General features: G+C 61.0%; 832 protein-coding genes, 9 tRNA genes, 2 rRNA genes, 1 other RNA gene, 16 pseudogenes and 2 riboswitches (2 of these 862 only partly in view). Of the genes and pseudogenes, 353 read left to right on the top strand and 507 right to left on the bottom strand.

Annotation, left to right across the window (positions count from 1 at the left end):
* A protein-coding gene (locus ACVWZP_RS29790; protein ID WP_288074491.1) for an acyclic terpene utilization AtuA family protein crosses the window boundary here: on the bottom strand, positions 1-1,156 show its 5' portion. Its footprint begins 170 nt before the window's first position; only the first 1,156 of its 1,326 coding nucleotides appear in the window; its start codon is at positions 1,154-1,156; the stop codon falls past the left edge of the window.
* 1 nt (position 1,157) lies between these two features.
* Complete coding sequence (locus ACVWZP_RS29785) at positions 1,158-2,450, bottom strand: CitMHS family transporter (protein WP_057003893.1); 1,293 nt, start codon at positions 2,448-2,450, stop codon at positions 1,158-1,160.
* Between the two features lie 111 nt (positions 2,451-2,561).
* Between ACVWZP_RS29785 and ACVWZP_RS29780 the strand changes: the two genes are divergently transcribed.
* A complete protein-coding gene (locus tag ACVWZP_RS29780) occupies positions 2,562-3,458 on the top strand; it encodes a LysR family transcriptional regulator (RefSeq protein WP_457370365.1) in 897 nt (298 codons plus the stop codon).
* Between the two features lie 42 nt (positions 3,459-3,500).
* On the opposite strand, the gene ACVWZP_RS29775 is transcribed toward ACVWZP_RS29780, so the two are convergent.
* Both ACVWZP_RS29775 and ACVWZP_RS29770 read right to left on the bottom strand, forming a co-directional pair.
* Positions 3,501-4,103, bottom strand: a complete 603-nt coding sequence (locus ACVWZP_RS29775) for a glutathione S-transferase family protein (protein ID WP_017845833.1) — start codon at positions 4,101-4,103, stop codon at positions 3,501-3,503.
* Positions 4,104-4,113: 10 nt separating this feature from the next.
* A complete protein-coding gene (locus ACVWZP_RS29770) occupies positions 4,114-5,280 on the bottom strand; it encodes an aminotransferase-like domain-containing protein (RefSeq protein WP_457370364.1) in 1,167 nt (388 codons plus the stop codon).
* 81 nt (positions 5,281-5,361) lie between these two features.
* Between ACVWZP_RS29770 and ACVWZP_RS29765 the strand changes: the two genes are divergently transcribed.
* From ACVWZP_RS29765 to ACVWZP_RS29755, 3 genes are all read left to right on the top strand, one after another.
* A complete protein-coding gene (locus tag ACVWZP_RS29765; protein WP_046382563.1) occupies positions 5,362-5,796 on the top strand; it encodes a MarR family winged helix-turn-helix transcriptional regulator in 435 nt (144 codons plus the stop codon).
* A 196-nt stretch (positions 5,797-5,992) separates the two neighbouring features.
* Positions 5,993-7,324 carry an NCS2 family permease gene (locus ACVWZP_RS29760; protein WP_167331342.1) on the top strand — a complete coding sequence of 444 codons (1,332 nt, stop codon included), beginning with the start codon at positions 5,993-5,995 and terminating at the stop codon, positions 7,322-7,324.
* A 66-nt stretch (positions 7,325-7,390) separates the two neighbouring features.
* Positions 7,391-8,032 (top strand): LysE family translocator, encoded by a 642-nt coding sequence (locus ACVWZP_RS29755; RefSeq protein WP_457370363.1) that lies wholly within the window; start codon positions 7,391-7,393, stop codon positions 8,030-8,032.
* Here the strand turns inward: ACVWZP_RS29755 and ACVWZP_RS29750 are convergent.
* On the bottom strand, positions 8,013-13,277 hold the full coding sequence (locus ACVWZP_RS29750; protein WP_457370362.1) for a dermonecrotic toxin domain-containing protein: 5,265 nt from the start codon (positions 13,275-13,277) through the stop codon (positions 8,013-8,015). The two genes, ACVWZP_RS29755 and ACVWZP_RS29750, sit on opposite strands and share 20 nt — an antisense overlap.
* Positions 13,278-13,424: 147 nt before the next feature.
* Positions 13,425-13,778 (bottom strand): hydroxyisourate hydrolase, encoded by a 354-nt coding sequence (gene uraH, locus ACVWZP_RS29745; RefSeq protein ID WP_017845823.1) that lies wholly within the window; start codon positions 13,776-13,778, stop codon positions 13,425-13,427.
* Between the two features lie 389 nt (positions 13,779-14,167).
* On the opposite strand from uraH, the gene puuE reads away from it, so the two are divergent.
* From puuE to ACVWZP_RS29710, 7 genes are all read left to right on the top strand, one after another.
* Complete coding sequence (gene puuE / locus ACVWZP_RS29740) at positions 14,168-15,094, top strand: allantoinase PuuE (protein WP_017845822.1); 927 nt, start codon at positions 14,168-14,170, stop codon at positions 15,092-15,094.
* Complete coding sequence (gene uraD, locus ACVWZP_RS29735; RefSeq protein ID WP_017845821.1) at positions 15,091-15,606, top strand: 2-oxo-4-hydroxy-4-carboxy-5-ureidoimidazoline decarboxylase; 516 nt, start codon at positions 15,091-15,093, stop codon at positions 15,604-15,606. Before puuE ends, uraD begins: the two co-directional genes overlap by 4 nt.
* Positions 15,607-15,647: 41 nt before the next feature.
* On the top strand, positions 15,648-16,649 hold the full coding sequence (gene alc / locus ACVWZP_RS29730) for an allantoicase (RefSeq protein WP_017845820.1): 1,002 nt from the start codon (positions 15,648-15,650) through the stop codon (positions 16,647-16,649).
* A 141-nt stretch (positions 16,650-16,790) separates the two neighbouring features.
* The gene (locus ACVWZP_RS29725; protein WP_017845819.1) at positions 16,791-17,294 is read left to right on the top strand and encodes an ureidoglycolate lyase; all 504 of its coding nucleotides are present in this window, start codon (positions 16,791-16,793) and stop codon (positions 17,292-17,294) included.
* Positions 17,295-17,345: 51 nt separating this feature from the next.
* Entirely contained in the window at positions 17,346-18,629 is a 1,284-nt protein-coding gene (locus ACVWZP_RS29720) for a urate hydroxylase PuuD (RefSeq protein WP_104902724.1), read from the top strand.
* Between the two features lie 300 nt (positions 18,630-18,929).
* Positions 18,930-19,115 carry a hypothetical protein gene (locus ACVWZP_RS29715; RefSeq protein ID WP_128192346.1) on the top strand — a complete coding sequence of 62 codons (186 nt, stop codon included), beginning with the start codon at positions 18,930-18,932 and terminating at the stop codon, positions 19,113-19,115.
* Between the two features lie 15 nt (positions 19,116-19,130).
* Positions 19,131-19,916: an outer membrane protein OmpK gene (locus ACVWZP_RS29710; RefSeq protein WP_026139882.1), complete on the top strand. Its 786-nt coding sequence runs from the start codon at positions 19,131-19,133 to the stop codon at positions 19,914-19,916.
* A 46-nt stretch (positions 19,917-19,962) separates the two neighbouring features.
* On the opposite strand, the gene ACVWZP_RS29705 is transcribed toward ACVWZP_RS29710, so the two are convergent.
* Both ACVWZP_RS29705 and ACVWZP_RS29700 read right to left on the bottom strand, forming a co-directional pair.
* Positions 19,963-21,117: a patatin-like phospholipase family protein gene (locus tag ACVWZP_RS29705; protein ID WP_017845816.1), complete on the bottom strand. Its 1,155-nt coding sequence runs from the start codon at positions 21,115-21,117 to the stop codon at positions 19,963-19,965.
* A 30-nt stretch (positions 21,118-21,147) separates the two neighbouring features.
* The gene (locus ACVWZP_RS29700; protein WP_057003886.1) at positions 21,148-22,083 is read right to left on the bottom strand and encodes a lipid A biosynthesis lauroyl acyltransferase; all 936 of its coding nucleotides are present in this window, start codon (positions 22,081-22,083) and stop codon (positions 21,148-21,150) included.
* Between the two features lie 119 nt (positions 22,084-22,202).
* Between ACVWZP_RS29700 and minC the strand changes: the two genes are divergently transcribed.
* The 7 genes from minC to ACVWZP_RS29665 all read left to right on the top strand — a co-directional run bounded on the left by minC (position 22,203) and on the right by ACVWZP_RS29665 (position 28,958).
* Positions 22,203-22,940, top strand: a complete 738-nt coding sequence (gene minC / locus ACVWZP_RS29695) for a septum site-determining protein MinC (RefSeq protein ID WP_017845814.1) — start codon at positions 22,203-22,205, stop codon at positions 22,938-22,940.
* 200 nt (positions 22,941-23,140) lie between these two features.
* On the top strand, positions 23,141-23,953 hold the full coding sequence (minD, locus tag ACVWZP_RS29690) for a septum site-determining protein MinD (RefSeq protein WP_003209098.1): 813 nt from the start codon (positions 23,141-23,143) through the stop codon (positions 23,951-23,953).
* A gap of 3 nt (positions 23,954-23,956) precedes the next feature.
* Positions 23,957-24,211: a cell division topological specificity factor MinE gene (minE, locus tag ACVWZP_RS29685; RefSeq protein WP_003175252.1), complete on the top strand. Its 255-nt coding sequence runs from the start codon at positions 23,957-23,959 to the stop codon at positions 24,209-24,211.
* Between the two features lie 96 nt (positions 24,212-24,307).
* Positions 24,308-24,943 (top strand): RluA family pseudouridine synthase, encoded by a 636-nt coding sequence (locus ACVWZP_RS29680; RefSeq protein ID WP_457370361.1) that lies wholly within the window; start codon positions 24,308-24,310, stop codon positions 24,941-24,943.
* A 161-nt stretch (positions 24,944-25,104) separates the two neighbouring features.
* Entirely contained in the window at positions 25,105-26,394 is a 1,290-nt protein-coding gene (locus ACVWZP_RS29675) for a M18 family aminopeptidase (RefSeq protein ID WP_046382553.1), read from the top strand.
* Positions 26,395-26,540: 146 nt separating this feature from the next.
* Positions 26,541-26,717, top strand: a complete 177-nt coding sequence (locus ACVWZP_RS29670; RefSeq protein WP_017845812.1) for a hypothetical protein — start codon at positions 26,541-26,543, stop codon at positions 26,715-26,717.
* Between the two features lie 72 nt (positions 26,718-26,789).
* On the top strand, positions 26,790-28,958 hold the full coding sequence (locus ACVWZP_RS29665; RefSeq protein WP_457370360.1) for a mechanosensitive ion channel family protein: 2,169 nt from the start codon (positions 26,790-26,792) through the stop codon (positions 28,956-28,958).
* A gap of 72 nt (positions 28,959-29,030) precedes the next feature.
* On the opposite strand, the gene ACVWZP_RS29660 is transcribed toward ACVWZP_RS29665, so the two are convergent.
* The 5 genes from ACVWZP_RS29660 to ACVWZP_RS29640 form a co-directional block, all read right to left on the bottom strand.
* Positions 29,031-29,252 (bottom strand): MbtH family protein, encoded by a 222-nt coding sequence (locus ACVWZP_RS29660; protein WP_017845810.1) that lies wholly within the window; start codon positions 29,250-29,252, stop codon positions 29,031-29,033.
* Positions 29,253-29,334: 82 nt separating this feature from the next.
* A complete protein-coding gene (locus tag ACVWZP_RS29655) occupies positions 29,335-30,747 on the bottom strand; it encodes an aspartate aminotransferase family protein (protein WP_046382551.1) in 1,413 nt (470 codons plus the stop codon).
* 174 nt (positions 30,748-30,921) lie between these two features.
* Positions 30,922-31,689 carry an N-acetylmuramoyl-L-alanine amidase gene (locus ACVWZP_RS29650; RefSeq protein ID WP_046382550.1) on the bottom strand — a complete coding sequence of 256 codons (768 nt, stop codon included), beginning with the start codon at positions 31,687-31,689 and terminating at the stop codon, positions 30,922-30,924.
* 124 nt (positions 31,690-31,813) lie between these two features.
* Positions 31,814-33,133, bottom strand: a complete 1,320-nt coding sequence (locus tag ACVWZP_RS29645; protein ID WP_457370359.1) for an ATP-binding protein — start codon at positions 33,131-33,133, stop codon at positions 31,814-31,816.
* On the bottom strand, positions 33,133-33,813 hold the full coding sequence (locus tag ACVWZP_RS29640; RefSeq protein WP_046382548.1) for a response regulator: 681 nt from the start codon (positions 33,811-33,813) through the stop codon (positions 33,133-33,135). Before ACVWZP_RS29640 ends, ACVWZP_RS29645 begins: the two co-directional genes overlap by 1 nt.
* A 177-nt stretch (positions 33,814-33,990) precedes the next feature.
* Between ACVWZP_RS29640 and dsbD the strand changes: the two genes are divergently transcribed.
* Genes dsbD through dsbG form a run of 3 tightly spaced genes read left to right on the top strand, consistent with a single transcriptional unit; the run spans position 33,991 to position 37,315 of the window.
* Complete coding sequence (gene dsbD, locus ACVWZP_RS29635) at positions 33,991-35,718, top strand: protein-disulfide reductase DsbD (RefSeq protein WP_128192343.1); 1,728 nt, start codon at positions 33,991-33,993, stop codon at positions 35,716-35,718.
* Positions 35,718-36,578, top strand: a complete 861-nt coding sequence (locus ACVWZP_RS29630; protein WP_046382546.1) for a TlpA disulfide reductase family protein — start codon at positions 35,718-35,720, stop codon at positions 36,576-36,578. The genes dsbD and ACVWZP_RS29630 overlap by 1 nt, the downstream gene beginning before the upstream one ends.
* A complete protein-coding gene (gene dsbG, locus ACVWZP_RS29625) occupies positions 36,554-37,315 on the top strand; it encodes a thiol:disulfide interchange protein DsbG (RefSeq protein ID WP_046382545.1) in 762 nt (253 codons plus the stop codon). The genes ACVWZP_RS29630 and dsbG overlap by 25 nt, the downstream gene beginning before the upstream one ends.
* 73 nt (positions 37,316-37,388) lie before the next feature.
* Here the strand turns inward: dsbG and ACVWZP_RS29620 are convergent, their stop codons facing one another.
* The 4 genes from ACVWZP_RS29620 to ACVWZP_RS29605 form a co-directional block, all read right to left on the bottom strand.
* Positions 37,389-40,085, bottom strand: coding sequence for a hypothetical protein (locus tag ACVWZP_RS29620; RefSeq protein ID WP_457370358.1), 2,697 nt, complete (start codon positions 40,083-40,085; stop codon positions 37,389-37,391).
* 292 nt (positions 40,086-40,377) lie between these two features.
* Positions 40,378-43,083 (bottom strand): hypothetical protein, encoded by a 2,706-nt coding sequence (locus tag ACVWZP_RS29615; protein WP_457370357.1) that lies wholly within the window; start codon positions 43,081-43,083, stop codon positions 40,378-40,380.
* 148 nt (positions 43,084-43,231) lie between these two features.
* A complete protein-coding gene (locus tag ACVWZP_RS29610) occupies positions 43,232-56,128 on the bottom strand; it encodes a non-ribosomal peptide synthetase (protein ID WP_457370356.1) in 12,897 nt (4,298 codons plus the stop codon).
* Positions 56,129-56,173: 45 nt separating this feature from the next.
* On the bottom strand, positions 56,174-56,926 hold the full coding sequence (locus ACVWZP_RS29605) for a thioesterase II family protein (RefSeq protein ID WP_017845801.1): 753 nt from the start codon (positions 56,924-56,926) through the stop codon (positions 56,174-56,176).
* Positions 56,927-57,229: 303 nt separating this feature from the next.
* Here ACVWZP_RS29605 and ACVWZP_RS29600 point away from each other — a divergent pair, with 303 nt between their 5' ends.
* Positions 57,230-57,781, top strand: a complete 552-nt coding sequence (locus tag ACVWZP_RS29600; protein ID WP_017845800.1) for an RNA polymerase factor sigma-70 — start codon at positions 57,230-57,232, stop codon at positions 57,779-57,781.
* Positions 57,782-57,817: 36 nt separating this feature from the next.
* Here the strand turns inward: ACVWZP_RS29600 and ACVWZP_RS29595 are convergent, their stop codons facing one another.
* Together ACVWZP_RS29595 and ACVWZP_RS29590 are read right to left on the bottom strand one after the other, a co-directional pair.
* Positions 57,818-58,606, bottom strand: a complete 789-nt coding sequence (locus tag ACVWZP_RS29595) for a substrate-binding periplasmic protein (RefSeq protein ID WP_079444439.1) — start codon at positions 58,604-58,606, stop codon at positions 57,818-57,820.
* Positions 58,607-58,698: 92 nt separating this feature from the next.
* Positions 58,699-59,322 (bottom strand): TetR/AcrR family transcriptional regulator, encoded by a 624-nt coding sequence (locus tag ACVWZP_RS29590; RefSeq protein ID WP_046382540.1) that lies wholly within the window; start codon positions 59,320-59,322, stop codon positions 58,699-58,701.
* A 154-nt stretch (positions 59,323-59,476) separates the two neighbouring features.
* Between ACVWZP_RS29590 and ACVWZP_RS29585 the strand changes: the two genes are divergently transcribed.
* From ACVWZP_RS29585 to ppnP, 7 genes are all read left to right on the top strand, one after another.
* On the top strand, positions 59,477-61,255 hold the full coding sequence (locus ACVWZP_RS29585; protein WP_457370355.1) for an acyclic terpene utilization AtuA family protein: 1,779 nt from the start codon (positions 59,477-59,479) through the stop codon (positions 61,253-61,255).
* A 75-nt stretch (positions 61,256-61,330) separates the two neighbouring features.
* Positions 61,331-62,947 carry a geranyl-CoA carboxylase subunit beta gene (atuC, locus tag ACVWZP_RS29580; protein WP_457370354.1) on the top strand — a complete coding sequence of 539 codons (1,617 nt, stop codon included), beginning with the start codon at positions 61,331-61,333 and terminating at the stop codon, positions 62,945-62,947.
* A 507-nt stretch (positions 62,948-63,454) separates the two neighbouring features.
* Positions 63,455-64,612, top strand: coding sequence for a citronellyl-CoA dehydrogenase (gene atuD, locus ACVWZP_RS29575; RefSeq protein ID WP_457370353.1), 1,158 nt, complete (start codon positions 63,455-63,457; stop codon positions 64,610-64,612).
* Positions 64,609-65,376 carry an enoyl-CoA hydratase/isomerase family protein gene (locus ACVWZP_RS29570; protein ID WP_079444443.1) on the top strand — a complete coding sequence of 256 codons (768 nt, stop codon included), beginning with the start codon at positions 64,609-64,611 and terminating at the stop codon, positions 65,374-65,376. Before atuD ends, ACVWZP_RS29570 begins: the two co-directional genes overlap by 4 nt.
* On the top strand, positions 65,373-67,286 hold the full coding sequence (locus tag ACVWZP_RS29565; RefSeq protein ID WP_457370352.1) for an acetyl/propionyl/methylcrotonyl-CoA carboxylase subunit alpha: 1,914 nt from the start codon (positions 65,373-65,375) through the stop codon (positions 67,284-67,286). Before ACVWZP_RS29570 ends, ACVWZP_RS29565 begins: the two co-directional genes overlap by 4 nt.
* 73 nt (positions 67,287-67,359) lie before the next feature.
* A complete protein-coding gene (locus ACVWZP_RS29560) occupies positions 67,360-67,902 on the top strand; it encodes an exonuclease domain-containing protein (RefSeq protein WP_046382534.1) in 543 nt (180 codons plus the stop codon).
* A 64-nt stretch (positions 67,903-67,966) separates the two neighbouring features.
* A complete protein-coding gene (gene ppnP / locus ACVWZP_RS29555; RefSeq protein WP_017849400.1) occupies positions 67,967-68,251 on the top strand; it encodes a pyrimidine/purine nucleoside phosphorylase in 285 nt (94 codons plus the stop codon).
* 62 nt (positions 68,252-68,313) lie between these two features.
* On the opposite strand, the gene ACVWZP_RS29550 is transcribed toward ppnP, so the two are convergent.
* A complete protein-coding gene (locus tag ACVWZP_RS29550; protein WP_046382533.1) occupies positions 68,314-69,120 on the bottom strand; it encodes an MOSC domain-containing protein in 807 nt (268 codons plus the stop codon).
* Positions 69,121-69,159: 39 nt separating this feature from the next.
* A complete protein-coding gene (locus ACVWZP_RS29545; RefSeq protein WP_046382532.1) occupies positions 69,160-70,095 on the bottom strand; it encodes a chemotaxis protein CheV in 936 nt (311 codons plus the stop codon).
* 551 nt (positions 70,096-70,646) lie between these two features.
* On the opposite strand from ACVWZP_RS29545, the gene ACVWZP_RS29540 reads away from it, so the two are divergent.
* The 3 genes from ACVWZP_RS29540 to ACVWZP_RS29530 all read left to right on the top strand — a co-directional run bounded on the left by ACVWZP_RS29540 (position 70,647) and on the right by ACVWZP_RS29530 (position 72,925).
* Entirely contained in the window at positions 70,647-71,096 is a 450-nt protein-coding gene (locus tag ACVWZP_RS29540) for a hypothetical protein (protein ID WP_169865368.1), read from the top strand.
* A 279-nt stretch (positions 71,097-71,375) separates the two neighbouring features.
* Positions 71,376-72,269, top strand: coding sequence for a sensor histidine kinase (locus ACVWZP_RS29535; protein WP_046382531.1), 894 nt, complete (start codon positions 71,376-71,378; stop codon positions 72,267-72,269).
* Positions 72,266-72,925 carry a response regulator transcription factor gene (locus ACVWZP_RS29530; protein WP_017849395.1) on the top strand — a complete coding sequence of 220 codons (660 nt, stop codon included), beginning with the start codon at positions 72,266-72,268 and terminating at the stop codon, positions 72,923-72,925. The genes ACVWZP_RS29535 and ACVWZP_RS29530 overlap by 4 nt, the downstream gene beginning before the upstream one ends.
* On the opposite strand, the gene yegS is transcribed toward ACVWZP_RS29530, so the two are convergent.
* The 16 genes and pseudogenes from yegS to flhA form a co-directional block, all read right to left on the bottom strand.
* Positions 72,884-73,804, bottom strand: coding sequence for a lipid kinase YegS (yegS, locus tag ACVWZP_RS29525; RefSeq protein WP_046382530.1), 921 nt, complete (start codon positions 73,802-73,804; stop codon positions 72,884-72,886). The two genes, ACVWZP_RS29530 and yegS, sit on opposite strands and share 42 nt — an antisense overlap.
* Before the next feature lie 173 nt (positions 73,805-73,977).
* Positions 73,978-74,370: a DUF2802 domain-containing protein gene (locus ACVWZP_RS29520; RefSeq protein WP_046382529.1), complete on the bottom strand. Its 393-nt coding sequence runs from the start codon at positions 74,368-74,370 to the stop codon at positions 73,978-73,980.
* A complete protein-coding gene (locus ACVWZP_RS29515; RefSeq protein WP_017849392.1) occupies positions 74,371-74,853 on the bottom strand; it encodes a chemotaxis protein CheW in 483 nt (160 codons plus the stop codon). It lies immediately after the preceding gene.
* An 80-nt stretch (positions 74,854-74,933) separates the two neighbouring features.
* Positions 74,934-75,725, bottom strand: coding sequence for a CheW domain-containing protein (locus ACVWZP_RS29510; RefSeq protein ID WP_457370351.1), 792 nt, complete (start codon positions 75,723-75,725; stop codon positions 74,934-74,936).
* Positions 75,725-76,513, bottom strand: a complete 789-nt coding sequence (locus tag ACVWZP_RS29505) for a ParA family protein (RefSeq protein ID WP_017849390.1) — start codon at positions 76,511-76,513, stop codon at positions 75,725-75,727. Before ACVWZP_RS29505 ends, ACVWZP_RS29510 begins: the two co-directional genes overlap by 1 nt.
* A gap of 50 nt (positions 76,514-76,563) precedes the next feature.
* A complete protein-coding gene (gene motD / locus ACVWZP_RS29500; RefSeq protein WP_017849389.1) occupies positions 76,564-77,451 on the bottom strand; it encodes a flagellar motor protein MotD in 888 nt (295 codons plus the stop codon).
* The gene (locus ACVWZP_RS29495) at positions 77,448-77,588 is read right to left on the bottom strand and encodes a hypothetical protein (RefSeq protein WP_156179849.1); all 141 of its coding nucleotides are present in this window, start codon (positions 77,586-77,588) and stop codon (positions 77,448-77,450) included. Before ACVWZP_RS29495 ends, motD begins: the two co-directional genes overlap by 4 nt.
* Positions 77,589-77,593: 5 nt before the next feature.
* Positions 77,594-78,334 (bottom strand): flagellar motor protein, encoded by a 741-nt coding sequence (locus ACVWZP_RS29490; protein WP_017849387.1) that lies wholly within the window; start codon positions 78,332-78,334, stop codon positions 77,594-77,596.
* Positions 78,334-79,458: a protein-glutamate methylesterase/protein-glutamine glutaminase gene (locus ACVWZP_RS29485; RefSeq protein WP_288082202.1), complete on the bottom strand. Its 1,125-nt coding sequence runs from the start codon at positions 79,456-79,458 to the stop codon at positions 78,334-78,336. Before ACVWZP_RS29485 ends, ACVWZP_RS29490 begins: the two co-directional genes overlap by 1 nt.
* A 48-nt stretch (positions 79,459-79,506) precedes the next feature.
* Positions 79,507-81,800 (bottom strand): annotated as a pseudogene (locus tag ACVWZP_RS29480) (chemotaxis protein CheA).
* A gap of 11 nt (positions 81,801-81,811) precedes the next feature.
* Positions 81,812-82,600, bottom strand: a complete 789-nt coding sequence (locus ACVWZP_RS29475; RefSeq protein ID WP_017845401.1) for a protein phosphatase CheZ — start codon at positions 82,598-82,600, stop codon at positions 81,812-81,814.
* 18 nt (positions 82,601-82,618) lie between these two features.
* Entirely contained in the window at positions 82,619-82,993 is a 375-nt protein-coding gene (locus ACVWZP_RS29470; RefSeq protein ID WP_003192908.1) for a chemotaxis response regulator CheY, read from the bottom strand.
* 168 nt (positions 82,994-83,161) lie between these two features.
* On the bottom strand, positions 83,162-83,902 hold the full coding sequence (fliA, locus tag ACVWZP_RS29465) for an RNA polymerase sigma factor FliA (protein ID WP_017845400.1): 741 nt from the start codon (positions 83,900-83,902) through the stop codon (positions 83,162-83,164).
* Positions 83,899-84,732, bottom strand: a complete 834-nt coding sequence (gene fleN / locus ACVWZP_RS29460; RefSeq protein ID WP_003192912.1) for a flagellar synthesis regulator FleN — start codon at positions 84,730-84,732, stop codon at positions 83,899-83,901. Before fleN ends, fliA begins: the two co-directional genes overlap by 4 nt.
* A gap of 105 nt (positions 84,733-84,837) precedes the next feature.
* Positions 84,838-86,163, bottom strand: a complete 1,326-nt coding sequence (flhF, locus tag ACVWZP_RS29455; protein WP_457370350.1) for a flagellar biosynthesis protein FlhF — start codon at positions 86,161-86,163, stop codon at positions 84,838-84,840.
* An 11-nt stretch (positions 86,164-86,174) separates the two neighbouring features.
* The gene (gene flhA, locus ACVWZP_RS29450; protein WP_227778909.1) at positions 86,175-88,289 is read right to left on the bottom strand and encodes a flagellar biosynthesis protein FlhA; all 2,115 of its coding nucleotides are present in this window, start codon (positions 88,287-88,289) and stop codon (positions 86,175-86,177) included.
* Between the two features lie 466 nt (positions 88,290-88,755).
* Between flhA and ACVWZP_RS29445 the strand changes: the two are divergent.
* A pseudogene (locus ACVWZP_RS29445) lies at positions 88,756-89,037 on the top strand (DUF6124 family protein).
* A 109-nt stretch (positions 89,038-89,146) separates the two neighbouring features.
* Here the strand turns inward: ACVWZP_RS29445 and cspE are convergent.
* From cspE to ACVWZP_RS29270, 35 genes are all read right to left on the bottom strand, one after another.
* Positions 89,147-89,350, bottom strand: coding sequence for a transcription antiterminator/RNA stability regulator CspE (gene cspE, locus ACVWZP_RS29440; protein ID WP_017845394.1), 204 nt, complete (start codon positions 89,348-89,350; stop codon positions 89,147-89,149).
* 378 nt (positions 89,351-89,728) lie between these two features.
* On the bottom strand, positions 89,729-90,865 hold the full coding sequence (flhB, locus tag ACVWZP_RS29435) for a flagellar biosynthesis protein FlhB (protein ID WP_017845392.1): 1,137 nt from the start codon (positions 90,863-90,865) through the stop codon (positions 89,729-89,731).
* 3 nt (positions 90,866-90,868) lie between these two features.
* Positions 90,869-91,654 (bottom strand): flagellar biosynthetic protein FliR, encoded by a 786-nt coding sequence (gene fliR, locus ACVWZP_RS29430; RefSeq protein ID WP_017845391.1) that lies wholly within the window; start codon positions 91,652-91,654, stop codon positions 90,869-90,871.
* A gap of 4 nt (positions 91,655-91,658) precedes the next feature.
* Positions 91,659-91,928 carry a flagellar biosynthesis protein FliQ gene (gene fliQ / locus ACVWZP_RS29425; RefSeq protein ID WP_003175300.1) on the bottom strand — a complete coding sequence of 90 codons (270 nt, stop codon included), beginning with the start codon at positions 91,926-91,928 and terminating at the stop codon, positions 91,659-91,661.
* A 4-nt stretch (positions 91,929-91,932) separates the two neighbouring features.
* Positions 91,933-92,676 carry a flagellar type III secretion system pore protein FliP gene (gene fliP, locus ACVWZP_RS29420; protein ID WP_046382522.1) on the bottom strand — a complete coding sequence of 248 codons (744 nt, stop codon included), beginning with the start codon at positions 92,674-92,676 and terminating at the stop codon, positions 91,933-91,935.
* The gene (gene fliO / locus ACVWZP_RS29415; protein ID WP_026139822.1) at positions 92,676-93,119 is read right to left on the bottom strand and encodes a flagellar biosynthetic protein FliO; all 444 of its coding nucleotides are present in this window, start codon (positions 93,117-93,119) and stop codon (positions 92,676-92,678) included. The genes fliP and fliO overlap by 1 nt, the downstream gene beginning before the upstream one ends.
* 1 nt (position 93,120) lies before the next feature.
* Complete coding sequence (fliN, locus tag ACVWZP_RS29410; RefSeq protein WP_017845388.1) at positions 93,121-93,588, bottom strand: flagellar motor switch protein FliN; 468 nt, start codon at positions 93,586-93,588, stop codon at positions 93,121-93,123.
* A gap of 56 nt (positions 93,589-93,644) precedes the next feature.
* Positions 93,645-94,613, bottom strand: a complete 969-nt coding sequence (fliM, locus tag ACVWZP_RS29405; RefSeq protein ID WP_017845387.1) for a flagellar motor switch protein FliM — start codon at positions 94,611-94,613, stop codon at positions 93,645-93,647.
* Positions 94,614-94,622: 9 nt separating this feature from the next.
* Positions 94,623-95,123 (bottom strand): flagellar basal body-associated protein FliL, encoded by a 501-nt coding sequence (fliL, locus tag ACVWZP_RS29400; RefSeq protein ID WP_017845386.1) that lies wholly within the window; start codon positions 95,121-95,123, stop codon positions 94,623-94,625.
* A gap of 290 nt (positions 95,124-95,413) precedes the next feature.
* The gene (locus tag ACVWZP_RS29395; protein WP_457370349.1) at positions 95,414-96,790 is read right to left on the bottom strand and encodes a flagellar hook-length control protein FliK; all 1,377 of its coding nucleotides are present in this window, start codon (positions 96,788-96,790) and stop codon (positions 95,414-95,416) included.
* A 98-nt stretch (positions 96,791-96,888) separates the two neighbouring features.
* Positions 96,889-97,233 carry an Hpt domain-containing protein gene (locus ACVWZP_RS29390; protein WP_017845384.1) on the bottom strand — a complete coding sequence of 115 codons (345 nt, stop codon included), beginning with the start codon at positions 97,231-97,233 and terminating at the stop codon, positions 96,889-96,891.
* A 30-nt stretch (positions 97,234-97,263) separates the two neighbouring features.
* The gene (locus ACVWZP_RS29385; RefSeq protein WP_177032100.1) at positions 97,264-98,982 is read right to left on the bottom strand and encodes an ATP-binding SpoIIE family protein phosphatase; all 1,719 of its coding nucleotides are present in this window, start codon (positions 98,980-98,982) and stop codon (positions 97,264-97,266) included.
* Positions 98,979-99,284, bottom strand: a complete 306-nt coding sequence (locus ACVWZP_RS29380) for an STAS domain-containing protein (RefSeq protein ID WP_017845382.1) — start codon at positions 99,282-99,284, stop codon at positions 98,979-98,981. The genes ACVWZP_RS29385 and ACVWZP_RS29380 overlap by 4 nt, the downstream gene beginning before the upstream one ends.
* A 118-nt stretch (positions 99,285-99,402) precedes the next feature.
* Complete coding sequence (gene fliJ / locus ACVWZP_RS29375) at positions 99,403-99,852, bottom strand: flagellar export protein FliJ (RefSeq protein ID WP_017845381.1); 450 nt, start codon at positions 99,850-99,852, stop codon at positions 99,403-99,405.
* Positions 99,853-99,855: 3 nt separating this feature from the next.
* Positions 99,856-101,214, bottom strand: coding sequence for a flagellar protein export ATPase FliI (fliI, locus tag ACVWZP_RS29370; protein ID WP_017845380.1), 1,359 nt, complete (start codon positions 101,212-101,214; stop codon positions 99,856-99,858).
* Complete coding sequence (fliH, locus tag ACVWZP_RS29365; RefSeq protein WP_017845379.1) at positions 101,204-101,968, bottom strand: flagellar assembly protein FliH; 765 nt, start codon at positions 101,966-101,968, stop codon at positions 101,204-101,206. Before fliH ends, fliI begins: the two co-directional genes overlap by 11 nt.
* Positions 101,969-101,978: 10 nt before the next feature.
* Positions 101,979-102,998, bottom strand: coding sequence for a flagellar motor switch protein FliG (fliG, locus tag ACVWZP_RS29360; RefSeq protein ID WP_010563975.1), 1,020 nt, complete (start codon positions 102,996-102,998; stop codon positions 101,979-101,981).
* Entirely contained in the window at positions 102,991-104,769 is a 1,779-nt protein-coding gene (fliF, locus tag ACVWZP_RS29355; RefSeq protein ID WP_017845378.1) for a flagellar basal-body MS-ring/collar protein FliF, read from the bottom strand. Before fliF ends, fliG begins: the two co-directional genes overlap by 8 nt.
* Positions 104,770-104,785: 16 nt before the next feature.
* Positions 104,786-105,115, bottom strand: coding sequence for a flagellar hook-basal body complex protein FliE (gene fliE, locus ACVWZP_RS29350; protein ID WP_046382518.1), 330 nt, complete (start codon positions 105,113-105,115; stop codon positions 104,786-104,788).
* 131 nt (positions 105,116-105,246) lie between these two features.
* A complete protein-coding gene (locus tag ACVWZP_RS29345; protein WP_017845376.1) occupies positions 105,247-106,623 on the bottom strand; it encodes a sigma-54-dependent transcriptional regulator in 1,377 nt (458 codons plus the stop codon).
* 6 nt (positions 106,624-106,629) lie between these two features.
* Entirely contained in the window at positions 106,630-107,841 is a 1,212-nt protein-coding gene (locus ACVWZP_RS29340; RefSeq protein WP_288076384.1) for a sensor histidine kinase, read from the bottom strand.
* Between the two features lie 110 nt (positions 107,842-107,951).
* Positions 107,952-109,427 (bottom strand): sigma-54 dependent transcriptional regulator, encoded by a 1,476-nt coding sequence (locus ACVWZP_RS29335; protein ID WP_046382517.1) that lies wholly within the window; start codon positions 109,425-109,427, stop codon positions 107,952-107,954.
* 169 nt (positions 109,428-109,596) lie between these two features.
* Complete coding sequence (gene fliT, locus ACVWZP_RS29330) at positions 109,597-109,893, bottom strand: flagellar protein FliT (protein WP_046385203.1); 297 nt, start codon at positions 109,891-109,893, stop codon at positions 109,597-109,599.
* 25 nt (positions 109,894-109,918) lie between these two features.
* On the bottom strand, positions 109,919-110,308 hold the full coding sequence (gene fliS / locus ACVWZP_RS29325) for a flagellar export chaperone FliS (protein WP_046382516.1): 390 nt from the start codon (positions 110,306-110,308) through the stop codon (positions 109,919-109,921).
* Between the two features lie 140 nt (positions 110,309-110,448).
* Entirely contained in the window at positions 110,449-111,819 is a 1,371-nt protein-coding gene (gene fliD / locus ACVWZP_RS29320; RefSeq protein ID WP_046382515.1) for a flagellar filament capping protein FliD, read from the bottom strand.
* Positions 111,820-111,901: 82 nt separating this feature from the next.
* Entirely contained in the window at positions 111,902-112,264 is a 363-nt protein-coding gene (locus ACVWZP_RS29315; RefSeq protein WP_046382514.1) for a flagellar protein FlaG, read from the bottom strand.
* 72 nt (positions 112,265-112,336) lie between these two features.
* On the bottom strand, positions 112,337-114,016 hold the full coding sequence (locus ACVWZP_RS29310; RefSeq protein WP_046382513.1) for a flagellin N-terminal helical domain-containing protein: 1,680 nt from the start codon (positions 114,014-114,016) through the stop codon (positions 112,337-112,339).
* Positions 114,017-114,293: 277 nt separating this feature from the next.
* Positions 114,294-115,223: a ketoacyl-ACP synthase III gene (locus tag ACVWZP_RS29305; protein ID WP_079444459.1), complete on the bottom strand. Its 930-nt coding sequence runs from the start codon at positions 115,221-115,223 to the stop codon at positions 114,294-114,296.
* Between the two features lie 279 nt (positions 115,224-115,502).
* Complete coding sequence (locus ACVWZP_RS29300) at positions 115,503-117,098, bottom strand: flagellar hook-associated protein 3 (protein WP_046382511.1); 1,596 nt, start codon at positions 117,096-117,098, stop codon at positions 115,503-115,505.
* Between the two features lie 14 nt (positions 117,099-117,112).
* Entirely contained in the window at positions 117,113-119,158 is a 2,046-nt protein-coding gene (flgK, locus tag ACVWZP_RS29295) for a flagellar hook-associated protein FlgK (RefSeq protein WP_079444460.1), read from the bottom strand.
* A 10-nt stretch (positions 119,159-119,168) separates the two neighbouring features.
* The gene (flgJ, locus tag ACVWZP_RS29290) at positions 119,169-120,434 is read right to left on the bottom strand and encodes a flagellar assembly peptidoglycan hydrolase FlgJ (RefSeq protein WP_046382509.1); all 1,266 of its coding nucleotides are present in this window, start codon (positions 120,432-120,434) and stop codon (positions 119,169-119,171) included.
* Positions 120,435-120,438: 4 nt separating this feature from the next.
* On the bottom strand, positions 120,439-121,527 hold the full coding sequence (locus ACVWZP_RS29285) for a flagellar basal body P-ring protein FlgI (protein WP_164887039.1): 1,089 nt from the start codon (positions 121,525-121,527) through the stop codon (positions 120,439-120,441).
* 27 nt (positions 121,528-121,554) lie between these two features.
* Complete coding sequence (gene flgH, locus ACVWZP_RS29280) at positions 121,555-122,250, bottom strand: flagellar basal body L-ring protein FlgH (protein ID WP_046382507.1); 696 nt, start codon at positions 122,248-122,250, stop codon at positions 121,555-121,557.
* A 53-nt stretch (positions 122,251-122,303) separates the two neighbouring features.
* Positions 122,304-123,089, bottom strand: coding sequence for a flagellar basal-body rod protein FlgG (gene flgG / locus ACVWZP_RS29275; protein WP_046382506.1), 786 nt, complete (start codon positions 123,087-123,089; stop codon positions 122,304-122,306).
* A 67-nt stretch (positions 123,090-123,156) separates the two neighbouring features.
* The gene (locus tag ACVWZP_RS29270) at positions 123,157-123,897 is read right to left on the bottom strand and encodes a flagellar basal body rod protein FlgF (protein WP_046382505.1); all 741 of its coding nucleotides are present in this window, start codon (positions 123,895-123,897) and stop codon (positions 123,157-123,159) included.
* Between the two features lie 597 nt (positions 123,898-124,494).
* On the opposite strand from ACVWZP_RS29270, the gene ACVWZP_RS29265 reads away from it, so the two are divergent.
* On the top strand, positions 124,495-125,283 hold the full coding sequence (locus ACVWZP_RS29265) for a hypothetical protein (RefSeq protein ID WP_457370348.1): 789 nt from the start codon (positions 124,495-124,497) through the stop codon (positions 125,281-125,283).
* Positions 125,284-125,326: 43 nt separating this feature from the next.
* Here ACVWZP_RS29265 and ACVWZP_RS29260 read toward each other — a convergent pair whose 3' ends face one another.
* Positions 125,327-126,910 (bottom strand): sigma-54-dependent phenylalanine hydroxylase transcriptional regulator PhhR, encoded by a 1,584-nt coding sequence (locus tag ACVWZP_RS29260; RefSeq protein ID WP_017845359.1) that lies wholly within the window; start codon positions 126,908-126,910, stop codon positions 125,327-125,329.
* 256 nt (positions 126,911-127,166) lie between these two features.
* Between ACVWZP_RS29260 and phhA the strand changes: the two genes are divergently transcribed.
* The 3 genes from phhA (at position 127,167) to ACVWZP_RS29245 (ending at position 129,616) form a co-directional block, all read left to right on the top strand.
* Complete coding sequence (gene phhA / locus ACVWZP_RS29255) at positions 127,167-127,958, top strand: phenylalanine 4-monooxygenase (RefSeq protein WP_046382503.1); 792 nt, start codon at positions 127,167-127,169, stop codon at positions 127,956-127,958.
* Positions 127,959-128,063: 105 nt separating this feature from the next.
* A complete protein-coding gene (locus tag ACVWZP_RS29250; RefSeq protein WP_017845357.1) occupies positions 128,064-128,420 on the top strand; it encodes a 4a-hydroxytetrahydrobiopterin dehydratase in 357 nt (118 codons plus the stop codon).
* Positions 128,420-129,616 (top strand): amino acid aminotransferase, encoded by a 1,197-nt coding sequence (locus ACVWZP_RS29245; RefSeq protein ID WP_457370347.1) that lies wholly within the window; start codon positions 128,420-128,422, stop codon positions 129,614-129,616. The genes ACVWZP_RS29250 and ACVWZP_RS29245 overlap by 1 nt, the downstream gene beginning before the upstream one ends.
* 130 nt (positions 129,617-129,746) lie before the next feature.
* Here ACVWZP_RS29245 and ACVWZP_RS29240 read toward each other — a convergent pair whose 3' ends face one another.
* Positions 129,747-130,556: a UDP-2,3-diacylglucosamine diphosphatase gene (locus ACVWZP_RS29240; protein WP_057003858.1), complete on the bottom strand. Its 810-nt coding sequence runs from the start codon at positions 130,554-130,556 to the stop codon at positions 129,747-129,749.
* Positions 130,557-130,693: 137 nt separating this feature from the next.
* Between ACVWZP_RS29240 and ACVWZP_RS29235 the strand changes: the two genes are divergently transcribed.
* The 3 genes from ACVWZP_RS29235 to ACVWZP_RS29225 all read left to right on the top strand — a co-directional run bounded on the left by ACVWZP_RS29235 (position 130,694) and on the right by ACVWZP_RS29225 (position 132,836).
* Complete coding sequence (locus tag ACVWZP_RS29235; RefSeq protein ID WP_169883693.1) at positions 130,694-131,446, top strand: AraC family transcriptional regulator; 753 nt, start codon at positions 130,694-130,696, stop codon at positions 131,444-131,446.
* Between the two features lie 96 nt (positions 131,447-131,542).
* Positions 131,543-132,427 carry a DMT family transporter gene (locus ACVWZP_RS29230; protein ID WP_046382500.1) on the top strand — a complete coding sequence of 295 codons (885 nt, stop codon included), beginning with the start codon at positions 131,543-131,545 and terminating at the stop codon, positions 132,425-132,427.
* A 127-nt stretch (positions 132,428-132,554) separates the two neighbouring features.
* Entirely contained in the window at positions 132,555-132,836 is a 282-nt protein-coding gene (locus ACVWZP_RS29225) for a hypothetical protein (protein WP_046488286.1), read from the top strand.
* Between the two features lie 41 nt (positions 132,837-132,877).
* Here the strand turns inward: ACVWZP_RS29225 and ACVWZP_RS29220 are convergent, their stop codons facing one another.
* The gene (locus ACVWZP_RS29220) at positions 132,878-133,165 is read right to left on the bottom strand and encodes a SelT/SelW/SelH family protein (protein ID WP_046382498.1); all 288 of its coding nucleotides are present in this window, start codon (positions 133,163-133,165) and stop codon (positions 132,878-132,880) included.
* Between the two features lie 84 nt (positions 133,166-133,249).
* On the opposite strand from ACVWZP_RS29220, the gene ACVWZP_RS29215 reads away from it, so the two are divergent.
* Positions 133,250-135,439 carry a patatin-like phospholipase family protein gene (locus tag ACVWZP_RS29215; RefSeq protein WP_017845350.1) on the top strand — a complete coding sequence of 730 codons (2,190 nt, stop codon included), beginning with the start codon at positions 133,250-133,252 and terminating at the stop codon, positions 135,437-135,439.
* Positions 135,440-135,575: 136 nt separating this feature from the next.
* On the opposite strand, the gene ACVWZP_RS29210 is transcribed toward ACVWZP_RS29215, so the two are convergent.
* The gene (locus tag ACVWZP_RS29210; protein WP_017845349.1) at positions 135,576-136,010 is read right to left on the bottom strand and encodes a MarR family transcriptional regulator; all 435 of its coding nucleotides are present in this window, start codon (positions 136,008-136,010) and stop codon (positions 135,576-135,578) included.
* Between the two features lie 121 nt (positions 136,011-136,131).
* On the bottom strand, positions 136,132-138,258 hold the full coding sequence (gene recQ / locus ACVWZP_RS29205; RefSeq protein WP_454833354.1) for a DNA helicase RecQ: 2,127 nt from the start codon (positions 138,256-138,258) through the stop codon (positions 136,132-136,134).
* Positions 138,259-138,533: 275 nt separating this feature from the next.
* Between recQ and ACVWZP_RS29200 the strand changes: the two genes are divergently transcribed.
* From ACVWZP_RS29200 to ACVWZP_RS29190, 3 genes are all read left to right on the top strand, one after another.
* Positions 138,534-139,121: a UPF0149 family protein gene (locus ACVWZP_RS29200; protein WP_017845347.1), complete on the top strand. Its 588-nt coding sequence runs from the start codon at positions 138,534-138,536 to the stop codon at positions 139,119-139,121.
* 20 nt (positions 139,122-139,141) lie between these two features.
* Positions 139,142-139,525: a YbaN family protein gene (locus ACVWZP_RS29195; RefSeq protein ID WP_026139819.1), complete on the top strand. Its 384-nt coding sequence runs from the start codon at positions 139,142-139,144 to the stop codon at positions 139,523-139,525.
* A gap of 132 nt (positions 139,526-139,657) precedes the next feature.
* Complete coding sequence (locus tag ACVWZP_RS29190) at positions 139,658-143,128, top strand: hybrid sensor histidine kinase/response regulator (RefSeq protein ID WP_457370346.1); 3,471 nt, start codon at positions 139,658-139,660, stop codon at positions 143,126-143,128.
* Positions 143,129-143,136: 8 nt separating this feature from the next.
* Here the strand turns inward: ACVWZP_RS29190 and rmuC are convergent, their stop codons facing one another.
* Together rmuC and ACVWZP_RS29180 are read right to left on the bottom strand one after the other, a co-directional pair.
* Entirely contained in the window at positions 143,137-144,501 is a 1,365-nt protein-coding gene (gene rmuC, locus ACVWZP_RS29185) for a DNA recombination protein RmuC (RefSeq protein WP_164887036.1), read from the bottom strand.
* Between the two features lie 175 nt (positions 144,502-144,676).
* Entirely contained in the window at positions 144,677-145,000 is a 324-nt protein-coding gene (locus tag ACVWZP_RS29180) for an SEL1-like repeat protein (protein WP_057003854.1), read from the bottom strand.
* Positions 145,001-145,457: 457 nt separating this feature from the next.
* Between ACVWZP_RS29180 and ACVWZP_RS29175 the strand changes: the two genes are divergently transcribed.
* From ACVWZP_RS29175 to ACVWZP_RS29160, 4 genes are all read left to right on the top strand, one after another.
* A complete protein-coding gene (locus ACVWZP_RS29175) occupies positions 145,458-145,763 on the top strand; it encodes a hypothetical protein (RefSeq protein ID WP_057003853.1) in 306 nt (101 codons plus the stop codon).
* A 443-nt stretch (positions 145,764-146,206) separates the two neighbouring features.
* The gene (locus ACVWZP_RS29170; RefSeq protein WP_017845341.1) at positions 146,207-146,431 is read left to right on the top strand and encodes a hypothetical protein; all 225 of its coding nucleotides are present in this window, start codon (positions 146,207-146,209) and stop codon (positions 146,429-146,431) included.
* 280 nt (positions 146,432-146,711) lie between these two features.
* Complete coding sequence (locus ACVWZP_RS29165; RefSeq protein ID WP_141123266.1) at positions 146,712-147,194, top strand: hypothetical protein; 483 nt, start codon at positions 146,712-146,714, stop codon at positions 147,192-147,194.
* 145 nt (positions 147,195-147,339) lie between these two features.
* Positions 147,340-148,626 carry an OmpP1/FadL family transporter gene (locus ACVWZP_RS29160; protein WP_457370345.1) on the top strand — a complete coding sequence of 429 codons (1,287 nt, stop codon included), beginning with the start codon at positions 147,340-147,342 and terminating at the stop codon, positions 148,624-148,626.
* Between the two features lie 64 nt (positions 148,627-148,690).
* On the opposite strand, the gene ACVWZP_RS29155 is transcribed toward ACVWZP_RS29160, so the two are convergent.
* From ACVWZP_RS29155 to cobO, 14 genes are all read right to left on the bottom strand, one after another.
* Positions 148,691-149,242 (bottom strand): glutathione peroxidase, encoded by a 552-nt coding sequence (locus tag ACVWZP_RS29155; RefSeq protein ID WP_457370344.1) that lies wholly within the window; start codon positions 149,240-149,242, stop codon positions 148,691-148,693.
* Between the two features lie 34 nt (positions 149,243-149,276).
* A complete protein-coding gene (locus ACVWZP_RS29150; RefSeq protein ID WP_017845337.1) occupies positions 149,277-149,399 on the bottom strand; it encodes a hypothetical protein in 123 nt (40 codons plus the stop codon).
* A complete protein-coding gene (locus tag ACVWZP_RS29145) occupies positions 149,396-150,595 on the bottom strand; it encodes an MFS transporter (RefSeq protein WP_162231515.1) in 1,200 nt (399 codons plus the stop codon). The genes ACVWZP_RS29150 and ACVWZP_RS29145 overlap by 4 nt, the downstream gene beginning before the upstream one ends.
* Before the next feature lie 63 nt (positions 150,596-150,658).
* Positions 150,659-151,063, bottom strand: coding sequence for a MarR family winged helix-turn-helix transcriptional regulator (locus ACVWZP_RS29140; protein WP_017845335.1), 405 nt, complete (start codon positions 151,061-151,063; stop codon positions 150,659-150,661).
* A gap of 42 nt (positions 151,064-151,105) precedes the next feature.
* A complete protein-coding gene (locus tag ACVWZP_RS29135) occupies positions 151,106-151,834 on the bottom strand; it encodes an adenosylcobinamide-GDP ribazoletransferase (RefSeq protein ID WP_017845334.1) in 729 nt (242 codons plus the stop codon).
* A 2-nt stretch (positions 151,835-151,836) separates the two neighbouring features.
* The gene (cobC, locus tag ACVWZP_RS29130) at positions 151,837-152,412 is read right to left on the bottom strand and encodes an alpha-ribazole phosphatase family protein (RefSeq protein WP_057003851.1); all 576 of its coding nucleotides are present in this window, start codon (positions 152,410-152,412) and stop codon (positions 151,837-151,839) included.
* A complete protein-coding gene (gene cobT, locus ACVWZP_RS29125; RefSeq protein ID WP_128192292.1) occupies positions 152,409-153,464 on the bottom strand; it encodes a nicotinate-nucleotide--dimethylbenzimidazole phosphoribosyltransferase in 1,056 nt (351 codons plus the stop codon). The genes cobC and cobT overlap by 4 nt, the downstream gene beginning before the upstream one ends.
* Entirely contained in the window at positions 153,461-153,982 is a 522-nt protein-coding gene (gene cobU / locus ACVWZP_RS29120) for a bifunctional adenosylcobinamide kinase/adenosylcobinamide-phosphate guanylyltransferase (RefSeq protein ID WP_017845331.1), read from the bottom strand. The genes cobT and cobU overlap by 4 nt, the downstream gene beginning before the upstream one ends.
* Positions 153,983-154,073: 91 nt before the next feature.
* A complete protein-coding gene (locus tag ACVWZP_RS29115) occupies positions 154,074-155,525 on the bottom strand; it encodes a cobyric acid synthase (protein ID WP_232590320.1) in 1,452 nt (483 codons plus the stop codon).
* Positions 155,522-156,511: a threonine-phosphate decarboxylase CobD gene (gene cobD / locus ACVWZP_RS29110; RefSeq protein WP_017845329.1), complete on the bottom strand. Its 990-nt coding sequence runs from the start codon at positions 156,509-156,511 to the stop codon at positions 155,522-155,524. Before cobD ends, ACVWZP_RS29115 begins: the two co-directional genes overlap by 4 nt.
* A complete protein-coding gene (gene cbiB / locus ACVWZP_RS29105) occupies positions 156,504-157,412 on the bottom strand; it encodes an adenosylcobinamide-phosphate synthase CbiB (protein ID WP_017845328.1) in 909 nt (302 codons plus the stop codon). Before cbiB ends, cobD begins: the two co-directional genes overlap by 8 nt.
* The gene (gene bluB / locus ACVWZP_RS29100; RefSeq protein ID WP_046382487.1) at positions 157,409-158,059 is read right to left on the bottom strand and encodes a 5,6-dimethylbenzimidazole synthase; all 651 of its coding nucleotides are present in this window, start codon (positions 158,057-158,059) and stop codon (positions 157,409-157,411) included. Before bluB ends, cbiB begins: the two co-directional genes overlap by 4 nt.
* Positions 158,056-159,423 (bottom strand): cobyrinate a,c-diamide synthase, encoded by a 1,368-nt coding sequence (locus ACVWZP_RS29095; protein ID WP_457370343.1) that lies wholly within the window; start codon positions 159,421-159,423, stop codon positions 158,056-158,058. Before ACVWZP_RS29095 ends, bluB begins: the two co-directional genes overlap by 4 nt.
* Positions 159,420-160,031, bottom strand: coding sequence for a cob(I)yrinic acid a,c-diamide adenosyltransferase (gene cobO / locus ACVWZP_RS29090; RefSeq protein ID WP_046382485.1), 612 nt, complete (start codon positions 160,029-160,031; stop codon positions 159,420-159,422). Before cobO ends, ACVWZP_RS29095 begins: the two co-directional genes overlap by 4 nt.
* 80 nt (positions 160,032-160,111) lie before the next feature.
* A riboswitch (cobalamin riboswitch) is annotated at positions 160,112-160,355 on the bottom strand.
* A 99-nt stretch (positions 160,356-160,454) separates the two neighbouring features.
* Here cobO and ACVWZP_RS29085 point away from each other — a divergent pair.
* Positions 160,455-161,768, top strand: coding sequence for a PQQ-dependent sugar dehydrogenase (locus ACVWZP_RS29085; protein WP_457370342.1), 1,314 nt, complete (start codon positions 160,455-160,457; stop codon positions 161,766-161,768).
* Between the two features lie 133 nt (positions 161,769-161,901).
* Here the strand turns inward: ACVWZP_RS29085 and ACVWZP_RS29080 are convergent, their stop codons facing one another.
* From ACVWZP_RS29080 to ACVWZP_RS29060, 5 genes are all read right to left on the bottom strand, one after another.
* Positions 161,902-162,438 (bottom strand): C40 family peptidase, encoded by a 537-nt coding sequence (locus ACVWZP_RS29080; RefSeq protein ID WP_017845323.1) that lies wholly within the window; start codon positions 162,436-162,438, stop codon positions 161,902-161,904.
* Positions 162,439-162,582: 144 nt separating this feature from the next.
* Positions 162,583-163,212, bottom strand: a complete 630-nt coding sequence (locus tag ACVWZP_RS29075) for a C40 family peptidase (protein ID WP_046382483.1) — start codon at positions 163,210-163,212, stop codon at positions 162,583-162,585.
* Between the two features lie 213 nt (positions 163,213-163,425).
* Complete coding sequence (hda, locus tag ACVWZP_RS29070; RefSeq protein ID WP_017845321.1) at positions 163,426-164,130, bottom strand: DnaA regulatory inactivator Hda; 705 nt, start codon at positions 164,128-164,130, stop codon at positions 163,426-163,428.
* A 203-nt stretch (positions 164,131-164,333) separates the two neighbouring features.
* Positions 164,334-165,407 carry an AI-2E family transporter gene (locus ACVWZP_RS29065; RefSeq protein WP_046488315.1) on the bottom strand — a complete coding sequence of 358 codons (1,074 nt, stop codon included), beginning with the start codon at positions 165,405-165,407 and terminating at the stop codon, positions 164,334-164,336.
* Between the two features lie 43 nt (positions 165,408-165,450).
* Positions 165,451-166,491 (bottom strand): DUF2066 domain-containing protein, encoded by a 1,041-nt coding sequence (locus ACVWZP_RS29060; RefSeq protein WP_017845319.1) that lies wholly within the window; start codon positions 166,489-166,491, stop codon positions 165,451-165,453.
* A 355-nt stretch (positions 166,492-166,846) separates the two neighbouring features.
* On the opposite strand from ACVWZP_RS29060, the gene purM reads away from it, so the two are divergent.
* From purM to ACVWZP_RS29040, 4 genes are all read left to right on the top strand, one after another.
* Entirely contained in the window at positions 166,847-167,905 is a 1,059-nt protein-coding gene (gene purM, locus ACVWZP_RS29055) for a phosphoribosylformylglycinamidine cyclo-ligase (RefSeq protein WP_017845318.1), read from the top strand.
* Entirely contained in the window at positions 167,905-168,555 is a 651-nt protein-coding gene (purN, locus tag ACVWZP_RS29050; protein WP_017845317.1) for a phosphoribosylglycinamide formyltransferase, read from the top strand. The genes purM and purN overlap by 1 nt, the downstream gene beginning before the upstream one ends.
* Before the next feature lie 8 nt (positions 168,556-168,563).
* Positions 168,564-169,277 (top strand): DUF3108 domain-containing protein, encoded by a 714-nt coding sequence (locus tag ACVWZP_RS29045; RefSeq protein ID WP_046382480.1) that lies wholly within the window; start codon positions 168,564-168,566, stop codon positions 169,275-169,277.
* A 279-nt stretch (positions 169,278-169,556) separates the two neighbouring features.
* Positions 169,557-169,745: a hypothetical protein gene (locus tag ACVWZP_RS29040; protein WP_017845315.1), complete on the top strand. Its 189-nt coding sequence runs from the start codon at positions 169,557-169,559 to the stop codon at positions 169,743-169,745.
* Between the two features lie 91 nt (positions 169,746-169,836).
* Here ACVWZP_RS29040 and ACVWZP_RS29035 read toward each other — a convergent pair whose 3' ends face one another.
* The 10 genes and pseudogenes from ACVWZP_RS29035 to ACVWZP_RS28990 all read right to left on the bottom strand — a co-directional run bounded on the left by ACVWZP_RS29035 (position 169,837) and on the right by ACVWZP_RS28990 (position 183,926).
* Complete coding sequence (locus tag ACVWZP_RS29035; protein ID WP_017845310.1) at positions 169,837-170,382, bottom strand: DUF2058 domain-containing protein; 546 nt, start codon at positions 170,380-170,382, stop codon at positions 169,837-169,839.
* Positions 170,383-170,407: 25 nt separating this feature from the next.
* Positions 170,408-171,241: a nucleoside triphosphate pyrophosphohydrolase gene (gene mazG / locus ACVWZP_RS29030; protein WP_017845309.1), complete on the bottom strand. Its 834-nt coding sequence runs from the start codon at positions 171,239-171,241 to the stop codon at positions 170,408-170,410.
* Between the two features lie 152 nt (positions 171,242-171,393).
* A pseudogene (locus ACVWZP_RS29025) lies at positions 171,394-171,528 on the bottom strand (hypothetical protein); the annotation flags it as partial.
* A pseudogene (locus ACVWZP_RS29020) lies at positions 171,521-171,604 on the bottom strand (nucleoside triphosphate pyrophosphohydrolase); the annotation flags it as partial. The pseudogenes ACVWZP_RS29020 and ACVWZP_RS29025, both read right to left, overlap by 8 nt.
* A 153-nt stretch (positions 171,605-171,757) precedes the next feature.
* Positions 171,758-174,001, bottom strand: coding sequence for a GTP diphosphokinase (gene relA, locus ACVWZP_RS29015; protein ID WP_017845308.1), 2,244 nt, complete (start codon positions 173,999-174,001; stop codon positions 171,758-171,760).
* Positions 174,002-174,135: 134 nt separating this feature from the next.
* Positions 174,136-175,488, bottom strand: coding sequence for a 23S rRNA (uracil(1939)-C(5))-methyltransferase RlmD (gene rlmD / locus ACVWZP_RS29010; protein ID WP_046382479.1), 1,353 nt, complete (start codon positions 175,486-175,488; stop codon positions 174,136-174,138).
* A complete protein-coding gene (gene cysM, locus ACVWZP_RS29005; RefSeq protein WP_017845306.1) occupies positions 175,488-176,390 on the bottom strand; it encodes a cysteine synthase CysM in 903 nt (300 codons plus the stop codon). The genes rlmD and cysM overlap by 1 nt, the downstream gene beginning before the upstream one ends.
* Positions 176,391-176,496: 106 nt before the next feature.
* On the bottom strand, positions 176,497-182,364 hold the full coding sequence (locus ACVWZP_RS29000) for an NEL-type E3 ubiquitin ligase domain-containing protein (RefSeq protein ID WP_457370341.1): 5,868 nt from the start codon (positions 182,362-182,364) through the stop codon (positions 176,497-176,499).
* A gap of 71 nt (positions 182,365-182,435) precedes the next feature.
* The gene (locus ACVWZP_RS28995; RefSeq protein ID WP_108524715.1) at positions 182,436-183,026 is read right to left on the bottom strand and encodes a tRNA-uridine aminocarboxypropyltransferase; all 591 of its coding nucleotides are present in this window, start codon (positions 183,024-183,026) and stop codon (positions 182,436-182,438) included.
* 6 nt (positions 183,027-183,032) lie between these two features.
* A complete protein-coding gene (locus ACVWZP_RS28990; RefSeq protein ID WP_017845303.1) occupies positions 183,033-183,926 on the bottom strand; it encodes a LysR family transcriptional regulator in 894 nt (297 codons plus the stop codon).
* A gap of 149 nt (positions 183,927-184,075) precedes the next feature.
* Between ACVWZP_RS28990 and speB the strand changes: the two genes are divergently transcribed.
* The 4 genes from speB to ACVWZP_RS28970 are packed head-to-tail and all read left to right on the top strand — an operon-like array spanning position 184,076 to position 188,398.
* Positions 184,076-185,026 carry an agmatinase gene (gene speB, locus ACVWZP_RS28985; RefSeq protein WP_017845302.1) on the top strand — a complete coding sequence of 317 codons (951 nt, stop codon included), beginning with the start codon at positions 184,076-184,078 and terminating at the stop codon, positions 185,024-185,026.
* Positions 185,026-185,448: a YybH family protein gene (locus ACVWZP_RS28980; RefSeq protein WP_288081091.1), complete on the top strand. Its 423-nt coding sequence runs from the start codon at positions 185,026-185,028 to the stop codon at positions 185,446-185,448. Before speB ends, ACVWZP_RS28980 begins: the two co-directional genes overlap by 1 nt.
* Positions 185,449-185,469: 21 nt before the next feature.
* Positions 185,470-186,981, top strand: a complete 1,512-nt coding sequence (locus tag ACVWZP_RS28975; RefSeq protein WP_017845300.1) for a purine-cytosine permease family protein — start codon at positions 185,470-185,472, stop codon at positions 186,979-186,981.
* A 34-nt stretch (positions 186,982-187,015) separates the two neighbouring features.
* On the top strand, positions 187,016-188,398 hold the full coding sequence (locus ACVWZP_RS28970) for a sodium:solute symporter (RefSeq protein WP_017845299.1): 1,383 nt from the start codon (positions 187,016-187,018) through the stop codon (positions 188,396-188,398).
* Positions 188,399-188,556: 158 nt separating this feature from the next.
* Here the strand turns inward: ACVWZP_RS28970 and ACVWZP_RS28965 are convergent, their stop codons facing one another.
* Both ACVWZP_RS28965 and ptrR read right to left on the bottom strand, forming a co-directional pair.
* A complete protein-coding gene (locus ACVWZP_RS28965) occupies positions 188,557-188,679 on the bottom strand; it encodes a PA1414 family protein (protein WP_017737772.1) in 123 nt (40 codons plus the stop codon).
* Between the two features lie 139 nt (positions 188,680-188,818).
* A complete protein-coding gene (ptrR, locus tag ACVWZP_RS28960; protein WP_046382475.1) occupies positions 188,819-189,712 on the bottom strand; it encodes a putrescine utilization regulator PtrR in 894 nt (297 codons plus the stop codon).
* Between the two features lie 105 nt (positions 189,713-189,817).
* Here ptrR and ACVWZP_RS28955 point away from each other — a divergent pair, with 105 nt between their 5' ends.
* Positions 189,818-191,035, top strand: a complete 1,218-nt coding sequence (locus ACVWZP_RS28955) for a YbfB/YjiJ family MFS transporter (RefSeq protein ID WP_457370340.1) — start codon at positions 189,818-189,820, stop codon at positions 191,033-191,035.
* Here ACVWZP_RS28955 and ACVWZP_RS28950 read toward each other — a convergent pair.
* Together ACVWZP_RS28950 and ACVWZP_RS28945 are read right to left on the bottom strand one after the other, a co-directional pair.
* A complete protein-coding gene (locus ACVWZP_RS28950) occupies positions 190,947-192,389 on the bottom strand; it encodes an NCS1 family nucleobase:cation symporter-1 (RefSeq protein ID WP_017845296.1) in 1,443 nt (480 codons plus the stop codon). The genes ACVWZP_RS28955 and ACVWZP_RS28950 overlap by 89 nt on opposite strands.
* 372 nt (positions 192,390-192,761) lie before the next feature.
* Positions 192,762-193,598: a CvfB family protein gene (locus ACVWZP_RS28945; protein WP_017845295.1), complete on the bottom strand. Its 837-nt coding sequence runs from the start codon at positions 193,596-193,598 to the stop codon at positions 192,762-192,764.
* Positions 193,599-193,920: 322 nt separating this feature from the next.
* Between ACVWZP_RS28945 and ACVWZP_RS28940 the strand changes: the two genes are divergently transcribed.
* The 3 genes from ACVWZP_RS28940 (at position 193,921) to ACVWZP_RS28930 (ending at position 195,963) form a co-directional block, all read left to right on the top strand.
* Positions 193,921-194,100: a hypothetical protein gene (locus ACVWZP_RS28940; RefSeq protein WP_003193095.1), complete on the top strand. Its 180-nt coding sequence runs from the start codon at positions 193,921-193,923 to the stop codon at positions 194,098-194,100.
* Positions 194,101-194,307: 207 nt separating this feature from the next.
* Positions 194,308-195,030, top strand: coding sequence for a TorF family putative porin (locus ACVWZP_RS28935; RefSeq protein ID WP_457370339.1), 723 nt, complete (start codon positions 194,308-194,310; stop codon positions 195,028-195,030).
* A 66-nt stretch (positions 195,031-195,096) separates the two neighbouring features.
* Complete coding sequence (locus ACVWZP_RS28930) at positions 195,097-195,963, top strand: DUF6279 family lipoprotein (RefSeq protein ID WP_457370338.1); 867 nt, start codon at positions 195,097-195,099, stop codon at positions 195,961-195,963.
* A 32-nt stretch (positions 195,964-195,995) separates the two neighbouring features.
* Here the strand turns inward: ACVWZP_RS28930 and ACVWZP_RS28925 are convergent, their stop codons facing one another.
* The 3 genes from ACVWZP_RS28925 to ACVWZP_RS28915 form a co-directional block, all read right to left on the bottom strand.
* The gene (locus ACVWZP_RS28925) at positions 195,996-196,385 is read right to left on the bottom strand and encodes a hypothetical protein (protein ID WP_046382471.1); all 390 of its coding nucleotides are present in this window, start codon (positions 196,383-196,385) and stop codon (positions 195,996-195,998) included.
* A gap of 434 nt (positions 196,386-196,819) precedes the next feature.
* The gene (locus ACVWZP_RS28920; RefSeq protein WP_079443074.1) at positions 196,820-197,845 is read right to left on the bottom strand and encodes an IS110 family RNA-guided transposase; all 1,026 of its coding nucleotides are present in this window, start codon (positions 197,843-197,845) and stop codon (positions 196,820-196,822) included.
* 111 nt (positions 197,846-197,956) lie between these two features.
* The gene (locus ACVWZP_RS28915; protein WP_017845291.1) at positions 197,957-199,303 is read right to left on the bottom strand and encodes a DEAD/DEAH box helicase; all 1,347 of its coding nucleotides are present in this window, start codon (positions 199,301-199,303) and stop codon (positions 197,957-197,959) included.
* A gap of 193 nt (positions 199,304-199,496) precedes the next feature.
* Between ACVWZP_RS28915 and ACVWZP_RS28910 the strand changes: the two genes are divergently transcribed.
* The 6 genes from ACVWZP_RS28910 (at position 199,497) to ACVWZP_RS28885 (ending at position 205,878) form a co-directional block, all read left to right on the top strand.
* A complete protein-coding gene (locus ACVWZP_RS28910; protein WP_046382470.1) occupies positions 199,497-200,786 on the top strand; it encodes a mechanosensitive ion channel family protein in 1,290 nt (429 codons plus the stop codon).
* Between the two features lie 440 nt (positions 200,787-201,226).
* Entirely contained in the window at positions 201,227-202,450 is a 1,224-nt protein-coding gene (locus ACVWZP_RS28905; RefSeq protein WP_241561619.1) for an iron-containing redox enzyme family protein, read from the top strand.
* A gap of 12 nt (positions 202,451-202,462) precedes the next feature.
* A complete protein-coding gene (locus ACVWZP_RS28900; protein ID WP_017845288.1) occupies positions 202,463-202,777 on the top strand; it encodes a Rieske 2Fe-2S domain-containing protein in 315 nt (104 codons plus the stop codon).
* Between the two features lie 8 nt (positions 202,778-202,785).
* Positions 202,786-203,967 (top strand): MFS transporter, encoded by a 1,182-nt coding sequence (locus ACVWZP_RS28895; RefSeq protein WP_017845287.1) that lies wholly within the window; start codon positions 202,786-202,788, stop codon positions 203,965-203,967.
* Between the two features lie 11 nt (positions 203,968-203,978).
* Positions 203,979-205,196 (top strand): ATP-grasp domain-containing protein, encoded by a 1,218-nt coding sequence (locus ACVWZP_RS28890; RefSeq protein WP_079444485.1) that lies wholly within the window; start codon positions 203,979-203,981, stop codon positions 205,194-205,196.
* Between the two features lie 4 nt (positions 205,197-205,200).
* Positions 205,201-205,878: a phenylalanine--tRNA ligase beta subunit-related protein gene (locus ACVWZP_RS28885; RefSeq protein WP_457370337.1), complete on the top strand. Its 678-nt coding sequence runs from the start codon at positions 205,201-205,203 to the stop codon at positions 205,876-205,878.
* A gap of 37 nt (positions 205,879-205,915) precedes the next feature.
* Here ACVWZP_RS28885 and ACVWZP_RS28880 read toward each other — a convergent pair whose 3' ends face one another.
* The 4 genes from ACVWZP_RS28880 to ACVWZP_RS28865 all read right to left on the bottom strand — a co-directional run bounded on the left by ACVWZP_RS28880 (position 205,916) and on the right by ACVWZP_RS28865 (position 208,544).
* Positions 205,916-206,332: an Lrp/AsnC family transcriptional regulator gene (locus ACVWZP_RS28880; RefSeq protein WP_017845284.1), complete on the bottom strand. Its 417-nt coding sequence runs from the start codon at positions 206,330-206,332 to the stop codon at positions 205,916-205,918.
* A 68-nt stretch (positions 206,333-206,400) separates the two neighbouring features.
* Positions 206,401-207,276 (bottom strand): carboxylate/amino acid/amine transporter, encoded by an 876-nt coding sequence (locus ACVWZP_RS28875; RefSeq protein WP_017845283.1) that lies wholly within the window; start codon positions 207,274-207,276, stop codon positions 206,401-206,403.
* 202 nt (positions 207,277-207,478) lie between these two features.
* Positions 207,479-208,078: an FMN-dependent NADH-azoreductase gene (locus tag ACVWZP_RS28870; protein WP_017845282.1), complete on the bottom strand. Its 600-nt coding sequence runs from the start codon at positions 208,076-208,078 to the stop codon at positions 207,479-207,481.
* A gap of 151 nt (positions 208,079-208,229) precedes the next feature.
* Positions 208,230-208,544, bottom strand: a complete 315-nt coding sequence (locus tag ACVWZP_RS28865; protein WP_026139816.1) for a hypothetical protein — start codon at positions 208,542-208,544, stop codon at positions 208,230-208,232.
* Positions 208,545-208,593: 49 nt separating this feature from the next.
* Between ACVWZP_RS28865 and ACVWZP_RS28860 the strand changes: the two genes are divergently transcribed.
* The 5 genes from ACVWZP_RS28860 (at position 208,594) to aqpZ (ending at position 213,696) form a co-directional block, all read left to right on the top strand.
* A complete protein-coding gene (locus tag ACVWZP_RS28860; RefSeq protein ID WP_017845280.1) occupies positions 208,594-209,517 on the top strand; it encodes a LysR family transcriptional regulator in 924 nt (307 codons plus the stop codon).
* Between the two features lie 14 nt (positions 209,518-209,531).
* The gene (locus ACVWZP_RS28855) at positions 209,532-210,335 is read left to right on the top strand and encodes an alpha/beta fold hydrolase (RefSeq protein WP_256822723.1); all 804 of its coding nucleotides are present in this window, start codon (positions 209,532-209,534) and stop codon (positions 210,333-210,335) included.
* A gap of 3 nt (positions 210,336-210,338) precedes the next feature.
* The gene (locus tag ACVWZP_RS28850) at positions 210,339-210,902 is read left to right on the top strand and encodes a peptidylprolyl isomerase A (RefSeq protein WP_017845278.1); all 564 of its coding nucleotides are present in this window, start codon (positions 210,339-210,341) and stop codon (positions 210,900-210,902) included.
* Between the two features lie 83 nt (positions 210,903-210,985).
* Positions 210,986-212,818, top strand: a complete 1,833-nt coding sequence (locus ACVWZP_RS28845) for an ABC transporter ATP-binding protein (RefSeq protein ID WP_046382464.1) — start codon at positions 210,986-210,988, stop codon at positions 212,816-212,818.
* Between the two features lie 176 nt (positions 212,819-212,994).
* Positions 212,995-213,696: an aquaporin Z gene (aqpZ, locus tag ACVWZP_RS28840; RefSeq protein WP_046382463.1), complete on the top strand. Its 702-nt coding sequence runs from the start codon at positions 212,995-212,997 to the stop codon at positions 213,694-213,696.
* Positions 213,697-213,708: 12 nt separating this feature from the next.
* Here aqpZ and ACVWZP_RS28835 read toward each other — a convergent pair whose 3' ends face one another.
* Positions 213,709-214,833: a GNAT family N-acetyltransferase gene (locus ACVWZP_RS28835; protein ID WP_108524727.1), complete on the bottom strand. Its 1,125-nt coding sequence runs from the start codon at positions 214,831-214,833 to the stop codon at positions 213,709-213,711.
* A 284-nt stretch (positions 214,834-215,117) separates the two neighbouring features.
* On the opposite strand from ACVWZP_RS28835, the gene ACVWZP_RS28830 reads away from it, so the two are divergent.
* On the top strand, positions 215,118-216,440 hold the full coding sequence (locus tag ACVWZP_RS28830; RefSeq protein WP_017845274.1) for a putative porin: 1,323 nt from the start codon (positions 215,118-215,120) through the stop codon (positions 216,438-216,440).
* 120 nt (positions 216,441-216,560) lie between these two features.
* Here the strand turns inward: ACVWZP_RS28830 and ACVWZP_RS28825 are convergent, their stop codons facing one another.
* The 5 genes from ACVWZP_RS28825 to aceK all read right to left on the bottom strand — a co-directional run bounded on the left by ACVWZP_RS28825 (position 216,561) and on the right by aceK (position 224,542).
* The gene (locus tag ACVWZP_RS28825; protein WP_017845273.1) at positions 216,561-216,794 is read right to left on the bottom strand and encodes an anti-sigma factor family protein; all 234 of its coding nucleotides are present in this window, start codon (positions 216,792-216,794) and stop codon (positions 216,561-216,563) included.
* Positions 216,788-217,402, bottom strand: a complete 615-nt coding sequence (locus ACVWZP_RS28820) for an RNA polymerase sigma factor (protein ID WP_457370336.1) — start codon at positions 217,400-217,402, stop codon at positions 216,788-216,790. Before ACVWZP_RS28820 ends, ACVWZP_RS28825 begins: the two co-directional genes overlap by 7 nt.
* An 86-nt stretch (positions 217,403-217,488) precedes the next feature.
* On the bottom strand, positions 217,489-218,610 hold the full coding sequence (locus tag ACVWZP_RS28815; RefSeq protein WP_017845271.1) for a beta-ketoacyl-ACP synthase III: 1,122 nt from the start codon (positions 218,608-218,610) through the stop codon (positions 217,489-217,491).
* Between the two features lie 228 nt (positions 218,611-218,838).
* The gene (gene hrpA / locus ACVWZP_RS28810; protein ID WP_457370335.1) at positions 218,839-222,750 is read right to left on the bottom strand and encodes an ATP-dependent RNA helicase HrpA; all 3,912 of its coding nucleotides are present in this window, start codon (positions 222,748-222,750) and stop codon (positions 218,839-218,841) included.
* A 70-nt stretch (positions 222,751-222,820) separates the two neighbouring features.
* Complete coding sequence (aceK, locus tag ACVWZP_RS28805) at positions 222,821-224,542, bottom strand: bifunctional isocitrate dehydrogenase kinase/phosphatase (RefSeq protein WP_057003832.1); 1,722 nt, start codon at positions 224,540-224,542, stop codon at positions 222,821-222,823.
* A gap of 256 nt (positions 224,543-224,798) precedes the next feature.
* On the opposite strand from aceK, the gene ACVWZP_RS28800 reads away from it, so the two are divergent.
* Complete coding sequence (locus ACVWZP_RS28800; protein WP_017845268.1) at positions 224,799-225,695, top strand: DMT family transporter; 897 nt, start codon at positions 224,799-224,801, stop codon at positions 225,693-225,695.
* A 32-nt stretch (positions 225,696-225,727) separates the two neighbouring features.
* Here the strand turns inward: ACVWZP_RS28800 and ACVWZP_RS28795 are convergent, their stop codons facing one another.
* A complete protein-coding gene (locus ACVWZP_RS28795) occupies positions 225,728-226,588 on the bottom strand; it encodes a DMT family transporter (RefSeq protein WP_128192301.1) in 861 nt (286 codons plus the stop codon).
* Positions 226,589-227,014: 426 nt separating this feature from the next.
* Between ACVWZP_RS28795 and ACVWZP_RS28790 the strand changes: the two genes are divergently transcribed.
* On the top strand, positions 227,015-227,806 hold the full coding sequence (locus ACVWZP_RS28790) for a CPBP family intramembrane glutamic endopeptidase (protein WP_046382459.1): 792 nt from the start codon (positions 227,015-227,017) through the stop codon (positions 227,804-227,806).
* A gap of 73 nt (positions 227,807-227,879) precedes the next feature.
* Complete coding sequence (locus ACVWZP_RS28785; protein WP_017845265.1) at positions 227,880-229,445, top strand: methyl-accepting chemotaxis protein; 1,566 nt, start codon at positions 227,880-227,882, stop codon at positions 229,443-229,445.
* Positions 229,446-229,663: 218 nt separating this feature from the next.
* Here the strand turns inward: ACVWZP_RS28785 and ACVWZP_RS28780 are convergent, their stop codons facing one another.
* Positions 229,664-230,356, bottom strand: a complete 693-nt coding sequence (locus ACVWZP_RS28780) for an alpha/beta family hydrolase (protein WP_262377506.1) — start codon at positions 230,354-230,356, stop codon at positions 229,664-229,666.
* Positions 230,357-230,435: 79 nt separating this feature from the next.
* Between ACVWZP_RS28780 and ccoN (ACVWZP_RS28775) the strand changes: the two genes are divergently transcribed.
* From ccoN (ACVWZP_RS28775) to hemN, 15 genes are all read left to right on the top strand, one after another.
* On the top strand, positions 230,436-231,860 hold the full coding sequence (gene ccoN, locus ACVWZP_RS28775) for a cytochrome-c oxidase, cbb3-type subunit I (protein ID WP_017845263.1): 1,425 nt from the start codon (positions 230,436-230,438) through the stop codon (positions 231,858-231,860).
* A 10-nt stretch (positions 231,861-231,870) separates the two neighbouring features.
* The gene (gene ccoO / locus ACVWZP_RS28770; RefSeq protein WP_017845262.1) at positions 231,871-232,479 is read left to right on the top strand and encodes a cytochrome-c oxidase, cbb3-type subunit II; all 609 of its coding nucleotides are present in this window, start codon (positions 231,871-231,873) and stop codon (positions 232,477-232,479) included.
* 3 nt (positions 232,480-232,482) lie between these two features.
* Entirely contained in the window at positions 232,483-232,689 is a 207-nt protein-coding gene (locus tag ACVWZP_RS28765) for a cbb3-type cytochrome oxidase subunit 3 (protein WP_017845261.1), read from the top strand.
* A complete protein-coding gene (gene ccoP, locus ACVWZP_RS28760) occupies positions 232,686-233,633 on the top strand; it encodes a cytochrome-c oxidase, cbb3-type subunit III (protein ID WP_017845260.1) in 948 nt (315 codons plus the stop codon). The genes ACVWZP_RS28765 and ccoP (ACVWZP_RS28760) overlap by 4 nt, the downstream gene beginning before the upstream one ends.
* 483 nt (positions 233,634-234,116) lie before the next feature.
* The gene (ccoN, locus tag ACVWZP_RS28755) at positions 234,117-235,559 is read left to right on the top strand and encodes a cytochrome-c oxidase, cbb3-type subunit I (protein WP_017845259.1); all 1,443 of its coding nucleotides are present in this window, start codon (positions 234,117-234,119) and stop codon (positions 235,557-235,559) included.
* Entirely contained in the window at positions 235,559-236,167 is a 609-nt protein-coding gene (gene ccoO / locus ACVWZP_RS28750) for a cytochrome-c oxidase, cbb3-type subunit II (RefSeq protein WP_017845258.1), read from the top strand. Before ccoN (ACVWZP_RS28755) ends, ccoO (ACVWZP_RS28750) begins: the two co-directional genes overlap by 1 nt.
* A 6-nt stretch (positions 236,168-236,173) precedes the next feature.
* Positions 236,174-236,359: a CcoQ/FixQ family Cbb3-type cytochrome c oxidase assembly chaperone gene (locus ACVWZP_RS28745; RefSeq protein ID WP_016775513.1), complete on the top strand. Its 186-nt coding sequence runs from the start codon at positions 236,174-236,176 to the stop codon at positions 236,357-236,359.
* On the top strand, positions 236,356-237,333 hold the full coding sequence (gene ccoP, locus ACVWZP_RS28740; RefSeq protein ID WP_017845257.1) for a cytochrome-c oxidase, cbb3-type subunit III: 978 nt from the start codon (positions 236,356-236,358) through the stop codon (positions 237,331-237,333). Before ACVWZP_RS28745 ends, ccoP (ACVWZP_RS28740) begins: the two co-directional genes overlap by 4 nt.
* Positions 237,334-237,447: 114 nt before the next feature.
* Positions 237,448-238,670, top strand: a protein-coding gene (locus ACVWZP_RS28735; RefSeq protein ID WP_167379478.1) for an IS3 family transposase whose coding sequence is annotated in 2 segments (ribosomal slippage) — positions 237,448-237,799 and positions 237,799-238,670 — 1,224 coding nt in all. Because the reading frame shifts where the segments join, the coding sequence is not laid out codon by codon here.
* A 322-nt stretch (positions 238,671-238,992) separates the two neighbouring features.
* Positions 238,993-240,408 carry a cytochrome c oxidase accessory protein CcoG gene (gene ccoG / locus ACVWZP_RS28730; protein ID WP_017845256.1) on the top strand — a complete coding sequence of 472 codons (1,416 nt, stop codon included), beginning with the start codon at positions 238,993-238,995 and terminating at the stop codon, positions 240,406-240,408.
* 15 nt (positions 240,409-240,423) lie between these two features.
* The gene (locus tag ACVWZP_RS28725; protein WP_017845255.1) at positions 240,424-240,963 is read left to right on the top strand and encodes a FixH family protein; all 540 of its coding nucleotides are present in this window, start codon (positions 240,424-240,426) and stop codon (positions 240,961-240,963) included.
* 115 nt (positions 240,964-241,078) lie between these two features.
* Entirely contained in the window at positions 241,079-243,529 is a 2,451-nt protein-coding gene (locus ACVWZP_RS28720) for a heavy metal translocating P-type ATPase (RefSeq protein ID WP_079444493.1), read from the top strand.
* Between the two features lie 22 nt (positions 243,530-243,551).
* Positions 243,552-243,770: a cbb3-type cytochrome oxidase assembly protein CcoS gene (ccoS, locus tag ACVWZP_RS28715; RefSeq protein ID WP_017845253.1), complete on the top strand. Its 219-nt coding sequence runs from the start codon at positions 243,552-243,554 to the stop codon at positions 243,768-243,770.
* Positions 243,763-244,446 (top strand): sulfite exporter TauE/SafE family protein, encoded by a 684-nt coding sequence (locus ACVWZP_RS28710; RefSeq protein WP_046382455.1) that lies wholly within the window; start codon positions 243,763-243,765, stop codon positions 244,444-244,446. The genes ccoS and ACVWZP_RS28710 overlap by 8 nt, the downstream gene beginning before the upstream one ends.
* 103 nt (positions 244,447-244,549) lie before the next feature.
* Positions 244,550-245,932, top strand: coding sequence for an oxygen-independent coproporphyrinogen III oxidase (hemN, locus tag ACVWZP_RS28705; protein ID WP_017845251.1), 1,383 nt, complete (start codon positions 244,550-244,552; stop codon positions 245,930-245,932).
* A 5-nt stretch (positions 245,933-245,937) separates the two neighbouring features.
* Here hemN and ACVWZP_RS28700 read toward each other — a convergent pair whose 3' ends face one another.
* Positions 245,938-246,435, bottom strand: a complete 498-nt coding sequence (locus ACVWZP_RS28700; RefSeq protein WP_457370334.1) for a hypothetical protein — start codon at positions 246,433-246,435, stop codon at positions 245,938-245,940.
* Between the two features lie 155 nt (positions 246,436-246,590).
* Between ACVWZP_RS28700 and fnr the strand changes: the two genes are divergently transcribed.
* Complete coding sequence (gene fnr, locus ACVWZP_RS28695) at positions 246,591-247,325, top strand: fumarate/nitrate reduction transcriptional regulator Fnr (protein ID WP_017845249.1); 735 nt, start codon at positions 246,591-246,593, stop codon at positions 247,323-247,325.
* A gap of 81 nt (positions 247,326-247,406) precedes the next feature.
* The gene (locus tag ACVWZP_RS28690; RefSeq protein WP_128192304.1) at positions 247,407-247,955 is read left to right on the top strand and encodes an adenine phosphoribosyltransferase; all 549 of its coding nucleotides are present in this window, start codon (positions 247,407-247,409) and stop codon (positions 247,953-247,955) included.
* Between the two features lie 70 nt (positions 247,956-248,025).
* Here ACVWZP_RS28690 and recR read toward each other — a convergent pair whose 3' ends face one another.
* From recR to dnaX, 4 genes are all read right to left on the bottom strand, one after another.
* Positions 248,026-248,628 (bottom strand): recombination mediator RecR, encoded by a 603-nt coding sequence (gene recR / locus ACVWZP_RS28685; RefSeq protein ID WP_457370333.1) that lies wholly within the window; start codon positions 248,626-248,628, stop codon positions 248,026-248,028.
* A 66-nt stretch (positions 248,629-248,694) separates the two neighbouring features.
* On the bottom strand, positions 248,695-249,729 hold the full coding sequence (locus ACVWZP_RS28680) for an NADP-dependent oxidoreductase (protein WP_424492076.1): 1,035 nt from the start codon (positions 249,727-249,729) through the stop codon (positions 248,695-248,697).
* A 170-nt stretch (positions 249,730-249,899) separates the two neighbouring features.
* Positions 249,900-250,238: a YbaB/EbfC family nucleoid-associated protein gene (locus ACVWZP_RS28675; protein ID WP_017527493.1), complete on the bottom strand. Its 339-nt coding sequence runs from the start codon at positions 250,236-250,238 to the stop codon at positions 249,900-249,902.
* 43 nt (positions 250,239-250,281) lie between these two features.
* Complete coding sequence (dnaX, locus tag ACVWZP_RS28670) at positions 250,282-252,321, bottom strand: DNA polymerase III subunit gamma/tau (protein WP_457370332.1); 2,040 nt, start codon at positions 252,319-252,321, stop codon at positions 250,282-250,284.
* Between the two features lie 133 nt (positions 252,322-252,454).
* On the opposite strand from dnaX, the gene ACVWZP_RS28665 reads away from it, so the two are divergent.
* Positions 252,455-253,216: a substrate-binding periplasmic protein gene (locus ACVWZP_RS28665; RefSeq protein ID WP_057003822.1), complete on the top strand. Its 762-nt coding sequence runs from the start codon at positions 252,455-252,457 to the stop codon at positions 253,214-253,216.
* 51 nt (positions 253,217-253,267) lie between these two features.
* A complete protein-coding gene (locus ACVWZP_RS28660; protein ID WP_057003821.1) occupies positions 253,268-253,639 on the top strand; it encodes a VOC family protein in 372 nt (123 codons plus the stop codon).
* Here ACVWZP_RS28660 and ACVWZP_RS28655 read toward each other — a convergent pair.
* Positions 253,553-254,518 carry a DMT family transporter gene (locus ACVWZP_RS28655; protein ID WP_457370331.1) on the bottom strand — a complete coding sequence of 322 codons (966 nt, stop codon included), beginning with the start codon at positions 254,516-254,518 and terminating at the stop codon, positions 253,553-253,555. The two genes, ACVWZP_RS28660 and ACVWZP_RS28655, sit on opposite strands and share 87 nt — an antisense overlap.
* Before the next feature lie 102 nt (positions 254,519-254,620).
* Here ACVWZP_RS28655 and ACVWZP_RS28650 point away from each other — a divergent pair, with 102 nt between their 5' ends.
* Complete coding sequence (locus ACVWZP_RS28650; RefSeq protein WP_017845241.1) at positions 254,621-255,490, top strand: LysR family transcriptional regulator; 870 nt, start codon at positions 254,621-254,623, stop codon at positions 255,488-255,490.
* Positions 255,491-255,497: 7 nt separating this feature from the next.
* Here the strand turns inward: ACVWZP_RS28650 and ACVWZP_RS28645 are convergent, their stop codons facing one another.
* The 8 genes from ACVWZP_RS28645 to ACVWZP_RS28610 all read right to left on the bottom strand — a co-directional run bounded on the left by ACVWZP_RS28645 (position 255,498) and on the right by ACVWZP_RS28610 (position 266,624).
* Entirely contained in the window at positions 255,498-256,088 is a 591-nt protein-coding gene (locus ACVWZP_RS28645; protein ID WP_017845240.1) for an SH3 domain-containing protein, read from the bottom strand.
* Between the two features lies 1 nt (position 256,089).
* Positions 256,090-257,136, bottom strand: a complete 1,047-nt coding sequence (locus tag ACVWZP_RS28640; RefSeq protein WP_288076911.1) for an N-acetylmuramidase family protein — start codon at positions 257,134-257,136, stop codon at positions 256,090-256,092.
* Between the two features lie 244 nt (positions 257,137-257,380).
* Positions 257,381-257,477: signal recognition particle sRNA small type (ffs, locus tag ACVWZP_RS28635), an RNA gene on the bottom strand.
* A 133-nt stretch (positions 257,478-257,610) separates the two neighbouring features.
* Positions 257,611-258,780, bottom strand: a complete 1,170-nt coding sequence (locus ACVWZP_RS28630; RefSeq protein WP_057003816.1) for a zinc-binding metallopeptidase family protein — start codon at positions 258,778-258,780, stop codon at positions 257,611-257,613.
* Positions 258,781-258,897: 117 nt separating this feature from the next.
* Complete coding sequence (gene ligA, locus ACVWZP_RS28625; RefSeq protein WP_457370330.1) at positions 258,898-261,264, bottom strand: NAD-dependent DNA ligase LigA; 2,367 nt, start codon at positions 261,262-261,264, stop codon at positions 258,898-258,900.
* Positions 261,265-261,350: 86 nt separating this feature from the next.
* Complete coding sequence (gene zipA, locus ACVWZP_RS28620; RefSeq protein WP_017845234.1) at positions 261,351-262,214, bottom strand: cell division protein ZipA; 864 nt, start codon at positions 262,212-262,214, stop codon at positions 261,351-261,353.
* 259 nt (positions 262,215-262,473) lie between these two features.
* Positions 262,474-265,962, bottom strand: coding sequence for a chromosome segregation protein SMC (smc, locus tag ACVWZP_RS28615; RefSeq protein ID WP_046489415.1), 3,489 nt, complete (start codon positions 265,960-265,962; stop codon positions 262,474-262,476).
* Between the two features lie 2 nt (positions 265,963-265,964).
* Complete coding sequence (locus ACVWZP_RS28610; RefSeq protein WP_017845232.1) at positions 265,965-266,624, bottom strand: GntR family transcriptional regulator; 660 nt, start codon at positions 266,622-266,624, stop codon at positions 265,965-265,967.
* Between the two features lie 280 nt (positions 266,625-266,904).
* Here ACVWZP_RS28610 and xdhA point away from each other — a divergent pair, with 280 nt between their 5' ends.
* The 4 genes from xdhA to guaD all read left to right on the top strand — a co-directional run bounded on the left by xdhA (position 266,905) and on the right by guaD (position 273,193).
* Entirely contained in the window at positions 266,905-268,350 is a 1,446-nt protein-coding gene (gene xdhA / locus ACVWZP_RS28605; protein WP_079444499.1) for a xanthine dehydrogenase small subunit, read from the top strand.
* Positions 268,343-270,742, top strand: coding sequence for a xanthine dehydrogenase molybdopterin binding subunit (xdhB, locus tag ACVWZP_RS28600; RefSeq protein WP_457370329.1), 2,400 nt, complete (start codon positions 268,343-268,345; stop codon positions 270,740-270,742). Before xdhA ends, xdhB begins: the two co-directional genes overlap by 8 nt.
* A 294-nt stretch (positions 270,743-271,036) precedes the next feature.
* Positions 271,037-271,876, top strand: coding sequence for a xanthine dehydrogenase accessory protein XdhC (gene xdhC, locus ACVWZP_RS28595; protein ID WP_108524751.1), 840 nt, complete (start codon positions 271,037-271,039; stop codon positions 271,874-271,876).
* 12 nt (positions 271,877-271,888) lie between these two features.
* Positions 271,889-273,193 carry a guanine deaminase gene (gene guaD, locus ACVWZP_RS28590; RefSeq protein ID WP_057003812.1) on the top strand — a complete coding sequence of 435 codons (1,305 nt, stop codon included), beginning with the start codon at positions 271,889-271,891 and terminating at the stop codon, positions 273,191-273,193.
* A gap of 128 nt (positions 273,194-273,321) precedes the next feature.
* On the opposite strand, the gene ACVWZP_RS28585 is transcribed toward guaD, so the two are convergent.
* Positions 273,322-274,086, bottom strand: a complete 765-nt coding sequence (locus ACVWZP_RS28585) for a GntR family transcriptional regulator (protein WP_046382440.1) — start codon at positions 274,084-274,086, stop codon at positions 273,322-273,324.
* Between the two features lie 226 nt (positions 274,087-274,312).
* Here ACVWZP_RS28585 and ACVWZP_RS28580 point away from each other — a divergent pair, with 226 nt between their 5' ends.
* Positions 274,313-275,503 carry a benzoate/H(+) symporter BenE family transporter gene (locus ACVWZP_RS28580; protein WP_046489409.1) on the top strand — a complete coding sequence of 397 codons (1,191 nt, stop codon included), beginning with the start codon at positions 274,313-274,315 and terminating at the stop codon, positions 275,501-275,503.
* Positions 275,504-275,540: 37 nt separating this feature from the next.
* Here ACVWZP_RS28580 and ACVWZP_RS28575 read toward each other — a convergent pair whose 3' ends face one another.
* A complete protein-coding gene (locus tag ACVWZP_RS28575) occupies positions 275,541-275,885 on the bottom strand; it encodes a YggL family protein (protein ID WP_046382438.1) in 345 nt (114 codons plus the stop codon).
* A 237-nt stretch (positions 275,886-276,122) separates the two neighbouring features.
* Between ACVWZP_RS28575 and dacB the strand changes: the two genes are divergently transcribed.
* Positions 276,123-277,583: a D-alanyl-D-alanine carboxypeptidase/D-alanyl-D-alanine endopeptidase gene (dacB, locus tag ACVWZP_RS28570; RefSeq protein ID WP_457370328.1), complete on the top strand. Its 1,461-nt coding sequence runs from the start codon at positions 276,123-276,125 to the stop codon at positions 277,581-277,583.
* 57 nt (positions 277,584-277,640) lie between these two features.
* Here the strand turns inward: dacB and ACVWZP_RS28565 are convergent, their stop codons facing one another.
* Positions 277,641-280,025 carry a sensor domain-containing diguanylate cyclase gene (locus ACVWZP_RS28565; RefSeq protein ID WP_288073874.1) on the bottom strand — a complete coding sequence of 795 codons (2,385 nt, stop codon included), beginning with the start codon at positions 280,023-280,025 and terminating at the stop codon, positions 277,641-277,643.
* A gap of 139 nt (positions 280,026-280,164) precedes the next feature.
* Complete coding sequence (gene rlmKL, locus ACVWZP_RS28560; protein ID WP_046382435.1) at positions 280,165-282,435, bottom strand: bifunctional 23S rRNA (guanine(2069)-N(7))-methyltransferase RlmK/23S rRNA (guanine(2445)-N(2))-methyltransferase RlmL; 2,271 nt, start codon at positions 282,433-282,435, stop codon at positions 280,165-280,167.
* Between the two features lie 530 nt (positions 282,436-282,965).
* On the opposite strand from rlmKL, the gene rmf reads away from it, so the two are divergent.
* Positions 282,966-283,181 carry a ribosome modulation factor gene (gene rmf, locus ACVWZP_RS28555; protein ID WP_002553055.1) on the top strand — a complete coding sequence of 72 codons (216 nt, stop codon included), beginning with the start codon at positions 282,966-282,968 and terminating at the stop codon, positions 283,179-283,181.
* Positions 283,182-283,305: 124 nt separating this feature from the next.
* Here rmf and ACVWZP_RS28550 read toward each other — a convergent pair whose 3' ends face one another.
* From ACVWZP_RS28550 to sctC, 5 genes are all read right to left on the bottom strand, one after another.
* Complete coding sequence (locus ACVWZP_RS28550; RefSeq protein WP_046382434.1) at positions 283,306-284,334, bottom strand: quinone-dependent dihydroorotate dehydrogenase; 1,029 nt, start codon at positions 284,332-284,334, stop codon at positions 283,306-283,308.
* An 86-nt stretch (positions 284,335-284,420) separates the two neighbouring features.
* Entirely contained in the window at positions 284,421-284,882 is a 462-nt protein-coding gene (locus ACVWZP_RS28545; protein ID WP_256822703.1) for a transglycosylase SLT domain-containing protein, read from the bottom strand.
* Positions 284,883-284,889: 7 nt separating this feature from the next.
* Entirely contained in the window at positions 284,890-285,267 is a 378-nt protein-coding gene (locus tag ACVWZP_RS28540) for a winged helix-turn-helix domain-containing protein (RefSeq protein WP_046382432.1), read from the bottom strand.
* Between the two features lie 168 nt (positions 285,268-285,435).
* Positions 285,436-285,651 carry a FliM/FliN family flagellar motor switch protein gene (locus ACVWZP_RS28535; protein ID WP_017845218.1) on the bottom strand — a complete coding sequence of 72 codons (216 nt, stop codon included), beginning with the start codon at positions 285,649-285,651 and terminating at the stop codon, positions 285,436-285,438.
* Between the two features lie 14 nt (positions 285,652-285,665).
* Positions 285,666-287,132, bottom strand: a complete 1,467-nt coding sequence (gene sctC / locus ACVWZP_RS28530) for a type III secretion system outer membrane ring subunit SctC (protein WP_457370408.1) — start codon at positions 287,130-287,132, stop codon at positions 285,666-285,668.
* Between the two features lie 273 nt (positions 287,133-287,405).
* Here sctC and ACVWZP_RS28525 point away from each other — a divergent pair, with 273 nt between their 5' ends.
* The 5 genes from ACVWZP_RS28525 to cobA all read left to right on the top strand — a co-directional run bounded on the left by ACVWZP_RS28525 (position 287,406) and on the right by cobA (position 293,108).
* Positions 287,406-288,632 carry a CmpA/NrtA family ABC transporter substrate-binding protein gene (locus tag ACVWZP_RS28525; protein ID WP_079444505.1) on the top strand — a complete coding sequence of 409 codons (1,227 nt, stop codon included), beginning with the start codon at positions 287,406-287,408 and terminating at the stop codon, positions 288,630-288,632.
* Between the two features lie 13 nt (positions 288,633-288,645).
* Positions 288,646-289,221: an ANTAR domain-containing response regulator gene (locus tag ACVWZP_RS28520; RefSeq protein ID WP_046382429.1), complete on the top strand. Its 576-nt coding sequence runs from the start codon at positions 288,646-288,648 to the stop codon at positions 289,219-289,221.
* A 235-nt stretch (positions 289,222-289,456) separates the two neighbouring features.
* Entirely contained in the window at positions 289,457-290,668 is a 1,212-nt protein-coding gene (locus tag ACVWZP_RS28515; RefSeq protein ID WP_017845214.1) for a nitrate/nitrite transporter, read from the top strand.
* Positions 290,668-292,338, top strand: coding sequence for a bifunctional protein-serine/threonine kinase/phosphatase (locus ACVWZP_RS28510; RefSeq protein ID WP_046382428.1), 1,671 nt, complete (start codon positions 290,668-290,670; stop codon positions 292,336-292,338). The genes ACVWZP_RS28515 and ACVWZP_RS28510 overlap by 1 nt, the downstream gene beginning before the upstream one ends.
* 26 nt (positions 292,339-292,364) lie before the next feature.
* On the top strand, positions 292,365-293,108 hold the full coding sequence (gene cobA / locus ACVWZP_RS28505) for a uroporphyrinogen-III C-methyltransferase (RefSeq protein ID WP_108524767.1): 744 nt from the start codon (positions 292,365-292,367) through the stop codon (positions 293,106-293,108).
* A gap of 60 nt (positions 293,109-293,168) precedes the next feature.
* On the opposite strand, the gene ACVWZP_RS28500 is transcribed toward cobA, so the two are convergent.
* The 8 genes from ACVWZP_RS28500 to ppsA form a co-directional block, all read right to left on the bottom strand.
* A complete protein-coding gene (locus ACVWZP_RS28500; protein WP_046382426.1) occupies positions 293,169-294,152 on the bottom strand; it encodes an OmpA family protein in 984 nt (327 codons plus the stop codon).
* A gap of 107 nt (positions 294,153-294,259) precedes the next feature.
* Positions 294,260-294,850, bottom strand: a complete 591-nt coding sequence (sigX, locus tag ACVWZP_RS28495; protein WP_046382425.1) for an RNA polymerase sigma factor SigX — start codon at positions 294,848-294,850, stop codon at positions 294,260-294,262.
* A gap of 87 nt (positions 294,851-294,937) precedes the next feature.
* Positions 294,938-295,762 (bottom strand): mechanosensitive ion channel family protein, encoded by an 825-nt coding sequence (locus tag ACVWZP_RS28490; RefSeq protein ID WP_017845209.1) that lies wholly within the window; start codon positions 295,760-295,762, stop codon positions 294,938-294,940.
* Positions 295,763-295,764: 2 nt separating this feature from the next.
* Positions 295,765-296,010: a hypothetical protein gene (locus ACVWZP_RS28485; RefSeq protein WP_005790375.1), complete on the bottom strand. Its 246-nt coding sequence runs from the start codon at positions 296,008-296,010 to the stop codon at positions 295,765-295,767.
* Between the two features lie 86 nt (positions 296,011-296,096).
* Positions 296,097-297,092: a zinc transporter ZntB gene (locus tag ACVWZP_RS28480; RefSeq protein ID WP_017845208.1), complete on the bottom strand. Its 996-nt coding sequence runs from the start codon at positions 297,090-297,092 to the stop codon at positions 296,097-296,099.
* 25 nt (positions 297,093-297,117) lie between these two features.
* Entirely contained in the window at positions 297,118-297,609 is a 492-nt protein-coding gene (rraA, locus tag ACVWZP_RS28475; RefSeq protein WP_017845207.1) for a ribonuclease E activity regulator RraA, read from the bottom strand.
* Positions 297,610-297,797: 188 nt separating this feature from the next.
* The gene (locus tag ACVWZP_RS28470; protein WP_046382424.1) at positions 297,798-298,787 is read right to left on the bottom strand and encodes an alpha/beta fold hydrolase; all 990 of its coding nucleotides are present in this window, start codon (positions 298,785-298,787) and stop codon (positions 297,798-297,800) included.
* A gap of 105 nt (positions 298,788-298,892) precedes the next feature.
* Entirely contained in the window at positions 298,893-301,268 is a 2,376-nt protein-coding gene (gene ppsA, locus ACVWZP_RS28465) for a phosphoenolpyruvate synthase (RefSeq protein WP_026139809.1), read from the bottom strand.
* 178 nt (positions 301,269-301,446) lie between these two features.
* Here ppsA and ppsR point away from each other — a divergent pair, with 178 nt between their 5' ends.
* Positions 301,447-302,265 (top strand): posphoenolpyruvate synthetase regulatory kinase/phosphorylase PpsR, encoded by an 819-nt coding sequence (ppsR, locus tag ACVWZP_RS28460; RefSeq protein WP_046382423.1) that lies wholly within the window; start codon positions 301,447-301,449, stop codon positions 302,263-302,265.
* A 110-nt stretch (positions 302,266-302,375) separates the two neighbouring features.
* Here the strand turns inward: ppsR and ACVWZP_RS28455 are convergent, their stop codons facing one another.
* Positions 302,376-303,800, bottom strand: coding sequence for an aminotransferase-like domain-containing protein (locus tag ACVWZP_RS28455; protein ID WP_026139808.1), 1,425 nt, complete (start codon positions 303,798-303,800; stop codon positions 302,376-302,378).
* Positions 303,801-303,960: 160 nt separating this feature from the next.
* On the opposite strand from ACVWZP_RS28455, the gene ACVWZP_RS28450 reads away from it, so the two are divergent.
* The 5 genes from ACVWZP_RS28450 to ACVWZP_RS28430 are packed head-to-tail and all read left to right on the top strand — an operon-like array spanning position 303,961 to position 309,439.
* Positions 303,961-304,854: a DMT family transporter gene (locus ACVWZP_RS28450; protein WP_162231523.1), complete on the top strand. Its 894-nt coding sequence runs from the start codon at positions 303,961-303,963 to the stop codon at positions 304,852-304,854.
* 23 nt (positions 304,855-304,877) lie between these two features.
* Entirely contained in the window at positions 304,878-306,740 is a 1,863-nt protein-coding gene (moeB, locus tag ACVWZP_RS28445) for a molybdopterin-synthase adenylyltransferase MoeB (protein WP_126588836.1), read from the top strand.
* 23 nt (positions 306,741-306,763) lie between these two features.
* Positions 306,764-307,678 (top strand): PLP-dependent cysteine synthase family protein, encoded by a 915-nt coding sequence (locus tag ACVWZP_RS28440; protein WP_017845200.1) that lies wholly within the window; start codon positions 306,764-306,766, stop codon positions 307,676-307,678.
* Between the two features lie 37 nt (positions 307,679-307,715).
* Entirely contained in the window at positions 307,716-308,708 is a 993-nt protein-coding gene (locus ACVWZP_RS28435) for a serine O-acetyltransferase (protein ID WP_457370327.1), read from the top strand.
* Between the two features lie 2 nt (positions 308,709-308,710).
* Positions 308,711-309,439 carry an alanyl-tRNA editing protein gene (locus tag ACVWZP_RS28430; protein ID WP_046382419.1) on the top strand — a complete coding sequence of 243 codons (729 nt, stop codon included), beginning with the start codon at positions 308,711-308,713 and terminating at the stop codon, positions 309,437-309,439.
* A gap of 73 nt (positions 309,440-309,512) precedes the next feature.
* Here the strand turns inward: ACVWZP_RS28430 and ACVWZP_RS28425 are convergent, their stop codons facing one another.
* From ACVWZP_RS28425 to ACVWZP_RS28390, 8 genes and pseudogenes are all read right to left on the bottom strand, one after another.
* Positions 309,513-310,634: a hypothetical protein gene (locus ACVWZP_RS28425; RefSeq protein WP_457370326.1), complete on the bottom strand. Its 1,122-nt coding sequence runs from the start codon at positions 310,632-310,634 to the stop codon at positions 309,513-309,515.
* Positions 310,635-310,822: 188 nt separating this feature from the next.
* Entirely contained in the window at positions 310,823-312,307 is a 1,485-nt protein-coding gene (gene prpD / locus ACVWZP_RS28420; protein WP_457370325.1) for a 2-methylcitrate dehydratase, read from the bottom strand.
* A gap of 199 nt (positions 312,308-312,506) precedes the next feature.
* Positions 312,507-312,689: pseudogene (locus tag ACVWZP_RS28415) on the bottom strand (PrpF domain-containing protein); the annotation flags it as partial.
* 257 nt (positions 312,690-312,946) lie between these two features.
* Positions 312,947-314,137: a 2-methylaconitate cis-trans isomerase PrpF gene (gene prpF / locus ACVWZP_RS28410; protein ID WP_017848471.1), complete on the bottom strand. Its 1,191-nt coding sequence runs from the start codon at positions 314,135-314,137 to the stop codon at positions 312,947-312,949.
* An 11-nt stretch (positions 314,138-314,148) separates the two neighbouring features.
* Positions 314,149-316,743, bottom strand: a complete 2,595-nt coding sequence (gene acnD, locus ACVWZP_RS28405) for a Fe/S-dependent 2-methylisocitrate dehydratase AcnD (protein ID WP_046382417.1) — start codon at positions 316,741-316,743, stop codon at positions 314,149-314,151.
* A 128-nt stretch (positions 316,744-316,871) separates the two neighbouring features.
* Positions 316,872-317,999, bottom strand: a complete 1,128-nt coding sequence (gene prpC / locus ACVWZP_RS28400) for a bifunctional 2-methylcitrate synthase/citrate synthase (RefSeq protein WP_046382416.1) — start codon at positions 317,997-317,999, stop codon at positions 316,872-316,874.
* Between the two features lie 41 nt (positions 318,000-318,040).
* Positions 318,041-318,934, bottom strand: a complete 894-nt coding sequence (gene prpB, locus ACVWZP_RS28395) for a methylisocitrate lyase (protein ID WP_017848474.1) — start codon at positions 318,932-318,934, stop codon at positions 318,041-318,043.
* A complete protein-coding gene (locus ACVWZP_RS28390) occupies positions 318,931-319,653 on the bottom strand; it encodes a GntR family transcriptional regulator (RefSeq protein WP_046382415.1) in 723 nt (240 codons plus the stop codon). The genes prpB and ACVWZP_RS28390 overlap by 4 nt, the downstream gene beginning before the upstream one ends.
* Positions 319,654-319,925: 272 nt before the next feature.
* On the opposite strand from ACVWZP_RS28390, the gene rloA reads away from it, so the two are divergent.
* The 6 genes from rloA to ACVWZP_RS28360 all read left to right on the top strand — a co-directional run bounded on the left by rloA (position 319,926) and on the right by ACVWZP_RS28360 (position 325,327).
* Positions 319,926-320,474: a retropepsin-like aspartic peptidase RloA gene (rloA, locus tag ACVWZP_RS28385; RefSeq protein WP_026140213.1), complete on the top strand. Its 549-nt coding sequence runs from the start codon at positions 319,926-319,928 to the stop codon at positions 320,472-320,474.
* A 5-nt stretch (positions 320,475-320,479) separates the two neighbouring features.
* Positions 320,480-322,012, top strand: coding sequence for an osmotic stress tolerance membrane protein RloB (gene rloB / locus ACVWZP_RS28380; RefSeq protein WP_046382414.1), 1,533 nt, complete (start codon positions 320,480-320,482; stop codon positions 322,010-322,012).
* Positions 322,012-322,998 (top strand): alpha-L-glutamate ligase-like protein, encoded by a 987-nt coding sequence (locus ACVWZP_RS28375; RefSeq protein ID WP_457370324.1) that lies wholly within the window; start codon positions 322,012-322,014, stop codon positions 322,996-322,998. The genes rloB and ACVWZP_RS28375 overlap by 1 nt, the downstream gene beginning before the upstream one ends.
* 99 nt (positions 322,999-323,097) lie before the next feature.
* Positions 323,098-324,441: an aminodeoxychorismate synthase component I gene (gene pabB, locus ACVWZP_RS28370; protein WP_457370323.1), complete on the top strand. Its 1,344-nt coding sequence runs from the start codon at positions 323,098-323,100 to the stop codon at positions 324,439-324,441.
* Positions 324,442-324,668: 227 nt separating this feature from the next.
* Complete coding sequence (locus ACVWZP_RS28365; protein WP_457370322.1) at positions 324,669-324,971, top strand: type II toxin-antitoxin system HigB family toxin; 303 nt, start codon at positions 324,669-324,671, stop codon at positions 324,969-324,971.
* Entirely contained in the window at positions 324,971-325,327 is a 357-nt protein-coding gene (locus ACVWZP_RS28360; protein ID WP_017848481.1) for a helix-turn-helix domain-containing protein, read from the top strand. Before ACVWZP_RS28365 ends, ACVWZP_RS28360 begins: the two co-directional genes overlap by 1 nt.
* A 115-nt stretch (positions 325,328-325,442) precedes the next feature.
* On the opposite strand, the gene thrH is transcribed toward ACVWZP_RS28360, so the two are convergent.
* Complete coding sequence (gene thrH, locus ACVWZP_RS28355) at positions 325,443-326,060, bottom strand: bifunctional phosphoserine phosphatase/homoserine phosphotransferase ThrH (RefSeq protein WP_017848482.1); 618 nt, start codon at positions 326,058-326,060, stop codon at positions 325,443-325,445.
* 152 nt (positions 326,061-326,212) lie between these two features.
* Between thrH and ACVWZP_RS28350 the strand changes: the two genes are divergently transcribed.
* The 3 genes from ACVWZP_RS28350 to ACVWZP_RS28340 all read left to right on the top strand — a co-directional run bounded on the left by ACVWZP_RS28350 (position 326,213) and on the right by ACVWZP_RS28340 (position 329,620).
* The gene (locus ACVWZP_RS28350; RefSeq protein ID WP_017848483.1) at positions 326,213-326,947 is read left to right on the top strand and encodes a phosphoadenylyl-sulfate reductase; all 735 of its coding nucleotides are present in this window, start codon (positions 326,213-326,215) and stop codon (positions 326,945-326,947) included.
* 408 nt (positions 326,948-327,355) lie between these two features.
* Positions 327,356-328,885, top strand: a complete 1,530-nt coding sequence (locus tag ACVWZP_RS28345) for an NCS1 family nucleobase:cation symporter-1 (RefSeq protein WP_046382408.1) — start codon at positions 327,356-327,358, stop codon at positions 328,883-328,885.
* Between the two features lie 12 nt (positions 328,886-328,897).
* Positions 328,898-329,620, top strand: coding sequence for an aspartate/glutamate racemase family protein (locus ACVWZP_RS28340; protein WP_017848485.1), 723 nt, complete (start codon positions 328,898-328,900; stop codon positions 329,618-329,620).
* 15 nt (positions 329,621-329,635) lie between these two features.
* On the opposite strand, the gene ACVWZP_RS28335 is transcribed toward ACVWZP_RS28340, so the two are convergent.
* Entirely contained in the window at positions 329,636-330,559 is a 924-nt protein-coding gene (locus ACVWZP_RS28335) for a LysR family transcriptional regulator (RefSeq protein WP_017848486.1), read from the bottom strand.
* A 126-nt stretch (positions 330,560-330,685) separates the two neighbouring features.
* Here ACVWZP_RS28335 and ACVWZP_RS28330 point away from each other — a divergent pair, with 126 nt between their 5' ends.
* Positions 330,686-331,432: a 3-oxoacyl-ACP reductase family protein gene (locus ACVWZP_RS28330; protein WP_017848487.1), complete on the top strand. Its 747-nt coding sequence runs from the start codon at positions 330,686-330,688 to the stop codon at positions 331,430-331,432.
* 18 nt (positions 331,433-331,450) lie between these two features.
* On the opposite strand, the gene ACVWZP_RS28325 is transcribed toward ACVWZP_RS28330, so the two are convergent.
* Together ACVWZP_RS28325 and ACVWZP_RS28320 are read right to left on the bottom strand one after the other, a co-directional pair.
* The gene (locus ACVWZP_RS28325) at positions 331,451-332,140 is read right to left on the bottom strand and encodes an HAD-IA family hydrolase (RefSeq protein WP_017848488.1); all 690 of its coding nucleotides are present in this window, start codon (positions 332,138-332,140) and stop codon (positions 331,451-331,453) included.
* 90 nt (positions 332,141-332,230) lie between these two features.
* The gene (locus ACVWZP_RS28320) at positions 332,231-333,199 is read right to left on the bottom strand and encodes an NAD-dependent epimerase/dehydratase family protein (protein WP_057003798.1); all 969 of its coding nucleotides are present in this window, start codon (positions 333,197-333,199) and stop codon (positions 332,231-332,233) included.
* Positions 333,200-333,292: 93 nt separating this feature from the next.
* On the opposite strand from ACVWZP_RS28320, the gene ACVWZP_RS28315 reads away from it, so the two are divergent.
* The 6 genes from ACVWZP_RS28315 to ACVWZP_RS28290 all read left to right on the top strand — a co-directional run bounded on the left by ACVWZP_RS28315 (position 333,293) and on the right by ACVWZP_RS28290 (position 337,466).
* Positions 333,293-334,177 (top strand): LysR family transcriptional regulator, encoded by an 885-nt coding sequence (locus ACVWZP_RS28315; RefSeq protein ID WP_256822692.1) that lies wholly within the window; start codon positions 333,293-333,295, stop codon positions 334,175-334,177.
* A gap of 54 nt (positions 334,178-334,231) precedes the next feature.
* A complete protein-coding gene (locus tag ACVWZP_RS28310) occupies positions 334,232-334,810 on the top strand; it encodes a DUF4337 domain-containing protein (RefSeq protein WP_457370321.1) in 579 nt (192 codons plus the stop codon).
* 77 nt (positions 334,811-334,887) lie between these two features.
* On the top strand, positions 334,888-335,547 hold the full coding sequence (locus ACVWZP_RS28305) for a M24 family metallopeptidase (protein ID WP_457370320.1): 660 nt from the start codon (positions 334,888-334,890) through the stop codon (positions 335,545-335,547).
* A gap of 18 nt (positions 335,548-335,565) precedes the next feature.
* Complete coding sequence (locus ACVWZP_RS28300; protein WP_301556512.1) at positions 335,566-335,919, top strand: gamma-glutamylcyclotransferase family protein; 354 nt, start codon at positions 335,566-335,568, stop codon at positions 335,917-335,919.
* 93 nt (positions 335,920-336,012) lie between these two features.
* Entirely contained in the window at positions 336,013-336,348 is a 336-nt protein-coding gene (locus tag ACVWZP_RS28295; RefSeq protein ID WP_046382401.1) for a hypothetical protein, read from the top strand.
* A 77-nt stretch (positions 336,349-336,425) separates the two neighbouring features.
* Positions 336,426-337,466, top strand: a complete 1,041-nt coding sequence (locus ACVWZP_RS28290) for a DMT family transporter (protein WP_177029511.1) — start codon at positions 336,426-336,428, stop codon at positions 337,464-337,466.
* Here the strand turns inward: ACVWZP_RS28290 and ACVWZP_RS28285 are convergent.
* The gene (locus tag ACVWZP_RS28285) at positions 337,463-339,055 is read right to left on the bottom strand and encodes a sensor domain-containing diguanylate cyclase (RefSeq protein WP_457370319.1); all 1,593 of its coding nucleotides are present in this window, start codon (positions 339,053-339,055) and stop codon (positions 337,463-337,465) included. The two genes, ACVWZP_RS28290 and ACVWZP_RS28285, sit on opposite strands and share 4 nt — an antisense overlap.
* 419 nt (positions 339,056-339,474) lie before the next feature.
* Here ACVWZP_RS28285 and ACVWZP_RS28280 point away from each other — a divergent pair, with 419 nt between their 5' ends.
* On the top strand, positions 339,475-340,947 hold the full coding sequence (locus ACVWZP_RS28280) for a tyrosine-type recombinase/integrase (RefSeq protein WP_457370318.1): 1,473 nt from the start codon (positions 339,475-339,477) through the stop codon (positions 340,945-340,947).
* 16 nt (positions 340,948-340,963) lie between these two features.
* Here the strand turns inward: ACVWZP_RS28280 and ACVWZP_RS28275 are convergent, their stop codons facing one another.
* From ACVWZP_RS28275 to ACVWZP_RS28255, 5 genes are all read right to left on the bottom strand, one after another.
* On the bottom strand, positions 340,964-341,752 hold the full coding sequence (locus tag ACVWZP_RS28275) for a hypothetical protein (RefSeq protein WP_457370317.1): 789 nt from the start codon (positions 341,750-341,752) through the stop codon (positions 340,964-340,966).
* 42 nt (positions 341,753-341,794) lie between these two features.
* A complete protein-coding gene (locus ACVWZP_RS28270; protein WP_457370316.1) occupies positions 341,795-342,718 on the bottom strand; it encodes a hypothetical protein in 924 nt (307 codons plus the stop codon).
* Positions 342,719-342,870: 152 nt separating this feature from the next.
* A complete protein-coding gene (locus ACVWZP_RS28265; protein ID WP_457370315.1) occupies positions 342,871-343,431 on the bottom strand; it encodes a recombinase family protein in 561 nt (186 codons plus the stop codon).
* A gap of 154 nt (positions 343,432-343,585) precedes the next feature.
* Positions 343,586-343,801: a hypothetical protein gene (locus tag ACVWZP_RS28260; RefSeq protein ID WP_457370314.1), complete on the bottom strand. Its 216-nt coding sequence runs from the start codon at positions 343,799-343,801 to the stop codon at positions 343,586-343,588.
* A 320-nt stretch (positions 343,802-344,121) separates the two neighbouring features.
* Positions 344,122-344,457, bottom strand: a complete 336-nt coding sequence (locus ACVWZP_RS28255) for a hypothetical protein (RefSeq protein WP_457370313.1) — start codon at positions 344,455-344,457, stop codon at positions 344,122-344,124.
* Between the two features lie 155 nt (positions 344,458-344,612).
* Between ACVWZP_RS28255 and ACVWZP_RS28250 the strand changes: the two genes are divergently transcribed.
* Entirely contained in the window at positions 344,613-345,482 is an 870-nt protein-coding gene (locus ACVWZP_RS28250; protein WP_457370312.1) for a HEPN domain-containing protein, read from the top strand.
* A 52-nt stretch (positions 345,483-345,534) separates the two neighbouring features.
* Here the strand turns inward: ACVWZP_RS28250 and ACVWZP_RS28245 are convergent, their stop codons facing one another.
* From ACVWZP_RS28245 to ACVWZP_RS28235, 3 genes are all read right to left on the bottom strand, one after another.
* Positions 345,535-346,164: a DUF6945 domain-containing protein gene (locus tag ACVWZP_RS28245; protein ID WP_457370311.1), complete on the bottom strand. Its 630-nt coding sequence runs from the start codon at positions 346,162-346,164 to the stop codon at positions 345,535-345,537.
* A 20-nt stretch (positions 346,165-346,184) separates the two neighbouring features.
* Complete coding sequence (locus ACVWZP_RS28240; protein ID WP_457370310.1) at positions 346,185-346,352, bottom strand: hypothetical protein; 168 nt, start codon at positions 346,350-346,352, stop codon at positions 346,185-346,187.
* Between the two features lie 599 nt (positions 346,353-346,951).
* Positions 346,952-347,257, bottom strand: coding sequence for a hypothetical protein (locus ACVWZP_RS28235; RefSeq protein ID WP_457370309.1), 306 nt, complete (start codon positions 347,255-347,257; stop codon positions 346,952-346,954).
* 108 nt (positions 347,258-347,365) lie between these two features.
* Between ACVWZP_RS28235 and ACVWZP_RS28230 the strand changes: the two genes are divergently transcribed.
* The gene (locus ACVWZP_RS28230; RefSeq protein ID WP_457370308.1) at positions 347,366-347,617 is read left to right on the top strand and encodes a helix-turn-helix domain-containing protein; all 252 of its coding nucleotides are present in this window, start codon (positions 347,366-347,368) and stop codon (positions 347,615-347,617) included.
* Positions 347,618-347,871: 254 nt separating this feature from the next.
* Positions 347,872-349,989: a DUF262 domain-containing protein gene (locus ACVWZP_RS28225; RefSeq protein ID WP_457370307.1), complete on the top strand. Its 2,118-nt coding sequence runs from the start codon at positions 347,872-347,874 to the stop codon at positions 349,987-349,989.
* 78 nt (positions 349,990-350,067) lie between these two features.
* On the opposite strand, the pseudogene ACVWZP_RS28220 reads toward ACVWZP_RS28225, so the two are convergent.
* Both ACVWZP_RS28220 and ACVWZP_RS28215 read right to left on the bottom strand, forming a co-directional pair.
* Positions 350,068-350,208: pseudogene (locus tag ACVWZP_RS28220) on the bottom strand (phage portal protein); the annotation flags it as partial.
* A 217-nt stretch (positions 350,209-350,425) separates the two neighbouring features.
* Positions 350,426-350,515, bottom strand: a tRNA-Ser gene (locus tag ACVWZP_RS28215).
* Positions 350,516-350,835: 320 nt separating this feature from the next.
* Between ACVWZP_RS28215 and ACVWZP_RS28210 the strand changes: the two genes are divergently transcribed.
* The 3 genes from ACVWZP_RS28210 (at position 350,836) to ACVWZP_RS28200 (ending at position 353,504) form a co-directional block, all read left to right on the top strand.
* Positions 350,836-351,528, top strand: coding sequence for a crotonase/enoyl-CoA hydratase family protein (locus ACVWZP_RS28210; protein WP_017848500.1), 693 nt, complete (start codon positions 350,836-350,838; stop codon positions 351,526-351,528).
* Positions 351,529-351,743: 215 nt separating this feature from the next.
* The gene (locus ACVWZP_RS28205) at positions 351,744-352,490 is read left to right on the top strand and encodes a lysophospholipid acyltransferase family protein (protein WP_046382398.1); all 747 of its coding nucleotides are present in this window, start codon (positions 351,744-351,746) and stop codon (positions 352,488-352,490) included.
* A gap of 42 nt (positions 352,491-352,532) precedes the next feature.
* Positions 352,533-353,504: a magnesium and cobalt transport protein CorA gene (locus tag ACVWZP_RS28200; protein ID WP_457370306.1), complete on the top strand. Its 972-nt coding sequence runs from the start codon at positions 352,533-352,535 to the stop codon at positions 353,502-353,504.
* On the opposite strand, the gene ACVWZP_RS28195 is transcribed toward ACVWZP_RS28200, so the two are convergent.
* The 3 genes from ACVWZP_RS28195 to ACVWZP_RS28185 form a co-directional block, all read right to left on the bottom strand.
* A complete protein-coding gene (locus ACVWZP_RS28195) occupies positions 353,482-354,225 on the bottom strand; it encodes an amidotransferase (protein WP_017848503.1) in 744 nt (247 codons plus the stop codon). The genes ACVWZP_RS28200 and ACVWZP_RS28195 overlap by 23 nt on opposite strands.
* A gap of 85 nt (positions 354,226-354,310) precedes the next feature.
* Entirely contained in the window at positions 354,311-356,458 is a 2,148-nt protein-coding gene (locus ACVWZP_RS28190) for a 3-hydroxyacyl-CoA dehydrogenase NAD-binding domain-containing protein (RefSeq protein WP_457370305.1), read from the bottom strand.
* 15 nt (positions 356,459-356,473) lie between these two features.
* Entirely contained in the window at positions 356,474-357,679 is a 1,206-nt protein-coding gene (locus tag ACVWZP_RS28185; RefSeq protein WP_046382396.1) for an acetyl-CoA C-acetyltransferase, read from the bottom strand.
* A gap of 640 nt (positions 357,680-358,319) precedes the next feature.
* Here ACVWZP_RS28185 and ACVWZP_RS28180 point away from each other — a divergent pair.
* Positions 358,320-359,126, top strand: coding sequence for a c-type cytochrome (locus ACVWZP_RS28180; protein ID WP_256822688.1), 807 nt, complete (start codon positions 358,320-358,322; stop codon positions 359,124-359,126).
* Position 359,127: 1 nt separating this feature from the next.
* Here the strand turns inward: ACVWZP_RS28180 and ACVWZP_RS28175 are convergent, their stop codons facing one another.
* From ACVWZP_RS28175 to ACVWZP_RS28110, 14 genes are all read right to left on the bottom strand, one after another.
* A complete protein-coding gene (locus tag ACVWZP_RS28175) occupies positions 359,128-359,931 on the bottom strand; it encodes a transglutaminase family protein (RefSeq protein WP_017848508.1) in 804 nt (267 codons plus the stop codon).
* Positions 359,928-360,878: an alpha-E domain-containing protein gene (locus ACVWZP_RS28170; RefSeq protein WP_026140215.1), complete on the bottom strand. Its 951-nt coding sequence runs from the start codon at positions 360,876-360,878 to the stop codon at positions 359,928-359,930. The genes ACVWZP_RS28175 and ACVWZP_RS28170 overlap by 4 nt, the downstream gene beginning before the upstream one ends.
* A 4-nt stretch (positions 360,879-360,882) precedes the next feature.
* Positions 360,883-362,292 carry a circularly permuted type 2 ATP-grasp protein gene (locus ACVWZP_RS28165; protein ID WP_046382394.1) on the bottom strand — a complete coding sequence of 470 codons (1,410 nt, stop codon included), beginning with the start codon at positions 362,290-362,292 and terminating at the stop codon, positions 360,883-360,885.
* 447 nt (positions 362,293-362,739) lie between these two features.
* Positions 362,740-363,081 carry a ribonuclease E inhibitor RraB gene (locus ACVWZP_RS28160; protein WP_003193463.1) on the bottom strand — a complete coding sequence of 114 codons (342 nt, stop codon included), beginning with the start codon at positions 363,079-363,081 and terminating at the stop codon, positions 362,740-362,742.
* 213 nt (positions 363,082-363,294) lie between these two features.
* Positions 363,295-363,531, bottom strand: coding sequence for a hypothetical protein (locus ACVWZP_RS28155; protein WP_046382393.1), 237 nt, complete (start codon positions 363,529-363,531; stop codon positions 363,295-363,297).
* Positions 363,532-363,634: 103 nt separating this feature from the next.
* On the bottom strand, positions 363,635-364,240 hold the full coding sequence (locus ACVWZP_RS28150) for an START domain-containing protein (protein ID WP_079444525.1): 606 nt from the start codon (positions 364,238-364,240) through the stop codon (positions 363,635-363,637).
* Positions 364,241-364,280: 40 nt separating this feature from the next.
* A complete protein-coding gene (locus ACVWZP_RS28145) occupies positions 364,281-364,535 on the bottom strand; it encodes a YkgJ family cysteine cluster protein (RefSeq protein ID WP_017848513.1) in 255 nt (84 codons plus the stop codon).
* A 162-nt stretch (positions 364,536-364,697) separates the two neighbouring features.
* The gene (locus ACVWZP_RS28140) at positions 364,698-365,189 is read right to left on the bottom strand and encodes a translation initiation factor 2 (protein WP_457370304.1); all 492 of its coding nucleotides are present in this window, start codon (positions 365,187-365,189) and stop codon (positions 364,698-364,700) included.
* A 104-nt stretch (positions 365,190-365,293) separates the two neighbouring features.
* The gene (locus ACVWZP_RS28135) at positions 365,294-366,733 is read right to left on the bottom strand and encodes an aminotransferase-like domain-containing protein (protein ID WP_017848515.1); all 1,440 of its coding nucleotides are present in this window, start codon (positions 366,731-366,733) and stop codon (positions 365,294-365,296) included.
* Positions 366,734-366,938: 205 nt separating this feature from the next.
* Positions 366,939-367,754 carry an OmpA family protein gene (locus ACVWZP_RS28130; protein ID WP_017848516.1) on the bottom strand — a complete coding sequence of 272 codons (816 nt, stop codon included), beginning with the start codon at positions 367,752-367,754 and terminating at the stop codon, positions 366,939-366,941.
* Positions 367,751-368,113, bottom strand: a complete 363-nt coding sequence (locus ACVWZP_RS28125; protein WP_046382390.1) for a DUF4398 domain-containing protein — start codon at positions 368,111-368,113, stop codon at positions 367,751-367,753. Before ACVWZP_RS28125 ends, ACVWZP_RS28130 begins: the two co-directional genes overlap by 4 nt.
* A gap of 9 nt (positions 368,114-368,122) precedes the next feature.
* Entirely contained in the window at positions 368,123-368,941 is an 819-nt protein-coding gene (locus ACVWZP_RS28120) for a substrate-binding periplasmic protein (RefSeq protein ID WP_046382389.1), read from the bottom strand.
* 67 nt (positions 368,942-369,008) lie between these two features.
* Positions 369,009-369,938 (bottom strand): electron transfer flavoprotein subunit alpha/FixB family protein, encoded by a 930-nt coding sequence (locus ACVWZP_RS28115; protein ID WP_017848519.1) that lies wholly within the window; start codon positions 369,936-369,938, stop codon positions 369,009-369,011.
* 2 nt (positions 369,939-369,940) lie between these two features.
* Positions 369,941-370,690, bottom strand: coding sequence for an electron transfer flavoprotein subunit beta/FixA family protein (locus ACVWZP_RS28110; RefSeq protein ID WP_017848520.1), 750 nt, complete (start codon positions 370,688-370,690; stop codon positions 369,941-369,943).
* A 530-nt stretch (positions 370,691-371,220) separates the two neighbouring features.
* Here ACVWZP_RS28110 and ACVWZP_RS28105 point away from each other — a divergent pair.
* On the top strand, positions 371,221-372,885 hold the full coding sequence (locus tag ACVWZP_RS28105; RefSeq protein WP_017848521.1) for an electron transfer flavoprotein-ubiquinone oxidoreductase: 1,665 nt from the start codon (positions 371,221-371,223) through the stop codon (positions 372,883-372,885).
* Between the two features lie 180 nt (positions 372,886-373,065).
* Here ACVWZP_RS28105 and ACVWZP_RS28100 read toward each other — a convergent pair whose 3' ends face one another.
* The gene (locus ACVWZP_RS28100) at positions 373,066-373,959 is read right to left on the bottom strand and encodes an AraC family transcriptional regulator (protein WP_046382388.1); all 894 of its coding nucleotides are present in this window, start codon (positions 373,957-373,959) and stop codon (positions 373,066-373,068) included.
* A 181-nt stretch (positions 373,960-374,140) separates the two neighbouring features.
* Between ACVWZP_RS28100 and ACVWZP_RS28095 the strand changes: the two genes are divergently transcribed.
* Positions 374,141-375,193 (top strand): NAD(P)-dependent alcohol dehydrogenase, encoded by a 1,053-nt coding sequence (locus ACVWZP_RS28095; RefSeq protein ID WP_126588822.1) that lies wholly within the window; start codon positions 374,141-374,143, stop codon positions 375,191-375,193.
* On the opposite strand, the gene ACVWZP_RS28090 is transcribed toward ACVWZP_RS28095, so the two are convergent.
* The 6 genes from ACVWZP_RS28090 to ACVWZP_RS28065 all read right to left on the bottom strand — a co-directional run bounded on the left by ACVWZP_RS28090 (position 375,194) and on the right by ACVWZP_RS28065 (position 381,147).
* Positions 375,194-375,997: an IclR family transcriptional regulator gene (locus tag ACVWZP_RS28090; RefSeq protein ID WP_046489321.1), complete on the bottom strand. Its 804-nt coding sequence runs from the start codon at positions 375,995-375,997 to the stop codon at positions 375,194-375,196.
* A gap of 188 nt (positions 375,998-376,185) precedes the next feature.
* Positions 376,186-377,151 (bottom strand): L-arabinose ABC transporter permease AraH, encoded by a 966-nt coding sequence (araH, locus tag ACVWZP_RS28085; protein ID WP_090234700.1) that lies wholly within the window; start codon positions 377,149-377,151, stop codon positions 376,186-376,188.
* 19 nt (positions 377,152-377,170) lie between these two features.
* Positions 377,171-378,670 (bottom strand): L-arabinose ABC transporter ATP-binding protein AraG, encoded by a 1,500-nt coding sequence (gene araG / locus ACVWZP_RS28080; RefSeq protein ID WP_457370407.1) that lies wholly within the window; start codon positions 378,668-378,670, stop codon positions 377,171-377,173.
* Complete coding sequence (locus tag ACVWZP_RS28075; protein ID WP_457370303.1) at positions 378,667-379,653, bottom strand: substrate-binding domain-containing protein; 987 nt, start codon at positions 379,651-379,653, stop codon at positions 378,667-378,669. The genes araG and ACVWZP_RS28075 overlap by 4 nt, the downstream gene beginning before the upstream one ends.
* A 38-nt stretch (positions 379,654-379,691) precedes the next feature.
* Positions 379,692-380,513 carry an SDR family oxidoreductase gene (locus tag ACVWZP_RS28070; protein ID WP_046382383.1) on the bottom strand — a complete coding sequence of 274 codons (822 nt, stop codon included), beginning with the start codon at positions 380,511-380,513 and terminating at the stop codon, positions 379,692-379,694.
* Positions 380,514-380,667: 154 nt separating this feature from the next.
* Positions 380,668-381,147 (bottom strand): GNAT family N-acetyltransferase, encoded by a 480-nt coding sequence (locus tag ACVWZP_RS28065; protein WP_057005494.1) that lies wholly within the window; start codon positions 381,145-381,147, stop codon positions 380,668-380,670.
* A gap of 190 nt (positions 381,148-381,337) precedes the next feature.
* Between ACVWZP_RS28065 and ACVWZP_RS28060 the strand changes: the two genes are divergently transcribed.
* Both ACVWZP_RS28060 and ACVWZP_RS28055 read left to right on the top strand, forming a co-directional pair.
* On the top strand, positions 381,338-382,534 hold the full coding sequence (locus tag ACVWZP_RS28060) for an MFS transporter (protein WP_426125348.1): 1,197 nt from the start codon (positions 381,338-381,340) through the stop codon (positions 382,532-382,534).
* An 86-nt stretch (positions 382,535-382,620) separates the two neighbouring features.
* Positions 382,621-382,965, top strand: a complete 345-nt coding sequence (locus tag ACVWZP_RS28055) for a hypothetical protein (protein WP_046382380.1) — start codon at positions 382,621-382,623, stop codon at positions 382,963-382,965.
* A gap of 86 nt (positions 382,966-383,051) precedes the next feature.
* On the opposite strand, the gene ACVWZP_RS28050 is transcribed toward ACVWZP_RS28055, so the two are convergent.
* The 20 genes from ACVWZP_RS28050 to ACVWZP_RS27955 all read right to left on the bottom strand — a co-directional run bounded on the left by ACVWZP_RS28050 (position 383,052) and on the right by ACVWZP_RS27955 (position 400,678).
* Entirely contained in the window at positions 383,052-383,969 is a 918-nt protein-coding gene (locus tag ACVWZP_RS28050; RefSeq protein ID WP_193039681.1) for a PfkB family carbohydrate kinase, read from the bottom strand.
* Positions 383,962-385,428, bottom strand: coding sequence for a purine-cytosine permease family protein (locus ACVWZP_RS28045; RefSeq protein ID WP_046489304.1), 1,467 nt, complete (start codon positions 385,426-385,428; stop codon positions 383,962-383,964). Before ACVWZP_RS28045 ends, ACVWZP_RS28050 begins: the two co-directional genes overlap by 8 nt.
* A gap of 68 nt (positions 385,429-385,496) precedes the next feature.
* Positions 385,497-386,528 (bottom strand): ADP-ribosylglycohydrolase family protein, encoded by a 1,032-nt coding sequence (locus tag ACVWZP_RS28040; protein ID WP_046382377.1) that lies wholly within the window; start codon positions 386,526-386,528, stop codon positions 385,497-385,499.
* On the bottom strand, positions 386,525-387,238 hold the full coding sequence (locus tag ACVWZP_RS28035; protein ID WP_046382376.1) for a GntR family transcriptional regulator: 714 nt from the start codon (positions 387,236-387,238) through the stop codon (positions 386,525-386,527). Before ACVWZP_RS28035 ends, ACVWZP_RS28040 begins: the two co-directional genes overlap by 4 nt.
* 71 nt (positions 387,239-387,309) lie before the next feature.
* Positions 387,310-387,870, bottom strand: coding sequence for a DUF1285 domain-containing protein (locus ACVWZP_RS28030; RefSeq protein WP_372813642.1), 561 nt, complete (start codon positions 387,868-387,870; stop codon positions 387,310-387,312).
* Positions 387,871-387,886: 16 nt separating this feature from the next.
* Positions 387,887-388,492 carry a DUF4823 domain-containing protein gene (locus ACVWZP_RS28025; RefSeq protein WP_046382374.1) on the bottom strand — a complete coding sequence of 202 codons (606 nt, stop codon included), beginning with the start codon at positions 388,490-388,492 and terminating at the stop codon, positions 387,887-387,889.
* 184 nt (positions 388,493-388,676) lie between these two features.
* Positions 388,677-389,645 (bottom strand): GTP 3',8-cyclase MoaA, encoded by a 969-nt coding sequence (locus tag ACVWZP_RS28020; RefSeq protein ID WP_046382373.1) that lies wholly within the window; start codon positions 389,643-389,645, stop codon positions 388,677-388,679.
* 114 nt (positions 389,646-389,759) lie between these two features.
* On the bottom strand, positions 389,760-390,428 hold the full coding sequence (locus ACVWZP_RS28015) for a TetR/AcrR family transcriptional regulator (RefSeq protein ID WP_046382372.1): 669 nt from the start codon (positions 390,426-390,428) through the stop codon (positions 389,760-389,762).
* Between the two features lie 445 nt (positions 390,429-390,873).
* Positions 390,874-391,659: a TatD family hydrolase gene (locus ACVWZP_RS28010; RefSeq protein WP_046382371.1), complete on the bottom strand. Its 786-nt coding sequence runs from the start codon at positions 391,657-391,659 to the stop codon at positions 390,874-390,876.
* Positions 391,660-391,722: 63 nt separating this feature from the next.
* The gene (locus ACVWZP_RS28005; protein ID WP_457370302.1) at positions 391,723-392,712 is read right to left on the bottom strand and encodes a DNA polymerase III subunit delta'; all 990 of its coding nucleotides are present in this window, start codon (positions 392,710-392,712) and stop codon (positions 391,723-391,725) included.
* Positions 392,705-393,337: a dTMP kinase gene (gene tmk, locus ACVWZP_RS28000; RefSeq protein WP_046382369.1), complete on the bottom strand. Its 633-nt coding sequence runs from the start codon at positions 393,335-393,337 to the stop codon at positions 392,705-392,707. The genes ACVWZP_RS28005 and tmk overlap by 8 nt, the downstream gene beginning before the upstream one ends.
* Positions 393,338-393,356: 19 nt before the next feature.
* Positions 393,357-394,487, bottom strand: coding sequence for an endolytic transglycosylase MltG (mltG, locus tag ACVWZP_RS27995; RefSeq protein WP_126589457.1), 1,131 nt, complete (start codon positions 394,485-394,487; stop codon positions 393,357-393,359).
* Position 394,488: 1 nt separating this feature from the next.
* Positions 394,489-395,304, bottom strand: a complete 816-nt coding sequence (gene pabC, locus ACVWZP_RS27990; RefSeq protein ID WP_457370301.1) for an aminodeoxychorismate lyase — start codon at positions 395,302-395,304, stop codon at positions 394,489-394,491.
* Positions 395,304-396,548: a beta-ketoacyl-ACP synthase II gene (gene fabF, locus ACVWZP_RS27985; protein WP_046382366.1), complete on the bottom strand. Its 1,245-nt coding sequence runs from the start codon at positions 396,546-396,548 to the stop codon at positions 395,304-395,306. The genes pabC and fabF overlap by 1 nt, the downstream gene beginning before the upstream one ends.
* 126 nt (positions 396,549-396,674) lie before the next feature.
* A complete protein-coding gene (acpP, locus tag ACVWZP_RS27980; RefSeq protein ID WP_003175607.1) occupies positions 396,675-396,911 on the bottom strand; it encodes an acyl carrier protein in 237 nt (78 codons plus the stop codon).
* A gap of 192 nt (positions 396,912-397,103) precedes the next feature.
* Positions 397,104-397,847 (bottom strand): 3-oxoacyl-ACP reductase FabG, encoded by a 744-nt coding sequence (gene fabG / locus ACVWZP_RS27975; RefSeq protein ID WP_046382365.1) that lies wholly within the window; start codon positions 397,845-397,847, stop codon positions 397,104-397,106.
* Between the two features lie 24 nt (positions 397,848-397,871).
* Entirely contained in the window at positions 397,872-398,810 is a 939-nt protein-coding gene (gene fabD / locus ACVWZP_RS27970) for an ACP S-malonyltransferase (RefSeq protein ID WP_457370300.1), read from the bottom strand.
* A gap of 126 nt (positions 398,811-398,936) precedes the next feature.
* Positions 398,937-399,947 (bottom strand): phosphate acyltransferase PlsX, encoded by a 1,011-nt coding sequence (plsX, locus tag ACVWZP_RS27965; RefSeq protein ID WP_457370299.1) that lies wholly within the window; start codon positions 399,945-399,947, stop codon positions 398,937-398,939.
* A 4-nt stretch (positions 399,948-399,951) separates the two neighbouring features.
* Positions 399,952-400,134, bottom strand: coding sequence for a 50S ribosomal protein L32 (rpmF, locus tag ACVWZP_RS27960; RefSeq protein ID WP_008152339.1), 183 nt, complete (start codon positions 400,132-400,134; stop codon positions 399,952-399,954).
* A 13-nt stretch (positions 400,135-400,147) separates the two neighbouring features.
* Complete coding sequence (locus ACVWZP_RS27955; RefSeq protein ID WP_027607804.1) at positions 400,148-400,678, bottom strand: YceD family protein; 531 nt, start codon at positions 400,676-400,678, stop codon at positions 400,148-400,150.
* A 105-nt stretch (positions 400,679-400,783) separates the two neighbouring features.
* Here ACVWZP_RS27955 and ACVWZP_RS27950 point away from each other — a divergent pair, with 105 nt between their 5' ends.
* Positions 400,784-401,362: a Maf family protein gene (locus ACVWZP_RS27950; RefSeq protein WP_104902616.1), complete on the top strand. Its 579-nt coding sequence runs from the start codon at positions 400,784-400,786 to the stop codon at positions 401,360-401,362.
* Positions 401,363-401,492: 130 nt separating this feature from the next.
* Here the strand turns inward: ACVWZP_RS27950 and sppA are convergent, their stop codons facing one another.
* The 3 genes from sppA to rluC are packed head-to-tail and all read right to left on the bottom strand — an operon-like array spanning position 401,493 to position 404,106.
* A complete protein-coding gene (sppA, locus tag ACVWZP_RS27945; RefSeq protein WP_256823594.1) occupies positions 401,493-402,476 on the bottom strand; it encodes a signal peptide peptidase SppA in 984 nt (327 codons plus the stop codon).
* A gap of 21 nt (positions 402,477-402,497) precedes the next feature.
* The gene (locus ACVWZP_RS27940; RefSeq protein ID WP_046382360.1) at positions 402,498-403,160 is read right to left on the bottom strand and encodes an HAD-IA family hydrolase; all 663 of its coding nucleotides are present in this window, start codon (positions 403,158-403,160) and stop codon (positions 402,498-402,500) included.
* Positions 403,147-404,106: a 23S rRNA pseudouridine(955/2504/2580) synthase RluC gene (gene rluC / locus ACVWZP_RS27935; RefSeq protein ID WP_046382359.1), complete on the bottom strand. Its 960-nt coding sequence runs from the start codon at positions 404,104-404,106 to the stop codon at positions 403,147-403,149. The genes ACVWZP_RS27940 and rluC overlap by 14 nt, the downstream gene beginning before the upstream one ends.
* Positions 404,107-404,874: 768 nt before the next feature.
* Between rluC and rne the strand changes: the two genes are divergently transcribed.
* Positions 404,875-408,075 carry a ribonuclease E gene (gene rne, locus ACVWZP_RS27930; RefSeq protein ID WP_457370298.1) on the top strand — a complete coding sequence of 1,067 codons (3,201 nt, stop codon included), beginning with the start codon at positions 404,875-404,877 and terminating at the stop codon, positions 408,073-408,075.
* Positions 408,076-408,187: 112 nt separating this feature from the next.
* Positions 408,188-409,410, top strand: a protein-coding gene (locus ACVWZP_RS27925; protein WP_167379478.1) for an IS3 family transposase whose coding sequence is annotated in 2 segments (ribosomal slippage) — positions 408,188-408,539 and positions 408,539-409,410 — 1,224 coding nt in all. Because the reading frame shifts where the segments join, the coding sequence is not laid out codon by codon here.
* A 96-nt stretch (positions 409,411-409,506) separates the two neighbouring features.
* On the opposite strand, the gene ACVWZP_RS27920 is transcribed toward ACVWZP_RS27925, so the two are convergent.
* The 5 genes from ACVWZP_RS27920 to ACVWZP_RS27900 all read right to left on the bottom strand — a co-directional run bounded on the left by ACVWZP_RS27920 (position 409,507) and on the right by ACVWZP_RS27900 (position 415,448).
* Positions 409,507-410,091 (bottom strand): nucleotidyltransferase family protein, encoded by a 585-nt coding sequence (locus ACVWZP_RS27920; RefSeq protein WP_046382357.1) that lies wholly within the window; start codon positions 410,089-410,091, stop codon positions 409,507-409,509.
* Entirely contained in the window at positions 410,088-411,074 is a 987-nt protein-coding gene (locus tag ACVWZP_RS27915) for an XdhC family protein (protein WP_169884864.1), read from the bottom strand. The genes ACVWZP_RS27920 and ACVWZP_RS27915 overlap by 4 nt, the downstream gene beginning before the upstream one ends.
* Positions 411,074-413,395 carry a molybdopterin cofactor-binding domain-containing protein gene (locus tag ACVWZP_RS27910; protein ID WP_457370297.1) on the bottom strand — a complete coding sequence of 774 codons (2,322 nt, stop codon included), beginning with the start codon at positions 413,393-413,395 and terminating at the stop codon, positions 411,074-411,076. Before ACVWZP_RS27910 ends, ACVWZP_RS27915 begins: the two co-directional genes overlap by 1 nt.
* Positions 413,392-413,862: a (2Fe-2S)-binding protein gene (locus ACVWZP_RS27905; protein WP_046382354.1), complete on the bottom strand. Its 471-nt coding sequence runs from the start codon at positions 413,860-413,862 to the stop codon at positions 413,392-413,394. Before ACVWZP_RS27905 ends, ACVWZP_RS27910 begins: the two co-directional genes overlap by 4 nt.
* A gap of 254 nt (positions 413,863-414,116) precedes the next feature.
* Positions 414,117-415,448: a dicarboxylate/amino acid:cation symporter gene (locus ACVWZP_RS27900; RefSeq protein ID WP_169865819.1), complete on the bottom strand. Its 1,332-nt coding sequence runs from the start codon at positions 415,446-415,448 to the stop codon at positions 414,117-414,119.
* 339 nt (positions 415,449-415,787) lie between these two features.
* Here ACVWZP_RS27900 and ACVWZP_RS27895 point away from each other — a divergent pair, with 339 nt between their 5' ends.
* On the top strand, positions 415,788-416,786 hold the full coding sequence (locus tag ACVWZP_RS27895; protein ID WP_079444539.1) for an AraC family transcriptional regulator: 999 nt from the start codon (positions 415,788-415,790) through the stop codon (positions 416,784-416,786).
* 21 nt (positions 416,787-416,807) lie between these two features.
* Here ACVWZP_RS27895 and ACVWZP_RS27890 read toward each other — a convergent pair whose 3' ends face one another.
* Genes ACVWZP_RS27890 through ACVWZP_RS27880 form a run of 3 tightly spaced genes read right to left on the bottom strand, consistent with a single transcriptional unit; the run spans position 416,808 to position 419,155 of the window.
* Positions 416,808-418,154: an ATP-binding protein gene (locus ACVWZP_RS27890; RefSeq protein ID WP_046382351.1), complete on the bottom strand. Its 1,347-nt coding sequence runs from the start codon at positions 418,152-418,154 to the stop codon at positions 416,808-416,810.
* On the bottom strand, positions 418,151-418,828 hold the full coding sequence (locus ACVWZP_RS27885) for a response regulator (RefSeq protein WP_046382350.1): 678 nt from the start codon (positions 418,826-418,828) through the stop codon (positions 418,151-418,153). Before ACVWZP_RS27885 ends, ACVWZP_RS27890 begins: the two co-directional genes overlap by 4 nt.
* 18 nt (positions 418,829-418,846) lie before the next feature.
* Complete coding sequence (locus ACVWZP_RS27880) at positions 418,847-419,155, bottom strand: hypothetical protein (protein WP_046382349.1); 309 nt, start codon at positions 419,153-419,155, stop codon at positions 418,847-418,849.
* 132 nt (positions 419,156-419,287) lie between these two features.
* Between ACVWZP_RS27880 and ACVWZP_RS27875 the strand changes: the two genes are divergently transcribed.
* Positions 419,288-420,004, top strand: a complete 717-nt coding sequence (locus tag ACVWZP_RS27875; RefSeq protein ID WP_457370296.1) for a 4'-phosphopantetheinyl transferase family protein — start codon at positions 419,288-419,290, stop codon at positions 420,002-420,004.
* A gap of 90 nt (positions 420,005-420,094) precedes the next feature.
* On the opposite strand, the gene ACVWZP_RS27870 is transcribed toward ACVWZP_RS27875, so the two are convergent.
* On the bottom strand, positions 420,095-421,705 hold the full coding sequence (locus ACVWZP_RS27870) for an ATP-binding protein (RefSeq protein WP_046382347.1): 1,611 nt from the start codon (positions 421,703-421,705) through the stop codon (positions 420,095-420,097).
* Entirely contained in the window at positions 421,702-422,427 is a 726-nt protein-coding gene (locus tag ACVWZP_RS27865) for a response regulator (RefSeq protein ID WP_046382346.1), read from the bottom strand. Before ACVWZP_RS27865 ends, ACVWZP_RS27870 begins: the two co-directional genes overlap by 4 nt.
* A gap of 785 nt (positions 422,428-423,212) precedes the next feature.
* On the opposite strand from ACVWZP_RS27865, the gene ACVWZP_RS27860 reads away from it, so the two are divergent.
* On the top strand, positions 423,213-426,107 hold the full coding sequence (locus ACVWZP_RS27860) for a ribonucleoside-diphosphate reductase subunit alpha (RefSeq protein ID WP_046382345.1): 2,895 nt from the start codon (positions 423,213-423,215) through the stop codon (positions 426,105-426,107).
* A gap of 104 nt (positions 426,108-426,211) precedes the next feature.
* On the opposite strand, the gene ACVWZP_RS27855 is transcribed toward ACVWZP_RS27860, so the two are convergent.
* The 7 genes from ACVWZP_RS27855 to ACVWZP_RS27825 all read right to left on the bottom strand — a co-directional run bounded on the left by ACVWZP_RS27855 (position 426,212) and on the right by ACVWZP_RS27825 (position 432,575).
* Complete coding sequence (locus ACVWZP_RS27855; protein ID WP_457370295.1) at positions 426,212-427,336, bottom strand: hypothetical protein; 1,125 nt, start codon at positions 427,334-427,336, stop codon at positions 426,212-426,214.
* A gap of 188 nt (positions 427,337-427,524) precedes the next feature.
* Positions 427,525-428,841 carry a flagellar hook protein FlgE gene (gene flgE / locus ACVWZP_RS27850; protein WP_457370294.1) on the bottom strand — a complete coding sequence of 439 codons (1,317 nt, stop codon included), beginning with the start codon at positions 428,839-428,841 and terminating at the stop codon, positions 427,525-427,527.
* A gap of 31 nt (positions 428,842-428,872) precedes the next feature.
* Positions 428,873-429,598: a flagellar hook assembly protein FlgD gene (gene flgD / locus ACVWZP_RS27845; RefSeq protein ID WP_126589468.1), complete on the bottom strand. Its 726-nt coding sequence runs from the start codon at positions 429,596-429,598 to the stop codon at positions 428,873-428,875.
* 16 nt (positions 429,599-429,614) lie between these two features.
* Positions 429,615-430,058 (bottom strand): flagellar basal body rod protein FlgC, encoded by a 444-nt coding sequence (flgC, locus tag ACVWZP_RS27840; RefSeq protein ID WP_046382341.1) that lies wholly within the window; start codon positions 430,056-430,058, stop codon positions 429,615-429,617.
* A gap of 3 nt (positions 430,059-430,061) precedes the next feature.
* Complete coding sequence (flgB, locus tag ACVWZP_RS27835) at positions 430,062-430,469, bottom strand: flagellar basal body rod protein FlgB (protein WP_003175633.1); 408 nt, start codon at positions 430,467-430,469, stop codon at positions 430,062-430,064.
* A 303-nt stretch (positions 430,470-430,772) separates the two neighbouring features.
* The gene (cheR, locus tag ACVWZP_RS27830) at positions 430,773-431,600 is read right to left on the bottom strand and encodes a protein-glutamate O-methyltransferase CheR (protein ID WP_026140309.1); all 828 of its coding nucleotides are present in this window, start codon (positions 431,598-431,600) and stop codon (positions 430,773-430,775) included.
* A 42-nt stretch (positions 431,601-431,642) separates the two neighbouring features.
* Positions 431,643-432,575, bottom strand: a complete 933-nt coding sequence (locus ACVWZP_RS27825) for a chemotaxis protein CheV (protein ID WP_026140310.1) — start codon at positions 432,573-432,575, stop codon at positions 431,643-431,645.
* A gap of 81 nt (positions 432,576-432,656) precedes the next feature.
* On the opposite strand from ACVWZP_RS27825, the gene flgA reads away from it, so the two are divergent.
* The 4 genes from flgA to ACVWZP_RS27805 all read left to right on the top strand — a co-directional run bounded on the left by flgA (position 432,657) and on the right by ACVWZP_RS27805 (position 435,251).
* Positions 432,657-433,421 carry a flagellar basal body P-ring formation chaperone FlgA gene (flgA, locus tag ACVWZP_RS27820; RefSeq protein WP_032804943.1) on the top strand — a complete coding sequence of 255 codons (765 nt, stop codon included), beginning with the start codon at positions 432,657-432,659 and terminating at the stop codon, positions 433,419-433,421.
* Positions 433,422-433,562: 141 nt separating this feature from the next.
* Positions 433,563-433,886 carry a flagellar biosynthesis anti-sigma factor FlgM gene (flgM, locus tag ACVWZP_RS27815; RefSeq protein WP_017849175.1) on the top strand — a complete coding sequence of 108 codons (324 nt, stop codon included), beginning with the start codon at positions 433,563-433,565 and terminating at the stop codon, positions 433,884-433,886.
* A gap of 48 nt (positions 433,887-433,934) precedes the next feature.
* A complete protein-coding gene (locus ACVWZP_RS27810; protein WP_046382339.1) occupies positions 433,935-434,405 on the top strand; it encodes a flagella synthesis protein FlgN in 471 nt (156 codons plus the stop codon).
* Between the two features lie 96 nt (positions 434,406-434,501).
* A complete protein-coding gene (locus ACVWZP_RS27805) occupies positions 434,502-435,251 on the top strand; it encodes a flagellar brake protein (protein ID WP_017849177.1) in 750 nt (249 codons plus the stop codon).
* Positions 435,252-435,309: 58 nt separating this feature from the next.
* Here the strand turns inward: ACVWZP_RS27805 and ACVWZP_RS27800 are convergent, their stop codons facing one another.
* On the bottom strand, positions 435,310-436,695 hold the full coding sequence (locus ACVWZP_RS27800) for an MFS transporter (protein WP_046382338.1): 1,386 nt from the start codon (positions 436,693-436,695) through the stop codon (positions 435,310-435,312).
* 866 nt (positions 436,696-437,561) lie between these two features.
* Between ACVWZP_RS27800 and ACVWZP_RS27795 the strand changes: the two genes are divergently transcribed.
* The 7 genes from ACVWZP_RS27795 to ACVWZP_RS27765 all read left to right on the top strand — a co-directional run bounded on the left by ACVWZP_RS27795 (position 437,562) and on the right by ACVWZP_RS27765 (position 443,598).
* A complete protein-coding gene (locus tag ACVWZP_RS27795; RefSeq protein ID WP_457370293.1) occupies positions 437,562-439,958 on the top strand; it encodes a membrane-bound PQQ-dependent dehydrogenase, glucose/quinate/shikimate family in 2,397 nt (798 codons plus the stop codon).
* Positions 439,959-440,096: 138 nt separating this feature from the next.
* Positions 440,097-441,383 (top strand): carbohydrate porin, encoded by a 1,287-nt coding sequence (locus ACVWZP_RS27790; protein ID WP_457370292.1) that lies wholly within the window; start codon positions 440,097-440,099, stop codon positions 441,381-441,383.
* Between the two features lie 279 nt (positions 441,384-441,662).
* Positions 441,663-441,977: an ArsR/SmtB family transcription factor gene (locus ACVWZP_RS27785; protein WP_017849184.1), complete on the top strand. Its 315-nt coding sequence runs from the start codon at positions 441,663-441,665 to the stop codon at positions 441,975-441,977.
* A complete protein-coding gene (locus ACVWZP_RS27780) occupies positions 441,974-442,414 on the top strand; it encodes a YeeE/YedE family protein (RefSeq protein WP_457370291.1) in 441 nt (146 codons plus the stop codon). The genes ACVWZP_RS27785 and ACVWZP_RS27780 overlap by 4 nt, the downstream gene beginning before the upstream one ends.
* Positions 442,411-442,830 carry a DUF6691 family protein gene (locus ACVWZP_RS27775; protein ID WP_017849186.1) on the top strand — a complete coding sequence of 140 codons (420 nt, stop codon included), beginning with the start codon at positions 442,411-442,413 and terminating at the stop codon, positions 442,828-442,830. Before ACVWZP_RS27780 ends, ACVWZP_RS27775 begins: the two co-directional genes overlap by 4 nt.
* A 13-nt stretch (positions 442,831-442,843) precedes the next feature.
* A complete protein-coding gene (locus tag ACVWZP_RS27770) occupies positions 442,844-443,032 on the top strand; it encodes a YgaP family membrane protein (protein WP_017849187.1) in 189 nt (62 codons plus the stop codon).
* A 200-nt stretch (positions 443,033-443,232) separates the two neighbouring features.
* Positions 443,233-443,598 (top strand): YidH family protein, encoded by a 366-nt coding sequence (locus tag ACVWZP_RS27765; protein ID WP_046382334.1) that lies wholly within the window; start codon positions 443,233-443,235, stop codon positions 443,596-443,598.
* Between the two features lie 261 nt (positions 443,599-443,859).
* Here ACVWZP_RS27765 and ACVWZP_RS27760 read toward each other — a convergent pair.
* Positions 443,860-443,936, bottom strand: a tRNA-Arg gene (locus ACVWZP_RS27760).
* A gap of 324 nt (positions 443,937-444,260) precedes the next feature.
* Here ACVWZP_RS27760 and ACVWZP_RS27755 point away from each other — a divergent pair.
* The 3 genes from ACVWZP_RS27755 to ACVWZP_RS27745 all read left to right on the top strand — a co-directional run bounded on the left by ACVWZP_RS27755 (position 444,261) and on the right by ACVWZP_RS27745 (position 445,395).
* Complete coding sequence (locus tag ACVWZP_RS27755) at positions 444,261-444,488, top strand: hypothetical protein (protein ID WP_017849198.1); 228 nt, start codon at positions 444,261-444,263, stop codon at positions 444,486-444,488.
* 11 nt (positions 444,489-444,499) lie between these two features.
* Positions 444,500-444,679: a PA3371 family protein gene (locus tag ACVWZP_RS27750; RefSeq protein ID WP_017849199.1), complete on the top strand. Its 180-nt coding sequence runs from the start codon at positions 444,500-444,502 to the stop codon at positions 444,677-444,679.
* 389 nt (positions 444,680-445,068) lie between these two features.
* The gene (locus ACVWZP_RS27745) at positions 445,069-445,395 is read left to right on the top strand and encodes an Arc family DNA-binding protein (protein ID WP_017849200.1); all 327 of its coding nucleotides are present in this window, start codon (positions 445,069-445,071) and stop codon (positions 445,393-445,395) included.
* Positions 445,396-445,498: 103 nt separating this feature from the next.
* Here the strand turns inward: ACVWZP_RS27745 and mgtE are convergent, their stop codons facing one another.
* The 8 genes from mgtE to ltaE form a co-directional block, all read right to left on the bottom strand.
* A complete protein-coding gene (mgtE, locus tag ACVWZP_RS27740; protein WP_046382330.1) occupies positions 445,499-446,941 on the bottom strand; it encodes a magnesium transporter in 1,443 nt (480 codons plus the stop codon).
* A gap of 336 nt (positions 446,942-447,277) precedes the next feature.
* Positions 447,278-447,354: transfer RNA gene (locus ACVWZP_RS27735), tRNA-Arg, on the bottom strand.
* Positions 447,355-447,426: 72 nt separating this feature from the next.
* Positions 447,427-447,503, bottom strand: a tRNA-Arg gene (locus ACVWZP_RS27730).
* A gap of 108 nt (positions 447,504-447,611) precedes the next feature.
* Positions 447,612-447,702 (bottom strand) — tRNA-Ser (locus tag ACVWZP_RS27725).
* Between the two features lie 62 nt (positions 447,703-447,764).
* Positions 447,765-447,953, bottom strand: a complete 189-nt coding sequence (gene csrA, locus ACVWZP_RS27720; RefSeq protein ID WP_003175645.1) for a carbon storage regulator CsrA — start codon at positions 447,951-447,953, stop codon at positions 447,765-447,767.
* Positions 447,954-448,126: 173 nt separating this feature from the next.
* A complete protein-coding gene (locus ACVWZP_RS27715) occupies positions 448,127-449,368 on the bottom strand; it encodes an aspartate kinase (protein WP_017849202.1) in 1,242 nt (413 codons plus the stop codon).
* A gap of 97 nt (positions 449,369-449,465) precedes the next feature.
* Entirely contained in the window at positions 449,466-452,084 is a 2,619-nt protein-coding gene (alaS, locus tag ACVWZP_RS27710; protein WP_046382329.1) for an alanine--tRNA ligase, read from the bottom strand.
* Between the two features lie 146 nt (positions 452,085-452,230).
* Entirely contained in the window at positions 452,231-453,235 is a 1,005-nt protein-coding gene (gene ltaE, locus ACVWZP_RS27705; protein WP_079444548.1) for a low-specificity L-threonine aldolase, read from the bottom strand.
* 190 nt (positions 453,236-453,425) lie between these two features.
* Positions 453,426-453,595, top strand: a riboswitch (FMN riboswitch).
* A 113-nt stretch (positions 453,596-453,708) separates the two neighbouring features.
* Here ltaE and ACVWZP_RS27700 point away from each other — a divergent pair.
* Positions 453,709-454,218, top strand: coding sequence for a 6,7-dimethyl-8-ribityllumazine synthase (locus tag ACVWZP_RS27700; protein ID WP_017849205.1), 510 nt, complete (start codon positions 453,709-453,711; stop codon positions 454,216-454,218).
* A 132-nt stretch (positions 454,219-454,350) separates the two neighbouring features.
* Here ACVWZP_RS27700 and astE read toward each other — a convergent pair whose 3' ends face one another.
* From astE to acs, 14 genes are all read right to left on the bottom strand, one after another.
* On the bottom strand, positions 454,351-455,355 hold the full coding sequence (gene astE / locus ACVWZP_RS27695; RefSeq protein ID WP_126589472.1) for a succinylglutamate desuccinylase: 1,005 nt from the start codon (positions 455,353-455,355) through the stop codon (positions 454,351-454,353).
* A gap of 11 nt (positions 455,356-455,366) precedes the next feature.
* On the bottom strand, positions 455,367-455,657 hold the full coding sequence (locus ACVWZP_RS27690) for a hypothetical protein (protein WP_017849207.1): 291 nt from the start codon (positions 455,655-455,657) through the stop codon (positions 455,367-455,369).
* Between the two features lie 23 nt (positions 455,658-455,680).
* A complete protein-coding gene (gene astB, locus ACVWZP_RS27685) occupies positions 455,681-457,027 on the bottom strand; it encodes an N-succinylarginine dihydrolase (protein WP_017849208.1) in 1,347 nt (448 codons plus the stop codon).
* 156 nt (positions 457,028-457,183) lie between these two features.
* The gene (astD, locus tag ACVWZP_RS27680) at positions 457,184-458,653 is read right to left on the bottom strand and encodes a succinylglutamate-semialdehyde dehydrogenase (protein WP_162231510.1); all 1,470 of its coding nucleotides are present in this window, start codon (positions 458,651-458,653) and stop codon (positions 457,184-457,186) included.
* The gene (astA, locus tag ACVWZP_RS27675; RefSeq protein WP_017849210.1) at positions 458,650-459,675 is read right to left on the bottom strand and encodes an arginine N-succinyltransferase; all 1,026 of its coding nucleotides are present in this window, start codon (positions 459,673-459,675) and stop codon (positions 458,650-458,652) included. The genes astD and astA overlap by 4 nt, the downstream gene beginning before the upstream one ends.
* Before the next feature lie 50 nt (positions 459,676-459,725).
* Positions 459,726-460,745: an arginine/ornithine succinyltransferase subunit alpha gene (aruF, locus tag ACVWZP_RS27670; protein WP_017849211.1), complete on the bottom strand. Its 1,020-nt coding sequence runs from the start codon at positions 460,743-460,745 to the stop codon at positions 459,726-459,728.
* Positions 460,746-460,949: 204 nt separating this feature from the next.
* Positions 460,950-462,170: an aspartate aminotransferase family protein gene (locus ACVWZP_RS27665; RefSeq protein WP_046382325.1), complete on the bottom strand. Its 1,221-nt coding sequence runs from the start codon at positions 462,168-462,170 to the stop codon at positions 460,950-460,952.
* Between the two features lie 267 nt (positions 462,171-462,437).
* Complete coding sequence (locus ACVWZP_RS27660; protein WP_017849213.1) at positions 462,438-463,418, bottom strand: GlxA family transcriptional regulator; 981 nt, start codon at positions 463,416-463,418, stop codon at positions 462,438-462,440.
* A 210-nt stretch (positions 463,419-463,628) separates the two neighbouring features.
* Positions 463,629-464,393 carry an ABC transporter ATP-binding protein gene (locus ACVWZP_RS27655; RefSeq protein WP_046382323.1) on the bottom strand — a complete coding sequence of 255 codons (765 nt, stop codon included), beginning with the start codon at positions 464,391-464,393 and terminating at the stop codon, positions 463,629-463,631.
* A gap of 27 nt (positions 464,394-464,420) precedes the next feature.
* Entirely contained in the window at positions 464,421-465,533 is a 1,113-nt protein-coding gene (locus ACVWZP_RS27650; RefSeq protein ID WP_126587254.1) for a succinylglutamate desuccinylase/aspartoacylase family protein, read from the bottom strand.
* 1 nt (position 465,534) lies between these two features.
* Positions 465,535-466,233, bottom strand: a complete 699-nt coding sequence (locus ACVWZP_RS27645; RefSeq protein WP_017849216.1) for an ABC transporter permease — start codon at positions 466,231-466,233, stop codon at positions 465,535-465,537.
* Entirely contained in the window at positions 466,230-466,919 is a 690-nt protein-coding gene (locus tag ACVWZP_RS27640) for an ABC transporter permease (RefSeq protein WP_010566615.1), read from the bottom strand. The genes ACVWZP_RS27645 and ACVWZP_RS27640 overlap by 4 nt, the downstream gene beginning before the upstream one ends.
* A 91-nt stretch (positions 466,920-467,010) precedes the next feature.
* Positions 467,011-467,796: an ABC transporter substrate-binding protein gene (locus ACVWZP_RS27635; protein WP_126587253.1), complete on the bottom strand. Its 786-nt coding sequence runs from the start codon at positions 467,794-467,796 to the stop codon at positions 467,011-467,013.
* Between the two features lie 736 nt (positions 467,797-468,532).
* Entirely contained in the window at positions 468,533-470,488 is a 1,956-nt protein-coding gene (gene acs / locus ACVWZP_RS27630; RefSeq protein WP_017849218.1) for an acetate--CoA ligase, read from the bottom strand.
* Between the two features lie 395 nt (positions 470,489-470,883).
* On the opposite strand from acs, the gene ACVWZP_RS27625 reads away from it, so the two are divergent.
* Together ACVWZP_RS27625 and ACVWZP_RS27620 are read left to right on the top strand one after the other, a co-directional pair.
* Positions 470,884-471,153: a DUF2790 domain-containing protein gene (locus ACVWZP_RS27625; protein ID WP_017849219.1), complete on the top strand. Its 270-nt coding sequence runs from the start codon at positions 470,884-470,886 to the stop codon at positions 471,151-471,153.
* A gap of 508 nt (positions 471,154-471,661) precedes the next feature.
* Positions 471,662-472,912 (top strand): ribonucleotide-diphosphate reductase subunit beta, encoded by a 1,251-nt coding sequence (locus ACVWZP_RS27620; RefSeq protein WP_079444551.1) that lies wholly within the window; start codon positions 471,662-471,664, stop codon positions 472,910-472,912.
* Between the two features lie 186 nt (positions 472,913-473,098).
* Here the strand turns inward: ACVWZP_RS27620 and ACVWZP_RS27615 are convergent, their stop codons facing one another.
* From ACVWZP_RS27615 to ACVWZP_RS27605, 3 genes are read right to left on the bottom strand one after another with little or no spacing between them, the layout of a single operon-like run.
* The gene (locus tag ACVWZP_RS27615) at positions 473,099-474,100 is read right to left on the bottom strand and encodes an NAD(P)H-quinone oxidoreductase (RefSeq protein WP_169886792.1); all 1,002 of its coding nucleotides are present in this window, start codon (positions 474,098-474,100) and stop codon (positions 473,099-473,101) included.
* Positions 474,101-474,102: 2 nt separating this feature from the next.
* Positions 474,103-474,435, bottom strand: a complete 333-nt coding sequence (locus tag ACVWZP_RS27610; RefSeq protein ID WP_017847243.1) for a carboxymuconolactone decarboxylase family protein — start codon at positions 474,433-474,435, stop codon at positions 474,103-474,105.
* Between the two features lie 12 nt (positions 474,436-474,447).
* On the bottom strand, positions 474,448-475,884 hold the full coding sequence (locus ACVWZP_RS27605) for an NAD-dependent succinate-semialdehyde dehydrogenase (protein ID WP_017847242.1): 1,437 nt from the start codon (positions 475,882-475,884) through the stop codon (positions 474,448-474,450).
* 305 nt (positions 475,885-476,189) lie between these two features.
* Between ACVWZP_RS27605 and ACVWZP_RS27600 the strand changes: the two genes are divergently transcribed.
* The 4 genes from ACVWZP_RS27600 to ACVWZP_RS27585 all read left to right on the top strand — a co-directional run bounded on the left by ACVWZP_RS27600 (position 476,190) and on the right by ACVWZP_RS27585 (position 479,728).
* Positions 476,190-477,116 (top strand): LysR family transcriptional regulator, encoded by a 927-nt coding sequence (locus tag ACVWZP_RS27600; RefSeq protein WP_046382319.1) that lies wholly within the window; start codon positions 476,190-476,192, stop codon positions 477,114-477,116.
* A 364-nt stretch (positions 477,117-477,480) separates the two neighbouring features.
* Positions 477,481-478,125, top strand: a complete 645-nt coding sequence (locus ACVWZP_RS27595; RefSeq protein ID WP_017847240.1) for an HAD-IB family hydrolase — start codon at positions 477,481-477,483, stop codon at positions 478,123-478,125.
* A gap of 117 nt (positions 478,126-478,242) precedes the next feature.
* Entirely contained in the window at positions 478,243-479,196 is a 954-nt protein-coding gene (locus tag ACVWZP_RS27590) for a hypothetical protein (protein ID WP_457370290.1), read from the top strand.
* 157 nt (positions 479,197-479,353) lie between these two features.
* Positions 479,354-479,728, top strand: a complete 375-nt coding sequence (locus ACVWZP_RS27585; RefSeq protein ID WP_301556530.1) for a helix-turn-helix domain-containing protein — start codon at positions 479,354-479,356, stop codon at positions 479,726-479,728.
* Between the two features lie 58 nt (positions 479,729-479,786).
* Here the strand turns inward: ACVWZP_RS27585 and ACVWZP_RS27580 are convergent, their stop codons facing one another.
* The 3 genes from ACVWZP_RS27580 to ACVWZP_RS27570 all read right to left on the bottom strand — a co-directional run bounded on the left by ACVWZP_RS27580 (position 479,787) and on the right by ACVWZP_RS27570 (position 483,343).
* Complete coding sequence (locus ACVWZP_RS27580; protein WP_102617865.1) at positions 479,787-481,292, bottom strand: amidase family protein; 1,506 nt, start codon at positions 481,290-481,292, stop codon at positions 479,787-479,789.
* A gap of 140 nt (positions 481,293-481,432) precedes the next feature.
* On the bottom strand, positions 481,433-482,086 hold the full coding sequence (locus ACVWZP_RS27575) for a hypothetical protein (RefSeq protein ID WP_457370289.1): 654 nt from the start codon (positions 482,084-482,086) through the stop codon (positions 481,433-481,435).
* Positions 482,087-482,284: 198 nt separating this feature from the next.
* Positions 482,285-483,343, bottom strand: a complete 1,059-nt coding sequence (locus tag ACVWZP_RS27570; protein WP_079444556.1) for an MBL fold metallo-hydrolase — start codon at positions 483,341-483,343, stop codon at positions 482,285-482,287.
* A gap of 124 nt (positions 483,344-483,467) precedes the next feature.
* On the opposite strand from ACVWZP_RS27570, the gene ACVWZP_RS27565 reads away from it, so the two are divergent.
* The 3 genes from ACVWZP_RS27565 to ACVWZP_RS27555 all read left to right on the top strand — a co-directional run bounded on the left by ACVWZP_RS27565 (position 483,468) and on the right by ACVWZP_RS27555 (position 485,986).
* On the top strand, positions 483,468-484,094 hold the full coding sequence (locus ACVWZP_RS27565) for a TetR/AcrR family transcriptional regulator (RefSeq protein ID WP_108524462.1): 627 nt from the start codon (positions 483,468-483,470) through the stop codon (positions 484,092-484,094).
* Positions 484,095-484,285: 191 nt separating this feature from the next.
* Positions 484,286-485,344, top strand: coding sequence for a diguanylate cyclase (locus ACVWZP_RS27560; protein WP_046382314.1), 1,059 nt, complete (start codon positions 484,286-484,288; stop codon positions 485,342-485,344).
* Between the two features lie 117 nt (positions 485,345-485,461).
* Entirely contained in the window at positions 485,462-485,986 is a 525-nt protein-coding gene (locus tag ACVWZP_RS27555) for a DUF1003 domain-containing protein (RefSeq protein WP_046382313.1), read from the top strand.
* 20 nt (positions 485,987-486,006) lie between these two features.
* On the opposite strand, the gene ACVWZP_RS27550 is transcribed toward ACVWZP_RS27555, so the two are convergent.
* Positions 486,007-486,888: a LysR family transcriptional regulator gene (locus ACVWZP_RS27550; protein WP_079444558.1), complete on the bottom strand. Its 882-nt coding sequence runs from the start codon at positions 486,886-486,888 to the stop codon at positions 486,007-486,009.
* Between the two features lie 80 nt (positions 486,889-486,968).
* Here ACVWZP_RS27550 and ACVWZP_RS27545 point away from each other — a divergent pair, with 80 nt between their 5' ends.
* Together ACVWZP_RS27545 and ACVWZP_RS27540 are read left to right on the top strand one after the other, a co-directional pair.
* Positions 486,969-487,676, top strand: a complete 708-nt coding sequence (locus tag ACVWZP_RS27545) for a CTP synthase C-terminal region-related (seleno)protein (protein WP_046382311.1) — start codon at positions 486,969-486,971, stop codon at positions 487,674-487,676.
* Positions 487,673-487,993, top strand: coding sequence for an antibiotic biosynthesis monooxygenase family protein (locus ACVWZP_RS27540; protein WP_046382310.1), 321 nt, complete (start codon positions 487,673-487,675; stop codon positions 487,991-487,993). The genes ACVWZP_RS27545 and ACVWZP_RS27540 overlap by 4 nt, the downstream gene beginning before the upstream one ends.
* Positions 487,994-488,051: 58 nt before the next feature.
* On the opposite strand, the gene ACVWZP_RS27535 is transcribed toward ACVWZP_RS27540, so the two are convergent.
* Positions 488,052-488,375 carry a DUF2025 family protein gene (locus tag ACVWZP_RS27535; RefSeq protein ID WP_017847228.1) on the bottom strand — a complete coding sequence of 108 codons (324 nt, stop codon included), beginning with the start codon at positions 488,373-488,375 and terminating at the stop codon, positions 488,052-488,054.
* A 233-nt stretch (positions 488,376-488,608) separates the two neighbouring features.
* Here ACVWZP_RS27535 and ACVWZP_RS27530 point away from each other — a divergent pair, with 233 nt between their 5' ends.
* The 3 genes from ACVWZP_RS27530 (at position 488,609) to ACVWZP_RS27520 (ending at position 491,275) form a co-directional block, all read left to right on the top strand.
* On the top strand, positions 488,609-489,736 hold the full coding sequence (locus ACVWZP_RS27530) for a glycerophosphodiester phosphodiesterase family protein (RefSeq protein ID WP_017847227.1): 1,128 nt from the start codon (positions 488,609-488,611) through the stop codon (positions 489,734-489,736).
* Between the two features lie 87 nt (positions 489,737-489,823).
* Positions 489,824-490,132, top strand: coding sequence for a PepSY domain-containing protein (locus tag ACVWZP_RS27525; protein ID WP_017847226.1), 309 nt, complete (start codon positions 489,824-489,826; stop codon positions 490,130-490,132).
* A gap of 117 nt (positions 490,133-490,249) precedes the next feature.
* Complete coding sequence (locus ACVWZP_RS27520; RefSeq protein ID WP_079443074.1) at positions 490,250-491,275, top strand: IS110 family RNA-guided transposase; 1,026 nt, start codon at positions 490,250-490,252, stop codon at positions 491,273-491,275.
* Positions 491,276-491,549: 274 nt separating this feature from the next.
* Here the strand turns inward: ACVWZP_RS27520 and ACVWZP_RS27515 are convergent, their stop codons facing one another.
* The gene (locus tag ACVWZP_RS27515) at positions 491,550-492,254 is read right to left on the bottom strand and encodes a methyl-accepting chemotaxis protein (RefSeq protein WP_371918780.1); all 705 of its coding nucleotides are present in this window, start codon (positions 492,252-492,254) and stop codon (positions 491,550-491,552) included.
* A gap of 228 nt (positions 492,255-492,482) precedes the next feature.
* A pseudogene (locus ACVWZP_RS27510) lies at positions 492,483-492,593 on the bottom strand (hypothetical protein); the annotation flags it as partial.
* A gap of 845 nt (positions 492,594-493,438) precedes the next feature.
* Between ACVWZP_RS27510 and ACVWZP_RS27505 the strand changes: the two are divergent.
* Positions 493,439-494,461 carry a transporter gene (locus ACVWZP_RS27505; RefSeq protein WP_017847224.1) on the top strand — a complete coding sequence of 341 codons (1,023 nt, stop codon included), beginning with the start codon at positions 493,439-493,441 and terminating at the stop codon, positions 494,459-494,461.
* A gap of 140 nt (positions 494,462-494,601) precedes the next feature.
* The gene (locus ACVWZP_RS27500) at positions 494,602-496,218 is read left to right on the top strand and encodes an inorganic phosphate transporter (protein WP_457370288.1); all 1,617 of its coding nucleotides are present in this window, start codon (positions 494,602-494,604) and stop codon (positions 496,216-496,218) included.
* 139 nt (positions 496,219-496,357) lie between these two features.
* Here the strand turns inward: ACVWZP_RS27500 and ACVWZP_RS27495 are convergent, their stop codons facing one another.
* From ACVWZP_RS27495 to ACVWZP_RS27485, 3 genes are read right to left on the bottom strand one after another with little or no spacing between them, the layout of a single operon-like run.
* On the bottom strand, positions 496,358-497,332 hold the full coding sequence (locus ACVWZP_RS27495; protein ID WP_457370287.1) for a 5-oxoprolinase subunit C family protein: 975 nt from the start codon (positions 497,330-497,332) through the stop codon (positions 496,358-496,360).
* On the bottom strand, positions 497,329-498,207 hold the full coding sequence (locus ACVWZP_RS27490; protein ID WP_017847221.1) for a 5-oxoprolinase subunit B family protein: 879 nt from the start codon (positions 498,205-498,207) through the stop codon (positions 497,329-497,331). Before ACVWZP_RS27490 ends, ACVWZP_RS27495 begins: the two co-directional genes overlap by 4 nt.
* A gap of 55 nt (positions 498,208-498,262) precedes the next feature.
* Entirely contained in the window at positions 498,263-499,021 is a 759-nt protein-coding gene (locus ACVWZP_RS27485; protein ID WP_017847220.1) for a 5-oxoprolinase subunit PxpA, read from the bottom strand.
* A 104-nt stretch (positions 499,022-499,125) separates the two neighbouring features.
* Between ACVWZP_RS27485 and ACVWZP_RS27480 the strand changes: the two genes are divergently transcribed.
* Positions 499,126-500,043, top strand: a complete 918-nt coding sequence (locus tag ACVWZP_RS27480) for a LysR family transcriptional regulator (RefSeq protein WP_017847219.1) — start codon at positions 499,126-499,128, stop codon at positions 500,041-500,043.
* Here the strand turns inward: ACVWZP_RS27480 and ACVWZP_RS27475 are convergent.
* A complete protein-coding gene (locus ACVWZP_RS27475; protein WP_457370286.1) occupies positions 500,040-500,936 on the bottom strand; it encodes a LysR family transcriptional regulator in 897 nt (298 codons plus the stop codon). The genes ACVWZP_RS27480 and ACVWZP_RS27475 overlap by 4 nt on opposite strands.
* A 105-nt stretch (positions 500,937-501,041) precedes the next feature.
* Between ACVWZP_RS27475 and ACVWZP_RS27470 the strand changes: the two genes are divergently transcribed.
* Positions 501,042-501,800: an SDR family NAD(P)-dependent oxidoreductase gene (locus tag ACVWZP_RS27470; RefSeq protein ID WP_046382305.1), complete on the top strand. Its 759-nt coding sequence runs from the start codon at positions 501,042-501,044 to the stop codon at positions 501,798-501,800.
* Here the strand turns inward: ACVWZP_RS27470 and ACVWZP_RS27465 are convergent.
* Positions 501,699-502,211, bottom strand: a complete 513-nt coding sequence (locus ACVWZP_RS27465) for a multidrug/biocide efflux PACE transporter (protein WP_046382304.1) — start codon at positions 502,209-502,211, stop codon at positions 501,699-501,701. The two genes, ACVWZP_RS27470 and ACVWZP_RS27465, sit on opposite strands and share 102 nt — an antisense overlap.
* Positions 502,212-502,298: 87 nt before the next feature.
* On the opposite strand from ACVWZP_RS27465, the gene ACVWZP_RS27460 reads away from it, so the two are divergent.
* Complete coding sequence (locus ACVWZP_RS27460) at positions 502,299-503,153, top strand: LysR family transcriptional regulator (protein WP_017847215.1); 855 nt, start codon at positions 502,299-502,301, stop codon at positions 503,151-503,153.
* A 54-nt stretch (positions 503,154-503,207) separates the two neighbouring features.
* Here the strand turns inward: ACVWZP_RS27460 and ACVWZP_RS27455 are convergent, their stop codons facing one another.
* From ACVWZP_RS27455 to ACVWZP_RS27445, 3 genes are all read right to left on the bottom strand, one after another.
* Positions 503,208-504,425 carry an RNA polymerase sigma factor gene (locus ACVWZP_RS27455; RefSeq protein ID WP_457370285.1) on the bottom strand — a complete coding sequence of 406 codons (1,218 nt, stop codon included), beginning with the start codon at positions 504,423-504,425 and terminating at the stop codon, positions 503,208-503,210.
* Between the two features lie 118 nt (positions 504,426-504,543).
* A complete protein-coding gene (locus tag ACVWZP_RS27450; protein WP_177034248.1) occupies positions 504,544-504,888 on the bottom strand; it encodes a YciI family protein in 345 nt (114 codons plus the stop codon).
* A gap of 42 nt (positions 504,889-504,930) precedes the next feature.
* On the bottom strand, positions 504,931-505,350 hold the full coding sequence (locus ACVWZP_RS27445) for a YybH family protein (RefSeq protein WP_046382301.1): 420 nt from the start codon (positions 505,348-505,350) through the stop codon (positions 504,931-504,933).
* Positions 505,351-505,494: 144 nt separating this feature from the next.
* Between ACVWZP_RS27445 and ACVWZP_RS27440 the strand changes: the two genes are divergently transcribed.
* Complete coding sequence (locus ACVWZP_RS27440; protein WP_017847211.1) at positions 505,495-505,989, top strand: GNAT family N-acetyltransferase; 495 nt, start codon at positions 505,495-505,497, stop codon at positions 505,987-505,989.
* A gap of 107 nt (positions 505,990-506,096) precedes the next feature.
* Here ACVWZP_RS27440 and ACVWZP_RS27435 read toward each other — a convergent pair whose 3' ends face one another.
* Complete coding sequence (locus ACVWZP_RS27435; protein WP_079444565.1) at positions 506,097-506,579, bottom strand: GyrI-like domain-containing protein; 483 nt, start codon at positions 506,577-506,579, stop codon at positions 506,097-506,099.
* A gap of 196 nt (positions 506,580-506,775) precedes the next feature.
* On the opposite strand from ACVWZP_RS27435, the gene alaC reads away from it, so the two are divergent.
* Entirely contained in the window at positions 506,776-507,993 is a 1,218-nt protein-coding gene (gene alaC, locus ACVWZP_RS27430) for an alanine transaminase (RefSeq protein WP_057004502.1), read from the top strand.
* Positions 507,994-508,037: 44 nt separating this feature from the next.
* On the opposite strand, the gene ACVWZP_RS27425 is transcribed toward alaC, so the two are convergent.
* The 3 genes from ACVWZP_RS27425 to ACVWZP_RS27415 all read right to left on the bottom strand — a co-directional run bounded on the left by ACVWZP_RS27425 (position 508,038) and on the right by ACVWZP_RS27415 (position 510,398).
* A complete protein-coding gene (locus ACVWZP_RS27425) occupies positions 508,038-508,319 on the bottom strand; it encodes a hypothetical protein (RefSeq protein WP_457370284.1) in 282 nt (93 codons plus the stop codon).
* 108 nt (positions 508,320-508,427) lie between these two features.
* Positions 508,428-509,780 carry a GntP family permease gene (locus ACVWZP_RS27420; RefSeq protein WP_046382297.1) on the bottom strand — a complete coding sequence of 451 codons (1,353 nt, stop codon included), beginning with the start codon at positions 509,778-509,780 and terminating at the stop codon, positions 508,428-508,430.
* Between the two features lie 84 nt (positions 509,781-509,864).
* Positions 509,865-510,398, bottom strand: a complete 534-nt coding sequence (locus ACVWZP_RS27415) for a gluconokinase (RefSeq protein ID WP_046382296.1) — start codon at positions 510,396-510,398, stop codon at positions 509,865-509,867.
* 213 nt (positions 510,399-510,611) lie between these two features.
* Here ACVWZP_RS27415 and gntR point away from each other — a divergent pair, with 213 nt between their 5' ends.
* From gntR to ACVWZP_RS27390, 5 genes are all read left to right on the top strand, one after another.
* The gene (gntR, locus tag ACVWZP_RS27410) at positions 510,612-511,643 is read left to right on the top strand and encodes an HTH-type transcriptional regulator GntR (RefSeq protein WP_162231529.1); all 1,032 of its coding nucleotides are present in this window, start codon (positions 510,612-510,614) and stop codon (positions 511,641-511,643) included.
* 175 nt (positions 511,644-511,818) lie between these two features.
* The gene (locus ACVWZP_RS27405; protein WP_017847205.1) at positions 511,819-512,451 is read left to right on the top strand and encodes a glutathione S-transferase family protein; all 633 of its coding nucleotides are present in this window, start codon (positions 511,819-511,821) and stop codon (positions 512,449-512,451) included.
* Between the two features lie 213 nt (positions 512,452-512,664).
* Complete coding sequence (locus ACVWZP_RS27400) at positions 512,665-513,090, top strand: hypothetical protein (RefSeq protein WP_301556538.1); 426 nt, start codon at positions 512,665-512,667, stop codon at positions 513,088-513,090.
* Positions 513,091-513,267: 177 nt separating this feature from the next.
* Entirely contained in the window at positions 513,268-513,780 is a 513-nt protein-coding gene (locus ACVWZP_RS27395; protein WP_017847203.1) for a hypothetical protein, read from the top strand.
* Between the two features lie 397 nt (positions 513,781-514,177).
* Complete coding sequence (locus ACVWZP_RS27390) at positions 514,178-514,594, top strand: GNAT family N-acetyltransferase (RefSeq protein WP_046382292.1); 417 nt, start codon at positions 514,178-514,180, stop codon at positions 514,592-514,594.
* Positions 514,595-514,637: 43 nt separating this feature from the next.
* Here ACVWZP_RS27390 and def read toward each other — a convergent pair whose 3' ends face one another.
* The 3 genes from def to ACVWZP_RS27375 all read right to left on the bottom strand — a co-directional run bounded on the left by def (position 514,638) and on the right by ACVWZP_RS27375 (position 516,497).
* A complete protein-coding gene (gene def, locus ACVWZP_RS27385) occupies positions 514,638-515,177 on the bottom strand; it encodes a peptide deformylase (RefSeq protein WP_108524469.1) in 540 nt (179 codons plus the stop codon).
* A 3-nt stretch (positions 515,178-515,180) separates the two neighbouring features.
* Complete coding sequence (locus ACVWZP_RS27380; RefSeq protein ID WP_046382291.1) at positions 515,181-516,131, bottom strand: YihY/virulence factor BrkB family protein; 951 nt, start codon at positions 516,129-516,131, stop codon at positions 515,181-515,183.
* A 180-nt stretch (positions 516,132-516,311) separates the two neighbouring features.
* On the bottom strand, positions 516,312-516,497 hold the full coding sequence (locus ACVWZP_RS27375; protein WP_046382290.1) for a CsbD family protein: 186 nt from the start codon (positions 516,495-516,497) through the stop codon (positions 516,312-516,314).
* 199 nt (positions 516,498-516,696) lie between these two features.
* Between ACVWZP_RS27375 and ACVWZP_RS27370 the strand changes: the two genes are divergently transcribed.
* Positions 516,697-517,074: a hypothetical protein gene (locus ACVWZP_RS27370; RefSeq protein WP_017847198.1), complete on the top strand. Its 378-nt coding sequence runs from the start codon at positions 516,697-516,699 to the stop codon at positions 517,072-517,074.
* A gap of 116 nt (positions 517,075-517,190) precedes the next feature.
* Here ACVWZP_RS27370 and fadD1 read toward each other — a convergent pair whose 3' ends face one another.
* Positions 517,191-518,882, bottom strand: coding sequence for a long-chain-fatty-acid--CoA ligase FadD1 (gene fadD1 / locus ACVWZP_RS27365; protein WP_057004507.1), 1,692 nt, complete (start codon positions 518,880-518,882; stop codon positions 517,191-517,193).
* Positions 518,883-519,265: 383 nt separating this feature from the next.
* Complete coding sequence (gene fadD2 / locus ACVWZP_RS27360; protein ID WP_017847196.1) at positions 519,266-520,954, bottom strand: long-chain-fatty-acid--CoA ligase FadD2; 1,689 nt, start codon at positions 520,952-520,954, stop codon at positions 519,266-519,268.
* Between the two features lie 210 nt (positions 520,955-521,164).
* Between fadD2 and ACVWZP_RS27355 the strand changes: the two genes are divergently transcribed.
* Together ACVWZP_RS27355 and ACVWZP_RS27350 are read left to right on the top strand one after the other, a co-directional pair.
* Positions 521,165-522,109: an alpha/beta hydrolase gene (locus ACVWZP_RS27355; RefSeq protein WP_046382289.1), complete on the top strand. Its 945-nt coding sequence runs from the start codon at positions 521,165-521,167 to the stop codon at positions 522,107-522,109.
* 57 nt (positions 522,110-522,166) lie between these two features.
* Positions 522,167-522,637: a MaoC family dehydratase gene (locus tag ACVWZP_RS27350; protein WP_017847194.1), complete on the top strand. Its 471-nt coding sequence runs from the start codon at positions 522,167-522,169 to the stop codon at positions 522,635-522,637.
* A 54-nt stretch (positions 522,638-522,691) separates the two neighbouring features.
* Here ACVWZP_RS27350 and ACVWZP_RS27345 read toward each other — a convergent pair whose 3' ends face one another.
* Complete coding sequence (locus ACVWZP_RS27345; protein WP_017847193.1) at positions 522,692-523,159, bottom strand: ferritin-like domain-containing protein; 468 nt, start codon at positions 523,157-523,159, stop codon at positions 522,692-522,694.
* Positions 523,160-523,366: 207 nt separating this feature from the next.
* On the opposite strand from ACVWZP_RS27345, the gene ACVWZP_RS27340 reads away from it, so the two are divergent.
* On the top strand, positions 523,367-523,603 hold the full coding sequence (locus ACVWZP_RS27340; protein ID WP_003213031.1) for a DUF3820 family protein: 237 nt from the start codon (positions 523,367-523,369) through the stop codon (positions 523,601-523,603).
* An 11-nt stretch (positions 523,604-523,614) separates the two neighbouring features.
* Positions 523,615-524,790: an aminotransferase class V-fold PLP-dependent enzyme gene (locus tag ACVWZP_RS27335; protein ID WP_288076523.1), complete on the top strand. Its 1,176-nt coding sequence runs from the start codon at positions 523,615-523,617 to the stop codon at positions 524,788-524,790.
* Between the two features lie 144 nt (positions 524,791-524,934).
* On the opposite strand, the gene ACVWZP_RS27330 is transcribed toward ACVWZP_RS27335, so the two are convergent.
* From ACVWZP_RS27330 to zwf, 3 genes are read right to left on the bottom strand one after another with little or no spacing between them, the layout of a single operon-like run.
* Positions 524,935-525,600: a bifunctional 4-hydroxy-2-oxoglutarate aldolase/2-dehydro-3-deoxy-phosphogluconate aldolase gene (locus ACVWZP_RS27330; protein WP_017847191.1), complete on the bottom strand. Its 666-nt coding sequence runs from the start codon at positions 525,598-525,600 to the stop codon at positions 524,935-524,937.
* Positions 525,601-525,617: 17 nt separating this feature from the next.
* Positions 525,618-526,331, bottom strand: a complete 714-nt coding sequence (gene pgl / locus ACVWZP_RS27325) for a 6-phosphogluconolactonase (protein ID WP_126585422.1) — start codon at positions 526,329-526,331, stop codon at positions 525,618-525,620.
* Entirely contained in the window at positions 526,318-527,784 is a 1,467-nt protein-coding gene (zwf, locus tag ACVWZP_RS27320) for a glucose-6-phosphate dehydrogenase (RefSeq protein ID WP_017847189.1), read from the bottom strand. Before zwf ends, pgl begins: the two co-directional genes overlap by 14 nt.
* Positions 527,785-528,003: 219 nt before the next feature.
* On the opposite strand from zwf, the gene ACVWZP_RS27315 reads away from it, so the two are divergent.
* The gene (locus tag ACVWZP_RS27315; RefSeq protein WP_169850571.1) at positions 528,004-528,864 is read left to right on the top strand and encodes a MurR/RpiR family transcriptional regulator; all 861 of its coding nucleotides are present in this window, start codon (positions 528,004-528,006) and stop codon (positions 528,862-528,864) included.
* A 132-nt stretch (positions 528,865-528,996) separates the two neighbouring features.
* Here the strand turns inward: ACVWZP_RS27315 and ACVWZP_RS27310 are convergent, their stop codons facing one another.
* The 10 genes from ACVWZP_RS27310 to ACVWZP_RS27265 all read right to left on the bottom strand — a co-directional run bounded on the left by ACVWZP_RS27310 (position 528,997) and on the right by ACVWZP_RS27265 (position 540,047).
* On the bottom strand, positions 528,997-529,842 hold the full coding sequence (locus ACVWZP_RS27310; RefSeq protein ID WP_457370283.1) for a D-hexose-6-phosphate mutarotase: 846 nt from the start codon (positions 529,840-529,842) through the stop codon (positions 528,997-528,999).
* 102 nt (positions 529,843-529,944) lie between these two features.
* On the bottom strand, positions 529,945-531,291 hold the full coding sequence (locus ACVWZP_RS27305) for a carbohydrate porin (protein WP_017847186.1): 1,347 nt from the start codon (positions 531,289-531,291) through the stop codon (positions 529,945-529,947).
* Positions 531,292-531,377: 86 nt separating this feature from the next.
* Positions 531,378-532,538, bottom strand: a complete 1,161-nt coding sequence (locus tag ACVWZP_RS27300; RefSeq protein ID WP_457370282.1) for an ABC transporter ATP-binding protein — start codon at positions 532,536-532,538, stop codon at positions 531,378-531,380.
* A 2-nt stretch (positions 532,539-532,540) separates the two neighbouring features.
* Entirely contained in the window at positions 532,541-533,386 is an 846-nt protein-coding gene (locus ACVWZP_RS27295) for a carbohydrate ABC transporter permease (protein WP_046382285.1), read from the bottom strand.
* Complete coding sequence (locus ACVWZP_RS27290; RefSeq protein ID WP_003175732.1) at positions 533,379-534,287, bottom strand: carbohydrate ABC transporter permease; 909 nt, start codon at positions 534,285-534,287, stop codon at positions 533,379-533,381. The genes ACVWZP_RS27295 and ACVWZP_RS27290 overlap by 8 nt, the downstream gene beginning before the upstream one ends.
* A 77-nt stretch (positions 534,288-534,364) precedes the next feature.
* Positions 534,365-535,651 (bottom strand): ABC transporter substrate-binding protein, encoded by a 1,287-nt coding sequence (locus tag ACVWZP_RS27285; RefSeq protein ID WP_017847182.1) that lies wholly within the window; start codon positions 535,649-535,651, stop codon positions 534,365-534,367.
* A gap of 104 nt (positions 535,652-535,755) precedes the next feature.
* Entirely contained in the window at positions 535,756-537,015 is a 1,260-nt protein-coding gene (locus tag ACVWZP_RS27280; protein ID WP_457370281.1) for a D-mannose isomerase, read from the bottom strand.
* A 114-nt stretch (positions 537,016-537,129) separates the two neighbouring features.
* Positions 537,130-537,975, bottom strand: coding sequence for a hypothetical protein (locus tag ACVWZP_RS27275; protein ID WP_017847180.1), 846 nt, complete (start codon positions 537,973-537,975; stop codon positions 537,130-537,132).
* Between the two features lie 127 nt (positions 537,976-538,102).
* Positions 538,103-539,101: an NAD-dependent epimerase/dehydratase family protein gene (locus tag ACVWZP_RS27270; RefSeq protein ID WP_046382282.1), complete on the bottom strand. Its 999-nt coding sequence runs from the start codon at positions 539,099-539,101 to the stop codon at positions 538,103-538,105.
* Between the two features lie 52 nt (positions 539,102-539,153).
* On the bottom strand, positions 539,154-540,047 hold the full coding sequence (locus ACVWZP_RS27265; protein WP_017847178.1) for a LysR family transcriptional regulator ArgP: 894 nt from the start codon (positions 540,045-540,047) through the stop codon (positions 539,154-539,156).
* Between the two features lie 100 nt (positions 540,048-540,147).
* Between ACVWZP_RS27265 and ACVWZP_RS27260 the strand changes: the two genes are divergently transcribed.
* The 5 genes from ACVWZP_RS27260 (at position 540,148) to ACVWZP_RS27240 (ending at position 545,587) form a co-directional block, all read left to right on the top strand.
* Positions 540,148-540,747, top strand: a complete 600-nt coding sequence (locus ACVWZP_RS27260) for a LysE/ArgO family amino acid transporter (RefSeq protein WP_057004515.1) — start codon at positions 540,148-540,150, stop codon at positions 540,745-540,747.
* A 178-nt stretch (positions 540,748-540,925) separates the two neighbouring features.
* Positions 540,926-541,522 (top strand): superoxide dismutase, encoded by a 597-nt coding sequence (locus ACVWZP_RS27255; RefSeq protein ID WP_017847176.1) that lies wholly within the window; start codon positions 540,926-540,928, stop codon positions 541,520-541,522.
* Positions 541,523-541,678: 156 nt separating this feature from the next.
* On the top strand, positions 541,679-541,861 hold the full coding sequence (locus tag ACVWZP_RS27250; protein WP_017847175.1) for a hypothetical protein: 183 nt from the start codon (positions 541,679-541,681) through the stop codon (positions 541,859-541,861).
* 203 nt (positions 541,862-542,064) lie between these two features.
* Complete coding sequence (locus ACVWZP_RS27245) at positions 542,065-544,116, top strand: putative bifunctional diguanylate cyclase/phosphodiesterase (RefSeq protein WP_017847174.1); 2,052 nt, start codon at positions 542,065-542,067, stop codon at positions 544,114-544,116.
* A 127-nt stretch (positions 544,117-544,243) separates the two neighbouring features.
* Positions 544,244-545,587: an imelysin family protein gene (locus tag ACVWZP_RS27240; protein ID WP_126589216.1), complete on the top strand. Its 1,344-nt coding sequence runs from the start codon at positions 544,244-544,246 to the stop codon at positions 545,585-545,587.
* A gap of 78 nt (positions 545,588-545,665) precedes the next feature.
* Here ACVWZP_RS27240 and ACVWZP_RS27235 read toward each other — a convergent pair whose 3' ends face one another.
* A complete protein-coding gene (locus ACVWZP_RS27235; RefSeq protein WP_457370280.1) occupies positions 545,666-549,901 on the bottom strand; it encodes a dermonecrotic toxin domain-containing protein in 4,236 nt (1,411 codons plus the stop codon).
* A gap of 157 nt (positions 549,902-550,058) precedes the next feature.
* Here ACVWZP_RS27235 and ACVWZP_RS27230 point away from each other — a divergent pair, with 157 nt between their 5' ends.
* A complete protein-coding gene (locus tag ACVWZP_RS27230) occupies positions 550,059-551,513 on the top strand; it encodes a TrkH family potassium uptake protein (RefSeq protein ID WP_301556546.1) in 1,455 nt (484 codons plus the stop codon).
* Here the strand turns inward: ACVWZP_RS27230 and ACVWZP_RS27225 are convergent.
* Positions 551,470-552,528: an AraC family transcriptional regulator gene (locus ACVWZP_RS27225; RefSeq protein ID WP_046382278.1), complete on the bottom strand. Its 1,059-nt coding sequence runs from the start codon at positions 552,526-552,528 to the stop codon at positions 551,470-551,472. The genes ACVWZP_RS27230 and ACVWZP_RS27225 overlap by 44 nt on opposite strands.
* A gap of 160 nt (positions 552,529-552,688) precedes the next feature.
* Here ACVWZP_RS27225 and ACVWZP_RS27220 point away from each other — a divergent pair, with 160 nt between their 5' ends.
* The 4 genes from ACVWZP_RS27220 (at position 552,689) to ACVWZP_RS27205 (ending at position 554,846) form a co-directional block, all read left to right on the top strand.
* Positions 552,689-553,000, top strand: coding sequence for a DUF962 domain-containing protein (locus ACVWZP_RS27220; protein WP_017847169.1), 312 nt, complete (start codon positions 552,689-552,691; stop codon positions 552,998-553,000).
* Between the two features lie 160 nt (positions 553,001-553,160).
* Positions 553,161-553,289 carry a hypothetical protein gene (locus tag ACVWZP_RS27215; RefSeq protein ID WP_017847168.1) on the top strand — a complete coding sequence of 43 codons (129 nt, stop codon included), beginning with the start codon at positions 553,161-553,163 and terminating at the stop codon, positions 553,287-553,289.
* A gap of 74 nt (positions 553,290-553,363) precedes the next feature.
* Positions 553,364-553,546 (top strand): hypothetical protein, encoded by a 183-nt coding sequence (locus ACVWZP_RS27210; RefSeq protein ID WP_046382277.1) that lies wholly within the window; start codon positions 553,364-553,366, stop codon positions 553,544-553,546.
* 103 nt (positions 553,547-553,649) lie between these two features.
* Positions 553,650-554,846, top strand: coding sequence for an MFS transporter (locus tag ACVWZP_RS27205; protein WP_104902577.1), 1,197 nt, complete (start codon positions 553,650-553,652; stop codon positions 554,844-554,846).
* Here the strand turns inward: ACVWZP_RS27205 and arfB are convergent.
* Positions 554,843-555,256 (bottom strand): alternative ribosome rescue aminoacyl-tRNA hydrolase ArfB, encoded by a 414-nt coding sequence (arfB, locus tag ACVWZP_RS27200; protein WP_017847165.1) that lies wholly within the window; start codon positions 555,254-555,256, stop codon positions 554,843-554,845. The genes ACVWZP_RS27205 and arfB overlap by 4 nt on opposite strands.
* Positions 555,257-555,366: 110 nt before the next feature.
* Positions 555,367-556,782 (bottom strand): amino acid permease, encoded by a 1,416-nt coding sequence (locus ACVWZP_RS27195; protein WP_046382276.1) that lies wholly within the window; start codon positions 556,780-556,782, stop codon positions 555,367-555,369.
* Positions 556,783-557,430: 648 nt separating this feature from the next.
* Here ACVWZP_RS27195 and ACVWZP_RS27190 point away from each other — a divergent pair.
* Both ACVWZP_RS27190 and ACVWZP_RS27185 read left to right on the top strand, forming a co-directional pair.
* Positions 557,431-557,568 (top strand): hypothetical protein, encoded by a 138-nt coding sequence (locus ACVWZP_RS27190; RefSeq protein ID WP_003175756.1) that lies wholly within the window; start codon positions 557,431-557,433, stop codon positions 557,566-557,568.
* A 73-nt stretch (positions 557,569-557,641) separates the two neighbouring features.
* A complete protein-coding gene (locus ACVWZP_RS27185) occupies positions 557,642-558,601 on the top strand; it encodes a leucyl aminopeptidase (protein ID WP_457370279.1) in 960 nt (319 codons plus the stop codon).
* A 111-nt stretch (positions 558,602-558,712) separates the two neighbouring features.
* Here the strand turns inward: ACVWZP_RS27185 and rluB are convergent, their stop codons facing one another.
* From rluB to ACVWZP_RS27160, 5 genes are all read right to left on the bottom strand, one after another.
* A complete protein-coding gene (gene rluB, locus ACVWZP_RS27180; protein ID WP_017847162.1) occupies positions 558,713-559,957 on the bottom strand; it encodes a 23S rRNA pseudouridine(2605) synthase RluB in 1,245 nt (414 codons plus the stop codon).
* Between the two features lie 290 nt (positions 559,958-560,247).
* Positions 560,248-561,174: an SMC-Scp complex subunit ScpB gene (gene scpB, locus ACVWZP_RS27175; protein ID WP_046382275.1), complete on the bottom strand. Its 927-nt coding sequence runs from the start codon at positions 561,172-561,174 to the stop codon at positions 560,248-560,250.
* Between the two features lie 12 nt (positions 561,175-561,186).
* Positions 561,187-561,885 carry a segregation and condensation protein A gene (locus tag ACVWZP_RS27170; protein WP_169850570.1) on the bottom strand — a complete coding sequence of 233 codons (699 nt, stop codon included), beginning with the start codon at positions 561,883-561,885 and terminating at the stop codon, positions 561,187-561,189.
* A 120-nt stretch (positions 561,886-562,005) separates the two neighbouring features.
* Positions 562,006-562,635 carry an L-threonylcarbamoyladenylate synthase gene (locus ACVWZP_RS27165; RefSeq protein WP_017847159.1) on the bottom strand — a complete coding sequence of 210 codons (630 nt, stop codon included), beginning with the start codon at positions 562,633-562,635 and terminating at the stop codon, positions 562,006-562,008.
* Between the two features lie 13 nt (positions 562,636-562,648).
* Positions 562,649-563,512, bottom strand: coding sequence for a PHP domain-containing protein (locus tag ACVWZP_RS27160; RefSeq protein WP_046382274.1), 864 nt, complete (start codon positions 563,510-563,512; stop codon positions 562,649-562,651).
* A gap of 87 nt (positions 563,513-563,599) precedes the next feature.
* Here ACVWZP_RS27160 and ACVWZP_RS27155 point away from each other — a divergent pair, with 87 nt between their 5' ends.
* The 7 genes from ACVWZP_RS27155 to ACVWZP_RS27125 all read left to right on the top strand — a co-directional run bounded on the left by ACVWZP_RS27155 (position 563,600) and on the right by ACVWZP_RS27125 (position 569,134).
* On the top strand, positions 563,600-564,196 hold the full coding sequence (locus ACVWZP_RS27155; protein ID WP_046382273.1) for a septation protein A: 597 nt from the start codon (positions 563,600-563,602) through the stop codon (positions 564,194-564,196).
* 1 nt (position 564,197) lies between these two features.
* On the top strand, positions 564,198-564,497 hold the full coding sequence (locus ACVWZP_RS27150; RefSeq protein WP_046382272.1) for a YciI family protein: 300 nt from the start codon (positions 564,198-564,200) through the stop codon (positions 564,495-564,497).
* Between the two features lie 106 nt (positions 564,498-564,603).
* Positions 564,604-565,011 carry a translation initiation factor 2 gene (locus ACVWZP_RS27145; protein ID WP_126588750.1) on the top strand — a complete coding sequence of 136 codons (408 nt, stop codon included), beginning with the start codon at positions 564,604-564,606 and terminating at the stop codon, positions 565,009-565,011.
* Between the two features lie 7 nt (positions 565,012-565,018).
* Positions 565,019-565,696 carry a response regulator transcription factor gene (locus tag ACVWZP_RS27140; protein ID WP_046382270.1) on the top strand — a complete coding sequence of 226 codons (678 nt, stop codon included), beginning with the start codon at positions 565,019-565,021 and terminating at the stop codon, positions 565,694-565,696.
* 169 nt (positions 565,697-565,865) lie between these two features.
* The gene (locus tag ACVWZP_RS27135; RefSeq protein ID WP_046382269.1) at positions 565,866-566,333 is read left to right on the top strand and encodes an LTXXQ domain protein; all 468 of its coding nucleotides are present in this window, start codon (positions 565,866-565,868) and stop codon (positions 566,331-566,333) included.
* 67 nt (positions 566,334-566,400) lie between these two features.
* Positions 566,401-567,744 carry a sensor histidine kinase gene (locus tag ACVWZP_RS27130; RefSeq protein WP_057004521.1) on the top strand — a complete coding sequence of 448 codons (1,344 nt, stop codon included), beginning with the start codon at positions 566,401-566,403 and terminating at the stop codon, positions 567,742-567,744.
* A 40-nt stretch (positions 567,745-567,784) separates the two neighbouring features.
* Positions 567,785-569,134, top strand: a complete 1,350-nt coding sequence (locus ACVWZP_RS27125; protein ID WP_457370278.1) for a CoA transferase — start codon at positions 567,785-567,787, stop codon at positions 569,132-569,134.
* 59 nt (positions 569,135-569,193) lie between these two features.
* Here the strand turns inward: ACVWZP_RS27125 and arcD (ACVWZP_RS27120) are convergent, their stop codons facing one another.
* The gene (arcD, locus tag ACVWZP_RS27120; RefSeq protein WP_457370277.1) at positions 569,194-570,621 is read right to left on the bottom strand and encodes an arginine-ornithine antiporter; all 1,428 of its coding nucleotides are present in this window, start codon (positions 570,619-570,621) and stop codon (positions 569,194-569,196) included.
* Between the two features lie 440 nt (positions 570,622-571,061).
* Here arcD (ACVWZP_RS27120) and arcD (ACVWZP_RS27115) point away from each other — a divergent pair, with 440 nt between their 5' ends.
* The 12 genes from arcD (ACVWZP_RS27115) to ACVWZP_RS27060 all read left to right on the top strand — a co-directional run bounded on the left by arcD (ACVWZP_RS27115) (position 571,062) and on the right by ACVWZP_RS27060 (position 585,527).
* A complete protein-coding gene (gene arcD, locus ACVWZP_RS27115; protein WP_026140052.1) occupies positions 571,062-572,489 on the top strand; it encodes an arginine-ornithine antiporter in 1,428 nt (475 codons plus the stop codon).
* Between the two features lie 24 nt (positions 572,490-572,513).
* Positions 572,514-573,770 carry an arginine deiminase gene (gene arcA / locus ACVWZP_RS27110; protein WP_017847148.1) on the top strand — a complete coding sequence of 419 codons (1,257 nt, stop codon included), beginning with the start codon at positions 572,514-572,516 and terminating at the stop codon, positions 573,768-573,770.
* A gap of 69 nt (positions 573,771-573,839) precedes the next feature.
* Positions 573,840-574,850: an ornithine carbamoyltransferase gene (locus ACVWZP_RS27105; protein ID WP_017847147.1), complete on the top strand. Its 1,011-nt coding sequence runs from the start codon at positions 573,840-573,842 to the stop codon at positions 574,848-574,850.
* A gap of 185 nt (positions 574,851-575,035) precedes the next feature.
* The gene (gene arcC / locus ACVWZP_RS27100; protein ID WP_017847146.1) at positions 575,036-575,965 is read left to right on the top strand and encodes a carbamate kinase; all 930 of its coding nucleotides are present in this window, start codon (positions 575,036-575,038) and stop codon (positions 575,963-575,965) included.
* A gap of 18 nt (positions 575,966-575,983) precedes the next feature.
* Entirely contained in the window at positions 575,984-576,346 is a 363-nt protein-coding gene (locus ACVWZP_RS27095) for a DUF5064 family protein (RefSeq protein WP_046382264.1), read from the top strand.
* A 119-nt stretch (positions 576,347-576,465) separates the two neighbouring features.
* A complete protein-coding gene (locus ACVWZP_RS27090) occupies positions 576,466-577,974 on the top strand; it encodes a sigma-54-dependent transcriptional regulator (protein ID WP_017847144.1) in 1,509 nt (502 codons plus the stop codon).
* Between the two features lie 413 nt (positions 577,975-578,387).
* Complete coding sequence (gene gcvH, locus ACVWZP_RS27085; protein ID WP_046382263.1) at positions 578,388-578,771, top strand: glycine cleavage system protein GcvH; 384 nt, start codon at positions 578,388-578,390, stop codon at positions 578,769-578,771.
* A 10-nt stretch (positions 578,772-578,781) separates the two neighbouring features.
* Positions 578,782-581,622 carry an aminomethyl-transferring glycine dehydrogenase gene (gene gcvP / locus ACVWZP_RS27080; protein ID WP_169883607.1) on the top strand — a complete coding sequence of 947 codons (2,841 nt, stop codon included), beginning with the start codon at positions 578,782-578,784 and terminating at the stop codon, positions 581,620-581,622.
* 165 nt (positions 581,623-581,787) lie between these two features.
* Positions 581,788-583,164, top strand: a complete 1,377-nt coding sequence (locus tag ACVWZP_RS27075) for an L-serine ammonia-lyase (RefSeq protein WP_017847141.1) — start codon at positions 581,788-581,790, stop codon at positions 583,162-583,164.
* A gap of 39 nt (positions 583,165-583,203) precedes the next feature.
* Positions 583,204-584,328 (top strand): glycine cleavage system aminomethyltransferase GcvT, encoded by a 1,125-nt coding sequence (gene gcvT, locus ACVWZP_RS27070; RefSeq protein ID WP_046490083.1) that lies wholly within the window; start codon positions 583,204-583,206, stop codon positions 584,326-584,328.
* Between the two features lie 389 nt (positions 584,329-584,717).
* Positions 584,718-584,933, top strand: coding sequence for a cold-shock protein (locus ACVWZP_RS27065; RefSeq protein ID WP_017847139.1), 216 nt, complete (start codon positions 584,718-584,720; stop codon positions 584,931-584,933).
* A 105-nt stretch (positions 584,934-585,038) separates the two neighbouring features.
* Positions 585,039-585,527, top strand: a complete 489-nt coding sequence (locus tag ACVWZP_RS27060) for an RDD family protein (protein WP_017847138.1) — start codon at positions 585,039-585,041, stop codon at positions 585,525-585,527.
* 125 nt (positions 585,528-585,652) lie between these two features.
* Here ACVWZP_RS27060 and nadA read toward each other — a convergent pair whose 3' ends face one another.
* Both nadA and ACVWZP_RS27050 read right to left on the bottom strand, forming a co-directional pair.
* Positions 585,653-586,711: a quinolinate synthase NadA gene (gene nadA, locus ACVWZP_RS27055; RefSeq protein ID WP_017847137.1), complete on the bottom strand. Its 1,059-nt coding sequence runs from the start codon at positions 586,709-586,711 to the stop codon at positions 585,653-585,655.
* Positions 586,712-586,943: 232 nt separating this feature from the next.
* Entirely contained in the window at positions 586,944-587,726 is a 783-nt protein-coding gene (locus ACVWZP_RS27050) for a hypothetical protein (RefSeq protein ID WP_457370406.1), read from the bottom strand.
* A 487-nt stretch (positions 587,727-588,213) separates the two neighbouring features.
* Here ACVWZP_RS27050 and ACVWZP_RS27045 point away from each other — a divergent pair, with 487 nt between their 5' ends.
* Complete coding sequence (locus ACVWZP_RS27045) at positions 588,214-590,214, top strand: hybrid sensor histidine kinase/response regulator (RefSeq protein WP_256351010.1); 2,001 nt, start codon at positions 588,214-588,216, stop codon at positions 590,212-590,214.
* A gap of 161 nt (positions 590,215-590,375) precedes the next feature.
* Here the strand turns inward: ACVWZP_RS27045 and ACVWZP_RS27040 are convergent.
* The 18 genes from ACVWZP_RS27040 to ACVWZP_RS26955 all read right to left on the bottom strand — a co-directional run bounded on the left by ACVWZP_RS27040 (position 590,376) and on the right by ACVWZP_RS26955 (position 604,136).
* Positions 590,376-590,451 (bottom strand) — tRNA-Lys (locus ACVWZP_RS27040).
* Between the two features lie 63 nt (positions 590,452-590,514).
* Positions 590,515-591,189 carry a 7-cyano-7-deazaguanine synthase QueC gene (gene queC / locus ACVWZP_RS27035; protein WP_162231531.1) on the bottom strand — a complete coding sequence of 225 codons (675 nt, stop codon included), beginning with the start codon at positions 591,187-591,189 and terminating at the stop codon, positions 590,515-590,517.
* 16 nt (positions 591,190-591,205) lie between these two features.
* Positions 591,206-591,853 carry a 7-carboxy-7-deazaguanine synthase QueE gene (gene queE / locus ACVWZP_RS27030; protein ID WP_017847133.1) on the bottom strand — a complete coding sequence of 216 codons (648 nt, stop codon included), beginning with the start codon at positions 591,851-591,853 and terminating at the stop codon, positions 591,206-591,208.
* Between the two features lie 164 nt (positions 591,854-592,017).
* Complete coding sequence (ybgF, locus tag ACVWZP_RS27025) at positions 592,018-592,848, bottom strand: tol-pal system protein YbgF (RefSeq protein ID WP_046382258.1); 831 nt, start codon at positions 592,846-592,848, stop codon at positions 592,018-592,020.
* Positions 592,849-592,854: 6 nt separating this feature from the next.
* Positions 592,855-593,355: a peptidoglycan-associated lipoprotein Pal gene (gene pal, locus ACVWZP_RS27020; RefSeq protein WP_003209827.1), complete on the bottom strand. Its 501-nt coding sequence runs from the start codon at positions 593,353-593,355 to the stop codon at positions 592,855-592,857.
* Between the two features lie 52 nt (positions 593,356-593,407).
* Positions 593,408-594,688, bottom strand: a complete 1,281-nt coding sequence (tolB, locus tag ACVWZP_RS27015; protein WP_046382256.1) for a Tol-Pal system beta propeller repeat protein TolB — start codon at positions 594,686-594,688, stop codon at positions 593,408-593,410.
* Positions 594,689-594,705: 17 nt separating this feature from the next.
* Positions 594,706-595,779, bottom strand: a complete 1,074-nt coding sequence (gene tolA / locus ACVWZP_RS27010; protein ID WP_017847130.1) for a cell envelope integrity protein TolA — start codon at positions 595,777-595,779, stop codon at positions 594,706-594,708.
* Positions 595,779-596,231 (bottom strand): protein TolR, encoded by a 453-nt coding sequence (gene tolR, locus ACVWZP_RS27005; protein ID WP_160384999.1) that lies wholly within the window; start codon positions 596,229-596,231, stop codon positions 595,779-595,781. Before tolR ends, tolA begins: the two co-directional genes overlap by 1 nt.
* Before the next feature lie 23 nt (positions 596,232-596,254).
* Positions 596,255-596,950 (bottom strand): protein TolQ, encoded by a 696-nt coding sequence (gene tolQ / locus ACVWZP_RS27000; protein ID WP_017847129.1) that lies wholly within the window; start codon positions 596,948-596,950, stop codon positions 596,255-596,257.
* A gap of 1 nt (position 596,951) precedes the next feature.
* Positions 596,952-597,407: a tol-pal system-associated acyl-CoA thioesterase gene (gene ybgC / locus ACVWZP_RS26995; RefSeq protein WP_046382255.1), complete on the bottom strand. Its 456-nt coding sequence runs from the start codon at positions 597,405-597,407 to the stop codon at positions 596,952-596,954.
* A gap of 139 nt (positions 597,408-597,546) precedes the next feature.
* Complete coding sequence (ruvB, locus tag ACVWZP_RS26990) at positions 597,547-598,605, bottom strand: Holliday junction branch migration DNA helicase RuvB (RefSeq protein WP_017847127.1); 1,059 nt, start codon at positions 598,603-598,605, stop codon at positions 597,547-597,549.
* Positions 598,606-599,217: a Holliday junction branch migration protein RuvA gene (gene ruvA / locus ACVWZP_RS26985; protein ID WP_017847126.1), complete on the bottom strand. Its 612-nt coding sequence runs from the start codon at positions 599,215-599,217 to the stop codon at positions 598,606-598,608.
* A 68-nt stretch (positions 599,218-599,285) separates the two neighbouring features.
* Positions 599,286-599,810, bottom strand: a complete 525-nt coding sequence (gene ruvC, locus ACVWZP_RS26980) for a crossover junction endodeoxyribonuclease RuvC (protein ID WP_017847125.1) — start codon at positions 599,808-599,810, stop codon at positions 599,286-599,288.
* A 157-nt stretch (positions 599,811-599,967) separates the two neighbouring features.
* Complete coding sequence (locus tag ACVWZP_RS26975) at positions 599,968-600,714, bottom strand: YebC/PmpR family DNA-binding transcriptional regulator (RefSeq protein WP_017847124.1); 747 nt, start codon at positions 600,712-600,714, stop codon at positions 599,968-599,970.
* A gap of 135 nt (positions 600,715-600,849) precedes the next feature.
* Positions 600,850-602,625, bottom strand: a complete 1,776-nt coding sequence (aspS, locus tag ACVWZP_RS26970) for an aspartate--tRNA ligase (protein WP_079444591.1) — start codon at positions 602,623-602,625, stop codon at positions 600,850-600,852.
* Positions 602,626-602,734: 109 nt separating this feature from the next.
* Positions 602,735-602,956: an FmdB family zinc ribbon protein gene (locus tag ACVWZP_RS26965; RefSeq protein ID WP_026140049.1), complete on the bottom strand. Its 222-nt coding sequence runs from the start codon at positions 602,954-602,956 to the stop codon at positions 602,735-602,737.
* A 182-nt stretch (positions 602,957-603,138) separates the two neighbouring features.
* A complete protein-coding gene (locus tag ACVWZP_RS26960) occupies positions 603,139-603,480 on the bottom strand; it encodes a ribbon-helix-helix domain-containing protein (protein WP_017847121.1) in 342 nt (113 codons plus the stop codon).
* A gap of 182 nt (positions 603,481-603,662) precedes the next feature.
* A complete protein-coding gene (locus tag ACVWZP_RS26955; protein ID WP_046382254.1) occupies positions 603,663-604,136 on the bottom strand; it encodes a Dps family protein in 474 nt (157 codons plus the stop codon).
* A gap of 427 nt (positions 604,137-604,563) precedes the next feature.
* On the opposite strand from ACVWZP_RS26955, the gene ACVWZP_RS26950 reads away from it, so the two are divergent.
* The gene (locus ACVWZP_RS26950) at positions 604,564-605,166 is read left to right on the top strand and encodes a cold-shock protein (RefSeq protein WP_010566142.1); all 603 of its coding nucleotides are present in this window, start codon (positions 604,564-604,566) and stop codon (positions 605,164-605,166) included.
* A gap of 67 nt (positions 605,167-605,233) precedes the next feature.
* On the opposite strand, the gene ACVWZP_RS26945 is transcribed toward ACVWZP_RS26950, so the two are convergent.
* Both ACVWZP_RS26945 and ACVWZP_RS26940 read right to left on the bottom strand, forming a co-directional pair.
* Positions 605,234-605,440 (bottom strand): SlyX family protein, encoded by a 207-nt coding sequence (locus ACVWZP_RS26945; protein WP_017847119.1) that lies wholly within the window; start codon positions 605,438-605,440, stop codon positions 605,234-605,236.
* A 3-nt stretch (positions 605,441-605,443) separates the two neighbouring features.
* Positions 605,444-605,869 (bottom strand): HIT domain-containing protein, encoded by a 426-nt coding sequence (locus ACVWZP_RS26940; RefSeq protein ID WP_017847118.1) that lies wholly within the window; start codon positions 605,867-605,869, stop codon positions 605,444-605,446.
* Positions 605,870-606,612: 743 nt separating this feature from the next.
* Between ACVWZP_RS26940 and ACVWZP_RS26935 the strand changes: the two genes are divergently transcribed.
* On the top strand, positions 606,613-607,911 hold the full coding sequence (locus ACVWZP_RS26935) for an OprD family porin (protein ID WP_457370276.1): 1,299 nt from the start codon (positions 606,613-606,615) through the stop codon (positions 607,909-607,911).
* 191 nt (positions 607,912-608,102) lie between these two features.
* Here ACVWZP_RS26935 and ACVWZP_RS26930 read toward each other — a convergent pair whose 3' ends face one another.
* Entirely contained in the window at positions 608,103-608,945 is an 843-nt protein-coding gene (locus ACVWZP_RS26930) for a mechanosensitive ion channel family protein (RefSeq protein ID WP_017847116.1), read from the bottom strand.
* Positions 608,946-609,080: 135 nt separating this feature from the next.
* Positions 609,081-609,566 (bottom strand): YajQ family cyclic di-GMP-binding protein, encoded by a 486-nt coding sequence (locus ACVWZP_RS26925; RefSeq protein ID WP_017847115.1) that lies wholly within the window; start codon positions 609,564-609,566, stop codon positions 609,081-609,083.
* Positions 609,567-609,689: 123 nt separating this feature from the next.
* Between ACVWZP_RS26925 and ACVWZP_RS26920 the strand changes: the two genes are divergently transcribed.
* The 3 genes from ACVWZP_RS26920 to ACVWZP_RS26910 are packed head-to-tail and all read left to right on the top strand — an operon-like array spanning position 609,690 to position 613,271.
* Positions 609,690-610,607: a putative 2-dehydropantoate 2-reductase gene (locus ACVWZP_RS26920; protein ID WP_126588765.1), complete on the top strand. Its 918-nt coding sequence runs from the start codon at positions 609,690-609,692 to the stop codon at positions 610,605-610,607.
* Between the two features lie 46 nt (positions 610,608-610,653).
* Positions 610,654-612,690: a sensor histidine kinase gene (locus ACVWZP_RS26915; protein ID WP_102617345.1), complete on the top strand. Its 2,037-nt coding sequence runs from the start codon at positions 610,654-610,656 to the stop codon at positions 612,688-612,690.
* 2 nt (positions 612,691-612,692) lie between these two features.
* Complete coding sequence (locus ACVWZP_RS26910) at positions 612,693-613,271, top strand: cob(I)yrinic acid a,c-diamide adenosyltransferase (RefSeq protein ID WP_017847112.1); 579 nt, start codon at positions 612,693-612,695, stop codon at positions 613,269-613,271.
* A gap of 115 nt (positions 613,272-613,386) precedes the next feature.
* On the opposite strand, the gene ACVWZP_RS26905 is transcribed toward ACVWZP_RS26910, so the two are convergent.
* The 3 genes from ACVWZP_RS26905 to secA all read right to left on the bottom strand — a co-directional run bounded on the left by ACVWZP_RS26905 (position 613,387) and on the right by secA (position 618,428).
* Positions 613,387-614,331, bottom strand: a complete 945-nt coding sequence (locus ACVWZP_RS26905; protein WP_046382249.1) for a Nudix family hydrolase — start codon at positions 614,329-614,331, stop codon at positions 613,387-613,389.
* A 19-nt stretch (positions 614,332-614,350) separates the two neighbouring features.
* Positions 614,351-615,568, bottom strand: a complete 1,218-nt coding sequence (gene argJ / locus ACVWZP_RS26900; RefSeq protein WP_026140046.1) for a bifunctional glutamate N-acetyltransferase/amino-acid acetyltransferase ArgJ — start codon at positions 615,566-615,568, stop codon at positions 614,351-614,353.
* 124 nt (positions 615,569-615,692) lie between these two features.
* A complete protein-coding gene (gene secA / locus ACVWZP_RS26895; RefSeq protein WP_017847109.1) occupies positions 615,693-618,428 on the bottom strand; it encodes a preprotein translocase subunit SecA in 2,736 nt (911 codons plus the stop codon).
* A 294-nt stretch (positions 618,429-618,722) separates the two neighbouring features.
* Here secA and ACVWZP_RS26890 point away from each other — a divergent pair, with 294 nt between their 5' ends.
* Positions 618,723-619,178 (top strand): DUF721 domain-containing protein, encoded by a 456-nt coding sequence (locus tag ACVWZP_RS26890; RefSeq protein WP_017847108.1) that lies wholly within the window; start codon positions 618,723-618,725, stop codon positions 619,176-619,178.
* Between the two features lie 4 nt (positions 619,179-619,182).
* Here ACVWZP_RS26890 and ACVWZP_RS26885 read toward each other — a convergent pair whose 3' ends face one another.
* Positions 619,183-620,667: a helicase HerA-like domain-containing protein gene (locus tag ACVWZP_RS26885; RefSeq protein ID WP_301556550.1), complete on the bottom strand. Its 1,485-nt coding sequence runs from the start codon at positions 620,665-620,667 to the stop codon at positions 619,183-619,185.
* 205 nt (positions 620,668-620,872) lie between these two features.
* Between ACVWZP_RS26885 and ACVWZP_RS26880 the strand changes: the two are divergent.
* The 5 genes and pseudogenes from ACVWZP_RS26880 to ACVWZP_RS26860 all read left to right on the top strand — a co-directional run.
* Positions 620,873-621,904, top strand: a pseudogene (locus tag ACVWZP_RS26880) (HAMP domain-containing protein); the annotation flags it as partial.
* Positions 621,905-621,997: 93 nt separating this feature from the next.
* Positions 621,998-622,762 carry a methyl-accepting chemotaxis protein gene (locus ACVWZP_RS26875; protein WP_370737559.1) on the top strand — a complete coding sequence of 255 codons (765 nt, stop codon included), beginning with the start codon at positions 621,998-622,000 and terminating at the stop codon, positions 622,760-622,762.
* A 143-nt stretch (positions 622,763-622,905) separates the two neighbouring features.
* Positions 622,906-624,027, top strand: coding sequence for a glycosyltransferase family 4 protein (locus tag ACVWZP_RS26870; RefSeq protein ID WP_046382247.1), 1,122 nt, complete (start codon positions 622,906-622,908; stop codon positions 624,025-624,027).
* Positions 624,020-624,763, top strand: coding sequence for a DUF2334 domain-containing protein (locus ACVWZP_RS26865; protein WP_457370275.1), 744 nt, complete (start codon positions 624,020-624,022; stop codon positions 624,761-624,763). Before ACVWZP_RS26870 ends, ACVWZP_RS26865 begins: the two co-directional genes overlap by 8 nt.
* Positions 624,760-625,860 carry a lysylphosphatidylglycerol synthase transmembrane domain-containing protein gene (locus ACVWZP_RS26860; protein ID WP_057004534.1) on the top strand — a complete coding sequence of 367 codons (1,101 nt, stop codon included), beginning with the start codon at positions 624,760-624,762 and terminating at the stop codon, positions 625,858-625,860. The genes ACVWZP_RS26865 and ACVWZP_RS26860 overlap by 4 nt, the downstream gene beginning before the upstream one ends.
* Before the next feature lie 127 nt (positions 625,861-625,987).
* On the opposite strand, the gene purU is transcribed toward ACVWZP_RS26860, so the two are convergent.
* Complete coding sequence (gene purU / locus ACVWZP_RS26855; protein ID WP_017847102.1) at positions 625,988-626,836, bottom strand: formyltetrahydrofolate deformylase; 849 nt, start codon at positions 626,834-626,836, stop codon at positions 625,988-625,990.
* Between the two features lie 347 nt (positions 626,837-627,183).
* Here purU and mvaT point away from each other — a divergent pair, with 347 nt between their 5' ends.
* Positions 627,184-627,558, top strand: a complete 375-nt coding sequence (mvaT, locus tag ACVWZP_RS26850; RefSeq protein ID WP_005790963.1) for a histone-like nucleoid-structuring protein MvaT — start codon at positions 627,184-627,186, stop codon at positions 627,556-627,558.
* A gap of 90 nt (positions 627,559-627,648) precedes the next feature.
* Here mvaT and sbcB read toward each other — a convergent pair whose 3' ends face one another.
* Complete coding sequence (gene sbcB / locus ACVWZP_RS26845; RefSeq protein WP_177032970.1) at positions 627,649-629,076, bottom strand: exodeoxyribonuclease I; 1,428 nt, start codon at positions 629,074-629,076, stop codon at positions 627,649-627,651.
* A 167-nt stretch (positions 629,077-629,243) separates the two neighbouring features.
* Here sbcB and ACVWZP_RS26840 point away from each other — a divergent pair, with 167 nt between their 5' ends.
* From ACVWZP_RS26840 to ACVWZP_RS26825, 4 genes are read left to right on the top strand one after another with little or no spacing between them, the layout of a single operon-like run.
* Positions 629,244-629,936, top strand: a complete 693-nt coding sequence (locus ACVWZP_RS26840; protein ID WP_079444596.1) for an RDD family protein — start codon at positions 629,244-629,246, stop codon at positions 629,934-629,936.
* Complete coding sequence (locus ACVWZP_RS26835; RefSeq protein ID WP_017846071.1) at positions 629,933-630,913, top strand: stage II sporulation protein M; 981 nt, start codon at positions 629,933-629,935, stop codon at positions 630,911-630,913. Before ACVWZP_RS26840 ends, ACVWZP_RS26835 begins: the two co-directional genes overlap by 4 nt.
* Entirely contained in the window at positions 630,900-632,429 is a 1,530-nt protein-coding gene (locus ACVWZP_RS26830; protein ID WP_457370274.1) for a DUF4129 domain-containing protein, read from the top strand. The genes ACVWZP_RS26835 and ACVWZP_RS26830 overlap by 14 nt, the downstream gene beginning before the upstream one ends.
* On the top strand, positions 632,426-633,583 hold the full coding sequence (locus tag ACVWZP_RS26825) for a DUF4350 domain-containing protein (protein ID WP_457370273.1): 1,158 nt from the start codon (positions 632,426-632,428) through the stop codon (positions 633,581-633,583). Before ACVWZP_RS26830 ends, ACVWZP_RS26825 begins: the two co-directional genes overlap by 4 nt.
* A 282-nt stretch (positions 633,584-633,865) precedes the next feature.
* Here ACVWZP_RS26825 and ACVWZP_RS26820 read toward each other — a convergent pair whose 3' ends face one another.
* Entirely contained in the window at positions 633,866-635,194 is a 1,329-nt protein-coding gene (locus tag ACVWZP_RS26820) for an OprD family porin (protein WP_457370272.1), read from the bottom strand.
* Between the two features lie 498 nt (positions 635,195-635,692).
* On the opposite strand from ACVWZP_RS26820, the gene ACVWZP_RS26815 reads away from it, so the two are divergent.
* Positions 635,693-636,733 (top strand): AAA family ATPase, encoded by a 1,041-nt coding sequence (locus ACVWZP_RS26815; RefSeq protein WP_186354534.1) that lies wholly within the window; start codon positions 635,693-635,695, stop codon positions 636,731-636,733.
* 7 nt (positions 636,734-636,740) lie between these two features.
* Positions 636,741-638,072: a DUF58 domain-containing protein gene (locus ACVWZP_RS26810; protein ID WP_046382239.1), complete on the top strand. Its 1,332-nt coding sequence runs from the start codon at positions 636,741-636,743 to the stop codon at positions 638,070-638,072.
* Positions 638,073-638,132: 60 nt separating this feature from the next.
* On the opposite strand, the gene ACVWZP_RS26805 is transcribed toward ACVWZP_RS26810, so the two are convergent.
* Positions 638,133-638,492: a PilZ domain-containing protein gene (locus tag ACVWZP_RS26805; RefSeq protein WP_046385190.1), complete on the bottom strand. Its 360-nt coding sequence runs from the start codon at positions 638,490-638,492 to the stop codon at positions 638,133-638,135.
* Between the two features lie 226 nt (positions 638,493-638,718).
* Positions 638,719-639,093 carry a tetratricopeptide repeat protein gene (locus ACVWZP_RS26800; RefSeq protein ID WP_017139782.1) on the bottom strand — a complete coding sequence of 125 codons (375 nt, stop codon included), beginning with the start codon at positions 639,091-639,093 and terminating at the stop codon, positions 638,719-638,721.
* 172 nt (positions 639,094-639,265) lie between these two features.
* Between ACVWZP_RS26800 and pyk the strand changes: the two genes are divergently transcribed.
* On the top strand, positions 639,266-640,717 hold the full coding sequence (pyk, locus tag ACVWZP_RS26795) for a pyruvate kinase (protein WP_104902557.1): 1,452 nt from the start codon (positions 639,266-639,268) through the stop codon (positions 640,715-640,717).
* Between the two features lie 92 nt (positions 640,718-640,809).
* Here pyk and ACVWZP_RS26790 read toward each other — a convergent pair whose 3' ends face one another.
* Complete coding sequence (locus tag ACVWZP_RS26790; protein WP_177032136.1) at positions 640,810-641,754, bottom strand: iron-sulfur-binding ferredoxin reductase; 945 nt, start codon at positions 641,752-641,754, stop codon at positions 640,810-640,812.
* Between the two features lie 217 nt (positions 641,755-641,971).
* On the opposite strand from ACVWZP_RS26790, the gene ACVWZP_RS26785 reads away from it, so the two are divergent.
* From ACVWZP_RS26785 to ACVWZP_RS26765, 5 genes are all read left to right on the top strand, one after another.
* On the top strand, positions 641,972-643,495 hold the full coding sequence (locus ACVWZP_RS26785; protein ID WP_017846082.1) for a fumarate hydratase: 1,524 nt from the start codon (positions 641,972-641,974) through the stop codon (positions 643,493-643,495).
* Between the two features lie 105 nt (positions 643,496-643,600).
* Positions 643,601-645,367 carry a sensor histidine kinase gene (locus ACVWZP_RS26780; protein ID WP_046382236.1) on the top strand — a complete coding sequence of 589 codons (1,767 nt, stop codon included), beginning with the start codon at positions 643,601-643,603 and terminating at the stop codon, positions 645,365-645,367.
* Positions 645,361-646,686, top strand: a complete 1,326-nt coding sequence (locus tag ACVWZP_RS26775) for a sigma-54-dependent transcriptional regulator (RefSeq protein ID WP_017846084.1) — start codon at positions 645,361-645,363, stop codon at positions 646,684-646,686. Before ACVWZP_RS26780 ends, ACVWZP_RS26775 begins: the two co-directional genes overlap by 7 nt.
* A gap of 216 nt (positions 646,687-646,902) precedes the next feature.
* Positions 646,903-648,222: an MFS transporter gene (locus ACVWZP_RS26770; protein WP_046382234.1), complete on the top strand. Its 1,320-nt coding sequence runs from the start codon at positions 646,903-646,905 to the stop codon at positions 648,220-648,222.
* Positions 648,223-648,512: 290 nt separating this feature from the next.
* Positions 648,513-649,145, top strand: coding sequence for a flavin reductase family protein (locus tag ACVWZP_RS26765; RefSeq protein WP_046382233.1), 633 nt, complete (start codon positions 648,513-648,515; stop codon positions 649,143-649,145).
* 129 nt (positions 649,146-649,274) lie between these two features.
* Here ACVWZP_RS26765 and ACVWZP_RS26760 read toward each other — a convergent pair whose 3' ends face one another.
* Together ACVWZP_RS26760 and ACVWZP_RS26755 are read right to left on the bottom strand one after the other, a co-directional pair.
* Positions 649,275-649,520, bottom strand: coding sequence for a hypothetical protein (locus tag ACVWZP_RS26760; RefSeq protein WP_017846087.1), 246 nt, complete (start codon positions 649,518-649,520; stop codon positions 649,275-649,277).
* 41 nt (positions 649,521-649,561) lie between these two features.
* A complete protein-coding gene (locus ACVWZP_RS26755; RefSeq protein ID WP_046382232.1) occupies positions 649,562-649,903 on the bottom strand; it encodes an antibiotic biosynthesis monooxygenase family protein in 342 nt (113 codons plus the stop codon).
* A 327-nt stretch (positions 649,904-650,230) separates the two neighbouring features.
* Here ACVWZP_RS26755 and ACVWZP_RS26750 point away from each other — a divergent pair, with 327 nt between their 5' ends.
* Positions 650,231-651,160, top strand: coding sequence for an AraC family transcriptional regulator (locus tag ACVWZP_RS26750; protein WP_046382231.1), 930 nt, complete (start codon positions 650,231-650,233; stop codon positions 651,158-651,160).
* A gap of 130 nt (positions 651,161-651,290) precedes the next feature.
* On the opposite strand, the gene ACVWZP_RS26745 is transcribed toward ACVWZP_RS26750, so the two are convergent.
* From ACVWZP_RS26745 to edd, 4 genes are all read right to left on the bottom strand, one after another.
* The gene (locus tag ACVWZP_RS26745; RefSeq protein WP_162231530.1) at positions 651,291-652,718 is read right to left on the bottom strand and encodes an ATP-binding protein; all 1,428 of its coding nucleotides are present in this window, start codon (positions 652,716-652,718) and stop codon (positions 651,291-651,293) included.
* A 31-nt stretch (positions 652,719-652,749) separates the two neighbouring features.
* Positions 652,750-653,484: a response regulator gene (locus ACVWZP_RS26740; RefSeq protein WP_046382230.1), complete on the bottom strand. Its 735-nt coding sequence runs from the start codon at positions 653,482-653,484 to the stop codon at positions 652,750-652,752.
* A 123-nt stretch (positions 653,485-653,607) separates the two neighbouring features.
* The gene (locus ACVWZP_RS26735) at positions 653,608-654,567 is read right to left on the bottom strand and encodes a glucokinase (RefSeq protein WP_108524491.1); all 960 of its coding nucleotides are present in this window, start codon (positions 654,565-654,567) and stop codon (positions 653,608-653,610) included.
* Positions 654,564-656,390 carry a phosphogluconate dehydratase gene (gene edd, locus ACVWZP_RS26730; protein ID WP_046382228.1) on the bottom strand — a complete coding sequence of 609 codons (1,827 nt, stop codon included), beginning with the start codon at positions 656,388-656,390 and terminating at the stop codon, positions 654,564-654,566. The genes ACVWZP_RS26735 and edd overlap by 4 nt, the downstream gene beginning before the upstream one ends.
* Before the next feature lie 221 nt (positions 656,391-656,611).
* Here edd and gap point away from each other — a divergent pair, with 221 nt between their 5' ends.
* The 8 genes and pseudogenes from gap to ACVWZP_RS26690 all read left to right on the top strand — a co-directional run bounded on the left by gap (position 656,612) and on the right by ACVWZP_RS26690 (position 665,631).
* The gene (gene gap / locus ACVWZP_RS26725; protein ID WP_057004545.1) at positions 656,612-657,613 is read left to right on the top strand and encodes a type I glyceraldehyde-3-phosphate dehydrogenase; all 1,002 of its coding nucleotides are present in this window, start codon (positions 656,612-656,614) and stop codon (positions 657,611-657,613) included.
* A gap of 190 nt (positions 657,614-657,803) precedes the next feature.
* Entirely contained in the window at positions 657,804-658,322 is a 519-nt protein-coding gene (locus ACVWZP_RS26720) for an RNA polymerase sigma factor (protein ID WP_017846095.1), read from the top strand.
* Positions 658,323-658,396: 74 nt separating this feature from the next.
* A complete protein-coding gene (locus ACVWZP_RS26715) occupies positions 658,397-659,365 on the top strand; it encodes a FecR family protein (RefSeq protein ID WP_261754633.1) in 969 nt (322 codons plus the stop codon).
* Positions 659,366-659,481: 116 nt separating this feature from the next.
* Positions 659,482-662,047: pseudogene (locus tag ACVWZP_RS26710) on the top strand (TonB-dependent receptor).
* A gap of 140 nt (positions 662,048-662,187) precedes the next feature.
* A complete protein-coding gene (locus tag ACVWZP_RS26705; RefSeq protein ID WP_017846098.1) occupies positions 662,188-662,796 on the top strand; it encodes a biliverdin-producing heme oxygenase in 609 nt (202 codons plus the stop codon).
* Positions 662,797-662,955: 159 nt separating this feature from the next.
* Positions 662,956-663,357 (top strand): YbaN family protein, encoded by a 402-nt coding sequence (locus ACVWZP_RS26700; RefSeq protein WP_046382223.1) that lies wholly within the window; start codon positions 662,956-662,958, stop codon positions 663,355-663,357.
* Between the two features lie 135 nt (positions 663,358-663,492).
* Positions 663,493-664,773: pseudogene (locus ACVWZP_RS26695) on the top strand (PDC sensor domain-containing protein); the annotation flags it as partial.
* A gap of 102 nt (positions 664,774-664,875) precedes the next feature.
* Positions 664,876-665,631 (top strand): methyl-accepting chemotaxis protein, encoded by a 756-nt coding sequence (locus ACVWZP_RS26690; protein WP_370737558.1) that lies wholly within the window; start codon positions 664,876-664,878, stop codon positions 665,629-665,631.
* A gap of 312 nt (positions 665,632-665,943) precedes the next feature.
* Here the strand turns inward: ACVWZP_RS26690 and ACVWZP_RS26685 are convergent, their stop codons facing one another.
* Positions 665,944-666,507 (bottom strand): NAD(P)H nitroreductase, encoded by a 564-nt coding sequence (locus ACVWZP_RS26685; RefSeq protein WP_017846101.1) that lies wholly within the window; start codon positions 666,505-666,507, stop codon positions 665,944-665,946.
* A 140-nt stretch (positions 666,508-666,647) separates the two neighbouring features.
* Between ACVWZP_RS26685 and ACVWZP_RS26680 the strand changes: the two genes are divergently transcribed.
* Genes ACVWZP_RS26680 through ACVWZP_RS26670 form a run of 3 tightly spaced genes read left to right on the top strand, consistent with a single transcriptional unit; the run spans position 666,648 to position 670,271 of the window.
* A complete protein-coding gene (locus tag ACVWZP_RS26680) occupies positions 666,648-668,075 on the top strand; it encodes a di-heme oxidoreductase family protein (RefSeq protein WP_457370271.1) in 1,428 nt (475 codons plus the stop codon).
* A 31-nt stretch (positions 668,076-668,106) separates the two neighbouring features.
* The gene (locus ACVWZP_RS26675; protein WP_017846103.1) at positions 668,107-669,171 is read left to right on the top strand and encodes an imelysin family protein; all 1,065 of its coding nucleotides are present in this window, start codon (positions 668,107-668,109) and stop codon (positions 669,169-669,171) included.
* A 2-nt stretch (positions 669,172-669,173) separates the two neighbouring features.
* On the top strand, positions 669,174-670,271 hold the full coding sequence (locus ACVWZP_RS26670; protein ID WP_046385189.1) for a DUF1513 domain-containing protein: 1,098 nt from the start codon (positions 669,174-669,176) through the stop codon (positions 670,269-670,271).
* Between the two features lie 97 nt (positions 670,272-670,368).
* Here ACVWZP_RS26670 and ACVWZP_RS26665 read toward each other — a convergent pair whose 3' ends face one another.
* The 5 genes from ACVWZP_RS26665 to colR all read right to left on the bottom strand — a co-directional run bounded on the left by ACVWZP_RS26665 (position 670,369) and on the right by colR (position 674,138).
* Positions 670,369-670,596 (bottom strand): hypothetical protein, encoded by a 228-nt coding sequence (locus tag ACVWZP_RS26665; RefSeq protein ID WP_046490015.1) that lies wholly within the window; start codon positions 670,594-670,596, stop codon positions 670,369-670,371.
* Positions 670,593-671,312: a lipopolysaccharide kinase InaA family protein gene (locus ACVWZP_RS26660; protein WP_026139920.1), complete on the bottom strand. Its 720-nt coding sequence runs from the start codon at positions 671,310-671,312 to the stop codon at positions 670,593-670,595. The genes ACVWZP_RS26665 and ACVWZP_RS26660 overlap by 4 nt, the downstream gene beginning before the upstream one ends.
* Before the next feature lie 4 nt (positions 671,313-671,316).
* Positions 671,317-671,997, bottom strand: coding sequence for a class I SAM-dependent methyltransferase (locus tag ACVWZP_RS26655; protein ID WP_017846107.1), 681 nt, complete (start codon positions 671,995-671,997; stop codon positions 671,317-671,319).
* A 187-nt stretch (positions 671,998-672,184) separates the two neighbouring features.
* Entirely contained in the window at positions 672,185-673,465 is a 1,281-nt protein-coding gene (locus ACVWZP_RS26650; protein ID WP_046382218.1) for a sensor histidine kinase, read from the bottom strand.
* Entirely contained in the window at positions 673,455-674,138 is a 684-nt protein-coding gene (gene colR / locus ACVWZP_RS26645; RefSeq protein WP_016975511.1) for a two-component system response regulator ColR, read from the bottom strand. Before colR ends, ACVWZP_RS26650 begins: the two co-directional genes overlap by 11 nt.
* A 203-nt stretch (positions 674,139-674,341) precedes the next feature.
* On the opposite strand from colR, the gene ACVWZP_RS26640 reads away from it, so the two are divergent.
* On the top strand, positions 674,342-676,291 hold the full coding sequence (locus ACVWZP_RS26640) for an LTA synthase family protein (protein WP_193040795.1): 1,950 nt from the start codon (positions 674,342-674,344) through the stop codon (positions 676,289-676,291).
* 51 nt (positions 676,292-676,342) lie between these two features.
* Positions 676,343-677,080, top strand: a complete 738-nt coding sequence (locus ACVWZP_RS26635) for a phosphatase PAP2 family protein (RefSeq protein ID WP_046382215.1) — start codon at positions 676,343-676,345, stop codon at positions 677,078-677,080.
* Between the two features lie 107 nt (positions 677,081-677,187).
* Here the strand turns inward: ACVWZP_RS26635 and groL are convergent, their stop codons facing one another.
* The 5 genes from groL to ACVWZP_RS26610 form a co-directional block, all read right to left on the bottom strand.
* Positions 677,188-678,834 carry a chaperonin GroEL gene (groL, locus tag ACVWZP_RS26630; RefSeq protein ID WP_017846111.1) on the bottom strand — a complete coding sequence of 549 codons (1,647 nt, stop codon included), beginning with the start codon at positions 678,832-678,834 and terminating at the stop codon, positions 677,188-677,190.
* A gap of 50 nt (positions 678,835-678,884) precedes the next feature.
* On the bottom strand, positions 678,885-679,181 hold the full coding sequence (locus ACVWZP_RS26625) for a co-chaperone GroES (protein ID WP_017846112.1): 297 nt from the start codon (positions 679,179-679,181) through the stop codon (positions 678,885-678,887).
* Between the two features lie 246 nt (positions 679,182-679,427).
* Positions 679,428-679,904 carry an FxsA family protein gene (locus ACVWZP_RS26620; protein WP_017846113.1) on the bottom strand — a complete coding sequence of 159 codons (477 nt, stop codon included), beginning with the start codon at positions 679,902-679,904 and terminating at the stop codon, positions 679,428-679,430.
* Positions 679,905-679,971: 67 nt separating this feature from the next.
* A complete protein-coding gene (locus tag ACVWZP_RS26615; RefSeq protein ID WP_079444612.1) occupies positions 679,972-680,703 on the bottom strand; it encodes a HugZ family pyridoxamine 5'-phosphate oxidase in 732 nt (243 codons plus the stop codon).
* Between the two features lie 101 nt (positions 680,704-680,804).
* Positions 680,805-681,812 carry a DUF481 domain-containing protein gene (locus ACVWZP_RS26610; RefSeq protein ID WP_046382213.1) on the bottom strand — a complete coding sequence of 336 codons (1,008 nt, stop codon included), beginning with the start codon at positions 681,810-681,812 and terminating at the stop codon, positions 680,805-680,807.
* 192 nt (positions 681,813-682,004) lie between these two features.
* Between ACVWZP_RS26610 and ACVWZP_RS26605 the strand changes: the two genes are divergently transcribed.
* The 4 genes from ACVWZP_RS26605 (at position 682,005) to ACVWZP_RS26590 (ending at position 686,793) form a co-directional block, all read left to right on the top strand.
* Positions 682,005-682,319: an MGMT family protein gene (locus ACVWZP_RS26605; RefSeq protein ID WP_186355047.1), complete on the top strand. Its 315-nt coding sequence runs from the start codon at positions 682,005-682,007 to the stop codon at positions 682,317-682,319.
* A 43-nt stretch (positions 682,320-682,362) separates the two neighbouring features.
* Entirely contained in the window at positions 682,363-683,895 is a 1,533-nt protein-coding gene (locus ACVWZP_RS26600; RefSeq protein ID WP_046382211.1) for an AmpG family muropeptide MFS transporter, read from the top strand.
* Positions 683,896-684,103: 208 nt separating this feature from the next.
* A complete protein-coding gene (locus ACVWZP_RS26595) occupies positions 684,104-685,819 on the top strand; it encodes a proline--tRNA ligase (protein ID WP_017846118.1) in 1,716 nt (571 codons plus the stop codon).
* A 20-nt stretch (positions 685,820-685,839) separates the two neighbouring features.
* Entirely contained in the window at positions 685,840-686,793 is a 954-nt protein-coding gene (locus ACVWZP_RS26590) for a hypothetical protein (protein WP_457370270.1), read from the top strand.
* A gap of 68 nt (positions 686,794-686,861) precedes the next feature.
* On the opposite strand, the gene dinB is transcribed toward ACVWZP_RS26590, so the two are convergent.
* A complete protein-coding gene (dinB, locus tag ACVWZP_RS26585; RefSeq protein ID WP_046382209.1) occupies positions 686,862-687,920 on the bottom strand; it encodes a DNA polymerase IV in 1,059 nt (352 codons plus the stop codon).
* Between the two features lie 281 nt (positions 687,921-688,201).
* Between dinB and ACVWZP_RS26580 the strand changes: the two genes are divergently transcribed.
* The 7 genes from ACVWZP_RS26580 (at position 688,202) to ACVWZP_RS26550 (ending at position 697,931) form a co-directional block, all read left to right on the top strand.
* Positions 688,202-688,278, top strand: a tRNA-Met gene (locus ACVWZP_RS26580).
* Positions 688,279-688,576: 298 nt separating this feature from the next.
* Positions 688,577-689,620, top strand: coding sequence for an HlyD family secretion protein (locus ACVWZP_RS26575; RefSeq protein ID WP_079444616.1), 1,044 nt, complete (start codon positions 688,577-688,579; stop codon positions 689,618-689,620).
* 2 nt (positions 689,621-689,622) lie between these two features.
* Positions 689,623-692,364 carry a ribosome-associated ATPase/putative transporter RbbA gene (rbbA, locus tag ACVWZP_RS26570; protein ID WP_457370269.1) on the top strand — a complete coding sequence of 914 codons (2,742 nt, stop codon included), beginning with the start codon at positions 689,623-689,625 and terminating at the stop codon, positions 692,362-692,364.
* A gap of 1 nt (position 692,365) precedes the next feature.
* Positions 692,366-693,490, top strand: coding sequence for an ABC transporter permease (locus ACVWZP_RS26565; protein WP_046382207.1), 1,125 nt, complete (start codon positions 692,366-692,368; stop codon positions 693,488-693,490).
* Positions 693,491-693,664: 174 nt separating this feature from the next.
* Positions 693,665-693,741: transfer RNA gene (locus ACVWZP_RS26560), tRNA-Met, on the top strand.
* A 267-nt stretch (positions 693,742-694,008) separates the two neighbouring features.
* Complete coding sequence (gene mprF, locus ACVWZP_RS26555) at positions 694,009-696,651, top strand: bifunctional lysylphosphatidylglycerol flippase/synthetase MprF (protein ID WP_177032144.1); 2,643 nt, start codon at positions 694,009-694,011, stop codon at positions 696,649-696,651.
* Complete coding sequence (locus ACVWZP_RS26550) at positions 696,651-697,931, top strand: virulence factor family protein (RefSeq protein WP_457370268.1); 1,281 nt, start codon at positions 696,651-696,653, stop codon at positions 697,929-697,931. Before mprF ends, ACVWZP_RS26550 begins: the two co-directional genes overlap by 1 nt.
* A gap of 107 nt (positions 697,932-698,038) precedes the next feature.
* Here the strand turns inward: ACVWZP_RS26550 and recJ are convergent, their stop codons facing one another.
* Together recJ and ACVWZP_RS26540 are read right to left on the bottom strand one after the other, a co-directional pair.
* Positions 698,039-699,748 (bottom strand): single-stranded-DNA-specific exonuclease RecJ, encoded by a 1,710-nt coding sequence (recJ, locus tag ACVWZP_RS26545; RefSeq protein WP_457370267.1) that lies wholly within the window; start codon positions 699,746-699,748, stop codon positions 698,039-698,041.
* A 57-nt stretch (positions 699,749-699,805) separates the two neighbouring features.
* Positions 699,806-700,348: a YaeQ family protein gene (locus ACVWZP_RS26540; RefSeq protein ID WP_017846127.1), complete on the bottom strand. Its 543-nt coding sequence runs from the start codon at positions 700,346-700,348 to the stop codon at positions 699,806-699,808.
* Positions 700,349-700,496: 148 nt separating this feature from the next.
* On the opposite strand from ACVWZP_RS26540, the gene ACVWZP_RS26535 reads away from it, so the two are divergent.
* Positions 700,497-701,696 carry a CaiB/BaiF CoA transferase family protein gene (locus tag ACVWZP_RS26535; protein WP_046382203.1) on the top strand — a complete coding sequence of 400 codons (1,200 nt, stop codon included), beginning with the start codon at positions 700,497-700,499 and terminating at the stop codon, positions 701,694-701,696.
* 16 nt (positions 701,697-701,712) lie between these two features.
* Positions 701,713-702,582, top strand: a complete 870-nt coding sequence (locus ACVWZP_RS26530; RefSeq protein ID WP_017846129.1) for a TIGR02285 family protein — start codon at positions 701,713-701,715, stop codon at positions 702,580-702,582.
* Positions 702,583-702,752: 170 nt separating this feature from the next.
* Here the strand turns inward: ACVWZP_RS26530 and ACVWZP_RS26525 are convergent, their stop codons facing one another.
* Positions 702,753-703,037: a DUF3509 domain-containing protein gene (locus ACVWZP_RS26525; RefSeq protein WP_017846130.1), complete on the bottom strand. Its 285-nt coding sequence runs from the start codon at positions 703,035-703,037 to the stop codon at positions 702,753-702,755.
* 313 nt (positions 703,038-703,350) lie between these two features.
* On the opposite strand from ACVWZP_RS26525, the gene ACVWZP_RS26520 reads away from it, so the two are divergent.
* Positions 703,351-703,572, top strand: a complete 222-nt coding sequence (locus tag ACVWZP_RS26520) for a hypothetical protein (RefSeq protein WP_017846131.1) — start codon at positions 703,351-703,353, stop codon at positions 703,570-703,572.
* 97 nt (positions 703,573-703,669) lie between these two features.
* Here the strand turns inward: ACVWZP_RS26520 and thrC are convergent, their stop codons facing one another.
* The 9 genes from thrC to ffh form a co-directional block, all read right to left on the bottom strand.
* A complete protein-coding gene (gene thrC, locus ACVWZP_RS26515; protein ID WP_046382201.1) occupies positions 703,670-705,079 on the bottom strand; it encodes a threonine synthase in 1,410 nt (469 codons plus the stop codon).
* Between the two features lie 67 nt (positions 705,080-705,146).
* Positions 705,147-706,451 carry a homoserine dehydrogenase gene (locus ACVWZP_RS26510; protein ID WP_017846133.1) on the bottom strand — a complete coding sequence of 435 codons (1,305 nt, stop codon included), beginning with the start codon at positions 706,449-706,451 and terminating at the stop codon, positions 705,147-705,149.
* 129 nt (positions 706,452-706,580) lie between these two features.
* Positions 706,581-707,312: a thioredoxin fold domain-containing protein gene (locus ACVWZP_RS26505; protein ID WP_003175893.1), complete on the bottom strand. Its 732-nt coding sequence runs from the start codon at positions 707,310-707,312 to the stop codon at positions 706,581-706,583.
* A 156-nt stretch (positions 707,313-707,468) separates the two neighbouring features.
* Positions 707,469-708,365 (bottom strand): site-specific tyrosine recombinase XerD, encoded by an 897-nt coding sequence (xerD, locus tag ACVWZP_RS26500; protein WP_079444621.1) that lies wholly within the window; start codon positions 708,363-708,365, stop codon positions 707,469-707,471.
* Between the two features lie 223 nt (positions 708,366-708,588).
* Positions 708,589-708,939 (bottom strand): 50S ribosomal protein L19, encoded by a 351-nt coding sequence (gene rplS, locus ACVWZP_RS26495; RefSeq protein ID WP_003175895.1) that lies wholly within the window; start codon positions 708,937-708,939, stop codon positions 708,589-708,591.
* A 45-nt stretch (positions 708,940-708,984) separates the two neighbouring features.
* Positions 708,985-709,758 (bottom strand): tRNA (guanosine(37)-N1)-methyltransferase TrmD, encoded by a 774-nt coding sequence (gene trmD / locus ACVWZP_RS26490; protein ID WP_169864091.1) that lies wholly within the window; start codon positions 709,756-709,758, stop codon positions 708,985-708,987.
* The gene (gene rimM, locus ACVWZP_RS26485; protein ID WP_008014731.1) at positions 709,740-710,276 is read right to left on the bottom strand and encodes a ribosome maturation factor RimM; all 537 of its coding nucleotides are present in this window, start codon (positions 710,274-710,276) and stop codon (positions 709,740-709,742) included. The genes trmD and rimM overlap by 19 nt, the downstream gene beginning before the upstream one ends.
* A gap of 5 nt (positions 710,277-710,281) precedes the next feature.
* Entirely contained in the window at positions 710,282-710,533 is a 252-nt protein-coding gene (gene rpsP, locus ACVWZP_RS26480; protein ID WP_003175899.1) for a 30S ribosomal protein S16, read from the bottom strand.
* Between the two features lie 251 nt (positions 710,534-710,784).
* On the bottom strand, positions 710,785-712,161 hold the full coding sequence (gene ffh, locus ACVWZP_RS26475) for a signal recognition particle protein (protein ID WP_017846136.1): 1,377 nt from the start codon (positions 712,159-712,161) through the stop codon (positions 710,785-710,787).
* 219 nt (positions 712,162-712,380) lie between these two features.
* On the opposite strand from ffh, the gene ACVWZP_RS26470 reads away from it, so the two are divergent.
* The 3 genes from ACVWZP_RS26470 to ACVWZP_RS26460 all read left to right on the top strand — a co-directional run bounded on the left by ACVWZP_RS26470 (position 712,381) and on the right by ACVWZP_RS26460 (position 716,026).
* Positions 712,381-713,193, top strand: coding sequence for a cytochrome C assembly family protein (locus ACVWZP_RS26470; RefSeq protein ID WP_026139922.1), 813 nt, complete (start codon positions 712,381-712,383; stop codon positions 713,191-713,193).
* Between the two features lie 12 nt (positions 713,194-713,205).
* Positions 713,206-714,444 (top strand): transporter associated domain-containing protein, encoded by a 1,239-nt coding sequence (locus ACVWZP_RS26465; RefSeq protein WP_046382198.1) that lies wholly within the window; start codon positions 713,206-713,208, stop codon positions 714,442-714,444.
* A 271-nt stretch (positions 714,445-714,715) separates the two neighbouring features.
* Positions 714,716-716,026 carry an MFS transporter gene (locus ACVWZP_RS26460; protein ID WP_057004567.1) on the top strand — a complete coding sequence of 437 codons (1,311 nt, stop codon included), beginning with the start codon at positions 714,716-714,718 and terminating at the stop codon, positions 716,024-716,026.
* A 107-nt stretch (positions 716,027-716,133) separates the two neighbouring features.
* Here the strand turns inward: ACVWZP_RS26460 and purT are convergent, their stop codons facing one another.
* From purT to ACVWZP_RS26435, 5 genes are all read right to left on the bottom strand, one after another.
* Positions 716,134-717,315, bottom strand: coding sequence for a formate-dependent phosphoribosylglycinamide formyltransferase (gene purT / locus ACVWZP_RS26455; protein WP_169864089.1), 1,182 nt, complete (start codon positions 717,313-717,315; stop codon positions 716,134-716,136).
* 69 nt (positions 717,316-717,384) lie between these two features.
* Positions 717,385-717,852, bottom strand: a complete 468-nt coding sequence (locus tag ACVWZP_RS26450) for a preQ0 transporter (RefSeq protein ID WP_079444622.1) — start codon at positions 717,850-717,852, stop codon at positions 717,385-717,387.
* Positions 717,853-718,014: 162 nt separating this feature from the next.
* Positions 718,015-718,230, bottom strand: coding sequence for a DUF1289 domain-containing protein (locus tag ACVWZP_RS26445; RefSeq protein ID WP_046382197.1), 216 nt, complete (start codon positions 718,228-718,230; stop codon positions 718,015-718,017).
* A complete protein-coding gene (locus ACVWZP_RS26440; RefSeq protein ID WP_017846143.1) occupies positions 718,227-718,751 on the bottom strand; it encodes a gamma carbonic anhydrase family protein in 525 nt (174 codons plus the stop codon). Before ACVWZP_RS26440 ends, ACVWZP_RS26445 begins: the two co-directional genes overlap by 4 nt.
* A 35-nt stretch (positions 718,752-718,786) precedes the next feature.
* On the bottom strand, positions 718,787-719,389 hold the full coding sequence (locus ACVWZP_RS26435) for a CoA pyrophosphatase (protein ID WP_017846144.1): 603 nt from the start codon (positions 719,387-719,389) through the stop codon (positions 718,787-718,789).
* A 146-nt stretch (positions 719,390-719,535) separates the two neighbouring features.
* Between ACVWZP_RS26435 and ACVWZP_RS26430 the strand changes: the two genes are divergently transcribed.
* The 7 genes from ACVWZP_RS26430 (at position 719,536) to nagE (ending at position 728,030) form a co-directional block, all read left to right on the top strand.
* Positions 719,536-720,084 carry an NUDIX hydrolase gene (locus ACVWZP_RS26430; protein WP_017846145.1) on the top strand — a complete coding sequence of 183 codons (549 nt, stop codon included), beginning with the start codon at positions 719,536-719,538 and terminating at the stop codon, positions 720,082-720,084.
* A 37-nt stretch (positions 720,085-720,121) separates the two neighbouring features.
* Positions 720,122-720,625: a L,D-transpeptidase family protein gene (locus ACVWZP_RS26425; protein WP_017846146.1), complete on the top strand. Its 504-nt coding sequence runs from the start codon at positions 720,122-720,124 to the stop codon at positions 720,623-720,625.
* Between the two features lie 262 nt (positions 720,626-720,887).
* Entirely contained in the window at positions 720,888-721,619 is a 732-nt protein-coding gene (locus ACVWZP_RS26420; RefSeq protein ID WP_017846147.1) for a GntR family transcriptional regulator, read from the top strand.
* A gap of 36 nt (positions 721,620-721,655) precedes the next feature.
* Positions 721,656-722,762 (top strand): N-acetylglucosamine-6-phosphate deacetylase, encoded by a 1,107-nt coding sequence (nagA, locus tag ACVWZP_RS26415; RefSeq protein ID WP_017846148.1) that lies wholly within the window; start codon positions 721,656-721,658, stop codon positions 722,760-722,762.
* Complete coding sequence (locus tag ACVWZP_RS26410) at positions 722,755-723,765, top strand: SIS domain-containing protein (protein ID WP_017846149.1); 1,011 nt, start codon at positions 722,755-722,757, stop codon at positions 723,763-723,765. The genes nagA and ACVWZP_RS26410 overlap by 8 nt, the downstream gene beginning before the upstream one ends.
* A gap of 36 nt (positions 723,766-723,801) precedes the next feature.
* Entirely contained in the window at positions 723,802-726,312 is a 2,511-nt protein-coding gene (gene ptsP / locus ACVWZP_RS26405) for a phosphoenolpyruvate--protein phosphotransferase (RefSeq protein ID WP_457370266.1), read from the top strand.
* Between the two features lie 26 nt (positions 726,313-726,338).
* Positions 726,339-728,030: an N-acetylglucosamine-specific PTS transporter subunit IIBC gene (nagE, locus tag ACVWZP_RS26400; RefSeq protein WP_457370265.1), complete on the top strand. Its 1,692-nt coding sequence runs from the start codon at positions 726,339-726,341 to the stop codon at positions 728,028-728,030.
* A gap of 181 nt (positions 728,031-728,211) precedes the next feature.
* Here the strand turns inward: nagE and ACVWZP_RS26395 are convergent, their stop codons facing one another.
* Positions 728,212-728,523 (bottom strand): NGG1p interacting factor NIF3, encoded by a 312-nt coding sequence (locus ACVWZP_RS26395; RefSeq protein WP_457370264.1) that lies wholly within the window; start codon positions 728,521-728,523, stop codon positions 728,212-728,214.
* 4 nt (positions 728,524-728,527) lie between these two features.
* Positions 728,528-732,424 carry a phosphoribosylformylglycinamidine synthase gene (gene purL / locus ACVWZP_RS26390; protein WP_017846153.1) on the bottom strand — a complete coding sequence of 1,299 codons (3,897 nt, stop codon included), beginning with the start codon at positions 732,422-732,424 and terminating at the stop codon, positions 728,528-728,530.
* A gap of 286 nt (positions 732,425-732,710) precedes the next feature.
* On the opposite strand from purL, the gene mltF reads away from it, so the two are divergent.
* Positions 732,711-734,171, top strand: coding sequence for a membrane-bound lytic murein transglycosylase MltF (gene mltF / locus ACVWZP_RS26385; protein ID WP_046382191.1), 1,461 nt, complete (start codon positions 732,711-732,713; stop codon positions 734,169-734,171).
* Between the two features lie 127 nt (positions 734,172-734,298).
* Here mltF and ACVWZP_RS26380 read toward each other — a convergent pair whose 3' ends face one another.
* The 5 genes from ACVWZP_RS26380 to treP form a co-directional block, all read right to left on the bottom strand.
* Positions 734,299-734,595: a PTS transporter subunit EIIB gene (locus tag ACVWZP_RS26380; RefSeq protein WP_046382190.1), complete on the bottom strand. Its 297-nt coding sequence runs from the start codon at positions 734,593-734,595 to the stop codon at positions 734,299-734,301.
* A 2-nt stretch (positions 734,596-734,597) separates the two neighbouring features.
* Entirely contained in the window at positions 734,598-737,129 is a 2,532-nt protein-coding gene (gene ptsP / locus ACVWZP_RS26375) for a phosphoenolpyruvate--protein phosphotransferase (RefSeq protein ID WP_457370263.1), read from the bottom strand.
* A gap of 122 nt (positions 737,130-737,251) precedes the next feature.
* Complete coding sequence (locus ACVWZP_RS26370) at positions 737,252-738,472, bottom strand: maltoporin (protein ID WP_026139927.1); 1,221 nt, start codon at positions 738,470-738,472, stop codon at positions 737,252-737,254.
* Between the two features lie 111 nt (positions 738,473-738,583).
* The gene (gene treC / locus ACVWZP_RS26365; protein ID WP_457370262.1) at positions 738,584-740,230 is read right to left on the bottom strand and encodes an alpha,alpha-phosphotrehalase; all 1,647 of its coding nucleotides are present in this window, start codon (positions 740,228-740,230) and stop codon (positions 738,584-738,586) included.
* Between the two features lie 118 nt (positions 740,231-740,348).
* Positions 740,349-741,791: a PTS system trehalose-specific EIIBC component gene (gene treP / locus ACVWZP_RS26360; RefSeq protein WP_372812313.1), complete on the bottom strand. Its 1,443-nt coding sequence runs from the start codon at positions 741,789-741,791 to the stop codon at positions 740,349-740,351.
* A 239-nt stretch (positions 741,792-742,030) separates the two neighbouring features.
* Between treP and treR the strand changes: the two genes are divergently transcribed.
* Positions 742,031-742,735 (top strand): trehalose operon repressor, encoded by a 705-nt coding sequence (gene treR / locus ACVWZP_RS26355; protein WP_017846160.1) that lies wholly within the window; start codon positions 742,031-742,033, stop codon positions 742,733-742,735.
* Positions 742,736-742,891: 156 nt separating this feature from the next.
* Here treR and guaA read toward each other — a convergent pair whose 3' ends face one another.
* The 4 genes from guaA to ACVWZP_RS26335 all read right to left on the bottom strand — a co-directional run bounded on the left by guaA (position 742,892) and on the right by ACVWZP_RS26335 (position 747,714).
* On the bottom strand, positions 742,892-744,469 hold the full coding sequence (guaA, locus tag ACVWZP_RS26350) for a glutamine-hydrolyzing GMP synthase (RefSeq protein WP_046382186.1): 1,578 nt from the start codon (positions 744,467-744,469) through the stop codon (positions 742,892-742,894).
* A gap of 82 nt (positions 744,470-744,551) precedes the next feature.
* Positions 744,552-746,021: an IMP dehydrogenase gene (guaB, locus tag ACVWZP_RS26345; RefSeq protein WP_017846162.1), complete on the bottom strand. Its 1,470-nt coding sequence runs from the start codon at positions 746,019-746,021 to the stop codon at positions 744,552-744,554.
* A 240-nt stretch (positions 746,022-746,261) separates the two neighbouring features.
* Positions 746,262-746,810, bottom strand: coding sequence for a hypothetical protein (locus ACVWZP_RS26340; protein WP_017846163.1), 549 nt, complete (start codon positions 746,808-746,810; stop codon positions 746,262-746,264).
* A 136-nt stretch (positions 746,811-746,946) separates the two neighbouring features.
* Complete coding sequence (locus ACVWZP_RS26335) at positions 746,947-747,714, bottom strand: sulfite exporter TauE/SafE family protein (RefSeq protein ID WP_046382185.1); 768 nt, start codon at positions 747,712-747,714, stop codon at positions 746,947-746,949.
* A 99-nt stretch (positions 747,715-747,813) separates the two neighbouring features.
* Here ACVWZP_RS26335 and ACVWZP_RS26330 point away from each other — a divergent pair, with 99 nt between their 5' ends.
* From ACVWZP_RS26330 to leuA, 4 genes are all read left to right on the top strand, one after another.
* Positions 747,814-748,704: a LysR family transcriptional regulator gene (locus ACVWZP_RS26330; RefSeq protein WP_457370261.1), complete on the top strand. Its 891-nt coding sequence runs from the start codon at positions 747,814-747,816 to the stop codon at positions 748,702-748,704.
* A 30-nt stretch (positions 748,705-748,734) separates the two neighbouring features.
* Positions 748,735-750,114 (top strand): exodeoxyribonuclease VII large subunit, encoded by a 1,380-nt coding sequence (gene xseA, locus ACVWZP_RS26325; RefSeq protein WP_457370260.1) that lies wholly within the window; start codon positions 748,735-748,737, stop codon positions 750,112-750,114.
* 3 nt (positions 750,115-750,117) lie between these two features.
* A complete protein-coding gene (locus tag ACVWZP_RS26320) occupies positions 750,118-750,939 on the top strand; it encodes a M23 family metallopeptidase (RefSeq protein ID WP_017846167.1) in 822 nt (273 codons plus the stop codon).
* A 323-nt stretch (positions 750,940-751,262) separates the two neighbouring features.
* Entirely contained in the window at positions 751,263-752,942 is a 1,680-nt protein-coding gene (leuA, locus tag ACVWZP_RS26315; protein ID WP_057004577.1) for a 2-isopropylmalate synthase, read from the top strand.
* 171 nt (positions 752,943-753,113) lie between these two features.
* On the opposite strand, the gene ACVWZP_RS26310 is transcribed toward leuA, so the two are convergent.
* From ACVWZP_RS26310 to trmJ, 21 genes are all read right to left on the bottom strand, one after another.
* Positions 753,114-753,905: an amidohydrolase gene (locus tag ACVWZP_RS26310; RefSeq protein ID WP_457370259.1), complete on the bottom strand. Its 792-nt coding sequence runs from the start codon at positions 753,903-753,905 to the stop codon at positions 753,114-753,116.
* Positions 753,893-755,041, bottom strand: a complete 1,149-nt coding sequence (locus ACVWZP_RS26305; protein WP_057004578.1) for a pyridoxal phosphate-dependent aminotransferase — start codon at positions 755,039-755,041, stop codon at positions 753,893-753,895. Before ACVWZP_RS26305 ends, ACVWZP_RS26310 begins: the two co-directional genes overlap by 13 nt.
* A gap of 114 nt (positions 755,042-755,155) precedes the next feature.
* On the bottom strand, positions 755,156-756,625 hold the full coding sequence (gene der, locus ACVWZP_RS26300) for a ribosome biogenesis GTPase Der (RefSeq protein WP_017846171.1): 1,470 nt from the start codon (positions 756,623-756,625) through the stop codon (positions 755,156-755,158).
* Positions 756,626-756,884: 259 nt separating this feature from the next.
* Entirely contained in the window at positions 756,885-758,036 is a 1,152-nt protein-coding gene (bamB, locus tag ACVWZP_RS26295) for an outer membrane protein assembly factor BamB (RefSeq protein WP_104904504.1), read from the bottom strand.
* Complete coding sequence (locus ACVWZP_RS26290) at positions 758,029-758,670, bottom strand: YfgM family protein (protein WP_046382180.1); 642 nt, start codon at positions 758,668-758,670, stop codon at positions 758,029-758,031. The genes bamB and ACVWZP_RS26290 overlap by 8 nt, the downstream gene beginning before the upstream one ends.
* Before the next feature lie 41 nt (positions 758,671-758,711).
* Positions 758,712-760,001: a histidine--tRNA ligase gene (hisS, locus tag ACVWZP_RS26285; RefSeq protein ID WP_457370258.1), complete on the bottom strand. Its 1,290-nt coding sequence runs from the start codon at positions 759,999-760,001 to the stop codon at positions 758,712-758,714.
* Between the two features lie 23 nt (positions 760,002-760,024).
* A complete protein-coding gene (gene ispG / locus ACVWZP_RS26280; RefSeq protein ID WP_017846175.1) occupies positions 760,025-761,134 on the bottom strand; it encodes a flavodoxin-dependent (E)-4-hydroxy-3-methylbut-2-enyl-diphosphate synthase in 1,110 nt (369 codons plus the stop codon).
* A 2-nt stretch (positions 761,135-761,136) separates the two neighbouring features.
* On the bottom strand, positions 761,137-762,162 hold the full coding sequence (locus ACVWZP_RS26275) for a RodZ domain-containing protein (protein ID WP_457370257.1): 1,026 nt from the start codon (positions 762,160-762,162) through the stop codon (positions 761,137-761,139).
* Positions 762,162-762,920, bottom strand: coding sequence for a type IV pilus biogenesis/stability protein PilW (gene pilW / locus ACVWZP_RS26270; protein WP_457370256.1), 759 nt, complete (start codon positions 762,918-762,920; stop codon positions 762,162-762,164). The genes ACVWZP_RS26275 and pilW overlap by 1 nt, the downstream gene beginning before the upstream one ends.
* A 12-nt stretch (positions 762,921-762,932) precedes the next feature.
* On the bottom strand, positions 762,933-764,081 hold the full coding sequence (gene rlmN, locus ACVWZP_RS26265) for a 23S rRNA (adenine(2503)-C(2))-methyltransferase RlmN (protein ID WP_017846178.1): 1,149 nt from the start codon (positions 764,079-764,081) through the stop codon (positions 762,933-762,935).
* A 28-nt stretch (positions 764,082-764,109) separates the two neighbouring features.
* Positions 764,110-764,535, bottom strand: coding sequence for a nucleoside-diphosphate kinase (gene ndk / locus ACVWZP_RS26260; RefSeq protein WP_017846179.1), 426 nt, complete (start codon positions 764,533-764,535; stop codon positions 764,110-764,112).
* Between the two features lie 91 nt (positions 764,536-764,626).
* Positions 764,627-764,827 carry a Fe-S cluster assembly protein IscX gene (gene iscX, locus ACVWZP_RS26255; protein ID WP_017846180.1) on the bottom strand — a complete coding sequence of 67 codons (201 nt, stop codon included), beginning with the start codon at positions 764,825-764,827 and terminating at the stop codon, positions 764,627-764,629.
* A 14-nt stretch (positions 764,828-764,841) separates the two neighbouring features.
* Complete coding sequence (gene fdx, locus ACVWZP_RS26250) at positions 764,842-765,183, bottom strand: ISC system 2Fe-2S type ferredoxin (protein WP_104904502.1); 342 nt, start codon at positions 765,181-765,183, stop codon at positions 764,842-764,844.
* Between the two features lie 3 nt (positions 765,184-765,186).
* A complete protein-coding gene (gene hscA / locus ACVWZP_RS26245; RefSeq protein ID WP_017846182.1) occupies positions 765,187-767,049 on the bottom strand; it encodes a Fe-S protein assembly chaperone HscA in 1,863 nt (620 codons plus the stop codon).
* A 51-nt stretch (positions 767,050-767,100) separates the two neighbouring features.
* Positions 767,101-767,622: a co-chaperone HscB gene (hscB, locus tag ACVWZP_RS26240; protein WP_046382174.1), complete on the bottom strand. Its 522-nt coding sequence runs from the start codon at positions 767,620-767,622 to the stop codon at positions 767,101-767,103.
* Positions 767,623-767,630: 8 nt separating this feature from the next.
* A complete protein-coding gene (gene iscA, locus ACVWZP_RS26235) occupies positions 767,631-767,954 on the bottom strand; it encodes an iron-sulfur cluster assembly protein IscA (protein ID WP_010565230.1) in 324 nt (107 codons plus the stop codon).
* A gap of 29 nt (positions 767,955-767,983) precedes the next feature.
* Complete coding sequence (gene iscU / locus ACVWZP_RS26230; protein ID WP_003443374.1) at positions 767,984-768,370, bottom strand: Fe-S cluster assembly scaffold IscU; 387 nt, start codon at positions 768,368-768,370, stop codon at positions 767,984-767,986.
* Positions 768,371-768,469: 99 nt separating this feature from the next.
* Positions 768,470-769,684: an IscS subfamily cysteine desulfurase gene (locus ACVWZP_RS26225; protein ID WP_046382173.1), complete on the bottom strand. Its 1,215-nt coding sequence runs from the start codon at positions 769,682-769,684 to the stop codon at positions 768,470-768,472.
* A gap of 50 nt (positions 769,685-769,734) precedes the next feature.
* Positions 769,735-770,226, bottom strand: coding sequence for a Fe-S cluster assembly transcriptional regulator IscR (iscR, locus tag ACVWZP_RS26220; protein WP_003194020.1), 492 nt, complete (start codon positions 770,224-770,226; stop codon positions 769,735-769,737).
* A 303-nt stretch (positions 770,227-770,529) separates the two neighbouring features.
* Complete coding sequence (gene cysE, locus ACVWZP_RS26215) at positions 770,530-771,312, bottom strand: serine O-acetyltransferase (protein ID WP_046382172.1); 783 nt, start codon at positions 771,310-771,312, stop codon at positions 770,530-770,532.
* A 2-nt stretch (positions 771,313-771,314) separates the two neighbouring features.
* A complete protein-coding gene (gene trmJ / locus ACVWZP_RS26210) occupies positions 771,315-772,085 on the bottom strand; it encodes a tRNA (cytosine(32)/uridine(32)-2'-O)-methyltransferase TrmJ (RefSeq protein WP_003210307.1) in 771 nt (256 codons plus the stop codon).
* 145 nt (positions 772,086-772,230) lie between these two features.
* Here trmJ and suhB point away from each other — a divergent pair, with 145 nt between their 5' ends.
* Complete coding sequence (gene suhB, locus ACVWZP_RS26205; protein WP_017846186.1) at positions 772,231-773,046, top strand: type III secretion system regulator SuhB; 816 nt, start codon at positions 772,231-772,233, stop codon at positions 773,044-773,046.
* 205 nt (positions 773,047-773,251) lie between these two features.
* On the opposite strand, the gene ACVWZP_RS26200 is transcribed toward suhB, so the two are convergent.
* The 6 genes from ACVWZP_RS26200 to queA form a co-directional block, all read right to left on the bottom strand.
* The gene (locus ACVWZP_RS26200) at positions 773,252-773,794 is read right to left on the bottom strand and encodes a glycine zipper 2TM domain-containing protein (protein ID WP_017846187.1); all 543 of its coding nucleotides are present in this window, start codon (positions 773,792-773,794) and stop codon (positions 773,252-773,254) included.
* Between the two features lie 124 nt (positions 773,795-773,918).
* Positions 773,919-774,833, bottom strand: coding sequence for a protein translocase subunit SecF (gene secF, locus ACVWZP_RS26195; protein ID WP_017846188.1), 915 nt, complete (start codon positions 774,831-774,833; stop codon positions 773,919-773,921).
* Positions 774,834-774,842: 9 nt separating this feature from the next.
* Entirely contained in the window at positions 774,843-776,711 is a 1,869-nt protein-coding gene (gene secD / locus ACVWZP_RS26190; RefSeq protein ID WP_457370255.1) for a protein translocase subunit SecD, read from the bottom strand.
* Between the two features lie 62 nt (positions 776,712-776,773).
* Positions 776,774-777,112, bottom strand: a complete 339-nt coding sequence (gene yajC / locus ACVWZP_RS26185; protein ID WP_003175975.1) for a preprotein translocase subunit YajC — start codon at positions 777,110-777,112, stop codon at positions 776,774-776,776.
* 43 nt (positions 777,113-777,155) lie between these two features.
* Positions 777,156-778,271: a tRNA guanosine(34) transglycosylase Tgt gene (tgt, locus tag ACVWZP_RS26180; protein ID WP_010565220.1), complete on the bottom strand. Its 1,116-nt coding sequence runs from the start codon at positions 778,269-778,271 to the stop codon at positions 777,156-777,158.
* Positions 778,272-778,276: 5 nt separating this feature from the next.
* Positions 778,277-779,326 (bottom strand): tRNA preQ1(34) S-adenosylmethionine ribosyltransferase-isomerase QueA, encoded by a 1,050-nt coding sequence (queA, locus tag ACVWZP_RS26175; protein WP_017846191.1) that lies wholly within the window; start codon positions 779,324-779,326, stop codon positions 778,277-778,279.
* 108 nt (positions 779,327-779,434) lie between these two features.
* On the opposite strand from queA, the gene ACVWZP_RS26170 reads away from it, so the two are divergent.
* From ACVWZP_RS26170 to ACVWZP_RS26160, 3 genes and pseudogenes are all read left to right on the top strand, one after another.
* Positions 779,435-779,519, top strand: a tRNA-Leu gene (locus ACVWZP_RS26170).
* 140 nt (positions 779,520-779,659) lie between these two features.
* Positions 779,660-780,685, top strand: coding sequence for an IS110 family RNA-guided transposase (locus tag ACVWZP_RS26165; RefSeq protein ID WP_079443074.1), 1,026 nt, complete (start codon positions 779,660-779,662; stop codon positions 780,683-780,685).
* Positions 780,686-781,042: 357 nt separating this feature from the next.
* Positions 781,043-782,047: pseudogene (locus ACVWZP_RS26160) on the top strand (tyrosine-type recombinase/integrase); the annotation flags it as partial.
* 968 nt (positions 782,048-783,015) lie between these two features.
* Here the strand turns inward: ACVWZP_RS26160 and ACVWZP_RS26155 are convergent.
* A protein-coding gene (locus ACVWZP_RS26155) for an IS3 family transposase (protein WP_457369968.1) occupies positions 783,016-784,166 on the bottom strand; the annotation gives its coding sequence in 2 pieces (ribosomal slippage) (positions 783,016-783,929 and positions 783,929-784,166; 1,152 coding nt in all).
* Positions 784,167-784,202: 36 nt separating this feature from the next.
* Here ACVWZP_RS26155 and ACVWZP_RS26150 point away from each other — a divergent pair.
* The gene (locus ACVWZP_RS26150) at positions 784,203-785,195 is read left to right on the top strand and encodes a hypothetical protein (RefSeq protein WP_457370254.1); all 993 of its coding nucleotides are present in this window, start codon (positions 784,203-784,205) and stop codon (positions 785,193-785,195) included.
* Positions 785,196-785,491: 296 nt separating this feature from the next.
* Here the strand turns inward: ACVWZP_RS26150 and ACVWZP_RS26145 are convergent, their stop codons facing one another.
* Positions 785,492-785,800, bottom strand: a complete 309-nt coding sequence (locus ACVWZP_RS26145) for a DUF3077 domain-containing protein (RefSeq protein ID WP_017846211.1) — start codon at positions 785,798-785,800, stop codon at positions 785,492-785,494.
* A 578-nt stretch (positions 785,801-786,378) separates the two neighbouring features.
* Here ACVWZP_RS26145 and ACVWZP_RS26140 point away from each other — a divergent pair.
* The 3 genes from ACVWZP_RS26140 to ACVWZP_RS26130 all read left to right on the top strand — a co-directional run bounded on the left by ACVWZP_RS26140 (position 786,379) and on the right by ACVWZP_RS26130 (position 789,155).
* Complete coding sequence (locus ACVWZP_RS26140; RefSeq protein WP_232565970.1) at positions 786,379-786,756, top strand: cytochrome c; 378 nt, start codon at positions 786,379-786,381, stop codon at positions 786,754-786,756.
* Between the two features lie 209 nt (positions 786,757-786,965).
* Positions 786,966-787,946: an AraC family transcriptional regulator gene (locus ACVWZP_RS26135; protein WP_457370253.1), complete on the top strand. Its 981-nt coding sequence runs from the start codon at positions 786,966-786,968 to the stop codon at positions 787,944-787,946.
* 909 nt (positions 787,947-788,855) lie between these two features.
* Positions 788,856-789,155: a hypothetical protein gene (locus ACVWZP_RS26130; RefSeq protein ID WP_052735758.1), complete on the top strand. Its 300-nt coding sequence runs from the start codon at positions 788,856-788,858 to the stop codon at positions 789,153-789,155.
* Here the strand turns inward: ACVWZP_RS26130 and ACVWZP_RS26125 are convergent.
* From ACVWZP_RS26125 to ACVWZP_RS26090, 8 genes and pseudogenes are all read right to left on the bottom strand, one after another.
* A pseudogene (locus ACVWZP_RS26125) lies at positions 789,148-789,333 on the bottom strand (DUF6124 family protein); the annotation flags it as partial. The gene ACVWZP_RS26130 and the pseudogene ACVWZP_RS26125 sit on opposite strands and share 8 nt — an antisense overlap.
* Positions 789,325-789,480 (bottom strand): annotated as a pseudogene (locus ACVWZP_RS26120) (integrase); the annotation flags it as partial. The pseudogenes ACVWZP_RS26120 and ACVWZP_RS26125, both read right to left, overlap by 9 nt.
* Positions 789,435-789,620, bottom strand: coding sequence for a hypothetical protein (locus ACVWZP_RS26115; protein WP_457370252.1), 186 nt, complete (start codon positions 789,618-789,620; stop codon positions 789,435-789,437). The pseudogene ACVWZP_RS26120 and the gene ACVWZP_RS26115, both read right to left, overlap by 46 nt.
* A 589-nt stretch (positions 789,621-790,209) precedes the next feature.
* Complete coding sequence (locus tag ACVWZP_RS26110) at positions 790,210-790,866, bottom strand: hypothetical protein (protein WP_046382167.1); 657 nt, start codon at positions 790,864-790,866, stop codon at positions 790,210-790,212.
* A gap of 100 nt (positions 790,867-790,966) precedes the next feature.
* Positions 790,967-791,428, bottom strand: coding sequence for a hypothetical protein (locus ACVWZP_RS26105; protein WP_046382166.1), 462 nt, complete (start codon positions 791,426-791,428; stop codon positions 790,967-790,969).
* Between the two features lie 830 nt (positions 791,429-792,258).
* Positions 792,259-793,002: a hypothetical protein gene (locus tag ACVWZP_RS26100; RefSeq protein WP_227778716.1), complete on the bottom strand. Its 744-nt coding sequence runs from the start codon at positions 793,000-793,002 to the stop codon at positions 792,259-792,261.
* Between the two features lie 117 nt (positions 793,003-793,119).
* A complete protein-coding gene (locus ACVWZP_RS26095) occupies positions 793,120-793,851 on the bottom strand; it encodes a hypothetical protein (protein WP_046382164.1) in 732 nt (243 codons plus the stop codon).
* A gap of 154 nt (positions 793,852-794,005) precedes the next feature.
* On the bottom strand, positions 794,006-794,842 hold the full coding sequence (locus ACVWZP_RS26090) for a hypothetical protein (protein ID WP_046382163.1): 837 nt from the start codon (positions 794,840-794,842) through the stop codon (positions 794,006-794,008).
* Between the two features lie 1,128 nt (positions 794,843-795,970).
* Here ACVWZP_RS26090 and ACVWZP_RS26085 point away from each other — a divergent pair.
* Together ACVWZP_RS26085 and ACVWZP_RS26080 are read left to right on the top strand one after the other, a co-directional pair.
* Positions 795,971-796,543: a hypothetical protein gene (locus ACVWZP_RS26085; protein ID WP_457370251.1), complete on the top strand. Its 573-nt coding sequence runs from the start codon at positions 795,971-795,973 to the stop codon at positions 796,541-796,543.
* A 296-nt stretch (positions 796,544-796,839) separates the two neighbouring features.
* Positions 796,840-797,160: a hypothetical protein gene (locus ACVWZP_RS26080; protein WP_017846753.1), complete on the top strand. Its 321-nt coding sequence runs from the start codon at positions 796,840-796,842 to the stop codon at positions 797,158-797,160.
* 232 nt (positions 797,161-797,392) lie between these two features.
* Here the strand turns inward: ACVWZP_RS26080 and ACVWZP_RS26075 are convergent, their stop codons facing one another.
* The 3 genes from ACVWZP_RS26075 to ACVWZP_RS26065 all read right to left on the bottom strand — a co-directional run bounded on the left by ACVWZP_RS26075 (position 797,393) and on the right by ACVWZP_RS26065 (position 799,387).
* The gene (locus ACVWZP_RS26075; protein ID WP_046382162.1) at positions 797,393-797,785 is read right to left on the bottom strand and encodes a hypothetical protein; all 393 of its coding nucleotides are present in this window, start codon (positions 797,783-797,785) and stop codon (positions 797,393-797,395) included.
* A gap of 171 nt (positions 797,786-797,956) precedes the next feature.
* Complete coding sequence (locus tag ACVWZP_RS26070) at positions 797,957-798,607, bottom strand: hypothetical protein (protein ID WP_052735757.1); 651 nt, start codon at positions 798,605-798,607, stop codon at positions 797,957-797,959.
* Positions 798,608-798,850: 243 nt separating this feature from the next.
* Complete coding sequence (locus tag ACVWZP_RS26065) at positions 798,851-799,387, bottom strand: dihydrofolate reductase family protein (protein ID WP_232565974.1); 537 nt, start codon at positions 799,385-799,387, stop codon at positions 798,851-798,853.
* Positions 799,388-799,993: 606 nt separating this feature from the next.
* Here ACVWZP_RS26065 and ACVWZP_RS26060 point away from each other — a divergent pair.
* Together ACVWZP_RS26060 and ACVWZP_RS26055 are read left to right on the top strand one after the other, a co-directional pair.
* Positions 799,994-801,043 carry a GIY-YIG nuclease family protein gene (locus tag ACVWZP_RS26060; protein ID WP_108524524.1) on the top strand — a complete coding sequence of 350 codons (1,050 nt, stop codon included), beginning with the start codon at positions 799,994-799,996 and terminating at the stop codon, positions 801,041-801,043.
* Positions 801,044-801,232: 189 nt separating this feature from the next.
* Positions 801,233-801,595: a DUF167 domain-containing protein gene (locus ACVWZP_RS26055; protein ID WP_197089044.1), complete on the top strand. Its 363-nt coding sequence runs from the start codon at positions 801,233-801,235 to the stop codon at positions 801,593-801,595.
* A 228-nt stretch (positions 801,596-801,823) separates the two neighbouring features.
* Here the strand turns inward: ACVWZP_RS26055 and ACVWZP_RS26050 are convergent, their stop codons facing one another.
* On the bottom strand, positions 801,824-802,474 hold the full coding sequence (locus ACVWZP_RS26050) for a LysE/ArgO family amino acid transporter (RefSeq protein ID WP_457370250.1): 651 nt from the start codon (positions 802,472-802,474) through the stop codon (positions 801,824-801,826).
* A 546-nt stretch (positions 802,475-803,020) separates the two neighbouring features.
* Here ACVWZP_RS26050 and ACVWZP_RS26045 point away from each other — a divergent pair.
* A complete protein-coding gene (locus ACVWZP_RS26045) occupies positions 803,021-803,674 on the top strand; it encodes an NBR1-Ig-like domain-containing protein (protein WP_232565975.1) in 654 nt (217 codons plus the stop codon).
* A 448-nt stretch (positions 803,675-804,122) separates the two neighbouring features.
* Here ACVWZP_RS26045 and ACVWZP_RS26040 read toward each other — a convergent pair whose 3' ends face one another.
* On the bottom strand, positions 804,123-805,010 hold the full coding sequence (locus ACVWZP_RS26040) for a LysR substrate-binding domain-containing protein (protein WP_017846743.1): 888 nt from the start codon (positions 805,008-805,010) through the stop codon (positions 804,123-804,125).
* A gap of 126 nt (positions 805,011-805,136) precedes the next feature.
* Between ACVWZP_RS26040 and ACVWZP_RS26035 the strand changes: the two genes are divergently transcribed.
* The gene (locus ACVWZP_RS26035) at positions 805,137-805,646 is read left to right on the top strand and encodes a sugar ABC transporter (RefSeq protein ID WP_169866143.1); all 510 of its coding nucleotides are present in this window, start codon (positions 805,137-805,139) and stop codon (positions 805,644-805,646) included.
* Positions 805,647-806,016: 370 nt separating this feature from the next.
* Positions 806,017-806,346, top strand: coding sequence for a hypothetical protein (locus ACVWZP_RS26030; protein WP_017846741.1), 330 nt, complete (start codon positions 806,017-806,019; stop codon positions 806,344-806,346).
* 44 nt (positions 806,347-806,390) lie between these two features.
* Here ACVWZP_RS26030 and ACVWZP_RS26025 read toward each other — a convergent pair whose 3' ends face one another.
* Positions 806,391-807,026, bottom strand: a complete 636-nt coding sequence (locus tag ACVWZP_RS26025) for a LysE family translocator (protein ID WP_046382117.1) — start codon at positions 807,024-807,026, stop codon at positions 806,391-806,393.
* Positions 807,027-807,192: 166 nt separating this feature from the next.
* On the opposite strand from ACVWZP_RS26025, the gene ACVWZP_RS26020 reads away from it, so the two are divergent.
* Both ACVWZP_RS26020 and ACVWZP_RS26015 read left to right on the top strand, forming a co-directional pair.
* A complete protein-coding gene (locus ACVWZP_RS26020) occupies positions 807,193-807,564 on the top strand; it encodes a PH domain-containing protein (RefSeq protein ID WP_017846739.1) in 372 nt (123 codons plus the stop codon).
* A gap of 200 nt (positions 807,565-807,764) precedes the next feature.
* Entirely contained in the window at positions 807,765-808,277 is a 513-nt protein-coding gene (locus tag ACVWZP_RS26015) for a type VI secretion system amidase effector protein Tae4 (RefSeq protein ID WP_079444668.1), read from the top strand.
* Between the two features lie 411 nt (positions 808,278-808,688).
* Here ACVWZP_RS26015 and ACVWZP_RS26010 read toward each other — a convergent pair whose 3' ends face one another.
* Positions 808,689-809,066 carry a c-type cytochrome gene (locus ACVWZP_RS26010; protein ID WP_169866050.1) on the bottom strand — a complete coding sequence of 126 codons (378 nt, stop codon included), beginning with the start codon at positions 809,064-809,066 and terminating at the stop codon, positions 808,689-808,691.
* Between the two features lie 42 nt (positions 809,067-809,108).
* Entirely contained in the window at positions 809,109-809,450 is a 342-nt protein-coding gene (locus ACVWZP_RS26005; protein ID WP_231589867.1) for a demethoxyubiquinone hydroxylase family protein, read from the bottom strand.
* Between the two features lie 181 nt (positions 809,451-809,631).
* Between ACVWZP_RS26005 and ACVWZP_RS26000 the strand changes: the two genes are divergently transcribed.
* The 5 genes from ACVWZP_RS26000 (at position 809,632) to ACVWZP_RS25980 (ending at position 814,960) form a co-directional block, all read left to right on the top strand.
* Positions 809,632-810,012 (top strand): response regulator, encoded by a 381-nt coding sequence (locus ACVWZP_RS26000; protein WP_017846735.1) that lies wholly within the window; start codon positions 809,632-809,634, stop codon positions 810,010-810,012.
* A 204-nt stretch (positions 810,013-810,216) separates the two neighbouring features.
* The gene (locus ACVWZP_RS25995) at positions 810,217-810,411 is read left to right on the top strand and encodes a hypothetical protein (RefSeq protein ID WP_046382114.1); all 195 of its coding nucleotides are present in this window, start codon (positions 810,217-810,219) and stop codon (positions 810,409-810,411) included.
* 123 nt (positions 810,412-810,534) lie between these two features.
* Positions 810,535-812,430, top strand: coding sequence for an alkaline phosphatase D family protein (locus ACVWZP_RS25990; protein ID WP_457370249.1), 1,896 nt, complete (start codon positions 810,535-810,537; stop codon positions 812,428-812,430).
* 134 nt (positions 812,431-812,564) lie between these two features.
* Positions 812,565-813,566 (top strand): sensor domain-containing diguanylate cyclase, encoded by a 1,002-nt coding sequence (locus tag ACVWZP_RS25985; protein WP_046382112.1) that lies wholly within the window; start codon positions 812,565-812,567, stop codon positions 813,564-813,566.
* A gap of 143 nt (positions 813,567-813,709) precedes the next feature.
* Entirely contained in the window at positions 813,710-814,960 is a 1,251-nt protein-coding gene (locus ACVWZP_RS25980) for a 2-aminoadipate transaminase (protein ID WP_108524570.1), read from the top strand.
* On the opposite strand, the gene ACVWZP_RS25975 is transcribed toward ACVWZP_RS25980, so the two are convergent.
* A complete protein-coding gene (locus ACVWZP_RS25975) occupies positions 814,957-816,981 on the bottom strand; it encodes a c-type cytochrome (protein ID WP_126588800.1) in 2,025 nt (674 codons plus the stop codon). The genes ACVWZP_RS25980 and ACVWZP_RS25975 overlap by 4 nt on opposite strands.
* A 229-nt stretch (positions 816,982-817,210) precedes the next feature.
* On the opposite strand from ACVWZP_RS25975, the gene ACVWZP_RS25970 reads away from it, so the two are divergent.
* The 3 genes from ACVWZP_RS25970 (at position 817,211) to ACVWZP_RS25960 (ending at position 818,497) form a co-directional block, all read left to right on the top strand.
* Complete coding sequence (locus tag ACVWZP_RS25970) at positions 817,211-817,444, top strand: type II toxin-antitoxin system Phd/YefM family antitoxin (RefSeq protein WP_156179839.1); 234 nt, start codon at positions 817,211-817,213, stop codon at positions 817,442-817,444.
* The gene (locus ACVWZP_RS25965) at positions 817,411-817,488 is read left to right on the top strand and encodes a type II toxin-antitoxin system YoeB family toxin (RefSeq protein ID WP_141123716.1); all 78 of its coding nucleotides are present in this window, start codon (positions 817,411-817,413) and stop codon (positions 817,486-817,488) included. Before ACVWZP_RS25970 ends, ACVWZP_RS25965 begins: the two co-directional genes overlap by 34 nt.
* 292 nt (positions 817,489-817,780) lie before the next feature.
* On the top strand, positions 817,781-818,497 hold the full coding sequence (locus ACVWZP_RS25960) for a hypothetical protein (protein WP_126586645.1): 717 nt from the start codon (positions 817,781-817,783) through the stop codon (positions 818,495-818,497).
* 59 nt (positions 818,498-818,556) lie between these two features.
* On the opposite strand, the gene ptaA is transcribed toward ACVWZP_RS25960, so the two are convergent.
* The 6 genes from ptaA to cyoA all read right to left on the bottom strand — a co-directional run bounded on the left by ptaA (position 818,557) and on the right by cyoA (position 824,627).
* On the bottom strand, positions 818,557-819,651 hold the full coding sequence (gene ptaA / locus ACVWZP_RS25955) for a pyoverdine biosynthesis transaminase PtaA (RefSeq protein ID WP_261755594.1): 1,095 nt from the start codon (positions 819,649-819,651) through the stop codon (positions 818,557-818,559).
* A 148-nt stretch (positions 819,652-819,799) separates the two neighbouring features.
* Positions 819,800-820,687: a heme o synthase gene (gene cyoE / locus ACVWZP_RS25950; RefSeq protein WP_017846726.1), complete on the bottom strand. Its 888-nt coding sequence runs from the start codon at positions 820,685-820,687 to the stop codon at positions 819,800-819,802.
* 11 nt (positions 820,688-820,698) lie between these two features.
* Positions 820,699-821,034, bottom strand: a complete 336-nt coding sequence (gene cyoD, locus ACVWZP_RS25945; protein ID WP_017846725.1) for a cytochrome o ubiquinol oxidase subunit IV — start codon at positions 821,032-821,034, stop codon at positions 820,699-820,701.
* Positions 821,034-821,660, bottom strand: a complete 627-nt coding sequence (locus tag ACVWZP_RS25940) for a cytochrome o ubiquinol oxidase subunit III (RefSeq protein WP_017846724.1) — start codon at positions 821,658-821,660, stop codon at positions 821,034-821,036. Before ACVWZP_RS25940 ends, cyoD begins: the two co-directional genes overlap by 1 nt.
* A 3-nt stretch (positions 821,661-821,663) precedes the next feature.
* Complete coding sequence (gene cyoB, locus ACVWZP_RS25935) at positions 821,664-823,682, bottom strand: cytochrome o ubiquinol oxidase subunit I (RefSeq protein WP_046382107.1); 2,019 nt, start codon at positions 823,680-823,682, stop codon at positions 821,664-821,666.
* A 3-nt stretch (positions 823,683-823,685) separates the two neighbouring features.
* Positions 823,686-824,627 carry a ubiquinol oxidase subunit II gene (gene cyoA / locus ACVWZP_RS25930; RefSeq protein WP_026139992.1) on the bottom strand — a complete coding sequence of 314 codons (942 nt, stop codon included), beginning with the start codon at positions 824,625-824,627 and terminating at the stop codon, positions 823,686-823,688.
* A gap of 27 nt (positions 824,628-824,654) precedes the next feature.
* On the opposite strand from cyoA, the pseudogene ACVWZP_RS25925 reads away from it, so the two are divergent.
* Positions 824,655-824,944: pseudogene (locus tag ACVWZP_RS25925) on the top strand (hypothetical protein).
* A 473-nt stretch (positions 824,945-825,417) separates the two neighbouring features.
* On the opposite strand, the gene ACVWZP_RS25920 reads toward ACVWZP_RS25925, so the two are convergent.
* Together ACVWZP_RS25920 and hmpA are read right to left on the bottom strand one after the other, a co-directional pair.
* A complete protein-coding gene (locus ACVWZP_RS25920) occupies positions 825,418-825,924 on the bottom strand; it encodes a disulfide bond formation protein B (protein ID WP_017846721.1) in 507 nt (168 codons plus the stop codon).
* A gap of 1,083 nt (positions 825,925-827,007) precedes the next feature.
* Entirely contained in the window at positions 827,008-828,189 is a 1,182-nt protein-coding gene (hmpA, locus tag ACVWZP_RS25915) for an NO-inducible flavohemoprotein (protein ID WP_301556594.1), read from the bottom strand.
* A 146-nt stretch (positions 828,190-828,335) separates the two neighbouring features.
* Between hmpA and norR the strand changes: the two genes are divergently transcribed.
* Positions 828,336-829,880, top strand: coding sequence for a nitric oxide reductase transcriptional regulator NorR (gene norR, locus ACVWZP_RS25910; protein WP_017846719.1), 1,545 nt, complete (start codon positions 828,336-828,338; stop codon positions 829,878-829,880).
* 197 nt (positions 829,881-830,077) lie between these two features.
* Here norR and ACVWZP_RS25905 read toward each other — a convergent pair whose 3' ends face one another.
* On the bottom strand, positions 830,078-830,989 hold the full coding sequence (locus ACVWZP_RS25905) for a DMT family transporter (protein WP_057005279.1): 912 nt from the start codon (positions 830,987-830,989) through the stop codon (positions 830,078-830,080).
* 138 nt (positions 830,990-831,127) lie between these two features.
* On the opposite strand from ACVWZP_RS25905, the gene ACVWZP_RS25900 reads away from it, so the two are divergent.
* The gene (locus tag ACVWZP_RS25900) at positions 831,128-832,003 is read left to right on the top strand and encodes a helix-turn-helix domain-containing protein (RefSeq protein ID WP_108524580.1); all 876 of its coding nucleotides are present in this window, start codon (positions 831,128-831,130) and stop codon (positions 832,001-832,003) included.
* On the opposite strand, the gene ACVWZP_RS25895 is transcribed toward ACVWZP_RS25900, so the two are convergent.
* The 8 genes from ACVWZP_RS25895 to ACVWZP_RS25860 form a co-directional block, all read right to left on the bottom strand.
* Positions 832,000-834,507: a LuxR C-terminal-related transcriptional regulator gene (locus ACVWZP_RS25895; RefSeq protein WP_457370248.1), complete on the bottom strand. Its 2,508-nt coding sequence runs from the start codon at positions 834,505-834,507 to the stop codon at positions 832,000-832,002. The genes ACVWZP_RS25900 and ACVWZP_RS25895 overlap by 4 nt on opposite strands.
* Positions 834,508-834,733: 226 nt before the next feature.
* On the bottom strand, positions 834,734-836,092 hold the full coding sequence (locus ACVWZP_RS25890; protein ID WP_046382101.1) for a DUF1329 domain-containing protein: 1,359 nt from the start codon (positions 836,090-836,092) through the stop codon (positions 834,734-834,736).
* Positions 836,093-836,118: 26 nt separating this feature from the next.
* Complete coding sequence (locus ACVWZP_RS25885) at positions 836,119-837,909, bottom strand: DUF1302 domain-containing protein (protein WP_457370247.1); 1,791 nt, start codon at positions 837,907-837,909, stop codon at positions 836,119-836,121.
* Positions 837,910-838,392: 483 nt separating this feature from the next.
* A complete protein-coding gene (locus ACVWZP_RS25880; protein ID WP_017847774.1) occupies positions 838,393-839,304 on the bottom strand; it encodes an SDR family oxidoreductase in 912 nt (303 codons plus the stop codon).
* A 118-nt stretch (positions 839,305-839,422) separates the two neighbouring features.
* Positions 839,423-840,325, bottom strand: coding sequence for an alpha/beta fold hydrolase (locus ACVWZP_RS25875; RefSeq protein ID WP_288077447.1), 903 nt, complete (start codon positions 840,323-840,325; stop codon positions 839,423-839,425).
* Positions 840,325-841,107: a class II aldolase/adducin family protein gene (locus tag ACVWZP_RS25870; RefSeq protein ID WP_046382099.1), complete on the bottom strand. Its 783-nt coding sequence runs from the start codon at positions 841,105-841,107 to the stop codon at positions 840,325-840,327. Before ACVWZP_RS25870 ends, ACVWZP_RS25875 begins: the two co-directional genes overlap by 1 nt.
* Before the next feature lie 149 nt (positions 841,108-841,256).
* Positions 841,257-841,943 carry an LrgB family protein gene (locus ACVWZP_RS25865; protein WP_017847771.1) on the bottom strand — a complete coding sequence of 229 codons (687 nt, stop codon included), beginning with the start codon at positions 841,941-841,943 and terminating at the stop codon, positions 841,257-841,259.
* On the bottom strand, positions 841,933-842,319 hold the full coding sequence (locus tag ACVWZP_RS25860) for a CidA/LrgA family protein (RefSeq protein WP_046488242.1): 387 nt from the start codon (positions 842,317-842,319) through the stop codon (positions 841,933-841,935). The genes ACVWZP_RS25865 and ACVWZP_RS25860 overlap by 11 nt, the downstream gene beginning before the upstream one ends.
* 98 nt (positions 842,320-842,417) lie before the next feature.
* Here ACVWZP_RS25860 and ACVWZP_RS25855 point away from each other — a divergent pair, with 98 nt between their 5' ends.
* Positions 842,418-843,314: a LysR family transcriptional regulator gene (locus tag ACVWZP_RS25855; RefSeq protein WP_046382098.1), complete on the top strand. Its 897-nt coding sequence runs from the start codon at positions 842,418-842,420 to the stop codon at positions 843,312-843,314.
* On the opposite strand, the gene ACVWZP_RS25850 is transcribed toward ACVWZP_RS25855, so the two are convergent.
* A complete protein-coding gene (locus tag ACVWZP_RS25850) occupies positions 843,295-843,750 on the bottom strand; it encodes a flavodoxin (protein ID WP_046382097.1) in 456 nt (151 codons plus the stop codon). The genes ACVWZP_RS25855 and ACVWZP_RS25850 overlap by 20 nt on opposite strands.
* Positions 843,751-843,879: 129 nt before the next feature.
* Here ACVWZP_RS25850 and ACVWZP_RS25845 point away from each other — a divergent pair, with 129 nt between their 5' ends.
* Complete coding sequence (locus ACVWZP_RS25845) at positions 843,880-844,347, top strand: PAS domain S-box protein (RefSeq protein ID WP_017847767.1); 468 nt, start codon at positions 843,880-843,882, stop codon at positions 844,345-844,347.
* Between the two features lie 60 nt (positions 844,348-844,407).
* Positions 844,408-845,013 (top strand): hypothetical protein, encoded by a 606-nt coding sequence (locus tag ACVWZP_RS25840; protein WP_017847766.1) that lies wholly within the window; start codon positions 844,408-844,410, stop codon positions 845,011-845,013.
* 3 nt (positions 845,014-845,016) lie between these two features.
* On the opposite strand, the gene ACVWZP_RS25835 is transcribed toward ACVWZP_RS25840, so the two are convergent.
* Entirely contained in the window at positions 845,017-845,976 is a 960-nt protein-coding gene (locus tag ACVWZP_RS25835; protein ID WP_457370246.1) for a MerR family transcriptional regulator, read from the bottom strand.
* Between the two features lie 217 nt (positions 845,977-846,193).
* Between ACVWZP_RS25835 and ACVWZP_RS25830 the strand changes: the two genes are divergently transcribed.
* The 6 genes from ACVWZP_RS25830 to ACVWZP_RS25805 are packed head-to-tail and all read left to right on the top strand — an operon-like array spanning position 846,194 to position 849,126.
* Entirely contained in the window at positions 846,194-846,754 is a 561-nt protein-coding gene (locus ACVWZP_RS25830; protein WP_046382095.1) for an antibiotic biosynthesis monooxygenase, read from the top strand.
* 56 nt (positions 846,755-846,810) lie between these two features.
* Positions 846,811-847,521, top strand: a complete 711-nt coding sequence (folM, locus tag ACVWZP_RS25825; protein WP_046382094.1) for a dihydromonapterin reductase — start codon at positions 846,811-846,813, stop codon at positions 847,519-847,521.
* Between the two features lie 20 nt (positions 847,522-847,541).
* A complete protein-coding gene (folE, locus tag ACVWZP_RS25820; RefSeq protein WP_017847762.1) occupies positions 847,542-848,102 on the top strand; it encodes a GTP cyclohydrolase I FolE in 561 nt (186 codons plus the stop codon).
* A 2-nt stretch (positions 848,103-848,104) separates the two neighbouring features.
* Positions 848,105-848,476 carry a dihydroneopterin triphosphate 2'-epimerase gene (gene folX / locus ACVWZP_RS25815; RefSeq protein ID WP_026140129.1) on the top strand — a complete coding sequence of 124 codons (372 nt, stop codon included), beginning with the start codon at positions 848,105-848,107 and terminating at the stop codon, positions 848,474-848,476.
* 22 nt (positions 848,477-848,498) lie between these two features.
* Entirely contained in the window at positions 848,499-848,795 is a 297-nt protein-coding gene (locus tag ACVWZP_RS25810) for a DUF1244 domain-containing protein (RefSeq protein WP_017847760.1), read from the top strand.
* The gene (locus ACVWZP_RS25805; protein WP_017847759.1) at positions 848,788-849,126 is read left to right on the top strand and encodes a HopJ type III effector protein; all 339 of its coding nucleotides are present in this window, start codon (positions 848,788-848,790) and stop codon (positions 849,124-849,126) included. The genes ACVWZP_RS25810 and ACVWZP_RS25805 overlap by 8 nt, the downstream gene beginning before the upstream one ends.
* 425 nt (positions 849,127-849,551) lie before the next feature.
* Here the strand turns inward: ACVWZP_RS25805 and ACVWZP_RS25800 are convergent, their stop codons facing one another.
* Together ACVWZP_RS25800 and trxB are read right to left on the bottom strand one after the other, a co-directional pair.
* Positions 849,552-850,577, bottom strand: coding sequence for an IS110 family RNA-guided transposase (locus tag ACVWZP_RS25800; RefSeq protein ID WP_079443074.1), 1,026 nt, complete (start codon positions 850,575-850,577; stop codon positions 849,552-849,554).
* A 115-nt stretch (positions 850,578-850,692) separates the two neighbouring features.
* Positions 850,693-851,649 (bottom strand): thioredoxin-disulfide reductase, encoded by a 957-nt coding sequence (gene trxB, locus ACVWZP_RS25795; RefSeq protein WP_017847758.1) that lies wholly within the window; start codon positions 851,647-851,649, stop codon positions 850,693-850,695.
* A gap of 292 nt (positions 851,650-851,941) precedes the next feature.
* Here trxB and cysZ point away from each other — a divergent pair, with 292 nt between their 5' ends.
* The 4 genes from cysZ (at position 851,942) to ACVWZP_RS25775 (ending at position 855,763) form a co-directional block, all read left to right on the top strand.
* Positions 851,942-852,697, top strand: coding sequence for a sulfate transporter CysZ (gene cysZ, locus ACVWZP_RS25790; protein WP_017847757.1), 756 nt, complete (start codon positions 851,942-851,944; stop codon positions 852,695-852,697).
* A 680-nt stretch (positions 852,698-853,377) separates the two neighbouring features.
* Entirely contained in the window at positions 853,378-854,556 is a 1,179-nt protein-coding gene (locus ACVWZP_RS25785) for a glycosyltransferase family 4 protein (protein WP_017847755.1), read from the top strand.
* 264 nt (positions 854,557-854,820) lie between these two features.
* The gene (locus ACVWZP_RS25780) at positions 854,821-855,342 is read left to right on the top strand and encodes a hypothetical protein (RefSeq protein WP_457370245.1); all 522 of its coding nucleotides are present in this window, start codon (positions 854,821-854,823) and stop codon (positions 855,340-855,342) included.
* Between the two features lie 241 nt (positions 855,343-855,583).
* Complete coding sequence (locus ACVWZP_RS25775; RefSeq protein ID WP_457370244.1) at positions 855,584-855,763, top strand: hypothetical protein; 180 nt, start codon at positions 855,584-855,586, stop codon at positions 855,761-855,763.
* A 49-nt stretch (positions 855,764-855,812) separates the two neighbouring features.
* On the opposite strand, the gene ACVWZP_RS25770 is transcribed toward ACVWZP_RS25775, so the two are convergent.
* From ACVWZP_RS25770 to rplU, 7 genes are all read right to left on the bottom strand, one after another.
* The gene (locus ACVWZP_RS25770) at positions 855,813-856,916 is read right to left on the bottom strand and encodes an NADH:flavin oxidoreductase (protein WP_017847753.1); all 1,104 of its coding nucleotides are present in this window, start codon (positions 856,914-856,916) and stop codon (positions 855,813-855,815) included.
* Positions 856,917-857,135: 219 nt separating this feature from the next.
* Complete coding sequence (locus tag ACVWZP_RS25765) at positions 857,136-857,618, bottom strand: glutathione peroxidase (protein WP_457370243.1); 483 nt, start codon at positions 857,616-857,618, stop codon at positions 857,136-857,138.
* Positions 857,619-857,719: 101 nt separating this feature from the next.
* Complete coding sequence (locus ACVWZP_RS25760) at positions 857,720-858,184, bottom strand: CreA family protein (RefSeq protein WP_017847751.1); 465 nt, start codon at positions 858,182-858,184, stop codon at positions 857,720-857,722.
* Positions 858,185-858,200: 16 nt separating this feature from the next.
* Positions 858,201-859,319 carry a glutamate 5-kinase gene (proB, locus tag ACVWZP_RS25755; protein WP_057005288.1) on the bottom strand — a complete coding sequence of 373 codons (1,119 nt, stop codon included), beginning with the start codon at positions 859,317-859,319 and terminating at the stop codon, positions 858,201-858,203.
* 139 nt (positions 859,320-859,458) lie between these two features.
* Positions 859,459-860,682 carry an Obg family GTPase CgtA gene (gene cgtA, locus ACVWZP_RS25750; protein WP_017847749.1) on the bottom strand — a complete coding sequence of 408 codons (1,224 nt, stop codon included), beginning with the start codon at positions 860,680-860,682 and terminating at the stop codon, positions 859,459-859,461.
* 193 nt (positions 860,683-860,875) lie between these two features.
* Positions 860,876-861,151: a 50S ribosomal protein L27 gene (rpmA, locus tag ACVWZP_RS25745; RefSeq protein ID WP_007901871.1), complete on the bottom strand. Its 276-nt coding sequence runs from the start codon at positions 861,149-861,151 to the stop codon at positions 860,876-860,878.
* Positions 861,152-861,185: 34 nt separating this feature from the next.
* Complete coding sequence (rplU, locus tag ACVWZP_RS25740) at positions 861,186-861,500, bottom strand: 50S ribosomal protein L21 (protein ID WP_017847748.1); 315 nt, start codon at positions 861,498-861,500, stop codon at positions 861,186-861,188.
* 239 nt (positions 861,501-861,739) lie between these two features.
* On the opposite strand from rplU, the gene ACVWZP_RS25735 reads away from it, so the two are divergent.
* The 3 genes from ACVWZP_RS25735 to ACVWZP_RS25725 all read left to right on the top strand — a co-directional run bounded on the left by ACVWZP_RS25735 (position 861,740) and on the right by ACVWZP_RS25725 (position 863,662).
* A complete protein-coding gene (locus tag ACVWZP_RS25735) occupies positions 861,740-862,708 on the top strand; it encodes a polyprenyl synthetase family protein (protein ID WP_017847747.1) in 969 nt (322 codons plus the stop codon).
* A gap of 196 nt (positions 862,709-862,904) precedes the next feature.
* Positions 862,905-863,246 carry a zinc ribbon domain-containing protein YjdM gene (locus tag ACVWZP_RS25730; RefSeq protein ID WP_017847746.1) on the top strand — a complete coding sequence of 114 codons (342 nt, stop codon included), beginning with the start codon at positions 862,905-862,907 and terminating at the stop codon, positions 863,244-863,246.
* Positions 863,247-863,404: 158 nt separating this feature from the next.
* Positions 863,405-863,662 carry a PA4570 family protein gene (locus tag ACVWZP_RS25725; RefSeq protein WP_003194088.1) on the top strand — a complete coding sequence of 86 codons (258 nt, stop codon included), beginning with the start codon at positions 863,405-863,407 and terminating at the stop codon, positions 863,660-863,662.
* Between the two features lie 135 nt (positions 863,663-863,797).
* Here ACVWZP_RS25725 and ACVWZP_RS25720 read toward each other — a convergent pair whose 3' ends face one another.
* Complete coding sequence (locus ACVWZP_RS25720; protein WP_017847745.1) at positions 863,798-864,415, bottom strand: FKBP-type peptidyl-prolyl cis-trans isomerase; 618 nt, start codon at positions 864,413-864,415, stop codon at positions 863,798-863,800.
* 84 nt (positions 864,416-864,499) lie between these two features.
* Here ACVWZP_RS25720 and ACVWZP_RS25715 point away from each other — a divergent pair.
* Positions 864,500-865,759, top strand: a pseudogene (locus ACVWZP_RS25715) (methyl-accepting chemotaxis protein); the annotation flags it as partial.
* Positions 865,751-866,614 (top strand): methyl-accepting chemotaxis protein, encoded by an 864-nt coding sequence (locus tag ACVWZP_RS25710; RefSeq protein ID WP_372340286.1) that lies wholly within the window; start codon positions 865,751-865,753, stop codon positions 866,612-866,614. The pseudogene ACVWZP_RS25715 and the gene ACVWZP_RS25710, both read left to right, overlap by 9 nt.
* Before the next feature lie 605 nt (positions 866,615-867,219).
* Here ACVWZP_RS25710 and ACVWZP_RS25705 read toward each other — a convergent pair.
* The 4 genes from ACVWZP_RS25705 to ACVWZP_RS25690 are packed head-to-tail and all read right to left on the bottom strand — an operon-like array spanning position 867,220 to position 871,305.
* Positions 867,220-867,588, bottom strand: coding sequence for a glyoxalase superfamily protein (locus ACVWZP_RS25705; RefSeq protein WP_457370242.1), 369 nt, complete (start codon positions 867,586-867,588; stop codon positions 867,220-867,222).
* 29 nt (positions 867,589-867,617) lie between these two features.
* On the bottom strand, positions 867,618-869,081 hold the full coding sequence (locus tag ACVWZP_RS25700; protein ID WP_457370241.1) for an N-acyl-D-amino-acid deacylase family protein: 1,464 nt from the start codon (positions 869,079-869,081) through the stop codon (positions 867,618-867,620).
* Position 869,082: 1 nt separating this feature from the next.
* Positions 869,083-869,943 (bottom strand): MurR/RpiR family transcriptional regulator, encoded by an 861-nt coding sequence (locus tag ACVWZP_RS25695; RefSeq protein WP_057005291.1) that lies wholly within the window; start codon positions 869,941-869,943, stop codon positions 869,083-869,085.
* A gap of 12 nt (positions 869,944-869,955) precedes the next feature.
* Positions 869,956-871,305 carry a GntT/GntP/DsdX family permease gene (locus tag ACVWZP_RS25690; RefSeq protein WP_177410570.1) on the bottom strand — a complete coding sequence of 450 codons (1,350 nt, stop codon included), beginning with the start codon at positions 871,303-871,305 and terminating at the stop codon, positions 869,956-869,958.
* 248 nt (positions 871,306-871,553) lie between these two features.
* Here ACVWZP_RS25690 and ACVWZP_RS25685 point away from each other — a divergent pair, with 248 nt between their 5' ends.
* Complete coding sequence (locus tag ACVWZP_RS25685; RefSeq protein ID WP_017847739.1) at positions 871,554-871,934, top strand: lysozyme inhibitor LprI family protein; 381 nt, start codon at positions 871,554-871,556, stop codon at positions 871,932-871,934.
* 132 nt (positions 871,935-872,066) lie between these two features.
* On the opposite strand, the gene ACVWZP_RS25680 is transcribed toward ACVWZP_RS25685, so the two are convergent.
* The 5 genes from ACVWZP_RS25680 to ACVWZP_RS25660 all read right to left on the bottom strand — a co-directional run bounded on the left by ACVWZP_RS25680 (position 872,067) and on the right by ACVWZP_RS25660 (position 877,130).
* Complete coding sequence (locus ACVWZP_RS25680; protein ID WP_046382084.1) at positions 872,067-873,512, bottom strand: SulP family inorganic anion transporter; 1,446 nt, start codon at positions 873,510-873,512, stop codon at positions 872,067-872,069.
* A 215-nt stretch (positions 873,513-873,727) separates the two neighbouring features.
* The gene (locus ACVWZP_RS25675; protein WP_457370240.1) at positions 873,728-874,621 is read right to left on the bottom strand and encodes an NAD-dependent epimerase/dehydratase family protein; all 894 of its coding nucleotides are present in this window, start codon (positions 874,619-874,621) and stop codon (positions 873,728-873,730) included.
* A gap of 103 nt (positions 874,622-874,724) precedes the next feature.
* Positions 874,725-875,621, bottom strand: coding sequence for a LysR substrate-binding domain-containing protein (locus ACVWZP_RS25670; RefSeq protein ID WP_457370239.1), 897 nt, complete (start codon positions 875,619-875,621; stop codon positions 874,725-874,727).
* A 30-nt stretch (positions 875,622-875,651) separates the two neighbouring features.
* Positions 875,652-876,242: an NAD(P)H-dependent oxidoreductase gene (locus ACVWZP_RS25665; protein ID WP_017847735.1), complete on the bottom strand. Its 591-nt coding sequence runs from the start codon at positions 876,240-876,242 to the stop codon at positions 875,652-875,654.
* A gap of 123 nt (positions 876,243-876,365) precedes the next feature.
* Positions 876,366-877,130: a sulfite exporter TauE/SafE family protein gene (locus tag ACVWZP_RS25660; RefSeq protein ID WP_201021533.1), complete on the bottom strand. Its 765-nt coding sequence runs from the start codon at positions 877,128-877,130 to the stop codon at positions 876,366-876,368.
* A gap of 184 nt (positions 877,131-877,314) precedes the next feature.
* Between ACVWZP_RS25660 and ACVWZP_RS25655 the strand changes: the two genes are divergently transcribed.
* Positions 877,315-878,211, top strand: a complete 897-nt coding sequence (locus ACVWZP_RS25655; protein WP_108524600.1) for a LysR substrate-binding domain-containing protein — start codon at positions 877,315-877,317, stop codon at positions 878,209-878,211.
* On the opposite strand, the gene ACVWZP_RS25650 is transcribed toward ACVWZP_RS25655, so the two are convergent.
* Together ACVWZP_RS25650 and kynU are read right to left on the bottom strand one after the other, a co-directional pair.
* Positions 878,157-879,563, bottom strand: coding sequence for an amino acid permease (locus ACVWZP_RS25650; protein WP_046488211.1), 1,407 nt, complete (start codon positions 879,561-879,563; stop codon positions 878,157-878,159). The genes ACVWZP_RS25655 and ACVWZP_RS25650 overlap by 55 nt on opposite strands.
* 521 nt (positions 879,564-880,084) lie before the next feature.
* On the bottom strand, positions 880,085-881,335 hold the full coding sequence (gene kynU, locus ACVWZP_RS25645; RefSeq protein WP_017849465.1) for a kynureninase: 1,251 nt from the start codon (positions 881,333-881,335) through the stop codon (positions 880,085-880,087).
* 144 nt (positions 881,336-881,479) lie between these two features.
* Here kynU and ACVWZP_RS25640 point away from each other — a divergent pair, with 144 nt between their 5' ends.
* Positions 881,480-881,953, top strand: a complete 474-nt coding sequence (locus ACVWZP_RS25640; RefSeq protein ID WP_017849466.1) for an Lrp/AsnC family transcriptional regulator — start codon at positions 881,480-881,482, stop codon at positions 881,951-881,953.
* A 127-nt stretch (positions 881,954-882,080) separates the two neighbouring features.
* Here ACVWZP_RS25640 and catA read toward each other — a convergent pair whose 3' ends face one another.
* From catA to ACVWZP_RS25625, 3 genes are read right to left on the bottom strand one after another with little or no spacing between them, the layout of a single operon-like run.
* Positions 882,081-883,010 (bottom strand): catechol 1,2-dioxygenase, encoded by a 930-nt coding sequence (gene catA, locus ACVWZP_RS25635; protein ID WP_177033279.1) that lies wholly within the window; start codon positions 883,008-883,010, stop codon positions 882,081-882,083.
* 41 nt (positions 883,011-883,051) lie between these two features.
* Positions 883,052-883,342 (bottom strand): muconolactone Delta-isomerase, encoded by a 291-nt coding sequence (gene catC / locus ACVWZP_RS25630; RefSeq protein ID WP_017849468.1) that lies wholly within the window; start codon positions 883,340-883,342, stop codon positions 883,052-883,054.
* A 12-nt stretch (positions 883,343-883,354) separates the two neighbouring features.
* The gene (locus tag ACVWZP_RS25625) at positions 883,355-884,482 is read right to left on the bottom strand and encodes a muconate cycloisomerase family protein (protein ID WP_457370238.1); all 1,128 of its coding nucleotides are present in this window, start codon (positions 884,480-884,482) and stop codon (positions 883,355-883,357) included.
* Positions 884,483-884,596: 114 nt separating this feature from the next.
* On the opposite strand from ACVWZP_RS25625, the gene ACVWZP_RS25620 reads away from it, so the two are divergent.
* The gene (locus ACVWZP_RS25620; protein ID WP_017849470.1) at positions 884,597-885,472 is read left to right on the top strand and encodes a LysR family transcriptional regulator; all 876 of its coding nucleotides are present in this window, start codon (positions 884,597-884,599) and stop codon (positions 885,470-885,472) included.
* 133 nt (positions 885,473-885,605) lie between these two features.
* Here ACVWZP_RS25620 and ACVWZP_RS25615 read toward each other — a convergent pair whose 3' ends face one another.
* The gene (locus ACVWZP_RS25615; protein ID WP_457370237.1) at positions 885,606-886,598 is read right to left on the bottom strand and encodes an AraC-like ligand-binding domain-containing protein; all 993 of its coding nucleotides are present in this window, start codon (positions 886,596-886,598) and stop codon (positions 885,606-885,608) included.
* Between the two features lie 312 nt (positions 886,599-886,910).
* Between ACVWZP_RS25615 and antA the strand changes: the two genes are divergently transcribed.
* The 4 genes from antA to ACVWZP_RS25595 all read left to right on the top strand — a co-directional run bounded on the left by antA (position 886,911) and on the right by ACVWZP_RS25595 (position 891,426).
* Positions 886,911-888,302, top strand: a complete 1,392-nt coding sequence (gene antA / locus ACVWZP_RS25610) for an anthranilate 1,2-dioxygenase large subunit (RefSeq protein WP_046382073.1) — start codon at positions 886,911-886,913, stop codon at positions 888,300-888,302.
* The gene (antB, locus tag ACVWZP_RS25605; protein ID WP_108524608.1) at positions 888,302-888,793 is read left to right on the top strand and encodes an anthranilate 1,2-dioxygenase small subunit; all 492 of its coding nucleotides are present in this window, start codon (positions 888,302-888,304) and stop codon (positions 888,791-888,793) included. Before antA ends, antB begins: the two co-directional genes overlap by 1 nt.
* Positions 888,794-888,944: 151 nt before the next feature.
* Positions 888,945-889,952, top strand: a complete 1,008-nt coding sequence (gene antC / locus ACVWZP_RS25600; protein ID WP_177030510.1) for an anthranilate 1,2-dioxygenase electron transfer component AntC — start codon at positions 888,945-888,947, stop codon at positions 889,950-889,952.
* Positions 889,953-890,025: 73 nt separating this feature from the next.
* Positions 890,026-891,426, top strand: coding sequence for an amino acid permease (locus ACVWZP_RS25595; RefSeq protein WP_046488225.1), 1,401 nt, complete (start codon positions 890,026-890,028; stop codon positions 891,424-891,426).
* A gap of 144 nt (positions 891,427-891,570) precedes the next feature.
* Here the strand turns inward: ACVWZP_RS25595 and kynA are convergent, their stop codons facing one another.
* Both kynA and kynB read right to left on the bottom strand, forming a co-directional pair.
* On the bottom strand, positions 891,571-892,428 hold the full coding sequence (gene kynA, locus ACVWZP_RS25590) for a tryptophan 2,3-dioxygenase (RefSeq protein WP_046488227.1): 858 nt from the start codon (positions 892,426-892,428) through the stop codon (positions 891,571-891,573).
* Positions 892,425-893,075: an arylformamidase gene (kynB, locus tag ACVWZP_RS25585; RefSeq protein WP_104904462.1), complete on the bottom strand. Its 651-nt coding sequence runs from the start codon at positions 893,073-893,075 to the stop codon at positions 892,425-892,427. Before kynB ends, kynA begins: the two co-directional genes overlap by 4 nt.
* 384 nt (positions 893,076-893,459) lie before the next feature.
* Here kynB and ACVWZP_RS25580 point away from each other — a divergent pair, with 384 nt between their 5' ends.
* Positions 893,460-893,804 carry a cupin domain-containing protein gene (locus ACVWZP_RS25580; RefSeq protein ID WP_010566207.1) on the top strand — a complete coding sequence of 115 codons (345 nt, stop codon included), beginning with the start codon at positions 893,460-893,462 and terminating at the stop codon, positions 893,802-893,804.
* A 50-nt stretch (positions 893,805-893,854) separates the two neighbouring features.
* Here ACVWZP_RS25580 and mmsB read toward each other — a convergent pair whose 3' ends face one another.
* Positions 893,855-894,742, bottom strand: a complete 888-nt coding sequence (mmsB, locus tag ACVWZP_RS25575; protein ID WP_017849480.1) for a 3-hydroxyisobutyrate dehydrogenase — start codon at positions 894,740-894,742, stop codon at positions 893,855-893,857.
* 15 nt (positions 894,743-894,757) lie between these two features.
* Positions 894,758-896,275 carry a CoA-acylating methylmalonate-semialdehyde dehydrogenase gene (locus ACVWZP_RS25570; RefSeq protein ID WP_017849481.1) on the bottom strand — a complete coding sequence of 506 codons (1,518 nt, stop codon included), beginning with the start codon at positions 896,273-896,275 and terminating at the stop codon, positions 894,758-894,760.
* Between the two features lie 131 nt (positions 896,276-896,406).
* Here ACVWZP_RS25570 and ACVWZP_RS25565 point away from each other — a divergent pair, with 131 nt between their 5' ends.
* Positions 896,407-897,357 carry a LysR family transcriptional regulator gene (locus ACVWZP_RS25565; protein ID WP_017849482.1) on the top strand — a complete coding sequence of 317 codons (951 nt, stop codon included), beginning with the start codon at positions 896,407-896,409 and terminating at the stop codon, positions 897,355-897,357.
* Between the two features lie 204 nt (positions 897,358-897,561).
* On the opposite strand, the gene hxsC is transcribed toward ACVWZP_RS25565, so the two are convergent.
* The 4 genes from hxsC to hxsA2 are packed head-to-tail and all read right to left on the bottom strand — an operon-like array spanning position 897,562 to position 900,755.
* Positions 897,562-898,725 (bottom strand): His-Xaa-Ser system radical SAM maturase HxsC, encoded by a 1,164-nt coding sequence (hxsC, locus tag ACVWZP_RS25560; RefSeq protein ID WP_256822847.1) that lies wholly within the window; start codon positions 898,723-898,725, stop codon positions 897,562-897,564.
* A complete protein-coding gene (gene hxsB, locus ACVWZP_RS25555; RefSeq protein WP_201021542.1) occupies positions 898,719-900,176 on the bottom strand; it encodes a His-Xaa-Ser system radical SAM maturase HxsB in 1,458 nt (485 codons plus the stop codon). The genes hxsC and hxsB overlap by 7 nt, the downstream gene beginning before the upstream one ends.
* On the bottom strand, positions 900,169-900,471 hold the full coding sequence (gene hxsD, locus ACVWZP_RS25550) for a His-Xaa-Ser system protein HxsD (protein ID WP_256822846.1): 303 nt from the start codon (positions 900,469-900,471) through the stop codon (positions 900,169-900,171). Before hxsD ends, hxsB begins: the two co-directional genes overlap by 8 nt.
* Positions 900,471-900,755 carry a His-Xaa-Ser repeat protein HxsA2 gene (hxsA2, locus tag ACVWZP_RS25545; RefSeq protein ID WP_350339034.1) on the bottom strand — a complete coding sequence of 95 codons (285 nt, stop codon included), beginning with the start codon at positions 900,753-900,755 and terminating at the stop codon, positions 900,471-900,473. Before hxsA2 ends, hxsD begins: the two co-directional genes overlap by 1 nt.
* A gap of 194 nt (positions 900,756-900,949) precedes the next feature.
* Between hxsA2 and ACVWZP_RS25540 the strand changes: the two are divergent.
* Both ACVWZP_RS25540 and ACVWZP_RS25535 read left to right on the top strand, forming a co-directional pair.
* Positions 900,950-901,063 (top strand): annotated as a pseudogene (locus ACVWZP_RS25540) (LysR family transcriptional regulator); the annotation flags it as partial.
* A 314-nt stretch (positions 901,064-901,377) separates the two neighbouring features.
* Entirely contained in the window at positions 901,378-901,668 is a 291-nt protein-coding gene (locus ACVWZP_RS25535) for a DUF3077 domain-containing protein (RefSeq protein ID WP_017849488.1), read from the top strand.
* Positions 901,669-901,811: 143 nt separating this feature from the next.
* Here the strand turns inward: ACVWZP_RS25535 and ACVWZP_RS25530 are convergent, their stop codons facing one another.
* The 8 genes from ACVWZP_RS25530 to ACVWZP_RS25495 form a co-directional block, all read right to left on the bottom strand.
* A complete protein-coding gene (locus ACVWZP_RS25530) occupies positions 901,812-902,303 on the bottom strand; it encodes an OmpA family protein (RefSeq protein ID WP_079444696.1) in 492 nt (163 codons plus the stop codon).
* A 4-nt stretch (positions 902,304-902,307) separates the two neighbouring features.
* Positions 902,308-903,570: a diguanylate cyclase domain-containing protein gene (locus ACVWZP_RS25525; RefSeq protein ID WP_046488234.1), complete on the bottom strand. Its 1,263-nt coding sequence runs from the start codon at positions 903,568-903,570 to the stop codon at positions 902,308-902,310.
* Positions 903,567-904,142: a YfiR family protein gene (locus ACVWZP_RS25520; protein WP_046382063.1), complete on the bottom strand. Its 576-nt coding sequence runs from the start codon at positions 904,140-904,142 to the stop codon at positions 903,567-903,569. The genes ACVWZP_RS25525 and ACVWZP_RS25520 overlap by 4 nt, the downstream gene beginning before the upstream one ends.
* A 143-nt stretch (positions 904,143-904,285) precedes the next feature.
* Positions 904,286-906,355: an exodeoxyribonuclease V subunit alpha gene (gene recD, locus ACVWZP_RS25515; protein ID WP_457370236.1), complete on the bottom strand. Its 2,070-nt coding sequence runs from the start codon at positions 906,353-906,355 to the stop codon at positions 904,286-904,288.
* Positions 906,352-910,026, bottom strand: a complete 3,675-nt coding sequence (gene recB / locus ACVWZP_RS25510; RefSeq protein ID WP_457370235.1) for an exodeoxyribonuclease V subunit beta — start codon at positions 910,024-910,026, stop codon at positions 906,352-906,354. Before recB ends, recD begins: the two co-directional genes overlap by 4 nt.
* On the bottom strand, positions 910,023-913,475 hold the full coding sequence (gene recC / locus ACVWZP_RS25505) for an exodeoxyribonuclease V subunit gamma (RefSeq protein ID WP_017849494.1): 3,453 nt from the start codon (positions 913,473-913,475) through the stop codon (positions 910,023-910,025). Before recC ends, recB begins: the two co-directional genes overlap by 4 nt.
* A gap of 136 nt (positions 913,476-913,611) precedes the next feature.
* Positions 913,612-913,727: ribosomal RNA gene (rrf, locus tag ACVWZP_RS25500) — 5S ribosomal RNA — on the bottom strand.
* 156 nt (positions 913,728-913,883) lie between these two features.
* Positions 913,884-915,689, bottom strand: a 23S ribosomal RNA gene (locus ACVWZP_RS25495) (it continues 1,086 nt past the right edge of the window).

Below are 915,689 nucleotides of genomic sequence, written 5' to 3'. Positions count from 1 at the left end.
CAGCGACGCGCAGGCGCACTTCCCACGGCTCCACGCGGCTGCGCGGGCCGTGCAGCGAGTCCATACCGATCAACTCGGCGCGCACGTCCTGCATCTTCACCCCCATCAGTTCCAGGCGCTTGAGCACCACCTCTCGCGCCAGTTCGGCGCGTGCGACGGCTCCCGGCCCGCCGTAGGACATCTGCCCCTCGCCGATCCAACCGTCCAGGTAACCCACGCTGACTTTCAACCGGTCCGGCCGCGCCCGTCCCGCAGCACCCTGGGCGCGTACCCGGTCGACGCTTTCCTCGACAAAACTCACCTGGGAAAAGTCGGCCGTCACGTCCGGCGTCAGATAGGCCGCCGGGTCGTGTACTTCGTAGATCAATTGTTCAGTACACGTAGCGCGGCTGACGCGCCCGCCGGACCCGCTCACTTTGGTGATCACGGCGTTGCCCTCGGCATCGATCTCGGCCAGGGGGAAGCCGAGGCGGGCCAGGTCGTCTACGTCCTTGAACCCGGGATCGGCGAAATAGCCGCCGCTGACCTGCCCCGCGCATTCGAGCAAATGCCCGACCAGCGTGCCACGCCCCAGGCGCAACCAATCGTCAGTCGCCCAGCCGAACGCAAACATCTGCGGCGCCAGAAATAGCGACGGGTCGGCCACGCGCCCGGTGATCACTACATCAGCCTCGGCGCGCAACGCCTGCAGAATGCCGTCGACGCCCAGGTAGGCGTTCGCGGAAATCAGCCGCGCACCCAGCGAGCCAAGGGTCTGGCCGTTATCCAACACCTGCTCGGGGCGCAACACGTCGAGCACATCATCGCCCACCACCGCCACGACCTTGAGGCTCAGGCCCAGCTCATTGGCAATGCGCCGCACTTCAACGGCCGCCGACACCGGGTTGGCCGCGCCCATATTGGTGATCACGCGCAAGCGCCGGCGACCTGCCTGCTCACCGACAAAGGGCAGCACCCGGCGCATGCGCTCACTCAGCAACGGGTCATACCCACCCTGCGGATCGCTGATGCGTGCCTGTTGCGCCAAGGCGATGGTGCGTTCGGCCAGGCATTCGAAGACCAGGTAATCGAGGTCGCCCTGTTCGGCCAGTTCCACGGCAGGTTCGATGCGGTCGCCGGAATAGCCGGCGCCGGAACCGATGCGCAAGGTTTTCATCTCAAAATACTCCCAGGAGCAACGCGGTCAGGGTCATCAACACCGACGCGGCGAACAGAAACGGAATGGTGAAGCGCTGGTGATCGGCCAGCTCGATCTTGCACAGCCCTACCAACAGGAAGGTCGCGGGGGTCAGCGGGCTGACCGGGAAACCGGTGGTGTGTACGCCCAGCAGCGACGCCTGGGCCACTTGCAGCGGGTCGACGCCCAGGGCCTTGCCGACTTCGGCGATCACCGGCATCACCCCGAAATAGTAGGAATCGGGGTCGAACAACATGCTCAGCGGCATGGAAATAAAGCCCACCACTGCTGGGATCAACTTGCCGTGGCCGGCCGGAATCTGCGCCACCGCCACTTCGGCAATCGCCTTGAGCATGCCGGTGCCTTGCATGATGCCGGTGAACACGCCGGCGGCGAGCAGGATACTGGCCATGGTCAGGGCGGTCTTGGCATGGGCGTCGATGCGTGCGCGCTGGGCGTCGACATTTGGGTAGTTGATGCACAGCGCGACCACGGTGCCGAGCATGAACATCACCACCGGGTCGACCCAGCCGGCGATCATCACCACCATCACCAGCACGGTGAGCATCAGGTTGACCCAGAACAGCCGCGGGCGTCGCAGCTTGATGTCGTCGTCGCTGAGCACCCGTTGCGGCACGGCATCCACCGTCGAACCGGCGCCCAGGCCAAGGCGTTTTTCTTCACGATGGCCGAGCCACCAGGCGCAGGCGAAGACAAAGATCAGGCCGACGATCTGCACCGGGATCAGCGGCTGGAACAGATCCGCCACCGGCACATGCAACGCCGCCGACGAGCGCAGCACCGGGCCGGTCCACGGCAGGAAGTTGACCCCGGCAGCCATCGCGCAGACGCAGGCGAGGATGCGTTTGTCGATGCCCAGCCGCGTATACAGCGGCAGCATCGCCGGCACCGTCACCAGAAACGTCACCGCGCCGGAACCGTCCAGGTGGACCAGCAAGGCGAGGGTCGCGGTGCCAACGACAATTCGTGTAGGACGCGTCCCTACCGTGCGCAGGATGCGATCAATGATCGGGTCAAGCATGCCGGCATCGGTCATGATCCCGAAAAACAGAATCGCGAACACAAACATGCCCACCACCGGGGCAACGTTCTTGATCCCGGTAATGATGAAGGCACTGGTTTGCAGGCCGAACCCGCCGAGCAGCGCAGCGATGATCGGCAAGGCGATCAGCGCCACCAGGGGCGAGAGGCGTTTGCTCATGACGGCAGCGAGCAAGCAAAGGATGGTAATGACACCCAGGGTAGCGAGCATGGGTTACTCCAGAGCGGCCTTGGTGGCCGGTTATTGTTTTCCCTGGAGTATTGGAAACGCGTTAGTCTTTGTAAATTGGAATATTCACTCGCTAGTGTTCGGAAAAACAAAATGAAGAACTCTATCCAACACATCCAAGCCTTCCTCGCTGTCGCGCGCACCGGCAGCTTTACCAAGGCAGCCAACGCACTGCACCTGTCGCCGTCCGCGCTCACCGTGCAGGTTCAGCAACTCGAGGACTGGCTCGGCGTCGCCCTGCTCGACCGCAGCCCGCGGCATGTCAGCATCACGGCCGCCGGCCAGGAAGCGCGCGGGCCGATGGAAAAGCTGCTGCTGGACCTGGACAACATCGTCACCGGCTCCCGCGACCTCGCGGCGTTACGTCGTGGCGTGGTGACCATCGCCGCCCTGCCCTCGGTGTGCGCCGGCGCCCTGCCGCCCGCGCTGCGCCTGTTTCGCGAACGCTTCGGCGGGATCGAAGTGCGCCTGCATGACCTGGTGGCCCATCGCATTCATGTCCAGGTGCGCTCGGGCGAGGTGGACTTCGGCATCGGCGTGCGCGCACGGCTGAACCACGGGCTGGCGTTCGTGCCGGTATTGAATGATCGGCTGTGCGCGTTCGTACCGCTGGATCATCCCCTCGCCCGCTATCCGGCGCTGACCCTGAGGCAACTGGCGGATCAGCCGATCATCCTGACCGGGCGCGACAGCAGTGTGCGCGAACACGTCGAGGCGTTATTTGACGAGACACGCCTGACAATGAACGCGGGCATGGAGGCCAACTACATGTCGACGGTGTTGGCGCTGGTGCGTCAGGGCTTGGGGATCAGTGTGCTGCCGGAGTCGGCGGCGGACAGCCTGGAGGGGTTGAAGCGCATCAGCATCGATCATCCCGGCGTGAACCGCGAGATCGGGTTGATCAGTCGCAGCGCGATGGCGCTGAGCCCGGCGGCGCAGCGCTGTTTCGACTTGCTGCATGACAAATTATCCGACTCACCACTGAGCTAAATGTGGGAGGGGCTTGCCCGCTCCCACAATTGACCGAGTGAGTCAGTCGAGCATCGCCACATGTCTGGGATGGCTGGCCACACGCTTCAGCCATGCCTGCAGCGCCGGGTAAGGCGTCAAGTCAAAACCGCCCTCATGCGCCACATGGGTGTAGGCATACAGCGCAATATCCGCAATCGAATACTGCTCGCCCACCAGGTACGGCGTGCTTTGCAGTTGGCGCTCCATGACCTTCAACGCCTTGTAACCGCCCTTGTGGGTGGTTTTGTATTCGTCGAGGCGATCCTCGGGCATCCCCAAGTACAGTTGGATAAAGCGCGCCACCGCAATGTACGGCTCATGGCTGTACTGCTCGAAGAACTGCCACTGCAACACTTGGGTACGCAAGCGCGGTTCGGTCGGCAGAAACTCGCTGCCATCGGCGAGGAAGTTGAGGATCGCATTGGATTCCCACAGGCAGGTGCCGTCTTCGAGCTCCAGCACCGGGATCTTGCCGTTGGGGTTCTTGGCCAGGAATTCGGCGGTCTGGGTGTCGCCCTTGAGGATGTCGACATCCACCCATTGATACGGGATGCCCAACAGGTTGAGCATCAATTTGACCTTGTAGCAGTTGCCCGACTTGTAATCGCCATAAACCTTGTACATGGGGCTCCCCTTATGCCGCTCGCGCGTGCTGTGCTTGACGGACCACTGCGGCCAGGCGCTTGAGACCTTCGTCCAGACGGGACGGGTCGATATGGCTGAAATTGAGCCGCAGCGAGCCAAGGTGCTGGTCCGGCTCGGAAAAGAACGGTTCACCGGGCATGAACGCGACGTTCTGATCGAGCGCAGGTGCCAACAAGGTGCGGGTGTCGAGCGGCTGTTTCAAGGTCAACCAGAAGAATAATCCGCCCTGGGGCACTTGCCAGTCGGCCAATTCGCCGAAATGCCACTCGAGCGCCGCCTGAAAAGCATCCCGGCGCGCGCGATAGAAACCGCGCAGCTCGACCAGATGCTGTTGATATTTCTCGCTGCCGAGCCACTGCATCGCCTGCCACTGGCCGACGCGGTTGGTGTGCAGGTCGGCCGACTGCTTGAGCTTGAGCAAGTGCGGGAACAGGTCGGGGCTGGCGATCAGGTAACCGACGCGCAGGCCGGGCAACAAGGTTTTCGACACGGTGCCGGTGTAGATCCAACTGGCCTTTTTCAGGCGGCCGGCGATGGGCTGCGCACTGCCGCCGTCGAAGGTCAGTTCGCGGTACGGTTCGTCTTCGATCAGGGTCACGTCGAACTCATCGAGCAGCGCCGCGACGGCTTCGCGCTTGGCCTCGCTGTAACGCACGGCCGACGGGTTCTGGAACGTCGGGATCAGGTAGATGAACGCTGGGCGGTAGCGTTCGAGACGTGAGCGCAACGCGGCGAGGTCCGGGCCGTCGGCTTCCAGTTGTACGGTGAGGCACTCGGCGCCGAACAGTTGGAAAATCTGCAAGGCCGCCAGGTAGGTCGGGCCTTCCAGGAGGATGTTCGTGCCCTTGTCGATATACAGCTTGGCCGCCAGGTCCAGGGTCTGCTGGGAACCGCTGACCACCAGCACCTGGCTGGCCTGGCACGGCACACCCAATGCACGCGCCTCGGCGGCGAGCAATTCACGCAGCTGCGGCTCGCCTTCGCTCATGCCATATTGGCCGATGTTCACCGGCATGTCGTCCCAGTTCAACGCGGGCAACATCGCTTCGGCCGGCAGCCCACCGGCGAACGACATCATTTCCGGGCGCTGGGCCGCCGCGAGGATTTCACGGATCAAGGAGCTTTTGAGGCGCGTAACACGTTCTGAGAAGGCCATAGGGTCACCGGTAGCAAAGCCTGTGGGAAATACGTCAAACTGGTTGACCGAAATTACGACGACTTGTGTGGATACGTCAATATGCTTGACCTTAAAAACCAGACCAGCCAGCAAACCGCCATGGAAGCGTTCTTCTTCGGCTACCAGGCGTTCACCGCCAAGGCCGACGAAATGCTGGAGCGCCGGGGCCTGAGCCGGGTGCATCAGCGCATCGTATTTTTTATCGCGCGCTACCCCGGCCTGAGCGTGAAGGAACTGCTGGAATTGCTCGGCGTGAGCAAGCAGGCGCTGAACATGCCGCTGCGCCAATTACAGGAAATGCACCTGGTGCAGAGCGTCGCGTCGGAGACCGACAAGCGCAAACGCCTGCTGGAATTGAGCGCCGAAGGCCTGCGTTTCGAGCAGTCCTTGCGCCGCGAACAGGTGAAGTTGTTGCAGCGCGCCTTCAATGAAGCGGGGGAAGCCGCGGTGAACGGCTGGCTGGCGGTCAATCAGGCGTTGAGTGCGGTGAATTAGCCTTTCATCCTTTTTTGCGCAGACAATCGAAAACATTATTTGCTTTTTTTGTATACAAAAGCATAATTCGCTTCGTGCGAGTTTCTGACCTATAAGTCAACAAACCCGCCAGTACCTCACAGCGCCTGCGCGCTGACCATAACAATAAAATGCTTGAGGAGTACTTGCTGTGGATAGCCGCAAATCCGAAGCCCCGCTGGACCTCGCCGCGCCGAACCTCTCCGCCGCCGACAGCGGCTGGCTCGAACGCCTGTTCAAACTGCGCGTGCATGGCACCACAGTGAAGACCGAGTTGATCGCCGGCCTCACGACGTTTATCACCATGGCCTACATCATCTTCGTCAACCCGAACATCATGGCCGATGCCGGTATCGATCACGGCGCCGCCTTTGTCGCCACGTGCATCGCTGCCGCGCTGGGGTGCCTGTTGATGGGCCTGTATGCCAACTGGCCGGTGGGCCTGGCGCCGGGCATGGGCTTGAACGCGTTCTTCACCTACACCGTGGTCGGGACCATGGGCTACACCTGGGAGACGGCCCTCGGCGCGGTGTTTATCTCCGGCGTGTTGTTCATGGTGCTGACGCTGTCGCGCATCCGCGAATGGCTGCTCAACAGCATTCCGGTGAGCCTGCGCCATGCGATGGGCGCCGGTGTCGGCTTGTTCCTCGGGGTGATCGGCCTGAAAACCGCCGGCATCATCGTCGACAGCCCGGCCACCCTGATCAAGCTCGGTTCGCTGCACGAGCCGGCACCGTTGCTGGCGGCCATCTGCTTTCTACTGATTGCCATCCTCAGCTACCACCGGGTGTTCGGCGCGATCCTCATCAGCATCATCGCCGTGACCCTCGCCGGCTGGGGCCTCGGGCTGGTGCACTACAACGGCATCCTCTCTACCCCGCCGAGCCTGGCACCGACCTGGTTAGCCATGGACGTGATGGGTGTATTCAATGTGAGCATGATCAGCGTGGTGTTCGCCTTTCTGTTTGTACACATGTTCGACACCGCCGGCACCCTGATGGGCGTCGCGCAACGGGCCGGGCTGGTCAACCCCGACGGCAAGATCCACAACCTGTCCCGCGCGTTGAAGGCCGACAGCGCCTCCAGCGTGTTCGGCGCCATGGTCGGCGTGCCGCCGGTGACCAGCTACGTGGAAAGTGCCGCCGGTGTCGCCGCCGGCGGCCGTACCGGGCTGACCGCCGTGACCGTGGGCGTGCTGTTTGTGGCGGCGATGTTTTTCGCGCCGCTGGCGGGCATGATTCCTGCGTATGCCACCGCCGGCGCGCTGATTTATGTGGCGATGCTGATGATGGCGAGCATGGCCCATATCAATTGGGACGACGCTACCGACAGCATTCCGGCGATCGTCACCGCGATCATGATGCCGCTGACCTTCTCGGTCGCCGACGGGATCGCCCTGGGCTTTATCACTTACGTGGCGCTCAAGGCCGGCAGCGGCAAGTACCGCGAAATTTCCGTCAGCCTGTGGGTGCTGTGCGCGATCTTTATCGCGAAATTCATCTTCCTCTAGGTCGGCACCCCCCGAAGAAACCGCCTCACCGTTGGGTGAGGCTTTTGCATGAAAGGAGCACTGTGAATGAACCTGGAAACCTGGCTGCTGTTCAGCGGCGCCGCGCTGGTGGTGATCCTGATCCCCGGCCCCCTGTCGTTGCTGATGATCAGCAACAGCTTGAACTACGGCCTGCGCCGTTCGTACCCGGCGTTCCTCGGCGGCGTGTTCGCCTCGATCTGCCTGTTGAGTGCCTCGGCACTCGGCCTGGGTGCGCTGTTGCTCGCGTCGGAACAATTGTTCAGCGCCTTGAAGATAGTCGGCGCGCTCTACCTGTTTTACCTCGCCTGGCAGAGCTGGCAGCAATCGCGCCAACCGGCCCACGGCGCGGTGGTGCCCCTGGCCGTCGCCACGCCGCGTTTTCGCGCCTTGTTTGGCCGTGCGTTTGTACTGGGCGCCAGCAACCCCAAGGACATCCTGTTCTTCGCCGCCTTCCTGCCGCAATTCCTCAGCAGCCAGCAGCCGTTTCTGCCGCAACTGCTGCTGATGATCGCCACCTGGTCCGTGCTCGACCTGTTGTGCAAGCTCGCCTACGGCCTTGGCGCCCACGGCGCGGCACGCTATCTGCGCAGCGGCAACGGCCAGAGCTGGTTCAACCGCACCAGTGCCGGGCTGTTCGGGGCGGCTGGCGCGGTCTCGCTGCTCAACGTCAGAGCGGGGTCACTTTGACAAAATACACGCTGGGGCGGACCGACCCCGTCGACTGCCACTGAATGCCGGCGGCGATCCGAACCAGACGGTTTTCCCGCAGCGCACTCTTGACCGCAGCCAACGCCAGCGAGGTCGGGTGTCTGATGATCGCGGCATTGAACCAATGGTCTGTCAGGCGGTTTTCCAACGGTACAGAGCCGCGCCCAAGCCAATGCAACGACACGTAGTACAGTTTGTTTGAACCGCAGCGCGAATGTGTCACGAGCAATTCATGGCTGGGCTTTTTGCCGCGCATGACCTGCAGTTCCTGCACGTCGAAGCCCTGTTGTTCGAGCACGCGCTTGACGGCTGCGCGCTGTGCAATCTCCCGCTGCGGCGCACGCGCGCGGCCGCCGGTGCGCAGGGTCGGGTCCAGGCCGGCGACATTGAAGTCGACGCGAGTGAAGCCCGGCGCCTTGCCGTCGAAGCCGATATAGATCGATCGGCCGCTGCTTTCGGTGGGCCGCAGCATTCTCAACAAATCATCGGTCTGGCCCAGCCGGCTGGCGGTGGGGGTCAACCAATTGTCCAGCGCTGCACGCACATTGAGCAGGTGGCTGGCCGTCGCCGAGCGAGAAGTATCGGCCAGTTCGACCAGCCGGGCGACGGCCATGCTGCGGCTATGAGTAGTAAGGTTCGGGAACGCCGTGGCGACAGACCGTTCCAACGGCGTGTCGAACAACGGCGCATGCAGCCGCCACTCACCCGCCTGGGTGCGTGATACCGGGATGGGCTGTTCCTCCAGCGCAGTGTCTGTCCAACGCTCAAGGTCCGCCCGGGCCAGTGATACCAGCGGTTCATCCTTGGTAATGAATGCAAGGCCGCTCCAGGGCGCACTGTCCCCCGGCGCCAGCACCCGGTAATAACCCACCCCCGATGCCGTCGGGCGGTCGTACTGGGCGCCGATATAGATGACATCGTAGGGAAACCCCGGCGGGTCCATATGCACATGAAACGTGCCGAACGCCGAGGAGCCAGGCACTTGGCCCGTGGGCACGCGCGCGCGCCAGGCGAACCACTCGGTGTTCGGCGCAGACGAGCGATAAATGCGGCTTTCCGTAGCGGCGCGCACCGTCGGTGGGCGCCAGTCCGGTGGCGGCGTCACGGGTGGACGCCATGGGTTGAGCACCCCGGAACTGGTGCCCGCGACCGGTTGCGGTGCATCCGCGCCGAGTAACCATTCCTTGGACTGGTGGATGTGCAAAATCAGTTCGTCCTGCCCCGGTGCCTGCGGGTTCTTCAGGCGAAACGCCGGTTCGTCTCCACGTCGGTAAAGGGGGTAAGTGTGGGTGTCGTCCGCCACAAAGAGCTCACCGTGTTTCACCTGCACGCCTGCCGTGTCCGGCCCTTTCAGCGCAACGGCGCCCTCAGGCACGCCGTTGATTTTGAAGCGATCCAAGGCCTTGAGCCGAGTCACGGGCGGCGTTGCCACGCGGGAAACCCCGACATCCGTCGCCATCCGTAAACGATGTAGCCGCCCCAGCACGGCCCTCAGCGCCGGCCGCGCGACACCTGCGCCGACACGTCCGACTTTCCTGGGGCCGGGGACAAAGTTCAGCAACACGTCGATCACCATAAAGGCGCTCATGAAACCCACATCGACCGCGTCCCGGGGGTCGCCGAAACGGTGATAACGCCGTGACACCAGCAGCAGCTCATGGAAGTCATTGAACGTCCCGTACAACGGCGAAAAAAACCCCACCAGCGCCCGTGCGCGGGTATCGCCCTGCTCATTCAGGCGCTGGTTCCGATAGTGCTCCAACGCCTTGCCGGAATGACTGGCCGCTTGAGTGCGGCGTTGCAGCTCCTGCACGCTGGCGTGGTAAAGCAATGCCTGGGCGTTGCAGTGGGGCACGGCCACAAGCGCGAGCCAGTCCTGCGGAGCACTGGCGATCTGTTCAAGGGTCTGGGCTTCGATCTCCTCGAGCACCACCGCAGGTTCCAGGTGCTTGATGCCGAATGAGCGCACGAAGTCGATCCCCCGCCAGATGCCCTTCATCATGAAAAACGCCGGTATGGCTTTCAGCGTTTTGGCGGCCTGGGCGCGCGCATCAACACCCTCCGGTGGCTGGGGGAGCGCCTCGAATGCCCAGCCCGGCGCGACCTGCCGCGCCAGTGTCTTGACGTTATCCGCTAACGCACCGATGCGGTTCAATGCAGCATGGGCCTGTTGCAAGCTGCCGTACTCGGTCAGGACCAGGGCCGGCGGCGCATCGGGCCAGTAAACCACGCACAGGTCGGTACGCGGGTCATGTACCGCGACGATCCCTGCGACATAGCGATCATGCTGCAGGGTGTGGCCGACCAGATGGACCACATACAGTTGCAGCGCGGGCTGACTGCTCGACAGGTCCTGCGGCGTGCGTGCCGCCATCGCCGTCTTGAACAGGCTTTGTGCCGTTGCCGTCAGCCCCCGTTGCACCGCATCGAACAGGTGATATGCAGCGCCCGCTTGCAAGGCGCGATTCAATAACCCAGGGATACGTCCGTTGCTGAGCACACGGTCGGTTTCACGACGGGGATAATAAACTTGGTGGATCAGGGCATCGTAGCGGCCACCGATGTCCAGCGAAGACACCAGGTCGATCAAGTAAGCGGCATTGAGGCGCTGTTTCCATTCGGGTTGCAGATAACGCGCGTGATCGAATCGCCACTGCGTCCAGGGTGCCAGCGGGTCCAGGTTATGCAGCGCCAGTTGCAGCAGGCTGAAGGAGGTGCGCGTCGCGGTCGGGGTCAGCACGATGCGGCGATCGCCCACGGCGCAGCCACTGGTCCAGCCACAGAAAGCGCCGTGGACATCATCGGGCATCTCAATCAACGCTTGGTCGATATCCAACTGCGGAAAAAAACCGTCCTCGCGCAAACGGGCGATCAAGGTGCGCCGGGCAAAGGTGTTCAGATCAGGCAGGCATTGCTCCAGCCGGCTTTTGAAGGCCAACGCGTTGCCCAGGTACAAGCGCAGCAAGCGCTTGAAGTGTTGACGCTGGGCCCGTGGTGCGTGCGCGAGCCAGGCGGGCAGGGTTTTCGCCTCAGACGCCGCCGTGCGCAGCAGCTCAATATTGGCCAGCGCCTGGCTCAGGGCATTATTGGGCGGGATCTTCAACTGCGCGTCCAGATCGACCATCAGCAGCGCGCGGCTCAGGTCGGCATCCGTCACTTCGCTGAACACCCGCGTGATGTCCTCGCTGCTGCGGTGTAAGCGGTCGTAGCTCCCCAGCAGATTCTTGAGCGCAGCCAGCGCGGGCTTGCCGTTGATTTCAACGTAGCGCACACCGAGTGTTTGCGCGGCGGCATGGGCGCGCAGGTCGGCGCGTTTATCGTGCTCGACGCAGCGCCACAACACCGAGTCGTCTGGGCTGTTCAGGCTTGCCTTGAGGCTGCGGGTCAACGCGTCCAGCCCGGCAAACGCCTTGATCCCACCCTCCACGCCGAAAGCGTAAAGCACCACCGGCAGTTGGCGCGACGAGCGCTCTGGCGCCGCAGCCGTGGTCACCACCCACACGTTATGGAGCGGGTAGAAAGCGTCCGGCGCGCTGCCCACCGCGATCGACAGCACTTGGGCAAGACTACCCGGGCGACGGCTGGCCAACGGTTGGTCGACCACCTCGATCATCAGGTCGCGATGCGCCGTACTGATCAGCTTGAGGCGGTGTTGCAACTCCACCTCGCAACGCAGGGCCGCGGTTTGGGCCTGCATAAACAACGACACGCGCCTGGGCGTGCCCGCTCCCCCCGGACGTTCAGCCCAAAAAGCCAACTCAAGCAGCCGTTGCCCGGCATCTTGCATCAACGTATTCAACGCTTGGATATGCACGTCAATTTGGCTCATCAGCGACGCAATGACCCGGTACGCCAGGGTATCCGCGCTGGGATCAGCCGGGACCAGCAGCGCGAGCAGCGCATCTTCGTAGCGTGCGACCTGACGCTGCGCCGTGTGCAGGGCCAGTCCGGAGGCCGTGCTGGCGAAGATGATTTCTGCGCCTCGGCGTTGCCGGTCCCACTTGAGTAATTGCGCGCCGATCACGCCAAGCCGAGCGCCGCCGACCCATTGCTGCCTCGCCCCTTCGACCGCGGCCAGAAACGGTGCGGCATCCGGCAGTCGAGGCCGCCCTTCGGAAAACACGTAGCCGTCATTCATCTTCGCCGCACACGCCAACTCGTTGCTCCATTGCCCACTCAGCAAGGCCTCGGCACCCAGCGCCAGCGCATCGGCCATCAGCGGCAGGCCGCGCATAAAGGCGCTCGTCGCAGACAAGGCAGCGGGGCGGTACACGTTATCGCGCCGACTTAACGGCAGGCACTGCCAGAGCGCGTGAAACCGCGACCGGTCCAGCGCCAGCAGGCCGTCCTGCAGGGCGGCGAAGGACGGGTACTCGTAGAAGTTGCGGCCCCCACCCGGCAGGTAAACCACGTGCGGCGCATCGCTGGGGTCGCCCTCGCGATACAGATGCAGTGCCCCTGGGATCGCGACCGCCGATGCCCCCGGCCACAGCAACTGGCCGACGCGCAGCGTAGCCCAAGCCCCGCCCGCACGTCGGCGCGCCTCGGCGCTGGGCGCATCGATCAGGGCCTGAACCATGGCGAATCCCGCACGCGATAGCTCGTCCAGTTGCCACGCCAAAAAGGCCCGGTCCGCAAACAGCTCCGTGTGCAACTCGACCCAGCGTTCCCGGCGTGTGAGCCAGGTGCCCTGCGCCAGGCAGTCCCAGTAGGCGCTCACCGCATGGGCGAGCCGCTCGAACAGCTGCAGCGCGACGACGCGGCGCAGGGCTTCCAGCGGCGTATACGGCAAGCGCCGCTCCGGCGCGTCTTTGACACTCAGGGCGGTGAATTGATTGACGTTGATCATCACCGTCGGCAGGACCAGCAACGCCAGCGCCCGCTCGGTCAGGCTCTCGACTTTGCGCGGCGCGGCGGGCGGCTTGGGCTCGCTGAACAAGAGGTGGTCCGGTTCCATTTCGAAGGCTTTGCGCAGCTCGGCGCGGATGACCGTCAAGACTTTCGGCGAACGGCCTATCAGCCGCGCCAGCGCGCGTGTCGTGGCGACGCAACGCGCGTCGGCAAGCGCAATTCGATTGATCAGGCGACTGGGGTGCGTGTAGGCGTTGATCCGCTGTATCAGTTGCTCGCGAATCGCCTGCGTTTGTACTTGGGCGGCAAGGTCCGGGTCGTCGGCATTAACGGTGTCGGGTGAAGCACTCGCGTGATCGGGGGACGAGGTCATGGGGTTTTCTTCTGCATGAGGAAAACACCCAGCCTAGGCAGCGCCGCAGGGCAAAAGGCGCTAGATAGTTGCATGCGCAAGCGGCATAAAAAAGCCCGCAGTGTGGGCGGGCAAAAAAACCAACGAAGAGCGTCGAGGGGATGATGCTCAGCTACCGCGATAGGTGGAATAGCTATAAGGCGAAATCAACAGCGGCACATGGTAGTGCTCCTGTTCGGCGCTGATGCCGAAGCGCAGCACCACCACGTCGAGGAACGCCGGCTCCGGCAATTGCACGCCACGCGCCCGGTAATAGTCGCCGGCGCTGAATTGCAGTTGGTACACACCGCTGCGGTAGGCGTCGCCTTGCAGCAACGGTGCGTCGCAGCGGCCGTCGCTGTTGGTGACGGCAGTGGCGACCAGTTCCAGTTGCGCGCCGTCGACGCGGTACAGCTCAACCGTGATGCTGCTGCCGGGACAGCCGTGAGCGGCGTCCAAAACGTGTGTGGTCAAACGTCCCATGGCGTGTACGCGCCTCCCGAGGTCAGTAGAAATGAGTGCCGCACTTTTTCAGGGCAGCGAAAAAGCTGGTGCGGGACGATTAAGACACTTTTCAAAAAAATTGTACACAATAAAAATCACAAACCTTGCGATCCTTCCACTGGCCTGGCGCGACCGGCCGATTCATGAGTCATCCTTGCTTTTAAACGACCTTTTGTCCATTAGCTGACCAGTCAGGCAAGTTTCTTGCTACACCCTTGAAGGTGAGCGTTGCGGAAAAAATGCAGAAATCCGGGCTTACAAAGTGGCGAATAAGTTGTATACAATCACTCATCGCTGTGACGCCACTCAGTCTTTTCACTGCCCGGCCGCCACACCCACCGCTACCACGCACAAGAAGGAAGACTGCAGTGAGCGCTGACTACCCACGCGACCTGATCGGTTACGGCAGTAACCCTCCTCACCCCCACTGGCCGGGCAAGGCACGCATTGCGTTGTCTTTTGTACTCAACTACGAAGAAGGCGGCGAGCGCAATATCTTGCACGGTGACAAAGAGTCCGAAGCCTTCCTTTCCGAAATGGTCTCGGCCCAGCCGCTGCAAGGCGAGCGCAACATGAGCATGGAGTCGCTGTACGAATACGGCAGCCGTGCCGGCGTGTGGCGCATCCTCAAATTGTTTAAAGCATTCGATATCCCGCTGACCGTCTTCGCCGTGGCCATGGCCGCCCAGCGCCACCCGGACGTGATCCGCGCGATGGTCGCCGCCGGCCATGAAATCTGCAGCCACGGCTACCGCTGGATCGACTACCAGTACATGGACGAGGCCCAGGAGCGCGAGCATATGCTCGAAGCCATCCGCATCCTCACCGAACTGACCGGCGAACGCCCGCTGGGCTGGTACACCGGCCGCACCGGTCCGAATACGCGGCGCCTGGTGATGGAGGAAGGCGGCTTCCTCTACGACTGCGACACCTACGACGACGACCTGCCCTACTGGGAACCCAACAACCCCACCGGCAAGCCGCACCTGGTGATCCCTTACACCCTGGACACCAACGACATGCGCTTCACCCAGGTGCAAGGCTTCAACAAGGGCGATGACTTTTTCGAGTACCTCAAAGACGCTTTCGACGTGCTCTACGCCGAAGGCGCCGACGCGCCGAAGATGCTTTCCATCGGCCTGCACTGCCGCCTGATCGGCCGCCCGGCGCGCCTCGCGGCGTTGAAGCGCTTTATCGAATACGCCAAGGGCCATGAACAGGTGTGGTTCACCCGCCGGGTCGACATTGCCCGCCACTGGCACGCCACTCACCCTTATAAGGGTGCAGCACAATGACCAGGTTCCAGACCGTCAAACCGTCGACCTTGAGCCGCGATGCATTCATCAGCGCCTTTGCCGACATCTACGAACATTCGCCATGGGTGGCCGAAAAGGCCTTCGACCTGGGGCAGGACGCTTCGCTCGACGAGATCGAAACCCTGCACCAGCGCATGCGCGATATCCTGCTCAGCGCCGATCACGCCACGCAACTGGCGCTGATCAACGCTCACCCGGACCTGGCAGGCCGTGCAGCCGTCCAGGGCCAACTGACCGAAGCCAGCACTCATGAACAAGCCGGCGCCGGTATTCACCAATGCACGGCCGAAGAGTTCTCACGCTTCACCGAGCTGAATGAGGCCTACAAGGCCAAGTTCAAGTTTCCCTTCATCATGGCGGTAAAAGGCAGCAACCGGCATCAGATCATCAAAGCGTTCGAAACGCGCATCCACCACCCGGTCGACACCGAGTTCAAGTGCGCGCTGGACGAGATCAACAAGATCGCGTTGTTCCGCTTACTGACCCTCTAAACGACCATCCCCAGCCACTCTATCCAAGGCAGACAAGAAGAATGAAAGCGCAACCCGTACCTTTCGAAAAGTTCGTCAACCTGGCCGACGCCCGCCTCGGCACCAAAATCATCTCGGTGACCGATGACTGGTTCGCCGACGCCAACCGCCTGTTCCAGCCGACCCCGGCGGTGTGGAAGGAGGGCGTTTTCGATGACAACGGCAAGTGGATGGACGGCTGGGAGTCGCGCCGCAAGCGCTTCGAAGGCTACGACAGCGCGGTGATCCGCCTGGGCGCACCCGGTTCGATCAAGGGCGTGGACATCGACACTTCATTCTTCACCGGCAACTTCCCGCCGTCGGCCTCCCTGGAAGCCTGCTTCCTCGCCTCGGGCGAGCCGGATGACAGCACCCAGTGGGTGGAAGTGCTGTCGGCCGTCGAGCTGCAAGGCAACAGCCACCATTACCACGCGATCAACCACGACCAGGCCTTCAGCCACCTGCGCTTCAACATCTACCCGGATGGCGGCGTGGCCCGTCTGCGCGTGTACGGTGTGCCGTTCCGCGACTGGTCCGCAGTGGGCGACAACGAACAGGTCGACCTGGCGGCGGCGTTGAACGGCGGTCGAGCCCTGGCCTGTTCCGACGAACACTTCGGCCGCATGGGCAACCTCCTCAACCCCGGCCGTGGCGTCAACATGGGTGACGGCTGGGAAACCGCGCGGCGTCGCACGCCAGGCAATGACTGGGTGATCGTCGCGCTCGGGCATGCGGGCGAGATCGAGAAAGTCATCGTCGACACCCTGCACTTCAAGGGCAACTACCCGGACACCTGCTCGATCCAGGCCGCGTTCGTGAAAGGCGGCACCGACAGCCAGATCGAAACCCAATCGCTGTTCTGGCGCGAACTGCTGCCGGCGCAGAAGCTGGAAATGCACGCCGAACACACCTTCGCCGAGCAGATCAAGGCGCTGGGGCCGATCACCCACATCCGCCTGAACGTGTTCCCGGATGGCGGTGTGAGTCGCCTGCGCGTCCTGGGCAAGGTCGCCAAGTCATGCTGAACCTGTAGGAGCGAGCTTGCTCGCGAAAAACTCAAGGACACCGCGTTCATTCAGGATGCACGCGTTATCGTTGACGACCTTCGCGAGCAAGCTTGCTCCTACAACGGTCCATCAATAACCCAACAGATTAAGAAGCCAGCCATGCGCACACTGATGATCGAACCCCTGACCAAAGAAGCCTTCGCCCCCTTCGGAGACGTGATCGAAACCGACGGCAGCGAGCACTTCATGATCAACAACGGGTCGACCATGCGTTTTCACAAGCTGGCAACGGTGGAAACCGCCCAGCCGCAAGACCACGCCATCATCAGCATCTTCCGCGCCGACGCGCTGGAAATGCCGCTGACCGTGTGCATGCTGGAGCGACACCCGCTGGGCAGCCAAGCCTTCATTCCGCTGCTCGGCAACCCCTTTCTGATCGTGGTCGCGCCACTTGGCGATGCACCTGTATCAGGCTTGGTCCGCGCCTTCGTCACCAACGGCAGGCAGGGCATTAATTACCATCGCGGCGTCTGGCACCACCCGGTGCTGACGATCGAAAAGCGGGATGACTTCCTGGTGGTTGATCGCAGTGGCACAGGCAATAACTGCGATGAGCATTTTTTCAAAGAGGATGAGCGGTTGATCCTCGCCCCCCACCAATAAGAGAAGGCCGGATCACCCGACAACAAGGGTGACAGGCGAGAGGTAAAGACTGTGGAAGCACATCTGTTGGAATGGCTGAACCTCAGCGTGCGCTGGGTTCATATGATCACTGGCGTGGCCTGGATCGGCGCGTCGTTTTACTTCGTCTGGCTGGAAAACAACCTCAACCGCGTCAACCCCAAGGACGGCCTGTCCGGTGACTTGTGGGCGATCCACGGTGGCGGTATCTACCACCTGGAAAAATACAAACTGGCCCCGCCGACCATGCCGGACAACCTGCACTGGTTCAAATGGGAAGCCTATTTCACCTGGATGTCGGGCGTCGCGCTGCTGTGCGTGGTGTTCTACCTCAACCCGACGCTGTACCTGCTCGCCCCCGGCAGCAGCCTGAGCGGCACCGAAGGCGTGTTGCTGGGCATCGGCTCACTGTTCGCCGGCTGGTTCATCTACTCCTTTCTCTGCGACTCGGCCCTGGGCAAACGCCCGGCGCTGCTCGGCTTGATCCTGTTCGTGCTGTTGATCGCGGCGGCATACGGCTTCAGCACAGTGTTCAGCGGCCGGGGCGCGTACCTGCATGTGGGGGCGATCATCGGCACCATCATGGTGGGCAACGTGTTCCGCATCATCATGCCGGCACAACGCGCGCTGGTGGCGGCGATCGCGGAGCAGCGCACGCCGGACCCGGCCCTGCCGGCCAAGGGCTTGCTGCGTTCACGGCACAACAACTACTTCACCTTGCCGGTGCTGTTCATCATGATCAGCAACCACTTCCCGAGCACCTACGGCAGCCACTACAACTGGCTGATCCTGGCGGGGATCGCGGTGGCGGCGGTGTTGGTGCGGCATTATTTCAACACCCGGCACAACAGCCAGAAATATGCCTGGACCTTGCCGGTGGGCGCGTTGGCGATGATTTGCCTGGCGTATGTCACCGGGCCCAAGCCGATCGCCGAAGTGGCCAAGGCACCGGCGGCCATCGAGTACCAGCCGTTGCCGGAGACCGCATTGGGCGGCGGCGAGAAACCCGTCGCACCGGCCGCCCCCGCTGCGGCACCCGTGCCGGCCCAGGCGACGGTCGACTTCGACAAGGTGCATGGGGTGATCCAGGCACGCTGCGCCGTGTGCCATTCGGCCAAGCCCACCAGCCCGCTGTTCAGCACCGCACCGGCGGGGGTGATGTTCGACACGCCGACGCAGATCCAGCAACAGGCCGCGCGCATTCAGGCGCAGGCCGTGGCGAGCCAGATCATGCCGTTGGGCAACATCACCCAGATGACCCAGCAGGAACGCGATCTGATCGGCACCTGGATCAACCAGGGCGCCCGCACGAACTGACTGACTCACACAGATCCCAATGTGGGCGGTTCTGAACGACCCGCCGTCGCCCACACTCATTGATTCCTTCGTCACAACAAAAACAATAACGAACAGGGAACGCCCACATGTACACCTTTGACCTGGGGACGGCCACAAGCCGTGCCCCATTCTCGCCCCACGCGCGCTCTAACAGCGCACTTGAGCCAAGGCTTTGGAGCCAGTATTCTCCGCGCCCGCTCGAATCGACTGAAAAAAAAACAGCGAATGTAAAAGCTGACTGCAAGGCCAACTTATCCCGGCCTGCGGGCGGCGGCCCAAGTGCGCAAAAGCCCTCTGAATTCGACTGCAGCCGCTGCAGCCGACGGGGATTTTTTTGGCTTTTTTTACACCTTGGCGCAGCTCTTGCTAAAAGCATTAAAGCTGACCGAACAGACGATTTTTTTCAGCGAACCAAAAGGCGCCACACCAGAGCGCCTGCTTAGAAGAAAAACCATAAAACTTTAACTCGGGAGCAACCGAATGAAACCTATGTTCAAAGGCCTGATGCTGGCGGCAACCCTGCTGGCGGGCGGCCAAGCCGTTGCCGGCGACTTGTTGCAGTGGCAGAACAACAGCCTGACGTACCTGTGGGGCAAAAACTTCACCGTCAACCCGCAGATCCAACAGACCGTCACGTTTGAACACGCCGATGCGTGGAAGTACGGCGACAACTTCTTTTTCCTCGACCGCATCTTTTACAACGGCAAGGAAGACGGCAACGTCGGCCCCAGTACTTACTACGGCGAGTTCAGCCCGCGTCTATCGTTCGGCAAGATTTTCGACAAGGACTTGTCCTTCGGACCGATCAAAGATGTATTGCTGGCATTCACTTATGAGTTCGGCGAAGGCGATAACGAATCGTACCTGCTGGGCCCGGGCTTCGACCTGAACATCCCTGGTTTCGACTACTTCCAGTTGAACTTCTACCAGCGCCAGACCGAAGGCAATCGCCCGGGCGACGGTGTGTGGCAGATCACCCCGGTGTGGTCGTACACCCTTCCCGTGGGCAACTCCAACATCCTGATCGACGGCTATATGGATTGGGTGGTCGACAACGACAAGAACGCCCGTGGCACTTATCACGCCAACCTGCACTTCAACCCACAAGTCAAATATGACCTGGGCAAGGCGTTGAACTGGGGCGAGAAACAGCTGTACGTCGGTTTTGAATACGACTACTGGAAGAACAAGTATGGGATCGAAGATTCCGGCGCGTTCAAGACCAACCAGGATACCGCGAGCTTTTTGGTCAAGTACCACTTCTGACCACACCGCGGGCCTGATGGGGGAGCTGGCGTGCCTGCTCCCAAATTCAGCTAGGGGACAGCCCCAAAAACCGGGTTATCTCCTCGCGCTTGGCCAGCGCATCACTGCGCCCCAACTCGATCAACTCGCTGCAATACCCCGCCTCGAACAGCAAGTAACTGAGCACCCCCGCCCCGCTGGTCTTGGTCGCACCCGGCCCGCGCAGAAACAGGCGCAACGCCGCGGGCAATTCCTGCCGATGCCGCGCCGCGATTTCATCGATCGGCTGACTCGGCGCAATCACCAGCACATCCACCGGCGCCAGGCCCCGGGCCGCGCTGTCGGCGGGCTGAAAATGGCTGAACTGGTTCAAGCGCTCCAGCAACTCGATATCGCTTTCCAGGCTGTCAATGAACGTGCTGTTGAGCATGTGCCCACCGATCTGCGCCAGGGTCGGCTGCTGGCCGGTGTAGGCGCGCTGCGAGGCGTGTTCATGCTCGACGCCGCGCGGGTTGCCGCTGACACCCACCACCAGCACGCGGCTGGCGCCCAGGTGCAAGGCCGGGCTGATGGGGGCCGATTGCCGCACCGCGCCATCGCCGAAATACTCCTGGTCGAGCTTCACCGGAGCAAACAGCAAGGGGATCGCCGAACTGGCCAACAGGTGTTCGACCGTGAGCCGGCTGGGCACACCGATACGTCGATGGCGCAGCCAGGCATCGATGGTGCCGCCGCCCTGGTAAAAGGTCACTGCTTGCCCGGACTCGTAACCGAAGGCCGTGACCGCCACCGCCTTCAGGTGTTTTTCGCGGATGGCCTGGTCGATGCCATCCAGGTGCAGCATCTCGTGCAGCAGGTCCCGCAGCGGCGCGCTGTTGAGCAGCGCCACCGGGACCTGGGCGCCCAGGCCGAGCAGGCTGTGGAAACAGAAACGAGCGGCCTGGTGAATCACCCCCGGCCAATCGCTGCGCAGCACCAGGTGGCTGCGAAAGCCCTGCCAGAACGCCGTCAGACGCTCGATCGCCGCGCTGAAGTCCATGGCGCCGCTGGCCAGGCTCACCGCGTTGATCGCGCCGGCCGATGTGCCGACGATCACCGGAAACGGATTGGCCGCGCCCGGCGGCAGCAACTCGGCAATCGCCGCCAGTACCCCCACCTGATACGCCGCACGCGCCCCGCCGCCGGAAAGAATCAAGCCTGTAACCGGTTCAGCTGGGCGCATTGCGTCACTCCATGTAGAGAAAGGCGGGTCTTACCGACGGCGTTTTTCGTACAACTTGGGCTCACCCGGCGGCCGGCTCTTGAAGCGGCGATGGGTCCACAGGTATTGCTCGGGGCATTCGCGCACCGAGGTCTCGACCCACTGGTTGATGCGCAGGCAATCGATCTCATCGGTTTCGCCGGGGAAATCGCTCAACGGCGGGTGGATCACCAGGCGATAACCGCTGCCGTCGGCCAGGCGCTCCTGGGTAAACGGCACCACCAGCGCCTTGCCCAGGCGGGCGAACTTGCTGGTAGCGGTCACGGTGGCGGCCTGGATGCCGAACAGCGGCACGAAGATACTTTGCTTGGCGCCGTAGTCCTGGTCCGGCGCGTACCAGATGGCGCGGCCGGCGCGCAGCAGCTTGAGCATGCCGCGCACGTCTTCACGCTCCACGGCCAGGGAGTCGAGGTTGTGGCGCTCGCGGCCACGGCGTTGGATAAAGTCGAACAGCGGGTTGCCGTGCTCGCGGTACATGCCGTCGATCGTGTGTTTTTGCCCGAGCAGGGCCGCGCCGATTTCCAGGGTGGTGAAATGCAGGGCCATGAGGATCACGCCCTTGCCGTCCAACTGAGCCTGCTTGAGGTGCTCCAGGCCTTCGACGTGGGCCAGCCGCGCCAGGCGCTGGCGCGACCACCACCAACTCATGGCCATTTCAAAGAAGGCGATGCCGGTGGAGGCGAAGTTTTCCTTGAGCAAATGTTTACGCTCTTGCGCGGACTTTTCCGGGAAGCACAGTTCCAGGTTGCGCGCGGCGATGCGGCGACGTTCGCCGGCCACGCGGTACATGCCCGCGCCCAGCAGGCGACCAATGGTCAGCAGCGCGCGGTATGGCAATTGAGTGACCAGCCACAACAGGCCGAGTCCCAGCCATAGCAGCCAAAATCGCGGGTGAAAAAATACAGCTCGAAAACGCGGGCGATCCATTACAGATTCCGGTAAAGACAAGGGCCGCGCATTCTACAACGGTTCGACTCGGCTTGCGGCCAGTGGTTGTTCTCGTTATAAGTCTCGACACTTTTCGTGACAAGCCGCTTTTGCCGACCATGAGCCAAACCGAACCGCTAGACCAAGATCCCGTGTTCCAGCTGAAAGGCAGCATGCTCGCCATTACCGTGCTGGAATTGGCCCGCAATGACCTCGACGCCCTGGACCGCCAGCTCGCCGCCAAGGTCGCCCTGGCACCGAACTTTTTCAACAACGCGCCGCTGGTGCTGGCCCTGGACAAGCTGCCAGCCGGCCAAGGCGCAATCGACCTGCCGGGCCTGATGCGCGTGTGCCGCTCCCATGGCCTGCGCACCCTGGCGATTCGTGCCAGCCGTATCGAAGACATTGCCGCCGCCATCGCTATTGAACTGCCAGTACTGCCACCGTCCGGTGCCCGCGAGCGCCCACTCGATCCGCTGGCCGGTGAAGTGAAGAAAAAACCGGAAAAACCGCCGGAGCCGACGGTCAAGCCGACCAAGATCATCACCTCCCCCGTGCGCGGCGGGCAGCAGATTTACGCCCAGGGCGGCGACCTGGTGGTGATCTCGTCGGTCAGTCCGGGCGCGGAACTTCTGGCCGATGGCAACATCCATGTATACGGCCCCATGCGCGGACGTGCCCTCGCCGGCATCAAGGGTGATACCAAGGCACGTATTTTTTGCCAGCAGTTGACCGCTGAACTCGTTTCGATCGCGGGTCAGTACAAGGTTTCCGAAGATTTGCGCCGCGATCCGCTGTGGGGCGCCGCGGTACAAGTCAGCCTGTCGGGCGATGTGTTGAACATCATCCGTCTTTAACGGATACTGCCGCATTTTCCAAGCATCTCTAGACTCTGATAGCACAGCGAAACCGGCAAGACTTGCGTAGGACTAGTTTGAAGTTGGCGTTTCCACGCGGAAACCACCTCTTTTCCCTACAAAGGCTGTCCGCCTGCAGCGAGCTCCAAGAGATGTTTTTCGGGGGCTGAAAAGTCCTTTTTCCTTAGGGGTGAAACACCTTGGCCAAGATTCTCGTGGTTACATCCGGCAAGGGTGGTGTGGGTAAGACCACCACCAGCGCCGCTATCGGTACCGGCCTCGCTCTGCGCGGCCACAAGACAGTCATCGTCGACTTCGACGTCGGTTTGCGTAACCTCGACCTGATCATGGGCTGCGAACGCCGCGTGGTGTACGACTTCGTCAACGTGGTCAACGGTGAAGCCAACCTGCAACAGGCCCTGATCAAGGACAAGCGCCTTGAGAACCTGTACGTACTGGCCGCCAGCCAGACCCGCGACAAAGATGCGCTCACCAAGGAAGGCGTAGGCAAAGTCCTCGCTGAACTGAAGGAAACCTTCGAATACGTGGTGTGCGACTCCCCGGCCGGTATCGAAACCGGTGCTCACCTGGCGATGTACTTCGCCGACGAAGCCATCGTGGTGACCAACCCGGAAGTCTCCTCGGTACGTGACTCGGACCGCATGCTCGGCCTGCTGGCCAGCAAGTCCCAGCGCGCCGAAAAAGGCGAAGACCCGATCAAGGAGCACCTGCTGCTCACCCGCTACAACCCTGAGCGCGTCAGCAATGGCGAGATGCTCGGCGTTGAAGACGTCAAAGAGATCCTCGCAGTGACCCTGCTGGGTGTCATTCCCGAGTCCCAGGCGGTGCTGAAGGCCTCCAACCAGGGCGTCCCGGTGATTCTGGACGACCAGAGCGACGCCGGCCAGGCGTACAGCGACGCGGTTGATCGCTTACTGGGCAAGACCGTGGAACACCGCTTCCTCGATGTCAAGAAGAAGGGATTCTTCGAGCGTATCTTTGGAGGCAACTAAACAATGAAATTTCTCGACTTCTTTCGCGCCAACAAAAAGCCAAGTACCGCGTCGGTAGCGAAAGAGCGTCTACAGATCATCGTGGCGCACGAACGCGGCCAACGCAGCACCCCGGACTACCTGCCAGCCTTGCAGAAGGAACTGGTCGAAGTGATCCGCAAGTACGTCAATATCGGTAACGACGACGTACATGTCGCCCTGGAAAACGACGGCAGCTGCTCGATTCTGGAACTCAATATCACCCTGCCCGATCGTTGATCGAAAGGGCGGTCGCCACGGCGGCTCCGTCACCTTGATCCCTTTGCGGGAGCCGGGTGATCGAGCCGCCGTTGGCGTTTGTTACGAGGCTGTTTAATGCCGTTGTCCAACATCCATATCCTCTACCAGGACGCCGCCGTCCTGGTGGTGAACAAGCCGACTCTGCTGCTCTCGGTGCCCGGCCGCGCCGACGACAACAAGGACTGCCTGATCACCCGTCTGCAGGAAAACGGCTACCCAGCGGCCCGAATCGTCCATCGCCTGGATTGGGAAACTTCCGGGATCATCCTGCTCGCGCGGGACGCCGACACCCACCGCGAACTGTCCCGCCAGTTTCATGACCGCGAAACCGAAAAGGCCTACACCGCCCTGGCCTGGGGTCAACCGGAACTGGACAGCGGCAGCATCGACCTGCCCCTGCGCTACGATCCGCCGACCAAGCCACGCCATGTGGTCGACCACGAGTTCGGCAAGCATGCGCTGACCTTCTGGAAGGTGCTGGAGCGTTGCGGTGACTGGTGCCGCGTCGAGCTGACGCCGATCACCGGGCGCTCGCACCAGTTGCGGGTACACATGCTTTCCATCGGCCACCCGCTGCTCGGCGACGGCTTGTACGCCCATGAACAAGCCCTGGCCGCCTGGCCGCGCCTGTGCCTGCACGCGAGCATGCTGAGCTTCACCCACCCGCAAAGCGGCGAGCGGCTGCGCTTCGAGTGCCCGGCGCCCTTCTAAAGCTGTAAACACCGTCAAATGTGGGAGGGGATTGCAGTGGGTCAGTGAACAAATGCAGTGACTGACACTCCGCCATCGGGGGCAAGCCCCCTCCCACATTTGTGCTGTGCACTTCTCGCCATCGAACGGTAAACTCCGCGCATTGCTGTCTGGAGCTATTTATGCGCGAAGCGTTGAATCAAGGCCTGATCGACTTCCTCAAGGCCTCCCCTACTCCTTTTCATGCCACTGCGGCCCTGGCCCAACGCCTCGAAGCGGCCGGTTACCAGCGTCTCGACGAGCGCGACACCTGGACCACCGAAGCCAACGGGCGCTATTACGTGACCCGCAACGACTCATCGATCATCGCCTTCAAGCTCGGCCGCCACTCGCCGCTGCAGGGCGGTATCCGCTTGGTCGGCGCCCACACCGACAGCCCGTGCCTGCGGGTCAAGCCGCAACCCGAGCTGCAACGCCAGGGTTTCTGGCAACTGGGCGTCGAAGTCTACGGCGGCGCGTTACTGGCGCCGTGGTTCGACCGCGACCTGTCCCTGGCCGGCCGCGTGACCTTCCGCCGCGACGGCAAGGTCGAAAGCCAGCTGATCGACTTCAAGCTGCCGATTGCCATCATCCCCAACCTGGCGATCCACCTGAACCGTGAAGCCAACCAGGGCTGGGCGATCAATGCCCAGACCGAACTGCCGCCGATCCTCGCGCAGTTCGCCGGCGACGAGCGCGTGGACTTCCGCGCCGTGCTCACCGAGCAGTTGGCTCGCGAGCACGGGCTGAACGCCGATGTGGTGCTCGATTACGAGCTGAGCTTCTACGACACCCAAAGCGCCGCCGTGATCGGCCTCAATGGCGACTTCATCGCCGGCGCCCGCCTGGACAACCTGCTGTCGTGCTACGCCGGCCTGCAAGCCTTGCTCACCAGCGAGACCGATGAAACCTGCGTGCTGGTGTGCAACGACCACGAAGAAGTCGGCTCCTGCTCGGCCTGCGGTGCCGATGGCCCGATGCTCGAGCAGACCCTGCGCCGCCTGCTGCCCGAAGGTGATGAATTTGTCCGCACCATTCAGAAATCGCTGCTGGTATCGGCCGACAATGCCCACGGCGTCCACCCGAACTATGCCGACAAGCATGACGCCAACCACGGCCCGAAACTCAATGCCGGCCCGGTGATCAAGGTCAACAGCAACCAGCGCTACGCCACCAACAGCGAAACCGCCGGTTTCTTCCGCCACCTGTGCATGGCCGAGGAAGTCCCGGTGCAGAGCTTTGTGGTGCGCAGCGACATGGGCTGTGGCTCGACCATCGGCCCGATCACTGCCAGCCACCTGGGCGTGCGGACCGTCGACATCGGTTTGCCGACGTTCGCCATGCACTCCATTCGCGAACTGTGCGGCAGCCATGACCTGGCACATCTGGTGAAAGTGCTCGGCGCGTTCTACGCAAGCCGCGATCTGCCCTGATCCAAAGGCCGAATGCAGTTAAACATGTGGGAGGAGCAAGCCCCCTCCCACATTTGGCTTCGCGTGGACCTGATCTATATCACCTGCATTTCCCGCAATCCCACCTAGACTTGTCAGTATTCCCACTCTGAGAAGGCCATCGCCTCATGATCACCATGTCCTCCTTCCACGCCATGCTCATCCCTATCCTGATCGGCATGATCATGCTCGCGGTCGGCTTCAACTTTCGTGACAAGCCCCTCGGCGTGTTCGGCATGTGGATCGGCATGCTGTTGATTCTGGGCACCGTGGTTTACAAGATCCTCGCTAAACTCGCTGAATAACAAATGCACTCGCATTGGGCATAGGGGCCTCGTACACTCGGTCAATTCGTCGTTTTCAAGGTTGACCGCCTCGTGCTTTCCCGTCTGCTTGCCCTGCCCTGCTGTTTGCTGATCGCCCTGCTCACCCTGCTCCCGCTCGCCCCGGCCCAGGCCGTGGGTTTGCCCGGGCTGCTGGGTGGCACCAGCAAGCCGCAACCCCAGGCCGAGCTGCCGCTGGGGCAGTCGCTGGACGAGGTGATCAAGACTCTGGAAAACGACCAGCAACGCACCCAGTTGCTGAACGACCTGAAAAAGCTGCGCCAGACCACGCAAAAGGCCCAGCCGGCCGCCGAACAAGGCGTGCTCGGGCTGATCGGCAGCACGCTGTCCGGCCTTGAGCAGCAGTTTTCCGGCGCCGACAGCCCACTGGGACGCTGGTCCGACGAAGTGGACATGGCCTCGGATGAACTCAAGGCCTTGATGCTGCCGGCCAGCGAATGGCTGCCGATCATCTTCGGTTTTGCCCTGATCCTCGCCGTGTGGAGCCTGCTGGCCGCCGCGCTGATCTGGCTCAGCCACCGGGTGCGCGAACGCTTCGGCCTGACCGAAGAACTGCCGCAACACCCGCGCACCTGGGACTTGCTGCGCTTCGCCCTGCGCAAACTGGGGCCGTGGCTGATCGCGCTGGTGATCACCGTGTACCTGAGTTACGCGCTGCCCTCGTCCCTGGGCAAATCCCTGGCGATGGTGCTGGCGTATGCGCTGGTGGTTGGCACCTGTTTCTCGGCGATCTGCGTGATCGCATTCTCCGTGCTGGACGGCCCCCATCGCCGTCACGCGTTGTATATCCTGCGGCGCCAGGCGTTCCGGCCGCTGTGGTGGATCGGCAGTTTCGCCGCCTTTGGCGAAGCCCTGGGCGACCCCAGGCTGGTCGCTGCGCTGGGCCAGCACCTGGCGCACACGGCGGCAACCGTCGCCAATGTGATGGCCGCGTTGTCCACCGGCGTGTTCATCCTGCGCTTCCGCCGGCCGATTGCGCACCTGATCCGCAACCAGCCGCTGTCCCGCCGCCTGACCCGCCGCGCCCTCAGCGACACGATCGAAATCATCGGCACCTTCTGGTACATCCCGGCCCTGCTGTTGGTCGGCATTTCACTGTTCGCCACCTTCGTCTCCGCCGGCGACACCAGCACCGCCTTGCGCCAGTCGCTGCTCTGCACGGTGTTGCTGGTGCTGTGCATGGTGATCAACGGCCTGGTACGCCGCCATGCCCTCAAGCCGCAACGCGGGCACAAGCGCCATGCGCTGTACTCCGAGCGCTTGAAGAGTTTCGTCTACACCCTCGCCCACCTGCTGGTGTGGCTGACGTTTATCGAGCTGGGGCTACGGGTCTGGGGCCTGTCGCTGATCCGCTTCACCGAAGGCGACGGCCATGAAATCAGCGTCAAGCTGTTCGGCCTCGGCGGCACGCTGCTGTTTGCCTGGCTGATCTGGATTCTCAGCGACACCGCGATCCATCACGCCCTCACCCGTTCGCGCAAAGGCCTGGCCAACGCCCGTGCGCAGACCATGATGCCGCTAATCCGCAACGTGCTGTTCGTGACCATCTTCATCATTGCCGCCATCGTCGCCCTGGCCAACATGGGCATGAACGTCACGCCGCTGCTGGCCGGTGCCGGTGTGATCGGCCTGGCCATCGGTTTTGGCGCGCAGTCGCTGGTGGCGGACTTGATCACCGGCCTGTTCATCATCATCGAAGACTCCCTGGCCATCGACGACTACGTCGACGTCGGCGGCCACCTCGGCACGGTCGAGGGCCTGACCATCCGTACTGTGCGCCTGCGCGACATCGACGGCATCGTGCATACCATCCCGTTCAGCGAGATCAAGAGCATCAAGAACTACTCCCGTGAGTTCGGCTACGCGATCTTCCGGGTAGCGATCCCCTACAACATGGAAATCGACGATGCGATCAAGTTGATGCGCGACGTCGGCCAGAAAATGCGCAACGACCCGCTGCAACGCCGCAATATCTGGTCACCGCTGGAGATTCAGGGCGTGGAAAGTTTCGAGTCGGGCAGCGCGATTCTGCGGGCGCGCTTCAAGACTGCGCCGATCAAGCAATGGGAGGTGTCGCGGGCGTTCAACCTGTCGCTGAAACGTCATCTGGACGAGGCTGGGCTGGACCTGGCCACGCCGCGCCTGAGTGTGCAAGTGGTGACCGGCGCGTCGGGCGGGCTGGAGAAAGACAAGAACGCCTGAGTCCTGAGGGTCAATGTGGGAGCAAGCGGTCGAGCCCCACATTGGATCTTCGCTGATGTCAGTGTCGCGGGCTCAAGCCAGCGCGGTGCCGTCCATTTTCTGGCGCAGGCTCAACGGACGCATGTCGGTCCAGACCTCTTCGATGTAGGCCAGGCACTCCTTCTTCATGCCGCTCTTGCCCACGGTGCGCCAGCCTTCCGGCACGGCCTTGTAGTCGGGCCAGATCGAATACTGTTCTTCATGGTTGACCACTACCTGAAACAGGATGTCGTCGCGGTCGAATACTGAGGTCATTGCTGTTCTCCATCGCTCAAAGGCCGGCTGCGCACCACGCGCAGCGCTGATATCTGTAGGAACGTACCAGGCGGGTAAAAAATTAGAGGCTGGCGACCGCCGCAGCCAGGGCACGCCCGAAGATCTCGGCGACCTGGTCGATCTGGGCGGCGCTGATCACCAACGGCGGCAGGAAGCGCACCACGCTGCCATGGCGGCCGCCCAGTTCCAGAATCAGGCCGCGCTTGAGGCATTCACGCTGCACCAGCGGCGCCAGTTGGCGGTGGACCGGCGGGTGGCCCTGGATATCCGGCGCGCCGTTCGGGTCCACCAGTTCCACGCCGAGCATCAGACCGCGCCCGCGAATATCGCCCAATTGCGCAAAGTCGCGCTGCAGGATGCGCAACTGCTCCGCCAGGCGCTCGCCCATCGCCGCCGCATGGCCGGCCAGGTCGTGCTCCTTGAGGTAGCGCATCACCGCCGACCCTGCCGCCATCGCCATCTGATTGCCACGGAAGGTGCCAGCATGGGCGCCCGGCAACCAGGTGTCGAGCCAGTCGCGGTACACCACCACCGCCAACGGCAGGCTGCCGCCGATGGCCTTGGACATCACCACCACATCCGGAATGATGCCCGCGTGTTCGAAGGCGAACATCTTGCCGGTGCGCGCGAAACCGCTCTGGATTTCATCGACGATCAACGCCACACCCGCCTGCTCGGTAATCCGCCGCAGGCCGCGCAGCCAGTCGAGGTCCGCCGGGATCACGCCACCCTCGCCCTGCACCACTTCGACAATCACCGCCGCCGGCAACAGCACCCCGGCTTCCGGGTCGTTGAGCAGGTTTTCCAGATAATGCAGGTTGACCCGCACGCCTTGCGCGCCGCCCAGGCCGAACGGGCAGCGGTAATCGTAGGGGAACGGCAGGAATTGCACGCCATTGCCGAGCAAGGCGCCCAAGGGTTTCTTCGGCCCCAGGCTGCCCATCAAGCTCAGCGCGCCCTGGCTCATGCCGTGATAACCGCCCTGGAACGACAACACCGTGCTACGCCCCGTGGCGGTGCGTACCAGCTTCAACGCGGCCTCCACCGCGTCAGTGCCGGTGGGGCCGCAGAACTGGATTTTCGCCTCCTGCGCCAACGCGGCCGGCAACAGGCCGAACAGGTCTTGCACGAATTGATCCTTGACCGGGGTGGTCAGGTCGAGGGTGTGCAACGGCAGTTCGTCGCTCAACACCTGCTGGATGGCGGCGATCACCACCGGGTGGTTATGCCCCAACGCCAAGGTACCCGCGCCGGCCAGGCAGTCGATGAAACGGCGGCCTTCCACGTCTTCCACGTAGATGCCCTTGGCGCGCTTGAGTGCCAAAGGGATGCGCCGCGGGTAGCTGCGGGCGTTGGACTCCTGCTGACGCTGGCGTGCCAGCAGCGGGCTTTCGTCGAACTGGTAGAGCGTTTCCACGGGCGCCGGGCTGACCTGCACCCGAGCGTCTGCGATTTGGCTGGTAGCGACTGACATCTCTGGATCCCTCGATACGCGGGTGATGGTGACCAAACTGCCGATCCGTTGGCGTCTGGCCCAAGGGCCTGCGCGCGGATTGCCTGTTGTGGAAACGCACCAGCGTCGAATGGATTTAGGTGTTGTGGCGGTTAACGGACGGATCAAGCGCCGCCAATTGAGCCGCGCTCGCTGTCAAAGGCCCCGATACTTGTCATTCAGCGCATACAAAATCGCACACGTCTCAGCATCCAGGGCCCCGCCGTAATCCCTGGGCCGAAAGTGCATTTGAAACGCGCGGGTCCGCAGTTCGAACGCCTGGCGATTCTGCGCCGGTTTATACCCGTAGCGCTGAAACGCCCGCTCCACTTCCACCTCGGGCGGTAACCCGACACAAAAGCGGCGCTGATACATCGCCCGCGTTGCTTCATCGAACCAGGCCCCCACGCCCGCCTCGAACAGGCCGCGCCAAGGCAAGCGCGGCCCCGGATCGCTCTTGCGCCAGTACGCCACATCCGAATGCCCGAGGATGTCGCTCGGGCCGATGTGCGGGTAACGCGCGAGAATGTCGCGCAGCAATTCAATCAATACCTCCACCTGCTCCCGAGGGTACGCAGGAAAGGTAAACACCCCGCCCTCATCCCGCGCCAGGTTGACGACCTCGATGCCGATCGCGCGGCTGTTGAGGTTGTCCCGCCCACCCCAGTGGCTCGCCCCGGCATGCCAGGCGCGCTGGCTCTCATCCACCAGGCGGAACACGCGCAACTCGTCGTAACCGGCGGCGCGGTAGCCGGGCTCGGCCGGATCAGGCAGCAGATAGTGCGCGCTGACGCCGTGTCGCGTCAGGGTGTGCAGGGATGACATAAAGGGCGCGGCGGTGTAATGCAGGACCACTTGCGCCACGGGCTCGCCGTTGCGTGCGTTGAAGTCCTTGGCGGGAAAACTGGTATCGATGACCAACATAAGAAGCGTCCTTTTCGGTACAGGCCGAGTCATTCGGCCCGTTCAAGCGCAAAACAATGACCGCCATCCTGAAGGGTTGAACGTCAGGCGGGCGGTAACTATTTGGCACACGAAAGAACGCGGGTCAGCGCCGCAGCGGCATGCCCAGATCGACCCGCAGGCCATCCGGCTGGCTGTCGAACGTCAACAAGCAGGAGCAGCGCTGGACGATCGCCTGCACAATCGCCAGGCCCAGGCCGCAGCCCTCGCTGTTGCCGTTGCGCCAGAAGCGCTGGGTCAGGTATTGCAGGTCTTCGCTGGCGATCTGTTTGCCGTGGTCGCGCACGCGGAACACCACCTGATCGCCGGCCATCAACACACTCAGCTCCACCCGGGTATCGGCCGGGGTGTGGCGCAGGGCGTTGTCCAGCAGGTTGCGCAGGGCCGCGACGGCCAGGCCCACCGGCATTTCCAGCGGGGTATCGCTGAGGTCGTCCGGCAGGATCAGGTCGATGCGCTGGTTGTCGCCGGCGTTGGCATCCTGGATCGCCAGCCGTGCGACTTGCTCGGCACTCGACTGCACGCCGTCGTCGAACGACAGGCTGCCCTCCACCCGTGCCAGCAACAGCAATTGCTCGAGGGTGCGGTGCAGGCGGTCGGCGCCCTCCTCGGCATGGGCCAGGGACTGGTCGCGGGCCGCGCCGTCGGTCATGCGCGCCACTTGCAGGTGGGTCTTGATCGCAGTCAGCGGGCTGCGCAGTTCGTGGGCGGCGTCGCCGGTGAGGCGGCGTTCGCGCTCGATGGTCTTGGCAATGCGCTGCAACAGCTGGTTCTGGGTGTCGAGCAGCGGTTTCAGCTCGCTGGGCAGCGGGTGGATCTGCAACGGTTCGAGGGAATCGGCGCTGCGCCGCATCAATGCATCGCGCATGCGATTGAGCGGCTGCAGGCTTTGGCCGATCCCCAGCCACAGCAGGCACAGGCAGCCCAACAACGCCACGCCGACCGGCACCGAGGCCGCCAGCAGGATCGACAGGTTCAACGCCTCGCGCTCCACCTGGCGGTCGGCGGTGGTAATGAACAGATCGCCACGGGCCAGGGTGAAGCTGCGCCACGCCGCGCCGTCGATGATCTGGTCGCGAAAACCGCTGCGATGGGATTCCAGCCCCTGGTCCGGCGTGGTGTGGCTGCGCGCCAACACTTCGCCGCGCAAGGAACTGACCTGACAGGCCATGCCGCCCGGCACGTTCAGTTGCTCGGCGCTGAAGTGCTTGCCCTCGGCGCTGCTCGCCAGGCCCGGCATCTGCTCCATCAAACCGGCGACCATACGCGCCGACGCGACCAGGCGCTGGTCGAGGGAGAACATCATCTGGTTGCGCAGATCGTTGAGCATCCAGGCCGCCGCCAGCGCCCAGATCAACACAAAAGCGGCACCGAGCTTGAAGGTCAGGCGCAGGCGCAGGCTCATCACGAAGCGCTCTCTCCACCATCCGCCGGCCCCAGGCGGTAGCCCAGGCCACGCACCGTTTCGACGATGCCGTTGCCCAATTTGCGCCGCAGATGGTGGATATGCACGTTGAGGGCGTTGCTTTCCAGTTCGTCGTTGAAACCGTAGACGCTGTCTTTGAGCTGTTCGCTGGAGAGCACGCGGCCCTTGTTGTGCAGCAGCGCCTGCAACAGCGCTTGTTCACGGCGGGAAAGGTCCACGGGCTGCCCGGCCAGCAGGGTTTCGCGGCTGCTCGGGTCGTAACTGAGGCGGCCGTGTTCGATCAGGTTGACGCTGCGCCCGGCCACGCGCCGCAGCAAGGTTTGCAGGCGCGCGGCGAGTTCGCGCAGGTCGAAGGGCTTGAGCAGGTAATCATCGGCGCCGGCTTGCAGGCCGTCGACGCGGTTGGTCACCGAATCCCGCGCGGTGAGGATCAGCACCGGAATTTCCAGGCCCTGGCTGCGCTGTTGTTGCAGCAACTTGAGGCCGTCTTCGTCGGGCAGCCCGAGGTCGAGCACCATGATGTCGAATTCGGCAGCCTTGAGCATCGCCCGCGCGGCGGCGGCGGTGGCCACGCGCTCGACGGTAAAGCCCTGGGCGCCGAGGCCGGCCACGATGCCGCTGGCGATCAGTTCGTCGTCTTCACAGACCAGTACGTGCATGCTGAACCCTTCATGAAAGATGCGGGGGATTAGAAGACAGATCGATTAAGCGCGCATTATGCCGGCAAAGTTCGCAACATCAGATAATCCCTACGCTCTAGAATAGCGTCCGGTTAATCATCGGTTAATCAACGCCACACATTGTGTGCCTCACTTGCATCGAACTAAGGCTTGACCATGCGGCATCTATTTACCTTACTGCTGATGTTGTTCGCGGGATTCGCCCAGGCTGCGCCGGGTAACCCGTTCGAGACCAAACCCGACTTCCTCCCGGTGGGCAAGGCCTTCACCTTGACGTCCGAACGCCTGGAGTCCGGCGAAACCCAGCTGTTCTGGCAGATAGCCGATGGTTATTACCTGTACCAACAACGCATGAAGTTCGACGGCCTCGCCGAAAAACCCGCGCTGCCCGAGGGTGAAGCCCATAGCGATGAGTTCTTCGGCGAACAGCAAGTATACCGCCAAGGCCTCGAAGTGAAGATTCCGGCGGGGACGACCGGCCAGGTCAAGCTGGGCTGGCAGGGCTGTGCCGATGCCGGCCTGTGTTACCCGCCACAGTCGATGACCGTGGACCTGGGCGGCAACCCGGCCGTCGCCGCCACCGCACAAGCCCAGGACCAGAGCCTGGCCAGCGGCCTGCAGCAGCGCAGCCTGGGGTGGAGCCTGCTGGTGTTCTTCGGCCTGGGCCTGTTGCTGGCGTTTGCCCCGTGTTCGTTGCCGATGTTGCCGATCCTCGCCGGCCTGGTGGTCGGCAGCGGGGCCAACCCGCGTCGCGGTTTTGCGTTGGCCGGCAGCTACGTGGTGTGCATGGCGCTGGTGTATGCCGCGCTGGGCGTACTGGCCGCGCTGCTCGGCAGCAACCTGGCGGCGCTGCTGCAAACCCCGTGGATACTCGGCAGCTTCGCGGCCTTGTTCGTGATCCTGGCCCTGCCGATGTTCGGCTTTTTTGAACTGCAACTGCCGGTGGCCCTGCGCGATCGCCTCGACAACGTCAGCCGCAACCAGAGCGGCGGCAGCCTGATCGGCGCCGGAGTGCTCGGCGCGCTGTCCGGCCTGCTGGTCGGCCCCTGTATGACCGCGCCCCTGGCCGGCGCCCTGCTCTACATCGCCCAGAGCGGCAACGCCCTGCACGGCGGGCTGATCCTGTTCGCCATGGGCATCGGTATTGGCGTGCCTCTGTTGCTGCTGGTGACCGTGGGCAACCGCTTCCTGCCCAAGCCGGGCACCTGGATGAACGTGCTCAAGGGCGTGTTCGGCTTCCTGTTCCTGGCCACCGCCGTGTTGATGATCCGCCCGGTGGTCGGGGAAAACCTGTGGCTCGGCCTGTGGGGTGCGCTGGCCATGGCCATGGCCTATTGCGGCTGGCGCCTGGCCCAGGATTTCGGGCGGGTCGCCATGCTGTCCGGCGCCGTTTCCGTGGTGCTCGGGTTGTGGGGCGGCTTGCTGCTGGTCGGTGCGGCAGGTGGCAGCGACGATGTGTGGCAACCGCTGAAGGTCTACAGCGGCTCGCGGATCAGCGGCGCGCCGAGTGCCCACGATGCGTTCATGACGATCAACGACCCGGCCGTGCTGCAAAGCCAGCTCGACAGCGCCAAGGCCCAGGGCCAATGGGTGCTGGTGGATTACTACGCCGACTGGTGCGTGTCATGCAAGATCATGGAAAAACAGGTGTTCGGCAAACCCCACGTAATGGACGCCTTGAAAGACGTGCGCCTGCTGCGCCTGGACGTCACCGCCGACAACGCCGCCAGCCGCGCACTGCTCGAACGCTACAAAGTGCCGGGGCCACCGAGCTTCGTATGGATCGGCCCGGACGGTGAAGAACGCCGCGCCCGACGCATTACCGGCGAAGTCGATGCCGATACGTTCCTGCAACGCTGGACCCAGACGCGGGATGCCCGCTGATGCTGACCCTGACCATCGGCACCTTCGCCATCGCCCTGAATCACATCCTGCTGATCGGCGCGCTGATTCTCGCCACTCTGGTGGGCTGGCGCGTGGCCAAGCGTGGCGGGGAGAACCCGGAGTCGGTGCTGTTCAGCCTGTTCCTGCTGGGCATGTTGACGGCCCGCGTCAGCTTTGTGCTGATGTACTGGAGTTACTACCGCAACGATCCACTGCAGATCGTCGACCTGCGCGACGGCGGCTTTCTCGCCTGGCCCGGCGTCATTGCACTGATCCTCGGCGCGCTGCTGTATGGCTGGCGCCGCCCGGCCCTGCGCAAACCGTTGAGTGCCGGGGTCATCACCGGCCTGCTGTTCTGGGGCATGACCAGCCTGTCGCTGAGCCTGTATGACAAGGGCTCGCGCCTGCCGGACATCACCCTGCGCAACGCCAACGGCGAGGTGGTGCAACTGGGCGATTACCAGGGCGGCCCGCTGGTGATCAACCTGTGGGCCACGTGGTGCCCGCCGTGCCGTAGGGAAATGCCAGTACTGGAACGCGCCCAACGCCAACGCCCCGACGTGACGTTCCTGTTCGTCAACCAGGCCGAAAGCATGCAAAGCGTCAGCACTTACCTGGCAACCCAAGGCCTGACCCTGGACAACGTCTTGTTCGACGCCAGCGGCCGCCTCGGCCAGGCCGTGGGCTCCATGGCCTTGCCGACCACGCTGTTCTACCAAGCCGATGGACGCCTGATCAACAGCCACCTCGGTGAACTGTCCCAGGCCAGCCTGGCCCGTGCCATGGAACCCTTCGACACCGCCCCCGCCGTCACGCCCCCTACAAGGAAACCGACATGCCCCGCCTCCGCCACCTGCTGACCCTGTTATCACTGAGCATGGCCGCCACCCTGGCCCAGGCCGAAGACTGGCCGGCCCCGATCAAACAGATCGAAGCCAAGGGCGCCAAGATCCTCGGCAAGTTCGACGCCCCCAGCGGCCTCACCGGCTACGCCGCGCAGTACCAGAACCGCGGCATGGCGCTGTACCTGAGCGCCGACGGCAAAAGCGTGCTCGCCGGCACCCTGTACGACGCCCAGGGCAATGACCTGAGCAGCGCGCCCCTGGAACAATTGGTGTACGCGCCGATGGCCAAGGAAGTCTGGGCGAAGATGGAAAAAAGCAGCTGGATCCAGGACGGCGACACCAACGCGCCGCGCACGGTCTACCTGTTCAGCGACCCCAACTGCCCGTACTGCAACATGTTCTGGGAACAGGCGCGGCCCTGGGTCAAGGCCGGCAAGGTGCAGTTGCGTCACATCATGGTCGGCATCATCCGCCAAGACAGCCCAGGCAAATCCGCCGCCCTGCTGGCCAGCCCAGACCCGCAAAAAGCCCTGCAAGAACACGAAGCCGCCGGCAAGGGCAGCAAGTTGCAGGCGCTGGACAAAATCCCGGCGGCGATTGAAGCCAAGCTCGAGGCCAATATGAAGTTGATGGATGAGCTGGAGTTGTCGGCGACGCCGGCGATTTTCTACCTCGATGACAAGGGCGGCTTGCAGCAACAGCAAGGGGCGCCGTCGCCAGATAAGTTGATAAAAATTCTCGGGCCGAAGTAACCCCTCGACGGTTTACGGAAAAGGCCTCCGTTTCGAGGAGGCCATTTCCTTGATGCCCTTCAATGTCGCTTGATCAAACTTCTTCGACAGTCATACCTGTTATATCGTAGTCATTATTTGGATCTATCCCCATCCTAAGATTATCGAAGGTGAGTAGAGCATTGGTTGAAGTGGCGGTAAACACGCCTGCGAGCAACTGCCAAGTTCTGCCGGGTTCGGTTATTGGAGAAATTTCCAGCCCTTGGGCCACTAGTACCAAACGAGGCGCAGGAGCCCCATTTGTCTCACGGACCCAGACACTGAACTTATACTCACGTCCCGCCTCCAGTTGGGTGAAGTCTTTGTATAACTTCACGCGCTGAGTGACAGGATTGGTCGTGTTGGTATAACCCCAGTCTTGCAGATAATACCCATTTGACGATCCGGGAACCGCCCCTGTTTTAAGCACCAGATCCTTGATATTTGCGGCACCCGGCCCTCTTTGCCAAGCATTCCAACCTTTGCCGTTCGGATCAAAGTCAGTGTGGTCATAAAATGCCTTATGGAACGCCAACCGCAACTGCGGAAAGGCAATCGCATTACCCACAACGCCACCCACATCTGGCGTCGCCTTGAACGCAATGACCAGATCGGTTCTATTCTTCAGTTTCTCCAGCTCTGCACGCGGGAGCAGCTTCGTCAATCCACCGGACACCTCAGTAATCGGCTCGGCAATGGACACTTTGATGGTGTAGGGCGCGCCATTTTCGGCAGTGCCCACGCATTCCAACCAACCAATCTGCCCCTGCAGAATGAACCACCACGGCTCTATGGTGATTTCAGCATCCCCAGTAAAACTACGCAGATCCAAAATACCGCCTTGAACGGCGGGAGGCGTCGCCTGCGGCACAACCGGCGTCGGCAGACGCACCGGAACACTGACGTGCAAGTTCAAATCAGCCGAGGTCTGCATCTGGCAGGCGCTGGTCACGGTGTAATTGATCTTCACCGTTTTGCCGATGCTCTCGATCACCGCTTCGCGCGGCACGAAAAAGATGACCGCGCCCGACGCGCTGCCAGGCTCGGCGGCCAACGGCCAGCAACTGCCGTTGGGGCGGGTCCAGCACACACTGATGCTCTGGCCGGGATGGCTGCCGACGTAATCCACCGCCACATGTACACCGTCGCGTCCGTTCCAGACGGTCAAGTCGCTGCCCACTGCCTCGGTGACGCTGGGCGCCAGCAACACACTGGGCTCTTGGACGATCGTGAAGGACTTCGGTGTAAATTCAAGGGCCGTCGCCCGATTGCACGCAGCATCGAAGCTTGCGGCAAAGTGCAGGACGAACTCACTGCAGTCCGCTAGTTTTTTCAGTTCTGCCCGTAGGATGGGCGCATCAACCCCCTCTCTGAGCCAGCGCGCCGTAAGGGGTTCATCCATCAGGATGTCGAACCGGTAAGGGCTGTCATCCAGACGCACGCCGGTCACCCACATCCAGCAACATTGCCCCTCGGCGGCGTACTCCCAGATCGGCACCAGCCCCGTGGCATTCCCCGTGAACGTCTTGAGGTTCAACTCTCCCGCCGTTGCCTCTTCGATATCCGGCGAGGTCAGTTGAGGCCCCAGTACCTTGATCACCCGCTCCGGAGAGTACTGGGGCAGAAAACCACCGAATTGAACGCTGTAGTTCAGTGTCAAGTTCCGGTTGAACAGCGCAGCGATGATCTCGGGAGGCACGTCAAATGACAGGCTCACCGCCCCCCGACTCACCTCCTGGCAACCGAGGGACACCGGCCCATAATTCGGCCCGGAGGCATAAGCGCACACGTAATCACCTTCGCTCATGCCGTCGTAGACCACGATTGCATGGCCGCCCTGGGTGGTATTGGTCGGGTTCACCTGCCAGTGACCGGGAGGTAGCTCCACCGACTCCCGTAGGTGCGGCGCAACCAGATGCAACTGCGGATCAACGCGCAGCAGCGTCGTAGAGCGCTGATGGAAATCCTGGGCATTGTCCGGTAGCGGGTTGTCAGCCGACACCGGCTCACCTGGCGCAGTGCCGTCCCAGATAACCCCCAAATGGCAGGTAAGGGACGAGTAGTCTTCCAGGCGTGAGAGCCAGCCACGCGACAAACTGAACTCGAACACAAACCCCGGATGCGCTTCCTCCGCGGTCACAAGGTGGTCATAGGCCACCCAATAAAACCTGAACGGCACCTGATGCTGATTACCGGCGACCACCACAAACAAGCGCTCCCCTTCCCGGATCATCGGCCAGGCCTTGATCCGGATGGTTTCATCGCCCTCGAAGGTGAACATGTTCAGCCACAACGTGCTCCACTCCAACTCGGCATGCACAAACTCAGGCATAGACTCACGCAGATCCTCTTCGCGGATGTGCTGGATCTCAAGCTCAAGCACCAGCGACTCTTTGCGCACACCACTGACGACAGCCTCATACCAGATCAGCACCGTATGCCCGATGCAGGTACTGATCCATTGCCACGGAATCTCGGCCACGTCGCGGCTCGCCACATTGATCGGCGGGAATGTCGGGGCAGCCTGGTCTTTGATCGCGAAATGCACAACGACCTGGGTGCTGCCGGCCGGCAGCGTCAGCGTCGCGGTCGTGCCTTGGGCTGCATCCAGGGGATAAAGCACACTGTTGTTCTGGGCGAATTCGATGATTGCAACGGGCAACTCCGCAGCGGCGGCGTTGGCTGTTGGAGGAGACGCAACCCTCGCCGTTTGCGCGGAAGGTGTAGTTTCAGGGATCGGTTTTTTAGCCACGATAAGACTCCTGTCCAGCGTTAGATAACCATCGGGGCTGGCCCTCGCGGGCCAGGAACTCTGTTTATCTAACGCTTGGATCAGGGCACTCGCCTACTGTCAGAATTGACAGTTATTACTTGAAAGCTGCGTAAAATCGACCAATGGTAGTTCCGCAAGTCCAACCTCGAAAACACCGCCCCCCCTGCTGGGCATACTAAAATGTTCCTGAAAAAACACAGGAACATTATTTAAAGCAATCATCCTGAAGAAAATAGAAGCGCCCCTTCTCCAGAGGCGCTCATACAAATGATTAGAAGTAGAGTTCCCAGTTATCCGTAAAGGAATGCTGCCGAGTATGCACAACTACTGTTGTGATCAATTCACCAGCGCCGCCCGTAAATTCAACCCAATTATCAACCGGGTCTCCAGCAGAGAACACGCGCTCGCCCAGCTTTCTTCCCAACGCATTATAAAACTCAAAGCTACCGTAATAGACATGTCGCATATAAGAAAACCTCAATTGCATATAGCCTGAGTTAAGCGTGAAATCCACCCGTTGAAGCGGCAGCTCTCCATCGCCGTTGCTACAGGAAAACGCAATGGCCTGTCCCGACGTCATCGTCGGATTGCCGCCGGAGGCCGCATGAACCCCCATGATCGCCTGATAATGCTTCACCGTCATAAGCGGCGTACGCAAGATACTTCCAACTGAATAGTAACCTCCAACAAGACTCTCGAATGTCTCTGTAACTTTCGAGATGACACGCACGATCAACTCCCGCGACGGGCATACCACTGCGTCGCTCTCATTCGAACTGCCGTCTGGCGTCACGCTGAAGGTGAAGGTCATGGAGGAGCCATCCTTCGCCTTTTCCAATTCGGCACGCGCCACTGGGCTTGCCACCCCTGCGCCTGCCTCTGCCGCCGTAATGGTCCTGGCCGAATACACCATAAACGAGTAGGCAGTGCCGTCCTTTTTCGTACCGTTTGCCCGCAGCCAGCACTTCTGCCCTGCCCTCAGGAACCACATCGGATCTTCGAGGGAATTGGGATTTCCAGTGAATGCTCTCAGGTCCAGCGTAGCGTTCTGCGTCCTGGGAGGCGTCGCCTCCAGTAGGTTCGGGGTTTCCAGGCGCACCGGGTTGCTGATATTCAAGTTCAATGGCAGTGAAGCCTGCACCTTGCACGCGCTGGTCACGGTGTAAGTGATTGGCACGGTTTTGCCCATGCTTTCGATCACCGCTTCCGGCGGCAACTCGAAGATCCCGGCTCCCGTAGTACTTCCGGGTTTGGACGCCAAAGGCCAGCAAGCGCCATTCGGCTTCTTCCAGCAAACGCTGATGCTGTGTTTGGTGTGGTTGCCCACATAATCCACTTCGACGTGTACGCGATCGCGTCCGTTGTAGGCGGTCAAATCGGAACCCACCGCTTCGGTAACTTTGGGAGCGGCCAGCAGTAGAGGCTCTTGCTCGATCTTAAACGTCTGAACGGGGAACAAATGGCCGCTCGCTAGATCGCTGACCTCACAAAAGCTCACCGCAAAGTGCAGTTCAAAATCGCTGCAATCAGCCACCTTTTGCAGTTCAGCTCTCGGGATAGATGCATCGACACCGCGAGTCTTCCAATCATCCGTGACAGGCTCAGCCTTCAAAATGTCGAATCGGTAGGCACTGCCGTCTTCACGCTCACCCGTGATCCACATCCAGCAAAGGTTCGAGCACTCAGCATAGGCCCACACAGGCACTGTCGCCGTTGCGTTCCGAGGGAAGGTGTTGAGGTCCACCGTACCGTTAGTCGCTTCTTCAATAACCGAGTGGGGAAACTGGGGGGTTAAAACGCTGACAACTTGTTCAGGTGAAGCCTGCGGTTCCTCACTGTTGGGGAACTGGACGGTGTAGGTCAGCGTCATCGACTTGTTGAAATAACAGGCAACGATACACGGCGGGAGCTTGACGGACGCCAACTCCCCATCATTTTCAAGCGTCACACAGCCCAACGGCTCAGCCCCGTGATCGGCCCCCCTCACATAGAAACAAATTTGGTCGCCTGCATAGGTTTCCAGGGTTGGGGCATCCACATTGCCCCCCTCTTTGGTGAGTTCGGGATTAAGGCACCACTTCTCGTTGTACAGCACAGATTGCCGCAAGTGCGGAGGCGGCAAGTTCTCAAGGCCGTGATCGACAATCAGAGCAGCCGTTCGACGACGCTGGATTTCAAGCGCGTTTCTCGGCAGGCGGGTCTCCAAGTGAGGATCAATATCGGCCGCAGGTTCAGCTGGCAAGCCGCTTGTGATCCAGGCACTTTGCAGGGTGATCGATCTCCAGGGTTTACGTCGTGCCAGCCAACCACGTGAAACAAAGAATTGGAGTACATGGCCTGGCATAGCCTCCTGCTCGGTCAACACGTAATCATAAACCACGGTGTAGAAGGTATACGGAACAACGTCTTGCTCGGTAACAGCAGTGCAATAAACCTTATCGCCCTGTTGGGCAAGCGGCGGAACCGGCACAAGAACCGTCTCATGGCCTTCGTGATCGTGCATGTCATAGGTGGGCGTGTTATGCACGATTTTTTCGTGGAGCAGGTAGGGGGCGAGCTCTTCACTTTCACTTGCTGGGTAAAACGATATCCCCACTTCCTTGACCAACGAAGTCACTGCCTGCCCTTGCGCCTTGCCGGTATAGAAAATGAGGGCCGTAAACCCCATGAGTTTCGTCAAGTAATCCAAGGGGATCGCTATCTTCCTTGCTCCTGACTCACCACTCGAATCCACAATATCTGCAAGGACCAGCTCAGGTGCCTCCTTTGCGCTGAACTTGACGGTGATAGTCGACGCGTCCATACGTGAGTCAACTGTCAGGTATGAATCCGGCATGTTGGCGGGAAGTACTGTGCTATCCACCTCACTGGAGATTGTCGGGGCGGCAACCTCCAGAGTTTTGGGCTTGAGCGATTTTGGCGTTGTTGCTTCGACCGCGGTTGAGGAGACTTCAGGCGGTATTTTTTCTTTAGTCATGACAAGAACTCCGTGTTCCAGGGGGATACCCTCAGCCCGTCTGAAGCCGAGGACTCTCCCTTTAGTGAGCGCCTTTGACTCTCCTTCGCCTACTGTCAGAATTGACAGTTCTTTTTAAGAAACAGCCCATTTCCGACCGATGGCAGCCTCACAAGCCCTCCAACTCCGCCATCAAATCACTCAACCGATCCACCTTCTCGGCACTGATCGCTGTCGCCGCCAGCCCATCGATGTACTCGGCCAACTGCGCCACCGTGCTGCACTCGAACATCGCCCGCAACGGCACATCCCGTTGCAACGTCTTCTGCACGCGCGAGGCGATCTGCGTGGCCAGCAACGAGTGCCCGCCCAGCTCGAAGAAGTTGTCCTGCACGCCCACCCGGTCGACCTTGAGCACCTCGGCCCAAATCGCGGCCAATGTCCCCTCCAGTGCCGTGCGTGGCGCCAGGTAGGCCTGGTCGTGCAACTGGCCGATCTCCAGGGCCGGCAGGGCGTTGCGGTCGAGTTTGCCGTTGGCGTTGAGCGGCAGGCGCTCGAGCCACAGCCAGTGCAGCGGCACCATGTATTCCGGCAGTTCGGCACGCAGGCGTTGTTTGATGCGCTCCAGGCACTCGCCGGGGTCGAGGGTGGTGTCGGCGGCCACCAGGTAACCGACCAGGTGTTTGCCGTTGACGCCCTCCTGCACCCCGACCGCCGCGTCGCGCACTGCCGCTTGTTCATGCAGACGCGCTTCGATTTCCCCCAGCTCGATGCGGTAGCCGCGGATTTTCACCTGATGGTCGATACGCCCGACGTACTCCAGCACCCCATCGCTGCGCCGCCGTGCCAGGTCGCCGCTGCGGTACAGACGCTCGCCCGCGGCGCCGAACGGGTTGGGCACGAACACCTGGGCGGTGCGCAGCGGGTCGCTGACGTAACCGCGCCCTACGCCGGTGCCGGCGACGCACAGCTCGCCCACCGCGCCCTGCGGCACCAACGCCAGTGCAGCGTCCAACACGTACAAGCGGTTGTTGTCGGTCGGCGCACCAATCGGCAGGTAAGTGCCACGGGTCGAGGCCAGGTCGACACGGAAGAACGCCACATCATCCGAACATTCCGCCGGACCATAAGCGTTGACCAAGCCAATCTCGGGGTAACGCAGCAACCACTGTTGCGCCAGCTCCGGCGGCATGGCTTCACCGGTCGGCAGCATCCAGCGCAGGCCGTCCAGGCGGATGCGTGCCTCGGCCAGCATGCCCTGGATCAGCGACGGCACGCTTTCCAACACGCTGATGCCCTGGGCCTGCACATGGGCGAGCAAGCCCTGGGGATCGTGGGCGACGGCATTCGGCACAATATCCACCCGCGCGCCGAACAGCGGCGCGGCAAGGAACTGCCACACCGAAATATCGAAACTCTGCGAGGCGGTTTGCGCGATCACATCCACCGGGCTCAGGTCCAGGTACGGCACCTTGCTCAACTGGTTGTTGAGCATGCCGCGCTGTTCGACCATCACGCCTTTGGGCTGGCCGGTGGAGCCCGAGGTATAGATCACATAGGCAAGGTTGTCCGGGCCACTGTAAATGCCGGGGTTCGCCCCACGAGCAGGCACCTCCTCCCACACCAGCAACTGGCATTCCACGCCTTGCAGCAGCTCAATGGCCTGCTCGCGACACGCCTCGGTACACACCAGCAACGGGGTGCGGCTCAGCTCGATAATCCGGCTCAGACGCTGACCGGGCAGCCCCGGGTCGAGCGGCAGGTAACCGGCACCGGCCTTGAAGCTACCGATGATCATGCCGAGCAAATCGAGACTGCGCTCCGCCAGCAATGCCACCGGCTGGTCCAGGCCGACACCCGCGGCGATCAGTGCGTGGCCCAGGCCGTTACTGCGCCGGTTCAACTCGGCATACGTCCACTGTCGGTCGAGGCACGTGGCGACGATGCGTTGCGGATGCTGCGCCACCTGGGCTTCGAACAGCTCGATATAGCTGCGCTCCAGCGGGTAGGCGTGCTCGCTCCGGTTGCAGCCGTGTACCAGGAATTCACGCTCCTGCGCGCCCATCAATGGCAGCTCGGCCATGTCGCCATGAAAACCCTGCATCAGCGCCAGCAGCAGGCGCTTGAACTCACTCAACATGCCCTGCACGGTGCTTTCGTCGAAGTAACGCTGGTCGTAGGACAGGTGCAAACCAAGCTCATCGCCCGGATAGCACACGGCCGTCAGCGGGAAGTTGGTGTGGGTGCGGCCGGAGTCCGAGGTGGCGTTCAGGCTTTGCGCACGGTCGAGTACCGAGACTTCCACCGGGGCGTTTTCGAACACGAACAGGCTGTCGAACAGCGGTTGGCCCTTGGGCAATTCGCTGTGTTCCTGAAGGGTCACCAGCGGCAGGTATTCGTACTCGCGCAGTTGCATATTGCTGTCGAGCAGGCCATTCAACCAGTGGCGCACGCTGCACTGTTGGCCCTCCTCGGGCAGCTTCACACGCAGCGCGATGCTGTTGATGAACAGGCCGACGGTCCGTTGCATGTCCGGCATGTCCACCGGACGCCCGGCCACGGTGACGCCGAACAGCACGTCACGCTCGCCGCTCAAGCGCCGCAGCACCAGGGCCCACGCGGCCTGGGCAAAGGTGTTGACGGTCAGTTGATGGGCCTGGGCCAGTTCGCGCAGGTGTATACCGTCGCGGGCATCGAGGCGGGTGTAGCAATCGCCCACTACCATGCCGCCGCTGCCACCGGCGTGTTCGCGCAGGAACGGGCGGTCGCTGGGGATCGGCGTGGTGCGCTCGAAGCCCCGCAGGTTGTGCTGCCACCACTGGCGCGCCGCACTCAGGTTCTGGCGTTGCAGCCAGGCGATGTAGTCGCGATAACGCGGCGGCGTGGCCAGTTGCGCGTCGTGGCCTGCGCCGAGGGCCGTGTAGAGGTCGAAGAAATCATTCATCAACAGCGAACGGCACCAGGCATCGATGAGGATGTGGTGGTTGCTCATCATGAACCAGTAGCGCGCTTCAGCGACGCGGATCAGACGCAGGTGGAACGGCGCCTGGTTGAGCAGATCGAAACCGGCTTCGCGCTCGGCCTTGAGCAGCGCTTGCAGGCGCGGTTCCTGTTCGGCCTCGGCAACGGCGCGCCAGTCCAGGTACTCGATCGGCGTACTGCCGGGTTTGTGGATCACTTGCAGCATGTCCTCGCCGACGTTCCAGCAGAACGAGGCGCGCAAGGCTTCGTGACGGGCGATCACCGCCTGCCAGGCCTGGGCGAAACGCTCGGGGTCGAGGGCGCTGTCGATGCGGTAGCGGTCCTGCATGTAGTAGAGGCCGGTGCCCGGTTCAAGCAGGGTATGCAGCAGCAGGCCTTCCTGCATCGGGGTCAGCGGGTACACGTCTTCGATCGCACTGGCGGGCACCGGCAAGGCGTCCAACTGCGCCTGGGTCAGGCGTGCCAGGGGGAAGTCGGAAGGCGTGAGGCCGCCGGCGCCGTCCTTGAGGCAATGGGCGATCAGGCTGCGCAGTTCGTCCAGGTAGGCTGCGGCCAACTCGCCAATCGTCTGCTGATCGTGGCGTGCGCGGCTGAAGGTCCAGCGCAGCACCAGTTCGCCGCCGTACACCTGGCTGTCGACACTCAGTTCGTTGGGCAGCGGCGCATCCGGGTCATGGGCGAGGCCGGCGGATTCCTCCAGCGGGTGGAACAGTGCATCGGCGCCGAAGCTCTGGTCGAACTGGCCGAGGTAGTTGAAGGTGATGTCGGCACTCGGCAGTGCGGCCATCGTCTGTTTGCACAGGTCGTCCGCCAGGTAGCGCAGCACGCCGTAGCCCAGGCCTTTGTGCGGCACGCCGCGCAATTGCTCCTTGATGGCTTTGATCGATGCGCCCTGCTCCGCCAGCGGCGTCAGGCGCACCGGATAGGCGCTGGTGAACCAGCCGACGCTGCGGGTCAGGTCGATCTCATCGAACAGGGTTTCGCGGCCGTGGCCTTCCAGTTGGATCAGCGCCGAGGCGTGACCGCTCCAGCGGCACAGTACGCGGGCCAGGGCGGTCAGCAGCAGGTCGTTGACCTGGGTGCGATAAGCGCTGGGGGCCTGTTGCAGTAACTGGCGGGTGCGTTCGGCGTCCAGGCGCACACTGAGCGTCTCGGCATCGCGATGGCGCAATGCGCCGTGCGGGCGCGCCACCGGCAAGGGCACCGCCGCACCGGCCAAGCGCTCCTGCCAGACGCACAATTCTTCGCGCAGGGATTCGCTGCCGGCATAGGCCTGCAAGCGGGCGGCCCAGTCGCGCAAGGCACTGGTCTTGGCCGGCAGGCTGACGGATTGGCTGTCGCTCAATTGGCGATAGACGTTTTGCAGATCCTCAAGCAACACACGCCACGACACACCATCCACCACCAGGTGATGGATCACGATCAGCAGGCGCTGCTGGCCTTGCGGGCCGTCCACCAGCAACGCGCGCAACAGCGGGCCGTGGGCCAGGTCGAGGCTGCGTTGGGTGTCGCTGAACAACGCGCTGCACTGCTGCAGATCACGCACTTGCGCCTGCATCAGCACGCCGCCCTCCGGCACGGCCAGGTGTTCGGCGTGCCATTGCGCGTCGCGCCGGGTGAAGCTCAGGCGCAGCGCGTCATGCTGTTCCAGCACCGCCAGCAGGGCTTGCTCCAGGCGATGGGGATCGAGCAGTTGCAGCGGTTTGAGCACCAGCGCCTGGTTCCAGTGTTGACGCGCGGGAATCTCTGTCTCGAAGAACCACTGCTGGATCGGCGTGAGCCCCGAGCGGCCGCTCAGCACGCCTTGCTCGGCGCTGACCTGCTCGGCGCGCGTGGCGACGGCGGCCAGGGTCTGTACGGTCTGGTGCTGGAACAAATCCCGCGGGCTGAAGTGAATCCCGGCCTGGCGCGCACGGCTGACCACCTGGATCGACAGGATCGAATCGCCGCCCAGTTCAAAGAAGTTATCGTCGAGACCGACCTGCTGCACGTTCAACACCGCGCACCAGATCGCCGCCAACGCCTGCTCCAGCGCGTTGCGCGGCGCCACGTAGTGTTGGCGATTCGCCTCGGCATCCGGCGGCGGCAAGGCGCGGCGGTCGAGCTTGCCGTTGGCGGTCAGCGGCATGCTGTCCAGCACGAGCCAATGGGCGGGCACCATGTAGTCCGGCAGTTGCGCTTTGAGGTGCGCCTTCAAGGCGTCGCGCAAGGGGCCGTGCTCGGCGTCGCTGGCCAGATAGGCCACCAGCTGTTTGCCGCTCGGCGAATCCAGCGCCAGCACCACCGCTTCGCGCACGGCGGGATGTTCGAGCAGGCGCGTTTCGATCTCGCCCAGTTCGATGCGGAAACCACGGATCTTCACCTGATGGTCGATCCGCCCGAGGTATTCCACCTGGCCATCGCTCAGTTGGCGCACCAGATCGCCGGTGCGGTACAGGCGACCGCCATGGGCCGCGAAGGGGTCCGCGACAAAACGCTCCGCCGTCATCCCCGGACGCTGATGATAACCCTGCGCCAGCCCTGCCCCGCCGACGTACAACTCGCCGCTCGCGCCTTGCGGCACCAGGGCCAGGTCGGCGTCGAGAATATAGGCCACGCGGGCGCCGACGATGCTGCCGATCGGCACGCTGCCGACGCCCTCCGCCAAGTGCTGCGGTGCAAGGCCGGCCAGCGGCATCACCACGGTTTCAGTCGGGCCGTAGGCGTTGAAAAACACCTGCGGCTGGAACGCCGCGCGGATGCGCTGCTGGTGTTCGCCGGTCAGCGCCTCGCCGCCGGTGATGCACAACCGCACTGGCAAGGTCTGCCGCTGGGTCGCCAGCCATTGCGCCAACTGGCTGCCGTAGCTCGGGGTGAAGCCCAGCACATTGATGCGATGGGTGCGGATCAGCCCGCAGATCTGCTCGGCATCCCACTGGCCCTGGGCGCGCAATACCAGTTGTGCGCCGCTGAGCAACGGCACCAGCAAACGCTCGGTGGCGGCGTCGAAGTTGATCGAATAGAAGTGCAGCTCACAGTCATCCGGGCGCATGCCGAAACGCTCGATCACGGCCTGGCAGTGCATGGCGATTTCGCCGTGGCACACCACCACGCCTTTCGGCTTGCCGGTGGAGCCGGAGGTGTAGATCAGGTACGCCGGGTGTTGCGGCAGGCTGAGAAACGGCGGCTCACTGGCCGGGTAGTTCGCCAGCACCGGCAGGTCGTCTTCCAGGCACCAGCACGCCAGCGTCGCCGGCAGTTCACCGAGGGCGGCGAACATCGCCGCATCACTGAGCAGCAAGCCGATGCCGCTGTCTTCGATCATGTAATGCAGGCGGTCCAGCGGGTACTCCGGGTCCAGCGGCACATAGGCGCCGCCGGCCTTGAGAATCGCCAGCAGGCCGATGACCATTTCCAGGGAGCGCGGCAACGCCAGGCCGACGCGCACCTGCGGGCCGACGCCACGCTCGCGCAGCATCCAGGCCAGGCGGTTGGCGCGGGCATTCAGTTCGCGGTAGCTGAGGGTCTCACCGGCAAACGTCAGTGCCGGCGCGTCGGCACGGGCCAGTGCCTGCTGGTTGAACAGTGAGTGAAGGCACTGGTCGAGGCGCTGTTCAGCCGCGTCGCTCCCCAGGCTGCGCTGCAATGCGTGCTGCTCGTCGGCACCCAGCATCGGCAGTTCGCTGAGGCGTTGCTGCGGGTCGGCGATCAGCGCTTCAAGCAGGTTGCACCAATGTTCGGCCATGCGCGCAACGCGCGGCTCATCGAACAAATCGGTGCTGTAGGTCAGGCAGCATCCCAGGCGATGATCAAGGTCGGTGACTTCCAGGTTGAGGTCGAACTTGGTCGCACGCGCATCGTTGGCCAGGTACTCGACGCTCATCCCGCCCAGTTGGCGGCGCTGCTGGAATTCCCAACGCTGCACGTTGCACATCACTTGGAACAGCGGGTTGTACGCCGCGCTGCGCGGTGGTTGCAGCGCTTCCACCAAATGGTCGAACGGCAGGTCCTGGTGAGACTGGCCCTCAATCACGGTGTGACGGACTTGCTCGAACAACTCACCGACGCTCATCTGCCCGTCGAGCCGGCAACGCAGTACCTGGGTGTTGAGGAAGGCGCCGATCAGCCCTTCGCTTTCCGGGCGAATCCGATTGGCCACCGGAGCGCCGATGCGCAGGTCGGTCTGGCCGCTGTAGCGGTAGAGCAACACCGCCAGGGTGGCGGTCATGTTCATGAACAGGGTCAGGCCGTGCGCAGCATTGAAGGCCCGAACGCGCGCGGCCAGTTCGTCGCTCAAATCAAAACGGTACAGCCCGCCGCGGTGGCTTTGCACCGGCGGCCGCGGGCGGTCGCCGGGCAGTTCCAGCAGCGGATGCTCATAACCCAATTGCGCGATCCAGTAATCGAGCTGGCGCTGGCGCTCGCCGGACTCCAGCCACTGGCGCTGCCACACGCTGTAGTCGAGGTACTGCACCGGCAGCGGCGCCAGCGGCGAGTCGCGCTCATCGATGAAGGCTTCGTACAGCGCGCTGAGTTCACGGGCAAAGATGTCCATGGCCCAGCCTTCGGTGACGATATGGTGCAAGGTCAGCACCAGGTAATGCTCCTGCGCGCCGGCCTTGACCAGGCACACGCGCAACAGCGGCCCGGTTTCCAGGTTGAACGGCGTGTGCGCCTCGACATCGGCCAGCTGCTGCAAGCGTTGCTCACATTCGAGGTGGCTCAGCGCCGAGAAGTCCTGCCAGCCCATGCACAGGCCGGTCTGCGCCGACACCTGCTGATGGGCCACGCCATCGACGCTCGGGAAGGTGGTGCGCAGGGTTTCGTGACGCATGACCAAGGCCTGCAACGCGGCCTCGAAACGCCCCACGTCGAGCACCCCGCGCAGACGCGCCATGCCGCCGACGTTGTACGCCGGGCTGTCCGGCTCCAACTGCCAGAGGAACCACATCCGCTGCTGGGAATAGGACAGCGGCACCGGCCGGCTGCGGTCGACCTGGGCGATGGCGGTCTGTTGGTTGCGTTGGCCGGCGGCCTGGATCTGCCCGACCTGCTCGGCAAATGCGCCGAGTTCGCTGGCTTCGAACAGGGTGCGCAACGGCAGCTCGACGTCACACGCCTGACGGGTGCGCGAGATGATTTGCGTGGCCAGCAACGAATGGCCGCCGAGGGCGAAAAAATCATCGCGCAGGCCGATCCGCGGCAGGCCCAGCACTTCGCGCCAGATCGCCGCAATCTGCAGCTGCAACGGGCTCTCGGGTTCAACGTGTTCGCGGGTTTGCCACACCGGCTCGGGCAGCGCACGGCGGTCCAGCTTGCCGCTCGGGCTCAGGGGCATGGCGTCCAGGCGCATCAGGTGCGCAGGTACCATGTATTCCGGCAACCCAGCGGCCAGGGCGGCTTTGACGGTTTGGGCGTCGAGCGCGGCAGTGGCGGTGTAATAGCCGATCAATTGATCATCGCGCACCAGCACCACGGCCTGGGCAATACCGTCGAGGGCCAGCAGGCGCGCTTCGATTTCTTGCGGTTCGACGCGAAAGCCGCGCAACTTGACCTGCTGATCGAGACGACCGAGGTAGTCGAGCACGCCGTCAGCGCTCCAGCGTGCGCGGTCACCGCTGCGATACAGACGGCTGCCCGGCGCGCCCAAGGGGTCGGCGACAAAACGCTCGGCGGTGAGCCCGGCGCGGCCGAGGTAACCGCGTGCCAGGCCGATGCCGCCGATGCACAGCTCGCCCGGCACCCCCACCGGCAACGGGTTGAGCTGTTCGTCGAGCACGCGGCAGATCACATTGCCCAGCGGTCGGCCAATCGGCGAGCGCTCGCCATCCTCGGCGCGGCAGTGCCAATGGGTGACGTTGATCGCGGTTTCGGTCGGGCCATAACGGTTGTGCAACTGCACCGCCGGCAACCGCGCAAGCACACGGTCACGCAACTCGGCGGGCAAGGCTTCGCCGCCGCAGAACAGACGGCGCAGGCTGGTGCATTCGGCCGCCAACGGCTCGTCGATAAACAGCTGCAACAGCGGCGGCACAAAGTGCAGAGTGGTCACGCCATGGGCCTGCACCAGTTGCGCGATGCGCTGCGGGTCGCGCTGCTCGCCCGGCCCCGCCAACACCAGGCGGCAGCCGGTGATCAGCGGCCAGAAGCACTCCCACACCGACACGTCGAAACTGATCGGGGCTTTTTGCAGCAGCACGTCGCTGTCATTCAGCGCGTAGGTGGCCTGCATCCACTGCAAGCGCTCGGCCAGGGCCGCATGGGTGTTGCCCACGCCCTTGGGCTGGCCGGTGGAGCCGGAGGTGTAGATCACGTAGGCGAGGTGCTCGCCGTCCAGATGCAGGCCCGGCGGCTGGGTCGGCCAGCGGTCGAGGTGCAGGCTGTCCATGGCGATCACGCACACGTCTTCGGCCGTGGGTAATTGCGCCAGCAACGCGGTCTGGGTCAGCAGCAGGTGGACGCCGCTGTCCTTGAGCATGTAGGCCAGGCGCTCGGCGGGGTAATCCGGGTCCAGCGGCACGTAGGCGCCGCCGGCCTTGATGATCGCCAGCAGGCCGATCAACAGTTGCGGCGAACGCTCGGCGGCGATGGCCACGCACACGTCGGGGCCGACGCCCTTGTCGCGCAGGTAATGGGCCAGGCGGTTGGCCTGGGTGTGCAGTTGGGCAAAGCTCAGGCTGCCGCCCTGCCAGACCAGCGCGGTGCGGTCCGAGGTGTGTTGGTTGAGCTGTTCGGGCAACCATTGCCGGGCCGGCGCGCAAGGCGCTTCGCTCCAGGGCCGCTGTTCGTCGTGTTGCATCAATTTGAGGTCGCCGAGGGCCCGCTGCGGTTGCTCGCACACGGCGTGCAGCAGGTTGATGAAGTGCTCGGCCAGGCGTTGGATGGTGGTGCTTTCGAACAATTCGTCGGCGTAGTCGAACGCCAGGCTCAGGCGCCCGTTGCGGTCTTCTTCGCTGTGCAATTGCAGGTCGAACTTGGCTTCGCGGCTGTGCCACGCCAGTTCTTCGGCGAGCAGGCCCGGCAGGCGACGCAAAGCGCCGAGGTCGCGCTGCTGATGGTTGAACATCACCTGGAACAGGCCCTGTTCACGGGCGTGTGGGAACGCTTCGAGCAGTTGTTCGAAGGGCAGATCCTGATGGGCCTGGGCGCCCACTGCCGCCTGGCGCGTGGCCGCCAACAGCTGGTTGAACGGCAGGCGCCCGTCCAGCTCGGCGCGCAGTACCAGGGTGTTGATAAAGAAGCCGACCAGGCCTTGGGTTTCCTGGCGCGGGCGGTTGGCGCTGGGCACACCGATGCGGATGTCGCGCTGGCCGCTGTAGCGGTAGAGCAAGGTCTGGAACGCCGCGAGCAACAGCATGAACGGCGTCGATTGGTTGGCCTGGGCAGTCTGGCGAATCGCCGCGCTGAGGCTTGCGCCCAGACGCACGTTGTGGCGCGAAGCACTGTTGCGTTGCCGCGCTGCACGCGGGTGATCGGTGGCCAGGCTCAAGGCTGGGTGTTCGTCTCCCAACTGCGCCTTCCAGTACGCCAGTTGCCGCTGGCCTTCGCCCTCGGCCAACCATTGGCGCTGCCAGTTGCCGTAGTCGGCGTATTGCACGGCCAGTGGCGGCAGTTGCAGGGGCTGGCCCTGGGACGCCGCGGCGTACAGGCGCGAGAACTCATCGATGAGGATATTCAGCGACCAACCGTCGGCGATGATGTGATGCAGCGTCACCAGCAACTGATGATCTTCGTCGTCCAGGCGCACCAGGCTCACCCGCAGCAACGGGCCGTTTTCCAGGTCGAACGCGGTGTGCGCCTGCTCCTCGCGGATCTGCTGCGCCCGGGCTTCGCGCGCGGCGGCGGGCAGGTCGCCAAGGTCGATGACGTGCAAGTCGAATGCGCTGCTGGCCAAAACCCATTGGAAGGCTTGCCCATCCCGTTCGTAGAAGCGCGTGCGCAGGGCTGGGTGGCGCTGGATCAGCTGCGCGAAGCTGGCGCGCACTGCGTCTGCATCCAGCTCGCCGCGCAGGCGCAGGGCACCGGGGATGGTGTACGCGTGGCTCTGCGGGTCGAGTTGCCAGGTGATCCACAGGCGATTCTGTGCGAGGGATTGCGGCAGTTCATCCTCATGCGACAAGCACCGGATCGCGCCTTGGGCGACGCCGCCATCCTGCTGCAGCTGTGCCACATCGGCGGCGAAGGCCGACAAGGTCGGCGCTTCGAACAGCAGGCGCAGGTTCAGTTCCAGGCCCAGGGTTTCGCGCAGGCGCGCAACCACTTGGGTCGCGCTGATGGAGTTGCCGCCGAGCAGGAAGAAGTGGTCATCCGCCGCTACCGTCGCCACCTGCAACTGCTCGCACCAGATCGCCGCGATCTGGGTCTGCAAGGTGGACGCCAGCGCGACATCACTGGCCGCCCCTTGCAGACCGGGGAACTGCGCATAGCTGTCGAGGCTGCCATCGGCGTAACGCAACGCACATGCCGAACGCTGCAGCTTGCCGCTGGAGGTCTTCGGCAACGCGCCGGGGTTGAGCAACACCACCACGCACGGCGCCTCTTGATAGGCTTCGGCCACGGCTTGGCGGATCGCCGTGATCAGCGCTTGCGGCGCGAGGATTTTCTGCACGCTGCGGCTGATCTCAGCGGCGATACCGATGCCTTCCTGGCCCTGCTCATTCACCGCGAACGCCGCAACCCGGCCTTTGCGCACCACCTCCACTTCGCGCTCGATGGTCTGCTCGATGTCCTGCGGGTAGAGGTTGTGGCCGCGCACGATCAGCAGGTCTTTCAAACGCCCGGTGATGTACACCTCGCCCTCGCGGATAAAGCCCAGGTCGCCGCTGCGCAGCCAGGTGCGGCCGGCGTGCTGGACGAAGGTCTTGGCGCTGGCTTCGGGGTTGCGCCAGTAGCCGTGGGCAATGCTCGGGCCGCTGGCCCAGAGTTCGCCGACGCAGTTGTCAGGCAGTTCGCTCAAGGTGTGGGGATCGGCGATCAGCACCGCGTGGTCCGGCTGATGTGTGCCGCAACTCATGATCGCCGCGCCCGGCCCCAGCTCGGCGCGGTTGGCGGCCAGCGCCTGTGCATCCAGGCGCAGGGCCGGGATGCCGTGGCCACGGCGGCCGCCGGCGACAAACAGGGTTGCTTCGGCCAGGCCGTAGGAGGCGAAGAAGTTGTTCGCGGTGAAACCGCACGGGGCGAACTTCTCGGCGAAGCGTTCCAGGGTGTCGAGGCGGATCGGTTCGGAGCCGGAATACGCCACGCGCCAGCGCTTCAAATCCAGGCGTTCCAGGGCCGATTCGCTGACCCGTTCGCTGCACAAGCGGTAGGCGAAATCCGGGCCGCCGCTGATGGTGCCGCCGTATTCGCTGATCGCTTCCAGCCAGCGCAAGGGCCGGCCGAGGAAGTACGCCGGCGACATCAATACGCAGGGCACGCCGCTGAAGATCGGTTGCAGCAGGCCGCCGATCAGGCCCATGTCGTGGTACAGCGGCAGCCAGCTGACGATCACGTCATCCGGGTTCAGGTCGATGCCGAAACCGCGCCGGATCAGCAGTTCATTGGCGACCAGATTGCCGTGGCTGACCTGCACGCCCTTGGGCAAGGCGGTGGAGCCCGAGGTGTATTGCAGGAAGGCGATGTCGTCGGCTTGCACATCGGTGGCGACCCAGCGCTCGGCAAGCGCGCTGTCGAGGGTGTCGACCGCCAGCAGCGGCGGCGCGTTTTCGATCTGCGCCAAGTCGTCGCCGAGGCTGGCGATGGTCAGCAACAGGCGCGGTTCGGCGTCGGCGATGATCGACAGCAAGCGCGCCTGGTGATGGTGACGAGCGGACTCCGGCGGATAGGCCGGCACCGCGATCACCCCGGCGTACAGGCAGCCGAAGAACGCCGCCACATAGTCCGGCCCGCTGGGGAACAACAACACGGCACGGTCGCCCAGGTCGGCGTTGGCCTGCAGGGCGGCGGCGATGGCACGGGCGCGTCGGTCGAGGTCGCGGTAGCTGAGGACCACGTTGTGTTCGGCGGACTCAGCGAGGAAACGCAGAGCGATCCGCTCCGGAGTCTGCGCGGCGCGGCGTTGAAGGGACTGGGCCAGGGTGCGGGGAAGTTCGAAGGCGTCCATCATGGGGGTTCCTGCCTGAAATCGGCTTACGGGAAAATCGGGAAGGGTTCAGCCGGCGGTCAGTCGCCGCGCCGCGCCATTGCGCCAGCGCGCCAGGTGTTCCTCGGCGTAGCGCCGCACACAGCGCAGCACCGCGCTTTCGTGCTGCACCAGAAAGAAGTGGTGGCCGTCGAACAGGTCCAGGGAAAACCCGCTGGCGGCGTCTGCCTGCCAGTCGAGTAACTGGTCGGCGCGCACGCTGTCCTGCTTGCCGCCGAACACATGGATCGGCATGCCCAGCGGCTCGCGTCGGCCATAGGCGAAGCTGCCGCACAGCAGGAAGTCGGCGCGCAGGATCGGCAACATCAACTGCATCAATTCGCGGTTGGCCAGGGCTGCTTCGGCGGTGCCTTGCAGGTCGCGCAGGCGGGCGATCAGTTGCTCATCGGTCTTTTCGCGGGCGTACTCGCTGACGTCGCGCCGCGCCGGGCCGGCGGTGCCGGACGCAAACAGCGCCAGCGGCGCAGGCACGTTGCGCGCTTTGAGCGCGTGCGCCAGCTCGAACGCCAGCAGGCCGCCAAGGCTGTGGCCGAACAACGCGTAGGGGCCGTTCAGGTCACGACTGATTTCATCCGCCAACTGCGCGGCCAAGGCGCCGATGTCGCGTTGCAACGGCTCGTCCATCCGCATGCCACGCCCCGGCAACTCCAGCGGGCACACCTGCAACCAGTCCGGCAGAACACGCCGCCAACGCACGTACACCATGGCGCTGGCCCCCGAATAAGGCAGGCAGAACAGGCGCAGTCGAGTCGGTGCGCTCATCGCTCGACGCCCCCCACCTGAAACGCGCCGTATGCACGATAAAAACCCATCTTGCCCTCCTGCGGGTGCTGATCCTTGGCCGTTTTACCAACGAACCTGTCACCCAGAAGAACGGACGGCGCCGCCAAATAATTAGTCGTCGAGGACGAGCGAGACGGGGTTCACACCTTCAGCCCACGGACAAAATCAGTCAGACTTCTCATTTGACAATAATTATCATTCAGCATAATTTGTTGCCCGATGTGTAGGAGGCCTCAGCACGGACGCCCTCCCCTAACCTCTTTTGCGATCAAGGTGATTTCCATGACGGAACAAGTATCCACAGGCAGGTGCGACTCACCGCTGCTCCAGGCATTCGTCGATAATCGGCTGATTCTGGTAAAGATCGCAGCACGTATTACCGGCTGCCGCTCCCGGGCCGAAGACGTCGTGCAGGATGCCTACTTCCGGCTGCAATCGGCGCCGACGATCACCTCATCGTTCAAGGCGCAATTGAGTTATCTGTTCCAGATCGTGCGCAACCTGGCGATCGATCACTATCGCAAGCAGGCCCTGGAGCTCAAATATTCGGGGACCGAAGAGGAAGGCTTGAATGTGGTGATTCAGGGCGCGTCACCGGAAACTTCGCACATCAATTTCAACACCCTGGAGAACATCGCCGACGCCCTGACGGAACTGCCCCAGCGCACCCGCTATGCGTTCGAGATGTACCGTCTGCACGGCGTGCCGCAAAAGGACATCGCCAAGGAACTCGGCGTCTCGCCGACCCTGGTCAACTTCATGATTCGCGATGCGCTGGTGCATTGCCGCAAGGTGTCGGGCAGTCACAGCGATACATTTGCACGGCGGCTCTGAAACTCGCCCCGGCGCGAAGCCTGGTCTCCCGAAACCTCAGGGCACCGCCGTCACATCGATGCGATAGGGCTCGAATATCTTCAACAGCTCGCCGTCATCGCGCAAACGTTTGAGCAGGCCGGCAAACGCTGCGCTGCTGATCGGCGCCTTGGGCCGCAGCAACGCGTAGTGGTGGTACACCTGGTCGACGCGCTCCGAGATCAGGAACTGGGCGGCCATGTCGACGTTGCGCGCCAGAAAATCACTCAGGTACGAGCGGGTCACCAGGGCGATATCGGCGCGACCGCGCGCGACCATCAGCAGGTTACTGTCATGGGAGTAGGTCAACGTCGCGTTGAAGTGCTCGGCCATGAACTTGGGGTCGGCATTGAAGTTGGCGAAGGCGTAGTGATAACCGCTGAATACCGCCAGGCGCTTGCCGCCAAGGCTGGCGAAATAATTCTGGTCGCGATCGGGCTCACGCTGGGCGACGAAGATTTCGGCATCTTCCAGGCCCATGTCGACCGTGGTGTGAGGAATCTTCTGCCAGCCCCAGTCGGGGTTTTCGAAAATCGCCACGTCGACCCGGCCCTGCTCGAAATCGCGAAAGCGTCGCGGGATCGAGGTCGGCACCAACACGAACTGATAATCGGTTTGCGAGGCGTTCAGGGCTTCGACCAACTGCGGCAGCAATCCGGTGTCGGCGCCCTGCTCGGGGCGCACGGTGTACGGCGGAAAATGCGCAGCGCCGATCCTCACCAATTGCGCAGCCGAAGCCGGCATCCACGCAACGGTGCCCAGTGCCCATAAAGTAAGTCCTGCAGCCAGTCGCCATGGCGAAAACATTAAGGCACACACCGTTTAACCTGCTGATGGCAATAAGCTAGGCGTTTTTGTCTGGCGAGACAACTTCCACCGGAAAATTAATAGCTTGCGCCTCAATCAGCCTTCAAAACCATCAACAACGCCTCTTCGGCCAACTGCTCGAGGGTCAAGCTGCCCTCGGCGCGGAACCAAGTGGTGGTCCAGGACAAGGCACCGGTGAGGAAGCGCCGGGCGATAAACACATCCCCCTTGATATAGCCGGCGGCCTTGGCCTCGCCCAGCACCTGCAGCCAGATCGCTTCATAGACATCACGCAAGGCCAGCACCTGGGCCTGGCCCTCGGCCGACAGCGAACGCCACTCGTACACCAACACCGCCATGGCTTCGCCGCTGCCGCCCATGATCGACTGCAATTCGCAGCGAATCAGCGCCAGCACGCGCTCGCGCACCGTGCTCGCCTCTTCCAGCGACGCACGCATCAGCGCAGTGTTGTAGCGGATGGTTTCTTCCATCACCGCGCGCAGGATCTCGTCCTTGCTCTTGAAGTGATGAAAGATGCTGCCGGACTGGATGCCCACGGCACCGGCCAGGTCGCGCACGGTGGTGCGCTCGAAGCCCTTGTTGCGAAACAGGTGAGCCGCGGTTTGCAGCAACTTGCCCCGGGCACTGTCGGGGTCGGTCAATTGGCCGCCGTCGACCATGGCGCGCATCACCCGCAGGGCTTTGTGCTCATCCATGCTGCTCTCCTTTACGTCTGCTGACATCTTGGCCGGCAATTTAGGCCGTGCCTGCCAGCCAAGCAAGCGCTTGGCTGAAAACTTGTGTCCGGAGTTTACAAACCAAGCGCTTGCTTGGTAGTCTCGTCTCCAGCCATTCGAGGAAGGATTTCTCATGAGCAAGACGGTTCGCATCGGCTGCGCCAGCGCCTTCTGGGGCGACACCTGCACCGCCGCCGCCCAGTTGGTACACGGCGGCAAGCTGGACTATCTGGTGTTCGACTACCTGGCGGAAGTCACGATGTCGATCCTCGCCGCTGCGCGGATCAAAGATCCCCAGGCCGGCTACGCCACGGACTTTGTCGAGGTGCTGTCGCCGCTGCTGGCCGAGATCCAACGCCAGGGCATCCGCGTGATCAGCAACGCGGGGGGCATCCACCCCCAGGCCTGCGCCGCCGCCCTGCAAGCGGCCTGCGACGCGGCGCAACTGCCGCTGAAAATCGCCGTGCTGCTGGGCGATGACCTGCAGCCCCAACTCAAACACCTGCGCGGCAGCGTCGACATGTTCAACGGCGCGCCGCTGCCGCCGCTGTGCGTGTCCGCCAATGCCTACCTCGGCGCGCCGGGCATTGTCCGCGCGCTTGAGCTGGGGGCGGATATCGTCATCACCGGGCGGGTGGTCGACAGCGCGGTGGTCAGCGCCGCGTTGGTGCATGAATTCAACTGGTCATGGCAGGACTACGACCGCCTCGCCCAGGCCGCCCTGGCCGGGCATATCATCGAATGCGGCGCGCAGTGTACCGGCGGCAACTTCACCGACTGGCGCGACGTGCCGGATTACGAGCACATCGGTTTTCCCATCGTCGACGTCAGCGCCGACGGCCAGTTCACCGTGAATAAAGTCGCGGGCAGCGGCGGGTTGATCAGCGAGCTGAGCGTGGCCGAACAACTGCTCTACGAAATCGGCGACCCGCGCGCCTACTTGCTGCCCGATGTGATCTGCGATTTCAGCCAGGTCAAATTGCAGCAGCAAGGCAAACACAGTGTGCGTCTGCACGGTGCCAAGGGTTTGCCGCCGACCGCTCAATACAAGGTCAGCGCCACTTACCCGGATGGTTTTCGCTGCACCGCCAGTTGCCTGATCGCCGGGATCGACGCGGTGGCCAAGGCCGAGCGGGTCGCCCAGGCGATTATCGACAAGACGTCGGAGCTGTTCAGGCAGCGCGGTTGGGCGCCCTACACCGAGGTGAATATCGAACTGCTCGGCAGCGAAGCCACCTACGGCGCGCATGCCCGACGCCGGGACTGCCGCGAAGTGGTGGTGAAGTTGGCGGTGCGCCACCCGAGCAAGCCGGCGCTGGTGCTGTTCGCCCGCGAAATCGCCCAGGCCGCCACCGGCATGGCGCCGGGGCTGACCGGCATCGTCGGCGGGCGGCCGACGGTGTATCCGTTGATTCGACTGTTTTCGTTCCTGATCAATAAATCGTCCTGTGAGCTGGCGATTGATTTGCAGGGTGAACGCCACGCTTGCGCGCTTCCGGCCAGCCACGCACTGGGCACGCCGGCCGCCGCCCTCGAACCGCCCAAACCCCAAGGCCGCGCCGATGCCAGCGTGCCCCTGGTGAAACTCGCGGTGGCCCGTTCCGGCGACAAGGGCAACCACAGCAACATCGGGGTGATTGCCCGCGACCCGGCGTACCTGCCGTGGATCGCCGAAGCCCTGACCCCGGCCGTGGTCGTCGACTGGATGGGCCACGTGCTCGACCCGGTCCACGGTCGCGTCGAACGCTGGTACCTGCCCGGCAGCCACAGCCTCAACTTCCTGCTGGAAAACGCCTTGGGCGGCGGCGGCATCGCCAGCCTGCGCATCGACCCGCAGGGCAAGGCGTTTGCCCAGCAGTTGCTGGAAATCCCCATCGCCGTGCCGCAGCACATCGCCGATCAACTCACGTAAAGGAGCGTTGCCGTGGCCTTCGACTCGATCTTCAAAGCCGACCAGCCGGATGTCCTCAAAGGGAAGTCATAAACCATGCCGGTGATCGAAACCCTGATTGACGCCCACAGCCCAGACTTTGTGCGCAACCGCGAAGCGCTGCTGGCGAGCCTGCAGCAACTGCGCCTGTTGGAGCAGAACCTGTTGAGCAAGGCGCAGGAAGCCAAGCCCAAGTTCGACAAACGCGGGCAATTGCTGCCGCGTGAACGCCTCAACCTGCTGCTGGACCCTGGCGCGCCGTTCCTGGAACTGGCCAGCCTGGCCGGCTACAAACTCCATGACGACAAGGACGGCAGCGCCGCCGGCGGCGGGTTGATCGCCGGCATCGGTTACGTCAGCGGCGTGCGCGTGCTGGTGGTGGCGAATAACAGCGCGATCAAGGGCGGCACCATTTCCCCCACGGGCCTGAAGAAATCCCTGCGCCTGCAACAGATCGCGATGGAAAACCAACTGCCGGTGGTGACCCTCGCCGAAAGCGGCGGCGCCAACCTCAACTACGCGGCGGAGATTTTCGTCGAAGGCGCGCGCAGCTTCGCCAACCAGGCGCGCATGTCGGCCATGGGCTTGCCGCAGATCACCGTGGTCCACGGCTCGGCCACGGCGGGCGGCGCGTATCAGCCGGGGCTGTCGGATTACGTGGTGGTGGTGCGCGGCAAGGCCAAGCTGTTCCTGGCCGGCCCGCCGCTGCTCAAGGCCGCGACCGGCGAAGTCGCCACCGATGAAGCACTGGGCGGCGCCGAGATGCACGCGCAAATCGCCGGCACCGCGGAATACCTGGCGGAAAACGATGCCGACGGGGTGCGGATCGTGCGCGAAATCGTCAGCCTGCTGCCGTGGAACGAGCGCCTGCCGTCGATGCCCAAACGCACGTATGCCGAGCCGCTGTACCCCATCGACGAACTGCTCGGGCTGATCCCCGACGACCCGAAAAAACCCTACGACGTCCGCGAAATCCTCGCACGCCTGGCCGATGGTTCGAACTTCCTCGAGTTCAAGGGCGAGTTCGACGCACATACCGTGTGCGGCCACCTGCACATCCAGGGCCGCGCCGTCGGCGTGATCGGCAATAACGGCCCGATCACGCCCAAGGGCGCCTGCAAGGCCGCGCAATTCATCCAACTGTGCGACCAGAGCCGCACGCCGCTGCTGTTCCTGCACAACACCACCGGCTTTATGGTCGGCACCGAGGCGGAACAGCAAGGCGTGATCAAGCACGGCGCGAAGATGATCCAGGCGGTGACCAATGCCCGTGTGCCCAAACTCACCGTGGTGGTCGGCGGCTCCTACGGCGCCGGCAACTACGCCATGTGCGGCCGCGGCCTCGACCCGCGCTTCATCTTCGCCTGGCCCAACAGCCGCACCGCCGTGATGGGCGGCGCCCAGGCCGGCAAAGTGCTGCGCATCGTCACCGAAGCCAAACAACGGAAAGACGGCCTGACCCCCGACCCCAAGATGCTCGACATGCTGGAACAAGTCACCGCACAAAAACTCGACAGCCAATCCACCGCACTGTACGGCAGTGCAAACCTATGGGATGACGGCCTGATCGACCCACGGGATACCCGCACGTTATTGGGGTTCCTACTCGATATCTGCCAGGAAGCCGACATGCGGACGTTGCAACCGAACAGCTTTGGCGTAGCACGGCTCTAAAGTCATCAAGACAACAAAACCCTGCTGTTGCTCTGCTTTTGCTCTGCTTTTGATCTTGATCTTGATCTTAGGCGCCCCGTCAAACCACGCTGGCCGAACGCAGGCTTGAATCCGTGGGTAACCCGGCAGGACGCCGGGTTAGCCGTCCTGGGCCAGGGATGGCCCATGACGGCGGCCCACGGATTCAAGCCTGCGTTCGGGCACACCGAGCCTAGGCGAGGTGCCGAGTGGTGGGGCAAGAGCCCTTTTGGTTACTTTTGGGGCTCTTTTCCAAAAGTGACCCGCTGTAAGAGCGGAACCCATAGCAGCCGTTACCAAAGAAACGGATATGTACTCAACCCAAAAAAATGGTCGGCCAAGAGGCCGCCATCGGGGGCAAGCCCCCTCCCACATTTGGAGCGAGGTGAGCCCATTGGATATCTACCCGCTGTAAAACCGCCAGCAAACCAGCTCCCACAGATGGAGCCATGCACACCCGAAGAACGCCCACACGGAGAACAATAAAAAATGATCTTCACCCAGGAACACCAGGCACTGCGCCGCACCGTCCGCGCCTTCGTCGACCGCGAGATCAACCCCCACGTCGACGAATGGGAAAAAGCCGGCCGCTTCCCCATCCACGATATCTTGCGCAAGGCCGGCGACCTCGGCCTGCTGGGCATCTCCAAACCCGAGCAATTCGGCGGCATGGGCCTGGACTACAGCTACTCCATCGTCGCCGCCGAAGAATTCGGCAGCATCCGCTGCGGCGGCATCCCCATGTCCATCGGCGTACAGACCGACATGTGTACCCCCGCCCTCGCCCGCTTCGGCTGCGACGCACTGCGCGAAGAATTCCTGCGCCCGGCGATCAGCGGCGAGCAAGTCGGTTGCATCGGCGTCTCGGAAGCCGGCGCCGGTTCCGATGTGGCCGGGCTGAAGACCCAGGCACGCAAGGACGGCGACGACTACGTGATCGACGGCAGCAAAATGTGGATCACCAACTCGCCGAGCGCCGACTTCATGTGCCTGCTGGCCAACACCTCCGACGACAAGCCGCACCTCAACAAGTCGCTGATCATGGTGCCGATGAACACACCGAGGATCAGCGTCAGCCCGCCCTTGGAAAAACTCGGCATGCACAGCTCCGAGACCGCCCAGGTGTTCTTCGACGGCGTGCGTGTGCCGCAACGCAACCGCATCGGCCATGAAGGCGCGGGGTTCATGATGCAGATGCTGCAATTCCAGGAAGAACGCCTGTTTGGCGCGGCCAATATGATCAAGGGCCTGGAGTCCTGCATCGACAGCACGATCGAATACTGCAAGGAGCGCCAGACCTTCGGCAAAGCGCTGATCGACAATCAGGTGATTCACTTTCGCCTGGCCGAACTGGCCACCGAAATCGAATGCCTGCGCGCCCTGGTCTACCAGGCCACCGAGCAGTACATCAAAGGCCAGGACGTGACGCGCCTGGCCTCCATGGCCAAGCTCAAGGCCGGGCGGCTGGGCCGCGAAGTCAGCGACAGTTGCCTGCAATACTGGGGCGGCATGGGCTTTATGTGGGACAACCCGGTGGCCCGCGCCTATCGCGATATGCGCCTGGTGTCGATTGGCGGCGGCGCCGACGAAATCATGCTGGGCATCATCTGCAAACTGATGGGCACCCTGCCGGGGAAAAAACCATGAACACCCTGCTGCTCGAACCCCATAACGGGGTGCTGCACATCACCCTCAACCGTCCGCAAAGCCGCAACGCGATGAGCCTGGAGATGGTCAATGAACTGCGCGCGGTGCTGGCGCAGTTGGACGATCAGGTGCGCGCGCTGGTGATCAGCGGCGCGGCCGGGCATTTCTGCGCCGGGGCGGACGTGAAAGACCTGCTCGGCGCCAGCGACAAGGCGCAATTGCAGGCGCTGAACCGCGCGTTCGGCACCTTGCTGCAGGAAGTTGAAGCCGTGCCCCAAGTGGTGATCGTGGTGCTGCAAGGCGCGGTGCTGGGCGGTGGCTTTGGTTTGGCGTGCGTCAGTGATATTGCGCTGGCTGATCACCAGGCGCAGTTCGGCTTGCCCGAGACCAGCCTGGGCTTGCTGCCGGCGCAGATCGCGCCGTTTGTGGTCAAGCGCATCGGTCTGACGCACGCGCGCCGGCTGGCGCTGACGGCGGCGCGGTTCGACGGGGTCGAGGCTGAGCGCTTGGGCGTGGTGCATTTTGTCGAGCGCGATCCGCAGGCGTTGGCCGAACGCCTGGATGAAGTGCTGGGCCAGGTATTGCGTTGCGCGCCGGCGGCGAATGGGCGGACCAAGGCCTTGCTGCTGGCCAGCGCGGAGCAACCGCTGGGGCCGTTGCTGGATCAGGCCGCCGCGTGGTTCGCCGAGGCGGCGACGGGCGAAGAAGGGATCGAAGGCACCCAGGCCTTTGTGCAACAGCGCAAGCCACGGTGGGCCGAATGAACAAGATCCTGATCGCCAACCGCGGCGAAATCGCCTGCCGCATCCAGCGCACCGCCCAGGCCTTGGGCTATCGCACCGTAGCGGTCTACAGCGACGCCGACGCCCAGGCTGCGCACGTGCAGATGGCCGACGAAGCCGTGAATATCGGCCCGGCGCCGGTGCAGCAGTCCTACCTGAATATCCCGGCGATTCTCAGCGCAGCCCAACGCACCGGTGCCGACGCGGTCCACCCCGGTTATGGCTTTCTCTCTGAAAACCCCGATTTCACCCGCGCCTGCATAAACGCCGGGCTGACCTTCATCGGCCCCAGCGTCGAGGCCATCGAACTGATGGGCAGCAAGCGCCGGTCCAAACTCGCCATGCTCGAGGCCGGTGTCCCGTGCGTCGCCGGCTACCAAGGCAGCGCCCAGGACGACGCCACGTTGCAAATAGAAGCTGAACGCATCGGCTTCCCGCTGATGATCAAGGCCAGTGCCGGCGGCGGCGGCCGAGGTATGCGCCTGGTGCATCAGCGCGAACACCTGCAAGAGCAACTGCGCAGCGCCCGCTCCGAAGCCCTGAATGCATTCGGCAGTGACGAACTGATCCTGGAACAGGCGCTGATCGAACCGCGCCACGTCGAAATCCAGCTGTTCGGCGACAGCCACGGCAACCTGATCCACCTCGGCGAACGCGACTGCTCGGTCCAGCGCCGCCATCAGAAAATCATTGAAGAGGCGCCCTGCCCGGTGATGACCCCGGCCCTGCGCCAGGCCATGGGCGACGCGGCGCTGAAGGCCGGGCGTGCGGTGAATTACGTCGGTGCCGGGACGGTGGAGTTCCTGCTCGACCGCGACGGCCGGTTCTACTTCCTGGAGATGAACACTCGCCTGCAAGTCGAACACCCGGTCACCGAACTGATCAGCGGCCTCGATCTGGTCGACTGGCAACTGCAAATTGCCGCCGGCCAACCGCTGCCGTTACAGCAAGCGCAGGTCAGCCTCAGCGGCCACGCCATGGAAGTGCGCCTGTACGCCGAAGACCCGGCCCAGGGCTTTCTGCCGCAAACCGGTGCGGTGTTGCGCTGGGAACCGGCCGCGGGCGTGCGGGTCGACCACGGGGTTCTCGAAGGTCAGCGCATCAGCCCGTTCTATGACCCGCTGCTCGGCAAGATCGTCGCCCATGGCGCCACCCGCGAGGAGGCGCGGCGCAAGCTGCTGCGCGCCGTGGAGGACACGGTGCTGCTGGGCGTGGCGAGCAACCAGCAGCTGTTGACCGACCTGCTCAAGCACCCGAAGTTTATCCACGGCGACTTCAGCACCGCGTTGATCGCCGAACACTTCAGCGAGATCCGCCGCCCCCGCGCATCCGCCGAACAGCTGGCCCTGGCCGCCGCGCTGTTTTATCAACACAGCGCTCAGGCCCATGCCCCGGCCTTATCAGGGTGGCGCAACGGCGCTGACGTGCCGTGGAGCTATCAGTTGGCCGTCGACGATGCGGTCCAGGACATCACGGTCAGCGTCCTCGCCGACCATCACCTGCAGGCCAACGGCATCGACATCCGCCACCTCAGCAGCGACGGCCGCTGGGCCACCGCAGTGATCAACGGCATCCGCCGCCGCAGTGCCTACCACCTCGACGGTGCCCAGCTGTGGCTACCGGGCGTGAGCGTGACCAACCGCAACCACCACGTTGCCAACCGCCAGCCCCCAACCGGCGGCGGCAGGGTCGAGGCGCCGATGGACGGCGCCATCGTCGATGTGCGCGTGCGCGCCGGTGAACGCGTCACTCAGGGGCAACTGCTGCTGGTGCTCGAAGCGATGAAAATGGAGCATCCGCTGAAGGCCGGCATCGACGGTGTGGTCAAGGCCGTGCAGGTCATGGCCGGCGATCAGGTGCGCAATCGCCAGGTGTTGCTGGAGATCGAATAAAGCCTGGGCGGAACTACGCGGCCGGGCTACGCTCTATCCCCATCAGGACGGGAAGAGTACGGGAACCTGCACGATGCCTCATTGGCTGATTATTGACCTTGAAGCCACAACGGATGACGGCGGCTGGCCCGTGACGGAGATGGAAGTCATCGAGATCGGCGCAAGCCTGGTCAACCGCCAGGGCCGCGAGTTGGATCATTTCCAGCGTTTTGTGCGACCGCAGCGGCGTCCATTGCTGACGCCCTTCTGCCGCAAGCTGACCCATATCACCCAGGCGAACATGGACAGCGCCGCGCCTTTCGGCGATGTGTGGGCGCTGTTCGAGCGCTGGCTGGGCCAGCATCAGGCACACCTGGAAGGTTGGGCCAGCTGGGGCGACTACGATCGCCAGCAGCTCGAGCTGGAGTGGCAGCGCCATGGCCTGAGCAGCGCGCTGGCCCAAACGCCCCATATCAACCTCAAGCAACGCTTCGCCAAGGCCCGGCGCCTGGACAAGCCAACGGGGCTCAATAGCGCCCTGCAATTGGCGGGAATGCAGTTCAATGGCCAGCAACACCGGGCGCTGGAAGATGCGCGCAACACCGCACGCCTGTTACCGCTGATTTTGCCGGTCTAGGCAGCTCCCTTGCCCTTGGGCATACTGGTCGACCTTTCCAGACCCTTTTTCCGAGGATTCGCCCATGTTTAAAGTCAACGAGTACTTCGACGGCACCGTCAAGTCGATCGCTTTCGGCACCGCAGAAGGTCCGGCGACCATCGGCGTCATGGCCCCGGGTGAATACGAATTCGGCACCGCCCAGCGTGAAATCATGCACGTGGTATCCGGCGCCCTGACCGTCAAGCTGCCCGACAGCAGCACCTGGGAAACCTTCGCCGCCGGCAGCCTGTTCCACGTTCCGGCCAACAGCAAGTTCCAGCTGAAGGTCGCCGTGGACACCGCTTACCTGTGCGAATACCGCGGCTAAGCAATTCCCGCGCGAAAAAAATGCCCGTCTCGCAGGAGACGGGCATTTTTTTTGGGGGCGCATTATTCGAGGACAGTCACCGGCATGCCCACTTCCAGGCGGCCCACGCCATCGTTGACCAGGTTCTGGCCGAACATCGCGCCGTCTTCGGTCTTGCGATAGGCCTCCAGCGTCACGAACGGTTCGCGGTCGGCACTGCGCTCGCCGGTCTGCGGGTCGATGGTGGTCAGAATGCAGCGTGAGCACGGCTTGACCACACGAAACTCGACATCGCCGATGCGCAGGCGTTTCCAGCCGTCTTCGGCGAACGCATCGCCACCGTCGATCACCAGGTTGGGGCGAAAGCGCAGCATTTCCATGGGCCGACCGACGTGCCGGGACAGGTCGTCCAGGGAGGCCTGGCCGATCAGCAGCAACGGGTAACCGTCGGCGAACGCGACCTGATCATCGTCCTTGCCATAACCGGCTTGTGTGGTGCGCGCGCGCTCCAGCGGGATGTGGACCAGCCGCGTCGGCTTGCCGATAAAGTCGCTGACCCAGGCGGCGGCGGCATCGCCCGCATCCGGCACGCGCAAGGTGTCGCGCCAGATGGTCACACCGCGCAGTTCAGCCTCGCTGCCGGGCAACGCCACGTCCAGCGCTGCGTAGCCAGGCGAACTGAGGGTCAGGCCACCGCTGCGGTTCCACAGCGCCGACAGCTGGCTCATCGTCGCCACGGCGCGCTGCGTCAAAAAACGCCCGCTGGCTTCGTCCACCAGCATCCAGCGTCGATCGCCATCCAACCCGAGCTTGTCCAGGCCGATCTGCTGCAACGTTTCGGCCTTGCCGGATTTCAAAGGGTAACGGTACAGCGCGCTGAGACGGAGCATGAGCCTGCATTCCTGAGGGGCAAAACCGTCACCCTAAGGTCAAGCCGGCGCTTCGTCCAGCATCAGTCGCTGACGCACCACATCCACCAGCTTGTCCGGCTGGAATTTGGACAGGAAGTTATCGCACCCGACCTTCTTCACCATCGACTCGTTGAAACTGCCCGACAGCGAGGTGTGCAGCACCACGTACAGCTCACGCAGGCGTGGGTCATTGCGGATCTCGGTGGTCAGGCGGTAGCCGTCCATCTCAGGCATTTCGGCGTCGGTGAAGATCATCAGCAATTTGTCGGTCATCACCTGGCCGCTGTCGGCCCAGGCCTTGAGCATGTTCAGCGCCTTGAGGCCGTCACTGGCGATGTGCATCTTCACGCCCAACTGGCCCAGGGTGTCGCGCAACTGCGACAGCGCGACATTGGAGTCGTCCACCAGCAGCACTTCACGGCCACGGGCGCGCTCCAGTATCGGGTCATCGAGTTTATCGCGGGAGACCTTGGCGTTGTATGGCACGATCTCGGCGAGGACTTTTTCCACGTCGATGATTTCCACCAACTGGTCATCGACCTTGCTGATGGCCGTGAGGTAGTGCTGGCGCCCGGCGCTGGTCGGCGGCGGCAGGATGGCTTCCCAGTTCATGTTGACGATGCGATCGACGCCGCCCACCAGGAACGCCTGCACCGAGCGGTTGTACTCGGTGACGATGATGGTGCTGTTGGGCCCCGGCACCAGCGGGCGCATGCCGATGGCCTGGGACAGGTCGATCACCGGCAGGGTCTGGCCCCGCAGGTTGACCACGCCGCACACAAACGGGTGGCGCTGAGGCATCAGGGTCAGCTTGGGCAGTTGCAAGACCTCCTGCACCTTGAACACGTTGATCGCGAACAGCTGCCGCCCGGCCAGGCGAAACATGAGAATCTCCAGGCGATTCTCACCCACCAATTGTGTGCGTTGATCTACCGTGTCGAGAATGCCGGCCATTAAAAGCTCCTGATATGCGCGCAGGTCGCGCTAAGGGATTATGCGGTTCGCTAAGCTTGTTATCGGCGGCAAGCGCCAGACCTTGACCCCTGTAAAATGCCACGCAAATCCATTGATGTCACACTGACATCATGCTTTACTGCACAGGCCTTTTCATTGGGCAGAATAGCAACATTGCGCGACATTCAAATCGGCGCAAGGTTCCGCTGCGTAAGGGATTCCCCTAGGCACAATCAGGCCCAACCTGATATTCGCGATATCTAATTGCCATTAATGTGACGCCATTCTCATTGCATGAATGGAGTCAGGCTTTTGTTTGCCATCGTAAGCCCAAGGCCCGCGGGCCTTCCGGACACTCACCTGTCGGCAATCGAAGTTGCGCAATCGGCCCCGATGACGAGGGCAGTGCGCGCCTCGCATGATCATTCAAATAAACGTCCTACTAAAGTCTCAGAAGCGCCCTACAGATTTCAGTCATCTTTCAGCGGTAGTTTTACGCTATTCACGCAGTGCGACATCTCATCGCCCGACCGTATGCTGTGGAGACTTGCATGATGAATAGCGCGAACGAGTGGCAAACCACACTTCCCGAATTCCTGCTAGAGGCCGAAAAGCTGCTGAGAAAGTCGGAAGAGTGCTTGAGCCATCTGCATTTGATTCGTAATGACAGCGATGCCATCGACTGCATGAAGTTCAGCCTCACGGCGCTCGCCGAAAAGGCCGATGATCTGGCTCTGCAGGCGATCAGCGAGTTCTCGCGACATATCCAGGACCTGATTGCCAACGCGCAGAGCCCTTTGCAACTGCACGATCAGGCCCTCGATGCCTTGAACAACTGCCTGACGTTACTGGCGTGGCAACTGGAGTTGATCGACACCCGCACCGGTGAGTTGAGCCTGGATGAAAGTGAACAAACCTCACTGATTGCGACGGTCACTCTCCAGATCCCGCAGAAGGACTTCACCAATAAGCCGCAGCAGCGTCTGCACCACGTTTCATGAATGACTGCGCCGTTAAGCACTAAGGTGTCGCTTTCACCCAGCGTCTTGCCCAAAAACGACAAGAATAACTAATGTGCCCTGCAATAAGTGGCGACAACCAAGTTGCCCGCGCTATAAAGCCAATCCATACAAAACAACCGCCAACATATAACTATTCTTAATAGGCATGCCCCCACACCGTGCAAATGACGCCTGGCGACCAACGGTAAGCAAAGTGGTACCATGCCGCCCTCGAAGTGACCTAACGTCATGATGCATAAAACGTGAAAAGCATCCGCTATGTACGCCAGCCTCAAGTCACTCCTCGTCAAATCCGCTTCCCGCAGCAATGCCCGTCGACTGGTTCTCGTGTTGTGCCTGTGCTCACTGCTGCTGGGGCTGTGGGCCTACGCTCGCTCCACGCCCTTGCCATTGATGGTGTTGCTGATCAACGTGGCCACCCTGGTGCTGGTGGGCCTGCGGCAGTGGAACTCACGTAAATCGATCAAGTTCCAGCCCCAGGAACTGGCCGATCGCCTGCTGCAAGTCCAGGAAAACGAGCGGCACCGCCTCAGCCGAGAGCTGCACGACGATATCGGCCAATTGCTCACCGCCGCCAAGCTGCAAAGCGAATGGCTCAAGCGCCGCCTGCCGGAAGACCTGCAGGGCCAATGCACAGTGCTGTGCAACACCCTGAACGAGACCTTGGCCAAGGTGCGCGACGTGTCCGCCATTCTCAACCCGCGTCAGTTGGCCAGCCTGGGCCTGGAAGCCAGCCTGCGCGCGCACCTGCTCAAGACCCTGGGAAACACCTCGATTCATTGGAGCCTGGAATGCCAGCAACGGCTGACCGGCATTCCCGAAGAAATGGCCGTGGCCGCTTTTCGCATCACCCAGGAAGCGGTGACCAACATGCTGCGCCATGCCCAGGCGCAAAACCTGCTGGTTCGCCTGCAACGCCTGCCCCAGGGCCTGTCGCTGTTTATCAGTGATGACGGCCAGGGCTTTTCGCCCGCCAGCAACCCAGGCCTGGAAGGCCAACGGGGCATGGCGGGCATGTCCGAGCGGATTGATCAACTGGGGGGCACCTTGTCCGTCAGCAGCCAGCCAGGCAAAGGCACGCGGATCGACGCACTTTTCCCCTGGGCGCCGCGCGCCCTCGAACGGGCCAGTCCCCTGAAGGTTCTCGAGTGACCCGCACTTTACTCCTGGTGGATGACCACGCACTGATCAGGGCCGGCGTCCGCGCGCTGGTCCTGGACATTCCCGGCTACACGGTGATTGGCGAAGCCAGCGATGGCGCGCAGGTGCTGGAAACATTCAGCGCCCTGCTGCCGGATATCGTGCTGCTGGACCTGTCGATGAAACACACCGGCGGCCTGGATGCGTTGCACCAGCTCAAGACGGCCTACCCCAAAAGCAAGGTGCTGATCCTGTCGATGCACACCGACCCGGAGCTGATCATGCGAGCCCTGGAGGCCGGCGCCCATGGCTACCTGCTCAAGGACACCAGCGCCAACGAACTGGAGCAGGCACTGCTGGCGCTGAGCAATGACGAGCGCTACCTGAGCCCGGCGATTGCCCACACCGTGATCAGCCAGGCGCTGGTACGCAATCAGGCCCCGTCCTCCCCGGTCGTCCACAACCACAACCTCACCGCTCGCCAGTTGGAAATCCTGCGCCTGGTGGTGCGTGGCAAATCCACCCGGGAAATCGCCCACGGCCTCGGGTTGAGCATCAAGACCGTGGAAGCCCACCGCTCGCAAATCATGAAGCGCCTGCAGATTTTCGACGTGGCGGGCCTGGTGTTATTTGCCGTGCGCGAGCAGATCATCAGCCTGGACGACTAAGGGCGAACCCGGCGGCAGATGGACGCGCAGGGCCTTGGGCACGACCTCGAAATGCAGGTCATCGCCTTGCAGCGGTTCGCCATCCAGGTTGATATACAAACCTTGCGCCACCTTGATCTTGACCCATGGCAGGCGCGCGCGGACAAACATGGTGTCCAGGCCCCAGCCATTGTTCATCAGTTCACGCAGGGTGCCGACCACTTCCTGGGGGGCCGGCAAAATGCTGATGTCCAGCAGCCCATCGTCCGCCAGTGCGTCGGGGCACAGCACATGCCCACCGCCGGCCTGGCGGCCATTGCCGATGCCCAGCGCGAGCAGCTCGCCTTTCCAATGGAAATCCGGGCCTTCCAGCTCGCCATACGCGGCCTTCAACTCACTGAAGCGCGACAAGCCGGTGAACAGATAAGCCGCGCCGCCCAGCACTTTCTTCAGTTCTTCGGAGGTATTGGCGGTGACCTGGCTGCCGAAGCCGCCAGTGGCCATGTTGAGGAATACTTGCCCGCCGACGCGGCCGAGATCGATCGCCCTGGCCGGCACATCCAGCAACGCCAGGGCCTGATCGGGCTGCAGCGGCACACCGGCGGCGCGGGCAAAATCATTGGCGGTGCCCAACGGCATCAGCACCAGGCTCGCGTCGGTCCCGGCCTGGGCCATCGCCTCGGCCACATCGCGCAAGGTGCCGTCACCGCCGCCGGCAATGATGTGCGTGTACCCGCCGTCCAGGGCCTCGTTGACCAGCCGCTGCGCGTCGCCGCCCTCCCACGTCACCCGCACCGCCAGCTCCCAGCCCTGCTCACGCCGAGCCAGCACCGCAGCGCGCACGTCCTCGTTGAGGGCTTGCTTGCCGTGGAGGATCAACAGGGCTTTGTGGGTGGTCATGGGGGGAGCTCTCCTGGGGTCAAAGGTGCTTGAAGGATGTTGACCTTTGAGGAGATAAAAAAAGCCATCGGGTTTGCAATTTAATTGGCCAGGGGCGACGCCAGGCTGCTTTCCTGTAAGCGCGGGCAAGCCAGCGCCTACAGTTGGATCGCTAGATACCCATCAGCGCGCAATCAGCTTTTGTGCAACTTACTCATCAACTGCGCCTCAGCCTGGGTCAAGCCGCACGACTGCGTCAGCTCATCCACGGTCGCGCCCATGCCGACCAGCTTCGCCGCCTGGGCAAAAGACAGGCTGGACGGGTCACGCTGTTCAATCTGCGCCAGCTTGTCCGGCAACGGCCCGAGGATCGCGCGCAGTTCATGCACCTCATCCCCGACCCGCACCGCACTTTGCTGGAAGTGATCGACGCGCTTGGCCAACTCCACCACGCGCCGGTCACGCACGGCATCGCGTTCGGCCTGTTGCACCACCCACTCGCGTTGCTGGCGCACATAGCGCAGCAAAAACGCCAACGTCCCGGCCCACAACAGGGCCAGGACGATCACCGCGGCTTCAAGGAACAATCAGATGTTCTCCAGATCCGACCATTCTTCTTCGCTCATCATTTTGTCCAGCTCGACCAGAATCAGCAGTTCGCCGTTCTTGTTGCAGACGCCCTGGATGAACTTGGCCGACTCTTCGTTACCCACGTTCGGCGCGGTTTCCACTTCCGATTGGCGCAGGTAAACCACTTCGGCCACGCTGTCGACCATGATCCCGACCACCTGCTTGTCTGCCTCGATGATGACGATGCGGGTGTTGTCATTGACTTCGGTCGGTATCAGACCGAAACGCTGGCGGGTGTCGATCACCGTCACCACGTTGCCGCGCAGGTTGATGATGCCCAGCACGTAGCTTGGCGCACCCGGAACCGGAGCGATTTCGGTGTAGCGCAGCACTTCCTGCACGCGCATGACGTTGATGCCGTAGGACTCGTTGTCCAGTTTGAAGGTAACCCATTGCAGGATCGGATCATCCAAACCTTGTGCGGACGCTGACTTATTCATACCCCTGACCCCTTCAAATGCCGTTGGACACGGCGTGTGTGCTTCTTTGGCCGCACAACCGTGCGGCCGATCTTGTTCAATTAACTGCGTTGCTGGCCCGGCATCGACTTGACCGCGCCGCTGGCGATCAACTCGGCCAGTTCGGCGACGTCGAGCAACGCGCACATGTGTTCGATCACGGTGCCCGCCAACCAAGGGCGCTGGCCCCGTTGGCTGCGCCATTTGATTTCATTCGGGTCCAGGCGCAACGAGCGGCTGACTTGATGCACGGCCAGCCCCCACTCGTAGCCTTGCACCGAAATCACGTATTGCAAGCCCTGGCGGAAATCATCGCGGTAGCGGTCGGGCATCACCCAGCGCGCGGTGTCCAGCACCTTGAGGTTGCCGGCCGGCAGGATGCCGAGGAACCACTCCGGTTGCCCGAACAACGGTGTCAGCTCCTGGCCTTCCAGGGAATAGATCGAGCCCAGGCACACCAGCGGCACCGCCAGGGTCAACCCGGCGACGTCGAACAGCAGGCATTCGAACGGCTCGGCGGCCCACGCCGGGCGGCCGTCGCCGGTGACCGGCGGCGGCGTGATGCTCGGCGGCAGGTGGACTTCAACCACCGGCTCGACCACCACGGGTGCGACCGGCACAGGCGCAACCACGACCGGTGGACTCGGCACCATCACCTGCGCATCACGCGCCTGTTCTTCCAGCACCGCCAACTGGAATTCATCCAGTGTGCTTTGTGCGTCTACGGCGGGTTCGAGGACCAGCAGCGGTTCCGGCAGTTCTTCCTCGGTCGCGTCCTGCAGCAAGGCATCCAGGTAGGATTCCAGTGCCAGTTGCGGCCGCGTCTTGACCTTGAGTTCGACAGGACGGTTCATCACGCCACCTGCGCCACAAGCTGTTGCGACAGCAGGTGCTTGAGCAGCGCGCGGTACGCCAGCACGCCGCGACTTTTACCGTCGAACTGCGAAGGGGTCAGGCCGGCGCGGCTGGCGTCGCGCAGGCGCGTGTCCACCGGGATATAGCCCTGCCAGATGGTGTCCGGGTAGGCATCGCGCAGTACGCGCAAGGTGCCGAGGGACGCCTGGGTGCGGCGGTCGAACAACGTCGGCACGATGCTGAACGGCAGCGCCTGTTTGCGTGAGCGGTTGATCATCGCCAGGGTGCTGACCATGCGTTCCAGGCCCTTGACCGCGAGGTGCTCGGTCTGCACCGGGATCACCAACTGCTGGCTGGCCGCCAAGGCGTTGACCATCAGCACGCCGAGCAACGGCGGGCTGTCGATGATCGCGTAGTCGAAGTCCTGCCACAGTTGCGCCAGGGTCTTGGCGATCACCAGGCCCAGGCCGCTCTGCCCAGGCGACTGGCGCTCAAGGGTGGCCAGGGCGGTGCTCGACGGCAGCAGGGAAATGCTTTCATTGCTGGTGGGCAGCAGCAGTTGCCCGGGCAGATCGCTCGGCACGCTGCCCTTGTGCAGGAACAGGTCGTAGCAGCTGTGCTCCAGCGCGTCCGGGTCGTAGCCGAAATAGCTGGTCATCGAGCCGTGGGGGTCCAGGTCGACCACGACCACGCGCTTGCCCGCCTCGGCCAGCAAGCCGGCTAAGGCGATGGAGGTGGTGGTCTTGCCGACTCCACCTTTTTGATTGGCAACTGCCCAGACTCTCATTCGGTTGATTCCTCCCGGCGGGCACAGGCGCGACCGAGACAGTGCATAGGTTATTGAGCCGGTGACGGAGAATTGACGGAGCTTTGCCGTACCGGCGGCTTTGCAAGGGCCGGTGCAGTTTGTGTGCCAGCCCGCTTCAATGCCGCGTCCGGGGTTGCATTTGCCGTGCCGGTGCCGGTCAGGCTGCGGCGCACATCCAGGTTGCGCGAGACCACCAGCACCACCCGGCGGTTGCGGGCGCGGCCTTCCGCCGTGGCGTTATTGGCCACCGGCTGGAACTCGCCGTAGCCGACCGACGCCAGGCGACCGGGGTTCACGCCCTGCATCGCGAGCATCCGCACGATGCTGGCCGCCCGGGCCGACGACAGCTCCCAGTTGGTCGGGTACTGCGCGGTACTGATGGGGATATTGTCGGTGAAGCCTTCCACGTGGATCGGGTTTTCAAACGGCTTGAGGATCGCCGCCACCTTGTCGATGATGGTGAACGCCTGGTCGCTGGGCATGGCATCGGCGCTGGCGAACAGCAGGCTCGAATTGAGCTCGATCTCCACCCACAACTCATTGCCGCGCACGGTCATCTGGTTGGAGCTGATCAAGTCGCCGAACGCGGCGCTGATATCGTCGGCGATGCTTTTCAGCGGGTCGCCGGTGCCGCCCATGCCGGCGGAGGTCTCATCGCTGTCGTTGACCAGCGGCTTGGCCGGGGTCACGGTCTTGGGCCGCTCTTCGCCGATCGGGATCGGCTTGAGCGAACGATCGGCGTCGTTGAACACGCCGATCAGCGCTTGGGAAATGACTTTGTACTTGCCTTCGTTGATCGACGAGATGGAATACATCACCACGAAAAACGCGAACAGCAAGGTGATGAAGTCCGCGTAGGACACCAGCCAGCGTTCATGGTTGACGTGTTCTTCAGGCTCGCGACGGCGACGGCTCACAGACGATTACCTCCGCAAAACGAATCACCTGCAGGAGCGAGCTTGCTCGCGAAAAATCCGAGAGCAACGCGTTCGTCCAAAATGCCCGCGTCATCGTTGACGATTTTCGCGAGCAAGCTCGCTCCTACACGTTTCATGTACATCAATCCATGAAGCCCTGGAGCTTCAATTCGATGGAGCGCGGGTTCTCGCCCTCGGCAATCGACAGGATGCCTTCGAGCAACATTTCACGGTAACGCGACTGGCGCAGGGCAATCGACTTGAGCTTGCTGGCCACCGGCAACAGCACCAGGTTGGCACTCGCCACACCGTAGATGGTGGCGACAAACGCCACGGCAATGCCGCTGCCCAGTTGCGACGGATCGGCGAGGTTGCCCATCACGTGGATCAGGCCCATCACCGCACCGATGATGCCGATGGTCGGCGCGTAGCCGCCCATGCTTTCAAAGACTTTGGCGGCGTTGATATCGCGGCTTTCCTGGGTGTAGAAATCCACTTCCAGGATGCTGCGAATCGCCTCCGGCTCGGCGCCGTCCACCAGCAATTGCAGGCCTTTGCGCGCGTAGCTGTCGGGCTCGGCATCGGCCACGCCTTCCAGGCCCAGCAGGCCTTCCTTGCGTGCGGTGAGGCTCCAGTTGACCACGCGGTCGATGCCGCCGGCCAGGTCGACGCGCGGCGGGAAAATAATCCAGATCAGGATCTGCATGGCACGCTTGAACGAACTCAAGGGCGACTGCAGCAATGCCGCGCCGACGGTGCCACCGATCACGATCAGCGCCGCCGGGCCGTTGGCCAGGGCGCCGAGGTGCCCGCCTTCGAGGTAGTTGCCGCCGATGATCGCGACAAACGCCATGGTGATACCGATCAGACTCAGTACATCCATCAGAGGCAGGCCTCCACCAAATGCCTGCCGATATCGTCCAGGCTGTAGATCGCGTCGGCCAGCTCAGCCTTGACGATGGCCATCGGCATGCCATAAATCACGCAACTGGCTTCGTCCTGGGCCCAGATCGCACTGCCGCCCTGCTTGAGCAGGCGCGCGCCTTCGCGACCGTCGGCGCCCATGCCGGTGAGCACCACCGCCAGAACTTTGTCGCCGTAGGACTTGGCTGCCGAACCGAAGGTGATATCCACGCAGGGTTTGTAGTTGAGGCGCTCATCGCCCGGCAGGATTTTGATCGCGCCACGGCCATCGACCATCATCTGCTTGCCCCCAGGCGCCAGCAGCGCCAGGCCAGGACGCAGGATGTCGCCATCCTCGGCTTCCTTGACGCTGATGCGGCACAGCTTGTCCAGGCGCTCGGCGAAGGCCTTGGTGAACGCGGCGGGCATGTGCTGGATCAGCACGATCGGCGCCGGGAAGTTGGCCGGCAGTTGGGTCAAGACCCGTTGCAGGGCAACCGGGCCGCCGGTCGAAGTACCAATGGCAACCAGCTTGTAGGCCTTGCGTTTCGGCGCCGGCGAATGGGCGTTTGGCGCAGGTGCCCGCACGGGTGCCGCGGCAGGCCGGGCAACCGCTGCCGGCGCCGGGCGACCGAACGCCGTGCTGGTGGGTGCCGCCGGAGCCGCGACCGGCGCAGGCGCCGGGGCGCTGAACAGGCTGCGACGGTTGCTGCGCGAAATGCTGTGGACCTTCTCGCACAGCATCTGCTTGACCTTCTCGGGGTTGCGCGAGATGTCTTCGAAATTCTTCGGCAGGAAGTCCACCGCACCGGCGTCCAGCGCATCCAGGGTGACCCGGGCGCCTTCGTGGGTCAGCGAGGAGAACATCAATACCGGGGTCGGACAGCGCTGCATGATGTGTCGGACTGCGGTGATGCCATCCATCATCGGCATCTCGTAGTCCATGGTGATCACGTCCGGCTTCAACGCAATGGCTTGATCAATCGCCTCTTTACCGTTGGTGGCCGTGCCGACCACCTGGATCGTTGGATCGGCGGAAAGAATTTCCGAGACGCGGCGGCGGAAGAAACCCGAATCGTCCACCACCAGGACCTTGACTACCATAAACACTCCGTTAGGCGGGGCAGGCAATACCGCCCTGCCCCACCAGAATCAAATACGCCGTGCGGCGTAACGCTTGAGCATGCTCGGAACATCGAGAATCAACGCGATACGACCGTCACCGGTGATGGTCGCACCCGACATGCCCGGGGTTCCCTGCAGCATTTTGCCCAAAGGCTTGATGACCACTTCTTCCTGGCCGACCAGTTGATCGACGACAAAGCCGATGCGCTGGGTGCCCACGGAGAGAATCACCACATGGCCTTCGCGCTGCTCTTCATGGGCGGCCGAGGCGACCAGCCAGCGCTTGAGGTAGAAGACAGTGGCAACGCTTTGTCGCGCACGATCACCACTTCCTGGCCGTCCACCACGTTGGTGCGCGACAGGTCGAGGTGGAAGATCTCGTTGACGTTGACCAGCGGGAAAGCGAAGGCCTGGTTGCCCAGCATCACCATCAGGGTCGGCATGATCGCCAGGGTCAACGGCACCTTGATGACGATCTTCGAGCCCAGGCCCTTGGTCGAGTAGATATTGATCGAACCGTTGAGCTGGCTGATCTTGGTTTTCACCACGTCCATGCCCACGCCACGGCCCGACACGTCGGAAATCTCGGTCTTGGTCGAGAAGCCCGGCGCGAAAATCAGGTTGTAGCACTCGGTATCGGTCAAGCGGTCGGCGGCATCCTTGTCCATCACGCCACGCTTGACGGCGATACCGCGCAGGATCGCCGGGTCCATGCCTTTGCCGTCATCGGTGATCGACAGCAGGATATGGTCGCCCTCTTGTTCCGCCGCCAGAATCACCTTGCCGTTACGGGACTTGCCCGCGGCTTCGCGTTCTTCCGGGGTTTCCACGCCGTGGTCGACGGCGTTGCGCACCAAGTGGACCAGCGGGTCGGCCAGGGCCTCGACAAGGTTTTTGTCGAGGTCGGTTTCTTCACCCACCAGTTCCAGGTTGATTTCTTTCTTGAGCTGGCGAGCCAGGTCACGAACCAGGCGCGGGAAGCGACCGAAGACTTTCTTGATCGGCTGCATCCGCGTCTTCATCACCGCGGTCTGCAGGTCGGCAGTGACCACGTCGAGGTTCGACACGGCCTTCTGCATGGCTTCGTCGCCACTGTTCAGGCCCAGGCGCACCAGGCGGTTACGCACCAGCACCAGTTCGCCGACCATGTTCATGATGTCGTCCAGGCGCGCGGTATCCACACGCACCGTGGTTTCGGCTTCGCTGGCAGGCTTGTCGGCCGCGGCGGCGGCCGGGGCACGCGCGGCAGCGGCAGGAGCGGCGGCAGCCGGGGCACGCGCGGCAGCGGCAGGAGCGGCGGCAGCCGGGGCCGGGGCCGGCTTGGCGGCAGCAGGGGCCGCGGCTTTGGCCGGTGCCGGTTTGGCCGCCACCGGGGCTGCCGTCGCCGCAGCGCCAGCGGCCACTTCAGCGAACTTGCCCTTGCCGTGCAATTCGTCGAGCAGGGCTTCGAATTCGTGATCGGAAATCAGCCCGTCGCCGGCAGGTGCGGCAGCGGCAGCAGCCGGTGCGGCAGCCGTTGCGGCGACTTCCGGCAAGGCATCGGCAGCAAAGGAGCCCTTGCCATGCAACTGGTCGAGCAACGCTTCGAATTCGTCGTCGGTAATGTCGGTGCCGGCGGCGGCGGCGGCTGCCGGAACTTGCGAGGCACTCGCAGGTGCTTGCGCCTCAGCCGCAGGTGCAACGGCGTCGGCAGCGAACTGGCCCTTGCCGTGCAACTGATCGAGCAGGGATTCGAATTCTGCGTCGGTAATGTCTTCGCCGGTCGGCGCGGCGGGCGCGGCCACTGCAGCGACCGCTTGCGGCGCTTCGGCTTCGGCCTTGACCGCATTGAGGGAGTCGAGCAGTTGCTCGAACTCGCTGTCGGTGACATCCGCTTCGGCTTCGACGACAGGCTCCGGAGCCGCTTCCACCACCGGCGCGGCCGCGGTGTCGGCAGGCTCCGCCAGACGCGCCAGGGCGGCCAGCAGTTCCGGGGTGGCTGCGGTGATCGGGGCACGTTCGCGAACTTCGCTGAACATGCCGTTGACCGCATCCAGCGCTTCGAGAATCACGTCCATCAGCTCCGAATCAACGTGACGCTCACCCTTGCGCAGGATGTCGAACACGTTCTCGGCGATGTGGCAGCACTCCACCAGCTCATGGAGCTGGAGGAAGCCGGCGCCCCCTTTTACAGTGTGAAAACCGCGAAAAATTGCATTGAGCAGGTTCGCATCATCCGGTCGGCTTTCCAGCTCGACCAGTTGTTCGGACAGTTGCTCTAAAATTTCGCCGGCCTCTACAAGGAAATCCTGAAGGATTTCTTCATCGGCGCCGAAGCTCATGGGTGTGCTCCTTAGAAGCCTAAACTGGATAACAGGTCATCTACGTCATCCTGACCTGACATAACGTCTTCACGTTTATCGGCATGAATCTGCGGACCTTCACCCTTGGCGAGATGTTTTTGTGGATCTTTTTCCGAGAGGATCGCTTCGCGGTCATGTTCGATGCCGGCGAAACGATCAACTTGGCCTGCCATAAGCACCAATTTGAGCAAGTTGCTTTCCACTTCGGTGACCAATTGGGTCACGCGCTTGATCACCTGACCGGTGAGGTCCTGGTAATCCTGGGCGAGCAGAATGTCATTGAGGTTGCTGGACACCGTGTGGTTGTCCTGTTCGCTGCGCGACAGGAAACCCTCGACCCGACGGGCCAACTCACGAAACTCCTCAGCCCCCACTTCCCGACGCATGAAGCGGCCCCAGTCAACGCTGAGGGCCTGGGCTTCGTTGGCCATGCCGTTGACCAGGGGCGTGGCGTTTTCCACCAGGTCCATGGTGCGGTTGGCCGCCGCTTCAGTCAGCCTGACCACATAGGACAGGCGCTCAGTGGCATCGGTGATTTGCGAAATTTCTTCAGCCTGGGGCATGTGCGGGTCAATCTGAAAATTGACGATCGCACTGTGCAGCTCGCGCGTGAGCTTGCCCACTTCCTGATACAGGCCGCGGTCACGGGTCTGGTTAAGCTCATGGATTAACTGCACCGCGTCGCCGAACTGGCCTTTTTCAAGGCTCTCGACCAGTTGGTGAGCATGCTTTTTCAGGGTCGACTCAAAGTCCCCCTGTGACGTTTCTTTATGCTCCATAGCTCCCCCGCGATGGCATTAGCCGTGGATGCGTTCGAAGATTTTTTCGATCTTCTCTTTCAAGGCCAATGCAGTGAATGGCTTGACCACGTAGCCGTTGACCCCGGCCTGGGCGGCTTCGATGATCTGCTCACGCTTGGCTTCGGCGGTCACCATCAACACGGGAAGGCTGCGCAGTTTTTCATCGGCGCGCACATGGCGCAGCAAGTCGATACCGGTCATGCCGGGCATGTTCCAGTCGGTTACCAGAAAGTCGATGCTCCCGCTGTTGAGGATCGGAATCGCCGTAAGGCCGTCATCCGCCTCGACCGTGTTGGTGAACCCCAGGTCACGCAACAGGTTTTTTATGATCCGCCGCATCGTTGAGAAGTCATCAACGATGAGGATTTTCATGTTCTTGTCCAATTCGACCTCCAAGCAGTCTTAAAACGCGTCCAGCACCTGGACGCGCCATTTCAATCAACAGGCGTTACACAAAAAGGACTGCCCAGGGCACCACGAAACTCACCCGCGAAAACCAAGGGCCTCGCGGTAGTGTCTGCAGTGTCCCCACACTGCCTGTCAGCGCGCGCGCCACTCTCCCAGGCGTCCCCGCAAGCGGGCTGCGCACTGGCTGTGCAGCTGGCTGACACGCGATTCGCTGACCCCCAGGACCTCACCGATTTCCTTGAGGTTCAGCTCTTCGTCGTAGTACAGCGCCAACACCAGTCGCTCACGCTCCGGCAGATTGGCAATCGCGTCCGCCAGCGCCCCCTGAAAGCGTTCATCTTCCAGGTCGCGCGACGGTTCGAGATGAGCACTCGCGCCGTCCTCGTGCAGCCCTTCGTGTTCGCCGTCCTGCAACAGGTCGTCGAAACTGAACAGGCGGCTGCCCAAGGTATCGTTCAAAATCCCGTAATAATCGTCGAGACTCAATTGGAGTTCGGCCGCAACTTCGTGATCTTTAGCGTCGCGACCGGTTTTTGCTTCAATTGCACGAATTGCGTCACTGACCATGCGCGTATTGCGGTGTACCGAACGCGGCGCCCAATCCCCTTTACGCACTTCATCGAGCATCGCACCACGGATACGGATACCCGCATACGTCTCGAAACTCGCACCCTTGCTCGCGTCGTATTTGGTCGATACTTCGAGCAGGCCGATCATGCCGGCCTGGATCAAGTCTTCGACCTGGACACTGGCGGGCAGGCGTGCCAGCAAGTGATAGGCAATGCGCTTGACCAGCGGCGCATAGCGCTCGATCAATTCGCCCTGGCGGTCACGTGCCGAATTTTTGTAAAGGTTATAGCCGCTGGCTGTCATAGCACCGGTCCTGCGCTCGTCTGATGCACCAATCGCTCGACGAAAAACTCCAGATGCCCCCGAGGGTTGGCGGGCAACGGCCAGGTATCGACCTTCTGAGCAATAGCCTTGAACGCCAACGCGCATTTCGAACGAGGGAACGCTTCGTAGACCGCACGCTGCTTTTGCACGGCCTTGCGTACACACTCGTCATAGGGAACTGCGCCGACGTATTGTAAGGCGACATCGAGAAAGCGATCAGTGACCTTGGTCAACTTGGCGAACAGGTTGCGTCCTTCCTGCGGGCTCTGGGCCATGTTGGCCAGCACGCGGAAGCGGTTCATGCCGTAGTCGCGGTTGAGCAGTTTGATCAGGGCGTAGGCGTCGGTGATCGAGGTGGGTTCATCGCAGACCACCAGCAGGACTTCTTGCGCGGCGCGCACGAAGCTGACCACGGACTCGCCAATCCCGGCGGCGGTGTCGATCACCAGCACGTCGAGGTTGTCGCCGATATCGCTGAACGCCTGGATCAGGCCGGCATGCTGCGCAGGGCTCAAGTGGACCATGCTCTGGGTGCCCGAGGCGGCCGGCACGATGCGGATGCCTCCAGGGCCCTGCAGCAGCACATCGCGCAGCTCGCAGCGACCCTCGATCACATCGGCGAGGGTGTGTTTGGGCGTGAGCCCCAGCAAAACGTCAACGTTCGCCAACCCAAGGTCAGCATCCAGCAGCATGACACGACGGCCAAGCTCTGCCAGGGCCAGGGACAAATTCACTGACACGTTAGTTTTCCCGACGCCACCTTTGCCGCCGGTCACCGCGATCACCTGTACGGGATGCATGCTGCCCATTTTAATTCTTTACCTTGTCTTGCTTAGACGCAGGCTACATGGCTTGGCCGCGTGAATCGCTTGCAGACCATCGATGTAGATACATTTCATGGTGTTCATGCTGCCTCAACCCACCCGCTTTGCCGGGTTGTGGTAAAGGTCAGCGAACATATCGGCCATCGCTTCCTCGCTAGGCTCTTCTTGCATTTGCACGCTGACGGCACGGCTGACCAACTGATGACGGCGCGGCAGATGCAAATCATCCGGAATCCGCGGCCCGTCGGTCAGGTAGGCGACCGGAAGTTCATGACTGATAGCCAGGCTCAGCACCTCGCCCAGGCTCGCGGTTTCGTCGAGCTTGGTGAGGATGCATCCGGCCAGGCCGCAGCGCTTGTAGCTATGGTACGCAGCGGTAAGAACTTGTTTTTGGCTGGTGGTTGCAAGCACCAGGTAATTTTTTGCCTTGATGCCACGCCCGGCCAGGCTCTCCAGCTGCATGCGCAACGCCGGATCGCTGGCTTGCAGGCCGGCGGTATCGATCAGCACCACACGTTTGCGCAGCAACGGATCGAGGGCGTTGGCCAGGGACTGGCCCGGGTCGACGTGGGTCACCGACACATTGAGGATGCGGCCCAGGGTCTTGAGTTGCTCCTGGGCACCGATGCGGTAGCTGTCCATGCTTACCAGCGCGATGTTCTGAGCGCCGTACTTGAGCACGTAGCGCGCCGCCAGCTTGGCCAGCGTGGTGGTCTTGCCCATGCCGGCAGGGCCGACCATGGCGATCACGCCGCCCTCTTCCAGGGGTTCGAGTTCCGGGGTGACGATCATCCGCGCCAGGTGGGCCAGCAACATGCGCCAGGCCTGGCGAGGTTCTTCGATTTCGCTGGTCAGCGCCAGCAGGTCGCGGGACAACGGGCCGGACAGGCCGATGCGTTGCAGGCGACGCCACAGGTTGGCCTGTTGCGGCTTGCTGCCTTGCAGTTGGGTCCAGGCCAGCGAACCGAGCTGCACTTCCAGCAGCTCGCGCAGGCCGTTGAGCTCAAAGCGCATCGAGTCGAACACACGCTGGTCGACTGCGGCGGCCGGGGCAGGCGCGGCAGGCGCGGCAGGACGCGGCGGTTCGATGAACGTCGGCTCGACCAGCGGCTCGGCGGCGGTCAGCGGCAGGCCGGCGAACAACTGGCGATTGGTGGTCGCATCGCTGTCACCGCGCATGCTCAGTTCGGCCTGGGCCGAGACAATGCGCGAGGCCGTCTTGCGCAGCTCGTCTTCAAGCTCCATGTTCGGGACACGCGGGGCCAGCGCCGAAGGGGTGTAATCCAGGGCAGCCGTCAGCTCGACACCGCCGGCAATACGACGGTTACCGATAATCGCAGCGTCGGCGCCCAGCTCGTCACGTACCAGTTTCATGGCCTGACGCATATCGGCGGCGAAAAAACGCTTTACTTGCATAACCCACTACCTCAGCCGTTGGGCCCTACTGTCGCGACGATAGTCACTTGCTTGTTGTCAGGGATTTCCTGATAAGCCAAAACGTGCAAATTCGGCACTGCCAGGCGTCCAAACCGCGACAACATCGCTCGGACCGGGCCTGCCACCAGCAGAATCACCGGTTGGCCCTGCATTTCCTGACGCTGCGCTGCTTCGATCAACGAACGCTGCAGTTTTTCAGCCATGCTTGGCTCCAGCAGAACGCCCTCTTCCTGGCCCTGTCCTGCCTTCTGAATACTATTGAGCAATATTTGTTCCAACCTTGGCTCCAAGGTGATCACAGGCAGCTCAGACTCAATCCCTACAATGCTTTGTACGATAGCGCGGGATAATCCAACGCGCACGGCGGCCACCAACGCGGCAGTATCTTGACTCTTGGCGGCATTGTTGGCGATGGCCTCGGCGATGCTGCGAATGTCGCGCACCGGCACCTGTTCGGCCAGCAGCGCCTGCAGCACCTTGAGCAATTGCGACAGCGACAGCACGCCCGGCACCAGCTCTTCGGCGAGCTTGGGCGAGGCTTTGGCCAGCAAACCCATTAGTTGCTGGACTTCTTCGTGGCCGATCAGCTCGTGGGAGTGCTTGTACAGAATCTGGTTGAGGTGCGTGGCGACCACGGTGCTGGCGTCCACCACGGTGTAGCCGAGGGACTGCGCCTGACTGCGCTGGCTGACTTCGATCCAGACCGCCTCCAGACCAAAAGCCGGATCTTTGGCGGTTATACCGTTCAACGTGCCGAACACCTGGCCCGGGTTGATCGCCAGCTCGCGGTCGGGGTAGATCTCCGCTTCGGCGAGGATCACGCCCATCAGGGTCAGGCGGTAGGCGCTGGGGGCCAGGTCGAGGTTGTCGCGGATATGCACAGTGGGCATCAGGAAGCCCAGGTCCTGGGACAGCTTCTTGCGCACGCCCTTGATCCGCGCGAGCAATTGGCCGCCCTGGTTGCGGTCGACCAACGGGATCAGGCGGTAGCCGACTTCCAGGCCGATCATGTCGATCGGGGTCACGTCGTCCCAGCCCAACTCCTTGGTTTCCTGGGCGCGGGCCGGCGACGGCAGCAGTTCCTGCTGGCGCGCGATTTCTTGCTGGGCCTTCACCTTGACCAAGTTCTGCTTTTTCCAGAACAGGTAGGCGCCACCGGCGGCCATCGCCGCCATGCTCAAGAACGAGACGTGGGGCATGCCGGGCACAATGCCCATGATCGCCATGATGCCCGCCGCCACGGCCAGCGCCTTGGGCGAGGCGAACATCTGCCGGCTGATCTGCTTGCCCATGTCTTCGGAGCCCGACGCACGGGTCACCATGATCGCCGCAGCTGTGGATAACAACAGTGATGGCAATTGCGCCACTAAACCGTCACCGATGGTCAGCAGGGCGTAGACCTTGCCCGCATCGCCGAAGGTCATGCCGTGCTGGAAGATCCCGACCGCCATGCCGCCGATCAGGTTGATGAACAGAATCAACAGGCCGGCGATGGCGTCACCGCGCACGAATTTGCTGGCACCGTCCATGGAACCGTAGAACTCGGCCTCCTGGGCCACTTCCAGGCGGCGCGATTTGGCCTGGTTCTGGTCGATCAGGCCGGCGTTGAGGTCGGCGTCGATGGCCATCTGTTTGCCTGGCATGGCGTCGAGGGTAAAGCGCGCGCTCACCTCGGAAATCCGCCCGGCGCCCTTGGTCACCACCACGAAGTTGATGATCATCAGGATCGCGAACACCACGATACCGACCACGTAGTTACCGCCGATCACCACCTCGCCGAAGGCCTGGATCACCTTACCGGCGGCGGCATGCCCGTCCTGGCCGTGGAGCATGACCACGCGGGTCGACGCCACGTTCAACGCCAGCCGCAACAGCGTGGCGATCAGCAGAATGGTGGGAAACACCGCGAAATCCAGCGGCCGCAACGCGTAGACGCAGACCAGCAGGACCACGACGGACAAGGCAATGTTGAAGGTGAAGAACACGTCGAGCAGGAACGGCGGCATCGGCAACATCATCATTGCCAGCATCACCAGCAACAACAACGGCACACCCAGATTGCCCCGCGAGAGGTCAGTCAGGGTGCTGCGGGCCGTGCTGAGCATTTGAGAGCGATCTACCACCGGTACTCCTCGCATCCTTGAAGCAAACTTTTGACGCCGAGAGGCGTCCTGGAGGCGGTATTGCAAGAAGCCTTCCAACTTTTGTTCTCCGAGTTGGATCAGTGGCTAGGGAGCAAGCGCCCTCGCCACAAGTGTTCGCCTGCAGAGGTTGCGAAACTTCCGACAAGTGTTTGAGGTTGCCCCTAGGAAACTCGCTCTCTAGTCTCCGTACTTCGCTGCACACGCAGCGGTCGGGCGTCGCGGCCCATGTAAATTCAGGCGCAAAGTGCCATTGTCCGCTTTCAGTTGACGTTTTTTTATCGTCTACTGTGCGGCGCTACGGTGGCTGTGCGCGGGATACCTTCGGGTATGCCGGTTTCCTGATTCCGGTCCGCGAACCTGCGTACAGCTGCCACCCCATCGCATCGCGGCGATCAGTGGCAGCTCCACTTAAATCAGGAGCGTCACAATGGTTAAACCAACCCCAAATCCCCCGCGCGGCACCAATACCCCACCCACCGTGCTGTTCACCCTCATCGACGGCATCAGCACCGAAGACCTGCTGGTCAACCTCACCGAAACCCTGGCTTGCGCACACGCCCTGACCTGCGACTTCGCCCCTGATCTGGAAGGATCACGGTGAGAAGGGGCGCTGGGAATTGCGCAATTGGTTGAGGTAGCGCGGTTATTGGCTGAGCGAGTACTGGATGACATCGAGCCATCAGCCGAGACAGAACTGGGTAAACCCTAGACAAGCGTCCAACCCAGTGATCGTTCCCGCCGATGGGAACGATCAACTTTTGCTTCAAGGGGACAGAGCGCTAATGGGCGCGGCGAAGGGATGCTATCAGTGGCGATCTTTATACAGGACGCACATTCTCGGCCTGCGGGCCTTTTTGGCCCTGCGTCACGTCGTATTCCACTTTTTGATTTTCTTCCAAACTTTTGAAACCGGTGCCGGTGATTGCTGAATAGTGGACAAACACGTCCGTGCTGCCGTCGTCGGGAGAAATAAAACCAAACCCCTTCTCCGCGTTAAACCATTTCACAGTACCCGTTGCCATGGCCGTTCTCCGTACACTTCAATTAAGAACTTACACAGGTGTCGTCAGATCAGTTGAATGTCGCATGCATAGATGCCCGCCGGTCGATGGATCATCCAAAACTGCACTTTCTGCCCCTCCGAAAGCAGGCATCCATCCGAACTGCACAGATCTACCAACACATCGTCTCCCCCACTATCCAACGCAATCGAACCCAATCCGGTCTGCTGGTCATAAGACTTAACCCGGCCTGTGAATAGCTGCATCGCCCCACTCCCGGGATTTTACTTCGCAGTACCTGAGGCAATAGAACCGCGAGAAGGCGAAAGTGACGACTGTCAAAGTTGACAGGTCAGGAAGGTTTACGACGAATGGCACGGTGCCAATTTGAACAGTTGGTCAGGAATCGCGCCGCAAATCCGGCGGAATCGGCAGGTCCTTGAGCGGATCGGGGCGCTTGCCTTTGCCCGCACGGTACTGGCGGATCTGGTAGACGTAGGCCAATACCTGGGCCACGGCCAGGTACAGCCCGGCGGGGATTTCCTGGTCGAGGTCGGTGGAGTAGAAGATCGACCGCGCCAGTTCCGGCGACTCCAGCAACAGGATGTCGTTGGCCACGGCGATTTCGCGGATTTTCAGCGCCGTGAAGTCGCTGCCCTTGGCCAGCAGCATCGGCGCGCCGCCCTTCTCCGGGTCGTACTTGAGAGCCACGGCGTAGTGGGTCGGGTTGGTGATCACCACGTCGGCGTCGGGCACCGAAGCCATCATCTTGCGCTGGGACATTTCGCGCTGCAGTTGGCGAATGCGCTGCTTGACCTCGGGGCGACCCTCCTGGTCCTTGTGTTCGTCGCGCACTTCCTGCTTGGTCATCAGCAGTTTCTTGTGGCTTTCCCACAGCTGGATCGGCGCATCCACGGCGGCGATCAGGATCAGCCCGGCGGCCATCCACAACGCACTCCAGCCCACCACTTGCACGCTGTGGATGATCGCCGACTCCAGCGGCTCATGGGCGATGCGCAGCAGGTCATCGATGTCGGAGGACAATACCACCAACGCCACGAACAGAATCAGGATGAACTTGGCCAGGGCCTTGAGCAGTTCCACCAACGCCTTGGTGGAAAACATGCGCTTGAGCCCCGCCGCCGGGTTCATGCGGCTGAATTTTGGCGCCATGCTGCTCGCGGCGAACAGCCAGCCGCCAAGGGCGACGGGGCCGATCAGCGCGGCCAGGAGCAAGGTGATCAAAATCGGCTGCACCGCCAGGATCGCGATTTTCCCCGAATGCAGCAGGTACTGCCCCATGGCGCCGGGGCTGAGCAGCACTTCACGGGGCAGGCTGAAGTTGAGTTTCATCAACTCCATCAGGTCGAGCGCCAGGCCGCCGCCGTAGATCAGCAAGGCGCCGGCACCGGCCATCATCGTCGCAACGGTGTTGAGCTCTTTGGAGCGGGCAATCTCGCCCTTTTCCCGGGAGTCCTTTTTTCGTTTCTCCGTGGGGTCTTCTGTTTTGTCCTGACCACTCTCGCTCTCGGCCATGGCTCAGCGCGCCCGTGCCAGATCACGTAAGAACTGCAAGGCGTCGCTCGCCAGCGGTTGATACTGATTGAGAATGTCGGCCATGCCGACCCAGAAAATCCCCATGCCCAACACCAGGGTCAACGGGAAACCGATAGAGAAGATATTCAGCTGCGGCGCCGCGCGGGTCATCACCCCAAACGCGATGTTGACCACCAGCAGCGCAGTGATCGCCGGCAGCACCAGCAACAGCGAAGCGCCCAACACCCAACTGAGGCGCCCCACCAGTTCCCAGAAGTGATTGACCACCAACCCCGAGCCGACCGGCAAGGTGGTGAAACTTTCGGTCAGCACCTCGAACACCACCAGGTGGCCGTTCATGGCCAGGAACATCAAGGTCACCAGCATGGTCAGGAACTGCCCGATCACCGCCGCCGACACGCCGTTGGTGGGGTCGACCATCGACGCAAAACCCATACCCATCTGGATCGAGATGATTTGCCCGGCGATCACGAATGCCTGGAAGAACAGTTGCAGAGAGAAACCCAGCAGGGAGCCGATCAGGATCTGCTCGGCAATCAGCATCAGCGCACTGAGGTCCAGCGCATTGACCGCAGGCATCGGCGGCAAGCCCGGCACCAGCACCACGGTGATCGCCACCGCGAAGTACAGGCGGATGCGCCGTGGTACCAGGGTGGTGCCGAACACCGGCATGCTCATCAGCACCGCCGTGACCCGGAACAGCGGCAAGATAAACGACGCGACCCAGGTGCTGATCTGGGTGTCGGTCAACGCCAGCAGCGATTGCATGCGGTCAGCCGATCAACTGCGGAATACTGCCGTACAACTGCAGGATATATTCCATGAAGGTTTGCACCAGCCACGGGCCGGCGACAATCAACGTGACCAGCATCACCAGCAGGCGCGGCAGGAAGCTCAGGGTTTGTTCGTTGATCTGGGTCGCGGCCTGGAACATCGCCACCAACAGGCCAACCAACAGGCTCGGCACCACCAGCACGGCAACCATCATCGTGGTCAGCCACAACGCTTCACGGAACAGGTCGACGGCAACTTCTGGGGTCATAGCCCTACACTCCGCCGAAACTGCTGGCCAACGTGCCGATGATCAGTGCCCAGCCGTCCACCAGCACAAACAGCATGATTTTGAACGGCAACGAGATGATCAGCGGCGACAGCATCATCATCCCCATGGCCATCAGCACGCTCGCCACCACCAGGTCGATGATCAGGAACGGGATAAAGATCATGAAACCGATCTGGAACGCCGTCTTCAGTTCCGAGGTGACGAACGCCGGCACCAGGATCGTCAGCGGCGCCTGGTCCGGCGTGGCGATGTCGGTGCGCTTGGACAGGCGCATGAACAGCTCAAGGTCGCTGGAGCGGGTCTGCGACAGCATGAAGTCTTTGATCGGGCCTTGGGCCTTGTCGATGGCGTCTTGCGCCGTGAGCTTTTCCGCGAGGTAAGGCTGCAGGGCTTGCTGGTTCACCTTGTCGAAGACCGGCGCCATGATGAACATCGTCAAGAACAGCGCCATGCCGGTGAGGATCTGGTTCGATGGCGTCTGTTGCAGGCCCAGGGCCTGACGCAGGATCGAGAACACGATAATGATGCGCGTGAAGCTGGTCATCAGCATGACAAACGCCGGGATAAAACTCAGCGCCGTCATGATCAGCAGGATCTGCAGGCTGACCGAATACTCCTGGGCCCCGGCCGCGTTGGTGCCAAGCGTAATCGCCGGGATCGACAACGGGTCGGCGGCGAACGCCAATGGCGCGGCCAGCCACAGCATGAGCGTCAATAAAACGCGCATTACTTCTTATCCTTCTGATCCTTGCCCAGCAACTCCATCAGGCGTTGGGCGAATTCTGGCGTGGCGGCTTGGGTCGGGGCGACGTTGACCGGGGTCTTGAGCACATGCAGCGGGGTGATGCGGCCGGGGGTGAGGCCCAGCAGGATCTGTTCCTCGCCCACCTGCACCAGCACCAGCCGGTCACGCGGGCCGAGGGCGCGCGAGCCGATCATCTCGATGACCTGGGCGTTGCCCGGGCCAATATTCTGCACCCGACGCATCAGCCAGGCCAGCACGAAAATCAGCCCGACCACCAGCAGCAGGCCCAGTACCAGTTGGGTCAACTGACCGCCGATACCGCTGCTCACCACCGGTGCCGCCGCCGCGGCCGCCTGCGCGACCGGCTCGGCCGCGAGGGCGCTCAATGGCAGCGCCAGCAACAGTCCCGCCATCGAATACTTCATGTCAGCGCAGCTTCTTGATGCGTTCGCTCGGGCTGATCACGTCGGTCAGGCGAATGCCGAACTTTTCGTTGACCACCACCACTTCGCCATGGGCGATCAGCGTGCCGTTGACCAGCACGTCCAGCGGCTCGCCGGCCAGGCGGTCAAGCTCGATCACCGAGCCCTGATTGAGCTGCAGCAGGTTGCGGATGTTGATGTCGGTGCTGCCGACTTCCATGGAGATCGACACCGGGATGTCGAGAATCACGTCCAGGTTCGGGCCGTCGAGGCTCACCGGGTCGTTGTTCTTCGGCACGCTGCCGAATTCTTCCATGGGCAGGCGGTTACTGGCCGGTGCAGTAGAGGCATCGGCCGCCAACAGCGCGTCGATATCGTCCTGGCCGACATCGCCGGTTTCTTCCAGGGCCGCAGCCCACTCGTCGGCCAGGGCCTGGTCTTCGGCGGAAGTGTTTTCGTGTTCGGTAGCCATTACATGTCCTCGGCGGAGCAAACATTCATAAATAGGGGTGCATCAATACGGGTGACTCAACGCCGGTTGATCGGCTCCACCACTTGCAGCGCCAGGTTGCCCTTGTGGGAACCGAGCTTGACCTTGAACGACGGCACGCCGTTGGCGCGCATGATCAGTTCTTCCGGCAACTCGACGGGAATCACGTCGCCCGGTTGCATGTGCAAGATATCCCGCAGGCGCAACTGACGACGCGCCACGGTGGCGCTCAGCGGCACGTCGACGTCCAGCAGGTCTTCGCGCAGGGCCTTGACCCAGCGTTCATCCTGATCGTCGAGGTCGGACTGGAAGCCGGCATCGAGCATTTCGCGCACCGGCTCGATCATCGAGTACGGCATGGTCACGTGCAGGTCACCGCCACCGCCATCGAGTTCGATGTGGAACGTCGACACCACAATCGCTTCGCTGGGGCCGACGATGTTGGCCATGGCCGGGTTCACTTCCGAGTTGATGTACTCGAAGTTGACTTCCATGATCGCCTGCCAGGCTTCCTTCAAGTCGATGAAAGCCTGCTCCAGCACCATCCGCACCACCCGCAGTTCCGTGGGGGTGAATTCCCGGCCTTCGATCTTGGCGTGACGGCCGTCGCCGCCGAAGAAGTTGTCCACCAGCTTGAACACCAGTTTGGCGTCGAGGATGAACAACGCCGTGCCGCGCAATGGCTTGATCTTGACCAGGTTGAGGCTGGTAGGCACGTACAGCGAGTGTACGTATTCACCGAACTTCATCACCTGCACGCCGCCCACCGCCACGTCCGCCGAGCGGCGCAGCATGTTGAACATGCTGATGCGGGTGTAACGGGCGAAACGCTCGTTGATCATTTCCAGGGTCGGCATGCGTCCACGGACGATGCGATCCTGGCTGGTCAGGTCATAACTTTTGACGCTGCCGGGTTCGGCAGCCGTTTCGGTCTGTACCAGACCATCGTCCACGCCATGCAGCAGCGCATCGATTTCATCCTGGGACAGCAGGTCTTGCACGGCCATGTGGTGATCCTACTGCAATACGAAATTAGTGAAGAGCGCCTGCTCGACCACCACTTTGCCGAGCTCTTTCTGGGCCACTTCCTGCACGCTGGCAGTGACCTTCTGGCGCAGCATTTCCTGGCCCACCGGGGTGGCCAGGTTGTCGAAGCTTTGCGCGGAAAACAACATCACCAGGTTGTTGCGGATCACCGGCATATGCACCTTGAGCGCATCAAGGTCTGCCTGGTTGCGCGCCAGCAAGGTGATGCTCACCTGCAGGTAGCGTTGACGACCGTTCTGGTTGAAGTTGGCGACAAAGGCCGGAAGCATCGGTTCGAAGATTGCCGGTTGCTTGACGTTGCTGGCAGTTTCGGCGGCGGGCGCCGGTTTGCTCGCACTGCTGTGCATGATGTACCAAGTGCCGCCCACAGAGGCGCCGATGGCCAGGACCAGGGCCAGGACAATCAACAGGATAAGCTTGAGCTTACCCTTGCCTGCAGGTGCTTTTGCTGCGTCGTCGCTCTTCGCCATGCCAATAATCCGTCACTATTCGGGGATTCATAGATCTACGGAAAGGCAAGAGCAAGTGTTATGCCAGAGTTGTCAGGCAGAGCAGGACAGCGGCCACTCCACAGATCCATTGTGGGAGGGGGCTTGCCCCCGATAGCGGAGTTCCAGTCGACCGATCCGTTGACGGGCACACCGCCATCGGGGGCAAGCCCCCTCCCACCTTTGGATTGCGATCGACTCAGGCCAGGCTTAATGGTCGTGATCATCAGGGGCAAGCCCCCTCCCACACTCAGGCCGGTGTTGGCCCTGAATCAGGCGTAGTAGTCGACGGCGCTGGAGCCGATCACGGTGGACGTCACCGGCGCGACGGCCGCTGCCACTTCGGCGTGATCGGCAACGTCGCCGCTGTCACCCCGACCGCCACGGCCACTGACACCGTTCGCCTGGTTCTGTTGCTGTTGGCCCTGACCCTGGCCCTGCCAGCCGCGGGATTGGTCGGACACGTTGACGTCGACCTGCCCCATGCCCTGCTGGGCGAACATCTCGCGCAACCGGCCGGACTGGCTTTCCAGCGCGTCACGCACCACGGCGTGACCGCTCATGAACGTGACCTGGGCCTGCTGGTCCGCTGTCATGTTGACCTTGATATCCAGGCGCCCGAGTTCGGCCGGTTGCAGCTGGATCTCCGCCGACTTGAGGTTGGCGCTGGACAGGTACATCACGCGGTTGACGATTTCCTCGGTCCAGCCGCTCTGGTGCATGGCCAGCGGTGCGTTGGTCACCGGCGGCAACGCGTTGGCGGTTTTCGGCGTGGCGGCCTGGGTCAGCGCGGCCAGGCGGTTGGCGAAGTCATCGACACGGGTGTCGCTGCTGGCACCCTTCAAATCCTTGAGGCCTTCTTCGATCAACCCGCCAAAGGCTTTGTCGCCGCCCTGGTCGGTGCTGTCCTTGCTGGCTTGCTGATCCACCATGTTAGCCAGGCCCGTGGCGAAGTTCTGCGCGACAGTCGGCTGGTCCTGGGACGTCGGCGCGGCTTTCTGCGGCGTCTGGCTGCTGGCCGACACATGGCCGCCCTGCTCCATCGCCAGGCGTACCGCCGGCAGGGCGTCCAGAGGGTCTGCCGCGGGATCGAAGGCTGGCTTGGCCGCATCGGTCACTGCCGGCGGTGTCGTGACCAGCGGCTGGGCCTTGTCATCCTTGGCGGCGGCCGGGGCTGGCGTTTCCACCGGCACCGGCACAGCAACTGGCGTGACCGTGACAATCAACGCGGGGTCAACCACCGGCGCAACCGTCGGGTCTGCCGCAGGCTGCTGCGCCAGGGCCGGGTCGGCGGGCGGGGTTTGATCACTGCTGGCGCTGTCGGCCGGCTTGGCCGGCGGGTCGGCAGGCAAGGGTTTGCCGCTATCGGCAACCGCTGGCGTACCGGCGGCAGGTTTATCGTTGTTCGCGACAGGCTTATCGTTGCCGGCAACCGGTTTGGCACTCGCGTCGGCCGGCTTGTCGCGCGTGGGTTTGGCCGAGTTGTCGTCGGCCTTGGCCGAGGGCTTCGAACCTTGGCTGGCGAACACCTGAGCAAAGCCAGGGCCCTTATCCCGTGGCTCCGCAGCCGCCGCCGGTGGATTGGCGGCAGGCGCTTGAGGCTTGGCCGCGGAGGCAGCCTGAAGGAGCGAATTAGGGGCGACTGGCATAGGTAAGGTCTCCACTGCATGGGGATCGGGGATGCAGTATCAGGAGATAGAGCAAGAGTCGGGCCAGCTCCTATCGAAAAGCCGTCCCGCGCCTGAAATTAAAGCTGAAAGCGCTGGCGCTCCGACTCATACAGCGGCTTGACCAGCGCAAACTCATGATCGATCTGATCGACCAAGGCCCCCAGGTCCGCCGCCGCCTCGACGGACTCAACCTCCAGGCGCTGGCACAAGTGCGCCAACCGCACCGCCCCGAGGTTGCCACTGCTGCCCTTGAAACTATGGGCGATAAGCGCCAATGCCTTGGCATCGTCGCGCGCCTTGCGCAGCGCTTCGACGCGCTTTTGCGAATCATCAAGAAAGGTATCGAGCAACTTGGGGTACTCGCCTTCCATGACTTCCTGCAAACCCGATAACACGTCCGGGTCCAGATGAACCTCAACCACTTGTTCGCTCCTTGATCAAGAATCGGCGGATTATGCCAGAGCCTCCCAGCAAAACTCCACGCAGACGCTACGCCCGCCGTCGGACCAGCGTACATCGCTGCTCAGTTGCCGTACCAGGCTCAAGCCGCGACCGGACAGACGGTCGACATCCAGCGGGCGCGCCAGTACCTGTTCCACATCGAACCCGGGGCCGCTGTCTTCGATGCGCAAGCTCATCCTGCCGCCGGTAACGGTGGGCGCCACCTGCACCTGCACGCGCACATAACCACTGTTGAGCTGCATCAGCCGCTCGTTGCGCTCGCGGTAATACTGCGCGAACCCTTTGGCATCGCGCTTGAGCCGCGAGTCCAGGCCCAGCACGCCATGCTCCAGAGCGTTGGAATACAGTTCGGCCATCACGCTGTAGAGCGCCCCGCTCTGCTCGCGCAGGCCGTGGATCTCGAGCAGCAGTTGCAGCAGATAGGGCAACGGGTTGTAACGCTTGAGGGTCTCGGCGCGGAATTCAAAGCCCACCGACCAATCCAACGGGCACGACTGGCCGCTGTCGGCGTACAACGGCCCCGTCGCGCGCATCGACTGGCCGGCCTGCAGGGTGATTTCGACCATGCTCACATCATCCCGCACCTCACCGCAAAACGCCGCCAGAGCCTGCTCGATATCCTCGAACAGGCGGTCGGGCTCGCGATTGGCGGCAAACACCTGCTGCAAGCGCTCGGCGCCGAACAACTGTTCGTTGGCGTCAGCGGTGTCCAGCACGCCGTCGGAGAGCAGAAACACGCGGTCGCCCAGGGCCATCGGCCAGACTTCGGTACGATCCTCGAACGCCTGCGCCGACAGCACACCCAACGGCAAATGCCGTGACACCAACGGTGTCCGCTTGCCGGTGGCGACTTCGTGTACATAGCCATCAGGCATGCCGCCATTCCAGACCTCCACCACGCGCCGCTGCGTGCTCAGGCACAACAGCGCGGCGCAGCAGAACATGTCCACCGGCAGGATGCGTTTGAGCTTGGCGTTCATCTCCCGCAGGATCTGCGTCAGCCCATAGCCCTTGGCTGTCATGCCGTAGAACACTTCCGCCAACGGCATCGCGCCGACCGCCGCCGGCAGGCCATGCCCGGTGAAATCGCCGAGCAGCACATGCATATCACCCGCCGGCGTGTAGGCCGCCAACAACAAGTCACCGTTGAACAGCGCATACGGCGATTGCAGGTAGCGAATGTTCGGCGCCGCATTGATACAGCCGGAATGGGCAACCTTGTCGAACACCGCCTTGGCCACGCGTTGCTCATGCAGCAGGTAGTCGTGGTGCTTGGCGATCAGGTCGCGCTGCTGCAATACCGTGGCCTGCAGGCGGCGCAGGCGGTCCATCGCATTGATCTTGGCCGCGAGGATCAGCGGGTTGTAGGGCTTGGGCAAGAAGTCATCGCCACCGGCATCCAGGCATTCGGCCAGGGCTTCGCTTTGGCGCAGGGAGGTGAGGAAGATGATCGGCACCAGGGCTTCGCCCGCCAGTTGCTTGATCCGGCGCGCGGCCTCAAAGCCATCCATCACCGGCATCAGGGCGTCCATCAGCACCAGTTGCGGGCGTTCGCGGGCGAACAGGTCGACCGCTTCCACACCGTTGCTGGCGGTGAGCACGTGGTGGCCCTGGCGCCGGATAATGGTCGACAGCAACAGCAAGTCGGTGGCGCTGTCTTCGGCGATCAGGACGGTCAGCGGTTCGAGGACCGGAGCCAGAGCGCTCAATTGATATCGAACAGTTTATCGAAGTTGGATATCGCGAGGATCTTGCGCACGTCGGAGCTGATGTTGATCACCTGGACTTCCGCATCATCGCCCCCGGCATGATCGCGCAGCAGCAGGAGCATGCCCAGGGCGGAACTGTCCATGTAGGTGGTTTCCTTCAGGTCGACCACGTAAACGTCCGGCACCTTGTAGAAACGCTCGTAGGCCTCACGAAAGATCTGGTGGCTGCCGAAATCGAACCGGCCTTTGATTGCAATCGTCAACTTCGTCCCATCCAGGGATACTTCTGACACGACTGACATGTGACTGCTTCCTTGTCATGGGTCTAGATAGAAGGTGTAGCAGGCGAATGGGCTATGGGCAACACGACGAATCAAATATGGGAAAGCCCCCCTCCCACATTGAACAGCGGGCCTGGCGCTAGTAGGGATTCTGCCGCGGCAGGCGCTGGGACAACTCGTCGAGCAGCTTCTGCTCGCGCTTATCCTCGATCGCCCGCGCTTCGTCGATATAGCGCTGCACCAGCTTGCGCAAGCCTTCGACCCGGGCATACGCCTGCTGCCAGCTCTCGCGGGCCTTGTCGAGGTTGTTCTGGTGCCAGGCCAGGCTCTGGCGCTGCTGGCCGACGGCGGTCTCAAGTTGGTTGAGAAAGCCCTGGTAGCCCATCAGCCACTGGCCGGACACGCCTTTGGTGCCGCGCTCGATCCACTGCTGCTGGTACTCGCCGCGAAAGCGCTCCAGGTCGCCGAGTTTGCTTTCTGCCAGGCGCACCTGGCCCTGGAAGTAACCCAGGCGCTGGACCGCGGTTTTTTCGGCCTTTTCGGCCATGTCCACCACCGGGGCCAGGCGTGAGGAGCGGCTGCTGGCCATGGCTTAGCCGCCTGGCGCGGGAGCGAAAATGGACTGCAGGTGTGCTTCGCTTTCGCCCATGCTGATGTTGTCGTTGAGGCCCTGGCGCAGGTAGGTGACCAATTGCGGTTGCAGGGCAATCGCCAGGTCGGTCTCACGATCGCCACCGGCCACATAGGCGCCGACGCTGATCAGGTCGCGACTCTGCTGGTAGCGCGACCACAGCTGCTTGAACTGCTGGGCGCGGGCCATGTGCTCGGGCGTGACCACCGACGGCATCACCCGGCTGATGGAGGCTTCGATGTCGATCGCCGGGTAGTGTCCCTCTTCCGCCAGGCGCCGCGACAGCACGATGTGACCGTCGAGCACGCCGCGCGCCGAGTCGGCGATCGGGTCTTGCTGGTCATCGCCTTCAGACAACACGGTGTAGAACGCGGTGATCGAGCCCCCGCCCGCCTCGGCATTACCGGCGCGCTCGACCAGCTTGGGCAGCTTGGCGAACACCGACGGCGGATACCCCTTGGTGGCCGGCGGCTCGCCGATGGCCAGGGCGATTTCCCGCTGGGCCTGGGCGAAACGCGTGAGGGAATCCATCAGCAACAGGACGTTCTTGCCCTTGTCGCGAAAATATTCGGCGATGCGCGTGCAGTACATGGCCGCGCGCAAACGCATCAGCGGCGCATCGTCGGCCGGGGAGGCAACCACCACCGAACGCTTGAGGCCTTCTTCACCGAGGCTGTGCTCGATGAACTCCTTCACTTCCCGGCCCCGTTCGCCGATCAGCCCCACCACGATGATGTCGGCCTCGGTAAAGCGGGTCATCATGCCGAGCAACACCGACTTACCCACGCCGGTACCGGCGAACAGGCCCAGACGCTGGCCGCGACCGACCGTCAATAAACCGTTGATGCTGCGAATGCCCACGTCCAGCGGCTGGCTGATCGGGTTGCGCTTGAGCGGGTTGATGGTGGGGCCGTCCATCGGCACCCAGTCTTCGGCCTTCATGCCGCCCTTGCCGTCCAGCGCGCGACCGGCGCCGTCCAGCACGCGGCCGAGCATGCTCATGCCCATGGGCAGGCGGCCGGTATCGGCCAGCGGCACCACGCGGGCACCGGGAGCGATGCCCGCCAGGCTGCCGACGGGCATGAGGAAAATCTTGCTGCCGGAAAAGCCCATGACTTCGGCTTCGACCTGCACCGGGTGGTAGCTGTCGTCGTTGATCACCAGGCAGCGGCTGCCCATGGCGGCGCGCAGGCCTTCGGCTTCGAGGGTCAGGCCGACCATGCGCAGCAGGCGCCCTTCGAGAATCGGCTGGCCGGGCAACCCAGTGGCCTCGATATAACCACCCAGGCGTTTGGCGAAGCTGGTGCGATCAAGGCGCATCGGCGGCGTCCAGGTCCACGCTCATGTCCGGTTCGGCCGGGTTCAGGAGCTGCTCGTGGACCTGATCCAGCAGCTGGGCCATGATCTGGCTGATGCGCGTTTCCACGGTGGCGTCGATGCGGCTGTATTCGGTCTCGACGCGGCAACCACCGGGCTGCAGATCGGCGTCTTCGACGATGCGCCAGGTTTCTTCATGGCGCTCGCGCAGGGCTTTGACCTGTTCGAAATCCTGCGGGTTGATGTGCAGCCGCACATTGCCGACGCCCAGGGGCAGCAGCTTGAGGGCTTCGCGCATGACGCTTTCGATCTGGCTGGAGTCCAGCACCAGCTCGCGCTGGATCACCTGACGGGCGATGTGCTCGACCAGCCCGACCATGGCTTTTTCGATCTGCGAATCCTGCTCGGCGATGGGCTCGAACAGGCTGCCCATCAGGCGTTCGAGGCTGGCCAGCTTGACGCTCAAGGCGACCTCGGCCTCCTGGCGGACCTTGAGCGTGGCGCTGCGAAAACCATCTTTTTCGCCAGCGGCAAAGCCTTCGTTGTAGGCCTCCTGGCGGATGCTTTCCAACTCTTCCAGGGTCAGTGGCTGGACTTCCTCCAGCGGCACTTCTTCCATTTCCGCCGGCAGTTCTTCCACAGGCTCGGGTTCTGGCTCCGGCACATGCGGATCGAAGCTGGGCAACGACCAGATGTCGAACCCGCCCACGTCCCGCGCGCGAATCAGATCGCTGGGCGTCTCATCTTTGTTCGACATGCGAGGCGCCTTAGATCATTTCTTCGCCGCCCTTCCCGCCGAGAACGATTTCTCCGGCTTCGGCCATACGGCGGGCAATGGTGAGGATTTCCTTCTGGGCGGTTTCCACGTCGCTGACGCGCACCGGGCCTTTGGCTTCCAGGTCGTCGCGCAACAGTTCCGAGGCGCGCTTGGACATGTTCTTGAAGATCTTCTCCTTGACGCCTTCGTCCGAGCCCTTGAGGGCCAGTACCAGCACGTCGGAGGAGACTTCGCGCAACAGCGCCTGGATGCCACGGTCGTCGACATCGGAGAGGTTGTTGAACACGAACATGAGGTCTTCGATCTGGCCGGACAGGGTGTCGTCGATCTCGCGGATCGAGTCCATCAACTGGCCTTCGACCGAGCTGTCGAGGAAGTTCATGATGTCGGCGGCGCGCTTGATACCACCCAAGGTGGTGCGCGAAGCATTCGAGTTGCCCGAGAACTGCTTCTCGAGAATCGTGTTGAGTTCTTTCAGGGCCGCCGGCTGCACGGTGTTCAGCGACGATACGCGCAGGATGATGTCCAGGCGCACTTTATGGTCGAAGTGGCCGAGCACTTCGCCGGCCTGGTCCGGGTCGAGGTACGCCACCACGATCGCCTGGATCTGCGGGTGCTCGTAGCGGATCACGTCGGCGACGGCGCGCGGTTCCATCCATTTGAGGCTGTCGAGGCCGCTGGTGTTGCCGCCCAGCAGGATGCGGTCGATCAGGCCGTTGGCTTTGTCTTCGCCGAGGGCCGAGGTGAGCATCTTGCGGATGTAGCTGTCGGAGCCGACACCCAGGCTGGTCTGGTCGCCGACGATCTCGACGAACTCGCTCATCACCTGCTCGACCTGCTCACGGTGAACGTTGCGCATTTGCGCCATGGCCACGCCGACCCGTTGAACCTCTTTGGGGCCCATGTGGCGCAGCACTTGGGCGGCGTCGGTTTCACCCAGGGACAGCAGCAGGACTGCGGCTTTGTCGACCTTGGTGAGTTTGGCAACAGCGGCTCGATTATCACTCATCTGCGTTAATCCACTCTTTCACGACCTGGGCCACACGGCCCGGGTCTTCTGCCACCAGACTCTTGATTGCGTTCAACTGAGCGTCATAGCCTTCGCTCGGGCTTGGCAACAGGATGCTTTGCGGGCCGCCGAGGCTGACGCGGTCGTTGGCCAGTTCGCCGTCCAGGCCGCCCATGCCACCCAACTCGACGTCGCCGCCAGCGAAGGCCGCCAGTTGTTTCTTGCCATTGCCGGTGATGTTGTTGAGCACCGGACGCAGTACGCCGAACACCAGCACCAGGATGAACAACACGCCCAGCACTTGCTTGACGATGTCCCAGAACCACGGCTGGGTGTAGAACGCCGCTTCGGCGATCACTTCGCCACGCTCGGCGGAGAACGGCATGTTGATCACGCTGACGCTGTCGCCACGGCTGGCGTCGAAACCGACGGCATCCTGCACCAGGCGGGTGAAGCGCGCCAATTCGTCGGCGCTCCACGGTGCGCGGGTGACGGCGCCGTCAGCGGCGTTGACCTTGACCTGGTCATCGACCACCACCGACACCGACAGGCGGTTGATCCGGCCCTGTTGCTGCTTGGTGTGGCTGATGGAACGGTCGAGTTCGAAGTTTTTGGTCGACTGGTTACGCTTGTCCGCCGGGTACGGAGCGAGCATCGGCTGGCCGGTGGCCGGGTCCATGATCTGTTGGCCGTTGGCGTCCAACAGTGGCTGGCCGGGAGCGATGGCGCCCGCGGTCGCGGCGGCGCCGCCGGTGGTTTGCGGTGCCGAGGCCGGGGCCGGCGGCTGGTTGCTCAGGGCACCCGGTACGCCTTGCGGGCCGTTGCTGGCGGTGCGTTGTTCGCTGGTGGACTGCTCGCTGCGCAGGGCCGGCTGGTCCGGGTTGAATTGCTCGGAGGTCGACTCGACAGCGCTGAAATCCACGTCGGCGGACACTTCAGCCTTGTAGCGGTCGTTGCCCAGCACCGGTTGCAGGATGTTGTGGACACGCTGGGTGAGCATGCTTTCCATGCGGCGGCTGTAGTCGAACTGCTTGCCGGCCTGGGTCAGCGCAGAGTTTTCGGCCATGTCGGACAACAGGTTGCCCTTCTGGTCGACCACGGTGATTTGCGACTTGCTCAATTCGGGAACGCTGGTGGCCACCAGGTTGATGATCGCCAGTACCTGGCCAGGCTCCAGGGAGCGGCCGGAAAACAGCTCGACCAGTACCGAGGCACTTGGCTTGCGCTCGTCGCGCACAAACACCGAACTCTTCGGAATCGCCAGGTGGACCCGCGCGCCCTTGACGTTATTGAGGCTGGAGATGGTGCGCGCCAGTTCGCCTTCCAGGCCACGACGGTAGCGGGTGGCTTCCATGAACTGGCTGGTACCCAGGCCCTGGTCCTTGTCGAGGATCTCGAAACCGATGTTGCTGTCGGACGGGGTCACGCCGGCGGCGGCCAGCTTCATGCGCGCCCGGGCGACGTCATCGGCCTTGACCAGCAGTGCCCCGGAGTTGGGCTCCACGGTGTAGGCGATGTCGGCGGCGGCCAGGGTTTCCATGATCTGCTTGGAGTCCATACCGGCCAGGCTGCCGTACAGCGGCCGGTAATCGGGTTGCTGCGACCACAGCACCACAGCAAAACCAATCGCCACGCTGGCCGCCAGGCCGACCATCAGGCCCACCTGACGCAGCATGGTCATTTCCGAGAGGTTTTCCAGGAACGACAGGCCAAACAGCGGCGGCTTGCCGTCTGTCTTGGCGGGTACGTTGTCCACGACTGCTTCTGCCATGACTTAAATCTCGTCCTTAAACCGGCATCTGCATGATGTCTTGATAAGCCTGGACCAGTTTGTTGCGCACCTGGGTCAAGGCCTGAAAGGACACACTGGCTTTCTGCGAAGCGACCATCACGTCGGTCAGGTCCACGCCGCTCTTGCCGATCTCGAACGCGGTCGCCAACTGGTTGGAGGCTTGCTGGGTGTCACTGACTTTGTTGATGGCCTGGCCGAGCATATCGGCGAAACTGCTTTGGCCCAATTCCGGCGCTTGTGCGACGGATTTCGGTTGAGCCATGGCGTCCATTTGCATGGAGCGCATATCCAACATCAACCGATTGAACTCAATACCCTGGCTCATGACCTTCTCTCTCCGACGACCCGCAATTTTTTGACACTACGCAGCGGTTACTAGGGGTGGTAGCAACAAGGGTGCCAGCTCTGTATCAACCTGTAAGAAAAGGCGACAAAACTTGTCGACCTTGTTACCGCTCAGATAGCAAACAGATAAGCTTCCACGTCCATCCCCGCATCCCGCATCTGCGCCAACTTGTAGCGCAGGGTGCGTGGGCTGATGCCCAGGCGCTCGGCCGCTTCTTTACGGCGGCCGCGTTCGGCGCGCAGGGTGTCGATGATCATCTGGAATTCGCGGCGGCGCAGATCGTCGCCCAGGGCCCCGGCGGATTCGGCTTCGGCGACCAGCGGCGCGGGCGCCAGGCTCGGTAACGGCGCGGCGCCGCTGCCCATGGCCAGGCAGAAGTCCTGGGGCTGGATCAAGCCGCCCTGCTGCAGAATCAACGCACGCTGAATGGCGTTGTCCAGTTCCCGCACGTTGCCGGGCCATGGGTAGCCGATCAGGCATGCCTGGGCTTCGGCCGACAGCCGCGCCTGGGCGTGCTTCATTTTTTTGACGTGGTTGTTCAGCAGGCGCTCGGCCAGCGGGATGATGTCCGCCGGGCGCTCGCGCAGCGGGCGCCAGGCCAGGGGGAATACCGAGAGGCGGTAGAACAAGTCTTCACGAAAGCGCCCCGCCGCCACTTCACCCGCCAGGTCGCGGTTGGTGGTGGCGACCACGCGGATATCCAGCTGGATCGGCTTGCGCGCACCGACCCGCTCCACTTCACGCTCCTGCAGCACCCGCAGCAGCTTGGCTTGCAGGCCCAGGGGCATTTCCGAAATTTCGTCGAGCAGGATGGTACCGCCGTCGGCCTGCTCGAACTTGCCCGCCTGGGCCGCGATGGCGCCGGTGAAGGAGCCCTTTTCGTGGCCGAACAGCGTGGCTTCGAGCATGTTGTCGGGGATCGCCGCGCAATTGATCGCGATAAAGGGCTGCTGGGCGCGCCCCGATTGCTGGTGGATATAGCGCGCCAGCACTTCCTTGCCGGTGCCCGACTCACCGGAAATCAACACGGTGGAATCACTGCGCGCCACGCGGGCCGCGAGTTCCAGCAATTGTGCGCTGGCCGGCTCAAAAGCAATCGGGCCGTCTGCCTCGCCGACAGGAATCACCCCCAGGGCATGCCGCGCCACCAGCTCGATCAACGCCTTGGGCTCGAACGGCTTGACCAGGTAATCCGCCGCGCCCTGGCGCATGGCATCCACTGCGCGCTCGACGGCGCCATGGGCGGTCATCAGCAGCACCGGCAACTGCGGCTGGCGTGCGCGCAGCAGCGCGAGCAACTGATGGCCGTCCATGCCAGGCATGTTCACGTCGCTGACCACCAGGCTGAAGGCCTCTTGCTCCACCGCCGCCAAGGCGTCCTCGGCAGAACCGACCGCCCGATAGTCATGGCCCGCCAGCAGCAGCGTGTCAGCCAATGCCTCACGCAGGGCACGATCGTCTTCCACCAACAGAACCTTGATAGCCATAGCCTTTTACTCCGCGCTTGCCGCGCATGAAAACAGCGGCAAGGTCATCAATGCACAAGTGCCACGCCCCAAGTGGGAACGCAGCTGCAATTCTCCCTGATGGGCGCGCGCCACAGCCTTGACCACCGTCAGGCCGAGGCCCGTACCATTGGTCTTGGTGGTGAAAAACGGTTCGCCCAGGCGCTGCAGCACCTGCGGCTCGATACCGCTACCGCTGTCGCTGATGCACAGGCGCAGGGTTTGCGCACGGGCGTACACATGCACCTTGAGCCGCGCACCGGGGCCGCTGGCCTGGGTCGCGTTTTCGATCAGGTTGAGCAGCGCGCCCACCAGGGTGTCGCGGTTGCACAGCAATTCGCCTTGGTGGCTGTCGCACTGCCAGCGCACATTGGCGTCCTGCACATGGGTGGCGGCCGCCGCTTGCAACGCCTGCATCAGGCCGGACGGCGTGATGCGGTCGGTCAGCGGCAATTCGCCGCGGGCAAACACCAGCATGTCGCGCACCTGGTGCTCCAACTCATGCAGACGCTCCTTGAGGCGTCCGGCAAAACGCTGGTGGGTGTCCGCGGGCAATTGCTCATCAGTCAAATGACTGGCGTAGATCAACGCCGCCGACAACGGCGTGCGGATCTGATGCGCCAAAGAAGCGACCATCCTACCCAGCGACGACAAGCGCTCATGGCGCGCCAGTTGGTCTTGCAGGTGACGGGTTTCAGTCAGGTCGTTGAGCAGCACCAGTTGACCGGGCTCCGCGTCCAGGGAGCGAGTGGCGATGGACAAGCGGCGCCCATCCTTGAGGGAGATTTCATGGCCGTCATCTTCACGCGGCGCGAAGCAGCGGCTGATCACATGGCGCCACAGTTCGCCCTCCAACGGCAGTCCGAGCAGGTCGCAGGCGGCCGGGTTGGCTTCGCGCACACGGCCCTGGTCGTCGATGACGATCACACCGCCAGGCAACAGATCGAGCAGGTTCTGCAGACGGTTGGCCAGGCGCTCTTTCTCGGCCAGCTCTTCCATGCGCTGGGCACTGACCACCGCCAACTCGCCCTTGAGCTCGGAGACCCGCGCTTCCAGCAGGCTGTAGGAGTCGGTCAACTGGCTGGACATCTGACTGAACAGCGAGAACGCCTGCTCAAGGCCATGCCGGCCGAGCTGTTCGGCGGACGGGACAGGCCCCTGGAGTTCAGGGGCCGAAGGTAGTTGGGCGGCGTGGGGCATCATGCTCTCTCGCTTGGCTGACCGTCAGTTAAACGGAACGTTGCGAGGGCTGTAGCAATACCCGTGCCTAAAAAAATGCGCTTAGTTTTCAGTTACTTGAAAAACAGGCGTCAATCATCTGCCTGTTCATCACCGTCTCGACGGCTCATCCCGTACTTGCGCATCTTTTCCACCAGGGTGGTTCGACGGATACGCAGGCGCTCGGCGGCACGCGCGACGATGCCGTTGGCGTCGTCCAGGGCTTGCTGGATCAGCCCTTGTTCAAGGTTGCCGAGGTAGTCTTTGAGGTCCAGGCCTTCCGGCGGCAGCATCGCGGTGGCACCGAAGTCCGGGGTATGACCGTTGATGGCGATCCGCTCTTCCATGTCGCTGCGCAGGCTGTCCACCAGATGCTCGTCTTCTTCGTCGACGTAGCGGAATTTCTTCGGCAGCTCGACCACGCCGATCACACCGTAGGGATGCATGATCGCCATGCGCTCCACCAGGTTGGCCAGCTCGCGGACGTTGCCCGGCCAGCCGTGGCGGCACAGGGACATGATCGCTGCCGAATTGAAGCGGATCGAACCGCGCTTTTCGTGCTCCATGCGCGAGATCAGTTCGTTCATCAGCAGCGGGATGTCTTCCACGCGCTCACGCAGCGGGGCCATCTCGATCGGGAACACGTTGAGGCGGTAATAGAGATCTTCGCGGAAGCTGCCGACCTCGATCATGCTTTCGAGGTTCTTATGGGTAGCCGCAATGATCCGCACGTCGACGCTCTGGGTCTTGTTGCTGCCCACACGTTCGAAGGTGCGCTCCTGCAACACGCGCAACAGCTTGACCTGCATGGGCAGCGGCATGTCGCCGATTTCGTCGAGGAACAGGGTGCCGCCGTTGGCCAGCTCGAAACGCCCGGCACGGCTGGTGATCGCCCCGGTAAAGGCGCCCTTCTCGTGGCCGAACAGTTCGCTTTCGAGCAGCTCTGCCGGGATCGCCCCGCAATTGACCGGCACAAAGGGCCCGTCGCGGCGCTTGGAGTGATAGTGCAGGTTGCGCGCGACCACTTCCTTGCCGGTGCCCGACTCGCCGAGGATCAGCACGCTGGCGTCGGTATCGGCCACTTGCTGCATCATCTGGCGCACGTGCTGGATCGCCCGGCTGGTGCCGACGAGACTGCGGAACAGGTTGGGTTCGCGGTGACGACCGCGCTCACGGGCCTGGTCGTACATCTCGCGATAGACCTGGGCGCGGTGCAGGGAGTCGAGCAATTTGCTGTAGCTGGGCGGCATTTCCAGAGCGGACAACACCCTGCGGCGCTGGTCTTCCGGCAGGTCGAGCGAAGAAATATCGCCCATCAGCAACACCGGAAGGAACTCATCCCAGGTTGACAGTGTCTTTAACAAGCCCAGAACTGCGCCAGGAGCGTTTACCGTCCCGATCAGTACACAAATGATTTCACGGCTCGAGGACAACGAGCTGACCGCCTGCTGCCAATCATGGCTACCGCAGGGCAGATTTTCTTCGCCAAGAAAATTTAAAATCACCGCTAAATCGCGGCGGCGGACGCTATCGTCATCAATCAGCAGAATTTTGGTTTCACGCCACATGCAATAGCAACTTCCCTAGTAAAACGCTCTGCCCAGAGTACGGGCTATCTAGATGCCTGTAAGACTTCTTACCTTACTAGACGTCTGAAATCTGAAAACAGCACTAGTTAAGTCAAAAATGCTGGCACAGTCAAATATATGACGCGCCGTTCGGATTAACTGCGCCCGTTCAACCGAACAGATGGTAAACCTTTGACGCATTTTTCGCTTGGTTGATCTGCGACATCTCTTCGAAAATTGCCTGGCGCTCGCCCATCGTTACTTCAAGCAATTGCTGATACACCGCCAGCAGGCTCTCCAGCTTCTCCCGCAGCGCATCTTCGTCCACCGGCGGCTCACTGAGCACTTCATCAATCGCTGCGCGGCACCCCAGGTCCAGCTCGCCAACGGCTTCCCAGTTGCGTTCAGCAAGCGCGCCGATAAGGGCTTCGCGGGTTTCATCGATGCGTTGCAGTGCGCGGCTCATGATGCGTACCTCAAGGCGGTCCGCCTTATTGTGGAGCGATGGCATCCCAACCTTCCTTGACAGTGATCAGCAAGCGAGCAACTTCATCGATCACTTCTGGATCATTGTCGGCATTCGCTCTCAGCAGACGTACGTTCATATAGTCGTACAGGGCTGCCAAACGCTGGATTGTGGCCGGGTCTTCAGCCTTGGTTTCGTCCAGGCCCTGACGCAAGCCTGTGATGATGTCGATAGCCTTAGTCAGCAACAGCCCCTTTTGTGGGATATCACCACGCGCCATTGCGCCTTTGGCCTGGGCGAGACGCTCAAGCCCGCCCTCCATCAGCATTTGGATCAAGCGATGAGGGCTGGCCTCGGACACTTGGGCGTGGGAATTGACCTTCTGATATTGGCGAAGGGCTCTCATCGGGTTCATGTTGCTACCTCATTACAGACCACAGACGAATAGGTTTACTCTACTCAGTATTTCGACTGCACTGACAAAAACTTTAACTCAAAACAAAAAACCTCCGCCTTTGGGCACACCGTTCACCGAGCTCCCTACGCTGTCAATCCTCAGTTTGACTTCGGATTATTCAGCGCATTCAGGGTTGTCATGATGCTGGAGCTGGTGCTGTTGATTTGCGCAATCATGCTGTCCATTGCAGCGTACTTGGCGGTCAGCGATGTCTGCAAAGAATCCATCCGGCGATCCAGAGCACTCTGCTCAGTGGTCAGATCCGTCAATTTGGTGTTGAGATCTTTCGCGCGCGAGGCCAGCGTGCCCGTGGTGCCGACATAGCTTGATGTTGCGCTGTTCATTCGGCTGATCAAGCCCTTGTCACCGGTGAACATCTTGGCAATATCAGCGGCGCCAGTCACTACAGCCTTGTCCCAGGTCTTGTCGTCAAGACTGAGCAGGCCGGTCTTCTGGTCGGTGGTAACGCCCATCTGGGCCAGGCTGCTGATGGAGCCACCGCCCGAACCGTTGACCAACTCGGCACGCAAACCGTTCACCAACTGACGCATTGACGCGTCACCCGTCAAGGCTGCTGCAGTAGTGGTCGACGCGTCGCCTGTGGCCGTGACCTTGGTTTGCGCGTTGATTGAGGTCATCAGCGCATTGTAGGCCGTAACGAACGACTGCACCGATGTCTTCAGGGTGTCAGTGCTGCTACCCACAGTGATAGTGGTCGTGGTCGGTTTGGTCGGGTCTTCAGTCAGTAACTCAAGGCTCACACCACTGATCGCAGAGGTAATCTTGTTGGTGGTGGACTCCATCGCAACGCCATCAATAGAGTACTTGGCGTTCACCGGCACCTTGCCAGGATCATAATCGGCAGCCAGTTCGGAGTTGCCACTCAGGGTGATCGCCGTGCCATCACCACTATTGCTGGAGCCAATGACCAGACGGGCGCCCTTCGAGTCACTCAGAACGTTGGCACTGATACCTTGCGCCGATAACTGGGTGTTGATGGAGTCACGTACCTGTTGCAGGGTCGCGCCGCCAGGGATAGTCACATCGTAACTTTTACCCGACTGATTGATGGTCAGCGTCTGGTTGTCGTCGGAGCTATTCGCCTTGGCGGAGGTTCCACCTTCGAATACCTTGCTCGTAACTTTTGACGTGGTCGCCAGATTACTCACCACAACGGTGTACTTACCGCTGGATGCGCCGTCACCCAGAGTGACCTTGACGTTTTTATCTTCAGAACTGGTAGCAGCCAAGCCATTGAACGAGGAAATATTGTTCAACTTGGTGATCGCCGCCTGGAAAGCCTCCAGCGCAGTCTTCACCGTACCGACAGCCGACAATTGGACTGTCGCATCTTTTTGCTGACTGGTAATCTGGGTCTGTTTGGGTGCTCTCTCAGCACCCACCAGCGACTTGACGAGGGCTTGCGTGTCGTAGCCCGAACCTGGGCCGGAAATTGTTGAACTAGCCATTTGCTATTCTCCTTGTCCTGCGGCTGCTGCTTTAATGGCGCACTAATGCTTAACAGCAATCAGAAACATGTTTCGTGCCAACTCAAGCCTTGGTATCAAACAACAGGCTGCTGGCTTTGCTCAAATCCTGGGCCAATTTCAGCGCAGTCTCTGAGGGAATCTGGCGGATTACCTCTCCGCTGTCAGTGGCGATGACTTTGACGACGACGGTATGGGTGGTGTCGTCAATGGAGAAGTCGAGGTTGCGCTGACTCTCCTGCACAAACTTGCGGATATCTGTTACCGCTTTTTCCAACGCTGCGCGTTGGGGCTCGTCGGCAGGAGCCGATTCATCCTTTGCCGCAGGAGTAGCCTTTGCCGCTGGGACATCCTGGGCGACAGACTTGCCGCTGGCCGGAACCGCTACAGCCGGGTAAGACGCGTTAAGCTTAATGCTCATGTCCATGTCATCACCTCAAAACTGAAAAAACGAAAGGGCACGTATACGCACCCTTCCGTCAGTTAACCGCTAGCGCTATTACTGAAGCAGCTTCAGTACAGCAGATGGCAGTTGGTTAGCCTGGGCAAGGATCGCAGTGGATGCCTGTTGCAGGGTTTGTTGCTTGGTAAGCTCAGCAGCTTCGGCAGAGAAGTCAGCATCTTCTACGCGGCCTTTGGCAGCGCTGGAGTTCTGCGAAATGCTCTGCAGGTTAGCGGTGGTACTGTCGAAGCGGTTTTGTACGGCACCCAGCTGCGAACGCTGGCTGTCGATCTGCTGCATGGCGCCGTCAAGAGCCTGGATAGCCTGTTGCGAGCTGGCAGCGGTCAGAACACTGAGATTGGAAACTGTGGTTTCCAGGGTAGTGGAAGTAGTGGTGCCAGCAGTCAGCCCCAGAGCAGTCAGACCAGTACCCGCGCTACCGTCAGCTACAACGATGTCTTTCTTGGAGAACAGAGCCAAGCTGCCATCAGAGTTTTTGCTGGCAGTAGCGCCAGTGCTTGCACTGTTGATCGAGGAAACGATCGCGTCAGCGGTATCGCCAGCCTTGAACTTCACTTCAACGCCGTTCAGGCTGATCGAAGTATCTGCGCTCAATTTGGCTTGGGAAGTACCAGCCGACAGACCCAGAGCCGACAGAGAGCCAGCAGTGGTGTTGGACAGGGCCACGTCAGCGCCGCCTGCGGATTTAACCTGGATGCGGCCGTCTGTACCGATAGTAGCGTCGCCAGTACCACCTACAGCAGTTTTGATGCTGGTCAGTACGCTAGTGATGGTTGCGTTGGCAGCCCATGTCACAGCCTTGCCGTTAACACTGATTGCACCAGCAGCGCTCAGCGTAGTCGCACCGGTTGCAGCTGAAGTAGCAGTCGTCGTGTCGGTCAAGCCTACAGCGGCACCACCTGTAACAGTGATAGCACTGCTGGAGCTCAGAGTCATTTTGTTGCCTGTGTCATCCCATACAGCGGTGGCACCGGTGTTGGCAGCGTTGATCGCAGTGGCGATGGCTGCACCTTTGTCTGCGACAGAAATAGCAACGTTTTTGCCGTTGATGGTCAAGGTTGATGCTGCGGCAGCGCCAGCGCCACCGGAGTTAAGCGCAGCGGTAGCAGCACCCGTAACCTTGGCACCCGACAGGGACGCACCGATGGCAGTAGCGCTGATACCCGCCAGAGCGCCGCCGTTAACGCTGGCTTCGCTGTAGGTACCTTTCAGGGCTGTGGCGCTGATGTCGGTCATACCGAACGAAATAGTTTCGTTGGCATTGGCACCGATTTGGAAAGCGACGTTGTTGAACGTACCGTCCAGCAGGTTACGACCACCGAAGGTAGTGGTGTTGGCAATACGGGTCAGCTCACCCACTTTCGCAGTGAATTCTTGCTGCAGAGAAACACGGTCAGCGTCGCTTTTATCACCGTTCGCCGCTTGCAGGGCGAGTTCACGCAGACGCTGCAGGGTGTTGGTGGATTCTTGCATCGCGCCTTCAGCTGTCTGGGCGATCGAAGTACCGTTGGCGGCGTTAGCAATTGCAACGTTCAAGCCTTTAACCTGGTTACCCAGACGGTTGGCGATCTGCATGCCGGCGGCGTCATCTTTGGCGCTGTTGATCTTCTTACCAGTCGACAGACGGTTCATCGCAGTGCTCAGAGCGTCGGAAGCTTTGTTCAGGTTCTTCTGGACACCCAGGGAAGTGATGTTAGTGTTTACTGATAATGCCATGACAAAATCCTCGTTGATTGGATGCTTCGGCTTCCGGCCCTGGCAACCGCCGGGTGTGGCCTAGAGAACCTACGTAATAGTTATCGTCGTGGTAGCCGGTTGCTTGAGGAGTTTTTTGATTTTTTTTACTAGCACCGTGCCACCCCTTGTAATTCAAGGGCTTAGTTCGGCAAAAAGGCCTGATTTCATTGGTTTTTCTGGCGTCAAATAAAAAACGCCGATGATCGTTCGACCATCGGCGTCTTCATGCTTGAAGCGCGTGCAACCTATTTAAGCGTCACGGACGATAGAGAATCGCCGAGCCCCAGGACAGGCCCACCCCAAATCCGCTGATTGCCACGCGTTTCCAGGTGGAGTCCATCGCGTGCTTTTCCAGCAGCAACGGAATGCTCGACGACACGGTGTTGCCGGTCTCGACCATGTCCTTGATGAACTTGTCCACTGGCGCATCTTCGAAACGCCGCGCCACGGCGTCGACGATCGCCGCACTGCCCTGGTGAATGCAGAAGGCATCGATGTCGTCGGCCTTGAGGTCCGACTCATCGAGCAGCGCGTGCAAGTGCGCCGGCACTTTGAGCAAGGCGAAGTTGAACACCTGGCGGCCATTCATGAAGAACACGCCGTCGCTGACTTTCAAGTGCGGTGCGCCGGAGCCGTCGGTGCCGAACTTGGCTTTGCCGAGCAACCACGAGGCATCTTCACCCATCCAGGTCGCAGTGGCGGCATCGCCGAACAGCATGGTGGTGTTGCGGTCTTCCGGGTCGACGATCTTCGAATACGGATCGGCGGTGATCAGCAGGCCGTTCTTCAGGCCGGTGGCCTCCATGAAGCCCTTCATCGCGTAGATGCCATAGACGTAGCCGGAGCAACCCAGGGAAAGGTCAAAGGCAGCGACGTGAGTCGGCAGGCCAAGTTTGTCCTGGACGATGGCGGCGGTGTGGGGCAAGCCCTCTTCGTCGCCGTTCTGGGTGACGACGATCAGCGCGTCGATGGACTCACGCTTCAACTGCGGGTTGTTGGCAAACAATGCATTGACCGCTTCGACACACAGGTCGGAGGTCTCCTGCCCAGCTTCCTTGCGCGGCAGGAATGCCGACCCGATCTTGCCAATGATGAACTCTTCATCCTTGGCGAATTTGGCACCCTGGGCGTAATTATCGATCCCGTCGGCCGGCACGTAACTGGCGATGCTTTTTATGCCAATCATTGTGGCTTCCCAATACTAAATAGCTGGAGAACACCCCGCGAACTGCCTCGCCGGGTGCTGACAATAAAGGGGATAACCCCGCAAAAACTCGCTGAAAGCCGCAACGCAAAGACCCTGCGACGACTTATCCTTTTCATACGATACAGTGAAGATGCGCTTTATGACTCACAGGTCACTCAATTTTCTGTGGTTTGTGCAAAACCTTCAAACAATTACCTGCCAAAAACCAAAACGGCCCAGCCTGTTTCCAGGGTGGGCCGCTGCGTGACCGCTAGCTGATTACATCTTATTGAACAGGCTCAACTGGGAAATTTTCACAAAGGCCAGTTGCGATGCCTGCAACATGGTTTGCTGCAAACTCAGATTGATCGCGGCATCAGCGAAGTCAACGTTACCCAACGCGTTCATCGTCGTGGCATTCGCCAGGCTCAGGCTGGTGTTCTCCTGCGTCTGGATATCCAGGCCGTTAAGTCGCGCACCAATAGAGCCACGCACTTGGTCGATCTGGCTGTAGGCATTGGTCAGATTGCCGATGGACCGGGCGACCACATCCTTGAGTTCCTTCTGCGCCGCAGGATTACCATCCGACGGTGCTTCAAGGGTTTTGCGCAAATGGCTGAGGGTGTCGAGAACGTTTTCATTCTTGTTACTGGTGGCCCCGATCGTAAACTGGTCGCCATCAGCCGGCGCCGGCGCGGTGGTAACGCCAAACGTCACGCCTGCGGTCGTAATCGAGGTGTCGCCTACGGCCAAGGTGCCGTTGGCGATGGCCTTGCTGTCCGCCGTAAATGGTTGTGCATAGACATTGTAGACACCCGCCGCCCCAAACTTGACGACCATACCGGAGTTGGGAAAGGTGCTGGCGTAAGCAGTCGGATCAGTCACCTGACCACCGCTCAATTGCGCCGAGGTCGGATTGCTTGGGGTACGCGAAACACTGAATGTGTCCGGCTTGACCGACAAGCTGAATTCTCGATCCTTGACCAGCGCATCCGAGGCTGCGCCTGGTGCCACGCCTTCGCCCAAGTTCAAGCCAATGTCGAACTTGACCCCGCGCAGCTTGATGGTCGAAGCGCCTTCCTTGGTCGAGTCAAAGGTACCGTTACCGGGAATTTCGGAGGTGATGTCGTTGCCGGCACTGTCGCTCACCGTGTACTGGGTGCTGCTGGTGAACGTCAGCTTATACGGCTGGCCGTCGGCAAAGCTGCTGTTGTAGCTAGCCCCAGAAGCAATCAAACCGGCCGATACAGTCACTTTGTTGTCATCGACCGCCGGCGGCACGAGCACGCGCGTCGTTTGGGTACGGCCGGTGTTCGCCGAATTTTCGAGCATGGCCTTCGCGGTATCCCCCATCGATATCGACAGGTTTTCCGCCACTTTCAGACTCAAGGGGACGTCATCCCCCTGGTAGCTGTAAGTGCCATCATTGTTACGCAAGTAAGGCTGCGTGTCGGTCTTGCTCCCGGAGAACAGGTAGTTACCATTGGCATCCTTGGTATTGAGCAGGCCTAGCACCTGGTCTTCGATCGAACCGACCTCGGCGGCAATCGATTTACGGTCAGCGTCACTGATCCCGACGTTACCGGCCTTGAGTGCCAACTCACTGGCCTTTTGCAGCGCAGTATTAATGTTTTCCAGTACGCTGTCTTCGGTGTTCAGCGAATTCTTCAACGTATCGATATTGCCGTTGAACTGCCCCAGCATGTCTTTCTGCTGCTGCAGCATCAACAACCGTGCCGCCGCCACCGGATCATCCGCCGCCGTTTGCACCCGCACGCCGGAACTTGCCTGGTCCTGCGCCTTGACCACACTGGAATAGTTATCCTGATACTTGGCGGAGCTGGTTTCAAAATATTGCTGTGTAGAAATACGCATCGCCGCAGTCTCCTTTAAAGGGCATTCATCAGGGTGGTGAAGGTTTCTTGCGCAGCCTTGATGATCTGCGACGACGCGGTGTAGTACTGCTGAAACCTGATCATGTCGCCGGCCTCGTCATCCAGGTTAACCCCGGACACTGAGTTGCGCGCTTCCTTGTTGGCGCTGAGCAACGCGCCAGTAGCCGTGGTGTCGACGCCAGCCTGGCTCGCCTTGGAACCGACCTGCGACACGAGGCGACTGTTCGCCGCAACCAGGCTCACGCCCGTGTTTCCGTCCCCCATCCCGACACTAGCCTTGGTCTGCAGGTCGAGCAGGGACTGGGCGTTACGGCCGTCGGACTTACCGCCGCTGTTGAAGGCAAAGGTGGTGCTGTCACCCGCGGCCGGAGAACCGTTGACTGTCGTGTCGAACTTGAAGCTCTTGCCCGGGATCGCAGCGCCGGCGGCGTCACGCATCGGCACATCCACGGTGATCTTGTTGCCCTGCCCCGGAATAATGGTGCCGGAGCCAATCGGGTTGCCCTGCGCATCATTCAGGGTATAGGACTGAGTACCGTCGGTGGCCGGTTTGCCGAAGACCATTTTCACCGGCATCGAGTTCTCGATACCTGCACGCAACTGTGCGGTGTCGGCGCCGCCATGAATATCCAGGGGCGCGGTCAAGACGGGCTGGGTAAACGTCCCCGTGCCACTGTTGGTGCTGCTGCTGGTGCCCGCCAGCGGCCCGGCAAACGCCAGCTTGTTCGCGTCGGTGAGCGCGACGCCGATACCGCTTGCGCCAGTGGCGGTCGGACTGACCTTGAAACTGTCGCCCAACGCCATCGGACCTTTGCCGTCCAGCGACAGGGTGAAACCATCGATCTGAGTCGGCGGCGTGGCGCTGAGATCAACGACCCCCATGGCCTTGCCATCCGAGCGCAGCACCGTCACCTTGTTGAGGTTGGTGCTGTCGCTAAAGGTCATCTTGTAATCGAAGGTCGAGAGCTTGCTGCTGTCACTGATCGATACATTCAGGTTACCTGAACCCGCACTATTCCCCGCAGTACCCTGGCTGCGCGAAGCGATGGCGACTGCGCTGTTGACATCCTTGAACAAGGACACACCAAAGTCGCCGTTCAAATCCAGGCCTTGACCAAGCTGATTGTTAAAGGTGTCCGCAGTCGCGATGGCGATACGCCCCAGGTCATTGATCGCCGGCATCAAGGCATCATTGCGATACCGCAGCAGGCCACCGATGCTTCCGCCACTGACCACTGACCCCAGGTCCATGGCGGTGCCGCTCACATTCAGTTGGATGGTGTATTGACTATTGTCGGTGCTACTTGGCACCGCCGAAATAGTGTTGGAAGTCCCCCCCTCTACCAGCGACTGGCCGCTGCCAGTGTTCACGCTGAACTGGCCATTCTTCTCAGTGACCGTTACCCCAATCAACTCATTCAGCGAGCGAACCGCCTCGTTGCGCGAGTCAAGCAAGTTGGCTGGCGCATTGCCCGACGCGCCCTGAACCTGGAAGATCTGTTTGTTGAGCGCGGCAATCGATGAAGTCAATTGATTGACCTGATCACTCATGGTGCTCAACTGGCTGTTGATGGTTTCTTTCTGCTGAGTCAGCTGGGTAGAGATGGAGTTGAAGCGATTGCTCAAGGTCTGTGCATTGCTGACCAACAGTTGCCGGGCGGAAAGATCGTTGGGGTTGGACGATGCCGTCTGCAGGGTCGCGAAAAAGGAGCTGAGCACCGACGACAGGCCGGTGTTTTTGTCCGACAGTACCTTATCCACGGCACCGATCTGGTCCTGATACGCCTTGGCGTCATTATTCAGCGCAGTACTGTTCTGGTAAGCCGAATCCAGGTACTCGTTGTACACGCGCCGCACATCCGCCAACGTCGTGCCACTGCCGATGAACACACCGCCGTACTGGTTCGAAGCGCTGGCGCTCTGAGTGGTCTGCTGACGCGAGTAGCCTGCGGTATTGGCGTTGGCGATGTTGTTACTTAAGACCGACAACGATCCTTGAGCGGCGTTTAGCCCCGACATCCCGATATTGAGCAAACTCATGATTCAGACCTTATAAATGAGTGGTCGCGCCCGCGGCAGCGTAGTTCTGGTAGCTGTTCATCGTTTTGGCAATCTGCGAAATCTTGCTGGCGTAATCCGGATCGGTGGCATAGCCGGCTTTTTGCAACTCGCGCACAAACTGTTCCGGGTTGTCGGCTGACTTCACAACTTCTTTATAGCGATCATTGCTTTGCAACAACGTCACCAGGTCATGGAAGCTGTCCTGGTAGGAATCGTAGGAACGGAACTGCGCCGTTTCCTTGACCATCGCGCCATCGCGAAACTCGCTGGTGATCGCACGGGCCTGGCCGCCCTGCCAGCTCTGGCCGGCCTTGATACCGAACAGGTTGTGGCTGCTGCTGCCGTCGTCGGCGCGCATCACCGACTTGCCCCAACCGGTTTCCAGGGCGGCCTGGGCCACCAGGTACTTCGGATCGACACCGATACGCGCCGCGGCAGCCTTGGCCATCGGCAACATGGTGGCGACAAATTCGTCCTGGGAACTGAAGGCTTTCTTCGCCGGGGCCAACGGCGGCTGGGCCACGGCGCGGCCGTAGACCTGCATGCGGCCGCTGGGCACGGCAAAACTGCGTGCGCTGCTGTTGATCACGTTGTCATCGGCGACGCTGTTACGCAGTGGCGCGCGATTGGCATCGATCGCGACCGGCGCGCTCGGCACGATGCCGGCGAGCAGTCGATCGGTCAGTTTGCTCGGCAAGGCGAGGCGGCGCTGGTTCATCAGAGCCACGTCGTTGGTGTGAGCGCTGGCGCCTTCGGGGACAGCCACGCGGTAGGCCCACAGTGGGCGCTGGCCATTGGAGCGGCCCAGCGGCCCGGTCGCCTGGGTGCCGGCGGCGATTTCCGTCGGTACGTCGACTTTCTTCACCGGCTCAGCCGCCGCCGGGCCCTGCAAGGTGGCCGCCTGGGCGTCCACCGGCTTGTTCTTCTGCATCTGACGCATCAGCACGTCGGCCAGGCCGATACCACCGCCTTCGCGGGACATCGAGACAGCCAACTGCTGGTCGTACATTTCCTGGTACTGCTTGGCGGCCGGAGTGTTCAGCGGATTGTCCTTGCCCAGGGCGTCGGTGGCCGAGCGCATCGACTTGAGCATCTCGCTGAGGAACAGCGACTCGAACTCCTGCGCCACTTTGCGCATGTTGCCGTCGCTGTTCTTGTCGGCGCCGACCTTGAGCTGGTTAAGCCGGTTCAGGTCGGAATAAGACCCCGAGTCCGCCGTGCTGCTGATCCCGCTGTTGCGCATATCCATGGCCATGGCCTCAGATCACAATCAGGTCGGCTTGCAAGGCGCCGGCCTGTTTCAATGCTTCGAGGATCGCCATCAAGTCGCCGGGCGCCGCGCCCACCTGGTTCACCGCACGGACAATCTCGTCCAGGGTGGTGCCGGGGCCGAACTTGAACATTGGCTTGGCTTCTTGCTGGGCATTCACCCGCGAGCGCGGTACCACGGCGGTCTGGCCATTGGACAACGGCCCAGGCTGGCTGACGATCGGGTCTTCGGTAATGGTCACGGTCAGGCTGCCGTGGGTCACCGCGGCCGGCGACACTTTGACGTTCTGGCCGATCACGATAGTGCCGGTGCGCGAGTTGATAATGACCTTGGCCACTGCCTGGCCGGGGTCGACCTCGAGGTTTTCCAGGATCGACAGGTAATCCACGCGCTGGCTTGGGTCCAGCGGCGCAGTGACCCGGATCGAGCCGCCGTCGATGGCCTGGGCCACGCCAGGGCCGAGCATGTCGTTGATCTTGTCGACCACACGCTTGGCGGTGGTGAAGTCGGAACGGTTGAGGTTCAGGGTCAGGCTGTTGCCCTGGTTGAAGCCGCTGGGCACGGTGCGTTCAACCGTGGCGCCGCCAGGGATGCGCCCGGCCGATGGCACGTTCACCGTAATCTTCGAACCGTCGCGACCTTCAGCGTCAAACCCGCCCACCACCAGGTTGCCCTGGGCGATGGCGTAGACGTTGCCGTCGATACCTTTGAGCGGCGTCATCAACAGGGTGCCGCCGCGCAGGCTTTTCGAGTTACCGATGGACGACACGGTAATGTCCACCACCTGACCCGGCTTGGAGAACGCCGGCAAGTCGGCACTGATGGACACGGCCGCGACGTTTTTCAGCTGCACGGTGCCCGAGCCCGACGGCACCTTGATGCCGAACTGCGAGAGCATGTTGTTGAAGGTCTGCAGGGTGAACGGGGTCTGGGTGGTCTGGTCACCCGTACCGTTAAGCCCGACCACCAGGCCGTAGCCGATCAACTGGTTAGAACGCACGCCGGAAATGCTGGCGATGTCTTTCAGGCGTTCAGCCTGGGCGACTGCGCTCAGGGACAGCAACAGTGCCGCCGCCATCAGCTGTTTGAATTTCAAAGTGGCCACCTAGAAAGGGAACAGCGGGCTAAGGAAGAAACGGTCGAACCAGCCCGGCTGACTCGCATCAGCAAACGAACCCGTACCCGAGTAGGTAATGCGCGCATCGGCAATGCGCGTCGAAGGCACAGTGTTGTCGGTGGCAATGTCATCGGCACGGACCATGCCGGCGATGCGTACCAGCTCGTCACCACTGTTGAGGGTCATCCACTTCTCACCGCGCACGGCGATGATGCCGTTGGGCAATACATCGGCCACTGTCACGGTGATCGAACCGGTCAGGCTGTTGTTCTGTCCAGCGGAGCTTTTGCCGTTGGTGGCGCGGTCACCGCTGTAGCCTGCGCTCAAACTCAAGTCGCCACTGCCCAAGGGGTTGTTGGTGTTCGGCACGGCACCAAACAACGAGGTCAGGCCAATACCGGTCTTGCTGGTCTTGCCCACCTGCGAGTTGGCGTTCTTGCTGGCCGTGGTCTTCTCGTTGAGGGTGATGGTGATGATGTCACCGACCCGGAACGCCTTGCGGTCGCCGTACAGGTTCTGTTCGAAACCGGCCTGGTAGATCGAGCCGTTATTGGCCGCCGCCGGCAGCGGTGTGCGTGGCAACACCGGCGCGTAGTACGGGTCATTGGGTTTTGGCGTCGGGGCGACACAGCCCGCGAGCACGGCAATCCCACTCAATGCCAGAACGGAAACATAGCGATTCATGACCCTAACCTCACGGTGTTGCAGGCGCCCTCAGGAGCGCCCCATAGACTTGATTACAGATTCTGCGTAACGAACGAAAGCATCTGGTCGGCGGTGGAAATCACCTTGGAGTTCATCTCGTAGGCGCGCTGAGTGGTGATCATGTTGACCATCTCTTCCACCGTGCTGACGTTGGAGGTTTCCAGGGTGCTTTGCAGCGTGGTACCAAAACCGTTCAGGCCCGGGGTGCCGATTTGCGGTGCGCCACTGGAGGCGGTTTCCAGGAACAGGTTGCCGCCGATGGCTTGCAGGCCGGCCGGGTTGATGAAGTCGGCGGTTTGCAGGTTGCCGATCACTTGCGACGCCGGGTTGCCCGCCACGGTGATGGACACGGTGCCATCGTTGCCGACGGTGAAGGTCTGGGCATTGGCCGGCACGATAATGGCCGGTTCCAGGGCGAAACCGTTGGACGTGACGATCTGGCCGTTGGAGTCCAGGTGGAAAGAACCATCACGAGAGTAGGACGTCGTCCCGTCTGGTTGCAGGATCTGGAAGAACCCTTTGCCGTTGATCGCCATATCCAGAGGCTGACCGGTTTGCTGCAGGTTACCGGCCGTGAAGTTCTTCTGGGTGCCGACGATCTTCACACCGGTACCCAATTGCAGGCCCGACGGCAGTTCGCTGTCCTGGGTCGACTGGGCGCCTGGCTGGCGCTTGATCTGATAGAGCAGGTCCTGGAACTCGGCGCGATCACGTTTGAAGCCCGTGGTCGAAACGTTCGCCAGGTTGTTGGAGATGGTGGTCAGGTTGGTGTCCTGGGCGGACAGACCTGTTTTGGCAACCCATAGAGCCGGAAGCATGCTGTTCTCCTTCGTGCGCCTGTTTGTTGGCGCTGCGCCGCAAAATTAGTATTCAGTGAAACCGCTATCAGCTCATCGCCAGAACGCGGGTCATGGCCTGGTCGTCTTCTTTAGCGCTGTTCATCATCTTGATGTGCAGCTCGAACTGCTTGGAAAGCGCCAGCACCGCGGTCATTTCTTCCACCGCATTGACGTTGCTCGCCTGCAGGAACCCCGAGGTCAGCTTGACGTTCGCGTCGGCCTGGGCCGGCTGGCCGTCCTTGGTGTGGATGGTGCCGTCCAGGCCTTTGGTCATGTTCTTGAGGTCGGGCTGGACCAGCTTGATCCGGTCCACTTCAGCCATCACCCGCGGGCCTTCACCCATTGCGCGGATGCTGACGGTGCCGTCGGCGCCTACTTCGATCTTCTGCTGCGGCGGCACGGCGATCGGACCACCGTTGCCCATGATCGGCATGCCATTGCCGGCCCGCAGCACGCCGAGCGCATCCACATTCATGCTGGCGCTGCGCACGTAGGCTTCGCTGCCATCGGGGGTTTGCACGGCCATCCAACCGTCACCGCTGACCGCCACATCGAGGTCACGACCGGTTTCGATCATGGCACCCGGAGAGAAGTCGGTGGCAGGCCGCTCGGTCATGGCAAACGCCCGCGCCGGAAAGCTGTCACCGAACACCGGCATCGAGCGCGCCTGCTCAAGGTCACGCTGGAAGCCGTTGGTGGAAATGTTCGCCAGATTGTTGGCATGGGCCTTCTGTGCCAGAGCATTCTGGCTGGCGCCGGTCATTGCCACGTAAAGGTACTTGTCCACGCTCTATCCTCTTTCTGACGGACGCTTGCCGCCCACCGCTGTACTGATGAGGCTTAAGCAATTTGCGAACCAACTTTCAAAAAGTGCAGAAAGCCCAGGCGGGGCAAGGGTTTGCGGCAAGACGTGAAAAAAGGCAGGCCCAGACAGAGTCGAAAAAACGGCGGAGTTATGCCGCAGACGGCAACGCTTGGTGTCCCGCAGGCTTTTCCCGGCGCTCAAGCGCTACGCATGGGTGGAGCGCGGAGCACGCCGAACCGCTGAAACACTTGGCAAGCCACTGGGCACTTGCCCTCCCCGTTGGCCACCTCGAAACGATGGGGCCGAGGTTTTGTTGTCCGACCATTACAAGCGCCAAAAAAACCATATGCCTGACGGCCCGGTAAATGCGTGAGTACATATGTAGCTGGCTTGTTTTTTATAAAACCCAGACAAAGCCAACTCCAAACAAGAATAGTCCGATAGCTTTTTACATTTACTGATCAAAACCCACTTGGCGTTCAAATACAGCACCCGTAACTTCGGTGCGGCGCAAAGCGGTCACGACTACTTCCCGATCACTCGCACCTTATCAACTTATTATTTTCCAAGGATACTGAAATGCCTGGTATTGATAATGCACCCCATACGCACATGACGACAACTTGGCAAAAACAATTTTCTTATAACGAAATTCTAGACCGATTCGAGCCATTAAGCAGCCTATCACCCGAACAACGGCGCGAGTTGGAGGTACGCCCGGAGCTGAATCCTAACAATAAAGAATACTGGGAAAGCCGAGCTGGGGAGTACGATGCCGGGACACTGCCGCCCTGTTGCGACCTAGACCCGACGACCTCGGCGTTCCTGGAGCTGCTGGACAACATCCCCGGCAGGACCATCGAGACCGGCCTGGGCGTGTCCGCCAACGATGTACGCAGCGGCAAGTTTGGAGCGTTATCGCACAGCGCACTCAGGGAACTGGAAAAACTGGATAAGAACCAAAACTACCAATTGGTCTCTCGCGTTAAAGAGGAGAATGACTCAATAAGCGGATCATTGGCATGGTTCCCTGAAAACGGCGGCAGCCCCATTGAAATCGAAAGTTCTACAGAGGGGACGGTATTTCCGCCCAATGGCTCAGCGTTGCTTGAACATATCGACTTATCAATGCTTATACCCACCTATAACAACGAAGGGATTTCTGCCAACGAACTGAGATCCGGAAAGTACGGGCGCCTTCCCCCGGAGATCAATCAGAGCCTTGAAAAACTGCAGAACCATAAAGACTACGCACTGACCACACTCTTTTCCCCCCCACCCAATGAAGTGCCTTACATGGCCTGGGTTGAGAAAAAAACAGATGACACCGTGCTCATCCATCAAGATCCAAGCTACGCGATGTATTGACGCCGCCGTGTCACCCCTCGCAGAAAAACCCTGGACATGGCGCCTATCGAGCAGCGTGTTCAGGGGTTTTGCCCTCCTTGCCCAAACCATAATCCCGCAACTTGTTGGCAATCGTTGTATGGGAGACGCCCAAGCGCTTGCCCAACTGCCGACTACTGGGATGTTCGGCATACAGACTTTCCAGCACGGCCTTTTCAAACCGGCCGACGATGGCTTCCAGGCCGCCCTCCAGAGAGAAATCGCCAAGCGGCTGACGCACGCCATAGTCCGGCAGACGAATGTGTTCAGCCTTGACCGTCCCGCCCTCACACAGCGACACCGCCTGGAACAGGACGTTTTCCAGCTGCCGTACATTGCCCGGCCAGTGGTAATGGCTGAGTCGCTCCATGGCCGCCGAAGCCAGTTTGGGCAACGGGCAGCCGATCTGCCGGCTGGCTTGATCGAGGAAGTGTTCCACCAGCGGCGCCAGGCCATCGAGGCATTCGCGCAGCGGCGGGATATGCAGCGACAGCACGTTCAGGCGGTGATAAAGGTCCTGACGGAATTCGCCCCGCGCGCAGAGTTCCGAGAGGTCCACCTGGGTTGCGCAGATCACCCGCACATCCAGGTACACCTCTTCATCGCTGCCGACTCGGCGAAAGCAACCGTCCTGCAGGAACCGCAGCAACTTCACCTGCAGGCGTGCGCTCATTTCCCCGACGCCATCAAGAAATAGCGTACCGCCCGCCGTCAGCTCCAGCAGCCCCAGCTTGCCCTCGGCCCGTGCCCCTTCAAAAGCGCCGGGGCCGTAGCCGAACAGCTCGGTCTCGGCCATCGACTCCGGCAAACCGGCACAATTGAGCGCCATCAACGGCGATTGGCCACGAGGGCTGGCCAAGTGACAGGCGCGGGCAAGCAGCTCCTTGCCGGTGCCGGTTTCGCCTTCTATTAGTAGCGGCGCATCCAGCGGCGCCATGCGTCGGGCCTCACGGACCACGGCAGCCATGACCTTGGAACTCTGGAAGATGCTGTCGAAGCCACGCAGCTCCTGCTTGCGCACATTGTAGATGCGCTCACCGACGCGGTCGGCACGGTGCAGGGTCAACACTGCGCCGGCCATGGCTTCGCTGTCGTCGTGTTCGGCGGATTGCAACGGCGCGATGTCCGCCAGGAATACGTCACCCTTGACCTTGACCCGCAGGCCATTGATCCGCGATTTGCTCGCGCGCACCAGTTCCGGCAAGTCGAAATCCTCGGCGTAGCGCGACAGCGGGATGCCCGGCACCTCATCCACCCGCACCCCGAGCAACTGCGCGGCCGCGCGGTTAGCGGCGACGATCGAGCCGCCCATGTCGATGGACAGTACCGGAAACTCCAGGGCCCCGAGCAACGCATTGAGTTCCATGTGCCGACGTTCACTGGGCATGAGCCCCACACGTTTTACGCCAAACACCCCGGCAATCGCCTCGAACTGCGGGCGCAAGGCCTGGAATTGCATGTTCACCAGATTCGGACAGAACAGGTAGATGGCATTGCCATGCTCACCGCCGACCTCGCCCTTGGCGACGTTGACGCCGTACTCCACCAACAGGTTGAGAATGTCCCGCAGGATGCCGATGCGGTTCTGGCAATGCACTTTGATACGCATGAAAAGGCCCGAAGAAGGGTAGGCGCCGCGTCTTTTTGTCGCTGGGCGCAGATAGTCGTCAAGATTATGTGACAGTCAGCCGTCTTTTCACAGCCCGACGCGTCAATGAACGGCCAATCCGTAACGAATACTTTACGAATATCGGTAAATTTTCCTACGGCCCCCTTGCGCAGGCCGCTGGAATCTCACCCCAATCGGGTTATCTATACGTACATCGCAGGACATAACAAGAACGAATGCCTAGCAGGAGAGCCGTATGAAGCAGACGCACTACGTGGCCCGCGAGCCCGATGCGCAAGGTTTTATCCACTACCCGCCGGAAGAACACGCGGTGTGGAACACCCTGATCACACGCCAGTTGAAGGTGATCGAGGGCCGGGCCTGCCAGGAATACCTGGACGGCATCGACAAGCTCGGCCTGCCCCTGGACCGCATCCCGCAACTGAGCGAAATCAACACGGTGCTGGCCGAGACCACCGGCTGGCAAGTCGCCCGCGTGCCGGCGCTGATCCCCTTCCAGACGTTCTTTGAATTACTCGCCAACAAGCAGTTTCCGGTGGCGACTTTTATTCGCACCCGCGAAGAACTGGACTACCTGCAAGAGCCGGATATTTTCCACGAGATCTTCGGCCACTGCCCACTGCTGACCAATCCCTGGTTCGCCGAATTCACCCACACCTACGGCAAGCTCGGCCTCGCGGCCACCAAAGAGCAGCGCGTGTACCTGGCGCGCCTGTACTGGATGACCATCGAGTTTGGCCTGGTGGATACGCCCGCAGGCCGGCGCATCTACGGTGGCGGTATTTTGTCGTCGCCCAAGGAAACGGTGTACAGCCTGTCGTCCGAACCCGAGCACCAGGCCTTCGACCCGCTGGAGGCGATGCGTACACCGTATCGCATCGACATCCTGCAACCGCTATATTTTGTCTTGCCCGAGCTCAAGCGCCTGTTCGATGTCGCCCAGGAAGACATCATGGGCATGGTCGAGCGCGGCATGCAGTTGGGTCTGCACGCACCGAAGTTCCCACCCAAACCCAAAGCGGCGTGAACCGTAGGTTTTGATACCAGGTGAATCTGTTCCCTGGCCCCGCGTTGCTTTAGGGTGACGCCACTGACGACCGTTTTCCAGACACTCGAATTCAGGACACCCCACATGACCACCTTGAACCAAGCCCACTGCGAAGCCTGCCGCGCCGATGCCCCGCAAGTCAGCGATGAAGAACTGCCGGTGCTGCTCAAGCAGATCCCCGACTGGAACATCGAAGTCCGCGATGGCGTCATGCAACTGGAAAAGGTTTTCCTGTTCAAGAACTTCAAGTTCGCCCTGGCCTTTACCAACGCCATGGGCGCCATCTCCGAAGCCGAAGGTCACCACCCTGGCCTGCTCACCGAGTGGGGCAAGGTCACGGTGACCTGGTGGAGCCACTCCATCAAAGGCCTGCACCGCAACGACTTCATCATGGCCGCGCGCACCGACGAAGTGGCCAAGGATGCCGAGGGCCGCAAATAATGCACTTCGATGCGATTGGCCGCGTGCCCGGCGACCCGATCCTCGGGCTGATGGACCTGTATGCCCAGGATGCCAACCCGAACAAGTTCGACCTCGGCGTGGGCGTGTACAAGGACGACCAGGGGCTGACACCGATCCTCCCTTCCGTGAAACTCGCCGAGCAGCGCCTGGTGGAGCAGCAAACCACCAAGACCTACATTGGCGGCCACGGCGACGCTGCGTTCGGCAGATTGATCAGCGAACTGGTGCTCGGCGCCGAGTCCACGCTGCTGCGCGCACACCGTGCCGGTGCGACCCAGACTCCAGGCGGCACCGGCGCCCTGCGCCTGAGCGCCGACTTTATCGCCCACAGCCTGCCCGGCCGCGGCGTATGGCTGAGCAACCCGACCTGGCCGATCCACGAAAGCATCTTCGCCAAGGCCGGGATCAAGGTCAGTCACTACCCTTACGTCGGCGCGGACAATCACCTGGATGTGAGCGCGATGCTGGCGACCTTATCCACGGTGCCCGAGGGCGACGTGGTGCTGCTGCACGCCTGCTGCCATAACCCGACCGGTTTCGACCTGTCCCAGGCTGACTGGCGCCAAGTCCTGCGGATCGTGCGCGAGCGCCACCTGCTGCCGCTGATCGACTTCGCCTACCAGGGCTTTGGCGACGGCCTGGAGCAGGATGCCTGGGCGGTGCGCCTGTTCGCGAGCGAGCTGCCGGAAGTGTTGATCACCAGCTCCTGCTCGAAGAACTTCGGCCTGTATAGCGACCGTGTCGGCGCGCTGATCGTGTGTGCGGCGGATGCCGAAAAGCTGACGGATGTGCGCAGCCAGTTGGCGAATATCGCGCGCAACCTGTGGTCGACTCCGCCGGATCACGGCGCGGCAGTCGTCGCGACGATCCTCGGCGATGCCAAGCTAAAGGCACAGTGGAGCGACGAAGTCGAAGCCATGCGCTCGCGCATCGCACAGTTACGCGCCGGGCTCGTGGAGGCCCTCGCGCCACACGGGCTGGCCGAACGCTTTGCACATATCGGCGCACAACGTGGGATGTTTTCCTATACCGGCTTGAGCGCCGAACAGGTCAAGCAACTGCGCGAGAAACACAGCGTGTATATGGTCAGTTCGGGGCGAGCCAACGTCGCGGGGATCGATGCGACGCGATTGACGCTGCTGGCGCAAGCCATTGCAGACGTTTCGCACACTTAACCGAAGAAATGCAAAACCCAATGTGGGAGGGGGCTTGCTCCCGATAGCAATGGATCAGTCGCCAAATACAGTGACTGACACTGCGCGATCGCGAGCAAGCCTGCTCCCACTTGTTGGGCCGAGCCAGGCCTTAACCCGCGACCATCTCCGATTTCAGCTGCGCCTCTTTGGCCTGCGCATCCGCCAACCGATACAACTCGATATGCCCATCCCAGTGCTCGATCAACGCCGAGCACGACTCCACCCAATCCCCGCAGTTGAGGTAATCCACCTCGCCCACCTTGCGAATCTCCGCATGGTGAATATGCCCGCACACCACCCCATGCAATTCGCGCCGGGTCACTTCGTGGGCAATGGCTTCTTCGAAATCGCTGATAAAGCTCACCGCCGTCTTCACCTTGTGCTTCAGATACGCCGACAGCGACCAGTAACCGTAGCCATACCGCGCACGCCAGTGATTCAACCAACGGTTCAACGTCAGGGTGAACTCGTAGGCCGAGTCGCCGAGGAACGCCAGCCAGCGGTGATAGCGCGTGATCACATCGAACTGGTCGCCGTGGATCACCAGGAGGTGGCGGCCATCGGCGGTGACATGGATGGCTTCGTCCACCAACTGGATGTTGCCCAGGATCAGCTTGGAGTAGCGACGCAGGAACTCGTCGTGGTTGCCGGTGACATAGATCACCTCGGTGCCGCGCTTGGCCATGGTCAACAGGCGGCGGATCACGTTGGTATGGGCCTGGGGCCAATACATGCCGCCGCGCAGTTTCCAACCGTCAATGATATCGCCCACCAGGTACACCTTGTCGGCGTGGTAGCCCTTGAGAAATTGCGCCAAGTGTTCGGCCTGGCAATCCCGAGTGCCCAGATGTACATCGGAAATCCACAGGGTACGAACCCGTTGCTTGCGGCTGGGTGTAGCGAATTCGGCACGGGTCATGGGCATCCCTCGACGGTGTTTTCGCGAGCTTGCGCCCTGGCGATTAATAGCCCATGACAGCTGTGCGTCAGTCTGATGACAGCGCCCGCCGACGGCGAAGCGTTGTAGACTGGCAACCTGCTGCCCAGGAGAGCGCGATGAGAGCGTCCCTCACGCTACGCCACTACATCGAAGCACCCATTGCCCACAGCCATGACCATGCGCAGTTGGTCTTCGGCCTGTCCGGGCACCTGGACCTTGAAGTGGAGGGACGCGGCAGCCAGGTCCGCGAGAGCAGCGTGATGGTGTTGCCCTTCTCGGCCCACCACACCTGCGGCAGTCGCGATGGCAGCCGATGCCTGGTGCTGGACGTGCCCACCGAACACTGGGTGCTGCAATCGTTGGGCGAGCATGCCGATGCCAGCCGCCGCCTGCTCGACCAACCGGCGCGTCTGGCCCTGGATTCGCGGCAAAGCCAGTTGGTGCAATGGCTGGCGCACAGCCCGGTGGACGACCCGCTGATCGTCCAGCAAGGCGCGGTACTGCTGCTGGCCAGCCTCAATCATCCGCTGGCTCCCAGCGCGCCGGGCCGCCGCCTGCCCTATGCCGCGTTCAATGCACATATCGAACGGCACGCCGCCCACCCTCTGCAAGTCGCGGACCTGGCACGCCTCGCCGACCTGTCGGTAGCGCGCCTGCATGCCCGTTTCATCGCCGAGTGCGGGCAGACGCCCATGGACTTCATCCGCAGTCGCCGCCTGCATAAGGCCTTGGGCCTGTTAAGGGAAACGCCGTTGCCCATCGGCGAAATTGCCGAACGCGTCGGCTATGCCTCGCAAAGCGCGTTTGCCGCTGCGATGCTGCGCGAATTCGGCGCCGCGCCCAGCGCGCTGCGGCGCACCACAAAATAGCGAGTCCTGCGCTAAAAATCGCCAGTCGGGCGACAGACACTCACGCCCCCAGCCTCTAGACTGCGCGCCTGTCACCCCGTTGGTTCAAGGATCGCAATGACTCCCCGCTCAGCCCTCGGCGCCTTGCATATCGGCGCATTGATGTTTGGCCTCACCGGCGTATTCGGCAAACTCGCGGCCGCCTCGCCGACCATCATCGTGTTCGGCCGTGCCGCGTTTGCGGTGATTGCCCTGGCGATCTTTGCTCGGTTCGCCAGCAATGCGCCGTGGAAACAGCTGCAGATGCGCGACTGGCGCCGGCTGCTGATCAGCGGTGTATTGCTGGCGGCGCACTGGGTCACGTTCTTCATCGCGGTCAAAGTCGCCGGCGTGGCCGTCGCCACCCTGGGGTTTACCGCGTTCCCGGCGTTTACCGTGATCCTCGAAGGCTTGATCTTCCGCGAGCGCATCCGCGCCAACGAAGTGCTGCTGGTGGCCCTGGTCACGGTGGGCCTGGTGCTGGTGACACCGGACTTCAACCTCGCCAGCCAAGCCACGGGCGGCCTGCTCTGGGGCATCGCCTCGGGATTGCTGTTCTCCCTGCTGTCACTGAATAACCGCGCCAGCTCCGGGCGGGTTCCAGCGGTACAGGCGGCGCTGTGCCAGAACGTGGTGGTCGCGCTGTGCCTGCTGCCCGTGGCGGCGCCGGGGCTGGCGGATGTGCGCGCGCTCGACTGGCTGTGGATCGGCCTGCTCGGTGTGTTCTGTACCGGCCTGGCCCACAGCCTGTTTGTCGCCAGCCTCGCGGTGATCAAGGCCCGCACCGCGTCGGTGGTGTTCGCCATGGAACCGGTCTACGGCATCACCGTCGCCTGGCTGCTGTTTGCCGAAACCCCGACCTTGCGCATGCTGCTGGGCGGCGCGCTGATCATCGTCGCCATCGTGCTTTCCGGCCTGCTGGGCAGCGCCAGCCAGGCCAAACAGCCGGCTGCAACGGCCTGATCTATACTCTGCCCATCCGCAACAGTGTGTCGTCGTCGACGGATAAAGACTTCTCGACGACAGCCAGGGTGTTTAACGGTGCTGCAAGCGAGTGGTCACGCCATTAACGCTATGCAGGAGTTGCATCATGGAAACACTTATCAGCTTGCTGGTTCAGATCATCAGCGGTGCCGTCGGCGGTAATCTGGCGGGGATGACCAAGCAGAGCCTGGGCACCGGGCTCAATACCTTCCTCGGCGGTGTCGGCGGCCTGGTGCTGGGCCAGCTCGTCTCGGCGCTGACGGGCACATCCGGCGGCGAAGCCATGGATGTGGCGACGGTCGGCAGCAACATCGTCGGCGGTGGCGTCGGCGGCCTGGTGCTGACGTGGGTCGTCGGTTTCATCAAGAGCAAGATGGCCGCCAAGTAGGGGCGCATCCCCCGGTCACCGCCCCTGTGCGGCGGTGACCTTCACACCTTGCGATCGTTGTGCCCCAGGTCGCGCTGCGGGTCGATCTGGTCGCGCACGCGCTGCTTGAGCACCTTGGCCTCCGGAAAGCCGCCGTCAGCCTTGCGCTCCCAGATCTGCACACCGTCGCAGGTGATGCGAAAAGCGCCGCCGGTAGCCGGCTCCAGCGCCACTTTGCCCAGGTCGTCGGCAAAGGTACTCAACAGCTCCTGGGCCAACCATGCGGCGCGCAACAGCCACTGGCACTGGGTGCAATAGGTGATGACGATCTCGGGTTTGTTCGGCGACATAATTTGACAGGTTCCTGGCGTAACGGGCTGGGAGGGTCGGGTGGCTATAATACCGGCCTTTATCGTCCAGCCCTGAGATTCATGATGCGCCGCCTGTTGTCCTGCCTGTTGCTGTGCCTGCTGCCCCTTCTTGCCGAGGCGGTTGAAACCCCACGCCCGAAAATCGGCCTGGTGCTGTCCGGCGGCGCCGCACGCGGGCTGGCCCACATCGGCGTGCTCAAGGCCCTGGAGGAACAAGGGATTCATATCGATGCAATTGCCGGCACCAGCATGGGCGCGGTGATCGGCGGGTTGTACGCGTCGGGCTACAAGATCGATGAGCTGGAAAAGCTCGCACTGGGTATCGATTGGCAGCAGGCACTCTCCGATGCGCCACCCCGGGAGGACGTACCGTTTCGCCGCAAGCAGGATGACCGGGACTTCCTGGTCAAGCAGAAACTCAGTTTCCGCGACGATGGCAGCCTCGGCCTGCCGCTGGGCGTCATCCAGGGCCAGAACCTCGCGCTGCTGCTGGAAAGCATGTTTGCCCACAGCAGCAACACGCGAAATTTCGACAAGCTGCCGATCCCCTTTCGCGCCGTCGCAACCGATATCACCACCGGCGAAAAAGTGGTGTTCAGCAAAGGCCACCTGCCCCAGGTGATCCGCGCCAGCATGTCGATCCCGGCCGTGTTCGCGCCAGTGGAACTCGACGGCCGGCTGCTGGTGGACGGCGGCATGACCGATAACATCCCGCTGGACGTGGCGCGGGAGATGGGCGTCGACATCGCCATCGTGGTGGACATCGGCACGCCGCTGCGCTCGCGCAAGCAACTGGCCACGGTGGTGGACGTGCTCAACCAGTCCATCACCCTGATGACCCGGCGCAATTCCGAAGAACAACTCAAGGCCCTGCACCCCAAGGATGTGCTGATCCAGCCGCCTCTGGCCGCCTACGGCGTCACCGACTTCGGCCGCGCCAAGGACATGATCGACGCCGGCTACCGCGCCACCCGCGCCCTCGATGTGCGCCTGGCCCACCTGCGCCCCGCCGAGCCGATCGACCCGGAACTGGTGGCCGCGCGCGCGCCGGGCGAACGGACTCCGATCATCACTGCGATCAGCGTGGAGAACGACTCGAAAGTCAGCGAAGACGTGATCCGCTACTACATCCGCCAAACCCTCGGCGAGCCGCTGAACCTGAGCCGCCTGCAAGTGGACATGGGCACCTTGTATGGCCTGGATTACTTTGAACAGGTGCAATACCGCGTGGTGAAAAAAGGCCACGACAACACCCTGGTGATCAGCGCACGCGGCAAACGCAGCGGCACCGACTACCTGCGCCTGGGCCTGAACCTGTCGGACGACATGCGTGGCGACAGCGCCTTCAACCTCGGCGCCAGCTACCGCATGAATGGCATCAACCGCCTCGGCGCGGAATGGCTGACGCGGGTGCAGATCGGCGATCGGCAAGAGCTGTACAGCGAGTTCTACCAACCGATGGACACCGGCTCGCGCTATTTCGTCGCCCCTTACCTCAAGGCCCAGGCGCAGAATGTCGAACTGATTCTGGACAACGACCCCATCTCCGAATACCGCCTGGAACGCTACGGTTTCGGCCTGAACGTCGGGCGCCAGATCGGCAACAGTGGCGAGCTGCGTTTCGGCGTCGGCGAAGCCTGGGGCAAGGCGGATGTACGCATCGGCGACCGCGACCTGCCAAGCGTGAGCTTCAGCGAAGGCTTCTACGAACTGAAGTACTCCTTCGACTCCCTGGACAACGTGTACTTCCCCCACACCGGCGAAGACATCGGCCTGGCTTGGCGCGAATTCGAACCGGGGCTGGGGTCCGATCAACGCTACCGGCAATGGGAATTCAAGCTGGACAAGGCCATGAGCCACGGCCCGGACACACTCGTACTGGGCGGCCGTTACGGACGCACCATGGACAATACGGACGTGGTGATATCCAGCTTCCTACTGGGCGGCGCACGGCAGCTGTCAGGCTTCCGCCAGGACGCGATCTCGGGGCAGAACGTCAGCTTGATGCGCGCCGTGTACTACCGCCGCCTGACGCCGCGCTCATACTTGCCGCTGGATTTCCCGCTGTACCTGGGCGCGTCGCTGGAACGCGGACGGGCGTGGAACAACGACAATGAGTTCGACAGCGGTTATATCAACGCCGCGAGTATTTTCCTGGGCTTCGACACACCGTTGGGGCCGCTGAATTTCAGCTACGGGTTCAACGACGACAATCAGCAGGCGGTGTACCTGAACCTCGGCCAGACCTTCTGAAACGCTGACCGTAAAAACCAAGATGGGAGCTGGCTGGCTTGCGATGGCGGTATTTCAGTCGCCAGATCAATTGACTGAATGTCCGTTATCGCAGGCAAGCCAACTCCCACCTATTCGATCTCTGTTGCGCCTGACGTCAGGACTTTTCCAGATTCGCCAGAATGTGCCCATGCACGCGCATGCACACCCGCAGGTCCTCTTCATTCACGCCCACGAACAACTCATGGCGCAATGCAGTGGCGATGGTTTCAATCTGCTCGATCAACGGTCGGGCGCTGTCACACAGCAGGATGCGCTTGGCGCGCCGGTCTTCCACCACCGCCTGGCGCTGCACCAGCCCTTGGCTTTCCAGGCTGTCGAGCAAGCGTGCCAGTGTCGGCCCTTCGACGCCGACACTTTGTGCCAGCTCACGCTGCGTCGGCGCCTCTTCGAAACGCGCCAAGTGCAGCAGCACCAGCCAGCGTGCCTGAGACAAGCCCAGCCCCGCCAAACGGCGATCCAGTTCGGCGCGCCAACCTCGGGACATTTGCGCCAACTGCATGCCAAAACGGTGTTGATCGGTTAACGGCATAAAAAACTCATGGTTTAGACTGAAAACAAAGTATGACTAATTATTAGTCAGCTAAGCATGAGCCATGTCAGTAGGCAAGCGCTCGTCTGTACTGATTCGTTTCATCGTCGCAATTGGCACACTAAATTTCGAACTCAGACTGCAACGCGGCACGCACACAGTACAAAACACCCTCGGGAACCCGACCCGTGAACAGCGGTGCAATCTCCGCAACTGGTGGCAGTTCGCCTTCACCGTCCAGGAAGGCATCCTGGATTTCACCGAGCAAATCTTCTGGCAAATCAAGGGCCTGCTCTAACGACAACTGTTGCTTACCGATGGATTCGGCCAGCAGCGTGTAGACGTTTTTTTCCGAGCATTGCAACTGGCCAGCGATCTGGATCGGGGTCATGCCGGCTCGCGCCAGGCTGATCAATTCGTGGCGAATATCGGCAATTTCCTTCGGCGCTTCGGCCTGGCCGCCGAGCACTTCGAGGAAGGCCTGGCCATAACGTTCCAGCTTGCGCGCGCCCACGCCACTGACCCGGCCCATTTCGGCCAGGGTGGCCGGCTGCTCGCGCAACATCTCCAGCAAGGTCGAGTCGGGGAAAATAACGTAAGGCGGCACGCTGTGTTCCTGCGCCAGCTTGCGCCGCAGGGCACGCAAGGCTTCCCACTGTTCACGCTCCTCGAAGCGCACCAGTTGGCTGGCCTGGCTGGTACTGCTCTTGGCAGTGGTCTGCGGCTTGAGGTCGCGGCGCAGTTCCAGGCTCACTTCCCCCTTGAGCAACGGCCGGCAACTGTCGTTCAGGCGCAGGCCGCCGTAGCCTTCGATGTCGATATCCACCAGGCCGCGCGCGACCATCTGGCGGAACAGCGATCGCCATTCGCCTTCGGCACGGGCCTTGCCGACACCGTAGACCGATAGTTTCTCGTGGCCGAAGCTGCGCACCTTCTCGTTGTCCTTGCCCAGCAACACATCCACCAGATGGCCGACGCCATAACGCTGGCCAGTGCGGTAGATGGCAGACAAACCCTGGCGCGCCGGTTCAGTGGCATCCCAGGTTTGCACGCCGTCGACACAGTTGTCGCAATGGCCGCAGGGTTCGGGCATGTCTTCGTCAAAATACGCCAGCAAGGTCTGGCGGCGGCAACGCGTCTCTTCGCAGAGTGACAGCATGGCGTCGAGCTTGTGCTGTTCCAGGCGTTTGTGGCGCTCGTCACCTTCGGAGTTCTGCAGCATTTGCTTGAGCATCACCACGTCTTGCAGGCCGTAGACCATCCACGCATCGGCCGGCAGGCCATCACGCCCGGCGCGCCCGGTTTCCTGGTAATACGCCTCGAGGGACTTGGGTAGATCCATATGGGCCACGAAGCGCACGTTGGACTTGTCGATGCCCATGCCGAACGCGATGGTTGCCACCATGATCAGGCCTTCCTCGTTGAGGAAGCGCTTCTGATGATAGGCACGCAAGTCGTTGGGCAAGCCTGCATGGTAGGGCAGCGCCGGATAACCCTGCTCGCACAGGAAGGCGGCCACTTCGTCGACCTTCTTGCGCGACAGGCAATAGACGATGCCCGCATCGCTGCGCCGCTCGGACAGGAACGCCAGCAACTGCTTGCGCGGCTGCTCCTTGGGCACGATGCGATAGAAAATATTCGGCCGGTCAAAGCTCGACAGGAAGCGCTCGGCGTTCTGCAAATGCAGGCGCTCGACGATTTCTTCGCGAGTGCGCTTGTCGGCGGTGGCGGTCAGGGCGATACGCGGGACGTCGGGGAACAGTTCCGCCAACTGCCCCAACTGCAAATATTCGCGACGGAAATCATGCCCCCATTGCGATACGCAGTGCGCTTCATCGATGGCGAACAGGGCGATTTCCAGGCTCTGCAAGAAGGCCAGCATGCGCGGCTGCACCAGGCGCTCGGGGGCCAGGTAAAGCATTTTCACTTCGCCGCGCTTGATACGCGCGGCCAGGTCGCGCTGCTGTTCGGCGCTGAGCGTGGAGTTCAATGCGGCGGCAGCAACGCCGAGTTCCTCAAGGGTCGCCACCTGATCGTCCATCAGCGCGATCAACGGCGACACCACCACGGCAAGGCCGTTACGCAGCAACGCCGGCACCTGGAAACACAACGACTTGCCACCGCCGGTCGGCATCAGGACGAGGGCATCACCGCCATTGGCCACGCGCTCAATGATCGCACCCTGGCGGCCACGAAAACTGTCGTAGCCGAAGATGTCCTTGAGGACGCGTTGAGCCTGCTCGAGCATGTAAAACTCCAAATATCGCCGAAATCCCTCCATACAGGCTGGCCGAAAAAGCGCGTATCTACGGAAAATAATCCGTAAGCGAAGTTTTCTCGGGTTGGCGCTGGCCTGCAGGGGGCATCACAAAACGCGGCAGTATACCCGAGCGTCGGCCGGCAAAGGGCGCGGCTGACGAACAGCGGCCGCTATCTAAAACCGGCCAAATATGCAGTGTGGCTGGCCTGGGCGCTCAAGAAAGCCTAGAATTCAGCATCGTTTATTCCCAAGGTAGTCCTTCAATGTCCTTCGCTGAGCAACTAACCCGCCTGCAAGCCTTCCTCGACGCCGATGAGCTGCATGACGAGGCGCTGGACTACGTGGCCGCCCACGGCTACCTGACCGCCCTGTCGATTTCTTCCGACATCGTGCCGGACCGTGAGTGGATCGACGCCTTGTTCGCCGAAGAGCCTCATTACGCTGACGCCGCCCAGCGCGAAGAGATCGAAGCCACCCTGCTCGCCCTCAAGGCCCACATCGGTCGCCAACTGGCCTCCGACGAGGAATTCGAGCTGCCGTGCGACCTCGACCTGGGCGAAGAGCCGGACGACTCCGACCTGCGCGGCTGGTGCATCGGCTTCATGGAAGGTGTGTTCCTGCGCGAAGCCGCCTGGTTCGAAACCGCCGAAGAAGAAGTCAGCGAAATGCTGCTGCCGATCATGGTCGGTTCGGGCCTGTTCGACGACCAGCCGGAGTTCTCCGACATCGCCGCCGACGCCAATCTGATGGACGACATGATCGTACAGATCCCGGAAGCCCTGACCGCCCTGTACCTGCTGTGCAACGCCCCCGACGAAAAACCGGCGCTCCTCAAGCCACGTCACCACTGAGTCGCACGCCCGTGATCGCCATGGGCAAGCGCTCGCCGCTCCTGCGTTACGCACTGCTGGCCATCGGCTGGCTGAGCGTAGCGCTGGGGGTGATCGGCATCTTCCTGCCGGTATTGCCCACCACCCCCTTCCTGCTTCTTGCCGCCGCCTGCTTCGCGCGCAGCTCCCCGCGTTTCTATGCCTGGCTGGTGGAACACCCGCGCCTGGGGCCATGGATTCGTGACTACCTGGACGGCAATGGCATCCCGCTCAAGGGTAAGGTCTACGCCATCGGCCTGATGTGGCTGAGTATCGGTTTTTCCTGCTACCTGGTGCCTCTGCCGTGGGCCCGCGGCTTCATGCTGACCAGCGCGGTACTGGTGACGATCTACATCCTGCGCCAGAAAACCCTGCCGCCGCGCTGAGCCTCTTTAACACCGTGCCCTGCGACATTAGTGCTCACAAGACCTTGGTCGACACTGACTAATCCCCAGGCATCATGCGAGACTGTCCAACCGGGCCCGAAATGCCTGGGCGTGTTTCTGTCCGGAGTTACCATGACGCTGTCCAGCGGGCTGATCGCCGCCGTTGCCTTGGCCTATATGGCCATTATGTTTTCCATCGCCTTTTACGGTGACCGCCGCCATGCGCCGTTGCCGCCGCGCATGCGTGCCTGGGTGTACAGCCTGTCGCTGGCCGTTTATTGCACCAGTTGGACCTTCTTCGGCGCCGTAGGCCAGGCGGCCGAACAACTGTGGGCGTTTATACCTATCTACCTGGGACCGGTGCTGTTACTGGTATTCGCCCCCTGGGTCCTGCAAAAGATGATTCTGATCAGCAAGCAGGAAAACATCACTTCCATCGCTGACTTTATCGCCGCACGCTACGGCAAATCCCAGTCGTTGGCGGTGGTGGTCGCGCTGATCTGCATGGTCGGCGTGTTGCCTTACATCGCCCTGCAACTGAAGGGCATCGTACTCGGGGTGAACCTGCTGATCGGCGCCGGCGCGGATGCCACCGGCACCCGCGCCCAGGACACGGCGCTGATCGTATCGCTGGTGCTGGCGCTGTTCACCATTGTCTTCGGTACGCGCAACCTCGACGCCACCGAACACCACCGTGGCATGGTGCTGGCGATTGCCTTCGAGTCGCTGGTCAAGCTGTTCGCGTTTCTCGCAGTCGGCGTGTTTGTGACCTACGGCCTCTACGACGGTTTCGACGACTTGTTCAGCCAGGCGATGCTGGCACCACGCCTGGAGGAATACTGGAACGAAACCGTCAACTGGCCCACGATGGTGGTACAGACCGGCGTCGCGATGATGGCGATCATCTGCCTGCCCCGGCAGTTTCACGTCACCGTCGTGGAAAACATCGACCCCCAGGATTTGCGCCTGGCCAAATGGGTTTTCCCTGCGTACTTGATCCTCGCCGCGCTGTTTGTCGTACCGATCGCCCTCGGCGGCAAAATGCTCTTGCCCGGCTCGGTGCTACCCGATTCCTACGTGATCAGCCTGCCCTTGGCCGAGGCCCATCCGGTCCTCGCCCTGCTGGCGTTCATCGGCGGCGCGTCGGCCGCCACCGGCATGGTGATTGTGGCGAGCATCGCGTTGTCGACCATGGTGTCCAACGACATGCTGCTGCCTTGGCTGTTGCGCCGCTCCAGCGCAGAACGGCCGTTTGAAGTGTTCCGCCACTGGATGCTCTCGGTACGCCGCGTCAGCATTGTGCTCATCCTGCTGCTGGCGTATGTCAGCTACCGATTGCTCGGCTCCAGCGCGAGCCTGGCGACGATCGGCCAGATTGCCTTCGCCGCGGTGACCCAACTGGCACCTGCCATGCTCGGCGCGCTGTATTGGAAACCGGCGAATCGACGCGGCGTGTTTGCCGGCTTGGCGGCAGGCACGTTCCTGTGGTTCTACACCTTGGTCCTACCGGTTACCGCGAAAAGCCTGGGCTGGTCGCTCAGCCTTTTCCCCGGCCTGACCTGGTTGCATTCCCACCCGCTCGGCTTGCCCCTCACGTCGCTGACCCTGGGCACCGTGTTCTCCCTGGCGGGCAACTTCACACTGTTCGTCTGGGTCTCGATGCTTTCGCGTACCCGGGTGTCCGAACACTGGCAGGCCGGGCGCTTCATCGGCCAGGAAACCAGCCAGCGCGCCAGCACTCGCTCCATGTTGTCGGTCCAGATCAGCGACCTGCTGAGCCTGGCGGCGCGCTTTGTCGGCGAAGAACGCGCGCAGCAGAGTTTTATCCGCTTCGCCTATCGCCAGGGCAAAGGCTTCAACCCCAACCAGAATGCCGATAACGATTGGATCGCGCATACCGAACGCCTGCTGGCGGGTGTACTCGGCGCCTCTTCGACTCGCGCAGTCGTAAAGGCCGCGATTGAAGGTCGGGACATGCTGCTGGAGGACGTAGTACGGATCGCCGACGAAGCCTCCGAAGTGCTGCAATTCAATCGGGCCCTGCTACAAGGCGCCATCGAAAACATCACCCAGGGCATCAGCGTGGTGGATCAGTCCCTCAAGCTGGTGGCGTGGAACCGCCGTTACCTGGAGCTGTTCAACTACCCCGAGGGATTGATCAGCGTCGGCCGGCCGATTGCCGACATCATTCGCTATAACGCCGAGCGCGGCTTGTGCGGACCGGGTGAGGCCGAAGTGCATGTGGCGCGACGCCTGCACTGGATGCGCCAAGGCCGCGCGCACACCTCCGAACGCCTGTTCCCGAATGGACGGGTGATTGAACTGATCGGCAACCCGATGCCCGGCGGCGGTTTCGTCATGAGCTTCACGGACATCACCGCGTTCCGCGAGGCCGAACACGCACTGACCGAGGCGAACGAGGGCTTGGAACGACGGGTCACCGAGCGGACACACGAGCTGTCGCAGCTCAACGTGGCGCTCACCGATGCCAAGGGCGTGGCCGAGTCCGCGAACCAATCGAAGACGCGCTTTCTCGCAGCGGTCAGCCATGACCTGATGCAACCGCTGAACGCCGCACGCCTGTTCTCCGCCGCCCTCTCCCACCAGAACGACGGCCTGTCGAGCGAAGCCCGGCAACTGGTGCAACACCTCGACAGCTCGCTACGTTCCGCCGAAGACCTGATCAGCGACCTGCTGGACATCTCGCGCCTGGAAAACGGCAAGATCAACCCGCAACGCCAGCCGTTCGTGCTCAACGAACTGTTCGACACCCTCGGCGCCGAATTCAAGGCGCTCGCCCAGGAACAAGGCCTGCGCTTCCGCTTGCGCGGCAGTCATTTGCGCGTGGACAGTGACATCAAGTTGCTGCGCCGGATTTTGCAGAACTTTCTGACGAATGCTTTCCGCTATGCCGACGGCCCAGTGCTGCTGGGTGTACGCCGACACCAGGGCGAGTTGAGCCTGGAAGTCTGGGATCGCGGCCCCGGCATTCCGCAGGATAAACAGAAGGTGATTTTCGAGGAGTTCAAACGTCTGGACAGCCACCAGACTCGCGCCGAAAAGGGCCTCGGCCTGGGCCTGGCGATTGCCGATGGCCTGTGTCGCGTATTGGACCATCGCCTGAGCGTGCGCTCGTGGCCGGGCAAGGGCAGCGTATTCAGCGTGCGCGTGCCGCTGGCTCGCAACCAGACCAGCACACCGATCAAGACCGCGCAGGAAACCGGTCTGCCCCTGAGCGGCGCGCGGGTGCTGTGTGTGGATAACGAAGAAAGCATCCTGATAGGCATGCGCAGCCTGCTGACGCGCTGGGGCTGCGAAGTATGGACCGCCACCGACCAGGCACAATGCGCGGCGCTGCTGGCCGACGGCGTGCGCCCACAACTGGCGCTGGTGGATTACCACCTGGACCACGGCGAAACCGGCACGGAGTTGATGGGCTGGCTACGCACACAGTTGGCGGAGCCGATTCCCGGCGTGGTCATCAGCGCCGACGGTCGTCCGGAGATGGTGGCGCAAGTGCATGCGGCGGGGCTGGATTATCTGGCCAAACCGGTGAAGCCGGCGGCGTTGCGCGCCTTGCTCAGCCGGCATCTGCCCCTTTGATCAGCCACCTATTCGGGCAGGTGCGCCACCCCGTCGGAGTCGGTCATTGCCCGCTCCAGCAGGTCGGCGGGCAAGCTTTTGCTGGCGCGGGCGCCGAGCAACCTTAACTGTTCGGTGCGGCTGACCAGATTACCGCGACCATCTGTCAGCTTATTCCGCGCTGCGCTGTAAGCCTTATCCAACTGCTGCAGACGGTTGCCCACTTCATCCAGGTCCTGGATAAACAGCACGAACTTGTCATACAGCCAGCCGGCGCGCTCAGCGATTTCCCGGGCGTTCTGGCTCTGGCGTTCCTGCTTCCACAGGCTGTCGATGACCCGCAGGGTGGCGAGCAAGGTGGTGGGGCTGACGATGACGATATGACGGTCGAAGGCTTCCTGGAACAGGTTGGGCTCAGCCTGCAAGGCCGCCGAAAAAGCGGCTTCAATCGGCACGAACAGCAACACGAAATCCAGGCTGTGCAAGCCCTCCAGGCGTTTGTAGTCCTTACCGGCCAAACCTTTGACGTGATTGCGCAGGGACAGCACATGCTGTTTGAGCGCCGCCTGGCCGATCACCTCGTCGTCCGCCGCCACGTACTGCTGATAGGCCGTCAGGCTGACCTTGGAGTCCACCACCACCTGTTTGTCACCGGGCAACATGATCAGCACGTCCGGCTGGAAGCGCTCACCGTCCGGACCTTTCAGGCTGACCTGGGTCTGGTACTCGCGGCCCTTCTCCAGGCCGGCGTGTTCCAGCACGCGCTCAAGGATCAGTTCACCCCAGTTGCCCTGGGTCTTCTGGCCTTTCAGCGCACGGGTCAAATTCGTGGCTTCGTCCGACAGACGCAGGTTCAGTTGCTGCAGGCGTTCAAGCTCCTTGCCCAGGGAAAAGCGTTCACGGGCTTCATTCTGATAGCTTTCTTCGACACGCTTTTCGAAGGACTGGATGCGTTCTTTCAAGGGATCGAGCAACTGTCCGAGGCGCTCCTGACTGGTTTCGGCGAAGCGCTGTTCGCGCTCGTCGAAAATCTTCCCGGCCAGCTCGGCGAACTGCGCCCGCAATTCGTCCCGCGAGCCCTGCAGGTCGGCGAGGCGTTGCTGATGGCTGTCCTGTTGCTCGCGCAGCTCCGCACGCAAGGCCGCCGACAACGCGTCAAGGCGACGCAGTTCGGCTTCCTTGGCGCTGCGGTCGAGGTTCCAGGCGTGGGCGGCGTCGCGGGCATTGTCGCGATCGATCTGCAGCAATTCGACTTCGCGGCGCACGGCGGCCAGGTCTGCCTGCTTGGCGGCGTTGGCCTGGCTGAGGTCGCTGATTTCGTCACGGCTGGCGTCCAGTTGGGCCGCCAACCCTTCCTGGGCCAGTTGCGCGGTGGTCAGGCGCTCTTCAAGCAATTCCCAGCCGGCCATGCGCGCGGCCAGACGGCGCTGAAGCTGCCAGCACATGGCCAATAACGGCACTGCCGCGCCAGCAAGTCCCAGGGCAATACTGGTCCAGTCAAAAGCCATAGCCATGTCTGCCATCACCGAAAAAGAGCAAGGTTAACCAAGCAAGGGGGTTGAGGACAGCTCAGTCTTCGACCTGGCCCAATTCACGCTGGGCGCGGCGGTCACCGGCACGGGCAGCCAGGCGCAGCAGGTCGTGGCCGATGCGGCGGTCGCGGGCATTGTCGCATTCGCGGCACATCAATTGGCCGAGTCGGCTTTGCGCTGCGACCACGCCATCACGGGCCGGCTGTTTGAGCAAGCGCCCGGCAAAATGTTTGATGTTGGTGCTGTGACCAAGACGCGGGCTGTCGAGCAACCACAAGGCCACTTTCAAGGAGAAACGTTTGGGTGGGGTAACAACCGGAGGGGTGTCGGTAACAGAAGATGATACTGAGCGAAACTTCATAAAGCACTGCGGGACAGAACGGAAGGCGCGCCACTCTACTCTTTTTTTCGTACAGGTAAAGCCGAAAAAACCCTGCACGCCCGTGCTAGAGCAAGCGCTCGGGACAATCCACAGAAGCTGTGGATAACTCAGTGGACAACCCACCTTTAACTCGCGCAAAGCCCCATGGAATGGGGGCCGCAGTCAAACTGACGATTTTTTCACCAATAAAAAAAAGCGATATTTTTCATTGACTTAAATTTTCATTACAGGCAAATGGGGCCCGATGGAAACACTTGACAGAACGGTGACACATACCGTGAACAATGTGTACAAGTCCCTTTCCTCCGGTTATATCGCCAAGGTTTTTTGATCCGACATGGCTTGAATATGTTACTGGCACGGCCAGGCAGGGACTTTTCAAATTCAATGCGGGTCGCCACACTGCCGCACCTACAACGCAACCATGTACGGGTCGATGAAAGGAATTCTGTTATTCACCGTGTTGCTGCTGGCCATTTGCGCGACCTCCCTGGGAATCAACGCCGCTCTGCCTTCGCCGGACGGCGCATTGTTTGCGATCGCGATCCTGCTCTCCGCCGCGTTCACCGCCGCCAGCCTGTGCATCGAGTTGGGCGAGGGCCGGATCAATGACATGGGCGATGTCATGAAAATGATCGAGACCGGCCAGTCCCTGCGCCTGACCCTGGCCGCGTATGCGCTGGGCTGCTCGCTGGCGGCAGCCGTCACCGTGCTGGTGTATCACGGGGTGCTGGAGGGCTGACTGAAGTTTTTTTACCGATACGCTTCCATTCCCCGCTTCGATCCGTTACTATCCGCGGCGTTAGTACCAAGCTGAAAGTCAATTCTGGTCGAACAACTCCCCTGAACAACACGGGATCGACCACCTTGATGGTTTCCAGGTATCACTTGCGACGACACAGCCTTTGAACAAGCAAAGGGTGTCGCGAAGTCTCAATACTCTGACCGAACCAACCTGCCAATTGATCAGGATCTTCACCCCGGGCCCAGAACCTTAGCCCCTGTTGTGTTGCCTGCCCTCCTAAGTACCTACCTGCCAGCCCAAGCGCGCCTAAACTATTAGCGCTTCAAACTGGCTGCTTTGTTCCAGTCGGGTTCTTCGTTCGATCAATAGTGATCGACGTCACTGGAACGTTTTAACGTTGCGCGGTTCTTAACCGTGTCATTTGTAGGAACACCCATAATATGTCCACTCAAATCCATACTCAGGACGCCATTCGCGCCCTCACCAACGCTTTTGCACCAATGAACTGCCTGATCATGGCCGCTCGCAAAGGCTGCTTCAGCTTCACCCTGGTCAACGAACACGGCATCGCTCGTCACAGCGAACGCCTGTACCCCGATCAATACTCCAGCGCAGAGCCGCTGCAGGCCGTGATCGAGCGTACCCGTCAGGCACTGATTGCCTGATCGACCGAAGTCGCTGAAACCCAAAAACCCTGTTTAACAAGCAGGGTTTTTTATTGCCCGGTATTCAGGTTTTGAATATTTGCACTCAGCACGAATAGATATAAACGTTATAACTGAATAAAGAAGATGTTTTTAAAACAGTCCTTTACACCACGAATATGACACTACACTTCAACTCAAGCGGCATGATCCGCTTCCGACGGGCCTGAGATCCGATCCACCGCTGCCAAGCCCCCACCCGCTCAGGCTTCGTCGACCACTTTCACGGATAGAGGCGAGTATGGGTATCGCTGCCAGCGAATTGTGTCGTTATGTGATCAGGCCGACGCTTGTTTACCTCGGGCGCCACAACCAGACCGCTGAATCCCTGCTGCTGGGCATTGCCGCCAGCCAGTCGGAACTTGGCTCCGCCTTGCACGACCGTCGCGGCCACGGCCTCTACAGCATCTCCGACCAGCGTCACCGCGCCCTATGGGACACCTACCTGGCGCTGGACCCCGAACGCGCCAGCCTGGTACGCGGCCTGGCCAGCCAGCACGCCTTCCTTGGCGCGCCCCAGCTTGAGCTGACCGTCAACCTGCGTTATGCCACCGCCATCGCTTGGTTACTGGTGGAACAACAGCGCCCCGCCTTGCCCGAACCGGGTGACATATTGGCCATGGCGCGTATCTGGAAAGAAATATTTCACCCTCAAGGCCGTCTTCGCGATTTCACCCACGCCTGGAAAACCTGTGTTTCATCCATGAATCAGGTGACCTGCTGATCGGGCAATTTACAAAATCCGGTAAAATGCGGTGATTTTGGTAGGATTGTCCTACAAAACGGCTCTATCTCCTGTGTTACAGCCTATAGCGCGATGTGTAATTTGTTGATACTTTCCGCTGCGGTGATCACACGGAGTTCTAATAATGAAAAAAGTAATGCTCAAGACCACACTTAGCCTCGCCGTTGCCATGGCCTCTTCCCACGTCTTCGCAAGTGGCTTTGCCCTTAACGAACAAGACGTCGCCGGGATGGGTACGGGCTTCGCAGGACGCTCTTCTACTGCCGAAAACGCAAGCACTGTCTACGGTAACCCAGCCGGTATGGCTCGCCTGGAAGGCCAACAAATTACCGGTGGTTTCGCGGTGATCGATGCCTCCACCGATATCAAAGATGCCGGCGGCCGTTCCAGCGGGACCAACAAAGGCGACATGGTGCCTTTCACTGGCGTGCCTTTCGGCTTCTACACCAACAAACTCAACGATCAATGGTCTATCGGCTTCGGTGTTTATGCACCGTTCGGCCTGAAAACCGACTACGAAAGTGGTTTCCAGGGTCGCGGGTTTGGTAGCAAGAGCGAAGTATCGGTCATCACCTTCCAACCGACTGTCAGCTACGCGTTCAATGATCGCGTGTCCATCGGTTTTGGTCCGACCATCAACCGTATCGACGGCACCCTGGAATCGCGGCCGAGCCTGGCTGGCCTGGGGATGCCAGGCGACAACAAAGTCAAAGTCAAAGGCGACGACACCGCCCTGGGCTTTAACGCCGGTATCCTGGTTCAAGCCACCGATACCACTCGCGTCGGCCTGACCTACCACTCGGCAGTGAAGTACAAACTCGAAGGCCACACCGACGTCACCAAAGCGTCCACGGTTCCATCGGGAGTGCTGGCCAATAACCGCTACGACGCCTCATTGAAAGTCGACACGCCTGAATCCTGGGACCTGTCGGTCACTCAAGACCTCAGCGACGCCTGGAAACTGTATGCGGGTGCGACCTGGACTCGTTGGAGTCGCTTGAAAGACATCACCATCAAAAACGAAGGTGTGACAGCGGCTAACGGAGGCGCACTGGCACCTGCGCTTGTCGGCACTATCACTGAACCGCAGAACTGGCACGACACCTGGGCTTACGCCTTGGGTACCTCGTATCAGCTCACCAAGCAGGTGGTACTGCGTACCGGCCTGTCCTTCGACCAGTCGCCAACCAACAACACCGATCGTTCGCCGCGCATTCCTACCGGTGACCGGACCATCTTCAGTGTTGGTATGGGTTACGCAGTGATGGATAACATGACCGTTGACCTGGCTTACTCCTACCTCAAGGAAGAGTCGGTCAAAGTCAACAAATCCAACGCGCTGGGTTCCTACAGCTCCAAATACGAAAACAGCGCCAACGGTTTCGGCCTGGGTGTGACTTACAAGTTCTGACCTGCTCGCGCATAAAAAGCCCCGCTCTCCGGCAAAGGAGGCGGGGCTTTTCAATGGGTAACGATCAGGGTTTCGACGCCAACGCTGCCTCTACCGCCTTGAGCAAGTCCGGGCTGTCCGGCTTGGTCAGGCTGGAAAAATTGGCGATCACCTTGCCCTGGCGATCCACCACGTACTTGTAAAAATTCCACTTTGGCGCGCTGCTCTGCTGCGCCAGCACCTTGAACAGATGCACTGCGTCCGGCCCCTTGACCGCCTGCGGCTCGGTCATGGTGAAGGTGACGCCATAATTCACGTAGCAGACCTTGGCGGTTTCCTCGCCGGTCTTGGCTTCCTGCTTGAAGTCATCGGACGGCACACCAATCACTTCCAGCCCCTGGTCCTTATAGCGCTGGTACAGAGCCTCAAGGCCTTTGAATTGCGGCGCAAAGCCGCAGAAGCTGGCGGTATTGACGATCACCAAAGGCTTGCCGGCAAAGCGCTGGCACAGGTCGATGGATTCCTTGGCGCGCAACTTGGGCAACTGCCCCTCCAGCAACGGCGGGCAACTGGCGGCCATCGCCGCACCGCTAAAAGCAGCCATCAGGACGGGTATTGCAAGCCAGCGCATCTGCATGTCGTGTGTCCTTCAAAATAGTCAGACCACGAACTTAACAGATCGACATACCCAGTTGCATCAACGCCAGCCCACCGCGCTGCCAGCCCCACCATGCCAGAAGCAGCAGCAGCGTTGCCGCCGCTGCCCCAACGAACCAATACCCATTGGAACTCATGCCGCCTCCATCTGCGTCTGCAACCGCGCCACCGGCCGCTCGCGCACCGGCCAGTTCAGGGCGGCGGCGAGCAGGCTCAAGAGAATCGCCACTTGCCAGATCAAATCGTAGTTGCCGGTTCGATCATAGACCACCCCGCCCAACCAGCCACCGAGGAACGAACCGAGCTGATGGAACAGGAACACGATCCCACCGAGCATCGAGAGGTTTCGCACACCAAACAGCGTGGCGACCGTGCCGTTGGTCAGCGGCACCGTGGACAGCCACAGGAAGCCCATCGCCATACCGAACAGGTAGGCCGTGACTTCAGTCACCGGCGCCCACAGGAACAGCACGATCACCACCGCGCGCAACAGATACAAAGCGGTCAGCAGACGCGGCTTGGACATGCGCCCGCCGAGCCAGCCGGCGGTGTAGGTGCCGGCGATGTTAAACAGGCCAATCAAGGCCAATACGGTGGTGCCGGTAGTCGCCGGCAAATGCTGATCGACCAGGTAGGCCGGCAGATGCACGCCGATAAACACCACTTGGAAACCGCAGACGAAAAAACCGAACGCCAGCAACCAGAACCCGGAGTGAGAACAGGCTTCCTTCAGTGCTTCACGCAAGGTTTGCTGGCCAGCCATCACAGGCAGCGGCCGATCCTTGAGCATGCTCACCAGCGGCAGAATCAGCGCCACCATCAAGCCCAACGCCAGCAGCGCCGCCGACCAGCCCAACCAACTGATCAAACCCAGGGTGCCCGGCACCATGGCGAACTGTCCGAAAGAACCGGCGGCGCTGGCAATGCCCATGGCGATGCTGCGTTTTTCCGGCGGCACCGCACGGCCGACCACGCCCAGGATCACCGAGAATGAAGTGCCGGACAGGCCGATACCAATCAACAAACCGGCGCTCAACGACAGTGACCAGGCCGAGTCGGACATGCCCATCAATACCAGGCCGACGGCGTACAACACCCCGCCAACCAGCACGGCCTTGCTCGCCCCAAAACGGTCGGCCAGGGCGCCGGTGAACGGCTGCGCCAGGCCCCAGATCAGGTTCTGCAGGGCAATAGCGAAGGCAAACGTCTCACGGCCCCAGCCAAATTCGGCGCTCATCGGTGCCAGGAACAGACCGAAGCCATGCCGTACACCCAGCGACAACGCCAGGATCAGCGCACTTCCCACAAGAATCCAGCCACTGGTGCGCCACATCGAAGTCATTTCTTATTCTCCATTTACGGGTATATACCCGCTTGTAGTCGAACAAACCCGCGCTCAGGCAAGTTCATCCAGCAAGGCCAACAGGGTTTCGCGTTTTTCCGCGCCCAGCCGATCAATCAATTTCTGCTGCGCCGCCTCCCACGCTGGCAACGCTGCGGCCAGTCGTTCTGCACCGGCTTCGGTCAACAGCACCAGGCGGTTGCGCAGATCGTCGCCTTCGACCAACCGCACCAGGCCTTCGCCTTCCAGCACGCGCAGGTTGCGCCCCAAGGTACTGCGATCCAGGCCCATGGCGTCGGCCAGGCTGGAAATGCTCGGTTGATCGAGACGTTGCAAATTGCACAGCAGAGAATACTGGGCGACGTTGATCCCGAAGCCGTCGAGAGCGCCGTCGTAATGCCTGCTGACGCCACGGGCGGCACGTCGCAGGTTGGTGCATAAACATTGGGAGGCAAGCATGGAACGTGTATATACCCGCGATTAAGGAAATGCAAGCAAGTGTTACAGCGCCAATCCGACCACAACCGCCACTTCCAGCAGCTCCAGCAGGGCGCCAGCGGTGTCCCCGGTGGTGCCGCCGAGACGCCTGACCATCAACTGACGCAAGCCGATAAAACACAGCGCCGCGAGCAGGACCGCGATCCCACCGCTGAAACCACCGATCAGCAGGCAGGCCAGGCCGCTGAGGATCAGCACCTGCTGGCCGACAATCCTTGGTAAGTGGTCCGACAATGCCTGGCCCAATCCTCCGGCACGCACATAGCGCGTGGTGAGAAACAGCGCGAGCATCGACGCACGCCCGATCAGCGGCGCGAGGATCAGTGCCGCGCCGTTGTGCTGCTCGATCAGCGCCACCAGGGCGGTGAACTTGAGCAGCAATACCAGGCCGAGGGTGACCACGGCGATCGGCCCGCTACGCGGGTCCTTCATGATGGTCAGGGTGCGTTCGCGATCGCCGAACCCACCGAGCCAGGCGTCGGCGCTGTCCGCCAGCCCGTCCAGGTGCAAGCCGCCGCTGAGCAACACCCAGGCCGTCAGTAACAACGCGGCGTGCAGCAACAACGGCGCGCCCGCCAGCGCGAGGTTCAGGCCCCACAACAGCAGACCGAACAACAGGCCCACCAGCGGATAAAACAGCAGTGAGCGCCCCAGTTCCTGGGGTTGCGGCATGCCCGGCAGACGAATCGGCAGGCTGCTCAGGAACTGCAAGGCGATCCAGAACGGCAGCATGTTCAGCGCCCTTCCTTCAACGCGCCGTCAGCCGCAACCTGCAGGCTGAACAGTGCGCCATGGGCGACTTCGACATTCAGCAACTGCGCTCGGGGCAAACCGCGCGCCCGGGCCAGCAGCAGACGCATCACCCCACCGTGGCTGATCAACAACACACGCTGTCCGGCATAAGCCTGATGCAAGCGTGAGACCGCGCCGAGAACCCGATCGGAAAAGTCGCTGACACGTTCACCGTCAGGTGGCGTGAAGCTATAGGGGTCGGCCCAGAACGCGCCCAGCCCGTCGGCGTCGGTCTCCATCAACGCCGCCGCGCTCTGCCCTTCCCAGGCGCCGAAGTGCAATTCCTGCAGGGCCTTTTCCAGGCTAACCGGCACCTTGAGTGTTGCGCCCAGTTCTTGCGCGAACCGCGCACACCGTTGCAGCGGCGAACTGATCAATCGGTCCCATGGGCCCTGCCCGGCCACCGCAGCACGCATCTGCGCCCAGCCGTTTTCAGTGAGCGCATCGTCGAGGCTGCCGCGCAGGCCACCGCCCAATTCGGTTTCGCCGTGGCGCAACAGGTCCAGGTGCAAGGTCATGCCGGGCGGTCCGCCACGGCGGCTTCGGCGAATGTCGCCATCTGCCCGTGCAGCGCGCAGGCCAGGCGCAGCAGTGGCACCGCCAACGCCGCGCCGCTGCCTTCGCCGAGCCGCAGGCCGAGTTCGAGCAACGGTTGCGCGTCGAGGCAGTGCAGCACGTGGCGATGGCCAGGCTCGGCGCCGCGATGGCCGAACACCAGCCACTCCCGGCACGCCGGGTTCAGCCGCGTGGCGACCAACGCCGCGACGCTGCAGATAAAGCCGTCCACCAGCACCACGATGCCGTCCTGGGCGCAGGCCAGATAGGCACCGACCAACGCCGCGATCTCCAACCCGCCGAGGTTGAACAGGGTGTGCAGCGCATCACCGCGTTGCGCGGCATGCACCGCCAGTGCGCGTTCGATGACGGTGACTTTGTGGCTGACACCTTGGGCATCCAGGCCGGTACCCGGCCCGGTCAAATCACTCACCGGGCAATCAAGCAAGGCACACGCCAACGCGCTGGCGGCGGTGGTGTTGCCGATCCCCATCTCGCCGCCGATAAACAGCTGTGCGCCGCTCGCCAACGCACGGCGCGCGCTGTCGCGGCCGGCCTGCAGCGCCAGCCGCCCTTGCGCCTCGGTCATCGCCGGGCCGTTGACGAAGTTGGCGGTGCCCGCTGCGATATTCAGGTGACGCACGCCGGGCAGGTTCAGCGACGGCGTCACCGTGCCGAGGTCGATCACTTCCAACTGCGCCGCCAGTTGCTGCGCCAATACGCTGATGGCCGCACCGCCGGCGACAAAGTTATGCAGCATCTGCCCGGTGACTGCCTGGGGATACGCCGACACACCTTCGGCCACCACGCCGTGGTCGCCGGCAAAGATGGCGATCCACACCTGCTCCATCGCCGGTTTGACCCGGCCTTGCAGGCCGGCCAACTGCACCGCCAACGCTTCCAGGCGGCCGAGGGAGCCGGCCGGCTTGGTCAATTGCTGTTGGCGCGCCAAGGCGTGTTGATACGCCGAAGCGTCGCTGGCCTTGCACGGGTTGAGCCACCAGGTTTCCGTCATAACGCAGTACCTTTCAAAGTCAGGGGCAGGCCGGCAACGGTCAGGACAACGCGCTGACACCGTTCGGCCAAGGCTTGATGCAGCCAACCGGCTTCATCCACATAGCGGCGAGTCAATTCGCCCAGCGGCACGACACCCAAACCGGTCTCGTTGCTGACAAACAGGATTTCACCTGGCAATGAGGCCAGGCTTTCGAGCAATTGGTCACGCTCAAAAGCCAGACGCTCGGGGTTATCGAGCAGCAGCAGATTGGTCAGCCAGAGCGTGAGGCAATCCACCAGCAGGCAGCGCTCAGGCGCGGCGTTTTCGCGCAGCACCCGTGCCAGTTCGATCGGTTCTTCGATCAGGCCCCAGTGATCCGGGCGGCGCTGGCGATGCAGGGCGACACGCTGGTTCATCTCACCGTCCAGCGGTTGGCTGGTGGCGATATAAATGACGGGCAACGCGCTGTCGCTGGCGAGTTTTTCCGCCAGGCGGCTCTTGCCGGAACGGGCGCCGCCGAGAATCAGTTGGAGCATGGGATGGCACCTCGGTATTCGAGCCGGGCTCGGTCAACGGTGGGAGCTGGCGTGCCAGCGATGCAGACACCTCGGTGTCTCAGGCAAGCCCTCAAATCCCACACAACCTGCGCAACAGCGCGGTATCCAGATGCTGTTCCACCAGGTCGGCCAACCGTTCGATGTCGCGCTCGCGCAAGGCGTGGTAATCGACCTCTTGCACCGCCTGCACACCGGCCCAGCGCAACAAGGCGCTGCACGCGGCCGGGGTTTCGAACACACCGTGCAGATAAGTCCCGAGGATTTGCCCGTCAGCGCTCTGGGCGCCGTCATGTCGGCCATCGTCCAGATGCACAGCAGGACGTTCCAGAGCCGCGCCGGACGTCACGCCCGCATGGATCTCATACCCACTGACCTCGGCGTCCTCCAGCAACAGGCGCCCACGCACATTGCGCAACTGCTTCTCTTGCGCCAGCGTCGTACTGAACGCCAGCAGCCCCAGACCGTCACTGGAGCCGGCCGGCCCCTCGAGCCCGAGCGGGTCATGCACCCGCTCGCCGAGCATCTGCAACCCGCCGCAAATTCCCAGCACCTTGCCGCCGTAGCGCAAGTGCCGCGCCACCGCGGTGTCCCAGCCATTGGCGCGCAGGTACGCGAGGTCACTGCGCACGCTTTTCGAGCCCGGCAGAATAATCAGGTCGGCGGCGGGAATCGGCTGGCCCGGGCCGACGAACTGCAAGTCCACCTGGGGATGCAGGCGCAGCGGGTCAAAGTCGGTGTGGTTGCTGATGCGCGGCAACACCGGCACGACCACCTTGAGCACCTCGGCCGCCTTGTCGATCTGACGCTGGTCGATGCCGTCTTCGGCCTCCAGGTGCAGGTCCATCACGTAGGGCAATACGCCAACCACCGGTTTGCCGGTGCGCGCTTCCAGCCAATCCAGCCCTGGCTGCAACAAGGCGATATCGCCGCGAAAACGGTTGATGATGAAGCCTTTGACCCGCGCCTGTTCGGTCGGCGAAAGCAATTCAAGGGTGCCCACCAGATGCGCGAACACGCCGCCGCGATTGATGTCGGCGATCAGCAGCACCGGGCAATCCACGGCCTCGGCGAAGCCCATGTTGGCGATGTCATTGGCGCGCAGGTTGATCTCCGCCGGGGAGCCTGCGCCTTCGACCATCACCACCGGGTAGGCGTCGCTCAAACGCGTGTGGGACGCCAGCACCGCCTGCATCGCGATGGCTTTGTAGTCGTGATAGGCCACTGCGTTCATGCTGGTCACGGCGCGGCCATGGATGATCACTTGGGCGCCGGTGTCACTGTTGGGTTTGAGCAGCACCGGGTTCATGTCGGTGTGCGGCGCCAGGTTGGCGGCCTGCGCCTGCACCGCCTGGGCGCGGCCGATTTCGCCGCCTTCGGCCGTCACCGCGCTGTTGAGCGCCATGTTCTGCGGCTTGAACGGCACCACCGCCACGCCCTGGCGCACCAGCCAGCGGCACAAGGCGGTGACCAGGGTGCTTTTACCGGCATCGGACGTCGTGCCTTGCACCATCAGCGTACTCATACCGCGTCCTTGTAGGCGATCAGGGCCTGTTCCAGGCGCTGCCAATCGGCGTCGGTGTCGGGCAGGCCGAAACGCAGGCTGCTGTCGTGGACAAACAGGCGCAGCAGAATGCCGCGCTGGGCCATGAAGTTGTGCATGCGTTCGGCGTGAGGGGTGATCAGCCATTGAAACAGGGCGCAGCCGCCCTGGGGTTGGAAACCTTGGCGCTCGAGCAAATCGAACAAGCGCTGGCCGGCTTCCAGGCAACGGTTGCGTTGCCGGGTGTGCCCGGCGGTATCGCGCAGACACGCTTGGCCGATCACCCGCGTCGGCCCGCTGACCGCCCACGGCCCGACCTGTTCGGCCAACAGTTTGAGCAACTTGCGCTCCGCCAGCACAAACCCCAGGCGCACACCGGCCAGGCCGAAGAACTTGCCGAACGAACGCAGCACGATCAGGCCGACCTGATGGGCCTGGCCGGCCAGGCTCAGGTGCGGCGTGACGTCCATGAACGCTTCGTCCACCACCAGCCAACCGCCGCGCTGGGCCAGCCGCGCATGCCAGTCGAGCAGCCGTTGCGGGGTCAGGCTCAGGCCCGTGGGGTTATTCGGGTTGACCACCACCAGCACGTCCAGGCTGTCGAGAAAGAAGTCGACCTCCTGCTCCTGCACTTCGCGCACCACGTAGCCGGCGCGACGCCAGGCCTCGGCGTGCTCGGCATAGCAAGGTGACAGCACGCCAACCTTGCCGCCCCGGCGCAAGCGCGGCAGCAGTTGGATCGCCGCCTGGGAACCCGGCACCGGCAATAAATGCGCGGTGCCGTAGTATTCGCTGGCGGCTTGCTCCAGACCGTCGTCGGTTTCCGGCAGACGCGCCCAGGCGCGCAACGGAATCTCGGGGACCGGCCACGGCCAGGGCGCCAGGCCGCTGGACAGGTCGAGCCATTCGGCCTCGGCAATCCCATATTCAATCGCCGCCTTACGCAGCCGGCCACCGTGCTCAAGCATACAATTGCCCCCCGACGCATAGGATCAGCAGCCACAACCATACGCCGCGCTGCACCAGTTGCCAGCCGCGGTCGATGGCGTCCGCATCCGCCGCCGGGCCTTCGCCCAGTGGCGGACGCTGGTGCAGCTCACCGTGATAGATCGCGGCACCGCCCAACTCGACGCCCAAGGCACCTGCCCCCGCCGCCATCACCGGACCGGCGTTGGGGCTGTCCCAGGTCGGGCCCTGACGGCGCCAGCATTTGATGGCCAGCCTGGTTTTACCGAGTACGGCGTAGGTCAACGCCACCAGGCGTGCCGGAATATAGTTCAGTACATCGTCGATCCTGGCCGCCGCCCATCCGAAACGCTCGAAGCGTTCGTTGCGATAGCCCCACATGGCGTCGAGGGTGTTGCTCAAGCGGTACAGCACCACGCCCGGCACACCCGCAACGACAAACCAGAACAGTGCGGCAAACACCGCGTCGCTGCCGTTTTCCAGCACCGATTCGGTGGCGGCGCGAGCGACTTCAGTGCGATCCAGTTCACTGGTCTGGCGACTCACCAGGTAACTCACGCGCCGCCGGGCTTCGTCCAGGTCATCGCCGCGCAGGGCCTGGGCCACCGGGATCACGTGCTCGCCGAGACTGCGCATGCCGAGGGCACAGTACAACGCGAGGATCTCCAGCACCCAGCCGATGTAAGGCGCCCACGACAACGCGGTGGCCAACAGCGTCAACGGCACCACCGCAATAAACCAGGCGGTCACGCCGTGGCTACGCCAGCCACGGCCACCGCTGTTGAAACGCTGCTCGATGCGCGCGGCGAAGTTGCCGAACGCCACCAGCGGATGCCAGCGCCTGGGTTCGCCCAGCAGCGCATCCAGCGCCACCGCAGCGACACACAGCAAGGCCACACTCATTGACGCACTCCCCAGGTATTCTCATACAACATGTCACTCAGCGGGCGCGGTTCGGCCCAACCTTCGAGCTGCAACATCGGTGCCGGATAGAACGCTTCGACCGGCCCCAGGCACAACACCGCCAAGGGTTTCGCGCCGGGCGGCAAGCCCAGCAGGTCGGCCAGGGCCTGCGGTTCGAACAACGACACCCAGCCCATGCCCAGGCCTTCGACCCGCGCGGCCAGCCACAGATTCTGGATCGCGCAGGACAGCGAGGCCATGTCCATTTCCGGCAAGGTACGGCGGCCGAAGATATGTCGCTCACGCTCATCCATCAGCGCCGCCACCAGCACTTCGGCGCAGTCGTGGATGCCTTCGACCTTGAGCTTCATGAACGTATCGGAACGCTCGCCCAAGGCCTCGGCGGTGCGTATGCGTTCCTCCTCCACCAACTGTTGAATCCGCCCACGCAATGGGCGATCGCTGATGCGGATAAAACGCCACGGCTGCATCAAGCCGACGCTCGGCGCCTGGTGTGCGGCCTGGAGCAAGCGCTGCAGCAGTTCGGGAGCCACGTCACCGCCGCTGAAGTGACGCATGTCGCGGCGTTCGGCGATGGCACGGTAGACGGCGTCGCGCTCGGCCTGGGGGAAAGCGTTGTCGGTCATGAGCCTATCGCGGGCAAGCCCGCTTCCACCGTGGATTCGTGCTGTGGCGCAGCGTGCGGTGCGACTCGCTCGGGCGCAAACAGCGCGGCCACGGCCCGGGGGTTGGAGGGGAAGTAAAAGTGAACGTAGGAAGCGGTCAGCCGCCCCTGTCGATACACCGCCTCGGCCCCGCGCCCGCCATTGGGGCTCACGCCACGGGCAATGGGCACCCAGTCGGTGCTGGTCAGCGAGTGGTGATAGGTGTGCCCACGCAACACGCCCTCGGGCAATTCGACGCTTTGCAGAGCCAGCGCCGCGAGCTTCTTTTGCATCACCGCAGCGCCCTGCAGCAGGCCGACCAGTCCGGCGCGGAGGCCGTCGACATCGGTGAGCGAGTCCAGCAGATAGAGCATGCCGCCACACTCGGCGAGCAGCGGTTTGCCGGCAGCGTGATGGGCACGGATCGCCTCCAGCATCGCGGTGTTTTGCGACAGCGCCTGGTGATGCAATTCCGGGTAACCACCGGGCAGATAGAGGCTGTCGGCGTCTGGCAATTGGCGATCATGGATCGGCGAGAAGAAGCTCAACTCGGCGCCCATCGCCCGCAGCAGATCGAGGCTGGCACCGTAAGTGAAGGCGAAGGCTTCGTCACGCGCGACGGCGATCCGCACGCCAGCCAGCAACGGTTCGGCGCGGGTTACCGGCGGTGCGGCAAAGGTGACCGGCGGCGGCAACGCAACCTCGCAACTGCTGCCCAACGCTTGGGCGGCGGCGTCCAGGCGCAGGTCGAGGTCATTCAGTTCGCTGGCTTGCACCAGGCCCAGGTGGCGGCTGGGCAATTCGATAGCAGTCTCGCGGGACAACGCGCCATACCAGCGCAGGCCTTCGGTGAGGCTGCCTTCGAGCAATTGCGCATGGCGCAGGGTGCCGACGCGGTTGGCCAGCACGCCGGCGAACGGCAAGTCCGGCTGATAGCGTGCCAGGCCGAGGGCCAGGGCGCCGAAGGTCTGCGCCATGGCCGTGCCATCGATCACGCCGAGCACCGGCACACCGAAGTGCCGCGCCAGGTCGGCGCTGGAAGGTGTGCCGTCGAACAGCCCCATCACGCCTTCGATCAGGATCAGGTCCGCCTCCCCCGCTGCTTCCCACAGTAGGCGGCGACTTTCCTGCTCGCCCACCATCCACATGTCCAATTGATACACCGGCGCACCGCTGGCGCGCTCGTGGATCATCGGGTCGAGGAAGTCCGGGCCGCATTTGAACACACGCACCTTGCGCCCCAGGTTGCGGTGCAAGCGCGCCAGCGCGGCGGTGACCGTGGTTTTGCCCTGGCCGGACGCCGGTGCGGCGATCAAGACAGCCGGGCAATGGCGGGGCTGATTCAAAGTTCGACGCCTTTCTGTGCCTTGATACCGGCCTGGAACGCATGCTTGAGCATGCCCATGTCGGTGACGGTGTCGCCCATTTCGATCAGTTCAGGCTTGGCGCCACGGCCGGTGACCACCACGTGCTGCATCGGCGGGCGGGCCTGCAGGTCGCTGAGGACTTGATCGAGGTCGAGGTAGCCGTGCTTGAGCGCGATGTTCAGCTCATCCAGCACCACCAGGCCGATGCTCGGGTCTTGCAGCAATTGGCGGGACACCGCCCAGGCGGCCTCGGCGGCCGCGATGTCGCGCTGGCGGTCCTGGGTTTCCCAGGTAAAGCCCTCGCCCATTACATGGAAACGCACTTGCTCGGGGAAACGGCGGAAGAACAGTTCTTCGCCGGTGCTGTTGCGCCCCTTGATGAACTGCACCACGCCGCACTGCATGCCGTGGCCCATGGCGCGGGCCAGCATGCCAAACGCCGAGCTACTCTTGCCTTTGCCGTTGCCGGTCAGCACCAGCAGCAAGCCGCATTCGTTCGGGGAATTGGCGATGCGTTCATCGATCACGGCTTTTTTGCGCAGCATGCGCGCCAGATGGCGTTCGTCGCGCTCGGGGGAATCGGTCATGGCAGCTCTCCGTTGGGGCTGGACAAAAAACGGCGGGCAGGAAAAAACAACAACAGACAGCCAAGCATCGCCCACCGTGATGCTGTTGGATGATCCAGGCCGGTCTCCGGGCTCATGAGTGGCGCGCTAGAGCGCACGCCGACGGCGCGCCTTCCCATATCGCGGGCGATACAGTGGCAAACAGCACCGTCTTGACTCATTTACCGTTGCGGGGGCAGCGCCGGAATCGCGGCAGCACTGTGTACAAGTGCGCTCACTCACCGGCTTCCCTGTTTCACTCAGTCGACCCGTGGGTCACAGAGCACCTGGAACAAGCGGCGAAGGTTAGTGGGTTGGGGGTGGAGCGTCAATTAAAGCTGGCCTTGCACTTGAACCATCGCCGCATCGGGCGCCTCTACCCTTACAGGCATCCAGGAGAAAACCATGCATAAAACAAGACTCGCCTTACTGATCATGCTCGCGGGCACCCTCGCCGCCTGCGGGGAAAGCTCGACCTTGAAGGTGTCCGATGGCACCGGGCCTTCACCACAGCTGCCGGAGCCGAACAAGACCCTGATCCCCACCGTGAACATCGCCCCGGCCATCGGCTGGCCGGCGGGCACCCAGCCCACGGCCGCCGCCGGCACCCAAGTGGCGGCGTTCGCCGAAGGCCTGGACCACCCGCGCTGGCTGTATGTACTGCCCAATGGCGATGTGCTGGTGGCGGAAACCAACGCGCCGCCCAAGCCGGACGACGCCAAAGGCCTGCGGGGTTGGGTGATGCAAAAAGTAATGGGCCGCGCCGGCGCCGGTGTGCCGAGCCCGAACCGCATCACCCTGCTGCGCGATGCTGACCATGACGGGGTCGCGGAGACCCGCACCGTGTTCCTGGAAAACCTCAACTCGCCCTTCGGCATGACGCTGGTGGGCAATGACCTGTACGTGGCCGATTCGGACAAGCTGTTGCGCTTTCCCTATCAGACCGGCGAAACCGCGATCAAGGCCGCCAGCAGCAAGGTCATCGACCTGCCAGCGGGCAGCATCAACCATCACTGGACGAAAAACGTGGTGGCCAGCAAGGACGGCAGCAAGTTGTATGTGAGCGTCGGTTCCAACAGCAACGTCGCCGAGAACGGCCTGGAAGCGGAACAAGGCCGCGCGGCGATCTGGGAAGTCGACCGCGCCAGCGGCCAGCACCGTATCTTCGCCTCCGGCCTGCGCAACCCGAACGGCATGGCCTGGGAACCGCAGAGCGGCAAGCTGTGGACGGCAGTGAACGAGCGCGACGAGATCGGCAGCGACCTGGTGCCGGACTACATCACCTCGGTCCAGGATGGCGCCTTTTATGGCTGGCCCTTCAGCTATTACGGGCAGCACGTGGATGTACGCGTCACACCGCAGAACCCGGACCTGGTGGCCAAAGCCATTGCGCCGGACTACGCCGTAGGCCCACACACCGCCTCGCTGGGCCTGACCTTCGCCGAGGGCAGCAAACTCCCAGCGCCCTTTATCAACGGTGCGTTTATCGGCCAGCACGGCTCGTGGAACCGCAAGCCGCACAGCGGCTACAAGGTGATCTTCGTACCGTTCGAGGGCGGCAAGCCGAAGGGGCCGCCAGTGGACGTGCTGACCGGGTTCCTCAACAGCGAAGAACAAGCCATGGGACGACCGGTTGGCGTGGTCATCGACAAGCAGGGCAACTTGCTGGTGGCGGACGATGTGGGGAATAAGGTGTGGCGGGTTTCTGCGGCTAAGTAACTATTACAAATGTGGGAGGGGCGGTGCGACGATTCGACTTGCCCACGATAGCGGTGGGTCAGTCACTGAATGCATGGACTGACACGCCCTCATCGGGAGCAAGCTCCCTCCCACATTTGGATCCTGCTTTGGCTTAGGGGTTGCGGGCCAAGTGCTCAGCCGGCAACACGCGCTTGGCGCTCAGGTAGGCGTTCTGCCAGTAGGCTTTGGACAAGGTGTCCAGCTTCACCGTACCGCCCGTCTGCGGCGCATGCACAAAGCGCCCTTCGCCGACATAGATCCCGGCGTGGCTGACCTGCGAGCCGCCACCCGTGGCGAAGAACAGCAGGTCACCGGTTTGCAGGTTCTGTGCGCTGACGTCCTGGGCGCGCATCACGATCAGTTCGCGCGTGGTGCGCGGCAGGGAGATGCCCGCGGCATCACGGTAGACAAACCCGATCAACCCGCTGCAATCGAAACCGGAGTCCGGCGTATTGCCGCCCCAACGATAAGGCGTACCGACCAGGCCCAGCGCGCGGAACAGCACGTCTTCAGCGACCGGCGAACTCTGGCTGGAATAGTTGAACACTGGTTTAGGCTTGGCCGCTACGGGCGCAGGCTGCGGGCGGCTTGCGCAGGCGCTGAGCAGCGCGGCGCAAACAATAAGAATCAGGCGGGCCGAGGTCGACATGTGCAGAACAATCCTGGTCTGGATGCGGCTTTCGCTGCCGAACGCTGAAAACCAGAACGCGCAAGCATGGCTTGCGCGAACGGATTACAACAATGTCCAGAGATTCTAGCGCTTACACGTCAAACTTCAAGTATCACTTTAACTTTACTTGCTAGCGGTAATCGTCGTCGGGGCCATGGCGAGTGCGCGCTTGGCTTCGATGAAGGTTTTGCTCCAGTAGCTGTCGCCCAGGCTGTCGACTCGAACACCACCGCTGCGGCGGCTGCTGGAGTGGATAAACTGGTTATCGCCCAGGTAGATACCGGCGTGACTGACGCGACCGCGACCACTGGTACTGAAGAAAAGCAGATCCCCAGGCTTGAGGTTGTTACGCGCGACCAACGGTGCATTCACGTTGATCATTTCGCGGGTGGAGCGTGGCAGGTTCATGCCAGCTTCTTCGCGAAACAGGTAACCGATAAAACCGCTGCAATCAAAACCGGCTTCAGAGGTACCGCCGAAACGGTAACGGGTCCCGATCAGGGACATGCCGCGTTCGAGGATGCTGTCGGCCAGAACGGGAAGCTGATAAGGCTTGTTGCCAGCGAAGGCGGCCAGTTCTTTTTCGGTTGCCAGCTCTTCCTCATAAACAGTGGAAGACTGCGCAGCAACGAATTTTGCCTGATTTTTATACTGTTGATTGTGCTGCTCGGCCACTTGTTGAGGGTGGGAGGCGCAACCAAACAACAGAGCGACAAGTGCGAGAGGCACGAGGGGTGCGAAGCGATTTAGCATGGGCACGACCGTGGCTGATGTGTAAAGAAGTCGAGACTATGCCTTCTATCACATCGATTTGCAAATTCAATCGTGATCCATGTGACTTACTGTTTGCGTTATGACATCTAAGCCCTTAATACCCTTTGCGCGTGTTTTGCGTGGTCAAGCCGACCAAAACGCAGGTTTCCTGGCGCCTGAAATTTGCCGAAGCCCCCGAAACACAAGGGCTGGCTACCAGCCGAGGGTTTCCTTGAGGAAGGGAATCGTCAGCTTGCGCTGGGCCTGCAAAGAGGCCTGATCGAGCTGCTCGAGCAAATCGAACAATGCGCTCATGCTGCGGGTGCCGCGAGTGAGGATGAAGTGCCCGACCTCGTCGGTGAGGTGCAGGCCGCGACGGGATGCACGCAATTGCAGGGCACGCAATTTGTCCTCGTCGGACAGCGGACGCATCTGGAAGATCAGCGCCAGGGTCAGGCGCGACTTGAGGTCGGCCAGCTTGACCGGCAACTCACGGGGCGAGGTCGAAGCCGCGATCAACAGGCGGCGACCGCTGTCGCGCAGGCGGTTGAACAGATGAAACAGCGCCTCTTCCCAATCCGCCTTGCCGGCGACGGCCTGCAGATCGTCCAGGCACACCAGTTCGTATTGTTCGAGGTTGTCGAAAATCCCGATCCCGCGGTCCATCAACTCCGCCAACGGCAGGTAAACCGCCGGTTCGCCCATCTGCTCGAAGCGCAGGCACGCGGCCTGCAACAGGTGGGTGCGCCCCACGCCTTGCTTGCCCCACAGGTAGATCAGGCTTTCAGTCCACCCGGCGTCGGCTTCGCAGAGCCGCTCGACATAGCCGAGTGCTGCGGCGTTGGCGCCTGGGTAGTAATTGATAAAGGTGGCGTCGTCACGCAGACGCACACCTAAGGGCAGCTGAATCGGTTTCATGCTGACTGAACGGCTCCGATCGAACCGTTAGTGGCCTCTGTGAAAAGTTTGCAAAGTTTATACCCGTGACGCCGGGCGCACAATGCAGCAGACCATAAGCAAAATCAAAGGTTTGCGTTAACTTGTTGGATTTACGCAAATTGTTTGACGCCACAGCGCCAGAAACAACAAACCCGGCCTGGGCCGGGTTTGTGACACCGCGATTACAAATCGGGGTCTTCAACGCCCCCGTACATATCCGAATCCTTGTACAGATCGTGGACATGACGCACCAGCACCATGATCACCGCCGCCACCGGCAGCGCGAGCAGGATGCCGGTGAAGCCGAACAACTCACCGCCAGCCAGGATCGCAAAGATCACCGCGACCGGGTGCAGGCCGATGCGATCACCCACCAGCAACGGGGTCAGCACCATGCCTTCGAGGGCCTGGCCGACCATGAACACCGCGACAATCCCGAGCATCGGGTACAGGTCACCGCCAAACTGGAACAGCCCGGCCACCAGCGCCGCACCGATACCGATCACAAAGCCCATGTACGGCACGATCGCGGCCAGACCGGCAATCAAGCCAATCAACAGGCCCAGCTCCAGGCCGATCGCCATCAAGCCGGCGGCATAGATAATCCCCAGGGCCAGCATCACCAGCAGTTGGCCACGCACGAACGCCCCCAAGACCTCATGACACTCCCCGGCCAGGGACACGATGCGCGCTTCACGGTCACGCGGCAGCAGGCTGCGGATCTTGGCCATCATGATGTCCCAGTCCCGCAACAGGTAGAACGCCACCACCGGGATCAACACCAGATTGGTCAACCAGCCGATCAGCGCCAGGCTGGATGCCGTGGCCTGGCTGAGAACCACGCCGACGATGTCGGTGGTCTGGCCCATATGCTCGCTGATCGCAGCCTTGACCTTGTCGAACTTCCAGAAGCCATCCGCCAGCCCCAGCTTGGCCTGGGCCCACGGCATCGCCGTGTGCTGCAGCCAGTCGAGCATCTGCGGCGCCAGTTCATACAAACGGAACAACTGCTTGGCCAGCATCGGCACCAGCACCAGCACCAACGCCGTGATGATCAGCGTAAACAGCGCAAACACCGTGACCACCCCCAAAGTCCGCGACAGGCCGGCTTTCTCCAGGCGATCCACCACGGGATCGAACAGATAGGCGAGCAACAGCGCGACCAGGAACGGCGTCAGGATCGAATGCAGCAAGAACACAAAAACGCACAGCAGGACGATCCCGCCAAGCCACACCCAACGACGCGTATCCGCCATACACCACTCCATCTTTTATCGGCTGCTATATAAAGCAGAACATTTACCAGCGAAAACGCAGTTGCGCCTGCGGCTCAGGGGCGACGACCGGCTGCGTGCCGTCCACTGGCGGTTGCGCAGCCAGTGCTTCACCCGCGGGAATCTCCTGCAACCTGGCCAGGCTCAGTTGAGTACGCAACTGATCGGCGCTGCCATTGACGCGATACACAATACGATTGCCATCCACGCGCTGCGGCTGGCCGCCAAACGGCTCGAGCAAGTGGCCCAACGCGGCGTAGCGCTCCAGGGTCATGCCCTGCACTTCGAGCAATTGCTCGGTGCTCGCGCCCGGCTTGACCACAAAGCGCGGCGCCAGTTTCTGGCTGACCGCCAGCATCACAGCATCGGCCACGGCGGCGGTGTCGGCGCCTTGCGCGGTGCCCTGCTCGCTCTTGTCGCCCAACCACAGGCGCCATTTGGCCTGCCATTGGCTGCCCTCCTGGCGCGCATGCACTGCGAGCATCGCATCGGCGCCGTAGCGTTCCGAGGCTGCACGCAACGGCGTGGCGTCCGCGCTTTCGAGGTTGGGCGCGGTGGCGACCACCTGTTCATCCAAATCCCCCAACGGCAGGCGCAGCGGCAAGCCGCGATGTTGCGCCGCACGGCGCAGCGCCTGCGCGACGGCCTGACCATCCCCGACCAGGTTGCTGCCGTCGGTGGAGTCATTCAGCCACCAACCCAGGATCGACGGCCGATTGCTGCCCCAGATCGACAAGCCGGCCTCACGCAAGGCGCGATCGGTGCTGACGGGGTCGAAATCCACTTGCAGGCTTTCCGGCGGGCCGGCGTCGTAGCCGTATTGCGTGATGATTTGTTGCGGGTCCTTGCGCACCGCCGCCAGGCCGGGGCCTTCGGCGGCCTTGGCGTCGCCAGTGAGGCGGATCACCAGGGTCTGTACGGCGCGCTGGGTCGCCTGGTCGCGTTCTTGCGGTGACTGGCTGCTGACCGGCTCCAGTACTTGATAAAGGCCATTGAGGGTTTCGGCATGACTCGCCAGGCTGACCAACGACAAGCAGCCTACAAAAAACACATTACACAGACGCATGGAAGATTCCCGAACGACAAAATTAGCGGCTGGAACAGACCGCGTGATCTCGGTTTGCCAAGGCTGTGACCACAGCGATCGGTAAAACATTCACGGGGTCTCGGTAAGTTTTCCTACTGTCATAACGATAGCGGGTTCAAGGCTATACCTTAATACGGAGCTGGGCAGACCCGATTAGCATTTTTTTAACCGGCTTTTTTATCTATGTGGCTCTGCCCGTCGGCCCGAGGATGGCCGCTGACCCTCAAGCCTGATAAAATCGCGCGCCTTCGCAGACCGTCAATGGCTGGGCCTTTTCACAAGAGCCCTTGCCCAATCGGTCGTTACCCCTGAATCCCCCCTAAAGGCCTGGATCATGAGCAAGCAACCCTCCCTGAGCTACAAGGACGCCGGTGTAGACATCGACGCCGGTGAAGCATTGGTCGAACGCATCAAGAGCGTCGCCAAGCGCACTGCGCGCCCCGAAGTCATGGGTGGCCTGGGCGGTTTTGGCGCCCTCTGTGAAATCCCGGCCGGCTACAAACAGCCCGTGCTGGTTTCCGGCACCGACGGCGTGGGCACCAAACTGCGCCTGGCCCTGAACCTGAACAAACACGACAGCATCGGCATCGACCTGGTCGCCATGTGCGTCAACGACCTGGTAGTGTGCGGCGCCGAGCCGTTGTTCTTCCTGGACTACTACGCCACCGGCAAGCTCAACGTCGAAACCGCGACCCAAGTGGTCACCGGCATCGGTGCTGGCTGCGAATTGTCGGGTTGCTCCCTGGTCGGCGGCGAAACCGCTGAAATGCCAGGCATGTACGAAGGCGAAGACTACGACCTGGCCGGCTTCTGCGTCGGCGTGGTCGAAAAAGCCGAGATCATCGACGGCTCCAAAGTGGCTGCCGGCGACGCCCTGCTCGCCCTGCCGTCGTCCGGCCCGCACTCCAACGGCTACTCGCTGATCCGCAAGATCATCGAAGTGTCCGGTGCCGACATCGAGAACATCCAGCTCGACGGCAAGCCCCTGACCGACCTGCTGATGGCGCCGACACGCATCTACGTCAAGCCACTGCTCAAGCTGATCAAGGACACCGGCGCGGTCAAAGCCATGGCCCACATCACCGGCGGCGGCCTGCTGGACAACATCCCGCGCGTCCTGCCCAAAGGCGCCCAGGCGATTGTCGACGTGGCCAGCTGGCAGCGTCCTGCGGTATTCGACTGGCTGCAAGAGAAAGGCAACGTCAACGAAACCGAAATGCACCGCGTGCTGAACTGCGGCGTGGGCATGGTGATCTGCGTGGCGCAAGAGCACGTGGAAAGCGCGTTGAACGTGCTGCGCGAAGCCGGCGAACAGCCTTGGGTCATCGGCCAGATCGCCGCTGCCGCCGAAGGCGCGGCTCAGGTTGAACTGAAGAACCTTAAGGCGCACTGATGTCTGCAACCTGTGATGTCGTGGTGCTGCTCTCCGGCACCGGCAGTAACTTGCAGGCCCTGATCGACAGCACGCGCACCGGCGACAGCCCGGCGCGCATCGCTGCGGTGATCTCCAACCGCAGCGACGCCTATGGCCTGCAACGCGCCAGGGAGGCAGGCATTGCCACGCGCACCCTGGATCACAAGGCTTTCGAAGGTCGCGAGGCCTTCGACAGCGCCCTGGTCGAACTGATCGACGCCTTCAACCCCAAACTCGTGGTACTGGCCGGCTTCATGCGTATCCTCAGCGCTGATTTCGTGCGGCACTACGCTGGGCGGCTGTTGAATATCCACCCTTCCCTGCTGCCCAAGTACAAAGGCATGCACACCCATCAGCGCGCCCTCGACGCGGGCGACAGCGAGCATGGCTGCAGCGTGCATTTTGTCACCGAGGAACTCGACGGCGGGCCTCTGGTCGTACAGGCAGTGGTTCCGGTAGAGTCTGACGACTCGGCGCAGACGCTTGCGCAACGGGTTCATACGCAGGAACACAGGATTTACCCGCTGGCTGTTCGCTGGTTTGCCGAGGGGCGGTTGATTCTTGGTAAACAGGGTGCATTATTGGACGGTCAGTTACTCGCGGCCAGCGGCCACTTGATTCGAACCTAGGAGATTTTATGCGTCGCGCCTTGCTCTTCGCTTTTGCGCTGTTCGCCTTGCCTGCGGTGCAAGCAGCAGATTTACATCCTTTCTCCGCCAGCTACACCGCCGACTGGAAACAGTTGCCCATGAGCGGTTCGGCCGAGCGCAGCCTGACCCACAATGGCGATGGCACCTGGACCTTGAACTTCAAGGCTTCCATGATGATTGCCAGCCTCACCGAAACCAGCGTGATCCAATTCGACAAGGACGCCCTGCAGCCGAAGAGCTACACCTTCGAACGCGGCGGCCTGGGCAAGGCGAAAAGGATCAACCTGGACTTCGACCAGACCGCCAAGAAAGTCACCGGCTTTGAAAACAAAGACCCGGTCAACGTTGCCCTGCAAAGCGGCATGCTCGACAAGTCGACCTACCAGTTGGCGCTGCAGCGCGATGTCGCGGCCGGCAAGAAGAGCATGAGCTACAACGTGGTTGAAGGCACCGACGTCGACACTTACGACTTTCGCGTGATCGGCCCGGAAAAGGTCCAGACCAAAGCCGGCTCCATCGACGCGATCAAGGTCGAGCGCGTGCGTGACCCGACCCAAAGCAAGCGCATCACCCAGATGTGGTTTGCCAAGGACTGGGGCGGCATCCTGGTTGCCCTGCGTCAGGTGGAAACCGACGGCAAGGAATACAACATCATGCTGCAAGACGGCACGGTTGACGGTCAGCCTGTCAAAGGCAGCTGATTGAACTGATACGTTGGAAAAGAGCCTCGCGCAATGCGGGGCTTTTTTTCGCCTGGAATATTCAGGCAAGGCCGTTATTACCTGACGCAATCATGAAGCTTTTTTCATAAAACCCAGCCGCCTGTGGCGCAATGTCGCGGTTTACGCGGCCTGCACAATTGTTGCTATTTCTGTAAAGGACTGTTGCAGGAAAAATCAGTTTACTTAGCAAGCTAACAAAACATATAACAAATGCCTGCGACGACTTGCCGCAGATCAACCAGAGATTGGAGCAAGCAGATGACTGTAAAAGTGACTGAGCGCGACGACGAACATATGTCCCACGAAGCATTGGGCCATGGGATTCACATCTGGGACGTACACCAACAAGACCTGCTGGTCGGCATGTTTCATAACGAGAGCGACGCTCATAACTATAAAAACGAGCTCGAAACCCTTGAGATGAAACGCCAGGCACAAAGCTCCTGACTATTTGCCAGACTCAGGCGCCAGGCCCACGCAGCCTGGTTGCCTGAAAACAAAAACCCCGCCGGTGAGCGGGGTTTATTGTTTTACAGCCTTACCACATCAGATCATCCGGGATCTGGTAGGCGGCGTAAGGATCATCCTCATCCGGCACCTGGCTTTCGGTGAGGATATTGAGCTGGACGATACGCTCCGGCGCGCGCTCCTGGATCTTCAGCGCCGCTTCGCGCGGGATCACCTCGTAACCGCCGGCGTGATGCACGATCGCCAGGGAGCCGTTGCTCAGCTTGTTGCGCATCAGCGTGTTGACCGACAGGCGCTTGACCTTCTTGTCATCCACGAAGTTGTAGTAGTCCTCGGTGGTCAGCTTGGGCAGGCGCGAGGTCTCGATCAGTTGCTTGACCTGGGCCGTGCGGGCCTTGGCCTCGGCTTTCTCCTGCTGCTGGCGGTTCAGCTCCTGGTCGCGCTTGACCTTCTCGGCCATGGCTTCCTGGGCCAGGCGTGCCTGGGTGTCATCGGCCTCGGCCTGGCCTTTGTGGACCAGACGTTGATGTTTCTGTTTCTCTTTGCCGACCTGCTTGGCCTGCTTTTGGTTGACCAGACCTGCTTTGAGCAACTGGTCGCGAAGGGAAAGGCTCATGGTGCTTACTCACTTAGGCAACTGCTCAACCGCAGCTGGACACGTTCTTTTCCTGGCGTTTGGCTTCGCCCCACAGGGCGTCCAACTCTTCGAGGGTGCAATCTTCCATGGATTGACGCGTATCGCGCAATGCCTGTTCGATAAATCGGAAACGTCGCTCGAATTTGGCATTGGCACCGCGCAAGGCGGTTTCCGGGTCGACCTTGAGGTGACGGGCCAGGTTGACCGCGGCAAACAGCAGGTCACCGACTTCATCGGCGATGGCCACTGCATCGTTATCGGCCATGGCTTCGAGCACTTCATCCAGCTCTTCGCGCACGTTATCCACTACCGGCAACGCAGCGGGCCAATCGAAACCGACCTGGCTGGCACGCTTCTGCAATTTGGCGGCACGGGACAGCGACGGCAAGGCGGTGGGCACATCGTCGAGCAGGGACAGTTGCTCGGGGGCGTCGGACTTTTCCGCGCGCTCCTCGGCCTTGATCTGCTCCCAACGCGTCTTGACCTGCTCTTCGCTCAACTGCGGGATATCCAGCGGCGCGTACAGATCGCCGGTGGGGAACACATGGGGATGACGTCGAATCAGCTTGCGGGTGATGCTGTCGATCACCCCGGCGAACTCGAAGCGCCCTTCTTCCTGTGCCAGCTGGCTGTAATACACCACCTGGAACAACAGGTCGCCCAACTCGCCTTGCAGGTGATCGAAGTCGCCGCGCTCGATGGCGTCGGCGACTTCGTAGGCCTCTTCCAGGGTGTGCGGGACGATGCTCGCGTAGGTTTGCTTGATGTCCCACGGGCACCCGTATTGCGGGTCGCGCAGGCGATTCATCAGGTGCAGCAGGTCTTCAAGTGAATACATCTTTCTATTTCCGATCAGGTATGAACACCGCCGATCAACTGTGGGAGGGGGCTTGCCCCCGATTGTGGTGGATCAACCAAGAATCTGGTACCTGACACTCCGCTTTCGGGGGCAAGCCCCCTCCCACATTCAGCCTGCATTCATCCAGATGCTCATGGGGTACGGTTGCGCCGCGTCTCGATGATGTTCGGCAACTGGGAAATCCGCCCCAGCAACCGCCCCAACGCGTCCAGCCCCGGAATCTCGATGGTCAGGGACATCAACGCGGTGTTGTCCTCCTGTTTGCTTGATGTCCCACGGGCACCCGTATTGCGGGTCGCGCAGGCGATTCATCAGGTGCAGCAGGTCTTCAAGTGAATACATCTTTCTATTCCCGATCAGGTATGAACACCGCCGATCAACTGTGGGAGGGGGCTTGCCCCCGATTGCGGTGGATCAACCAAGAATCTGGTACCTGACACTCCGCTTTCGGGGGCAAGCCCCCTCCCACCTTTCAGACTGTGTTCATCCAGATGCTCATGGGGTACGGTTGCGCCGCGTCTCGATGATGTTCGGCAACTGGGAAATCCGCCCCAGCAACCGCCCCAACGCGTCCAGCCCCGGAATCTCGATGGTCAGGGACATCAACGCGGTGTTGTCCTCCTTGTTCGAGCGGGTGTTGACGGCCAGCACGTTGATCCGCTCGTTGAGCAGCACTTGCGACACGTCGCGCAGCAGACCGGAACGGTCGTAGGCACGGATGATGATGTCCACCGGATAGGTGAGCACCGGCACCGGGCCCCAGCTGACCTGGATGATCCGCTCCGGCTCGCGCCCGCCCAGTTGCAGCACCGAGGCGCAGTCCTGGCGGTGAATGCTCACGCCACGGCCCTGGGTGATGTAGCCGACGATGGCGTCGCCCGGCAGCGGCTGGCAGCAACCGGCCATTTGCGTCATCAGGTTGCCGACGCCCTGGATCTGGATATCGCCACGCTTGCCGGGCTTGTAGCCGGTGGCTTTGCGCGGGATCAGCTCCAGCTGTTCGTTGCCGCGTTCCGGCTCCACCAGTTGCTGGGCCAGGTTGACCAGTTGCGCCAGGCGCAGGTCGCCGGCACCGAGGGCGGCGAACATGTCTTCGGCGATCTTCATGTTGGCCTTTTCGGCCAGCTTGTCGAAGTCCACCTGAGGCAGGCCCAGGCGCGCCAGTTCGCGTTCGAGCAGGCTTTTGCCGGCGGCGACGTTCTGGTCGCGCGCCTGCAGCTTGAACCAGTGGACGATCTTCGCCCGCGCCCGCGAGGTGGTGATGTAACCCAGGTTCGGGTTCAGCCAGTCGCGGCTCGGCGTACCGTGCTTGCTGGTGATGATCTCGACCTGCTCGCCGGTCTGCAGGCTGTAGTTGAGCGGCACGATGCGCCCGTTGATCTTGGCGCCCCGGCAGTTGTGGCCGATCTCGGTGTGCACGCGGTAGGCGAAGTCCAGCGGCGTGGCGCCCTTCGGCAGGTCGATGGCGTGGCCGTCGGGGGTGAAGATGTAGACCCGGTCCGGCTCGATATCCACCCGCAGTTGTTCGGCCAGGCCGCCGATGTCGCCGAGTTCTTCGTGCCATTCCAGCACTTGGCGCAGCCAAGAGATCTTCTCTTCGTACTGGTTGGACCCGGCCTTGACGTCGGTGCCCTTGTAGCGCCAGTGCGCGCACACCCCCAGCTCCGCCTCTTCGTGCATGGCGTGGGTGCGGATCTGCACTTCCAGCACCTTGCCCTCGGGGCCGATCACCGCAGTGTGCAGCGAGCGATAGCCGTTTTCCTTGGGGTTGGCGATGTAGTCGTCGAACTCCTTGGGGATGTGCCGCCACAGGGTGTGGACGATACCGAGCGCGGTGTAGCAGTCGCGCATTTCCGGCACCAGCACGCGCACGGCGCGCACGTCGTAGATCTGGCTGAAGGCCAGGCCCTTGCGCTGCATTTTGCGCCAGATCGAATAGATGTGCTTGGCGCGGCCGCTGATGTCGGCGTCGACGCCGGTAGCCTGCAACTCGGCGCGCAGCTGGCCCATCACGTCGGTGATGAAACGCTCGCGGTCGAGCCGGCGCTCATGCAGCAGCGTGGCGATCTGTTTGTATTGGTCGGGTTCGAGGTAGCGGAAGGACAAGTCCTCCAGCTCCCACTTGATATGGCCGATACCCAGGCGGTGCGCCAGCGGTGCGTAGATGTCGAAGACTTCGCGGGCCACGCGGTTGCGCTTTTCGTCGTCGGCGGTTTTCACCGCACGGATCGCGCAGGTGCGTTCGGCCAGCTTGATCAAGGCGACGCGCACGTCGTCGACCATCGCCACCAGCATCTTGCGCAGGTTTTCCACCTGGCCCTGGGTGCCCAGCACCATGGACTGGCGCGGGCTGAGGCTGGCGCTGATGGCGGCCATGCGCAGCACGCCGTCGATCAGCTTGGCCACCACGGAGCCGAAGCGCTGGCCCACGGTGGCCAACGGGATATGCCCTTCACGCACGCCGCGATAGAGCACGGCAGCGATCAGCGAATCCTGGTCGAGCTTGAGATCGGCGAGGATCTCAGCGATTTCCAAGCCGGTGCGAAAGCTCGAAGTGCCTTCGGCCCACAGGTTCTTGGCCGCATTGTCTTGCTGTTCAGACTCACGAGCGAACTCGCAGGCTGCTTTCAAGGCTTCACGGTCCAGTGCCGGGTCGACACTGATGGCATGATCCAGCCATGCCTCGAGATTGATACTGCCGTCGGTGTTGATCGGCTGGTGTGCTCTCACCTGTACCATCTTGCTTACCTTCCCTACGACGCACCTTCGATGCGCCAAAAATCATCGCTGACCTGCTTTATTACTAAAGCTCACACACTCCCTGGCAGGTCACGGCCCAGGAGAATGCAGGCCAGTCGGATTAAACGGGCATCCTAGCCCGCCTCAAATAACGCCATCGCCTCGACATGCGCGGTTTGCGGAAACATGTCGAGGATCCCGGCACGTTTTAGCCGGTAACCCTGCTTGACCAACTCAACCGTGTCCCGCGCCAGCGTCGCCGGATTGCAGGACACGTACACCAGGCGCTTGGCCCCCAGGCTGGCGAGCTTGCGCACAACCTCCAGGGCACCGTCGCGAGGTGGGTCCAAGAGTACCGCAGAAAAGCCCTGTTTGGCCCATTCCGCGTCAGTCAACGACTGGGACAAATCGGCCTGAAAAAACTGCACATTATGCAAATTATTGCTGACGGCATTCAGCGCCGCACGCTCGACCATGGCCTGCACGCCTTCCACCGCGACCACTTCGCGCACCTGGCGCGCAAGTGGCAGGGCGAAGTTGCCCAGCCCGCAAAACAGGTCCAGCACGCGCTCATCGGCTTGCGGCGCCAGCCATTCGAGGGCCTGGGCCACCATCGCCGCGTTGACCCCGGCGTTGACCTGGACAAAATCGCCCGGCCGATACGCCAGCTCCAGAGCCCACGGTTCCAACCGATAACCCAGGGCCTGGTCAGGCTCGACCGGCTCCGGCTGGCCCTCGCCATGCAGCCACAACTGGGCCTCATGGAAGGCGCAGAATTCTTTGAGGATCAGCAGATCGGCGTCGGACAACGGCGCCATATGGCGCAGCAATACGGCGATGGACGACCCGCTGAACAGCTCCACATGCCCCAATGCCTGCGGTTTGCTCAAGCGCCGCAGCATGTTGGGCAAACGCTGCATGATCGGTTGCAAGGCCTGTACCAGCACCGGGCAATCGTCGATGGCGACGATGTCCTGGCTGGCCACGGCGCGAAAGCCCACTTCCAGGGTCTTGGCCTTGGCGTCCCAGCGCACCGCCACGCGGGCGCGACGCCGATAGCCCAGCTCCGGGCCACTCAACGGTGCCGCCCACGCCTGCGGTTCGACCCCTGCCACACGCGACAGTTGCTCGGCGAGCATGCGCTGTTTCAGGGCAAGTTGTTCAGCATGGGGCAGGTGCTGCACGCTGCAACCGCCGCAACGGCCGAAGTGCGCGCATGGCGCCGGGCGCCGCAGTTCGCTGGGCTTGAACACACGCTCGGTGCGCGCCTCGACCACTTTGCCGTGGGCGCCCAATACCCGCGCTTCGACCTCTTCACCGGCCAGCGCACCGTTGACAAACCAGGTGCGGCCTTCAAAGAACACGATGCCACGGCCGTCATTGGCCAGGCGCTCGATGGTCAGGCGTTGCTTCTTGCCCACCGGAATCTGTGGGGTACGGCTGCCGCCCGTCGGCTGGAAGCGCAGGCCTCTCTCGTGCTTGGCCATCAGTTGGGTTCGTCGAAAATGCCGGTCGACAAGTAACGGTCGCCACGGTCACAGATGATCGCGACGATCACCGCGTTTTCCACTTCCTTGGACAATCGCAACATGCCGGCCACGGCGCCGCCGGAGGACACACCGCAGAAGATGCCTTCTTCACGGGCCAGGCGGCGCGTGGTGTCTTCGGCTTCACGCTGGGCCATGTCGATGATGCGATCCACGCGCGTGGCGTTGTAGATCTTCGGCAAATACTCTTCGGGCCAGCGGCGAATCCCGGGGATCGACGCGCCTTCCATCGGTTGCAGGCCGACGATCTGGATCGCCGGGTTCTGCTCCTTGAGGTAGCGCGAGTTGCCCATGATGGTGCCGGTGGTGCCCATGGAGCTGACGAAATGGGTAATCGTGCCCTGGGTCTGGCGCCAGATTTCCGGGCCGGTGGTGGTGTAGTGCGCCTCGGGATTGTCGCCGTTGGCGAACTGGTCCAGCACCTGGCCACGGCCTTCGGCGGCCATGCGCTCGGCGAGGTCGCGGGCGCCTTCCATGCCTTCTTCCTGGCTGACCAGGACCAATTCGGCACCGTAGGCGGTCATCGCGGCCTTGCGCTCGGCGCTGCCATTGTCGGGCATGATCAGCACCATCTTGTAACCCTTGATCGCCGCGGCCATGGCCAGGGCGATCCCGGTGTTACCGGAGGTGGCTTCGATCAGGGTGTCGCCCGGCTTGATCTGCCCGCGCAGCTCGGCGCGCGTGATCATCGACAGCGCCGGACGGTCCTTGACGGAACCGGCCGGGTTGTTCCCTTCGAGCTTGAGCAACAGGGTATTGCTGGTTTCACCCGCCATGCGTTGCAAGCGGACCAGGGGCGTGTTGCCGACGCAATCGGCGATTGTAGGGTACTGCAAGGTCATGGCGTATTCGCAATCCAGACTGCGGGGCGAACATCATACCGGGAAAGCCTGGCGCGCCATATCACGCAAAGTGCGGTGCTTATGGCTTAAAGGCATAAGCACGCAATCAGCCGGTCACGAAGCGGGTCCATTCCTCGCGCGTCAGTTGCTCAATCAATTGCTCCTCGTCGTGCGCCCTCAAGGCTTGCACCTTACGCACCAGCAGCAGGTACGCGCCTTCGCTCATCTCCGCACTTTCGACTTGCGCCTGCGCACGCTCCATTTCTCGATCGTATTGCCCAAGGCGCGCGTCGAACCGCGATCGGTATTTACGCGCCAGAAACTGCCGCCAATATTCTGCTTGCACCAATAAAGCCGGCCAGTCGAACTGAGCTTCGGCGGCCACGATCATCCCGTGCATCCTGGTGATTGAGTTCGCATTGGGGCCACCCAGTGTCCTGGCCAAACGCTCTTCGAATCCAAGGGGTAAATCCAGGCTGTGCGCCAACGCAATGCGGCTGGCAAGGATCATGCTGCTCACCACATCCCACGTTTGATGGCGGTCGAAACGCAACACCATCTCATCGATGGCCTGCAACCGTTTCAGGGCTCGAAAGTAATTCAAGAGTGGCGCCGCATCACCGTCCGTGTCGCGGGCGAGCAGTTCGATCGGCAGGAACTCAAGCTCCAGCGCATTGAGTGATAACAGCCAGCCATCCACCCCGCGATTGAGCTCGAAGCGGTGCTGAAACAGGATCACGGCCAGTTGCTCGTTATGGGTTGCACTCTCGATCAACTGCCACACGCGGCGCGTCAGGTCTTCTCGCAGCGCCCGAAAGCCGGTGGCGATGAGCGACGGATAGGCCGCGATACATGCCAGCAACTCAAAAAAACGATCAGACATCGGGCGTTGCTGCAGTTGCGCCCAAAGTGCCTGGTAGTGGGGAACCTCAGCGAAAGGCAGCACCGCCAACCATGTGTCGGGGCGTGTGGATGCCGCTGCGGGCTGGGCGCCCAGGCCAAAATCGATATCCGCCTGCCCCGGCCACTCACGGTAGCGGCGCATCATTTGCAGGGAGCCCTGTGAAAGCGGGTTGCCTTGCAAATTCATCGCTCGATGAACATTCGGGTAAATGAACAAATCGAGGCTGGTCAAGATCGATATTCGATTGTCACGCAAATCAAAGACCTCCAGTGATCGCAAGATGGCGGCGCCAAGGGGCAGGCTTTCAATTTGCGTATTGCGCAGGTTAAGCACGCGCAACTTCTTCAACCCATGCAGCTTCAAGCGCTGCCCCAGTCTCAGTGGGTTTACCGATAAATCCAGTGTCACCAGGCTGGTCATTTCAGCGAGCAGAATTACGTCCCCCAGTTGAAGCTTGAGCCGATTATTCGAGAGGTTGAGCAGCGATAAATAGCCCAGCTGTGCCAACCCGACGGGAAGGCGCTGCAGATGATTACCGTTGAAAAACACCCAGCGAAGCTGCGGAAAACACCTGAAAAAACTGGTTGGAATGGTTTCCAGCCGATTGTTTTTCAGGCTCAACAGTTTTACATGACCGAAATAGGCGCCCAGCGGCGGCAAATCATTTAATGCCAAGTCATCCAGGATGAGTTCATACGGTACCCCGCGAACGGAGTCTTCTTTAGCCCAGCAGCGCTGAATGCGCGCAGCCGCCTCACGTTGTGCGGGCAAGTCCTCGGGCTTACCCTGTCGGCACCATCGTTCAAGGTTGGCATTCAAGACGGCGCGCTCTCTGAACATGAAGTTGATCGCGCTTTCCCGCTCTCGGACGGAATCACTCAGGCCCTGGAGCAGCGCGAAGGCCTGCTCATCGGTTTTCGCCGGAAACAGCTGCCGCAGCTTGGCGACGTGTTCACGGTCCACCGGCCCCCAATGATCACCGCCGCTCAGCGGGTAACCCATGCGCCCATCCGCCAGGCGCCGTGGCGGGACGTACCAGGGGCGTCGCTGTGGGTCGAACAGGCTGAGGGCGCGTTGCGAACGCTGTTCGATCTCCCGGCGCAGCGCATCGTGGGTGTAGTGCAGCGCTTCACGTTCAATCGACGGTAATGCGTCCAACAGCACCGCCAGGAACGCCCCGGGACGCCCGGTCGGTTGCCGTTCACCGTTCGCTTGAAGAATGTAGGCCTGATAATCCACGTCGACCGCTTCCAGTATCCGTCTGAGCGCGCCGTCGACCGGGCCGATGCTATCGATCAGGCGACCGCGCTCCCACACCTCGACCCGCAGGTGGTTCGGCCATCCGTCGATGTCCGGCAATGTATGCAGGATCAGTCTCGAGGTGTCTTCACTCGCTGCAGCCGGCAGATACAATCCCTCCAGCGCCCTGATCTTGCGCGCGACGCTCACCCGCCAACGCGCGGCCGACATCAGGCTCAAGGGGATGCGGCCGGCCTGCAGGCTGAGGCGCTCCTGCGCGGTGACGTCGCGCACCAGTTCTTCGGCGAGTGCCGCCGTCAAACTGGGAAAATCGCGCTGCAGCACCTGCGCCAATGGATCGCCCGATGGCTGCTGTTTTTGGCCCAGCGCCTTGAAAAACAGGCGCTCCATGTGGGGCCGGTTGCGCGCGACCTCGGCCTCGAGCACCGCGACCTGCTCGGCGCGGGTGGCCGCCTGCCCCACCAACGTTTCGGCGCTGTCGGCACCGACCTCGCCGAGCAGCCTGTCGAAAAAATCCCGCCCCGTATCCACGCCGGTGTTGATCCGTTGATGCCGCATGAAGCGCTCGACGGTCTCCACCACGATTGCCGGCGCGCGCTCATTGCGCAGATGTATCCGGCGCAGGACGTCCGCTGTCACCCCGCTGATCTGCTGAATCTGCTCGATGGCATCCGCCGGCACTGCGCGGGTAAACGGCCCCAGGCGCTGGAACGCCTTGGCGCCGTCCCACGTCAGCGGGTTTTCCCATTCGTGCCGCCAGGCGCCGGCACCGTTGTGGCTCAACAGCGGGGCATACGCATCGTTCAGGGACGGGTGCAATAGGCGCCATGGCTGCTCCGCCACCTTGAAATAAGCATCGTCCAGCCACAGGTAGCGCTCCGCCCCCAGGTGGTATAGGCCAAGGGCATCGGGCTCTGCGGCGATACGGGCGGTATCGACGTGACTGACGTAGTGCGCGATCTCGCGCCGGTCGGGATAAAACGCGCCATCCGGCGCACGATGGCGCAACAGGGCGCGAGCGACCTGACGCCGAAAGTCGGCAACGCTGTGCTCCGCGCTCAAGCCGAGTAGACGCCGGTCATCGTCGGACAGCTGGCGCATGATCGCCAGATAGAAACCGTTGGCACCACTCAGCATGGCGCCGGTGCGCGACTCACGGTGGTAATACGGCGAAAATCGCCCTTGGCCCTGATCAATGACCACCACGCTACGGTCCTGCGCCCCCTGCGAAACATAGGGCAGCGCTTGCGTGGCCGGGCAGACGAGCAACGCCTGGGCGCTGCCGTCGCGCAGCACGCTGTGGGCGAAATGCGCGGCCCAATCCTGGGTTTGCCGGTCAAATCGGCGCGGATGAAAAAGCCCATCGACGATGGCTTCGCGGCGCGTCACCAGGCGTGCGGCGCGCAATGCGTCATAAAGCGCCTCGGGTTGCAGTTGCGACTGCAGCAGCTGGGTTTGCTGATGCTCCGATAACGGGTGTTCGCGCAACACCTCGAGCAACCGCGCCATGCTCAGTTCGGGGTGCAAGGCCCGTAGTTGGGTAATCACCGCCGGTATGGGCTGGTCGGGGCTGACGCGCTCGGGCAACAATTTGAGTACCGATGCACTGGCACCCACCGCGTCAGCACGGCAGGTGTCGGCAAACCGCGTGAGCGCGTCAAACAGATCGTTCCTCAAGGCCTTGGCTTTCGTCGCCAATTGCTGGCGAAGCAACTGCGCGTCACCCGAAACAAGCGCCGGCACCAACGCCACAATGGCCTGTGCCACATGGGCGGTGAAGCGGCGCGGCGTGGCATAGGCGAACTCATGATTTTCCAGCGCGGTCAGCGTAACCACTGCGGTTGTCGCACGCGTTGCCTCCTTGTTGTAGCGACGCACCTCCAGGCCCTGATGGTCTTCAATGCTCAACGACATTCCCGCCGGCCAACCCTCCAACTGAGTGAGCAGCGGCGCCATGACGTCCAGCGCGTCGACGGGCGCGGGGCGGCTGGGGTCGGCGTCTGCGGCCAGCCAATCGATCAACCGGTCGGCGCGCAACCGATGCACGGCGTCGACCAAAGACGCCGACGCTGGCGCGCCCTCCCATACCTGGTTCAAGGTCTCTGCCGAGGTCGCGCTCGTTTCGAGCAAAATCTCGATTTGCCGTGGCAATACGTCCTGGCTGCCGAGCATTCTTTCAAGCACCTGCGGGCTCGACAGATGCCGGTGTTCAGGCACGGCGCTGTAGCGCTGGGACAAGCGTTGATACAAATGCTGATGGCGACGCAGCACGCTGCGCCCCAAACGCGTATGCAATCGACCACTGATCAGTAAATCGGCAAGGTCGGCAAACCCCTGGAGCAATTCGGCAGGCTCGCCGAGCAGCGCCTGCCGCCCCCCTTCGACCAACGCTTGCTCCATCGCTATGAACATCGCAAACGCCCTCACCCGCCCCAACCCTTTTAACGCCCCCGGCACCGGGATCAGCAGCACATCGAGGATTTCCCCGATCAGGGTCTGGAACAGCTCGATCATGGTGGGCATGAAACCGGGCGTCTGGTGCGCCAACTCCTGCAGATTGGCGCGACTGCGTTCGCGATAGAAATCGTTCAGGCTCAGCGCCGGGGACTTTTGCACGACGTTGCGCACATAGCCGACTTTATCGACGATGTTGACGCTCGGAATGACACGGGCCAGCCAGTCGACCAGTTTTTCCAACCCCTCAAGGTCGCGACGCGGCTGCGCGGTTTTACCGATTTGCTTGAGTCGCGCACAGTCACGCAGCCACATGATCTGATACAGCCAATCGACCCGCCCCGCGCGGTAGGCCGCATGAAACTCCGCATGAAACACCTCGCAAGCTTGCCGATGGCTGGCATGATGACGCAGCGACCCGCCGGGGCGATTCGGGATAAAACTGAAAGCCCCCTTGCAACCGCTGACGGAAAAAACGATGTGGGGAATGCTCAAGCTGTCGCCGGGAGGCTGGCCGGCGTAATGCCCGACCAAGCCGATCGATTGTGGCAACCAACTGATGTTGTCCGTCCCATGGGGCACGAAAAGCAGCATTTCCTCTACGCGCTCCCAGCGCGCTTCTCCCGCCAGCGCACGTTTCACCTGCTGGTATTTGTCCCGGTCGACGCGGCTGGCTTCGGTGTTTCTCAAGGCCTCGATGAGGGCGAACTCAAACTCGGCATTCGCCAACCGCATGATGCTGCTGCCCAGCGAGGCGTTGGCCTGCAGCGCCTGGTCGAGACGGCGACGCAGTTGCCCGCCGAGATCGAGCCGGCGCACCAGCGCAATGAATTCGCCGGCGGTCGCGTTGATGTTCCTGTCGAGGTAACTGGCATCGGCCAGGCCGGTGCGGCCGGGGTAGCTCCAGCCGGTCAGGCCGTCATAGTTCATACAGGCGGCGTCCCATAAGGTCACGCTAGAGATCTTGATCTCATCGCCTTTCAATTCGCGCCGGACGCGACCGGAGTGCTTGAGGTAGCGGGTATTGATCTTCGCCACCTTGGGGTCGATGTACTGGCCGGTCAGGGTTATCAACGCGCTGCGCAACGACTCCAGGGCATGTAGCTCGAACGCTTCGGTGAGTTGGCGGATGCCCTGTTCCATGGTGTGCTGGGCATCGATCCAGGCCCTTTGCAGGCGCACGTACTCACGTTTTTCGGCAAGATCGAGCCCGCCGAGAAGGCTGTCGAACTCGGCTCTCAAGCCATCCAGGGCCTGCAGGACTGACCACTCCAGGCCGGCCATCAAGGGTCCGCGCTGCTGCGCGATAAAAGCGCTCAGCGTGTCCTGCGGTGTGGGGGTAATCGGCTCGCTCATGGCTCTGCTCCTGAAAAGCTCAGCCTATCGCCTCGCCGTCAGCGTCTCAGGTAGCTATGTAGCGCCATGGATCAGCCGTGGTTCTTGTCGAAAACCGCCGGTCCCATCGCCGCAATCTGGCCCTCGATCAACGCATCGAAGGGTTTGAGTAACGGCTCGAAAGAAGTGGGCGCCTCCAGCACCTGCAACGCCTGCACAATCGCCTCCACCGTCGACAAGGCTCCGGGGCCCGGCGCCTTGCGCAGCCGGTAGCGCGAGACGGCGCCCGCGGCCAGCGTCACCCTGGGCAGCGCCGCCAGCAGCGGGTTGAGGTGCAACAGCTTGCGCGCCTTGCGCCAGGTGCCGTCGGGAACCACCAGCAACAACGGCTCGTCGCTCGGCCCATAAGCCTGCAGCGGCTGGGCATCGTCTGCCGGAAACAACAGGCGCGCCTGATAGCCGGGCGGGTTCAGCAAGCTCGGCAGATCGTCGAATACCTCGCCCACCACCAACTGCGCATTGTTCAAGCCCAACGCCGCCAACCGCGCGGTATTGAGCGCATGGTTGACCTCGCTCGGGTGCTGCAGCAGCAACACGCGGGTGCGACTGTCGAGGCTGGGGATCAGCGCGCACAGGCAATGGGTGGCGGGCCGCAGGCAACGGGAACACTGGGGTCTGGACATGGTTTTTCAGGCCTGGTTGAGCTGGGTTTTGAGCAAGTCGCGAAACGTCTGGATCAGCGGCTCGCGGCTACGGCCACGGCGCATGATCATCGAGAACGGCGCCTGGTAGCCGAAGGTCGCCGGCAGCAGCACGCGCAGGTCGCCCTTGTCGGCCCAGGCCTGGGCGTAGTGTTCGGGCAGGTAGCCGATGTAGGCGCCGGACAGCACCAGGATCAGTTGCGCCTCCATACTTTCCACGGTGGCGGCGCTGTGCTTGAAGCCGTGGCGCGCCAGTTCCGCCTGGCTCCAGTAGCCGCGCCCGACCATGCGCTGCTGGGTGATCACCTGTTCGGGGATGCGCCGCTCATTGAACAGCGGGTGCCGGGTGCTGCAATACAACCAGTGTTGTTCACGGTACAGCGGCATGTAGATCAGCCCGCTCATGCGGTTGGAGAACGCGCCGATGGCCAGGTCCAGGCGGTTGTCCTGCACGCCCAGTTGCAGTTCGTAAGGGCTCAGCACCGACAAATGCAGGTGCACCGCCGGGTGTTCCAGGCTGTAGGCGCCGATCACCTCGGCGAACGGCAGGGCCTTGTCGCTGACGGTGGAGTCGAGCACGCCGAGCTTGAGTGTGCCGCGCAGCTCGCCTTTGAGCGCGGCGGCGTATTGCTCGAAACCTTCCAGTTCGCCCAGTAGCCGCAGGGTCTCCTGATGGAACAACTCGCCCTTGCTGGTCAGGCTGAACCCGCCCCGGCCACGGTGGCACAGCACCAGGCCCAACGCCGATTCGAGCTGGCTCATATAGGTGCTGATCGCCGAGGTCGACAGGTTGAGCTCGTGCTGTGCATTGGCGAACCCCTGGTGGCGCACGACGCTGACGAAGATGCGCAGGAGTTTCAGGTCAGGCAAGGCGTTGGCCATGGTCGGCTCCGGGGAGGTGATCGCAGTAGTCTACCTGCCGGCATTAGTTTAGAAAAATCTGAACTAAGTATTTGCCTCTGCCGATTCTTCCCACTCCGGGCTTTTCGCAGAATCGGCCGCTAATAAACACAACACGATGAGGCAATCCCGTGGACAAGATTTTCCACCAACCACTGGGCGGCAACGAAATGCCGCGCTTCGCCGGCATCGCCACCATGATGCGTCTTCCCCATTTGCAATCGGCCAAGGGCCTGGATGCGGCCTTTATCGGCGTGCCGCTGGACATCGGCACCTCGCTGCGCGCCGGCACCCGCTTCGGCCCCCGGGAAATCCGCGCCGAATCGGTGATGATCCGCCCGTACAACATGGCCACCGGTGCCGCGCCGTTCGATTCGCTGTCGGTGGCCGATATCGGCGACGTGGCGATCAACACCTTCAACCTGCTCGACGCCGTGCGGATCATTGAAGAAGCCTACGACGAGATCCTCGAACACAACGTCATCCCCATGACCCTGGGCGGCGACCACACCATCACCCTGCCGATCCTGCGGGCGATCCACAAAAAGCACGGCAAGGTCGGGCTGGTCCACATCGATGCCCATGCCGACGTCAACGACCACATGTTCGGCGAGAAGATCGCCCACGGCACCACCTTCCGCCGCGCAGTGGAAGAAGGCCTGCTCGATTGCGACCGCGTGGTACAGATCGGCCTGCGCGCCCAGGGCTACACTGCCGAAGACTTCAACTGGAGCCGCAAGCAAGGCTTTCGCGTGGTGCAGGCCGAAGAATGCTGGCACCACTCCCTCGCGCCGTTGATGGCCGAAGTGCGCGAAAAAGTCGGTGGCGGCCCGGTGTACCTGAGCTTTGACATCGACGGCATCGACCCGGCCTGGGCGCCCGGCACCGGCACCCCGGAAATCGGCGGGCTGACCACTATCCAGGCGATCGAAATCATCCGTGGTTGCCAGGGCCTCGACCTGATTGGTTGCGATCTGGTAGAAGTTTCGCCGCCTTACGACACCACCGGCAACACCTCGTTGCTGGGCGCCAACCTGCTGTACGAAATGCTCTGCGTACTGCCCGGCGTGGCGCACCGCTGATGAGCACCCATGAGGTGTTGAAAGCGGCGGCCGACCTAGTGTCGGCCTTCGCACGCAACGACCGCGAGGCTTACTTCGGCGCATTCAGCGCCGATGCCAGCTTCGTGTTCTACACCCTGCCCCAGCCGCTGCTCAGTCGCGATGCCTACCAGGCATTGTGGGACAGCTGGCGCCGGGACGAGGGGTTCGAGGTGCTGTCCTGCGTCTCGAGCAACGCCGTTGTCAGCCTGCAGGGTGATGTGGCGATTTTTATGCATGACGTGGCCACCGAGCTGCGCATGAACGGGGAGCAATTCAATAGCCAGGAACGCGAGACCATTGTCTTCAGATGGCAAGGGTTGGACGTACAACAAAAACAAGGCCTGTGGCTGGCCTGTCACGAACATTTGTCCGCTATGCCGGAAGGGCTGCCGCCCCCTTAGCCAATGTGATCGGAGCTGATCATGAATAATAAAAACAACGAAAACAGTATTCGCAAGATAGAAACCAACGGGGTCGAACAGATCCCGGACCATGAACGTACCGCCGGGCCCAAGGATCTGTTTCGCCTGATCTTCGGCGGTGCCAATACCTTTGCCACAGCGGTGCTGGGTGCCTTTCCGGTGCTGTTCGGCCTGTCGTTCCAGGCCGGTGTCTGGGCGATTGTGCTGGGCGTGCTGGTGGGTGCGCTGATCCTGGCGCCCATGGGCCTGTTCGGGCCGATCAATGGCACCAACAATGCTGTGTCGTCCGGGGCGCACTTCGGTGTCCACGGGCGGATCGTCGGCTCATTTCTGTCATTGCTGACGGCGATTGCCTTCTTCTCACTGTCGGTGTGGAGTTCGGGCGATGCGCTGGTCGGCGGTGCGAAGCGGCTGATCGGCCTGCCGGAAACCGACCTGACCCTGGGCCTGGCCTACGGCGTGTTTGCCATCCTGGTGCTGACGGTCTGTATCTACGGCTTTCGCTTCATGCTGTGGGTCAACCGCATCGCGGTGTGGGCGGCGAGCCTGCTGTTTCTGTTGGGGATCTTCGCGTTCGCGCCGACCTTCGACAGCCACTTCGCCGGCAGCGTGGCCCTCGGCCAGAGCGGTTTCTGGGCTGCGTTTATCGGTGCGGCGCTGGTGGCCATGAGCAACCCGATCTCCTTCGGCGCGTTCCTCGGTGACTGGTCGCGCTACATCCCGCGTGAAACGCCGAAAATTCGCATCATGCTGGCGGTGGTCGCGGCACAGATCGCCACCTTGATCCCGTTCCTGTTCGGCTTGGCCACCGCGACCATCGTCGCGGTCAGGGCACCGGACTACATCGCGGCCAACAACTACGTCGGCGGCCTGCTGGCGGTGGCGCCGAGCTGGTTCTTCCTGCCGGTGTGCCTGATCGCGGTGATCGGCGGCATGTCCACCGGCACCACGTCGCTGTATGGCACGGGGTTGGACATGTCCAGCGTGTTCCCGCGCCTGCTGTCGCGGGTCAAGGCCACGCTGCTGATCGGGGTGATGTCTATCGCCTTCATCTTTATCGGACGTTTCGCCGCCAACCTGGTGCAGAGCGTGTCGACCTTCGCGGTGCTGATCATCACCTGCACCACCCCGTGGATGGTGATGATGATCATCGGCCTGATCGTGCGTCGCGGCTTCTACTGCCCGGACGACCTGCAGGTATTTACCCGCGGCGAACGCGGCGGGCGCTACTGGTTCAGCCATGGCTGGAACTGGCGCGGCCTGGGGGCCTGGATTCCGAGCGCGTTGGTGGGGCTGTGCTTCGTCAACCTGCCGGGGCAGTTTGTCGGGCCATTGGGCAACCTCGCCGAGGGCATCGATATCAGCCTGCCGGTGACATTGGGGCTGGCCTCGGTGGTGTACCTGAGCTTGCTGCGCCTGTTCCCGGAACCGGCTGCCGTGTACGGCCCTACCGATCCACGCAGCGAACGCACGGACGTGCGCGCTGAACCGGCGCTGCAAAAAGCCGCCTGATTTCCATAAAAAAGATAATCGGAGACCCGCCGTCATGGCTTTGGATTTATTCGTCGTACTCATCTACGCCGCCGGCATGCTCGTGCTCGGCTATTACGGCATGCGCCGCGCCAAGACCCACGAAGACTACCTGGTCGCCGGGCGCAATCTCGGCCCGTCGCTGTACATGGGCACCATGGCCGCCACGGTATTGGGCGGCGCGTCCACCGTCGGCACCGTGCGCCTGGGGTATGTCCACGGCATCTCCGGCTTCTGGCTGTGCGCCGCGCTGGGCATGGGGATCATCGCGCTGAACCTGTTCCTGGCCAAGCCGTTGCTCAAGCTGAAAATCTTCACCGTCACCCAGGTCCTGGAAAAACGCTACAACCCCATGGCCCGCCAGGCGAGCGCGGTGATCATGCTGGCCTACGCGCTGATGATCGGTGTGACCTCGATCCTGGCCATCGGCACCGTGCTGCAGGTGCTGTTCGGCCTGCCCTTCTGGATTTCGGTGCTGCTCGGCGGTGGCGTGGTGGTGATGTACTCGACCATCGGCGGCATGTGGTCGCTGACCTTGACCGACATCGTGCAGTTCGTGATCAAGACCGTCGGCCTGATGTTTATCCTGCTGCCGATCTGCCTGTACCGCGTCGGCGGCTGGGACGAACTGGTGGCCAAGCTGCCGGCGTCGAACTTCAGCTTCACCGCGATCGGCTGGGACACGATCATCACCTACTTCATGATCTACTTTTTCGGCATCCTGATCGGCCAGGACATCTGGCAACGGGTGTTCACCGCCCGTGACGAAAAGGTCGCCCAGTACGCAGGCACTTTCGCCGGTTTCTACTGCATTCTCTACGGCCTGGCCTGTGCGTTGATCGGCATGGCGGCCCATGTGCTGATTCCCGATCTGGATAACGTCAACAACGCGTTCGCCGCGATCGTCAAAGTGTCGCTGCCCGATGGCATTCGTGGGTTGGTGATTGCGGCGGCGTTGGCGGCGATGATGTCGACGGCCAGCGCCGGCTTGCTGGCGGCGTCCACCGTGTTGACCGAGGACCTGCTGCCACGTTTGCGCGGCGGCAAGCAGTCGAGCCTGAACATCAACCGCCTGTTCACCCTGCTGACCGGTATCGCGGTGCTGGGCATCGCGCTGGTGGTGAACGATGTGATCAGTGCCCTGACCCTGGCTTACAACCTGTTGGTGGGGGGCATGCTGATCCCGCTGATCGGGGCGATTTTCTGGAAGCGCGCGACGACTTCGGGGGCGATTACGTCCATGACCCTGGGCTTCGTGACGGCGTTGGTGTTCATGTTCAAGGACGGCTTGGACGCGAACACGCCGATCTACTACAGCCTGGCGGTGGCGTTGGTGAGTTTTGTCGGGGTGAGCCTGTTGTCGCGCCGACCTGAAACGGAACCAGCGCGAGCCGCCTGAACAAGCACGCGGGAAATCAGGTTTTCTTCAGCGGGTGCGACGTCGGATGTCGCACTCGTTTTTTTTGCGTGGCGTACCACGCATCGCGAGGGCGGGTTTGCTTGCTCCCACACAAGCCCGTTCCTACGCAGATTCTGCGGTGTTCCGACGACTGCAGTTCAACGCCGACGTGGACGACGCTGCTCATCATCCGTGCGAATGGGCACCGGCTGCAGCGGGGGCTCGATCAGGCCCAGCGCAACGCCAAGGTCGTGGAGCCAGGTTTGGATTTTCTCTTTCATGATTGCCCCCTTTGAGGGTAGTGCGGGTCGGCGGAAATTCTTTCGCCTCTTCCTACAAATAGTAGCCCTAACTCCTACACATTGCATGAACGAAACCACAACGAACTATTACCAAATTCATGCAAATACGACAGATCGGTCAGGCGATCGCCCGGCTATCTTGCAGGAACCCTGCCTGGCCTTCGCGCTGCAGTTCGATCCATGCGTTGAGATTAGCGCCGAGCATACCCTTTCGCCACATCAGCCAGGTGGTCGCAGTGGCAAAAGGCTCAGATAGGGGATGAACGGACACGCTGTCCTTGCCTGGCAGGCTGTCGAGCATGGATTCGGACATCAAGGCCACGCCGGAACCGGCGATCACGCAGGCGAGCATGCCTTGATAAGACTCGATCTCAATGGCACGGCCCATCGCCACGTGCTCGTGGGAAAACCACGTCTCCAAACGTCGGCGATAGGAACAACTGCGTCGGAAGGTGAACACCGCACGGCCGGCAACATCCTGGGGGCCGAGTACTGGCGGGTGGTCGGCTTCGCAAATCAGCATCAGCTTTTCGTCGCACAAGGGCACACCGTCCAGGGACGCGATAGTCAGCGGGCCGTCGACCAGCGCCGCGTCGAGACGCCCGGTGATCAAGCCTTCGAGCAGCTCGCCGCTGGGCGCCGATTGCACCTGCAGATTCACCATCGGATACGCCTTGTGATAGCGCGCCAACAGTTTCGGTAAGTGAATCGCAGCGGTGCTGTACATGCTGCCCAGCACAAAGTCACCGGCCGGTTGCCCGCCTTGCACGGCACCGTGGGCTTCGTCGTGCAGCGCCAGCAGACGGGTGCTGTAGTCCAGCAACACTTTGCCCGCAGGGGAAAGCTGCAGGCGTTGACGTTCACGAACAAACAACTCGACGCCCAGTTGCTCCTCCATCTGCTTGAGCCGGGTCGACAGGTTCGACGGCACGCGGTGCAAGCGCTCGGCAGCGCGGGTGATGGAGCCCTCTTCCGCCACGGCCTGGAAAATGCGCAATTGACTGAACTCCATACCTTTCTCCAAAACTGAACAAGTTTCTCACTATTATTCATTTTTACAGAAAGTCAATCCACCTTAGCCTGCACGTCATTCGCTTTCCCGCAGGAAACCTTGCACATGTCGCCGTTGACTCGCCTCCTCGCCAGCTTTATCGCCCTGATGATGGCCATGGGCATTGGCCGCTTCGCCCTCACCCCGCAAATGCCACATCTGCTCAGCGAGGGGCAGATTGATCTGACCGGTGCCGGGCTGATCGCCGCCGCCAACTACCTGGGTTACTTCGTCGGCGCGGTGGATTCGATTTTCGCGCGCAGCCATCACCCTGTACGCGGTCGCTTGTACGGCGGGTTGTGGTTGTGCGTGCTGCTGACCCTGGCGTCGTACTGGGCCCATGGGTTCTGGCCGCACCTGCTGTTGCGCTTCGGCACCGGCGTGGCCAGCGCCTGGGCGCTGGTGATGATCACCAGCCTCAGCCAACCGCTGGCGATTGCCGCCGGGCGGCCGCGCTTGGGCGCCCTGGTGTTTGCCGGGCCGGGCCTGGGGATTCTGTTGACCGGCCTGCTCGCGCTGGGTTCGAACCTGCTGGGACAAAGCTCCGCAACCCTGTGGCTGGTCTACGGCGGGGTGGCGCTGCTGATGCTGCTGGCGATCCTGCCTTTCCTGCCTCAACCGAGCGTCACTGACGCGCCCGTCAGCGACGCGAGCAGCAATGCGAGCATCGCGCACCTGGGTTGGGTTTATTTCCTCTACGGCCTCGGCTACATCATCCCGGCGACCTTTCTGTCCCAGATGGCCAGCGCGCAGTTCAAGGGCGCCTGGCAGGCAGACCTGTTCTGGCCATGCTTTGGCCTGGCGGCTGCGCTCGGGGTGGTCGTGGCGAGCCTGCGCCGCAAGGCCGCGAACACAACCCGCCGCTGGCTGATGACAACCTTATGGTTGCAAGCGGCGGGCGTATTTACCTGCTTGCTCGGCAACGGCTGGGGCCTGGCGCTGGGCGTGTTGCTCTGCGGCGCACCGTTTCTGGCGTGTATGCAGTTGGTGATGGCACGCTTGCGCGAGGTGGCGCCCCACGGCTACCCGCGCAGCACTGGGGTGCTGACCGCGAGCTTTGCCATCGGACAACTGAGCGGCCCATTGCTCGCGTCGGTGAGCAGCCACCTGAGCGGCGGCCTGCAACCGGCGCTGGTGATCGCCGGTTGCGGGTTGTTATTGGCCGGCGCGCTGTTGCTGCGCCCGGCCGCGGCAGTCAGCCAGCCATCAGCGGCGTTGGCACGCGAGCCTGTTCGCGCCGAGCGAGCACCAGGAAAAACAGCCCACCCAGGAAGCAACCGGTGAACCAGGCGAAGTTGGCCATGCCCTGCAAGGCCGGGGTGAACGTGATCGCGACACCCACCAACGTCGCCGGCAACAGAGCCTTGACCGCCGTCCAGTTCACGCCGCCGTCGAAGTAATAACGCCCGCTCGGGCTGTCATCGAACAGCGCATCCACGTCGATCTGCTGTTTTTTGATCAGGTAGAAGTCCACCAGCAAAATCCCGAACAACGGCCCGATAAACGCGGCGAGGATGTCCAGGGTGTAGTGGATCATCAGCGGGTTGTTGAACAGGTTCCACGGGGTGATAAAGACTGAAGCCACCGCTGCAATCATGCCGCCGGCGCGCCAGCTGATTTTGCTCGGCGCAACGTTGGCGAAGTCGAACGCCGGGGACACGAAGTTAGCGACGATATTGATGCCGATCGTGGCCGTGACAAAGGCAAAGGCGCCCAGCAACACGGCCATGCTGTTGTCGATACGCGACACGGTGGCGATCGGATCGTGGAGCATTTCACCGAATACCGGCAAGGTGCCCGAGACGATCACCACGGTCACCAGGGAGAACGCCAGGAAATTCACCGGCAGCCCCCAGAAATTACCGCGACGCACATCCTGCATGCTGCGACAGTAGCGGCTGAAATCGCCGAAGTTCAGCGTCGGCCCGGAAAAGTACGACACCACCAACGCCGTCGCCACAATCACCTGGCCGAAAGCCTGCCAGCCCGACAAGGACTTTTCCGCCAGGGTAAAGCTGATATTCGCCCAGCCCGCCTTCCACACGATCCAGCCGGCCAGGGCGAACATCACCGCGTAGACCACCGGCCCGGCCCAGTCGATAAAGCGCCGGATAGACTCCATGCCCGCCCAGAATACGGCCGCCTGCACCACCCACAAGCTGAGGAAACCAAACCAGCCCAGGTAGGACAGGCCCGCGAAGTGCGGCTCTGCATACACGGCCATCTGTGGGAAAAAGCGCAGCACCACGATGATCAGCGCACTCGACGCCAGATACGTCTGAATCCCGTACCACGCCACCGCGATCAAGCCACGTATCACCGCCGGAATATTCGCACCGAACACACCAAACGCCAGTCGGCAGATCACCGGGTACGGTACGGCCGCTTGCTGGCTCGGCCTGGCCACCAGGTTAGCGATCAATTGCACGATGCAAATACCCGCGAGCAACGCAATCAGCACCTGCCAACTGGCCAGCCCGAGGGCGAACAGGCTGGCGGCGAAGACATAGCCGCCGACGCTGTGTACGTCGCTCATCCAGAAGGCAAAGATGTTATACCAGGTCCACTTCTGCGGCAGTGGGCCCAGGTCCTGGTTGTACAGGCGCGGGCTGTAGCCTTTGGGCAATTGTTCGGTCATCGCTTGGCTCCTCGAAATACCCGCCTGCGCTGCCGTAACGGGATGCATACGGAAGGCGGCACGGTTTGTATACGAAAGAGTCAGCAGAATGCGTGCCAATGGCACACAATCCCCACTGGCCGGGGTGCCAAAGGATGTATAGAGAGTTAGATCGGTGTATACCGCTCAGCAACGGTGCACGCCTTAATCCTGTACACAATCACTTGCACACCCGTTGTGCACACAGGTGCCTGACTGCGCACTAGGCGGCGCTGAGGAATGTGTTCAAGTTGCTCAGGTCATCTGCGCCGTAGGCCGACAGAACAAGGATTTACGGGGCATCGGCACAGCTTCTGTAGGAGCGATTCGCTCCTACAGAAGAGCAAACCGCACTCAGCTCAGTTCAATGCGATCGGCATGAATCACAATCTGGCCTTGCTTGTAGAGCGCACCAATGGCCTTCTTGAAGTTGCCTTTGCTGACGCCGAACAAGTTGCTGATCACCGCCGGGTCGCTTTTATCGCTGACCGGCAGGCTGCCGTTGTTTTCGCGCAACTTGGCGAGGATCTTCGAGTTGAGGCTGGAAGCCGCTTCCTGGCCGACCGGTTGCAGGCTCAGGCTGATATTGCCGTCGGCGCGGATTTCCTTGATAAAGCCCTTCTCTTCCTTGCCCGGACGCAGGAACTTGAACACTTCGTTCTTGTGGATCAGGCCCCAGTGCTTGTTGTTGATGATCGCCTTGAAGCCCATGTCCGTGGCCTCGGCCACCAGCAGGTCGACTTCCTGGCCAACCTGGTAGTTGGCGGGCGTCTTGTCCAGGTAGCGGTCAAGGCGCGCGGTGGCGGTGATGCGCTTGGTGTGTTTATCGAGATAGACATGCACCACGCAATATTCGCCAGCGGTCATTTGACGCTTTTCTTCCGAATACGGCAGCAACAGATCCTTGGGCAAGCCCCAATCGAGGAAGACACCGATGCTGTTGACTTCCACAACTTTCAAACTGGCAAATTCGCCAACTTGAACTTTTGGTTTTTCAGTGGTGGCGATAAGTTTGTCATCGCTGTCCAGATAAATGAATACGTTCAGCCAGTCTTCATCTTCACTGGGAATATCTTTGGGGATATACCGATTAGGCAAGAGGATTTCACCGTCTTGCGCACCATCCAGGTACAAACCAAAGTTAGTGTGTTTAACCACTTGCAAGCTGTTGTAGCGCCCGACTAAAGCCATTTCCAATACCCTCATTGCGTGGGCGGCATTCTACCCGAGTTGCGTCCGGCACGCGCGCACGCCTGAAAATTCGCGGGTTCGCATGGCATTCTACCGGCACCGCCCCGCTCGTCTGATCAATCGGCTGAATTCCGCCGCGCCGGCGGCGCCCGACAGACCGCGTGGTTTCGAGTTAAAACAGTAAGTTAGAGGCTTATTTCGACGACGAACTTTGCCGGTTTCAGCCAGCGCACCAAATACAAGGGGATATTTACCAAGCAATTGTCAAGCATTTCCTGTACGATGCCTGGCCAAGTTAATTTTCTACAGGTTAGTGGCCGCCATGCGCGTAAAAGCATCCAACAGCAAAGCAAAGCCAGCTCCCGCCGTCGAAACCAGCGAGTCGATCAACAGCCAGATCGCTGCGTTCCTCAAGTCCGGTGGCGAAATCCAGCAGATTGCCAAGGGCGTCAGCGGCCAGACTTTCGGCCCGTCCAAGCAGATCAGCCTGGGCAAGAAGTAAGCTGACCGCGCAACACACCTGGTCCCTAAGCGTCTTGCCAGCAAGGCGCTAGGACTAGAGCCCGAAACACCCCATTGCTTCTCCCGCGACACAAAATCGACCAACGGACCTCACCGCCTGGCATTCGCCGGTATGCTTGCACACGTCTAGCACGGGCATCTGCCTGATACCTTCCGTTACTGCTCCTCGCTTTTCATGGAGTGAAGCATGCTCAAAACCTGTATTTTCCTGATCGCCGCCCTCGCCGCCAGCCCTTTGGCCGAAGCGCAGATTTTCCAGCGCGAATTGGGCGACTTCGATCTGAAACTGGGCACCACGCCCAGCCGCAGCATGGCCCAGGGCCTGGTCAAGCCGACATCGCCGGGCAGCGACGCCTTCCACGGCGGCCTCGACCTGAGCCACGACAGCGGCCTGTACATCGGCCAGTTCTCACCGAACATGGGCCTGTCTTCGGCGAGCAACCTTGAAATCGACTCGTACATGGGGTTCAAACACCCCTTCGACCAGACGCTGGGCTACGAAGTGGGGTTGATCCACTACAGCTATCCCTCGCTCAGCCCCCTTGACAGCCAGGAGTTCTATGGCGGCCTGAACCTGCTGGGCAATCGCTTCGGCGCGTCCTTCAGCAACGACCCCGACCGCCAGGACAGCACCCTGTTCGCCGACCTTGGCGGCACACAGCCGTTCGGCATCGGCGTCAGCATGAAGTACACCACGCATCAACTGGGCAGCCCGGTCTCGGTGGACGGCGGTTCGATCCGCAGTTTCAGCGACTGGTCGGTGCAATTCTCACGGGCGTGGATGGGCGTTGACCTTGACCTGATCTACAGCGACTCCAGCCTCAATGGCGGCGACTGCTCGGCCTACTCCGGACACAATTCGCAATGCGATGGGCTGTTGACCTTGAAGGCAGCGCGGACGTTTTATTGATGGGCTGAACTGTCGCACCCAGCGCGGGTTCACATGCATTAACCCCCTCTGCGCAAGGACCCGCCCATGCTGAGCCGGCTCAACTTTCTGCTGCCATTCGTGATCCTGAGCCTGGTGCTTGGCGGCTGCAACCGCGTGGGTTTGGCCTACCGCAATCTCGACGTGATCATCCCGTGGACCCTCAGTGACTACCTGGACATGAACGCCGGGCAGAAACGCTGGTTCAACGACACCCTCCAGCAACACCTGGCCTGGCATTGCACCACGCAGTTACCGGGTTATCTGGACTGGCTCGACCGCCTGCAACAGATGGTCGACAACCATCAGGTCAGCGACAACGCCTTGCAGAGCCGTACCGACGAAGCCAAACAGGCGGTGAGCGAGATCGCGCGCGCGATCACACCGTCGGCGGTCCGCTTGCTGCGCGGGCTGGACGACCAGCAGGTCAAGGACATGAACGACGCCCTGGCCAAAGACCTGCGCAAGCGCCAGGATGAATACCTGAAACCGCCCCTGCCGCGACAGATCCAGGCGCGTGCCGAGCGCATGAGCAAGCGCCTCGATGCGTGGATCGGGCCGCTCAGCGCCAGCCAGCAGCAACGGGTGGTGGCCTGGTCTGCGGAGCTGGGTGACCAGAACCAACAGTGGATCGGCAACCGCGCCCGCTGGCAGGCGCAGTTCATCGACGCTGTGCAACAACGCCACGCCCCTGACTTTGCGCAGAAAATGCAACAATTGTTGGTGGACCGCGAACGCGCATGGACCCCAGAATATCGGCAGGCCGATGCCCAGACGGAAACAGCCGCGCGCAGCCTGATCGTGGATCTAATGGCGCAAAGCAGCGTACAACAACGCCAGAAATTGACGCACAAAATCGCGGGCGTGCGCAGCGATTTCAAGGCGCTCAAATGCCTCAACGCCGCCGCAGACTAGAACGTGGGAGAAACATCGCGCCCACAGGCCCTTCAGGCAATCGCCGCCTTGGACGCCACGTCGTCGAACGTCGCCGGTTCCAGCGCATCCGCCTGCTCATCGAGCACCTGACGCGGGTGAGCGTGGCCCGGTATCGAGCTGTCGATCAACGCCAGCAATTGGGCTCCTCGTGGCGTCAGGATAAAGTTCTCACCATTACCACCCTCGTCCTCGGGCCGCGACTCGATAAACCCGCGCTTGAGCAACAGCGCCTCGTAATCCGCAGCGGTTTTTTTCAACACATCCAGATTGCCGGTGGACTCGCCCGCCATGACCTTCTCGGCGGCCTCCTGCTCGGCGTACTTACGCGGGGCAAAGCTACCCTCGCCATTCTGCACTTCATGCAACAGCCGTTCGATCAGATCCCAGTTGTAAGTCGTCATCCTGATTCCTCCTGCGGGCCAAAAGGAAATGCAGCCCGTTCAGAGTTGGGACACGTCTCGTCAGCGGCCGTTCAGCCGAATGGACAGGCGTCACTTCTGTGTACTTTCCAGACGTTCGCCGCCTCAACTGGGCGGAAAGAAGCTGCGGCCAAGGCAAAAAATCGCAGGCAAAAAAAATCTATGGTCACCCCCATTTTTGCAATACTGATCAACGGGTGGTGTGGTTGGCTTGCTTAAATCTATCCGGCGTCTGTTTGGGGTATGCCCCAGCGCCACGATGAGAGTCGCGCCTGACGATCCTTAAAAACCGGTCGGCTTCTGAAGCCGATTTTTATGTCAGGATCTTCGCCAGGCCGGTGTGCCGTTCACATCATCTGTTGTTCAGCTATCGCAAAACCTGAAGGGTGAATCGTGGTACTGCAACAACTGCAGGGTCAGGCGTTCAAAGCGTCTGGCCCTGCTTCATATTGCGTATGGCGAGCGGCTATCGCCCAAGCGATACGCGCCAGTTTGTTAGCCAGGGCACAGGCCACGACATTTGAATGTCGTCGACTGAGCAAGGTTTTAACCCAGTCAGCCAGAGCGCCTTTCTGGTGATCCAGCCTCTGCATATAGACCCTGGAACACTGCACCAACAGTTGTCGCAGATGCTTGTCACCCCGCTTGCTGATCCCCAGCAGATTGGCCTTGCCGCCCGTGCTGTACTGCCTGGGCACTAAGCCAACGGAGGCGGCAAAGTCGCGACCGCATCGGTACTGTTTACCATCGCCCATCTCCACAGCCAGCAGGCTGGCGGTGATCGGGCCGACACACGGCATGCTCAGCAAACGACTGCCCAGATCATCGTTGGCCAGTTGGCCCGCCAGTTCTTTATCCAGCGCTTTGATTTGCTCATCCAGATAGACGAAGTGATCGTGCAGGCGCTGCAATAAGACCGTCAGACGAACGGGTAATTCGTGCTCGGCCAAAACGCTCGCCAAACGCTTCATGATGGCCAATCCCTTGGGCAGGCTGATTCCAAACTCCAACAGAAAACCGTGCATCTGATTAGCCGTTTTGGTGCGGTCATGCACCAATGATTCGCGCATCCGATGCAGCACAGACAGGGTTTGCTGGGATTCGGTTTTAGGCGTAACGAAGCGCATGGATGGGCGGGAAGCGGCTTCACAGATCGCCTCAGCGTCGACGAAGTCATTTTTGTTGCCCTTGACGAAGGGCTTAACGAACTGCGGGGAAATCAGCTTGGCCGTGTGTCCCATCGCCATCAGTTGGCGAGCGACAAAATGCGACCCTGCACAGGCCTCCATCACCACGACACAGCTCGGCACATTGCCGAAAAACTGCATCATCTGCGCTCGTGAGCATTTTTTGCGAAACACCTCGCGGCCCGACTTATCCTGGCCGTGCAGGTGGAAAGTATGTTTGCCGAGATCGATACCGATCAGTGCTGACTCGCTCATGATGATGGCCTCCGAAAACAAAACACCCCGTGAAAGCGTAGCCCTCACAGGGTGTTGGGGGTGACCATCTCATTAACCGGACAGCGTCCGGTTTTTTATCGCGGCCCAGCCTTATTCGGCAGCCGGTGCTTCTGGCTTGCGGCGCTTGAGCGGCGCCATGCCGTCCTTGCTGACCAACGACAGGTTGTCGGTCTTCGGCCGGTTGGCGATCTTGCGCTTGGTCGGCGACTTGGCACCGGCCTTCTTCTTGTCACCCTTGCCGTCGACTTTTTTCTTCTTCACGCCTACGGCCTTGCCCGAAGCCTTGACCTTCTTCGGCCCGGTGTAGGTGCCTTTGACTTCCTTGATGGTGCGGCGCTCGAACGACTGCTTGAGATAGCGCTCGATGCTCGACATCAGGTTCCAGTCGCCGTGGCAGATCAGTGAGATCGCCAGGCCATCGTTGCCAGCACGCCCGGTGCGACCGATACGGTGGACGTATTCGTCGCCGCTGCGGGGCATGTCGAAGTTGATGACCATGTCCAGGCCGTCGACGTCCAGGCCGCGCGCGGCGACGTCGGTGGCGACCAGGATCTTCACCCCGCCTTGCTTGAGGCGGTCGATTGCCAGCTTGCGGTCCTTCTGGTCTTTCTCGCCGTGCAGGACGAACGCTTTGTAATCCTGCGCCACCAGGCGGCCGTAGATGCGATCAGCCGCAGCGCGGGTGTTGGTGAACACGATGGCCTTCTGATAGGTCTCGTTGGCCAACAGCCAGTTGAGGATCTGTTCTTTGTGGACGTTATGGTCAGCGGTGATGATCTGCTGGCGCGTGGTCGCGTTCAGGTCGCTGACGTTGTTGACCTGCAGGTGCTCGGGGTTGTTCAGGACCTTGGCAACCATGTCGCGCAGGGTCGAACCGCCGGTGGTGGCGGAGAACAGCATGGTCTGCTGACGATTCACGCACTCGGCCACCAGGCGCTGCACGTCATCGGCAAAGCCCATGTCGAGCATGCGGTCGGCTTCGTCGAGCACCAGCACTTCGACTTCCTTGAGGTCGAGGTTGCCGGCGTTGAGTTGCTCGATCATGCGGCCCGGGGTGCCGATGAGGATGTCCGGGACCTTGCGCAGCATGGCGGCCTGGACCTTGAAGTCTTCGCCACCGGTGATCAGGCCGGACTTGATGAAGGTGAACTGCGAGAAACGTTCGACTTCTTTCAGGGTCTGCTGGGCCAGCTCGCGGGTCGGCAGCAGGATCAGGGTCTTGATGCTGACGCGGACTTTGGCCGGGCCGATCAGGCGGTTAAGAATAGGCAGGACGAAAGCGGCCGTCTTGCCACTCCCGGTTTGAGCCGTCACCCGCAGGTCACGCCCTTCGAGCGCGAGCGGGATGGCCGCTGCCTGCACAGGCGTAGGCTCGACAAATTTAAGCTCGGCCACGGCTTTGAGCAGGCGTTCGTGCAGGGCGAATTGGGAAAACACGGGTGCTACCTCGAAGAAATACAAAATATCAGCTGCATAGGGTAACGGTTTCGAGCGTCCAAACCGAGTTTCTTTACGCGAACAGGGCTAATCAGCTGCTTTTTTGTTAAGGCGTTTGTCTGTAACGCCAATGTAGCTGCTCTTAAATGCTCTAATCGACCGGTCTTGTCTTACAGAAGAATCGGTTTCACCCATGGATATCAAACAGCTCTGGCTCAACGTCAAAGACCTTTGGAATGCCCTCGATGAACACCCGCTGCTGCATTCCAGCCTGGGCTTGCTGGTGTTGTTGGTGGTGGCGCTGTTGCTCGGACGGGTGGCGCGTTACCTCATCCTGCATGCGGTCAAATTGCTCGGCCGGCAACCGGCCCTGCACTGGCTCAACGACCTGCGCCACAACAAAGTCTTCCATCGCCTGGCGCAGATGACCCCGTCGCTGGTGATCCAGTTCGGCCTGCACCTGGTGCCGGACCTGAGCAAGACCGCAACGCTGTTCATCGGCAACGTGGCGTTGGCGTTCACCATCCTGTTCGTGGTGCTGGCCATCAGTGCGCTGCTCAACGCCCTGCTGGACATCTATGCGCGCACCGAACATGCACGTACCCGCTCGATCAAGGGCTATGTGCAGTTGGCGAAGATGATTCTGTTCGTGTTTGGCGCGATCATCATCGTCGCCACCCTGATCGACCGCTCGCCGCTGTTGCTGCTGTCCGGCCTGGGTGCGATGTCGGCGGTTATCTTGTTGGTCTACAAGGACACCTTGCTGTCGTTCGTCGCCAGCGTGCAGTTGACCAGCAACGACATGCTGCGGGTCGGCGACTGGATCGAAATGCCCCAGGTCGGCGCGGACGGTGACGTGGTGGACATCACCTTGCACACGGTCAAGGTGCAGAATTTCGACAAGACCATCGTCTCGATTCCGACCTGGCGCCTGATGTCCGAGTCGTTCAAGAACTGGCGCGGCATGCAGGCGTCAGGCGGGCGTCGGATCAAGCGCAGCCTGTTTATCGATGCCAGCGCCGTGCGCTTCCTGCGCGACGATGAAGAAGTCCGCATGACCCAGGTCCACTTGCTCACCGACTACATCAGCCGCAAGCAGGCCGAACTCAAGGCCTGGAACGAAGCCCAGGGCCAAAGCGCGCAGTTGTCGGCCAACCGCCGGCGCATGACCAACCTCGGCACCTTCCGCGCGTATGCCCTGGCTTACCTGAAAAGCCACCCGGACATCCAGCCGAACATGACCTGCATGGTGCGTCAGATGCAAACCACCGCCCAGGGCGTGCCGCTGGAAATCTACTGCTTCACCCGCACCACGGCGTGGTCGGATTACGAGCGGATTCAAGGGGATATCTTCGACTACCTGCTGGCGGTGCTGCCGGAATTCGGCTTGAGCCTGTATCAACAGCCGAGCGGCACGGACCTGCGCAGCGGGCTGTTCGCAATGACGCAGAACACCACGACCGCCCAAGCGCTGGAGCGCTGACAAGGCAGACGGCGCGGGGCTCGCGTGCCCCTCGCCGGTCGAATCACCACACGCCCCCGCGCCCAATCAGGCCTTGCGCTACAGGCCAGGCCAACTCGGTAAATAACCGAGGAACATGTCTAGTTGCCGCACGCGGCAAAATCAAACCGACGCCGCAACTAAGAAAACTCTACCTATACGTTTAGTGAATTTCACTATTCAGGCACCCGGTTTTTAATCTGTTTTTAGAAAAACCAAAGCTATAGCATCTGGCCATCGAACAACTCTGTGAGAAGGCGTTACTTATGTTATGGACAACTAAGCTTTCAGATGATGCGGCACACTTTGTATTAAGTTCGGATGCGGAAGCATTGACTCATTACTGCGGTGCAACTGCCTTTTCTCAACCTCGCGACTTTTATACCGACAGCCCCTACCAGCGGCCTTCAAGGCCGCAGGACGTGACCGATTCGATTATCAGCAGTTGCCTGACAAGCGAGCAACTCTCACACAGCCAGCATCTTTTGGCGCAACGTTTATTATTGAATATCTATGAGCAAGACTTGGTCTTTTTACCCAAGCCGCCCATGGCGCTGGATCTCAAGGTATTCAAGGAATTTTATGACCCATTGCATGCCGCGTCGGGTAAAAAGATTCGTCCGTTATTGGAGCACTACCTCTATAACTGGCTCAAGGAAGAGGTGCACATCAACGGCCCCTGGTGCCTGGACGCCTTTGTCGCCCACACCGACAAGGTCTTGGACGATGTGGCCCGCTCCGATTCAAAACTCCATGAGGTCCTGACCGCCAGCCGCCATCCCGAACGTGCCGCGCGGTTCTTCATGACGCAATGCGCCGGCGACTTCCTCAGTGAAGCCTCGGCCATGGCGCGCAATGTGCTGGGCAACAGCGGCGTGTACACCAGCGAGCTGTTCAAGATCCTGATCGACGAATACGGCTACGGCATCGACAAGAAAAAGCACAGCACCATTTTTGAAGACATGCTCAAAGACATGGACATGTCCCATCACGTGCATCACTACTGGCAGTTCTATACCCCGGCCTCGCTGTCGCTCACCAACTACTTCCACTACGTGTCGGCCAACCATGGCGAGCTGTTCCGCTATATCGGCGCCATGTACTACACCGAAGCCACACTGGCCCTGACCACCCAGCATCAGTCACGCGCCATCAAGACCATCTTCAACGGCACCGTCTCCACCGAATACTTCGACGAGCACTCACACATCGATGTGCATCACGGAAGAATGGCCCTGCAACGCCTGATCCTGCCGATGATCAAGCAGTTCGGCAACGCGATCATCCCCGACCTTATCCGCGGTTTCGAGGAGTTCCGCTTACTGCAGGACATCGCCGACGAAGAGCTGTATGCCCATATCAAGTGGCATGACGAGCTGGACGAACACCGTGCCCAAGCCAGCGCCCTCCAAGGCCGCAAGCCAGTGGACCTGACGATCACCGAGCCTGAACACGAGCTTTCGGTGCTGCACACCCACCCCAACGACGAGCTGTTCTGGGTCGAGTCCGGCGAACTGGATTTCGTCGCCAGCCCCGAACTGAGCGTGCGCCTCAAGGCCGGGGAAGGCGTGGTGATTCCCAAGGGCATGCTGCATGGCACCCGCGTCGTCAGCCCGTCCTGCACTTACACCGTCACGGCCATTTGAGGACGCCGCCCCATGAAAGCCATCAGCCTGAACCTCAGCCATACCCACTATGTGGCGGTGGAAGGGAAAACCTACTTTCTCAAGCGCCATGCACATTCGACTCAACTGCTGCCGACCGCCTGCCCCCATCGCGGCGGCCCGCTGCACATGGGGGAAGTGACGGGTGACGGGCAAAGCGTGATCTGCCCCTGGCACGACAACGCCTACAAGGTCTGCAACCTGGAAAAGAAGTCGCTGCCCACCGTTCGCGTCAGAAACCAGATCAGCACCGTCATTGGTGACACCGAGCGGTGCGTGCCTCTCCTTAAACTCTCTCGTTACGACTGATGGTGCCCATGAATAATAAATCGACCCTTGCTGCGTTTTATTCGATCGTGACCCTCTTCACCGGCCTGGACATGGCGATTGTGATTGCCATGGTCTGGTTCGGCCTGGAGACCACCGGCTCGACCTTCCTGGTGGGCGCCACCTTATGCGTGGCGACCGTGGTGCCGTATCTGTGCGAGCAGTACATCGGCCGGTTCTTCACCATTGAACTGAGCATGAAACGGCTGTTGTACATTCGCCTGACCGCGTTCGCCGCCGTGCTGGGGCTGTCGTTTACCGACGCGGCGCTGTTGCCGATCGGTTTCCTGGCGATTGCCTTCGTGGTGGGAGTCACCGACTACTTCACCATCAGTACCCTGGAATCGAAAAACACCAAGCTGGTGCTGGCCGGGCTGACCAACAGCGACACCTCGGCGCGCTTGATGCAAACCTCCATCCAGATCGGGGCCTTTGGCGGTGCGCTGCTGGGCGGGGTGATTGTGGATGTGTTCACGGTCAACCAGACCCTGCAGATCATCAGCCTGGGGGCGATCCTGTCGTTGGCGGCGATTCTTTTTGTCGCGGCCACGCCCACCGCCGACGCCACCGAGCAAGTCGCCGACACCCACACGGCGCAGTCCCTACAGTTGCCGCGCAACCTGTACATCCTGATCATCGTGTTGAGCATGATCGGCTTCCATATCGGCGCCTTCAACAGCCTGGTGCCGATCGTGTTCCAGAAGCTCAACGAATGGAACGCCACCCTGTTTGGCGTCGCCAGCGGCCTGGCGGGCCTCGGTGCGTTCAGTGCCGCGGTGCTGCCACGGATCAAGCTCAACAGCTACAGCGCGATCCTGCTGGTGATCCTGGCCGACGTGGCAATCGTCTATTTCCATAACCTCTACGTGATGATGGCCGCCGCTTTCCTGCTGGGTTTCTGCATCAACAGCCTGCGCATCCAATTGCGTAAAACCCTGATCGAGTCGGCGCCCAACGCACGGATCGCCGACGTGATCGCCGCCAAAAGCTCACTCTACTACCTGCTGGTCAGTGGCTCGGCGCCGATGATCCTGACGTTCTTCACCACCACAGGCTTCCTCGGCCTCGAAGGTGCGCGCGTGCTGATGATCGTCTCCGCCGCGCTGTTGGCCGCTGCCGTACTGGCGTGGAACCTCACCCCTGCCGTCGCGGCCACCGCCACCACAAAATAGGAGTACCTGCTTTGGAAACCGTACTGATCGTTGACCCGTTCTCCACAGGTAAACTCTACGCGCCCTTGCTCAAGGCTCAGGGCGTGAGGTGCTTTGCCGTGATTTCCACCGACAGCTTGCCCGCGCATTTCACCGATGACCTGATCAGGGAAAACTTCGAGGCGGTCTACCACTGGGAAGAGGGTTTGCTGGAGATCCTCGAACCGCTGTCACTGAGCGCCGTGATCGCCGGTTGCGAAACCGCGATCTACCTGACCGACTACCTTACCGAAGTCCTGCGCGTTCCCGGCAACAGCCGCGTCACCAGCGACCTGCGTCGCAACAAGTTCTCCATGCAGCACGCCCTGAAAAAACACGGGCTGGCGAACATCGAATCACAACTGCTGAGCTCGCCGACGCGCATTGCAGAGGTGGTTGCCACGCTGGACGACAAGACCACCTACGTGGTCAAGCCGCTCAATTCCGCCGCCACCGAAGGCGTGGTGTTTGCCCAAGGCCGGGCCGGCGTCAAGAGCGCCTTGGACACTGCGGCCTGGCAGCGCAAAAACGACCTGGGGGAAATCAACCTCGGTTTCATCGTGCAGCCGTTCGTGTCGGGCCCGGAATATGTGGTGGATATGGTCGCCTTTGACGGCGTGTACATCATTGCCTCGGTGTGCAGGTACACCAAGGTCCAGAGAAACGGCAGCATGTTTGTCTACGAAAGCCTGGACACCCTCGACCCCCGCGCCGAAGACCTGCAACCGCTGACCGACTATGCCCGCCAGGCGGCCGCGGCGCTGAGCATCGAGGTCGGCCCGATTCATATGGAGATCATCTGGTCTGCCCACGGCCCGGTGATGATTGAAGCCGGCGGCCGCTTGCATGGCGGCATCGCACCGCTGCTGTTTCAACAGGTGTATCACCCGGATTTGCTCTCGCTGGCCATCGACAGCTACCTCGGCCGCCCACGCCCGCGCGCCGATGCGGTCAGCCAGATCAGCCACGGTCGGATCGGGTTCTTCTGCTCCGATGAACAACGCACCTTCGCCACGCCCTCGCCGCAGGCCCTGCAGAGCGTAATGGAGGACGAGGCCTATTGCGGCCACCGCTACTTCATCCGCCCGGGCGACACCACGCCGGTCACGATCGACTTCGCCACCTGCCCGGGGCTGTTCTGGCTGCAACACCTCTCGGCGCCGCAACTGGACATCAGCAGCGCCAATCTACGTAAACAGCTGTGGTGTTAAGACCATGAAAAGTCGTTTGATCATCCGAAAGTCAGCCAGTGATCTGGGCATCAACAACGCGTGCGCGGCGGTTATCGAAGACATTACCGTGTCGGACGACCAGAGCTTCGTCAGTGTCCTGCAAAGCAACCTGAATCACGTTGCGTCCCACCTCAACGAGCTGGACTCCAACGTCATTTACGAAGGCTTTGCCAAGCAACTCAAGAAGCTCGGCTACGAAAACACGGTGAGCGCCAACGAGAAACTGTTGCGGCGCTTCATCGCCAAGGGCGTATACCCCATCAACAACATCGTCGATGCCTATAACGCCGTGGCGATCCGGCATGGGGTCAGCATCGGCGTACACACCTACCACCGGCGGGACGACATCTACGTCATGCGCTCGGAGACGCCCAGGGCTTTCCGCCCACTGTTCGCCAAGAAGGAGATTACGATTCCAGCGGGCGATATCGTCTATACCTGCGGTGACGTGCCCCTGGCGAGTATCGGCAAGGTCGACGCCGACGCCCATGACTTCAGGCTGACGAAGGACTCGTCGAGCCTGCTGGTGGTGGTGCTGGGGCACGACGATACGCCGTTGGCCTTCAACCAGGCCGTCATCGAAGAGTTCGTCGACACCCTGCGCCAGCGAATGCCGGCCTTGAGTCATCACTTTCTCGAGACCGTACACGATCACGCCTGAGGCTGGAACCGCATAGCCGCTGCCAGAACAGCAGCGGCTACCGCCAGGCCTTGAGCACCGGGTTGACCACCACCTCGCGCACATGCTCGATCTTCAGCAGGTTGTCCTTGAACACCATCAGCTCTTCAAAGTTGCGGTATTTGACCTCGAGCATCATGTCGACGTCGCCGAACAGCGAATAAGCCTGAACCACTTCACGGAACTGGTAGATCTTCGGAAACACCAGGTGGCAGTTGCTGCCATTGAGCGTGAGCATCAAAAACGCCGATTGCTGGGCTTCTTCATCGGCGGCGACGTTGATGGTGAAGCCGAGGATAATGCCCTTCTCGATCAGTTTCTGAACCCGCGATTCCACGGCGGTTCGCGACTTGTGAACTTGTCGCGCCAGCTGCGCCAGGCTGACCCGGGAGTCGTCCTTCAAGGCAGCAATGATCTGTTCGTCAACCTTGTCCACTCTGCCGCCCCCACACTTTTCTCTTCTATAACAGACTTTCATTCCCGCTCACGCCTGCCCTGGGCCTATCACCTCGCAGACTGTACGCCAGGCCCGGGCTTTATGCCCAACCGACTGATCCACACTGCCGCCAGAATCACCAAACCGCCCAGGGCCAGGCGGCCCAACGGCTCGTGCTGGTTCCAGATCAACAGGTTCAATAACAGCCCCACCGGCACATGCAGGTTGTTCATCACCGCCAGGGTACCGCCGTTGACCAGGCACGCGCCCTTGTTCCACCAGTACATGCCCAGGGCAGTGCTGACCAGCCCGAGGAACACCAGCACGCCCCATTGCAGCGGCGCTTCGGGGAGGAAATCAGCCTTGCCGAACACCAGGAATGCCGGCAACACCACCAGCAGCGCACCGAGGTAGAAATAACCGAAGCGCCGGTAGTGCGGCAGATCACTGGGGTAGCGCGCCACCAACTGCTTGTACATGACTTGCCCGGCGGCGTAGGTGAAGTTGGCCAGTTGCAGCAGCAGGAAGCCCCCAAGGAAGTGCGGGGTGACTTGATCGAAGCGGATGACCGCCGCACCCGCCACCGCGACCAGCGCGGCGACCAGGGCCCAGGGGTTGAAGCGCCGGTTGAGGGCGTCTTCGATCAGAGTCACATGCAGCGGCGTGAGGATGGTGAACAGCAGCACCTCGGGTACCGTGAGCACGCGAAAGCTCAGGTACAGGCAAACGTAGGTCACGCCAAATTGCAGCGCACCGATGACCAGCATGCCGCGCATGAAGGTCGGCTGCACCGAGCGCCAGCGCGTCAGCGGAATGAACACCAGCCCGGCCAGCAGCACGCGCACCAGCACCGCGAAGTAGCTGTCGACGTGACCGGCAAGGTATTCGCCGATCAAGCTGAAGGAAAATGCCTGTATCAGGGTGACAACCAGTAAGTAGCCCATGCGCGCCTCGTATCGAATGGGCGGGACATTAAAGGTTTTCGGCGGCTCACGAAACTCGGCGCAAAAAAAACCCGACCTCGCGATAGCGGCAGTCGGGCAGGAGCACTCAGGAGCAACAAGTGCAAAGGGAGGTTTTTACGCGGACTTGAAGGGTTTGCGTGGTGAGATATAAACACCGCGCGATTATGTGACGATTAAAGGATCACGCGACTTGCGCCAGCAACGCCTTGGCGTGGTTGATGCCTTTTTCCTGGAAGTCGCCGCTCAGGTTCACCCCTTCGGCGTGAATGAACGTCACGTCATGAATCCCGATGAATGCCATCACCTGACGCAGGTAAGGTTCCTGGTGATCGGAGCTTGCGCCGGTGTGAATCCCGCCCCGGGCGGTGAGCACGATGGCCCGCTTACCGATCAACAAACCCTGGGGGCCGGTGGCGGTGTACTTGAAGGTCACACCTGCACGCAACACGTGATCCAGCCAGGCTTTGAGGGTGCTGGGGATGGCGAAGTTGTACATCGGCGCCGCCATCACCAACACGTCGGCGGCGAGCAATTCATCGGTCAAGGTGTTGGAGCGATCCAGGGATGCCTGTTCGCTGGCGCTGCGCTGATCCGCCGGTTTCATCCAGCCACCGAGCAGGTTGGCGTCCAGGTGCGGAAGCGGGTTGAGCGCCACGTCGCGCACGGTGATCTGATCCGCCGGGTGCGCAGCCTGCCATTGGCTGATGAACTGCCGGGTCAGTTGGCGGGAGATCGAATCCTGCTGGCGGGCGCTGCTTTCGATGATCAGTACGTTGGACATGGCTGCGTAGGCTCCATCTGTAATTGCTGTAAGTCGATGGAGAAAAGATTAACCAGAGCCAATTCGATAAAAAAGCGCAAAAAACTGCTACAACCCATCTAGAAATTTGTTTATAAGCGGAGTATTGCTGTAGGCATGCTCCGCTGTCGCTTTATTTCGGTGCACATTCCAGTGCGATACGCATCTTGATGATCGCGCGGTTGAACTTGACGGTGGTGTTGGTGCTTTTGCCCGCCGGCACGCTGACAGTACGGCGACGGGGTGATTCCGGGCCGTTGGTGAAAGTCACCGAACACAGCGCGTCGCGCGTGCCGTAGTTGTTCAGTTGGATCGAACTGATGTCACCGTCCACGTCGGACGCGGTGTAATCCACGCTCACGCCGTCGATCTTTTTTGTCACATCGATGGGGTAGGCAAACGCACTGAGCGGCAGCAGTGCCAGCACCACACAACACAATTTTCTCATTCGGCAGTCTCCAATAAGGACTGTCAGCTTAGGACAAGAGGAGCTCATCTTGAAAGCGCCCCGCGTTACCCTCGATCAATGGCGCACGTTGCAAGCCGTGGTCGACCATGGCGGCTTCGCCCAGGCGGCCGAAGCGCTGCACCGTTCGCAGTCCTCGGTGAGCTACACCGTGGCCCGCATGCAAGACCAGCTCGGGGTGCCGCTGCTGCGCATCGACGGGCGCAAGGCCGTGCTCACCGACGCTGGCGAAGTGCTGTTGCGCCGCTCCCGGCAGTTGGTGAAAAACGCCAGCCAACTCGAAGACCTCGCCCACCATATGGAACAGGGCTGGGAAGCCGAAGTACGCCTGGTGGTCGATGCCGCCTACCCGAATGCACGCCTGGTGCGCGCCCTGACCGCGTTTATGCCGCAAAGTCGCGGCTGCCGCGTGCGCCTGCGCGAAGAGGTGTTGTCGGGGGTTGAAGAGCTGTTGATCGAAGGCGTGGCCGACCTGGCGATCAGCAGCTTCAACATCCCCGGCTATCTCGGCACGGAGATGAGCAACGTGGAGTTTGTCGCCGTCGCTCACCCCGAGCATGCCTTGCACCGCATGAACCGCGAACTGAGCTTCCAGGACCTGGAAAGCCAGATGCAAGTGGTGATCCGCGACTCCGGGCGCCAGCAGCCGCGCGATGTCGGTTGGCTCGGCGCCGAACAGCGCTGGACCGTCGGCAGCCTCGCCACGGCCGCCAGTTTCGTCGGCAGCGGCCTGGGCTTTGCCTGGTTGCCCCGGCACATGATTGAGCGCGAACTCGCCGAAGGCGTGCTCAAGCAGCTACCCTTGGAGCAGGGTGGCAGCCGTCACCCTACGTTCTACCTGTACTCGAACAAGGACAAACCCTTGGGGCCAGCGACGCAGATCCTCGTGGAGCTGCTGCGCACATTTGACACCGCCCCCCTGGATGCGCCTTTCGCCGCACCGCAGCAAGCCTGAAACGGAGTTCATGCATGGCCTGGTTCGAACATGAAGGGTGCAGCCTGCATTACGAGGAATATGGTCACGGCACCCCGCTGATTCTGATCCACGGCCTGGGCTCCAGCAGCCAGGATTGGGAACTGCAGATTCCGGTGCTGGCCCGGCATTACCGCTTGATCGTGGTGGATGTGCGTGGCCATGGGCGTTCCGACAAACCCCGGGAGCGCTACAGCATCAAAGGTTTCACCCTCGACCTGATCGCCCTGATCGAACACCTGGACCTGCCCGCCGCGCACGTGGTGGGCTTGTCCATGGGCGGCATGATCGCGTTTCAACTGGCGGTGGACGAACCGGCGCGGGTCAAGAGCCTGTGCATCGTCAACAGCGCGCCCGAGGTCAAGGTGCGCAGCGCCGACGATTACTGGCAATGGGCCAAGCGCTGGACCCTGGCACGCGTCCTCAGCCTGGCCACCATCGGCAAGGCCCTGGGCGACCGGCTGTTTCCCAAACCGCAGCAAGCCGACCTGCGCCGCAAGATGGCCGAGCGCTGGGCAAAAAACGACAAACGTGCTTATCTCGCCAGCTTCGATGCAATTGTGGGCTGGGGCGTGCAGGAACGACTTTGCAGAATTACCTGTCCAACCCTGGTCATCAGCGCCGACCACGACTACACCCCTGTGGCGCACAAAGAAATCTATGTAAAACTGCTGCCCGATGCGCGGCTGGTGGTCATCGAAGATTCCCGCCATGCCACACCCTTGGATCAACCCGATGTCTTTAACGCTACCCTGCTCGATTTTCTAAAGACAGTCGAAACCACTACCCAGGATCACTGACCCATGCTGAAAAAAATCGCCTTCTTTGCCGGTTCCGTTCTGTTCGCTGCCAACCTGATGGCCGCCGAGCCCGCCAAGGCGCCCCACGTATTGATCTCCACCACCAACGGCGACATTGAAATCGAACTGGACCCGGTCAAGGCGCCGATCAGTAGCAAGAACTTCCTGGCCTACGTCGACAAGGGCTTCTACACCAACACGATTTTCCACCGTGTGATCCCGGGCTTCATGGTCCAGGGCGGCGGGTTCACCGCGCAGATGGCGCAAAAAGACACCAACCCACCGATCAAGAACGAAGCCAGCAACGGCCTGCATAACGTGCGTGGCACGCTGTCGATGGCCCGCACCTCGAACCCGGATTCGGCCACCAGCCAATTCTTCATCAACGTCGCGGACAATGCCTTCCTCGATCCAGGCCGCGATGCCGGTTATGCCGTGTTCGCCAAAGTGGTCAAAGGCATGGACGTGGTCGACATCATCGTCAACTCGCAGACCACCACCAAACAAGGCATGCAGAACGTGCCAATCGATCCTGTCCTGATCAAGTCGGCCAAGCGCATCGACTGAGGTCCGCAGGTAGTTCCGCGCGGCGCTCACAAGGCGTCGCGCGCCTTTGAACAGGAGAGCCCGCCGGGCGGGCGTCAACCCTAATGCTCTATCGTCGTTTCGAACAACTGATCGATATTTTCCGCGACGCGCCCAGCGCCGCCCCTCCCGATAAAGTCCTGCCTTTCTACCTCTACTACCTGCGTCAGGTGTGGCCGTGTTTCGCCGCGCTGTTGGTGGTGGGCCTGATCGGCGCACTGATCGAAGTCGCGCTGTTCAGCTACCTGAGCCGCATCATCGACCTGGCCCAGGGCACACCGCCCGCGAACTTTTTCCAGATCCACAGCACCGAGCTGATCTGGATGGGCGTGGTCGCCCTGCTGCTGCGCCCGATCTTCGGCGCCCTGCATGACCTGCTGGTCCACCAGACCATCAGCCCCGGCATGACCAGCCTGATCCGTTGGCAAAACCACAGCTACGTGCTCAAGCAGAGCCTGAATTTCTTCCAGAACGACTTCGCCGGGCGCATCGCCCAGCGCATCATGCAAACTGGCAACTCCCTGCGCGATTCCGCCGTGGCGGCCGTGGATGCGATCTGGCATGTGGCGATCTACGCCATCAGTTCCCTGGTGCTGTTTGCCGAAGCCGACTGGCGCCTGATGATCCCGCTGGTGACCTGGATCGTCTGCTACAGCCTGGCATTGCGCTACTTCGTGCCGCGGGTGAAAGCGCGTTCGGTGATTTCCTCCGAGGCGCGCTCCAAGTTGATGGGCCGCATCGTCGATGGCTACACCAACATCACCACCTTGAAGCTGTTCGCGCATACCCAATCCGAGCAGGAATACGCCAAGGAAGCGATCATCGAGCAGACCGAAAAAACCCAGTTGGCCAGCCGCGTGGTGACCAGCATGGACGTGGTGATCACCACCATGAACGGCCTGCTGATCGTCACCACCACCGGCCTGGCCCTGTGGTTGTGGACCCATTCGCTGATTTCCGTAGGCGCGATTGCCCTGGCGACCGGCCTGGTGATTCGCATCGTCAACATGTCCGGCTGGATCATGTGGGTGGTCAATGGCATTTTCGAAAACATTGGCATGGTGCAGGACGGCCTGAAAACCATCGCCCAGCCGCTGGCCGTGGTCGACCGCGACAACGCTCCACGCCTGACCGTGCCCCATGGCGAAGTGCGCTTCGAGCAGGTGGATTTCCACTACGGCAAGAAAAGCGGGATCATTGGCGGCCTGAACCTGACCATTGAGGCCGGTGAAAAAATCGGCCTGATCGGCCCCTCCGGTGCAGGCAAATCGACCCTGGTCAACCTGCTGCTGCGCCTGTACGACCTGCAAGGCGGGCGCATCCTGATCGACGGCCAGAACATCGCCGAGGTCGCCCAGGAAAGCCTGCGCGAACAGATCGGCATGATCACCCAGGACACGTCGCTGCTGCACCGCTCGATCCGCGAGAACCTGTTGTATGGCAAGCCGGACGCCAGCGACGAGGAGCTCTGGGCGGCCATACGCAAGGCGCGTGCCGATGAGTTCATCCCGCAGCTGTCGGACGCCGAAGGCCGCACCGGGCTGGATGCCCATGTGGGCGAGCGCGGCGTGAAACTGTCCGGCGGGCAACGCCAGCGCATCGCCATCGCGCGGGTGCTGCTCAAGGATGCGCCGATCCTGATCATGGACGAAGCCACCTCGGCGCTGGATTCGGAAGTCGAAGCGGCGATCCAGGAAAGCCTGGAAACCCTGATGCAAGGCAAGACGGTGATTGCGATTGCGCACCGGTTGTCGACCATTGCGCGGATGGACCGCCTGGTGGTGCTGGAGAAAGGCCAGATCGCCGAGACCGGCAGCCATGCCCAGTTGCTCGCCCACGGCGGGTTGTATGCGCGGCTGTGGCAGCACCAGACCGGAGGCTTCGTCGGCATCGACTGAAACTGCCGGGCCTACACAACTCAAAAGGTGGGAGGGGCTTGCTCCCACATGGGTGTCCTGGATTTGTGCCGCAACCGTGCTGTACTCAGTGCAGTGCCAAGACGGGCGCTGAAGTAAATCGCAGGGAGCATCACTGATTTACTGATTCGGTAGAGCGATCTATCAAGGACGGGTACATGTCTTTGTTCAAGCGTTCAGTCACAGAAGGTTTAGGTACGTTTTGGCTGGTGCTGGGCGGTTGCGGGAGTGCGGTGTTGGCCGCGGCGTTTCCCGCAGTCGGCATCGGGTTGTTGGGGGTGGCCCTGGCCTTCGGGCTCACGGTACTGACCATGGCGGTCGCCATCGGGCACATCAGCGGTTGTCACCTCAACCCGGCGGTATCGGTGGGGCTGGTCGTGGGCGGCAGGTTTCCGGCCAGGGAGTTACCGGCGTACATCGTTGCCCAGGTCATTGGCGGCATTGTCGCCGCGGCGCTGTTGTATGTGATCGCCAGCGGCAAACCGGGGTTCGAACTGGCGTCAGGCCTGGCCTCCAACGGCTATGGCGAGCATTCGCCTGGCGGCTATTCAATGGCAGCGGGGTTTGTCTGTGAGCTGGTGATGACAGCGATGTTCGTGCTGATCATCCTCGGCGCCACCGACCCGCGTGCCCCGAAGGGCCTCGCCCCCATCGCCATCGGCCTGGCGCTGACCTTGATCCACCTGATCTCGATTCCCGTGACCAACACCTCGGTCAACCCGGCCCGCAGCACGGGACCGGCGCTGATCGTGGGAGGGTGGGCGATCCAGCAATTGTGGATGTTCTGGCTCGCGCCGATCCTCGGCGCGGTGATCGGCGGCGTGGTCTATCGATGGTTGGGCAAGGAGGAGCCGGCCTGAGGCAAAACGGGTTCAGCCCTGCCGATACGGCAGGGCTGCCCTCGCCTCTTCGGCATACGCCAGAATCCCCACCCGCTCGCGCTCCAGGAAGTCTTCGACGGCCGTCTTCAACCCTGGATGACGCAGGTAGTGCCATGACCGGGTGATCACCGGCTCGAACCCACGAATCAATTTATGCTCGCCCTGGGCACCGGCATCGAAGCGCTGCAAGCCGTGGGCGATGGCGTAATCCATACCTTGGTAGAAGCAGGTTTCGAAATGCAGGCGGTCGAATTCCGCCAGGCAGCCCCAGTAACGCCCAAAGAAGCTGTCGCCGCCGATCAAGCTGAACGCCATCGCGACCGGGCGTGTGCCTTGTTTGGCCAGCACCACGCGGATCGCTTCGGGCATGCGTTCGGCCAGCAGGCTGAAAAACGCACGGGTCAGGTACGGCGCCTGGCGGCGCACCGCGTAGGTGTTGGCGTAGCAGGCGTAGACGAAATCCCACTGCGCCTCGCTCAGTTCATGGCCTTGTAACCATTCGAACTCGATGCCCTGCCCCGCCACCTGTTCGCGTTCCTTGCGCATCTGTTTGCGCTTGCGCGAACTCAAGGCGTCAAGGAAGTCCTGGAAATCCCGGTAGCCGCGGTTCTGCCAGTGAAACTGACAGCCCAGGCGCGGCAACCAGCCCGGCTGTCGGGCCAGGGCGTCATCCGCCAGCGGGTCGGTGAAGTTGATATGGGCGCTGGAGAGCCCTTCGATTTCCAGGTAACCGGGCAGGCTGCCGAGCAACTCGAAACCGTCTTCGGCGCTGGCGGCCAACAGGCGCGGGCCGCTGACCGGGCTGAACGGCACGGCGACCAACAGCTTGGGGTAGTAATCGATACCGGCCCGCTCGCAGGCCTGCGCCCAACCGTGGTCGAAGACGTACTCGCCAGAGGAATGCCATTTGCGATAACCGGGCAATGCCGCCACCAGCCGATCACCGTCCCAGTGCAGTAAATGCTCAGGCTGCCAACCCGAATGCGGGCTGAGGCTGGCGCTGTCTTCCAGCGCGCTCAGGAACGCATGTCGCACGAAGGGCTGGGCCTGCGGCACCAGGGCGTCCCAGGCCTGCGGGGCGATTTCGGACAGGCTGTCCAGGCGTTGCAGCGGCATCGGCATCCTCACTACTTCAGGGCGTGAAAGCCTCGCGAGTATCGCTTATCGCCGCTGCCGACACACCTCCAAATCGCCGGACAAGGCTCCAAACCAATAGTTCCGTTCATAAATAATTTGTCATCTACCTGACATCAGTTCGCCACTGCGCCGTCATAAACGATCGCGATACTGACGCCTGTTTTTAGCGCGCCTGGTTCTACCCCGGCAGTTATTTTTCCGTCCGTCATCGGTCGGTTGTGTCCTGGATGGTTTGCCATCCCTCCTCACTTTCGGAGATTGATATGCGTCTTGCTTCCACTAAAACTGCGGCGGCCCTTTGTGGCGGCTTGCTGCTGGCCCTGAGCGTTCCGGCCAGCGCTGCAGTCGACGCTAAATTGCTCGACATGCTCAAGGCCAACGGTCAAATCTCGGCTTCGCAGTACACTGAACTGCAAGCTGAGCTGGCCAAGGATCAGAAAGAAAAGCAGATCGCACAGCAAGCTCAACAAGAGACCAACGAACAGATCGCGGCCACCGCGAAAAAAGCCAACGACCTGAGCGTGTTCGACCAGAAACTTGCCTGGGCCGCCAAGACCCAGTTCAAGGGTGACGTGCGCTTCCGTCAGGAAACCGTGAAGATCCAGGGCGAATCCAACAACGGTGGCCGTGACAAGGACCGTCAGCGTATCCGTGCCCGTCTCGGCGCCTACACCGAGATCAACGACCAGGTCGACACCGGCATTCGTATCGCCACCGGCAGCAGCGACGATGCGCGCTCCACCAACCAGGACCAGGACAACTACTTCGACAAGAAGTCGATCTGGCTGGACCTCGGCTACATCGACTACCACCCGAAGCAGATCAAGAACCTGCACGTCATCGGCGGCAAGATGCTCCAGCCATGGGTGAACATGGGCGACGTGATCTGGGATAGCGATATCAACCCGGAAGGTCTGGCCCTGACCTACAAATACCCGCTGGGTAGCAGCGCCGAGCTGTTCGGCAGCCTCGGTAACTACAACCTCAAGGACAACGTCGACGGCGACGGCGTGCAATTCCGCCACGACCTGCGCCTGACTTCCGGCCAGTTGGGCACGCGTTTCTCGGTGACCGACAACCTGAAAATGACCCTGGGCGGCAGTATCTACGCCTACCAGAACGACGAAAACAGCACCTGTACGAGCAGCACCACGCCTTGCGCACTGGCGGTCAACGGCAACTCGGCGAACGAACAATTCCGTCTGTACGAAGGTTTTGCCCAAGCCGACATCGGTGGCCTGGCCGTGCCGCTGGCGTTCTACGGTCAGTACGTGAAGAACAACGATGCTTCCACCGATCAGGACACCGCCTGGTTGCTGGGTGCCAAGTCCAAGGTGTTCGGTTTCAACCTGGACTACAACTACCGCGATACACAACGTAACGCCGTGGTAGGCGCCTTCACCGATTCGGACTTCGCCAACGGCACCACCGGTTCGCGCGGTCATAAGATGAAGGTCAGCTACGACATCGACAAGAACTTCGCCGTCGGCGCCACGTACTTCCTGACCAAGGCTGACTACGCCAGCCGCACGCAGCGTGATGCCAACACCAACACCCTGCAGTTGGATGCTGAAGCCAAGTTCTAACTGTAAGTGCGACACGCCTTGGGCCAGGATGGCCCGGGGTGGCTGTAACAGCCTGGCGTGGGTGAATCGGTCCCCATCATCCGTCCGATTCTCCCACGCGAGTCTGCCTTCCCCCCGCCGTTACTGATCCTTGCGCCGCTCGGCGGCCAGCCGTTCAGCCAAGGCATCCACATCCTGTACCGGCGCCTGCGGCATGATCCGCAATGTCGCCTGCAGCAAGCGCATCTGACGGATAAAACGCCGGCAATTAGGGCAGAACATCAAGTGATGACGCACCAGCAGCCGCTCGCGAAAGGTCAACTGACCATCGAGAAAGTCACTGGAACGCGCCACTTGCTCTTTACACGTCAACATTCGCCGGTTTCCTCAAAATGCTCCACCGTGGCGAAGACTTTAAGCCGTGCGCGATGCAACAGCACCCGCACATTGGAGAGCGAAAGCGTCAGAAGATTACAAATCTCCTCCAACTCCAGGCCCTGGCGTTCACGCAGCACCAGTACGCTGCTTTGCAATTCCGACAAGCTCAGCAACGTATGTTCCAGGCATTTGCGCAGTTCGTCCTCCGTGAGCAGGGCTTCCGGGGTGTCCTGGTGCCAGGCAAAAGGGGCGACCGCCCAGTGACCGTCATCCGCGCTGAAACGCTCATCGCCGATCGTGCCGTGGGGCGAGGGCAAATCATCGAGCAACACTTCGCGACGATTCTGTTTGTAGCGGCTCTTGGCGGCATTGGCGGTGATGGTCAGCAGCCAGGTCTTGAGGCTGGAGCGCCCTTCGAACTTTGGCAGGTTGCGTACCGCCGACAGCCAGGCGTCCTGTACCACTTCGTCGGCATGACGCTGACCGGCAATCGCGTAGGCCACCGCGCGCATGGCGCTTTGGTATTGGCTGACCAATTCCTTGTAGGCCCGCTGCTCGCCCTTGAGCAAGCGTTCAAGCAGGTGCGCGTCGTCCGCTACTGCCATTCGAGACCTCGGTTTCCAAGTGAGAACGCGATCGGTGTGGGGGCTGGTTTGCCAGCGCCCACATTTGACCGCGGCGAGCCGCAGGATCAGCGTTTGCGCAGGATCACGCTGCCGATCGAATAGCCAGCGCCAAACGAGCTGAGTACCGCCACGGCGCCTTTGGGCAGGTCGTCCTGGTAAGTGTGGAACGCGATCACCGAACCCGCCGAACTGGTGTTGGCGTAGGTGTCGAGAATCACCGGTGCTTCTTCCACCGTGGCTTCACGCCCCAGCAGCTTCTTCACGATCAGGTGGTTCATGCTCAGGTTGGCCTGGTGCAGCCAGAAGCGCTTCACGTCGTTCACGTTCAACTGGTTTTCCGCCAGGTGCGTGCCGATCAACTCAGCGACCATCGGGCAGACATCCCGGAAGACTTTACGGCCTTCCTGCACGAACAGCTTGTCGGGCGCGCCGATGCCCTCTTCCGCCGCGCGGTTGAGGAAGCCGAAGTTGTTGCGGATGGTATTCGAGAACTTGGTCAGCAGCTTGGTGCTGACCACGTCGAACTGGTGCTCGGAGGTCGCCAGGTCAGCGCGTTCGAGGATCACCGCAGTGGCCGCGTCACCGAAAATGAAGTGGCTGTCGCGGTCGCGGAAGTTCAAGTGGCCGGTACAGACTTCCGGGTTGACCATCAGGATCGCCCGGGCCTGGCCCAGCTTGATGCTGTTGGCGGCGTTCTGGATGCCGAAGGTCGCCGAGGAACACGCCACGTTCATGTCGAAGCCGAAACCGGCGATGCCCAGGGCTTCCTGGACTTCGATGGCGATGGCCGGGTAGGCGCGTTGCAGGTTGGAGCAGGCGACGATCACCCCGTCGATGTCGGCGGCGGTCTTGCCGGCGCGCTGCAGGGCCTGTTCGGCGGCGCCGATGGCCATCTGGCAGAGTACCGACCATTCGTCGTTGCTGCGCTCGGGCAGGCGCGGGGTCATGCGCTGCGGGTCCAGGATGCCGTCCTTGTCCATCACAAAACGGCTCTTGATGCCCGACGCCTTCTCGATGAAGGCTGCGCTGGACTCCGTCAGCGCCTGCACGTCACCGCGCTCGATGGCGGCGGCGTTCTCCGTGTTGAACTGCTGCACGTAGGTATTGAAAGACTGCACCAGCTCTTCGTTGGAGATGCTGTTGGCCGGGGTGTACAGGCCAGTGCCGCTGATGACGACGTTATGCACGGTCGTTCCTCTAAATCTGTCAGGCAGAAGATATTGGTACCGTCGTACCAAACTGTAAGTCGTTTGATTCCGTCCAGCGGGCATCAAACTGGCAACGCTTTATTCCATCGCGCCGCGGCTGCACACCAGCCCATCACGACGCTCCCGGCATTTATAACCGCGAAGTTTGCCACAACCCTGGGGATTTGGCGCCATATCCCGGATAAGCGCCATTGCCCATTGGTGTGATTACGCTTCGACCAGGCTCCATTGCTTGCTCAGGCGCTTGTCGGAAATCGGCACCCGGGTGCCCAACTGCTGGGCAAACAACGACACCCGATATTCCTCCAACCACCAGCGATAGAGCGCTAGCTGGGGGTCGTGCTTGCCTTCCTGGGCATGCTTGTTCAAACGGTTCTGGTACTGCGCCCACAGGCCCGCCAGCTCGCCGCTCCACACCCGATCTTTTTGCACCTGGCTGGGCAGTTTTTCCAGACGCAGCTCGATCGCCTTGAGGAAACGCGGCAACTCCTTGAACCACTGCGCCGGAGTTTCGCGCACAAAGCCGGGATAAACCAGATTGCTCAGTTGCAGCTTGATATCGTTCAAGGCCACCGCCTGGGCCAGGTCGATCTTGCCTTTGAAGCGCTTTTGCAGGCCGTGCCAGAGTTTCAACACGTCCAGGGTCAAGCGCGCCAGGCGCTCGGCGTGTTCGGTCCAACCGCCACGCTTGCGCTCGGCCAGCGCCGCCAGCCCGGCGCCGTCACGCGGCAGGCTGGCTTCGCCTTCCAGCACGCAGCTGTCGAGGCTGGCCAGCAAAATATCTTCCACCAGCGCCTCGATGCGCCCCAGTTCGCGGTACATCAGGCCCAGCTCGGTCAGGCCGGGCAATTTGCCGCGCAGGAATTTTGCCGGTTCGGCCAATTGCTGCATCAGCAGGCGCTGCAAGGCGCGACGGTGCTGGAACTCGGCCTCGGCGGCGGTGGAGAAACGTCCTTCCTTGACCGTACCGTTTTCTTCCACCAGCGCCGGGTACACCGTCATCGACAGCCCGGCGATCTTTTGCTGGGTCTTCTCGGCCACCGCCGCGAACACCTTGGCTTCCACCGGCTGTTGGCTTTTTGCCGTCTGCGGCACGGCCAACGCGGCCTGGCTGGCCTCGGCAAAGCGCGCGGTCAGTTCGGCCAGGTCGCGGCCTTCGCCGAGAAACTTGCCCTGGCCGTCGACCACTTCCAGGTTCATCTTCAGGTGGCTTTCCACCTGCCGCGCGGCCTCGGCCCAGGCTTCATCGCTGACGCGCGCGCCGGTCATGCGCAGCAGTTCGCGCCCCAGCGCCTGGGGCAGCGAGCCCTGGGCGAATTCGATACGTTGCAGGGCGGCCCTGACGAAGTCCGGCACCGGCACGAAATTCTTGCGCAGGGCCTTGGGCAGGTTGCGCACCAGGGCGATGCACTTGGCTTCGATCACCCCCGGCACCAGCCATTCCAGGCGTTCGGCGGGCAAGGCCGGCAACAGCGGCGCCGGCACGCGCAAGGTCACGCCGTCACGCGGGTGGTTGGGTTCGAAGTGGTAACTCAAGGCCAGCGCCAGGTCGCCCAGGTGCAGGGTGTCCGGGTAATGCGCGGCGGTGACTTCGCTGGCGTCGCGGGCCAGCACGTCTTCCTCGCGCATGATCAACAATTGCGGGTCTTTCTGGCTGTTGACCTTGTACCAGCTGTCGAACGTCGCGGTCTGGTGGATCTCCGCCGGCAAGCGCGCATCGTAGAACGCGTACAGCGTCTCTTCGTCGGCCAGGATATCGCGCCGACGCGCCTTGGCTTCCAGCTCGTCGAGCTGCTCCAGCAACTGCTGATTGGCGGTCAGGCACTTGGCCCGGGACTGGATTTCGCCGCGCACCAGGCCTTCGCGGATAAACAGCTCGCGCGACACCACCGGGTCGACCGGCCCGTAATGCACCGGCCGGCGCCCGACCACGATCAGCCCGAACAGGGTGATCTGCTCGAACGCCACCACTTGGCCGCGCTTCTTCTCCCAATGCGGTTCGAAGTGGTTTTTCTTGATCAGGTGCCCGGCCAGCGGTTCGATCCAGTCGGCATCGATCTTCGCCACCATGCGTGCGTACAGCTTGGTGGTTTCTACCAGCTCGGCGGTCATCAGCCACTGCGGACGTTTCTTGCCGATGCCCGACGACGGGTGAATCCAGAAGCGCCGCTGACGCGCACCGAGGTAATCGCCGTCTTCGGTTTTCTGCCCGATCTGACTGAGCAGGCCCGACAGTACGGCTTTGTGCAGTTTCGCGAAGTCGGCCGGGTCCTTGTTGACGGTCAGCTGCATGTCGCGGCAGATCAGGCTCAACTGGCGATGGGAATCGCGCCACTCGCGCAGGCGCAGGTAGTTGAGGAAGTTCTTGCGACACCAGTTGCGCAGCGGGCTGGCGGTCAGTTCCTGGCGCTGCTCTTCAAAGCCACGCCACAGATTGACCAGCCCGGCGAAGTCCGAATCGGCGTCCTTCCATTGTGCGTGGGCCTGGTCGGCGGCCTGTTGGCGTTCCGGCGGGCGCTCGCGCGGGTCCTGGATCGACATGGCGCTGGCCACGATCAGCACTTCCTGCAGGCTGCCCAGCTTGGCGGCTTCGAGCAGCATGCGGCCCATGCGCGGGTCCACCGGCAGGCGCGCCAACTGGCGGCCCAGCGGGGTCAGTTGGCTGTTGCGGTCGACCGCCGACAGTTCTTGCAGCAGGTTGAAACCATCGCTGATGGCCTTGCCGTCCGGCGGTTCGATAAACGGGAAGTCGCTGATTTCGCCCAGGCGCAGGTGCAGCATCTGCAGGATCACAGCCGCCAGGTTGGTGCGCAGGATCTCCGGGTCGGTAAATTCCGGACGGCCGATAAAGTCTTCTTCGCTGTACAGCCGGATGCAAATCCCCGGCTCGACCCGGCCGCAGCGGCCTTTACGCTGGTTGGCGCTGGCCTGGGAGATCGCCTCGATGGGCAGACGCTGCACCTTGGCGCGGTAGCTGTAGCGGCTGATGCGCGCGGTGCCGCTGTCGATCACATAACGAATGCCCGGCACGGTCAGCGAGGTTTCGGCGACGTTGGTCGCCAGCACCACGCGCCGGCCAGGGTGGGACTGGAAAATGCGCTGCTGTTCGGCCGGTGACAGGCGCGCATACAGCGGCAAAATCTCGGTGTGCTTGAGCTGGGCCTTGCGCAGCATGTCGGCGGCATCGCGAATCTCGCGCTCGCCCGGCAGGAACACCAGCACGTCGCCAGGGCTGCGCCGCTCGCTGCGCTCGTAGGCGGCGATTTCATCGAGGGTGGCGAGGATCGCCTGGTCGACGGTCAAGTCGTCCTCGACGCGGTTGCCCTCCTCGTCCTGTTCCAGGGTCAGCGGGCGATACCAAGTGTCCACCGGGAAGGTGCGGCCCGACACTTCGACAATCGGCGCATCGTCGAAATGCTTGGAGAAGCGCTCCAGGTCGATGGTGGCCGAGGTGATGATGACTTTCAGGTCCGGGCGACGCGGCAACAGGGTTTTCAGGTAGCCGAGCAGGAAGTCGATGTTCAGGCTGCGTTCGTGGGCTTCGTCGACGATGATCGTGTCGTAGCGTTCGAGGTAGCGGTCGTTCTGGGTTTCCGCCAGCAGGATGCCGTCGGTCATCAGCTTGATCAGGGTGTTGGAATCACTCTGGTCTTCGAAGCGCACCTGATAACCGACCAGTGCGCCGAGCGGCGTGGCCAACTCTTCGGCAACCCGGCTGGCGACGCTGCGCGCTGCGATCCGACGTGGCTGGGTGTGGCCGATCAGGCCGTATTGGCCACGACCGATCTCCAGGCAGATTTTCGGCAACTGGGTGGTCTTACCCGAACCGGTCTCGCCGGCGATGATCAGCACCTGATGCTTGAGCAACGCCGCCTTGATTTCGTCGCGCTTGGCGGCGATCGGCAGGCTGTCGTCGTAGCGGATCAGCGGCAGGCTGGCGCGCCGCGCCGTGACCTGGGCGCAGGACGCCTGCATGCGCGTCACCCACTGCGCCAGCTTCTCCTCATCGGGCTTCTTGCGCAGCTCGAGCAACTGCCGCCGCAAACGGTGGCGGTCGGCGAGCATGGCGTGATCGAGGTTTTTCAGCAGTTGGTCGATAGCGGGCGCTTGGTCAGTCATCAGGTGCGTTTTGGTCGTCTATTTATGCAGGGGGCGGATTGTCGCAGAAAACCGCCGGCATGCGCGCCCCTCATTCGTTCTCGCGTTCCTTGCGCCGGTATGGAAACACATCGATGACCTTTCCGGCGCGAATCGCGTCCTGCAGGCCCTTCCAGTAGTCAGCATCGTACAACTCGCCGTGCAGTTGATCGAACAGCTTGCGCTGGCCGGCGTCGGCGAACAGGAACGGCGGGAACTCTTCGGGGAACACATCCAGCGGGCCGATGGAGTACCAGGGCTCCGAGGCCATTTCATCCTCCGGCGTGCGGGGCGCGGGGATGTGGCGGAAGTTGGCTTCGGTGAGGTAGCAGATCTCGTCGTAGTCGTAGAACACCACACGGCCGTGGCGGGTGACGCCGAAGTTCTTCAGCAGCATGTCGCCGGGGAAAATGTTCGCCGCCGCCAGTTGCTTGATCGCCAGGCCATAGTCTTCCAGGGCTTCGCGTTCCTGGGCGGGGTTGGCGTTGTCGAGGTAGAGGTTGAGCGGGGTCATGCGCCGTTCGGTCCAGCAGTGGCGGATCAGCACGGTGTCGCCTTCGACGGCAACGGTGCTGGCGGCCACGTCGAGCAATTCGGCCAGGCACTCGGGCTCGAACTTGCTCAACGGAAAGCGAAAATCAGCGAACTCCTGGGTATCGGCCATGCGCCCGACGCGGTCGACGCTTTTGACCAGGCGGTACTTCTCGATCACGGTGGCGCGGCTGACGTTTTTCGACGGCGAGAAGCGGTCCTTGATGATCTTGAACACCGTGTTGAAGCCCGGCAACGTAAACACGCTCATGACCATGCCGCGGATACCGGGAGCCATGATGAACTGATCGTCGGTGGTGGCCAGGTGGTTGATCAGGGCGCGATAGAATTCCGACTTGCCGTGCTTGTAGAAGCCGATCGAGGTGTACAGCTCGGCAATGTGCTTGCCCGGCAGGATGCGCTTGAGGAAGCCGATGAACTCCGCCGGCACCGGCACGTCGACCATGAAGTAGGAGCGGGTGAAGGAGAAAATGATCGACACATCGGCTTCGTCGGTGATCAGCGCGTCGATCTGGATGCCCTGCCCTTCGCGGTGCAGCAGCGGAATCACGAGGGGCCACTGCTCGTCACGGGTGTAGATGCGTCCGACAAGGTAGGCACCCTTGTTGCGGTAGAGCACCGAGGAAAACAGCTCGACCTTCAGCTCAGGGTCCTTGCACACCCAGTCTGGCAGGTTCTCGCGCAGTTGCACTTCGAGGCGGCGCAGGTCGGCCGGCAGGTCCGCGTAAGGCTCGCTGAAGCTGTAATCAGCGAAAATCTGCGCCAGCATGTCGGAAATTTTGCCGACTGGGGTGTAGACCCGGGTTTGCGCCGCCCTCGCCCGGCGCAGGCTCGGCCGCGTGGTGTGGACGAACATGCAGCCGTCACTGATCAGGTCATGGCTGAACAGGCCACAGAAGATCGAGTTGTACCAGGTCTCGGACAGCTCATCGTCAAAGCGCAGGTCGATCAGGCCGATGTAGGCGCTTTTCACCAACGGCCAGGCCTCGATGTCCATCAGGGTGGCGTCATCGAAGCTCGCCCGCAGGCGGCTCGTCACTTCGCTGACTTTCTCCTCATACAGGTTGATACGCGCCGCCGAAGCCGCCTGGCCCTGCTGCCACTGGGCCTTTTCGAAACGTTCACGGGCACCATCGGTGATCTGGCGGAAGTGCTCGCGGTAATCGTCGAAGCCATCGAGGATCATCTGGGCGATAGCGAGGGCGGGTGTGCGCTGCGACATGCGGGAAACCTCGGACGGGTATCTGGAAGCCCAGAGCTTAGCCAGTGAATGCAGGCAGGAGAAGCAGTCATTTAGCATGTTGGTTTGTGGACTTTCGTTCATTTCGCCGATTGATGGGCGTTGCTGGAAACACTCAGCGCTGCTCCGGCGCAAATTGGCCAGCAGAGGCCGGTGACGCGGTTTTTCCGGTAATCAGCGATTGTGTCGAGCCGGAGGCTGGGCAACACTCGCCGTCCGATTGATGTAGGAGTTTTCCGTGAGACCTGTCGACACCCTATACCTGCTGGGGCTGGCCGCGATCTGGGGCGCGAGTTTCCTGTTCATGCGTATTATCGCCCCGGAAATCGGCACGCTGCCGACCGCGTTCTTCCGCGTGTCGATTGCCGCCGCCGGGTTGCTGGTGATGCTCGCGGTGATGCGCGTGAACTGGGACTTCCAAGGCAAGTTCAAGACCATCCTGCTGCTGGGCGTGATCAACTCCGGCATACCCGCGACCCTGTACTCCGTGGCGGCCCAGGTGTTGCCGGCGGGTTACTCGGCGATCTTCAATGCCACCACGCCGTTAATGGGCGTGCTGATTGGCGGATTGTTTTTCAGCGAACGCCTGACGCCATCGAAAGTCGCCGGGGTGTGCCTGGGCCTGTTTGGCGTGGGCGTGCTGACCCGCGCCGGGCCGGTGGCGTTTGACCTGGAATTGTTGATGGGCGCGTTGGCCTGCTTGTTGGCCACCACTTGCTACGGCTTTGCCGGGTTTCTCGCGCGCCGCTGGCTGGATCAGCGCGGCGGGCTCGACAGTCGGCTCGCGGCCCTGGGCAGCATGCTCGGCGCGACCTTGTTCCTGCTGCCGCTGTTTGCCTACAGCGCCATCGTTCATCCGCCGGCAAGCTGGGGCGGCTGGCACGTGTGGTTGTCGTTGCTCGGGTTGGGGCTGATGTGTACGGCGTTTGCCTACGTCCTGTACTTTCGCCTGCTGACAGCCATTGGCCCGGTGCGATCGATGACCACCACCTTCCTGATCCCGCCGTTCGGGGTGCTGTGGGGTGCGTTGCTGCTGGATGAGCCGCTGTCGATGGCGCATCTGTATGGCGGGATATTGATCGCGGGGGCATTGTGGTTGGTGTTGCGGCCAGGGAAATTGGCCAAAGCGCTGTAGGAGCATGCCTGCCCCTACAGCGTGTCCGCTGGTTAGCGTTTACGGAACACAAAAACCAGACCAATGATGATCAACCCCATCCCCAGTAAGCTCAACCACGCGAGCCGATTGCCGAAGATCAGGTAATCCATCACCGCCGTCACCGCCGGCACCAGGTAGAACAGGCTGGTGACATTGACCAGGTTGCCGCGGGCGATCAGGCGGTACAGCAGCAGCGTCGCCAGCAGCGACACCACCAGGCCCATCCACAGCACCGGCAGGTAAAAACTGGCGGTGTGTTCGAAGTGGAACGGCTGGAACGGCACGAACACCGAGCACAACACCAACCCAGCCAGGTATTGCACGGGCAGCGTGCCCAACGGGTTATCGGTGATGCGCTTCTGCATGATCGAGCCGAAGGTCATGCTTGCCAGGGCCAGCAAACCGAACAGCATCCCGGCCAGGGACATCCGCGACAACCCGATGCCCTGGTACACCACCATGATCAAGCCGGCCAACCCCAGGCCCAGGCCGAACATCCGGCGCCAGGAACGCTGGCGCTCCATCAGCACCACGGTCAGGATCGGTTGCACGCCCATGATGGTCGCCATCATCCCCGGCGTGACGTTGAGGTCCAGGGCCAGCAGATAGAAAATCTGGTACGCCCCCAACAACACCAGCCCCGTCGCCGCCGCATACCACAGCGGCTTGCCGGGTTGTGGCAGCCTCAGCTTGAGGATCGGTACCAGCATCACCAACCCCGCCAGGGCGATGGCAAAACGGATCAGCAAAAAGGCAAAGGGCGACGCATGGGCCAGGCCCAACTTGGAGAAAATCGCCCCGCTGCTCCACAGCAATACGAACAGGCTCGTCGAGGCCGCCGCGGCCACGGATTGTTTCGACATAACAGACATGGTTACCACCTGTAATCAGGCAAAAAAAGCCGATTCAGCCAAGCAAGGCTGAAACTCAGTAGGTTTTTTTCAGGCGGGCATAGGGCAACAGCAATCAGCTGATCAGCCCGAAATGCCAACACCCGGCGGTGATACGACTGCGTACACCGGCGTGCTACTGACAGGTGGGGGGTAGTGGCTGATCTGCGCAGGCTGCAGGTTCCCGCACGGCACGACCACAGCGCTGGACGCTGAATCGACTACCGCTATGCACAGGAATGCAGGCATGGGCTGATCTTTTGAGGAGGTGAAGACGCGGCGACTATAACCAACCGCCGACATATTTTGCAATCGCTCCGGCAGCGCCCTTTTCGCGTGACGGCATTTTCATTTTGGCGCCGGAACCCACTCGCTATACTACCGAGCAGTTTTTTCCAAGGATGTCACATGAGCGCATTGCCCTGGGTGTATCTCGTCCTCCTGTCCATCGGCTATGCACTGGCGTTGCTCTACGGCCAACTGGGTGTGCTCGCGGCCATCTCCGTGGCGCTGTTGTTGATCGCCGGGTATGCGGTACGCCAACAACGTACCCCGTGGGCGCGCTACGTCGGCCACGGGTTGTTCATCGTCTTGGCCTTGGGCCTGGCGATGCACTGGCTGCCGGGGTTCTACAACGGGCGCGGCATCGCCCCCCAGCGTTTCAGCGCCGATGCCGTGCCCTTCTCGATGTACCTCAACCAGGACAAACCACTGATCGGTTTCTGGCTGCTGCTGGCCTGCCCGTGGATTGTGGCGCGGCGTTCATTGCGCCTGTCGATCTGCGTCACCGCCCTGGCGCTGGCGCTGACGGCCATCGCAGCCCTGGGCGGCGCGGCGTTGCTGGGGATCATCAGTTGGGCGCCGAAGTGGCCGGAGCAGGCGTGGCTGTGGGTGCTGAATAACCTGTTGCTGGTGACGCTGGTGGAAGAAGCGCTGTTTCGCGGCTACATTCAGGGCGGCCTGAGCCAGCGCCTCAAACACTTGCCCTACGGCGAAAACCTCGCATTGCTGCTGGCCTCGCTGCTGTTCGGCCTGGCGCACCTGAGCGCGGGCTGGCAGTGGGTGCTGCTGGCCAGCATCGCCGGGGCCGGTTATGGCCTTGCTTATCGTTTTGGCGGCCTGGGTGCGGCGATTGCCACGCATTTCGGCCTGAATTTGCTGCATTTCGGACTGTTTTCCTACCCAATGCTCGCCGGCTGATTATTACGAAAATAAGTTAAATAAATGATCGCCACCGCCGATACCCCTTGAAAGCCTTGCGGATTGAATAACCATGCGTAATAACCAGCCCGTTACCCAGCGCGAACGTACCTTCCCCGCTCAGCAACGGTTGATCTCCACCACAGATGCCAAGGGTGTCATCACTTATTGCAACGACGCTTTCGTCGAAATCAGTGGTTTCTCCCGCGACGAATTGGTACGTGCCCCGCATAACCTGGTACGCCACCCGGACGTTCCGGCGGCTGTGTTCGCACACATGTGGTCCACGCTCAAGCAAGGCTTGCCATGGATGGGCATCGTCAAGAACCGCTGCAAAACCGGCGATCACTACTGGGTCAACGCCTATGTGACGCCAGTGTTCGATGGCAACCAGGTGGTCGGCTATGAATCGGTGCGCGTCAAGCCCACCGCCGAGCAGGTCCGCCGGGCCGAAGCGCTCTACCACCGCATCAATCAGGGCAAGCCCGCCATTCCCCGGCGGGACAAGTGGCTGCCGGTGCTGCAGGACTGGCTGCCATTTATTCTGGTCAGCCAGTTGAGCTTCATGATTGGCGCATCGCTCAATTCTCAATGGGGCTTTGCCCTCGCGGCAGGGTTGTCGGTGCCGCTGGGCCTGCTGGGCCTGAGCTGGCAACAGCGCGGTCTCAAGCGTTTGCTGCGCCTGGCCGAACAGACCACCTCCGACCCGTTGATCGCGCAGATGTATACCGACAGCCGTGGCGCCCAGGCGCGACTGGAAATGTCGATCCTCAGCCAAGAGGCACGTCTGAAGACCTGTCTCACGCGCTTGCAGGACACCGCCGAACACCTCAACGAGCAGGCCGCGCAGTCCAACACCCTGGCGCACAACAGCTCCAGCGGCCTGGAACGCCAGCGTGTGGAAACCGAACAAGTGGCTACCGCGGTCAACCAGATGGCGGCGACCACCCAGGAAGTCGCCAGCCATGTGCAGCGCACGGCCGATGCCACCCAGGAAGCCAATCGCCTGACCGGGCGCGGCCGCGATATCGCCGGGGAAACCCGCGAGGCGATTCAGCGGCTGTCGGCCGCGGTTGGCGAGACCGGCGTGACGGTCACCCAACTGGCCAAGGACAGCGATGAAATCGGCGGCGTGGTCGACGTGATCAAAGGCATCGCCGACCAGACCAACCTGCTGGCCTTGAACGCCGCGATCGAAGCGGCGCGTGCCGGTGAGATGGGCCGTGGTTTTGCGGTGGTCGCCGATGAAGTCCGCCAATTGGCGCAGCGTACCGCTGAATCGACCGGGCAGATCCATACCCTGATCGCCAAGCTGCAGCAGACCGCCGCCGCTGCCGTACAAACCATGGACGCCGGGCATCGCCAGGCCGAAGAAGGCGTGGCGCGGGTGATGGAAGCGGACCAGGCACTGGTGGGCATCAGCGAAGCGGTGGCCAACATCACCGACATGACCACCCAGATCGCCGCCGCCACGGAAGAGCAAAGTTCGGTGGCCGAAGAGATCAGCCGCAATATCAGCACCATCGCGCTGTTGGCGGACCAGACCTCGGAACAGGCATTGAACTCGGCGCAGTTGAGTGAAGAGCTTACTGTTACCGCCAATACTCAGTATTCGCTGGTAGAGCGTTTTAACCGTTAAACCGCTATCGGGGGCAAGTCGAATCGTCGCACCGCCCCTCCCACATTTAACCGCGTACATACCTTGGAATGCAGTCGAATGTGGGAGAGGGCTTGTTCCTTCCCACATTTAACCGCGTACATACCTTGGAATGTAGTCGAATGTGGGAGAGGGCTTGTTTCCTCCCACATTTAACCGCGTACACCTCATGTGGGAGGGGGCTTGCCCCCGATAGGGCCCTAACAGGCACCGATAAACTGAGCCACTCGCACCGCCGCCGCCTCCAAATGCTGCTCATGGCTGAACCCTGAAGCCTTCAACGGTTTCAAATCATGATCCCCCGCCGCCAGCCACAGCACCTCGATGCTCGGTGACAAGTCATACCCCTGCACCGCGGCTCGATTACCCAAGGCATCGCGTTCGCCCTGCACAATCAATGTCGGCGTGTTCAACCCGGCCAAATGCGCGACTCGCGGCTTTTCCGGCTTGCCCACCGCATAGAACGGATAGCCCAGGCACACCAAGGCATCGGCCTCCAATTCATCGGCGAGCAAACTGGCCATGCGCCCGCCCATGGACTTGCCACCAATGGCCAGTTTCCCAGCGGCATGGCGTCGCACCTCGGCATACACCTCGCGCCAGCTTTCCAGCAGTTTCGGCGCCGGGTTGGGCGGGCGTTTGCCCCCGTCCAACCGGCGCTGGGCCATGTAGGGAAACTCAAAGCGCACCACATTGACGCCATGCCTGGCAAGGCGCGCAGCCATGTCGTTCATGAAAGATGAGTCCATCGGTGCACCGGCGCCGTGGGCCAGGATCAGCGTCACAGGCGTATGTGCTGGCGCACCCGAGGCGATATCCCACAGCCAGCCATGCTCCTGCACACACCGTGCCCATTGATCCCCGTCAATACTGGCCTTGTGCTCTTTGCCCATGCTTACCTCGCTTTTTAGTCTGCCTATAACTCCAGCCCAAGTGTCGCATCTGCTTGGGTTGAACCGTGGATGGGGAACCATGAACACTACTTTAAGTACCGCCTATAACTACAAGGTGGTCCGCCAATTCGCGATTATGACGGTGGTGTGGGGCATCGTCGGCATGGGGCTCGGGGTTTTTCTCGCGGCTCAATTGGTGTGGCCTGCACTCAACTTCGACTTGCCTTGGACCAGCTTCGGCCGCTTGCGCCCGCTGCACACCAACGCGGTGATCTTCGCCTTCGGGGGTTGTGCGCTGTTTGCCAGCTCCTTCTACTCGGTGCAGCGCACCTGCCAAACCCAGCTGTTCGCGCCGAAAGTCGCGCAGTTCTGCTTTTGGGGCTGGCAACTGGTCATTGTCCTGGCAGCGATCACCTTGCCACTGGGTTACACCAGTTCCAAGGAATACGCCGAGCTGGAATGGCCGATCGACATCCTGATCACTATCGTCTGGGTGGCTTATGCCATTGTGTTCTTCGGCACTGTGGCCAAGCGCAATACCAAGCACATCTATGTCGGTAACTGGTTCTTCGGTGCGTTCATCATCACCGTGGCCATCCTGCATATCGTCAACAACCTGGAAATCCCGGTCAGCCTGACCAAGTCCTACTCGCTGTACGGCGGTGCGACGGATGCCATGGTGCAGTGGTGGTATGGGCATAACGCAGTAGGTTTCTTCCTGACTGCCGGCTTCCTCGGGATGATGTACTACTTCGTACCCAAGCAAGCCGAACGTCCGGTGTATTCCTATCGCCTGTCCATCGTCCACTTCTGGGCGCTGATCACCCTGTACATCTGGGCCGGTCCGCACCACCTGCACTACACCGCGTTGCCGGACTGGGCACAGTCGTTGGGCATGGTGATGTCCCTGGTGCTGCTGGCACCAAGCTGGGGCGGCATGATCAACGGCATGATGACCCTCTCGGGCGCCTGGCATAAGCTGCGCAGCGACCCGATCCTGCGCTTCCTGGTCGTCTCGCTGGCGTTCTACGGCATGTCGACGTTCGAAGGGCCGATGATGGCCATCAAGACCGTCAACTCGCTGTCGCACTACACCGACTGGACCATCGGCCACGTACACGCCGGCGCGCTCGGCTGGGTGGCGATGATCTCCATCGGCGCGCTGTATCACATGATCCCGAAAGTCTTCGGCCGCGAGCAGATGTACAGCGTCGGCCTGATCAACGCGCACTTCTGGCTGGCCACCATCGGCACCGTGCTCTACATCGCCTCGATGTGGGTCAACGGCATCGCCCAGGGCCTGATGTGGCGTGCGATCAACGAAGACGGCACCTTGACCTACTCCTTCGTCGAAACCCTGGTGGCCAGCCACCCTGGCTTCGTCGTGCGACTGGTGGGCGGTGCGGTGTTCCTCAGCGGCATGTTGCTGATGGCTTACAACACATGGCGCACCGTGCGCTCGGCACAACCTGTCGAAGCCACCCCTGCCGCGCAGACGGCCTGAGGAGTCAGTGATGAAACACGAAACGATTGAAAAGAACGTCGGCCTGCTGATGCTGCTGATGGTGCTTGCCGTGAGCATCGGCGGCCTGACCCAGATCGTCCCGCTGTTCTTCCAGGACGTGACCAACAAACCGGTGGAAGGCATGAAGCCCTACACCGCGCTGCAACTGGAAGGCCGCGACATCTACATCCGCGAAGGTTGCGTACAGTGCCACTCGCAGATGATCCGTCCGTTCCGTGCCGAGACCGAGCGCTACGGGCACTACTCGGTTGCGGGCGAAAGCGTCTGGGATCACCCGTTCCTGTGGGGCTCCAAGCGTACCGGGCCAGACCTGGCGCGCGTCGGCGCACGCTACTCGGACGACTGGCACCGCGCGCACTTGTACAACCCGCGCAACGTAGTGCCTGAGTCGAAAATGCCGGCCTACCCATGGCTGGTGACGGCACCGCTCGACAGCAGCCACACCGAAGCCAAGCTCAAAGTGATGCGTACCCTCGGCGTGCCCTACACCGACGACGACATCAACGGCGCAGTGGCCAGCCTCAAGGGCAAGACCGAGATCGACGCGCTGGTTTCGTACCTGCAAGTCCTCGGCACCGCCATCAAGAGCAAGAGGTGAGCCATGGGATTTGAATTCGATGCGGGCACCATCCGCGGCCTCGGCACGCTAGTCGTCGCCATCGCCTTTATCGGCCTCTCGCTGTGGGTATTCAACAACCGACGCAATGCGGAATTCGAGCAGGCACGCCTGCTGCCGTTTGCCGACGAACCCACCGCCACCCCATCCGACGCTCAAGAAGCGCCTGCAACAAGGAGCAATCGGCCATGACTACCTTCTGGAGTACATGGATCTGCGTACTGACCATCGGCAGCCTGATCGGCCTGACCTGGCTGCTGTTCGGCACCCGCAAGGGCGAGACCAAGGGCAGTGTCGACCAGACCATGGGCCACGCCTTCGACGGCATTGAGGAATACGACAACCCGCTGCCTCAGTGGTGGTTCATGCTGTTCGCCGGCACTCTGCTGTTCGCCGTCGGCTACTTGATCCTCTACCCGGGCCTGGGCAACTGGAAAGGCGTCCTGCCGGGCTATGAAGGCGGCTGGACCTCGACCAAGGAATGGGACAAGGAAATGGCCAAGGCCGACGCCAAGTTCGGGCCGATCTTCGCCAAATTCTCGGCCATGCCAGTGGAAGAAGTCGCTAAAGACCCACAAGCGCTGAAAATGGGCGGGCGCCTGTTCGCCTCCAACTGCGCGGTGTGCCACGGCTCGGATGCCAAGGGCGCGTATGGCTTCCCGAACCTGGCGGACAATAACTGGCGCTGGGGCGGTTCCGCCGAGGCGATCAAGACCACCATCATGGGCGGTCGCCACGCGGCGATGCCGGCCTGGGGCGAAGTGCTGGGCGAAGACGGTGTGAAAAACGTCGCCGCCTATGTGCGTCACGACCTGGCCAAGCTGCCACTGCCAGCCGACAGCGGCGCCGACCTGGTCGCCGGCCAAGCCACGTTCAACACCACCTGCGTGGCCTGCCACGGTCCGCAAGGCCACGGTGTCGAAGCCATGGGCGCGCCGAACCTGACCGCGCCAAGCGGCTTTATCTACGGCACCAGCCTGGCGCAGTTGCAGCAAACCATTCGCCACGGCCGCCAAGGCCAGATGCCGGCGCAGGAAGTGCTGCAAGGCAATGACAAGGTTCACCTGCTGGCCGCTTATGTTTACAGCCTCTCCCACAACGCTGACGGCGCAACGCCGCAACGCCAGGCAGAGTAACGCTCCACCCCTGAACTGCCGCCCCTGATCCGGGGGCGGTAGCTCAACCCTCCTACGCGACCAAGTGTCGCACCCTTCCAAAGCACTGCTTTCCCCTCCTGCCATTCGGGTCTACGCTTGTCTGCACAGCGGATCGGTACAGACCGGTCGACGGTCGACTTGCACGCGCTGGGTTGCACACTTCTGCAGGGATGACAGGCGCAAAGGCTGGCAGCGACCGGCTGTCGTGCCACTGACCGTTCATCGCTTCAGCAGCGTGTCGACACACAGCGAGTCACCCGCCGACGCGTCACGCAAAAATTCCTGTCCGATCGATCAGTTTTTGATTTCGGATTTTGTCCTTACATCAAACATGGAAAGGGCGCAGAATCTGGCGTGGCACGCATTGACACAGGTCACCCTTGCGTTGCAATGGCACCTCGGTTTCTACATACTTGCGACCGATTTTTACCTATAAAAAAACCTAAACCGTGGAACCTTAGAATGAGCACAGCAATCAGTCCGACTGCTTATAACTATAAGGTAGTCCGCCAGTTCGCCATCATGACGGTGGTCTGGGGGATCCTTGGCATGGGGCTCGGGGTCTTTATCGCCTCGCAACTGGTCTGGCCGGAATTGAATTTCGGCCTGCCATGGACGACCTTCGGCCGCCTACGCCCGCTGCACACTAACCTGGTGATTTTCGCCTTCGGCGGATGTGCATTATTTGCCACCTCCTACTATGTCGTGCAGCGAACCTGCCAGACGCGACTGATTTCCGACGGCCTCGCCGCCTTCACCTTCTGGGGATGGCAAGCCGTGATCGTCGGGGCCGGCATCTCGTTGCCGCTGGGCTACACCACCACCAAGGAATACGCCGAGCTGGAATGGCCCATCGCCATTTTGCTCGCGATTGTCTGGGTGATCTACGCGGTGGTGTTCTTCGGCACCATCGCCAAGCGCAAGACCAAGCACATCTATGTGGGTAACTGGTTCTACGGTGCCTTCATCCTGGTGACGGCGATGCTGCACATCGTCAACCATGCGTCGTTGCCGGTCACCCTGTTCAAGTCCTATTCGGCCTACGCCGGAGCGACGGATGCGATGATCCAGTGGTGGTACGGCCACAACGCCGTGGGGTTCTTCCTCACCACCGGTTTCCTGGGGATGATGTACTACTTCGTGCCGAAACAGGCCGAACGTCCCATCTACTCTTACCGTCTGTCCATCGTCCACTTCTGGGCGCTGATCACCCTGTACATCTGGGCCGGTCCGCACCACCTGCACTACACCGCACTGCCGGATTGGGCACAGTCGTTGGGCATGGCGATGTCGATCATCCTGCTGGCGCCAAGCTGGGGCGGCATGATCAACGGCATGATGACCCTCTCGGGCGCCTGGCATAAGCTGCGCACCGACCCGATCCTGCGCTTCCTGGTGGTTTCGCTGGCGTTCTACGGCATGTCGACCTTCGAAGGGCCGATGATGGCGATCAAGACCGTCAACTCGCTGTCGCACTACACCGACTGGACCATCGGCCACGTACACGCCGGTGCGCTCGGCTGGGTAGCGATGATCTCCATCGGCGCGCTGTACCACATGATCCCGAAAATCTTCGGGCGTGCGCAGATGCACAGCGTTGGGTTGATCAATACGCACTTCTGGCTGGCCACCATCGGCACCGTGCTCTACATCGCCTCGATGTGGGTCAACGGCATTACCCAAGGCCTGATGTGGCGTGCGATCAACGATGACGGCACCCTCACCTACTCCTTCGTCGAAGCGCTGCAAGCCAGCCACCCGGGCTACATCGTCCGTGCCCTGGGCGGCGCGTTCTTTGCCTCCGGCATGCTGTTCATGGCCTACAACGTCTGGCGCACCGTGCGTGCCTCCGACCCTGCAGAAGCCGAAGCCGCCGCCAAGATCGCCGTTGTGGGAGCCCACTGATGAAGCACGAAGTAGTCGAGAAGAATATCGGCCTGCTGGCCTTCTTCATGGTCATCGCCGTGAGTATCGGCGGCCTGACCCAGATCGTTCCGCTGTTCTTCCAGGACGTGACCAACAAGCCGGTCGAAGGCATGAAGCCGCGTACCGCCCTTGAACTGGAAGGCCGCGACATCTACATCGCCAACGGCTGTGTCGGCTGCCACTCGCAGATGATCCGTCCGTTCCGCGCCGAAACCGAACGTTATGGCCACTACTCCGTGGCCGGTGAAAGCGTGTGGGACCACCCGTTTCTGTGGGGTTCCAAGCGTACCGGGCCGGACCTGGCCCGTGTCGGCGGACGCTACTCCGATGACTGGCAACGCGCGCACTTGTACAACCCGCGCAACGTTGTGCCTGAGTCGAAAATGCCGGCGTACCCGTTCCTCGTGGAAAACAAGCTCGACGGCAAGGACACCGCGAAGAAGATGGAAGTCTTGCGCACCCTGGGCGTGCCCTACACCGACGAAGACATCGCCGGTGCAGCCGCAGCCGTGAAGGGCAAGACCGAAATGGACGCATTGGTGGCCTACCTGCAAGGCCTTGGCACCATCATCAAAAGCAAACGGTGATTCTTCATGGATATCGGGATGATTCGTGGCCTGGGCACCGTTGTCGTGATGGTGGCCTTTATCGGCCTGGCGCTGTGGGTGTTCAGCCCCAAGCGCAAGTCGGAGTTTGACGACGCAACCATGCTGCCCTTTGCGGATGACCCCGAAGCCATCAAGCACGTCGAGCAAGCTTCTAGGAGTAACAAAGAATGACTACGTTCTGGAGTCTGTACGTCACAGTCCTCAGTCTGGGTACCATTTTCGCCCTGACCTGGCTGCTGCTGTCGACCCGCAAGGGCCAGCGCGCCGAGCAAACGGACGAGACCGTCGGCCACTCGTTCGACGGTATCGAGGAGTACGACAACCCACTGCCGAAATGGTGGTTCATGCTGTTCGTCGGCACCATCGTCTTCGCCCTCGGCTACCTGGTGCTGTACCCCGGCCTGGGCAATTGGAAAGGCCTGCTGCCGGGCTACAACTACCTCGACAACGACAAGCAGACCGCCTTCGCCAACGGCCAGACCGGCTGGACCGGCGTGCATGAGTGGGAAAAGGAAATGGCCAGGTCGGACGCCAAGTTCGGGCCGATCTTCGCCAAATTCGCCGCGATGCCGATTGAAGAGGTTGCCAAAGACCCGCAGGCCCTGAAGATGGGCGGCCGTCTGTTTGCCTCCAACTGCTCGGTATGCCACGGTTCGGACGCCAAGGGAGCCTACGGCTTCCCTAACCTGACCGACGCCGACTGGCGCTGGGGCGGCGAGCCCGCGACCATCAAGGAAACCATCATGAAAGGCCGCCACGCGGTGATGCCGGCCTGGGCCGAAGTCATCGGCGAACAAGGCGTGGCCGACGTGGCGGGCTTCGTGGTGACCAACCTCGACGGCCGCAAACTGCCGGAAGGCGCCAAGGCCGATGTGGCCAACGGCGGGAAACTCTTCGCCGCCAACTGCGTGGCCTGCCACGGCCCGGCCGGTAAAGGCACACCCGCCATGGGCGCACCCGACCTGACTCACCCGGGCGCGTTCATCTACGGTTCAAGCTTCGCCCAACTGCAGCAGACCATCCGTTACGGCCGCCAGGGCCAGATGCCTGCACAGGAACTACTGCAAGGTAACGACAAGGTGCATTTGCTGGCCGCATATGTTTACAGCTTGTCCCATGGGGATAAGAAGGCTCAAGAGCAGTAAGCTTCATCAGAAACACAAAAGCCCCGTACAGTACAAACTGGCGGGGCTTTTTTCTGGCAGCTGTCCCGTCCTGAATAAGGTTTACGCCTTCTGACCTATCTTCAGGAGGACTCAATGGATACGGGCAAAAGGCGCAGCCAGCGCGACTACACGTTAGCTTTTAAATTATCGGTCGTAGACCAAGTCGAAAAAGGCGAGTTAAGTTATAAAGAGGCTCAACGGCGCTTTGGCATTCAGGGCCGGTCCACGGTACTGGTTTGGTTACGCAAGCATGGCCGACAGGACTGGAGCCAAGGCGCATCAATTCGAGCGCCGCGGAGCAAGCCAATGACCGACCCCAACCTCCCGCTAACACCCGAACAGCGGATCAAAGAGCTTGAAGAGCAACTGGCACTGAGCAATCAGAAAGCCCAGTTCTTTGAGGCTGTCGTGAATGTCTTGAAAAATGACTACGGTGTTTCCATCGTAAAAAAGCGACCCGGCAAGTCCTCTCGCAAGGGCAAATCCAAAACCTGAGCATTACCAGGGCTTGCCTGTTCATGGGTATTTCGCGTCAAGCGTATTACAAACGCAATCGAGTTTTTGATGCCCGAGTCCGCCAGGACCAGGAAGTGGTGGACTTTGTTCTGGAAAAGCGTCGACGCCAACCCAGGCTAGGAACGCGTAAGCTGCATTACCTGATGAGCATTGAGGCTGGTGCGGCATTAAGTGTCGGCAGAGACCGCCTGTTTGCCATCTTGAGAGAGGCGCGAGCGCTCGTTCCACGCAAGCGGGCCTACCATAAAACCACTCATAGCCATCATCGTTTTCGCCGCCATCCAAACCTGCTCAAAGCAGGTCCGGAACAAGTCGTAGCCAGCAGGCCCGAACAGGTTTGGGTCGCAGACATTACCTATCTACCAACGCGGGAAAGTGTCGCCTACGTCAGCCTGATAACGGACGCGTACTCACGCAAGATCGTAGGTCATCATGTGCATGAAAGCCTGCATACGGAATCGGTGATCAAAGCGCTGCAGAAAGCGGTTAGCCAGCGAAGCTCCAAGGAGCCGCTTGTCCATCACTCAGACCGCGGCGCCCAATACTGCTCCGACTTATACCAGCGGATGCACATCAAGCACGGGATCAGGTGCTCAATGACCGACGGTTATGATTGTTATCAGAACGCGATGGCCGAGAGGATAAACGGGATTTTGAAAACTGAATTTTTGCTACATCGCCCCAAAGACTTGGCAGACGCAGTAAAAATGGTGGATGAGTCGGTGCGGATCTACAACGGGGAGCGACCGCATTTCTCCCTGAAATACAAAACGCCCGATGCGGTGCACCGGGCGTTTTGAGACTGAAATAGGTGTAAACCTATTTCAGGACTAGACAAGCTATACGGGCCAATGAAATCGATGCGTTGATCGCCGCTACTGCTCTGGTTCATGGGTTAACCCATGGGACGAATGACCGCTCCACGCGCAAAAACCGTCCATACTTCACAAGTCAATTGATCCACGTCACCTACACCATCAATTGATTTCCCCCAACGCGACCAAAGGTCGCACCCTTTGCGCGTCATCGGGGGCGTATCATTACGCCACTGCAAGACCCTTCATTTGACCCCGACCGGCACGTACTGGCCGAGGCAAATCTCCACCGCCGTGGGATGCAATGATGAGCAAGCAAATACCGGTACAAGACGTTACTCCACCTGCCAAAAACTCCAACAACGGTGTCGACCTCTACGCGTCGCGAGAGAAAATCTACACCCGCGCCTTCACGGGCCTGTTCCGCAACCTGCGCATGCTTGGCGGCGCCGGTCTGTTCCTGCTCTACTTCGGCACGGTGTGGCTGAACTGGGGTGGTCACCAGGCCGTGTGGTGGGACCTGCCGGAACGTAAGTTCTTCATTTTCGGTGCGACCTTCTGGCCCCAGGACTTCATCCTCCTCTCGGGCATCCTGATCGTCGCGGCCTTTGGCCTGTTCTTCATCACGGTGTACGCCGGGCGCATCTGGTGCGGGTATACCTGCCCGCAAAGCGTGTGGACGTGGATCTTCATGTGGTGCGAAAAAGTCACCGAAGGCGACCGTAACCAGCGCATCAAGCTGGACAAGGCGCCGATGGGCGCCAACAAGTTCCTGCGCAAGTTCAGCAAACACACGCTGTGGCTGCTGATCGGTTTTGTCACCGGCATGACCTTCGTCGGTTATTTCTCGCCGATCCGCGAACTGGTGTTCGACTTCTTCACCGGCCAGGCCGATGGCTGGTCGTATTTCTGGGTCGGTTTCTTCACCCTCGCCACCTACGGCAACGCCGGCTGGCTGCGCGAGCAGGTGTGCATCTACATGTGCCCCTATGCGCGCTTCCAAAGCGTGATGTTCGACAAAGACACCCTGATCGTCTCCTACGACCCACGTCGTGGCGAAGTGCGTGGCCCGCGTAAAAAAGGCGCCGACTACAAAGCCCAGGGCCTCGGCGATTGCATCGATTGCACAATGTGCGTGCAGGTGTGCCCGACCGGCATCGACATCCGCGATGGCCTGCAGATCGAATGCATCGGCTGCGCCGCGTGTATCGACGCCTGCGACAACATCATGGACAAGATGGATTACCCGCGCGGCCTGATCAGCTACACCACCGAGCACAACCTGTCGGGGCAGAAAACCCACAAGCTGCGTCCGCGCCTGATCGGCTATGCGCTGGTATTGCTGGCGATGATGAGCCTGTTGGCCACGGCATTTTTCATGCGTCCGCTGGTGGGTTTCGACGTCAGCAAAGACCGTGTGCTGTACCGCGAAAACGCTGAAGGACGGATCGAGAACGTCTACAGCCTGAAAATCATGAACAAAGACCAGCGCGACCACACGTATGTGCTTGATGCTGCCGGGCTGCCTGACCTCAAGCTGCAAGGCCGCCGCGAAATCAAGGTGGCTGCCGGCGACATCGTCAGCATGCCGGTCGAACTGTCGAGTGCGCCGGAGCAATTGCCGTCGAGCACCAACGAGGTGAAATTCATCCTCAAGGATGCCGATGACGCCAGCGTCCACATTGAAGCCAAGAGCCGATTCATCGGCCCACAAGTTCGTTAACGAGAGAGCTGAACAATGCCCGTAGCCACTGCCGCAAGCCCCTGGTACAAGCACCTCTGGCCCTGGATCATCATTGGTATCCTGGCCTGCTCGGTGACCTTGACCTTGTCCATGGTGACCATTGCAGTGAACAACCCGGACAATCTGGTCAACGACAACTACTACGAGGCCGGCAAAGGCATCAACCGCTCCCTGGACCGCGAACGCCTGGCCCAGACCCTGCAACTGCGCGCCAAGGTGCATCTGGATGAGCTGACCGGTGAAGTCGAACTGCACCTCACCGGCTACAGCAACCCGAGCACCCTGGAACTGAACCTGATTTCGCCGACTCAGCCCGAGAAGGACCGCAAGATCAACCTGGCCCGCAGCGACAGCGAACCCGGTCGCTACATCGGCCAGGTCACCGACAAGGTCGAAGGTCGGCGCTTCGTCGAACTGCTCGGCGTGGAAGGCGACAGGACCTGGCGCTTGTTCGAAGAAGAACAGGTCAACCACGACAAGGACTTGCTGCTGGGGGATGAACCGCTGCAGGGTGCTGAAGACCTGAAGAAGTAAACAGGCTGCGCTTCACGCATCGCGGGCAAGCCCGCTCCCACATGGACACCGCGATCCACTGTGGGAGCGGGCTTGCCCGCGATGAGGCCCTACCCGCCACCAAAGATCTAACGCCATGACCACCCCAACCCCCTGCTACCACTGCGCCCTGCCCGTTCCACCCGGTAGCCGCTTCACCGCCGTGATCCTCGGCGAGCGCCGCGAACTCTGCTGCCCGGGCTGCCAGGCCGTGGCCGAAGCGATCGTGGCGGGCGGGTTGGAAAGCTATTACCAGCACCGCAGCGAAGCCTCGGCCAACCCCGAGGCACTGCCGGTGCAATTGGTCGACGAACTGGCGCTGTACGACCGCGCCGATGTGCAAAAACCCTTCGTGCGCCACGATGGCGAACTGGCCGAAGCCACGCTGTTGATGGAAGGCATCAGTTGCGCGGCCTGTGGCTGGCTGATCGAAAAACACTTGCGCAGCCTGCCCGCCGTGGCTGAGGCGCGCCTGAACCTGTCCAACCATCGCCTGCAGGTACGCTGGGCCGACGGGCAACTGCCGCTGAGCCAACTGCTCAGTGAGCTGCGCCATATCGGTTACGCCGCCCACCCCTATCAGGCAGATCGCGCCGCCGAGCAATTGGCCGGCGAAAACCGTCTGGCCTTGCGCCAACTCGGCGTTGCCGGGTTGCTGTGGTTCCAGGCGATGATGGCGACCATGGCCACCTGGCCGGAATTCAATATCGACCTCAGCGCCGAACTGCACGTCATCCTGCGCTGGGTCGCGATGTTTCTGACCACGCCCATCGTGTTCTACAGCTGTGCGCCGTTTTTCAAGGGCGCCATGCGCGACCTGCGCACCCGCCACCTGACCATGGACGTGTCGGTATCCCTGGCCATTGGCGGGGCTTACCTGGCCGGCATCTGGACCGCGATCACCGGCGTCGGTGAACTGTATTTCGATGCGGTGGGCATGTTCGCGCTGTTCCTGCTGGCCGGCCGCTACCTGGAGCGGCGGGCCCGCGAACGCACGGCCGCCGCTACCGCGCAGTTGGTCAACCTGCTGCCTGCCTCATGCCTGCGTTTGAACGCTGAAGGCCAGAGCGAACGCATCCTGCTCCCCGAGCTGGCCCTGGGCGACCGCGTGCTGGTTCATCCCGGTGCCGTGCTGCCGGCGGACGGGGTGATTCTCGACGGCCAGTCGAGCATCGACGAATCCCTGCTCACCGGCGAATACCTGCCGCAACCGCGTCAAGTCGGCGATGCGGTAACGGCCGGCACCCTCAACGTCGAGGGCGCGCTGACCGTCGAAGTGCGCGCCCTGGGCCACGACACGCGCCTGTCCGCCATCGTGCGCCTGCTGGAGCGGGCCCAGGCTGAGAAACCGCACCTGGCGCAAATCGCCGATCGCGCCGCACAGTGGTTCCTGCTCGGCTCGCTGGTCGCCGCTGTACTGATCGGCCTGTTGTGGTGGCAGTTGGACGCGTCGCGGGCGTTCTGGATCGTCCTGGCAATGCTGGTGGCGACCTGCCCGTGCGCGCTGTCGCTGGCCACGCCGACCGCCCTGACGGCCGCCACCGGCACCCTGCACAAACTCGGCCTGCTGCTGACCCGCGGCCATGTGCTGGAAGGCCTGAACCAGATCGACACGGTGATTTTCGACAAGACCGGCACCCTCACCGAAGGGCGCCTGGCGCTGCGTGCGATCCGCCCCCTGGGAGCGTTGAACAGCGACCAGTGCCTGGGCCTCGCCGCCGCCCTGGAAAATCGCTCAGAACACCCGATCGCCCGTGCCTTCGGGCGCGCGCCCCTGGCTGCCGACGAAGTGCTCAGTGCCCCCGGCCTCGGCCTGGAAGGCTGGGTGGGCGAACGTCAACTGCGCATCGGCCAGCCGGGCTATGTGTGTGAACTCAGCGGCTGCCCGATCCCCGCCGCGCCGGATGAAGCCGGGCAATGGCTGCTGTTGGGCGACCGCGACGGCGCCCTCGCCTGGTTCGTCCTGGACGACCGCCTGCGCAGCGACGCCCCGGCCCTGCTGGCGGCCTGCAAGGCACGCGGTTGGCGCACGCTGCTGCTGTCGGGCGACAGTTCGCCGATGGTCGCCAGCGTCGCCGCCGAACTGGGCATCGACGAAGCCCACGGCGGCCTGCGCCCCGATGACAAGCTGCAAGTGCTGCAACAACTGCACAAGGAAGGGCGCAAAGTGCTGATGCTCGGCGATGGGGTGAACGATGTGCCGGTGCTGGCCGCCGCCGATATCAGCGTGGCCATGGGCTCGGCCACCGACCTGGCAAAAACCAGCGCCGACGCGGTGCTGCTGTCCAACCGCCTCGATGCCCTGGTGCAAGCGTTTACCTTGGCGCGGCGCACCCGTCGGGTGATCATGGAGAATCTGCTGTGGGCCGGGCTGTACAATGGCCTTATGCTGCCGTTTGCCGCGCTCGGCTGGATCACGCCGATCTGGGCCGCGGTCGGCATGTCCCTCAGTTCGTTGACCGTGGTGCTCAACGCCCTGCGCCTGACTCGCCTGCCGAGCGCGCCAACCGCCAGCACCCCCTCAGTAACCCGCCCGTTGCCGGCTTGAGCCGCGCGGGCATGGAGTGCAGATGCCAGCTTTATACGTGATGATTCCGGCGGCGCTGCTGATTGTGGCCATCGCCATCTACATCTTCTTCTGGGCGGTGGACAGCGGCCAGTACGACGACCTCGACGGCCCGGCCCACAGCGTGCTGTTCGACGATCAGGACCCAAACCACCTGGCCGCCGTCGACGAGGCCAACAGCCCCGAGCCCCCGGCCGCCCCGAAAGATCCGCCCCATGCTTGATCTGGCGCCGCTGCTGGTCTCCGCGCTGATCCTTGGCCTGCTGGGGGGCGGCCATTGCCTGGGCATGTGCGGCGGCCTGATGGGTGCGCTGACCCTGGCGATCCCCAAGGAGCAACGCAGCCGCAGGTTCCGCCTGCTGCTCGCGTACAACCTGGGGCGCATCCTCAGCTACGCCACCGCCGGCCTGCTGATCGGCCTGGCCGGCTGGGCCGTGGCCAACAGCCCGGCGGCGATGTTCATGCGCGTGCTGGCCGGCCTGCTGCTGATCAGCATGGGCCTGTACCTGGCCGGCTGGTGGAGCGGCCTCACCCGCATCGAAAGCCTCGGTCGCGGCCTGTGGCGGCACATCCAGCCGGTTGCCAACCGTTTGCTGCCGGTGTCCAGCCTGCCCCGCGCCCTGCTGTTGGGCGCGCTGTGGGGCTGGTTGCCGTGCGGGTTGGTCTACAGCACCCTGCTGTGGGCCGCCAGCCAAGGCAATGCGCTGGACAGTGCGGTGCTGATGCTGGCGTTCGGCCTGGGTACCTGGCCAGTGCTGCTGGCGACCGGGCTGGCCGCCGAACGCGTCACGGCATTGTTGCGCAAACGCAGTGTGCGTACCGCCGGCGGCGTGCTGGTGATTCTGTTCGGTATCTGGACCTTGCCCGGCCCCCATCAGCACTGGCTAATGGGCCACTAAAAGGCCATGTGGCATAGCGCCGCTCCCCGTTGACGCAAATCAAGATGCCATATCCGCCACGCCCCTAGACTCGGCCGACTAGTCTATCCGGGGGAACGCCCGCATGCTCGACGCCATTCGTTGGGACAGCAACCTGATTCATCGCTACGATTTGGCGGGGCCACGCTACACGTCCTACCCCACCGCAGTGCAATTCGACAGCCAGGTCGGCTCCTTCGACCTGCTCCACGCCCTGCGCGACAGCCGCAAGGCTGCACGCCCGTTGTCGCTGTATGTGCACGTGCCGTTCTGCGCCAACATCTGCTACTACTGCGCATGCAACAAAGTCATCACCAAGGACCGCGGCCGCGCCCAGCCCTACCTGCAGCGCCTGGAACAAGAGATCCAACTGATCGCCTGCCACCTCGATCCGAAACAGACCGTGGAGCAACTGCATTTCGGCGGCGGCACCCCGACTTTTCTCAGCCATGACGAACTGCGCCAGGTGATGGCCTGCCTGCGCAAGCATTTCAACCTGCTCGATGACGATTCCGGCGACTACAGCATCGAGATCGACCCGCGCGAAGCCGACTGGGCAACCATGGGCCTGCTGCGCGAGCTGGGCTTCAACCGCGTCAGTATCGGCCTGCAAGACCTCGACCCGGAAGTGCAACGGGCGGTCAATCGCCTGCAAAGCCTGGAAGAAACCCGCGCCGTGATCGATGCCGCGCGCACCTTGCAGTACCGCTCGATCAATATCGACCTGATCTACGGCCTGCCCAAACAAACCCCGATCAACTTCGCGCGCACCGTGGAAGAAGTGATCAAGTTGCAACCGGATCGCCTGTCGGTGTTCAACTACGCGCACTTGCCGGAACGCTTCATGCCTCAGCGGCGGATCAACGCCGATGACCTGCCGTCCCCGGCGGCAAAACTGCAGATGCTGCAAACCACCATCGAACAGTTGACCGACGCCGGCTACCGCTACATCGGCATGGACCACTTCGCGCTACCGGACGACGAATTGGCCATTGCCCAGGAAGAAGGCACCCTGCAACGCAACTTCCAGGGCTACACCACCCACGGCCATTGCGACCTGATCGGGCTCGGGGTGTCGGCCATCAGCCAGATCGGCGATCTGTATTGCCAGAACACCAGCGACCTCAATAGCTACCAGAACGCCCTGGCCGACGCGCAACTGGCGACCAACCGCGGCCTGGTCTGCACCACGGACGATCGGTTGCGGCGGGAAGTGATTCAGCAATTGATCTGTAATTTCAGCCTGACATTCGAGCAGATCGAACAGGCGTTCAATATCGATTTTCGCGGCTACTTCGACGAGATCTGGCCGCAACTCGAAACGATGGCCGACGACGGCCTGATCGAACTGGACGCACAAGGCATTCGCGTTCTACCGGCCGGGCGGCTGCTGGTGCGCTCGGTGTGCATGGTGTTCGATGCCTACCTGGAACATCAGAACCGGCAGCGCTTTTCGCGGGTGATCTGAAGGTTCTATGCCATCGCCAGGGAGGCCGCCTTCATGGCGTCTTCGCCGCTCAGGCCTTTCATGGCTTTGGCCAGCGAGGCTTGCGCGGTCACCAGGCTCGCCTGCAGTGCGCTGAGTGAGGCTTGCAGGTTGCTGGCCTTGACCCGCGCCTGGTCAGGCGTCAGGCTCGTGTCCGCCATCACTGCGGCCAGCTCGGCCTGTTTCTTGGCGATCTGCTCCTTGATCTGACGGATCATTTTCAGCGTCTGCTGAATGTTATCCGGCAGGCCACTCTCTTCGATATCGCTGTTGGCTTTCTTCGCGGTACCCGCAGCCTTCAATGCCGCTCCGGAAATAGTCACGGTCACGCCCTCGACCGCCTTGGCCGGACGCAGCGGCGCCGACGTGGCGTCCTCAAGTGCTTTGGCTGCCTTGGCTTCTTTAGCCTCCGCCACCAGGTCCTTGGGCTCGCGAACCGCCGGAATCGGCAGCTTGGCAGCAGAGTTTTCACCGATGGAAAGCATGATGTGAGCCTCCAGGCTCTAAGGGACACTGACTTGTATCGGCATCGATACAATAATCTTTATCCCGGCATCGGTTTTTCGTCCATGCTGGCCTCTTCTACCCACAGTGCGTTACCCTTATGTCTTATGTGTGTTTTCCCACAAGGATTTAAGAAATGTCCGAGCCCGTTAAGCTGCGCGCTAACAGCCAGGCCCATTGCAAGGATTGCAGCCTGGCCCCCCTCTGCTTACCACTTTCATTGAATCTGGAAGACATGGATGCGCTGGACGAAATCGTTAAACGTGGACGCCCACTGAAAAAAGGCGAGTTTCTATATCGCCAGGGCGACAAGTTCGATTCTGTCTATGCAGTACGTTCGGGTGCATTGAAGACCTTCAGCCTGAGCGACAGTGGCGAAGAGCAGATCACCGGCTTCCACCTGCCGAGCGAGCTGGTCGGGTTGTCGGGGATGGACACCGAGATTCATCCGGTGTCGGCTCAGGCACTGGAGACCACATCGGTGTGCGAAATTCCTTTCGAACGCCTGGACGAACTGGCCCTGCAACTGCCGCAACTGCGCCGCCAACTGATGCGTGTCATGAGCCGCGAGATCCGGGACGACCAGCAAATGATGCTGCTGTTGTCGAAGAAAACCGCCGACGAGCGCATCGCCACCTTCCTGGTCAACCTGTCAGCGCGGTTCCGTGCCCGTGGTTTCTCGGCCAACCAGTTCCGCCTGAGCATGTCGCGCAATGAAATCGGCAATTACCTGGGCCTGGCGGTGGAAACCGTGTCCCGGGTATTTACCCGTTTCCAGCAGAACGAACTGCTTGCCGCCGAAGGCAAGGAAGTGCACATCCTCGACCCGATCCAGCTGTGTGCGTTGGCGGGCGGCTCCCTGGAGGGCTGATCCAGACACTTGCGGCCGCGCCAATCGGCCAGGCCGCAAGGTATACTTCGAGTCCGTTTTCCGCCCCTGGACTCTGCGACGATGACCTTCGATTCGTTCGACATCAAATCCCTGATCCGCCCTGTCATCGACTTCCCCAAGCCTGGGGTGATCTTTCGTGACATCACGCCGCTGTTCCAGTCGCCCAAGGCCCTGCGCCTGGTGGCCGACACCTTCGTCCACCGCTACGTCGAAGCCGATTTCAGCCATATCGGTGCGATGGATGCCCGGGGTTTCCTGATCGGCTCGATCATCGCCTACCAATTGAACAAACCGCTGATCCTGTTCCGCAAACAGGGCAAGCTGCCGGCCGACGTGTTGGCCGAGGGTTACCAGACCGAATACGGCGAAGCCTTCCTCGAAGTGCATGCCGACAGCCTGTGTGAAGGCGACTCGGTGCTGATCTTCGATGACCTGATCGCCACTGGCGGCACGCTGATCGCCGCAGCGAACCTGGTGCGGCGCATGGGCGCGAAGGTGTTCGAAGCGGCGGCGATTATCGACCTGCCGGAACTGGGTGGCACGCAACGCCTGGAAGATATGGGGATTCCGACGTTTTGCCTGACGCAATTTGCGCTGAGCGAGCGTTGAGGATTATCACCGACACCACACAACCCATGTGGGAGCAAGCCCCCTCCCACACCTTGACCTGCCGCGTGGCTTAAAGCGCGATGGGTTTGCGACCGGCAAATGAATGCGCCAGGGTGCCGCCGTCCACCAACTCCAGCTCGCCACCCAGCGGCACACCGTGGGCGATCCGCGAGGTGACCAGGCCTTTGTTGCTCAGCAGTTGGGCGATGTAATGCGCGGTCGCTTCACCCTCCACGGTCGGGTTGGTGGCCAGGATCACTTCAGTAAACGTGCCCTGCGCTTCGATCCGCGCCACCAATTGCGGAATGCCGATGGCTTCCGGGCCCAGGCCGTCCAACGGCGACAGATGGCCTTTGAGCACGAAATAGCGCCCGCGATAACCGGTCTGTTCCACCGCGTACACGTCCATCGGCCCTTCCACCACGCATAACAGCGTGTCATCGCGACGCGGGTCGGCGCATTGCGGGCAGAGTTCTTCCTCGGTGAGGGTGCGGCACTGGCGACAGTGACCAACGCCCTCCATGGCCTGGCTCAAGGCCTGGGCCAACCGGCTGCCGCCGCTGCGATCACGCTCCAGCAGTTGCAGCGCCATGCGCTGGGCGGTTTTCTGGCCGACACCGGGCAAAGTGCGCAGGGCGTCGATCAGTTGGCGAATCAGGGGGCTGAAGCTCATGGGCGAAGGGTCCGACAAAACAACGAGACGCGGTTTATACCCGCGCCCCGGATTAGCGTCAAATGCTCAATCCTGCGCGACGCGCACCACCAACTTGCCGAAGTTGCGTCCTTCGAGCAAACCGATAAAGGCTTGAGGTGCGTGTTCCAGGCCGTCGACCATGTCTTCGCGGAACTTGATCTTGCCGTCGCGTACCCACGGCGCCATGGCGCTGAGGAATTCCGGCTGGCGATCGCCGTAGTCATCGAACACGATAAAGCCCTGGATACGCACGCGCTTGGTCAGCAAGGTGCGTTGCAGCGCCGGCAGTCGATCAGGGCCGCTGGGCGCTTCATGGGCGTTATAGCCGGCGATCAGCCCGCATAGCGGGATCCGCGCCTTGGGGTTGAGCAGCGGCAGCACGGCATCGAACACCTTGCCGCCGACGTTTTCAAAGTAAATATCCACGCCCTTGAAACAGGCGAGGGCCAATTCATCGGCGAAGTTCTGGCTTTTGTGGTCGATGCAGGCATCAAAGCCCAGCTCATCCACCACGTAACGGCACTTGTCGGCCCCGCCCGCGACACCCACCACGCGCAGGCCCTTGAGCTTGGCCACCTGGCCCACCACCGAGCCCACCGCACCGGACGCGGCCGCCACCACCAGGGTTTCCCCGGCCTTGGGCTGGCCGATGTCCATCAGGCCCATGTAGGCGGTCATACCCGGCATGCCCAGCACGCCCAATGCCATCGACGGGCTGGCCAGACCGTTGGGCACCGGCATCAGGTTGCGACCGTCGCTAATGCTGTGGCTTTGCCAGCCGGTGGAGCCGACCACCAGGTCGCCCGCTTCGAATTTCGGGTTGCGCGACTGCTCGATACGGCTGACAGCACCACCCGTCATCACTTCGTCGATTTCCACCGGAGCGGCGTAGGACGGTGCATCACTCATGCGCCCGCGCATGTAGGGGTCGAGGGACAGGTACAGCGTCTTCAACAGGACTTGGCCGTCTGCCAGTTCCGGCAGGGTCACACGTTCGAGGCGGAAGTTTTCCGCAGTTGGCGCGCCGTGAGGGCGCGAGACCAGGACAATGCGCTGGTTAAGCATCGGTTCTTGAGGCATCGGGGGGGCTCCGTTATCGAGGGTCGAATTCAATGGCATCAAGTGCAGACACTGGCCAAGGCACCGAGGTTCGACAAAGTTACCCTTGCGTAGCCGCTACGCAGGGGAAAACAGCCAAAAAAAATGCCAGGCGCGATGCCTGGCATTCCAGTCTAGCTAAGGCTGGCCGATCAGAACGGCAGTTTCATGCCCGGTGGCAGTTGCATGCCAGCGGTCACGCCGGACATTTTGTCCTGGCTGTTGGCTTCGATCTTGCGCACAGCGTCATTGACGGCCGCGGCGAACAGATCTTCCAGCACTTCACGGTCGTCATCGCTGACGCCTTCGAGCAGGCTCGGGTCGATGCTCACGCGCTTGATGTCGTGACGACCGGTCATCACCACGCTGACCATATCGCCACCGGCTTTACCGGTGACTTCGGCGTTGGCCAGCTCTTCCTGCATCTTGGCCATCTTTTCCTGCATCTGCTGTGCCTGCTTCATCAGGCCGGCCATGCCACCTTTCATCATGGGAATCACCTCAAAAGTACGTGGATCAATAAGTAGCCCGGTGTCATGACGCCTGGGGCACCGGGGCTTCGACAGGTTCAATAGTATCGTGACGGACGACCGCGCCGAACTGTTGCATCAATTGTTGGATGAGCGGGTCACCGTGGATCGACTCCTCGGCCTCGCGCTGGCGATTGAGGCGTCGGCGGGTCGCGGCCTGGGCCGGGGTTTCCTGCTCGGGCTTGATCAACTCGATGGTGATGCTCAGCGTGCGCTCATGATACTGGTTGAGGGCATCGTTGAGCCGGCGCTGCTGGGTCGCGTTGAACAAGGCGCTGTGGGCCGGGTCCAGGTGCAGCAACCAGTGGTCGCCCTCGATGGCGATCAGGGTGCAGTTGGCGGCGATGCTGCCGGTCATGCCGGAAATCGGCAGTTTCGGGAACAGCTCCAGCCATTGCAGGGCCAGGCCGGTGGCCGGCGCGGCAGCGGGTTCCGCTTCGGGCTCGGGGGCCGGCTCGGCGGTGTGTTCGCTGGCCAGTTCGTCGAGGTAGCTGTAGGCCGAATCGATGTCCGGCTCGATGTAGTCTTCGTCCAGCGGCGGTTCGTCGTCCAGGTCGATGCCGGGCGTTGCGGCGTCCACCTGGGCGACGGTCGGCTCGGGGACGGGCGCACTGACCCATTCCGGCGCATCCGGTACCACGCTGTCCGGCATTGGCGTAGGCATCGGCGTCAGCTCGGGCTGCTCGCCGGCGGTTTCCAGCACGGGCTCCACGGCGGGCTGCAGCTCGACCTCGGGTTCAGCCTCTGCCGGGGCATTCCAGGGCAGGTCGACCACCGGGGCCGGTTCGGGCTCGACGACCGGCACCGGCGCGATCACCGGCTCAGGCACCGGCGCAACCGGCGCAGGCGCAGCAACCGCTGGCGCGACCACCGCCGCGCCAGCCACTGATTTGGCGGAATCAACTGTGGCCTGGCTGATCCCCACTGGCTTTAGCGGCTGTCTCGGCGCGTCCGTCGCGTCGGCGGGGCGGAAGGCCAGCATGCGCAGCAGGACCATTTCGAAGCCGCCACGCGGGTCTGGTGCGAGGGGCAAGTCGCGGCGACCGATCAGGCCCATCTGGTAGTAGAACTGCACGTCTTCGGCGGGCAACGCCTGGGCCAGGGCCAACACGCGGTCGCGGTCGCCGTGGCCGTTGTCGACGCCTTCGGGCAGGGCCTGGGCGATGGCGACGCGGTGCAGCACGTTGAGGATTTCCGAGAGCACACCGTTCCAGTCCGGGCCTTGTTCCGACAAGTGGCGCACGGCTTCGAGCAACGCCTTGGCGTCACCTTCGATCAGCGCGTGCAGCACGTCGAACACCTGGCCGTGGTCGAGGGTGCCGAGCATGGCACGCACATCGGCGGCCATGACCTTGCCTTCACCAAAGGCAATGGCCTGGTCGGTGAGGCTCATGGCGTCACGCATCGAACCATCGGCGGCACGGCCGAGCAGCCACAGCGCGTCGTCTTCGAACGGTACGTTTTCGACACCCAGCACGTGGGTCAAGTGCTCGACCACGCGCTCCGGGGTCATGTTTTTCAGGGAGAACTGCAGGCACCGCGACAAAATCGTTGCAGGGAGTTTCTGCGGGTCGGTGGTCGCCAGGATGAATTTGACGTAGGGCGGCGGCTCTTCCAGGGTTTTCAACAATGCGTTGAATGAATGACTGGAAAGCATGTGGACTTCGTCGATCAGGTAGACCTTGAAGCGGCCACGGCTCGGCGCGTACTGCACGTTATCGAGCAGCTCGCGGGTATCTTCAACCTTGGTGCGGCTCGCGGCGTCGATCTCGATCAGGTCGACGAAACGCCCTTCGTCGATCTCGCGGCATACCGAGCAGGTACCGCAGGGCGTCGAGGTGATGCCCGTCTCACAGTTCAGGCACTTGGCAATGATTCGGGCAATGGTAGTCTTGCCGACACCGCGAGTACCGGTAAACAGGTAGGCGTGGTGCAGCCGTTGGCTGTCCAAGGCATTGATCAGAGCCTTGAGCACATGGGTCTGGCCGACCATTTCGCGGAACGAGCGCGGGCGCCATTTACGTGCAAGAACCTGATAACTCATCGAAAACCGTCGCAACTGAGAAGCGGAAGCCGGTAATGCTAGCGGAGCAAGGGGGAAATTGCATCCGGCACGCTTGCCTTATCTGCCTAAGATTGCCTGAGCGGCCCCGAAAAGGCCTGAACCCGGAGAGTGTATGCGCGTAGTCCTGGGCGCCTTATGGATGCTCACCACCGCCAGCCTTGCGGCGCCCGCGCCGTTGCGTTTCTCGGTTTCCGACAGTTGGGCGATGCCTATGGTGCAAGTGGAGGACGGCCAGCCCACCCAGGGTATTTTGTATGACCTGATGTCGAGCCTGGCCACCCAGGTCGGCCGCCCGGCCGAGTTCCACGTACTGGCGCGGGCACGCATTGCCGCAGCCATGGCCCATGGCGACATCGATGTGCGCTGTTATGTCGCCCAGGCCTGGCTCGACAACCTGTCTGGCGACTACCTCTGGAGCCTGCCGTTGCTGGTCCAGCGCAACGTATTGGTCAGCGTCCGCAACCAGCCGGTGCAATTGGCCCGGCTGGCGCCGCAGTCGATCGGAACGGTGCTCAATTACCGCTACCCCACGCTCGACCCATTGTTCGCCAAAGGCCAACTGAGGCGCGACGACGCCCGCAGCGAAGAACAAGTGCTGCACAAACTGGTGGCCGGGCGCTTCAAGTATGCGGTGAGCAATGAATGGATCGTCGACCGCTTCAACCAGCACCTGCCGATGGAACAGCGACTGCACAAAGTCGCCGTCATCGAGGAGCAAAGCCTGGGCTGCGCCGTGCGCAACGACCCGGACCTGCCGGTGCAACAAATCCTGCGCACCCTGCTGCGGATGAAGATGTCAGGCGAAATCGACGACATCATCCAGCTGTACACCGGCGAAAACGCCGTGCCCCTGCACGCTCCTGACAAGAACTGACAGCGCCGCCTTTTAGACTGGGCTCAACCACCCCGTCCTCAAGGAGCCTCCATGAACGCCGTCGCCCAATACTTCCTGCTGTATGTCGACAGCCCCGCCACCAGCGCCAACTTCTACAGCCGCCTGCTGGACAAGCCACCGGTTGAATTGAACCCGACCTTCGCCCTGTTCATTCTCGATAATGGCGTCAAGCTCGGCCTGTGGTCGCGCCACAGCGTAGAGCCGGCCACCCAGGTCACGGGCGGTGGCGGCGAATTGGGTTTCCCCCTGCCCGACAACGCCGCCGTGGATGCCCTGCATGCCCAATGGCTGGCGCGGGGCGCCACGATCATCCAGTCACCGACCGTCCTGGACTTTGGCTACACCTTTGTCGCCCAGGACCTCGACGGTCATCGGTTGCGCGCGTTCTGCATGAGCAACTGAGCCGCGCCGCCAACGGCCTTCCAGGCTGATGGCCGCCACACTGGCGAGCACGATCATCGCGCCGAGCATCACCTGCCCGGCGACGTGCTCGCCCAGCAGTATCGCCGCCATCGCCATGGCCACCGGCGGAATCAAGTACATCGCCACCGATGCACGGCTGACCTCGACATGCTTCAACACATAAGCCCAGGCCAGGTACGCCAAGGCACTGGGGAAAATGCCCAGCACCAGCACCGCCAGGTTTTCCGGCCAGGGCGCCTGCGCCACGGCGGCGGGCAGGCCTGGCAGGTTCACGCAGAGCATCAAGGTGCCCGACCACACCATGTAGCACGCCAGGGTCAGCGGGCTGTAGCGGTGGGCACAGTGTTTCTGGATGGCGAAATACACGCTCCATGACACCGCCGCCAGCAGGATCAACAGGCCACGCGGGTCGATGTCGCCCACGCCCTGCTCACCCCAGATCACCACCAGCACGCCAAGCAACCCCAGCAACACACAGCTCCAGCGCCAGACACTGACCCGCTCCCTCAAGCAAAAAAACGCGATCAGCACACTGAACAGCGGCGCCGACTGCGCCAATACACTGGACGCCGCCGCCGTGACCCATTGCTGCCCATAGTTGAGGCAAGTGTGATGCAGGAACACCCCGAAAAAACCCAGCACCAGCAACCACGGCACATCTCGCAGGCGCGGCCGACCGATATCCAGCACCAACGCGACGCCGCCCATAAACACCGAGGCAATCAAAAATCGCAGCAACGCCAGTTGACCCGGACTGTAGCTGCGCAGCCCCATGTGTACGCCAATCGGCGAATAGGCCCAGCAGAGGATCACGCTGGCGATGACTAGCATAAGCTTTAGGCGTGACGGGGAATTCATCAACGGCATCCAGAAACAGAGAAGGAATGCCGCCAGTCTTGGCCGGGTCACGTCGTAGGACAATTAAGCGTTTCTGACTTCTGAAATCAGTGGAACTGAGCAATGGAAATGGCCCAACTGAAGATGGTGCGAGCCGTGGCGCAAACCGGCAGCGTGGCTCAGGCCGCGGCGCAATTGCATTGCGTGCCGTCGAACATCACCACGCGCATCAAACAGCTGGAAAGCGAATTGGGCACGCCGCTGTTCATCCGTGCCGGACGCGGGCTGGCGATCAGCGCCGCCGGTGAAATCTTCCTCGATTACTGCGAGCGCATCCTGGCCCTGGTGGACGAATCCAAACGCGCGGTGGACGCCAACGCTATCCCGCGGGGCACCTTGCGGATCGGCGCGGTAGAGTCCAGCGCCAGCGGCCGCCTGCCACCGCTGCTGGCGGAATACCATCGACGCTACCCCGACGTCAGCCTTGAACTGGTGACCGGCGCCTGGGGCCAACTGCTCGACGACCTGCAACACCACCGCCTGGACGTGGCGCTGGTGGCCGCCGGCAACAAACGCTCCAAGCTCGAACACAGCGTGGTCTACAGCGAACGCCTGGTGCTGATCGCCAGCGCCTGCAGCGCACCGATCAAGCGTGCCGAGGACCTGGCAGGGCGTACCCTGCTCGTCTGGCCGCCCGGCTGCCCTTATCGCGCCGCCTTGGAAAACTGGGTCAAGCCCCATGACTTCAAGCCGACCATCGCCAGCTATGCCAGTTGGGGCACGATCATCGGCTGCGTCAGCGCGGGGATCGGCGTGGCGCTGGCGCCGGAGGGCATTCTGGCGCGCTATGAGCAGGCCAATCAGCTGGCGTCATACCGGTTCGAAGAACTGGCGGCCGTGGATAACCTGCTGTTCTGGCACAAAGACACCCAGCGACATCTGGCCCGGGATGCATTCGCCGGGCTGCTGCGCGAAACCTTCGGCCAACCCTGAGCGAACATCAGCTTTTCGGGGCAGCCAATCGCGCGTACTGATCCTGGCTGATCCAGCCGATGAACGACCGATCCTGAGCATTGACGAACTCGACCTGGGCCCAGCCGTCCTTGAACGCCAGCACGCCGACCACATCCCCTTTGACGATATACGCACGCTTGGCCGCCTTGGCGCCCGGGGTCTTCAGCAAGTAGGCCTTGTCGGCGGACACGGTCACCAGGCCGATCCATGGCTTGTTGGCAGTCTGGCTCAGGTCCAGGCCGGTGGCGATTTCCGGCATCAACACACTGATGCAACCGGGATGCTGACGACCCTGTTCGACGGTCAGGGTCACGCCGTCGGACGAAGGCGCCACGCTGCCGGGGTAGGCATCGTCAAGCCAGGTGGTCAACGCGTCGGGCTGGCCTTGCAGGTAGAACGCACAACCACGGGTCACGCCCTCGCCCAGTTCTTCGGCGTAGAAACCTTCGACCTGATGCTCGGGCGTCACCGCCAGCATCAACCCTTCGTACTTGCCCGAATGCAACACAGCGGAACCGGCGAATACCGGCGCCACGGCACACCACGACAACACACCCATCGCGAGATAACGGATCATCTTATTTTTTCCTCTCAAGTGCGTCGTAGGCTTTTTTCATGAGGTCGTCATAGTTGCCGTAGTCCTCGCCGTTATAGTTACGGGCCATGGCAGTAAAGTCTTTGGCTTTCATGGCTTTCATCAATGCCGGGCTGTGGCTGCACAAGGCGAGGAAAGCCTTTAGTTGATTACTGGCATTAACTTTTAATGCGGCAACGAACTCAAATACGCTTGTGTAACCGCATGCCGCGAAATTGAACCCCATGATCTGAAACATGCCCCATGACGCCGACATCAAGGCAGCTTCCTGATTCAGCGCAAATGCGGTGGCCATGGTTTCCCAGGCCTTGATCTGATCCTTGTTATTGACCTGCCACTGCGGCCCGGCCTTTCTGACGTAGGGGTACGACAGCAACGGGTGCGCCTGGTCGTAGATACGCTTGGTGTACTTGCGAAACTGGTGCCCCTCAAAGGCGATCACCGGCAACTTGGCCGGGCCGAACCCGGAACGCCCACCCGATTCCACGGTGGCAAAGGCCCTGATGATATTGACGGAAATACCATTGCCCAGCTGCGTAGCGGCGTTCTGGAAGTCGCTATCGCTCAGGGTAATGCCCCCGTCGCACGTGGCCTGAAGTATCAACTGCCGATTGCGCCGCTCGGCCTCGACCATCGCGCGCATGCGGTCCAGGTACACATTGACCGTGGCCTGTACCGCATCGCCGCTGTTGTTGCCGAACACATTGAGAAAGCTCGGGATACGCATCGTCGGGAAGGCCTTCACCGGCACCTTCACCGCTTCCTCGATCAGGCTGTTGAACGTGCGGCCGGTGGGGTCGATCACGCCATCGGGATGGGCGTACTTGAGATGGCGGAACTGATACTGGCTGATGCACTGCACCAATTGGCCGTCGCACTTGCCGTTTTCAGCCAACGGAAACCCCATCTTGGGGATGATCAAATTGAATAAATACTGAATGCACTGAACATCGGCGGGCAAGTTACGGGCTTTACCGGGCGCGCCAACTGAAGCACTGATAAGACGGGGTAACCCTTGCAGGCTTTTCATCACAGACATCCTTGTTAGTTAAAGAAGTGATAGCACTTCAATATCAAATCAGCACCATTGTCATACTATGAAACAAGTGGCCGGCGGAAACTAACAAGGTGGTTTGAGGTTGTCCAGCAGGGCTTTTTAACGGTGTGAAATAGCCGTCATACGCTGCGCAGTAAAACAACGGCAGATGACTGAAAAGAAGCTGGAAGGATGTGAAACAGAAGAGGTACGGCAAGGAGGAGCGTTATGGAGGCAACCCCACCAGCCACACCCCGGCACACAATGTTCCCGCTGTGGCTGCTGCCTTCCGGCTCTGACCAGGTTCACGGGTAATCGTTGCGGGGGGACCGATGGGGTCACCATAACGACGCTGGCCTCTCGGCAAGCCGCGCCATTGTACCGATCTGATCGGAAGTTACAACCGTTAGTGCGGGATTAAAAAATGAAGAGGTTCAAGCACTTGCCCTAACCGCCCGGATCTCTCCTTCATGCCTGTGCCTGCAGGGCCTCATCCGCCCTGCCGCCCTCTTCCTGGATGACCAGGTGAATGAAGTGCAGCTTGGCGATCACTGCCGGTGGCAGTACGAAGGGGTAGAAATCCGGCTGGCCCATGGCGCGGGACAGTTCGTTGAGCATGCCGGCCAGTTCGATCCAGGCGTTGACGAATGACAGGAACGCCGCGCCGCCGGGGTGTTCGGGGTCGTAGAGGGTGGTGCGGGGGAACGGCTGGTAATCCAGGTCCATTTCGCGGGCGCTCATGCCGAAGCCCAGGGCGGTGTCGACGGCGTCCATCATGTGCAGATAATGCGCCCAGGTTTCGGCCCAGTCTTCCCAGGGGTGCATGGTGGCGTAGGCGCTGACGCAGGTGTGGTGCCAATCCGCGCGCGGGCCGTTCTGGTAGTGCTGGTCGAGGGCGTCGGCGTAACTGGCGCGTTCGTCGCCGAACAGGTGGCGAAACGCTGGAAGCCAGTGGCTGTTGGCGATCAGCCGATCCCAATAGTAATGGCCGACTTCATGGCGAAAGTGGCCGAGCAAGGTGCGGTACGGCTCGCGCATCTGCACGCGGATTTTTTCGCGGTGGGCGTCGTCGGCTTCCTTGATGTCGAGGGTGATCAGGCCGTTGGCATGGCCGGTGGTCGGCGCATTGCCTTCCAGGTCGATGCCAACGAAGTCGAAGGCCAGGCCGTTGTCTTCGTCGACGCTTTTGGGCACGACCTGCAAACCCAGGCTGATCAGTTGCGCCACCAGCCGGCGCTTGGCGGTCTCGACCTTGCCCCAGCGCTCGGGGTTTTCTGCGATCGACAGGTCGGGAATGGTGCGATTCAGGCTGCACGCCACGCACAGCGCGGCGGTGCTGTGGGCGGGAATCAGCCAGTTGCAGGCGGCCGGGCTGTCGAGGTTGGCGCAGCGGCGGAAAGCGCCGGCGTCGGGGTTGTCGTCCAGCAGCCAAGTGTCGGCGACCGGGCCCGCGTGCAATGAAGACAGGCGGCTTTGTTGCGGTGGGTAGCCGAGCAGCGCCGAGCAGGCCAGGCATTGGCTGTTGCGAAAGAACAGCGACTGGCCACACCGGCACTGCCAGACCTTGCTGTTGCGCGAGGATTCCGCCGTGAACGGTGCGGCGATGCGCGAACTGAGTTGCTCGAAGAAGCGGTACATGGCGATCTCTCCCGGGGTGACGAAGACTAGATCATTTCGCGCCCGGGATCGTTCCACTTTCTTCGAAGGGCCGCTTCGCAGCCCAGCGGGAGCAAGCGCCCGCGCCACAAGAAGTTGTCAGACAGTGATATTGTGCCGAGCCAGAAAGTCCACGAAGGCGTCTTCGTCCAGAACCTTCAGGCCCAGTTCGCTGGCCTTGGCCAACTTCGAACCGGCACCCGGCCCGGCCACCACGCAATAGGTTTTCGCCGACACCGAACCGGCCACCTTGGCGCCGAGGCTTTCGAGCTTGTCCTTGGCCACGTCGCGGCTCATCCGCTCCAGCGAGCCGGTCAGCACCCAGGTGTGCCCCGCCTCCGGCAAACCTTCGATCACTTTTTTCGCGCTCTGCCAGTGCATGCCGAATTCCTCGAGTTGCTGCTCGATGGCCAGGGCACGCTGGGCGTGGTCGGGGTTATCGAAGAACTCGCGCACGGCCTTGGCCTGCTTCTCGGGCAGCGCCTGGCGCATATCGAGCCAGTCGGCCTTGATCACGCCTTCGAGGGAGCCGAACTTGTCCGCCAGTTTCTGCGCGGCGCCGGGGCCGACGCTGGGCACGTTGAGTTTGTCGAGCAAACCGCCGAGGGTGGTGCTGGCGGCGAACTCCGCGCTCAGGTCGCCTTGGTCCTGCAGTTGCAGGCCGCACTTGTCCGGCGCCAACAGCGCGCCGATCACGTCCTGGTTGTGGCGGTCTTCAAAGAAGCTGTGGATCTCGTGCGCCACTTCCAGGCCCACGTCCGGCAGGTACGTCAGCACTTCCGGCAAAGCGCGCTGCACGCGCTCCAGGGACGCCAGGGAGCGCGCCAGCACCTTGGCGGTCTCCTCGCCCACGTCGGGAATGCCCAGGGCGTAGATGAAACGTGCCAGGGTCGGCGTCTTGCTGTGTTCGATGGCGCTGATCAGCTTCTTGCTGGAGACCTCGGCGAAGCCTTCCAGGTCGATGATCTGTTCGTACTTGAGCATGTACAGATCCGCCGGCGAGGCGATGAGTTTTTCGTCGACCAATTGCTCGATGGTCTTGTCGCCCAGGCCGTCGATGTCCATCGCCCGGCGCGAGACGAAATGGATGATCGCCTGCTTGAGCTGCGCCCCGCAGGCCAGGCGACCGACGCAGCGGTACACCGCGCCTTCGCTGACGGTTTCCTTGCCCTTGCTGCGCTTGACCAGTTGCGTGCGCTCGACGTGGGAGCCGCACACCGGGCAGCTTTCCGGGATATGCACCGCGCGGGCGTGTGCCGGGCGGCGCTCGGTGACCACCGAGACGACCTGCGGGATCACGTCCCCGGCGCGGCGGATGATCACAGTGTCGCCGATCATCAGGCCCAGGCGCGCCACTTCATCCATGTTGTGCAGGGTGGCGTTGGACACGGTCACACCCGCGACCTTGACCGGTTTCAGACGCGCCACCGGGGTGACGGCGCCGGTGCGGCCGACCTGGAATTCCACGTCGAGCAGCTCGGTCAGCTCTTCCATGGCCGGGAATTTGTGCGCGATCGCCCACCGCGGCTCACGAGCGCGGAAACCCAGTTCGCGCTGGGAGGCAATGCTGTTGACCTTGAACACCACGCCGTCGATTTCATAGGGCAGGTTGCTACGCCGCTCGCCGATATCGCGGTAGTAGTCCAGGCATTCCTGGATGCCCTTGGCCAGTTTCAGCTCATGGCTGATCGGCATGCCCCACTTCTGCAGCTGCTGCAAATTGCCGATGTGGGTGTCGCTGATATCCGCCGTCACCTGGCCAATGCCGTAGCAGCAGAACTCCAGCGGGCGGCTGGCGGTGATTTTCGAATCCAGCTGGCGCAGACTGCCGGCGGCGGCGTTGCGCGGGTTGGCGAAGGTCTTGCCGCCGACTTCCAGTTGCGAGGCGTTCAGGCGCTCGAAACCGGCCTTGGACATGAACACCTCGCCGCGCACTTCCAGGGTCGCCGGCCAGCCGCTGCCGTGCAGCTTCAACGGGATATTGCGCACGGTACGCACATTCACGCTGATGTCTTCGCCGGTGGTGCCGTCGCCCCGGGTGGCGCCGCGCACCAGTTCGCCGTTCAGATACAGCAGGCTGACCGCCAGGCCATCCAACTTCGGCTCGCAGCTGTATTCCACCGCAGCACCGCCGCCAAACAGGTCGCCGGTCGGCAGGTCGAGGCCTTCGGTCACCCGGCGATCGAACTCGAGCATGGTGGTTTCATCGAAGGCGTTGCCCAGGCTGAGCATCGGAATCTCATGCTTGACCTGAGTGAACGCCGACAACGCCGCACCGCCGACCCGCTGCGTCGGCGAATCACGCGTGACCAGCTCCGGATGCTCGGCCTCCAGGGCCTTGAGTTCCTGGAACAAGCGATCGTACTCGGCGTCCGGGATGCTCGGCTCGTCGAGGACGTAATAACGGTAGTCGTGCTGATCCAGTTCAGCGCGCAATTCGAGGATGCGGGTGTGGGCGGCGGTCATGGGTGTTCTCTCATAAAGCAAAAGAGCAGCCGAAGCTGCTCAAATGTTGGTGCGCTTATTCTATCGACAACGCTTGAGGCCAAACCTCAGCGTTTCTGTGTCAGGGCGCGACGCTCGAACTCGACGATGCGCTGACGGTAGTGTTCGATGGTCTGGGCGGTCAGGACGCTGCGCTGATCGTCCTTCAGTTCGCCGTTGAGCTCCTGGGACAGCTTGCGTGCTGCGGCAACCATCACGTCGAAAGCCTGTTTCGGATGACGCGGACCCGGCAGGCCGAGGAAGAAGCTCACCGCCGGGGTGCTGAACAGGTCGATATCGTCCAGGTCGAAGGTGCCCGGCTTGACCGCGTTGGCCATCGAGAACAGCACTTCGCCATTACCGGCCATGCTTTCGTGGCGGTGGAAGATATCCATCTCGCCAAAGCGCAGGCCGCTTTCCAGGATGTTCTGCAACAGTGCCGGGCCCTTGAAGCCAGCGGCGTCGCGGCAGATCACGCTGATCACCAGGACTTCTTCGGCGGCCGGCTGATCGTTCACCGACTGGCGCGGCGCACTCTTGGCCGGGCTCTCGTCAGGGAAATCGTCATCGCGGCTGCTGAAGCTCGGGCCGTCGTCCACGCCCAGGTTCAGGTCGCCCTGATGCGGCTCGGCGGCGGCGGCACTGCCACGTTTGCCACGTTTGGAAGACGGCTCGCGGGCTTCGCGCACAGGGGCGCTCATGGACGGCAAGTCATGTTCGTCCAGTTGCGGTTCCTTGTGGGTATCCAGCACACGGGGCGGCCCCAGCAGCTCGGCGCTGCCGTCGTCGTCGGGCAAGTTGGACAGGTTGCGGTCCAGACGGAACTTGAGCTTGCCCTTGCCGCCGCGCATACGGCGCCAGCCATCAAAAAGAATACCGGCAATGACAATAATGCCGATGACGATCAGCCACTCGCGCAGACCGATTTCCATGTAATCCCGTGCCTCTAATAAAAAATGCTGAAAAATAAGGGGTTTAGCACCGTGCAAACCGCTTTAAAACGTGGCGCCAACTCTATGTTCTGACTGACGTTTTGCCCACGCATACGAAAAATTGACATTAAACTAGCACGACCAAAGATAACTTTACACCGTCTGTCAAAATGCCTTGAACAAATATGCCAATTTGCCACTTTCGTCAGACCGGTAAACCGCCCTACATCGCGCTGATAATCTTCGTTGCCGGCATGGCTCAGGAATCCACCATCGCCATCGCCTCTTCGACATCCACCGCCACCAATCGCGAACAGCCCGGCTCGTGCATCGTCACCCCCATCAACTGATCCGCCATTTCCATGGCGATCTTGTTGTGGGTGATATAGATGAACTGCACGGTCTGGGACATCTCTTTGACCAGGCGTGCGTAACGTCCAACGTTAGCGTCATCCAGTGGCGCGTCAACTTCATCGAGCATGCAGAACGGCGCCGGGTTCAACTTGAAGATGGCAAACACCAGGGCCAATGCGGTCAGGGCTTTTTCGCCGCCGGACAACAAATGGATGGTGCTGTTCTTCTTGCCCGGAGGCCGCGCCATGATCGTTACCCCTGTATCGAGTAGATCTTCGCCCGTCAGTTCCAAGTAAGCGCTGCCGCCACCGAAAACTTTTGGGAATAACGCCTGTAAACCGCCGTTAATCTGATCAAAGGTATCTTTGAAGCGGTTGCGGGTTTCCTTGTCGATCTTGCGGATCACGTTTTCCAGGGTGTCCAGGGCTTCCACCAGATCGGCGTCCTGGGCGTCCAGATAACGTTTACGCTCGGACTGTTGCTGGTATTCGTCGATGGCGGCGAGGTTGATCGCACCGAGTCGCTGGATACGCGCGGCAATCCGCTCAAGTTCTTCTTCGGCGTCTTTCTCGTTGGCCTGGGCGGTCAGGGTGTTGAGCACGCCGTGCAGGTCGTAGCCGTCTTCGAGCAGTTGGTCCTGCAGGGTTTTGCGCCGCACGGTCAGGGCCTGCCATTCCATGCGCTGTTGTTCGAGCTGGCCGCGAATCAGTTGGGATTGCTGCTCGGCCTGGGTGCGGCGTTTTTCCGCGTCGCGCAGTTCGCGGTCGGCGTCTTCCAGGGCGATTTGCGCGGTCTTGAGTTCTTCGTCGACGGTCATGCGCTTGTCGAGCAGTTCTTCGAGCTTGAGCCGCAACTCTTCCAGGGGCGCTTCGCCCTCCTCCAGGTTGAGGCTCAGTTGCTCACGCTTTTCGGTCAGGCGCTCGGACTGCATCTCCAGGCGCTCCAGGGCCTGGCGCGTGGAATCGTGCTGGGCGCGCAGGGAGCCGAGGCGCACCGCCAACTGGTGGGCGTGGTCCTTGTGCTGGCGCGCTTCCTGGCGGACGCGGTCGAGGCGTTCGCGCAGGCTGTCGCGCTGGGCCAGCAGCAATTCGCGCTGCTCGGTGTCGACGGCCATGCTGTCGAGGGCTTCCTGCAATTGCAGGCGCGCCTCGCCGATCTGTTCGTGTTCGAGGGCGCGCTGCTCGCCCATCTCGGCCACTTCTTCGTCGAGGCGAGTGCGGCGCAGGGTCAGTTGCTCGACCTTGGCCTTGCTCGCCGACAACTGGGCTTTCAATTCGCCCTGCTGGCGCGCTTCGTCCTGCAACAGGCGGCGCAGGTGTTCGCGGCCGGTCTCTTGCTGGCGCTGGGTGGCGCGCAGGGTCTGCAGTTCGGTTTCCAGGCTTTCCAGGGTGGCTTCGCGCTCTTCACGCTCGGCGATCAGCTTGACGATTTCCTGGCCACGGGCCAATACGCCACTTTCCGCCTCACTGGCGCGGCGCACCCGCAGGAAGTGGCGGCCGACCCAATAGCCGTCGCGGCTGATCAGGCTTTCGCCGGCGCCCAGTTGACCGCGCTGGGCCAGCGCCTGCTCGAGGGATTCCACCGGTTTGACCTGGCCCAGCCACGGCGCCAGGTCAAGCGCCGCCTCGACTTTATCCAGCAGGCTGCCCGGCACGCGCGCGCCATCGGCGGCGGGGCTGAGCAAGCGCAGATCGCCCTGGGCAAAACCGGCCAGGTCGAAGCCGGCAAAATCATCCACCAGCACCGCTTGCAGGTCGGCGCCGAGCACGGTTTCCACCGCCAACTCCCAACCGGCCTCGACCTTCAAGCCCTCCGCCAGACGCGGGCGTTCGGCCAAGTGCTGGTCACGCAGCCATTCGGCGGTGCCGGTGCCAGGGTCCAACGCGGCCTGCTGCAAGGCTTCGAGGGACGCCAGGCGCCCGTTGAGCCGCTGCAGATCGCCTTGGGCCTGTTGCTGGGCCTGGGTCGCCTGTTGCAGTTGCTGACGCAATTGCTCCAGGCGCTCCACTTGCTGTTCTTCGCTGGCTTCCAGCTCTTCGAGGGTCATTTCGCTTTCGGCGAGTTGCTCGCTCAGCTCCAGGATCGCCGCGTCTTCCGGGTCGGCGGCGAGCAGCACGCGCTCTTCCTGCAAGCGACGCTGGCGCTCGGCCAGGCGCTCCATGCTGGTTTCCAGTTGCTGGATGCGCGACTGCTGCACCTCAGCCTGGCGGCGCGGTTCGGCGGAGCGCAGGTTGAAGGTGTCCCACTGCTCCTGCCAGCCGTGCATGGTGGTCTCGGATTCTTCCAGAGTGGCGGCGGCTTCTTCGGCAGCAGCGCTGGTGATTTCCTGTTCGGGGGTGAGCATGTCCAGCTCTTCGCCGAGGGTCAGCAGCAAGGTGCGGTCGTGGCCGAGGTGGGACTCGGTCTCCAGGCGCGCGCGCTCGGCTTCCTTCAGATCGTCCTGCAACTGGCGCAGACGTTGCTGGCCGTGCTGGATGCTCTGCTCGACCCGGGCGATGTCGCCGCCCACCGAATAGAAGCGGCCCTGCACCAGATTGAAGCGCTCGGACAGGTCATGATGCCCGTCGCGCAGGCGCTCGATGCTGGCGTCGGCGTTGCGTTGTTCGGCCACCAGGGCTTCGAAGCTGATTTCCTGGGTGCCGATGATCGCTTCGCGCTGGCCAACCTGATCGTTTAGCGCCTGCCAGCGCAAGGCCGACAGTTGTGCCTTGAGCTGACGTTCTTCGCCCTTGTATTCCTGATACTTCTCGGCGGCCTGGGCCTGGCGGTGCAGGCGCTCCAACTGGCGCTCCAGCTCTTCGCGCAGGTCGGTCAGGCGGGCGAGGTTTTCATGGGTGCGGCGGATACGGTTTTCGGTCTCGCGACGGCGCTCCTTGTACTTGGAGATGCCGGCAGCTTCTTCGATAAAGTTACGCAGGTCTTCGGGCTTGGCTTCGATCAGCTTGGAGATCATGCCCTGTTCGATGATCGAGTAGCTGCGCGGGCCAAGGCCGGTGCCGAGGAAGATATCGGTGATGTCCCGACGGCGACACTTGGTGCCGTTGAGGAAGTAACTGTTCTGGCTGTCGCGCGTCACTTTGCGGCGGATGGAAATTTCCGCGTAGGCCGCGTATTCGCCGACCAGGGTGCCGTCAGAGTTGTCGAACACCAGTTCGATGCTGGCCTGGCTCACCGGCTTGCGGCTGGTGGAGCCATTGAAGATGACGTCGGTCATCGACTCGCCACGCAGGTTTTTTGCCGAGCTCTCGCCCATCACCCAGCGCACGGCATCGATGATGTTCGACTTGCCGCAGCCATTGGGCCCGACCACCGCCGCCATGTTACTGGGGAAGTTCACCGTGGTCGGGTCGACGAAGGATTTGAACCCCGCCAGTTTGATGCACTTGAGCCGCACGCTTAGGCGTCCGCCAACGCAGCGATCACCAGCGAGCAGCTGCGCTGGCCGTAGGCCGACAGCACCAGGCGAATCTGCGGCAAGTCACGGGCGAGCACGGCGGCGAGCAATTGCTCGAACAGCGCGAGGTATTCGCTCATGGAGGCCTTGCGTTGATCCAGGGCCAGGTAATAGGCGCGGTTCATCGCTGGCTGCAGGTTCTCGACGGTTTCCTGCAAATACGGATTGTTGGCGAAGGGGTACGCGGCACGCATCACATTGAAGCTTTCTGCGACGAAGGCGCGGATGTCCTGGCGTTCGAAATTGCTCACCAGGCGCTGCTGGATCTGCACGAACGGCGCCATGTCGGCCTGGGTCTGCCAGCCCTGCGCCACCGCATTGCCGAGCAGGATGTACAGCTCGGCCATCAACGTACACAGGCTCTGCACCTTGTGCGCGGTGAGTTCGGTAACGTGAGCGCCACGGCGCGGCAGGATCGCGATCAGGTGGCGACGTTCGAGGATCAGCAAGGCTTCACGCACGGAACCGCGGCTGACATTGAGTGCCAGCGTGACCTTCTGTTCCTGGATCCGTTCCCCAGGCTTGAGATCGCCGCGAATGATACGTTCGGCGAGGTGGTGAGCGATTTGCTCGGCGAGACTGTCCGGCGCCTTGAACGTCATGTTTTCCCTTCAAAATCTTCTATCGATACAAGCGCGCCAGTGTAGCGCAAATGCCCGCTGATGGCGCTCGGCCCACCTTCAAGAATTTGGCATGAAATAAGCAACGATGAACCGCCAGAAGCCCCCAAAAACGCCGGTTCCAGAAGACTGGACCATAATTGATAGGGTTGTGACCGCATTTTCTTGACCTTTAGGTCAGAAAATCATTGACCGAAAAGTCAGACATGACTAGATTCGGCGCAAAGCGGTTAACAACAATAATGAGTCTGCGAGGCCTTCCGTGATCCAGTTTTTACTTAACCAGGAACTCCGTAGCGAGCACGCCCTGGACCCCAACCTGACCGTGCTCAACTACCTGCGCGAGCATGTGGGCAAACCCGGCACCAAGGAAGGCTGTGCCAGCGGCGATTGCGGCGCCTGCACCGTGGTGGTCGGCGAACTGCACAGCGACGAGCAGGGCGAGCGGATTCGCTATCGCAGCCTGAATGCGTGCCTGACGTTCGTGTCGTCGTTGCACGGCAAACAGTTGATCAGCGTCGAAGACCTCAAGCACCAGGGCCAACTGCACAGCGTGCAACAGGCGATGGTGGAGTGTCACGGTTCGCAATGCGGCTTCTGCACCCCCGGTTTTGTGATGTCGTTGTTCGCCCTGCAAAAAAACAGCGACGCGCCCGACCGCGACAAAGCCCATGAAGCCCTGGCCGGCAACCTGTGCCGCTGCACCGGCTATCGCCCGATCCTCGCCGCCGCCGAACAGGCCTGCTGCAACAAACCCCAGGATCAGTTCGACAGCCGCGAGGCCCAGACCATCGCCCGCCTCAAGGCTATCGCGCCGACGCACACCGCTGAACTCAACAGCGGCGACAAACGCTGCCTGGTGCCGCTGACCGTCGCCGACCTGGCCGACCTCTACGACGCCTACCCCCAGGCCCGCCTGCTGGCCGGTGGCACCGACCTGGCGCTGGAAGTCACGCAGTTCCACCGCACGCTGCCGGTGATGATCTATGTCGGCAATATCGACGAGATGAAGCGCATCGAGACGTTCGACGATCGCCTGGAAATCGGCGCCGCCGCCGCCCTCTCCGATTGCTACACCGCGCTGCGCCACGAATACGCGGACTTCGGCGAACTGCTGCAGCGCTTCGCCTCCCTGCAAATCCGCAACCAGGGCACCCTGGGCGGCAACATCGGCAACGCCTCGCCGATCGGCGATTCGCCGCCGCTGCTGATCGCCCTCGGCGCGCAGATCGTGCTGTGCAAGGGCAACGTCCGTCGCACCCTGGCGCTGGAAGATTACTTCATCGACTACCGCGTCACCGCACGCCAAGACAGCGAGTTCATCGAGAAGATCATCGTGCCCAAGGGCCACACGCGGTTCCGGGCGTACAAGGTATCCAAGCGCCTGGACGACGATATTTCCGCGGTGTGCGCGGCGTTCAACCTGAAGATCGACGACGGTGTGATCAGCGACGCCCGCGTCGCCTTCGGCGGTATGGCCGCCACGCCCAAACGCGCACAGCACTGCGAAACCGTGCTGATCGGCGCGCCCTGGAATGCCGCCACCGTGGAGCACGCCTGCGCCGCCCTGGCCGAGGATTTCACCCCGCTGTCGGACTTTCGCGCCAGCAAGGAATACCGCCTGCTCAGCGCGCAGAACCTGCTGCGCAAATACTTCATCGAGCTGCAAACGCCGCACATCGAAACTCGGGTGACCGCCTATGTCTAACCATCACGCCGTGGCAAAAACCCAGGCCGAACTGGCCGCGCTGTTTGCCCAGGACCTGACCTCTGGCGTCGGCCGCAGCGTCAAGCACGACAGCGCCGCCAAGCACGTATCCGGCGAAGCGCAGTACATCGACGACCGCCTGGAATTCCCCAACCAGTTGCACCTGTATGCGCGCCTGTCCGACCGCGCCCACGCCAAAATCCTCAACATCGATACCGCGCCCTGCTACGCCTTCGACGGCGTGCGTATCGTCATCACCCACGAAGACGTGCCGGGGCTCAAAGACATCGGCCCGCTGCTGCCGGGTGATCCGCTGCTGGCCATCGACACCGTGCAGTTCGTCGGCCAGGTGGTGCTGGCCGTGGCCGCCCGCGACCTGGAAACTGCGCGCAAAGCGGCGCTGGCCGCAGTGATCGAATACGAAGACCTGGAGCCGGTGCTGGACGTGGTCGAGGCCTACCGCAACCAGCATTTCGTGCTGGACAGCCACACCCATCAACGCGGCGATTCGGCGACAGCACTGGCGGCCGCGAAGCATCGCATCCAGGGCACGCTGCATATCGGCGGCCAGGAACACTTCTACCTGGAAACCCAGATTTCCTCGGTGATGCCCACCGAAGACGGCGGCATGATCGTCTACTGCTCCACGCAAAACCCCACCGAGGTGCAGAAGCTGGTGGCCGAAGTGCTCGACGTGTCGATGAACAAGATCGTCGTCGACATGCGCCGCATGGGCGGTGGTTTCGGCGGCAAGGAGACTCAGGCCGCCAGCCCGGCGTGCCTGTGTGCGGTGGTCGCGCGCCTTACCGGGCAGCCGACCAAGATGCGCCTGCCGCGCGTCGAAGACATGCTGATGACCGGCAAGCGCCACCCCTTCTATATCGAATACGACGTCGGCTTCGACGACAGCGGGCGCTTGCATGGCATCCAGCTGGAGCTGGCGGGTAACTGCGGCTGTTCGCCAGACCTGTCGAACTCGATTGTCGACCGCGCCATGTTCCACGCCGACAACGCGTATTACCTGGGCGATGCCACGGTCAACGGCCATCGCTGCAAGACCAACACCGCGTCCAACACCGCCTATCGCGGCTTCGGCGGCCCGCAAGGGATGGTCGCCATCGAAGAAGTGATGGACGCCATCGCCCGTCATCTGGCCCTCGACCCGTTGGCGGTGCGCAAGGCCAACTATTACGGCAAGACCGAGCGCAACGTCACCCACTACTATCAGACCGTCGAGCACAACCTGCTCGAAGAGATGACTGCCGAGCTTGAGGCCAGCAGCCAATACGCCGAGCGCCGCGAAGCGATCCGCCGCTACAACGCGCACAGCCCGATCCTGAAAAAAGGCCTGGCGCTGACCCCGGTGAAATTCGGCATCTCCTTCACCGCCAGCTTCCTCAACCAGGCCGGCGCGCTGATCCATATCTACACCGATGGCAGCATCCACCTGAACCACGGCGGCACCGAGATGGGCCAGGGCTTGAACACCAAGGTCGCGCAAGTGGTGGCCGAGGTGTTCCAGGTGGACATCGACCGTGTGCAGATCACCGCCACCAACACCGACAAGGTGCCCAACACCTCGCCGACCGCCGCCTCCAGCGGTGCCGACCTGAACGGCAAGGCCGCGCAGAACGCCGCCGAAACCATCAAGCAACGCCTGGTGGAATTTGCCGCGCGCCACTACGCGGTGAGCGAAGCGGACGTGGCATTCCACAACGGCCATGTGCGCGTGCGCGAGCAGATCCTGAGCTTTGAAAGCCTGATCCAGCAGGCGTATTTCGCCCAGGTGTCGTTGTCGAGCACCGGCTTCTACAAGACCCCGAAAATCTTCTACGACCGCAGCCAGGCGCGCGGTCGGCCGTTCTACTACTTCGCGTTCGGCGCGGCCTGCTGCGAAGTGATCGTCGACACCCTGACCGGCGAATACAAGATGCTGCGCACCGACATCCTCCACGACGTCGGCGCTTCGCTGAACCCGGCCATCGACACTGGCCAGGTCGAAGGCGGCTTTATCCAGGGCATGGGCTGGCTGACCATGGAAGAGCTGGTGTGGAACGACAAGGGCAAGCTGATGACGAACGGTCCGGCCAGCTACAAGATTCCGGCCGTGGCCGACATGCCCTTGGATTTGCGCGTGAAGCTGGTGGAAAACCGTAAGAACCCGGAAGACACGGTGTTCCATTCCAAGGCCGTGGGTGAGCCGCCGTTCATGCTCGGGATTGCTTCGTGGTGCGCGATCAAGGATGCGGTGGCGAGCCTGGGTGACTATCGTCACCAGCCGAACATCGATGCGCCGGCGACGCCGGAGCGGGTGTTGTGGGGCTGTGAGCAGATGCGGCAGTTGGGGGCTGCGAAGGCGGTTGAGGCTGAAACCGAGATGGCTTCGCTCTGAATCGAGGCGCTGCCATCGGGGGCAAGTCGAATCGTCGCACCGCCCCTCCCACATTTTTCACCTGTGAATACATTCAAGTATGGGAAGGGGCTTGCCCCTCTCACATTTTTGATCTGTGAATACATTCAAGTGTGAGAAGGGGCTTGCCCCTCCCACATTTTTGATCTGTGAATACATTCAAGTGTGAGAAGGGGCTTGCCCCTCCCACATTTTTGATCTGTGAATACATTCAAGTGTGGGAGGGGGCTTGCCCCCGATGACGGTAGAACTGACAACAGAAATGTTGAGGTAGACATGAACAACTGGATCAGCGCCCTCGCCAACCTGCAAAACCAGGGCGAGCCCTGCGTACTGGTCACCATCATCGAAGAGCTCGGCTCCACGCCGCGCAATGCCGGTTCGAAGATGGTCATCAGTGCCGCACACACGTTCGACACCATCGGCGGCGGGCACCTGGAATACAAAGCGATGCAGATCGCCCGCGACATGCTCGCCCGCGGCCAGCAACACACCCATCTGGAGCGCTTCAGCCTCGGCGCGAGCCTGGGCCAGTGCTGCGGCGGCGCGACCGTGCTGCTGTTCGAACCCATGGGCCAGGTGCAGGCACAGATCGCCGTATTTGGCGCCGGCCACGTCGGCCGCGCCCTGGTGCCGTTGCTGGCGAGCCTGCCGTGCCGGGTGCGCTGGATCGATTCGCGCGAGCAAGAGTTCCCGGAATACATCCCACAAGGCGTGCGCAAAATCGTCAGCGAAGAACCGGTCGACGAAATTGCCGACCTGCCCGTAGGCAGTTACTGCATCGTGATGACCCACAATCACGCGCTGGACCTGGAACTCAGCGCCGCCCTGCTCAAGCGCAATGACTTTGCCTACTTCGGCCTGATCGGTTCAAAGACCAAGCGCGTCAAGTTCGAACACCGCCTGCGGGATCGCGGCGTCGACGCCGCACAACTGCAACGCATGCGCTGTCCCATGGGCCTTAGCGAAGTGAAGGGCAAATTGCCGGTGGAAATCGCCATCTCCATCGCTGGCGAAATCATCGCCACCTATAACGCCCATTTCGGCCAGCACACCGCGAGCGCCGAACCCATTGCCCAACTGCTGCCGGCTTCGCGTCGCAGCCAAGCTATCTAAATTGAGATCACCATGCCTTCGACTCGCAAAGCCTACCGCGCCGCCATCCTGCACAGCCTCGCCGACCCCGCCGAAGTGGGGATCGAGGCGTCCTATGAGTATTTCGAAGACGGCCTGCTGGTCATCGACAACGGCCGGATCAGCGCCCTGGGCCACGCCCACGACCTGCTGCCGCACCTGCCCGCCGAGGTCGAAATCACCCACTACCAGGACGCGCTGATCACCCCCGGGCTGATCGATACGCATATCCACCTGCCGCAAACCGGCATGGTCGGCGCTTATGGCGAACAGTTGCTGGACTGGCTCAACACCTACACCTTCCCCTGCGAGCGCCAGTTCGCCGACAAGGCCCATGCCGAGGACGTCGCGGAGATTTTCATCAAGGAACTGCTGCGCAACGGCACCACCACCGCGCTGGTGTTCGGCAGCGTGCATCCGCAATCGGTGCAGGCATTCTTCGAGGCCGCCGAAAAACTCGACCTGCGCATGATCGCCGGCAAGGTGATGATGGACCGCAACGCCCCCGACTACCTGACCGACACCGCCGAATCCGGCTACCAGGAGAGCAAGGCGCTGATCGAACGCTGGCACGGCAAGGGCCGCCTGCACTATGCGGTGACGCCGCGCTTCGCGCCTACCAGCACGCCGCAGCAATTGGCGCTGGCCGGGCAACTGCTGGGCGAATACCCCGACCTGTACATGCAGACGCACATCAGTGAGAACAAGCAGGAAGTCGAGTGGGTCAACGAGCTGTTCCCCGAGCGCAGCGGCTACCTGGATGTGTACGACCACTACCAGCTATTGGGCGAACGCTCGGTGTTTGCCCACGGCGTGCATCTGTGCGATGACGAATGCGCGCGGTTGGCGCAGACCGGCTCGGCAGTCGCATTCTGCCCGACCTCGAACCTGTTCCTCGGCAGCGGGCTGTTCAACCTGCCGATGGCCGAGAAGCACAAACTCAACGTGGGCCTGGGCACTGACGTCGGCGGCGGCACCAGCTTCTCGTTGCTGCAGACGTTGAACGAAGCCTACAAGGTCATGCAACTGCAAGGCGCGCGACTGAGCCCGTTCAAGTCACTGTACCTGGCCACCCTGGGCGGTGCGCGGGCGCTGCGGTTGGAGGACAAGATCGGCACGTTGCAGCCGGGTACCGATGCGGACTTCCTGGTGCTGGATTACAACGCCACGCCACTGCTCAGCTATCGCATGAAGCAGGCCAAGGACATTGCCGAGAGGTTGTTTGTATTGATGACGTTGGGGGATGACCGGGCGGTGTTGCAGACCTATGCGGCCGGTAATCTGGTCCACCAACGCTAATTTCAGATATGCCACAAACCCAAATGTGGGAGGGGGGCTTGCCCCCGATTGCAGTGGTTCAGTCAAAGCATCCAGTGACTGATACACCGCCATCGGGGGCAAGCCCCCTCCCACATTTTTGATCGGGCTTAGAGTTTGACCGACGAACGCCCCGGCTTCTTGCTCTGCAACAAATGCGAGAACACCGCATGCAAATCATCCGACGCGCTTTCCTCGTCGAGGTTGAGCTTGCTGTCGATATGATCCATGTGATGCATCATCAAATTCACTGCCAGCGCCGCGTCTCGGGCTTCGATCGCATCAATCAACTGACTGTGTTCATCGTAGGAACAGTGCGAACGGTTGCCGCTTTCGTACTGCGCGATGATCAATGAGGTCTGGGACACCAGGCTGCGCTGGAAGCTGATCAGCGGCGCGTTCTTCGCCGCTTCGGCCAGCTTCAGATGGAATTCGCCGGAAAGGCGGATACCGGCACCGCGATCGCCGCGGGAGAAGCTGTCGCGTTCGTCGTTGACCATCTGCCGCAACTCGGCCAACTGCTCCGCCGTGGCGTGCTGCACCGCCAGCTCCGTGATCGCCCGCTCGACCAGGCGCCGGGCCAGGAACACCTGGCGCGCTTCTTCGACACTCGGGCTGGCCACCACCGCGCCGCGATTGGGCCGCAGCAGTACCACGCCTTCATGGGCCAGGCGCGACAGCGCGCGGCGAATGATGGTGCGGCTCACGCCAAAGATTTCGCCGAGTGCCTCTTCGCTCAATTTGGTACCGGGTGCCAGGCGTTGTTCGAGAATCGCCTCGAAGATATGCGCGTAGACGATATCGTCCTGGGTTCCGCTGCGGCCGGTCTTGCTGGCTCGCGGTTGTTTCTTGAGAGGTTGCAACTGTTCGTTCATGGGCACTCGGATCGGGAGAACGGCGGCGAATTAACGGTAATACGGCAACAAAGAGGCGCTGGCAAGTATCAGCTAAAATCAGCGCACATTGTACACAACCCCATGCGCCAACACACTGTACGGCTGTTTGCGAGCCCGGCTGTATTGCAATGAGTCGTTACGTTTGAGTTTAGGCTTGAATCTGCGCCTTCACTGGCAAACTCCCAGGTAAAAGGAACACCTAGCCATGACCGACGCCACCCAAGCGCCCTTGCGCCCACTGGCCGACACTTCTCCCTCGGCCATCGTCGCCGGTTTCATCGCCATGATGACCGGCTATACCAGCTCCCTGGTGCTCATGTTCCAGGCCGGCCAAGCCGCCGGTTTGACCAGCGCGCAGATTTCCTCGTGGATCTGGGCGATTTCCATCGGCATGGCGGTGTGCAGCATCGGCCTGTCCCTGCGCTACCGCACACCGATCACCATTGCCTGGTCGACACCCGGCGCAGCGCTGTTGATCACCAGCCTCGGCGGCGTCAGTTACGGCGAAGCCATCGGCGCCTACATCACCTGCGCGGTGCTGGTGACGCTCTGCGGGCTGACCGGCAGCTTCGAAAAACTGGTCAGACGCATCCCGGCGTCGCTGGCGGCGGCGTTGCTGGCGGGGATTCTGTTCAAGATCGGCAGCGAGATTTTCGTCGCCGCGCAGCATCGCACCGGCCTGGTGCTGGGGATGTTTTTCACCTACCTGCTCATCAAACGCCTGTCGCCGCGGTATGCGGTGCTCGCCGCGCTGGTGATCGGCAGCGTGCTGTCCGGGCTGATGGGGCTCCTGGATTTCAGCGGCTTTCACCTGGAAGTGGCAACGCCGGTCTGGACCACGCCGCACTTCTCGCTGGCGGCGACCATCAGCATCGGCATCCCGCTGTTCGTGGTGGCGATGACCTCGCAAAACATGCCGGGCGTCGCAGTGTTGCGCGCCGACGGCTATAACGTGCCAGCGTCGCCGCTGATCACCGCCACCGGCCTGGCCTCGCTGGTGTTGGCGCCGTTCGGCTCCCACGGCATCAACCTGGCGGCGATCAGTGCGGCGATCTGCACCGGGCCCCACGCCCATGAAGACCGTAACAAGCGCTACACGGCGGCAGTCTGGTGTGGCGTGTTCTACGGCATTGCCGGGGTGTTCGGCGCCACATTGGCGGCCTTGTTCGCAGCATTGCCCAAGGAACTGGTGCTGTCGATTGCGGCATTGGCGTTGTTTGGCTCGATCATCAATGGCTTGAGCATCGCCATGAATGAGCCGAAGGAACGGGAAGCGGCGCTGATCACCTTTATGGTCACCGCGTCAGGCTTGACGTTGTTTTCCATCGGGTCGGCGTTCTGGGGGATCGTGGCGGGGGTGTTGACGCTGCTGATTCTGAACTGGCGCAAGGCATAAAAAAACGGCGACCCTCAGGTCGCCGTTTTGTTTAGTATCACTTAGCCGCGTTGATCGGCTTTTCCGGATACCACACGTCCATCAACGGGCTGACTTCAGCCTTGGTCAGCTCGGAACGGGTTTTCAGCCAGGCGTCAACGGCAGCACGCTGCGCTTCGGAGACCGAGCCACGCTTCTGCAGGCAAACCAGACCGTAGTCATCGCCGCCGACATAGCCCAGACCGTTGGCTTCCATGGCTTCTTTGATGAATGCTTCGAGGAAAGCGTCGATAGCTTCTTCACTCAGGCCTTCGTTGAAGTCCAGGTTCAGTTCGAAACCCAGCTCTTGAAATTCATCAACGCACAGTTTTTTGCGCAGACGCTGGGAACGGTTAGTCGCCATTGGAACAATCCTCATAAGTAATAACGGGCGGCACTTTAGCAGCTTAAGGCAGCGATTGCCCGACTCTCTGGGACAGGCGGCGAAATGCCTGGAAAAAAAACCCCGATTAGCAGCTATCGTTCAGCTACAAGTGGTTCCAGCTTGGGGCATAATGCCGACACTTTCATGACTACTGAGGGATTTTCTTACATACCCCTCGCCTTTTTCACCCTCCTCAGCAGTAGGGTTTTATTCCTTATGATCAAATCTTTGCGTCCATTGCTCCTTGCCGGCGTTCTCCTGCCGCTGGCTTTTTCCGCCACCGCCGCCCCGATCAATAACACCCTGCCACCCAACGTTGCACAGGCCCTGCAGAAGGCCAAGTTGCAGAACACCGCATTGTCCCTGGTGATGCTGCCGTTGAACGGCCCCGGCACCCCCACCGTCTTCAATGCCGACGTCTCGGTGAACCCGGCCTCCACCATGAAGCTGGTCACCACCTACGCAGCCCTGGAAATGCTCGGCCCCAACCACCAGTGGAAGACCGAGTTCTACACCGACGGCCCCCTCAGCGGTGGTGTATTGCGCGGCAACCTGTACCTCAAGGGCGGCGGCGATCCCAAGCTGAACATGGAAAAACTCTGGCTGCTGATGCGCGACCTGCGGGCCAATGGCGTGCAGCAAGTCACCGGCGATCTGGTGCTGGACCGTAGCTTCTTTATCCCGCCGCAACTGCCGGAATTCAATGACGACGGCAATGACGAGAACAAACCGTTCCTGGTCAAGCCCGATGCCTTGCTGGTCAACCTCAAGGCCCTGCGCTTCGTGACCCGCAACGATTCGGGACGCGTGATCGTGTCGGTCGAGCCGCCGATCGCCAGCATTCGCATCGACAATCAGGTCAAGGCGTCCAACGCCAAGCAATGTACCGGCGACGTGCGCTACAACCCGGTGACGGCGGCGGATGGCAGCATCACCGTGACCGTCAGCGGCCAGTTGGGCGATGGCTGCAGCTCGCAGACCTACTTGTCGTTGCTCGACCACGCCACGTACACCGCCGGCGCCGTGCGGGCGATCTGGCAGGAATTGGGCGGCACCATCCAGGGCCGTGACATCCAGGCACCGGTGCCCAAGGACGCCAAGGTACTGGCGCGGGCCTTCTCGCCGGACCTGGCGGAAATCATCCGCGACATCAACAAATACAGTAACAACACCATGGCCCAGCAGTTGTTCCTGAGCCTGGGCGCGCAGTTCCGCAACGACGCCGACGGCGACGATGCCAAGGCCGCGCAACGCGTGGTACGCCAGTGGCTGGCGAAAAAAGGCATCACCTCACCGCACTTGGTGATGGAGAACGGTTCGGGCCTGTCCCGTGCCGAACGCGTCAGCGCGCGTGAGATGGCGGCCATGTTGCAAGCCGCGTGGAGAAGCCCCTACGCCGCGGAATACATCAGCTCGATGCCAATCGCCGGCACCGACGGCACCATGCGTAAACGCCTGAAGACCACCGCCATGCGCGGTGAAGCCCACGTCAAGACCGGTACCTTGAACACCGTGCGCGCCATCGCCGGGTTCAGCCGCGACAACAACGGCAATACCTGGGTGGTGGTGGCGATCCTCAACGATCCGAAGCCGTGGGGTGCGTCGTCGGTGCTCGACCAGGTGCTGCTGGACCTGTACCGCCAGCCGAAGCTGGCGGCAGCGGCGCCAGTCCTCTAGACACCGCCACAACCTGTGGGCAAACCCGCGCCCACAGGTTGTGTACGACGTCGACATTCACACCGGCAAGCGTTCCGCTTCGACCCGATCCCTGCCCGCCTGCTTGGCCACGTACACCGCCGAATCCGCGCGCAGCAGTAACCCGTCGATCCCCTCATCGACCCGCCAACTGGCCACCCCGAAGCTGGCGGTGACGACTCCCACCGTCCCCATCGGCGCATCGCGCAGCGCCCGCCATAGCTCCATCGCCAAACCGTAGGCCTGGGCGCCGTCGGTGTTGGGGCACAACACCATGAACTCCTCGCCACCCAGGCGACAGAACACATCGGTGCGGCGCAAGCGCTGGCTGATGCGCTTGCACAGTTCCTGCAACACTCCATCCCCGACCGCATGGCCGTACTGGTCGTTGATACGCTTGAAGTGATCGATATCCAGCATGATCACCGACAACGCCCCCGAGGTGCGATTGAGGCGGACCATCTCAGCCTTGAGACGATCCTGGAAATACCGACGGTTATGGATCCCGGTGAGGGCATCGGTGATGGACAGCGCGCGCAGTTCTTCTTCCACGCGCTTGAGATCGGAAATGTCCGACACATAGCCATGCCACAGCGTACCGCCGCCCGGCAGTTCTTCCGGCGTGGCCTCACCGCGAATCCAGCGCAGGCCCCGTTGCGGCAGTTGCACGCGGTACTCTTCGCGCCAGTGGCTCAATTGCAGCGCGGATAAGCGGATCGACGCACGCACCCGCTCGACGTCCAGCGGGTGGATGCGCTCCAAGACCTGCGTTGCATCCCGTTGCAGCACCCCTGTGTCGATCTCATAGATATCGCGCATGCCATCACTGGCGTAGACAAACCGCCACTTGTCCTGGGGTTCCAGAGTGAATTGGAAGATCCCGCCCGGGACATGGGCGCTGAGCTTTTTCAGCAGACGGTCGCGCACGGCCAGGGCCTCGTAGGCGCGTTTTTGCTCGGTGACATCCAGGTACATCGCCAGGTGCCCGACCCATAAGCCATGGTCATCCAGCAACACGGTGCCCAACATATTCACCGTCAAACGGCTGCCATCCTCGCGCACCAAGGTCCACTCGCGCGCCTCGTGCGGGCTGCCCGGGCTTTCCACCAGCATCGCCTGGCTCGGCGGGATTCGCCGGCCCAATGCAATGCTCAGACTCGCCGCACGCACATCCAGCTCCGCCGCCACATGCAGGCTCTCCAGGGTCGAGCGGCCGAGTATGTGCTCGGCCTTGAACCCCAGCATCTGCTCGGCACCGGCGTTGAAGGTGTTGATCACGCCGTGCAAGTCGGTGGCAATGATCGCAACCTGCGTCGCGGCGTTCAGCACACTGCGTAACTGGCCATGGGCGCTGCGCAGTTCCTGCTCGCGCAGGCGTAGCTGCACGGTACGCTGCTCCACCAGTTTCAAGGCGCGCTGACGCTGGCTGACCAACATATAGAGCAAGACACTGAGCAACAGGCTGAAGAGCCCGCCCACGGCCAGGATCGGGACCAACGACGAGCCGTTGCCCTGTTCGAACACCTGGCTGGGGCGCAGGTTCAGGGCGTAGACATGATCGCCGAGGGTGAGGCGACGCGCGGCGACCAGATCGCTGTCGGCCAGGGCATTGCTGGATTCGTACAACAGGCGCCCTTGCTGGTCGGAAGTGTCGACGATCTGCGTCACCAGATTATCGCGATCCGACTTGGGCAAGCCGTCGGCCATCAACTGGCGCATGCTGATCACGGCCATCACAAAGCCGTAGGGTTCTGTTCCGCCCGGGGAGACGACCGGCGCGACCAATAACACCCCGGTGGCATAGGCCGGTTCCACCCCCACCAACTGCATGGGCTGGGACACGGCCAGCTTGCCGCTCGCTTGTGCGCGCTCCAGGGTCGAGCGCCGCAGCGGCTGGGCCAGCAGGTCAAAGCCCAGCGGCGAACCGAGCAGGCTTCGGGTCTGGCTGTACAGGACCGGCACGTATTCATCGCGCTCCACCGCCGGGGCCAACTCACCGTGTGAATTCAGTTCCCGTATGCTGAACGGCAGACCGCGCTGGCGCGATACGTCCTGTTCAAACTGAGCGCGCTGATCACGCATAACCCGCGGCGCCCAGGCATAGGCCCGGGAACGCAGCAGCAAAGGCTGGGCGAAACCGTCGAACTCGTCGCGGGACACATCATTGGAATTGACGAAGAAGCGTTGCAGGCTGGTCAGGCGTTGCTCCTGGTCCTCGAAACGCTCCTGCAGACGGGTGAATCGCTCATTGACCAACAGCTGGAAACGCTGGCGCCCTTGCTGTTGATAGAGGTCGGATGTCGCCCAGGCGACGATGATCGTCAAGGCGCTACCGCCCAGAAACACCACCAATGCCATCAACCAAGCCGATACCTGCTCATTGATAAAACCTAGGATCTTCGGGCGAACGGCTTGCAACGGCATAGGCAACACTCACAACGCCAGCGTGTGGGGGGATCACTTTGGCCGGACATTTAGTTATAGCGAGCGGCCCTCCGTTTGACCAGCGTAAAAAAGCCGCAAGACCGGATAATTCCAGGCTTGCGGCTGATGAGTGGAGCAATCAGCGAGCAGTGATTTTCCAGGCCCGATGGATCTTCGCGTTACGCGCAAAATCCGGGTCGAGGGTCTTGTCGCTGATCTCCTCGACCGCGTAGCGTTCGCTGAGGTTGTCCTCAAGCACGAACTTGCGGAAGTTGTTCGAGAAGTACAGCACGCCGCCCGGTGCCAGGCGCGCCATGGCGAGGTCGAGCAGTTGCACGTGGTCGCGCTGCACGTCGAAGATCCCTTCCATGCGCTTGGAGTTGGAGAAGGTCGGCGGGTCGATGAAGATCAGGTCGAACTCATCGCGACTGGCTTCCAGCCACGCCATCACATCACCCTGCTCCAGGCGGTTCTTGTCGGAGAAACCGTTGAGGGAGAAGTTGCGGCGCGCCCAGTCCAGGTAGGTCTTGGACAGGTCGACGCTGGTCGTGGTGCGCGCGCCGCCCTTGGCCGCATGCACGCTGGCGGTGGCGGTGTAGCAATACAGGTTGAGGAAACGCTTGCCGGCCGCCTCTTTCTGGATACGCATACGCATCGGCCGGTGGTCGAGGAACAGGCCGGTGTCGAGGTAGTCGGTGAGGTTGACCAGCAGCTTCACGCCGCCTTCGCTGACCTCGGTGAACTTGCCCTGGGCGCTCTGGCGTTCGTACTGCTTGGTGCCGCTCTGACGCTCGCGGCGCTTGACCACCACGCGGCTCTTGTCGATGTTCAGCGCCTGGGGAATGGCCGCCAATGCGTCGAACATGCGCGCGGAGGCTTTTTCCGGGTCGATGGATTTCGGCGCGGCGTATTCCTGCACATGGACCCAATCGTGATACAGGTCGATGGCCATGGAATATTCCGGCATGTCGGCATCGTAGACGCGGTAGCAATCCACGCCCTCACGCTTGGCCCACTTGCCCAGTTGCTTGAGGTTCTTTTGCAGGCGGTTGGCAAACATCTGCCCGCCTTCGCTCAGGCGCGCCTGTTCGACCACGGGGGCCGGCGCCGGTGCAGGTTTGATCGGGTTGCCGTTCTTGTTGTACTGACGCTCTTGCGGCTCGGTCGGGGTCTGGTCGTAGGCAGCTTGTTCACGTTCGGCCTGGCGCTGCTCTGGGGTGCGGCGCTCGCCGGTGACGAACTGGTCCGGGTTGACCTTGATCAGCAGCAATTTGCACGGCAAAGCGCCGTTCCAGAACGAATACTGCTTGTGACTGCGGATGCCCATGCGCTTGCCCAGGTCCGGCGCGCCGGTGAACACCGCCGCCTCCCAGCCCATGCACGCCTGGCGCAGACGCTCGCCGAGGTTCTGGTAGAGGTACAACAGGCTCGCTTCGTCGCCCAGCCGCTCGCCGTAGGGCGGGTTGCAGATCACCAGGCCTTTCTGGTTCTGGTCCGGGCGCGGCTCGAACGTGCCGACTTCGCCCTGGTACACCTTGATCCAATGGCTGAGACCGGCACGCTCGATGTTGTTGCGAGCAGGCTGGATCAAGCGCGGATCGGCTTCGTAGCCACGAATCCACAACGGCGGCTTGTTCATGCCGATGGCAGCGCGCTCGCTGGCCTCGGTGTGCAGTTTCTTCCACAACGCCGGGACGTGACCGAGCCAGGTGGTGAAACCCCACAGTTCGCGATTGAGGTTGGGCGCCATATCGGCGGCGATCATCGCGCCTTCCACCAGGAAGGTGCCGACGCCGCACATCGGGTCGGTCAACGCGCCGCCTTCCGCAGCGATGCGCGGCCAGCCGGCACGGATCAGGATGGCTGCAGCGAGGTTTTCCTTCAACGGTGCCGCGCCCTGCTGCAGGCGGTAACCGCGCTGGTGCAGGCTGTGGCCGGACAGGTCGAGGGAGAGAATCGCTTCGCCACGGTCCAGGCGCAGGTGGATGCGCAGGTCCGGGTTGATCTTGTCGATGGACGGACGCTCGCCGGTCGGGGTGCGCAGCTTGTCGACAATCGCATCCTTGACCTTCAGCGCGCCGAAGTGGGTGTTGTCGATGCCCGAGCCGTGACCGCTGAACTCCACCGCCAGGCTGCCGTCCGGGACCATGTGATCGGCCCAGTCGATATCCAGCACGCCATGGTAGAGGTCTTCGGCGTCCTTCATCGGGAAGCGCTTGAGGACCAGCAACACGCGGTTGGCCAGGCGCGACCAGAGGCACAGGCGGTAGGCGGTTTCCATGTCGGCCATGCCGCGCACGGCCGAGGTGTGCTCGCGGGCTTCCTCAAGGCCAAGCCCGACGGCTTCCTCGATCAGCAGGCCTTCGAGGCCCTTGGGGCAGGTGAGGAAGAGTTCAAAACGGTCCGACATGGGCAATCCAGGCTTTTCAGCAATAAATGAACGGGCGACGCATCGCCGGCTCGGTTTTCAATCAAGCACTTTTCTTGAAGAGTGCCCGCGTGGCACGAATGTGCCGTCCCACCCCGTCTGGCGGGCCTGTGGGCCTTGATTGACGGGGCAGAGAGATAAGTGATGCAACAAAAAGAAATATTCAGACCCTTCGTCGAATAATAACCGACTGCAACGGGCGGGCTTTTTCAGCAAGGGATTAAGCCATTCTCTTCGTAAGGCACATCATAGCCGGCTTTGCCCAATAAAAGGGGCGAAAAGCCATCCCAGCTTATGGCTATAACATCGTTATTGTTACGTGCTTATGACAAAACGATCATTGAATCCATGTGACCTATTGGTTAGAACTCAACACAGGTCAGCGCCACAACGGCACTGGCACATTGGCTCGCCACGCCGGCAGCGGGCCGCACCAACGGCAGAAAAACTCTGCCCGGCCTCAGACGAGGCCGAAGGATATCAAGACAGTCAACAAGTGAGGGAAACACCCTATGAGAAGACTTAAGCGTGATCCGTTGGAAAGAGCATTTTTACGCGGATATCAATACGGCGTTCATGGCAAATCCCGTGAGCTTTGCCCATTTACTCTACCGTCGGTACGCCAAGCCTGGATCAACGGCTGGCGAGAAGGACGCGGCGACAACTGGGACGGTATGACAGGCACTGCGGGCATCCACAGACTCAACGAACTTCACGCGGTCGGCTAATCAAGGGCATTCAATTCCGACACCAGCACGAATATAGCTAACGACTTAACCACGCACGCCCTATCCAGGCGGCGGGCTTCGGCCCAGGGGCTCCTCTTGAGGAGCCCTTTTTATTGGGCGTGTGTCAGGCCTTTTTGGGCAATGCCGCAATCGCGTCCACCGCCTCGCGAATCAGCGCCGGGCCTTTGTAGATAAAGCCGGAATACAGCTGCACCAGGCTCGCGCCAGCGGCGATCTTCTCGGCCGCGTGCTTGCCTTCGGTGATACCGCCGACCGCGATGATCGGCAAACGCCCGGCCAGCTCGGCGGCCAGCACCTTGACGATGTGCGTGCTTTTGTCACGCACCGGAGCGCCCGACAAGCCGCCCGCTTCGTCGCCATGGGCCAGGCCTTCAACGCCGACACGGCTGAGGGTGGTGTTGGTGGCAATCACCGCATCCATGCCTGACTCCACCAGCGCCTGGGCAACCAGCACGGTTTCTTCATCCGTCATGTCCGGGGCGATCTTGATCGCCAACGGCACACGCTTGCCATGGCGCACGGCGAGGTCTTCCTGGCGCAGGCGCAAGGCTTCGAGCAATTGCTTGAGGGAGTCACCGAACTGCAGGCTACGCAGGCCCGGGGTGTTGGGCGAGCTGACGTTCACCGTGACATAGCTGGCGTGGGCGTAGACCTTGTCCAGGCAGATCAGGTAGTCATCCACCGCGCGCTCCACCGGCGTATCGAAATTCTTGCCGATATTGATCCCGAGGACGCCCTTGTACTTCGCCGCCTGGACCCGCGACAGCAGGTGATCGACACCGAGGTTGTTGAAGCCCATGCGGTTGATGATCGCCTCAGCCTCCGGCAGGCGAAAGATGCGCGGCTTGGGATTGCCCGGTTGAGGGCGCGGGGTCACGGTGCCGATTTCGACGAAACCGAAACCCAACTGCGCAAAGCCATCGATGGCCGTACCGTTCTTGTCCAGGCCGGCAGCCAGCCCGACCGGGTTGGGAAAGTCGAGCCCCATCACCGAAACCGGCATTTTCGCCGGTGCCTTGCATACCAGGCCATTGAGCCCCAGGCGGCCACCGGCACCGATCAGGTCCAGGGACAGATCATGGGAAGTCTCCGGGGAGAGTTTGAACAACAGCTGGCGGGCCAGGGTATACATGGGCGGGCTAGACTCGGATGGCGGCGATAAGTGGCGGCGATTATAGCCGGGCTGGCGGCCTGCGTGCGAGGCGTGCCGCCCAATCGTCAGTAGCGATGCGCGACCAACGCTTCGTAACGGGCCCAGACCTTCTGTGCGTACTGCAAGCGCAACGCCTCACGCTGTGGACCCGGCCCCGGGCCTGCGTTGTAGGCGCCGATGGCCGTCCAGTTATAGCCGAAGCGCTGAACGAACTCGGCAAGAATCGAGGCCCCGACCTCTATTGACAGGCACGGCTCACTCAACAGCCGGTCTTCGGTGATGCCTAATTTGAGCAAGCGTGGCAAGTGAACGCTGTTGATCTGCATCAGGCCGATATCGCGGGAGCCGTTGCGATTGTTGTAATTCATCGCGCCCGCACGGTAACCCGACTCTACGGCGGCAATGGCCTGCAGCAATTCCGGCTCAAGATCGTAGCGACTGGCCACCTCGTCCCAGCAATACGCCAGCGCCTTATTGCTGCCCATCAGCACCACCAGCAACAGGCCCTTGCGCCACGCCTTGCGCATCCCGAGGCTACCTGCCACAGGCCGAACAAACATCGATGGGCTGCAACGAGGCGCGCTCGGCTGGCCGCACCGGGCATGTAAAGCGATAGCCCCTGCCATAGATCGTCTTGATAAACCCTTTGTCGGCGCGCAGATGTTTACGCAACGAATAAATGCAGCGTGTCAGCGATTCCTCCGACACCTCCCCCTGGCGCCAAGCCATTTCAAGCAAACAGTCTTTGGTCATCAGCGCACCACCGGACACCAACAACAAGCGCAGCACTTGCCATTCCTTGGGCGGCAACTGGATATCCACGCCCTCGCCGGTCAAGCGTCCATCGCCATGCAGGGTCCAGCGGCCAAAGACCAGGGAAATCGTCATCCCTCCATCATTCACCACGGCCATACACACCTCTGCATCCAACCACTGACATTGAAATCCTGATTTCCAGAAATGGCGCATACGCCGACTGCACGACTATAAAAAAAGCCTCCCCGAGCCACCCTAGGAGAAAGCCCATATCAGCAGGGCTTTCCGGAATCGCCTTGTAAGAAATCTCACTGGAACTGATAACTAAGGCGATACCCACTCCTGGTAGACCTCAAGCAGCTCAACCCCCAGGCGGTCTTCCAACTGCACCAGTTCGCCCAGAGCCAGTAACTGACCGTTGACGCGCACTTCCACGCAATGGATGACCTCCGGTGCCAGCGGCAGCACTTTCCCCGGTGCAAACAACGCCAGCCGCTTGCGCGTGATCAGTTGTTCCTGCAAAAGAATTTCCAGATGCATGACGAGCGCCTACCTCATTGATCGACATCGCGAATCGACCGCGCAAACGCACGGTGCACCCGTTCGTATTGCGGCTGAGTCAGCGGTGGCGGCCCGACGGTGCCATCCAGGGTCTTGAGCTCGTTACCCACGGCCCGGGCCTGAATCACAAACAGCCGTACTTCGGCACGCTGGCCAGGCGCAGTGGCACGCCCCTGCGCATCAACATCCCGGCGAAACCCGCCCAACCACAGGCGTTTCCCCTGTGGCATCCGAACGACACTGCTGACGCTGACCCGCCCGACTGCGGTCATTTTCTGACGCCGCCCCGCCTCGCCCATCTGGCGGTCATCCTCAAGGCTCAGCAGCATCTCGATCTCGTTCGCCTCGGCAAACCGCGGCAACGCGCTGACCTGGGTGCCATAGCGTATGGGTTTCCAGTCGGTGCGAGCGACGGCGGGCCCCGGCACGTAGAGTGTGTGGTTATCCTGGAACACCGCAGGAACGTTCTCCTGGGTGAGAATCACCGGCAGTGTCACCACCCGCGCGCGCCGTCGTCGCTCCAGCACGGCGATCTGCGCCATCAGACGATTGTCCTCCAACGGCTCCAGCACCCGAGTCGCCGAAGTTGATGTGTGGGTTTCCTCGGCCCAGGCCTGGTCGATTTTCTTCAGTTCGTCACGGTCCACATCCACCAGCCACAGCGAAACCTCGATCGCGCGCTTGGGCACATCCAGCTCCGCCACCAATTGCTCGATAAAACGCACCTGGGCAGGCTTGCCCTTGATCAGCAGGCTGTTGGTATCCGGGTAAGGAATCACGGCCAGGCTCTTGTCGGCCAGCAAGCCGGGCGGCCGTTGCGCGGGCGCCTGTTGTTCGCGGGAAAGCACGGTCTCGATCAGCGACGCAATGCCCGGCACATTGACCTTTTCCTCGCCCATCACGTACTCGCGGTCCGCCACATGGGTATTGAGCACCTGCACCACGCCAAACGCCTGCTGGCCCACACGGAGCGCGGCCCGCTGGCGGTCCATCAATTGCGTAAGGTGCAGCACCTGGTCGACATAGTTCGCCGGCCCGGACACATAGAACATCCGGCCCCCGCTCTCCCGCAGCGGGTAGCGGGACTCATCGAGCCCCGAGCGACGCATGAACTCGCGCAGCCTTGAGACGGAAATATGCCGCAGCGTCACCGCCGAGCTCTTCGCTTCATCTGCTGCGTAGAGGTAGAGCACCTGCCCGTCGCTGTACCAGATCAGGTGATGCTGCTCGGCTACCGCCTCCAGCACCTGCTGCGCCCGGCTGAAATCGTAGGTTCCGTCAACGCGTTGCCGAGCCGCCGCCCGGCTGACAACGACCGGCAGGCCGAGAGGCAGCGACAACGCGCTGAAAAACGTGTGCAGGCTTTCGTCCCGCGCCAGGTAAGTCTCACCCCGGGCAGACGCACAGCCCAGCATCAACACCGCGTAAAACAGCCAGCGGCACAGCCGATGGGCGGCCATCGTTGTCGGAGAATCAGCGTACACCGTGGGGTTTCCTGGGCAGTCTGGCATAGGGAAGCGGCCATACTGAAAGCCTGTGGCGTTTCAATCTTGATGGAAAGTTGACGGCGTAACACGCCGTTCCGCCCGTGGCATGTGCCTTGCTATGCACTCTGTATCAGAGCGCGCGCCAACGTCGGAGCGGGCTTACGGACAAAGGCGTCGTTACCCGCAATGGCTCGCGCCGCCATCTGAGGGAGCGACGCTTTTTTTTGAACGAAAAGGTAGGTGTTGATGAACGATTCGGACGGCAACAGCCCGATAAACGACCCGCTGGCCTGGGTCAACGGCAGTGACGCCCCGGAAAAGAGCAGCCTCGACCTGGGCTTCATGGCCTTGAGCGATTGCGCCTCGCTGGTGGTCGCGGCCACCCAGGGCTTCGCGCAACCCTATGGCTTGACACTGAACCTCAAGCGTCAGTCGTCGTGGGCCAACCTGCGCGACAAACTGGTCAGCGGCGAACTGGATGCCGCCCACAGCCTGTATGGGCTGATCTACGCCGTACACCTGGGCATCGGCGGCGTGGCCGCCACCGATATGGCGGTACTGATGGGGCTGAACCAGAACGGGCAGAGCATCAACCTGTCCCACGACCTGCAACAGCAAGGGGTGGTCACTCCTGAGGCACTGGATCGCCACGTGCACCAAAGCCGAACAAAACTGACCTTCGCCCAGACGTTTCCCACAGGCACCCACGCCATGTGGCTGTATTACTGGCTGGCAAGCCAAGGTATCCATCCATTGCAGGATGTGAACAGTGTGGTGGTACCGCCGCCGCAAATGGTGGCGCACCTATTGGCCGGGCGCATCGACGGTTTTTGTGTCGGCGAACCCTGGAGCGCCAGTGCGGTGAAGCAGAACCAGGGCTTCACCCTGGCGACCAGCCAGGCGATCTGGCCGGACCACCCGGAAAAGGTGCTCGGCTGCACCCAAGCGTTCGTCGACCAATACCCCAACACCGCCCGCGTACTGGTGATGGCGATTCTGGAGGCCAGCCGCTTTATCGAGGCGAGCCACGAAAACCGCCGTTCCACCGCGCAGCTGCTCAGCGCCCGCGAGTACCTCGACGCGCCACTCGACTGCATAGAGCCGCGTCTGCTCGGGACTTACGACGATGGGCTTGGCAACCAGTGGCAAGATCCCCACGCACTGCGCTTTTTCGCCGATGGCGAGGTGAACGTGCCCTACCTCTCCGACGGCATGTGGTTCATGACCCAGTTTCGCCGCTGGGGCCTGTTGCGCGAAGACCCGGACTACCTCGGCATTGCCCGCCAAGTACAGCAACTGGAGCTGTATCGCCAGGCAGCCGATGCCGTCGGCGTCACCGCGAACGCCCAGGACATGCGCAGCAGCCAACTGATCGACGGCAAGATCTGGGATGGCTCCGCCCCCGCCGCCTACGCCCGCAGCTTCCGCCTGCATGCCCTGGCCGACCACACCAGCCGCCACGCCTTGCGCTGACAGGAGGACCGATATGTTGCGAATCCTGTTGATCAACGACACACCGCGCAAGGTCGGGCGCCTCAAGGCGGCACTGACCGAGGCCGGGTTTGAGGTGATCGATGAGTCGGGCCTGACCATCGATCTGCCTGCGCGCGTCGAAACGGTGCGGCCGGACGTAATCCTGATCGATACCGAGTCACCCGGCCGCGATGTGATGGAGCAAGTGGTGCTGGTCAGCCGCGACCGACCGCATCCGATCGTGATGTTTACCGACGAACACGACCCGGACGTCATGCGCCAGGCCATCAAATCCGGCGTCAGCGCCTACATTGTCGAAGGTATCCAGGCCCAACGCCTGCAGCCGATCCTCGACGTGGCCATGGCCCGCTTCGAAAGCGACCAGGCCCTGCGCGCCCAGCTGCAGGCCCGCGATCAACAGCTGGCCGAGCGCAAGCGCATCGAACTGGCCAAAGGCATGCTGATGAAAATGAAGAACTGCAACGAGGAAGAGGCCTACACCCTGATGCGCCGCCAGGCCATGAGCCGCCAGCAGAAACTGATCCAGGTGGCGGAGCAGATCATCGCCATGAGCGAGTTACTGGGCTAACCCTCCTCGACAGCGGCTACGGCAGATTGGCCCAGGACTTGCTAAGTATTCAACACAGGTAACCAACGGCGGTTGCCCCTTCACGACAAAGACGTCGCACACCCGGTTTGCCCTCGCGAACCCGGTGGCGGCGTTTTTTTGTTTTGGCCCTTTGACACGGGGCCGGTGGGGCGGCCGTAGCCGGCTGTTCCATCACCAGGCCTTCTTACAAGACTCCCAACCGTTGAGGTGCGTGATGAAATCAAGCTTCTGGAAATCCGGGCACACCCCGACCCTGTTTGCCGCGTTCCTGTATTTCGACCTGAGCTTCATGGTCTGGTACCTACTGGGCCCGCTGGCGGTGCAGATTGCCGCCGACCTGCACCTGACCACGCAACAACGCGGCCTGGTGGTGGCGACCCCCATCCTGGCAGGCGCGGTGCTGCGTTTTCTGATGGGCATGCTGGCGGACAGACTCTCGCCCAAGACCGCCGGGCTGATCGGCCAGGTGATTGTGATCGCCGCACTCTTCGGCGCCTGGAAACTCGGCATCCACAGCTATGAACAAGCCCTGTTGCTGGGGCTGTGCCTGGGGATGGCCGGAGCGTCCTTCGCGGTCGCCCTACCGTTGGCGTCCCAGTGGTATCCCGCGGAGCACCAGGGCAAAGCCATGGGCATCGCCGGCGCCGGCAACTCGGGCACTGTGTTCGCAGCCATATTGGCACCGGTGCTTGCAGCGGCGTTCGGCTGGAGCAATGTGTTCGGTTTCGCCCTGATTCCGTTGATCCTGACCCTGATCATCTTCGCCTGGCTTGCGCGCAATGCCCCCGAACGCCCGAAGGCCAAATCCATGGCCGATTACTTCAAGGCCCTCGGCGACCGTGACAGCTGGTGGTTCATGTTTTTCTACAGCGTGACCTTCGGCGGCTTTATCGGCCTGGCCAGCGCCCTGCCCGGCTACTTCAACGACCAATACGGCCTGAGCCCGGTGACCGCCGGCTACTACACCGCCGCCTGCGTGTTCGGCGGTAGCCTGATGCGCCCACTCGGCGGCGCCCTGGCCGACCGATTCGGCGGGATTCGCACGTTGCTGGGCATGTACAGCGTGGCGGCGATCTGCATCGCTGCGGTGGGTTTCAACTTGCCCAGCTCCTACGCGGCCCTGGCACTGTTCGTCTGCACCATGCTCGGCCTTGGCGCCGGTAATGGCGCGGTGTTCCAGTTGGTGCCCCAGCGTTTCCGCCGTGAGATCGGCGTAATGACCGGCCTGATCGGCATGGCCGGCGGTATCGGCGGCTTCGCCCTGGCGGCGGGCATGGGTGCGATCAAACAAAGCACCGGCAGCTATCAACTGGCCCTGTGGTTGTTCGCCAGCCTCGGCGTACTGGCCTGGTTCGGCCTGCACGGCGTCAAGCGCCGCTGGAGAACCACCTGGGGCTCGGCTGCCGTGACCGCCGCGCGCGTCTGATGAGCCTGCACCTGAGCGTCGCCCAGGCCAGCGCCATCGGCCCGCGCGCCGAGAACCAGGACGCCCTGCGCGTGGTCACGCCCCTGGCGGAGCTGGCCGCGAGCAAGGGTTACCTGTGCGCCATCGCCGACGGTGTCAGCCAATGCGCCGACGGCGGTCTGGCCGCACGCTCGACCTTGCAGGCGCTGGCCCTGGACTATTACGCCACGCCGCAAACCTGGGGTGTGGCCCAGGCGCTCGAACGTCTGTTGCTCGCGCAGAATCGCTGGCTGCGGGCCAATGGCGGTGGCCAGCCGTTGCTGACCACCCTCAGTGCCCTGGTGTTTCGCGGGCAACGCTTCACCTTGGCCCACGTCGGCGACTGCCGGGCGTATCGCTGGCTGGACGGCGAATTGCAGCGCATCAGCGAAGATCATGTATGGGAACAGCCGGGCATGCAGCATGTGCTCAAGCGCGCGCTCGGCCTGGATCAACACCTGGTGCTGGATTTTCTCGACGGCCAATTGCGCGAGGGCGAATGCTTCCTGCTGCTCAGCGACGGTGTGTGGGCGACTTTGGGTGATCACAGCATCAGTGCGATCCTGCGCGAGCAGACCGACCTCGATCTGGCGGTACACACCCTGGTCACCGCCGCACACTTGGCCGGCAGCCAGGACAACGCCAGTGCCCTGCTGGTACGCATCGATAAACTCGGCGCCGCGACCCTGGGCGACGCGCTGGTGCAATTGCAGCAATGGCCGCTGCCACCCGCGCTGAAAGCCGGGCAACAGTTCGAAGGTTGGCAGGTGGAAAGCGTATTGGCACAGAGCCGCCAGTCGTTGCTGTACCGGGTCCGCGATGCCCAGCAGCAACCCTGGTTGCTGAAAACCCTGCCCCTCAGCCGTGACGATGACAACGACGCCGGTCAAGCCTTGCTGTCGGAGGAATGGTTTCTGCGGCGGGTGGCCGGGCGCGCGTTTCCTGAAGTCCACGCGGCCAGCGGGCGTCAGCACTTGTACTACGTGATGCGTGAATATCCGGGGCAAACCCTGGCGCAATTATTCCTGCAACAGGGCCCATTGCCCCTGGCGCAATGGCAATTCGTGGCCGAACGTTTACTGCGGGCGGTGGGCCTGTTGCATCGTCGGCAAATACTGCACCGTGACATCAAACCGGAGAACCTGCTGCTGGGTGACGATGGTGAGTTGCGCGTACTGGATTTCGGCCTGGCCTACTGCCCGGGTCTCTCCGAGGATCGCGCGCATGTACTGCCCGGCACACCAAGCTTTATCGCGCCCGAAGCGTTCCAGGGCGACCGTCCCACAGCCCAACAAGACTTATACAGCGTAGGTGTCAGCCTGTATTACTTGCTGACTGGGCATTACCCCTACGGTGAAATTGAGGCTTTCCAACGGCCCAGATTCACCCAACCGGTCAGCGCCAGCCGCTACCGCCCCGACCTGCCGGACTGGTTACCGCTCAGCCTCGAGCGCGCGGTGGCGGCTCAACCTGCACAACGTTATGAAACCGCCGAAGAATGGCTGCTGGTGCTGGAGCAGGCAGACCGACGGGAACTGAGTGTCCGCCCCCGGCCGTTGTTGGAGCGGGAACCCTTGAAGGTCTGGCGCACCCTGGGGTTGCTCTCGATGCTGATCAATCTGACGCTTCTTTACTTACTCTTTCACCGCTGACGTCATCTCTAGACGAGGGAAAACACATGAACGCAAAAGTCTGGCTGGTGGGCGCGGGCCCTGGCGACCCGGAGCTGTTGACCCTCAAGGCGGTTCGGGCGATGAACTGCGCCGATGTGGTGCTGATCGATGATCTGGTCAACCCGCAGGTACTGGAACACTGCGCGGCAGCGCGGGTGATCACCGTCGGTAAACGTGGGGGCTGCCGCTCAACGCCGCAGGACTTCATCCACCGCCTGATGTTGCGCTACGCCCGCCAGGGCAAGTGCGTGGTGCGGCTCAAGGGCGGCGACCCGTGCATTTTCGGGCGCGGTGGCGAAGAGGCGATGTGGCTGCGCGAACGCGGCGTCGAAGTCGAGTTGGTCAACGGGATCACAGCCGGGCTGGCGGGCGCGACGAACTGCGCGATTCCACTGACCTTGCGTGGTGTCAGCCGCGGCGTGACGCTGGTCACAGCGCACACCCAGGACGACAGCAGCCTTAATTGGCGCGCGCTGGCGGAAGGCGGGACGACACTGGTGATCTATATGGGGGTGGCGAAGCTGGAAGAGCTTCGTCAGCAGTTGCTGGAAGGCGGGATGGCCGCGGATATGCCCGTGGCAATGATCGAAAATGCCTCATTGCCGCAGCAGCGGGAGTGCCGTAGCCATTTGTCGCAGATGCACGAGGATGCACAGGCGTTCGCCCTGAAGAGCCCGGCGATCCTGGTGATCGGCAGTGTCGCCGCCACCTCGCAAGCAGCGAACGTCGCAGCGGCAGCCAGCGCCTGAGGCAAACCCCAGGCGAAAAAAAACCCGGCCGAAGCCGGGTTTTTTTCTACTACTCAGTAATTACTGAGCAGCTTGAGCTTCAACAGCAGCTTCTACGCGACGGTTGATAGCGCGGCCAGCTTCAGTTGCGTTGTCAGCAACTGGGCGGGATTCGCCGTAACCTACCGAGCTAATGCGGCTAGGAGCTACGCCGTCTTTAACCAGGACTTGCTTAACAGCGTCAGCACGACGCTGGGACAGCTTCTGGTTGTAGGCGTCTGGGCCCACGGAGTCAGTGTGACCAGCCACTTCTACGTGGGTAGCTGGGTACTGCTTCATGAAGTCAGCCAGGTTTTTCACGTCGGCGTAGCTGTTAGGCTTAACCACGGACTTGTTGAAGTCGAACTTAACGTCCAGCTCAACACGAACAACGTTGGCAACCGGTGCTTCTGGCTCTGCAACTGGCTCTGGAGCTGGTGCTGGGGTAGGAGCTGGAGCAACTGCGCCAGCGTTACCGCCGAAGTTCACACCCAGGCCGACCAGTGCGGAGTAATCCCACTTGCCGTTGTCCAGTGCGTAGTCAGCTTCAACACCGGCACGAGCGTACAGGTTGTTGGTGAAGTAGTACTTCACGCCAGTACCAGCGATGAGCTGGGTAGTTTGGTCGCGACCGCTGTGGCCGTCAGCACGAACGTTGCCACGGCTCTGGTGACCGACACCGCCTTCTACGTATGGACGCAGGGAGTCGACGCCAGCTTGACCGAAGTGATACTGGGCCACGAGGCTGGTGGTATCGCCTTTGATCTTCTGGCTACCGGTACCGTCGTTCGAACGGGTGTGGTTGGTCTTGTCGTAGGACAAGTCCAACGACAGGTCGTCGGTCAGGAAATAACCAATGCGAGCGCCTGGGTTGAAGCCGTCTTCGATATGATTGACGCTATCGTTGTACTGCTTCTTGTAGAACAGCTCGCCTTCAACTGCGCCTTGGCCTTGTGCCAGAACGCCGAAAGAAGTAGCGGCAATAAGAGAACCAATGGCCAAGCCCAAGGTGTTTTTCAGTTTCATCCGTTAAATCCCCATCTGGTGATTGTAAAGCAGTCCCACAAACCGGGGGACAACTCGGCGACAAGTCTAACAGAACTTGCCTACACGTAAGAGATATTTGCCACGCACTAAGTTTCAGTCTCGCCCGCAAATTTCTCACGTAATTTATCAAGAGCACGTTTGTAACGCATTTTTGTAGCACTCAAACCCATATGCATGATGTCAGCGATTTCCTGAAATTCCAGCTCTGCGACAAAACGTAGCACCAGAATTTCGCGGTCAATCGGGTTCACATGCACCAACCAGCGATCAAGTCCGCCCTTCTCCTCGGGTGCCGGCGTCTTTTCTTCAGACGCCTCCTCAAGGGGGTCCAGACTCAAGGCGTCCATCAAGCGACGCTTTCGCCGTTCCTTACGATACTGCGTGATGCACTCGTTGTACGTGATGCTGTAGAGCCAGGTCTTGAACTTCGATTTGCCCTCGAAGTTCTTCAGGCCATACAACACCTTGAGCATCACTTCCTGACAGACATCATCCGCATCTCTATCGTTCCCTAAATACCTTGAACAAACGTTGAACAGAGTGCGTTGATATCTGCGCATCAATTCTTCATACGCGCGTGTTACGTGAAACAGCTCCGTGTGCGAGCGCGCGACCAACTCCTCATCAGAGAGCTCACGGGGGTCATAGCGCGTGGACAGCGTTTGGGCTTTATTCAAAACAAGTCGTGCCGACAGTCAGGTCAATGTCCGCCACAGCCCGGTCACCCGGGTTCGCGGCGGCGTACATTAGCAGGGTTTGCCGGGTTAGCGGCTACTGACCTGCTGCTCCAGGAGAATCCGATTGGACAGCGACACCAGGTCGCCGTCATCGGTCAGCACAGTTGTCTTGACCGTACCGATCTCCTCGATTTGCCCCTCGACCTCGCCCACACGCACGTGCTGCCCTACCTGATACAACTCACGCACATAGATTCCCGCCAGAATCTGACCGGCAATTTCCCGACTTCCCAGACCCATGGCCAGCGCAACGGCCAGACCAACGGTAATCAAAACAATCACAATCACGTGGTTGAGCAGGTCAGTCTTGACCTCCAACTGGCTGATCGCGACGGAAATACTGATGATGATCACGAGCCCCTGGGCGATTCGCCCCAGGCCTGCCGCGTAGTCCAGCCCGACCCCTTCAGCGGCCCCGCGTACCAATCCGTTGGCCAATTGCGCAAGCAGAACGCCGACGAGAAGCACCAGCGCGCCGCCGAATACCTTCGGCAAATACAGTGCCAGCATGTCCAGCGTAGCTGAAACTCGCTCAAGGCCAAGGGATTGAGCCGCAGAAACCAGAAAAATCAACAAAACGAACCAGTAAACGATCTTGCCGATCAAGGTCGAGATCGGCACTTGCAGCCCGGCGCGGCCGAGCAGCTTGGTCAGGCCGGTGCCTGCCATCAAACGGTCCAGACCGAGTTTGGCGAGCAGCTTGGACAGCAGGGTGTCGAGCAGCTTGGCCACGACAAAACCCAGCAATACCAGGACCAGCGCCCCAAACAGGTTGGGAATGAAATTCGCCACCTTGGTCCACAATGCGGTCATCGCGGTGACCAGGCTCTGGGTCCAGAGATCAAGTTCCATATTCAATCAGCCTTATCAGCAGTGCGAGCAAGAGGTTTACGACGGGAAACCGGCGAGACGTGGGCCGAACCATTGTTCAGGGCCATCATCAACGCCGGCAGCCAACGACCGAGTAGACCGAACAGATCCCCCGCCCCGACCTGACGGTTGGCGGTTTTCAACACGCGGCCCAGGCAGGCATCGTCATCCCGGTTGGATGGCGAAGCATTGAGCATGTCACGCAAAGACTGTTCGAACGGATCGTGCATAAAGACCTCTCGCAAGTGTTTTAAAAGACGAGGGTTAAATTCCTGAGGTCACATCGGCCCCTTCCTACGTTCAGGTCATATTCAGCTCAAACCCAGCGCAATCGTCGAAATAGCCACCATTGTCCGAGCGCCACCGAGACCATCAACAGGCAGGCAATCACAAATCCATAAGGGCTGGCGGAGAACGGTATGCCCCCCACATTGATACCTAACAAGCCGGTCAGAAAACTCATCGGCAGGAAGATCCCGGTGATGATCCCGAAGCGGTACATTGTACGGTTCATGCGTACGCTCAAGCGCCGATCTTCGGCCTCCAGCACAAGCCCCACGCGCTCCCGGGTCAATTCGAGTTCTTCCAGGTAGCGGGTCAGGCTGTTGTTCAATTCGTTCCAATAGTCGGCATCGTCATCACAGAACCACGACAATTTGATCCGCGTCAGTTGGGCAAAGATATCCCGCTGCGGCGCCAGGAATCGCTTGAGCCCGGCCGCTCGCCGACGTATCTGCAAAATGCTGCCATGCTCCGGGGTATACCGTTCGTCGGTATCGAGTTTTTCTTCCTCTACGTCGACGATTTCAGACAGGTCGGACACCAGGTCCTGGACTTTGTGCGTCAGGTACTGCGCCATATACAGGATGAGTTCAGACGCGGTTTTTGGCCCCTTGCCATCCGCCAACTGCACCAGCAACTCATCGGTGGCGCGCAGCGGGCGCAAGCGCAGGGAAATCACCCGGCTGGCAGCGGCGAAGATACGCACCGAAACCATGTCTTCCGGCTCGGCGCCAGGGTTGAGGTTGACCCCGCGCAGGAACAGCAGGAGTTCCGCGTCCGGCAACGGCAACAGGCGCGGGCGGGTGTTCTCCTCCAGCAGCAGGTCACAGGCGAACTCACTCAAGCCACTGGCCTTGCGCAGCCAAGTCTGGGTTTGCGGGTGGCTGCGATCCCAATGCAGCCACAGGCTTTCCTGGGGCTGCAGTTGCAATTGGTCAAGCTCAGTTCGGGCAATCGAACGCGCACCGCCTTTACCATCCAGCACCAGGGCATGCACCAGGCCCCACTGCGCGTTTTCTTCCTCGAACATCCTCACCCCTGTCGGTTATTGCGGTTTATTCAGGCATTTTCAGCGGGCTGGGCGACACGATCACGCCATTATTGTCGGCGTAGATGTATTCACCCGGACGGAATGTCACACCGGCAAAGGTCACTGCCACGTTCAAGTCGCCAATGCCGCGCTTGTCAGTCTTCATCGGGTGGCTAGCCAACGCCTGCACGCCGAGGTCGGTCTGGGCGACGACGTCGACATCCCGGATGCAACCGTAGATCACCAGCCCTTCCCAACCGTTTTTCGCGGCTTTCTCGGCGATCATGTCGCCCAGCAGCGCGCGACGCAGGGAGCCACCACCGTCGACCACCAGCACCTTGCCGGCGCCTGGCTGGTCGGCCTGCTCCTTGACCAGGGAGTTATCTTCGAAGCATTTGATGGTGACGATCTCGCCGCCAAAGGAATCGCGGCCGCCGAAGTTGCTGAACATCGGCTCGGCCACCTGCACCAGTTCCGGGTAGGCGTCGCAAAGATCGGGAGTGACGTAGTGGTTCATTGAAAATTTCCTTTCTGTCAAAGACGTGTCTTTCGAAAGAGGCGCCGGCCGAAGCAGCAGCAAAACATCCCATCCGTTTCGCCGTTACGCAATAGCCACTGCGCGACTGAATATGACCAGAAGCATTTAACGCGTCATATCTTAGCCGCAACCAAAGACGAGCGAAACGCCCTTGGCAGAGCGCTGCGTCAAACTACGACCAATGCATCAGCCTGAGCACCCAACAATGGTGTCAGCGGATCTTTCAGCCATTGCGCCACCAACGGCCAGACCTCGGCCTGGGCCGCTTTGCTGACCAACATCTCCACATGCCCGAAATCCCCGGTAAAGCCTTGTTGGCGCCCCAGGCGCAGGTATTGCCGCGGTGCGGAGCCGACTTGTTCGTACAGCTTGCGGCAGGCCCAGTCCGGGTCCTGCTGGTCGCCGGCGGCACTGACGACCAGCAGCGGCACGTCGACTTCCGCCAGGCCTTTCCACCAATCACGACCAGCCTCGCCAAACCGGCCGAAGAGGCCATGCCAGCGCATGCTCTCGATCATTACGCCCACCGGCTCGTCCTCGGGGCCGCGCTTGAGCCGCGGGCCGGACAACTGGCCAAAGCGCTTCAGGAGCAAGCGAGCGCCCCACTCCAGCGGTGGAATTTTCAACGGCCAGTAGGTGCGACTGACCTGGCTGCCGAACAGCGCCACTGAAGCCACCGCCGGCGCACCGAGGTACTGGCCACCCAAGGCCGCCGCCAGGGTGGTGCCGCCCAGGGAATGCCCGATCCAGTGGGGAATCTGCGCGCTCTGTTCGCGCACGAACGCACCGATGGCCGGCAAATCGTAGCGGGCGTAGTCCGCGACCCGATTGCGGGTGTAGTCCTGGTTGCGCTTGGACAGGCCGTGCCCACGCATTTCCGGTATCCACACATCGAACCCCTGGCGTGCCAGGTAGGCGCCCAGGCCGACGCCTTTGGGCGAGTACCAGAAGCGCCGGTTGGAAAAGCTGCCATGTAACAAAATCACAGGGATGCCGCGGTTTTGCGCGACATCGGCCAGGCCCAGACGCGTCACGGCCAGCTCGACGGTGCCGTCGGGACTGTTGCCGGGTTTGAGCCGGTACACATCTTCACTCAGGTCGCCACGACGTTCAGCGCTGATCAGGGCGACGGGAAACAGGTTGCTGCTGCTTTGCATAATGCTCTTGCACAAAAAAGGGCGGCGTCCGGAAGGAGTTCCGCCCTGTACAGATAAGAATGCCGGCCAACCTGACGATTGACCGGCACTTTTGACGCGTCGACCTTAGGCGGACGCTTGGCCTTCCGCCAGGAAGAACCAGGTTTCCAGCACCGAATCGGGGTTCAGCGAGACGCTTTCGATGCCCTGTTCCATCAGCCATTTGGCCAGGTCAGGGTGATCGGAAGGGCCTTGGCCGCAAATGCCGATGTACTTGCCGGCCTTGTTACAGGCCTGAATGGCGTTGGCCAGCAGCTTCTTGACCGCAGGGTTACGCTCGTCGAACAGGTGCGCGATGATCCCCGAGTCGCGGTCCAGGCCCAGGGTCAGCTGGGTCAGGTCGTTGGAGCCGATGGAGAAACCGTCGAAGAACTCCAGGAACTCTTCGGCCAGAATGGCGTTGGATGGCAGCTCGCACATCATGATCACGCGCAGGCCGTTTTCACCACGGGACAAGCCGTTTTCGGCCAGCAGGTCCACCACCTGGCTCGCTTCGCCCAGGGTACGGACGAACGGCACCATGATCTCGACGTTGGTCAGGCCCATCTCGTTGCGCACGCGCTTGAGGGCGCGGCACTCGAGTTCGAAGCAATCACGGAACGCTTCGCTGATGTAACGCGAGGCGCCACGGAAGCCCAGCATCGGGTTTTCTTCTTCCGGCTCGTAGAGCTTGCCGCCGATCAGGTTGGCGTATTCGTTGGACTTGAAGTCCGACAGACGCACGATGACCTTTTTCGGGTAGAACGCCGCGGCCAGGGTGCTGATGCCTTCCACCAGCTTCTCGACATAGAAGCCCACCGGGTCGTTGTAGCCGGCGATGCGCTTGTCGACGCTGTCCTTGATTTCCGGCGGCAGGCCGTCGTAGTTCAACAGGGCCTTGGGGTGGACGCCGATCATGCGGTTGATGATGAATTCCAGGCGAGCCAGGCCCACACCGGCGTTCGGCAGTTGCGCGAAGTCGAAGGCACGGTCCGGGTTGCCGACGTTCATCATGATCTTGAACGGCAGGTCAGGCATCGCATCGATGGAGTTTTGCTTGATGTCGAAGCCCAGCTCGCCTTCGAAGATGAAGCCGGTATCGCCTTCGGCGCAGGACACGGTCACACCCTGGCCATCCTTGAGCAGTTGGGTGGCGTTGCCGCAACCGACTACCGCAGGAATCCCCAGTTCACGGGCGATGATCGCCGCGTGGCAGGTACGCCCGCCACGGTTGGTGACGATGGCGCTGGCGCGCTTCATCACGGGTTCCCAGTCCGGGTCGGTCATGTCGGAGACCAGCACGTCACCGGGCTGGACCTTGTCCATCTCGGACACGTCCTTGATGATCCGCACCTTGCCGGCGCCGATGCGCTGACCGATGGCGCGGCCTTCCACCAGCACAGTGCCGGTTTCCTTGAGCAGGTAGCGTTCCATGACGTTGGCCGAAGTGCGGCTCTTCACGGTTTCCGGACGCGCCTGCACGATGTACAGCTTGCCGTCGTCGCCGTCTTTGGCCCACTCGATGTCCATCGGGCACTGGTAGTGCTTCTCGATGATCATCGCCTGTTTCGCCAGCTCGCTGACTTCAGCGTCGGTCAGGCAGAAGCGCGCGCGCTCGGCCTTATCCACGTCGACGGTTTTCACCGAGCGACCGGCCTTGGCCTCGTCGCCGTAGATCATCTTGATGGCCTTGCTGCCCAGGTTACGGCGCAGGATGGCCGGGCGACCCGCTGCGAGGGTGCCCTTGTGTACGTAGAATTCGTCCGGGTTTACCGCGCCTTGTACGACGGTTTCGCCGAGGCCGTAGGCGCCGGTGATGAACACGACGTCACGAAAGCCCGATTCGGTATCCAGGGTGAACATCACGCCGGCGGTGCCGGTTTCCGAACGCACCATGCGCTGCACGCCGGCAGACAGGGCCACCAGCTTGTGGTCGAAACCTTGGTGTACGCGGTAGGAAATGGCGCGATCGTTGAACAGCGAAGCGAACACTTCCTTGGCTGCGCGGATCACGTTTTCCACGCCGCGGATGTTGAGGAAGGTCTCCTGCTGGCCCGCGAAAGAGGCGTCGGGCAAGTCTTCGGCGGTGGCCGAGGAGCGCACGGCGACAGCCATGTCCGGGTTGCCGGCCGACAGCGTGGCGAACGCCGTGCGGATTTCTTCGTTGAGTTTCTCGGGGAACTCGGCTTCCATGATCCACTGACGGATCTGGGCGCCGGTCTTGGCCAGGGCGTTGACGTCATCGACGTCCAGAGCGTCCAGCGCGGCGTGGATCTGGGCGTTGAGGCCGCTCAGTTCGAGAAAATCACGGTAAGCCTGGGCGGTGGTGGCAAAACCACCTGGCACCGAGACGCCAGCGCCTGCAAGATTACTGATCATCTCGCCGAGGGATGCGTTCTTGCCCCCTACGTGCTCCACATCATGGACGCCGAGCTTATCGAGGGAAACTACGTACTCTACCAAGGTGATCTCTCCACTTTCTGTATTGGAAAAGCTCAGGACGCCGGCTGCTCAGTAGGAGCATTCGCCAGCGCTTGTGGCCTGGACCTGGAAAATAAGTGAGAATGCGGCCCACAGAGGGACGGCAAAATCGCGCCTATCATATCCAAGATTCGCCATCAGCTTAAGGCCCAGGGCTCAAATGAAACGATCTGCTTTCTTTATTTCCGACGGCACCGGCATCACAGCCGAAACACTGGGCCAAAGCCTGCTCGCGCAGTTCGAAAACGTTACTTTCGCCAAATTCACGCGGCCGTATATCGACAACGCGGATAAAGCGCGGGCCATGGTACAACAAATCAATCTGGCGGCAGAAAAAGACGGCTTTCGTCCGATCATTTTCGACACCATCGTCAATCAAGACATTCGTGAGATCCTTGCTACGTCCAATGGTTTCATGATCGACATTTTCTCGAGCTTCCTGGCGCCGCTGGAACAAGAGTTGAGTGAACATTCCTCCTATTCCGTCGGAAAGTCCCATTCCATTGGGCATAACTCCAACTACATGGAGCGTATCGAGGCGGTGAACTTCGCCCTCGACAACGACGACGGAGCCCGCACCCACTACTACGACAAGGCCGACATCATCCTGGTGGGCGTGTCGCGCTGCGGCAAGACCCCGACTTGTCTGTACATGGCCATGCAATTCGGCATCCGCGCGGCCAACTACCCGCTGACCGAAGACGACATGGAACACCTGACGCTGCCGACGGCCCTGCGCGCGCATTCGCACAAGCTGTTCGGGTTGACCATCGACCCGGACCGCCTGACGGCCATCCGCAACGAGCGCAAGCCCAACAGCCGCTACTCCAGCTATGCCCAGTGCGAATTCGAAGTGCGCGAAGTGGAAAATCTGTTCCGTCGAGAGAACATTGCGCACATCAATTCCACGCATTTCTCGGTGGAAGAGATCTCGGCGAAAATTCTGGTGGAGAAAGGCGTCGAACGCCGCTTTAAATAATCTGTTTGTCTGAACCGACACCATCGCGAGCAAGCCCGCGCCCACAGGAAAATGCATTCCAAAGGTGGGAGCGGGCGTGCTCACGATGAACGATAACTCGGCGAACCCGCCTAAAGGTGGAAGCGCCCACCGCCCTGCCCCAACGCAGTGGCCAGCGCATCAAACCCCGCCCGCAACAACTGATCATCTCCCGACGTATTGCAGATACTCGCCCGGATAAACTGCGGCACTGCGGTCTGCCCCACGGCAAACGCCTCGGCGGTGGCGATCAGGTAATTATTCTGCTTGAGTTCCGCCTCGATTTCCGACGCTCGCCAAGGCTCCGGGACTTCAATCCAGAAGTGCGGGCTATTGAGGTGCGTGCGGTATTCCAGGCCGGCCAACAGGCCCTGCACCAACGCCTTGCGTCGGCTGATCTCGTTGATCTGCTGGCGCAGCAGGTATTCCGCCGTGCCGTTCTCGATCCACTGGGTCGCCAGCTCCAGGGTCACCGGCGTGGCCATCCAGCAGGTCGAACGCAGCGCCGCTGAAATACGGCTGACCAATGCCGGCGGCGCATGCACATAGCCGACACGCAGCCCCGCCGACACGGCCTTGCTCAAGCTGCTGATCAAAATCGTACGCTCGGGCGCGAAATAGCTCAGGGGCGGCGGCCGGTCTTCCACCAGCACACCGTGGGCTTCATCCTCAAGAATCAGCAGGTTGTGCTCACGACAGACTTTGACCAGCGCCTCGCGGCGTGCGACCGATAACACGGCAGTGGTCGGGTTCTGGATAGTGGGCGTGCAGTACAGCGCCGAAACCCGGTGATTGCGACAGACCTCATCGAGTGCCCCGGGCAGCACACCTTCGTCATCCATCTCCAGGCCGATCAGGCGCACACCGAGCATGCGCGCGGCGGTGATCAGCCCCGGATATGTCAGTTGCTCGGTGACCACCGTGTCGCCGGCGCGCAGCAGCGCCATCATCGCGCAGAGCAACCCGTGCTGGCCGCCGTTGACGCAAATGACCTGCTCGGGGATGGGATGAAAATCGCGCTGCACCAGCCACTGCGCACCCGCTTCGCGGTAACGCGGCAGGCCGGCGTCCGGCGTGTAGGCACTGATGTCCTGGAGAAACTTGGCGTTGGTCGACAGGGTCTGGAAACTCTGCGCCAGGAACACCGTCTCCTGCCCCGGGATATGCATGTTGCGGCTCATGTCGAAGTATTGGCGCGGCTCCTCGCTGAAGTTGCGGAAACCTTCATCCCGTTGGCGCTCCATCCCACGCTTGCGCACGAACGTGCCGTCACCTACCCGTGCCACCACCAACCCCAGGCGTTCCAGCTCGCCGTAGGCCCGGCTGATGGTGCCGATGGTCACCCCCAGATTGTCGGAAAGTACCCGATGGGGCGGCAGTTTCCGTCCCGGTTCAATCAAGCCCTCGAGGATGCCCCGTTCCATGACATCGGACAGGCGCTTGTACTTGACGCCCTGCCCATTGGACAACCCCTCACGCATAATTGACACCATGTCAATATTTGTTTTGACAGCCATCTTTAGCCCTAATAGTGTGCTTTTACGGGTTCAATCGCCGAAAAAAATAACTCATTACAAGTTCAATATAGAGTTCAATTCCGGCTCAGGGAAGCAATAAACGATGCCAATGTCCGCCGTTCTCGAAAACGCTGCAAAAACCAAAACTCAAAAACAGTGGTTGGCCGGCCTGGTGACCAGTGTGATGTTTCTCATCGTTTGCCTGAGTTGGGGTACCACTTGGCTCGGCATCAAAATCGCCGTGGAGAGCGTGCCGCCGCTGACCTCCGCCGGTTTGCGCTTCCTGATCGCGTTCCCGCTGTTCCTGTGTTTTGCCATGGTGCGCCGCGAGCCGATCCTGTTCCCCCGGGAAAGCCGTTGGTTCTTCGTGTTCGTGACCCTGTCCTACTTCAGCGTGCCCTATTACCTGCTCAACTACGGCGAAATGCATGTTTCGTCCGGCCTCACCGCGCTGCTGTTCAGTTGCATGCCGGTGTTCATCCTGATTTTCTCCGCGCTGTTCCTGCGCGAGCGCATCTACTTTTCCCAGGTGGTCGGCATCGGTATCGGCTTCGGCAGCCTTTACATGATCATCAGGAGCCAGGGCCTGCACCTGGACCACGCCGAGTTCTTCGGGGTACTGGCGATTCTGAGCGCCGCGATCATGCATGCCTTGTGCTACGTCATTACCAAGCAAAAAGGCAGCGCCATCAGCGTGATCACTTACAACACACTGCCCATCGGGATCGCCGGGCTGATGCTGTTCGTCGCCGGCCTGTGGTTTGAAACACCGACTTTCGAAGCCATCACCCTGCGTTCGTGGGGCGCCCTGTTCTACCTGGGCCTGGTCGCATCGGTGGGCGGGTTCATCGTGTATTTCATGCTGCTCAAGCGCCTGAGCCCGATCATCCTCTCGTTCGTGTTCATCATCTTCCCGGTGTTCGCGGTGATCATCGGCGCCTGGTACGAAGGCGTGGCGATTTCCCGCGACCTCATGCTGTATTCGGCCATTCTGCTGGCCGGTTTTGCGATCACCAAGTTGCCCATCGAAAAACTCATGGCCAAGAAAAATTGAGCCTCTTTGAACGCGAGAGAAACATGGACGTCCTCCGCCCAGAAGCCCTGGAACAGATCTATGCCCACGCCAGCCGCAGCTACCCCGAGGAATGCTGTGGTTTCGTCTTCGCCGACGGCAGCGTGTACCTGGGCAGCAATATCCAGAACGAGCTGCACCGCAAGAACCCCGAGATGTACCCGCGCAGCGCGGCCAACGGCTACACCTTTTCCGTGGCCGACACGCTGCTGCTGAACAAGGCACTTCGCAGCGACAACCCGGTGGTGGTGATCTACCACTCCCACCCTGACGTCGGTGCCTATTTCAGCGACGAAGACCAGGACAAGGCGCTGTTCATGGGCGAGCCGATCTACCCCGTCAGCTACCTGGTGGTGGATGTTCGCCAGGGCCAGGCCCTGGGCTCGAAGCTGTTTGCCTGGGATGGCAAGCATTTCGCCCTTCAACCCTTCAACGACCTGCACACGGAGTTGTCCATGAACGCTGTCTCTTTCCCCGACATTCTGGTTCGCGTGGCCAAGCTGCCGGAATCGACCCTTGAGGGCACCGGATCGACATTGCGCGAAGTCATTGAAAACCTCTGCGACAGCCACCCGCAGTTGCGTATGCACCTGTTCCACGAGAACAACAACCAGCTCAAGGAACACTTCCTGTTTACCGCCGAGGAAGCATTGATCGAAGCAGACGACCGGCTACCGGAAAAGGCCAGGATCGAAGTGTTGCTCGCCACCTCCGGCGGCATCGACGTCGACAGCCTGAGCAATGAAGAAGTGCAGCGTTACGTGCGCCATATCACCCTGCCCGGCGTCGGTCGCGAAGGCCAGTTGAACCTGAAAAAAGCCAAGGTGCTGATCATCGGCACCGGCGGCCTGGGCTCGCCCATCAGCCTGTACCTGGCGGCAGCCGGCATCGGCACCCTGGGGCTGGTGGATTTCGATGTGGTCGAGAGCAGCAACCTGCAACGCCAGATCGTCCACGGCAACAGCACCCTGGGCATGTCCAAGGTCGCGTCCGCCAAGCAACGCTTGCAAGACCTCAACAGCCACATCCAGATCAATGCCCACGACACCGCGCTGACCGCCGACAACGCCCTGGAACTGGTCGGCGCCTACGACCTGGTGATCGACGGCACCGACAATTTCGACACGCGCTACCTGGTCAACGACGCCTGCGTGCAGTTGGGCAAACCCCTGGTGTTCGGCGCCATCTACCGTTTCGACGGGCAGATCAGCGTGCTCAATTACAAAGGCGGGCCCTGCTACCGCTGCCTGTTCCCCAAGGCACCACCGGCGGAACTGGCGCCCAATTGCAGCGCCGGCGGAGTGATCGGCGTGCTGCCGGGGGTAGTCGGGATGATCCAGGCGACCGAGGCGATCAAGTTGCTGATCGGCATCGGCGAACCCTTGTCCGGCCGCTTGATGCGCTTCGATGCACTGGCGATGAAATTCAGCGAGATCCGCTTCAAGCGCCGCGCCGACTGCCCGTGCTGTTCGGAACTGCGCCACAGCGCACCCCTCGCGCCGACAGTCTGCGCCGACGCCGTACCGAGCAAGCCCAGCCTGGCCGAAGAGCGCTACATCAAGCCGCGGGTACTCAAACAACTGCTCGAACGCCACAGCAGCGCCGACGTACTGTTGGACGTGCGCGACGCCAGCGAACTGGAGGTCTGCAAGTTGCCGGGCGTGGTGCATATCCCCCTCGCCGAACTGGACGGTCAGCTCGACAGCCTCAGCCGAGACAACACCCACTACCTGATCTGCTACGCCGGAACCCGCGCCGAGCAAGCGGCCAGCACCCTGCTGGCGGCCGGCTTCGCCAACACCAAAGTTCTGCAAGGCGGCATGAAACATTGGGTTCGCGACGTCGAACCCGATATGCCTTTGTACTGATCACGGCCCTGGGTAACGACCTGATGTTGCATAACTCAATTCTCGACGCCATCGGCCACACACCGATCGTGCGCCTGGCGCAGTTTTCCGAAGACCTCGGTATCGAGGTCTACGCCAAACTGGAATCGCTCAACCCCGGCGGCAGCCACAAGGCGCGCATCGCCTTGGGCATGATCCTCGACGCCGAGCGTCGCGGCGTGCTGATGCGCGACTCCGGGCAAACCATTATCGAACCCAGCGGCGGCAACACCGGCATTGGCCTGGTGATGGCTGGCAACGTGCTCGGCTACAAAGTGGTGCTGGTGATCCCGGATAACTACAGCCCTGAAAAGCAGAAACTGCTGCGCCTGTATGGCGCCAAGGTGGTGCTGTCGGACAGCCGCCTCGGCAACAATTCCCATGGCGAGAAATGCATGGAGTTGCAACTGGAAAACCCCAGCTACGTGATGCTCAACCAGCAACGCAACGGCGCCAACCCGCAGACCCACCGCGACACCACCGCGCCGGAGATCCTCAGCGCCTTCGGTGAGCAGCGCGTGGATTACTTCGTCAGCGGCATCGGCACCGGCGGCCATATCACCGGCATCGGCGAAACCCTCAAGGCCGCCTGGCCGGCCCTGCGCGTGATGGGCGTGGAACCGGAGGAATGCGACCTGCTGAAAAACCAGCACGCCCCCCACCATATCCAGGGCCTGTCGATCGGCTTGATCCCGAGCATCCTCAACCTGGACGTGCTGGACGGCATGCTCAAGGTGTCGCGCGTGGAATGCCTCGACATGATGAAACGCATCATGCGTACCGATGCCATCAGCCTGGGCCTGTCCTCGGCCGCCAATATGGTGGCCATCGCCAAGCTCGCCCCGGAGTTACCGCCCGAAACGGTGGTGTTGACCATGGTCTACGACAATGCCGACAGCTACCTGCCCAGTTTCGAATAACCGGTTATCCAACCATCCAGAATGCGGGGGTGCCTCCATGGGCGGCTTTATCGACATGCAACATCTGCACGATGAATTGCTTACCCACCTCATCAAGACCCTGACGCCCACGCAGATGAAGCAGCTGGAGCCGCACTTGGCGCCGTTGGTCCAGAGCGCCGCCCAGGCAGTGGCCGAGGACCTGATTGCCTACGCCTACCGCGACCCGGCGTCGCGCGGACGCGGCGAGTTGATCCTGGAATCCTATGCCTCGTTCAAGGCGGTGCTGTTCTACCGGCTGGCGCACCAGGTGTGGCATTTTCCCGACCAGACCAACGGGATGTTTTCGCGCATTGCCCTCAAGCTCAGCAACCAGGGCAAGATCCTCTCCGGCGCGGAGATTCACCCGGCAGCGCGCATCGGTCGGCGCTTTGTGCTCGACCATGGCTACGGCACGGTGATCGGTGAAACCTGCGAGATCGGCAACGACTGCTACATCCTCTGCGGCGTGACCCTCGGCGCTCGCGGCATCGCCAACAACCCCGACGGCAAGCGCCACCCGCGCCTGGGCAACAACGTCGAAATCGGCTCCGGCGCCCGCGTGCTGGGCTACGTGCAGATCGGCGACAACGTGTTCATCAGCCCAGCGTGCGTGATCACCCAGGACGTACCGGCGGGGACCAAGGTCAAGGTGGTCAACCAGATCCAATTGCAAAAGAACGACGAATCGGAGCACAGCAGCTACCTCGGCGCCTTCGCTCTCGATGAGCGCCTGCACGTGGTCGGCGAGATCAATGCCAACCACAAGGTCACGGTGCTGGACGCCGACTTTCACCCGTTGCAGGGGCTGATGCTCGAACCCACGGTGAAAGAACGCCATCACCTGCAATTTCGCCTGCGCCACATCGAAATGGGCGACCGCCTGCCACGCCTGCCGCTGAACCTGAAAGTCTGCGGGCCGGAATTTGAAATCACCCTGCTTTCCCCCCCTGGCTTGAGCGCAATGGTGCGTCACCTGCTGCAAGCCAGCCCATTGATTGTCGGAGGTTGAACATGTCTGTGCACACCATGGAAACCCTGGCGCTGTTTGACAGCGCGCCCTACCAGAACGCCTTCAGCGCCCGGGTGATTGCCGTCAGCGAACACGGCATCGCCCTGGAGCACACGCTGTTCTACCCTACCGGCGGCGGGCAACCCGGCGACAGCGGCCACTTCACCCTGGACGACGGCACGCGCGTGGACATCCTCGGCACGGTGCGCGACCCGGTGCAGCGCTCGATCATCTGGCACCAGGTGGAACACTGTCCCGAGCAGTTGAGCGCCGGGGCCCAGGTGGATGCCAGCCTCGATTGGGAACGGCGCTACCAGCACATGAAAATGCACACCTGCCTGCACCTGCTGTGTTCGCTCATCGACGCCCCGGTCACCGGCTGCAGCATCAGCGCCGACAAAGGGCGACTGGATTTCGACCTGCCGGAAATGACCCTGGACAAAGACAGCATCACCCGCGATATCAACGCACTGATCGAACAGGCTCATCAGGTGAAAACCCTGTCGATGCCCGCGTCGGAGTACGCAACCCTGCTGCAGATCACCCGCACCCAAGCGGTAGCTCCGCCCGTGATCCAGGGCTCGGTGCGCGTAATTGAAATTGCCGGAATCGATATCCAGCCATGCGGCGGCACCCATGTGATCAACACCGAAGAAATCGGCCGGGTGTTTTGCGAGAAGATCGAGAAGAAGAGCAAGCATAACCGTCGGGTTATTTTGCGCTTTGAATGAATGTTCAGCAGAACGGGGTCGATGCAGGTGCGGGCTTACCGCCCCACATTGACCCGTTTTTCTATCGCTGAACTTAACCCTTCAGCGCTTTGATCTGGTTATTCAGCTGCTCGATTTGCTTCTGCAGTTCGGAAATCACCTTGGAAAATTCAGCCATCATCTGGTCGATGCGTGTGCGAAGTTGCTCATTGTCGCGTGCGAGATCCTCGAGGGTACGAGGCGCCTGGTTTGATTCATCGGACCGGGCCGACGGGTTGCTTTCGTTGGACTGCGCCGCGCCTTGCTTGCCTTGGCCCGAAGAAGCCCCCTGATTGGCCTGACCCTGACCCTGCGCCGCACCTTGCTTGCCTTGACCGGAAGAAGCACCCTGATTGGCCTGCCCCTGACCCTGACCCTGCGCTGCGCCTTGCTTGCCCTGGCCGGAAGAAGCACCCTGATTGGCCTGACCCTGACCCTGACCCTGCGCCGCGCCTTGCTTGCCTTGACCGGAAGAAGCACCCTGATTGGCCTGCCCCTGACCCTGCGCCGCGCCTTGCTTGCCCTGACCGGAAGAAGCTCCCTGATTGGCCTGACCCTGACCCTGACCCTGACCCTGACCCTGCGCCTGCGCCTGCGCTGCGGGAGGCATCCGGGTCTGGGGAGTATCCGCGCCCAACCTCTTACTCAAATCACCGATCTGGTCTTGAAGCCCTTTAACGACCGAATTGAAACCGGACTCCAACTTATTGAGCCTATCGCCCAGTTGCTTATTTTCGGCAGTCAAGCGCTCAAGGGAGGGAGGAGCATCCCGCCCGGCCCCTTGTGTATTGTCCATACGGCCGCGCGCTTCAGGCGACGTGCCGTTCTGCTTCGCCGCAGGATCACCACGAGTACTGGGGTTCGACGGTGCCGCCTCTTTTCCAGACGCTGCCTTCACCTTGGGGTGCTGCGCAAGCTGGTTCACTTGCTCCTGAAGCTTCATGATTTGCGGCGTTAACTTGGCGACCATCTGATCATATTTTTCGGCCAACTGTCTGTTCTGGCCAGAGAGGTGTTCCAGATGAGCGGGTACCGCGTTTTTTGCCGCAGACGACGCCTTGGCCAGAGGACTGTCAGGTACTCTGAGGCTCTCGTCGGCGCGACGGAGCCTGGCGTTCGGCGACATGTCATAGCCGACGGTGTTGGGCATTGGCGGGCGATTGTTTACGCTATTCATAAAAGGGCCTTTTCAGATTCAGGTGTTTGATCCACAAGCATCGCTTGCCAGATGACCCGCGCCTGCAGGGCATCTGACACCTGATTGGCTTCTATCTGAAAACGGTTCCGAAGATGTAGGACGCATCAATCGCAAAGTATGTCTGTGTCAAAACCTGCCCCTCGCGAGCGTGCGCAACCACGGCGCGTTCATATCACCCATAAATCCACAAAGCGATTCACCGGCGTGGCTTCAAGCCGCGCCTGATCCTTGCACAACGCAAAAATCTCGGCACTGCGCTGGGCCGTAAAGCGCGTCGCCAGGTTGGCCTTGAACTTGTCTTCCAGCAACGGAATACCGTCCACCCGGCGCCGACGATGCCCAATCGGGTACTCCACCGCGACCTGCTCGGTGTGGGTGCCATCGTTGAAGAACACCTGCACCGCGTTGGCGATGGAACGTTTGTCCGCCTCCAGGTATTCGCGGCTGTAGCGGGGCTCTTCGACGATCACCATCTTTTCGCGCAGCTCGTCGATGATCGGGTGCGCAGCGTGGAACTCATCTTCGTACTGCTCGGCCACCAGCGTGCCGAAGGCCAGCGGCACGGCGGTCATGTATTGCAGGCAGTGATCGCGGTCGGCCGCATTGGCCAATGGGCCGACCTTGGAAATGATCCGAATCGCCGACTCATGGGTAGTGATCACGATGCGTTCGATGTCGTGCAGGCGATCCACAACCTGCGGGTGCAAGGTCACCGCAGCTTCGCAGGCGGTTTGCGCGTGGAACTCGGCGGGAAAGCTGATCTTGAACAGCACGTTTTCCATCACATAGGTGCCGTAGGGTTGGGACAGGCTGAAGGTGCGCTTGTCTTCGGGCTTGAGCACCAGGTCCTTGTTGGTGTGACTGAACAGCACATCGTAGAAGCCCCATTGCGGCGCGCTCAACACCCCGGGGATGCCCATCTCGCCGCGCAGCGCGATGTCTGCCAACCGCACACCGCGACTGGAGGCATCACCCGCCGCCCAGGATTTGCGCGAACCGGCATTCGGCGCGTGCCGATAGGTACGCAATGCCTGACCGTCGACAAAGGCGTGGGACAGCGCCGACAGCAGTTGCTCGCGGTTGGCGCCCATCAGCTTGGCGGTGACCGCCGTCGAGGCGACTTTCACCAGCAGCACATGGTCAAGACCGACACGGTTGAAGGCGTTTTCCAGGGCAATCACACCCTGGATCTCGTGGGCCATGATCATCGCTTCCAGCACTGCGCGCACGGTCAGCGGCGCGTCGCCATTGGCCACGCGTCGTTGCGAGAGGTGATCGGCCACGGCGAGGATGCCGCCGAGGTTATCCGAGGGGTGGCCCCATTCGGCGGCGAGCCAGGTGTCGTTGTAGTCGAGCCAGCGCACGATGCAGCCGATGTCCCAGGCGGCCTTGACCGGGTCGAGCCGGAACGACGTGCCCGGCACCCGCGAGCCGAACGGCACCACCGTACCCTCGACCAGCGGCCCCAGGTGCTTGGTGCATTCCGGGAACCGCAGCGCCAGCAGGCCGCAACCGAGGGTGTCCATCAGGCAGTTGCGCGCAGTGTCCAGCGCGGCTGGGGAGTCGATCCGGTAGTTGAGGACGTAGTCAGCGATGTCCTGCAAAACCTGGTCGTAGTCGGGGCGGGTGTTCTGGTCGACGTTGGCGCTCATGGCTGTTCTCCAAAGTGGGTGGGGGGTCAGTCCTCGGGCTCACGGTTACTGGAAGCAGATCTTCGATGCCTGCCTTGGAATAGAGATCCCTTGTGGGAGGGGGCTTGCCCCCGATGACGGCGGGTCAGTCAATGAATGTGTCGACTGGTACACCGCTATCGGGGGCAAGCCCCCTCCCACATTGGATGTGTATCGAGCCTTAGAACGCGTCGCCTGGGACGCGCACGAAGCCTTCCATCAACACCCGCGCGCTACGGCTCATGATGGCCTTCTTCACCACCCATTCGCCGTTGACCTGGGTGGCTTCAGCGCCGACCCGCAAGGTGCCGGACGGATGCCCGAAGCGCACCGCGTTGCGTTCCACGCCGCCCGCCGTCAGCGATGTCCTGCAAAACCTGGTCGTAGTCGGGGCGGGTGTTCTGGTCGACGTTGGCGCTCATGGCTGTTCTCCAAAGTGGGTGGGGGGTCAGTCCTCGGGCTCACGGTTACTGGAAGCAGATCTTCGATGCCTGCCTTGGAATAGAGATCCCTTGTGGGAGGGGGCTTGCCCCCGATGACGGTGGGTCAGTCAATGAATGTGTCGACTGGTACACCGCTATCGGGGGCAAGCCCCCTCCCACATTGGATGTGTATCGAGCCTTAGAACGCGTCGCCTGGGACGCGCACGAAGCCTTCCATCAACACCCGCGCGCTACGGCTCATGATGGCCTTCTTCACCACCCACTCGCCGTTGACCTGGGTGGCTTCAGCGCCGACCCGCAAGGTGCCGGACGGATGCCCGAAGCGCACCGCGTTGCGTTCTACGCCGCCCGCCGCGAGGTTGACCAAGGTCCCGGAAATCGCCGCCGCCGTGCCGATCGCCACCGCTGCGGTGCCCATCATCGCGTGGTGCAACTTGCCCATGGACAAGGCACGCACCAGCAGGTCGATATCGCCGGCCTTGATCGCCTTGCCGCTGGAAGCCACGTAGTCCGCAGGCGGTGCCACGAAGGCCACCTTCGGCGTGTGCTGACGCTGGGCGGCTTCGTCCAGATGCTTGATCAGGCCCATGCGCAACGCGCCATAGGCCCGCACCGTCTCGAACATCGCCAGGGCTTTCGGGTCGCCGTTGATCGCGCCTTGCAGCTCGGTACCGGTATAGCCCAGGTCTTGCGCGTTGATGAAGATCGTCGGGATACCCGCGTTGATCAGCGTGGCCTTGAAAGTGCCGACGCCCGGCACCTCCAGGTCATCGATCAGGTTGCCGGTGGGGAACATCGAACCACCGCCGCCCTCTTCTTCAGCGGCCGGGTCCAGGAACTCCAACTGCACTTCGGCGGCAGGGAAGGTCACGCCGTCCAGTTCGAAGTCGCCGGTTTCCTGCACCGCGCCGTCGGTGATCGGTACGTGGGCGATGATGGTCTTGCCGATATTGGCCTGCCAGATCCGCACCACGGCCACGCCGTTGCGCGGCACGCGGGCCGGGTCGACCAGGCCCGCGCTGATGGCGAAGGAACCCACCGCCGCCGACAGGTTGCCGCAGTTGCCGCTCCAGTCGACGAACGGTTTGTCGATGGCGACCTGGCCGAACAGGTAATCCACGTCATGCTCGGCGCGGCTGCTCTTGGCCAGGATCACGGTTTTGCTGGTGCTCGACGTGGCGCCGCCCATGCCGTCGATCTGCTTGTCGTAGGGATCGGGGCTGCCGATCACCCGCAACAGCAGGGCATCGCGCGCAGCACCCGGGACCTGCGCCGACTCAGGCAGGTCCTGGACGCTGAAAAACACACCCTTGCTGGTGCCGCCACGCATGTAGGTGGCGGGGATCTTGATTTGCGGTACGTGTGACATGGTTATCCTCTTCAGGCGGTCGCCGCCGATTCCAGGAAGTCCTGGGCAAAACGTTGCAACACGCCGCCCGCCTCGTAGATCGACACTTCTTCAGCGGTGTCCAGGCGGCAGGTCACCGGCACTTCGACACGTTCGCCATTCTTGCGGTTGATCACCAGGGTCAACTGCGCGCGCGGGGTGCGTTCGCCGACCACGTCATAGGTTTCGCTGCCGTCGATCTTCAACGTGTGACGGTCGGTGCCCGGCAGGAACTCCAACGGCAACACGCCCATGCCCACCAGGTTGGTGCGGTGAATGCGTTCGAAACCTTCGGCGGCAATCGCTTCCACACCCGCCAGGCGCACGCCCTTGGCCGCCCAGTCGCGGGACGAACCCTGACCGTAGTCGGCGCCAGCGATGATGATCAGCGGCTGCTTGCGCTCCATGTAGGTTTCGATGGCTTCCCACATGCGCGTGACCTTGCCTTCCGGCTCGATGCGCGCCAGGGAACCCTGCTTGACCTTGCCGTTCTCGACGACCATTTCGTTGAACAGTTTCGGGTTGGCGAAGGTCGCGCGTTGCGCGGTCAGGTGGTCGCCGCGGTGGGTTGCATAGGAGTTGAAGTCAACTTCCGGCAGGCCCATTTTCGCCAGGTATTCGCCGGCGGCGCTGTCGAGCATGATCGCGTTGGACGGCGACAGGTGGTCGGTGGTGATGTTGTCCGGCAGCACTGCCAGCGGGCGCATACCCTTGAGCGGCCGCGCACCGGCCAGCGCACCTTCCCAGTACGGCGGACGGCGGATATAGGTGCTTTGCGGGCGCCACTCATACAGCGGCGCGACTTTCGGGCCGGTGTCTTCGTGGATCGCGAACATCGGGATATACACTTTGCGGAACTGCTCCGGCTTGACCGACGCCTTGACCACCGCGTCGATTTCTTCGTCGCTCGGCCAGATGTCTTTCAGGCGGATTTCCTTGCCGTTGGCGTCGAGGCCCAGCACGTCCTTCTCGATGTCGAAACGGATGGTGCCGGCAATCGCATAGGCCACCACCAGCGGCGGCGAAGCCAGGAACGCTTGCTTGGCATACGGGTGGATACGCCCGTCGAAGTTGCGGTTACCCGACAACACGGCGGTGGCGTACAAGTCACGGTCAATGATCTCTTGCTGGATCACCGGGTCGAGCGCACCGGACATACCGTTGCAGGTGGTGCAGGCAAAGGCCACCACGCCGAAACCGAGTTTTTCCAGTTCGTGCCCAAGGCCGGCTTCTTCGAGGTACATGGCCACGGTTTTCGAACCGGGCGCCAGGGACGACTTGACCCACGGCTTGCGGCTCAGCCCCAGCTTATTGGCGTTGCGCGCCAGGAGGCCGGCGGCGATCACGTTGCGCGGGTTACTGGTGTTGGTGCAACTGGTGATCGCGGCAATGATGACCGCACCGTCGGGCATTTGCCCCGGTACTTCTTCCCACTGGCCGGAGATGCCTTTGGCGGCGAGGTCGCTGGTGGCGACACGGGCGTGCGGGTTGCTCGGGCCGGCCATGTTGCGCACGACGCTGGACAGGTCGAAGGTCAAGCCGCGCTCGTATTTCGCGCCCTTGAGGTCGTCGGCCCACAGGCCGGTCTGGCGAGCGTACTGCTCGACCAGGGCGACTTGTGCGTCTTCACGGCCAGTGAGTTTCAGGTAGGCGATGGTCTGCGGGTCGATGTAGAACATCGCCGCGGTGGCGCCGTATTCCGGGGCCATGTTGGAGATGGTCGCGCGGTCGCCCAGGGTCAGTGCCGATGCACCTTCGCCGAAGAACTCGAGCCATGCGCCCACCACTTTCTGTTGACGCAGGAACTCGGTCAGCGCCAGCACCATGTCGGTGGCGGTGATACCGGGTTGCAGCTTGCCCGTCAGCTCCACGCCGACGCTTTCCGGCAGGCGCATCCACGAGGCGCGGCCGAGCATCACGCTCTCGGCTTCGAGGCCGCCGACGCCGATGGCGATCACGCCGAGGGCATCCACGTGCGGAGTGTGGCTGTCGGTGCCGACGCAGGTGTCGGGGAACGCCACGCCGTCACGCACCTGGATCACCGGAGACATTTTCTCCAGGTTGATCTGGTGCATGATGCCGTTGCCCGGCGGGATCACGTCGACGTTCTTGAAGGCTTTTTTGGTCCACTCGATAAAGTGGAAGCGGTCTTCATTGCGGCGGTCTTCGATGGCGCGGTTTTTCTCGAACGCGTCCGGGTCGAAACCACCGGCTTCGACGGCCAGGGAGTGGTCGACGATCAGTTGGGTCGGCACCACCGGGTTGACCTGGGCCGGGTCGCCGCCTTGCAGGGCGATGGCATCGCGCAGGCCGGCGAGGTCGACCAGGGCGGTCTGGCCGAGGATGTCATGGCACACCACCCGCGCCGGGAACCAAGGGAAGTCGAGGTCGCGCTTGCGCTCGATCAGTTGGCTCAGGGAAGCGTTGAGGGTGGCCGGGTCGCAACGACGCACCAGGTTTTCCGCGAGTACGCGGGAGGTGTAAGGCAAGGTGGCGTAGGCGCCGGGGGTGATTGCATCGACAGCCGCGCGGGCGTCGAAGTAATCGAGGCGGCTGCCGGGGAGCGATTTGCGAAATTCAGTGTTCATCGTCAGGACTCGGTCACGGTGATTACAAAAGGAACCCACTGATCCAGATTTGAAATGCGATTCAAATGTGGGAGGGGCTTGCCCCCTCCCACCTTTTGACCTCATTTCAATCCTGGAATCGTCGGCCTTCAGCGACGTTCGATTGGCACGAACTTGCGCTGTTCGACGCCGATGTACTCAGCGCTTGGACGGATGATGCGGTTGTTGGCGCGCTGTTCGAACACATGCGCGGCCCAGCCGGTGAGGCGCGAGCACACGAAGATCGGGGTGAACAGCTTGGTCGGGATGCCCATGAAGTGGTACGCCGAGGCATGGTAGAAGTCGGCGTTGGGGAACAACTTCTTCTGCTCCCACATGACCTTGTCGATGGCTTCGGAGACCGGGAACAACACTTTGTCGTCCACTTCTTCGGCGAGCAGTTTCGACCAGCCCTTGATCACTTCATTACGCGGGTCGCTGTCTTTGTAGATCGCGTGACCGAAGCCCATGATCTTGTCCTTGCGCGCCAGCATGGCGAGGGTGCCGTCGACGGCGTCCTCGGCCGACAAGAAGCGCTCGATCATTTCCATCGCCGCTTCGTTGGCGCCGCCGTGCAGCGGGCCGCGCAGCGAACCGATGGCGGCGGTGATGCACGAATACAAGTCAGACAGGGTCGACGCACAGACACGCGCGGTAAAGGTCGACGCGTTGAATTCGTGCTCGGCGTACAGGATCAGCGACACGTTCATCACTTTGACGTGCAACTCGCTCGGCGCCTTGCCGTGCAGCAGGTGCAGGAAGTGACCGCCGATGGAAGGTTCGTCGGTCACACAGTCGATGCGTTTGCCGTCATGGCTGAAGCGGTACCAGTAGCACATGATCGCCGGGAAGGCAGCGAGCAGACGGTCGGTGACATCGCGCTGTACGCTGAAGTCCTGCTCCGGCTCGAGATTGCCGAGGAACGAGCAACCGGTACGCATCACGTCCATCGGGTGGGCGTCGGCCGGGATGCGCTCGAGCACTTCCTTGAGCGCCTGGGGCAGGTCACGCAGCTTGCTCAGCTTGGCGCTGTAGGCAGCCAGTTCGGTCTTGGTCGGCAATTCGCCGTACAGCAGCAGGTAGGCGACTTCTTCGAACTGCGCATCAGCGGCCAGTTCGCGCACGTCGTAGCCGCGATAGGTCAGGCCGGCACCGGCCTGGCCCACGGTGGACAGTGCGGTCTGCCCGGCCACCTGGCCACGCAGGCCAGCGCCGCTCAGTACTTTTGCTTCAGCCATGGTTACTCTCCAATTTTGTAGTTATCCGGGAGGCGCGTTCGTTACTTCTTGGCGGCGAACAGCGCGTCGAGCTTCTGCTCGAAGGTGTGGTAGTCGATGCGATCGTAAAGCTCCATGCGGGTTTGCATGGTGTCGATCACGTTCTGTTGGGTGCCGTCGCGACGGATCGCGGTGTAGACGTTTTCGGCGGCCTTGTTCATGGCGCGGAAGGCCGATAGCGGGTACAGCACGATGGAAACATCGGCAGATTTCAGTTGATCGACGGTGTACAACGGGGTTGCACCGAACTCGGTAATGTTAGCCAGGATCGGCGCCTTTACCTTTGACGCGAACAGCTTGTACATGTCCAGCTCGGTGATGGCTTCCGGGAACACCATGTCGGCGCCGGCCTCGATGCAGGCGGCGGCGCGGTCCAGGGCGGATTCCAGGCCTTCGACGGCCAGCGCATCGGTACGCGCCATGATCACGAAGCTGTCATCGGTGCGCGCATCCACGGCGGCCTTGATGCGGTCGACCATTTCCTGCTGGGACACGATTTCTTTGTTCGGGCGATGACCGCAGCGCTTGGCGCCGACCTGGTCTTCGATATGGATGGCCGCGGCACCGAACTTGATCATCGACTTGACGGTGCGTGCCACGTTGAACGCCGAGGAGCCGAAACCGGTGTCCACGTCCACCAGCAGCGGCAGGTCGCACACGTCGGTGATGCGGCGCACGTCGGTCAGCACGTCATCGAGGCCGGTGATGCCCAGGTCCGGCACGCCGAGGGAGCCCGCGGCCACCCCGCCACCCGACAGGTAGATCGCCTTGAAACCGGCGCGCTTGGCCAGCAGTGCGTGGTTGGCATTGATCGTGCCGACCACCTGCAATGGGTGTTCGCTGGCGACCGCGTCACGGAAACGCTGGCCTGGAGTGCGGTTGTTATTGGAACTCATGACTCACCTCGCTGAGTGGCTGTCTGGGGAGCACCGCCTGGGAAGTGGCGGGCGATATTGCGTTTGGAGGCGCCGATGTGACGACGCATCAACAACTCGGCCAGTTCACCGTCGCGATCGGCGATCGCGTCAAGAATACGGTGATGCTCGGCAAAGGCCTGGCGTGGACGATTGGGGGTCGCGGAGAACTGGATGCGGTACATACGCACCAACTGGTACAGCTCGCCGCAGAGCATTTGGGTCAAGGTGCGGTTGCCCGCACCCTGGATGATCCGGTAATGAAAGTCGAAGTCACCTTCCTGCTGGTAATAGCCCACACCCGCCTGGAACGCCGCATCCCGTTCGTGGGTGTGCAGCACCTGGCGCAGTTCTTCGATCTCCGCATCGGTCATGCGCTCGGCGGCCAGGCGGCACGCCATGCCTTCGAGGGATTCGCGGATTTCATAGAGTTCGATCAGTTCCGCGTGGCTCAACGACACCACGCGAGCGCCCACATGGGGCACGCGCACCAGCAGGCGCTGGCCTTCGAGACGGTGGATCGCCTCACGCAACGGGCCGCGGCTGATGCCGTAGGTGCGCGCCAGTTCCGGCTCGGAGATCTTGCTGCCGGGGGCGATCTCGCCTTTGACGATAGCGGCCTGTATACGCCTAAAGACGTTCTCCGACATTGTCTGGGATTCTTCCGGGGAGACCACCGGAGCTTCCGATTGATCCAGCATATTGTCGACACCTTTAAAAGCAATGCCGCAAAAACTAGCCAATAAGCCCTACTTAGTCAAAGAATAAATCAACATTGTCGACAATCGTCTAATAACCGCCGTTGTAAGCAACAAGGGCATGGCCGCCTGCCAGCGCTGGCGCCAAAAAAGCATCATGTTAGAATAGACGCCGCTTTTGCCTGACATCTCTTGATGAAACGGCGCACGAGGGAGCTTGCGCAGCAATGCCAGTCGCCTTGAATTGAACATCGCACTGCACCGCCTCAGGATTTATGAGACTCAAGCCCTTCCCCCGATTGTTTTGCCTACTGTTCATACCAGGACTTATGCCGGGGCTATGCGCTGCCGCCGAGAAGACCGTGTATGGCCTCAACGAATACGCCAAGCTGGCGGATATCGACCTGGAAGTGGCGGCCAAACTCGACACCGGCGCCAAGACCGCCTCGTTGAGCGCCCGCGATATCAAACGCTTCAAGCGCAACGGCGAATCCTGGGTACGCTTCTACCTGGCCATCGACACTGCCCATTCCCACCCCATCGAACGCCCACTGGCCCGCGTCAGCAAGATCAAGCGCCGCGCAGGTGACTACGACCCCGATGAGGACAAGAACTACACCGCCCGTCCGGTGATTGCCCTGGATATCTGCATGGGCAGCGCTTTACGCAGCATCGAAGTGAACTTGACTGACCGCAGCGCTTTCCAATACCCGCTGCTGATCGGCTCCGAAGCGCTGAAACGCTTTGATGCGCTGGTCGACCCCAGTCTTAAATACGCAGCGGGCAAACCTGCCTGCGCCGCCGACGCTCATACCGCCGAGTAAACCGAATGCGCTCTCTGACCCTGCACCTGAAAATCCTCATCACCCTCCTGGTGGTGCTGGGTATTTCGGTCACCGCCTACCAGATCTTCGTGCTGGGCATTCCCGTCACCGAGGACGCCACCGACGACTTGTGGAACATCGACGCCAAGGTCGAGTTCGTCGCCAACCCGAAAGACCCGGTGAAGATCCAGATGTTCGTGCCGCCCCTGAGCCGCGACTTCGTCAGCCTCAATGAGAGTTTCATCTCGAATAACTACGGGGTCAGCGTCAACCGCATCGATGGCAACCGCAAGGTCACCTGGTCGGCGCGCCGGGCCAAGGGCAAGCAGACCCTGTATTACCGCCTGGTGCTGACCAAGCGTTACAGCGGTGAAAAGGTCAAGATCAAGGGCCCGACCTTCCGCGACAGCATCGCCGTGGAAGGCCCGGAAAAAATCGCCGCCGAAGCCCTGCTCGCGCCGATCCGCCAGCACTCGGCCGATGTGGAAACCTTTATTACCGAAGCCATCAAGCGCACCAACAACCTCAACGACGACAACGTCAAGCTGCTGCTGGCGGGCGACCCGTCGACACCGCACAAGGCCAAGATCGTCGAACTGCTGCTGTCCATCGCTCACGTGCCGGTGGAAAAGGTCCACACCATCCGCCTCGTCGCCGACCAGCCGCAAACCCCGGAACTGTGGCTGCGCAGCTTCAATGGCAATGACTGGCTGTACTTCAACCCAGAAACCGGCGAACCAGGCCTGCCCGCCGACCGCCTGCTGTGGTGGACCGGCGATGAAAACCTGATCACCGTCGATGGCGGCAAGAAAGCCATGGTCACCTTCAGCCTGAACAACAGCGAAATGAACGCGATCCGCCTGGCCAAGCTGACCGACGAAAACACCGACGCCAACTTCCTCGAATACTCGCTGTACGGCCTGCCGCTGCAAACCCAGCAGACCTTCATGATCATGGTGATGATCCCGATCGGCGTGCTGGTGATCCTGATCCTGCGCAACCTGATCGGCCTGCAGACCCTGGGCACATTTACCCCGGTGCTGATCGCCCTGGCGTTCCGCGAGACTCAGTTGGGCTTCGGGATTGTGCTGTTTACGATCATCACCGCGCTGGGCTTGTCGCTGCGCTCGTACCTGGAACACCTGAAGTTGCAGATGCTGCCGAGGCTGTCGGTGGTGCTGACCTTCGTGGTGGTGCTGATCGCGGCCATCAGCCTGTTCAGCCATAAACTGGGGCTGGAGCGCGGGCTGTCGGTGGCGCTGTTCCCGATGGTGATTCTGACCATGACCATCGAACGCCTGTCGATCACCTGGGAAGAACGCGGCGCCAGCCATGCGCTGAAAGTGGCGATCGGCACGCTGTTCGCGGCGTCCCTGGCGCACCTGATCATGAGCGTGCCGGAGCTGGTCTACTTTGTGTTCACCTTCCCGGCGATCCTGCTGATCCTGGTGGGCTTCATGCTGGCCATGGGGCGTTATCGCGGCTACCGCCTGACCGAGCTGGTGCGCTTCAAGGCCTTCCTCAAGGCTGACTCGTAATGTTCGGCTTCTGGAAGACCTGGAAGGCCCTGGAAGCGCGGGGCATCATGGGCATCAACCGGCGTAATGCGGACTACGTGCTCAAGTACAACAAGCGCAGCCTGTACCCGATCGTGGATGACAAGATCATCACCAAGGAACGCGCGCTGGCGGCCGGCATTCATGTGCCGGAAATGTACGGGGTGATTTCCACCGAGAAGGAAATCGACAAGCTCGACGAGATCATCGGTGGACGCAACGACTTCGTGATCAAGCCGGCCCAGGGCGCCGGCGGTGACGGCATCCTCGTCATCGCCGACCGCTTTGAGGGGCGTTATCGCACGGTGTCCGGCAAGATCATCAGCCATGAGGAAATCGAGCATCAGATTTCCAGCATCCTCACCGGCCTGTACTCCCTGGGCGGCCACCGCGACCGCGCGCTGATCGAGTACCGCGTGGTGCCCGACCAGATTTTCAAGAGCATCAGCTACGAAGGCGTGCCGGATATCCGCATCATCGTGCTGATGGGCTACCCGGTGATGGCCATGCTGCGCTTGCCGACCCGCCAGTCCGGCGGCAAGGCCAACCTGCACCAGGGCGCGATCGGCGTGGGCGTCGACCTGGCCACCGGCCTGACCCTGCGCGGCACCTGGCTGAACAACATCATCACCAAACACCCCGACACCACCAACGCGGTGGATGGCGTGCAACTGCCCAACTGGGACGGTTTCATGAAACTCGCCGCCGGCTGCTATGAGCTGTGCGGGCTGGGCTACATCGGCGTGGACATGGTGCTGGACCAGGAAAAAGGCCCACTGATCCTCGAACTGAATGCGCGGCCGGGGCTGAATATCCAGATCGCCAACGACTGCGGCCTGACCCTGCGCACCCACGCGGTCGAGGCACGACTGGAAACCCTGAAAGCTGCCGGCGTGACGGAAATGCCGGAAGAACGGGTGAAGTTCGTGCAGGCCATGTTCGGGCACATCCCCGCCGTCGAAGGTTGAGCCAGCCTTCGATCTGTCTATCCCCGACATCCCCTCTAGGACCAAATCCTACAGGGGTCTACAATCCCCTCCCCCACGCCATCAGCTGATCCACCCCGCATGTCGACCTGTTCCGTACACCCACTGCCCTACCGGGCCAACCCCGCCGAGTATTTTGCGGCGATTCGCCATGCCCCTGGCGCGGTGCTATTGGACAGCGGCCGCCCGACCGCCGAGCGGGGCCGTTATGACCTGCTCAGCGCCTGGCCCGAAGCGACGCTGGCGGTGCAGTCTGACGAGAGCGGCAGCGAGTTCCTGCAACGCCTGCGGGAAAACCTTACACAGTTGGGTGAGGCGGCATTGCCGGCTGGCTACGAGTTACCGTTCGCCGGCGGCCTGATCGGTTACCTGAGCTACGATTTCGGCCGGCACCTGGAACAGTTGCCGCACCGCGCGGTGGACGATCTGCACCTGCCGGACGCACGTTTTGGGCTGTACGCCTGGGCCCTGGTCAGCGATCACCAGGCGCAGACCAGCCAGTTGGTGTTTCACCCGACACTGGCCGATGGCGAGCGGCAGCGACTGATCAAGCTGTTCAGCCAGCCAGCCGCCAGGATAGCCGCCAACTTCAAGCTCCACGGCCCCATGGCCCCCGACATCAGCGCCCAGACCTACGCCCAGGCCATCGCCCGCATCCACGACTATATCCGCGCGGGCGACTGCTACCAGGTCAACTTCACCCAGCGCTTTCGCGCAGCGTGCAGCGGCGATCCGTGGGCGGCCTACTGCGCCTTGCGCGAAGCCTGCCCGACGCCATTTTCCGGGTTCCAGAGCCTGCCGGATGACGGCGCGGTACTGAGCCTGTCGCCGGAACGTTTCGTCAGGATCAGCCAGCGCCAGGTCGAAACCCGCCCGATCAAAGGCACCCGCCCGCGCGGCCTGACGCCTGAAGAAGACGCCGCCAACGCCGCCGAACTGCTGGCCAGCCCCAAGGATCGTGCCGAGAACCTGATGATCGTCGATCTGTTGCGCAACGACCTCGGGCGCACCTGCCGCACCGGCTCGGTGAAAGTGCCGGAGTTGTTCAGCCTGGAAAGCTACCCCAACGTGCATCACCTGGTCAGCAGCGTCACCGGCGAATTGGCTGACGACAAGGACGCCCTGGATTTGATCGCCGGCAGCTTCCCTGGCGGCTCCATCACCGGCGCACCGAAGATCCGCGCAATGCAGATCATCGACGAACTGGAGCCAACCCGCCGCGGGCTGTACTGCGGCTCGCTGGTGTACCTGGACGTGCGTGGCGAGATGGACAGCTCCATCGCCATCCGCAGCCTGCTGGTCAAGGACGGCCAGGTGTGCTGCTGGGGCGGCGGCGGGATCGTCGCCGACTCGCAATGGCAGGCGGAATATCAGGAGTCGCTGACCAAGGTGCGGGTATTGTTACAAACCCTGGAAAGCCTGTAACGCAGCGCCCTTCCTGGCGTTGGGAGGCAACGCCCGGCCGCGGAAAAAACCTGAATCAGAACCGCTGTGGACGGCCTGTGAATCGGAGGATAGCGTCCGGTTTCGACCGTCCACCCGCCATCTGTGAAGGATCACATGAAGCGATTGCTTACTCGTCAGAAAATATTTCCAAGATTGCATCTGCACTTGCCTGAGCCTAATATCTCCCAAATTGGGAGGTCTGACTCATGCGGATAATCGCGTTCTCGACCTTACGTCTCTTCTGGGAGAGCTACCCAGCTTGTATCGACGCCAAAACACCGCTGGTCGAGTTGTATCGCCATATGGAGAAGGCTGCATACCCAACGCCGCAAGCGCTCAAGGCGGAGCTCGGAACCGCGAGCATCCTCAAAGGCAGCAGGGTTGTATTCAACGTGGGCGGCAACCGGTATCGAGTGATCATGGCGATCAATTATCAGCGTCAGCTTGGGTTCATACGTTTCGTGGGAACCCACGCACAGTACGATCAGATCAACGCGGAGACCGTGTGATGAACATCAAACCCATACATTCCCAAGAAGACCTCACCGCCGCGCTCGCACGCGTCGAACAGATATGGGAAGCGCCAATCGGCTCGCCTGAGGGCGATGAGCTGGAAATTCTTGCGGTCCTCATTGAAAAGTACGAGGCCGAACATTATCCGATGCCGCCGTCGGACCCGGTGGAAGCCATCCGCTTTCGCATGGAGCAACTCGGCATGACGGCGCGCGACCTGGAGGCCTTCATCGGCACCAGCGGCCGGGTGTCCGAAGTGCTCAACCGCAAGCGCAAGCTGAGCCTGTCGATGATCAAGCGCCTGCATGAAGGCTTGAGCATCCCGTATGAGCGGTTGCTGGCAGGGGCTTAAGAACTCAGGCGGCTGTAAGCCCGCGCCCACATTCGACCGCGCTTCCAGAGGATAAACGCGGTCGAATGTGGGAGCGGGCTTGCTCGCGATGGGGCCGCCAACTGCGCGGAACGACTTACAGGCTCAACGGCCGGTTCGAAGCCTTGATGAACTCGTTCTTAAGCTCTTCAAACGTATGCACCGCCGGGAACTGCGGGAACTCGCGGATCACATTCTCCGGCGCATGGAACAGAATCCCGCGGTCGGCCTCGCCCAGCATACTGGTGTCGTTGTACGAATCACCGGCAGCGATCACGCGGTAGTACAGGCTCTTGAACGACAGCACCGACTGGCGCTTGGGGTCTTTCTGGCGCAGTTGGTAGCTGACCACGCGGTCGGTTTCGTCAGTGATCAGGCGGTGGCACAACAGGGTCGGGAACCCCAGCTGGCGCATCAGCGGCTGGGAGAATTCGTAGAAGGTGTCCGACAGAATCACCACCTGGAAGCGCTCGCGCAGCCAGTTGACGAACTCGATGGCACCGTCCAGCGGCTTGAGGGTAGCGATCACTTCCTGGATATCGGCGAGCTTGAGCCCGTGTTCGTCGAGGATGCGCAGGCGTTGCTTCATCAGCACGTCGTAGTCGGGAATGTCCCGGGTGGTCGCCCGCAGGGATTCAATACCGGTTTTTTCGGCGAAGGCGATCCAGATTTCCGGAACCAATACCCCTTCCAGGTCGAGACAGGCAATTTCCACGAGACACTCCTATTTGTATTGTTCAAGTCGAGCGAGCAAAAAGACTGCCGAACTCTAGCGATTCAAGGCGGCGGCCGCAACGCAGGGCGGATTTTGATACCATCACTCTCCTATAGAGCGCTCAGCGCCACTGACCTGTAGGAACCGTCCTGATGAACCAAGCCTTCGATGTCGTTGAACTCGCCACGACCTATGCCAACAAATCTGCCCAGGACATTCTCAAGCTGGCGTTCAGCCAGTTCGGCGATGACCTGTGGATTTCCTTCAGCGGTGCCGAGGATGTGGTGCTGGTGGACATGGCCTGGAAGCTGAACAAGAACGTCAAGGTGTTCAGCCTCGACACCGGCCGCCTGCACCCGGAGACCTACCGTTTCATCGAACAGGTGCGCGAGTTCTACAAGATCGACATCGAGCTGATCTCGCCGGACCAGAGCAAACTGGAACCCTTCGTCAAAGAGAAAGGCTTGTTCAGCTTCTACAAAGACGGCCATGGCGAATGCTGCGGCGTGCGCAAGATCGAGCCGCTGCGCCGCAAGCTCTCCGGCGTGCGCGCCTGGGCTACCGGCCAGCGCCGCGATCAGAGCCCCGGCACCCGCAGCCAAGTGGCTGCGCTGGAAATCGACACGGCCTTCTCCACCCCGGAGCGCACCCTGTACAAGTTCAACCCACTGGCGCAGATGACCAGCGAAGAGATCTGGAGTTACATCCGCATGCTGGAGCTACCGTACAACAGCCTGCACGAGCGCGGTTTTATCAGCATCGGCTGCGAGCCCTGCACCCGCCCGGTGTTGCCAAACCAACACGAACGCGAAGGCCGCTGGTGGTGGGAAGAAGCCACGCAGAAGGAATGCGGGCTGCATGCCGGGAATCTCATCAGCAAGGCCTAAGCGCTGACGCAGTCAACCATGTGGGAGGGGGAGCAAGCCCCCTCCCACATTTGTTTTGTGCCGAGCGTAAAAATGTACACACAAATGTAACCATCGGTGCCATTTATGTGTGCAATCCATCGACCTTCGCACCAAAACGTAACATCTCCTCTCTGCCGCTGTTTATCCTCTAAACAGAGGTTCTGCCCCGTAAAAAATAAATACCTGTTCAAACGGTCAATTTATATCGCTTTGAATTCAGTCAGTTATTTATAGAACCTATAAAAACGAAATTAACCAAGATTTTCATAGATCGAAAACTGGCACGTATGTGGCTTAAGGTGAAGTACGCTTTGTATACAATAAATACAAAATATACATACACTTTCCCGCTGCGGCTTTGCTGCAGCAGTGCTGGAGCCTGCCGGAATGCGTACACGCCTCTCGAACACCCTCGCACTGGATCTGCCCTCCTCCGCCCTCAACCCCGAGGCCGCGAGCCCCGGCCCGCTGGTACTCAGCCCGCGCCTGCACAACCGGGACCTGGCGCCGACCAAGGTCGAAGGCCGACGCTGGGGGCGCTACAGCATCTTTGCGTTATGGACCAACGACGTACACAACATCGCCAATTACTCGTTCGCCATTGGCTTATATGCGCTGGGCCTGGGTGGCTGGCAGATTCTGTTATCCCTGGGGATCGGCGCGGCGCTGGTGTACTTCTTCATGAACTTGTCGGGTTATATGGGGCAGAAGACCGGGGTGCCGTTTCCGGTGATCAGCCGCATCAGCTTCGGCATTCACGGCGCACAGATTCCGGCCTTGATCCGTGCGGTTATTGCGATTGCCTGGTTTGGTATCCAGACCTACCTGGCCTCGGTGGTGTTCCGAGTATTGCTGACGGCGATTCATCCGGGGTTTGCCGACTATGACCACAACTCGATCCTGGGCCTGTCGAGCCTGGGCTGGGCGTGCTTTGTGACGATCTGGTTCGTGCAACTGGTGATCCTGGCCTATGGCATGGAGACCGTGCGTCGCTACGAAGGCTTCGCCGGGCCGGTGATTTTGCTGACCGTCGCTTCGCTGGCCGGTTGGATGTACTTCCAGGCCGACGGCCACATCGCCTGGTCGATCCGCGAGCCGCTCACCGGTGGCGAGATGTGGCGCAATATCTTTGCTGGCGGCGCGCTGTGGCTGGCGATCTACGGTACGTTGATCCTCAACTTCTGCGACTTCGCACGCTCTTCGCCGTGCCGCAGGACCATCCAGGTCGGCAACTTCTGGGGCCTGCCGGTGAACATCCTGGTGTTCGCCGCCATCACCGTGCTGCTCTGCGGCGGGCAGTTCCAGCTCAATGGCCGGGTGATCGAAAGCCCGACCGAGATCATCGCGGCGATCCCCAATACGTTCTTCCTGGTACTCGGCTGCCTGGCGTTCCTGATCGTCACCGTGGCGGTGAACATCATGGCCAACTTCGTCGCCCCGGCCTTTGTGCTAAGCAACCTGGCGCCCAAGTACCTGAACTTCCGCCGCGCCGGGTTGATCAGCGCAGCCGTGGCGGTGCTGATCCTGCCGTGGAACCTCTACAACAGCCCGCTGGTGATCGTGTATTTCCTTTCCGGCCTGGGCGCGCTGCTCGGGCCGTTGTACGGGGTGATCATGGTCGATTACTGGCTGATCCGTAAAAGCCAGGTCGATGTGCCGCAACTGTACAGCGAAGACCCGAATGGCGTTTATTACTACAGCCGTGGCGTGAACATGCGCGCGGTGGCGGCATTTATTCCTGCGGCGGTGATCGCCATCCTGCTGGCGCTGTTGCCGGGGTTTGCCAGTGTCTCGCCGTTTTCCTGGTTGTTTGGCGCCGGTATTGCAGGGCTGTTGTACCGGCTGATCGCCAAGCGCCAAGCGTTCTACGCTGATGTCAGCGGTGAAAGCATTGCAGTCGATAACGTCAGTCATTAAAAAGGACATTCCATGCGTATCCTCGTGGTCAACGTCAACACCACCGAATCCATCACCCAGACCATCGCCGAGCAAGCGCGGTCCGTGGCCTCGCCGGGCACCGAAATTGTCGGGCTCACGCCGTACTTCGGCGCCGAATCGGTGGAAGGCAATTTTGAGAGCTACCTGGCGGCCATCGCGGTGATGGACCGCGTGATGGCCTACGACCAGCCGTTCGATGCGGTGATCCAGGCCGGGTATGGCGAACATGGGCGCGAAGGCCTACAGGAATTGTTGAATGTGCCGGTAGTGGACATCACCGAAGCGGCAGCCACCACCGCGATGTTCCTCGGCCACGCCTACTCGGTGGTGACCACCCTGGACCGCACCGTACCGCTGATCGAGGACCGCCTGAAACTCGCCGGCCTGTATCAACGCTGCGCCTCGGTGCGGGCCAGCGGCATGGCGGTGCTGGAGCTGGAAGAACACCCGCTGGCGGCCATGGAGGCCATCGTGCGGCAGGCGGAACTGGCGATCCGCGAGGACAAGGCCGAGGTGATCTGCCTGGGATGCGGCGGCATGGCCGGGCTGGACGAACGCATTCGCCAGCGCACCGGGGTGCCGGTGGTGGACGGGGTAACGGCGGCGGTGACGATTGCCGAAGGGTTGGTGCGATTGGGGTTGTCGACGTCGAAGGTCAGGACCTACGCCACCCCGCGGCCGAAGACTGTCATCGGCTGGCCGCGCAGCCGATAGAACAGGTCGCGGCGATCAAATCGCGCTGAAGCGCTGCGCCAGTCCCGCGATTAAAAACTGCTCGAGGATGAAGTCGACAAACGCCCGGGTCTTGCCGGGCAGCAGTTTGTGTTCGGCGTAGTAGAGGGAGATGTTGCCGTCGTCGACGTACCAGTCGGGCAGCACCCGCACCACCGCGCCACTGTCGAGGAACGGCACTGCCATCGGCATGCTCACCAGCGCAATGCCCATCCCCTGGGCACTCGCGCAACAGGCGGCCTCCGAGTCGCTCAGGGTCATGCGCGGCTTGAGCGCCAATGGACGCTGTTCGCGCTCGCGGCTGGTCAGTTGCCAGGAGCGCACGCGGCCGGTTTGCGGGGAGCGGATCAGGATGCCCAGGCAACGCGCCAAATCCTCGGGCGCCAGTACCGGCGGGCGTTGCGCCAGGTAATCCGCTGACGCCACCAACACCCGGTGCGCGGGCGTCAGCTTGCGTGCAACCACGCCCTGGGGCAGCTCAAAACCACCGCCGATGGCCGCATCGAAGCCCTGGCCGATCAGGTCGACCTGGCGGTTGTCAAAATGCCAATCCGGGCTGATATCCGGAAAACGCCGGACGAATTCCCCCAGCAACGGCATGACATAACGATTACCGAACACCGTGCCCATGCTGACCTTGAGCGTCCCCACCGGCCGCCCCTCGGCGCTGGCCAGGTTGGCCACGGCGTTCTGAATGGTGATGAGGCTGTCGCTGACTTCGGCGAGGAACCGCTTGCCGGCTTCGGTCAGGGTCAGGCGCCGGGTGCTGCGCTGGAACAGCCGCACCCCCAGGCGCGCTTCCAGCTTGGCGACACTTTTGCCCACCGCCGCCGGGGTCAGGCTCAAGCGCCGGGCCGCTTCGGCAAAGCTGCCGCCTTCGGCGCTGCGCACAAAGCATTCGATACTGCCGAAGCTCTCCATATCCGCCCACTCTAAACTTTTGGTTTACACAGACTATAGCAATCCGGGTCTACCGACAGCGGCGGGTGAGGTCGATACTCGGCTGCATCCACAAGGCATCCCGCCTTGAACAGTGAGGAGATCAACATGACTACCCAGAACCTCAGCGGCAAAGTCGCCTTGATTCAAGGCGGTTCACGCGGCATCGGCGCCGCCATCGTCAAGCGTCTTGCGGCGCAAGGTGCGGCCGTCGCCTTTACCTACGTCAGTTCCGCCGCCAAGGCCGCAGAACTGCAGAACAGCGTGATCAGCGCCGGCGGCAAAGCCCTGGCGATTCAGGCCGACAGCGCCGATGCCACGGCGATTCGCAACGCGGTCAACGCCACGGTCCAAGCCTTTGGGCGCCTGGATATCCTGGTGAACAACGCCGGCGTGCTGGCCATCGCGCCGCTGGAAGACTTCAAACTGGAGGACTTCGACCAGACCCTGGCAATCAACGTGCGCAGCGTATTCATCGCCACTCAGGAAGCGGCCAAGCACATGGGCGAAGGCGGCCGCGTGATCAACATCGGCAGCACCAACGCCGAACGCATGCCCTTTGGCGGCGGCGGGCCGTATGCGATGAGCAAGGCGGCGCTGGTCGGCCTGACCAAGGGCCTGGCGCGGGACCTGGGGCCACGTGGCATCACCATTAACAACGTGCAGCCAGGGCCGGTGGACACCGACATGAACCCGGCGAACAGTGAGTTCGCCGAGAGCCTGATCGGGTTGATGGCGGTGGGCCGTTATGGCCATGTCGAGGAGATCGCCAGCTTTGTGGCCTACCTGGCCGGGCCGGAAGCGGGTTACATCACTGGGGCCAGCCTGACCATCGACGGTGGCTTCAGCGCATAACCGCCTGTAGGCGCCGGGTCAGGACATGGGCGGCAGGCCGTAGGCGGCGAGGTCGAAGTCCGCGAGTTTGCGGATGATCTGGTCGGCGTGGTGGTACTTGCTGTCGGCCATGGCTTCGTCGGGCACGGCGATGGCGGTCATCCGGGCCGCCTTTGCTGCGGTGACGCCGAACGGCGAGTCTTCAAACACCAGGCAATCTTGCGGCGCGATGCCCAGGCGCCGCGCGGCGGTGAGGAAGATGTCCGGCGCGGGTTTGGCGGCACCGACTTCCGGGTCGTCAGCCGTGACGATGGTGCCGAACAGGCCAAACCATTCGCGGTGCAGCGTGGTCTTGTGGCCAAAGGAGTTGCGCGACGAACTGGTGCCCACCGCAATCGGAATATTGTGCGCGTTCAGGTGCCGTACCAACGCTTCGGCGCCGGGCATGCCCAGCGCCCTGGGGAAACGCTCGCTCATCAGCGGCTCACGGATTTCGAGGAACTCCGCCGCCGTGATCGGCAGGTCCAGCGCCTTGACCACGTAGTCGGCCAGGTCCTGGGCCCCGCGCCCGATGATGTGCTGTTTGATCCCCCAGTCATAGGTACGTCCGAAGCGTTCGGCGATGATCTGCGTCACTTCGGTGTAGATGCCTTCGGTATCCAGCAACAAGCCGTCCATATCGAAAATCACGGCCTTGATCGGACCGACTGCGCTACGCGGTGCATTCATCGTGACGAAACCCTGGAGGTAGGACTAAAAGGATTCAGCACAATAACGGCCACGCTTGTCGGCAGGCAACCTTTTAGGCTGTACACCTGATCAGGCCGGCGTGGGCAGGCAGCCCAGGCTGGTCAATGCGGCCTCCACCGCGTGCTCCAACGGCGTATGGGGTTCGTGGCCCAGGGCCGCAAGCAAGCGTTGGTTATCCATACGCAACGGGGTTTGCCACAGATAACGCATCTCCTGTATCTCGCGAAAGGTCACGACAAACGGCGCAGCCAACTTCAACAGCCACCAGGGAAATACGCCTACACGCGGTTGCAGGCCCGTCCTGCGTAACACTACGCGCTGGATCGCCTGGCTCATCTGCGTGCCATCACTGTCCACGTGCCCGGCCATATGAAAGCAGGCAAAGGCGTCGAGGGCGGCGCGGCGCTCAATCAACTCGAGCATGGTGCGCGCCACATCCGGCAGGTAGGCCCATTGGTGGGCGACGCCTGGCGCACCTGGGGCGCTGACCGCGCGCACCGGTTTACCGGGTTTGACCAGGCCTTGGGAGAACCAGTTGTTGGCCGCTCCGGCGCCGAAAAAATCCCCGGCACGCACGATCACTACACGAGCGCCCTCGCGGGAAGACTGAAGCAAGCGCTGCTCCAGTTGCACACGTATCGCGCCCTTGCGGGTCAGCGGGTGCTGGGGTGAGTCTTCGGAAAGCACCGGGAACGCATCCGGCCCGAAGTTGTAGACCGTGCCGGGCAACACGATGGTCGCGCGCTCGGCGATGGCGGCAGCAATGGTGTTGTCGATCATCGGCAACACCTGCTCGGCCCAATTGCGATAGCCCGGCGGGTTCACCCCATGGATGATCACCGCGCAGCCACGGGCGGCAGCGATGACGTCCTGGCGATTGAGCGCATCGCCTTTGAGCCAGGTATAGGCAGCATTCTGGCTACGGGCCTTGGCGACATCCCGGGTCAACGCACACACCTGCCAGCCCGCCACGCTCAACTGTCGCGCCACTTCGCCGCCGATACCGCCGGTTGCACCCAATACCAGTACCTTGCTCATCACCCGCTCCCACATTGGTTGGAGCGGTCATTCTGTTCGTAGCCTGGTTATAGAGGAATTGCCGAAGACCATCCAGACGCTATACATTTACGCATGACATTGAACATTGGCTGGGAGCTTTACCGATCGTTTCTTGGCGTACTCAAGGAAGGATCGCTGTCGGGGGCCGCACGGCAGCTCGGCATCACACAGCCCACCGTCGGTCGGCACATTGCCGCGCTGGAAACGGCCCTGGGCGTGGTGCTGTTCACTCGCTCCCCCACCGGCCTGCTGCCGACGGCAGTGGCCCACACCATGAGGGCCCACGCCGAAACCATGGAGCGCACGGCCGCCGCCCTGGAACGCAGCGCCTCCTCCCAGGGCGACGAAGTGCGCGGCGTGGTGCGTGTCTCCGCCAGTGAAGTGGTCGGCGTGGAAGTACTGCCGCCGATCATTACGCGGTTGCGCCAACAGCATCCTCAGCTCAAGGTCGAACTGGTCCTGACCAACCGCCTGAGCGACCTGCTGCAATTGGAAGCCGACATCGCCGTGCGGATGGTCCGCCCCAGCCAGGAGCAATTGCTGGCACAGCGCATCGGCCTGATCGAAGTCGGCCTGCATGCCCGCGACGATTACCTGCACCAGCACGGTACGCCGCAAGAGTTGAAAGACCTGACCGACCACGCGGTGATCGGCTACGACCGGGAAAACGCGTTTATCCGCAGCCTGGCCGTCAAAGGCTTCGAGCGCGGCACCTTCGCCCTCAGCAGCGACAGCGACCTGGCGCAACTGGCGCTGATCCGTGCCGGCGCCGGCATCGGCGGATGCCAGGTCAAGCTGGCCCAACAAGACACGCGCCTGCGCCGGGTACTGCCGGAGGCATTCGCGCTCAAACTCGACACCTGGGTCACCATGCACGAAGACCTGCGCAACAGCCCGCGCTGCCGGGCGACGTTTGATGCGCTGGTGGCGGGTTTGCAACGTTACGTACAGGATTGAGACAGCTTCGCTGAGGAACAATGAAAATCCCTCAATCCCTTCACAGCCGCCGCCATGACCGAAGCCTTCGAAGTCCCCAGCCCCCACGAAAAACACATCGAACACACCACCGAACATGCCCACGCGCGCGGTGACAATTTCGCCAGCCGCATTGCCGTGATGACCGCGCTGATGGCCACCCTTGGCGCCATGCTCAGCTACCAGGCCGGTTCCACCGAAAGCGAAGCGGCGATGGACAAGAACAACGCTGCCATTTTCAAGACCGAAGCCGCCAACCAGTGGAACTACTACCAGGCCAAATCCAGCCGGCAAAACCTGGCAGAACTGGCTATCCATATTCCCGGTGTGGACGCCGCGCATTACAAGGATGAGAGCGAGCGCTACAAGGGCCAGAAGGAAGACGTGCGCAAACAGGCCGAAAAGCTGGAGGCAACCTCACGGGAATGGGATCAGAAATCCGAAGAAGCCTTGCACCAGCATCACCGCTGGGCCCAGGCGATGACGGCGATTCAGATCGCGATTTCGTTGGCGGCGATCACGTTGTTGACGCGCAAGGAATGGTTGAAGCGCATGTCGTATACCGCGGGCGGTGTGGCCTTGGTGCTGGGCGGCCTGGCGGGGCTGCATTTCTGATAATTTCGCTTGGGCGCCCAACACCCGTCGCTATATAGTAAACCGCATAACGCTAACCACCGCACAAGGAGATACCGGTGTCCGTACTACCCAAAGAAGCCGTGGGCGCAGCCTACAGTATCGAATCCATGCGTTACGCCCAGGCCATGACCTGGCAGGCCATCGAACAACTGGCCCAACGCATCCGCCCCGGCATGCTCGAATCCGAAGCGCGCGAGTTGGGCAAACACGTCCTCGCCGACCTCGACATGCAGCGCATCTGGCACCCGCTGCTGGTGCGCTTCGGCGCCAATACCCTCAAGGCCTTCAAGCAACACTCCGACGGCGACCCGGTACTGGGTGAAAACGATATTTTCTTCATCGACATGGGCGCCGTCTGGCAAGGTCACGAAGGCGACGCCGGCGCCACGTTCACCACCGGCACCGACCCGGACATGATCGCCTGCGCCAACGCGGCCAAAGCGCTGTTCGACCGCGTGCAAGCGCGCTGGAAAAACGACCAGGTCATCGGCCTCGAACTCTACCGCTACGCCGAGGCACAAGCCCGGGCCATGGGCTGGCAGTTGAACCTCGACATCAAGGGCCACCGCGTCAGCGACTTTCCCCACGCGATCCATCGTGGCGGCAACCTCGGCGACTTCGAACACTACCCGAATGCAGGGTTGTGGATTCTGGAGATCCAGATCGCTCACCCGAGCAAGCCGTATGGCGCATTCTATGAAGACCTCCTCGCTTAATCGTTCAAAGGAACCAGAATGGAACGCTACGCCGAATTTCCCGTGCTGTTGTTTTCCTACGGCACCCTGCAGGACAAAGCCGTCCAACTCGCCAACTTCGGCCGAGAACTGGCAGGCCAGCACGACGCCATGTTGGGCTACTCGAAAAACTGGGTAGAAATTACTGACCCGCAAGTGCTGGCCACCAGTGGCAAGACCCACCACCCGATCGTCGCGCCGAGCACCGAACAAGGCGCCAGCGTTGAAGGCATGGTGTTTCAGATTAGCGCGCAGGAGTTGGCGGCGGCGGATGCGTATGAAGTGTCCGACTACAAGCGGGTCAGCGTGGCGCTGGCATCGGGCCTCACGGCTTGGGTGTATGTGCAAGCCTGAACGACGGGCGATTGATTTCAATCTGTTACAGGAGCGTTTAGAGTATCGCCCCCCGAGAATTGAATCTCGGGATTCAGTCCATGGAGTTACTCAGTGAAGTACGTCAGTAAAGTGGTTGCAGCAGCAGTTCTCGGTTTCACCCTCGCCGGCTGCACCGGCACCGCCATCAAATCCCCGCAATACGACAGCAGCCAATACACCGTGCTGGGTCACAGTGAAGCCAGCGCCACCGGCATCATGCTGTTCGGTGTTATCCCGATCGGCCAGAACAGCCGTTTCGTCCGCGCCCAGACGGCTGCCATCCAGGCAAAAGGTGGCGACGCGCTGATCAATACCGAAGTCCAGGAAAAATGGTTCTGGGCTTGGGTGCTGAGCGGTTACACCACCAAGATCTCCGGTGATGTGGTCAAGCTGAAAACTGCACACTAAGCCGGACGTTGCTCTATTTGCGCGGGATTTGACCTGAGCAAGCGACGTATCATGGGCCAACCTTTCGAGGATGGTCCATGAACCTCAGTATCCTTTACGCACTCGCCGCCGCCGCGCTGTTCGGCGCCAGCACCCCGCTCGCCAAAAGCCTCGGCCTGGGCCTCTCGCCCGTGCTGCTCGCAGGCCTGCTTTACCTCGGCAGCGGTGCCGGACTCGCCATCGTGCGCCTGATCCGCGATCGCGGCTGGACCCCCACCGGCTTGACCCCCTCCGAATGGCCCTGGCTGCTCGGCGCCATTGCGTTCGGCGGCATCCTCGGGCCCGTGGCCCTGATGTTCGGCCTGACCCGCACCTCGGGCGCCACCGCGTCGCTGATGCTCAACCTTGAATCGGTATTGACCGCGTTGATCGCCTGGCTCGTGTTCAGGGAAAACGCAGACCGTCGCATCGTCCTCGGGATGATTGCGATTGTGCTGGGTGGCGTGGCGTTGTCATGGCCCCAAGGCGGCGCCGACAGTCACGATTGGACCGGGCCGCTCGCCGTGGCGGTGGCCTGCCTGTGCTGGGGCATCGATAACAACCTGACACGTAAAGTGTCGGCCTCGGACGCATTGTTTATCGCCGGCGCCAAAGGCTTGATCGCGGGCGTGGTCAACTGCAGCCTGGCGCTGTATCTCGGCGCGCAGATCCCCGGCCTGGCGCAGCTCGCGCCGATCTTGCTGGTCGGGTTTCTCGGCTATGGCATCAGCCTGGTGCTGTTTGTGCTGGCCTTACGCGGGCTGGGCAGTGCGCGTACCGGCGCTTATTTCTCTACCGCGCCGTTCCTCGGCGCCGCGCTGGCCTTGCTGGTGCTGGGCGAGTCGGTGACCGGCGCGTTCTGGATTGCAGCCGCGCTGATGGCCGCCGGGGTGTGGCTGCACCTGACCGAGCGCCACGCCCATGCACATCAGCATGAGGCGACGGAACACGGGCATCGGCATGTCCACGATGAGCACCATCAACATGAACACCCGTTCGAGTGGGACCCGGCGATGCCGCACAGTCACCTGCATACCCATAGCCCGATCAAGCATAGCCATCCACATTTTCCGGATATTCATCATCGGCATCGGCATTAAAGGCTTGACCCGATAGCCACAGCCTCCCATCGAGCCTGCTCCGCGACCACCCGATTACGCCCGCTTTGCTTGGCCTGATACAAAAGCTGATCAGCCCTCTCCAGCACAGCGGATATCGAATCGCCACCGGGATGCCATAGCGCGACGCCCAGCGAAACGGTGATGTGCCCGACCGTTTCGATGTTGGCGGCATCGATCGAGGCACGCAGTCGCTCGGCGACATCCGTTGCAACCTGAAGCGAACTATTGGGTAACAACAACACGAACTCCTCGCCACCGACCCGACAAGGCAGGTCGTTGGACCGTGAATTCTGCTGCATGAGCCTCGCAATGGCGCGCAGCGTTTCATCGCCCACGCCATGGCCAAATGTATCGTTCACGCGCTTGAAGTGATCGATGTCCATGGACACGACCGCGAACGCCTTGTAGGCATCCTGCCAGCGCAACAGAACGTCCTGCATCGCCCGGCGATTGGCCAGCCCGGTCAACACGTCGGTTTGCGCTTGCTGGTTGAGTTTGCCGATCTTTTCCTGCAGCAGGGTGGCGCCGAGCAGCAGCGCTCTGCGAATCTGCCAGCTTTCGAAATAGCGCGTCGGGATTGCACTGATACGTTCGTAGCTGTCCGGCGAATCCAGCCGTTTGGCGCAATCGGCAAGCCTGGACAACGGCACCGAAATTCGCGCGCCCAGCCACCAGATCAACACGATTCCGAACAGCGCCAGCGGCGCGATGCCCTGCGCCACCTTGGCCATGGTGTGTCGCAGGATGGCTTGGATGTTATCGAGCGGCTGCTGCGAGATCACCCCCCAACCGCTGATGGGCACCCTGGCGAAACCGGCGAGCATTTGCACGCCATCGGCATCTATCGCCTGCAATGTTCCCCCGTCGTGACTGAGCGCCGCGTCGTCGATCAACCCCTTTCCAGCGACTGTCCCGATGTGCTCGGGATCGGAGTGATAGAGCACCCGGCGGGCGCTGTCGACAAGATAGACATGCGCCCCGTCCTTGCGCACATTGGTGTCCATCAGCGCCTGGAGCGTATTCCTCTGCTCAAGTCGGACACTGCCCCCGATCAGCCCCAGGTACTCTCCTTTCGCGTCGAATATGGGGTGGCTGACAAAGACCACCAGATTGCCAGCCATGGACTTGAACGCGTTGCTGATTATCGGCACGCGAAGGCTGAGAGGCTCGCGGTGTTGCAGCGTGCGCCCATCGAGGTGGAGGCTTTCGGGAGCCGAGGCAATGATTGTCCCCGTCGCATCGGCGATCAACACGGAGTTGAAACTGGCGTCTTGCCCAAACAGTCGCTGGGCTTCCTCCGTCAAATTCTGCTTATCGCCAAACGCTTTGCCAATGACGAACGAACTGTATTTCAATTTATCGAGGTCGGAATTGAGTACCTGCTCCACACTCCGGGCGATCCGAGAGGCGTAGGCCTTGTTCACTTCCAGCGCATTCTCGATCAACTCCTGCTTCTGAATCGTGAACGTCACCCAAAAACTGTTGGCCAGGGTTGCGATTGCCGAAAGCATTACAAAGATAAGAATCAGAATACGAAGGTTGAGTTTCGGCTTCGGTCGGGTGGTCATATTACGCAGTCCGGATGGGCGGAAGAATTGCAAACGATTCGATGCAGGATGAATCGTCCTTGTTTTCGCAGGCACCTCTTCGACCATCGTTGACCGAAGCAGCCCGTTTAACCAGCCTGGAAGCCCACCTGCCAATTCTGAACGCGCCGAGCGGGCGTGTCCGAAGGCTGACGGAAAAAAACAGCGTCAGTCCCACATTGGGCCTATATGGCCTTTTTTTCAGCCGCGAGAAACCACAAACCCCCGACTTTCACTAGGAAAATCAGGGGTTTGTGTTTGCAGAATGTGGCGGTGAAGGAGAGATTCGATTTTACCACCCCTCGCGGCCTTTTAAGCCCGTATTCCGGGGGCTACAGCTTGAATAGTAGTACAACTGAGTAATACACTCGACCGTACTACTCCCCTCCTACGGCACCACCATGGCAGACCATCTGATTCAGAAAAAAGGCGAATCCACGTGGTATGTGCGGTTGGCTGTGCCCGCCGATGTCCGTGCAGCTATGGGCGCAAAGACCGTACTCATTCGCTCATTGAAAACCGGGCTACGCGGTGAAGCGATGGAACGACGCCATGCGGTGATTGCTGAGTGGAAGGCAGCATTTGATAGAGCGAGAGGAAAACGTGCTGCACGTGGCGACACTTGGAAAGATCCAATTGCGACAGCGGCTCAGGGTATTGCTCAAGCTACACGCAAGCTGAAGACTGACGTTGCTCTCGGAGAGACGGACGACAAGACTACATTTGATGCAGACGAGATACAGGCGCTGTATCAGGGCTTGTTTGACGACTCACCAGAGGGACGGTTACGTAAAGAAAAAGCGGATCGTGTGTACGCCATGACAGGGCTTGAGGGAGAGCTGGCTAACGTCGAGTTCGCCAAGGAAATGGCCTTAGAGGTGATGGCAAAGGTGTTCGGAGTGACACAGGAACTCTCGCCTGCTGAGCAAGAAGAAGCAAAGCTGATCCTCAATGATCCGAAGGCACACCAACCGAAGTCGCCAATTACAACTACCAGACTCAAAGCATTCCGAGAGTTCAGGGAAAGCCGTGGCGGTGCTCCCAAACACGTCGATCAACAAGTGAGGCGGATGGAGGACTTGTCTAAGTTCCTCAGAGAGAATTCATTACCGCTCGAGTTCGATTCCATTGATGCATGGATACAATCGCTCAATCGTGCGCCTGCGACAATCAGCCAGCACTTGATGTCGGGTACAGCCTTCTGGTCGTGGGCAATCCGCTACGACGCTCAATGGCGCGTCGATTACAAAGACAAAGCAGATCCGTTTAAAGGGCACGAGATACCCAAAGGCGGTGGCAAAGAAACGGCAGGGGAAAAACGGGAGGCATACACTGTTGCCGAGTTGAGGAAGCTCCACAAGGCTGCACAAGACGTTGGGAACATGCCACTCGCTGATTTGATCCTGCTTGGTGCGTACACCGGCTGCCGTGTAGAACAACTCTGTCAGTTGAAGGTTGAACACATCATCGAAGAAGACGGAGTGACCAGCTTCAACTTCTTGAAAGGCAAAAACAAAAAATCGAGGCGGATCGTACCAATTCACCCCGCGCTCAAAGGAGTGGTGAAGCGCTTGGTCAAAGACTCGACTGACGGATTCTTGATTCCAGCAACCGAGAACCTTTATCAAAAAAGATCGCACACTCTATCAAGGGCGTTCGGCAAGCTGAAAGAGAAGCTAGGATTCGGCCCGTTGCATGTTTTTCACTCAATGCGAAATACAGTGATCACTACGCTATTACGGGCCGACGTGCCTGACTACATCGTCCAAGAAATAGTTGGCCACTCGAACGGCAGTGAGACTCACGACACATACAGCCGGGGTGCATCCGCTCAGCAGAAGCTTAACGCCATTTCGAAGCTGCCAACGATTTAGATACCAGACACACAGCCTAAAGCAGGAAAGATACCTGCCCATGAGCAATCGTGGATACACCCGCACACATCAACGTGTGATGTTGCAAAGAAGAGGCTAGGAAATTTATGCTGTACCACTTCCACAATGCAAACGCTGTACTGACAAAACCAAATAGCAAGGGTGCAACATAATCAGTAAACCAAGGGGTGACAAACGCACCTCTTAGAACTATAAAAATTTTAATTGGCCAAGTAATCGAAACACCCATTACATAATAACTAATCTTTTCGCCGTCCAACCATCCTTTGTCGGACTGACACCTATACTTTGCCATCAGGTAGACTCTTACGCGGTACTCGTGAAGAAGAATTCGCGATTTTAGTCCCACCCCTCTTTGTCGCTTCGATAGATCGTGAGTAGGCCGATATAAAAGCTGTGTAGCATAAGACTGGATTTTGAATGGAGCACCTTCTCTACTTCTTTTAGCAACCTCGCTCACAATTTCTTGCTTTAATTTACGTCGACCTAAGGTCAAAGCTACCCACCGCAAAGATGCTTCGTAAAGATCGTCCATAGCGTTGTCAAAATTTAAACCAGCGGGAGGAATACGCTGGTAGCAGCGAAACCAAAAGTAGGCGTTGAGAGCAGCAAGCACCAGCCAAACGCTATTAGTCCGCTGGTGAAGCTGCACCTCGTTCCCCATTAGCTTAAATTGGGTGAGGTCTGCTCCGAAATACCACAAAGCCAAGACAAGGGCTGAGTAGGTGAGCAAGAAGCCTCTAGCCTTGTTGAAATCCCTACCATCATCCAATGAATCCTCCACCAAACTGCTCCTTCTCAAAAGTGATGTGATATTAACACGCCATCAATACTGAGTCTTATCCCCCGTAGGCTCGATCACACTAGCGAGGAAGGGAGTACGACGCTCCAACAATTCCGCAACCCTGTACTGCATGTCGGGTTGCTTATCCAAAAGGCTTTCCATCCCAAGACGATCCATGTCCAACCAGAACAACGCAATGGCACTGACATAACGAGTCAGAATTTCCAGAGTGATTTGCAAGTGCTGCACTGGCGGTTTTGGTGGGGATGGTGGTTCCATCGAAGAATCCAACCACGGGAACTGTATAGGTGTGGGCCACAACTCAGGGTGCAAGGTGTGAAGGTCTCTGGCGGAATCACCATCGCCGTGACGGCAAGCGTTGCCCAACATCTGCAACTGAGTAAGGGCGGGGTAGGAATCGAAGCTACTCAACTCAATACCTCGCACCTTGAAGAACAGTGCGTTCAACTTAGTGCCCCACGTGGCGGTCTCCAGCTTCTTAAGGGTTACCCCTTCAATGGTGTGACGACCTAAGCAACAGATGAGGTAGGAGCGGATCTGTTGCTCCCATAATGACTGGATGGCGAGGGCGAACGTCATGTATGTACGCTGGATCAGCCCCTCATGGTCGGACAAAGCAAAATGAAACACCACATCATCTTGAGCAGCACGGGCCAGCTCTTGCCGTTTCCGTTCCAACGCAGCGAGCGACGGTTGCACGACCAATGACATGAAGTCTCGAACAGTGTCGCCGTTGTTGTGAGCGTAAGCATCGGCAAACCCAATCGTCCATTTGTAGGGTGCTGTCATGTCTTCATCCTTGTGGCAGTAAGGGCCGAGCTTTTCAGGCTCCCATTTTTCGCCGAAAATTTCGACCATTCGTGCAGGGATTCGGGTTTCACGGCTGGAAAATAAAGTGGCGAGATTTTGGGAGGGATTTCCGCGCCGCTTAGCAGACCACGACATGGGATCACCCAATTGCTGGAAAAGTAGAAATAACCTGACACCCTGTAGCGCTCTCCGACGCTGTCAGAGGTGAGCAACATCAGAGACAACCACGGACTAGAGAAACAACAAAGCCCGCTCTAGGCGGGCTGTTGAGCGGCTACAGGTCTACTTCAAACCTTGTTCCAGTGTCTCTTAATGGTTGGCAAGCTCACCTTGAGTTCGGCTGCTGCCTGAGCCTGTGTCACGCCTTTAGCCTTGAGCTTCTGCACCGCCTCCGTGGTATCTGTAGCCACTGGACGACCACCCTTCTTGTCAGACCTTGCAAGGCCCTCTCTGGTGCGCTCCTTGATCCGATCACGTTCAAAGGCTGCAACTGCTGCGAGAACTGTTAGCTGTAGCTTCCCTGCTGCACTAGTGAGGTCTACACCGTCGAGGTCTAGACTACGAACATGGATACCATCCGTTGCCATTTTGGAAACGGTGGCGAGAACGTCTTGCACGTCGCGGCCTAGGCGATCCAGCTTCAGCACCACCAGCGTGTCACCCGTTTCCATGCGTTCTGCCATCTTGCTGAACTGGGGACGTTGGAGAGCTGGTACGCCGCCACTGATTTGTTCGGAGAACCAGCGGGTGGGCTTGATATCGAACCCTTTAGAGGTGAGCGCCACCAGTTGGTTATCGGTGTTCTGCTCCGTCGTACTGACACGACCGTATCCGAATAGACGACTCATTTACTCACCCTCCTAGGTATTCCTCACGCCGCTCGTGGGGTATCAACAATGGAGGGATCATATTGCATTGGTATCAACAATCTGTAAACCCGCACTTGATGATACCGGCGTAGCTATCGGATGGACGGTATCGTTTAACGGTCGTTTGATGATACTACCTGCGTAGTGCCGTTATCCCATCAGCGATGGCGCTGGCGTTCCTGTCGAGCGCTTCAAGCGCCTCAACAGCTTTGGAGTGAGCGTCATCCCCACCTTGCGATTTGACCCAAACGCCCAGCTCTTCGATGGATGCGGCAGTCGCCAACTGATTCTCCCAAAGCAACGTCAGCAGGTCGGCAATCTGGATAGTGGCATTGGGTTTTGAGGGCATGGCGGTTCATCCTTGGGCTGTGGTGCCGAAAGACTAGCCTACCAGTGAACTGGGTCGGGGCCGGGTTCCGCCGTCTTGCAAGAAGTCGCGATTCCGGCTCAAAACTGGCGTTTTGGTGCGAAAACCTCGACTTAGGCGTCAGGATGGACACTAGCTAAGCAAATTGACGTGGCCCACTACGGAAACCCAGGGATACAGACGTCCTACAAATCTTACACACGGAGAGGACATCCTCAGCGGGCATAGGTATTGGCCAGGTTTAGCCTAGGATATTTTGGGATATGGCTGAGGTTTCAGGCTCAGCCAATGGATGCAATGGATCAGTCAGCAGCTACAGTCGGGTCAAACTCATCAACGTGATAATTGCCGCGAACTTTCTCAACCACTATGCCGATTGGGGCGGTATTCCCCATTTGAAGAATGTACGAGACCTTCTGTATTTCGAGGTCTTCCACCGCCTCTTTCAACATGAGGTGAGTGACACGTACAACCTTGTCAATAACCTCCTGAACCGGCGCCCTAGGAAACGCGTAAGCCCATACCGTATCAACGCCTCGCAATTTTATGAACTCGTTTTCAACCAGTTTTTTGTAAAAGGCGTCGCGCTGCTGAGGGTCAGCATTTTTCAGATCTAGCGACAGCAATATGTGAATCATTCCAGGCTTCCTTTCCAGGCAGGTTGACTGAGCCAAGCGTAGCATCAGTTCGCCACTAGCATGGCAGGGAGGTTAGGCTTAGGGCAATGCCGTGATGACGAATGATCGTGTCTTGGCACTGATGCCCCCCCCATTACAGATCAAGGAGAGTAAAAATGGAAAGGATAGACAAGGAGTTCTTAAGGCGATTGGATGACGAGTTGATGAGCGAGGGCTTAAGCCTGCATCAGCGCCCTTTTCATGTCGTGGCGGAATGGATGAAGAGCAACAACATAGAAGGTAACTTTCTAGATGAGCGTATCTGGACCCCGCTCATGGAAGACTACCGAGCCCTATATCCCAGCGGGGATTTTTCAATACCCGGTCTTGTAGATGCAGGGGTTGCAATCCGTGACACGATGTACCCAGCCAGGGTGAATGTCGGATTTGGAACCTTCGGCGTGACACCTTTGGATATGATTGAAATCACCAAAGCCGAGCTTGAGAATATCTTCAAGCACTACCCAGAACTAGGCTGGAAGGCGCTTTACAGCGCCTGTGACCTATGGGATTTGGCATATGGGGTTGATGATTTACGATTTGAAGATAGTGCAGCAGTTCAGCACCTTAACAATGCGAAGTCCGCTATTTCATCAACCGCACGCACGCTTTTTCAGGCTACAGACACAGACTCTGCAATACAGACTTGTTGCTTGGCTGCCGAACTGGCTATGAAAGGTGCACTACTACGCCTTGGGGTAGATAAAAAAGAAGTGAGGAAACACAATCACAACCTGGTTGAGCTCGCAGAGAGCTTAGTGAAACATTACTCAAACAGCAACGATGATCGTTTACTTGAAGCAAGCAAGGGCTTTCCGAATTACGTAAACACTCGGTATTCAGACCACGGACTCACCAGAGTGCAACTCATGTCATTGGCAATGAGAGCGTTATTCATTGCCGCTGAAGCAGTCCGTAGGATCACTGACAGAAATCTAGCAGGAAAAGTTGAAGCTAGTGAGAGAGTACCTCGACCATCATTGTAGATCGTGAATGCACTGTACTAACGACGTTGCTGCTTTCAACTCTCTGCCGCTATTACCAGGGCAGAGGGTCGTCACATACGTATTCAATTTTAGCACCTTGCCCGATTACAGGAACGGCAACATCTGGTACTTCATCCAATGTATCGACAAACAACGGTAGGCGCTTATGCACGACTACAGGAGCTTGTGACGGTGTATCTATATATGCCTCAAGAGGTATATCTTCAAGCACAGGAGCCATATCGCCTGCAAGCTCCTGAGAGGCGATTACAGAATCGCTATAGTTATCCGCGACAGCAGGGAAAGCAACCTCGCCAATCACCCTAGAAGAGCCTGTAGATGCCTTGCCGATGCATACTTGAAGTGGAGCCAGGATCTTATAGTTGTTAGAGCGAATGAATCCTCTGCCTTTCTGCCGTTGTACTTCTATGTAGCCATGCTGAGTCAGCTTGGTAATAAAGCGCTTAACTGTACTTGGGTCACATCCTGTAGACACTGCGATATCATCTTGGTTATCGAACCAATCCTTGCCAATGGATCTAAAGAATTTATATCTCTTCTCCATCCACGCCCACATAATTTTCTGATCACCAGTGAGCTTAAATTGTTCGCCAGTGGTCCTGCTGGTCCAGTGTGTTGCCTTCATGATTTCGTGTGTAAGCTTGCAAAAAGTCTCGGTCATCGTATTCCTCGTATGTACTCTTAAAGGTTCTTGATATATTCTAAGAACTTGGATTCTTCCATAGCCCCAGTTCTGAAGAGAGCTATCATTTCGATCATGTGAGCAACGCGAACTGCTGCACTTGGACCGCCGTTACCGTTACCAGCCTTAAGCCAATCACGACTGTGTTGCCGGAACTGAATGTTCATTTCATTTTCTCCTTGCACGGTGAAACTTCACAGAGGGCAGGATGCCCCATGTGGATTCGATCTAACTTAACTAGGATGCCAGCACCGCTGATTGAAGCCCCTTGCACGATCAATTCATATGATTGAGCAATCAGAAAGCTCTTCTGCTTTACCTTGCAAGAATCCCGAAGGGTGCAGGGACTGCATCAGTCTTATTATTTTCTTTCTTGTTATAGATCTATCTTACTAAGGGGGCAGCACGCCCTCTGTCACAGGGGGCAAATTGACCTATGTACAGGGGGCGTGCTGCCCTATGTGAGCTACTAACAAGAATTCCAGGCAACAGAAAACCGACGCCTGACGTTGCACTGGGGCAAGTCGAGATCGTTCGGTGCTGGTTTGCTGGAAAGGTGGCGAATATACGCCGATACCCCTGTTTTGTCAAGGACCTTTACGATTACAAGTTACTGTAAGGAGTTAGGCTGCAAGCTCCTGTAGTGCGACATGAGAGTCTTTCTTTTGCTTTGCAGCCAGAGTTCACTTTACAGCATACACGACATCTACGAAGCTAGCAGTGACTAACGAATGCAACTTTGCTCTCCTATATTAACCAATGCCACTCAGTGACGGGAGTTAAGATAAACAATGAAGACGATCACAATAATGATGATCAACAGTACTTTGTTCTTGTATTGATCCTCGTTGCGAATCGCCTGGCACGCCTCCAAATCAGACTTGCCAGTTTCCTTATGCTCTAAGATCCGACCAATCTTCTTGTCGATATTCTTGTTATGCCTATTATTCTGCATCGTGACAAGGAACCAAATAATTATCCAACATCCAGCGGTCGGTATGCACATTAAAAGGTGCAAGACGTGGCTTGTAGTCTTCTTTTGGCTGTTCAGCACATAGATCCGTTCGTTCATGACTGCTTTCACCTGCTTAACCGTGGGTCTGAGCAGGCAAAATATCTGAAATTCAGATATCTGAAAAGCAGATATAGGTTGAGCAGCTACTCTCTATAGCTGACCACCATGGCCAAAACGATCTATAGACACGAACACGCTGTGCTTTTGTCACTACTGAAAAAGCATCGGAACGAAGCAGGCCTGACTCAAGTCCAGTGCTCAAAAGCGCTGGGGCGCCCGCAATCCTTCATGAGCGACGTTGAAAGCGGGACTCGCCGGCTGGATGTAGTACAGGTCCGTGATCTGTGCAAAATCCTTGGAATTTCGCTTACGAAATTGGTAATTGAGCTTGAAAAAATACTGGCAGAGGAAGGATGAGGCCACAGATGCGACCTTACGTACCCCTCGACGGCGGAAACCGTATCCGTAGCTCGCCTAAAGCAAGGGGCTGTATAAAGTCCGCGTGCGAAGTGGGGGGACGACGGCGCGTGCAAGTCAAAGCCCCTATCTATTATCCGCGCGCGCCTCACCGCCACAACATTTTTGAAGCGTCCCCCCTACTCGTTTGGTAAAGTCGCGCTTTAATCCATCAAAAACTACAGTGCGTTGACCTATAAGCCAAGGAAGATAAAATGCAGTCTGAGTTAAAATCATTATCTAAATTATTTTCTGAAGTTATTTTTAGAATCCCTGACTACCAGCGCGGGTACTCTTGGGAAACCAAACACTTAAAAGACTTTTGGAACGATATAGAGCAGTTACCGGACGGAAAGAGCCATTACACCGGGGTATTAACTCTAGAACCGGTAAATATAGATAACTATAAAACCTGGGAAGACGATGTTTGGATTATAGAATCAAAACACTATAGCCCCATGTATGTTGTGGACGGCCAACAGCGCCTTACGACTGCAATTATACTTCTACAGTGCATCCTAGAAGCAATAGATGATGCAGAGCTACTAAACTACACTCAAAAAGCAGACATAAGAAAAAAATATATATGCGAACCAAAAGGGATGGGGATTTCAAAATCCTACATCTTTGGTTATGAAAAAGACAATCCAAGCCATGAATTTTTAAAACAATTTATCTTTGGTGACTCTTCAGTAAATCATTCGACAACCGAAGAGACCATTTATACAAAAAACCTAACTGGCGCAAAAAACTTTTTTTCAGAAAAAGTAAAAAACCTCACAAAAGACGACTTAGAATATATATTCACGACCCTCACCCAACATCTACAATTTAACTTGTTTTACATAGAAAAAGATCTGGATGTTTTTGTTACATTCGAAACAATGAACAACAGAGGAAAGCCCCTTTCTCACTTAGAGCTACTTAAAAACCGGCTAATATATTTATCAACAAAATTTGACGTAGAGAAATCAGAAAGCGAGCACTTGAGAAAAGCGATCAATGAAAGCTGGAAATCCATCTATCACTATCTAGGAAAAATGAACAAAACAAAACTTGATGATGACTTCTTAAAAACTCACTTCTTGAGCTATTTCGGTGATCAGATAGAAGAAATAATATCTTCAAAGTTCCATATTCGCAGATACTTCTCTCAAGGAGAAAGATACAAAAGCTATCTACTGGATGATTTTTTCACACCTAAAAGACTTTTCATATCAAAAGAAGAAAGCAATAACAGAAAACATATTACAGAGACAGAACCAGGCGAGATTATCATTAAAAGGCCAGAAATGAAGCCTTTGAATATAGACACGGTCTTTGACTACTCGCAGAGCATCAAAAGACTAGTAAGAACTTATTATCAAACAGCTTTTCCGGACGACGGGGACTGGTCTGACTTTGAAAAAGAAAAACTCAGCCAAATCAACAGACTCAATGACGATGATATTTTTACTTTGAGTACGGCATCGCTACATAAATTTGCGAAGGGTCAGACTAGAGAAGAGGTGCTTACGGCTATCGAACGCTTTGGCTTCGTCTCCAAGCTGACCTCCTATTATTTTGAGTTGAACCTCATAGACCTTGCCTCCAAAGTTTTCGCAGAAAACATTAGTGCAGAGGATCTGAAAAAAGCACTAATTGATCCCGTTGACAAATTTAGTCGTTCAAAGGACTTTCATGACGCCATTCGAACGATTGGAAAAAACGTCAATAGCGGATACTACAGCTGGAAACAGCTTCGATACTTTATGTTTGAATACGAACAACATTTAAGATCTGAATCTAAAACAACACGTCAGCTATTAAAATGGTCGAATGACGTGGGTAGAGAGTATTTCGATAGAGATCACAAAACAATCGAACACATTTACCCTCAAAAGGCGACAAACCCCAGCTGGAAGTCAGCAATCAACGACAAAGGATATTCGGTAAAAGAAAGAAACATATTAAAAAATTCCCTGGGAAATTTATTACCAGTATCGCACGCCAAAAATGCCGCACTCGGAAATAAATCATTTCAAGATAAAAAAGGCACTGAAGCGAACCAAGTTGGTTATCGTTATGGGTGCCTTTCAGAAATACAAGTATCGACAAATGAAAACTGGACCGCCAAAGATATCCTTAGGAGAGGAATATACCTCTTAAGTTTCATGGAGCAGAGGTGGAATCTAAAGATTGGCGAACCCACAAAAAAGATGGAAATCCTTGGCCTACGATTTGTTTTAAATTATGAAGGAACAGATATTAATTCTCTTGCAAACCAAAGAGTTTCAATACCTGTACCGCCTATAGAATCTATAGAAAACAGATCGGATCAAGTTGAATTTTAAACCATTCAAAATAGGGGTTGAGATCGAACTCACCCCTTTTCTTCAAACCTGTAAAAGATACGGCCTAAACCGCAGCACCTACTCCCCGAGCCACTTATTCACCTGCGCCATACGCGACTGAATCGGTTCCAATTCATTGACTGCGTAGATCTGCGCGGCCTCTCTGATCGACCCAAACCCACCAGCGTTCTACGGCAAGGTACCCATCACCTGCGGCGGATGCAGTTTGGTTTCTTATCGAGTTGAATTCTTGTTTGGCAGAAAACGCTAAGTGCGATCAATTCTTGATAGCTAGATTCTGGGGCATGTTAAAGACAGCCCCATCTGCATAGTATCGAGAAGGAATGCGACGTAGAGCGAGAGTAGTACAATTGAGTAGTACAAACGAAAAAGCCCGCGAACTCTAAGTAACTGAATTCACGGGCATTTCTAAATGTGGCGGTGAAGGAGAGATTCGAACTCTCGATACAATTTCTTGTATACACACTTTCCAGGCGTGCTCCTTAAGCCACTCGGACACTTCACCGTATCTCGTCAAACCAGTTCAGTCTGTCGAGGCGCGCTAATGTAGTCGAAAGACTTGCTGATGGCAAAGGTTTTTTTCAGAATTTTCATGCGGTTAGACCGGTATTCCGTGACGGGCCAGGCGAGGGCGATGATTCTGCCATTCTCAGGCATCGACGGCACGCGTCTGGGACGGTTGCTGCGCCCTGCCCCGGGCGGTTTATCGCCGGGTATAGAGGGAAAGCCTGACTGGCCAGTCAGTCACAGCGCTTTACCAGGCCGGGCGTGGTGAGTAACGTCTGCGCATGCACCTCTATAACAAGTCCTACAAGGAACCACGTCATGAGTGAGTTGATCTCCTACCACCTGGAAGACGGTATCGCGACCCTGACCTTGAGCAACGGCAAGGTGAATGCCATTTCTCCGGCGGTGGTCAGTGCATTTAATGAAGCGCTGGATCAGGCCGAGAAGGATCGGGCGGTGGTGATCATCACCGGAACGCCGGGGATTCTGTCGGGTGGCTATGATTTGAAAGTGATGACCGCCGGTCCTAAAGAGGCGATCGGCCTGGTGACGTCGGGCTCGACGCTGGCGCGGCGCCTGTTGGCGCATCCGTTCCCGGTGATCGTCGCGTGCCCTGGGCATGCGGTGGCCAAGGGCGCGTTCCTGCTGTTGTCGGCGGATTATCGGATCGGGGTCGAGGGCCCGTTCAGCATTGGCCTGAATGAAGTGGCGATCGGCATGACCATGCACCATGCGGGGATCGAATTGGCGCGCGATCGTCTGCGCAAGTCGGCGTTTCAGCGCTCGGTGATCAACGCCGAGATGTTCGACCCGCAAGGCGCATTGCAAGCCGGTTTCCTCGACAAGGTGGTGGCGCCAGAAGCGTTGCACACCGCGGCACTGGAAGCGGCGCGGCAGTTGAAGAAGCTCAATATGAACGCCCACAAGCAGACCAAATTGAAAGTGCGCAAAGCCTTGCTCGAAGCCTTGGATGAAGCAATCATCCAGGACCAGGGCCATATTTTGAGCTAAGCCGCCTGCATGTGCCGTATCAAAGCCCGACCTTGAGTCGGGCTTTTTCTTACAAAAACAACCGACTAATCCTTGGCCGCTCTAGTCTGCCCCTGCTGGCACTTATTGAAACATGTACTTAAACATCGCCTATCTCCTACCTCTATCGGGGCAATTGCCGAATACAGTGTACATCCGTACACTGCGCCACCTTTTGTCTCGATGGTGCCGTGTCGATGCTGTTTCTGTTGCGTATGTCGTTGATGGGCCTGCACTTTATCCTCGCCGGCGGCTTGGGCGTATTGCTGGGGATCTGTCGGCCGTTCAACCCGGACAATAGCCGTCTGTGCGCGCGCCTGTATGCGCTGCCGGCGATGCGAATACTGGGGCTGCGCGTCAAGGCCGATGTCGATTCGCTGCGCAACAAGCCCGGCAGTTGTCTGATCATCGCCAACCACCAGTCCAACTATGACCTGTTTGTGCTGGGCACCGTGGTGCCGCACCGCACCGTGTGTATCGCCAAGAAAAGCCTGAAATGGGTGCCGTTGTTCGGCCAGTTGTTCTGGCTGGCGGGCAACGTGCTGATCGACCGCGGCAATGCGTACAAGGCACGCCGTGCGATGCTCACCACCACCCGGACGCTGCAGCATAAGGACACGTCGATCTGGGTCTTCCCGGAAGGCACGCGCAACCTGGGCAAGGGCCTGCTGCCGTTCAAGAAAGGCGCGTTCCACATGGCGATTGCCGCTGGCGTGCCCATCGTGCAGGTGTGCGTGAGCAATTACGTCACCCATATGCAACTCAATCGCTGGAACAGTGGCGATGTACGCATACGCTCGCTGCCGCCGATTCCTACCACCGGACTGACTGCGGATGACATCCCGGCGTTGATGCAAGCCTGCTACGCGCAGATGGATGAATGCATCAAGGCGATGGACCACGAACTGCAAAGTGCCATAACAATAGAACTCGCTTCCAGCTAAGCTGCCCAACATCTGTTCCCCTGATAAGAAGTGATCGGCACCATGGGTAGAGTTGTTGCGGCCGCTGTTTACAGCGCCGGAAAGAAAGTTACTGATATCACCCTCGACGAAGGCGCAGCCTGGGCCGCCAAACCCGGGCATTTTGTCTGGATCGGCCTGGAAGAGCCCGACGCCCGCGAGCTGGTCAACCTGCAACGCCAGTTCAACCTGCATGAACTGGCCATCGAAGACGCCCTGGAAAAACACAGCCGCCCCAAGCTGGAAACCTTCGGCGACGCACTGTTTATCGTCACTTATTCTCCGGTGCGCGAGAACGGCAAGCTGGAGTTTATCGAAACCCATATCTTTGCCGGCAACGGCTACATCATCACGGCGCGCAACGGGCACTCGGCGTCCTACGGTTTTGTGCGCCAGCGCTGTGAGGCACGGCCATTGTTGCTGGAGCATGGGGAAGATTTCGTACTCTATGCGCTGCTGGATTTCGTCACCGAAAACTACCAGCCGGTCAGCGAGGCGATCCACGCCGAGATCGATGAGCTGGAACGCAACGTGCTGTGCAGCTCACTCAATGAGCACGATATCCAGAACCTCCACGGCCTGCGCCGTGACGTGCTGCGCCTGCGCCGCTACGTGGCACCGATGGTGGAGATCAGCGAAGAGCTGCAGAAGCTGAGTTTTCCATTCATCGACAAGAACATGCGCCCGTATTTTCGTGATGTACAAATCCACGTCACACGGCAGATGGAAGACCTGGCCACCCTGCGCGACATCGCCAGCCAGACCATCGAGATCGGTGTGTTGCTGGAGGCGTCGCGCCAGAGCCTGGTGCAGCGCAAGTTCGCCGCGTGGGCGGCGATCCTGGCGTTCCCCACCGCGGTGGCAGGGATTTACGGGATGAACTTCCAGAACATGCCCGAGCTGCAATGGCATTACGGTTATTTTGGCGTGCTGGGGTTCATCGCCGTAGGGTGCAGCGGCTTGTGGGTCAGCTTCAAGCGTTCGGGCTGGCTTTAACCTTGGCTTCAGGCTTGTGCGCGACGAAGCGCATCATCCACTCCGCCACGGTCACACCGTGGTGGTCGCGCTCGAGGCTAGCCACGCCATTCTTGTAGACCTTCTCGCCCAAGGTTGTCTGAAGAATCTCCAACAGCTCGCGGGAATAGTCGTGGATGAACTCGGGGTGCCCCTGGAAGCACAGCACCTGATCGCCGATGTGGTACGCCGCAAACGGGCAAAACTCGCTGGAAGCAATGACCGTGGCATTGTCCGGCAAGGTGGTCACCTGGTCCTGGTGGCTGATCAACAACGTCAGCTCCGGTACCTCAGGGCTCATCCACGGCGCCTTGGCATCGATTTTGTAATCGTGGATGCCCATGCCCCAGCCCTGGCCGGCGCGCTCGGTCTTGCCGCCTAGCAGCAACGCCAACAATTGGTGACCGAAACAGATGCCCAACAACTTGTCGCCGCGCTCATAGCGGTCGAGCAGGTAGGTTTTGAGCGTCTGAATCCAAGGGTCAGTGCCAAACGAATCGGCCTTGCTGCCGGTTACCAGATACGCGTCAAACACCTCATCATCCGACGGGTATTCACCCTGCACCACGTTGTACACGACAAACTCGGCCGGGATCGGCTGCTTGGAGAACAGGCGCTTGAACATCTGCCCGTAACCTTGGTACTGATCGATCAAGCCTGGACGCAGGATATCGGTTTCCAGGATGCAGACGCGTAGCGACATAAAAAATACCTGACACGGCGATGGGAATATTGAACACCTCCAGAGCCTGCCTTGAAATGTACCTGCAAAGCAAGCCCCGCATCGATCACCGAAATACTTCACCCTGTGCGGCTTTCTGCAGCAACAACGCCGGCGGCGAGAAGCGCTCGCCATACTGCTCGGCCAGGTAGCGCGCCCGTGCAATAAAGTCGTTCAAGCCGTACTGGTTGATAAATTGCAAAGCGCCACCACTCCACGCCGCAAAGCCGATACCGAAGATCGAGCCGACGTTGGCGTCCGCGGTGGACATCAACACGCCCTCCTCCACGCAGCGCACGGTTTCGATGGCCTGGATAAACAACAAACGGTCGCGCACGTCCTGCGCTGAAATGCGTTGGTCGGGGCGTTCGAAGCGGCTTTTCAGTTCCGGCCACAAATATTTCTGCCCACCTGCGGGGTACTCATAGAAACCGCCCCCCGCCGCCTTGCCCATGCGCTGGTATTCGTTGACCAACAGATCAATCACCTGCGTCGCCGGATGGGTTGGCACGGCTTTACCTTCAGCCTGCAGATCCTTGGCTGTCTGCTGTCGGATATGGCTCATCAGGCTAAGCGACACTTCGTCAGACACCGCCAGCGGCCCCACCGGCATACCGGCCTTGCGCGCTTCAGTCTCGATCATCGGCGCAGCCACGCCTTCGCCGAGCATGGCGATGCCTTCGTTGGTGAACGTGCCGAACACCCGTGAGGTGAAGAAGCCGCGACTGTCGTTGACCACAATCGGGGTTTTCTTGATTTGCAGGACGAAGTCGAAACCACGGGCCAGGGTTTCGTCCGAGGTCTGTGTACCCTTGATGATTTCCACCAGGGGCATCTTGTCCACCGGGCTGAAGAAATGCAGGCCGATGAACTTGGTCTGATCCGGCACCGCCGTGGCCAGGCCACTGATAGGCAAGGTGGACGTGTTGGAAGCGATCACCGCGTCCAGGCCGACCACGTTTTGCGCGGCCGCAGAGACTTTGGCCTTGAGCTCACGGTCTTCGAACACCGCTTCGATGATCAGGTCGCAGCCGGCCAGGTCGGCGTCAGACTGCGTAGGATGGATACGCGCCAAGGTGGCTTCGCGCTGCTCGGCGGTCAATTGCCCACGGCTGACCTTCTTGTCCAACAGTGTGGCCGAGTGCGCCTTGCCTTTCTCGGCGGCTGCGAGGTTGATGTCCTTGAGCACCACTTCAACGTCTGCACAGGCGCTGACATAAGCGATCCCCGCGCCCATCATCCCGGCACCGAGCACGCCAACCTTGCGCGTCAGGTAAGGCGCAAAACCCTCAGGGCGCGAACGCCCGGCGTTGATGTCATTGAGCTGGAACCAGAAGGTGCCGATCATGTTTTTCGCCACCTGCCCGGTGACCAATTCGGTGAAGTAGCGGGTTTCGATCAGGTGCGCGGTGTCGAAATCCACCTGGGCACCTTCCACCGCCGCGCAGAGAATTTTCTCCGGCGCCGGCAAGCAGCCATTGGTTTTGCTGCGCAGGATCGAGGGCGCGATGGCGAGCATCTGCGCGACTTTCGGGCTGGACGGCGTGCCTCCGGGGATCTGGTAAGCCTTGTTGTCCCACGGCTGCGCGGCGTCGGGGTGGGCGAGAATCCAGGCGCGAGCCTTGGCCAGCAGTTCGTCGCGATCCACTGCCAGCGCGTCGATCAAGCCCGCTTGCAGGGCCTGCCGTGGGCGGATCTTCTTACCTTCGAGCAAATACGGCAGGGCTTTTTCCAAGCCCAACAGGCGCACCATCCGCACCACGCCACCGCCGCCCGGCAGCAGGCCCAGGGTGACTTCCGGCAGCCCCAGTTGTAGCGACTGGTCGTCCAGCGCGACCCGATAGTGACACGCCAGGCAAATCTCCCAGCCGCCGCCGAGGGCCGCGCCATTGATGGCGGCGACCACCGGTTTGCCAAGGGTTTCCAGGCTGCGCAGTTGCGCCTTCAGTACCCACACACTGTCGGAAAATTCCTTGGCGTGGGCCTTGTCGACCTTGATCAGTTCATTGAGGTCGCCACCGGCAAAGAACGTCTTCTTCGCCGAGGTGATGACCACGCCGGCGATCCCGTCCTTTTCCGCTTGCAGCCGCGCCACGGTGGCCGCCATGGCCTCGCGGTACACAGCGTTCATGGTGTTGGCGCTCTGGCCGGGCATGTCGAGGGTCAGGACCACGATCTGGTCCTGGCCTTTTTCGTAACGAATGGCTTGGGTCATGACAATTCCTTGGGCTCAGAGGCGTTCGATAATGGTGGCGATGCCCATGCCACCGCCGACACACAAGGTGGCCAGGCCGTAGCGTTGTTGGCGCACTTCCAGTTCGTCGAGCAAGGTGCCGAGGATCGCGCAACCGGTAGCGCCCAGCGGGTGGCCCATGGCGATCGAGCCGCCGTTGACGTTGACCCGGGCGGCGTCGATGCCCATGTCTTTGATGAACTTGAGTACCACCGAGGCGAACGCCTCGTTGACCTCGAACAGGTCGATGTCTTCGACGCGCAGCCCGGCCTTGGCCAACGCCTTGCGCGTGGCTGGCGCCGGGCCGGTGAGCATGATGGTAGGGTCGGTGCTGGTGACCGCCGTGGCGACAATCCGCGCCCGCGCTTGCAGGCCCAGCTCGCGGCCCTTGGCCTCGGAGCCGATCAACATCAACGCGGCACCGTCGACGATACCGGAGCTGTTGCCGGGGGTATGGACATGGTTGATCCGCTCGACATGGCTATAGACCCGCAGCGCGGTGGCGTCGAAGCCCATCTGCCCGATCATCTCGAAGCTGGGCTTGAGCTTGCCCAGGCCTTCGAGGGTGGAGTCGGCACGGATAAATTCATCGTGGTCCAACAGCACAAGGCCGTTCTGGTCCTGCACCGCGATCAGCGACTTATTGAAGGAACCGTCTGCGCGTGCCCGGGCCGCTTTCTGCTGGGAATGCAGGGCGAAGGCGTCGACGTCTTGACGACTGAAGCCTTCCAGGGTCGCGATCAAATCCGCGCCAATGCCCTGGGGCGTGAAATGGCTGTGCAGATTGGTTTGCGGATCGAGCACCCAGGCGCCGCCATCGCTGCCCATGGGCACGCGGGACATCGACTCGACGCCACCGACCACCACTAGGTCTTCGAAGCCGGAACGCACTTTCATCGCGCCCAGGTTCACCGCCTCGAGGCCCGAGGCGCAGAAGCGGTTGACTTGGACACCGGCGACGCTGACGTCCCAGTCCGCCACCAGCGCGGCGGTCTTGGCGATGTCCGCGCCCTGGTCGCCCACGGGGGTGACGCAGCCGAGGACGATGTCATCGACCTGGCGGGTATCGAGGTCGCTGCGCCGGGCCAGCGCCGTCAACAAACCCGCCACCAGGTTTACCGGCTTGACGCTGTACAAGGCACCGTCGGCCTTGCCTTTGCCCCGGGGCGTGCGTATCGCATCAAAGATCAAAGCTTGGGTCATGACATCCTCGAACCGCTGTGCATGTGTGCCCTTACCTTAGGCCCGATTGACACGGTTTCAATGACGGATGCGCTCATTGCGTTTGACCCCCTCGCTCGGACGAACGGTAGCAGATGAGTGCAACCGTTTGATTAATCGTTTTAGCGGTCTAGCCAAGGCATTGGCGCCAAGATGGCGATAGGCCTCATACCTTTTTCAGTAAAAAATATGACAAGTTGATATGAAATGGATCTAAGCCACGCAGAACGAGGGCTCTAAGGTTCACTCAGTAGGAAGTTGCTGCCGGGTTTTGCTGGAGCAGCTGTAAGAAAAGCGACACGTCACGTTGCGATACTGAAATAAACCGGCACGCATTTGACGCTCAGGAATAACAACAAAAGGCAGTCAGCCATGTTCAAGCATTCGAAAATACGTCAGGCGGGACTTATTCTGTTCGCCACCACACTGATTCTGATCTTGCCCAACCTGACCAAGGTGCTTGGGTGACGAATCACACGCGCGATTCTGTACATCAGGCTTGCAGTTTTTGGCAGCTCCTGCGAGGACATTGCGTATAGCGGTCCTGTTGCAGGGGCTGCCGTTTTGCCTGGGAATTTTCCGGTATCTTAAGCGCCACTTCTTCTCGCACCGGGCCTCTCTCTTGAAATCGATCCTCGCCCTCTTCGCCTTGTTCCTCGCCCTGCCCGTTGCCGCCGCGCAGTTGACCATCGAGCTGGACCACACCAGCAAGACCTGGCAGACCGAAGACCTGCTCAAGCACCCCGATGCACAGACGGTGCATATCGTTGATGACGTTTCCTACAAGCGAAGCATGACGTATCGCGCAGTCCCGCTGGCGGTACTCCTACCGGGTCTGCAGACGGAAAACCATCTGCAGGCCATCGCGCTCGACGGGTTCGCCGCCGAACTGAGCGCCGCGCCTTTGCTGGAAACACACGGCGCCCGCGCCTGGCTGGCGGTGGAAGATCCCAGCGATCCGTGGCCCGCGCTGGCGGCCGACAAGCCGAGTGCCGGGCCGTTCTACCTGGTGTGGACGAACCCTCAGGCCGGGCACATCAGCCCCGAGCAATGGCCGTTCCAGATCTCCGGGATCAAGCAGTTGAAGACGGTTGCCGAGCGTTTTCCGGCGTTGCTGCCCGATCCGAAGCTGGGTGCGAATGATCCGGTCAACCAAGGTTTTGCGCTGTTCCAGAAAAACTGCCTGGCCTGTCACCGCCTCAATGGGGCTGGCGATGCACAGGTAGGGCCGGACCTGAACCTTCCCTACAACCCCACCGAATATTTCAGCGGCGATTTCCTCAAGCGCTATATCCGCGACCCACAAAGCCTGCGGCGCTGGCCCCAGGCGAAAATGCCGGCCTTCGCCGCCGGCGTGTTGCCCGACAGCGAGCTGACGTTGCTGGTGGGGTATTTGAAGCATATGGCCGGGCGTAAGCAGCAGCCCTGAGCTATTGCTGCTGCACCGAAACCAGCGGCGTCGGCGCCACCGACACCTTGGCATGCATCTGCTCATGCCCGCCGCCGCGCCGCATGCCGCGTACCGGGCAGGCGTCCAGATAATCCAGGCCCACGGCCAGTTTCAGGTGCCGCTCCGGCCGCGCCAGTTGGTTGGTCACGTCAAAGCTGTACCAGGCGTCGTCCAGCCAGGCTTCGGCCCAGGCGTGACTGGCCAGGTGCGTGCTGTCCTCGGTGTACAAATACCCCGACACATACCGCGCTGGAATCCCCAGGCTGCGCGCGCAGGCCAGGAACGCGTGGGTGTGGTCCTGGCACACCCCCGCACGCCCCGCGAAGGCCTGCGCGGCGCTGGTGTCGACCTCCGTGGCGCCGGGCGTGTAGACCATCGAGTGGTTGAGCGCGTGCATCAGGTCGATCAAGGCGCTGCGGTCGCGGCGCTGATGGCAATGCTGCTCGGCAAAGCGGCGCAGGGCTTCGTCGGGCTCGGTCAGCCGCGTACTGCGCAGGAACGGGTAGGCGGACTGGCTCTCGTGCTCAGCCTCGCGCAACTCGTCGATATCGACCTGGCCACGGGCGCCGATGATGATGGCGTCGTGAGGCTCGTCCAGGGTCAGCACATGCAGGATATTGCCGAACGGGTCGACCTGGGCGCGCACCGGACGCGGTAGATCCAGTTGCCAACTGAGTACGTGCTGGCGTTCGCTGTCGTGGGGCGTAAGGCGCAGGTACTGGATGCTGGCGCGCACCTGATCGTCGTAGTGGTAGGTGGTTTCGTGGCTGATGGAGAGTCTCATGCCGCCTCCAGGTAGGAACTGTAGATGGCGTCGCCCAACTGGCGGACCAAGGGAATAAAGTCGGTCAGCCAGGCATGCAGGCCTTCCTCGAGGATTTCGTCGATGGCGGTAAAGCGCAGACGCGCATCCATTTCGGCGGCCAGGCGCTGGGCCGGGCGGCCGTTGAGGCCGGGCAGGCTGGCGAGGATCTGGTCGATCTCTTCGCTGCAGGCCCGCAGCGAACGCGGCACATCGGCGCGCAACAGCAACAGCTCCGCCACTTGCCGGGCGCCGGGGGCGTCGCGGTAGATCTCGGTGTAGGCCTCGAACGACGACAACGCACGCAACAAGGCACTCCACTGGTAGTACGCGTGGGCTGTGCCATCGCTGACCGCTTCGGCCTGGTCGCCAGCCATTTCATAGCGTGCGTCCAGCAGGCGCAGGGTGTTGTCGGCGCGCTCGATGAAAGTGCCCAGACGGATAAAGCGGAAAGCATCGTTGCGCATGATCGTGCCGTAGGTGGCGCCGCGAAACAGGTGCGAACGCTCCTTGACCCACTCACAGAACCGGCTCATGCCGTAGCGGCTCAAGCCTTGCTGGGCGATGTCGCGGATATCCAGCCAGGTGGCGTTGATGTTTTCCCACATGTCGGCCGTGATTCGCCCACGCACCGCATGGGCGCTGGCCCGCGCAGCACCGAGGCAGCTGTAGATGCTGGCCGGGTTGGCCGCGTCCAGGGCGAAAAAGTGCAGCAGGCGTTCGGCGTGCAGCTCACCGTGTCGCGCGTGGTAGTCGTCCAGCGTGCCGGTGATCAGCAACGGCATGGCCAGTTCATGCAGGCCGTCGCCGCGCCCGTCCTGGGGCATCAGCGACAGCGAATAGCTGACGTCGAGCATGCGCGCGAGGTTTTCCGCGCGTTCGAGGTAGCGCGACATCCAGTACAGATCCGAGGCAGTTCTACTCAACATGGCATCAGTCCTCAACCACCCAAGTGTCTTTGGTGCCGCCGCCCTGGGACGAGTTGACCACCAGTGAACCTTCGCGCAGGGCCACGCGGGTCAGGCCGCCGGGCACCACGCGGGTTTCCTTGCCGGACAACACGAACGGGCGCAGGTCGATATGGCGCGGGGCGATACCGTTTTCGACGAAGGTCGGGCAGGTGGATAAACACAGGGTCGGCTGTGCGATATAGGCGTGGGGCTTGGCCTTGATACGCGCGCGGAAGGCTTCGATTTCCGCCGCCGTGGAAGCCGGACCGACGAGCATGCCGTAGCCGCCGGAGCCTTGGGTTTCCTTGACCACCAGGTGCGGCAGGTTAGCCAGTACGTGGGACAGTTCGTCGGGCTTACGGCATTGGAAGGTCGGAACGTTCTTCAAGATCGGTTCTTCATCCAGGTAAAAACGGATCATCTCGGTGACAAAGGGGTACACCGACTTGTCATCCGCCACCCCGGTGCCGATCGCGTTGGCCAACACCACATTGCCCGAACGATAGGCGGCAAGCAGGCCGGGGACGCCGAGCATGGAGTCCGGGTTGAAGGCCAGCGGGTCGAGAAACGCATCGTCGAGGCGGCGATAGATCACGTCCACGGCCTTGGGGCCGTCGGTGGTACGCATGAAAACGCGGTCATCGCGCACGAACAGGTCGGCGCCCTCCACCAGTTCCACGCCCATTTCCCGGGCGAGGAAAGCATGCTCAAAGAACGCACTGTTGAAACGCCCGGGGGTCAACACCACCACGCTGGGGTTATCCAGGGGGCTGGCGCTTTTCAGGGTGTCGAGCAGCAAGTTGGGGTAGTGGTCGATCGGCGCGATACGCTGGGCCGCGAACAGTTCGGGGAACAGGCGCATCATCATCTTGCGGTCTTCGAGCATGTAGCTGACGCCGCTGGGCGTGCGTAGGTTGTCCTCCAGCACGTAGTAAGTGCCGTCACCATCACGCACGAGATCGACACCGGAGATGTGGGAATACAGATCGCGGTGCAGATTCAAGCCCTGCATAGCCAACTGATACTGCTCGTTGGCCAGCACCTGTTCGGCGGGAATGATCCCGGCCTTGATGATGCGTTGTTCATGGTAGAGGTCGGCGAGAAACATGTTCAGCGCCTTGACCCGCTGAATGCAGCCACGTTCGACAATCCGCCATTCACTGGCGGGAATGCTGCGCGGGATGGTGTCGAAGGGAATCAGGCGCTCGGTGCCCTGCTCATCCCCGTAGAGGGTGAAGGTGATCCCGGCGCGGTGAAACAGCAAATCGGCTTCACGCCGGCGCTGGGCCAGCAGTTCAGCGGGGGTTTCGGCCAACCAGCGGGCGAACTCGCGGTAATGAGGGCGAACCTGCCCTGCCCCATCGTACATTTCGTCGTAATAAGTGCGGATCATGCCGTACTCCTTGTCACCCGGACGCAAGAATCATCGCAAGGCCCGTGCCAGCGGCATAAACACTTAAAAATCAGTGAGTTAAATAATAGCGGGGAGTTAAGTGCACCATCCTGGTGCGCTGAATGCCCGGTGTCTTGTCGCGCGCTTCATCACAATGCGGGCTTTGACTATCAACAGCATAGCCAGTGTTGATTTCACTGCCCGCCCCCCGGTGCGGATAATCACCGTCATCTGCTGAACAGGACTCGTCCTACAGCCTTACCCATCGAGCAATCGGTACCGTGTGATCTCGTGTATCGACCGACTCCTCCGGTCTTCCCTTTCGACCACCCCACTCGGGTGGTTTTTTTTGCCTGGAAATACCGCGCGAGTTGCGTCTGATTTCAGACGCCACAAACAAAATCGGCCGACCCAAAGGTCAGCCGATACGCTGTGTTTCTCATACTGCTACATGGGTAACCCACGCACCTCCTGCTTGACGCCCCATCCTTCGATGATCCCGCCCAGCGGCTCGACCACCGCTTCAAAGTCTTGCTCGAAGTCTCCTATGCCGTCGTAGGTTGCAAACATGATCTTGCTCAGTTCCAGGTACCAGGCGCCATCGTCGCGCGCGCTGACCTGGGCATTCAGGGATTCGCCACGAAACCGACCCGCAGCCCTGCGCGCCCGTTCCTCGTCCGGGAAAATGGCGTAGAACTCGATGGGGTGGAACCGTGAAAAATCGAAGCCGCCTTCTTTCATGCGGCGCAGAACGTTGGTGCTGATGTCTTCTTGATAGGCTGTGCTCATGAAACGTCCTCCTCAAACCGATGGATAGACTTTCCGTGCTTCCCGAAGCCCACGCCTTACTGGCGCGGGTACTACGGCAATGACATCACCGCTGGAAAACAAGCATGTAGCTGACAAGACCAGACCTTAGCGATTCATTCGCTGATCTCACTTGCAGAGTAGCGCGAAGCTATCACCTCCACCAGAGGCGCTTGAATGGCAGACAGGGAATGTTCAGACGACGGGAGAGATGTCGAGGATCTGGATACTGTTCTGGTCTTTGAGGATCTTGACCGTCGGTTCGGGTTTACGGCCTTCCAGGTCATTGAGGTCCAGTTCGGCGGCCACCGGCACCAGCTTGTCGCGAATCAAGTGTGCCGCATCTTCGAGGCTGGGCTTGCGCTCGCAGGTGAACTGCTCCACGGACTGCACGCCGTGATCATCAACGAAGGTAATCTGCCACTTTTGCATCGGTGCCTCCTCGATAAAGCCCGCGTGTGGGCTTACCTCTATCTGGACCTTGAGGGCTCGCTAAACGTTCCACTCAAGGTCGCAGGCACCGGGTCTGCCGCGCTTACTTCTCGGCGCGTTCCCTGAGGGCTTTCAAGGTGTTGAACGGGGCGTCCACCACGAACTTGTTGGCCAACCACGAAGGCACGCTGCCGCCTGGCTCGGTGTGTACCTGGTAGGTCACTTCGGTTTCGTTGGCGCCTTTAGGCACCAGTTTCCAGTAGCCATCGACCTGGGCCACGCGCACATAGCCCTTCACTTCCGGCTGATAGGTCGGCACTTCCAGCAGCGTGCGGGTCACGCTGCCGTCGGCGGCCTTGGCCGTGGTGATTTCCAGGATCGAATCGCGGTCGGTCACTGGGAACGGGGCCTTGAATTGGGTGTAGGTCCAGCTCTTGACGCCCTCCTGCTTGAGCAGTTTTTGCGACTTGCAATCATGAATCCAGGCGCAGGCACCGACCGCATCTTCCTGCAAGGCCTCGATCTTGGCCACGGGGGCCTTGATCACTGTCACACCGCGATACGCCTTGTACTTGGAACCGGCGACTTCGCTCAGCGACACCTTGATCCCGTCTTCATCCTTGGCGACTTGCCAATCCTCAGCCTGAGCAGTGGCAGCAAACAACACCGTAAAACCGCACAACACAGCCATTCGTTTCAGCGAACCCATTGTTGTATTCCTTATTGTTGAAGTTCCGATAGTAAAGCCATCAAGCCGCCGTCATCTGCTCCCACCAGCCGATCAACCGGATCGCATCGGCCTGGTCGGTGCCGCAGACCTCGATATCCGCCTTGAAATCACTGCACACCGCCGGCCGTTCCGGTTGCCCGAACAGCAGGCATAACTGTTCGACCGACAGGTGCAGGCAGCGTTCGCCCGCGGGTTTGCCGTGGGGCATTCCCGGCAGCGGTGAACTGATGGAGGGGGCGATGCAGCAAGCGCCACAGCCTTCACGGCATTTCATGAGCAACAGGTCCTCGACGGCTCAATAGGGACGGCCGGGCTAGAGTACGCCCTTAAACAGCCGTTTTAAAATGGTCTAACAGGGGTTTTTCGCAGAAAATAAAAGTGACTGACCAGTCTGCGACAGATGGTCGGGGGTCGACGTCACCTTCGCCGGAAAAGTTTATTGTTTGAATTCGAAATCCAGCGCCGCGCCTTCCACCTCACGCCGTTCTTCGTTGCGCAGTTGCAGCCTCATCTCATTGCTGAGCAGGCGACCGTTGATCTGGAATGCACTATTGTCAGTCGGCTTTTCGCCAAACATCGGCGGTAACAACGGTACGTTTTTCGGCGCCGGCATACTGCCGATGGGCTGCAAATGCCTGACCATGTCGGAGGGCAGGGACAAGTCCAACTGTGCCGGTGGCAAGTGGGTCTGGGCCACTTCGTGGGCGGACTTGGACTTGCTCGCAACCGGCGCGCGTTTTTTTGCCGATGCGTTTTTTTTGTTGGTCGCCGGGGCTTTTTTCGCCGGGGTCGGTTTTTTTGCGGGGGTTGTGTGCTCGGTACTCGCGGTCGGTGCGGGGTCCGCCACAGGCGTCGCCGCCAGCGTGACGCCGACGTGACTCAGGCTGAGCAGGCTAATCACTAAAACAGCGCGAAAAATAGAAGTCATATTGCCAACAGCATTAACGGCAGAAGGCCATATGCTCGCTTGTTGAGGGCAGCATGACAAGCGCGGTGATTGGCCAGCTATCAGAACTGGCTGCTTGGCGAGCCTCACAAGCCGGCCGCTGTCTCCAGGCATAACTGACTGGCGAGCATCCCCAAAGTCATCAGCGCCCGCTCTGCCTCGCGATTCCACGGCGTGCCGCAGTTAAGACGAATACAGTGGTTGAACTGTTCCGTATTACTGAAGATCAACCCCGGTGCGATGCTGATGCCCTGCTGCAATGCACGCACGTGCAGTTCCTGGGTATTGACCCGCCCCGGCAAACTGACCCACAGGATAAAACCGCCGGTCGGACGGGTCATCTGGGTGCCTTCGGGAAAATACTGCTGAACCGCCAGTTGGAAAGCGCTGAGGTTCTTGCGGTACTCCTGGCGGATGTAACGCAGGTGCCGATCGTAACCGCCGTTCTCCAGGTACGCGGCGACGCCCATCTGGGTGACGCTGCACGCCGAATGGGTGCTGAACATCTGCAAACGCTGGATTTCCTGCTGGTACTTGCCGGCGATCATCCAGCCGATACGCACGCCGGGTGACAAGGTTTTGGAAAAGCTCGAGCAATAAATCACGCGGTCGAGGCGATCGTAGGCTTTCAGGGCTTTGGTGCGCCCCAGTTCGAACATCAGTTCGCCGTAGATATCGTCTTCGACGATCTGGATATCGAAATCCGAGGCCAGGCGCAGCAAGTGTTTCTGCCGCTCCTCGGGCATGGTGCCGCCCAACGGATTGCTCAGGCGCGTGGTCAGCACCAGGGCTTTGATCGACCACTGGTTAGCGGCCAATTGCAGGGCTTCCAGGCTCATGCCGGTGGCGGGGTCGCTGGGGATCTCGATGACCTTGAGGCCCAGCAGATCCGCCAATTGCAGCAAGCCGTAATAGGTCGGCGACTCGGCGGCGATCAGGTCGCCCGGCCGCGTCAGCACCCGTAACGACATCTGCAGGGCATCGACGCAGCCGTGGGTGATCACCACTTCGGAGGGGTCCACCACCACGCCGGCATCGCGCATGCGGATCGCCACCTGGCGGCGCAACGGCTCGAAGCCGGGGCTGAACATGTAGCTGAACGCCCGCGGGCTCTGGAAGCGCGTGACCTTGGCCAACTGCTGGTGCAGTGCGCGTACCGGCAAGTAATCCACACTCGGCACGGCCGCGCCCAGCGGGAATACGCCTTCGCGACGCGACTCCACCAACACTTGCTGAATGATGCTGCTGCGCGTCACCAACCCCGGGCGCTCGACCCGGGCGATATCCGGCGTCGGCGCCGTCAGCGCCGGTGTCTGGTGTACGTAATACCCGGACTGCGGCCGTGCGCGAATCAAGCCCTGATCTTCCAGGTTGGCGTAAGCCTGCAACACCGTGGCATGGCTGACGTTGAGCTGGGAGCTCATCTTGCGCACCGAAGGCACGCGCTCGCCCGGTTGATAGACACCGCGCCGGATATCCTCAGCCAGTTGCTGGGCGATACGTTGGTAAAGCAACAGATTGGTCATGACGCAGCACTCGATTTCACGGCTATTTTATTTTTGTGTGAAACATACCGGCACAGTTTAGAAGTGTACGGGGACAGTTGCCACAATAGTCGAGCGCGAGCGGCAGTGATAGAAAAAACTGTAAGGGTGGCCTGAGGCGTTTCGGGTACCCCGAAAAAAATGTGGGAGGGGGCGCCCCCTCCCACATTTTGCTTGCGCCAGGTTCCTAGCGGGCGGCGCCCAACTGGCCCTTCGCGTCGGAGAACACGATCTCTACCCGACGGTTCTGCGCGCGGCCGCGCTCGGAAGCATTGGCCTCCACCGGGTACTGGTCGCCATAGCCTTCGACCTGGATGCGCTTTTCGTCGATCCCCAGGTCCACCAGCACATCTGCCACCGATTGCGCGCGGTCGCGGGACAGTTGGAGGTTTTCCTGCTCGCCGCCGGTGCTGTCGGTGTAACCCTCGATACGCACGATGCGCTTGGGGTTCAGTTGCAGGAACTGGACGATTTTCAGCACGGTGCGGTTGGCCGAGTTTTTCAGTTCGGCTTCACCGGTGTCGAACAACACGTCGCCCAGGGTCATCACCAGGCCGCGATCGGTCTGGGTGGTGGCCAGGCTGGCGATCTGTTCCTCGAGCCATTTGCCCTGCTGTTGCACGCTGATCAGCTTGCTCTCGCGCAGGGCCAGTTGCAGGCGCTGGCGTTCCAGTTCGAGTTTGGCGCCACGTTCCTGATTGAGCGCCTGCTCGGTGTGTTCGCGGGCGATCGCGCTGTAGCGCTGGCTGAGGTAGGCGTAATGCACCACGTCGGCACCGCTGCCCCAATAGCTGGACAAGCGATCGGCACGGGCCAGGGACTCTCCGGCGCGGATCACGTCCTTGGGCGCGAAGCGCAGCACGTTGGCGTCTTCCTTGACCTTCTGGAAGTCGCTGCCCGCCTGTTGCAGGGCCTGCTCGCCATTCGGGTGGCTGGCGCAACCGCCCAGGGCCGCGCTGCCCAGCAGCACGACACAACTCAAGCCACGGATCATCGGGCTCATTGGGCTTCTCCCAGCTGCAATTGCTTGCGCAGGCGGGTGATACGGGTATTGAGCACGTTCAGTTGTTCCTGACTCTTGCGGGTCAACACTTGGGCTTCGGCGAGACGCGCATCCAGCTCAGCCTGTTCGGCCCGCATGCGCGCGTTCTTGTAGGACTGGTCGGCCATATCAGCCTGAGCCTGGGCGAATTTACCTTCAGCCAGTTTCAGTTCGGACGATTCATCGGAGTTGGCACCCACGGCGTTGGCTTGTTCCAACGCTTGCTGGGTGAGGCGTATTTGTTCATTCGGCGCAGGATCGGCTGCACATCCCGCCAGAGCAACGACGGCGAGGGCCGCTAAAAAAGGTCGAAAAATCACTGAAAATCCCTACTTTGTTGGGGTGCCGACGGGTTGCTGCAATTGCGCTTTCCAGCGCTCCAGATTGCGCTGCAGCGCAGCTTGCGCCACACCAGACCCGGACAATTCTGTCATCTTTTTCGCCAGCTGTCCGCGCAGCCAGGGGTCATTGCACGCGGAGTTGTGGGAAATCGCCAGGTACAGGCCAGGCTGATCGACGGGCACGTCGCGGGCGAACAGGTCATTGCTCATGCCCAGGGTCTCGGCCATGGCCATGCCGGAGTAACGCCCGGCGAGTACGTAGTCCACTTCCCCCAGCAGCAGTTTCTGAAACGCCGGAGTCAAGGTGGGCAGGCGTTGCAGGGTCAATTGCTGGGCGGCGAAGGTTTCAAAGTCGTGGCTCAACCGCGCCCGTTCCGACACCGCGCCCTGATGGCCGTGCAGGTCCGCGGCCGTGGCATAGGCCAGCGCCGAGTCCTTGCGGGTCCAGACCAGATAGTCGATCTGCACCAGCGCCGGGTGGAGGTAGTCGAGGGTTTCCAGCTCGCCGATATTCAACGGCGCATCGGCCAGCAGATCCATGCGCCCGCTGCGCACTTCGTCCAAGGCCTGGGAACGCTTGCCGCCATAGAGCAGGTCGATTTTCAGCCCAAGGTCCTGGGCCACTTGCTGCAACATGTCGGCGGTGGCGCCGATCAAGTGCGTGGGGTCCTGGGGATCGCGCCAGAGCAAAGGCGGAGCGTCCGGGCTGCCGGTAGCCACCAGGCGCTCGCATTTGCCGGCCGCCAGCGACAGGGTCGGCAGCAACAGTGTGAAACCCAGCAGTGTGGCCCAGGGGCGCAATTCCATGGCGAGGTGCTCCGATAATAAAAAGCCCGGTCAAAAGACCGGGCTCTTTATAAGTGAAGCGACTGGATTAGACCAGCTTCTCCAATTCAGGTACGGCTTCGAACAAGTCAGCCACCAGGCCGTAATCAGCCACCTGGAAGATCGGTGCTTCTTCGTCCTTGTTGATCGCTACGATCACCTTGGAGTCTTTCATGCCGGCCAAATGCTGGATCGCGCCGGAGATACCGACGGCGATGTACAGCTGTGGCGCAACGATCTTGCCGGTCTGGCCGACCTGCATGTCGTTGGGCACGAAACCTGCGTCGACCGCAGCGCGGGAAGCGCCGACGGCAGCGCCCAGCTTGTCGGCCAGGGCGTACAGGTGCTTGAAGTTGTCGCCGTTCTGCATGCCACGCCCGCCGGAAACGACGATCTTGGCAGCGGTCAGCTCAGGACGATCCGACTTGGCCAGCTCTTCGCCGACGAAGCTGGAAATGCCCGCGTCATGGGCCGCGGAGACGGCTTCAACGGCGGCCGAACCGCCTTCGGCGGCAACCGGGTCGAAACCGGTGGCGCGCACGGTGATGACCTTGACCGCGGCGGTCGATTGCACGGTGGCAATGGCGTTGCCGGCGTAGATCGGGCGCTTGAAGGTGTCGGCGCTTTCGACCGAGATGATCTCGGAGATCTGGTCAACGTCCAGTTGCGCGGCAACCCGCGGCAGGATGTTTTTGCCGTTGGAGGTGGCAGCGGCCAGGATGTGGCTGTAGCCAGCACCCAGCTCGGCGACCAGAGGCGCGACGTTTTCCGGCAGTTGGTGAGCGTAAGCGGCGTTGTCGGCCAGCAGTACTTTGCTCACGCCAGCGACTTTCGCCGCGGCTTCAGCCACGGCGCCAGCGCCCTGACCTGCAACCAGCACGTGGATGTCACCACCGATTTTCGCCGCGGCGGCCACGGTGTTCAGGGTGGCCGGAGCCAGTACCTTGTTGTCGTGTTCAGCGATTACCAAGATAGTCATGATTAGATTACCTTCGCTTCGTTTTTCAGTTTCTCGACCAGTTCAGCCACCGACTTGACCTTGATGCCCGCGCTGCGTGCAGCCGGCGCTTCGACTTTGACGGTCTTGTTGGTAGAGGCGGTGGAAACGCCCAAAGCATCCGGAGTCAGCACTTCGAGAGGCTTCTTCTTGGCTTTCATGATGTTTGGCAGAGACGCGTAGCGCGGCTCGTTCAAACGCAGGTCGGTGGTGACGATGGCCGGCAGTTTCAACGAAACTGTCTGCGCGCCGCCGTCGATTTCGCGGGTCACGGCAACGCTGTCGCCGCTCACTTCGACTTTCGAGGCGAAGGTGCCCTGGCCGTAACCGGTCAGTGCAGCCAGCATCTGGCCAGTCTGGTTGTTGTCGCTGTCGATGGCCTGTTTGCCGAGGATCACCAGCGATGGCTGTTCCTTGTCGACAACGGCTTTGAGCAACTTGGCCACGGCCAGGGAGGTCAGTTCTTCAGCGGACTCGACCAGGATGGCGCGATCAGCGCCCAGGGCCAGGGCGGTACGCAGCTGCTCTTGAGCAGTGGTCGGGCCGATGGTAACCACGACGATTTCAGTCGCCACGCCTTTCTCTTTCAGGCGCACGGCTTCTTCCACGGCGATTTCGCAGAAAGGGTTCATCGACATCTTGACGTTAGCGAGGTCGACGCCGGAATTGTCCGCCTTGACGCGAACTTTCACGTTGTAATCGACAACGCGTTTGACAGCTACAAGAACCTTCATGGATTCCTCGTTACTCTCCGGTGAAAAGAAAGTCGCCTAGGCGAACCTGGCGGTTGATGCTCATCGGCACACAAGGGCACCTTCAAAACCTTCGGCAAGTGACGCAGCGATGGAGAGTGATGACCGTTCGTCAGTGGTGACTGGGAGGTCATTCATGATCGCGACGTGTAAACTGCGCGCCAGCATTGGGCACGCGTCACTCTTTTTCGCCTTCGCCTGTCTTTAAAGGTGCTCTTGAAACCTACAGTCAGCCTACGGCGAGCGCAAAACCGACCGTATCTTGACCGGAACGCCTATTCTGGTCAATACGGCAAAATGGCCAGTCATAAGCCCCGTTGCTTTGATTTACCTAGCTTCCAAGCAATTCAAACAAACGTTTGTATTGGACGCTGAGAGTGGTGTAGATATAATGCGCCACCTAGAGAGAAAGGTGGTCATCCGCCTGCCCAGTGAACGCAGCGATGACGCTTACGACACCCAACCTCCACCCATTAGAAAAAAAGCCTGTGAGCCTGAGTAGGAGATAGCCTGTGGAACGCGAATACATGGAATTCGACGTGGTCATCGTCGGCGCTGGCCCGGCGGGCCTGTCTGCCGCCTGCCGACTGAAGCAGAAGGCCGCCGAAGCCGGTAAGGAAATCAGCGTCTGCGTGGTCGAGAAAGGCTCCGAGGTCGGCGCACATATCCTTTCCGGTGCCGTGTTCGAACCACGCGCCCTGAACGAACTGTTCCCGGACTGGAAAGAACTCGGCGCTCCGCTCAACACCCCGGTGGTGCGCGATGACATCTATGTGCTGCGCAGCGCCGACACCTCGACCAAGGTGCCTGACTTCTTTGTGCCCAAGACCATGCACAACGAAGGCAACTACATTATCTCCCTGGGCAACCTGTGCCGCTGGCTGGCTCAGCAGGCCGAGAACCTCGGCGTGGAAGTCTACCCAGGCTTCGCCGCGCAGGAAGCGCTGTTCGACGAAAACGGCGTGGTGCGCGGGATCATCACCGGCGACCTCGGCGTCGACCGCGAAGGCAAGCCGAAGGAAGGCGTCTACACCCCCGGCATGGAACTGCGCGGCAAGTACACGCTGTTCGCCGAAGGCTGCCGTGGCCATATCGGCAAGCAACTGATCCAGCGCTTCAAGCTGGACAGCGACGCCGACGCCCAGCACTACGGCATCGGCCTGAAGGAAATCTGGGAAATCGACCCGGCCAAGCATCAACCCGGCCTGGTGGTCCACACCGCCGGTTGGCCGCTGGACATCATGAGCAACGAGAACACCGGTGGCTCGTTCCTCTATCACCTGGAAAACAACCAGGTGGTGGTCGGCCTGATCGTCGACCTGTCCTACAGCAACACTTTCCTGTCGCCGTTCGATGAGTTCCAGCGCCTCAAGCACCACCCGGTGCTGGCCCAGTATCTGGAAGGTGGCAAGCGCGTCAGCTACGGCGCGCGCGCGCTGGCCAAGGGCGGCATCAACTCGTTGCCGAAGATGGTGTTCAAGGGCGGCGCATTGATCGGCTGTGACCTGGGCACCATGAACGTGGCCAAGATCAAAGGCAGCCACACCGCGATGAAGTCCGGCATGCTCGCCGCCGACGCCGTGGCCGAGCGCCTGTTGGCCGACGCCGAAGGCGGCGACGAGCTGACCAACTACGTCGACGCGTTCAAAGCCAGCTGGCTCTACGAAGAACTGTTCGCCACCCGTAACTTCGGCCCGGCGATGCACAAGTTCGGCCCGATCATCGGTGCCGGCTTCAACTGGTTCGACCAGAACATCCTCGGCGGCAAGATGCCGTTCACCCTGCACGACACCAAGCCGGACTACGCCTGCCTCAAGCTGGCCAAGGACTGCCAGAAGATCGACTACCCCAAGCCCGACGGCAAGCTGAGCTTCGACAAACTGAGCTCGGTGTTCATCTCCGGCACCAACCACGAAGAAGAACAGCCGTGCCACTTGAAACTCAAAGACCCGAGCATCCCGATCGGCACCAACCTGCCGCTCTACGATGAACCGGCGCAGCGCTACTGCCCGGCCGGTGTGTATGAAGTGGTGACCAAGGAAGACGGCGAGAAGCGCTTCCAGATCAACGCCCAGAACTGCGTACACTGCAAGACCTGTGACATCAAGGACCCTTCGCAGAACATCACCTGGGTCACGCCGGAAGGCGCGGGTGGGCCGACTTACCCGAATATGTAAAAGGGTTGCATGACCCAGGAGGCTCCCAGATCGGGAGCCTTTTTTGTGGCTGGCATCAACTCAATGTGGGAGGGGGCTTGCCCCCGATAGCGGTGGAACAGTCAGCACATCGATGGCTGACCCACCGTCATCGGGGGCAAGCCCCCTCCCACATTTTTAATCCCGTTGAGCCAGGGAGAATCAGGCAGCGCGCTCTTCGCCCGGGTTGCGTTCGAAATAGCGCTTATATTCGCGGCTGAACTGCGACGTACTCTGATACCCCACCCGATGCGCCGCCTGTGCCACGCCCATGCCTTCCACCAGCAACAACTGCTGCGCCTTGAGCAAACGCAAACGCTTCAGATACTGCACCGGCGACAACAAGGTGCAGCGCTTGAAGTGTTCATGAAAGGTCGACGCACTCATGTGCGCGTAACCTGCCAACGTCTCGATATTCAGCGGCTCAGCGTAATGAGCATGCAGGTGATTCAACGAGGTGGCGATCCGCGAGAACTGCCCCTGCTGTTCCACCAACGCCCGCAACACATCGGCCTGGGGCCCGCGCAAGGCGGTGAAGAGTAATTCGCGCACACGCGCCGGGCCCATGATCCGGCTTTCCAACGGATCATGCAGGCATTGCAACAGGCGCTCGACGCAACCGCGCATGGCGTCATCCAGCACCACCGAACTCATCGACTCCAAAGTCTGCGCCGTCGGCGGCGGCCCGGCCTGCATGCCCATGGCCATCACCAATTCGCCCAACACCACCCGATCAATCCCCACCGTCACCCCCAGCAGCGGTGCGCCGGGCGCCAGGGCGAACGTCTCGCACTCGAACGGCACCGGCATCGCCTGGATCAGGTAGTGCCCCGCGCCGTACTCCAGGGTACGCGGGCCCAGGTACGCGACTTTGCTGCCCTGGGCGACGAACATCAGGCTCGGCTCATAGATCTGCGGCCCGCGTGCGACGTCGCAACTGGCGCGCAGCACCTGCACGCCCGGCAGGTGGGTCGGGGAGAAACCGTCGCAGGGCGTCAGCCGCTCGATCAAGGAAACCAGGGTGGCGTTGGCGTCGAGATGGCGGGTCAACAACATGGCAAAAAACTTCGCGAATAAGGGATGAGAGCATCATCGCAGGTCTGGCGCGCCGTGCATCCAAACCAGGCGTACTCCCGGACGAATAGGCATGAGACTCGGAGCAATCGCCATGGCCGCCTCCGGGGTCGGCGCGGAAAATGGCCCACCTCACTTGTCACTGCTTCTGCGAGGTTCACTCATGTACACCGCTATCGGTTATGCCGCCCAGTCGGCCACCACTCCCCTCGCCCCCATGTCGTTTGAACGCCGCAGCCCGCGCGCCGATGACGTGGCGATCGAAATTCTGTACTGCGGCGTCTGCCACTCCGACATCCACCAGGCCCGCAACGAATGGGGCATCGCAGTGTATCCACTGATGCCGGGCCACGAGATTGTCGGCAAAGTCACCGCCGTCGGCGCCAGCGTCACCGCGCATAAGGTCGGTGATCTGGTCGGCGTCGGCTGCATGGTCGACTCGTGCCGCCATTGCGACGCCTGCCAAGCGGACCTGGAGCAATACTGCCTCGAAGGCCCGACCATGACCTACGCCACCCCGGACCGTGTGGACGGCAGCAACACCATGGGCGGCTACTCCGACAGCATCGTGGTCAGCGAACACTTTGTGGTGAAGATCCCGGCCAAGCTCGACCTGGCCAGCGCCGCACCGCTCCTCTGCGCCGGCATCACCACCTACTCGCCGCTCAAGCACTACGGTGTGAAGGCCGGCGATAAAGTCGGGATTCTCGGCATGGGTGGCCTGGGCCATATGGGCATCAAGTTCGCCAAGGCGATGGGCGCCGAAGTCACGCTGTTCACCCGCTCCGCGAGCAAGGCCGAGGAAGGCCGCCGCCAGGGCGCGGATCATGTGATCGTGTCCACCGACGCCACGCAAATGCACGCCGCCGCCGGGCACTTCGACTTCCTGCTGGACACCATCCCGGTGCAGCACGACCTGAACCCCTACCTCGATGTGCTGCGCTTTGACGGCGTGCATATCCTCGTTGGCCTGATCGAGCCGGTGGACCCGCCCGTCAACGCCGCCAAGCTGGTGCTGGGGCGTAAAATGCTCGCCGGTTCGCTGATCGGCGGCATCGCAGAAACCCAGGAAGTCCTGGATTTCTGCGCCGAGCATGGCATCACCTGCGACATCGAAATGCTCGACATTCGTCAGATCAACGAGGCGTTCACGCGCATGATCGCCGGCGATGTGAAGTACCGCTTTGTCATCGACATGGCGACCTTGAAGGCCTGATCAGGCCTTCGCGCCCAACTCCGCAGACAGCCGCGCCGCAACCTGTTTGATCACAGGAATCAGCTCGGCCATTTTCTCCAGCGGCATGTAGGGCACGGTACTGGCGATGCTGATGCCGGCGACGATTCGCCGGCTGGCATCGCGCACCGGTGCCGCCACGCAGCGGATCGACGGTTCGTTGTCTTCCAGGTCGAACGCATACCCGCCCAGCACATACTCATGCATGCGCTGCTCGAACTGCGCCCAGGATTGCTCGGGGTGTTGCGGCCACTGCAGGTGTTTCCCTGCCGCCGGCTGGCTGACTTCGTACAGGCGCTGCCACTCTTCGACGCTGTCATCCAACAGCAACGCCTTGCCGATGCCGGTCCGCGCCAGCGGCATGCGGTGGCCGACCCGCGAGCGCATTTCCGGACCGTTGCGCCCGGGGTTCTTGTGCAGGTAGAGCACGTCGTCGTCTTCGCGAATCGCCAGGTGGATGGTGTCACCGGTCAGCGCCGACAACTCATCCAGGTACGGCACCGCCAGGGTCACCAACGGCAACTCTTCACGCGCCTGAAACCCCAGCTCGATCAGCTTCGGCCCCAGCAGGTAACCGACTTGCGGCACCACGCGCAAGTAGCGCTCCTCCACCAGGCAACTGGCCAGGCGGTGCGTGGTACTGCGGGTGGTGCCGATGCGCCGGGCGATCTCTTTCAGATCCCGCGCACCGGCCGCCACCGCCTGCACCACGCCCAAGCCACGCAGCAAGGTCTGGGTGCCAGTGGGGGCGGCGTCTTTGACGGGGGTGTGGGCGGTTTCCTGCATATCGGGCCTATGTGGTGGTACGAAAACGAGCGGCATTATGGCAAATACCGAACCTCAATACAGTTGAGATCCAAATGTGGGAGGGGGCTTGCCCTCGATAGCGGTGTGCCAGTCTGCACATCTGTTACTGATAGACCGCCATCGGGGGCAAGCCCCCTCCCACACTTAGATCTTCACATGGCATGAATTCAGCGCTGCTTCATGCGGTCGATAATAACCGCCAGCAGCAGGATCGAGCCGCGGATCACGTACTGGTAGAAGGTGTCGATGTTCTTCAGGTTCATCGCATTCTCGATGATCGCCAGGATCAGCACCCCAGCGATCACATGGCGAATCATGCCGATGCCGCCGCTGAGCGATACCCCGCCCAGCACGCAGGCGGAAATCACCGTCAGCTCGAAGCCCTGGCCGATCATCGGCTGACCCGAGGTCATGCGTGACGCGAGGATCACCCCGGCCAATGCGCCGATCAACCCGTGTACGGCAAAGATGATGATCTTGGTGCGGTCGACATTCACCCCGGCGAGCAAGGCCGCTTCCTGGTTGCCGCCGATGGCCATGGTGTTGCGCCCGTAGGTGGTGTAGTTGAGCAGCCAGCCGAAGAACACAAAGCACAGCACGGTGATGACGATCGGCACCGGCACGCCCAGCAGTTGGCCGTTGCCGAACACGAAGAAGCGCTCGTCCATCACGCCGACCGCCTTGCCGTTGGAGAAGATGTAGGCCAGGCCGCGCACGATCTGCATGGTCGCCAAGGTGGCGATCAACGCATTGATGCGCAGCTTGGCGATGACGATGCCATTGATCAGCCCCACCACCAGGCCCATGGCCAAGGCTGCCGACACACCGAGCACAACGCTGTCGGTGTCGCGGATCACGATCCCGGCCACCACCCCGGCGCAGGCAATCACCGAGCCCACCGACAAGTCGAAGTGCCCCGACGCCAGGCAGAACAGCATGGTGCAGGCGGCGATGCCCACGGTGGAAATCGCCAGGCCCAGCCCGCGCATGTTCAGCGGCGAGAGGAAGTTGTCGATAAACAACGCGCTGAGCACAAAGATGCCCAACGCGGCGAGCAGCATCACCCAGTCATCGAGAAACTTGCGCTGGTTGAAACCCGGCCAGAAGCTTTTTGCAGTTTTTACTTGAGACATACCTGTGCCCTCGAATGCTTCAAACCCGCGACCGCGGGAGTGCCAGTTGCAGCAGCCGTGCTTCATCCGCGTGATCGCGGCTCAATTCACCGGTCAGGGCGCCTTCGCTCAGCACCAGAATGCGATCGGAAACCCCCATCACCTCCATCAAGTCGCTGGACACCACAATCACCGCGATACCGCTGGCCGCCAGGTCATGGATGATCTGGTAGATCTCCGACTTGGCGCCGATGTCGATGCCCCGCGTCGGCTCGTCCAGCAGCAGCACCTTCATCGGCATCGACAGCCAGCGGCCGAGAATGGCCTTCTGCTGATTGCCGCCGGACAGGTACATGATTTTCTGCGCGGCGCTCGGCGTCTTGACCTTCATCCCGCGGATTTGCTGCTCGGCGTTGCCCTGCTCCCAGCCCTCGCGCAGCAGCCAGCCGAACCGGGAATGGGCGCCGCGTGCGCTGATGTTGATGTTCTCGGCCACGCTGCCCAGCGGGATGATGCCCTCCTTCTTGCGGTCCTCCGGGCACAGCAGCACGCCGGCGGCGATGGCGTCGCGCGGCGAGCGCAATTGCAGCGCTTGCCCGCACAGTTCCAACTGCCCCGCCGTGGCGCGCTGCAAGCCGCTGAGCAGGCGAAACAGCTCGGTGCGCCCGGCGCCGACCAAGCCGAACAGGCCGAGGATCTCGCCCTTGCGCACCTCAAAGCTGACCGGTTCACGCAAGCCCGGGCCGAGCAAACCGTCGACCTTGAGCGCCACCTCGCCGTGCTCGCGCGGCCGATAGTCGTAAATGTCCTGGATGTCGCGACCGACCATGCAGGTGACCAACTGGTCGTGACTCAGCGCACGCATGTCGTCGAAGGTACGCACGTAGCGGCCGTCCTTGAACACCGTGACCGCGTCGCAAATGCGGAACACTTCTTCCATGCGATGGGACACGTACAGCACCACTTTGCCCTCGTCGCGCAGGCGCGTGATGATCGCCATCAGCCGGTCGATCTCGCGGGCCGACAGGCTGCTGGTCGGTTCATCGAAGGCAATCACATGCGCGCCACGCGACAGCGCCTTGGCGATTTCCACCAGTTGGCGCTGGCCCAGGGACAGGCGCCCGAGCTTTTCCTGCGGGTCGATTTCATCGGCCAGGCCCTTGAGGCACGCCAGCGCCCGCTGGCGCAGCTGGCTGCGGTTGACCACGCCGAAACGCGCCGGCAAATGCCCGAGGAACAGGTTCTCGGCGACGCTCATTTCCGGCACCAGATGCAGCTCCTGGTGGATCACCGCGACGCCGCTGGCAATGCTGTCGGCCGCGCATTTGAAGGCCATCGTCTGCGCGCCGATCTGCACGCTGCCGCTGCTCGGGATGTAGGCGCCGCCGAGGATCTTCAGCAGCGTCGACTTGCCCGCGCCGTTCTCGCCCATCAACGCGTGGACCTGCCCCGGGTGGGCAGTGAAACTGATGCTGTCCAGCGCCTTGACCCCGGGGAAGGTTTTGCCGATGCCGTCAAAGCGCAGTGCCGCTGCGGTCATTTCCACAGCCCGATCTTGGTCAGTTCTTCCTGGAAGTTGGCGCGGGTGATCAGCGTCACTTCGTCCATCGCGGTGTATTTCGGCGGTTCCTTACCGGTGGTGACCCACTCGTACATCATCAGCGCGGTGTTGTAGCCCTCGATGTGCGGGCTGGGCAGCATCGAACCGAAGAAGCCGCTGTTGGCTTTCTTCAACTCGCCAATGGCGTCGGTGCCGTTGATGCCGATGCCGATCACGTTGGCGGCTTTGAAGCCGGCGCTTTCGGTGGCGCGCACGCCGCCGAGCACGGTGTTGTCGTTCATGCCGCCGATGATCAGGTTCTTCGCGCCGCTGGGCAGCTTGACCAACGCCGAGTTGGTGGCGTCCATGCTGCCGGGCACGTCGAGGGTCTTGAGCGCGGCGGTGAGGATATGGTCTTTGGGGATGCCGGCTTCTTCGAGGGATTTGATCGAACCGTCGGTGCGTTTTTTACCGGTGTCGAGCTCGTTGAAGGTGTTGATCACCGCGTAGGTATCATTCCAGTCCCAACCGCGTTTCTTCGCCTCGGCGGCCATCGCCGCGCCTTGCTTCTGGCCGACTTCGAACGCGGCCATGCCCAGGTACGGCACGTCTTCCATGAAATTGCCCTTGGCGTCGACGAAGCGATCATCCACGGCCATGACTTTCAAGCCGTTGACCTTGGCCTTGGCGACAATGGCCGGGCCGAGGGACACGTCCGGCGGGCAGATCACAAAGCCCTTGGCGCCGTTGGCAGCCAGGCTGTCGATGGCCGAGAGGGTCTTCTCGCCGTCGGGCACGGCGATCTTGATCACAGTGAAACCATGTTCCTTGCCGGCTTTTTCGGCGAAGGCCCATTCGGTCTGGAACCAGGGTTCTTCGGCTTGTTTGACCAGGAAGCCGATTTTTACGGGTTCGGCAACGGCCAGGCTGCTGAAGCCGCTTAACGCAATGGCGGCGGCGAGTACGCGGAGTGTTTTTTTCATGAACGGCACCTCTTGTTGTTATTGGAGAGTGACAAGTTCTAGTCGTGGTACATCACCGACCGTCCGCCATCGATCATCAGGCAGGTGGCGTTGATAAAGGGCGCCTCATCGGTGGCCAGAAACAGCGCGCTCATCGCCACCTCCACAGGCTGGCCGATGCGCTTGGGCGGGTGCAGGTCGAACGCGCGCTGGCGCTCGGCGTGGGGGTCGGGGAAAGTGTTCCAGTAGTCGACGTTGAGTTGGGTTTCGATATAACCCGGGGCGATGGCATTTACGCGGATGCCCTTGGGCGCGTATTCGATGCCGAGGGCGCGGGTCAGGCCGAGCAGGCCGTGTTTGGCGACGGGGTAGGGAAAACAACCGGGAATGATGTGGCTGGAATGGGTCGAGGCGATGTTGATGATGTTGCCGATGCCCTGCTCGATCATGTGCGGCAACACCGTGCGGCAGCCATACCAGGCGCCGTCGAGGTCGATGGCGAAGCAGCGCCGCCAGTCTTCGTCGGTCATCTGCAACGGGTCGCGGAACACGTTGACCCCGGCGCAGTTGACCAGCACATCGACACGGCCGAAGCGCTCGATGGCCAGGTTGACCAGCGCCTGCCATTGCGCCTGGGACGTGATGTCGACCGGTTGCGCGTAGATCTCGGCGCCGCGTTCGCGCCAGTGGGCGGCGACTTGCTCGACCTTTTCGCCCTGGATATCGGCGATCACCAAACGTGCCTGCTGCGCCTGGAAGCAGGCCACGATCGCCTCGCCAATGCCTTGGGCCGCGCCGGTGACGATCACCACCTTGTGCTTGAGCCGCTCGCCATAAGTCGGTTCGGGCACGGCGGGGAGTGACAGAGGTTGTGCCTGCATCGCTTCACCTGTTTTATTTTTGGTAGTGAGTGCTGATGCAGCCGACTATAAACCCAGACCTTTAAATATCTCAATATATAAATTTACATCCCATATAGTGAGAACACATATAAAAAAACCGGCGTCGGGACGCCGGTTTTCACCGGGTACTTGATCAGCCCTGGGCGAAATCCCGCAGCGCATCGCCCTCCATGCGGTAGCGCACCCACTCTTCCTGGGGCTGGGCGCCGATGGATTTGTAAAAAGCAATCGCCGGTTCGTTCCAATCCAGCACGCTCCATTCGAACCGCCCGCAACCGTTGTCGCAGGCGATCTTCGCCAGGTGGCGCAGCAACTTCTTGCCGGCCCCGCCGCCGCGTTGCTCGGGGTTGATGTAGAGGTCTTCGAGGTACAGGCAGTTGCTGCCCAGCCAGGTGGAATAGCTGAAAAAGAACACCGCGAAGCCGATGGGCAAACCGTCGCGCAGGCAGATCAGCCCGTGGGCGGTGGCGCCTTCGCTGAACAGGCTGCGCTCGATATCCGCCACACTGGCGATCACTTCATGACGGGCTTTTTCAAACTCGGCAAGCTCGGTGATGAAAGTCAGGATCTGCGCAGCATCGCTGGGCACGGCGGGGCGAATCTCGATGGTCATGGGCGCGCCTTGGGCAAATTCAAAGGCCACATACTAAGACGGTTTGATGACAGATTGCAGTGCAATTTCGGGATCGCCAGGCCACCTTACTCCGTTGCGGGCTAAAGCAAGCACCAGCAACCACAGAACAATCCGCCCTGACGCGCATGGTAGAACGTGGCCATAATTCCAATGATTCCAAGGCGTGCTCATGAACTCCACACCTCCGGTGGGCGGAAAACTATTCGTCCTGTTTTGCCTGGCCAGCTTCCTGTTGTCCTTGTCCTACGGCTCGACGTTTCTGCTGTCGTTGCTGATTCACTCGCGCGGTGGGAATGAGCATGACGCCGGCAGTGTGATTTCCACGGCGATGCTCAGTACCTTCGTCGCGGTAGTGCTCTCCGGGCATTTGGCCGATGCATTGGGCGCGGCGCGGGCGATTGCGGGAATGGGCGTGTTGCTGGTGGTGGCCTGCCTCGGTTTTGCCCTGACGCCGGGGTTTGGCCAAGGCTTGATGCTGTTCGGGCTGGCCCTCGGCTTGGGTTGGGGCGTGTTCTACACGCTGGGCCCGATCATCGTGACCTTGCTGGTCGAGCCCAGGCAGCGGGCCAAGTACTTTGCGCTGCTGTCGGGCAGCATGTTGAGCGGGATCGGTTCCGGGCCCTTGCTCGGACGAGCCACCAGTGCGCTGGACCTGCCCCTGACGACCGCCTTCTATATCGCTGGGGCGGCCAGCCTCGTTGGGGTGCTGATGTTCTGGCGACTGGGCGCACAACTCAAGCACCATGCGAATGCACCGACGTCGAGGATTTCCCTGGCCACCAGCCGCCGGGTGCTGTCGTCCAGGGCGGCGTTCGCCATCCTCATGGTCGGCCTGGGCGGTTGCGTGTTTGGCGGGCTTTCATCGTTCCAGACCAGCTACGCGGCCGCGCATGGGTTGGATTATTCGCTGTTCTTCGCGGGGTTCCTGAGCGCCGCGATCACCAGCCGTCTGTTGATCGCCGGCTTCGTGGTCAAGCGCGATGCCTACCGGGCCGCCTGTGTGTTGTCCGGGATCATGCTCGGCTCGATTGCACTGTTTGCTTTTGGTGTGAGCGGTAACCTCAGCTACCTGCTGGCGGCTGCCACGCTGGGGGTGGGTTACGGCCTGACGTACTCGGTGATCAATGGGCTGGTCGCCCACGAAGCGCCGTCCGGCACGACGTCCCAGGCGTTGCTGCTGTTCAGCCTGGCGTATTTTGTCGGCGTCTTCGGGTTTCCCTGGCTGGCGGGCAGGATCATCGTCGACTACGGCCTGTCGACATTGATGATGGGCGTACTGGCCATCGCTGCACTGAACTGGATGATCACCGTGGCACGCCTGATAGCGCGCCAGCTCTCGGCGCACAAAACCTTACAGGTGTCCTGATACCGCTCGTCGGCATCCAGGCACGAACCCCACATGAGGGCTGACCAATAAAGGGTAAGGACATTAACCCTAATGGAGACACCCTCATGAAGCATTCCAAGTGTGCTGCCCTCGCCTTCACGGCGCTGCTGTCCGCTGCGTCGCTGAGCGCTTTGGCCGCGTCCTCGTCCACCGGCAAGACCGATCCGGTCGGCACCCCGCCGAGCCCGGCGACCCAGGAATCCCAGGACTCGATGGGCACCGGCCTCGACACCAATGGTGGCGCGATCATCGACAACGGCGCCGACCCGCGCACCCGAGGCAACGACACCCAGCGCCAGACACCCGCCGCCGTCGGTAACGGCAAGATGGGCCCGGGGGTCAATCAGCCCGGTATCAACAAGGGCGACGACTCGAACATCCCTGGCGCACCGAAACAGCCTGCGCCGTGAAGCATCGAAATAGCGGGTTAGTCGGCGCCAGCCTATGAGTCACTGACCCACCGCTGTCGCGGGCAAGCCCGAGCGCCTATGCGGGTTTATCCAGCGAGGAATGCGTCGACTTCCGCAGCGCCGGGAGCAGTCGCCGGCCCCCAGCGCGTCACCGCCAGGGCCGCCGCCGCATTGGCACGGCGCGCCGCGTCGAGCGGTTTCAAACCGTTGGCCAAACCGGCGATGAACACGCCGGCGTGGGCATCTCCCGCGCCATTGCTGTCGACCGCCTGCACCTTGAAGCCGGGCACAGGCTCAAGCGCATTCGCCCGCCCGACCCAGCAACCGTTCGGCCCGTCGCGCACCACCCGCAGTGTGTCGGCGGGCAGATACCGGTTGAGCTTGATCAGCGCCTCGGCCATATCCGCCGCGCCGGTGAACGCCAGGGCTTCCGGGCCGTTGCTGGTCCAGATGTCGATACGCGGCAGCAGCGCGCGCATCAACGCCGAGTCGGGCGCCTTGACCAGCGGGCCCGGGTCGAATACCACCGTAATCGCCCGTGGCAGCGCCAGTAGCCAGTCGATCAGCGCCTGGGCCTTGCCGTCGAGAAGCAGGCTGTAGCCACTCACGTACACGTAGTCATCGGCACGTGGCGCAACGTTGGCCAAGTCCTCGGCGCTCAGCTCGCCCTCGGCGCCCAGATGGGAGATGAAGGTGCGCTCGCTGCTGGCTTCGGTCAGCGCCACGCACAGGCCGGTGTCCTTGCCGGCGCTGGCGGGCAGCGCGATGTCGATGCCTTCGGCGTGCATCGCCGCACGGGCCAGGTCGCCGAAACGGCCGCTGCCGTGGCGCCCCAGGTAGACCACCGGCAGCCCGTTGCGCCGCGCCGCCGCCATCACATTAAAACCGCCGCCGGCTTCGAAACGGGCCGATTGCGCCAGCACGTCGCCGCCGCTCGCCGGCAATTGATCGAGGGCCATGACCAGGTCGACGATGACCTGGCCGGTGTGCAGCAACCTAGGCATTGGCACGCTCGACCAATGCCGGACGCCGGTCAGCCGCGCCGCCGAGCAACGCATATATTCCGCCGGCCACCACGAAAGTCACGATCCAGCCCAGGCCGTTGTGGCCCAGCCAGGAATCGGACAACGGCCCGGCGAACCAGATGTTGTCGGCGGTGGTGCCGATGGTAGTGAAACTGAACCCCAGCCCGATCGCCACGGCCCACGCCCCCAACGCGCGCCATTCCACGCCGCCGCGATACCAGTAGGCGCTGCTTGGGCTGACGTTCAGCAGGTCGTCGGGGCTGTAGTAATGACGGTGAATCAGGTCGACCACGAAGATCCCCACCCATGCGGTGATCGGCACCGCCAGCAACGAGATGAAGGTGATGAACGGGCCGTAGAAACTGTCGGCGATCAGCATGAAGTAGATGGAACCGGCGAAGATCGCCACGATATCGACGATCACCGCGTACACGCGCTTGACCTTCAAACCGAGGGTCAAGGTAGTGAGGCCGGCCGAATACACCGACAGGTTATTCGACAGCAACAGCCCGCCAAACGCGGTGATCAGGTACGGCACGGCCATCCAGGTGGGCAGCATGTCGCGGATCGCGACGATCGGGTCGGTCGCCGCCGCCAGGTCGTTGTTGCCCACCGACAGCAGGCCGCCGAGGGTGATCAGCAGCACCAGTGGAATGCCCGCGCCAAACGCGGCAGACGCCACCAGGCGCACGGCCGTGACGCTGCGGTGTTGGTAGCGCGACATGTCGGCGCCGGCGTTGGCCCAGCCGATCCCGGTGCCGGCGGCCATGGTGCCGATGCCGATGAGCATCGCGCTCAAGGGCGCCGGGGTGGCGTTGAACACTGCGCTCCAGTCGATGGTGGCGCAGAGGAAGCCGCCGACCAGGAGATTCAAGGCGCCGAACACGTAGGTCGCCCACTTCTGGATCACCAGCAAAGTCGCATGGCCCAGGCCGGAAACGGCCAGGGTCAGCAGTACGAAAATGGCGATGAACAGCAGCGTCAGCAGCGGCGCACTTTTCGCCGCGACCGGGGTGTGGAACAGCAGCGTACACAACGACAGCAGCACGAACGCAGCAGTGGTGGTGTTGACGGTCTCCCAACCGAGCCGCGACATCAGCGACACCAACGTCGGCCCGATATTGCCGCGCACGCCGAAGATGGCGCGGGACAGCGTCAGGCTCGGCGCCCGCCCGCGCCGCCCGGCGATCGAGATAATGCCCACCACCGCGAAGGAGCCGGCGGCACCGAGGATGGCGACGATGACCGCCTGCCAGATGGCCAGGCCGCGAAACGCAACCAGGGTGGCGCCCAGCGGCAACCCCAGGATGCTGATGTTCGCGGCGAACCACACCCAGAACAGTTGCAGCGGATGGCCGTGGCACTCGCCTTCGGGGACCGGTTCGATGCCGCGCGTTTCCAAGCGCCCGGCGCTTGGGCCTGAAGTGGACGTACTCATGTGCGGGTGCTCCTGGTGCCAGTATTGTTAGGGTTGTGGCAAATTCGCAAATCGCAATGTTGACTCGGTCAGTGCGCGAGCGCGCTGGCCTGTAGCGCCTGGCGCAAGCTGAGCAGCCCTTCAACCAACGGCTGCAACGCCAGCCCGTTGACCCGCTGGACCTGTTCGATCATCGCCGCCGGCCAGCATTGCATCCCCAGGCACGCGCCCAGCATCGCGCCGAGGATCGCGGCGATGGTGTCGGTGTCGCCGCCCAGGCTGGCGGCCACGCACAAGGCCTCGAAGGCGTTCATCTCGCCCACCGCCACTTGCTGCGCGAGGGCGAACGAGACCACCACCGATTCCTGGGAAGCGACCGAGGTGCCAATCAATTCATAGAGCAAGTCGGCGAACAGCGCCTTGTCGCCACTGGCGACGCTCAAGGTCCGCGCCCAACCGATGCGCGTGGCAATACGGCCGCCGGCCACCCAGTGTCCATGGCGTTCGGCCTGCTGGGCGATCTGGCTGCCGATGTTCAGCGCTGCGCCCAGGTCCGCGCCGTTGATCCCGGCCGAGACCACTGCCGCCACTGCCGCGGCACTGGAGATGCCCAGGCTGGTGTTGTGGGTCACCTGGCACGCCTGGATCACCGCACGGATGAACGGCGCGGGGTCGCTGACATCGGCGGCAATCCCCACCGGCGCGATACGCATCGCCGCGCCGTTGGTGGTGCCGTAGCGCCCGGACTCTTCAGGCGTATGCCCAGCGAGGATCATGTCGATGGCGCGCTTGGTCGACGGGCCCAGCAGGTCCTGGGAGCCTTTGGCGCGCATTCGCGCTTCCCAGTCGATCAGGCGTCGCGCAAGTACGCTCGGCTCGATCGTGCCCTGGCCTTCCACCAGCAACTCGCCGACGAGGATCGCCTGCTCGGTGTCATCGGTGATGGAGCCGGCGGGCATGTTCGGTGCGATGGGTTGGTCGGCGTCGGCATCTTCCAGGCCGGTGATGGCACCGAAGCGCGCCCGGACCTGCTCACGGCTCAAAGACTGGGTGGGCATGCCCAGGGCATCGCCCAACGCCAGACCGTAGAAGGCGCCGAGGGCACGATTGTGCGCGCTCATTTCGTCGCGCCAAACTGCAAGTGCAGACGAAAATGCAGCGGGTCGAGCAGACTCTCCACGTATTCCATGAAGCGTTCGCGCCGGTCGTAAGTGGTGCGCGACGCCTTGAGAAACACCGTGCCCACCGGGCGCTCGAGCAGCTCGGCGTCTTCATCGGTCAGGGGCTCGGCGCCGATCCATTGATCGCCTTCGGCGCCGACGTAACCGTAAGCGGCCAGGGTGATGGTCAGGGAGTTGTCGATCAGCCCGACCCGGGGCAAGCCTTCCAGGCCTCCGGAGGCCGGCATCAGCGAGCGCTCCAAAGACACGGCGCGGCCATCGGCGGCGCGGCGGCGACGGTCGAGGGCGATGAATTGGTCGCTGCCGAAGCGGCTGAACAGGTCCGGGCGGGTCACGGCTTCGAAGCGCAGGATGTCGGTGCTGACCAGGGCGCCGGTGTCAGCCAGGGCCTGGGCCCAGCCATTGCGTTGGTCAAGCACCATGCCGTCATAGGTGACGATGGAGCCGACGCCGCCCTGGGTGGCGATGTAGTTGCGGCGCTTGAGCTCGGCCAGGGCTTCGCGCAGCGTGCCGCGACTGACCGCAAACTCTTCGGCCAGTTGATGCTCACCCGGCAGCAGGAAACCGTCGGCCATCACCCCACCTTCGATACGGCGGATGAGTTCGTCGACGACGCGTTTTTTCTTATCGAATCGGACATGTCTAATCATGTACAAATTGATAACCGAAAGCAGCCGTTTACAGCAAGCGAATTATTTCAGGGAGAGGAAAAAAAACCTTCTCAGGGCTCCAGGCCAATCGGGAAGAACGTCCCGCCGCTCCACACGCCGAGCCAGTTCTGACCGTCGATCGGACGGCTCACCGCCAGCTCGACCAATTGGTAGAACACATTGCGATGCACCAGGGCTTCGAGGTTGGCGCGCACCCGCAGATAGGGCGAAGGCTCCTCGGTGTCGGGGTCGATCACCACCCGCAGCGGGTGTTCAAGATCGGCCTCGACCTGCTCGTCGACTTGCGTGGTGAAGCGCAACCGCTGGCTTTCGCCCTGCCCTTCGACTTCCAGGGTGACCGCGACAAACGGCGCATCCTCGACGGTGATGCCGACCTTTTCCACGGGGGTGATCAGAAAGTACTCATCGCCATCGCGGCGGATGATGTTGGAGAACAACTTGACCATCGGCTTGCGCCCGATCGGCGTGCCCTGGTAATACCAGGTGCCGTCGCGGGCAATGTGCATGTCGATGTTGCCGCAGAAGTCCGGGTTCCACAGATGCACCGGCGCCGGCCCCTTGCCCTTGGGCAGTTGGGCCAATAGATCATTGGCCTTGGCGGAATCGGTCATGGGCTTCTCCTCTGGCTTACTGATCGCTCATGCCCAGCAGGCCTCGGGCGTACTGCGCCAGCGGGCGGGCGATCAGATCTTGGGGCGTATTGTCGTGGAACGTCAGTAAACCGCCACGACTGCGAATCCGTGCAGTATCAATCAAATACTGGGTGCTGGTCTCGATCAACATGATCTGGATAACGCCGCTGTCCAGGCCGACACGGTCGAGGGCCTGTTGATCGGTCCACTCATCGGCGTTGCCGATGCGGTCATCCGCCTTGGCGAAGCGGCAGTACAGCAAGTAGTGAGCGCCGGCCGCACGGGCTTCGGCCATGGCTTGTTCGAGGCTTTCGGGCTGGCGGGCGCGGCGCACCATGGGGAAGTATTCGACGAAGCCGTTGAAGGCTTCTTCGGCGACCACGTTCGGGCGCGGATAGGCGCTGCCGGGCGGCACGAAGGCGCCCTGGGCGATGAAGACAAAGGAGTCCGGCTGCACGCGAATCGACGCGGAGCGCCGGGTGTCGCTGTGGTCCAGCAACCCGGCGTCGCTCATCTGATAACGGGTGCCTTCGGCCATATCGCTGACGGTCATGCAACCACTCAGCGTCAACGACGCCAGCAACAAAACCAGACTACGCATCCTAATCCTCCAGAAGCCGGTGACGGAAAACCGGCGAATGGGCATGAGATGCAGAATCCGCGCCATTTGGGGAGGGGGCTTGCTCCCGATTGCGGCGAGTCGGTCAGATTATCTGGGACTGACACATTGCAATCGGGGGCAAGCCCCCTCCCACACTGGATTGTGCGCAATCTTGAAAACCGGGTTAGCCGCCGATGATTTTCATGATGGTCGCACCACCGGAGAACGCCACTTCCTGTTTGTCGCCCAAGGCCTTCATCAGCAAGCCTTGCAAGGCCGGCAGCGCCTGGTGGCGCGGTTTATCCAGCAGGTCGCCGACATAGTGACGATTGCTCGACGACAGGCAGCCATGCAACCAACCGGTGGACGACAGCCGCAACCGTGAACAGGTGCGGCAGAACGGCACGCTTTCGTTGGCGATCACCCCAAAGAAACCCTTGCCCGGCACTTCGTAGCGCACCGCCGTGGCGTCCACAGGAGCGTTGGCTTGCAGGTATTCGTGGTGTTCGCCGATCAGGCTCAGCAGTTGCTGAAGGCTGACGAATTGCTGCAGGAAGGCATTGGAGTCCTTGGCCAGGTGGCCCATTCGCATCAGTTCGATAAAGCGCAGCTCGTAGCCCCGTTCCAGGCAATAGTCGAGCAGCGGCATCACCTGATCGAGGTTCTGGCCGCGCAACGGCACCATATTCACCTTGATCTTGATCCCGGCCGCGCGCGCCTGATCCATGCCATCGAGCACCGTGGCCAGGTCGCCGCCACGGGCGATGCTGCGGAAGGCCTCGGCGTTCAGCGTGTCGAGGGACACGTTGATGCGCCGAATGCCGGCGTCCACCAGCAGCGGCAGTTTGCGCGCCAGCAGTTGGCCGTTGGTGGTCAGGCTGATCTCACTGAGGCCCATCCCGCCCACAGCGCCCATGAAGGCTTCCAGCTTGGGGCTGACCAACGGCTCACCACCGGTGATGCGCAGGCGCTCGATACCGGCGGCTTCGATCAGGTAAGCCACGCCACGGGCCATGGCCTCGGCCGAGAGTTCGTCCTGGGCAGCCACCAGCCGCTTGCCGTTAGGCACGCAATAGGTACACGCGTAATTGCAGGCTGAGGTCAGGCTGATCCGCAAATTGCGAAAACGCCTGCCTTGACGATCAACGATCATGGATCACTCCGGCAGAGGATAATTCAGACGCAGCAAAAGCTGACTCATAAATCAGCTTTTGGCAATAGCCTTACCTGAGTATATTCCTGGGTTACTGCACCTGGCAGCAAATCATTACGCGGCAGGTGTGCCAGCAGGTGCAGCGTCAACGGGTGGCAGCTCGCTGCTGTGCTTGCGCTTGTTGCCCATACGCACGCCGATGTCCATCAGGAACTGGAAGAAACCTTCCTGATCTTCCAATACATTGCTCCAGAACGGCGAGTGGTACAGCGCCACTGCGCCATGCACTAACGCCCAGGCGGCGCAGTAGTGGAAATACGGCGGCACGTCTTCCAGCTTGCCTTCGCTGATGCGGCCCTTGATCAGCAGGGTCAGGCGTTCGAAGTTCGAGGCGCGGATCTTGTGCAACTCCTCGACCATTTCCGGCACCTGATGGCCCTTGACCACCTTCTCTTCCAGGCGGTCGAACAGGCGGTAGCGCTGCGGGTCACGCATGCGGAACTCGAAGTAGGCCCGCGACAGGGCCTCCTTGTCCTTGTCCACATCGGCCGAATGCAGCAGCTCGTTCAGGTCGCGCTCGTAGTCGAGCATCAGGCGCAGGTAGATCTCGGCCTTGGACTTGAAGTGCTTGTAGATGGTGCCTTTGCCGATACCTACGGCATCCGCGATCATCTCGACGGTAACGCTGTCTTCACCTTGTTCGAGGAACAACTTGAGGGCGGTGTCGAGAATTTCCTGCTCGCGGCGGCGAAACTCACGGACCTTACGGGGTTCTTTTTGCATGAGGAAAAGGTCTGCAGAGGTCGGTATAGGGAGGGTTGCGCAGGGCCAAGGAGACGTGGCGATACGATTTACCCGGTACGAGGGATTATCCCGACTGAACGGTCGTTGGGCAACGCTTATGTGAACCGCTCACACACATTACTTTCAGCATGCCGACGAATTCATGGCGTTCAGTCAGAAATAATACGTGACGCCTACGCCTGTACATCCGCTCAATGAGAACTCAAGCGAAGCGCGCGTATTCCAAATCTGTTTAAAAAACGACCAGACGCGACTGGACTGAATCGGATACTGATCAATACTTCAACTGTCGGCGCGACATCTCCCCCAAGTGAAGCGTCGACCTGGGTACCGACGGACTGCGTGCCCTTGTTTTACTCCTAATGGTCTTAACCCGGATTCCCCCCCCAGAACCCGGGTTTTTTTTGCCTCGGATTTGGTCGCGTCAACCCGCGACGTGCGCCAGCGGGAACAGGCGCTTGAAGTTCTCGGTGGTCTGTTCGGCAAAGCGTTCGTAGGACTCACCGCGTAGCATCGCCAGGTAATCCGCCACGTCACGCACATACTCCGGCAGGTTCGGCTTGCCGCGATGGGGAATCGGCGCCAGGTACGGCGAGTCGGTTTCCACCAGCAGCCGGTCGGCCGGCACTTGTCGCGCCACGTCACGCAGGGCGTCGGCATTGCGAAAGGTGACGATGCCCGACAGGGAAATGTAGAACCCCAGGTCGAGGGCCGCCTTGGCCATGTCCCAGTCTTCGGTGAAGCAATGCAGCACGCCGGCCTGGGGCAATGCGGCTTCGCGCAGCAGGCTCAGGGTGTCGGCGCGGGCGCCGCGGGTGTGGACGATGACCGGTTTGCCGGTCTGCTCGGCGGCGTGCAGGTGCAGGCGGAACGACGCTTGCTGCAATAGCGCGGCTTCGGGCTCGTAGTGATAGTCCAGGCCGGTTTCACCAATCGCCACCACCCGTGGGTGGTTGAGTTCGCCGAGCAACCAGTCGAGGGCCGGGGCTTCGCCGGGCTTGAGGTCCAGCGGGTGGATACCCACCGAGCAATCCACGTCCGCGTAGCGATCCGCGAGGGCTTTGACGTCGGCCGCATTGTCGGCGCTGACGCCGATGCACAGGAAGTGCCCGACCCCACGCTGGCGGGCCGCTTCCAGGGCGGCGTCGAGGGAACCGCCGTGTTGGGCGAGGTCGAGGCGATCAAGGTGGCAATGGGAATCTACGAGCATAGGATATGACAACTTCAATCACGGGAAGGATCTGACCGACGATACACCCGTCGGCCACGGAAATTAACGCCGGCCGAGCAAACCGACCCACTGCACCAGCAGCGCTTCGAGCAACAGCACGCGGTTGAGGTTGGCCTTGCCGAGGACCTTCTGGCGCTGGGCGAGAATCCAGTCCTGGATATTCAGCACCTTGTCCTGTGCGCTTTTCTGCGCGAGGTATTGCACGACCTTGCGCATGTCCGGCAGGCCCAGGCCATTTTCATCCTGGGTCAACTGGTAGCGCAGGATCAGGCTCGACCAGTCGCAGAACCAGTCGAACAGCAGCAGCAAGGGGATGTCCTTCCAGGCGGTTTCCGCCAACTGGGTGGCGGACAACTCCTGCTTGAGCAGCTTTTTCACCCCGTCCACCACCAGCGCGCGTTGCTCGCGCACGCCCTGGGCCTGCAGCTTCACGGCGGCCAGGGGGGAGCCGGCGGCCAGGGTCAGCAACTCGACGCGTTCGGCTTCGGAACAGTCCGGCAAAGCCTGTTCCAGCCATCGCAGGCTCATCGCCTCGCTGGGCAATGGGCACGCCTGCTGCACGCAACGGCTGCGAATGGTCGGCAACAAGCGGCTGGACTGGTGGCTGACCAGCAACAGCACGGTATCGCCGGAAGGTTCTTCGAGGCTTTTGAGCAAGGCGTTGGCCGCGTTGATGTTCATCGCCTCCACCGGCTCGATCAGTACGACCTTGCGCCCGCCCATCTGCGCGGTTTGCACCACGAAGCTGACGAGGTCACGCACCTGGTCGACCTTGATCGCCTTGTCCGCTTCCTCGGGTTCCAGCAGGTAGTTGTCCGGGTGGCTGCCGGCCTTGAGCAGCAGGCAGGACTTGCACGCGCCGCAGGCTTCCAGGTTGACCGGGCGTTGGCACAGCAGGCTGGCCATCAGGCGCTCGGCGAGTGCGCGCTTACCGATACCCGCCGGGCCGTGCAACAAGTAGGCATGAGCGTGCTGGGCACGCCCCGCCAGTTGCTGCCAGAGACTGTCCTGCCAAGGGTAGGCTTCAGCCACGGGCGCGCTCCAGCAATGTGGGTAGCAGCGCATCGATGGCCTGCTGCACCTGGGCCAGCGGCTGCGCGGCGTCCAACAGGTAGTAACGCGCCGGCTCGGCCTTGGCCCGGGCAAGGAATGCGCTGCGCACGGCGTTGAAAAACGCCTGGCCTTCCAGTTCGAAGCGGTCCAGGCGGCCACGCGCACTGGCACGGGCCAGGCCGACTTCCACCGGCAGGTCGAACACCAGGGTCAGGTCGGGGCGCAAATCGCCCTGGACGAAGGTCTCCAGGGTGGCGATGCGCGCCTGGGACAGGCCGCGGCCACCGCCTTGGTAGGCATAGGTGGAATCGGTGAAGCGGTCACAAATCACCACGGCGCCGCGGGCCAGCGCCGGGCGAATCACTTCGGCCAGGTGCTGGGCGCGTGCGGCGAACACCAGCAGCAGCTCGGTGTCCGGGTTCATCTGTTCTTCACCTGGGGCCAGCAGCACTTCACGGATGCGCTCGGCCAATGGCGTACCGCCGGGCTCGCGGGTCAGCACCACCTCGACGCCCGCAGCGCGCAAACGCTCGGCCAGGTAATCGCGGTTGGTGCTTTTGCCGGCGCCTTCCGGGCCTTCCAGGGTAATAAACAAGCCAGTCACAGGCAGTCCTTAGTCAGAGTCATTGCGGGCTTAGCGGTGCGGCGGCGTCCGGCGCAGGCTCGGCGGGTGCGTCGGGGGCATCGTTCGTCGGCGCGGGGTCTTCCAACGGCTTCACCTGCGGCGCCGGGCTGGAACGGTAATCGGCGCGACGCTTGAGCTGGAACTCACGCACCGCGGCATTATGTGCATCCAGGTCGTCCGAGAAAATATGACTGCCATCACCCCGGGCAACGAAATACAGGCTGCTGCCCGGCACCGGGTTCAGCGCCGCATGAATCGCCTCGCGGCCGACCATCGCGATGGGTGTCGGCGGGAGCCCGGCAACCATGTAGGTGTTGTAGGGGTTGGCTTCCTTGAGATGGGCACGCGTCAGCTTACCGTTGTAGCGCTCGCCCAGGCCGTAGATCACCGTCGGATCGGTCTGCAGCAGCATGCCGATCTTCATGCGACGCACGAATACCCCGGCGATCTGCCCCCGCTCCTCCGGCACACCGGTCTCTTTCTCCACCAGGGAGGCCATGATCAGCGCTTGGTAGGGGTCGGTGTACGGCGCGTCGGCGGCGCGTTTGCTCCACTCCTGGGCGAGCACATCGTCCAGGCGGTTGTAGGCTTTCTTGAGGAACTCGACATCCGTCATGCCGCGCACAAAGCGATAGGTATCGGGGAAGAACCGCCCCTCGGGGAAAACCCCTGGGTGGCCGAGCTTGTCCATCACTTCGCTGTCACTCAGGCCGGCAAGGCTCTGCACGATCTTTTCATGCTTGGCCAGCGCCGAGCGCACTTGGCGGAAATTCCAGCCCTCCACCAGGGTCAGGCTGTATTGCACCACTTCGCCACGCTGCCACAGGCCGATCAAGCCTTGGGCGGTGAGGCCGGGAGTGAGGCGGTATTCGCCGCTGTGCAATGGCTGGCCTTCGAGGTTGAAGCGCCAGTACAGACGCAACCAGAAGGCGCCGTCGAGCACACCGTCGGCTTCCAGGCGATTGAAAGTGCCGGTCGGCGTGGCTCCGGCGGGGACGTCGAGCAGTTGCTCCTCGGTCAGGTGCAAGGGCTGCTTGAGGGCTGAGTCGAGCTTCCAGGCCGAAAACCCCAACAGCAACGCCGCCGCGAACAGACCGATCAGCAGCAGTAACAACAGTTTTCGTATCAACTCAAATATCCAATAGCGCGCGAACAATGCCCTGCAGTTTACGGGTGAGCGGCCCAACCGACCAGCTCATCGCAGCACAGCCGCGCACCGGCCAAATGCCATAAACGCTGTTGCAGACAAAAACCTCGTCGGCCGACTGCAACTGCTCAAGGCTGATATCGGCCACGACCACCGGGGTGCCGAGCGCCTGCGTCTGGGCCAGTACCTCGGCACGCATGACGCCGGCCACGCCGCAACGATTCAGATCAGCGGTCAACAACACGCCGTGACGCACCAGGAACAGGTTGCTGAACACGCCTTCGATGACGCGCCCGGACATATCCAGCATCAAACCTTCGGCATGCTCGGTATCTTGCCACTCGGCGCGCGCGATCACTTGTTCGAGGCGATTGAGGTGCTTGAGACCGGCCAGCAGCGGCTGTTCGGACAAACGGGTGGCGCACGGAAACAGGCGGATACCGTCGTTGCCATGGGCCTGGGGATAAGCAGCAGGCGCACTGCCCTGCAGGATACGGCGCACCGGGGCGCCGGGGTTGATGCCATAACCGCGCAGGCTGTCGCCTCGGGTGAGGATCAATTTGAGTACGCCGTCGCCGAGGGCGCTGGCATAAGCGAGCACTTCGCTGCGGACCAATGCCGGGTCCACAACCAATGCCAACCGCCTGCAACCCTCGGCCAGGCGTTGCAGGTGGCGGTCGAGCAACACCGGTTGCCCGGCCTTGACGGCGATGGTTTCGAACAGGCCATCGCCATACGCCAGGCCACGATCTTTCAGGGGCACGCTGTCCGCTGGCTGACCGTCGACCCAGCTGTGCATTACTCGGCGAACCGGCGGAACACCAGGGAGCCGTTGGTGCCACCGAAACCGAACGAGTTGGACAACACCACGTCGATCGGCATTTTCTGCGCTTCATGAGGCACGAAGTTCAGGTCGCAGCCTTCATCCGGCTCATCGAGGTTGATGGTCGGCGGAGCGACCTGATCCCTGATGGCCAGCACGCTGAAGATCGCTTCGACCGCGCCCGCCGCACCCAACAGGTGGCCGGTCATGGACTTGGTGGAGCTGACTGCCAGCTTGTAGGCGTGCTCGCCGAACACCGACTTGATCGCTTCGGCTTCCGCCAGGTCGCCGGTCGCTGTCGAAGTGCCGTGGGCGTTGATGTACTGCACCAGGTCCGGGCTGATCTTCGCATCGCGCAGGGCGTTGGTGATGCAACGCGCAGCACCGGCGCCGTTGGCCGGTGGCGAAGTCATGTGGTAGGCGTCGCCACTCATGCCAAAGCCGATCAGCTCGGCGTAGATCGTCGCGCCACGCGCCTTGGCGTGTTCCAGCTCTTCCAGCACCAGCGCACCGGCGCCGTCGGCCAGGACGAAACCGTCACGGCCCTTGTCCCACGGACGGCTGGCACGAGCCGGCTCGTCGTTGCGGGTCGACAGCGCACGCGACGCGCCGAAGCCGCCCATGCCCAGGCCGCAGGCCGCCATTTCAGCGCCGCCGGCAATCATCACGTCCGCTTCGTCATAGGCGATATTGCGCGCGGCCATGCCGATGCAATGCGTGCCTGTGGTGCAAGCCGTGGCGATGGCGTAGTTAGGTCCCTGTGCTCCCAGATGGATGGACAGGAAACCGGAAATCATATTGATGATCGAACCCGGCACGAAGAACGGTGAAATTCGACGCGGACCGGACTCGTGCAACGTGCGACTGGTTTCTTCGATATTGGTCAAACCGCCAATACCCGAACCCATGGCCACGCCGATGCGTTCACGGTTGGCGTCGGTGACTTCCAGACCAGCGTCACGCACTGCCTGAAAACCGGCTGCCAGGCCGTATTGAATGAACAGGTCGAGTTTGCGGGACTCTTTGATCGAGAGGTATTGCTCGACATTGAACCCCTTTACCGAGCCGCCAAAACGGGTGGAATAGGCAGAAAGGTCCGTGTGTTCGATCAGACCAATACCACTGCGGCCAGCCAGAATGCCCTGCCAACTGCTCGGCACATCCGTGCCCAGTGGCGACAACATACCCATACCGGTGACTACGACGCGTCTACGCGACACAGCACTCTCCTTTTTCTAATGACGACACTTTGCTTCAGAATCACTTTTCATCAGAGCTAAAGAAAAAACCGCACGCCGTTACAGCAGTGCGGTTTTTCCCTGACAGCAAGCGACGACTACAAACTATTACGCCTGGTGGCTGGTAACGTAGTCGATTGCAGCTTGAACGGTAGTGATTTTTTCAGCTTCTTCGTCCGGGATTTCGGTCTCGAATTCCTCTTCCAGAGCCATCACCAGCTCAACGGTGTCAAGGGAGTCGGCACCCAGGTCTTCAACGAAGGAAGCGGTGTTGACCACTTCTTCTTCTTTAACGCCCAGTTGCTCGGCAACGATTTTCTTGACGCGCTCTTCGATGGTGCTCATACCTTGTTTTCACTCCTAATGGACAAATTCAGGCAGCTGGCCAGTGGGTAAGTGTATAGAAAGCCATTTCAGCTTTTCAACTGAAAGGTTCACCCCGTACCCGGTCGGCCACCCGCGTATAAATTAAGTTGCAGCTTTATAACGGATTTTAGACAGCTCGTATGACATTTTTTTGAAGCGATCCGTCACAATTTAACTCATGTACATCCCGCCGTTAACCGGGATTGTAGCCCCAGTCACGTATGCCGCACCGTCGGATGCCAGGAAAGAGACCACATTCGCAATCTCTTGAGCCTGGCCCAGACGGCCCAGCGGAATCTGCGTCAGCAAGGCTTCACGCTGTGCTTCCGGCAGTTCGCGGGTCATATCGGTGTCGATGAACCCAGGGGCCACCGAGTTGACCGTAATCGACCGCGAGCCGACTTCACGCGCCAGTGCGCGGCTGAAACCTTCCAGACCGGCTTTCGCCGCGGCATAGTTTACTTGGCCTGCGTTGCCCATGGCACCCACTACGGAGCCAATATTGATAATTCGACCCCAACGCGCCTTGGTCATGCCGCGCAAAACGCCCTTGGACAGGCGAAACAGACTGTTCAAGTTGGTGTCGACGACGTCATGCCACTCGTCGTCTTTCATCCGCATCATCAGATTATCGCGGGTGATACCGGCATTATTCACCAGAATCGCCGGCGCGCCGAACTGTGCGGTGATCTCGGCCAGTACGGCAGCCACGGACTCATCGCTGGTCACATTCAGCTCAAGGCCGGTGCCCTGCACGCCGTTTTCCTTCAAGGTCGCGGCGATACGCTCGGCGCCCGCGGCGGAAGTGGCGGTGCCGATCACGACGGCGCCCTGACGGCCCAGTTCCAGGGCGATCGCCTGGCCAATGCCACGGCTTGCGCCGGTAACCAGTGCAACTTTACCTTGCAGACTCATGCAGGCTTCTCCTAAGTTCGGGGTTCAGGCCAGTGCCGCGCGAGCGGCCGCAAAGGCATCCGGGGTATTGAGGTTGGAGGTCGACACGCCGTCGGCGCAGCGCTTGTTCAGGCCGGCCAGGACTTTGCCCGGGCCGCACTCGATCAACTCGGTGGCGCCGTTGGCGGCCAGGGTCTGTACCGATTCAACCCAACGCACCGGCTTGTAGAGTTGTTCCAGCAGGTCGCGCTTGAGGGTGTCGAGATCCGCGGCAACCGCCGCGCTGACGTTCTGCACCAGCGGGATCTGCGGCGCCTGCCAGTTGATGACGGCGATGGACTCGGCAAAACGCTCGGCCGCCGGGCGCATCAGCTCGCAGTGCGACGGCACGCTCACCGGCAACGGCAAGGCACGCTTGGCGCCACGGGCCTTGCAGCCTTCGATGGCGCGCTCAACGGCGGCCTTGGCACCAGCAATCACCACCTGGCCCGGCGAGTTGAAGTTCACCGCGCTGACCACTTCGCCCTGGGCCGCTTCGGCACAGGCGGCGATCACCACCGCTTCATCCAGGCCGAGAATGGCGGCCATGCCACCCTGCCCGGCCGGAACCGCTTCCTGCATCAACTGGCCACGACGCTCGACCAGCTTGACCGCTTCAGCGAGGGTCAGGCTGCCCGCGGCGACCAGGGCACTGTATTCGCCCAGGCTGTGACCGGCGACGAATGCCGGACGCGCGCCACCTTCCGCCAGCCACAAGCGCCACAGGGCGATCGAAGCGGTGAGGATGGCCGGCTGGGTTTTATCGGTTTGATTGAGTTGCTCTTCCGGCCCCTGCTGGGTCAGCGCCCACAGGTCGTAACCCAGGGCATCGGAAGCTTCCTTGAAGGTTTCCAGGATCAGCGGATATTGCGCGCCCAGCTCGGCCAACATGCCGAGGGACTGCGAACCCTGCCCTGGAAAGACGAATGCGAGGGATGTAGACATGTAACAAGCCCCTAATGATCTGGTCGTCGGATATAGGCGCTCCTACGATGGGAGCGCACGAAACTGACAGATTGGATGGTCAATTGAACCGGCCGGTCACATTTAAGCATTCCCGGGCCGATTCGCCTAAGGCAACAGATCTTCCAGGCGGCCGTGCAAGCGTCGCGGCAGATTTTCCTGGATCTCGATCAACGCCCGTGCAATCGCACTCTGAAAGCCTTCCACCCCCGCCGAGCCATGGCTTTTCACCACGATGCCCTGCAAGCCGAGAAAGCTTGCGCCATTATGCCGCGCCGGGGCCAAGTCCTCCTGCAGGCGGCGCATCAGCGGCAACGCCAGGGCGCCGACCAGGCGTGTCGCCAGGTTGCGCTTGAACAAGGCCTCGATCCGCGTGGCAATCATGGTCGCCAGGCCTTCGCTGGATTTAAGCAGGATATTGCCGACAAACCCGTCGCACACCACCACATCCGCCTCGCCGCGATACAAACCGTCGCCTTCGACAAAGCCGATGTAGTTCAACCCCCGCGCACCTTGCAGCAAAGCGGCGGCGAGCTTGACCTGCTGGTTGCCCTTGATGTCTTCGATGCCGATATTCAGCAAGGCCACGCGCGGACGAGCCACACCCAGCGCCTCGGCAGCCACCGAGCCCATCACGGCGAACTGGAACAGATGCTCGGCACTGCAATCGACATTCGCGCCCAGGTCGAGCAACTGGCAATAGCCTGTCTGCGTCGGTATCGCCGCGACTATCGCCGGCCGGTCGATCCCCGGCAAGGTCTTGAGCACATGCCGCGACAATGCCATCAGCGCGCCCGTATTGCCGGCACTGACACAGGCTTGCACCTTGCCATCACGCAACAACTCGAGGGCGACCCGCATTGAAGAGTCGGGCTTGCCACGCAGGGCTACCGCTGGCTTTTCATCCATGTCGATGGCTTCGCTGGCGGGCGTAATTGTCAGGCGCGCGCGATCCACAGCCGGATGGCTGGCAATCAGTTCTTCAAGAAGGGAAGGTTGACCGACGAGGGTCAGGTGCAGCGAGGGCGTAGCAGACAGGCTGGCAATACAAGCCTGAACAATGCTGCGGGGACCGAAGTCCCCGCCCATTGCGTCAATCGCGATGACTTGAGCAGACAAGTGATTACTCGTCAGCGCCCTTGTCGATCACTTTACGGCCACGGTATACGCCTTCTGGCGATACGTGGTGACGCAGGTGAATTTCACCGGTGGTTTTTTCTACAGACAGAGTGCTTGCCGTCAGGGCGTCGTGCGAACGACGCATGTCACGGGCAGAGCGGGATTTTTTGTTCTGCTGAACAGCCATAATTGATTAACTCCTAAACGTTTGGGTCACGCTTTAACTGCGCCAATACACTGAACGGGTTGGACCGCGTTACCTCGTCCTCGCTCGGTTCGGACTCGTCATCGAGGCCCGCCGGCTGCTGGCATTCTTCCGGATGATGAGCAGGCACAATGGGCAAGGCGAGCAAAAGCTCCTCCTCGATCAGTGCATGCAGATCCAAAGGATCTTCGCCCAGTTCCAGCACGTCATAACCTTTCGGCAACGACTGGGTATTCGCACCCTCCTTTACCACAGCGTAACTGCATTCGCTGTGAATCGGCAGGGTGACCAGCTCAAGACAACGCTGGCAAACCATTTTGACCTCGGTGTCGATAAAGCTGTGAATAACCACAGATTTACGTTCATCTCGTTCAAAAACGAATTTGGCCTGCACCGTACCGACAGTGTCGGAAAGCGGGTCGCAGAGTCTCTCCAAATCGGCCAGCAGCAATTCACCTTGAAGGGAAGTGCCACGATCAGCCAATTTGCGCGGGTCAACGTGAGGTGGAATCGGGTCATTCAACATAGGCGCAGCATTATAGGGATGCCCCCAGCCATGTCAAAGGAAATTCAGCCCTGTGCGTCAGCCGGTCGTCCCGCTAGAATCCCCGGTCGCCCTGAGGAGACGCCCATGCTGCCTTTATTACTCGCATCCAGCTCGGTCTATCGCCGGGAATTGCTGAGCCGCCTGCACTTACCGTTCATCTGCAGCTCGCCGGATATCGATGAAAGCCACCGCGCAAATGAGTCAGCCGTCGAACTGGTCAAGCGCCTGGCCGAAGAGAAAGCCCGCGCCCTCGCCGCCCGCCATCCAGGGCACCTGATCATCGGCTCCGATCAGGTCGCCACACTCGAAGGCCGGATCATCGGCAAACCCCACACCTTCGAGAACGCCCGCGAGCAACTGCTGGCGGCCAGCGGCAAGCGTGTCAGCTTCCTCACCGGGCTGGCGCTGCTGAACAGCGAGACCGGGCATTGCCAGGTCGACTGCGTGCCGTTCACCGTGCACATGCGCGTACTGGACGCGGAGCGGGTCGAGCGCTACCTGCGGATCGAGCAGCCCTATGACTGCGCGGGCAGTTTCAAGGCCGAAGGGCTGGGCGTGAGCCTGTTTCAAAGCACCGAAGGCCCGGATGCGACCAGCCTTGTCGGCTTACCGCTGATTCGCCTGGTGGATATGCTGCTGGCCGAGGGCGTGCAAATCCCTTAAACCAGCGCAAAACCAAATGTGGGAGGGGGCTTGCTCCCGATTGCGGTGGGTCAGCTACAGATAAGCTGGCTGATCCACTGCTATCGGGAGCAAGCTCCCTCCCACATTTATCTACGCAGACCTTGGGATCTCAGCGCAGGGTCGGGCCCTGGAAGCCCATGTACAAGGCCAACTTCTCCGCCACGCTGGCGCCGAGCTTCTTGGAGAAACGGTCAAACGGCGACTCCTGAACGGTGAAGTCCACCAGTTCCTTTTCACCAATCACGTCCCGCGCCACCGAACTGGCACTGCCCAGGCCATCGATCAAGCCCAGCGGCAAGGCCTGCTCACCAGACCAGACCAGCCCGGAGAACAGCTCCGGATGGTCCTTGTCCTTCAGACGATCACCGCGCCCTTGCTTGACGCTGGCAATGAACTGGCGATGAGTGGTGTCGAGCACGCTCTGCCAGAACTGGGTTTCATCGGCCTTTTGCGGCTGGAACGGGTCGAGGAACGCCTTATGCTCGCCCGAGGTGTAGGTGCGACGCTCCACACCGAGCTTCTCCATGGTGCCGACAAAGCCGTAACCGGCCGCCGTGACGCCAATGGAACCCACCAGGCTGGCCTTGTCGGCGTAGATCTGGTCAGCGGCACTGGCGATGTAATACGCACCCGAGGCGCCCAGGTCGGAGATCACCGCGTACAGCTTGATCTGCGGATGCAGCGCGCGCAGGCGGCGAATCTCGTCATACACGTAGCCCGATTGCACCGGGCTGCCGCCTGGGCTGTTGATGCGCAGGATCACGCCCTTGACCTTGGGGTCTTCGAACGCGGTGCGCAGACTGCTGACGATATTGTCGGCGCTGGCGGACTCCTTGTCGGCAATCACCCCGCGCACTTCGATCAAGGCGGTATAGCTGGAGCCACGGGTCGCGGTTTTTTCCATGTCCACCAGCGGGCTGAACAGCACCAGCATGCCGAGCAGGTAAACAAAGGTCAGCAGCTTGAAGAAAATCCCCCAGCGCCGCGAACGACGCTGCTCCTGCACGCTGGCCAGAAGGGTCTTCTCCAGCAGCTTCCAACTCTTGTCGTCACTGCTGTCGGCCTTTTCGGGCGCTTTCCACTCATCACTCATGCCATCTACCCCAGCAAAGACTCAGTGGGCCCGGCTGAGCCAGGCCTGCAATTCAGAAAAATGATCGATCGTCAGCCTGGGCTCGTATGCCTGCAGCGCCTCGGCAGCCTGCGCACCGTAGCTGACCGCCACGCTGTCCATGCCGGCGTTGCGTGCCATCATTAGGTCGAAGGACGCGTCGCCGACCATCAACGCCTGGCGTGGCGACACGCCGCAATGGGCGAGGATCTGCTCAAGCATCAGCGGATGGGGCTTGCTGGCAGTTTCGTCCGCTGCGCGGGTAACGTCGAAATAGTCTTCCCAGCCGTGGGCCTTGAGCACCCGGTCCAGGCCGCGGCGGGCCTTGCCGGTGGCGACCGCCAGCTGATAACCCTCGGCGCGGAACGCTTCCAGGGACTGCACCACGCCATCAAACAGCGGCGAAGGCTCGGCCTCCAGCGCAATGTAGTGATCGGCGTAATGCTCGCGGAACGCGACCAATTCAGCGTCAGCGATGTGCGGGTACAAGGTGCGAATCGCCTCAGGCAACCCCAGGCCGATAATGCCCTTGACCGCCAGATCGCTGCACAGCTCGAAGCCAGAACGCGTCGAGGCCATGTGCATGGCCTCGACGATACGGCCAATGGAGTTGGCCAGCGTGCCGTCCCAATCGAAAATCAGCAGTTTGTAGTCAAGGTGCGGCACTCAAACGCTCCACGGTCTTGGCCCACATCTCATCGACCGGCGCCTGCAATTTCAATTCGCCACCATCGGGCAGCGGGACGGTGAGCATGTAGGCGTGCAGGAACAGGCGTTTGCCGCCCAGGTCGCGAATCTCCTTGGAGAACGCCTCGTCGCCGTACTTGGTGTCACCGGCAATGCAGTGGCCCGCATGCAGGGTGTGCACGCGAATCTGGTGAGTGCGCCCGGTGACCGGCTTGGCCTCGACCAGGGTGGCGAAGTCGCCGAAGCGGCGCAGCACCTTGAACAGGGTCAGGGCTTCTTTGCCCTCCTCGTCCACTTCGACCATGCGCTCGCCGGAGCGCAGGTTGCTCTTCTGCAACGGCGCGCGCACGCTCTTGATCGAGCTGGCCCAGTTGCCGCGCACCAGCGCCATGTAGCGCTTGTCCACGCCATCGCCGCGCAGGGCGGTGTGCAGGTGGCGCAACATGCTGCGCTTCTTGGCGATCATGAGCAGGCCGGAGGTGTCGCGGTCGAGGCGATGGACCAGCTCCAGCTCCTTGGCATCCGGACGCAACTGACGAAAGGCTTCGATCACGCCGAAACTCAGGCCGCTGCCGCCGTGAACCGCAATGCCGCAGGGTTTGTTGATCACGATCAGCTTGCTGTCTTCGTAGACAATCGACGCTTCAAGGCGCTGCAACAGACCCTGGGCCAGCGGCACAGGTTCGTCGCGCTCAGGCACGCGCACCGGCGGCACCCGGACGATATCGCCCGCCTGCAGCTTGTACTCGGGCTTGATGCGACCCTTGTTCACGCGCACTTCGCCTTTACGCAAAATGCGGTAGATCAAGGTCTTGGGCACGCCTTTGAGCCTGGCCAGGAGAAAATTGTCGATGCGTTGGCCGGCATATTCCGGCGAGACCTCGAGCAGCTGGACGCTGGGGGTCTGGGGGGCGGTAGTCGTCATGTCGGCGATGATAACAATTTTTTATGGAATTGAAGCACTTAATCATTACTGCTATAGTCGCGAACGCCGCCAAAAGCGGCCTGGACAGAGGACTTGCGGCAAATTGCCGGCCCTGACCTTCGCAATTCATCAGGACGCGAGGCCGTCCTACGGGGCTTTCGTTACCTTGGAAAGCCCGAGATTGTAACAAGCGCAGGTGACATGAGGCCTGAAGCGAGTGCAGAAAGCAGAGTGAATACTCGCATTTTGCGCCGATATTTACGGCCAGTTCACAAAGTGCAGTCAGTCTTGGGACACACCATGGCGAATGCTTCGGAAACAACGCCTGTTAAGAGCCGAGTGAGAGCGCAATCGCCCACACTTGGTCTTGTTTAGCCATGAGCGTGGACTCCCCATTGGAGAACACGGTAAATGCCAACCCGCTGCGGATTCTGCGCGCGGCAGCACCCGAATTATCAGGGATACGTGTAGGGTGGAGATGCACAACCGTCGGACCGTGTAGCACTAGGCTTATATATAGACGCTTCATCTCGTCCACAGTCGCCGGTTGATTCCTCCTCCTGACCTTAGCTTTTGTTGAAGTGGTGCCTTTGTCACCACCGCTAACAAGCAGGACGCGTCCGTCGCGATACCAGCCCAATTCGCCGGTTATTGCTGGACACTGGAGTGGCCAACCACTCTTGACGCACCTGACACCGACCGTGAGAAGTCGTGTGTGCCGAACGCCGTTTCCGGCAGCCCGGAAACCGACGGTACAACATGAAAAGAATGCTGATTAACGCAACTCAACCCGAAGAGTTGCGTGTTGCGCTGGTAGATGGCCAACGCCTTTACGACCTGGACATCGAGTCCGGCGCACGCGAGCAGAAGAAGGCCAACATCTATAAAGGCCGTATTACTCGCATCGAACCAAGCCTTGAGGCTGCCTTTGTCGATTTCGGCTCCGAGCGCCACGGCTTCCTGCCCCTCAAAGAAATCTCCCGCGAATACTTCAAGAAAGCCCCCGAAGGCCGCGTGAACATCAAGGACGTCCTGAGCGAAGGCCAGGAAGTCATCGTCCAGGTCGAAAAAGAAGAACGTGGCAACAAGGGCGCCGCCCTGACCACCTTCATCAGCCTGGCCGGTCGTTACCTGGTACTGATGCCGAACAACCCGCGTGCCGGCGGCATTTCCCGTCGCATCGAAGGCGAAGAACGCAACGAACTGCGTGAAGCGCTGAACGGCCTGGTCGCTCCAGCCGACATGGGCCTGATCGTCCGCACTGCCGGCCTGGGCCGCAGCAGCGAAGAAATGCAGTGGGACCTCGACTACCTGCTGCAACTGTGGACCGCCATCAAAGAAGCGTCCCTGGATCGTTCCGCGCCGTTCCTGATCTACCAGGAAAGCAACGTGATCATCCGCGCCATCCGCGATTACCTGCGCCAGGACATCGGCGAAGTGCTGATCGACAGCGTCGAAGCCCAGGACGAAGCCCTGACCTTCATCCGCCAGGTGATGCCGCAGTACGCCAGCAAGATCAAGCTGTACGAAGACAGCGTTCCGCTGTTCAACCGTTTCCAGATCGAAAGCCAGATCGAGACCGCCTTCCAGCGCGTGGTCGAACTGCCTTCCGGCGGCTCCATCGTGATCGACCCGACCGAAGCCCTGGTGTCCATCGACATCAACTCGGCGCGCGCCACGAAAGGTAGCGACATCGAAGAAACCGCCCTGCAGACCAACCTGGAAGCGGCTGAAGAAATCGCCCGCCAGCTGCGCCTGCGTGATATCGGCGGCCTGATCGTGATCGACTTCATCGACATGACCCCCGCCAAGAACCAGCGCGCCGTGGAAGAGAAAGTCCGCGAATGCCTGGAAGCTGACCGTGCCCGCGTGCAAGTCGGCCGCATCTCGCGCTTCGGCCTGCTGGAAATGTCCCGTCAGCGCCTGCGTCCGTCCCTGGGCGAGAGCAGCGGCATTGTCTGCCCGCGTTGCAACGGCACCGGCATCATCCGTGACGTTGAATCGCTGTCCCTGGCGATCCTGCGCCTGATCGAAGAAGAAGCCCTGAAAGACCGCACCGCCGAAGTCCGCGCACAAGTGCCGATCCCGGTTGCCGCGTTCCTGCTCAACGAAAAACGCAACTCGATCACCAAGATCGAACTGCGCACCCGTGCCCGTATCGTCATCCTGCCGAACGATCATCTCGAAACGCCGCACTTCGAAGTGCAGCGCCTGCGTGATGACAGCCCGGAAGCCCACAGCGGCCAGTCCAGCTACGAAATCGCCGCTGCCGCTGCCGAAGTGGAAGAAGTCCAGCCAGCCGCCGCGACCCGCACCCTGGTTCGCCAGGAAGCCGCCGTGAAGACCGCTCCGGCGCGTGCCAACGCACCGGTTCCGGTTGAAGTGGCTGCCCCGGTTGCAGCCCCGGCCGCCCTGCCTGAGCCAAGCCTGTTCAAGGGCCTGGTGAAATCGCTGGTCAGCCTGTTCGCCAGCAAGGAAGAGCCTGCGGCACCGGTGGTGGTCGAAAAACCTGCCACCGAGCGTCCGGCGCGTAACGAAGAGCGTCGCAACGGTCGCCAGCAGAGCCGTAACCGCAACGGTCGCCGTGACGAAGAGCGCAAGCCGCGCGAAGAACGGGCCCCGCGTGAAGAGCGCGCACCCCGTGAAGAGCGTGCGCCTCGCGAAGCCCGTGAAGAGACCCCGGTCGTAGCCCGCGAAGAACGCGCACCGCGCGAAGAGCGCGCACCACGTCCACCACGCGCACCGCGTGAAGATCGCAAGCCGCGTGGCGAGCGTGAAGAACGTGTGCGTGAACTGCGCGAGCCGCTGGACGCTGCGCCAGCCGTTGCCGTTGCCGCCGCTGCTGTTGCCGCCCCTACCGAGGAAGAACGCCCGGCTCGCCCGCCGCGTGAAGAGCGTGCGCCACGTGAAGAGCGTCAACCGCGCCCACCGCGTGAAGAACGTCAACCACGTACCGAGCAGGCGGCTGCCGCCAGCGAAGAAGAAGTGCTGACCGGCGAAGAGCAACTGCAGGAAGACGGCCAGGACAACGCCGAAGGCGATCGTCCGCGCCGCCGCTCCCGTGGCCAGCGTCGTCGCAGCAACCGTCGCGAGCGTCAACGTGACGCCAACGGCAATGTGATCGAAGGTTCGGAAGAAGCCGGCGAGAACGCAGAAGCCGCTACCAGCGAACCGACCAGCACCGAACTGGCTGCCGGCCTGGCCGTTACCGCCGCTGTTGCCAGCTCGGTCATCAGCGCACCTGCCGAAGCCCAGGCTCACGAGCAGGCTGAACGCGCCACTGCCGCCGTCGAAGAAACCGTTGCGGTAGAAGCGCCAGTCGCCGAGACCCCAGTGGTTGAAGCACCGGTCGTAGAAGCAACCACCCCGATCGAAGCCCCCGCGGCTCCGGAAGTGGAAGTTGCGCCGGTTCGCGAAGCCCAGCCGCAAGAAGAAGTGGCTGCCGCCGAGCCTGCCCCGGTGGTTGAGCCACAGCCAGTGGTTGAAGCTGTCGTGGAAGCTCCGGTTGTCGAAGCCGCCGCCCCGGCCGTGCGTGAAGTTCGCGAAGAACAGACCGCCTTCCAGTGGACTGCCGAACCTGCCGCCCCGGTTGAAGCACCTGCCCCCGTGGTAGAAGCCGCACCGGCCCCGGTTGCCGAAGTGGTTGAAGCCGCTCCGGTAGTGGTTGCCGAGCCTGCGCCAGTGGTTGAAGCGCCCGTGGTTGCCGAAGCCGCCGCCCCGGTGGTTGAAGCCGCACCGGCCAGCGCCCTGACCGAAAACGGCCGTGCGCCGAACGACCCACGTGAAGTGCGCCGTCGTCGCAAGGAAGCCGAAGCGGCCGCCGCTGCTGCCGCTGCCGCACCGGCTGTCGCCGAAGTGGTCGAGCACGCTGCCTCTATCGTCGACGAGACCCCGCGTTCCGTTGAAGAAGCGGCAGAGCACCACCCAAAGGCCCTGGAAGAAGAGCACGAGCCTAAACCCCTCGTCTGATTCCATCAGCCACTGAAAAGCCCCGCCTGATCACTCAGGCGGGGCTTTTTTATGCCATCTGTCCCGTCCTGAATAAGGTTTACGCCTTCTGACCTATCTTCAGGAGGACTCAATGGATACGGGCAAAAGGCGCAGCCAGCGCGACTACACGTTAGCTTTTAAATTATCGGTCGTAGACCAAGTCGAAAAAGGCGAGTTAAGTTATAAAGAGGCTCAACGGCGCTTTGGCATTCAGGGCCGGTCCACGGTACTGGTTTGGTTACGCAAGCATGGCCGACAGGACTGGAGCCAAGGCGCATCAATTCGAGCGCCGCGGAGCAAGCCAATGACCGACCCCAACCTCCCGCTAACACCCGAACAGCGGATCAAAGAGCTTGAAGAGCAACTGGCACTGAGCAATCAGAAAGCCCAGTTCTTTGAGGCTGTCGTGAATGTCTTGAAAAATGACTACGGTGTTTCCATCGTAAAAAAGCGACCCGGCAAGTCCTCTCGCAAGGGCAAATCCAAAACCTGAGCATTACCAGGGCTTGCCTGTTCATGGGTATTTCGCGTCAAGCGTATTACAAACGCAATCGAGTTTTTGATGCCCGAGTCCGCCAGGACCAGGAAGTGGTGGACTTTGTTCTGGAAAAGCGTCGACGCCAACCCAGGCTAGGAACGCGTAAGCTGCATTACCTGATGAGCATTGAGGCTGGTGCGGCATTAAGTGTCGGCAGAGACCGCCTGTTTGCCATCTTGAGAGAGGCGCGAGCGCTCGTTCCACGCAAGCGGGCCTACCATAAAACCACTCATAGCCATCATCGTTTTCGCCGCCATCCAAACCTGCTCAAAGCAGGTCCGGAACAAGTCGTAGCCAGCAGGCCCGAACAGGTTTGGGTCGCAGACATTACCTATCTACCAACGCGGGAAAGTGTCGCCTACGTCAGCCTGATAACGGACGCGTACTCACGCAAGATCGTAGGTCATCATGTGCATGAAAGCCTGCATACGGAATCGGTGATCAAAGCGCTGCAGAAAGCGGTTAGCCAGCGAAGCTCCAAGGAGCCGCTTGTCCATCACTCAGACCGCGGCGCCCAATACTGCTCCGACTTATACCAGCGGATGCACATCAAGCACGGGATCAGGTGCTCAATGACCGACGGTTATGATTGTTATCAGAACGCGATGGCCGAGAGGATAAACGGGATTTTGAAAACTGAATTTTTGCTACATCGCCCCAAAGACTTGGCAGACGCAGTAAAAATGGTGGATGAGTCGGTGCGGATCTACAACGGGGAGCGACCGCATTTCTCCCTGAAATACAAAACGCCCGATGCGGTGCACCGGGCGTTTTGAGACTGAAATAGGTGTAAACCTATTTCAGGACTAGACAATCAGATTCTGAAAACACCGAAGATTCAATGTGAGAAGGGGCTTGCCCCCTCCCACATTTCAGAGCGGTTTGAAATCCAACAGATGTGGCAGATCCACATCCCAGAGTACGCCAGGGTCGTTTACCTGGATCTCGCGCACCTGCCCCTGGGCAAACAGCGGCTTGGCCCCGCGATCGCCCGTCAACGCCATCAACGCTGGCCCAAACGCTCGTCCAAACGCAACCGGATGCCCATACTGGCCGGCATGCACCGGCACGTTGATGCTGTCCACGTGCTCCAGCACCCGTTCAATGCTGGACGGCAGGATGAACGGCATATCACCCAGCACCACCAGCCAGCCATCACTGGAAGCACTGGCCGCGACCGCTGCCGCAATGCTGTCGCCCATTCCGGCCGAGCACAGCTGCACTACCTCGCAGCCATGGACCTGCGCCAGACGAATGACTTCAAGCCGCTCGGGCGACGTCACCAGCACGCGCTTTAGCGCCCACGCCGGCAAATTCACCAGCACCTGCTCGATCACCGGCCGCACCACTGCGTCCCGGCCGACGCACTCAGCCAGCAATTTATCCCGATCTGCCCCGGCTTCAGCGCGAAAACGACTGCCCTGCCCCGCCGCCAGCACAATCACCGTGACGGTCATTCAACCTGCACCGACAGCGGCTTTTTCTGCAGCGGCGCCACGCCATTCTTGATCGCGACAATTTCCGCCAGCAACGACAGCGCGATCTCCGCCGGTGTATGGCTGCCGATATGCAAACCGATCGGCCCATGCAACCGCGCGATCGCCTGCGCAGACAACCCCAGCGCCGCCAGGTTTTCCCGGCGTTTACGCGTGTTGACCCGCGAACCCAGCGCGCCGATATAGAACGCATTGGAGTTCAGTGCCGTCAGCAACGCCATATCGTCCAGGCGCGGATCGTGGGTCAGGCAGACGATGGCCGTGCGTTCGTCGGTCTGGATGTTCAGCACCGCTTCATCAGGCATGCCGGGCACAAAGCGGCCGTGCGGTTCTTCCCAGCCATACACGAACTCTTCACGCGGGTCGCAGATCAGCACTTCGAAATCCAGCAACCGCGCCATCTGCGCCACGTAGCGGGACAACTGCCCGGCGCCGATCAACAGCAGGCGCCAGCGCGGGCCATAGATGGCGCGCAGGCGCTCGCCGTCGAAGCTCACCACGTCGGTCTTGCTCGCGGGGCTCAAGCTCACGTCGCCGGTGGCCAGGTCCAGCTCCCGAGCGACGATTTCATGGGCGTCACAGCGCGCCAGCAACTCGGCCACCCACTGCCACTCCGTCACGCGCTCTTCGGTCAGGCGCAGGGTGCCGCCGCACGGCAGGCCGAAACGCGCCGCTTCATCGCGTGTCACGCCGTAGGTCACCAACTGCACCGCGGGCCCGTCGTCCGCCAACCGACCATCCTGCAAACGCGCAATCAAGTCGTCTTCAATGCAACCGCCGGACACCGAGCCGATCACCACCCCGTCGCCGCGCAAGGCCAGCATGGCCCCGGGCGGACGCGGCGCGCTACCCCAGGTCTGGACCACGCTGTACAACACCACCCGCTGCCCCGCGCGGCGCCATTCGAGCACGCTGCGCAGGACATTCAGATCCACGCTGTCCATCAAGCCTTCGCCTCCTGCCAGCCTTGCAACTGATAACGCACGGGCAGGTTGCGAATACGCTTGCCGGTGGCGGCAAAGATCGCATTGCACAGCGCCGGCGCAATCGGCGGTACGCCGGGCTCACCGACACCGCCCAACGGCACCTCGCCCTGTGGCGTGACCAGGTGGACCGCGACAACCTTGGGCGCCAGGGACATGCGCGCCACTTCATACATATGGAAGTTGTCCTGCTGGACCTTGCCGTCCTTGAAGCTGATCTCGCCCAATACCGCGTTGCCCAGGCCCATCACGCAGGCGCCTTCGAATTGCGAGCGAATGCGTTCCGGGTTGATCTGCGGGCCGCAGTCCACAGCGATATCCGCCTTGTGGACGATCAGCGTGCCGTCGTCTTTGACTTCCACCTCGATCACCGCCGCCACATAGGTGACGAAACTGTAATGCACCGCCAGCCCCAGGCCTCGCCCCTTGGGTAGCGTGCGCCCCCAGCCGGCGGCTTTGGCGGCGGTTTCGAGGACGCCGCGCAGGCGGGCGGTATCGATCGGGTAGCGCTCCGGGGATTCGCCGTAGTTCCACTCATCGCTCAGGGTTTTCGGATCGATCTGACGGTCCGGCCCAAGCAGTTTGAGTTGGTACTGCAACGGGTCCTGGCCGGCCTTGTGCGCCAGCTCATCGACAAAGCTCTGAATCGCAAAGCCATGCGGGATGTTCGATACCGAGCGGTACCAGCCAACCCGGGTGTGGGCGGCGGCTTCGGGGTTTTCCAGGCGCACGTTGGGAATCGCGTAGGCCATGTTGGTAAAGCCCATGCCCAGCTCGAACGCCGCCTCGTGGTTCATCCCCGGCGCAAACAACGCGGTGATGCTCGGCGCGACGGTGCGGTGCAGCCAGGCGGAAGGCAGGCCGTCCTTGTTCAGGCCGGCCTTGAGGTACTCGGCGGAAACCGTGTGGAAGTAGGAGTTGTGGATGTCATCTTCACGGGTCCACTGCACGCGCACGGCCTTGCCGGGGAATTCCTTGGCGAGGATGGCCGCCTCGACCACGAAGTCCGGCTTGGACTTGCGACCGAAACCGCCGCCCAGCAGCGTGACATTGATCGTCACGTTATCGAAAGGCAGGCCCAGGCGCTCGGCGACGCGCTCACGGGTCACCTGGGGCGCCTGGCTGGGGGCCCAGGCTTCGCACTGGCCCTTGTCGAAACGGGCAACGGCAACCATCGGTTCCATCGGTGACTGGGCCAGATGCGGCAAATAATAAGCGGCGTCCAAAGTGCTGTCGGCCTCGTTCATCGCCTGCTCGAGGGTGCCGGTGTTGCGCACCACTTTGCCCGGTTGCCGCGCGGCCGCTTCCAGTTCCTTGCGGTAATCGATCGAGTTGTAGCCGGCGTTGACGCCGTCATCCCAGACAATCGCCAGCGCTTCGCGGCCCTTGATCGCCGCCCATGTATTGCTGGCCACCACGGCCACGCCGCCCAGTGGCTGGAACTCCGAGGGCAGAGGCCGGCTTTCGATTTCGAGGACCCTGATCACCCCCGGCACCTTCAACGCCGCACTGGCATCGAAGGATTTGACCTTGCCGCCATACACCGTCGGCCGTGTAATGGTGGCGTAGAGCATGCCGTCGAAATGCACGTCCGCGCCGTAGACCGCGCGACCGTTGACGATATCGGCGCCGTCGATGGCCTTGACGCCCTCTTTGCCGATGTAGCGGAACTCCGACGGCTGCTTGAGGCGCAGCGTGTCGCGCGCCGGCACCGCCAATGCACCGGCAGCGGCGGCCAGCTCGCCATAGCCCAAGGTGCGACCGCTGGGCTGGTGAACCACTTTATGCAGCTGCGCACGGCACTCGCCCAGCGGCACCTTCCACTGTTCGGCAGCCGCCTGTTCCAGCATCGCGCGCACACTCGCGCCGCAACGCCGCATCGGTTCGAACCAGTGGCGCATGCTGCGCGAGCCATCGGTGTCCTGGTTGCCGTAACGCACTTCGTCAGCCGGCGCCTGCTGGACGCGCACGTGGGCCCAATCGGCGTCCAACTCATCGGCGACTACCAGGCTCAGGCTGGTACGCACGCCCTGGCCCATTTCCGAACGGTTGCAGATCACGGTCACGGTGCCGTCGGTGGCAATGCTGACGTAGACCTTGGGGTCATCGATCAGCCCATGGGGCATGGCATCGCCGCCATACTTCTTGGCGGCATCGGCGGCAAACGCTGCGGGCAGGCCCCAACTGGCGGCGATCACCAGCGCGCCGGTGGCGCCGACGCCCTTGAGGAAACCGCGGCGGCTGAGGTTATCGAGGACGAAATCAGCGGGTAAGCGGTTCATGCCTTGGCCCCCTGCAGGTGCGTCGAGGCCTGGCGGATCGCGGTCTTGATGCGGTTGTAGGTGCCGCAGCGGCAGATATTGCCGACCATCGCCTCCTCGATCTGCTCGTCGCTGGGGTTGGGGTTGGTTTTCAGCAGCGCGGTGGCCGACATGATTTGCCCGCCCTGGCAGTAACCGCACTGGGCCACGGCACTGTCCAGCCAGGCTTGCTGCACGACCTGGCCGATGGGGTCGGTGTGCAGGTTGTCGATGGTGCTCACGGCCTGGCCCTTGACCGCGCCGATCGGGGTGATGCAACTGCGCGCCGGGGCGCCGTCGATATGAATGGTGCACGCGCCGCACAGGCCCATGCCGCAGCCGAATTTGGTGCCGTTGTAACCCGCCACATCGCGAATCGCCCACAACAGCGGCATATCCTCGGTGACGTCCAGTTGATGGTCTTGACCGTTGAGTTTCAGGGTAATCATTGGGCACGCCCGCCTATTTTTTGCATTTAGGGGCGAGCCATCTGCTGCGAAAGGTATCGCTGGTTCGGGTGCACGCAGATGGGCTCAGGCTGAGGAGGCTCTCTTGCGAAGACGGATCTTCACCGGGCCTTTGATGGAGCATTGACTAACTGTAAACCAAAAAATTCGAATTTGGCCGCGCAGAAACGCAAACGCCCCGAACCAGTCGGGGCGTTTGCGGATTGCTGTGGGCGTCAGTTCACGCCATCAGCGGGTTACTTGATCACCGGCGCAGGGCCTTCGGCCACGCCCAGGTCATCTTCTTCACGGGTGTCGGAGATCCCACGACCACCGGAAGCCAGCTCGACTTGCAGCTTATCTTCGTCCAGTTCGTTGACCCACTTGGCTACCACCAGGGTCGCCACGGCGTTACCGACCAGGTTGGTCAGCGCACGGGCTTCGGACATGAAGCGGTCGATACCCAGGATCAGCGCCAGGCCGGCAACCGGCAGGTGGCCTACGGCCGACAGGGTCGCGGCGAGTACGATGAAACCACTGCCGGTCACGCCTGCAGCACCTTTGGAGGACAGCAGCAGCACCAGCAACAACGTGATCTGATGGGTGATGTCCATGTGCGTGTCAGTCGCCTGGGCGATGAACACGGCAGCCATGGTCAGGTAGATCGACGTACCGTCGAGGTTGAACGAGTAGCCGGTCGGGATCACCAGGCCAACCACGGATTTCTTCGCGCCCAGACGCTCCATCTTGATCAGCATGCGTGGCAGTGCCGATTCAGACGAGGACGTACCCAGAACGATCAGCAGCTCTTCACGGATGTAGCGGATCAGTTTCAGCACGCTGAAACCGTGTGCGCGGCAGATGGCGCCGAGCACCACCACCACGAACAGGACGCAGGTGATGTAGAAGCAGATCATCAACTGGCCCAATTGCACCAGGGAGCCGACACCGTAGGCACCGATGGTGAACGCCATGGCACCCAGCGCACCGATCGGCGCGAGCTTCATGATCATGTTGATGATGTTGAACATCACGTGGGCGAAGCGATCGATGAAGTCCAGCACCGGCTTGCCGTAGGCACCCAGGCGATGCAGGGCGAAACCGAAGATCACCGAGAACATCAGCACTTGCAGGATGTCACCGTTGGCGAATGCGCCGACGATGGTGTTCGGGATCACGTTGAGCAGGAAGCCAACGATGCTCTGGTTCGCACCGGCCGTGGCATAGGCCGCGATTTTCGAAGCGTCCAGGGTGGCCACGTCGATGTGCATGCCAGCGCCCGGCTGCACGATGTTCACCACGAACAGGCCGATCAGCAGGGCGATGGAGGACACGACTTCGAAGTACAGCAGCGCGTAGCCGCCGGTTTTGCCGACCGATTTCATGCTCTGCATGCCAGCGATGCCGCTGACAACGGTGCAGAAGATGATCGGGGCGATGACCATTTTGATCAGTTTGATGAACCCGTCACCCAGCGGCTTGAGCTCCACACCGGTCTGCGGGTAGAAGTGACCGAGCAAAATACCGATAACGATGGCAACGATCACCTGGAAATACAGGGATTTGTACAGTGGCTGACGAGTCGTCATTGCAAAGTTCCTCAATCGTCCCGTGTGGCAAATATCCGCCATTGCCCACGGCACTTGAATTGCGAACCCTCCTGCACTGGAGGGATTTGTTGTTTGCGAGACCTGTAGGACCAAGCCTGCGCTGTAATCCTTATCGCAAACGTCGTGCCACTTTGCTGAAACGGCCTGAAGCCCCTTAGACATCAGGGCTGGAGGGATCAAGGCGCGCCTGAGCGCCGTCCATTGCATGGCGGGTTTCCGCCAACTCGCCGTGTCTCGTCCTACAATTTGGCGGATATCCGCCTTGTCGCTGTAGCGGGTGATGGCTACCATCCGCCCTTCCATGGACGAGGCCCTTGCATGCGCGAACGTACCATCGCCAGTCACTACGCCCGAGCGGCCCTCGGCGGTGCGCGCCGGGCCGGCTACGACTACTCGGGCCTGTTGCAGCAGGTGGGCATCACCCCGGAACTGCTGAACGAACCCCGCGCCCGCATCGCCCCGGAACAATTTACCCGGCTGTTGCAAATGCTCTGGCTCGCGCTGGACGACGAATACCTGGGCTTTGCCGAAGGTCCGAGCAAGCGCGGCACGTTCGCCATGATGTGCCACGCGCTGATCCATTGCCGCACCCTGGAGAAGGCACTCGAACGCGGCTTGTTGTTTTACAGCCTATTCCCACAAGGTCCGCGTTGGCAGCTGACACGGGAAGGCGAAATGGCCCGCTTGAGCCTGGACGACTCCCAGCTCGGGGACCCGGATCACTTTCTCAGCGAATCCCTGCTGCTGATCTGGCATCGCCTCGGCAGTTGGTTGATCGGCCAGCGCATCCGCCTGCAGCAGGCCACGTTCAGCTACCCGATGCCGGCCCACGCCAGCGAATACGACCTGTTGTTTCCCTGCCCGCAGGTGTTCGGCGCACCGAACAGCAGCCTGGTGTTTCCTGCCCGTTACTTGAGCCTGCCGCTGCTGCAGGACGAGCGCACCCTCAAGCATTTCCTGCAGCGCTCCCCCGCCGACTTGTTGTCGCGGCCCGATGAGGGCGACAGTTTGAGCAGCCAGATCCGCCGCCTGCTCAGCCGTGACCGCACACCCTGGCCGGACCTGGACGCCGTTGCCCAGCACTTGCACATCAGCCCGCAGACCCTGCGCCGACATCTGCGTGAAGAAGGCAGCAGTTTTCAAGCGCTCAAGGATGAGCTGCGGCGGGACATCGCCATTTACCACCTGGGACGCGCGGATCTGTCATTGCAGGAAATTGCCGAACAGCTCGGGTTCTCCGAGCCGTCGGCGTTTCATCGGGCGTTCAAGAAGTGGACGGGATTGACGCCGGGGGCTTATCGGGCACAGGAGAGTTAGGCAGGCGCCACTCAAGGAAGGTCAAACGGCCGGAAAGTGGATCTTGAACGCCGCGCCCCCCAAAGGCGAGTCGCCCAGGGTCAGGCGCGCGCCGTAGCTTTCAATGATGTCCTTGACCACCGCCAGGCCGATCCCCTGCCCCGGGTGCTGACGGTCCAGCCGCTCGCCCCGTTGCAGAATCCGCGCGCGCTGGTCGGGCGGCACACCGGGGCCGTCATCTTCGATGCACAGTTCGATGCCATCCAGGCTTTCCACCAGGCTGATACGCACTTCGCTCAGGCACAGGCGGTAGGCGTTTTCCAGCAGGTTGCCGAGCAGTTCCAGCAAGGCGCCTTTTTCGATGGGCACATCGCACGCGTCCGGCAATACGAAGCTCACTTTGACGTGCTTGTCGCGGTAGACCTTGTCCAGCGTGTCGCACAGGCTTTGCAGTACCGGCTGCAGGCGTACCTGATGGCGTACCAGGCCGCTTTTACGCAGGCTGGCGCGCTGCAACTGGTAACTGATCTGCTGGCTCATGCGTTCGATCTGCGATTGCAGCACCCAGGCCTGGTCGCGGTCTTCGGGGCGCTGGGCCATGTCTTCGCTCACGCCCTGCAACACCGCCAGCGGGGTTTTCAGGCTGTGGGCCAAGTCGTCGAGGGAGTCGCGGTAGCGGGTACGCTGCTCGCGCTCACTGTGCAGCAAGCGGTTGAGAGACCCGGTGAGGCGCAGCAGTTCGCGCGGGTGTTCTTCGCTGAGGCTTTCGCGGGTGCCGCCTTCGATCTGGTCCAGCTCCTGGCTCAGGCGCCGCAACGCTTGCAGGCCCCAGGTCAGGCCCAGCCAGAGCAACGTCAGCAACACCAGCAACGCCGCGCCGAAGCCCAGGTAGAGGTTTTCGCGCAGGCCTTCGAGGGTCAACTGGTATTCGCGCACCGGTTGCAGCGCGACGATGCTGAACGCCGCACTCTTGCCGCCGAGCAGCTTGACCTCGACGTCATACACGAAGAACTCCTGACCATTGCCCTCGCGAATCCGCGCAAACTCATTACCGCGCCCGTCATAGCGCGGCCTGTAGTTGATGTTTTCTTCCTGGGTCGCCCGCGAGCGCCACACCAGATGGCCTTCGCGGTCGTAGATATAACCGAGCAACCGGCTATCGGTGAGGTTGAAGCGTTCGTCCGGCAACTGCGCCGGCATCTGCAGGCGGTTGTTTTCGACCCGCGCCGCCGAAATCAAGGTGGTGACGTCCGACGCCAGGCGCTGCTCGATCGAGTCCTGCAAGGCCAGGCTGAACGCGCCCTGCATGGCCGGCAACAAACCCAGCATAAACAGCACGGCCAGGGTGGCGGCCGCCAGCATCAAGCGCACACGTAACGAGCGAATCAACGACAGCGCTCATTGAACAGATAGCCCAGGCCGCGCACGGTGTCGATCGGCTTGAACCCGCCCGGGCCTTCCAGTTTACGGCGCAGGCGGCCGACCAGCACTTCGATGACATTCGGGTCGCGCTCGTCGTCATCGGGGTAGAGCTGCTCCATCAAGCGATCCTTGGGCACTACCTGCTGATGGTGACGCATCAGGTACTCGAGAATCCGGTACTCGTAGGCGGTCAGCGCCAGGGGCTGCTCGTCCAACGAGGCCTGCTTGCGGTTGAGGTCCAGCAGCAAGGGGCCGGCGACGATGGTCGATTGGGTAAAGCCGCTGGAACGACGCAGCAACGCGTTCATCCGCGCTTCCAGTTCTTCGAACTGGAACGGCTTGACCACGTAGTCGTCGGCGCCAGCGGCCAGGCCTTCGACCTTGTCCTGCCAGTTGCCGCGAGCGGTGAGGATCAGGATCGGGAAGGTCTTGTCCTGGGCGCGCAGTTGGCGGATCAGATCAAGACCGCCCATGCCGGGCAGGCCGAGGTCGATGATCGCCAGGTCATGGTTGAATTGGCCAGTCTGGTACAAGGCCTCCTCCGCGTTGGCCACGGCTTCGACCACGTGCCCGCTGTCGGTCAGGCGGGTATACAGGTGATGACGCAACAGAGCCTCATCTTCCACGACCAGCAATTTCATAAGGCTCTCCAAAGCAAATCAACAGTCCGACAGAGGGATATCATAGCGGCCCTGCAGGTCTTGCGGGCGCAGTTTAATGCCATTGTATTGGCCGCCAAGATGCTCATAGCCGGCACGATACGTCGCCTGCGGGCTGCTCGAACCCAGCGACTGGCCCCAAGGCGCGGCCTGGCTGCGCACCGCCTCGAAGCTCACACGCTGCATCAGCGTGCTGGATTTCTTGGTTCTCTCGCTACCGAATGCCGCAAAGGCGCCATCGCTGGCCTGCGCCCCGGCGGTGGCACTGAACATGGTCAACGCCAACATCAGCTTCTTGATTGCAGTCATGGTACTTACCTCCACGTAGGCTGTAGGCCCACACTACGCAAGCGCCCCTGAACTCCCCCTGAACAGGCTCTGAACCTGGCCTGAACCGCTACGGACTATCCACTGGCGCGCCAACTCGGCAAAATACCGCCCATGACGCCCCTACCCGCTTGCTGCACCCCACTCGACGCCCATTGGCCACTGCCCGATCCCTTGCCGGGCACGGTGTTGCTCAGTACGCGCTTTGATCCGGCCCTGTTGATCCCCGGTGATTTCCAACGCAGCGCGGTGCCGCCGCCGGCGAGCATCCAGCGTTCAGTGGCCAAGCGCCAGGCGGAGTTTCTCGCCGGACGGTTATGCGCCCGCGCCGCCTTGCAACAGCTCGATAACCTGGACTGCGTGCCGGCAATCGGCGAAGACCGGGCGCCGGTGTGGCCGCCGCACATCAGCGGCTCCATCACCCACAGCAGCGGGCACGCGGCGGCGATCGTCGGGCACAAGGCGCAATGGCGCGGGCTGGGGATGGACCTGGAAAATGTCCTGAGCCTGGAGCGCGCGGAACGCCTGGCGGGGGAAATTCTCACCGCCGATGAGTTGCAGCGCATGGCCAGGTTGCCGCGTGAGCAACATGCGCAGCTGGTGACACTGACGTTTTCGGCCAAGGAGAGCCTGTTCAAGGCGCTCTACCCGATCGTGCAGAAGCGCTTCTACTTTGAGCATGCCGAAGTGGTGGAATGGTCCGAGCACGGCCAGATGCGGTTGCGGCTGCTGACGGAGTTGTCCGGCGAGTGGTGCCACGGCAAGGAGTTGGTTGGGCAATTTGCGGTGGATGGGGAACAGTTGTTGAGCCTTGTAGCAATCGGCGTCTGATCTAGCGTCATCGGGGGCAAGCCCCCTCCCACACTGGAATGCATTCCAAGAGGGGCGGTGCGAGGGTTCGGCTTGCTCCCGATAGCAGTATCAGGATTTATCCTGGTCCCGTGGCCAACTCAGGCTGAAGCACGCCCCTCCCAGGTTGTTGCTCTTGCTGATCAATGCCCGCCCGCCATGCCAATGAATAATCCGCCGCACAATCGACAAGCCCAGGCCATGCCCGCCCGAGGCGCGGGTGCGGCTGTCGTCCAGGCGCAGGAACGGCGTGAAGATGCGTTCCCAGGCGCTTTCCGGTACGCCGGGGCCATCGTCTTCCACATCGATGCGGCAGCGCACCTGGCCGACCTGGTAACTGATCAGCACCCGGCCCTGGGCATGGCGCATGGCGTTGCTCACCAGGTTCTGCAGGGCGCGGTGCAGGTAGCGCGGTTCGGCATCGACCCAGGCATCGTCCCAATGCACCGATGACAGGCAGATACCACGGCTCACGCTGATCTGCGGGCGCAGTGGCGATAATTCGCCGATCACCTGGTCGAGCAACGCGTTGAGGTCGACCCGCTGGAAATTCAGCTCCGGCGCGCCCTGCTCCAGGCGTGCGTAGGTGAGCATTTCGTCGACCAGGCCGTCGAGGTCCTGAATATCGCTGTCCATGCCTTCGAGGTATTTGCGCCGGGCCTGCGGGGTGGCGGCCTCGCCGATCATCTCCAGGCCGAAACGCAGGCGCGCCACCGGGGTGCGCAACTCGTGGGACACCGCGCGCACCAGTTCGCGCTGGATCGCGAGCAACTGCTGCAGGTGCTCGGCCATGCCATTGAAGGCGGCGGCCAGGCGCCCCACCGAGTCGGCGCCGCGCGCGGGCACGCGCACTTCCAGGTTGCCTTTGGCAATACGCGTGGCAGCGGCCTCCAGACCTCTGAGCCGGCGCTCGAGCTGACGCACCAATAGATAGACGATCAGGCCAATCAGGGTCAGGCCGATCAATGCGATCAGGATCAACCATTGCGCCGGGTACGGGTTCATTTGATACAACGGGCCGATTTCAAGCACCCAGGGCGTGCCGACCATGCCGGCAAACACCCGAATCGAGTCGCCGCCCTTGCCCAGCGCCATCACCGTATCGCCCTCCGACACGCGGCGGCGCTGGTCGTCGTCCATATCGGCCTGATCGAGGGCCATCAGGTGCATCTCGAAGCCAAACCCTTTGGCTTCCTTTATATCCGCCAGGCGTTGCGGTTGCTCGGCCACCGGAAAACGCACCAACTCGTCGGCCAACAGGTAGATCGTCGCCCGCGCCAATTGCTCGCTGATCTGTTGCACTTCACCTTCCAGCACCAACTGATCCTGCTCGCTGACCAAACGCAGGACCCGCGCCGCATGGGGGCCGGTCTGTTGCACCAGCACCTGGCCATGCTGCAGGCGGGTGCGTTGGCCGAGGTCCAGTTGGGCATCGGTGTACGTGCGCAGCATCAGGGGAATGCCCAACAGGCGCTCCCACACCGCCAGTGCGCGCTGGCGCTCGATCGCGCTCATGGGTTGCAGGTTGTCGCCCATCAAGGCAAAGGTGCCGTGGGCCAGACGCTCACGGTACTGCCCGCTGCGCACGTCGTTGAGCAGGTGCAACGCCAGCACGCCCAGCAGCGCCACCAGGATCAGCGCCGCGCACATGCCGCCGTAGATGCGCAGGAAGATCGAGTTCACAGCGGTATGTCGCCAGCGGCTTCGGGGACGAACAGATAGCCTTTGCTGCGCACGGTCTTGATCAGGCGCGGGTGGATCGGATCGTCGCCGATCTTCGGACGGATGCGCGAGATACGCACGTCGATCGAGCGGTCCTGGCCGTCGTAGCCGATGCCGCGCAGGGCGATGAAGATTTCTTCGCGCGACAGGATGCGCCCGGCATTCGCCACCAGCAGCCACAGCAGGTCGAACTCGGCGCTGGTCAGTTCGATGCCGTCGCCCTGCAGCCAGGCTTCGCGCAGGGCGTTATCCACGAGCAGCGGGCCGAATTGCAGGCGGCGCTGGTTTTGCGCGACGGCCGGTTCCGCCGGCTCGCTGCGGCGCAACAGGGCCTGGATACGCGCCAGCAGCAGGCGCGGGCGCACGGGTTTGCACACGTAGTCGTCGGCGCCCATGTCCAGGCCCAATACCTGGTCCATGTCGTCGGTACGCGCGGTGAGCATGAGGATCACCCCGTCGTAGCGCTCGCGCACCTTGCGGCAGATGCTCAGGCCGTCTTCGCCGGGCAGCATCAGGTCAAGGATCACCAGGTCCGGCTGTTCGGCGATGATCCGCGCCGCAGCCTGGGCGCCGTCGCTTTCCACCGACACGCGCAGGCCGTTGCTCTCCAGGTAATCACGGGTCAACTCGGCCAATCGCTCGTCATCCTCGACGATCAGGATTTGCCAGGCTTCATGCTCCACAGGTAATCCTCGTTGTTATTAGGGGATTGGTTGGTCTGCTCGATCAAATGTGGGAGGGGACTTGCTCCCTCCCACATGTTGATCTTCGCCAGCCACACCTTATTTGTAATGTTGTGAGGGCATAACAATGATCGATTGTAGCCATGCCCCAACCCTCGAACACAAGCCAGGAAATGCATTCGGTGATGCGGTTTTTTTGTGATAGGGTTCGCGCCCTCAAAAATCCAAAGAGCCGTTTTTTTCTTGGAATATTCAGTGACAAACGGCGCGGTCCAGCAGTACTGCGGCCTACACGGGCATTCTACGTTTCATACACATTTTACTCACAGCGTTATCCACAGGCCCTGGATTGCTAAGCCTCCAAAAACGCATTATCTTGTACCTCGGCGCCAAAAAAACCCTACATGTAGGGTTTTGAACTAAAAGACCAAACACAAATCAGACAAGAAACTCAAGCCCTTTCTTGCTCCTGTTTGGTCCAACTCCAGCATTTTTTGAAAGCCCAAACCGCTCATGCGGATGGCAACCGTTTTAGCGCTCCAACAGCGTAAAACGGTACGGGTGTTGCAGTGCTTGAACCGGGCAACTGTCACCCACCAGGAATACGGCGAGGCGCTTTTGAGCGCCAAACCGAAGACTTCGGCATGGAAGCGGCGCGATAAGCCCCCCTTCCTCCTGTCCCGAAGTTGTTATGCCAGGCCAAGGCCTGCTGTAAGTGCTTCAGGACGGAACGGTGGGCACCGTGATGGTGCCCAAATAAATATAGAATGTGGAGACAACCCCCCATGCAAACCGACACAACTCGCGAGAACCCGCAGGGCTCCGTGCCGCAGGCCGCTGATTCGAATATGGATCTGTCCGCCACTGCACCCGGCCAACTGCGCGTGATCAAGCGTAACGGCACTGTCGTTCCTTACACCGATGACAAAATCACCGTCGCCATCACCAAAGCGTTTCTTGCAGTTGAAGGCGGCAACGCTGCCGCCTCGTCGCGCATCCACGACACCGTTGCCCGCCTGACCGAACAAGTCACCGCGACCTTCAAGCGTCGCATGCCTTCGGGCGGCACCATCCACATCGAAGAAATCCAGGACCAGGTCGAACTGGCCCTGATGCGTGCCGGCGAGCAGAAAGTCGCCCGCGACTACGTGATCTACCGTGATTCGCGCGCCAAGGAACGTGCCGTTCGCTCCCCGGCCGACGAAGCCGCCGTACACGCGCACCCATCGATCCGCATCACCCTGGCCGACGGCACCTTCGCGCCGCTGGACCTGGGCCGCCTGAACACCATCATCACCGAGGCCTGCGAAGGCCTGGAAGAAGTCGACGGCGACCTGATCCAGCGCGAAACCCTGAAGAACCTGTACGACGGCGTGGCCCTGACCGACGTCAACACCGCCCTGGTGATGACTGCCCGTACCCTGGTTGAACGCGAGCCGAACTACTCGTTCGTCACCGCGCGCCTGCTGATGGACACCCTGCGTGCCGAAGGCCTGGGCTTCCTCGGCGTAGCCGACAGCGCCACCCACCACGAGATGGCCGACCTGTACGCCAAGGCCCTGCCGGCCTACATCGCCAAGGGTATCGAATACGAATTGCTGAACCCGGTCCTGGCCACCTTCGACCTGGAAAAACTCGGCAAGGCGATCAACCACGAGCGCGACCAGCAGTTCACCTACCTGGGCCTGCAAACCCTGTACGACCGTTACTTCATCCACAAGGACGGTATCCGCTTCGAACTGCCGCAAGTGTTCTTCATGCGCGTGGCCATGGGCCTGGCGATTGAAGAGAAGCACAAAGAAGACCGCGCCATCGAGTTCTACAACCTGTTGTCGTCCTTCGACTACATGTCGTCCACGCCGACCCTGTTCAACGCCGGTACCCTGCGTCCACAGCTGTCGAGCTGCTACCTGACCACCGTGCCGGACGACCTGTCGGGCATCTACCACGCGATCCACGACAACGCCATGTTGTCCAAATTCGCCGGCGGCCTGGGCAACGACTGGACGCCGGTGCGCGCACTGGGTTCGTACATCAAGGGCACCAACGGCAAGTCCCAGGGCGTCGTACCGTTCCTGAAAGTCGTCAACGACACCGCCGTAGCGGTCAACCAGGGTGGCAAGCGCAAAGGCGCTGTGTGTGCCTACCTGGAAACCTGGCACATGGACATTGAAGAGTTCATCGAGCTGCGCAAGAACACCGGCGATGACCGTCGTCGTACCCACGACATGAACACCGCCAACTGGATTCCTGACCTGTTCATGAAGCGTGTCTTCGACGACGGCAAGTGGACCCTGTTCTCGCCATCCGAAGTGCCGGACCTGCACGACCTGACCGGCAAGGCCTTCGAAGAGCGCTACGAGTACTACGAAGCCCTTACCGAGTACCCAGGCAAGGTCAAGCTGTTCAAGACCATCCAGGCCAAAGACCTGTGGCGTAAAATGCTGTCCATGCTGTTTGAAACCGGCCACCCATGGCTGACCTTCAAAGACCCGTGCAACCTGCGCAGCCCGCAGCAGCACGTAGGCGTGGTCCACAGCTCGAACCTGTGCACCGAGATCACCTTGAACACCAACAAGGACGAGATCGCTGTTTGCAACCTGGGCTCGATCAACCTGCCGAACCACATCGTCAACGGCAAGCTGGACACCGCCAAGCTGGAGCGCACTGTCAACACCGCTGTTCGCATGCTCGATAACGTGATCGACATCAACTACTACTCGGTGCCACAGGCGCAGAACTCCAACTTCAAGCACCGTCCGGTTGGCCTGGGCATCATGGGCTTCCAGGACGCTTTGTACCTGCAGCACATTCCTTACGGTTCGGACGCAGCGGTCGAGTTCGCCGACAAGTCCATGGAAGCGGTCAGCTACTACGCGATCCAGGCTTCCTGCGACCTGGCCGACGAGCGCGGCGCCTACGAGACGTTCCAGGGCTCGCTGTGGTCCAAAGGCATCCTGCCGCTGGATTCGCAACAGATCCTGATCGCGCAACGTGGCCAGAAGTACATCGACGTTGACCTGAACGAATCCCTGGACTGGGCGCCGGTACGTGCCCGTGTGCAGAAAGGTATCCGTAACTCCAACATCATGGCCATCGCACCGACCGCGACCATCGCCAACATCACTGGCGTGTCGCAGTCGATCGAACCGACCTACCAGAACCTGTATGTGAAATCGAACCTGTCGGGCGAATTCACCGTGATCAACCCGTACCTGGTTCGCGACCTGAAAGCCCGCGGCCTGTGGGACTCGGTCATGATCAACGACCTGAAGTACTACGACGGTTCGGTGCAGCAGATCGAGCGCATCCCGCAAGAACTCAAAGAGCTCTACGCGACTGCCTTCGAAGTGGACACCAAATGGATCGTTGACGCCGCCAGCCGTCGCCAGAAGTGGATCGACCAGGCGCAGTCGCTGAACCTGTACATCGCCGGCGCTTCGGGCAAGAAGCTCGACGTGACCTACCGCATGGCTTGGTACCGTGGCCTGAAAACCACTTACTACCTCCGTGCCCTGGCCGCGACCAGCACCGAGAAGTCGACCATCAACACCGGCAAGCTGAACGCGGTTTCCAGCGGCAACCACGGTGATGACTCGGTGCTCGCCGCACCGGCCGGCCCGGCCCCCGTGCCGAAAGCCTGCGCGATCGACGAGCCGGATTGCGAAGCCTGCCAATAAGCTGAGCACGTTCCGGGCTTGATGGCCCGGGATTTGAAAAGCCCCGATAACCCCTTGCTGCAGTTGGGTTTATCGGGGTTTTCTTTTGCCTGGGCAAAGGCTCGTCAGTCGTCGAACAATATGGTCGCAATCCCCGCCCGGGGCACCCCGCCCCGCTTGCCCCACAGTTCAATCCGACCATCGATCACCGCCATCGAATGACCGCCATACTCCACCGTCCCCACCTTGCTGCTTCGCAAGTCGGCATCCGTGGCCTGCCGGTAATTTTTGCGCAAGCCCAGACGGTCCAACCCTTCCCGAGTGTACTCGCCATCATTGAGGGTACGTATGCCATCCAGAAAGCTGCGCCCGGCAGTGCCATCGTTGTTTTCCAATTGCGCCCGTTTTGCGCTGACGGCAAACATGAAATTGGCGTTGGTCATCATTTTCGGGTCATCGCCCTGGAAACGTGCATGGGTGGCAGCCAGCCGCACTTCATCCTTGGTCAGGTCTACCTTGACACCATCGCGCATGGTCACAGAGTAGCCATTACCCGTCTCCTTGACCTCTTTGAAGACGTCGGTAGGCTTCTCGCCAAATTGCATCATGGCGGCTTTAATCGCCGAAACCGTCACGCAATTGCCGTCCGGCCCCTGTCTGAAGCCGCTCCAGATATTCTCCGGTTTTTTCCCCGGCTCGCTGTCATCGGGCTTGTAGTCGAAATGCTTCGCGCCTTCGGTAATCGGCTTGTTGCTCATGGACTCGCTGGGGCCGAAACCACCGCCGCCACCGCCACCGCCTCCACCGCCTCCGCCGCCTCCGCCGCCTCCGCCGCCCCCCCCGCCACCCCCGCCCCCACCGCCGTCCGGAGAGGGGGATGGAGACGGTGCTGGTGACGGCGGCGCATCCGGGCCATCCGGAAATTCCTCCGGGAAGGCTCTCTTCATGAACGCCTGAAAGCCCTCAGGCGCGTCTTTCTTCACCTCTTCGAGGATCTCCTTGAACTTCTCTTCGCCGAGCTCCTTTCGCTTTTCATTCAGCTTGTCCCGCAGCTCCTGGGCCGTCTGGTTCTTGGAGGTTTTTTCGGCATCTTCAAGCTCCTTGATCAGCTTCGTGATACTGTCCTTGACGGCCCCCTTGTCGTCCTTGGTGCCATCAGACTGGTTGACCCCCTTCAGGTACTGCCCTCCCCCCCCATCCTCGTAACGCACCCCCCCAGCCCTTTGGCCGGATATCGATGAATTCCACATACCGCCTCTCCCAGGTAATGAAACAACCCAACGCCTCTCGGCTTGATAGGTGGAAAGACAGGTGTGGCGCGTTCCAACAAAGGCATGTCATCTCGTAACCGCATCGGGGATGGGAAAAGGTCCTGATGCCAAATAAAACGCAAAAAAAAGCCCCTCGATCGAGGGGCTTCTTGTGCAGCGTCAGCGCATCAGGTCATCTGGATGATGGTCTGCATGATGGTGCTCTGGGTGGAGATGGTCTTGGCGTTCGCCTGGTAGTTGCTCTGGGCCTTGATCAGGTCCACCAGCTCGTTGGTCAGGTTGACGTTGGAGTTCTCCAGGGAGTTGGCCACGATCGAACCGAGGGTGCCGGCTTGAGGGGTGTCGTATCCCGGTTGGCCCGAGGCAAAGGTCTCTCTCCAGGCCGTGCCGCCTGCTGGTTGCAGGCCTTGTTCGTTGTTGAAGCTGGCCAGGGAGATCTGGCCAATGGCCTTGCTCTGCTGGTTGCTGAAGGTGGCGAACAGTACACCGCTGCCGTCGATTTTCAGCCCGGTGATCTGGCCGGTGGCATAGCCATCGGTGACCGGCGGGTTGCGATAGCTGGCCGAATTGTACTGGGTGATATTCGCCATGTTGACCGCAATACCGCCGGTGTTGGCCGCGGCGCCGTTAGCAGTCCATACACCGTTGGTCACGGTGCCCGGTTTCCAGTTGGAAATGGTCAGGGTGGTGTTGGAGACTATGCTGGGCGGGGTGACCACGCCAGCGAGCTTACCGGCCGTGTCGAACGTCAGGGTCGACGCGACAGGTGCCACCGCGCCTGCGCCACTGATCGGGGTACCATCAGGGTTACGCCCGTCGATCAGGGTGTAGGAGTTCCATTGGTTGGAACCCGTCTTCACCAGGTACTGCACCATCGGGTGAGCGTTGCCTTGGGTGTCGTACAAGGTGGTGCTGTACTGGGTGGTGAAGGTCTTGGTGTCGGTTGGGTTGAAAGGCTTGGCCACCTGGTCGATCACCGCCTCCGAGGAGTTCAGGTTACTGCTGGAATCGACGGTGCTGGAGGCTTTTGGCGGCAGGTTCGACAAGTTGAGTTGCAGGTCGACCAAGCCACCCTTGACGATCTTGCCGTTGTCATCCGCCGCGTAGCCTTGCAGGCGCGAAGTACCGGTGTTGTTGGTGATGTAGCCGTCTTTGTCTGCACGGAAAGCACCGCTACGGGTGTATTCCAGCGAACCGTCGCTGCCCTTCTGTACGAAGAAGCCACCGCCCTGGATCGCCATATCCAGGATGCCGCCACTGTTGTTGACGTCGCCCTGGGTGAATTGCTGGGACACGGCCGCCAGGTTCACACCGTTACCGATGCTGTTCTGGCCGGTGCCCAGCTTGGACGCCGCGTAGATGTCCGCGAATTCCGCACGGGACGATTTGAAGCCAGTGGTCGCGACGTTGGCGATGTTGTTGCCGGTCACGTCCAGTTGTTTGTTGGCCGCATAGAGGCCGCTCAGGCCGATGTTAAAAGACATGTTTCTCTCCCTCTGCCGTATCTAGCCGGCTCTATGTACCGATAGTCTGAATTTGCGACAGCTTGACGCTGCCCATGCCGCCTGCAAGGTTGAGCAGCATTTCGCCGCCGGTCTTGCTCAGGGTCACGCTGGTGACCGTCGCCGGCAGCGAAGTGGCCAGAGCCACTGCGTCGCCCGCGTCATTCTTGGTGGTGGCCGTAAAGGTGTAAGTCCCTGCCGGGGCGACCTCACCGTCAGCGTTCTTGCCATCCCAGATGAAGTCGGAACTGCCCGCGCTCTGTGCGCCCATATCGAGGGTACGCACCACGACACCGTCTTTGTCGGTAATCTTGACCGAGACGTTGCCCGTTGCCGCCGTCACTGCGACCGAGCCGGTCATGCTCTTGCTGGTGTCCACCAGCGCCTTGTCGGTCTGGGTAATGATCGAGCGACCGACCAGCGACGAAGCCTGCAATGCTTGCGACGAGCTGAAGTTGCTGGAGATGCTGTTTACCGAGTCGTTCAGGGTGTTGATGCCTTCCAGGCTACTGAACTGCGCCAACTGAGCCACGAACGCACCGTTGTCCTGAGGCGACAGCGGGTTCTGGTTCTTCAGTTGGGTCACCAACAGCTGCAGGAACGCATCCTTGCCCAGCGACTGGTTGCCCGTTGCCGTCTTGGTGGCGGTGCTGAGGCTGCTGTTGTCCGTCGCAGTCTTGACCTTGCTGTTGAACAGGTCCTGGACTGCCGTGTTGTTCGTCGTATCAACAATGGCCATTGTTTGGCGCCCCTTATCACTGACCCAGGGTCAGGACCTTCTGCATCATGGTTTTGGCGGTGTTCATCATTTCCGCGTTGGTCTGGAACGAGCGACTGGCAGAGATCATGTCAGCCATTTCCTCGACCACGTTGACGTTCGGGTAGTACACGTAGCCTTTTTCGTTCGCCGCAGGGTGATTAGGCTCATAGCGCGCTTCCAGATTGCTCTGGTCTTCAACCACGCCGAGTACCTGCACGCCTTGCCCGGCAGCGTCCTGATTCTGGAACAGCGAATCGCCGCCGCTGCTCTGGCCGCCCTGAAACATGGTGGCGAACACCGGGTGACGGGCGCGGTAGGTCTGGTCGATGCTCGAAGACACCGTCTCGGCGTTGGCGATGTTACTGGCGACGGTGTTCAGGCGCGTGGTCTGCGCGCTCATGCCACTACCGGCAATATTGAAAACACTGGCTAAGGACATGGCTTACTCTCCACGCAGGGCTGACATCAGCCCTTTGAATTTGCTGTTGAGCAGGGTGAAGCTGGCCTGGAAGTTCACCGAGTTCTCGGCGTAGGCCGATTGCTCCAACTGCGCGTCGACGGTGTTCTGGTCGATCGACGGCTGCATCGGCGTGCGATACAGCAGCGATTCGTCGCCACTGCTCAGGCCTTGCGCTTCGATATGACGGCTGTTGGTCATGTTCAAGGCGAAGGTGCCGTTCTTGGTCTTGTCCTGCTGTGCGGCGAGCACGGCGGAGAAGTCCAGGTCCCGAGCCTTGTAGTTCGGGGTGTCGGCGTTGGCAATGTTGTTGGCCAGGACTTCGGCACGCTGGGCGCGAAAGCCGAGGGCTTGTTCGTGGATACCGAGCGCTTTATCGAAGCTGATGCTCATGGCGGAAACCTTTAGGCTGACCTGCTGTTCGTTAACAGGGTTATAGCAAGGTGCATGCCAATCTGGCTAAAGCCCATATATCAAGGGGTTACGCAGAGATTGCCGGCGGCAATGCCAGAAAAGCGGCAAGCGGCTTCCGCGTGGCGCCAGTAAAGCGGCAATCGGGAGTTGCCGCTTTTACCTTGCCGCAAAACAAATGTGGGAGGGGGCTTGCCCCCGATAGCGGTGGTTCAGTCATAGATACTGAGACTGACACACCGCTATCGGGGGCAAGCCCCCTCCCACACTTTGACTGCGTGCGACTTACTTGGCCTGGTAAATGATCCCAGGACTGCACTGCACCATCTGGAAATGATCCGGCAGGCCGTTCAGCGCCTCGGATGCACCGAGGAACAGATACCCCCCGCGCTTGAGCGTGCCGTGGATGCGCAGCAGGATGTCTTTCTTCACTTCGGCCGAGAAGTAGATCAGCACGTTACGGCAGAACACCATGTCGAACTTGCCCAGGCTGGCGTAGCTGTCGAGCAGGTTGAACGAGCGAAACTCCACCCGGTTCTTGATCGGCGCCTTGACCGCCCAACGCCCCGCCCCTTTCGGGTCGAAGTAACGCTGCAGGCGTTCCGGGGACAAACCGCGGCCCAGGGCCAGGCTGTCGTACTCGCCGGTCTTGCAGTTGGTGAGCATGGTGCCCGACAGATCGGTGGCGACAATTTGCGCGCCGGCCTTCAACTGGCCCATGTTCGTCCGTTCGAACTCGTCGATCGCCATCGAAATCGAGTACGGTTCCTGCCCCGAGGAACAGGCTGCCGACCAGATCCGCAAACGCTGACCCGGGCTGGCCTTGATCGCCTCGGGCAGCACTTTGCTCTTGAGTACCTCAAAGGGGTAGGTGTCGCGAAACCATAGGGTTTCGTTGGTGGTCATGGCATCGACCACCATTTCCTTGAGCCCGCTGCGCGGCTGGCTCTGAATCCGCTGGACCAACTCACCGAGGGACTTGATGCCCTGCTGTTCCATCAGTTTGTTGAGACGGCTGGATACCAGATACTGCTTGTTTTCACCGAGCAATATGCCACAGGCTTTTTCCAGGAAAACCCGGAACTGTTCGAAATCCAAATTACCCGTAGACAATGATACCGCCTCTTAAATCGTGTGACCGCCAGGGAAATTCCCCTAGCCGTGATCTGCTGCCTTGATCCGGTCGACTACCCGGGATGCCAGGTCATCAGGGCGAAACTTAGCCAGGAAGTCGTCAGCACCGACCTTCTTGACCATCGCCTGATTGAATACGCCCGACAACGAAGTATGCAGGATGATATGCAATTTTTGCATGCGTGGATCGTTGCGTATTTCAGCCGTGAGGGTATAGCCGTCCATTTCCGGCATCTCGATGTCGGAAATCATCATCAAGAATTCTTCTTCCGGCTTCTTGCCTTCGTCCACCAGTTTGCGCAGGTAATCCAGCGCCTGGCGGCCATCGTTGAGCGCCACCACCTCAACGCCGATGGTTTGCAGGCAACGGGTCACCTGTTTACGCGCCACCGAGGAGTCGTCCACCGTCAGCACCCGCAGCGAAACCGCCTTGTGCGCCGTTTCGGCATCGACGACGCCAACCGAAATCGCTTCGGAAGTCGGTGCGACTTCGGCGAGGATTTTCTCCACGTCGATGATTTCGACCAACTGGTTGTCTACTCGCGTCACCGCCGTGAGGTAGTGATCGCGACCGGTGCCCTTGGGCGGCGGATGGATCTCTTCCCAGTTCATGTTGACGATACGTTCCACCGAGCGCACCAGGAAACCCTGGGTCTTGGTGTTGTATTCGGTAATGATCACAAACGGGTTTTCGCGGTCTTGCAGGCCGGCCGAACTCGTGGCCAATGCCAGGTCGAGAATCGGGATGGTCGCGCCACGGATGTTGGCTACGCCACACACCACCGGGCTCGACTTGGGCATGATCGTCAGCTTGGGACACTGCAGCACTTCCCGCACTTTGAACACGTTGATGCCATAGAGCTGCTTGCCGTCCAGGCGAAAAAGCAACAACTCCAGGCGATTCTGCCCTACCAGCTGTGTACGCTGGTTTACTGAATCCATTACACCTGCCATGCCCAGACTCCTACGCTAAAACCTTTGGGGGTACGACGCGCACCCAACACTAAACGGCACGAGCTTTGCTTTTTATTGGCTATGGATATGAAAACGACAGTTTCCCGACGCACTCGCCACTCACGGTATCGCAGATTGCTCTGCGCCTGGATGGCGTTGTTTGCCGTGGGCGCAGGCATCACTGCCCGCGCCGCCGACGTCACCTTGCCTGATCTACTTATCGGCGTCACCCAAGGCTTTCTTGAATTCACTGTAGAAGATTATCTGGCAACCACCCAGACGCCAGGACGCTATGAAATCCAGGTCAACCAATTGGATCCGCGCCTGCGCATGCCGATGTGCGACAAGGAATTGACAGCCAGCCTGGAAAGCCCGGCCCAGCCCATTGGTCGCGTGACGGTCAAGGTGCGCTGTGAAGGGACCTCGCCCTGGACCGTGTTCGTGCCCGCCCAGGTCAAACTGTTCCGCGATGTCGTCGTGGTGTCGCGGCCGCTCAAACGCAGCGGAATCATCGGCTATGAGGATGTCATCTTGCGCGAGCGGGACATCAGCCTGATCAACCAGGGTTACCTGACGTCAGTGGACCAGGCTGTCGGGCAACGATTGACCCGACCAATGGTCGCCGACCAGGTCATCACCCTGGTCCATCTTGAACAGGCAGAAGTCATTCGCAAGGGCGACCAGGTCATCATTTCCGCCAGCAGCGGCGGGCTGAATGTGAAGATGCCGGGCGAAGCGCTGTCCAACGGCGGCATGAGCGAACAGATCCGGGTCAAGAACCTCAATTCCAACCGCGTCATCAAGGCACGGGTCACCGCGCCGGGCCAAGTCGAGGTGGCTTTATAGATCACTGGAATAGGACGCCAGCTTTTCCTACACTGTACGCCTGACGTTCGTGCATGCAGGTTTATTGTCAATCGCGCCTAAAGTTTGTCCGGGTATGGCCGAAACCATGGCAAGCGTCCAAATACCCAGAGGTTTTTTATCATGGTCATCGATTTCAGCCGTTTGAATAACGCCCCGGCTTTGCCAGGCACTACGCGCACCAGCGGCACCAAGGACAGCGTAGACGCCAAGGCCCAGCCTCTGCCCGCCAAAGCGGAACAGGCCGGCGCCAGCCAAAGCGGGGAATCCGTACACCTGAGCAATGAGGCTCAACAGTTGCAGAAGGTCACTGACTCGCTGCGCGATCAACCCGTCGTCAATCAAGCCCGTGTGGCCGAATTGAAACAGGCAATCGCCGATGGCAGCTATAAAGTCGACAGCAACCGTGTAGCCAGCAAGCTGCTTAACTTCGAAGCCGAGCGCTAGGCAAAGGCCTGCGCCAGGCTTTTGGACGCTTAAAACCCAAGGCCAGCCATGCACCACGACGAAAATCTGCTTCAACTGATCATTGATGATCTGGCGCCGACGCAACAATTGCTCGAGCTGCTCAAAGAAGAATCCCTGGCCCTGTATGGCCGGGATATGCCGCTGCTGGAAGAAATCCTGGCGCGCAAGCAGTCGCTGATTGTCCTGCTGGAACAGCACGGCAAGAAGCGTAGCCAGATTCTCGTCAGCCTCGGCCTACCGGCAGATCAAGACGGCCTCGCACAGTTGGCCAGTCATTCCTCGGTCGGCGATCGGTTGCTGGCCCAAAGCAAAGAACTCAATCAATTACTCACCCAGTGTCAGGAAGCCAACCTGCTCAACGGTCAGTCGATCCAGCTTCAGCAAGCCACGACCGCCAATCAGTTGCGCATACTCCATGGCGGCGAACCTCCGGCCCTGTATAACGCCCAAGGCTCTACCTCGCGCATGGTCAAGCCAAGCACCCGCAGCCAAGCCTGACGTCGGTTTAACGTGCGCCCTATCCAAGGCGTGCGACATACTGGCAAAATGATGGTTCTTGCGTGTAGTCGTATATTGTCTGGAGATGGAAGAACCGTGTTCAACGCCCTTAATGCGGAAGAAGCTCCGCAGCCACCCAAGGTGTTCACCACGCCTCTGGAAATCGCTGGCACCTTGCGCATGCTGCAAGAAAGCCATGACCCGCTGATCATCACCTTCCATGAACGCAGCCAGCGCTTTCAAAGCTACCTGGTCGACGTCGACCGGGACAGCAAGACCCTGGCCCTGGACGAAATGATCCCCCGCGACGGCGAACGCTACCTTGAGAATGGCGAACCCTTCCGCATCGAAGGCTTTCACGACGGCGTGCGCGTTGCCTGGGAAAGCAACGGCACCCTGAGCATCAGCGAAAAAGGCGGCCACCGTATCTACAGCGGCAACATGCCGGACGAAGTGGTCTACCATCAGCGCCGCAATGCGTTCCGCGCCGCGCTGAAACTCGCGCAATTGGTGAATATCGAGTTGGGCGGCGAGAAACTCAAGGCGCCGGTCAGCGGCAAGCTGCTGGATATCTCCGCCACCGGCTGCAAATTGCGCTTTGAAGGCGATATTTCCGAGCGCCTGCAGTTGGGCCAGGTCTACGACCGTTTTATCGCCGCACTGCCCTTTGGCAGCATGACCACCTCGGTCGAACTGCGTTACCTGCACTTCGAAGAGAAGATCAATACCACCTTCGCCGGCGTGCGCTTCCACAACATGAGCGGCCTGGTGCAGCGCCAGGTCGAGCGTTTTGTGTACCAGTTGCAACGCGAAGCACGACGCTTCGACAAAGACGACGATTTTTAAGCATTCAGATCGCGATAAAAAACGGGCAGCCCCTTTGGGGATCTGCCCGTTTTTGCATTCAGGGGCGCGCCCTGCTCAGGCCGTGGGGATGCTCATCCGGGCCCGGTGGTTCCGGCGGCCCTTCGAAGAGCGGCTCATCCGCCGGTGATTCCGCGTCGGTTTCAGGCTCGGGCTCGACAACCGCCGTCTGCATCTGCTCCTGCACCATCTGCTCATCGACCCGCGGATCGAGGGCCGCCACCAGCGGCGAGCTGGACATGCTGTCAGGCATTGCCACGTGCTGCAGCGGTGCATCGTCGACCTGATGCAGGTTGGTCACCGCTTTAGGCCGGATACGCCACACCAGGATCAGCGCGCACAGGCTGAAAAACGCGTACAGCATCTGGCTGCCAAACAGCTTCATCACCACACCGGCCAGCAACGGCCCGATACTGGCGCCCACGCCATAGGTCACCAGCAGCATGGCCGTCAGCGATACCCGACGATCGCCTTCGACGTGGTCGTTGGAAAACGCCACGGCCAGCGGGTACAGGCAGAACTGCACCAGCGAACACAGGAACCCGGCCACGAACAGCACTTCCAGCGGCACCTTGCTCAGGATCGCCAACGGCAATGCCGCCACCGCCAGGCACAGGGCGAAGCAGCGAATCAACAGTGCGCGATCGTAACGGTCCGACAGCCAGCCCAACGGCCACTGCACCACCAACCCGGCAAAAATGCAGCTACCCATGAAGAGACCGACCTGCTCGGTACTCAGCCCCTGCTGGGACGCATAGAGCGGCGCCAAACCGTAGAACGAACCAACGATCAACCCCGCCCCCAGCACCGTGCTCAACGACTGCGGCACGCGCTGGATAAAGAAGCGTGGCTCCATCGGCGCCGGACGCAGGGGCGCCGGGTGAATGCGTCGGGTCATCGCCACCGGCACCAGGCACAGGGCAAAGCACAGCGCGACCAGCATCAGCAACTCGGGGCCGAGCTGGGGATGCATCACCAGGATCAACTGCCCCAGCACCAGGCCAAGGTAGGACGCAATCATATAGCCGCTGAACACTACGCCACGCTGCTTGGCATCCGCCTGCTCGTTAAGCCAGCTTTCGATGACCATGTACTGGCACATCATCCCCAGGCCCACGATGACCCGCAGGACGATCCAGGCCGGCAGCCAGTCGATCAGGCCATGGCCCAACACCGCCGCGCCGACGATCCCGGCACAGGTGGCATACGCGCGGATATGCCCGACCCGGGCGATCAGGCGGTGGCCGATCTTGCCGCCCAGTACCAGGCCGGAATAGTTGGCTGCCATCAGCGCACCGACCCACAGGCTGTCGACGTTGTCGGCCGCCAGGCGCAAGGCCAGGTACGTACTGAGCAGGCCGGAGCCGATCAGCATCATCAAGGAGGCGAAATAAAGGGCTCGAAAAGATTTCCAGATCTGGCGCATCGGCGTTCCGAGCGGCTCCTTGCAGTGAGGGTCAGGGCTACCGGCATGATAGTCCCGGGGGTCGGGTCCGGACAGGCACCAGGCGCTGTTTCCGGGGAATATTTTGTGTGAAAACGATGGACTACAGCTCAGACGCTACCGGGTGACACACAAGGTACAAGGTTGCGCGAAATACTCGCCGCACCACCTGTGAACCTCGATCACGCGCAAGGTTCGACCGAGTGTTGAAAAGACCGAGCACGCCCCAAAAGCCCCCCGCCGCGCCTGCACATGATTACCCGCACGCCGGCGTCGCCGATGCGTATCGCCGCTAATTGTTACTGTTTTATCAACATTGTTTTCCAGTCTTATGGATTTATCCAAAAAACCAGCGCTATAGACTGGTCTACGCGTTAATCCACCGCGATTAACCAGCGAATCAGTCGGAGTAAAGCATGTAACCCGAACAAGGCCGACAGAGCCTTCGGAACGATTCACTCGCGACTGAGCACGTGGACAGTCGTCAAGCGGGCGTAATACAGCCGCCAACGTTTTCGTTATCCCTCCTGCCGAAACTCAATCAGCCTCTATTAAGCATCCCGTTCGTTATCGAACGGCGCTTTCAACGTGGAGGGCTGGGGCGAAAGAGTGTCGGCATCCAGACCATGAATACGGGGATGGCCAATTATTACGCTGATTTCCAAAGCTCGCTTGCCGTCGGCAAGCCAGCCTATCGGGATCATGGAAGAACCGCACCCGGCCAACTAAAGGCCGAACTCAATATTCGGCCAAGTTGTTGGTAAATAGCGCAAACCGTTACGTATTTCCCCAACTGAGCATATACAAATATGACAGACGATCATCGATCTCACTCTGGAAGATCCTCAATGAGCACTATTGCAAGGGGACTGTTTTCCCTGCTTGTTTTTGCCGTGGCACTGGCGTTGATTTATGGCGGATTCAAGCTGGTAGCACTCGACGGGTCGAGTTATTACTTGCTGGCTGGCCTCGCCTATCTGTTGTTGGCGGCACTGTTTGTCTTGCGTAAACCTATCAGCATCGCCCTCTCCGTCGTCATATTCCTCGCCACCTGTGTGTGGGCGTTCTACGAAGTGGGTCAGTTCAGCTACTGGCAACTGCTGCCGCGCCTGGTGGTGCCGGCGATCATCCTGACCCTCAGCTTGTGGGTCGGTGCCGCATTCCCGGAAACAGCCTTGAGCACCCGGCGCACGGCGAATCGATTCGGCTTCGCCGTATTCCTGGCCTTGATCGCCACCTTCATTGCGGCGTTCTACCCGCACGGCGGGATCTCGAACCCTGTGGCCGCGACTGACTCCACCAAGACCACGAGCCCCGCCAGCGCACCTGAAAACTGGGAGTTCTTCGGGCGCAATGCGTCAGGGACGCGGTTTGCGCCTTACACGCAGATCACGCCGGGAAACGTCAAGGACCTGCAAGTAGCCTGGACCTACCGAACCGGACGTAGGACCACCGGCGCCGGCGCTGGCGTTGATGAAAACACCCCGCTGCAGATCGGCAACGTGCTGTATTCGTGCACCCCGGAAAACCTGATCACCGCGCTGGATGGCGATACGGGCAAGGCGATCTGGACGTTCGACCCTCACGCCAAAAGCGAAGAGCATGTGACGTGCCGTGGCGTGGGCTATTACGACATCGATAAAGACGACAGCCTGAGCGCGGCGGTCAAGGCCTCGTATACCGATCAGCAGCAATGTCGCCAGCGTATTCTGGTGTCGTCGGTGGATGCCCGCCTGTTTGCACTTGACGCGCACACCGGCGCCTTGTGCCAGAGTTTTGGTGACAACGGTTATGTCGATCTCAAGAAAGGCATGGGCCCGACCGAGAACAGCAAGCGCTACCACCCGACCTCCCTGCCTGTGGTCATGGGCCACCTCACGGTGGTGGGCGGTTGGGTACGCGATATTGTGGCAGGCGAACCTTCCGGCGCCGTGCGCGCCTTCGACGTGCTGAGCGGTGCGCTGGTGTGGGCATGGGACGTCGGCGCGCCCGAAGGCACCGACCCGACCGCGGCCGATCACCCGTTCACGCTGGAAACACCTAACGTATGGACGATCCCGACCTACGATAAAGAGCTGAACCTGGTCTACTTGCCGACCGGCAATGGCCCGCCCGACTATTGGGGCGGTGATCGCAACGCCGTCAAAGAAAAATTTGGCTCAGCCGTCGTGGCAGTCGATGCCTCGACCGGCAAAGCCAAATGGGTCTACCAGCTCATTCACCATGATGTATGGGATTACGATCTGCCATCGCAGCCGGTTCTCTATGACATCAAGAATGCCCAAGGCGTGAAAACCCCGGTCTTGATCCAGACCACCAAGACCGGCCAGATTTTTGTGCTGGATCGTCGTACTGGCCAGCCGGTCACCGAGGTGCAGGAGCGTGCCGTTCCGACTTCTCCTGCGGCAGAAGGCGAACACTTGTCGCCGACGCAACCGTACTCGGCCGGCATACCGGTGATCGGGGCCGACCCACTGACTGAAAAGTCGATGTGGGGCGTGTCGACATTCGACCAACTGTATTGCCGGATCATGTTCAAAGATTCGGTTTACGCGGGGCCGTTTACGCCGCCAACCGAAAAGCCGTACATCGAATGGCCTGGTTTGCTGGGCGGGATGAACTGGGGTGGCATCTCCATCGATGAGAACACCGGCACGATGTTCGTCAACGACATGCGGATGCCGCTGCGGATGTCATTGGTGACCAAGGAAGAAACCAAGAAGTTCAAGGTGTCGACCGATGAAGTGCCGGGTTTCATGGGCACCATTCGCCCGCAAGTCGCGGGTATCTATGGCGGCGTGAAAATCGACATTCTCCAGTCGCCACTGGGCGTGCCGTGCAACTCACCGCCCTTCGGCAGCATGAGTGCGATTGATCTCAATACGCAGAAACTGCTCTGGCAGGTTCCCATGGGCACCGTGCAGGACACCGGCCCGCTGGGGATCAAGACGCACCTGCAGATTCCGCTGGGCATGCCGACGCTCGGCGGTCCGACGTCGACAGCCTCTGGCCTGGTGTTCTTTGCGGGCACCCAGGACTACTACCTGCGCGCGCTCGATTCGGCCACCGGCAAAGAAGTCTGGAAAGCCCGCCTGCCGGTTGGCGCAGTTGCCGCCCCACTGATCTATCAGTCACCCACCACCGGGAAGCAGTACGTGGTCATCTCCGCCGGCGGCATGAGCCATTCGCCTGACGTTGGTGATTACATCATTGCTTATGCACTACCGGACAACATCAAGCCGTAATGCGTTAGTTGCCACTGCATGAAAATAACCCCCGTTTACGGGGGTTATTTTTCCAAGTCACAAAAGAACGGTGCAACCGATAAACAACGCGGGCCGTTGAGCTATTCCCCCACTTTCTCTGTAACGGAGCACATCCAAATGCTTTTTTCTTTCCGCGCCATGCTGACCAGCAGCCTGTGCAGCGGTTTGTCCCTATGCCTTTTCGCCCCATCCCCGGCACTGGCCGACGATCTGATGAACCGCTCTACACTCACTGGCGACTGGGGCGGTGAACGCCAAAAGTTGACCGACAAGGGCATCAAACTGACCGGTGACTACAGTTCCGAAACGATTTCCAACTTGCATGGCGGGATCAAGCGCGGCACCCGCTATTCACAACAAATACGCATAGGCGCCCAGTTTGATCTGAGTAAATTGCTCGACAGCCCTGATGCGGGACGGGTGCAAGTACTCGTTAACGACCGTCGCGGCCACAGCGCCACCGAAGACTTGCTTGGAAACCGCCTGTCGTCGCAAGAAAACTATGGCGGCGAATACACTCGGCTGACCGAGTTCAGTTATCAACGCAACCTGTTTTCGCCGGACCTCTCCACCAAACTCGGCTTCATGGTGATGGGCACCGATTTCGGTGGTATGCCCATCTTGAGCAACTTTGTGAGCGCCGGTTTTTGTGCACACCCACTGACCATGTCGAGCGGCAGTGGCTGGGGCAACTACCCGACGGCGCATTGGGGTGGCGAGTTGCGTTACGACGTCAACCCGTCGCTGACACTGCAAACCGCCGTGTTCCAGGTCAACCCGGAATACAACACGCGCTCGTCCAAAGCGTTCTCCATGCCCAGCAACGGCACTACGGGAGCGATTTTGCCACTGGAGGCGATCTTCAATAACAACGCCTTCCTGAACGGCCAATACAAAGTCGGTTGGTACTACGACACCTCCAACGCCCCCAAGATCGGCAGTACGGAAAAGAGCGACAACCGTACCGGCGCCTATGTGTTGATTGACCAAGCCATCTGGCGGGATGAGCAAGACCCGCAAAGCGTACTACGCCTCTTCGGCCAAGCGGCCAGCAGCAACGCGGCGACCTCGCCGATGCGCCGCTGGTACTCGGTGGGCCTGGTCAAACAAAAGCCTTTCGCGAGCCGCCCGAACGACTCCATCTCTTTTGGCTATGGGCGCGCCGTGCTCAACTCGCGCACACGGGATGTGCAAGAAGCCAAGGCGACCAACCTCGAAGACGCCGAAATGATCGCCAACCTCGACAACGGCGAGCAGATGCTTGAGCTCAACTACGGCGCACAGGTCACACCTTGGCTGCTGCTGCGCCCCGATCTGCAGTACTACATCGAGCCCGGCGCGTTCTCCGGCAAAAAGCGTGACAACGCGCTGGCGGCGGGGTTACAGGTCAAGGCGACGTTTTAACAACGTCGTTTGCACAGGGGGCATCCATTCGGTGCCCTTTCGCAATCGCACACGCGGTCGGATATCTCAGCTTGTAGCGCAATCAATACGTGCTCAAGCGCTACGCGGGCCGACTGTCCGACCTTCTCCGGCGCTCCGCGCCCGACCCAAGCTCCGCCTTTAGCCCCCGACTTACCCATCGACCTCTCCTGCCAGTGACGAATTCAGATCAGCGTCGGTATACACTTATTATTTTTATATACTATAATTTAACCAACTGAACAATTAGTGATCAATCGTATGCTCGAATCAGATCTCCAGCGGCTTCACGCCAACGCCGATGCTGCCAGCCAATTCCTCAAGGCTCTGGCCAATCCGGATCGCTTGATCCTGCTCTGCCAGCTATCCCAAGGCGAGCGCAATGTCGGCGATCTGGAGTCGCTGCTCGGGATACAACAACCGACGCTTTCTCAGCAGTTGGCGGTGCTGCGCCGCGAAGGCCTGGTGGATACGCGCCGAGAAGGAAAGCAGGTGTTCTATCGCATCAGCAGCCCGGCGGCATTGGCAGTCATTCAAACCTTGTATCAACAATTTTGCGCTGGAGAAGCCTCATGAATATCGACTGGCTCAACTTCACTCCCTGGTCATCCCTTGCAGGCGGCGCATTGATTGGCCTGGCGGCCAGCCTTTTCGTCGTCGCCAACGGGCGTATCGCCGGCATCAGCGGTTTGATCGGCAGTCTTTTACAACGGGGCAGCGAAGGTGCGGGTGAGAAAGCGCTGTTTCTCCTCGGCCTGCTCGTCGCGCCGCTTCTATGGGGCTTGTTCGCCGCACTGCCGCCGATTGAATTCCAGAGCGGCGGGGTCGGGCTGATCGTCGCCGGTGTATTGGTGGGTATCGGTACACGCTACGGTTCAGGTTGCACCAGCGGCCACGGCGTGTGCGGCATATCGCGCCTTTCGCCGCGATCGATGGTCGCCACTGCCTGCTTCATGTTCAGCGGTTTCTTTAGCGTATTTGTCCTGCGTCATCTGCTGGGAGCCTGGATATGAACAAACTGACCGCATTCATTGCTGGCCTGCTGTTCGGCCTGGGACTGCTGCTGGCAGGCATGGCCAACCCGAGCAAAGTATTGGCTTTCCTGGATCTGGCCGGTGCCTGGGACCCTTCCCTCGCGCTGGTCATGATCGGGGCGATTGGCGTCGCCATTGGCCCGCTGACCTGGGCGCGCCACCAATCCCGCTCGCTGCTGGGAAAGCCAATGCAACTGCCGACCAAGCGTGAGTTGGACCCGCGCCTGATCGGCGGCAGCCTGCTGTTCGGCATCGGCTGGGGAATAGCGGGCATCTGTCCAGGCCCTGCGGTGGCAATTCTGCTGACAGGACGCTGGCAAGCAATCGTGTTCATGTTGGCCATGCTGGCCGGCATGTTGTTGTTTACTGCGCTGGAGACCCGGCGCAACCACTGATCGGGAGATCGTCATGAAAGCGAACCTTGGAACCATTGACCGTAGCCTGCGCATTGTCGTCGGCCTGGTTCTCATTGGCCTCAGTCTGTCGGGCGTGATCGGCTGGTGGGGCTGGATCGGCTTAGTGCCACTGGCTACCGGTATTTTCCGTTTCTGCCCTTTGTACAGGTTGCTGGGCATCCAAACCTGTAACCGTTGCTGAGCAAAAACCCCATAGCGTTCACGTGCACGAGGGCATTGGCGCAGCCGATTTTGTGGCTATGCGCCAAGCACGGGACGCTACGCTGGGCATATGTGCGTTGATCCCAACAGCTGGATCTATCAACGGACACCTCGAGTGGTTTTGTTTAAAGCTATTCTGCGTGGCGTCGTTTCAAAAGCTGTGTGAACAAGGAAATCTTAATGTCCGACCTGAACGATCCGCGCGTGTTCTTTGCCGCCGAGCGCACGTTGCTGGCATGGAACCGAACCAGCCTTTCGCTGATGGCATTTGGCTTTGTGATTGAACGATCCGGGCTACTGCTCCAGATGCTGAAACCGGACGCTCCGGGCTCTCCCGGAAAACATTTTTCATTCTGGATCGGGCTGGCCTTTCTGATGCTGGGCTCCTGGGTTGCCTGCTGGTCATCCTGGCAATACAAAAAGGTGGTCAAGACCCTCAAACCCGTTGAGATCCCCCTCGGCTACAGCGTCAATACCGGCCCTGGCATTAATGTCATCACTGCAATTCTTGGCGTTTTGCTCATGGCCTATTTGTTCATGATGTGAGCAAGACTGGCCTGCATGACTTCACTCGACCTCCTCGATGGGCGGTAGACGGGTGCAGTCGAGCATCTCTCGACGAGCAAACGAACGAGTGTGACCCTGGCTCACCTTTGGACCCTGATTAAGTGAGTCGCCCATTCAAAAACAAAAAAGCCCCGCCGGAGCAATACCCGGCGGGGCTTTTTGTTGGCCTTGTTGCTGTCATCCTGCTGTCACGGGGAAAAATGAGCTGGCAGTGGATCGGCGCGAGAGGCTCTATTTGTATGGTGTCCCAGGGCCGGTTCGAACGGCCAACCTTCCCCTTAGGAGGGGGATGCTCTATCCAATTGAGCTACTGGGACAAATGACAACCATCGGGCCAACGGCGCTGCGACGGACGGCGTGCATGTTAACGGCCGAGGTGGGTTTTGTCATGTCGTCCGTGGGCTTTTTGAGTGTAAGCCAATGCTTGCGCCACGGATCACGGTTTCGCCCAGCAAACCCGGGCATCCGAGGCCATCGTGCAAAATGCACTACACCAAAATGCCAGCATTGCAAATTGCAACCCGAGCGCTGTTTAGATTAAACTCAAACCATTGATTTTATTGAAATAAAACATTGGCACGGCATCTGCAATACATCTCCTACAAAACCATTCGGCCGGACCCGTTGCGGAGAAGATGACGATGAACAGCACCCTTCTGTTGGCTCTCAATACCGTCGCCCTGGCCGCACTGGTGATGTTTCATTTTCAGTCGAACGGTAGCGATGACACCGCGCAGATCCGCCAGCCCGTGCCGCATCATCTGCAACAACGTCCGCAATTGGCGGTGATGACGGCCAACCCGCAATCGCCCGTGCGCCTGGCCCAAAGCACTCAGGCCGCGCCCGCAACTGAACACTGGGTTTTCTGAGGAAGCCTTCCATGTCCAAAGCCGCCTGGCTGTTTTTGTGCCTGACTGTCGTGACTGCCGTGCTGGGCATGTCTACCTCGTCCCAGGACGCTCGCACCACCGCCCTCATCACCAGCGTCGTGTTCGGCAGCTTCCTGCTGTTGACGCTGATCGTCGGCCGCCGAATCAGATTCGACCCCGTGCTGCGCTGATTTTCGCTCGCTGGCACACCTACCTTATGTCGCCTCGCACTAGCAAATCGGCAAATTGCCACTAGTCTTAAAAACAAGGGCAAAAGGCCATATCACGATACGATATGCGCCCCAAACCCCTTGGCAGCAACGGCTTGCGGGACGATGAATTGTGACGATCGCTCGCAAAAAAGTTTTCCAACCAGTCCGCAAAAAAGCAAATCAGTACTGGCATAAAGCCTTTAGGCAGTTCAATATTTGTCACAGAATTGACGCCAAGGAACCGGCAAAACTGAGGCATGATGCGGCCTCTTTGCAATTCAGGTTGAACTTTGGTCGTGAGCCTTGTCTTAACACTCATCTTGCGGCCAATTCCAATAACCGCTCCCCTGAACTAACCGGTTAAATATATGCGCCCATTGAAACAGGCAATTTATTCCAGCCGTACGGCTGACAAGTTCGTCGTACGTCTGCCAGACGGAATGCGGGAACGCATTGCCGAGGTGGCTCGCAATCATCACCGCAGCATGAACTCCGAAATCATCGCGCGCCTGGAGCAGAGCCTCATTCAGGAAGGTGCGTTGGGCGAAGAGCTAAGCATGCGCCTGGACAGCCCTGAGCTGTCACTGCACGAACGCGAACTGCTGCAGCGTTTTCGTCAGCTCTCCCACCGCCAGCAAAATGCCCTTGTCTCGCTTATTGCGCACGACGTTGAGGCGGCCGCAGAAGCCGAATGATTTGTTCCTGAAAGCCGAAGCCAGCCATGTGCTGGCTTTTTTTTGCGCGCAATTCGGGAAGGCAGTACTGGGCGGGGGCTGGGTTGCCCCCCGCCGCGAGGGATCAGAGCAGGAAGATCGTCGCCAGGCCAAGGAAGATGAAGAAGCCGCCGCTGTCGGTCATGGCGGTAATCATCACACTGGCGCCCATGGCTGGGTCGCGCCCAAGGCGTGCCAGGGTCATGGGGATCAGCACCCCCATCAAGGCTGCCAACAGCAGGTTGAGGGTCATGGCGGCGGTCATCACCACCCCCAGCGACCAGCTGCCGTACAGCAAGTAGGCCACGATCCCGATCACCCCGCCCCACACCACGCCATTGATCAGCGCCACCGCCAATTCCTTGCGCATCAGGCGCGAGGTGTTGCCGGTATTGACCTGGTCGAGCGCCATGGCACGCACGATCATGGTAATGGTCTGGTTGCCGGAGTTACCGCCGATCCCGGCAACGATTGGCATCAACGCCGCCAGTGCCACCAGCTTTTCGATCGAACCTTCGAACAGCCCGATCACCCGCGAAGCGATGAACGCGGTGATCAGGTTTACGGCCAGCCACGCCCAGCGGTTACGCAGGGAGCGCCAGACCGAGGCAAAAATATCTTCCTCTTCACGCAGACCCGCCATGTTGAGGACTTCGGTTTCACTTTCTTCACGGATCAGGTCGACCATTTCATCGATGGTCAGACGGCCGATCAGCTTGCCGTTCTTGTCGACCACCGGGGCCGAGATCAAGTCGTAACGTTCGAAGGCCTGGGCGGCGTCGTAGGCGTCTTCATCCGGATGGAAACCCACCGGATCGCTGGCCATCACGTCCGCAACCTTCTTCTCAGGGTCGTTGACCAGCAGGCGCTTAATCGGCAGCACGCCCTTGAGAATGCCTTCGTAGTCGACCACGAACAGCTTGTCGGTGTGCCCTGGCAGCTCTTTCAGGCGGCGCAGGTAACGCAGTACCACTTCCAGGCTGACGTCTTCGCGGATGGTGACCATCTCGAAGTCCATCAGGGCGCCGACCTGATCCTCGTCATAGGACAGCGCGGAGCGCACGCGCTCACGCTGCTGGCTGTCGAGGGCTTCCATCAGCTCATGGACAACATCACGGGGCAGCTCGGGGGCCAGGTCGGCCAGTTCGTCAGCGTCCATCTCCCGGGCCGCGGCCAGAAGCTCGTGATCATCCATGTCGGCGATCAGGGTTTCACGGACGGAGTCGGATACTTCGAGCAGGATGTCGCCGTCGCGGTCGGCCTTGACCAACTGCCAGAGGGTCAGTCGATCATCCAGCGGCAAGGCTTCAAGGATATAAGCGACGTCGGCGGAGTGCAGATCATCGAGCTTGCGTTGCAACTCGACGAGGTTTTGCCGATGAACCAGGTTTTCGACGCGGTCGTGGTGCGGACCTTCCTGGCGGTGCGTGAGCTCTTCGACCACGCGCTGGCGCTGCAGCAGCTCAATGACTTGAGCCAGGCGATCCTGCAGGCTTTCTTGTGTTTTCTTTACTTCTACTTCGGTCATAGGCGAGCTCCACTCCCAGCAGCGGGGCACGCCGGAAGGATCAATCAGTCAATTCATGATTGGTAAAACGGGGTACTGAGTAACTACTGGGTAAGTCCATGGAGGTGTTCCACAAGCCCCGGCGGGGCTGACGGGCGCAATGATACACCGCCCGCCGCTTTTAACGTCAAAAAACTGGTAAGAACAAGCGCTTGCGAGCCAAAGCTGAGAATTGGCCGCATCTATGAATTGCGACGCTGCCACGCGAATGGAAAACACATGGCGCGGGAAGAAAAGGTTTGATCCTACAAACCCCAGACGGCAAAAAGCCCGCACTAGGCGGGCTTTTTGTTTGTATGGTGCACTCGACAGGATTCGAACCTGTGACCGCTCGGTTCGTAGCCGAGTACTCTATCCAGCTGAGCTACGAGTGCAGATTGTGTTTTTAGACCAGATCACAACTGGTTGTAACCGAATCACCTGCATTGCTGCAACTGACTCTTAAATGGTGCACTCGACAGGATTCGAACCTGTGACCGCTCGGTTCGTAGCCGAGTACTCTATCCAGCTGAGCTACGAGTGCATTTGTTGCCGCGCATTATAGGCCGTTCAATCTCTATGTAAAGCGATTTTTTCGATTAATTTCAACAACTTATCGATAAATCCAGATTGCAACGTACTAAGCAAATAATGGCGGAGAACGGGGGATTCGAACCCCCGACACCCTTTTGAGGTGTACTCCCTTAGCAGGGGAGCGCCTTCGGCCACTCGGCCAGCTCTCCGCAACACGGGGCGTATATTAACCACGTTCATCCCCGTTTGCAAACATAAAAAACGATAAAAATTAAAGGCTTGGTTCTTCGTCCTTCTCTTTCTTGATCCGCAGATAGATTTCCTCGCGGTGGACCGCTACCTCTTTCGGAGCATTTACCCCAATACGCACTTGATTGCCTTTGACGCCGAGCACGGTCACGGTGATTTCTCCATCACCAATAATCAGGCTTTCTGCGCAACGACGAGTCAGAATCAACATACCTTTCACCTCACGCACTTCAGTTCAGGAACAACAGTCTGCAAAAAAAGGCCTTCGACCTACGGCTCAGCGGCCATAGCCCTACCAGCTAAGTATTGTCGAGCCCACGCAAAACAACATGCGCCCTACAAAAAAATGAAAGGCGCGGTAAACCGCGCCTTCCTGGCCTTGCATCACTCGCCCTGTCGGGCCGGAGCGTCCAGCTCAAAAGCGGTATGCAGTGCGCGTACAGCCAGTTCCAGGTACTTCTCTTCGATCACCACCGAGACTTTGATTTCCGAGGTGGAGATCATCTGGATGTTGATGCTTTCCTTGGCCAGGGCCTCGAACATGCGGCTGGCAACGCCGGCATGGGAACGCATGCCCACACCCACGATCGACACCTTGGCGATCTTGGTATCGCCGACCACTTCACGCGCGCCAATCCCGCTCGCAGTGTTCTGCAGGATACGCTCGGCCGCTTCGTACTCGTTGCGGTGAACGGTGAAGGTGAAATCGGTGGTGTTATCGTGCGAAACGTTCTGCACGATCATGTCGACTTCAATGTTCGCGCCACTGATCGGGCCGAGGATCTTGAATGCCACGCCCGGGGTGTCTGGCACGCCACGGATCGTCAGCTTGGCTTCATCGCGGTTGAAAGCGATGCCGGAAATGATCGGCTGTTCCATGGATTCCTCTTCATCAATAGTAATGAGGGTGCCCGGACCCTCTTTGAAGCTGTGCAATACGCGCAGCGGAACGTTGTACTTGCCGGCGAATTCCACCGCACGGATCTGCAACACCTTGGAACCGAGGCTGGCCATTTCCAGCATCTCTTCGAAGGTGATCTTGTCCAGGCGCTGGGCCACGGATACCACGCGCGGATCGGTGGTGTAGACGCCATCCACATCGGTGTAGATCTGGCATTCGTCAGCCTTGAGCGCGGCCGCCAGGGCCACACCGGTGGTGTCCGAACCGCCACGCCCGAGGGTGGTGATATTGCCGTGCTCGTCGACGCCCTGGAAACCGGCGACGACTACCACACGACCGGCCTTCAGATCAGCGCGAATCTTCTGATCATCGATCTGCAGGATGCGCGCCTTGGTGTGCGCGCTGTCGGTGAGGATACGCACCTGACTGCCAGTGTAGGACACGGCCGGCACACCGCGCTTGTTCAGCGCCATGGCCAGCAGGCCAATGGTCACCTGCTCGCCGGTGGACACGATCACATCCAGCTCACGCGGCAGCGGTTGTTGATCGCCGCTGATAGCCTTGGCCAGTTCGATCAGGCGATTGGTTTCGCCGCTCATGGCCGACAGCACCACGACGAGGTCGTCGCCGGCATCGCGGAATTTCTTAACCTTGTCGGCGACCTGCTCGATTCTTTCGACAGAGCCGACCGAGGTGCCTCCAAATTTCTGTACGATCAAAGCCATTTCTAAGCCGCCTCAGCCCGTAAAGGGGCGCCCAATAAACCAATCTTCCAGCAACCGAGCGAGCCCGCGACTAGACCACGGGCTCATTCACAGCGCCTTAAATGCCAGCCTCGACAAACGGCACGGTCAGGGCCAGGGCCGCGTCCAGGGCACCGGCGTCTACACCACCGCCTTGTGCCATGTCCGGACGACCACCGCCCTTCCCGCCCACTGCCGCAGCGGCTTGTTTCATCAAATCACCGGCTTTGAGTTGGCCAGTCAGGTCTTTGGTTACACCAGCAACCAGAACGACCTTATCCTCATGGACACTGCCGAGCAGGATCACTGCGCGGCCGAGCTTGTTCTTCAACTGATCGACCAAGGCCAACAACGCCTTGCCGTCCTGGCCGTCCAGGCGCGCCGCCAGGACGTTCACGCCCTTGACGTCCTGGGCGGAAGCCGACAGATCGTCGCCTGCCGCGCTGGCCGCCTTGGCCTGCAACTGTTCCAGCTGTTTCTCCAGGGCGCGGTTGCGCTCCAGCACGGCGGACAGTTTGTCGATCAGGTTGTCACGGCTGCCCTTGACCAGGCTGGCCGCTTCCTTGAGTTGTTCTTCACCCGCATTGAGGTAGGCCAGGGCCGCAGCGCCGGTCACCGCTTCAATACGACGCACACCGGACGCCACACCGCCTTCGCTGATGATTTTCAGCAGGCCGATGTCGCCGGTACGGTTGGCGTGGATCCCACCGCACAGTTCAACCGAGAAGTTGCCGCCCATGCTCAGGACGCGCACGTTGTCGCCGTATTTCTCGCCGAACAGCGCCATCGCGCCCTTGGCCTTGGCGGTCTCGATGTCGGTTTCCTCGGTTTCCACCGCGGTGTTCTTGCGCACCTGGGCGTTGACGATGTCTTCCAGGGCCTTGATCTGCGCAGGCTTGATCGCTTCGAAGTGGCTGAAGTCGAAACGCAGGCGCTGGCTGTCGACCAACGAACCCTTCTGCTGGACGTGCTCGCCCAACACCTGGCGCAGTGCCGCGTGCAGCAAGTGGGTGGCCGAGTGGTTCAGCGCAGTGGCGTGGCGCACGTCGGCGTCCACCTGGGCGTCCACCGGCGAACCGACGATCAGGCTGCCCGACGCCAATACGCCGTGGTGCAGGAACGCGCCGCCGGTCTTGGTGGTATCACGCACATCGAAACGACCGGAAGACGCCTTGAGGAAACCGCAGTCGCCGATCTGACCACCGGATTCGGCATAGAACGGCGTCCGGTCCAGGACCACCACGCCGTCATCGCCTTCATTCAGGACGTCGACCGACTGGCCGTCTTTATACAGCGCGATCACTTTGGCCGAACCGTGGGTGGCCGTATAGCCGGTGAACTCGGTGGCCACGTCAACCTTGACCAGGCTGTTGTAGTCCATGCCGAAGGAACTGGCGGAACGGGCGCGCACGCGCTGGGCTTCCATCTCGCGTTCGAAACCTTCCTCGTCGAGGGTCAGGTTGCGCTCACGGGCGATGTCGCCGGTCAGGTCCATCGGGAAACCGTAGGTGTCGTAGAGTTTGAACACCACATCGCCCGGCACCACGCTGCCCTGCAGGCCGGCGAGGTCTTGCTCGAGGATTTTCAGGCCCTGTTCCAGGGTCTTGGCGAACTGCTCTTCTTCGGCCTTGAGCACGCGCTCGATGTGCGCCTGGTTCTGGGTGAGTTCCGGGAAGGCTGCGCCCATCTCGGCGACCAGCGCCGCGACGATCTGGTAGAAGAAGCTGCCGTTGGCGCCCAGCTTGTTACCGTGGCGGCAGGCGCGACGGATGATACGGCGCAGCACGTAGCCACGGCCTTCATTGGACGGCAGCACGCCGTCGGCAATCAGGAAACCGCAGGAACGGATGTGGTCAGCCACCACTTTGAGCGATGCCTGGTCTTCATTGGCACAACCGATGGCCTTGGCCGCAGCGGCCAGCAGGCTCTGGAACAGGTCGATCTCGTAGTTGGAGTGAACGTGCTGCATCACCGCACTGATCCGCTCCAGGCCCATGCCGGTATCCACCGACGGTGCCGGCAGCGGGTGCAACACGCCATCGGCGGTGCGGTTGAACTGCATGAACACGTTGTTCCAGATCTCGATGTAACGGTCGCCGTCTTCTTCCGGCGAACCCGGTGGGCCGCCCCAGATATCGGCGCCGTGATCGTAGAAAATCTCGGTGCATGGGCCGCACGGGCCGGTGTCGCCCATGGTCCAGAAGTTGTCGGAGGCGTAAGGCGCGCCCTTGTTGTCGCCGATACGCACCATGCGCTCAGGCGGCACGCCGACTTGCTGGGTCCAGATGTCGTAGGCTTCGTCATCGCTGGCGTAGACGGTGACCCAGAGCTTTTCCTTCGGCAGTTTCAGCACGCCAGTGAGGAAGGTCCAGGCGAAGTTGATCGCGTCTTTCTTGAAATAGTCGCCAAAGCTGAAGTTGCCGAGCATTTCGAAAAACGTGTGGTGACGGGCGGTGTAGCCGACGTTTTCCAGGTCGTTGTGCTTGCCACCGGCGCGCACGCATTTCTGGCTGCTGACCGCGCGGGTATAGGCGCGCTTTTCCTGGCCCAGGAAGCAGTCCTTGAACTGGTTCATCCCCGCGTTGGTGAACAGCAGGGTGGGGTCATTGCCTGGGATCAAGGAGCTGGAGGCGACACGGGTGTGGCCTTGCTCTTCGAAGAAGCGAAGGAAGGCTTCACGGATTTCTGCGCTTTTCATTAGGTTCTTCCACGGAGTCTGAGGCCAAAGGCCAGTGCGCAACATCATCAGACGGAGCGACGGCAAAGGGCCGCATTATATCGGCCCTTTGCCGGTGGTACAGCGTGTTTATGTGATAGAAACAGTCAATTAGACAGTCTGCACGGTCATTTCCGAGAAAACTCGACGAATGCCTGCACCACTTGCTCGATCTGCGCACGGCTCACGTCCAGGTGCGTGACCATGCGCAGGCGCGGTGCGGCGCTCAACTTGATCCCGCGCTCGGCGGCAAACGTCTTCAGGGCCTGCGCCCGGTCGCCGAGCTGCACGTAGACCATGTTGGTCTGCACCGGCTCCACCGCATACCCGGCCTTGCGCAGTTCATCCCCCAGCCATTGGGCGTTGGCGTGGTCGTCGGCCAGGCGCTGCACCTGATGGTCAAGGGCATACAGCCCCGCCGCCGCCAGGGAACCGGCCTGGCGCATGCCGCCGCCGACCATCTTGCGCAAACGCCGCGCCTTGGCGATCAGCGCCGTGGAGCCGCACAACACCGAGCCAATCGGCGCGCCCAGGCCCTTGGACAGGCACACCGACACCGAATCGAAATGCTGGGTGATCTCCCGCGCGTCCACGTCGAGCCTGACCGCCGCATTGTAGAGCCGCGCGCCGTCCAGGTGCAGGGCCAGGCCATGTTCACGGGTAAACGCACGTGCCCTGGCCAGGTACTCCAGCGGCAGCACCTTGCCCTGCATGGTGTTCTCCAGCGCCAACAGGCGGGTGCGGGCGAAGTGAAAATCATCGGGCTTGATCGCTTCCAGCACCTGATCCAGGTCCAGGGAACCGTCCGCCTGCACTTCCAGTGGTTGCGGCTGGATCGAACCCAGCACCGCCGCGCCGCCGCCTTCGTACTTATAGGTGTGGGCCTGCTGACCGACGATGTATTCCTCGCCGCGCTCACAGTGGGCCATCAACGCCAGCAGGTTGCTCATGGTGCCGGTGGGCACGAACAACGCCGCGGCGAACCCCAGGCGCTTGGCCAGTTCCGCCTCCAGGCGATTGACGCTAGGGTCTTCGCCATACACGTCATCGCCGCTGACGGCGCTGGCCATCGCATCGAGCATGCCGGGGGTGGGTTGGGTCACGGTGTCGCTGCGCAGGTCTATCACGGTCATCAAACTGGCCTCTGATGGGTTGGGCGTTCTTTCGTACTGACGATTACTGCGGGTAAAGCCACGGAATATCAAGCCCTATGCTGCGTCAATCGAATATCAATCAAACAAACCGATATAGGCTATCGATACGGCAATCGTGCAGTTTCTGAAAAACCATGTTAAAAACTCTCCGCCGCCAGGGTTCTGGCGGCAACGTTCTCAGGGCGGGGTGCAATTCCCCACCGGCGGTAATTGCGCGCAATGTGCATAGCCCGCGAGCGCTTGGCGCCTCGAACTGCTCCGGCAGGACGGCGACAAGGTCAGCAGACCCGGTGTGATCCCGGGGCCGACGGTCATAGTCCGGATGAAGAGAGAACGGGATTGGCGCAAAAGGGCCGCGCGCTGAGTTCATGCCTGCATGACCCAGCTGTTCGTACCCTTAAATCCCATTCGATTCATAACGCCCTGTTTTTTTCTTAAACAGGAGTCAGAACATGCAACCCACCGCAATCGACAGCAAAAGCAAAAACCATCACGGCGAGCGCGTCGCGTTTATCCAGGCCTGCTGGCACAAGGATATTGTCGACCAATCGCGCAAAGGCTTTCTCAGCGAAATGATCGCCCTGGGTTACCAGGAATCGGACATCGATTTCTTCGAAGTCGGCGGCGCCTTTGAAATGCCCCTGCACGCCAAGCTGCTGGCCAAGACCGGCCGTTACGCCGGCATCGTCGCCGCGGCCCTGGTGGTGGACGGCGGCATCTACCGCCACGAATTCGTCGCCCAATCGGTGGTCAGCGGCCTGATGCAGGTTCAGCTGGAAACCGAAGTGCCGGTGTTCTCGGTGTCTCTGACCCCGCACCACTTCCACGCTGGCAGCGAGCACCACGCCTTCTTCCATGATCACTTCGTACACAAAGGCCAGGAAGCGGCGCGTACCTGTGCCGACACCTTGCACAAGGTGCGTGCGATCCGCCGCAGCGAGCCGCGTGCCGTAGCAGTTTAAGCAACACCGCAAAACAAAATGTGGGAGGGGGCTTGCCCCCGATAGCGGTCTGTCAGTTAAAAATTTTCTGACAGTTACACCGCAATCGGGGGCAAGCCCCCTCCCACATTTGGATCCGGTTAAGGCTGAGATCTACGCCAGCCCGGCGTCCGTGGTCGGCACAATCAATATCCCTGCGCGCAAGCCATTCTTCACCTTCGGGTTCGGGAAGATGATGCGTGCGCCCTCCTCCTCGATCACCCAGCGGGTCTTGGCGACGTCTTCGGCGAGCAGATAGCCCTGGGCCAACGGCGAAAAGTTTTCCACGTCCGCCGGCAGGTGCAACAGAAATGCATCGCTGTGCTTGATGACTTCGCGGGACACGGCAAACAGCAGCAGGCCATCCAGGCTGCCGGTGTCCGGCTCGGTGCCTTCGATGATCTGCGTCAGCCGGGTTTCCAGGCGCGACACGTCCACATCCTGGTTCTGCCCGAATGGCCGCGCCTTGCCTAATTCCAGGGTAAAGGCCTCGGCGCCCAGTTGTTCATAGGTAAAGGCGGAGAAGGTGATCGAAGCTTTGTTCTGCAGCAGCACCGCCTGCATACCGGCGGCGCGCAAGCGGGCCAGTTCGTGGCGCGAATGCTGGCGCCCGTCCTTCCACGGGTAGAGGGCGAACTGCTCGACCTTCGAACCACGAATGGCGGTGTGCAGGTCGTAATGCAAGCGCGAGCGGCCAGGCAGGCTGAAGAAGCTGCGAGCCAATTGTTCCAGCTCGGCGGCGCGCATGGCTTCAGGGCCGATATTTTTTTCGTGACGGCCGTTGAACAGCCGGTTGACGTCCAGTTCGAGGTAACGCTCGCCGCGGCGCATGGCCTCGGGGTTGCCGAACAGGAACAGAATACGGGTGCGGGGTTTGATCTGCCCACGGGCGATGCCATGCAACAGGCGGTCGAGCAATTCGATCGGCGCGGTCTCGTTGCCGTGGATGCCGGACGACAGCAGCACGTCGCTGCCGTTGTCCCGCGCTTGCGGCGGGCGCACTTCGAGCGCGCCTTCGCTGAGCCAGCGCATCTGCACGCCGTCGACAGTCAGTTGAATTTTTTGCGCCGGTTCACGACCGGCGAGAGTCAGTTCAAGGAGTTTGCCGAGGGCGAGCATAAGCAGCTTCCTTAGTGGTTGCAGCCTGGGCCGTGGACGTGATCGTCGTCATCACCCTCAACGTCGGCCGGTTCCATTTCCAGTTGCAGGCTCATCAGGTTGGTGGCCAGTGGGCGCATCAGCAGGTTGGCGTACTCGGCGTCGCCTTCTTCCACGTCCACACCGATCAGCAGTTGGCCACGGCCGTCGTGCTGAATCCAGACTTCCTTGCCCTGCCAGATCACGGCAACGCGGGTGCAGGAGGTTTGCAGCTGGGTGCCGTCGGTGTCTTCAAGGATCAGTTGCAGGGTATCGGTGCTCATAAATAGCTCTCGGCCGTGTGGCGTTAATTGATCTGGAAAGGATATACCGCGCCCAGTTTAAGGATTTGCGTCAGTTCATCCAATGCCGTCCGGCATTCAAGCAGCAATTGCGGGTCAGCCAGGTCGCTTTCGCGCAGGCTGTCGCGGTAGTGCTTGTCGACCCACTGGGTCAGCGTTTCATACAGCGGCGCGGTCATGATAACCCCTGGGTTCACCGCCGCCAGCTCGGTTTCGTTCAACGCCACGCGCAAACGCAGGCACGCCGGGCCGCCGCCGTTCTGCATGCTTTGCTTGAGGTCGAAGACCTTGACCTCGCGGATCAAACCACCGGCAGCGGTCAGACCTTGCAGATACTGCCAGACACGTGCGTTGGCGCGGCACTCTTCCGGCACGATCAACAGCATCGAGCCGTCGGCGCGGGTCAGCAATTGGCTGTTGAACAGGTAGGAACGCACCGCGTCTTCGACGCTGACCTGGGCACGCGGCACGCACACCGACTGGAAGTTGCCGCCCAGTTTGCCCAACTTGGCCTGCAACTCGGCAAGCATCGTCTCGGTGTTGAGGAACGCATCCTCGTGATAGAACAGCATTTCGCCATTGCCCACCGCGATCACGTCGTTATGGAACACGCCGGCATCGATCACCGCCGGGTTCTGCTGGGCGAAGACCACACCAGCCTCCTTCAGGCCATGCAGGCGGGCGACGGCCTGGGAGGCTTCGAGGGTCTGGCGCGCCGGGTACTTCTGCGGTGCCGGGTAACGGGTGTCGAACGCGCTGCGGCCGAACACGAAAAACTCCACGCCGGCCTCGCCATAGTCACGGCAGAAACGTGTGTGGTTGGCCGCGCCTTCGTCGCCGAACTGCGCCACCGCCGGCAACGCGGCGTGATGGGCGAAGTGTTTCGCATCGGCAAACATCGCCCCCAATACGCGGCTGGTGGTCGGGTGTTCGATGCTGCGGTGGTATTTGCAGTTGAGGTTGGCGGCGGTGAAATGCACGCGGCCATCCGCCGTGTCGGCGCTCGGGCTGACGGTGGCGGCGTTGGCCACCCACATGCTCGACGCCGAGCAGCTGGCGACCAGCAATGGCATGGCGTGCTTGGCCGCGTGCTGGATGACCTGGGCATCGCTGCCGCTGAAGCCGAGGTTGCGCAAGGCAGCCACGTCCGGGCGTTCCTGCGGCGCCAGCACGCCTTGCACAAAGCCCATGTCCATCAGCGCTTTCATTTTCTGCAGGCCCTGCAACGCCGCTTCCTTGGGGTTGGAAGCTTGCTGGCTGTTGCTCTGGGACGCGACGTTGCCGTAGGACAAACCGCCGTAGTTATGGGTCGGCCCCACTAGACCGTCAAAATTGACTTCATAGGATTTCATCGGCGAGGCTCCACGAACATCTGTTTTTATAGGCATCTAATGACTTGAATACACCACCGACCTAATGTGGGAGGGGGCTTGCCCCCGATAGCAGTCTGCCAGTTGATGAATCAGGTGACTGATCCACCGCTATCGGGAGCAAGCCCCCTCCCACCTTTAGATCAGTGTAATGCCGGGGGTGAGTGTGGCTGGCAGTACCAGGCTTGGGGTCTCCAGGGACGCCACCGGGTACGCGCAATAATCCGCTGCGTAATAGGCGCTGGCGCGATGGTTGCCCGAAGCCCCGACACCACCGAACGGCGCGGTACTGGCGGCGCCGGTCAGTTGTTTGTTCCAGTTGACGATCCCGGCGCGGCTTTCCAGCCAGAATTGCTGGTAGCGCGCTTCGGAGTCCGACAACAAACCGGCGGCCAGGCCGTACTGGGTGTTGTTGGCCTCGGCAATCGCCGCGGCGAAATCAGCGTAGCGGATCACCTGCAACAGCGGGCCGAACAGCTCTTCATCGGCGCGCTCGCTCACTTCGGTCACGTCAATGATGCCCGGGGTCAACAACGCGGCCTGAGCCTGCGGCTGGGTCATTTCCAGCAGCGCCACGGCGCCGTTGGCCAACAGCAGTTCCTGGGCGTCCATCAAGGCTTTCGCCGCCGCCAGGGAAATCACCGAGCCCATGAACGGCGCCGGTTGCTGGTCGAACGCACCAACCGCAATCGTCGCGCTGACCGCCACCAGCCGCGCCAGCAGCGCATCGCCCCAGGCGCCTTCGGGCACAAGCAAGCGACGGGCACAGGTGCAACGTTGGCCGGCCGAGATAAACGCCGATTGGATGATGGTGTAGACCGCCGCATCCACGTCGGCCACTTGATCCACCACCAGCGGGTTGTTACCGCCCATTTCCAGGGCCAGGATCTTGTCCGGGCGCCCGGAGAACTGCTGGTGCAGGTGGTTGCCGGTGCGGCTGGAGCCGGTGAAGAACAACCCGTCGATACCCGGGTTGGCCGCCAGGGCGATCCCGGTTTCCCGCGCACCTTGCAGCAGGTTCAACACGCCCGCCGGCAGGCCGGCTTCGATCCAGCATTGCACGGTCAGCTCGGCGACTTTCGGGGTCAACTCGCTGGGTTTGAACAGCACGGTATTGCCCGCCAGCAACGCCGGGACGATATGCCCATTGGGCAGGTGGCCGGGGAAGTTGTAAGGGCCAAACACCGCCACCACGCCGTGAGGCTTGTGGCGCAGCACGGCGGTGGCGTCGCCCAGCGGGCCGCTCTTCTCGCCGGTACGCTCGCGGTAGCTTTGCACCGAGATCGCGATCTTGTTGGCCATGCTGGTGACTTCGGTGGCCGATTCCCACAGGGGCTTGCCGGTTTCTTCACCGATGCAGCGGGCGATTTCATCGGCGCGGCTTTTCAAGGTATTGGCGAAGGCTTCGAGCACGCCGATGCGCTCCTCCAACGAGCGCCGGGCCCACGCCGGAAACGCCTGGCGCGCCGCCTGCACGGCGGATTCGACCTGTTCGGCGCTGGCGCCATTGCCGGCCCACAGCACGTGCTGGGTCACCGGGTTGCGCGATTCGAACAGCTCACCCTGGCCAGCCAGCCAGCTACCTGCGATATACAGCGAATTCATTATTTCGACTCCCGAGCAGCAGACAACGGTACGGCACGCACTTGATCGCCCACCACCAGCTGCAGGCGCTTGGCGGTCAACGGATCGACCACCAGCGTGCCTGCCGCCAGGCGGGCCGGTGCGGCGGTGATGCGGCACTCTTCGCGCTTGCGGTTATGGATCAGGAACGGCGTGGCGTCGTCGCCTGGCGTGCCGATGGCCAACACCAGCGACTGGCTGTCGCGCACCGCACGGATCTTGCTGGTCTCACATTCCACGGCCGGGCCGGCGTCGAAAATGTCGACATAGCCCTGGTAGCTGAACCCTTCGCTCTTGAGCATGCTCAGCGCCGGCTCGGTATCCGGGTGAACCTTGCCGATCACGTTGCGCGCATCCTCGGACAGGAAGCAGCTGTACAGCGGAAATTTCGGCATCAACTCGGCGATAAAGGCTTTGTTGCCCACGCCGGTGAGGTAGTCGGCCTGGCTGAATTCCATCTTGAAGAAGTGTCGGCCCAGGCTTTCCCAGAACGGCGAACGCCCGGCTTCATTGGACACGCCGCGCATCTCGGCGATGATCTTGTTGCCGAACAACTGCGGGAACTCCGCGATAAACAGCAGGCGCGCCTTGGCCAGCATGCGGCCGTTGAGGCCGTTGCGGTAATCGGCGTGCAGGAACAACGAACACAGTTCGGAGTTGCCGGTGAGGTCGTTGGCCAGGAACAGCGTCGGGATCTCACGGTAGATATTCAGCTCCTGGGAGGCGCTGACGGTCAGGCCGACCCGGAAGTTGTACCAGGGCTCGCGCAGGCCGACGGCGCCGGCGATGGCGGAAATCCCCACCACGCGGCCTTCGTCGTTTTCCAGCACGAACAGGTAGTCGGCATCCCCGCGCCCGGCTTCGCCGCGGAAGGTTTTTTCGGCCCAGCCGACCCGGTGGGTCAGGCGCTCTTCGTTGGCCGGCAAGGTGGTCAGGCCGGTGCCGGTGCTGCGCGCCAGATCAATCAGGGCCGGTAAATCGCTGCTGCGTACGGGACGAACGATCATGCTATCTCCTCAGGCGGGCCGCCCGTTCAGGCCACCCGCAAAACTCTGCGTTAAACCGCAACCAAACGCACGCTGGCGCCTTCGCCGACGCCCAGGGCTTCGGCCGCTTCCAGGTCCAGGGTCACCGGTTTGCCGGGCGCGTAGTCCAGCTCCAGCAGCACCGCGCGGTAATCCTGCAACTGCGCGTTGCTCACCAGGTACTGGCGGCCGACACCCTTGACCCTCTCGCCGATCTTCACCGGCACCACGCGGCTCTGGGCGATCGAGCGAATGCCCGAGACCCGCGCGTGCAGCGTCGGGCCGCCATCGAAGATGTCGATGTAGTGATCGGTCTCGAAGCCTTCGCGCATGAGGATGTCGAAGGTGATCTGCGCACGCGGATGCACCTGGCCCATGGCTTCCTGGGCTTCGTCCGGCAGCAGCGGCACGTAGATCGGGTAGTGCGGCATCAGCTCGGCGAGGAACGTGCGGCTTTTCAGCCCGCACAGGCGCTCGGCGGCGGCGTAGTTGAGGTCGAAGAAGTTGCGTCCGATGGCGTCCCAGAACGGCGAATCACCGTTCTCGTCGCTGTAGCCGACAATCTCGGTCACCACCGAGTCGGCGAAGCGCTCGGGATGGCTGGCGACGAACAACAGGCGGCCGCGGGAATTGAGTTCCGACCACGGCGAACCGACCAGCTCCGGCACCACGTAGAAGCTGGTGAGCAGGCTGTTGCCGGTGAGGTCGTGGCACTGGGAAAGCACGTGGATCTTGTTGTGGATCTTCAGCTCGCGGGAGGCGTGGACGAAGGTCTCGTTACGGAAGCTGTAGAACGGCTCCGAGTAGCCGGCCGAGGCGACGATGGCCGAACAGCCGACGAGCTTGCCGGTCTCGGTGTCTTCGAGCACGAAGAAATAGCTTTCTTCACCGTTGAAACTGACCTCGGCAGCGAAGGACGCTTCGCTGGCGGCGATCTTGTCGCTCAGGCGCTCCACATCGTCCGGCAAGGAGGTGACACCAATCGGGCTGTCCGCAGCCAGACGCTGCACCTCGCCCAGATCAGCCATTTGCGCGGGGCGCATCACCAGCATGGTGTCACTCCTTAACTCGAAAAACTCATAGGAAAAAGTACCGGACAGGTCAGGAACAACACATATCCAATGTGGGAGGGGCGGTGCGACGATTCGACTTGCCCCCGATAGCGGTGTATCAGTCACCAGATGTATCAACTGACAGACTGCTATCGGGGGCAAGCCCCCTCCCACATTTGACCCAGTCCGACAGATAAATGTGTATCAGGCTTGGGTCAGTGTTTTAACGGCACGTTCGAAGCGATCCAGACCTTCATTGATGTCCGCATCCTCCACCACCAGGCTCGGCGCGAAACGCACCACGTCGGGGCCGGCTTGCAGGATCATCAGGTTTTCTTTCTCGGCCGCGTTGAACACGTCCTTGGCCTTGCCTTTCCAGGCGTCGCTCAACACGCAACCGAGCAGCAGGCCGAGGCCGCGCACTTCGCTGAAGATCCCGTATTGTTTGCCGATCTGTTCCAGGCGGGCCTTGAACAGGTCGTGCTTGGCGTTGACGCCGGCCAGCACTTCAGGCGTGTTGATCACATCGATCACCGCCCCCGCCACCGCACACGCCAGCGGGTTGCCGCCGTAGGTGGTGCCGTGGGTGCCGACCACCAAGTGCTTGGCCAAGGCTTCCGTGGTGAGCATCGCGGCAATCGGGAAACCGCCGCCCAGGCTCTTGGCGCTGGTGAGAATGTCCGGCACCACACCGTAGTGCTGGTAGGCGAACAGGTGGCCGCTGCGGCCCATGCCGGTCTGCACTTCGTCGAACACCAGCAGCGCGTCGTGGGCGTCGCACAGTTCGCGGGCGCCTTGCAGGTAGGCCAGCTCGGCCGGCAGCACGCCGCCCTCGCCTTGCACCGGTTCCAGCACCACGGCGCAGGTCTTGTCCGACACGGCAGCTTTCAGCGCGGCCAGGTCATTGAACGGCACATGGGTGATACCGGTGATCTTCGGCCCGAAGCCGTCGGAGTACTTCGACTGGCCACCGACGTTGACGGTGAACAGGGTGCGGCCGTGGAAGCTGTTGAGGGCGGCGATGATCTCGTATTTCTCGCTGCCGAAGCGGTCGAACGCCACGCGACGGGCCAGCTTGAACGCAGCCTCGTTGGCTTCGGCGCCGGAGTTGCAGAAGAACACACGCTCGGCAAAAGTGGCGTCGATCAACTTGTGGGCCAGGCGCAGGGCCGGCTCATTGGTGAAGACGTTGGAGACGTGCCACAGCTTGTGGGCCTGTTCGGTCAACGCACCGACCAGCGCCGGGTGGGCATGGCCCAAAACATTGACCGCGATGCCGCCGGCAAAGTCGATCAGCTCGCGACCCGCCTGGTCCCACACGCGCGAACCTGCGCCGCGCACGGGAATGAATGCGGCAGGTGCGTAATTGGGCACCATGACCTGGTCGAAATCGGCACGTTGCACCGGGGCTTGCTCAACGGACATCGGAGTCTCCTGAAGAGGAACGCCTGCCTGGAACTGGCGGGCGATGCAGGGATTGTAAGGACAGTTTTCAGCGCGGCCTTGCCGCCAAGCGACAACTTCTTATAGCGCCAACCCGCGATTTTGGCGGGTTTACGCCAATGCGACAAATAGCATCGCAATGGCGCAGTTTAAACGCTACCGGGGCACAGCGGCAGGTGGTCGAGCAGGATAGGCGTAACTTGGCCGGCGGTCGGCTATCTATCTACCGCAGGGATCGCGCGGGTGAGATCAACCGCGTTCGGACGGCACCGACGACAACTCGAACGGGCTGCTGCTGCGTCGCTGGTTGCGGTCTTCGCGGGGGGTGGCGCCGAAGAAATTGCGGTAGGCGCTGGAGAAGTGCGGCCCCGAGGAGAAGCCGCAGGACAGGCCGATCTGGATGATCGACTTGCTGGTTTGCATCAGCATCTGGCGGGCCTTGTTCAGGCGCAGTTCCAGGTAATACTGGCTGGGGACGCGATTGAGGTATTGCTTGAAGATGCGTTCCAGTTGTCGTCGCGACACGCAGACATGCTGGGCGATTTCGTCGGTGGTCAGCGGTTCCTCAATGTTGGCCTCCATCAACAGCACCGCCTGGGTCAGCTTCGGATGGCTCGAGCCCAGGCGGTTTTGCAGAGGGATGCGCTGGCGCTCGCCGCCTTCGCGGATGCGTTCCACCACCAGTTCCTCGGACACCGCACCGGCCAGCTCGGCGCCGTGATCACGGGCCAGCACCGCCAGCAACAGGTCGAGTACCGACATGCCGCCACAGGCGGTCAGGCGATCGCGGTCCCAGTCGAACAGATGGCTGGTGGCGATGACCTTGGGGAAGCGCTCGGCGAAATCGTCCTGCCAGCGCCAATGCACGGCGGCACGGTAGCCGTCGAGCAGACCGAGATGAGCCAGCGGGTAGACACCGGCCGACAAGCCGCCGATCACACACCCGGCGCGCACCAGTTGCTTGAGCGCGGTGCTGAGCTGCGAAGCGATCGCGGTGGGCGGTTCGTCGGCCAGCAGGAACAGTTTCTGGAAGCCTTCGAGTTTGCCGGCCCACGGCCCGCCGGGCAGTTGCCAGGCGCCATCGGTCTGCGGTTCGGCCTGCAGAAACGACAGCTCATAAACCACCTCCGGATGCACCCGCTGAGCAACGCGCAAGGCCTCCTCAGCCAGCGCAAGCGTCAGTGCTTTTGTGCTGGGCCAAATCAGGAAACCAATTCGATGGGCAGTCATGGAGGGCTATCCGAAGCAAAAACAGTGAAAGAAGCCGTGGGCCAATGCTAGCCCGTAAACGAACACAAATCTCAAAAACGATGAACATCCAATGTGGGAGGGGCGGTGCGACGATTCGACTTGCCCCCGATAGCGGTGTATCAGTCACCAGATGTATCAACTGACAGACTGCTATCGGGGGCAAGCCCCCCTCCCACATAAAAGGAGTGGCTACTTCAAGCTGCCGGAGAGGAACTGCTGAAGCCGCTCGGACTGGGGATTGACCAGCACTTCACGCGGGTTGCCGCGTTCTTCGACGATGCCTTTGTGCAGGAATACCAACTGGTTGGACACTTCACGGGCAAAGCCCATTTCGTGGGTCACCACCACCATGGTGCGGCCTTCCTGGGCCAGGTCCTGCATGACTTTCAACACTTCGCCGACCAACTCCGGGTCCAGCGCCGAGGTGGGTTCGTCGAACAGCATCACCTCCGGCTCCATCGCCAGCGCACGGGCAATCGCCACGCGCTGTTGCTCGCCACCGGACATATGGCCGGGGAACGCATCCTTACGATGGCCCACGCCGACTTTGGCCAGGTAGTGCTCGGCCTTTTCCCGCGCGTCCTTTTTCGACATGCCCAGCACATGCACCGGGGCTTCCATCACGTTTTCCAGCGCGGTCATGTGCGACCACAGGTTGAAATGCTGGAACACCATGGACAGGCGCGAACGCATGCGTTGCAGCTGTTTCGGGTCGGCGGCCCGCAGGGCGCCGTCTTTGCCGGCCACCAGTTTCAGCTCTTCGTTATTGAGCAGGATCTTGCCGGCGTGGGGCTGCTCCAGCAGGTTGACGCAGCGCAAAAAGGTACTTTTGCCCGAACCGCTGGAACCGATGATGCTGATCACATCACCGGCCGCGGCGGCCAGGGACACGCCTTTGAGCACTTCATGACTGCCATAGCGTTTATGCAGGTCTTGGACTTCAAGCTTGTACATGCGGTCGGTTCTCACAAAAACAGGTGGTCAGTCGTTGAGCAAGCGCCCGTGACGCAGCGCTTCGCGCCCCGCCACCTTGGCCAGCCAGAAACCCGCTTGGGCATAACGTAGCCGTTCAACGGCAAACAGCACCCCAGAAGTGCCGGCGCAGATGATGCTCACGCGGTCTTCCAGAGGGTCGATCACTTCAAAAACCGGCTCGCCGGCGTCCACCCAGTCACCGGCTTTACGCAGGTAACTGATCACGCCAGCGTGGGGTGCAAACAGCAATTCGGTGCCTTCGAAGGGCACGCCTTCGCAGGGTTCGTGACGTGGCGCCGGCCACTCACCTTTAATCAGGCCCTGCTCGGCGAGGAACGCGAGGATGCCTTCGGCGTGGAAGATCGCTTCGTCGCGGCCGGTATCGGCCTGGCCGCCCAGTTCCAGGGTGGTCGCCAGGCACGCCAGCGGAATCTGCGCCTCGGGGAACGCCCGCGACACACGCAGCCAGGGCAGCGAGCAGGCTTCATCGAACGAGCTGCCGCCGGAGTCTTCCGCCAGCAGCCCGACTTTCACATTCAAATGCGCCGACAGCGACCGCCACTGCGGCCAATGCTGGGGCAGCGCGTACATGTGCAGCGCGGCTTCGGCGTCGCAATGCAGGTCGAGGACGATGTCTGCGCTGCAGGCGTGGCTCAGCAGCACCCGCTGCATGCCTTGCAACTGGCTGGCCGGCGCGGGCAGCGCGTCGAGCGTATCGTGCATCGCCTGGCGGATCACGCGCACGTTGGCATGGGGATCATCGCCGAGCTTGCCGTGCAGTTGTGCGATCAGCGGCTCGCTCAACTCGACGAAATCGCGGTTGAAATTCTTGCCGCTGCCAATCTCGAAACGCCCTTGATGGCTGCCTTGCAACAGCTGGCCCAGGCCCATCGGGTTGGCCACCGGCACCAACTCGATCACGCCGTTGAGCGCGCCTTGCTGTTCCAGTTCGGTCAGGCGCTTTTTCAGCTCCCACGCGGCACGCATCCCCGGCAGTTCATCGGCGTGCAGGCTGGCCTGGATGTAGGCCTTGCGCTCGCCGCTGCCGAAACGGAACACGCTCAGTTGGCGCTCGCAACCCAGGTGGCCCCAGGGCAACAGGTGATCGATACGTTCCATATCAGTGCTTCCGTGGAGCCAGGTAGCTCAGCCAGCGGCGCTCGGCCAACTTGAACAGGCGCACCAGGATGAAGGTCAGGCACAGGTAGAACGCGCCGGCGGTGATATACGCTTCGAACGGCAGGTAGAACTGTGCGTTCACCGTGCGCGCGGCGCCGGTGATGTCGATCAGGGTGACGATGGATGCCAGGCTGGTGGTCTGCAGCATCATGATCACTTCGTTGCTGTACTGCGGCAGCGCCCGGCGCAGGGCCGATGGCAGCAGGATGCGGCGGTACAGCTTGTAGCGCGACATGCCCATGGCCTTGGCCGCTTCGATCTCGCCGTTGGGGGTGGCCTTGAGGCTCCCGGCGATGATTTCGGCGGTGTAGGCACTGGTGTTGATCGCAAAGGCCAGGCACGCGCAGAACGTGGCGCTGGACAACAGCGGCCACAGGAAGCTCTCGCGCACCGCCTGGAACTGGGCTAGGCCGTAGTAGATCAAGAACAGCTGCACCAGCATCGGTGTGCCGCGGATCACATAGGTGTAGAGCCAGGCCGCGCCGTTGACGATCGGCTGCTTGGACACCCGCATCAAGCCCAGGGGCAAGGCGGCGAGCAGGCCGAAGAACAGCGAAATGGCGAGCAGTTTCAGGGTGGTCAGCAAGCCGCCGAGGTACAGCGGCATGGCGTCCCAGATGACGTTGTAGTCGAAGATCATAGATCAGCCGCCCTTACGCCTACCGAGTAGCGCTTCTCAAGATGACGCAAGGCCAGCAACGATACGCTGGTGATCACCAGGTACATCGCCGCCACTGCGAGGAAGAAGGTAAAAGGCTCGCGGGTGGCATCCGCCGCCTGCTTGGCCTTGAACATCATGTCTTGCAGGCCCACCACCGAAATCAGCGCGGTGGCCTTGGTCAGGACCAGCCAGTTGTTGGTAAACCCGGGGATCGCCAGCCGGATCATCTGCGGCACCATCACCCGGAAAAACACCTGGAAAGGGCTCATGCCATACGCCAGGCCGGCTTCGGCCTGGCCCTTGGGGATGGCCATGAAGGCGCCGCGGAAGGTTTCCGACAGGTAGGCGCCAAAGATGAAACCCAGGGTGCCGATACCGGCGGCCAAGGGGTTCAAGTCGATATAGTCGTCATAGCCGAGCATCGGCGCGACGCGGTTGAGCAGGTCCTGACCGCCGTAGAAAATCAGCAGGATCAGCACCAGGTCGGGAATCCCACGGATCACCGTGGAGTACAAGTCACCCAGCCAGGCCAACCAGCGCACCGGCGACAGGCGTAACGCGACCCCGATCAGACCCAGAACGATGGCCAAGGCCATGGACGACAAGGCGAGCTGAAGCGTCAACCATGCGCCATCGAGGATGACGGCCCCGTAGCCTTTCAACATGATTCAGGTCCTCGAAAAGGGGGATGAAAAAATGGCGCAAACCTCAGGAATTCTGTTGCTTGCGCCATTCTGGACAGACCGCTGCGACGATTTACTTGGCGTCTGGGCCGTAAATATCGAAGTTGAAGTACTTGTCCTGGATAGCCTTGTACTTGCCGTTGGCACGAATCGCAGCGATCGCAGCGTTGATGCGGTCCAGGTTTTCCTTGTCGCCTTTACGTACCGCGATACCGATGCCATCGCCGAAGTATTTGCTATCGGTAAAGGCTGGGCCGGTGAACGCGTAGCCTTTACCCGCAGCCGTATCGAGGAAACCTTCCTGCAACAGGGTGGCGTCAGCCACGGTGCCGTCGAGGCGACCGGCTTCCACGTCCAGGTAGATTTCGTTCTGCGAGCTGTAAGGAACAACCGTGGCACCTTTAGGCGCCAGTACTTCCTTGGCGAAACGGTCGTGGATCGAACCGCGCTGCACGCCGATCTTCTTGCCTTTCAACTCATCCAGGCTGTCGCTGACGGTCGTGCCTTCCTTCAACACCAGGCGCGCCGGGGTCAGGTAGTAGCGGTTGGTGAAGTCCACGGACTTCTTGCGGTCGTCGGTGATGGACATGGACGACAGGATCGCGTCGATCTTGCGCACTTTCAGCGCGGGGATCAGGCCGTCGAACTCTTGCTCGACCCAAGTACACTTGACCTTCATCTCTTCGCACAGAGCGTTGCCGATGTCGTAGTCAAAACCGACGATGTTGCCATCCGGCGCCTTCGAGGCAAACGGAGGGTATGCCGCTTCGATACCAATTTTCAGAGGCTTGCCTTCAGCGAAAGCCTGCATGGACAGCACGGACAGCGCCAGGGCGCCCAACAGCACGAGTTTCTTCATCTTGGGACTCCATCGGTATAGGGCAAAACAGCAGTATGAGCCATGGCCCACGATGCGACTGAGTGAAACCGAATAGCGGTGCTGCGTCCTACGCCGATTCAACAGCGGCGACGACGAGCGAGTGATCGGCATTCTAACGACAGGCCGGAAGCCGATATTTCCTCAATGCGACAACAATTTACAGAAGCACCGAGAAAGCGGTTCCAGCACATTGACAGTCCCTGTTTTTTATGCAGAGACAAAAGATATTAAACCTGTTGATACTGCAAATAGCGGGCCTATTATTCGCAAACCCTTCTAGCACGGCAAGTCTGGCGTTTAATCTAATACTGGGAGCTGTCTAAAACGCGGCTTTTCGGTGCAAACCCGTAGCACTTTGCCTCATGTTCGGGCGAAGGGTTACACATTTGCGCCGCTCGGTAACATTCAGAAACGTCCTGACGAAGAAGTCGATATTTATTGGCCTGGGGTTATGCAGATCCATGTGGGAGGGGCGGTGCGACGATTCGACTTGCCCCCGATGGCGGTCTTCAGCCAACTGATCAGTGACTGATCCACCGCCATCGGGGGCAAGCCCCCTCCCACATGGGATCTTCAGTGGCTTTGAGAGACCACAAACATGGGATCTTCAGTGGCTTTGAGAGACCACAAACATGGGATCTTCAGTGGTTTTGAGAGACCACAAAAAAGCCCCACCCGGCTCACGCCGAATGGGGCTCTGTCCCACCTACCCGTCTTACGCGACGTTCATGGTCTTGTGGGTCTCAATCAAATGCGCCACCACACTTGGGTCGGCCAGGGTGGAGATATCGCCCAAGCCATCGTACTCAGCCGTGGCAATCTTGCGCAGGATACGTCGCATGATTTTGCCCGACCGCGTCTTCGGCAAGCCCGGTGCCCACTGGATCACGTCCGGCGAAGCGATCGGCCCGATTTCCTTGCGCACCCAGTTCTTCAGTTCCAGGCGCAGCGCTTCGGTCGGCTCTTCACCATTTTTCAGGGTGACATACACATAGATGCCCTGGCCTTTGATGTCGTGCGGCACACCCACCACCGCCGCTTCGGCGACTTTCGGGTGGGCGACCATGGCGCTTTCGATCTCGGCGGTCCCCATACGGTGGCCGGACACGTTCAACACGTCATCCACACGGCCGGTGATCCACCAGTAGCCATCTTCATCGCGACGGGCGCCGTCACCGGTGAAGTACATGCCCCGGAAGGTCTTGAAGTAGGTATCGACGAAACGGTCATGGTCGCCGTACAGGGTACGGGCCTGGCCTGGCCACGAATCGAGGATCACCAGGTTGCCTTCGGCAGGGCCTTCGATGATGTTGCCCAGGTTATCCACCAAGGCCGGCACCACGCCGAAGAACGGCCGTGCCGCCGAACCTGGCTTGAGCGCATGGGCACCCGGCAGCGGGCTCATCAGGGTGGCGCCGGTCTCGGTCTGCCACCAGGTATCGACGATCGGGCAACGGGATTGGCCGACGTTCTTGTAGTACCAGTCCCACGCTTCAGGGTTGATCGGCTCACCCACCGAACCCAGTAGGCGCAAGCTGCTGCCATCAACGCCTTCGCAGGCGGCGGTGCCGGAAGCCATCATCGCGCGGATCGCCGTCGGCGCGGTGTAGAGAACATTGACCTTGTGCTTGTCGACGATCTTGCCCACCCGAGTGATGTCCGGGTAGTTAGGCACGCCTTCGAACATCAGCGTGGTCGCGCCATTGGCCAGTGGCCCGTAGACGATATAGGTGTGGCCGGTGATCCAGCCGACGTCGGCGGTACACCAGAAGATTTCGCCCGGGCGGTAGTCGAACACGCGCTCATGGGTCAGGGCCGCATACAACAAGTAGCCGCCAGTGGTGTGCTGCACGCCTTTAGGCTTGCCGGTGGAGCCGGAGGTATAAAGGATGAACAGCGCTTCTTCGGCGCCCATCTCTTTCGGCGCGCACACGGTGCCCGCCACCTTCATCAGGTCTTCGTACCAGATGTCACGATGCTGGTTCCACTTGATGCTGCCACTGGTGCGCTTGCACACGATGACTTTCTGGACGCTGTTGGTTTCCGGGTTGGTCAGAGCGTCGTCGACGTTGGCCTTCAACGGAATCTTCTTACCGGCGCGCACACCTTCGTCGGCGGTGATCACCACTTTCGACTTACAGTCGATGATGCGACCGGCCAAGGCCTCCGGCGAGAAGCCGCCAAACACCACCGAGTGGATCGCACCGATGCGGGCACAGGCCAGCATGGCGACCGCAGCTTCGGGGATCATCGGCATATAAATAGTCACCACGTCGCCGCGGTGTATGTCCTGGCCACGCAGGGCGTTGGCAAACTTGCAGACTTGTTCGTGCAACTCGCGGTAGGTGATGGTGCGGCTGTCGGCAGGGTCATCGCCCTCCCAGATGATCGCCGCCTGGTCGCCGCGCTCGGCGAGGTGACGGTCCAGGCAGTTGTAGGAAACGTTCAAGGTGCCGTCGGCAAACCACTTGATGTCGACATGGTGATCGTCGAATGAGGTCTGCTTCACCGTGGTGAAAGGCTTGATCCAGTCAAGACGCTTGGCTTGCTCACGCCAGAAACCATCGGGGTTGACCACCGACTGCTGGTACATGGCCTTGTAGGTCGCCTCGTCAGTCAGCGTGTTGGCTACTGTTTCGGGGCGAACGGGGTACAGGGAAGCCGCACTCATCTTTCTTACCTCGGTGAAATAGTTGTTTTTGTATGACCCCAGTTGTAGCCGGGGTCAGCCTATAGAACCATTCGACGATGGTAGTAACAAGACCCTACAAATTGCCCTGCTATCTCCTTCCCCCCTCTGGCCCGTAGCCTGCGGCGCTTGGCGGACACGTAAAAAAACCTGCGCCGGGGGATTGTTACAAAAACCACCAATAGTGTTTATCAAAAGCACGGGTATATGAATATAACCCGCAGGCCTAAAATCGACTTCGCCAACAAGGCAACCAGATTAACAACGTAACAGCCCCCACGAAGGCACGTTAATCGGAAGTAAACACCCCTAAGTTACACACGAGGCCTCCAAAGGGCCCCGTGCCCCCTTTCGCACTGAAGAAGGTAAAAAGAGAAATGAAAGCTTTATTAGTTATGGCCCTCAGCAGCTTGTGCGCCACCGCCGCCCTGGCCGAGGAAGCCCCGACTGACGTAGCCGGCCAGAACGCCCCGATTGTTGAAGACTACACCTACAGCACTCACCTGGACGTCGCCAAAGTAGTCTCCATGAGCACCATTCCAGATGTATGCGAAGTCGTACCGGTAAAAATGGAATATGAAGACTCCAAAGGTCAGCGCCACATTCTTAACTACCATGTGATGGGTAACGGTTGCTCTAACGGATAAGAACTTCGTTAGTTCACATTGACCGTGATCTTATTCGCCGCAAGAAATTGTTCTTGCGGCCAAAAACCCGCCTCCCGCTCCCCCGCTCAAAAAACCTCGCCAGCCCCTGCAATAAATAGCCCACCGTCCGTCAAAAAATCCTCCGGCACCAACCCCCTGTAAACCCTCGCTCTGGCTCGAATACCAGGCGTTTTGTCAGCAATCCGAGCGCATCTGCCACAACACAAAGCCGTTTTTTTCCCTATAATGCGCGGGTAAATCGGGCCTGCAATATCCCTTTACACTGGGATGAAGAGCCGACCTGAGGCCTCCGCAGGAGCATGCATCTATCGCTCCGCCCCTCAAGCCTCACGCAGAGCACCCGTTCACCCCATTGCGTTTAATGCCTGCGCTAGCTGTTGCAACAAACGATTCCTTAAGATCCACCGCGGCCCGAGGGCCGTGTGAACCCCCAACCATCCGGTTTCACACGGGCACCTTCGAGCCCTCACGCAGGAGACGACACGTCATGCTGAGCTGGGACGAATTCGACAAAGAAGAAGACGGCGAAGTCGCCGTCAAAGGCGCCAACGCCGGCCACGCCACCGAAGCCAACATGGACCGCCTCGACGGTGCCGGCGCCGCTGCCGCCATCGAAGCCCGCGCCGTCACCGCCAACGACTCCGCCGCGATCATCCGCGCCAAGGCTGCCCTCGACAAACTCGACATCGCCGAAGGCCTCGCCGAGCTCGAAGGCGCCTCCGCCCGCGTCGCTGTCGACGAAAAGCGCATGATCAACTGCCGCGCCGACCTCAACCAGCTCGTGCCCTTCAAGTACGACTGGGCCTGGCAGAAATACCTCGACGGCTGCGCCAACCACTGGATGCCGCAAGAGGTCAACATGACCGCCGACATCGCGCTGTGGAAAAACCCCGAAGGCCTGACCGACGACGAACGCCGCATCGTCATGCGCAACCTCGGCTTCTTCTCCACCGCCGACTCGCTGGTCGCCAACAACCTGGTCCTGGCCGTGTACCGCCTGATCACCAACCCGGAGTGCCGCCAGTACATCCTGCGCCAGGCCTTCGAAGAGGCGATCCACACCCACGCCTACCAGTACTGCATCGAATCGCTGGCCATGGATGAAGGCGAAATCTTCAACATGTACCACGAGATCCCATCGGTCGCGAAAAAAGCCGCCTGGGGCCTGAAATACACGCGCTCCATCTCCGACCCGAAATTCGAAACCGGCACCGTCGACACCGACAAAGAACTGCTGCGCAACCTGGTGGCCTACTACTGCGTATTGGAAGGCATCTTCTTCTATTGCGGCTTCACCCAGATCCTCTCCATGGGCCGCCGCAACAAAATGACCGGCGTGGCCGAGCAGTTCCAGTACATCCTGCGCGACGAGTCGATGCACCTGAACTTCGGCATCGACGTGATCAACCAGATCAAAATCGAAAACCCACACCTGTGGGACGCCGAGATGAAGGAAGAAGCGACCCAGATGATCCTGCAAGGGACCCAGCTGGAGATCGAATACGCGCGCGACACCATGCCACGCGGTGTACTTGGCATGAACGCGGCGATGATGGAGGACTACCTCAAGTTCATCGCTAACCGTCGTCTGTCGCAGATCGGTTTGAAGGAAGAGTATCCAGGGACAACGAATCCGTTCCCATGGATGAGCGAGATCATGGACTTGAAGAAAGAGAAGAATTTCTTTGAGACCCGTGTGATCGAGTACCAGACTGGCGGTGCGTTGAGCTGGGATTGATTTTAACGGTACAAAGGAGCTGCCCATTGGCAGCTCTTTTTTTGTAAAAAACTCAGTGATTTGGAATCAGCAGATGGATTACCTGTAATCCGGCCAAATCCCCTTCAAAACGCCAGCATCAAGGGTGACGGTGCCCGCAAATTTGTGCCAACGAAGCCTCTATGCCACCCCCTTTGGCCCTCGCACTTAAACCAAGTCCGCAGGCTGCATCGTCAGGATGATTTTTCCAACGTTTTCAGACGACTCCATTCGGCGATGGGCATCGGCCGCGCGTGACAGCGGGAAAGTACTGTCGACGACCGGCTCCAAACTTCCAGCGCCATCGAAGCGATCAAGCCAATACTCGCGAAAGCGCTTGATCATGTCGTGCTTCTCCGGCTGTGTACGCGACTTCATGACTGTACCGATGATTTGCAAGTGACGGTAAAGAATGTGTTCCAGTTCTACGCTCACCTTACCGCCTCCGCCCAGGATACCGACCTGAACAAGTCGGCCGCCATGAGCGAGAGAAGCGATGTTGCGTGCAAAGTAGGGCTCGCCAATGAAATCGATGACGACATCAACGCCTCGACCATTGGTTTTGGCTGCGATGACTTCAGCAAAATCCTGCGTCTTGTAATCAATGGCAATATCCGCGCCTAAATGCTCGACACGCGCCAGCTTGCTGCCCTCGGTTGTCGCATACACCGTCGCCCCGGTGGCGTAGGCCAGTTGAACGGCGGCAGATCCCACACCGCCTGCGGCGGCGTGGATCAATACCGAGTCGCCGGACTTGAGCCGAGCCAGGTGCATCATCGCTTCATGGGCCGTGACGAAGACCTCGGGAATAGCCGCGGCATGCACATAGTCCAGCTGCGCAGGGATATGCATGGCCATGCGGTAATCGATACGCGCAAGCTCGGCATAGGCCCCACCTCCGACGACCCCCATCACTCGATCTCCAACCTCGAAACCCGCGACCAAATCACCTTTGCCAATCACCTCACCGGCGATCTCCAGCCCGATGATCAGCGAGTCACCGAAATTCGGATGGCCGTAGCCACCCGTTCGATGTGTCAGGTCCGCACGGTTCACGCCAGCGGCATAGACACGTACCAGCAAGTCGGTTGGGCGCAGTTGTGGATTGGGAGCATCTGCCAGTTCAAGTACGTCCGCCGCGCCGAATGCTCTGATGCTGATGGCTTTCATGATCAGTTTTTCTCCGGTTCGGTAAACGTGGCATTAGCGATAGCAGAGGCGGTAATGGCGCCTGGAAAGCCTACGTAGAACGCCAGGTGAGTGATCGCGGCGGCGATTTCGTCATGGGTCACCCCGTTGCTCAGCGCCCGTCGCAGATGCGCGGGCAACTCTTCAGAGTGACCACCGGCAATCAATGCGGCCACTGTGATCAGGCTGCGGTCGCGTGGGGACAATGCCGGATCGCTCCAGATCTGCGGATACAGCGTCGAATCAACGAATTGCGACAGCTTTGGGGTAAACGCCCGGGCCGCTTCACGAGGACTGCTGAAGTTGAGATTGGACATGATGCTGTCTCCTTAAACCTGGCTGATGAATTTGTGGGTGAGGTAGTGCTCGATGCCTTCAATGCCACCTTCCGAACCGTGGCCGCTTTCTTTCATGCCGCCGAAGGGAAGTTCTGTGGCGACGATGCGGTATTGGTTGATCCCGATCATCCCGGCCTCTAACCCGTCAGCGACGTCAATGGCCGTTCGAGCACTCGACGTGAACGCGTAGGCTGAAAGCCCGTAAGGCAGACGATTGGCCTCCTTCAAACCATCAGCCAAGTGATCGAATGGCATCAGCACGGCGATAGGCCCGAAGGGTTCTTCATGCATGACTCGGGCATGCATAGGCACGTCCGCCAACACGGTGGGCTCAAAAAAGTAGCCGCTGCATTCCAGGCGTTTACCACCGGCCAACACGCGTGCGCCTTTGGCAACCGCATCTGCCACCAGCTCTTCCATCTTGGCCAACTGCCGTGGATTGGCGAGCGGCCCAACCTGGGTGCCGGGCGTCAGGCCATCGCCAATGTTCAACGCGAGGGTGGCCGTCACAAAGTGCTCAACAAACGTTTTATAGACGCCACGCTGAATCAGAAAGCGCGTTGACGAGATGCAGACTTGGCCAGTCCCGCGGAACCGATTGGCAACGCCTTCGACGGCTGCTTTTTCGATTTCTGCGTCATCGAATACCAGCACCGGCCCGTGTCCTCCCAGTTCAAGGGTGATGGGCTTGACGCCCTCGGCAGCACGAGCGGATAGCAGCCGACCGATGGGAACCGAACCGGTAAAGGTCACCTTGCGAATAATGGGAGAAGCGATCAGGTGGCTGGAAACTTGGTCCGGCACACCAAAGACCACTTGCAACACGCCTTTAGGCAATCCTGCATCGTCGAGAGCACGCGCCAGGGCCAGCGCGGTGGAGGGGCTTTCTTCCCCTGGCTTGAGGATGACACTGCAACCTGCGGCCAAGGCTGCCGAGAGCTTGCGGGCGGGCGTAATGGCCGGGAAATTCCAGGGCGTGAACGCAGCGACCGGGCCGATGGCTTGGCGTTTTACCATTTGCAGCACACCGGGACGATTGGCCGGGACTACACGCCCATCGATACGGCGCGCGCTTTCGGCAAACCACTCGAAGTACTCAGCCGCACGCGTGACCTCATCCAGGCTTTCCGCAAGCGGTTTGCCTTCTTCCAGCGTCATTTGCTCGGCGATGTGTGGGGCCCGTTCCAGGATGAGATCGGCAGCGCGTTTGAGAATTTTTGCGCGCTTGTCGGGTACGGTCTGGCGCCATTGTTCAAAGCTCTGTTGAGTCACTTCGAGCGCGTGATCGAGGTCGCCTGCGGTGGCGAGTGGAACACGCCCGATCTCACGTGCGGTTGCGGGGTTGACGACAGCGGCGGTCGCGCGGCCTTCGGCACTGATCCATTCACCACCGATAAAGAGATAAAGCGGGTCGTAAGACGTGTTCATGAGGTTGCCCTTCGGTTGGTTTATCAACAAGTTCGTACAAGACTCAGCGCCTGGGTTGCCGTGTTCAGGCGCCCTGTGCAACCAAGTCTATGGAGTACGAACCGTTTGATTTAGCCGACCAGAAGGGAATCATTGTTGTGCCTGGAGGTAATATCGAGCACCGCCAGGAGTGTGTAGCATCTGCAAATACCGCCCACGTCATGCGGCAATGACAACCTGGCTCGTCGCTCCAGGCTTGATTGTTTTTTGGGGTGGGGACTTCTGCAGTGAAGAACGTTTGCAATCAGATCGACAGGTAGAGTTGGATGGATAAGCTTACGAACATGTCCGTGTACGTCAAAGTTGTTGAGATGGGCAGTTTTACTGCGGTGGCTAATCATCTGGACTCTACGGTCGGCAATGTCTCGCGTGCGGTTTCCGCGCTTGAAAACGTGCTCGACGCCCGCCTGTTACAGCGCTCGACCCGCCGCCTTTCGGTGACAGACGCTGGCCGGCGCTTTTATGAGCGCTGTACCAAAATTCTGGCAGACCTTGAAAATGCAGAAGCCGAAGCAAGCAACGCCGCGCTGAAACCCAGGGGGACGTTGCGTGTGCATTGTGTGCCGGGGCTAGCACGGCAGTTGGTTACTTCGGCCGTGCTGGATTACCGCCGGGAATTCCCCGATGTCACCGTGGACTTAATGCTTTCTCAGCGAATGCCTAACCTCCTGGAAGACCAGCTGGACGTCTCGATTCTGATTGCCCGAACGCTGCCAGATTCAGCGTATGTCAGCCAAAAGATCGGCATCAGCCATTGTGTGCTAGTGGCGTCTCCAGCATATCTGGAGCAACACGCTGCCCCTGTAACGCCAGAAGATCTCAGCGATCATCAGTGTTTGCTGTTGGGCACCGTCGATTATGTGCGGGATGAATGGCAATTAAAGAGCAAGACCGGGGATGCGCTATTTACCCCCAAGGGCCCGAGTTTCAGCGTCAATGATATGGACGCAATGGCAGTCGCCATTCGAGAAGGAGCAGGCATAGGTTTGCTGGCCGGTTTTTCAGCCATTGAGGACTTGCGTTCAGGCCGGCTCGTGCGTGTTTTGCCCGAGTACCATACCTACGAGCGTAATGTTTACGCCGTCTACACATCACGTCAGTTCATCGATGCAAAAGTTACTCGATTCATCGATACGTTAAAAAATCGGGTCGGTACTGAGCTGATGATGACCGCTCAGGAGCTCATCGCTTGAAGGACGCCAACTAAGGCCCGACGGGGAGGCTGTATCAGGATGGGTGTCTTCCTCATTTCGAGGCATTTCGAAACAGAAGACGCTAAAGACCATCAGGCGGGCTAAGGTTCGGTCATACCACTTGAAGTGTTTGTTTTGCCATTTTTTGCAGTCCATCACGAAGGGTTCGGATCGCATCACCAATGCTGTAGCCTTGTCCGCCAATTGCTATCAGCGCTGTCACCGCTCGAGTGACCGGGATGAATTCACCGCCGGGCTCTACTCGACAATCGGCCGATTGATACAGGAGTAAACTCTTGCGGTCACAGCTGATGCATTCTCAATCAATACTAGCCAGGACCGAGGCCACCCCGTGAACCCAGATATGCTCGAAGCCGGCCCCGTGGATGCCAAAGTACTTTCCGTCTTTGACTTCGACGGCACCCTGACCCATCACGACAGTTTCGTGCCCTTCCTCAAGTTTGCCTTTGGCGCCGGCGAGTTCTATGGCCGGATGGTCAAGCTGGCGGTGCCTGGGCTGCGGTTTCTGGTGCGGCAGATCAGCCGGGACGAGTTGAAGGCGCAGTTGATCCGCACCTTTATGACCGGGGTGGAGAAGGCGTGGGTGCAGCAGAAGGCCGAGGAGTACTGCCAGCGCAGTTGGGCGCGGTTGATGCGGCCGGCGGGGGTGTTGTCGGTGGAGCAGGAACTGGGCTCGGGGGCGGTGGTGACGTTGTGTTCGGCGTCGCCGGCGTTGGTGTTGCAGCCGTTTGCCGATCGGCTTGGGATCAAGTTGATCGGGACCGAACTTGAGGTGGTCGACGGCGTGTTGACCGGCAAGCTCACCGGGAACAACTGCCGGTGCGAGAACAAGGTGCTGCGGCTTGAAGCGGTGTATGGCGACCTGGGGGAGTATCGGCTCAGGGCCTGGGGCGATACGCGTGGGGACCGGGAGTTGTTGGCGGCGGCGCAGGACGCGCATTTTCGGCATTTTCATGGGAAGAAGCAGCAGGCCAGGTTGCAGCGCTGATAGGGGCGGTGGGGGATGCCATCGCAGCCTCGCTGGGATACGCGAGGTTGCGGTTTCCTAGCGACATCTGCGTAATATCCGGCTATCAATAGCCAAACCTCTCACGGACCCGAGCCCATGAAATTCGACACGGCCTACAGCCTGAGTCTCGACGACAAGCTGTCGATCTACGACGTGCGAGAGTTGAATTTCGACGAAACCGACGCCTACGACTCCGACACGGACCGTTTCCTCTGCCCCAACGACACATGCCGCGCGGCCTTTGACGCAGGCAATGTGCTGAGCACATTCAACGCAAAAAACGTCAACTACCGACGCACCCCGCATTTCAAGAACACCCCAGGCACCCGGCACATCGAGGGTTGCCGTTACGCCAGCAGCCACAAGCCTGCCACGGGCGAAAGTGAGGACGAGCGCGAGGAACACTTCCCATCGGAATTCGTCCTGACCCGGCGCACCTACCCGCGTAAAACCCCGCAGGCCGGCACTGACGGGCAAGTCCCACAAGCCCCGGCGAAGCCCCCTTCAACCCGCACCAGCGCGTCTGTCGGCGCCAACGACACCACCCCGGATAAAACCAGCGTGTTCGCACACCCGGTGGAATGTTATGTGTCGAACCTCGACGACAAGGACAAGCTCAAGGCGATGCCCTTGAAGATCGGCGACCATACCGCGACGTACTGGACGTTTTTCAAGAAGATCGAGTACCTGCAGGACAATCAGGGCCTGATCTACTGGGGCCGGATCAAAGCGATCAAGGACTACACCAGCAGCTTTCGCATCGACTTCGAAAAGAAGGTATGGCTCGACAAGAAGCCCTACTCGGTCAACGTCTACCTGAGCAAGAAACTCATCGAGAATTACCGCAAGCGCACAGCGTTCCTCGAGCAGATCAAGGCCGCGGCCAGCAGCGCACGGCCGTTATATTGCTTCTTTTACGGGGTGACGCCGACACTTAGACAGGTGCCCAGCAAGAAAAACCCCGAGCAGACGTTTGGGGTGTTCAGCGCCGATATCGAGAATCTGGATCATTTGATTATTCGCGAAGTGCCGGCGGCTGAGGCGGGTTAGCCGAGACCGTGCCCGACCTCGCACACGAATACCCTCGTGCAAGCCTCAAAATAGAACGGTGTCGGCGCCGGAGAACATTCCAGTTGATGAGCGGTCAAAACAACTGTACAAAAACACAGTATAGTTTGTCCTCCCCGTCGAACCCTGGAGACACCCCATGTCCTCTCTGGCAATGAGCTCTTTCGTAGAACAGCAGATCGTCCTGCATCAATTCACCGCCAAGCACAGCGTGCAGGCCCGCGTCATGCTCGGCTGGAGCCGCGAAGAGCTGTCGCGCCAGGCCGGTGTGACGGTGGATGCGATTCAACGGTTTGAAACCCAGGGCATCGTGGAGGACGACGTGCGCCTGACCCTGGCGTTTCGCCTGGAAGCCGAGGGGTTGGCGTTTTTCCCGGGGTTTGCGCCTGGCTGGGGGATGCGTGCGCGCAAGTTGGGAGCCGCCGCAACGGAACCCGCTGCACAAAACATCCTGTCTCGATTGATGGGTTCAACAGCGACGTCAATTGATTCACCAACCCCGCAGGCGCAGTAAGGCGCTGAGTGCGAACCCCAACGTTGGCCACGCCAGGGTGTGAACATTGCCTGACGGCTTAGAGGCTGGGCTTGGCGACCTTCTGTGCCGCCTGCTCATAGCCATGGCCCACAGCAAGCAGTGTGGGTTCAGACCCACGGGCACCAAAGAAGTACGCACTGGTCGGCACGCCGTCCTCATTCTTCCCGGATGGCACGCTGATCCCTGGGTAGCCGGCCACCGCAACCGCGAAGTAGCTGTTCGTATCAAAGTCCGACACCATGGCGTCGAGGTTTTCCCGCGCGATCAGCTCATCCACCGTGCCACGAAAATCCTCGATCATTGCGTCCCATAACGGCTGGCGCTCATCGGCTGTGAGGGTGGACGCGTTGATCTCCTTGAGTGTCGGTTGGTGATCGGTGTCGGTGCCATCGCGCTTTTCATTGAATGCGATCAACTCGGACACCGACTTGACCGGCAACCCCTCGCGCTTGGCCAGGTAGTCGTTCAACTCATCCTTCACATCGGCGTACAAGAGTTCGCCATAGCGTGATGCGTCGGCCAAGCGCATATCGACCGGCACCAGAACCGCGCCTTGCGCGCGAAGCACTTCAAGCGTCTTGCGAAATTGCGGACTGTTGTCCACCGGTAAGCTTTCGCCATTCGCGGAAAAGGTCACGGGATAGCCGATACGTTTGTCCTGCAACGCACCGGGCTTGAGCAACGCGGTGTAATCAATCCCTTGGGGCGCATCCACACTGGCGGCATCATGAGGGTCCCTGCCCGACATCGCGTTAAGCATCAACGCAGCATCAAACACCGAACGCGTCATCGGGCCCGGCGTGTCCTGCCGATGGCTGGCTGGAATGATGCCGCTGCGGCTCAACAAACCCACGCCGGGCTTGAAACCGACCACCCCGTTGAACGCCGCCGGCACGATGATCGAGCCATTGGTCTCGGTGCCCACCGCCAAGGGGGCGAAGCCTGCGGCGACCGCGGCGGCCGACCCCGAACTCGAACCACCCACCTCTGCGCCCGCTTGATGCGGGTTACGCGTCTGCCCGCCCCGCCCACTCGAACCATCGGGGCCACCGCGAAAGCCCGCCAGTTCAGTCAGGTTGGTTTTACCCAGGATCACGGCCCCCTGCTCGCGCAAGCGCTCGACGATGAAGGCATCCTTGGGCGCCGCACTGCCCACCAAGCCAAAGGCGCCAGCGCTGGTTTGCTGGGTATCTCCCGTCTCGATAGTGTCCTTGAGTAACACGGGAATGCCATGCAGCGGGCCACGCACCTTGCCATTGGCGCGCTCCAGATCGAGCTCGCGGGCGATCTGCAAGGCCTCGGGGTTCAGTTCAATGATCGAGCTCAATTTGGGGTCCAGCTTATGAATGCGCTCCTGCAGGTAACTGACCAGATTCGCCGAAGTGAGCCCACCCGGTCGGGCCATTTGCTCGCCGAGCTCACGCACACTGGCGTATTCCGTTCCCGGGGGAACCGGCGCTGAAGCCCCCGATGAAGACTGCGCAGGCAGCACTCGCTGCACCTGGTGAACAAACACACCCATGCCATAACCAATACCCAACATGAAGCACCTCCCGGAAGGCGTAAGAAGTGATGAAGGACCCACATTGATCCGTACACCAGTCTAAAAACCCCCCTCCTTCCAGGCTGCGCGACGCAGGTTGTTCAAACCGTGGGATTGTTCAGCGCAGTTGGTAGCTTTGCCTACCCATTAGTCAGGCCACGGGCGTTGCGATAGCCCTGCACCAGCACCTTCAGCGAGTCTTTCGACCACTGTGCGCCATAGAACCACAGCGTCGCCCCGTCCCCCAGCGGCTCACCAAGGCTCGGGTAGCCACTCCAGCACGCGGCATGGAATGCAGCGCTATGGCTCTCGGACACCAGCGCATCCAGCCGATACTCACTCACACGCTCATCGATTTCATTGCGCGAATCCAGGGTGAAGCGCAGGCCGTCATCAGCCCGCTCTGCCGGCACCGCCACCAGTTGGGCACCGGCCTGACGCAGGAAGCCCAACGCTTCCAGGAAGGATGCGCTGTGTTCAATCGGCTCCTGATCATTGCCACGCACAAGGCGGTCGGCGAACCCCACGCGAGTGCCCGCCAACGTGTAGGGGACGGCGCAATTGCTGGAGTGTTGCACCAAGGCAGCTTCCACCTTGCCCGATTCAGTGGGCTCGACACCACTCAAGGCGATCAATGACAGCGCGGGGTCGCGCACAGGTTTCAGAGGCAGGGCCGGCACGTTATAGCCAGGGATTACAACGCCGGCACCAAGATGTGCATCGGGGACGTAGCCGATACCCAGTGCCGTCGTGGTCCCCGTTTCGATGTGAGCGTTGGAGGGCGCCTGCGCCAAACAAACCGGTTCCGCAGAGGGGGGTAAAAACGCTTCCCGCCGACAAGACATAGGCGATAGCAAAGACTTCCCACATTTATTGTCCATCAGAGCCGACTCCCGGAAATTGACCTTCCCGAGATCATCGCACTCTCATCTGGCGTTTGTCGTAGGCCTGCAACACCTTGAAAATTCCTTTTTTTCCGTTTTTCCCAACCGTCAGTTCACAAGCGCTTCCTTACCGCTCTGAACCTCCACCTCCAACCACCACGCGACACCTCGCGCGGGCTGGCTCAAACTGAACGCCTGCCCCATGGCCGGTGTGGTAATCGACACGTTACGCTCCCACGCCAACGCCATGATACGGTCGAAAGGCTCGTGCCAGGCATGGAAGGCCAGGTCGAAGGTGCCATTGTGAATCGGCAGCAGCCAGCGACCTTTGAGGTCGATGTGCGCCTGCAGGGTTTGCTCCGGTTGCATGTGTACATGGGGCCAGTCGACGTTGTAAGCACCGGTTTCCATCAGCGTCAGATCAAACGGCCCGTACTGTTCGCCGATGCGTTTGAAGCCGTCGAAATAACCGGTGTCGCCGCTGAAAAATACGCGACGCGCGCCATCGATCATCACCCAGGAACACCACAGCGTCTGGTTGCTATCAAACAAACCACGCCCGGAAAAATGCTGCGCGGGAGTGGCGACAAAATGAATGCCATCGACTTCGCTGCCCTGCCACCAATCCAACTGCCGCACTTGGCCGGCGTCCACACCCCACTTCACCAGGATGTCGCCGACGCCCAGCGGCGCAAGGAAGTAGCGGGTCTTGTCGGCCAGTTGGATGACGGCCTTGCGGTCGAGATGGTCGTAATGGTTGTGGGAAAGAATCACCGCTTCCAACGGCGGCAGGTCTTCGAGACTGATCGGCGGGGCATGGAATCGCTTGGGGCCGGCCCAACTGAACGGCGAAGCGCGCTCGGCGAATACCGGGTCGGTCAGCCAGAATTTGCCGCGCATTTTCAGCAGCACGGTGGAATGCCCCAGGCGGAACACACTGTGGTCGGGGGCGGCCGACAGCTGTTCGCGGGTCAGCGAATGTACCGGAATCTCCCCCACCGGCCGCGTACTGCGCGGCTTGTGAAACAGCATCTTCCAGAAAATGCGCAAGGTTCTGCCGAAGCCGGCGCGCTGTACGGGAGCATGGTTACTGAAGGTGCCTTGCTCCTGTTCGGCAGCTTTGCGTACCACAGGCGAGGGATCGAGACGGGTTGAAATCGTGGCCATTACAAGGTGACTCCTACGGACCGCTCATGGAATTACACTGCACAGTGTAGTTTCAAGATTGCAACAAAACCCGGAGCAAGTAAACTACCGAGTGTAATTTTCCTTTTAGAGTCGATCACTGTTCATGACTGCGCCTCAACGCCTCACCCAACGCAAACGCGAAGCCATCCTGGCCGCCGCCATCGCAGAGTTTCGGGTCAATGGGTTCGAGGTCACCAGCATGGACAGGATCGCCGCCACCGCCGGCGTTTCCAAGCGCACGGTGTACAACCACTTCCCCAGCAAAGAAGAGTTGTTCGCCGAAATTCTCAACCAACTCTGGGCCAGCAGCGTCGCGCAACTCGACGTGAGCTACGCCGGCGACCGCCCGTTGCGTGAACAACTGCGCGGGTTGCTGGAAGCGAAGATGAAGATGATGTCGGACGTTAACTTCCTCGACCTGGCCCGGGTCGCCATCGCCGCCACCATTCACTCGCCGGAACGCGCCCAGGACATGGTCAACCGCTTGAGCATGCGCGAAGAAGGTTTCACTCAATGGGTGCGCGCCGCCCAGGAAGACGGCCGGCTCACGTGTGCCGACCCGGCCTTCGCCGCGCACCAGATTCAAAGCCTGCTCAAGGCATTCGCCTTCTGGCCGCAGATCACCCTCGGCCAACCCACCCTCGACGCCGCCGACCAAGCCCGCGTGATCGAGTCGGCAATCGATATGTTTCTGGCCTGCTACGACGCCGATACTCGCCGCCCGCAGTAAACGACCGTTGCAGACGCGACATACCTGGTCGTTTTTGGCCTATTTGCCCTCTGTTTTGCGCGAATGGCCTGGAAGGACACTGATTATTCCTACATGAATAATCGACAATATTCACACACATTATCCGATCAACGGTTATCCCTGCACACGCGCGCGGCTGAATCTGTGAAAAAGAGCTGACCTGGGAATCTATGGAAAACAGACGAGGCAAAGGGCTTTCATTTGCCAGGCGTATTTACAAGCCAAGGATCATCGGCCTGGGTATCGGCTGCATCAGTGTCATCGGCGGCTTGTACCCGCTCGCGATGCCGGGCTGGGTGTGGGCGTTCCTGCTGTTCAATGGGTTGGCGTGGGCACATGTGGCGTACCAACTGTCAATCCGCTCACCCTTCCCCTACCACGCCGAACAGCGCAACATTTTGTATGACTCGTTGTGCGGTGGTTTCTGGGCCGCCGCTGCCCAGTTCACGCCGCTGACGGCCGTGACCATCCTCTCGATGATGACCATGAACAACTTCGCCGCCGGCGGCAAGCGCCTGTTCCTGCGCGGTTTGCTCGCGCAAGGGGTGGGGATCGGGGTGGCATGGGCGCTGTTCGGCGTGCGGTTCAACCCCGACGTCAGCCTGCTGCAGGTCTACACCTGCCTGCCGATGTTGACGTTGTACCCCATGGCCATCGGCATGGTCTGCTACGAGTTGGCGATCAAACTGTCGGAACACAAACGCGCCCTCAGCGCCCTGAGCCGCACCGACAGCCTCACCGGCCTGCTCAACCACGGTTCCTGGAAAGATCTGCTGCACCTCAAGTTCCACAAGTGCCGGCAACAGCAAAGCCACGCCACCATCGCGCTGATCGATATCGATCACTTCAAACAAATCAATGACACTCACGGCCATATCGTCGGCGATGCCGTACTGCGCCAACTGAGCCTGGAGATACGGCGCAACCTGCGCGAAAACGATCTGGCCGGACGCTACGGGGGCGATGAGTTTTGTGTGATTCTTCCGCAAATGCCCTTGGAAGAAGCTGCACGGGTGATGGAGCGTATCCGCGAAAACTTCAGTAATTATCGCAACCCGCAGATCCCCGAGTTGCGCGTGAGCCTGAGCATCGGCCTCGCCGATTTCCAACGGATCTTCACCGATGCCGCCACCTGGCTGAACGCGGCGGATCGCGCGCTGTACGCCGCCAAGGACACCGGGCGCAACCGGGTCAATGCGAGTAACTACGCGGTCGCCCATTCCGCCTGAGGCGGTCATACGGCATCTCGTAGGCACCCCAGGTCGTCCTCGGGTTATTCATGCGTAAGACAGGTCGCCAAGGCTATAGTGGCCGCCTGTCTTAAACATTGATGACCCGAGTTTGCCATGAGCCCAACCCCCGACAACCCCAAAGCCGTCCCCGTCGATCATCTACGTTTCCATCGACGCCACGCGCACCTGGCGCCGACCTTTGGCAACGACACCTTCGCCCTCAAGGCCGAGGCTTTCGCACGCTTCTTCGGCACGCCGATGTTCCTCGGTGCGCAAACCTTGATCGTGGCCGTGTGGATTGCGCTCAACGTCAGTGGCATCACGCACTTCGACGTCTACCCGTTCATCCTGCTCAACCTGGCCTTCAGCCTGCAAGCGGCCTACGCGGCGCCGCTGATTCTGCTGGCCCAGACACGCCAGGCCGCGCGCGACAAAGCCCAGTCCGACGCCGACGCGCAGCACCGTGAAGCGCTGGCCGTCGCCAATGCCGAGCGCCAGGCCGAGGCGCAGAACACCAGCAAACAGCTGCTGGAACTGCTGGAGCAGAACACTCGGCTGACGGAAATGACCAAGCAACTGACCGAGCGTATCGAGACCCTGACGTGTGAAATGCATGCGCAGTTTGTGCGAAAACCTTAAGCACCCCATGCCCGCCGGTCTCAGGGGCTCAGTCGGACATGCCGCCCCAGTTGATCAAACAGCGTCACCACCGAGCGCAATGCCCGGCAATCGGGGCGCGTCAGCAGCCATAGCGCCGTGTCATGCCCCGCCAACGCGGGGCCCAGCGGTTGCAGGTGTTCATCCAGCAGGAAATCCGGCAGCGCCGCCACGCCCAGCCCTGCCCGCACCAGTTCGGTGACCGACAACATGCTGTTGCAGCGATAGCCGGGACGCACACCCGGCAGCTGCGCGCGGCGCCAGACGACGGTGGGATGATCGGGCAGGAAATCATCCGGTGCGATCCAGGCCAGCTCCGCCAGCTCGCGTCCTGCGTGCTGACGCGCAAAATCTGTGCTCGCGCACACCTGATACCTCACGGTGCCGAGGCAACGTCCGACCAGATGCTGCGGCGGTGTCCGGGTCAGGCGCAAGGCGATGTCGGCATCGCGGCGGCTGAGGTTGGCGAAGTCATTGGAGGTGCTCAGCTCCAGGGTCAGCGCCGGGTAATCCGGCATGAACTGCGCCAGCGCCGGCAACAACAAGCCTTGCAGTACCGAGTCAGTGCAGGTCAGGCGCACGGTGCCGCTGATCACTTCACCGCCTTGCTCGACGCCGACCCGCGCCGCTTCCAGGGCTTGTTCAGCGCGTTCGGCCTGTTGCGCCAGATGACTGGCCAGGCCGGTGGGCAGGTAACCGGCGCGGCTTTTTTCAAACAACGTCTGGCCCAGCGCGGCCTCCAGGCGCCGCACGGCGCGGAACACCGTCGACACATCCACCCGCAACAACGCGGCGGCCCGCGCCAGCGTGCCACCGCGCACCAGGGCGAGGATCAGCGACAGGTCGGGGTAATCGATTCGATAGTGCGTGAGTGCATTGAACATGTGGGCAAACGCCAATATTGATTGCGTGAACGCCAATCTATAGTGCGCGCCAGGACACAACAAGCCAGGGGATGCCTAAGATGAACGCCAGCACGCTGCACCTCGCCCTGATCGGCGATTACAACCCCGATGTCATTGCGCACCAGGCCATTCCTGTGGCGCTGCAACAGGCCGCCGACGCCTTGGGCCTGACGGTTCGCACGCAATGGCTGGAGACCGACACCCTCAACACCACCTCCGCGCTGCAGGGTTTCGATGGCTTTTGGTGCGTGCCCGCCAGCCCGTACCGCGACATCGACGGCGCACTGCGTGCGATCCGTTTTGCCCGCGAGCAGCGGCGCCCTTTCCTCGGCACCTGCGGCGGTTTTCAACACGCGGTGTTGGAATATGCCCGCAATGTGTTGGGCTGGGCCGATGCCGAACATGGCGAACTGGCCCCCAACGCCCCACGTGCGGTGATCGCGCCACTGAGCTGTTCTCTGGTGGAAGCCACCGACACCGTGCGCCTGGCCGCCTACACGCGCATCGCCGACGCCTACGGCACACGCGATATCCACGAAGGTTATCGCTGCCGCTACGGCATCAACCCCGACTTCGCCAGCGCGCTGCTGGACGGTGCTCTGATCCCCTGCGGCCACGACTCGGCCGGCGACCTGCGCGCGGTGGAGTTGCTGGACCATCCGTTCTTTGTCGCCACGCTGTTCCAACCCGAACGCGCCGCCCTCAGGGGCGTCACGCCGCCGCTGGCGATCGCTCTGCTCAAAGCCTGCCAGGAGACCTCGGTATGATTGCCCACACCCCCGCTCCGCCTTACTACGCAGTGATTTTCAGCTCACTGCGCACCGCCGGTGACCACGGTTACGCTGAGGCTGCCACGCGCATGCTGGAACTGGCGCGCGAGCAGCCGGGCTTTCTCGGGGTTGAGTCGGCGCGGGAGGATGGCCTGGGGATCACCGTATCGTACTGGCGCAGCGAAGCCGACATCCTCGCCTGGAAACAACAGACCGAGCATCGGGCGGTGCGCGAGCAGGGGCGTTCCACTTGGTACTCGGCGTTTCACACCCGCGTATGCAAAGTGGAGCGGGCCTACACATTCCAGAACTGAACGGCAGCCGGAGGCCCTCCCGCCGTTGATCTTCATCGATGCCAAAACGCCGCTCAGGCTAGCTGACGAGACTGCGCAACGCACTGATCTGCGGGATCTCCACCCGCCGCATGTACACGCGCAGCGGCTCGGTGATGTTGATGCGGTCGTCGATGTTCTGATCGAGCAGCAGCTGCAGACGCTCACGGGACAACGTCATGACGTGCTCGGGGGCCGGCAGCCAGACAAATTCGGCAGTGGGGATGATGCCGTCATCGGCGACATCCATACCGAAGGAGTCTTCGCTGAACCGCACGATGTACTGGCCGGTCTTGCGGTTGAGGCCGACAAAACCGTGAAGCTGGTCGGCGGCCTGGCAGATAAGCTCGGAGGTGATTCGCATGGTAAACCTCACTGAAAAGTCCCACATGGACTGGAAAGATGGTTTACACGCGTGGCGGAAAGTACTGCCCTCTTACGGGGCGGTTCGCGGCAAGAGTACTGCAAAGCCACGCAAAAAAAACCCAGAAAATTGGCGCGCACACACGTTAATGTCGGTTTGGTGATAGCGCCTTTCGTTATCAATTGTTAAAAAGGAAGCCTTCTCAAAGCTCCCTCCACGAAAGGACTCCACATATGCCTGTCACGTTCACCAAGAGTGCCTTGCTGCTCGCCCTGATGCTTGGCCTTGGCCAGGCGCAGGCTGCCGACCCGATCAGCCCGGCTGAATTGGCAACTAACGAAGGCATTCCCTACCCTGCGGTGATCGCCCACCGCGGTGCGTCCTACGACGCCCCCGAGTCCACTGCCGCAGCCTACAAGGTCGCGCGCGACCTGGGCGCCGACTACCTGGAGTTGGACCTGCAGCGCAGCAAGGACGGCGTGCTGTTCGCCCTGCACGACAACAACCTGCAACGCACCACCGACGTGGCCACCAAGTTCCCCGAGCGCAAAGACGCCCCGGCCAACGAGTTCACCTGGAAAGAACTGCAAACCCTCGACGCCGGCAGTTGGTTCAACGCCGCCTACCCGGACCGCGCCCGCCCGGGCTTCGTCGGCCTGAAAATCCTCAGCCTGGACGACATCATCAAGATCGCCGAAGGCAACCCGCAGCACAAACCGGGCCTGTACATCGAAACCAAAGAACCCAAGCAATTCCCGGGCATCGAAGCCGACCTGAAAAACAAGCTGCTGGACAAAGGCTGGTTGAGCTCCGCCGGCTCCAAGCTGGGCAAGAGCAACACCGGTGTCGGCCAGGGCAAAGGGCGCGTGGTGCTGCAGACCTTCGAAACGGCCAGCCTGAAAGAGCTGCAGAAAGAAATGCCCAACACCCCGAAAATCCTGCTGCTGTGGGTGGGTGAAGGCAGCATCGAGCCGAAATCCAAGCAAACCTTCGCCGAATCCGGCGAAGCGACCAAGGCCGCTTACTACGCCAAGCAAGAGCCCAAGGACGCCGCCGAGTTCGAAAAGTGGGTCGACGAAGCCAAGAGCCTCGGCGCCATCGGCACGGGCCCGTCGGCGGAGCTGACCGCCCTTGGCGACCAGAGCTACACCGACCTGGTGAAGCCTGGAATGAACAAGCTGACCCACGACAAGGGCCTGCTGGTACACGTCTACACCGTGGATGAACCTGTGGACTTCGAGAAAGTGATGAACGCCGGCGTCGACGGTATCTTCACCAACCGCGCAGCCGAACTGCTGAAGTTCTACAAGCGCTGGCCGTCGTCCAGCGTGCAGGACCTGCTGAACGACCACAAATACTGAGCGAGTCAGTGTGCCATTAAGGATGAATTAAGTTGCGCCGGTTAATCTGGCGCCACTTAAACAGCTCACCGAAAAAGGATACACACCATGAAAACCTTGACTGCTCTGTTTGCCGCGACCGCCCTGACCCTGGCCGCCGGCCTGGCCCAGGCCGATGTCCGCCCGGATCATATCGAAGGTCTGCTCAAATCCGGTGCCGTGATGCCTTTCGACAAGCTCAACGCCGCCGCCGTGGCCAAACACGCCGGCGCCCAGATTACCGACACCGAGCTGGACCACAACAACAGCGGCGTCCTGGTCTACGAAGTTGAACTGACCGACACCGCCGGCAAGCGCTTTGAAGTGAAACTCGACGCCAAGACCGGCACCGTGCTCGAAGACAAGCAAGACACCTGAGTCAAACCCTGAAAAAACCGCGCCACCTTCGGGTGGCGCGGTTAATGAGATGGTCACCCCCAACACCCTGTGAGGGCTACGCTTTCACGGGGTGTTTTGTTTTCGGAGGCCATCATCATGAGCGAGTCAGCACTGATCGGTATCGATCTCGGCAAACATACTTTCCACCTGCACGGCCAGGATAAGTCGGGCCGCGAGGTGTTTCGCAAAAAATGCTCACGAGCGCAGATGATGCAGTTTTTCGGCAATGTGCCGAGCTGTGTCGTGGTGATGGAGGCCTGTGCAGGGTCGCATTTTGTCGCTCGCCAACTGATGGCGATGGGACACACGGCCAAGCTGATTTCCCCGCAGTTCGTTAAGCCCTTCGTCAAGGGCAACAAAAATGACTTCGTCGACGCTGAGGCGATCTGTGAAGCCGCTTCCCGCCCATCCATGCGCTTCGTTACGCCTAAAACCGAATCCCAGCAAACCCTGTCTGTGCTGCATCGGATGCGCGAATCATTGGTGCATGACCGCACCAAAACGGCTAATCAGATGCACGGTTTTCTGTTGGAGTTTGGAATCAGCCTGCCCAAGGGATTGGCCATCATGAAGCGTTTGGCGAGCGTTTTGGCCGAGCACGAATTACCCGTTCGTCTGACGGTCTTATTGCAGCGCCTGCACGATCACTTCGTCTATCTGGATGAGCAAATCAAAGCGCTGGATAAAGAACTGGCGGGCCAACTGGCCAACGATGATCTGGGCAGTCGTTTGCTGAGCATGCCGTGTGTCGGCCCGATCACCGCCAGCCTGCTGGCTGTGGAGATGGGCGATGGTAAACAGTACCGATGCGGTCGCGACTTTGCCGCCTCCGTTGGCTTAGTGCCCAGGCAGTACAGTACGGGCGGCAAGGCCAATCTGCTGGGGATCAGCAAGCGGGGTGACAAGCATCTGCGACAACTGTTGGTGCAGTGTTCCAGGGTCTATATGCAGAGGCTGGATCACCAGAAAGGCGCTCTGGCTGACTGGGTTAAAACCTTGCTCAGTCGACGACATTCAAATGTCGTGGCCTGTGCCCTGGCTAACAAACTGGCGCGTATCGCTTGGGCGATAGCCGCTCGCCATACGCAATATGAAGCAGGGCCAGACGCTTTGAACGCCTGACCCTGCAGTTGTTGCAGTACCACGATTCACCCTTCAGGTTTTGCGATAGCTGAACAACAGATGATGTGAACGGCACACCGGCCTGGCGAAGATCCTGACATAAAAATCGGCTTCAGAAGCCGACCGGTTTTTAAGGATCGTCAGGCGCGACTCTCATCGTGGCGCTGGGGCATGCCCCAAACAGACGCCGGATAGATTTAAGCAAGCCAACCACACCACCCGTTAATCAGTATTGCAAAAATGGGGGTGACCATAGATTTTTATGGGCGCTTGATCAAGCGCTCAATCGCGCCGTCACCTCGTTCAATTCACCGGACAAACCACGCAGATTCTGGCTCGCCGCTTCGGTGCGCTTCACGTTGTCGAGGTTGGCGGTGGCCACGGTGGTGATCTGGGTGATATTGCGCGAAATATCCTCGGCCACCGACGTCTGCTCCTCGGCCGCCGTGGCGATCTGGCGGTTCATGTCGCGAATCGCTTCGACGGCCTGGGTGATATGAGCCAGCATCGCGCCGGCCTGGGTGACTTTTTCCACGCTGTCATCGCTGCACGACTGGCCAGTGACAATCGCCTCGGCCGCATCGACCGCGCCGGTTTGCACCGCCTGGATAATCTGATTGATCTCGATGATCGACGCCGCCGTGCGTTGCGCCAGGCTGCGCACTTCATCGGCCACCACCGCAAACCCGCGCCCCGCCTCGCCCGCCCGTGCCGCCTCGATCGCGGCGTTGAGCGCCAGCAGGTTGGTCTGCTCGGCGATCCCGCGAATCACTTCGAGCACCTTGCCGATCCGCACGCTGTCGGTTTCCAGGCGGCGGATGATGGTGCCGGTGTTGAGGATTTCAGTACGCATCTGGCCGATGGTGGCAATGGTGACTTTCATCACTTCGCCGCCCTCGCGGGCCGATTGGTCTGCGTCATCGGCCGCACGGGACGCACTGGCGGCGTGGTGCGCCACTTCCTGGGCGGTGGCCGACATTTCGGTCATGGCCGTGGCCACCTGGTCGGTACGGTTGAATTGTTCGTGGGTACCAGTCGCCATTTGCCCGGCGATCGAATTCAACTCACCGCTGGCGTGGACCAGGTCGGTGGCACTGCGCTGCAGGCGGCTGAAGGTTTCGGCCAAGAAGTCGCGCAAGGTGTTCGCGGCCTCCGCCAGATGCCCCAGTTCGTCCTGGCGACGACTGGCAACACGCTCGGCAAAACGGCCGTGGCTCAGTTGGCTCACATAGTCGATCAAGCCACGGATCGGCAGGATCAGGTTGCGGTTGATCAACCACAGGCTGAACAGGCCGATCAATACGCCGGACAGCAACATGATCGCCAGCCCCACCATCACCGTGCGCTCGGCATGGGCGCTGATGACCTGGGATTGCTGGGTGCTTTGGGCACGCAGGTCGCTGACCAGCGCGCTCATCTGTTCACTGGCGGCGCGGTCCACGCCCTTGACCGCGGTGTCTCCGGCGCTCGGGTCGGCGCCGGCGGCCAAGTAGGCATCGCGGCCCTTCTGGTAGGCAACGCCGAGCTGCTGGTGTTCCTGACGCAGGTTCTGGATACGCTGGCTCAGCGCCGGGTCACCGGCGGTCTGGGTGACCAGCCGCGAGAGAATGCCTTGTACATCGCGCTGCCGATCCTGGAACTGGCCCCAGTATTTCTCCAGGTCCTGCGGCTGCTTGCCGCGCAACAACACGTTTTTCCATTCTTGCACCTGCACTTTGAATTGCAGGTTGGCCTCATCGATCAACTGTGAAGTGAGCAACGGCCCGTCGAGCAAACTGCGGTAACTCTGCACCCCGTTGGAAAGGAAGTTGAAACAGGCCAGGGCTATCAACAGCATCGCCAGCAGGCTGCCGCCGAGCAGCGACAAAATCTGTGCCCGCAGGGATGTTCGCAAAAAAGTCATCGGGAAAAGCCTCGAAACAAGGAAAAGGTGCAAATACGTCATGACATCCCTGTCGTCGAAGGCGCCGTCATCCGCAGCGGTTCTTGCGCCCTGAATCGGCCGATCTAGACACTTCTTGAGCTCATTTCGATAGCCGGTCAATAAAATGTCATCAAGGCGAAATAAGTCGAAAACTGTCACAAAACTGTCAAGCATCCTTGCAATGATTCGCTCACGCGAACCTGTGAAACGTCCTACAGGTCCTTTCTCTGCGAGACTCCATGAACCACAGCATCGACCACAGCCACCAGGACTCCGATCTGTTTGGCTTGCTTTACGGTTTCCGTTTCCGCCCAGGCGAAAAGGGTGAGCAGATTGATTCAGCCACCGCTCTCCAGGCCTTGCAGCAACCGCAAGACCCGCAGGAGTTTCTATGGCTGCACCTGAACCTGGCGCATGCCGGATGCGAGCGCTGGATGCTGGCGCACCTGCAATTGCCGGAAGAATTCTTCGAAGCCTTGCACGAAGGCTCGCGCTCCACCCGTATCGAACACGTCGACTCAGCCTTGCTCGCGGTGGTCAACGACGTGGTGTTCAACTTCAGCAGCATGGTCTCGTCGGATATTTCCACATTGTGGGTCTGCGCCCGCAGTCACTTGCTGATCAGCGCGCGCCTGCAACCGCTGCACTCGGTGGACAAGTTGCGTTCGTCGGTCAAGGCCGGTGAGCACTTCCGCTCGCCGCTGGAGTTGCTGGTCCACCTGCTGCGCGACCAGGGCGAGGTGCTGACGCAGATCGTGCGCAAGACCAGCATCAGCGTCGACCACATCGAAGACCAATTGCTCTCCTCGCACCTGTCCACCAACCGCGCCGAGCTGGGCGCCATGCGCCGGGTGCTGGTGCGCCTGCAACGCCTGCTGGCGCTGGAGCCCGGCTCGCTGCTGCGGCTGCTCAACCGCCCGCCGCAGTGGCTGCAAAAGGAAGACGTCAAGGAGCTGCGCAAATCCACCGAGGAGTTTGCGCTGATCATCAACGACCTGACGGCCCTGGGCGAACGCATCAAATTGTTGCAGGAAGAAATCGCCGCCAACCTCAACGAACAAAGCAACCGCACGCTGTTTACGCTGACGGTGGTCACGGTGCTGGCGTTGCCGATCAATATCATTGCCGGCTTTTTCGGCATGAACGTAGGCGGCGTGCCGCTTTCCCAAGACCCGGAAGGCTTCTGGATTCTGGTGGCGTTGGTCGCGACCTTTACCTTGATTGCCGGGCGCTGGGCCTTCAGGAAACGCAACGACTACTGACCCTCACATGCGCTCAAAAAATCTGTGCGTTTGTAGACCAGCGGCCGATCCAATCCGCTAAACACTGATCTATCGCAGCATCTCTGTAATATTCTGCAATGATCATGGGCGACATCCTTTCCGACACTGGATGTTACTGCATGGCCACCCCTTCCCTGACAGCTTCAACGCATACGTCATCCGTTGATACCCGACCCAGGCTGGACAAAAAACCCGGCCTGCTGACGGTGATCATGTTCTTTGCCGTGCTCGCGATGGGCCTGTTGTTCACCGCCTACAGCCTGATGCGCGACATGCACGAACTGGGCACGCTGGTCACCACCTGGACGCCGTTCCTGCTGCTGGGCGTGGCGCTGCTGATCGCCCTGGGTTTCGAATTCGTCAACGGTTTCCACGACACCGCCAACGCCGTGGCGACGGTGATCTACACCAACTCGCTGCCGCCGCAGTTCGCGGTGGTGTGGTCGGGCTTTTTCAACTTCCTCGGGGTGCTGCTCTCCAGCGGCGCAGTGGCGTTCGGCATCATTGCCCTGCTGCCGGTCGAGCTGATTTTGCAGGTGGGTTCCTCGGCCGGTTTCGCGATGATCTTCGCCCTGCTGATCGCGGCGATCCTGTGGAACCTCGGCACCTGGTGGCTGGGCCTGCCGGCCTCGTCCTCCCATACTCTGATCGGTTCGATCATCGGCGTCGGCGTGGCCAATGCCCTGATGCACGGACGTGATGGCACCAGCGGCGTGGACTGGAGCCAGGCGATCAAGATCGGTTACGCCCTGCTGCTCTCGCCGCTGATCGGTTTCGCTTTCGCCGCCCTGCTGTTGCTGGCCCTGCGCGCCTTCGTGAAAAACCGCACGCTGTACAAGGCGCCCAAAGGCGACACCCCGCCGCCATGGTGGATTCGCGGCATGCTGATCCTCACCTGCACCGGTGTATCGTTCGCCCACGGCTCCAACGACGGGCAAAAAGGCATGGGCCTGATCATGCTGATCCTGGTCGGCACCCTGCCGATGGCGTATGCGCTGAACCGCGCCATGCCCGCCGAACAATCGCTGCAGTTTGCCGCGGTGGCCGAAGTGACCCAGGTCGCGCTGATGAAAAGCGCGCCGCAAGCGCTGCCGGGCGACCCGCGCCCCATCCTCTCGACCTACGTGCGGACCAAGGACGCCACACCCGAACTGATCCCGGCCCTCGCCGCCCTCGCCGGCCAGATCGGCGATGAAGTCAAAGGCTACGGCTCTTTGGCTAAAGTCCCCGCCGAAGCCGTAGGCAACGTGCGTAACGACATGTACCTGACCAGCGAAACCATTCGGTTGATGGACAAGGCCAAGATCGGCAACTTCGACGCCGACACCCAAGGCAAGCTGCAACTGTTCAAGCAACAGATCGACAACTCCACGCGCTTCATTCCGCTGTGGGTGAAGATCGCCGTGGCCATCGCCCTGGGGCTCGGGACCATGGTCGGCTGGAAGCGCATCGTGGTGACCGTAGGCGAGAAAATCGGCAAGACGCACATGACTTACGCCCAAGGCGCCTCGGCCGAGACCGTGGCGATGCTGACCATCGGCGCTGCGGATATGTTCGGCTTGCCGGTGTCGACCACCCATGTGTTGTCGTCCGGTGTGGCGGGGACCATGGTGGCGAACGGCGGCGGCTTGCAGATGAAGACCATCCGCAATTTGCTGATGGCCTGGGTGCTGACCTTGCCGGCAGCGATTCTACTGTCGGGTAGCCTGTACTGGTTATTCACCCAACTCTTCTGACCCAGCGCCGGATCAAAGGTGGGAGGGGCTTGCTCGCTCCCACATTGTTGGCTGGCGTGGCAGTGACCAGGGTGGCGATGCTGCTCTACTGGCTGTTCACCAAACTCTGCTGACCCACTACATTTTGCTGGGTGGTGTTTCAGGTATTGAAGAGCCCGGTCATTGCCTTCAGACGCTTCTTGTACACCCGCCGCGCCTCCAACGCCTGCTCCAGGCTGACCGCCACAAACCCTGCCCGCTGGTTCGGCTGCATCTGTCCGATCAAGTCCAGGTCGGCACTGATCACCGTGCCGATCATCGCGTAGCCGCCGCCCGACACCGCGTCCCGATGCAGCACGATTGGCTCCAGCCCGGCCGGCACCTGGATCGAGCCGATCGGGTAGCAACTGTCGACGATGTTCGACGGATCGGACCCCGCGCCAAACGGCTGCTCCCGTGGCTGAAAGCTCAACGCACTGCCGCCCTTGAAGCGATAGCCGATACGATCCGCCTCGGACCCCACCGTCCACGGCTCGGCAAAAAAGCTGCTTTTCGCCGCCGCCGTCAGGCGTTCGTAATACAGGCCGGGCACCACGCGCAAGGTCACATCGCCACCGACTGCCCGGCGCAAGGCCATCGGCAAGCTGTTGCCCGCCCGCCCCTGCCCACTGGGCTCGCCGATGGGCAGCTCATCCCCCGCCTGCAACCGCCGTCCGTGAAAGCCACCGAGTGCGCCGAGGGTGTAGGTCGAGCGACTGCCGAGCACCAACGGCACGTCGATGCCGCCGGCGACCGCCAGATAGGTACGCGCACCGGCCAGGGGGAATTCGAAGCGCAACACCTGCCCGGCGCGGACCTGGAACGCGGTGTCCTGGTGGACCACTTCACCGTCCAGGCGCGGCGCCATCAAGGCGCCGCTGAGGGCGACCAAGGCGTCCCGGCGAAACTCCAGCTCGGGACCGATCAGCGTGCATTCCAGGCCGGCCGCGCCCGGCGGGTTGCCCACCAAATGGTTGGCCGCGCTCAGCGCGTACTGGTCCAGCGCGCCCGACGGCGGAATACCCAGGTGGTAATAGCCTTCGCGGCCCTGGTCCTGTACCGAGGTCGCCAGGCCGGGTTTGAGCACCTTGATCATGCCAGCGCCTCCTGCAGGGTTTTCGGATAACCGATGGGGTCGGCGAGAAACGCATCCAGGGAAAATTCCAGGGGGCGGATGCGCAGGTCGAAACGTCCTGCGTCCACCTCGGCGACGGCCAGGTCGTAGGCCTCGCGGTCGATCGGTTTGAACTGCACGATGTCGCCCGGCCGGAAGAACACCATGTGGTCCTTGAGGTAGGCCAACTGCTGCGCCGGGTCGTAGATCGGTGCCGGAGTGACGCCGAACATCTGGTAGCCGCCGGCGCCGCGCACCGAGTAGATGCAGCCAAAGCAGCCGCCATGGCCGAGGGTCAGTTTCGGCGTGTCGGTGCGCGGGCGCAGGTACTTGGGCACCTGCAACTGCCGCTCGCGCTCGACCATCTGGAACATGAACGGCAAGCCCGCGACAAAGCCGACCATCGACACAAACCACGGCGCACCACTGTGGGCCGCGATGAAAGCGTCGACATCGGCCAGGCCGTTGATCCGCGCCGCATATTCCAGGTCGGTGCCGCTGGGGTCTTGATGGCGATCGCGAAAGCGCATCAGGGTTTCGTGGGTCCAGGGGTCGTTGTAGAGCACCGGGATTTCGATGATGCGCGTGTGCAAGGTGCGTTCGGCCACGGCCTGGGCTTCGGCGCTTTGCACCGCGTCGAGCAGCACATGGGGCGCAATGCGGTCCGGGTCGAAGCGGATCTGGAAGGAGGCGTTGGCCAGGCACACATCCAGCACACCGTCCAACGCCAGGCGTTCCACGGCGCGGGTCACGGCCATGCCTTTGAAGAAAGCCTCCAGGGACATGCTGTCACTGACCTCGGCGAACAGGTGTTCATCGGCGCCGAAGCTGTAGCGGATGGGGGACGTTTCAGCCATGTCTGTTCCTCTTGGAATCGTTATAGAAAGGCAGGCAAAAAAGTATGGGTCGATCTTATTCGGGTGTTCTGACCGCAATGCCCGCTTGGTCCAGGGCTTCACGGGTGGCTTCGACCAATTCCAGGGCGCCGGGGGTGTCGCTGTGCAGGCAGATGGAATCGAATTCGATAAACAGGTCTTCGCCTTCTACGGTGCGTACAAGACCCGTCTGACAAGCCCGTAGGACCCGCGCCGCGACGGTGGCAGGGTCGAGGGCGCGCACCGTGCGGGTGAACACGATGGAGCCGCTCAGGTCGTACTCGCGGTCGGCGTAGAACTCACGCACCACCGGCTGCCCCAGTTCCTTGGCAATGCGCCAGATCACCGAGTTCGGCATGCAGTACAGCAACAGTGTCGGCTCAATCAGTTGCAGGTTTTGCACCAACAACCGCGCGGCGTCTTCATCGCGGGCCAGGTGCATGTAGAGCGCGCCGTGGGGCTTGATGTGTTGCACGGGCACACCCTGGGCGCGGGCGATTTCACGCAGGGCGCCGAGCTGGTAGAGCATATCGTCCACCAACTCCTGGGCCGGCGCGTTGATATGGCGGCGACCGAAGCCCACCAGGTCGCGAAAGCCCGGATGGGCACCGATGGCGACCCCCAGTTGCTTGGCGCGTGCGACGGTGCGGCGCATGGTGCCGGGGTCGCCGGCGTGGAAGCCGGTGGCGATATTGGCCGAGCTGATGTAGGCCATCAGCTCGGCATCGACGCCATCGCCGATCGTCCAGGGGCCGAAGCCTTCGCCCATGTCTGAATTGAAATCCACTGCCTGCATGAAAAGTCGCTCCGCCAAAGGTGATGCTGAAAAGTAGGCTGCGGCTTGACCCCTTGGGAAGATCTATTATCAGATGGCCTATCTTCTGAAAAACAGATATCTCCATGTCGCTGACCTTGCGCCAAATCCGCTACTTCGTCGCCACCGCCGAGATCGGCCAGATTTCCCAGGCGGCGATTCACCTGAACATCTCCCAATCGGCCGTGACCACGGCGATCAAGGAACTGGAGGCGATGCTCGGCGTGCAATTGTTTGTGCGTTCGGCCCAGGGCATGAACCTGACCGACGCCGGGCGGCACTTTCTCAACCGCGCCTACGTGATCGTGCGCAGTGTCGACGACGCGCTGAACAGCCCATTGCCCGACTACCGCGCCAGCGGCGTGCTAAGGGTCGCCGCCAGTTACACGGTGCTCGGTTACTTCCTGCCGCACCATCTGCAGCGCATGGAACACTGGCACCCGGACGTGACCATCGAGGTGTTCGAGCAGGAGCGCCAGGCCATCGAACACGGCCTGCTCGACGGCCAGTTCGACATGGCGGTGGTGCTCACCGCCAACCTCACCCACGCGGATATCGTGTCGGAAATCCTCTTCAACTCCGAACGCCGCCTGTGGCTGCCCAGCCATCACCCGTTGTGCGAACGCGGCGCCGTCAGCTTGGCGGACGTGGCCCGCGAGCCCTACATTCTGCTGACCGTCGACGAAGCCGAACACAGCGCCATGCGCTACTGGGAACAGGCCGGGCAAACGCCCAAGGTGCGGCTGCGCACCAGTTCGGTGGAAGCAGTGCGCAGCATGGTCGCCAATGGCAGCGGCGTGGCGATCCTGTCGGACCTGGTGCATCGGCCCTGGTCCCTGGAAGGCAAGCGCATCGAAACCCTGACCGTGACCGACCCGGTGACGCCCATGAGCGTCGGCCTGGCCTGGCACCGCGAGCGCGCATTTACCCCGGCGATGCAGGCGTTCCGGGACTACTTCCACGACGCCTTCCTGGCCCCGCAGCAGTTGTCGGCGCGGCGTTAGAGTTGGGCTTGCAGCGTCGCCGCCAACCAGTCCATGAACACCCGCACCCGCAGCGGTAAATGCCGCTGCCCGGCATAGAGCAGGGACACGTCCAACGGCGGCGCCGGGTATTCCGGCAAAACCGCCACCAGTTCGCCACTGGCCAACTGATCGCCAATGCCCAGGGCCGGCACTTGGATAATCCCGAAACCGCCCAGGCAAGCCGACTTGTAGGCATCGGTGCTGTTGACCGTGACCCGCCCGGCCATGGGCAGGTGCTGCACCTTGTTGCCCTGCAGGTATTCGAACCCCGCCGAGCGCGAACCCAGCGGGCGCACGTAATGCACCAAGTGGTGGTCGGCCAGGTCGGCCAGCGTCCGCGGCACGCCATAGCGTTGCAGGTAGCCCGCGCTCACGCAGTTGATCATCGGCATGCTGCACAACAACCGGGCGACCACCGACTGGTCCGGCTGCGCACCGACGCGCAGCACGCAATCGAACCCCTCGGCCAGCAGGTCGACCTGACGGTCGGTGGCGCTGATTTCCAGCTCGATCAACGGGTGCGCGTCCATGAAATGCGGCAGGCGCGGCAGGATCAAATCCCGCGCCATCATGGTCGGCAGGTCCACCCGAATGCGTCCGGTCAGTTGTGTTTCGTCCTGGCGAAACAAGCCCTCCAGTTCCTCCATGTGCGCAAGCAAGTCCTTGCTGCGTTCATACAGCACACGGCCGTCCTGGGTCGCCTGCACCTTGCGCGTGGTGCGCTGCAGCAGGCGCGCGCCGAGCAGTTCTTCCAGTGCCTGCACATGCTCGGACACCGTGGAACGCGGCAGGCCCAGGCTCTCGCCGGCGCCGGTGAAACTCGACAGTTCGGTGACGCGCACGAAGGTGCGCAGCAACTCCAGTTTGTTCATGGGATTGTTCGCTTTTTCCGGCCAGTGATTTCGCTTTACCGCTGTTTATCACGTTACAGGCGGACAAATACACTCATTCCCACGATCACCTCAGAGGACTGCACCATGACCCGCAAAATCGCACTGATCACCGGCGCCAGCCGCGGCCTGGGTAGAAGCGCCGCGTTGCGCCTGGCCGCACAAGGCGTGGATATCATCGGCACTTACCACAGCCAGGCGGATGAAGCCCAGGCAGTGGTCGAGCAGATCGAACAATGGGGCGGCCGCGCCGCCATGCTGAAACTGGATGTGAGCCAGAGCGCCACCTTCGACGCGTTCGTCGAAGCCGTCGGCGGCGTGCTCAAGCGTGTTTTCGCACGGGATGATTTCGACTTTCTGATCAACAACGCCGGTATCGGCATCCACGCCAGCTTTGCCGAGACCAGCGAAGCGCAGTTCGACCAACTGGTCGCGATTCAATTCAAAGGCCCGTTTTTTCTGACCCAGAAACTGCTGCCGCTGATCCGTGACGGTGGCCGCATCCTCAATATCTCCAGCGGCCTCGCCCGTTTCAGCCTGCCCGGCTATGCCGCGTATGCGGCGATGAAAGGCGCCATGGAAGTGCTGACCCGCTACCAGGCCAAAGAGCTCGGCGCGCGCGGTATCAGCGTCAATATCCTCGCGCCGGGCGCCATCGAAACCGACTTCGGCGGCGGTGCCGTGCGCGACAACGCCAACCTCAACGCGATGGTCGCCAATAACACCGCCCTGGGCCGCGCCGGGTTACCGGATGATATCGGCGGGGCCATTGCCAGCCTGCTGGCGGACGGTAGCCACTGGATCACCGGCCAGCGGATCGAGGCTTCGGGCGGCATGTTTCTGTAAGAGCTTTTCGCGCATCACGTCGTAGCCCCAGTGGTACACGTAGGTGTACGGCAGGAAAAACAGCAACACGCCGATATCGAGGATAAACGCCTGCAGCAGGCTGATGTTCAACCACGCGGCGATCAACGGCACGCACATCAGGACCAGCCCGCCTTCAAACAGCAAGGCGTGCAACACTCGGGTCCAGCCGTTGTTGGCCAGTTGCAGGCGTGCCTTGAGGCGGTCGAACAGGCCGTTGAAAATCACGTTCCAGGTCAGCGCCATCAGGCTGATTGCCAGGGTGACCATGCCCATTTCCACCGCGGGCTTGTCCATGATCCACGCCAGCAACGGCGTGCAGATCAACAACGCCAGGGCCTCGAAACCGATGGCCTGGCACACACGTTCAGTAATCGACTTGGTAGGGTTCATGCCCCGGCTCCGTGAGTGACTGTGTTGCCATCATTGCGTTTTGTATCGATACTTCATAACCAATAACCATCGATAAAGGCGATAGTCATGGCCTCCCATGAAGTGCTCCAGGCCTTTGTTCAGGCCGCGACCCAAGGCTCGTTTTCTGCGGCGGCACGCAAGCTGGGCAAGAGCCAGTCCACCGTCAGCGCGGCGGTGGCGAGCCTGGAGATTGACCTCGATGTGCTGCTGTTCGACCGCAGCAGCCGCAAGCCGACGCTGACCGCCGCTGGCCACGTGCTGCTGCAACGCGCCGAGCAGGTGCTGGAGGCGAGCAGTCGGCTGGCGTTGGCGGCAAGTCAGCTATCCCAGGGGTTGGAGGCGAAAGTGACGATTGCGATGTCTGACACCTACCAGTCGGAGCGCTTCGAACTTGCGCTCAAGGCCTTTGAGCAACGCTACCCCGACCTGGAACTGGAATGGCTGATCGCCGAGTGCGAAGACCTGATAGCCCTGGTGCAAAGTGGCCGGGCCCAGATTGCCCTGGTCGAGGCCCAGGAGGTTTACCCACCCGACCTGAGCCGTTCGCCGGTGGAAGAGCGCACGGAAATTGCCCTGTTCGTCGCGCCCACGCATCCTTTGGCCAGCCTGGAAAGCGTCAACCAACAGGTGTTGCAGCAACACCGTGAGCTGCGCCTGGCGAGCATCATCAACCCGAATGAAACCCGCCCCATGGGCCGCGTCTGGTCGGCGCCGAGTTTTCTGATGCTGATGGAAATGGCCCAGCTCGGTTTTGGCTGGGCCGCACTGCCGCGCTGGTTGGTGGAACGCTTTGGCAATGCCGGGCTGATTGAACTGAGCGTGCGCAGTTGGCCGCGCTCGGTGGCGGTGGATGCGCTGTGGTCGCGGCAATATCCGCCGGGGCCTGCGGGGAGTTGGTTGTTGGGGCAGATGCTCGATTGAGTTCGTCCAGAGCAGGCAGGGCTTGGTGGTCCCACAGTGGAAATGCGTTGGACGCTAGATCGGGGTCAGGCTGGCCAGGCGGCGCTCGAGGAAGTGCTTTTCCGGGGTTTGCCGGGTCAGAGACAGGGCTTTTTCATACGCCAGCCGCGCCTCGTCCAGCCGCCCCAATTGTCGGCAGAATTCGCCACGCGCCGAATACGCCAGGTGATAGTCCAGCAATTCGCCCCGCGCCAGAATCGCCTCCACCTGTTGCAACCCGGCCAACGGCCCATCGCGCATGGCCAGCGCCACTGCGCGGTTCAGTTCGATCACGGGCGACGGCACGGTGCGGAGCAACACATCGTATAGCCCGACAATCTGCGGCCAGTCGGTGTGCTCGGCACTGGGCGCTTCGGCATGTACCGCCGCAATCGCCGCCTGTAAGCCATAGGGCCCAAAGCGCCGGGTCGTCAGCGCTTGCTCCACCAGCGCACAGCCTTCGGCAATCAGGGACGCATCCCACAATGCTCGGTCCTGTTCGTCCAAGAGCACCAATTCGCCGCTGGCCGAGGTCCGCGCCGGGCGGCGCGACTCGTGCAGCAGCATCAATGCCAGCAAGCCCATGACTTCCGGCTCCGGCAGCAACTCCAGCAACAAACGGCCGAGGCGGATGGCTTCACGGGTCAGGTCGTCGCGCGTGAGATCCGCGCCCATCGACGCCGAGTAGCCCTCGTTGAACACCAGGTAAATCACACGCAGCACGCTGTCGAGGCGCTCGGGCAATTCGGCCAGCGACGGCACCTGATAGGGAATCTTCGCCTCGCGGATCTTGCCCTTGGCCCGCACGATCCGCTGGGCGATGGTGGCCGGCGGGACCAGAAAGGCGCGGGCGATTTCTTCGGTGGTCAGGTCGCAGATTTCACGCAAGGTCAACGGCACTTGGGCGTCAGCCGCCAGCGCCGGGTGGCAGCAGGTGAAGATCAGGCGCAGGCGGTCGTCTTCCACGTCTTCGTCGTCCCAATCGGCCGCTGCCAGCGCATCGGCCTGCGCCTGCAATAACGGGGTGAAACGGGCCTGGCGGCGCAGGCGATCGATGGCCTTGAAGCGCCCGGTCGAGACCAGCCACGCCCGTGGATTGCTCGGCACGCCGTCGTGCTCCCAGCGCTGCATGGCGACCAGGAACGCCTCGTGCAGCGCTTCCTCGGCCAGGTCGAAATCGCCGAGCAAGCGAATCAGCGTCGCCAGCACGCGCCGTGATTCGCGGCGGTAAATCGTCTCGATCGGAGGGGTCAATCGGGCAGATCCTGGGTCACCGGGCGATTGGGCGCGTCGCCCCCAGGTTTGATGGACCTTTCACATTCGGCAGGTTGAGTGTTCATGGGTAAACCTCCTGTTTATGGGTGTTTTGTGTTCAGAGATTCAATTGGCGCACGGGGCGTACTTCCACACTGCCGACCCGGGCCGCCGGAATGCCGCCGGCGACCTGGAGCGCTTCGTTCAAGTCCCGGGCTTCGATCAGGTAAAACCCCGCGAGCTGCTCCTTGGTTTCGGCAAACGGCCCGTCGGTGATCGACAGCTTGCCATTGCGCATACGCACAGTGGTGGCGGTGCTCACCGACTCCAGCGGCTCGGCGGCGAGCATGCGCCCGCTCTTTTCGACGGACTGCGCGTAGGCGAAGCACTCCGGGTCGGCCGGGCTGTCCGGCGCGGTGTGCAGCACCTGTTCGTTGCTGTAGATCAGGCACAGGTATTTCATGGCGTTCTCCGTTTTCGGACTACTGACTATAGTTCGCGGGGCTCAAGGTTTCAGGTCGAACAGCGCGACGCCGGTGGCCATGTCGAAGGGGGCCGACCAATGCTCATGCACCACCTTCCATTGGCCGTCGACACGCTGGTAACCGACGGTGACGCGCATCCAGCAGGTCTTGAGCACGCCGTCCGGGCCGGTGCCACCGCAGTGAGCCAGCCAATGGGCAAAGGCGCTGTTGTCGGCGGCGACGATATGCAACTCATGGAAGTCGAACACACCGGGGCCGGGGCAGACTTCCATGCACGCCTGCCAGTGCGCGCGGTAGGCCGCCTTGCCCTTGAACTGCAGGGCGCTAACCGCGTCGAACGCGATGATATCGTCGGCGTAAAAGCTGACAATCTTATCGATGTCCTTGGCGACGACGGCTTGTTTCCATTGTTTGATCAGGGTGTGGATTGCAGTGTTCATGGCGATACTCCTGGGGGGTGAAAATCTTCAGAGACACCCTTAGTCGAATGGCCCGTCGCCCGATCGACAGCGCGCTGAAAAAAATTCTCGCAGCGTGCAAACCCGATAGACTGCGCCCTTTCTTGCAGCCGTTCGGACGCCCCGATGCAAACCCGCCTTGTCGCCTACGAGGCGCTGAACGCTGTGCAAACACAGCAAGTCGGCGCGATCGAAGTTCACCCTGAGCAGTTGCCGTTTTGCGGCGACATGTATTGCGCACTCAACACCCTGCTGGTCAACCCCAGCCCCGGCATCAAAGGCTTTGCGCTGCTGGCCGACGATGTGCCCGTGGCCTTCCTCCTGCTCAAATGCCCGCCATGCCTGCCCCATTGGGCCGATGCCCACAGCGCCACGCTGCACGCGTTACAGGTGGATCGCAGCCAACAGGGCCGGGGATTTGGCAAAGCCTGCCTGCAGGCGCTACCCGCGGCGGCGCTTCAGGCCTGGCCGCAGATCAAGGCGCTGGAGTTGTCGGTGGACACGCACAATGTCGCGGCGATGGGCTTGTACCTGGGGCTGGGCTGGGTGGATCGCGGGGAGGCGTACAAAGGGCGGGTCGGGTATGAGCGCCGTTTGAGTCGGGGCTTGGAGCCGCAGTAGATGTCACGTTGAGATGACAGCGACCAACGCTTGAGGGGACGCTGGATCATGAGCATTCCCGCGCAGGAAAAACGGCCGAAGAGTCGCCATCATCTTCGGCCGGCGTTTCAGGCCTTTGCTTCCACAGGCAGCCAGACCTCAACGGTGCCGAGGCCCTTTCTCACATCAAAATCCGCGCTGTACCGCTCGAAATCCACGCCGGCAACCTTGTACCCGGAATGCGGCAACCATTCGAACATGATCCGCTCGTAGGTCTGCGGCAACGCGTGCACCTCGCCGTAGTGCGCGAACACGGCATAGTGATGCGGCGGGATTTCGATGAACTCGAAATTGCTCGGCACATCACCCTTGGCGGGGACTTCAACCCCTGCGATGTAGTCGAACTCATCGTGTCTGGGGTTATGACAAACCCCGTAGGTAAAGCCGCCCAAACGCTTTTTGATGTATTTGACGCTCTCGTCAAACACGCCCCACAACTTGGGAATATCCCCGATGGTGGCCTTCGAATAATGCCCTTGCACCCCGGCGATCACCAGGGCCTTGCCCTCTTCCATGCGCGGCTCTAACGGTTGTTGCGTCTGCTGATCCATCTGAACAGTCTCCTTCTTATGAGAGAACAAACCCGTATTGAGTATAGGGGGATATCCGGATTGCACTGCATGTAGAAATTTTTCCTACGCATCTGGACAACTGGCCATCATCAACCGTATTGTCTGCCCCGCAGGCCACCGCAGTGGCCGACGTCGCTCGGACGGTTCCGGGCGCTTACGTACTTTCGAGGCAACAATGGCCGACCAAGGTTTGCCGCGCCGCTTTGCGCGCATAGATCGACTCCCCCCCTACGTTTTCAATATCACTGCCGAGCTGAAGATGGCTGCGCGTCGGCGCGGCGAAGATATCATCGACTTGAGCATGGGCAACCCTGACGGCCCGACCCCACCACATATCGTGGAAAAAATGGTCACCGTCGCCCAGCGTGAAGACACCCACGGCTACTCCACCTCCAAAGGCATTCCGCGCCTGCGCCGGGCGATTTCGCGCTGGTACAAGGACCGTTATGAAGTGGATATCGACCCCGAGTCGGAAGCCATCGTCACCATCGGTTCCAAGGAAGGCCTGGCGCACTTGATGCTGGCCACCCTGGACCAGGGCGACACCGTACTGGTGCCCAACCCGAGCTACCCGATTCATATCTACGGTGCCGTGATTGCCGGCGCCCAGGTGCGTTCGGTGCCGTTGATTCCGGGCGTGGACTTTTTCGCCGAGCTGGAACGGGCGATTCGCGGTTCGATTCCCAAGCCGAAGATGATGATCCTGGGGTTCCCGTCCAACCCGACCGCGCAGTGCGTGGAGCTGGATTTCTTCGAGCGGGTGATCGCCCTGGCCAAGCAGTACGACGTGCTGGTGGTGCATGACCTGGCCTACGCCGACATCGTCTACGACGGCTGGAAAGCCCCGTCGATCATGCAGGTGCCGGGCGCCAAGGACATTGCGGTGGAGTTTTTCACCCTGTCCAAGAGCTACAACATGGCCGGCTGGCGCATTGGTTTCATGGTGGGCAACGCAGAACTGGTCAACGCCCTGGCGCGGATCAAGAGCTACCACGACTACGGCACCTTCACCCCGCTGCAAGTGGCGGCGATTGCCGCGCTGGAAGGCGACCAACAGTGCGTGAAAGACATCGCCGAGCAGTACCGCCAGCGCCGCAATGTACTGGTCAAAGGCCTGCATGAGTTGGGCTGGATGGTGGAGAATCCCAAGGCGTCGATGTACGTCTGGGCCAAGATCCCCGAAGCGTATGCCGCCATGGGCTCGCTGGAGTTTGCCAAGAAGCTGCTGCTGGAAGCCAAGGTGTGCGTGTCGCCGGGGATTGGCTTTGGTGAATATGGCGACGACCATGTGCGCTTTGCGCTGATCGAGAACCAGGACCGGATTCGCCAGGCGGTACGCGGGATTCGCGGGATGTTCAGGGCGGATGGCTTGGTGCCCAGGACTGGAGTCTGACTGCGAACTGTAATGGGGCATTCATGCCCCATTATCTTGAAAGACTACTTCACGACAAATTTTCGCTCGGTACTACCTGAAACCACCGGAAAAGAAACATAAGCCGAGATGTGGTGGGCGCCCGGAGTCATAACGACGGTGAGCGACCAATTATGTCCGATAGCAACGGCAACTCCCAACTTACCAGTCGAGTCCTCCACTGTTACCGTGGCACCTACCAGGGGTACTAACCCGGAGATGGTGACAGGGCTAGGGACAGTCGTATTGGCTGCCGGCGCCTGGATTTGAGGCGGCAGTGCCTGCGTGGGTTCATTTTCCTTGGTCATGGCCATTTCCTTTTCTGAATTACATTTGGGGTTTCATTCCCTCATATTCAGAAAAAACCCGGACCTGTGAAAAGTACCAGTTACGACAAGCGGTATTCGCGGTCGCTGTCACACCACCAACGACAGCAACATGATGAAAATCAGTGCCACCACCGACAAGATGGTCTCCATCGCCGTCCAGGTCTTGAACGTCTCGGCCACGGTCATGTTGAAGTACTGCTTCACCAGCCAGAACCCCGCATCGTTGACGTGAGACAGGATCAACGAACCCGCCCCCGTCGCCAACACCAGTAGCTCGCGGTTAACCCCCGGAATCATGCCGACCACCGGCACCACGATGCCTGCGCCAGTGATGGTCGCGACTGTCGCCGAACCGGTCGCCACCCGAATCACCGCCGCCACCAGCCACGCCAGCAGGATCGGGTTGATCTGCGCGTTCACCGCCATATGGCCGATCACGTCGCCCACGCCGCTGGTCACCAGCATCTGTTTGAAACCACCACCGGCACCGATGATCAGGATGATCGCGGCGGTCGGCGCCAGGCTGGCGTCGAGCAGCTTGAGGATCTGCTTGGAGTGGATGCCCTGGCGATGACCGAAGGTGTACAGCGACAGCAGCAACGCCAGCAGCAAGGCACTGATCGGGTGACCGATCATGTCCATCCAGTTGCGCACCACATGACCGTCGACCAAGGCGATGTCGGCGAAGGTTTTCAGCAGCATCAGGAACACCGGCAGCAGCACGGTGATCAGGGTGATGCTGAAGCTCGGCAGCGTCTTGTGCTCCGACTCGCGGGCCAGTTGGTCGATCAGTTCCTGGGACGGGTTGCCCGGGATGTACTTGGCGATAAACGTACCGAAGATCGGGCCGGCGATGATGGCAGTCGGCAGCGCGACGATCAGGCCGTACAGAATGGTCTTGCCGATGTCCGCGCCAAACACGCCGATGGCCAGCAGCGGGCCCGGGTGCGGTGGCACCAGGCCATGGACCGCCGACAGGCCGGCGAGCAGCGGGATGCCGATCTTGATCAGCGACACGCCGGTACGGCGCGCGACGATAAACACCAGCGGGATCAGCAACACAAAACCGATCTCGAAGAACAGCGGGATACCCACCAGGAACGCGGCGAACATCATCGCCCACTGGACCTTTTCCTTGCCGAAGGCGCGGATCAGGGTCTGGGCGATCTGATCGGCACCGCCAGATTCGGCCATCATCTTGCCGAGCATCGTACCCAGCGCGAGGATAATGCCGACAAAGCCGAGCACCCCGCCGAAGCCGTCCTGGAAGGCCTTGATGATCTTGTCCACGGGCATGCCCGAGGTCAGGCCAAGGAAGCCGGCGGCGATGATCAACGCGATAAACGGGTGAACCTTGAACTTGGTGATCAAGAAGATCAGACCAATGATAGTGACCACTGCATCAAGCAGCAGGTAGGACTCGTGGGACATGCCAAACATGGGGGTCTCTCCTGTTTGTTGTTGTTATTAAAGCGGGTGTTGAATTTGTTGTCGGAGATAGCGCTATCTTTTCCGACACAAAAATTAATGAGCTGGTTCAAAACCGTGTTTGCACCACCACGCATGGGTTTGCTCGGCCAACGCCTCGACGCTGTCTTCGCTGGCGTTGAGGGCCAGGGTCAGCGGCTCGCCGATGGGCGACTCAAGGGTGGCGAACTGGCTGTCGATCAGGCTTGCCGGCATGAAATGCCCGGGCCGATGGGACACGCGGTCGGCGGCGACTTCGCGGTTCAGTTCCAGAAACACAAAGCCCAGGCCCGGCGCGGCTTCGCGCAGGTGGTCGCGGTATTTCTTTTTCAATGCGGAACAGGTGAGGACCGGGTGTTCGCCGGCCTTGAGCGAACGGCGTAACTCATCGCACAGGATGTCGAGCCAGCCGGCGCGGTCGTTGTCGTCGAGGGGGTGGCCGGCGCTCATTTTTTCGATGTTCGCGGCGGGGTGAAAGCTGTCGCCTTCAATGGCGGTGGCACCGTTCAGGCGGCACACGGCCTCGCTGACGCTGGTCTTGCCGCAGCCGGCGACACCCATGATGACCAGGGCGGTAACAGGTTGACTCATGAAACACCTCAGGACGCAGATAGCGCTACCTTTGCACGCTGTAAGGCTAGTGCAAAAACAGGCTTTTCCCGCGCCGTCTTGTCTTTTTTTATGGAGTGACGCGTGCATCCGCTCCAAGCATTTGAACTGGATCAGGCAACCCAGCATTCAAGCATTTGCAGCCGTTTGGAGACAGCGCTACCTTAGTGCCTCGATTTTTGTTTGGCAAGCCGCCTGATGACCTCCAAGAACGATAAAAATACGCGCACCACGGGTCGCCCGACCCTCAATGAAGTCGCCCGCCTGGCCGGCGTCAGCCCGATTACCGCTTCCCGCGCCTTGCGTGGCATCAGCACCGTGGCCACCGAACTGGTGGAAAAAGTGCAACGGGCCGCCGCCGAGTTGAACTACGTGGTCAACCCCGCCGCCCGCGCCCTGGCCTCGGCCCAGAGCCATTCGGTGGTGGTGCTGGTGCCCTCGCTGTCCAACCTGCTGTTTATCGAAACCCTCGAAGCGATCCACCAGGTGCTGCGGCCCAAGGGCTTTGAAGTGCTGATCGGCAACTCCCACTATTCCCGCGACGAAGAAGAGACTTTGCTGCGCAACTACATGGCCTACCAGCCGCGGGGTTTGCTGCTGACCGGGTTCGATCGGACCGAAAGCGCGCGACGGATGGTCGAGGCCAGCAATGTGCCGTGCGTGTACATGATGGATCTGGACCCCAACGCTGGCGTGAACTGCGTGGGCTTTTCGCAGTTGGCGGCGGGTGAGACGGCGGCGGCGCATTTGCTGTCCCGTGGGCGCAAGCGCCTGGCGTATATCGGCGCGCAACTGGACCAACGCACCTTGCTGCGCGGCGAAGGCTTCCGCCGTGCGTTGCAACAGGCCGGGCTGTACGACCCGGCGCTGGAACTGTTGACGCCACGCCCCTCCTCCGTGGGCCTGGGCGGCGAGTTGTTCTTGCAGTTGCTGGCGGCCCATCCGGATGTGGATGCGATCTTCTTCGGCAACGACGACCTGGCCCAGGGCGCGCTGCTCGAAGCCCTGCGTCACGGCATCAACGTCCCGGGGCGCGTGGCCGTGCTGGGTTTCAACGACCTGCCCGCCTCCTCCTTCATGGTGCCGCGCCTGAGCAGCATCAGCACGCCGCGCGAGGCCATCGGTCGGCGCGCGGCGGAGCATCTGCTGACGGTCATGGCGGGGAACAAGATCGCCAAGCCGGTGGTGGACATGGGGTTTGAGTTGCAGGTGCGGGAGAGCACGTAGGACGCGGCTGACATTGCGATGTGGCCTTGGCAATTCGTCAGTTGAGGGAGCTGAGCGTATTGCCAGTGGGCAAAGCCATGGCCCCACACACATTTTTAACCGTGCCTGCTTGAAGGCATCGCCGTAATGTCCGCCCCCTGCTAGATTGAGCGTTCTCCACTGTCAGGGAAGCACCATGGGACACTCACTGAAAATCTTGGGTCGCGCTTCGTCCATCAACGTGCGCAAAGTGCTCTGGACCTGCCAGGAACTGGGCATCGACTATGTGCGCGAAGACTGGGGCATCGGCTTCAAGCCGACTCAATCCGCCGAATTCCTTGCCCTGAACCCCAACGCCCAAGTGCCGGTGCTGATCGACGACCACGGTGTGCTGTGGGAGTCCAACACCATCTGTCGCTATCTGGTGAACCTCTACCAACGCCACGACCTGCTGCCTCTCGAGCCCGCCCCCCGCGCCCGGGTCGAGCAGTGGATGGACTGGCAAGCCACCGAACTCAACCCGTCCTGGGGTTATGCCTTCCAGGCCCTGGTGCGCAACAGCCCCGATCATCAGGACCCGCAGCGCATCAAGGCAGGCGTGCAAGCCTGGCACGACAAGATGGGCCTGCTGGAACAACAATTGGCAAAGACCGGTGCCTACGTGGCTGGCGACGAATTCACCCTGGCTGACATCCTCATCGGCCTCTCGGTTCACCGCTGGCAGATGACGCCGATGGAGCGCCCGTCCTACCCGGCAGTTGCCGCGTATTACCAGCGCCTTGGCCAGCATGCCGGCTTTAAGACCTTCGCCCTCGACGGCCATGACTGATCACAAAGACGGCAACGTGAAAGGACTCAACGCACAGCTCTCAGGTGCCTGCGACAGAATCGGCAAAACGCTTTTTTCGAAACCTCGAAAGACCGTCTGTCAGGAAAGCGCAGGGACCTGTCAGGTCTGACAGTAGCCCCGTTTCTCCTCTTCGCCTATTCATAAGCACACGCAATGTGCAACACATTGCCCCTTGAATATGGAGAAGCAATCATGGGTTCGATATTGGGTAAGAACGATGCAATCTATGGGGTGATAGCCGGATGGACGGTTCCCTTTAGCACAGACTTTGTAGCTCATTTGAATGGCGGGTCAGGCTTTAATTCAACAGTCGGGATCATGGCCGACTTCGCCCTGCTTAAAATCAGCATTGACCAAAATATCAAGGAAGGCGAGACCTACGAGATTGGTGCAACGACCAGTGAAGACCACAAGGTAAAGCTTGAGTTTGACAACACGAGGTCAGGCGAACAGGGCACCTATTTGGCAACCAGCGGAAAATTCACCGTGTTGTACCTGCAAGGCCGCGTCCTGAAGGCGTCCTTTCACTTCAAGGCCAAAACGGCGGCACTTCACCATGCCCTGGAAATGGACTTCACGAGCGGGTCGTTCATCGTCGAGGACTTCAAACACGACTGAACGGCCCTGCCACCGGGAAGGTACTGCACAAGATGGCCTGTCGACGGCAACGTTTGGCCGGCGCCAGAACAATGTTTGCCGCTAGCGCCATGCCAGCCCCCCGTAAAACCGGGGCTGTGCACCCGGCACGCTATTTGCTCCAGCTGACGCATCGAACATTTGCATAGGTGACCGATCATGCTGATTAACAACAACACTCAAGCCTTGTCGACCGTCGAAAAGCTCAAGCGCCCCGACATGGACCCCGCCAACGCTGCCGCCAGCACGCTGTACAGCGGTGCCCTGCAAACGGCGCAGCAAAGTGTGAGCGTACCCGCCGCGCAGACCCAACTGGACAAGGCCGCCGACCGCATCGACGAAGCCTTCGCCAAGACCCGCGTGCAGTTGCAGGCCTCAACGGCCGCCACCCCGACGACCACGGATGTGCCCGCAGCCGGTTCTACCACGAGTGCCGCGCGCGCAGACTTCACCGATTACATGAGCAAAACCCCGGCCGAACGCATTCGTGAACAGTTGCTCAAGGAGCAGGGGTTGACCGAGGCGGAGGTGCAGACAATGCCGCAGGAAAAACAGGATGCAATCGCCAAGCAAGTGGCTGATCGTCTGAAGCAACAGCAAGAGCAGCAGGTAGCCGTGAAGACGGCAGAGCCACAAGCGCAATCGGTGAAAGAGACCTTGGCCGCGATCTAAGCGACCCGGCCAATGGGGCCATTCGATCGCGCAGTAACGACGTGTGCCAGGACGTTGATTTCCCGGCACTGGGTGCCATCACGCTAGTTGGGCATCGACAGCTCAGAGCAGGTGTGTCCTGCTCTGTGCGGTAAGGCGGGAACATCTTGCAGATCGTAGGCTTCTACACGTTCAACTCAGTGACCGAACAGCCCTGTCTCGGATTTCTTGGCTTTCTTGTCAGCGCGTTTTTCATCGGCGGTCTTTGCCGGTTTCTTCTTCGCGGCTTTCTTTGAATCCATACCTTTGGCCATGATGCATGCTCCACTTACAGGGGATGTAACAATGGGTATACCACCTATTGCCGCACATTAGGCGCTTATAATCCCCGGCCCTGGATAACGCCTGCCTGAACACCATGCCCGAATTGCACATCGAACCGCTGGCAGAGCCCCTGTGGCCGCTGCTGAACAAGTTTTATCGTCACCACGATTCGCCGATGAAGGCACTCAAGGGCGGACGTCTGTGGGTGGCGCGGGACCGCGAGATCGTCGCCGGCTTATGCCTGACGCCGGTGGTGGGCGGGCAATGGCTGACCGGGGTGTTTGTCGACCCGGCCTATCGCGGTCAGGGGCTGGCGGCGCGCTTGATTCGTCAAGCGGTGGCCGATGGGGAGGGTACGGTCTGGCTGATGTGTCATCCGGACCTGGAAGGCTGGTATCAACGCATGGGTTTCACCCAGGATACCGTGCTGCCGCAGTCCCTCAGCGAACGGTTGGTGCGCTACAAGCGCAACAAGCCGATGATCGCGATGGGCATGGAACGCGCCTTGTAACCTCCCGTGGGAGCTGAGGTTGGCGTTGCGTTGTGTCAGGAGGCTACTCGTCGGCCGTCGGGTCCATGTCGGGGAACATCACCTCGATGAACCCGAACTTGCTGAAATCGCTAATCCGCGACGGGTACAAGCGGCCGATCAGGTGATCGCACTCGTGCTGCACCACCCGCGCATGGAAGCCATCGGCAATGCGGATGATCGGTTCGCCCTTGGGGTCGAAACCTTCGTAGCGGATCTGCTGGTAACGGTCCACCGCGCCACGCAGACCGGGCACGGACAGGCAGCCTTCGAAGCCCTCTTCCATGATCGGACTGAGCGGCGTGATCAGTGGATTGATCAAAATCGTCTGCGGTACGGCCGGCGCCTCCGGGTAGCGTTCGCTGCTCTCGAAACCAAAGATCACCAATTGCAGGTCAACACCGATCTGCGGCGCGGCCAGGCCGACACCGCCGACGTGCTCCATGGTCTGGAACATGTCATCGATCAGTTGCCACAGTTCGGGGCTGTCGAACATTTCCGGCGGGACCGGCGGGGCGATACGCAGCAGGCGCTCATCGCCCATTTTCAGGATTTCACGGATCATCAATCAGACTTCATCGGGAGTGGGCTTGGAATGGTCTCGGCCAAGACCGGAGACGTGCTTTTTTTCACCGGCATGGGTGTTTTCATCGAATGTCTTTTCTCCCGGGTCCTTGCCTTCGGCCGACATGTGCTCGATCACGGCATTCATCTCCGCCCCCAGCAACAACACGGCGGCGGAAATATAGAAGTACAGGAGCAGAACAATGATCGCGCCGATGCTGCCATACATGGCGTTGTAGTCGGCGAAGGTTTTGACGTAGTAGCCAAAGCCCAGGGACGCGACGATCCACACCACCACCGCCAGCACCGAGCCAGGGGTGATGAAGCGGAATTTCTGCTGCACGTCAGGCATCACGTAATACATGAGGGCCACGGCGAACATCAGCAGGATCACAATCAGCGGCCAGCGCAGGATGGTCCACAGCGTGACCACGAATTCCTGCATGCCGATCTGCCCTGCCAGCCATTCCATGACCTGCGGGCCGAGCACCATCAGCGCGGCGGCGGCGAGCAACATGCCAGCGATGCCAACGGTGTAGAAAACCGACAGCGGGAAACGCTTCCAGATCGGCCGGCCTTCGATCACGTCGTAGGCGGCGTTCATCGCGCTCATCATCAGGCGCACGCCGGCCGACGCGGTCCACAGGGCAATCACGATACCCACCGAAAGCAGGCCACCCTTGGACTGCTGCAACTGGTCGATCACCGGGTTGACCTGCTCGAGAGCCTGGGGCGGCAACACCAGTTCCGACTGCAGGCGCAGCCAGGTGAAGAAGTCCGGCAAATGCAGGAAACCGATCAATGCAATGAGAAACAGCAGGAACGGAAACAACGAGAACAGCATCTGGTAGGCCAGTGCCGAAGCGTAGGTGGACATCTCGTCGTTGACGAATTCCTTGACCGTGCGTACCAGCACTTGGTGCAGCTTGAGACCATCGAGTACCGGGAAAATCATAGCGTCTCCTTTCGCCGCAAAAAGTCAGGTTCGTGGGCGACTCAGGGGCCGTTTTCTACATCAAGGTAGCCTATTTGGCGACCTTGAAACAATTTCGAAAGATTAACCGCTTCAGGTGACACAAAAACGGCCATCCGTGGATGGCCGTCGGGCTGGGTGAATCCAACCGGCGAATCAGGGTCACTTGATCGCTTTCTTCACCGCATCCTTGATATCACCCACGGCTTTCTGCACTTCGCCTTTCTTTTCCTGGACCACCCCTTCAGCGCGCAGCTTGTCGTTGCCAGTCACTTTGCCGACACCTTGCTTGATGTTGCCGACTGCTTCGTTGGCGACGCCTTTTACCTTATCCGATGTGCTGCTCATGGTATTTCTCCTGGAACAATCGAGGGGTTTTGGTCATTACCTAGAGATTGACCCAAGGCTGTTCGGCAGAGTTTCAATTATTTTTACGCGGGCATTTCATCGCCGGCAGCAGGTTTGGCTTTATGTTTTGCGGCCAACCCACGAGAATGCCCGGCACATTCAGGCTACAACGCTGAATAACAGATCCCGTAGGAAGGTTATGAAACTCAATAAAGCACAGGCCATCGCCCGCAGAAACCAGGAACTGGGCGGTGCCGTACTCGGCGTCAACAACTGCCACTTCACCGACCTGGACCGCAAACGCAACATCTGGTGGTTCGACCTGCCGGTGGCGCGGATCGCGGTGGGCCAGTACGAGTGGATTCACTTGTTGCTGCACAACGCCGAGACTGACCAGTTGCTGCACCTGAAGGTGCCGACGGTGTTCCTGCGTGAAAAGCTCGAAGGCTTGGTGGTGCGCAATGCGGGCAAGCGCAAGCCAGAGATTACCCTGGAGCTGAGCGCGGACAAGGACTCGTTCCTCAAGGATGTGCGCCCAGCCGGTGCGGGCGTCAGCTTCGCGCCATTCACCCTGTAGGAACGCGGTCAGAATGTGAGAGGGGGCTTGTTCCCGATAGCGGTGGTTCAGTCACTCGATGCAGTGGCTGACACTCTGCCATCGGGAGCAAGCCCCCTCCCACATTTAGGCCTGGTTTACTTTTTCAGGCCCAGTTTCTTCAGTTCTTCATCACGCAATTCGCGACGCAGGATCTTGCCCACGTTGGTGGTCGGCAAGGCATCGCGGAATTCCACGGCCTTGGGCACCTTGTAGCCGGTGACGTTGGCACGCATATGCTCCATCACCTGGTCCTTGGTCAGGGTGGCGCCCGGCTTGACCACGATGAAGATCTTGATGTGCTCCCCGGACTTCTCGTCCGGCACACCAATGGCCGCGCACTGCAGCACGCCCGGCAGGGTCGCCAGCACGTCTTCGAGTTCGTTGGGGTAGACGTTGAAACCGGAGACCAGAATCATGTCTTTTTTACGGTCGACAATCCGCATGTAGCCGTCCGGCTGGATGATCGCGATGTCACCGGTCTTCAACCAACCTTCGCTGTCGAGGATCTCGGCGGTGGCGTCTTCGCGCTGCCAGTAGCCCTTCATGACTTGCGGGCCTTTGACGCACAACTCGCCGACCTCGCCCAGGCCCAGCTCGACGCCGTCATCGGTGATGACTTTGCACAAGGTCGACGGCACCGGAATGCCGATAGTGCCGATCTGGATCTTCTGGATCGGGTTGACCGTCGCCACCGGGCTCGTCTCGGTCATGCCGTAGCCTTCGCAGATGTCGCAGCCGGTCACGGCCTTCCAGCGCTCAGCTGCGGCCAGTTGCAGGGCCATGCCGCCAGACAGGGTGACTTTCAGCGCAGAGAAGTCCAGCTTGCGGAAGCCTTCGTTGTTGCACAGCGCCACGAACAGCGTGTTCAGGCCGACAAAGCCGCTGAACTTCCACTTCGACAGCTCCTTGACCATCGCCGGCAGGTCGCGCGGGTTGCTGATCAGGATGTTGTGGTTGCCGATCAACATCATCGCCATGCAATGAAAGGTGAACGCATAGATGTGGTACAGCGGCAGCGGAGTGATCAGGATCTCGCAGCCTTCATTGAGGTTGGAGCCCATCAGCGCCTTGCACTGCAGCATGTTCGCCACCAGGTTGCGGTGGGTCAGCATCGCGCCCTTGGCCACGCCGGTGGTGCCGCCGGTGTATTGCAGCACCGCCACGTCGCCGCTGGCCGGGCTGACATCATTGACCGGTTGGCCGTGCCCCTTGGCCAGCACGTCGTTGAACTTGATCGCCTTGGGCAAGTGATAGGCCGGGACCATTTTCTTCACGTACTTGATGACGCTGTTGATCAGCAGGCGCTTGAGCGGCGGCAGCAGGTCGGCGACTTCGGTGACGATCACATGTTTGACGGCAGTCTTGGGCACGACTTTTTCAGCCAGGTGCGCCATGTTGGCCAGACAGACCAGGGCCTTGGCCCCGGAGTCGTTGAATTGGTGTTCCATTTCCCGCGCGGTGTACAGCGGGTTGGTGTTGACCACGATCAGGCCGGCACGGATGGCACCGAACACGGCGACCGGGTATTGCAGGACGTTGGGCAGTTGCACGGCGATTCGATCGCCAGGCTTCAAATCGGTATGCTGTTGCAGGTACGCGGCGAAAGCGCCGGACAATTCGTACAACTCACCATAGGTGATTGTCTTGCCCAGGTTGCTGAAAGCCGGTTTGTTGGCGAAGCGCTGGCAGGACTGTTTCAGTACCGCCTGAATATTTGGATACTCGTCTGGATTGATGTCTGCAGCAATCCCGGCGGGGTACTTATCCTTCCAAAAGTCTACGTTCATGGAAGCCCACTCCTCAGCGACGCGAATTCATCATCGCATTTGATGCGATTATTATTGGTGTATGTTTTTTAGGTGAGTCTGGCGCGTTTAAGCAGGCCGAGAGGTCACAAAGCGCGCCGAGAGTAGCAGCTTTGCCAAGGGCCGACTAGAGCCAAAAGAGGGCCCTACAGTCATAAACATGACTCATGAATAACTAATAGTCATTTTTAGAGCAAAAATTCTATACGCTTGAAAATGGCTCTAGAACAGGGCTTAACGGGATAAACACAGACAAATGTGGGAGGGGGCTTGCCCCCGATAGCAGTGAATCAGCCAACACATTTGGTGACTGATCCACTGCCATCGGGGCAAGCCCCCTCCCCCATTGTCGACTGCATTTCACATCAGGCGATGTCGCGCAACTCACGCCGCAGGATCTTGCCCACCGGCGTCATCGGCAACGACTCACGCAACACGATGTGCTTGGGCACCTTGTACCCCGTGAAGTTGGTCTTGCAGTAGTTCTTCAACTCCTCAAGGCTCACGCCTTCGGCACGCGCCACCACAAACAGCTTCACCGCCTCCCCCGTGCGCTCGTCCGGTACGCCGATCACCGCGCAGTTGGCCACCGCCGGGTGAGCCATCACCACGTCTTCGATCTCGTTGGGGTAAACGTTGAAACCCGAGACGATGATCAAATCCTTCTTGCGATCCACGATGCGTACAAACCCATCCTCGTCGATCACGGCAATATCGCCGGTCTTGAGCCACCCCTCGGCGTCCAGCGCCTCGGCGGTGGCGGCCGGCTGCTGCCAGTAGCCCTTCATCACCTGCGGGCCCTTGATGCACAGCTCGCCGCGTTCGCCCAGGGGCTGCTCGGCGCCTTCATCATCGATCACCTTCATCGCCGTCCCCGGCACCGGGATGCCTACGGTGCCCAGGCGTGACTGACTGCCATACGGATTGGTGCTGGCCACCGGCGACGTTTCCGTCAGGCCATACCCTTCGCCGATCGCACAACCGGTGAGTTGCTCCCAACGTTCGGCGGTGGCCTTGATCAGCGCCGTGCCACCGGAGTTGGTGAGTTTAAGGCTGGAGAAGTCCAGGCTCTTGAAGTCGGGATGGTCCATCAACGCCACAAACAACGTGTTGAGCCCGAGCAAGCCGGTGAAGCGCCAGTTTTTCAGCTCCTTGATAAAGCCCGCGATGTCACGCGGGTTGGTGATCAACACATTGTGGTTGCCGGAAACCATCATGCACATGCAGTTCGCGGTGAACGCATAGATGTGGTACAGCGGCAGCGGCGCGATCATCACCTCCTGGCCTTCCTTGATCAGCGGGTGGCCATCCTCGCCGGTCTGCGACATGCAGGCGCGCACCTGCTGCATGTTCGCCACCAGGTTGCCATGGGTGAGCATTGCGCCCTTGGCCAGGCCGGTGGTGCCGCCGGTGTATTGCAGCACCGCGACGTCATCGAGGCTCACCGGGTGGCGCGTCACGCCCTGCCCTGCCCCCATGCGCAAGGCGCGCTTGAACGACACCGCGCGCGGCAAGTGATAGGCCGGGACCATTTTCTTCACTTTGTCGACGAGGGTGTTGACCAGCCAGCCCTTGGCCGCTGGCATGAAGTCGCCCATCCTGGCTTCGATCAGGTAGTCGATCTCGGTGTCGGTGCAGACGTCCTGCACCCGCGAACCAAACAGGTTGAGGTAGATCAGGCCACGCACGCCGGCGTCCTTGAACTGATGACGCATCTCGCGCGGGGTGTACAGCGGGTTGGTGTTGACCACGATCAGCCCGGCGCGCAGCGCACCAAACACCGCCACCGGGTAATGCAGCACGTTGGGCATCTGCACCGCGATGCGATCGCCCGGCTTGAGGTCGGTGTGCTGCTGCAGGTAGCCGGCGAACGCCGCACTCTGGCGCTCAAGCTCGGCGTAGGTCAGGGTGACGCCCATGTTGCTGAACGCCGGGCGGTCGGCAAAGGCCTTGCAGGAACGCTCGAAGACTTCGATCACCGACTTGTAGGCGGTCAGATCGATCTCGTTGGGAACGCCCGCCGCGCGTTTGTCATTCCAGAAATCAGGTTGCATTATTCTTGTCCTCTTACCTGAATGTGCCTGGCCGCTTTTCTGCTGCTATAAAAAGCGGAGCTTCGGGGACGTTAGCAGCTATGGCCAAACAGGCAAATACGGGCAATAGCGTCATTGATAGCGTGAATCTTCCTACAAGGGTCTGTACTGATCAGCCGCTTGGCCGAGGATGGGCTATACACTGCAATGACCCCGAGCAAAGGAAGCGCCATGAACCACACCACCTTCTGGCTGACCGCGAATGACCACAGCCGCCTGTACGTCAATCAATGGCTGCCGGACACGCCGCCGAAGGCGTTGATCATGGTGTCCCACGGCATGGCCGAGCATGGCGGTCGCTATGCGCGCCTGGCCCAAGCGTTATGTGGGGCGGGCTACGGGGTGGTTGCCCTGGACCAGCGCGGCCACGGTCGCACCGCCGACGAGGGCACCCTGGGCCTGTTCGCCGAGCGGGACGGCTGGAACAAGGTGGTGGGCGACCTGGCCAGCCTCAACCAGCACATCGGCCAGCAGTTGCCGGGAGTGCCGATCATTTTGCTGGGCCACAGCATGGGCAGCTATATCGCCCAGGCTTACCTGCTGCACCACAGCGCCAGCCTGCATGGGGCGATTCTCAGCGGTTCGAATTTCCAGCCGGTGGCGCTGTACCGCGCCGCGCGGCTGATCGCCCGTGCCGAACGCCTGCGCCAGGGCTTGCGCGGCCGCAGTGCGCTGATCGAGTTCCTGTCGTTCGGCTCGTTCAACAAAGCGTTCAAGCCCAACCGCACGGCTTTCGACTGGCTCAGCCGTGACCCGGACGAAGTCGACCGCTACCGCCACGACCCGCTTTGCGGGTTCCGCTGCACCAACCAACTGTGGATCGACCTGCTGGGCGGCTTGCAGCAAATCAGCAAAGCGTCCAATCTCGCGCAGATCGATCCGGGCTTGCCGATCCTGGTGATCGGCGGCGAATGTGATCCGGTGAGTGAAGGCAAGCGTCTGAAAAGACTGGCCCATGCCCTGCGTGAGGCCGGCTGCCAGAACCTGCAACTGAATATCTACCCGCAGGCGCGTCACGAACTGTTCAACGAAACCAACCGCGACGAAGTCACTGCGGATGTGCTGACGTGGCTCGACCAGGCCCTGACCTCGCGCAGGCCGACTCGCTGCGAATAATTTTTCGTTTAAAATCAGCCAATTAAATTATCGATTAGCCACAGGATGCACCTTTAGATGACCCAGGTAACCAACACCCCATACGAAGCCCTCGAAGTCGGCCAGACCGCCAGCTACAGCAAGACCGTCGAAGAGCGTGACATCCAACTGTTCGCCGCGATGTCCGGCGACCACAACCCGGTACACCTGGATGCGGAATTTGCCAAGGCGACCATGTTCAAGGAGCGAATCGCCCACGGCATGTTCAGCGGCGCCCTGATCAGCGCGGCGGTTGCCTGTGAGCTGCCTGGGCCGGGCACGATCTATATCGGCCAACAGATGAGCTTCCAGAAACCGGTGAAAATCGGCGATACCCTGACCGTGCGTCTGGAAATCCTCGAAAAGCTGCCGAAGTTCCGCGTGCGTATCGCCACCCGCGTGTTCAATCAGCGCGATGAGCTGGTGGTGGATGGCGAAGCGGAAATCCTCGCGCCACGCAAGCAACAGGTCGTGACATTGACCGAACTGCCAGCCATCACCATCGGCTGATCAATTCCCATAAAAAATCCCCGCATCGGCGGGGATTTTTTATTCAGCGGCGACTCACGACTGGGCGCGAGCCTGGTTACGCAAGGCTTTCACCTGATCGTGGTTGCGTTGTACGCCGTGGTACTGGCGCTCAACCAAGTCACGAATGCCCACCAGGTTGTGCTGGGTGATCTTCTCGATCGCTGCTTTGTAAGCCTTGAGGGCGTGGTCTTCACCGCGCTCGGCTTCGTTCAACACAGCCTCTTCGTCTTTGCCGGTGACCATCGACTTCACATCGACCCAGCCACGGTGCAGGGCGCCGGCCACGCTGCCGGACTGTTCCGGGTCGCCACCCAGGGCACGCACGGCGGTTTTCAGCTCGGCGGCGGCAGTGGCGCAGTCTGCGGAGCGCTTGGCAAACAGCGCTTTGAGTTCGGGATGCTTGATGTCGTCAGCGCACTCTTTGAAACCTTTTTGACCGTCGATGCTGGTTTCGATCAGGTCGTTCAATACGGAGATGGACTCTTTATTGATATCAGTCATTTTTCAATTCCTTATGTGGGTTGAGAAAGGTTGCATTAATGATTGCAGCGCCCGTGCCAGGTTTTAAAAAATAACTTTTTCTTTAGATTTCAATAAGTTAAAAATAATTGAACGATCTGTACATGCGTTATTTGCATGATCTGTCATTTGGCCTTCATGCAGAATGCCTGTATTTTCCAAGACCTCGATGCAAACGCCTGAGCCGTCATGAACCCCGAAAAACTCGAACTGCTGATCACCCGCGAAATGCCCTTCGGCAAGTACAAGGGACGGATCATCGCCGACCTGCCCGGCCCCTACCTGAACTGGTTCGCCCGCGAAGGTTTCCCCCACGGCGAGCTGGGCGGGTTGCTGGCCTTGATGCAGGAAATCGACCACAACGGCCTGTCCGAACTGCTGGAGCCACTGCGCGCCAAACACGGCAAACCCGCGCCTCGTCACTAGGAACCCGCACCATGCCATGCAATGCAGCCAACGAAGCGCACTGGCGGGCCATCGCCGACCGCTATGCACTGGAGCCAGGCCCGATCAACCTGGAAAACGGCTACTTCGGGCGCATGAGCCGCGTGGTGCAAGCGCAGTACCTCGAGCACGTCGCGTTTATCAACCGCAGTAACGCGGTGCATGTGCGCCAGCGTTTCGAGCAGGGCGAAAACGTCGAGATCCGCCGCCAACTGGCCGAACTGATCGACGCCGACCCCGAATCGGTCGCCTTCACCCGCAACGCCACCGAAGCCTTGCAGTCGCTGATCCGCAACTACAACCGCCTGCAACCAGGCGACCAAGTGCTGATCAGCGACCTGGAATACGACACGGTCAAGGCCGCCATGCGCTGGTTGGCCGGCTACCGAGGGGTGGAAGTGATCGAAATTTCCCACGCCCACCCGGCCAGTTTCGATAGCTTGCTGCAGAGCTATCGCGATGCCTTCGTCCAATACCCTCGCCTGAAACTGATGGCGTTGACCTACGTGACCCACCGCACCGGCCTGGTCATGCCGGTCGAAGCCATTGCCAGAGCGGCTCGCGAACACGCTGTCGACGTGATCCTCGACGGCGCCCACGCCCTTGGCCAGATCGAGTTCAACCTCGCTGAACTGGGTATCGCGTTCGCCGGCTTCAACCTGCACAAATGGATTGGCGCACCGCTGACCCTGGGTTTTCTATATATAGCCACCGAGCGCCTGGCCGACATCGACCCGGACATGGGTGAGTTCCATTACCCCATCACCGACGTGCGCGCCCGCACGCCCTACAGCACGCCGAACTTCCCGGCGCTGATGACCTTGCCGCTGGTGTTCGAAGAACACCGCGCATTGGGGGGCGCCGCGGCCAAAGGCGCACGGATGAATTACCTGCGGGATCTGTGGGTACGCCAGGTGCGGCCATTACCGGGGATTGAAGTGCTGACCTCGGATGACCCGCGACTGTATTGCGGGATCACGGCGTTCAAGTTCATCGGGCGGGATCAGCCGGTAATGGCGGACCGCCTGCTCAGGGACTACAACCTGTTTACCACTACCCGCAGTGGAGCGGCGTTCGGCACCTGTATCCGGGTGACACCGGGGTTGGCGACATCAACCGCAGACATCCATGCACTGATCAACGCCATCACCGCACTCAGCGCGGACTGAAAAATGTGGGAGGGGGCTTGCTCCCTTCCACATTTGAAGATGTGTGGGTCTCAAGGTTTTGCGCAGGCAAAAAAAAGCGGTCCGCCGACCAAGCGCACCGCAAAAATGCCGTTAAGCACAGCAACAACGATTCGATGAATCAGCTCAGTCCAGCAGCGCCAGTGCCTCGGCGGTGACTTCCTGGATACGCGCCCAGTCGCCGTTCTTGACCCATTCCGGGTCGAGCATCCAGCTACCGCCCACGCACATCACGTTTTTCAACGCCATGTAGCTCTTGATATTGGCCGGGCCGACGCCGCCGGTCGGGCAGAATTTCACTTCGCCAAACGGGCCGCCCAGGGCTTTGATGGCTGCGACGCCGCCGCTGACTTCGGCCGGGAACAGTTTGAAGCGGCGATAACCCAGGCTATAGCCTTCCATGATTCCGGAGGCATTGCTGATGCCCGGCAGCAGTGGGATCGGGCTGTGGACCGAAGCTTCAAGCAGGTCGCGGGTAATGCCGGGGGTGACGATAAATTGCGAGCCGGCAACCTCCGCGGCTTCGAGCATATGCCGATCGAGCACGGTACCGGCGCCGGTACACAACTCCGGGCGTTGCTCGCGCAGGACCTGAATGGCCTTGAGGCCGAACTCGGAACGCAGGGTCACTTCCAATGCGGTCAAACCACCGGCTGCCAGGGCGTCGGCCAGTGGCAGGATGTCTTGTTCACGGGCGATGGTGATCACCGGCAGGATCCGCGCCTTGGCGCAGAGGCTGTCGATCAGGGCAACTTTATCCGCCATGGACACGGTCGATTGAGGGCTTTTCATAGCGGCTGATCCTTGGCTCATGGGCACCAGTAAATCTCTAATGTAGGTTGCAAAAATGCGCGAATCGGCATGGCAGCAACGTCGTTGCTGGCCAGCGCGGCGCTCAACGTGGTCAATTTCGAACTGCCGGAAATCGACAGTACGGTGTAGTTCGCCGTAGCCAGCAGCGCGCGACTCATGGTCAGGCGCTGGCGTGGCACGGTCGGCGCGAGCATCGGCCAGCAACGGCGGGTACCGTCGGCCTGCAGAGCTTCGCTCAGGTTCGGACTGTTGGGGAACAATGACGCGGTGTGGCCGTCGTCGCCCATGCCCAGCACCAGCACATCAATGGCTGGCAGTTCGGCCAGCAGGCGATCGGCCTGCTCGGCGGCGTCTTCAAGATTGGCGGCGGCGCTGTACAGGCTGAGGAACTTGGCCTTGGCTGCCGGGCCTTGCAACAGGTACTTCTTCAACAGGCCGGCATTGCTGTCGGCGTGCTCCACCGGCACCCAGCGCTCATCGGCCAGGCTGACGGTGACCTTGGACCAGTCCAGACCCTGCTTGGCCAGGTTCTGGAAAAACGCCACGGGGCTGCGGCCGCCGGACACCACCAGGGTCGCTTCGCCACGGGCACTGATGGCCGCGCGCAGTTGTTCGGCCACGTCGTTGGCCAGGCCATCGGCCAGCAACGCCGGCGAACGGTACTCATGGGCAGTGACGCCCTGAGGCAGTTTCAATTCAGATATCGCCATACCACGACCTCCCATCCCGCGTGATCAGTGCAATCGAGCTCATCGGCCCCCAGGAACCCGCCGCATACGGCTTGGGCGCATCACCGGATTTTTTCCACCCGGCGATCAACTGGTCACACCACTTCCACGCGGCTTCGATTTCATCTTTGCGAACAAACAGATTCTGATTGCCGCGCATTACTTCCAGCAACAACCGCTCGTAGGCATCGGGAATCCGCGCGCTGCGATAGGTGTCGGAAAAATTCAGTTGCAGCGGACCGCTGCGCAGTTGCATGCCCTTGTCCAGGCCCTGCTCCTTGGTCATCACGCGCAAGGAAATACCTTCGTCCGGTTGCAGGCGGATGATCAGTTTGTTGCTGATCTGCAAGCGCTGCTCGGGGGCGAAGATGTAGTGGGACGGTTCCTTGAAGTGGATGACGATCTGCGACAGCTTTTGCGGCATGCGCTTGCCGGTGCGCAGGTAGAACGGCACCCCGGCCCAGCGCCAGTTGCGGATATCGGCGCGCAGGGCGACGAAGGTTTCGGTATCGCTCTGGGTGTTGGAATTCTCTTCTTCCAGGTAACCCGGCACCGGCTTGCCGGCGCTGTAGCCGGCAATGTACTGGCCGCGTACCACCTGGGTGGTCAGGCCGTCCGGGCTGATCGGCGCCAGGGCCTTGAGCACCTTGACCTTCTCGTCACGGATGCTGTCGGCGGACAGGTCGGCCGGCGGGTCCATGGCGATCAGGCACAGCAGCTGCAGCAGGTGATTCTGGATCATGTCCCGCAGTTGCCCGGCCTTGTCGAAGTAACCCCAGCGGCCTTCGATGCCGACCTGCTCGGCCACGGTGATTTCCACGTGGGAAATGTAGTTCTGGTTCCACTGGGTCTCGAACAGGCTGTTGGCGAAACGCAGGGCGATCAGGTTCTGAACGGTTTCTTTGCCCAGATAATGGTCGATGCGGTACGTGCGGTTTTCCGGGAAAAACTGTGCGACAGCGTCGTTGACCTTGCGCGAAGATTCCAGGTCCGAGCCGATGGGTTTTTCCAGCACCACGCGGGTATTGTCCGCCAGGCCGACCTTGGACAGGTTTTCGCAGATCGCCCCGTACACCGCCGCAGGCGTGGCGAAGTAGGCGATCAGGCGCTGCCCGGTGCCGGCTTTTTCAGCCAGGACCACGTAGTCATCGGCGTTCATGAAATCGACGTGAACATACGTCAGGCGCGCCAGGAAACGCTGGGCGATGGCTTCGTCCAGTTCCTTGCCGACGTATTTGCGCAGTTCTGTTTCAATATGCGCCAGGTGCTGTTGCTCGGAACCGGCTTCGCGGGCCAGGGCCAGGATGCGCGTGTCGTCGTGCAAGAGCCCGGCACCATCGAGTTGATAGAGGGCAGGAAATAACTTGCGCAGCGCCAGATCACCCAACGCGCCAAACAGGGCAAAGGTGCAGGGTTCTACCGTTATCGAAGGCATGATGTTTGTTCTTTTATCAAGTTAAGCTACAAATACCTTTTTTCAAGGCATCACTCAAGGAAAAATGTAGTAATAACCACAACATTTTCCCGAAATACGCATTCCGAGTGGTGGTGTTCAGCTACCCTAAGTAGGATAGGCCACCGCAAAGGGCCACTCGTCGATTGGTGACCACCCTTTATTTGCATCGTCGCCCCAAGGAAACACTGTATGGACCGCGTGCGAAATCTTCTGGAACAGATCCGGAACCGCCTCGAAGAATTGAACAAGGCCGAGAAAAAAGTCGCCGAGGTCATCCTGCTCAACCCACAGCAGGCGACCCGCTTCTCGATCGCAGCCCTCGCCCAAGCCGCCTCGGTCAGTGAACCGACGGTCAACCGTTTCTGCCGTTCGTTCGGCGTCAGCGGTTACCCTGAACTCAAATTGCAACTGGCGCAAAGCCTGGCCAGCGGCGCGGCGTATGTCAGCCGTGCGGTGGAGGCCGATGATGACCCCGAGGCCTACACCCAGAAGATCTTTGGCAGCGCCATTGCCTCTCTGGACAGCGCCTGCCAGGCCCTCGACCCGAACCTGATCAGCAAGGCCGTGGACCTGTTGATCCAGGCGCGCCAGATCCACTTCTTCGGCCTCGGCGCGTCCGCCCCGGTGGCCATGGATGCGTTGCACAAGTTTTTCCGCTTCAACCTGTCAGTGACCGCCCATGCCGACGTGCTGATGCAGCGCATGATTGCTTCGGTGGCGCACACCGGCGAGCTGTTCGTGATCATCTCCTACACCGGGCGTACCCGCGAGCTGGTGGAAGTGGCGCGTATTGCCCGGGAAAACGGCGCATCGGTGCTGGGTGTGACCGCCGAGAACTCGCCGCTGGCCAAGGTCAGCACCGTGAGCCTGAACATTCCGCTGCCGGAAGACACCGACATCTATATGCCGATGACCTCGCGGATCATCCAACTGACGGTGCTGGATGTACTGGCAACCGGCATGACCTTGCGCCGTGGCGTGGACTTCCAGCCGCACCTGCGCAAGATCAAAGAGAGCTTGAATGACAGCCGGTATCCGGTTGGCGACGAGTTCAACTGAGGCAGACAATGCCTCCAGCAGTCCCGGCCTCTTCGCGAGCCAGCCCGCTCCCACATTTTGACGAGTCCTACCTTGGAATACGCTTCAAATGCGGGAACGGGCTTGCTCGCGAAGACGGTATCAGCAACAGCGCTAAACCCCAGCCCTGGCCTGCAAACTCAGATGCGCCCGCTCCCCCGGCGCCAGGCTGGCCCCGGCCATCGCCGACTCGACGCATACAAACCCCAAGGCCTCGTTGAAGCTCACCCCCAGCAACGGCCGGCTGCCCGGGTGCCACACCACGGTGTCGGCGCTGTCGCCGGTGTCGATGCACAATTCGCGCTGCCAAGCGTGGTCCTTGAGGTGTAGCTCGCCCTCATGCTGGAACACGCGCTGACACCCGCCTTCCACGCGCAACTCGCCTTCCTGCTGGCAAGCCTGGCGATTGAGCTGGTCATAACCTTGCGCCCCGTCGAGCCCAGACAGCGCTATCTCACCGACATTGCCAATCCGCCAGTAAGCGTGCAACGCATGGCTCAGTTGGCACGGCAGCTCATCCTGATGCTCGGTACACAAGCGCAACTCCAGGGTTTCGCCCAGGTGCGCGTGCAAGTCCACCTGCCAGTCGCACAACTGCAACTGCCAGTGCAGGCGCACGCCGTCGTCGTCGGTGTTGCTGTCGAGCAGTTTCCAATCGATCAGCCGCGCCCAGCCATGGGACGGCCACGCATTTTCGCTGGGATGCCGGCCATACCACGGCCAGCACACCGGCACGCCGCCGCGAATGGCACCGACTTGTGGCCACTTGGCTGCGCACCACAACCAGGGTTTCTGCCCACGGGGCTGAAAATGCAGCAATTGCGCGCCCTGGCGGCTGAATACCGCCTGGCACAACGGATGGTCGATCACCAACACATCGCGCGTCTGGAAGCGCTCCCAGGCGAACACCGGACGCTCGCGCAGGGATTTGAAAAAGCGTTGCAGCGGATGCTCATGCATGTGCCACGGTCCTGAATATCTTCACAGTGCAATCCAAAAAAAAGCGGATAGCCATGGCTACCCGCAAATGCGCACAGAGAGAAGGAGCTTATCGCAACAGCGTTAGAACACCGACTGAATTTTCAGACCGGCCACCAGCGCGTTGTCGACTTTATCCACGCCGCCCGGGTGGACGACGTATTGCAGGTTGGGACGCACGGTCAGCCAGTTGGTGACGTGGAAACCGTAGTTGATTTCGTAGTTGTACTCGGTGCTGCGCAGCGGCGCGTACAGTGGGTTGTCGTAGTCGCTCACGCCATTGGCAACGTTGAGCAGCTCGGCGTTTTTCTTCACGTCGTCGTTAACGTGCAGACGAGCAGCGCCAATCCCCACGTCGTCTTTTGGACGCGCATCGAAAGGCCCTTTGTACACCAACATGATCGACTGGTAGTTATCGACGGTGTTGGTGTCCTTGTCGTGGAACGTAGCGTTGGCCGCAATGTTAAGACCACGGGACGCGTCGCCGTTATGGGTAGTGAGTTGCTGTTGCGCAACGAACCAATAGCCTTTTTTGCTGCTGTGGGTACGGTAGGCCGCGCCGGTGGTGGCAGCATCGTTGCCGTTGACGTCTTCACGGACGTCGCTGGCATCGGCGGCGCTCTTGTAGTAACCCACACGGTATTCGCCCGGCAGGTTATTGACCTTCGGCGACCAGACCAATTCCACCGGGATCACGGTGCCCTTGGTGCCACTGCCGCTGAGTTTGAAGCCGTTGCCGTGCTCCAACTGCGACGGGTTCTGGTTGTACGCACCGATCTGCGCATACAGCTCAGGTGTGATGTGGTACTTCACGCGGATCGCGGCCTGGGCGACCGGCCAGTTGTACCAGGTGCTGACGTAGTTACCGACCTGAGAGCCGCAGAACGACAGGTTCTGGAAGTCGCACGGGAAGGTGTTGAAGTCTTCGCCTTCACCGAAGTAACCGAGCTTCACGTCCAGCTTGTTGTCGAACATCTGGTGCTGAATCCAGAACTGGGTCAGACGCACCATGTGGCCACGGCCGTACACTTCTTGAGACGAGCTCAAGGTGCCGGCACGCGGATCACCGATACGGTCGTTGGAGATGTTCTGGCCGTTACGGTTGGTCAGCTGGATCTTGGCCTGGGTGTTATCCCAGCCCCACAACTTTTGCAGATCCAATGCCACGCCCAGACCGAACTGGTCAGCGTAACGCGCCGTTTTGTCGTTGTTGTAGCCACCGCTCAGGTTGCCACCGACTTCGCCGACGTAGTCAGCCTTGATATCGATACCTTGCTCGATCAGCTTGGTCCGCTCGCCGCCCCAATCGCCGGTCATCCATTTGGAATCGGCGCTGAACGCGTCGTCCGCCATCGCATTGGCGGACAGGACCAGGGCTGCCACTGCTGACAATTGGCAGATCAGCCGGGTGTTGTTGTGTTGCTTTTTCATCCCTACATCCTCGTCTTTATTGTTATTAAACTGTTTTTATCTAACGCGGGTTACATTTTTTTAATAAAAACAACAACTTACCTAATTCAGCGACCCTTGAACTGGGCCACGTTGTCGGCACGATCCTGTGCCAGCAGCGACGCAGCGGTGCCCAGGCGCTCGCCGGTCTTGGCGTCGAACAGCAACACTTTGGCCGGATCGAATTGCAGGGTCAGGGTCTCGCCCACCTGCGGCGCCACATCGGGTGCTAGGCGGCAGCAGACCTTGGTGTCATTGAGCTGCACGAACACCAGGGTGTCCGGGCCGGTCGGCTCGGTGACCTGGACTTCGGCACGAATACTCGACGCACCGTTGCCCTCCCCCGTCGCCAGCACGATTTGCTCCGGGCGCAGGCCGAGGATCACGTCACGGTCTTCCAGGCCGGCGTTGCTCATGCTCAGCGGCAGCTCGCAACGCGCCTGGCCGCTGTCGAGCAGCGCTACCAGGCCGCCGTCCTTGCGCTGCAGGCGCAGGGGAATGAAGTTCATCGGCGGCGAACCGATAAAGCTCGCCACGAACAGGTTGGCCGGATCGTTGTAGATCTCTTTCGGCGTGCCGAACTGCTGGATGATGCCGTCCTTCATCACCGCCACTTTGTCGCCCAGGGTCATCGCTTCGATCTGGTCGTGGGTGACGTAGACGGTGGTGGTTTTCAGACGCTGGTGCATCAGCTTCATTTCGGTACGCATCTCGACGCGCAGCTTGGCGTCGAGGTTGGACAGCGGTTCGTCGAACAGGTAGATCTTCGGCCGACGCGCCAGGGCCCGGCCCATGGCCACGCGCTGTTGCTGGCCGCCGGAGAGTTGGCCCGGCTTGCGGTTGAGCAGGTGTTCGATCTGCAGCAGCTTGGCCACCCGCGCCACTTCGGCGTCGATATCGGCCTGGGGCATCTTGCGAATCTTCAGGCCGAACTCGATGTTTTCACGCACGCTCATGGTCGGATACAGCGCGTAGGACTGGAACACCATGGCGATGTCGCGATCCTTGGGGCTCATGCCGCTGACGTCCTGGTCGCCGATCATGATCGCGCCGCCGGTGATGGTCTCAAGGCCCGCGATGCAGTTCATCAGCGTGGACTTGCCGCACCCCGACGGGCCGACCAGGATCAGGAACTCGCCTTCCTTGATCGACAGTTCGATGTTCTTCAAGGTGTCGGGCAGGCCGGCGCCATAGGTCTTGTTTACATTGCGAAGTTCAAGCGTAGCCATGATTACCCCTTGACCGCGCCGGCCGTGAGGCCGCGCACGAAATACTTGCCTGCGATCACATAGACCAGCAGGGTCGGCAGCCCGGCGATCATCGCCGCCGCCATATCCACGTTATATTCCTTGGCCCCGGTGCTGGTGTTGACCAGGTTGTTCAGCGCCACCGTGATGGGCTGCGAGTCGCCGCTGGAGAACACCACGCCGAACAGGAAGTCGTTCCAGATCTGAGTGAACTGCCAGATCAGGCAGACCATGATGATCGGGGTCGACATCGGCAGGATGATCAGACGGAAGATGGTGAAGAAACCTGCACCGTCCAGGCGCGCCGCCTTGATCAACGCATCCGGAATGCTCACGTAGTAGTTACGGAAAAACAGCGTAGTGAACGCCAGGCCGTAGACCACATGGATAAACACCAGGCCGGTGGTGGTGCTGGCCAGGCCCATCTTGCCGAGGGTGAACGACGCGGGCAGCAGCACGGTCTGGAACGGCAGGAAGCAGCCGAACAGCAACAGGCCGAAGAACAACTGCGAACCACGGAAGCGCCAGAACGACAGCACATAGCCGTTCAACGCACCGATGGCGGTGGAAATCAGCACAGCCGGCACGGTGATCTTGATCGAGTTCCAGAAGTAGCCATCCACCGTGGCCCAGGCCTTGACCCAGCCGATGCCGGTGACCACGGTCGGCCAGCTCAACAGGTTGCCGGTGCTGATGTCTTCCGGGGTCTTGAAGCTGGTGAGCAACATCACCACCAGCGGCACCAGGTACAGCAGCACCGCTAAGATCAGCACCGCGTAGATCGCGATGCGGCTCAGGCTGATGGCAGGTTTTGCGGCAAGACTAGTCATTACGCTTGGTCCTCAGCTCGGAGTACAGGTACGGCACGATGATCGCGAGGATCGCACCGAGCATCAGGATTGCACTGGCCGAACCCATGCCCATCTGGCCGCGACTGAAGGTGAACGAGTACATGAACATCGCCGGCAGGTCGGACGAGTAGCCCGGTCCGCCTGCGGTCATCGCCGCCACCAGGTCGAAACTCTTGATCGCGATGTGCGCCAGGATCATCACCGCACTGAAGAACACCGGACGCAGGCTCGGCAGCACCACGCTCCAGTAGATGCGCGGCAGGCTTGCACCGTCGATCTGCGCGGCACGGATGATCGATTGATCGACGCCACGCAGGCCGGCCAGGAACATCGCCATGATGAAACCGGAGGCTTGCCACACGGCAGCGATCACCAGGCAGTAGACCACGCGGTCCGGGTCGATCAGCCAGTCGAGACGGAAGCCTTCCCAGCCCCAGTCCCGCAGAAGTTTGTCCAGGCCCATGCCCGGGTTGAGCAGCCATTTCCAGGCCGTACCGGTGACGATCATCGAGAGCGCCATCGGGTACAGGTAAATGGTGCGGATAAAGCCTTCACGACGGATTTTCTGGTCGAGGAAAATCGCCAGCGTCACACCGATCACCAAGGTGATACCGATGAACATCCCGCCGAACAGCGCCAGGTTCTTGCTCGCGACCCACCAGCGATCGTTGTCGAACAACCGCTCGTACTGCGCAAGGCCCGCCCATTTGTAGCTCGGCAGGAACGTCGACGTGGTGAACGACAGCACAAACGTCCACAGGATGTAACCGTAGAAGCCCACCAACACGATGAACATGCTTGGCGCCAGCACCAGTTTGGGTAGCCAGCGCTGCAGGGCATCGAACGGCGAGGCTTTGCTGAACACAGCAACAGAACTCATGGGAAAATCCAATACAGAGGAAAAGGACTACAGGAACGTACCGGATGGGGGCCAGGGCTCCCCCATCCGGTCAACCGTTACTTGGCCGACTTGATCGCAGCGCCGAGTTTCTTGGCGGTGTCGGCCGGATCGGCTTTCGGGTCGTTGATGTAGTTGGTCACGACGTCAAAGAACGCACCTTGCACGGCCAGCGTGGTGGCCATGTTGTGCGCCATGCTTGGCTGCAGGCCGCCGCTCTTGGCGTCAGCCAGGAAGTCTTTGGCTGCGGTCTGGGCGCAGGAGTCGAAACCGTAGGATTCCATTTTGTTCAGCATGTCGTTGCGCACAGGGATCGAACCCTTGTTGATGCTGAACACTTTCTGGAAGTTTTCACCCAGCACGACTCTGGCGATGTCCTGCTGACCGGCTGCAGTGCCTTTGTCTTTCTGCTTGAACACCGCCAGGGAGTCGATGTTGTAGGTGAAGGCTTTGTCGGTGCCCGGGAAGGCTACGCACTCGTAGTCTTTGCCGGCGACTTTCTTCGCGGCGGTCCACTCGGACTTGGCCCAGTCACCCATGATCTGCATACCGGCCTTGCCGTTGATGACTTTGCCGGCTTCGAGGTTCCAGTCCTGGCCTTTGCCGTCGACGTCCATGTAGGTCGCGACTTTCTTCAGCTCGGTCAGCGCCTTGACCATTTGCGGGCCAGTCAGCGCGCCGTTGTCCAGGTCAACCAGGGCTTTCTTGTAGCCATCGGCGCCCATCACCGACAGAACGACCGCTTCGAACACGGTGCTGTCCTGCCAAGGCTGGCCACCATGGGCGAGCGCGATGAAGCCAGCGGCCTTGAGCTTGTCGCCGGCGGCGTAGAATTCTTCGAGGGTGGTCGGGTTCTTGGTGATACCGGCTTTCTTGAAGACTTCCGGGTTGATCCACAGCCAGTTCACGCGGTGGATATTCACCGGAACGGCAACGTAGTCACCGTCGTACTTCACGGTATCGGAGACTTTCTTGTCGAGCAGGGAGTCCCATTTTTCTTCTTTGGCCACGTCTTTGAGGACGTCGGTGTCGAGCAAGCCGGTGGATGCCCATTCCTGGATGTCCGGGCCTTTGATCTGGGCTACGCCGGGTGGGTTGCCGGCGACCGCGCGGCTTTTCAGCACGGTCATGGCCGTGGCGCCACCGCCACCTGCGACAGCACCGTCTTTCCAGGTGAAGCCGTCTTTTTCAACTTGGGCCTTCAGGACATCTACAGCCGCTTTTTCACCGCCCGAGGTCCACCAATGCACAACTTCAACCGTCCCTTTCGAGTCGGCGGCAAATGCACTGAGGGGAAACAACGAGGCAATGGAAATAGCGACGGCGAGGCGATTAATCGCGTTCATCTGAGTACCTTTTCTTGTTGTTATGCATGCAAGTCTGGAGCTTGCGCTGCACGGAGTTTAAACAGGGAATTTTTAAGCGCAGGTAACAAAGGGATGCACAAATGTCACCACTTGGTGACATAGCACCCGGAACCCAACGCACTGGCCATGCTCGGCGCCAACGGCAGCGCCGGCAGCAGGACCGCTTGCCAGGCATGGTACAGGTCCGGTTTGCCGCCCCAGATCTTGCTGCTGGGCTGATTGTGCGGGCTGAGTTCGTGGTGCCAGCTGCCGTGGGTACGGTCGATGAAATGGCTGTCGCAAAACTCCCAGAAGCGCCGGTACCAGGTTTCGTAATGCGGCTCGAAGGTGCGTTTGAGCAAGGCCTGCGCGGCGGCGCTGGCTTCGGCGTGGGTCCAGTGCAGGCGCTCGCGCACTACCGGGCGCTGGTTCCAGTCCAGGGTGTAGACGATGCCGGGGGCGCCATCCACGGCCCAGGCGCTGTCGCAGGCGCTGGCGAACAGGCCTTTGGCGTCGGTCACCAGCCAGTCCGGCGTGGCCAGCCCGGCCCGCAGGCGCGCAGCCTCCAGGTGCAATAGCAGCCGCGCCCACTCGAAGCCGTGGCCGGGGGTCACGCCATAGGGGCGGAAGCCGTCGGCGGGGTTGTCTTCGTTGTAACCGCGCAAGGGTGTCCACTGGGCGTCGAAGTGCTCGATCACCATGAACCGGTTGCCGGCGGCGTGGGTGTGGATCACGCGCTCGACGATGTGCAGCGCGCGGTCCAGCCAGCGTGTGTCGGCGGTGACGTCGGCCAGGGCGAGGAACGCTTCCGTCGCGTGCATGTTGCTGTTGGCGCCGCGATAGGCTTCGACGCCGCTCCAGTCCTGGGCAAAGGATTCGAGCATGACGCCCTCCTCCTCGCTCCAGAAAAACTGCTCGATGATCTGGATCGCGTCGTTCAACAGGGCTTGTGCGCCGGGTGCGCCCGCGACCAGCGCAGAACTGGCGGCCAGGGCGACAAAAGCGTGTAGGTAGGCAGCCTTGCCGGTATTGCCATCCACAGCGTGGGGCGTGGCGAACCAGCCACCGTGCGCGTTATCGCGCAGCGCGCCGCTGAGGGCGGCCACCCCATGCTCGACCAGCCCGGCATAACCGGGCAACCCCATCGCGTGAGCCATGGCGAAGCTATGGGTCATGCGCGCGGTGTTCATGGTCTCGGCAACGGCATCGGCCGGCAACTGGCCTTTATCGTCCAGGTTGCCGAACCCGTCGGGCAGGCGCGAAGCCTTGGCGAATGACAGCAGGCGCTGGCCTTCGCTGGCGAGCCAGGCGTGGTGGGCAGGTGCGTTCAGCCAACTGCTGGCAGGCAGTGGTTGGGTGGTCATGGGGAGCCCTTATTATTGTTTGTGGGATGACCGGAGTCTAAACAAGGGCGAGGTGAGCACATGTAACGAAGGACCAGGGAAATGTCACCAGATGGTGACATTTGCCCAAACCCTTTACTGACCGATCGGCGTGACCGCGGCCGGCGCATTGAGGCGCTGGTTCAGGTTCTGCATCTGGCTCTGCAAGGTGGTGATATTGCGGGTGGTCTGGATGCGGAACACATCGAACTCTTTATTGGTCGGCGCGTCGCTATTGCCCGGCTGGTTGTCCTGCGCGCTCTTTAGCACCACCAGGTCTTGTTCAAGACGGGCGATGGCTGCACTCGGGTTGCCCTGTTTCTTCAGGGCCGCCACGTCGGCGACCAGTTCCCTGATCTCGGCATCGCGCTTGGCGGCCTCACCTTGTGCGGCCTTGAGGCTGGCCACGGCGTCGGTCAACGCCTGCACCTGGCCTTGCAGCTTGGCGTTGGCGTTGGACAGGTCGGTGGTGCTGGCGGTCATCTGGGCCAGGCGCTTATCCAGTTCGGTGGCCTGGCCGGCCACGCCGACTTGCTGCTTGCCCTGCTCCAGCAACTGGGTTTCCAGTTGCTTGATCTGCAGTTTCAGCGCTTCGCTGCCGTTGTTCACGCTGGCCTCACTGGCCACGAACTTGCCGGAAATATCCTGCAGGCGCCCCGCCGCTTCTTCGCTGATGCGTGCAAAACTTTCCTGGGTGGCAACCAGTTGCTGGCCCATCAGGGAGATCTGCTGGAAGCTCCACCAGGCCAGGCCGGCAAAGGCGATCAGCAGCGCGCCGACCAAGGCCCACAGCGGCCCGGTACTGGCGCTCTTGACCTTGACCACAGGGGTATTGCGCGAACGCACGGAGGTGGCGGCGGTCGGCACGAAATCATCATCGTCCAAGGAGTCGGCCCGCAGGCTGGGAACATTGTCGAAATCGTCGTTGGCATCGTTACGCATGAATCAACCCTGAATCGGTGAGATAGCTATCTGAAAAGCCGAGCGGCGGCAGTATAAACCGCTGTCCTACCGCACTGATCGACCTGGAACCCTGAATTCGGTTCCCGATGTGTTGCTGCTTGTGAGCTTACTTCAGCCCCGGTTCCTGGGCCTTCCACCAGCTGCAGAACTCGTCGAGCGCGGTCCACAGGCTGACCTTGGGGTCATAATCGAGATAATGCCTTGCGCGGCTGATGTCGAGGGTGAAATCTTTGTTCATCACCTGCATGCCCAGGCGCGACAACGCCGGCTCCGGGCGCCCGGGCCACAGCGCGCAGAATGCCTCGTTCAACGCGGCGATACTGTAGGACAAACCGTAGGACCGATACCGCGTCACCTGGGGCAAGTCCATCTGGCGCATCACGTAGTTCACCACATCCCACACCGGCACCGGGGTGCCGTTACTGATGTTGTAGGCTTTGCCCAGCGCCGAGCCGGTGGCGAGCAGACTGCTGAGCAGTGCTTCGTTGAGGTTGTGGACGCTGGTGAAGTCGACCTTGTTCAGGCCGTCGCCGACGATGGCCAGGCGGTTCTTGCGCTGCATTTTCAGCAGACGCGGGAAGATGCTCATGTCGCCGGCGCCGGTGACAAAACGCGGGCGCAGGGCCAGGACTTCGAGGCCGAATTCCTGGGCACCGAACACCTTTTGCTCGGCCAGGTACTTGGTGGCGGCATAAGGATGCTTGAAGCGCTTGGGCACTTGGTCCTCGGTCAGCCCCAGGTGGTCGCGGCCGTCGAAATAGATCGATGGCGACGACAAGTGAACCAAGCGCCCGACCCGTTGCTTGAGGCAGGCTTCGACAACGTTCTCGGTCACCAGCACATTGCCCTGATGGAAATCCTGATAGCGCCCCCACAGCCCGACAGCGCCGGCGCAATGCACCACGGCTTCGACATCGCGGCACAGTTCGCGCACCAGGTCGGCATCATTCAAATCACCCTGGATAAACTCGGCACCGCGCCGTACCAGGTGTTCCACACCTTCGGCGCGCCGCCCGTTGACCCGCACGTCCAGGCCCTGCTCCAGGGCGAAACGCGCAAAGCGCCCGCCGATGAAGCCGCTTGCGCCGGTGACCAGAATCTTCATGTATTACTCCGTGTTCTTTCGTTTTTCATCGCTGTTGCCTTGACGCCCGCCATCAGTCCAACGGCACCAACCATTGACCACAGGCCTGAGCCAGATGGTCGGTCAACAAACCCAACAGTTGCCCGCCACTGCGCCAATGATGCCAGTACAGCGGCACATCGATGGGCTTATCTGGCAATAACTCGACCAATACGCCCCTTTGCAGCTGGTCGCCGACCTGCAGTTCAGGCACCAGGCCCCAACCGAGCCCGGCTTCCGCCAAGCGGATAAACCCTTCGGACGACGGGCACAAATGGTGCTCGAAACCGCCGTCCACCCCGAGCGCGGCCAGGTAGCGGTGTTGCAGGAAATCGTCCGGGCCGAATACCAAGGCCGGCGTGCGCGCCAGTTGATCGGCGCGCACACCGTTGGGGAAGTGCCGTGCGATAAACGCCGGACTCGCCAGCGCCCGATAGCGCATGGCGCCCAGCAACAGGCTGCGCGCCCCGGCCACCGGGCGTTCACTGGCGCAGATACAGGCCGCCACTTCACCGGCGCGCATGCGCTTGAGGCCGACGGTCTGGTCTTCCACCACCAGGTCCAGCAGCAAATGCTGCTCGGCGCAAAAGTCGCTGACGGCCTCGGCCCACCAGGTGGCGAGGCTGTCGGCATTCAACGCGATGCGCAGGCGTTCGGGCATGCCTTCTTCATCCAGCGCCGGCACCTGGCTTTGCAAGTCGCGCTCCAGCAGCCGTACCTGTTGCACATGGTTGAGCAGGCGCCGGCCGATATCGGTCGGCGTCGGCGGCGTGGCCCGCACCAGCACCGGCTGGCCGATCCGTGCCTCCAGCAGCTTGATACGCTGGGAGATCGCCGATTGCGACAACCCCAGCACCTGGGCACCGCGCTCGAAGCCGGCTTGTTCCACCACCGCCGCCAGGGCGGAGAGCAATTTATAGTCGAACATCAGTTTCTCTAATGAGCGATCAGCAATATTGGTTTTTCTTATACAGCTATGCCAGGGAAGATAGCCAGCATCGTTTCGGCTTGAGCAAGGATCTTCAACTATGTGGCAAAGCTATATGAACGGCCTGCTGGTCGCGTTGGGGCTGATCATGGCCATCGGCAGCCAGAACGCCTTTGTGCTCGCGCAAAGCCTGCGTCGTGAACACCACCTGCCGGTGGCGGCCCTGTGTGTGGTCTGCGATGCGCTGCTGGTGGCCGCCGGGGTATTCGGCCTGGCGACGATACTGGCGCAAAGCCCGATCCTGCTGGGGATTGCCCGCTGGGGCGGTGCCGCGTTCCTGCTGTGGTACGGCGCCTGCGCGCTGCGGCGGGCCTGTTCGAAACAGAGCCTCGACCAAGGCGACGCCCTCAAGGTGCGCTCATTGCGCGCCGTGTTGCTTAGCGCGTTGGCGGTGACGTTGCTCAACCCCCACGTTTACTTGGACACCGTGCTGCTGATTGGCTCGCTGGGCGCCCAGCAGACCGAACCCGGCGCCTATGTGGCCGGCGCGGCCAGCGCTTCGTTCCTGTGGTTCGCCACGCTGGCGCTCGGCGCCGCCTGGTTGGCCCCTTGGCTGGCACGTCCGACGACGTGGCGCCTGCTCGACCTTCTGGTGGCGGGGATGATGTTCAGCGTGGCCTATCAATTGATCAGTGCATGATGAATATTCCAAAACGCTCTGGAACCTCTATCCCACACAGTTGTTGCGTGGTTTTGCCACACCCCGGGTGCTATGATCCGGACCCTGCGCCGCAAAGAGTACAAACTCCCCGGCGCTTGTTTGGCCGCCCGTGATCGGCCTTGCGCTCACCGCAACTGACCTGATTAGGAGAATCATCATGGCTTTCGAATTGCCGCCGCTGCCCTACGCACACGATGCCCTGCAGCCGCACATTTCCAAGGAAACCTTGGAATACCACCACGACAAGCACCACAACACCTATGTCGTGAACCTGAACAACCTGGTGCCTGGCACCGAGTTCGAAGGCAAGACCCTGGAAGAAATCGTCAAGTCTTCTTCGGGCGGCATCTTCAACAACGCCGCTCAGGTCTGGAACCACACCTTCTACTGGAACTGCCTGGCGCCAAACGCCGGCGGTCAACCGACCGGCGCACTGGCTGAGGCCATCAACGCTGCGTTCGGTTCGTTCGACAAGTTCAAAGAAGAATTCACCAAGACGTCCGTCGGCACCTTCGGTTCCGGTTGGGGCTGGCTGGTGAAAAAGGCTGACGGTTCCCTGGCCCTGGCCAGCACCATCGGCGCCGGCAACCCGCTGACCAGCGGCGACACCCCGCTGCTGACCTGCGACGTCTGGGAACACGCTTACTACATCGACTACCGCAACGCCCGTCCAAAGTATGTGGAAGCGTTCTGGAACCTGGTCAACTGGAAGTTCGTGGCTGAGCAGTTCGAAGGCAAGGCCTTCACTGCCTAAGCACCCCTTGCAGTAAAAAGAGCCCGGCGATTGCCGGGCTTTTTTTTGTGCGTTCGACGGCGGCGCCAGCCGGGCATGACGGAACCAACTGCGCGGAAATTGCCACCCAGGCAGTGAGAGGAATGTCCCTTTCATTCAATGTCGGAGAATTAACTTATGATCGCAGGCGCAGCAGGATTAGGAGCAGCAGCCTCCGCAGCCGCAGCACTCGCCCCCGTGCTAATGCCGTTGGCTGAACAAGCCGCCGGTATGGCCATGAATGTCGCAAAAGACCTTCTGAAAAACGCAACGAGTGCTGCCGGCAGCGCAACGAATCAACAGCAGCAAATCAAATTCTGATTGGGAAAGCGTGAACGGTGGCGGAGCAAAATCAGTCCGCCATCACTTGAATTCCCCCCTCGCCTGACGACCCCGCCTGCAACAGACCGGCCCACCATGGCGTCATGGAGCATCGCGCCGCAATGTTCCTTTGACTGCCATCACCAGATTGCCAATACTCATGGCATATTGAAGGCCACCCGCATGAGACAAGGAATGCCCCTTTGAAGCTGGAACTCAAAAACAGCTTGTCGGTGAAGTTGCTACGGGTTGTGCTGCTGTCGGCATTGATCGTGGGCGTGGCGCTGAGCGTGGCGCAGATCGTTTTCGATGCCTACAAGACGCGCCAGGCCGTGGCCGATGATGCCCAGCGCATCCTCGACATGTTTCGCGACCCCTCGACCCAGGCCGTCTACAGCCTGGACCGCGAGATGGGCATGCAGGTGATCGAAGGTCTGTTTCAGGACGACGCGGTCCGCATGGCCTCCATCGGCCATCCCAACGAAACCATGCTCGCGGAAAAAAACCGCGCCTTGCAGCAATCCTCCAGCCGCTGGTTGACCGACCTGATTCTCGGCCAGGAGCGCACGTTCACCACCGCCCTGGTCGGCAAAGGCCCCTATAGCGAGTATTACGGCGACCTGAGCATCACGCTCGACACGGCCACCTACGGCAAGGGTTTCATTGTCAGCTCGGTGATCATTTTTATTTCCGGGGTGCTGCGCGCACTGGCCATGGGCCTGGTGCTGTACCTGGTGTATCACTGGCTGCTGACCAAGCCGCTGTCGCGGATTATCGAGCACCTGACCTCGATCAACCCCGACCGCCCCAGCGAACACAAGATCCCCCAGCTCAAGGGCCACGAACGCAATGAACTGGGGCTGTGGATCAATACGGCCAACCAGTTGCTCGAATCCATCGAACGCAACACCCACCTGCGCCATGAAGCGGAATCCAGCCTGCTGCGCATGGCCCAGTACGACTTTCTCACCGGCCTGCCGAACCGCCAGAAACTGCAGGAGCAACTGGACAAGATCCTGATCGACGCCGGCCGTCGGCAGCGCCGCGTCGCCGTGTTGTGCGTGGGCCTGGATGACTTCAAAAGCGTCAACGAGCAGTTCACCTACCAGGCCGGCGACAAACTGCTGCTGGCCCTGGCCGATCGCCTGCGCGCCCACAGCGGCCGCCTCGGCGCCCTCGCCCGCCTCGGCGGCGACCAGTTCGCCCTGGTGCAGGCCGATATCGATCAGCCCTACGAAGCCGCCGAACTGGCGCAAAGCATCCTCGATGACCTGGAAGCGGAGTTTGCCCTCGACAGCGAGCAGATTCGCCTGCGCGCCACCATCGGCATCACCTTGTTCCCGGAAGACGGCGACAGCACCGAGAAACTGCTGCAAAAAGCCGAACAGACCATGACCCTGGCCAAGAGCCGCTCGCGCAACCGCTATCAGTTCTATATCGCCAGTGTCGACAGTGAAATGCGCCGACGCCGCGAACTGGAGAAAGACCTGCGCGACGCCTTGAGCCGCAATCAGTTTTACCTGGTGTACCAACCGCAGATCAGCTACCGCGACCACCGCGTGGTCGGCGTCGAAGCGTTGATCCGTTGGCAGCACCCGGAACACGGCCTGGTGCCGCCGGACTTGTTCATCCCCCTGGCGGAACAGAACGGCACGATTATCGCGATCGGTGAATGGGTGCTCGACCAGGCCTGTCGACAATTGCGCGAATGGCACGACCAGGGCTTCACCGAGCTGCGCATGGCGGTCAACCTGTCCACCGTGCAACTGCACCACACCGAATTGCCACGGGTGGTGAATAACCTGATGCAGATCTATCGCTTGCCGCCACGCAGCCTGGAACTGGAAGTGACCGAGACCGGCCTGATGGAAGACATCAGCACCGCCGCCCAGCACCTGCTGAGCCTGCGCCGCTCCGGCGCGCTGATCGCCATCGATGACTTCGGCACCGGCTATTCATCCTTGAGCTATCTGAAAAGCCTGCCGCTGGACAAGATCAAGATCGACAAGAGCTTCGTGCAGGACCTGCTCGACGATGACGACGACGCCACCATCGTGCGCGCGATTATCCAATTGGGTAAAAGCCTGGGCATGCAGGTGATCGCCGAAGGCGTGGAAACCGCGGAACAGGAGGCTTACATCATCTCCGAGGGCTGCCATGAAGGTCAGGGCTACCACTACAGCAAACCGTTGCCGGCACGGGAGTTGGCGGCGTATTTGAAGCAGGCCGAACGGAATAACGCGGCCATTCTCTGACACGACCAAACGATAGTTGAGATTTCCCTCGTATAACCCTTTACAGAAAATGCAAATCTTTCGCATTATGTTGCAGTTTTGCGCGGCCCCCGCGCGCCCTATCAACGACCGATGCAGGATGTTCGCCATGATTCGTATGCCCCTGGCCACCGCCAGTCTGTTGGCCATTGCCATTTCGCTCGCCGGTTGCGGCGAAGGTAAAGACAAGGCCGCCGCGCCCCAGGCGCCGACCCCGGCCGCCAGCACTGCCGCTCCGGCGGCTGCCGCCCCTGCCGGCCAGGTCGACGAAACCGCCGCCAAGGCCGTGGTCGCGCATTACGCTGACATGGTGTTCGCGGTGTACAGCGATGCCGAGTCCACCGCGAAAACCCTGCAAACCGCGATCGACACCTTCCTCGCCAACCCGAACGACGAGACCCTCAAAGCCGCCCGTACCGCCTGGGTCGCCGCGCGCGTGCCGTACCTGCAGAGCGAAGTGTTCCGCTTCGGCAACACCATCATCGACGACTGGGAAGGCCAAGTGAACGCCTGGCCCCTGGACGAAGGCCTGATCGACTACACCGACAAATCCTACGAGCACGCGCTGGGCAACCCTGGCGCCACGGCCAACATCATCGCCAACACCGAGATCCAGGTCGGCGAAGACAAGGTCGACGTCAAGGACATCACCCCGGAAAAACTCGCCAGCCTCAATGAGCTGGGCGGTTCCGAAGCCAACGTCGCCACCGGCTACCACGCCATCGAATTCCTGCTGTGGGGCCAGGACCTGAACGGCACCGGCCCGGGCGCCGGCAACCGTCCTGCGTCGGACTACATGACCGGCGACGGTGCAACCGGTGGCCACAACGAGCGCCGCCGCACGTACCTGCGCGCCGTGACGCAGTTGCTGGTCAGCGACCTGGAAGAAATGGTCGGCAACTGGAAACCCAACGTCGAAGACAACTACCGCGCCACCCTGGAGGCCGAACCGGCCACCGACGGCCTGCGCAAAATGCTGTTCGGCATGGGCAGCCTATCGCTCGGCGAACTGGCCGGTGAGCGCATGAAGGTGTCCCTGGAAGCCAACTCGCCGGAAGACGAGCAGGACTGTTTCAGCGACAACACCCACAACTCGCACTTCTACGACGCCAAGGGCATCCGCAACGTCTACCTGGGCGAGTACACCCGCACTGACGGCAGCAAAATGACCGGCGCCAGCCTGTCATCCCTGGTGGCCAAGGCCGACCCGGCCGCCGACGCCGCGTTGAAAGCGGACCTGGCGGCGACCGAAGCGAAGATCCAGGTCATGGTTGACCACGCCAACAAGGGTGAGCACTACGACCAGTTGATCGCTGCGGGTAACGACGCGGGCAACCAGATCGTGCGGGATGCCATCGCCGCACTGGTCAAGCAGACCGGTTCGATCGAAGCGGCTGCCGGCAAGCTGGGGATCAGCGACCTGAACCCGGATAGCGCTGATCACGAGTTCTGATCACTGCCGACGCCTAAGTGCCATAAAGAATGCCCCGACTCGCTCGGGGCATTCTTTTTACGCCCGCAGTCGAAGGCATTACACCCGAATGATAAAAATCTGCGGCGACGCGATGGGCGTCGTCAGTTGGATGCCGCCGATCAGCGGTACCAGGTTATGACTGGCCTCAGCCTGGGCGACCAGGGTTCGCGTCGGCTCATCCATCAAGCTGCGGTAGGGCGCAACCTGCGCGTCGGCGGCAATCCGCTCACCGACCACACGCCGCGTTCTCAACCAATACAGCCTGACATCCCCCGCACGCCGGAACAGCAGCTCGCCGGCAACGTCATAGCCGCCAAGCACGCCGTAGCGACAGCGGCTCACCACCTCGCTCATCAAGCTCCGCAACCAGCCGGCCGAGCCGGGCGGGAGCGCGTTGAACAGCGGCACCGCGACGGGCTCCGGACGAAAGTCCAGGCGGCGGTAATGCCCGGGCGCGGTCGGTAACAGCCAACTGCCGTCGCTGAGCGTGTGGGTAGGCGGCAGCAACGAAAACGGATCGGCCAACCGCCCCTGCGCCGTGGGCAGCCAGAACTGCCAGTCCCGCAGGGTGCGTATCAGCGAGCGCAGGCCCAGTTGGGTCAAGCCCCCCGGGTTGGCCCGATTGAACAGGATCTGGGCGAGTTCGACTTGGCTGCGGGTGGTCAACAGCGCAAACGCCTCGCGCACATAGGCGGTGACCAGTTTTTTCAAGGCCACGCCACTGGCGACGACCCACAGCCCGTCACCGGTGGCAAACTTCACCTGTCGGGGCTGATTGTAAATGCCGGAGAGCAGCAGGTTTTCCAGATCCAGGAAATGCATGGCCGGCCGCCTCGGGTCACGAATCAATACGTCGTTGGGCGCGCTGGGGTCGCGGGGCAAAATCGCGAAATAGCGCTGGTCCATCTTGATGTATTCCTGCCCCAGCCACTGCGGATCACCGGCAACCCGCCGATAGATGCCCCGCGTCGCATCCACCACCTCGAGTTCGGCCACGTCGAGGGTTCTGCCCCACTCGATGAATTGTTCGTTTGCAGGACGCACCACCGTGGCCTCGGGCGCCGCGACACGGGTACTGGCGCGTGGTGGCGTCGGTAGGCTCGGTGGCAGCTCGGCGGGCGGCGGATGGCGGGTCGCCACCACCGGCAGGTCCGGCAGATCAATCCCGTCCAGACGCCACTGAAACCGCAGAAGCGGTACGTTCAGATAGGTCTCGAAGGCCGCCGTGGAGAGCCTCAGCCGCAGGTTTTCGACCAGGGCCAGCCGATATTCGATTTCGCGCCCCGCCGGGAAGTTGAACGACTCAAACACGCGTCTGGCCTGCACCTCATCCAGCCGAGGGTAAAGGTCCCTGAGGGCACGCTCCGGCGCGTTGCCGCCCTTGAGTCCGGCTAGCGGATGGGAACCTATTTCCCACTGCCCCGACGCATTCCGCCGAATCGGCGCGTAGTGATATTGCGTCAGCTTGCGTGCGTCCCTGAGCCGCCAGGCGGCTTTGTCGCCGTCATCGAGGATCGAGTACCAACGCCCACCGTCATTGAGGAAGTAGTGCTGGGCACCCGCGGCGTTCGAGGGCGCGTGATACACGCCCTGGCCTTCCCATCCGGCCAACGGCGCCACACCCTCGGGCTTTTTCCCCAGCGCCATCTCCGCCGGCAACGCCCTTGGCCGGGAGCCCGCCACCGGTGCGCGGGCGCCGACCGCGCCGTCCACCAGCGCACCGACCAGTTCGCCCAGCGAGCGCACGAAAGACTGTGCGGCACCGGCGCGGTCGCCCAGGTCCAGCGCCTCGACGGCGTTGAACACCGAAAACAGGCTGCGCGCCAAACCGATCGGCAACATGATCCTGACCGGCAGCACCATGGACAGCACGTCGAAGGCCACGGTGGCGACGTTCAGGCCGGTTTCAATGTCGACTTGCCGGGTGCTCTTCGCTTGCGCGGCGGCGTCGTTGATCACGCAGTTCGCTTCAGCCTCATAAGCCTCCTCGAAGAAGTCGTCGGCAATCCGGCTCAGGCTCACCATCGACACGTCGCCGCGGCCCCTGAGCACGGCGCGGACGTGAGGCTCGAAGGCCCGCTCCACGCGCCCCAGCAGGTAGGCGCGCCAACTGCTGTTGATGATGAAGTCGCTCATCAGGCGGTCTTTGGCGTACTCGTGGAACACGCGACCGTCGGGCGCCTGCGGGGTGTACACAACGATCGAGCCGACCCCGGCGGCGGCCGTGCCGAACAGCAGTACCCCGCGCACGCGCTGACCGCGCAGTTTCAAGTGCTGCACGAGAATCCGATGCCCGTCGACGCGCTCGCGCCGATCACTGTCGACGGGGGCATCGAGCACCGCCCGCACCCAATTGAAGCCACGGGCCAGGCGGTCCGGGAGGAAGTCGCCGTGGATCTTGGCCTCGATGGCGTCGAGACGCAGTTGCCGCCGCATGACTTGGCCATAGGTGTGTTTTTGCGCGAGCGCAGCCGGCGAGGTGATAAGGCGGTCCTTCAGAAAGGTGTCGTAGCCTTGTCCGACATTGACCGCGCGCACCAGATCCTTGACCTGTTGCAGGGTCAGCCCGTCATAGGCCGGGGCCGCCTCCAGATCTTCGGGGAGCAGTGCTTCATCAGGCTTTTTGCGCGTGTTTTCACTGAGCCTGGAAAAGTGCGTGAAGTTAAAATCCAGCCCGCCGAGATTCTCCAGGGCCAGCTCGGTCAGCGTGCGGCTTCGCTGCCGGAACAACGCTGTACCGGGCTCGCGCGGCGCCGGAGCAGGCGCGCCCGGAACCACGACAGTCGCCGGTACGAACGGTTCTTTGGTGTGTACGCGGACAGTGTCGGGGTCGATGTCCAGTGCATAGTCAGCCTTGAGGCGAATGCGCAGCTGTTGGTTGGCGTATGCCAGCAGCGTCGGTTTATCACTGAATTGCGCCAGCGACGGCAAGCCCTCGGCGTCCGGCAGGCGCGACAGCAGCTCGTAATAATCGGCCATCGCGGCGCGCCACGCCTGTTTATCGGCGGGGGATGCGTCGTGCAGAAAGGTCCGGAGCTGCGCCTGCCCGCGCTTGATTTCGCGGCCCCACAACACCCCGCCGGCACTGAAAAGGCGAGCGGGGTCCGTGACCCGGTCCAGCACCTGCGGCAGCTCGGCCACTTCGATGGGGTCGACCGGTGACGGGTAGCGCGACAGGGTTGAGGTGAAGTTGTCGAGCATCAACCGGCATTGCGCCTCGACACTCTCAACGAACGGCGACTCGAGCTGTTCATGGTAGACCACCTGCCCCGTGGCCTTGAGCTGACGATGCAGGGCCAAGCCTTGCGCCTGATCCGCCACCGCCAGGCCAGCGAGCACCGCGGCGAATTCGACGGGGTGGTTCAAACGCCGATGCAACTCCCGATCCAGGCTGGCCAGGGAGTCAAACGCTTCAAGCCCGGAGTCCGGCAGAAACAGCAGCAGCGTGCCGACGTTCATGCTTGGGTCCACGGGGCGCACCCGGGCCGGCTCGACCGCCTCCTGCGCCCTCACCACGGCTTGTTCCGGGTCTCTGGAGGTCAGCACAAAGGCGCCGCGCAAGGTCAGGTCCGCAGCGCCGGGAGCTCCCTTGAGGGCAACCGCGTAGACACACGGCCGGTCAGCGCGCAGCGCCTGTCGTGCCTGGGCGTGCGGGTGACGCAGTACCAGGGCGAACAGGTCCTGGTCGGCGGGGCTGAGCAGGCGGTCGGCAGCCAGTAGCGCCACTTCGGTTTTCAGCAGTTCGATACGGGTTTGCACCAACCATTGTTTCTGCGTGCGCGCATCGGTCAGGCTGCGCGCGCGCGTCCAGAAGGCTTGCACGAAAGCGCTGTAAGAAGCGGTCAGCTCGGCGACCAGGCGGTCGAGGAATTTATCCAGCCCGGCCGGGGTGATACCGCTCAAGGGCAGCAGCGCTTCGCCCGTCGCCGGCAGTCGATGCAGGGTCGCCATGCGCCCCGCATAACTCGCTGGCTGGTCAGCGGTGATACGTTGCACCACCGCATCGAACAGCGTGGGCAGCAACTCGGCCTCGGTGGGCGGTTGCGCCTCTGACGTCGCTGGCGGGATGGACGTCTCCGGCAGTCGGATGAAGGCGTGGCGCACATCGAGGCTGGGCGTCAAGGTCGGGAATGCTTGCTCGAACGCATGCTGCACAAATGAATGGAACGTCGGTGGCGACTGAAACTGCTCGGAGATCTGGCGGTCGAGCGCCATTAACTGTTCGCGCAACGCAACCTGTTGCGGGGCGTCCTTGACAGTTGGCGGTGCAGATAACAATAAATCAGACGGCATGGTGGCCTCTCGAATAGGAAACATACCGGCCCATCGTGCCTAAGCCCCCTCTGAACCATGCGCTACATAGCTACGCGCCGCCGATCGGCGGCCAAGGTTTACATGCCCTGCACCCCAGGTAGAATGGCGCCCTTCCCCTGTCACCCGAGCAGACTTCATGGCGTTGCCGACCCTTCGCATCATTGGCTTCATCATCGGCATCTTCCTGATCACCCTCGCGATCGCCATGGTCGTTCCGATGGCCATCCTGGTGATCTTCGAACGCACCAGCGACCTGCCGTCGTTCCTGTGGGCCAGCCTGATTACCTTTATCGCCGGCCTGGCCCTGGTGATTCCCGGTCGCCCGGAACATATCCACCTGCGTCCCCGGGACATGTACCTGCTGACGGTGAGCAGTTGGGTGGTGGTGTGCATCTTCGCCGCGCTGCCGTTTTTCCTGACGCAGAACATCAGCTACACCGACTCGTTTTTTGAAAGCATGTCCGGCATCACCGCCACCGGTTCCACGGTGTTGAGCGGGCTGGACACCATATCGCCCGGCATTTTGATGTGGCGTTCGCTGCTGCACTGGCTCGGCGGGATCGGCTTTATCGGCATGGCGGTGGCGATCCTGCCGCTGCTGCGCATTGGTGGCATGCGCCTGTTCCAGACCGAGTCCTCGGACCGTTCGGAAAAGGTCATGCCGCGTTCGCACATGGTGGCGCGGCTGATCGTGGCGGCGTATGTGGGCATCACCATCCTCGGCAGCCTGGCGTTCTGGTGGGCCGGGATGGGCTTGTTCGATGCGATCAACCATGCGATGTCGGCGATTTCCACCGGTGGGTTTTCCACCTCCGATGAGTCCCTGGCGCACTGGAAACAACCGGCGGTGCATTGGGTAGCGGTGGTGGTGATGATCCTCGGCAGCCTGCCGTTCACCCTGTACGTCGCCACGTTGCGCGGCAACCGCCGGGCGTTGATCAAGGATCAGCAGGTGCAGGGTTTGCTCGCCTTGCTGTTGGTGACCTGGCTGGTGCTCGGCACCTGGTACTGGTGGACCACCAACCTGCACTGGCTGGATGCGCTGCGCCATGTGGCCCTGAACGTGACGTCGGTGGTGACGACGACCGGTTTTGCACTGGGGGACTACAGCCTGTGGGGCAATTTCTCACTGATGCTGTTTTTCTACCTGGGCTTTATCGGCGGTTGCTCGGGGTCAACGGCAGGCGGGATCAAGATCTTCCGCTTCCAGGTCGCCTATATCCTGCTCAAGGCCAACTTGAACCAGTTGATTCACCCGCGCGCGGTGATCAAGCAGAAGTACAACGGCCACCGTCTCGACGAAGAGATCGTGCGTTCGATCCTGACCTTCTCGTTTTTCTTCGCCATCACCATTTGCATGATCGCCCTGGCCTTGTCGCTGCTCGGCCTGGACTGGATGACCGCGCTGACCGGCGCCGCCAGCACGGTGTCCGGGGTCGGCCCGGGCCTGGGCGAAACCATCGGCCCGGCCGGCAACTTCGCCAGCCTGCCGGACGCGGCCAAGTGGATACTGGCGCTGGGCATGCTGCTCGGCCGGCTGGAAATCATTACAGTCTTTGTTCTGTGCATCCCGGCGTTCTGGCGTCACTGACCGTCGACGCATCCAGCAAGCGCGCGCGGTACTCGCCGGGCGTGGCGTCGAACCAGCGGCGGAAGGCGCGGAAGAAGTTGCTCGGGTCGGCAAAGCCCAGCAGATAGGCGATCTCCAGCAGGGTCATGCTCGGCTGCGCCAGGTATTGCTCGGCGAGTTCGCGGCGGGTGTCGTCCAGCAGGGTCTGGAAACTGGTGCCCTCTTCCTGCAGACGTCGCTGCAACGTGCGTTGGGACAGGTGCAGGGTCTGGGCCACCACTTCGCGCTTGGGTTCGCCCTGGGGCAACAGGCGGCACAGCACCTGCCGCGCCTTGTGGGTCACGCGGCTTTCGGAGAAGCGCGCCAGGTATTCACCGGCAAACCGGTCGTGCAGCAGCGCCATTGCCTCATTGGCGGTGGGCAGCGGCGCCTCCATGTCGGCGCGCTCGAAAATCAGCGCGTCATAGGCCGCGTTGAATTCCAGGGGCGCATGGAACGCCTGTTTGTAGGGCGCGAGGTCGGCGGGTTGCTCACCTTGCAGCAGCACCTTGCGCGGTTGCAGGGTACGCCCGGTCAACCAACCGCACAGCGCCAGCGCACAGGCCAGCGAGGCTTCGGCGCTTTGCCGGGTGGGCGGCAGGTGATCGCCATGTACTGTCAGAATCAGCGCATAGCCTTCGGGTAATAATCGGAAACTCAGGTCAGCGCTTTCGGCGATGATCCGCTGGTAGCGCACCAGGCGCATAAAGCCTTCCGCCAATGTGTTGCTGGACATCAGCGCGTAACCGGTCACGTGAAACGACGCCGGGCGCACCACTTTGCCCATGTTCAGGCCAATCGCGGGGTTGCCCGACAATTCCACGGCACGCTGCCACAGCCGCGTCATGGAGTCTTGCGGAAAGCGCGCATCGGGGTCGTTGAGGGCGGCATAGTCCAGGCCCAATTGTTTGAACAACACCTGGCAATCCAGGCCGTCCATTTCCAGTGCCTTGACTATCCCCATCGCCCAGCTTGCAGAAGTTGTTCGTTCGCTCATGGCGTCTTCTTAATAAAGCAGGCTGAAACCGCAGCCAGGAAGGCAAGGATACTAAAGTGGCATCTAATGTCACTGGCTGTTACCACTGATCACTCTAGACTCAAATAAGCTCCCCGCCGAACAACTGTTCGACGGCATAACAATCAGAGGGCCGATCACCGTGGGAAATACCAAGCAATTCAATAGCTTCGCCGAGTTTTACCCGTATTACCTGAAAGAACACGGCAACAGCACCTGCCGGCGCCTGCACTTTATCGGCACCACGCTGGTGATTGGGCTTCTGGCGTATGTGCTGGGCAAAGGCGCCCTCGGCCTGCTGATTGCGGTGCCCATCGCCGGCTACGGCTTCGCCTGGGTGGGCCACTTCTTCTTCGAAAAGAACCGCCCGGCGACCTTCCAGCATCCGTTCTACAGCCTGCTCGGGGATTTCGTGATGTACCGCGACATGATCCTGGGCAAAGTGCCGTTCTAGTGGTGCGACGTCTGGTCACTTGTGCTTTAACGATGACGCTTTGTCCATCCGTCGATATAAAAGTCTTTTTGTCATTTACAGTGCTGTATCCTGCCAAGGCTTTTTGAGAGCGCGGAATCACCTGCGATTGAAAAAACAGACTTTGCGAGGAGCGACGACGATGCACGAGATACCTAATCTCCCCTTCCCAAGCCTGCACCCAACAGAGCAGCCAACACCGCAGCAGGCCGGCGACAAGCAGCCTGAGGCCAAAGAAGCAAAACCAGTCGACCGCGAAAGCCAGGACTGACGCCGTACCAGACCGTGTGGAAAGCGCACCTTTGAGCGCTTTCCACACTGCCTGAAATTCCCGAGATACCCGCCATGACCGACAACCACTCCGATAGCCCCAACGCCGCCATACTCGACACTGCCCTGCAGATGGTCGACGTATGGAACCGCCTCAACGCGGACAAACAGGCCCTGCTGCTCAAGCGCTTCGGCACCCAGGAAAACGCCTTGGCCGCCCTGGTCACCACGCAATTGCTCGCCCCTGCCCGGTCCTGACGCGGTTTAGACCGACGTTTTGGCTTTTTACTGCCCTGCGCGGGCCAAAGCATCGGTATCATTAGCAGCCTATCTTTACCTGCTGCGACAGTGGACCCTTCCCATGCCAGATACCCAGCGCCCCATGGCGGTCACGCTGCAAGTTGTTTCCATCGTGTTGTTCACCTTTATCGGCTACCTGAATATCGGCATTCCCCTGGCCGTGTTGCCGGGCTATGTCCACAGTGAGCTGGGCTTTGGCGCGGTGATCGCCGGGCTGGTGATCAGTGTGCAATACCTCGCCACCCTGCTGAGCCGGCCGTATGCCGGGCGCGTCATCGATAACCTGGGCAGCAAGCGCGCCGTGCTGATCGGCCTGGCGGGCTGCGGCCTGAGCGGCGTGTTCATGTTGCTCGCGGCGTGGTTTTCCAGCCTGCCGGCGCTGAGCCTGGGCAGCCTGCTCATCGGCCGCCTGGTGCTGGGCAGTGCCGAAAGCCTGGTAGGTTCGGGCGCCATCGGCTGGGGCATTGGCCGGGTGGGGGCGGCGAACACGGCGAAGGTCATCTCGTGGAACGGCATCGCCAGCTATGGCGCCCTGGCGGTCGGCGCGCCGTTGGGGGTGCTGCTGGTGCGTCACCTCGGCTTGTGGAGCATGGGCGTGAGTATCCTGCTGCTGGCGGCGGTGGGTCTGCTGCTGGCGTGGCGCAAAGAGCCGGCACCGATTGTCGCCGGGGTGCGCCTGCCTTTCATGAATGTGCTGGGCCGGGTATTGCCTCACGGTTGCGCACTGGCGCTGGGCTCCATCGGCTTTGGCACCATCGCCACCTTCATCACCTTGTATTACACCACCCAGCATTGGGATAACGCGGTGTGGGCACTGAGCCTGTTCGGCGCCAGTTTTATCGGCGCGCGCCTGTTGTTCGGCAATTTGATCAACCGCATCGGCGGCTTTCGCGTGGCGATCGCCTGCCTGTCGGTGGAGGTGCTGGGCCTGCTGTTGCTGTGGCTGGCGCCGGATGCGCCGTGGGCACTGGCGGGCGCGGCGTTGAGCGGCTTCGGTTTTTCTCTGGTGTTTCCGGCGCTGGGAGTGGAGGCGGTCAATCTGGTGCCTGCGTCCAGCCGGGGTTCGGCGGTGGGCGCGTACTCGCTGTTCATCGACCTGTCGCTGGGGATCACCGGCCCGTTGGCCGGGGCCGTGGCGGCCGGCTTTGGCTTTGCGTCGATCTTCCTGTTCGCCGCCCTCGCCGCCCTGGTCGGGTTGCTGCTGAGTGTCTACCTGTACCGGCAAGCCCCCAAGGCCCGCGAGGCGCGCGACGCCTAGAAGTCGACCTTGCCGCGCCCGGCCTTGATGCTGCCGCGCTTGGTCTTGGATTCGAGGCGGCGTTTCTTCGAGCCCAGGGTCGGTTTGGTCGGGCGGCGTTTCTTCTCCACCTTGGTGGCGCTGAGGATCAACTCCACCAGGCGCTCCAGTGCATCGGCGCGGTTCTGTTCCTGGGTGCGGTATTGCTGGGCCTTGAGCACCAGCACGCCGTCGCTGGTAATCCGACTGTCGCGCAGTGCCAGCAAGCGCTCCTTATAGAATTCCGGCAACGACGAGGCCGGAATATCAAAGCGCAGATGCACCGCGCTCGACACCTTGTTGACGTTCTGCCCGCCGGCGCCCTGGGCGCGAATGGCGGTCAGCTCGATCTCGGCGTCGGGCAAGTGGACGTTGTTGGAAATCACCAGCATGAGCAACGGGTTCCTCTAAGGGGAGCCCAAGGATACGCGAATGCGCCCCGCCCATCCCTTCAAACGACAAACCCGGCACGCGGCCGGGTTTGCTCAACAGCATCGAAGGGTTACTCCAGCGCGGCCGTCGCCAGACGCTGATCCGCGCGGCGCTTGTTCTTGATCCAGTAACACAGCCCCATGAACGCCACCCACACCGGGATCGCATACACCGAGACCTGAATCCCCGGACTCATCAACATGATCACCAGGATAAACACCACGAACGCCAGGCACAGGTAATTGCCATACGGATACCACAGCGCCTTGAACAACGGCACCTGGCCGGTGCGGTTCATGTGCTGGCGGAACTTGAAGTGGGAGAAGCTGATCATCGCCCAGTTGATCACCAGCGTGGCCACCACCAGCGACATCAGCAGTTCCAGCGCGTGTTGCGGGACCAGGTAATTCATCAGCACCGCCACCAGGGTGATCGCCGCCGAGGCGAGGATCGAGCGCACCGGCACGCCGCGCTTGTCGATCTTCGCCAACACCCGCGGCGCGTCGCCCTGCTCGGCCATGCCCAGCAGCATCCGGCTGTTGCAGTAGGTGCCGCTGTTGTACACCGACAGCGCGGCGGTCAGCACCACAAAGTTGAGGATATGCGCGGCAGTGTTGCTGCCGAGCATCGAGAACACCTGCACGAACGGGCTGCCGCTATAGGCATCGCCGGACGCATTGAGGGTCGCCAGCAGGCTGTCCCACGGCGTCAGCGACAACAGCACCACCAGGGCGCCGATGTAGAAGATCAGGATGCGGTAGATCACCTGATTGATCGCCTTGGGGATCACGGTGCGTGGCTGGTCGGCTTCGGCCGCGGTAAAGCCGAGCATTTCCAGGCCGCCGAAGGAGAACATGATGAGCGCCATGGCCATCACCAACCCACCGACACCGTGGGGGAAGAAGCCGCCGTGTTCCCACAGGTTACTCACCGAGGCTTGCGGGCCGCCGCTGCCGCTGACCAGCAGGTAGCTGCCCAGGGCGATCATGCCGACGATGGCCACCACCTTGATGATGGCGAACCAGAACTCAGCCTCGCCGAAGACTTTGACGTTGGCCAGGTTGATCAGGTTGATCAACACGAAAAACGCCGCCGCCGACACCCAGGTCGGAATCTCCGGCCACCAGTAATGCACGTATTTGCCGACAGCCGTCAGCTCCGACATGCCCACCAGGATGTACAGAATCCAGCAGTTCCAGCCCGACAGGAAGCCAGCGAAACCGCCCCAGTATTTGTGGGCAAAGTGGCTGAAGGAACCGGCTACCGGCTCTTCGACGATCATTTCGCCGAGTTGGCGCATGATCATGAAGGCAATGAAGCCGCAGATGGCATAGCCCAGGATCATCGACGGGCCGGCGGATTTGAGCACCCCGGCCGAGCCCAGGAACAGGCCGGTGCCGATGGCGCCACCGAGGGCGATCAACTGGATATGACGGTTTTTCAGGCCACGTTTCAGTTCGCCTGAAGAGGAATCGGGTCCACTCATGAAAAGGCTCTCACGCAAGGTTTGATGATGTTGAATGCAGGTTGCTGCCTTGTTGTTCGACTCAAGCAGCGCCGCTCAAACCCCAGCGCAGGCACCAGGAATACAGCGTCGTTCTATCGGTCATGCGTCACCTGTTTGTTTTTATCTGTGACGAAATCGAACCCGTCTGGCTCGTGGCCAGGCGGAGTGATCAGGGTGGATAAACCCTGAGGTCTTGGCCTTTTGCGTGGTTACGCAAGGGGGTCACAGTAAAACGCGGCGCATTGTACACCGCTCGACCGCTTGCGGACGGCCCTGGCGAGCCTCCGCGACAATCTGTCAGGTATTCCTTACAGCACGGCACCGGCCCGATACCGCAGGCCTTTTGCGTAAATCAATCGTTACAGCGCGGAAAATCGGCGTTACACCCAGCCAGTATCTGTCAGTTCACAAAAAATTGGCGGTAGGACATATCCGAACACTCGCCTGCCCCAGTGCGCTGTTTTGCATGGGGAAAAAATGGCGCGCTAAAAACAGAACAAAAAATCCAAATGAGACCGTGTCAATAAAATTTTTGCATTCCGAAACACTCTCACCTAGGTTCTTTCACTTGCCCAGCGAAGCCCGCGGGTAAGCCGTTCTCAAACAACGTCCTCTAGGAGATACACCATGCAAGCACTGGAAAACGACCTGGAAACCGAACTGCAACTCGACGATTGGTTTGAAGCGCCGACCCATGAGGCCGCCGTTGAAATGATGCAAGCCGATGCCGTGGTGCCTTTTGGCACCGCGATGTGGCCGTTCTAACCCCCGGCAGGCATCCGGCAGGCGCAGTGCGCTGCGCCTGCCCCCTTACCCAAGGCACACAAGGACACCCGTCATGGACAAGGCCCGCGCCGTCGAACACTTTCTCTACTACCTCGCCCACCATCCGGCCCTCAGCGGCTTGAGCCGGCCGACCGTGCTGCTGGGCCATACCGAACGCTACGAGGCGATTGCCCAGGCGATCAGCCTCGGCAGCGCCGCCCGCTTCAACTTCCAGGTGCAGCGCCTGGACCTGGCCGCCAGCGACACCCTGGCCGAAGCCATCGAAACCTGCGACCTGTACCTGTTTTTCTACGACGCCTCGACCCTGCCCAACCCCCGCGCCGAAGGCCCGGACTTTATCCGCGCGTTGCATGGCGTAATGGCCGAGCACTGGAAAAAATCCCTGCTGTTCAAGGACTACGGCGACTACTTCTACGACACCTTCAGCGTCGAGCCGCAACGCATCGCCGACCTCAACGCCACGCTGATCCGGCGCATGTCCCAGGCCTCGGTGCTGAGCTTCAGCGATCGGCACGGCTCACGCCTGCGAGCACCGCTGAGCAGCATCAAGAAGTGGACCAATATCAACGGCATCGGCAACCACGACCTGGCCCCCGGCGAGATCGCCACCCACAGCGAAGCCATCAACGGCCAGGTGCGGTTTGTCGGCACCTTCCTCAGCACCATCCCCTTCGCACGCAAATATGGCGTGCTGCAATCACCGCTGGAGCTGTGGATCGAAAACTCGACCATCTGCAGTGTGGCCAGCGACGTCCCGGGGCTGGCGGACGATTTCAACAAGTACCTGAACGCCAACCCATCGAACCGCCGCGTGGAGGAACTAGGGATCGGTACCAATGAAGGGGTCAAGGATCTGTATGCGCGCAACGCCGGGTTCGAAGAGCGTCACTGCGGCCTGCACCTTGGGTTGGGTGGCGGGCAGAAAGGCAGTCATCACCTGGATTTGATCTTCGCCAGCGGGGTGTTGGCGCTGGATGACAAGCCGGTGTTCGATAGCACCTTTGCGTTCTGATCAGATCCAACTGTGGGAGGGGCTTGCTCCCTCCCACAGTTGATGGCATTGCAAATGCAGATCCAAAAAAAACGCCAACCCGAGGGTTGGCGTTTTTATGCAGCGCTTACATCACTGCGGTTTCTTGCGACCAAAACCCGGGCGCTGACCGGAACCGGCCGGCGCGCCACGGCGCTTGCCCGACGGCTCGTCCGCCACCAGTTTCAGGCCTGGGCGCTTGTTCGGCGCGGGCTTGGCTGGGCGCTTGGTGCTGGCGTTGTCGGCCGGGCGACCTGCGGGCGCACCGCGACCGGCTTCACCGCGATTACCGCGACCACCGCTTGGCGCTTCGCCACGGCCGGCAGGACGCGGCGTGCGTGGCGCACGTTCGCCTTCCTGACGCGATGGCGCGGTTGGACGACGCTCGCCTTCAATGTGCGGCTCACGGGAAATCCGCCCGCCGGTAGCCGGTGCATCCAGCGCCGGGCGCAGGGTGCGGGCAACGCGTTCGGTGCGGGCCACCGGGCGCGACGATTTACGCTGCATGCGTTCGAGCTTGTCTTTGCTCTTGGCGTTCATCTGCGGCATCGCGACCGGCGTCAGGCCGACTTCGGCGCTGAGGATGTCGACTTCGTACTGGCTCATTTCGCGCCAGCGGCCCATCGGCAGGTCGGAGTTGAGAAACACCGGACCGAAGCGCACGCGCTTCAGGCGGCTGACCACCAGGCCCTGGGATTCCCACAGGCGACGCACTTCACGGTTGCGACCTTCCATCACCACGCAGTGGTACCAGTGGTTGAAACCTTCGCCGCCGGGTGCTTGCTTGATGTCGGTGAACTTGGCCGGGCCGTCTTCGAGGACGACGCCCGCTTTCAAGCGTTCGATCATCTCGTCATCGACTTCACCACGCACACGCACGGCGTATTCGCGGTCCATCTCGTAGGACGGGTGCATCAGGCGGTTGGCCAGCTCACCGTCGGTGGTGAACATCAGCAAGCCGGTGGTGTTGATGTCGAGACGGCCGATGTTGATCCAACGGCCTTCTTTGGGCTTTGGCATCTTGTCGAACACGGTCGGACGGCCTTCCGGGTCGTCACGGGTGCAGATCTCGCCATCGGGCTTGTTGTACATGATCACGCGGCGCACCGATTCGGCGGCCTCTTCACGCTTGATGACCTTGCCATCAATGGTGATTGCATCGTGCAGGTCGACGCGCTGGCCGAGGGTGGCCTCGACGCCGTTGACCTTGATGCGCTTCTGGGTGATCCAGGCTTCGACGTCGCGGCGCGAGCCCACGCCGATACGCGCCAGCACCTTTTGCAGTTTTTCGCCTGCTGGGCCGATTTCCTGGCTGTCGTTCTGGTCTTTATCGTTCATCTTAAGCACCTCCCGGTGGGTCGATTCAGGCGTGGCCTGAAGAGTGTTGAAAGCGGGGCTTTGGCCGAATACATCGGCAAAGGGTCGCGAATCATACGCGCATGGCGCGCGTTGCGCATCAGAGGCTAGTCGATAAGTGCCGAGTCGGTGGTTTTTCCGCCGACCGGTGGTGCCCACCGGCTGTAGGAGCGAGCTTGCTCGCGAATATCGTCAACGATAACGCGGGGAATCTGGTTGTCTGCGGTGTTCTTGGGTTTTTCGCGAGCAAGCTCGCTCCTACAAGGTGGGCGTCAGTCGTCGAGCTGGCGGCGCTCGGCCTCGATGGCTTCGGCCAGGGCACGGGCTTCGTCCTCTTCGTCGCTCAGCGGCGGCTGCTCGAGGGCGGCGACGGCAGCCAGGAGTTTTTCGCGGGCTTGGGCGACGCCGAGGATGTCTTCCTCAGGTTCCGCTTCGGGCTCTGGCTCGACTTCAACATTCACCTGGCTTTCGGGCTCGGCCGCGCCATCACGCAGCAAGTCATCGAAGTCGGTCTTGATCCCCTGCTCCATGTCGTCCAGTTCCAGCAACAAGGTATGGAAACTGGTTTCGTCCTTCGGTTCTTCCGGCTCGGCCGTGGCATCGGCCAGTTCCTGCAGGCTCGCCGGGACCGGGGCGTCGTCGAAGTCGAGTTCCGGCTCGGTTTCCATCTCGCGCAATTCGGCCAAGGGCGGCAGGTCGTCGAGGTTTTTCAGGTTGAAGTGGTCGAGGAACACCTTGGTGGTGGCGAACATCGCCGGTTTGCCGGGCACGTCGCGGTAACCGACGATGCGAATCCACTCGCGCTCCAGCAACGTCTTGACGATATGGCTGTTGACCGCCACGCCGCGCACGTCCTCGATTTCACCGCGAGTGATCGGCTGGCGATAGGCGATCAGCGCCATGGTTTCCAGCATCGCCCGGGAATAACGCTGCGGGCGTTCTTCCCACAAGCGGCCGACCCATGGGGAAAACTTCTCACGTATCTGCAGGCGATAACCCGACGCCACTTCGCGCAGTTCAAAGGCGCGGCCGTCGCAGGACTTGCGCAGGATCTCCAGGGCTTTCTTGAAGACCGGCGGTTCAGGACGTTCGGCCTCTTCAAAGAGTTCGAACAGGCGCTCCAGGGATTGCGGCTTACCCGAGGCCAGAAGAAAGGCCTCCAGCAGCGGGGCCAGTTCGCGGGGTTCAGTCAGATTCATCGATTCAGCTCGTTATTCGGCTCGCGCCCGCACGTGGATAGCCGCAAAAGGCTCATTCTGGACCAGCTCGACCAAGGATTCCTTGACCAGCTCAAGGATCGCCATAAAGGTCACCACCACCCCCAGGCGCCCTTCTTCGGCGGTGAACAGCTCGACAAACGGCACAAAACCGCCGCCTTTGAGGCGTTCGAGCACATCGCTCATGCGCTCGCGGGTCGACAACGCCTCGCGGCTGACCTGGTGGTGTTCAAACATGTCGCCACGGCGCAGTACCTCGGCCATCGACATCAGCAACTCTTCCAGGCTCACGTCCGGCAACAGCTTGCGCGCCCGGGCTTCCGGCGCATCGAGCTTGGGCACCACCACATCGCGGCCCACGCGGCTGAGGCCGTCGATGCCTTCGGCGGCGGCCTTGAAGCGTTCGTACTCCTGCAGCCGTCGGATCAGTTCGGCGCGCGGGTCGTCCTCTTCGGCCTCGATCGTCTCCGAGCGCGGCAACAGCATGCGCGACTTGATCTCGGCGAGCATCGCGGCCATCACCAGGTACTCGGCGGCCAGTTCCAGGCGCACCGACTGCATCAACTCGACATAGCCCATGTACTGGCGGGTGATTTCCGCCACCGGGATGTCGAGGATGTTGATGTTCTGCTTGCGGATCAGGTACAGCAGCAAGTCCAGCGGGCCTTCGAAGGCCTCGAGGAACACTTCCAGGGCATCCGGCGGGATGTACAGGTCCAGCGGCATTTCCATGACCGCCTGGCCATACACCATGGCAAACGGCAGTTCCTGCTGGGCGCCGGCCTGGCTGTCGACGGTTTCCACGGCCGACATTCAGGCCTCGGCCATAAACGGCGCGGGGTCGCCGCAGCCAACGCGGATCACTTCGGGGTCGCCGTCGGCCAGGTTGATCACGGTGGATGCCTTGCCGCCGCCGAAACCACCGTCGATGATCAGGTCGACGTGTTTTTCCAGCAGTTGGCGCATTTCGTAGGGGTCTTCCAGCGGTTCAGTGGCGCCGGGCATGATCAGCGACACGCTCATCAGCGGCTCGCCCAACTCGGCCAGCAGCGCCAGGGCGATCGGGTGTTCCGGCACGCGCAGGCCGATGGTGCGCTTCTTCGGATGCAGCAGCAGGCGCGGCACTTCGCGGGTGGCGTTGAGAATAAAGGTGTACGGCCCCGGCGTGTGAGCCTTGAGCAGGCGGAAGGTGCCGGTGTCGACCTTGGCGAACAGGCCCAGTTGGGACAGGTCGCTGCAGATCAGCGCGAAGTTGTGCTTGTCGTCCAGCTGACGCAGGCGTCTGACACGCTCGACCGCGTTTTTGTCGCCGATCTGACAACCGATGGCGTAGGACGAATCCGTTGGATAGATCACCACGCCACCGGCGCGAATGATCTCCACGGCCTGTTTGATCAGGCGTGGCTGAGGGTTTTCCGGATGAATCTGGAAGAATTGACTCACGTGCTCTACCTGTTCAGACGGTGGCAATAATGGGGTCATGCTTGAATCGCCCCCACAAGAGCGGCAAGTCTTCCGGGACCGGGCGATATTCGCCGATCTCGGACCAGCCGCCTGGGCCATGAAAGTCACTGCCGGCGCTGACCAGCAGACCAAATTCGCGGGCAAGAATCGCCAGGCTGCCAACCTGTTCGGCGGGTTGATGCCCGTTGACCACTTCAATTGCGTGGCCGCCCGCACCAATATAGTCGCCAATCAGCTTGCGACGCTTGCTGCGGGTGAAATCGTAATGCCAGGGATGTGCAAGGCTGACCCAGGCCCCGGAGGCCCGCAGGGTCTCGACGGTGTCGTCCAAGGTCGGCCAGTGCTGCTTGACGTCGCCCAGCTTGCCGGCGCCCAGCCATTTGCGAAAGGCTTCGGCGCGGTCCCGGACAAACCCTTCGCGCACCATCCAATCGGCGAAATGCGGCCGGGCCGGTGCGTTGCCGCTGTCGCCCAGTTCCTGCTGGATGGCCCGGGCGCCGTCGAGGGCGTTGGACATGCCTTTGAGGCCGAGCTTGCGGCTTATTTCTTCGGAGCGCAGCCAGCGGCCATCGCGCAATTGGGCGATGGCCTCCACCAGCGGCGGAGCTTTCTGGTCGAAACCGTAGCCAAGCACATGAATGGTGGCGCCACCCCAGGTGCAGGACAATTCCACGCCGTTGACCAGTTGCATACCCAGGGCCTGGGCGGCTTCGCGGGCTTCGTCGAGGCCTTCGAGGGTATCGTGGTCGGTCAACGACAGGACTCGCACGCCTTTTTCAAACGCACGCGCAACCAGCACCGCGGGCGCCAGGGCGCCATCGGAGGCCGTGCTGTGGCAGTGCAAATCAACATTCACGGAAGTGTGTAACCTCAAGTCAGGTGGCGCTTTCGCTACCAAGGATGTTTGTTATTATGCCGCCACATCCAGCTTCTGGCTCTTACTGTGAAACAATTCATCGACTTCATCCCGCTGTTGCTGTTTTTCATCGTTTACAAACTCGACCCCAGGGTCATCGATCTCGCCGGCCATGAACTGACCTTCGGAGGCATCTACAGCGCCACCGCCGTGCTGATCATCAGCTCCATCGTGGTCTACGGCGCCATCTTCATCTCCCAGCGCAAACTCGAAAAAAGCCAATGGCTGACCCTCGTCGCCTGCCTGGTCTTCGGCAGCCTGACCCTGGCCTTCCACAGCGAAACCTTCCTTAAATGGAAAGCCCCGGTGGTGAACTGGCTGTTCGCCCTGGCGTTTATCGGCAGCCACTTCGTTGGCGACCGCCTGTTGATCAAGCGGATCATGGGCCACGCCCTGACCCTGCCGGAGCCGGTATGGACGCGCCTGAACATGGCCTGGATCGTGTTTTTCCTGTTCTGCGGCGCCGCCAACCTGTTCGTGGCCTTCACCTTCCAGGACTACTGGGTCGACTTCAAGGTGTTCGGCAGCCTGGGCATGACCGTATTGTTCCTGGTCGGCCAAGGCATCTACCTGTCGCGCCACCTGCATGACACCGACCCCACTTCGCCGAAAACCGAGGACTGACATGCTCTACGCCATCATTGCCACCGACGTTGCCAACTCGCTGGAAAAACGCCTCTCCGCGCGCCCGGCCCACGTCGAGCGCCTGAAAGTACTGCAGGCCGAAGGCCGCATCGTGTTGGCCGGCCCGCTCCCGGCGATCGACAGCAACGACCCGGGCGACGCCGGTTTCACCGGTAGCCTGATCGTTGCCGAGTTCGCGTCCCTGGCCGATGCCCAGGCCTGGGCCAAGGCCGATCCGTATGTAGCGGCCGGCGTCTACGCGGACGTGGTGATCAAACCGTTCAAGCAAGTCCTGCCTTGACCTCGGTCGCGCCGAACCAATTCGGTTCGGCGCACTCCTAATTGCTCATTATTCTGGGTAACCTGCCGACAACGTTCTGAATATTCGTGTGGAATCAGGAGTTCCGATGCGCTTACGTCAGTTGTGTCTGTTGGCAGTGTTAATGATCGGGGCTACGGCCCACGCTGAAGAAACCTCAAGCACCGGCAGTTCTACGCCCCTGTCCTTGAGCGCCGGCAGCCAGATCACCGAATTGCAGCAACGCTTGAAAGAAAGCGAACGGCTGCGTGAAGAACTGAGCAAGCAACTGCAAACCACGGATGCTGCGCGTGAAAGTGCCCAGTTGAGTCGCTTGCGCCAAGAGAACCAACGCCTGGCCCAGCAACTCAAAGAGGTACAGGGCGGCGGCTTGACCCGATGGCTGACCGAACAGCAGCAGTGGTTTGTCACCGGCGCGGCCGTCGCGCTGATCGCCTTGCTGTGCGGGATCTTCGCCAGCGGTGGGCACCGTCGCCGTCGACAATGGCTAAATTGAGTGAGTCATGAGCGAGCTGTTACTGATAGATGATGACCAGGAGCTCTGTGAGCTGCTGACCAGTTGGTTGGGCCAGGAAGGCTTCCAGGTGCGCGCCTGCCACGACGGCTTGAGCGCCCGCAAAGCCTTGGCCGACAGCGCCCCGGCGGCCGTGGTGCTCGACGTGATGTTGCCCGACGGCAGCGGCCTGGAGCTGCTCAAGCAATTGCGCAACGACCATCCGGAGTTGCCGGTGCTGATGCTGTCGGCCCGGGGCGAGCCGCTGGACCGCATCCTCGGCCTGGAACTGGGCGCCGACGATTACCTGGCCAAGCCCTGCGACCCGCGGGAACTGACTGCCCGCCTGCGCGCGGTGCTGCGCCGCAGCCACCCGGCTGCCGTGTCGACCCAGCTGGAACTGGGCGACCTGTGCTTCAGCCCGGTGCGCGGCGTGGTCAGCATCGACAATCAGGAATTCACCCTCACCGTCTCCGAAAGCCGCCTGCTCGAAGCCTTGCTGCGCCAGCCCGGCGAACCGCTGGATAAACAGGAACTGGCGCAGATCGCCCTCGGCCGCAAGCTGACCCTCTACGATCGCAGCCTCGACATGCACGTCAGCAACCTGCGCAAGAAGATCGGCCCGCACCCGGATGGCCGGCCACGGATCGTGGCGCTGCGCAGCCGCGGCTACTACTACAGCCTCTGAACCCCGCGCCACACTGATCCCACCGTTGATCTGCTCGTTCCCAAGGGTTTTGTCAGCCGCCGCCAAAACCCTCTTTACCCAAGCTTTACCCACACCTGACCGCCGCTGACCTTGATCTCCGTAATCTACTCACATCCGGACTCACCGGAATAGAGACAGGAGAATCACCATGCGCAAGACCCTAATCGCTCTGATGTTCGCCGCTGCCCTGCCCACCGTTGCCATGGCGGCAATGCCCGAAGGCCCAGGCCCGATGGGCGGCCCAGAAGGCCACATGATGATGGGTGGCCCAGGCCACGGCGGTGAACACGGTCCGCGTGGCAAAGGTGGCCCGCTCAGCCAGCTGGACTTGAGCAAGGAACAGCGCGAGCAAATTGGCAAGCTGATGGGTGACCAATGGCAGGCTCGCAAAGACCTGGTCAAAAAGTACCTGGACAAACTCCCGGCTGCTGAGCAGAAAGCCATGCAAGATGAAATCGCCGCCGGCAAGCAGAAAACCCAGGCCGATATCCGTGCCGTACTCAAGCCTGACCAGCAGAAGAAATTCGACGAGATCGTCAAGAAACAGGAACAACGCCGCGCCGAATGGAAGGAATTCCAGGCCTGGAAAGCGCAGCAGCCGCAAAAAGCGCAATAATGCGTTAGCTTCACTGCCCCAGCCCAGCGGTTCGCGCCGCTGGGCTTTTCCTGTTTGAGGGTTTCCTGTGCGTTCATTGTTCTGGCGCATCCTGGCCAGTTTCTGGCTGGCTATCGCCTTGGTTGCCGGGCTGTCGATCCTGCTTGGGCATATGCTCAACCAGGACGCCTGGATTCTCAGCCGCCACCCCGGCCTCAATAACCTGGCCGAAGAGTGGACCCAACTCTACGAAGCCCAGGGCGAGGACGCCGCCCAAGACTTGCTGCAACAGCGCAAGCGTCAGTATCACATTGACGTGCAAGTACTCAACGAAAGCGGCGAGCCCGTGGTCCGCGGCACCTTTCCGCGCCGCGCCGCCGCCTTCGAAGCCCGGCAGAACGACAGCAAGGACGGCCACCTGCCCTGGCGGCGCCTGACCGCCGAGTACACCAGCGAAAAGACCGGCGACACCTACCTGCTGATCTATCGCATCCCCCACCCGGAGCTGGACGCCTGGCACCGCAGCAGCCTGATGTGGCCGTTGAGCGCATTGGCGATTGCCCTGGTGGTGCTGACCCTGTTCAGCCTGCTGGTGACGCTGTCCATCACCCGCCCCTTAAGCCGCCTGCGTGGCGCGGTACACGACCTCGGCCAGGCCACCTACCAGCAGAACAGCCTGGCGCAACTGGCCAACCGCCGCGATGAGTTCGGCGTACTCGCCACCGACTTCAACCGCATGGGCGCACGCTTGCAGAGCCTGATCGGCAGCCAGCGCCAGCTGCTGCGAGACGTGTCCCACGAACTGCGCTCGCCCCTGGCCCGCCTGCGTATCGCCCTGGCCCTGGCCGAGCGGGCCGGCCCCGAGGAACGGGAAAGACTCTGGCCGCGCCTGACCCGCGAGTGCGACCGCCTGGAAGCACTGATCAGCGAAATCCTGGTGCTGGCCCGGGTCGATGCCGACAACGCCAGTGCCGAAGACGTCGACCTCATCCCGCTGCTCAAGACCCTGCAAAAGGACGCCCAACTCAGCGCGCCAGACCAAGTGGTGCAACTGAGCGCCGATCCCGACCTGCGCCTCAAAGGCTGGCCGACCATGATCGAACGCGCCGTGGATAACCTGTTGCGCAATGCCCAGCGCTTCAACCCGCCCGGCCAACCGATCGAGTTGCAGGCGCGCCGCCTGGGCGAACGCATTCTGATCAGCGTGCGCGACCACGGCCCCGGCGTCGAAGCCGAGCACCTGAGCCAACTGGGCGAGCCGTTCTACCGCGCCCCCGGCCAAACGGCGCAGGGCCACGGCCTGGGCCTGGCGATTGCACGGCGCGCAGCGGAACGGCATGGCGGCAACCTGATCCTGGCCAATCATCCCGACGGCGGTTTCAGCGCCAGCATCGACCTGCCATTGACGCCGGGGGTTGTCACACCGGTGTGATGATCTTCTATAGTGGCCCTTCTCTTATGGAGGGCCTTCGATGACTGACCTGCTGACTCCCATCCAAGCCGCACTCGATCTACCGCGCACCCCGCTGACCTCGACCGGGGCCGGCGCCCTGCCGTCGATCTTCGCCGTCAGCGACCTGGCCTGCGCCAGCATCGGCGCCGCCGGCCAGGCGGTTGCCCAACTCATCCTGCAACAGACCGGACGCTTGCCCAGCGTGAGCGTGGACCGACGCCTCGCGTCTTTCTGGTTCTCTTCTTCGATCCGCCCCACAGGCTGGCAAGTACCGCCACTGTGGGACCCGGTAGCCGGCGACTATGCCAGCGCCGACGGCTGGATTCGCTTGCACACCAACGCGCCGCATCACCGTGCGGCTGCCGAGCGGGTGCTGGGCCACGTCGCTGACCGTGCCGAGATGGCGAGCAAGGTCGTTGCGTGGAACGCTGCCGAGCTGGAACAGGCGATTGTCGATGCCGGCGGTTGTGCCGCGCAGATGCGGTCGTGGCAGGCCTGGCAGCAACATCCCCAAGGCTTGGCGGTGAATGCCGAGCACCTGGTTCAGCGCCAAACTTTTGAACCCGCCGCCAACAGGCCCTGGCGCGGCTCGGCGGCCCGCCCGCTGGCCGGCCTCAAAGTGCTGGACCTGACCCGCGTGCTGGCCGGCCCCGTGGCCAGTCGTTTTCTCGCCGGGCTGGGCGCGGACGTGTTGCGCATCGACTCGCCGACCTGGAACGAGCCGGGCGTGGTGCCGGAAATGACCCTGGGCAAACGCTGTGCGCGCCTGGACCTGAAAACCGCCACAGACCGCCAGGTTTTCGAAGGGTTGCTCAAAGACGCCGACATTCTGTTCCACGGTTACCGCGCCGATGCCCTCGAGCAATTGGGCTACACCGCCAGCGCATTGCAGCAGCTCGCCCCCGGCCTGATCGACGTGAGCCTCAACGCCTATGGCTGGAGCGGCCCGTGGCGCAATCGCCGGGGCTTCGACAGCCTGGTGCAGATGAGCTGCGGCATCGCCGACGCGGGCATGGCCTGGAAACACACGGATAAACCTGTGCCGCTGCCGTTGCAGGCGCTGGATCACGCCACCGGCTACTTGATGGCGGCCAGCGCGATCCAGGCCCTGCGCGAGCGCTTGGCGTCCGGCCGTGGCGGCTCGGCGCGGTTGTCGTTGGCGCGCACGGCAAAATGCTTGATGGAGGCCGGGCCGGTTCCGGAGCAACCGGCATTGCGGGCCGAAGCCCTCGAAGACCAGGGGCTGGTGGTGGAGCAAACCGCCTGGGGACCGGCGCACCGATTGCTCGCGCCGCTGACCATCAGCGGCACACCGTTGCAGTGGGATTTGCCGGCAGGGGAATTGGGGTCGCACCGGCCTCGCTGGTGACCTGAGACCGCCATCGCGGGCGTGCCCGCGATGAGGCCCACACGATCAAGCCACCCAGCTCATAACGACAACACCCCGCTATACAGCCCATACGCCGCCAACCCCGCGCCCGCAATCACACAGGCGAAAATGCCTTTTTCCACATGGGTAAACAACGGCAGGCCCTGCTCGCGCTTGGCCAGGGCAAACAGCACCACGCCCGGCGCATACAGCAACGCCGACAGCAGCAAGTACTTCAGGCCCCCGGCGTACAGCAGCCACACCGCGTAGCCCAATGCAATCAGGCCCACCAGCAGATCTTTCAGACGCTGGCGCTGGGCGCCTTCGTAGGTTTCCCCGCGCCCGCTCAACAACACCGCGTAGGCCGCCGACCACAGGTAAGGCACCAGGATCATGGATGAAGCCAGGTAAATCAGGGTGGTGTAGGTGCTTTCGGAAAACAGCGTGATCACCAGGAATATCTGGATCATCACATTGGTCAGCCACAGCGCATTGACCGGCACCTGATTGGCGTTTTCCTTTTTCAGGAAGGCCGGCATGGTCTTGTCATGGGCCGTGGCGTAGAGGATTTCCGCGCAGAGCAGCGCCCATGACAACAACGCGCCCAGCAGCGATACCGCCAAACCGATGCTGATCAGCAGCGCGCCCCAGGGACCGACGATGTGCTCCAGCACGCCGGCCAGGGACGGGTTCTGCAATTGCGCCAGTTCCGCCTGGCTCATGATCCCCAGGGACAGCAGGTTCACCAGCACCAGCAACGCCAGCACACCGAGAAACCCGATCACCGTGGCCCGGCCCACGTCCGAGCGTTTCTGCGCCCGCGCCGAGTACACGCTGGCGCCCTCGATGCCGATGAACACGAACACCGTGACCAGCATCATGTTGCGCACCTGATTCATCACACTGCCGAAATGCGGCTTGCCCAGGCCCCAGATGTCGGCGGTGAAGACATCGGCCTTGAACGCCACGCCGGCGATGACCACGAACATCAACAGCGGCACGAGCTTGGCCACGGTGGTGATCTGGTTGATGAACGCCGCCTCCTTGATCCCGCGCATCACCAGAAAATGCACGGCCCACAGCAACACCGAGGCGCAGCCGATGGCCACTGGCGTATTGCCCTCACCGAATACCGGAAAAAAATAGCCAAGGGTGCTGAACAGCAACACGAAGTAGCCGACGTTGCCCATCCACGCACTGATCCAGTAACCCCAGGCGGACGAGAAGCCCATGTAGTCGCCGAAGCCGGCCTTGGCGTAGGCATACACCCCGGAATCCACCTCGGGTTTGCGGTTGGCCAGGGTCTGGAACACAAATGCCAGGGTCAGCATGCCCACGGCGGTGATCGCCCAGCCGATCAATACCGCGCCGACTTCCGCGCGCGCGGCCATGTTTTGTGGCAGGGAAAAAATCCCGCCGCCGATCATGGAGCCCACCACCAGGGCGATCAAGGCGCTGAGTCGAAGCTTTTCAGACGATTGCGACATGAATTCTCCAGAATTAAAAGAACCACCGTGTACTCAACTAATTTACGCAGGCGCGTTAGCGTTTATCAGATATCGCGAATAAAACGCAGGCTCTAATAACCCAAAGGCATGTCAAAAAATAGAGTTTAGTCAAATTTATAAATTAAATAAGTATTGAACTTTAAGGTTTTTAGCGTCTTGCCAAGCCGGCCCGGAAAAAGTTTGCACATTCACCAAAAGGGACTAGCTTGAAACGTCCCGGCAATCAGGAAACCTTAACAATAAAAAAGCGCATAGAGGCTCTATGACGAGCGTCTTGGCGGCACTATCGCGCGCACGGCATTTTCACTCTAAGTCATTAATTCACAATGGAATGTGCCAATGATGTGATCTAAGTCAGCTGTTTGATTAGCGCACGGAATTATTCTGTGGTCTCTCTTCTCCTGCATTGGAGTCATACAATGTCTGAATCTGCCGGAAAACTTCGACTTGGCGCACTGGTTGCACTTGTCGTGGGTTCAATGATTGGCGGCGGGATCTTCTCTCTGCCGCAAAACATGGCGGCCAGCGCCGATGTCGGCGCCGTCCTGATTGGCTGGGTGATTACGGCTGTAGGCATGTTGACCCTGGCGTTTGTGTTCCAGACCCTGGCTAACCGCAAACCCGATCTCGACGGCGGCGTATATGCCTACGCCAAGGCCGGCTTCGGCGACTACATGGGCTTCTCGTCCGCCTGGGGTTACTGGATCAGCGCCTGGCTGGGCAACGTCGGCTACTTCGTGCTCTTGTTCAGCACCCTCGGCTACTTCTTCCCGATCTTTGGCGAGGGCAACACCCCGGCCGCGGTGATTGGCGCTTCGGTGCTGCTATGGGCCGTGCATTTCCTGGTATTGCGCGGGATCAAGGAAGCGGCGTTCATCAACCTGGTGACCACCGTCGCCAAGGTCGTGCCGCTGGTGCTGTTCGTGCTGATCGCTGTATTCGCGTTCAAGCTGGACATCTTCACCGCTGACATCTGGGGCCTGAAAAACCCGGACCTGGGCAGCGTGATGAACCAAGTGCGCAACATGATGCTGGTCACCGTGTGGGTGTTCATCGGCATCGAAGGCGCAAGCATCTTCTCGGCGCGGGCCGAAAAACGCAGCGACGTGGGCAAGGCCACCGTGATCGGCTTTATCACCGTGCTGCTGTTCCTGATGCTGGTCAACGTGCTGTCCCTGGGCATCATGACCCAACCGGAACTGGCCAAGCTGCAGAACCCGTCGATGGCGGCCGTGCTGGAGCACGTCGTGGGCCACTGGGGCGCCGTGTTGATCAGCGTCGGCCTGGTCATCTCGCTGCTCGGCGCGCTGCTGTCGTGGGTGCTGCTGTGTGCGGAGATCATGTTCGCCGCCGCCAAGGACCACACCATGCCGGAGTTCCTGCGCCGCGAGAACGCCAACCACGTGCCGGCCAATGCCCTGTGGCTGACCAACGCACTGGTCCAGGTGTTCCTGGTGATTACCCTGTTTTCCGCCAGCACGTACCTGTCGCTGATCTACCTCGCCACCTCGATGATCCTGGTGCCTTACCTGTGGTCGGCAGCTTATGCGCTGCTGCTGGCGGTACGTGGCGAGACCTACGAAAACGCCCCGGCCGAGCGCAGAAAGGACCTGATCATCGGCGCGATCGCGCTGATCTATGCGGTCTGGCTGCTCTATGCCGGCGGTACCAAATACCTGCTGCTCTCCGCCCTGCTCTATGCCCCTGGCGCGATCCTGTTCGCCAAGGCCAAGCATGAACTGGGCAAACCGATTTTCACCAACGTCGAGAAGCTGATTTTCGCTGCGGTGGTCGTTGGCGCCCTGGTGGCTGCCTATGGCCTCTACGCCGGCTTCCTGACTATGTAATTGTTGCTCACTGGAGGATCTGTAATGACCACGGAAAAAGTGAAGTACGGCGTACATTCCGAAGCCGGCAAACTGCGTAAAGTCATGGTGTGCTCCCCAGGTTTGGCCCACCAGCGGCTGACCCCCAACAACTGCGATGAACTGCTGTTCGATGATGTGCTGTGGGTGGCCCAGGCCAAGCGCGACCATTTCGACTTTGTCACCAAGATGCGCGAACGGGACATCGATGTGCTGGAAATGCACAACCTGTTGACCGATATCGTCGCCATCCCCGAAGCCCTGGACTGGATTCTGGAACGCAAGATCACCGCCAACCAGGTCGGCCTCGGCCTGATCAACGAAGTCGGCTCGTGGCTGCGCAGCCTGGAGCCGCGCAAAATCGCCGAGTTCCTGATCGGTGGCGTGTCGGCCGATGACCTGCCGGACAGCTTCGGTGGCAAGACCATCGAGATGTTCCGCGATTTCCTCGGCCACTCCAGCTTCATCCTGCCGCCGCTGCCGAACACCCAGTTCACCCGCGACACCACCTGCTGGATCTTTGGCGGCGTGACGCTGAACCCGATGTACTGGCCGGCGCGACGCCAGGAAACCCTGCTGGCCAGCGCCATCTACAAATTCCACCCCGAGTTCACCAACGCCGACTTCCAGATCTGGTACGGCGACCCGGACCAGGACCATGGCAACGCCACCCTCGAGGGCGGTGACGTCATGCCACTCGGCAACGGCGTGGTGTTGATCGGCATGGGCGAGCGTTCGTCGCGCCAGGCCATCGGCCAACTGGCGCTGAACCTGTTCAAGCACAAAGCCGTCGAGCGCGTCATCGTCGCCGGCCTGCCGAAATCCCGCGCCGCGATGCACTTGGATACCGTGTTCAGCTTCTGCGACCGCGACCTGGTCACCATCTTCCCCGAAGTGGTCAGCCAGATCGTCGCCTTCAGCCTGCGCCCGGACGACAGCAAGCCCGGTGGCATCGATGTGCGCCGTGAAGACGCAAGCTTCCTCGACGTGGTCGCCACCGCCCTCAAGCTCAAAACCCTGCGTGTGGTCGAAACCGGCGGCAACAGCTTCGCCGCCGAGCGCGAGCAGTGGGATGACGGCAACAACGTCGTGGCCCTGGAGCCTGGCGTGGTGATCGGCTACGACCGCAACACCTACACCAACACCCTGCTGCGCAAGTCCGGCGTGGAAGTCATCACCATCAGTGCCGGTGAACTCGGCCGTGGCCGTGGCGGCGGCCACTGCATGACCTGCCCGATCATCCGCGACCCTATCGACTATTAATTTCCAGGCCTTGGCCGCCGCCCACAAGGCGTCGGCCAAGGGGATAACCTGAACACAAGGAGATCCACCATGGCTTTCAACATGCGCAACCGCAGCCTGCTGTCGCTGATGCACCACACCAACCGCGAGCTGCACTACCTGCTGGACCTGTCCCGCGACCTCAAACGCGCCAAATACACCGGCACCGAGCGCGCGCACCTCAAGGGCAAGAACATCGCGCTGATCTTCGAAAAAACCTCGACCCGCACCCGCTGCGCCTTCGAAGTGGCGGCCCACGACCAGGGTGCCCACGTCACCTACATCGACCCGGTGTCGTCGCAGATCGGCCACAAAGAAAGCATGAAAGACACCGCCCGCGTCCTCGGTCGGATGTTCGATGCCATTGAATACCGTGGCTTCGAGCAGGAAATCGTCGAAGAACTGGCCAAGTTCGCCGGTGTGCCGGTGTTCAACGGCCTGACCGCCGAATTCCACCCGACCCAAATGATCGCCGACACCCTGACCATGCGCGAACACAGCGACAAGCCGCTGCATGACATCAGCTACGCCTACCTGGGCGACGCGCGCTACAACATGGGCAACTCGCTGCTGATGATCGGCGCCAAGCTGGGCATGGACGTGCGTATCGGCGCGCCGAAAGCCCTGTGGCCCCACGAAGACTTCATCAAACAGTGCCAGGCCTTTGCCGAAGAAAGCGGCGCGCGCATCACCATCACCGAAGACCCTCTTGAAGCGGTGAAGGGCGTGGACTTCATCCACACCGATATCTGGGTGTCCATGGGTGAGCCAGTGGAAGCGTGGGACGAGCGTATCGAGCAACTGCTGCCGTACCAGGTCAACGCCAAGATGATGAAAGCCTCGGGCAACCCCCGGGTGAAGTTCATGCACTGCCTGCCGGCGTTCCATAACAGCGAAACCAAGGTCGGCAAGGACATCGCCACGCGTTATCCGAACCTGGCCAATGGCGTGGAAGTGACCGAAGAGGTGTTTGAATCCCCGGCCAACATTGCCTTTGAACAGGCGGAAAACCGCATGCATACCATCAAGGCGATCCTGGTGTCGGCGTTGGCGGATATCTGATTTCGACACAACGTCTACTGTAGGAACACGGTCAAAATGTGGGAGGGGCGGTGCGACGATTCGACTTGCCCCCGATAGCGGTGTATCAGTCGACACAAGTATTGAATGTTAGCCCGCCATCGGGAGTAAGCTCCCTCCCACACTTAGTCCTGTGTTCACACGCTGAACTCTAGAAGGATTGCATTATGCGTATCGTCGTTGCACTGGGCGGTAACGCCCTGCTCCGCCGTGGTGAACCCATGACAGCGGACAACCAACGCGCCAATATCCGAATCGCCACCGAACAGATTGCCAAGATCCATTCCGGCAACGAGCTGGTGATCGCCCATGGTAACGGCCCGCAAGTCGGCCTGCTGTCGTTGCAGGCAGCGGCCTACACCAGCGTCTCGCCGTACCCGCTGGACGTGCTCGGTGCCGAAACCGAAGGCATGATCGGTTACATCATCGAACAGGAACTGGGCAACCTGCTGGACTTCGAAGTCCCGTTTGCCACCCTGCTCACCCAGGTCGAAGTGGACGCCAACGACCCGGCCTTCAAAAAACCCAGCAAACCGATCGGCCCGGTGTACTCCCAGGCCGAAGCCGAGAAACTCGCCGCGGAGAAAGGCTGGACCATTGCCCCGGATGGCGATAAATACCGCCGCGTGGTGGCCAGCCCGCGGCCGAAACGCATCTTTGAAATTCGCCCGATCCAATGGCTGCTGGAGAAAGGCAGCATCGTGATCTGCGCCGGCGGTGGCGGTATCCCGACGATGTATGGTGAAGACGGCAAACTGCGCGGCATTGAAGCAGTCATCGACAAAGACCTGTGCTCATCGCTGCTGGCTTCGCAACTGGAAGCCGATTTGCTGGTGATCGCCACCGACGTCAACGCGGCGTTTATCGACTACGGCAAACCCACCCAGAAGGCTATCAGCCAGGCCCACCCGGACGACATGGAAAAACTCGGTTTCGCCGCCGGTTCCATGGGGCCCAAGGTCCAAGCGGCCTGCGAGTTCGCCCGCCAGACTGGCAAAACCGCAGTGATCGGTTCACTCTCGGACATCGAAGCCATCGTCCAGGGCACCGCCGGCACCCGTGTCAGCACAGCGACCCCTGGCATCCGTTATCTGTGAAGTTGAGGAGAAATGCCTATGGCTACCTTTGAACCCGGGCACTTGCACATCGAACGTCACGCGCTGAACAAAGACGACTACAGCTACAACCTGTGCATCGACTATGAAATCAGCCAGCATCCCAAGGAAGGCCAGGGGATGCTGTTCACGCTGCATGGGTCGGTGCAGGGCAAGGACCTCAAGGAAGAATTCTTCCTGCCCAAGGACCAGGCCTTCGACTTTGCCCGGCACGCGATGAATATCGCGCAGAAGTACGGGATGCCGAAGATCGCGACACTCAATGGCGAGATGCACAAGCAGTACGACTCGATGTTCGAAGATGTGCGGCATCAGTTGAATGTGAAGCCCGGCGACCCCGTCAAACCCGAACACCTCGCATAACTCGGTCCAAATGTGGGAGGGGCAAGTCGAATCGTCGCACCGCCCCTCCCCCATTTTTGATCTCCCCCCCTGTCTGGCATACTTGCCGCCTCTCGCTCCCCAGAATTGTCAGCCGCCCCATGCGTATCCACGTCAGCTTCATCGACCGCGTCGGCATTACCCAGGAAGTCCTGGCCTTGCTCGGTGGGCGCAATCTCAACCTGGACGCGGTCGAGATGGTGCCGCCCAACGTCTACATCGACGCGCCGACCCTGAGCGCCGAAGTCCTCGAAGAGCTGCGGGACGCGCTGTTCAGCGTCAACGGCGTGCAGGCAGTGACCGTGGTGGACATCCTCCCCGGCCAACGCCGCCACCTGCAACTCGACGCCCTGCTGGCGGCCATGACCGACCCGGTGCTCGCCCTGGACAGCGCGGGCAAGATCCTGCTGGCCAACCCGGCGTTGATTGCCTTGTACGGTCGCGAACCGGCCGGCGAAAGCATCAGCGAACTGTTCAACGATCCGGCCTTGCTCGACACCTTGCTGGAGCAAGGCTTTCGCTTGCCTCTGCGCGAGATCAGCGTCAACGGCCAGACCCTGCTGCTGGAGGCGACGCCGATCACCGATGCCGGTGCCCTGCTCAGCCTCTACCAGCCCAACCGCATCGGCGAACAATTGTCGGCGCTGCACCACGACCATGCCGAAGGTTTCGATGCGCTGCTCGGCGAGTCGCCGGCGATCCGCACCCTCAAGGCGCGCGCGCAGCGTGTCGCGGTACTCGATGCGCCGCTGTTGATCCAGGGCGAGACCGGCACCGGCAAAGAGCTGGTGGCGCGGGCCTGCCACGCCATCAGCGCACGCTGCAGTGCGCCGTTCCTGGCGCTGAACTGCGCGGCGCTGCCGGAAAACCTCGCCGAAAGCGAACTGTTCGGCTACGCCCCCGGCGCCTTTACCGGGGCCCAGCGCGGCGGTAAGCCGGGGCTGATGGAACTGGCCAACCAGGGCACGGTGTTCCTCGATGAGATCGGCGAAATGTCGCCGTACCTGCAGGCCAAGCTGCTGCGCTTTCTCAACGACGGCAGCTTTCGCCGGGTAGGCGGCGACCGCGAAGTGAAGGTGAACGTGCGTATCCTCAGCGCCACCCACCGCGACCTGGAGAAGATGGTCGCCGAGGGCACCTTTCGCGAAGACCTGTTCTACCGCCTCAACGTCCTCAATGTCGAAGTGCCGCCCCTGCGCGAGCGCGGCCAGGACATCCTGCTGCTGGCGCGCTACTTCATGCAGCAAGCCTGCGCGCAGATCCAGCGCCCGGTCTGCCGCCTGGCCCCCGGCACTTACCCGGCCTTGCTCGGCAACCGCTGGCCGGGCAACGTGCGGCAGTTGCAGAACGTGATCTTCCGCGCCGCCGCCATCTGCGAAAGCAGCCTGGTGGACATCGGCGACCTGGACATCGCCGGCACCTCGGTCGCACGTCAGAGCGACAGCGAAATCACCAGCCTGGAACAGGCCGTGGAAGACTTCGAACGCAGCCTGCTGGAGAAGCTCTACGCCAGCTACCCCTCGACCCGCCAGTTGGCAAGCCGCCTGCAAACCTCCCACACCGCTATCGCCCATCGCCTGCGCAAATACGGCATCCCCAACAAACCCTGAGCAGCGCGCTGTCCACTGTAGGAGCGAGCTTGCTCGCGAAAAACCCGAGCGCACCGCGTTCATCCAGGCTTCCCGCATCATCGTTGACGATCTTCGCGAGCAAGCTCGCGCCTACAGGGCTCGCATTCCAAATTGGGTCTGAGAACGACATCAACTGTACTGAAAGCGCTACAGCGTAACGATATCGCTACAACCCTGCTTTTTGCGCGCCATGCAAGGCTTTGATCCACATAGGCTTTTTTTCCAGCGCCGAACTGTAGCGAAATCGCTACAACCTCAGCCGGCAATGCATTCGTCATTTTTATCAAGTCATTGATTTATAAACACTTAATGACATTGGCCGCGATATTGCTAAGCAACTCCCCATTATTCCAATCCCGTCCACCAGACGAATCTGGCCCCGAGGAGTTTCCATGAGCGAGTTGCGTTTCACTGAAGATCACGAATGGCTGCGCGCCGAAGCTGACGGCAGCGTCACCGTGGGTATCACCGCATTCGCGCAAAATGCGCTGGGTGATGTGGTTTTCGTGCAACTGCCGGAGTTGCAGGCTTACGAAAAAGGCGCCGAGGCGTCCACCGTCGAGTCAGTCAAAGCCGCCAGCGGCGTGTACATGCCCCTGGACGGTGAAGTGCTCGAAGTGAACGCCGAGCTGGAGGGCCGCCCGGAACTGGTCAACGAAGACCCGATGGGCGAAGGCTGGTTCTTCCGCTTTAAACCCGCCGATGCCAACGCAGTGACTACGCTGTTGGATCAGGATGCGTATGACCGCCTGATCAAAGCCAACGCCGAAGCCTGAGGAGCGCGCCATGACGATCAACTTGAGCACCGCCAACGAATTCATCGCCCGCCACATCGGCCCGCGCCAGGAAGATGAGCAGCAGATGCTCGCCAGCCTGGGCTTCGACTCCCTGGAAGCCCTGAGCGCCAGTGTGATCCCGGAAAGCATCAAGGGCACCAGCGTGCTCGGCCTGGAAGATGGCTTGAGCGAAGCCGAGGCCCTGGCCAGGATCAAAGCCATCGCCAGCCAGAACCAACTGTTCAAGACCTACATCGGCCAGGGCTACTACAACTGCCACACGCCGTCGCCGATCCTGCGCAACCTCCTCGAAAACCCGGCCTGGTACACCGCCTACACCCCGTACCAACCGGAAATTTCCCAGGGCCGCCTGGAAGCGCTGCTGAATTTCCAGACCCTGATCAGCGACCTCACCGGCCTGCCGATCGCCAACGCTTCGCTGCTCGACGAAGCCACCGCCGCCGCCGAAGCCATGACCTTCTGCAAGCGCCTGAGCAAGAACAAGGCCAGTAATGCCTTCTTCGCCTCGATCCACAGCCACCCGCAGACCCTCGACGTGCTGCGCACCCGTGCCGAGCCGCTGGGCATCGACGTGGTGGTGGGCGATGAACGCGAACTGAGCGATGTCAGCCCGTTCTTCGGTGCCCTGCTGCAATACCCGGCCAGCAACGGCGACGTGTTCGACTATCGCGAGCTGACCGAACGCTTCCACGCCGCCAACGCCCTGGTGGCCGTGGCCGCCGACCTGCTGGCCCTGACCGTGCTGACCCCGCCGGGTGAGTTCGGCGCCGACGTGGCCATCGGCAGCGCGCAACGCTTCGGCGTCCCGCTGGGCTTCGGCGGCCCGCACGCGGCGTACTTCTCCACCAGGGATGCGTTCAAGCGCGACATGCCGGGCCGCCTGGTCGGTGTTTCGGTCGACCGCTTCGGCAAGCCGGCCTTGCGCCTGGCCATGCAGACCCGCGAGCAACATATCCGCCGCGAGAAAGCCACCAGCAACATCTGCACCGCCCAGGTCCTGCTCGCCAACATCGCCAGCATGTACGCCGTGTACCACGGCCCCAAAGGCCTGACCCAGATCGCCCAGCGCATTCACCAGTTGACCGCGATCCTGGCCAACGGCCTGCGCGCCCTGGGCCTGAAAGTCGAACAAGAACACTTCTTCGACACGCTGACCCTCAACACCGGCGCCCGCACCGCCGCCCTGCACGACCAGGCCCGCGCCCAGCGCATCAACCTGCGTGTTGTCGACGCCGAACGTCTGGGCCTGTCGGTCGACGAAACCACCACCCAGGCCGATATCGAAACCTTGTGGGCACTGTTTGCCGACGGTAAAGCCCTGCCGGACTTCGCCGCCAAGGTCGAAGGCAGCCTGCCGGCCGCGCTGCTGCGTCAGTCGCCGATCCTGACCCACCCGGTGTTCAACCGTTATCACTCGGAAACCGAGCTGATGCGCTACCTGCGCAAGCTGGCCGACAAGGACCTGGCGCTGGACCGCACCATGATCCCGCTGGGCTCCTGCACCATGAAGCTCAACGCCGCCAGCGAAATGATCCCGGTGACCTGGGCCGAATTCGGTGCCCTGCACCCGTTCGCCCCGGCCGAACAAAGCGCCGGCTACCTGCAATTGACCTCCGACCTGGAAGCCATGCTCTGCGCGGCCACCGGCTACGACGCCATCTCGCTGCAACCGAACGCCGGTTCCCAGGGCGAATACGCGGGCCTGTTGGCGATTCGCGCCTATCACCAGAGCCGTGGCGATCAGCACCGCGACATCTGCCTGATCCCGTCGTCGGCCCACGGCACCAACCCGGCCACCGCCCACATGGCCGGCATGCGCGTGGTGGTGACCGCTTGCGACGCGCGCGGCAACGTCGACATCGAAGACCTGCGCGCCAAAGCCATCGAGCACCGCGACCACCTCGCCGCGCTGATGATCACCTACCCGTCGACCCACGGCGTGTTCGAAGAAGGTATCCGCGAGATCTGCGGGATCATTCACGACAACGGCGGCCAGGTGTACATCGACGGCGCCAACATGAACGCCATGGTCGGCCTGTGCGCGCCGGGCAAGTTCGGCGGCGACGTCTCGCACCTGAACCTGCACAAGACCTTCTGCATCCCCCACGGCGGCGGCGGCCCGGGCGTTGGCCCGATCGGCGTCAAATCCCACCTGGCCCCATTCCTGCCCGGCCACGCGGCCATGGCACGCAAGGAAGGCGCGGTGTGCGCGGCGCCGTTCGGCAGCGCGAGCATCCTGCCGATCACCTGGATGTACATCAGCATGATGGGCGGCGCGGGCCTCAAGCGCGCTTCGCAGCTGGCGATCCTGAACGCCAACTACATTTCCCGTCGCCTGGAAGAGCACTACCCAGTGCTCTACACCGGCAGCAACGGCCTGGTGGCGCATGAATGCATCCTGGATTTGCGCCCGTTGAAAGACAGCAGCGGCATCAGCGTGGATGACGTGGCCAAGCGCCTGATCGACTTCGGCTTCCACGCACCGACCATGTCGTTCCCGGTGGCCGGCACCTTGATGATCGAGCCGACCGAAAGCGAATCCAGGGAAGAACTGGACCGCTTCTGCGACGCGATGATCGCCATCCGCGAAGAAATCCGCGCGGTGGAAAACGGCACCTTGGACAAGGACGACAACCCGCTGAAAAACGCCCCGCACACCGCGGCGGAACTGGTGGGCGAATGGAGCCACCCTTACAGCCGTGAACAAGCGGTGTACCCGCTGGCGTCGTTGATCGACGGCAAGTACTGGCCGCCGGTCGGCCGGGTCGACAACGTGTTCGGCGATCGCAACCTCGTGTGCGCCTGCCCTTCGATCGAGAGCTACGCATAACCTGGTCAAGAATGTGGGAGGGGGCTTGCTCCCGATGGCAGAGTGTCAGTTGATAGATCTGGTGACTGACACCCCCTCATCGGGGGCAAGTCGAATCGTCGCACCGCCCCTCCCACACTTGACCGCGTATGACCTCAAGAATAATAAGAACCTGGAGAACAACTCATGTCGTTAAGCGTGTTCGACCTGTTCAAGATTGGCATCGGCCCCTCCAGCTCCCACACCGTCGGCCCGATGCGCGCCGCCGCTCGCTTTGTCGAGGGCTTGCGCCGTGACGACCTGCTGAGCGCCACCACCTGTGTCAAGGTGGAACTCTACGGCTCACTCGGCGCCACCGGCAAAGGCCACGGCAGCGACAAGGCCGTGTTGCTCGGCCTGGAAGGCGAACACCCGGACACCGTGAACACAGAAACCGTCGCCACGCGCCTGGCACAGATGCGCAGCGCCGGCCGTTTGAACCTGCTCGGCGAACACAGCATTGTGTTCAACGAGAAAGAACACCTGGCGATGATTCGCAAACCCCTCGCCTATCACCCCAACGGCATGATCTTCCGTGCCTTCGACGCCGCCGGCATCCAGATCCGCAGCCGCGAGTACTACTCGGTGGGCGGTGGCTTTGTGGTAGATGAAGACGCTGCCGGCGCCGACCGGATCGTCGAAGACGCCACGCCGCTGACCTTCCCGTTCAAGAGCGCCAAGGACTTGCTCGGTCATTGCGCCACCTACGGGCTGTCCATCAGCCAGGTGATGCTGACCAATGAAAGTGCCTGGCGCCCCGAAGCCGAAACCCGCAACGGCCTGCTGAAGATCTGGCAGGTGATGCAGGACTGTGTGGACGCTGGCTGTCGCAATGAAGGGATCTTGCCGGGAGGCTTGAAGGTCAAGCGTCGTGCCGCCGCCCTGCATCGCCAGCTGTGCAAGAACCCGGAGTCGGCCCTGCGCGACCCGTTGTCGGTACTCGATTGGGTCAACCTGTACGCGCTGGCGGTCAACGAAGAAAACGCCAACGGCGGGCGCGTGGTCACCGCGCCTACCAACGGTGCGGCCGGGATTGTGCCGGCGGTGCTGCATTACTACATGCGCTTTATCCCCGGCGCGAGTGAAGACGGCGTAGTGCGCTTTCTGCTCACCGCCGCCGCGATCGGAATTCTGTACAAGGAAAACGCGTCGATCTCTGGTGCCGAGGTTGGCTGCCAGGGTGAAGTCGGCGTGGCCTGCTCGATGGCCGCCGGTGCGCTGTGCGAAGTGTTGGGCGGCAGCGTGTCCCAGGTCGAAAACGCCGCCGAGATCGGCATGGAACACAACCTCGGCCTGACGTGCGACCCGATCGGCGGCCTGGTGCAAGTGCCCTGCATCGAGCGCAATGCCATGGGCTCGGTCAAAGCCATCAACGCAGTGCGTATGGCCTTGCGCGGCGATGGGCAGCATTTTGTGTCCCTCGACAAGGTCATCCGCACCATGCGCCAGACCGGCGCCGACATGAAAAGCAAATACAAGGAAACCGCCCGTGGCGGTTTGGCGGTCAACATTATCGAGTGCTGACGCTTAGAAGCGCGTCCGCACGTTTTTCAGGAGCTGAATATGTCCACCGAAACCCTGTTGAAAACCCCGTTGCACGCGCTGCACATCGAACTCGGCGCGCGCATGGTGCCCTTCGCCGGCTACGACATGCCGGTGCAATACCCATTGGGCGTGATGAAAGAACACCTGCACACCCGTGATCAGGCCGGGCTGTTCGACGTGTCTCACATGGGCCAGATCCGCCTGACCGGCGCCAATGCCGCCAAGGCCCTGGAAACCCTGGTGCCGGTGGATATCATCGACCTGCCCGTAGGCATGCAGCGCTATGCCATGTTCACCAACGAGCAGGGCGGTATTCTCGACGACCTGATGGTGGCCAACCTGGGGAACGACGAGCTGTTCCTGGTGGTCAACGCGGCCTGCAAGGACCAGGACCTGGCGCACCTGCGTGCCAGGATTGGCGACCAGTGCAGCATCGAGCCGCTGTTCGAAGAACGCGCCCTGCTCGCCCTGCAAGGCCCGGCAGCGGTAAAAGTGCTGGCACGCCTGGCCCCTGAAGTGACCAAGATGACCTTCATGCAATTCACGTCCCTGCGCCTGCTGGGCGTGGACTGCTACGTCAGCCGCTCCGGCTACACCGGTGAAGACGGCTTCGAGATCTCGGTGCCCGCCGCCCACGCCGAAAGCCTGGCCCGCAGCCTGCTGGCCGAGACCGAAGTCCAGGCCATCGGCCTGGGCGCCCGCGACTCGCTGCGCCTGGAAGCCGGCCTGTGCCTGTATGGCCACGACATGAACACCGACACCACCCCGATCGAAGCCAGCCTGCTCTGGGCGATCTCCAAGGCCCGTCGCGCCGACGGCGCTCGTGCCGGTGGCTTTCCCGGCGCCGACCGGATCTTTACCCAGCAGCAAGCCGGTGTGAGCCGCAAACGTGTCGGCCTGCTGCCTCAGGAGCGCACACCCGTGCGTGAAGGTGCGGAAATCGTCGACGAACACGGCACCGTGGTCGGCAGCGTCTGCAGCGGCGGCTTTGGCCCGAGCCTCGGTGGCCCGTTGGCGATGGCCTACCTGGACAGCGCGTTCACTGCGTTGGATACCGAAGTTTCTGCACTGGTGCGTGGGAAAAAGGTGCCACTTCGTGTAAGTAAAATGCCATTTGTGCCGCAACGGTACTACCGCGGCTGATTGATTGTTTCTATAAGTAACGCGGTTGCGTTAACGCGCACTAATCTGTAACGCAACCGCCATAAAACAGTGCATTGACGATAGTCATTGTTATAGGGGTCAACCTATAACAAGTGACCATTTCTATCGAATAAGTCGTCCGCCCATTGTTCCCCCAAGTGCCACAAAGCCGAGCAAAAGCTGGGCTTTGCGCAGGGCTTGTTTTTTCTCCATTAGTTGACGTAGAGTTTGCTCACTGTGTTTGCATGGGTCGCTTGGAACCTGGACCTGGGCAGTAGCCAAAGTTTGCTACAACCCGTTCGACGTCTCTTACTTTCCTGCAACCCAGCCCAGTACTCTTTCATGCGAAAGGGGCTGTCATTCATTTTTAGCGTCAAGGAAATAAGAAAATGTCGGATAAACGTCAGAGCGGTACCGTCAAGTGGTTTAACGACGAGAAAGGGTTTGGTTTTATCACTCCAGAAAGCGGTCCGGATCTGTTCGTGCATTTCCGCGCTATTCAGGGCAACGGCTTCAAGAGCCTGAAAGAAGGCCAGAAAGTGTCTTTCGTCGCCGTGCAAGGCCAGAAAGGCATGCAGGCTGACGAAGTGATCGCCGAAGGCTGATCCCTCCTGCGACAAAAAGCCCCTGATGGTGACATCAGGGGCTTTTTTATGGGCGCGGTAAGGGCATTGCGCCGTAAAATGCTTTTTTTCTTCAGAGAGCCGGCCATGTCCAAACCCCTGCTGAGCCCCCAAGGCGACTTCCCCGCCGTTGGCCTGGGCCGTCGTCTGGCAGCGATGTTCTATGACTTCCTCCTCTGCACGGCGCTACTGATTGTCACGGCCTTTCTCTACAAGCTGGTGTGGATCGCGTTCGTGGGCGAAGCCAAAATGCGTACCCTCACCGAATCCGGCGCGCTGGACGGCGACCCGCTGCTGTCGACGATTCTGTTCTTCGTGCTGTTTGGCTTCTTCGCCAAGTTCTGGACCCATTCCGGGCAGACCCTGGGCATGCAGGTGTGGGGCGTGCGCGTACAGAACGCCGACGGCTCGCGGATCAGCCTGTGGCAGGCGCTGTTGCGCTTTGTGGTGTCGATTGCATCGTGGTTGTGCGTGGGGCTGGGGTTTATCTGGTCACTGTTCGACAAGCAGAAACGCAGTTGGCACGACATCTACTCCGACACGCAGTTGGTGCAGGTTCCGAAGCGGAAAAAATAACGCCCTGCTGGTGCGGATCAAAATGTGGGAGGGGGCTTGCTCCCGATAGCGTAGTGTCAGTCTCCAGATACATCGACTGATTTACCGCTATCGGGGGCAAGCCCCCTCCCACATGTTCGACCGGGTCAGGCGTTGCCGGCCAGCTTCAGGCGCGCAGCCTGGGTGAAGTCCAACATGCGCTTGAGCGGGCGCACCGCCTGCGGGATCACCGAAGGCTCGACGAAGATCTCGTTGCTGCCCTCACGCAGGCACTGCAGCGTGCGCTCCAGCGTATTCATCGCCATCCACGGGCAGTGCGCGCAACTGCGGCACGCCGCGCCGTTGCCGGCGGTAGGCGCTTCGACGAAGACCTTGTCCGGGCACAACTGCTGCATCTTGTAGAAAATGCCGCGGTCGGTGGCGACAATGAACGTTTTGTTCGGTAAACGCTGAGCGGCGGCAATCAGTTGGCTGGTGGAACCCACTGCATCCGCCAGTTCGATCACCGAGGTCGGGGATTCCGGGTGGACCAGGATCGCCGCGTCCGGGTACAGCGCCTTCATGTCTTCCAGCTGCTTGGACTTGAACTCTTCGTGGACGATGCACGCACCGTCCCACAGCAGCATGTCGGCACCGGTCTGGCGCTGAATGTAAGTACCCAGGTGCTTGTCCGGCCCCCAGATAATGGTCTCGCCGTTGTCCATCAGGCTTTCGACGATTTCCAGCGCGCAACTGGAAGTCACCACCCAGTCCGCCCGCGCCTTGACCGCCGCCGAGGTGTTGGCATACACCACCACCGTGCGTTCGGGGTGTTGATCGCAGAACGCGGAAAACTCCTCCACCGGACAGCCCAGGTCGAGGGAGCACGTGGCTTCCAGGGTCGGCATCAGGATGCGTTTTTCGGGGGTGAGGATTTTGGCCGTCTCGCCCATGAAACGCACACCGGCGACCAGTACGGTCTTGGCCGGGTGAGCAGCGCCGAAGCGTGCCATTTCAAGGGAGTCGGAGACACAGCCCCCGGTTTCTTCGGCCAGGGCCTGAATCACCGGGTCGCAATAGAAGTGGGCGACCAGCACCGCGTCCTGAGCTTTGAGCTCGGCGGCGATGGCGGTACGCAGGCTAGCCTCTTCCTCGGCACTGAGGGCCTTGGGCTGCTTGGCGTCGAGGTGGGCTTGAACCAGAAGGCGTTCGGAAATTTGCGTCATGTTCGCAAGACCTGCAGGCGCCGTTGCGCGAAAGTCGAGTGTACCACCGGCTCTGGAGCCCTTCAGGCGCCGCCGGACGAAGTGATGATGTCATCAAGCACGGGTTAAGGTGAAGCTGCGCAAGGCTACAGAATATCGAATGGATTCAAAAGCCTAATCTGGCATGGCGCGACGCATCTGTCGGGCAAAAAAAAACGCGAAGGCGCATCACTGGGGCTTCGCGCGTTGACCCTCAGCGCATCAGCACATCCGGATCATCCTGCAACAGGACTGAGTCATGCATCTTCGCCAATGCATCCTTCAACGTCGACTGCTCCAGCGCATCCTTGGATTTTTTGCTTTCCCTGCCCGCGTGTTCGAGCAGCGCCAGGTAGTCACGCTTGGATGAGCCTTCCTTCGGCACAACGGTGTCTTCTACCAGGTTGGCCATCACATACTTCTGCGTGTGGGTATTCTGGGAAGCCGACTGTGTGAGGGAAGCATGGGTCAATTGGCTGTCTTTATAGGCAAAGCTCGCGGTGCTGCTGGCCCTGTCCTGTACTTGCACATACAGGTAATTCTGCGATTCGCGACGGCCATCAAACACCGGCGGTTTCCCACCATCAAGGCCTTTGTGGAAGCTCGCCGAAAGCACCGATTGCTGGTTCTGGGTGACGCTGCGATCCGCGCTGCTGCGACCATTAACCTGGGTTTTTTGCGACACATTGTAAGAAAAGCTGTCGACCTCTGAAGGGCGCATCGGGTTGGAGCTGTCTACGGCCTGCTTGATGGAAGCCTTGAAGTCCGCCAGACCGGTCAGCAAGCCTTTATCGCTCCCGGCCCGGTCGGCCGTGGTGTTGAGCACCGACTGTGAAATGTCCGCGCCGCCGCCTTTGGCGAACTGCGCCACCAATGCTGCCCCCAAGCCGCTGTAGCGACTGGCCGTGGAGGTCGAGTTAAAGCGGGTGTTGATGATCTTGCTGACTGCGTCCTGGCTGCTATTTTCCCAGGCCCGCACACTTTCCCGACCCGGCATTTGCCCGTCTCGGGAGTAGATATCAACGACATCGGCAGCCGGATTACCGAGGCTGACCACCGACGCTGGTCGCACCGGCAAGACATCGACAGTGTTCGCCGAAATGGCGAGCGGTGTGGCTACAGCGCGAACAATGAGGGGATTGCTAGCGATGATCGGAGTTAGCGTAGTCATGACAGTCCATGTCTTGAAAGCTTAGCCTCCAATCTAGCCAAGATACGCCGCGTATTGACAGCATTAAAGCCGAAATAAGTGGCAAAGAGCCACATCAAAAAAACCGCCTCTTTACCGCATCACGCAGACTCAGGAGCTGTAAGTCAACGCCACACATACCGCGCGATCGCTCGTAGGAATATGTACAGAACGTGCCGGCATTATCCAATGCCTTCCCACAGCAAAAGCAGTGCAGTGCGTAAGGAAGTCGCTGGTGGGGGGAGGTATCTTAATGACATGATGAAGGCCATTTAACCCGCTCGGCCAAACTCAAATGAATAGCACCGTCGGGATGGGCTCTGAGGTCAGCGAACTGGCCACCTCCGGCCTGAGCCAAAACGAAGCGTTCACCGAGCGCGTACTGGCCAGCATCAACGATTGCATCCAAGTACTCGATCTCGATGCCCGCCTCACGTTCATGAGCGAAGGCGGCCAAAACATCATGGAGGTCAGTGACTTCAACACCATCCGTGGCTGCTCCTGGCCCGATTTCTGGCAGGATCAAGGCAACCTAGACGCCAAGGCCGCCGTACAGGCCGCCAGAAACGGCGAAAGCGCCAGCTTTATCGGCCCGGCCCAGACCCTGGCCGGTAACCTGAAGTGGTGGCATGTACAGGTGAGCCCGATCCTGGGCAGTAACGGCCGGCCGGAACAGATCCTCTGCGTATCCCGCGACATCACGGCCCTGCGTGAAGCCGAAGAAGCACTGCGCAAGCTCAACGAGTCCCTGGAACAACGGGTGGTGGAACGCACCCGCGACCGCGACCGCATCTGGCGCCTGTCCCCGGACCTGATGCTGGTGGCCCAACTCGACGGCGTGATCTCCGCCGTCAACCCAGCCTGGACTCGCATGCTCGGCCACGCCGAACACGACTTGGTGGGCAGCCAGTTGCTGGCCCTGGTTCACCCGGACGACTTGGCCGACTCCGCATCGGCAGTCAGCCGCCTGGGAGACGGCAAGAACTTCCCCAACTTCAAGAACCGTTACCGCCACCAGGATGGCAGCTATCGCATGATCGCCTGGACCGCCGTACCCGACAGCGATTACATCCATGCGGTGGGCCGGGATATCCAGGCCGAAGAAGAAGCCAAGGACGCCCTGCGCCTGTCGGAAGATGCCTTGCGCCAATCCCAGAAACTGGAAACCATTGGCCAACTCACCGGCGGCGTCGCACACGACTTCAATAACCTGCTGACGGTAATCAAATCCTGCGCCGACCTGCTCAAGACCCCATCCCTGAGTGAAGTGCGGCGCATCAAATACATCGATGCCATCGCCAGCACCGTCGACCGCGCCGCCCGCCTGACCGCGCAACTGCTGACCTTCGCCCGCCGCCAGGCCCTGCGCCCGGAAGTATTCAATGTCGGCGACAGCGTGTTGCGGGTGGGCGAGATGATGGACAGCCTGACTGGCTCGCGGATCAAGGTCACCATCGAAGTGCCGGATGAGCCCTGCTTTATAAACGCCGATGAAAGCCAGTTCGATACCGCACTGGTGAACATGGTGGTCAATGCGCGGGATGCCATGGCCGGCAATGGCCACTTGACCATCCAGGTCGCGACAGCCGCCTGGCTGCCGTCGGTGCGCGCCCACCCGGGGCGGGTCGCCGACTACGTGACCATCGCATTGAGCGACACCGGATCAGGCATTGCGCCGGAAAAACTCGACGCCATCTTCGAACCCTTCTACACCACCAAAGGCATCGGCCAAGGCACCGGGCTGGGCTTGTCGCAAGTGTTCGGCTTTGCCAAACAGTCGGGCGGGGAGATTCTGGTGCAGAGCGAACGCGGCAAAGGCAGCCAGTTTACGTTGTACCTGCCCAAGGTCGAGGCCAGCACGATCCCGACCGCCCAGGACAACCATCGCGTACCGATCGTCTCGAACTTGTGCGTGCTGATGGTCGAGGACAATGCTGACGTTGGCCTCTACACCTCGCAGACCCTGGAACAGATGGGCTTTCACGTGTTGTGGGTGCCGGACGCCAAGAGCGCACTGGAAGCCCTGGCCCCCAACCCGGAAAGTTTCCAGGTGGTGTTCTCCGACATCTCCATGCCCGGCATGAGCGGCCTGGAACTGCTCGACGCGATCGAGGCGCTCTATCCATGGCTGCCGGTGGTGCTCACCACCGGCTACAACGACGAATACGCGCGCATTGCCCAAGAAGAAGCCAAGCGTTTTGTACTGCTGCAGAAACCCTATGCCACCGAGACGCTGGCCTTGCTCCTGCAAAAGGTCGTCAAGGGCCGTCTGGGCGGCTTGATGGGGGTGGAGTAGGTCGAAGCGACTTTAGGATCAGCACGCTGTCGCCTTTCAGCATCGGAAGGCGGGTTGCATGTGGTGGGACTTGGCAGCTTGCACGGGCTTTTCACAAGGCAAAAAAAAACCCGGAAATCCTCACTTGCGTGGGCCTTCCGGATTTTCTAAACCGCCAAAAATGGTGGGTCGTGTGGGATTCGAACCTACGACCAATTGGTTAAAAGCCAACTGCTCTACCAACTGAGCTAACGACCCGCTGTGTTGTGGCGCGTATAATACTGATTTCTAAGGATTATTCAACACCTTATTTTAAATAAATCAAAAATAACGCGTTGGGTCCGTAATTCCGGCCATTTTGAAGCCTTCTGCACGCAGTCGGCAGCTGTCGCATTTCCCACAAGCACGGCCGTCATCGTCTGCCTGATAGCAGGAAACAGTCAGCGAATAATCGACGCCAAGCCCTACGCCAGCCTTCACGATATCGGCCTTGCTGAGGTTTTGCAGCGGCGCCAGGATACGGAAGCCCTGCCCCTCTACCCCGGCCTTGGTCGCCAGGTTGGCCATGCGTTCGAACGACTCGATGAACTCTGGGCGGCAATCCGGGTAGCCGGAATAATCCACTGCGTTGACGCCGATAAAGATATCGCGGGCATTCAGCACTTCCGCCCAGCCAAGGGCCAGGGACAGGAACACGGTGTTGCGCGCCGGGACGTAGGTGATCGGGATGCCTTCGCTGGGGGCTTCCGGCACGTCGATGCTGCTGTCGGTGAGCGCCGAGCCGCCGATGCCGTTGAGATTCAGGCCAATGACCTTGTGCTCGGCCACACCCATGTCGCGGGCGACGCGGGCAGCGGCGTTCAGCTCGGCGCGATGGCGCTGGCCGTAGTCGAAGCTCATGGTGTAGCAGGTGTAGCCTTCAGCCTGCGCCATGGCCACCACCGTGGCGGAGTCGAGGCCGCCGGACAGCAGGATTACCGCACGTTTTTGATCAATCGGTTGTTCAGTCATTTCAGCGTCCTGGCTCGTCGTTCCAAAGGTATTTATGCAGTTGCAGTTGCAGACGGACCGGTAGGTTATCAGCCACCACCCAGTCGGCCAGGTCGCGTGCGTTCAGGTCGTGATGGCTTGGAGAGAACAGCACCTCGCCCGCGCGGCGGTCCAGGCCGTACTGGATCAGCTTGGAGCTCGCCCAGTCGTAATCGTCGCGGGAACAGATCACGAACTTGACCTGGTCGTTGGCCGTCAGCAGGTCCAGGTTCTCGTAGAGGTTGCGATGCGCCTCTTTGGAGCCTGGGGTCTTGAGATCGACCACTCGGCTTACACGCGGGTCCACCGCGGAAATATCCAGGGCGCCGCTGGTTTCCAGGGACACCTCGTAACCGGCGTCACACAGCTGCTTGAGCAAAGGGATGGCGTTGGGTTGCGCCAGCGGCTCACCGCCGGTCACGCAGACGTAGCGCGGCCGGTAACCGGCAACCTGTTCAAGGATGTCTTCAAGGGTTCGCACGGTGCCGCCACTGAAGGCGTAGGCGCTGTCACAGTACTGGCAACGCAGGGGGCAACCGGTCAGGCGCACAAATACTGTGGGCAGGCCGGCCGTTCGCGTTTCACCCTGTAACGAGTAAAAAACTTCGGTGATGCGTAATGTGTCTTGCATAGTCGCCACGGGCGTAACAGCTAAACAGGCTGTCCGCCTCCGTCAGGCACTTCAAGGAATTCCGCCAACGCGTAAACCCCAGGAAGCGTGTTTCATAAAAGGGCGTGGATTCTAACGAAAAAACCCGCGCCAGGCGCGGGTTTCTTCTAAACGGACAGCATCGCTTACAAGCGCTGCAGGTCGCGTTGAGCCAACTGGGCAGCGGAAGTCCCCGGATACTGGGCAACGACCTGCTGCAGAATGCCTTTGACCTTGTCGGTGTGACCCAGGCGGCGTTCTACGTCAGCGAGTTTGTACAGCGAATCCGGCACCTTGGCGTGCTTGGGGTACAGCTGGCTGACCTTGGCAAATGCCTGGCCCGCCCCCTGCAGATCACCCTTTGCCAGGTTTACCTCACCCAGCCAGTACTGGGCGTTGCCCGCGTACTGACTGTTTGGGTAACGACCGAGGAATGCGGTGAAGGCCTTGCTGGCCTTGTCGAAATCCTTGGCCTTGATCAGGTCGAAGGCTGCATCGTAATACAGTTTTTCCTTCGCCGGATCACCCGGTTCGCTGCTGGCGGCAGGGGCTGCGGCGGCGGCCCCTGCTGCTGCACCACCGGCGGCGGCACTTGGCGCGCCACCGGCAGAAGAATTATCAGGAGTAGCGGCAGGTGTAACGCCGGCTCCTATGCGTCGATCAAGATCCTGGTATCGCTCCAGGCCTTCTTGCTTCAGCTGGTTCACTTGATTCTGCAGAACTTCAATGGCGCCTTGCTGCTGCGACAATTGATCCTGCATGCGTTGCAACTGGTTGAACAGTTCGCCCTGTGCCGAGGGAGCGGACGTAGCCGCCCCCCCAGCATAGGCGCCGTTCGTGCCATAACCTGCTGGCGGATAACTGCTCCCGCTATTGTTATAGCCTGAGTTGCTATCTTCCACAGGAACCGCAGCCCACACCGCAAGCGGCGCGAGGCTGAGAGCCAATACAGTTAGAGCACGACGGCACGTTCGCATGACGAATTACTTACGCAGTTCGACGCGACGGTTTTGAGCCCAGGACTGCTCGTCGTGGCCAGTAGCAACTGGACGCTCTTTACCGTAGGAAACCAGTTCCAGTTGGCCTGGAGCAACACCTTGCAGTACCAGATAGCGCTGAACGGCTTTCGCACGACGCTCGCCCAGTGCCATGTTGTACTCGCGAGTACCACGTTCGTCGGTGTTACCTTCCAGAACAACGCGAGCGCCGTTAGCTTTCAGGTCCTTCGCGTGAACGTCCAGAGCGCGCATGGCTTCTGGTTTCAGGTCCGAACTGTCGTATTCGAAGTAGAAAGTGGTGATTGCGCGCAGAGCAGCTTCTTCGCTCAGGGAGCCGTCAACTGCACCAGTGTTGGCGCCATAACCAGCGTTTGGATCAACAGCTGCGCCTTCACCGGCATTGTCGCCGCCTTTAGACGAGCAACCAACGGCTACGGACAGAGCCAGAGCCAGAGCAGCAAACTTACCAAACTTCAGCATTTCCATCGTGAAACTCCTAATGAACCCCAGTGTGTTAAGCAAATCATGTAGCGCCGCGTCAGTTCAGGTAAGGGGACCAGGATGGTTCTCTGACTTCGCCTTGTGCGGTAGGAAGCGGGAGCCTTACGCGTCCATTAATGGACACGAGCATCAAGACTCCCCGGCCCTGCTGGCGGGTGGCGTAGATTACCATGGTGCCGTTGGGCGCAACAGTGGCTGACTCATCTAGGTTGGTATCTGTAAGGATTTTTACGGTTCCGCGCTGCAAATCCTGGGCCGCAACCCGGAAATTAGTGAAACCATCCTGACGGTGAATCATCACCAACGTCTTTTCATCAGCCGAAAGCTTAGGGTTGGCGTTGTAGTTACCAATAAAGGTCACGCGTTCCGCGCCACCGCCACCCACGCTCGTTTTATAAATTTGAGGCTTGCCGCCACGGTCGGAGGTGAAATAGATGGTCGAACCATCTTTACCCCAGAACGGTTCGGTGTTGATACCAGGACCGCTGGTCACGCGGCTGATCTGGCGCGAAGCCATGTTCATCACGTAGATATCCGGGTTGCCGTCCTTGGACAGCACGAAAGCAAGGCGCGAACCATCCGGCGACCAGGCTGGCGCACCGTTGAGGCCTTCGAAATTGGTGATCTGCTCACGACGGCCAGTGTCGATGTGCTGGACGAAGATGCGCGGACGCTTCTGCTCGAAGGACACGTAGGCAATGCGCTTGCCGTCCGGCGCGAAGCGCGGCGACAGGATTGGTTCACGCGATTGCAGCAAGGTCACAGCGCGCGCGCCGTCATAGTCGGAACGCTGCAGCGTGTAGCGCGTGTTGTCTACGGAGAAACGCTCGGCCGTTACATACAGCAGACGTGTCGAGAAAGCCCCCTTGATACCGGTAAGCTTTTCAAACGACTGGTCCGAGATGTAGTGGGCCATGTCGCGCAGTTGTTCGGCGGTGCCCGATACGCTGCCGGTCAAGACCTGCTGCTCGGTCGCCACGTTGAACAAGGCGTACTGGATCTGCAGGCGACCGCCGGCCGGCACGATGCTGCCGACCATCAGGTACTGGGCACCCACGGCTTTCCAGTCGCGGAAGATGACTTCGCTGGCCTGGGTCGGCTGGCTGATCATGTTGCCTTTGGGAATCGGCGCGTAGTAACCGGAGTTGCGCAGGTCGTCGCTGACGATCTGAGCCATGTCGTCCGGCAACACGCTGCCGCCCTGCCAGCCGAACGGTACAACGGCGATCGGGGTGGCCCGATCGCTACCGCTGGTGACCAGGATGTTCTTTTCATCCGCCGCCGCTATCCCTGCCATACAGCAAATAACGACAAGCATTCCTCGAAGAAGGTTTCTCACAAGGCTAAATCCTCAGGTGTGAATGTCATCTTGAATGAACGATAGGGAGCGAAGTCGCTTGGTTTCATTCCCTGCATCTCGGTCAACCGGCCAATATTCTTGACCGCCGCGACCGCCGAACTGTCGAACGAACCGTCACCACTGGACTTGGCCACGCTGACCGAAGTCACCGTACCGTCCGGCAACATGCCGATCTGCAGCACTACTGTCATGCCTTTGCGTGCCGAAGGCGGACGTGTCCAGCCTTCTGCTGCCCGCGCCCGAATCAGGTCGTCGAAACTGCCCGCGACTTCATCGCCACGTTCATCGGCCAAGGCTTGCTGACGCTGCGGCGTGTCGGAGAGCAAATCTGCCAAGGCCTGGGCCTTTTTCTCTTCGGCGGATTTACGCGCTGCTTCCTGGGCCTTTTTCTTGGTGGCATCGGCGGCAGCTTTCTTCTTCGCGTCGTCGGCGATTTTCTTCTTCGCCTCGTCTGCTTCAGCTTTTTTCTTGGCGTCTTCGGCGGCTTTCTTCTTCGCGTCTTCGACTATCTTTTTCTTGGCGTCTTCAGCGGCCTTTTTCTTGGCCTCTTCTTCGGCAGCTTTTTTGGCTTCTTCTTCAGATTTCTTCTTGGCTATATCAGCCAATTGTTTCTCTTCGGCTTTTTTAGCTTCGGCAGCTTTCTCGGCTTTCTTGGCTTCATCAGCCTTTTTCGCCTCGTCAGCCTTCTTCGCTTCGTCAGCCTTTTTCGATTCCTCGGCCTTTTGAGCCGCCTCTTCTTTCTTTTGTTCCGCAGCAGCCTTCACTGCTTCCTGCTCGACCTTCTTCTGTTCCATCTGCTCGACTTCAGTCTGGCGCGCAGCCGACTTCTGGGCCTCACCCGCAATCTTCTGATTGGTCTGGGTAGTGGCCTGACTTTTCGATTTCAGCTGATACAGGGTCGCCTGCACGATCGGCTTGGCTGGCGGCAGGTCCGGGGTCATGGCAAAGCTGACGAACAGCATGCCAAACACCAGGACGTGCAGGGCAATTGCCCAGACGCTAGGCCAGAAGTAGCTTTCCGAGGCGGACGGCTCTCGCTGTTGGTGCATCAGGGCGCCTCGGTAATCAAGCCAACGTTACCGACGCCGGCCTTCTGCAGCCCGCCCATGGCGCCCATGACGGAACCGTAGTCGACCGACTTGTCGCCGCGGATGAACACCTGGGTGTGCTTGCCGCCTTCGTTGCCGGAGCGAATGATCTTGGTCACCGCATCGGTCATCGCCGGCAAGGTCAGGGCCTTGTCCTGTTGTTTCTGCGTATCGACTTCGCTGCCAAGGTTCCAGTAGTAGGTCTTGTCAGCCTTGATCGAAATCGTCAGCACCTGGGTGTTGTTGTCCTGGGGCAAGGCTTCGCTGGAAACCTTGGGCAGATCAACCTTCACACCCTGGTTGAGCATCGGCGCGGTCACCATGAAGATCACCAGCAGCACCAGCATCACGTCGATGTAAGGCACTACGTTCATCTCGGCGACCGGCTTGCGCTTGGTTCGTGCTCGAGTGATTAAAGCCATCGGGGAGTACCTGCTTATTCTTCGCTGGTGTGCACTTTACGGTGCAGGATCGCCTGGAATTCGTCGGCGAAGGTGTAGTAACGGCTGATCAGGGTCTCACCGCGCGCGGCGAAGCGGTTGTAGGCGATAACCGCCGGGATCGCAGCGAACAGGCCGATCGCGGTGGCGACCAGGGCTTCGGCGATACCCGGGGCCACGGTGGCCAGGGTCGCTTGCTGGGCCTGGGCCAGGCCGCGGAAGGAGTTCATGATCCCCCACACGGTACCGAACAGACCGATGTACGGGCTGACGGAACCCACGGTGGCGAGGAACGGCAGGCTCTGCTCCAGCTTCTCTTCTTCGCGGGAGATGGCCACGCGCATGGCACGGGCCACGCCTTCCATGACCGCTTCCGGATCGACGCCCGGCTGCTGGCGCAGGCGCGAGAACTCCTTGAAGCCGGCACGGAAGATCTGCTCGACGCCCGAATCCGGGTCAGGGTTGCTACCGGCCTGGCGATACAGTTTGGACAGGTCGATACCCGACCAGAAGCGCTCTTCGAAGCTCTCCAGGGCACGTCGACCGGCACGCAGCAGGTTGCTGCGCTGAAAAATCATGACCCAGGATGTAACCGATGCGGCTAACAGGATCAGCATCACCAGTTGAACCACAACACTGGCATTACTGACCAGGCTCCACATGGAGGAATGGTCGACGACGGTAGGTTCCACGCTAAATCTCCTGCTTTGATTGTTTACCCGCGCCGCTCACGGCGGCAAAGGCCGCACGTAGAGTTTCGGGAATGGCCCGAGGTTTCAAACTATTGGGGCGCACACACGCCACCAGGAACTGCCCCTCACAGAGCAGCGTTGCATCCGCAGCCCGCCTGACCTGCTGTTTAAAGCGCAGGCTGACACGGTTCAATTCGATTACTTCAGCGCTGACCAGCAGCTCATCGTCCAATCGCGCCGGCGCGTAATAACGCGCCTCGCTGGAATGCACGACAAACAACAGGTCCTCCCCTGCCAGCTGGGATTGGGCAAAGCCCAGCTCCCGTAGCCGCTCGGTTCGAGCCCGCTCCATGAACTTGAGGTAATTGACGTAATACACGATGCCGCCAGCATCGGTGTCCTCGTAATAAACGCGACAGCGATGTGCGAACGACTGATCCCCGTTTTGCGCGCGCATACTCTAGTGCTTACTCCTCAGGTTGCCAATCCGGCTGGGCAACTGTTTTTTCATTCTATGAAACATTTCTAACGACTGAATGACGACGCCAGCCACTAGGACAGCACAAACCTTGAATAAATCGACCCGAGTGACCTTTTTAATCGTCCACTGCATCGAGGAATTCGTCTAGCACGGGCATCTCGCCCAATCGTGACGGAATGTTTAGCCCAAAGTGCAAATAGGCATGGCGGGTAACCACCCGGCCCCTTGGTGTACGCATGATGTAGCCCTGCTGGATCAGGTACGGCTCCAGCACGTCCTCAATGGTATGGCGCTCTTCACTGATGGCCGCTGCCAGGCTGTCCACGCCCACTGGGCCGCCGTCGAATTTCTCGATCATGGTCAACAGTAGCCGTCGATCCTGGTGATCGAAGCCGTGTTCATCCACGTCCAGCAGGTTCAACGCCAGGTCGGCCACGGCCTTGGTGATATGGCCCTTGGCCCGCACTTCGGCAAAATCGCGCACGCGTCGCAGCAAGCGGTTGGCGATCCGAGGCGTGCCCCGCGCCCGCCGGGCGATTTCAAACGCGCCTTCGGGGTCCAGGGGCAAGCCGAGAATGCCGGCCGAACGGCTGACGATGGTCGCCAGGTCTGCGGTGCTATAGAACTCTAGACGTTGGACGATGCCGAAACGGTCTCGCAACGGGTTGGTCAGCATGCCCGCGCGCGTGGTCGCGCCCACCAGGGTGAACGGCGGCAGGTCGAGCTTGATCGAGCGGGCTGCGGGGCCTTCACCGATCATGATGTCGAGCTGGAAGTCTTCCATCGCCGGGTACAGCACTTCCTCGACGATGGGCGACAGCCGGTGGATTTCGTCGATGAACAGCACGTCGTGCGGTTCGAGGTTGGTCAGCAGCGCCGCCAGGTCGCCCGGACGCTCCAGCACCGGGCCGGAGGTGGACTTGATCGACACCCCCATTTCCTGGGCGATGATGTTGGCCAGGGTGGTTTTACCCAACCCCGGCGGGCCGAAGATCAAGGTGTGGTCCAGGGATTCACTGCGCCCACGCGCAGCCTGGATGAACAACTCCATCTGCTCGCGCACGGTGGGCTGGCCGATGTAGTCGGCCAGGCTCAGGGGGCGGATGGCGCGGTCCTGGACTTCTTCACGGTCACGGGGGCCGGTGGCCGCGATCAGACGATCAGCTTCAATCACTTAAATCATTCCCTTCAGGGCTCGGCGGATCATGTCTTCGCTGCTCAGGTTCTTGTCCTTGATGGCCGACACTGCTTTGCTGGCTTCCTGCGGCTTGTAGCCCAGGGAAATCAGCGCGCTGACCGCATCGCTTTCGGCACTGGCCACCTGGGCCGCCGGCTGGTTCGGCTGGTTCGGCACCAGGGCGAACATGCTCGGCACGACTTCCCAGGCTTTGAAACGGTCCTTGAGCTCCACCAGCAGGCGTTCGGCGGTTTTCTTGCCGACCCCCGGCACCTTGGTCAGCGCCGAGGTGTCCTGGGCCGACACCGCGCGTACCAGTTCATCCACTTCCAGGCTCGACATCAGCGCCAGGGCCAGTTTCGGCCCTACGCCATTGAGGCGAATCAATTCGCGGAAGAAGTCGCGGTCACGCTTGCCAATGAAGCCATAGAGCAGTTGCGCATCTTCGCGCACCACAAGGTGAGTATGCAGGGTCAATGGCTCGCCAACCGACGGAAGGCGATACAGGGTGGTCATGGGCACTTCCAGCTCATACCCCAGCCCGTTGACATCCAGAATCAGGTGCGGCGGCTGTTTCTCAGCCAGGGTGCCGCGCAAGCGTCCAATCACGGTTCAGATCCTTAAAGCTTGGGGGTCAGATCGAGGCCTGACCGCAAATAACGATTGCGCCGATGCTATCAGAGACGCAGCCGCCCGCCACGACTACGTGCCGCCCCCAGGCCGTGAGGCAGCAGGCTGGAACGGGTATGCGCGTGGCAAATGGCGATGGCCAGGGCGTCGGAGGCGTCGATCTGCGGCTTGGAGGTGAGTTTGAGCATGTGCATGACCATCATCTGCACCTGCTCTTTATTGGCCGCGCCGGTGCCGACCACGGCCTGCTTGACCTGGGTGGCGGTGTACTCGGCGATTTCCATGGCCTCCTCGGCACCGGCCACGATGGCGGCGCCACGGGCCTGGCCGAGCTTGAGAGCCGAGTCGGCGTTTTTGGCCATGAACACCTTTTCGATCCCCATGGTCACCGGCTTGTAGGTCTGGATCACTTCACGCACGCCGCGATAGACGATCTGCAGGCGCTCGGCCAACTCGCCCGCGCCGGTGCGGATGCAGCCCGAGGCGACATACACGCAGCCGCGCGGGGTGTGTTGCACCACACCAAAACCGGTGATGCGCGAACCGGGGTCGATACCTAGAATTAAAGTCATAACGCCTGCAGGTCGGGTAAACACAATTTTTGATACAGGTAAAATCCAATGTGGGAGGGGGCTTGCTCCCGATTACGGTGATTCAGTCTATTCATAAATGACTGACACACCGTAATCGGGAGCAAGCCCCCTCTCACATTTAGATCCACATCGCCCGTCAGCCTAGCTGCTCGGCGACCGACTCTGGAATATCAGCATTCGAGTAGACGTTCTGCACGTCATCCAGGTCCTCGAGCATATCCAGCATCTTCAGCACTTTCTGCGCGCCGTCCAGGTCCAGTTCGGCGCTGGTGGTCGGCAGCATCACGATTTCTGCGTCGGTGCCTTTGAAACCAGCGGTTTCCAGCGCGTTACGCACCGCATAGAACCCGGCGAACGAGGTGAACACATCGATCGAGCCGTCTTCATTGGTCACCACGTCGTCGGCATCCGCTTCCATCGCGGCTTCCATCAACGCGTCTTCATCCACGCCCGGCGCGAAGGAAATTTGGCCCTTGCGCTCGAACAGGTAGGCCACCGAGCCGTCCGTACCGAGGTTGCCACCGCACTTGCTGAACGCATGACGCACCGCCGCGGCGGTACGGTTGCGGTTATCGGTCATGCACTCGACCATCACCGCCACGCCGCCCGGGCCGTAGCCTTCGTAGGTCAGCTCGACCATGTCGTCGGTATCGGCCGCACCGGCGCCACGGGCCACGGCGCGGTCGATGATGTCGCGACTCATGTTGGCGCCGAGGGCCTTGTCCAGCGCCAGGCGCAGACGCGGGTTGGAGCCCGGGTCACCGCCGCCTTGGCGGGCGGCGACGGTCAGTTCGCGAATCCACTTGGTGAAGATCTTGCCTTTCTTGGCATCCTGACGCTCTTTGCGGTGCTTGATGTTCGCCCACTTGGAATGGCCAGCCATAACACAACTCCGAAATTCTCTAGAAACCTTATCAACCCCGCCCCAGGCGGGATACAACCCTTGTAACGCAAAGGCGCATCCGAAGATGCGCCTTTTTGACTGCGTAAAACCTTATCGCGCTTTCACGCAGCGGCCTTACTCAGCCTTTGGCGCCTCGCGCAGGCGGATATGCAGCTCGCGCAGTGCCTTGGCATCCACAACACCTGGCGCCTGGGTCATGACGTCCGCAGCGCTCTGGGTTTTCGGGAAGGCGATCACTTCACGGATCGACTGGGCGCCGGTCATCAGCATCACCAGACGGTCCAGGCCAAAGGCCAGGCCGCCGTGGGGCGGTGCGCCGTACTTCAGGGCGTCGAGCAGGAAGCCGAATTTCTCTTCCTGTTCGGCTTCGTTGATGCCCAGCAGACGGAATACCGCTTGCTGCATTTCCTTGCGGTGGATACGGATCGAACCGCCACCCAGCTCAGTGCCGTTCAAGACCATGTCGTAGGCCCGGGACAGAGCGCCCGCCGGGTTGGCTTCGAGCTCTTCCGGCGAGCACTTCGGCGCGGTGAACGGGTGGTGCAAGGCGCTGAAGCTGCCGTCGTCGTTCTCTTCGAACATCGGGAAGTCGACGACCCACATCGGTGCCCACTTGCAGGTCAGCAGGTTCAGGTCGTGGCCCAGCTTGATCCGCAGCGCGCCCAGGGCTTCGCTGACGATCTTGGCCTTGTCGGCGCCGAAGAACACGATGTCACCGTCGACTGCGCCCACGCGATCGAGGATCACATTGAGGTTGGTTTCCGGGATGTTTTTCACGATCGGCGACTGCAGGCCATCAACGCCCTTGGCACGCTCGTTGACTTTGATGTACGCCAGGCCCTTGGCACCGTAGATGCCGACGAACTTGGTGTAGTCGTCGATCTGCTTGCGCGGCATGCTCGCGCCGCCAGGCACGCGCAGGGCGGCGATGCGGCATTTCGGGTCGTTGGCCGGGCCGCTGAACACCTTGAAGTCGACGTCCTTGAGTTGGTCGGCCACGTCCACCAGTTCCAGCGGGATACGCAGGTCAGGCTTGTCGGAACCGTAGCGGCGCATGGCTTCTTCGAAGGTCATGTGCGGGAATTCGCCGAATTCCAGGTCCAGCACTTCCTTGAACAGGTTGCGGATCATTTGTTCGGTGATACCCATGATCTCTTTTTCATCGAGGAAGCTGGTCTCGATGTCGATCTGGGTGAATTCAGGCTGGCGATCGGCGCGCAGGTCTTCGTCACGGAAGCACTTGGCGATCTGGTAGTAACGGTCGAAGCCGGCCACCATCAGCAGTTGCTTGAACAACTGCGGCGATTGCGGCAGGGCGAAGAAACTGCCGGCGTGGGTACGGCTCGGCACCAGATAGTCACGCGCGCCTTCCGGGGTGGCACGGGTGAGGATCGGCGTTTCAACGTCGAGGAAGCCGTTTTCATCGAGGAAGCGACGGATGCTGGTGGTCATGCGCGAGCGCAGACGCAGCTTCTCGGCCATTTCCGGGCGACGCAGGTCCAGGAAGCGATAACGCAGGCGGGTTTCTTCGCCAACATCGGAATATTCGTTCAGTGGGAACGGCGGGGTTTCCGACTCGTTCAGCACTTCCAGCTCGTAGCCCAGCACTTCGATCGCGCCGGACGCCATGTTCGGGTTCACCGCACCGGCCGGACGCAGGCGCACCTTGCCGGTGATCTTCACTACGTATTCGCTGCGCACGCGGTCGGCGGCGGCGAAGCTCTCGGCGCGGTCCGGGTCGAACACCACCTGGGCCAGACCATCACGATCACGGATATCGAGGAAGATCACCCCGCCGTGGTCGCGGCGACGGTGAACCCATCCGCAAAGGGTGATTTCCTGACCTTCCAGGGTCTCGTTCAGTTGGCCGCAATAATGGCTGCGCATCATGGTAGTGGTTTCACTTCTCGTAATTCGAAATTCGGTGGCAGGCTTGGCCTCAGTCACCGTACATAAGTCAGGGGACGGATAATGCAGGAGCCTGCGCGTAGAGTTCAACTCAGTCTGCTTTGTCGCCGCCCGCCAGATTCTTCTTCGAGCCGGTCTTGAAGTCGGTCTCGTACCAGCCGCTGCCGCTCAGGCGGAAGCCCGGCATGGACAACATCTTTTTAAGCTCAGGCGCCTTGCAAGCTGGGCAATCGACCAGCGGCGCGTCGCTGATCTTCTGGATGGCTTCCAACTGATGACCACAGGAAGCGCATTGATAGTCGTACATGGGCATGGAGATGTCTCGGCGATCAGATCGTTACTGTGCCGCGCCGGCCTCCGGATAGAGGCCACTGCGCAGAAAGCGCCTGCAGCGGCAAAGCGCGGGATTATATCTGGTAAATCGAGGCAGCGCAGCCGGCTTTCTGCCCGAGGCCCGGCCCGCCTGAACGCCGGGCCAGCCCCGGAACCCCCGGATTACTCGGGATTGGACAGGCAAGCGCGGCCTTTCAATACGTGAACCACGCAGACCACCCTGACCAGCCCGCTGAAGTTCTTCACGCCGCCATAGCGCAAATGCACTTCCCGATCGACATAAGACAACAGCGCACTGACTGAACAGGCATTGAGCCTGGCTATTTCCGTGAGGATATTCCAGTAGATCTGTTCCAGCCGCAGGCAAGTGGAAAACCCATTGAGCCTTACCGATCGGGACAACGGCCGCGCCAGCCCCATATCGAACCCTTTGACAAAGGGGTCGACGTTTATCTTATGAAAACCACAGGTCTCCATCACTCTACTACCCACTCCACGCGACATACACCTGACACTCCATTGCCAAACAGCAGTCCATGGGCTTCTCCCATTGGACAGTGGGCCTATCAAACAGCAGGACGACGGGGGGCAGCCAGAAGACGGGGAGTTGATAGTCGTAGGACAACGCCAGGAAGCACGGAGAAACAAGCGAGCGGCGCCAGGGCGGCGCCGCCCGAGGTTGGTGTTTACTTGTTTTCGAGTAGGGAACGCAGCATCCACGCAGTTTTTTCGTGAACGTGCATACGCTGGGTCAACAGGTCGGCCGTCGGTTCGTCGCTGACCTTATCGAGCAGCGGAAAAATACCGCGCGCGGTACGCGTAACCGCCTCCTGGCCCGCCACCAGTTGCTTGATCATCTCTTCAGCGCTGGGCACGCCCTCTTCTTCCTTGATCGAAGAAAGACGCGCATAGATCGAATAGGCGCCCGGCGCCGGGAAGCCCAGGGCACGAATGCGCTCGGCAATCAGGTCCACCGCCAGCGCCAGCTCGTTGTACTGCTCTTCGAACATCAAGTGCAGCGTGCGGAACATGGGGCCCGTGACGTTCCAGTGGAAATTGTGGGTCTTCAGGTACAGTACATAGGTATCGGAAAGCAGGCGCGAAAGCCCGTCGACGATGGATTTGCGATCTTCTTCACTGATACCGATATCGATTGCCATGTTTATCCCCTTCAATTGAACAGCATTCATTGATCAGGTGCCGGATCACTCTAGCAAGAGTACCCACTGTGTGCAGCCCGACGCACCGAGGCGACGTGCGGCAAATCGCCCTGCGCGGCCTCGCTGGCCCGCGACGGTGAAGGCTTTAGGCGCGACAGAAAATTTCCCCGACAGCAGGCAAAACGCCTGCAACTGTCTAGGACAAGCGTTTGACGCAGAAATGCCCCGCCCCTTGCAACGCCCGGAAATGCTTGATTTGAGTAGGCACAGCCTTTGCTGTTAAATAGGCAGCGTGTCGCTGCCGTTATTTTCTTCGGCCAGCGCATAGGCTGATACCCGCGCACGTGCCCAACGCCTCCCATTGTTCAGAAGCGAACCGTGCCAGTCAGCTCTTCCTTGTGATCCGTCTTAACGTGAGTTAATCAAAATGTTGAAAATCGTCCACCTGCTAACGGGCGTTGCAGCTTTGCTGCTGTCCTTTATCCCGAGCCTGCAGCCTGAAAGCCTGCCCTACCTGCAACAACATGACGCTCTGTACCTGGCCTTGTTCGGCCTTCTTAACCTGACGCTGGCGCCAGTGATCCCTTACTGGAACAAAGGCACGCGTCATCAACTGCAAAACCTGGTCAGCGCGCTGCTGGTGCTGACTGTTGTCGTACAAACCCTCACCCTCCTGGCACCCATGCCTGAAGTCGGCGGCCACCCGGCCATCCTGCTCAGCCTGGTGATTGCGCTGGTCGCCATCGTTCTTCACCTGGCCATCAGCTTCTACCGTTCGTCCCCTGCGGCCGCGTCGCAAAACTACGACATGACCAATCGGGATACCGGGACCGTCAAGTGGTTCAACACGTCCAAGGGCTTCGGCTTTATTTCCCGCGATTCGGGCGACGATATCTTCGTCCACTTCCGGGCCATCCGTGGCGAAGGCCATCGCGTCCTGGTCGAAGGCCAGCGTGTGGAATTCTCCGTCATGAACCGCGACAAAGGCCTGCAAGCCGAAGATGTGATCGCCGCGTTGCCGCGTCGCTGATTCCAAGCCAGGCAAAAAAAACCGCGATCCGGCACAAGCTGGATCGCGGTTTTTTATTGCGCGGCTATTAATAGTGAGGCGGCGGCGCTTCTTCTTCGGACGACTCGAACTGGCCGCCCATTTCTTCCTGGCGCTTGAGCAGCGCGGTCATCTGCAGCTGCAGGCGTTCGACCGCCCGCTGCTGGGTGACCAGGATGTCGTTGAGGGTTTCGATGGTGTCGTCCTGAAAGGCCAGGCGGCTTTCCAGGTCGGTCACGCGGTCTTGCAGATCCATGGTTCAGTCCTGGCTAAAGATGAAGTCGGCAGGTAACAGCTCGCGCAACCGCGCACGGATCGCTGCCACCTGTTCTTCAGTATACGGCCGGGCCGGATGCTTGCCCCAGACCGGCGCAGGCCAGGCCATGTCATCGCGCTTGCGCACGATCACATGCACATGCAACTGGCTGACAACGTTCCCCAGCGCGCCGATGTTCATCTTGTCGGCGCCGAAACCTTCACTCAGCAATTGCGCAAGGGTTGTCGTTTCATTCCACAGTTTTTGTTGATCTATGACAGACAATTGAAAAACTTCGCTGATACCGTTTATGCGCGGTACCAGAATAAACCAAGGGTAATTCGAGTCATTGGACAGCAGCAGGCGGCACAACGGGAAGTCCCCGATGGTCAGTGTGTCTTGTTGCAGGCGTTGATCTAAGGCGAACACCGCGGGCACTCCGTTCGGCAGGTCAGATTCTGGCGCCCAGCATACCTTCGAACGCCGACGGCTTCACTTCGAATACAGACGCCAACGCGCATCCCGATAAAAAACCTGCCCCTTTTCGAGGCAGGCGAATAATTGAGCTACGCTGAATCGGGACTCATCGGAGTGCACCAAAATGACCCACTCATGCCTCAAAGAGATCCGCCAAGTACCCACCCATGAGGGTGAACCGGTAACGTTTCGCGCAGGTACAGGATTCATGCACCACCGATTCAATGGAATGCATGGCCGTCAAGGACAAACTGAACGGCTTGAGAGGCCCGTGTTTATGCGGCTTTTACACTGCAGTGAGGCTTTTCACGAAAAAATGACATTCAGTTACCGGTTTGGGCGCGCTTGTTGCATTCACACCCACATCGTCGGCAACGGCACCCTTCGGGAAGCGGGTGTTTCGCGATAAGAACACTAGCGAGTCAATGCGTATCAAGGATGCATTCAAACTTAGAAAAGGGTTTGAAAACAGCATTGAAGTTGTCAGTTCGGTAACATTCGGACTGTGAATTTGCGACATGGACCTAGCAATTCACGACAGCCTCGTAAAGAAGCTGAAAGGAAAGATGGGTAAGTATCGTCATTAGAGTCAGCGTGATATAACTTTACGCGGACACAAAAAAAGAAAGAGCCGCCCAGATAAAAATACAGGTGGGACGGCAGTACTCTTCCTAAAACCAAAGGAGCAAATCACGATGCGCGTGATGAAGTGGAGCATGATCGCCCTGGCTGTTTCAGCAGGCACCTCGCAGTTCGCAATGGCGTCTGCCCAAGACGATGCCAAGGGCTTCGTTGAAGACAGCACTTTCAGTATCAATACCCGTGCGCTGTATTTCAGCCGCGATTTCCGCAACGAGCAACTCGGTGGCTACGATAAGGTCAACGGCAAGAACAAGAGCCGCGCCGAAGAAACCGGTCTGGGCTTCAATGCCCTGTACGAGTCAGGCTTCACCCAAGGCACCATCGGTGTCGGTGTTGACGTGATCGGCCTGATGGGCGTTAAGCTCGACAGCGGCAAGGGCCGCGCCGGTACCGGTTTGTTCCCAAGTGGTTCTGATGGTCGCTCGCAAGACGATTACTCTAAAGGCGGCGCGGCGGTTAAGTTCCGCCTCTCCAATACCGTTCTGAAAGTCGGCGACCAGTTCACTACCGCTCCTGTGTTCGCCTCTGACGACAGCCGTTTGCTGCCAGAGCTGCCACAAGGTATCTCGCTCACCAGTAACGAGATCAAGGGCCTGAAACTGGAAGGCGGTCACTTCACCTCCACCGTCGCGCAGAACCAGACCTACCATGACAGCCTGGGCCTGACGAAGACCGACTTTGTCGGCGGCGTCTACTCCTTCACCCCAGAGTTCACCGGCAGTCTGTACTACGCGAAAACCGAAGATTACTTCCGCAAGTACTACAGCAACCTGAACTGGACCCATGCGCTGAGCGAGGATCAATCCTTCGCACTGGACTTCAATATCTACGACACGAAAAGTGACGGTGAAGGCAAGCAACGCGCTTACTACGACAAAACCACCAAGCTTGATAACCGTGCATTCAGCTTGCAGGGTGCGTACACCATCGGCGCTCACACCTTCACCCTGGCAGCCCAGAAGGTTACCGGCGACGGCGACTACGGCTACGGCGTAGACGGAGGCGGCACGGTTTTCCTGGCTAACTCCATTGCCCGTTCCGACTTCAACGCCGAAGGTGAGAAGTCCTACCAGGCACGTTACGACATCAACATGGCACCCTTTGGCATTCCTGGCCTGAGCTTCATGACTCGTTACGTAACCGGTAGCGGCGCGCAAACCGCCGCCACGTCGAACGGCAAAGAGTGGGAACGCGACATCGAAGCCAAATACGTGATCCAGAGCGGCCCAGCGAAAGACCTGAGCATGCGTGTACGCCAAGCGACTTATCGCTCGTCTGACGGCGTGTACTACGGTTCGCCGTCGATCGACGAACTGCGTCTGATCTTGAATTACCCGTTGAGCATCTTGTAATTAGCTGTTTGATTACAACGATGACTTAAGGCTTCGGCCTTAAATTAAAAGCCGCTCCCCTGCATGCAAGGGAGCGGCTTTTTTATTGCAATATTATTTCAGCAGTAAAATAACTAGCAAGCTAACTAACGACAGTATCGTTCCCGCACTTAACGTGACCTATCAGCCAAGTTAAGTGCAAATGCCTTTCATTACTTCGCCGCTGTTTCCTGCATCACTCGAATAACCCGCTGCGGAAATGGAATATCGATCCCCGCCGCTTTCAAGCGATCACGCGCCAGTTCATTGAACATGAACATCACGTCCCAATAATCCGCCGTCTTGGTCCAGCACCGCAAAGACACTGTGATCGAACTGTCGCCCAAGGTCGAAACCACGGCCACTGCCGCCGGATCAGCCAATACACGCGGGTCTTTTGCCAGCTCCAGCAACACTTCGCGGGCTTTCTGCAGGTCGGCCTCGTAGTCCACCCCCACATCAAACACCACCTTGCGGGTAGGCTGACGGTTGGTGTTGGTGATGATGCCGTTGGAGAGGATGCCGTTCGGCACGATCACGGTCTTGTTGTCGCCGGTGCGCAGCACGGTGTGGAAGATCTGGATGCTGTCGACGGTACCAGACGTACCTTGGGCTTCGATCCAGTCGCCGATACGGAACGGGCGGAACAACAGAATCAGCACGCCACCAGCAAAGTTAGCCAGGCTGCCCTGCAAGGCCAGGCCGATGGCCAGGGTCGCGGCACCGATGGCGGCGACGAACGAGGTGGTTTCCACGCCGATCATCGAGGCCACGCTGACGATCAGCATGACCTTCAGCACGATGTTCGCCAGGCTGGTGATGAAGTGCTGCAGCGCCAGGTCCGCGTTACGGATGGCCAGCAAACGCCCCACTCTGTGGGTCAGGCGGTTGATCAGCCACCAGCCGATGGCCAGGGTAATCACGGCCAGCAATACCCGGCTGCCGTATTCCATGATCATCGGGATCCACGACTGGGAGGTCTTGATCAGGTGATCCACTTCAGCGTTCAAATCCATCTACATTCTCCTGTTTGCCGGATGTACGGCGTTTTTTGTGCCCACTAACGCAATTGAGCCCCGAAGGGCTCAATGGCAGGCGCAGGTTCTGGGGCGTGGGACGTCAAAAACGGCCGCAGGTTCCCCAAAGTGCCATCAGTCGCGGAAGTTATTGAACTGCAGCGGCATCTCGAAGGTCTTGGCGCGCAGGGCAGCGATGGCCTCTTGCAGGTCGTCACGTTTCTTGCCGGTGACGCGCACCTGCTCACCCTGGATGGCGGCCTGGACTTTCAGCTTGGCGTCCTTGATATGCGCCACGATCTTCTTCGCCAGTTCCTTGTCGATGCCTTCCTTGAGGACGGCTTCCTGCTTCATCAGCTTGCCGGACGCGTAGGCGTCCTTGACTTCAAGGCACTGCACGTCGATCTTGCGCTTGACCAGAGCGAGCTTGAGGATCTCGATCATCGCTTCCAGCTGGAAATCGGCTTCAGCGGTCAGGTTGACGGTCAGTTCCTTTTCCTTGAATTCGAAACTGCCCTTGCCTTTCAAGTCATAGCGACGGTCCAGTTCCTTGACGGCGTTCTCGACGGCGTTGGTGACTTCGTGTTTGTCCAGTTCGGATACCACGTCGAACGAAGGCATGTCATTTCTCCAATATAAGGGGCGGGCTCAGTAGAGATGGAGCGCGCCCAAGCTAAAATGCCGGGGCATTATAGCGGTTCTTTCGCCCCATTCGCTGTGAGCGACCCTACGGAGCACAAACTGATGTCGACCACCTGGCATATTCTCGGCGCCGGCAGCCTCGGCACGCTGTGGGCCACCCGCCTGGCCCGCGCCGGCCTGCCGGTGAAGCTGATCCTGCGCGATGCGGCACGCCTGGCCAGCTATCAGGCGGCCGACGGGCTGACCCTGGTGGAGCACGGCGTAGCGCACACTTACCCGGTACTCGCCGAAACCCCTGACAGCCCCGAGCCGATCCATCGCCTACTGGTGGCGTGCAAAGCCTACGACGCCCAAAGCGCCGTCGCACAACTGCAATCGCGTCTCGCGCCCGGCGTCGAATTGATCCTGCTGCAGAACGGCCTGGGCAGCCAGGACGCCGTCGCCGCGCAATATCCCCAGGCCCGCTGCATTTTTGCCTCCAGCACCGAAGGCGCGTTTCGCGACGGCGATTGGCGCGTGGTGTTTGCCGGCCACGGCTACACCTGGCTGGGGGACGCCAGTCACCCCACGGCCCCGGTGTGGCTGGACGACTTGCGCGCCGCCGGCATCCCTCACGAATGGAGCAGCGACATTCTTACGCGCCTGTGGCGCAAGCTCGCACTCAATTGCGCCATCAACCCGCTGACCGTGCTGTACCAATGCCGCAATGGCGGCCTGCAAGCCCATCAGTGCGAAGTCGCAACCTTGTGCGCCGAACTCACCGAGCTGCTGCAATGCTGCGGCCAACCGGCAGCGGCGCAGGACCTGCAGACGGAAGTGGAACGGGTGATCCAGGCCACGGCGGCCAATTACTCTTCGATGTACCAGGACGTGGCCAGCGCGCGGCGCACCGAAATCAGCTACCTGCTGGGCTACGCCTGCCAGGCCGCCGCTCGGCATCGGCTGACGCTGCCGCATCTGCAACAGGTGTACACGCGCCTCGTCGACCAGCTGGTTGCACGCGGATTGCCCCGCGACTGAGGCACGCGCTACCCTGCCCACTCGTCTATTACCTGTGAAACCCCTGATGCCACTGCGCCAGCGTCTTGAAAACCTACCGGTAGGGCAGAAACTGCTGGCCGCCCTGCTGGTGCTGCTGACCACTGTGTTACTGGTGGCCAACCTGACTTTTATCAGCGCCGCTTACTGGATCTCCCAGGAGAGCATGGCGCCCCAGGCGCTGCAGGCGATTGGCCGGCTGGTGTCCAACCCGGCGCTTGCCGCCGAAGCCCTTGAGTCTCCGGCCAAGGCCGACGCCCTGCTCAATGAGCTGACCAGCTATTCGCCGCTGCGCGCAGCCGCGTTGTACGACGCCGAGGGCAACCGCCTGGCACAGATGCAACACGGCGACCGCCTGCACCTGCCGGGCAACTACCGGGATATCGAAGCCTGGCGCCTCACCGAGTTTCGCAGTAACCAAGTCATCACCCTGCCCCGCCCCGGCCAGCCTTCCGGGCATTTGTTGCTGGTGGCCAGCAGTGAGCTACCGGTGGCGTTCTATACCGGCACGCTGACGGCGAGCCTGGGCATCCTGATTTTCAGCGTGCTGCTGTGGCTGGTCATCGCCCGGCAGATCAAACGCCTGATCACCCGGCCGATCCATGAGCTGGAAGAGCTGTCGCGCCAGGTCACCCGCGAAGAGAACTACGCCCTGCGCGCCGGCCGTGGCAACCATGACGAAATCGGCAGCCTGGCCGAAGCCTTCAACACCATGCTGTCGCGCATCGAGGCCCGCGAGCAGCAGCTCAAGCGCGCGCGCGATGAGTCCCAGGCGGCCTACGACCAGGCACAGGGCCTGGCCGAAGAAACCCGCCACACCAACCGCAAACTGGAGCTGGAAGTCCAGGTGCGCAGCAAGATCGAGAAAAAACTCACCGGTTTCCAGAACTATCTCAACAGCATCATCGACTCGATGCCCTCGGCGCTGATCGCCCTGGATGAACAGCTCTATGTCACCCAGTGGAACCAGGAAGCCACCGCACTTTCCGGCACGCGCCTGGATGAAGCGCTGAACCAGCCGATCTACCTCGCTTTCCAACCGCTCAAACCCTACCTGCCGCAGATCAAGGCCACGGTCGAGCAACACACGGTGGAGCGCATCGAGCGTGTCACCTGGGTCAAGGACGATGAATCCAAGCATTACGCCCTGACGTTCTATCCGCTGATGGGCGGCGCCGGGCGCGGTGTGGTGATCCGGATCGATGACATCACCCAGCGCCTGTCCCTGGAAGAAATGATGGTGCAGTCGGAGAAGATGCTCTCCGTCGGCGGCCTTGCTGCGGGTATGGCCCATGAAATCAACAACCCGCTGGGGGCGATCCTGCATAACGTGCAGAACATCCGCCGCCGGCTGTCCCCCGACCTGCCCAAGAACCTGGAACACGCCGAACAAGTGGGCATCGAACTGCAAACGGTCAACCGCTACCTGCAAAGCCGCGAAGTCCCACAATTGCTCGACGGTATCCAGCAGGCCGGCGCGCGGGCGGCGAAAATCGTCACCCACATGCTCAGTTTCAGCCGGCGCAGCAATCGGCAGATGGCACCGTGTGATTTGCCGGCGCTGATCGACCAGGCGGTGGAAATCGCCGGCAACGACTTTGACCTGGCGATCGGCTTCGACTTCAAGGGCCAGGCGATCATCCGCCAGTTCGACCCGCAGCTCGGCCCGGTGCCCGGCACCGCCAACGAGTTGGAACAGGTGCTGCTCAACCTGCTGAAAAACGCGGCGCAGGCCATTCACCAGCGCGAAGACGACCGCGAGCCGGGGCGCATCATCCTGCGCACCCGCCTCAACCCGCCCTGGGCGGAGATCCAGGTCGAAGACAACGGCATCGGCATGAGCGAGAACGTGCGCAAACGCACCTTCGAGCCATTCTTCACCACCAAGGAAATCGGCCAGGGCACCGGGCTGGGGTTGTCGGTGTCGTACTTCATCATCACCAATAACCACAAAGGGCAGATGGAAGTGCATTCCACCCCGGGCCAAGGCACCTGCTTCACGTTGCGCCTGCCCCTGGCCGGCAGCCAATTGTCCCCCGCTGAACTTACCCAACTGGAGCACTGATCATGGGCTTTCGCCTGTCGAAGATTTACACCCGTACCGGCGACCAGGGTGAAACCGGGCTCGGCGACGGTCGCCGCGTGCCCAAGGACCACCCGCGGGTGGAAGCCATCGGCGAAGTCGACACGTTGAACAGTCAGCTGGGCTTGCTGCTGGCCGGCCTTGAAGAGCAAAGCGGCAAGCATCCGCATCTGAAGGATGTGATCGAAGTGCTGACGCCTTGCCAGCATCGTCTGTTCGACCTCGGCGGCGAGCTGGCGATGCCGGTGTACAAAGCGCTGAACGCGGCGGAGGTGAATCGGCTGGAGGCAGCGATTGATCGCTGGAACGAAGAGGTCGGGGCGCTGGAGAACTTCATCTTGCCCGGTGGCTCAGCGCTGATCGCCCAGGCCCACGTGTGCCGCAGCGCAGCACGCAGTGCCGAGCGCCGCTGTCAGCACCTGAATGCGGTTGAACCGTTGGAGGGGGTGGCTTTGGCGTATATCAACCGGCTGTCGGATTTGCTGTTTGTGGCGGCGCGGGTAATTGCCAAGCGCCAGGGTGTGGCGGAGATTTTGTGGCAGGCGGCGGCCAAACCCCACTGATTATCAGGTGTCTGGTCTGGCGCCATCGCGGGCCAGCCCACTCCCACATTTGGATTTGTGAACACCTTCCAATGTGGGAGTGGGCTTGCCCGCGATGAGGCCAACAAACGCTAGATCAATCTTGCGGCCAGAACGCCCGAATCCCTGCCACACCTTGAGCGCCGGCATCCCATGCCTGCTCGCGCTCAGCAGGCCCAACGCCACCCAACAGATACACCGGCTTGCTGAACCCGCGGATCAGCTCTGCCGCCTGTTCCCAACCCAACGGTTGGGCATCGGGATGGGTCTGGGTCGGCTGCACCGGCGACAGCGTGACAAAATCCACGTCCATCAATTCCGCCAGCGCCAGCTCCTCGGCGTTATGGCAAGACGCCGCCAACCAGCGATCCTTCGGCAGCGGTCGGCCCTTGCTTGCGTATTTGCGCAGTTGTGCCGAGGTCATGTGCCAACCGGCTGCGGGAAAATCCCCCAGCCATTCGAACGGGCCCTTGAGCATCAGTTGCGCCTTGCCGGCACACAGGCCCACGGCGTCTACCGCCAGGTCACGGTACTTGGGGTCGTAACCGTTAGGGGCGCGCAGTTGCACCAGCTTGATGCCGCCCGCGATGGCTTTCTGGATACCGCGCAACAGCGGCGCGGTTTCCAGCTCGCCCGGTGTGATCAGGTAGTCGCCGGGCAACCGTGCGGCGGCAACGATCGGCGCATTGGCCGCCGGGAACTCATAGTTGAGCAGGTCACGCGCCGCGACCCATTCCAGGGGTTGACCTTCGGCGCCGTGTGGCTCGCCGGTAAAGGCCGAGACTTCCCAGACATCCAGCAACACCTGCTTATCCGGGTAATCATGCTGCACCTTGATCAACGGTCGCGCCGTGGTGACCTGGATGCCCAGCTCTTCCTGCAACTCGCGGGACAGCGCCGTGGCGACCGACTCGTCGGCCTCCACCTTGCCGCCGGGAAACTCCCAGAGGCCGCCCTGATGCTGGGTATCGGCACGGCGCGCCAGCAGGATTCTGCCGTCGACGCCGCGGATCACCGCTGCTGCTACATGCACTCGTTTCACCGCGTTTATCCTCCGGGCTTCAGGTACGGTATTCCGCGTTGATCTTCACGTACTCGTGGGACAGGTCCGTGGTCCAGATGGTTTCGCTGCACTCGCCGCGACCCAGCTCGATGCGGATGGTGATTTCTTCCTGCTGCATCACCGCCGAACCCTGGGCTTCGGTGTAGCTCTCGGCGCGGGCGCCACGGCTGGCGATGCACACGTCACCGAGGAACACGTCGATCTTGCTCACGTCCAGGTCCGGCACGCCGGCACGGCCGACGGCGGCGAGGATACGGCCCCAGTTCGGGTCGGAGGCGAACAACGCGGTCTTGATCAGCGGCGAGTGCGCCACGGTGTAACCGACATCCAGGCATTCCTGGTGGTTGCCGCCGCCGTTGACTTCAACCGTGACGAACTTGGTGGCACCCTCGCCGTCACGCACGATGGCCTGGGCCACATCCATGCACACTTCGAACACCGCTTGCTTCAACGCGGCGAACAGCGGGCCGCTGGTGGAGGTGATTTCGGGCAGGTTGGCCTGGCCGGTAGCGATCAGCATGCAGCAATCGTTGGTGGAGGTGTCGCCGTCGATGGTGATGCGGTTGAACGACTTGTTGGCGCCGTCCAGCATCAAGCGCTGCAGCACGTCGCGGGAGACTTTGGCGTCGGTGGCGATGTAGCCAAGCATGGTGGCCATGTTCGGGCGGATCATGCCCGCGCCCTTGCTGATGCCGGTGACGGTGATGGTCACGCCGTCATGCACAAACTGACGGCTCGCGCCCTTGGGCAAGGTGTCGGTGGTCATGATGCCGGTGGCGGCGGCCGCCCAGTTATCCACAGACAGGTCATCCAGCGCGGCTTGCAGGGCGCCTTCGATTTTTTCCACCGGCAGCGGCTCACCGATCACTCCAGTGGAGTACGGCAGCACCTGGCTGGCGTCGACGCCGGCCAGTTGTGCCAGTTTGGCGCAGGTCCGCGCGGCGGCGACCAGGCCAGGCTCGCCGGTGCCGGCGTTGGCGTTGCCGGTGTTGGTCAGCAGGTAACGAATCGGACCGGCCACGCGCTGCTTGGCCAGGATCACCGGCGCGGCGCAGAAGGCGTTGAGGGTGAACACACCGGCGACGGTCGAGCCTTCAGCACAGCGCATCACCACGACATCCTTGCGCCCCGGGCGTTTGATGCCGGCCGAAGCGATACCGAGTTCAAAACCGGCAACCGGGTGCAATGTGGGCAAAGGACCAAGACCAACAGCCATGAATGCGCTCCTTAAAAATAGATGATGTCTGTGCCGTCGCGTTCGACGGTGGGAATTAATGGCAAAACGCCGCGACGGCTGATGCCGGTCGCGGCGCGGGGTGTTGCAGCGTCAGGCGAAAATCTTAGTTGATTTCGCCGTGGCAGTGTTTGAACTTCTTGCCCGAACCGCACCAGCACAGCTCGTTACGGCCCAGCTTCTGCTCGTTGCGCACCGGAGTCTGAGCCAGGGCCACATCGACCTCTTCGCCCAAGACCTCAGGCGCTTCAAGACCTGGCGCTTCCTCATGCTGGAACTGCATGCGCGCCGCCAGTGCCTCGGCTTCCTCACGCAGGCGCGCTTCTTCCTCGACCGGGTCTTCGCGACGCACCTGGACGTGGGACAGCACGCGAATCGAATCGCGCTTGATCGAATCCAGCAGTTCGGAGAACAGCGTGAACGACTCGCGCTTGTACTCCTGCTTCGGGTTCTTCTGGGCGTAGCCACGCAAGTGGATACCGTGACGCAGGTGATCCATGGTCGACAGGTGGTCTTTCCACAGGTCGTCCAGCACGCGCAGTACGATTTGTTTCTCGAAGGTGCGCAGCGCTTCGGCACTCGCCTGCTCTTCTTTCTCGTTGTACGCGGCCAGCAGCTCGGTCATCAGCTTCTCGCGCAGGGTTTCTTCGTACAGGTGATCGTCTTCGTCCAGCCACTGCTGAACCGGCAAGTCGACACCGAAGTCGCTCTTCAACGCGGCTTCCAGGCCAGCAACATCCCACTGCTCTGGCAGGGACTGTGGCGGAATGTGTGCGCTGACGGTGGCGTTGAGCACGTCCTGACGGAAATCGGCGATGGTCTCGCCAATGTTGTCGGCGGCCAGCAACGTGTTACGCATGTGATAGATCACTTTACGCTGTTCGTTGTTGACGTCATCGAACTCGAGCAGTTGCTTACGAATGTCGAAGTTGCGGCCTTCGACCTTGCGCTGGGCCTTCTCGATGGCGTTGGTCACCATGCGGTGCTCGATCGCTTCACCGGACTGCATGCCCAGGGCTTTCATGAAGTTCTTCACCCGATCCGAGGCGAAGATACGCATCAGGCTGTCTTCCAGGGACAGGTAGAAACGGCTGGAACCGGCGTCACCCTGACGACCGGCACGACCACGCAGCTGGTTGTCGATACGGCGCGATTCGTGACGCTCGGACGCGATCACCTGCAGGCCGCCGGACTCCAGCACCGCCTGGTGGCGTTTCTGCCAGTCGGCTTTGATCTGGGCGATCTGCTCGGGAGTCGGGTTGTCCAGGGAAGCCACTTCCACTTCCCAGTTGCCGCCCAACAGGATGTCGGTACCACGACCGGCCATGTTGGTAGCGATGGTCAGCGCGCCGGGGCGACCGGCCTGGGCGATGATCTCGGCTTCTTTTTCGTGGAACTTGGCATTGAGGACCTTGTGCTCGATGCCTTCCTTGTTGAGCAGGTTGGACACGTGCTCGGACGTTTCGATCGTCGCGGTACCCACCAGGATCGGACGCCCCTGGGCCATGCCGTCCTTGATGTCGTTGATGATCGCCGCGTATTTCTCTTCGGCGGTCAGGAACACCAGGTCGTTGAAGTCTTTACGCGCCAGCGGTTTGTTCGGCGGGATGACCACAACCGACAGACCGTAGATCTGGTGGAATTCGAACGCTTCGGTGTCGGCCGTACCGGTCATGCCGGACAGTTTGTTGTACAGACGGAAGTAGTTCTGGAAGGTGGTGGAAGCCAACGTCTGGCTTTCGGCCTGGATGTTGAGCACTTCCTTGGCCTCGATGGCCTGGTGCAGGCCTTCGGACAGACGACGACCCGGCATGGTACGCCCGGTGTGTTCGTCAACCAGGACGACCTGGCCGTCCTGGACGATGTATTCGACGTTGCGATGGAACAGCTTGTGCGCGCGCAGGCCGGCATACACGTGGGTCAGCAGGCCCAGGTTATGGGCCGAGTACAGGCTTTCGCCCTCGGCCAGCAGGCCGATCTGGGTCAGCATGTCTTCGACGAACTGGTGGCCGGCTTCGTTGAGTTCGACCTGGCGGGTCTTCTCGTCGATGGTGAAGTGACCTTCTTTGGTCACCACGCCTTCCACTTCCTCGATGTGCTGCTCCAGGCGCGGGATCAACTTGTTGATCTCGGTGTACAGGCGCGAGCTGTCTTCGGCCTGGCCGGAGATGATCAGCGGGGTACGGGCTTCGTCGATGAGGATGGAGTCGACTTCGTCGATCACGGCAAAGTTGAGTTCGCGCTGGAATTTTTCTTCCATGCTGAACGCCATGTTGTCGCGCAGGTAGTCGAAACCGAATTCGTTGTTGGTGCCGTAGGTGATGTCGGCAGCATAGGCCGCACGCTTCTCTTCCGGCGGCTGGAACGGCGTCACGACGCCGACGGTCAGGCCGAGGAATTCATACAGCGGGCGCATCCAGTTGGCGTCACGGCGGGCCAGGTAGTCATTCACCGTCACAACGTGCACGCCCTTGCCGGACAGCGCGTTGAGGTAAACACCCAGGGTCGCTACCAGGGTCTTGCCTTCACCGGTACGCATTTCGGCAATCATGCCTTCATGCAAGGTCATGCCGCCGATCAGCTGGACGTCGAAGTGGCGCATGCCCATGACACGCTTACCGGCTTCACGGGCGACCGCGAAGGCTTCGGGAAGCAACTTGTCGAGGGTTTCACCTTTGGCTATGCGGGCCTTGAACTCTTCGGTCTTGGCGCGCAATTGCTCGTCCGAAAGGGCAACCATCTGCTCTTCGAAGGCATTGACCAGCTGCACCGTCTTGAGCATGCGTTTGACTTCGCGCTCATTCTTGCTTCCAAAAAGTTTCTTTAACAAAGGCGCAAACATATCGGCAGGTTCTTCCACACATAGGGATGGAGGGCGCACCGTGAGTGGCCCGAGCGGCCCTCACGGGCGCATGCGAACGCGCATTCTACCCGGAATCGTGGGTGAGGAAAGTGGCGTTGTTCCCCAATGCAGGCATGAGCCCGTGAGAGGGCTCATTTAAAATAAGGGCTTTTACCGGAACTTCAACCCATGGAGTGCATTGATTTCGCAGATAAAGCCCCGCCAATGCATTGCCTGGGGGTCCACAGGCGCTTTCTGCTAAGATGGCGGCTCTGTTACTTAAGGTGTCTGATCATGGCGTTTCGCCCTCTTACAGCCCGCGCGCCCAGCGTGTTGCTTCGCGAAGCCAAGCCGTTGAAAGCCATCTTCAGCCATGCGCAACGCCTGGGCCACCTGCAACGCCTGGTTGAAAGCCAATTGCAACCGGCAGCGCGGGAACATTGCCATGTCGCCTCGTGGCGCGAGGGCAACCTGCTGCTTATTGTCACAGACGGCCATTGGGCGACACGCTTGCGCTATCAGCAAAAACGCTTGCAGCGACAATTAATGGCGTTTGACGAGTTTGCCAGCCTGACGCGTATCCAATTCAAGGTGCAACCGCCGACCGTTCCGCAAGGCGCGGCGGGGCACACCATGGATTTATCGGCGAATGCGGCCGAAACCATTCAGGCAACGGCCGACGGCATCAGCGATCCGGGTTTACGCGCGGCGCTGGAACGCCTCGCCGCGCACGCCAAGCCCAAAGCCTGATCGGCTATCTACGCTTGCTGCCGCCCAGCAACGACCCCAGCAAGCCCCGCACCAATTGGCGCCCCACCTGATTGGCGGCCTGTTGCATGGCTGACTTGAGCGCCTTGCCGGCCGCAGTCCCGAGGAACGCCCCGGCCCTGTCGGTAAAGCTCGGTTCTTCGCTCACCGGCTTGGCTTCTTCGGCTTCGGCCGGACCCAACGCCTTGCGCGCCATCAGCACTTCATAGGCCGATTCGCGGTCAATCGGCTTGTCATAGCGGCCCTGCAACGGCGAACTGGCAATCAGGGCGGCGCGTTCGGCGTCGCTGAGCGGGCCGATCCGCGATTGCGGTGGCGCGACCAGCACGCGCTGGACGACTTCCGGCGTGCCCTTTTCCTGCAAAGTACCCACCAGTGCTTCACCGGTGCCCAGCTCTGTCAGGACCGACAACGCATCAAATGTCGGATTGGGCCGAAAACCGTCCGCCACCGCGCGCAGTGATTTCTGCTCTTTGGTGGTGAATGCGCGCAGGCCATGCTGGACACGCAAGCCAAGTTGCGCCAACACGCTGTCAGGCAAGTCCCCGGGCGATTGCGTGACGAAATACACACCCACGCCTTTCGAGCGAATCAACCGCACCACCTGTTCGAGGCGGTCCTGCAAGGCCTTGGGCGTATCGGCAAACAATAAGTGCGCTTCGTCGAAAAACAGCGCCAGCAGCGGTTTATCGGCATCGCCGCGTTCGGGCAACTGCTCGAACAGTTCAGCCAGCAGCCATAAAAGGAAGGTTGCGTACACCTTGGGGGCTTCGTGGACCAGGCGGCTGGCGTCGAGCAGGTGGATACGCCCGCGACCATCGCTGGCGGGGTGCAAAATATCCTCGAGCTGCAGCGCCGGCTCGCCGAACAACGCTTCCGCGCCCTGCTGCTCCAGCACCGCCAGGCGCCGCAACAGCGCCTGGCTGGAGCCGGTGGTCATCAGCGCCGCATCTTCACCCAGCAGTTCCGGGTGGTAGCGCAAGTGATTGAGCAGCGCCTTGAGGTCCTTCAAATCCAGCAGTAACAGGCCTTCGCGGTCCGCCACCTTGAAGGCGGCATACAACGCTGACTGCTGGCTGTCGGTGAGCTCCAGCAGGCTGCCGAGCAGCAACGGCCCCATTTCACTGATGGTGGTACGCAATGGATGACCGGACTGACCGTGAATATCCCACAGCGTGACCGGATACGCCTTGGCCGTGTAATTCAGGAAAGGCATGCCGGCGATGCGCTCGGCCACCTTGCCCTGGGGGTTGGCCGCAGCGCCGAGACCACAAAGGTCGCCCTTGATATCCGCGGCGAATACCGCCACGCCCGCATCGCTGAACGCTTCTGCCAGGCGTTGCAGGGTGACGGTCTTGCCAGTGCCCGTGGCACCGGCAACCAACCCGTGACGATTGGCCAGGCGCATGGCCTGGGCGATGGGCTGGCCATCAAGGCCGGCGCCGATAAGGAGTTGCGTGGAGTCAGGCATTTCGTCACCTATGGTTAATCTTTCGTGCCGCAAGGTCGATACACATCAATGTAAGACCCACAAAGTCTAAAAACAGGTCAGACAGCTCCTACAGGGACCTCACAGGGCTATCGCCACAAATATCACACCTTTTTTGACGCTACCATTCTGCGCATCCCATAAGGACGCGTTTTGGATATTAAGACCTTAGCGGACCCTTCAGGCCATGAATAAAAACCTGCGCTTCAGCCACAAAATCCTGCTTGCTGCCTCCCTTATCGTCATCGCCGCCTTCGCGCTGTTTACGCTTTATAACGACTACCTGCAACGCAACGCAATTCGCGAAGATCTCAACAATTACCTGCATGAAATGGGTGATGTCACTGCCAGCAACATTCAAACCTGGCTCACCGGGCGCATTGTCCTGGTGGAAAACGCGGCACAAAATATTGCGATCAATCCCGACCCCAAGGTGGTCGCCAGCCTGCTGGAACAGAAAGCCCTGACCTCCTCGTTCATGGCAACCTACGTGGGCGACAGCCAGGGCGCGTTCACTATCCGCCCCGACACCAAGATGCCGGACGGTTTCGACCCACGCGTTCGTCCTTGGTACAAAGGCGCCCAGAGCAGCAATGGTTCGACCCTGACCGAACCCTATATCGATGCCGCGACGGGGCAATTGATCATTTCCATCGCGACCCCCAGCGCCCAGGGCAGCCAGAGCATCGGCGTGGTCGGCGGCGACCTGAGCCTGCAAACCCTGGTGGACAACATCGGCGCGCTGAACTTCGGCGGCATGGGCTATGCGTTCCTGGTCAGCGCCGACGGCAAGGTGCTGGTCCACCCGGACAAAAACCTGGTGATGAAAACCCTGGCCGACGTCTACCCGAAACACACGCCGAAGATCAGCAGCGACTTCAGTGAAGTCGAGGCCAACGGCAAGGACAACATCGTGACCTTTACGCCGATCAAGGGCCTGCCGTCGGTGAACTGGTACCTTGGTATTTCCGTGGATAAAGCCACCTCCTTCGCCATGCTCAGCGAATTCCGCACCTCCGCGATCATCGCCACGATCATTGCCGTGGTAATCATCATCGCCTTGCTCGGCATGCTGATCCGAGTGCTGATGCAACCGCTGCACGTGATGACTCGCGCCATGCAGGACATCGCCGATGGCGAGGGCGACCTGACCCGTCGCCTGAGCATCCAGAATCACGACGAATTCGGCATCCTGGGTAATGCGTTCAACCGCTTCGTGGAGCGGATTCATACGTCGATCCGCGAAGTGTCCTCGGCCACCGGGCAGGTCAATGAAGTCGCCCTGCGGGTGGTCAGCGCGTCCAACTCGTCGATGATCAACTCCGACGAGCAGGCCAACCGCACCAACAGCGTCGCCGCGGCCATCAACCAATTGGGGGCCGCCGCCCAGGAAATCGCGCGTAACGCCGCACAAGCCTCGAACCAGGCCAGCGATGCGCGGCACTTGGCCGAAGACGGTCAGCAGGTGGTTGAACGCAATATCAAGGCAATGACTCAGTTGTCCGCGATGATCAGCGCTTCCAGCAGCAACATCGAAGCACTTAACAGCAAAACGGTGAATATCGGGCAAATCCTCGAAGTGATCACCAGCATCTCTCAGCAAACCAACCTGCTGGCGCTCAACGCCGCCATCGAGGCGGCGCGCGCCGGGGAAGCCGGACGTGGGTTTGCGGTGGTGGCCGACGAAGTGCGTAACCTGGCGCACCGCACCCAGGAATCGGCACAACAGGTGCAAACGATGATCGAGGAGCTGCAAGTCGGCGCCCGGGATTCGGTCAGTACCATGAGCGAAAGCCAGCGCCACAGCCTCGACAGCGTGGAAATCGCCAACCTGGCCGGCGAACGCTTGAACAGCGTGACCCAGCGCATCGGCGAGATCGATGGGATGAACCAGTCGGTCGCCACCGCCACCGAGGAGCAGACCTCGGTGGTCGAGTCGATCAACATGGACATCACCGAGATCAACACACTCAATCAGGAAGGCGTGGAAAACCTGCAATCGACCCTGCGCGCCTGCGCCGACCTGGAACAGCAGGCGGCACGGCTGAAGCATCTGGTGGGCAGTTTCCGTATCTGACCGACACCACAGAACCTTGTGGGAGCACAGGTCCGCCTTGCGCCCACATTGACCTTTATCAACTTGAGCGCGCGCGCCCCCAATTCCGATCGAACATCTATCATTACCTCAGGTCCACGTAAGGAGAGCTACGGATCGGAGGAATGTTCATCGTGCATATCGCGGACATCACCATGTTCTACGCCCCCGCCAGCGGTGGCGTACGCACTTATCTCGACGCCAAGCACCGGCGTCTGACGCTCAAGCCCGGCATTCGCCACAGCCTGTTGGTCCCCGGCGCGCACTTGAGCGAACGGGATGGGATATTCAAGGTGCCGGCCCCCGCCCTCCCCTTCGGCAAAGGCTACCGCTTCCCCCTTCGGCTCGCGCCTTGGCGAAATGTCCTGCACGATTTACAGCCCGATCTGATCGAAGTCGGCGACCCCTACCTGACCGCCTGGGCGGCGCTGGATGCACGACGCCAACTGGATGTGCCCGTCATTGGTTTTTATCACTCGGATCTGCCGCTGCTGGTGAGTAACCGCATGGGGTCGTGGTTTACCCCGAACGCTGAAGCCTACGTCAGCAAACTCTATGGGAATTTCGACCGGGTACTGGCGCCCAGCCAAGTGATGGCTGACAAGCTCATCGGGCTTGGGGTGAATAATGTCTTCGTGCAGCCGCTGGGGGTCGACCTGCAGACGTTCTGTCCGGACGTCCGCGACCCGGGCTTGCGCGCCGAACTGGGGATCGCCGCGGATACCCGGCTGCTGATCTTCGCCGGGCGCGGTTCCAAGGAAAAAAACCTGCCGCTGCTGCTCAACTGCATGAAACGCCTGGGGGACAACTACCACTTGCTGTTGGTGGGCTCCGGCATGCCGGCCAGCGTGCCGGACAACGTCACCGTGATCGATGGGTTCCGCCCCGCCCAGCATGTCGCCCGGCTGATGGCCAGCGCCGACGCACTGCTGCATGGCGGCGATCAGGAAACCTTCGGCCTGGTAATACTGGAGGCCATGGCCTGCGGCATACCGGTGGTCGCCGTGGCGGCCGGCGCATTTACCGAGATCATTGACGAGCGCTGCGGCCTGCTGTGTACGCCCAATAATCCACGGGCCATGGCCGATGCGGTGCGCGAGCTGTTCGGTGCCGACAGCCGTCGCCTGGGCGCGCAGGCTCGGCGTCATGTCGAACAGCATTACGCCTGGGAGACGGTCGTCGACAGCCTGTTGACGCACTATTATGCGGTGCTGGGCAGCCACAAGCCGATGCTTGCCCATGGATGAGCGTTCGGTGCTGCTGGTGCTGCACGATGTAGCGCCGCAGACCTGGGCCGACTACCGCCCATTCGTCGCAGCCGTCGACGCATTGGGCGACGTGCCCATCACCTGGCTGGTGGTGCCGGAGTTTCATCATCATGACCCCCTGACCACCCATGGCGACTTTCGCCGCCTGCTGGACAGCCGCGTGGCCAAGGGCGATGAGCTGACCTTGCACGGCTACTACCATTGCGACGATCAACCGGCTCCGCGCACCCCCAAAGCCTGGTTCATGCGGCGCCTGTATACCCATGAGGGTGAGTTCTACCAACTGCGCCAGGATCAGGCGCTGCAGCGTATCAGCGATGGCATCGCGGTATTCCGTCGCTACGACTGGCCGCTGCAAGGCTTTGTCGCTCCCGCCTGGCTGATGAGCCGCGGCACCCGCCAGGCACTGCGCCAATTGCCGCTGACCTACACCAGCGACCCGCAGCATCTGTACCGGCTACCCGACTTCACGCCGGTCAACGCCCCGGGGCTGGTGTGGAGTGCGCGCAGTGCCTGGCGCCGAGGTCTGTCCAAGTGTCTCAGCGACCGACGGGAACAGCGCTGGCAGGCGGCCCCGGTGATTCGCCTGGGACTGCACCCGGTGGACATGCGCCACGAATTTTCCCGCCGCTACTGGCTTGAAACCCTACAACGCCTGCTCAACGCCGGACGCACACCACTGACCAAGGCCGCTTGGCTGGCCACCCAGCCATGAGCCGGGTGATCTGGCTGCTGCTGGGCCTGCTGCTGGCGCTGGCGATTCCCGTGTGGCTGGGAGGTGGCGAAACCGTTACGCGCCTGAAGCAATTCCCGCTGCCCCAACTGTCGCTGATGTTCGGCATGATTATCCTGTGCTGGCTGATCAACAGCGTGCGTATCCGCTTATTACTGGGCGAGCAACGCGGCCAACTGGGGCGACTCAACAGCCTGGGCGTGGTGATATCGACCGAATTCGCCATGTGCGCCACGCCCGGAGGTAGCGGCGGGCCACTGACACTGATGGTCCTGCTGGCGCGCAACGGCATACGTCCGGCCCATGGCAGCGCGGTGTTCGCCATGGATCAGTTGAGCGACTTGCTGTTTTTTTTCTGCGCACTGGTGGGAATCGCGTTGTACGCAGTGTTCCACAGCCTCAGCCCACGCCTGGAGTGGCTGTTGGGGCTCAGTGCGGCATCGATGGTGGGCGCAGTGTTCAGCGCTGTGCTGCTGGTGCGCTTTCATCGCCGCCTGATACGCCTGAGCGGCACCTTGCTCCAGCGATGCAAGGTAAGCGCCGCGACTCGCCGGCGCTGGGCGCGCAAAGTGTTGCGCTTCCTGGCGGCATTTACCCAAACGCTGAAATTGCCGTGGCGCACCCTGTCCGCCGTGTTTGCCTTGACCAGCCTGCATTGGATACTGCGCTACAGCGTGCTTTACCTTGCGGTGCAAGGGTTGGGAGGCGATGTGCAGTGGGCCTGGAGTTTCCTGATCCAGATGCTGTCGTTGACGGCGGGCCAGTTCAGCCTTATGCCCGGCGGGGCCGGTGCGGCGGAGTTGACGTCAGCGGCCTTGCTGGCGCCCTGGCTGGGCAAATCCAGCGCAGCGGCGGCGATTCTGATCTGGCGGGCGGTGACCTACTATTTCTATCTGCTGGCCGGTGGGCCGGTGTTTCTGCTGATGCTCGGCAGGCCGCTGCTCAAGCGTCTGTTTCAGGGGACGCCGGCCGTTTCTGCAACTCGTCCCACAATTGGGCTGCCCCAGGAAAGTCAGTACCATCCTCGGCCTCCAGCTCATCCGGGTCATAGCGACTCAGACACCCCTCGCCCAACGTAGCGGGCGCCCTGGACGTAGCTTTATCGAGTGGATCGGTCATGGGCTTGTCCTGCTGGGCAGATCAATGAAAAAAGGCCTGGGACGATTTAACGCCCAGGCCCTTCATTCTTCAATCAAAACGCGTTGATCAGAACACGACTGTTTTGTTGCCGTGTACCAGCACGCGGTCTTCCAAGTGATAGCGCAGGCCACGGGCCAGGACCATTTTCTCGACGTCACGGCCGAAGCGCACCATGTCGTCAATGCTGTCGCTGTGGCTGACACGCACCACGTCCTGCTCGATGATCGGGCCGGCGTCCAGTTCTTCGGTGACGTAATGGCACGTTGCGCCAATCAACTTCACGCCACGCAGGGAAGCCTGGTGGTACGGTTTGGCACCGACAAACGACGGCAGGAAGCTGTGGTGAATGTTGATCACCTTGCCGGCGTATTCGCGGCACAGTTCCGGCGGCAGGATCTGCATGTAGCGCGCCAGCACCACGACGTCGGTTTCATGCTGCTTGACCAGGCGGGACACCTCGGCGAACGCCGGTTCCTTGTCCTGCGGGTTGACCGGCACATGGTAGTACGGGATGCCATGCCACTCGACCATGCTACGCAGGTCATCGTGGTTGGAGATCACGCAGGCGATCTCACAGTCCAGCTCGTCGCTGTGCCAGCGGTGCAGCAAGTCCGCCAGGCAGTGCGATTCACGGCTGGCCATCAACACCACACGTTTTTTCTGCTCGGTATCGCTGATGTGCCAGATCATCGAAAACTCTTCGGCGATCGGCGCAAACGCCTCGCGAAACGCCTCAAGGCCAAAGGGCAGCGTATCGGCACGGATTTCGTGGCGCATGAAGAACCAACCGCTGAGATTGTCCGAGTGATGGCTCGCCTCGGTGATCCAGCCGTTGTGGGAGGCCAGAAAGTTACTGACTTTGGCAACGATGCCAACCCGGTCCGGGCAAGCGATCACCAGCCGAAAAGTGTGCATTAGGGGGGAACTCCAGAACTTCGCAAAGGCGGTCATTCTAGCGATTACGCAGAAAAACTGCAGTATCCGTTGACGCTTATTCTGCCCTCGCCTTGACCACACCCCTTAATAACGTAGGGTTTTACCACCGCTATATGCATGTGCATCGGCACGCTCAGGCAGTTAGCGGAAATTAAGCAGGTAGTCTTTGCCCATACCCGCTACTAATTAACTCGTTTGCATAGATTTGCCACAAACATTCAAAGTAATTCACATAAATGTTCCCTTAAATGTTTACTTGGGGAAATAGCCTGACTATTATTGGGCCACTATCCCTGTCAATCAGCGCTCTACATAAGGTAGTCCACATGTCCCTGATCAACGAATACCGTGCCACCGAAGAAGCTATCAAAGAGCTGCAAGCCCGTTTGAAGAATCTGTCCCAAGACGACAAACTGCAAACCGAGCTGGAATTCGAAGGCAAACTGCGTACCCTGATGGGTGAATACTCCAAATCCCTGCGTGACATCATCGCGCTGCTGGATCCAGAGTCTAAAGTTAAAGCACCGCGCGGCGCAGTGAAAACTACCGGCACCAAGCGTGCCCGCAAGGTCAAGCAATACAAAAACCCGCACAACGGCGAAGTGATTGAAACCAAAGGTGGCAACCACAAGACGCTGAAAGAGTGGAAAGCCAAGTGGGGCGGTGACGTGGTTGAAGGCTGGGCTACCCTGCTGGGCTAAGCCTCGCCAGGCTCTTGCCTGATACGCGACAGACGAAAAACGCCAGCTTGCTGGCGTTTTTTATTGTCTGAATAATCTGCAATTGCCTGATTACAGATTGAACCGAACGGCTAAAGAGTCAGCATACTCCTGCCATTGATCCAGCACCTGACGCTGAAACGGCGTGGCACTAACAGCCAATTCAATACGAGCACGTTTAAATGCCTCCAAGGTATTGGGTGCACCCCATTCGCCATCTGACAAGCGTTGCTGACAGAAAAGTTTCCAGCGTTGTTGCTCCTCGCTGTTCAAGGTTGCAGGAAAGTTGCGCGCACGGTAGCGAAATAATAATTCCGGCAAACGCTGATCATCAAAGGGCCACTGCTGCCGCGCCAATTGCGCCGGCTCTGCCGCGCGGACTTGTTCGCACAAACGACGATCGCGGTCGCCGATAAAACCATCATAGAGCTGGTGCTCCGGGTCCGAACTCGGTGCAAAATCTTCCTCGGCATAAATCTCCGCCAACTTGTCGCGCCAAACTTCCTGTGCGTCAGTTAGCCGCAGCGCCCGCGCCTGATAAGCGTCCATATCCAATTGCAGTCGTTCACGGTCTTGCGCCCGCAGCACATTCAATGGAGCCACCACCGGGCAGCGGTTGATATGCAACAACTTGAGCGGTACCGGTAACTCGCCTGCGGCCAGATCATCACGACGGGTGTAGAGGCGCTGACGCAAGGTATTGGCGTCGAGGTCCAGCAGCCCTTGCGGATCAAGGCCCAGGTCACAGACGATCAACGCGTTGCGATTGCGCGGGTGCCAGGCCAGGGGCAGTACAACGCCGAGGAAATGGCGCTCGGCTGAAAAACGCCCGGAGATATGCACCATCGGTTGCAGCAGCCGCACCTGGTCCATCACCCGTTGCTTGCTGCGCAATTGGAATAGCCAGTCGTACAACCTGGGCTGTTTTTCACGGACCAATCGGGCCAGGGCAATGGTCGCGCGCACGTCGGACAACGCATCGTGGGCCTGGCCATGGGCGATCCCGTTGGCCTCGGTCAAACGCTCCAGCTTGAGGGTGACACGCCCATCCTGCTCGGGCCAGACGATTCCCTCCGGGCGCAGCGCGTAGGCGGTACGCATCACATCGATCAAGTCCCAGCGGCTGTTACCGCCCTGCCATTCACGCGCGTAAGGGTCGAAGAAATTGCGATAGAGGCTGTAACGGGTCATTTCATCGTCAAACCGCAGGGTGTTGTAACCCACCCCACAGGTACCGGGGGCCGCCAGTTCGGCATGCACCCGCGTCATGAAATCGGCTTCGGCCAAGCCCTTTTCCGCCAGCATGCGCGGGGTGATGCCGGTGATCGCACAGGCCGCCGGATGGGGCAGGATATCGTCGCTGGGTTGGCAATACAGGTTGACCGGCGGGCCAACCTCGTTGAGGTCGACATCGGTGCGAATACCGGCGACCTGGAGGGGACGATCGCTGCGCGGGTTGATGCCGGTGGTTTCATAGTCGTACCAGAAAAGAGTGGTCACGGGCTATTCCTGTGCTGAAGATCGACAAAGTCTAGGCGCTGGAAGGTGCCTGAGGCCAGCGCCAGATCAACTGTATAAACATCCAGCAAAACCTTGAATGGTTGCTTCCATCGCCGACACTGCTAGCATCCGTGTCTTCCAACCGCTCTGCGCTGCCAAGGATCGCGATGCCATCAGCTCCATTGGATACCCGTTACCAGATCGAGACCCCGGAGGGCATCGACCTGCCCTTGCGCCCGGCTGGCCTGCTGCCACGTGCACTGGCCTTCGCCTTCGACCTAGGCGTGCGCGGGTTGCTCATGGGCATCCTGCTGGTTCCGTTGGCCCTGCTCGGCAACATCGGCATAGGGCTGGGCTCGTTGCTGCTGTTCCTGGTCAGTTGGTGGTACATGGTGCTGTTTGAAGTACTCAACCAGGGCTGCTCGCCGGGCAAGCAGGTCATGGGGATGCGCGTGGTACAGGATGACGGCACGCCCATCAGCTGGTCGGCCTCACTCATCCGCAACCTGCTGCGCTTTGTCGATATGCTGCCGTTCGGCTACTTCCTCGGCGCCATCAGTTGCCTGCAGCACCCTAACTTCAAACGGCTCGGTGATCTGGCGGCCGGCACGCTGGTGGTCTACCGTGAACTGCCATTGGCACGCCCCAAGGTGCCGCAGGCCCCTGCCCTGCGCCTGCCATTTGCCCTGGACCTGAGCGAACAGCGCGCCATCCTCAATTTCGCCGAGCGCCAGGGCGAACTGTCCGCCGAGCGAGTACAGGAACTGGCCTCGATCCTCGCCACGCCCCTGCAGGTGTCCCCGGCTCGCGCTGTCGAGCAGCTCAACGGCGTGGCCCGTGGCTTGCTGGGGCCGACATGAAACAGAGCCTGTTCGAAAGCCGTCATCAGCCCCAATGGCAAGCGTTCGCCGAACAACTGACGCAGTTGGAACAAGGCAAGGCCAAGGCCGCTGAGCTGGCTGATTTCCCTCATCAGTATCGACGCCTGTGCCAGCACCTGGCCATGGCCCAGGAGCGCGGCTACAGCAGTTACCTGGTGGACCCGCTGCAACAACTGGCCCTGCGCGGCCACCAACAACTGTATCGCCACCGCAGCCAATTGGGTGCGAACGTATTGGCTTTCCTGCTGGCCGGTTTCCCCCGGCTGGTGCGTGAACAGTGGCGCTTCGTGCTGATCGCCAGCCTGCTGTTCTTCGGCAGCCTGGTGGGTATTGCACTGCTGGTGTACCTGTTTCCCGAACTGATCTACAGCGTCGTCAGCCCCCAGCAGGTGGCCGAGATGCATAGCATGTACGACCCGGACGCCAGTCGCCTGGGCCGCGTCGCCGAACGTGCATCCAGTGAAGACTGGATGATGTTCGGCTACTACGTGATGCACAACATCGGCATCGCCTTCCAGACCTTTGCCGCGGGCTTGCTGTTCGGCCTGGGCAGCGTGTTCTTTCTGATATTTAACGGCCTGATCATCGGTGCGATCTCCGGGCACCTCACTGAAATCGGCTACGGCCAGACCTTCTGGTCGTTTGTCATCGGCCACGGTGCCTTCGAACTCAGCGCAATTGCCCTGGCTGGCGCGGCAGGCTTGCAGTTGGGCTGGGCGTTGATCGCTCCGGGGCACCTGACACGCGGTGAATCCCTGCGGCTGGCGGCACGTAAAAGCGTGCAGATGCTCTGCGGCGTCATGCTGTTCCTGCTGATCGCAGCATTTATCGAAGCCTACTGGTCTTCCACCACCGCGATCGCGCCTTGGGTCAAATACCTGGTGGGCGCGGGGCTCTGGCTACTGGTGGCCGCCTACCTGACCCTTGCCGGACGGACTCGCCATGCGCCTGAGTGATGCCAGCGTAGTGATTCGCCCGCGAACATCATGGGAAGCCATGGATCTGGGCGTGTTAATGGCCCAGGAACACCGACTGCTGCTGATGGCCAGTTGGGCGCTGGTGAGCCTGCCGATATTCATCGCGCTTAGCGTTCTGTTGTGGCAATACCCGTCCACGGCCTTGTTTGTGTTCTGGTGGTTGAAGCCGGCCTTCGACCGGCTGCCCCTGTATATTCTGTCCAAGGCCCTGTTTGGCGAGACGCCCAGCCTGAAACAGGCCGTGCGTCACTGGCCGCGCCTGCTCAAGGGCCAACTCCTGGCCAGCCTGACCTGGCGGCGACTGAGCCTGAGCCGCAGCTTTTTGATGCCGGTCAGTCAACTCGAGGGCCTGGATGGTCAGGCACGCCAAAAACGCCTGGGCGTGCTGCAGCAACACAACGCCGGCGCAGCGCGCTGGTTGACCACGCTCGGTGTACACCTGGAAATCGGCCTGTGGTTCGGCTGCATGGCGCTGTTCTATCTGTTCATCCCCCAGCAGGTTGAACTGGATTGGGACTGGCAACGGCTGGCCCTGGCAACCGGCCCGGAGGGGTTGTGGCTGGAACACCTGAGCAACGCTTTCTACGCGCTGGTCCTGGTGTTCTGGGAACCGATCTACGTCGCCTGTGGCTTCAGCCTCTACCTCAACCGTCGCACCGTGCTGGAAGCGTGGGACCTTGAGCTGGTTTTTCGCCGCCTGCGCCAGCGCCTGAGCAGCGCGGCCCCGTTGCTACTGCTAGTGATCGGGCTGATGCTGCTGCCGCTGGGCCGACCCGCGATGGCCGATGACTCGCCCCCCACCCGGCAAGTCACCCCCCAATCCGCCAGCCAATCGATCAAGACGCTGCTGGACAAGCCTCCGTTCAAAAATCCGGAAACCGTCACGCGCTATCGCTTTGCTGACGAAAAACCCAACACCAAGCCCCAGGCACGCGGTGACGGCAAACTACCGGCCTGGCTGCAAGCGCTACTGGACAACTTCAACAGCGACGCCTTCAAGCACCTCGCCCAAGGCCTGGAGGTGCTGCTGTGGAGTCTGTTGGCGGGCGGCGTGGCGTTGCTCGCCTGGCGTTATCGCGAGTGGCTGCGCACCTTTGTCAGCCGGCGCGGGCCACGCCAACCCAAGCTCGCCAAACCGACACCCACCCAACTGTTCGGCCTGGAGCTGGGCGCCGAAACCCTGCCCGATGACATTGCCAGCGCCGCCGAGCGACTATGGCCCAACCACCCCAGGGAAGCCCTGGGCCTGTTGTATCGCGGGCTGCTCAGCCGGTTACTGCACGACTTCAACCTGCCACTGAAAACCGCCGACACCGAAGGCCAGGTCCTGGAACGCGTTCAACGCTTGCAACAACCACAATTGCTGGCATTCAGCGACGAATTGACCCGGCACTGGCAAAACCTCGCCTACGGGCACCGCCTTCCGCCCGCGGTGGTACAGCAGCAGTTGTGCAACGATTGGCGCACCCTGTTCAGCTCGGGAGTCGCCCGATGAAGCGGCCATTGCTGTGGGTGGGGTTGCTGCTTGCTTGCCTGCTGGGGGCGGGCGGCCTGTATGTGTGGCACAAGGCAATTCCTTATGACGAAGTGGTGGATCGCGGCCCTTCACCCGAAGCATTGGGCAATCCCTACCTGGCGGCCGAACACTTTCTGCGCCAGCAAGGCCTGGCGGTGGAACGTGCCAGCGGCCTTGAACGGCTCTCCGATCTGCCCCCCAATGGCCGCAGCCTGTTGCTGCTGGGCGAACGCGACAACATGACCCCGCGCCAGGTGGATCAACTGCTGAACTGGGCAAAGTCCGGTGGCCACCTGCTGGTGGTGGCCGAAGCGCTGTGGGATGAAGAAACCGCTAAAAGCGGCGACCTGCTGCTCGACAGCCTGCATATCCAGCAGACCTTGAGCGACGAATCCGAGCAACCCGCTCCGGCACGCAAACAGAAAAAACCGGACCTGACCAAGCTCTATGTCGACAATAAAACCGCCCCGGCGTATTTCAGCTTCGATACCGACTTCAATCTCACCGACCCCAAGCACCTGGCCCAGTTTTCCGCCAACAGCGCCAGGTCCAGCCACCTGATGCAACTCAATCTCGGCCAAGGCCGTGTGACAGTCGTCACCGACAGCGACTTATGGAAAACCCCGGGAATCGGCCAACACGATAACGCCTGGCTGCTGTGGTACCTCAACCAGGGCACCGACGTGACCCTGCTGTTCAACAGCGACGTGGACGACCTGTTCACCTTGTTGATGCGCTATTTCCCCCAGGCGCTGGTGGCGCTCGCCGCGCTGATCGCCCTGGCGCTCTGGCAGGCCGGCATGCGCCAAGGCCCGATCCACGCGCCAGCGCCCAGAGCTCGCCGACAACTGCAGGAACACTTGCAGGCCAGCGCCGACTTCCTGCTGCGCCGCAGCGGCCAGGGCACCCTGTTGCACGCCTTGCAGCGCGATATCCTGCGCGCCGCAAGGCGGCGCCACCCTGGCTTTGAACACCTAAACACCGCAGACCAGTGGCAGGTGCTTGAACACCTGACGCGCCAACCCTCTCACGTGATCAGCCAGGCCCTTGGCCCACTTGCGGCAAAACGGCTTTCCAGCGCCGATTTCAGCCGCCAGGTGGCGTGCCTGCAAACGCTCAGGAATGCACTATGACCCCGCGTTCTGTGACGAAGGTGCGTGGTACAACGCCAGCAAGAGGGCGCTGCGCCTCGACTCTGAGGTTCAGCGCCTCGTGAGATCCACACCCAGAGTGAGAACCAACCTGGAGTGCCTGATCCGTCGCCTGATTGCCCCGGCCGAGTCTCTGGACGCACAAACCCCGGCAGACCTCAAAGGCCGTGTTTGGTTATATCGCATTTGTGCGGCAAGACTGTCGGTCGAGTTTCGTCGTTGAATCCAAACACGTTAACTAAAGCGACAAGTAAGCCCGCCTGTTTAGAAGATATTCAACGGGTACTCAGTAATCAGACGCGTCTGCACCAAATGCCCCCCGGTAGAAGCATCGCCATCGTGCCAGGCCTCCCGCAGGTGAACAGTCAGTTTCTTGGCCGGGCCACTCTGTACGACGTATTTCACTTCGGCGTCGGTTTCGTGTTCCTGGTCGTTGGCGCCATAGGCCCCGGCGTAGGCCGAGTTACTGGCAGTATGCGTACCGTCGATGCCAGAACCGCGAATATGACGAGCCATGAAGCTCAGGCCTGGGACGCCAAAGGAACTCATGTCCAAGTCATAGCGCATCTGCCAGGACTTCTCGCCCGGGCCGTTGAAGTCGGAGTACTGCACCGAATCAGCGAGGTTGATCGAGTTACCGTAGCGGCCGGCACCGACACCAGCGTTGGTCTCCCCAAAGCCGACATAGTCGAACGGCTCGTCACCATGGATCTTCTGTTCGGCCAGTGTGAAGGTGTGCGCGCCCAGGGTGTAGGCAGCCGCCAGCGAGGCTGCAGTGGTGTCGATGGTACCGGCCTTGGCGCTGCCGTCGTCCAGTGTGCGATAGAGGTTGAAATCCAGTGCGACGGATTGGTCAACGGCCAATGGATGAACAAGGTTCAAGTTGACGTAGTACTGGTTCCAAACGTCTTCCAGGCGCGCTCCGTACAGCGACGCGGTGAATTCCTTACTGAACTGGTACTTGCCACCCGCGAAGCTGGCCGACGCCGCTTCCACACCCGCATAGCTGGCGAGAATGTCGCCGCTGCGCGACGTGGTGGTGTTACCGGTACCGGCGGTGTAATGACCGGCCTCCAGGTTCAGGCCCGTGATTTCATGACTGTCGATCTGGAAGCCCGATGCCGTCTGTGGCATCAGGTAGTTATCAGCGGTGGCAAACACCGGCGACGTGGGCTGCAAGTCGCCGACCTTGAGCGTGGTATTGGAAACACGGAACTTGACGTCACCGCCGGCCTTCGCGAGGCCGTGATCCGGATGGCCATTGGCATCGGATGGAATGTTCGGGCCTCCGGCACGGTCGGTGCTCCCGTCGATGCGCAACGCCAGGTCGGCAAACGCATCAATGCCGACGCCGATGGTGCCTTGGGTGAAGCCCGAGCTGAAGGTCGCCATCAGCGCTTGACTCCAGTCACGGGTGTGGGTGCCGCTGCCGTTCTGGTTCCAGAACATGTTGCGATTCAGAATATTTAAACTGCTGTCCGCGACAAACCCCTTGGAATCGGACTGATCGCTGGCATAGCTCATGGCCGGCAAGGCAAATGCCAGCGCCACGGCCAAGGTATTGAGTTGAAGTGCCGATTGGTGTTTTTTCATTATTTTTGCTCCAGTGCACGATGTCGTGTTGGAGCATTAAGGCGATAGCCCAGACGATCAACAAATGAAACCAGATGAATATTCTGATATTAAACTTGGCGGCTAAACAAGCCAGCTTATTACTCGAGAGCGGCTGATTTTGCCCAACGCTGTTGAAAAAGTGGCTCTCCTGCCGCCCTATAACGAGCTGCCCGTTGCAGCCGAAGAGGCGAGAGAGCGTCTTATTGAGGTTTACAAAGCATAGCCAGTCTGTAGTGTCTTCTCTTGAGCGGCCACACTTCCATTGCCCTAGGCATCAGGGGATGATCCGGAAGGCAGTGCCACTGGCGCCTGGAGGCATCCCTCCAAACCGAAGCGGGTCATTATGGCCCACGCGTCGTCTGTCGAGCGCCAAAAGTCGGGGACTATCATGGAATGAAAGTTGTGCATATCGACCTGATTCCATTCATCCGGCCCATAAAAACCCAACAATAGTTAGATTAGGTAAGTATCTGATTTATGGATAATACAACCAATGTAACAATGAATAAGGCTCCGGAAATCATCAGCGAATTTCCAACACCCACTGCCCTGACCACCGAAACCCTGCAACACGCCAGCCGCCAAGCCCAGGCGTTGCGCGTTGAGCTGCGCAAGGCGGTGATTGGCCAGGACCAGGTAATCGACGACGTCCTCACCGCCTTGATCGCCGGCGGCCACGTGCTGCTTGAAGGCGTACCCGGCCTGGGCAAGACCTTGTTGGTTCGGGCCCTGGCCCGTTGCTTCGGCGGCGACTTCGCGCGCATCCAGTTCACGCCGGACCTGATGCCCAGCGATGTCACCGGGCACGCCGTGTACGACCTGCACACCGAGCAGTTCAAGCTGCGCAAGGGGCCGTTGTTTACCCACCTGTTGCTGGCCGACGAGATCAACCGCGCGCCGGCCAAGACCCAGGCCGCCTTGCTCGAGGCCATGCAGGAGCGCCAAGTGACCCTTGAGGGCGAAGCGCTGCCCATCGGCCAACCGTTCATGGTGCTGGCCACCCAGAACCCCATCGAGCAGGAAGGCACCTACCCGCTGCCCGAGGCCGAACTGGACCGTTTCATGCTCAAGGTGCGGATGGACTACCCCGACTCCCAACAAGAGCTGGAGATGGTGCGCGAAGTCACGCGCTCATCCCGGGCCGACATGCTCGACGTACAACCCCTGCGCACCGTGCTGCAAGCCGAGGACGTGTTGCAACTGCAACAGATCGCCAGCGAACTGGCGCTGGATGAGCAAGTGCTCGACTACGCCGTGCGCCTGGCACGGGCCACCCGCAGTTGGCCGGGGCTGACCATCGGTGCCGGCCCACGCGCATCCATTGCCCTGGTGCGCGGCGCCCGTGCCCGCGCCTTGCTGCGCGGGGGCGAGTTCGTCACCCCGGACGACATCAAGGGCTGCGCCCTGGCGGTGCTGCGTCATCGCGTTCGCATCGCCCCCGAGCTGGATATCGACGGACTGGAAGTGGACCAGGTCCTCCAGCAACTGCTGGACCAGATTTCGGCACCTCGGCAATGACCCATCCATGAAGCCGACCCGTCTGCTGTTGATCTGGCTCGGCGTGCTGCTGGGCCTGAATATATTGCTGGGCGCCGCACAGGCGTTGCAGCTCCCGGTGCCCGACAGCCTGCATTCGGTGGCCTGGGGTCTGCTGCTGGCGCTGTTGTTGCTGGCGCTATTGGACGCGATGCGCCTGCGCCGTCGTCCGTCCGCGCGAATACAACGGCAGATGCCCGGCAGCCTGGCATTGGGGCGCTGGGGCGAAGTACGCCTGACGCTTGAACACGATTACCCACAACCGCTGACGGTGCAGGTGTTCGATCACGTCCCCGACGGCCTGAGCCTGGAACACATGCCGCAGTCGATCGAACTGCGCCCCGGCGAACGCAGCGAGCTGGGCTATCGGCTGCGCCCCCTGCGGCGTGGGCACTTCAGTTTCAGTCGCTGCGAGCTGCACCTGCCCAGCCCCTTGGGGTTGTGGTCCGCACGGCGCTTTATTGAGGTCAGCGATGCCACCCGGGTCTATCCGGATTTCGCCCGCCTGTATGGCGCGCAGCTCTTGGGTGTAGATAACTGGCTGAGCCAGTTGGGCGTGCGTCAACGCCAGCGCCGGGGGTTGGGGCTGGAGTTTCATCAACTGCGCGAGTTTCGCGAGGGCGACAGCCTGCGGCAGATCGACTGGAAAGCCACCGCACGCCAACGCACGCCGATCGCCCGGGAATACCAGGACGAACGCGACCAGCAGATCGTGTTCATGCTCGATTGTGGTCGACGCATGCGCAGCCAGGACGCAGAGCTGTCCCACTTCGATCACGCGCTCAATGCCTGCCTGCTGCTCAGTTATGTTGCCTTGCGCCAGGGCGATGCCGTCGGCCTATGCACCTTTGCCTGCGACCAGCCGCGCTACCTGGCGCCCGTCAAGGGCACCGGGCAGTTGAATCTGTTGCTCAACACCGTCTACGACCTCGACACCACGCGACGCGCGGCCGACTACGAAGCCGCGGCCAACCAGTTGCTGGCTCGGCAGAAACGCCGGGCGCTGGTGATCGTGGTGAGTAACCTGCGGGATGAGGACGATGAGGCACTGCTGACCGCGGTCAAACGCATCAGCCGGCAACACCGGGTACTGGTCGCCAGCCTGCGCGAAGAAGTACTCGACCAACTGCGCCTTTCGCCGGTGCAAACCCTGCCCGAAGCGCTGGCCTACAGCGGCACCGTCGACTACCTCAATCAACGCGACGAACTGCATGACCGCCTGAACGCCCATGGGTTGTCGGTACTGGATACGCGCCCCTCGGAGTTGGGCGCCGCCCTGGTGACACGTTACCTGGGCTGGAAAAAAGCCGGCGTTCTGTGAAAACAGCGCACACCCCGGCTTGGGTCGCCACACCCAAGCCGGGGCGACTGCACGCTATGTCTAAGCGGACGCCTGTAAGGGGTCAAAGCTGAAATACTGCAGCAAGGCATTGATCAGTTGGCCGTATTCGGCAGGCGCCTCAGCCACGCTGAAACCCGAGTCGTAATGCTGGGGATTGATGTCCTCGTGACTCCATAAACAGGTCGCCGTGAAATCAACTGCCTGGAAATCACCGTCGACCGTGGGAATCTTCAAGCGCAGCTCGAACGCCACGTCGACCATCATCGGCAATTGACTGATCAACATCAGTCCTTCTGCGGATACGTTACCCAAGTAACCAATGGGCTTATCCGTAAGCCGGTTGAACACTTGCAGGAAACAAGACAATTGATGCCGCTCAATTCGTCGGTCGGTAAACATGATGATATCGCCATCCATTGGCCATAACTCTGGCCACGCCAGTGATTCGGAACGGGCTAAACACCCCGCTCTCCCTGGAGATCGGTGCGACAACAGCTAGCGCTTTGCCACTCTACAGCCTGCCAATCCCAAGTGTTCCATCCGTTTGGACACAAACTTGTACAAACGGACATTCAAAGAATAGCCTAAGACTGGCAACGGGCCAGCTACGCAACGACAAATACCATCACAACGACGCCGGACGTGGCTGCGCAACGCTCGCGCCGGAGTAGTGCCCCAGTTGTTGCAGGGTGTCGAGACGCGCACGGGCCCGGTAGGCGTACTCGCTGGACGGGTACTGGTTGATGATGAACTGATAGGTTTGCACCGCGTCGACGAACAGCTTCTGTCGCTCCAAACACTGCCCGCGCAACATCGAGACCTCCGGCTGCACATAGCGCCGGGTGCGACTTTCCCGGTCGACCTGGGACAATTCCAGGGTCACGCGCTCGCAGTCACCAACCCCATACGCACGGTAGGCGTTGTTCAAATGGTGGTCCATCGACCAGCGGGTACAGCCGACAACACTGACGGCCAGGGCAGCAATGAGCAAAATTCGCATGAGGGTTCTCCTGTCTTGTGCAGTGTATCGACCCCTCGTCAAAAATCTTCAAGGTTGTTCAGCTATTCAACCGGAGCGAAAAGCGAATCGCCGATAAGTAGTGCAAACGAACAATGACTACAACCAAAGAGCATAGTAGCCTTCCTCAGCGCTTGAACTCAGGAGTCTGTGCATGTCCGTCCGTCGTACCAAAATCGTCGCCACCCTTGGCCCGGCCAGTAACTCGCCGGAAGTCCTCGAACAGCTGATTCTGGCTGGTTTGGACGTTGCCCGTCTGAACTTCTCCCACGGCACCCCGGACGAGCACAAGGCTCGCGCCAAGCTGGTGCGTGACCTGGCCGCCAAACACGGCCGCTTCGTCGCATTGCTGGGTGACCTGCAAGGCCCGAAAATCCGCATCGCCAGATTCACCGACAAACGGATCGAGCTGAAGATCGGTGACACGTTCACCTTCTCCACCAGCCACCCGCTGACCGACGGCAACCAGCACGTCGTGGGTATCGACTACCCGGACCTGGTCAAGGATTGCGGCGTCGGCGACGAACTGCTGCTGGACGACGGCCGCGTGGTCATGCGAGTCGACACCGCCAGCGTCACCGAACTGAACTGCACCGTGCTCATCGGCGGCCCGCTGTCGGATCACAAAGGCATCAACCGTCGCGGTGGTGGCCTGACGGCGCCAGCCCTGACTGAAAAAGACAAGGCCGACATCAAGCTCGCCGCCGAAATGGAAGTGGACTACCTCGCGGTGTCCTTCCCACGCGACGCTGCCGACATGGAATACGCGCGCAAACTGCGCGACGAAGCCGGTGGTACTGCCTGGCTGGTGGCGAAGATCGAACGCGCCGAAGCCGTGGCCGATGACGAAACCCTCGACGGCCTGATCAAAGCGTCCGACGCGGTGATGGTTGCCCGTGGCGACCTGGGCGTGGAAATCGGTGATGCCGAGCTGATCGGTATCCAGAAAAAAATCATCCTGCACGCACGCCGCCACAATAAAGCAGTGATCGTGGCGACCCAGATGATGGAGTCGATGATCCAGAACCCGATGCCGACCCGCGCCGAAGTGTCCGACGTGGCCAACGCCGTGCTCGACTATACCGACGCCGTGATGCTCTCGGCTGAAAGTGCCGCTGGCCCGTACCCGCTGGAAGCCGTCCAGGCCATGGCGCGTATCTGCATCGGTGCCGAAAAGCACCCGACCAGCAAGACCTCCAGCCACCGCATCGGCAAAGTGTTCGAAAGCTGCGACCAGAGCATCGCCCTGGCCGCCATGTACACCGCCAACCACTTCCCTGGCGTCAAAGCGATCATCGCCCTGACCGAAAGTGGCTACACGCCGTTGATCATGTCGCGTATCCGTTCCTCGATACCGATCTACGCGTTCTCCCCGCACCGCGAAACCCAGGCCCGCGCGGCGTTGTTCCGTGGTGTCTACACCGTACCGTTCGACCCGGCGTCGTTGCCGCCTGAGCAAGTCAGCCAGGCTGCCATCGACGAACTGCTCAAGCGTGGCGTGGTGGAGAAAGGCGACTGGGTCATCCTGACCAAGGGCGACAGCTACCACACCATCGGCGGCACCAACGGCATGAAGATCCTGCACGTTGGCGACCCAATGGTCTGAGTGATCTGCTGAAAAAACAAAGCCCCGCCCTGTGAATGGCGGGGCTTTTTGCTTTGCGGCTCACGGTAATGGGCTTGCCTGTGGAAACGTCATCAGCACCCGCTGATCGACCTGGACAGGAACACATCAGCCAACAGTTGATTGCGCGGCAGCCCCGCCAGGAACAGGCGCTTGGAGAACGCCTCGACGCTGGCCGGATGCCCGCAGAGCAAGGCCAGTGTTTGCCGGGAAACCAGCCGCAGTTGCGCCAAGGCCGGGGTCAACTGCGCCGCCGTCCACAGCTCCACCGTCAGGTTCGGATGGCGCTCGGCCAGCGCTGCCAGGGGCTCGGCCAAGTAGTGACCGCTGGCATCGTGGGCCAGGTGAATCAAGCGGATCGCGCCTTGGTGGTCCTGGCGCAACGCCTCACGCAACACGCCCCACAACGGGCCCAGGCCGGTGCCGGACGCCAACAGCCACAGCGGCCGGGTTTGCCAGTCGGGGTCGTACTGCAAAGCGCCGCCGCGCAGTTCGCCCAGGCGCAGACGGTCACCGACGCGCAACTGTCGAGCGGCATCGCTGAACGCGCCGGGCTGACGGCAGTCGAGATGAAACTCCAGGAACGGATCTTCCTCGGGCAGGCTGGCCAAGGAATACGGGCGCGCCACCGGCCCCGCCCACAACACCAGATGCTGCCCGGCCCGGTAGCGCAGGCCGCGCTCCGGTTGCAGGCGCAGGCGCAGCACATGCGTGCTCAACCACTCCACGCCGACCACCGCGGCCGGCACGCCGTCACGGCTCGGGTCAAACGCTTCGACGTGCAGGTCCGCCGTCACCCGGCACTGGCAGGCCAGGCGCCAGCCGTTCTCGCGTTGCGTCGGGCTGAGGGCGTCGGGCTGCTGATCCTCGACCTCGCCCCGGCAACGCACCAGGCACGCATGGCAACTGCCGGCGCGGCAACTGTAGGGCACGGCAACGCCGGCCTGGTTCAGGGCATCCAACAGGTTGCTGCCGGTGGAGACCGACCAGTGGCGTTCGCCGACGTACAGTTCAGGCATACAAGGTCTCGGATCAAAAAAGCCTACACAGGGAATCACGCCCGGCAGAGTTTGACCATAGTCGGGTGTATCGGCCACCGTGCCGGGTTATACTGCCGCGCCTTTTTAGCGTCGCGCCAGCATCACTCGGCGTGCCTTGGAAAGGTGGTTTCAGCCGACCGATACACCCCACTGAAGCCACCTTTATTGAATGTTCCCTTATAGAGGAGCGCGACTCATGACCGTGATCAAGCAAGACGACCTGATTCAGAGCGTTGCCGACGCCCTGCAATTCATTTCCTACTACCACCCCGTTGACTTCATCCAGGCAATGCACGAAGCCTACCTGCGCGAAGAATCGCCGGCTGCCCGTGACTCCATCGCCCAGATCCTGATCAACTCGCGCATGTGTGCCACCGGCCACCGCCCGATCTGCCAGGACACCGGTATCGTCACCGTGTTCGTGCGCGTGGGCATGGACGTGCGCTGGGACGGCGCCACCATGGGCCTGGACGACATGATCAACGAAGGCGTGCGTCGCGCCTACAACCTGCCGGAAAACGTCCTGCGTGCTTCGATCCTCGCCGACCCGGCGGGCGCGCGTAAAAACACCAAGGACAACACCCCGGCGGTGATCCACTACTCCATCGTCCCGGGTAACACCGTGGAAGTGGACGTGGCCGCCAAGGGCGGTGGTTCCGAGAACAAGTCGAAAATGGCCATGCTCAACCCGTCCGACTCGATCGTCGACTGGGTGCTCAAGACCGTTCCGACCATGGGCGCCGGCTGGTGCCCACCGGGCATGCTCGGCATCGGCATCGGCGGCACCGCCGAGAAAGCCGCCGTGATGGCCAAGGAAGTGTTGATGGAATCCATCGACATCCACGAGCTGAAAAAGCGTGGCCCTTCCAACCGTATCGAAGAGATGCGCCTGGAGCTGTTCGAGAAGGTCAACCAACTGGGCATCGGCGCCCAGGGCCTGGGTGGCCTGACCACCGTGCTCGACGTGAAGATCATGGATTACCCGACCCACGCCGCCTCCCTGCCGGTGTGCATGATCCCCAACTGCGCCGCCACCCGTCACGCGCACTTCGTGCTCGACGGTTCGGGCCCGGCATCGCTGGAAGCGCCACCGCTGGACGCCTACCCGGAAATCGTCTGGGAAGCCGGCCCGTCGGCCCGTCGTGTCAACCTCGACACCCTGACCCCGGAAGACGTGCAGAGCTGGAAGCCGGGCGAAACCGTGTTGCTCAACGGCAAGATGCTGACTGGTCGCGACGCGGCGCACAAGCGCATGGTCGAGATGCTGAACAGGGGCGAAACCCTGCCAGTGGACCTCAAGGGTCGCTTCATCTACTACGTCGGCCCGGTTGATCCGGTGCGCGACGAAGTGGTTGGCCCTGCCGGCCCGACCACCGCGACGCGGATGGACAAGTTCACCCGTCAGATCCTCGAACAGACCGGCCTGCTGGGCATGATCGGCAAATCCGAGCGCGGCCCGACCGCCATCGAAGCGATCAAGGACTACAAGGCCGTGTACCTGATGGCCGTAGGCGGTGCTGCTTACCTGGTGGCGCAAGCCATCAAGAAATCGCGCGTGGTGGCTTTCGCCGAACTGGGCATGGAAGCGATCTACGAGTTCGAAGTGAAAGACATGCCGGTCACCGTTGCGGTGGACAGCAAAGGCGAATCCGTCCACATCACCGGTCCTGCCATCTGGCAGAAAAAGATCAGTGAAAGCCTGGCGGTAGAAGTGCAGTAAACGCTTCTTCGCACCGATAAAGGCGACTGCGGCTACACAGCCCAGTCGCCTTTTTTATTGCGCATGCTATGGTGCTCCCCCCTAATTGCAGCTGTTCATCTCCGTATGATCGCGATCCCTCGCCCCCTGCGCCTGACCTTCTACTCCCTGTTGATCATCGCCGGTGCGGTGCTAGCCGCTGCCTTGGCCACCCGCCACGCTGAACGCCAGGCCCTGGTGGACGATGCCGCCCGTGCCAATCAGCAATTAGCGCTGTATGCCAACTCGCTGCACACCCTGATCGAACGCTACCGCGCCCTGCCCGCCGTGCTGGCACTGGATTCGGAAATGATCAGCGCGTTGAAAGGCCCGCTGGATGCCGCGACCCAGGACCTGCTCAACCGTAAACTGGAACGTATCAACGGCGCCGCGCAGTCCTCCACATTGGAACTGATGGACCGCACCGGCCTGGCCGTGGCCGCGAGCAACTGGAAGCTGCCGAGCAGTTACGTCGGGAACAATTATGCGTTCCGGCCATATTTCAGGCAGACCCTGAGCCAGGGCACCGGGCGCTTTTATGCGGTCGGGGTGACCACCGGCGTGCCGGGGTATTTCCTATCCAGCGCGGTGCTCGATGAACACGAACAGTTCCTCGGCGCGATGGTGGTCAAACTGGAGTTCCCCGAACTCGAGCGCGAATGGGCCCAGGGCAACGACCTGCTGCTGGTCAGCGATGCGCGCGGCATTGTGTTTATTGCCAACCAGCCGGGCTGGCGTTATCGCAACCTGCGCCCGCTGTCGGCCAGCGACCTCGCCGAACTCACGGCCACCCGCCAGTACGACAAGAAACAGCTGCAATCGCTGGAGACCCAGACCCTGCAGCGTTTCGACGAAAACAGCCACCTGATGCGCGTCAACGGCCCCGACGGCAACGCCCGGTACCTCTGGGAATCCCTGCCGCTGAAGGGCGAAGGCTGGACCTTGCACCTGCTGCGCAAACCCCAGTTCGCCTTCGAAGACCAACGCAACGCCGGCCTCGCCGCCGCCGGTTCGTGGCTGGCGCTGGTGTTCCTGGTGCTGTTCCTGACCCAGCGCTGGCGCCTGGCCCGCATGCGTCAGCGCAGCCGCGAAGAGCTCGAACAGCTTGTCGAGGAGCGCACCCAGGCCCTGCGCACGGCCCAGGATGGTTTGGTGCAATCGGCCAAGCTGGCGGCGCTGGGGCAGATGTCTGCCGCCCTCGCCCATGAAATCAACCAGCCGCTGACCGCACAGCGCATGCAATTGGCGACCCTGCGCCTGCTGCTCGACCATGGCCGCGTGGAAGATGCCTACAAGGCGCTCACACCACTGGACGACATGCTCACCCGCATGGCCGCGCTGACCGGCCACCTCAAGACCTTCGCCCGCAAAAGCCCCAGCGGCCTGCGCGAGCGCCTGGACTTGGCCAGTGTGGTCGACCAGGCCCTGCAACTGCTCGACGCACGCCTGCGCGATGAAGGCATCGGCACCGTGCTGGACCTGACCCGCCCCGCCTGGGTCCGTGGCGACGCGATCCGCCTGGAACAGGTACTGATCAACCTGTTGCGCAATGCCCTCGACGCCATGGCCAACAAGCCGCGCAAACGCCTGGAAATCCGCCTGCACGCCGATGAGCAACTGTGGCAACTGACCGTCAGCGACAGCGGCGGCGGCATCGCCGAAGAACACCTGAACAGCGTGTTCGACCCGTTCTTCACCACCAAGCCCGTGGGTGATGGACTCGGCTTGGGGCTGGCGGTGTCCTACGCTATCGTGCATGAACTGGGTGGACGCCTGTGCGTCGCTAACCGTGGCGACGGCGCGGTGTTTACCCTGACCCTGCCTATCGCGCTGGAGACGCCGGAGCTATGTTGAATGCGGTGATTGTGGTCGATGACGAAGCCAGCATTCGCACAGCCGTTGAGCAATGGTTGAGCCTGTCGGGATTTGACGTGCAGTTGTTCAGTCGCGCCGAGGCCTGCCTGGCGCAACTGCCCAAGGACTTTCCCGGGGTGGTGTTGAGCGACGTGCGTATGCCCGGCCTCAGCGGCCTGGAACTGCTGGCCGAAGTGCGGCGGCGCGACGCCGACTTACCGGTGATCCTGCTGACCGGCCATGGCGATGTGCCGATGGCCGTCGAGGCCATGCGCGACGGGGCCTACGACTTCCTGGAAAAACCCTTCAGCCCCGAAGCCCTGCTCAACAGCCTGCGTCGCGCCCTCGATAAACGTGGGCTGATCCTGGAAAACCGCCGCCTGCATCAACAAGCCGATCATCGGACACAACTGGAAAACAGCCTGTTGGGCGTGTCCCGCAGCATGCAGAACCTGCGCCGCCAGGTGCTCGACCTGGCGACGTTGCCGGTCAATGTGCTGATCCGCGGCGAGACCGGCAGCGGCAAGGAACTGGTCGCCCGCTGCCTGCACGACTTCGGCCCGCGGGCGAAGAAAGCCTTTGTCGCGCTCAATTGCGCGGCAATCCCCGAGCAGCTGTTTGAAGCCGAGCTGTTCGGCCACGAGAGCGGCGCGTTTACCGGCGCTCAGGGCAAGCGTATCGGCAAGCTGGAATACGCCCACGGCGGCACGCTGTTTCTGGATGAAATCGAAAGCATGCCCCTGGCCCAGCAAGTCAAATTGCTGCGGGTGTTGCAGGAGCAGAAGTTGGAGCGACTGGGCTCCAATCAGAGCATCCACGTCGATCTGCGCATCATCGCTGCGACCAAACCGGACCTGTTGGAAGAAGCCCGCGCCGGACGTTTTCGCGAAGACCTGGCCTATCGGCTGAACGTCGCACAACTGCGCCTGCCGCCCTTGCGCGAGCGCCGTGAAGATATACCGCTACTGTTCGATCACTTTGCGCAAAGCGCCGCCGAACGCCTGGGCCGCAGCGTTGAACCGCTGAGTGGCGCGCAACTGGGGCGCCTGCTCAGCCATGACTGGCCGGGCAACGTACGCGAACTGGCCAACGTCGCCGAACGCCAGGTGCTGGGGCTGGGCGAACCGGAGCCCGAAGGCATCGAGGCCGGGCAATCATTGGCGGCGCAACAGGAAGCCTTCGAGGCCCACTGCCTGAAAGCCGCACTGACCCGACACAAAGGCGATATCAAGGCAGTACTGGCCGAGCTGCAACTGCCCCGGCGCACCTTCAACGAGAAAATGCAGCGGCATGGGTTGGTGCGCGAGATGTTTCTCTAGGGCGTTCTTTGTGGTGTTTTCAAAGACGCCATCGTAGGCACGCCATAAGCGGATTTCCGCTCACCCACCCCAGAACCATCGGCGGCTTTCCGCTCAAAAAAAGCTGCAAACCCTTCTAGATCGGGCCTTCCCCCACCTGGCACAGCTCCTGCTATAGCCCCAGTCAGGCTGTGCTCAGGCACGCTCCATAAAAACAACTATCTGAAGGTTCCTTCAATGGATAACTCCAATACTTTGCCTCTGGGGTCGGCGGCCGCGCCGGCGAAAGAACGCACCACCACCAGCCGCATCAAATCGATCTTCAGCGGATCGGTCGGCAACATGGTCGAGTGGTACGACTGGTACGTCTACGCGGCGTTCTCGCTGTACTTCGCCAAAGCCTTCTTCCCGAAAGGCGACACCACCGCCCAACTGCTCAACACCGCTGCGATCTTCGCCGTGGGCTTCCTGATGCGCCCGATCGGCGGCTGGCTGATGGGCCTGTATGCCGACCGCGCCGGTCGCAAGGCCGCGTTGATGGCCTCGGTGCTGCTGATGTGCTTCGGCTCGCTGATCATCGCCCTGAGCCCGGGTTATGAAACCATCGGCGTCGGCGCACCGATCCTGCTGGTGTTCGCCCGTCTGCTGCAAGGCTTGTCGGTGGGTGGCGAATATGGCACCTCGGCCACTTACCTGAGTGAAATGGCGACCAAGGAGCGTCGCGGTTTCTTCTCCAGCTTCCAGTACGTGACCCTGATCTCCGGCCAGCTCATAGCCCTGGCGGTGCTGATCGTGCTGCAACAAGTGCTCACCACCGAGCAACTGTACGATTGGGGCTGGCGTATCCCATTCGCCATCGGCGCCCTGTGTGCAGTGGTCGCGCTGTACCTGCGTCGCGGCATGGAAGAAACCGAGTCGTTCACCAAGAAGGAAAAAGCCAAGGAAAGCGCAATGCGTACCTTGATGCGCCACCCCAAGGAACTGATGACCGTGGTCGGCCTGACCATGGGCGGCACCCTGGCCTTCTACACCTACACCACCTACATGCAGAAGTACCTGGTGAACACCGTCGGCATGAGCATTTCCGACTCCACCACCATCTCGGCGGCGACGCTGTTTCTGTTCATGTGCCTGCAACCCCTGGTCGGCGCGCTGTCGGACAAAGTCGGCCGCCGTCCGATCCTGATCGCCTTCGGCATCCTCGGCACGCTGTTCACCGTGCCGATCCTGACCACCCTGCACACCATCCAGACCTGGTGGGGCGCGTTCTTCCTGATCATGGCGGCGCTGATCATCGTCAGCGGCTACACCTCGATCAACGCGGTGGTGAAGGCTGAGCTGTTCCCCACCGAAATCCGCGCGCTGGGCGTGGGCCTGCCGTATGCGCTGACCGTATCGATCTTCGGCGGCACCGCTGAATACATCGCGCTGTGGTTCAAGAGCATCGGCATGGAAACCGGCTACTACTGGTACGTGACCGCATGTATCGCGGTGTCGTTGGTGGTCTACGTGACCATGAAAGACACCCGCAAGCACTCGCGGATCACCACGAACTAACCGCCGAACGCAGTCACGAATGTGGGAGGGGGCTTGCTCCCGATCGCGGTGTATCAGTCAACTTGTCTCAAGCTGACCCACCGCCATCGGGAGCAAGCCCCCTCTCACATGTGGAATCAGGACAACTCTGGGCCGACTTATAGGGGGGGGTCGACCGCGCGCGCAGACTGAACGGGACGCAGTGAAAAATAGGTGGGCGCTGAATGAAAATTCCATAGGGTCGATGGAAATTCGCCGCCATGGCTTGCACTATGACGGCCTCCCAGAAAAGCGCAGCAGGAACCCCAGCCATGTCTGACGACAGCTACTACTACGAACCCGCCAAGGGCCACGGCCTGCCCCATGACCCGTTCAACGCCATCGTCGGCCCGCGACCGATCGGTTGGATTTCGTCCCACGACAGTGAGGGCCACCTGAACCTGGCGCCCTACAGTTTCTTCAATGCGTTCAACTACATTCCGCCGATCATTGGGTTTTCCAGTGTCGGGCGCAAAGACAGCCTGAACAACATCGAACAGACCGGCGAGTTTGTGTGGAACCTGGCCACCCGTCCGTTGGCCGAGCAGATGAACCAGAGCTGTGCCGCCGTGCCGCCGCAGGTGAATGAGTTCGAGTTGTCCGGCCTGACGCCGGTGGCCTCGAAGATCGTCGGCGTGCCGCGAGTGGGCGAGAGCCCGGTGGCGTTCGAGTGCAAGGTCACGCAGATCATTCAGCTGCAGCGCGCCGACCATGTGCTGGTACCCAGCTGGCTGGTGCTGGGCGAGGTGGTCGCGGTGCATATTGCCAAGTGGCTGCTCAAGGATGGGATCTACGACACCGCCGCCGCCGAGCCGATCCTGCGTGGCGGCGGCCCGGCGGATTACTTCCAACTGGGCCCCGAGGCGCTGTTCAAAATGTATCGCCCAGGCGTCACCCAAGCCTGACTGCAATGCAATGCAATAAAAATGTGGGAGGGGGCTTGCCCCCGATGGAGGTGTGTCAGTCAGCCTATCTGTAGCTGAAACACCGCTATCGGGGGCAAGCCCCCTCCCACATTAGATCAGCGGCGTGCGTTAGTTTGTGGCAGTCGCCCAGGTCAACTGACCTTCTGCGTCGACGTCGGTCAACAACTCAAGGTGCAGCGTCGCCGCATCATCGGCATCGGATGCCGTCTTGAACTTCTGTCCATCCAGGATCTTGTGAAACTGCGGTGCGCCCATGCCATCGAGTGCCTTGACGGCGACGGCGGCGCTGTAGCCCCCTTCGCCCGGTACTACGGCGGAAACGGCTTCGTGGTGGGCAAATTGTTTACGTGCCATGTTGCAGGTCCTGGCCAATGGAAAGTCGGCCATTCTAAACCCTAACCGGCGAGTTGCAGGTACTCGCCGTAAGCACTGGCGGCGGATGCATCGGTGAAGGTCTGGAAGTCCATGCTGCGCACGACTGCGTCGTTCAACAGCTCGGTGAAGATCATCAGGGCTGGCGAGTTGAAGTAGGCACTCATCGCCTGCTCGCTGCTCCAGAGGCCCGAGACCAGCCAGACATCGGGGTCGACCTGGGAATGCTGCAACGAAAATTGCAGGCAACCCTGAGCCTGACGGCCCGGTTCGATCAAACTGCTCAAACGAGCACCGAGTTCGGTGCTGCAGCCGCTACGGGCGCGGATAAAGGCCATATGGCTCGCGGGAATGGGGGTGGACATGTTCGACTCTCCCGTTGAGAAGTGATGCTCGGCAAACACTGTGAGGGTGTGTTGCCACAGGATCAAAGATAACGGCGCGGGTCGAGACGCGGTTAGTCGATTCCTGCCGGCTTATTGCACAATCCTGCGAAAAGCGTAGACAGGACGATTGCCCGCCGGTTTTATTCCACCGGCAAACGCCTTGTTTCAGGGACGTGACAACCGCCGCGCTTGCCTGATTCACGCAGCTTCGCAGGATCAGGCAAGGATCGAGCAGAATCGACATAACACGGTTTGCACCGCCACCGCTAAGCTGAGCCCATCAAAGAAGCCTGCAGAGGACGCCCTATGTCGTCGCCCGAACCTAAGCCCGTGCCCCTCGATGCCGAGATGGAAAAACAGCGCGCCGAACTGGCCAGCATCGTGCGTCGGCATACCTGGGAAGACGGCTCCTACGGTACGGCGATCACGTCACTGTTCCTGAACCGCCACAACACCCCGCGCGACTTCAGCCCGGTGCTGGTGGAGCCCGCCTTGTGCATCCTGGCCAATGGCCGCAAGGAAGTGCGCCTGGCCGATGAAATCTTCGCCTATGACCCGCTCAATTACCTGGTGTTTTCGGTGTCGATGCCCGTGGCCGGGCGGATCATCGATGCCACCGCGCAAGACCCGAACCTGTCGATCCGCATCAACATCGACCCGGCGCAGCTCACCGCCCTGATCGCAGAAGCCGGACCGATGGGCGTGCCATCGCGCCCGACTGCGCGTGGGATGTACGTCGACCGCCTCGACAACCAACTGCTCGACGCCGTACTGCGCTTGACGCGCTTGCTCGATTCGCCCAAAGACATTGCGATGCTGGCGCCGTTGATCAGCCGTGAAATTCTCTACCGCTTGTTACGTGGGCCGCAGGGCTATCGGCTGTATGAAATTGCCGTAGCCAACAGTCAGAGTCATCGGGTCAGCCAGGCGATCAAATGGCTCAATGGCAACTACGAACAACCGCTGCGCATCGATGACCTGGCCAGGGAAGTGAACCTGAGCGTCTCGACCTTGCACCACCGCTTCAAGGCCATCACCGCGATGAGCCCGCTGCAATACCAGAAGCAGTTGCGCTTGCAGGAGGCGCGGCGGCTGATGCTTGCCGAAGGTCTGGAAGCCTCCGCGGCGGGGTATCGGGTGGGGTATGAAAGCCCGTCGCAGTTCAGCCGCGAATACAGCCGGCTGTTTGGTGCGCCGCCACTGCGGGATTTGGCCAGGTTGCGTCAGAGCGTGTGATTCACTGCCGATCAGATGTGGGAGGGGTGGTTCGACTTGCTCCCGATGGCAGTGAGTCAGCTAAAGATAAGCTGACTGTTGCACCGCTATCGGGAGCAAGCTCCCTCCCACATTTGATCGGCGGCGCTGCTTAGTCGAGGGTGCGGGGCAGTTGCAAGGTGACCCGCAAGCCACCCTCGCGCAAATTCTGCAAACTCACTTCGCCGCCATGGCTGTGCGCTATGTTGCGCGCGATGCCCAGGCCCAGGCCGTAGCCCTGCTGCTGGCCGGCGAGGCGGAAGTGCGGTTCGAAGACTTGCTCCAGGCGCTGTTCCGGCACGCCGGGGCCTTCGTCGTCGACGTGCAGGATGAACTCCGCGCCATCGTCCTCGATATGCAAATGGGCGTTCTGCCCGTACTTCAATGCGTTGTCGATCAGGTTGCCGATGCAGCGCTTGAGCGCCAGCGGCTTGCCCGGGTACGGTGCCAACGCGCGCCCATGCTGGGTCACGCGGCCGTTGCCGTTGGGCGCCAGGTACGGTTCCACCAGGCAGTCGAGCACATGGTTGAGGTCCACCGGCTCGATGTTTTCGTGGATGTCGGTGTCTTTCACGCATTGCAGCGCGCCTTTGACCAGCAACTCCAACTCGTCCAGGTCGCGGCCGAATTTGGTTTGCAGGTTTTCATCTTCAAGCAATTCAACCCGCAGGCGCAGGCGTGTGATCGGTGTGCGCAAGTCGTGGGAAATTGCACTGAACAACTGGCTGCGCTCGGTGAGGTAACGGCTGATGCGCTCGCGCATGGCATTGAATGCGCGCCCGACTTCGACCACTTCACTGCCGCCGCCTTCGGCCACCGGCTCCACGTCGGCGCCCAGCGACATGTCCCGCGCCGCCCGCGCCAGGCGCTTGAGCGGCCGGCTCTGCCAGTGGACCAACAGGCCGATGAACAGCAGCAAAAAGCCGCTGGTCAGCACGATAAACCACACTTGCTGCGACGGCAGGCCTTGTTCTTCGAGGCTGGTGTACGGCTCGGGCAACAGCGAGGCGATGTACAGCCATTCGCCGGGGGCGAGTTGGATCTGGGTGACCAGCACGGGCGGGTTCACCGGTTCCAGGGTCAGCGCGTAATGCGCCCAGGAGCGTGGCAGCTCATCAAGTTTCAACCCGGCGTTGAAGATGCGCAGGTCTTCGGCGCTGACGAATTCCACCGAGATATGCACATCGGCGCCCAAGGTCTGGCGCAACACTTCATCGACCGCCTTGAGCACCGCTTGCTTGCGCGGGGTCTGCGGCAAGATCGCCATGTCCAGCGGGCGGTCGTTGAGCGTCACCACAAACCGTGTGCCGCCCATGCTGCGCAATTGGTCGAGGACCAACGGGCGATAAGCCACCGGCAACGAACGGAAATAGCTCACGCTGGCGGTCATCGAATGCGCCAGGCTGCGGGCGCTGGTGACCAGGCCTTCGAGCTGGGTGGCGCGCAATTGCGAGACCCAGATCACGCTGGACAGCGCCTGGGCGAACAACACCGCGAGCAGCGTCAGCAGGAGCATGCGCCCGAGCAGCGAGCGCGGCACCGGGAAGCGGCGGCGACGTTCGCTCAGGTGTTCAGTGGACACTGCCGGCAACCACGCTGGCTGCCAGTTGATAACCGCTGCCGCGCACGGTGCGGATCAGCCTCGGTGGTTTTTCCGTGTCGCGCAGGCGTTGGCGCAGACGGCTGACGGCCATGTCGACGATCCGGTCGAGCGGCATCAGGTCGCGGCCACGGGTGGCATTGCCGATGGTGTCGCGGTCGAGGATCTGTTGCGGGTGGTCGAGAAACAGCTTGAGCAGGGCAAAGTCGGCCCCGGAGAGAATCACCTCTTCACCGTCGACGTGAAACAGTCGGTGGCTGATCGTGTCCAGGCGCCATTCATCGAACGCCAACACGTCGCCATTGCCGCCGCGCTCCTGGCCGAACTGGCAGCGGCGCAACAGTGCCTTGATCCGCGCCTGCAACTCGCGGGGGCTGAAAGGCTTGCCGATGTAGTCGTCGGCGCCCAGCTCCAGGCCGATCACACGGTCGGCTTCGTCGGAACTGGCGGTGAGCATGATGATCGGCACCTGCGCCTGGCGCGGGTGCTGGCGAATCCAGCGACACAGGCTGAAGCCGTCTTCGTCCGGCAACATCACATCGAGGATGACCAGGTCGCACGGCGCCTCGTCCATCGCCTGGCGGAACCCCGCACCGTCCGGCACGCCACGCACCTGGAAACCGGCGCGACTGAGGTAGGTTTGCAGCAATTCGCGGATTTCCTGGTCGTCGTCGACGAGGAGAATCGATTTACTGATTACGCTCACGGGGTCCTCCTTGTTGTTATGGCCATGCTGTAGGAGCGAGCTTGCTCGCGAAAATCCTGAGGCTGCCGCGTATCACCTGATGCGCTTCGTTATCGTCAACGTTCTTCGCGAGCAAGCTCGCTCCTACATGGCAAATGCCTGTTCAAGCGCCACACCCGCCCCGGTCAACCCGGAATACGGCGCCGTCACCAGCCATACCGGAATGCCCTTGAAGTAGTCGCTCATGCAGCCTTTGTCACTGAAGCTCTTGGCAAAATCGCTGTGGATAAAGAAGTCGGCAAACCGCGGGATCACCCCGCCGACGATATACACACCGCCCCGTGCGCCGGTGGTCAGGACGTTGTTACCGGCTACGCGGCCCAGCCAGATACTGAACTGGTTCAACACTTCCATCGCCACCGGGTCGCCGGCCAGGCCTGCCGCCGTGATCGCTTCCGGCGTATCCAGCACCGGCGAGTGACCATCCACCGCACAGATCGCCCGATACACCCGTGGCAAACCTGCACCACTCAAGGCGCTTTCGGCGCTGACATGGCCGATCTCATTGTAAATGTGCTGCCACAGCTGGGCTTCCCGCGGGCTGCTCAGGGGCAGGTCGACATGGCCGCCCTCCCCCGGCAACGCGGCCCAACGGCCGCCGCCCAGGTCGAGCAAGGTGCCGACGCCCAGGCCGGTGCCCGGACCGATCACCACCGCAGGGCGCAACGGTTCCGGCGTGCCAGGGCAGACCACGCAGAATTCGTCGGGCTTCAAGCGGGTCATGCCCAGGGCCATGGCCGAGAAGTCATTGACCAGCAGCAGTTCATCCACCTGCAAGGTGTTGCAAAACGCAGTCTTACTCAGGCGCCAGTGGTTGTTGGTGAATTTAAATTCATCACCGCTCACCGGCCCGGCCACCGACAGGCACACCGCGCCGATGTCGCCGATCGCCAGGCCTTCTTCCTTGAGGTAGACCTTGATCGCGTCCTCAGGGCTTTTATGATCCGCGGTGGCCTGCACCCGGATCGAATGCAGTGCCTGATCCCGCCACAACGCAAACCGGGCGTTGGTACCGCCAATATCACCGACCAGCGCAAGCTTCACTTAAGCGTCTCCAAGGCACAGGTAAAGGCGCTGGCGCCTTGCTCTGCGGAGCTTGCGGCCAAGCGCATAAATGCAAACAGCTCGCGACCGGCCCCCACGTTATTGCCCAACAGGCCCGTGGCAGGTGTGCGCGCTGCAAATTCTTCGGCGTCCACCTTAAGCTCCAAGGTGCCTTTGACGCCATCCACACGAATGATATCGCCATCGCGCACCCGTGCCAGCGGCCCGCCGCTCTGGGCTTCGGGGTTGACATGGATCGCGGCGGGGATCTTACCCGACGCGCCGGACATGCGCCCGTCCGTTACCAGCGCCACTTTGAAGCCACGGTCCTGCAACACGCCGAGGAACGGCGTCATCTTGTGCAATTCGGGCATGCCGTTGGAGCGCGGCCCCTGGAAGCGCATCACCGCGACAAAGTCTTTTTCCAACTGGCCGGCCTTGAACGCATCGGCCAGATCTTGCTGGTCCTGGAACACCACCGCTGGGGCTTCGACAACCTGGTGCTCGGGGGCCACGGCGGAGACTTTCATCACGCCACGGCCGAGGTTGCCTTGCATCACGCGCAAGCCACCTTCGGGCGAGAACGCGCGGGCTACCGGGCGCAGGATGGCTTCGTCGAGGCTTTCGATCGGGCCGTCGCGCCAGATCAGTTCGCCGTCGACCAGGAACGGTTCCTGGATGTAGCGGCTCAGGCCTTTGCCGGCCACGGTGTTGACGTCTTCGTGAAGCAGGCCGGCTTCGAGCAGTTCGCGGATCAGGAACGACATGCCGCCCGCCGCCTGGAAGTGGTTGATGTCGGCCTTGCCGTTTGGATACACGTGGGACAGGGTCGGCACCACCTCGGAGAGGTCGGCCATGTCTTGCCAGGTCAGGATGATCCCCGCCGACATGGCGATGGCCGGCATGTGCAGGGTGTGGTTGGTGGAACCGCCGGTAGCGTTGAGCGCAACGATGGCGTTGACGATGGATTTTTCGTCGACGATCTCGCCGATCGGCGTGAAGTTGCCGTTGGCCTTGGTCAGGCGCGTGACCTGATGCGCGGCTTCGCGGGTCAGCGCGTCACGCAGCGGCGTGTACGGGTTGACGAACGAGGCGCCGGGCAAATGCAGGCCCATCACTTCCATCAGCAACTGGTTGGTATTGGCGGTGCCATAGAAGGTGCAGGTGCCGGGGCTGTGGTAGGACTTCATCTCCGACTCCAGCAGCTCTTCGCGGCTGGCCTTGCCTTCGGCGTAGCGCTGGCGCACGTCGGCCTTCTGCTTGTTGGAGATGCCCGACGGCATTGGCCCGCCAGGAACGAAGATCATCGGCAGATGGCCGTAGCGCAGGGCGCCCATCATCAGGCCGGGGACGATCTTGTCGCAGATGCCCAACATCAGCGCAGCGTCGAACATGTTATGGGACAGCGCTACCGCCGTGGACATGGCGATGACTTCACGGCTGAGCAGGCTCAGCTCCATGCCCGGCTCGCCTTGGGTCACGCCGTCGCACATGGCGGGCGTGCCGCCGGCGAACTGGCCGACCGAGCCGACTTCGCGCAGGGCTTTTTTGATCTGGTCCGGGAAATGTTCATACGGCTGGTGCGCCGAGAGCATGTCGTTATATGACGAAACAATTGCCACGTTGGCGGCATTCATCATACGCAGACTATTTTTATCTTCGGTGCCGCAACCGGCCACGCCGTGGGCAAAGTTGGCGCATTGCAGCTTGCCGCGCATCGGGCCGTCGCTGGCGGCGCCGCGAATGAGCGCAAGGTAAGCCTCACGGGTTGCACGACTGCGGGCGATAAGCCGATCGGTGACCTCAAGAACGCGGGGATGCATGTGTAGAACTCCAGGCTAACGGATGTGGCGACCTGAGTGTCTATGCTGATCAAACGCCCGCGGCACATGGGATGGCAGAGAGTCGTTTGGATCATCGGACCAGTTGATTCAGGTCACTCGTTGTAGATTGAACAAAATATTGCCACTAAAAAGGCTTGTTTTCTATTTTTATGCGAATAATCTTGTAATTCTTACAACAAATCGACGACAGGCACTCTTCAATGACTCTTCGAATCGCAATCAATGGTTTTGGCCGTATCGGCCGCAATGTCCTGCGCGCACTGTATACCCAAGGCTATCGCCAGGATTTGCAGATCGTCGCGATCAATGACTTGGGCGACAGCTCGATCAATGCCCACCTGCTCAAATACGACACCGTCCACGGTACTTTCGATGCAGAAGTCGCACACGATCAGGAAAGCCTGACCGTCAATGGTGACCGGATCGCCGTCAGCGCCATTCGCAACCCGGCCGAGCTGCCCTGGGCTGCGCACAATATCGACGTGGTGTTCGAATGCACCGGCCTGTTCACCGACCGGGCCAAGGCTGCTGCCCATATTAGCGCCGGCGCGCGCAAGGTGATCATCTCTGCCCCGGCCAAAGGCGCGGATGCCACCGTGGTCTACGGGGTAAATCATGACATTTTGCGTCAATCCCACCAGATCATCTCCAACGCTTCCTGCACCACCAACTGCCTGGCACCCGTGGCCCAGGTGCTGCACCGCGAGCTGGGCATCGAGAGCGGCCTGATGACCACCATCCATGCCTACACCAACGACCAGAACCTGACCGACGTCTACCACACCGACCCCTACCGCGCGCGCTCGGCCACCCAGAACATGATCCCGAGCAAGACCGGCGCCGCCGAAGCGGTCGGCCTGGTGCTGCCGGAACTGGCGGGCAAGCTGACCGGCATGGCCGTGCGGGTGCCGGTGATCAACGTATCGCTGGTGGACCTGACCGTGCAGTTGAAGAAAGACGCTACCGCCGAGGAAGTCAACGCGCTGCTCAAGGAAGCCAGCCAGCACTCGAAGATCCTCGGCTACAACACCCTGCCGCTGGTTTCCAGTGACTTCAACCACAACCCGCTGTCGTCGATCTTCGACGCCAACCACACCAAGTCCAGCGGCAAACTGCTGAAAGTGCTGGCCTGGTACGACAACGAGTGGGGCTTCTCCAACCGCATGCTGGACAACTGCCTGGCGCTCTGCAACGCCGAATAATCTTTTGTGGGAGGGGCGGTTCGACTTGCTCCCGATGGCGGTGTATCAGTCATGCATGTGTTGACTGACATTCCGTAATCGGGAGCAAGCCCCTCCCACATTTGATCGGTAGAGGCCCAGAGAAACAGCCACTTGCCATTTGTGCTGATGATACGCATTATCATTAACTACAAATCGGTCCGGTATCGCTGTGAGCCAATCTCGCTTCAACCAAGTCTTTCTCACCCAACGGGTGATTCTGCTACGCACCTTGCAGCGGATGGTGAACAACCACAGCACCGCCGAGGACCTGTTGCAGGAAACCTACCTGCGCGTGACCCGGGCCCTGGGCGAGCGGCCGATCGATCACCTCGAACCCTTCGTCTACCAGACCGCGCGCAACCTCGCGCTGGATCACTTGCGTTCCCGCAGGATACAGGCGCGCACACTGCAGGAAGATGTCCCGCTGGACGTCCTGCAAAGCGTCGCCGCCCCCATCAGCACGCCCGAAGACGCGACCCAGGCCGAGCAACTGCTTGAGCACCTGAGCATCAGCCTCGGCCAATTGAGTGCCCGCCAGCAACGGATTTTCATCCTCAGCCGCCTGCACGGTTGCAGTTACCAGGAGATTGCCGATCAATTGGAAGTGTCCTTGAGCACGGTGCAAAAGGAACTGAAATTGATCATGGCCATCTGTGTAGGTGTGGCCGAACGGCTGGATCAGCCTTAAGCTTCACCCGACAGAAATGTCGACCCAGGCTGTAGGAAAGATAAATAGAACGTGGCGAAGACCCGAGGCACACCGTGACCGACCCGAATAAACTGCGCCCCCATGCGCTGGCTCATGAGGTGTTGCAAGACCCGGCGATGGACCAGGCCCTCGACTGGCTGATCGCCCTGCAGTGCCCGCAACCCGGGCAGCAGGCCGCGTTCGAAGCCTGGCTGGCCGGCGACCCGGCACGCGTCCGTGCCTTCGGCAAAGCCCAGGCCGCCTGGGGCGGGGCGCCCGTCCACAGCGCCGCCGTCGCGCTGGCCGCACCGCGCAAACCCGGGGCCTGGCGCCGTATCAAACCGCATTGGAAACCACTGGCCACCGCCGCCGTGTTGATGCTCGGGCTGTTCAGCTTCAGCAACCTGCCGGTACGCCTGCAAGCTGACCACCTCACCGTGGTGGGTGAGCGCCAGCGCCTGCAATTGGATGAGGGCTCGAACGTCCTGCTGAACACCGATTCGGCGTTCTCCAGCACCACCCGGGATCACCAGCGCATCGCCCGCCTCTACCAAGGCGAAGCGTTTTTCGAGGTAACGCCCAACCGCGGCCTGCCCCTGGAAGTCGACGCCGGCCCGGTGCGCGCCAGCGTGCGCGACACCGCGTTCGCCGTGCGCTACCTCAACGGCGAAGCGCAGGTGCAGGTGCAGCGCGGCGACGTCGACCTGAGCAACACCTTCAACGATGCCCGCGTGCGCCTGAGCGCCGGGCAAAGCATCCGTATCGGTCCCAACGGCTTCGGTCAACCCGCCAGGCTCGACGCCAACAAGGACCTGGCCTGGGTCCAGGGCCGGCTGATCTTCGAAAACCGCCCGATGAGCGAAGTGCTCGCCGAATTGCGTCGCTACTACCCCGGCTGGATCGTCAACACCAACGACCAACTTGCCAGCGTCGCCGTCACCGGCAACTACCGCCTCGACCAACCGTTAGACGTAGTGCGTTCCCTGGCCCACATCACCTCGGCCAAGCTCTCTGAATACCCGGCATTGGTGATCCTGAACTAAATGAGAATTATTTTTACTCGATAGACCTCGGCTGTACGTCTCGTCTTAGCCAATGCAACTGATTCCTATTTGAACCAGTGCGCAACTATAAGACTCGTACTTCCGGAGCGCTCTCGATGTCCTCTCGTTTCAATCGCCGGTCTTCTTCACCCGTGCTGTCCTTGCTGACCGCCGCCCTCCTGCTGGCCGGTACCCCGCTGACGGCCGCCGCCGCCGAACCGACCGCCCGCAGCCACGGCAACTACAGCTTCAGCATCGAACAGCAGCCACTGGTTTCGGCACTCAATGCCTTCACCGCCGTGACCGGCTGGCAAGTCGGCCTGCCGGCGGAGCTGGGCCAGGGCGTGTCGTCCCCTGGCGTGCGTGGTGCGCTGTCGCCGGAAAAAGCCCTGGAGCGCTTGTTGGTGGGGGACCAACCTGGGCTACCGCAAACTCGGCAACAGCAACATCGTCCTGGAAAAGCACGCTGGCGGCGGTGTCCTCAACCTGCAACAGGTGACCATCAGCGCCACCCGTAACGAGCAGGACGTCAACAGCGTACCGAACACCGTCAGCGTGCATGATCGCCAAACGCTGGACCGCCAGAACGTCAACACGATCCGCGAACTGGTGCGTTACGAGCCCGGCGTCTCGGTCGGTGGCGCCGGCACCCGTGCCGGCAATGCGGGCTACAACATTCGCGGTATCGACGGCGACCGCATCCTCACCCAGGTCGATGGCGTGGAAGTGCCGGACAACTTCTTCAACGGCCCCTACGCCAAGACCCGTCGCAACTACGTCGACCCGGAAATCGTCAAGCGCGTGGAAATCCTGCGCGGCCCGGCGTCGGCCCTGTATGGCAGCAGCGCCATCGGCGGCGCGGTGAGCTATTTCACCCTCGACCCGGACGACATCATCAAGCCCGGCCAGGACGTCGGCGCCCGCCTCAAGACCGGCTACAGCTCCGCCGACGAGAGCTGGCTGACCTCCGCCACCGTCGCCGGCCGCGTACAGGACGTCGACGGTTTGCTGCACCTGAGCCAGCGCAACGGCCATGAAACCGAAGCCTACGACGGCAACAACGCCACCGGCCTGGCCCGCACCGGCGCCAACCCCGAGGAGGCGCGCACCACCAACGTGTTGGCCAAACTGGGCTGGAACTATGGCGATGACAACCGTCTGGGCCTGACTTACGAGAAGTACAAGGACGATCGCGACGTCAACCTGAAGAATGCCGTGGGTGGCCCGTTCGTCGGTGGTCAAGGTTTCAATCTCTACCGTGATCGCCGAGGCAACGACACCATCACCCGCGAACGTTTCGGCCTGGAAAACACCTTCGCCCTCGACTCGCCCGTGACCGATCGCATCAAGACCAGTCTCAATTACCAGATCGCCAAGACCGACCAGAGCACCGCAGAAATCTACCAGGCCGGCCGTCGGGTATTGCGCACCCGCGACACGCTTTATGAAGAAAAACAGTGGGTATTCGATGCCCAGCTGGACAAGGCATTCAGCCTCGGCGAAACCGATCACCAAGTGACCTACGGCACCACGCTCAAGCAGCAGAAAGTCACCGGCTCCCGCGAGGGCGCGGCCACTTGCCTTGCCGTCGGCGCCGGTTGCACAGCCATTGGCGCGCCCAGCCCAACGGCCAGCGACAGCGTGAAGAAGGCCAGCGACTTCCCCGACCCGACCATCAACACCTATTCGTTGTTTGCCCAGGACCAGATTGCCTGGGACAAATGGACCTTCCTGCCCAGCCTGCGTTATGACTACACCCAGCTCAAACCCAAGCTGACTCAAGCGTTCCTCAGTACCGTCAACCCGACCGGCCAATACCCGGTGAGCGACAAGGAAAAAACCTGGCACCGTGTCACCCCCAAGTTTGGCCTGACGTATGCCCTGACCGATCACTACACCCTGTTTGGCCAATACGCCGAAGGCTTCCGCACCCCCTCGGCCAAGGCGCTGTACGGACGCTTCGAAAACCTGAACCTGGGCTACACCGTCGAGCCCAACCCCGACCTCAAGCCGGAAACCAGCAAAGGCATCGAAACCGGGATTCGCGGCAAGTTCGCCGCAGGCTCCTTCGACATCGCGGTGTTTTACAACAAGTACCGCGACTTTATCGACGAAGACAACGCGGTCGTCGGCGGCACCGTCGAACAGTTCCAGGCCGTCAATATCAAGCGCGCAACCATCAAGGGCGCGGAAGCCAAGGGCCGCTTGAACCTCGACGCCTTCGGGGCGCCTCAGGGCCTGTATACCCAGGGGTCGATTGCCTACGCCTACGGGCGCAACGACGACAGCGGCGAGCCGCTGAACAGCGTCAACCCACTCAAAGGCGTATTCGGCCTGGGTTACGAACAGGACAACTACGGTGGCCTGCTGAGCTGGACCCTGGTGAAGAAACAAGACCGTGTCGACAGCAAGACCTTCTTCGCGCCCGACGGCGACAGCGCCAACGGCCCGTTCAAGACCCCAGGCTTCGGCATCCTCGACCTGACCGGCTTCTATAAAGTCACCCACGACGTGACCCTCAACGCCGGCCTCTACAACCTGACCGACAAGAAGTACTGGAACTGGGATGACGTGCGCAGCTACGACAGCGTCGGCGAAGCCGGTGTCACCGGCCCGGCCAACCTCGACCGCCTGACCCAGCCCGGTCGCAACTTTGCGATCAATGTGATCTGGGACATCTGATCAATCCGCCTCGCCTCGCCGGAATCAATCACCGGCGAGGTGAGGATTTTTTACTGTGCCGCGTCTTCTTGTTCGTCTAGTTACTAACCGCCCAGCCATGCCTCAGGGCAACACGGCGCTCCCTTCACAAGGACTTTGTCATGACCGCTTCGCCTTCCGCAGAACGCCCAAGCCTGCGCTCCCAGCGCCTGAACCAGATCACCAGCGAGCCGCACACCCGGCTCGATGCGCTGGTCAAGGCGCACGCGCCGTTTGAAACCCGACCCAACTTCGCGCGCTTCGTGGTGGCGCAGTACCTGTTCCAATCGGAACTGGTGGCGCTGTACAACGATGCCGCGCTGATCAAGATCGTCCCCGACCTGGCCGAGCGCTGCCGCGCCGACGCCGCCAGACTGGACCTGGCCGACCTGGACACTGACGTGCCGGCCGCCGTCCCCGGCGCCGTGCAGAACCCGAGCCAAGCCGAAGCCCTGGGTTGGTTGTTCGTCTCCGAAGGCTCCAAGCTGGGCGCGGCGTTCCTGATCAAGCGCGCCGTGGCCCTGGGCCTGAGCGAAACCTTCGGCGCCCGCCACCTCGGCGAGCCGGCCGGCGGCCGCGCCGACGGCTGGAAGCGCTTCACCCGCACCCTCGACGGCCTGGAATTCAGCGCCGAAGAAGAAGCCGATGTGGAAAAAGGTGCGCTCAATGCGTTTATGCGCTTCACGGTGTTGCTCGAACAGGCATACGCTACCGCCCCTGAGCTGGCCTGATATTCGATTGAAATGCGTAATCGGTGGGAGGGGCGGTGCGACGATTCGACTTGCTCCCGATAGGGATGGGTCAGCCATGAAAGTGGTGGCTGACACGCCCCCCCACACTTGGATCTCATGCCAAGCTGAATAATTGTTTTCCCCGACTTGCACACACCCATGACCGGCAAATCCCCATCCACCTCGAGAATCGCCCGGCTCCTCTTCGGCCTGCTGGCCTACGTCAGCCTGGGTATCGGGTTGGTGGCGATTGTCGTGCCGGGTTTGCCCACCACCGAATTCATCCTGCTGGCTGCCTGGGCCGCCACCAAAAGCTCGCCGCGCCTCAGCGCCTGGCTGGAAAACCACCGCCTGTTCGGGCCGATCCTGCTCAACTGGCGCAACGGCAAGATCATTGCGCGCCGCGCCAAAATCAGCGCCACCGTCAGCATGCTGCTCTGTGCCCTACTGATGCTGCTGACGCTCGATCACGGCTGGCCGATCTACCTGACCATCGCCGGAATGAGCCTGGGCAACCTGTGGATATGGTCCCGCCCGGAACGGCTCGCACGCCCCGTATAGCGCGGGATGTAGGCGTTTTCCTACCGTTCATCGCCTCCCTCTCATGAAACCCCTGGCTGCGCCGATGCTCCGGATAAGGCGCCGAATGGACTTGGCCCGGCTCGCATACCAACAAGCCCATCCGTGAGTGAACCTATGTTCGATACCCTCTCCATCCGCTTGAAAATCGTGCTGCTGTCCGGCCTCTGCCTGCTGGGAGTGATTGCGCTGGTGGTCGGCATGAATATTTACAATACCGCACAGAACAATGCGCTGGTCAGCGACTCAAGCTCACGGATGCTCACCGCCAGTGTGCAACAACTGCTGCAAGCCAAGGCTGCCGAACAGGCGGTACAACTGCAGCGAACCTTCGGCGACAGCCTGGTGGCGCTGACCGCCCTCGCCGACCAGGTCAAAGACCTGCGCACCCTGGCCGCCAAGCGCTCCCTCGAACCCGGCGCGCTGCGTGAAGAACTCAACCAGAGCCTGAAAACCGCGTTTGAACGCAACAGCAAGGTGCTGGGGATCTGGATGTCGTTCGAGCCCAATGCGCTGGATGGCAAGGACAGTGAGTTTGTCGACGACAAGGCGCGTGTCTCCAACGATAAAGGCCGTTTCTCCAGCTACTGGAGCCGCGCCGGCGGCGAAGGCTTGAACACCATCATGGTCGAAGAGGACCTGAACAAAACCACCCTCAACCTCAACGGCACCCCCTACAACATCTGGTACACCTGCCCACGGGACACCCGTCGCGCTTGCCTGCTGGACCCGTATGAAGACACGGTGGGCGGCAAGACTGTATTGATGACCACCATCGCCCTGCCGTTACTGGTAGACGGCCAACTCATCGGCGTCCTGGGCGTCGACATTGCCCTCAATGCCTTGCAAGCCAGCACCGATGTTGCACAGAAAGACCTGTTCAACGGTATGGCGCAGTTGGAGATTATCTCCAGCACCGGTTTGATCGCCGCCTACAGTGGCGAACCGGCCAAGGTCGGCAAGAACCTGATCGACACCCTGGGCGCCGAAGGCAAAGAGATCGTGCAACTGCTGGGCAGCGACAACCGCACGATTCTCGAACAGGACAACACCATTCGCGCGGTGTACCCGCTCAAACCGCTTGCCGACGCCAAGTCCTGGGGCATAGTGATCAAGCTGCCCAAGGCCGTACTGCTGGCCGACAACGTCAAGCTGCAAGCCGTACTCGACAAGGCCCAGGCCAGCGGCACGCTCAAGGCCTTGCTGGTCGCGGCCGTCGCCGCATTGCTCGGCCTGCTGCTGGTCTGGCTGACCGCCACCGGCGTGACCCGGCCGATCAACAGCGTGGCAGCCATGCTCAAGGACATCGCCAGCGGCGACGGCGACCTCACCCAGCGCCTGGCCTACTCCAAGAAAGACGAGTTGGGCGAACTGGTGACCTGGTTCAACCGTTTCCTCGACAAGCTGCAACCGACCATCGCGCAGATCAAGCAAAGCATCAGCGAAGCCCGTGGCACGGCGGACCAGTCTTCGGCCATTGCACGCCAGACCAGCGAAGGCATGCAGGTGCAGTTCCGCGAGATCGACCAGGTGGCCACGGCGTCCAATGAAATGAGCGCCACCGCCCATGACGTCGCCAACAGCGCCTCCAACGCCGCCAGCGCGGCGCGCGGGGCCGATCAGTCGGCACGCGAAGGCATGTCGATCATCGAGCAGAGCACCCGCGATATCACCACCCTCGCCGACGAAGTCAGCAAGGCCGTAAGCGAAGTCGAAGCACTGGCCGTCAACAGCGAGCAGATCGGTTCAGTGCTGGAAGTGATTCGCAGCATTGCCGAGCAGACCAACCTGCTGGCGCTCAACGCTGCCATCGAAGCGGCACGCGCCGGGGAAAGCGGGCGCGGGTTTGCGGTAGTGGCCGACGAAGTACGCAACCTGGCCAAGCGCACCCAGGATTCGGTGGAGGAAATCCGCCAGGTGATCGAACGCATCCAGAGCGGCACCCGTGGCGTGGTGGCGACCATGCATTCGAGCCAACAGCAGGCCCAGAGCAATGCCGGGCAGATCCATCAGGCCGTGCAGGCGTTGGGCAAGATCAGCGACGCGGTGACGGTGATCAGCGACATGAACCTGCAGATCGCCAGCGCCGCCGAACAACAGAGCGCAGTGGCCGAAGAGGTCAACCGCAATGTGTCGGCGATCCGCACCGTGACCGAAACCCTCACCGGCCAGGCCACCGAGTCGGCGGCAATCAGCAGCCAACTCAATGCACTGGCGACTCAACAGATGAAGTTGATGGACCAGTTCAGGGTGTAAACAACACTGTAGGAGCGAGCTTGCTCGCGAAGAACGTCAACGATCACGCGTGCATCCTGGATGAACGCGGTGTCCTTGAGTTTTTCGCGAGCAAGCTCGCTCCTACAGGCCGGTCCAGGCCGTGACAAACGCAGCTACATCCTTCCTCGATCACGCGTGCATCCTGGATGAACGCGGTGTCCTTGAGTTTTTCGCGAGCAAGCTCGCTCCTACAGGCCGGTCCAGGCCGTGACAAACGCCGCTACATCCTCGATCATGCGTGCATCCTGGATGCACGCGGTGTCCTTGAGTTTTTCGCGAGCAAGCTCGCTCCTACAGGCCGGTCCAGGCCGTGACAAACGCCGCTACATCCTCTTTCGGCGCGGTACGCGGTGGGTTCTGCGGCGTGCCCAGGTAGAGGAAGCCAATGACTTCCTCGCCCTCTTTCAGTCCTAGGCCCTTGGCCACATGGGCCGAGTAGGACAAGTCCCCGGTGCGCCACACCGCGCCAATCCCCTGGGCGTAGGCCGCCAGCAGGATGCCATGGGCGGCACAAGCCGCCGCCAGCAATTGCTCGGATTTCGGCACCTTGAAGTGTTCCTGCAGGCGGGCAATCACCACTACGACCAGCGGCGCGCGCAACGGGCCGTTCTGGGCCTTGTCGAGGACGGCCTGCGGCGCGTCGGGGTCTTGCAGGCGGGCGGCTTCGACCAGCAACGTGCCCATCTGCTCACGGGCCGCGCCTTCCACGGTGAGGAACCGCCAAGGACGCAACTGGCCGTGGTCGGGCGCACGCATGGCCGCGGCGAACAGCACATCACGCTGCTCCTGGGTCGGTGCCGGTTCCAGCAGGCGCGGCACGGAAACACGGTTGAGCAAAGCGTCGAGAGCCTGCATTGGCCACCTCCAGAAAAAAATGTGCGGTCATTCTAGCGGGAATGGACCGGGATGCCATCAAACGATAATTGCTCTTATTCAAACCGCCCCGCCCTGTTAGACTTTGCGACCTTATTTTCCGCCTTTGCTCAGGAAACTTGATGCTCCGTTCGCTTCTTCGCCTGTCTGCAGGACTGATGGCCATGAGCCTGGTTGCCTGCGATGACGCCCCCCGGTTTACCCAGGCTGAGCCGGGGGAAGCGCGGGCCGGCGGGGCAACGACGGTGAACAAACACGGCCAGAACGCCTTTTCCCTGCCCTCGGCCAACCTGTCGCCAACCCGCCGCCTGGATTTCAGCGTCGGCAACAGTTTCTTTCGCAGCCCCTGGGTGATCGCGCCTTCCACCACCACCGCGCGCGACGGCCTGGGGCCGCTGTTCAACACCAATGCCTGCCAGAACTGCCATATCAAGGACGGCCGTGGCCACCCGCCGCTGGCCGACGCGCAGAACGCCGTGTCGATGCTGGTGCGCCTGTCGATCCCGGATGCGCCGCCGTATGCCAAGCTCATCGAGCAACTCGGCGTAGTGCCCGAGCCGGTCTACGGTGGGCAGTTGCAGGACATGGCCGTACCCGGCGTGACGCCGGAGGGCAAGGTGCGGGTCGACTACACGCCGGTCAACGTCACGTTCACGGACGGCAGCGTCGTCGAACTGCGCAAGCCCAACCTGCAGATCACCCAACTCGGTTACGGCCCGATGCACCCGGACACGCGCTTCTCCGCACGCATCGCCCCGCCGATGATCGGCCTGGGCCTGCTCGAAGCGATTGCCGACGCGGATATCCTGCGCAACACCGACCCGAAGACCGCCGACAAAGACGCCATCGTCGGCCGCGCGAACTGGGTCTGGGATGACGCCCGGCAAAAAACCGTGCTCGGACGCTTCGGCTGGAAAGCCGGGCAACCCAACCTCAATCAACAGAACGTTCACGCGTTTTCGGGGGATATGGGCCTCACCACGTCGCTGAGACCGTTCGATGACTGCACCGACGCCCAGGTCGCCTGCAAACAGGCGCCCAACGGCAATGGGCCCGATGGCGAGCCGGAAGTCAGCGATAACATCCTGCGCCTGGTGCTGTTCTATACCCGCAACCTGGCGGTGCCCGTGCGCCGCGACATCGACGCACCACAGGTGCTGGCCGGGAAGAACCTGTTCTACCAGGCCGGTTGCCAGGGGTGTCACACGCCGTCGTTCACCACGGCGGCCCATGCTGCCGAACCTGAACTGGCCAACCAGATGATTCGCCCCTTCAGCGACCTGCTGTTGCATGACATGGGCGACGGCCTGGCCGACCACCGCACCGAATTCAAGGCCAGTGGCCGCGACTGGCGCACGCCACCGTTGTGGGGCATCGGCCTGACGCAAACCGTCAGTGGCCACACCCAGTTCTTGCATGACGGCCGCGCCCGCAACCTGCTGGAAGCCGTGCTCTGGCACGGCGGTGAAGCACAAGCGGCGCAGCAGCATGTGTTGTCCTTCAATGCCGAGCAGCGCGCTGCACTGCTGGCGTTCCTGAACTCTTTATAAGCTTCGCCCCACTTACAGAAGGGAGCTCGACATGTTCCGTCCCAAGTTGTTGTTCACCAGCCTGGCCGCCCTCGCGCTCGGCGCCTGTTCGCCGCAAGACCCGCAAGCGGTGACCTCGGCCGCCATCGCCAAGCAAGTGATCTTGCCGACCTACAGCCGCTGGGTGGAAGCCGACCGTCAACTGGCCGTCAGCGCCCTGGCGTACTGCCAGGGCAAGGAAAGCCTGGACACCGCTCGCGCCGACTTCCTTCACGCCCAAAAAGCCTGGGCCGAACTGCAACCGCTGCTGATCGGCCCGCTGGCCGAGGGTAACCGTTCGTGGCAGGTGCAGTTCTGGCCGGACAAGAAAAACCTGGTGGGTCGCCAGGTCGAGCAACTGGTCGCCGCCCAGCCGCAGATCGATGCGGCCGCCCTGGCCAAATCCAGCGTGGTGGTGCAGGGCCTGTCGGCCTATGAATACATCCTCTACGACGCCAAGACCGATATCGCCGACGCCGCGCAGAAAGCCCGCTACTGCCCGCTGCTGACGGCCATCGGCGAGCGCCAGAAAGCCCTGGCCGAAGAGATCCTGGCCAGCTGGAACAGCACCGACGGCATGCTCGCGCAGATGAGCAAGTTTCCCAACCAGCGCTACGCTGATTCCCACGAGGCCATTGCCGACCTGCTGCGCGTACAAGTGACCGCACTGGACACCCTGAAGAAAAAACTCGGCACGCCGATGGGTCGCCAGACCAAGGGCATCCCGCAGCCGTTCCAGGCCGACGCATGGCGCAGCCAGTCGTCCCTGCGAAGCCTGGAAGCCAGCCTTGCCGCGGCCCAGACCGTGTGGGTCGGCGTCGACAACAAAGGCCTGCGTGGCTTGTTGCCGGCCGATCAAAAGGCCCTGGCGGAGAAGATCGACGCCGCCTATGCCGCGTCCCTGAAACTGTTCGCCAGCAATCAGCGCACCCTCAACGAATTGCTCGGCGATGACGCCGGACGCCAGCAGCTCAACGATCTCTACGACAGCCTCAACGTCGTCCACCGCCTGCACGAAGGCGAGCTGGCCAAGGCGCTGGGCATCCAACTGGGCTTCAACGCCAACGACGGTGACTGATGATGCTCAGGCGACAGGCTTTGGCCATTGGCAGCGCGTTGCTCGGCGCACTCACGCTGGGCGGCTGGACGTTGTTCAAGCAGAAAGACAAGGGCCCGCTGCTGCTGTCGGCGCGGGATGATGCAGACGGCAAACACTATGCTGTCGGTTATCGCCTGGACGGCCAGCGGGTGTTCGCCACCCAGGTCGGCCAGCGCTGCCACGACATCATCAACCACCCGACGCTGCCGATCGCGCTGTTTGTCGCCCGTCGCCCGGGCACCGAGAGTTACCTGATCGACCTGCGTGATGGCGCGCTGCTGCAAACCATCACCGCGAATGCAAACCGCCACTTCTATGGCCACGCGGTAATCCATAAAAGTGGCGACTGGCTGTACGCCACCGAAAACGACACCTCCGATCCGGGCCGTGGCCTGCTCGGGGTGTATCGGTTCGAAGGCGAACGGCTGGTGCACAGCGGCGAGATTTCCACCCATGGCATCGGCCCGCACCAGGTGGCGTGGATGCCCGACGGCGAAACCCTGGTGGTGGCCAACGGCGGCATCCGCACCGAAGCCGAAAGCCGCGTGGAAATGAACCTCAACGCCATGGAACCGAGCCTGGTGCTGATGCAACGCGACGGCAGCCTGATCAGCAAGGAAACCCTCGGCCAACAGATGAACAGCGTGCGCCATATGGGCATCGCCAGCGATGGCACCATCCTCACCGGGCAGCAGTTCATGGGGCCGTCCCAGGAGCGCTCCGAGTTGCTTGCGATCAAGCGGCCGGGGCAGCCATTCATGGCGTTTGCGGTGGCCGACGAGCAGTTACAGGCGATGGCGCACTACACCGCCAGCGTCGCGGTACACAGCGAATTGCGCCTGGTCGCGTTGACCGCACCGCGCGGCAACCGCTTGTTTATCTGGCACATCGACAGCGGCGAGCTGCGCCTGGATGGGCCGTTGCCGGACTGTGCGGGCGTGGGTGCAGTGGCGGACGGGTTTGTCGTGACCTCCGGCCAGGGGCGCTGCCGGTTCTATGACTGCCGCCAGGCACAGCTGAGCGCAACACCGTTGGAATTGCCAGCCGGGCTTTGGGATAACCATCTGCATCTGGTCTGACGGTCAGGCTCGGCCCGCGCTGCGCCCGACGGGCAAATCGCTGGCGAAAAAAAAGGGCCTCGTCTCACAAGGCCCTTTTTGGGTGGTTTTGATCGTTTCAACTTTGTGGCCCCACCCCTCGAGACATCCCGAACATGAACAACAGCAGGTCATGATCGGGCTTGACCGTCGCACTCGCCTTGGCGATGCGCGGCAGCAGGCATTGCCCGCTGCCTTGCACCGCACTGAGGACCTGTGTCCGAGGCTGTTCCCATGCAGCCAGGGCCAGGGCAGCAACGCCCAACGCCCCGACCAGAAACAGACCTCGAGCTATTTCTAGCTTCATTTGGTTAAACCCTTGATAGCGCTGCCAAACGCCGTCTCGTAAAAGTAGCTGAGTTTTGCCCAGTCGCCATCGCTCCACGACGAATGGCGGCGCAGTTGCAGCATGTCATGGGAGGCGGCTCGATAAGCGGTCAGGCGCTGGCGGCATTTCTCGAAGTCCAGCAGCGCGACTTCCACGTTGGCCGAGTCGGGCTCACCCGTAACGCGCACAAAGATATGCTTGATGTACAAGCAACCGTGTTGCCAGCGACCTTTGTGCATGCGCGCCAATGTCGCCGCCACCTCTTTGAGTACACGCTCGTGTACCGCTTCGCCGTACTGTTCACGGCCACCGGCGGCGTACCATTTTTCGATTTCGTCGAAACCGTCCAGCGAAGCCGTCACCAACAATGCTTTCCATTGGTGTTGCGGATCACGACGCGCCTCGCAGAACACCATCTCCGGTACCCGTACATTCAGCGCGCGCAGGCCTTTGAGAGCATCCCGTTCGCGCAACACCGTCGGGCGTCCAAACGGATGCAGCCAACTGCGGTAGATATGCCCGGTCTGACGTTTGCTGTAGAGCAAACGCCCGGTGGGGCCCATCACACGCTGCACGCCACTTTCACCGCCACGCCGACGATTAGGCTCTTCGACCCACTCGCCCTGCTGGCGCCAGAAATACTCAAATCGCTCTTCGGGAGCTACATGACTGCCTGCTACGCACTCAACTGCCATCCTGTTACCTCTTGCGCAATACATATACTCGCCACATGGCGTAGAGCGGAATGAAGTCCAGGGACTCCTGAACACGGAAACCGGCCTGCTCAAACTCTGCCTCGACAGTAGCAGCCGGTAACACGAACCGGTTTTGGTAACCTTCCTGCTCACCTTTCCTACGACGTTTTACTTCGGCACGCTTGCGTTTCCAGGCCTTGAAGTTGCCATCCACCCACAGTGAGATGATCACGCTGTCGCGGGTAACACGATGAAACTCCTGCAATATCGCCAAGCGGTGCTTAGGCTCACCAATGTGGTGCATCAGGCGCATGCAGAAGATGCTGTCGACCGCGTTATCAGGCAAATCGATATCAAAGGCGGATGTCTGCAAAGGGCGTACCCGTTTGACCACGTCCGCCGGCTGGGCGACCATCGCGACCTTCAACATCGACTCCGAATTATCGGCGCCGATGATCACCCGGTTGGGTTTTTCCGCCAGCAACGGCCAGAAACGCCCGGCCCCGCAAGGCAAGTCCAAGACCAGGCCAGGTTCACCGGCCATGGCCAACGCACCGCGCGCCAACTGCTCGTCACGTTTGTGGGACAGCCGGCGAGCTAAATTGTCCTGATGTTTGAGCAAATAACTCTGCGCATGCTCTTCGTCGTACTTATCGGAAAATTCGAGCTTGATCGGGGTAGGCATCTTACGTCTCCGTTTACTGATGCCTACGACCTTAAGTTGCAGACTGTGATCAATAGGTCAACTCGTTGTGAAAAACTTGTCCTGTCCAGATTCATACATGTCAAGACTTTACCGACACAAATGATAGCAACGGGCTATCTACGACGAATTACACTGATCGTTGCCAGCATAGCGGTAGCACACACGGTCAGGATTTGACCTGGCTCAGTTGGACATGAAAGCGGCAACCATTGGGTTCCATGGTGCTCAGGCTGACGCTCCAGCCTTGGTTTTCGCAGATCCGCTGCACCAGCGACAGCCCCAGGCCAAGGCCCTCACCGCGTTTTTCGCTGCCGCGCACGAAGGGCTCGAACATGGCTTCGCGCTTGTCTTCAGGAATGCCGACGCCGGAGTCTTCCACCACAAAACCACTCGGTTCCAGGGTGAGCCGGATAAAGCCCTGCTCGGTGTAATGCAGTGCATTACGCAGCAGGTTGCCCATCACCGCATGCAGGAAGGTGGTGTTATAGCGGGTATCCAGGGGGTTGCCCGGCTGGTAGATCAGTTGCAGGCCTTTTTGCTCGATCGGCTCACGCCAGATGCCGAGCAAATCATCCGCCACCTGGGTGAGGGTTACCCGGGGGGACATGGTGGCGTCGTTGTGTTGGGCGCGTGCCAGCATCAGGAAGGTCTGCACCAGTTCGCGCATTTCTTCACAGGCCCTGGCGATACGCAGCACCTGGTTGCGCCCACGCTCGTCGATGGCCGGGTTTTCCAGCAGCAGCTCGCAGGAACTGGCCAATACCATCAACGGCGTGCGCAATTCGTGGCTCACATCACTGGTAAACAACTGCTCGCGGGACAGCGCCTGGCGCAGACGGCCCAATGTGGCGTCGAAGGCCACAGCCAGCTCGCCCACTTCATCGGCGGCGTAATCCGGTGCCAGGGGCGGCGCCAGGCCGAGCAACTGGTCACGATGACGCACCTGGCGCGCCAGGCGCACCACCGGTGCCATCACCTTGCGGGCCAGCACCCAGCCGAGGAAGACCGCCAGCGCCAGGCTGAGCACGAAGCCCACCAGCACCACCGCGAACAGCACGCGCTCACGCTCTTCGAAATCGCTCTGATCTTGCAGCAGCACGTAACGCCGACCATCGACCACTTCGACCATGGCGTGGTACGACAACGCCTCGCGGAACACTTCATGAAAACCCGGTTCCAGGTGCCGCAGGTCCTTGGGCAGCTCGAAATCCCCGCGCCCGCCGCTGAAATAGAACAGCTGGTCCGGCTCGGGTCGGTGGCTCCAGTCCTCGACGCTGTCCATCAGCAGCAGGCGCTGCAAGTCGCCGCCCAGACCTGCCGAAATCAGCTTCTCTTCCACCAGATGCACCGTCGCGATGATCCCCATCGCGAAGGCGCCCGCCACCAATGCGCTCATCAAGGCAAAGGCGATGATGATCCGCTGGGCAAGGCTTTGCTTAAACTCCATCACGACCCTCGGCCAGGCGGTAACCCACACCGTGTACCGTTTGTAGCAATGGTTTGGCGAAAGGTTTATCGATCACTTGGCGCAACTGGTGGACGTGACTGCGCAGGCTGTCACTGTCGGGGCAATCATCCCCCCATAGGGCTTCTTCGAGAATTTCCCGACGCAGCACATGGGGACTTTTCTGCATCAACACCGCCAGCAGCTTCAGGCCCACCGGGTTGAGCTTGAGCAGGCGCCCTTCGCGGGTGACTTCCAGGGTATCGAGGTCGTAATGCAGGTCGGCCACCTGCAGGGCACGGCGTCCGCCCCCCTGGGCGCGGCGCAGCACGGCTTCGATGCGCGCGGCCAGTTCCGACAGGGCAAACGGTTTGAGCAAGTAGTCATCAGCGCCGGACTTGAAACCCTGCAGGCGGTCATCCAACTGGTCGCGGGCGGTGAGCATGATCACCGGCGTATCGCGGCGCGCATCTTCGCGCAGGCGTTTGCACAGGGTGTAGCCATCGATGCCGGGCAGCATGATGTCGAGTACGATCAGGTCGTAGTGCTCGGTGGCAGCCAGGTGCAGGCCCGACAAACCGTCCTGCGCGCAGTCCACGGTGTAACCTTTGAGCCCCAGATAATCGGCCAGATTGGCCAAAATATCGCGGTTGTCTTCAACCAATAAAATTCGCATGGGCAGTGTCTCCGTACTTTCGTGCCAGCCGTGTGTTGGCTCGCGCAGCTTAAGGCCTAGTGGGGCTCAGGGATAGAGCTGAGCGCTGCGCAGATAAACGATTTCAACCGATTAAAGAGTTGAACGAGTTTTTCACTATAGCTTCACAAACTGACTACAGTGCCAGGCCGAAGATCGCCCCCATCGATCTAAGGAAGTTGGACATGGGGTTTCTCAAAACGGCGCCTATGCGCTATTTGCTGTTGGTAACCGGTGCCTGGCTGGTTGTTTTCCTGCTCACTCGCAGCGTACTGCTCATTACGCATCTGGATGAAGTCGGCGGCAATCTGCTGCCGGTGTTTGGCGTGGGCCTGCTCTATGACCTGGCTTTTCTAGCCTATGCCGCCCTTCCTCTGGGGCTGTACCTGTTGCTGTGCCCGCCCGCGCTGTGGCGTCGCCGCGGCCATCGCTGGTTCCTGCAGGCGGTGCTCACCGTCAGCCTGTTCGCGATGCTGTTCACCTCGGTGGCCGAATGGTTGTTCTGGGATGAGTTCGGCGTGCGCTTCAACTTTATCGCCGTCGACTACCTGGTGTACTCCGACGAAGTACTGAACAACCTGCTGGAATCCTACCCCATCGGCAAGTTGCTCAGTTTGCTGGCGATGCTGGCTGTCGTGCTGAGCCTGGCCCTGCGCAAGCCATTCAATGCGGCAATGAACGCCCCGCTGCCGCCCATGCGCGGCCGTCTGTTGAATGCCTTGGCGCTGTTGGTCGTCGCGGGCCTGAGCCTGCAACTGATCAGCCAGGACAGCCCACGCGCCCAAGGTGGCAATGCCTACAAGAACGAACTGGCGAGCAATGGCCCGTATCAGTTTTTCGCCGCGTTCCGTAACAACGAGCTGGATTACTCACAGTTCTACAAGAGCCTGCCAACCGAAATCGTAGCCAAGCAGTTGCGCGCCGAACTCAGCGAGCCCAATGCGCGCTTCATCGGCCAGGACCCACTGGATATCCGCCGTGCCATCACCCACCCGGGCACGCTGCGCAAACCCAACATCGTGCTGGTGACCATCGAAAGTTTCAGCGCCAAATACATGGGCAGCAATGGCGACGGGCGCAACCTCACGCCGAATCTCGACGCCTTGCGTCAACAAAGCCTGTACTTCAACAACTTCTACGCCACCGGTACCCGCACCGACCGTGGCCTGGAGGCGATCACCCTGGCCATCCCACCGACGCCGGGACGCTCCATCGTCAAGCGCATTGGTCGGGAGAGCGGCTTCGCCAGCCTGGGGCAACAACTCACGGCCATCGGTTACGACAGCGTGTTTGTGTATGGCGGGCGCGGTTATTTCGACAACATGAACGCGTTTTTCAGCGGCAACGGTTATCGCGTCGTAGACCAGAGCAGCGTGCCCGAGTCGGAAATTTCGTTCAAGAATGCGTGGGGCATGGCGGACGAGGATCTGTACAAACAGACCCTGAAGCTGGCCGATGCCGACTACGCCAAGCAGCAGCCGTTCTTGCTGCAACTGATGACCACCTCCAACCATCGCCCCTACACCTACCCGGACGGGCGCATCGATATCAAATCCGGCAATGGCCGCGACGGCGCGGTGAAGTATACCGACCATGCCATCGGCCAGTTCCTGGAAGCGGCGCGTCAGAAGCCATGGTTCGATAACACGATCTTCGTCTTCGTCGCCGACCACACCGCCGGCAGTGCAGGCCAGGAAGACCTGCCCATCACCAACTATCAGATTCCACTGTTCATCTATGCGCCGAAGCTGATCGACGCACGGGAATCGGCGCAACTGGCCAGCCAGATCGACCTGGCGCCGACCCTGCTGGGCCTGATCAACCTGAGCTATGAATCGACCTTCTTTGGCCGTGACCTGTTGCAGGACAACCCATTGCCCCCTCGGGTCGTGGTCGGCAACTACCAGCACCTGGGGCTGTTCGACGGCAAAAACCTGGCGATTCTCAGCCCACGCCAGGGCCTGCGTCGCCACGACGAGGCGCTGGGTAAAAGCCAGGAGTTGCGGGTCGGCAGCGATGACCCGCTGATCCAGCGGGCAATCACCTACTACCAGGCCGCCAGTTATGATTTCAAACAACAACTGCTGAGCTGGAAAGCGCCCAAGGAAGAGGCCCCGGCATTAAGCACGCGCTAACCAAAACGTCCCGTACAGCCGAGTACGGGACGTTTTTTATCAGGGTTTACCATGCAATCCCCACCTGTTGTTCCGGTTTCCAAACCTCTCAATTTCTGGCTGTGCCTGGGCATCCCCGCCGGCGCTGTGCTGCTGATGCTATTGCTGCAGCTGACATCGCTGGACATGGACCTCGCCAAGCAGTTCTACAGCGCTGCGGGTGGCGGCTTCATCGGGCGTTACAGCTTCTTCCTCGAAGACATCCTGCATGACCGCGCCAAACAGATGGTCATCCTGTTCTCGGTGCTGGCCATTCTGGGGTTTGCCGGTACCTTTATCCTCCAGCGCCTCAAGCCGTACCGCCGCGAACTGGGCTGCCTGGTGTTGTCCCTGGGGCTGGCCACGGCGTTCGTCTCGCCGTTGAAAACCGTCACCGCCGTGCAATGCCCGTGGAGCCTCAAGGAGTTCGGTGGCCAGGAAACCTACAGCGAACTGCTGAGCCCTCGCCCGCCCACCGATAAACCTGGGCGCTGCTGGCCCGGCGGGCATGCGGCAACCGGGTTCGCCCTGTTCGCCTGGTTCTTTGCGCTACGGGATCGCCGGCCGCGGATGGCACGCAAGGCGTTCATCTTTGCCGTGGCGCTGGGCAGCGTGTTTTCCGTGAGCCGCATGGCGCAGGGCGCGCACTTCTTTTCCCACAATGTGTGGACGGCGATTTTCTGTTGGCTGATCTGCCTGGGGCTGTACTGCCTGATACTCTATCGGCCATCGAAGGTCAGGGTGTCAGAAGTGCGTGCATTGAATACGTAGACCGGCCAACCACTTCAGTTACCTCCCTCCCTTATTACGCACCCGCATAAAAAAACCCCGCCTGCATCGCTGCAGGCGGGGTTTTTCAGTCGCCGGGTAAGGCTGGCTTACATCATGCCGCCCATGCCACCCATGCCGCCCATGTCTGGCATACCGCCGCCAGCCGAGCCTTCTTTCTTCGGTGCTTCAGCAACAGCTGCTTCGGTGGTCAGGATCAGACCGCCGATGGAGGAAGCTGCTTGCAGCGCCGAACGAGTCACCTTGGTAGGGTCCAGGATGCCCATTTCGATCATGTCGCCGTATTCGCTGGTTGCCGCGTTGTAACCGAAGTTACCTTTACCGTTCTTCACAGCGTTAACCACAACGCTTGGCTCGTCGCCGCTGTTGGCAGCGATCTGACGCAGCGGTGCTTCAACGGCGCGACGCAGTACAGCGATACCCACGTCCTGATCGGCGTTGTCGCCTTTCAGGTCCAGGATGGCTTCCAGGGCGCGGATCAGTGCAACACCACCGCCAGGTACCACGCCTTCTTCAACGGCTGCGCGGGTTGCGTGCAGGGCGTCTTCAACGCGGGCTTTCTTCTCTTTCATTTCAACTTCGGAGCCAGCGCCAACCTTGATCACTGCAACGCCGCCGGACAGCTTGGCCAGACGCTCTTGCAGTTTTTCACGGTCGTAGTCCGAGGAAGTTTCGGCAACCTGGGCACGGATCTGAGTGATGCGCGACTGGATGTCCTGATCTACGCCAGCACCGTCGACGATGATGGTGTTTTCCTTGGAGATGGTCACGCGCTTGGCGCTGCCCAGGTTTTCCAGGGTGGCGCTTTCCAGGCTCAGGCCGATCTCTTCGGAGATAACGGTACCGCCGGTCAGAACGGCGATGTCCTGCAGCATGGCCTTGCGACGGTCGCCGAAGCCTGGAGCCTTGACGGCTGCAACCTTGACGATGCCACGCATGTTGTTCACAACCAGAGTCGCCAGGGCTTCGCCTTCAACGTCTTCGGAAACGATCAGCAGTGGGCGGCCGGCCTTGGCAACGGCTTCCAGCACCGGCAGCATTTCGCGGATGTTGGAGATTTTTTTGTCGACCAGCAGGATCAGCGGGCTTTCCAGCTCGGCAACCATGGTTTCTGGCTTGTTGACGAAGTACGGGGACAGGTAGCCACGGTCGAACTGCATGCCTTCTACAACCGACAGTTCGTTTTCCAGGCCAGTGCCTTCTTCAACGGTGATCACGCCTTCTTTACCGACTTTTTCCATGGCTTCGGCAATGATGTCGCCGATGGAGTTGTCGGAGTTGGCGGAGATGGTACCCACCTGAGCGATAGCCTTGGTGTCAGCGCATGGCTTGGACAGGTTTTTCAGCTCTTTGACGATGGCGATGGTCGCCTTGTCGATGCCGCGTTTCAGGTCCATCGGGTTCATGCCGGCAGCGACGGCTTTCAGGCCTTCGTTGACGATCGACTGAGCCAGAACGGTAGCGGTGGTGGTGCCGTCGCCTGCGTCATCGTTGGCACGGGAGGCAACGTCTTTGACCAGCTGCGCGCCCATGTTCTCGAAACGGTCTTCCAGTTCGATTTCTTTGGCGACGGAAACGCCGTCCTTGGTGATGGTCGGAGCGCCGAAGCTCTTCTCGATGATCACGTTACGGCCTTTAGGGCCCAGGGTCGCTTTTACTGCGTCAGCCAGGACGTTGACACCGGTGAGCATTTTCTTGCGGGCGGAATCGCCGAATTTAACTTCTTTAGCAGCCATTATCGATATTCCTTAAATACTTTGTAGTAACGGGAAAATGAGCGGGGAAATCAGCCTTCCAGAACGGCGAGAATCTCGTTCTCAGCCATGACCAGCAGGTCTTCGCCGTCGACTTTCACAGTGTTGCTGCCGGAGTAAGGACCGAATACAACCTTGTCACCGACTTTAACGGCCAGCGCACGTACTTCACCGTTTTCCAGAGTCTTGCCTGGGCCTGCAGCGACGATCACACCGTGGTTGGCTTTTTCAGCAGCCGAACCTGGCAGAACGATACCGCCAGCGGTTTTCTTTTCTTCTTCGCTGCGACGGATAACGACGCGGTCGTGCAGAGGACGAAGCTTGCTCATTGTCGATCTCTCCTAATTGTGTTTTTCATCGGCCGGTGTCAGTACCGGCAGGTTAAATCCGGCGGGGCCGGTCGCGGTTCGCAGGGCGAAACGCGGAAGTCTGTCTGGTGTCGCCACCAGAAACCTTGCGGTGACCGTTACATAAGGGCGCATCAGCTTATTACAAGGGGCCGGCGATGAATTTTTTTGCGTCTGCCGGCCCTTAAAAACAACACAGCCCCCGAAGGGGCCGCGCCAGTGAAGCGGTTATTTGCTGTCGCGATGCTCGAACTCACCTTCGATCACATCACCTTCTCGCCCCAACGGCTGGCGCGGAGCCGGGCCGCCACGGGGTTGCAGGTCATCGGCGAATGCGCGTTGGCGAATCGCAGCCTCTTCGGCGCGCTGGCGCATCTTGCCCGCCAACAGCTTGCGCGTGAACGGCAGCAACATGACCAGGCCGAGCACATCGCTGATGAAGCCTGGCAGGATCAACAGGCCACCGGCCAGGGCCATCATCAGCCCTTCGAGCATGGTTTGTGCCGGCAATTCGCCGCGATTCAGGCTTTCACGGGCACGCAGCGCCGTGGCCAGACCGGCGACGCGCAGCACCAGAACGCCGAGCATCGAGCCGAGAATGATCAGCAGCAGTGCCGGGAAAAACCCGATCGCACCACTGACTTTTACGAATACGAACAGCTCCAACACCGGGAACAGCAGAAAGAGCAATAAAAAAGGGCGCATCAAATGGTTTCCTCAACGCAAGATTGCCTTGCCAGTCCACCTTAGATGACGTCGCCATTTCGTGAATTCAAGCTTCAGCGACGCTTTTTTTCGGCCAGACCTCAGCATGAGCCAAGGAAACCAGGGCCTCGCGCACTTGTGTCGGCGTGTTGCAAGACTCGGCGAACGGCAACCAGTGCAGCGCATGCCCTATGCGCAGGTGCATGCCTTCGCTGTCGATCCCGGCCAGTTGCGCCGGCTCGTGTGTGGGCAAGCCGGCCAACTCGACGTAATGGGCGATGGCCTTGGAGTGGTCGGCGTTCATGTGCTCGACCATGCTGCGCTCGGCCGGGCCGGCGAACGGGTTGGCCAGGGTCAACCGGTCAAGCCAGTGAATCGCGCCAAAGCCGCCGATATAGCGGTGACGTACCGGCTTGAGTACCCAGAAGTCAAAGTCGTGGGCCTGGTGATAATTGGCCGATTCGGGGAAGTAGCGGTAATAGCGTTCGGCGGCCGCTTCAATCGCGGCGGCGTCGTGCAATTGCTCGGCTTCGGCCAGGTAGGTCAGGCGCCCCACTGCCTGCACGTCATCCGCTTCACGCTCGCCGACCAGCAGCGAGCACTTGGGGTCTTTCTGCAGGTTATGGGTGTGTTGGGCGATCCGGCTGATCAGGATCAGCGGCCGGCCTTGCTCGTCCAGGCAATACGGCACGACCGAACCGAAGGGAAAGCCAGGCATGGCTTTGGACAATGTGGAGAGGGCTCCACGGTATTCCTTGAGCAGCAGCTCTCGGGCGTTCTTGGCAACGTGCGCGCTCAACGTATGACTCCTCGGGAATTCAGTCGCCCATAGCGTATGGGAATGGATCTCAAGCCAAGGTAATCAATATCCGCGCAGGTTGCCAGCGGGCACGAAGCGGATTACCAGGCCACGCCAAACCCTGCGGTGTAGCGGGTCTTGCTCAAGCTGCTTTCCGAGTCGCCGCTGATCACGTCACGCTCGGCCTTGAGATTGAGCGACGCCCACTCGGTGACCTTGTAGCGCAGGCCCATTTCCGCATCGAGGGCATACTCGGCCGGCCCGCCGATAGGCTTGCCCAACTCGCCGGAGGTGAAGAATTCAACCGTCTTGCCGATCAGGTAGCGGTTGTAGTCCCACTTCATGGCCAGGGAATAGAAGTTGTCCTTGCCGCCATCGGAATATTCGTAATCGGTGCGGTTGACCAACGAACCCAGGGAGAACGCGCCGAGCTCATCGTCCCAGAATTGGTAGCCCGGGCCGGTGCCGACAGTGCGTTGGCGGGACAGGTCTTCGACCCTGTCGCGCTTATAGGTCAAGCGGCCCTGCCAGAACCAGTGCTCGGTGATGAAGCGGTCGAGGTCGTATTCCAGGGACCAGTTGTCGGTGGTGGTGACGTCGTCCTGGAACTCGCGGTTGTACTCGCCCTGTCCGGTGTGGCGCCATTGGCCGTGGCGGGCGGAGGTCTTGAAGTCGATGTCGTAGTCGTTGGTGTCTTTCTCGGCGCGCTTGTAGTCCAGCGCCATGTCGACATTGCCTTTCCACACCAGGTCTTCGATCACCGGCTTGGGCTTGATGATCTGCTGGATGCTGGCCAGCTCCACGGTCTTGGGCGCTTCGCCATTGGCCAGCACCACTTTGCCATCAGCCGCAGCCTGCAAGGATTTGGCCTTCTCACCGGTGTAGGCATCCTGCTTGACCAACAACTCCTGATCGCTCTCCAGGGTTTTCACCTGTTTCCAATCCACCGGGATAGCCCCCGCATAGTCGGTCTGGATCAGCAGCTTGCCACCGTCGAAGAGCTTGATCTTGCCGGACAGGCGGTCACCGTTCTTTAACCAGACGGTGTCGGCGAGCAAGGGGGTGGAGGCGCTGAAAACAGCAAGGCACAGCAAGGTTCTGGACAACATAAGCAGATAAGGGGCTCAGGATTGGCGAAATAGGGGCGTTATCGTGTTAGATAGCTAGGACTGACTCAATGAATTGTGTTGAGTTCAGTTCTCATCTGCATATTTACAGACGTTTCTTACAAGAAACCGACGATCTGAACGGATATATCCACCGTGAAGCAACCCGCCGAAGCCCCGCAAAGCCCTGCCGAGATGCGCCGCACCGCGCTGTACCTGACGCTGGCGCAAATCCCCGAAGGTTGCGTGGTGAGTTACGGCGAACTGGCCCACCTCGCCGGGCTGGGGCGTGCGGCGCGTTGGGTCGGGCGCACCCTGAGCCAACTGCCCGACGATACCCGCTTGCCCTGGCACCGCGTGCTGGCTGCCGGCGGTCGGATAAGCCTGCCGGCGGGCAGCGCCTCAGGCGACGAACAACGTGCGCGTTTACGCAACGAAGGTGTCGCTATCCTGAACAATCGCGTGGATATTCAGCGTCATGGCTGGCGCCCGGTAGAGCACAGCGGTTAGAGTGCGCGCTTTGTTTCCGTGAATCTGAGGCAGACTCCAGCCCATGCCCCGTAAAACCTGGCGCGCCGCGCTCGCCGCCTATGCCAGCCCCTCGACGTTAGTGCTGTTGTTGCTCGGCTTTGCCGCCGGCTTGCCTTACATGTTGGTGTTCTCGACGCTTTCGGTATGGTTGCGTGAGGCCGGTGTGGCCCGCGAGACCATCGGCTATGCGAGCCTGATCGGTTTGGCGTATGCCTTCAAATGGGTGTGGTCGCCATTGCTCGACCAATGGCGCCTGCCGCTGCTGGGCAAACTCGGACGTCGTCGCTCCTGGCTGGTACTGGCCCAATCGCTGGTGATCCTCGGATTGATCGGCATGGGCTTCTGCGACCCGCAGAAACACTTGTCCTGGCTGATCGCTATTGCGGTGATCGTCGCCTTCGCTTCGGCTACCCAGGATATTGCAGTCGATGCCTATCGCCTGGAAATCGCCGATGACAGCCGCCAGGCTGCCCTGGCCGCCAGCTATATGTCCGGTTACCGCATCGCCGCCCTGCTCGCCACGGCCGGCGCGCTGTTTTTTGCCGAAGGTTTCGGCTCTACCGGTTTCAACTATAAACACTCGGCGTGGACCGGCACCTATGTGCTGTTCGGCGTGCTGATGATTCCGGCGCTGCTGACCACCCTGTTCATGCGCGAGCCCAATGTGCCACTGCGCACCCAGTTGCAGGCTGGACGCTACAGTTTCGTGCATCAGTTGGTGTCGGTGTTTGTGCTGATCGTGCTGTTGGTGTCGGTGCCGGCGACGTTCACCCAGTTGTACAACACCGATTTCGCCAGCGTGCTGTTCCACGGTGTCAGCCTGTGGGAACTGTTAATGGAAGACCGCGCCTTCCTGCGCGCCATCCTCTACATCACCCTGACAACATTGTGCCTGTCGGCCATGGGCCGCCGAGGCCTGGCGCCGGTGCTGACGCCGGTCAACGACTTCATCCTGCGATATCGCTGGCAGGCGCTGCTGCTGCTTGGGCTGATCGCCACCTATCGCATGTCCGATACCGTGATGGGCGTGATGGCCAACGTGTTCTATATCGACCAGGGCTTTACCAAGGACCAGATTGCCGGGGTCAGCAAGATCTTCGGCCTGATCATGACCCTGGTCGGCGCCGGCATGGGTGGCCTGTTGATTGTGCGCTTTGGCATCCTTCCGATCCTGTTCATCGGCGGCATCGCCTCGGCCGGCACCAACCTGCTGTTCGTGATGCTCGCCGACATGGGCCCGGACCTGCAGATGCTGATCTTCACCATCTCCCTGGACAACTTCAGCTCAGGCCTTGCCACCTCGGCGTTTGTCGCCTACCTGTCGAGCCTGACCAACCTCAAGTTCTCCGCCACCCAATACGCGCTGCTGAGTTCGATCATGCTGTTGCTGCCGCGCCTGATCGGCGGGTATTCGGGGGTGATGGTGGAGAAGTTCGGTTATCACAACTTCTTCCTGATCACCTGCATGCTGGGTGTGCCGACCTTGCTGCTGATTGCGCTGCATTGGTTCCAGGAAAGCCGACGGATTCGCTTGAATCCACCGGCAGAAGACTGACAGAGCCTCCCCTTGTAGCTGTAGCGAGCTTGCTCGCGAAGAAGTCACAGACACCGCGTTTATCCCGGTTTCCCGCGTCATCGTTGACGATCTTCGCGAGCAAGCTCGCTCCTACAAACAGCTCTGCGTCCTGATGCCTGTACGGCGGCAGTTTGCGCCCGTACAATCCCAAGTCACTTCAAGTCCAAGCAACCGACAACGGCCTACCATGCGTACCAGTCAATATTTGCTCGCCACACTGAAAGAAACGCCTTCCGACGCGGTTGTGATCAGCCATCAGCTGATGCTGCGCGCCGGTATGATCCGCAAGCTGGCTTCTGGCCTGTACACCTGGCTGCCCATGGGCCTGAAGGTGATGCGCAAGGTCGAAGCCATCGTTCGCGAAGAAATGAACGCTGCCGGTTCTCTGGAAGTGTTGATGCCGAGCACCCAACCGGCCGAGCTGTGGCAGGAATCCGGGCGCTGGGAAGAGTACGGCCCTGAATTGCTGCGCTTCAAGGACCGTCATGGCCGCGACTTCTGCGCTGGCCCGACCCATGAAGAAGTGATCACCGACCTGATGCGCAACGAGTTGAGCAGCTATAAACAGCTGCCCCTCAACCTGTATCAGATCCAGACCAAGTTCCGTGATGAGATCCGCCCACGCTTCGGCCTGATGCGCGGCCGCGAGTTCATCATGAAGGACGCGTATTCGTTCCACGCCGACCAGGCGTCCTTGCAGGTCACCTATGACCGCATGCACACCGCCTACTGCAACGTGTTCACGCGCCTGGGCCTGAAATTCCGCCCGGTTGAAGCGGACAACGGCTCCATCGGCGGCGCCGGCTCCCACGAGTTCCACGTACTGGCCGAGTCCGGCGAAGACGATATCGTGTTCAGCAACGGTTCCGACTACGCGGCGAACATCGAGAAAGCCGAAGCCGTGCCACGGGAAACCGCCCGTCCAGCCCCGGCTGAAGAACTGCGCCTGGTGGACACCCCGGACACCAAGACCATCGCGGCCCTGGTGGAAAAATTCAATCTGCCGATTGAAAAGACCATCAAGACCCTGATCGTTCACGCCGAGGAAGCCGGCAAGCTGATCGCCCTGGTGATCCGTGGCGACCACGAGCTCAACGAAATCAAGGCCGCCCAGCAACCGGGCGTGGCCAGCCCGCTGGTCATGGCCTCCGATGCCGAACTGCGCGACGCCATTGGCGCCGGTGCCGGCTCCTTGGGCCCACTGAACCTGCCGCTGCCGATCATCATCGACCGCTCGGTCGAGCTGATGAGCGACTTCGGTATCGGCGCGAACATCGACGACAAGCACTACTTCGGCGTGAACTGGGAACGCGACTTGCCGGTGCCGACCGTGGCCGACCTGCGTAACGTGGTCGCCGGCGACCCTAGCCCGGATGGCAAGGGCACCCTGGAAATCAAGCGCGGCATTGAAGTCGGGCACATCTTCCAGCTGGGCAACAAGTACAGCAAGGCGATGAAGTGCGAAGTGCTGGGCGAAAACGGCAAGCCGATCACCCTCGAAATGGGTTGCTACGGCATTGGCGTATCGCGCGTGGTTGCCGCTGCCATCGAGCAGAACAACGACGAGAAAGGCATTATCTGGAGTGACGCCCTGGCGCCGTTCCAGGTGGCCCTGGTGCCGCTGCGCTATGAAACCGAGCAAGTCCGTGAAGCCACCGACAAACTGTATGCCGAACTGACGGCCGCCGGTTTCGAAGTGTTGCTGGACGACCGCGACAAGAAAACCAGCCCGGGCATCAAGTTCGCCGACATGGAGCTGATTGGCATCCCGCACCGGATCGTGGTCAGTGACCGTGGCCTGGCCGATGGCAATCTGGAATACAAGAGCCGGACCGAAGCCGAAGCCCAACCGTTGCCGGTGGCTGACGTGCTGTCTTTCCTTCAGGCGCGTATTCGTCGCTGAAAACCAGATCAAGAGAAGTCATGTTCAAGCGAAACACCAGAGCCCTGGGGGGCGCCGCCTTGTGCGGCGCCCTGCTGGTCAGCGGCTGCGCCAACCAGATGTCGCAACGCAGTGAGCACGAGGAGCGGGTCGAGCGTAAGTTGCTCGACCACAGCCTGCAGATCGATGTAGGCGAACCCAAAGTGCTGGAGCTGCCGCAACGCCGGGTTCGCATTCACGAGCAGAAGACCTTCGAGGTCACCGAATTCGAAGTCACCCGTCGTTACGACCGCTACACCCCCTACCAACCCTGGCGCAAACTCTATGAGATGCCGCTGGGCGCGGTCGCTTTGGTGGCCGGCGCGGGCGCCAACGTGGCGAATATCTTCGCCCTCGGCAACCTGCCGACCAGCATGACCCACGATTGGCTGAGCTACGGCATCGACGGCATCAACCCGTTCATGAACGTGCAATCCCACGGGCGTGCGCAACAGAACCTGGCGGGTATCGATGAAGTCCAGCGCGACAAGCGCGTGGAGTATTCGAGCCTGCCCTGGAGCGAACGCCCGGTGCAGGTCACCGCCGGCAGGCAAGTGTATGAAATGACCACCGACCGCAACGGCGTACTGCGCCTGAACCTGTTGGACAGCCCGTTTGCCGAGCAGGATCTGAACCGCATCAGCACCTTGAAGATCAGCGTGGAAGAAGGCCAGGACGACGTACATTCGGACTCGACCCTGGCGGTGAGCCACACACTGCGCGGCAAGTTGCTCGAAGCCCACGGCCTGATCTACGACGACCTGGAAGACGACGAAGTCAGCCAGTGGGTCCACCGGGTCAAGCGCCTGTCGGAGCTGGGCCTGGAGGAAGAAGCCAGCGAACTGGAGCAGAGCCTGATCGAACTGACCCACAATGATCCGGAGTTGCAGCAGGAATTCCTGCAAGCGCTGACCAAGGACGCGGGGCGACTCGTCGCGGATCCTGGCGCACGCTGAGCCCTCAGGAGCACTAACGGACTAATGTGGGAGGGGGCTTGCCCCCTCCCACATTTGGTTTCCGGGTTCTACCAGGAGAGTTCGAGTTGTTCATTGCCACTGCTCAGGTCGAGCAACCGCACCCCAATCCCCAGCAACCGCACCGGCTTGCCACCGCGATTGAACGCCTGGGTCATCAGCTGTTGATAACTCTCCAGGTCCCGCCCTGCCCCCGCCTGCTCCAGGGTCGTCTGGGTAAAGTCATGAAACTTCACCTTCACGAACGGCTTCCCCGCGCGGTAACTGCTGTCGATGCGCGCGATGCGTCCAGCCAGGGTTTCCATCAGTTCAGGCAGTTTCGCCAGGCAACTTGAAAGATCTGGCAGGTCCACATCGTAGGTATTTTCCACACTGATCGATTGCCGACGACTGTCGTTCTGCACCTCGCGCTCATCTATCCCACGCGCCAGGCTCCACAGTCGCTCGCCAAAACTGCCGAATTCGCGCACCAGCGCCAGCTTGTTCCATTCGCGCAACTGCAGGCAGTCTTCAATCCCCAGGCGCGCCAGCTTGTCGGCGGTCACCTTGCCCACGCCATGCAGCTTTTTCACCGGCAATATCGACACAAAGTCTTCGACCTGGTCCGGGGTGATCACAAACAGGCCGTTGGGTTTCTTCCAATCACTGGCGATCTTGGCCAGAAACTTGTTGGGCGCCACACCGGCGGACACGGTGATATGCAACTGATTGGAGACCCGGCGGCGGATGTCCTGGGCAATACGCGTGGCGCTGCCGCCAAAATGCGGGCTGTCGGAGACATCCAGGTAAGCCTCATCCAGGGAAAGCGGCTCGATCAGGTCGGTATAGTCGCGAAAGATGCCGTGGATTTCCTTCGACGCTTCCTTATAGGCATCCATGCGCGGCTTGACGATGGTCAGGTCGGGGCAGAGCTTCAAGGCATGGCGTGATGACATCGCCGAACGCACCCCATAGGCCCGCGCTTCGTAGTTGCAGGTTGCTATCACCCCGCGCCGATCCGCCGAGCCGCCGACGGCCAGCGGTTTTTGCGCCAGGCTCGGGTCATCGCGCATCTCGATGGCGGCGTAGAAGCAATCACAGTCGACGTGGATGATTTTGCGCTGCGTCATATATAAGAAGGGGAGCAATCCAACGGATGGGCAGTATCGCACTCACCCCTGTATATAGCACCAGTAGTTTGAATCTTCCGCTTGAGCGGTAGGAAAATTCTCAGATGAATTTATTTTCTCAATCGAATTTAACCTGCCAATAGAGCTGAAACCCTCGGCCAGACTGGCCCCGAAGGCTCAACCTGGCTGTGATGGAGAGCTAACCGATTGAAGCACAAGCGCTTTTCTTCGATTCATAGGTTGACACCCCTGCGTTGCGCTGTAGAATGCCGACACACAGACGCGGGATGGAGCAGTCTGGTAGCTCGTCGGGCTCATAACCCGAAGGTCGTCGGTTCAAATCCGGCTCCCGCAACCAGTTTTAAGTACACGTCAAACACCGCCACGACCTCACCGTCGCGGCGGTGTTTTCGTTTGTGCTGATTTTAATGACTGAGACTGAGGGCGATGGTCGCGCCCGGTTTCGGCTCGATTGCTTGATAAAAATCAACGTTATGTACAGCCCTTGGTTGGTAACGTTTACCCGGATGGGCAAGCATCGGAATTCACCTGCCGCCACGGATGAAATAACGCGCCCGCGTTTGCGTCTCGCGGCCTGACAGGTGCTGGTGTACGCCTCAATCGATCTTCACGCCTCCCCACTCAAGGATCGGATCATGACGGCCATCCCGAGTAACGATGCAAAGTGGTCTTGGCGGCGTGTCACAAGGATTGTTCTGATCCTTGTCATCGTCTTGGCAGCCGGCGCCGGTGGCGCCTGGTACTGGTGGCAAAGCCAGCAAGGCAAGTTGCCCGAGGGCATTGTCTCCGGGAACGGCCGCATCGAATCCGACCAAATCGACATCGCCGCGAAGCTGGCCGGACGCGTGCGCGAGGTGCTGGCCCGGGAAGGCGACCTCGTCACCGAAGGCCAGGTGCTCGCCCGCCTCGATACCACGGAGTTGCAAGCGCAACGCGCCAAATATGCCGCCGACGTGGCTTCCGAGGAGGCCTCGATGCTCGAGGCAAAGGCGACTGTCGTGCAACGGCAGGCAGAACTGACCCTCAAGGAAGCAAAGCTGCGCCGCGCCCTCAAGCTGATCGTCACCGGGGCGATCAGTGAGGACAACCGCGATGAGGCGCAGGGCGAACGCGATTCTGCGCGCGCCGTTCTCGACGCCGCGCAGCGGACCGTGACCGCGCGCGAGCGTTCGGTGGTGGCCGCACAAGCCCTGGTTAATCAGACCGACGCCCAGATCGCCGACACCATTCTTGTGGCGCCCGTGCAAGGGCGTGTTCTGTATCGTCTCGTCAACCCCGGGGAAGTCGTTTCGGCGGGCGGAAAGGTGCTGACGATCATCGACCTGTCCGAAATCTACATGGAGATTTATCTCCCCTCCGAACAGGCCATGCGCGTAACGATCGGGTCGGCCGCACGAATTGTGTTCGACGGTGCCGACTTCGCCGTGCCGGCCAAAGTGAGTTTCGTGTCGCCGGACGCGCAGTTCACCCCCAAGCAGGTCGAGACGCGCAGCGAACGCGACAAGCTTATGTTCCGGGTCAAGCTGCGCATCCCGCCGAGCCTCATCGCGCGCCACCTCAACCAAGTGAAAACGGGCACCCGCGGCATCGGCTATGTGCGCCTCGATCCGAACCCGCCCAATTGGCCGGACACCCTGCAAAAGCGCATTCAGGCCGATCCTGTCGACGCTGAGGATTGATAATGGAGACTCGCGCAGCGCTGATTGCCGAGGTTTCCAACGCGAGCCATGTCTACGGCAAGGTTCTAGCGCTCGACAATGTCTCGCTCGCACTGCCGAGCGGCCAGATGACGGGCATCATCGGCCCTGACGCCGCCGGCAAGTCCACGCTGCTCGGCCTGATCGCCGGTGCGCGGAAGATGCAGACCGGATCGGTCGAGGTCCTCGGCGGCAGCATGAGCAATGCCCGGCACCGCCGCTCCGTCTGCACACGCATTGCCTATATGCCGCAAGGGCTCGGCAAAAACCTCTATCAGGAGATCAGCGTCCGCGAGAACCTGGCCTTCTTCGCCACCCTCTTCGGCCTGTCCGCATCGGAACGTGACGCACGCACCCGGCGCCTGGCGGCGGCGATTGGCTTACTCGCGTTTCTCGAGCGGCCGGCCGGAAAGCTGTCGGGCGGCATGAAGCAAAAGCTCGGCCTGTGCTGCGCGCTCATTCACGACCCCGACCTGCTCATTCTCGATGAGCCGACGACCGGCGTCGATCCGTTGTCGCGTCGACAGTTCTGGGACCTGATCAGCGAACTGCGGCGCGAGCGGCCGACGATGAGTGTCGTCATCTCCACCGCCTATATGGACGAGGCCGGCCAATGCGATTGGCTCATCGCAATGGATCACGCCCGCGTGCTTGCCTGCGGCACCGCGGATGAGCTGCGCGAGAAGACTGGCCAACAAGACATCGAAGCGGTGTTTGCCGCCCTGCAGCCGGGGCACAAATCGACGGCGCAGCGCTTCGTCATTCCGCCGCGCCAACCAGGCAGCGAGGCGCCGGTCATTGTCGCGAGGAATCTGACACGCCGTTTCGGCAGTTTCACCGCGGTCGATAACGTCAGCTTCGCCATCGAGCGCGGAGAAATCTTCGGCTTCCTCGGCTCGAACGGCAGCGGCAAGACCACCACCATGAAGATGCTGACCGGACTGCTGGCGCCGAGCGAGGGAGAGGCCGAGGTCTGCGGCAAACCTGTCGATGCCAACGACCTGTCGGTCCGCCAGCGCGTCGGCTTCATGTCGCAATCGTTCTCGCTCTATGGCGAACTCACCGTGCGGCAAAACCTGCGTCTTCATGCGCGCCTTTTTCATCTGGCCGCGGACCACGCTAACGCGCGTATCGCCCAGCTCATGGTCGATGTCGGCCTTGTCGACTATGCCGACACCGAAGCGAACTCGCTGCCGCTCGGCGTGCGACAGCGCCTTTCGCTGGCCGTGGGGATCGTTCACGACCCCGAGTTGCTGATCCTTGACGAGCCGACCTCGGGCGTCGATCCGCTGGCACGCGATGAATTCTGGCGTTTGCTCGGCGATCTCTCGCGAACCCGCAATGTCACGATCTTCGTCTCCACGCATTTCATGAGCGAAGCCATGCGCTGCGACCGCATCTCATTGATGCACGCAGGTCGCGTCCTCGTCTGCGACACACCGCAAAACGTCATTACCGCCAAGGGCAGCGCGAATCTCGAAGAGGCGTTCATCGCCTATATCGAGGATGCCGAGCCCGCCGCGCCCGCACCCTCTGTGGCGGATGCCGAGGCGCAGACCCAGCGCGATGCAGCGGCGTTGTCGCCCAGCCGCTCGACCTTCATGCCGCTGCGCCGCCTCCTGGCCTTTACCAAGTGCGAGACGTTGTCGCTTATGCGCGATCCGGTGCGGCTCGCCTTCGCCTTCCTCGGCTCCTTCATCATGCTGTTGATCTTCGGCTTCGGCGTCTCCAGCGATGTGACCAACCTCACCTATGCGGCGTTCGACCACGACGACACGCCGGAGAGCAGAGCCTATCTCGCCAACTACTCGAGCTCCCGATATTTCACCGAAAAGACGCCGATCCACAGCGTCGACGAAATGCAAAGGCGCCTGAAGTCGAACGACATCACGCTGGCCATCGAAATCCCACCTGGCTTCGGGCGCCTGGTAAAGCGCGACTCGGATTGGCAGGTATCGGCCTGGATCGACGGCGCCAACACCTCGCGCGCCGCCACCATCGAGGGTTACGTCGAGTCGGCGCACAACCTCTTCGCCGAAGAGAGAAAGCGCCAGTCCAGCGACGTAGCGAGCAAGAAACCGACGACCAGCATCGTGATCCGCAACCGTTACAACCCGACGGCCGAGAGCATTTATGCAATCGGCCCGGCCGTGCCGGCGATGCTGCTCATGATGTTTCTCGCCATTCTCACAGCCGTCAGCGTTGCCCGTGAAAAGGAGATCGGCACGATCACGAACTTCTACGCCACGCCCACGACGCGCCTGGAGTTCCTGATCGGCAAACAACTGCCCTATATTGGCGTCGGCATGATCAATTTCTTCATCACGACCGTGACCGTGCGGTTCCTCTTCGATGTTCCGCTCAAGGGCGACGGCCTCACGCTGACCCTGGGCGCGCTGTTCTATGTGGCGGCGGCCACCGGCTACGGGCTGTTCATCTCGACGTTCACCTCAAGCCAGGTCGCAGCGGTGTTCGCCGGAGCGGTGCTGTCGATGCTGCCGACCATGCAGTTCTCCGGCATGATGCAGCCCGTCTCGACGCTGGAGGGCGGCGCGCGCCTCATGGGGTACCTCTGGCCGACGAGCTATTACATGCACATGAGTGTCGGTGCGTTCACCAAGGGGCTTGGCTTCACCGACATGGTGACCGACCTGCTCGCGCTGAGCCTGTTTTGCCCGGCCTTCTTATTGCTGTCCGCGCTGCTCCTGCGCAAACAGGAGAAATAAGATGCAGAGTCTCTCCAACATTTTCTGGCTCGGCGTCAAAGATCTGCGCACCCTCTCGAAGGACCTGATGATGATCCTCTTCATCATCTATTCCTTCGGCCTCAGCATTTATATGCAGTCGACCGGAGCCGGCGAGACCGTCAACAATGCCTCCGTGGCGATCGTCGACGAGGACCACTCCAGCCTGTCGCGATCGATTGCCGGACTGTTCTATCCGCCGTACTTCCAGGCAGCCAAGATGATCAGCGCCGCCGACATCGATCGCGGCATGGACAACGGCCTTTACACCCTCGTCATCGTGATTCCTCCGCACTTTGAAGCGGATGTGCGAAAGGGCCGCGATATCGAAGTCCAGGTCAACGCAGACGCCACCGCAGTCCAGCAGGCGTCCCTGGGGTCGGGCTATATCCAGAACATGGTGACCGACGAAGTCACGCGCTACCGACAGGAGGCGCAGCAAACCACTGGGCTGCCTTCCGATCTCGTCGTGCGCCGCGCCTTCAATGCCAACGGCACACAATCCTGGTTCCGCGCGATCGTCGGCCTTGCCGATCAGTTGTCGATGCTGATCATTATCCTGACCGGCGCGGCGCTCTTGCGCGAGCGCGAGCACGGCACGATCGAGCACTTGTTGGTGATGCCGTTGACGGCCTTCGAGATAGCGCTCGCCAAAGTGTGGTCGAGCGGGCTGGTGATCTTCATCGGCTTCATCTGTTCCCTGTTGTTCGTGGTCGAGGGCCTTCTCGACGTTCCGATTGCCGGCTCGCGCGGTGTGCTGCTGCTCGGCACCCTCATCTATATCTTCGCAACAGCGGCGATCGGTATCTTCCTCGGCACCCTCGCCCGCACCATGGCGCAATTTGCCCTGCTGATGATGATGGCCGTCATGCCGATGATGATGCTGTCGGGCGGCATGTCGCCCATCGAGAGCCAGCCGCAATGGGTCCAGTACGTGACGTGGTTTTTCCCGTCGCGGCACTATGTGAGCTTCATGCAGGCGATCGTGTATCGAGGCGCGGGCCTCGATATCGTGTGGAAAGAGTTCGTGACGGTCCTGGTGATGGGCGTGACATTTATCGCGATGAGTTTGCTGCTGTTCCGTCAGTCTGTTGCGACCTTGCGCTAAGGCTTTTTTGCGCTTGCCCGCGTCAGGCGTGGACGATTGTCCGACAAAAAACCTTGCCCGAGCGCGCACTTAGCGCATTTCGTTGAGATTCAACGGCCAATTTGCACTTATTTGACCCAACGGACCATTAACGGTTGACACTCCGCCGCTGGGCTGTAGAATGCCGGCCACAGACGCGGGATGGAGCAGTCTGGTAGCTCGTCGGGCTCATAACCCGAAGGTCGTCGGTTCAAATCCGGCTCCCGCAACCAAACATCAAAAAAGGCTACTCGAAAGAGTGGCCTTTTTTGTATCTGGCAAAAAAGTTCTTCTGAAACAATGACATGGCATCTTTCATGAAACCCTAGACGTTTCGTGGAGTCCATTTCATCGCACGCTATGCTTGATCCTTCTACGACCAATGGCCGCAGTCGCCGCATCCGGTGATCCGCGTTAATATTTGTAATTATTTTGTCCATAGGGATTGGTAACTTGGCTGGATACCCCCATCCTGTCGCGCACAATCCACGAGGTGATTGATGCGCGCCAACTCGTCTGAACCACAAGACCCTGTCACAGCGACACAACCGATCACTCCCACCCGTTTGCGCTGGCTGGATCTGTTAAGCAAGTATCGGCAACCCATCGGGCTGGCCGTGACGCTGTTGCTGTTCGCAATCGCCCTGATCGCCTGCCGACACCTGCTGCTGGAACTGGATCTCTACGCCCTCCACGACTCGATCCTGGAAGTACCCAAACCGGCGTTGCTGGGCGCGTTCGCCGCCGCCATCGCCGGCTTCGTCATTCTATTGGGCTATGAGTTCTCCGGCGCACGTTATGCCGGGGTGAAACTGCCCCGCAAGACCCTCGCCCTCGGCGGCTTTACCGCCTTTGCCATCGGCAACGCCATTGGCCTGTCGATGCTCTCGGGCGGTTCGGTGCGTTACCGTTTATATGCGCGCCATGGCATCGGGGCTTCGGAAGTCGCCCGCATGACTGTGTTCGCCAGCCTCTCCCTGGGCTGCGCCCTGCCGCCGCTGGCGGCCTTGGCCACCTTGAGCAACTTGCCCGCCGCGTCCACTGCCCTGCATGTGTCGCAAGGCTTGCTGGGGGCGATTGCCGGCGTCGTGTTGCTGTTGTCGGCCGCGCTGTGCATCGGGATTTATCGCCGTCGCCTGCCGGAACAGCCCTACACGGACAACCTGCTGGTCAAGGTCGGCCGCCGCACCCTGCGCCTGCCCGGTCGACGCCTGACGTTCCTGCAACTGATCATCACCGCGCTGGACGTCGCCGCTGCCGCCACCGTCCTTTATATGCTGCTGCCGGAAGCGCCACCGTTCGGCCCGTTCCTGCTGGTGTACCTGCTGGCGCTGGCCGCTGGCGTACTCAGCCATGTGCCGGGTGGCGTCGGGGTGTTCGAGGCGATCCTGCTCGCGGCCTTTGCCGACAAGCTCGGTGCTGCGCCATTGGCCGCCGCCCTGCTGCTGTACCGCATGATCTATGTGGTGCTGCCGCTGCTGATCGCCTGTGTGTTCCTGCTGGTCAACGAGGCCCAGCGCCTGTTCCAGACCCAGCAGAGCCTGCGCGTGGCGTCGGGCTTCGCCGCGCCGGTGCTGGCCTTACTGGTTTTTTTGTCCGGCGTGGTCCTGCTGTTTTCCGGCGCCACGCCGGAGATCGACTCACGCCTGGAAAACATCGGCTTCCTGATTCCCCACCGCCTGATTGACGCCTCGCACTTTGGCGCGAGCCTGATCGGCGTGTTGTGTCTGTTGCTGGCCCAAGGCCTGCGTCGACGCTTGTCGGCGGCCTGGATGTTGACCATGGTGCTGCTGCTGACCGGCGCCCTGCTCTCGCTGCTCAAGGGCTTCGACTGGGAAGAAGCCAGCCTGATGACCATGACCGCCGTGCTGCTGGCGATCTTCCGCCGCTCCTTCTACCGCGCCAGCCGACTGACCGAATTGCCGTTCTCGCCGCTGTATCTGGTAGCCAGCGTGTGCGTGCTGGGGGCTTCGATCTGGCTGCTGCTGTTTGCCTATCAAGACGTCCCGTATAGCCACCAACTGTGGTGGCAGTTCACCCTCGACGCCAACGCCCCGCGCGGCCTGCGCTCGCTGTTGGGGGCCGCGGTGCTGCTGGTGATCGTGTCGCTGACCTGGCTGCTGCGTACCGCGCGCCCGGTGATCCACCTGCCGACAGCCGAAGAACTGGAACGCGCCACCAAGATCCTGATGGCCTCATCGCAACCCGACGGCGGCCTGGCGCTGACCGGCGACAAGGCGCTGCTGTTCCACCCCAACGACGAAGCCTTCCTGATGTATGCCCGTCGCGGGCGCAGCCTGGTAGCCCTGTACGACCCGATCGGCCCGACCCAACCCCGCGCCGAGATGATCTGGCAGTTCCGCGACCTGTGCGACATCCACCATGCGCGCCCGGTGTTCTACCAGGTACGCGCGGAAAACCTGCCGTACTACATGGACATCGGCCTGACCGCGATCAAGCTGGGCGAAGAAGCCCGCGTCGACCTGAAACGCTTTGACCTGGAAGCCAAGGGCAAAGAGATGAAGGATTTGCGCTACACCTGGAACCGTGGCACCCGGGATGGCTTGTCCCTGGAGATCCACGAACCGGGCACGGCGCCGATGGACGAACTCAAGGTTATTTCCGACGCCTGGCTGACCGGCAAGAACGTGCGGGAGAAGGGGTTTTCCCTGGGACGCTTCAGCGACGACTACCTCAAGCACTTTCGCATCGCGATCATTCGCTTCGAAGGGCACCCGGTGGCCTTCGCCAACCTGCTCGAGACCTACAGCCACGACCTGGCCAGCCTCGACCTGATGCGCGCCCACCCCGATGCGCCCAAGCTGACCATGGAATTCATGATGGTCGGCCTGATTCAACACTATAAGAGCCACGGTTATGCTCGCTTCAGCCTCGGCATGGTGCCATTGTCTGGCCTGCAACCGCGTCGTGGCGCGCCGCTGACCCAACGCCTGGGCTCGATGGTGTTCCGCCGTGGCGAGCAACTGTATAACTTCCAAGGTTTGCGCCGCTTCAAAGACAAGTTCCAGCCTGACTGGGAACCCCGTTACATGGCCGTGCCCGCAGGACTTGATCCGCTGGTGGCACTGGCCGATACCGCCGCCCTGATCGCAGGCGGCTTGACTGGATTGGTGAAACGCTGATGATTCGACGCTCCTGGCGGTATGTATTAGCCTTTGTGGTGCTGCTCGCCGTGGTCCTGGGTGGCGGCTATTGGTACTGGAACCGCCCTGCCCCACAGCCGACCCTGGAGCAACTGCCCCAGGCCGATGGCTCGGTGATGACCCGCGTCACCCCGGCCGGCCCCCCCAAAGCCCGCGTGGCCGTGGCGGTGATGGCTGACGAGACCCTGACCGACAGCCAACTGATTGCCCTCAGCCAGGGCGGCAAGGCGCAGATCGTGCAGGTGATCCTGCCCAAGGATGACTGCACACTGCAGCAACAGGCACTGCAAGGCGCCCTGAGCCAGCTCAAGGGCCCTGCGACGCTGGTCAGCGGCATCGGCCCTGGCGCCGCCCTCGCCTGGCGCTGGCTGGCCACACAGAACGACGACAAGGCCAATGCCATCTCCGTCGGCTTCGCCCTGGTGCAGGAGGGCTGCAAAGACCCGCTGCCGAAAACCGCCGCCCACGGCAACTGGCTGGTGGCGTGGAACGACAACCCTGACGATGAAAGCGCCAGTTTCGTGCGCGACACCCCCCGCGCCACCACCAGCATCAGCGACTACGACATTCACTACCCACAAGTGCTGAATAACGAACTGCGCAAGCAACTGGTCGGTTCGGACAACGGCGGCCTGGCGATTCCAGTCGTGGAAGTCCCGGCTGGCCAGGCCAAGGACACCGTGACCCTGTTCCTCTCCGGTGACGGCGGCTGGCGTGACCTCGACCGCGACGTGGCCGGTGAAATGGCCAAGATCGGCTACCCGGTCGTGGGCATCGACACCCTGCGCTACTACTGGCAGCACAAGACTCCGGAACAAAGCGCCAAGGACCTCAGCGAGCTGATGCAGCACTATCGGCAGAAATGGGGCACCAAGCGCTTCGTACTGACCGGCTATTCGTTCGGCGCCGACGTGTTGCCGGCCATCTACAACCGCATGCCGGAAAGCGAGCAGCAGCGCGTCGACGCAATCATCCTGCTGGCGTTCGCACGCACCGGCAGCTTTGAAATCGAAGTGGAAGGTTGGCTGGGCAACGCCGGCAAAGAAGCCGCGACCGGCCCGGAAATGGCCAAGCTGCCAGCGGCCAAGGTGGTGTGCATCTACGGTGCCGAAGAGGTCGACGAAAGCGGCTGCACCGACAAGACCGCCGTCGGCGAAGCGATCAAGCTGCCGGGCGGGCACCACTTCGATGAGAACTACCCGGCGCTGGCCAAGCGTTTGGTGGATATCATCGTCAAGCACCAGGCCAAGGCCGAGTAATTCCGCGCTGTACGCAAAACCTAATGTGGGAGGGGGCTTGCCCCCGATAGCGATAGGTCAGTCATACCGCTATCGGGGGCAAGCCCCCTCCCACATTGGGGTTGGAACTAGCGCGGCTCGATATGCGCAATCATCAACTGCACGGTTTCCTGCCCACGGAACTCGTTCACATCCAGCTTGTAGGCCAACTCCACCCAACGCACGGTCGGGTTCGGCCAGACTTCACGGTCAACCCCAAACGCAATGCCATCGAGCTTCACGGAGCCGCATTCGCTCTTGAGCACCACTTTCAGGTGCCGCTCCCCCACCACACGCTGCTCGACCAACTGAAACACCCCGTGAAACAACGGCTCGGGGAAGTGCTGCCCCCAGGGGCCGGCATGCCGCAGCGCACGCGCCAGCTCCAGGTGAAACTCTTCCACCGCCAGGGTGCCGTCGGACAACAGCCGGCCGGTCAAGTCTTCTTCGCGCAGTTGCCGACGCACTTCGGCATCGAAGGCCTGGGCAAACAACGGGAAATTCGCCTCGGGCAATGTCAGGCCGGCCGCCATGGCGTGACCGCCGTATTTGCTGATCAGGTTGGGATGCTGGCTCGCCACCACCGCCAGCGCATCGCGGATGTGAAAGCCCTGCACCGAGCGGCCTGAGCCCTTGAGCAGGCCATCACCGGCGTCGGCAAAGGCGATGGTCGGACGGAAATAGCGCTCTTTCATGCGCGACGCCAGGATCCCGATCACACCTTGGTGCCACTCCGGGTCGAACAGGCACAAGCCATACGGCATCGACTCCAGCGGCAAGTCCTTGAGCTGGGCCAGGGCCTCGCGCTGCATGCCTTGTTCGATGGATTTGCGGTCCTGGTTCATGCCGTCCAGTTGCGCGGCCATTTCCCGTGCAGCGGCGAAATCCGTGGTGAGCAGGCATTCGATGCCCAGGCTCATATCGTCCAGGCGCCCGGCGGCATTGAGCCGAGGCCCGAGGATAAACCCGAGGTCGGTGGACGTGAGGCGAGCGTGGTCACGCTTGGCCACTTCGAGGATCGCCTTGATCCCCGGCCGCGCGCGACCAGCACGGATACGCTCCAAGCCCTGGTGGACCAGGATGCGGTTATTGGCGTCCAGCGGCACCACGTCGGCAACGCTGCCCAGGGCGACCAGGTCAAGCAACTCGCCAATGTTCGGCTGCTGCGTGTTCTCGTACCAGCCCAGGCTGCGCAAACGGGCACGCAGGGCCATCAAGACATAAAAAATCACCCCGACCCCGGCCAACGCCTTGCTGGGAAACTCACAGCCGGGCTGGTTCGGGTTGACGATGGCATCCGCCGCCGGCAACTCATCCCCCGGCAAGTGGTGGTCGGTGACCAGCACCTTGAGCCCCGCCGCCTTCGCTGCCGCCACGCCTTCGACGCTGGAGATGCCGTTATCCACGGTGATCAGCAAGTGCGGCTCGCGCTGCAGCGCTACGGCGACGATTTCTGGCGTCAGGCCGTAGCCGTATTCGAAACGGTTGGGCACCAGGTAATCGACATGGGCCGCACCGAGCAAGCGCAGGCCCAGGGTGCCCACCGTACTGGCAGTGGCGCCATCGGCGTCGAAGTCGCCGACGATCAGGATGCGCTGTCGTTGCTCCAAGGCCGTCACCAGCAGGTCTACCGCGGCGTCGATGCCCTTGAGCTGCTGATAAGGGATCAACCGCGCCAGGCTCTTGTCCAGCTCAGCCTCCGAGCGCACCCCGCGCGCAGCGTAGAGGCGGGTCAACAGCGGTGGCAATTCACCGAGAAACGGCAGGACAGCAGGCAACGGGCGGGGATCGATACGCATGGGACGCTGGGAAATTCTCTGTAGGGGAAATATTAGCGGCAAGCTACAAGCGCTAGCTCAACCGCGCTCGCCGATCAGCCATTGCAGTTGCACTTCATGCTGGCCACGATCATCGGTGACGAAGATCGTGCCTTCACTGATCATCACGTCCCACTTGATCACGCGGGGCATGTCCTTGGCCAGGGTCTCGAGGACTTCCTGCGGCACGGCGGCGATGTGGACGTTCTTCAGGGTTTTCGCCACCGGAATCACCTTGCCTTCCCACACGCGCAGGCTGCCGTAAGCCAGCAGACTGGTACGCTCGGCACGACGCGAGCACCAGGTCAGGCGGTCGGCATCGGGCTGGCCGACTTCGATCCAGTGCAAAACCCGATCATCCAGACTTTTTTCCCACAGGGCTGGCTCGTCTACATCTGACAGACCACGGCCAAACGACAGCTGCTCGCTGTACCAAAGGGCGTAGGCCAGCAGACGCACGGTCATGCGCTCTTCGGTTTCCGAAGGGTGGCGGGCAATGGTCTGTTTGACGCTCTCGTACACCGAGCGGTCGAGGTCGGTGAGGTTGAGTTCGAACTTGTAGGTCGTGGACGGCTGGGCCATGAACGGGCTTCTAGAGACAGGGAAAGGCGGGCAGTCTAACCGATGGTAGGGCTATTCAACGAATCCTGCGCTGCATCATCCTTATCCCTGCGCGACTCGCCTATGTTAAAAGGCATTACACCACTGTGCTGCGTATGAAAGGTTCCTCATGTCGTTTAACGCCAAACCGCTTGCCGGCCTGAAAGTCATCGAACTCGGCACCCTGATCGCCGGCCCGTTCGCTTCACGCATCTGCGCCGAATTCGGCGCCGAAGTGATCAAGGTCGAATCCCCGGACGGCGGCGACCCGCTGCGCAAATGGCGCAAGCTGTACGAAGGCACCTCGCTGTGGTGGTTCGTGCAGGCGCGCAACAAAAAATCACTGACGCTGAACCTCAAGCACCCCGACGGCCTGGCCATCCTCAAGCAGTTGCTGGCGGACGCCGACATCCTGATCGAGAACTTCCGCCCCGGCGTCCTGGAAAAGCTCGGCCTGAGCTGGGACACCCTGCACGCGCTGAACCCCAAGTTGGTGATGGTGCGCCTCTCGGGCTTTGGCCAGACCGGCCCGATGAAAGACCAGCCGGGGTTTGGCGCGGTCGGCGAATCGATGGGCGGGCTGCGTTACATCACCGGCTTTGAAGACCGCCCGCCGGTACGCACCGGGATTTCCATCGGCGACTCCATTGCCGCCCTGTGGGCGGTGATCGGCGCGCTGATGGCGTTGCGTCACCGCGAGGTCAACGGCGGGCTGGGCCAGGTGGTGGATGTGGCACTGTATGAGGCCATCTTCGCCATGATGGAAAGCATGATCCCGGAGTTCGATGTGTTCGGGTTCATCCGCGAACGCACCGGCAACATCATGCCCGGCATCACACCGTCCTCGATCCACACCAGCGCGGACGGCAAGCATGTGCAGATCGGCGCCAACGGCGATGCGATCTTCAAGCGCTTCATGTCCGCCATCGGCCGTGAGGATCTGGCCAACGACCCGCAATTGGCCAGTAATGACGGGCGTGACGAGCGTCGCGACGAGCTGTATGGCGTGATTGATCGCTGGGTCAATTCGCTGCCGCTGGAACAGGTGGTCGAGCAGCTCAACAAGGCCGAGGTGCCGGCCAGCCGCATCTATAGCGCCGAAGACATGCTCGGGGACCCGCAATTCCTGGCGCGGGAAATGTTCCTCAAGGCGCAACTGCCCGACGGCAAGGACTTCAAGATGCCAGGCATCGTGCCCAAGCTCTCCGACACCCCTGGCAGTTGCGAGTGGGTGGGGCCGCAACTGGGCGAACACAACAGCGTGGTACTCGGTGAGCTGGGCTATGACGCGGCGGCCATCATCCGCTTGCGTGAACAAGGGGCGATCTGATGGCGCGCTCAAGATAATGACTCGCCGCTGGCTATTGCACCTGTGCGCGCCCTTGCTGGGGCTATTGCCGCTACCGACCCAGGCGGCGCAGACCTTGATCTGGCTGGTTCGCGACCTGCCGCCGCTGACGATCTTCGAAGGCCCGCAAAAAGGCCAGGGCGCCATCGACGAATTGTTGCCGATGCTGATGGAGCACCTGCCGGAGTATCAGCACCAGATCCAGCACGTCAACCGTGCGCGGGGCATGCAGATGCTCCAGGCGCCCTCCCTCACCTGCGACCCTACCCTGCTGTGGACGCCGGAGCGGACCCAATGGATTGTGTATTCCGGCCAGGCGTTTCCCGTGGTGAGCAATGGCGTGGTCGTCCGCCAGCAAAACCGTGAAGTCCTGGCGCCCTTTATCGTGCAAGGCAAGGTCGACCTGGACGCGATGCTACGGGACAAGAGCACACGCCTGGGCATCATCGCCGAGCGCAGCTACGGGCCATTCATTGACGGCATGTTGCAGCAAGGCGACACGCACAATCGAGTGATGCACTACGGCACCGACGCCTTGGGCAGCCTGCTGCAAATGCAGCGCCTGGGACGCCTGGAAGGCGTACTGGGTTACTGGACCGAAATTCGCTATCACGCATTGCGGCAAGGCATCGACCCCGAAGGGCTGGCGTTCTATCCGATTGCCGGCACCGCGCCCTATCAGCACATCCATATCGGTTGTTCGGATACGCCCGAGGGGCGCGAGGTCATGGCGCGTATCAACCAGTTGCTGGGCGACCTGCCGCAGGCGCAGTTGCTGCGTTCCTACGCGTCATGGCTCGACCCGGCCCTGCGCGAGCAATACCTGCTGGACCATTCGCGATTCTATGAAGAAGTGCCCACCCCGTGATAAATCGCGGGCAAAAAGAAACCCCGAAGAGTGGGGAGACACTTCGGGGTTAAACGTGGCCTACAAAGACCAGTACAGCAAGTCACAAACACCGGAGCACAATGTCTGCTCTTGCTGTTACTAAATCTGACCGGCCACGCCGTAGGAAGTTTCCGCGGATAAACAATTCTTCATGCGAGGGCGCTGCTGCGGGTCTGGGCCGCATTGCGCAAGGCAGCGATGACCGAGGGCTCCAGGCGCCCTTCGGCGATTTTCAGATCGCGCAGCAAGCAATCCACGACATCCACCAGGACGCGCTTGTCGGTCAGTTGCGCCCGGTCGACTTCACGCTCGACCACGATGGCACCAGCAGGGTTCTTTACGGTTACCAGGCACTCGCCCTGCACACCAGCGGTGGTCAGCGTAACCTGATAAGGGCTCAGCGCTTCTTCGAGCAATAGGCTGATACTTTCCATTTCGATCACCACTCAATAGTTCGGGAACAATCGTTTCAATGGGGGTTGCCTCTCTCCTAAGTGACTGTTTGTAACGTAGGAAAGTTCGCTTTTTCGTGTTTATGGAGCCGTCAGGGAGTGACTTGATCCAGCATGCGCTTGCAACATGACAACGAAAAAACGGCCGCACATAACTGCTTACGCAATGGGCGGCCGTTTCGGGGTTCGCCCTGCAGCGCGGCGGAGGGTGAACCCTATATTCGGTAAGCGCTGATCACGCTGTCACGCAGCTAGAAGTGCATGTCAAAGGCCCTTATTGCTAAGGATGAACATGATGGTGGAACACAACGAACAACAAGCGTCGATGGAGAAGATGCATGCTGACGTATCTCGCATCTATGCCGAGATTTCACGCATGCATGCCGAGCGAGGCAAGCTCAACGCAGAGTCCTTGAAGATAACCTGTGAGACTTTCTGGTACCCCGTGGGTATCGCCACGGGTTTCTACGCCGCTGTCGGCACCGTGATTGTCGTGGCGCAGAAACTACTCTCATAACGCTCAGCAACCCGGGCCTGCCTGAAACGAAAAACGCCGCTGACCCACGGAAGGGAAAGCGGCGTTTTTGTCTGCGCCAGGGCGCCGGCAGTTTGCCTTACAGCGGCTTACCGCGATTGCCATGCTGGCTGACAAACGCCTGCATCGCCTTCAGGTCATTCGGCAGCACGGTGCAACGCTCTTCACGCTCGAACAGGTCGGACAGATGCTCCGGCAACTCCAGCGCCTTGCCAACGCCGGCCTTCTCCACCGCTTCCGGGAATTTGACCGGGTGCGCGGTGCCGAGGATCACCATCGGGATATCCAGGCTGCGACGGCATTCGCGTGCAGCCCTCACACCGATCGCGGTGTGCGGGTCGAGCAGTTCGCCGGTCTGGGCATAGACTTCTGCGATGGTTTCGCAGGTCTGTGCATCGTCCACGGCCAGGGAGTCGAACAGCTTGCGGGTTTCGGTCCAGCGCTCTTCATCGACACTGAAACCGCCACCGCTTTTGAAGGTGTCCATCAAGCCGGCAATCGCCGCGCCGTTGCGGCCGTGCATGTCGAACAGCAGGCGTTCGAAGTTCGACGACACCATGATGTCCATCGACGGCGACAAGGTGGCGTGCAGGGTTTCCTTGACGTACTGGTTGCCGCTCATGAAGCGGTGCAGGATGTCGTTGCGGTTGGTGGCGACGATCAACTGATTGATCGGCAGGCCCATGTTGCGCGCCAGGTAGCCGGCGAAGATGTCGCCGAAGTTGCCGGTCGGCACCGAGAACGACACCGAACGCGCCGGCCCGCCCAGCTGCAGCGCAGCGTGGAAGTAGTAGACGATCTGGGCCATGATCCGCGCCCAGTTGATCGAGTTCACCGCAACCAGGCGCGTGCCCTTGAGGAAGCTCTGGTCAGCGAAGCTGTTCTTGACCATTTCCTGGCAGTCGTCGAAGTTGCCTTCGATGGCGATGTTGTGGATGTTTTCACCGAAGATGGTGGTCATCTGCCGACGCTGTACTTCCGACACGCGCTTGTGCGGGTGCAGGATGAAGATGTCGACGTTTTCGCAGTGCTTGCAGCCTTCGATGGCCGCCGAGCCGGTATCACCGGAAGTGGCGCCGATGATCACCACGCGCTCGCCGCGCTTCTCCAGCACGTAATCGAGCAGGCGCCCCAGCAGTTGCAGAGCGAAGTCCTTGAACGCCAGGGTCGGGCCATGGAACAGCTCCAAAACCCACTCATTGCCATTCAGTTGGCGCAGAGGCGCGATGGCGTTGTGGGAAAACACGCCGTAGGTCTCTTCCAGGATCTTTTTGAAATCCGCATCCGGAATGCTGCCGGTGACGAACGGGCGCATCACCCGGAACGCCAGTTCGTGATACGGCAGGCCGGCCCAGGAAGCGATTTCTTCCTGGGTGAAGCGTGGCAGGTTTTCCGGCACGTACAGGCCGCCGTCGGTGGCAAGGCCTGCCAACAGGACGTCTTCGAAATTCAGGGCCGGTGCCTGGCCGCGGGTGCTGATGTAACGCATGACTGGCTCCTCTAAAACATTCTCGAACAGGGGCCGCCGATCACACGGGGCCCCTGGAACAAATCGGTTAGTTCAGGTGTTCGACGCGAATCCGTACCACCGGGCCCACTACGCCTTGCAAGGCTTCCAGGGCTTTGATGGCATCGTTGATGTGCTGCTCGAGCACGCGGTGAGTCAGCAGGATCATCGGCACCTGGCCGTTCTGCTCCTCGACTTCCTTCTGCATGATCGACTCGATGTTGATGCCACGTTCCGACAGGATGCTGGCAACCTGGGCCAATACGCCCGGATGATCCTTGGCCTGGATGCGCAGGTAGTAGGCGCTTTCGCACGCCTCGATCGGCAGGATCGGGTGGGCCGACAGCGAATCCGGCTGGAAGGCCAGGTGCGGCACGCGGTTTTCCGGGTCGCTGGTCATGGCGCGAACCACGTCCACCAGGTCGGCGATCACCGACGAAGCGGTCGGCTCCATACCGGCGCCGGCACCGTAGAACAGGGTCGAACCGGCGGCGTCACCGTTGACCATCACGGCGTTCATCACGCCATTGACGTTGGCGATCAGGCGGTCGGCCGGGATCAGCGTTGGGTGTACGCGCAACTCGATACCGGCCGCGGTGCAGCGCGCCACGCCCAGGTGCTTGATGCGATAGCCCAGGGCTTCGGCGTAATTCACGTCGGCAGTGGTCAGCTGGGTGATGCCTTCGGTGTAGGCCTTGTCGAACTGCAGCGGGATGCCAAAGGCAATGGACGCAAGGATGGTCAGTTTGTGCGCCGCGTCGATGCCTTCAACGTCGAAGGTCGGGTCGGCTTCGGCGTAACCCAGGGCCTGGGCTTCGGCCAGCACGTCTTCGAAGGTGCGGCCCTTCTCGCGCATTTCGGTGAGGATGAAGTTACCGGTGCCATTGATGATGCCGGCCACCCAGTTGATGCGGTTGGCGGACAGGCCTTCACGGATCGCCTTGATCACCGGGATACCACCGGCCACCGCGGCTTCGAACGCGACGATCACGCCCTTCTCACGCGCCTTGGCGAAGATCTCGTTGCCGTGGACGGCGATCAGCGCCTTGTTGGCGGTGACCACGTGCTTGCCGTTTTCGATCGCCTTGAGCACCAGCTCGCGGGCAATGGTATAGCCGCCCACCAGCTCGATGACGATATCGATTTCTGGGTTGGTCGCCACGGCGAAGACATCGTTGGTAATCGCAATACCGGTCGTTTCGAACTGAGGCTTTGGCGAACGCGTGGCAATTTGCGCCACTTCAATCCCGCGCCCTGCACGGCGGGAAATTTCTTCAGCATTACGCTGAAGTACGTTGAAGGTGCCGCCACCGACGGTCCCTAACCCACAGATGCCTACTTTGACCGGTTTCACTGAAGAACTCCCCATGAAACGGCCGACGCGAGGTCGGCCGTGGAAAACAGCCGCACAACCGCGGCTTTCAATTAATGGCCCATCGACTTATCGAAGGGCCATGATCGTCAAAGGTTCGACGATGCTGGTTTATTTGGCACTCAGCGCCAGTTTGGCAACTTGCGGTGCCGGCTGATAGCCCGGAATCACCTGGCCGTCAGCCAAAACGATGGCCGGTGTACCGTTCACACCAATGGACTGGCCCAGGGCGAACTGCTTGGAAACCGGATTGGCGCACTTGGCCGCTTTGATTTCCTTGCCGTCGACCATCTTGTCCATCGCCGCTTTCTTGTCGGCCGAGCACCAGACCGCCTGCAACTGCTCGTCGCCCGGCGAACCGAGGCCCTGACGCGGGAACGCGACATAGCGCACTTCCACACCGAGCTTGTTCAGCGCCGGCACTTCGGCGTGCAGCTTGTGGCAGTACGGGCAGGTGGTGTCGGTGAACACGGTGATGTGCGTCTTGGTCTCGCCGATGGCCGGGTAGACCACGGTTTCTGCAACCGGAATGCCGTTGATCAGCTTGGACACGCCCAGGCGCTCGGCTTTCTCGGTCAGGTTGACCGGCTTACCGTCCTTCAACTGGAACAGGTAGCCCTGGACAATGTACTGGCCGTCGGCACTGGCATACAACACGCGGCTGCCCTTGAGCTTGACTTCGTACAGACCGGCCATCGGGCTGGCACTGATGCTTTCGATCGGTGTGTCGAGTTGCAGGTTGGCCAGGCTCTTGCGAATAGTCTGCTCGGCAGCGTCATCGGCGACGGCAAAGGTGGAAACCAACGCAATGGCTGCGGCGGCAATAATCTGGGTCAAGCGCATGGGAACTCCTGAAGGCAGATGCAGGGACGGGTGTGTCGAACACCGATCTGGAAACACGGCACTGTAATCACAAGTCACGCCGTCCCCTTTGCTAACCGGCAAAGCCTACCACAGTTGGGCCGCAGGGCAGCCCGTGGCGGGATAATTTGGCGGTTTTCAGCCTCGCGGATGGTGCTTGGCGTGCATATCCTGCAAGCGCGCCCGTGCCACATGGGTGTAGATCTGGGTTGTGGATAAGTCACTGTGGCCAAGGAGCATTTGCACCACGCGCAAATCCGCGCCGTGGTTGAGCAAATGCGTGGCAAATGCATGGCGCAGAGTATGCGGCGACAGGCTCTTGCCGATCCCCGCCACCTTGGCCTGGTGCTTGATGCGATGCCAGAAAGTCTGGCGGGTCATCTGCTCACCGCGCTGGCTGGGGAACAGCACATCGCTGGGGCGCCCACCGAGCAGTTCGCCGCGCGCATCGCGCATGTAGCGCTCGACCCACACAATCGCTTCTTCCCCCATCGGCACCAGCCGCTCCTTGCTGCCCTTGCCCATCACCCGCAGCACGCCCTGGCGCAGGTTGACTTGCTCGAGGGTCAGGCTGATCAGCTCGGTCACCCGCAGGCCGCAGGCGTACAGCACTTCGAGCATGGCACGGTCGCGCTGGCCGATGGCTTCGCTCAAGTCCGGGGCGGCGAGCAAGGCGTCAACATCGGCTTCCGACAAGGACTTGGGCAATGGCCGACCCAATTGCGGCATGTCGACCTGTAACGTCGGGTCGAGGGTAATGAGCTTTTCCCGCAGCAGGTAGCGATAAAAGCCACGCACACCGGAAAGGAAGCGCGCTGTGGAGCGCGGCTTGTAGTTCTGCTCCAGGCGCCAGGCCAGGTGATCGAGGATCAACTCACGGCCGGCATTGATCAGCTCGAGGTTTTTTTCCTGCAGCCAGCCGTTGAACAGCGCCAGGTCGCTGCGGTAGGCCTGGCGAGTGTTGTCCGACAGGCCTTTTTCCAGCCAGAGGGCGTCGAGGAAGCGGTCAATCAGAGGGTGGTCGATGGCGGGCATGGGGGCTCAGGCAGATGACGGAGGTGTCTGGTAGATCCTATCGCAGGCAAGTCGGCTCCCACATTGGATTTGTGTCGTGCATCGATTTTATGACCACTAATGATCAAGTGTGGAAGCTGGCCCGCCTGCGATAGGCGCGCCGCCGACCCGGCCCCGTCAATAAATCCCAGGCACAAAAAAAGCAGCCCGCAGGCTGCTTTTTTTCTGCATCGGAAAGCTGGACTTAAGCCAGTTTTTCCTTGATGCGAGCTGCTTTACCGGACAGGTCACGCAGGTAGTACAGCTTGGCTTTACGCACGTCACCGCGACGCTTAACAGCCATGCTGTCGATTTGCGGGCTGTAGGTCTGGAAAGTACGCTCTACGCCAACACCGTTGGAGATTTTACGAACAGTGAAAGCACTGTTCACACCACGGTTACGCTTGGCGATTACCACGCCTTCGAACGCTTGCAGACGCGAACGGTCGCCTTCCTTCACTTTCACCTGAACGACAATGGTGTCGCCCGGGGCAAAGGTAGGGATCTCTTTGGTCATCTGCTCTGCTTCGAGTGCAAGGATGATTTTGTTAGTCATGCTGTGCTCCTAAGGTAAGTCAATGGACCTACCATCGATACGTTGTTAACTATCGTCCCGCGCGAGGATGTATTCCTCGAGCAGCTTCTTCTCTTCTCCAGAAAGCGAGCGGCTTTCCAGAAGATCGGCGCGTCGTTCATAGGTCCGACCAAGGGACTGCTGTAAACGCCAACGCCGGATGTGTGCGTGATTGCCACTTAGCAATACGTCGGGAACACGCTGATCCGCATACACCTCCGGTCGGGTGTAGTGCGGGCAATCCAGCAAACCATCCGTGAAGGAATCTTCCTCCGCGGAGTCCGCATGCCCTAAAGCTCCAGGCAGCAGTCGTGTAACCGCATCTATCAGGACCATCGCCGGCAGCTCACCGCCAGACAGGACATAGTCCCCAATCGACCACTCTTCATCGACATGAGCTTCAATGAAACGCTCGTCAATGCCTTCATAGCGACCGGCAATCAGGATCAGTGCTTCCTCATTCGCCAGTTCGCGTACCGCCGCCTGTTTCAGCTGACGGCCTTGAGGGGACAGGTAAATTACCTTCGCCTTCTCCCCGGCGGCAGCCTTGGCCTGAGCCAACGCGTCTTCCAGGGGCTTGATCTTCATCACCATGCCCGGGCCACCGCCAAATGGGCGATCGTCCACAGTGTGATGTCGATCCGTCGTGTAGTCTCGCGGGTTCCAACAGGTGAGCTGCAAGAGCCCCTGTTTCACCGCCCGACTGGTGATGCCGTACTCGCTGATGGCGGAGAACATCTCGGGAAACAAACTGATCACTTCAATGCGCAAATTAGCCACGCTTAGAAGTCCGCGTCCCATTCCACCTTCATCTCGCCCGCGGCCAGGTCGACGGCCAACACACATTGCTCGGTATAGGGCAACAGGCGTTCGCGATCATCCAGGCTGCCAGCGCAAGGCTTGACCACCATTACATCATTGGCGCCGGTTTCCAGAAGATGATCGATTTTCCCGAGCAATTGCCCGAGTTGATCAATAACCTTCAGACCTTCCAGCTGGTACCAGTAGTACTCGCCGTCGGTCAATTCAGGGAACAGGTTGCGCGGCACGCAGATCTCATAACCGGCCAGAAGACGAGCTTCTTCACGATCATCAAGACCCTTGAGCTTTGCGACCAGGAACTTATCGTTCCCGCGTCCACTGACCAGCTCGACCTGTTTCACATTCCCCTCGCGCTTGAGCGTCCAGGTTTTGTACTGCAACAGGTTTTCAGTCGGATCAGTAAAGGAATACACCTTCACTTCGCCGCGAACGCCATGAACAGAGTAAATCTTGCCGATAACGATCAAATCATCAGCAACAGCTGGCGTCGCGTTCATATTGCTCAGGCTGCGGCCTTAGCCGAGTCCTTCAACAACTTGGCAACACGCTCGGAAGGCTGTGCACCAACGCTCAGCCAGTAGGCTACGCGCTCTTGGTTCACGGACAGACGAACTTCTTGACCACGAGCAACAGGGTTGAAGAAACCAACCTGTTCCTTGTGCGAACCGTCACGCGGGTTGCGGCTGTCGGTTACGGTCAAGTGGTAAAACGGGCGCTTTTTGGAGCCGCCAAGGGCAAGACGGATTGTTAGCATGTGAACATCGTTCCTGTAGTCGGTGCTGCAAATCTAAATGCACAGCGGGCATAGGTGCCCGAAAGGCCGCATATTCTAAGGAATATCCGGACTTTTGCAAATGTCTTTTTCTGGCGCCTATCAGCGTGCCATTCAGATCTGCTATAGAGCCGTCGGTTAAAACGGCAAGTCAGCTCCCGCCAGACGGCGGGTTTGCTGGAGATCCCACATCCCTGTGGGTCGGAGCAGGAGCATGCTCCCGCTCGAATACTTTACATTTTCGGCATGCCGCCGCCGGGCAACATACCGCCCATGCCGCGCATCATCTTGGCCATTCCGCCCTTGGCGGAGAATTTCTTCATCATCTTCTGCATCTGCTTGTGCTGCTTGATCAAGCGACCGATGTCCTGCACCTGGGTGCCGGAGCCCATGGCGATCCGACGCTTGCGCGAACCGCTGATCAGCTCAGGGTCGCGGCGCTCGGCCGGGGTCATGGAGTTGATGATGGCTTCCATCTGCTTGAACTGCTTCTCTGCCGCGCCCTGGGCATTGCCCATTTGCGCCAGGTTCACACCGCCGATGTTCGGCAGCTTGTCCATCAGGCCGCCGAGGCCGCCCATGTTCTTCATTTGTTGCAACTGATCGCGGAAGTCTTCGAGGTCGAAGCCCTTGCCCTTCTTCAGTTTCTTGGCCAGTTTATCGGCCTTGTCCTTGTCGAGCGTCGCTTCGGCCTGCTCGATCAGGCTGAGCACGTCGCCCATGCCGAGGATACGCGAAGCGATACGTTCAGGGTGGAACGGTTCGAGCGCGTCGCTCTTCTCGCCCATACCGATGAATTTGATCGGCTTGCCGGTGATGGCGCGCACCGACAGCGCGGCACCGCCACGGGCGTCGCCGTCGACCTTGGTCAGGATCACGCCGGTCAGCGGCAGTGCGTCACCAAAGGCCTTGGCGGTGTTGGCCGCATCCTGGCCGGTCATGGCGTCGACCACGAACAGCGTCTCGACCGGGTTGATCGCGGCATGCAGCGCCTTGATCTCGCCCATCATCTCTTCGTCGATGTGCAGGCGACCGGCGGTATCGACGATGACCACGTCGATGAACTTCAGCCTGGCTTCTTTGATCGCCGCGTTGGCGATGTCGACCGGCTTCTGGCTCAGGTCGGACGGGAAGAAGGTCACGCCCACTTCGCCCGCGAGCATTTCCAGCTGCTTGATGGCCGCCGGACGGTACACGTCGGCCGACACCACCATCACGGTTTTTTTCTTGCGCTCTTTAAGGAAGCGCGCCAGCTTGCCGGCGGTGGTGGTCTTACCCGCACCTTGCAGACCGGCCATCAGCACGACGGCCGGCGGCACGGCGCTGAGGTTCAGGTCTTCGTTGGCCGCGCCCATCAGGCTTTCGAGCTCGGCCTGGACGATCTTCACAAAAGCCTGGCCCGGCGTCAGGCTGCGGGACACTTCGGTGCCGACCGCGCGCTCCTTGACCGAGTTGACGAAGTCCTTGACCACAGGCAAGGCCACGTCGGCTTCCAGCAACGCCATGCGTACTTCACGCAGGGTGTCTTTGATATTGTCCTCGGTCAGCTTGGCCTTGCCGGTTACATGGCGCAGCGTCTGCGAGAGACGGTCAGTCAAGTTTTCAAACATGCGCGATCCTTTCAGGCCCTATGGTAGACCGAGGTAATGGCGGCCCAGGCTGTGATAAATCGCTATTAAAAACAGCGCTCGGCGAGCCTGCGGCGTGGGCAGGTCGCGGATTATAGCGAAGACTGCGCCCATGCACACCCGCTGTCTGGCCCTGAAGTCTTTCGTGGAACGCAGGTGTATGCCAAACTCAGCGCCTTTCGGGCTTGCCTAACAGGATTTATGCTCCCTTTGTCACCCAGTTTGCTACCCAGTCTCGCCGCCGCCTTTTTATATGCCGCTGCGACCCTCTACCAGGGCACTCGCCTGGCGCAAGGCGCCAAGGCCGACACTCGCCTGCTGGCAGGCCTTGGCGTCCTCGCCCTGCTCGCCCATGCCGCGAGCCTGTTCACCCACTTGATGACGCCGGTCGGCCTGGGCCTGGATTTTTTCAGCGCCGCCAGCCTGATCGCCGCCGCAGTGATCGCCCTCACGCTGATCGCCTGCGCACGCATCCCGGTGGAAAACCTGCTGGTGCTGCTATTCCCCCTGGGCATGCTGACGGTGCTGCTGGCGCAATTCGCCCCCACCGGCACGGTGCAGGTGATCGACGAAGAGCCGGGCATCCTTGCGCATATCCTGCTGTCGATCCTGGCCTACGGCATGTTCACCATCGCGGTGTTCCAGGCGTTGCTCCTGCTCGTGCAGGACCATCAGCTCAAGCACAAGCATCCGTCGGGCCTGATCAAGAACTTCCCGCCGCTGCAAACCATGGAAAGCCTGCTGTTCAGCTTCCTGTGGGCCGGCTGGACGCTGCTGTCGCTGTCGCTGATCTCTGGCTGGCTGTTCGTCGAGAACCTGTTCGCCCAGCACCTGGTGCATAAAACCCTGCTGGCGTGCCTGGCGTGGGTGGTGTTCAGTGTGCTGCTGTGGGGCCGCAACCGCCTTGGCTGGCGCGGGCACAAGGCGATCCGCTGGACCCTGGCCGGTTTCTGCCTGCTGATGCTGGCCTATTTCGGCAGCAAGCTGGTTCGCGAATACATCCTGCATATCTGACGGGCAGCGATCATGGACAACTTGCCCTTAGGGCCGATGCTCGCGGTAATCGCCTTGCTGATTTTGTGGGCGGCGCTGTTTACCGCCATCGAAGCCGCACAACAGCACCTGCTGGCCCTGCGCCCCGGTACCCGCCAGGGCGACAAAGCCGCCGCCCGCCTGCACTTCCCACGCCACAGCATGATCCTCTGCAACACCCTGTGCCGTGCTGGCGTGGTGATCCTTTGCACCCTGCTGGCGATCTATGCCTGGGCGCAAAACGGCGCGTGGCTGGGCTGGCTGGTCTCCTGCTCGATCCTGCTGGTGCTGGCCGATTACCTGCCGCGCGCCCTGGCCACCCGCCATCCGCAAGCGGTGCTGGGCTTCGGCAATGCCCTGCTGGGCGTGCCGCTGAAAATTATCTACCCCCTCGCCTGGCTGCTCAATGGCATCAGCCTGCTGTTGCTGCGCCCCTTTGCCCGCCCGCCGGGCATGGTGAAAAAAAGCGACGACCCGCAGCCCGACCATGATGACGAACCCGAGCCAGAGGGAGATGAACGTCGCACGCCCGGCATGCCCGGCATCCACGCGCTGGACAACATCACCGTCAACGACATCCTGGTGCCGCGCAGCGAAGTGGACGGCATCAACCTGGACGACTCGCTCGACGCGATCCTCGAGCAACTGCGCAACTCCCAGCGCACCCGCCTGCCGGTGTTCCACAGCGACATCAACCAGGTCGAAGCCGTGCTCAACACCCGGCTGATCCAGCACCTGCTACCGGATGCCAGCCTGACCAAGGAGACCTTGCTCGAGGCCTGCTACGAACCCTACTTCGTCCCGGAAAGCACGCCCCTGCAACTGCAACTGCTGAACTTCCACAAGCAACAGCGGCGCCTGGGCATGGTGGTGGACGAGTATGGCGAAGTGCTGGGCATCGTCACCCTGGAAGACATTCTCGAAGAAATCGTCGGCGAATTCGAAAGCGAACAGAGTGCCGACAACCCGCATATCGAAGCGCAACCGGACGGCCGCTACATCGTCGACGGCACCGCCTCGATCCGCGAATTGAACAAGAGCCTGGCCTGGCACCTGCCCAGCGACGGGCCCAAGACCCTCAACGGCCTGGTGACCGAAGCGCTGGAAACCATTCCCGATTGCGCGGTGTGCCTGAAGATCGGCCGCTACCGCCTGGAAATCCTCGAGACCGAAGACAACCGCGTGAGCAAGGTGCTGATCTGGCACACCAGCCGCGTGCCGGTTGCCACGTAGCCTCGCCGACGGAACACACTGATCCACTGTGTGCAGACGATCAGATTTTCCCCCTTGTTGGATGCGCAACCCCCTTCCTATAATCGGGTCGGCTTACCCAAGCCGCGCCCGACCGCGTGCTATCCGCACGGACCGCGTCCAGGCACTGCCTTGCCCTGTACGACCGGTGTCCGCTCTCATCCCGAGCCGCTCCGCCCACAACCCTGATCCATGGGTGTTCGACCAATAATAATCCGCGTCCAAACGCGCACTGCCCCTCAGGGATACCGCCATGAGCACCACCTATAACGAGGCTGCAAGCGCCGCCCCGACCAACTCGACCGCCCGCGTCGCCACCGCCAGCATCGTCGGCACGGCCATCGAGTTCTACGACTTCTATATCTATGCCACTGCGGCCGCGCTGGTGATCGGCCCGGTGTTCTTCCCGCAGACCTCCGGCACGGCGCAGATGCTCGCGTCGTTCCTGACCTTCGGCATCGCGTTCATCGCCCGCCCGCTGGGTTCGGCGCTGTTCGGCCACTTTGGCGACCGTATCGGCCGTAAATCGACGCTGGTGGCTTCGTTGCTGCTGATGGGGGTGTGTACCACGCTGATCGGCTTGCTGCCGGGGTATGACAGCATCGGCGCCTGGGCACCGATTCTGTTGTGCGTGCTGCGTTTCGGCCAAGGCCTGGGGCTGGGCGGGGAATGGGGCGGTGCGGCGTTGCTCGCCACCGAGAACGCGCCGAAGGGCAAACGCGCGTGGTTCGGCATGTTCCCGCAACTCGGTCCTTCGATTGGCTTCCTGGCGGCCAACGGCCTGTTCCTGATCCTGGCCATGAACCTGAACGACGAGCAGTTCCGCAGTTGGGGCTGGCGCATCCCGTTCATCCTCAGCGCGGCGCTGGTGATGGTCGGCCTGTATGCGCGGCTGAAGCTGCATGAAACCCCGGTATTCGCCAGTGCGGTAGCGAAGGAAGCGCCGGTAAAAGTGCCGTTGGTGGAACTGTTCAGCCAGCATTGGCTGCCGGTGCTGCTGGGTGCCGCGTCGATGGTGGTGTGTTATGCGCTGTTCTATATCACCACGGCATTTTCCTTGAGCTACGGCGTGTCTACCTTGGGCTACAGCCGCGAGACATTCCTCGGCTTGCTGTGTTTTGCCGTGTTGTTCATGGGCCTGGCGACGCCGCTGGCAGCCTTGGCCAGCGATCGATTCGGGCGCAAGCCGGTGCTGATTGTCGGTGCGCTGCTGGCGATTCTGTCGGGGTTCACCATGGAGCCGTTGCTGACCCACGGTTCGACCTGGGCCGTGGCGCTGTTCCTGGCCCTGGAGCTTTTCCTGATGGGTGTGACCTTCGCCCCAATGGGCGCGTTGCTGCCGGAACTGTTCCCGACCCGCGTGCGTTATACCGGCGCTTCGGCGGCGTATAACCTGGGTGGGATCGTCGGTGCGTCGGCGGCACCGTTCTTCGCGACCAAGCTGGTGGCGATGGGCGGGCTGAGTTATGTCGGCGGGTATGTGTCGGCGGCAGCGTTGCTGAGCTTGATTGCGGTGCTGTGCTTGAAAGAGACGCGGGATAACGATTTGAACAAGGTTGCCTGATAGATCGCTATCGGGGGCAAGCCCCCTCCCACATTTTGACCGCATTCCTACAGATTAAACGCGGTTAAGTGTGGGAGGGGGCTTGCCCCCGATAGGCACGACGCGGTTTAGAGCTCTACAACAACCGCCTGAGCCGCACGGGTCGCCTTGGCGCGAGCCGCTTCAATCGACTCATCCCGCGCCAACGCCACGCCCATGCGGCGCTGGCCGTTCACTTCCGGCTTACCGAACAGACGCAACGCCGTGTCCGGCTCGCTCAGGGCCGCGCCGAGGTTGGCAAAAGCGGTCTGGGTCGATTGCCCTTCCACCAGGATCACCGCCGACGCCGAAGGCCCGAACTGACGGATCAATGGGATCGGCAGTCCCAGGATGGCGCGCGCGTGCAGGGCGAACTGCGACAGGTCCTGGGAAATCAAGGTGACCAGGCCGGTGTCATGCGGGCGTGGCGACACTTCGCTGAACCACACCTGATCGCCCTTGATGAACAACTCCACGCCAAACAGGCCGCGGCCGCCCAGGGATTCCGTGACGGCCTTGGCCACGCGCTCGGATTCCGCCAGGGCAATCGGGCTCATGGCCTGAGGCTGCCAGGATTCCTGGTAATCGCCTTTCTCCTGACGGTGGCCGACCGGCGCACAGAAGGTCGTGCCGCCGATGTGGCGCACGGTCAGCAGGGTGATTTCGTAGTCGAAGTCGATAAAGCCTTCGATGATCACCCGCCCCTTGCCGGCACGCCCGCCTTCCTGAGCGTAATCCCAGGCTTTCTGCACGTCGTCAGTACTGCGCAGCAGGCTCTGGCCCTTGCCCGACGAACTCATCACCGGTTTGACCACACACGGGAAGCCCAGGTCTTGCACGGCCTTGCTGTAGTCTTCGAAGGTATCGGCGAAGTGGTACGGCGAGGTCGGCAGGTCCAGCTCTTCGGCGGCCAGGCGCCGGATGCCTTCGCGGTTCATGGTCAGCGACGCGGCGCGCGCGGTCGGGATCACGGTGAAGCCTTCGGCCTCCAGCTCCACCAGGGTGGCGGTGGCGATGGCTTCGATTTCCGGCACGATGAAGTGCGGTTTTTCCGCCTCGATCACCGCACGCAGGGCCGCGCCGTCGAGCATGTTGATCACATGGCTGCGATGAGCCACCTGCATCGCCGGCGCGTTGGCGTAGCGATCCACGGCAATCACTTCAACGCCCAGGCGTTGCAGTTCGATTACCACTTCCTTGCCCAGCTCACCGCAGCCACACAGCAAAACGCGGGTCGCGGTTGGCGACAATGGAGTTCCGATTCGGGTCATCTCAGGTCCTCAGGGGAGCGGATCATGGGGAGAAAGGCCGGCATTTTACATGAACTGCACAGATTGGCTTCAGTTGGCGACGGCACGTTTGCGGATACGCCAGGCCATGATCAGCCAGACCGCGGTGACCCCGGCGAATTTCGACGCCAGCGCGGTGCCCACCACGGCAGGCGTAAGCGCACCGATCAAGCCGAAAAAGATAAAGGTATCGAGGGGAATGCTCAGCGCCGAACTTATCCACAGGCGATCGTGGAGCGGGCGCTTGGTGATGCTGAACACCAGCCAGTCAATGCACTCGGACACCGCGAACGCAGTGGCGCTGGCCAGCGCGATGGACGGGTCGGAGGTGATATACGACAGCGCCAGCGCCGCCAGCATGGCAAGGATCGCGCCGTGGCCGAAGCGGGTTTGCACCATGTCGCGCAGGATAAACACCAGGCCACCCCAGGCGGACCAGATCACATCCAGGTGCGGCGCGGTGGAGAAGGCGAAGTTGATCAGCACGACGCTGCTGATGTAGGCGATCAGGAAGAACATGGGGGGATGGACCTGTGGGTAATGCCGCACAGGGTACACAATTACAGGGATGTCGTCTGGGATGGCGCCATCGGGGGCAAGCCCCCTCCCACATTCGACCGCGTTTAATCTGTAGGAACGCGGTCAAAATGTGGGAGGGGGCTTGCCCCCGATAGCGATGATTCAGCCAACGGATTTACCGGACGCCATAAACACCAACCCACCCGCCAGCGCCCGCTCATGACACAACCCCAGCACCACCCGACGCTCGGCGTTGTCCATGCGGCTCCAACGCGTGATTTCTTCCACGGTACGCTGGCAGCCGGTGCAAATGTCGTCGTCATCCAGCGCGCAAATGCTCACGCACGGCGAGGCGACGGGGCGTTCTGGCGGCTTCATTCTTCCTGCTCGACCAGATCCCGCGCATAACGCTGGGCGTTATGCACATAGTGCGCAGCGCTGGCCTCGAGCATCTTCTTCTGCGCGTCAGTCAATTCGCGCACGACTTTGCCCGGCGAGCCCATGACCAGCGAGCCATCGGGAATCTCCTTGCCTTCGCCGATCAGCGAATTGGCGCCGATGATGCAGTGCTTGCCGATCTTCGCGCCGTTGAGGATCACCGCGTTGATGCCGATCAGGCTGTAGTCGCCGACGGTGCAGCCATGCAGCATGGCGTTATGGCCGATGGTCACGCCGGTGCCCAGGGTCAGCGGGTAACCCATGTCGGTGTGCATCACGCTGCCGTCCTGCACATTGCTGTTCTTGCCGATCAGGATCAGTTCGTTGTCGCCACGCAACACCGCGTTGAACCAGACATTGGCGCCCTCCTCCAGCTTGACCTTGCCCACCAGCGTGGCATTCGGCGCCACCCAGCTGTGTGGGTGCGTCTCGACGCGGGCGTCGCCCAGGCGGTATTTCATGATATGTCCTCACGACTGGCCATTTAAACGATGGCTTATAGATGGATGAAGCTCTTGGGCGGCTGGTGCAGGCTGATGTTGGCATCGTCATAGAGCAAATTGATCAGCTCGACGATCATGATTGCCGTCAGCCCCCAGATCTTGTATTCGCCGAACCGATAGCTCGGCACGTACCAACTGCGGCCCTGGTAATCGATGCGGTGCGTATGTTCGCGCGGGTCCTGGCGGAAAAACTCCAGGGGCACGCTGAAGACGGCGGCGATTTCGGCGTCGTTGGCCAGGTAGTCGACGTAGTCCGGGATGACGCCAACGTAGGGCGTGACCCGAATGCCATGCAGGGAAATCAGCGGGCTCAACGGGCCGATTACCTCGACCAGGCCAGGCGGCAGGCCGATTTCTTCTTCGGCTTCGCGCAGGGCGGTGAAGATCAGGTCCGGGTCTTCGGGGTCGCGACGCCCGCCGGGAAAGGCCACTTCGCCACCATGGGTCGACAGGCCGCTGGCGCGCAGGGTCAGGATCAGCTCAGGTTCGTCACTGCGGGTAATCGGCACCAGCACGGCGGCCTCGGGGAAACGCCCGTCGGTCTCAAGCCGTTGCGGTGTGTGATTGCTTACCCGGCGAAGTAGCTCGTCCAGCATGAGTCATCTCGGTCTGTTGGCTACTTTGCATCATGCACCAAAGCGCGCGGGCGCCCAACCCCAAAACCGAAGGGCTGTCGCGAAACGACAACTTGCAGGGCCCTGCCGCCCACGCCAAGATAGGCAGACTTTCCAGGAACCCCAGCATGAATTTCTGCAGCCAGTGCGGTAAACCGGTCACCCAACGCATTCCCGAAGGCGACGCACGCCTGCGTTTTGTATGCGATCACTGTCATACCATTCACTACCAGAACCCCAATATCGTCGCCGGCACCGTGCCGGTGTGGGGCGATCAAGTGTTGTTGTGTCGCCGCGCCATCGAGCCCCGCCTGGGTTACTGGACCCTGCCCGCCGGTTTCATGGAGAACGGCGAGACCGTGGAACAGGCCGCCATGCGCGAGACCATGGAAGAAGCCTGCGCCCATGTACGCAACCTGAGCCTCTATACGCTGATCGACGTGCCGCATATCAGCCAGGTGCACGTGTTCTACCGCGCCGAGCTGATTGACCTGAACTTCGCCGCTGGCCCCGAAAGCCTGGAAGTGCGACTGTTCGACGAGGCCGATATCCCTTGGTCCGAGCTGGCTTTCCGCACAGTCGGGCGTACCTTAGAATACTTCTTCGCCGACCGTCGCCTACGGTCGTTCCCGGTGCGCAACGAAGCTGTGCCGCCGCTGTCCCAGCCCGCCCAATAACAAACCGGCAGATCGTCGTCCAAGGGAAATCGTTTTAATGCGTTGGTTGCTTGCTTTGCTCTGCCTGTCGTTCGCCACGTTGTCCTCAGCCACCACCCTGGAAACCCTGGGCGGCAAAACGGTCGAGAAAATTCTGGTCCTCAAGTCCGCCCATCAGTTGCAACTGATCAACGACGGCAAACCCCTCAAGACCTACCGTATCTCCCTGGGCAAAAACCCCAAGGGCACCAAGCTGATCGAGGGCGACCGTCGCACGCCGGAAGGCTTGTATTGGATCGACTGGCGCAAAACCAGCGACCGCTACAACCTGTCCATGCACATCTCCTACCCCAATATCAGCGATTCGGCCCGTGCCCGCCGCCAAGGCGTGAACCCCGGCAGCATGATCATGATCCACGGCACGCCCGACACCGCGGAGTACCCGGAGCAGTGGTTTCACACCCTGGACTGGACCGACGGCTGCATCGGCATGCGTAACGTCGACATGCGCGAAGTCTGGAACCTGGTCAAGGACGGCACCCTGGTCGAGATCCGCCCGTAACCTTCGCCCCTCGGTCAATTAACTAAAAAAAGTTTCCTGCCCTAGACAGCGCCTGCCGGTGAATACCAATTCACCCCGCAGGCTGCGCAGCTCTGCGCGCCTTAAAGACCTCTCTAATACCACTTGATACCAGACACCGTTAATGCGCCCTGAAACCAGGAGCCGAAGCGTTTTGGCAGCATTGACATGGTATTTAAGTGGTATTAGTTTCCGGCCAATACCGGGCGACAACACACTAATAACCGCATCGGAAACCTGACAGATGAACCCCATCCTGACGCTGCGTCCCGACGACAAGCAATCCACGCCGCTGTACCTGCAACTGGCCCGCAACCTGGAAGCGGCGATCCACGCCGGCCAATGGAAATCTGAACAGGCCCTGCCGTCGGAACGCGCCCTCAGCGAGCAGTTGAGCATCTCGCGCGTCACCGCCCGCAAGGCGCTGGAAGTCTTGTTTGCCCAAGGCCTGATCCGTCGCAGCCAAGGCTCCGGCACCTTTATCACGCCACGCCTGGAACAACCGCTGTCGCGCCTGTCGGGCTTCAGCGAGATGCTGCGACTCAAGGGGTTTGTGCCCAGCTCCCAGTGGCTGGAACGCGACATCAGCGCGCCGACCCACGAAGAGCTGATCCGCCTGGGCCTGTCGCCGACCGACAAAGTGGCGCGGCTCAAGCGCCTGCGCAAGGCGGACGACACGGTGATGGCCATCGAAATGACCACCATGCCCGCCGCGGTGCTGCCGCACCCGCAAGCCATCGGCCAGTCCCTCTACGAGTACCTCGAAGGCATCGGCAAACCCATCGTGCGCGCCCTGCAGCATATCCAGGCGATCAACGCCTCGGACGAGTTCGCCGCGCTGGTCGGCATCGCCCCCGGCACCGCCATGCTGTTGATGACCCGTGTCGGCTACACCGCCGACAACACCCCGATCGAAATCACCGACACCTACTGCCGCAACGACTACTACGACTTTGTCGCCGAGCTGCGTCGATAGGCCTTTGCCGCGCACCGCGGCCTTAGAGAACTGCCCATGTCCGAAGACAATATCCTCACACCCCATGGCTGGATTCGCGGCCGCCTGGTGCATGAACACGGCAAGGTGATCGCCATTGAAGGCGCACCTTGCGACCCGGCCGACAACGACCTGCCCTACCTGCTGCCGGGTTTTATCGACCTGCACGTCCACGGCGGTGGCGGCAAAGACATCATGGAAGGTGCCGACGCCTTCGAAACCATCACCCGCACCCACGTGCGCTTTGGCACCACGTCGCTGCTGGCCACCACCATGACCGCGCCGGTGGATGAAATCTCCAGCGTGCTCGGCCAGCTCGGCAGCTTCTGCGCGCAACGCCCGAGCGGCAGCGCCCGGGTCCTCGGCGTACACCTGGAAGGGCCCTACATCAATCCGGGCAAACTCGGCGCGCAACCCAACTTCGCCCACACCGCATTGATGGAAGAAGTGGAAGCCTACCTGCGCCTGGCGCCGATCCGGGTGATCACCATCGCCCCGGAAATCGCCGGGCATGACCGCCTGATCCGCGCCCTCAGTACACGCGGCGTGCGTATGCAGATCGGCCACACCCTGGGCAGCTATGAAGAAGGCGTCGCCGCCCTCGCCGCCGGCGCCACCAGCTTCACGCATTTGTATAACGCCATGAGCCCGCTGCATCACCGCGAGCCCGGCATCGTCGGCGCGGCGCTGGCCCACGCGCAGTACGCGGAATTGATCCCGGATTTGCTCCACGTACACCCCGGCGCCATGCGCGTGGCCCTGCGCGCGATCCCGTGCCTGTACTGCGTCACCGATTCCACCGCCGCCGCCGGCATGCCCGACGGCGAATACAAGCTGGGCAGCCACACCGTGACCAAATGCCTGGGCGGCGTGCGCCTGGCCGACGGCACCCTGGCTGGCAGCACCCTGACCATGGATCAGGCGCTGCGCAACCTGGTGAAGATCGGCCTGCCCATCAGCGAAGCCTCACAACGCCTGTCGCAATTTCCGGCGGACTACCTGGGCCTGGAACAACGCGGCCGCCTGCAACCCGGCAGCTTTGCCGACTGCGTGCGCCTGGACCGCTCCCTGCACCTCACCGACGTCATGGTCGAAGGAGAAACCATTGTCTTCAAAAATGCTTGAAGAGGCCCTCGCCTCCAGCGACGCGGTCGCGGCGCAGCTGCAACGCCTGGCCCCGCGCCTGCAAGACATCGCCGAGCGCCTGCGCCGTCAGCCGCCGCACGTGGCGATGACTGTCGCTCGCGGCAGTTCCGACCACGCCGCGAGCTACTTCGCCTACCTGGCCATGCAGCACGTGGGCATTCCGGTGGCGTCGTTGCCGATGTCGGTGGTGACCCTGCTGCACGCGCCGTTGAAGGTCAGCGGCCAGGTCGCATTCGGCTTCTCTCAGTCGGGCCAGAGCCCGGACCTGGTCGACAGCCTGCGCCTGCTGCGCCAACGCGGCGCCTTGAGCATCTCGCTGGTGAATGCCGAAGACTCGCCCCTGGAAGCCGCCTGCGAATTCCACGTGCCGCTGTGCGCCGGGCCGGAACTCAGCGTGGCCGCGACCAAGAGCTTTATCGCCACCCTCAGCGCCAGCGCGCTGTTGATCGGCCACTGGAACCAGGAAACCGACCTGCTGCACGCCTGCCGTGCGTTGCCCGATGGCCTGCGCGAGGCGGCCAAACAGGATTGGACGAACGCCATCGACGCCCTGCGCGACTGCCAGCAGTTGATGGTCATCGGCCGAGGCGCCGGTTTTGCCATCGCCCAGGAAGCCGCGCTCAAGCTCAAGGAAACCTCGGCGATCCAGGCCGAAGCCTTCAGCAGCGCCGAGGTGCGTCATGGGCCGATGGCCTTGATCGACGACAACTACCCGCTGCTGATATTCGCCCCACGCGGTGCCGAGCAAGCCGGCCTGTTGAGCCTGGCCGCCGATATGCGCCAACGCGGCGCCCGCGTGTTGCTGGCCGCGCCGGACGATATCGCCGAACGCGACCTGCCGCTGAGCCGCGCCGAACACCCGAGCCTGGACCCGATCCTGGCCATCCAGAGTTTCTATGTCATGGCCGCCGGCCTGGCGCTCGCCCGTGGCATGAACCCGGACCAGCCGCGCCACCTGAGCAAAGTGACCCGCACCCACTGAGTGGCGTGCCGCGATTTCCTGATGAGTACCGTGCCCATGTCCAACAACAATAATGCATTGACCCTCGGCGCCCCCCTCAGCGGGCCGGTGCTGGCCCTGGGCAACGTCCCCGACGAAGTATTCGCCAGCGGCGCCATGGGTGACGGCCTGGCCATCGATCCGCTGAACGATAGCCTGTACGCACCGTGCGACGGCGAGATCATCCATGTCGCGCGCACCGGGCATGCGCTGACGCTTCGCGCGCAGAACGGCGCCGAGCTGTTGATGCATGTGGGCATCGACACCGTGGCGTTGAACGGCGAAGGGTTCGCCCTGCTGGTGAAGAACGGTGCGCAGGTGAGCAAGGGCCAGGCGCTGATACAGTTCGATCTGGACCGGATTGCGCGCCAGTGCAAAAGCCTGGTCAGCCTGATCATTCTCACCAACAGCGAGCGCTTCGAACTGACACCGCTGCCGCTGCGCTCGGTCAAACACGGTGAACCGCTGGCGCGCGTAGCGCTGCGTTCCGGCGCGGCGCTGCAAACCGCTGTGGATAACTCCGTCGCGCAAGCCAGCGCCAACGTGCGGATCACCCATCGCGGCGGCTTGCATGCGCGTCCGGCGGCATTGATCCGCAAGACCGCACAAGCGTTCAGCAGCCAGACGCAGTTGCATTTCGCCGGCAAGTCGGCGGCGTGCGACAGCTTGATCGGCCTGATGGGGCTGGGCATCGGTGAGGGCGATGAGGTGCGTGTCACCTGTCGCGGCAAGGATTGTGCGGCGGCGTTACAGGCGCTGGTCGCCGCGCTGTCTGTCGCCATCGGCGAAGAACCTCACACGCCGATGGCGGCCGCTCCACGCCGCGCGAACACCGAGGTCGGTGTGTTGCAAGGTGTCTGTGCGGCACCGGGCCTGGTGTGCGGGCCGCTGTTCCGCCTGAGCACGATCGAGTTGCCGGCCGATACCGGCAACCACTGCGCCGACGAACAGTTGCAACGGCTGGACGCGGCCCTTGAGCAAGTGCGCGGCGAAATCCGCACCACCCTGGACCTCGCCCGCCAACGCCGAAATGCCGAAGAAGAAGACATCTTCGCCGCCCACCTCGCCTTGCTGGAAGACCCCGCCCTGCTGGACACCGCCACCCGCGCCATCGAGCACGGCAGCGCCGCGACCCACGCCTGGCGCGATGCGATCCAGGCGCAATGCGCGGTGTTGCTGGGCCTGGGCAAGCCGTTGCTGGCCGAGCGCTCCAACGACCTGCGCGACCTGCAACAACGGGTGCTGCGCGTGCTGCTCGGCGAAGCGTGGCACGTCGAGTTGCCTGCCGGGGCGATTGTCAGCGCCCACGAGCTGACGCCGTCGGACCTGCTGCAACTGAGCGCGCAACACGCCGCCGGCCTTTGCATGGCCGAGGGCGGCGCCACCTCCCATGTCGCGATCCTGGCCCGCGGGAAAGGCTTGCCGTGCGTGGTGGCATTGGGCGCCGAAGTGCTCGATGTGCCCCAAGGCCAACGCGTGGTGCTCGACGCGGCCAACGGTCGCCTGGAGCTGACACCGAGCGCGGCGCGCCACGCCGAAGTCGAGCGGATTCGCGACACGCAGAACCTGCGTCGCCAGGAACAACAGACCCAGGCCCGACTGCCAGCGAACACCCGCGATGGCATGACCATCGAAGTCGCCGCCAATGTCGCCTCCAGCGCCGAGGTCCAGGTGGCGTTTGAAAACGGCGCCGATGGCATCGGCCTGCTGCGCACCGAGTTCCTCTTCGTCGACCGCCGCACCGCGCCGGATGAACAGGAACAACGCCAGGCCTATCAAGCCGTGCTGGATGCAATGGGCGACAAGTCGGTGATCATCCGCACCATCGACGTGGGCGGCGACAAACAGCTCGACTACCTGCCGCTGCCGGTCGAGGCCAACCCGGTGCTGGGCCTGCGCGGCATTCGCCTGGCCCAGGTGCGCCCCGACGTGCTCGACCAGCAACTGCGCGCACTGCTGCAAGTCAGCCCGCTGGCGCGCTGCCGCATCCTGCTGCCGATGGTCAGCGAAGTCGACGAACTGCTGCAGATCCGCCAACGCCTGGATGAACTGTGCGTCGAGCTGCAACTGACCCAACGCCCGGAACTGGGGGTGATGATCGAAGTGCCCGCCGCCGCGCTGATGGCCGAACAACTGGCCAGGCATGCCGACTTCCTGTCCATCGGCACCAATGACCTGTCCCAGTACACCCTGGCCATGGACCGCGACCACGCCGGCCTCGCCGCGCGGGTCGATGCGCTGCACCCGGCGCTGCTGCGGCTGATCGCCCAGACCTGCACGGGCGCGGCCAAACACGGGCGTTGGGTCGGCGTGTGCGGCGCCTTGGCATCCGACCCGCTGGCGACGCCGGTGTTGGTCGGGCTGGGGGTCAGCGAGCTATCGGTCAGCCCGCCGCAGATCGGCGAAATCAAGGACCGCGTCCGCCACCTGGACGCGGCGCAATGCCGGCAACTGAGCCTGGGCCTGCTCGACCTGAGCAGCGCCAAGGCGGTACGCCAAGCCTGTCAACACCACTGGCCGCTGAGCTGACAACAACAAGAAAAGGGAGACACGCCATGTACCAACACCTTATCGAAGGCCTGCAACGCCTGGGCCGTGCGCTGATGCTGCCGATCGCGATCCTGCCGATCGCCGGCCTGCTGCTGCGCCTGGGCGACACCGACCTGCTCAACATCGCGGTGATGCACGACGCCGGGCAGGCGATCTTCGCCAACCTTGCGCTGATCTTCGCCATCGGCATCGCCGTGGGCTTTGCCCGCGACAATAACGGCACGGCCGGTTTGGCCGGGGCCATCGGTTACCTCGTGATGATCTCGACGCTCAAGGTGATGGACTCGACCATCAACATGGGCATGCTTGCCGGGATCGCCAGCGGCCTGATGGCGGGCGGGCTGTATAACCGCTTCAAGGACATCAAGCTGCCGGAGTACCTGGCGTTCTTCGGCGGGCGGCGATTCGTGCCGATTGTCACCGGGTTCAGCGCGGTCGGCCTGGGCGTGATCTTTGGCCTGATCTGGCCGCCGATCCAGCACGGCATCAACAGCTTCGGCGTGTTGCTGATGGAAAGCGGCAGCCTGGGGGCCTTCGTGTTTGGCGTGTTCAACCGACTGCTGATCGTCACCGGCCTGCACCATATCCTCAACAACATGGCGTGGTTCGTGTTCGGCAGCTTTACCGACCCGGTGACCGGCGCGGTGGTGACCGGCGACCTGACCCGCTACTTCGCCGGTGACCCGAAAGGTGGCCAGTTCATGACCGGCATGTTCCCGGTGATGCTGTTCGGCCTGCCCGCCGCGTGCCTGGCGATGTACCGCAACGCCCTGCCGGAACGACGCAAAGTGATGGGCGGGATTTTCCTGTCGATGGCGCTGACCTCGTTCCTGACCGGCGTGACCGAACCGATCGAATTCGCCTTCATGTTCCTCGCGCCGTTCCTGTACCTGCTGCACGCGCTGCTGACCGGGCTGTCGATGGCGGTCACCAACCTGCTGGATATCCACCTCGGATTTACTTTTTCCGGCGGCTTTATCGACATGGTGCTGGGTTGGGGCAAGTCCACCAACGGTTGGCTGGTCGTACCGGTCGGCCTGGCTTATGCGGCGATTTACTACAGCGTGTTCAGCTACTGCATCCGCCGCTTCAACCTGAAGACACCGGGCCGCGAAGATATCCCGGTGGCGCAGGCCGAAGCGATGAGCGATAACCAGCGCGCCACGGCTTACATCCACGCGCTGGGAGGGGCGGACAACCTGCTCAGCGTCGGGGCTTGCACCACGCGCCTGCGCCTGGACATGGTCGACCGCAACAAAGCGGTGGATGCACAGTTGAAAGCCCTCGGCGCGATGGCCGTGGTGCGGCCGGGCAACGGCGGCAGTTTGCAGGTGGTGGTCGGGCCGATGGCCGACAGCATTGCCGATGAGATTCGCCTGGCGATGCCAGCGTTTGTGGCCGCCGCGCCGGTGGATAAACCGGTCGCGGTCAATGTGCAGGAAGCCGAGCAATGGTTGAGTGCATTGGGCGGCCGGGGGAATGTGCGCCAGCTGGAAGCGGTGGCGATGACCCGGTTGCGGGTGGAATTGGGGGATGATTCGGTGGTGTCCGAGGCTCAACTGACGGCGCTTGGTTGCCAAGGCATCAGCCAACTTGATAGCGGTGTTTGGCACCTGCTGATTGGTGACAAGGCCTCGGGTTTGAGTGAGGTATTGGAGCGACTGGTCAGCGGCCATGCGGTCGGCGCCAGGGTTTAAGAGAGGTAGTGGCTGTTCTGGCCTCATCGCGGGCAAGCCCCCTCCCACATTTGACCGAGTTCCAACGCTGGAATGCGGGTAAATGTGGGAGCGGGCTTGCCCGCGATGAGGCCCTTACAGCCAACAAAAAACCCACTGACCAAACTGGCCCAGCGGGTTTCTCGTTCATGCAATCAACGAATCAGAAATCCGCCAACCGCCACACCTCATACGCCGGTGTCTCATAGGGATGGCTCCGCTTCAACGCAGCCACAACAGCCACGATCAGCTCATCCGCCACCACCAGCTCAACCTTCCACTCTTCAACCACTTCAATCTGGCCGACTTGCCCGAGAAACGGCTGGCTGCCGTCCAACGCGCGGAATTGGCCCTGGCCCAGCACTTGCCAGGCGCAGCTGTCGTAGTCGCCGATGCGCCCGCCGCCAGCTGCGAAGACGGCGGCTTTCACCGCCTCCACATGGCTGCCGGGCACGAAGAAGCTGAGCTTGTACACCGCCTTAGTTCACCCACACGCGCGCGTTGCGGAACATCCGCATCCACGCGCCGTCTTCGTTCCACTCTTCCGGGCGCCACGAGTTCTGCACGGCGCGGAATACACGCTCCGGGTGCGGCATCATGATGGTGACGCGACCGTCGCGGCTGGTAAGGCCGGTGATCCCGCGCGGCGAACCGTTCGGGTTGGCCGGGTAGCTTTCGGTGACCTTGCCGTGGTTGTCGACGAAACGCATGGCGACGCAACCGGATACATCGGCTTCGAGCAAGGCTTCTTCGCTGGCGAACTCGGCATGGCCTTCACCGTGGGCGATGGCGATTGGCATACGCGAACCGGCCATGCCTTGCAGGAAGATCGAGTTGGACTCCTGCACCTGCACCATGGCGACACGGGCTTCGAACTGCTCGGAACGGTTACGCACGAAGTGCGGCCAGAACTCGCTGCCCGGGATCAGTTCGTGGAGGTTGGACATCATCTGGCAACCGTTGCACACACCCAGGGTGAAGCTGTCGTTGCGTTCGAAGAAGCCCTGGAACGCGTCGCGGGCACGGCTGTTGAACAGGGCCGACTTGGCCCAGCCTTCACCGGCACCCAGCACGTCGCCGTAGGAGAAACCGCCGCAGGCCACCAGGCCTTTGAACTCGTTGAGGTCGACGCGACCGGCGAGGATGTCGCTCATGTGTACATCGATCGCATTGAAGCCGGCGCGGTCGAACGCGGCCGCCATTTCCACCTGGCCGTTGACGCCCTGCTCGCGCAGTACGGCAACCTGTGGGCGAATGCCTTTCTTGATGTACGGCGCGGCGATGTCCTGGTTGACGTCGAAGCTGAGCTTGGTGCTCAGGCCCGGGTTGTCTTCTTCCAGGATCACGTCGAATTCCTGCTCGGCGCAGTCGGCGTTATCGCGCAGGCGCTGGATCTGGTAGCTGGTCTCGGCCCACTGGCGCTGCAGCAGACGGCGCTGGCCTTCGAACACGGTGTCGCCGTTGAAGACGATGTCGATCTGACCGTTGTTGATCGGCTGGCCGATCACGGCCACGCAATCGCCCAGGCCGGCGGCGCTGAACTGTGCCAATACGTTTGGCGTCGCGTCCTGGCGCACCTGGATCACCGCACCCAGCTCTTCGTTGAACAGGATGCCGTTGAGTTCAGAGGCGTCCTCGGCAACGCTGTCGAGCACCAGGTTCAAGCCGCAGTGACCGGCGAAGGCCATCTCGACCACGCTGGTCAACAGACCACCGTCGGAACGGTCGTGGTAGGCCAGCAGGTGGCCGTCGGCGTTGAGGCCCTGGATCACGGCGAAGAAGGCTTTCAGGTCTTCGGCGTCATCGACGTCCGGCGCGTGTTTGCCGAGCTTGCCATGGGTTTGCGCGAGGATCGAGGCGCCCATGCGGTTCTGGCCACGGCCCAGGTCGATCAGGATCAGATCGGTGGTGCCCTTGTCCATGCGCAGTTGCGGGGTCAGGGTCTGGCGGATGTCGGTGACCGGCGCGAAACCGGTGACGATCAACGACAGTGGCGAGGTGACGCTCTTGTCCACGCCTTCGTCGTTCCAGCGGGTGGCCATGGACATGGAGTCCTTGCCCACCGGAATGGTGATCCCCAGTTCCGGGCACAGCTCCATGCCGACAGCCTTGACGGTGTCGTACAGGCGCGCGTCTTCGCCGGGGTGACCGGCAGCAGACATCCAGTTGGCCGACAACTTGATGTCGGACAGCTTGCCGATACGGGACGCGGCGATGTTGGTGAGGGTTTCACCAATGGCCATGCGGCCCGACGCCGGAGCGTCCAACAGGGCCAGCGGCGTGCGTTCGCCCATGGCCATGGCTTCACCGGTGTAGACGTCGAAGCTGGTGGCGGTGACGGCAACGTCGGCCACCGGCACTTGCCATGGGCCGACCATTTGGTCACGGGCAACCAGGCCGGTGATGGTGCGGTCGCCGATGGTGATCAGGAAACTTTTGCTCGCGACCGCCGGGTGGTGCAGCACGCGTTCGATGCTGTCGGCCAATTCCAGTGTGCTTGGGTCGAAGTCATCGCCCAGCTCGGTTTCACGTACCGCCGAGCGGTGCATGCGCGGGGCTTTGCCCAGCAGCACTTCGAGCGGCATGTCCACCGGGCTGTTGCCGAAGTGGCTGTCGGTGACCGTCAGTTGCGGCTCGGCAGTGGCTTCGCCGACCACGGCAAACGGGCAACGCTCGCGTTCGCAGATGGCCTGGAAGCGCGCGAAGTCTTCAGGACCGACGGCCAGGACGTAGCGTTCCTGGGACTCGTTGCTCCAGATTTCGTGCGGGGCCATGCCCGGCTCGTCGTTTGGAATGTTGCGCAGTTCGAAACGGCCGCCACGCTCGCCATCGTTGACCAGCTCCGGGAAGGCGTTGGACAAACCGCCGGCGCCGACGTCGTGGATGAAGCTGATCGGGTTCTTGTCACCCAACTGCCAGCAACGGTCGATGACTTCCTGGCAGCGACGCTCCATCTCTGGGTTTTCGCGCTGTACCGAAGCGAAGTCCAGGTCTGCCGAGCTGGTGCCGGTGGCCATGGAGGAAGCCGCGCCGCCGCCCAGGCCAATCAGCATCGCCGGGCCGCCGAGCACGATCAGCTTGGAGCCGACCAGGATCTCGCCTTTCTTGACGTGTTCTTCACGGATGTTGCCCATGCCGCCGGCCAACATGATCGGCTTGTGGTAACCGCGCACTTCGTCGCCACGCGGGGTGGTGATGGACTGTTCGAAGGTACGGAAATAACCGGTCAGCGCCGGACGGCCGAATTCGTTGTTGAACGCGGCGCCGCCCAGCGGGCCTTCGATCATGATGTCCAGCGCGGTGACGATGCGCTCCGGCTTGCCGTAGGGCACTTCCCACGGCTGTTCGAAGCCCGGGATCTGCAGGTTGGACACGGTAAAACCGGTCAGCCCGGCCTTGGGCTTGGCGCCACGGCCGGTGGCACCTTCGTCGCGGATCTCGCCGCCGGAACCGGTGGCTGCGCCCGGGAACGGGGCAATTGCGGTCGGGTGGTTGTGGGTCTCGACTTTCATCAGGATGTGTACCGGTTCCTGCACCGCGCCGTACTGGCGGGTTTCAGGGTCCGGGAAGAAACGACCGGCGACGCTGCCGACGATGACCGAAGCGTTGTCCTTATAAGCCGACAGAACGCCTTCGCTGTGCATCACGTAGGTGTTCTTGATCATGCCGAACAGGCTTTTTTCCTGGCTTTCGCCGTCGATGTCCCAACTGGCGTTGAAGATCTTGTGACGGCAGTGCTCGGAGTTGGCCTGGGCGAACATCATCAGTTCGATGTCGTGCGGGTTGCGCTTCAAGCCGTTGAAGGCGTTGACCAGATAATCGATCTCGTCTTCGGCCAGGGCCAGGCCCAGCTCGGTGTTGGCCTTCGCGAGGGCGGCGCGGCCACCGCCGAGCACGTCAATCGCGGTCAGCGGCTTGGGCTCGGCGTGGCTGAACAGAGCACCGGCCTGTTCCAGCTGGCTGACGATGATCTGGGTCATGCGGTCGTGCAGGCTGCCGGCGATCAGCTCGGCTTCGGCCTCGCTGAACTGGCCCGCGACATAGAAGGCAATACCGCGTTCCAGGCGCTGGATTTTTTCCAGGCCGCAGTTGCGGGCGATATCGCTGGCCTTGCTCGACCAGGGCGAGATGGTGCCGAACCGCGGCAGAACCAGGAACAAGCGGCCAGTCGGCTCTTGAACGGGAACGCTTGGGCCGTACTTCAGAAGGCGTGCCAGCACTTGCTGTTCGTCGGCGGTCAAGACGCCGGTCACGTCGGCGAAATGAGCAAATTCAGCATACAGGCCTGTAACAGCTGGAACCTTCTGGCTCAGTTGCTCAAGGAGTTTGCTGTGGCGAAAGGCAGAAAGGGCAGGAGCGCCGCGCAGGATCAACATCTTCGGGACAGCCTCGGGAAGGGGTGTGCTTTGAGGCCGTGCATTCTAACGTAAACCGTCGTCAACGGCACCCGAAACACTAACGCTGGCCGCTGCCGAACGTCAGTTGGCTGGGTTTGCACGGTGCCGGGGCGTTATCCGGGGCGGCGGGCACAGTTATTTTAACCGTCACAATCGCTCTCCAAGCCACGTTTCTGCGGGCTGCAGCACAGTTTCAAGGCGGCTAGCAGACAAGTCCCCCGCTGTCGAGATATGGCGCCGTGGGCCGTTTGCGTATACTGCGCAGATGTTCTCCCCAACTGCTTTGCGCCCGCGATGCGCCAAATGGCTCATCGCCACCGGACTCTTCCTGATGCTCAGCGCCTGTGTTGATAAACCCAGCACGCTCGAGCGAATCAAGGAGGATGGCGTATTGCGGGTGATTACCCGGAACAGCCCGGCCACGTATTTCCAGGACCGCAACGGTGAAACCGGTTTCGAATACGAACTGGTCAAGCGCTTTGCCGACGACCTGGGGGTGAAGCTGGAAATCGAGACCGCCGACAACCTCGACGACCTGTTCGGCCAGCTGGGCAAACCCAACGGCCCAGTACTCGCCGCCGCCGGCTTGGTCAGCAGCGAGCGACGCAAGCAGCAGGTGCGCTTTTCCCACCCGTACCTGGAAGTCACCCCGCAGATCATCTACCGCAACGGCCAGTCGCGCCCCACCAACGCGGCAGACCTGGCGGGCAAGAAGATCATCGTGCTCAAGGGCAGTACCCACGCCGAACAACTGGCCGAGCTTAAAAAGCAGAACCCTGCGATCGAATACGAAGAATCCGACGCCGTTGAAGTGGTCGACCTGCTGCGCATGGTCGACGAGGGCCAGATCGACCTGACCCTGGTGGACTCCAACGAAGTGGCGATGAACCAGGTGTACTTTCCCAACGTGCGCGTGGCGTTCGACCTCGGCGATGCCAGCAACCAAAGCTGGGCCGTGGCCGCCGGCGAAGACAACAGCCTGCTCAACGAGGTCAACAGCTACCTGGACAAGGTCGGCAAGAACGGCACCTTGCAGCGCCTGAAAGATCGCTATTACGGGCACGTCGATGTGCTCGGCTACATGGGCGCCTACACCTTCGCCCAGCACTTGCAGCAGCGCCTGCCCAAGTACGAGAAACACTTCAAGACCTTCGCCAAGGAAGAAAAGGTCGACTGGCGCCTGTTGGCCGCCATCGGCTATCAGGAATCACTCTGGCAACCGGCGGTCACCTCCAAGACCGGCGTGCGCGGCCTGATGATGCTGACCCAGAACACCGCCCAGGCGATGGGCGTGTCCAACCGCCTGGACGCCAAGCAAAGCATCATGGGCGGCGCCAAGTACCTGGCGAAGATCAAGGACGAGCTGGACGACGATATCGCCGAGCCGGACCGCACCTGGTTTGCCCTGGCCGCCTACAACGTGGGCACCGGGCATCTGGACGACGCGCGCAAGCTGGCGCAGAAGGACGGCCTGAACCCGAACAAGTGGCTGGACGTGAAGAAAATGCTGCCGCGCCTGTCGCAGAAGCAGTGGTACAGCAAGACCCGCTACGGCTATGCACGGGGCGGCGAGCCGGTACACTTCGTGGCGAACATCCGGCGCTACTACGACATCCTCACCTGGGTGACCCAGCCACAACTGGAAGGCAACCAGGTAGTCGAAGGCAACCTGCATGTGCCAGGGGTCAACAAGACCAAGCCGCCGGAAGAGAACCCGCAGCTGTAAACCCGAAGCCCCCAAACACCACCGCCCAATGTGGGAGGGGGCTTGCCCCCGATAGCGGTGTGACAGTCAGCTTGTTTATAACTGACCCACCGCCATCGGGGGCAAGCCCCCTCCCACATTTGAATCGCTACTGGCCTTGAAGACCAGTGATCAGATGCACGATCCCACCCGCCAGCACCATCACTCCCGACACTCCCGCTGCCTTTAACGCCGCCGCATCCACCCGCGCCGCATCCCGCAGTTGCACACGCACCCGCGTCAGCGCCACGCGTTGTTGCGACTGGAGGTTATCCGCGCCACCGAGGGCATTCAGCACATCGGCGGACAACAGGTTCTCCGCCGCCGGCACAGGCGCCGCGACGGTTTCGGCGATCAAGTCCGGGGTCAGGGCTTTCCAGAATGCCCGCTGCAATTTCTCGAACATGTTCAGTGCTCCACGACAGGTGAGGTTTCAACGGTGGCCGCGTGGTACAGGCGCAAGGCCTCACGCACCTGCGCGGCTTCTTCAAGGCCGAGCACCTGATGGGCGATGATCTGGCAATCCGCCAGGTCCAGCTCGCGCACGGTGGCCTTGATGGTCGGGATCAGCGGTACGCTGACCGACAGCTCGTCCACCCCCAGCCCGATCAACACCGGCACCGCCGACGCTTCAGACGCCAGCGCCCCGCACACGCCAACCCACTTGCCGTGGGCATGGGCGGCCTTGACGGTGGTGGCGATCAGACGCAGCACCGCAGGGTGAAAGCTGTCGGCCTGGCTGGCCAGGCGTGGGTGATCGCGGTCCATCGCCAGGGTGTACTGGGTCAGGTCGTTGGTGCCGATGGAGAAAAAGTCCACATGGGGCGCGAACACGTCCGCCATCAAGGCCGCGGACGGCACTTCGATCATGATGCCCAGCTTCGGCAGCTCGGCGAGCCCCAGCGCCAACGCTTCCTCTTCAAGCATCGTGCGCGCCAGGCGCAGCTCCGAGAGCAGGCTGACCATCGGCAGCATGATGTGCAGCCGCGTCAACCCGGCACTCGCGAGGATCGCGCGGAACTGTTCGCGCAACAACTCGGGGCGCTCCAGACACAAACGAATACCGCGCAAGCCCAGGAACGGGTTGGTCTCGGCATCCATCGGCACATAGGCCAACGGCTTATCGCCGCCGACATCCAACGTGCGTACCACCAGGTTGCGCTCCGGGCCCAGGGCGCGGGCGATGGCGTTGTAGGTGCCGGCTTGCTCCTCGGGGCTCGGTGCGCGATGGCGGTCCAGGTACAGAAACTCTGATCGCAGCAGCCCCACGCCTTCGCCGCCCAGGCTCAGGGATTGCTCGACCTCCTGAAGCGACGCGACGTTGGCCGTGACTTCGACGTGATGACCATCGCGGGTGATGGCCGCCAGGCGTGCCTGCGCGACATCGCGTTGGCGCCGCGCTATTTGCTCCCGGTGGGTGGCCTGCAATTGCTCGATCTCGGCCAGGTCCGGGTCCAGGTGCAACTCGCCCTTGTCGGCGTCCAGCAACACCTGCCGACCGTCGGCCAACGCCAGTACCTGCGGCGGCACCCCGCAAATCGCCGGCAGCCCCAGCGCCCGGGCGAGGATCGCGACGTGGCTGGTCGCCCCGCCACCGACGGTGACGAACCCGAGCACCTTGTGCGTGTCGAGGCTGGCGGTCTGCGACGGCGTCAGTTGCTCGGCGATCAGGATCGCGCGCTCAGGCAGTTCCCAGGCGCGGTCGTGAATGCCGAGGATCAGTTTCAGCACGCGCTGGCCGACGTCGGCCAGGTCCGCCGCACGTTCGGCGAGCAGGGCATTGCCCAGGCCCTGGAACAGTTGGGCGGTGGCGAGCGTGGCGCTGTTCCAGGCAAAGGCGGCGCTTTTGCCGACGGCCAGCAGGTCGTGGGCTTGCTCCAGCAGGGTCGGGTCTTCGAGCAGTTCCTGATGGGCGCGGAAGATCTGCGCCTGGGCACTGCCGACCGCCTTGGCCTGCAAGCTCTGCAAGGCCTCGGTAGCGGCGTGCAGGCCACGGTCCAACGCCGCGCGTTCGAGTGCTTCGCCGCCGCCCGTTTCGGGAATGCTCAGCGCCGGCTCTGCCACTTGGACCACCTGGCCAAACGCCGAGCCCGGCGACGCACACACGCCCCGCAGCAGGCTCGTGGACGCCAGCGACACACGCGGTTCGACGTCCTCGACCGGCGCCGCGACGCTCTCGCCGCACCCCTCGGCCAACAGCGCCACCAACGCCTTGATCGCCGCGGCGGCATCCTCTCCCGCCGCGCTCACCTGCAAGGTGTCGCCCTGCACGGTTTGCAGTGCCATGATCGCCACCAGCGACTTGGCGTTGGCGCTCTGGGTTTGCTTGTGCAGGTAGATACTGGCGTCGAACCCCTTCGCCGCCTGGGCAAACACCGCCGCCGGGCGCGCGTGCAAACCGTTGGCATTGGGCAACGTCAACGGTTTGGAGAACAGTGCGTCGCCCTCCTCTTCGTCCTCGGTTTCAGCCGTCTCGCCTGGCGACAGGCGCACCAGCGGCTGGCCCAGCGTGACCGGGCCGCTGTCCGACGCCAGCAGCGCAAACGGCTCGCCGCTGACCACCAGCATCAAGGTCAACAGGCTCCGGGCATTGAGCGCTACGTAGTCGGCGTCGAACTCGATCAACGGCTGCCCGGCCTCCACCCGCTGGCCTTCCCCGACCAAACGGCTGAACCCCTTGCCCGCCAGGTTCACGGTGTCCAGGCCGATATGCAGCAGCACCTGGACGCCATTGTCAGCCGTGATGCTCACCGCATGGCCAGTGTCCTGGATATTGCTGATCACCCCGGCCAACGGTGCGCAGAGGGTCTGCGAGGTCGGGTCGATGCACAGGCCGTCGCCGATCAGGCGGCTGGAGAACACCGGGTCGGGGACCTTGTCCAGTGCCAGCAGCACGCCCGACAAGGGCGCAAGCAATTCCAGGGGTTGAGTTGCGGTCATGACTTCACCTGCTGTTTTGTTCTGTAAAAATCATTGGGTGGATACAAATCCCGAGGTGACAAAGATCAAATGTGGGAAGGGCTTGCCCCCTCCCCCATTTAAGCCTGTCTACATCCGAAGATTCACTTCCACCAGTACTCGACTTGCACACCGACGTTCGAGCCATGCCGCGCGGTGCCGTAGGCGCCGGTGTCAGACAACGCCGACCCAGCCGCCAGCTCATTCGCCGCGCGTTTGGCCGCTGCGTTCCAGCTCGCATAGGTGTAGTACAGACGCACTTCCGGGCGCGCCCAGAAATCCGGGCCTTTGGGCGACCAGGTCGGGGCGAAGGTGAATTTGCTCAGTTTGCGCGTACCGCCGGTGGCGTCGACCTGATCATGACCAAGCTCGGTGACCAGTTTGAACTGTTCACTGATGGCATAGGCCGGGCGCACACCGATGGACATCCAGGTCTGGTCCTGGCTGCCGGGGCGAATGTCTTTCTGGTACACGGCCTCGATCTGCCCACCGAAACGCGGGGTCACCTGCCAGTCGAAAAACTCCACGGCGCGGTAGCTTTTGCTGCTGTTATCCAGGGCCGTATTGCCGGTGTAGCCAAGGCCGGTGCCGGGACCTTCGCCATACTGCAGGGCGAACTTGTTCTTGCCGCCGAGGAAAGGTTTTTGCACATGTTGCGCGGTCAGCGCCCAACCGCTGTTGGCATCACGCCCACCGGCTTTTTCGATGTAGCTCAAGCCCAGTTCCAGCTCGCCGCCGGGGTTGGTCTTGAAGCCGGCCACGTTGAAGTCGTGACGCGTGGCGTATTCCTTCTGGTACAGGTTGTCCTTGCGCGAAAGCGCGTAGCTGTATTTCAGGTCGCCAATCAGCACATCCTCGATGCCGCCGCCCGTGGCGCTCTGGTTCCAGTAGTAGAAATCGGAGATATGGATGTCGTTACGCTTGTAGTAACGCCGCCCCGCCCACAGCGAGCCGCCGTTGAGGCTGGGCAGGTTGGACCACTGTGCATACATCTGCGGCATGCGCGCCGAGCCGTTGTCTTCGCCCTGGAATTTAAGCGCGCGGTCGTACTTGTTGTAGAGCGAAGCCATGGCGTCGACGCTGAGCACGGAGCCGTCGTCGAGGGTCAGCAGGTCCTGGCGCAGTTCCAGTTCGGCGTACTGTTCGCATTCGTTGCCCAACCGGTATTTGGATTGCGCGCCCGGTAGTTGGAAGCATTGCTGCTTGCCACTGCCGGTCGACGTCCCCGCGCCGCTACGCAAGTAACCGGCAAACTCCAGGGCCTGAGCGCCGAACGGCAAGCTCAGACACGATGCAACGAGGCCCAGCTTTATTGTTGTTTTCATGAAGTACTCCGATATTTTTATTATGTTTGTGTGAAGCGCCCGGTGCTCCCACACCGGGAATTGACCTTCTGCTTCGCGTCGCGCGGGGCAGTTGCAACGACGTTCCAGCCGTCAGTCCTTGAGGTGCAGCACAAAGGATTCGTAAGGCCGCAACAGCAGCGGGCCCGTGCTGACCTGGCAAGCGGGGTAGTTGCTGATCAGCAGGCGTTGTCGGGTAGCGGCGTTGAGGACGTGATCGGGCAGCTGGATTTCGCAGGGTTTGCCGTAGAAGTTGTTCAGCACCAGCAGGCGCTCGCCATGGCCTTCGCGCAGGTAGGCCCAGACCTGGAGGTGGCCCAGCAACAGTTCGCGGTAAACGCCGTCTTGAATCAGCGGCTCCTGGCGACGCAAGGCGATCAGGCTGCGGTAGTGATGCAGCACCGAATCCGGGTCATCCCGTTGGCTGTCGACGTTGATCTGCGCCGCGTTGGCCGGGATGCCGATCCACGGTTCGCCGCTGCTGAAACCGGCATGCTGGCGAGCATTCCACTGCATCGGCGTGCGCCCGTTGTCCCGCGACTTCTGCATAATCGCCGCCATGCTCGACGCCTCGGACTCACCGGCATCGCGCTTGAGGCGGTAGATGTTGAGGGTTTCGACATCGCGGTACTGCTCGATCGTGTCGAAGCCCGGATTGGTCATGCCCAACTCCTCGCCCTGGTACACATACGGCGTGCCCTGCAGGAAGTGCAGCGCCGTGGCGAGCATCTTGGCCGAGACCACACGATGCTCACCGTCATCCCCAAAGCGCGAGACCACCCGTGGCTGGTCGTGGTTACACCAGAACAGCGCGTTCCAACCGCCGCCGGCCTGCATGCCCAGTTGCCAGTCGGAAAAGATCTGCTTGAGCTGCAGGAAATCGAAGTCGGCCTTCACCCACTTCTGCAGGTTCGGGTAGTCGACTTTCAGGTGGTGGAAGTTGAAGGTCATCGACAGTTCTTTGGACTCCGGCCGCGAGTAGCGGATGCAGTGTTCCAGGCTGGTGGATGACATCTCGCCGACGTTGATCAGGTCATGGCCTGCGAAGACTTCGCGGTACATTTCCTGCAGGTACGCGTGTACGTTCGGACCGTCGGTGTAGAAACGCCGACCGTCGCTGGCGTCCTCGGGGAAATCGGCGGGCTTGGAGATCAGGTTGATCACATCCAGGCGGAAACCGCCGACGCCTTTGTCGCGCCAGAAACGCATCAGCTTGAACACCTCGGCGCGCACCTTGGGGTTGTCCCAATTCAGGTCGGCCTGGGTGTGATCGAACAGGTGCAGGAAGTACTGGCCGGTTTGCGCTTCGTATTCCCAGGCCGAGCCGCCGAATTTGGATTCCCAGTTGTTCGGCTGGTCGCGCCAGATGTAAAAGTCACGGTACGGGTTGTCGAGGCTGCTGCGCGCCTGCTGGAACCACTCGTGCTCGATGGAGGTGTGGTTGACCACGATGTCGAGCATCAACTTGATGCCGCGCTTGGCCGCTTCACTGATCAGTTGGTCGCAATCGGCCATGGTCCCGTAGCTCGGGTCGATGGCGTAGTAGTCGCTGATGTCGTAGCCGTTGTCGCGCTGCGGCGAGCGCAGGAACGGGGTGATCCACAGGCAGTCGACGCCCAGCCATTGCAGGTAGTCGAGTTTGTCCACGATACCCAGCAGGTCACCGGTGGCGTTACCCGCGTGGCTGTGAAAGCTTTTGGGGTAGATCTGGTAGATCACCGAGTGTTGCCAGTTTTGCATGGTGGGTTCCTTCAGTAAAATTGTGTACCCGCCGCTCGGGCCTCATCGGGAGCAAGCCCCCTCCCACAGGGGGAACGCATTCAACTGTGGGAGCGGGCTTGCTCGCGAACGCGGTAATTCAGGCAACGCGATACCCAGGCCGCACGATCTTCATGCTCAATGCACAGGTCAGAACAAACGGCACGACCATCGCGATGACCATCCCGATCACAAACATCGGGATGGCATGCGGCACGATCGAGATAAACCCGGGCAAGCCGCCGACCCCGATGGCCGAGGCCTGCACCTTGTTCAGCGACAGGAAAATGCTGCCCAGTGCCGAGCCCAGCAGCGCGGCATAAAACGGGAACTTGAAGCGCAGGTTCACGCCGAACATCGCCGGTTCAGTGATGCCGAAATACGCGGAGACAGCGGAAGTCGAGGCCATGCTTTTGTCCCGCGCATTGCGCGCCATGTAGAACACCGCCAGCGCGGCGCTGCCCTGGGCCAGGTTGGACATGACGATCATCGGCCAGATAAACGTGCCGCCCTGGGTGGAGATCAGTTGCAGGTCCACCGCCAGGAACATGTGGTGCATGCCGGTGATCACCAGCGGCGCATACAACAGGCCGAAAATCGCTCCGCCGAGCATCGGCGCCAGGTCAAACAGGGTGACCACGCCCTGGGTGATCAGGATGCCGAGGTGACGGGTCACCGGGCCGATGATCGCCAGCGCGAGCACGCCGGTGACGACGATGGTGGTGATCGGCACGATCAACAGTTGGATGGCATTCGGCACTCGCGCGCGCAGCCATTTCTCGATGACGCTCATCACATACGCCGCCATCAGGATCGGCAGGATCTGCCCCTGGTAGCCGACTTTCTCGATCTTGAACCATCCGAAAATATCGAAGTACGGCAGGCTCTGGCCATCGAGGCCGGCCACCGCCTTGCCGTAGTTCCACGCGTTGAGCAGGTCCGGGTGGACCAGCATCAGGCCAAGCACGATGCCGAGGATTTCACTGCCGCCAAAACGCTTGGCCGCCGACCAGCCCACCAGCGCCGGCAGGAACACGAACGAGGTGTTGGCCATCAGGTTGATCAGGCTCCACAGGCCATCCAGGTTCGGGTAGGCCTCCAGCAGCGTCTTGCCCTCGATGAACATGCCCTTGGCGCCCATCAGGTTGTTCACGCCCATCAACAGGCCGGCGATGATCAACGCGGGCAGGATCGGCATGAACACATCGGAGAACACCCGCACCAGACGCTGCATGGCGTTGGTCTTGTCGGCGCCCTTCTTCTTGACGTCGGCGATGGTGGCGGCGGCGAGGCCGGTCTGTTCGCGCAGGGCGGCGTAGACCTTTTCCACTTCGCCAGGGCCGATCACCACCTGGAACAGGCCACCGGTAAAGAACGAGCCCTTGACCAGGTCGACTTGGTTCAACGCGCTGCCGTTGACCAGGCTCGGGTCCTTGAGCGCCAGGCGCAGGCGGGTCACGCAATGGGCGGCTTGCTCAAGATTGTCGCGGCCCCCGAGGTGCTCGAGAATTTCGCGGGCGATGTTCGAATAGTCGTGGCTCATGCTTGGTTTCCACTTTGATTTTTTTATTTGGGGGGGCAGTCATTGGCAGCACGCCGAAGGCAAAAGTACTCGTACAGACGAGTTAAAGCAACAACTCGTCTGTACGAGTTACATATTGTCTATTTTTTCTGGATCAGGCCCCGCCACAGCCCACAGATTTCCATGGGCCCAATGGACAAACCCCAGCCGTGCCACTAAGGTTCCTGCCTTGAACGCAAACGCGGCACAGAGCCATCCCCATGAGCAAATACAACCAGATCTATACCGATCTGCTTGCCAACATCACCACCGAACGCCTGCAACGCGGCACCCGTCTTCCCTCTGAAACCGAACTGATGGATGCCTACCAGGCCAGTCGTGGCACCGTGCGGCGGGCCATCGAGCAGCTGCAGGAGCGTGGGTTTGCGCAGAAAATCCATGGCAAAGGCACGTTTGTGTTATCGCCCAACCCCATCGAGTTCCAACTGGGCGGCATCGTCAGCTTCCACGAAACCCACGCCGACCTGGGCGATGACGTCCACACCGACGTCGTCGAATTCACCCAGTTCCCGCTGGAAGGCTCACTGCTGCAGCATATCGAGGCCGAACCCGGCACCCTGATCACCCGCATCAAACGGGTGCGGCGCATCGGCGGCAAACGGGTGATCCTCGACATCAACCACTTCGTCGCCGACCTGATCCCCGGCCTGGACCGCACCATCGCCGAGCAGTCGATCTACGCCTTCATCGAACAGACGTTGCAACTGCACATCAGCTACGCCCAACGCACCATCGAAGCCCTGCCCCGCGGCAAAGACGACCAGGCACACCTCGATCTCGAGGGGCAAAGCCATGTGATCGTGGTAAGCAACCAGACGTTTCTGCAGGACGGGCGGCAGTTTGAGTACACCGAGTCGCGGCATACGTTGGATAAGTTCTACTTTTCGGATATTGCGCGGCGCTAAGGCCGAGCGAAGCTCAAACGTAGCCGCGGGCCGCTATCGCGAGCAAGCCCGCTCCCACACTTTTGCTGCGGCGTTTGATTTATCGTGTTTCAGATGCGCAGAACCCCGGCACATGGCCGGGGTTCTGTTATTCAGCATCCACCTGCTAGGGCAGGATCATTCCCACTCAATCGTCGCCGGCGGCTTGCTCGACACGTCATACGTCACGCGCGAGATGCCTTCGATTTCATTGATGATACGGCCGCTGACGGTTTCCAGCAGTTCGTAAGGCAGGTGTGCCCAACGGGCGGTCATGAAGTCGATGGTTTCCACCGCACGCAGGGCCACGACCCAGGCGTAACGACGGCCGTCGCCGACCACGCCCACCGATTTCACCGGTTGGAACACTACGAACGCCTGGCTGACTTTGTGATACCAGTCGGCCTTGCGCAGTTCTTCGATGAAGATGTGGTCGGCGCGACGCAGCAGGTCGGCGTATTCCTTCTTCACTTCACCGAGGATCCGCACGCCCAGGCCCGGGCCCGGGAATGGGTGGCGGTAGACCATGTCGTAGGGCAGGCCCAGTTCCAGGCCGAGACGGCGGACTTCGTCCTTGAACAGCTCACGCAGCGGTTCGACCAGCTTGAGGTTCATTTCCTCGGGCAGGCCACCCACGTTGTGGTGGGACTTGATCACGTGGGCCTTGCCGCTCTTGGCGCCGGCCGACTCGATCACGTCGGGGTAGATGGTGCCCTGGGCGAGGTACTTGATGTTGTCCAGTTTGTTGGACTGGGCATCGAATACGTCGATGAAGGTGCGGCCGATGATCTTGCGCTTCTTCTCCGGGTCGGACTCGCCGGCCAGGTTGTTCAGGAACTGATCTTCAGCGTTGGCGCGGATCACCTTGACGCCCATGTTCTCGGCGAACATGGCCATCACTTGCTCGCCTTCGTGCAGGCGCAGCAGGCCGTTGTCGACGAATACGCAGGTCAGTTGGTCGCCAATGGCCTTGTGCAGCAGCGCGGCAACCACGGAGGAGTCAACGCCGCCGGACAGGCCGAGCAGGACGTTGTCGGTGCCGACCTGGGCACGCACGTTGGCGATGGCGTCTTCAGCGATTTTCGACGGAGTCCACAGGGCTTCACACTCGCAGATGTCGAGGATGAAACGCGACAGGATGCGCCCGCCTTGCTTGGTGTGAGTCACTTCCGGGTGGAACTGCACGCCGTAGTAACCACGCTCGTCGTTGAACATACCGGCGATCGGGCAGCTCGGGGTGCTGGCCAGGATGTGGAAGTCTTGCGGCATCTTGGTGACTTTGTCACCGTGGCTCATCCACACGTCGAGGCCGAACAGGCCGTCGGCGTCGACGTGGTCTTCGATGCCGTCCAACAGGCGGCTCTTGCCGACCACGTCGACACGGGCATAACCGAATTCACGCAGCTCGGAACCTTCAACCTTGCCGCCCAACTGCTCGGCCATGGTCTGCATGCCGTAGCAGATACCGAACACGGGCACGCCCAGGTCGAATACGGCTTGCGGGCAGCGCGGGCTGTTGGCTTCGTGTACCGACTCGGGGCCGCCGGCGAGGATGACGCCTTTCGGTGCGAATTCGCGGATCGCTGCGTCGTCCATGTCGAACGGATGCAGTTCGCAGTACACGCCGATTTCACGCACGCGACGGGCGATCAGTTGGGTGTACTGGGAACCGAAATCGAGGATCAGGATACGGTGGGCGTGAATGTCGAGGGCCATGAGATCAGTCTCGTCTAATGAATCAGAAACAACTCGGGGCTGAATAAGACAGCCCCGGTTACTTAACTTTATGCTGGAAGCCTCAACCTACGCGGTAGTTTGGCGCTTCCTTGGTGATCTGCACGTCATGGACGTGGGATTCGGCCATACCGGCGCCGGTGATCCGCACGAACTCTGGCTTGGTACGCATTTCGTCGATGTTGGCGCTACCGGTGTAGCCCATCGAGGAACGCAGGCCGCCCATCAGTTGATGGATGATCGCGCTCAGGGTGCCTTTGTACGGCACACGGCCTTCGATGCCTTCCGGAACGAGTTTCTCGGCGCCTGCCGAAGAGTCCTGGAAGTAACGGTCGGAAGAACCTTGCGCCTGGGACATGGCGCCCAGCGAACCCATGCCGCGGTAAGCCTTGTACGAACGACCCTGGAACAGTTCGATCTCGCCCGGGGCTTCTTCAGTACCGGCGAACATCGAGCCCATCATCACGCAGGAAGCACCGGCGACGATGGCCTTGGACAGGTCACCGGAGAACCGGATACCGCCGTCGGCGATCAACGGAACGCCCGTGCCTTCGAGGGCCTCGGCGACGTTGGCGATGGCGCTGATTTGCGGCACGCCCACACCGGCGACGATACGCGTGGTGCAGATCGAGCCAGGGCCGATACCGACCTTGACCGCATCCGCGCCCGCTTCGGCCAGGGCCTTGGCGGCAGCGCCGGTGGCGATGTTGCCGCCGATCACCTGGACTTCAGGGAAATTCTGTTTGACCCAGCGAACGCGGTCGATCACGCCCTTGGAGTGACCGTGGGCGGTGTCGACCACCACCACGTCCACACCGGCAGCAACCAGGGCCGCTACGCGATCACCGGTGTCTTTACCGGTGCCGACTGCCGCGCCGACGCGCAGACGACCTTGGTCATCCTTGCTGGCCAGCGGGTAAGCCTTGGCTTTTTCGATGTCGTTGACGGTCATCATGCCCTTGAGGGCGAATTTGTCGTCGACGATCAGCACGCGCTCGATGCGGTGCTTGTGCAGCAATTCGCGCACGTCGTTCTTGTTGGCGCCTTCCTTGACCGTGACCAGACGCTCTTTAGGCGTCATCACTTCGCGGACGGTGACTTCAAGACGGTTCTCGAAACGCACGTCACGGGAGGTGACGATGCCGACGAGGTCGCCATTGTGCAGCACCGGCACGCCGGAGATGTTGTGCAGGCGGGTCAGTTCGAACAGGTCGCGCACGGTGGCGTCAGCGTCGATGGTGATCGGATCTTTCACCACCCCGGCTTCATAACGCTTGACCTTGCGCACTTCGGCAGCTTGCTGCTCGACGGTCATGTTCTTGTGGATGATGCCGATACCGCCTTCCTGAGCCATGGCGATGGCCAGACGGGCTTCGGTGACGGTATCCATGGCAGCGGAAACCAGGGGAATATTCAGCTCGATGCCACGGGTTAGGCGGGTCTTGAGACTGACTTCGTTAGGAAGCACCTCGGAATAACCGGGCACTAGGAGAATGTCGTCGAATGTCAGAGCTTCTTGGCTGATACGCAGCATCGCGGGGGCTCCCGAGCGGGAAAATGGAAGCGCGCCATTATACTCAGACACCCCTCAGGTCTCAACGTAAAACTCTGACAAACTTGGTAATACTGATAGATGGAGAAAAGATGCTGCTTTTCTGTAGGAGCGAGCTTGCTCGCGAAGAACACCAAGACACCGCGTTCAACCAGACTACCCGGATTATCGTTGACGGTTTTCGCGAGCAAGCTCGCTCCTACAAAGGGTTGAGCTTGCAGCCTACAACTCGACTTTGACCCAACTGATCTTCTGGTCCAACCAATCGGCAAATTCGTCGATAAAGCTCTGCTTGAACCCCGCCTCCGCCCAGTTGTTGAAGATGAATCCGAGGTTGGAAAACCCACATTCCTGCAGGAACAGAAAACCGTTGATGTCATCCTCATGCCCACACAGCGGGCAGGTGAAGTTGTCGGTGTGGCCGGGCATCCACTCTTCCAGGCTGTCGAACAGCGCCTCGCCGATTTCCTTGAGGCATTCCGGGCAGCCGGCTTCTTCGAGAAAACCCTTGGCCGGTGTATAGATGCAACGCTTGTAGATGATTTCCAGGCCATTGACGGGTTCGTTGAACGGCAGCGCATCCGGGTGCAGCACCACGGCGCGGGCGCCGTCGGCCAGGGCGTAGGCCATGCGGTTGCCGGTGCGCCCGCAGGTGGTCAGCTCTTCCTTGATGATGTTCTTGCGCACCAGCCAGCGCACGATCGCCCGGGCACGGGGTTCGTGGACGGGCAAGGTGGAGATTTTCGGGACAAGGATGCTTTGGGAATTCATGGGAGCCCTGCGGTATGACGTCTGGCGCCGTCGCGGGCAAGCCCGGCTCCCACCTTGCAATGCGATCGACTGTGGGAGCGGACTTGCTCGCGAAGAAGCCCTGAAGGCAGGCAGCTTAATCCCTGCCCGACACAGGTCAAGTACTCAGGTACCGCCCAATCAAGGCAATGCCACTGGCCAGCACCAGCCACGTGACCAATCGCACAAACGCCTCACGGGACATGCGCAACGTCAGCCGCCGCCCACACCACAACCCCAGGGCCATCGCCGGCAGCAGGCAAACCGCCAGCAGCAACAGCGGCATGTCGGCATACACCCCGGCGATCAGGAACAGACTCAGGCGCACCACGGTGCTGCAACTGATCAACGCGCTTTGCGTGGCGCGCGCAGCGTCCTTGGGCAAACGACTGCTCAAGTAGATCGCATATAGAAAGCCGCCACTGCCGAACAACGCACCGAACAAACCGCCGACGGTGCCCATGGGAACCGCCCAGCCCGCCGCCAGTTGCGCCGGCCGGGCCTTCACCGCCAAGGTGTAAATCGCGTAGGCGCTGATAAACAGCCCCATCAACAACAGCAACAGATCCGAATGCAGGTTGAGCAAAAACACCACGCCCAGGGTGCAACCGATCGCCATGCACGGCAGCAGTCGCAACAGCTCCGGCTTGTTCACATCCCGTCGCGATTGCAGCAGGTTGCCGAAGGCCGCGATAAAATCCAGCAACACCAGCAGCGGGATGATCTTCGACAGCGGCATGAACATAAGCAGGATCGGCCCCGCCACCAGCGCCGTACCGAACCCGGCGATGCCAAACACGATATAGGCCACGGCAACGCCCAGGCCGATCACCAGCCAATCTGTACCGCCAAACGACCACTGACTCATCAGCTCAACCGGGCTCATGGGTAATTCCTTGAAAGAGATGTCCATCACTTTAGCCATCGGTGAGAGTTGCGACTAATATCTTCAAAGCCCTCCACCCATCTCGAAAAGGCATGACGTGTGATTTCCACCCGCCAACTGCGCTACTTCGTCGAAATCGCCGACAGCGGCAGCTTCAGCGCCGCCGCCGAGCGCCTGTTTGTCGCGCAATCGGCCCTGAGCCGGCAGATCAAAGAACTGGAAAACCAACTGCACACGCCATTGTTCGAACGCACCGCGCGCCAGCCTCGGCTGACCGCCGCCGGTGAAGCCTTCTACCCGCGGGCGCGCAACCTGCTGAGTGAACTGCACAAGGCCAGCGAGATGGCGACGCAAGTGGGTAACGGCCAGGTCGGCACCCTGCGCTTGAGCCATTCGAGCACCGTGCCGATGAGCGGCGCGCTGCTGCGCGGCATCAGCACCTGGCTGGAGCGCTGCCCCGGCGTATCGATGGATATCGCCAAACTGTCCTCCGAAGCCCAACTCGAAGAAATTGCCGACGGTCGCCTGGACGTCGGCCTACTGCGCCTGCCGGTGCTACGCCAGCGCGAAGGCGTGCGTGTGCTGCCTTTATACAGTGAGCAGTTACTGCTGGCCGTACCGCCGAACCACGCGCTAGCCCGCTGCCAGGCACCGGTCGAATTGGCCCAACTCAAGGACGAAGCGTTTATCTCGGTCCCCCACCCCCAGCGCGGCGGGCTGAGCTATCTGTCGGCCGAGTTGTGCATGCGTGCCGGATTTTTCCCCAAGGCCGCACGGGTCATGTCGCGCAAGACCACGCAGTTGCAGTTGATCCAGGCCGGCTTCGGTATTGCCTTGTTACCAAAATCGATGCAGGACATCGCCCCGGCCGCCGTGCATTTTTTACCCCTGGCCGACCCGGACTGCCTGAGTACCGTGGCCCTGGCCTGCCCGCACACACCGAGCGCGTTGGTGGAGCAATTCTGCCAAACCTTGCGCGAATGCCTATAAACTGCCGCCCATGATTAAAGATCCCTCTCCATGATTAAAGATCCGTTCGCCCGCCTGGGCCTGGACCGCGAGGTCCTGACTGTCAGCCAACTCAACGGCCGTGCGCGGGTGTTGCTGGAAGACGTGTTCACCAATATCTGGGTCGAAGGCGAGATCTCCAACCTCGCCCGCCCGGCGTCCGGCCATGTGTACTTCACCCTCAAGGACAGCGGCGCCCAAGTGCGTTGCGCGCTGTTCCGGCAAAACGCCGCGCGGGTGCGCCAGGCCTTGAAGGACGGCCTGGCGGTGAAAGTGCGCGGCAAGGTCTCGCTGTTCGAGGGCCGTGGCGACTATCAACTGATCCTCGACACCGTCGAGCCCGCCGGCGATGGCGCGCTGCGCCTGGCCTTCGATGCGCTGAAGGAAAAACTCAGCGCCGAAGGCCTGTTCAGCGCCGACCGCAAGGTGGCGTTGCCGGCCCATCCGCAGCGCATCGGCATTATCAGCTCGCCGACCGGCGCGGTGATCCGCGACATCATCAGCGTGTTCCGCCGCCGCGCGCCGCAGGTGCAGCTCACCTTGATCCCCACGGCCGTACAAGGTCGCGAAGCGGTGGCGCAGATCGTGCGTGCGCTGAAGCTGGCCGATGCGCGTGGCTTCGACGCATTGATCCTGGCCCGTGGCGGCGGCTCGCTGGAAGACCTCTGGTGCTTCAACGAAGAAGCCTTGGCCCGCGCGGTGGATGCGTGCGTGACGCCGATCGTCAGCGCCATCGGCCATGAGACTGATGTGTCGATCAGCGACTTTGTCGCCGACGTGCGCGCGCCGACACCGTCTGCCGCCGCAGAACTGCTGGCTCCGGACGCCAGCAACCTGGTGCGCCAGGTCGACAGCCTGCACCGCCGCTTGGTGATGCTGATGCGCAACCGGCTAAGCCACGACCGCCTGCGCCTCGAAGGCATGGCCCGCCGCCTGCGCCACCCCGGCGAACGTCTGCGCCAACAGGCCCAGCGCCTGGACGACCTGGACATGCGCCTGCGCCGCGCCTTCGAACGCAGCCTCAATACCCGCCGCGAACGCTTGATCCGCCTGGAAACCCGCCTCGCCGGCCAACACCCCGGGCGCCAACTGGCCTTGCTGCGCCAACGCCTGGACAGCCTCGCCGAACGCCTGCCCCGCGCCATGCGCGAAGGCCTCAAGGCGCGCCGCCTGCAACTGCAAAGCCAGGTGCAGACGCTGCAAGTGGTCAGCCCGCTGGCGACTCTCGGCCGCGGCTACAGCATCCTGCTCGACGAGCGCGGCCAGGCGATTCGCAATGCCGCGCAGACCCACACCGGCCAGCGCCTGACTGCGCGCCTCGGTGAAGGCCAATTGCAAGTGCGGGTGGAAGACAACCACCTGACACCCGTCACCCTTTCGTTATTGGATTGATCGATGCCACGTTTTTTCAGCCTGTTGATGCTGCTGTGCCTGACCGTCAACGCCCACGCCGACAGCTTCATCATCCGGGCCTTGAACAAGCCGGTGCCCGGCGGTGTGGCCGTCGTCGACCTGGGCCCCGCGGCGGCCGCGCCGAAAGCCACCTACCAGGGCAAGCCGGTCCTGGTGGTCAAGGAGCAGGCCAACTGGCTGGCGATTGTCGGCATTCCGTTGACGGTCAAACCGGGCAACGAACGCATCAGCAGCGGCGGGCGCAACCTGCCGTTTATCGTCGGCTACAAGCAGTACCCGGAACAGCGCATCACCCTGAAGAACAAAAGCCAGGTCAACCCCGCGCCGGCGCAACTCAAACGCATCGAGGCCGAGCTGGCGGTGCAGATCAAGGCTTACCGCCGTTTCAGCCCTAACCTGCCAAGCAACCTGCTGCTGGACAAACCGGTCAACGGCCCACTGTCGAGCAAGTTCGGCGTGCGTCGCTTCTTCAACGGCGAAGAACGCAATCCGCATTCAGGCCTGGATTTCGCCGTCCCCGCCGGCACACCGATCAAGACCCCGGCGGCGGGCAAGGTGATCCTGACCGGCAACTACTTCTTCAACGGCAACACCGTGTTCGTCGACCACGGCCAGGGCTTTATCAGCATGTTCTGCCATATGTCGAAGATCGATGTCAGTGCGGGCCAGCAACTGGCACGCGGCGCGGTGGTGGGCAAGGTCGGCGCGACGGGTCGCGCGACCGGGCCGCATATGCACTGGAATGTCAGCCTGAACGATGCACGGGTGGATCCCGCGATCTTTATCGGCGCATTTCAACCTTGACCGACTCGATTGCGCAGCCGATAGAGGCTGCGCAATTAAAACCAGCCTCAGACTATTTACCAAGCATAAAATCTCGTTTCCTACGCCCACAGAAGAACTTATCTCAATTTTTCTGGACTACTTGCCATCTTTCACCCCGGCGGTTAGGGTTGAACTTATGAAAACCTCTCACACACTCATTTTGCTCCGCCAGCACCGCAGTCTGTGCCTTGTCAGCGCACGACTGCCAGGCTGAATCGATCTGCCTCGTCCCTTGTTTTATACCCCATAACAGTTTTCCGGCAGGCCGCCCTTTTTCGGCCCCTCCACCAAAGGATTTCCCGATGAGCATGCTCAAAGACCCGTCTTCGAAGTACCGCGCGTTTCCGACCATCGATATTCCGGACCGCACCTGGCCGTCGAAAACCATCACCACCGCGCCGATCTGGTGCAGCTCCGACCTGCGTGATGGCAACCAGTCGCTGATCGAACCGATGGATGCAGTGAAAAAACTGCGCTTCTGGAAGACCCTGGTCGCCGTCGGCGTGAAGGAAATCGAAGCCTCGTTCCCGGCCGCTTCGCAAACCGACTTCGACTTCGTCCGCACCCTGATCGAAGGCAACCACATCCCCGAGGACACCACCATCCAGGTGCTGACCCAGGGCCGTGAAGACTTGATCGAGCGCACCTTCGAATCCCTGCGCGGCGCGAAAAAAGCCATCGTCCACCTGTACAACGCTACCTCGCCGTCCTTCCGTCGCATCGTGTTCAACCAGGACAAGGACGGGATCAAGGCCATCGCGGTCAACGCGGCCAAGCTGTTCGTCAAATACGCCGCCCAGCAGCCGGAAACCCAGTGGACGTTCGAATACTCGCCAGAGACCTTCAGCGCCACCGAGCTGGAATTCGCCAAGGAAGTGTGTGACGCAGTGATCGAGGTGTGGAACCCGACGCCCGAGCACAAGATGATCCTCAACCTGCCGGCCACCGTTGAATGCGCCACGCCGAACATCTATGCCGACCAGATCGAGTGGTTCGGTCGTCATGTCAACCGTCGTGACAGCGTGATCATCAGCCTGCACACCCACAACGACCGTGGCACCGGTGTAGCCGCCACCGAATTGGGCCTGATGGCCGGCGCCGACCGTGTCGAAGGCTGCCTGTTCGGCAACGGCGAGCGTACCGGTAACGTCGACCTGGTCAACGTGGCGTTGAACCTCTACACCCAGGGCGTGAACCCTGAGCTGGACTTCTCCGACATCGATGGCGTGCGCAAAGTGGTCGAGGAATGCAACCAGATCCAGGTGCATCCACGTCACCCGTATGTCGGCGACCTGGTACACACCGCATTCTCCGGCTCCCACCAGGACGCAATCCGCAAGGGCTTCGCCCAGCAGAAACCCGACGCCCTGTGGGAAGTGCCGTACTTGCCGATCGACCCGGCCGACATCGGCCGCAGCTACGAGGCGGTGATCCGGGTGAACAGCCAGTCGGGCAAAGGCGGCATCGCCTACCTGCTGGAGCAGGAATACGGCATCAGCTTGCCGCGTCGCATGCAGATCGAGTTCAGCCAAGTGGTTCAGGCCGAAACCGACCGCGTGGGCCTGGAGATGAGCGCTTCGCAGATTCACGCGCTGTTGCAGCGTGAATACCTGCAAGCCAACACGCCCTACGCGCTGGTCAGCCATCGTCTGCAGGAAGAAAACGGTAACAGCACCGTGGAAGTGGAAGTCTCGGGCAAAGGCCAGGGCGAAACCAACCTGCGCTGGCACGGCAAGGGCAACGGCGCGCTCGAAGCCCTGGTCGCCAGCCTGCCGATTGGCGTGGAAATCATGGACTACAACGAACACGCGATCGGTGCCGGCACCAACGCCAAGGCTGCGGCCTACATCGAGCTGCGAGTGAACGGTGAGCGTCCGGTGCATGGCGTGGGCATTGATGAAAACTTCACCACGGCCAGCTTCAAGGCGGTATTCAGCGCCCTGAACCGCTCGTTGAGCCATTTGGAAGCAAAAGCGGCGTAAACAACCGAGCGCTGACATGCAAAAGGCCCCTGGGTGAGAACTCAGGGGCCTTTTTTGTTGGGCTTTGGATGTGTGTGGTCTGTTGGGGCCTCATCGCGGGCAAGCCCACTCCCACATTTTGACCGTGTTCGGCTCGAATGTGGGAGTGGGCTTGCCCGCGATAGCGGTCTGTCAGACAAACTGAAAAGTATCGGCATCCAGGTTCGCCGGAAATTTGCTGCGGTAAGCCGCCAATTCATCCGCTTTGAGGCACACCGTAAACACCCCGTCCGCCTCCCCCGCACTCAACAGGCTCTCACCCTGGAAGTCCAGCACCTGGCTATCCCCGGTATAAGCGAAGCCTTTGCCGTCGGTACCCACCCGATTCACCGCCGCCACATAACACAGGTTCTCGATCGCCCGCGCCGGCAACAACCGGTTCCAATGCTGGCGTCGCGCCCCCGGCCAGTTGGCCGTGTACAGCAGCAGGTCGGTATCCTGGGCGTCACGACTCCACACCGGAAAGCGCAGGTCGTAGCAAATCAATGGGCGAATACGCCAGCCCTTTATCTCGAACAGCACCTGGCGCTCGCCGGGCGTGTAGTGATTGTGCTCGCCGGCCATGCGGAACAGGTGGCGCTTATCGTAATGCAGCACCTCGCCATCCGGCCGCGCCCATAACAGGCGGTTGCGGTGGCTGCCGTCGGCGGCCTGGATGATCACACTGCCGGTGATCACCGCGTTGTACTTCGCCGCCTGGCTCTGGAGCCAGCGATGGGTCGGGCCATTTTCCGGTTCGGCCTGGGTGGCCGAGTCCATGGAGAAACCGGTGGTGAACATCTCCGGCAGGATGATCAGGTCAGCGCCACGGGCCTGTTCCAGCAACAGTTCGAAGTGATCGAAGTTGGCCTGGCGGTTGTGCCAGGCCAGGCTGGTCTGGACCAGGGCGACGTTCAGGTCGGGTAGTGCATTCAGATCACGCATAGTTTCTCAGCTGCTTGTTGCAGCGTCTCCTCGCGTTTGGCAAAGCACAGGCGCACCAGGCGCTGGCCTTGGGGTGGATGCTGGTAGAACACCGAAACCGGGATCGTCGCTACGCCATGCTCGCGGGTCATCCACAACGACATGGCGACGTCATCCAGGTCTGGGCGAATCGCTGAATAATCCACCAGTTGGAAGTAAGTACCGGTGACCCGGGTAAAGCTGAAACGCGACGGCGTCAACAGGTCGCAGAACAGGTCGCGCTTGGCCTGGTAAAAGGCCGGCAGTTCTTCGACGTGTTCCGGGTGTTCGGCCATGAAGTCTGCCAACGCGTACTGCAGCGGGGTCACGCCGCAGAAGTTGACATATTGATGCACCTTGCGCAATTCGACGGTCAGTGCCGGTGGCGCGACCACGTAGCCGGTTTTCCAGCCGGTGACGTGATAGGTCTTGCCGAAGGAACTGACCACGAACGCACGTTGATACAGTTCTTCGTGGGCCAGCACGCTGACATGAGGCACACCGTCAAACACCAGATGTTCGTAGACCTCATCGCTGACCAGGTAAATATCGCGGTCGCGGATCAAGGCCGCCAACAGGTCCAGCTCGGCACGGCTGATCAGTGCGCCGGTGGGGTTATGCGGCGTGTTCAGGATGATCATGCGCGTGCGCGCAGACAACGCCGCCTGGATCTTTTCAAAGTCGAGGCTGAAGTTTTCCAGGTTCAGTTGCACATGCACGCAGCGACCGCCGGCCAACTCGACCGAAGGCTCATAGCTGTCGTAGCACGGGTCGAACACGATGACCTCATCGCCGCTGCGGATCACCGCCTGGATCGCGCAGAAGATCGCCGCCGTGGCTCCGGGCGTGATCGTCACTTCGCTGTCGGGGCTGACCGTGGCGCCATAGCTGCGCGCGATCTTGGCCGCCACTTGCTGGCGCAGGGCTGGCAGGCCGGTCATCGGTGCGTATTGGTTATGGCCGCTGGCGACATGCTTGCCCACGGCATCGAGCAAACCCTGCGGGCCATTGAAGTCAGGGAAGCCCTGGGACAGGTTGAGCGCGCCGGTTTCGGCAGCGAGTTGCGACATGGTGGTGAAAATGGTCGTGCCGACATTTGGCAGCTTGCTGTTGATCATCGGAGGCCCCTGCAGGTGAACCCCAAGTTTTAAGCTGCCAACTGCATCGGGTCAAGGCGCAAACCACCGCGCACAAAAAAGGGCCCGTAAAGAGCCCTTTTTGCGAGGTCGGAATCAGCGCTTGTCGCGGCGCTTCTTGTCGGCCTTCTTGTGGTGAGTCATCAAACGACGCTTCTTGTTCACCTGACGGTCAGTCAGTGTGTTCTTGTTGCCTTCGTATGGGTTCTCGCCACCCTTGAACTCGATGCGGATCGGCGTACCGACCAGCTTCAAGACACGGCGGTAGGTGTTTTCCAGGTAACGCACGTAGGATTTAGGCACCTTCTCGATCTGGTTACCGTGGATCACGATAATCGGCGGGTTGGCACCACCCAAGTGGGCGTAACGCAGTTTGATCCGGCGGTTGTTGACCATCGGCGGTGCGTGCTCGCCGACCGCGTCTTCGAGGATCTGAGTCAGACGGTTGGTCGGCCAGCGGGTGACCGCGGACTTGAACGAGTTCTGTACGGACGCGTAGAGGTTGCCCACGCCGGTACCGTGCAGTGCCGAGATAAAGTGGATATCGGCGAACTCGACGAAGAACAGACGACGCTGCAGTTCGATCTTGACGAAATCGCGCTCGCTCGGCGTCATGCCGTCCCACTTGTTGATCGCGATCACCAGCGCCCGACCAGCCTCGAGGGCGAAGCCCAGCAGGTTGAGGTCGTGGTCCACCACGCCTTCGCGGGCGTCCATCACGAAGATCACCACGTTGGCGTCTTTGATCGCCTGCAGGGTTTTCACCACGGAGAACTTTTCAACTTCCTCGTGGATCTTGCCGCGCTTGCGCACACCGGCGGTGTCGATCAGCGTGTACTTCTCGTCGTTACGCTCGAACGGGATGTAGATACTGTCGCGAGTAGTGCCGGGCTGGTCATACACGATGACCCGGTCTTCACCGAGCATACGGTTGACCAGGGTCGACTTGCCGACGTTGGGACGGCCGATGATGGCGATCTTGATACCGTCTTTTTCGCTCGGGCCCGGAATGCGCTTGGCTTCCTCACCTTCGGCGACGACCTCTTCTTCGCCCTCTTCTTCCTCGGCGTCATCCTTAGGGAAGTCGCGCAGGGCGATTTCCAACATCTGGGTGATGCCGCGACCGTGGGCACCGGCGATCGGGATCGCGTCGCCCAGGCCCATCGGGCTGAATTCGGCACGGGCCATTTCAGGATCGATGTTGTCGATCTTGTTGGCGACCACGTAGGAACGCTTGTTGCGCTTGCGCAGGTGCTCGCCGATCATCTGGTCGGCAGCGGTGTAGCCCGCGCGGGCGTCCACCAGGAACAACACGACATCGGCTTCTTCAATGGCCAGCAGCGACTGCTCGGCCATCTTTTCGTCCATGCCATGCTCGTCACCGGAGATACCACCGGTGTCGACAATAATGTAGGAGCGCCCTTGCCACTTTGCCTCACCGTATTGGCGATCACGGGTCAGACCGGACAAGTCGCCGACAATGGCGTCGCGAGTCCTGGTCAGGCGGTTGAACAAGGTGGACTTGCCGACGTTAGGTCGGCCCACCAGGGCGATTACGGGAACCATGCGGCTCTCCACTTCGTTATTTCAGAAAATACAAAAGCCGCTGCAAGGCAGCGGCTGGTGCTCGGGGCGGCATTTGAAATGCCACATACCCTGCCCGACACTGGTTCCTGTAGGAGCGAGCTTGCTCGCGAAAAACCTGAGGACGCCGCGTTTATCCAGAAACCCGCGTGAGCGTTGACGTCCTTCGCGAGCAAGCTCGCTCCTACATTAAGCAATGAAGCAGGGCCGCCTGGGGGTAACCCCAAGCATAGTCAAACCTTTACTTGATGGTCAGGGCTTCCAGCTTGCCGCTGTTGCCAAACACATAAAGCATGTTACCCACGACCAGCGGACGCGCACGCAGGCCGTCGCTGTCGATGCGCTCGCGACCCACAAAGCGACCGTCTACCTGGCTCAGCAGGTGCAGGTAGCCTTCGAAGTCGCCTACCACTACGTAGCTGGAGAACACTTCCGGTGCCGACAGTTGACGGCGGGCCAGAGAGTCGTTGCTCCACAGCGCAGTGGTGGAACGTTCGTCGACACTTTCAACGGTGCCGGACGACAGGCTTACGTAGACGCTGCCAAACCCTTGGGCGACACCGGCGTAGCTGGAAGCATCACGCTGCCAGTTGACGCGGCCGCTTTGCAGGTCCAGTGCCGCGACACGGCCCTGGTAGGTAGCGACGTAGAGGGTTTCGCCGGACAGCAGCAAGCCACCGTCGATGTCGACGACACGATCCAGTTCCGAACGACCTTGCGGGATCGCCACACGCGTTTCCCAGATCGGCACGCCGTTCTGGGTATTCAGGGCGACCACTTTACCGGTCGACAGGCCCGCAACGGCCAGATTATTGGTCACAACCGGACCACTGGTACCGCGCAGGGTCAGCACCGCAGGGGTGCTGTCGTACAACCAGCGCTGGGCGCCAGTGCTGGCGTCGAGGCCGATTACACGGTCGTCCTGGGTTTGCACCACGACGATGTCGCCGTTGGTGGCAGGCGGTGCGAGAACTTCACTGGTCACGCGAGCGCGCCATTTCTCTTCACCGGTGCTGGAGTCCAGCGCCACGACTTCGCCCTTGAGCGTGCCGAGCATGACCATGCCGTAACCCACGCCGACGGCGCCGGATACAGGCAGTTCGAGGTCTTTCTTCCACTTCACGTCGCCGTTCATGCGATCCATGGAGATCACCACGCCGGTCACGTCAGCGGCCACAATGTTGTCACCGTCGATTGCCGGTACCAACATGTTGTAGGTTTCGCCCTGACCGTCACCGATGGAGCGGCTCCACTGCTTTTGCAGGACCACTTCTTCCTTGAAGCTGGTCAGCTCGGCCGGAGGCAGTTCTTTTTTACTGTTGCTGCTGCAACCCGCGGCCAGAACGGCCAGAGCCAGCAATGCTGCATGTTTCCAACGGATCACGTCACGCATCCCCTTTGGCCAAGTCGTCGAGCTTGATTTGTAAGCCACCGACCGCCGCTTCATCAGACAGCGCCGCCTTGGCTTTTTTGTACGCAGCATTGGCTTCGTCGGTACGACCCAATTGGACCAACAGGTCACCCTTGAGCTCTTCGCGAGTGGCTACAAATGCCTTGTCAGCGTCGCCGTCGAGCAGTTTGAGTGCTTCGTCGGCCTTGTTCTGTGCCGCCAATACCTGAGCCAGGCGCTGACGTGCGATTTCACCCAGGGTCGGGTTGGTCGGCTTGTCGGCGATGGCCTTCAGTTCGGCGACGGCGTCATCCAGCTTGCCGGTGTCGACCGCGACTTTCGCGACGAACAGGCTACCGTATTGGGCGTAGGTGCTACCGCCAAATTCGCTCTTGAGCTTGCCGGCCAGGTCTGCCACTTGCGCAGGATCGGGCTTGCCGCTCGGCGTCAGCGTGCTTTCCAGCAATTGCTGATAGAGGATCGAGGCGCCTTGGGACTGGTTGGCCTGATACTTGTGCCAGGCTTGCCAGCCGAACACCACCACTAAAGCCAGCAGGCCGCCGGTAACCAGGGGCTTGCCGTTACGCTGCCACCAGTCCTTGAACTCGGCCAGCTGCTCATCATCAGTACTCGACACCCCAACACTCCTTAATCGCTAAATTCGGCTGTTCGACAGCTTCAACCCTGCACGACGCAGGTGGCCAAGTGCGCGGCGAGCGCATCAAAGGCAATGTTCTGTTGCTCGCCCTGGCCACGCAGGGGTTTGAAACCTATCACTTGCTGGGCCAATTCGTCATCGCCGAGGATCAGTGCGTACAGCGCACCGCTCTTGTCGGCCTTCTTGAACTGGCTCTTGAAGCTGCCGGCGCCGGCATTGATCTGCAGGCGCAGGTTCGGCAACTGGTCGCGCACTTTTTCGCTCAGGGCCAGGGCAGCCAGTTCGGCGGCCTCGCCAAAGGCGCACAGGTACACATCCACCTGACGGGAGATTTCTTCCGGAACCTGTTCCAGGGTTTCCAGCAGCAGGATCAGGCGCTCGATACCCATGGCAAAACCCACGCCGGGGGTCGGCTTGCCGCCCATCTGCTCGACCAGGCCATCATAACGGCCACCGGCACACACGGTGCCCTGGGCGCCGAGCTTGTCGGTGACCCACTCGAACACGGTCTTGCTGTAGTAATCGAGGCCGCGCACCAGTTTCGGGTTGATCACGTAAGGAATCCCGACGGCTTCCAGGCGCGCCTTGAGCCCCTCGAAGTGGGTGCGGGATTCGTCGTCCAGGTAATCGGCCATCTTCGGCGCATTGACCAGCACGGCCTGCGTGTCGGCGTTCTTGGTATCGAGGACGCGCAACGGGTTGGTTTTCAGACGGCGCTGGCTGTCTTCGTCCAACTTGTCCAGGTGGGCAGACAGGTACTCGACCAGGGCGATGCGATATCGGCCCCGGGACTCACTGGTGCCCAGGCTGTTGAGTTCAAGCTTGACCGCATCGCGGATGCCCAGCAGGCCCCACAGGCGCCAGGTCAGCACGATCAGTTCGGCGTCGATGTCCGGACCGTCGAGGTTGAACACTTCCAGGCCGATCTGGTGGAACTGGCGATAACGGCCTTTCTGCGGGCGCTCGTGGCGGAACATCGGCCCGATGTACCACAGCTTCTGCGGCTGGCCACCGCCGGTGAGGCCATGCTCGAGCACGGCGCGCACGCACGCGGCGGTGCCTTCCGGACGCAAGGTCAGGGAATCACCGTTGCGGTCTTCGAAGGTGTACATCTCTTTTTCAACGATGTCGGTCACTTCACCGATGGAACGCTTGAACAGCTCGGTGAACTCGACGATCGGCATACGGATCTGTTTGTAACCGTAGTTATCCAGCAGACGCGCAACGGTGTTCTCGAAGTAGCGCCACAGCGGCGTCTGCTCCGGAAGGATGTCGTTCATGCCACGAATGGCTTGCAGAGACTTGCTCACATCTATTCCTTAAATTCGCTGGATCAGCCGCGCGCGATAACTGCAGCGTCAGCCTCGACCTTTTCGGCCGCTTTCTGGCGGATCAGTCTTTCGAGCTCATCCACCAGATTGTCATTCGTCAGTTTCTGCGACGGCTTGCCGTCGATGTAAATCAGGTTCGGCGTACCGCCGGTCAAGCCGATATGGGCTTCCTTGGCTTCACCCGGGCCGTTGACCACACAACCGATTACCGCGACATCCAGCGGCACCAGCAGGTCTTCGAGGCGCCCTTCCAGTTCGTTCATGGTTTTCACCACGTCGAAGTTCTGCCGCGAGCAGCTCGGGCAGGCAATGAAGTTGATGCCACGGGAACGCAAATGCAGGGATTTGAGAATGTCGTAACCGACCTTCACTTCCTCTACCGGGTCTGCCGCCAGGGAGATGCGGATAGTATCGCCAATCCCTTCGGCGAGCAGCATACCGAGACCCACCGCAGATTTCACTGTGCCTGAGCGCAAACCGCCCGCTTCAGTGATACCCAGGTGCAGCGGCTGCACGATTTCCTTGGCCAGCAGGCGGTAGGCTTCTACCGCCATGAACACGTCGGAGGCCTTTACGCTGACCTTGAAGTCCTGGAAGTTCAGACGCTCAAGGTGTTCAACGTGGCGCAGCGCCGATTCAACCAGCGCGGCCGGGGTCGGCTCGCCGTATTTTTTTTGCAGGTCTTTTTCCAGGGAACCGGCGTTGACGCCGATGCGGATCGGAATCCCGCGATCACGGGCAGCATCCACCACTGCGCGCACACGGTCTTCGCGACCGATGTTGCCCGGGTTGATGCGCAGGCAATCGACGCCCAGTTCGGCCACGCGCAAAGCGATCCGGTAGTCGAAGTGGATGTCGGCAACCAGCGGCACCTTGACCAGTTGCTTGATGCGGCCGAAGGCTTCGGCGGCATCCATATCCGGTACGGAAACCCGCACGATGTCGACGCCGGCGGCTTCCAGACGGTTGATCTGGGCGACGGTGGCAGCGACATCGTTAGTGTCGCTGTTGGTCATGCTCTGTACCGCGATGGGGGCGTCGCCACCCACCGGCACCGAGCCGACCCAGATCTTGCGCGATACGCGACGTTTGATTGGAGATTCGCCGTGCATGACTATTGTCCCAACTTCAGGCGAGCAGTTTCGCCACTGGTGAACGGCGCTACGTCGACAGGCTGGCCGTTGTAGGCCACTTGCGCGCCACGGGCAAAGCCCAGACGCAGCGTCAAAGGAGGCTTGCCGCCCTGGTCGAGCGTATCTCCCTTACGCTTCAGACCGCTAAACAGCACTTTGCCATTGCCATCGCTGAGTTGCGTCCAGCAGTCAGCAACGAAGGTAATTTGTACGTGCCCGTCACCGGCGATCAACACGGGAGTGGTCGGCGGCGAAATCGCGGGGGCCGTCGGGGCGGCGGCAGGCGCTGGCGCCTGCACGGGAGCGACCGGGGCGGTGGCTTGCGCCACAGGCGCCACCGGAGTGTGCGCCGGTGCAGCCGGTACGACCGGGGCGTGCGCCGGTACGGCTGGAGCCGGCACCGCAGCAGTGGTGGCCGCCGGGGGCGATTCCGCCGCGGGTTGCTCGGCCGTCACTGGTGCTTCGGGCGCAGCCTGGCCTTCGGCGACAGCCTGGTCTTCCGGCTCGTCCAACGGGTGAATCTGCGTGGTGCCGTCGGCGCTTTCGACTTCGACGTGCTCCATGGCGTTGCTGGTCAGGTCCTTGGTGCGCTGGGAGGCCTGGTCCTGCCACCAGACGAAACCGCCACCAATCACGGCGATCAGCAGCAACAGGCTGACGATACGCAGGATCGTGTGGGACACCCGCACCGGCTCTTCGATGCGCCCCAGGCCATGGACGTTGCTGCCCTGGGAGTCGGTGCCGGTGACCTGGTCGAATTGCTGGACCAAGATGGCCTGGTCGATACCCAACAATTTGGCGTAGGCGCGGATATAGCCGCGGGCGAAGGTATGCCCAGGCAGCTTGTCGAACGCGCCGGCTTCCAGGTTGCCCAGGGACGTGGTGGTCAAATTGAGCTTGAGGGCCACTTCCGCCAGCGACCAACCATTGCTTTCGCGGGCCTGACGCAAGGTGTCGCCTGGGTTTACGCGATTAGCTGCTACAACTTCCGGGTGCGCCGCTTTCATCATTGCTCCGACAGGTATTGCTGATATTCCGGCGTACCGGGATAGAGTCGTTCGAGTTGCTGGCCATAACGTGCGGCCGTGTCGCGTTCTTCATGAACCGTCGCCAGGCGCACACCGAGCAATAGACTACGTGCATTTTGCCCGCTGAGCAGGCTAAAACGTTCGTAATAGTCACGTGCCGGCACATAATGCCTGTCTTCGTAAGACAACTCAGCCATTTCGAGCAAAGCGCGAGGCTGGCGACTGTTCAGGTGCAGGGCTTTTTCCAGGTGTTGGCGCGCGATGTCACGCTGGCCGAGACGCTTGGAGGCCACCCCAAGGTTCTCGAACACGCGCGACCGCTCTGGGTAGAGGGTATCGGCGCTGGCTTGCTGGAAATAACGGGAAGCCTGGTCATAGCGTTTCTGCTCGAACAGGAAGCTGCCGTAGTTGTTCAGCAGCCGGGGATCGGCAGGACGGGAAACCAGGGCCTTGCTGAAATACTGCTCGGCCAACTCAGGCTCGGCCTGGGCCTGGAACACCAGGGCGAGTGCGCCATTGGCCTCGGCATCGTCGCCGTCGAGTTCAAGGGCCTTTTTCAACGGCACCTTGGCCTGCTCGCTCATGCCCTGGCGCAGGTAACCCAAGCCCAGTTGCACATAAGCCACTCGCGCCTCTTCGCGGCCCTTGCCGGTTTGCAAAGGGCTGTCATAGCCCGATGAAACACAACCGGTCGCGAGACCGGTAACAAGCAAAAGCAGCGCAAGGCGCAAGGGCATAGAGATCCTCTCTCAGGTTCGAGTCGCGGCGCTTTGCGGCACATCGTCGGCGGCGCTCAGTTCGCGCACGGCGATATAACGTTCGCTGCGACGGGTGCGATCCAGCACCTGTCCTACCAATTGGCCACAGGCGGCGTCGATGTCTTCACCACGGGTGGTACGCACGGTGACGTTGAAGCCGGCCTGGTGCAGTTGATCCTGGAAACGGCGGATGGCGTTGTTGCTCGGCCGCTCATAGCCAGAATGGGGAAACGGGTTGAACGGAATCAGGTTGATCTTGCACGGGATGTTCTTGAGCAACTCGATCATCTCGATCGCGTGTTCGACCTTGTCGTTGATGTCCTTGAGCAAGGTGTACTCGATGGTCAGCACGCGCTTTTCGCCCAGGGACGACATGTAGCGCTGGCAAGATTCAAGCAGCATCTTAAGCGGATACTTCTTGTTGATCGGCACCAATTGGTTACGCAATGCGTCATTGGGTGCGTGCAGCGACAACGCCAGGGAGACGTCGATGTGCTTGGACAGCTCATCGATCATCGGCACCACGCCGGAGGTCGACAGGGTCACACGGCGCTTGGAGATGCCGTAACCCAGGTCGTCCATCATCAGGTGCATGGCCGCGATCACGTTGTCGAAGTTCAGCAGCGGCTCACCCATGCCCATCATCACCACGTTGGTGATGGCACGGTCGACGGTCGCCGGGACGCTGCCAAAGGATTTGTTGGCAATCCACACCTGGCCGATGACTTCGGCGGCGGTGAGGTTGCTATTGAAGCCTTGCTTGCCGGTGGAGCAGAAACTGCAGTCCAGGGCACAGCCTGCCTGGGACGAAACGCACAAGGTGCCACGTTTGCCCTGGGGAATGTAGACGGTCTCGACGCAGCTGCCGGACGCCACGCGCACCACCCACTTACGGGTGCCGTCGCTGGAGATGTCCTCGCTGACAACTTCGGGACCACGGACCTCGGCAATAGCCTTGAGCTTGTCGCGCAGGGCCTTGCTGACGTTCGTCATGGCGTCGAAATCATCGACGCCAAAGTGGTGAATCCATTTCATTACCTGACCGGCACGGAAACGCTTCTCCCCGATCGAGTCGAAGAATTTTTCCATTTCCTGTTGAGTCAGACCCAGCAGGTTGGTTTTTACAGTCGATGTAGTCATGGATTCACCTTCACTCTTAAGCCAATGCTTAGCGAGTGGTTACTTCAGTAGCTGCGAAGAAGTACGAAATTTCGCGGGCAGCAGCGGCTTCGGAGTCCGAACCGTGTACAGCGTTGGCGTCGATGGAATCAGCGAAATCAGCACGGATGGTGCCGGCAGCTGCTTCTTTAGGGTTGGTAGCGCCCATCAGCTCACGGTTCAGAGCGATAGCGTTTTCGCCTTCCAGAACCTGAACGACAACAGGACCGGAGATCATGAAGGCAACCAGGTCGCCGAAGAAGCCACGAGCGCTGTGCTCAGCGTAGAAGCCTTCAGCTTCAGCCTTGGACAGTTGCTTGAGTTTCGAGGCTACAACCTTCAGGCCGGCTTTTTCGAAACGAGTGGTGATCTCGCCGATGACGTTTTTTGCAACAGCGTCAGGCTTGATGATGGAGAAAGTACGTTGAACAGCCATGGTGTAACTCCAGAAACGGTAATTTGCGAAAAATTAAACCCGCGAATTATACGCGGGTTCTTGGGTATTGCCTAACTGCGTAAAGGAGGCGTCAGTCCTGTTCTTCTTTCCAGGCAGTCTGGATCGCTTCCAGGACCTTTTCACCGCCGCGGTCGCGCTCATCGTCAAACCCAGGCAAAGCCATGACCATGTCACGCAAAGCGACAAAGTTCAGCGAGTAGGGATCCATATCCGGATTGCCATCGGCCAACAGGATAGCGATCTCTTGCACATCAACCCATTTAAGACTCATGACACTTCCTTGAATCAATGCGGCGCTTCGGCCGCATGGTTGAGCGAATATTTCGGAATTTCGACGGTGATGTCTTCGGTCCCGACCTTGGCCTGACAGCTTAGGCGAGAAGTCGGCTCCAGGCCCCAGGCACGGTCAAGAAAGTCTTCTTCCAACTCGTCAGCTTCTTCCAGAGAGTCGAAACCCTCGCGAATGATGCAGTGACAAGTGGTGCAAGCGCAGACACCGCCGCAGGCACTTTCGATCTCGATGTGGTTGTCATGGGCAACTTCGAGGATGGACTTGCCGGTCTCAGCCTCCACGACCATACCGTCCGGGCAATGCTCGGCGTGTGGCAGAAAAATGACCTGCGGCATCAATTATTCCTCAATTTCATTCAGGTTGCGGCCCGCCAGGGCAGCTTTTACCGTCTGGTTCATGCGGCGGGCAGCGAAGGCATCGGTCACTTGCGACAGGCGCTTGGTCTGCTGCTCGATGGCATAGCCATCGGAGCCTTTCATCAATTCGGCGAGTTCCTGCATCTGCAGGTCGATGACCATGCGTTCTTCGGCATCCAACAGGCGTTCGCCGTCGACATCCAGGGCGCCCTGCACCGCTTCGAGCAGGCGCTGGGCATCGACTTGCTGCTCGCGCAGCACGCGGGCGACCTTGTCGTCACTGGCATACTGGAACGAATCCTTGAGCATCTTGGCGATTTCGCCGTCGGTCAGGCCGTAGGACGGCTTGACTTGGATGCTGGCCTCAACGCCCGAGCCCAATTCACGCGCAGCCACACTGAGCAGGCCATCGGCGTCGACCTGGAAGGTCACGCGAATCTTCGCCGCGCCCGCGACCATCGCCGGGATACCGCGCAATTCGAAGCGCGCCAGGGAGCGGCAGTCGCTGATCAGCTCGCGCTCGCCCTGCAGCACATGAATCATCATGGCCGTCTGGCCGTCTTTGTAGGTGGTGAAGTCCTGGGCGCGGGCGACGGGGATGGTGGTGTTGCGCGGAATCACCTTCTCCATCAGGCCGCCCATGGTTTCCAGGCCCAGGGACAGCGGAATCACGTCGAGCAGCAACAGTTCGCCACCGTCGCGCTTGTTGCCCGCCAGGGTATCGGCCTGGATCGCAGCACCAATGGCCACCACTTGATCCGGGTCGATTTCTGTCAGCGGCTGACGACCGAACGCTTCGGCAACGGCTTCGCGCACGCGCGGCACACGGGTCGAACCACCGACCATGACCACGGCAGCCACGTCTTCGAGTTCTACGCCGGAGTCACGCACAGCGCGGCGACAGGCTTTGAGGCTGCGGGCGACCATCGGCTCGATCAGCGCATCGAAGGCTTCGCGGGTCAACTGGGCCGACCAATTGCCGTAGGAAACGTCAACAGAGGCCGCGTCAGTCAGGGCTTCTTTGGCGGCGCAGGCGGTTTGCAGCAGATGGCGCTGCTCGCCCGGGTCCAGGTCATCGGACAAACCGGCACTGCTGATGATCCAGCGCGCGATCGCATGGTCGAAGTCATCGCCGCCCAGGGCAGTATCGCCGCCGGTGGCCAACACCTCGAAGACCCCGCCGGTCAGGCGCAGGATCGAAATATCAAAGGTACCGCCGCCCAGGTCGTAAATGGCGACCAGGCCTTCGGCCTGCTGGTCGAGGCCATAGGCCACGGCGGCCGCGGTCGGCTCATTGAGCAGGCGCAGTACGTTCAGGCCGGCGAGTTTCGCCGCGTCCTTGGTCGCCTGGCGCTGGGCGTCGTCGAAATACGCCGGCACGGTGATCACCGCCCCCACCAGTTCGCCGCCCAGGGTGGTCTCTGCGCGCTGGCGCAGCACCTTGAGGATATCGGCCGACACTTCCACCGGGCTTTTCGGGCCCTGGACGGTGTCGATGAACGGCATGTGCGACTCGCCGCCGACAAAGCGGTACGGCAGTTGATCGCCCAATTGCTTGACGTCGGACAACCCACGACCCATCAAGCGCTTGACCGACAGCACGGTGTTCAACGGGTCGGTGGACGCCGCCAGCTTGGCCGACTCACCGACTTCAGTGCGATCGGCGTGATAGCGCACCGCCGACGGCAGGATCACCTGGCCATCAGCATCGGGCAACGGCTCGGACAGGCCGCTGCGCAAGGCGGCGACCAGGGAATTGGTGGTGCCCAAGTCAATCCCGACCGCCAGGCGACGCTGGTGCGGTTGAGGACTTTGGCCGGGTTCGGCGATCTGCAGTAGGGCCATGGTAATCAGGTCTTATCTGTCTTTCAGGCGTGCAACAGGGGCAGCGCTGGGTTAATCGTCGAGGCGCTCTTCTAACTGGCGCACTTCGTAGGAGAGCTTGTCGAGGAACTGCATGCGCCGCATCAGGCGTTCGGCCTGCTCACGTTGCGCTGCATCGTCCCAACAGGCTGCGAAGCTTTCGTTGAGCTCATCCTGGGCCACTTTCAGACGCCGCTTGAAGACTGCGACACCCGCCAGATCGGCTTCGTCCTGCAAGTCTTCGAGTTCCTCGCGCCACTGCATCTGCTGCATCAGAAAGTCCGGATCATGCACCGTGACTTCCAGCGGCAACTCACCACCGTTCATCGCGAGCAGGTAACGCGCGCGCTTGGGGGGGCTTTTGAGGGTCTGATAGGCTTCGTTGAGGCTGGCCGACTGCTCCAGCGCCAGGCGCTGTTCACGCTCGGAAGCGTCGGCAAAGCGGTCCGGATGCACGCCACGCGCCAATTCACGGTAGCGCGTGGCAAGCTGCTCGAGGTCCAGCCGAAAGCTCGGTTGCAACTCGAATAAAGCGAAATGACAAGGAGTGCCCACAAGTAGCCTCAGATGTTGAAGCTTTCGCCGCAGCCACATTCACCGCGCACGTTGGGGTTGTTGAACTTGAAGCCTTCGTTCAACCCTTCCTTGACGAAATCGAGTTCGGTGCCGTCCAGGTAGGTCAGGCTTTTCGGGTCGATGATCACTTTCTCGCCGTGACTTTCGAACACCTGATCTTCCGCCACTACCTCGTCGACGAACTCCAGCACATAGGCAAGGCCGGAACAGCCCGTGGTGCGAACACCCAGACGAATCCCCTCACCTTTACCGCGCCCATCCAGGGAGCGTCGCACGTGCCGCGCAGCCGCTTCTGTCATGCTGATAGCCATCGTTGACTCCTTACTCGTCGCCAAATGCTTTAGATCAAGCCTTTCTTCTGCTTGTAGTCGCGAACGGCCGCCTTGATGGCGTCTTCTGCGAGTACGGAGCAGTGAATCTTCACTGGCGGCAAGGCCAGTTCTTCGGCCAGCTGAGTGTTCTTGATGGTCTCTGCTTCATCCAGAGTCTTGCCTTTCATCCACTCGGTCGCCAGGGAGCTGGAGGCGATGGCCGAACCGCAGCCGTAAGTCTTGAACTTGGCGTCTTCGATGATGCCTTGTTCGTTGACCTTGATCTGCAGGCGCATCACATCGCCGCACGCCGGAGCGCCGACCATGCCGGTGCCGACATCAGGGTCTTCCGCGTCCATCTTGCCGACGTTGCGCGGGTTTTCGTAGTGGTCGATGACCTTTTCGCTGTAAGCCATGGTACTGAATCCTCACTCATCAGGGCCGCTCTGGAACCCTGTAAAAACGTCTGCGTTTTCCGCCACGTTCCTACAGAGCTGGGGTGGCGGCTTCTATAGTTAGTGTGCCGCCCACTCGATCTTGGAAATGTCGATGCCGTCTTTGTACATGTCCCACAGCGGCGACAAGGTGCGCAGCTTGGTGACGGCCTCGCAGACTTTCTGCGCGGCGTAGTCGACTTCTTCTTCGGTGGTGAAACGGCCAAACGTAAAGCGGATCGAGCTGTGCGCCAGTTCGTCGTTGCGGCCCAGGGCGCGCAGCACGTAGGACGGCTCAAGGGAGGCCGAGGTGCAGGCCGAACCGGACGAAACCGCCAGGTCCTTGAGCGCCATGATCAGCGACTCGCCTTCGACGTAGTTGAAGCTCAAATTCAGGTTGTGCGGTACACGGGCAGTCATGCTGCCGTTGATGTACAGCTCTTCAAGGTTTTCGACCTGCTTGTAGAAGCGATCGCTCAGGCCCTTGATACGCACGTTTTCGGCAGCCATTTCTTCCTTGGCGATACGGAACGCTTCGCCCATGCCGACGATCTGGTGAGTCGCCAGGGTGCCCGAACGCATGCCGCGCTCGTGACCGCCGCCGTGCATGGTGGCTTCGATACGCACGCGAGGCTTGCGGCTCACGTACAGGGCGCCGATGCCTTTTGGGCCGTAGGTTTTGTGCGCCGAGAACGACATCAGGTCGACTTTCAGCTTCGACAGGTCGATGTCGACCTTGCCGGTGGACTGAGCCGCGTCGACGTGCAGCAACACACCTTTGGAGCGGGTCAGCTCGCCGATGGCAGCGATGTCGTTGATGGTGCCGATTTCGTTGTTCACGTGGATCACGGAAACCAGGATGGTGTCTTCACGCATGGCCGCTTCGATCATCGCCGGCGTCACGATACCGTCGGTGGTCGGCTCGATGTAGGTGACTTCGAACCCTTCACGCTCCAGTTGGCGCATGGTGTCGAGGACCGCCTTGTGCTCGATCTTGGTGGTGATCAGGTGCTTGCCTTTGGTCGCGTAGAAATGCGCGGCGCCCTTGATTGCCAGGTTGTCGGATTCGGTGGCACCGGAGGTCCAGACGATTTCGCGTGGATCTGCACCCACCAGGTCGGCGACTTGGCGACGAGCGTTTTCAACCGCTTCTTCGGCTTTCCAGCCGAATACGTGGGAACGCGACGCCGGGTTGCCGAAGTTTCCGTCAACCAGCAGGCATTCGCTCATCTTTTGCGCGACACGCGGGTCAACCGGGGTGGTCGCTGAGTAATCAAGGTAAATCGGCAATTTCATGGACTTTCTCCTAAATCAGGCTGGCTGGCGTGCCGTTAGCTCTTCGGCTGTCACTCGACGGCGGACGCTTCAATCTTGTCCAGACGCGGCGCCTTGGTGTTGCAACGGCGCTGGTCCTGACGCTGGGCTACTTCTTGCACCTCACGGCGAGTCACAAGATCAGCCAAGCTGATACCACTCAAAAACTCATGGATCTGCAGGCTCAAGTCACACCACAAGTGGTGGGTCAGGCAGGTGTCGCCGGCATGGCAATCACCCAAACCCTGGCATTTGGTGGCATCGACGGATTCGTTGACCGCGTCGATCACCTGGGCCACCTGAATGCCCTGCATGTCGCGGGACAGTTGATAGCCGCCACCCGGCCCACGCACACTGGAGACCAGATTGCTGCGGCGCAATTTGGCGAACAGTTGCTCGAGGTAGGACAGGGAAATGCCTTGGCGCTCGGAGATATCGGCCAGGGACACCGGCCCAGTTTGCGCGTGCAAAGCCAAGTCAAGCATGGCGGTCACCGCGTATCGGCCTTTTGTAGTCAGTCTCATGGACAAGTACCAAGGTGTTTCAGAATGGGAGCAAGTATGCTATTCCCGAGTATTTAAGTCAACTATAAGACCTAGTACTTTAGTCAGGATTACCCGTAAAAAGGGCGCGCAAATAATAGCAGGATGGGGTGGGGACGAACAGAAGGAACAGCGGTCAAGCAGGAATTCCAAGACCAATGGAGAACAACCTGTGGGAGGGGGCTTGCTCCCGATGGCGAAGGACCAGTCAATGTATGGGTGACTGCCCCACCGCTATCGGGAGCAAGCCCCTTCCCACAGGGGACTTTTGGTGATCGCGAGGCTTCAGCCAGCCTTGGTGGCGGCTTCGTCTTTGATCTCGGCGAAGTCCTCTTCGCGCAGCTCAGGCAGGTCTTTCGCACAATAGTTACTGCCCAGCTCCTTCAGCGCGCCGCACATGCCGTCCAGCTTGCCATCTACCGCCTGCAGGTGGTCGAGCAACTGGCCGATGGCACGGGCCACCGGGTCGGGCATGTCTTCGCTGACGCCGTAGGCATCGAAGCCGATCTTCTCAGCCATGGCCTTGCGCTTGGCTTCCTGCTCATCGCCGACTTCCGGCTTGACGATGATGCGCCCCGGAATGCCGACCACGGTTGCGCCCGGCGGCACCGCCTTGGTCACCACCGCATTGGAGCCGACCTTGGCCCCTGCCCCCACGGTGAACGGACCCAGCACCTTGGCGCCCGCCCCGACCACTACACCGTTTTCCAGGGTCGGGTGACGCTTGCCCTTGTTCCAGCTGGTGCCGCCCAGGGTTACGCCCTGGTACAGGGTCACGTCGTCACCGATTTCGGCGGTCTCGCCAATCACGATGCCCATGCCGTGGTCGATAAAGAAGCGGCGGCCGACCTTGGCGCCCGGGTGAATCTCGATGCCGGTCAACCAGCGCCCAAAGTTGGACACCACCCGCGCCAGCCATTTCCAGCCCATGCCCCACAAGGCACCGGACAGGCGATGAATCCAGATCGCATGCATGCCCGGGTAGCAGGTCAGTACTTCAAAGGCGTTGCGCGCCGCCGGGTCACGGTGGAAAACACTCTGGATATCTTCTCGCAAACGCTCGAACATTTTTAATCCTTCCGCTTAAGAAGCTCGCCACGGGCCGCTTTCTGGGTTTCCGTGAGGATGCCACGCAATATATTCATTTCCGCCCGGCTGACCGAGCTGCGTCCGTACAGACGACGCAGGCGCGCCATCAAGTGCCGCGGTTTTTCCGGATCGAGGAATTCGATGGCCACCAGGGTTTGCTCCAGGTGTTCATAGAACCGCTCCAGCTCGTCCATGGTGGCCAACTCGCCACTCTTGGTCGACGCCACTTCATCCTTCTCAACCTTGCTCGGCTGCCCTTCAGCGGCCAGCCAGGCCATGCGTACTTCGTAACTCAACACCTGCACCGCCGCCCCGAGGTTCAGCGAGCTGAACTCCGGGTCTGATGGAATATGCACATGATAATGACATCGCTGCAGCTCTTCGTTGGTCAGGCCGGAGTCTTCACGGCCGAACACCAGGGCGATTTCAGCGCCGCCGGCGGCCTCTTCCACCACTTTGGTCCCGCATTCACGCGGATCGAGCAATGGCCAGGGGATGCGCCGGTCGCGGGCGCTGGTGCCGAGCACCAGGTTGCAGCCGACCAATGCGTCTTCCAAAGTGGCGACGACCTGGGCTTTTTCAAGGATGTCATTGGCGCCGGATGCGCGGGCATCGGCCTCGTGGTGCGGGAACACGCGCGGCTCGACCAGCACCAGGCGCGTCAGCCCCATGTTTTTCATGGCTCGCGCCACCCCGCCGATATTGCCGGGATGACTGGTATTGACCAAGACGACACGAATGTTTTGCAGCAAGGGAGGCGCTCTCGGACACGGGAAAGGGGAGCAAATCTTACAGAACAGCCTAAGGTTATGCCACGAAAGCTCACGCCGTCCTTCACCTGAAGAAAGTTTCTGCTAGAATGCTCGGCTTTCTTTAACAACCTTAGGTGACACATCCATGCAGCCCATGCTGAATATCGCGCTGCGCGCCGCCCGCAGCGCCAGTGAATTGATCTTCCGCTCCATCGAGCGCCTGGATACCATCAAGGTCGACGAAAAAGACGCCAAGGATTATGTATCCGAGGTGGATCGCGCCGCCGAACAGAAAATCATCGACGCCCTGCGCAAGGCCTACCCGACCCACGGCATTCTCGGCGAAGAAACCGGCCTGCACAAAGGCAGCGGCGAAGGCGAAGACTACCTGTGGATCATCGACCCGCTGGATGGCACCACCAACTTCCTGCGCGGTATCCCGCACTTTGCCGTGAGCATTGCCTGCAAATACCGTGGCCGCCTGGAACACGCCGTTGTGCTGGACCCGGTTCGCCAGGAAGAATTCACCGCCAGCCGCGGCCGTGGCGCCCAACTGAACGGTCGTCGCCTGCGCGTCAGCGGCCGCACCAGCCTGGACGGCGCCCTGCTGGGCACCGGCTTCCCATTCCGTGACGACCAGATGGACAACCTGGACAACTACCTGGGTATGTTCCGCGCCCTGGTTGGCCAGACCGCCGGCATCCGCCGCGCCGGTGCAGCCAGCCTGGACCTGGCCTACGTCGCCGCCGGTCGTTTCGATGCCTTCTGGGAATCGGGCCTGTCCGAGTGGGACATGGCAGCGGGCGCCCTGCTGATCCAAGAGGCCGGCGGCCTGGTGAGCGACTTCACCGGCGGGCATGACTTCCTGGAGAAAGGCCACGTGGTAGCCGGCAACACCAAATGCTTCAAGGCAGTGCTGACGGCGATCCAGCCGCACCTGCCGGCTTCGCTGAAGCGCTAAGCGAGCGAGCACAAAAAAGCACCCTTCGGTGCTTTTTTTATGCCTGGAATTTGGTGTGAGCTTAAATACCAGCAACACCACAAGCCAACTGTGGGAGGGGGGGCTTGCCCCCGATAGCGGAGTTTCAGCTACAGATAGGCTGACTGACACACCGCCATCGGGGGCAAGCCCCCTCCCACATTGTGAAATGTGCCAGGCCCGGGGGTTATTGCTGGTTCTGGCCCAGGATCAGACGCCCCTCTTTATCGACCGGGATCTGGCCACCTGGGTCACGGTCCATACGCACCGAACCTTCCTTGCCATCCAAGGTGTAACGCACGTCATAACCGACGACCTTGTCGCTGATGTCGTTGACGGTGTTACAACGGGTTTGCGTGGTGGTGTAGGTATCGCGGTTCTGCATGCCTTCCTGCACCTTGTTACCGGCATAACCGCCACCGACCGCACCGGCCACGGTGGCCAGCTTCTTACCGTTACCGCCACCGATCTGGTTGCCCAACAGGCCACCGGCCAGCGCACCGACCACCGTACCGACGATCTGGTGTTGATCCTGCACCGGCTTCTGCCGGGTCACGGCGACGTCCTTGCAGACCTCGCGCGGGGTTTTAATCTGGGTTTTCACCGGCTGCACCGCCAGCACTTGCGCATACTCAGGGCCGCTTTTTACCAGGCTGTAGGTGGCAACAGCACCCCCGGCAGTCACACCGACAGCACCCAATACCGCACCAACCAGTAACGACTTGTTCACGTTGAACCTCCTGACCATCACAAACGGACCGAAAGATCCGCGCTATACCCAGCCTTGGAGCAAAAAAAAAGGCGCGAGTTCAATACTCGCGCCTTCTTTGTAACAGCAGATCAACAACCACCCATCAAGGGCGGTCGTCGACCTCCTTGCCAGTCGCGGCCGGAGGGATCAGGTCTTCGCTGTTGAGGTTCAGCCAGATCAGCACCACGTTGGCGATGTAGATCGACGAGTAGGTGCCCGCCAGAACGCCGATAAACAGCGCCAGGGAGAAGCCCCACAGGTTGTCGCCACCGAAGATCATCAACGCTGCGATCGCCAGCAAGGTGGAGATCGACGTCGCCATGGTGCGCAACAGGGTCTGGGTAGTGGAGATGTTGATGTTCTCGATCAACGTCGCCTTGCGCAGTACGCGGAAGTTCTCGCGAACCCGGTCGAATACCACGATGGTGTCGTTGAGCGAGTAACCAATGATCGCCAGCACCGCGGCCAGCACGGTCAGGTCGAAGGTGATCTGGAAGTACGCCAGGATACCCACGGTCACGACCACGTCGTGGATCAGCGAGACAATGGCGCCAACACCGAACTTCCACTGAAAGCGGAACGCCAGGTAGATCATGATGCCGACCAGCGCCATCAGCATGCCGAGGCCGCCCTGGTCGCGCAGCTCTTCACCCACTTGCGGGCCGACGAACTCGACGCGCTTGACCGCCGCCGGGTTATCACCGCCGACCTTCTGCAAGGCCTCGGCAACCTGGTGACCCAGCTGCGGGTCTTCGCCCGGCATCCGCACCAGCAGATCGGTGGTCGCACCAAAGCTCTGCACGATAGCTTCGTGATAGCCGGCCTTGACCAGCTCTTCGCGCACCTGAGTCACGTCGGCCGGCTTCTCGTAGGTCAGCTCAATGAGCGTACCGCCGGTGAAGTCCAGACCGTAGTTCAGGCCCTTATGGAACCAGCTGAACAACGCCAGAACGGTAAGGAGCACGGTGACGCCGAACGCAATATTGCGAACGCCCATGAAGTTGATTGTACGTAACATGGCAGCCCCTTAAATCCACAACTTCTTGAAGTCACGCCCGCCAAAGATCAGGTTGACCATTGCGCGGGTCACCATGATGGCCGTGAACATCGAGGTAAAGATACCGAGGGACATGGTCACCGCAAAACCTTTGACCGGGCCGGTGCCCATGGCAAAGAGAATCCCGCCGACCAGCAATGTGGTCAGGTTGGAGTCGAGAATCGCGGTAAATGCCCGGCCGAAGCCTTCGTTGATTGCGCGCTGCACGGTCATGCCCGCGGCGATCTCTTCACGAATCCGCGAGAAGATCAGCACGTTGGCGTCCACCGCCATCCCCATGGTGAGGACGATACCGGCGATGCCTGGCAGGGTCAGCGTAGCGCCCAGCAACGACATCAAGGCCAGCAGCATCACCATGTTGCCCGCCAGGGCCACGGTGGCGATGATGCCGAAGAAGCGGTAGATGGCGATGATGAACAGCGACACGAACAGCATGCCCCACAAGGCCGCATCGATACCCTTGGTGATGTTGTCGGCACCCAGGCTCGGGCCGATGGTGCGTTCTTCAGCGAAGTACATCGGCGCAGCCAGGCCACCGGCACGCAGCAGCAGGGCCAGCTCGGACGATTCGCCCTGGCCGTTCAGGCCGGTGATGCGGAACTGAGCACCCAGCGGCGACTGGATGGTCGCCAGGCTGATGATCTTCTTCTCTTCCTTGAAGGTCTGCACCGGCATATCTTTCTCGACGCCGTTGACCATTTGCTTGGTGTAGGTGGTGATCGGGCGTTGCTCGATGAAGATCACCGCCATGCTGCGCCCGACGTTGCTGCGCGTGGCGCGGCTCATCAGTTCGCCACCATGGCCATCCAGGCGGATGTTCACTTCAGGCGTACCGTGCTCGCCGAAACCGGCCTTGGCGTCAGTCACCTGGTCGCCGGTGATGATCAAGCCACGCTCGATCTGCGCCGCAGGGCGGTTGCCTTCACGGAACTCGAACGTCTCGGAAGTGGCTTTGGAAGCACCCGGCTCGGCGGCCAGACGGAATTCCAGGTTGGCGGTCTTGCCGAGGATACGCTTGGCTTCAGCGGTATCCTGCACGCCCGGCAGCTCAACCACGATGCGGTTGGCGCCCTGGCGCTGAACGATCGGCTCGGCCACACCCAGCTCGTTGACGCGGTTACGCACCGTGGTCAAGTTCTGCTTGATGGAGTATTCGCGGATTTCCGCCAGCTTGGCCGGGGTCATCGCCAGACGCAGTACAGGTTGACCGTTGAGGTCGGCCGGTACGATGTCGAAATCGTTGAAGTTCTTGCGGATCAGCGCACGGGCCTGCTCGCGGGACGCTTCGTCAGAGAAGCCCAGCTGGATGGCACCGTTGAGCTGCGGCAGGCTGCGATAACGCAACTTCTCTTTACGCAGCAGGCTCTTCACGTCGCCTTCGTAGACTTTCAGGCGCGCGTCGAGGGCTTTGTCCATGTCGACTTCCAGCAGGAAGTGCACACCACCGGACAAGTCCAGACCCAGCTTCATCGGGTGCGCGCCAATGCTGCGCAGCCATTTTGGCGTGGTCTGTGCCAGGTTGAGCGCGACAACGTAGTCGTCACCCATGGCCTTGCGCACGACGTCTTTGGCCGGCAATTGGTCTTCTTGCTTGGTCAGGCGCAACAAGCCGCCCTTCGCATCAGCTGCCAACGTTGCCGCTTTGACCTGGATGCCCGCATCGGTGAGCGCTTTGCTCGCGCGCTCCAGGTCAGCCTGATTGACCTTCAGCGAAGTGCTGGCGCCAGAGATCTGGATCGCAGGGTCATCAGGATAGAGATTGGGAGCGGAATAAATAAAACCGATCGCCAGCACCGCCAGGATCAGTAGGTATTTCCACAGAGGGTATTTGTTCAGCATCACGCCGCCCGCTTATAACGCGGGGCGCCTTGCGCGCCCCGTCGATTGGTAAAAGTTGTTACTCAGATCGCTTTGAGCGTGCCTTTAGGCAGCGTGGCGGCGATGGCGCCCTTCTGGAACTTCATTTCGACGGTGTCGGAGACTTCCAGAACCACGAAAGCATCGGAAACCTTGGTGATCTTGCCCGCGATACCGCCGGTGGTCACGACTTCGTCACCTTTCTGCAGGCTGCCGAGCAGGTTTTTCTGCTCTTTGGCGCGCTTGGCCTGTGGACGCCAGATCATCAGGTAGAAGATGACCAGGAAGCCGACCAGGAAAATCCACTCGAAACCACCGCCCATAGGGCCGGCAGCAGCAGGCGCAGCGGCATCAGCCATGGCGTTAGAGATAAAAAAGCTCATTTAGCACTCCAGTTGCAAATAGTGAATCTTAGGGTCGGAAAACTCAGTCCAAGGGCGGCACAGGGAGCCCGCGCTTGGCATAGAAGGCATCGACGAAGGCGGCCAATGTACCCTGTTGAATAGCCTCGCGCAAACCAGCCATCAGGACTTGGTAATGACGCAAATTGTGGATGGTATTCAACATGCTACCCAGCATTTCCCCACACTTGTCCAGATGGTGCAGATAAGCACGGGAGAAGTTCTGGCAGGTATAGCAGTCACAGGTGGGATCCAGCGGCGAATCATCATGGCGATGGAACGCGTTACGGATCTTCAGCACGCCTGTATCGATGAACAGATGCCCATTGCGGGCATTACGGGTTGGCATCACGCAATCGAACATGTCCACACCGCGGCGCACACCCTCTACGAGATCCTCCGGTTTGCCAACGCCCATAAGGTAACGAGGTTTGTCAGCAGGCATCAGGCCTGGCAGGTAATCCAGCACCTTGATCATCTCGTGCTTGGGCTCACCCACCGACAGACCGCCGATGGCCAGGCCGTCGAAGCCGATCTTGTCCAAGCCTTCCAGCGAGCGCTTGCGCAGACTTTCATGCATGCCGCCCTGGACGATACCGAACAGCGCCGCAGTGTTGTCGCCGTGGGCGTTCTTCGAGCGCTGGGCCCAACGCAGCGACAACTCCATGGAAACCCGCGCGACGTCTTCATCGGCCGGGTACGGCGTGCATTCGTCGAAAATCATCACGATGTCGGAGCCCAGGTCGCGCTGGACCTGCATCGACTCTTCCGGGCCCATGAACACTTTGGAACCGTCGACCGGCGAGGCGAAGGTCACGCCCTCCTCCTTGATCTTGCGCATGGCGCCCAGGCTGAACACCTGGAAACCACCCGAGTCAGTGAGGATCGGGCCTTGCCACTTCATGAAGTCATGCAGGTCGCCGTGCTTCTTGATCACTTCCGTGCCCGGGCGCAGCCACAGGTGGAAGGTGTTGCCGAGGATGATTTCGGCGCCGGTGGCGACGATATCGCGCGGCAGCATGCCTTTGACGGTGCCGTAGGTGCCGACCGGCATGAACGCCGGGGTCTCTACCGTACCGCGCGGAAAGGTCAGACGACCGCGACGGGCTTTGCCGTCAGTGGCCAGCAATTCAAACGACATACGACTCATAGTTGTTCCTCTGGGCCGCGTGGCGCCGGATTACGGGTGATAAACATCGCATCACCGTAGCTGAAAAAACGGTATCCATTGTCGATGGCAGCCTGATAAGCAGCCATGGTTTCCGGATAACCGGCAAATGCCGACACCAGCATCAACAGCGTGGATTCCGGCAAATGGAAGTTGGTCACCAGCGCATCGACCACATGAAACGGCCGGCCTGGGTAAATAAAGATATCGGTGTCGCCACTGAACGGCTTGAGCACGCCATCACGCGCCGCGCTTTCCAGGGAACGCACGCTGGTGGTGCCCACGGCAATCACCCGCCCGCCGCGCGCCTTGCACGCGTTGACTGCATCCACGACGTCCTGGCTGACTTCCAGCCATTCGCTGTGCATATGGTGGTCTTCGATGTTATCCACACGCACCGGCTGAAACGTGCCGGCCCCCACGTGCAGGGTCACATACGCGCTCTCGACGCCCTTGGCGGCGATCGCATCCAGCAGCGGCTGGTCGAAATGCAGCCCGGCCGTCGGCGCCGCGACGGCACCAAGGCGCTGGGAATACACCGTCTGATAGCGCTCGCGGTCCGCATCTTCGTCGGGGCGGTCTATATAAGGAGGCAACGGCATATGGCCGACGCGCTCCAGCAGCGGCAACACTTCCTCGGCAAACTTGAGCTCGAACAACGCATCATGACGCGCCACCATCTCGGCCTCGCCACCGCCATCGATCAGCAGAGTCGAACCCGGTTTCGGCGACTTGCTGGAGCGCACGTGGGCCAGCACGCGATGGCTGTCCAGCACCCGCTCCACCAGAATTTCCAGCTTGCCGCCGGAAGCTTTCTGGCCAAACAGCCGCGCCGGAATCACCCGGGTATTGTTGAACACCATCAAATCGCCTGGGCGCAAATGCTCAAGCAAATCAGTGAATTGACGGTGTGCGAGGGCACCGCTGAGCCCGTCCAGGGTCAGCAGTCGACTGGCGCGACGCTCGGCCAAAGGGTGGCGGGCGATCAGCGAATCAGGGAGCTCAAAAGTAAAGTCAGCAACGCGCATGATGGGGTTCGTCTAGCAGGGCCGGGAAGTCTAGCGGAAATAGTCAAAATTGACCATGAAACGTGATTGACCAACGGTAATCTCATCTCTATACTTCGCCGCCATTGAGCCCTGATGGCGGAATTGGTAGACGCGGCGGATTCAAAATCCGTTTTCGAAAGGAGTGGGAGTTCGAGTCTCCCTCGGGGCACCATATAGCAGTATCTGAAAGTCTCTACCAGACTCTCAGCAACAGAGAAACCGGCCACTTGAGCCGGTTAATGAGATGGTCACCCCCAACACCCTGTGAGGGCTACGCTTTCACGGGGTGTTTTGTTTTCGGAGGCCATCATCATGAGCGAGTCAGCACTGATCGGTATCGATCTCGGCAAACATACTTTCCACCTGCACGGCCAGGATAAGTCGGGCCGCGAGGTGTTTCGCAAAAAATGCTCACGAGCGCAGATGATGCAGTTTTTCGGCAATGTGCCGAGCTGTGTCGTGGTGATGGAGGCCTGTGCAGGGTCGCATTTTGTCGCTCGCCAACTGATGGCGATGGGACACACGGCCAAGCTGATTTCCCCGCAGTTCGTTAAGCCCTTCGTCAAGGGCAACAAAAATGACTTCGTCGACGCTGAGGCGATCTGTGAAGCCGCTTCCCGCCCATCCATGCGCTTCGTTACGCCTAAAACCGAATCCCAGCAAACCCTGTCTGTGCTGCATCGGATGCGCGAATCATTGGTGCATGACCGCACCAAAACGGCTAATCAGATGCACGGTTTTCTGTTGGAGTTTGGAATCAGCCTGCCCAAGGGATTGGCCATCATGAAGCGTTTGGCGAGCGTTTTGGCCGAGCACGAATTACCCGTTCGTCTGACGGTCTTATTGCAGCGCCTGCACGATCACTTCGTCTATCTGGATGAGCAAATCAAAGCGCTGGATAAAGAACTGGCGGGCCAACTGGCCAACGATGATCTGGGCAGTCGTTTGCTGAGCATGCCGTGTGTCGGCCCGATCACCGCCAGCCTGCTGGCTGTGGAGATGGGCGATGGTAAACAGTACCGATGCGGTCGCGACTTTGCCGCCTCCGTTGGCTTAGTGCCCAGGCAGTACAGTACGGGCGGCAAGGCCAATCTGCTGGGGATCAGCAAGCGGGGTGACAAGCATCTGCGACAACTGTTGGTGCAGTGTTCCAGGGTCTATATGCAGAGGCTGGATCACCAGAAAGGCGCTCTGGCTGACTGGGTTAAAACCTTGCTCAGTCGACGACATTCAAATGTCGTGGCCTGTGCCCTGGCTAACAAACTGGCGCGTATCGCTTGGGCGATAGCCGCTCGCCATACGCAATATGAAGCAGGGCCAGACGCTTTGAACGCCTGACCCTGCAGTTGTTGCAGTACCACGATTCACCCTTCAGGTTTTGCGATAGCTGAACAACAGATGATGTGAACGGCACACCGGCCTGGCGAAGATCCTGACATAAAAATCGGCTTCAGAAGCCGACCGGTTTTTAAGGATCGTCAGGCGCGACTCTCATCGTGGCGCTGGGGCATGCCCCAAACAGACGCCGGATAGATTTAAGCAAGCCAACCACACCACCCGTTAATCAGTATTGCAAAAATGGGGGTGACCATAGATTTTTTGTGTCTGGCTATCTACCTCTGTATCCCCTTATCCGTTGTATCCCTGTATCCCTACTTGTATCCTGAGAAAAATACCTAACTTTGGGATACAAGGATGAAGCGCGCAGATATCAAGCGCCGCCCTCTCGCCGACACGACGCTTGCAGGGCTGGAGCCGGAGTCAAAGGAATACCGGGAGCTAGACGGAAACGGCCTCTACTTCAGGGTCAAACCTGATGGTGGTAAATCCTGGCAGCTCCGCTACAAACGTCCGGCAGGCAATTGGGCTTGGATGGGGCTCGGGGGTTACCCAGAGGTCAGTGGTGCGCTGGCAAGAGACAAAGCTGCCGATCTACGCAAAGTAGTGAGTAGCGGCGCCGATCCCCTTGAGCAGAAACGATCCGCTAAAGCTGCAATCGATGCGGCCAAGGCCCGAACGTTTAGAGCTGCTGCTGAAGCTTGGCTCAAGGCCAAGGAAGAAAAGGGCCTCGCACCCTCCACCCTTCACAAAATTCGCACCTACCTCGACAAGGACATACTCCCGGCATTGGGAGATAAGCCCCTCGACGAAATCACCCGTACCGACTGTGCAGATCTCCAGGCATCCCTCGAAGCCAGAGACGCTCACAACGTGGCAGAAAAGTGCCGCACCTGGATCAACCAAATCTTCGGCCGAGCGATTGGTTTAGGACTCACCGAAAACGATCCAGGTAGCCGACTTCGCGATATTGCCGCCCAGGCACCCAAGACTCAGCAGCATCCACACTTACTAGAGCCTGAACTGGCTGAGTTCCTCCAAGCACTCAAAAACACTCCGAGCAGACTGACGGCACGCACCGCCGCATGGCTTTGTATCTGGACGGCTTCCCGACCAGGCATGGTTCGCTTGGCCGAATGGAAAGAGTTCGACCTTGAGAAGGCAATTTGGACGACGCCTGCTGCCAAGATGAAGATGCGCCGGGATTTTGTATGCCCCCTTCCCCATCAAGCAGTTACAGCTTTGAGGGATCTGCACAGTTTAACGGGGCGGAGTCGTTGGCTTTTCCCCGGTGTGGGAGCGAAGAACCCAACCATCAGCGAAAACACAATCAACAAAGTCTTCGCAACCATCGGCTACAAAGTGAATCGTCCCTTCTTCTGTAGACGCCTCCAGGCGTCAAGGAAGAGCCGCTAACCCTGCGTAACTGTTCGGTAGCGGCCCTTCTAAGCGAAAGCCCCTAGTTCGATGACACACGCCGTATTATTACAAACAGCTCATCCCAAGGCATTCATTGATGTAACACCTATTTGCCATGTAACACGCATACCGGCAAACCAGCCACAGCAGTGTAACGCCATACAAATCATTTAAAATCATGCACTTATTGACATATGTAACACGCGTAACACCCGTAACACAGTTTTATTATGCTATCCCCCTAGCCCCATTAGTATTGCTCCTCCAGCCAAGCGATGCGGGTCATGCTCTTAGCTTTAGTTCGATAGTGGGGACCCTGGAGCACTCTTGAAGGTACGGGGTAGGAAACCCGCGTGACCGAGTCAGCGGAAAGGTGCACAGCTTAGTGAACAGGTGAACCGGGTGAACTGCTGTTCACCAGTGCATTTGCCCTATGAATCGAAAAGCCGCTGGGGACCCTGGGCATTTCGGATAGACACGGGGCAAAGAACCCGCCGGATCTCGTTAGTGGCTGGGTTCCAAAGTTCGTTGACTAGTTGACCGAGTTGACCAGGCCAATCGTTCACTATCCTGAACGAAACCCATGACCGTTACAGATCCGGTAAGGATGCCCTTTTCTCTTCAAGATCCTTTCAATTTCAACGTTGAAATTTCAGTAAGCTGGTGCGGCTGCCGCTACGACGATCCCGCGGGTTTCATGCCCCGTACCTTCAAGAATGCGCCAGGGGCCCCCGCCTGTTCTAGTTATCAAGGAATGAAAAAATGAGTTACAGCTCGAAAATGATCAAGCTGCTGAATATCGATAGCGCGCTGGAGTGCCTCTCCGAAGATGAGATTACTGGAGGAGTCATAGACGCCATGGTGTGCAGTCACTCCTTCAAGAGCATGGACAATGAATCGCCCCGGATTCTCTAGACACCTTGCAAGCTCATTGCGTAACGCTTTTCAAACTCTACCGGTGACAGCTGCTTGTTGAAACCATGGCGGCGTTTTACGTTGTAGAACATCTCGATGTAATCGAACACATCACTCCGAGCATCTTCCCGCGTGGTGTAGATTTTTCGCTTGATCCGTTCCCGTTTCAGAAGCTGGAAAAAGCTCTCGGCCACGGCGTTGTCATGACAGTTGCCTCGGCGACTCATACTGGCAACCAAATTGTTTGCCTTTAAAAAGCTGCGCCAATCGGAGCTGCTGTATTGGCTGCCTTGGTCGGAATGAACCATCACCTCTTGCTTCGGTTTACGCCTCCAAACCGCCATCAACAACGCATCAATGGCCAAATCACTGGTCATCTGCGACTTCATTGACCAGCCAACGACCTGACGAGAAAACAGATCCAGCACCACCGCCAAATACAACCAGCCTTCATAAGTACGAATGTAGGTGATGTCGGTGACCCAAACCTTGTTGGGTTCCACGACATCGAACTGGCGCTTCAACAAATTGGGTGAGGCGACCGCTGGCTTACCGCCGTACTTTCCTGGGCGGCGTCGGTAACCTGTCTGAGAGCGCAGCCCTTCAAGACGCATCAGCCTTGCCACGCGATGGCGCCCGCAAACTTCACCGACCTCGCGCAGATCGTCATGGATTTTGCGATAGCCATAAACGCCACCACTTTCCAGCCATGAATGCTTGATCAAACCCAGCAGTCGCTGGTCGTCTTTGGCGCGTGCAGATTGCGGCTCAGACAACCAGGCGTAATAGCCACTGGGATGGACTTTCAGCGTGAGGCAAAGCCGTCGAATGGAATAGTCGCCGGCGCGCTGCTTGATAAAGGCGTACTTCAGCCGCACTCCTTGGCAAAGTACGCGGCGGCCTTTTTTAATATGTCTCGCTCTTCAGTAACGCGCTTTAGCTCCGCTCGCAGACGACGCAGTTCAGCGTGCTGGTCATCATCCTGCTGCCGTTCTTCTTGAGGTTTGCTGTAGCGCTTTATCCAGGCATAGAGGCTATGCGTTGACACGCCGAGACGGGCCGCTACCTCAGCGACAGGCAGCTTCTTTTCGGTCACTTGATTGACTGCTTGGATTTTGAATTCTTCGGGGTAACGCGGGTTGCTCATGGCACCTCCTAATTGGCCTCAGTTTAAGGCAAAGAGGTGTCTACGAAACCCGGGGCGATTCACAATATCGAGAAGCGTATACCTTTCGTGCTGGAGCTCAGCACCCGTAATAGCTCGCATTGGAAAAAACTGGTCACGCGTTCAAGCAAATGCTACTGGATCAAAGCAAAACAAGAAGGTGTAGCGGTGTTCGACGCAAACCTGGACTGCGGGTATATCAGGACGTACCGATTGAGCGGCTCTACGGTAGAGCAAAGGCCACTCAGCAAGTCGGGCTGGATTGAGCTGAAGAATGAGGAGGCTCTTTACGAGATTCTCGACTCTCCCACGAGCCGCCACATTTTTGATAGCTGGTACAAAGATAAGCAACAGGTCATGGACCTACCAACTGAGTTCGTGTCGGGGAGGCTAAGGAACACTGGGGTGGAGAAGGCATTCATTTTTGCGAAAGGAAATGGATGTGTTGTATGTGGGCAAAAAGCCTCTTGCTTCGCTGCAACGACGATAGGGAAGAACGTCGTCGCGGTAATGATCCAGCTTCCGGTTTGCTCTGAACACCTAGCTGAAGCCAAATCGCATCCATCTGCTTTCAGTTTCCTCGCATCTCTATTCAATCTTTCTTGGGATTGGCCATCCGTACAGAAGCTGGAAGCGATTCCGGATGAACTAATTCCAGTCATTCATTCTCTGGCAGCTGAAGAATTAGGCGGCGAGGTGATTCCAGCTGTAAAACGTGAGAATGGGTGGCAGCTACGGGTGTCGCTCCCGTCCGGCTGGCACTGGCTTTTGCGCATCAACTCACTTTCAGATTATGCCTACATGCTATTTGAGCCTGGTAAAAAGAAGCACTGCTATCGTGCGGATTCGGCCCCGCATCATCCGGAAGTACCATTTTTCCCTATGCACGAACACTCACGTCCGGATAAAGCGAAGGACGAAGTTTCTCCGAGCTTTCTTTACGGTCACCCGCTTCTAGATATCAAACGATTGAAATCCGCTGGACATCACTATGGCGCCTACGGAAACTAGGCATGAAAAGAAAATCGAGGGATGTATGGACTCCAATCGCTCACGATCTGTATCCCTACTTGTATCCCTGAACGTATAATTCCTCTACAAGGCACGAATTATATAGAACGCACGAGTCTCCCTCGGGCACCATCTTAAAAAAAGACCTTGAAATTCAAGGTCTTTTTTTTTCGCCTGTCGAAAAGTGGGCAACCAGCAAAATCCCTGACCAGCGCAACATCAACTTGAAACACAGCCCCTTGTGGGAGCTGGCTTGCCTGCGATAGCGTCAGCCGCAACACCCTCAAACCACCAGACTAACTACCCGCCACTTCACCCTCCTCCGTCACCCCATTGGCCAACATCCCATTCGCCAAATCATCCACCACCGCCTTCGCCATCTCCCCCAAATAATGCGCCGCCCAGGCATAACGATCCGCGCCCGTGTCCATGGCGGCATCCAACGCCAGCAGTTTTGAACAGTGGAGAAGTTCGGAGGCATGCTCCAGCGCATCGCGGATGGGCACGCCGGCGTTCACGCGGAATAGTCGGTGAAGGTTGGGCTGTTTGCCACAGGTGGAAAAGGTGATGACGCCGAGGGTTTTGTTGAGGGGTGGGTTGATCATTGGGCACCTCCTGGATGGGCGGAGGTGTGGGTGGTGGGGTTGTGAGGGTATGGCCTGTCAGAAACGCTCATGGTTTTAGCTCCTAATGTAGAGAGCTGCCACGTTCGTTTCTCATGCGAATGGGTGACAGCTATGCGCGGGCTGAGAAACCGGGACAATAGGAACCCGGCAGACCCGAAGGTCTCCCACGCATAGCCGCCATTGCACAGACATGCGGCACAAAAAAGCGCCAACAGTCTAATGGATGGTGGCGCCTATGCGCCTATTGTTTCTCGGATTCTCAAGTCCGGTCGCTGGGTTGGAAGCGACAGGGAGGAAGTTAGCGCAGGAGCGATTGGGGTTGAAAGTCAGTATCTGTGGCGAAAAATTTCCGTTAGGTCGGTCGGGGTTGGCGAACGACGCCGATTCCCCCCCAGATGCAGGAAACAACCGGGGTCTGCCCCCAATTACCTCCGGGAAAACGTATTGGTTTAATGGGCATCAGAAATGACCGTGTGCGCCGACGCGATGGCTGATATCTTTCCCGCGCGCCCAATCGCGTCCAATCAACGCCGGTCCCATCAAGGAAGATAAAAACAATGAAAGTAGTGCTCATCGCTTCGCTAGGAATGTTGTCGCTGACTCAAACATCACTATCCTTCGCGGATAATGCTAATGGAAAAAATCTCTATCTACAGCGATGCAGCATGTGCCATGGAATGGATCTCAAAGCAACAGGACCGCTGGCTAAAAAAAGTAATCCGCCGACGCCTGATCTAACAACGCTCGCTTTCAAAAAACGATTAAATGATTATCCGGGCGTGATTGTGTCTTCGATAATACTTCGCCCAAATGGCGACTTAATTCCAAGAACCTTGCGAGAGAATGGAGTAAAGCTATCGCCGCACTCATGGAGCGTTAAGGATTTTCGCGATTTAAATCAATACATGGGTGGCGTTATTTCAAAAACCCGATGACCGTCGAAGTGCCTGGTCCTGTGCTGTCTGCGTGGATTGACATGACGCTTTAAGCGCTCTGCCAACAGTTCAAACTCGATACCTTTGCTACAGATTGGCCTACGCTGGAGCTGCAGGCTGCCGAGAAAGAAACGAAGAACGCGCTGCGGTTATCGCAGGAACTCAACGGCTCAACAGCCACATGAACGGTGATTTTTAGAATAGCTAACATGACGACCAAGCCTTCTGCGCAAGTATCCCGCGCTGAGTACGCGCGACGGATAAATCGTGTACTCAACTACATCGATGCTCACCTCGATCAGCCGTTAGATGGCGCGCAGTTAGCCGACATCGCCAATTTCTCGCGCTTCCATTTTCATCGAATTTTCGCCGCATGGATGGGCGAAACGCTTGGCAGCTATGCACAGCGTCGACGGCTCGAGAAGGCGGCCTTCCGGCTGTCCTGTGGTAGCCATGAAACAGTACTTGAAACAGCGTTGGCCACCGGCTTCCATTCGGGTGAAGCGTTTGCGCGAGCCTTCAAACTCAAGTTCGGCTGCACGCCATCGACCTGGCGCTCCACGACTCTTCAGCGGCTGAAAATGCAGGCGTCCGCGATCGTACAGCAACCAGGCAACCAAGAGAGCAATCCTGATCAGGTCTTCAGCAATATCCATCAGGAAGGCGAGCCCGCGCTCGGTGAATCTGACGTCTCTTATCGGCTAACGGAAACTTGTGCCATGGATGTACGTATCGTTGATTTACCAAAAGCACGCGTCGCGTATCAACGTTTGATCGGACCATATGGGCCCGCCATCGGCGAATTTTGGCGCGGCACCATTGCGCCGTGGATGCACTCAAATGGCCTCAGTGATGAAACGTGTTATGGCATAGGTCATGACGACCCGTCTCTCACTCCAGCCAACAAGTGCCGCTACGACGCGTGCGTCGAAGTACCCGCTCATTTTGTTGCTAGCGGCCAGGTAGATATTCTAACTCTGCCGGGCGGCCGTTATGCCGTAGCGAGTTTCAAAGGGAAAGCTGAGGTTTTAGGTAACGCCTGGATGTGGCTGACGCGTGAATGGATGCCGTCCAGCGGACTACAATGCGACGATAGGCCTTGCTTCGAGATGTTTTCTGCGACCACGGCACTTGACCCCCACACCGGTGAGTTTAGTTGCGACATCTGCATTCCAGTGCGAGCGCTGTAACGCAATTCCCGCGTGCCGCATCGTTTAGGGGCGTGAGCGCATCGCATTCACCAGCCACTATCGTTATGCCATGCAGCTGCATGGCATAACGCAAAATCGAGCAAGCGATAAGAGCCCATATCCCTAACGACGCATTCGTTAAAATCCCTCCTTGATCTAGTTGCACAGGTGAAAATCAGACGAGTTAATTCTCTTCACTCGAAATGGTTTACGGTCTAAAGCGGGCGATCACCACCAGCAGCTATGGGGCGAGAGCGGGGATTCGGAATAGGCCGCATTCGGCCAATAGCTGCCTGTCGGAACCGGCTGAAATAGCCCCAGAGCGGTCATCTCCGCGTTCCAGTATTATCATGCCGATCTTCGGACTATTTATTGGTAGGTTGATCCATGGTCAGAAGCGTTAGGCTTCAAAAAAACTGCATACACGGCATCTGATCGAGACAGCTGAAGAGGTGGTACTTGATGACAGCCTTGTTGGAAAGCTATGGGCGCTCAATCAAGGTGACAGATTTGAGTTGAATTCAGCTTCTCTCACTTTATGGGCTGGCTGGTGAAATGACTGCATGAGCAAGCCTGAACCGGCCAAGTATAAAACGAGTAGCTGGTCACTTTCTTCCCGCGAAATAGAATTCCGAACCGCTAGATTTGGATAGCGGACTACAGTGATCACTTTAGAGCGATAAGGCGTGGGCCTTCACGCTGCCAAGCAGCTCGACGCCATCGATGGCGCTTGAGCTCAATCGCGCGTTCGGCAAGGCTGAGGGGGTTGACCAAAGCCATCACAAGCCAGATCGCCGAGCCGTTGTATGTGCCGTATGATGACGCCGCCAGCAATCGGGCAGGTGAGTTGAAACGGCCCGCGTGGATATCGATAGACTGGACGCTTCGATTTTTTAGGATGAAATGCTCATGTTCAAAGCTGCCCTCGCTTCCTTGCTGTTGACCTGCACTTTTTGCGCTCACGCCGGTACGACGGTCGATGTGTCGAAGATTTACGGCAAGATCCAGTTCGTGAACAGCTATCCCGACTACAAGGTGAAAGTGGTGAATCAGTACCCCGACCTTAAGGTAAAGAAGGTGGTTTCCTGGCCGGACTCTGTTGGCAAATGGCAAACCGTCGACAGCTACCCCGACTACAAGATCCAGATCGTCGATTCCTATCCGGACTTCACTATTGAATATGTGGAGAGCTGGCCTGGGGTCAATTGATCGCGGCAAGCCGTTGCAGGTGGCCTGAGACGGCTTGTTGGGCGGGTTGGCCAGGGCAAGGCGTTTCACGATCGAGCAATTTGGCGGTGAGGAGTACGCCCAGTTCGCTCAGTTGATGGATCGCCAGGGCGATGTCGCGGTGTTTGCCGTTCAGGTCTTCGTACAGGTCGAGCAGCAGTTGAACCGCCTGCAGGTTATTCGTTCTGCGATAGATCAGTGATGCCTTCGTACGTCTCATCTCATGAGTGCCATACATGGCTGGATCAAGGCCAACGGCCTTCACCCAGCCTTTGACGATACGAGCGTATTGGCGAGTGGATAGATGGACTGTGTTTGTTCAGTAATCTTGAACTGCGCTGGCCGCTGCGTTTTCTCTATTTCCCAAGCACCAGCATTCGCAAGTGCTTTTCTCAGCGTCGAAATTGTGAGCGTACTATCAGCTTCCAAGCACAGATCAAGACTCATGAATCCTCCCTTTTCCATGGCTGCACACTTGCACCAAAATTTTTGAGTGCGATCTTCTCGACAGTGTATTTGGCTAGCGGTTTGAATGTCTGCTTCTGGCCGATTTCAGCCAGTGGCGACCGGCTGAAATCGACCCACTGCTGCCGTTCGCATACGACTTTACCGTGCCCAATCGCACAATAGGCTTCCCACCAATCACAAAGGCCTTGGTGACTTGAGAAAATTTTCAGCTATCTGTCCAATCGGTTGGATGAGCAGATCTGCGATAAAAAAAGGCAGAGGTCAAGACAGTTCTGTTACACGTCTGTTGGCATACCAGGCATACCAAAACTTTTCGACCACGTTCGTGCTCGTGGTGCCGGTTGAAACCGTTAACCACAACGCTCTGGACTACCTGATTACAGCTCGGTTTCGCTTCCATGATTGCAAGCTGAGGCTGAAGGCCAAGCTTACAAGCTGCCAAAGCGGACGTTTGTTATGGGTGGACCAGTTTGATGAGAAACAGGCCCCCAGACCATGGAGTGGCAGCAGGAGGTCGCTGCTTCTATCTGTCTGGCCGCCCGTCGGGTTTTACCGCTGACCTAAACAATCAATCCAGTATCAAAATCAGCGCGTCACGCTCGGAGGCTCGACTGCTCAGCATGTCAACCGCCCTTGACCATGCAGACTTCGCCAGCACAGCCCCTTGACCTGACCAATTCGGAACAATGCCGCCGAGAACTTCTTCGTGACGCGCATGATCGATGAAGAAATAATCGCGAGTTGAATTCAACTCCATGGTCAGCTTGGCGCATTCATCGGGACCGAGAATACCTACGATATCAGTGAGGCCAGTGAATATCGCTTCCAAATCTTTTCTCTCCGCCATAGAAAACAAGATTGTTGCTGGCTTTCCACGAATAAGGTCAGTGATTCGCTCGTTACTCCACCCCGCATCCGTCAGTAGAGCCTTCAGAATCAAATGATACGGAAGCTCACCGCTTCGACCTAGCGAGAGTACTGGATGACAATGCCCAAGTAGGCATACCAGCAATTGCTTTGCCGGGCGATCACTCTCTTCCTCATCGGTAAGCCAAGAAGGGCTAAAACGCACTGCCTCTAAAGCCTCCGCCATCACATGGGACGGCTTTCTGCACGCCTCAGCTGATTTTTGGTGCAACCGAGCAATGACTTCATCTGGGGTTCCAGCGAGATCTTTTTTGAGGACATCGCTTGTGAATGAATAACAATAATGCAGAACAGCCATAAGACTCTCCTAAAAAAAGAAGAGGTGCTAACCAGACACCTCTTCTCAATTGACTGTAGTTCTAATCAGTCATCACAATATCAATTGCGCTCTGGCAGTACTAATTTGGCTGTGCCGGAGTGAGGCATTGAGAAGGACTGCCTCCGGTATAGCCGACATTTACCTCCGCCGCATTGTTTGCAATCACAAAGTTCGTGATTTCAGCCGGGACAGCCGGCGCGGGGTCCTTGGTAATGCTCCAATGCCCCAGCCCTCCGTGCTGAGGAGAGTAAACGCCAATATATCCGGCCATATTGTGGATCGGACCCTGGTCGCCCTGATTGAACGGCGGGTTGACCCCAACGACAGTGAACCGGACCTTGCAAGGCTTTCCGGGCACAATGAAGTTTGCTGCTTCAAATGTGGACAGACCATCCTCGTCAATCCTCCATTGCGCATCTGCTACCTTCGCATAAGTGGCGTTTTTTCTATCGATCGCTCGGAACACGTTAACATCCGCAGTCGCCAGCGTGCTGAACAGCGAACCGGCACAAAACAGCACAATCAGATTTTTACTTTTCATGTCCATTCCTTAGGGCTTAAGTCGAGACAAATCAGATCATCAGACATTCTAGAAATCTCCAAGTGATAAGGCCTCCGCTGGCTTGGATCGCAATGTCCTGCAATCACTACCGCGGCTGACCGTCGTTGCCGTCATTGGCTGCGACCATTTGAGATTCGCGAACTCCCCTGCTTCTGGTAAGTAACGTTACAGATACACCGTGTAACAGCTCGGCTGTTACCCACTAAAAATAAGCGTAGCAATGGGTGACTCGGTGGCTACGAGCCAGAGGTGCATTAATATTTTCATCACAGATAAACCACTAGATAATTTTCGTAAGATCACCCTAAAAAGCTCCAATCTTAAACCACGCTAATTTGTGAAAAATAAGCAAGACCAATAGTAATGAAACACTAAAGACGACTCTGAAATTACGCGACAGACCGCCCATATGTGTTAACGCCAATGCAGAATTGACCCGCGAGCTGACGTGAGACTGACCCACCTTTAAATCAACACAAATCTAGCAAAGGTAGTGGCTCGCGAGGAGTCTGACCGGGTCAGAGATATATCGGCAACTAGGGCAATTCGGCGTCGGCGCCAACACCATGCTCTCTGTAGTTAAAAATCAGTCTATTGGAGCGTTTGTCAGCTTGAGCTAAGTCGTTGATAAACGTTTTTTCATAGGCTTCAGTCTGGCTCTCTCCAAAACCAGCAGAAATGGACGTCACCGCAAATTCGTCCCACACTGCAAGAATTACTTGTCACTGCATTTGTTCCAGAATCGACCCATTTTTCTGACGCAGTAGCACGTTAGTGGCACAACCTGGGTAAGTATCGTTACCGTAGCGCTACTTCGGGTAGGGCCCACATTCGAAGGCGTTAAGGGATAAGTCAAAATGAATACTGGCCTGGTTCTGTTCATTGAAGGGTACTTCGAGGTAACGACTGATTTGAAAGGACGAACGCCCTTGTGTCGATGCGTTGGCATAGGACAGATACGGCGATACAGACTTGAGCACGCTGTTAGGCAATACGCTGCCGCTGCTGATATTGCTGCCGATCAGCGCCCATATAACGGCGGCCGGCTGCGAGATATAGCGAGATTGAAAGGGGTTGAGGGTGAAGCCATTGATCGGCGACGGTGAAGCAGGCTTTCCTGTGTCACTGTCATAGATAAATAACGCCTGCCCCGTGATCAGCGGTTTCGCGTTAGGGGGTGCGTCGTAGTAGATACCCACGCTGCCGTCCTTGCCTTTGCCGTTTCCGTTAATTTTATAACCGTTGAAGCTGTACGCGTTGCCATACAAGACAGGGCTGGACACCCCGATTTTAAAAGCCTGTGCGGAGCTGACGACACCGTGGGCAACATAAATGCTGGTCTTCGGTTCAATGACCACCACCATCGAGTCCGTGATAGGCGGCGGTAAATTAATAGCCACTACGCTGTTGTCTCCTTCAGACGAGGGGTCGGGTACAACGATGACAATGGACTGGTTAGTGGCATTCAAAAATTGCCGGGCTTCAATGTTCAGATAAAGCGTCAGCCGCAACGGCGCCGCGTGGCAAACCTGAGTCAACAGGCCTGTTATCAAGCAGGCACACAACAGTACGTACGGTCTGTATTCACACACAGGCACCTCCCGCCAGATAGAAAAACACCCGTTTCCGCCAGGACGGACACGGGTGTAGTGCACCTATTTAAAATCCGGTCACTTGGCCGAGTTGACGATGGTGCCAATGGTCGAGCCGGAACTTACGGGGGAAACCGAAGGTTTACCTTTCAGGTTGGTAATGGCAAAGGTGCTGGGCAGCACTTGCATGTCATATTTGCCCACGCTCGCGGAGAACGAGAAGGTGCACCCAGGCGCCGAAACGCTGGCTTGGACATTACCTGACTCCAGGCTCTGTTGCGCTGCAACCAGCAAAATGGTTTCCAGCGGCTTCATCATGATTGAACCCTGTGGGTTCAAGGTAAATGCGCAGAACGGCAAGTACTGTTCGCCTCCTGAAGGGGTAGTGACAAGGCCGGCAAGGCCCACTGTCAGCGGTGGCGTACCCGCAGGCCGATTATTGAACAGCCCCAGGCTATCAGCGGGAACATTGCTGACCCCGCCTGAAACGAAGGTGCCGTCAGAGTTGAATGTTTGCGCAATGCCAAGTTCGAGGGGCCGGGACAGGGATTTCATGAGAATCGTTGTATTGGCAGCGATATCGGCCTGGGTGCTGACGTACAACTTGTATTTAGGTTTGTAATAAATGTCGACGATGCCGAACTGGTCGCCGTAAGGGACCGAAAACCAGGTCGGTACGCCAGTGGTTAGCTGGTTGGGGCCAACGGCGCCTTTATAAGCCAGCAGATTATAACCCTGCGCCTGTAAAGCCGCGAGCACGGCCTGTTGTTCGGAATTTTCAAAGTTGAACTCAATAGTGTACGTAGTCATTTTTTCACCTGTTAATCCCTAACACATTAAAGTTTGTCAGTCGTTCATTCCGCGCGACTGGCTATTTGAATCGCCGGGAGGCTAATCAGTGGTTAGCGCATTCCAGTGGTTCGAAGGGGAGCGTATGAATAACGCGATGTTTTTATAAGTATCGTTACAGTAACGCCGTGCCGCTGTTATGGGCTGAGTGCTCCGAAAGAATACTCGCATGCATTGCCAGGAAGCCTTGTAGTGCATAACAAATAGACGACGCCAGTTCTTGTTGATGTGCAATGGCCGTATACGCCGCGCGATTGAACTGTTCCGACCAGGCCACATAGCCTGTTGTTACATCAATCAGGCGTACTGACGTTCTGATCCGTTCCGCGTCCACGTGGACACTGCCCTCCAGACGGTGACCGATGCCGTTGCAGGGCACACTGTCGAGTGATTGCGCAGGGTGAATGCCTGCACAAGTAGCTGCGGACTCGACGATGATTTTCCTGTCGAGCTTTTTGTACAGGTGGTGGGTCAATTCCTCATGCAGCCCTTCGGTAAAGCATTCCCACCTCGTTTGTGAAGACAGGCATTTGAACGGGCAGATACAAAACGCATGGCTGGGCGCAACCCCGGTGGCGTTTGCTGACTGGCGCTGGAAGGTGGGCATGTAGCAACCCAGGGGAATCACGATCCTGACCTTGGCGTTACGCCCGAATGTTGCGTAGTAATTCCTCAGCTTTGCCCGCAAGCGCCCCACCTGTACCCGAACGACCGGGTCTTCGCCCGTGCTGTACGAACATGGGTCGCGGTCAAATACGCTGATGCCGATGGCGTATTCGCTGGTGTCGCGCACCGACTCGACGATGGCCTGTTCAACAAGATAGTTGAGCAGGCGACTCATGCGCGGAGAGTGTTTGAACATGTCGCTGGATAATAAAACGTCTCTGGCGGATTTAACGTCAATGAGTTCTATAAGGTCGCGACCAAAATAGCGGATGTCGTTGTCAGTCATAGCATTACTTCCCCTGCGTCCGTTCATAGAAAAAGTTTGCGCATGCCGAATGACTGAGTTTGATACTTATTTGGGCAGCCGTGCATTCGCCAAGTAGCATGATCTATAACTGCTGCCCATTGTTTTCGAATCAAAACTCTATTCTTAATTTTGTATTCGCAAACGTTTTCAACTTGCTCGGGGAGTCTAGCGTCTAATCGACTGACGACTAAGTATCGTTACCGTAGCGCAGGGCTACCGCGAGGGGCTTGTAGAACGGCTGCCCGAGCGGGCAACCGAGGGGTCATGAGAGTTAGAAGCACCTCCTTGTACGTTGACTCAGATCCTGCACAGTACAGGGTGCCAGCTTTGTCCCTCAACGAGCTATAGAGGTCAGGGCTGTTGATCTGGTCTAAGCGTTCGGCTTGAAGCAGGCGCTAGAACGATAACTGGTTGTGCCGTTGTGATCGTAAGTACTTAGTCGAAAGGTTTCTGAACGTCCGCAACGGGTCGTTTTTTGCCGGTCGCGAAGGACAGCTTAGGGTCGGTTGCCGTTCTGCGCGACGGGCAAAAAACGGCCAAAAGGGGCCTTTGATAGACAGTAGTTGATGACGAAATTATCACTGTGGCTCTAATTCTGACCATAAACCTTTGCGTCCCATGCCGGCCATTAATGTCCCGAAGTCTTCAAAATTGCAGACATTCACCTCAATCTGGCTCGCCCACGTTGCTTCACACTCGTCGCACACCCACAGTAAAAGTTGTGTAGAGCAGACCCGCATTGCTCGAACGTCACCTTGACCGCACCTTTGGCATTTAATCAGCATGGAAATAATCTCTGACAGGACCCCGGTGTAGTCTAATCCGATCGGTCGACTGTCGTCCGCGGCGACAGGCAGAGGTTGTCCAAAAGCAGAAATCTAAAGTGTCCACTAGAGTGGGGGCTATTCAGATGAGTGCCTGATGGTCGGCACGCTCTCAATCACCCTGGCGTCGTTCCGGGCGCGCACGCCGGCACTCTGGTCTCGGTGCTATTGCACACCTCGGCGAAAGCCGTGAATATCTTGAGGGGCGTCGTGAGAAGCCTGTGGCTGTTGAGCTGCGCTGCCTTCGACTCATGTTGGAAATAAAAAATAGAGCATTCAGGGAATGGAATATCCTTCATTTGAAAACGAGCCAAAGAAAAAAGCTTTCTGGGCGGCGACGTGCCTGATTTTGGTGGTGGGCTGGATTATTTATATGCTTTGGGCTAGTCGCATTGGGACTCGAATCGTTTTAATGGCGTCGATTCCTGAGTGGACCACCTATATAGTCGTTGGCTGTTTGGTTGGACTCGTTTTTGCCGGACGAGCAATTTACTATCGCCCTGACGGAAGAGATTTGAAGCGAGTTGCCGACTCTTTTGTGGGGGGCGTTTGTCTGGGTCTTGTATTATCTTTAAATAGTTATAAGGTTTTTTTTACTTATCTGTTGCCTGGCGAGATTGTTCATTATGAATCAGCTTATGAGCTACATATTCCGGGACCTTCCTTTGGAAGGTCTGGCCGGTGTGAGGCGGGCTTGCGGTTTAAGGATTTAAATACTGAGCGCTGGATTGAGCTGTGCACCACTGAGTTGGAGTTCAACGAACGAAGGAAAAAAGGCATGGATGTCGTTTTGGTGACTGCACACTCCAATAAGATAGGCTCTTATATTGTTGGGTATCAGTTCATTTATAAATAAATTATAGTGGAGTCGCTTCCATAGACCTCAGTGCTTAATCAGCCTGTAAGTAACTCTGGCAGCACTTTGATGTAGCCTACTACCGTCGTCCGCATCATAGCTGTTTTCTGTCATAGACGACAGGCAGAATCGACTCAAAAGCGGCTTCCGACACCGACAAAAATCCACAACTGTTTATCAGCCCTCGGCTAAACGGTCGTGTAACCTGACGGCTGCACCCTGCACGTTTAATGAGTTCTGACAAAGTCTTGTCTTGGCTCAGCTACGTGGAAACCCCGACTACCTTACGAGACACCATGGACTCTTCATTTGACGAATTGATCGATAGGGCGATGTATCTGGGCGTGCACCAGGTTGCATACCCAATTGATATCTTTGGTATTGCCAGATTGCTGGCAGAGCATGCGTCCGATGATGCAGACTTTGAAAAAATACTTTTGCTGGTTTCAGATCCCGAGAACCATTTCACTCGTTGGGCTGCCATACGCGCCATTGGTATCCTGGGGCCCGCGTCTGTTGCCAAAGCACGCGCAACGCTGGAAGCCAGGACAAGGCTTGAGGATTTTCCTCTCGCTCGACAAGAGCTTTACAGTGCGTTGGGTTCGATAACAGATTGAGAGTCCATGGTTTCAGCGTCAAGGCAATCGACAGGCGGCTTTTGGCCGATAGCGGTCGGTCTGTAAGCATCGGCCGAAGGGCCATGCTTTACCCCTGGGTGTCTTCGCGGAGCGGTTTCGCCTTTGTTGAACCCGCAACGCGGAAGGAGCCCAGGGGGTGCTGTTGGTCGATGGCTGCCTTTGGCAAAGGGCTGCTATCGACCCAGGTTGTGTGAAAACGAGCTGGAAGCAGTTAACTAAACGTGATGCAGACTGGTTCCATCTCTACCAACGAATTTTCACAGGCCCCTACGAGATCTCGCACACAGTAAAGCCTCCATCCCTTACCTGATCCCCACTTTGCCGCGACAGGTTCAAGCGAAGACTCTTCCTCCTGCGTTGCGCGAGCCCAATCATCGTGCCCGATCTCAGCGATCAATTGAGCCTGGTAGACCTGTAAGAATGGAAGCAAGCTTTTCGCTTGTTCAACCTCTATGAGGACAAATTCTGCTGTATCGAGTTGCTGTTTAACATTTTCGACCAGTTCGTGAGCCTGCAACGGGAGTGCCTCTAACACAACCTCCAAGGCTGATCCGGATTTGTCAGCACTTTGGAAGGTGCCGCAGATGATGTTCCCTCCTGCCATATCTTTCCCCTATCGTGGCTTCGAAGCTTGGATTAGGCAGCTCGCGATTACGTGTCTAACGTCGATTTTTTGCTGGTCTACGCCCGTTGCGAGCGGCCAATTAATCCAAGGCTTGATGAAAAATCCTGCGATTCTCTGACCTTCTGGTGGTCGAGATAGTGACGGGACCTTTCAATCATTTCTTACCTGTTTGAGCCAGTTCCAGAAAGGATCACTGGATTCATGCGCGTCCATGCTTGTTGTGCTTGAGATGAGATCTGATGCGCGCGCCGGGACGCTGAGGCCAAGCGTGCGTTCCACGTACGCCCGCAATGCCCTAGGTGGTGCGGGGTAGTCATCATCTGCGTATTGCTGCTCCCGCAGTTCGGCCGGTGTTCTCGTAAACTCCTCTGGCCAGCAGTGCTCGTTGTAACCGATGGCCAGTAAGCGAATCAGGTCTTGCGTACTATTGGTCAAGACGCAGAGCATGTCTGATCCCGAGCCTGAGCCAAGATGGACGATTCGCTGCTGATCGTGGTCGTCCAGCCATAACCCTGCCCACGATCCATCGCCACCAGTCCTGAGGAATATTGATAGCCGCTCGTTTACTCTGGGATCTTCGCAGGCCGTCCATCGAGCAGTATCGGCGGAGTCCGGAACGTGAAAGGCGGTGATAGCGCTGTTGTTGTATTCAGGTTCGGGATGCAAAGTCATGTAGCGGCCCCCGGTCCGATAGTGACGGACGCAGCCTAGTGCTTCCAGGAATTCCATGGTCTGTCGTAATACTGGAGGTACCGGATTGCTTGCCGGGAAGGCGGCTACTAATTCGTCGGTGAAGTTCATGTCTTTCCTGACCATTGTCTTTAGCGAGTATCGTGAATGAAGGTGGATTGCTATGCCCGGAATATATCGCCATGTGCCACCCAATGCTCGCTTCTGGCCGATTTCTGCCTGTCATATCCGGCAGAAGTCGACCACTAACTGACTGCCAGCCAGAAGAAAAGGCAACGTTCACGAGAATCGGCCTCGGCAAATAAATCCCCCCTCTCCCCTCATTGCTCTAGATCGAACATCCTCGCGAACCGGTCATACCGTCAACCGATAGGTAGACTGCACCAACCCCGAAGCAAAGCTGCAGCTGGATACTAGTTCCAAGTCAATGTCCTGCTGAAGGGCCCCAAACAATCGCCTTCCCGATCCGATCAGTACGGGAACAGTGGTAATCACCATATCGGCGACTAACCCATCGCGCAGGAAGGATTGCACCAACTGCCCGCCATCGACATAGACACGATGCACGCCTTGCCCATCCAGTTCGGCCATCAGGTCCCCTGGTGCGAGGTTTGAGAAGCGCAGCTTGCCCTTCAACGCCTCGGGCACCGGCGTAGCGGCCAGTTGTTCAGACAGCACCACGACGGGCCGGTCGTAGAACCATGTGTCGAAGGTCAGCACCTTCTCATAGCTGCCTCGCCCCATCACGATCACATCCTTGTCGGCAATGAAGGCGCAGTAGCCATGATCTTCAGTTGGATCATCACGCTGCAAAAGCCAATCAATGTCGCCATCTGGCCGGGCGATGAAGCCGTCCAGGCTGACGGCGATGAAAACATGTGCAGTGGCCATCAGGACCTCCTAATTGAAACGACGTTTATTCATACTTGATCATAAGCCGAATAAAAGGTTCGCCTTCACTGACTGCCGTTCATAGGTACGATCCCATAAGCGCCAAGATGGCAACAGGGCCAAGCTAAACCGTTTCTATGAACTTAGAGACTGTTGAGAGTGCCATCGCGGTCGTTGAACTCCCATATTATTCTTTCTCCAGCGTGACGCGCCCAAGTCTACTTGGTGAGCGACGACATTGAGGCATTTCAGCCCTTTTTGATTTTTCAGAGTTTGACTATAATTACCCTAAGTCATACGAAGTTGAAAGCACTGTCAGATACCTCGGAGTCGAGGTCGACGATGCCTTTAAGACGGCGGAACAGACGAAAGTCTGACTATTTATAACGACAGTCGACTCTAAACCGTCGCTATCCGCCCCGGAGCGGTCGATCGAGCCTCGGCCTTAACTCAATCATTCGGCCTGTAGGCGACTCCGCGTGCTAAATTGATATTTTCGAGTCGAGTTACCTTCACGCCAGGTGGTAAGTGGCAAGTGCTGTTTGCAAGCCATTCCGACCGGTGACTTAAGGAGCTAGTTTCCTATACAACTGCAGGTAAACCATTATGGAAAACTATCCTGCCCCTGAGAGAGGATATGTATATATCCTCGGGGTTAAAGACATCGAACTTCCGGTGTGCAAGATCGGAAGAACCGCTAGAGATCCTGCTGTTCGCTGTGCAGAAATAAATCAGAGCTCGACGGGTGATTTTCTTTGGGAGGTAACCCATCAGATTGCAGTGAACGACTGCCAGAAGTTTGAGTCGCTGGTTCATACAAAGCTCCTGCCACTCCGACAGAGAAGGCGTGAGTTCTTCAATCTTCACCCGGACGATGCAATTCTTGCGGTTCAATCCATACTCGCGTCGGTATCGGACGTAAGTGCAGTAACCATCATGGAAGCGCAAAAAGAAAACATCGATGTATCAAAAGCGGGTGCTCCTCCCCGCAAACAGTCTACGCGCTCCAGCAGGAACACCCTATACGCCCATCTATTACACGGATTCACCGAATTGCTGGGTATTAAAGGACGACCATTCGGCCAATTAAACAAACCCTCCTTTGGAATTAGTGATGGACACGAAGGAGTTCAATGGAACCTCGCGATATACCCGAACGATGGGAAAGCGCGCGTGGGAGTCAATCTCGAGGGCTTGCAATACAGCGGCTGGCCGATTGCAACGCTGATAAAATCCGAACTGGAAATCCCTGCGTTACTACGACTTGTGCCAGATATACTCGATCCTCAGGACATCACCCTGCGTTTCGCGAGAGACGCGTGGCAGCTAAGTTCAAGACCGAAAATCCTGGAGGACACTTTAGGTGGACGCGAGTTTCGTCTCTCCGAAATCACCGATGGGTTATGGCGTTCAATACTCACCGAAGCCATCGGCTGCCTCAACAAAGACCGGAGCTACCATGGCCGAGCCCGCCAAGCTGTGACCGTGCTGAGAAAGGATGGGGCAGACGCGAATTCGACGTTTATGTTGGTTTCGCCTCACCTGACTATTTGGACTCCAATTGACCCATTGAGCGACTCGATCGAAGCGTTGTCCGCTGCGATTGATCGCTTAAAGCCCGTCCATGAATGGGCATCGAAGGTGAGCGGCGGTTAGGGTCGGCATTTGAAAAAAACGCCAACCAACTACACAATCAACCGGGCGTTTGGGCGTTTTCGCGTCGCGCAATTCCTCCGGGTCGGCGCAACCAAGCGCCGTTTATTGCGACCTTAGCCGACAGAACAATCGGGGAGTGACCCCGATTACCTTAGTTAGGCATTTTTATCCGACCTACGCAGGATCCATGTGAAGAAAGCAAAAGCGATTACCAAAAAGAAATCATCCGGCCGTGGCTTTGAGATGTCCTCGTTTTGTGGGTGGGATGGAGAGACTTTAGTTCTGAACATACTTGGAACTCCGAGCGCCAAAAAGGATGCCATCGGCAAGGCGAAAGGAAGTCAACTCAAGATCAGCGTCACCGCCGCACCCGTAGCAGGCAGGGCGACGGACCACATGGTTAAGTTTCTCGCCCGAGAGTTTGACGTCTCGGTTTCTGACATCACGGTTGTGTTCGGTCGTTTTAATTTGAACAAGCAAATGCGTATAAGGGCGCCCGGAAGCTTACCTGCCGTAGTGGCCAAGGCCCTGTCAGAAGCAGAAAACACCTGACCATTCGCTACGGGCGCGTGCAGCCTAATGAGCCGTCCTGCTGTCATGGACTGTTCCAGTGTCTGCTTGCAATAAAAGGGGGGACAGATTTATTTTTTGCACTCTAAGCGTCCGCTTCTGGCCGACTTCGGCCTATCGCAACCGGCAGATTACTCTTTCTCCAGCGCGATACGTCCAAGCCGACTTGGTGAAAGACGACATTGAGGCGTTCGCAGCCCTTTGGACTCTTCAGAGTCTGACCCCGATTACCTGCTGAAAGACACCCACTGAATCAGTGATCAACATCCCGGCCAGGTACACCATCAACACCGCCACACCCGCATCCAACCCGCGCCACACCACTGGCGCCTGGAACAGCCGCGTCAAACGCTGACATCCCAGCGCCAGTATCACAAACCACACCAACGACGCAGTCATCGCGCCGCTCGCGAACAGCGCTTGTTGGCCGGTGGGTTTGGCTGCGCCGATCGAGCCGATCAGCACGACGGTATCAAGCCAGGCGTAAGGATTGGCAAACCCGAGCACCAGTGCTGTGCGCAGCAAGCCTCGTTGCGAGTGACCGCCTTGCGTGTTGGGCATGGACTGGTTACGTAGGCAGGCCAGCAAGCGCTGACCGCCAAACCAAAGCAAATATGCCGCACCGGACAGCAGCAACAGCGCCACCACACCCGGCCGACTTTCCAGCAATGAACCCAACCCTGCGACGCCAACAGCGATCAGTAGGACATCGGCGAGTACGCATATAGCAACCACGGCCCAGATCGGACCCCGGCCCACACCTTGGCGGATGACCAAGGTGTCTTTCGGACCAGGCGCGGCGAACAGCCCCATGCCCAAAAGCAAGCCTTCGAGGTAAAGAGCGTTGAAGTTTAGAAACATGGGATGTTCGAACCCGCGAGAATATTAGAGAAGTTGAATCGGTTGATTACCGAACTTGGTGTGCGGACGTTTATGGTACTGTTTAAATTGATGGTTGCGAGCGGGAAAAATATAGCAGCGTTTGAACAAAGGAAAATGAATCTTTAGTGGCCTGAGAGATTGCTGAATATCCATCAACAATTTTTTTTGTAGTCCTGCAGCATGGCATCAGACATTTGCAGGATGCCGAAGCCTGATCGAACAATGGATTCACAGCACGTTTTTATTTGAGTCATCGCTATATCCAAAGATGATTGTAAAGGAATGCAACACACACAAGGTTCGCAAGCATGCGAGAAACCACGACACTGGATGTAGCCAACCCAAAAGGGACCTATCCATGTCCTTCACCACGTCGCTAGCAGGTCGCAAGTGTGCATCGCTCGATATACGTAGCGGCGAGCAGGTTGTCCTTTTTGGCGAACAACGTGACGACTATCACCAAGGACCGGAGATCAACACTCGAATATGAACATCAGAACACGCGATACGCTTCGAGCCTTGGTTATGCGACGCAGCCGAGAACTGGGAAAGCCCCTGACAGCCCTGGCCAAAGAAGCCGGCATTTCCCGAACCTACCTCTACGGATTGACCGGCGGAGCCTCACAAGATCCCTCAGTACGCACCCTGATCAAACTGGCCAAGGCGTTGCAGGTTTCGCCGCTGCTGTTATTCCGCTACTTCGCCGACCTGGCTGGCGCACCGGGCGATGCCTGTTCAATGGCAACCACTAATCGCGCCACCGGCCTGCGTGACCCCAGCGACATAGCTGTCTTCAACGCGGATGTCACCACCCCAGACCAGACCGTGGTGCTGCCCGGTGAGACGTTTCAGAAAACCTGGGAGATCCAGAACCTTGGCGCCCGCCCGTGGCGCGGTCGGAAATTGGTACGGGTTGACGGCGAATACGTAATCGCTCGCCGCAGCGCGTCCGGCGTTCCCTTGGAAGTGGTGATGGACACCCACCTGCGCAGCCTGAACAACGAAATCCCCATCGCCGACACCCTGCCCGGCCAGCCGGTACGTATCAGCGTGGAGTTCGGCGCCCCAAGGGAGACCTGCACACTCACGTCGATCTGGCGTATCGAAGATGAACAGGGCCAGCCTTGTTATGGACCCGCCTTCATCCTGCATGTAATCGTCAACGTCATGGCACGTTAAGGCCCGACGGGAGCCCCACAAATCTGTCCCAAACTCTGTGCCTGATGACGGGCGTCTATCAATGTAGACCGCAACGGCATTTACACCCCCATAAAAATAAAACCTCGACTACTGTATTAAACCAACTAACCCCCTCTTCCTTATTACACAAAATCAAAAAAACACATTGCACGCCCCTTCAACTCATCCAAAAGTCTTAACTCCCTACTAATAGGTCGTGGTTTTACAAACAGACATTGACGCATTTATCCCGCCAGGAATAAGGAACCCCACAGGGGCTGGCGGTTTATCTCAATGGCGTGCGGATCAATGAAGCGTTCGGCGATACCGTGAATTTCGACCTGATGCCCAGCGTGGCCATCGACCACGCTGATGCATGCCGGTTTCAATGTGAAGTTCTGAGTCGCTCAGCGTCTGAACCAATCCGGTACAGGCCCCACCGCATCCCCTACTTCACCTGCGCTTCCTCCAACAGCCAACGCGCAAATACCTGGATGGGCGCGCGGCTCAGTTCAAGCGGTTCGGGTAGCACGAGGCAAAAGGCCTTGGCGACATTCTTCTCTTGTGGCCATGGCGCGACCAGCCGGCCTTGCGCCAGTTCGGCTTCCACGTACAGGCGCGGTACGAGTGCCACGCCGAGCCCCGCCAACGCGGCTTCGATCAGCATCGCATGCAAATCGTAACGCGCGCCCATCGCGGCGTTGCTCAGGACAATCCCGGTTTGCTGGGCGTAACGCTGCCAGGCATCCGGGTTCTGTCGTCGGTGTAATCGCGGCAGTGAATCCAGAGCCGTTGCCTGCTTGCCCGGCTTCAGCAGGCCAGGGTGACAAACCGGAATTAACACTTCGTTCAACAGGCGGTGCGTCTGCATGCCCGTCCACGCCGGGTGCTCAAAATGGATGGCGGCATCAAAACCGCTGCCGGCGAGCACGAACGGCTCCATACGTTCCGAGAGGTGTACGCAGATATTCGGGTGTTGCTGGCCAAAGCCGGCCAACCGCGGAATTAGCCAGCGCAGGGCAAAGGTTGGGCTGACGGCGATATCCAGGCTGGCGCCGTCGCTGGGCTGGCCCATCAAATACTGGCTGTCCCTGTCGAGCCGGTCGAGTAGTTCGCGCACTTGGGCCGCGTAGCGCTCACCGTTGGGCAAGAGCCGCACGCGGTTGCCAACACGCTCGAATAACGTGACCCCCAGAAACGCCTCCAGACGGCCTATCTGCCGGCTGATGGCGCCTTCAGTCAGGGCCAACTCGTCTGCGGCACGGGCGAAACTGCCATGCCGGGCTGCGGCTTCAAAGGCCATCAGGGCAGCGTTACTCGGGAGCTTTCGACGCATGGGCATTCCTGGTTCAAGTCAAGGCCTCCACCTTGATGTTTAATCACTGAAGAGTGCCGAAAAGTCGTTTTATGGATCATTACCGTGTCACTAGCATGATTAAACATCAACCAACGAAGTGACATGATGATTTATACAGTCGAATGCAACTACGCTGACCCCGCGAGCGAAGCTGAGTGGAATGCGTTTTACAGCCTGGAAAAACTGCCAGCGCTGATCTCGGTGAGCGGATTCAGCTCCTCGCAGCGGTTCAAAGCCTTGAGCGGCAATTGCCCGGCCTACCTGGCCCTGCATTCAGTCGACACGCTTGCCGTATTGCAGAGCGACGAGTACCGCCAAAAAGGGGGAGGCAATTTTGCCCGTTGGCAGTCGCACATCACTGATTGGAAGCGCAACCTCTATGCCGGGCTGGACCGGGCAGTTGGCGTGGGCGCGGACGAATTCCTGTTGGTCAGTGAACAAGGCCCTCAAGTACTGATTGGATTGGGCCTTACACCTGTAGCGCTGCACGCGGTTGCGTTGGACAAGAACCCTGCACACCGTTGGCTGGCCAAACTGGGTTGCACTCAGGCAAGGGCCAGCGATCTGCAGGGGCTGAAGGTATATAGCGCAATGACCATGCAGTTAGTGTCATGAGCCACGCGGACATAAATCACTGGAGGCTTGCCGGCCGGCACAGGATTGGAAATCCATATTTAAGCGCCCGAAGCATAATCGTTCTAACTGTGGTCTGAATCGCCCCTGATTTACTGGTCGAATCTGACGGACTGCTTTTAGCCGATTTCTCCCGGTTTGGGGAACCATAGAAATGTGTCCGTTCTGCACAATCGAAAGCAGCCCCTCTCGGGCGGCCACTTCGGGTCGGTATCCCACCTATCGCTTGATCTAGGTTTTGCACGCGCCCGCCGCGTGGAGCTGATCCTGGAGCGCTGACGCGTGGGTCTTTTTTTTCCGGCGCAGAACAGTGATCATCGCCCTCCCCACCAAACCCCGAGGAAGCGAGACCATGGAATTGACGCTGGAAGCGGTTGCGCTCTTCGCACTGAAACTGGTGTACGAGACCGACGGCGGCAGCCCGGTCTTGCGTGACGATCTGGTGATGGACGGGTACGAGCGGGAAGTGTTTGGGTTACTGGTACGGCAGCGGGATTTGGCTGCGATTCAACGCAAGATCGAGGAATGCGTGGTGCAGGCGCTGGAGGCATTGGGCGGCGCCCACACGGTGCTGGGGCGGGAGTTGCGGCGGTTGGCGACTGACGTGCAAAACGTCCATCAACTCGACGCACTGCCCACGCCGCTAACCACCCTCAAGGACTATTTGAAAGACATCCTGTGAATCGCTGATCAGCGTGCCCGCCGCGGCCAAAAGCGCATGCCCGGTTAGCGCCGCCCTTCAACCGCCATCCGCACGGCCAAGCCCATCAGCACCGAGCCCATCAGCCAGCGCTGCACCACCTGCCAACCGGGCCGGGTGACGAAAAACACCGCGATGGAACCCGCCATCATGGCAATCATTGCGTTGACGCTCACGCTGATGAAAATCTGCGTAAAGCCCAGCACCAGGGATTGCGTCAGCACACTGCCGTGGCCGTTCGGGTCGATGAACTGAGGCAGCAACGACAGGTACATCACCGCGACTTTAGGATTCAGCAGGTTGGTCACAAAGCCCATCATGAACAGCTTGCGCGGGCTATCCAGGGGCAGGTCCCGCACCTGAAAAGGCGAACGACCACCCGGCTTGACCGCCTGCCAGGCCAGGTAGACCAGGTACAACGCACCGCCGAGCCGCAGCGCGTCATACGCCAAGGGAACCGCCATCACCAATGCGGTGATACCCAATGCCGCGCACAGCATGTAAACGATAAACCCCAACGCCACCCCGCCCAGGGAGATCATCCCGGCCATGCGTCCCTGGCAAATCGAGCGGGAAATGAGGTAAATCATGTTCGGCCCGGGCGTCAGCACCATGCCGAGTGAGATCAGCGCGTAGGCAAGCAAGCTGGACATATCGGGCATTGTTTAGCTCCTGGATTTTTATTCTGCCGGCGTGAAATCCTTCGCCGACGTTGCAGTGTCAGGCGCCATGGTAGGGCGTTGAAAAGCAGGGCGTTAGATACAGATCCACGAGCAAAACGTCATACACCGGCTGACGATTACCGACTCACTCACCCAGGACAGGCACATGATCGACTTCAACAACAAAGGCTTCTTCAAACTCAAACAAAACAACGAATACGCCGAACGCGTCGCCGCCCTGCTGCTGGACGGCGAAGAAGTGATCGATGCCTACAAAGCCATGCGCGACGGCGTGGTCTTCACCACCAAGCGCATCATCGCGGTGAACGTGCAGGGGATTACCGGCAGCAAGAAGGACTTCACCTCGCTGCCGTACAAAAACATCGTGGCGTATTCGGTGGAAACCTCCGGGACGTTCGATCTGGATTCGGAGTTGGAGATTTACTTCTCGTCGCTGGGGAAAGTGAAATTCGAGTTCACGGGGAAGACTTCGATTGTTGAAATCTCGCGGATCATTTCCAAGCACCTGCTGGCGTGATCAGCGGGCAAAAAAAGACCTTGGCGTTCCAAGGTCTCTTATTACTGCATGCGCGGCTGATTCAATGGATACGGGCCATGTGAGTTATACCCTGCAATCAAAACTGACAGGCAAGTAGGACCGTTCTGATTTTATCTGATCCCCCTCTTAAGCAGCAGAGCGTTTGCTATGGTCGCGAAAAAACGCAACGGAAATGCTGAATGCTGACGTTCTATACGCTATGGAAAAACCATCCGGAAATCTTCGGAGACGCCGCCCCGTGCCGAACCAACGGCGCGAAAAATTTCAGCGATCAATGCGCGATCAATCTAGGCGTGGCATTGCGCAGATCTGGTGCCGACCTAAGCAGATTAAGGGGGGTGCGCTATTGTTGGCAGCACCCCAAAAGTGAAGGTCACGTACTGGCCGCAGAGGAAATGGCCAAGGCATTAAGCAGCGCCAATATCCCTGGTATACAGCCCGTAAAGAAGGTAAAGCCTGAAGACTTTGAGGATATGTTGGTCGGGCAGCAAGGCATCATCTTCTTCAAAGATTTTTGGCGCAGGAGGAATGAGACGTTTGGCAATCGCAGTGGTGACCACATTGATTTATGGAATGGACGGCGATTGACGGATTGGCTGAGCTACCCGCGAATTCAGTTGGGGTTCTCGATCGAAGGGACGTTCTCGGATTATCACGACTCCAGGGAAATATGGTTTTGGAGGGTTATATGAAGGTATGCAAGGCGGTCGTGTTCGTGTTTTTGGTGGTTGCCGTCGCTGTTGGGGTGTTTAACGGTGTGGTGATGGCGGTGGCGGCGTACTTTGGGCCGTTTTATGAGGGGGATGCGGAGCAGACTCGGAACTTTGGGATTTGGTTGGTGGGGAACGGGGTCACTGTTGTGGGGGCGGTTGTGGGTGGGGTGGTTTGGTATTGCAGGTATTTGGGGCGGGGCTGATGCACCGCGCCCACATTTGAGGGGATGTCCTTATCGGTGTAAGGGCTTCAGAACGACGCAGGTTTTATGTGGGAGTTGTCGAGCCCCAGCGAGGCTGCGATGCAGGCGCTGCGGTCTGGCAGGTGTCACGCGGTGATCCCATCGCAGCCTCGCCGGGGCTCGACAACTCCCACATGGGGTCAGGCGATCACTCAGGTTGAAACGTCGCCAGGTAGGCCAGGATGTTGTCGATCTTTTCCTGATCGCTGATGCCCCAGAAGATCATGCGCGTGCCGCTCACCACCTTCTTCGGCGCCTCGATATAGGCCGCGAGTTTTTCCCGGGTCCAGACCACCCCGGAGTTTTTCATCGCATCTGAATACTGATAGTCGGGAGTGGTGCCGGCTGGCCTGCCGATGATGCCGTTGAGTTCGGGGCCAAAGCCGCCGCGCGCGCCCTCGCCGATGCTATGGCAGCCGCCGCAGGTTTTGGCGAAGAGCTTGCCACCCGCTTCGGCATCGCCGGCGGCGAAGGCTGCGCCGGTGTTGAGGATCAGGACGAAGGTCAGTAACGCGCGGTATTTCATAAGGGCTCCACATCGGGTGATACGGGTAATTATGCCGGTTTGTCAGGAACGCATGCCCATCCAGATCACCGCTTCGGTCCACGCTGTCACCACCGGCGCCAGCGCCCTGAACCACGGGTCGTCCCGCTCGATCTGCGCGGCAGAGTGATCATGGTGGTGCTGTTCCTCCTCGACGATCGAGGCAATCGCGGCCACGGCCAGCGGGTCGATGTCACGCAATGTGTGGAGTTGATGGGCCAGGTGCCTGAGGACCACACTCTCGACCGCAACCGTGGTGGCAACAATTGCTTTGCGGCCGCACAGGCCGGTGATCAGCCCCAGTACCAGGCCGCCGAGACCGCATAGCCAGTAACTGCGGCAGCGGCGGTAACCCCGTCGTCGCAATTCGGCCTCAAGCAAGCGGACCGGGAGTGGGTGGAAAAGCGCCCGTATCGTGCAGCAGCACCCGGCAAATGCGCAACCTAGACGCGCAAAACGACCATCCATCGCTCAGCGCATATCGGATCGAACCTAATCCGCTCCGCCCCACTCCACCCTACTGAACCCTGATGGTGGAGTAAGGATCATGGCTCAGCCATCGATTTTAGTGCTGGAAGACGACGAAATCATTCGCGCGTTAATGGTGGACGTGTTGGAGGATTTCGGCGCACATGTCACCTCGTTTCCTTCGGCGGATGAAGGCATGATCTACCTGGAGCGGGCCGATGACCCGGTGGACCTGATTGTGAGTGATATCCAGATGCCTGGTTTACTCAACGGCTATGACCTGAGTCGCGTGGTGGCCCATCGCTGGCCGTCGGTGCCGGTGCTGCTGACGTCCGGTAACACCGGGCTGGCGGCGCAGCTGGGGGGATCGGTACGCTTCCTGCCCAAGCCGTGGAGCACCGAACATCTGCTCGAATGCGTGCAAACCGCACTGACCCGGCAGGGCGCGTCGATGCATTGATAGCTTCGCGATATCGCTTTGCTCAACGTCACGACGGGCTGGCAGTGGGCTTCGATTTACGGTGCCCACGGTGAATGACGATTCCCACTCCTGAGTAGTCTCGTTTTGACTCAATAGGTTTATAGCGACTGCCTTCTTACCCGCTGTAAGTTCGGTTCGCGTCGACAGTGTTCGCCGCGAACCGAACTTACAGAGGAAACCGTGATGAATATTTTCTACAGCCATCTGAACTTCGAAAATTCGTTTCTGCCGACCTACTTGAACACACAGGTAGACCACCACTCCCCCTCAAAAACGCCCCCTCAGGGAGCGGCCATTGACGTCAATGGCGAGCAGTCGCCTAAAAAAGACCGCGCCGTGAGCGGGCTGGACAGCCTGGGTCGGGGAAACATCATCTGAGGCGCCCGACCAGAGGCTGCCGACCTGCAGCCTCTTCCTCCTTTCGATCCGCCCGGCCTTAACACAATACTGACATCCGCCGGGTTAACCTTCGTGATCATCCTGCGCGGAGCTTTCAACCCTATGCCTCACGCCGGCACCCTGCCCGACGTCCTCGCCGGCCCGCTGCTGCGGCGCCTTGAACCCCTGCGCCTGGTAATGTGGCTGGTGGGGACGCGGCAACTGCCTTTGACCCTCAGGCTGCACGTCGCCGAACAGAGCCGCGACATCGTGCTGGACCAAGGCCAGTGCCAAATCGTGCCGGTGGGGCGCCAGGCCTTTATCCACTTGATCGACATCCCGTTGGACGAGGCCCTGCCCCAGGACGCGCTGATCGGCTATGACCTGCTGATCGACGGGCGCGGCATCGCCCACTGGGCAGCGCACCTGCTCTATTGCGACGCGCAATCGCCGAGTTTCGTGCTGCATAGCCGTATTCATCAACTGGTCCACGGCTCCTGCCGCAAGCCCCATCACCCGGCGGACGAAGGCTTGCTGTGCGTCGATCGCCTGCTGGCCGACGCCCAGACCGCGGCCCAACGCCCGGCATTGTTGATGATGAGCGGCGACCAGGTGTACGCCGACGATGTCGCCGGGCCGATGCTGCGGGCGATTCATGGGCTGATCGCGCGCCTGGGGCTGTTCGACGAATACCTGGAAGGCGCCGTGGTGGACGACAGCACCAGCCTCTACGGGCATCACGCCAGTTATTACCAGCGGGCCGAACTGCTCCCCGCGCTGGACAGCAACGAGACCTTGCGCGAGCGTTTTTTCGGCGGCGTGAAGAAGCCGATTTTCACCAGCAGCACCGCCGACAATCATCTGGTGACCTTCGCCGAAGTGATGGCCATGTATTTGTTGGTCTGGTCCCCCACTCCCTGGACGCTGATCGCGCCACAGCCGCCGCAACTGAGCGCCGACGCGCAACAGCGTTATGCCCGCGAACAGGTGCAGATCGATCGCTTCCGCAACGGCCTGCCCGGCGCCGCGCGGGTGTTTGCCCATCTGTCCACGCTGATGATCTTCGACGATCACGACATCACCGACGACTGGAACCTCAGCGCGCAGTGGGAAGAAACCGCCTACGGCCATCCGTTCTCCAAACGCATCATCGGTAACGCGCTGCTGGCTTACCTGCTGTGCCAAGGCTGGGGCAACCAGCCGCAGGTATTTGGCCCGCTGATCAACCAGACCCAGGCGCTTGTCGCCCAGGCACAGCACAACCACCTGAACGCGGGTGCGCAGGATCAACTGATCGACACGCTGCTGGCCTTCCAACAGTGGCATTACGTGCTGCCGACCACCCCCGCGCTGGTGGTGCTCGACACCCGCACCCGCCGCTGGCGCAGCGAATTCAACCTCAAGCAACCGTCCGGCCTGCTGGACTGGGAAGCCTTGAGCGAACTGCAACAAGCGCTGCTGGACCACCCGTCGGCAATCATCGTCTCCCCCGCGCCGATCTTTGGCGTCAAGCTGATCGAGACCGTGCAAAAAGTGTTCAGTTGGTGCGGCTACCCGCTGCTGGTCGACGCCGAAAACTGGATGGCGCATCGCGGCGCCGCCCAGGTGATCCTGAATATCTTCCGCCACTCCCGCACACCGGGTAACTACGTCATCCTCTCGGGCGACGTGCATTACTCGTTCGTCTACGAAGTGCTGATCCGCCATCGCAACGCCGGCCCCAAGCTCTGGCAGATCACCAGCAGCGGCATCAAGAACGAATTCCCGCCGCGCCTGCTGGAATGGTTCGACCGCCTCAACCGCTGGCTCTACTCGCCGCGCTCCCCACTCAACTGGTTCACCCGCCGCCGCACCATGCAGGTGGTGCCGCATATCCCGGAACACGCCGAAGCCGGTGAACGCTTGTGGAACTCGGCGGGGATCGGCCAGGTATTTTTCAACGAGCAAGGCCAGCCCGAGGCCATTTACCAGCACAACGCCAACGGGAAGGCACCGACGAGGATGCGGGCGCCGAAATAATGGCCCATCGCCACACCTCGACAACCGCACAGTCGCTCTATTCAAAGCGTGCAAGCCCCGTTGTACAGTAGCGCCAGCCACGGAGTATCGGCGTCAATTTGACCGGCCTTGAGGCCCACGCAGGGAGCGCGCACATGGACGATACAGCCGGCAACAAACCATCAACTGACCTCAATGCCGACATGTTGCATGCCGTCATGGAACTGGTCAGCGACGGGGTCTGGGACTGGAACGCGAATACGGGGTTCGTTTACCGCAACCCGGGCTGGTACGAAATGCTCGGTTACCCCCGCCACTCCCTGGAGAACAGCGTGTTCACCTGGGAGAACATCATTCACCCCGACGACTACTCCCGCGTGATGACGGTGTTCGATGACTATATCAACCGTCGCTCGCCCTATTACCAAATCGAATACCGTTGCCGCAAAAAAGACGGCAGCTACCTGTGGATCGAAGACCGCGGCTATGTGGTTGCGCGTAATCTCGACGGCTCGGTAGCGCGCATGGTCGGCGCCCATCGCGACATCAATACGCGCAAGTGCGCGATCGAACAGCTCGAACGGCGCAACCAATCCCTTGAAGCCTTGGTTGCCGAACGCACACGCGAGTTGTCGCGGGTCAACCAGCAACTGCAGTTGCAACTGGACGAGAACCGCTCCCTGGCCGAGCGTGACGCTCTGACCCGCGTGGCCAACCGTTATCGCCTGGAGAAAGTGCTGCTGGAAGAATGCGAGCGCGCCCAACGCTTTCGCCTGCCGTTGGCCCTGGTCGCCATGGATATCGATGACTTCAAGCCGATCAATGATCGACACGGCCACGGCGTCGGCGACCAGACCCTGATGAGCGTCGTGGAGAGCCTGGAGGCCTGCGTGCGCCCCGGTGACTTGCTTGCGCGCTGGGGTGGCGATGAGTTCGTGGTGGTGCTGCCCAAAAGCACCCTGGAGAGCGCAAAAAACCTGGCCGAGCGCATTCGCCAAAGCATGAGCGAAGTCCCCACCGTGGGCGACTTCAAAATCACCCTGAGCCTGGGGGTGGTGGAGCGTCATGCGGGTGAAGGCCCCGACGCCCTGATGGCGCGGGCCGATCAGGCGTTGTATCGCTCCAAGGCAGCGGGGAAGGACATCGTCTCGGAATGAACGCGCGGGTTTGTGGCCCCGAACGGCTGTTTGGCAAGCGCTCCTTCCGATTTGGAATGACCCGGCGACTTTATTTCGTTTGCGGCCCGGCCCGGCTCACGGCTTAGATAAAAAGACGCCCGCCACTGCCGAGTCCGAGATTCATGAGCCGCGAAACCATCAGCCAGTCGATTTCCATCGTCCACCCCATCAGCCTCAGCCACGGCAAGAACGCCGAAGTCTGGGACACCGCGGGCAAGCGCTACATCGATTTTGTCGGCGGCATCGGCGTGCTCAACCTCGGGCACTGCCACCCGGCGGTGGTCGAGGCGATTCGCCAGCAGGCGACCCAACTGACCCACTACGCCTTCAACGCCGCTCCGCACAGGCCTTACATCGAGCTGATGGATCGTCTGAGTGCATTTATCCCGGTGGACTACCCGGTCAGCGGGATGCTCACCAACAGCGGTGCGGAAGCCGCGGAAAACGCCCTGAAGATCGTGCGCGGCGCCACCGGCCGCTCCGCGGTGATCGCCTTCGACGGCGCCTTCCACGGCCGCACCCTCGCCACCCTCAACCTGAATGGCAAGGTCGCGCCCTACAAGCAAAAAGTCGGTGTCCTGCCGGGCCCGGTGTATCACCTGCCCTACCCCAGCGCCGACAACGGCGTGACCTGCGCCGAAGCGCTGAAGGCTATGGACCGCTTGTTCAGCGTGGAAATCGATGTTAACGATGTAGCCTGCTTCATCATTGAGCCGGTGCAGGGTGAAGGCGGTTTCCTCGCGCTGGATATCGCGTTCGCCCAGGCCCTCCGCCGCTTCTGCGATGAGAAAAACATCCTGCTGATCGTCGATGAAATCCAGTCCGGTTTCGGCCGCACCGGGCAACGTTTTGCCTTCTCGCGCCTGGGCATAACGCCGGACTTGATCCTGCTCGGCAAAAGCATCGCCGGCGGTGTGCCGTTGGGTGCTGTGGTGGGGCGCAAGGCGTTACTCGACAACCTGCCCAAAGGCGGGCTGGGCGGCACATATTCGGGCAATCCCATCGCCTGCGCGGCGGCGTTGGCCACCCTGGAGGTGATGACGGATGCACAGTTGCAGGCCTGGGGCACGCGACAGGAAGAGGCCATCCTGCGCCGCTACGAAACCTGGCGCGCGCAACGCCTGTCGCCTTACCTGGGCCGACTGACCGGCGTCGGCGCCATGCGTGGCATCGAGTTGGCCCACGCCGACGGCACGCCCGCGCCCCAGCAACTGAGCCAGTTGCTGAGCCTGGCGCGGGACGCCGGCTTGCTGCTGATGCCCAGCGGCAAGTCGCGGCACATCGTCCGCTTACTGGCACCGCTGACCATTGAGCCGGCGGTGTTGGAGGAAGGCCTGGACATCCTCCAGGCGTGCCTCAAGCAACTGGACTAGTAACGCGCATCCACCGGCTTGCCGCCGTTGGGCCAGTCTTTGACCTTGTCCGGGAAGTCCGGGCGAGGTTGCCCCGAGAAATACGCCGCGACGTCCACCGCTTCCTGGTCGGACAAACCGCCCTGGCCCAACGGGAACTGCTCGTGGAAGCCGATCGGCATGTTGCGTTTGACGAACGCCGCCGCCGTGTAGGTGCGTGCCATGCCGGCGCCGATATTGAACGACTGGTCGCCCCACAGCGGCGGGTACACCCGCTCGCCGTCGGCACGCGCCAGGCCCTCACCGTTGTCGCCATGGCACACCGCGCATTGCTTGGCGTAGACCACCTTGCCATTGGCCAGGTCCGGTTTGATCGCCGGGTCGACCTTGCCTACACCGCGCCCGGCCACCTTGTCTTCGGGGCGGGTGTTGTTCTTCATCCAGTCGAAGTACGCGACCATCGCCTGCATATCCGCCGACTGCGGCGGCAACGGTTTGCCGTTCATCGAGCGCCGGAAGCAGCCGTTGATGCGTTCTTCCAGACTCACCACCTTGCCCGCGCGCGGTGCATAGCTGGGGAAGAAGGCCGACACGCCGACGAAGGGCGAACCGTCCGCCACGGTGCCGGCGTTGAGGTGGCAACTGGTGCAATTGAGCGCGTTGCCGACGTTGTCGGGCAGCAATGCCTTGGTTTGCAGGTGCAGGCGCATGCCGCGCACCACCTGGTCGGCGTTCGGCGCCGCGAGCAGGTCGGCCAGGCGCGGGGTTTCGAAAGTGGAGGAGTCGGTCGTGGCCGGGTTGAGCTGATCGCGCAATGTCTTGACCTGCGCGGCGCTGATCGACGTGCCCTGGTTGCCCCAGCGCGTGCGAACGAAACTGAGGATTTCGGCGACCTCCTGGTCCGCCAGCCGGGCAAACCCGGGCATGGTGTAGACCCGTGGGTGAGTGGCCGTTTGTGCGGTCTCCCAACCGGTGAGGGTGATGTGCAGCAGGGATGTCGGGTCGTTCGAGACGATGCTCGGGTTGCCGGCCAACGGCGGGAACAAGCCTTTCACCCCCGCGCCATCACTGCGGTGGCAGTCGCTGCAGAACTGCATATAACCCAGGCCACCACGGCTGGTGAACAGGTCGGCGGGTGGCGCGGCCGGTGCGCGGGCCACCGACGGCATCGGCAGATCGTCCGGGCCGGGCGGCAAGGATTTCAGATAGCGGGCAATCGCGGTCAGGTCGTCGTCGCTGAAATGCTGGGTGCTGTGGTGAATCACATCGGCCATGTTGCCGGCGACGGTGGCAAAACGGTTCTGCCCGGTCTTGAGCAGTTGCACGGTGTCTTCCACGGTCCACAGGTTGCGCAGGCTCAGGGCGCGCCAATGCTCGACGGTTTCGCCGGCCAGGTAATGCTGGCCGCCGCGCCCGTCGTCGCTCATGGCCTTTTCCTGGAAGGCGATGCCCCGCGGGGTATGACAGGAGCCGCAGTGGCCCAGGCCCTGGACCAGATACGCGCCACGGTTGAGCTGCGCGTCACGGCCGGGGTCGGGCTGAAACGCTTGCTTGTCGAGAAAGGCGAAGTTCCACAAGGCCAGGCCCCAGCGCTGGTTGAACGGGAAGCCCATGTCCGCCTCGAGGTTGGCCTGCCGCACGGGTTCCACGCCTTGCATCAAGTAGGCGTACAAGGCGCGCATGTCCTCCTCGCTCATCTTGGCGTAGGACGGATACGGCATCGCCGGGTACAGGTTCATACCCGCAGGTGTGACACCTTCACGCATGACCCGGTCGAACTGTTCGAAGCTGTAGGCGCCAATGCCGGTCTCGCGGTCCGGCGTGATGTTGCTCGAATAGATCGTGCCCATCGGCGTGCTCAGCTCCAGCCCGCCGGCCATCGCGTTGCCTGGCTTGGCAGTGTGGCAGGCGATGCAGTCGCCTAATTGCGCGACATATTTGCCGTGCTCGATCAGTGCGGTATCGGCGGAATTGGCGTGCAGGGGTAGCGTCAGACCAAACGTCGCTCCCAGCAAGGCCAGGCGTGACAGAGAAAGCGCCATTGCATTAGTCCTTTAATGACCTCGCGTGGGGAAGCCCCCTCGGCGCAGGTCCGTTGTCGTTTTTATGGGTTCATCAGACCTTTGTGTTGTAACGGGTTTAGCGCTGCGGGGTTTTGATGTGGGTCAGGCTCAAACCGTAAGGGTGCCACCCATTGACCGTTGATAAGGAAACCCTTGAACACATGTACGTATTTCTGGACGTTTCGTACCATCAAGCGAGGACATACCCATGGAAACAATCAACTACACCAATGCCCGTGCCCATCTCTCCGAGACAATGGATCGGGTCAATGACGATCACATCCCGTTGCTGCTCACCCGGCAAAAAGGTGAGCCCGTGGTGATGATCTCGCTATCGGAATTCAATGCCCTTGAAGAGACGGCCCCGAACCACTCAAATACAACCTCAGTGACTTCTGGTCTCGGCGAATCACCGCCGAACATCGCTTGGTCTATGGCATAGAGGATGATGAGACTCAGGTCTTGATGTGTCGTTATCACTATTAACGGGGAATACCTGTTGAAGCCGACTGCCCTGGTCCGCGCCTGAAAACATCCGACGCTTTTCTGCAGGGAAGCACACTGGCGCTGGCACCATCGATACTGTCGAGCGGTGCCTGGGCGGGCGGCATGGTGATCGGCAGCCTGTTGGGCATGCGGGTTGACCGTAGGTCTGTTTTGCGGGCGCTGGCCGCGTTGCGTCGCAATAAGGGCATTGTGCTGCCTTGACCTGCCTCCCCTCCCCGCCGAAAATGCCCGACGCTTTTTTGTCCCTGTTTACTGAAGTAGTGAAATTTCAATGCCCGATTCCTACACCGCTGAATCCGCCGAAGAATCCGTAGTCGCCTTGCAATCCAAAGCTGAATACGAAAACGCCATCAATCTTTCACAGCATGTGCCAGCGGCCAAGATCATCAGCGAGATGGTGCTGGACGCGTTCCACACCTCCAAGGAAAGCGACCAGATCCGCGAGTTGCGCGTGGCCATCCGCCAGGCCCACGATGCCTTCGACGACGACAAGGCCTACGACCTGATGGGCCAGCTCAAGCAGCTCAAGGACGCCGAAGCCGCCGACAACATCGCCCTGGAAGACCTGAGCAGCAAGTTCTCGATCAGCCGCATCCTGTCCAGCTTCAAGGACGACCCGGAGTTTCAGGAGCTGGTCTACGGCCTGGCCCTCAAGGTGTTGAACCAGTCCCACCAGGCCATCAGCAACCCGAGCGCCGGCAAGGGCAAGGCCGCGCGGCCGAAGAAAGACGCCGAAGTGTTTGTGATCAGCAAGGATGGCATCAGCGTCACCCTGCCGCTGCGCACGCCGCGCTCGAAGCTCAATGTCGACCGTGAAGCGTTCGAGTTCCTGGGTTTCAGCTTCGTGGGTGAAGGCGATGACGCCGAGTTGGAAGTCGAGAGTTTTGTGGATAACGCCGGCGCCGAACAGCCATTGAGCCGCAAGAGCGTGATCACGGCGTTGCAGCAGCAGACCGCGTTCGATGGGTACAGCATCGCGCAGCAGTAGTACCGCAGAACCCAATGTAGGAGGGGGATTGCTCCCTCCCACATTGGTTTCGTATTGGGTTAAACGCTGCGCTGGACCTGCGCCGCAAACACCTCGCGAAACCGCTCCATCTCGTGCTTGTTCCCCACCGTCACCCGCACCCACTGCGGCCAACTCTTCCATACGCGGCCGATCATCACACCTTGCGCGGCCAGTTTCTCGATCACCTGCTCCGCCGGTTGCTTCACGTCGATCATGAAGCAGTTGCTCTGCGACAGCGTGCAGGTGAACCCACGGGCCTTGAGCCAGGCGACGGTCTCCTCGCGCAGTTGCGCGTTCAGGGCCTTGCGTTGCGGCAACAGGTTGACGTCTTCGAGGCTGGCCTGCGCGCCGAGCAAACCGCTGCCGGCAGGGACGTTATCGCCCCCGAACACCGCGAGGCGCGCCAGCAACGCCGGGGCGCCGATCGCCAGGCCCACGCGCGCGCCGGCCATGCCGTAGATTTTCGAGAAGGTGCGCAACACCAGCAGGTCGTCGTGTTCCTTGACCCAACTGACACAGCTGGGAGCGTCGGCGAAGTCGATGTACGCCTCGTCCACCACCAGCACGCTGCCTTGGGGTTTGTTCGCCAGCGCGTGGCGGATGGCCTCGGTGGACGTCAGGGTACCGGTGGGGTTATTCGGGTTGCACAGGTAGAGCATGCCCGCCTGGGGATCGGCGGCGAGCATCGCGGGGATGTCGTGGGCGTGCTCGGCCGTGAGGCTCACTTCCTGTACCGGCGCCCGGCTCGCCTCGGCCGCCTGGCGCGGCACCTCGTAGGACGGCGTGGCCATCACCAGGCCGCGGCTTTCGCCGGTAAACGCCAACACCGCGTAGCGCAGCGCCGCCATGGAGCCGGAAAACACTGCCACCTGTGCTTCGGCAATCCCCTGCTGCCGGGCAAACAACGCGGCCAGGGCGTACATGTGGCCGTAGGGATAACGCCCGGCCGTGGCAATCGCGTCCTGCATCGCCTCGCGGGCGGCGCCCGAGGGGCCGTAGGGGCTTTCGTTATAGTTGAGCCGCACCTTCTCAGCCTTTGCCGGCGGTGGGCTGGCGACTGCCCAGTCCAGGCGCCCGAGCAAGGGCAAGGCCGCGCCCAAGGCGAGAAGGGACCGACGACTAACGCTGATCATGGTGACAACTCCTTGTACGCGGGTAATGGATTCGCACAGCTCGTACAGTGAGGTATGACGAGAAAGGCGCCGGCCGATTTAATCCCGCACCCAAGAAAAAGCCCCGCACTTCTCACGAAGGCGGGGCTTGTTCACTGCTTGGAACCACTCAGGGCGCGTAGGTCAGCAACAGCTCTCTCGGCACCTGGAAATCCAGGGACATCATCACGCTGAGCGCGGTGATGGTGAAGATCGAGAACACGAACAGCTTGCGTGCCCAGACGGTGTCGTCCACCGCCTTGTAGCCGGTCCAGGCCATGTACAACCAGTACATGCCCATGGCGGCGGCGACGGCAAGGTAGCTCATGCCGGCGTAGCCACTGAAGGTCAACATCAAGGTCGCCACGAGGAAGGCCAGGATGTACAGCAGGATGTGTTTCTTCGCCACCTGGATGCCGCGCTTGACCGGCAGAACCGGAATCGACGCAGCCAGGTAGTCGTTGAAACGGAAGATCGCGATGGCATAGGAATGCGGCATCTGCCACAGGCTGAACATCACCAGCAGCACCAGCGCGGCCATGTCGAAGCTATTGGTCACAGCCACATAACCAATCACCGGCGGCATCGCCCCCGACAGACTGCCCACCAGCGTGCCGTGAACCGACTTGCGCTTGAGGTACAGGCTGTAGAGGCCGACGTAGATGACAAAGCCGATCACGGCAAACAGCGCCGCCAACGGGTTGGCCACCTTGTACAACAACACCACGCCGGCAACACCCAGGACGGTCGCGAACAGCAGTGCCAGTTTCAGGGAAATAAGGCCCTGGACCAGCACGCGATTCTTGGTGCGTTCCATCTTGATATCGATGTCGCGGTCGATGCAGTTGTTGAACACACAACCGGAAGCTACCACCAGGGACGTGCCGATCATGGCGGCCAGGAAGATGGCCAGATCGACATGTCCCTTGGAGGCCAGGAAGAAGCCGCCTGCCACAGAAAGCACGTTACCGAAAATGATCCCCGGTTTGGTGATTTGGATAAAGTGCTTAAGCGACATCGGGTCTTACCTCACTTCGCCATCATGTAGGTGTGGATGCTGAACATGATCCACAGCGACAGACCAACCAGCAGAACGATCACCAGGCCTGCGAACACGAACGCAATCACGTTCTCGCGCTGGGCCTCGGAGCGGTCCAGGTGCAGGAAGTACACCAGGTGAACCAGGACCTGAATCACCGCGAACGCCAGGACGATCATCAAGGTGATCGACTTCGGCAAGGTTGGGTACATCACCAGGCCGAACGGGATCAGGGTCAGGATGACCGACAGGATGAAGCCGATAGCGTAAGTCTTTACGCTGCCGTGACTCGCATCATGGCTGTCATGGGAGTGTGCATTAGCCATTACAGGGTCCCCATCAAGTAGACGACGGTGAATACGCAGATCCAGACCACATCCAGGAAGTGCCAGAACAGGCTCAGGCAGTTCAGGCGAGTCTTGTTGGTGTTGGTCAGGCCGTGTTTATTGACCTGATACATCATCATCGCCATCCAGATCAGGCCAGATGTCACGTGCAGACCGTGGGTCCCCACCAGCGTGAAGAACGCCGACAGGAAGCCGCTGCGGCTAGGGCCGTAGCCTTCGGAGATCAGCAGGTGGAACTCGTTGATCTCCATGCCGATGAAGCCCAGGCCGAACAGGAAGGTCAGGCCCAACCAGGTCAGTACGCCCTGCTTGTTGCCCTTGTAGAAGGACAACATGGCGAAGCCGTAGGTGATCGAACTGAACAACAGCAAGGCGGTTTCGCCGAGCACGTAAGGCAGTTCGAAGATGTCGTGGCCCGCCGGGCCACCCGCTACGTTGTTTACCAGTACCGCGTACACCGCGAAGATCGACGCAAACAAGATGCAGTCGGTCATCAGGTAGAGCCAGAAACCGTAGACGGTTACCGGGCCCGAGTCGTGGTGATGGTCATCGTGCCCATGGTCATCGACATGGGCGTGTCCAGCATTGGTCACTAAGTTCGACATGGTTTAAGCCTGTTCCAACGAGGTTTCTACACGGTTGGCCGGGATCTTCTTCTCGGCCACCAGGCGAGCGTGCTGCTCGGCTTCGATGCGCTCGATCGTTTCGACCGGCACCATGTAGCCTTGATCATCACGTGCAGCGTGGACAATGAAGTAGCCGATGGTGCCCACCAGGCTCACGATTGCCAGCCACCAGATGTGCCAGATCATCGCGAAACCGAACACGGTCAACAGCGCACCCATCACCACGCCAGTGGCGGTGTTGTTTGGCATGTGGATCGGTTCGTAGTGCTTAGGCCGCTGGTACGCAGTACCGTCTTCCTTGGCTTCGGTGAACGCATCGATGGTGTTCGCGGTAGGAATCACGGCGAAGTTGTAGAACGGAGGTGGCGACGAAGTCGACCATTCCAGGGTGTGGCCGTTCCATGGGTCGCCCGATTCGCACATGTTCTGCTTGCGATCACGCACGCTGACATACAGCTGGATCAGTTGGCAGGCGATACCCACCGCGATCAGCACCGCACCGATCATGGCGACGTACAGGTACGGCACCCACTCAGGGTTGGTGGTGGCGTTCAGACGACGGGTCATGCCCATGAAGCCCAGTGCATAGAGCGGCATGAACGCGACGAAGAAGCCCGAGATCCAGAACCAGAATGCAGCCTTGCCCCAACCGTCGTGCAGCTTGAAGCCGAACGCTTTCGGGAAGAAGAAGCTGAAACCAGCGATGTAACCGAATACCGCACCGCCGATGATCACGTTGTGGAAGTGAGCGATCACGAACAAGCTGTTGTGCAGCACGAAGTCAGCACCCGGGATGGCCAGCAGTACGCCGGTCATACCGCCGATGGCGAAGGTCACCATGAAGCCCAGAGTCCACACGACCTGGCTGGTCATACGCAGACGGCCGTGGTAGATGGTGAACAGCCAGTTGAATAGCTTCACCCCCGTCGGGATCGAAATCAGCATCGTCGCCAGGCCGAAGAAGGCGTTGACGCTGGCCCCCGAACCCATGGTGAAGAAGTGGTGCAGCCACACCATGAAGCCCAGTACCGAGATCGCACCGGAGGCGTAGACCATCGAGTGGTGACCGAACAGGCGCTTGCCGGTAAAGGTCGAGATCACTTCGGAGAAGATACCGAACGCTGGCAGGATCAGGATGTACACCTCAGGGTGACCCCATGCCCAGAACAGGTTCACGTACATCATTGGATTGCCACCAAGTTCGTTGGTGAAAATGTGGAAATCCAGGTAACGGTCAAGCGACAGCAGTGCCAGCGTAGCGGTGAGGATCGGGAACGAAGCCACGATCAGCACGTTGGCCCAGGTGCAGGTCCAGGTGAAGATCGGCATGTCCATCATCTTCATGCCAGGGGCGCGCATTTTCAGCACGGTGGCCAGGAAGTTGACCCCCGTCAGCGTCGTCCCGAGCCCTGATAACTGTAGCGCCCAGATGTAGTAGTCCACACCCACGCCCGGACTGTATTTCAGGCCCGACAATGGCGGATACGCAACCCAACCGGTCTTGGCGAATTCGCCGACGCCCAGGGACACGTTGATCAGCACCACGCCAGACACCAGCAGCCAGAAGCTCAGGGAGTTCAGGAACGGGTAGGCAACGTCGCGGGCACCGATCTGCAGCGGCACTGCAAGGTTCATCAGGCCGGTGAAGAAAGGCATCGCCATAAAGATGATCATGATCACACCGTGAGCGGTGAAGATCTGGTCATAGTGTTCAGGCGGCAGGTAGCCTGGCGCGCCCTCAGTGGCCATGGCCAACTGGGTACGCATCATGATGGCGTCGGCAAAACCACGCAGCAGCATGACCATGGCAACGACGATGTACATCACACCGATTTTCTTGTGGTCGACCGAAGTCAGCCACTCAGTCCACAAGTAGGTCCACTTCTTGAAGTAAGTGATACCCCCAACCAGTGCCAGACCACCCAGCGCGATCATGGCGATGGTAATCATCACAATCGGCTCGTGGAACGGGACCGCATCCCAACTTAATTTACCAAACATCGTTTACTCCTCTGCCCCAGCAGTTGAATGCGAGCCCGTGTCAGAACCTTCAACCGCAGCCACTTCTTTCTTCTCGTGCTTGACCGGCTTGCCTGGTTTCATGCCTTCGTACTTGTCGACGACTTTCTGAAACAGGTCAGGCGTGTAAGTGGAGTACAGCGCGACTGGGTTGTTCTGGCTTGGTTTGGCAAGGGCTTCGTATTCAGCTTGATCAAGCTGTTTAGGTGCGGCCTTGACTTCGGCTACCCAGGCGTCGAATTCTTCCTGGCTCGTCGAGATCGCTTTGAATTTCATGCCGGTGAAACCTGCGCCGCTATAGTTGGCGGAGATGCCGTCCATTTCAGCTTTCTGGTTGGCGATCAGGTGCAGCTTGGTCTGCATGCCGGCCATCGCGTAGATCTGGCCACCCAGGCCTGGGATGAAGAACGAGTTCATCACAGTGTCGGAGGTGATCTTGAAGTTAACCGGGGTATGTTCCGGGAACACGATCTTGTTGACGGTGGCGATACCCAGGTCCGGGTAGATGAACAGCCACTTCCAGTCCAGCGCGACCACTTCGATATTGATCGGCTTGACCTCGGAGTCCAGCGGACGGTACGGGTCCAGCGCGTGGGTGGACTTGTAGGTCACATAACCCAGGGCAATGATGATGAGGATCGGAACCAGCCACACCGCGATTTCAATCTTGGTGGAGTGCGACCACTTCGGCGCGTAAGTCGCCTTGGTGTTCGACGCGCGGTATTTCCAGGCGAAGGCGAAGGTCATGATGATCACAGGGACCACGACCAGCAACATCAGCAGGGTGGCAGTGATGATCAGGTTGCGTTCATCCAGACCGACCTGTCCTTTTGGGTCGAGCAAGGACCACTTGCAGCCTCCCAGCATTAACATCATGCCAAGCAGCGGCAAAAAGCCTAGTAATCGGGGGTACCTGTTTTTACTCATCTCACGACCTCTAAAGCAGCTTGCGCAATGCAGTTGGGTTTTGATCGCCAACACTTCACCCTGCCAAGGGTTGGCATTTCTCTTCGATTGAATAAGAGCCTGCCCGTGCGCCCTGATTGGACGGTTCGCGGACCTGCGGTGAGTTCTTATTCGATTTCGTGGTTAAAGGCCTTGTTACAGACCAATTCCATTTGGTGCGGATAGTTGAAAGGCTGCCGGAACCTGGGGTCGCACAGAGCCATCCATCTGCCCCTCGACCGCTCCAATGCTCAAATATTGAACAGCACCGGACATTCAGTGCGGGCGATTGTAGTTAGCTAGCGATGTATAAACCATGTCTTATAAAGAAATAATTTTTATCGATTCCAGCAATAATCCTTCACCTATTTTGCAAAGGTTCGCGATCTTATCGCGTTGGATTCTCAACAAAAACCACAAAAAATGCCGTGTTATAGGGCAAACTGCCACACCCCTTACCCGCCGTAAGGGCCTGAAAAAGCGCTCCAAGCCCCCATAAAACAGGGCACTCGCTGACCACCGAAAGCCGCGAACGGCGCGCTATTCGCGGTGTTGCTCAAACGATGAACTGACAGCACACATTAACGGCCATGGGCAAATTCACGCGGCGTTGCGACGGCTCGGAAACGCCCTGCGACAGCGCCTGTGTGACAACATGTCGCACACTGCGCGCCGTCAAAATTGTCCCGCGTCACTGTCACCTCACAAATCCCTACAAACAAAAACGCCCCGGCTTTCCCTTGAGAAAGACCGGGGCGTTTCAGTGAACGGCTCAGGCTTTGCGTTGGCGATTGCGATAGATACCCAGGGGCACCAGGATCACCGTCAGCACGAACGCCACCAGCGCCCATTGCGCCAGCGACAGGCCGAGCACCGGCGGGTACGGCGTGCTGCAGAAGCCGTCGACCTGGAAGACCAGCGGAAACACCTTGGCCAGGGGCAGGCCGTCAACGATCGGTTGCAGCACATCCACGCCGCAACTGACCTCAGGGAAGAACTGGGTGTACACATGGTGACCGGCAGCCGCCACACCGCCCAAGGCACTGAGCACCACCAACCCTTCAAACAGCGTGATCGCCCCTTTGTTGCGCATAGCCGCACCAATAAACGCAAAAACGGCAATCAACAGCAAGGCATAGCGCTGCAGGATACACAGCGGGCACGGCGCTTCGCCCAACACCACCTGCATGTACAGCGCACCGCCGATCAGCGCCAGGCAGATGATGCCCAGCAACACCAGAAAGCGCCGCTCCCTGCCTAAACGCAATTCGTCACTCATCTCCGTATCCCTTTGTTTGGTTGTGCCTGTGGCGGCAAGTTTACACACAGAGAGTGGTTTAAACAGAAGGGGGTTAACGGCGGATTAATACGCCACTTGTAGGAGCGAGCTTGCTCGCGAAGAACTCAAAGACGCTGCGGTCATCCAGGATGCAGGCGTTATCGTTGACGTTCTTCGCGAGCAAGCTCGCTCCTACAGGTGTGTGGGTGTGGGGGGTTATTCGAGGGCGGCGGCCGGGCCGAAGAATTCGTAGCGGCTTTGTTTTTCGGGTACGCCCAAGGCCTTGAGGTGGCGTTTAATACGCCACTTGTAGGAGCGAGCTTGCTCGCGAAGAACTTAAAGACGCTGCGGTCATCCTGGATGCGGGCGTTATCGTTGACGTTCTTCGCGAGCAAGCTCGCTCCTACAGGTGTATGGGTGTGGGTGTGTGGGGGGGCCGAAGAATTCGTAGCGGCTTTGTTTTTCGGGTACGCCCGAGGCCTTGAGGTGGCGCTTAATATGCCACTTGTAGGAGCGAGCTTGCTCGCGAAGAACTCAAAGACGCTGCGGTCATCCAGGATGCAGGCGTTATCGTTGACGTTCTTCGCGAGCAAGCTCGCTCCTACAGGTGTATGGGTGTGTGGGTGTGTGGGGGGTTATTCGAGGGCGGCGGCTGGGCCGAAGAATTCGTAGCGGCTTTGTTTTTCGGGTACGCCCAAGGCTTTGAGGTGGCGTTTAATATGCCACTTGTAGGAGCGAGCTTGCTCGCGAAGAACTCAAAGACGCTGCGGTCATCCAGGATGCAGGCGTTATCGTTGACGTTCTTCGCGAGCAAGCTCGCTCCTACAGGTGTGTGGGTGTGTGGGTGTGTGGGTGTGGGGGGGTTATTCGAGGGCGGCGGCTGGGCCGAAGAATTCGTAGCGGCTTTGTTTTTCGGGTACGCCCAAGGCCTTGAGGTGGCGTTTAATATGCCACTTGTAGGAGCGAGCTTGCTCGCGAAGAACTTAAAGACGCTGCGGTCATCCAGGATGCGGGCGTTATCGTTGACGTTCTTCGCGAGCAAGCTCGCTCCTACAGGTGTGTGGGTGTGTGGGTGTGTGGGGGTTATTCGAGGGCGGCGGCTGGGCCGAAGAATTCGTAGCGGCTTTGTTTTTCGGGTACGCCCAAGGCCTTGAGGTGGCGTTTGATTGCGGCCATGAAGCCTTTAGGGCCGAGGAAGTACGCATCCAGGTCGCGCTGCTCAGGCAACCACGCCGCCAGTTGTTCCTGGCTCAGCAGGCCCACGGTGTCGCCTGCCGGGCTCACGCCATCGTCCTCGTCATAGCAGTAGAAGCGCTTGAGCTGCGGATGCTTGGCCGCCAGGGCGTCGACCCATTCCCGAAACGCATGCACCCCGCCGTTACGCGCGCAGTGGATAAAATGCACCGGACGCTGGGTGGCCAGGGCCGCTTCGAGCATCGGCAGTGTTGGCGTGATGCCCACCCCGCCGCTGATCAGCACCAGCGGTTTATCGCTGGCGGCCAGGGTGAACTCGCCCGCTGGCGGGAACAGGTCGATCGTCGCGCCGACCTGCAATTGATCATGCAGGTAGTTGGACACCCGCCCACCGGCTTCACGCTTGACGCTGATGCGGTATTGGCCGGCATCGCTGAGGGCCGACAAGGAATAGTTGCGGCGCACTTCTTCGCCATCGAGCAGCAGCGTCATACCAATGTACTGACCGGGCTCGGCGGCGAGGATCGGGCCGTTGTCCAGCGGGGCGAAATAGAAGGACGTGATTTCGGCACTTTCCTCCACGCGCTTGACCAGCTTGAACGGCCGCGCACCCCGCCAGCCGCCCGGCGCCTGGGCTTTCTCGTCATAGATCGCAGCTTCGGCGCCGATCAGGATGTCCGCCAACTGACCGTAGGCCGCGCCCCAGGCGCTCATCACCTCGGGAGTGGCAATCTCGCTGCCCAACACTTCGGAAATCGCACGCAGCAGGCAGGCCCCCACGATCGGGTAATGTTCCGGCAGGATCTGCAAGGCCACGTGTTTGTTGATGATCTTCGCGACCAGATCACCCAGTTGATCCAACTGGTCGATATGTCGTGCATACATCAACACACCATTGGCCAGGGCACGGGGCTGGTCGCCGCTGGCCTGGTGCGCCTGGTTGAACAGCGGGCGCACCTCCGGGTACTCGGAGAGCATCATGCGATAGAAATGGGTGATCAGCGCTTCGCCGCCGCTTTCCAGCAGGGGCACGGTGGATTTGATGATGGCACGGTCTTGGGCACTAAGCATGGAGCCTCCTGGGCTTCTTTACTGATTGCCTTGGAGTACTCAGTATTCATGCCAACTAATAAATCGTTTGATTTCAATCAGTTAAATTACCAGTAGTCAGTATGACCTCCTACGTCTTATAGTCATAAGGACTACAAGGAGTCATTATGACTGCGCAATCGCTGCTCACCACCCTGCTCCCCCTGGTCGCCGACCTGTCCCGCGAACTGCCCGAAGGCGAGCGTTACCGCCGCCTGTTGCAAGCCATGCGCGCCCTGCTGCCGTGCGACGCCGCCGCGCTGTTGCGCCTGGACGGTGAGTCGCTGGTGCCGCTGGCAGTGGACGGCTTGAGCGCCGATACCCTGGGCCGACGCTTCAAGGTCAGCGAACACCCGCGTTTCGCCGTGCTGCTCGGCAGCCCCGGCCCGACGCGTTTCGACAGCGACAGTGAATTGCCCGACCCCTACGACGGCCTGGTGGACGGCCTGCACGGGCACCTCGAAATTCACGACTGCATGGGCTGCCCGCTGTATGTCGATGACAAACCGTGGGGCCTGCTGACCCTGGACGCCCTCGACACCGAGCGCTTCGAACGGGTCGAGCTGGATGCCCTGCAAGCCTTCGCCAGCCTCGCCGCCGCCACGGTCAACGTCGCCGAACGCATCGAACACCTGGCATTGCGCGCCGAAGACGAACGCCAGCGTGCCGAGATCTACCGCCAGGCCAGCGGCCAGCAGCACAAAGAGATGATCGGCCAGAGCAAGCCCCACAAGCGCCTGGTCGAAGAGATCAACCTGGTGGGCGGCAGCGACCTCACCGTGTTGATCACCGGCGAAACCGGGGTCGGCAAGGAACTGGTAGCCCAGGCGATCCACGCCGCATCGTCCCGTGCGGACAAGCCGCTGATCAGCCTCAACTGCGCCGCCCTGCCGGAAACCCTGGTGGAAAGCGAGCTGTTCGGCCACGTGCGCGGTGCCTTCACCGGCGCGCTGAACGAGCGCCGGGGCAAATTCGAACTGGCCAACGGCGGCACGTTGTTTCTGGACGAAGTCGGCGAGCTGTCGTTGACGGTGCAGGCCAAGCTGCTGCGCGTCCTGCAAAGCGGTCAACTGCAGCGCCTGGGCTCGGACAAGGAACATCAAGTGGACGTGCGCCTGATCGCCGCCACCAACCGCGACCTGGCCGAAGAAGTGCGCAACGGCCGCTACCGTGCCGACTTCTACCACCGCCTCAGCGTCTACCCGCTGCAAGTGCCGGCACTGCGCGAACGCGGGCGCGATGTGTTGCTGCTGGCCGGGTTCTTTCTCGAACAGAACCGTTCGCGCATGGGCCTGGGCAGCCTGCGCCTGAGCAGCGACGCCCAAGCCGCGTTGCTGGCCTACAACTGGCCGGGCAATGTGCGCGAGCTGGAACATTTGATCGGACGCAGCGCACTGAAAGCCCTGGGAAACTGTCGCGAACGTCCGAAGATTCTCAGCCTGAGCGCCCAAGACCTGGACCTGCCCGACGTCAGCGCAGCGCCGATCGCTCCCCCACCCGAAGTCACCGCCATCGCCGGCGGCGACCTGCGCCAGGCCACCGAACACTACCAGCGCCAAGTCATCAACGCCTGCCTGGAACGCCACCAACACAACTGGGCCAGCACCGCCCGCGAACTAGGCCTGGACCGCGCCAACCTAGGCCGCATGGCCAAGCGCCTAGGCCTCAAATAACCCAGATCCCCCAACCAAACCCAATAAATACTGAAATACTGAAAATACTGAAAATACTGAAATGCTGAAAATGTGGGAGGGGGCTTGCCCCCGATAGCGGTGGGTCAGTCACGTATTTGTAGCTGACCCACTGCTATCGGGGGCAAGCCCCCTCCCACCTAAAGCAATCCCCTCCCACCTTAACCCCCCTTCCCACCTCAGACTTGCTTCGCCCTGAACACCGCCTCCCCCGCCTGAACCACCCTAACCCTACGAAACACCAACACATTCCCCACCATCACCAACACCAACCCCACCAACGCCGGCGCAGTCCACTGATACCCCTCGGCAAACGCCGACACATTCAGCGCCACTACCGGAAACAACACCGTGCAATACGCCGCCCGCTCAGGCCCCATACGCCCGACCAGCGTCAGATACGCCGTAAACCCAATCACCGACCCCGGAATCACCAAATACCCCAACGCCCCGACATACCGCGCACTCCAGTCCATCTCGAACGGAATACCGCGCACCACGCAATAGGTCGCCAGCATCACCGCACCATATGCCATGCCCCAGGCATTGGTAGTCAACGGCCGCAACCCCGCCTTCTGCTGCAGGCTCGAAAGCATATTGCCAGCCGAAAAACACATCGTCCCCAACAGCGCCAAACCCAGCCCGAGCAAGGTCTGCGGGCTCGCGGTGTGCCCCGCCAGCTCCGGCCAGAACAACAGGCCCAAGCCCAGCAAGCCAAGGCCGCCGCCCATCAACACATTGCGCGCGACCCGCTGGCCAAAAAACACCCGCGCATTCAGGGCATTCCACAGCGTCGCCGTAGAAAACACCACCGCCACCAGCCCGCTGGGAATCCACTGGCTGGCCGTGAGAAAACACATGAAGTTCACACAGAACAGACACAACCCCTGGGCCAGGCAGATCAGATGCCCGCGCCGGTTCATTACCTGCAACTTGCGGCTGAGCAGCAACAGCACAAACAACACCAACGCCGCCAGGGCGAAGCGATAGACAATCGACACGGGAATCGCCACCACGCCCAGTTGCCACTTGAGGGCGATCCAGGTGGTGCCCCAGATCAGCACGGTGAGTAAATACAGGAAAAGGTTCATAACAGGCTCCGCTGGTTGAGCCACAGTGTCGCCTTCAAGCCCTGGCCGACGCTTGCAGATTCTTGCGCTTTTGTCGCACGGCAGGCTCACAGCGCCAGCGGCTCGGAGTAGGATGCAAGGCGTCGGAGAGTACACACCATGTCAACGCTGGAATCCCTGCAAGTCTTTCAAGCCCTCAACCGCTCGCCCCACGCTCGCCTCGAAGCCTGCGCCGAGCTCGGTGACGGCTTGTCTGCGGCGTTGTGGAGCAACCACCACGATTCCCAGGACTACCAGGCGCCCGGCCATCACACCTTGTCCTGCTACATCGGCGGCGGCACCGGCACGTTTCGTCGCGACCAGCCGGGCACCAAGGGCGGGCCCGACAAGTTGTGCATCCTGCCGGCCGAGCATCAGTCGGCCTGGGTGATCAACGGCGACATCCGCCTGGCCCACGTGTATTTCAGCCAGGCGCAATTCGCCCTGGGCTGCATCACCCTGCTCGACCGCGAACCGCGCGCGCTGCAACTGCAGGAAAGCACCTTCCTCGAAGACCCCAGCCAGGCGCAACGCTTTCACCAGTTGATCGCCCTCAACTGGCACGAGCCCGCCGAACGCCTGCTGACCAGCAGCCTGGCCCATGAAATGCTCAGCCACACCTTGCTCAGCCAAGTCGGCGCGCGCGACGGGCTGCGTTTGAAAGGCGGGCTGGCGGCGCATCAGCGGCGGTTGTTGGTGGACTACATCGACCAGCACCTGGACGACCCCATCAGCCTCGGGCAATTGGCCGGGATGTGTGCGCTGTCGGAATACCATTTTGCGCGGATGTTCCGCCAAAGCTTCGGCCTGCCGCCCCATCAATACCTGCTGGCCCGGCGCCTGGCCCGCGCGCAGAACCTGCTGCGCAGCGGCAGCCTGCCCGTGGGTGACATCGCGTTGATGTGCGGCTTCTCCAGCGCCAGCCACTTCACCCATCGCTTTCGCCAGGCCATGGGCGCGACGCCCGGCGAATACCGTCAGGCGTTCTGCGCTTAAACCATCAAGCCCAACGTCTTGGCCTTGGCCACCGCCTGGGTGCGTCGCTCCACGCCGAGCTTGCTGTGGATGCGCCGCGCGTGGGTCTTGACGGTGTGCAGCGAGATAAACAAGCGGCCGGCGATTTCCAGGTTGGAGTTGCCCAGGGCGATCAGTTGCAGCACCTCCAGCTCGCGTTGGCTCAGCGGGTTGTCCGCCGTGCCGGTCGGCGAGGCCTGCGGTTCCAGGCCCAGCTCACTCAACAGCCCGGGCGAGCGTAAACGCAGCTCGCGGATCGCTTGCTGCACCTGGCAACGCCCTGCCAGTTCCAGGCCGTGTTGCAGTGAACGACGCGCCATCGCCGGTTCGCCCAGTTGCCAGGCCACCTCTCCAAGCACCAGGTGCAATTCGGCCTCCAGGCACAGCATGCCGCGTTGGCGGGAAGCGTCCAGCAGTGCGTTGAGCCGCGCCAGCGGTTGATCGGCGACGCCCAGTTTGACCTCGGCCAACACCAGCAGGTATTCAAGACGCGGGATCAATTCCAGCGTGGCCGGCGGCGCCTGCTTGGCGTCGGGCCCTCGGAAATGGCGGAGCACCCGGCGCAGCGCTGCCACCGTCAATTCGGCGCGGCCCTGTTGCAACCAGAAGTGCCCGCTGACCAGCAGCAACACCGCGCGGTACACCGTGTCCGGCACCTGGCGCTGCTGCATCAGGCGCTCGGCCTCGCGCAACTGGATAAAGGCCTGGGCGTAATCACCGTGATTGGCCGCCAACAGCGCAAGGCCCAGGTAGCCATACAACACGCGCTTGTCCTGGCTGTGCAGGCACATGTTCAAACCCGTCTCGAAGCACTCGGCAGCCAACGCGTCCTGCCCCTGGCGCAGGGCCAGATGCCCACGCCGCAAGGCGATGCGTCCGACCAGCGGCCCAGCCTTCAGCCGCTGCTTGAGCAACATCGCCTGCACCTGCTCCAACAGGTTTTGCGCGCGGTACGGCGCGCCGCGCTGTTCGAGCAATTGCGCATGATCCAGCTCCAGCAGGGCTTCGAGCAACAGCGAACCATGGGCCCGCGCCAGGCACAGCGCTTCGCGGTTCAGGGTCTGGGCCGCCTCCAGCTCACCGCGCAGCAAGGCTTGCTGGGTCAGCCCCGACAAGCACATCAGACGTGATGTCCACGCACTGTCGGGCAACGCCTGCAAGGCCTCGAGGAAATGCTCGCGAGAACGTTGCGCATCACCCGCCAGATGCAGCAACCACCCCCACTGCGCCTGCCAGCGCGCCAACAACAGGCGTTGCTGCGGCGCCGACGGTTGCGGGGCGAAACGCGCCAGTTGGCCGATGCACAACGCGGCCTGCTCGAAGCGCCCGGCGAACAGCAACGCGGCCGTGACCAGCCCCACCAACTGCGCGGAACACAGCATCAGCTCGTCACCGTGTTGTTCATGCAGGCGCAACAACAGCACGGCATTCTGCTGGCGGAACAGGTCTTCGAAGCTGAAGTGCTGCAACAGGCTGACGGCCACTTCGTATTCTTCGGCCAGCAGCGCCTGCTCGAACGCGGCTTGCCAGTCGCCCTCGGCACTGAACCATTGGCAGGCCCGTCGGTGCCAGGAGCGTTTGGCCGGCCAGGGTTCATCCCGTATCAACTGCGCAAGCGGCGCGAAGACTTGCAGCCAGTCGGCGGCATCGTCCCAGGGCTGGATAAATGCGCCGAGCGCCTGCAAGTCCCGCAGGTACTGAGCGCCATCGCCAAAGCCGAACAGGTGCTCGCACAAGCCCGCATTGAAACGCGGCAAATGCGCCAGCACCCGCCAGGCTTCCTCCAGTTCCGCCGGCAAGGTGCTGAACAGCTCGTGTTGCAGGTAGTCGAGCAAGGTCTTGTCGGGATGGCCGTCGCCGAGCAAGGCGATGCGAACCCCGGCGCACCAACCGGCGCTGAACCGCATCACGCGCTCGACGCTGTGACCCGGCGCCTCGCCGAGCAGGGCCTGGACTTCCTCGCCGCTGAAGATCAACTCGGCCGCGCTGCATTCCAGCAGCTCATCGTCGAGCAGCAGCCGCGGCCAGTTGCACCCAGGGCGCCGCCGCGCGCCCAGCCACCAGGTCAGCGCCGGGTGGCTGGCGCTGAGCAGGCGGTCGAGCAAGGCATCCAGCTCGGGCGCGGGCAGACGGCTGAAATCATCGAGAAACAGCCACGCCGACGTCTGCCAGCGGCTGAGATCCTGCAGCAGCGTGGCTTCATCGGTAAACGCCAGGCCCAGGTTGTGCGCCAGGCGCCGGCACAAATCCAGCGGGCTTAGCGGCACGCCATTGAGCGGTAGCCAGTACACCTGACAACCCGCCGGCGCCTGCAAGGCGCACTCGGCGAGCAACGCGCTCTTGCCACTGCCGCCCGGGGCACAGAGCAACTTGACCCGCGCCTGCGCCGCCAACAACGGCTCGGCCAGGCGCGGGCGCAACAGATGATGGGCGGACAGCCGTGGCATGAATCCAGGACGGTCCAGGCAGCGTGTCATGGCGGTCATTGCTGCATCCTGCGTTTTTATTGTTATGCAACCTGACACCTACCCTAGCCCCGTGCTCGGCGAATATTGAAGAAGTATTCAACGCAGTGATTAATAGCCATGCACAAAACCCAATGTGGGAGGGGGCTTGCCCCCGATGGCGGTGGATCAGTCAGCTCTCTGTAGCTGATCCACCGCTATCGGGGGCAAGCCCCCTCCCACATTAAGATTGCATTTCAAACAGGCATCAGCGCACGCCCGAAGCCCTCAGCGCCGCCGGCGTGTAGTCCGCCGCCTTGGCCGCAAACCCGAACACAAAACTGCTCTTCTCCTCATTCTTCATGCCCAGGGCGATGTAGCGTCCGGCGATGAGGTCGTACAGGGTTTCCACGGTGTAGGCCGGCACCTGATGGTCGTAGTAGAACTGCGCATGACCTTCGGCGACACGCCACAGTTGGCCGCGGCCGTCATAGTGATCCACCAGCGCGACCTGCCAGCTGTCTTCGTCGATGTACATGTGGCGCTTGGCATAGATGTGCCGTTCGCTCGGCTTGACGGTGCCGACCACTTCCCACACGCGGTGCAGCTCATAGCGGGTCAGGTCCTGGTTGATATGCCCGGCCTTGATGATGTCGTCGTACTTGAGGTTCGGCGAATCGAGCTTGTAGCTGTTGTAGGGGATGTACATCTCTTTCTTGCCCACCAGCTTCCAGTCATAACGATCGGGGGCGCCGGAGAACATGTCGAAGTTATCCGTGGTGCGCAGGCCGTCGGACGCGGTGCCCGGGCCGTCGTAGGACACTTGCGGCGCCCGGCGCACACGGCGCTGGCCAGCGTTGTAGATCCAGGCCAGGCGCGGTTCCTTGACCTGGTCGAGGGTCTCGTGGACCAGCAGCACGTTGCCCGCCAGCCGCGCCGGGGCCGTTACCGATTGCTTGAAGAAACTCAGCACGTTGGCGGCCTTGGCGGCGTCGATATCCGGGATCGCCTGCGGCACCGCGACTTCTTCTTCAAAGCGGATCGGCGTGTAGCTGCCGTTCGTCTGCGGGGTGGCCTGGGTGATGATGCGCCGCAGGTTGCCGCCGTGGTAACGGGTGATGTGGTTCCACAGCACCTCCACGCCATTCTTGGGGATCGGGAACGCGTAGTAGCGGTTGCCGGTGAAGTTCTCCAGGCCGTTGCCGTCGTTGATCGCATGCACGTTCAGCGCGCTGCGCTTGATCGACTCGTAGATATCCGGCGGCAGGTTGACCGTGCGGTGGCTCGGGTACACCGGGATCTTGTAGGTCTCGGGGTAACGCTTGAACATCGCCACCTGGCCGTCGGAGAGTTTGTCCTTGTATTTGTCGACGGTCGCGGCGGTGATCACGAACAGCGGTTTTTCATTGGCGAACGGGTCGGCGAGGAAGCCCTTGCTGTCCACCGCACCGGCATTTTTTGGAATGCCGCCGGTCCAGGCCGGGATCGAGCCATCGGCGTTGCCGGCCTTTTCGGCGCCGACCGGGGTCAGGCTGGTGCCGAGCTTGGCGGCTTCTTCGGGCGACACGGCCGCCATGACGTTGGCGGCCAACACACTCAGGGCCATCACAGCAATTAACTTACGCATAGAGTCTTGTCCTTCTTTAAGCCAAATCAGAAGTTCACGCCGAAGCTGAGGGCGAGGAAGTCGCGGTCGGTCAGGGTGTTGTAGTCGCCACCAAAAAAGTCGGTGTAACTCAGGCTGGCGGTGTAGGTGTTGCGGTAGTCCGCATCGACGCCGACGCTGATCGCCTTGGCGCCCTGGTTGAACAGGCCGTTGGGGCCGTAGCCGTTGACGTCGTGGGACCAGGACAGGTTGGGCTTGAGGTTCACCCCGGCAAACACGTTGTTGTAGTCGAGGATGGCGCGGGCACGATACCCCCAGGAATTGGCCGTGACGAAACCGTCGGTGTCGCCACCGTAACCATAGGCGCCGTATACCGAGTCGCGGCCGTAGCGCAGTTTGCTTTTCGCTTCCAGCCCGCCGACGTGGACGAAGGCGGCCTCTCCCACCAGGGTCAGGCGTTCGGCCCCCAGTACCTGGTCGAAGAACTGAGTCATGGTGCTCTGGATCTGGGTGATTTCCTTGCGCCGGTAACCGGCGTTGTCGGCACCGAACGAGCTGTGGATCGGCGAGGCGGTGTTGCCGGCAATCGGGTTGACCAGGGCCAGGGTCAGGTCGGTGGTGTTGAGTTGCACCGGCGCATTCGGGCGGTAGCTGATTTCCCCGGTCCAGGCCGTGCCGGTGGGCAGGGTGGTGGAGAAGCTGGCACCGTACAGGCGAATGTCTTCCGGGTAATCGAGATAGTACTGGCCACGGCCGAGCATGGTGCTCTGGGCCAGGGCCGAGCCGGTGCCTGGCGCAATGGCGTTGGCAGCGTTGACGATGCGCCCGATGGTGGCCAGGTTGGTGTTGGCGGTGAGGGTGCCGACGGTCGGCGTGCGGCTGTGGTAGTTCATGAAGTACAGGCCGTACTCGGTGTCGTCGCCCAGCCAGCGCAAGGCCGCGCCGAATTGGCCGCCATCGCGGGCATCACGGTCCTTGGCGCGCTGCACCACGACGCCTTCACGCGCGACCTCAAAGCCCTGGCCGAACGCTGCGGCCACCGGTTGCAACGGCGCAATCGCCGGGCTGCCGACCGTGTAGTTACCGTTGCAACCGTGGGCCGCCACGTCGCCACCAAAGAACGTGCCGCAGTTATCCAGCACGGTGTTTTCCCAGTTCAACTGGTAGAAGCCTTCTACCGTCAGTTGGTTGGTCAGGCTCTGGGAGGCGAACAGCATATTGACCGGTATCAGCCCTTCCTTGATCTCGGCGCCGGGGCGGCGGAAGGCCGATACGTCGATGGGGTTGATGCTGTTGATGGAGTTACCGATGAACGTACTCTCGCCCCAACTCACCACCTGCTTGCCGACGCGCACGTTGCCCGGCAGGTCGGCGATGGAATAGTTGTGATAGACGAACGCATCGAGCAGCTCGTAACCGGAGGAGCGCGCACCTTCGTCGCGATGGTGATTGCTGATCTGCTTGAACTCGCGGTCTTCGTCCTGCAGTTCGAAGTCGTACCAGTACTTGCCGCGCACGAACACGCCGCTGTCGCCGTACTTGAGTTCCAGGTCGTGGATGCCTTTGAAGATCTTGGAGAAGGTCTCACCCTTCTTGAAGTTCAGTCGCCCGTCATCCCCGGTGGAAGCCTGCCCCGTGCCGCCATTGGACACGCCCACCAGTTTCTTGTCGGCATCGCGCATGCCCCAGCTGGCGCCGACCGACAGCGAGGAATCGAATTGCCCTTCGATCTCGCCGATGTTGAACGAAACAGCCTGTGCCTGGGCACAGCATCCCAACGCAACCGCGGCGGCCAGCGCCTGCGGCGTGAAGATGGCGCGCATTGTTGTTTTTGTCATGCGTCTTCCCCGGTGAGTGACAGAAGGCCCCACCCTACTGCCGCCCTTCGGGAGCGATAAGCGCACCAAGGAGGTATTCGTGTTGTCGCCCGAAAGGATTAACGCCGCTCTGGCGCGGCTCTGCGCGGGGGCATGCGCCCCATGGATGGCGGGTTATCAGGCCGGTGGATGGCGCCAGGGGGTGACTGTTGTCATATCCGTAACAGTCCTTGTCCTGAAGCGCTATTACTCATTTTGTTACAACCCTCTATTCTTGCCTGGCTTTCAGGGCAAACGGCCCGCTCCCCCCTTCGGGAGAACAGCTGAAATTCGACGGATTGGCTACTGTATTCAATCTGTTACCGGTGTTCACTGACGTTGAGTCTGTCGCTCCTTGATCCAACGTCTTACTTCGGCCGCTGCTTTGCAGCGGCCTTTTTTATGCCTGAAAAAAAGCGGGGCGCCGTCAGCGCCCCGCAGTATTGAAGGTGTATCCGGCAATGATCAGAGGCTGAACTTCTGCAAATTGGCCATCATCTCCTTCAAAGCCTCGATAGTGTCCTTGGGATGCACCGCGCCTTCGAAGTCACAGATCTGTTGCCAGTGCGCGGCCACGTCGTCCGGCGAGAACCCGGCTTCCGGGTCGAAGCCCACACCCAGGCTGCGTTCCCAGCGGGTCTTGCCGATCCAGCCGCCGCCCACTTCGAACAAGCCTGAGGTTTCCTGGCACGCCTCGCTGCCCAGGTACACCACCAGCGGGCTGACCAGTTCCGGCTTGAGGCGCTCGAACACCTGCGGCGGGATCAGGCCTTCGGTCATGCGCGTGCCGCCGGTGGGGGCGATGGCGTTGACCAGGATGTTGTTCTTGCGCCCTTCCAGCGCCAGGGTGCGGGTCAAGCCATACAGGCCGAGCTTGGCCATGCCGTAGTTGGACTGCCCGAAATTGCCGTAGATGCCCGACGTGGACGCAGTAAAAATCACCCGCCCATAGCTTTGTTCACGCAGATGAGGCCAGGCGGCGCGGGTGACTTTGTAGGCACCTTCGACATGCACCCGGTAAACCAGGTCCCAGTCGCTGTCGTCCATTTTGTGGAAGGTCTTGTCGCGCAGGATACCGGCGTTGTTCACCACCACGTCGATACGGCCGAACGCATCCAGGGCGTTCTGTACGATTTTCTCGCCGTCGGTGACGGAATCATGGTTGGCTTCGGCGATACCGCCGGCTTCGCGGATTTGTGCGACCACACGGTCGGCCGCCGACGCATTGGCGCCCTCGCCCTGGGTGGAACCGCCGAGATCGTTGACCAGCACTTTGGCCCCGTGCCTGGCGAACAGCAGCGCATGGGCCCGGCCCAACCCGCCGCCGGCACCGGTGACGATCACGACCTTATCCTGGAACTGCACTGACTCACTCATACCGAACTCCAATGGCGACGATGGGAATGGCTCGAGTGTCAGGCACGGCGCCTGCGGTCACAATAAATACGGCCACGGCTGAATGGTGCGCGATAAGGCAGCAGGATGATCGCCTGTTTCAGGAATAGGCCATGCGCGGCGGCGCGTGCGCGATCTGCTGTCGAAACTCCAGGTAATGCTTGAGCACCTGCACCGGCGCTTCGATCTGCGGGTAGTGGCCGATATGGGCCAGCAATACCGTGTCGGCGTGGGGCACCAACTGGCGGTAACGCTCGACCATGTGCGCGCCGGAAATCGGGTCGAACTCGCCGTCGATCACCCGCAACGGCACGTCGCCACGTTGCAGGGCGCCCACCCAACGCTCACGCAGGCGACGGCGCTGGGGAATGTAGTTGATCAGTTTATGCAGGATGCGCGGCCCGTCATTACAGTCGATCAAGCTCCAGAAATCATCGAGGGCGCTCTCACTGGGGCGGGTCTGTGCGCCGAAGATCTGGCTGAAGCTGTCGGACAAGGCATTGCGCCCAAACGTGCGACCGATCATCCAGCCCAAGGGGCTGAGCAGCAGTTTCTGCACCAGGGCCAGGCGATGGGTTTCGGGGAACAACCCGCCATTGAGGAACACGCAACTGGCCATCTGGAAGCGGCCTTCGTGATGCCGCGCCAATAACTCCTGGGCGACGCTGTCCCCGTAATCATGGGCCAGCACATGCACCGGTTGTCGCACATGCAGGTGGTCGAGCAGCGCCTGTTGCAGATCCGCCTGTTCCAACAGGCAATAGTCGTGATCCAGCGGCTTGGCCGAATCGCCAAACCCGAGCATGTCGCAGGTGATCACCAGGTTGCGCTGGGCCAGGGGCTGCCACAGGTAATGCCAGTCCCAACTGGCGGTCGGGAAGCCATGGATCAGCAGCAGCGGCTCACCCTGCCCGGCCACCCAATAGCGAATGGTGTGGCCACGAAAAACAAAACTCTGGCCGCACTTGCGCCAGGCTCTGAGCGGAATTTCGGCGAGAGGCATCAACTTTTATACCCTGGATCTTGCAGGTCCAATTTACGCAGCAGCGCCGGCCAGGCCAGCGCGCCCCCCATACCTTGGGCGCTCTTTGTGACAGCCGCCACCATCGCCCTGGCCCCGGCGAGAATCTGCGGGTCGATGGCGATCAATTCAGCCCCGCCGTTGCGCGCAAGCACTTGGATATCACAGGCGCGCTGAAAGGTGAACATCATCAAGAAGGTGTCGGCGATGGTCGCGCCGCAGGTCAGCAGGCCATGGTTGTGCAGCATCAGGAAATTGTTGTCGCCGAGGTCGGCCTGCAAACGGGCTTTTTCCTCGTGGTTCAGCGCCACGCCTTCGTATGCGTGATAGGCCAAGCTGGACAACACGAACAAGGACTGCTGGCTGATCGGCAGTATGCCCTGCTTCTGCGCAGACACCGCAACCCCCGCCGCCGTATGGGTATGCAGCACGCACTCCACGTCGTGGCGCACTTCGTGGATCGCGCTGTGGATGGTGTAGCCGGCCGGGTTGATGTCGTAGGGGCTGTCCATCCGTTTGTTGCCGGCCTGGTCGACCTTGATGAGGCTCGACGCCGTGATCTCGTGAAACATCATCCCATAGGGGTTGATCAGGAAATCATCGGTGCCCGGCACCTTGGCCGAGATATGCGTGAAAATCAGATCATCCCAGCCGTGCAGGGCGACCAGGCGATAGCACGCAGCCAGATCGACGCGCGTCTGCCATTCGGCGGCGCTGACCTGATCTTTGACACTCTGTGGCGATACAACGGGGGCTAGGCTCACGGCAACGACCTCCTTGACGCACTTTCTTATTATTTTTTAAGTGAAGGGTCAGTGTAGTCAGACGTCGTGGCGCAGGTAGTTGCCTTCGCAGCCAGCTTGATGGCCGCACGAGTCAGCCATGAGAATAGTTTAAATCTGTCCAAGTCGCGTCAGAGAAGTGCCGCCAACAAAGGCGCGGCAAACAGGTTGAGCAGCCCCGTCAACACCATCATCAGGCCTGCGACAGAGCCCTCTTCGCCCCCCACTTCATGGGCCCGGCTCACGCCCGCGCCGTGCGCGCCCACCCCAAACAATGCCCCGCGTGCCAAAGGCGTGCGCAGCGGCAGCCACTTGAGCAGCACACCCCCGAGCATGGCGCCGAACACGCCGGTGAACATCACGAACACCGCCGTCAGTTCCGGCACGCCGCCGAGGTCGGAAGACATCGGCATGGCAAACGGTGTGGTGATCGAACGCGGCACCAGCGACATCGTCACCGCACTGTCCAGCGCCAGTGCCTTGGCCAGGCCGAACGAGGTGCCGATGGACGCCGCGCTGCCGGCCAGCATCCCCAGCAGCAAGGCCGACCAATACCGCGCCAGCAAACGTCGCTGCTGCCAGATCGGCACCGCGAACGCCACCGTCACTGGGCCCAGCACCAGCATCAGCCAATGGGTGTCGCTGGCGTATTCGGCATAGGCGGTGTGCATCGGCACGGCCACCGCGAGCAGCAGCGCGGGCACCAGGATCAGCGGCGACAACAGGTAGCGCCCGGTCCGACGGTAGATCCAGCGACTGAAGAAATACGCGCCCAGGGTCAGGGCAAGCCAGAACACTGGCATCAGTTCAAGCTTCATGGCGCAGCTTCCAGCGACACACCAGTTCCACGGTGAAGGCCGTCACCAGCATGACCGCCAGGGTGCTGAAGCCGATCACCAGCAGAATCCGCCAACCGTCATTGCGCACCAGGCCGCCGTAGTCCAGCAGGCTCATCAAGGCCGGAATAAAGAACAACAACATTTCCGCCATCAACACACCCGCCCCCAGTTGCAGGGCCGCCGGTTTGACCAGGCCGGTGGCGAAAGCCGCCAGCAACAGGCCCAGGCCCATCACCCCACCGGGGATGGGCCACGCCAACCAGGCCACCAGTTGCGTACCGAGCAGGTAGATGGCCAGCAGCACGACCAATTCAGTCAGCAGACGGCCGACGTGTTTGAAGCTTAAACGTTTCATGGGCTTTGGGTCCTCGTAGGCCTCCATTTTAGAGAGAGCGCTTCCATCCCCACAGCGAATTGTTAGACTGCCAACTATTCCAAACTGGAATCGTACCCATGGAATTCAAACAGCTGCGCAGTTTTGTCGAAGTCATCCACCGCGGCGGTTTTACCCAGGCCGGAAAAACCCTGCACATCAGCCAGTCCGCCGTGAGCAAACAGGTCGCACAGCTGGAACACAGCCTGGGCACGCCGTTGCTCGACCGCATCGGCTCGCAGATCCGCCTGACTGCCGCCGGCCAGGTTGTGCTGCAACGCGCCGAAGCCATGCTGCGCCTGCAGAATGAGTTGCTCAGCGAGCTGGACGACATGCAGCACCTGACCCGTGGCGAGTTGCGCCTGGGCTTGCCGCAGTTGGGCGGCGATACGCTGTTTGCCGACTTGTTCGCCGAGTACCGCCGGCGCTATCCGAACGTCACCATCCAGTTGCTGGAGGGCGGCAGCCGCAGTATCGAGCAGGCGATTTTGAGCGGCGAGCTGGAAGTGGGCGGCAGCTTGAAACCCAGCGACCCGGCATTCGCCTGGCAAGACTTCTGCGATGAGCCGCTGGATGCCTTGCTGCCGATGAACCACCCCTTGGCACAGAACGCCCAGGTGCGCCTGGAAGAATTGGCAGACACACCGTTCCTGATGTATCAGCGCAGCTTTGTCTTGAACGACCGCTTGACGCAGGCGTGTCAGCGAGTGGGCTTTACGCCGAAGGAAGGAGGCCGCAGCGGCCAGGCGGATTTTCTCGCCGCCCTGGTCGCGGCCGGTCAAGGCGTGGTGCTGTTGCCCAGCGTGGTCGCTCGCGGGCTGGTGCGGCCCGGGGTGGTGCGCCTCACGCTGAAGGCGCCCGACTTCCTGCGCTGGGACATCGCGTTTGTCTGGCGTGAGGGCGCCTATCTGTCGAAAGCCGCCCAGGCCTGGCTGGCGTTGTTGCGGGAGTTTCCGGTCAGCCGCGCAGGGCAGTGATCAACTCGGCCAGCCAGGGCTCGGCGTCGGTTTCCGGGGTGACGCTTTCGCTGGCGTCCAGGCGCAGCATCGGCCGCACTTCGCGCACGCCCAACTCACTGAACAGCTCGCGCATGTGCTCGCCGCCGGCGCAGAAGGTATCGCCATAGCTGGCGTCGCCCAGGCCGATGACCGCACCCGGCAAACCGCGCCAGGCCGCGGGCAACTGGTCGCGAATGCTCGAATACAGCGGTTGCAGGTTGTCCGGCAGTTCGCCCATGCCGGTGGTGGACGTCACCGCCAGCAACGCCTGCGGGGCGAAGGCCAACACGTCCGCCAGGGTCGCGCGCGGGTTGTGCCAAGCCTCGAAGCCGGCCGATGTAAGGATGTCGGCAGCGTGGCGGGCGACTTCTTCAGCCGTGCCGTACACCGAGCCGGAAAGAATGGCGACTCTCATCAATACTGATCCTGTCATTGAGCGAAAGCCTGGGATATTACCAGCTGGGGCAAATATTTCGGCGCGTGCCGTGCAACATTCAAGACTTGCCATAAACTGGCAGTTCAAGCACACGCCAGGGACCGCGCAATGATTAACGCCAAGCTGCTGCAAATGGTCGTCAACGCTTCCAACGATGGGATTGTCGTGGCCGAGCGGGAAGGCCGGGACAAACCGCTGATCTACGTCAACCCGGCATTCGAGCGCCTGACCGGTTACACCCTGGACGACGTCCTGTATCAGGACTGCCGCTTCCTGCAGTCCGGCGACCGTGATCAACCGGCGCTGATGGCCATTCGCGAAGCACTGGACAGCGGCGGCGCCTGCCGGGAAATCCTGCGCAACTATCGCAAGGACGGCAGCCACTTCTGGAACGAGCTGTCGCTTTCAACGGTGTACAACCATGCCGACAAGCAGACCTATTTTGTCGGTGTGCAAAAGGACGTGACCTTGCAGGTCAAGGCCCAGCAGCGCGTCGCGCAATTGGAGGCGGAGTTGGCGCAGGTCAAGGCCGAGCTGGCAGCGATCAAGGCGACGAGCGGATCTAACAAAACTTAGAAAATGATGTCTTTAGAGCGGATAATGGCGTTTTAACACTCTCCCCCTTGAGCAAGATCAATGCAACGCGACGCGCTTCTGACTCAGGACGAGTTGGATTTCATTCAGGACATGCAGCACAACCCCCAACTCAACCTGCGGGATGCATCGTCGAGCCTGACCGTCAACGGCGCTGCGCAGCTTCGCGATTTGCTCACTCGGCTGGCCGCCCACGATCACGTCACCCTCCAGGCGCAATTCGACAACCAGCAACTCACCTTCCCGCTGCAGTTGGTGGAAGACGAGTTTCATGCCGTGCATTTACGCCTGGGCGTGCCGAGCATTTTTGAAGACGGGCCGATGATTCGTCCGTGGCGCCTGGCTCTTGAAACGCCAGTGGCGCTGGAAAATGTCAGGGGCAACCCGAGTGCGCTGTGGGTGCATGAGGTTTCGTTCAAGGGTGTGCTGGTGGAGATCCGTGGCCGGATCAAGACGCCGAAGACCTTTGCCCTGTGGTTCAGCCCTTCCGGCTATGAACGCATTGCGCTACGCGGCACGCTGGAGCGGGAAACCGCACGGGGACTGTTTGCCTATCGCCTGGGCCAGAACAACCCGGATGAGACCGAGCGCCTGCGCCAATTCATCCTGCACCAGCACCGCCTGGTACATCCGCAGATGCACGCCTGATCTTCAGGTATCCAGGTTACCGCTGAGAAATTGCTGCAAGCGCCGTTGCATCAAGCGTCCTTCATTGCCCAGGCAGCCAACGGCGGAGCCCGTCAGATCGGCCTGGGCCAGGTCTGACGCGGCACCGGCAAGAAACAGCGGGCAATCGAGGGTCAACGCCAGGCGGTTCAAACGCCCGGCCAACGCTTGGGTGTGTGAGTAATTGGAGAAGAGGACCAGCGCCTCGGGTTGCGTCTTTTCACACACCAGCGTCAATTCATCGAAAGGCTGCCCCATCCCCAGCACCTTCACGGCCAGATCGTCTCGACCGATCAACAGCCCCGCCACCAGCAATTCCAATTTACGGCACTCGCCGGGAATGGCCGCGAGCAACACCCGTGGCGCCGCTGACGCACACGCCAGTTGCAAACGCTGCAACACCCGCACCCGCAGGAAGTTGTCGAAGAACAGCCATTCACTGGCTTGGCCGAAGCGCCCCTGATGACGCAACAGGTCGTTCCAAAGAGGCATCAGGATGTCCTGGAACGCGACGTTGAGCGGGTAGGTGGCGATCACCTGGTTGTACAGTTGCTCCAGTTGACGATCATCGAACGCGCCCACGGCCAGCACCAGGCGCGCCTGCCATTGCGGCCATTCGCCTAGCTCGACCGTGTCGTGCTCGACACGCACGGCGGCGGCCTGCTGATCGTCACGCGCAAGGATCTTGCCCACTTTGCTCACGGCCACGCCACGCTCGATCCAATCGACAATGCGATGAACCGTTTGAATATCGGCCTTGGAGTACAGACGATGCCCGCTTTCGGTGCGCGTGGGTTGAATCAGGCCGTAACGCCGCTCCCAGGCACGTAGGGTGACCGGGTTGATGCCCGTCAATCTCGACACGTCACGAATCGGAAACAACTCATCGGAATCGGCAGGGCTGGGGGCGGTGGATTCGCGAATAGGAGCAATGATTTCGGGCATCAGAGGTCATGAACGTCCGTTTGAAAGTGAGTCCCATTTAACGCCTTTACCGCGATGTATATCAAGGTGTGTACCTAATGGACCAATGCTGCTGGTGTATTTCTGCAAAACAGGAATAATCCTTGCTTACCGATAAAGCGTCGCTGCAACACCCCCGCAGCGTCGTCTGTGTGCCACCTACCCGGTTCAGCGCACCCGTTCTATTTGGAGATACACAATGTCTACCTCACCCGTCACCCTGATGGTTGCGCGCCGCGTGGCCAAGGGCCGCTACGAAGAGTTGATGGCCTGGCTGCGCGAAGGCGAGCGACTGGCCACTGACTTCCCCGGCTACCTGGGCTCCGGCGTCCTCGCACCACCGCCCCTTGATGATGAATTTCAGATTATTTTCCGCTTCGCCGACGAAAAAACCCTGCATGCCTGGGAATTTTCCGCGTCACGCAGCGCGTGGCTGAGCCGGGGCAGCGAGCTGTTTGCCGACCCGTCCGAGCATCGCGTGCGTGGCATCGATGGCTGGTTCGGGGCTGCGGGTACACGGCCGCCGCGCTGGAAACAGGCGGTGGCGATCTGGCTGGCGTTTTTCCCGGTGTCGTTGCTGTTCAACTTCGGCCTGGGGCCATTGCTCGGCGGGCTGGACCTGTTCAGCCGCGTGCTGGTCAGCACCTTGGCGCTCACTCCGCTGATGGTCTACTTGTTCATTCCACTCTCGACCCACCTGCTGGCCAACTGGTTGCACCCTTCGCCGCCACGCGCCAAGGCCAGCGAAGCCGCGGCGTGAGTACAGGGGGGCTCGTCACTGGTATGATTTGACCCTGCCAGCGACTTGAGCCTCCCATGACTGCAACGAACGCCCCGATCCTGATCACCGGCGCCGGCCAGCGCGTCGGCCTGCATTGTGCCGAACGCCTGCTCGACGAGGGCCACTCGGTGCTTTTCAGCTACCGCAGCGAACGCCCCGGCGTGCAGGCGCTACGCGAGCGTGGCGCGATCGGCGTGTTTGCCGACTTCTCCAGCGAAGCCGGGATTCTTGCGTTTATCGCCGAGTTGAAGCGTCATACCCAAAGCCTGCGCGCGATCATCCACAACGCTTCGGCCTGGATCGCGGAAACCCCAGGCGACGAAAGCCGTGCCTTTACCGACATGTTCAGCGTACACATGCTTGCGCCGTACCTGATCAACCTGCATTGTTCACCCTTGCTGCATCGCTCTTCACCCGCCGACATCGTGCATATCAGCGATGATGTGGTGCGCAAGGGCAGCCGCCAGCACATCGCCTACTGCGCCACCAAGGCCGGGCTCGACAGCCTCACGCTGTCGTTTGCCGCGCAGTTTGCGCCGCTGATCAAAGTCAACGGCATCGCCCCGGCGATGGTGATGTTCAACGAAGGCGACGACGCGGCCTACCGTACCCAGGTACTGGCCAAGTCGGCACTGGGCATCGAGCCCGGGCCCGAGGTGATTTACCAGAGCGTGCGTTACCTGCTGGACAACCCCTACGTCACCGGTACCACCCTGACCGTCAACGGTGGGCGGCATATCAAGTAAGCCGTTTGTGAGGATGTTGTATGACCTTATCCCTGCCCCACCACTATCGCGAGATCCTTAAAGGCCTAGGTGAAGACCCGGAACGCGAAGGCCTGCTCGACACCCCCAAGCGTGCCGCCAAAGCCATGCAATACCTGTGTCATGGCTACGAGCAAAACCTCGAAGAGATCGTCAACGGCGCGCTGTTCGCCTCCGACAATGACGAGATGGTGATCCTCAAGGACATCGAACTGTACTCGCTGTGCGAGCACCACCTGCTGCCCTTTATCGGCAAGGCCCATGTGGCCTATATTCCGACCGGCAGGGTGCTGGGCCTGTCGAAGCTGGCGCGCATCGTCGACATGTTCGCGCGGCGCCTGCAGATCCAGGAAAACCTCACGCGGCAAATCGCCGACGCCATCCAGGACGTGACCCAGGCCTCCGGCGTGGCGGTGGTGATCGAAGCCAAGCACATGTGCATGATGATGCGCGGCGTGGAAAAACAGAATTCAACCATGAACACCTCGGTGATGCTCGGCGCGTTCCGCGAGTCGAACACCACGCGCATGGAGTTCCTGCAACTGATTGGACGGAGCAAGTAGCAATGCCACAACTTCAACCAGGCATGGCGCGCATCCGGGTCAAGGACCTGTGCCTGCGCACCTATATCGGCATCAACGAGGATGAAATCCTCAACAAGCAGGATGTGCTGATCAACCTGACCATCCTGTATGCCGCCCAGGACGCCGTGCGCGACAACGATATCGACCACGCGTTGAATTACCGCACCATCACCAAGGCGATCATTGCCCACGTCGAAGGCAACCGCTTCGCCCTGCTGGAGCGCCTGACCCAGGAACTGCTGGACCTGGTGATGAGCAACGAGTCGGTGCTGTACGCCGAAGTCGAAGTGGACAAGCCCCACGCGCTGCGCTTTGCCGAATCGGTTTCGATTACCCTGGCGGCCAGCCGCTAACCCCTGGATTTACGTGAGCCCTATGACCGATCAACAACGCCTCGAACTCGAAGCCGCCGCCTTTCGGCGGCTGGTCGCACACCTGGACAGCCGCAAGGATGTACAGAATATCGACCTGATGAACCTCGCCGGCTTCTGCCGCAACTGCCTGTCCAAGTGGTACAAGGCCGAGGCCGACGAGCGCCAGATCGCGCTGAGCCTCGATGACGCGCGTGAAGTGGTGTACGGCATGCCGTATGCCGAGTGGAAAGCCCAATACCAGCAAGAAGCCAGCGCCGAACAACAGGCGGCGTTCGCCAAAGGAAAACCCCATGACTGACCTGAATACCCTGCGCGCCAGCCTCGACAGCGGCGAACATCTCTTCGCCGACACCTTGGCCTTCGTTGCCGCCGGTTACGACTACCAGCCGCAAGCCTTCACCAACGGCACCGTGGAAAACGCCGCCGGGCAGAACGAAGGTTCGTGCAAGACCCTGGGCCTGGCCTTGCTGGAAGGGTTGAGCGACCAGCACGCCTTGTTGGCGTTTGGCGAGCATTACCGTTCGGTGGTCGCCACGCCTGAGGGCAGTGACCATGGCAATATTCGGGCGTTGATCGCGCACGGGTTGGCGGGTGTGAAGTTTGACCAGCAACCTCTGACTCGCCGCTGATCCAACGTGAAAACCCGATTTAATGTGGGAGCTGGCTTACCTGCGATGGCGGCGGTAAATCCTGCATAGACGTTGGCTGACACACCGCTATCGCAGGCAAGCCAGCTCCCACAGTGATTGGATTACCAAATTGAGATAGCGATGGATCATCAAATCCCGCGCAAAAAATCTATGGTCACCCCCATTTTTGCAATACTGATCAACGGGTGGTGTGGTTGGCTTGCTTAAATCTATCCGGCGTCTGTTTGGGGTATGCCCCAGCGCCACGATGAGAGTCGCGCCTGACGATCCTTAAAAACCGGTCGGCTTCTGAAGCCGATTTTTATGTCAGGATCTTCGCCAGGCCGGTGTGCCGTTCACATCATCTGTTGTTCAGCTATCGCAAAACCTGAAGGGTGAATCGTGGTACTGCAACAACTGCAGGGTCAGGCGTTCAAAGCGTCTGGCCCTGCTTCATATTGCGTATGGCGAGCGGCTATCGCCCAAGCGATACGCGCCAGTTTGTTAGCCAGGGCACAGGCCACGACATTTGAATGTCGTCGACTGAGCAAGGTTTTAACCCAGTCAGCCAGAGCGCCTTTCTGGTGATCCAGCCTCTGCATATAGACCCTGGAACACTGCACCAACAGTTGTCGCAGATGCTTGTCACCCCGCTTGCTGATCCCCAGCAGATTGGCCTTGCCGCCCGTGCTGTACTGCCTGGGCACTAAGCCAACGGAGGCGGCAAAGTCGCGACCGCATCGGTACTGTTTACCATCGCCCATCTCCACAGCCAGCAGGCTGGCGGTGATCGGGCCGACACACGGCATGCTCAGCAAACGACTGCCCAGATCATCGTTGGCCAGTTGGCCCGCCAGTTCTTTATCCAGCGCTTTGATTTGCTCATCCAGATAGACGAAGTGATCGTGCAGGCGCTGCAATAAGACCGTCAGACGAACGGGTAATTCGTGCTCGGCCAAAACGCTCGCCAAACGCTTCATGATGGCCAATCCCTTGGGCAGGCTGATTCCAAACTCCAACAGAAAACCGTGCATCTGATTAGCCGTTTTGGTGCGGTCATGCACCAACGATTCGCGCATCCGATGCAGCACAGACAGGGTTTGCTGGGATTCGGTTTTAGGCGTAACGAAGCGCATGGATGGGCGGGAAGCGGCTTCACAGATCGCCTCAGCGTCGACGAAGTCATTTTTGTTGCCCTTGACGAAGGGCTTAACGAACTGCGGGGAAATCAGCTTGGCCGTGTGTCCCATCGCCATCAGTTGGCGAGCGACAAAATGCGACCCTGCACAGGCCTCCATCACCACGACACAGCTCGGCACATTGCCGAAAAACTGCATCATCTGCGCTCGTGAGCATTTTTTGCGAAACACCTCGCGGCCCGACTTATCCTGGCCGTGCAGGTGGAAAGTATGTTTGCCGAGATCGATACCGATCAGTGCTGACTCGCTCATGATGATGGCCTCCGAAAACAAAACACCCCGTGAAAGCGTAGCCCTCACAGGGTGTTGGGGGTGACCATCTCATTAACCGGCTTTCGCCGGTTTTTTCATTTCAGCGGGTTCAGACCTAAGCGTTCTGCAAACCGTCGAGGTAACGCTCGGCATCCAGGGCCGCCATGCAACCGGCGCCGGCCGAGGTGATGGCCTGGCGGTACACGTGGTCAGCCACGTCACCGGCGGCGAAGATGCCTTCGATGTTGGTCGCCGTGGCATTGCCTTCGCGACCGCCCTGCACCACCAGGTAACCGTCTTTGGCGTCCAGCACGCCTTCGAACAGCGAAGTGTTCGGGGTGTGGCCGATGGCGATGAACACGCCGTCGACTGTCAGCTCGTCGAAGCTGCCGTCGTTGTTTTTCAGGCGCGCACCGGTCACGCCCATGTTGTCGCCGAGGACTTCATCCAGGGTGGCGTTGAGCTTGAGGATGATCTTGCCTTCAGCCACACGCGCGTGCAGCTTGTCGATCAGGATCTTCTCGGCGCGGAAGGTTTCGCGACGGTGAATCAGGGTCACGGTGCTGGCGATGTTGGCCAGGTACAGCGCCTCTTCCACGGCCGTGTTGCCACCGCCGACCACGGCGACCGGCTTGTTGCGGTAGAAGAAACCGTCGCACGTCGCGCAGGCGGACACGCCCTTGCCCATGAACGCTTCTTCCGACGGCAGGCCCAGGTAACGGGCGCTGGCGCCGGTCGCGATGATCAGCGCGTCACAGGTGTAGACGCCGCTGTCGCCGGTCAGGCTGTAAGGCTTTTTCGAGAAGTCGACCTGGTTGATGTGGTCAAACACGATCTCGGTTTCGAAGCGCTCGGCGTGCTCTTTCATACGCTCCATCAGCACCGGGCCGGTCAGACCGTGGACGTCGCCCGGCCAGTTGTCGACTTCAGTGGTGGTGGTCAACTGACCGCCCGCCTGCATGCCGGTGATCAGCAGTGGCTTGAGGTTGGCTCGGGCAGCGTAGACGGCAGCGCTGTAACCGGCAGGGCCGGAACCGAGAATAATCACTCGCGAATGACGGGTATCAGACATGACTCGCTCCTGTCGACCGCCCGGACAACAAGGCGGCTGGAATAAAAAAGGACCGCGAAGCACTTGGGGAAGGCTTGAACTCGCAGATCCTGAAAATAATGGGTGCAGCGTATAGAGGGGGGCAAGATTAAGGAAATACGGAATAACAATCCAGCTCATAGGCAGTATCTATGCAGCAGGCCCAGTTGATCGACGCGTTTGTTTCTGCTGATGTCCTGGCATTGCGCGTGCTTTCGTCCTGAAGGCAAAGCCGGTAAGGTCGGCGCGTTCGTCATTCTGCTCGGAGTTCTCCATGCCCGCCCCTGTTCTTTCCGGTCCGCAATACCTGCGTGAAGGCCTCAAACTGGTGTTGAGCCCCGGCCTGCGCCTGTTTGTGCTGCTGCCGCTGGCGATCAACCTGGTGCTGTTCGTCGGCCTGATCTATTTCGCCGGCCATCAGTTCAGCCTGTGGGTCGACGCGTTGATGCCGACGCTGCCCGGCTGGCTGAGTTTCCTCAGCTATATCCTGTGGCCGCTGTTCGTGGTGCTGGTGGTGTTGATGGTGTTTTTCACCTTCACCATGCTCGCCAATGTCATCGCTGCGCCGTTCAACGGTTTTCTCGCGGAGAAAGTTGAAGTGGTGGTGCGTGGCACCGACGATTTCCCGCCGTTCAGTTGGGCCGAGCTGGTGGCGATGGTCCCGCGCACCCTGGCGCGGGAGATGCGCAAGCTGGGCTACTTCCTGCCGCGGGCCATCGGCCTGTTTATCCTGTCGTTCATTCCGGTGGTCAACCTGATCGCCGCGCCGTTGTGGCTGCTGTTCGGCGTGTGGATGATGGCGATCCAATACATCGACTACCCGGCCGACAACCACAAGCTGGGTTGGAACGAAATGCTCGCCTGGCTGCGCCAGAAACGCTGGCAGAGCATGAGCTTCGGCGGCAGCGTCTACCTGGTGCTGCTGGTGCCGGTGGTCAACCTGTTGATGATGCCGGCGGCGGTGGCCGGGGCGACGTTGTTCTGGGTGCGCGAGCAAGGTGCCGAGACGGCGTTGAACACACCGCGATAACGGTACGCTGGCCGGTCGACCGGTGCCGGAACTGATTGTTTTTTGAGGCCACACAACCTGAGCCGACCTTGGGGCAACCGAGGTCGGCAACCAAACCCGTGACAACAGGAGCCTCACAATGATCAGCACGCTTTCCAACCTGCCAACAAACATAGGACTCAGGATCGACCCGCCTCCCATCGGGCCATCCCCCACCCCGCCAACAAACCCAGCACCCAGGCCCGGCCAGCGTCACAAATGGCAGCCATCCCGCACCCCGCCAAAAAACCGAGCACCCAGGCCCGACGCGCCTCCCAGCGGGCCACCCCGCACCCCACCCAGCGTCCCGCCATCAAAACCAGGACCCTGGTCCGGGCCACTGCTTCCCGACTATCCATCCAGGGACCAGAATACAAAACCAACAGACAGTAGCTCGATCAGCGTACCCCCAAACGCGAACGGGACTCTGAACCCTGGCGACCGTGAATTCGGCCCGCAAAATAAAGTGCTCGGTGTGCAAGATACGAGCTATGTCACGCCGTCTAAAATCACCTTCTGAGCCCCCAGGCCAGCGATCTGCATAGAGCCGAAGGGCTCTGTGCTTAAAGGATTGGCGCATTGCCGCCTGCCGCCAATGCCCGTCATAAATCCATCATCTGTATGACACATCGGCGACACAGCCCACAGCGACACTGTGGGTCATGACGACAGCTTCGCTTCACATCACTCTGATTACCGAAACCTTCCCGCCAGAGATCAACGGGGTGGCCAATACATTGGGTCGCCTGTGCGAGGGTTTGCGCGCGCGCGGCCATCAGGTCGAACTGGTGCGCCCGCGCCAAGGCATTGACCAAAGCCGCCCCAGCGACAACGAATTGCTGCTGTGCCGCGGTTGGCCGTTGCCCGGCTATCCAGGCCTGCAATGGGGCCAGTCGTCGATGCACAAGCTGCTGCGCCGCTGGACACGCCAACGCCCGGACGTGCTGTATATCGCCACAGAAGGACCGCTCGGGTTGTCGGCACTACGTGCAGCGCGTCGCTTGGGGATCAGCGTGGTCAGCGGTTTTCACACCAATTTCCAGCAGTACTCGAACCAGTACGGCCTGAGCATGTTGAGCCGCGTGGTCACGCACTACCTGCGCTGGTTTCATAACCGCTCGACCTTGACCCTGGTACCCAGCGCCAGCCAACGCCTGGAGCTGGAGCGCCGCCACTTCGAACGCCTGGGGATGTTGTCGCGCGGGGTCGACAGCCAGTTGTTCCACCCGGCCAAGCGCGATAACGCCTTGCGCGAAAGCTGGGGCCTGGGCAATGACGATATTGCAGTGCTGCACGTCGGGCGCCTGGCGCAGGAAAAGAACCTGGGCATGCTCAAGCGCTGCTTCGATGCCTTGCGCAGTACTTATCCACAGCGTCGCCTGCAACTGATCGTGGTCGGCGACGGACCGCAACGCGCGTTGCTCGAGCACGACCTGCCGCACGCCATATTCTGCGGCACCCAGCGCGGCGAAGAACTGGCGCGACACTACGCCTCGGGAGACCTGTTCCTGTTTCCCAGCCTGACCGAAACCTTCGGCAACGTGGTGTTGGAAGCCATGGCCTCCGGGCTCGCGGTGGTGGCATATGACCAGGCGGCCGCGACCCAGCATATCCGCCACGGTTACAACGGCGTGCTGGCGATGCCCGGCGATGAGGAAGCGTTCTGCGACGCGGCCAATTGGCTGCTGGAAGATCGCGAGCATTTGCGCAGGGCCCGCCTCAATGCGCGCCATCATGCCAGTCACCAGGGCTGGCCGGCGATCATCGAGCAGTTCGAGAACCAGTTACGCGATGTGTGCGCAGAACCGTTGGCTGCTCCAACGCAGCCTTATGTTCGTTGAACGATCTGCGAATAACGTCAGTTAGTTCGCCTTCCCTCCAGACTTCCCCCTGAATAACGGCTTCATCATTAGGATTTTTTACCTGAAGCCATCGGAGTCGGCGCGCCACAACAGGATATTTCCGGAACGTCGCGCGATTTATCGCCACCTACATGACACCTGCCAAGGAAGAGGTGTCTGTCTCTGGACGCACTCAAAAAAGGCAGGTCATTCATGATGAAACATTAATTAGAGAGCACTATGTCGACACTGATAAATGGATCAATGGCGCTGCGATTCCAACCGTTCAACACGCCCACTCAAGGGCCGACAGACACCTGCCCATCCAACAGCGCCCAGTACGATCACGGACGACCGTCACACCAACAACCCTATAACGCGAACCACGGCTGGAACCGCCCGCAGCCGGCACGTCCGGGCAACCAGTGGCAACGCCCGCAACCGTCGCACCCTGGAAACGATTGGCAGCCGCCGCAGAACGACTGGCAGCGCCCGCCACAGAACGGCGGCTATCGCCCGCAACCCACACACCCTGGAAACAACTGGCAGCCGCCGCAGAATGACTGGCAGCGTCCGCCGCACAACGACGGCTATCGCCCGCAACCCACACGCCCGGAAAACAACTGGCAGCCGCCGCAGAATCAATGGGAACGTCCGCACAACGGCGGCAGCTATCGCCCACAGTTCACTGACCGCCCGTCAACGCATGACGGTCAAGCATCCTACGCCACCACGCAATATGCAGCGGTCCATTCCGAACGGGCGGAAGATGCCTACTACGGTTAATCCGGATAGGCCAACAACAAGACAATAGGCCTTGAAAAACCCAACGCGCTGAAAACCGGCGGGAGGCCGGGCGCTGTCTACCCGGCCTCCCGCCCGAGCTAGCGGACCGTGTTGCACACCGATTGCCATAGGTTGCGCAAGGTTTACTCGATATTTCCCCCTGGAACGGCGAACGGTGGATGACCAATCATTGATACCTGCTGCTAACGCAGGTCCCTTAGATCAATGGAGACCCTGAGATATGGCAATTTACGGAATGGGAGTGCGCAATGGCATCAACATGCCAACCGCAGAGTGGACGCGTCAGCAACAATGGCTGGATCAGTCTCGAGCAGCACCGCCCACTTATGACCAGGCTGCGCGCCAAGACGGGCACAAGACCGATCACCGCCAGGAGCTGCGCAAGTCAATAGAGTATTGACCGCTCCAACTGAACAGCTCCCGGTGGCAACCACCGGGAGCCCGGCCCGTTACACCAGGGTCGTCAACGCCTCACGACTGAACGGCAAGATGTCGCCCTCGCGGTGTTCGCGGACCTTCACCGCCCAATCCGGGTCCACCAGCAGGGCACGGCCGACGGCGACCAGATCAAACTCATCGTTGTTCAAACGCTCCAGCAGCTTCTCCAGGCTGGCCGGTTGCGCAACCTTGTCAGTGTTGACCATAAACTGCAGGAACTCGCCATCCAGGCCGACGCTGCCGACAGTGATGGTCGGCTTGCCGGTGAGCTGGCGGGTCCAGCCGGCCAGGTTGAGGTTGGAACCTTCGAACTCCGGCTCCCAGAAGCGCCGGGTGGAGCAGTGGAAAATATCCACGCCGGCGTCGGACAGCGGCTTGAGAAACTCGCCCAAAGCCTCGGGGGTTTGCACCAGGCGCGCGGTGTAGTCCTGCTGCTTCCACTGGGAAAAACGCAGGATGATCGGAAAATCCGGGCCGACGGCGGCACGGATGGCCTGGATCAGTTCGATGGCAAAACGCGAACGGTTGGCCAGGCTGCCGCCGTATTCGTCGCTGCGCTGGTTGCTGCCTTCCCAGAAGAACTGGTCCACCAGGTAACCATGGGCGCCGTGGATCTCCACGCCGTCCATGCCGATGCGCTGGGCGTCCCTGGCCGCCTGGGCGAAGGCGGCAATCACGTCCTTGATGTCCTGATGGGTCATGCCGTGGACAACCACGTTGCCATCCTTGAGTTTTTCCATCGGTCCGTAGGCCGGTACGCTGGCATCCGGCTCGGTACCGATGCGTCGCACGCTGCCCACATGCCACAACTGCGGGACGATCTTGCCGCCTTCGGCATGCACGGCATCGACCACTTTCTTCCAGCCCGCCAGCGCCGCTTCACCATAGAAGTGCGGGACATTGGGATAGCCGTTGGACGCTGGGTGATCGACCACGGTGCCTTCGGTGATGATCAGGCCTACACCCGCCGCGGCACGGCGGCGGTAGTACTCGATGACCTTGGAATTGGGGACGCCGCCCGGGGAAAACGAACGGGTCATCGGCGCCATTACCACACGACTCGACAGTTGCAGCGTTCCGAGGTGGAACGGTTTGAACAAGGCTTGGACAGGCATGGCAACACTCCACGAAAGACGGTTTTTATGATGCCGATAATATGGCGCGTGCAGCGTGCTGAGTAGCACTATTGATCAGGGTGATTAAGGCTTAGAAATGCCGGACACCTGTAGGAGCGAGCTGGCTCGCGAAAATCGTCAACGATAACGCGTTCATACTGGATCAACGCGGTGCGCCTGGATTTTTCGCGAGCACGCTCACGCCTACAGTTCAGGGGATCAGCTCAGGGCTTTTTCGATGGACTGGACGACGGCCGGATCATCCGGTGCCGTTCGCGGCGAGAAACGCGCAAGCACCCGCCCGTCTTTGCCCAGCAGGAATTTCTCGAAGTTCCAGGTGATGTCCCCGGGGAACTCGGCGCCCTCGCCCGCCAACAAGCGGTACAACTGGTGACGCTCAGGGCCGTTCACATCGAGTTTGCTGCCCAGCGGAAAGCTCACCCCGTAATTGAGGCTGCAGAATTCCTGGATGTCTTTCTCGGTCCCCGGTTCCTGGCCCGCAAACTGGTTGCAGGGCAGGCCGAGTACGGTAAACCCCTGGTCCTTGTACTGCTGATAGAGGTTTTCCAACGCCGCGTATTGCGGGGTCAAGCCACATTTGGAGGCCACGTTGACCACCAGCACAACTTTGCCCTTGAAGGGCGCCAGTGGCAGCTCTTGTCCGTCCAACGCTTTGAGTTTCAGGTCGTGGAAAGCACTCATGACGAACTCCAGATATCCCATGTTCTTTGCATTGCGGCTCTTCGAGATTACAACCCGCAAGCCTGCAATCATAGACGCCGATTACAAAACTCGCCTGCGGATCACTGCGCGGTCGGCCACGGCAAAATCGGAATCGCGGTAACGGCGTTCTGCGGGCTGCCTTCGATCAGGCGGTCGCTGTAGACCAGGTACACCAGGGTATTGCGCTTCTTGTCGAGGAAGCGCACCACCTGCATGGTCTTGAACACCAGCGACGTGCGTTCCTTGAACACTTCGTCGCCATCCTTGAGTTCTCCCTTGAAGCGGATCGGCCCGACCTGGCGGCAGGCAATCGACGCCTCGGAGCGGTCTTCGGCCAGGCCCAGGCCGCCTTTGACGCCGCCGGTCTTGGCGCGGGACAGGTAGCAGGTCACGCCATCGACCTTGGGGTCATCGAAGGCTTCGACCACGATCCGGTCGTTGGGGCCGACAAACTTGAACACCGTCGACACCTGGCCGATCTCTTCGGCCGACGCCAGCAACGGCATGGCCAACAGCAGGCCGAGCAATCCCTTCATCACACGCATCGTGTATTCCTTTCGTTTAAACCAGAATCAGGTTGTCGCGGTGGACCAGTTCCGGTTCCGCCATGTAACCCAACAGACCGACAATCGCCTCAGACGACTGCCCGATGATTTTCTGCGCTTCCAGCGCGCTGTAGTTGGCCAGGCCGCGGGCGATCTCACGACCGTCCGGCGCCACGCACACCACCATCTCGCCACGGCGGAAGCTGCCCTGCACCAACTTGACGCCCACCGGCAGCAGGCTCTTGTGACCCAGGGACAACGCCGCCACGGCACCATCGTCGAGTACCAGGGTGCCGCGGGTCTGCAAATGCCCGGCCAGCCACTGCTTGCGCGCGGCCAGCATGCCGCGTTCCGGCGACAGCAGCGTACCGATGCGCTCACCGGCCTTGAGGCGGTCGAGCACGCGCTCCAGGCGCCCGCCGACGATGATCGTGTGGGCACCGGAACGCGCCGCCAGGCGCGCCGCACGCAGTTTGGTCTGCATGCCGCCACGGCCCAGCGCGCCGCCGACGCTGCCGGCCACGGCGTCCAGCGCCGGGTCATCGGCGCGGGCTTCGTAGATCAATTTGGCGTCGGGGTTGGTGCGCGGGTCGGCGTCGAACATGCCGTCGCGGTCGGTGAGGATCACCAACAGGTCGGCTTCCACCAGGTTGGCCACCAGAGCGGCCAGGGTGTCGTTGTCGCCGAAACGGATTTCGTCGGTGACCACCGTGTCGTTTTCGTTGATCACCGGGATCGCCTTGAGCTCCACCAGCGCGCGCAACGTACTGCGGGCGTTGAGGTAGCGCTTGCGGTCGGACAGGTCGTCGTGGGTCAGCAGGATCTGCGCGGTGTGAAGGCCGTGCTCGGCGAAGCTGGATTCCCAGGCTTGCACCAGGCCCATCTGACCGATGGCGGCAGCGGCTTGCAGTTCGTGCATCGCGCTGGGTCGCGCGGTCCAGCCGAGGCGGCTCATCCCGGCGGCAACCGCTCCGGACGAGACCAGCACCAACTCGACGCCGGCCTCATGCAAGGCCACCATCTGCTCGACCCACACGCTCATGGCTGCGCGATCCAGCCCTTTGCCATCCGCCGTCAGCAACGCACTTCCGATCTTTACGACCCAGCGCTGCGCACCTGTCACTTTGCTCCGCATCATCTTCAACCTTAGTTAGAGGGCGGGACGCGACCCAGCGCCGCCCATAACGTTATTCGTGACTACATTCGTGACTGCAGGTATCCCCAGATACCAAAACGCCGCTCGAGTGAGCGGCGCTTAAGTTTACTGCAACGAATCAGTCGCGCACGTAAATGATTTCCGGACCGTCTTCATCATCCACGTCTTCTTCGTCCCAATCATCGTCGCCGATGTCATGGACCGACTTCACGCCGCTGCGGCGCAAGGCACGCTGGTCGTCCAGGGCTTGCAGCTGGGCGCGGGCTTCGTCTTCGATGCGCTGGTCGAGCTCGGCGAGTTCGGCCTTGAACACCGGGTCGGCCGCCAGGCGGTCGGCGCGGTCTTCCAGGTAACGCATGATGTCGCGGGTCAGGCGTTCGGTGCCTTCTTTGGCGATAGCCGAGATCACGTAGACCGGACCGGTCCACTCCAGGCGATCGACGATTTCCTTGACGCGCTCCTCGTGCTCTTCCTCGAGGATCTGGTCGCACTTGTTCAGCACCAGCCAGCGATCACGCTCAGCCAGGGACGGGCTGAACTTGGTCAGTTCGTTGACGATCACTTCGGCGGCGTCCGGTGCGCTGGTGTCATCCAGCGGCGCCATGTCGACGAGGTGCAGCAGCAAACGGGTACGCGACAAGTGCTTGAGGAAACGGATACCCAGGCCCGCACCTTCGGAAGCCCCTTCGATCAGGCCGGGAATGTCGGCGATCACGAAGCTTTTCCAACGGTCGACGCTGACCACGCCCAGGTTTGGCACCAGGGTGGTGAACGGGTAGTCGGCGACTTTCGGCTTGGCGGCCGAGACCGAGCGGATGAAGGTACTTTTGCCGGCGTTCGGCAGGCCCAACAGGCCCACGTCGGCCAGTACTTTCATTTCCAGCTTGAGGTCACGCTGCTCGCCCGGCTTGCCTGGCGTGGTCTGGCGTGGCGCACGGTTGGTACTGGACTTGAAACGGGTGTTACCCAGACCGTGCCAGCCGCCCTGCACAACCATCAGCTTCTGGCCGGCCTTGGTCAGGTCGCCGATCACTTCCTGGGTCGCGGAGTCGATGATCGTGGTGCCGACCGGTACGCGCAGCACCATGTCTTCACCTTTTTTACCGGTGCAATCGGTGCTGCCGCCGTTGGAACCACGCTCGGCATCGAAGTGCCGGGTGTAACGGTAGTCCACCAGGGTGTTGAGGTTTTCGTCGGCCATCATGTAGATGGAACCGCCGTCACCGCCGTCACCGCCGTTGGGGCCACCGTTTTCGATGAATTTTTCGCGACGGAAACTCATGCAACCGTTACCGCCGTCGCCTGCTTTTACTCGGATGGAAACTTCATCAACGAACTTCATAACAAAACGCCTCTCGCCGCACGGACGAGCTTAAGAAACCAAGACATAAGACTCTTGCAAAAATGAGCGCAGCGACCTCAATCAACGACCGCAAATCCAGCGCTTGAGCTCATTACAAACAGCTTTGCAAGAGACTCACTCCACAAACGAAAAAGCCCCGTCGCAAGACAGGGCTTTTCCAGCAACTACGTAATTATGCCGCGACGACGTCAGTCTTCGGGACGATGCTCACGTAACGGCGACCGAAGGCGCCTTTTACTTCGAACTTGATCACGCCGTCGATTTTAGCGAACAGAGTGTGATCTTTACCCATGCCAACACCGTAACCGGCGTGGAATTGGGTGCCGCGCTGACGCACGATGATGTTGCCCGGAATGATAACCTGGCCGCCATACATCTTCACGCCAAGGCGTTTGGCTTCTGAGTCGCGACCGTTACGGGTACTACCACCAGCTTTTTTGTGTGCCATGAGTCAATTCTCCTAGTGAGGAATTAGGCTGAAATTAAGCCTGAATACCGGTGATTTTGATCTCGGTGTACCACTGGCGGTGGCCCATACGCTTCATGTGGTGCTTACGACGACGGAACTTGATGATGCGGACTTTATCGTGACGACCTTGGGAGATCACTTCAGCCACAACGGTAGCGCCAGCAACAACTGGAGCGCCAATGTTCACGTCATCGCCATTGGCGACCAACAGAACGCGATCAAAAGTCACGGAGTCGCCGGTAGCGAGTTCCAGTTTTTCGATCTTCAGGTATTCACCTGGGGCGACCTTGTATTGCTTGCCACCAGTAACAATTACTGCGTACGACATGGTATTTCTCCGATAATCCTGCTCACCCAGCGCTTTATAAGAAGAGGTATTGGCTGGCATGGCTGCATGGGATGGACGTCCCGAATGCAATTGCGTAAGGCAGGTGCTGCCCAGGAAGTTCAGGGTGCGCGATTGTACGCAAGGCGCGGATACGTTGCAAGAGGCCGTCTATCGCGCCTTGACACTGCGGGGTCAGGGTCCTAGCATGCCGCGCAACCCTTCTGGAGCGACTGTCGCTGATGCAACCCCAAGCTTTCTACCGCGCGGTCGCGGACGATTTTAGCGCCGTCGACGGCATCATCAAGCAGCAGCTGACGTCTAAAGTGCCGCTGGTCTCCAAAATTGGCGACTACATTACGTCGGCGGGCGGTAAACGCCTGCGTCCTTTATTAGTGTTGCTGTGCGGCAAGGCCCTGGGCCGCGAAGGCGATGACCTGCGCCTGCTGGCCGCCACCATCGAGTTCCTGCACACCGCGACCCTGCTGCACGACGACGTGGTCGACATGTCCGGCATGCGCCGTGGTCGCGAGACCGCCAACGCGATGTGGGGCAACGCCCCGAGCGTGCTGGTCGGCGACTTCCTGTACTCGCGCTCGTTCGAAATGATGGTCGAACTGGGCTCGATGCCGGTGATGAAGATTCTTTCACAGGCCACGCGCATCATCGCCGAAGGCGAAGTGTTGCAGTTGTCGAAGGTGCGTGACGCCAGCACCACCGAAGAAACCTACATGGAAGTGATTCGCGGCAAAACCGCGATGCTCTTCGAAGCCTCGACCCACAGCGCCGCCGCCCTGTGCCAAGCCACGGCCGAGCAGGCCGAAGCCCTGCGCACCTTCGGCGACCACCTGGGCGTGGCGTTCCAACTGGTGGACGACCTGCTCGACTACCGTGGCGACGCCGAGACCCTGGGCAAGAACGTCGGCGACGACCTGGCCGAGGGCAAGCCGACCTTGCCGCTGATCTACACCATGCGCGAAGGCACGCCGGAACAGGCGGCCCTGGTACGCAAGGCGATCCAGAAAGGCGGGATCGAAGACCTGGAAAGCATCCGCGCCGCCGTGGAAGCCTCCGGCGCCCTGGACTACACCGCCCACTTGGCGCGTGACTACGTGGCCCGTGCGATCAAGTGCCTGGACGCCCTCCCCGCCAGCGAATACCGGGACGCCCTGGTCGAACTGAGCGAGTTCGCGGTCGCGCGCACGCACTAGAAATACCAAATGTGGGAGGGGGCTTGCCCCCGATAGCGGTGGATCAGTCAACTTATGCTTAGACTGAAATACCGCCATCGGGGGCAAGCCCCCTCCCACATTTAGTTTGTATTACCAATCCAAGACCGCGCCCTGTCTCCCTACAATTCCCTATATAATGTGCGACTTTAGCCATCCTGACCTTTAAGGAGCTTTAGTGAGCACGTTGCCACCCTGCCCGAAATGCAATTCCGAATTCACCTACGAAGACGGCGCCCAACTGATCTGCCCGGAATGCGCCCATGAGTGGTCCGCCACTGGCGAGGCCGAAGTGGCCAGCGATGAAACCGTGAAGAAAGACTCTGTAGGCAACGTCCTGCAGGACGGCGACACCATCACCGTGATCAAAGACCTCAAGGTCAAGGGCACCTCCCTGGTGGTCAAGGTCGGCACCAAGGTCAAGAACATCCGCCTGTGCGACGGCGACCACGATATCGACTGCAAGATCGACGGTATCGGCCCGATGAAACTCAAGTCCGAGTTCGTCCGCAAGGTCTGATCCTGCTGCTTCCATCCCGCGCCCGCCGCGGGATGGCGTTTCGCCCTGGCTGTTGATCCCTCGCACGACCCACGCAGAAAAATCCGCAAACCGCCAATAGGCACTTGCTATTCTACGAATAAGAATTATTCTCATTGAAACCCATCAAGGAGAATGACATGACTTATTTGATAGATGCCTGGCTGGACCGCCCACACCCTTACCTGCGCATACTCCATCGGGAAACCGGGGAAGTCTGTGCGGTGCTGGAGGAAGAAGCGCTGAACGAACTGCAGGACCAGGGCGACCTGGACGTGAATGGCCTGAGTTCCAGTGAACCCGGTGTACTGAAGGAAGTGGTGCGCAACCTGTTTCTGTTCTGCTATGCCCGAGCATTGCGCCCGGCGACGGAACTCAATGGCAAGTTTCACCCATGAGCGACCGCGCAAAACCCTGTAGGAGCGAGCTTGCTCGCGAAGAACGCACAAGCAACGCGTTCATCCAGGATGCTCGCGTCATCGTTGACGTTTGTCGCAAGCAAGCTCGTTCCTACAGGTAATCAAAAGCAGGTCTTACAGAACGTCGAGCAACTCGACGTCGAATACCAGAACGCTGTGCGGCGGAATGCTGCCAACGCCTTGAGCGCCGTAAGCCAGTTCGCTCGGCACGAACAGGCGCCATTTGCTGCCGGCATTCATCAGTTGCAGGGCTTCGGTCCAGCCGGCGATCACGCCGCCAACCGGGAATTCTGCAGGCTGGCCGCGCTCGTAGGAGCTGTCGAACACCGTGCCGTCGATCAGGGTGCCGTGGTAGTGAGTACGCACTTGGTCTTCACGGGTCGGCTTGGCGCCTTCACCGGCAGTCAGCACTTCGAATTGCAGGCCGGAAGCCAGAGTGGTGATGCCGTCACGCTTGGCGTTTTCCGCCAGGAACGCCAGGCCCTCGCCTGCAGCCGCTTCCGCCTTGGCAGCCGCTTCGGCTTGCATGATTTCGCGGATGACCTTGAAGCTCGCGGCCATTTGCTCTTGATCAACACGGCTTGGCTTGCCGGCGAACGCGTCGGTCAGGCCGGCCAGGATTGCGTCCAGGCTCACGCCCGGTGGCGGGTTGTCGCGCAGTTGGTCGCCCAACTGACGGCCGATACCGTAGCTGACGCGGGTTTCGTCGGTGGACAGATTAACTTCGGACATGAAGAGGCTCCGCTGTAGGGCAGCGCTGAAAACACGGTTTTCCCGCACCGCCCAGAACTAAAAGGGCCAGCAGACTAGCACAGAATGCGCGTGCGGAATGAGCCCCGCCCACGTCATGCCTGCCTGGCGCCGATGCTCGGTGATGCAGGGTCCCGTACATCGCGCGGACTAATTAATCGTTTCAGTTTCCCCTGCGCCCGCCGATATGGCCTAAACACCTTGGCTGGCTCAAACAACAACACCGTCCAGCAGACAAACATCATTTTTGCGGAGCACTCGATGAACAGCTGGTTCGGTAACATCAGCGTCAACCTCAAACTGGGCCTGGGCTTCGGCCTGGTGCTTGTCCTCACCTCGATCCTGGCGCTGACCGGCTGGACCAGCCTCGGCGGCCTGATCGACCGTAGCAACTGGATGAGCGACATCACCCAGCTCAACGCCTCCCTGACCAAGCTGCGCATCGTGCGCCTGCAATACATGCTGGCCAACGGCGATGAAAGCGTGGCGCAAAACGTACAAACCAGCCTGGATGCCTTCGTCGCCCAGCAGCAAAAACTCCTGGACAGCTTCAAGAGCCCGGACAACGTCAAACTGCTCAACGAGCAGAAAACCGTCATCACGGCGTATCAGCAATCGCTGAACAAAATGCGTGAGGCCTACCGTGCCGGCAATGCTGCGCGCCAGGTCATGGGCGATAAGGCCGACATCGCCAACGCCCAGATCGACGCACTGGACAGCAGTGTGCAGCAGACGCCCGACAACCCCGAGCGCTTCACCCAGTACCAGGCCGTGACTCATGCCAAACAAGAGTTCCAGTTGGCCCGCTACGAAGTGCGCGGCTACACCGGCAACGTCAACGCCGACACCGAAGCCCGCGCCGCCGCCCAGATCGAAAAAGCCATCACCGGCTTGAAAGGCCTCGGCGCGGCGTTCGGCGGCAGCCAACAGGTCGCGCTCAGCGCCCTGGAAAGCGCGCTCGGCGCCTATCGCAGTGCGGTGCAGAACTACAAGGCGGCTAACGCCAATATCGTCGCCGCGCGCGCCGAAATGACCACCCAAGGGGCGGATATCGTCACCATCAGCGACAAGCTCTACGACATCCAGCTCACCCGCCGCGACGCCGAAAGCGCCCAAGCCCGCAGCCTGCAATTGATCAGCACGCTGCTCGCGTTACTGGTCGGCATCGTCGCGGCACTGGTGATCACCCGCCAGATCACACGCCCGATCCAGGAAACCCTGGCCGTGGTCGAACGCATTGCCTCCGGCGACCTGAGCCACAATATCCAGGTCACCCGCCGCGATGAACTGGGCGTACTGCAACAAGGCATCCAGCGCATGGGCACGACCCTGCGCGAGTTGATCAGCGGCATTCGTGACGGCGTGACCCAGATCGCCAGCGCCGCCGAAGAGTTGTCGGCCGTGACCGAACAGACCAGTGCCGGGGTGAACAGCCAGAAGATCGAAACCGATCAAGTCGCCACCGCCATGCACGAAATGACCGCCACCGTGCAGGAAGTCGCACGCAACGCCGAGCAAGCCTCCCGGGCCGCTGCCGATGCCGATGGCCAAGCCCGCGCAGGCGACAAGGTGGTGGCCGAAGCCATCGCCCAGATCGAACGCCTGGCCGCCGAAGTGGCGCGTTCCACCGACGCCATGAGCCATCTGCAACAAGAGAGCAACAAAATCGGCAGCGTGATGGACGTGATCAAGGCCGTGGCCGAGCAGACCAACCTGCTCGCGCTCAACGCCGCGATTGAAGCGGCGCGTGCCGGTGAAGCCGGTCGCGGCTTTGCCGTCGTCGCCGACGAAGTGCGTGGCCTGGCCCAGCGCACGCAGAAATCCACCGAAGAAATCGAAGGCCTGGTGGCCGGCTTGCAGAACGGCACCCAGCAGGTGGCCGCGGTGATGAACAACAGCCGCAGCCTCACCGACAGCAGCGTCGAACTGACGCGCAAGGCCGGCGTATCCCTGGAAAACATCACCCGCACGGTGTCGAACATCCAGTCGATGAACCAGCAGATCGCAGCGGCAGCCGAAGAGCAAAGCGCCGTGGCCGAAGAAATCAGCCGCAGCATCATCAACGTGCGTGACGTGTCGGAACAGACCGCCACCGCGAGTGACGAGACGGCCAAGTCGAGTGTGGAACTGGCGCGCTTGGGCAGCCAGTTGCAGCAGATGGTCAGCCACTTCCGGGTGTAAAAACCAAAAAGCCGCCTCGGTCTGCACCGGGGCGGCTCCACTTCTCAGACCTTAGCGGTCATCGAAGCTGTCTCGCAGGAATGTCCATACGTGATAAACACGCAGGGCATTCACGACGAGGTTCCACGCACGTCGTGCAAACTTAGACATACTCGGCCCTCCATGAGTTGGGCCTTACCTCCAGCGCACTTACCGGAACATGTGAGCCTTTGGATGCACGTCAGTGCTCCTGTGAGGCGGCTGGGTTTATGGTCCTCTTGCATGAATCCGGCACGGATTACTAGCCCGTGGCAGTCGGTCCAAAATTTGCGCGCGAACCCAGCCAACCTACCTCACGATGAACGTAGAACGAGGGCGATACTAGCTCAGTCCCCTACGCCAAGGTGTGACAAGCAACGGCCAATTCCCCTTAAAAGTTGTTGCTGTTTTTTGCGGGGCTCAAGTGAAAGACCACCTCTCGTCAGGCCTTGCATAAAGCCCCGAAGCGGCAGTAGTATCGCCAACACGTCAGTGCTTCCTGTGAGATCGCAACCCCAGCCGCAAACCGGGTTTGCACAAAAAAACCGCCCTACTAAGGCGGTTTTTTATTGCCTGCGATTTACCCCTCAGCCCTCGCCTTCCTCGACAAACACCAGCCGATTGCCAAACGGATCGTGGATGCTCATCTCCCGCGACCCCCAGGGCATTTCTTCAACGCCTGGCTTGGCAAAACGATAGTCCTTGCCCTGCAATTGCTGCTGATAGGCGTCTACACCCTGCGCCTGAATCCGCACCGCCGCACCCGGCGATGCATCGCCATGGTGCTCGGACAAATGCAGCACGCACTCACCCAACGACACCTGCAGGTACAACGGAAAACTCGCCTCGAAGCGATGTTGCCAATCGACCTTGAACCCAAGGAAGTCGACATAAAACTCCCACGCCTTGGCCTCGTCGAAAATCCGCAGGATGGGGGTGACTTTTCCTAAGTGCATGGCAACCGCTCCGTGTGTAAGAGCGCCCACTATAGAGTCGAAAACCCACCCCGCAAATCCCCACTGCGCGCCAGGAACCGCCCCGGCCGCTGACCATTCGGCTGCCCGTCGCTGTAGCTCAACACGCCGTTGACCCACACGCCATCAATCCCTTCTGCCGCCTGCTGCGGCGCCTTGAAATCCGCCACATCGCGCACGCGCAGCGGATCGAACAGCACCAAGTCGGCCCAGTGCCCTACACGGATTTCGCCCCGCTCCGACAAGCCGAACCGCGCCGCCGACAAGCCGGTCATCTTATGCACCGCCGTGTGCAGCGGGAACAGCCCGACGTCCCGACTGAAGTGGCCCAACACCCGTGGAAACGCGCCCCACAAGCGCGGATGCGGGAACGGATCTTCGGGCAACCCATCCGACCCGACCATCGACAGCGGATGCGCGAGGATACGGCGCACATCCGCTTCGTCCATGCCGTAATACACCGCCCCCGCCGGTTGCAGACGACGGGCCGCGTCCATCAGCGAAACATCCCACTCGGCGGCGATCGCCTGCAAGTCGCGCCCGCCCATTTCCGGGTGCGCGGTCGACCAGGTGATGGTGATGCGAAATGCATCGGTGACTTGCTTGAGATCCAGGGTCGAAGAACTCGCCGCATAGGGGTAACAATCACACCCCACCGGATGGGTTTTCGCCGCCTGCTCCAGCGCCGCCAACAGCTGCGGACTACGCCCCCAGTTACCCGCACCGGCACATTTGAGGTGGGAAATGATCACCGGCACCTGAGCATGCCGACCGATCAGAAACGCCTCGTCCATGGCCGCCAGCACCGGCTCGAACTCACTGCGCAGATGGGTGGTGTACACCGCGCCGAACGCCGTCAGTTCTTCGCTCAGTTGCAGCACTTCATCGGTCTCGGCATTGAACGCGCTGGCGTAGGCCAGGCCGGTGGATAAGCCAAGGGCGCCATCCTCCAGGCTTTCGCGCAACTGCGCGCGCATCGCGGCGATTTCATCGAAAGTGGCGCTGCGATGCAGGTCGTCCATATGGTTGCTGCGCAGCGCCGTGTGGCCGATCAGCGCCGCGACGTTGACCGCCGGCTGGGCGCGTTCCACGGCGGCGCGGTAATCGGCAAAACGCGGATAGGTGAACGCTTCACGCGGGCCCAGCAGGTTCATCGGGTCCGGCGGCTCACCGCGCAAACTCACCGGCGAGGCGCTGATGCCGCAGTTGCCGACAATCACCGTGGTCACCCCCTGGCTGAGCTTGGGCAGCATCTGCGGCTGACGGATCACCACCGTGTCATCGTGGGTGTGTACATCGATAAACCCCGGCGCCAACACCCGGCCGCGGGCGTCGATCACCTGCGTGGCCAGCGCGGCCGACAAGTCGCCGATCGCCTCGATACGCCCGTCGCGCAGCCCCACATCGGCGACATACCCAGGCGTGTTGCGGCCATCCATGACCAGCGCCTGGCGGATCAGCGTGTCGTACTGCATATCAGTCTCCCAGCGGCAGGCTGTCGGGCCCGCCGCGATAGTCGTCGAGGGCCAGCTTGATGCGGCGCAGGCGTTCCTGGTTGTCGTCCGGCATGGCCAGCGCCAGCTCGGTGGCGAGCAGGTCGATGGCCAGCAGCATGCCGTAGCGCGCCGCCGTGGGTTTGTAGATGAAGCTGGTTTCGGCCGGTTGCAGCGCCAGCACCACATCCGCCAGCCCGGCCAGGGGTGAAGCGGCCAGGGTGATGGCGACGATGGGCGTGTCGTAGTTGCGCGCCAGGGCCACCACGTCCAGCAACTCCGGGGTGAGGCCGCTGAGCGAACAAACGATCAGCGCCTGCTCGGGCCCCAGCGTCGCCGCCGTGACGCGCATCATCACCGGGTCATGGCAGGCGGCAATCGGATAGCCCAGGCGCACCAGACGCACTTGCAACTCATCGCTGCACAGGCTCGACGGGCCGCCCATGCCGAACGCGTGGATCATGCGCGCCTTGCCCAGCAGGCTGACCGCATCGACGAAGCCGGCCTGATCGAACCCCGACAAGTGCTGGCGCAACGTCGCTTCGATATCGCCGAGAATCTGCCGATGAAACCCCGACTGCTCAGGCTTGCCCGCCGGGTCGAGGAAGCGGCTGCCCACGCCACTGGCCTGGGCCAGTTGCAGGCGCAAGTCGCGCAAATCCCGGCACCCGACGCTGCGCGCAAACCGCGACAACGTGGCGGTGCTGACCTCGGCGCGTTGGGACAACGCCTCCAGGCTAGCCGACGCGGCAAAGCCCACGTCATCGAGCATCAGCTTGGCGATACGCCCTTCGCCAGCACTGAAAGACGCCTGGCGGGCGCGGATCTGGTAGAGGATGTCCATGGAGGCTCCGGGTTACAGGACGCAGGACAGACCATACGTCAGACCGAAGGCGACCAGCGAAATCAGGGTCTCCAACACGGTCCAGGTCTTGAAGGTCTGGATCACAGTCATATTGAAGTATTCCTTGATCAGCCAGAAGCCGCCGTCGTTGACGTGGGAAAAGATCACCGAACCCGCCCCGGTCGCCAGCACCAGCAATTCAGGGTGTGGATAACCCAGGCCCAGCGCAACCGGCGCAACCACCCCGGAAGCGGTGGTCATGGCCACGGTGGCCGAGCCGGTGGCGATACGCATCAACGCGGCGAACAACCAGCCCATCACCAGCGGCGACAGGTTGAACGCGTGGGCCAGGCCGAGGATTTCGTTGGTCACGCCGGCGTCCACCAGAATCCGGTTCAACCCGCCGCCCGCGCCCACCAGCAAGGTGATACTCGCGGTCGGCGCCAGGCATTCGTTGGTGAACCTGAGGATCGACTCGCGGTTGAAACCCTGCGCCAGGCCGAGGGTCCAGAAACTCACCAGGGTCGCCACCAGCAGCGCGATCACCGAGTTGCCGATAAACAACAGGAACTGGTTGAAACCGCTGCCGGGCGTGGAAATCAGATTGGCCCAGCCGCCGATCATCATCAGCACCACCGGCAACAGAATGGTGCCCATGGTCAGGGCGAAACTCGGCAAACGGCTGCGTGGCTCGCGCTCGATGAACTGGCGCTCCAGCGGGTTTTCCGCCGGCAGGTGAATGCGCGGCACGATGAACTTGGCGTACAGCGGGCCGGCGATGATCGCCGTGGGAATGCCGATCAAAATCGCATAGAGCACGGTCTGCCCGACCGAGGCGTTATACGCCAGCACCGCCATCATCGCCGCCGGGTGCGGCGGCACCAGCGCATGTACCACCGACAGGCCGGCGACCATCGGCAAGCCGACCATCAGGATCGACACCCCCACACGCCGCGCCACGGTAAAGGCGATCGGCACCAGCAACACAAAACCGACCTCGAAAAACAGCGGCAGCCCCACCAGAAACGCAATGCACACCATCGCCCAATGGGCATTGCGCTCGCCGAACCGGTTGATCAACGTGCGTGCCACCTGCTCGGCGCCGCCGGATTCAGCCATCATCTTGCCGAGCATGGTGCCCAGCGCGACCACCAGGGCGATATGCCCCAGGGTTTTGCCGACGCCCGCTTCGTAAGAGCCCATGATGGTGTCCGCCGGCATCCCGGCCATCAGCGCCAGGCCGATGGACACCAGGGTGATGACGATAAACGGGTTGAGTCGGTAACGTGCAATCAGCACGATCAAAGCAATGATGGCGATGGCGGCGTATGCCAATAGCCCGAAGCCCGGTGATGCGGCCATGCGGTACTCCTCGGAAAGGGTCACGTCGAATTGGTTGTGAAACTCATAAATCATTACCGAGGAGCATTTTCAATTTTTATGAAAGTAATTTTCGCCCACAGATAAGCGCTGTCGCGTTGGGACATGCCCAACGGCCGTGCATGAAAATTCGGGGGGTGTTCTTACATCAAATTCAGAAAAGACCGGAAACTCAACGCGCACGCTTGAGTCTTAAAATGCGCCCCCACGAACATCCAGGACACTCGATCATGACCCGCACCTCTCTCACCGCCTGCGCCCTGCTGCTCGCCCTATGCGGCAGCGCGTCGGCCGCCGACAACGCCGCACTGAAGAAATGCATGGACAGCGCCAACACGACCGTCGACATGGTCAAGTGCAATACCCAGCAGGCCAAGGTGCAGGACAAACGCCTGAACACCGCCTACCAGACCGCCCTCGCCGCTCAGGAAGGCGCGCGCAAGCAGCAATTGCAGGACGTGCAGCGCCTGTGGATCAAATACCGCGACGCCAATTGCGCCTTTGCCGGCAGTGCCACCGGCGGCAGCATCGATCAGGTCAACGGCTCCGCCTGTGTACTGGACATGACCCAGACCCGCGCCCAGGAACTGGAAGACCTGGTCGGGCCGTAATGAATGAAAACCCTCGCCCTCCCGTAGGAGCGAACTTGCTCGCGAAAATCGTCAACGATGACGCGTGTTGCCTGGATAGACGTGGCGCTCTCGGGTTTTTCGCGAGCAAGCTCGCTCCTACAGGGGTTGCGGTCAGTCGTGATGGACCTTGGCGCGCTTGAGCAGCTTCTTGCAGCGCTCGGACAAATGCAGCACGCGCAGATGCTTGCCGGCCTTGCTGTAACGCTCGCGCAAGGTCATCAGCGCGGCAATCGCGGAGTAGTCGACAACGCTCAGGTGGCGGCAATCCAGCGTCACCGCGGCCGGGTCGTTGGCCGGGTCGAATTGATTCAAAAACGGCGTGGTCGAGGCAAAGAACAACGTGCCATGCACGCGGTAGAGTTTGCTGCCGTCCGCTTCCAGATATTCATCGGCGTACAGTTCACGCGCCTGTTGCCAGGCGAAGTTCAGCGCCGCGATCACGATCCCGCAGAGCACCGCCGTGGCCAGGTCGGTGAACACGGTGATCACGGTCACCGCAATGATCACCAGCACGTCATTGAGCGGCACCTTGTTGATCACCCGCAGCGACGCCCAGGCGAAGGTCTGCTGCGACACCACGAACATCACCCCGACCAGCGCCGCCAGCGGGATGCGCTCGATCAGCGGTGACAGAAACAGAATGAACAACAGGATCATCACCCCAGCCAAGACCCCGGACAAACGCCCGCGCCCGCCGGAGCTGAGGTTGATCACGGTTTGCCCGATCATCGCGCAACCGCCCATGCCGCCGAACAGGCCCGAGACCATATTCGCCGCGCCCAGGGCCATGCTTTCGCGGTCGGGGTAGCCGCGGCTCTCGGTGATTTCGTCGGTGAGGTTGAGGGTCAACAGGGTTTCCAGCAGGCCGACCATCGCCATCAGGAACGCGTAGGGCGCGATGATGCCGAGGGTATCCAGGCTCCAGGGGATCTGCGGCAGCGCGAAGCTCGGCAGGCCACCGGCGATGTGGGCCATGTCGCCCAGCGTGCGCGTCGGCAAGCCCAGCAGGTACACCGCCAGGCCCACGCCGAGGATCGCCACCAGGGCGGGCGGCACGGCACGGGTCAGGCGCGGCAGCAGGTAGACAATGGCCATGGTCACCAGCACCAGGCCGCTCATCACATACAGCGGCGTGCCGCTGAGCCAGGTATCACCGCTCTTGAAATGCTCCAACTGCGCCAAGGCAATGATGATCGCCAGGCCGTTGACGAACCCCAGCATCACCGGGTGCGGCACCATCCGCACCAACTTGCCCAGGCGCAGCAGGCCGAAGACCAGCATGATCAGCCCGCCCAGCAGCACCGTCGCGAGCAAATACTCCACGCCGTGTTGCACCACCAGCGCGACGATCACCACCGCCATCGACCCTGCGGCGCCAGAGACCATCCCCGGCCGCCCGCCGAACAATGCCGTGAGGGTGCAGATGATGAATGCGCCGTAGAGCCCCATCAGCGGGTTGAGATGCGCCACCAGGGCAAAGGCGATGCACTCGGGCAGCAAGGCAAAAGACGTGGTGAGGCCGGCCAGGGCGTCGGCGCGAAGACGGGTGAGGTTCATGAGGTACCGGGCATTGCGGGGAATAAGGCGGGGAATGGTACGGAAATGCGGGCGGTGGGGCCAGTGAAGCGTCAGGGCAGATTGACCGGGATACCCCGTTCGCGGGCAAGCCCACTCCCATGGTTTGATCGGTGCACCCGTTATCGAGGTGTGAACACCGTCAAATGTGGGAGTGGGCTTGCCCGCGAAGGGTGCACCACGGTCTCACGCCGACATCAGACCATTTCGCGGCGAATCCACTCCACCACCGATGTGCGCTTGGGCGCCCACCCCAACAATTCACGGGCATGCTTGCCGCGCACCCGGCTGTTGGAACCCAGGCCGTAGTTGGCCATTTCATAGCCCCATTCGGCTTCTGCGGCGGCCAACGGCCAGTCCTGCGGCTTGCCCAGGTTCAGGGCTTCGGCGATGGCGGTGGTCATGTCGATGAACGCCGCTTCACCGCTTTCCACGAAGTAGAACGTGCCCGGCACGTTCTTCTCCAGCGCCAGCCGATAGAGCGCGACCACGTCCTCGATATGCACATTGGACCAGATGTTCTGCCCCGTACCGACATGGCGCACCACCCCGCTCTTGCGCGCCTGCTTGAGCAAGCGCGGCAGTTGCACGCTGTCGCGCTTCACGCCCAGGCTGTGGCCGTAGATCAGGGTGTTGCAGATCACCGCCGAGTTCACCCCGTCTTGGGCGGCCGCCAGGATCAGGTTGTCGATGGCGACACGTGCGGCCTTGTCGACGGTCGGTTCCGGCAGGTGGTCTTCGACGTAGATGACATCGCTGGCCTTGCCGCCCGATGCATCGCCGACGATGCTCGAACCACTGGTGTGCAGGAACGGTTTGTTCGAACCTTTCAAGGCGGCCAACAGCGTTTCCACCGCCGCGCGATGGTCGCTGCTGGCGGCGTTGATCACCGCGTCGGCCTGCCGGGCCTGTTCGGTCAACACCGCACGGTCATCCAGGGTGCCGATGACCGGGGTGATGCCCAGGGCCGTCATCTCGGCGGCTTGATCGGCGCTGCGCACCAGGCCCGTCACATGGTGGCCGGCCTTGACCAGGCCGGTGGCGATGGAGCCGCCGATAAATCCGGCGGCGCCGGTAACGAATACGTTCATGGAGGTCTCTCCTGACTGAGTAAGTGATGGGCCCAGTATCAAGCCCCCATCCCTGGCGAATAAGACCGTGTTGCCCAATTCAATCTTGCGCGCAGGTCACGAATCAGCAGGCGTACCGCGCCAGCTTGGCCTGGATGAAGTCCAGGAAGCATTGGATGCGCAAGGCCAGTTGCGAGTTGCGGTAAAACACCGCGTGGATCGGCTGGCGATAACCGCTGTTGAAGGCTTCCAGCAGCGGCACCAGGCGCCCGGCGTCGATGTCGTCGTTGGTCATGAAGTTCGACAGGCAGCCAATGCCCTGCCCTTCGAGCGCCAGCTGGCGCACGGTTTCACCGCTGGACGCGGCAATGCCGGGCTCGATCAGCCAGCGGTCGCCCGCCACGTGGCGCAACGGCCAGTGGTTGAGCGTCTCGGTCTGGGTGAAACCGAGCAAGGTGTGCTCGGCCAACTCGGCGACCGTGGTCGGCGTACCGTACTGCTTGAGGTAAGCGGGGCTGGCGAGGATATGCAGCGGGGTGCAGCCCAAGGACCGCGCATGCAGGGTGGAGTCGGCCAGCGCGCCGATGCGAATCGCAATGTCGGTGCTCTGCTCCAACAGGTCGATGATCAAGTCATCGCTGTTCAACTCCAGCTGGATCTCTGGGTACAGCCCGCGAAACTCGGCGATGTACGGCACGATCCCATGCAGCATGAACGGCACGGCGGCGTTGATGCGCAAGCGCCCCGCCGGTTTTTTCTGGCGCGACGACAAGCGCTCCTCCAGATCATCCATCTGCGCCAGGATCACCTTGGCCTGTTCGAAGAAGTACTTGCCCTCCTCGGTCAGGTCCATGCGCCGCGTGGTGCGGTTGATCAGCGTGGTGTCGAGCTTGGCTTCCAGGCGCGACAAGGTGCGGCTGACCGCCGACGGCGTCTGCCCGACCTGCTCCGCCGCCGCCGAAATCGAGCCGCACTCAATCACGTTGACGAAGATCTGTAGCTCATCGGATCGGGCTTTCACAGGCTGTCCTCTTTCTCGGTTCAGCGCAGCTTACACCGAGAGGTCGAACACCTGCGCCAGATGCTGCTCGTAGCGCGCCACATCGGCGTCGATGGCCGGGCGCTTCATGACGTCCACGCAGAGGAACGTCGGCAAGGCCGTCATGCCGAGGAACTCATTGGCCTTGTGAAACGCGAAGTACACCGCGTCCACGCCTTTGCCTTCAAAAAAATCGCTCGGGTCGTCGAAGGCTTGCTGCGGGGCGTTCCAGGTCAGCGACAACATGTATTGCTTGCCGTGGATCAGGCCGCCGCTGCCGTATTTCTGCGAGGCGTCGGAACGGGTACGGCCATCGCTGGCGTAGAGGCTGCCGTGGCCTTCGGTGAAGACTTCGTCGATGTACTTCTTCACGATCCACGGCGCGCCCATCCACCAGCCGGGCATCTGGTAGATGATCACGTCGGCCCAGAGGAATTTGGCGACTTCTTCGGCCACATCGTAGCCTTCATCGATATGCGTGACCTTGACGTCGATACCGCCACGGTCGAGCACAGCCACGGCAGCGTCATGCAGGGTGGTGTTGTAGCGACCGTCGGAGTGGGCGAATTTTTTACCGCCGTTGAGCAGCAGGACTTTTTTCATGGGGGAGCGCCTTGAGATTAAAAATGTCTGAAGGCAGGGTATCGATGTGCCTTGCGCGGAATAAGCCTTGGCGCGGCAAAATACATTTGACTGAAAATCACGAATAAAACTCTATTATTGCCTTTATCCACTGATCAACAGATGCGCGCCCAACAGCGCCATGCCGATAAAAAACACCCGCTTGAACAACACGGCACTGATCCGTTGGCGCAACACCTGCCCCAGCCACATGCCCAACAAGGCCGGCGCCAGCGCCAACAGCGAGGCATTGATCTCACCGCCGCCGAGGCTGCCGCGCCAGGCCAACCCGGCCGCCAGCGCCAGTGTCGACACGCTGAACGACAGCCCCAACGCCTGCACCAACTGATCGCGATTCAACCCCAGCGCTTGCAGATACGGCACCGCCGGAATCACGAAGACGCCGGTGGCCGAGGTGATCAGGCCGGTGACCAGCCCACACACCGGCGCCAACCAACGCTCGGTCGCGGGCTTCACCTTGAATGCGGGCAGGAACAGCCCACTCAACGCATACACCAGCAAGGCCGCGCCCAATGCGCGCACCACCCCGGCGCCACTGCCCATTCCCAGCCACAGCGTGCCCAACCCGGTGCCGAGGACAATCAGCAGCAACAGCGGCCACAAGCGCTTGAGCAACACGCTCAAGTGGCCGCCGAAAGCCAGTTGCCAGAGGTTGGTCACCGTCGAAGGGATGATCAGCAACGCCGCAGCCTGCGCCGGCAACATAGCCAGGCCGAGCAAGCCCATGGCGACGGTGGGCAGGCCCAGGCCGATCACACCTTTGACGGTGCCGGCCAGCAGGAAGGTGCCGATCACCAGCAGGGTCAGGGCGGGGCCGAGGTTTTGGTAGAACGCGAGGAAGGTTGTCATCGGCCGAGTGTGGGGCTTTTCGCTGGGCGCGAAAATTCACCATATACTGAGGCAGCCTCTTGTTTTGCATGAGGCTGATGCCGCCATCGCGGGCAAGCCCCCTCCCACTGTTGAAATGCATTCCAAGTGTGGGAGCGGGCTTGCTCGCGATAGCGTCAGTCCAGCGAAAGGAAATCTTCCAGCCATGCACTTTGACCTGATCGACCTGCGCCTCTACCTGCACGTCCTCGATGCCGGCAACATCACCGCCGGCGCCAGCCGCAGCCACTTGTCCCTGGCCGCCGCCAGCGCGCGCATCCGCGCGATGGAAGCTGCGCTCGGGGTTGAATGCCTTGAACGCGGCCGCCGTGGCGTCACGCCGACGGCCGCAGGCCAGGCCTTGGCGCGTCATGCCCGGCTGTTGCTGCAACAGGCCGAGCACCTGCAACAGGACCTGGCGGAATACGCCAACGGCGTCAAAGGCCAGGTGCGCCTGCTGTGCAACACCACCGCCCTCAGCGAATACCTGCCGGAACTGCTCGCGGATTTCCTGCGCGACCACCCCAACCTGGACATCGACCTGCAGGAACTGCCCAGCCTGCGCATCACCCAGGCCTTGCGCCAGGGCACCGCAGACCTCGGGATCATCTCCGACGCGGTGGACACCCACGGCTTGCAGACCCTGGCGTTTCGCGACGATCCGCTGGTGCTGGTCATGCCGCTGGAGCATCCGTTGGCGGCAAGTACGGTGAGTTTTATCGACAGCCTGCATTACGACTATGTGGGCCTGGCCGCCCACAGCGCGCTGGCGGTGTACCTGGAAGAACAGGCGTTGCACGCGGGGTTTCGCTTGCAAACGCGGATCCGCGCCGAGGGTTTTGACGGCGTGCTGCGCATGGTCGCACGCGGTGCGGGCCTGGGGATCGTGCCCCAGGCGGCGCTGGCGCGCTGGCCGTGGGCGCAGCGCGTCAAGGCCCAGCCGTTGCGAGAAGCTTGGGCCTGTCGAACGCTGCTGTTATGCGCGCGCTCGTTCGAACACCTGCCGGGTTATGCCAGGGCCTTGCTCGACGCCTTGGCCCTGCCCTTGCGGAAAAATCCGTAATACACCGCCGACAGAATCAGCAGGAACGGCACGCCGAACACCAAGGTCATCTTGAACGCGTCGGTGAAATACGTGGTGATCATCACCGCGCCCATCAGCACCAGGCCCAGCAGCGTGCTGTAAGGAAACAGGCGCAGTTGGAACGACAACTTCGCCCCGCCATGACGCTTGCGATAACGGCGGAAGAACAGGTGCGTCAGGAAGATCATGAACCAGGTGAAGATCGCGCCGAACATCGAGATCGCCATCATCAGCGTGAACGAGCTTTCCGGGTAGACCACGTTAAGCAAGGTCGCCAGGCCGATGCCCGAGCTGGACAGCAACAAGGCGTTCAGCGGGATGCCGCTCTTGCTCAACGCACCCATGGACGTGGGCGCAAAGCCGGCGCGGGACAGGCTGAACATCATGCGTGTGGTGATGTAGAGCTGGCTGTTCATCGCTGACAGCGCCGCGATCAGGATCACGAAATTCATCACCCCGGTGGCGCCGGGAATGCCGAGGGTCTGCATCACTGTGACGAACGGGCTCTGCGTCTGCCCGGCCTGGTTCCACGGCACGATGGCCAGCATCAGCGCCAGGGTCAGCAGGTAAAACACCACCAGGCGCACGATGGTCGCGCGAAAGGCTTTCTTCACCGCCTGCTCCGGGTCGGCCGCTTCACCGGCGGCGACGGCGATCATCTCTACGCTCAAGTAGCTGAAGATCGAGACGATCACTGCGATCCACATACCGCTCAAGCCATGCGGGAAAAAGCCGTCGTGGGCCGTGTAGTTCTGCACCCCGTACTGCGGGTTGCCGGAGCCGAACACCACGTACACCGCGAGGAGGATGAAACCGACGATGGCGCTGATCTTGATCGTCGAAAACCAGTATTCGAAGTTGCCGAAGGTTTTCACGCTGATGGCATTGAGCAGGATCAGCACGCTGGAGAACGACACGATCCACACCCACTCCGGCACGTTGGCGAACCAGTACTTCATGTACATCGCCACCGCCGTGACCTCGGCGCCCACCGCCAGCACAATCGCCGCCCAATAGGCGTAGCGCACCAGGAACCCGGCCAGCGGGCTGATGTAGAACTCGGCGTAGGCCCCGAAGGAGCCGGAGGTGGAATGGGCCACCGTCATCTCCGCCAGGCAGCCCATCAGCAGCAAGGTGATCAACGCTCCGATGGCGTAACTCAGCAGCACGCTGGGCCCGGCATAGCCGATGGCATAGGCGCTGCCCATGAACAGCCCGGTGCCGATGGCGCCACCGATGGCGATCATGCTCATCTGGCCGGAAGTGAGCTGGCGCCTCAGGCCCAGTTCGCGGTGGGTGATTTCTGCAAAGCCGTCGTTTGGCGTGGTCACGTGGTGTGCCCCTTATTGTTGTGATTGCACGATTTGTCTGTTGCCACAGATCCCTGTGGGAGGGGGCTTGCTGGTGATAGCAGTCGTTCAGTTGATACCTAGGTGACTGATCCGCCGCCATCGGGGGCAAGCCCCCTCCCACATTGAGCCTGCGTCAGGCACTCAATGGATGAACACCGCAGCCCCCATATAGCAGTCTTTCAGTCGATACCTAGGTGACTGATCCGCCGCCATCGGGGGCAAGCCCCCTCCCACATTGAGCCTGCGTCAGGCACTCAGTGGATGAACACCGCAGCCCCATATAGCAGTCTTTCAGTCGATACCTAGGTGACTGATCCGCCGCCATCGGGGGCAAGCCCCCTCCCACATTGAGCCTGCGTCAGGCACTCAGTGGATGAACACCGCAGCCCCCCTGTGGGAGGGGGCTTGCCCCCGATGGCGGTGTGTCGGTCGCCGGATTCACACGCTGATACAGCGCTATCGGGAGCAAGCTCCCTCCCCCCATTGTTGTCTGTGTTTATTCAAGTGACGCTGTTACGGACTTTGAATTGCGCCTGGTCCCAGGTGCGGTTGTCGAGGATCTCACCGAGGATTTCCACGGCGTCCCACACTTCGGTAAAGCAGGTGTACAGCGGCGTAAAACCAAAACGCATGATGCGCGGCTCGCGGTAGTCGCCAATCACTCCACGGGCAATCAGTGCCTGGATCACTGCATAACCTTCAGGGTGTTCGAAGCTCACATGGCTGCCGCGTCTGGCGTGTTCACGCGGGGTGATCAACACCAGGCCATGGGCGGCGCAGCGGGCTTCGACCAATGCGATAAACAGGTCGGTCAAGGCCAGGGATTTACTGCGCAGGCTGGCCATGTCGGTCTGTTCGAAAATCTCCAGGCCGCACTCCACCATGGCCAGCGAGGTGATCGGCTGGGTGCCGCACAGGTAACGGGCGATGCCGGCACTCGGTGCATAACGCGTCTCCATGGCGAACTGCCGGGTATGCCCGAACCAGCCCGACAACGGCTGGCGCACCACGTCCACCAGCGCCGGGTTGACCCACACGAACGCCTGGGAACCAGGGCCGCCATTGAGGTATTTGTAGGTGCAACCGATCGCATAATCGGCGCCGGCCCGATGCAGGTCGATGGGCACCGCACCTGCCGAATGCGCCAGGTCCCAGAGGCTCAGCGCGCCGCACTCGTGGCTCAACGTGGTGAGCGCGTGCATGTCGTACATGTAGCCGGTCTTGTAGTTGACGTGGGTGAGCATCACCACCGCCACGTCCGGGTCGATGGCCTGGGGCAGTTCGTCCGGGCTGTTGACCAGGCGCAGCGAATAGCCCTGTTGCAGCAGTTCGGCGAGGCCTTCGGCGATGTACAGGTCGGTGGGGAAGTTGCTCGCTTCGCTGACGATCACCTTGCGCTGCGGCGCGCGTTGGCGCTGCACGCTCAAGGCGGCGCTGAGCACCTTGAACAGGTTGATGGAAGTGGTATCGGTGATCACCACTTCGCCCTCCCCCGCGCCGATCAACGGTGCCAGGCGATTACCCAGGCGCTGGGACAAGTCCGCCCAACCCGCGCTGTTCCAGCTGCGAATCAAGCCATTGCCCCACTCCTCGGCGATCACCTGCTGCGCCCGCGCAAGCGCGGCCACCGGACGTGCGCCGAGGGAGTTGCCGTCGAGGTAGATCACCCCCTGCGGCAAGGCGAACTGGTGACGCAGCGGCGCCAACCGGTCCTGGTCGTCAAGGGCTTGGCAATGGCTTCGAGTGATCATGGGCTGTCCTGGTTTTTATAAGTGAAGATGCCGTAAATAATGAGCGAAGTTTTAGAGAATTTTCGTGCAAAGTTGTGGGCAACAGGCTAATTAAGCTGTAGGAAATTCGAAGTTCAACCGAAAACACGCGGATTTATTCTAAGCATGATTCTCGACGCCACCGACCTGCGCCTCCTGCATTTCCTGCAACAGGACGGCCGTATCAGCAACCAGGAACTCGCAGAAAAAGTCGCGCTGTCGCCCTCCGCCTGCCTGCGCCGTCTGCGCCTGTTGGAAAGCGAAGGCATCATCAGCGGCTATCGGGCGGTGTTGAATGCCGAGCGGTTGGGGATCGAACTCGAGGCCATCGTCCACCTGTCGGTGCGCCAGGACGTGGAGGACTGGCACGAGACGTTTATCCAGAAGGTGCAAGGCTGGCCGGAAGTGGCCAGCGCCTATGTGATCACCGGCGCCAGCAACTACGTGCTGCGGGTGCAGGCGCGCAACCTCAAGCACTTTTCGGACTTTATCGTGAACCACCTGAACCGCACGGCGGGGGTGATGGATATCCGCTCGGAGATCGTGTTGCAGAAGATCAAGGATCGCGATGAAGTGTTGGACCTGGTGCTGCGCAAATAGTCAGCCACACCACAAAACAATGTGGGAGGGTGGCTTGCCCCCGATAGCCGTGTGTCAGTCACTTAAATGTTTACTGATCCGCCGCTATCGGGAGCAAGCTCCCTCCCACATTTTTTGACCGTGCTGATCAATCTTCCAATGCACGAACCCGCTGCATGCGCTTTTGCTCCAGCGGCGCATCGGCAAGCTGCACCTCGAAGTCAAAATCGATCTGCGCAAAGCGCCCTTCCACACCCAGTTCCCGCGCCAGCTGCTGATCGTCGCTGAAGCGAATTTCGGCAATCAATTCATCCCGTGTCGCGTAGGCAAAATCATCGTGCAGGTACGGGTCGTCCGACAGGTTGATCTGCGTGGTCAGGTGCCGATGCCCCGGCGCCGAGATGAAGAAGTGAATATGCGCCGGCCGCTGCCCGTGGCGTCCCAACTGATTGAGCAACTGCTGGGTCGGCCCGGTCGGCGGGCAGCCATAACCCGACGGCACGATGCTGCGAAAGCGGAAGTTGCCCTGGGCATCGGTCTCGATGCGGCGGCGCAGGTTGAATTCCGACTGCGCGGTGTCGAACCAGGAGTAAGTGCCGCCGGTATTGGCCTGCCACACATCGACAATCGCCCCGGCCAACGGCTTGCCCTGGGTGTCCCGTACCTGGCCGCGCATGAACAGCGGCACGCCCGGGTCCTGGCCGTCGTCCAGGCGCGCTTCGTATTTCGACAGCGGCGCCCCCGCCACATACAGCGGGCCTTCGATGGTGCGCGGGGTGCCGCCGGTTTTGCCGGTTTCTTCGTCGGCGGCGTCCATCAACAGGTCCAGGTAATGCTCCAGGCCGAGCCCGGCGGCGAGCAAACCGGCTTCCTGGTGTTGACCCAATTCGTTGAGGTAGTTGACCGCCGCCCAGAACTCTTCGGGGGTGACTTCCAGGTCTTCGATGATGTTCACCGTGTCCCGCAGGATCCGGTAAATCAGCGTCTTGGTGCGCGGGTTGCCGCTTTCGCTGCGGTGGCCGCTGGCTTCTTCGAGAAACTGTTGGGCGTGGGCAGTCTGGGACAGTCGGATGGACATGGTGCAATCCTCATCTTGTAATTATTGGGGATAAAACAGGCTCAGCGGTCGTCCGCGTGGATCGACGACGGGTGCCGGCACAGCGCATTCACTTCGATGGCCATGTAGGGATAAAGCGGCAGTTGCATCAGCAGGTCGTGCAGTTCCTGCACGCTGTCGACATCGAACACGCTGTAGTTGGCGTAGAGCCCGGCGATGCGCCACAGATGGCGCCATTTGCCCTCTTGCTGCAGGCGCTGCGCCAGGGCTTTTTCGTCGGCCTTGAGGCTGGCGGCACGTTCGGGGTTCATGTCGACGGGCAGGTGTACGCTCATTTTTACGTGGAACAACATGGCAGGCGCCTCTTAGTGGTTGTCACGACAGAAGAACGCCAGGCGCTCTTCATCGATGGCCAGGCCCAGGCCCGGTGCGGTGCTGACATGCAGCTGGAAATCGCGGTACACCAGCGGCTCGGTGAGGATGTCTTCGGTGAGCAGCAGCGGGCCGAACAGCTCGGTGCCCCACGCCAGTGTGTCCAGAGTGAGAAACGCATGAGCCGAGGCCAGGGTGCCGAGGCCGCCTTCGAGCATGGTGCCGCCGTACAGGCCGATCCCGGCCGCTTCGGCAATCGCGGCCGTGCGCAACACCGCGCGCGGGCCGCCGTTCTTGGCGATCTTGAGGGCGAACACCGAAGCCGCGCCTTCGCGGGCCAGGTTGAAGGCGTCCTCGACACATTCGATGGATTCGTCGGCCATGATCGGCACCGGGCTCGACAGCTGAAGCCGGGCCATGCCAGCGCGGTTGTTGCGCGAGATCGGCTGTTCGATCAGGTCGATAGCGTTGTCGCCGAGCACCTTGCAGGCGCGCAGGGCGACGGCTTCATCCCAGGCCTGGTTGACATCGACGCGCACGCTGGCGCGCTCGCCCAAGGCTTTTTTGATCGCGATCACATGGGCCAGGTCGGCACTGACCTCACCGGCGCCGATCTTCAATTTGAAGACGCGGTGACGGCGCAGGTCGAGCATCTTCTCGGCTTCGGCAATGTCCTGCTCGGTGTTGCCGCTGGCCAGGGTCCAGGCCACCGGCAACGCATCGCGCACGCGGCCGCCGAGCAGCTCGCTGACCGGCAGGTGCAGGCGTTTGCCCAGCGCATCGAGCAAGGCGCTTTCGATGGCGGACTTGGCGAAGGTGTTGCCGCGAATGCTGCGCGCCAGTCGCAACATGGCGGCATTGATGTTGTTCGCGTCCTGGCCGATCAGCAGCGGGGCGAAGTGGCGGTCGATGTTGATCTTGATGCTGTCGGGGCTTTCGTTGCCGTAGCTCAGGCCGCCGATGGTGGTGGCTTCGCCGAGGCCTTCGATGCCGTCGGCGCAACGCAGGCGGACGATCACCAGGGTCTGGTTCTGCATCGTGTGCATCGCCAGCTTGTGCGGGCGGATAGTGGGGAGGTCGACGATGATGGTTTCGATCGATTCGATGGCACAAATCGGCATGGCTATACCCGTTGGGTTCTTTATAGATTTGAGCCGATTCTGTGCCGCATTTTTCGTGGCTTCCAATATAGAATTGGTCTCGCACAATACCTTCAAGGTATCAAAGGAGCTGTCATGGAACTGCGACATCTGCGCTATTTCCAGGTGCTGGGCGAAACCCTCAACTTCACCCGCGCCGCCGAACGCCTGCACATCGCCCAGCCGCCGTTGAGCCGGCAGATCCAGCAATTGGAGGATGAATTGGGCGTGATACTGCTCGAGCGCGGCCGACCGCTGCGGCTGACCGAGGCCGGGCGGTTTTTCTATGAACACGCCACTGTGCTGCTGGAGCAGTTGGGCAAGGTCTGCGACACCACCCGGCGTATCGGCCAGGGCGAGAAGACCTGGCTGGGCATCGGCTTTGCGCCGTCGACCTTGTATGGCGTGCTGCCCGAGCTGATTCGGCGGCTGCGCAACCACGACGCGCTGGAACTGGAACTGGGGCTGTCGGAAATGACCACCTTGCAGCAGGTCGAAGCGCTCAAGGCCGGGCGGATCGACGTGGGCTTCGGGCGGATTCGCATCGATGACCCGGCCATCGTCCAGCGGGTGCTGGTCGAGGACCGCCTGGTTGCGGTGTTGCCCGCCGGCCACGCCTTGCTGGGCGCGCCCGCCACCCTCGCACAATTGGCCGCCGAGCCGTTTGTGCTGTACCCCGGCAACCCGCGGCCCAGTTATGCCGACCATGTGATCGCGCTGTTCGACGCCCATGGTTTGAGCCTCAAGGTGGCGCAGTGGACCAACGAGTTGCAGACCGCCATCGGCCTGGTCGGCGCGGGCATGGGCGTGACGCTGGTGCCGGCGTCGGTGCAGGTGCTGCATCGCGCGGACATCGGCTACACGCCGGTGGTGGAAGCCACCGCGACCTCGCCGATTATTCTCAGCCGGCGGGTGAATGATCAGTCGCCGGGGCTGAATCATTGTTTGCAGTTGGTTGAAGAACTGATCTGAAATCTCCCAGGCACTGCAAATCTAATGTGGGAGGGGGCTTGCCCCCGATAGCGGTGTGACAGCCCACACATCTACTGACTGACACACCGCCATCGGGGGCAAGCCCCCTCCTACATTTGATCTGCGGTGTTTTTTAGACAGTGCGCAGGCGCTTACGCTGCAGGGTTTGGCTCGGCGACTCATCGAACAGCTTGCGATACTCCGCCGAGAACCGCCCCAGGTGGGTGAAGCCCCAGCCCAGGGCAATCTCGGAGATGGTGCGGGTGGAGCCGTGTTCGAGGATCTCCTGGCGCACCGCCCCCAGCCGATACTTTTTCAGGTAAGCCATCGGCGACAGCGCGAAGTATTTGCGAAACGCATCGAACAGCTTGAACCGCGAGACCCCGGCGGCGGCTTCCAGGTCTTCCAGATGCACCGCTTCGCGGGCATTGTCGTGAATGTGCTGGCGGGCGCGGATCAAGTAGTGCGGCAGCTTCACGCCAAGCACGTCGCGCAATTCCTCTGAATAATTATTCGGCTGGGCAAGGATCAGGCCCTTGATCAACGAGCTTTCCAGGTCGCGGGTAAACGCCGCCTGCTCGTACAACTCGCTGCTGCGCGCAAGCTCTGCGATGAAATAACGCGCCATGCGCCACCACGAGGCCGGGGCGCCGTCCACCGCGTCCATCACCGGTTCGAAACGCAGCGGCGCCTCGATCGGCCGTTGCAGCAAGCCTTCCAGCGACTCGCTCATCGCCGCCCGCGTAATCACCACCTGCAACTTGCGGCAATCGCCGGAAATCGCCAGCACCTGGTGCTCGTTGGGCGAGATGATCACGCCTTGATCGCGGTTGGAACTCAGGCGCTCGCCGTTCTTGCTCAACTCCTGCTCGCCTACCAGAGGCAGGCTCAGGCTGTAGCTGCTGAAGTGTTCGGCGTCCTCGATGTCGATGGTCACGTCGGTGCCATATTCGATCACGCCCAGGGTGGTGGCGCGGGACTTGAACACGTTGGCGCTGTGATGGAAACGCAGGCGCTCGGGCGTGGCCGTCGCCAGGCGGTGCGGCCCGCAGATGCCGGACATCCAGTTGCGGGCGCCCTCCAGGTCGAAGCGTTCAATACGGATATCGCGTGTATGGCTACTCATCAGGCTGCACCCACGGCGGTTAGGCGGTTGCGCGCTCTGGCGGCGCGTCGTGACAGATCGACAGCAAGTTCTGCGCCACGGCGGCAGTCTCGCTGCTGGATGGATAACAACGCTCGACTATGTGGATAAACCACCGACTTCTGCGCGCACCGCCCTGCATGACAGTAGCGCATCGCGTCACCGCCCTGCACCGGCGTGGGTATTTCATGCCCAACTATCCGGCCCGCCTTCGCCCATTAAGCGGATAGCCCGCCGCCTCGGCGCAGTCGCTTAATGGCTGACCCGTTCAGCCATTATCAAAAGGTGCGTCCCATGAGTGGTGCAAGAAGCGTCGAGCAATGGAAAAGCTTCATCGACAGCTGCCTGGATTTCCGCCCCGCCGATGAAGTGTTCCGCATCGCCCGCGACATGTTCACCGAGCCGCAACTGTTCGACCTGGAGATGGAACTGATCTTCGAGAAGAACTGGATCTACGCCTGCCACGAAAGCGAACTGGCGAATAACCACGATTTCGTGACGATGCGCGCCGGGCGCCAGCCGATGATCATCACCCGCGACGGCGACGGCCAACTCAACGCGCTGGTCAACGCCTGCCAGCATCGCGGCACCACCCTCACCCGCGTCGGCAAGGGCAACCAGTCGACCTTCACCTGCCCGTTCCACGCCTGGTGCTACAAGAGCGACGGCCGGCTGGTGAAGGTCAAGGCGCCGGGGGAATACCCGGAAGGTTTCGACAAGGCCACGCGCGGCCTGAAAAAGGCGCGCATCGACAGCTACAAAGGCTTTGTGTTCATCAGCCTGGACGTGAACGGCACCGACAGCCTGGAAGACTTCCTCGGCGACGCCAAAGTGTTTTTCGACATGATGGTCGCCCAGTCCGCCACCGGTGAGCTGGAGGTGCTGCCGGGCAAGTCCGCCTACACCTACGACGGCAACTGGAAGCTGCAGAACGAAAACGGCCTGGACGGTTATCACGTCAGCACTGTCCACTACAACTACGTGGCCACGGTGCAGCACCGCCAGCAGGTCAATACCGCGAACGGCACCGCAGCCGGCACGACGCTGGACTACAGCAAACTCGGCGCCGGCGACGCGAATACCGACGACGGCTGGTTCGCCTTCAACAATGGCCACAGCCTGTTGTTCAGCGACATGCCCAACCCCACGGTACGCTCCGGCTACGCCACCATCATGCCGCGCCTGGTGGCAGAACACGGCCAGCCAAAAGCCGAGTGGATGATGCATCGCCTGCGCAACCTGAACATCTACCCGAGCCTGTTCTTCCTCGACCAGATCAGCTCGCAGTTGCGCATCATCCGCCCGTTGGCGTGGAACAAGACCGAGATCATCAGCCAGTGCCTGGGGGTGAAGCACGAGTCCGACGCCGACCGGGAAAACCGCATCCGCCAGTTCGAGGACTTCTTCAACGTCTCGGGCATGGGCACGCCGGACGATCTGGTGGAGTTTCGCGAGGCCCAGCGCGGTTTCCAGGGCCGCCTGGAGCGCTGGAGCGATATCTCACGCGGCAGCCACCGCTGGGCCACCGGGCCAACGCCGAACAGCGAAGCCCTCGGCATCCAGCCCGCCATGACCGGCACCGAATTTACCCACGAAGGCTTGTACGTCAACCAGCACCGCAACTGGCAGCAGTTCCTGCTCAACGGCCTCGACCAACGCGCGCTGAAGCTGCGGGAGGTGGAATGATGAATGCGCCATTGCAGTACCGGATCGAGCAATTTTTCTATCGCAAATCCGAGCTGTGCGACGCCCAGGACTGGGACGCCTACGTGCAGTTGTTCGACCCGCAGAGCGAATTCCACCTGCCGCAATGGGACTCCGAACACGTCTACACCTGCGACCCCAAGCGCGAAATGTCGCTGATCTATTACGCCAACCGCTCGGGCCTGGAAGACCGCGTGTTCCGCCTGCGCACCGGCAAGGCGGCGTCGGCCACGCCGATGCCGCGCACCTTGCACCTGATCCACAACGTGCGTATCGCCGAGCAGGCGGACGGCACGCTGGAGGTGCGCTTGAACTGGCACACGCTGTTCTATCGCCTGGCCACGTCGGAGCAGTTCTACGGCCACGCGACCTATCGCCTCAAGCCCCATGGCGACAGCTGGCTGATCACCCGCAAGCACGCGCTGTTGCTCAACGACACCATCAACTCGGTGCTGGATTTCTATCACCTGTAACGCTGGAGAACGCCCCCTTGTAGGAGCGAGCTTGCTCGCGAAGGACGTCAACGATGACGCGGGCATCCTGAATGCACGCGGCGTCCTTGAGTTTTTCGCGAGCAAGCTCGCTCCTACAAGGGTTCACACATGAACCCACGGAGTACTGGGGATGAATCACAAAGTGGCCTTCAGTTTTGCCGACGGCAAGACGCTGTTTTTCCCGGTGGGCGCGCATGAAATCCTGCTGGATGCGGCCCTGCGCAATGGCATCAAGATTCCGCTGGATTGCCGCGAAGGCGTGTGCGGCACCTGCCAGGGCCGCTGCGAGAGCGGCGAATACAGCCAGGACTATGTGGACGAGGACGCCCTCTCCAGCCGCGACCTGCAACAGCGCAAGATGCTCAGTTGCCAGACCCGGGTGAAGTCGGATGCGACGTTCTACTTCGACTTCGATTCCAGCCTGTGCAACGCGCCGGGGCCGGTGCAGGTGCGCGGCACGGTGAGCGAGGTGCGGCAGGTCTCGACCGGCACCGCGATCCTGCAAGTGCAGCTGGACCAGGCGCTGGACTTTCTGCCGGGCCAATACGCCCGCCTGGCGGTTCCGGGCACCGACAGCTGGCGCGCATATTCCTTCGCCAACCGGCCGGGCAATCAGCTGCGGTTTCTGATCCGCCTGCTGCCCGACGGGGTGATGAGCAACTACCTGCGCGAACGTTGCCAGGTCGGCGATCCGCTGCTGATGGAGGCGCCGCTGGGTGCGTTCTACCTGCGCCATGTCAGCCGACCGCTGGTGCTGGTCGCCGGCGGCACCGGGTTGTCGGCGTTGCTGGGCATGCTCGATGAACTGGCGGCCAACGCCTGCGAACGGCCGGTCCACCTGTACTACGGCGTGCGCGGCGCCGAGGACCTGTGCGAAGCGGCGCGCATCGAGGGTTACGCGTCCACGCTCGCGGATTTTCGCTACACCGAAGTACTGAGCGACCCGCCGCCCGCATGGTCCGGCAAGCGTGGCTACCTCACCGAGCATTTCGACCTGGCCGAATGGCGGGACAGTTCGGCCGATATGTACGTGTGCGGGCCCCCTCCGATGGTCGAATCCATCCAACAATGGCTGGCGGATCAGGCACTTGATGGCGTTCAGTTGTATTACGAAAAGTTCACGCAGAGTAATATCTGACCCCTCAGCACTTCTGAGGGGTTGGGCGCGGCGTGCAATCAACCCCGAGAAAAACAAGTAGAAGGGAATGTTAATGGCGGATGACATGGTTAACCCGGTAGGCCTCAAGCGTGGCCTGAAGAACCGGCATATTCAGCTGATTGCCTTGGGCGGCGCGATCGGTACGGGGCTGTTCCTCGGCTCGGCCGGCGTGCTCAAGTCGGCGGGGCCGTCGATGATCCTCGGCTACGCGATTGCCGGTTTTATCGCGTTCCTGATCATGCGCCAGCTCGGCGAGATGATCGTCGAGGAGCCGGTGGCCGGTTCGTTCAGCCACTTTGCCCACAAGTACTGGGGCGGTTACGCGGGCTTCCTGGCGGGCTGGAACTACTGGGTACTCTACGTGCTGGTGGGCATGGCCGAACTGACGGCCGTGGGCAAGTACATCCAGTTCTGGTGGCCGGAGATTCCGACCTGGGTCAGCGCGCTGGTGTTCTTTGTCGCGGTGAACCTGATCAACACCCTGAACGTGAAGTTCTTCGGTGAGACCGAGTTCTGGTTCGCGATCATCAAGGTGGTGGCGATTGTCGGCATGATCGTGCTCGGCTGCTACCTGTTGTTCAGCGGCACCGGCGGCCCGCAAGCGTCGATCAGCAACCTGTGGAGCCACGGCGGTTTCTTCCCCAATGGCGGCATGGGGTTGTTGATGTCCATGGCGTTCATCATGTTCTCGTTCGGTGGCCTGGAGTTGGTAGGCATCACCGCCGCCGAGGCCAGCGAGCCGCGTAAAGTGATCCCGAAAGCGATCAACCAGGTGGTGTACCGCATCCTGATTTTCTACGTCGGCGCGCTGACCGTGCTGCTCTCGCTGTACCCGTGGGATCAACTGCTGCAAACCCTCGGCGCGTCGGGCGATGCCTACAGCGGCAGCCCGTTTGTGCAGATCTTCTCGCTGATCGGTAACGACACCGCCGCGCACATCCTCAACTTCGTGGTGCTGACCGCGGCGCTGTCGGTGTACAACAGCGGCGTGTACTGCAACAGCCGCATGCTGTTCGGCCTGGCCGAGCAAGGCGACGCGCCGAAAGCGCTGATGAAACTCAACAAACAAGGCGTGCCGCTGCGGGCCCTGGCGATTTCGGCGCTGGTGACGCTGCTGTGCGTGGTGGTCAACTACGTCGCGCCGCACAGCGCGCTAGAGTTGCTGTTCGCGCTGGTGGTCGCCTCGCTGATGATCAACTGGGCGCTGATCAGCCTGACCCACATCAAGTTCCGCAAGGCCATGGCCGAGCAAGGCGTGGTGCCGTCGTTCAAGACCTTCTGGTTCCCGTTCAGCAACTACCTGTGCCTGGCGTTCATGCTGATGATCATCAGCGTGATGCTGGCGATTCCGGGCGTTCGCGATTCGGTGTATGCGATGCCGGTTTGGGTGGGGGTGATCTACATTGCCTACCGCTTGCGGATCAAAAACGCGAAAGTGGCAGTGACGCAATAACCTAGGTGGGAGGGAGCTTGCTCCCGATGGCGGTGTGTCAGTCAGTGGATGTGTTGGCTGTCACACCGCTATCGGGGGCAAGCCCCCTCCCACATTTTTGATTGCATTCCAAATGAAAAGCCCCGGTGATCCGGGGCTTTTTGTTTAGAGCGTGGAACGTACTCGCCACAGCTCGGGGAACAGCACCGTGTCGAGCATCTTGCGCAGGTAACCCACGCCCTCGGTGCCGCCGGTGCCGGGCTGGAAGCCGATGATCCGTTCCACCGTGGTCACATGGCGAAAGCGCCATTGGCGGAAGGAGTCTTCCAGGTCGATAAACTTTTCGGCCAACTGGTACAGGTCCCAATAACGGCTCGGGTCGCGGTAGACCTCGCGCCACGCCGCTTCCACGGAGGCATCGTGAACCGTCGCCGCCGTCGGGTCGCGTTCGGCGCGTTGCGGGTCGATCGTCAGGCCGGCCTTGACCATCAGGTTGATCGCCTCGTCGTACAGCGACGGCGTGGCAATCGCCACCTGCAGTTCTTGCAACAATTGCGGGCGATGGGCGTGGGGCCGCAACAGCGCCGGGCTTTTGTTGCCGAGGATGAATTCGATCTCACGGTACTGGAACGACTGGAACCCGGACGATTGGCCGAGGAACGGGCGAATCGCCTTGTACTCCGACGGGGTCATGGTCGCCAGCACCGCCCAGGCGTGTACCAGTTGATCGAAGATCCGCGAGACCCGCGCCAGCATCTTGAACGCCGGCGGCAACTCGCCCAGGCGCAGGTGTTCGCGGGCGGCCTTGAGTTCGTGGAGCATCAGTTTCATCCACAGCTCGGAGGTCTGGTGCTGGATGATAAAGAGCATCTCGTTGTGGTCCGGCGACAGCGGGTGCTGGGCGCTGAGGACTTTGCCCAGGTCCAGGTAGTCGCCGTAGCTCATGGACTCGGAAAAATTCAGCTCGGCGTTATGCCATTCTTCCGGCGGCTGGTAATCCTCTGAGAAGGGACATTGGCTCATCGTGCGGGCTCCACAAGCGGGCGCAGGATTGCGCGGACAGGGCTGGCGTCGAGGTGGGCAAACCGCAGCGGCAGGGCGATCAGTTCATAGTCGCCCTCCGGTACGTCATCGAGCACGATGCCTTCGAGTATTGCCATGCCATGACGGGCCACGGCGTTGTGAGAATCCATGGTCTTGGACTGTTGCGGGTCCAGGGACGGCGTGTCGATACCGACCAAGCGCACGCCCAGGCTGGCGAGCAACTCGATGGTCTGCGGGGCGATGGCGGTGAAGTTCGCATCCCATTCGGTCAGCGGCGCCTGTGGATAAGTGCGCAGCAACACACGTTCCGGCAAGTTATCCACACGCCCTTGCAACTGCTGCGGCTGCACCAGCGCGCCGCTGTCCAGGCAATGCAACACACGGCACGGGCCCATGTACACGTCCAGCGACACCTCGCCGATCGGCGCGCCGTCCGCGCTGTAATGCAGCGGCGCATCGACATGGGCGCCGGTGTGCGGCGACAAGGTAACGCGCCCGACATTCACCGGGCACTCCGGGCCGAACTGCCACACGCGCTCTTCCTGGAACGGCGTATCCCCCGGCCAGGTCGGGGTCGCCGTACTCAAGGGCGGGCTGATGTCCCACCACGTTTTTATTGGGTTCATATCAAGGCTCTCGGTCGTGACTGAAGTGAATGATACGAGGGCCAGCCGTGAATTTTCTTGCGAATTCCTGCGACAAGCGGGAAATCTTTCGCACTTAATGCGAGGAAACGGCTTATCTACGCTCAAAAGTGTCGCCGAGCCACAGTGACGCTGCCACCGAGGGTTAATGTGGGAGGGGGCTTGCCCCCGATGGCAGTGTTTCAGTTGACACATGTGCTAGCTGATCCGCAGCCATCGGGGGCAAGCCCCCTCCCACATGAACTTCGCGGTTCCCGGACAATCGCAGTCCCTGCGCTTCTGGGCATCCCGATGTCGAGTTCAGACCATTGACCCTGCCTGCGACGCTATAGGGTTCGACTCTCGTTCACTTGCCTCGGAGTCATCATGTCCAAGCCCATCACCGTACTGCGCGACACCCACCCCTTGCCGGTCCTGGATGCCTGCAAATGGGAAAAGCTCGAAGGCGACCCGCACACCGTCAACCTCAACGCCTACACCAGCGAAGACGGCAGCAAGATCATGGGCACCTGGATCTGCACACCGGGCAAGTGGTACGTGGAATACGTGAAGTGGGAATACTGCCATTTCCAGGAAGGCTACTGCGTGATCACCCCGGAAGGCCTGGAGCCGATCCATTTGCGCGCGGGGGATATCTTTGTGGTGGAGCCGGGGATGAAGGGGACGTGGGAAGTGGTCGAGACGGTGCGTAAGTATTTTGTGTTTGCCTGAACCGCAATAAATAGTGGCGAGGGAGCAAGCGCCCTCGCCACAGGCGGTATCTATTTGGGTTTGCGGTAGCTGTTGATGATCGCCGAGAAGTCCTTGCCCCCTTCCCCGCGCTGGCTCATCGATTGATACAACTGCTGGGCCACAGCGCCGAGGATCACCGGCTGGTGCGCCTGGCGCGCAGCTTCGGTGGCCAGCCCCAGGTCCTTGAGCATCAGGTCGGCACCGAAACCACCGGTATAACCCCGCGATGACGGCGCGGTTTCGATCACGCCCGGCCACGGGTTGTACGTGTCGGAACTCCAGCAGCGCCCGGTGGAGCTGTTGATGATGCCAGCCAGCACCTGGGTGTCGATGCCCAGCGCATCGCCCAGGGCCATCGCTTCGCTGACGCCGACCATGCTGATGCCCAGCAGCAGGTTGTTGCAGATCTTGGCGATCTGGCCGGTGCCGACGTCGCCGCAACGCACAATGTTGCGGCCCATCTGCGCCAGCACCGGTTGCAGGGTGGCGAACAAGTCCGCGCTGGCGCCGACCATGAAGGTCAGCGTCCCGGCTTGCGCGCCGCCAGTGCCACCGGAGACCGGCGCATCGGCGACGGCCACGCCTTGCTTGGCCGCCGCCGCCGCGACATCGCGGATGGTCTGCGGGTCGATGGTGCTGCAATCCACCGCCGGCACGCCTTGGCCGATACCGGCCAAAACGCCGTCTTCACCCAGCCAGACACTGCGCACATGGGCAGCGGCCGGCAGCATGGTAATCACCAACTCGGCGCCGGTGGCCGCATCGCGCGGTGAACCGCTGATGCTGCCGCCCAGTTCGGCCAGTTCCTTGAGTACCGCCTGGTTCAGGTCGAACAGGTTCAACGCGTGGCCGGCCTTGATCAGGTTGCGGGCCATGGGCGCGCCCATGTTGCCCAAGCCGATAAATGCAATCTTCATGCTCGTCTCCCGGAATCAGCGCAGGTTGATGGTGGTGTTGACGCCATCGTTGACCGTGTCGTCATCGAACCAGCGGCTGGTGACGGTTTTGGTCTGAGTGTAGAACTGCACCACTTGCTTGCCATACGGGCCGAGGTCGCCGAGCTTGGAACCGCGCGAACCGGTGAAGCTGAAGAACGGCACCGGCACCGGGATCGGGATATTGATGCCGACCTGGCCGACGTCGATTTCGCTCTGGAACTTACGCGCCGCCGCCCCGCTCTGGGTGAACAGGCCGGTGCCGTTGCCGAACGGGTTGGCGTTGACCAGCGCGATGGCCTCATCGAGGGTGTCGACTTCCAGCACCACCAGCACCGGGCCGAAGATTTCCTGGGTGTAGATCTGCATGTCGGTGGTCACGCCCGAGAACAGCGTCGGGCCGACGAAGTTGCCTTGCTCGAAGCCCGGCACTTGGACATCACGCCCGTCCAGCTCCAGCTTGGCGCCTTCTTTCACGCCGCTTTCGATCAGTTCCAGAATGCGCGCCTTGGCACGCTTGGAAATCACCGGGCCGACATCCGTGCCCGCTTCGCTGCCGGCATTGACCTTGAGCTTCTGCGCCAGCGCCTTCAGATCGGGCAGCCATTGCTTGGAAGCGCCCACCAGCACCACCACCGAAGTGGCCATGCAACGCTGGCCCGCCGCGCCGAAACCGGCACCGACCAGGGCGTTGAGGGTGTGTTCGCGGTTGGCATCCGGCAGCACCACCGCATGGTTCTTGGCGCCCATCATCGATTGCACGCGCTTGCCGTGTTTGCCGGCCAGGTCGTACACATGGGTGCCCACGGCGGTCGAACCGACGAACGACACTGCCTTGATGTCTTTATGCGTGCAGAGCGCATCCACCACGTCCTTGCCGCCGTGTACCACGTTGAGCACGCCGGCCGGCACACCGGCTTCCAGCGCCAGCTCCACCAGCAGCATCGTGGACAGCGGGTCTTGCTCGGAAGGCTTGAGGACGAAGGTGTTACCGCAGGCAATCGCCATCGGGAACATCCACAGCGGAATCATCGCCGGGAAGTTGAACGGAGTAATCCCGGCGCACACGCCGATGGGTTGGCGCAGGGTGTAGGTATCGACACCACCGGCGACGTTTTCAGCAAACTCGCCCATTTGCAGGGTGCCGATGGAGCAGGCGTGCTCCACCACTTCCAGGCCACGGAAAATATCGCCCTCGGCATCGGCAATGGTCTTGCCCTGCTCGGCGCTGAGGACCACGGCGATGCGTTTGGAGTGCTCGCGGATCAAGGCTTGCAGCTTGAGCATGATACGCATGCGTGCGCCGATCGGGGTCAGCTTCCAGGTCTGGAAGGCACGATGGGCGGCGTCGATGGCAGCGTTGACTTCTTCAGCGGTGGCAAACGGGACTTTGGCCAGCACTTGCTGGGTCGCCGGGTTGACGATGTCTTGCCAGTGGGTGGTCTTGGACTCGACCCATTCACCGTTGATCAACAACTTGACCTGTTGCACGGAAATATCGGCAGATGCGTTCATGTGGTCTCCAATTTGTATTTATAGGCAGAGAACCAAGGCGTTGAATCGCCTTGAGGATGAGGCGTTCGGACTGTTTTTGGAGTATAGATGTGCAAACTTCTAATAAGAACGCACATAAAAGCCGGTCCAATATGCAAAAAAACATCACATCACTGGGTTCCCTGAACTGGGACGACCTGAAGTTTTTCCTCGAAGTGGCCCGCACCCGCAAGGCCAGCGTCGCTGCCAAGCGCCTGGCGGTGGACTACACCACCGTGTCGCGGCGCATCAGTTCACTGGAAGTATCACTCGGCACCCTGCTGTTCGAAAAATCCCGGACCAGCGGTTTCGTCCTCACCAACGAAGGCCAGCGCTTGCTCGGCTACGCCGAATCCATCGAAAGCACCTTGCACATGGCCTGCGAACAAGTCTCCGGCTCCGGCGTGGCGCTGTCCGGGCATGTCCGCATGGGCTGCACCGAAGGCTTCGGCAGCTTCTTCGTCACCCCGCAGTTGAGCCACTTCGTCGACACCTACCCGGCGATCTCGGTCGACATCCTGCCCCTGCCCCACTTCATCAGCCTGTCCAAGCGCGAAGCCGACATCGTCATCGCCCTGGAACGCCCGGAACACGGGCCGTATGTGTGCTGCAAACTGTGCGACTACAAGTTGCAGCTGTACGCGACCCAGGACTACCTCGACCAACACCCACCCATCCACCGCCCGACGGATCTGGCCGAGCATCCGTTCATCAGCTACGTCGACGACCTGGCCTTCAGCTCGGAGCTGTTGTACCTGGCCAACGTAGTCCCCGGCGCCAGCGCCAGCCTGCGCAGCACCAGCGTGATCGCGCAGTACGTGGCAGCGCAGCAAGGACGGTCGATGGCGATTCTGCCGTGCTTTTTGGCAGCGCAGGATCCACGGCTATTGCCGGTGCTCGGGGAGCAGATTGCGGTTACGCGGCAGTTTTGGATGTATTGCCGGGAGGACTTGAGGAAGTTGAAACGGATTACGTTGTTGTGGGACTACATCAGGGAAGTGACGGAGCAGAATCGGGGGTTGTTGATGGGGGAGACGCGGGAGATGCGGTTTGCCAGTCAGTAAGTCTGCGAGGACTCAGGCGGGCAAATCCTGACGAGGTCTGAGGGGGGTTGCCAGGTTTTGTAACTTGAGTTGGTCCTTGAGCCCTGAGTATTTCTGAGGACCACTCCGCAGAACTTACTGCCCGAAAACGCCTGCGCGAACGAAGCGAGTAAACCCGCTGCTTACATAGAGGACGCTGTGCGGCTTAGCCATCTGAGGCCAAAATCAAAATGGGGTTAGGTGCTTGCTGTAGCCGAATTTAACACCTGATGCGAAAAAGCCCCCGCACTCTCGTTGTTTTGCGCAGTTCTGGCACTCAGGCGCGTACTCATTCTTCCAGTCGCTGATTGACTTGCGGTAGTAGGGCTGAATGTCTGAATTCACCAAGCACAGCTGATGGTTATAGACCGAGATATTCATACCGTACTTGGCCAAAATGCCAACCGATCTGCTGAGAGTGTCTTTGTACTCGACCGGGTCGATCCACAGCTCATCAAGATTGGCCCTGGTGAAGCCCATCATCTCAAGGCCCATCAGCGCCACATGGTCAACAAACAGCAGATTGCGTGCGATGAACTCACACAGTTCAGGCAGGCGCTGCACCGATAGCTTGTGAATAACAACTCGGATCTCAACCTTTTGGCCCAAGCGCTTCAGATTGAGAATGCCCTGAATGGTTTCATCGAATGCGCCTTGGGCCTGGACGATGTAGTCATGCAGCATCGGATCGTCTGAATAGACAGGGATTCCGATCATCGCGTCGGGCAATTCAATCTGCGCATACCTTTCAGCGAATGCTGGGTCTTTGAAGCTGCGCCCATTCGAAAGAATATGGATTGCGGTCCTTGGCAGATAACTTTTGGTCAAGCTGATGATTTTCAGGAAGCGCTCCCGATTGGTCGTCGGCTCGCCCCCAGTAAACCCCAGCTCGCGGGTATCTTTTGGAATAAGCGGAATTAGACTCTCGATTTCGTCAAGTATCCACGAGTCATCAGCGGCCTTAGGTGGTTGTGAACACATAAGACAGTAATGATTGCATTGCTCAGTGACCAGAATGCTGTTGTGAGGCGACGATGCTCGAAACAGTACGCTAATGCTCTGACGATCTGCTGAAAGCCGGATGATGTCACCATCACCGATGTAGCTGTAGTCATTCGGTAAGATTGAGTAATCAGAGTCGGAAGGCAGCACCTCAACAAACTGCCGATGTTTCTCAAGCAAGAGGTAGTGCGCAAATCCTAGGGGGATCTGTTGATCGGAAACCAAGTAGGCCATTTCCCGTCGCAAGACTTCGGGCAGATTTCGGCTGGTCGACACCTTGAGCAGAGTGAGGTCCCTATGAACATCAACCGCGTGGATACGGATAATCTTTCCGCCGAGTTTCAGCATCGGTTGGCCCAACCCATAAAAATCCGCTTTGTTTGCTCATCACGCCCCATCAGCTCAATAAGATGCTTGAAAATCCCCATGTTTCTCTTGCAGAAAGAAGACTCAGGTTTTCTTGCTACTACGTCCTTATGAATGGCGTGATGGTAGACGGGCTCAGCCCCACAGTAAGGTTCAAATGCACAGTCAGAGCACATTGGAGCACTTAAGGTGAAAGAGTTTTCCAGTGCATCCAGAAGCTGATCAGAGAGAATGATTTCTTCATATGAGTGCTCAAGAATGTTACCCAGACGGAACGTATGATCCCCCATTTCAGCAAGCATACGGCTTTCATCTGAGGCGTAGACCGATCCGTCGTAGTTGAACACGATGGCTGCGATACCAGCACCCGCAGGGTTCATCAAATCAACGAACCCTGGGTCCCCTGATGTCAGCATTTTTGTCAGCACGAGTGAAGAATATTGCTCTACAAATCGTATGCCTACCTTGTTTAGCTCAATGATGTACTCAAGGCCCTCCTTGTAGAATTCCAGCCAGCGCTCCGTATCATACGACATGAATTTTTTGGTCTTGATCGCAAAGCCGTAAGGGGAAAGGGAGCGAAGGAATATCCCATCAAAGCCCAGGCGCAAGTATTCATCAATAATATCGCGTGCTCGTGGCAGGCTCTTATCTGTAGTTGTCATCAGTGCTGACACTTGGTCATAGCCGAGGGCTACACGGGCTTTCTTCAAGCCTTCCTCAAAACGCTGATGGCTATCTCGGCCTGGTCGTGGGCGATTTGCATTATGCAGCTCCATTGGCCCGTCGAGCGAAGATGAAAGCACGATGTTGTGCTGTTTACAGAAGTCGAGCACGTCATCGGTCAGTAGCGAAAGCGTGGTCGCAATGACAAACTGAAGGTCACGGCGTTCCTTGATGTTACGTTTTTTGGCCTCAAGAACAACGTACCTCACCATCTCGAAGTTCAGCAGCGGCTCGCCACCCTGAAATTCAATTTTGATGGCTGGATTGGGAGACCTAAAGACGAAGTCCAGTGACTTGTCTGCCATCTCTGTGGTCATATCGAATTCGCCTTTGCTCTCCGTCTGCCTTGAAACCTGACAGTACGGACAGCTATGGTCGCAGCGAAGAGTCACTACAAAGATATGCAGATTGGTGAACTCGGCCAGCCTGGACAATCGCGTGCGAATCTTTAGTGCCAGGAGCTGAAGTGGTGCTTGCTCATTGGGGAAGCGAATGAACTGCTTGGACCGAAGCGAAGGGATCAACTCTGACGAGAGCGGAAGTGTCTTGCGAATGATCGGCTCCAACATCGGCACCGGTATGACATGAAATTCGCCTGCCATGTTGGTAATGACGTACTCGTGGTCATTCAGGCGATCGAACTTAAAGGGCAGCAACTCATAAGAACGTTGCTGCGCGTAGAATTCCAGCTTTTGGAATTTACTCACTAATAAGCCCGGTTTTTGAAAAGGCCAGTCCGAGGATCAGGTTCTTGATCGTCTGCGTCTCAACTGCCAATCGGTGGCGTAACTGATAGTCGAGCACATCCTTCTTGAACTCTTGGATGGCAGACAGAAAGGACGGCTCGTCCATGCCGATATTCGATGACAACACACAGATAAACTGTCCCTCATCGGATGTGATATCAACCGTGAAAGCATTGATCGACCGATAAGCAGCTTTCTGCAAAACCTGTGCATCATAAAGCCGCTCATCAAAGACGATCATCTGAGAGAAAGCCATTATCGACCCGAATAGTGGGAGCTGTGGGAGCTGTGCGAAGAGTGGGAGCTATGGGAACTGTGGTAAGCCATCAGTTGTCCCTGATCCCCGCGCTTGAGGACGAACGAGAACAGATCATTGCCTCCGCGAACAGTAAGGTTCTCGCTTTGAGCTTCAGCTTGAAATGTGTTCTTGGCTTCCGAGCTGGGCTCGACAATGTCATGCGAAGTTAGGGCGGAAGCCTGTTCTGTAGCTACGGCTGCGGCCAGAGTGGCCAGAGGAACCAAGAAGGAACGCTTTCTCATCACGGTATATCCTTATAGATTTGATGGTTATTTGTTGAGTGTCGGTGACGTGCATTCATGATGTCAATGTGGAATCGACTGATGGCCTTTTACTCATCTCAATCCGACAGACGGCCCCCTCCTCAGCTTGGACTTATTCAATGGAGTTCAAGGCGCCCGCTAAATAAATCGCAGAGCATCCCAGCGATGACCTCGACTTGAGGAAGTTGAAACGGATTACGTTGTTGTGGGACTACATCAGGGAAGTGACGGAGCAGAATCGGGGGTTGTTGATGGGGGAGACGCGGGAGATGCGGTTTGCGGATTAAAGGGCCAGCAACGACGATTCGCTTTAAATTGCAGGACGATTCCTAGAGAATCTCCACCCTATTGCGCCTTAGGGTTCGAGTCACTAGCCTCCGTACTTCGCTGAAATCAGCGAACGGGTTTAGCGACCCGAACCCGGACACAGCCCCCAACGGCAGGAGCTTTGTGCTCTTCGTTCTCGTGTTATGGCGGCTGTGCGTGGGAGATCTTCGGGTCTGCCGGGTCCTGGGTCCGGTTCGCTAACCTGCGTACAGCTGCCACCCTTTCATGTTTAGCGACATGAATGGGTGGTTCCTAAAACTCCCAGGTATAGATCATGACCAAAATCGTCCCCGACCCACCGCTTTCTGCCTTCACCACCCTCGGCGTCGTCACCTTCGGCGACTACGGCGAAAACGAAAAACCACTGTTCCGCGTCAACGCGGGCATGCCGCTCGGCGAAGCGCTGGAACACGCCTCTACCCTGCTTTACTACGCCAAGAAACTCGCGATGGAAGCCGCCATGGATGTACGTGGCGAGCAATACGCCTGGGCGGCGCATTATCTGTGTGAGATGGGCAAGGCGGTGGTGGATGACTTGACGCAGGCGCTGACGCCGAGCAGTTAAGCGAACACTGTACAAATGTGGGAGGGGGCTTGCCCCCGATAGCGGTCGGCCAGACAGATGCATGCTGACTGACACACCGCCATCGGGGGCAAGCCCCCTCCCACATTTGATTGCATTTCACGCATTGGAATGGGCGAAGTCGCTTAGTCGGTACTTACCACAATCGACACTCGCCGATTCTCGGTGCGCCCTGCGGCGGTGTCGTTGGCGGCCACCGGCTGGCTGCTGCCCAGGCCGCGCAGTTGGATATTTTCCTCCTTCATCCCCACCCGGGTCAGCACCGTGGCCACGCTTTTGGCGCGGCGCAGGGACAGTTGCTGGTTATAGCTCTCTTTGCCCGAGGCGTCGGTGTGGCCGTCTACCCGCACGCGGTCGATGCCCACGCCCAGCAACGCCTTGCCGATGCGCTCGACAATGACCGTGCTGGGGGCGTTGAGGCTTTCGACGTCGCTGCCGAACAGCACTTTGCCCGACAGGCCGAACGCCCAGCCGTCGTCGGTCAGTTCGAAGCCTTGTTGCTTGAGGACGGCGACTTGCGCCGGGCTCAGGCCTTTGGGAGGGGGTGTCTGGCAGCCGCTCAGGGCCAGCAGGGCCACGAATAAGGTGATAAACACAACGCGTGCAGTCGAGAACAAGGGATCAACTCCTGTGGTGAACGTTGACGACGGGGAGCTCCGCCTCCGCCGTTTGCTGGCCGCCCAGTGACAACCGTTTGGCCTGGTACATCGCCGCATCGGCGGCGTTGAGCAGGGCGCCGGGGGTGACGCCATGATCGGGGTAGATGGCGATGCCGATACTCAGGGAGGTCAACACGTGGGTGTCGCCCGGCACCGGGATCGGTATGTCCATGCTGGCAATGATCTTGTCGGCGATGCGCTGGGCATCTTCCACCTTGTGCAGCGGCGAGAGCAGGATGGCGAACTCGTCGCCGCCCAGGCGTGCCACCAGGTCGTCTTCGCGCAATTGCGCGCGCACGCGCGTGGCAACCGCCACCAGCACCGCATCGCCGGCGGCGTGACCGAAGTTGTCGTTGATGTCTTTGAAGCGGTCACTGTCGAGAAACAGCACCGCCACCCGCTCGTTGGCCTTGGCGGCGCTGCGCAGGGCACGGATCAGGCGGCCTTCGAAGAACGCGCGGTTGGGCAGGCCGGTCAGGCTGTCGTGATTGGCCTGGTGGGCAAGGCTTTCGTTTTCGCTTTGCAGGTGGTTTTGCCAGGCTTGCATTTCTTCCAGCAGGGCATTGAAGTCGTTGCCCAGGCTATCGAGTTCGGCGATTTGTGCCCGTGGCACGCGGCGGTCGAAGTCGCGCTCGATGCGCGCGGCGTGGGCCACCGCCGCGAGGCTGTGCAACGGCCCGGTAATCCCCTGCAACAGGCGCCGCGCCAAATGCACGGCGACCCAGGCGCTGAGGACGGTGCAGATCAGAATCCCGGCCAGGCCGCTGAGCAAAAAGCGCAACAGGCTGCCGCCGTGACCGGTCAGGTGAATGCTGCCGATGGTGCGCCCCTGGTGAACGATCGGCTGGCTGATCGGCTGTTCGAGCAGAGAATGAGCCAGTTGCAGCTCGACCCGGGACAACATCCCGGTGTCCGGCCGCAGCCACTGCGCCAGTAGCCGGCCGTTGGCGTCGAAGACTTGGGCCTGGGCCACTTCTTCGGTGGAGGCGATCAGGCTGAGGGCTTCGGTGGCCGCCGCACGGTCGTTGAACACCACCGCCGCTTCCACGGTGTAATTGATGGAGCGTGCGATCAGGTGCAGGTTGTGCTCGGCATACACGCGCAGCGCCAGCACCCCGAGCAAGGTCAGGGACACACTGGCCAGCGTCACCGCCACCAACGCCAGGATCAAGTGCCCGCGGCCGATGACCGAGCGCAGGGTCGGTTGCGCTTTCGTCCATCTCATGACGCAGGCGCTCGACGGCGCGACAGTTGCAACACGCTAGGGTGAATACGCACGCCGCTGCGGGCCACGGAGTCGAGGTTGACCTCGAACGACACCTGCTCATCGCCCACCCGCAGGCAGAACAGACTGCCGACGGTGCATTGGTCGCCGCCTTCGCTGATGCTCAGTACCGGGTGGCCCATCAATGACGCAAACAAGCGGCTGCGCTCATCGGTATTGAGTTCGCCGATGTACACAGCGTCGCAGGCATTGACGATATCGGGGTTGTCGGCCAGCAGGCGCTGCACCACCACCGGGCGACCGGTGGCTTGGGTGGTGCCTTTGACCAGGTCGTCGGTGTATTGGGTCGGCCCGACGACGCACAGGCGCAATTGCGCCGGTTCCACCGGCCAGCGCGCATAACTGAGGATACCCAGCACCACCTGGGTCACCGCCTGGGCACGGGAGTCGGCCATGCCCACGGGGCTGGCCGTCTGGGCAAAAGCACGCGGCGCGAGCAGGCACAGCACGGCCACCAGTAACATGCGTCTCCAGCTCAAGCGATGCTCTGTGGACGAGACAGCCACGTTCATGCAGCGATTCTCTCAGGTGTCAACGAGGGGTGATGCCGCAACGATAGCACAGCGGCGGAAAGCCCCGCGAGGCCACGCCTCGAAGGGTCCCGCTATTTTTTCAGAAAAATATGACACTCAAATCCGAAATACCAAATGACCGATCAGTCAGGTTTCACGGGCTCATGCCCCAACTCCAGCATCAACCCGCTCAAGCGCTTGACCTTGCGCCGCACGGCTTCTTCGAACACCCCGCCGCGTGGCTCGATCAGGCTGAACCAGCGCTTGGCGCGGGTGATGCCGGTGTAGATCAGTTCTTTGGTGAGCACCGGGTTCAGCGCGTCCGGCAGGATCAACGCGGTGTGGGTGAACTCGGAGCCCTGGGATTTGTGCACGGTCATGGCGTACACGGTTTCCACATCGTTGAGCCGGCTGGGCAGCACAAAGCGCACGCCGCCCTGGCCGTCGTTACGCGGGAAGGCCACGCGCAACACGTGGGGGCCGCCGGCGCTTTCGGGCAATTTCAGGGCGATGCCGATGTCGCCGTTCATCAGGCCCAGGCCGTAATCGTTGCGGGTCATCAGCACCGGGCGGCCTTCGTACCACTGCTCGTCGCCGTCGATCAGCCGCGCTTTGCGCAAGGCGGCGGTGATGCGCAGGTTCAGCCCTTCCACGCCCCAAGGGCCCTTGCGCACGGCGCAGAGCAGTTGGAAGGCGTCGAAGGCGTGCAGCAGTTGTTGCGCCCAATGGGTCCAGGCGGGGTCGTCACGCGGGGTGTCGAGAGACGGGCGCGCGGCGTGCAGCAGGTTCAGGTAGGCACGGTAGCCCTCGGCGCCATCGCCCGGCCCGTCGAGCACCAGGCGTTCCAATGCGTGGTCGTGTTCGCCCTTGAGGCTGACGCAGAACAAGTCGCGGTGGCTGCCCGCGGCCAGTAACCGTCGGGCTTCTTCGGCGTTCTGCTGGTTGACCCAACGCGCCAGTTGGCCGATGCCGCTGCCTTCGCCGAAGCGCCGCGAGTAGCGCAGCATCACCACTTGCTGGGCCAGCGGATGGCTGCCGTCGCGGTCTTCCTGCAGGCCGCTGTTGCCCAGGTCTTCACCGCTGACCGCTTGCAGCCATCGGCGGGTGTCGGCGCTGTACCAGCCGGCCTCGGCGTCGCGGCACAGGTCGCCGAGTACGGCGCCAGCCTCGACCGAGGCGAGTTGGTCCTTGTCGCCCAGCAGCACCAAGCGTGCGTGGGGCGGCAAGGCATCAAGCAGGTTGGCCATCATTTCCAGGTCGATCATCGAGGCTTCATCCACCACCAGCACATCCAGCGGCAATGGATTGCCCAGGTGATGGCGGAAGTGGCGGGTGCCCGGACGGCTGCCGAGCAGGCGGTGGACGGTGGTGACCTGGGTCGGGATTTTTTCCCGCACGTTGTCAGGCACATTCAACGACAGCACTTGCTGGCTGATGGACTCGGTAAGCCGTGCGGCGGCTTTACCGGTGGGCGCCGCCAGACGAATGCGCAACGGGCTGCCGGCTTCTACGGCCGGCGCCTGCAACAGCGCGAGCAAGCGCACCACGGTGGTGGTCTTGCCGGTGCCGGGGCCGCCGGTGACGATACTGAACGCCCCGCGAGTGGCCAGGGCGCAGGCGAGTTTCTGCCAGTCGATCACGCCATCGGGCGGCGCTTGGTCGAACAGGCCGTTCAGGCGCTGGGGCAGATCGGCGGCGAGGCTTTCTGCTGTGGCCAGGCGCAGGCGCAAGGCCGTGTCGATGCGCCGTTCGTAGGTCCAATAGCGGCGCAGGTACAAGCGTTTGCCAGACAGCACCAACGGGCGACTTTGCGCGGCCTCGCTGCCGTCGACGGCCAACGCGACCAAGGGGCTGGCGGCCAGGGCGTGGCACCAATGCGCGCCGTCCAGGCCCGCGAGCAGTTGCGACGGCAGCAGCATGGTGCCGGTTTGCAGGTCGCCTTCCGGCGGCAGGGACAGGGCGAAATCCGGTGCCTTGAGGGTCTCGAACAGGTCCAGGCACACATGGCCGTGGCCCAGTTGATGGCTGGTCAGGGCCGCGGCCAGCAACACCAAGGGGTCGGCCTGCGGGTCGAGTTCGTGCAGAAAGCCGACGAACGCCTTATCCAGCGCGCGCAGCCAGCCACGCTCGACCCAACGTTCGAACAGTTGCACCAGATCGGCGGCGCGGCTGAGGGGCATCAGTGCCTCCAGCGGTAACGGCGACAGGCTCATAGCAACACTCCTTGTTCCCAGGCGGGCTCAGCCTTGGGCGGTAACGATTGGCCTTGGAACATCAGGTCCAGGCTCTCGATCAGCGCCCGTGGCGGCCGCGTGAAGTACGCCCCCTGGCTGGCGGCCCGAGTGCCGCGCAGGAACAGATAGAGCGCGCCGCCGACATGGCGGTCGTAGTCGTAATCCGGCAGGCGCGCCTTGAGTTGGCGATGCAGGGCCAGCAGGTAAAGCACGTATTGCAGGTCGTACCGATGCTCAAGGATCGACTGTTCCATGGCGTCCTGGGTGTAGGCCGAATCATCGGGGCCGAGCCAGTTGGATTTGTAGTCGGCCACGTAATAACGGCCGTCGTGCTCGAAGGTCAGGTCGATGAAGCCCTTGAACATGCCGTTGAGCAACACCGGTTCCGCTGCGACGCGGGAGACGCCGTTGTGGGTGTACTGGCACACCAGCTTGTCGAGGGCGAGCACGTCGACTTTATGGCTGGCGAACCAGAACTCCATTTCGATCTGGTAGTGCTGCAGGCCGCTGAGCGTAACCTGATCGTTATCCAGCGGCAGCGGTGTTTGCAGCAGATGGCCGAGCCAACCGCTGAGGGCGATGATCCAGCCTTCCCAGTTGCGGCGGTTGCAGCGCGCGCCCACGGCCTTTTCGATAGCCTGCGGGGTCACGTCGAAGCCGTCTTCGCCCGCCCACTCCAGCAGACCATGGAGGAAGGTGCCGGGGTTAGGGCCGCGTGGGAAACGGTGAATATCGCTGCCGGACGCAGCCGCTTCACGTGGTGCGTCAGGGTCGAGGCGTTCGTCGTCGAACAGCTTCTGGGCTTGCGGGCTTTCCGGCGCTTCAAGGTTGGCGGCGCTCATGCTGTCGCCGATGCGCAAGGCGCTGTAGGACGCGATCCACCAGTTTTCCGCAGCCTTGCGTTTGGGCAGCAAGGGCGCGAGCAGCGTGGCTTCGTTACGCGGCGGGTGGAAGACGCTGGCGTGGGCTTCGGGCATCGGCGCGTAATGCACGGCGGCACAGCCTGCCTGCAGGTCCAGCAACCAGCGCGCCAGGCCGGCGGACTCCGCCAACGCGGCGCCGGCACCGAGCAAATAGCCCAGCGCCGACAGGTGCAGCACCGAGCTGCTGTTGTTGCCGCGCTTGAGGTCGGCAATGCCCAGCCAGCACGCATGTTTGGCGCGGGTCAGGGCGACGTAGAACAGACGCAGGTCTTCCGCCAGGCGCTCGTCATCGGCCTGGGCGATCAACTCGGTGGTCGGGCGCAGGCTCACCTGCGACTTGCCGTTGGCATCGTGGTAATGCAACGGCAAGCGGCTGCCATCCACCGGTTTGGCCGAGCAGATGAAGGGCAGGAACACCAGGTCGTATTCCAGGCCCTTGGATTTGTGGATGGTCACCACCTTGACCAGTTGCTCGTCGCTTTCCAGGCGCAGGATCTGTTCTTCACCGGCCTGCCCCGACAGCGCGAGGTGTTCGGCCAGGTGGCGGATCAAGGCCTGTTCGCCGTCCAGTTCGGAGGCCGCCTGTTGCAGCAGTTCGCTGAGGTGCAACAGGTTGGTCAGCACGCGCTCGCCATCGCTGCGGGCGATCAGGGTTTGCGGCAGTTTGAAGTCGTGAAGCAGGCGACGCAGCATCGGCAGCACGCCTTGGCTGCGCCAGATCGCGCGGTAGCCACGGAACTGCATCACGCGGCTTTCCCACGCCAGTTCGTCCTGGTTCAGACGCTCAAGTTCCGGCAGTGACAGGTTCAAGGTGACGCAAGCCAGCGCGGCGCGCAGCGGACGTTCGACGTCCGGTTCGGCACAGGCCTTGAGCCAGGCCAACAGGTCGTGCGCCTCTTGGGCGGCGAACACCGAGTCCTTGTCCGACAGGTACACGCTGCGCACGCCACGGGCGGCCAACTCGCCGCGCACGGCTTGGGCTTCCTTACCGTCGCGCACGAGGATGGCGATGTCCGACGGCAACACGCCATCGAAGCTACCGTCGGCGTGTAGGAAACCAGCGCGGCCTTGCTGCCCGCCGTTGAGCAATTCGACAATCTGTGTGGCGCAGGCAGCCGCCAGTTGCTGGCGATAAACCGCGTTGGAAATCGGCTGATCGGTGGGCAGGTGCCAGAGGTTCAGCGCGGGCAGCGTCTGACCATCGACCTGCAGTTGCTCCTTGCGGCCTTGGGACAGCACCGGCTGGAACGGCACCGGGTTTTCGCCACTCGGCTTACGGAACAGAAACGCGCCACGCCCGGTTTCCGCACGCTGGAACACATGGTTGACCGCCTCGACCATCGCGTGGCTGGAGCGGAAGTTGGTGCCCAGGGTGTGATGCCGGCCGGTGGTGGATTGGCGCGCGCGCAGGTAGGTGTAGATGTCGGCGCCACGGAAGGCGTAGATCGCCTGCTTGGGGTCGCCGATCAGGAACAGGCCGCTGTCGAGGTGGTTTTCTTCGATGCGGTAGATGCTGTCGAAGATGCTGTATTGCACCGGGTCGGTGTCCTGGAACTCGTCGATCAGGGCGACCGGGAACTGTTCGCGGATCACGCTCGCCAGACGCTCGCCGCCGTCGCTTTGCAGGGCGGCGTTGAGGCGGATCAGCATGTCGTCGAAGCCCATTTCGGCGCGCCGGCGTTTTTCATCTTCGAAGCGTTTGCCGACCCACGTGGCGGCGTGTTGCAACACGGCGGCGTCGGGGGTGGGAAGCGCATCCAGGCTGGCCTTGAGGCTGGCCATGGCGTCGATGCCCGGGTGGTGCGGCGGCTCGCCCTTCCAGGCTTCGGCCATGCCGTCCGGGGTCAGGCGGGTGAAGCCGGTGCCGATGTCCAGTTGTTCGAGGGATTCGTCCGCGGCCCAGGCGCTGATCTTTTCGAACCAGGGTTCGAAGTAACGCGCTTGCATCTTGCGCCCATCGACGGCTTTGGCGGCGACGGCTTGCAGGCAGATCTCGCGCAACTCGTCGGCCCATTGCGGCCACGGCGCCTTGAGGGCGACCAGGGCGGCGCGGCGTTCTTGCAGGCACGCAGTGATCAACTCGGCCGGCTCGCGGCTTTCGCCGCTGGGCCGTTCGCTGCCAAACAGCGCGCGCACCCGTGGCATCAGCGCAGCCGGGCCACCCCAGTTGTTGCGCACCCAGTTGAGCGCATCGTCGTGCATCGGGTAGCAAAACAGCCGCCAGTAGTCGCGCAGCACTTCGCCGAGCAGGTCGCTGTGGTCGGTTTCCAGGGTCTGGGTGAACAGGCTGCCGCTGTCGAAGGCGTGTTCGCGCAGCATGCGCTGGCACCAACTGTGGATGGTCGAAACGGCGGCTTCGTCCATCCATTGCGCGGCGATGTCCAGACGGTTGGCACAGGCCGGCCATTGCGCAGGCGGGTATTGATCGCGCAGTTCGGCGATCAGGGCGTCGGGCTGTTGGATCTCATCGCGAAAGAACCGCGCGGCTTCGGCCAGGCGGATGCGGATGCGTTCGCGCAGTTCCTTGGTGGCGGCGTCGGTGAAGGTCACCACGAGGATCTGCGGCGGCAGCAGTTCGCGGCCGAAGCCGGCGTCATCGCCACCGTGGCCGAGCACCAGGCGCAGGTACAGGGCGGAAATGGTGAAGGTCTTGCCGGTGCCGGCGCTGGCTTCAATCAGCTGGCTGCCTTTGAGCGGGAAGGCCAGGGCCAAGGGTTTGCTGCTCATGCGCCGGCCTCCTCGCCAGTGAGTGATCGCCAGGCGGCGTTGATCAGGGGCCGGTACAAGGTTTCGCACCAACCTTCGAATGCTTCGCTGGCCACCAGGGCCGCATAGTCGGGGAATTGCCGGGTCAGCGCGGGGCTTTCGCGGCGTTCGCCATCAGTGTTGATGCCATCACCTTCGTAGGCTTTGCTCGCGGCCGCCGCAGCTTTGGCCGGGTCGGTCTGACCGAGCCAGGCGAACGCGGTTTTAACCGCGACGGGCAGCGGTTTGGCCATGCCGACGTGCCAGGCCAGCAGCAGGTCGCCGAGGATGTCCTGGGCGCTGGAGGGTTCCAACGGGGCCAGCAACAAGGTGTCGTCGCTGGCCACCAGCGCGGTACTCAACGGCAGGCCGCAGGCGCAGGCCACCAAGTGGTTGACCCACGGGCGAATCAGCCGATGCCACTTGCGGGTCTTGATCGAGCCGATGCTGTTGGGGATGGTGGTGACGCTCAACAATCCGCCATCACTGCGCCGATGCAGGCCGCTGATCCAGCCTTCGAGCTGAATGCCTTGATGCTCGAAACTGATCGGTTCCGCGCCGGTGTGCGGAGTGGGCCAGAGGGCCAGCAGTTGTTGATAGCGTTGCAGCAGGCCGGGCAAGGGCTCGATCAGTTCGTTGCGCAGACACTCGCCGAAACCGACCATCGGCAGCAGGCCGCTGCCTTGCAGGCGACGGGCCTGGGCGCTGAGCGCCTGGTCGACATGATCGGGCTGGCTCAGCGCGGCGTTCAGCAGGCTGTCGCTCAGGCTGTAGCGTTGCAGGGCGTCGAGGACAAAGGGTTCCTCATCGGCCAGCGGCACTTCGGCAGCCTCGAAGAATACTTTCAGACGCTGGCTGAAGAAGTGTTTGACCGGGTTGCGCAGGAAGTCCTGCAACTGACCGAGGCTCAGGGGTTCTTCCTGTCGATGGGCCGCCAGTTCGGTGTTGTCTGGCGGCGCATCCGTGACTTCGTGCAGCAACTGCCATTCGCGGGCGTAGCTGAACAGCGGGTCACCGGCGTGAAAATAGCGTGCGCTGAAGGGTTGGAGCGGGTGTTCCTGGGTCATCGCGTCAAGCAGCGGTGCGTCGCTTTGGCTTGACTGCCAGCCGCTGGCGAGATGATCGCGCAGTTGACCGATCAATACCGATGCCGGGCGCTCGCTGTTGTCGCGAATGCTGCGGCCGACCCAGCTGATGTAGAGCTGGTCGCGGGCTGACAACAGGGCTTCGAGCAGCAGGTAGCGGTCGTCTTCGCGGCGTGAGCGGTCGCCGGGGCGGTAGTCGCTGCCCATCAGGTCGAAATCCAGCGGTGGTTGGGCGCGTGGGTAGTCGCCGTCATTCATGCCGAGCAGGCAGACCAGCTTGAACGGGATCGCGCGCATCGGCATCAGGGTGCAGAAATTGACAGCTCCGGCGAGGAAGCGCTGGGACAGGCGCCCTTGGTCGAGACCGGCTAGCCACGCTTCGCGGACTACGGTGAGCGGTAACTCGTCCTGCAGGCCGACGGATTCGCAGGTTTCCAGCCAGGTTTCGCGGAGCTGTTCGAGCTGGCCCAACAGGTAGTCGTCGTGTTCGCTGCTGGGCAGGAAAAACAGCTGCATCAAGCGTTGCAGGCGCTCGCCCCATTCTTGCGGAGCCGCAGGTTGCGACAAGGCTTGGTGAGCGTCGCTGAGTGCGTCGAGCAACGCGACCAGCGGGCCGATCAAGGCCGCGTCGAGGCCGCCGATTTCGTCGTAGGGCTCGATGCCGTCACAGGCGACACCCGTGCCCACGGCATAACCGAGCAGCATACGGCGCAAACCAAATCGCCAGCTGTTTTGCTCCAGTTCGTGGGGTAGACCGAGACCGGCACGCTGTTCGGCATTGAGGCCCCAGCGGATGCCGGCGCCTTCGATCCAGCGATGCAGCGTCGGCAGGTCGCGCTCCTTGATGGCGAAGCGTTCGCGCAGGGCCGGGACGTCGAGCAGGTCGAGGATTTCACTGACCGGGAAGCGGCTGTCGGGGAGCTTGAGCAGGTGTTCGACGGCGATCAACAGCGGGTCGCGGCCGCGTTGGCCCTGGTCGGTGAGGGTGAAGGGGATGAAGCGCGGATCATTGCGGTCCAACTGGCCGAACACCGCGCGAATGTGCGGCGCGTAACTGTCGACGTCGGGGACCATGACGATGATGTCGCGGGGACGCAACGCAGGATCGGCGCTGAAGCGTTGGAGCAATTGGTCGTGGAGGATTTCCACTTCGCGTTGGGCGCTGTGGGCGATGTGAAAGCGGATCGAGGTATCGCGCTGCAGATCGACGGCGGGCCAGAGGTCGCGGGTTTCGTTGAGCGGGCGCAGTTCGAGGATATCGTCCTGGAGCTGGTTGAGCAGTGTGGTCGGTTCGCCGTCGCTGAACAGGTCGATGCGGCCGTCGCGGAAGGCTGCGCGGTAGCTGTTGGGATCGTCGTAGCTGTCGAGCAGGCTGATGTAGTCGCGACCTTGCTTGCCCCAGGCGGCGAGCAACGGGTGAGCATGCTGGTGCAGGGTTTGCGGGTCGATGGTGACCGGCATGCCGGCTTTGCGTGCCTGGCGTTTGTATTCGTTACGCAGCAAGTCCTTGTCGGCCACGATGTCGGACCAATGGTGGCGACAGGGGTTGTGGACGCAGAGCAGGACCTGACTGAAGCGCGCCAGGCCGGCGAGCGCTTCGAGTGCTTGGGCGGGCAATGAGGAAATGCCGAAAACAATCACTCGGGAAGGCAGCCCTGGCGGTGCTTGCTCAAGGCTATTGATCCGTTCGATAAAGCGCTGATGCACACCGGCACGGCTTTGCGCCATGCCGGCTTCGCCCACATCCAGCAGTAGGGCGCGCCATAACTCGGCTTGCCAGCAGTTGGCGGGGTCGAGGGGTTTGGATTCGCCGCGGCCGTTACGCAACTGATGGCGGCCGGCGGCCCAATCTTCCAGCCAGTCGGCGCGGTAGACCTGGTATTGGTCGAACAGGTCGGCCAATCGCTCGGCGAGTTGGTAGCGTTTGCGCAGGTCGGAGTCGTCCGTGAGGAAGCGCTGCAGCGGCTCGAAGTGCGGTTGATTGATCAGCTCGGGGAGCAGGCGCATCAGGCGCCAGGTCAGCGGGGCTTTATCGAGCAGGGATTTGGGCGGGATCTCGTCGCGCCCCAGGACCATGCGATAGAGCTGCCACATGAAGCTGCCCGGCAGTTGCACGTCGATCGCCGCAGCAATGCCGCAGCCGCCCATGTCGTCATCTTCCGGATCTTCGGCCAGGGCCAGCTTGAGCCATTGGGCGATGCCGTTGCTCTGGACCAGGGCGATTTCATTTTCCAGAGGGGCCAGGGGATAACGACGCATCCAACTGACCACCAGGCTGCGCAGTTCGTCCAGGCGGTTACCGTGAACCACCATGAATCCTGCGCTGAGAGGCATCGCATCCGGCATAACGGCTTCCTTGGCAAAAGCAAAATCGAGGCATGGACTTTAGCACTGAAGGCCGTCCGATGAGCCACTTGACCCTTTCCGACCGCCCAAAACAAAACCCCTGTCTGCGCGAGCAAACAGGGGTTCTGGAATTTAATCTTGACGATGACCTACTCTCACATGGGGAAACCCCACACTACCATCGGCGATGCATCGTTTCACTGCTGAGTTCGGGATGGGATCAGGTGGTTCCAATGCTCTATGGTCGTCAAGAAATTCGGGTACTGAGTCGTGGCCTGTTGGCCTCGCTTCAGCAAATTGGGTATGTGATAGTTTTCGGTGTTTTGTAAGAGTCGAACTTTCGGTTCGTTTCGTCTTCACACACCGCAATCTGGTCTCTTTCGAGTTCGCAAATTGCTTGGGTGTTATATGGTCAAGCCTCACGGGCAATTAGTATTGGTTAGCTCAACGCCTCACAGCGCTTACACACCCAACCTATCAACGTCGTAGTCTTCGACGGCCCTTCAGGGGACTCAAGGTCCCAGTGAGATCTCATCTTGAGGCTAGTTTCCCGCTTAGATGCTTTCAGCGGTTATCTATTCCGAACATAGCTACCCGGCAATGCCACTGGCGTGACAACCGGAACACCAGAGGTTCGTCCACTCCGGTCCTCTCGTACTAGGAGCAGCCCCTCTCAAATCTCAAACGTCCACGGCAGATAGGGACCGAACTGTCTCACGACGTTCTAAACCCAGCTCGCGTACCACTTTAAATGGCGAACAGCCATACCCTTGGGACCGGCTTCAGCCCCAGGATGTGATGAGCCGACATCGAGGTGCCAAACACCGCCGTCGATATGAACTCTTGGGCGGTATCAGCCTGTTATCCCCGGAGTACCTTTTATCCGTTGAGCGATGGCCCTTCCATACAGAACCACCGGATCACTAAGACCTACTTTCGTACCTGCTCGACGTGTCTGTCTCGCAGTCAAGCGCGCTTTTGCCTTTATACTCTACGACCGATTTCCGACCGGTCTGAGCGCACCTTCGTACTCCTCCGTTACTCTTTAGGAGGAGACCGCCCCAGTCAAACTACCCACCATACACTGTCCTCGATCCGGATAACGGACCTGAGTTAGAACCTCAAAGTTGCCAGGGTGGTATTTCAAGGTTGGCTCCACGCGAACTGGCGTCCACGCTTCAAAGCCTCCCACCTATCCTACACAAGCAAATTCAAAGTCCAGTGCAAAGCTATAGTAAAGGTTCACGGGGTCTTTCCGTCTAGCCGCGGATACACTGCATCTTCACAGCGATTTCAATTTCACTGAGTCTCGGGTGGAGACAGCGCCGCCATCGTTACGCCATTCGTGCAGGTCGGAACTTACCCGACAAGGAATTTCGCTACCTTAGGACCGTTATAGTTACGGCCGCCGTTTACCGGGGCTTCGATCAAGAGCTTCGCGTTAGCTAACCCCATCAATTAACCTTCCGGCACCGGGCAGGCGTCACACCCTATACGTCCACTTTCGTGTTTGCAGAGTGCTGTGTTTTTAATAAACAGTCGCAGCGGCCTGGTATCTTCGACCGGCATGAGCTTACGGAGCAAGTCCTTCACCCTCACCGGCGCACCTTCTCCCGAAGTTACGGTGCCATTTTGCCTAGTTCCTTCACCCGAGTTCTCTCAAGCGCCTTGGTATTCTCTACCCAACCACCTGTGTCGGTTTGGGGTACGGTTCCTGGTTACCTGAAGCTTAGAAGCTTTTCTTGGAAGCATGGCATCAACCACTTCGTCATCTAAAAGATAACTCGTCATCAGCTCTCGGCCTTAGAATCCCGGATTTACCTAAGATTCCAGCCTACCACCTTAAACTTGGACAACCAACGCCAAGCTGGCCTAGCCTTCTCCGTCCCTCCATCGCAATAACCAGAAGTACAGGAATATTAACCTGTTTTCCATCGACTACGCTTTTCAGCCTCGCCTTAGGGACCGACTAACCCTGCGTCGATTAACGTTGCGCAGGAAACCTTGGTCTTTCGGCGTGGGTGTTTTTCACACCCATTATCGTTACTCATGTCAGCATTCGCACTTCTGATACCTCCAGCAAGCTTCTCAACTCACCTTCACAGGCTTACAGAACGCTCCTCTACCGCATCACTTACGTGATACCCGTAGCTTCGGTGTATGGTTTGAGCCCCGTTACATCTTCCGCGCAGGCCGACTCGACTAGTGAGCTAT

This window comes from Pseudomonas sp. TE36184 (genome assembly GCF_054060055.1).
This window is presented reverse-complemented; position numbering and strand designations above follow the sequence as displayed.

Coding starts and splice junctions, on each gene's coding strand:
- ACVWZP_RS29785 (WP_057003893.1), bottom strand. CDS start 2,450: ATGCTCGCTACCCTGGGTGTCATTACCATCCTTTGCTTGCTCGCTGCC.
- ACVWZP_RS29780 (WP_457370365.1), top strand. CDS start 2,562: ATGAAGAACTCTATCCAACACATCCAAGCCTTCCTCGCTGTCGCGCGC.
- ACVWZP_RS29775 (WP_017845833.1), bottom strand. CDS start 4,103: ATGTACAAGGTTTATGGCGATTACAAGTCGGGCAACTGCTACAAGGTC.
- ACVWZP_RS29770 (WP_457370364.1), bottom strand. CDS start 5,280: ATGGCCTTCTCAGAACGTGTTACGCGCCTCAAAAGCTCCTTGATCCGT.
- ACVWZP_RS29765 (WP_046382563.1), top strand. CDS start 5,362: ATGCTTGACCTTAAAAACCAGACCAGCCAGCAAACCGCCATGGAAGCG.
- ACVWZP_RS29755 (WP_457370363.1), top strand. CDS start 7,391: ATGAACCTGGAAACCTGGCTGCTGTTCAGCGGCGCCGCGCTGGTGGTG.
- ACVWZP_RS29750 (WP_457370362.1), bottom strand. CDS start 13,277: ATGACCTCGTCCCCCGATCACGCGAGTGCTTCACCCGACACCGTTAAT.
- uraH (WP_017845823.1), bottom strand. CDS start 13,778: ATGGGACGTTTGACCACACACGTTTTGGACGCCGCTCACGGCTGTCCC.
- uraD (WP_017845821.1), top strand. CDS start 15,091: ATGACCAGGTTCCAGACCGTCAAACCGTCGACCTTGAGCCGCGATGCA.
- alc (WP_017845820.1), top strand. CDS start 15,648: ATGAAAGCGCAACCCGTACCTTTCGAAAAGTTCGTCAACCTGGCCGAC.
- ACVWZP_RS29725 (WP_017845819.1), top strand. CDS start 16,791: ATGCGCACACTGATGATCGAACCCCTGACCAAAGAAGCCTTCGCCCCC.
- ACVWZP_RS29710 (WP_026139882.1), top strand. CDS start 19,131: ATGAAACCTATGTTCAAAGGCCTGATGCTGGCGGCAACCCTGCTGGCG.
- ACVWZP_RS29705 (WP_017845816.1), bottom strand. CDS start 21,117: ATGCGCCCAGCTGAACCGGTTACAGGCTTGATTCTTTCCGGCGGCGGG.
- ACVWZP_RS29700 (WP_057003886.1), bottom strand. CDS start 22,083: ATGGATCGCCCGCGTTTTCGAGCTGTATTTTTTCACCCGCGATTTTGG.
- minC (WP_017845814.1), top strand. CDS start 22,203: ATGAGCCAAACCGAACCGCTAGACCAAGATCCCGTGTTCCAGCTGAAA.
- minE (WP_003175252.1), top strand. CDS start 23,957: ATGAAATTTCTCGACTTCTTTCGCGCCAACAAAAAGCCAAGTACCGCG.
- ACVWZP_RS29680 (WP_457370361.1), top strand. CDS start 24,308: ATGCCGTTGTCCAACATCCATATCCTCTACCAGGACGCCGCCGTCCTG.
- ACVWZP_RS29675 (WP_046382553.1), top strand. CDS start 25,105: ATGCGCGAAGCGTTGAATCAAGGCCTGATCGACTTCCTCAAGGCCTCC.
- ACVWZP_RS29670 (WP_017845812.1), top strand. CDS start 26,541: ATGATCACCATGTCCTCCTTCCACGCCATGCTCATCCCTATCCTGATC.
- ACVWZP_RS29660 (WP_017845810.1), bottom strand. CDS start 29,252: ATGACCTCAGTATTCGACCGCGACGACATCCTGTTTCAGGTAGTGGTC.
- ACVWZP_RS29655 (WP_046382551.1), bottom strand. CDS start 30,747: ATGTCAGTCGCTACCAGCCAAATCGCAGACGCTCGGGTGCAGGTCAGC.
- ACVWZP_RS29650 (WP_046382550.1), bottom strand. CDS start 31,689: ATGTTGGTCATCGATACCAGTTTTCCCGCCAAGGACTTCAACGCACGC.
- ACVWZP_RS29645 (WP_457370359.1), bottom strand. CDS start 33,133: ATGAGCCTGCGCCTGCGCCTGACCTTCAAGCTCGGTGCCGCTTTTGTG.
- ACVWZP_RS29640 (WP_046382548.1), bottom strand. CDS start 33,813: ATGCACGTACTGGTCTGTGAAGACGACGAACTGATCGCCAGCGGCATC.
- dsbD (WP_128192343.1), top strand. CDS start 33,991: ATGCGGCATCTATTTACCTTACTGCTGATGTTGTTCGCGGGATTCGCC.
- ACVWZP_RS29630 (WP_046382546.1), top strand. CDS start 35,718: ATGCTGACCCTGACCATCGGCACCTTCGCCATCGCCCTGAATCACATC.
- dsbG (WP_046382545.1), top strand. CDS start 36,554: ATGCCCCGCCTCCGCCACCTGCTGACCCTGTTATCACTGAGCATGGCC.
- ACVWZP_RS29615 (WP_457370357.1), bottom strand. CDS start 43,083: ATGACTAAAGAAAAAATACCGCCTGAAGTCTCCTCAACCGCGGTCGAA.
- ACVWZP_RS29610 (WP_457370356.1), bottom strand. CDS start 56,128: ATGATGGACGCCTTCGAACTTCCCCGCACCCTGGCCCAGTCCCTTCAA.
- ACVWZP_RS29605 (WP_017845801.1), bottom strand. CDS start 56,926: ATGAGCGCACCGACTCGACTGCGCCTGTTCTGCCTGCCTTATTCGGGG.
- ACVWZP_RS29600 (WP_017845800.1), top strand. CDS start 57,230: ATGACGGAACAAGTATCCACAGGCAGGTGCGACTCACCGCTGCTCCAG.
- ACVWZP_RS29595 (WP_079444439.1), bottom strand. CDS start 58,606: ATGTTTTCGCCATGGCGACTGGCTGCAGGACTTACTTTATGGGCACTG.
- ACVWZP_RS29590 (WP_046382540.1), bottom strand. CDS start 59,322: ATGGATGAGCACAAAGCCCTGCGGGTGATGCGCGCCATGGTCGACGGC.
- ACVWZP_RS29585 (WP_457370355.1), top strand. CDS start 59,477: ATGAGCAAGACGGTTCGCATCGGCTGCGCCAGCGCCTTCTGGGGCGAC.
- atuC (WP_457370354.1), top strand. CDS start 61,331: ATGCCGGTGATCGAAACCCTGATTGACGCCCACAGCCCAGACTTTGTG.
- atuD (WP_457370353.1), top strand. CDS start 63,455: ATGATCTTCACCCAGGAACACCAGGCACTGCGCCGCACCGTCCGCGCC.
- ACVWZP_RS29570 (WP_079444443.1), top strand. CDS start 64,609: ATGAACACCCTGCTGCTCGAACCCCATAACGGGGTGCTGCACATCACC.
- ACVWZP_RS29565 (WP_457370352.1), top strand. CDS start 65,373: ATGAACAAGATCCTGATCGCCAACCGCGGCGAAATCGCCTGCCGCATC.
- ACVWZP_RS29560 (WP_046382534.1), top strand. CDS start 67,360: ATGCCTCATTGGCTGATTATTGACCTTGAAGCCACAACGGATGACGGC.
- ppnP (WP_017849400.1), top strand. CDS start 67,967: ATGTTTAAAGTCAACGAGTACTTCGACGGCACCGTCAAGTCGATCGCT.
- ACVWZP_RS29550 (WP_046382533.1), bottom strand. CDS start 69,120: ATGCTCCGTCTCAGCGCGCTGTACCGTTACCCTTTGAAATCCGGCAAG.
- ACVWZP_RS29545 (WP_046382532.1), bottom strand. CDS start 70,095: ATGGCCGGCATTCTCGACACGGTAGATCAACGCACACAATTGGTGGGT.
- ACVWZP_RS29540 (WP_169865368.1), top strand. CDS start 70,647: ATGATGAATAGCGCGAACGAGTGGCAAACCACACTTCCCGAATTCCTG.
- ACVWZP_RS29535 (WP_046382531.1), top strand. CDS start 71,376: ATGTACGCCAGCCTCAAGTCACTCCTCGTCAAATCCGCTTCCCGCAGC.
- yegS (WP_046382530.1), bottom strand. CDS start 73,804: ATGACCACCCACAAAGCCCTGTTGATCCTCCACGGCAAGCAAGCCCTC.
- ACVWZP_RS29515 (WP_017849392.1), bottom strand. CDS start 74,853: ATGAATAAGTCAGCGTCCGCACAAGGTTTGGATGATCCGATCCTGCAA.
- ACVWZP_RS29510 (WP_457370351.1), bottom strand. CDS start 75,725: ATGAACCGTCCTGTCGAACTCAAGGTCAAGACGCGGCCGCAACTGGCA.
- ACVWZP_RS29505 (WP_017849390.1), bottom strand. CDS start 76,513: ATGAGAGTCTGGGCAGTTGCCAATCAAAAAGGTGGAGTCGGCAAGACC.
- ACVWZP_RS29495 (WP_156179849.1), bottom strand. CDS start 77,588: ATGAAACGTGTAGGAGCGAGCTTGCTCGCGAAAATCGTCAACGATGAC.
- ACVWZP_RS29490 (WP_017849387.1), bottom strand. CDS start 78,334: ATGGATGTACTGAGTCTGATCGGTATCACCATGGCGTTTGTCGCGATC.
- ACVWZP_RS29485 (WP_288082202.1), bottom strand. CDS start 79,458: ATGGTAGTCAAGGTCCTGGTGGTGGACGATTCGGGTTTCTTCCGCCGC.
- ACVWZP_RS29475 (WP_017845401.1), bottom strand. CDS start 82,600: ATGGAGCATAAAGAAACGTCACAGGGGGACTTTGAGTCGACCCTGAAA.
- ACVWZP_RS29470 (WP_003192908.1), bottom strand. CDS start 82,993: ATGAAAATCCTCATCGTTGATGACTTCTCAACGATGCGGCGGATCATA.
- fliA (WP_017845400.1), bottom strand. CDS start 83,902: ATGACAGCCAGCGGCTATAACCTTTACAAAAATTCGGCACGTGACCGC.
- fleN (WP_003192912.1), bottom strand. CDS start 84,732: ATGGGCAGCATGCATCCCGTACAGGTGATCGCGGTGACCGGCGGCAAA.
- flhF (WP_457370350.1), bottom strand. CDS start 86,163: ATGCAAGTAAAGCGTTTTTTCGCCGCCGATATGCGTCAGGCCATGAAA.
- flhA (WP_227778909.1), bottom strand. CDS start 88,289: ATGCTCAGCACGGCCCGCAGCACCCTGACTGACCTCTCGCGGGGCAAT.
- cspE (WP_017845394.1), bottom strand. CDS start 89,350: ATGGCAACGGGTACTGTGAAATGGTTTAACGCGGAGAAGGGGTTTGGT.
- flhB (WP_017845392.1), bottom strand. CDS start 90,865: ATGGCCGAGAGCGAGAGTGGTCAGGACAAAACAGAAGACCCCACGGAG.
- fliR (WP_017845391.1), bottom strand. CDS start 91,654: ATGCAATCGCTGCTGGCGTTGACCGACACCCAGATCAGCACCTGGGTC.
- fliQ (WP_003175300.1), bottom strand. CDS start 91,928: ATGACCCCAGAAGTTGCCGTCGACCTGTTCCGTGAAGCGTTGTGGCTG.
- fliP (WP_046382522.1), bottom strand. CDS start 92,676: ATGCGCGTTTTATTGACGCTCATGCTGTGGCTGGCCGCGCCATTGGCG.
- fliO (WP_026139822.1), bottom strand. CDS start 93,119: ATGAAGTATTCGATGGCGGGACTGTTGCTGGCGCTGCCATTGAGCGCC.
- fliN (WP_017845388.1), bottom strand. CDS start 93,588: ATGGCTACCGAACACGAAAACACTTCCGCCGAAGACCAGGCCCTGGCC.
- fliM (WP_017845387.1), bottom strand. CDS start 94,613: ATGGCCGTGCAAGACCTGCTGTCCCAGGATGAAATCGATGCGCTGCTG.
- fliL (WP_017845386.1), bottom strand. CDS start 95,123: ATGGCGAAGAGCGACGACGCAGCAAAAGCACCTGCAGGCAAGGGTAAG.
- ACVWZP_RS29395 (WP_457370349.1), bottom strand. CDS start 96,790: ATGCCAGTCGCCCCTAATTCGCTCCTTCAGGCTGCCTCCGCGGCCAAG.
- ACVWZP_RS29380 (WP_017845382.1), bottom strand. CDS start 99,284: ATGTCAGTCGTGTCAGAAGTATCCCTGGATGGGACGAAGTTGACGATT.
- fliJ (WP_017845381.1), bottom strand. CDS start 99,852: ATGGCCAGCAGCCGCTCCTCACGCCTGGCCCCGGTGGTGGACATGGCC.
- fliI (WP_017845380.1), bottom strand. CDS start 101,214: ATGCGCCTTGATCGCACCAGCTTCGCCAAACGCCTGGGTGGTTATATC.
- fliH (WP_017845379.1), bottom strand. CDS start 101,968: ATGTCGAACAAAGATGAGACGCCCAGCGATCTGATTCGCGCGCGGGAC.
- fliG (WP_010563975.1), bottom strand. CDS start 102,998: ATGAGTGATAATCGAGCCGCTGTTGCCAAACTCACCAAGGTCGACAAA.
- fliF (WP_017845378.1), bottom strand. CDS start 104,769: ATGGCAGAAGCAGTCGTGGACAACGTACCCGCCAAGACAGACGGCAAG.
- fliE (WP_046382518.1), bottom strand. CDS start 105,115: ATGAGCCAGGGTATTGAGTTCAATCGGTTGATGTTGGATATGCGCTCC.
- ACVWZP_RS29345 (WP_017845376.1), bottom strand. CDS start 106,623: ATGGCTATCAAGGTTCTGTTGGTGGAAGACGATCGTGCCCTGCGTGAG.
- ACVWZP_RS29340 (WP_288076384.1), bottom strand. CDS start 107,841: ATGCCCCACGCCGCCCAACTACCTTCGGCCCCTGAACTCCAGGGGCCT.
- ACVWZP_RS29335 (WP_046382517.1), bottom strand. CDS start 109,427: ATGTGGCGTGAAACCAAAATTCTGCTGATTGATGACGATAGCGTCCGC.
- fliT (WP_046385203.1), bottom strand. CDS start 109,893: ATGAGCCGCGCACTGCAACGCATCGATGAAACCCGCGAAGCCCTTATC.
- fliS (WP_046382516.1), bottom strand. CDS start 110,308: ATGAACCCGATGAGAGCCCTTCGCCAATATCAGAAGGTCAATTCCCAC.
- fliD (WP_046382515.1), bottom strand. CDS start 111,819: ATGGCTAGTTCAACAATTTCCGGCCCAGGTTCGGGCTACGACACGCAA.
- ACVWZP_RS29315 (WP_046382514.1), bottom strand. CDS start 112,264: ATGGACATGAGCATTAAGCTTAACGCGTCTTACCCGGCTGTAGCGGTT.
- ACVWZP_RS29310 (WP_046382513.1), bottom strand. CDS start 114,016: ATGGCATTATCAGTAAACACTAACATCACTTCCCTGGGTGTCCAGAAG.
- ACVWZP_RS29305 (WP_079444459.1), bottom strand. CDS start 115,223: ATGATTGGCATAAAAAGCATCGCCAGTTACGTGCCGGCCGACGGGATC.
- ACVWZP_RS29300 (WP_046382511.1), bottom strand. CDS start 117,098: ATGCGTATTTCTACACAGCAATATTTTGAAACCAGCTCCGCCAAGTAT.
- flgK (WP_079444460.1), bottom strand. CDS start 119,158: ATGAGTTTGCTCAATATCGGGATGTCGGGGCTAAACGCCGCTCAAGGA.
- flgJ (WP_046382509.1), bottom strand. CDS start 120,434: ATGGCCATGGATATGCGCAACAGCGGGATCAGCAGCACGGCGGACTCG.
- ACVWZP_RS29285 (WP_164887039.1), bottom strand. CDS start 121,527: ATGGCGGCGGCACTGTTGCTGTCCCTGAGCGCAGTCGCCCAGGCTGAA.
- flgH (WP_046382507.1), bottom strand. CDS start 122,250: ATGAATCGCTATGTTTCCGTTCTGGCATTGAGTGGGATTGCCGTGCTC.
- flgG (WP_046382506.1), bottom strand. CDS start 123,089: ATGCTTCCGGCTCTATGGGTTGCCAAAACAGGTCTGTCCGCCCAGGAC.
- ACVWZP_RS29265 (WP_457370348.1), top strand. CDS start 124,495: ATGCCTGGTATTGATAATGCACCCCATACGCACATGACGACAACTTGG.
- ACVWZP_RS29260 (WP_017845359.1), bottom strand. CDS start 126,910: ATGCGTATCAAAGTGCATTGCCAGAACCGCATCGGCATCCTGCGGGAC.
- phhA (WP_046382503.1), top strand. CDS start 127,167: ATGAAGCAGACGCACTACGTGGCCCGCGAGCCCGATGCGCAAGGTTTT.
- ACVWZP_RS29250 (WP_017845357.1), top strand. CDS start 128,064: ATGACCACCTTGAACCAAGCCCACTGCGAAGCCTGCCGCGCCGATGCC.
- ACVWZP_RS29245 (WP_457370347.1), top strand. CDS start 128,420: ATGCACTTCGATGCGATTGGCCGCGTGCCCGGCGACCCGATCCTCGGG.
- ACVWZP_RS29240 (WP_057003858.1), bottom strand. CDS start 130,556: ATGACCCGTGCCGAATTCGCTACACCCAGCCGCAAGCAACGGGTTCGT.
- ACVWZP_RS29235 (WP_169883693.1), top strand. CDS start 130,694: ATGAGAGCGTCCCTCACGCTACGCCACTACATCGAAGCACCCATTGCC.
- ACVWZP_RS29230 (WP_046382500.1), top strand. CDS start 131,543: ATGACTCCCCGCTCAGCCCTCGGCGCCTTGCATATCGGCGCATTGATG.
- ACVWZP_RS29225 (WP_046488286.1), top strand. CDS start 132,555: ATGGAAACACTTATCAGCTTGCTGGTTCAGATCATCAGCGGTGCCGTC.
- ACVWZP_RS29220 (WP_046382498.1), bottom strand. CDS start 133,165: ATGTCGCCGAACAAACCCGAGATCGTCATCACCTATTGCACCCAGTGC.
- ACVWZP_RS29215 (WP_017845350.1), top strand. CDS start 133,250: ATGCGCCGCCTGTTGTCCTGCCTGTTGCTGTGCCTGCTGCCCCTTCTT.
- ACVWZP_RS29210 (WP_017845349.1), bottom strand. CDS start 136,010: ATGCCGTTAACCGATCAACACCGTTTTGGCATGCAGTTGGCGCAAATG.
- recQ (WP_454833354.1), bottom strand. CDS start 138,258: ATGCTCGAGCAGGCTCAACGCGTCCTCAAGGACATCTTCGGCTACGAC.
- ACVWZP_RS29200 (WP_017845347.1), top strand. CDS start 138,534: ATGTCCTTCGCTGAGCAACTAACCCGCCTGCAAGCCTTCCTCGACGCC.
- ACVWZP_RS29195 (WP_026139819.1), top strand. CDS start 139,142: ATGGGCAAGCGCTCGCCGCTCCTGCGTTACGCACTGCTGGCCATCGGC.
- ACVWZP_RS29190 (WP_457370346.1), top strand. CDS start 139,658: ATGACGCTGTCCAGCGGGCTGATCGCCGCCGTTGCCTTGGCCTATATG.
- ACVWZP_RS29180 (WP_057003854.1), bottom strand. CDS start 145,000: ATGAAGTTTCGCTCAGTATCATCTTCTGTTACCGACACCCCTCCGGTT.
- ACVWZP_RS29175 (WP_057003853.1), top strand. CDS start 145,458: ATGAAAGGAATTCTGTTATTCACCGTGTTGCTGCTGGCCATTTGCGCG.
- ACVWZP_RS29170 (WP_017845341.1), top strand. CDS start 146,207: ATGTCCACTCAAATCCATACTCAGGACGCCATTCGCGCCCTCACCAAC.
- ACVWZP_RS29165 (WP_141123266.1), top strand. CDS start 146,712: ATGGGTATCGCTGCCAGCGAATTGTGTCGTTATGTGATCAGGCCGACG.
- ACVWZP_RS29160 (WP_457370345.1), top strand. CDS start 147,340: ATGAAAAAAGTAATGCTCAAGACCACACTTAGCCTCGCCGTTGCCATG.
- ACVWZP_RS29155 (WP_457370344.1), bottom strand. CDS start 149,242: ATGCAGATGCGCTGGCTTGCAATACCCGTCCTGATGGCTGCTTTTAGC.
- ACVWZP_RS29150 (WP_017845337.1), bottom strand. CDS start 149,399: ATGAGTTCCAATGGGTATTGGTTCGTTGGGGCAGCGGCGGCAACGCTG.
- ACVWZP_RS29145 (WP_162231515.1), bottom strand. CDS start 150,595: ATGTGGCGCACCAGTGGCTGGATTCTTGTGGGAAGTGCGCTGATCCTG.
- ACVWZP_RS29140 (WP_017845335.1), bottom strand. CDS start 151,063: ATGCTTGCCTCCCAATGTTTATGCACCAACCTGCGACGTGCCGCCCGT.
- ACVWZP_RS29135 (WP_017845334.1), bottom strand. CDS start 151,834: ATGCTGCCGTTCTGGATCGCCTTGCAGTTCCTGAGCAGCCTGCCGATT.
- cobC (WP_057003851.1), bottom strand. CDS start 152,412: ATGACCTTGCACCTGGACCTGTTGCGCCACGGCGAAACCGAATTGGGC.
- cobT (WP_128192292.1), bottom strand. CDS start 153,464: ATGACGGAAACCTGGTGGCTCAACCCGTGCAAGGCCAGCGACGCTTCG.
- cobU (WP_017845331.1), bottom strand. CDS start 153,982: ATGCTCCAACTGATTCTCGGCGGCGCCCGTTCCGGCAAGAGCCGCCTG.
- ACVWZP_RS29115 (WP_232590320.1), bottom strand. CDS start 155,525: ATGAGTACGCTGATGGTGCAAGGCACGACGTCCGATGCCGGTAAAAGC.
- cobD (WP_017845329.1), bottom strand. CDS start 156,511: ATGCTTGAGCACGGTGGCCGGCTGCGTAAGGCGGCGATTGAATATGGG.
- cbiB (WP_017845328.1), bottom strand. CDS start 157,412: ATGAGTGTGGCCTTGCTGTGTGTCGCTGCGGTGGCGCTGGATGCGCTG.
- bluB (WP_046382487.1), bottom strand. CDS start 158,059: ATGACCGACAACGCTTTCCCCCAGGCCGAGCGCGACGCCGTCTACCGT.
- cobO (WP_046382485.1), bottom strand. CDS start 160,031: ATGACCGATTCCCCCGAGCGCGACGAACGCCATCTGGCGCGCATGCTG.
- ACVWZP_RS29085 (WP_457370342.1), top strand. CDS start 160,455: ATGCATAAAACAAGACTCGCCTTACTGATCATGCTCGCGGGCACCCTC.
- ACVWZP_RS29080 (WP_017845323.1), bottom strand. CDS start 162,438: ATGTCGACCTCGGCCCGCCTGATTCTTATTGTTTGCGCCGCGCTGCTC.
- ACVWZP_RS29075 (WP_046382483.1), bottom strand. CDS start 163,212: ATGCTAAATCGCTTCGCACCCCTCGTGCCTCTCGCACTTGTCGCTCTG.
- hda (WP_017845321.1), bottom strand. CDS start 164,130: ATGAAACCGATTCAGCTGCCCTTAGGTGTGCGTCTGCGTGACGACGCC.
- ACVWZP_RS29065 (WP_046488315.1), bottom strand. CDS start 165,407: ATGGCGGATACGCGTCGTTGGGTGTGGCTTGGCGGGATCGTCCTGCTG.
- ACVWZP_RS29060 (WP_017845319.1), bottom strand. CDS start 166,491: ATGCGTCTGTGTAATGTGTTTTTTGTAGGCTGCTTGTCGTTGGTCAGC.
- purM (WP_017845318.1), top strand. CDS start 166,847: ATGAGCAAGCAACCCTCCCTGAGCTACAAGGACGCCGGTGTAGACATC.
- purN (WP_017845317.1), top strand. CDS start 167,905: ATGTCTGCAACCTGTGATGTCGTGGTGCTGCTCTCCGGCACCGGCAGT.
- ACVWZP_RS29045 (WP_046382480.1), top strand. CDS start 168,564: ATGCGTCGCGCCTTGCTCTTCGCTTTTGCGCTGTTCGCCTTGCCTGCG.
- ACVWZP_RS29040 (WP_017845315.1), top strand. CDS start 169,557: ATGACTGTAAAAGTGACTGAGCGCGACGACGAACATATGTCCCACGAA.
- ACVWZP_RS29035 (WP_017845310.1), bottom strand. CDS start 170,382: ATGAGCCTTTCCCTTCGCGACCAGTTGCTCAAAGCAGGTCTGGTCAAC.
- mazG (WP_017845309.1), bottom strand. CDS start 171,241: ATGTATTCACTTGAAGACCTGCTGCACCTGATGAATCGCCTGCGCGAC.
- relA (WP_017845308.1), bottom strand. CDS start 174,001: ATGGTACAGGTGAGAGCACACCAGCCGATCAACACCGACGGCAGTATC.
- rlmD (WP_046382479.1), bottom strand. CDS start 175,488: ATGGCCAAGCACGAGAGAGGCCTGCGCTTCCAGCCGACGGGCGGCAGC.
- cysM (WP_017845306.1), bottom strand. CDS start 176,390: ATGACCTTGCAGTACCCTACAATCGCCGATTGCGTCGGCAACACGCCC.
- ACVWZP_RS29000 (WP_457370341.1), bottom strand. CDS start 182,364: ATGAGCGAGCCGATTACCCCCACACCGCAGGACACGCTGAGCGCTTTT.
- ACVWZP_RS28995 (WP_108524715.1), bottom strand. CDS start 183,026: ATGTCCAGACCCCAGTGTTCCCGTTGCCTGCGGCCCGCCACCCATTGC.
- ACVWZP_RS28990 (WP_017845303.1), bottom strand. CDS start 183,926: ATGGCCAACGCCTTGCCTGACCTGAAACTCCTGCGCATCTTCGTCAGC.
- ACVWZP_RS28980 (WP_288081091.1), top strand. CDS start 185,026: ATGAGCACCCATGAGGTGTTGAAAGCGGCGGCCGACCTAGTGTCGGCC.
- ACVWZP_RS28975 (WP_017845300.1), top strand. CDS start 185,470: ATGAATAATAAAAACAACGAAAACAGTATTCGCAAGATAGAAACCAAC.
- ACVWZP_RS28970 (WP_017845299.1), top strand. CDS start 187,016: ATGGCTTTGGATTTATTCGTCGTACTCATCTACGCCGCCGGCATGCTC.
- ACVWZP_RS28965 (WP_017737772.1), bottom strand. CDS start 188,679: ATGAAAGAGAAAATCCAAACCTGGCTCCACGACCTTGGCGTTGCGCTG.
- ptrR (WP_046382475.1), bottom strand. CDS start 189,712: ATGGAGTTCAGTCAATTGCGCATTTTCCAGGCCGTGGCGGAAGAGGGC.
- ACVWZP_RS28955 (WP_457370340.1), top strand. CDS start 189,818: ATGTCGCCGTTGACTCGCCTCCTCGCCAGCTTTATCGCCCTGATGATG.
- ACVWZP_RS28950 (WP_017845296.1), bottom strand. CDS start 192,389: ATGACCGAACAATTGCCCAAAGGCTACAGCCCGCGCCTGTACAACCAG.
- ACVWZP_RS28945 (WP_017845295.1), bottom strand. CDS start 193,598: ATGGCTTTAGTCGGGCGCTACAACAGCTTGCAAGTGGTTAAACACACT.
- ACVWZP_RS28940 (WP_003193095.1), top strand. CDS start 193,921: ATGCGCGTAAAAGCATCCAACAGCAAAGCAAAGCCAGCTCCCGCCGTC.
- ACVWZP_RS28935 (WP_457370339.1), top strand. CDS start 194,308: ATGCTCAAAACCTGTATTTTCCTGATCGCCGCCCTCGCCGCCAGCCCT.
- ACVWZP_RS28930 (WP_457370338.1), top strand. CDS start 195,097: ATGCTGAGCCGGCTCAACTTTCTGCTGCCATTCGTGATCCTGAGCCTG.
- ACVWZP_RS28925 (WP_046382471.1), bottom strand. CDS start 196,385: ATGACGACTTACAACTGGGATCTGATCGAACGGCTGTTGCATGAAGTG.
- ACVWZP_RS28920 (WP_079443074.1), bottom strand. CDS start 197,845: ATGAGCGAGTCAGCACTGATCGGTATCGATCTCGGCAAACATACTTTC.
- ACVWZP_RS28910 (WP_046382470.1), top strand. CDS start 199,497: ATGGATATCAAACAGCTCTGGCTCAACGTCAAAGACCTTTGGAATGCC.
- ACVWZP_RS28900 (WP_017845288.1), top strand. CDS start 202,463: ATGAAAGCCATCAGCCTGAACCTCAGCCATACCCACTATGTGGCGGTG.
- ACVWZP_RS28895 (WP_017845287.1), top strand. CDS start 202,786: ATGAATAATAAATCGACCCTTGCTGCGTTTTATTCGATCGTGACCCTC.
- ACVWZP_RS28885 (WP_457370337.1), top strand. CDS start 205,201: ATGAAAAGTCGTTTGATCATCCGAAAGTCAGCCAGTGATCTGGGCATC.
- ACVWZP_RS28875 (WP_017845283.1), bottom strand. CDS start 207,276: ATGGGCTACTTACTGGTTGTCACCCTGATACAGGCATTTTCCTTCAGC.
- ACVWZP_RS28870 (WP_017845282.1), bottom strand. CDS start 208,078: ATGTCCAACGTACTGATCATCGAAAGCAGCGCCCGCCAGCAGGATTCG.
- ACVWZP_RS28865 (WP_026139816.1), bottom strand. CDS start 208,544: ATGAGAAAATTGTGTTGTGTGGTGCTGGCACTGCTGCCGCTCAGTGCG.
- ACVWZP_RS28855 (WP_256822723.1), top strand. CDS start 209,532: ATGGCCTGGTTCGAACATGAAGGGTGCAGCCTGCATTACGAGGAATAT.
- ACVWZP_RS28850 (WP_017845278.1), top strand. CDS start 210,339: ATGCTGAAAAAAATCGCCTTCTTTGCCGGTTCCGTTCTGTTCGCTGCC.
- ACVWZP_RS28845 (WP_046382464.1), top strand. CDS start 210,986: ATGCTCTATCGTCGTTTCGAACAACTGATCGATATTTTCCGCGACGCG.
- aqpZ (WP_046382463.1), top strand. CDS start 212,995: ATGTCTTTGTTCAAGCGTTCAGTCACAGAAGGTTTAGGTACGTTTTGG.
- ACVWZP_RS28835 (WP_108524727.1), bottom strand. CDS start 214,833: ATGCCGCTGCAACGCCTGGACAGCCTGTCCGAAATCGCCCCGCAGGCC.
- ACVWZP_RS28830 (WP_017845274.1), top strand. CDS start 215,118: ATGCGTCTTGCTTCCACTAAAACTGCGGCGGCCCTTTGTGGCGGCTTG.
- ACVWZP_RS28825 (WP_017845273.1), bottom strand. CDS start 216,794: ATGTTGACGTGTAAAGAGCAAGTGGCGCGTTCCAGTGACTTTCTCGAT.
- ACVWZP_RS28820 (WP_457370336.1), bottom strand. CDS start 217,402: ATGGCAGTAGCGGACGACGCGCACCTGCTTGAACGCTTGCTCAAGGGC.
- hrpA (WP_457370335.1), bottom strand. CDS start 222,750: ATGACTGACCAAGCGCCCGCTATCGACCAACTGCTGAAAAACCTCGAT.
- aceK (WP_057003832.1), bottom strand. CDS start 224,542: ATGTCGCAGCGCACACCCGCCCTCGCTATCGCCCAGATGATCCTCGAT.
- ACVWZP_RS28795 (WP_128192301.1), bottom strand. CDS start 226,588: ATGTCTGTTATGTCGAAACAATCCGTGGCCGCGGCGGCCTCGACGAGC.
- ACVWZP_RS28790 (WP_046382459.1), top strand. CDS start 227,015: ATGAGCGCATTGCCCTGGGTGTATCTCGTCCTCCTGTCCATCGGCTAT.
- ACVWZP_RS28785 (WP_017845265.1), top strand. CDS start 227,880: ATGCGTAATAACCAGCCCGTTACCCAGCGCGAACGTACCTTCCCCGCT.
- ACVWZP_RS28780 (WP_262377506.1), bottom strand. CDS start 230,356: ATGGGCAAAGAGCACAAGGCCAGTATTGACGGGGATCAATGGGCACGG.
- ccoN (WP_017845263.1), top strand. CDS start 230,436: ATGAACACTACTTTAAGTACCGCCTATAACTACAAGGTGGTCCGCCAA.
- ccoO (WP_017845262.1), top strand. CDS start 231,871: ATGAAACACGAAACGATTGAAAAGAACGTCGGCCTGCTGATGCTGCTG.
- ACVWZP_RS28765 (WP_017845261.1), top strand. CDS start 232,483: ATGGGATTTGAATTCGATGCGGGCACCATCCGCGGCCTCGGCACGCTA.
- ccoP (WP_017845260.1), top strand. CDS start 232,686: ATGACTACCTTCTGGAGTACATGGATCTGCGTACTGACCATCGGCAGC.
- ccoN (WP_017845259.1), top strand. CDS start 234,117: ATGAGCACAGCAATCAGTCCGACTGCTTATAACTATAAGGTAGTCCGC.
- ccoO (WP_017845258.1), top strand. CDS start 235,559: ATGAAGCACGAAGTAGTCGAGAAGAATATCGGCCTGCTGGCCTTCTTC.
- ACVWZP_RS28745 (WP_016775513.1), top strand. CDS start 236,174: ATGGATATCGGGATGATTCGTGGCCTGGGCACCGTTGTCGTGATGGTG.
- ccoP (WP_017845257.1), top strand. CDS start 236,356: ATGACTACGTTCTGGAGTCTGTACGTCACAGTCCTCAGTCTGGGTACC.
- ccoG (WP_017845256.1), top strand. CDS start 238,993: ATGAGCAAGCAAATACCGGTACAAGACGTTACTCCACCTGCCAAAAAC.
- ACVWZP_RS28725 (WP_017845255.1), top strand. CDS start 240,424: ATGCCCGTAGCCACTGCCGCAAGCCCCTGGTACAAGCACCTCTGGCCC.
- ACVWZP_RS28720 (WP_079444493.1), top strand. CDS start 241,079: ATGACCACCCCAACCCCCTGCTACCACTGCGCCCTGCCCGTTCCACCC.
- ccoS (WP_017845253.1), top strand. CDS start 243,552: ATGCCAGCTTTATACGTGATGATTCCGGCGGCGCTGCTGATTGTGGCC.
- ACVWZP_RS28710 (WP_046382455.1), top strand. CDS start 243,763: ATGCTTGATCTGGCGCCGCTGCTGGTCTCCGCGCTGATCCTTGGCCTG.
- hemN (WP_017845251.1), top strand. CDS start 244,550: ATGCTCGACGCCATTCGTTGGGACAGCAACCTGATTCATCGCTACGAT.
- ACVWZP_RS28700 (WP_457370334.1), bottom strand. CDS start 246,435: ATGCTTTCCATCGGTGAAAACTCTGCTGCCAAGCTGCCGATTCCGGCG.
- fnr (WP_017845249.1), top strand. CDS start 246,591: ATGTCCGAGCCCGTTAAGCTGCGCGCTAACAGCCAGGCCCATTGCAAG.
- ACVWZP_RS28690 (WP_128192304.1), top strand. CDS start 247,407: ATGACCTTCGATTCGTTCGACATCAAATCCCTGATCCGCCCTGTCATC.
- recR (WP_457370333.1), bottom strand. CDS start 248,628: ATGAGCTTCAGCCCCCTGATTCGCCAACTGATCGACGCCCTGCGCACT.
- ACVWZP_RS28680 (WP_424492076.1), bottom strand. CDS start 249,729: ATGCCTCAAGAACCGATGCTTAACCAGCGCATTGTCCTGGTCTCGCGC.
- ACVWZP_RS28675 (WP_017527493.1), bottom strand. CDS start 250,238: ATGATGAAAGGTGGCATGGCCGGCCTGATGAAGCAGGCACAGCAGATG.
- dnaX (WP_457370332.1), bottom strand. CDS start 252,321: ATGAGTTATCAGGTTCTTGCACGTAAATGGCGCCCGCGCTCGTTCCGC.
- ACVWZP_RS28665 (WP_057003822.1), top strand. CDS start 252,455: ATGCGCGTAGTCCTGGGCGCCTTATGGATGCTCACCACCGCCAGCCTT.
- ACVWZP_RS28660 (WP_057003821.1), top strand. CDS start 253,268: ATGAACGCCGTCGCCCAATACTTCCTGCTGTATGTCGACAGCCCCGCC.
- ACVWZP_RS28655 (WP_457370331.1), bottom strand. CDS start 254,518: ATGAATTCCCCGTCACGCCTAAAGCTTATGCTAGTCATCGCCAGCGTG.
- ACVWZP_RS28650 (WP_017845241.1), top strand. CDS start 254,621: ATGGAAATGGCCCAACTGAAGATGGTGCGAGCCGTGGCGCAAACCGGC.
- ACVWZP_RS28645 (WP_017845240.1), bottom strand. CDS start 256,088: ATGATCCGTTATCTCGCGATGGGTGTGTTGTCGTGGTGTGCCGTGGCG.
- ACVWZP_RS28640 (WP_288076911.1), bottom strand. CDS start 257,136: ATGAAAAGCCTGCAAGGGTTACCCCGTCTTATCAGTGCTTCAGTTGGC.
- ACVWZP_RS28630 (WP_057003816.1), bottom strand. CDS start 258,780: ATGTACCGCTTCTTCGAGCAACTCAGTTCGCGCATCGCCGCACCGTTC.
- ligA (WP_457370330.1), bottom strand. CDS start 261,264: ATGACCGCCGCCCACACCCGCATCCTCGAATTGCGCGCTGAACTGGAT.
- zipA (WP_017845234.1), bottom strand. CDS start 262,214: ATGGAAATCGGTCTGCGCGAGTGGCTGATCGTCATCGGCATTATTGTC.
- ACVWZP_RS28610 (WP_017845232.1), bottom strand. CDS start 266,624: ATGACGTTCAAGGCGCCGGACAGTCTCGCCGAGCAAATCGCTCACCAC.
- xdhB (WP_457370329.1), top strand. CDS start 268,343: ATGTCTAACCATCACGCCGTGGCAAAAACCCAGGCCGAACTGGCCGCG.
- xdhC (WP_108524751.1), top strand. CDS start 271,037: ATGAACAACTGGATCAGCGCCCTCGCCAACCTGCAAAACCAGGGCGAG.
- guaD (WP_057003812.1), top strand. CDS start 271,889: ATGCCTTCGACTCGCAAAGCCTACCGCGCCGCCATCCTGCACAGCCTC.
- ACVWZP_RS28585 (WP_046382440.1), bottom strand. CDS start 274,086: ATGAACGAACAGTTGCAACCTCTCAAGAAACAACCGCGAGCCAGCAAG.
- ACVWZP_RS28580 (WP_046489409.1), top strand. CDS start 274,313: ATGACCGACGCCACCCAAGCGCCCTTGCGCCCACTGGCCGACACTTCT.
- ACVWZP_RS28575 (WP_046382438.1), bottom strand. CDS start 275,885: ATGGCGACTAACCGTTCCCAGCGTCTGCGCAAAAAACTGTGCGTTGAT.
- dacB (WP_457370328.1), top strand. CDS start 276,123: ATGATCAAATCTTTGCGTCCATTGCTCCTTGCCGGCGTTCTCCTGCCG.
- ACVWZP_RS28565 (WP_288073874.1), bottom strand. CDS start 280,025: ATGCCGTTGCAAGCCGTTCGCCCGAAGATCCTAGGTTTTATCAATGAG.
- rlmKL (WP_046382435.1), bottom strand. CDS start 282,435: ATGTCGGACCGTTTTGAACTCTTCCTCACCTGCCCCAAGGGCCTCGAA.
- rmf (WP_002553055.1), top strand. CDS start 282,966: ATGAGAAGACTTAAGCGTGATCCGTTGGAAAGAGCATTTTTACGCGGA.
- ACVWZP_RS28550 (WP_046382434.1), bottom strand. CDS start 284,334: ATGTATACCCTGGCCCGCCAGCTGTTGTTCAAACTCTCCCCGGAGACT.
- ACVWZP_RS28545 (WP_256822703.1), bottom strand. CDS start 284,882: ATGCGCAAGGCGTGGCGCAAGGGCCTGTTGCTGGTGGTGCTGATGGGC.
- ACVWZP_RS28540 (WP_046382432.1), bottom strand. CDS start 285,267: ATGGCCGTGGTGAATGATGGAGGGATGACGATTTCCCTGGTCTTTGGC.
- ACVWZP_RS28535 (WP_017845218.1), bottom strand. CDS start 285,651: ATGCATCTGGAAATTCTTTTGCAGGAACAACTGATCACGCGCAAGCGG.
- sctC (WP_457370408.1), bottom strand. CDS start 287,132: ATGGCCGCCCATCGGCTGTGCCGCTGGCTGTTTTACGCGGTGTTGATG.
- ACVWZP_RS28525 (WP_079444505.1), top strand. CDS start 287,406: ATGAACGATTCGGACGGCAACAGCCCGATAAACGACCCGCTGGCCTGG.
- ACVWZP_RS28520 (WP_046382429.1), top strand. CDS start 288,646: ATGTTGCGAATCCTGTTGATCAACGACACACCGCGCAAGGTCGGGCGC.
- ACVWZP_RS28515 (WP_017845214.1), top strand. CDS start 289,457: ATGAAATCAAGCTTCTGGAAATCCGGGCACACCCCGACCCTGTTTGCC.
- ACVWZP_RS28510 (WP_046382428.1), top strand. CDS start 290,668: ATGAGCCTGCACCTGAGCGTCGCCCAGGCCAGCGCCATCGGCCCGCGC.
- cobA (WP_108524767.1), top strand. CDS start 292,365: ATGAACGCAAAAGTCTGGCTGGTGGGCGCGGGCCCTGGCGACCCGGAG.
- ACVWZP_RS28500 (WP_046382426.1), bottom strand. CDS start 294,152: ATGAAACTGAAAAACACCTTGGGCTTGGCCATTGGTTCTCTTATTGCC.
- ACVWZP_RS28490 (WP_017845209.1), bottom strand. CDS start 295,762: ATGGAACTTGATCTCTGGACCCAGAGCCTGGTCACCGCGATGACCGCA.
- ACVWZP_RS28485 (WP_005790375.1), bottom strand. CDS start 296,010: ATGCACGATCCGTTCGAACAGTCTTTGCGTGACATGCTCAATGCTTCG.
- ACVWZP_RS28480 (WP_017845208.1), bottom strand. CDS start 297,092: ATGTTCGAGGAAGAAAACGCGCAGTGGGGCCTGGTGCATGCCCTGGTG.
- rraA (WP_017845207.1), bottom strand. CDS start 297,609: ATGAACCACTACGTCACTCCCGATCTTTGCGACGCCTACCCGGAACTG.
- ACVWZP_RS28470 (WP_046382424.1), bottom strand. CDS start 298,787: ATGCAAAGCAGCAGCAACCTGTTTCCCGTCGCCCTGATCAGCGCTGAA.
- ppsR (WP_046382423.1), top strand. CDS start 301,447: ATGAAACGATCTGCTTTCTTTATTTCCGACGGCACCGGCATCACAGCC.
- ACVWZP_RS28455 (WP_026139808.1), bottom strand. CDS start 303,800: ATGGCTGTCAAAACAAATATTGACATGGTGTCAATTATGCGTGAGGGG.
- moeB (WP_126588836.1), top strand. CDS start 304,878: ATGGACGTCCTCCGCCCAGAAGCCCTGGAACAGATCTATGCCCACGCC.
- ACVWZP_RS28440 (WP_017845200.1), top strand. CDS start 306,764: ATGTTGCATAACTCAATTCTCGACGCCATCGGCCACACACCGATCGTG.
- ACVWZP_RS28435 (WP_457370327.1), top strand. CDS start 307,716: ATGGGCGGCTTTATCGACATGCAACATCTGCACGATGAATTGCTTACC.
- ACVWZP_RS28430 (WP_046382419.1), top strand. CDS start 308,711: ATGTCTGTGCACACCATGGAAACCCTGGCGCTGTTTGACAGCGCGCCC.
- ACVWZP_RS28425 (WP_457370326.1), bottom strand. CDS start 310,634: ATGAATAGCGTAAACAATCGCCCGCCAATGCCCAACACCGTCGGCTAT.
- prpD (WP_457370325.1), bottom strand. CDS start 312,307: ATGAGCGCCAACGTCGACCAGAACACCCGCCCCGACTACGACCAGGTT.
- prpF (WP_017848471.1), bottom strand. CDS start 314,137: ATGTCACACGTACCGCAAATCAAGATCCCCGCCACCTACATGCGTGGC.
- acnD (WP_046382417.1), bottom strand. CDS start 316,743: ATGAACACTGAATTTCGCAAATCGCTCCCCGGCAGCCGCCTCGATTAC.
- prpC (WP_046382416.1), bottom strand. CDS start 317,999: ATGGCTGAAGCAAAAGTACTGAGCGGCGCTGGCCTGCGTGGCCAGGTG.
- prpB (WP_017848474.1), bottom strand. CDS start 318,934: ATGAGTTCCAATAACAACCGCACTCCAGGCCAGCGTTTCCGTGACGCG.
- ACVWZP_RS28390 (WP_046382415.1), bottom strand. CDS start 319,653: ATGCTGGATCAATCGGAAGCTCCGGTGGTCTCCCCGGAAGAATCCCAG.
- rloA (WP_026140213.1), top strand. CDS start 319,926: ATGAGACTCAAGCCCTTCCCCCGATTGTTTTGCCTACTGTTCATACCA.
- rloB (WP_046382414.1), top strand. CDS start 320,480: ATGCGCTCTCTGACCCTGCACCTGAAAATCCTCATCACCCTCCTGGTG.
- ACVWZP_RS28375 (WP_457370324.1), top strand. CDS start 322,012: ATGTTCGGCTTCTGGAAGACCTGGAAGGCCCTGGAAGCGCGGGGCATC.
- pabB (WP_457370323.1), top strand. CDS start 323,098: ATGTCGACCTGTTCCGTACACCCACTGCCCTACCGGGCCAACCCCGCC.
- ACVWZP_RS28365 (WP_457370322.1), top strand. CDS start 324,669: ATGCGGATAATCGCGTTCTCGACCTTACGTCTCTTCTGGGAGAGCTAC.
- ACVWZP_RS28360 (WP_017848481.1), top strand. CDS start 324,971: ATGAACATCAAACCCATACATTCCCAAGAAGACCTCACCGCCGCGCTC.
- ACVWZP_RS28350 (WP_017848483.1), top strand. CDS start 326,213: ATGAACCAAGCCTTCGATGTCGTTGAACTCGCCACGACCTATGCCAAC.
- ACVWZP_RS28345 (WP_046382408.1), top strand. CDS start 327,356: ATGCGTACACGCCTCTCGAACACCCTCGCACTGGATCTGCCCTCCTCC.
- ACVWZP_RS28340 (WP_017848485.1), top strand. CDS start 328,898: ATGCGTATCCTCGTGGTCAACGTCAACACCACCGAATCCATCACCCAG.
- ACVWZP_RS28335 (WP_017848486.1), bottom strand. CDS start 330,559: ATGGAGAGCTTCGGCAGTATCGAATGCTTTGTGCGCAGCGCCGAAGGC.
- ACVWZP_RS28330 (WP_017848487.1), top strand. CDS start 330,686: ATGACTACCCAGAACCTCAGCGGCAAAGTCGCCTTGATTCAAGGCGGT.
- ACVWZP_RS28325 (WP_017848488.1), bottom strand. CDS start 332,140: ATGAATGCACCGCGTAGCGCAGTCGGTCCGATCAAGGCCGTGATTTTC.
- ACVWZP_RS28320 (WP_057003798.1), bottom strand. CDS start 333,199: ATGAGCAAGGTACTGGTATTGGGTGCAACCGGCGGTATCGGCGGCGAA.
- ACVWZP_RS28315 (WP_256822692.1), top strand. CDS start 333,293: ATGACATTGAACATTGGCTGGGAGCTTTACCGATCGTTTCTTGGCGTA.
- ACVWZP_RS28310 (WP_457370321.1), top strand. CDS start 334,232: ATGACCGAAGCCTTCGAAGTCCCCAGCCCCCACGAAAAACACATCGAA.
- ACVWZP_RS28300 (WP_301556512.1), top strand. CDS start 335,566: ATGGAACGCTACGCCGAATTTCCCGTGCTGTTGTTTTCCTACGGCACC.
- ACVWZP_RS28290 (WP_177029511.1), top strand. CDS start 336,426: ATGAACCTCAGTATCCTTTACGCACTCGCCGCCGCCGCGCTGTTCGGC.
- ACVWZP_RS28285 (WP_457370319.1), bottom strand. CDS start 339,055: ATGACCACCCGACCGAAGCCGAAACTCAACCTTCGTATTCTGATTCTT.
- ACVWZP_RS28280 (WP_457370318.1), top strand. CDS start 339,475: ATGGCAGACCATCTGATTCAGAAAAAAGGCGAATCCACGTGGTATGTG.
- ACVWZP_RS28270 (WP_457370316.1), bottom strand. CDS start 342,718: ATGTCGTGGTCTGCTAAGCGGCGCGGAAATCCCTCCCAAAATCTCGCC.
- ACVWZP_RS28265 (WP_457370315.1), bottom strand. CDS start 343,431: ATGAGTCGTCTATTCGGATACGGTCGTGTCAGTACGACGGAGCAGAAC.
- ACVWZP_RS28260 (WP_457370314.1), bottom strand. CDS start 343,801: ATGCCCTCAAAACCCAATGCCACTATCCAGATTGCCGACCTGCTGACG.
- ACVWZP_RS28255 (WP_457370313.1), bottom strand. CDS start 344,457: ATGATTCACATATTGCTGTCGCTAGATCTGAAAAATGCTGACCCTCAG.
- ACVWZP_RS28250 (WP_457370312.1), top strand. CDS start 344,613: ATGGAAAGGATAGACAAGGAGTTCTTAAGGCGATTGGATGACGAGTTG.
- ACVWZP_RS28245 (WP_457370311.1), bottom strand. CDS start 346,164: ATGACCGAGACTTTTTGCAAGCTTACACACGAAATCATGAAGGCAACA.
- ACVWZP_RS28240 (WP_457370310.1), bottom strand. CDS start 346,352: ATGAACATTCAGTTCCGGCAACACAGTCGTGATTGGCTTAAGGCTGGT.
- ACVWZP_RS28235 (WP_457370309.1), bottom strand. CDS start 347,257: ATGAACGAACGGATCTATGTGCTGAACAGCCAAAAGAAGACTACAAGC.
- ACVWZP_RS28230 (WP_457370308.1), top strand. CDS start 347,366: ATGGCCAAAACGATCTATAGACACGAACACGCTGTGCTTTTGTCACTA.
- ACVWZP_RS28225 (WP_457370307.1), top strand. CDS start 347,872: ATGCAGTCTGAGTTAAAATCATTATCTAAATTATTTTCTGAAGTTATT.
- ACVWZP_RS28210 (WP_017848500.1), top strand. CDS start 350,836: ATGAGTGAGTTGATCTCCTACCACCTGGAAGACGGTATCGCGACCCTG.
- ACVWZP_RS28205 (WP_046382398.1), top strand. CDS start 351,744: ATGCTGTTTCTGTTGCGTATGTCGTTGATGGGCCTGCACTTTATCCTC.
- ACVWZP_RS28200 (WP_457370306.1), top strand. CDS start 352,533: ATGGGTAGAGTTGTTGCGGCCGCTGTTTACAGCGCCGGAAAGAAAGTT.
- ACVWZP_RS28195 (WP_017848503.1), bottom strand. CDS start 354,225: ATGTCGCTACGCGTCTGCATCCTGGAAACCGATATCCTGCGTCCAGGC.
- ACVWZP_RS28190 (WP_457370305.1), bottom strand. CDS start 356,458: ATGACCCAAGCCATTCGTTACGAAAAAGGCCAGGACCAGATCGTGGTC.
- ACVWZP_RS28185 (WP_046382396.1), bottom strand. CDS start 357,679: ATGACCCAAGCTTTGATCTTTGATGCGATACGCACGCCCCGGGGCAAA.
- ACVWZP_RS28175 (WP_017848508.1), bottom strand. CDS start 359,931: ATGAGACTCTCCATCAGCCACGAAACCACCTACCACTACGACGATCAG.
- ACVWZP_RS28170 (WP_026140215.1), bottom strand. CDS start 360,878: ATGTTGAGTAGAACTGCCTCGGATCTGTACTGGATGTCGCGCTACCTC.
- ACVWZP_RS28165 (WP_046382394.1), bottom strand. CDS start 362,292: ATGATCCGCACTTATTACGACGAAATGTACGATGGGGCAGGGCAGGTT.
- ACVWZP_RS28160 (WP_003193463.1), bottom strand. CDS start 363,081: ATGAGCACAGCCTATCAAGAAGACATCAGCACCAACGTTCTGCGCCGC.
- ACVWZP_RS28155 (WP_046382393.1), bottom strand. CDS start 363,531: ATGCAAAAGTGGCAGATTACCTTCGTTGATGATCACGGCGTGCAGTCC.
- ACVWZP_RS28150 (WP_079444525.1), bottom strand. CDS start 364,240: ATGGGTTCGCTGAAACGAATGGCTGTGTTGTGCGGTTTTACGGTGTTG.
- ACVWZP_RS28145 (WP_017848513.1), bottom strand. CDS start 364,535: ATGAAATGCCGTGAAGGCTGTGGCGCTTGCTGCATCGCCCCCTCCATC.
- ACVWZP_RS28140 (WP_457370304.1), bottom strand. CDS start 365,189: ATGACTTCTATTTTTCGCGCTGTTTTAGTGATTAGCCTGCTCAGCCTG.
- ACVWZP_RS28135 (WP_017848515.1), bottom strand. CDS start 366,733: ATGACCAATCTGTTGCTTTACCAACGTATCGCCCAGCAACTGGCTGAG.
- ACVWZP_RS28130 (WP_017848516.1), bottom strand. CDS start 367,754: ATGAGCCCGATGATCCGTGGCTTGAGTTGTGTCGTGCTGCTGGGCAGC.
- ACVWZP_RS28120 (WP_046382389.1), bottom strand. CDS start 368,941: ATGGAATTGCGCCCCTGGGCCACACTGCTGGGTTTCACACTGTTGCTG.
- ACVWZP_RS28115 (WP_017848519.1), bottom strand. CDS start 369,938: ATGACTATCTTGGTAATCGCTGAACACGACAACAAGGTACTGGCTCCG.
- ACVWZP_RS28110 (WP_017848520.1), bottom strand. CDS start 370,690: ATGAAGGTTCTTGTAGCTGTCAAACGCGTTGTCGATTACAACGTGAAA.
- ACVWZP_RS28100 (WP_046382388.1), bottom strand. CDS start 373,959: ATGTTGTTGACCCGCCATCTCGACGCCAACGCCACCCTGGTTTCCTTG.
- ACVWZP_RS28095 (WP_126588822.1), top strand. CDS start 374,141: ATGTACACCGCTATCGGTTATGCCGCCCAGTCGGCCACCACTCCCCTC.
- ACVWZP_RS28090 (WP_046489321.1), bottom strand. CDS start 375,997: ATGCAGGAAACCGCCCACACCCCCGTCAAAGACGCCGCCCCCACTGGC.
- araH (WP_090234700.1), bottom strand. CDS start 377,151: ATGTCTCAAGTAAAAACTGCAAAAAGCTTCTGGCCGGGTTTCAACCAG.
- araG (WP_457370407.1), bottom strand. CDS start 378,670: ATGACCGCAGCGGCACTGCGCTTTGACGGCATCGGCAAAACCTTCCCC.
- ACVWZP_RS28075 (WP_457370303.1), bottom strand. CDS start 379,653: ATGAAAAAAACACTCCGCGTACTCGCCGCCGCCATTGCGTTAAGCGGC.
- ACVWZP_RS28070 (WP_046382383.1), bottom strand. CDS start 380,513: ATGCAGGCACAACCTCTGTCACTCCCCGCCGTGCCCGAACCGACTTAT.
- ACVWZP_RS28065 (WP_057005494.1), bottom strand. CDS start 381,147: ATGACCATCGAGATTCGCCCCGCCGTGCCCAGCGATGCTGCGCAGATC.
- ACVWZP_RS28060 (WP_426125348.1), top strand. CDS start 381,338: ATGAACTCCACACCTCCGGTGGGCGGAAAACTATTCGTCCTGTTTTGC.
- ACVWZP_RS28055 (WP_046382380.1), top strand. CDS start 382,621: ATGAAGCATTCCAAGTGTGCTGCCCTCGCCTTCACGGCGCTGCTGTCC.
- ACVWZP_RS28050 (WP_193039681.1), bottom strand. CDS start 383,969: ATGCCTAGGTTGCTGCACACCGGCCAGGTCATCGTCGACCTGGTCATG.
- ACVWZP_RS28045 (WP_046489304.1), bottom strand. CDS start 385,428: ATGAGTACGTCCACTTCAGGCCCAAGCGCCGGGCGCTTGGAAACGCGC.
- ACVWZP_RS28040 (WP_046382377.1), bottom strand. CDS start 386,528: ATGAGCGCGCACAATCGTGCCCTCGGCGCCTTCTACGGTCTGGCGTTG.
- ACVWZP_RS28035 (WP_046382376.1), bottom strand. CDS start 387,238: ATGATTAGACATGTCCGATTCGATAAGAAAAAACGCGTCGTCGACGAA.
- ACVWZP_RS28030 (WP_372813642.1), bottom strand. CDS start 387,870: ATGACCGATTCCGCCAAGGCCAATGATCTATTGGCCCAACTGCCCAAG.
- ACVWZP_RS28025 (WP_046382374.1), bottom strand. CDS start 388,492: ATGCGTAGTCTGGTTTTGTTGCTGGCGTCGTTGACGCTGAGTGGTTGC.
- ACVWZP_RS28020 (WP_046382373.1), bottom strand. CDS start 389,645: ATGATCGTTGATCGTCAAGGCAGGCGTTTTCGCAATTTGCGGATCAGC.
- ACVWZP_RS28015 (WP_046382372.1), bottom strand. CDS start 390,428: ATGCAAAAAGAACCCCGTAAGGTCCGTGAGTTTCGCCGCCGCGAGCAG.
- ACVWZP_RS28010 (WP_046382371.1), bottom strand. CDS start 391,659: ATGCTCGTAGATTCCCATTGCCACCTTGATCGCCTCGACCTCGCCCAA.
- pabC (WP_457370301.1), bottom strand. CDS start 395,304: ATGCACAGCTGGGTCGACGGTCAGCCAGCGGACAGCGTGCCCCTGAAA.
- acpP (WP_003175607.1), bottom strand. CDS start 396,911: ATGAGCACCATCGAAGAGCGCGTCAAGAAAATCGTTGCCGAGCAACTG.
- fabG (WP_046382365.1), bottom strand. CDS start 397,847: ATGAGTCTGCAAGGTAAAGTTGCACTGGTTACCGGCGCAAGCCGTGGC.
- fabD (WP_457370300.1), bottom strand. CDS start 398,810: ATGTCTACATCCCTCGCATTCGTCTTTCCAGGGCAGGGTTCGCAGTCC.
- rpmF (WP_008152339.1), bottom strand. CDS start 400,134: ATGGCTGTTCAGCAGAACAAAAAATCCCGCTCTGCCCGTGACATGCGT.
- ACVWZP_RS27955 (WP_027607804.1), bottom strand. CDS start 400,678: ATGTTGAATGACCCGATTCCACCTCACGTTGACCCGCGCAAATTGGCT.
- ACVWZP_RS27950 (WP_104902616.1), top strand. CDS start 400,784: ATGCTGCCTTTATTACTCGCATCCAGCTCGGTCTATCGCCGGGAATTG.
- sppA (WP_256823594.1), bottom strand. CDS start 402,476: ATGAGTGATGAGTGGAAAGCGCCCGAAAAGGCCGACAGCAGTGACGAC.
- rluC (WP_046382359.1), bottom strand. CDS start 404,106: ATGACGACTACCGCCCCCCAGACCCCCAGCGTCCAGCTGCTCGAGGTC.
- rne (WP_457370298.1), top strand. CDS start 404,875: ATGCTGATTAACGCAACTCAACCCGAAGAGTTGCGTGTTGCGCTGGTA.
- ACVWZP_RS27920 (WP_046382357.1), bottom strand. CDS start 410,091: ATGACCGTCACGGTGATTGTGCTGGCGGCGGGGCAGGGCAGTCGTTTT.
- ACVWZP_RS27915 (WP_169884864.1), bottom strand. CDS start 411,074: ATGGACAGCGTGGATCTGAATGTCCTGCGCAGCGTGCTCGAATGGCGC.
- ACVWZP_RS27910 (WP_457370297.1), bottom strand. CDS start 413,395: ATGAACCGCTTACCCGCTGATTTCGTCCTCGATAACCTCAGCCGCCGC.
- ACVWZP_RS27905 (WP_046382354.1), bottom strand. CDS start 413,862: ATGATTACCCTGAAACTCAACGGTCAAGACCATCAACTGGACGTCACC.
- ACVWZP_RS27900 (WP_169865819.1), bottom strand. CDS start 415,448: ATGACGACTCGTCAGCCACTGTACAAATCCCTGTATTTCCAGGTGATC.
- ACVWZP_RS27895 (WP_079444539.1), top strand. CDS start 415,788: ATGCGCGAACGTACCATCGCCAGTCACTACGCCCGAGCGGCCCTCGGC.
- ACVWZP_RS27885 (WP_046382350.1), bottom strand. CDS start 418,828: ATGAAATTGCTGGTCGTGGAAGATGAGGCTCTGTTGCGTCATCACCTG.
- ACVWZP_RS27880 (WP_046382349.1), bottom strand. CDS start 419,155: ATGACTGCAATCAAGAAGCTGATGTTGGCGTTGACCATGTTCAGTGCC.
- ACVWZP_RS27875 (WP_457370296.1), top strand. CDS start 419,288: ATGACGCCCCTACCCGCTTGCTGCACCCCACTCGACGCCCATTGGCCA.
- ACVWZP_RS27860 (WP_046382345.1), top strand. CDS start 423,213: ATGCAAACCGACACAACTCGCGAGAACCCGCAGGGCTCCGTGCCGCAG.
- ACVWZP_RS27855 (WP_457370295.1), bottom strand. CDS start 427,336: ATGTGGAATTCATCGATATCCGGCCAAAGGGCTGGGGGGGTGCGTTAC.
- flgE (WP_457370294.1), bottom strand. CDS start 428,841: ATGTCTTTTAACATCGGCCTGAGCGGCCTCTATGCGGCCAACAAACAA.
- flgD (WP_126589468.1), bottom strand. CDS start 429,598: ATGGCCATTGTTGATACGACGAACAACACGGCAGTCCAGGACCTGTTC.
- flgC (WP_046382341.1), bottom strand. CDS start 430,058: ATGTCCTTAGCCAGTGTTTTCAATATTGCCGGTAGTGGCATGAGCGCG.
- flgB (WP_003175633.1), bottom strand. CDS start 430,469: ATGAGCATCAGCTTCGATAAAGCGCTCGGTATCCACGAACAAGCCCTC.
- ACVWZP_RS27825 (WP_026140310.1), bottom strand. CDS start 432,575: ATGGCAGGTGTAATGGATTCAGTAAACCAGCGTACACAGCTGGTAGGG.
- flgA (WP_032804943.1), top strand. CDS start 432,657: ATGGATATGAAAACGACAGTTTCCCGACGCACTCGCCACTCACGGTAT.
- flgM (WP_017849175.1), top strand. CDS start 433,563: ATGGTCATCGATTTCAGCCGTTTGAATAACGCCCCGGCTTTGCCAGGC.
- ACVWZP_RS27810 (WP_046382339.1), top strand. CDS start 433,935: ATGCACCACGACGAAAATCTGCTTCAACTGATCATTGATGATCTGGCG.
- ACVWZP_RS27800 (WP_046382338.1), bottom strand. CDS start 436,695: ATGCGCCAGATCTGGAAATCTTTTCGAGCCCTTTATTTCGCCTCCTTG.
- ACVWZP_RS27795 (WP_457370293.1), top strand. CDS start 437,562: ATGAGCACTATTGCAAGGGGACTGTTTTCCCTGCTTGTTTTTGCCGTG.
- ACVWZP_RS27790 (WP_457370292.1), top strand. CDS start 440,097: ATGCTTTTTTCTTTCCGCGCCATGCTGACCAGCAGCCTGTGCAGCGGT.
- ACVWZP_RS27785 (WP_017849184.1), top strand. CDS start 441,663: ATGCTCGAATCAGATCTCCAGCGGCTTCACGCCAACGCCGATGCTGCC.
- ACVWZP_RS27780 (WP_457370291.1), top strand. CDS start 441,974: ATGAATATCGACTGGCTCAACTTCACTCCCTGGTCATCCCTTGCAGGC.
- ACVWZP_RS27775 (WP_017849186.1), top strand. CDS start 442,411: ATGAACAAACTGACCGCATTCATTGCTGGCCTGCTGTTCGGCCTGGGA.
- ACVWZP_RS27770 (WP_017849187.1), top strand. CDS start 442,844: ATGAAAGCGAACCTTGGAACCATTGACCGTAGCCTGCGCATTGTCGTC.
- ACVWZP_RS27765 (WP_046382334.1), top strand. CDS start 443,233: ATGTCCGACCTGAACGATCCGCGCGTGTTCTTTGCCGCCGAGCGCACG.
- ACVWZP_RS27755 (WP_017849198.1), top strand. CDS start 444,261: ATGAACAGCACCCTTCTGTTGGCTCTCAATACCGTCGCCCTGGCCGCA.
- ACVWZP_RS27750 (WP_017849199.1), top strand. CDS start 444,500: ATGTCCAAAGCCGCCTGGCTGTTTTTGTGCCTGACTGTCGTGACTGCC.
- ACVWZP_RS27745 (WP_017849200.1), top strand. CDS start 445,069: ATGCGCCCATTGAAACAGGCAATTTATTCCAGCCGTACGGCTGACAAG.
- mgtE (WP_046382330.1), bottom strand. CDS start 446,941: ATGACCGAAGTAGAAGTAAAGAAAACACAAGAAAGCCTGCAGGATCGC.
- csrA (WP_003175645.1), bottom strand. CDS start 447,953: ATGTTGATTCTGACTCGTCGTTGCGCAGAAAGCCTGATTATTGGTGAT.
- ACVWZP_RS27715 (WP_017849202.1), bottom strand. CDS start 449,368: ATGGCTTTGATCGTACAGAAATTTGGAGGCACCTCGGTCGGCTCTGTC.
- alaS (WP_046382329.1), bottom strand. CDS start 452,084: ATGAAAAGCGCAGAAATCCGTGAAGCCTTCCTTCGCTTCTTCGAAGAG.
- ltaE (WP_079444548.1), bottom strand. CDS start 453,235: ATGACCGTGATAGACCTGCGCAGCGACACCGTGACCCAACCCACCCCC.
- ACVWZP_RS27700 (WP_017849205.1), top strand. CDS start 453,709: ATGCAACCCACCGCAATCGACAGCAAAAGCAAAAACCATCACGGCGAG.
- astE (WP_126589472.1), bottom strand. CDS start 455,355: ATGCTCGCCCTCGGCAAACTCCTTGAACTGACTCTCGCCGGTCGTGAA.
- ACVWZP_RS27690 (WP_017849207.1), bottom strand. CDS start 455,657: ATGAGCACCGATACCCTGCAACTGATCCTTGAAGACACCGACGGCACC.
- astB (WP_017849208.1), bottom strand. CDS start 457,027: ATGAAATCCTATGAAGTCAATTTTGACGGTCTAGTGGGGCCGACCCAT.
- astA (WP_017849210.1), bottom strand. CDS start 459,675: ATGATCGTTCGTCCCGTACGCAGCAGCGATTTACCGGCCCTGATTGAT.
- aruF (WP_017849211.1), bottom strand. CDS start 460,745: ATGCTGGTGATGCGCCCCGCGCAAATGGCTGATCTGGGCGAGGTGCAG.
- ACVWZP_RS27665 (WP_046382325.1), bottom strand. CDS start 462,170: ATGTCCGTTGAGCAAGCCCCGGTGCAACGTGCCGATTTCGACCAGGTC.
- ACVWZP_RS27660 (WP_017849213.1), bottom strand. CDS start 463,418: ATGACTGCCCATCGAATTGGTTTCCTGATTTGGCCCAGCACAAAAGCA.
- ACVWZP_RS27655 (WP_046382323.1), bottom strand. CDS start 464,393: ATGTACAAGCTTGAAGTCCAAGACCTGCATAAACGCTATGGCAGTCAT.
- ACVWZP_RS27650 (WP_126587254.1), bottom strand. CDS start 465,533: ATGGAACGTATCGATCACCTGTTGCCCTGGGGCCACCTGGGTTGCGAG.
- ACVWZP_RS27645 (WP_017849216.1), bottom strand. CDS start 466,233: ATGATCTTCGACTACAACGTCATCTGGGACGCCATGCCGCTGTACCTC.
- ACVWZP_RS27640 (WP_010566615.1), bottom strand. CDS start 466,919: ATGTTGAAAGGCTACGGGGCCGTCATCCTCGATGGCGCATGGTTGACG.
- ACVWZP_RS27635 (WP_126587253.1), bottom strand. CDS start 467,796: ATGAAGAAACTCGTGCTGTTGGGCGCCCTGGCGCTGTCCGTGCTGTCC.
- acs (WP_017849218.1), bottom strand. CDS start 470,488: ATGAGTGCGGCTTCCCTGTACCCCGTTCGCCCCGAAACAGTAGCCAAC.
- ACVWZP_RS27625 (WP_017849219.1), top strand. CDS start 470,884: ATGAAAGCTTTATTAGTTATGGCCCTCAGCAGCTTGTGCGCCACCGCC.
- ACVWZP_RS27620 (WP_079444551.1), top strand. CDS start 471,662: ATGCTGAGCTGGGACGAATTCGACAAAGAAGAAGACGGCGAAGTCGCC.
- ACVWZP_RS27615 (WP_169886792.1), bottom strand. CDS start 474,100: ATGAAAGCCATCAGCATCAGAGCATTCGGCGCGGCGGACGTACTTGAA.
- ACVWZP_RS27610 (WP_017847243.1), bottom strand. CDS start 474,435: ATGTCCAATCTCAACTTCAGCAGTCCTCGTGAAGCGGCCCGGGCGTTT.
- ACVWZP_RS27605 (WP_017847242.1), bottom strand. CDS start 475,884: ATGAACACGTCTTACGACCCGCTTTATCTCTTTATCGGTGGTGAATGG.
- ACVWZP_RS27600 (WP_046382319.1), top strand. CDS start 476,190: ATGGATAAGCTTACGAACATGTCCGTGTACGTCAAAGTTGTTGAGATG.
- ACVWZP_RS27595 (WP_017847240.1), top strand. CDS start 477,481: ATGCTCGAAGCCGGCCCCGTGGATGCCAAAGTACTTTCCGTCTTTGAC.
- ACVWZP_RS27590 (WP_457370290.1), top strand. CDS start 478,243: ATGAAATTCGACACGGCCTACAGCCTGAGTCTCGACGACAAGCTGTCG.
- ACVWZP_RS27585 (WP_301556530.1), top strand. CDS start 479,354: ATGTCCTCTCTGGCAATGAGCTCTTTCGTAGAACAGCAGATCGTCCTG.
- ACVWZP_RS27580 (WP_102617865.1), bottom strand. CDS start 481,292: ATGTTGGGTATTGGTTATGGCATGGGTGTGTTTGTTCACCAGGTGCAG.
- ACVWZP_RS27570 (WP_079444556.1), bottom strand. CDS start 483,343: ATGGCCACGATTTCAACCCGTCTCGATCCCTCGCCTGTGGTACGCAAA.
- ACVWZP_RS27565 (WP_108524462.1), top strand. CDS start 483,468: ATGACTGCGCCTCAACGCCTCACCCAACGCAAACGCGAAGCCATCCTG.
- ACVWZP_RS27560 (WP_046382314.1), top strand. CDS start 484,286: ATGGAAAACAGACGAGGCAAAGGGCTTTCATTTGCCAGGCGTATTTAC.
- ACVWZP_RS27555 (WP_046382313.1), top strand. CDS start 485,462: ATGAGCCCAACCCCCGACAACCCCAAAGCCGTCCCCGTCGATCATCTA.
- ACVWZP_RS27550 (WP_079444558.1), bottom strand. CDS start 486,888: ATGTTCAATGCACTCACGCACTATCGAATCGATTACCCCGACCTGTCG.
- ACVWZP_RS27545 (WP_046382311.1), top strand. CDS start 486,969: ATGAACGCCAGCACGCTGCACCTCGCCCTGATCGGCGATTACAACCCC.
- ACVWZP_RS27540 (WP_046382310.1), top strand. CDS start 487,673: ATGATTGCCCACACCCCCGCTCCGCCTTACTACGCAGTGATTTTCAGC.
- ACVWZP_RS27535 (WP_017847228.1), bottom strand. CDS start 488,375: ATGCGAATCACCTCCGAGCTTATCTGCCAGGCCGCCGACCAGCTTCAC.
- ACVWZP_RS27530 (WP_017847227.1), top strand. CDS start 488,609: ATGCCTGTCACGTTCACCAAGAGTGCCTTGCTGCTCGCCCTGATGCTT.
- ACVWZP_RS27525 (WP_017847226.1), top strand. CDS start 489,824: ATGAAAACCTTGACTGCTCTGTTTGCCGCGACCGCCCTGACCCTGGCC.
- ACVWZP_RS27520 (WP_079443074.1), top strand. CDS start 490,250: ATGAGCGAGTCAGCACTGATCGGTATCGATCTCGGCAAACATACTTTC.
- ACVWZP_RS27515 (WP_371918780.1), bottom strand. CDS start 492,254: ATGTCGGCCACCGCCCAGGAAGTGGCGCACCACGCCGCCAGTGCGTCC.
- ACVWZP_RS27505 (WP_017847224.1), top strand. CDS start 493,439: ATGAACCACAGCATCGACCACAGCCACCAGGACTCCGATCTGTTTGGC.
- ACVWZP_RS27500 (WP_457370288.1), top strand. CDS start 494,602: ATGGCCACCCCTTCCCTGACAGCTTCAACGCATACGTCATCCGTTGAT.
- ACVWZP_RS27495 (WP_457370287.1), bottom strand. CDS start 497,332: ATGATCAAGGTGCTCAAACCCGGCCTGGCGACCTCGGTACAGGACCAG.
- ACVWZP_RS27490 (WP_017847221.1), bottom strand. CDS start 498,207: ATGGCTGAAACGTCCCCCATCCGCTACAGCTTCGGCGCCGATGAACAC.
- ACVWZP_RS27485 (WP_017847220.1), bottom strand. CDS start 499,021: ATGCAGGCAGTGGATTTCAATTCAGACATGGGCGAAGGCTTCGGCCCC.
- ACVWZP_RS27480 (WP_017847219.1), top strand. CDS start 499,126: ATGTCGCTGACCTTGCGCCAAATCCGCTACTTCGTCGCCACCGCCGAG.
- ACVWZP_RS27475 (WP_457370286.1), bottom strand. CDS start 500,936: ATGAACAAACTGGAGTTGCTGCGCACCTTCGTGCGCGTCACCGAACTG.
- ACVWZP_RS27470 (WP_046382305.1), top strand. CDS start 501,042: ATGACCCGCAAAATCGCACTGATCACCGGCGCCAGCCGCGGCCTGGGT.
- ACVWZP_RS27465 (WP_046382304.1), bottom strand. CDS start 502,211: ATGAACCCTACCAAGTCGATTACTGAACGTGTGTGCCAGGCCATCGGT.
- ACVWZP_RS27460 (WP_017847215.1), top strand. CDS start 502,299: ATGGCCTCCCATGAAGTGCTCCAGGCCTTTGTTCAGGCCGCGACCCAA.
- ACVWZP_RS27450 (WP_177034248.1), bottom strand. CDS start 504,888: ATGAAATACCTGTGCCTGATCTACAGCAACGAACAGGTGCTGCACACC.
- ACVWZP_RS27445 (WP_046382301.1), bottom strand. CDS start 505,350: ATGAACACTGCAATCCACACCCTGATCAAACAATGGAAACAAGCCGTC.
- ACVWZP_RS27440 (WP_017847211.1), top strand. CDS start 505,495: ATGCAAACCCGCCTTGTCGCCTACGAGGCGCTGAACGCTGTGCAAACA.
- ACVWZP_RS27435 (WP_079444565.1), bottom strand. CDS start 506,579: ATGGATCAGCAGACGCAACAACCGTTAGAGCCGCGCATGGAAGAGGGC.
- alaC (WP_057004502.1), top strand. CDS start 506,776: ATGGCCGACCAAGGTTTGCCGCGCCGCTTTGCGCGCATAGATCGACTC.
- ACVWZP_RS27425 (WP_457370284.1), bottom strand. CDS start 508,319: ATGACCAAGGAAAATGAACCCACGCAGGCACTGCCGCCTCAAATCCAG.
- ACVWZP_RS27420 (WP_046382297.1), bottom strand. CDS start 509,780: ATGTTTGGCATGTCCCACGAGTCCTACCTGCTGCTTGATGCAGTGGTC.
- ACVWZP_RS27415 (WP_046382296.1), bottom strand. CDS start 510,398: ATGAGTCAACCTGTTACCGCCCTGGTCATCATGGGTGTCGCCGGCTGC.
- ACVWZP_RS27405 (WP_017847205.1), top strand. CDS start 511,819: ATGGGACACTCACTGAAAATCTTGGGTCGCGCTTCGTCCATCAACGTG.
- ACVWZP_RS27400 (WP_301556538.1), top strand. CDS start 512,665: ATGGGTTCGATATTGGGTAAGAACGATGCAATCTATGGGGTGATAGCC.
- ACVWZP_RS27395 (WP_017847203.1), top strand. CDS start 513,268: ATGCTGATTAACAACAACACTCAAGCCTTGTCGACCGTCGAAAAGCTC.
- ACVWZP_RS27390 (WP_046382292.1), top strand. CDS start 514,178: ATGCCCGAATTGCACATCGAACCGCTGGCAGAGCCCCTGTGGCCGCTG.
- def (WP_108524469.1), bottom strand. CDS start 515,177: ATGATCCGTGAAATCCTGAAAATGGGCGATGAGCGCCTGCTGCGTATC.
- ACVWZP_RS27380 (WP_046382291.1), bottom strand. CDS start 516,131: ATGATTTTCCCGGTACTCGATGGTCTCAAGCTGCACCAAGTGCTGGTA.
- ACVWZP_RS27375 (WP_046382290.1), bottom strand. CDS start 516,497: ATGAGCAGCACATCGGATAAGGTAAAAGGCGTCGCCAACGAAGCAGTC.
- ACVWZP_RS27370 (WP_017847198.1), top strand. CDS start 516,697: ATGAAACTCAATAAAGCACAGGCCATCGCCCGCAGAAACCAGGAACTG.
- fadD1 (WP_057004507.1), bottom strand. CDS start 518,882: ATGAACGTAGACTTTTGGAAGGATAAGTACCCCGCCGGGATTGCTGCA.
- fadD2 (WP_017847196.1), bottom strand. CDS start 520,954: ATGCAACCTGATTTCTGGAATGACAAACGCGCGGCGGGCGTTCCCAAC.
- ACVWZP_RS27355 (WP_046382289.1), top strand. CDS start 521,165: ATGAACCACACCACCTTCTGGCTGACCGCGAATGACCACAGCCGCCTG.
- ACVWZP_RS27350 (WP_017847194.1), top strand. CDS start 522,167: ATGACCCAGGTAACCAACACCCCATACGAAGCCCTCGAAGTCGGCCAG.
- ACVWZP_RS27345 (WP_017847193.1), bottom strand. CDS start 523,159: ATGACTGATATCAATAAAGAGTCCATCTCCGTATTGAACGACCTGATC.
- ACVWZP_RS27340 (WP_003213031.1), top strand. CDS start 523,367: ATGAACCCCGAAAAACTCGAACTGCTGATCACCCGCGAAATGCCCTTC.
- ACVWZP_RS27335 (WP_288076523.1), top strand. CDS start 523,615: ATGCCATGCAATGCAGCCAACGAAGCGCACTGGCGGGCCATCGCCGAC.
- ACVWZP_RS27330 (WP_017847191.1), bottom strand. CDS start 525,600: ATGAAAAGCCCTCAATCGACCGTGTCCATGGCGGATAAAGTTGCCCTG.
- pgl (WP_126585422.1), bottom strand. CDS start 526,331: ATGGCGATATCTGAATTGAAACTGCCTCAGGGCGTCACTGCCCATGAG.
- zwf (WP_017847189.1), bottom strand. CDS start 527,784: ATGCCTTCGATAACGGTAGAACCCTGCACCTTTGCCCTGTTTGGCGCG.
- ACVWZP_RS27310 (WP_457370283.1), bottom strand. CDS start 529,842: ATGCATGAGCATCCGCTGCAACGCTTTTTCAAATCCCTGCGCGAGCGT.
- ACVWZP_RS27305 (WP_017847186.1), bottom strand. CDS start 531,291: ATGAAAAAGCAACACAACAACACCCGGCTGATCTGCCAATTGTCAGCA.
- ACVWZP_RS27300 (WP_457370282.1), bottom strand. CDS start 532,538: ATGGCTACGCTTGAACTTCGCAATGTAAACAAGACCTATGGCGCCGGC.
- ACVWZP_RS27295 (WP_046382285.1), bottom strand. CDS start 533,386: ATGACTAGTCTTGCCGCAAAACCTGCCATCAGCCTGAGCCGCATCGCG.
- ACVWZP_RS27290 (WP_003175732.1), bottom strand. CDS start 534,287: ATGAGTTCTGTTGCTGTGTTCAGCAAAGCCTCGCCGTTCGATGCCCTG.
- ACVWZP_RS27285 (WP_017847182.1), bottom strand. CDS start 535,651: ATGAACGCGATTAATCGCCTCGCCGTCGCTATTTCCATTGCCTCGTTG.
- ACVWZP_RS27280 (WP_457370281.1), bottom strand. CDS start 537,015: ATGACCACCCAACCACTGCCTGCCAGCAGTTGGCTGAACGCACCTGCC.
- ACVWZP_RS27275 (WP_017847180.1), bottom strand. CDS start 537,975: ATGCGTAACGATGCCAACGACGATTTCGACAATGTTCCCAGCCTGCGG.
- ACVWZP_RS27270 (WP_046382282.1), bottom strand. CDS start 539,101: ATGAAGATTCTGGTCACCGGCGCAAGCGGCTTCATCGGCGGGCGCTTT.
- ACVWZP_RS27265 (WP_017847178.1), bottom strand. CDS start 540,047: ATGTTCGACTATAAATTGCTCTCCGCCCTGGCGGCGGTGGTGGAACAA.
- ACVWZP_RS27260 (WP_057004515.1), top strand. CDS start 540,148: ATGTGGCAAAGCTATATGAACGGCCTGCTGGTCGCGTTGGGGCTGATC.
- ACVWZP_RS27255 (WP_017847176.1), top strand. CDS start 540,926: ATGGCTTTCGAATTGCCGCCGCTGCCCTACGCACACGATGCCCTGCAG.
- ACVWZP_RS27250 (WP_017847175.1), top strand. CDS start 541,679: ATGATCGCAGGCGCAGCAGGATTAGGAGCAGCAGCCTCCGCAGCCGCA.
- ACVWZP_RS27240 (WP_126589216.1), top strand. CDS start 544,244: ATGATTCGTATGCCCCTGGCCACCGCCAGTCTGTTGGCCATTGCCATT.
- ACVWZP_RS27235 (WP_457370280.1), bottom strand. CDS start 549,901: ATGCCGTCTGATTTATTGTTATCTGCACCGCCAACTGTCAAGGACGCC.
- ACVWZP_RS27230 (WP_301556546.1), top strand. CDS start 550,059: ATGGCGTTGCCGACCCTTCGCATCATTGGCTTCATCATCGGCATCTTC.
- ACVWZP_RS27225 (WP_046382278.1), bottom strand. CDS start 552,528: ATGAGCGAACGAACAACTTCTGCAAGCTGGGCGATGGGGATAGTCAAG.
- ACVWZP_RS27215 (WP_017847168.1), top strand. CDS start 553,161: ATGCACGAGATACCTAATCTCCCCTTCCCAAGCCTGCACCCAACAGAG.
- ACVWZP_RS27210 (WP_046382277.1), top strand. CDS start 553,364: ATGACCGACAACCACTCCGATAGCCCCAACGCCGCCATACTCGACACT.
- ACVWZP_RS27205 (WP_104902577.1), top strand. CDS start 553,650: ATGCCAGATACCCAGCGCCCCATGGCGGTCACGCTGCAAGTTGTTTCC.
- arfB (WP_017847165.1), bottom strand. CDS start 555,256: ATGCTGGTGATTTCCAACAACGTCCACTTGCCCGACGCCGAGATCGAG.
- ACVWZP_RS27195 (WP_046382276.1), bottom strand. CDS start 556,782: ATGAGTGGACCCGATTCCTCTTCAGGCGAACTGAAACGTGGCCTGAAA.
- ACVWZP_RS27190 (WP_003175756.1), top strand. CDS start 557,431: ATGCAAGCACTGGAAAACGACCTGGAAACCGAACTGCAACTCGACGAT.
- ACVWZP_RS27185 (WP_457370279.1), top strand. CDS start 557,642: ATGGACAAGGCCCGCGCCGTCGAACACTTTCTCTACTACCTCGCCCAC.
- rluB (WP_017847162.1), bottom strand. CDS start 559,957: ATGAACGATAAAGACCAGAACGACAGCCAGGAAATCGGCCCAGCAGGC.
- scpB (WP_046382275.1), bottom strand. CDS start 561,174: ATGAATCTGACTGAACCCCGCGAACTGGCCCCGCTGCTGGAGGCCTTT.
- ACVWZP_RS27150 (WP_046382272.1), top strand. CDS start 564,198: ATGCTCTACGCCATCATTGCCACCGACGTTGCCAACTCGCTGGAAAAA.
- ACVWZP_RS27145 (WP_126588750.1), top strand. CDS start 564,604: ATGCGCTTACGTCAGTTGTGTCTGTTGGCAGTGTTAATGATCGGGGCT.
- ACVWZP_RS27140 (WP_046382270.1), top strand. CDS start 565,019: ATGAGCGAGCTGTTACTGATAGATGATGACCAGGAGCTCTGTGAGCTG.
- ACVWZP_RS27135 (WP_046382269.1), top strand. CDS start 565,866: ATGCGCAAGACCCTAATCGCTCTGATGTTCGCCGCTGCCCTGCCCACC.
- ACVWZP_RS27125 (WP_457370278.1), top strand. CDS start 567,785: ATGACTGACCTGCTGACTCCCATCCAAGCCGCACTCGATCTACCGCGC.
- arcD (WP_457370277.1), bottom strand. CDS start 570,621: ATGTCGCAATCGTCTGAAAAGCTTCGACTCAGCGCCTTGATCGCCCTG.
- arcD (WP_026140052.1), top strand. CDS start 571,062: ATGTCTGAATCTGCCGGAAAACTTCGACTTGGCGCACTGGTTGCACTT.
- arcA (WP_017847148.1), top strand. CDS start 572,514: ATGACCACGGAAAAAGTGAAGTACGGCGTACATTCCGAAGCCGGCAAA.
- ACVWZP_RS27105 (WP_017847147.1), top strand. CDS start 573,840: ATGGCTTTCAACATGCGCAACCGCAGCCTGCTGTCGCTGATGCACCAC.
- arcC (WP_017847146.1), top strand. CDS start 575,036: ATGCGTATCGTCGTTGCACTGGGCGGTAACGCCCTGCTCCGCCGTGGT.
- ACVWZP_RS27095 (WP_046382264.1), top strand. CDS start 575,984: ATGGCTACCTTTGAACCCGGGCACTTGCACATCGAACGTCACGCGCTG.
- ACVWZP_RS27090 (WP_017847144.1), top strand. CDS start 576,466: ATGCGTATCCACGTCAGCTTCATCGACCGCGTCGGCATTACCCAGGAA.
- gcvH (WP_046382263.1), top strand. CDS start 578,388: ATGAGCGAGTTGCGTTTCACTGAAGATCACGAATGGCTGCGCGCCGAA.
- gcvP (WP_169883607.1), top strand. CDS start 578,782: ATGACGATCAACTTGAGCACCGCCAACGAATTCATCGCCCGCCACATC.
- ACVWZP_RS27075 (WP_017847141.1), top strand. CDS start 581,788: ATGTCGTTAAGCGTGTTCGACCTGTTCAAGATTGGCATCGGCCCCTCC.
- gcvT (WP_046490083.1), top strand. CDS start 583,204: ATGTCCACCGAAACCCTGTTGAAAACCCCGTTGCACGCGCTGCACATC.
- ACVWZP_RS27065 (WP_017847139.1), top strand. CDS start 584,718: ATGTCGGATAAACGTCAGAGCGGTACCGTCAAGTGGTTTAACGACGAG.
- ACVWZP_RS27060 (WP_017847138.1), top strand. CDS start 585,039: ATGTCCAAACCCCTGCTGAGCCCCCAAGGCGACTTCCCCGCCGTTGGC.
- nadA (WP_017847137.1), bottom strand. CDS start 586,711: ATGACGCAAATTTCCGAACGCCTTCTGGTTCAAGCCCACCTCGACGCC.
- ACVWZP_RS27050 (WP_457370406.1), bottom strand. CDS start 587,726: ATGCCGGGTCGGGAAAGTGTGCGGGCCTGGGAAAATAGCAGCCAGGAC.
- ACVWZP_RS27045 (WP_256351010.1), top strand. CDS start 588,214: ATGAATAGCACCGTCGGGATGGGCTCTGAGGTCAGCGAACTGGCCACC.
- queE (WP_017847133.1), bottom strand. CDS start 591,853: ATGCAAGACACATTACGCATCACCGAAGTTTTTTACTCGTTACAGGGT.
- ybgF (WP_046382258.1), bottom strand. CDS start 592,848: ATGCGAACGTGCCGTCGTGCTCTAACTGTATTGGCTCTCAGCCTCGCG.
- pal (WP_003209827.1), bottom strand. CDS start 593,355: ATGGAAATGCTGAAGTTTGGTAAGTTTGCTGCTCTGGCTCTGGCTCTG.
- tolB (WP_046382256.1), bottom strand. CDS start 594,688: ATGCTTGTCGTTATTTGCTGTATGGCAGGGATAGCGGCGGCGGATGAA.
- tolA (WP_017847130.1), bottom strand. CDS start 595,779: ATGCACCAACAGCGAGAGCCGTCCGCCTCGGAAAGCTACTTCTGGCCT.
- ybgC (WP_046382255.1), bottom strand. CDS start 597,407: ATGCGCGCGCAAAACGGGGATCAGTCGTTCGCACATCGCTGTCGCGTT.
- ruvC (WP_017847125.1), bottom strand. CDS start 599,810: ATGACTTTAATTCTAGGTATCGACCCCGGTTCGCGCATCACCGGTTTT.
- ACVWZP_RS26975 (WP_017847124.1), bottom strand. CDS start 600,714: ATGGCTGGCCATTCCAAGTGGGCGAACATCAAGCACCGCAAAGAGCGT.
- aspS (WP_079444591.1), bottom strand. CDS start 602,625: ATGATGCGCAGCCATTATTGCGGCCAACTGAACGAGACCCTGGAAGGT.
- ACVWZP_RS26965 (WP_026140049.1), bottom strand. CDS start 602,956: ATGCCCATGTACGACTATCAATGCGCTTCCTGTGGTCATCAGTTGGAA.
- ACVWZP_RS26960 (WP_017847121.1), bottom strand. CDS start 603,480: ATGTCGCGTGGAGTGGGTAGTAGAGTGATGGAGACCTGTGGTTTTCAT.
- ACVWZP_RS26955 (WP_046382254.1), bottom strand. CDS start 604,136: ATGGCAATCGATATCGGTATCAGTGAAGAAGATCGCAAATCCATCGTC.
- ACVWZP_RS26950 (WP_010566142.1), top strand. CDS start 604,564: ATGTTGAAAATCGTCCACCTGCTAACGGGCGTTGCAGCTTTGCTGCTG.
- ACVWZP_RS26945 (WP_017847119.1), bottom strand. CDS start 605,440: ATGGATCTGCAAGACCGCGTGACCGACCTGGAAAGCCGCCTGGCCTTT.
- ACVWZP_RS26935 (WP_457370276.1), top strand. CDS start 606,613: ATGCGCGTGATGAAGTGGAGCATGATCGCCCTGGCTGTTTCAGCAGGC.
- ACVWZP_RS26930 (WP_017847116.1), bottom strand. CDS start 608,945: ATGGATTTGAACGCTGAAGTGGATCACCTGATCAAGACCTCCCAGTCG.
- ACVWZP_RS26925 (WP_017847115.1), bottom strand. CDS start 609,566: ATGCCTTCGTTCGACGTGGTATCCGAACTGGACAAACACGAAGTCACC.
- ACVWZP_RS26920 (WP_126588765.1), top strand. CDS start 609,690: ATGTCGACCACCTGGCATATTCTCGGCGCCGGCAGCCTCGGCACGCTG.
- ACVWZP_RS26915 (WP_102617345.1), top strand. CDS start 610,654: ATGCCACTGCGCCAGCGTCTTGAAAACCTACCGGTAGGGCAGAAACTG.
- ACVWZP_RS26910 (WP_017847112.1), top strand. CDS start 612,693: ATGGGCTTTCGCCTGTCGAAGATTTACACCCGTACCGGCGACCAGGGT.
- argJ (WP_026140046.1), bottom strand. CDS start 615,568: ATGGCTGTTGGTCTTGGTCCTTTGCCCACATTGCACCCGGTTGCCGGT.
- secA (WP_017847109.1), bottom strand. CDS start 618,428: ATGTTTGCGCCTTTGTTAAAGAAACTTTTTGGAAGCAAGAATGAGCGC.
- ACVWZP_RS26890 (WP_017847108.1), top strand. CDS start 618,723: ATGGCGTTTCGCCCTCTTACAGCCCGCGCGCCCAGCGTGTTGCTTCGC.
- ACVWZP_RS26885 (WP_301556550.1), bottom strand. CDS start 620,667: ATGCCTGACTCCACGCAACTCCTTATCGGCGCCGGCCTTGATGGCCAG.
- ACVWZP_RS26875 (WP_370737559.1), top strand. CDS start 621,998: ATGATCAACTCCGACGAGCAGGCCAACCGCACCAACAGCGTCGCCGCG.
- ACVWZP_RS26870 (WP_046382247.1), top strand. CDS start 622,906: ATGTTCATCGTGCATATCGCGGACATCACCATGTTCTACGCCCCCGCC.
- ACVWZP_RS26865 (WP_457370275.1), top strand. CDS start 624,020: ATGGATGAGCGTTCGGTGCTGCTGGTGCTGCACGATGTAGCGCCGCAG.
- ACVWZP_RS26860 (WP_057004534.1), top strand. CDS start 624,760: ATGAGCCGGGTGATCTGGCTGCTGCTGGGCCTGCTGCTGGCGCTGGCG.
- purU (WP_017847102.1), bottom strand. CDS start 626,836: ATGCACACTTTTCGGCTGGTGATCGCTTGCCCGGACCGGGTTGGCATC.
- mvaT (WP_005790963.1), top strand. CDS start 627,184: ATGTCCCTGATCAACGAATACCGTGCCACCGAAGAAGCTATCAAAGAG.
- ACVWZP_RS26840 (WP_079444596.1), top strand. CDS start 629,244: ATGCCATCAGCTCCATTGGATACCCGTTACCAGATCGAGACCCCGGAG.
- ACVWZP_RS26835 (WP_017846071.1), top strand. CDS start 629,933: ATGAAACAGAGCCTGTTCGAAAGCCGTCATCAGCCCCAATGGCAAGCG.
- ACVWZP_RS26830 (WP_457370274.1), top strand. CDS start 630,900: ATGCGCCTGAGTGATGCCAGCGTAGTGATTCGCCCGCGAACATCATGG.
- ACVWZP_RS26825 (WP_457370273.1), top strand. CDS start 632,426: ATGAAGCGGCCATTGCTGTGGGTGGGGTTGCTGCTTGCTTGCCTGCTG.
- ACVWZP_RS26820 (WP_457370272.1), bottom strand. CDS start 635,194: ATGAAAAAACACCAATCGGCACTTCAACTCAATACCTTGGCCGTGGCG.
- ACVWZP_RS26815 (WP_186354534.1), top strand. CDS start 635,693: ATGGATAATACAACCAATGTAACAATGAATAAGGCTCCGGAAATCATC.
- ACVWZP_RS26810 (WP_046382239.1), top strand. CDS start 636,741: ATGAAGCCGACCCGTCTGCTGTTGATCTGGCTCGGCGTGCTGCTGGGC.
- ACVWZP_RS26805 (WP_046385190.1), bottom strand. CDS start 638,492: ATGTTTACCGACCGACGAATTGAGCGGCATCAATTGTCTTGTTTCCTG.
- ACVWZP_RS26800 (WP_017139782.1), bottom strand. CDS start 639,093: ATGCGAATTTTGCTCATTGCTGCCCTGGCCGTCAGTGTTGTCGGCTGT.
- pyk (WP_104902557.1), top strand. CDS start 639,266: ATGTCCGTCCGTCGTACCAAAATCGTCGCCACCCTTGGCCCGGCCAGT.
- ACVWZP_RS26790 (WP_177032136.1), bottom strand. CDS start 641,754: ATGCCTGAACTGTACGTCGGCGAACGCCACTGGTCGGTCTCCACCGGC.
- ACVWZP_RS26785 (WP_017846082.1), top strand. CDS start 641,972: ATGACCGTGATCAAGCAAGACGACCTGATTCAGAGCGTTGCCGACGCC.
- ACVWZP_RS26780 (WP_046382236.1), top strand. CDS start 643,601: ATGATCGCGATCCCTCGCCCCCTGCGCCTGACCTTCTACTCCCTGTTG.
- ACVWZP_RS26775 (WP_017846084.1), top strand. CDS start 645,361: ATGTTGAATGCGGTGATTGTGGTCGATGACGAAGCCAGCATTCGCACA.
- ACVWZP_RS26770 (WP_046382234.1), top strand. CDS start 646,903: ATGGATAACTCCAATACTTTGCCTCTGGGGTCGGCGGCCGCGCCGGCG.
- ACVWZP_RS26765 (WP_046382233.1), top strand. CDS start 648,513: ATGTCTGACGACAGCTACTACTACGAACCCGCCAAGGGCCACGGCCTG.
- ACVWZP_RS26760 (WP_017846087.1), bottom strand. CDS start 649,520: ATGGCACGTAAACAATTTGCCCACCACGAAGCCGTTTCCGCCGTAGTA.
- ACVWZP_RS26755 (WP_046382232.1), bottom strand. CDS start 649,903: ATGTCCACCCCCATTCCCGCGAGCCATATGGCCTTTATCCGCGCCCGT.
- ACVWZP_RS26750 (WP_046382231.1), top strand. CDS start 650,231: ATGTCGTCGCCCGAACCTAAGCCCGTGCCCCTCGATGCCGAGATGGAA.
- edd (WP_046382228.1), bottom strand. CDS start 656,390: ATGCATCCCCGCGTTCTTGAGGTCACCGATCGGCTTATCGCCCGCAGT.
- gap (WP_057004545.1), top strand. CDS start 656,612: ATGACTCTTCGAATCGCAATCAATGGTTTTGGCCGTATCGGCCGCAAT.
- ACVWZP_RS26705 (WP_017846098.1), top strand. CDS start 662,188: ATGACCGCTTCGCCTTCCGCAGAACGCCCAAGCCTGCGCTCCCAGCGC.
- ACVWZP_RS26700 (WP_046382223.1), top strand. CDS start 662,956: ATGACCGGCAAATCCCCATCCACCTCGAGAATCGCCCGGCTCCTCTTC.
- ACVWZP_RS26690 (WP_370737558.1), top strand. CDS start 664,876: ATGCAGGTGCAGTTCCGCGAGATCGACCAGGTGGCCACGGCGTCCAAT.
- ACVWZP_RS26685 (WP_017846101.1), bottom strand. CDS start 666,507: ATGCAGGCTCTCGACGCTTTGCTCAACCGTGTTTCCGTGCCGCGCCTG.
- ACVWZP_RS26680 (WP_457370271.1), top strand. CDS start 666,648: ATGCTCCGTTCGCTTCTTCGCCTGTCTGCAGGACTGATGGCCATGAGC.
- ACVWZP_RS26675 (WP_017846103.1), top strand. CDS start 668,107: ATGTTCCGTCCCAAGTTGTTGTTCACCAGCCTGGCCGCCCTCGCGCTC.
- ACVWZP_RS26670 (WP_046385189.1), top strand. CDS start 669,174: ATGCTCAGGCGACAGGCTTTGGCCATTGGCAGCGCGTTGCTCGGCGCA.
- ACVWZP_RS26665 (WP_046490015.1), bottom strand. CDS start 670,596: ATGAAGCTAGAAATAGCTCGAGGTCTGTTTCTGGTCGGGGCGTTGGGC.
- ACVWZP_RS26660 (WP_026139920.1), bottom strand. CDS start 671,312: ATGGCAGTTGAGTGCGTAGCAGGCAGTCATGTAGCTCCCGAAGAGCGA.
- ACVWZP_RS26655 (WP_017846107.1), bottom strand. CDS start 671,997: ATGCCTACCCCGATCAAGCTCGAATTTTCCGATAAGTACGACGAAGAG.
- ACVWZP_RS26650 (WP_046382218.1), bottom strand. CDS start 673,465: ATGGAGTTTAAGCAAAGCCTTGCCCAGCGGATCATCATCGCCTTTGCC.
- colR (WP_016975511.1), bottom strand. CDS start 674,138: ATGCGAATTTTATTGGTTGAAGACAACCGCGATATTTTGGCCAATCTG.
- ACVWZP_RS26640 (WP_193040795.1), top strand. CDS start 674,342: ATGGGGTTTCTCAAAACGGCGCCTATGCGCTATTTGCTGTTGGTAACC.
- ACVWZP_RS26635 (WP_046382215.1), top strand. CDS start 676,343: ATGCAATCCCCACCTGTTGTTCCGGTTTCCAAACCTCTCAATTTCTGG.
- groL (WP_017846111.1), bottom strand. CDS start 678,834: ATGGCTGCTAAAGAAGTTAAATTCGGCGATTCCGCCCGCAAGAAAATG.
- ACVWZP_RS26625 (WP_017846112.1), bottom strand. CDS start 679,181: ATGAGCAAGCTTCGTCCTCTGCACGACCGCGTCGTTATCCGTCGCAGC.
- ACVWZP_RS26620 (WP_017846113.1), bottom strand. CDS start 679,904: ATGCGCCCTTTTTTATTGCTCTTTCTGCTGTTCCCGGTGTTGGAGCTG.
- ACVWZP_RS26610 (WP_046382213.1), bottom strand. CDS start 681,812: ATGTTGTCCAGAACCTTGCTGTGCCTTGCTGTTTTCAGCGCCTCCACC.
- ACVWZP_RS26605 (WP_186355047.1), top strand. CDS start 682,005: ATGCGCCGCACCGCGCTGTACCTGACGCTGGCGCAAATCCCCGAAGGT.
- ACVWZP_RS26600 (WP_046382211.1), top strand. CDS start 682,363: ATGCCCCGTAAAACCTGGCGCGCCGCGCTCGCCGCCTATGCCAGCCCC.
- ACVWZP_RS26595 (WP_017846118.1), top strand. CDS start 684,104: ATGCGTACCAGTCAATATTTGCTCGCCACACTGAAAGAAACGCCTTCC.
- ACVWZP_RS26590 (WP_457370270.1), top strand. CDS start 685,840: ATGTTCAAGCGAAACACCAGAGCCCTGGGGGGCGCCGCCTTGTGCGGC.
- dinB (WP_046382209.1), bottom strand. CDS start 687,920: ATGACGCAGCGCAAAATCATCCACGTCGACTGTGATTGCTTCTACGCC.
- ACVWZP_RS26575 (WP_079444616.1), top strand. CDS start 688,577: ATGACGGCCATCCCGAGTAACGATGCAAAGTGGTCTTGGCGGCGTGTC.
- rbbA (WP_457370269.1), top strand. CDS start 689,623: ATGGAGACTCGCGCAGCGCTGATTGCCGAGGTTTCCAACGCGAGCCAT.
- ACVWZP_RS26565 (WP_046382207.1), top strand. CDS start 692,366: ATGCAGAGTCTCTCCAACATTTTCTGGCTCGGCGTCAAAGATCTGCGC.
- mprF (WP_177032144.1), top strand. CDS start 694,009: ATGCGCGCCAACTCGTCTGAACCACAAGACCCTGTCACAGCGACACAA.
- ACVWZP_RS26550 (WP_457370268.1), top strand. CDS start 696,651: ATGATTCGACGCTCCTGGCGGTATGTATTAGCCTTTGTGGTGCTGCTC.
- recJ (WP_457370267.1), bottom strand. CDS start 699,748: ATGCGTATCGATCCCCGCCCGTTGCCTGCTGTCCTGCCGTTTCTCGGT.
- ACVWZP_RS26540 (WP_017846127.1), bottom strand. CDS start 700,348: ATGGCCCAGCCGTCCACGACCTACAAGTTCGAACTCAACCTCACCGAC.
- ACVWZP_RS26535 (WP_046382203.1), top strand. CDS start 700,497: ATGTCGTTTAACGCCAAACCGCTTGCCGGCCTGAAAGTCATCGAACTC.
- ACVWZP_RS26530 (WP_017846129.1), top strand. CDS start 701,713: ATGACTCGCCGCTGGCTATTGCACCTGTGCGCGCCCTTGCTGGGGCTA.
- ACVWZP_RS26525 (WP_017846130.1), bottom strand. CDS start 703,037: ATGGAAAGTATCAGCCTATTGCTCGAAGAAGCGCTGAGCCCTTATCAG.
- ACVWZP_RS26520 (WP_017846131.1), top strand. CDS start 703,351: ATGGTGGAACACAACGAACAACAAGCGTCGATGGAGAAGATGCATGCT.
- thrC (WP_046382201.1), bottom strand. CDS start 705,079: ATGCGTTACATCAGCACCCGCGGCCAGGCACCGGCCCTGAATTTCGAA.
- ACVWZP_RS26505 (WP_003175893.1), bottom strand. CDS start 707,312: ATGCGCTTGACCCAGATTATTGCCGCCGCAGCCATTGCGTTGGTTTCC.
- xerD (WP_079444621.1), bottom strand. CDS start 708,365: ATGCCCGCCATCGACCACCCTCTGATTGACCGCTTCCTCGACGCCCTC.
- rplS (WP_003175895.1), bottom strand. CDS start 708,939: ATGACTAACAAAATCATCCTTGCACTCGAAGCAGAGCAGATGACCAAA.
- trmD (WP_169864091.1), bottom strand. CDS start 709,758: ATGGGACGCGGACTTCTAAGCGTGGCTAATTTGCGCATTGAAGTGATC.
- rimM (WP_008014731.1), bottom strand. CDS start 710,276: ATGAACGCGACGCCAGCTGTTGCTGATGATTTGATCGTTATCGGCAAG.
- rpsP (WP_003175899.1), bottom strand. CDS start 710,533: ATGCTAACAATCCGTCTTGCCCTTGGCGGCTCCAAAAAGCGCCCGTTT.
- ffh (WP_017846136.1), bottom strand. CDS start 712,161: ATGTTTGAAAACTTGACTGACCGTCTCTCGCAGACGCTGCGCCATGTA.
- ACVWZP_RS26470 (WP_026139922.1), top strand. CDS start 712,381: ATGCTCCCTTTGTCACCCAGTTTGCTACCCAGTCTCGCCGCCGCCTTT.
- ACVWZP_RS26465 (WP_046382198.1), top strand. CDS start 713,206: ATGGACAACTTGCCCTTAGGGCCGATGCTCGCGGTAATCGCCTTGCTG.
- ACVWZP_RS26460 (WP_057004567.1), top strand. CDS start 714,716: ATGAGCACCACCTATAACGAGGCTGCAAGCGCCGCCCCGACCAACTCG.
- purT (WP_169864089.1), bottom strand. CDS start 717,315: ATGACCCGAATCGGAACTCCATTGTCGCCAACCGCGACCCGCGTTTTG.
- ACVWZP_RS26450 (WP_079444622.1), bottom strand. CDS start 717,852: ATGTTCTTCCTGATCGCCTACATCAGCAGCGTCGTGCTGATCAACTTC.
- ACVWZP_RS26445 (WP_046382197.1), bottom strand. CDS start 718,230: ATGAAGCCGCCAGAACGCCCCGTCGCCTCGCCGTGCGTGAGCATTTGC.
- ACVWZP_RS26440 (WP_017846143.1), bottom strand. CDS start 718,751: ATGAAATACCGCCTGGGCGACGCCCGCGTCGAGACGCACCCACACAGC.
- ACVWZP_RS26435 (WP_017846144.1), bottom strand. CDS start 719,389: ATGCTGGACGAGCTACTTCGCCGGGTAAGCAATCACACACCGCAACGG.
- ACVWZP_RS26430 (WP_017846145.1), top strand. CDS start 719,536: ATGAATTTCTGCAGCCAGTGCGGTAAACCGGTCACCCAACGCATTCCC.
- ACVWZP_RS26425 (WP_017846146.1), top strand. CDS start 720,122: ATGCGTTGGTTGCTTGCTTTGCTCTGCCTGTCGTTCGCCACGTTGTCC.
- ACVWZP_RS26420 (WP_017846147.1), top strand. CDS start 720,888: ATGAACCCCATCCTGACGCTGCGTCCCGACGACAAGCAATCCACGCCG.
- nagA (WP_017846148.1), top strand. CDS start 721,656: ATGTCCGAAGACAATATCCTCACACCCCATGGCTGGATTCGCGGCCGC.
- ACVWZP_RS26410 (WP_017846149.1), top strand. CDS start 722,755: ATGCTTGAAGAGGCCCTCGCCTCCAGCGACGCGGTCGCGGCGCAGCTG.
- ptsP (WP_457370266.1), top strand. CDS start 723,802: ATGTCCAACAACAATAATGCATTGACCCTCGGCGCCCCCCTCAGCGGG.
- nagE (WP_457370265.1), top strand. CDS start 726,339: ATGTACCAACACCTTATCGAAGGCCTGCAACGCCTGGGCCGTGCGCTG.
- purL (WP_017846153.1), bottom strand. CDS start 732,424: ATGTTGATCCTGCGCGGCGCTCCTGCCCTTTCTGCCTTTCGCCACAGC.
- mltF (WP_046382191.1), top strand. CDS start 732,711: ATGTTCTCCCCAACTGCTTTGCGCCCGCGATGCGCCAAATGGCTCATC.
- ACVWZP_RS26380 (WP_046382190.1), bottom strand. CDS start 734,595: ATGTTCGAGAAATTGCAGCGGGCATTCTGGAAAGCCCTGACCCCGGAC.
- ptsP (WP_457370263.1), bottom strand. CDS start 737,129: ATGACCGCAACTCAACCCCTGGAATTGCTTGCGCCCTTGTCGGGCGTG.
- ACVWZP_RS26370 (WP_026139927.1), bottom strand. CDS start 738,472: ATGAAAACAACAATAAAGCTGGGCCTCGTTGCATCGTGTCTGAGCTTG.
- treC (WP_457370262.1), bottom strand. CDS start 740,230: ATGCAAAACTGGCAACACTCGGTGATCTACCAGATCTACCCCAAAAGC.
- treP (WP_372812313.1), bottom strand. CDS start 741,791: ATGAGCCACGACTATTCGAACATCGCCCGCGAAATTCTCGAGCACCTC.
- treR (WP_017846160.1), top strand. CDS start 742,031: ATGAGCAAATACAACCAGATCTATACCGATCTGCTTGCCAACATCACC.
- guaA (WP_046382186.1), bottom strand. CDS start 744,469: ATGGCCCTCGACATTCACGCCCACCGTATCCTGATCCTCGATTTCGGT.
- guaB (WP_017846162.1), bottom strand. CDS start 746,021: ATGCTGCGTATCAGCCAAGAAGCTCTGACATTCGACGACATTCTCCTA.
- ACVWZP_RS26340 (WP_017846163.1), bottom strand. CDS start 746,810: ATGAATTCCCAAAGCATCCTTGTCCCGAAAATCTCCACCTTGCCCGTC.
- ACVWZP_RS26335 (WP_046382185.1), bottom strand. CDS start 747,714: ATGAGCCCGGTTGAGCTGATGAGTCAGTGGTCGTTTGGCGGTACAGAT.
- xseA (WP_457370260.1), top strand. CDS start 748,735: ATGATTAAAGATCCGTTCGCCCGCCTGGGCCTGGACCGCGAGGTCCTG.
- ACVWZP_RS26320 (WP_017846167.1), top strand. CDS start 750,118: ATGCCACGTTTTTTCAGCCTGTTGATGCTGCTGTGCCTGACCGTCAAC.
- leuA (WP_057004577.1), top strand. CDS start 751,263: ATGAGCATGCTCAAAGACCCGTCTTCGAAGTACCGCGCGTTTCCGACC.
- ACVWZP_RS26310 (WP_457370259.1), bottom strand. CDS start 753,905: ATGCGTGATCTGAATGCACTACCCGACCTGAACGTCGCCCTGGTCCAG.
- ACVWZP_RS26305 (WP_057004578.1), bottom strand. CDS start 755,041: ATGATCAACAGCAAGCTGCCAAATGTCGGCACGACCATTTTCACCACC.
- der (WP_017846171.1), bottom strand. CDS start 756,625: ATGGTTCCCGTAATCGCCCTGGTGGGCCGACCTAACGTCGGCAAGTCC.
- bamB (WP_104904504.1), bottom strand. CDS start 758,036: ATGCGTGACGTGATCCGTTGGAAACATGCAGCATTGCTGGCTCTGGCC.
- ispG (WP_017846175.1), bottom strand. CDS start 761,134: ATGCACGGCGAATCTCCAATCAAACGTCGCGTATCGCGCAAGATCTGG.
- ACVWZP_RS26275 (WP_457370257.1), bottom strand. CDS start 762,162: ATGAAAGCGGCGCACCCGGAAGTTGTAGCAGCTAATCGCGTAAACCCA.
- pilW (WP_457370256.1), bottom strand. CDS start 762,920: ATGCCCTTGCGCCTTGCGCTGCTTTTGCTTGTTACCGGTCTCGCGACC.
- rlmN (WP_017846178.1), bottom strand. CDS start 764,081: ATGACTACATCGACTGTAAAAACCAACCTGCTGGGTCTGACTCAACAG.
- ndk (WP_017846179.1), bottom strand. CDS start 764,535: ATGGCTGTTCAACGTACTTTCTCCATCATCAAGCCTGACGCTGTTGCA.
- iscX (WP_017846180.1), bottom strand. CDS start 764,827: ATGAGTCTTAAATGGGTTGATGTGCAAGAGATCGCTATCCTGTTGGCC.
- fdx (WP_104904502.1), bottom strand. CDS start 765,183: ATGCCGCAGGTCATTTTTCTGCCACACGCCGAGCATTGCCCGGACGGT.
- hscA (WP_017846182.1), bottom strand. CDS start 767,049: ATGGCCCTACTGCAGATCGCCGAACCCGGCCAAAGTCCTCAACCGCAC.
- iscA (WP_010565230.1), bottom strand. CDS start 767,954: ATGGCTATCAGCATGACAGAAGCGGCTGCGCGGCACGTGCGACGCTCC.
- iscU (WP_003443374.1), bottom strand. CDS start 768,370: ATGGCTTACAGCGAAAAGGTCATCGACCACTACGAAAACCCGCGCAAC.
- ACVWZP_RS26225 (WP_046382173.1), bottom strand. CDS start 769,684: ATGAAATTGCCGATTTACCTTGATTACTCAGCGACCACCCCGGTTGAC.
- iscR (WP_003194020.1), bottom strand. CDS start 770,226: ATGAGACTGACTACAAAAGGCCGATACGCGGTGACCGCCATGCTTGAC.
- cysE (WP_046382172.1), bottom strand. CDS start 771,312: ATGTTCGAGCGTTTGCGAGAAGATATCCAGAGTGTTTTCCACCGTGAC.
- suhB (WP_017846186.1), top strand. CDS start 772,231: ATGCAGCCCATGCTGAATATCGCGCTGCGCGCCGCCCGCAGCGCCAGT.
- secF (WP_017846188.1), bottom strand. CDS start 774,833: ATGTTACGTACAATCAACTTCATGGGCGTTCGCAATATTGCGTTCGGC.
- secD (WP_457370255.1), bottom strand. CDS start 776,711: ATGCTGAACAAATACCCTCTGTGGAAATACCTACTGATCCTGGCGGTG.
- yajC (WP_003175975.1), bottom strand. CDS start 777,112: ATGAGCTTTTTTATCTCTAACGCCATGGCTGATGCCGCTGCGCCTGCT.
- tgt (WP_010565220.1), bottom strand. CDS start 778,271: ATGTCGTTTGAATTGCTGGCCACTGACGGCAAAGCCCGTCGCGGTCGT.
- queA (WP_017846191.1), bottom strand. CDS start 779,326: ATGCGCGTTGCTGACTTTACTTTTGAGCTCCCTGATTCGCTGATCGCC.
- ACVWZP_RS26165 (WP_079443074.1), top strand. CDS start 779,660: ATGAGCGAGTCAGCACTGATCGGTATCGATCTCGGCAAACATACTTTC.
- ACVWZP_RS26145 (WP_017846211.1), bottom strand. CDS start 785,800: ATGATCAACCCACCCCTCAACAAAACCCTCGGCGTCATCACCTTTTCC.
- ACVWZP_RS26140 (WP_232565970.1), top strand. CDS start 786,379: ATGAAAGTAGTGCTCATCGCTTCGCTAGGAATGTTGTCGCTGACTCAA.
- ACVWZP_RS26135 (WP_457370253.1), top strand. CDS start 786,966: ATGACGACCAAGCCTTCTGCGCAAGTATCCCGCGCTGAGTACGCGCGA.
- ACVWZP_RS26130 (WP_052735758.1), top strand. CDS start 788,856: ATGTTCAAAGCTGCCCTCGCTTCCTTGCTGTTGACCTGCACTTTTTGC.
- ACVWZP_RS26115 (WP_457370252.1), bottom strand. CDS start 789,620: ATGAGTCTTGATCTGTGCTTGGAAGCTGATAGTACGCTCACAATTTCG.
- ACVWZP_RS26110 (WP_046382167.1), bottom strand. CDS start 790,866: ATGGCTGTTCTGCATTATTGTTATTCATTCACAAGCGATGTCCTCAAA.
- ACVWZP_RS26105 (WP_046382166.1), bottom strand. CDS start 791,428: ATGAAAAGTAAAAATCTGATTGTGCTGTTTTGTGCCGGTTCGCTGTTC.
- ACVWZP_RS26095 (WP_046382164.1), bottom strand. CDS start 793,851: ATGACTACGTACACTATTGAGTTCAACTTTGAAAATTCCGAACAACAG.
- ACVWZP_RS26090 (WP_046382163.1), bottom strand. CDS start 794,842: ATGACTGACAACGACATCCGCTATTTTGGTCGCGACCTTATAGAACTC.
- ACVWZP_RS26085 (WP_457370251.1), top strand. CDS start 795,971: ATGGAATATCCTTCATTTGAAAACGAGCCAAAGAAAAAAGCTTTCTGG.
- ACVWZP_RS26080 (WP_017846753.1), top strand. CDS start 796,840: ATGGACTCTTCATTTGACGAATTGATCGATAGGGCGATGTATCTGGGC.
- ACVWZP_RS26075 (WP_046382162.1), bottom strand. CDS start 797,785: ATGGCAGGAGGGAACATCATCTGCGGCACCTTCCAAAGTGCTGACAAA.
- ACVWZP_RS26070 (WP_052735757.1), bottom strand. CDS start 798,607: ATGAACTTCACCGACGAATTAGTAGCCGCCTTCCCGGCAAGCAATCCG.
- ACVWZP_RS26065 (WP_232565974.1), bottom strand. CDS start 799,387: ATGGCCACTGCACATGTTTTCATCGCCGTCAGCCTGGACGGCTTCATC.
- ACVWZP_RS26060 (WP_108524524.1), top strand. CDS start 799,994: ATGGAAAACTATCCTGCCCCTGAGAGAGGATATGTATATATCCTCGGG.
- ACVWZP_RS26050 (WP_457370250.1), bottom strand. CDS start 802,474: ATGTTTCTAAACTTCAACGCTCTTTACCTCGAAGGCTTGCTTTTGGGC.
- ACVWZP_RS26045 (WP_232565975.1), top strand. CDS start 803,021: ATGCGACGCAGCCGAGAACTGGGAAAGCCCCTGACAGCCCTGGCCAAA.
- ACVWZP_RS26040 (WP_017846743.1), bottom strand. CDS start 805,010: ATGCGTCGAAAGCTCCCGAGTAACGCTGCCCTGATGGCCTTTGAAGCC.
- ACVWZP_RS26035 (WP_169866143.1), top strand. CDS start 805,137: ATGATTTATACAGTCGAATGCAACTACGCTGACCCCGCGAGCGAAGCT.
- ACVWZP_RS26030 (WP_017846741.1), top strand. CDS start 806,017: ATGGAATTGACGCTGGAAGCGGTTGCGCTCTTCGCACTGAAACTGGTG.
- ACVWZP_RS26025 (WP_046382117.1), bottom strand. CDS start 807,026: ATGCCCGATATGTCCAGCTTGCTTGCCTACGCGCTGATCTCACTCGGC.
- ACVWZP_RS26020 (WP_017846739.1), top strand. CDS start 807,193: ATGATCGACTTCAACAACAAAGGCTTCTTCAAACTCAAACAAAACAAC.
- ACVWZP_RS26015 (WP_079444668.1), top strand. CDS start 807,765: ATGCTGACGTTCTATACGCTATGGAAAAACCATCCGGAAATCTTCGGA.
- ACVWZP_RS26010 (WP_169866050.1), bottom strand. CDS start 809,066: ATGAAATACCGCGCGTTACTGACCTTCGTCCTGATCCTCAACACCGGC.
- ACVWZP_RS26000 (WP_017846735.1), top strand. CDS start 809,632: ATGGCTCAGCCATCGATTTTAGTGCTGGAAGACGACGAAATCATTCGC.
- ACVWZP_RS25995 (WP_046382114.1), top strand. CDS start 810,217: ATGAATATTTTCTACAGCCATCTGAACTTCGAAAATTCGTTTCTGCCG.
- ACVWZP_RS25990 (WP_457370249.1), top strand. CDS start 810,535: ATGCCTCACGCCGGCACCCTGCCCGACGTCCTCGCCGGCCCGCTGCTG.
- ACVWZP_RS25985 (WP_046382112.1), top strand. CDS start 812,565: ATGGACGATACAGCCGGCAACAAACCATCAACTGACCTCAATGCCGAC.
- ACVWZP_RS25980 (WP_108524570.1), top strand. CDS start 813,710: ATGAGCCGCGAAACCATCAGCCAGTCGATTTCCATCGTCCACCCCATC.
- ACVWZP_RS25975 (WP_126588800.1), bottom strand. CDS start 816,981: ATGGCGCTTTCTCTGTCACGCCTGGCCTTGCTGGGAGCGACGTTTGGT.
- ACVWZP_RS25970 (WP_156179839.1), top strand. CDS start 817,211: ATGGAAACAATCAACTACACCAATGCCCGTGCCCATCTCTCCGAGACA.
- ACVWZP_RS25960 (WP_126586645.1), top strand. CDS start 817,781: ATGCCCGATTCCTACACCGCTGAATCCGCCGAAGAATCCGTAGTCGCC.
- ptaA (WP_261755594.1), bottom strand. CDS start 819,651: ATGATCAGCGTTAGTCGTCGGTCCCTTCTCGCCTTGGGCGCGGCCTTG.
- cyoE (WP_017846726.1), bottom strand. CDS start 820,687: ATGTCGCTTAAGCACTTTATCCAAATCACCAAACCGGGGATCATTTTC.
- cyoD (WP_017846725.1), bottom strand. CDS start 821,034: ATGGCTAATGCACACTCCCATGACAGCCATGATGCGAGTCACGGCAGC.
- ACVWZP_RS25940 (WP_017846724.1), bottom strand. CDS start 821,660: ATGTCGAACTTAGTGACCAATGCTGGACACGCCCATGTCGATGACCAT.
- cyoB (WP_046382107.1), bottom strand. CDS start 823,682: ATGTTTGGTAAATTAAGTTGGGATGCGGTCCCGTTCCACGAGCCGATT.
- cyoA (WP_026139992.1), bottom strand. CDS start 824,627: ATGAGTAAAAACAGGTACCCCCGATTACTAGGCTTTTTGCCGCTGCTT.
- ACVWZP_RS25920 (WP_017846721.1), bottom strand. CDS start 825,924: ATGAGTGACGAATTGCGTTTAGGCAGGGAGCGGCGCTTTCTGGTGTTG.
- hmpA (WP_301556594.1), bottom strand. CDS start 828,189: ATGCTTAGTGCCCAAGACCGTGCCATCATCAAATCCACCGTGCCCCTG.
- norR (WP_017846719.1), top strand. CDS start 828,336: ATGACTGCGCAATCGCTGCTCACCACCCTGCTCCCCCTGGTCGCCGAC.
- ACVWZP_RS25905 (WP_057005279.1), bottom strand. CDS start 830,989: ATGAACCTTTTCCTGTATTTACTCACCGTGCTGATCTGGGGCACCACC.
- ACVWZP_RS25900 (WP_108524580.1), top strand. CDS start 831,128: ATGTCAACGCTGGAATCCCTGCAAGTCTTTCAAGCCCTCAACCGCTCG.
- ACVWZP_RS25895 (WP_457370248.1), bottom strand. CDS start 834,507: ATGACCGCCATGACACGCTGCCTGGACCGTCCTGGATTCATGCCACGG.
- ACVWZP_RS25890 (WP_046382101.1), bottom strand. CDS start 836,092: ATGCGTAAGTTAATTGCTGTGATGGCCCTGAGTGTGTTGGCCGCCAAC.
- ACVWZP_RS25885 (WP_457370247.1), bottom strand. CDS start 837,909: ATGACAAAAACAACAATGCGCGCCATCTTCACGCCGCAGGCGCTGGCC.
- ACVWZP_RS25880 (WP_017847774.1), bottom strand. CDS start 839,304: ATGAGTGAGTCAGTGCAGTTCCAGGATAAGGTCGTGATCGTCACCGGT.
- ACVWZP_RS25875 (WP_288077447.1), bottom strand. CDS start 840,325: ATGCCTCTCGCCGAAATTCCGCTCAGAGCCTGGCGCAAGTGCGGCCAG.
- ACVWZP_RS25865 (WP_017847771.1), bottom strand. CDS start 841,943: ATGAAGCTTGAACTGATGCCAGTGTTCTGGCTTGCCCTGACCCTGGGC.
- ACVWZP_RS25860 (WP_046488242.1), bottom strand. CDS start 842,319: ATGAAACGTTTAAGCTTCAAACACGTCGGCCGTCTGCTGACTGAATTG.
- ACVWZP_RS25855 (WP_046382098.1), top strand. CDS start 842,418: ATGGAATTCAAACAGCTGCGCAGTTTTGTCGAAGTCATCCACCGCGGC.
- ACVWZP_RS25850 (WP_046382097.1), bottom strand. CDS start 843,750: ATGAGAGTCGCCATTCTTTCCGGCTCGGTGTACGGCACGGCTGAAGAA.
- ACVWZP_RS25845 (WP_017847767.1), top strand. CDS start 843,880: ATGATTAACGCCAAGCTGCTGCAAATGGTCGTCAACGCTTCCAACGAT.
- ACVWZP_RS25840 (WP_017847766.1), top strand. CDS start 844,408: ATGCAACGCGACGCGCTTCTGACTCAGGACGAGTTGGATTTCATTCAG.
- ACVWZP_RS25835 (WP_457370246.1), bottom strand. CDS start 845,976: ATGCCCGAAATCATTGCTCCTATTCGCGAATCCACCGCCCCCAGCCCT.
- ACVWZP_RS25830 (WP_046382095.1), top strand. CDS start 846,194: ATGTCTACCTCACCCGTCACCCTGATGGTTGCGCGCCGCGTGGCCAAG.
- folM (WP_046382094.1), top strand. CDS start 846,811: ATGACTGCAACGAACGCCCCGATCCTGATCACCGGCGCCGGCCAGCGC.
- folE (WP_017847762.1), top strand. CDS start 847,542: ATGACCTTATCCCTGCCCCACCACTATCGCGAGATCCTTAAAGGCCTA.
- folX (WP_026140129.1), top strand. CDS start 848,105: ATGCCACAACTTCAACCAGGCATGGCGCGCATCCGGGTCAAGGACCTG.
- ACVWZP_RS25810 (WP_017847760.1), top strand. CDS start 848,499: ATGACCGATCAACAACGCCTCGAACTCGAAGCCGCCGCCTTTCGGCGG.
- ACVWZP_RS25805 (WP_017847759.1), top strand. CDS start 848,788: ATGACTGACCTGAATACCCTGCGCGCCAGCCTCGACAGCGGCGAACAT.
- ACVWZP_RS25800 (WP_079443074.1), bottom strand. CDS start 850,577: ATGAGCGAGTCAGCACTGATCGGTATCGATCTCGGCAAACATACTTTC.
- trxB (WP_017847758.1), bottom strand. CDS start 851,649: ATGTCTGATACCCGTCATTCGCGAGTGATTATTCTCGGTTCCGGCCCT.
- cysZ (WP_017847757.1), top strand. CDS start 851,942: ATGCCCGCCCCTGTTCTTTCCGGTCCGCAATACCTGCGTGAAGGCCTC.
- ACVWZP_RS25785 (WP_017847755.1), top strand. CDS start 853,378: ATGACGACAGCTTCGCTTCACATCACTCTGATTACCGAAACCTTCCCG.
- ACVWZP_RS25780 (WP_457370245.1), top strand. CDS start 854,821: ATGGCGCTGCGATTCCAACCGTTCAACACGCCCACTCAAGGGCCGACA.
- ACVWZP_RS25775 (WP_457370244.1), top strand. CDS start 855,584: ATGGCAATTTACGGAATGGGAGTGCGCAATGGCATCAACATGCCAACC.
- ACVWZP_RS25770 (WP_017847753.1), bottom strand. CDS start 856,916: ATGCCTGTCCAAGCCTTGTTCAAACCGTTCCACCTCGGAACGCTGCAA.
- ACVWZP_RS25765 (WP_457370243.1), bottom strand. CDS start 857,618: ATGAGTGCTTTCCACGACCTGAAACTCAAAGCGTTGGACGGACAAGAG.
- ACVWZP_RS25760 (WP_017847751.1), bottom strand. CDS start 858,184: ATGCGTGTGATGAAGGGATTGCTCGGCCTGCTGTTGGCCATGCCGTTG.
- proB (WP_057005288.1), bottom strand. CDS start 859,319: ATGCGGAGCAAAGTGACAGGTGCGCAGCGCTGGGTCGTAAAGATCGGA.
- cgtA (WP_017847749.1), bottom strand. CDS start 860,682: ATGAAGTTCGTTGATGAAGTTTCCATCCGAGTAAAAGCAGGCGACGGC.
- rpmA (WP_007901871.1), bottom strand. CDS start 861,151: ATGGCACACAAAAAAGCTGGTGGTAGTACCCGTAACGGTCGCGACTCA.
- rplU (WP_017847748.1), bottom strand. CDS start 861,500: ATGTCGTACGCAGTAATTGTTACTGGTGGCAAGCAATACAAGGTCGCC.
- ACVWZP_RS25735 (WP_017847747.1), top strand. CDS start 861,740: ATGCAACCCCAAGCTTTCTACCGCGCGGTCGCGGACGATTTTAGCGCC.
- ACVWZP_RS25725 (WP_003194088.1), top strand. CDS start 863,405: ATGACTTATTTGATAGATGCCTGGCTGGACCGCCCACACCCTTACCTG.
- ACVWZP_RS25720 (WP_017847745.1), bottom strand. CDS start 864,415: ATGTCCGAAGTTAATCTGTCCACCGACGAAACCCGCGTCAGCTACGGT.
- ACVWZP_RS25710 (WP_372340286.1), top strand. CDS start 865,751: ATGGGCACGACCCTGCGCGAGTTGATCAGCGGCATTCGTGACGGCGTG.
- ACVWZP_RS25705 (WP_457370242.1), bottom strand. CDS start 867,588: ATGCACTTAGGAAAAGTCACCCCCATCCTGCGGATTTTCGACGAGGCC.
- ACVWZP_RS25700 (WP_457370241.1), bottom strand. CDS start 869,081: ATGCAGTACGACACGCTGATCCGCCAGGCGCTGGTCATGGATGGCCGC.
- ACVWZP_RS25695 (WP_057005291.1), bottom strand. CDS start 869,943: ATGGACATCCTCTACCAGATCCGCGCCCGCCAGGCGTCTTTCAGTGCT.
- ACVWZP_RS25690 (WP_177410570.1), bottom strand. CDS start 871,305: ATGGCCGCATCACCGGGCTTCGGGCTATTGGCATACGCCGCCATCGCC.
- ACVWZP_RS25685 (WP_017847739.1), top strand. CDS start 871,554: ATGACCCGCACCTCTCTCACCGCCTGCGCCCTGCTGCTCGCCCTATGC.
- ACVWZP_RS25680 (WP_046382084.1), bottom strand. CDS start 873,512: ATGAACCTCACCCGTCTTCGCGCCGACGCCCTGGCCGGCCTCACCACG.
- ACVWZP_RS25675 (WP_457370240.1), bottom strand. CDS start 874,621: ATGAACGTATTCGTTACCGGCGCCGCCGGATTTATCGGCGGCTCCATC.
- ACVWZP_RS25665 (WP_017847735.1), bottom strand. CDS start 876,242: ATGAAAAAAGTCCTGCTGCTCAACGGCGGTAAAAAATTCGCCCACTCC.
- ACVWZP_RS25660 (WP_201021533.1), bottom strand. CDS start 877,130: ATGACAACCTTCCTCGCGTTCTACCAAAACCTCGGCCCCGCCCTGACC.
- ACVWZP_RS25655 (WP_108524600.1), top strand. CDS start 877,315: ATGCACTTTGACCTGATCGACCTGCGCCTCTACCTGCACGTCCTCGAT.
- kynU (WP_017849465.1), bottom strand. CDS start 881,335: ATGATCACTCGAAGCCATTGCCAAGCCCTTGACGACCAGGACCGGTTG.
- ACVWZP_RS25640 (WP_017849466.1), top strand. CDS start 881,480: ATGATTCTCGACGCCACCGACCTGCGCCTCCTGCATTTCCTGCAACAG.
- catA (WP_177033279.1), bottom strand. CDS start 883,010: ATGTCCATCCGACTGTCCCAGACTGCCCACGCCCAACAGTTTCTCGAA.
- catC (WP_017849468.1), bottom strand. CDS start 883,342: ATGTTGTTCCACGTAAAAATGAGCGTACACCTGCCCGTCGACATGAAC.
- ACVWZP_RS25625 (WP_457370238.1), bottom strand. CDS start 884,482: ATGCCGATTTGTGCCATCGAATCGATCGAAACCATCATCGTCGACCTC.
- ACVWZP_RS25620 (WP_017849470.1), top strand. CDS start 884,597: ATGGAACTGCGACATCTGCGCTATTTCCAGGTGCTGGGCGAAACCCTC.
- ACVWZP_RS25615 (WP_457370237.1), bottom strand. CDS start 886,598: ATGAGTAGCCATACACGCGATATCCGTATTGAACGCTTCGACCTGGAG.
- antA (WP_046382073.1), top strand. CDS start 886,911: ATGAGTGGTGCAAGAAGCGTCGAGCAATGGAAAAGCTTCATCGACAGC.
- antB (WP_108524608.1), top strand. CDS start 888,302: ATGAATGCGCCATTGCAGTACCGGATCGAGCAATTTTTCTATCGCAAA.
- antC (WP_177030510.1), top strand. CDS start 888,945: ATGAATCACAAAGTGGCCTTCAGTTTTGCCGACGGCAAGACGCTGTTT.
- ACVWZP_RS25595 (WP_046488225.1), top strand. CDS start 890,026: ATGGCGGATGACATGGTTAACCCGGTAGGCCTCAAGCGTGGCCTGAAG.
- kynA (WP_046488227.1), bottom strand. CDS start 892,428: ATGAGCCAATGTCCCTTCTCAGAGGATTACCAGCCGCCGGAAGAATGG.
- kynB (WP_104904462.1), bottom strand. CDS start 893,075: ATGAACCCAATAAAAACGTGGTGGGACATCAGCCCGCCCTTGAGTACG.
- ACVWZP_RS25580 (WP_010566207.1), top strand. CDS start 893,460: ATGTCCAAGCCCATCACCGTACTGCGCGACACCCACCCCTTGCCGGTC.
- mmsB (WP_017849480.1), bottom strand. CDS start 894,742: ATGAAGATTGCATTTATCGGCTTGGGCAACATGGGCGCGCCCATGGCC.
- ACVWZP_RS25570 (WP_017849481.1), bottom strand. CDS start 896,275: ATGAACGCATCTGCCGATATTTCCGTGCAACAGGTCAAGTTGTTGATC.
- ACVWZP_RS25565 (WP_017849482.1), top strand. CDS start 896,407: ATGCAAAAAAACATCACATCACTGGGTTCCCTGAACTGGGACGACCTG.
- hxsC (WP_256822847.1), bottom strand. CDS start 898,725: ATGCTGAAACTCGGCGGAAAGATTATCCGTATCCACGCGGTTGATGTT.
- hxsD (WP_256822846.1), bottom strand. CDS start 900,471: ATGGCTTTCTCTCAGATGATCGTCTTTGATGAGCGGCTTTATGATGCA.
- hxsA2 (WP_350339034.1), bottom strand. CDS start 900,755: ATGAGAAAGCGTTCCTTCTTGGTTCCTCTGGCCACTCTGGCCGCAGCC.
- ACVWZP_RS25535 (WP_017849488.1), top strand. CDS start 901,378: ATGACCAAAATCGTCCCCGACCCACCGCTTTCTGCCTTCACCACCCTC.
- ACVWZP_RS25525 (WP_046488234.1), bottom strand. CDS start 903,570: ATGAGATGGACGAAAGCGCAACCGACCCTGCGCTCGGTCATCGGCCGC.
- ACVWZP_RS25520 (WP_046382063.1), bottom strand. CDS start 904,142: ATGAACGTGGCTGTCTCGTCCACAGAGCATCGCTTGAGCTGGAGACGC.
- recD (WP_457370236.1), bottom strand. CDS start 906,355: ATGAGCCTGTCGCCGTTACCGCTGGAGGCACTGATGCCCCTCAGCCGC.
- recB (WP_457370235.1), bottom strand. CDS start 910,026: ATGAGCAGCAAACCCTTGGCCCTGGCCTTCCCGCTCAAAGGCAGCCAG.
- recC (WP_017849494.1), bottom strand. CDS start 913,475: ATGCCGGATGCGATGCCTCTCAGCGCAGGATTCATGGTGGTTCACGGT.